Genomic DNA, 710136 nt, shown 5'->3' on the forward strand with positions numbered 1-710136 from the left:
CCACGCCCTGCACCTGGCCGACCGCGTGGTCCTGCTGGGCTCGGGCGGCGTGCGGACCGGCCCGGCCGCGGAACTCCTGACCGACGCCCAGCTGTCAGCCCTCTACGGCGTGCGCGTCAGCACCGTGGCCTACTCCGACGACGGCGACGGTGTCCCCAGCACGACGCCCCGCCGGACCATCGTGGTGCACTACGGCAACTGACGCTTCCTCACATCCCGTCGCTTAACCCCCGGCGCTCCCTCAGCGGATGAGGAAGCGTTGCGGCAAACCCGACGAAAGGTGAGGACGCGTCCGGAAAAACACGACCAAAAGTGAGGACGCGTCCGCGGACTATCCGGTGTTGCGGAGGCCTGCTGCCACGCCGTTGACGGTGATGAGCATGGCCCGCTGCAGTCGCTCGTCGATCTCGCCGCCGGAAATGCTGGCACCCTCGGCTCGCACGCGGCGGAGCAGTTCCACCTGGAGGTAGCTGATCGGATCGAGGTACTGGTCACGGATTTCCAGGGACCGCTTGAGCGTGGGCTGGGCGTCCAGGAGCACGTTCTCGCCGGTGAGGTTCTGGATTTCGGAGACGGTGAGCTCGTACTCGTCGCGTATAGCGCGGAAGAGGTGGTGCAGCTCCTCGGGGACCAGGGTGTCAACGTAGTACCCGGCAATCTCCATGTCCGTCTTGGCCAGGGTCATCTCCACGTTGGACAGCACCGAGCGGAAGAAGTGCCAGCCGTGCATCATCTCCACAAGCTGGGCGGAGTTCCCGGCTTCCCTTGCGGCCTTCAGCCCGGAGCCGACGCCGAACCAGCCCGGCACGATCTGCCGCGACTGGGTCCAGCCGAACACCCACGGGATGGCGCGCAGGCCGCCCAGCCCGGCACCGGAGTCCGGGCGCTTGGACGGGCGGGATCCGATGTTCAGTGAACCAAGCTGCTCCACCGGCGTCGAGGCAAGGAAGTACGCCGGCAGGTCCGGGTGGTCGATGAGGCTGCGGTAGCGGGCAAACGCGGCGTCGGAGATGGTCTCCATGACGTGCCCGAACCGCTCACGCTGGTCGTCCGAGGTGCGCGGCGTGCGGTGCAGGGCAGACCCCTGCAGCACGGCGGCGAGCGACAGCTCCAGGTTTTCCCGGGCAAGTTCCGGCAGGGAGTACTTGTCCGAGATGACCTCGCCCTGTTCGGTGAACTTGATTTCGCCCTCGAGGACGCCGTTCGGCTGCGCCATGATGGCGTCGTAGGTGGGCCCGCCGCCGCGGCCCACGGAACCGCCGCGGCCGTGGAACAGACGCACGCGGACGCCGTGCTTGGTGGCGATGTCGCGCAGCTTGCGCTGGGTCTTGTGAATTTCCCACTGGCTGGTCATCACGCCGGATTCCTTGTTGGAGTCCGAGTAGCCGAGCATGACTTCCTGGACGTCCCCGCGCAGCCGGACCAGCTCGCGGTAGGAAGGATCGGACAGCAGCTGGTCCACGATCTCGGCCGAGGCGCGCAGCTCCTCGACGGTTTCCAGCAGCGGCGCGAAGCCGATCTTGGCGTACGGGGCCTCGCCGAAGAGGCTGACCAGGCCGGCCTCGCGCGCCAGGACCGCGGCGGCCAGGACGTCGTCGGCACCGCGGGTCATGGAGATGATGTAGGTCTCGATGACGTCCGGGCCGTAAGTGCGCAGGGCGCGGCGGACCTCCCGGAAGACGTCGTACGTGCCGTCAGCGGCGCCGTCGAGCCTGATCGGGTGGCCGGACAGCGGCCGGCGGGAGGCAAGTTCGGCGCTCAGGACCTCGAGCCGCTCTCCCCGGGTCAGCTCGGCGTAGCGGATGCCGGGGCCGCCAAGCCGGTCCATGAGCTGCCCGACGGCGTCATGGTGGTGGTCTGCGTGCTCGCGGATGTCCAGGGTGGCCAGGTGCAGGCCGAACGAGGCGATGGCCCGGCGGACGCGTGCCAGCGCGCCGTCCGCGGCGAGCGATGCCGAGTGGTTGCGCAGGGACAGCTCCAGCAGCTCGAGTTCGCCGATCAGGTCCTCGGTGGAGGTGTAGTCGCGGCCCGGCTGGTGCTTGGAGCCGGAGGCCACCCGCTTGCCGGTGTTGATGAGCTTGGCCTTGATGCAGGTCAGCTTCAGCCGGTAGGGCTCCTGGGCATTGAGTTCCAGGATGCGGGGGTCCAGTCCGGGCAGCTTCGCGAGGTCGGCGTCGATCGAATCAAGGAGCGCCTGGTCCGCGCCGGCGAGCGCGGTGGAGTTGGACAGGATCGAGATGAGCTCGTCGATCATGGCAATGCTGATCCGCACCGCGTTCTGGTTCTGCAGCTGCAGGATCTCATGGGTCACGGCCGCGGTGACGTTGGGGTTGCCGTCGCGGTCACCGCCGATCCAGGAACCGAAGCGGATCGGCGCGTTGTGGGCCGGCAGCGCAACGCCGTGCTCGCCGAGCAGCTCTGAGAAATCCGTGAGCATCTCCGGCAGCGCGTCCGTCAGGATGCTGTTGAGGTAGTAGATGGCGTTGCGGGCCTCGTCGACGGGTGTGGGCCGGACCTGGCGCAGCTCGTCCGTCTGCCACATCTGGTCGATCATCTCGGACAGCTGGCGGTCCTGCCGGCGCCGGGCGGTGGTGCCTTCCTCGGTGGGCTGCGCCAGCACGTCCGAGAGCTTGCGGATCTTGTCCAGCACGGAACGGCGGGACGCCTCGGTGGGGTGCGCGGTGAAGATCGGGCGCACATCGAGTTCGTTGACGACTTCCTGCAGCACCGCCGGTCCGGCCTGGCCCGCGATGTCCTCCACGGCCTTGGCCAGCCAGCCGTCCTTCTCCTGCCGGGTGCGCAGCCGGCGGACCCTGTGGACCTGCTCGGCGGCGTTGGCGAGGTGGAAGTAGAAGGCAAAGGCGCGGACCAGGTCGGTCGCCTGCTCGAGCGGCAGGGAGGCGAGCAGCTCGCGGACCTGGGCGACGACGTCGTGCGCGCTCCACGGGCCGGTGGCGTCCGCACCGCCCCGGGCGGCCTCCTTGGATTCCTTAGTGAGCAGGCGCACCTGCTCCACGAGGTCAAGGAGCTCGGGGCCGTGCTGGCGGACGAGGGATTCGCCCAGCAGGGTGGAGACGCGGCGCACGTCCGCGCGGAGTTCGGCGGCGAGATCTGTTTCGGAATTCATTGCAGTGTCAGCCATGGAAACTATCTTTCGAGTGTTTGACTTTGGCTCGTACACTGCGCTGGATACTGTGAGCCGGGTTACTGTTCCTATGGGATGTTACCCGCAGCCGGCGCAGCCCGGGAATATGTCTCAGATGTTGTCGGGCCCTTGAACCGGAGCGGCCGGTCGCTGTATTTAGGCCGCTGCACCTGGAACATGGCCCCCGGATCGGCCGGCACGGGGCCCTTCACCAGGGCTACGGTGGCAGGACGGGTTTCGGAATGAAGCGGCCCGGCCCGGAGTTGACCCCATGGCCGGCCACGCACCGGCGGCAACACGCAGCACCGTTGGAGGACACATGAGCACCACAGCAGACGCCCAGCTCGAGCGCTGGCACCGCTTCCGCAAAGGCCGCAACACCGCCCTCGCGGCCGAACACGGCTGGCTCACCCTCACCTCGTTCCAGTGGCTGGACAGTGAGCCGGCCGCCGTCGACCTCGTCCCCGGGCTGTGGTCGGCGGACAGCACGACGGCGACACTCACCGCAGCGGCGTCCGACGGGCTGACGCTCGTGGAGACCGGGGAGCCGGTGGACGGGACGGTCACCGCACGGCTCGCGGACGAGGAGTCGCTGATGTGGGTGCAGTTCGGCGGCGCCGACGGCCGGCAGGTGGTGGTGGAGCTGGCGATGCGCGCCGACAGGTACGCCATCCGCACCCGGGATTCCTCATCGCCGGTGTTCACCGGGTTCGACGGCGTGCCCACCTTCGATTTCCGGCCCGACCTTGCGGTGGAGGCAAGGTTCGAGCCCTACCCTGAGCCCGTCGATGTGCCCATTTCCACCGCCAACCCGCTGGTGGACGGCGTGCACCGCAGCGTCGGCGAACTGGTGTTCCGGCTGCCCGGCAAGGACCACGAGTACCGGCTCCAGGCCGAGGAGGAGAAGCTCGGCGCGCTGACCGTCACGTTCCACGACGAGACCAACGGCGATACGACCGACGAGTGGCGCAAGGTATCCACAGCACGCCCCCGGCCGGACGGCTCACTGGTGCTGGACTTCAACCGCGCCATCAACTACCCCAGCGCCTTCACCCCGTACGGCACCTGCCCCATGCCGGTGCGGAACAACAGCCTGGACGCCCGGATCGAGGCCGGGGAAAAGCAGCCCGCCTCCTGAGCACGTGCCTTTGAGCTGTGGGCCCGAGGGACCGGTCAGGCGATCGCGGACACGCCCGTGACCGCGCGGCCCACGATCAGCGTGTTGATCTCGTACGACCCCTCGTAGGTGTAGATGGCCTCGGCGTCGGCGAAAATCTTGGCCATCCGGTAGTCCGTGACGATGCCGTTGCCGCCCAGGACGGACCGTCCCATCGCCACCGTCTCGCGCATCCTCGCCGACGTATAGGACTTGGCCAAAGCCACCTGCGGCATCCCGGCGCCGTGATCCTCCAGCTGCCCTTGCTCCTGCAGTTGCGCGATCCGGACCATCATGCCCATGCTCGCTACGGCGTTGCCCAGCATGGACACCAGCTGCTGCTGGATGAGCTGGAACCTCGCCAGCGGACGGCCGAACTGCTGGCGTTCGACGGCGTACTGGCGGGCGACGTCGAACGCGGCCAGCTGCTGCCCCACCGCCTGCCACGCCACCATGATGCGTGACCCGCGGAGCAGTTCGTTGGTGTCCTCGAAACTGCCTATGCCGGCAAAGCGGTCGGCCTCGGCAACGCGCACATTCTCGAAAACGATGTCCGCGTTCTGCACCGTGCGCAGCGCGATTTTGTTCTCGATCCGGCTCCGGCTGACCCCGGGCAGCGAAGCGTCAACGATGAAGCCGCGCACGGCACCGTTGGCCTCGTCCCGTGCCCATACCAGCATGTAGTCGCAGAACGTCCCGTTGCCGATCCACCGCTTGGCGCCGTTCAGCACCCAGCAGTCCCCGCCGCCGTCGGCCTCACCGGTAACGCCGGATATCCGCCGCGCCCGCGTCTCCATGCCGCCAGCCACGTCCGAGCCGTGGTCCGGTTCGGTCAGGGCAAACGCTCCGGTGGTCCTGAGGTTCGATGCGTCAGCGAGGTACCGCCGGCGCTGGTCCTCGGAACCGAAACGGTAGAGCGACTCGACGAAAAGATCGTGGTGGACCAGGAAAAACGTGGCGATAGAGGTGTCCACGCGCGTCATCTCCGCGATCACCAGCCCGGCGAACAGGTGGCTGTAGCCGCGCTGCGCCGGCGTGCTCAGCTCCAGCGCTGCCAGCTTGGGGAGGATGTGCGCCGGAAATTCGGCCCTGTTCCACCAGTCCCCCGCGAACGGCGCGATCTCCGCGGCGAGGAACTCCCGCAGCTCGTTCAGCTTCCGCTGCTCGGAGGCGCTGAGCAGGGACTCGTAGCCGAAAAAGTCGGCGGTGGGCAGGGTGTCGACGGCGGGCATCACCGGCGCGGTGGCGCCAAGTCCGGCGGTGCTCACTTCGGGCCCATCCGGATGGCGCCGTCGAGGCGGATGGTCTCGCCGTTGAGCATCGCGTTCTCCACGATGTGCGCGGCGAGGTTGGCGTACTCGGCGGGCCGGCCCAGGCGGGAGGGGTGGGGCACCTGCCGGCCCAGCGATTCCTGGGCCTCCTGCGGCAGCCCGGCCATCATCGGCGTCTCGAAGATGCCGGGCGCGATCGTCACCACGCGGATCAGCGACCGGGCCAGTTCGCGGGCCAGCGGCAGCGTCATGGCGGCCACTCCGCCCTTGGATGCGGCGTAGGCAGGCTGGCCGATCTGCCCGTCAAATGCGGCCACTGACGCGGTGTTGATGATGACGCCGCGCTCCTCCCCGCCAAGTTCGGTGACGGCCGGCTCGGTGCCGGCCATCGCGGCCGCTGCCAGCCGGACAACGTTGAAGGTCCCCACCAGGTTGATCTGGATGACGCGCTGGAAGGTTTCCAGCGGCAGCACGCCGTCGCGCCCCAGGACCTTGCCCGGCGTGGCGATGCCTGCGCAGTTCACCACGATCCGCAGCGGTCCCAGCCCGGCGGCGGCGTCGACTGCGGCCTGCACCTGGTCCTCGCTGGTCACGTCCGCGGGAACGAAAACCGCTTTGGGTGCTGCCGAGGAATGGCCCGCAAGTCCCCGCGGGCCGGCCGCATTCAGCTCGTCGGCATACGCGGCACCGGCCGAGGAGGCGAGATCGGCGAGCACCACGGAAGCGCCGGCGTCGAACAGCCGCCGTGCTGTGGCGGCGCCCAGGCCGGATGCACCGCCCGTGATGAGCGCGACGGAACCCTCGATTTCCATACATCCTCCTTGATGCGGAACCTGTCGATGCGGTCCGGATCCCGGCCGCGAACGTTAGTTAGTGAATGTTAACTGAAATGGGCGACGGATGCACCCGCGCCGCACGGTTGCCGCCGCACGGCGGCAGGGAGCGGTTCGATAGGCTGGACGCATGACCCAGCAAGATGCAGACGCCACCCCGGGGGCCGCCCCCGCGCCTGCCACGGCCTGGGCGGAGCGGGCGGACGAGGCCGCACGGTCGGTGACGCACCTCTTCGGCCAGCGGCTGTTCTTCCTGCCCGGGACGCACATTGCGGCCACCGCCCGCCCCTCCGGCCGGATCGAAAACCTCCGCCGCCCGTGGCACTACTGGTGGCAGGCGCATTACCTCGACTGCCTCGTGGACACAGGCCTTCGCGAGCTCGGCAAAGCGGGCAACCCGCCGGAAAAGTTCGACGGCGACACGCGGCCCAGCGCCGGCCAGCTCGCTTCGCGGCTGGTCACCGGCATCCGGCTGCGGAATTTCCTGACGTACGTGAACCATTACTACGACGACATGGCGTGGCTGGCCCTGTCCACACTCCGGCTGGAGCGACTGGCCGAAGAGAGCCGCAGGCCCAGCCCCCGCCGGCAGGAGCGAATCCGCAAGAGCCTGACACTGCAGTTCGACTCCGCGTCCACCGACGACCTGGGCGGCGGCACGTTCTGGAGCACCAAGCGGGACTTCAAGAACACGCCGGCAACAGCCCCCGTGGCGCTCTACTATGCACGCACGGGCAACACGGCGAGGGCGCAGGCCCTGCTCGACTGGCTGGATGCGCGGCTGTTCGACCCCGCCCGTGGGCTCTACCAGGACGGGATCCGGGTCCGCAGCACCGGGGAGACCGTCCTCGAGGACGCCATCTACACCTACAACCAGGGGCCGGTCCTGGGCGCCCTGCTGGAACTCGGCGGCACCGCCAACCTGGAACGCGCCTCAACCGTGGTGCGCGCGGTGGCCACACACCTCACCCTGCCGGGCGCCGCGGCCAACCGGACAGACGCCGCCAACACGGCAGACACCGCCAACGGGACAGAGGCCGCCCACAGCGCGGGACCCGCCAACGAACTGGTTCTCCGCTGCGACGGGACCGGCGACGGCGGGCTGTTTACGGGGATCCTCACCCGCTACCTGGCGCTGGCCGCCAACGACCAACGGCTGCCAGGGGACGTCCGCACCACAGCCGCCGGGCTGGTCACAGGCACGGCAGATGCCCTCTGGGCCGGCCGCCGGCCCATCGCAGCAGGCGAACCGCTGGCCCGGCACGGCCGGGCCGGGTACCTGGTTTTCTCTTCCGAGCCGAAGCGGCCGGCGGGCGAAACCTATCCGCGGGGTGCCGCCGTCGAACTTTCCACCCAGCTTCAGGCCTGGACGGCCCTGGAAGCCGCGGCATCGCTGGAACCGGGCCCAAGAAGAGCCGGCAATTAGGACACGCAACAGTTTCGTAATTGATGTGATCCTCATCACTTAATGCCCCTGTCGCTTGGTGCTTAGGTTTGGCTAACCTACAGTTTTTCGAGTGAGCTTCGCCTAACTTCCCCAGCTCACAGAGGGCCTGGCCCACGAGACTTTTGCAGAAAGAAGCACCCCGATGAAGATCCGCATCAACGCGCTGGCAGGCATCGCGATCGCCGCCACGGCAGCCCTCGGCCTCTCGGCCTGCGGCCCCAGCAACTCCCCCGCCGCCACATCCTCGGCCGACCCCGCCAAGGGCGAGATCACGGTCTACAACGCCCAGCACGAAAGCCTGACCAAGGAATGGGTGGACGCGTTCACCGCGGAAACCGGCATCAAGGTGACGCTCCGCCAGGGTGACGACACCGAGATGTCCAACCAGATCGTCCAGGAAGGCGCGGCGTCACCGGCGGACGTCTTCCTCACCGAAAACTCCCCCGCAATGGCGCAGGTGGAGAACGCCGGCCTCTTCGCCGACGTCAACAAGGACACGGTGGCCCAGGTGCCCGCGGAGTTCCGCCCCAGCACCAACAAGTGGACCGGCATCGCCGCCCGCTCCACCGTCCTGGTGTACGACAAGAACAAGATTTCCGAGGACAAGCTGCCCAAGTCCATGCTGGACCTGGCCAAGCCGGAGTGGAAGGGCAAGTGGGCAGCCTCCCCGAGCGGCGCCGACTTCCAGGCCATCGTCTCCGCCCTCATTGAGCTCAAGGGCGAAGCCGCTGCCGAAGCATGGCTGAAGGGCATGAAGGAAAACTTCACCGCGTACAAGGGCAACAGCACCGCCATGAAGGCAGTGAACGCCGGCGAGGTTGATGCCGCACTGATCTACCACTACTACTACTACGGCGACCAGGCGAAGACGGGCGAGAACTCCAAAAACGTCACGCCGTACTACTTCAAGAACCAGGACCCGGGCGCGTTCCTGTCCGTCTCCGGCGGCGGCGTGCTGAAGTCCTCGAAGAACGCTGACAAGGCCCAGGCCTTCCTGAAGTTCATCACCGGCAAGAAGGGCCAGGAAATCCTGCAGAAGGGCACGTCCTTCGAATACGCCATCGCTTCGGGCGTCGCCGCCAACGACAAGCTGGTTCCCGTCAAGGAACTTGACGCTCCCGCCGTGGACCCCGCCAAGCTGAACTCCGAGAAGGTCACGGAGCTGATGACCAAGGCAGGACTGCTCTAATTCTGTGACCACGCAAGTATCGGCGCCGGAGATATCCGAAAGCACGACGACGGCGGGCCGGGGCAAGCGCCCCCGCCCGCCTTTCGGCGTTTCCGCAGTAGGCGTCATGGCGGTGCTGATCGCCCTGTTTTCCCTCGTCCCGCTCGGCTACGTCGCGGTGATGACCGCGGCCACCGGCTGGGACACCGCCCTTGAACTGATCGTGCGCCCGCGCGTCGGCGAGCTGCTCCTCAACACCGTGCTCCTGATTGTGCTCACGGTGCCGCTGTGCCTCGTCCTGGGCGTGGGCGGCGCGTGGCTCGTGGAACGGACCACCCTCCGCGGGAAGAAGGTGTGGGCCGTGCTGCTTGCGGCGCCGCTGGCGATCCCGGCGTTCGTCAACAGCTACGCGTGGGTTTCCGCGGTGCCGTCGCTGCACGGCCTGTTTTCCGGCGTGCTGATCGCCACGCTCTCCTACTTCCCGCTGGTCTACATCCCTGCCGCCGCGACGCTGAGCCGGCTGGATCCCGCCGTCGAGCAGTCCGCGGCCTCCCTGGGCCTCGGTGCGTGGCGGGCGTTTTTCCGGGTGGTCCTGCCGCAGCTGCGGATCGCGATGACCGGCGGCGCGCTGCTGGTGGCACTGCACCTGCTGGCCGAGTACGGTGCCTTCGCGATGATCCGCTTCGACACGTTCACCACCGCCATCATGGTGCAGTACCAGTCCACCTTCAACGGCACCGCGGGCACCATGCTGGCCAGCGTGCTGGTGTTTTTCTGCCTCCTGCTGCTCCTGGTCGAGGTGCGCAGCCGCGGCACCGCCCGGTACGCCAGGGTGGGATCCGGTGTCCAGGCCAGGGCCCTGCGGCTGCCCCTGCACTTCTACCAGGTCCCGGCCCAGCTGGCCCTGCTCGCGCTGACCCTGCTGGCCTTCGGGCTGCCGCTGCTGTTCGTGCTGCGCTGGATCTTTGCCGGCGGGACTGAAATCTGGGTCGCCGACGAATTCGTTCCGGCCCTGTGGGAGACCCTGCTGTACGGGCTGGCAGGCGCCGCGGCCACCACCGTCGTCGCCTTCCCCATGGCATACCTCGCCGTCCGGCACGCCGGTTGGTTCAGCAAGGCGCTGGAGCTCTCCAACTACGTCACCAGCTCCATGCCGGGCATCGTGGTGGCCCTGGCCTTCGTCACCGTCAGCATCCGGCTGCTCCCGAACATTTACCAGACGTCGGGCGTCCTGGTGGCTGCCTACATCCTCCTCTTCCTGCCGCGCGCGCTGGTGAACATCCGTGCCGGGCTGGCCCAGGCGCCCAAGGAACTTGATGAGGCGGCCCAGGCCCTGGGGACGCCCCCGCTGCTGTCCTTCATCCGGGTGACGCTCCGGCTCACCGCCCCTGCTGCGGCCGGCGGCGCAGCGCTGGTGTTCCTCGGCATCGCCAACGAACTGACCGCCACCCTGCTGCTCTCCCCCAACGGAACCCGGACCCTGGCCACCGAGTTCTGGAGCAAGAGCAGCGAAATCGACTACGCCGGCGCGGCGCCGTACGCGCTCCTCATGATCGTGATCTCGGCGCCCATGACCTATTTGCTCTTCCAGCAGTCCAAGAAAGTAGCGGGACAGTGACCGAACAATCCCCGTCCAGGCTTCCGGAACCGCGGATCTCACCGTCCGTGGCGCCAAGCACCAACAGCCACCTGCAGATCGACGCCGTCACCAAGAACTTCGGCTCGCAGGCAGTCCTCAAGGGCGTGAACCTGGCCGTGGCGAAGGGCGGCACCACCGCGATCGTGGGCCCCTCGGGTTCCGGCAAGACCACCCTGCTCCGGCTGATTGCCGGTTTTGAACACCCGGGCACCGGCACCATCTCGCTGAACGGCTCCCCGGTGGCGGGCCACGGCGTGTGGATGCCGGCGCACAAGCGCCACGTCGGCTACGTTGCCCAGGACGGCGCCCTGTTCCCGCACCTGACCGTGGGGCAGAACATCGCGTTCGGGCTCAGTGCGTCAAAGCTCGACGGCGGCCGGCGAGCCGTTAACGCGCGGGTCAGCGAACTCCTCGAGATGGTGTCGCTGGACACTGCCATGGCCAAGCGCCGGCCCCACCAGCTCTCCGGCGGACAGCAGCAGCGCGTCGCCCTCGCCCGGGCGCTGGCCCGCGAACCCGAGCTCATGCTGCTGGACGAGCCGTTCTCCGCCCTGGACGCCGGGCTGCGGGTCGCCACCCGGCGGGCGGTGGCCAAGGTGCTCAACGAGGCCGGCGTCACCACCATTCTGGTGACCCACGACCAGGCCGAGGCGCTCTCCTTCGCGGACCAGGTGGCCGTCATGCGGGGCGGCAAGCTGGCGCAGATCGGCAACCCGTTCGTGGTGTACACCCGGCCGGCGGACCGCGCCACGGCCGAGTTCCTGGGCGACGCCGTGATCCTCGATGCGTGGATGGAAGGTTCGCTGGCGACCTGCTCGCTGGGCGGGATCCCCGTCCGGCGTCCGCCCGCGCAGGGCCGCGTCCAGCTCATGCTGCGCCCGGAGCAGATCCGGATCGCCGAGGACGGGCCCATCCGCGGCGTGGTGGTGGACACCGACTACTTCGGGCCCGAAACCACCGTGCGGCTCAAGCTCGCCGTGCCGCCCAAGCTGGCCGGCGCCATGCCGGACCACCGCTATCCCGGCGGCGGGGAAGTGATCACCATCCGGCACTGGAACGCGTCCATCGCCCAGCCCGGCACGGAACTGTGCCTGCGGGTGGTGGGGGAAGCCGTGGCGTTCGCGATCGAGTCCGCCTGACGGTCCGCTGGCTCTCCCGCCTGCGCCTTAGCGTGCCGGCAGCACGGTGGCCAGCGGAGTGTATTTGAACGACTTCAGTGTCAGCTTCCCGCCCGCGGTGGCGGCGCTGACCGACGGCTGTCCGGACTTCGGCAGCACCACGGACGTCAGGGTCTGCTCGCCGCCATTCACGAAGACCTCCACCGAGGAATAGTCCACGAAGATGGTCAGCTCCACGCTGCCCCTGCCCTGCTGGCCGCCGCCCGGCGCGCTGCCGTTGCGGGGCGGGCTCTGGGCGCTCCTCCGGTCCGTGAACACTGGTCCGAGGGCGTCCGCGCCGGGAACCACTGCCGCCCGGCTCACCCACGCCGTACCTGCTTCGAAGTTGTAACCCACCGTGGCATAGTCCGCCCCGCCGTTGCCCAGCTTCACCAGGGCCTCTGTGCCGTCGTCGTTCGCTGAACGCTCCAGGGTCACATCCAGCCGGTACGCTCCGCCTGACGGCTGGGGAAGCCCGCCGGCGCCCTCCGGGGTGAGCGCCCTGCTGTCTGCCGTCTTGGCTTCGCCGTCAAGCGCCGACAGGGCCGGCGTCGGGGAGGAGACGAGCGTCGGCCGGCCCTGCACTGTTTTCAGCCGGATGTCCCGGACGATCGAGTCGGCGCCGCCCTGCCAGTCGGTGGTGGGCAGCTGCCGGGCGTAGGTCCAGTTGTTCATCCAGCCGATCGCGTGGCGCGATGCCATCCGTTCGTTTTCCGGGAGCCGGGGGTCATCCCAGGTGACGGCGGCATAGAAGTCCGCGCCGGCGTCGAGCCACTGGTGTTTGTCATCCGCGGGCGTGAACGTGGTGCCGTCAAAGGTACCGGTCCAGTAGGCCACGCCGGTGGTCCGGCCTTCGGCGGTGCCGTTCGCGCTGGCCGCCAGGACCCACGTGCGCTTGGCCGGGTCGCCGTCGACGTCCAGCTGGAAGAGGTCGGGGCATTCGAGGATCCCCAGGCCCTTTCGCTCGAAGCCGGACGCATAGCGCCAGTCCTTGAGGTCCTTCGAGGTGTACAGGCCGATCTTCTCCCCCTCGGCCAATGCCATGACCCACTGCCCGCGGGCCTCGTCGCGGATGATCTTGGGGTCGCGCCAGTGCTGCGCGCCGGGGTTGTCCATGACCGGATTCCCGTCGGCGGCCTTGAAGGTGTAGCCCTTGTCCGTGGAGTAGAACAGCGACTGCCGCTGCACGCCCTTGTCCTGCTGGGTCAGGATGGCGACGACCGCGCCCTTGCCGAAGCCGGCCGTGTTGTCCTGGTCCACCACGGCGCTCCCGGTCTCAATGTCCCCGAGCCCGTTCTTGAACTTCTCAATGGCAACGCCTTCGTCCTTCCAGTGCACCAGGTCCGTGCTGGTGGCGTGGAACCACTCGGTGCCGTTCCCCTCGGGGTGGTCCGCGTTGTAGAGGTAGTAGTAGTGCCACACCCCGTCCAGCAGGAAGGGCCGCTGCGGATCGTTCATCCACTCCTTGGCCGGGGTGAGGTGGTAGGAGGGCCGGAACTGTGAGGCGCCCTCCGGCCTGCTGAACGATTTCGGGGCCCCACTCTGCGTGCCGCTGCCCTGGGGTGCGCTGCTTTGGGATCCGCTGATTTGGGGTGCGGCGCCGCCCTGCGTTCCGCCGTCGTTTGTACGGCCGGCCAGGCCGATGACCGTCGCCGCGGCCAGCACCAGGGCCAGGACCACCGCCACGGCGATCCACCGCCCGCGGGGGCCCAGCGTGCGTAGGGAATACCGCTGCATGTCCGCCGTTCGTGTTGGGGGTTGGCTCCAATTTTAGCGCGAACGGCTTTGTCGATGCCCCGGCAGCCGGTCTCGACGGGCTGCCGGCGGGCTGACGGTCAACCTGCGGGATTCTGCACCGGGCGCTTTTTCTGCGGATACGGCGCCTCGCCGCGCGCCAGCATCTCGACGAATCCGGCGATCTTCCGCTCCCGGGTGGACGCCTGTTTAACCGAGTTGGTGCGGTAGATCAGTGCGAAGCGGTTCACGGACGTGAGGACATCGAACATGGCCTGCGCCTCGGGCACCGCGGCGATGGCGGCAGCAAGGTCCGCCGGGACCTCCGCCGTCGCCGGTCCCGCATAGGCGGCCTCCCAGCGGCCGTCGGCCTTGGCGGCGTCGACGGCGGCCCTTCCGGAAGCGGTCATCTTCCCTTCCGCCTCGAGGCGGGCCACATGGCCCACGTTCCGTTCCGACCAGGGGCTCTTGGCACCCCGGCGGGTCATGCGCTGGAGGTAACTGTCGCCGTCGCGCTTCCTGACCTGGCCGTCGATCCAGCCGAAGCAAAGTGCCTCGTCCAGGGCGGCGTCGTAATCGAGTTCGGTGACGTTCCCGCCTTTCTTGTGCAGCACCAGCCACACGCCGGGGCTGTCGCTGTGGTGGGACTCCAGCCACGTCCGCCAGGCGGCGGCATCGGGCACCAGCAGTTCCTCGAGTTCAACAGCCATGCGCCTATTCTGCCCTCAGTGTCACTGGATTCAACCCGGTGCCGCGCGATTGAAGACGTGGCATCATGGCCATGTCGGCGCCTTTTTCGAAGATCCTGGTGTTTCGAGTTCGAGGAGAGAGCATGCTTCGTGTCCGCCCCATCCACTTCACGTCCCGGGTTGAACCCTGGGAGCGGCTCCTCACCGACCTGGGGATGATCAAGTCCACCGATGAGGGCTCCTGGCGGGAGTACGACGCCGGAGCGGGCAGGCTGGCGCTGCATCAGGCCGAACCGGGCGCGGCGGAGGACGGCGTCACTCACTTTGGCGTGGAGGTCGGCGACCTCGAGGAATTTGCCCGGCGCACCAACCAGTCCGGTGCGGAATCGGACACCTCCTCCGCCGAGCTTGTCCGGGCGGACCACGGCGACACCTGCCGGATCACCGGCGCGGACGGTTTCAGCTTCTTCGCCGACAAGGCAGCCCACGGGGCCAACTGCGCGGATGCGGATCCGGCGCTGGCCGTGGTGGAGGTCTGGTTCAGCGAGGACGTGACGGCCGCCGCCCAGGCACTGCGGGACATCGGCGCACGGTTCCGGCCCGTCCCGGACGACGACGAAACCGCCGATTTCACGGCCAAGAACGGCGGCGTCCTGATGGCGCGGCCGGGCACGGGCACTGCGCATGCGGGCCTGGGGTTCGAGTACAGCGGGGACCTTGAGGCGCTGCGGGACCGTCTCACGGCCGCGGGACACGACGTGACGCTGACCGAGGAGGCTTTCGGACGCACCCTGCACGTTGCACACCCGGACAATGACGGCGCGCCGGGCCAGCGGGCACCCCTCTGGATCTCGGCGAGGCGTCCGTCCTAACGGGCGGGCCCAAGGCAGCCCGCATGGCCCATCCCGGCGGCGCAGCGCGGCCGTCGCGGGCGGCGCATCGAGCGGCGGGATCTCACCGCTTTGGCCGCCGCCAACGCCGGGATCTCACGCCTCGGCGGCCGGACCTGCGGCAATGGGGTAAAAATGATTCATGAACGTGCGCACCCCTGACCCCAACCCCGGCTGGCTCTCGGACGAAGATCTCTTCGAAGCCAGAGGCAGGCTCCCCATGGTCTACGTCGAGGCGGTGCCGGTCCGGCTGGATCCGCTCGGGTTCGTGAATGAGGTGGGCACGCTCCTGCAGGCGGACGAGGACGGCACCATGGTCCGGTCCCTCGTTTCCGGCCGGGTGCTCTACCGCGAGACCATCCGCGCCGCGCTCCTTCGCCACATGGAGAAGGACCTCGGTCCGCTGGCCTTCCCCCAGCTCCCCATCAGCCCCGTGCCGTTCACCGTGGCCGAATACTTCCCCGCGCCGTCGCACACCGGCTTCACCGACGACCGCCAGCACGCCGTGTCACTGGCCTACATCATCCCCGTGACCGGCGAATGCGACCCCCGCCAGGACGCACTGGAGCTGACCTGGATGACGCCCCAGGAAGTGCTCAGCGACGGCGTGCAGCTCGAGTTCACCGGCGGCCGCGGCGCCCTGGTGCGGCAGGCTTTGGCCTACGCGGGCGTCGGCGCCTGACGCCCGGGAGCCCGCGCCTCCCCGACTTCGCAGCCTCTCCTTTGTAGACTGTTGGGCGGACCGCAAGAGAACTTAAGGACTCCCGATGAACCACCCTGCAGCTGCCAAGACCTTCCGTGAACAGCAGGCGGGCTCTCTGCGGGCGGGCGACCACCTTCTGCTGCCGGACGGCGAACGGTCCGCGGAAATCCACTCCGTGGAAGTCGAAACCGACGATTTCGGCAGCCCCGCCATCGTCTTGGCGACGCTCACCGGCGGCGGCACTTTGCGCATCGCTGCCGGTTCGTCCGTCCGGATCCCCGGACCCGCGGTTGACGACCTTCCCTCCCCGGCGGCTGCCAGCAACGGGGCGCTCAAGCCCGCCGCCGTCGTCGAACAGGCCGCAGCCGGCGCCGGGGCGGCCGCCACCCAAACGTCGGACGGTGCCGTCCAAGCAGCTGACGCCCAGGCGTCCGACGCCGGCACTCCCCTTTCGGTAGTGGGGAACGAAGCGGCCGGGGAGCCTGCGCGGACGGCCCCTGCCGCCGTCGTCGTACCTCCGCTGCCAGCCACCACCCCCGTGGTGATCGGTCCCAGCGCCGAAGACCTGGCCCTGATCCCGGAGCCGTCCGGAACGCCGGAATCCGTGGTGGAAGCCGTGGCGGAGGCCCATCCGGACTCCGTCGGGGTGCAACTGCTGGCGGACAAGCTGGTCAAGGGCATCAACACCAAGTCGGGCAGCTGCCTGAAAGACCTGAGCGACCTCGCGCACGAACTGTTCATCATGCTCAAGGACGCCGAGGCGTCGCTGACGGTGGCCGACCTGCTGAACGTGCTGCCCTTCGACGGCAACCCGGGGCGCTGGGCATCGGTGGAGGCGTCGCTCGCGCTGTCCAGCTACGTATGCCGGCAGACGGGGCACAAGGACCGTGCCGCCGTCTATGAGAAGCTGCTCCGGGCGCCGGACAACCAGGAGACGGATCCGTTCAAGGCGCGGATGCAGGCCCGCGTGCGGCAGCGGTCACTGAACGAGCCGAACCTGTACGACAAAGAGATTTTCCGCTCCATCGACAACTCCAACCATGAGGCTGAGAAAGAGTGGCGGCGGCTGCGCCTCGAATCGCTGCTGTTCCTGCGCGCCCACGGCGGATCGCAGACCATCAGCGGGCCGGAGCTGGAGCGGCGGATTGCGAACGAGCTGGAGTCCGTGCGCGGCTAGTCTCCCTGACCCATTTTCGCCGGAAAATCCTCTACCCCTGCCACGCCCCAAGTTGTAGATTCAGGCCATGACGAACAATCTCAGCGTTGTGATCAATTCGGACGCCCCGCAGGTTTGGACGATGCTGCGTGAACCCTCGAAAGTCGCGCAGTGGCATGGCTGGGAAGCCGACGAGTTGCCGGCGGAAATCAATGAGATCTACTTCAGCAAGAACGTGGTTGAAGGACCGGACCATACCGAGCTGACGGTCAACAACGGCGATATCTTCGAGCTCAAACCCGTGCCCACCGGAACCGAGGTCTGCGTCACCCGCGCCGGTGTGGACCACAATTCGGAATGGGCCGCATGGGACGAGGACATCACCCAGGGCTGGCTGATCTTCCTCCAGCAGCTGCGGTTCGCGCTGGAACGGCACCCCCACGGCAAACGCCGGACCTGCTACTTCTCCGTGCCCGGCTCGGGCGGCTCCGCCATCGACAAACTCGGCCTGAAGGACATCCCCAAGCCCGGCGAAGAGTATTCGCTCACCCTGGGCACGGGCGAGGAGGTTTCGGGCAGGGTCTGGCACAAGACCAACCACGTGGTGGGACTCACCGTGCACAGCTACGCCGAGCATGGTGAGGGCCTGCTGATCGTGGCCGACCAGCCCGTGATCCCCGAGAAAAGGCCCGAAGGCGGCTCCATGGTGATCCTCTCGCTGTACGATCTGGGCGCTGGCAGCATGGAAACGATCCGCACCCTGTGGGACGACTGGCGGTCTGAGAACTACCCCACATCAGAACCCATCCAGTGAAGGTTCGGCGCCGTTAGCTGGCACACTTGAACCGTGCCAGCCAATCCTGAACCGCCAGCCCGACCTGACCTGCCGTCGTCGGAGGCGGTGCCGGCCGCCCGCCAGTCGGAGTTTTCCTTCCGCGTGGGCAAGCGCCTCACGGAAACCTGCAGCCCTGCCCCGGAGCAGGAGGACGCCAACGGCGGCGGGTTCCTGGGCCGGACCGGCACTATCACCACCCCGCACGGCGAGATCCAGACGCCGGCCTTCATCGCCGTCGGGACCAAGGCCACGGTGAAGTCCGTGCTTCCCGAGTCCATGGCCGAGCTCGGCGCCCAGGCCCTGCTGGCCAACGCCTACCACCTGTACCTGCAGCCCGGCCCCGAGATCCTGGACGAAGCCGGCGGCCTCGGCGCGTTCATGAACTGGCCCGGGCCCACCTTCACCGATTCGGGCGGGTTCCAGGTGATGAGCCTCGGCTCGGGGTTCAAGAAGGTCATCGACATGAAGTCCGTCGATACGTCCGGACCCGATGACGCCGTGGCCCCGGGCAAGGAGCGGCTGGCCCACATCGACGACGATGGGGTCTGGTTCAAGAGCCACCTCAACGGGGACCGCCACCGCTTCTCGCCCGAGATCTCCATGCAGGTCCAGCACCAGATCGGCGCGGACATCATGTTCGCGTTCGACGAGCTCACCACGCTGCAGAATTCGAGGGGATACCAGGAGGACTCGCTGGAGCGCACGCGGCTGTGGGCGGTCCGCTGCCTGGAGGAGCACTTCCGGCTTACATCCGAGCGGGCGGGGAAGCCCTACCAGGCGCTCTTCGGCGTGATCCAGGGCGCGCAGTACGAGGACCTGCGCCGCAAGGCCTGCCGCGACCTCGGTGCCATGGCGTTCGACGGCTACGGGATCGGCGGCGCCCTCGAGAAGGAGAACCTGGGCACCATTGTGCGCTGGTGCAATGAGGAATTGCCCGAGAACAAGCCGCGGCACCTGCTGGGCATCTCGGAGCCGGACGACATCTTCACCGCCATCGAGAACGGCGCAGACACCTTTGACTGCGTCTCCCCCACCCGCGTGGCCCGGAACTCCGCGTTCTACACGCCCGACGGCCGGTTCAACCTCTCCGGTGCCAAGTACAAGCGCGACTTCGGCCCGCTGCAGGAGGGCTGCGACTGCTACGCGTGCCTGAACTACTCCCGCGCCTACATCCACCACCTGTTCAAGGCCAAGGAAATGCTCTCCGCCACGCTGATCTCCATCCACAACGAGCGCTTCGTGGTGAAGATGGTGGACGACGCCCGGCTGGCGATCGACTCCGGCGACTTCTTCGAATTCAAGGCCGAGACCCTGGGCCGGTACTACACCTAGGCTCCCCGGCCCGCCATTTCGACGGTTCCCTGCGCACACGACGCTGCTGAACGTCTTGCGGGCACGGAACCGTCGAAACGGGCTGTTTCCACATAGAGGTGAGAGTCTCTGGGTCTCCGCTCCCAGAGCGGCCAAGGTGGAAACATGAGCCAACCTTTAGCCGGGCTGCCCGTAAGGGAAAACCTCTGGCGCACCGACCAGCTCCTGCAGCGCGGGCTAAATTCGCGGGTAATAGCCCAGCTGGTCCGGGATGGAATCCTGGTCCGGGTGCGCCGTGGCTGCTACGCACGCGGCAGTTGGTGGACGAGCCTGAACGTCGCAAGCCGTCGGCGCCAGCTCATCCACGCACACGCGCACGGTACATGCACGACGTCGGCCGGAGGCTTCGTTTACAGCCACACCTCAGGTGCCAGCTTGCAGCGCCTCCACCTGTGGGGAGTCGACGATATGGTCCACCTGACACAGGCTCGCTGTCCGTCGGGAGTTTCGCACGGGCGCGGCGTGGTGGCCCATACCCGGCGTCTGAGCAGCCGTGAGGTGACCTTTGTGGATGACCTGCCGTGCACCTCGCTGGAGCGGACTGTAGTGGACTGCTGCCTGATTTTTAACGTGCGCCAATCCCTGATTCTGGTGGACCACGCCGCCCGTCTGGGGGCCGATCTGCACCTGCTGCGGGACTACTGCACCGCGTTGGCGGGGCGTAACGGCGTCGTGGCATTGCGCCGGGCGCTGGAGTTGGTAGACGCCCGCTCCGAATCTGCCGGTGAGAGCCTGACCCGGGAACTCATTCATCGGCTCAGGGTCCCCGCGCCGGAACTGCAGTACGTAGTGCGCACACCCTTGGGCGAACACCGGCTGGACTTTGCGTGGCCTGCGCAAAGGGTCGCTCTGGAGTTCGATGGCAAAACAAAGTACTTCGATTACCGGCCCACCAGCGAGGTCGTGTTTCAGGAGCGTCGACGGGAAAAGGCGCTCATGGAGCAGGGGTGGATTTTTGTCCGGGCCGAGTGGAAAGACCTCTTCCGGGAGCAGGAGTTCAAGTACCGGCTGCTTCGGGCTCTGCACAGCCCGCCCCGTTTCGACGGTTCCCTGCCGGCTAGACGTTGCTAGACGTCGAGTGGGCAGGGAACCGTCGAAACGGCGGCGGCGGCGGGCACCCGCCGTCGTGCTTTAGTGCCCTATTCGTTTCTTGGAGGTCAGGCGTTGACGAAGTCGTCGTCGTCACCCTTGCGGGCGGCGACCGCAGGGGCGCCCGCAGGGACACCGGACGCAGCCGTGCCGGACCAGGCGTGGCCCTGCTCGCGGTCCAGGTGCGTGGTCTTCTTGTTCTTCAGCGCGAAGATGTAGACCAGCAGGGACACGCCGATGGCGATGGTGACATAGGTGAAGAACACGTCCACCTGGTCCGATTTCTGCAGGGCGGCACCGATCAGCGGAACCGTTCCGCCGAACAATGAGTTGGCGATCGCGTAGCCCAGGCCCACGCCGAGCGCGCGGATGGAGGCCGGGAAGAGCTCGGCCTTCACGAGCGCGTTGATCGACGTGTAGCCGCCCACGATCAGCAGGCCGCCCATCATCAGCAGGAACGCGGTGAAGGGATCCTTGGTGCCGGCCAGGGTGGAGAGCAGCGGCCAGGTGAAAAGCACGCCGGTGATGCCGAACCAGAGGAGCAGCGGCTTGCGGCCCACCTTGTCCGAGATGATGCCGTAGACGGGCTGGAGCAGCATGAAGATGAACAGCGCCCAGAAGTTGATCACGGACGTGTCCGTCTTGGCGATGCCGGACGTATCGTTCATGAACTTCAGGATGAAGTTGGTGTAGGTGTAGAAGGCCACGGTGCCGCCCAGGGTCACGCCGATGCAGATCAGCAGCGGCTTCCAGTGCCGGGTGAACAGCAGCCGCAGGGTGCCGGGCTGGGCCTCGCCGGATGAGGCAGGCGCCTTGGCCGCCTGGACCTGTTCCTCGGAAACCGTCTCCTCCATTGAGCGCCGCAGCCACAGGACCACCAGCGCCGCAACGCCGCCGATGGCGAACGGGATGCGCCAGCCCCATTCCTTCAGCAGGCCGTCGCCCAGGGTGTTCTGCAGGATGACCAGCACCAGCAGCGCCAGCATCTGGCCGCCGACCAGGGTCACGTACTGGAAGCTGGAGAAGAAGCCGCGGCGCTTCGAGGTGGCGGCCTCGGACATGTACGTGGCGCTCGTGCCATATTCGCCGCCCACGGAGAAGCCCTGCAGAACACGGATGAGGATCAGCAGGACCAGGGCCCAGATGCCGATGACGTCCTGCGTCGGCAGGACGGCGATCGCGAACGAGCCGGCGGACATCAGGGTCACGCTGAGTGTCAGGGCGGCCTTGCGCCCGTTGCGGTCGGCGTAGCGCCCGAAGAACCAGCTGCCGATGGGGCGCATCAGGAACGACGTCGAGAAGACCGCCATCGCCTCGAGCCCGGCCTGCAGTTCGTCCTTGGAATTGAAGAAGTGCGCCTGGAAGTACGCCGCGAAGACTGTGTAGACGTAGAGGTCGTACCACTCGACGAGGTTGCCGGCGGAGCCCTTGAGAATATTGCTTACGGCCCTGCGAGTCTGCGCGGCCTCGCTGGGTGCCGCGCTGTGGGGCGCGGCGTGCTGGGTGCTCATCAATGAACCTTCCTGGTCGGTGCCATCGTCGGCGTCCGAAGTGCGAAATGGGTGTCCTGCCGGAATCCCCGCTCCGGGCTTCCCTGCGCCTGTCCGGGGGCGTTGAGCGGTTCTCCGCCGGCAGCCCCGGACCCGGCCTCTTGCCGGCAGATCCTGCAAGAGGATACCTGCCAACTTATGCGTGATCCTTGGCACATCCAACGTGGAGAGGCATTTCCTAACACTTCCTTAGGAATTGGAAACTGCCGACGGCGGCGGGTCGCCTTTGCACTTCACCCAACGGCAGTGAAGGCATTCCGTCGTTCCCGCACGGCCGCAACAAGGCGAAATCCGCGCACAAGGAGTAATGTCCAAACGGACTCCGATGTCCCCCAACAGCAACGAAGGCAGAGGAAACAGGCAATGCGCGTGCTCATCGTCGAGGACGACGACGCGATGGCGTCGGCACTCGAGGCGGCTGTCGTTTCCGCAGGGCACAAGGCGCATCGGGTGTCCCGGGGTTCGGATGCGTTGCTCATCCACCGGGAACACGATGTCATCCTTTTGGACCTCGGGCTTCCGGACATGGACGGCCTCGAGCTCCTGCGCAAGCTTCGCCAGGTCACGGGCTGCCCCATCCTCATCCTCACAGCACGCGACGACGAGCGCAGCGTGGTCCTTGGCCTCCGCTCCGGGGCTGACGACTATCTGGTCAAGCCGGTAAAGCTTGTGGAGCTCCTCGCCCGGATTGAAGCGGTGACACGGCGGGCGGGCCGCAGCGGCCCCGAGAAGTCCCACAGCATTGTCCTGGGGGAACTCGACGTCGACCTCGACCGGCGGGTGGCTGCCATCGGGTCCCGGGTCCTCCCACTGACCGCAACGGAATTCGATCTCCTGGCCCTGCTGGCCCGGAACGCCGGGTCCGTGGTGACCCGCGAGCAGATCCTCGATGCCCTGTGGGGTGATGCTTTCCTGGCTTCGTCCCGGTCCCTGGACGTGCACCTCACCGGGCTGAGGTCCAAGCTGCAGATGCCCGGCTTCATCATCAACGTCCGGGCCGTGGGATACCGGGTCGAAGCGGAACCGGCGTGAAGCGTCGGGTCCTGGGCATCCTAAGCCTGTTCGCCCTGGTGATGGTGGTGGCGGTCTCCAGCGCCATCCTCAGCTCGGCGGGGCGGGAGCTGACCCAGGAAGTCCAGATCAATCGCGTCTCGGCACTCAACCGGTTTGCCCAGGTTGCATACGACGCCTCGCAAAGCGGCGACCCCACGCAGCTCCGGCGCGAGATGGAGCGTTACTCCAGCCTTTACGGCGAGGGCATCCTCGTTCGGCTGGAGGAAGCCGCCACGGTGCAGTCCGGCGGGCTTAACCCGGACCGCCCCGACGTGCGGGATGCGATCTCCCGTGCCAGCCTGAACCTCAATGACACAACGCTTGAGCCGTTGCAGCCGTTTGGCTCGGACAGGGCGCTTATTTCGCGCTCGTTTGGGACCGCCAGCCAGGTGCTGGGTGAAGCCGTCCTGGAAGTGGATCTCGAGGCGGCACGGCAGAAACTTCGCGACCGCTGGCTGCTGGTGGGCCTGGGCGCCGCCGGGCTTTCGGCGGTCCTGCTCTTGGGGGCGCTCCGTGCCACAGGATGGGTGATCCGGCCGGTGCTTCGGTTGAACTCGGCGGTGGCGGAACTGGAGGCCACCGGCAGGGCAGCGCGGCTTCCCGAAGCCGGGCCGCCCGAGCTCAAGGAACTGAGCCGTTCCTTCAGCAAAATGGCCGAGACCGTAAGCAACAGCACGGAGTCCCAGCGTCGGCTCATCGCCGATACGTCCCACCAGCTCCGCAACCCCATCGGCGCGCTGCGGCTGCGGATCGACCTGCTGCAGCTCGAACTCCGGACAGACTCTGAACGGGCAAAAGCCGAGGGGGTCGTGAGGGAACTCGAGCGCGTCGAGGAGATCTTGGACGACGTCCTGAAGTTGGCAACCGCCGAGCACCGGGCTTCCGAAGGTGCGGCCAGCCAATCCATTAGGCCTGGCGCGGGCGGCGCGGTGCAGCCCATCGATCCGTACCCCGTGCTGGAGGAGGAAGTAGACCGCGCACGCCCCGCAGCCAAACACGTCGGCTCCAGACTCGTTTTGAAGGCTCCTCCGCAGCCGCCCCTGGAGCTTCGCTGCAGCGCCGCCGAGCTGGCCCAGATGGTGGGTGAACTGATCACCAATGCTATCAAGTACGCGCCCGGGGCCGCCATCACGGTGGACGCCCGCCCGCTGGGCGGCTCTGTGGTGGTTGAAGTGTCCGACGACGGCCCGGGGCTGCCGCCCGAAGAGCTCGCCGCTGCAGCCACACGGTTTTGGCGGTCCCCGCGCCACGCCGGCATTCGAGGCACGGGACTGGGAATGACCATTGTGGACCGGCTGGCGGGTGCGAACGGGGGACGCCTGACGCTTCGGGGACGTGATCCGCACGGTCTGCTTGCGCTCCTGGTGTTTCCCGCCGCTTCGGCAACAGGCGATCCGTCAACAGCCGCTCCGGCAGCAGAAAGGGACCACGGTGGCGGAGCGGCGCCTGGGGCGGGCGCTGCTACGCGGGAAAGACGGCGGCCGTGAGGCAGGGAGAACAGCATTCAGTGGGCCGGCGCGGGGTCCTGAAGTCCGGACTGGGCCTGCTCCTCGGGGCCGTTGGCCTCCCGGGCATGGCCGCATGCACTGCGTCACCGGGTCCGGCCAGGGTGACCGTGGCGGGCGGTGAAGCCGGCGGCTTCTATCTCGAGTTCGCCTCGCTTCTTGCCGGGTCGCTCCAGCGCCACGGAATCGCCCAACGCGCAGAAGCCCTGACCACCGGCGGCAGCCTTGACAACATGAAGCGACTGGCGGCCGGCGAGGCTACGTTCGCCGTCGCGCTTCTCGACGCCGCAGTGCAGCGGGTGGTGGGCCAGCCCGCCGGGGCGATGGTCGCCGTCGGGAAGGTCTATGAAAACTATGTCCACTGCCTGGTGCGGCGGGACAGCGGAATCGGGAACTACACCGACCTCAAGGGCAGGAGGATCGGGATTGGTGAGGCAGGGTCGGGAACATCGCTGACGGCCGGCAGGATCCTGGACGTGTCGGGGCTGGCAGGCGCGGCTGGGGCCGTTACGGAAGTCAATCTGGGCCTCAACGACGGGCTCGCCGCGCTCCGGAGGAAAGCCGTGGACGTGCTGTTCTGGTCGGGCGGTGTTCCGACAGCCGCCATCACGGAGGCGAACGACAAGCCGGGGCTTCGGCTGCTCGACCTGTCCAACCTGGTCCGGCCCCTCCGCGAGCGCTTCGGCGCCTTCTACGACCGCGTGCTGATTCCGGGAAGCGCCTACCCGGGAGCCGGGTCAGTCTGGACCGTGGGCGTGGCGAACCTGCTGCTGTGCCGTGATGACCTCGACGGCGACATCGTCCGGAACACTGTCAGACTGCTGGTTGATCATGCCGACGAACTCGTTCCCCGTTCCAGCCTCGGCGTTCAGTTCCTGAGCCCGGACACCCTGATCAACACGGCCGACCTGCCACTGCATCCCGCTGCAGCGGAGGCCTACCGCACCCTGCACGGTTAGGCAGCGCCCCCAACTGCGGTTGGCTTCCGGGACAAAGGCTTCCTGGGACAGCAGGATGCTAGCGGCATGGCAGGATGGAACGATGACTTCTGTTGCTTCTGACAACCTTTCCGGGGCGAACACCGCCGCCGCTCCCGCCGTCGTCCTGACCATCGCCGGCTCGGAGGCGACCGGAGGCGCCGGAGCCCAGGCCGACCTGAAGACGTTCCAGGAGCTCGGCGTTTTCGGCATCGCCAACCTCACGTGCATCGTCTCCTTCGACCCGAAGAATGACTGGAACCACCGCTTCGTGCCCGTGGACCAGGAAGTCATCGCGCACCAGCTGGAGGCGACGACGGCGGCCTACGGTGCCGCTTCCGGCGCACCGTCCGTGCTGGACACCGTGAAGATCGGCATGCTGGGCAGCCCGGCCACCATTTCGACCGTTGCCTCCGCGCTGTCCGCCGGGGCGTTCGTCAATGTGGTGCTGGATCCCGTGTTGATCTGCAAAGGCCAGGAGCCGGGCCACGCGCTGGACACGGACCAGGCACTGAAGGCACAGATCCTGCCGCTGGCCACGTTCGTCACGCCCAACCACTTCGAGGCCGAGTCCCTGTCCGGCCTGGAGATCACCGGCGTCGAATCCCTCAAGGCCGCGGCGGTCCGCATCCACGAGCTGAGCGGAGCCGCGGTCCTGGCCAAGGGCGGTGTTCGCCTGTCCGGGCCCGACGCCGTCGACGTCTTCTACGACGGCGCAACCCTCGAGGTCCTGAGCGCCCCGAAGGTGGGCGAGGTGGCCGTCTCCGGCGCCGGCTGCTCGCTCGCCGCGGCGGTGACGGCCGAACTGGCCAAGGGAGCTACGCCACTGGAGGCAGCGCGGAGGGCGAAGGACTTCGTGACCGCGGGCATCCGGAACCGGGTGGCCTCCGGTGCCCCGTTCGACGCCCTCTGGCAGGGCGGCCCGCGCTAGGCGCCGGTTAAGGCCGCGCTAACCGCGCCAACGCTCTCAGGCGCGGGGGTCGGCCACTGTTCCCATGAACAGCGGAAGCCCGGTTTCGACGTGCACTATCTGGTAGTGGAACGGCCGGTCGAAATGGATGGTGTGCTCGGGCCGAGGCGGCGCGCTGGTCACCCGGCCGTTGATCTGGGTTACCGCGGCAGCGACAGTTCCCTTCTCGGCCACCGTGATGTTGGCTGCCTGGCCGGCCTGCGTGATGGTCATTCTCGGCTGGATGGCGTTGAAGTCCTCGGTGGTTGTGAGGGTCTTCTGCAGTCCGGCGGCTTCCAGGACCCGGTGTAAGTCGAAGCTGCATTTGTGGTCCCAGCGCGGCAGCTGAATCTGCACCGTCTGCAGGGGCGCGGCATCCAGGGCATCCGCGATTTCCCCGAGCTGCGGCGACCCGAACGAGGCTTCCGTTCCGGCATCCGGCAGGACCAGCCGCATCACGAACCCGTCGGCGTAAGGCAGGTCCACGCCTCGCCAGCCGGCGCCTTCCGCATATTTGATTTCCAGCAGGTTGTGCATTGCAGGGACGTCGATCTGGTCGCCGCCGGGGAGGGTGAAGGGCAAGTCGGACGTGGAGCCTGGGTCAAACGGGGTTTCCCACGCCGCCGCGAAGTACACGGAGTTGAGCAGGCTGAAGGTGTTGCGGGGGTCGTACTTCGCGGGGGCTTCCTTGATTCGGCCAGCCGTGTTCCTGTCCACCCAGGCATCGATGGCGGGCTTGGTTGCGCCCTCGTCGCTGAAGTCGACCGGGTACACGCCAGTGCCGTAGTGCCTCGCCAGCGTGGCGAGGAATGATTCCCCGGCTGGCACGTCCTTGTCCACGAACATTCCGTTGGCGGCATGCATGACGGGTTTCCGCGGCGGGTTGTCCTCGTCCACGCTGCCGGGGTCCCCGTCGAACTTCGCCAGGGACCGGAGCAGCGCATTCATGGCTTCATCGCGCCTCTCCAACGGAAGACCCAGCACGGCATCCAGCTCGGCAGCCGTTTCCCCGGATGCGCCGGCGCGGAGCATCGCCAGGGCAATGAGCGCGCTTCCGGGCGAGGACACAACGTTGCCGCCCGAACCATCACCGCCGTCGGCCAGCAGTGCCTCGCCCAGGCCGAAGGCGGAGTCCCGGAATGCGCGGAACTCCGCCGCGTAGGCCGAGCCGTCGACCAAAACGCGCTCCACGCCGTCGGCCTTCAGCATTTCCGGCACCGGCGCCGAACACGCCGTCGCAAACGCAACCGCGGCCGAGGCCGCCACCATTTTGGCCATTCGAATCCTGTTCATTGCAGTCCTCGGCTCATCCGGAGAACACCTTACTTCCACAGTCAACCAGCGGGGTCTGACAGTAACGATGCCTGGCCGGTCACAGTTTGCCGTCGGTTTGGTCTCACCCCTCGACGTGCAGGACGTCCTCCGGGAGATCCGCCGTGGCCGTAGGGAACCGACGCCCGGCGAACCTTCCGCCCGCTACCGCCGCGGAATATTCCTGAGGTTGCTGCGCGCCATGCTGACGGCCTCGCCGGCGCCACGGTTAAGGACCACCTTCGACATGGCGGTGGCGAACCCGAGCACCTGCGAGCCGGTGATCTTCGGCGGAATCGACAGAGCCTTCGGATCCGTGATGAGCTCCACCAGCGACGGCCCGGGATGGGCGAAGGCCTCGCGGTAGGCGTCCTCGATCCGGGCGGGATCCTTGACCCGGACGGCATGGAAGCCGAGGGCCCGGGCCACGGCCGCATAGTCGGCGTCGGGCACGTCCACGCCGAAGTCCGGGAGGCCGTCCACCAACATCTCCAACTTGACCATGCCCAGGGTGGAGTTGTTGAAGACCACCACGTTGACCGGCAGCCGGTGCGCTGCAACGGTGATGAGCTCGCCGAGCAGCATGGACAGCCCGCCGTCGCCCGAGACGGAGATGACCTGACGGTCTGGATACGCCACCTGCGCGCCGATCGCGTGCGGCAGCGCGTTGGCCATGGAGCCGTGCAGGTACGAGCCGATCAGCCTGCGGGTGCCCAGCGGGTTGATGTAGCGGGCGGTCCACACATTGCACATGCCGGTGTCCGCGGTGAAAATGGCGTCCTCGGCCGCCACCTGGTCCAGCAGGGACGCAGCATATTCCGGGTGGATCGGCTGCTTCTTTTCCACCTTGCGGGTGTAGGCGCCCACTGCCTTGTTCATCAGCCTGTCGTGCTTCTTGAGCATCTGGTTGAGGAAGCGGCGGCTCTTCTTCGGAGCCAGCAGGGGCATAAGCGCCGCGAGGGTGGGCAACACGTCGCCGTGGACGGCGATGTCGACGTCGGTCCGCCGGCCCAGCCGGTGGGCGGCACGGTCCACCTGGGCGGTGCGGGTGCCGGGCAGGAACTGGTCGTACGGGAAGTCGGTGCCGAGGAGCAGCAGCAGGTCCGCGTCCTCGATCCCCTCCGCCGCCGCACCGTAGCCCAGCAGCCCGGTCATGCCGATGTCGAAGGGGTTGTCGTACTGCAGGAAGTCCTTGCCGCGCAGGGTATGGCCGATGGGTGCACCGATCAGTTCCGCCAGTGCAACAACCTCGTCATGGGCTCCCTGTGTGCCGGCCCCGGCGAAAATGGCAACCTTGTCTGCCGCGTTGATGGCATCGGCGAGTTCCCGGATACTTTCCGGTGCCGGCGTGAGCGTCGCTGGGCGGAACTTCGCGGGCAGCGGCGTTTCGCCGGTGGCCTCCAGCGCGGCGATGTCGCCGGGAAGGGTGACGACGGCGACCCCGCCCAGCGCGACGGCGTGCTGGATGGCGCTGTGCATCACCCGGGGCGCCTGTTCCGCCGTGCTGATGAGCTCCGAGTAGACGGAGCATTCGTTGAAGATTCGGTCCGGGTGGGTTTCCTGGAAGAAGCCGCTGCCGATCTGCTTGCTCGGAATGTGCGAGGCGATGGCCAGGACGGGGGCGCCCGAGCGGTTCGCGTCGTACAGGCCGTTGATCAGGTGCAGGTTGCCGGGGCCGCAGGAGCCGGCGCACACGGCCAGCTTTCCGGTCAGCTGGGCCTCGGCCGCCGCAGCGAAGGCTGCGGCCTCCTCGTGGCGGACGTGGATCCAGTCGATGCCGCCCTGCTTTGAGCCGCCCGTCTGGCGGACGGCGTCGACGATTGGGTTGAGGCTGTCCCCGACGATTCCGTAGATCCGCTGCACGCCGGCAGCCTGGAGTTGTTCGATGAGCTGGGTGGCAAGTTCCTTGGCCATGGGTGCACGCTCCCGCAATCAGTTGGGTGGGCTGACAGGGCCAATATAGTCCGCTTAGCTTGGCGGGGGTTTCAGGTTGGCTTGCTGCAGGGCGTCAGCTTCCCGAGTGGGCCTGCAGGAACGTGTACACCTCGGTCTCGTCCACGCCGGGGAAGGCACCCGGGGGCATGGCTGCGAGGAGGTGGGAGTGGGCCCGGGCAGAAGGCCACGCATTGCCCGCCCACTCGGACGTCAACGCGGCCGGTGGCCGTTTGCAGCAGTTGGGGTCGGGGCAGTTGGACGTTGCCCGGGCCGTCGTCTCCCGGCCGCGGAACCACTTCACGTGCTGGTACGGGACCCCGATGCTCAGCGAGAACTGCCCGCTGGCCGACCGGTCCGTGCGGGCCGTGCACCAGTACGTGCCCGACGGCGTGTCCGTGTACTGGCTGTAGGCGCTGAACTTGTCGGGCACATCGAACACGGCGCGGGAGGTCCATGCCTTGCACGACGGCTGGCCCTCGATGGCGCCAGTGTGGTCCTGCGGGAAGTTCACGCCGTCGTTCTCGTAAGCCTTGTAAATGATCCCGCTCTGGTGGGTCTTCTGGAAATGGGTGGTGATGCCCAGGTGCTTGGTGGCCAGGTTGGTGAAACGGTGGGCCGCGGTCTCGTAGGACACGGCGAATGCGTCCCGGATGTCCTCCACCGCGATCTCCTTCGCGGCCTTCGCTTTTTGCAAAAATTCCACGGTTGCCTGCTCAGGCAGCAGGAGCGCCGCCGCAAAATAGTTGGTCGCCACCCGCTGGGCCAGGAAATCGCCGTAATTGCGCGGCGTTTCATGGCCCAGGACGTAGTGGCCCAGGGCCTGCAGGAGCACCGAGCGGGGGTCGTGGTCCTGCCGCTCGCTCTGCGTCAGATAAATTTTGCGGTTCTTCAAATCCGTCACCGAACGGGTGGAATGCGGCAAATCGCCCACGTGGTGGAGGGTGAATCCGAGGTGCTCCGCGATGTCCGCGATGACGTGCTGGCTCAAGGGCCCGGTGGTGTAACCCACCTGCTTGAGCACCTTCTGCGCCTCGGCCTCGTACTCCGGAAAGTAGTTCCCTCGTTCGCGCATCATGGCCCGCAGTTCACCGTTCGCGCGGCGGGCTTCCTCCGGCGTCGCCACCTGCTCGTTCATCTTCCGTTCGAGCTCCTGCAGCAACCCCACCTGTGCCTCCAAAACATCCATCGGCAACCGCGAGCTGATGCGGATTTTGGGCAGGTTCAGGGATTCGTAGAGCGGTCCGCGCTGGTAGCGTTCGAGCTCGATTTCCAGGCCTGCCCGGCGGCTGGGCGGTTCGGCTCCCAGCAGCTGGTCGATGCCGACGCCGAGTGCCCCGGCCAGGTGCTGCAGCAACCCCAGTTTTGGTTCCCGCTTGCCGTTCTCGATGAGGCTCAGCTGGCTCGGTGCGGTCCCGACGGCGGCACTCAGGTCATCGAGCGTCAGGCCGGCCTGCTTGCGCAGGTGCCGAACGCGGCGGCCCAGTGCAATCACGTCCAGTTCCGCCGTCGGCGGGGACGACGGCGGCTGCGAAACTTCCCTGTTCCAGCTTGAAGGCGACATTTCTGAAGAATACGTGAAGAAACGCATTTCTTTCCAGCTTTTTCCTCTAGAAAGCGCTTTGAAAGTGCAGAAAAGTAGGTGTCACGAAGGAAAACCCCTCCGGAAACTGGCCGGACCTGCAAGGGCGCAGGGACGGTCAGCCCGGAAAAACTTCCCGGAATGGCCCGGGAGCTAACAAGGAGACAAAGATGACTGCAGCATTTGAGCCCACCCAGCAGACGCCTGAACAGCAGGCCGCCGCACTGGAGCTCGAGTGGGCTGCCAACCCGCGCTGGGAAGGCGTCACTCGGGACTACTCAGCCGCCGACGTCGTCCGCCTCCGCGGCCGGGTCTCCGAAGAGCACACCCTGGCCAAGCGCGGCTCCGAGAAGCTCTGGAAGCAGCTCACCGAGGAGCACAAGGAAGGCAAGTACACCAACGCCCTGGGCGCCCTGACCGGCAACCAGGCCGTCCAGCAGGTCAAGGCAGGCCTGCGCGGCATCTACCTCTCCGGCTGGCAGGTCGCCGCCGACGCCAACAACTCCGGCCACACCTACCCGGACCAGTCCCTCTACCCGGCCAACTCCGTCCCCACCGTGGTCCGCCGCATCAACAACGCCCTCCTGCGCGCAGACCAGATCGAGTTCTCCGAAGGCATCCAGACCGTCCAGGACTGGCTGGTCCCGATCGTCGCCGACGCCGAAGCCGGCTTCGGCGGACCGCTGAACGCCTACGAGCTGATGAAGTCCATGATCCAGGCCGGCGCCTCCGGCGTGCACTGGGAAGACCAGCTCGCCTCCGAAAAGAAGTGCGGCCACCTCGGCGGCAAGGTCCTGATCCCCACCCAGCAGCACATCCGCACCCTGAACGCCGCCCGCCTCGCCGCCGACGTCGCAGGCACCCCCACGGTCGTCATCGCCCGCACCGACGCCGAGGCAGCCACCCTGATCACTTCCGACGTCGACGAACGCGACCAGGAATTTATCCTCCGCGAAGGCGGACAGCCGGTCCGCACCCCGGAAGGCTTCTACAAGGTCCGCAACGGCATCGAACCCTGCATCGCCCGCGCCAAGGCCTACGCCCCCTACTCGGACCTCATCTGGATGGAAACCGGCACCCCGGACCTGGAGCTGGCCCGCAAGTTCGCCGAAGCCGTCAAGGCCGACTTCCCGGACCAGATGCTCTCCTACAATTGCTCCCCGTCGTTCAACTGGCGCAAGCACCTGGACGACGCCACCATCGCCAAGTTCCAGCGCGAACTCGGCGCGATGGGCTTCACGTTCCAGTTCATCACCCTGGCCGGATTCCACGCCCTGAACTACTCGATGTTCGACCTCGCCCACGGCTACGCCCGCGAAGGCATGAGCGCCTACGTCGAACTGCAGGAAAAGGAATTCGCCTCCGAATCCCGCGGCTACACCGCAACCAAGCACCAGCGCGAAGTCGGCACCGGCTACTTCGACGACATCTCCACAGCGCTCAACCCGAACGCATCCACTTTGGCTCTCGTGGGATCCACAGAAGAAGGCCAGTTCCACTAACACTTCCCGACGGCGGCCGTCACCTTCGGCCTTCGGTCCGGCATTGCTCTGCCTGCTATTCCCCATGCCCGGGTCCGACCTCGCTGAGCGAGGACGGACCCGGGCACAGAGCCCCTTTTACGCAGGCTGCCGCAATCCCGGCACCTTCGGCCTCGTGAGCAGCTCACCTTTGGTTCCTCCCGCCGTCGGACTTTCCTTCTTGCTTTAAGGAGCAAATGAAATGAACAGCTTCACCGACAACTTCACTATTAACGGGATCACCTTGACCGCTCAGCCGATTTGCCGGCAGGGCGAGGTGCTCACTCCGGATGCTCTGGCCTTCGTTGCGAAGCTGCACAAGGCCACGGCGGGGCGGCGCCAGGAACTGTTGCGTGCGCGTCGTGCGCGGCGGGAGGACATCGCCCGGGGCCAGGACCCGCGCTTCCTGCGGGAGACCGAGTCCGTCCGGAACGATCCGCACTGGCGGGTCGCTCCCCCGGCCCCGGGCCTGGAGGACCGCCGGGTGGAAATCACCGGACCGGTGGACCGCAAGATGACCATCAACGCCCTGAACTCCGGCGCCAAGGTCTGGCTGGCGGACATGGAAGACGCCTCCACGCCGTCGTGGCGCAACGTCATCCAGGGCCAGCTGAACCTCACCGACGCACTGGAGCGCCGGATCGACTTCACCTCGCCTGAAGGCAAGGAATACAAGCTCAAGGCCGCCGAGGACCTGCCCACCATCGTGGTCCGGCCCCGCGGCTGGCACCTGCCCGAGAAGCACATGCTGATCAACGGCGAACCGATCGCCGGCGGCATCGTGGACTTCGGCCTGTTCTTCTTCCACAACGCCCGCTGCCTCCTGGCCCAGGGCAAGGGCCCATACTTTTACCTGCCGAAGATCGAAAACCACCTCGAAGCCCGGCTGTGGAACGACATCTTTATCCTGGCCCAGGACCTGCTCGGCATCCCGCAAGGCACCATCCGCGCCACGGTGCTGATCGAAACCATCACCGCCGCGTTCGAGATGGAGGAGATCCTCTACGAACTCCGCGACCACGCCTCCGGCCTGAACGCCGGCCGCTGGGACTACATCTTCTCCCTGATCAAGAACTTCCGCACCCGGGGCCCCCGCTTCGTCCTGCCGGACCGCGGCCAGGTGACCATGACCGCCCCGTTCATGCGGGCCTACACCGAACAGCTGGTGCGCGCCTGCCACAAGCGCGGTGCCACGGCTATTGGGGGCATGGCCGCCGCCGTTCCCAACCGCAAGGATGAGGCCGCCAACGCCAACGCCTTCGAGAAGGTCCGCGCGGACAAGACCCGCGAGGCAGCAGACGGCTTCGACGGCTCCTGGGTTGCCCACCCGGACCTGGTGCCCGTGTGCCGCGAGGTGTTCGACGGCGTCCTGGCCGGCCGTCCCAACCAGCTGGACCGCCTCCGTGAAGACGTCACCCCGGACGACCGCGCCCTCATCAACGTCGCTGCCACCCAGGGCACCATCACCGAACAAGGCATCCGGAACAACATCGAAGTGGGCATCCGCTACATCGAGTCCTGGCTGCGCGGCAACGGCGCAGTCGCCATCCACAACCTGATGGAGGACGCCGCCACCGCGGAGATCTCCCGCTCGCAGCTGTGGCAGTGGATCTACTCCCGCGCCATCACGGAACACGGCGAGATCATCAGCCGGGAATGGGTGGAGGAGATGCTGGACGAGGAATTCGCCCGGCTGGAGCGCTTCGACGGCGACCGCTTTGCCGACGCCCGCGATATCTTCGAGGAAGTCACGCTGAGCGACAAGTTCCCCAGCTTCCTCACGGTTCCCGCCTACGCCCGGTATCTGCACGAAGCCCGCGAGGGCATCGACGCCACCGCCGAGGCCATCGAGGACGAGCTAGTCGCCGCCTAGCGCCGCCCTCTGAACGGTCACAGATTTCCGTCCGCCGGGCCGCCATGCCCTTCGCAACAGGCACCCCCGAAGGCCGGGGAGGCGGCCCGGCAGCGGAACCACCTTGCAGCGTGAACTGGCAGCTAACGACCCAGGTTTGAGGGCATCAGCTGCCAGTTCACGCTGTTGGGTTTAAGGCCGCTGGGGCTTAAGGAACGGACGACGGCGGGAGGGCGCCTAACGCTGGCGGGGCACCTTCCGCACGGACAGCGTCGTTGAAATGAAGAAGGCCAGCACGGAGCCGAGGATCACCAGGAGGGGCGCGGACCAGTTGCCCGAGGCGCTGTGGACGTAGCCCACTACGGTCGGGGCCAGCGCGGCCACGCCGTAGCCCACGCCCTGGACTGTCGCCGACATCCGGCCGGCGGACGCCTGGTCGCGGGCGAGTTTGATGATGGCGATGAAGATGAGCGTGATGCCCCCGCCCTGGGCCACTCCCCCGAGCGAGGACCACAGCCACCACAGCTGGGGAACGAACAGCAGGCCCAGTGGAACGGTCAGCCACATGGCACTCAAGGTGACCGCCACCGCCGTCGTACTCATGAAACGGGCCGCAAGCGGCACACCCAGGCTGCCGGCGATGGCCATGATCTGGAACAGCGAGGAGCCTGCCCCCGCGGCGGCCGGGGTCATGCCGAGCACATCGGACAGCAGGCTGGGCAGCCAGGCGGTCACGCCGTAATAGGAGATGGCCTGGCCGGCAAAGCCGACAGTCAATCCCACAGTGATCCAGCGCGACGCCGGGCGGCCGGCTGCCGGCGGGCCGCCCCTGCCGTCGTCGGCCACGGCGAGGAAGGCCCGGCGTCCGGACGCGAAAATCCAGAAGCCGACCGCCGCGAGGGCGAAGGCCGCAGATCCCGCGATGGCAGCCCGCCAGCCGGCCAGCTCAGCCAGTGGGGCCGTGAGCACGGACGTAGCAAACGAGCCAACGTTCAGGGCCGCGGTGTAGATCCCCATGGCGGTCCCCTGGCGCCGCGGCGAGAAATCCCGCCGGATGATCAGCGGCACCGCAATGTTGCCCACGGTGATGGCCAGGCCCAGGATGACCGTGCCCGCCATCACCATGGCGCCGCCGCCGGCCGAGCGGACCGCAACGCCGGCCAAAACGCCAGCGAGCGTCAGCGTGATGGCCAGCTCCGCGCCGAACCTGCGCCCGGCCAGCGAGGCAAGGGGCGCCGCGAGCGAGAAACACAGCACCGGAATCCCGGTCAGCAGGCCCAGCTCAACGGGCGAGAACCCCAGCTCCTGCTGCATCGGGCCCAGCACCGGCGCCACCGCCACGAAGGGGCCCCGCATGTTGAGGGCGATGAGGCCGATGCACGCGAGCAGGATCCAGTTGCGGGGAACCTTCGTTCCGATGCTGTCCCTCATAGGGCGCGGACGTCAGGGAACTGGAAGCGGGAAAGGGTTTTCATCACTCCCATTGCTATCACGCGGCGCCCCCAACGGCTGAAGCGGGGGCCTCATGTGTCCGTTCGCGCTCAGGGGGTGTTAAAGGAACCAGTCCCGCGGGGCGTTGCCGACGCCCGGCGCCTCGCGGAACCTGCCCGGCTGCGCAGCCCAGCCCACGCCGTTGGCGATTACCTGCCGGATCTGCGGCTGGTGGTACACGGGGTACTCCTGGTCGCCCGGGCTGAAGTAGAAGATCCGGCCCTTGCCCCGCGTGAACGTCACGCCGGAGCGGAACACCTCGCCGCCTTCGAAGGAGCTGATGAAGATGAGGTCGTCGGGCTCGGGGATGTCGAAGAGCTCGCCGTACATCTCCTGTTTGGGGATCACGATGGGGCTTTCCACACCGGCGGCGATCGGGTGCGAGGGCTTCACGGTCCACACGAGTTCCCGCTCGCCCTCGTTGCGCCATTTCAGCGAGCACGTGGTGCCCAGAAGCTTGGTGAAGATCTTGGCGAAGTGTCCGGAGTGAAGCACGATCAGGCCCATGCCGCCGAGGACGTGCCGCTGGACCCGCTCCACCACCTCGTCGCTGACGTCGCCGTGGGCCACGTGCCCCCACCACAGGAGCACGTCCGTGGCGGCGAGGGTCTCCTCTGACAGGCCGTGCTCCGGGTCCGCCAGCGTGGCAGTGGTGATGCTGGAATCCGGGTAGAAGCCCTTCAGCCCGTCCGCCACCGCGCCGTGAATTCCGGCGGGATACATCTCGGCCATGGTTTCCGGCTGGTTGTTCGCCTCATGGACGCCTTCGTTCCAGACCAGGATGTTGAGTTTTTCGGTCATGTCAGAGCCTCACTTCGCACTGTTCGCGGGCGGATTTGTAACAGGCATCGAGCACCAGGGCGCGGGTCAGGGCAAGCGAGCCGTCGTGGGCGCCCCACACGGTCTCGCCGCCGCGGACGGCGTCCACGAAGTCCTCCACCACGGCCTGGTGCGCCCGGCCTGGCTCCGCCACCACCACGTAGTCGGCGTTCTCGCCGTCCTTTTCCTTGAAGATCCGGACGTCCGCGACGGGGACGTTGGAGGCCCCGACGGCGCGGAGTTCCGCTCCGCCGTCCGTCCCGTAGACGGTGAAGTCCATCAGGTCCTCCTCGTCGCGGTAGGCGGCCCAGCCCGCTTCGAGGATCAGCGTGCCGCCGCCCTCCAGCCGGATGAACGCCGAGGCGAAGTCCTCCACCTCAAACTTGTGGGAGGACTTCATGGCCGTGTAGCGGGCGTTGCCGCCGAGGCCGCGGGGCCCCAGTTCCGAATGGGTCGACGCCGAGACGGAGAGGACCCGGGGTTCGCCCAGCAGGTGCAGGGCATAGTCCAGGACGTGCACGCCGATGTCCGCCAGCGGTCCCCCGCCGGCAAGGGCCGGGTTGGTGAACCAGCTGCCCAGCATCGGGATGCCCTGACGCCGCAGCCACGAAGCCTTGGCGTAGTACGGACGGCCGAGTTCGCCGTCGTCGATAATGCCTTTCAGCTTCTGGATATCGCCGCGGCGGCGGTGGTTGAAGGCCACATCCAGGACCCGCCCGGCCTTCCGCGCCGACTCCACCATCTGGAGGCCCTCCTCGCCGTTGCGTGCCAGTGGCTTTTCGCTCAGGACATGCAGGCCGCGTACCAGCGCGGCAACGGCGATCGGGGCGTGCAGGAAGGTCGGCACCGCCACACTGACGGCGTCGAGCCCGTCGAGTCCGATCAGGTCCTCCCAGCGGGCAAATGTGTGCGGGATGTCGTATTCATCTTTGAGACTGGCGAGAAGGTCTTCCTCCATCGCGGCGACGGCGACGAGCTCCACGCCGTCGATGTTCTTGTAGGCCTTGATGTGCTGCTGGCCGGCCCAGCCGATCCCTACGACGCCGACCCTCAGGGGCGCGTTTTTCTGCGTGCTCAATGTCAAAGACTCCGTTTTCGCTTGAATGTGAAAGTTGGTCTTACGTTGGCGGGGCGGTCCTACCCCGTGGCCTGCAGCGTGGCTTCGATGACTGTCGGCGAAAGCACGTGCTGGGTGACCATCTGGCTCGCGCCCAGCACGGCGGCCTGGCCGCCCGCCATGGACAGGCCGATGCGCAAGTGCGTGGTGGCCAGTGGCAGCGACCTGCGGTAAACCACTTCGCGCACGCCCGCCATAAGATGCTCACCTGCCTGGCCAAGGCTTCCGCCCACCACAATGACCGACGGATTCAGCAGGTTCACCACCGTTGCGAGCACGTCGCCCACGTCCCGGCCGGCCTGGCGCAGGGCCTGGATTGCCTGCAGGTTGCCCTCTGCCACCAGGCGCAGGACGTCCGCCCCGCCCACTGCCTCCACGCCCTGCGCCGCCAGTGCCCGTGCCACGGCGGGGCCGGACGCCAGCGCCTCAAGGCAGCCGTAGTTGCCGCACCGGCACAGGACGTCGTCGCCCCTGGGCACGCGGACGTGGCCCAGGTCGCCGGCGGTCCCGTTGGCGCCCCGCTGCAGTTCGCCGTTGCTGATGATGCCCGCGCCGATGCCCGTGGCCACCTTGATAAACAGGAAGTTGTCATGCTCCGGCCAGTGGGCTGTGCGTTCACCCAGCGCCATGATGTTCACGTCGTTGTCCACCAGCACCGGCACGGGGAACGAACGCTGGACATAGCTGACCACGTCGAACCCGTCCCACCCCGGCATGATGGGCGGCTTCACGGGCCTGCCGGTGGCGTGCTCCACGGGTCCCGGCAGGCCGATTCCGACGCCGGCGAGGTCGCCGACCGTTCGTCCCGTCTCCGCCAGCAGTGACGTCGCCTCGGTGACAAGCCGGCCCAGCACCGCCTCCGGGCCCTCGGCCACATCCTGGGCCAGGCGCCGCTCGCTGAGGATGTTTCCGCCCAGGTCAGTCACCGCGATGATCACATGGGTGGCACCGACGTCGACAGCAAGCACTGCCCGCGCGGCAGGCTTGAAGGCAAAGCGCGACGGCGGCCTGCCGCCGCTTGATGACGCCTCACCAGCGGGGCCCACCAGCCCCGATGCAATGAGTGCATCGATGCGGGAAGCCACTGTGGAGCGGGCAAGTCCGGTAGTCAGCGCCAGTTCCGCCCGTGTCCGGGCCTTGCCGTCGCGGAGCAGCTGAAACAGGTCGCCGGCGCGGGACAGACTGCCCGCACCGTCGGTGGAAACCGGCTCCGCAGTCTGGCCATTACCCGTTCGTGGACTCATGGGTTCAGTGATAGCACGAATGCTTCTGCGTGTCACAGGACACAAAGAATGTCGACAACTTTCTGACTTTTGCTTGACGCTCGTCAAAAGTGGTTCTAGGTTGAGCTGTGAGCCGCATCACCAAAGAACACCGGGTGCGGCGGGCAGAGCTTTTTCCGGCGATTACAAAGAGGTAATGACCTTGTCGAGCCACCATCAACCAGGAGCGCCACTGGGCGTCGGCATCCTGGGCGCGGGGCCTGTTACCCAGGCGATCCACCTTCCATCCCTTGCCAGACTCACCGACATTCTTCAGGTGCGCCACATCATGGACGTGGATCCGGCCGTGGCCGAATCCGTTGCCGGCCGGGTCGGCGCCCGCTTCAGCACCAGCATGGAGGAACTGCTGGCCGACCCCAACGTCGACATCGTCGCCATCTGCAGCCCCCACCAGTTCCATGCCGCGCAGGTCATCGCCAGCTGCCGGGCGGGCAAGAAGGCGGTGCTGTGCGAGAAGCCGTTCGCGATGACCGGCGAGGAGGCGGCCGGAATCTCGGCAGTCTCGGCCGAGACCGGCGTCCCCATCATCGTCGGCGCGATGCACACGTTCGACCCGGGCTGGCTTGCCGCCGAAGCGGCCTGGGGGGACCTGCCGGAGCAGGTCCACACCATCCGTTCCTCCATTGTCCTGCCGCCCAATCCGCGCTTCGAGGACTTCGCCACCGAGATCGTGGGCCGGATTCCCGTGCCAACCCAGGACCTCAGCGACCCCGAGGTCATCAAGGCCCGCCTCCGGGGCGGCGTGATGGGCCTGGCAATCCACGACCTGCCCCTGGTCCGCCGTTTCACCCCCGACTTTGCAGCCGTGGAAGTCCTGCACGCGGAAACCGCCGAGCCCTTCGGCTATGTCATCTCCATGCGCGCCGGTTCTGTGGCCATCGAGCTGCGCGCCGCCATGAATGACACGTGGGAACCGGCCTGGGTGTTCGAGGCCATCGGTGACGACGCTGCACTGAAAATCGACTTCACTCCCTCCTATGTCCACGCAGGGTCGGCCACCGCCCAGATCCGGAAGGCGGGGCAGACGCTGTTCCTGGGCCCCTACGGCCACAACGGCTACGAGGGGGAATGGCGCAAGCTGGCCGAGCTGGCCAGCGGTACCGGCCAGCCGCCGTCGGCCGAAACCCTGATCCACGATCTTGAGTTCGCCCTGTCCATTGCCGAGGCCGCCGTCGGCCTCGTCGACGGCGGCACCGCCGGCGCCACCGCAGCTGAGGAGGTCAGCGCATGAGCCCGCAGCTGTCCCTGTACGCGGACCCGCAGGCCGAGGCAGCCGGTGCTGTTGCCGCCGTCGCAGCCTCCCTCCCCCTGTCCTTCGGCCCGGCTCCTGCCCAGGGCCCGGCCCGGGACAGTTCGCCGGATGTCATCGCCGTCGCCGGCCATGCCGGCTGGACGCAGCGCGCAGCCGAAGCGATCAGCAGCGGCGCCAGGGGCGTGGTTGTCTCCTCGCCGGTGCCCGAGGATGTGGACCCGCTGGCCGAAGCTGCAGCCGATGCGGGCGCGGCAGTAGTGCTGGACCAGCGCTGGGCGGGGAACGCGGCGATCGCCGGGTTCAACGGGAACGCTCACACCGTCATTGGCGGTGCGCTTGCGAACGCCGTGCTGCTGGACTCGGTTGCCGTGGCACCGCCGGGGACCGAGCCCCTGCAGCTTCTGACGGAACACCTCTCCGTCATCGTGCAGTGCGGCATCGAGCTGCGGAACCTGCGGATGATCCAGCGCAGCCCCAACGGCTACACCGTGGCCGCCAGCCTTCCCAACGGGGCGCCCGCGGCGCTGCAGGGCATCATGAGCTCGGCGTTGCCGGCCACCGCCAATGTCTCCGTCCTGACCTCTGACGGGAGTGCTGGCGTCGTCCTTCCGGACCCCGCGGCGGCCTGGCCGGCCGAAGTCCGCGCCGTCACCGCAGAGGGCGCGACGACGCTTCCCGCGCTTTACGAATCGGCTCACCGGACCAGCTGGTCAAGGGCCCACTCGCACATCACGTCCGGAAAACCCGCCACCGATCTGGGGCAGTTCAGGGCGGCCTTGGCACTCCTTGGCCAGCTCACCGGCTAGACAGTTTCACCAGCGTTAACCTATCCACTCATCGTCGAGAAGGGACCGGGCACTCAGGAGCCCGGGCCTGAAAGGAAACACACCGTGTCTGCTAAATCCTCCGTCGCATCCTCCGCCTTTTCCCGCCGGGGATTCCTCGGCTTCGCTGCGGCTGCCGCCTCCGTTCCCCTCCTTGCCGCATGCGGCGGCGGCTCAGCGACCCAGGGCGGTGGAGGCGGAGCCGGCGGGACGGTCAAGTTCTGGGACATGCCGTGGGCCACCCCGGCCTACAACGACGCCGCCAAGAAGATCACCCAAGGCTTCTCCGGCGCCAACAGCAGCAAGGCCAGCTACCAGCTGATCCAGTGGAACAACTTCTACCAGACCTTCTCCTCCGCTGTTGCGTCCAAGACCGGCCCGGCGGTGTCCACCGGCGGCGGCTTCCAGGCCTTCCAGTTCGAGCAGCAGGGGCAGATCGCGTACGCGGACAAGGTGGTCGAGGAGCTGAAGAAGAACGGCCAGTTCGATGACTTCCTGCCGGGTGTCCTGGAGCCGTTCAAGACTGACAAGGGCTACGTGGCGGTTCCGTGGCAGCTGGACATCCGTCCGCTCTGGTACCGCAAGTCCCTGTTCGAGAAGGCCGGCGTGGACGTGCCCACGGACTGGGCTTCGCTCCTGGAAGCAGGCAAGGCGATGAAGAACATCGGTGCCGTGGGCTTCGCCACCGGATCCGGCGCCGGCAACAACATCGGCAACCACCTGATGATCATGATGATGCTCAACAACGGCGGCGGCGTCTTCACCAAGGACGGCCAGCTGGACGTCATGAACGACCGCAACGTCGAGGCCATCGAGTTCCTCCTCGAGCTGGTCTCCAACGGTGTCATCGACCCCGCTGCCGTCAGCTACACCACGGACAACCTCAACGCCCAGTGGAAGGACAAGAAGGCCGCGTTCGGCATGCTGACCCTGGGCGTTCCGGAGCGCGTCGGTGACACCTCAGGCGACATCGTGGTCGCCAGCCCCATGGCCGGGCCGCACGGCGACAAGGCCGCGCTGATCTTCCCGAATAACATCATGATGTACACCAACACCCCGTCGCAGGAGGCCTCCGAGGCGTTCCTGGTCTACTACCTCGGCCAGATCAAGGAACTGTGGCAGAAGAAGCTGATGAACGCGCTTCCGGTGTTCAAGTCCATCACCGAGCTGCCCGAGTTCAAGCAGGACCCGAACAACGTCAAGATCGTCAAGGAATACCAGCCCATCGGAAAGACCTTCGCGGCCCAGGGCAGCACACTCAGCGCCGACCTTGCGGTCCTTGACGGCGGCCAGGCACTGAACCAGCTGACCCAGACCGTCCTCACGGGCAAGACCGACGCCAAGACGGCACTGCAGGCGTTCGAGTCCGGACTTAAGTCCACTATCAAGAAGTAGGCCCGGCCGCCATGACTTCCACCACCACACAGTCCGGCCTGGCCCGGGCCCGGCGGGGCCTTGCCCCCGGCGGGCCCGGGGGCGGGTCCCGCAGCACGGGCACCAACCGCAAGAGCAAGCTTTCGGCCCAGACCACCAGGACCTTCTTCTGGCTCCTGATCCCCTCCGTGGTCCTGCTGGTCCTCATCCACGGCTATCCCCTGGTCTACGCCGGCGTCCAGGCCACCCACGACGGCAACCTCATCCAGACCGGCAACTTCGTCGGCGCCGACAACTTCGCCACCGTCCTGTCCTCCCCCGCATTCTGGAAGGCCGCCCAGTTCACCCTGTGGTTCACCATCGTCGGCGTCTTCGGCTCCTGGCTCGTCGGCCTCGGCCTTGCCCTGCTGCTGCGCACCAAGATCCCCGCCGGCGGCACCTTCAAGGTCCTCCTGCTCCTGCCCTGGGTGGTCCCGATCGTGGTCTCCTCCACGGCGTGGAACTGGCTGGTCGCCACCCCGGACAGCCTCATCCCGTCCCTGTTCCGCAACCTCGGCCTGGGCACCCCCCTCTTCCTCGCCGACCCCCACCTGGCCGCCGTCATGGTCATGATCTTCAAGGTCTGGGTTTCCTTCCCCTTCATGATGATGATGATCTCCGCCGCCCTGGCCTCTGTGGACGGCACCGTCTACGAAGCCGCCAGCATGGACGGCGCCACCCGCTTCCAGCAGTTCACCCAGATCACCCTGCCGCTGATCGCCCGCTCCACCTACATCAGCTGGATCCTGATGACGATCTTCTGCGTCAACGACTTCCCCACCATCTACCTCCTCACCGGCGGCGGCCCCGTGGACGCCACCACCTCCCTCGTCGTCCTCGCCTACCGCACCGTCTTCCAGGACTTCGCCACCGGCCCGGGCGTCGCCATCGCCTTCCTCATGACCCTCACCCTCGTGGTCGTCTCCGTTCTCCTCTACCGCCAGATCCGAAAGTCGAGCGTCGAATAATGAGCGCAGTGCTCCACGCCCACCCCGAAACCGGCCCCGCCCTCGGCGTCGACGCCGGCAAACCGCGCCGCGCGCTCTCCGAAGCCGGCATGCGCGGCCGCTGGTGGCGGTTCACCGCCATCCTGGCCATCACCGCCGTCGTCCTGGTCCCCATCATGGTCACCGTGCTCCTGGCCTTCACCCCCGGACCCAACAGCACCGCCACCGGCCTGACCTTCGAGAACATCAGCAACGTCTTCTCCAAGACCCTCGCCGCGACCTGGCTGCAGAACAGCCTCATCACCACCCTCTCCACCGTCGTCGTGTCCGTCGCAGTCGCAGCACCAGCCGGCTACGTCCTCTCCCGCGGCCGCTCCAAAGCCGTCTCCGGCTACTCCCTGCTGCTGTTCGTCATGCAGTCCCTGCCGATCATCACCTCCGTGGTCCCGCTGTTCATCCTGTTCGCCAACATGGGGCTCGTGGACAACCTCATGGGACTGACCATCATCTACGTCGGCTCCACCATGACCGTGGCCACCTGGATGATGGCCGCCTACTTCGACTCCATTCCCATCAGCCTCGAGGAAGCCTCCTGGATCGACGGCTGCTCCGTCTTCGGCTCCTTCACCAAAGTCGTCCTGCGCAACTCCCTCCCGGGCGTGCTCTCCACTGCGATCTTCGCCTTCCTGCTCGCCTGGAACGACTACCTCGTCGCGATCGTGTTCCTCCGCTCCAACGAGATCTTCACCCTCCCGATGGGCGTGCAGTCCTTCTTCCAGCAGAACAACACCGACTGGTCCGGCGTCATGGCCCTCGCCGTCATCATGATGCTCCCGCCCATCATCGTCTTCGCCACCCTGAACAAATACTTCAGCGTCGGCGGCATCGGCGGGTCCCTCGCCGGCCGTTAGGCGTCCTGAACCACAAGCCCTTTTTCGAGAACAAACCAACTCCCGCAAAGGAACGAAATGTCTTACTCACTCCAGCTGTACACCCTGCGCAACGCCATCCAGGAGGACCTGCCCGGCACCATCAAGAAGGTGGCGGAGATCGGTTTCACGCAGGTGGAGCCGTACAACTTCGTGGCCACGGCCAAGGAGCTCGGCGCCGCGCTGAAGGAGAACGGCCTCACCGCCCCGTCCGGCCACGCGCCGCTGCTCAGCCAGGACCAGGACGAGATCTTCGCCGCCGCGAAGGAACTCGGCATCAGTACCGTCATCGACCCCTACCTCCCGGCCGAGCACTGGCAGGACGCAGAGACCATCCAGGCCACCGCGGCCAAACTCAACGCCGCCGCCAGGAAGGGCGCCGAATACGGCATCCGCGTCGGCTACCACAACCACGCCTGGGAGCTGGAGTCCACCATCGAGGGCCAGACCGCGCTGGAGTACTTCGAAGGGCTGCTGGACCCCGAACTGGTCCTGGAAGTGGACACCTACTGGGTTGCCGTGGGCGGCCAGGACCCCGTGGACATTCTCACGAAGCTGGGCGACCGGGTGAAGTTCATCCACATCAAGGACGGCCCGCTGAACACCGACACCAAGGCCCAGCAGCCGGCCGGCCAGGGCAAGATCGCGGTCTGGGACGTCATCGGCGCAGCGAAGTCGCTGGAGGTGGGCGTCGTGGAATTCGATGACTACTCCGGGGACATCTTCGACGGCATCAGCCAGTCGCTGGCTTTCCTGAACTCCGCCAAGGCCACCGAAGGGGCACAGGCATGAGCGGCGCCTCATCTTCCCGCCGGGGACCGGTCGGCGTTGGCGTCATCGGCGCCGGGAACATCAGCAAGCAGTATTTGGACAATCTGACGGTCTTTCCGGATTTGAAGGTCCTGGTGATCGCCGACCTTTTCGAGGAGGCGGCCGAGGCGCGGGCGAAGGAGTACGGCATCCCGGAGTGGGGCGGCGTGGACGCGGCACTGAACCATCCCGGCGTCGAAATCATCGTTAACCTGACCATCCCGGCCGCGCATGTGGAGGTCGCGACGGCGGCGGTGAACGCGGGCAAGCACGTCTGGACGGAGAAACCGTTCTCGCTGGACCGCGAGTCCGGGCTGGGGCTGCTGAAGACGGCGGACGCCGCGGGCATCCGCCTGGGCACCGCGCCGGACACGTTCCTCGGCGCCGGCCTGCAGACCGCCCGCCGGCTGATCGAGCGCGGCGATATCGGCACCCCGCTGACCGCGATGACAACGTTCCAGACCCCCGGGCCGGAGTCCTGGCACCCGAACCCGGCCTTCCTGTTCCAGTACGGCGCCGGGCCGCTGTTCGACATGGGCCCGTACTACCTCACCGCCCTGGCCCAGACCTTCGGGTCGGTCCGGAAGGTCGCCGCCGTCGGGTCCAAGGCCAAGGAAGTCCGCGTCATCGGCTCGGGCCCGAAGGCCGGGGAGGAATTCACCGTGGACGTCCCCACCCACGTCTCCGCGATGGCCCAGTTCGAGGGCGGCGCGTCCTCGCACAGCGTCTTCTCGTTCGAGTCCCCGCGCCAGCGGATGGGCTTCGTGGAGATCACCGGCACCGAGGCCACCATCTCGCTTCCGGACCCCAACTTTTTCGACGGCGACATCAGGCTCTGGCGCGCGGGTGACGAGGACTGGACGGTCATCCCCGCCACCGGCCCGGCCAACGGGCGCGGCATGGGCGTGCTGGACATGGCCCGCTCCATCCGCGCCGGCGTCCCGCACCGTGCCACCGGCAACCTCGCCTACCACGTCCTGGACACCATGGTCTCGATCTCCGAGTCGGTGGAGTCCGGCACGTTCGTCGACGTCGAAAGCTCCGCTCCCGCGTCCGCAGCCCTCCCCGAGGACTGGGCCCCGGAAACCGCAACCCTCTAGGAACAACCAATGACTTCCTCCGCATCGCCCGGCACACCGCCGGGAGCCAACCGCCCCCTGGGTGTGGCGATGATCGGCTACGCGTTCATGGGCAAGGCCCACTCGAACGCGTGGCGGAACGTCGCGTCCTTCTTCGACGTCCCGGCCTTCGAGCAGAAAGTGCTCGTGGGCCGGGACGCCGGCCAGGTTGCCGCCGCGGCCGCAAGGTACGGCTGGGCCGGGTCCGCCACGGACTGGCGCTCCGTCCTGGAACGGGACGATATCGACATCGTCGACATCTGCGCTCCGGGCTGGATGCACGCCGAGATCGCCATCGCCGCCCTCTCAGCAGGCAAGCACGTGCTCGTGGAGAAGCCGCTGGCCAACACCCTCGCCGAGGCCGAAGCCATGACCGCCGCAGCGCAGGCGGCCCGGGCACGCGGAGTGCAGTCCATGGTCGGGTTCAACTACCGCCGTGTGCCGGCCCTGGCCCTCGCGAGGGAACTGATCGCGGAGGGTCGGCTCGGCACCGTCCGGCATGTCCGCGCCGCGTACCTGCAGGACTGGCTCGCCGACGCGGAATCACCCATGACCTGGCGGCTGAACAAGGAAACCGCCGGGTCCGGGGCGCTCGGGGACATCGCCTCCCACGCCATTGACCAGGTGCTGTTCCTCCTCGGCGACGCCGTCACCGAGGTCTCGGGCCGGCTGCACACCTTCACGCCGGTCCGGCCCGGCAAGAACGGTCCGGAAGGCGTCACGGTCGACGACGCCGCCTGGGCCACGCTGTCCCTCGCCTCCGGGGCGATTGCCTCCGTTGAAGTCTCCCGGGTGGCCACCGGCCAGAAAAACTCCCTGAAGCTGGAGATCTACGGCGAGAAGGGCACCATCCTCTTCGACCTGGAAGACCTGAACGAACTCGGCTTCCTGGACGCCACCGTTCCCGTACGGGAACAGGGCTTCCGCCGGATCCTGGTCAACGAACCAGACCACCCCTACCTGGACGCGTGGTGGCCGCAGGGCCACATCATCGGCTGGGAACACACCTTCACACACGAAATCCGCGACTTCCTCACCGCCATCAACGACGGAACCCAGCCGTCGCCCTCATTCGAGGAAGGCCTCGCCGTCCAGCGCGTCCTCGCCGCCGTCGAGGAATCCGCCGCAGCCAAAAGCGCCACCATCCAACTCATCCAGCCCACCGCCACCGAAACCGCCACCGAAGGAGCCTGACATGCCCCGCCCGTACACCCTGTTCACCGGCCAGTGGGCTGACCTGCCCTTCGAGGAAGTCGCCCGCCTAGCCTCAGGGTGGGGCTACGACGGCCTGGAAATCGCCGTCTCCGGCGACCACCTGGACGCCTGGCGCTGGGACGAACCCGGCTACGTCGACGCCAAACTCGCCATCCTCGACAAATACAACCTCAAGGTCTGGGCCATCTCCAACCACCTCAAGGGCCAGGCCGTCTGCGATGACCCGATCGACTTCCGCCACGAAGCCATCGTCGGAACCAAGGTCTGGGGCGACGGGGACCCCGAAGGCGTCCGCCAACGCGCCGCGGAAGAAATGAAACACACCGCACGGCTCGCGCGCGCGTTGGGGGTGGACACCGTCGTCGGGTTCACCGGCTCCTCCATCTGGCAATACGTCGCCATGTTCCCGCCCGTCCCCGAAAAAGTCATCGACGCCGGCTACCAGGACTTCGCCGACCGCTGGAACCCCATCCTGGACGTCTTCGACGAAAACGGCGTCCGCTTCGCCCACGAAGTCCACCCCTCCGAGATCGCCTACGACTACTGGACCACCGTCCGCACCCTCGAAGCGATCGGCCACCGCGAAGCGTTCGGCCTGAACTGGGACCCCTCCCACTTCATGTGGCAGGGCATCGACCCCGTCTCCTTCATCTGGGACTTCAAGGACCGGATCTACCACGTCGACTGCAAAGACACCAAGCTCCGCCCCACCGGCCGGAACACCGTCCTCGGCTCCCACCTGCCCTGGGGCGACCCGCGCCGCGGCTGGGACTTCGTCTCCGCAGGCCGCGGCGACGTCCCCTGGGAATCCTCCTTCCGCGCCCTCACCGCCATCGGCTACACCGGACCCATCTCAATCGAATGGGAAGACGCCGGCATGGACCGACTCCACGGCGCCCCCGAAGCCCTCGCCGCGCTCAAGAAATTCGACTTCCCCGCATCACAGACATCCTTCGACGCCGCCTTCAGCAGCAAGGACTAAGCCGCCGGCCCCACCGGCCACCAGCCCCACCCCACTTCCCCAACCCACCCCCACTTCCCTTGGAGTTTTTGTCCAGATACCGCGAGTTAAAGGGCCTTTTGCGGCCGATATCTGGACAAAAACTCCACGGACCGCCAAAGGAATGGCACCCATGCACGAGTTCGTCCCGCTGTTCGATGGCGAGAGCCTGGCTGGCACCCGGCACCCCGGATCTACGGCACCGTCTATCCGGGCGGCCCGTCAGTGCTGGAGCACTTCGACCGGCTCGGCCTCGCCCGCCCGGTGGAACCGGAAAAGCACCCGGCGCACTGGTTCGTGGAGGACGGTGTCCTGGTCGGCGAGCAGGACACCCCCGGCAGCGGCTACGGCGGCTACCTCGTCAGCGACCAGGCGTTCGGTGACTTCGAACTCGTGCTCGAAATGCGCCCGGACTGGCCGGCCGATACAGGCGTGATGATCCGGCGCCAGCGGGACAGCTGGGAAGGGTTCCAGGTCCTCGTGGACCACCGCCCGTCCGGCGGCATCGGCGGCTTCTTCGGCAACGGCCTGGCGAGCTTCTCGGCCGTTCCCTTCGCCATCGATGCGGTTTACGACGACGACGGGCGGCCGGTCGGGCTCGTCGCCGACGACCCGGCCACCTCGGTGGAACCGGTCACGGAAGAAAAGCGGTCCCGCCTGACCCACGCCGCCGCCATCGGGGATTTCCTGGACGTCTGGCGCTGGGATGACTGGAACGAGCTGCGGATCCGCTGCGTCGGGCCGATGCCGGTGATCACCACCTGGGTCAACGGCCTCAAGGTCGCAGAGCTGGACACCGCCACACTCGACTCCCCCGACTACGACCCCGAGGCGATTTTCGGAGTGCTCGGCAGCCGGGGGCACATCGCCCTCGAGGTCCACGACAACGACGCCATGTTCGGCGAAGCACGGTGGGGAAAAGGGGCGCAGTGCCGGTGGCGGAACATCCGCATCCGGGAACTGGACGCCGAATCCGAGAGGAACGCCCAATGACCAGGACACTTCAGCCCGGCCAGCGGTGCGAGGTCTGGACCGCCTCAGCCACCGGCGAGCGCGAACTCGTTTATGCCACCGAGGACGTACTCTTGGAGGCGCCCAACTGGACCCTCGACGGCGCGTCCCTGGTCCTCAACGGCGGCGGGAAGCTGTGGACGCTTGACCTTGCCGGCCGGACCATCAGCCAGGTCCCGCTCACCGGGATCCCCGACCTCAACAACGACCACGTCCTGGATCCCGACGGCGAGCACATCTTTCTTTCCGCCAATGACGGCCACATCTACCGCGCAGCCCTGGCCGGCGGAGAGGCCACACGCATCACCAGGGACGCCGACTCCTTCCACTTCCTGCACGGAGTCAGCCCGGATGGCCAGGAACTGGCCTACGTCAGCATCGAAGCCGGCGACTTCACCCAGCCGGGCCGGCTCATGACCATTCCCGCCAGCGGCGGCGCTTCTTCACCGATCAGCGTCGACGGCCACTGCGACGGCCCCGAATACTCCCCGGACAACGAGTGGCTGTACTTCAACACGGAGGCCTTCACCAGCCAGCCCGGCCGCGCCCAGCTGGCACGCGTGCGTGCCGCGGGCGGCAGCGGGGTTAATAACAACGACGCCGAGCAGCTTCTTGAGAGCGACAGCGTCGACTGGTTCCCCCACCTGTCCCCCAATGGCCGTCTGGCCAGCTACATCCGTTTCCCCAGCGGCACGCAAGGCCATCCGGCGGACCTGCCGGTCGACGTCGTACTTGTCTCGACCGATGACTGGGCCGCACCACTGCAGACCTGGCCGCTCTTCGGCGGGCAGGGAACCCTGAACGTCAACAGCTGGGCGCCCGATTCCGCCCGCCTCGCCTACGTGGCCTACCCGCACGCCAACTCCAACCCCGCAAAGGACTAGTACGTGAGCAACCACTCCCCCACCCCCGGGGATCCCATCCGCTGGGGCATCCTCGGCACCGGCTTCATCGCCGGGCTGCAAACCCAGGATCTGGTCGACAACGGCTTCGCGGTGCAGGCCGTCGGGTCCCGCACGCTGGAGTCAAGCCGGCGCTTCAGCGAGAAGTTCGGCATACCCACCGCTCACGGGAGCTACGACGCGCTCGTTGCGGACCCGGAGGTCGACGTCGTCTACGTCGCCACCCCGCACACGTTCCACTACACCCACGCGCTGCTCGCCCTGAATGCCGGCAGGCATGTGCTGGTGGAGAAGCCCTTCACCGTCAATGCCCGGGAAGCACAGGAAATTGTGGCGCTGGCAGAGGCCAAGGGCCTCGTGGTGCTGGAGGCCATGTGGAGCCGCTTCCTCCCCCACATGGCGCGCCTCCGCGAGATCATCGCCGAGGGCTCACTTGGGCAGATCCGGAAGGTCACGGCCAGCCACAACCAGAACCTTCCCAAGGATCCCGCGCACCGGCTCAACGATCCGGCCCTCGGCGGCGGCGCACTGCTGGACCTCGGCGTCTACCCCGTGTCCTTTGTCTTTTACGTGTTGGGCGCACCGGACGGCGTCGGCGCCAGCGCCACCATGACGTCCACGGGCGTGGACCGGCAAACAGCGGCGATCTTCGAGTACCCGGACGGGCAGCAGGCAATCGTGGACTGCGCCTTGGACACCGCCTCAAGCAACCGCGCCGCCATCATCGGGACGGACGGGTGGATCGACATCGAACCCACCTGGTACAACCCCACGCCCTTCACCCGGTACGACAACCAGGGCAACGTTCTGGAGCGGTTCGACCAGCCGGTGACCGGCAGGGGCATGCAGTACCAGGCGGCCGAGATGGAACGCCTCATCCGGGCCGGCCTCACCGCGGGCACGGTGCTTCCCCCGGCCGAGAGCGTGGCCGTCATGGCCGCGATGGACGAGATCCGGCACCAGATTGGACTGAAGTACGACGCCGATGCCGCACCGGAGGGGTCCTCCGATGGCTGAAACTGTCCAGTCGCGGATCACCGAACTGCAACTGCACGAGGAGGAACTCGTCTTTCCCGGATTCGACCACCGCGACGCGTGGAACCTTGGCTCACTCATCACCAGCCAGGCGATTGCCGCGGGCCATGGTGTTGCCATCGATATCCGGCGGCACAACGTGGTTCTCTTCCGCTGCGTCCTGCCGGGGGCCACCGCCGACCAGGAGGAATGGATCCGCCGCAAGTCGGCCAGCACCCTCCGCTTCGAACGCAGCACCGCCCTGCTCTCCGAGGAGTTCGCGGCCAAGGACTTCGACCCCGCGCAGGGCGGCTGGCTCGCTCCGGAGGACTACACGCTGGCAGGCGGATCGTTCCCGGTCCGGGTCCAAGGGGCCGGCGTCGTCGCTGCCGTCACAGTGTCCGGGCTTTCGTCCGATGACGACCATCGGCTGGTGGTCGACAGCATCCGGGAGTTCCTCCGGACACCCGCCGGCTAGCCCACCCTTGTTTGGAGTTTTTGTCCAGATATCGCGCGCAAAAGTGCCTTCTGCGGCCATTATCTGGACGAAAACTCCATGCAAACGCCACCTACCCGCCGAGGATCTCTTCGTACAGCGCCAGGTGGTCGGCCACCATGCGGGCCGAACTGAAGCGCTGCTCCGCCGAGGCGCGGCAGGCTTCGCGACTGAGGCCCGCCGCCTGGGCGGCGTACCCGGCGAGCTGCTCGACGCTGCCCAAGTAGCCCGTGACGCCGTGCTCCACGATTTCCGGCGCAGCACCGAAAGGGGTCCCCACGACGGGCGTTCCGGTGGCCAGCGCCTCGATCATCACCAGGCCGAACGGTTCCGGCCACTGGATCGGATTCAGGAACGCGAGCGCGCCGCCCACCAGCTCGTACTTGTCGGCGTCGGACAGCGGTCCCGTGAACTCCACCTCGGGCCCCAGCGCCGGCTTAACCACGTCGTCGAAATAGCCCTGCTCCTCGGGTCCCTGGATCCGCGCGCTGATGCGCAGCGGGATGACCGCGGCCCGGGCGATCTGGATGGCCTCGAGGATGCCCTTGTCCGGGGACAGCCGTCCGACGAAACACAGGTAGCCGCCGGTCCCCTGGCCCACCGGAACGGACGCCACATCCATGCCATGGTGGATCACCTTCGTCACCGCAACCTCCGGCGACCGGCTGACCTGGTCATGGGAGATGGCGATGATGCCGGTGCTCTTGCCGATTTCGCTGTACAGATCCACGGCCTGCTGGGCCAGACGGATGTGGATGGTGGTGACCACCGGGATTCCGGGCGGACGGTGGGCGTACAGCGGTCCGCTGAGAGTGTGGTCGTGGATGATGTCGACGCCGGCCATGCCGTCGTAGGCCCTAATGATGTGGCTCAGCTCCGACAGTGCCAACCCCAGGTCCGCCGGCTCCGAAGGTCGCATTCGCGGTGCCAGGGGAACGGGACACGTGCTGTCGGACGGGGCTGCCAGCAGGACGTCATGCCCGGCTGCCGCGAACCCGCGCGCAAGGCTGTCCACCACCCGCTCGGTGCCGCCGTAGCCGGGCGGCGGAACCGGGATCCACGGTGCCGATATCAGTCCAATGCGCATTTTGCCTCCCACGAAGGTACGGCCTGACCGCCTGGAGTTAGTCCAAACAATATGGCCGGGCCTGCCGCCAGACAAGGGCCAGGCGCCGGCACCCATACAACAGCGGGCGAGCGTGACCAAAGCAACTGTCCCGGCAGGAATGCCCGGGAAAGCCCGGGAGTTGTGGCAAACATGAAGATTGAGATCTGGTCAGACGTTGCCTGCCCCTGGTGCTACATCGGCAAGCGCCGTTTTGAGGCCGCCCTTGCCGAGTTCCCGCACCGCGACCAGGTGGAGGTGCAGTGGCGCAGCTACCAGTTGGACCCGAGCGTGCCCGAGCACTATGACGGAACCGAACTGGACTACCTCAGCAAGCGCAAGGGCATGGCTGCCGGCCAGGTCACGCAGATGTTCGACCATGTGGCAGCCCAGGCCAAAGGTGAGGGCCTCAACTACCGGTTTGACGACGTCGTGGTTGCCAACAGCTTCACGGCCCACCGGCTGATCCATCTTGCCGCCGCGCATGGCAAGCAGGATGCCGCCAAGGAGCGGCTCCTCAGCGACCACTTCGAGCACGGCAAGGACATCGGCAGCCCGGATTACCTCACGTCTGTTGGCGCGGATCTCGGGCTCGACGCCGGCGACGTTGCCGAGCTGTTCAGCACCGACAAGTACGCCGACGACGTTCGCCACGACTTCGCCGAGGCCCGTGCCCTGAGCATCAGCGGCGTCCCGTTCTTCGTGATCGACCGCAAGTACGGGCTGTCCGGGGCCCAGCCCGCGGCGAGCTTCACCATGGCCCTCGAGCAGGCGTGGCAGGAGTCGCACCCACTGGTGATGGTCGGCGTCGACAAAACGGACAAAGCCAGCGCGCAGCCGAACGCCGACGCGTGCGGCCCGGACGGCTGCGCCGTCTGAGCTGGCCTCTGACCGGCTGAAACTCGGCGCCGGTTTGGTGACAGATCGCGGTAAAGTGTCCCTATGCCACGGATTTCGGCCCCCAGCAACGCCGCGCAACGCGCCGAGACCCAGCGCCGCATCCTGAACGCCTTCGGTGAGCTTCTCTTCTCCCACGGGCTGCCCGGACTCACCATGACCGATGTCGCCCGGCACGCAGGGATCGGCCGCACGGCTGTCTACAACTACTACGCCGACATCGAAGAGCTCCTGATCGCCTACGCCCTCGTGGAGACCGAACGGTTCATGGCCGGGCTGCGCGAATCGCTGTCCCGGCTGGACAATCCGGTGGACCGGCTGGCCCTGTACGTGCGGGCCCAGGTGGAGGATCTCAGCCGCCGCCATCTGCCTCCCGGCCCGGCCATGGGCGCCGTCCTCTCGCCGGCCTCGTTCGCCAAGCTCGCAGACCACGTGGGCGGGCTCAGCGAGATGCTGCAGGACATCCTCCGCGACGGCATGGACCAGGGCTATTTCCCGGCGGCCGATCCCCTCCAGCAGGCACAGCTGATTCACGGCACGCTTTCCTCCAGCGCCGCCCGCAACGGCGACGCCTCCGAGGACCTGGAGGAAAGGATCTCCCGGACCGTCCGCTTCATCCAGTTGGGCGCCGGGGCAAGGTTCGACGACGGCGGCCGCCCCTTGCGCCTTCAGCCCCCGGCCGCTGCGGCCGGCTAAAGGTCAGCCGGGCCAAGTGGCCAGGCAACAGTTCAGGGCTTGGCGCCCTGGGTGGGCATGACCGGCCACTGCGAGTCGTCGGCGACGCGCCGGCTCTCACGCGGGCAGCTGAGTGTGCCCGGTGTCTGGTCAACAAGCTGCGGCTTGACCAGGCCGCGGTAGTCGCTGGTCAGGATCACGTCCACGCTGGCGTCCTTGCGCCCGTCCTGGAAGTAGTCGGAACCGGGCAGGTTCCGCTGGACGGTGAAGGCCGCCGACTGTCCGGCGGCACCCGAGACGATTGCAGCCACGCCGCGGTAACCGGTCTGCATGTTGGCCACATTGCCAACAACAAACTTCCTGGCCTTGAATTCATTGGCTGCCGCCTTGGCCAGGCCGTTGCGGCTCGTGGCGTTGAGGACGTTCACCTTAACCTTGGCGGGCGGCGTGTAGTCGAAAGTCGTTGAAGGGCAGACGGAGGAGTTCTCCTGGGCCTGGATGGCGGACGGAAATTTGATCTGCCCGCTCATCACACCCATCGCCCCCATAATCCCCGCGACAATCAGGCCAAGCAGCAGCACCAGCACCACACCGTGCAGGATCCGGCGGCGCAGCCGGCCGGGGTTTTCCGCGTTCTCGTCGTCTTCGACGAACGTGGCCCTGAGCTCGGGGCCGGTAATCACGCGGTGACCGTGGAGAACGGTCACGTCTTTGGGTTTTCTAGCCATCGATCACAAGCACCCTTGCATGAATCGCGGTGCGCTGGTGGAGTGCCGTCCTTACCGCCCGGTGCAGCCCGTCCTCGAGGTAGAGGGTGCCCTGGTACTGCACCACGTGGGGAAACAGGTCGCCAAAGAACGTGGAGTCCTCGGCAAGGAGCGCTTCAAGGTCCAGGGTCCGCTTGGTGGTCACAAGTTCATCCAGCCGCACGGGACGGGGCGGAAGCGCCGCCCAGTCTTTGGGGGTCATGAAACCATGGTCGGGGTAAGGGCGTCCCTCGCCCACAGCTTTGAATATCACCCTGTAAGCGTATGCAACTGGGCAGTTCAAGGGAATGTGGAATCAGCGCGCCGCGGGAGGTTGTAGCCAAACAGTAACTATGTGTCACATGCCGGCGCCCGCCCGCCGTCTGGGCAGATTGGCCGGCGCCGGCTGACAGAATGGAGCAATGACTGCACCTTCAGCGAACCCCGCCACCGGGTTCGGCGCCCACACTCCGTCGGCACCCGCACTGGCCCTGCTCCTGGACGTCGACGGGCCGGTCGCCAGCCCGGTGACCAGGGATGTGAAACCGGAAATCGTCGCCGACCTGGTGGCTCTCGCGAGCGCCGGAATACCAGTCATCTTCAACACCGGACGCTCGGATACGTTCATCCGCGAGCAGGTCATGGAGCCCATGATCGCAGCGGGAATGCCCAGCGGAACGCTGATCCACGCCATCTGCGAAAAGGGCGCCGTGTGGTTCAGCTACACGGCTGCCGGCCCCGGGCCCGTCCACGTGGACCACGAGCTTGCGGTGCCGGCGGCCTACGGTGACGATATCCGGCGCATGGTGGCTGAGGACTACGCGTCCCACATGTTCTTCGATGAAACCAAGCGCGCCATGGTGTCGGTGGAGCAGCACATCGAGGTGCCGAACAGTGAATACCTCGCCGAGCAGAAGCTGTTTGATGCCGAGGCCCTGGAGCTCATGGAGCGCCACGGATTCGGCGTCGTGCGGCTGGAACACCACGCACCGAACTCCGACGACGAAATTGACTACCGCGTGGACCCAACCATCATTTCCACCGATATTGAGTCGGTCCGGCTGGGCAAGGACCTTGGCGCGAGCCGCGCCGTCGAGCTCCTGGCAGCCCAGGGCATCACGCCGCAGGCGTGGCGGACGGTGGGCGATTCCCGCACGGACTATGCCATGGCCGACTGGCTGCACCACAACGACCACGCTGTGAAGCACGTTGACGTCCGCCCCGCGGACGGCGTCCCGGCCAAACCGTACGACGTTCTCACCGCCGTCGACCTCGGCATGCCGGAGTCGGTCATTCACGACGACGCCGGGGCGGCGTTCCTGTCCAGCTGGCGGCAGGCGCTGCTTGGCTAAGCCCGCTGCCGCGGCCCGGACGGCCAGAGCATAGACACCAAAGCACAGAGGGCGGACCGCCGCCCGGGCGCCTGCCGGGCAAGTTTTACCGGCAGGACTATCATGCAAGTAAGACTTCACCCCTAGAAGCTTGGGAGAAACGCCATCACGGACGTAACGGTTCAGGACGACATCTACTACGGCGGTCAGGCAGCCGAGGACGACGTACCCGCACTCGCGGAAGCAACGTCCCCGGCGGCGGTGGCGCGCCTCAAGCACCGCCCCGACGTCGTTCGCCGGTCCGGACGGTATGCGCTGATCAACGACACCCGGACGCCCTACCAGGCCATGGTGGAGGACCTGCTCTTCCTGCGGAACGTGCTGGACGGGGCCGGCCTGGATTACCTCCTGGTCCGGGGCAACAACGACCGTCCGGTGGTCGCCCTCGACTGGAAGGACCGCAAGAAGCTGCGCTCCGCCCTCGTTGACGCCTGCCGGAACGAGCCCTTCTACTCCATGACCGTGGACGCGAAGAAGAAGACGTCCGTCCTGGTGGCCGACGGCGAACTCTCCGTCAACCGGCAGGCACGCATCTTCCGGCTGTACCGGCCGCGGGTCGAGCCCGAGGGCGGCTTCGAATTCGGTGCATCCGCCGGCGTCCAGGTGGAGCTGTGGAGCTTCCTGGGCAACGAGGTGATCCTGCCGATCGAGAACTCGCTGACCCGCCGCACCATGATGGCGCACGAGGCCGTCCGCGGAACGGTTGAGCGCTACGGACACACCTGGCCCACCATCGAGAACATGTTCGCTGACCACGCAAGCGACATCAGCTTCGACATCGACATGGTGTTCTCCTGGGTGGACGGCACCTCCCCGGAGTACATCGCAGCCCGCCGGGCCCGGCAGGCCGGGGCGGTCCTCGGCGAGGGCGACGACCATGAGGCGCGCTACCGGCAGATCAATGAGCTCAAGTACGCGCTCCGGTCGGTGTACATGTTTGCGCCGTGGGTCCGCCGCATCTTCATCGCCACCGACTCCCCCGCGCCGGAATGGCTGGCCGAGCACCCGTCCGTCACCATCGTCCGTAGCGAGGAGTTCTTCGCCGACCCGTCGGTGCTGCCCACGCACAACTCGCAGGCCGTGGAGTGCCAGCTGCACCACATCGAGGGCCTGTCCGAGCACTTCCTCTACTCCAACGACGACATGTTCTTCGGGCGGCCGGTGGGCCCGGACATGTTCTTCACGCCGGGCGGCATCACCAAGTTCATCGAGGCGGAGACGCGCATCGGCCTGGGCGACAACGACGCCGAACGCAGCGGCTTCGAGAACGCGGCCCGGGTCAACCGGAAACTGCTCTGGAACCGCTTCGGCCGGATCACCACCCGCCACCTGGAGCACACGGCGGCGCCGCTGCGGCGGAGCCTCGTCGCCCAGATGGAGCAGGAGTTCCCGGCGGAGTTCGCGAACACTGCCGCCAGCACCTTCCGGGCCGCGGACAACATCTCCGTCACGAATTCCTTCTACCACTACTACGCGCTGCTGACCGGCCGCGCCGTGACCCAGACGGCGGCGAAGGTGCGGTACGTGGACACTACGCTCCGCTCCGGACTCAAGTACCTGCCCAAGCTGCTGAACAAGCGCAACATGGACTTCTTCTGCCTCAATGACGGCAGTTTTCCGGAGGTTCCGGCCGACGAACGTGCCGAGCAGGTCACCCAGTTCCTGGAGAAGTACTACCCCATCAAGGCGCCCTGGGAAAAGTAGGCCGTCCGCATACGGCAAGCCCCGCCGGATCTGACCAGTCAGATCCGGCGGGGCTTCCTGTATATAGACGCTACTTCCGGGTGAGGCTTTATTTCCGGGTAAGCATGGGGCGTTTGGCCCCTTCGGGGATGCGGATTCCGGCTGCCGCCAGACGGCGTTCCGTCTCCTCGGGGCTGACATACTCGCCCACCGTCGGAGTGGCGCCCATCGGCACCACCGAGTGCACCACGGTGTGCTCATAGACGTGCACCAGGTTGAAGGCCTGCCCGCCGTCGCGGCCGCGCGTGCCGCCCACCGGGACGTTCAGGTCCTGGGTGTAGCACGTGGCTGAGGCCACGGAGACGGGGATGCCGGCGAAGCTTGCCGTCGTGGAGTAGTGCAGGTGGCCGGCAAGGATGCTGCGAACATCCGAGTTCCGCACCACGGCCGCCAGGGACGCCTGGTCGCGGAGCTCCACCAGCACGGACAGGTCCAGGACCGACGGAACCGGCGGATGGTGCAGGGCCAGGATGGTGCCGTCCGGCGCGGGGGTCTCGAGCTGACCGGCGAGCCAGTCCAGCTGGTTGTCGCTCAGTTCGCCGTGGTGGTAGCCCGGCACGGACGTGTCCATGGTGATGACCCGCAGCCCGTTGACGTAGTAGCTGTGGTCCACGGGGTCATCGTTGCCGTGCTGGTCGAACAGGCCCGCCCGGAAGTTGGCGCGGTTGTCGTGATTGCCCATGGCCCAGATGACCTGGGCGCCGAGATCCCGGCACGCGGGCTCCACGACAGCGCGGAGCTTGGCGTAGGCCTCGGGGTCGCCCTTGTCCGCCAGGTCGCCAGTGAAAATCACGGCTTCCGGGCGCGCGCCCGAGGCCTGAACCTCGTCGAAGAGCTGGATCAGGCGGGCTTCGCTGTCAACTGCGCCGTATAGGGGGTCCGGACCACCCAACAGGTGGGTGTCACTCAGGTGGAGTAGAAAATGGCGTGGCCGGGGGTGCTCGGCCTCGATGAGCTCCATTGCTGCCTTCGCGGTAGTTAGGAAGCGGGGCGCCTCCTGTGTCCCTCTCAGTACCTTCCATCCAACCAGATAAAAAGCGAACTATGGGGAAACGGGAGTTGGCATGTTGAAAAATTACAACACCGCCGCCGCTTTCGGGCTACCTTCCTCGCTTTCGTTATCTTGCACGGTCATCACGTGATGACCGCTTCATTGAATTGCCGCGCATTGTTTGATTGCCCCATTCCGCCGTTGCCCGGCGGACAGTGGGCTCTGCGCCCGGCAGTTACGCCGCAGTGAAGAATGGGGAACTCCCCCGGGAAGTTCCGGGCGGAATGCTCTTCCGGAAAGTGCCCGGTTTACCCTGCCTGGGGCCGCCTGGAAGGACGACGACGGCGCGCGGTTGCGCTGGGCAGGCCGACCACCCAGCGAGTCCGGTACAGCCGGTACATCCGCCGTCGGCGGACGCATCCGCCGCCTGCATGGCATCGCCTGCAGGGCAACCGAAACCCGGGTGTGTTCCGTCGGGTGTCGGCGGAATCATTTGGAGGGAAGTCACATCGTGCTCTCTCGCCGGGTACATGGCTGTCACTAATGACAACGGGTTTGGCCTCCGTTGCATTCCCTGGACCTCCTCACCAATTGACTTTCCCGGTACGCGAACAGCCCGACGGCGGCTGCCCGCCTTACGGCACTGCCGCGGCGGCTTCCTCAGTTGGCGCGGCACTTGGCGAAGTCGCGGGTGCAGGCTCCGACGTGGGAACTGGCGCCGGTGCCGGCACTGCCGGAGCCGTGGTTACCGGGGCCGCAGACGTGGCGACCGGATCGGGTACGGGTGCCGGAGCGGGCTCGACGGGGGCAACTTCCGTTGGGGCAGGAGCGGAATTCGTGATCGGCGCGGAGGGTGCAGCCGGCTCGGTGGGTGCCGGCGGCGCGGGGTCTGCCGGGGTCGCCGGCTCGGTGGGAGTCGGATCAGCCGGGACCGGGTCAGCCGGAGCCGGGTCCGCCGGCGGCGTGGTGGGAGTCGGCGTTGGCGTTGGGGTGGGTGTGGGAGTGGGTGTGGGTGTGGGAGTGGGAGTGGGAGTCGGCGTTGGGGTGGGCGTCGGCGTCGTGGTGGGCTTGGGTTTGGTTGATGCGGGCGGCTTCGGCGCCGTCGGCTTGGGAGTTACCGTGGCTGTCGGCGTTGCCGTCGGGCGGGGGGTCGGCGAACCGGAGGTGGTGGAACCGGAGGTCGACGAGCTGGCGACGAGTGTGGTTCCTGCCGAGGCTGACGGTCCGCTGCGCGGGCTGGCGACCGCTGCTGCGGTGACCGGCGTAAGGCTGTCGTCGGTGTTGCCCGGCCCGCTGGTGCCGGGGATGTTAGGGATAGCCCACCCGTAGGTGGTGGCTGCGCCGCCTGCGAAGCTGGTGAATACGGCGGGGGTCAGCTGGTCGGTTTGCCGGATGGGCAGCAGGGTCCACTTCATCGGGTCCTCGTGCTGGCCGTTCTTGATCACTTCGAAGTGCAGATGGCAGCCGGTGGAGGAGCCGGTGGTGCCCACCTCGGCGATGATCTCGCCGACCCGCACGTGGTCGCCTTTTTCAACGGCGATGCCCTGCAGGTGGTTGTACGTGGTGATCAGGCCGTTGCCGTGGTCGATTTCCACCCTGTTGCCGCCGCCCCAGGGGTGCCATCCGGCGGCCCGGACCACGCCGGCGTCGGCAGCGTACACGCGGGTGCCGCAGGCTGCGGAGAAGTCCTGGCCCCAGTGGAATTCTCCCGCGTCACCGGTGATCGGGCTGCGACGCAGGCCGAACGGGGAACTGGGAGTGAGCACTTCCAGGGGTGCCACGAGGAAGCCGGCGGCGGGCCGCTTCAGCTCGGTGGAGGCCACACCGGGAGATTTGGGGGTGGTCCCCGTCCTGGGTGCCTTAACGGTGGAACTCGACACGGTGCGTCCGGTGGGAACCTTCGCCGGTGCGGCGATGCCGGAGCCGCTGATCGGATACCCGGGCGCGGTGGTGTCGGGATCAAGGAGTTCCGGCCCGACGACTCCCGAGGGAGGGGCAACTGGGACGGCCGCACCCACGGGCTGCTGGATCGAGGCGGCGGGTCCCTGGAACCCGAAGGCAAAGACGGAGAAGCCCACTACCACCGCCGCGGAAAGGCTCCGCAGGGCGATCCGGCCTGGGCCGATCACCCTCGGTGCGTGCTTGTGTCCCCCATGATTTGCCACAGAATTCTCCCGGATCGTTACCCGCCAAACTCCTGTCTCGACGAGCGTGTCCTCCATTGTGGCCACAGCCCAAAGAACGGCGAAACCCCTAAAACTGGGGGGCCAAGGCGTGCGGTTTCATAGGCTTAACCGCGCAGCTTGAGGAGGGAGAGAATGAGATATGCGGACTTTCCTGATGGAATGGCAGGCCGAACTGAAGCGCACACTGACCGGCAGCCCGGATGCTCTGCCGGACTGGGCCCGGAAGTTTGCCGAGGGCGACGACGCCGGGTATTTCCTCCCCGGCTCTGCGGTTTGGGCGGTCCATGGGGGCGTGGCCACCATCGTCGGCGGCATCCGGTCCCTGCTGATGCAAAGTCTCCACCCCGGCGTCCTCGCCGGGGTGTACGACCATTCAAATTTCCGCGAGGACACGCTGGGCCGGCTGGCCCGGACCACGGCCTGGATCCACGCCCTCACGTATGGGTCCACCGCGGAGGCCCACGCGGCCGCCACCAGGGTGGTGCGGCTGCACGAGTCCGTCAACGGCACATATGTCGACGGCGGCGGCACCATCCGGAAATACTCTGCAAATGATCCGGAACTGGTGCGGTGGGTGCACAACACCTTCACGGACTCCTTTCTCCGCACGCACGAGCTGTGGGACGGCCCCATTCCTGGCGGCCCGGATGCCTATGTCCGGGAATGGGCCGAGGCCGGCAGGCTGATGGGCGTGGAGTTCCCGCCGGAGAGCAAAGCCGCCCTCAGCCGGGAGCTCCGGGAAACGCTTGCCGCCGGAACTCTTCGCGGCGATGACCGGGTCGCGGAAACGGTTGCGTTCATCCGGGATCCGCCCCTGCATCCCTTCCTGAAACCGGGTTACCGGATCCTGTTCCAGGCTGCCGTCCTGAGCCTGGAGCCTGACTACCGGCGGCTGCTCGGACTGCGGACTGCCCGGCTGGGTCCCCTGCCGCTGCCGGTGAGGCTGGCCGCCCGGGTGACCCTCGCCGTCGTCCGTCTTGCACTGGGCCCGGCCAGCCCGAGCCGTCTCGCCGCCCGCGAGCGGCTCCAGAGACTGGGTGTGGCCTAAGCCCTCGTTCAGCACGGAGCGGGAAACAGAAAACCCGGTCCTGACAATGTCAGAACCGGGTTTTCCGATGGCGGAGAATGGGGGATTTGAACCCCCGAGGGCGTTAACCCAACACGCGTTCCAGGCGTGCGCCATAGGCCGCTAGGCGAATTCTCCAGCTGCTCTTGAACCAAAAGCAGATACTAGAATACCTGAACTTTCCGGCATCTCCCAATCGGCCCAAAATGGTGCCATGTCCCAGCTGCATGCACTCGTGGTTTACGTTCCCGATTCCCACGCCGGAGCGGTGCTCACCGCCATCGGAGACGCCGGCGCCGGCCGGCTGGGCGACTACTCGCACTGCTCCTTCACGTCGCCGGGCACAGGACGCTTCACCCCCTTGCCCGGGGCCCGTCCGTACATCGGCACCGCCGGTGTCCCTGAGGAAGTTTCCGAGGTCCGGATCGAGTGCATCGTGCAAGAGGACGTGCTCGACGCCGTCGTGCAGGGATTGCGCCGGGCCCACCCTTATGAGGAGCCGGCGTTCATGAGCTGGCCTGTGAACGGGCACAGCTAGGACCACGGCGGGTGCCTGCCGGAGCCTTGCTGCCGCCCTGCTGCCGCCCCTCCGGAGCCGATTCGGGCCACGCCCAAAGTTCGGGTAAAGTATCTGACGGCCCCTCATGTGGCGTCATCCTGTTGAACTCCCCCAGGACCGGAAGGTAGCAAGGGTAGATGGGCTCTGGCGGGTGCATGAGGGGTCTCCTATTTAATGTCAGTCCCTATAGGTAGGTTTTCCCTGTGACTGTTACAACTGCCCTTTACCGCAGGTACCGCCCGGACTCGTTCGCGGACGTTATCGGGCAGGAACACGTCACGGAGCCGCTGATGACGGCGCTGCGCAAGAACCGCGTGAACCACGCCTACCTTTTCTCCGGCCCGCGCGGCTGCGGCAAGACCACGTCCGCGCGCATCCTGGCCCGCTGCCTCAACTGCGCGAAGGGCCCCACGGACACCCCGTGCGGTGTCTGCCCCAGCTGCGTCGAACTTGCCCGCGGCGGAGCCGGCTCCCTCGACGTCATCGAGATCGACGCCGCCAGCCACGGCGGCGTGGACGACGCCCGCGACCTCCGCGAACGCGCCACCTATGCCCCGGTCAGGGACCGCTACAAGATCTTCATCATTGACGAGGCCCACATGGTCACCTCGGCGGGCTTCAACGCCTTGCTGAAAATCGTCGAAGAACCGCCGGAACACATCAAGTTCATCTTCGCCACCACCGAGCCGGACAAGGTCATCGGCACCATCCGCTCGCGCACGCACCACTACCCGTTCCGGCTGGTGCCGCCGGAGCCGCTCATGGCATACCTCGAGCAGCTCTGCCGCCAGGAAAACGTCCCGGTGGCCCCCGGGGTGCTGTCGCTGGTGATCCGTGCCGGCGCGGGATCCGTGCGGGACTCGCTGTCCGTGCTGGACCAGCTCATGGCAGGCGCCGGACCCAACGGCCTCGATTACGAGCTTGCCGTAGCGCTCCTGGGTTACACGCACGCCTCACTGCTGGACGACGTCGTCGAAGCGATCGCCGCGTCCGATGCCGCCACGGTCTTCCGCGCCGTGGACCGCGTCATCCAGACCGGGCACGATCCCCGCCGGTTCGTGGAGGACCTGCTCGAGCGTTTCCGCGACCTCATCATCGTGCAGGCCATGCCGGAAAGCGCCCAGGCCATCCTCCGCGGCATGCCGGCCGACCAGATCGCCCGGATGCAGAGCCAGGCCCACAACCTCGGTGCGGCCGAGCTGTCGCGCGCGGCCGACGTCACCAACACCGCACTGACGGAGATGACGGGTGCCACGTCGCCGCGGCTGCACCTGGAACTTCTCTGCGCGCGCATCCTGCTGCCCAGCTCCGAGCAGACCGAGCGCGGCATTGCTGCCCGGATCGACCGCGTGGAGCGGCGCCTGAACTACGCCGGGTCCGATGCCGGTGCTCCTGCCGCCGCCGTTGGGCCAGCCTCTGCCGCGCCGGCGGCAGCGCCTGCCCCCGCGGCAGCTCCTGCCCCTGCGGCAGCTGCCCCGGCTCCGGTTGCCGCTGCTGCCGTGAACGCACCGTCTGCCGCTCCTGTAGCTTCGGCTCCAGTTCCTGACGCGCCCGCCCCTGCACAGAGCGCTTCGCAGGCCGGCGCGCCCACCATCCACGCGGCACCCGCCACTCAGGACGCGCCCGGACGGGAAGCACCTGTGGAGCAGGCCGCACCCGGACGGGAAGCCCTGGCGGCACCGCGGATCACCACCGGTGACTGGCCCATGGATGACGCCGCCGCACGTGACCGCCGCGCCAGCCCGGATTCACAGGACGGCCAGGTCCGCGAGTCTGTGGCCCAGCGGCCTGCGGCTTCGCAGACACCGGCATCCGCCGCGCGTCCGGAACAGGCCCAGCACCAACAGGTCCGGCGGCCGGAGCCGGTGGCGGCTCAGGGGGCAGCTTCTGCGCCCGCCCCGCAATCCCCCGCCCAGCCTTCTGCCACTGCAGCTCCAGCGGGATCGCATGCCGACGTCGAGGTACTCCGCCGGGCCTGGCCCGAGGTCCTGCAGACCCTGGCCAAGATCAAGCGGAGCACCTGGGCGCTCGTGGAGCCCAATGCCCAGGTCGGCCAGTTCGACGGCCAGGTCCTGACGCTCATCTTCAGCACTTCCGGGCTGGCGGGCGCCTTCGGCAGGGCCGACCACTCTGAGAATCTGCGCCAGGCCATCCACAAAACGATCGGCATCGACTGCCAGATCACCGCCGTGGCGGGCGCCGGCAGCTCAGCGAGCTCTGAGCCAAACCCAAAAGCGCCTACTAGCCGGGACATTCCGGCTACCACCACCGACGCCGACTGGGGCCTGACCCCCACCACGGATGGCCCCGCCCAGCCGAAGCCCGCCCCGGAACGCCCGGGGCCAACAGGCCCGGCGCCGGTGTCCTCAGGTGCGGTTCCGGTGTCGACAGCTACGGCTCCGGCCTCGCCAGATTCGTCCATCGCGCCCGATGTCGGGAATGCTTCCCCGTCGTCGTCGACCGCAGCGGTTTCCGCGCCGCAGTGGTCCGGACCCAATATCACGGCGTCCCCGTCTACCACTGCCGCCCCAGCGGGCGCCGGACGCGCTGCCGGCGGATCAGGCACTTCTGCGCCATCTGCGGCCCAGCCGGTCCAGCCGGTTGCTGCCCAGCAGCCGGCCGCTCAGGCTGCAGCGCAGGCCTCGCCACGCGGATCTCAGCAAGCCGGCGACTACTCCTATCCGGATGGCGACTGGGGTCCTCCGCTGGACGAGGACGCACCTCCGCTGGACGAAGAGCCTCCCATGGACTGGGAGCCATCGGGCCAGTGGCAGGGCAGCCCCGCACCATCGGCAGCACCGGAGATAAGGGCGCCGGAGGTCAAGACGCCGGAGACAAAGCAGCCTGTCAGGCCCGCACCGTCGGCGCCGCAAATTCGCGCAGAGAGTTCTGCCCCGGCCGGGGCGGAGCGCCAGCCAGCACCAGACACCTCTGCTGATCCGTGGTCCCGTGCGGTGGAGCAAACCCCTGGCGTCTGGGCTCTCAGTTCCGAGAGCAACGTGGGCAAATACCAGGACGCGGCTGACGGCCACGGCGACGAAGAGTCAGCCGGCTCCTCTGCACCTGTCTATCCACCGGCCACCGCCCAGCCGCCCAACAGCGGCGGCCCGGCGGTGGGCGCCACAAGTGAGAGGGCCACGGTTGAGAGCACCCCTGCGGAGAGTGCGCCGGATACTGCCGGGCGCGGCGCCCCGGAGTTCGAGCCTGCCTACGCCATGGCATCGGCCCCGGCGACTGCCAGCCACGAATACGGTGCACCCGCCCCGACCCAGGGTGTCCGCGCGCCCGCTGTGACTGCTCCCACCGACGCCGCCGCGATCCGGGTGCCCGTGTTCGCAGCCGGCCCAGGACCTGCGATTCAGCAGCCACCCAAAATTCAGGCCGGACCCGCTGTCCAGGCGGAACCAGCAGTCCAGGCCGGACTCGCTGTCCAGGCAGGGCCGGCGGTTGCCGCTGCCCGCACCGCTACGCCGGAACCGGCAACGGAGGCTCCCGTCCGGGGCAAACTGAGCCTTTACCAGCGGCTCTCCAACAGCCCGGAGGCTGAGGCGGGACGGGCCAAGGCGCCGGCACGGAGCACGGAGGAACCTGCGCCATACGTGCAGGACATCCCCAGCGCTGACGACGAAACCATCGAGGAATCGGGCGTCTTTGGCCGTGCCGCCGTCGAGCGTATTCTGGGCGGAAAGCTCATCGAAGAACGGTCGCTGGACGGCAGCCCCCTGATGCCCCGGTACTAGTGCCGCCCCGGTACTAGGAGGCGGAAACCGGCCATCTTTCAACCAAGCCATCCAGTTTCAACCAAGCAATCGAGGAAAAAGTGTACGAGGGTGCAGTTCAGGAGCTGATCGACGAGCTCGGACGCCTTCCCGGCGTGGGACCGAAGTCTGCGCAGCGCCTGGCGTTCCACATCCTGGAGGCAGACCCCCAGGACATGAAGCGGCTGGTGGAGGCCATCACCACCGTCAAGGAGCGGGTCAAGTTCTGCGCCTCGTGCGGCAACGTGACCGAGCAGGAGCTCTGCAACATTTGCCGCGACCCGAGGCGCGACCCCTCCGTGATCTGCGTCGTGGAGGAGTCCAAGGACGTGCTTGCCGTGGAGCGCACGCGCTCCTTCCGGGGCCGTTACCACGTGCTCGGCGGCGCCATCAACCCGATCGCCGGCGTCGGCCCGGAGCAGTTGCGGATCCGCGAACTCCTCAACCGGCTCAGTGACGGCGCAGTCCAGGAGATCATCATCGCCACCGACCCGAACCTTGAGGGCGAGGCCACGGCCACGTACCTGGCCCGGATGCTGCAGTCCATCGGGATCGCGGTCACCCGGCTGGCTTCGGGGCTGCCCGTGGGCGGCGACCTGGAGTACGCGGACGAGGTCACCCTGGGCAGGGCCTTCGAGGGCCGGCGGAACGCCCTCAGCTGACGGCAAGGGTCACAATTCCACAGCAGGACGACCACGGCGATAAACTGGGTATGCCGCCGTGCCGCAAGGGCGCCTGGCCTCCAGAACTCCAATGATCCAGTGAGGGTGCACGCATGAGTATGCCCAGTACCGATGTGAAAACCGAACCGCGGCCGCAGGAGCTGCCCGCAGACGCTGCTGTCACCGCGCAGCTTATTGTGCAGAAGTTCGGCGGCTCCTCGGTGGCTGACGCTGACGGCATCAAGCGCGTGGCCCGTCGCGTGGTCGACGCCCAGAAGGCCGGCAACGAAGTCGTCGTCGTCGTCTCCGCAATGGGTGACACCACCGACGAGCTCCTTGACCTTGCCGCCCAGGTCACCGACGCAGCCCCGGCCCGCGAGATGGACATGCTCCTCTCCGCCGGTGAGCGCATCTCCATGGCCCTGCTGGCCATGGCCATAAACAAGTTCGGTGCGTCCGCGCAGTCCTTCACGGGCTCCCAGGCCGGCATGATCACGGACGGGATCCATGGCAAGGCCCGGATCATCGACGTGGACCCGCACCGCATCCGCACCGCCCTGGACAAGGGACACATCGCCATCGTCGCCGGCTTCCAGGGCATGACCCGCGCCACCAACGAGATCACCACGCTCGGCCGCGGCGGTTCGGACACCACCGCTGTGGCCCTCGCCGCAGCCCTCGAGGCCGACGTCTGCGAGATCTACACCGACGTTGACGGCATCTACACCGCAGACCCCCGCGTCGTTCCGTCAGCCCAAAAAATCGACCGCATCTCCAGCGAGGAGATGCTGGAACTGGCCGCCTCCGGGGCCAAGATCCTCCACCTCCGGTGCGTCGAATACGCCCGGCGGTTCGGCGTGCCGCTGCATGTCCGTTCCTCATTCAGCCAGAACGAAGGCACTTGGGTCCTGCCCGGCGCCGATGACAAGATCACGACTCAAGAGGGAGTTGCCTTGGAGCAGCCAATCATCTCCGGTGTTGCACACGACCGCTCGGAAGCAAAGGTCACCGTTGTTGGTGTTCCGGACATCCCGGGCAAGGCAGCCGCGATCTTCCAGGTCATCGCGGACGCGCACTCGAACATCGACATGATCGTCCAGAACGTCTCCACGCACGGCACCGGCAGGACGGACATCTCCTTCACGCTGCCCATCGTCGAGGGCGCCGACGCCCTTGCCGCCCTCCGTGCTGCGCAGACTGAGATCGGCTTCGAGAGCATCGAGTACAACGAGCAGATCGGCAAGCTGTCGCTGATCGGCGCCGGCATGCGCTCGCACCCCGGCGTTTCGGCCACATTCTTCAAGGCCCTGTCCGCCGCGGGCATCAACATCAACATGATCTCCACTTCGGAAATCCGCATTTCCGTGGTCACCCATGCCGACCTGCTCGATGACGCCGTCCGCGCCATCCACAAGGCGTTCGACCTGGACAGCGAAGCCGTCGCCACCGTCTACGGCGGCACCGGCCGCTAAGGCTCCCAGCAGTGCAGAGAAAGAAGCCCGGTGCGTCTAACGCACCGGGCTTCTTCAGTTCAATAGGGGCTTGTCACTTGTCCAGGTCGTTCTTGCGGACAGCATAGCGGTGCCCCTCCGAGTCGGTCTCGACTTCGAACTGGGCCAAATCATCTTCGGAAGCATGCTCATAATCGTCGTGCAGGTGAACCACCGGCGTAGCTGAATCGCCTACGGCGGCAGGGCCGAATACGAACCGGAGCCTGTCGGTCAGGTTCATGAAGCCCGTGAGCACATGTGCCACAAGTCCCACCCCCTTCCCTGATTGAAGGCGGAGAGCGTCTGCCCTTCGATTGCCAGTGCCCTTATTTTACGCCGGGGCCCCGGAAATGAACCCCGGCAGGCAATGCTTCAGCCGTCGGGATTGGAGCCCCGGAATCGGCGCTCGGCGACTGCTAGCGAAGGGACTTGTCGTCGGGGTTGCGGGGCACGACGTAGGTGCTGCCGTCCGGACGGTGAACGGTTTCCCACTGCTGCGTCTCGGCCTCGCGCTGCGCGAGCAGCCTGCGGTTCTCCTCGGTCATGTCGTGCACCAGCGAACTCCTGTTGGCGGGGCCAAACACCGCCCTGAGCTTGCCGGTCGCCCGCATGAACCGCTGTGCGCCGTTCTCTTTTGCCACGCTACCCACTCCATTCCGGGTCTAATGCCACCACAAGTATACACTAACGATTCGTGCACTAACGGTTTCCCGCCGCGATGCTTACTTCCCGGCGCCCAGCCGGTAAAAGCACGACGCCGGAACTCACCACCAGCGGTGAGTTCCGGCGTCGTACGTCCTGGGATTAAGGACACTACGGCACTGGCCGCACCGCCACCGGCGAGCGGACGGTGTTGTCGCCCGAGGTCCACATCAGCGATCCGGTGGAGTACGCGTTGAGCGCAGCACCCGCGGTAGTGAACGTGATGGTGAACGTGGCGCTTTCACCCTCAGCCAGCGTCACTTCTGCCGGACTGACCGTGGCGGTGATTCCCGGAACGCTGATCGTCGCCCGGTAGGTTCCTGCCGTCACCGCCGTGACCGACCGCGCCACAGTCTGGCTGCCGGACATGGCGCCCAACGCCACGGACGGAAGGTTGACGTCCTTGGCTGCGATGGGGGCGACGCCAAGGTCGATTCCCTGTCCCTGGAGGAAGCCCATCCAGTCGCTGATGCCGGCGTCGTAAACGAGGCCCGGGGAGTCGAACCGCGCAGGATCAACATGGCCGGCGCCCTGGGCGAAGACGTCATGCACGTCGGTGCCCTTTGCATCGACCAGGTCATAGGCCGTGGTCATGATGGCGGATTTCACGGCTGCCGGCGACCACGTCGGGTTCTTGCCCAGCAGCAGCGCTCCCGAGCCGGCGATGTGCGGCGACGCCATGGACGTGCCGGACAGGAAGCCGAAGGTCTCGCCGTTGAAGCCGACCGGCGAAACAGCGGCCAGCACTGCCACCCCCGGAGCCGTCACGTCGGGCTTGAGCAGGTCACCGTCCGATGCCAGGCTGGGCCCGCGCGAGGAGAATTCGGCGATCTGCGGCACGGGCGGAGGCTCGGCACCGGTCGTGTCGGTCGCTTTCAGGCTTGCGGTCATGCCGGGGGTCGCCTTCACCACGTCCTTGATCTTCGGGTCGCCCACATGGACCGTGGGCACACTGTGCAGATCGGCGTCGAGCGACCCGGGCGTCAGGTTGACCAGGACCATGCCCACCCCGCCTGCGCGCTTGACCTCGGCGCTCTTGTCAACGCGGGCCACAACGCCGCGGTCGCAGACCACAATCTTGTCGGCAACCTTGGCGGCGTCCAGCGAATTCGGCGCGCACAGCGCCGCATCCGTAGCCGGTGCCGCGGCCGCCTTCACATCCACGGCCAGCACGATCGGCTTGGAGTCCACCTCGCTGCCCATGACACTTGCACCGGCGAACTTGCTTCCGTCCGACAGTTCCGCGGTTCCGCGCAGGGTGTTGTCGAACGTCGAGGCTGCCACGCTGGTGATCCAGGGGCCGGCATGGTTGACGGTCGAGGCCGTCGGGCCGGAGTTGCCGGCGGAGGCGGCCACGAAGATTCCGGCGGCAGCGGCGTTGAGGAAGGCGAGGGAAACGGCATCGACGGTGGAGTTGTTGTTTCCCGAGATGGAGAAGTTCAGCACGTCCACGCCGTCGAGGACGGCATCCTGGATGGCGTTGAGAATGTCGGATTCAACGCACCCGGTGGCCTCCGGAATGGCGCCCTCCCAGCAAACCTTGTACACGGCAATCTTGGCCGCCGGCGCAACGCCTGAGCTCTTGCCGAAGTCGCGCCCGCCTGCCGTCTGGGTGACGTCACTGTTGCCCGCTGCGGTGCTTGACGTGTGGGATCCATGGCCGTTGACGTCCAGCGGCGAGAACTTCTCATTCGGGGAGCGGAATTCCGGCGGCACCGCTGCCTTGTAGGCCTTGTCGTAGAACCTGGCCCCGATGACCTTGCTGTTGCATTCCGTTCCGTCGAACGAGTCGCCGGCCACGCAGTCGCCCACGAAGGTCCCGCCGTTGGCCTTGCGCATGGCGATCACATTGCCCTGGAGGCGGTACGGCACGCCCACATCCGGGGTGCCGGACAGCGGGTCGACCGTGTCCCCGGCGAAGAACGGGTTGTCGGGCGTGTACCCGGTGTCCAGCATGCCAACGACGATGCCCTTGCCGGCCTCATCCGTGCCGCCGAACTGCTGGTCCCACACGCCGTCGCCGCCGGGCAGGCCGAGGAAGTCCGTGCTCGAGTAGTCCGGCTTGCGCATGGTGTCCGGCACCACGGCCAACACATCGGTGTCACCGGCGAGCGCCTTCGCCTGGGCGGCAGAGAGGACTGCGCTGAAGCCGTTGAGTGCCAGCGTGTAGCTCCGGCTGATGGTCACGCCCGTGGAGGCCGCAGCCTGGCGCTGCTTGGCCTTCAGGTGGGCATCGTACTTGCGCGAGTTGGGGCCGGAGGCGTTCAGCTTCTTCCCCTTCGGCACCGCCGTCCCGGGGATGCCGGGGACGCCGCCGGAGTAGGTGGCCAGCGGTTTGTCCTTGAGCATCACGATGTAATGGCCGTCGTCGAGCGGGGATGCGGCCGGCTGCAGGGCGGACGGCAGTGCCGCGGCAGGCTGCGCCGATGCCGGTGCGGGAGCAGCCGCCGTTGGCCCGGCCAGGCCCTGGCCGATGACCATGGCAAGGACGGCGGCAAAAATCGCCGGCAGCCTTCTGCTGGGTCCGGGGCGGGTAGTGGATTGCTGAGGGATCATGGGGGATGCCTTCCTTTGTTCAGGACCTGTAGACCTTCGGTCCCACGAACTGGACGCTCTGCCCCCCATGGGCGTCATCACTATCTGTTTATGCCGCGCACCCGTTGATGTCAGAAAGATACCGCGGACGCCCCCAAGAATCGATACCCTTCCGTTAGCAATTGCCGGGTACCGTTATCCGCCTGTACCGGACCTCCGGGTGCCCCGACGGTAGAATGGGAAAAACTTGAGGAGACCCGGCATGCGCAAGCAACTGATTTCTGTGCTGCTCGCCCTCGCAGCGACGGGCGGTCTCGCGGCCTGCACCCCGAACAACGGAACCGGCCAGCCTTCCGCCACGCCGGAAACCAGCACTCCCGGGCCCTCATCGCCGGGGACTTCTCCACCAGGCACCGGGACTCCCGGCACGGAAACCCCCAGCACCGGCACTCCCGGCACGCCGGCCCCCGGCTCCACGTCGCCAGACGCCGAGACGACAGTCCCGGCGCCCGCGCCCCCTTCCGCTTCTCCCCTGCCGTCCGGTCCCGGCGCCGGCGATGCCGAACTGTCCATCACGGTCAAAGCGTCGAAGGACGGCAAGGCCGTCAACTACACGCTGGTCTGCAAGGACGGTGCGCCGATGGCCGAGAGCCAGCACCCCAACGCGGCCGCAGCCTGCACGGCGCTGAAAAACAACGCCGCCATCGTGAATGCCGCCGCTCCGCGGAAGGGCATCTCCTGCACGCAGCAGTACGGCGGACCGCAGGTGGCCACCGTGACCGGCGAGGTCAACGGCACGCCGGTGGAGACCTCCTTCGCGCTGCGGGACGGCTGCCAGATCGGTGCCTGGAACGCCGCCAAGGACATCCTCGGTGCTGCAGGCGGGGCGCTTTAGCACTGTGGCAGGCACTGCATTGACGATCCCCGCTGGCCAGGTCCTCTCCGCCGCCGGCTGGCGGGAACGGGAAGCGGCCCACGTGCGCAGGGTGCGCCGCTACGCCGATCCTTACCTTGCCCGCCGCTCGGCGGGGAGGAAACATCCCGTGGAGGATTTCCTCTTCACGTACTACACGCAAAAGCCCGGCCAGCTGCTGCGCTGGCACCCCGGCGACGGCGTGGTGCTCTCCGGAGCCGAGGCCACCGCCCGCAAGGACTGGAAATACTACAAGGCGCTCGACGGCGGTGAGCTGGCGGGTGCGGGCCTGCCCGCCGGCAGCACAGCGGTGGCTTTCGACCGCGAGGCTTTCCTGGCGGAACGGCGTGACGCCCTCGTGTTTGCCCGGATCATCCTCGCCGGAACGGCCGCCCGGCCGGCGCAGTTCGGCTGCTTCGGCCTGCATGAGTGGGCCATGGTCTACCGACAGGAGAAATTCGAGTTGCGCCACGAGTACCTCAAACTGCGGCTGGGCGGTGCGGGCACGGACAAGGTAGTTGAGGATAACAGGATCCGCTGCTCGCACTTCGATGCGTTCCGGTTCTACACCCCCGACGCCGTACCCCTGAACGAGCTGTCACCCAGCCGGGAGAACCAGCGGACCATGGAGCAGCCGGGGTGCCTGCACGCCAACATGGACCTCTACAAGTGGGCTTATAAGCTCTCCCCGGCACTTCCGAGCGAACTCGTGATGGACTGCTTCGAGCTGTCGTGGCGGGTGCGGGCCATGGACATGCAGGCTTCGCCCTATGACCTTACGGACTGGGGCTACCCGGCCATTCCGATAGAGACGCCCGAAGGCAAGGCGGCCTACGTGGAGCAGCAGCGCGTTTTCTCGGCCGAAGCCCAGGGGCTGCGCGGCCGGCTGCTGACCGCCCTGACGCCGCTCTTCGAGAGCCTGGAAACGGAGGCGGAACGATGAGCGATACACCTGCATCGCCGGACCAGGGCCCGGGCAGGGGCCTGGACCAGGACACGGACCTCGAACTGACCGTGGCCCTCACCCACACGCCCGGCGGCCCGGAGCACGTCTTTGTCCTCGTCAGCCGTTCCGGCCAGCTGGTGGAATCAACGCTGCCGGACCCGGCGGCGGCGATTGCCGCCGTCGGACGTTTTGGCGAACGGATCTTTTTCCCGGAACCCGGCCCGCCCAAACTGTGCACCCAGCAGTACGGCGGCCCCCAGGTTGCCGTGGTTACCGGCACCTTCAACGGCCGTACGGTCAACTCCCGGTTCTCCCTGACGGATGGCTGCGAGATTGCCCGCTGGCGGGCCTTGTCCCCGCTCCTGGGCGGGGTGGCGGGGTCCACGGGCGCCATCTAGGCTGCCCGCCCGACGCTCCCCGGAAGAGTTTTTGTCCACGTATCGCGACTTCCGGGGCGTTTAGCGGCCATTATCTGGACAAAAACTCCCACCAAACGCACGGCCGGGCTGCCCGGACAGGCGTAGGGCACGGCGAAGCCGGCGGGACTCTGGCATTTTGTGCCACGCCCGCCGGCCTTCGCTGTGGGACCCTGTTGGGAGCCCGGTTCCGGGACCTTCCTAGATGGAGTTATCCGGCGACCGCGTCAGGTCCTCGTTCTGGACCTTCCCCTGTTCCTTCTTTTTCTTCGGATCTTCCGAAGCCGGTGCAACCGCGACGGCGCCGCCCTCTGCCACCACGACGGTCACGAACGTCGGGGAGCTGGCCCCGTCGAACGTGATCCGTCCGATGTAGGAGCCCGGAGCCAGGCTCTTCCAGGTGAGCGCGAGCGTTCCGCTGAGCCCGTTCGCAAGGCGGACCGGGTCAGGAGACACGGTGGCGTTGCCTTCATTTGCCCCCAGGACCGCGGCATCCACGGATGCCTTGGTTGCCTGTTGGTTGGGACTGTCATAGAGGTTCACGAACATCCGGTAAGTGCCTGCGGCAGGGTTCGGAATCGAGACAGACTCGCTCGCCGAAGACGTGGCCACGACAATTCCCTGACCATTGGGAGTGACCACCACCATGTCGAAGTCGGCGTTCTCATCCGCGGAAATCACGGACAGCTTGGCCAGCGGCACGCCCGCCGGCACCTCCACCGTCTTGACGAAGTTGGAGGCGTCCGCCTCGTACTGGAAGGGACCGGGCACGAGCTCAATGGCGGAGGAGTCCGCCTTCGACAGGCCGTCAAGCGTCACGTTCGTGGACGAGTTCGTACCCGAAACGATGCCGATGTTCCCGGAACCGTTTGGCCCCCGGGAGGTGAAGGCAATGTTCTTCGGAGCCACCACCGACTGCGGCCGGACCGCAATCGGTGAGGTCACCGTCTTGTTGGCGCCCCGCCACGTGAGCGACCCCGCGGCGAACTGGCCCAGCTTGGCGCTTTGGTTTTCAAACGCCACCTTGAACGTGCGCTTCTCGCCGGCCGCGTTGAAGGACAGGACCGACGGCGTCACGGTCACCTTCACTCCGGGCACGCTGGCCTTGGCGCTGTACACTCCCGGCGTCAGCGCTGTCACGGTGCGGGTGACCTCGATCCTGCCTGCCAGGTTTCCGAGCGAGAAGGACGGGACGTTCATGTCGCGGGGCCGGGTGCTGCCGAGGCCCTGGATGCCCAGGTTCACGCCGGTGCCCTGGATGAACCGCAGGTAATCGTCGGTGCTGGCGTCGTACACGAGACCCGGATCCAGGACGCGGGCGGGATCGACCTGCCCGGCACCGGTGGCGAGGACGTCCGTGTTCTTGCTGCCGTCGGCGAGCTTGACGTCGCTGGCGGTAGTCATCATGGCGGATTTGACCGCGGCCGGGGACCAGGCGGGGTTCTTGCCCAGGATGAGGGCGCCGAAGCCGGCCACGTGGGGTGATGCCATGGACGTGCCGGACATGAAGCCGAACTGGTCGCCGCCGGCGCCGATCGGCGATACGCCGGCCAGGACGGCCACGCCCGGCGCGGCAACGTCGGGCTTCAGCAGGTCGGAGTCCGTGGCGAGGAGCGGTCCGCGCGAGGAGAAACCGGCGATCTGCGGCTGCGCCTCCGCGGGGAGTCCCGTGGTGTCCTTGTTGACCAGGGAAACCGTGATGGCCGGGTTCGCCGCCACCTTGGCTTTGATGGTCTCCGTGGCAGGCGGGTTCACGTGCACGGTGGGGACGGAGTGCTTGTCGGCGTCGAGCGAGGATGCGGTCAGGTTGACGAGGATCATGCCGACGCCGCCGCCCCGCGCGACCTCGGCGCTCTTGGCCACCCGGTCGTAGACGCCGCGGTCACAGACCACCACCTTGCCGGCGATCTTTGCCGGATCGAGCGAGCCGGGCGCACACAGTGCAGGGTCGGCGGCCTGTCCGGATGCTGCGTTGGCGGCGAGGACGACTCCTGCGCCGGCCACTTCACGGTTCATGATGCTCGCGCCGCGGAACTTGCTGCCGTCAGAGAACTCCACGGTGCCCTGCAGTTCCTGGGAGAAGCTGCTGGCGGCAACCGTGGTGACCCACGGTTCGCCGTGGTTGACGGTGCTGGCTTCAGGGCCCGAGTTGCCCGCCGAGGTGGCCACGAAGATGCCCGCTGAGGCGGCGGACAGGAACGCCATGGACACCGGGTCCGTGGTGGTGGACGTGGTGCCCGAGATCGAGTAGTTCAGCACGTCAACGCCGTCGAGGACGGCCTGGTTGATGGCGTCGACCGCGGAGGAGGTGTAGCAGCCGCCGGTGCCGGGGTCGTTGTCCTCCCAGCAGATCTTGTAGATGGACAGCTTGGCTGCCGGGGCGATGCCGCCGGTCAGGCCGAAGCTGCGGCCGTCCACGAAGGTTTCGACGTCGGCGTTGCCGGCCGCGGTGCTTGCCGTGTGGGTGCCGTGGCTTCCCACGTCGACGGGCGAGATCAGTTCCTCGGGCGCCCGGTCCTGCTTGGCGACGGACTGCTCGAAGGCATCGGAGAAGTACCTGGCACTCAGGACCTTGGAGTTGCAGGCTGTTCCGTTGAACTTTTCGCCCTTCTGGCACTCGCCTTCGAAGGTGCTGCCGTCCGCCTTCAGCATCGCAATGTTGCCGCCGGCGGTGCGGTAGGGAACACCCACCTGCGGATTGCCCTTGAGCGGCGCCACATCCGTGCCGGCGAAGAACCGGCTGCCCGGCGTGTAGCCGGAGTCGATGACACCCACCACTACACCCTTGCCGGCGCCCGCTTTGCCGCCGAACTGCCTGTTCCACGTGCCGTTGGCGCCGCTGAGCTTGAGGAAGTCGGTGGTGGAGTAGTCCGGGGCCTGCTGGGTGTCCGGAGCCACCGCGAGGACCCCGGGGTCCTTGGCCAGGTTCACGGCCTGGTCGGCGGTGAGCGTGGCGCTGAAGCCGTTCAGTGCCGCCGTGTACTTGCGGCGGATCTGCGCGTTTTCCTTCTCGGCCAGCGCGGCCTGCTTCGCCTCCAGATGGGCCTGGTACTTGCGCACCTCTGCCCGGTTGGCGTCGAGTTTGCGACCGGAGCGCGGCTTCGTGGCCTGCAGGCCCGGCGTGCCGCCCTCGTAGGTGGCGGCGGGCTTCTCGGTCAGGACCACAATGTAGCGGCCGGCGGAGTAGCCGCCGGGGTCGAGGTCCTTCTGCTGCGCGGCCGGAGCCGCAACCCGCGGCGGCGCCGCGGTTGCCGGCAGCGCGCCGACTGACGAAAGGAGCAAAGGCAAGCCGACAACCAGTGCCGCTGCTTTCCGGGCCCCCCGGCTTCGGAAGAAGCTTTTTCCTGCTGATTTCACGAGTGGTTTGAACCTTTCATAAAGGAACAGCCCCGGCTACGTTGCCGGGCGCAGGCGGCAACGACACGTGAAGATGACAGGTCCTGTCGATCCCAGCAATCGTCGACCGATCCCCACAGTACCTACTGAGAGCCTCATATGACATAGGGCACAATCGACGAATTTTACTTTTTTGTCATTGCTTTCGACACGGCCATCAAAAAGCAGGAGGGCGCCCGAAAGGGCACCCGCCTGAGGAATGAAAGCTTGTTCTGCAGGGTTCCGCGGCCGGGCAGCTACTTCCGCGGGGTGCGGACCACCTCGCTGATCCACTGGCGCGTCTTCTCGTCCACCGGACCTGCCACCCGGTCCTGTCCCGCACCCTTCCGGCGGGCCGCGCGGTCGGCCTTGATCTTCTGGATCACCATTCTCCCGAGGCCGGCGAACACGGCGACCGCCATTACCGGCAACAGGACAGATTTCGGTTTCTCAGCCATTCCGCAATCCTACTGAGGCTGCCGACGGCGGGCCAGAGCCGGCGTCGTTCTTCCGTTGCTCCGGCGTCCGCCGCACCGAATACGAAAGTGGTGCGCCGCGGCCGGTAGAATAGGCATGCAAGCTCGCGGAGCGCCCGTCCACACCATGCCATTTGAATGCCCTGCCATTTGAACCGGCAGGCAACTTTCAGGAATGGCGTGAGACGGCACCACTCCGCTGCGCCCTTACCCAATGCACATGCACAGGAGTTACCGGATGCCCCGGATCGTTGTCGACGTCATGCCCAAGCCCGAGATTCTGGACCCGCAGGGGAAGGCCATCGTGGGAGCACTCCCCCGCCTGGGCTTCACCAGCTTTAGCTCTGTACGCCAGGGCAAGCGTTTCGAACTGACCGTTGACGGCGAGGTGACCGAGGACATCCTGGCCCAGGCCCGTGATGCCGCCGAAACCCTGCTGTCCAACCCCGTGATCGAGGACGTCGTGAACGTCGAGGTCGTCGAGGCCTGAGATGACTGAACTTCCCCTGATCGGCGAGGCAGTCGCCGTCGCCGCCGAGCCGCGCCTCGCAGGCGCGAAGATCGGCGTCGTCACTTTCCCCGGCACCCTGGATGACCGGGACGCTTCCCGTGCTGTCCGGCTCGCGGGCGGCACGCCCGTGGAGCTCTGGCACGGTGACTCCGAACTCGGCGACGTCGACGCCGTCATCCTGCCGGGCGGATTCTCCTACGGCGATTACCTGCGCGCCGGCGCCATCGCACGCTTCGCCCCGCTGATGTCCAAGATCATCGACGCCGCCAACTCGGACGCCAAGCTGCCGGTGCTCGGCATCTGCAACGGCTTCCAGCTGCTGACCGAGTCGCACCTGCTTCCCGGCTCCATGATCAAGAACGACCACCTGAAGTTCATCTGCCGTGACCAGGTGCTGCGGGTCGAGAACACCAACACCTACTGGACCGGGGACTACGCCGCGGGCCAGGAAATCACGGTGCCGCTGAAAAACCAGGACGGCCAGTACATCGCGGACGAGAAGACCCTCGACGCCCTGGAGGCCGAGGGCCGCGTGGTGTTCCGCTACGTGGGCTTCAACCCGAACGGCTCGCGCCGCGACATTGCCGGCATCTCGAACGCCGCCGGCAACGTGGTGGGCCTCATGCCGCACCCGGAGCACGCCGTGGAGGTGGGCTTCGGCCCCGAGTCGCTGGACGGTATCGGCGGGTCCGACACCGAAGGCCTCGGTCTCTTCACCTCGGTACTGAACAAGATTGTGGGAGCGAACTAATGACCGAGATCTCTACAAGCTCGATCACCGAGACCAAGAAGTTCAACATCGACACCGTCGAGAACGCGGCCAAGACGCCGGACACCGAACTTCCCTGGGCCGAACTCGGCCTGAAGCGCAACGAGTTCGACGAGATCGTCAAGGTCCTGGGCCGCCGCCCGACCGGTGCTGAACTCGCCATGTACTCCGTGATGTGGAGCGAGCACTGCTCCTACAAGTCCTCGAAGAACCACCTGCGCCAGTTCGGCGAGAAGGTGACCGACGAGATGAAGAAGGACATGCTGGTGGGCATCGGCGAGAACGCCGGCGTCACCAACCTGGGCGACGGCTGGGCCGTGACCTTCAAGATCGAGTCCCACAACTCGCCGTCGTTCGTTGAGCCGTACCAGGGTGCCGCCACCGGCATCGGCGGCATCGTCCGCGACATCATCTCCATGGGCGCCCGCCCGGTTGCCGTCATGGATCCGCTGCGCTTCGGCGCCATCGACCACCCGGACACCGCCCGCGTCATGCACGGCGCGGTCGCGGGCATCGGCGGCTATGGCAACTCCCTCGGCCTGCCGAACATCGGCGGCGAGATGGTCTTCGATTCCGTGTACCAGGGCAACCCGCTGGTCAACGCCCTGGCCGTGGGCGTCATGCGCCACGAGGACATCCGCCTGGCCAACGCCTCCGGCAAGGGCAACAAGGTGGTCCTGTTCGGTGCACGCACCGGCGGCGACGGCATCGGCGGCGCCTCGGTGCTCGCCTCCGAGTCCTTCGACGACACCAAGCCGTCCAAGCGGCCGGCTGTCCAGGTGGGCGACCCGTTCGCTGAAAAGGTCCTCATTGAGTGCTGCCTTGAACTGTTCAAGGGCTCGCTGGTTGAGGGCATCCAGGACCTCGGCGCCGCGGGCATCTCCTGCGCCACATCCGAGCTCGCCTCCAACGGCGACGGCGGCATGAACGTCGAGTTGACCTCCGTCCTGCTGCGCGATCCCACCCTGACCCCGGGCGAGATCCTGATGTCCGAGTCGCAGGAACGCATGATGGCCGTGGTGACGCCGGAGAACGTCGAGGCGTTCGAGGCCGTCATGGACAAGTGGGCCGTGGAGTACGCCTGGCTGGGCGAGGTGACCGACAGCGGCCGGCTGATCATCACGTGGGAAGGCGAAGTCATTGTCGACGTCGACCCGCGCACCGTGGCGCACGACGGTCCGGTCTACGACCGCCCGTTCGCTCGCCCGGAGTGGCAGGACGCCGTCCAGGCCGACCAGTTCACCGGTTCCGTGCAGGACGCCGGCCGACCCTCCGCCCCGGCGGAACTGGCCGCGGCCGTCACCGAGCTCGTTGCCTCGCCGAACATGTGCGACAAGTCCTGGATCACCAACCAGTACGACCGCTACGTCGGCGGCAACACTGCCATGGCGTTCCCGGACGACGCCGGCGTGGTCCGCGTGGACGAGGAATCCGGCCTGGGCGTGGCCCTGGCCACCGACGCCAACGGCCGCTACACCTACCTGGACCCGTACCACGGCGCCCAGCTGGCACTGGCCGAGGCCTACCGCAACGTGGCCACCGCCGGCGCCGTGCCGATGGCCGTCAGCGACTGCCTGAACTTCGGTTCCCCCGAGGATCCGGACGTCATGTGGCAGCTGGCCGAGGCCATCCGCGGCCTCTCCGACGCCTGCATGGTGCTCGGCATCCCGGTGACCGGCGGCAACGTCTCGCTGTACAACCAGACCGGCACCACGCCGATCCACCCCTCCCCTGTGGTGGCAGTGCTGGGCAAGCTCGACGACGTCGCCCGCCGCACGCCGTCGGGCTGGCGGGAAGATGGCGCAGCCATCTACCTGCTGGGCACCACGGCCAACGAGCTGGACGGCTCGGAATGGTCCAACCTGCGCGGCCACCTCGGCGGCCTGCCTCCCAAGGTTGACCTCGAGGCCGAACGCGCACTGGGCGAGATCCTGATCAACGCGTCCCGCGACGGCATGGTGGACTCGGCCCACGACCTCTCCGAGGGCGGCCTTGCCGCGGCCCTCGTGGAATCGTCGCTGCGCTACGGCGTGGGCGCCCGGATCGCGCTGCAGGATGTCCTGGACCGCGACGGCGTTGACCTCTTCACCGCACTGTTCTCCGAGACCCAGGGCCGCGCCGTCGTGAGCGTTCCGCGCTCCGAGGAAGTCCGCTTCAAGGACATGTGCACCGCCCGCGGCTTCGAGCACCTGCGCATCGGCGTGGTGGACGCAGCCAGCGGACAGCTGGAGATCAACGGCGTGGACACCCTCTCGCTGGACGCTCTCCGCGAAGCCCACGAGGCCACCCTGCCGAAGTACTTCGGCTAGATCCCGGCCCAACCAACGCGGGGTCGCTTCCCGCCCAATAATCCCTCGGGATTGGGCGGAAAGTGACCCCGCGTTGCTTTAATCCTCGCTGTGGATCTCCCGCTGCCGGGCGCTCAGCAGTTCCACCTCTGGGCGGTAGGCCACAAAGCGTTCTACGGCGGTAAGCACCTCCACAAGGTGCGCCCGGTCAGCGGCAACCAGGCCGGCGCCGATCCTGGTGCGCCGGTACTGGTCGTGGTCCCCCACCTCCGCCACCGAAACCTCGTAGCGCCGTTTGACCTCGGCCAGCAGCGGCCGCACGACGGACCGTTTCTCCTTCAGGCTGTGCACGTCGCCGAGAAGGATGTCGAACTCAATCCAGCCGATCCACATGGCATTAATGCTAGCGAGGGGCTCAGATTGTCAGTTCGCCCATCCGGTCCCAGCCTTCGCCGTCGAGCTGGCGGCTTATGATGCGCGGGGTTTCGGCGAGCGCCTGCGGCATCTCCGCCATGGCCTTCTTGAAGTGGGCGCTGTTGACGTGGTCCCCGGCGGCATCGTCCTTGAACGCTTCGACGAGGACGAACTCGTTGGGGTCGTCCACGCTGCGGGACCAGTCGAACCACAGGTTGCCCGGCTCCTGGCGGGTGGCCTCGGTGAAGTCGGCCACGAGGCCGAGCCACTTGTCGGACCAGTCCGGCTTGACCTTGAACTTGACGACGATGAATATCATGGGATTCCTTCCGTTGGTGTGATCGGGTCAGTGGGCGGCCAGCGCATGCTCGCATTCCGCGATGGCCTCGCGGGCGTACTTCTGCTGGGCCGGGGTTCCGACGCGTTCGGCCCACTGCTCCGCCAGCTGGAACTCGACGAGCGCCTCGGTGAGCCGGCCTGCGCCGTGCAGGGTCCAGCCCAGGTTGTTGTGCAGCACCACCATCCAGCGCTTGGTCCGCTCGTCGTGGACCGCGGAGGCGTACTCCAGCGCGCTCCGGGTCCAGAGCTCCGCGTGGGCGGAATCGGCGATGGCCAGCATGTGCAGCGCGTCCACCGCCAGGAACTCCTCGCCAAGATGGTCGCCGAGCTCGGCCGCCTGCTCAAACAGCGGCACTGCCATGGCCGCGTGCCCGCTCGAGTTCAGGACCCGGCCGCGTTCCAGCAGGATGCGGACGCCCACCGTCGGCTCGTCCCCGTCAATCGCGTCGAGCAGCGCGTCGGCCTCTTCGAAGCGGCCCTGGAGCCCGATGGCCCGCCCCAGCTGCGTGGTGAGCTCGGCTCGTTCGTCGGCGTCGTACCGGGGGTTGGCGAGCGCGTCCCGGAAACGTTGCTCGGACAGCTTCGGATCCTCGAAATTCCACAAAAGGTCAAGGCTCTTCTGGTCCAGCATGTACCTCTCCTGATCAGCTTTCACCTGCGGCGAGTTGGCGTGCACCTTCAATGTATCGGGAAGTCATGAGGCGCTGCGCACGGCGGGCCAGCGCGCCGCCCGCGGCGTAGAACCAGTTGGACGGCCGGCTGAACGACGTGATGCTGAGGTAGACCCGGCCCTGGGCGTCGATCTCCACCTCGAACTTCTCCTCACCGCGCACCGGATGGCCCGGCAGGGAACCGTAGCCGAAGCCCGCGGACTGCGGGCCGCCGCCCGGAACAGGACGGTGTACCCACACCACCTCACAGGGCACGTTGAGGCGGAAAGGCCCGACGCCGAATCCGCTCACCACGCGTGCGCCGGGAACAACGGCGCCGGATTCGGTCCGGACCCGCAGGCCGGACCGCCGCTGCAGTTCCCAGGCCAGAATCCCCTGGGCCACCCGCCGGTAGACGTCCGCGCCCTCGCCAAGGTGGGTGCGGGATGCCGCGTGGCGGTAGCCTGCCGGGGCCCCGCCATGTTCGGTGGCACCGATCTCCGCATAGTTAAGGGCACCGCGTGCCAGGCGCTTTTCAGTCATTGCCCGCCAGCCGCTCCCAGCCGAGCTGTTCGCGCTGTTTCCGGCTCAGCGACGCAACCACAAGGTCGTAGGAGTCTTCCACCATGTCCCGGACCATGTCGTCGGGCAGCGCCCCGTCCAGCCGGACACCGTTCCAGTGTGTCTTGTTCATGTGCCACGCCCCGGTGATTTCCGGATGCACCGCCCGGAGCTGTTCGGCCAGGGCTGGCTCACACTTGAGGCTCACCGACCAGTCGTCAGGGTCCATTGCCGACGCCGCGAACATCTTGGCCTCCTGCTTTGCCCCGCCGGACACGGCCGCCCGGACCTTGAACACCGACGTTTCGGGACCGAACGGGAAGTCCTCGAAGGTGCCGGGAAACGACAGGCAGATTTTTCTCAGTTCGGCGGGATCCATGCAGCGAGCCTACAAACCCTTTCCGGGCGGTGCTAGTCTGCGAACATGGCAGCTGCCCAGGAGACCATCCCTGTGCTCGATCTCGGCTCCGCACGCCGGGCCGACGGCTCGTTCAGTCCGGAATTCATAGAGGAACTCCGGGACGCCACACACCGCGTCGGTTTCTTCCAGGTCATCGGCTACGGCGGCGCGCCCGGCCAGGGCAAGGAGCTGCTGGCTACTATCAAGCGCTTCTTCGACCTGCCCCTCGAAGAACGGATGAAGCTGGATAACCGGCTGTCCCCGCACTTCCGCGGCTACACCCGGATGGGCACGGAGGTGACGCAGGGCAGGGCTGATGCGCGTGAGCAGATCGATTATTCACCCGACCGGGAGCCGGTGAAGGATTATCCGAAAGAGCAGCCGTACTGGCTCCTCCAAGGGCGCAACCTCTGGCCGGATGAGTCGATGCCGGAGCTGAAGCAGGCGGCCATGGCCTGGGCCGAGCTCATGTCCCGGGTGGGGGCCGAACTCCTCCGGGCCATCGCCGTATCCCTCCGGCAGCCGGAGGACTATTTCGAGGAACCGTTCAGGGACACTCCCGCCTGGATGGGCAAGCTGGTCCACTACGTCGGCGGAGTGGTGGAAGCGGCAGGCGACCAGGGCGTGGGCTCCCACGCGGACTACGGTTTTGTCACCCTCCTGCTCCAGGATGAGGTGGGCGGGCTTGAAGTGCTGCCGCCGGGCGCGAGTGCATGGGCGCCCGTGGAACCCATTCCTGAAGCGCTGGTGGTGAACCTGGGCGAAATGCTCGAAGTGGCCACCGAAGGTTATCTGGCTGCCACCATCCACCGGGTCAAGGCCCCACCGCCCGGCGTGGACCGTTACTCGGTGCCGTTCTTTTGGTCTCCGCGCCTGGACGCGGTGATCGATCCGGTACCGCTCCCGGCGGACCTGAAGGCGGAGGCGCGCGGCATCTCCGACGACCCGTCCAACCCGATGCTCGCCTCGTTCGGCCTGAACATGCTCAAGGGCCGGATGCGTGCCCACCCGGATGTCACCGAGCGTCACTACCCGGAGCTGATGAAGCCCTGAACCCGCACCGCACTGAGTTGCGGTCCTGAAGAGGCTAAATGCCCACGCGCCATCCTTCGCGGGCGGGGCACGAATTCACCACGACGTCCAGCCCGGCGGCCTTTGCCCGCTCGACCGCGGCGTCGTCGAACACACCAAGCTGCAGCCACACCGCCTTGGCACCGACCGCGATGGCCTGGTCGATGACCGGGCCCACTTTCTGCGAATTGACGAAGCAGTCCACGACGTCGATCGGATGCTTTGCCGCCGGGATCTCGGCGAGGGAGCGGTAGCCCTTCTCCCCGTGCACGTCGTCGCCGGGCAGGTTCACCGGGATGATCTCCATGCCCATGCGGTCCCGGACATACAGTGAGACGTCGTATGCCGAGCGCCATTCATTCCGGGTCAGGCCCACAATGGCCCATGTGCCCTTCGTTCGCATGAGTCGGTCGATAACCGCCGGATCGTTTTCATGAGCCATGCCTCAACTCTACTCCTGCGGTGATTTGACGGTCTTTTCCGAATATTTGGACGCCTTACCGGCATAAGGGCAGCGATGAACGAATATTACGGCCCCCTGGAGGCCGATTTTGAGAAATCCTGCATCTCGGCTCTAGTAGGTTATGACCATCCCGAGCGGCCGAGAGACCTGGATCGATGAAGCCGCAGCAACCCCGGGTGACGTGAGACGACCATTCCCACGTCACTGTTCTTCCGTCCCGGCGGAGGACTAGGGGTGCTACTGCCAGGACCGATGGAGTGCCGCAATGACCCCAGAAAATACTTTTGCCCTGTCCACCCTTGCCCGGATTCCGTCCGAGGCAACCCCACAATCCACTTCGGACGCGACGGCGGACGAAGCAGGGCTGCGTGACGCGCCCGGCTCCTCTACCGGCTCTTCGGGATGGTCCTCGACCGAGCCACCGGACGGCGCAGTGCACGGCGTCCCCACCGACGGGCCGGCGCGTCACAGCGGCACCACTTCCATTGTTGACCCCGGCAACGTGGCCTTCTGGGAAGAACAGGCCCTCCGGCTGGACTGGGCCGAGCGTCCCGGCAGCCAGAAGCCGTGGCACACCGCGCACAGCTGGGTGCCCGCCGACGTCGAAGCCGGCCGTGGACCCGAGATCAGATGGTTCGACGGCGGCAAGCTGAACGTTGCGTACAACTGCGTCGACCGGCACGTCGAAGCGGGCCGCGGGGACAAGGTGGCGCTCTTCTTCGAAAGCGAACCGGGCGACCGCCGCACCGTCACCTACGCCGAACTGCAGCGTGAAGTCTCCAAGGCCGCCAACGCCCTGCTGTCCCTGGGCATCACCAAGGGCGACCGCGTGGTCATCTACCTTCCCGTGATCCCGGAAACGGTCATCATCACCCTCGCCGTGGCGCGGATTGGTGCGGTTCACTCTTTGGTGTTCGGCGGGTTCTCCGCAGAGGCCCTCAGGTTCCGGGTCGAGGACACGGGCGCGAAGCTGCTGGTGACCACCGACGGCCAGTTCCGACGCGGCGCCGCAGTTCCGGTCAAGGACAACGCCGACGCCGCGGTCGCCGGGGACAACGCCATCGAGCGCGTCCTGGTCATCAACCGCACCACCTCCCCCGCGGACCTCGCCACGGTTCCCATGACCGCAGGCCGCGACGTCTGGTGGCAGGACGTCGTCGGGCCCGCCTCCGATGTCCACGAGCCCGAGGCGTTCGACGCCGAGACTCCCCTGTTCATCATGTACACCTCCGGGACCACTGGTAAGCCCAAGGGACTGGTGCACACCTCCGGCGGCTACCTCACCCAGGCGTCGTGGAGCTTCGAGCACCTGTTCAGCAACCCGGATCCCGCGCTCCGGGACCAGGACGTGCACTGGTGCACCGCCGACCTCGCCTGGGTCACCGCCCACACCTACGAGATCTACGGCCCGCTCGCCAACGGCGTCACCCAGGTGATCTTCGAGGGCACACCCAATACCCCGCATCCCGGCCGGCACTTCGAGATCATCGAGCGCTGCGGCGTCACGCAGTACTACACGGCGCCCACGCTGGTCCGCTCGCTCATGGGCTGGTTCCCCGACGGCGTGCCGGACAGCTACGATTTCTCCTCCATCAGGCTGCTGGGAACCGTGGGCGAGGCCGTCAATCCGGAGGCGTGGCGCTGGCTCCGCGACAACCTCGGCGGAGGCACCGCGCCCATGGTGGACACCTGGTGGCAGTCCGAAACCGGGGCCACCATCATGTCCCCCGCCCCCACGGACACTGAATTCAAGCCCGGCTGCGCTGCCCGCCCGCTCCCCGGCGTCAGCACCCGCGTGGTGGACCAAGCCGGAAACCGCACCGCTCCGGGCGTGCAGGGTCTCATCGTCGTGGACCAGCCGGGCCCGGCCATCGCCCGTACAGTCTGGGGCAACCCGCGCCGCTACTTCGACTCCTACTGGAGCCAGTACGCGGAGCAGGGCTGGTTCCTTGCCGGCGACGGCGCCAAATACGACCACGACGGCGACATCTGGATCCTGGGGCGGGTGGACGACACGCTCAACGTCTCAGGCCACCTGCTCTCCACGATCGAGATCGAGTCCGCCCTCGTCACGCACCCCGACGTGGTGGAGGCCGGCGTCTGTCCCGTGGCCGATCCCAAGACGGGGCACGCCGTCGTCGCCTTCGTTGTTCTGAAGAACAGTGCTTCAACGGGAGCAACCGCGGACGAGCTCCGGAACCACGTTGCCAAGGAGATCGGCCCGATCGCCAAGCCGCGCGACGTCGTCGTTGTCCCTGACGTGCCCAAGACCCGCAGCGGCAAGATTATGCGCCGGCTGCTGACCCAGCTCTTTGAAGGTACTGCGCTGGGCGACACCACCTCACTCCAGAACGAACCGGCAATTGCCGGCATCCAGGATGCGCTGCGCCGCCGCGCTGCCGCTGTCCCCGGAAACCCCAACTCCGAGCAGAAGTAAAGGAACGAACATGAACGACATCAGCAACGTAGCCCGTCTTTCCGAACCACTGAAGTTTGCCTACTGGGTGCCGAACGTGTCCGGCGGCCTGGTGGTCTCCACCATCGAGCAGCGCACCGGCTGGGACTTTGACTACAACAAGAAGCTGGCCCGCATCGCCGAGGAATCCGGCTTCGAGTATGCCCTGACCCAGACCCGGTACGCCGCATCCTACGGCGCCGACAAGCAGCACGAGGCGACCTCCTTCAGCCTCGCCCTGCTGGCCGCCACCGAACGCCTCAAGGTGATCGCCGCCGTCCACCCGGGCATGTGGCACCCCGGCGTGCTGGCCAAATTCATCATCACCGCAGACCACATCTCCAACGGCCGCGCCGCGGTCAACATCGTCTCCGGCTGGCTGAAGAACGAGTTCACCAACTTCGGCCTCGAATGGCTGGAGCACGACGAGCGCTACGTCCGCACCGAGGAATTCATCAAGGTGCTGCGCGGGCTGTGGACCGAGAAGGAGTTCAGCCAGGCCGGCAAGTACTACAACATCACCGACTTCACCCTGAACCCCGCCCCCGTGGACGTTCCGGGCCGCGCGCACCCCGAAATCTTCTTCGGCGGAAACTCGACGGCGGCCCAGGCCACCGCGGGCCGCGTCGCCGACTGGTACTTCTCCAACGGCAAGGACCTGGAGGGTTTCAAGGAGAACATCGCCGGCGTCGTTGCTGCTGCGGGCGAAACCAGGCGCGGCACGGAGGGCCAGCTGGCCGCCCCGCGGTTTGGACTCAACGGCTTCGTCATCGCCCGCGACTCCGAGAAGGAGGCCCGCGACACCCTGCGCGAGATCGTGGAGAAGGCACACAAGCCGGCCGTCCAGGGCTTCCGTGACGCCGTGCAGGAAGCCGGCCCGTCCACCAAGGACGGCAAGGGCATGTGGGCGGACTCCACGTTCGAGGACCTGGTCCAGTACAACGACGGCTTCAAGACCCAGCTGATCGGCACCCCGGAGCAGATCGCCGAGCGCATCGTCGAGTACAAGAAGATCGGCGTGAACCTCTTCCTGACCGGCTACCTGCACTTCCAGGAGGAAATCGCCGCATTCGGCCGCGACGTTTTGCCCATCGTCCGTGAACTCGAGGCCGACCTCGCCCGCAAGAACGGCACCGAGCTGAACCTTTCCGACGTTCCGGCAACCGCCGAGGCGGTGGCGGTCTAGTGGCTGACCGCAGGTTCGGCTTCCGCACCCGCGCCCTGCACGCCGGCGGCACACCCGACGCCGAGCACGGCGCCCGCGCTGTGCCCATCTACCAGTCGACGTCGTTCGTCTTCAAGGACACCCAGGACGCCGCCAGCCTGTTCGCGCTGCAAAAGTACGGCAACATCTACTCCAGGATTGGCAACCCGACCGTGGCCGCGTTCGAGGAGCGCATCGCCTCGCTCGAGGGCGGCATCGGGGCTGTTGCAACGTCGTCGGGCATGGCCGCGGAGTTCATCACGTTCGCCGCGCTCACCCAGACCGGAGACCACATCGTCGCGGCGTCCCAGCTCTACGGCGGCACCGTCACCCAGCTCGACGTGACCCTGCGCCGCTTCGGCGTGGACACGACGTTCGTGCCGGGCACCAACCCCGCCGACTACGCGGCCGCCGTCCGGGAGAACACCAAGGCGATCTTCGTCGAGGTGGTGGCCAACCCGTCGTCGGAAGTCCAGGACCTTGCGGCCCTGGCCAAGGTGGCGCACGACGCCGGCATCCCCCTGGTCGTCGACGCCACCTTGAGCACGCCGTACCTCGTGCGGCCGATCGAGCATGGCGCGGACATCGTGATCCATTCCGCCACGAAGTTCATCGGCGGCCACGGCACCACCCTGGGTGGAGTGATCGTGGAGAGCGGCCGGTTCAACTGGGGCAACGGCAAGTTCCCCACCATGACCGAGCCGGTGGCCTCCTACGGCAACGTCTCCTGGTGGGGCAACTTCGGCGAGTACGGCTTCCTCACCAAGCTGCGCTGCGAGCAGCTGCGTGACATCGGCCCGGCGCTGACCCCGCTGGCCGCGTTCCAGCTGCTGCAGGGCGTGGAGACCCTCCCCCAGCGCCTGGACGAGCACCTGAAGAACGCGCAGGCCGTGGCCGAATGGCTGGAGGCCGACCCGCGCGTGGCCTACGTGAACTTCTCCGGGCTGCCGTCCCACCCGCATTTCGAGCGGGCGAAGAGGTACCTGCCACTGGGGCCGGGTTCCGTGTTCTCCTTCGGCGTGAAGGGCGGCCGCGCCGCCGGCCAGAAGTTCATCGAGTCCCTGCAGCTGGCCTCGCACCTGGCGAATGTGGGCGACGCGCGCACCCTGGTGATCCACCCGGGCTCGACGACGCACCAGCAGCTCAGCGATGAGCAGCTGGAGTCCGCCGGCGTGCCGGAAGACCTGGTCCGCATCTCGGTTGGCCTGGAGGACCTCGAGGACATCCTGTGGGACCTGGACCAGGCACTAACGGAAGCGCAGAGCGCAACGGCGGATGACGCCGTCGTCCTCGAAGAACCTGCTGATTCCTGCACGATCGGGGCACGGGCATGAGCACCACTGAACGGACCTGGGCCGGCCCCTCGGCGCCCGAGCGCCTTAACCTGCTGCGTGAGGCGAAGTCGATCGCCATCGTGGGCGCCTCGGACAAGCCGTCCCGCGCGAGCTACTTCGTGGCCACCTACCTGCAGTCGTCGACGCGCTACAAGGTGTACTTCGTGAACCCGGTGGTCAAGGAGATCCTCGGCCAGCCAACCTACGCCTCACTGGCGGACCTGCCGGAGAGCCCGGACATCGTGGACGTGTTCCGCAAGCACGATGACCTGCCGGGTGTGCTGGAGGAGGCCGTGGCAGCTGGCGCCAAGACGCTGTGGCTGCAGCTCGGCTCATGGCATGAGGGCGTTGCACAGGATGCCGAAACCGCGGGGCTCAACGTGGTGATGGACCGCTGCGTCAAGATTGAGCACGCGCGCTTCCACGGCGGGCTCCACCTGGCCGGCTTCGACACGGGAGTGATCTCCTCAAAGCGGCAGGTTTTGGCCTAACAACAGTGCCGAAGGAGATGCCTGCGGAACCGCAGGCATAAAAAATGCCGGGCTGGATTTTGATGGGGGACAAGTTCCAGCCCGGCACTCTCACTTTGGTAATCGACGGAGACCCCCAAAGGGTTACGCCGAATCCAAAACTTTTTTCAAAAACTTTTGTGCGGCCCGGTCAGCCCTACTGAGCAGGGGCCTCTCCTGAGGAGTTTTTGTCCATATATCGCGAGCTAAAGGGCCGTTTGGGGCCATTATCTGGACAAAAACTCGGGCTGCCCACGGTGGGGTGCCGGTGACTTAGGGCGTGCCGGGGACGGGCTTGGCCGGAACCGTGGGCACACCGCCCGGGAGCGTGGGCACTGCCGGCAGCGGCTTGGCCGGAAGCTTGGGTGCGACGCCCGTTCCGGGGACCGTGGGCAGCTGGCTGGGCCGGCCCGGCGTCTGGGTCTTGGCGGCACCGTTGGAAGCCGCGGAACCGTGCGCGGCCGATGAGCTGGCGGACGCATTTGAGGAAGACGGACCCGTCTGGGCCGGCGCCGCGGATGACGACGGCGGTGCCGCCGTTTCCGTGACGGACGGCTTGGGTGCAGCAACAGTCGGGGCCGGAGCCGCCGGAATGTCGGCGGGCGATGTGGGCACCGGCGTCGGCGCCGTGGTCTCGCTGGTCGGCTGGAAGATCCGGACCACGGTATGGCCCACGCTGTTGCGGAAGTCCTCGCTGGAGGCAGCGACGGCGCCGGCCCCAAGTCCCATAGCACCAACAACTGCCGCGCCCACAACAAAGCCCATGCGCCGCTGGCGGTTGCGGCGATGCAGTTCCAGGCTGGCGACGTCCGGTGTCGAGGCCCGCCGCATCGGTGACGCGGGGACACCCGCAGCGGACGCCCCGTGGGCGAGCAGCGCAGCCAGGTCGGCCCGCGGCTGGGGCGCGGAATCCTGGGCAAACCCGCGCAGTTCTTCGAGGGACCTGCGGAGATCGGCGTCGTCTTCGAGTCCGGAATCCAGGAGGATCGCCTGGATCTCTCCTTCTTCGCGGCCTGCCGGCGTGACACTCATGATGCTGCGTGGTCCTTTTCCTTGACGAGTTCGCGCAGGGCGATGAGTCCGCGGCGCTGGAGCTGTTTGATGGCCCCGGGGGTTTTGTCCATGATGCCGGCCACCTGTTCAACCGAAAGGTCGGCGACGATCCGCAGGACCAGCACTTCCCGCTGGTCCTCGTTGAGCATGGCCAGTACCGAGGTCATGCCGCCCAGCGAGCCGAGGACCTCGTCCTCTGCGGAACTGGACAGCCGGTCATCCGTGAGCGGATCGAATTCGGTGAGCTGCGGCGTTCGCGCCGACCGGCGGCGGTAGTCCACGAGCCGGGCGTGCGCCACGGAGAAGATGAAGGTCCGGAGGCCGGAGTGGCCGCCCCGCACGCCGCTGAGCTTGGGCAGAACATCGACGAAGACATCCTGCGTGAGGGCTTCGGCGTCGTCCACGCCGCGGGCCCGGAAATAGCCCAGGACGGCGGGGGAAATGATGCTGTAAACGGCACTAAAGCCGGAAGGGTCGCCAGACAGGGCTGCTGACAATTCGTCGTCGGTCAGCTGAGCTGCCAAGGAACGGTCCTTCCGTTTACTGCAGGTGTGCGGCGGTTAAGCCTAACCGCCGCACACCTCACGCCCCTATTCGGGGAACGCCCTGTTTCGCGTGCTGTGGACTACTTGCCGGTGGGCAGGTCGGCAGCAGCCTCAGCCTTGACGTCAGCGTCTGCAGCGACGGACGGAGCGGCCGGCTTGGCTACGTGGTCAGCAACGTTCGGCACAGCCGGGGTGGCGGGAACGGCCGGGGTGGCCGGAACACCGGCGCCGCCGGGAACTGCGGGGGTGGCGGGGATTGCTGCGGTCACGTTGGCACCGGCGGCCTTGTCACCGGCGGCGACGTTGGCGTTGGCGGCGGCGTTGCCCTTGTCAGCTTCCAGTGCGGCGTCGGCGGCGTCTGCAGCTTCGCCGGCGGCCTTGGCCTTGGCGGACGGAGCGGCAGGAACCGTCGGGGTGGCCGGCGTGGCCGGAACGGCGGGTACTGCCGGCACCTCGGGGGTGGCGGGAACGGCCGGGGTGGCGGGCGTAGCGGGAGTCACCTCTGCGTGCTGCGAGCTGGAAACCTGGGCGGCGTTGGCCAGTCCGATGCCGGAGAAACCTCCAACAGCGACGATGGCGGCTGCGACAGCAATCTTGGTGGTCTTGCTAACACTCTTCATCAGAAAAAAGTCCTTTGGTTGATTGAAGGCCGGGACGTAGGCCGATGGGGGACAACCTCCGTCCCGGCGCTTACATATACGTAATCGCCAGGACAGCCCGGGAGGTTACGCGGTCCCGGAAACTTTTTTCAGCGGGGATGTTTAGGTGCCGGAAGCACGACGGCGGCGGGCCACCGTAAGGTGACCCGCCGCCGTCGTCGAGCTGCTTGCGTGAGTTGTTGTTGCCGGACTCTTCCGGCGTCAGTCGGTTTTAGTCAAGGATCAAATCGTTGACCACGATGGTCTGGTCGCGGTCCGGGCCGACACCGATCGCGGAGAAGCGCGTGCCGGACAGCTTCTCGAGGGCGAGCACGTAGTTGCGGGCGTTCTCGGGCAGGTCCGCCAGCGTGCGGGCGCCGGTGATGTCCTCGGTCCAGCCTTCGAAGTACTCGAAGATGGGCTTTGCGTGGTGGAATTCCGTCTGCGTCATGGGCATCTCATCGTGCCGGACGCCGTCGACGTCGTAGGCCACGCACACCGGGATCTGTTCGATGCCGGTGAGGACATCCAGCTTGGTGACGAAGTAGTCGGTGAAGCCGTTCACGCGGGAGGCGTGGCGGGCCAGGACGGCGTCGTACCAGCCGCAGCGGCGCGGGCGTCCGGTGTTGACGCCGAATTCGCCGCCGGTCTTCTGCAGGTACATGCCCATCTCGTCGAAGAGTTCCGTGGGGAACGGGCCTGCGCCGACGCGGGTGGTGTACGCCTTGATGATCCCGATGGACCGCGAGATGCGGGTGGGTCCGATGCCCGAGCCCACCGAGGCGCCGCCGGCGGTCGGGTTCGAGGAGGTGACGAACGGGTAGGTGCCGTGGTCGACGTCAAGGAACGTGGCCTGGCCGCCCTCCATGAGCACCACCTTGCCCTCGTCCAGGGCGGTGTTCAGCACGAGGGTGCTGTCAATGACCAGGGGGCGCAGGCGCTCGGCGAAGGAGAGGAAGTAGCTGACCACTTCTTCCACCTCGATGCTGCGGCGGTTGTAGATCTTGACCAGAAGCTCGTTCTTCTGGCGCAGCGAGCCTTCCACCTTTTGACGCAGGATGGACTCGTCGAAGACGTCCTGGACGCGGACGCCCAGGCGGGCAACCTTGTCCATGTAGGTGGGCCCGATGCCGCGGCCGGTGGTGCCGATGGCGCGGCTGCCGAGGAAGCGTTCGGTGACCTTGTCCAGCACCTGGTGGTACGGGGCGACGAGGTGGGCGTTGGCGGAGACACGCAGCTTCGAGGTGTCCGCGCCGCGGGCCTCGAGGCCGTCGATCTCCTGGAACAGCGCCTCGAGGTTGACGACGCAGCCGTTGCCGATAATGGGCACGGCGTTGGGGCTGAGGATGCCGGCCGGAAGGAGCTTGAGCTCATACTTCTCACCGCCTACGACGACGGTGTGCCCGGCGTTGTTGCCGCCGTTCGGCTTCACTACGTAGTCGACGCGGCCGCCAAGCAGGTCGGTGGCCTTACCTTTTCCTTCGTCGCCCCACTGGGCTCCGACGATCACGATTGCTGGCATGGGATCCTCCCCCATTCGTTCGGGCCGCCCAGGTTTCTCCACCGAAATGGAAAGCCTCTGCGGCGCCGTTCATGAGAATGCCCCGAATTCGTCGCCCAAACCCGCGGCGCTGACCGGGGAAGGGACGCAAGAGTTCCGGGGCTCTTACCACCCAAGTTTAGCGGATGGGTGACAAAAATATGGCTTTTGATCTTCGACGCTGCGACCGCCACCAGGCGACACATTCCGACTGCGATTTGCCACCCACTCTCGCCGCGGACTTAAGTGAGAGTGAACCAGCGGCCGAGAGACCTGGATCGCCGACGCCGCAGCAACCTTGGCACCTATTGGCAGCCCCCATCCGCCCTGCCGTCAGTGAAGGTGCTACCGCCAGGACCGATGGAAAGGAAACCCCGCCTTGTCGCCGAACACCGACCACATCCGCGTCACCCACGCCGGATCGCTGCCCCGCACCCCGGAGCTGATCGCCGCCAACGCAGCCAAGGAAGCCGACGGCATCACGCCGGAGTTCCTGGACCTGCTGGAGACCTCGGTGGTGGACATCGTCCGGCGCCAGAAGGACCTGGGCATCGACATCCCCAACGACGGCGAATACGGGCACACCATGTCCAACAGCGTGGACTACGGCGCCTGGTGGAACTACTCGTTCGCCCGCCTCGGCGGCCTCGAGCCCACCAACGTGGACCGCTGGGCCGACGCCGCGGTGCACCGTTCCACGCCGGGCAACATCGTCCTGATCTCGTTCCCGGACCGCCGGGACAGGCAAAAATTCAATGACGCGTACAACGATCCCTCCTCCGGGATCCTCGCCCACCGCAAGAGCGTGGCACAGCCCAAGATCGTCGGCCCGCTGACCTACACCGGGCAGGATCTCGTGGCGTCGGACGTCACCAACCTCAGGACCGGCCTGCATGCGGCCGGCCTCACCGAGGGATTCGTGGCTTCACTGTCCCCCGGTTCCTGTGCACGGGTAGCCAACGAGTACTACAAAACCGAAGAGGAACTCCTCTACGCCTGCGCCGACGCCATGCGCGAGGAATACAAGGCAATCATCGACGCCGGGCTGACCGTCCAGCTCGATGACCCGTCTCTGGCGGAGAGCTGGGACCAGATCAACCCGGAGCCCAGCCTCGAGGACTACCTCAACTTCATCCAGCTCAGGGTCGAGGCCACCAACTGGGCCCTCCGCGACCTGCCCGCCGAGCAGATCCGGCTGCACGTCTGCTGGGGATCCTGGCACGGCCCCCACACCACTGACATCCCGTTTGCCGACATCATCGGCTCCGTCCTGCAGATCAATGCCGGCGGCTACTCGTTCGAGGCAGGCAATGTCCGGCACGAGCACGAATGGCGTGTATGGGAAGACACCAAACTTCCTGAGGGCAAGGTCATCATTCCGGGCGTGGTCTCGCACGCCACCAACGTCGTGGAGCATCCGGAACTGGTGGCAGACCGGATCGAACGCTTCGCCAGGCTCGTCGGGCGCGAGAGCGTGATCGCCTCTACTGACTGCGGCCTCGGCGGGCGCGTCCACCCGCAGATCGCCGTCGCCAAACTCGAGGCTCTTGGAGAAGGCGCGCGCCTCGCCACCAAGCGGCTTTGGAAGTGATTTAGACCTCATTTGCTGCTGTGCAGGCCCATCCCGGCGCGACTCGGCCTCGGCGACGCGCGGGGGCGGGGCCTCATGGTTCGGACGCCTTGCTAAACTGGGGAGGACCGGTCAGGTACCGGTCCACCTCATTTCACACCACGCCGCGTTCGGCATGCCTGCGGCGTGCCGGCCCTGCGGCGCGGCGGAGCGACCCACCTGCAGGAGACACAGCACCATATGACCGCCCTGGCTACCGAATCCTTCCATGAACAGCTTCTGAGGCGCCGTTACGAGCCCAATGTTGCCGCTGTCAATGAGCTCTGCGATACGCTGCAGAGCGCCAAGCCGGGCACCCAGGTGCCGTACGTCGACCCCGCCCACGACGTCGAGGAATGCCGCATCATCAGCCTCTTCTCCAACATCGGCACGGCATCGCCCACCGGCTTCATCATGCCGGGTGACGACGATGCCGCCACCCGCATGCTGGGCCTCCAGTGGAAGCTGGGCCTGCGGCCGGAGTACATCATGCCGTGGAACGTGCACCCGTGGCACACGCCGGGCGAACCGAACGGCAAGTTCACCCCCGACCAGATCCAGGCCGGCCTGAAGCCGCTGCTGAAAGTCCTGGCCCTGGTGCCCCGCGCCTCGGTCATCGTGGCCCATGGCACCGAGGCCAACCGCCTCGCCGGCCTGCTGCTCAAGACCGAAGTTCCGCTGCTGTGGCGCCGCGGCCTGAAGACCTACAAGGTCCGTTCGCTGAGCGGCCGCTCCTTCGCCGGTACCCCCGAGCGGCAGCAGCAGTACCTCGACGAGATGCACGTTGCCTACGCCGACGCCATGGCCCGCACCGGCCTGCGGAAAGCCAGCTAGTCCCCAGACCGACGACGGCGGGCGGTCACCTTCCTTGGAGAAGGTGACCGCCCGCCGTCGTATTTAACTCAGTTGTGCTTGGCCTCTATGGCTGCCTTGGCTGCCGGGTCCGAGTCGTTGAGGAACTTCTCGATGCGCTCCGGCTCCTCTGCCTCGTTGATGGCGGCAGACGCGCGGCCCAGCGAGTAAAGCGCCCGCAGGAAGCCGCGGTTGGGTTCGTGCTCCCACGGGATGGGCCCCACGCCACGCCAGCCGTTGCGGCGAAGCGAGTCCAGGCCGCGGTGGTAGCCGACGCGTGCGTAGGCGTAGGAATCGATGGTGCGGCCTTCCGCCCATGCCTCCTCTGCCAGCACGGCCCACAACAGCGACGATGTGGGGTGCTTCTCCACGAGGTCCAGCGCCTCAGCGCCGAGCGCGAGGTGCTGGTACACCTCGGTCTCGGCAGGCAGGAGCGTGGGCTCGGGTCCCAGCAGGTTCTTGCGGAACTCGTCGGACATGGTTAGAAGGTCTTGCCTGCGGAACCGAGCTGCTGGGTTGCCTCGACAACGCGGGCGGCGAGGCCGGCTTCGGCGGAGGCGCCCCAGACGCGGGGGTCGTAGGTCTTCTTGTTGCCCACTTCGCCGTCGACCTTCAGCACGCCGTCGTAGTTGCGGAACATGTGGTCCGCCACCGGACGCGTGTAGGCGTACTGCGTGTCCGTGTCGATGTTCATCTTGATCACGCCATACGAGACGGCGTCCGCGATCTCCTGGTCCGAGGACCCCGAACCGCCGTGGAACACCAGGTCGAACGGGTTGTCCTTGCCGATCTTGGCACCCACCTGGGCCTGGATGTCCTTCAGGATCTCCGGACGCAGCTTCACCCCGCCCGGCTTGTACACCCCGTGCACGTTACCGAACGTCAGCGCCGTGATGTACCGGCCGTTCTCCCCGGCACCCAGGGCATCGATCGTGGCCAGCGCGTCCTCGACCGTGGTGTAGAGCTTCTCGTTGATCTCGTGCTCCACACCGTCCTCCTCGCCGCCGACCGTGCCGATCTCGACCTCAAGGATGATCTTCGCCGCAGCAGCCCGCTCCAGCAGTTCACGGGCGATCCGCAGGTTCTCCTGCAGCGTCTCGGCCGAACCGTCCCACATGTGCGAGTTGAACAGCGGGTTCCGGCCGGCCTTGACCTCGGCCTCGGACGCGGCCAGCAGCGGCAGCACGAAACTGTCCAGCTTGTCCTTGGGGCAGTGGTCCGTGTGCAGGGCGATGTTCACGTTGTAGTTCTTCGCCACCTCACGGGCGAACGCGGCGAAACCCAGCGACCCGGCAACCATGTCCTTCGTCGAGGCACCGGACCAGTACGCCGCACCGCCGGTGGAAACCTGCACGATGCCGTCAGACTCGGCCTCCGCGAAACCGCGCAAAGCCGCATTCAAGGTCTGCGAAGAGGTCACGTTGACCGCCGGGAACGCGTAGCCGCCCTTCTTGGCACGGTCGATCATGTCGGCATAAATCTCTGGGGTTGCAATGGGCATGCTGACTCCTAAATCGAATTTCGTCTGCGGGTTTCGTTGACCCTGGAGTGAACCTCGTCGGCTAGAAACCATCCTAGCCATTTCTTTGATCGGGCCGTGGTTCGCGTCACCCGAGCCGGTAACACTTGCGGCGGCTACCGAGATGGCACTTCACGGCAGTCCGCGCGGGAAACACTGGCGCGAAGTGCCATCTCGGCGCGGGAGTCAGACGCGCTGGCCGAACACGTGCCGGCGCACCCAGGCGTGCATGGCGATGGCCGCGGCCGAGCCCGCGTTGATGGAGCGGGTGGACCCGAACTGCTCGATGGACAGCGTGGCCTCCGCCGCCGCATGCACCTCCTGGGTCAGCCCCGGGCCTTCCTGCCCGAAGACCAGCACGCACTTCTGCGGGAGCTCGTACGTTTCCAGCGGCACGGAGTCGGGGAAGATGTCGATCCCGATGATGGCCAGCCCCTCCCCCTGGGCCCACGCCACGAAGTCCCCCACGGTGGGGTGGTGGCGGACGTGCTGGTAGCGGTCGGTGACCATCGCCCCGCGGCGGTTCCACCGGCGTCGTCCGATGATGTGGACCTCCTTGGCGAGGAACGCGTTGGCGGTGCGCACCACGGTGCCGATGTTGAGGTCGTGCTGCCAGTTTTCGATGGCGATGTGGAAGTCGTGCCGTTTGGAGTCCAGGTCCGCGACGATCGCCTCGTGCTTCCAGTACCGGTACTTGTCCACGACGTTGCGGCGGTCGCCGTCGGCCAGGAGGTCAGGATCCCAGTGGTCACCTTCCGGCCATTCACCCTCCCAGGGCCCGACGCCGACCTCCGGCTTCGGCTCCAGCGTCCCGTTCTGGTCTGGCTGGGATGGTTCTGGTTGGGGTTCGGGTGTCCCGGGCGTTTGCGTCACCCCTCAACACTAGACTGGGCTCCGAACGCAAACATCTTGGTGAAGGAATGACATGGCAGAAGCGGACAAGGTAAAGACATCGGCGGCCGTGTACCGCAGCGGCCAGGAGATTGAGTGCTGGCTCACCGACATGGACGGGGTCCTGGTGCATGAGAACCAGGCCGTCCCCGGGGCCCCGGAACTGATCCAGCGCTGGGTGGACACCTCAAAGCGCTTCCTGGTCCTGACCAACAACTCGATCTTCACGCCGCGGGACCTCGCCGCCCGGCTGCGGGCCTCCGGCCTGGAAATCCCGGAGGAGAACATCTGGACCTCGGCCCTGGCCACCGCCCAGTTCCTGAAGGACCAGGTTTCCGCCGGGGGGCCTGACAGTGGAAACCGCGCGTACACCATCGGTGAGGCGGGGCTGACGACGGCGCTCCACGAGGCCGGCTTCATCCTCACCGACCAGAACCCGGACTTCGTGGTGCTCGGCGAAACCCGCACGTACTCGTTCGAGGCGATCACCACGGCCATCCGCCTGATTCTCGCCGGTGCCCGCTTCATCGCCACCAACCCGGACGCCACCGGCCCCTCCAAGGAGGGTCCGTTGCCGGCCACGGGCGCCATCGCCGCACTGATCACCAAGGCCACCGGCCGGGAGCCCTATATTGTGGGCAAGCCGAACCCCATGATGTTCCGCTCGGCCATGAACCAGATCGACGCGCACTCGGAGACCACCGCGATGATCGGCGACCGCATGGACACCGACATCATCGCGGGCATGGAAGCCGGGCTGCACACCGTCCTGGTGCTCAGCGGCATCACGCAGCGCGACGAAATCGCCGCCTACCCGTTCCGCCCCAACCAGGTGCTGAACTCCGTGGCGGACCTCATGAACCAGATCTGACCGGGCCGGGCTGCCGGCCCGCGCCGTGATCAGAACGGGGTCATCTTCCCGCCGCCTCCGGGCAGCGGGAAGATCTGGTTCTCCAGGTCCTCGAGTATGGGCCGGTACACGAACGGGTTCCAGCCCGGGCTGGCGTGTGCCGGCAGCGCCCCGGTGGTCTGCCGGTCGGACGAGACCATGTTGGCGGCGAACGTGCGCGCCCACGAATCACGGGCGGTCTGGTAGTTGACGGTCTGGTCCCTCGGATTACCGACGTAGGCCATGCGGGTGTCGCCGATCCGGCCCGCGAAGCGTGTGGCGTCGAAGTGGTAGATGTAGGCGGATTCCGTCTGGATCAGCACGCTCGAGGGGGCAATCGGTGAGAGTTGCTCCAGCGTCTGGTCCAGGATCTGGCCCCAGGTGCGTTCATTCTTGTGGGCCACGCGCTCCCCGAGTTCGTAGCCCCCGCGCAGCACTGTCGGGACCCGGAAGCCGCTTTCGTAGAGGAACACCACGCCGTCAAACCAGCTTTGGTCCAGGACGTCGAACTTGCTGTAGGGGCTGCAGTCGAGCAGGATCAGCTCAACCTTGACGCCGTGCAGCTCCAGCAGCCGCGCGGCCACCTGCGTGGCCACCATGCCGCCGAAGCTGTGGCCGTAGAAGTAGAGCGTGGTGAGGTTGTGCGCCCGGACGTGCTCAATCACCGCGATGACCAGCTGGTCGATGTCCAGGCCCAGGTTCGAATACCCTGCCGCCGCGAGCTGGCCGCGCAGCCGAAGGCTTCCCCGGAGCGAGTTGAGGATCCACTGGGCCTCTTCCCAGCTGGTCTTGTACCCGGGGAACAGGATCCAGCTGGCGTGCGGGAAGTAGCTCTGCGCGAAGTCGTCCTCGACCGCGAGGATCTTATGGACCTGACGTTCCTCCTGCACCTGCTTCGTGAAGAGCATGTCCGCAGCGAGGATGGTGGAGGCGCCGGCGCCGGTGAGGAAGGTCCGGCGCGAGAAGCGCTTCAGGTCGGCGGCGCGCCGAAGAAGCCGGGCGGCGTCCGCGCCCGGCGCCTTCTGCCGGCCCGTCTGGCCGGCGGCCCCTTCATATGGCACTGGACTACCCTAGGCACAGTCCGGCCGGGCAACACAAGTCTCGGCTCGGATGCCCGGCACGGCTCACGGCCCGGCAGGCCGTTGATCGGAACGTCGGGGTCTGGCCGCCTGGTCAGCTGCTTGAGGCGTGTTTCTCGGCCGGGTCGGCCGGTTCCCTGCGAGCGATCTCCTCGCCGATTGCCTCGTACCGGGCCAGCAGTTCGTGTCCGGAATGCCCGGCCGGATCGTCCAGCAGCCCGAAGACCGCGTCGCTCGCGGCCAGCAGCTCGTCCGGTGAATAGTCGGACAGCAGGCGGAGCCCGGCTTCCTCCAGTGCCTGGGACAGCTCTGACGGGTTTGTCAGCGCCGTGAAGTCGGGCCGCGATTCCGCCACGGCGTGGTCGCGGGCGGACATGACCTCAAGGAACACCCCTGGTGCGCCTGCCGCGGTGACCTGCCCGGTGCCGGCGTCGAGGGCGTTGAGGTCGAAGCGAAGTCCGGCGAGGGCGGATGACTCGACGAAAGCAGCGTGGGAAAGATCCACAGTGATGGGCGAAGAGATGCCCATCCGGCGGACGCGCTGGATTTGGTGCATCAGATCCGGGCGGGACGCCACGGTGAGGCTCCCGCGGACGTCAATGCGGGCGGTGCCGGCGGCGTCGTCGATCTTAATGAGGGGATTAAGCTGGTTGTCCATAGGTACTCCAAACGGGGTGTCTATGGCCGACGGCTCAACCTCGGCCAGCCTATCCCGGCTAGTCCCGCCGCACAACCGGCCGGCGGCCGGGCTACCCGGCCTGGACCTTCCCGGGCTCCTCGAAGTGGGTGCTGGCCTCGGCCCCTCCCACCGAATTCACCAGCGACGCAGCGATGTCGCGAAGCTTCACGTTGCTGTGGCTCGAGGCATCGGTGAGGATGCGCACCGCCGTCGCCTGGCTGCACCGGTTCTGCGCCATAACGATGCCGACGGCGATGTCGATGACGGTCCGTGATTCCAACGTGGCGCGGAGGTTCGTGGCGCTGTCAGTGTGCAGCGAAAACCTGACCGCCAGGCGCAGCGCCTGGGAGATCTCCCGGGTGTATCCGCGGGCGCGGGCTGCGGCAACCTCGTTGAACTTGTGGGGCACGTCGGAGTAGAGGTTGAGAGCGGCCTTCGCGTCCCCCTGCAGGTTGAAGGGCAGCGACAGCACCGAACGCAGCCCGTGCGAAGCGACCGCATTAGCGTAGTCAGGGCCCCAGCGGTCTTCTTCGAAGAGGTCCGGAACGTGGACTTCCCGTTCTTCCTCCGCAGCCGTCAGGCACGGCCCCTGGGACAGCGAATACTGGATTTCATCCACCTCGCGGGCGGAGTCGCTGCTCCAGCCGATCGTCGCCGCCTTGCGGTCCCTCAGCAGCGTGATACCGCAGAGGGCGTCGTCGCCGTCGCCTGCCACCTGGTGCGCCGAGTACCGCGCCAGCTCGTTGAGGAAGTCTTCAAAATCGGCGCTCTCCAGAATGAGGTTCTGGATCTGCTCAACACTGCTCAGGGCTTGATCCGACGGGCGCATGACGGGTACTCCAAGTGAAGGGACTTTTCCGGGGTACGGAAATACTAAGCCACCCGATGTGCGCCGTCCACCAGGGCGGCCGGTCAGCTCAGCCCGAGCTCGTCCTTGCTGAAGGCGTACAGGTACGGCACACCGGCTTCGGCTTCGATCTTTTCCTTGGCGCCCGTGTCGCGGTCGACGATGACGGCAACGGCCACGACGTTGCCGCCGGCGTTGCGGACACCCTCGACGGCGGTCAGGGCCGAGCCGCCGGTCGTGGAGGTGTCCTCGAGCACCAGGACCTTCCGGCCCTCAACCGAGGGGCCTTCCACCTGCCGGCCCATGCCGTAGGACTTCTGGGCCTTGCGGACAACGAAGGCGTCGATGGCCCGGCCGGCATCCGTGGCAGCGTGCATGACGGCGGTGCCCACCGGGTCTGCCCCCATCGTGAGGCCGCCGGCGCACTCAAAGTCGATGCCGGCGTCGTCAATCAGGGACAGCATGACCTGGCCGACGAGCTTGGAGGCCTCGTGGTGCAGGGTGACGCGGCGCAGGTCGATGTAGTAGTCGGCCTCGGCACCGCTGGACAGAATGACCTTGCCGCGGACAACCGCGAGTTCCTTGATCAGTTCCAGAAGTCGGGCACGGGCAGCGGTGGTGGAAAGCGAGTCCGGGGTGGCAGTCATGGGCTCCAGTTTAGTCGGTGCCGGATGCCTTTCCGGGCCCCGCGTCCACCCGCCGGGCAAAGGCGGGCGCATGCTCGGGCAGGGGTCCGTGCGCGATCATCCGGGGCAGCAGTCCCATCAGGACGGGAACGTGCTGGGCGAGGTACATCACCGCCGCCGGGGGACCCGACCTCTTGCCGGTAAAGAGCGGGACAAAAACGCCCCGGTGCATGAGTCGCTGGACGGACTGGATAATCACGGTTGGCACTTGCCGCCGCCGCTGCACCGCGGCCAGATCCTTCTCGGTGACCTTGCCGCGCAGCAGCGCGGGGGCGAGCCGGGCGGCAGTGGCCACGGCGTCCTGGATGGCCAGGTTGATGCCCACGCCGCCGGCCGGGGACATCGCATGCGCGGCGTCGCCGATGCAGAGCAGCCCGTCGACGTACCAGCGCTGCAGGCGGTCCAGCCGGACGTCCAGCCAGTGGAGGTCGTCCAGGGACCGGATGGCATCGACTCGGTCGGCGAGGTCCGGGCGCAGCGCGGCGATCCGCTTCCGGAACCGTTCCACTCCCTCGCTTTTGATGCGGTCTCCGGAACCTTTCGGGGCGAAATAGCCCATTTGGTAGTACGTGTCCCGGAACAGGGCGATGACGGCGTCGCGGTCGCCGAAGGCCGGAACAATTCCGGCGATCTCCCCCCGTTCGGATTCCGCCCGGGGCAGCTTGAACCACCAGGTGTCGAACGGCACCGGGTATTCCTTCGATTTCAGGCCGGCAGCCTGGCGCAGCACCGAGTGCCGGCCGTCCGTGGCCACCACGAGGTCTGCGCGGAGCGCACCTTCGGTGCCGTCCTTGGTGACGTACCGGATCCCGGTGACCCGGCCGCCGTCGTACATCAGGGACGTTGCTTTGTGCTCCATCAGGAGCGTGAACGTGGGCTCCTGCTCGGCGGCGCGGGCGAGAAAGTTCAGGAAGTCCCACTGGGGCATCATGGCGATGTAGTTGTACGGCGGCCGGAGCGCGGCGAAATTCCCCAGCGTGACGAGGCCGCCGCCCGGCGTCGGGAAGGCGACGTTCTGCAGCCGGCTTTGCGGCAGCCCGCGGAATTCGGCGCCGAGCCCGAGCTCGTCGATGAGGCGGATGGTGGAGGCATGGACGGTGTCGCCGCGGAAGTCGCGGAGGAAGTCGCCGTGTTTTTCGAGGACGGTGACCTCGACGCCGGCCCGCGCCAGCAAGAGGCCCAGCATCATGCCGGCCGGCCCGCCGCCCACCACCGCGCACCCCGTACTCTCCATGAGGCATACGGTACGCCTCCCCGCCCGCGGCAGCACAGAGCGCGTACGGACACTTACGCCCCGGACCTTTGGCGACAGGGTGGCTAGCTCGCTGCGCGGCAGCCCAGGCGGTCGAGGCCGGCCATCGCCTGTTCGACGACGGCGCCCACCGGTGCGGCGATGTCCACCACCACGCAGCCAACCGCCTCGCCGTTCACTCGCGATTCACACGCGCGTCCTCACATGCTCCCGACAGCGCGAACGTACAGTTGTGGCCCCCGGGAAGCGCTTCCTGGGGGCCACAAGTGTACGTTCGCGCTAACCCGTCACCAGTCGTGGACCGTTCCGTCGACGAGGCGGTTGTAGGGCAGGTAGGCCTGCTGGTACGGGTAGGCGGCCGCGGCTTCCTCGTTGAATTCGACGCCGATGCCGGGCTTGTCGCCCGGGTGCAGGTAGCCGTCGGTAAAGGTCATGGACTGTTCGAACACCTCGTTGGTCTTGTCCGAGTGCTGCATGTATTCCTGGATGCCGTAGTTGTGGATGGCCAGGCCCACGTGCAGCTGAGCGGCGAACCCGACCGGGGAGATGTCGGTAGGGCCGTGGAAGCCGGACTTGATCTGGTACTGCGCGGCGAAGTCCATGACCTTCTTCAACGGGCTGATCCCGCCGAAGTGCGTGGACGCTGCCCGGACGTAGTCAATCAGCTGTTCCTTAATGATGGTCTGGTAGTCGTACACGGTGTTGAAAATTTCACCGATCGCCAGCGGGGTCGTGGTGTGCTGGCGGACCAGGCGCAGAGCTTCCTGGTTCTCGGCCGGGGTGCAGTCCTCGAGCCAGAACAGGTCATACGGCTCCAGGGCCTTGCCGAGCTTCGCGGCCTGGATCGGCGTCATCCGGTGGTGCCCGTCGTGCAGCAGCGGCAGTTCCGGGCCGAACTCGTTCCGGACCGCCTCGAAAACGGTGGGCAGGTGGCGCAGGTAGGCCCGGGTGTCCCAGTCCTCCTCCACCGGGAACGCACCGCGGCCGGCGGGTTCGTAGTCGTAGCGCTCCCCCGACGCCTGCGCCTGCGCGGCCACCCCGTACACGGCCTTGATGCCGGGCACCGCAGTCTGGATCCGCACCGACTTGTACCCGAGTTCCAGGTGCTCGTGGACCGAATCGAACAGGGACGGAATATCCGAACCGGACGCGTGACCGTAGGCCCGCAGCCCGTTCCTGGACGCCCCGCCCAGCAGCTGGTACACGGGCATGCCGGCCAACTTGCCCTTGATGTCCCACAGCGCCATGTCCACCGCGGCGATCGCCGCCATGGTCACCGGGCCGCGGCGCCAGTACGAGGACCGGTACAGGAACTGCCAGGTGTCCTCGATCCGGTGCGGGTCCTTCCCGATCAGCAGCTGCGCCACGTGCTCCTTCAGGTACGCGGCGACCGCGAGCTCGCGCCCGTTCAGCGTGGCGTCACCGATGCCGGTCACGCCGTCCTCGGTGGTGATCCGCAGCGTCACGAAGTTACGGGACGGGCTGGTCACGAAGACTTCCGCGGCAATGATTTTCACAACAGGTCCTTTCGGAGGGGCTGGGGGTCAGGGGTCAGTTGGGCGCTGCTCAGTTGGCGGCCGCTTAGTTGGAAGTTCCGACGGCGGCAAGGGACGTTTTGGCGGCATCGCCGCTTTCTTGCCAGGAGTTGTCAAAAAAAATATCGCGGGAGCCCGTGCGGCGCCGCAATACTGGCTGCCGTTCTCACTGGTCCACGAACGAGCCCTGGAGGCCGGCGACGAGCTCGACAATGCCGGCCTCAGCCGGGAGGTCGGGATCGAGCAGCCCAAGCAGGGTTTCAAGCCGTTCACGCCCTTCGAGCGTGTTGGACAGGCGAATGGATTCGGCGAGGGAGTCGGTGATCTCCTCGGACGTGGCAACGAAATCCGTCCAGGCCGCGATCATCCGCGCTGCGGCGGCGCCGGTGCGGCCCGCGGCCCTTTCGGCGCGCAGCACAGGCACGGCCCGCAGCCGCAGCTTGGTGCTCCCATCCACGGCGATCTGCGCAAGGTTGTGCGCTATGCGGGCATTGCCGAAGCGTGCCAGAAGTGCGGCGCGGTAGTCCACTATCCTCAGGTCAGCGCCGCTCAAATGGGCTTCTGCCTCATCCCAGAACGCCTCAACGGCCTCCCTGCACCGAGGGTCGGCCAGCGCCTGCGCAACCGTCGTGTGGCCGCGCACTTGGCCGGCGTAGGCCAGGAGCGAATGGGCTCCGTTGAGGAGCCAGAGCTTGCGGTTTTCGAACGGTTCAATGTCATCCACGAAGGTGGCTCCGGAGTCTTCCCAGCGGGGCCGACCGGCAGGGAAGGCCCCGCTGAGCACCCAGTCGCGGAAGGGCTCGGTGACCACAGGTGACTCGTCGCGGTAGCCGCAGGCGGACGCGACGGCGTCAAGGTCGGCGCCGGTGGTCCGGGGCGTGATCCGGTCCACCGACGTGCTCACGAAGCTGATGTTGGCCTGGATCCAGGCAGCCAGTCCAGCGTCGAAGGCCTCCGCCATGCCTAGGACCGCCTGCCGGGCGAGTGTTCCGTTGTGGGCAAGATTGTCGCAACAGACCACCGCGAGGGGCCCGGCGCCGGATCCGCGGCGGGCCGCGAGGGCGCGTACCAGCCGGCCGAGCGGCGTCGCCGGAGCATGTCCCGCTGCGGAACCGGCAGCGAGCAGCCGGAGGTCTTCCGCGATCGCCGGGGCGGCGGAATCCAGCCGGCCGTCCGGTCCGAGCCCGTAGCCGGCTTCAGTGACGGTCAGGGTAACGACGGCGGTTTCCCGTGCCGCGATCAGCTCGGCCAGCCGGCCGACGTCGGCCCCGTCCGCTGCCTCGACGATGCTGGTGATCACCTCGAAGTGGTCACCGCCGTCGGCACGCACGACCAGCGTGTACAGGCCCTCCTGCCGCGACAAAGCCTCGGCCGCATCCGGTCGTCTGCCGGTGAATGAGGCGATCCCCCATTCGGAGGAGTCGCCCGCGTGCTGGGTGTACCAGGCCTGGTGGGAGCGGTGGAAGGCGCCCAGTCCGAGGTGCACGATGCGGATCGGGGCCCTGGCCGCAGGCCTGATGGAACGGGAGAGCCGCGGGAGTTCCGGGTTCTGCGTGTCCTTGGACGGACCGGCGTACGCTTGGGCACTCACAGCTTGAAGACCCGCCGCGGCGACCCGTCAACGACGTCGACGATCAGTTCATGGGCGCGCGCTTCGCTGATGCGGTGCTCGGCAACGAGGCGGGCCAGGAAGGAAGCTTCTATCCGGCGGGAGGCGTCATGCCGGGCCGGGATGGAGCAGAACGCCCGCGTGTCGTCAATGAACCCGGAGGACCGGGAGAAGCCGGCGGTTTCAGTGACCGCCGAACGGAACCGGAGCATGGCGTCGGGGGCGTCCAGGAACCACCATGGTGCGCCGAGGTAGACCGCCGGGTAGAAGCCTGCCAGCGGCGCGAGCTCGCGGGAGAACACGGTCTCGTCGAGGGTAAACAGCACCAGGTGGAAGTCCTTGGCCGTGCCGAAGTCCTGCAGTAGGGGGCGGATCGCCTCCGTGTAGTTGGTGGCGACGGGAATGTCGTGGCCGGTATCGGCGCCGAAGGCGTTGAAGGTGGGCTCGTGGTGGTTGCGGAAGGATCCGGGGTGGATGGTCATGACAAGGCCGTCCGCCACCGACATCCGCGCCATCTGGTAGATCATGTGGGCTTCGAACGCGTCACGGTCCGCCGCGGCGGCCTGGCCGGAGCGGGCGAGGTCGAACAGCCGTGCCGCCTCGGGCGGATCAAGCTTGAGCGTTGCCGGGGTCCTGACGCCATGGTCCGCGGACACGGCACCGTGCTCCACGAAGTAGCGGCGCCTGTTCTCGAGGGCCGTGATGTAGCCGGCATAGCCCTCCGCGCCGTCACCGGCCTCGCCGATCAGGCGCTCGACGTTGCTGGCCCAGGCGGGGTGGGCGATGTTGAGGTACGCGTCGGGGCGAAATGTGGGGAGCACGCGGCCGTGGAAGGTGGGATCGACGGCGATGGCCCTGTGGCTTGCCAGTGAATCAAGGGGATCATCCGTGGTGGCGAGCACCTCGATGTTGAAGTCCTTGAACAGTTCCCGGGGGCGGAAACCTGGCTCGGCAAGCCGGGCGGCGATGGCGTCATAGCTGGCGTCGGCGGTGTCAGCACTCAGCTCGGCATCCACACCGAAAACGCTGACCAGCTGGGTCCGAAGCCAGTATCCGGAGGCTGTTCCCTCGAAGAGCGGCCAGGCCCGGCAGAACTCCCGCCAAACATCGCGCGGCCCCGTGGCGCCGCCCGCCAGCAACTGGTCGAACGGCACGCCGGAGGCATGGATCAGGCGGGTGACGTAATGGTCCGGGCTCACCAGGAGCGCTGCGGGATCCGGGAAGGGAGTGTTCTGCTCGATGACGGCGGCGTCAACGTGCCCGTGCGGGGAGAGGATGGGGAGGTCCTGGACGCGGCCCAGCAGCGAGCGCGCGATGTTGCGCGTTCCTGGATCGGCGGGCAGGAGCCTGTCTGGGTTGACGGCGATCGACTGTGACATGGATCAATGATCGGCATTCCGGCAACTTCTTGTCAACCGGTTGCCAAAACTTGCCGTCGTATTGCCAGAAGCAGTGCCAGGGGCTTTCGTTCCCAACTGGACAGCAGCAGGCGTCTCTCTGGAGCCCCATAACGACGCCTGCTGCTACCTGGTTGGGCAGGGTGGGGGCTCAGCCGGCGGCGGAGGCCAGGAGGCGCCCGCTTGAGCCGCGCGCCACGAGGGTAGTCCGCAGCTCCTGCAGCCGTGCCGACGGCGCGGGTTTGCCGGTTTCCGTTGCCGTGCCCGGCAGCGCGGCCAGTAGCAGTTCCAGCGCGGCGGCGCCGCATTCGCGCAGCGGCGAGGCGATGGTGGAAAGCTGTGGGGTGGTGAAGTCCGAGCCGAAGATGTTGTCGAATCCGATGACGCTGAACTCGTCCGGCACCTTGACGGACGCTGCCTGGAGTTCCTGCATGAGGCCGATGGCCAGCAGGTCGTTGTAGCACAGGGCCGAGGTTGCCCCGGAGCCCATCACGTCGCGGGCGGCGCGGCGGCCGCCGTCGAGCGTTGGCGAAGTCGCCGGCTGCAGGACGGAGTCCAGCCGGGACCATTCGCAGGCTGCCCGAAAACTCTCCCAGCGACGCGCGGCCATCCACGATTGCTTCGGCCCGCCAATGAAGGCCAGCTTGCGGTGGCCGTTCGCGGCGAGGTGCCGGACTGCCTCGCCGATGCCGGGGTCGACGTCCGGCACGACGGATCCGATGCCTTCGATGCTGCGGTTGATGACCACCACGGGCTTGCCTTCGGCGAGTTCGCGGATCCGGGAGTCGGGCATGCGCGGGCTGGCCAGGATGACGCCGTCCGTCGCGGGGAGCATCCGCTGCGCGACGGTGAGTTCGGTGTCCGCGGATTCGGCCGACTCCGCGAGGACCATGGTGAAGCCGCTCAGGGAGGCCGAGGCCTCGGCTCCGCGGATGATGTCGAAGTAGATGGGGTTGGTGATGTCCGAGACGATGAGGCCAAACGTGTTGGTCCGGCCGGTGGGAAGCGCCCGGGCGAAGGGATTCACGCTGTAGTTCAACTCCGCGGCGGCATCCTCGACAAGTTTCTGGGTCTTGGCGCTGACGCGGCCGGGCTTGGCCAGGGCCCGGGAAACCGTTGACGGATTGACGCCGGCCAGCTTGGCGATGTCATAGATGGTGGCCTTGCTGCCGGCCGTTCTGGAAATCTTCGCCATGGTGTGGGGCCCGTTCCGTGCTGCGGTGCTGTCTGACGTGCCGATCCTACGTCAAGGCAGCCGGTTGCCGGGTTCAGCCGGGCGCACACGGAATTTCCCGGGCACGCACACGCTTCCTCCGGCAACCGACTGGTGCGCTGCACAGTCTCGCTGCACAGTTCTGTTGAGCGGGCTACTTGGCGGCGGCTCCCGTGCCGACCGGAATTCCGGCCAGCTCGGCGGCCCGGCGCAGGTAGCGCAGGTTGCCGGTTGTGCGGTCGGCCAGCGGGACGTCGGTGGAGAAATCCTCGACGGTGACCCAGCCGTCGTAGCCTGCCTCTGCCAGGGCCCGGAAGTAGCCCAGGACGCTGCCCTGTCCCTCCGCCAGGGGGGCCCACTCGCTCTGCCACACGGCGCTGCCTGCCTCGTCACGCCCGGAACCGCGGACCCAGCGGGCATTTTTCACGTGGACGTGGGCAAGGTAGGGCCCCAGGAGCTGCAGGGCCGGAAGCGGGGACTCCCAGCCCTCAATGACCAGGTTGCCAAGGTCGTGGATGACGCCCGCGTGCTGCGGGTCCAGTCCCTCAAGCAACCGTCGTGCGGAGGACGCCGAGGCTGTGACGGTGCCGTGGTGGAGTTCCACGAGGGCCTTCACGCCGTGGTGTGCCGCCCGCGATGCCACCCATTCATAGTGTTCCCGCGTGGCGGCAAACAGCTCCGGGTACGCCAGTCCGCTGGCTTCCTGTCCACCCATGGTCGAATTCCCCAGCGGCAGGACATTGACCCGGACCTGCCCCGCGCCCAGGGCGGCCGTGGCGGCAAGCATGCGTTCGACGTCGTCGTGGTTGTCGCAGCGGGCGTAGCCGCCGAGCCCCGAGCATTCCAGGCCGGCTTCCGCGGTGATCCGTGCGATCTCCGGAAGGAGGTCTTCCAGCCCGGTCATCGGCCAGGTTGCGCGGTTTCCCGTCCAGAAGCCGGGCTCGGCGGCGTCCTGCTGGTCCGTGACCCGCCATTCGACGCCGTCCCAGCCCTGCGCGGACAACTGCGCGGCGGCCTCGGCGGGAGACCATTCCGGGGTGGAGGCGGTGAACACCGAGAATTTCATGCCGGGACCTCCTCGAGGTGGCCGCCGCCGGTCCGGACCGCGGTGTCGTTGTACTTTCCGTCGAGGACGTCGGCTATCCGCACGGACTGCCCGAGCGTTGACGAAAGGTACACGGCCCGCACGGTGGCCAGCGCCGTGACGGCGTCCCGGATGGTGACCCCTGCGGGACGTTCCTGCCGGATGGCCTCCACGATGTCGCGGTACTGCCTGACGTGGCCCGCCGGGTACACGGTCGGGTCCAGGGCCTCCACCGGCTCCTCCGGATACTTGGCCAGTTCGTCGGCCGCCTGGTTGCCGCCGCCGAGCAGTCCCATGCTGCTTTCCGCATTGTCCGCGGCGTCCGCGGCGTGGAAGTACTCGAGGTGGTCGTTGTCGATCACGGCGGACCCCTTGCTGCCCATCACCTGCAGCCGGACGGTCAGGCCCGGGTAGGCGGCCGTGGTGGCGTGCAGCACGGCGAGTGCCCCCGATTCAAAGGTCACTGTTGCCACGGCGGTGTCCTCGACCTCAAGGCCGTCATGCGCCAGGAGCGCGGTCTTGGCGCTGACCTCAACGGGCCGGCCGAGGAACCACAGGAGCAGGTCAACGGTGTGGACGCCCTGGTTCATGACGGCCCCGCCTCCGTCCATGGCCCAGGTGCCGCGCCAGGCGCCGGAGTCGTAATAGCCCTGGCTCCGCCACCAGCTTACGGAGGCGATGGCGGAGGTGAGCCGTCCGAACCGGCCGCCCCGCCGGGCCTCGTCGACGGCCCTGCTTGCGGGATCGAAACGGTGCTGGCTGATCACGCTCGCCACCAGCCCCTTGGCTTCCGCGTCCGCTGCCGCGGCCAGGATTTCGTTCGCACGGTCCAGGTTGACGTCCAGCGGTTTCTCTATCACTACGTGTTTGCCGGCCTCGAGGACTTCCAGCGCCTGCTCGATGTGGAGTCCGCTCGGCGTGGCGATGATGACCAGGTCCACCGCCGGACCCGCAAGCGCTTCGGCCAGCGTGCGGAACGTCGCAGGAAGCGGCGTACCGTCCTGCTCGACCCAGGCTGCCAGGGCTTCAGCTGCTTCGGCGACTTCATCGATGAGTGCTGTAACCAGCAGTTCCGGCAGCTCCCGCACGGCCGCAGCGTGCGTACGGCCGATGACGCCGCAGCCGGCGATCGCCACGCGAAGCTGCGTGGGGGGAACTTGGGTGTCCGTGTTCATGTCTTCCTTGCTCACTTGGTTCCAACTCCTGCTTCGTTCAGTACCTTGGCGAAGGCCCGGGCCGCGATGCCGAAGGCAGTCGGCCCGGAGAATCCGCCCAGGCCGTGGGCACCTGCGAGGTGCGGTTCAAGGCTGGCGAAGCCGGTGAAGCCGTCGGCCTTAAGCGCCTCGACCGTGCGCAGCAGGTCGCCGTCACCCTCCCCCGCGGGCACCACGGCGGCATCCGCGAAGCGCGCGTCCTTGACCTGAAGGTACTCAAGGTGCGGTCGCAGCTTCGCGTATGCCTCGTCGAAGGGCTTGACACCCACCTGGACGAAGTTGGCTGCGTCCCAGGCCACTTTGAGTGCCGGCGACGCGACCGTTTCTATGATGTCCAGGACCCGTTCCGGGACATCGCCGAAGATGTCCTTCTCGTTCTCGTGCAGCAGGACCACGCCCTTCTCCTCGGCGACGGCGGCCAGGGCCCGCATCCGCTCCATGACATCGTCCCGGATGCTTTCGACGGCCACGTCCCCGCCATAGTAGAAGGAGAAGATGCGGATGTAGCGGGCCCCCAGGACGCGGGCCGCGGTGGCCGCGCGCCGGAGCCGCTCCACCTCGTGTTCCACCGGCAATGACACGTCAACCTTGCCGATCGGGGACGCGATGGCCGAGACCTTCATGCCCGCCGCGTCGAGCAGCGATTTAAGGCGGTCCAGCTGGTCGCCGTCGAGATCCACGATGTTGGTGCCCCACGCGCTGCGGACTTCAATATGGTTGGCCCCCAGGGCCTGCAGCACCGCGATCTGGATCACGGGGTCCTCGTCGATCTCGTCTCCGAAGCCTGAAAGCGTCCACTCAACAGTTTTCGATCCGGTCATGCTACTTGACTCCTCCGGCGGTCAGTCCGCCTACTAGGTAGCGCTGGAAAATGAGGTAAAGGATGACCACCGGGGCCGCGCACACGAGCGAGGCCGCCATCATCTGGCCATACAAGGGGATGGCGCCGCCTTCCTGGGAGGCGCCGAAAACCTGAAGGGCGACGGCGGCCGTCTGGCTTTCGGGCCGGGTCATCACCGAGGCGAACAGGACGTCGTTCCATCCCAGGAGGAAGGCGAAGATTCCGGACACCACGATCCCGGGCCAGCTGAGCGGAAGGATGATCCGAACCAGCACGCCCACGTTGCTGGCGCCGTCGATCCGTGCTGCTTCCTCCAGCTCCCGCGGAAGGCCGCGCAGGTAGGTGACCATGACCCACGTGGAGAACGGCATGGCAAAGGTCAGGTAGGTGATGAACAGGCCCCATTGGGTCCCGATCACCTGGATGCCCAGGTAGCTGGCCGATGAGGAGAACAGGACGAACACCGGCAGCACCATGAGGGTTCCCGGTACCGACTGCAGGGCCAGCAGTCCGCGCAGCGCCGTCAGCCTACCGCGGAACTGGTAGCGGACCAGCACGTACGCCGTCGCGATGGAGAGCGCGGCCGAGACAACGGCCGTCATTCCCGCCACCGCGACGCTGTTCGCCAGGCCCGTGGCAAGCCCCACGCTGGACCAGATCTTGCCGTAGTTCTCCAGCGAGAAGGTGGAGGGCAGGAATTCGCCGTTGGCGACACCGATGTCCGAATTCACGGAGGCCAGGAAGATATAGGCCACCGGAATCAGGACCAGCGCGCACAGGAACACCAGGATGCATGCCAGCAGGGGGCCGGGCAGCAGCCGTGTCACCTCGTGCTGGCGTTTGGAACCCGGACGGAATGACCGGGCCGTGCCGGTCCTTTCGGCTGTGGCGGTGGCTGTCACTTCTTGCCTCCGGGGGTCTCGGCGTCGTCGAGTTTCACGGCGCGCAGGTAGATGAACAGCGGGATCGCGATCAGCACCAGCGACACGAACGCCATGGCAGCGCTGAGCCCGAAGCGGAAGCTTTGGAAGCTCGTGACGTATGTCAAAATCGGCAGGACCTCGACGTCGGCCGGTGCGGGAACGCCGAACAGAACGAACGGCAGCGTGAAGTTGTTGATGTGGTGCAGCATGCCGATCAGGAAGGCCAGCGCCAGCGGTCCTTTCAGGTACGGGAACACGACGTAGCGGAGCTTGTTCCACCACAGCGCACCGTCCAGGGCGGAGGCCTCGTGGACCTCATGGTCCACGGACTGCAGGCCGGAGAGGGCCAGCAGGTAGATGAACGGCCACGAGGCCCAGATCTGGACAAGGACCAGCGTCCAGAATGTCTGCGGTCCGTTGAGCCACAGCCCGGCGTCGATTCCGACGGAGCCCAGGGCAGAATCAATGACCCCGTCAGGCTGGAACATGGTACGCCAGACGGTGGCCACCACGAAGGACGGCAGCACATACGGCACCAGGAAGATGGAGCGGACCACCGCCCTGCCCCGGAAGGAGTTCTGCGTTGCGACTGCGGCGGCGATGCCCAGCGGCAGGGTGACCACCATGGCGATCAGGGAGTAGCTCACACTGAGCCAGACCGAATGAAGGAGCGGCGAGGACGTCAGCGCCTCCACGAAGTTCTCCACGCCGATGAACGGCGAGCTTACCCACTTGCGCAGCGTGTATTGGTCCAGGCTCAACGTGGACATGAAGGTGCCGAGCAGCAGCGGCACCACGATGATGACGAACATCAACAGTCCGCCTGGAACCAGCATCCACAACGGGCGGTTCCGCTCGCTGAGGCCCTTGCGCCGGGCCGGCCTGGCGTTCAGTCGGGCCGGACCGCCCGGCCCCGGATTTGCGCCCGCGCCGGGCCCGGCTGCGGGCCCGGCCGCCTGGACGCGCCCCGCCGTTGCGACGGGCCCCGCCGCTTGGGCCCCTGCAGACGGCCGCGGCGCGGTCCGGAGGTCCTTGAAGGAATCGGTGGTCATCGCAGTTCCTGCCTAGGACTTCGCGGCCCGGTCGAGGGATGCTTGCCCTTTGGTCTGGGCGTCCTTGATGCGGTTCAGGAGCCCGGACTCGTCAACGGACCCGTTCGAGAGGTCGGGAACCGACTGGACGGTGACGTTGAGCAGGGCCAGCTGAATGTCGCCCCACGCGCCCGTGAACGGGGTGGCCTTTGACTTGCCCGCGGCATCCACCACCGGCTTCAGCTTGGGATCGGTCAGGGACTTCAGCGCCTCGGCATTTGCGGGCAGGTCACCGAAGATCTTCTGGTAGTTCAGCTGCTCTTCCTTGGAGGTGATGAGCTTGATGTAGGCGAAGGCAAGGTCCTTCTGCTTCGAGTAGTCCGCCACCACCACGTTGTCGCCTGAAAGGATGCTGGCTGCCTTGTCGCCGTCGCCCTTCGGGGCAGTCTCGCCGGGCGCCGTCGTCGGCATGGTGGCGTAGGCGTATTTCCCTGCCACTGAAGACTTTTCAAGGGTCGGGACGGAGCTTGACGTCGTCATCATGAGGTAACCGGACTTGCCGGCGGCAAAGGCGGCCACCGCGTTGCTGTTGCTCCAGCCGACAGCGCTGGGATCCACGACCTTGTCCTTCGTCAGCCAGCCGAAGTACGTTTCGTACGCCTTCTTAACGGACGGATCGTCAAGCTTCAGGGTCTTGCCGTCCACCAGCGGGTTGCCGGCCTGGACAGACATTGCCCAGATGAACTTCCAGGGATCGAAGTTGTCCTTGTACCCGGTGGCCAGGCCAAACGTCCCGGTTGCCGGGTTGGTGAGCTTCTTCGCCTGCTGGGCCAGTTCATCCCACGTCGTGGCCGGTTTCTCGATTCCGGCGGCCGCAAGCAGTTCCTTATTGTAGGCCATGACGAACGGCCGGCTGACGAACGGAATGCCCGCCTGGTGCTCCGCGTCCGGGCCGGAGATGCCGAGGGCGGCCGGATTAAACCTGTCCTTGCCGCCGACCTTCTTCCAGTCGTCGTCAGTCAGGGTCACGAAGGCCTGCGTGGCATAGGCGGTAGGGGTGAACGTGGTGCCGAGGCTGTAGACGTCGGGTCCCTGCCCCGAAACGACCGAGGTCTGGATGCGGGTCAGCTCGTCGTTGGCCGAGGCAAACGTCTCGAACTCAACGTCGGCGCCGGTCTGCGCCTTGAACTTGGCCCCGATGTCCTTGAACCATTCCTTCTGCTGGGCCGAGTAGTGGGCGTTGACGCCCACCAGCACACTGAGCTTCTTGCCCTTACCGTCAACGGCCCCGCCGGAGTCATTTCCTCCGCCTCCGCAGGCAGTCAATGCCAAGGCGGCCGCAGTAATAACGGCTGCCAACCTGGCTGACGATGCAAACTTCATTGTTTCCTCCTCGGATACCCCGCAGGCCACGGTCGTGTCCTGCGTCACATGGGCTTCGGCGTCGAGTCTATGGTGAGGAAAACCGGTCGGCAAGCGATTGCCAAAAATTGCCAACGGTGCTCCAATGGTCTGGCAGAGCAGAACCATTGCGGAGCCTCAAAGGGTCTGCACCCCCAAATCAGGAAGGCTGGGCCAATGGCAGGTGTGGAACTCTCGTCCCCGGACAGGACACCAACTATTCGTGATGTGGCGGAGCTGGCAGGAGTTGCCACATCCACGGTCTCCAGGGCGCTGTCCAACCCGGACAGGGTCAACCGGGTGACGCGGGAGCGGATCCAGCAGGTTGCGGCCCAGTTGAACTATGTGCCGAGTTCGCAGGCTCGGGGACTGAGCTCCGGCCGGACGCAGGCCATCGCCGTTCTGGTCCCGGATGTCACCAACCCGTTCTATTTCGACATCATCCGGGGCACCCAGCACCAGCTGAAGGCAGCCGGGTACACGCAGCTGCTCGTGGACACGGAGGAATCGGCAGAGATGGAGGAGGAGGCCCTGCACAAAATGCGGCGCTCGGCCGACGGCTTCATCCTGGCCGCTTCCCGCCTGACGGATGCCCAGCTGGCGGAGTCTGCGGCCGCCCACCCCATGGTGACCATCAACCGGGCCTCCGCCAATGCCCCCACGGTGGTGATTGACACGCCGTCGGCCATTGTCCAGTCCCTTGAGCATCTGGCTTCGCTGGGGCATTCGAAGGTTTGCTTCGTGGGCGGACCGGCGAGCTCCTGGTCGAATGCCAAGCGCTGGAAGTCCTTCGAGGATGAAACGCGGGACCGCGGGATGACCACGTTCCGGGTGGGCCCGTTTGCCCCGAAGACCACGTCGGGGGCCGCGGCCGCCGACGCCGCTGCCCACACGGGTGCCACGGCCTGCATAGTCTTCAACGACCTCCTGGCCATCGGCATGCTTCAGCGCCTGCGGGAGCGGGGCGTCCGCGTGCCCGAGGACATGAGCATCGTGGGCTGCGATGACATCTTCGGCGCGGACTTCTGCAACCCTCCGCTCACCACCATCGCCTCCCCCATCGAGCAGGCAGGGCGTGTGGCCGTCTCCATGCTCCTGGCCCAGCTCAATCCGCTGCAGGGCGGCCCCAGCCGGCGTCTTGCCGTCATGCCCACGCACCTCACCATCCGCGGATCCACCGGGCCGGCGCGCGTTCCCTAGCCCATGCCCGACGCATTCCGCCCCGCGCGGCAACGTAGTTGAGTGTTCCCGACCACGCTGACTAGGCTGGGTTCCATGCGCGAACTCCAGGCCAAGATCATCGAAGAAATGGGCGTCCAGCCCCGGATCGATCCCGCAGAGGAGGTGCGCAAACGCGTCACTTTCCTCAAGGAGTACCTCAGGGCCACCGGCACCAAGGGCTTCGTCCTGGGGATTTCCGGAGGCCTTGATTCCTCGCTCGCCGGGCGCCTCGCGCAGCTGGCGGTCGAGGAACTGCAGGCGGAGGGCACGGACGCGCAGTTCGTGGCGGTCCGCCTCCCCTACGGCGTCCAGCACGACGAGGAAGATGCGCAGGTGGCCCTGGATTTCATCAAGGCCTCCAAGGAATGGACCTTCAACATCTCCGCCGCCGTGGACGGTTTCGAGGACGAGTTCGAGAAGACTGTCGGCAACGGGATCTCCGACTTCCACAAGGGCAACACCAAGGCCCGCACGCGCATGATCGCCCAGTACGCCCTGGCCGGGGAGCACAACTACCTCGTCATCGGCACGGACCACGGCGCTGAATCGGTCACCGGGTTCTTCACCAAGTATGGCGACGGCGGGGCCGACATCCTGCCGCTGTTCGGCCTGAACAAACGGCAGAACCGGGCCCTGCTGGAGCACCTCGGCGCGCCGGAGCGGGTGTGGAAGAAGGTGCCCACCGCCGACCTCCTGGACGACCGGCCGGGCCGCACGGACGAGGACGAACTGGGCCTGAGCTACGACCAGATCGACGACTACCTCGAGGGCCGCGAGGTCGGCGACAGCGCCGCAGAGCTGATCGAACAGAAGTACCTGCGGACCCGGCACAAGCGGACCGTTCCGGTCAGTATCTTCGACACGTGGTGGAAGCACGAGGGACCGGAAGAGGCCAGGGCAGGGCTCTAAGGCCGGGGTAGGGCTCCAGGGTTTTTCCGGACGCGGGCGGCCAGCGGGGCGGCCGGTTCTACGGAAGCAGCAGGATCTTCCCCCGGCCGTGGCCGCCGCGGCTGAATTCCAGCGCATCGGCGGCCTCGATCAGCGGCATCCGGTGCCCGATCGTGAAGGTGATTTGCCCCTCGGCGGCGAGCGTCCCCACTTCCGCCACCCGCCCTTCCAACTGCTGTACGGCCACCAGCCCCGCTGCTGTTGCCTGTTCGCCCGGAATGGTGGTCACGGCCCGGCCAGAGCCCTGCAGCAGCTCGGCTGTGGCTGCCAGCGAGTCCTCGCTCCCCACGGTATCCAGGACGGCAGTAACCGTGCCCGCGTCCCCGGCCAGCTCCCGGATCCTGTCCGCGAGCCCTGGACCGTACGTCACGGGTTCGGCACCCAGCTCGCTGAGGTACTCCTGGTTGGCCTCCGACGCCGTGCCGATCACCCGTGCGCCGAAGGCCTGCGCGATCTGGACCGCGGCCGAGCCAACTCCGCCGGCGGCCCCATGGATCAGTACCGTGTCCGCTGCGGCCACGGCGAGCTGCTTCAGGGCCGAGTACGCCGTGCCTCCTGCCACCGGGATACATGCAGCCTGCTCGAAGTCCACTCCCGCCGGCAAGGGAGTCAGCTGCTCGGCCGGCACAACGAATTCCGTCCGGTAGCCGCCCAGCAGCCCGTTCCAGATGACCTCGTCACCTACCGCAAACCCTTCGAAATCAGGCCCGACGGCGGTCACGACGCCGGCCGCTTCGCAGCCGGGCACCGCCGGAAAGTCCAGGGGGACCCACTTTTTCAGGTAGCCCGCCACGAGCTTCCAATCCACGGGGTTGACGCTGACCGCCCGGAACTCCACCTGCACCAGGCCGTCGCCCGGTTCGGCCAGCTTCTCCGTTCCCACCTTCAGGACCTGGGGATCGCCGTATTCCTCAAAGTAGACCCGTGTGCTCATGGCTCTGGCTCCTTCGGTACCGTCCAGCTCTTCTGCAGACAGCGCCGTCTGCAGGGCGGCCCTGTCCGCAGGCGCCTTTCGTCTGCGGGGTGGACCCTCTGCAAGGTTAGGCACGGGCAGCGGGCACCACAACAGTTTCAGCGGCCCCGCCCGAGGGGGCTGCGCAGAGCGGTGTGCCCCAGCTAGTTCTGCCGCCCGCGCTGGCCGCCGGCGCCGAGCCGGACGGTGAGCCGGTGGGCCTCCTCCAGCAGGAGCCGGCCCAGCAGTTCGCGCCGGTCCTCACGGAAGCGTGGCTCGATCCCGGTCAGGGACAGTGCCCAGGCCGGACGGCCGGCCTGGTCGAATACCGCCGCACCCATCCCCCAGCTGCCTTCCAGCACCAGGCCCGGGTTCACGGAGTAGCCGCGCCGCCGGGTCTGGTGCAGGTTGTTCCGGACCACGCCCTCCGGGTGCCCGTCGGCGTATTTGCCGGCGTGGGCGGCCCAGTCGCCCAGGATCTGCTCCTGCTCTGCTTCGGGCAGGAACGCCATGATCGCCGTTCCGGCCGAGGCGACGCCCAGGGGAAACCGGACACCCTCGTGCAGCACGAAGGAGCGGACGGGGAAGCTGCCCTCCTCGCGAAGCAGGCATACTGTCTCGACGCCCCGCCGGATCGAGAAGAACGCACTCTCACCGGTCTCCTCGGCGAGCCGGCGCAGGCTGGGCCTCGCCAGGTCCTCCAGCGGAAAGCGCGCGGCGGCCACCGACCCCATCAGCAGGGCCTCGGGGCCGAGCACCCAGTTCCCGCTCAGGGGGTCGTGGTCGAGAAGCCCCTCGGCGGCAAGGGACGTCAGCAGGCGGTGCACCGTTGGACGGGTCAGCCCGGAGTCGCGCACCAGCTCCACGAGCGGGCTTCCCTCCGGCTTGCGCCCAACGATCCGCAGAAGCCCTGCGATGCGGCTGACGACCTGCGCGCCCTGGACCGGTGCCTGATTCACAGCTGCTCCTTAATTATCCATAATGTGGACACATTCCAGCCTACCGTCCACAGTGTAAGAGCGCGACTGTCCAGGGAGGGCAAAACCTTGACACGGTTGCGGCAGCCCACCTACGCTCCACAGTCAGAACCAGCGTCCATAAAGTGGACTGCACCACAGCTCGATGAGGAGATGCGATGTCCAAGCTGAAATCCAGCGCCGCGGAAGCCCTGCACGATGTGCTGCGGGACGGGATCACCGTTGCCGTCGGCGGGTTCGGGCTGAGCGGCATTCCGGCTGACTTGATCGCGGCCGTCCGTGAATCCGGCGTGAGGAACCTGACCGTGGTGTCCAACAACATGGGCGTGGACGGCAAGGGCCTGGGCGTCCTGATCGAGGCCGGCCAGGTCCGCAAGGTCATCGCGTCCTACGTCGGCGAGAATAAGCTCTTCGCCGAGCAGTACCTCGCCGGGGTCCTCGAGGTGGAGTTCACCCCGCAGGGCACTCTGGCCGAGCGGCTGCGCGCCGGCGGCGCCGGCATTCCCGCGTTCTACACCAAGACCGGAGTGGGCACCCTGGTGGCCGAGGGCAAGCCGCACGAGGTGTTCGACGGCGAAACGTACGTCCGTGAGCGCGCCATCCTTGCCGACGTCGCGCTGGTCCACGCCCACACCGCTGACACCGACGGCAACCTGATCTACCGCTACACGGCCCGGAACTTCAACCCGGTGGTCGCCACCGCCGGCGCCGTCACCATCGCCGAGGCGGAGGTCATCGTCGAGCCCGGGGCCCTGGACCCGAACCACATCGTCACGCCGGGCGTCTACGTCCAGCACCTGGTCCAGGCCAGCAACAGGGTCAAGGACATCGAACAGCGCACCGTCCGCCCGCGCGCTGGCCTGGTCAGCCCCGAACTCGTCAACAATTAGAAGGAGACCCCCGTGGCCTGGACCCGGAATGAAATGGCTGCAATCGCGGCCGAGGAACTGAACGACGGCGACTACGTCAACCTGGGTATCGGCATCCCCACCCTGGTGGCCAACAACCTGCCCGACGGCGTCCGCGTGGTCCTGCAGAGCGAGAACGGGCTGCTCGGCATGGGCCCCTTCCCCTACGAAGGTGAGGAGGACGCCGACCTCATCAACGCCGGCAAGCAGACCGTCACCGTCCTGCCCGGCGGCAGCATCTTCGACTCCGCCACGTCCTTCGGCATGATCCGCGGCGGGCACGTGAAAGTCGCCATCCTCGGCGCCATGCAGGTCTCCGGCAACGGCGACCTCGCCAACTGGACCATCCCCGGCAAAATGGTCAAGGGCATGGGCGGCGCCATGGACCTCGTCGCCGGGACACCACGGGTCGTGGTCCTCACCGAACACAACGCCAAAGACGGCTCAGCCAAGATCGTTTCCGACTGCACCCTGCCCCTGACCGGCGTGAGTGTAGTGGACCGGATCATCAGCGACCTCGCCGTCTTCGACCTCCACAAGAAGGACGACGGCGGGCGGCAGCTTACGCTCACCCGGCTCGCCCCCGGCATCACCATGGAAGAAATCCGGGAGAAGACGGAAGCGGACTTCGCTGTGGCCGCAGAGCTCGCCGAACCGGCCCAGCTTTGACGCTGCAGAGGCGGTGAAACGGCCGAACCCTTGCGGCTGACGGTCCCAAAACCGGGCCGGTTCGGCGCTGTCGAATAGCCGTGCCCGGGTCAGCCCCGCCCGCGGATCAGCCGGGCGATCTCGGCAAAGCCCAGCCGCTCGGCGTTCTCCAAAGCCGTCCGGCCCTGCGGATCGCGGATGTCGGGGTCCGCCCCGGCGTCGAGCAACTGCCGGACCACATCCTGCTGCCTCGGACCCCCGTTATTGAGGAGGATGGCTTCCTGCATGGCCGTCCAGCCGAGCTTGTTCACGTGGTTGACGGGGACACCGGCGGCGATCAGGATCCGCACCGTCTCCACGTGCCCGTGCTCGCTGGCCGGGATCAGGGCGGTCCCGCCAAAACGGTTGGTGCTCCGGACGTCCGCACCGTTGGCCACCGTCAGCCGCAGGATCTCGTTGAAGCCCTCGGCACCGGCGTACAGGAACGCAGAATCCTGGATCGAGTCCTTGGCGTTCACGTTCCCGCCTTCGCGGATCAGCTGCTCCACAAGAGCCGCGTCGTTGCCCTTCGCGGCCAGGACCAGCCGCTGGTCCAGCCTCACCTGCTCGGCCGGGGAAAGGGTGGGACGTGAGGCGGGAGCGGACGACGGCGGCCGCGGTGTGCCGCCCGCTCCGGAACCGTCCGCCGCCGCCGGGCTTGCCTGCGTTGCACCGCCAGCGCTTGGGGTGGAACTCGCTGGCATTGAACTTCCCTGGCTTGAACTGGTCCGTGTTGAACTGGCTGAGGCCGGTTCAACGGCCGACGGTGAACCGGAAGCGCACCCCGCCAGCAGGGACGCCACCAGTACCGCCACACCAGCGAGCGGAAGAGCGGCAGCCGGCCTGCCGCCGTCGAACCCGTCCCCACCCACAGCCCGCAACCTACTTGACGGCGATTGCGGCGGCGCCGGCCTCGGCGCAGGCTTCGTCGAGCTTGCCGTCCGGAGCGCCGCCCACGCCGATGCCCGCCACGGAGACCCCGTTGACCTTCAACGGGACGCCGCCCGGGAGGAAGATGGTGCCGGGAAGGTCGGCGATGCTCGGCCCGTTGCCGCTGATGCGTTTGGCGAGTTCGCTCGTGGGGCTGCCGAACGCTGCTGCGGTGTACGCCTTCTGCTTGGCGGACTCGATGGTGTGCTCGGCGGCGTTGTCGCCGCGCAGGAGGGCCTGGACGGTGCCGAACCGGTCCACCAGGGCCACCGTCACGAAGGGCAGCTTGTCGGCCTGGCACTTGGCGAGCGCAGCGCCCACTGCCTTCGCCGAGGCGCCCACGGTGATCCGGTTCTGGGCGACGACGTTGTCCGCACCCGGCTGGACATCAGCAGCGGGCACGGCTGCCGGCGCCGCGGCAGGCTGTATTGCGGCCCCCGCGGGCTGGACCGAAGCAGGGGAAGACCCGGATCCGGCGTTGGCGACGGCGGTGGCACCGGCGGTCATCACGAGCGCTCCGGCTGCCGCGGCGGCAAAAATCTTCTGGGACTTCTTCACGGGGGTTCTCCTTCGGTGGGCGGCGAGCGGCCGGCTGGGTATGTCAGGACCGGAATCCGGTGGTTGCGTATCCGGTGACTGCGGGGCACAGCCCAACGGCTGCATTTCCATGGTGGACCTGCGCCAGGCGGGGGCGCATCAGGCCATCAGTTGGACCCCCGTGGTCCTTCCGGCTGGCGGTATCAGCCAAAAGGCTGAGAGACCCGCAACGGCGCGGGCAATAGCATGGTCCTAGCACGTCACCCACCGGAACCGGACCCGCCATGCCCTCCCCAGCCCCCACCGCCGCACCGGAACTTCCTCCCGCACGCACCGGCCCCGTTCCGACCAGCCGGCTTGGACGGATAGACGCCGCGGTCCATTTGGGCTTCGCCGTGCTCATCGTTGCCTCGGTGGTGCGCTACGTGATGCGGCACAGCGCCCAGGACAACCTGCTGGTCCTCGCGCTGGCAGCCGCCGCCTGCGCCCTCTACGCGGTCATCGCCGTGCTCGCCCAGCGCCGGCGTCCCTGGGCGCCGTGGATGTTCATCCTCGTGGCCGTCTGGGCGGCGCTGGTGGTCTCCGCCCCCAGCTTCGCCTGGTGCTCGTTTGCACTGTTCTTCCTGTGCCGCATCGCCTTCAGCGGGGCGGTCGCCTACGCAGCGGCGGGGGCGACGGCGGCAGCCACCGCCGCGGGGCTGTTCCGGCTCAGCGACGGCACGGACCTGGCCATGCTCCTGGGCCCGCTCGCCGTGGGCGTCCTGCTGACCCTGATCTATGACCGCATCGAGCACGACGCCGCCGAGCAGCGGCGCCTGCATTCCGAGGTATCCCTCGCCCAGGGGCAGCTGGCCGCCAGCGAGCGCCGCGCCGGCACCATCGCCGAACGCGAGCGCGTCTCCCGGGAAATCCATGACACCGTGACGCAGGGGCTCGCCAGCAGCCTGCTCCTGCTCGAGGCGGCAAACCGCGCCTGGCCGGAGCCGGCGTCCCGGCAGGATCTCCGGCAGGCCAGCGAGCTGCTCCGCCGGAACCTCTCCGATACGCGCAGCCTGGTCCACGAACTGGCATCTCCCGGCCTCGACGCCTCGCCGCTGCCCGACGCCCTGCTGCAGGCCGCTTCCCAATACGTGCCGGATGCCCGGCTCCTGGTCACCGGCGAACCGAGGGCAGTCGCCCCGGAGGTCCGTCATACGCTCCTCCGGGTGGCTCAGAGCGCGGCCGCGAACATCAAGCTACATGCCTCCGCAAGCACCACGACCATCACCCTCGGCTTCCTGCCGGAGGCGGTCACGCTGGACATCTACGACGACGGCACGGGCTTTGATCCGGCGGCGGTAGCACCGCCGTCGGACGCCGGAGGATACGGACTGCGGGCGATGCGGCAGCGGGTGGAGCAGCTTGGCGGCGCCTTCTCGGTGGAAAGCGCCCCGGGCGAGGGAACTGTTGTGGCGGCGCAGCTGCCGGTCACGCAGCCGACGGTCAGGCAACTGCCGGCAAAGGGGGAAGAATGAGCGTCATTACCGTGCTCCTCGTGGACGACCATCTCGTGGTCCGCAGCGGCCTGAAGGCCCTGCTGGGGACGCAGCCGGACATTGAGGTGGTTGCCGAGGCGTCCTCCGGCGAGGAAGCCCTGGCCGCCGTGGAAGGGCACGCCCCCGATGTCGTGGTGATGGACCTGGCCATGGGCCCGGGGATGGACGGGATCGAGGCCATCAGGAAGCTCCGCGAACGCAACCGCCGGCAGGCCGTGCTGGTCTTCACTACCTACGATTCCGACGCCGACATTGTCCGCGCCGTGGACGCCGGGGCCATGGGCTACCTCCTCAAGGACGCCGCGCCGGAGGAGATCTTCGCCGCCGTCCGGGGCGCCGTGCAAGGCAAGAGCGTCATGAGCCCGCCGGTAGCCTCCCGGCTGTTCCAGCAGCTGCGCAATCCCGATGAGGTCCTGACCCCGAGGGAGGCCGAACTGCTGAGCCTCCTCACCGAGGGGCTCAGCAACAGGGAGCTGGGGCAGCGGCTGTTCATCTCCGAGGCCACCGTCAAGACCCACCTCGCCCACATCTACGCCAAGCTGGGCGTGGAGACCCGGGCAGCGGCCATCGCCACCGCCATCCGCCGCGAGGGGATGCGCTAGCAGGAGCGGGGCGCGTTGCCTCCCGAAAGGCTGGTCCCCGGCAGCGGGGCTAGACTCGATCCCGTCCAGCCCAGCCCTTTCGAGAGGAGCAGCCATGCGCGCCACTATCATCCACGGACCCGGCGACATCAGGGTGGAGGACCGCGACTACCCGGTCATCCAGCTCCCCACGGACGCCGTGGTCCGCGTGACGGCCGCCTGCGTCTGCGGCTCGGACCTGTGGCCGTACCGCGGCGTGAGGCCCGTCCGCCATGCCTCCGCCATCGGCCACGAATTCGTCGGCGTCGTGGAAAGCACAGGCAGCGACGTGTCCGCGCTCCGGGCGGGCGACTTTGTAATCGCCCCCTTCGTGGTCAGCTGCGGACAGTGCCCGCAGTGCCTTAACGGCGTCACCGTCGCCTGCGACCACCTCGCCGGCTGGGGCGGTAAGGACGACGCCGGATTCGCTGTGGACGGCGGCCAGGGCGAGGCCGTGCGCGTCCCGCTCGCCGACTCGACGCTCGTCAAGGTGCCGGACGTCGGCGAGCCGGACGCAGCGCTGCGCAACAGCCTGCTGACCCTCTCGGACGTCATGGCCACCGGGCACCATGCCGCCGTCAGCGCCCAGGTGGGCCCCGGCCGGACCGTTGTGGTGGTGGGCGACGGCGCTGTGGGGCTCTGCGGCGTCCTGGCAGCAAAGCGGCTCGGCGCCGAGCGGATCATCGCGATGTCCCGCCACGCCGACCGGCAGGCGATCGCCCGCGAGTTCGGTGCCACGGACATTGTCGAGGAGCGCGGGGATGACGGTGTCGCCAAGGTCCGGGAACTACTCGGCGGCGTGCTGGCCGATTCCGTGCTCGAATGCGTGGGCACCAAGGAGTCCATGGAGCAGGCGCTGCATTCCGTCCGGCCGGGCGGCGCGCTGGGCTTCGTCGGAGTTCCCACCGGCGGCGCGGAGATACCGCTGCGCTACCTGTTCGACAAAAACATCACCGTGTCCGGCGGAATGGCCCCTGCCCGGACCTACATTCCCGAGCTGCTCAAGGACGTGCTGTCCGGCGCCATCAATCCCGGGCGGGTGTTCGACGTCGAGATGCCCCTGGAGGACGCGCCCGAAGCCTACAAGGCGATGGACGAGCGCCGGGCCATCAAGGTGCTCCTGACTCCGTAGAACGGTTGCGCGGGCACGGCACCGGGTCTACCGTGATCCGCATCAGTCACCACCGCCGTCGAGGGAGCCGTCATGGCCGGGTTTGTGCAGATCATCGAATTCCAGACCTCACGCATCGAGGAGGTCGAAGCGCTGGGCCGCCCGTCGAGAACCGAGGGCACCACCGCGCCGACGTTTCGCCGCATCAGCGCCACCGCGGACCGGGACCGTCCCGGGACATACTTCACCATCGTGGAGTTCGACTCCTACGAATCGGCGATGGAGAACTCCAACCGGCCTGAAACATCCGACTTCGCCGCGAAGATGGCCGCCCTGTGCGACGGTCCGCCGGTTTTCCGCAATCTCGACGTGATGTGGGAGGACACCGGACAGGAGCCGGAGACCACAACGTAGGCAGGAAACGGCGTCTCCAAATGGCCTCCGGGGACAAAATCTCCCGTTACAGGTGGGACTCCTGATGACGGCAGCTATTGCACGCCCGGCGGATGGCCCATAGGTTGGAGACAGCGGACAACAGTTTCCGTCTCTGCCTGCTGTCGGAGCAGGACCAGAAAAGGGTTACAAAGGAAGTAGCAATGGCAACAGGCACAGTTAAATGGTTCAACGCCGAAAAGGGCTTCGGCTTCATCGCTCCGGATGACGGATCGGCAGATGTATTCGCCCACTACTCGGCAATTGCCTCCAGCGGCTACCGCTCCCTGGATGAAAACCAGAAGGTCGAATTCGAAGTGACCCAGGGCCCCAAGGGTCCGCAGGCAGAGAACATCCGCCCGCTGTAACGGCTTACCAAAGACTCCCCTGTCCGTGCCCGGCACGCACAGGGGAGTTTTTGCTGCCCGCAGTCTTGGCCGGCCGGTAGAGTGCCGCCATGGATGAAAAAGCGACCCTGCACCATTACCTGCGGACACGGCGCGCCCAGCTCCTCGCCAAGCTCGACGGACTGATCGAGTACGACGTCCGCCGGCCGATGACACCCACCGGCACGAACCTCCTGGGCCTGGTCAAGCATGTGGCCAGCGTGGAACTGGGCTACTTCGGCGAGGTGTTCGGGCGGCCCAGTGGCCGGGAGCTGCCTTGGTTCGCTGACGGGGCCGAGCCGGACGCGGACATGTGGGCCACCCCTGAGGAGACACGTGCCGAGATCGTGGAGCTGCATCACTTCTCGGCGGCGCACACGGACGCGACCATCGAGGCGTTGCCGCTGGAGGCTTCCGGGGTTGTGCCCTGGTGGCGGGAAGACCGGAGGCACGTGACCCTGCACCAGATGCTGGTGCACATGTGTGCTGAGACGGCGCAGCATCTGGGACACGCTGACATCATCCGCGAGCTTATTGACGGCTCGGCCGGGCAGGGGCCCAACGACCCCAATCTTCCGCAGCGGGGATCGGCCGAGCAGGCCGCCTATCTGGAGCAGCTGGAGGCCGCCGCGCGGAAGGCTGCCGCGCTGGCTGAGTAGCGTTTGGCTGAGTGTCGGGGCGGGCTGACTGACGCCCCGACCCGCCGCGCCGCCCTACACGAAGGCCGATTTGCCCGTCACTGCGCGGGCCACGATCAGTGAGTTGATCTCGTAGCTGCCCTCGTACGTGTAGAGGATCTCGGCGTCACCGAACAGCTTTCCCATCTCGAAGTCGCTGCTGATGCCGTTGCCGCCCAGCAGGGACCGGCCCAAGGCCACGGAAGCGCGGGCCAGCCGGGTGGTGGTGGCCTTGGCCATCGCCGCCTGGGCCATTTCCAGCCTGCCCTCCTCCTGGATCCGGGCCAGCTGCGCCATCAGGGCCAGCGAGGCCGACGCATTGCCAAGGATTTCGGCGAGCTGCTGCTGGATGAGCTGGAAGCGTGCCAGCTCCTTGCCGAACTGGCGGCGCTGCAGCGAATAGGAGCGGGCAACGTCAAAGGCTGCGAGCTGGATCCCCGCAGCCTGCCAGCCCACCCAGGCGCGGGAATCCCTCAGCAGCTCGTTGGCCTTGGTGAAATCGGTGGCCCCGGGGAGCATGTTGGCTTCCGGAATGCGGACGCCGTCCAGCACGATGTCGGCGTTCTGCATGATCCGGAGCCCGATCTTGTTGCTGATCTTGGTGGCCGTGTAGCCGGGGCGCTCCGTCTCAACAATGAAGCCCTTGATCTGCTGGTCGGCCGCGTCCCGGGCCCACACGAGCGCGAAGTCGGCGATGGTTCCGGCGCCGATCCAGCGCTTGGCGCCGTCGATGACCCATTCGCCGTCCTCAAGCCGGGCCGTGGTGGCCAGTCCGCCTGCAATGTCCGAACCGTGCTCCGGCTCGGTCAGCGCGAACGCCCCCAGCTGGGTGAAGGCGGTCAGGCCCGGCAGCCACCGCTGCTTCTGTTCCTCGGACCCGAGGGCGTCGATCATGCCGACGATCAGTTCGTTGTGGATGCCCACGAGCGCCGACAGGGACACGTCGGCCCGGGCAACCTCAACGTACATGAGGCCCTTGAAGAGGGTGGATGTCCCGTCCGTCTGCAGCCCGCCAAGCCCGTGCTTTCCCAGCTCCGCGAGCAGCCCGAACGGGAACTCTTCCCGGTTCCAGTACTCGATGGACTGGGCGCGGACCCGGGACTGCAGGAAGTCCCGGATCTCGAGATAGCGCGTCCGCTCGGCCGGCGGCAGGATGTCCGCGATGTACATGAGGTCCGCATCGGCAAACGGCGGCGCCGCGCTGCCCGGTTCCCCGGGCGTGGCCTCCCCCGCTGTCACCTCAGTGCGTACTCCGCTGTCACGTCCTTGTGGCTGCACGGGCATAGATCCCTTCGCTCTTCCAAACCCTTGGATGTCCTAGTATATTGCACAGTGACGTGGATCACTAGGACGTGAATCCCCAGGCGAAAGGTGCCCCATGACAGTCACCGACGACTTCCGTGCCGCACGGGACCAGCTGCTCGCCATGCGCCAGGACTACCGGCAGGCGAGAACCAGCTTTGAATGGCCGCGGCCCGCAGAGTTCAACTTCGCGCTCGACTGGTTCGACGCCATCGCTGCCGATCCCGCCAAGGGCAACAACCCGGCCCTGGTGATCGTGGAGCAGGATGGCTCGGCCACGCGCCGCAGCTTCGCCGAACTGTCGGCCCGCTCCAACCAGGTGGCCACCTGGCTCCGCGGCCAGGGCGTCAAGCGCGGCGACCGCATGATCATCATGCTGGGCAACCAGGTGGAACTGTGGGAACTTGTACTGGCCGGCATCAAGCTGGGCATCGTATTAATCCCCACCACCACCCTCATGGGTCCCGCGGACCTGAAGGACCGGGTGGAGCGCGGCGAAGCGGGCTGGGCCGCCGTCGGCAGTTCAAACCTCGGCAAGTTTGCCGGGGTGCCCGGCAGCTACCGGCTGATCGAAATCCCCGACCCCGGCAGCAGCCCAGGCGGCGCCGCCACGGCGGAGGCCCTGCAGTATGCGGAGTCCACCGCCTCCCCGAGCGACTTCACGCCTGAAGCCCCCACCCTGGCGGACGAAACCCTGCTCCTCTACTTCACCTCGGGCACCACCTCCAAGGCCAAGCTCGTGGAACATACCCACACCTCCTATCCGGTGGGCCACCTGTCCACGATGTACTGGATCGGGCTGGAGCCGGGGGATGTGCACCTGAACGTGGCGTCCCCGGGCTGGGCCAAACACGCCTGGTCCAACCTGTTCGCCCCTTGGATCGCCGAGGCCTGCGTGTTCGTCTACAACTACGACCGCTTCGACGCCAGAGCACTGATGGAGCAGATGGACCGCGAAAAGGTCACCAGCTTCTGCGCCCCGCCCACCGTCTGGCGGATGCTCATCCAGGCCGACCTCACCCTCCTGAAGAATCCGCCCACCAAGGTGGTCTCGGCCGGCGAGCCGCTCAACGCTGAGGTCATCGGCCAGGTCCAGCGGGCCTGGGGCCAGACCATCCGCGACGGCTTCGGCCAGACCGAAACCACGGTGCAGGTGGCCAACACCCCCGGCCAGCCGGTCAAGATCGGTGCCATGGGCCAGCCCCTGCCGGGGTACGACGTGGTGCTCGTCGATCCGGTGACGGGAGAGGAAGCCGACGACGGCGAGCTGTGCCTCCGCCTGGATCCCCGCCCCGCCGGTCTGATGAAGTCGTACTACGGCGACCCGGAAAAGACGGCCGCAGCCTTCCGCGGCGGCTACTACCACACGGGTGACATGGCCAGCCGGGACGAACACGGCGTGATCACCTACGTGGGCCGGGACGACGACGTCTTCAAGTCCTCCGACTACCGGCTCTCCCCGTTCGAGCTGGAGAGCGTGCTCATCGAGCACCCGGCGGTGGCGGAGGCCGCCGTCGTCCCCTCCCCCGACCCGCTCAAGCTGTCGGTGCCCAAGGCATTTGTGGTGCTGGCAGCCGGCCACGAGCCGGGACCCGAGCTCGCCGAGGAAATCCTGCGCTACTGCCGGGACCACCTGGCGCCGTTCAAGCGCATCCGCCGGCTGGAGTTCGGCGAGCTGCCGAAGACCATCTCGGGCAAGATCCGCCGGGTTGAGCTGCGGCACGGCGAGGAGCTCCGCCACGCGGACGGCATCCAGCACAGCGCGGCCGGCGCTCCCCTTGGCCGGGGCACGGAGTACTCCGAAACGGATTTTCCGGGCCTGAAGAGCCAGGGCTGAACCGTGAGCCCTCCGCTGCCCCGCGACCCGATTGCCGATGCGCAGCGCAACTGGGAGAGCCATGGCTGGGGTGATGTCGCAGCCCCGATGGCCGCCATCACTGCGATCATGCGCACCCAGCAGATCCTGCTCGCCCGCATCGAGGGGGCGCTGAAGCCGTTCGGGCTGACCTTCGCCCGCTACGAGCTGCTGGCGCTGCTCAGCTTCGCCAGGAGCGGCGCCCTGCCCATGAACAAGGCGAGCGCCCTGCTCCAGGTCCATCCCACCTCGGTGACCAACGCCGTCGACCGCCTCCAGACCGCGGGACTCGTGGTGCGCTCACCGCACCCCACCGACGGGCGCACCACCCTTATCGAGCTCACGGCCCAGGGCCGCACGCTGGCAAAACGGGCGACGGCGGTACTCAACACCGAGGTTTTCGCCCGGTCCGGCTTTGGTGACCAGGACGTGAACCAGCTCATCCGGATCCTGGGCGATTTCCGCCGCGGCGCCGGTGACTTTACGGACTGACCGGATTTACGGGCTGACTGGCTTTGCGGGCTCCCGGTCCGCAGGGCATTCCGAGGGCCGCTGAAGCTCCTGGACGAACGTGTCCAGCAAGGCCGCCTGCTGCGGGCTGTTGGCGAGCTGCACGAGGTCGGCAGCAGTGCTGGCCACCTTGATATTGGTGTCCTGGCTGTACCTGGCCAGCAGCTCGAAGGCGGCCTCGGAACCAATCCGCAGGACGCCCATCAGAATGCCCTTCGCCTGTTCGATGGTGCTCCGCGTGCGGAGGGCCCCTTCAACCGCTTCCCGTGCGGCCCGTTCGGTTTCCCAGTGCAGGGTGCTGGTCAGGTCGACGATGAACCCCTCAACAGCAACGAGCCTGCCGTCCTGCACGAGGGCCTCGCCGGCGGTGAGGACCCGGTGTTCCCGCACCCGCGCATCGATGATGCGGTGGTAGCTGCAGAAGAATCCGCCCGCCTCGCAGGCCGCCATGAAGATGTCGTGGCAGCGGTCCCTGTCGTCCGGGTGCTTGTGGGCGTAGAGGAGCTCCACGGTGGGCACAATCTCGCCGCGGCGGTAACCGTGGAGCGCGTACAGCTCATCGGACCACTCAAGGCGCCCCGAAATGGCGTCATAGTGGAACGTGCCCGCCGCACAGTCTGCCGGCCCAAGGGCGCTTGAGTACGCCCGCACGGTTTTCGGAAGGCTCATCGCGGCTCCCTGCCGCCCTACCCGGCCAGCCCCTGGCACCGGAGGGGCATGCGCTGGGTCAGGGGACGAACAGCAGCGTGCGGGCGGGAACCGAAGTGGCGCTCCACCGGTGCCGCGGCCAGCTCCTTCACATGCCCCATTCCGGCGTATTCGCGAACGGCGGCAATGCCCTCAACCGCAGCGGCCTTACTGGGAAAAGCCCGGGACACGGCCATGACAGTGCCGTCCGGGGCGGTGAGCTGGAACCTGAATGAAGCCTCTGCGTCAATGAAGAGTTCGAACATGCCAGCCATTTAGCCCTCCTGGATCCGGGAACACGGCGTCCGGGACGCCGTCGTCGCCGGAAGCAGCTGAGGTTTCTCTCCTTGCCGCTCCCGCGGATGAGCCGGGGCGGTACTTGAGGAATTTATGAAATTGTGAACTAGTTATGGGCTCTTGGCAAGGCCTGTCCACTGCCGCTGCCCTGCCTTCTCGCCCATGCGGAGAGGGGCCCCGGCAAAAGATCAGCGTGGTCCTCGGAGACAGACCGTTCTGTCTCTATACTTAGGTCTGTACGCCTTGGGGGCAGCAGTTTGGCGGGCCGGACAGTGTCCGGTGGGAACATCTGTCAAGCAAGACCTGTCTAGGAACACTGAAAGGGATCCATAATGGGTGATATGCCCGACGGCGTGATCCACACCGAGGTCAAGGCGGACCTGTTCAAGTCCATGGGCCATCCTGCACGCATCCTGGTCCTGGAGATGCTGGTCAGCGGCCCGGTGACGGTGAGCAATCTGCGGGACTGCACCGGCCTTGAAGCCTCAAACCTTTCCCAGCACCTCGGGATCCTGAGGCGCCAGCGGCTGATCGTGCCGTCCCGGAAGGACGGCCGCCTTTTCTACGAGTTGACGTCTCCCGAGGTACGTGAAGTGCTCGAAGCGGCCCGCGGCCTGCTGGGCACGATCCTCGAGGGCGGCCTGCGGCAGAAAAACGACGAATCTGGCGGCGCCCCCGGCGCGGCGCCAGCATCCGCCCTTACGCCCGCGGCAGGGACCGCAGGATAGCGCGGAACGGCTTCTAAGCCAGCCCGGCTTTTAGGCGGGATCGGCGACGGCGGCCGGTGCGGAATGCCCGAAAAGCCAGGCCGCGACGTCGCTCCTCAGGACAACGTGCGGGCTGCCGGTTCCGCTGACGCTCCCGGCCGGAACGTAGTAGCCACGGCCGCCGCCGGGACCGCCGGCAGCCCTGTCCAGCGCCTCCACGATCCGGCGGCTCAGGTGCCCCTGGGGGCCTGTGGCGTGGATCTCTTCAAGCTCGGCCGCGGTGAGCCGTCCCAGTACAGCAGCGATGTCGGCCACGATCGTTCCCCTTTTCAAACGTTTGCCTGGATAAACACTTTTGCCTGAAGTGCAAGGTTAGGGCATCGCGATTAACTGCAGGTGAAATTCCGGCGGCCATTTGCATACGGCCCCTCCCCCGGTTGGAGTTTTTGTCCAGATATCGCGGGCAAAAGTGCCTTTAGAGGCCGATACCTGGACAAAAACTCCACGGGCCGGACGGGAAGGGCCTGGATTTAGGGAACGGGAATTAGTACAGGAAGATGTCGATCCAGGCCCTGTTGTGCGCGTGGAGCAGCACCAGGAACAGGACGAAGTCGAAGAGCAGGTGCACGCTCACGATATACGACAGGGACTTGGTGACGGTGAAGATGCGGGCCTGCAGCAGGGCGAACGGATAGATGAAGAACGGCGCCCAGGCCCTGAAGCCGAGTTCCCACAGGAAGGACGTGAACAGCACGGCCTGCAGCAGGTTGGCCTGCCAGTCGGGCAGGTGTCGGCGCAGCAGCGCGAAGCAGGTGCAGATGAAGAACAGTTCATCCCAGATGCCCAGGGCGTTGGTGCCCACGAACAGCCGCGCGATGCCGTCGGGGTCGTGCACGGCGGGCCAGTTCATGTAGACCCCCGTCCGGATCATGTAGACGGGCAGCAGGGCGTAGCCAATCACCACGACGGCGGGCAGGTACCACTTCTCCGCACGTGTCCATTTCTGCCCGGTCCGGACCGGAAACACCACCGCATGTTCTTTCGTGACGAACCGCGAGACGGCGTAGGGGATCCCCACAGCCGCGATCATGGCCGAGCCCATGACGAGCATGTGGGACGTGCTGACGTCGGTGGTGATCGGCACGGCGCTGATGATGGCCACCCCGGCCGCAATCAATGCGAGGTCGCGGAACAGCAGGCGGTCCACCAGTGCCGCCACCACGAGCGCTGCGGCGAGCAGGGCATAGCCGGGAAGGCTCTGGTCCAGCGCGAACAGGACGAAGCCTGCCAGCGAGACCATGGCTGCCGGGACGACGCGCAGGGAAGTTCCCTTGACGGTGCGTTCCCCGGTCAGCCCGGCGCTCACCGGTGCCTGAACTCCGGCTGGCGCTTCTCGGCGAAAGCGGCCATGCCTTCCTTCTGGTCCTCGGAGGCGAAGAGCGAATGGAACAGGCGCCGTTCAAACAGAACGCCCTGCGCCAGCCCCGTCTCGAAGGCCGCGTTGACGGCTTCCTTGGCCAGCATGGCGGCCGGCTTCGACTTGGACGCGATGACCTCCGCGGCCTTCAGCGCCTCCTCAACGGTGTCTGCGGCAGGCACCACGCGTGCCACCAGTCCTGAACGTTCTGCCTCGTCAGCGTCGATGAACCGGCCGGTGAGGATCATGTCCATCGCCTTGGCTTTGCCCACGGCGCGGGTGAGCCGCTGGGATCCGCCCATGCCCGGCACAACTCCGAGGTTGATCTCCGGCTGGCCGAATTTGGCGTTGTCGCCGGCGATGATGAAGTCGCACATCATGGCCAGCTCGCAGCCGCCGCCCAGCGCGAAGCCGGACACCGCCGCGATCAGCGGAATGCGCAGCCGGGTGAGGTCCTCCCACCCGCGGAACCAGTCGGCGTCGTACATCTCCAGGTAGCCCTTGTCCGCCATCTCCTTGATGTCGGCGCCCGCCGCGAAGGCCTTTCCCGAGCCGGTGATCACCACGGCGCCAATCCCGGGATCCGTGTCCATGGCCGAGACCGCGGACACGAGTTCCTCCAGTGTGGTCCTGTCCAGGGCGTTCAGTGCCTCGGGCCTGTTCAGGGTGACGAGGCCGACGCGCCCGCGGCGCTCCACCAGAATGTTCCCGTAGTCGTGCGTCATTCATGCCCCTTACGTGGTTGGTGCTTCCGGAAAAACCAGTGCGTCCTGAAACTAAGCCTACTGTCCGGATTTGTCCCGGATGTCGGTGATGATGCCGGAGAAATCCCGGCCGGCCCCGCCCTCCGCGGCAAAGGCGTCGTAGATCTCGGAGGCCAGTGGGCCCATCCGGGCGGCGACGCCGGTGGACCGAAGGGCGTTCAGCGCCAGCCGGAGGTCCTTGGCCATCAGGGCTCCGGCGAACCCGGGCTGGTAGTCACGGTTGGCCGGGCTGGTGGGCACCGGCCCGGGCACGGGGCAGTTGGTGGTGAGGGCCCAGCACTGCCCCGACGCCGCAGACGCGACGTCGAACAGTGCCTGGTGCGTCAGTCCAAGCTTTTCCCCGAGCACGAACGCCTCGCTGACGGCGATCATGGATACGCCCAGGATGAGGTTGTTGCAGACCTTGGCGGCCTGGCCGGCACCGTGTTCTCCGCACAGCACCGCACGTTTTCCCATGACGTCGAACAGCGGCCGCACCGTCTCGAAGTCCTCCGGCAGCGCGCCCACCATGAACGTCAGCGTGCCGGCCTCCGCCCCCACCACGCCGCCGGAAACCGGCGCGTCCACGGAGCGGTGCCCGGCGTCGAGTGCCAGCCGGGCGGCTTCCCGGGCCTCGTCCACGTTGATGGTGGAACAGTCCAGGAACATGGTGTCCGGCGCCGCGGCGGCCAGCAGCCCGGGCTCCCCGTCCGCGCCCCTGTAGGCGTCCAGCACATGCTGCCCGCTGGGGAACATGGTGAGCACCACGTCCGCTCCGGGGATGGTTTCCGCGGCACTCGCGGCGACGGGAATGCCGTGCTCGCGTGCCGCGTCCAGCGCGGCGGGCACCACGTCGAAGCCGATGACCTCGTAGCCTGCCTTGACCAGGTTGACCGCCATGGGACCGCCCATGTGGCCAAGTCCCAGGAAGGCTATGCGCGGTTTTGCACCTTCAGGCCGGGTTTCCTCAGGCACGCTTGCTTCATCAGGCATGGTCCGACTCCCTTTCCCACAGCACCAGTTCCCGGTCCCCCAGCGGCGCAAAGTACCGCTCGACGTCGTCCGCGTGCACTTCCTGCAGCGTGGCCGGCTGCCACCGGGGGTTGCGGTCCTTGTCCACCACCTGCGCCCGGATCCCCTCCCGGAAATCCGGTCCGGCGAGGCAATGCAGCCCCACCCGGTACTCCTCGGTCAGAACCTGGTCGAGCGTCAGCCCGCGTGACCTGCGCAGCGACGCCAGAGTCACCTTGACCGAAGTGGGGGACTTCGCCTCGATGGTGTCGGCGGCTGCGGCGGCCTCGCCGCCCGCGGCGCGCAGCCGCCGGACGATCTCCTCGGCGTCGTCCGTTGCATAGCAGGCGTCGATCCAGTCCCGCTGCGCCTCCAGCGCCGAGGCGGGCGGCTTTTCGGCAAAGCGTACGACGGCGGCTTCCGCACTTTCGTTTTCCAGCGCCGCCGCGAGATCGGCGAGGCTGCCCGACGGGACGAAGTGGTCGGCGAGTCCCAGGAACAGCGCATCCGCCCCGCTCAGGTGCGCCCCGGTGAGGGCGGCATGGGTGCCCGATTCCCCGGGTGAGCGTGACAGCAGAAGCGTCCCGCCGACGTCGGGCACGAAACCGATGGTGGTCTCCGGCATCCCCGTCCGGGTCCGTTCGGTGACGATGCGGAGGGAGCCGTGCGCGGAGATGCCCACGCCGCCGCCCAGCACCAGACCGTCCATGAAGGCCACGTAGGGCTTGGGGAACCGATCGATCAGCGAGTTCAGCCGGTATTCGTCCGCCCAGAAGCCGGCTGTTTCGTTGCCGCCGGCGAGGATGTCCCGGTAGATGGCCACGATGTCCCCGCCCGCGCACAGTCCGCGGTCGCCGGCTCCCTGGACCAGCACGGTGGCCACCGTGTCATCGACCGCCCAGGCGGTGAGCTGTTCCAGGACGGCGGCGACCATGCCTGCCGTGAGCGCGTTGACTGCCTTGGGCCGGTTGAGCGTGACCACCCCCAGTTTTCCCCGCTGTTCGAACAGCACCTCCTGTTCTGGAACCGCGTCCTGTTCCGAGGGTGCAGGCGTCGTGTTCGGGGCAGGTTCAGTCATCAGCTTCCTTCCGGCATGATGAAGCTGGCGCCCTGCCGGATGCCGGAGGGCCAGCGTGAGGTCACGGTCTTGGTCTTGGTATAGAAACGGAAAGCATCGGCGCCGTGCTGGTTGAGGTCGCCGAACCCGGACGCCTTCCAGCCGCCGAAGGTGTAGTAGGCAATGGGCACCGGAATGGGGACGTTGATGCCCACCATGCCTACCTGTACCCTGCTGGCGAAGTCCCGGGCGGCATCCCCGTCGCGGGTGAAGATAGCCACTCCGTTGCCGAACTCGTTCTCGCTGCACAGCCGCAAGGCCTCGTCGTAGTCGGATGCGCGGAGGACGCTGAGTACGGGGCCGAAGATCTCCTCGCGGTAGATCTTCATGTCCTTGGTGACGTTGTCGAACAGCGTGGGGCCAACCCAGAAGCCGCCGTCGTAGCCGTCCACGGACAGGCCGCGGCCGTCAACCAGGAGGGAGGCTCCCTCCTCCTCGCCGGACTTGATGTAGCCCTCGATCCGGTCCTTGGCGGCTGGCGTCACCACGGGACCGAAGTCGGAGTCCTTGGCCGTGCTGTGGCCAACCTTCAGGGATTTGATCCGCTCCTGCAGCCGCGCCACGAGGTTGTTCGCGGTCTCCTCCCCCACCGGGACGGCCACGGATACCGCCATGCAGCGCTCGCCGGCCGACCCGTAGCCGGCCCCGATCAGGGCATCGGCGGCCATGTCCAGGTCCGCGTCCGGCATGATCACCATGTGGTTCTTGGCGCCACCGAAGCACTGGGCACGCTTGCCGTGGGCCGCCGCGGTGGCGTAGATGTACTGGGCGATCGGGGTGGAGCCCACGAAGCCGATGGCCTGCACCCGCGGGTCCTCGAGCAGCGCGTCCACCGCTTCCTTGTCGCCGTTGACCACGTTGAACACGCCGTCCGGCACCCCCGCCTGGGAGTAGAGCTCGGCCAGCCGCAGCGGCACGGACGGATCACGTTCGGACGGCTTTAGGATGAACGCGTTGCCGGCCGCGAGCGCCGGACCTGACTTCCACAGCGGGATCATGGCGGGGAAGTTGAACGGCGTAATGCCGGCAACCACGCCCAGCGGCTGGCGCATGGAGTGCACGTCGATGCCAGAGCCGGCGTCGTCGGAGAATTCGCCCTTGAGCAGGTGCGGGGCGCCGGCCGCGAACTCCACCACCTCGATGCCGCGCTGGATGTCGCCCCTGGCGTCGGCGAGGGTCTTCCCGTGCTCCGAGGACAGGAGGGCAGCGAGCTCGTCCATGTTTTCGTTGACGAGGTCCACGAATTTGAGCAGGATGCGGCCGCGCCGCTGGGCGTTCATGGCGCCCCACTCCGGCTGGGCTTTCTCGGCGTTCGCGACGGCGTTGCGGACTTCCTCCGCAGCCGCCAGCGGCACCTTGGCCTGGACCTCTCCGGTGCAGGGATCAAAGACATCGCCGTACCGGCCGGACGTGCCGTCGACCCGCCGGCCGCCAATGTAGTGGGAAAGTTCGCGAACCATGGATGCTCCTTTGCATGACCCCGGTCATCTCTGGTGCTGAATCTACTCGGACTTCCTACTAAATTCCAGAGTTCCCGAGGGGAGCTGCGCAGCTGTGTGATGGAGTCCCATCCGCGGCCAAGTTCGGTAAGTTAGGACTGTGAAGATAGCTACCTGGAATGTGAACTCCCTGCGTGCCCGTGCCGACCGTGTGGAGGCGTGGCTGCAGCGCTCCGACTGTGACGTCCTGGCCATTCAGGAAACCAAGTGCAAGGACGACAACTTTCCGTGGGAGCTCTTCGAGCGCATGGGCTACGAGGTGGCCCATTTCGGCGTCAACCAGTGGAACGGTGTGGCCATCGCCTCGCGGGTTGGCCTGGAGGACGTCGAACGCGGTTTCACGGACCAGCCGCACTTCGGCAAGGCAGGCAAGGATCCGGTCCAGGAAGCCCGCGCCATGGCAGCGACCTGCGGCGGAGTCCGGGTGTGGAGCCTCTACGTGCCCAACGGCCGCTCCCTCGACGACGAGCACATGCCCTACAAGCTCAAGTGGCTTGATTCCCTGAAGAACCACGCCGCGGCCTGGATCTCCGAGGACCCGTCCAAGCAGGTCGCGCTGATGGGCGACTGGAACATCGCCCCCACGGACGACGACGTCTGGGACATCGACCTGTTCCTCACCCAGCGTTACACCCATGTCAGCGAACCGGAGCGCGCCGCGTTCCGCGCCTTCGAGTCGGTGGGTTACTCCGACGTCGTGCGCCCCCACACCCCGGGCCCGGGCGTCTACACCTACTGGGACTACACCCAGCTGCGCTTCCCCAAGAAGGAGGGCATGCGGATCGACTTCGTGCTCGCCTCGCCGGCGCTCGCCTCACGCGTTACCGGCGCATCGATTGACCGCGAGGAACGCAAGGGCAAGGGCGCGTCCGATCACGCACCGGTGATTGTGGAACTGACCGACTGATGGAGGCCGACGGCTGATGACAGGCAGGGATTCATGACGGGCAACCTCTACCGGGGCCAGGCCGGGCTCCCGTTTTCCTCCACGCTGCGCGTCTATGAGCCACTGGACGCTTTTCCCGAGGAACAGCGCCCCGCCATCAAGTCAGCCGGTGAGCGGGCGGTGTCCCGCGCCGCGGTCGAGAACGCGGAACTGCTGGCGTCCCTGGGCCGGATCACCCGGCCCGGCGGCGATCCGTTCCCCACCGGGCGGACCGACCTGGTGCGCGTCACCCGCGCCCCGGGCGTCCCCGTGGAGGAAAACGGCAAGGAAAGCTCGGAGGAGGAAACGGCCGACGGTGTCGCGCTGCTTTACTGCCCGAGCCAACTGGTGCTTCGGGCCGGCTTGGCGGCAAACGCCCTGATCGAGGGCATCCACGGCCCTCTCGCCGAGCTGCTGATCCCCGAGGAACAGCGCGACCGGCACCAGGAACGCATCGACCTGGTCAACGCGCGCGACGGCGTCACCCGCGTGCACACCCGCGCCTCCACCTGGGGCATCCCCTTCAGCTGGTTCTCGCTGTTCCTCGAGTCCGACCCGCAGGACGTCGTCGAGGCCGGCGGCAGGATCCTCACCGTGCGGGTATGGACACCGATCTCCGACGCCCTCGACCGGGTGCGCTACGCCGTGGCGAACCTGGCTCTGGCGGCCCCTGACCTGGACATGCTGGACGACCTCACGCAGCTCACCGAATGGCTGGAGCTCTTCCACGCGGACTCGATGGTGGAGCTGGATTACGGCGCAGTGGCGGACAAGGTCTACCCGGACGACTCCCCCATGGACGTGCGGCTGGGCATCGAATGCCTCGCTGAGGGGGACATGACCGGCGCGGCGGCCGCCTACCGCCGGCTTGCCTCGCGCTGGATCCCGATCCGCCAGCTGGCCCGGGCCTCCTAACCGGCAGGGGCACCCAAGGTGCCCGCTGAGAAAGGTGCGGTGCTAGGAAGACCTGGGCGGCGCCGTCGTGCGTCTGACGATCAGGCGGTGCGGTGCCACGGAGGACCGCACTGAACCGGTGATCCCCAGGAGTTCGTCGAGCAGCATCTTGGTGCCAAGCTCGGCCTGCTCATCCGGCCGCTGCCCCACCGTGGTGAGTCCGATGGCATCGGAGAAATCGTGGTCGTCGATGCCGATCACGGACAGGTCCTCAGGCACCCGGATGCCCACCCGGTTCGCTTCGAAGATGACCCCCATGGCCATTTCATCGGACGCGCAGAAGATGGCGGTGGGTTTGGCGCCGGACTGGGCCCACAGCCGCCGGAATGCCTCCTGGCCGCTGCGGACGGTGAAGTCGCCCCACTCGTCCCACTCGGGCCGGACTTCCAGGCCCGCAGCTGACATGACGTCCTGGAAGGCCAGGATGCGGACCCGGGGAACGTCGAAGTTGAGGTCCGTTTCGTCGTCGCCGTGCAGCAGCGCGATGTCCCGGTGGCCGAGCCCGATCAGGTGCTTGACGGCGGTGGAGGCCGCCGCGTAGTCGTCGATGCCAATGTAGGCACACTCCTCGACGTGGCCGCCCACCACCACCAGCGGGATGTCGATCTTCTGCAGGTGGTCCAGTTCGTCCCGGGTCAGCGCCATACACAGCACCAGGAGGGCGTCGATCTGCTTGTAGACCATGGTCTTGCTGAAGAGCCGCTCCCGGTGGCTGCCGTGGCCGCCGAGGTTGAACAGGGAGAGGTTGTATTGCCGTGCGTGCAGCTCGCGGTCCGCACCCTCGATGGCCTTCGAGAAAAACCAGCGGCTCACAAAGGGAGCCAGCACGCCAATGGTTTTGGTGCGCCCGGTGGCGAGTCCGGACGCCGACGACGACGCGACGTAACCGAGCGCCGTGGCCACCTCAAGGATTTTCTCCCGGGTGGCCGGGGAGACGCGGGGCAGGCCGCGGACGGCCCGTGACACGGTTGCCGTGGATACACCTGCGGCCGCGGCCACGTCCTCGATACTGACTCCTGAGTGGCCACCGCGCTGTGCCCTTTCAGTAGTGCGCGCCACGATGTCCTCTCTATCCCCTCATACAGATTTCCGCCATGCTGTTTACCCGGCGGCAAGAATCAATTTTATCCGGCCGGCCTCACTTGCGGCGCGTGGCCGTGCGGGCTGGAAGGCGCCTGCGGAGCCTGACCATGCCATACAGTGCCAGCAGCGTGGCAAGCAGTCCCAGCGCCCACCAGAGCGCGGGCTGCGCAGTCACTTCCATCCAGACGGTGACGACGAGCAGCACCACAGCCCAGAACCCGAGGAATCCGATGATGATGTCGAAGTCCTCCCCGGAGCGGACGCGCTTGGGCGCGACCGGCTCCGGCTTCCCGTTATGTGGTGCTGCTCCGTGCGTCACTTGACAGCGCCCGCCGTCAGACCGGCCACGATCTTGCGCTGGAATACCAGCACCAGGATGACCAGCGGGATGGTGACGATGGTGCCGGCGGCCATGATGGCCGTGTACGGGATCTGGTTTGGCTGGGCACCGGCGAAGTTGGCGATTGCCACGGTCACGGGCTGGGTTGCGTCGCTGGACAGCTGGCTGGCGATGAGGAATTCATTCCACGAGGAGATGAAGGCCAGGATCGCCGTAGTGAAGATGGCTGGCGCGGCGAGAGGCATGATGACCTTGCGGAAGGCCTGCCCCTGCGTGCAGCCGTCCACCCGGGCCGACTCCTCCAGCTCCCATGGCATCTCCCGGAAGAACGAGGTCATGGTGTAGACGGTCAGCGGCAGGACGAACGAAATGTTCGGGATGATCAGCGCCTGGTAGGTGCCCATCCAGCCGATGTTGGTGAACAGCTGGAACAGGGGCGTGATCAGGGCAACACCAGGGAACATGGAGGCCCCGAGGATGAAGCCGAGCACCAGGAACTTGCCCCGGAAGTTCAGCCGCGCCAGCGCGTACGCCGCGAAAACACCGATGATTAGCGACACCAGTGTGACGACGCCGCCGATGAAGACGCTGTTCAGCAGGGCCTGGCCGAACCGGTTGCCGAACGAGGTGTCGAACGCGGTTCTGAAGTTGTCCAGAGTGACATGGGTGGGCAGGATCGAGGTGTCGTAGGTGAAGCCGACCTCGCGGAATGCCGTCACCACCATCCAGTATGCCGGTGCGAGGCACCAGATCAGGATGACGGCGGCGCTGATGTAGGTCCTGCCCTGTGCCCACCGTTCCTTGTTCTGCGCCTTGCGGCGGCCTCGGTCCTGCTCCGCGCGCAGGGTTGCTGCGGAGGATGTCGCGGCGGTCATTTCTTCCCCTTACCTGTGGCGCCGCTCTGTTCAACAACATTTGCGCCGAGGAACCGGACAAAGATGAACGCGACAAGAAAGATGATGATAAACGTGATGGTCGACAACGCCGCGGCGGCATTGAACCCTTGTCTGATTTGGTTGATCACCAGGATGGACAGCGTTGTGGTGTTGTTCGCGCCGCCTGTGAGGATGTACGGGAGGTCGAACATGCGCAGTGCGTCCAGCGTGCGGAACAGGATGGCCACCATCAGGGCGGGCTTCACGAGCGGCAGCGTGATCAGCCGGAAGCGCTGCCACGCGGAAGCGCCGTCGACCTTGGCGGCCTCGTAAACCTCGGCCGGGATCATCTGGAGTCCGGCGAGGATCAGCAGAGCCATGAACGGTGTGGTCTTCCAGACGTCCGCGATGACCACTGCCCACTTCGCCGGCCATTCGCTGCCGGTCCACAGGATCGAGGTGTTGAACAGCTTGTTGGCGATGCCTTCGAACGCGAAGATGAAGAACCAGAGCTTCGCGGTGACGGCGGTGGGGATGGCCCACGGAACGAGGACAGCAGCGCGGACCATGCTCCGGCCCTTGAAGGTGCGGGCCATGATCATTGCCATCCAGAAACCGAGGACGGTCTCGAAGGCCACGGTTACCACGGTGAAGAAGAACGTGGTTGCCGTTGCCGACCAGAACTGCGCACCCAGCGTACCCGGCGGACACGCCACCGTCCCACCGGCCGGGGCTGAACACTGCTGGGCAAGCCAGTTGACGTAGTTCTGGACGCCGGCCGGGCCGCCGGCCGTGAACAGGCCGGTGGCGGGGTCAAGGCCGGCGTCCTTCTGGAAGGACATCACGATTGCACTGATGATCGGGTAAACGATCACCACGGCAAGGGCGATGATGGTCGGGGCCAGGAGCCATGTGGCCCACTTGCCCTGACTGAGAATCTTGTTGTCCTCACCCACGCCCTTGGGGCCGTGGTGGACCGGGGTGCCGCCCGACGCCGGTGCCTTGACCGGCGTCGAGCCTACTTCGGTTGCCATGGCAGAACTACGATCCTGCACCGGCGGATTCGATGGACTTCTGCATGTCAGACAGTGCAGTGTCCACGGGCTTCTCACCCTTGATGGCCGAGTACGCGTTCTCCTGGATCGCCTTGGTGACCGCCGGGTAGAACGGGCTGACCGGACGCGGCACGGCGTTCTCGATGGAGGTCTTCAGGACGGGCAGGTACGGGAGCTTCTTTACCAGGGCCTGGTCCGTGTAGAGCGATCCGAGCACCGGTGCCAGCGAGCCCTGCGTGGCGTAGAACTTCTCGGTTTCCTCGGATGTCATGAACTTCAGGAAGTCCAGGGCCGTGGCCTTGTTCTTCGAGTAGACACTGACGGCGAGGCTGTGTCCGCCGAGCGATGAAGCCCCGGGGCCGTCCTTGCCGGGGATCGGTGCGATGCCCAGCTTGTCCTTCACCTTGGATGATCCTTCGGTTGTGGCCAGGTTGTACACGTAGGGCCAGTTGCGGAGGAAGAGGAGCTTTCCGTCCTGGAAGGCCTGGCGGCTTGCCTCCTCCTGGAAGGTGATGGCTTCCTTCGGGATGTTGCCGTCGGCGTAGGCCTTGGCCAGGTTCTCCAGGCCTGCCTTGGCCTGGTCCGTAGTCAGGCTGGGCTTGCCGTCCGCATCCAGGACCGAGCCGCCGGCGGAGTTTATGGCCTCCGAGGCGTTGACGGTCAGGCCCTCGTACTTGCTGAACTGTCCGGCGTAGCAGCCGATCTTGTTCTCCTTGGCGATGGAGCACATGCCCATCATCTCGTCCCACGTCTTCGGCGGGGTGGGAACCAGGTCCTTGCGGTAATACAGCAGGGCGCCATCGGAGGTCTGCGGGGCCGCGTACAGCGTCCCCTTGTACGTAGCTGCGTCGACGGTCGGCTTGAGCATGGCGCCGGTGTCGAAGGCCATCTTGTCCTTCAGCGGCTGGAGCCAGCCCTTGGCCGCGAACTCTGCCGTCCACACGACGTCAACGTCCACGACATCGTAGCTGGCATCCTTGGCCTGGAAGTGCTGCACGATGTCGTCGTGCTGCTGGTCCGCCTGGTCCGTCTGCTCCTTGAAGGTCACCTTCTCGTTCGGGTGGGCGGCGTTCCACTTCTCGATCAGCGGGCGGACGACGTTGCTGTTGTCCTTGCCCTGAACGTAGGTAATGGGCCCGCGGCCGTCCAGGTTGTTGGCGGCGTCGCCTCCCCCGGCACCGCCGCCCGTGGTGCTGCCCCCGCCGCCGCCGCCGCCACAGGCAGACAGGGTCAGTGCGAGCACGCCGGCAGTGGCAACCGGGAGTAAGAACTTAGGGGTTTTCATTGGCTGGAGACTCCTCGCTGAGTGACATGAAAATCATCCGTGCGGTTGATGTGGTGACTGTCACACTAGTAACGTTGCCCGAAGAAATGCAAGCGTTTACACCTAATTGTTACCGGAGAGGCAACCATGACCCACCGCCCGATCAGCACGCCGGCTTCCGAGACAGCAGCATGGTGGGCCCACGCGGCCGTCTACCAGATTTATCCGCGTTCTTTTTCAGATGGAAACGGTGACGGCATGGGTGACCTGCCCGGCGTTACGGCACGCCTGCCCTACCTGCAGCAGCTCGGTGTCGACGCCGTCTGGCTCTCGCCGTTCTACCGGTCCCCGCAGGCCGACGGCGGCTACGACGTCGCCGATTACCGGCAGGTGGACCCTGCGTTCGGCACGCTGGCCGACTTCGACGCCATGCTGGACGAGGCCCACAGCCGCGGGCTCAAAGTGATTGTGGACCTGGTGCCCAACCACACATCCGATGAACATGTGTGGTTCCAGGAGGCCCTTGCGGCGGAGACCGGCTCGGCCGCCCGGGAGCGGTACATGTTCCGGCCGGGGAAGGACGAGGTTCCGGGCTCCGGCGACGGCAACATCGCCCCCAACAACTGGAAGTCCATCTTCGGCGGACCGGCCTGGACTCGGACCACAAATGCGGACGGCTCCCCCGGGGACTGGTACCTGCACCTGTTCGACACGAAGCAGCCGGACCTCAACTGGGAAAATCCCGAGGTCTGGGAGGAGATGCGGTCCGTGCTCCGCTTCTGGCTGGACCGGGGCGTGGACGGCTTCCGGGTGGATGTTGCCCACGGGATGGTGAAGGAGGCCGGCCTTCCGGACTGGGAAGGCGTGGCTGCCATGGTGGAAGGCTCCGCCGAAGCTGCCCACCTGACCGATCCCCCGGGCGCCCATGGCGAGGCAGTTGAACCGCACACCGCGCACGCTTCTCAGGCGGGTGCCGGCACAGCCGCGGAGCACGAGCCCGTATCACCGCTGTACCCGCCGTCGCCATTCTTCGACCAGGACGGCGTCCATGACATCTACCGGGACTGGAACCGCGTCCTGGCGGAGTACGACGGCGACCGGATGCTGGTGGCCGAGGCGTGGGTTGAACCCGCGGAACGGCTCGCCCGGTACATCCGCCCGGACGAGATGCAGCAGGCGTTCAACTTCGATTTCCTCCTGGCTGGCTGGGACGCCCAGCGGATGGCGGTGGCCATCGAGGACTCCCTCGAGGCGGCTGCGTCCGTGGGGGTGCCGTCCACCTGGGTGCTGAGCAACCATGACACGGTGCGCCATCCCAGCCGCTTCGGCCTGCAGGACCCCACCACCTTCCCGAAGGGCATCGCCGCCGAAGACGAGCAGCCAGACGCCGCCCTGGGCCTGGCCCGTGCACGCGCCGCCACCCTGGTGTCCCTGGCCCTCCCAGGCTCGGCGTACATTTATCAGGGCGAGGAGCTTGGCCTCCCCGAGCACACCACGCTGCCGGCCGAAGCCCGGCAGGACCCGACGTTCTTCAGGACCAACGGCATCGAGCGCGGGCGGGACGGCTGCCGGGTGCCGCTGCCGTGGAAATCCGAAGCCCCGGGGTACGGCTTCGCTGCGGCATCCTCGGCAAAGGATCCGGCCGCCCCGTGGCTGCCGCAGCCCGAATCCTTCGAGGATCTGGCCGCGGACCGGCAGGACGGCGTCAAAGGCTCGACGCTGGAGCTGTACCGCTCGGCGCTTGCGGCCCGCCGGAGTCACGGGCTGGGGTCCGGAACCTTCTGCTGGGCGGACAACCATGATCCGGAACTGGGCGTCCTCGCCTTCCTCAACCGGGACGTCCTGGTGGTCGCCAACACGGGGACGGAGCCCACGCCCGTCCCGGACGGCTACCGGGTGGCGCTGTCCAGCGCGGAAGAATCAGCCGCGGATGACGCCGTCGTTGGACCCAACAGCGCGGCCTACCTGGTGGCCAGATAAAAAGGCAAGCAGGGGCTTGACGAACGGAGTCAGCGGACCCGCTCAGCGCGGCTGAAGCGGGTCCGCGCGCCGGCCGCGATGTGCACCAGGACCGGCGTGCGCAGGCCCACCACAGCACTGAGGGCATCAACCAGGTCCGCCGCCTCTGCCGCGACGGCCTGCGGAGAAACACCGGGCCGCGGGTGCAGCCGCAGCTTCAGCGCGGGCTGGCCCTTCACGTTGTAGATCGAGACCGTGGCCCCGGCAAGGTCTGGACGGTCGGCCAGGGCGTTCTTGAGTGCCTGTTCGGCCACTCCGCCGCCGATCCGGATGTCGCCGGGAACGCCGCCCGGGTCCTCCGCTGCCAGCAGGAGGTCGGTCCGGCCCTTGCCCTGCTGGGCGATCCACGCGACCATGAGGCCGATCAGCAGCACCACCGCGAGCGCCAGGACGATCCACAGCCAGCTCCCCTGCCGGCCGGGGAACTGTGTGCCCTCGAAGATGGCGGTGGCGTTGTCCGACACGCTTTTGGACCAGGAGTGCCACCACGTCGCGACCGCGGGGACGGCCGCCAGGAGCACCAGCAGCACACCGATCACCAGCAGTTTGACGCCAAGAATGCCGAGAAGGATCCGGTTGAGAAGCCTGGGTGTGCTGTTCACGCGCCCACCACCCCGGAGGTCGACAGATTTACGGTCACCTGCGGCATGGGCGACGGTCCCATACCCCGCAGTTCGTCCTCCACCGCCTGCAGGATGGCGTTTTCACTGACCGGCACACCGGAGGTGGGGCGGACATTGACCACTACCTGGCGCTGGGAAACCACCACCATGACCTGTTCCTGCGTCACATTGGCCGCGAGGCGGGCGCTCCGGGCAAGTGCTGCGGCGATGACTTCGTCATCAACCACCACGGCAATCCGCCGGTCGGCGAGCAGATGCCTGGCCCGGCGCCCGGGCAGGACCGCATTCAGGAAAAAGAAGAGGCCTGCTGCCGCGGTCACGGCTCCGGCGGCACCCAGCAGCAGTGGCGGCACGCCCGACGGGAGTGCCACGATCCGTTCGGCTGCCGTCTGCGGGTCGATGAGCCAGGGCGGCTGGCCGATGGCGCGCACCGCCGACTCAAGGAGCGCGTAAAGACACAGCACGATCACCAGGGCCCCGGCAATGACCGATGCCACCGCCCGGGAAGAATGCGTCTCGCGGTGCAGGACGCGGCGCATGTCGAAGGCGGCGGCATGCGCCGCCCCGGAGCCGCCCTGCACCGGGTCCCCGCCGGCCTCATGCTGCTGTTCGACGACGGAACTCACCGGACCCTGCCCCCTTCCGTGACGTGGGCCCCGCTGATGCGGATATCCACCCTGCTCAGACTCGCACCGCTGAGTTCGGTGACCTTGGTGAGAATGGCAGTCCTGGCGTGCACGGTCCTGTCCCAGATGGAGCCGCCCACAGACTGGACGCGTCCCGGGTCGCGGAGTACAGCCGGCAGGCTCGGGACCCTGATGGGTGCGACGAGCGACAAAGCCAGCAGGCCGCCGTCGTCCGTCCAGTCTGCGCGCACGTCATGGGCATGGATGCCCAGGGCCTCGGCGGCGGCGGCCCTGGCAAGGCTGGTAAGCGCCTGGGTGCTGATCCTGTTGTGGCCGCTGTACTGCCGGCTGGGCGTAGCTGCCCCGGCTGCCTGGCTCATGTCGGCTGCCCCGTTCCTGTGGGCTGCACCGCTCATGAGGAGGAGCGCCGGCCGGTGATGGCATCGATGACGCTGCGCAGGTCCAGTTTCCCTTCTGCGGCGCGGCCCAGGAGCGCGCCGATACCCATGAACAGCAGGGAGATCAGGAAACCCCAGAGGCCGAACTGTAGTGACATGAACGCCACGAAGGCGCCGACGGCGATTCCAACGACAGTGGGGCTCACAGGACCGCCTCCCTCTCGGCGACGGCGGGCGCACCCGTCGGCTTCACGGGCGGTGCAATGTAGACGTCGTTGATCTCGACGTTCACCTCGATGACCTGCAGGCCCACCAGTTTCTCGACGGCCGCATAAACACTTGCCCGCACCTGGTTGGCCAGGGCATGCAACGGAGTGCCGTAGACCGCTACCAGGGTGATGTCGACTGCCACCTGGGTTTCGCCCACCTCGGCGTGCACGCCGGCGGCATGGTCGGAGCTGCCCACCGCGTCCCTGATGGCACCGAGTGCCCGCGAGGAACCGGTCCCCAGGGAGTACACGCCGGGCACGGCCCGGGCCGCGATCCCGGCAACCTTGGCCACGGCGGTCTCGGAGATTACGGTCCGTCCCCCGGCCGCGGCCGGCGTCAGGGCAGGGTCCGCTCGAACGGCGGCGGTTTGTGGATTCGGGTATTCCATCAGCACTCCCCTTCTGTTGAACACAACCCTATCCCCTGGGCCCGGCAACGTCAGGGGCCGGGACCACGTCTGGCGCCACGGCGCCCGGCTGAGCCCGGGACCCCGGCAGCTTAGTGGCAGTTGGCGGACAGCCAGCTGGTCACGGGGGCCATGGCGGCTTCGAACTTGCCGTTGGAGTACACGCTCTGGTCGGTGAGCCCGGCCACTGCCACCTCGGTCAGCCGCGCGAAGTCCGCCTTCAGCGCCTCCGGCACGCGTTGCGCCGTCTGGGCCAGTTCCGCCTTCTTCTGCTCCAGTTCCGCCGTCTTGCCCTGGGCAGCGGAGAGGGGCAGCAGGGACGCCCCGGTAGCCTGCGTGGAGATGGCATCACACGCCTCGGCCGCGGAGGCGTAGCCGCCGTACGGACCGGACGCGGCACTCGCCGACGCGGTCGGAGCGGCACTGCTGGCCGCCGTCGTCGACGTTTCCGACGCCGCCGGCGCACTGCCGGAGGCGGGCGCGGAGCAGCCGGTAAGTGCCGCTATGGCAAGAAGGGCGGTGGCGTACAGCGGGCAGGCAAGATGTTTCACGGTTTCCATTCGTGGAGTGGTTTTGCCGCCTGTGGCGGCCTGGCCGGGCAGCCGCAGAACGCCTGCCCCGTCCCCCGGCGTGCGAGTCTAGCCCGGCTGGCATGCCTCTTTCCAAGTTGACAGGCCGGGTGCACTTTGCAGTCGTGCGCGCAGATAGCCCTGTATATACAGAGTGCGGACACGGCAGAAGGCGCCCGGGCCCCGATTCAACTCAGGGTCCGGGCGCCTCCCGGTTACTGCTTCAGTGAGGGCTTACTTGTAGAGGCCCTTGCCGCCAACGTGGACGTTGGTGGGCAGGTAGCCGAACGGGCCGAGGCCGTTCTTGCCGAAGGTGCGGTCGACCTTCGACACGCCGTCCCGGAAGTTGATCTTCACGGTGGGCGACAAGGAGCCGCCGCGGACGCCGTTCACGTTGTCGATAAACGACTGGACCAGGCCGCCCGGCTGCACGTAGTGCGAGTAGGCCTGGAACTGACGGCCGTTCTGGTTCGGCGTCGGGGCTTCCGGGGACTCGGACGGCAGGTTCAGGTCCGTCGGGGAACCCAGGGCCAGGCCGCTGTTGTTCATCGGCTGGTAGTCGGAGCGGACGCCGTCGCCCACGAAGCCGTAGACGCCGTCGGGGCCGCGCATGCCTGCAGCGTAGGTGAACTGGTGGCTGATGGTGAACAGGTAGTACTTGTTCTTGCCGTTTTCGTTCTGGATGAAGATCTGCGGACGCTCGGTCTGGTCGTTGACGCAGTTGGCGGACAGGATCGGCGGCAGGAAGTGCCACTTGGTCAGGTCCTTGTTGTCAGCCACGGCCAGGCCGACGTTGGCGGTCTGGTAATAGGCACCCTTGCTGTTGACCTCGTCGAGGTTCTCGGCGTTGGGGTCACCCTTGGCGTAGCCCAGGTCCTCGTTCTTGCAGCGGTAGTCGCCGCGCTTTCCGCCGGTGTTGCCTTCGAACACCATGTAGGTCTTGCCGGGGTGTGCCGGGTCGGCGAATGTGTACGGGTCGCGGAACGCGAAGCCCGGGTTCTGTGCCTTGTTCTGGTACAGCTTTCCGTCCGGCTCGAGCAGCTTGGTGTGCTGGAAGCCGTCGAAGGTCACGCCGTTCTTGTCGGCGTGGATGTTGCCGAGCGCCTTGGCGATGACGGCGTCCGGGGCGATGCCGCCGCCGCCGGCGTTGCGCTCCTTGACGTCGTAGAACGTGGTGGCCGTGTAGAACACGTTCACCTGGTTGCCCTTCATGAGGCGGGTGGAGCCGGACCATTCGGTGTTGCCGATGGAAGTGTTGTCCAGGAACAGGTGTCCGCCGTAGTTCCACTTGTCCTTGGCCGGGTCGGCGTTGGTCTTGCGGAAGAAGTAGCCGATGCGGGCGTTCCAGTGGCGCTGGTCGAAGCCATAGCCTGCGTGCCGGTCAGCGACCAGCGAGAAGATCACGTCGTAGCCCTTGTAGCTGATCTGGTTCGCGTTCTCGTCGGTCAGCGACCAGGTGTCCCAGACCCACACGTCATCGTTCATGGCGGGGAAGTCCTCGGGGATCTCCGGCATGGTGACGTCGGGGCTCATGGAGTTCTGGCCCGGCTGAACCTTGGATTCGCTCTGCGCCATGATCTGCTTGGCATCCGCACGGGTCCACTTTGAAGTGAAGTCCGACGCCGGGTCATGTGCCGTCTGGGTGTGGGGCGTCGGCAGGGGGAAACCCGGAGTCGGCGCCGGCATCTGCGTGCTCGACGGCGGATCCGACGGCTCGTTGGCCTGCGCCGAGGGCACGGCAAGGAAGGCCGTGGCGGCGACAGTGGCCACCAGAGCTGCGGCGGCAGGGCGCCACCGCAGCATCCGGGGGGTGTTGGGGTGCTTGTGCATTTTTTGCTCTTCTCGCGGAGTTACTTTCGTGGAAGACGGGCGGCTGCCCTTGTCCCCCCGGACTCCGGAGACCCCGCTGACACGGCATGCGTCATCGAGGACGCCGTTGTGTCGAGGGAGAAAAACGGGGTTTGGGTAGGACCCCGCGTTGGGCAATCGGAAATGTCTTACATTTCGCGGCCCACATCCAACGGTAGACAACGTTGTCAGCCGAGTTCAACACGGTTTTCGGCCGCTGTCCCGGCCTGGGCCCACTGTGGTGCAAGCGCTTACATGTGGTCTGCGCGCGCGTGCCCAACTTCAGGACAGGAATCAAATGGGGCTTCACGAACGCGTCATCAATGGTGTTGCTCACACCCGGCACTGCCGCTTCAGCCGGAAATTACGACGCGGGGGGCCGCGGCCAAAACTGGGCACTCTGACACGGGACGCCCCGCCGCAGCCGGGAATTACGACGCCGGCGCCTCCAACGTGCCCCACGACGGCTTGCGCTTTGGGCCAGGAAACCCGGCGGTAGAGAACAGGCAATCCCGGGTAACGAAAAAACCCCGCTGTTCCTAAGGGAACAGCGGGGTTTTAGCTGGTGGCTCCGACCGGCGTCGATCCGGTGACCTTTCGATTTTCAGTCGAACGCTCTACCAACTGAGCTACAGAGCCTAGGTGACATGTCACCATGACGGCCGGAATTTCTTCCGGCAATCAAAGCGACCCTGACGGGACTTGAACCCGCGACCTCCGCCGTGACAGGGCGGCGCGCTAACCAACTGCGCTACAGGGCCTTGCTATTTCTTGCTTCCGCAGTATTGCTACCGCGTTTTTTCAAGGACTCCAGCCTACCAGACTTTTTAGCCTGCTTTGACCACTTCCTTGCGTACCCCCAACGGGATTCGAACCCGTGCCGCCGCCGTGAAAGGGCGGTGTCCTAGGCCGCTAGACGATGGGGGCCTGGACTCAATTTGGCTGAACAAGGGCAAAAATAAAGGGCCGAAGCCTTTCGTTCTTGTCCTTTCGCGTTCCTCCGAACTGGACCTGTAAAACTATAGAGCCTATCCCCGGAATATCCAAAATCGGCCCCGGGAAGCCCCAAAGGCGGGCAAACCGGAGCCCGCCACAATGGCAGTTTCTTGGCTAGACATGGCCGATTTCCGCCAGCCACGACGCCGGCAACGGGGCTAGATTGGCACCATGGCATCCACCGCCGGCACCAGCCCCCTGCACCCACAGTCCCCTGAAGATCCCGCTTTCCAGAGGCCCGCCCCTCCCGTAAGCGCACTGGGCGTCGCCGCCGTGGTGGTGACGGTGGTGCTCTGGGCCTCCGCCTTCGTGGGCATCCGCGCCGTCGGCCCAAGCTTCTCCCCCGGAGCCCTGACGCTGGGGCGGCTGGCGATTGCCGCCGTCGTGCTTGGCGCAGTGGTGCTGCCGAAGCTGCGGGCGCTGCCGCGGGGGCGCGAGTGGTGGCCGATCCTCGCTTACGGCGTCATGTGGTTCGGCGGGTACAACGTGGCACTCAACGCCGCGGAACATTCGCTCGACGCCGGAACCAGCGCGCTGCTCATCAACGTGAACCCGATCCTGGTGGCTGTAATGGCAGGCGTCATCCTCAAGGAGGGCTTCCCTCGCTGGCTGATCATCGGCAGCCTGGTGGCGTTCGGCGGCGTCGCAGTCATCGCGCTGGGATCGGGGACGCGTTCGACGGCGGACGTGGCAGGCGTGCTGCTTTGCCTCCTCGCTGCTGCGCTCGCCGCGGTCAGCGTCATCATCCAGAAGCCGGTGCTGCGGAAGTTCCCGGCGGGACAGGCAACCTGGTTCGGCATCATGGTGGGCCTGGTCTGCTGCCTTCCCTTCGCCGGCCAGCTGGGGCAGGAATTGCAGGCGGCGCCCCTGCCCGCCACCCTGGGCCTGGTCTATCTGGGCATCTTCCCCACCGCCATCGCCTTTACCACCTGGGCGTACGCCCTTTCCCTGATCGAGGCCGGCAAGCTGGCTGCCACCACGTATCTGGTGCCGGGCACGACGGTGCTGATCTCGTGGCTGGTGCTCAGCGAAATCCCGACAGTCTGGGGGCTCGTCGGCGGCGCCATCTGCCTGCTCGGCGTAGGGCTGACCCGGCGGAGATCCCGCTAAAGTTTGGATATGCCCGCAAACCTGCCGCCCGGCCTCCCGATCGTGCCGGACGGGGCCGGCGACTCCTCCGGCTTCGAGATGTCCGAGGCCGACTTCGAAGCCGCCGTCGGTGCCGCTCTGGACCAGCTTCCGGCGGAGGTGGCGCGGGCCATGGACAACGTGGCCGTGTTCATCGACGACGACTACGTCCCCCAACCCGGCGAGGACCCGGATACGGTGCTGCTGGGACTGTACGAGGGCGTTCCACTGACCGAGCGCGACTCCTGGTGGGACGCCGGATCCCTTCCGGACCGCATCACCATCTACCGCAAACCCATCCTGGACATCTGCTCCTCCCGCGAGGATGTGGTGGAGGAAGTCGCGGTAACAGTCATCCACGAGATTGCCCATCACTTCGGAATCGACGACCAGCGGCTTCACGAACTGGGTTGGGATTAGCCTTGTAGGCATGGGACACGACCACAACCACGCCCACGGCCTCACGGCAACGGGCAGGCACCGCGGCAGGCTGATCGCGGTTCTGGCCATCACCCTGTCCGTGATGCTCATCCAGATGGTCGGTTCCCTGCTCTCCGGGTCCCTTGCCCTGCTGGCCGACGCAGGCCACATGCTCTCCGACGCCGCCGGCGTCTTCATCGCCCTGATGGCCTCGTGGATCGCAGCGCTGCCGGCCAGCGACCTGCGGACCTACGGCTACCAGCGGGCGGAAGTCCTGGCTGCCCTGGCCAACGCCCTGATCCTGGTGGCGGTGTCAGCGGTCATCTTCACCGAGGCCATCCGCCGCATCGGCTCCGCGCCCGAGGTGCATACAGACATCATGCTGTACGCCGCAATCCTGGGCGCCGCCGCCAACCTCGTCTCGCTGCTGATCCTGCGCAGGGCCCAGCAGGAAAGCCTGAATGTCCGCGGCGCGTATTTGGAAGTGCTGGGCGACCTCCTCGGCTCTTTCGCCGTGATCGCCGCGGCGCTGGTCATCAGGTTCACCGGCTACCTGGCTGCGGACACCGTCGCCTCCGTGATCATCGCGCTGATGATCCTGCCGCGGGCCTGGCACCTGCTCCGCGACGTTGTCGACGTCCTGCTGGAGGCCACCCCCAAAGGCGTGGAAGTCAGCATGATCCGCGAGCACATCCTTTCCGTGGCCGGTGTGGTGACCGTCCACGACATCCACATCTGGACCATCACGTCCGGTGTACCGGTGTTCTCTGCCCACGTTGTGGTGGAGGATGAGATGCTCAGCGCGAAGGGTGCCGACCAGGTCCTGGACAAGCTCACCACCTGCCTCGGCTCGCACTTCGACACCGAGCACTGCACCTTCCAGCTGGAACCGGCCAGCCACTACGAGCACGAATCGCCGCAGCACGCCTGACTGGCCGCTCTCTCACAGTGCTTCCGGAGCCGTCTCTACGCCCGTCGCCTGTCCTTTGTGCGACCACGGCAGGGGCATCGTTCCGCGACACGCCCAGCCACCTCCACCCAAATGACACTGATGTTGTTTATGTTATTGATGTGACCAGTGTTGCCAAAGTGGCAAACTGGCACCTAACCTCAGAGGGCTGGGCATCTTCAGAGGGGCACTACCGTGCTGCCTCCCGACTCGTTCGCCCCGCCCTGACTTGCGAGGTTATGAATGAGTTTGACCGGCCCCGGCCGCACAGCGGCTGTCCTGTGCACCGCCGTCGTCCTCTTGGGAACCCTTGCAGCGCCTGCGCGGGCTGACCTGGCATTCGCGCATACACCGCCAGCATCAGTTGCCGGGTCAGCAGCCCTGACCGTTCCGGCGGCGCCGGAAATCCCTTCCGCCGAGGACATCGCGGCGGCCAAGTCCAGTGAAAGTAGGACGGCGGCAAAAGTCGCCGACATCGAGGGCATCCTGGCTGACGCCGCGGCTGCCCAGGAGGTCACGTTCGCACGGACACTCGAAGCCAACAACGCCTACAGCAACGCCCTGGTGGAGCTGGACACGCGGTCGGACGCGGCCGCGGTAGCCACCGCCAGGGCTGCTGCCGCGAACAAGGAACAATCCAGGAGCCGCAAGGCCGTGGGCGAGCTGGCCGGAGATCTGTACCGGAACGGCGGCCTCAATCCTGAGCTGAGTGGTCTGGTCACGGGCACGGGCGACGTCCTCGCCAAGGCCGCAACGCTGCAGGCCCTCACTGCCGGCCGGAGCAGGGCCTTTGCCGCCGCTGAATCCACCGCGGCCGCTGCCGAATCACTCACGGCTGCCGCCGCTGACGCCCGCCGTGCGGCAGACGACGCGGCGAAGACCGCTGAGACGCTCAAGGCAGCGGCAGACCAGGTCAACGCGGCCCAGGTGAAGGCGGTGGCGGACGCCAAAGCCCAGCGGACTGTCCTCGTGGGGCAGCTTGCCTCGCTGCGGAACACTACTGCAGCGCTCGAGTCCGCCCGGGTGGACGGCCTGGAACGCCGGCGCCAGCAGGCCCGGCTCGCCGCCATTACCGCAGCTGCCGAACGTGCCGCCGCTGACCAGGCGGCCGCAGACAAGGCGGCTGCTGAGGGTTCCGACGGCGGGAATGCGGCGCAGGCGGAACAGCCGGCCTCTGCGCCCTCCCGGAAACCTGCCCAGGCCGCTCCTGCACCTGCCGCTCCGGCGGCTCCTTCGGTGCCTTCGCCTGCGGCGCCGGCTGCTCCGGCTCCTGTCCGCCCGGCTCCCGCGCCGGTACGGCCGGCACCCGTCCGGCCAGCCCCGGCCCCGGCACCTGCACCTGCGCCGGTTCAGCCGGCGCCCGCGCCGGCACCCGTTCAGCCGGCGCCGTCGCCGGGCGGTTCCAACCAGGCGGCCATTTCGGTGGCGATGGGCAAGGTGGGCTCCCCGTACTTCTACCAATACGGCGGGACCGGGGCCTACGGCTTCGACTGTTCGGGCCTGGTCCAGAACGCGTTCGCGGCCATCGGAAAGCAGCTGCCGCGCACGGCTGCGGAGCAGTTCGCCCAGGCACCCGTCCACGTGCCCCTGTCCCAGGCGGAGCCCGGGGACCTCCTGGTCTGGGGTTCGGCCCCGGGTTTCTACCACGTGGCGATCTACCTGGGCGGCGGCCGGGTGGTCCAGGCGCTCAACCCCTCGGCGGGCATCACCGTGACGGACCTCAGCATGATGGCCGGCATGCAGCTCTACCCGGTCGCTGCGCGCTACTGACCGGGGACTCCATTGGCGGGGACCCTGCTGGCAGGGGCAATCCCTATGACAGCACGTCCTTGCTCACGAACCTGCCGTACGCGAGCGCGCCGAACGCAGCGATATAGCCCAACTGCAGCAGCGCGTTGTCACCGAACGAGTCCCAGCCGATGGGCTGCCGCAGCAGGTCTGCGAAGCCGAACCAGTAGTGCGTGAACAGCCATGGGTGCAGCCACTCCAGCTGGGGCAGCTGGTCGAGCACCTGGGACACGACGGACAGCACGATCGTGGCGGCCATGGCGCCCACGGGCACGTCGGTCAGGGTGGAGAGGAACAGCCCGATGGCCGACAAACCCAGCAGCGACACGGCCTGGTAGGCGGCGATCAGCAGCATCCGGACCAGCGCCTCGTCCGGTTCCACCAGGTCGCCCGAAAGCAGCGCCACCGGGCCCACCGGGAACAGCGCCCAGCCGATGCCGGCTCCGGCGAGCGCCACCGCCAGCGGGGCGGAAATACAGAACACCGCGGCCCCGGCATACTTGACCAGCAGCAGCCGCACCCTTCCGGCAGGAGCCACCAGCAGGTACCGTAGCGTGCCCAGTCCGGCTTCCCCGGCAATAGTGTCCCCGGCGACCACGCCAATGGTCAGCGGAAGGAAAAGCGGAACCGAAACCAGCATCGCCGTAACGGCAACGAACAGCCCGTTCTGGCTGATCCGATCCAGAAACGCGGGCCCCCGCCCGGGGGGAACAGCTGAGGAAACGCGGACGACGACGGCGATCACCACCGGGATGGCTGCCAGTGCCAGAAGCATCGCCTGGGTCCTGCGGCGGCGGAACAGCTGCTTCAACTCGGAGGCGAGCAGTGAACCGCTGGACGCCCGGCGCCGGGTCCCGGGCGCCGGGCTGGCGTGCACCGGCGGCCGATCACTGTGCGACATCGAAGCCCTCCCCCGTCAAGGCCACGAACCGGTCCTCCAGGCTGCCACGCTCCACCGTGAACCCGCGGACACGCACCCCGTCCGCCACGAGGGCAGCGACGATCGCTTCCGGTGCCACGCCTCCGTTTGCGGATGGTTCACCTGCCGGCGCCGGGTGATGCTCGGAACCGGAGAGTCCTGCTGCGCGGTCAACCCCTGCGTTACGGTCAAATCCGGCGCCAACGGGCAGACTGGACGTGATCACTGCGTCCGCGCCGTCGGGATGTCCCACAACCGGGGACAAGCCAAACCGCGCCAGAACGCCCGAGGCCGTACCGGCGTCAGGCGTCACGAGGCGGAGCTGCGCGGTGCCGGCCTGGCGGAGTTCGGCCAGGGGCCCCTGCGCCACCAGCCGGCCGGCGCTCATGATGGCTGCATGGGTGCAGATTTGCTCCACTTCGGCGAGCAGATGGCTGGAGACGAAAACGGTGGCACCGTCGGCGGCGAGGGACCGCACCAGGTTGCGGACCTCGCGGGTGCCCTGCGGATCCAGCCCGTTGGTCGGTTCGTCCAGGACCAGCAGCTCGCGCCGAGCCAGCAGCGCGTTGGCGATTCCCAGCCGCTGCTTCATGCCGAGTGAGTAGGCACGCACCTTCTTCCGGGCAGCGTGGGAAAGCCCCACGCGTTCCAGCGCTTCGGCCACCCGCGCACGGCGGGTGGATGGCGCGGCGTGGCGGTCCGCTGCATCCAAGCGGTGCAGATTTGCCGCGCCCGACAGGAACGGATAAAAAGCCGGGCCCTCCACGAGCGCACCGACCCGGGGCAGGACCTCGTCCAGCTGCCGCGGCATGTCCAGCCCCAGGACCCTGACCTCCCCCGCGGTCGCTGCAGCGAGGCCCAGCATCATGCGGATGGTGGTGGTCTTTCCGGAACCGTTGGGCCCCAGGAAGCCGAATACCGAACCCCGGGTCACCGTCAGGTCGATGCTGTTGACCGCCATCTGGTGGCCGAACCGCTTGCTCAGGCCCTTGGTTTCTATTGCCGGTTGTGCCCCGCCCGGGCCGCGGGCAGCGCCTGTCACTTCGCGGCTGCGGCGGCCTGGAGCCGCTCCAGGGGCACGGACCCGACGAATGTCCGGCCGTCATCCGTCAGCAGGACATTGACCAGTGATGTGGAGATGGCACGGCCGCCCTGGACCGTCACTGTCGCCTGGCGAAGCAGGGGGTCATTTAGCAGCTTGTCCACGGATTGCTTTCCGGACTCAGGGGAAGCCGACGGGGCGGAAGCGGAGGGAGCCGGGATGCCGACGATCCGTTCCCAGCCGGTTCCGGTGACCATCGGGACATGCCCGCGCAGGCCTTTGTGGTCCCAATTCTTGTCAGCCCGGTTCTTGCTGCCCAAATCCTTGTCAGTCATATCCTTCTTGTGGCCGGTTGCCGGCACCGCAAGTTCCTTCACCGAGGCACCCGGTGGCGGTGAGAAGTTGAACAGGCTCGCGTCGGGAGCGCCGAGCGTCAGGCTGGAGAACCCGGTCCGGAAGGCAGGTTCCTGTTGCCCGCGCGCCCGAATTTCCACGCTCAGCGGCATGCCGTTCTCACCATCAACGGCCACAGCCACCGAGCCCACCAGGGTCACGTCCGACCGCGGTGTGAGAACCAGGTTGTACGCCGCCCTGCCTGCCACCTCGATGTCTCCAGCCACGGCCACTTCGGTGCTGCTGTCCAGCTTGTCGAGCATCTTTGCGGCCAGCTCCTCCGGCGTGGCCACTCCTGCCGGCATGTCATGGCTGCGGGATTCCTTCGACGCCGCTGCCGGAAGCGTGACGTGCGTGGCCGTGTTGTCCTTGGAGTTGTACAGCCACACTTCGTTGCCCTGCCGGACGGCGTCGCGCTCGGCCATCCGGTCCATCACCTGGATGCGGGCTTTGGTTGCCCCGTCGACGTAGACGCGGGCGCTGTGCGGCCCGGTCAGCAGTTCGGCGAGGGAACCCCTTCCTGCGCCAGAGGTGGGCCCCACCTGGGGAACATCGGGCAGGCCGAGTTCGGAGGACTGTTCAAGCGTGCCGGAGAAGGACTTGGTCTGGTGTTGTCCGATCATGGCCAGCACCTGGGCCGGTGTCCTCTCTGGCAACGGATCCCGGGCGCTCGCGGGCAGGGACCCCGCCAGGACTCCGGCAGCTATAACAGCAGGTACGGCCACGGCGGGTGTCCACCGCAGCCAGGTGGCAGTCATGTCAACTCCGCTCCGACGTCGCAGCTCATACCCTCAGGGTACGCCTCGGCCCCTCATGTGGCAGCCCCGCCCGGGCAGTCCGCTTTCCCTGCCGCGCCTGGTGGGCCAGACTGGGTGGGACACCGTTTTCCAGCTTCCAGGAGCCTTCGCCAATGCGCATTCCCGGTGCCGCATCCAGTCCCGCCGACGAACTGACAGGCTTCGTGGGCTTCGCCGCCCAAGCGATCGATTCGCTCGGGGAATGGGGTGTGGGGCTCTTTACCTTCCTCGAGACGGTATTTCCGCCGATTCCCAGCGAAGTGATCCTTCCGCTCGCCGGGTTCCTGACCCGGCAGGGGTCCCTCAACCTGGTCCTGGTCTTCGTGACCAGCACGCTGGGGGCCTATCTGGGCGCCCTCGCGCTGTATTTCCTGGGCGCGAAGGTGGGGCTGGAGCGTTCGATCCGCTGGCTGTCGAAGCTGCCGCTGGTGGACAGGGAGGACTTTGAGCGGGCGGACGGCTGGTTCCGCCGCCACGGCAGGTCTGCCATTTTCTTCGGCCGGCTGCTGCCCGGCGTGCGAAGCCTCATATCGTTGCCGGCGGGCGCCGAGCGGATGCATCTGGGCACCTTCAGCGTTTTCACGATTGCCGGCAGCGGCATCTGGAACGGTGCGCTGATTGGCTTCGGCGTACTGCTGGGCCGCCAATACGCGATGGTGGAGCAGTACTCGCGCTACCTCAACTACGCCGTCTACGCCGCCCTGGCCATCTTGGTGATCTGGCTCGTGGCCCGGCACATCCGGCGCGGGAAGCCGGCACCGGACCGGCAGTAGCCCGGCCGCCCAGCAGCCCGGCCCCTCGGTTGCCCCGCCTTCAGCAGCCCCTCCTCTCAGTCGCCGGGCACCACGGTGCCCGCCCCGCCGTCGACCGTCACTTCCTGGCCCGTCCTGAGCAGCGAGGTGGCGTCAGCGACGCCCACCACGGCGGGGATGCCGTATTCCCGGGCCACCACGGCTCCATGGGAGTTGGGGCCGCCCATCTCCATCACCAGGCCCCCCGCCGTGAGGAACAGCGGGGTCCAGCCCGGATCGGTGGACGGTGCCACGAGGATCTCCCCCGGTTCCAGGTGGGCGCCGACTGGGTCGAGGATGACGCGGGCGGGCGCTGTCACTGTCCCCGCCGACGCAGGGCTGCCGGACAGTGCCCCGGCATCCGCGCTTCCGACGGCGGTAAGTAGAGTTTCGGGTTCCGTTCCGTCTGAGAGCAGCATCCGGGGAATGTGGCGCCGCTCCAGTTCCAGGTAATAGGCCCCCTGCCGCTGCGCCACGAGATCCTGCATGTCGGCACCGTCCAGCGCCCGGGTGGCCTCGGCAAAGTCCAGGAAGAAGATGTCGTCGGCCCGGGCGATCCGTTCCTGTTCCGCCAGCACGGTGCCGACTGCTGCGAGCTGCTTCCGGACTTCCGCGAGCGCCAGGACGATCTGGAACTTCGGAAGTTCGCGGAGCCCGGCGAAGAGCCGTGCCCGCCGCAGCGCCGCCCCGACGGCCATGCCGCGCAGGCGCCCCCGGGTACTGGCCTCGGCCACCAGCCGCTCGATCTGTGCGTCCGCTTCGGCTGCTGCCTTGCTGAACTGGCGGTCTGGAGCCCGTTCCGGATCCTCCAGCCGGAGGTAGTTGGCCAGGACGCCAAGGATATGGGTGGGGTCGTCCCGCCAGCGGGGCATGCCGACGTCGATCTCGGCGACAGCCCGGTGCCCGTACCGCGCGAGGAATTCCGTCAGGCCGGCCTGGGCCGTGGCCGGCAGGTCGGCCGCGGCGAAGCGCTGGGCCAGCACCGTGGGGTGATTCCCGGTGAGGACAGCCACTGATTCGGCGTCTGACTTGATCCTGGTGGCCACCCGCCACAGCTCCAGGTCCATCTCCGTTGTCACGTTGTTCGGCAAACCGCGGAGAACTGGCTGGAGGTCGATGTTTCGTTTCGCGCCGGCGTTGCCCTCGCCGGCCGCGTCGCCGCCGGAGCCGTCGCCACCGGTCCCAAAAAGCTTGCCGGCGCCGAGGAGTTTCCCCGCCAGGCCGAGCATGGCGAAGCCCAGGCCGGCCAGCGGGAGCACGGCCGGAAGGTTGGGGAAGAGCCGCGACAGTATCCCCTCGGCGTGGTCAAGCCGCGCGTGGGGGGAAGCACCCCGGGGCAGTTCCAGCGTCGCGTTGAACTCGGTGGTGAAGCGGTTCAGGCGTTTGAGGGCAGCCTCGGGACGGAGCAGCGCCCGGACCGCTGCTTCCGGCACGCGGGCCCGGGCAGCGATGGGGACCACGTGCCTGAGGAGGTCCCAGGGCGTGCGGCGGGTGATGGAGAGGCGCGGGTCGTCGAATACGCTGCGCAGGACTTTTGCGGAGCGTGCCTCCATGACGTCGAAGACGTTCGGGATAATCCGGCGGCCCACGGTGCTCCGCGCGGCGGCGGTCAGGTCGATGAAAATGCGCTGCCCGGCTTCCACATAGGGCGGCGGTCCGCTGCGGGGGTCCGGAACGTCAAAGCCGGCGGCGGCAGCGACCGAGGAGCCGATCTGCCGGAGGGCGGCAAGTCCCATCGGGGTCAGCGGCCGGGTGAGGCCCTGGGCGAGGCTGAAGCACAGGTACACACGCAGCTCGTCCCCCTGGCTTCGGCGTTCCGTGTTTTTCTCCCCTGGAAGGGCCCTCTCCGGCAGCGGGTAAAGCGTGGTGATCGGTCGGGACTGGGTCAGCCAGACTTTCCCGCCGCCGTCGAGCGCCCACTCAGTGTCCTGCGGGGCGCCGTAATGGGCCTCGGCCTTGCTCCCCAGCGCCGCGAGTTCCCGGATCCTCGCGTCGGTCAGGCAGGCCTGGCCGTCCGCGCTTTGCTCGACAAATTCTGTGCCTCCCCCGGGCAGCGGCCGGACAGCCGTCCGTTTGTCCCCCAGGCGGCGCTGCAGGATGGCTCCGGATCCGGTGTCCACCACGAAGTGGTCGGGATTGACGGCGCCCGACACCACGGCCTCGCCGAGTCCGGGGCTCGCGTCGATCACGGCCTCCCGCCGCCTGCCGGTGACCGGGTTCGCGGTGAACATCACCCCCGCCGCCTCGGCGTTCACCATGCGCTGTACGACGACGGCGAGTGCCACCGTTGCGGGGTCGATGTTCCGGCTGGCGCGGTACGCCACCGCCCGGTCAGTCCACAGCGAGGCCCAGCACTTCCGGACGGCGTCCAGCAGCGCCACGGCGTCGATAACGTTCAGGTAGGTGTCCTGCTGGCCGGCAAAGCTGGCGAAGGGAAGGTCCTCGGCCGTGGCCGAGGACCTCACCGCGACGGGAACGCCGCCCAGCGTACGGTAAGCCGTGAGTATCTCGCCCGCGATCGCCGTCGGGAGTTCCGCCGAGGTGATCAGGCTGCGGGCCCGGGCGGCCAGGCCCGCGAGGGCTTCCAGGTCATCGGCCGGAGTGTTCTGGAGGGCGTTGTGCACGTCTGCGAGCCCGAGCGGTTCCACGGCCTGGACGTAGGCCTCGGTGGTCAGGCAGAACCCATCGGGCACCGGGAGGCCGGCCGCCAGCAGCTCGCCAAGGTTGGCGGCCTTGCCGCCAACCTGCGGCAGCATGGAGGCGCTGAGGTCCCCGAGGCCGAGCACCAGGCCGCTCATGCGCTACGAGGCGCCGAGCATCGGTCCGAAGCTGGCGCGGTCGGCGAGCCGGGGGTCTTCCCGGTCCGGGACCACCATCACGGGGCTCTTGGCATGGTGCAGGACGCCGTCCGAGGTCGAGCCCAGGAGCATGCCGGTGAAGCCGCCGCGGCCGCGGGTTCCCACCACTATCAGCTCAACGTGCCGGCTGGCCTCCACCAGCACGTCCACGGGCGAACCGTCCAGCAGCCGGGTCTCGATGGCCAGCCGCGGGAAGTGGCTCTGCAGCCAGGCCACGCCGGCCTTCAGCTGGACCTGGATATCGGCGAACAGCGCTTCCCGGTCCAACGGGGCCGGAACCCAGGCAAGGGATCCGCTGTACTGCGGCACGGCGCAAATCACGCGGAGCGGCGCCCCCAGCCGTTCGGCCTGCTCCGCGGCTTCCAGGACGGCGACGCGGGCCTGTTCGGACCCGTCCACGCCCACGGCCACTACCCTTTCCACGGGGCCGTGGCCGGCCTTGGCCTGCTCGGCCCGGATGTGCTTGTCCTGCGTGGTCTCGCCCAGGCGGTCCGAGCAGATCAGCGGAACGGTGACCGTGGGGCACTTGGCGTGGGCCGGGAGGGCGCTGCTGACTGAGCCAAGCAGCCGGCCGACGAAGCCGCCCCGCCCCCGTGTCCCGAAGACCAGCAGCTCGGCGGTTTCGGACAGGTCGAGCAGCACGCCGGAGGCGTCCCCGTTCTCGACCGAGGCGCTGACGCTGATGTTGTAGCCGGACACCTTGTCCACGGCGTGTTGCAGGATGGCTTCGGCGCCCTCGCGGATCACCGAGTCGTCCACGGTGGCGTACCCGCCGTCGAGTCCGGAGGCGGCGAAGATGGGCACAGAGTAGGCGGTGACAATGTGGAGGGGACGACGGCGGCGTTCGGCTTCCCGGGCAGCCCACACGAGGGCGCACTGGCCGTGGTCCGAACCATCGACGCCGACCACGATTCCCTCTGGTCTCGCGCGCCGGGCACCGCCATCCCGTGCCGGGTCGGGATGCAATTCGTGTGCGTCCATTCGGTCCGCCTCCTCGCGATACTGCCTGATGATGCGGCTATTCTGCCAGAAGCAGCGCGTCTCGCCGGCACCGGCAGGCCGTCCGTTTCCCGGTTATGCACAGCCCGCCTTTAGGACCAACTATTCTCGGTCGGCGACTTGTTAGCAAGCGGGCCCCTCGGGGCTCTGCCGGTCCACCCGACAGCGTGTTTTTCGGCCCTTCCGGGTGCTCGTCGGGCACTGTCCACGGTGCTCTTCCGGCACGGCTCCGGGTGCTCCGGTGACGCTGTGCAAAGCCCCGCAAACCAATGTTTCGGGAGGGGTATCCAGCGACCAAAAAATTCTGTAATGTCGAGGCACCATCGGTCCGGATTGTGCTCCACGGCACAGCCGGAAATGGGTTGTGTCTGCTTGCTGGGGCAGTGGACGGTGCATGGGCGATGATGCCCTGCGCTTCGAAAATCTCGAGGAGGAAGTAGTGTCACGCATGCCTGGTCTCAGCGGCGCAGAACGGACCACCACTGTGGTCATCGGCACCGGACTTCCCGGTTTAGCCATAGCGACGGAACTCCGGCGCCGGGGCGTTGATTCAATCATCGTCAGCCGGCTGGAATCCCCCGGCAGCCAGTCCCAGAAATCCGCGCACCAGCGGTGCGACGACGCCGAGGCAGCCTCCATCCAGGAGCGGAACGAAATTCTGCGGCACCTGCGCAACTACGCCTCAAGCCACCGGCTGGACATCCGCAGCGACACGTCCGCCGTGCTGCTGGACAAGATGGGGCCGGGAGCGGAAGCCTCACTGCACCGCTGGGCGGTGCACACCCCCGACGGCGTGCTGCTGGCTGACCACATTGTGCTCACGCGCTGCGCCCACAGCCAGCTGCGGCGCATGCTCACGGACCTCGGCATCTCCATCGGCACCAACCTCGTCGCGGCCATGCGCGCCATCGGCATTTACCTGGTCGGCGTGGGTGAGCTCATCACTCCGACGCCGAAGGAGGTGCTGCGCCAAGCCAAGGTGGTGGGCCAGGCGATCTCGGCGAAGGTCTACCCGGACAGCGTGCCGTCGGTCCTGACCGGAAGCTTCCCGGCGCTGCCCGCTATCTGAGGCTGATCCTTCGTTGCGCACAAAGGCCGACGGCGGGAATCGCCGTCGGGCTTTCCGCGCTTCAGTGCGGTGGTTGGCCGGGACCGCGGCCGGCTACCCCTCGGTCCTGCCCCGCCCGTCCATTGGAGTCTGCGCGGCACCGTCGTTGTCGCCGTCGCCCACACCGAGCCTCCGGCGGGCCAACACACCGAGGGTGACGAGCAGGCCGAGAGCCACGGCCGCGAACACCACGATGCTCCAGGGGAAGGGCTCCGAGGAATCCGGCGCCGTTTCCGTGGCCTGCGTGGCGCCAGGCTGCGGCGTACCGAGGGTCTGGACCGGCGCCGACGTTGCCCCCGCCGCAGCGGCCGTTGCGGTAAAGGCGAACGTGCCCTCGATCGGGTGGGAGTCCGAGCTCACCACGCGCCACACCACGGTGTACTTCCCGGCCGGCGCACCTTCCCGCAGCTTCTGCGAGGCTACGTTGTCCACGATCTGCACCGGGCCGTCGGCCCAGTCGGTTCCGGCGGCGTCCGTCACCTTGACCTGCGAGCCGAGCCCCAGCGGGGTGTTGTTGAAGGTGATCGAGACCGTGGCGGGAGCTGTTGCCACCGTGGCGCCGTCGGCCGGGCTGCTGGATTCTGCGGCGTCGTGCGCGGAAGCGGGGCCGGCCGTCAGGAGCATGGCGACGAGCGCGAGCGCGCCCAGGAAGGCGGACAGCAGCTGGCGGGGAAAACGCATGGGCGGACTACTCCTTGTGTTGGCTTCCTTACAGACTAGGCGACTTTGCTGGGAGGGCACCCGGCAACCTACTAGGATTCAAGTTATCCCCACACTCTCACCGGAGGACTAATGCTCAAGCAGGGCTCTGCACTGGATCGGTACTTCAAGATTTCCGAACGGGGGTCGAACCTCTCCCGTGAGATCCGCGGCGGTTTCGCCACCTTCTTTGCCATGAGCTACATCGTGGTGCTGAACCCCCTCATCCTGTCCGGCGCGGACTCCTCCGGCGCCACGCTCGGTTTCCAGGCAGTTGCTGCCGTCACCGCCTTCGTGGCGGGCATCCTGACCATCCTCATGGGCGCCTGGGCCAAGCACCCGTTCGCCATGGCCACCGGCCTGGGCGTCAACGCCTTCGTGGCGGTGACAGTGGCCACCAACCCGGGGCTGACCTGGCCGGACATGATGGGACTGGTGGTCCTCTCCGGCGTCACCATGATGATCCTGGTCCTGACGGGATTCCGGACCGCCGTGTTCCGTGCGGTTCCGGACGGGCTGAAGACCGCGATCGTGGTGGGCATCGGCCTGTTCATCGCCCTCATCGGCCTGGTCAACGCCGGCTTCGTCCGGCGCATTCCGGATGCGGCCGGGACCACGGTCCCGGTGGGTCTCGGCGTCGACGGCAAGCTTTTGGGCTGGCCCACCCTGGTGTTCGTCTTCGGCCTGATCCTGACCATCGCCCTGCTGGTGCGCAACGTCAAGGGCGCCATCCTGATCGGCATCGTCGCCTCCACCATCCTGGCGGTCATCCTCGAGTTCACGCTCCACATCGGACCCAGCTTCGACGGCAAAAACTTCAACCCGCAGGGCTGGTCCCTTGTTGCCCCCAAGTTCAGCGAATGGTCGGCGCCTGACCTCTCCCTGATCGGCAAGGCCAATCCGTTCGGCGCCTTCGGCCATCTGGGCGTTGTGGCCGCGGCGCTGCTGGCGTTCGTGATCCTGCTCAGCATCTTCTTCGACGCGATGGGCACGATGGTGGGCCTGGCCAACGAGGCCGGAACTGTGGACAAGGACGGCAACATCCCGAACGTTGACCGCGTGCTCCAGGTGGATGCCCTGGGCGCCATCGTGGGTGGCGGAGCCTCTGTCTCCTCCAACCAGATCTTTGTCGAATCCGGCGCGGGCATCGGCGAGGGTGCACGGACCGGCCTGGCTTCAATCGTGACCGGCCTGCTGTTCCTGGTGGCCATGTTCTTCACCCCGCTGATCAACCTCGTGCCGTTCGAGGCCGTGGCCCCCGCCCTGGTGGTGGTCGGCTTCATGATGGTGGCGCAGATCGGCAAGATCCACTGGCAGGACTGGGGCATCGCGCTGCCCGCCTTCCTTACCTTCACGCTGATGCCGTTCACGTACTCGATCGCCAACGGCCTGGGCGCCGGCTTCATCTCCTACGTCCTCATCCGCACCTTCCAGGGCCGTGCCCGCGAGGTGCACCCGCTGATGTGGGCCGTCGCGGCCGCCTTCGTCGTGTTCTTCGGCATCGGCCCGATCGAACAAGCGCTGGGCATGTAGTCCCGCACCGAGATGGCATTTGGCGGCAGTGTTCCTCCGTGGCACTGCCGCCAGGTGCCGTCTCGCGGTTCCGGTATTCCAGACAGGACGACGGCGGCGTTGATGGCTTTCGCCGGGTCCGTACGGTGAGCTTGAAGCATGGACTTTCCCGCGCTTGCCGTTGACGACGAACCACGCCCCTGGACGGGCCGCTACGACGGCGACGGCGAAGCCCACCTCAGGTGGTGGCAGGCCGTAACGCCTGCCACCGAGAACACTCCCGCCCTGCACACGCCCTCGGGACACACCCCTGCGCTGCACACTCCCGCGGACACCTCGGCATCCGCACAGCGCCCCGCCGTGATCCTTGGCTTCTGCAGCGACGAGGGCGTGCGCCGGAACAAGGGCAGGACCGGAGCCGCGGCCGCCCCCGCAGCGGTCCGCAGCGCGCTGGGTCCGCTCGCCTTCCATTCGGCAAGACCCGTCGCCGACGCCGGCGACGTGGTGGTCCGCGACGGCGGACTGGAAGCCGGCCAGGCCCGCGCGGGCCTCGCCGTTGCGGCACTGCTCGACGCCGGCCGCCTCACCCTGGTGCTGGGTGGCGGCCACGAAACCGCCTACGCCAGCTACCTCGGCGTGGCAGGATCCCGGGCGGTCCGCGACGGCCGGCGGCTCGGCGTCCTCAACCTCGACGCCCACTTCGACCTCCGGGATGAGGCGGCCCCCAGCTCGGGAACCCCGTTCCTCCAGATGGCCCGCGCGGAAGCCGCCGCCGGGCGCGAACTCAGGTACGCCGTCGTCGGAATTTCCGAACCCAACAACACAGGCGCGCTGTTCAGCACCGCCGATGAGCTGGGAGTGAAGTACCTGCTGGACGAGGACTGCACCGCCGGCGCGGCCGAAGCCTTTGTGGCGGACTTCCTCAGCGGGATCGACGTCCTCTACCTGACCATCGATCTGGATGTGCTGCCGGCCGCCGCGGCCCCCGGAGTGAGCGCCCCGGCCGCGTACGGTGTTCCGCTGCCGGTGATCAGTGCCGTCTGCCGCCAGGTGGTGGCCAGCGGCAAGCTCCTCCACGCGGACGTGGCCGAGCTGAACCCCGCCTTCGACATCGACAACCGCACCGCCCGCGTGGCCGCCCGGCTGGTCAGCATCCTGCTGGGCTGAGCGTCAGGCCCGTGAGGTATCCGGGCCTGTCCGTGCCCGGCTAGTCCTTCGGCTTGGGCTTGGTCGGGGGCTTCGGGGTCGGCCGGACGGGTGCCTTGGGCTTCGCCGCGGGCTTGCTCACGATCGACGCCGGCGGCTTGGGGAAGGCGGCGGCCGGATAGAGGCGCGCCACCTGGAGCATGTAGTTCGCCCACTGCGGCCCCGCGATCATGTAGCCGTCAATGCGGTCGTAGAACTTGCCGTTAACCGTCAGGTTCCGGCCCGGTCGCTGCCGGCCCTCGAGGGCATCGCCGAAGAACGACGCCGTGGCCAGGCCGGTGGTGTAGCCCAGCACCCAGGTGGCGCCGTTGCTGTTGTTGGTGCCGGTTTTGGCTGCCACCGGCACTGTCTTCTGAACCTTGGGGTTGATGTAGATGCCGGAACCCTTGTTGAGCATGTCCTGGAGTGCCTTGTTCACGCCGCGGACCACGTTCTTATCCACGGTCTGGCTGCATTCCCGGGCCTCGGCCGGAAGCTTCTTGCCCGCCATGTCCGAGACCCCTGACAGGGCCACCGGCACGCAGTACCGGCCGTCGGCGGCGAACGTGGCGAAGGCGTTGGCCATGGTCAGCGGGGCCACCTCGGTGCCGCCGAGCAGGTTGCCCAGCTGGTGCATGTTGACTGGCGTCCCGTCCAGCCCGCTGCGGAGCCCGACGGCATTGACCATGTTCTGGATCCCGCAGAAGTCCAGCTGTGCGGCCTCGGCAAAGGTTGCCGTGTTGATCGAGTTGTAGAGCCCGTAGTCGGCCGGCATCTTGCGGTAATAGCCCTCCGAGGCGTTCTGCAGGTCGTCGGCCGCTTCGAGTCCTGCCCGCCGCTGCTTGGTGCTGTAGCCGCCGGCCACCTTGCCGCACGAGTCCCGCCAGCGGAATCCCAGCGGGTACTCACGCTTCGAGGCGTCCACCACTGTGGTCATGGTCTTGCCCTGGTGCAGCCACTCGGCGAAGGTAAAGGGCTTCATGGTGGAGCCCGGCTGGAACCCTCCGGCGCCGTTGAGGTCGTTGCCGTTGGCGTCCTTGGCATCCACGTTGAAGTTCAACTGGGTGTCGAACTTGTCCGGCTGGGGCAGGTACACCGTGTTCTGCGCCATCGCCAGGACCTTCCCGGTGCCCGGCTGGACCGTGACCAGCGAGGCGCCCCACTTGTCCGGGTTGGCACCCGCGGTGGCGTTCACCTGCGCCTGGGCCTTGGCCTGCAGCCGGCTGTCAAGCGTGGTGGTGATGGTCAGCCCGCCGCGGAAGAGCCGCTTTTCGCGGGCCTCGGTGTCGGATCCATACGCCGGGTTGTTAAGGAGCAAGTGGGTCACGTAGTCACAGAAGTACGGTGCCATGGTGGCGGCGGCGCACCCCTGCCGCGAAGGGCGCACCTTCAGGCCGACGCCGGAGGCCACAGCGGCGTCATGCTGCTTCTTGGTGATCATCTTCTGCTTGAGCATTTCGCCGAGGACCTGGTTGCGGCGCTTCAGCGAGTTCTTGGGGTTGGTGACGGGATCGTAGAAGCTGGGGCTGTTGACCAGGCCGGCGAGCAGCGCCGACTGGGGCAGGGTCAGCTTGCTGGCCGGGACACTGTAGAAATACTGCGCCGCCGCCTCGATGCCATAGGCACTGCGGTTGAAGAAGACGATGTTGAGGTAGCCCTCAAGGATCTGGTCCTTGGTGAATTTCTTCTCCAGGGCCATAGCCAGCCGCATCTCCCGAAGCTTGTCCCCCATGGTCTTCTGGCCGCTGAGCACCACCTGGTCCTCACGGCCTTCGGAAATCAGGGACTCGTTAACGATGTTGGTGACGTACTGCTGGGTTAGGGTGGACGCTCCCTGCCGGTCGCCGCGGGTCAGGTTGCTGGTCAGCGCGCGGAGAACGCCCTGGGTGTCCACGCCGCTGTGCTCATAGAAGCGGCTGTCCTCGATGGCGACGACGGCCTTTCGGATGAACGGGGACATCTGCTTCAAAGGCACACGGACGCGGTTCTCCGAGTAGAAGGTGGCGATGAGCTTGCCGTCCGCGGTCAGCATGCGGGTGGTCTGCGACGGCGCAGGCACGGCGAGTTCCGTGGGCAGGCTGTTGAAGTAGGAAATCGACTTGCTGACCGAGGTGCCGGCGAGGGCGGCCCCGGGCACCAGGAAGCTGGCCACGAGGACCCCGCAGAGGCAGCTGACAACGACGAACCCCAGCAACTTTGCCAGCGCGAGAGCCAAACGGGATATCAACCTTCTGCCTGCCATGATCCAAGCTCACCACAACATCGGCCGGAAAGAAGAATACTCGACGCTCCCGGCATGAATCATGCTTCGCAGGGTCAGACCGGAGTGTGCGGCGCCTTTCCCTCGTCACCGAATTTCTCGGCCGCCCTGCGTTCGCGGAGCCGGTCCAGGCGATTCATGACCGGCGCCGTGGTGGCCCCGTGCAGCACCACGGACATCGCCACAACCAGTCCGATGATGCTCCACAGGCGCTGCGCCTGGTCCCCGAAGCTCCCGTGGCCCAGGGCGTAGGCAAGGTAATACAGCGACCCGATGCCTCTGATGCCGAAAAACGAAATGGCGATCCGCTCGCGGGGACCGGTCCTGCCGCGGGCCAGCGCCAGCCAACCGGACAGCGGACGCACCAGGACCAGGAAGGCCAGCGCTACGCCCACCTCGGCCCAGCCGACGCCGGCCAGCAGGCCCCGCGCGACCGCTCCACCCAGGAGCACGAGGATGACCACCGTCAGGAGCCGCTCAAGCTGTTCCACGTAGGAATGGAGGATGCGGTGATAGCCGTGCGTGCGCTCCGCCGCCCGAATGGTCACGGCACAGACGAACACCGCGATGAACCCGTAGCCCTCGACCATCTCGGTCACGCCGTAAGCCAGGAAGGTGGCTGCCAGCGCAACGAAACCCTCGGAGTGGTTGGACAGCCGGATGCTGTCGTGCCGCGCGGAGAAGAAGAGCCGGGCCAGCGCCTTGCCCGTCGCGAAGCCCAGCAGCACGCCCATGCCGATGCGCCACAGGACGTCCAGGCCGAACCACTCCGGAAACCAGGCCGACGGCGCGGTCCCCACGAGGCTCATGGCAATGGCCAGGTATACAAAGGGAAAGGCCAGCCCGTCATTCAGTCCCGCCTCCGAGGTCAGGGCGAACCTGACCTCATCCTCCTGGTCGGTGCCCTCCTCTTCGTCTGCCGGCTCGCCTACCTGGACCTCGGAGGCCAGGACCGGATCGGTGGGGGCCAGGGCGGCGGCCACGAGGAGCGCGGCGGCGAGTCCCAGGCCCAGCAGCCAGAGTCCGAGGAGCGTCAGGCCCAGCATGCACAGGGGCATGGCGATGCCGAGCATCCGCCAGGTGGTGGCCCAGTTCCGCCGCCCCACCGGTCGGTCCAGCGCCAGCCCGGCGCCCATCAGCGAGATGATCACGCAGATCTCGGTCAGGTGGAGCGTCAGCTCGGGGTGCTGGACCGGGTTCGGGTCCGGGAGGTTGGGAAGCAGGCCGAAGGCGGCAGCTCCGGCACCCAGGAAGACCATCGGCATGGAGATCGGCGCGTTGCGCAACGCCTTGGGCAGGATGGCGGCAACGAAGACGGCGACGCCCGCCGCGGCGAACATGATGCTGGCACCTTCAAACATGGTCGTCTCCTGCGCCGTCGGCCTTTCAGACCTGACCAACACTAGCGCGCAAGGCAGGAGTGAGGTGGCTCCGGATCGCTTTGAGAGAGGGCGGAGGGCGCATAATGGTTGATAAGACAACTATCGTAAACATCCTTGTCAAATGACAGTCATCTTACCTTTGTGCCGGTTCCCGATAGAATGGTGTACTGCCCCCCGGCAGGAACCATAGAAAGTCAGTACATGAGCACAGCAACCATGGAGCGCCCAACCGCTCCTACGAGCGCGTCTCCCTCCGCGGATGCCCGGTCCATCGACCTGGCGTTCACCAGTGCCGATCAGGTCCATGAGGGCCTGGAAAGCGCGGTGGAGGCGCTGATCGAAACGGCTGCCCAGCAAGGCACCTGCGGCATCAAGGTCACGCGCCTCGAGCCGGGCCGTTACACGGTGGCCCTCGACGAGTCTGTTCCCTTCGGTGAAACACACGAGGACATCGCAGCCTGACACGCGAAAAAGCCCCCGATCCTGGACTCATGCTGGCCATCTGGCCGAATGATCCAAGGTCGGGGGCTTTTTTATTTCTGGTGTGCGTTCTACCGCACGGCTTGAGCCGGACTACATCCGGCGCACCTGGACGCCGTCGGACTTCATAAAGAGCTGGGACTCCTGGCCTCCGCCACAGATCAGCCAGAGCACGTTTCCGCTCCGTGAGATTTCCTCCACCTCGCCTGCCGCAATGACGTGCGCATGCTTGATGATCTCAATCCGCTCCCCCACGTGCAGCGATCCCCAGTCGGAAACCGTAGCTGCGTGTGCGATGCGTCTGGACAGAACTGCCCCGCGTGCTTTCATTTGAACTTCTACCCCTTTGTGGATGTTCTCTTTACGCCACAGCATCTTTGATGTGACTTTTACTACACCTTTAGTTCTACTACACTCGCGCGGCCTTGTGCGCAGCGTTGCAGACTATTTCGGCACCGCCGGCAAATGCTTGCCGGCGGTGCACTTTGTTCACCCTCAGGCAAGATTGCCGACGGCGGATTCGGCTGCCGTCCGGACCGCGCCGGAGCCAACCAGCCGGTCGGCGGCCTCGAGCTCCGGTGAAAGGAACCTGTCCGTGCCCGGACCGCCGACGACGGTCCGCAGGGTTTCGAGGACAGCCGCCCCGGCAGGTCCCGGCGTCAGCTGGCCGCCGGAAAGCTGGGTACGCATGTCAATCGCCCGGGCCGACGTCACGAGTTCGATCGCAAGCACCCGGCGCAGGTTCTCCACGGCCTTCCGGAGCTTGCGGGCGGCGTGCCAGCCCATGGACACATGGTCTTCCTGCATGGCAGAGCTCGGGATGGAGTCCACGGACGCGGGAACCGCGAGCCGCTTGTTGTCCGAGACCAGCCCGGCCTGGGTGTACTGGGCGATCATGAGGCCCGAGTCCACGCCCGGATCCGCGGCCAGGAATGCCGGCAGGCCGTGCGAGCGGGCCGGGTCCAGCATGCGGTCCGTGCGCCGCTCGGCGATGGAGCTGAGGTCTGCGACGGCGATGGCCAGGTAATCGAGCACGTAGGCCACCGGGGCGCCGTGGAAGTTGCCGTTGGAGCTGACCCGGCCGTCGGGCAGGACGACGGGGTTGTCGATGGTGGCGGCGAGCTCGCGGGAAGCCACCAGTTCGGCGTGGTCGACCGTGTCCCGGACGGCGCCGGCAACCTGGGGTGCGCAGCGCAGGGAGTAGGCGTCCTGGACGCGGGAATCGCCCACGCGGTGCGATGCCACAATCGCCGAGTCGGACAGGACCCGGAGCATGTTGTCGGCGCTGGCGGCCTGGCCGGGGTGCGGGCGGAGGGCGGCGTGAAGCTCGGGGAGGAACACCTGGTCCGTGCCGAGCAGCGCCTCGACGCTGAGCGCGGCGGTGATGTCCGCCGTCGTGAGCAGCTGCCGCAGGTCAGCGATGGCCATCAGGAGCATGCCCAGCATGCCCTCGGTGCCGTTGACCAGAGCCAGGCCTTCCTTCTCGGCCAGGGTCACCGGCTCGATGCCATGCGCGGCGAGCAGCTCGGCAACCGTGCGCTGGCCCGCGCCGCCGTACAGTTCGCCGTCGGGACCGGTGGCTTCGCCTTCCCCCATGAGGACCAGGGCGCAGTGGGACAGCGGGGCGAGGTCGCCGGAGCAGCCCAGCGAACCGAACTCGCGGACCACCGGGGTGATGCCCGCGTTGAGCACGTCCACCATGGTCTGCAGCACCACGGGCCGGACGCCGGTGCGGCCCGATGCCAACGTCTTGGCGCGCAGGAACATGATGCCGCGGACCACTTCGCGTTCCACGGCCGGGCCCATGCCGGCGGCGTGGCTGCGGATCAGCGATTTCTGCAGCTGGGTCCGGAGCTCGCCCGGGATGTGGCGGTTGGCCAGCGCGCCGAAGCCGGTGGAAATACCGTACGCGGGCACGTCGCTGTGGGCCAGTTCGTCGATGTGCGCGCGTACTTTGGCGACGGTGTCCAGGGCTTCTTGGGAGATGGTCACCTTGGCGTCGTGGCGTGCGACGGCGACGACGTCCTCGGGCGTGGCACCGCTGGCACCGAGGGTGACGGTGAGCGGTTCGTGGGTTGGGGCCACGCGAACAGGGTTCCCTGGCCGAGCGTGCGAGGTTAGGGAGTTCGTGGGGATGGTCATGGTTCCTACTTCTCGTTCATGGGGATGCGGACGCCGCGTTCCTTGGCGACGTCGAGGGCGCGGTCGTAGCCGGCGTCGACGTGGCGGATGACGCCCATGCCGGGGTCGTTGGTGAGGAGCCGTTCGAGCTTTTGTGCGGCGAGGTCGGTGCCGTCGGCGACGGAGACCTGCCCGGCGTGGATGGAACGGCCGATGCCGACGCCTCCGCCGTGGTGGATGGAGACCCAGGTGGCCCCGGAGGAGGTGTTGATCAGGGCATTGAGCAGCGGCCAGTCCGCGATCGCGTCCGAGCCGTCGGCCATGGCTTCGGTTTCGCGGTACGGGGAGGCGACGGAGCCGGAGTCCAGGTGGTCGCGGCCGATCACGATGGGTGCCTTGACCTTGCCCTCGGCGACGAGCTGGTTGAAGAGCAGGCCGGCCTTGGCGCGTTCGCCGTAGCCCAGCCAGCAGATGCGGGCCGGCAGGCCCTCGAACTCGACGCGTTCGCCGGCGGCGTCGATCCAGCGGTGCAGGTGCTTGTTCTCCGGGAACAGTTCCTTGATGGCCGCATCGGTCACGGCGATGTCCTCGGGGTCACCGGAGAGGGCGACCCAGCGGAACGGGCCCAGGCCCTCGCAGAACAGGGGCCGGATGTAGGCCGGGACGAAGCCGGGGAACTCGAACGCGCGGCTGTAGCCGCCCTTGCGGGCCTCGTCGCGGATCGAGTTGCCGTAGTCGAACACCTCGGCGCCGGCGTCCTGGAACTCCACCATCGCCTGGACGTGGCGGGCCATCGATGCCTGGGCCTTCTTGGTGAAGCCTTCCGGGTCGGCCGCGGCCTCGCGCTGCCACTCATCCACCGAGATGCCCTCCGGCAGGTAGGACAGCGGGTCGTGGGCGGAGGTCTGGTCGGTGACGATGTCGATGCTCAGCTCGCCGGCCTTGTGGCGGCGCAGCAGTTCCGGGAACACCTCGGCGGCGTTGCCGACGTAGCCGACGGACCAGCCGCGCCGCTCTTCCTTAGCCTTCAGGACCTTGGCGATCGCGGCGTCCAGATCGGTTTCCACCTCGTCCAGGTAGCGCTTGCCGGCGCGGCGGCGCAGGCGGGTCTCGTCGACGTCGACAATCAGGCAGGCGCCCTCGTTCAGGGTCACGGCCAGCGGCTGGGCGCCGCCCATGCCGCCGCAGCCGCCGGTCAGGGTCAGGGTCCCGGCCAGCGTGCCGTTGCTGTCCCCGGTGAGCTTGCGGGCGATCGCGGCGAACGTCTCGAACGTGCCCTGCAGGATGCCCTGGGTGCCGATGTAGATCCAGGACCCGGCCGTCATCTGCCCGTACATCATCAGGCCCTCGGCCTCGAGCCGGCGGAACTCCGGCCAGGTGGCCCAGTCACCGACGAGGTTGGAGTTGGCCAGCAGCACACGCGGCGCCCACTCATTGGTGCGGAAGACGCCCACCGGCTTGCCGGACTGGACCAGCAGGGTCTCGTCCTTCTCCATGGTCTCCAGGGTCCGGGTGATGGCATCGAACGCAGCCCACGAGCGCACCGCCCGGCCGGTCCCGCCGTAGACCACCAGGTCATCCGGGCGTTCAGCCACCTCCGGGTCAAGGTTGTTCATCAGCATGCGCAGCGGCGCCTCGGTCTGCCAGGACCTGGCCGTAAGCTCGGTGCCGCGGGCTGCTCTGACCGGACGGGCACCGGTAGTGAAATCGGCGGGTGCCATGGTGGCTCCTTCGTGTTGCGGGGAATGTGGTGTTGCGTGTTGGTGTTGCTCAAGGGTTTGAGCGGAAGTGCTTCTGTATCAACTAAAGCCCCTTCTGAGCGGGCCAGACAGGGGTTTCCGGTTGGTCCTGTCCGGTATCCCAGACCCAACTAGGTAGCAGATCCGGGGGTTCTGAGCCGCGAGAACGCCCTGTGCTGCTACTTACTGGGGCTACTGCTTCGTGGGGCGGCCGTGGATCCGCACCGAGAGCTCGTCGGCGACCTTTTGGACCCGGGCGGCGAGCACCGGCCACTGGTCCTCCGGCAGTTTGTCCTCCAGGAACGTGACGGCGATTGCCGCCGTCGGCCATCCCAGGTGATCCGTGACGGCGGCGGCGATAGAACCAAAGCCCGGCGTCACCTCGCCGTGTTCTGTGGCGTAGCCACGCTGCCGCACCTGGTCCAGGTGCGATGACAGGGCCGAGTACTTCATGATGGCGCCCTCCATCTCGTGCCGGGCACTGAAGGCGGCGGCGTTCGGATAGAGCGCGCGGACCTGCGACTTCGGCAGCGCGGCGAGAATGGCCCGGCCGCTGGCGGTGAGGTGGCTGGGCAGCCGGACACCGACGTCGGTCACCAGGGATGGCCGGTTCTTGGCGCGCTCCTCCACGATGTAGAGCACATCCCGGCCGTGCAGGACCGCCAGGTGTGCGCTTTCGCCAAGGACATCAACGAGAGAAGCGAGCATGGGCCGGCCCAGTCTGGACAGCGGTTCCTGCCGCGAGTAGGCGGAGCTGAGCTCGAAGGCGCTGATGCCCAGGCCGTAGCGCTGTTCCTCGTGCAGGTGCAGGACGAAGCCGTTCGCCTCCATGACGCCGAGGAGGTGGTACACACTTGAGCGGGGCAGCCCCAGTGCCGTGGCAATGTTCGACGCCGCCACCGGCCCCCGCTTGGAAGCCAACAGTTTGAGGATCCGCAGGGTATTCTCGGCGGCCGGAACCTTTGCTTTCACTGCCGATTCCGGCCGCTTCGCCGCGGTTGCGGCCATCGTGCCCGCCATGTGCCCTCCAGGCTTCGTCGTTTTCTATCTTTTGGGATTTCGTCTGCTCGGGGTCGTATTTTCGCCGTAAATCCGAAAGGTGTCCGGGATCCCGTACTTAAGCTTGCGGCTAGCCAAGGCCTTGCGCCCCTCCTTCTCGGTGGCCGCTGTCTGGAATACCGGACATTGCCCAGCCGGACCCATCATCCCGCCTTTCCGCCGCCGGAGGTAGCGTTTGTCCATGGAATTTCCGTTGAAGGGCAAGGTTGCTCTGGTCGCCGGAGCCACACGGGGGGCGGGCCGCGGCACGGCCGTGGCCCTGGGTGAGGCCGGGGCGGTGGTCTACTGCACAGGGCGCACCACGAAGGGCCGTCAGTCCGAGTATCGTCGCCCGGAAACCATCGAGGAAACAGCAGCCATGGTGAGCGCCGCCGGCGGTACCGGCATCGCGGCGGCAGTGGACCATTTCAGCGCTGCGGAGGTCGAAGCGCTGGTCCGCGGGATCGATCACGAGCACGGCCGGCTGGACATCCTGGTGAACGACATCTGGGGCGGTGAGAACCTCATCCAGTGGAGCACGCCCCTGTGGGAGCATGACCTTGACGGCGGTTTGCGGATGCTGCACGGCGCCGTCGACACGCACCTGATCACGAGCCACTTCGCACTGCCCCTGCTCATCCGGCAGCAGGGAGGACTGGTGGTGGAAATGACGGACGGAACACGCGAATACAACGCCGGGCATTACCGGCTCTCCGCGTTTTACGACCTCGCCAAGTCCGCGGTCCTGCGGCTCGCCTTCAGCCAGGCCGAGGAACTGAAGCCGTTCGGCTGCACGGCCGTGGCACTGACGCCGGGCTGGATGCGTTCGGAAATGATGCTCGAACACTACGGGGTGACCGAAGCCAATTGGCGCGAGGCGGCGGCCACGAATCCGCACTTCGCCGCCATCTCGGAAAGCCCGCGCTTTGTGGGCCGTGCAGTCGCCGCCCTCGCCGGCGATCCCGACGTACACCGACGGACCGGCGGTTCATTCTCCTCGGGCGGCCTGGCGCTGGAGTACGGCTTCACCGACGTCGATGGCTCCCGGCCGGACTGCTGGCGCTATCTGGAGGAAGTCCAGGAGGCAGGGCTGCCTGCCGACGCCACCGGCTACCGCTAGGGCCTCCAGGCTTCTTAGCCGCACAGTCTGAAATCAAAGACACCAAGGGCCCGTGAGCCGCATCACGGCCCCGCGGACGTGGTGTGCTGGATAGCGATCCCCCTCCCAATGACGAGAAGGTATTGGCATGCAACAAGCCCAAACAACAGCCGAAACGGCGGCGCCTGAGAGCACAACCGCCGTCGAAACGGTTCTGAACCGCGGCCTCAACGTCCGCCACATCCGCTTCATGGCGTTGGGCTCCGCCATCGGCACCGGCCTGTTCTATGGTTCGGCCTCGGCCATCCAAAAGGCCGGCCCCGCCGTGCTGTTCGCCTACATGTTAGGCGGCGCCGCCGTGTTCATGGTGATGCGGGCCCTGGGGGAAATGGCTGTGCGGCACCCGGTCTCGGGATCCTTCGGGCAATACGCCAGCCGCTACCTTGGCCCGCTGGCAGGCTTCGTTACCGGCTGGACCTACGTCTTCGAAATGGCGATCGTGGCCATCGCCGATGTCACGGCCTTCAGTATCTACATGGGCTTCTGGTTCCCGTCCGTGGAGCGGTGGGTCTGGATCCTGGCCATCATCTTCCTCCTCGCGGCGCTGAACCTGCTGAGTGTGAAGGTCTTTGGCGAACTCGAATTCTGGTTCACCCTGGTCAAGGTTTCAGCCATTATCGCGATGATCGCGGGTGGCGCGGCCATCCTTGTGTTCGGCTTCCAGAACGGCGATGCCTCGGCCGCCCCGGGCCTGGGCAACCTCGTGGAGCACGGCGGGCTGTTCCCGAACGGCTTCGAGGGGCTCCTGGCCTCGTTTGCCGTCGTCATGTTCGCGTTCGGCGGGATTGAAACCATCGGCATTACGGCCGGCGAGGCTGCCGACCCCAAGAAGGTGATCCCGAAGGCCGTCAACACCGTGCCGGTCCGCGTCCTGCTGTTCTACGTGCTGACCCTGGGCGTGCTCATGAGCCTCTTCCCGTGGAACGACATCGGCAGCAGCGGCAGCCCGTTCGTCCAGATCTTCAGCGGCCTGGGCATTCCCGCCGCACCCCACATCCTCAACGCCGTGGTGATCACCGCCGCGCTCTCCGCCATCAACAGCGACATCTTCGGCGCCGGCCGGATCCTCTTCGGCCTGGCCAGGCAGGGGCATGCGCCGCAGAGCTTCGGGCGGGTTTCGCGGCATGGCGTGCCATGGATGACCGTGGTGATGATGGCCGGGATCCTGCTCGTGGGAGTGGTCCTGAACGCGGTCATCCCGGAAGATGTCTTCCTGCTCATCGCGTCCATCGCCACCTTCGCCACGGTCTGGGTGTGGGTCATGATTCTCGCCTCCCACGTGGCGATGAAACGCGAGATCGCCCGGAAGGGCCTGCCGGCGTCGGAATTCCCCTCGCCCTGGTGGCCGGCGGCGTCCGTCCTCACGATCGGTTTCATGGGGCTGGTGATCGCGGTCCTTGGCTTCTTCGAGGACACCCGCGTGGCGCTTTATGTGGGGGCCGTGTGGCTGGGCCTGCTGGTGGTCGCCTACCGGCTCTGGGTCAAAGGCAACGGACGACGCCGGGCCCACCTTGACGATGAGACCTCGCCCCTGCCGGTGGTCGCCAAAACTGAGTAGGATTCCCGGGGAATGGGCGCGCCAGCCGAGAAAAGGCAAAAAACAGGTAGTAGAAATGGGTAAAGACAGGTAATTGGACGCTGTTACGCGAATGCCTGATGTGATAAATGAGGTAGATGTTACTCGTGTGACGTATGTGATTCCTTCCTACAGTGGACTACACGGTGCCAGCCGGCTGGGGATCTGACCCCGGATGATGACCCGGACCCGCGCCGCCAGTGATTCGACGATTGGTCACACTGTGAAGGAGTGGTCCTCATGTTGGAAATCCAAGCCGGGGCGCCGGCGTCACATATTCAATCCGGGCGGCCACCCGGTTTCCTGGCCCAGACACTGCAGCGGGCGCGGACGGCCGCCGTTCCGTACAAGATCGGCGACGTCCTGGTGGGTGACGATCCGTTCAACGGCAGGCGCGAAGGCACTGTTGTGGTCAAGAACGGCCGGTCGGTCGGGATCCGTTCCTCGGACCGGGTGTACTTCTACGACTACCGGCAATTGAGGCGGCCGGACTAGGCGGGTCACCGCCCGTCCAGCCGACCGACCACAGGAGCCGATCCCATGTCCATCGCCAACCTGCCCACCGCGTACCTCACCATTGCCGAGGTCGCCGCGGCCCTGCGCCTGTCCAAAATGACGGTCTACAGGATGGTCCGTGCCGGAACGCTCGCGGCCGACCGGTTCGGCAAGTCCTACCGCGTGCCGGAGTCGGCCGTGGAGGAGTACATCCGGGCCTCTGGCAACCCGGCGGCGGAGGAACCGCCGGGCCAGCGCGGCTAGGCTCAGTCCGCTGTGGCGCCGCCGATGGGTTGCCAGCCGCTTGGAGCATACCGGTGCTGGCTGGCTGCCCGCCGGTGGCGTTACGATCAGGCATGCTCCCGCTGCAGAATCTCCTGGCCTTCGCCCTGGTCTCGGCTTTGTTGATCGCCGTTCCGGGCCCCAGCGTCCTGTTCGTCATCGGACGGTCGCTGGCCCTGGGGCGGCGCGGCGGTCTGCTGAGCGTCCTCGGAAATGCGGCCGGGGAACTGCTCCAGATCGCAGGGGTGGCGCTGGGTCTCGGCGTGGTGCTGGCTGAGTCGGTGCTGCTGTTCACGGCGGTGAAGTTTGCCGGCGCCGCCTACCTCATCTATCTGGGAATCCAGGCGGTGCTCCACCGCCGGAGCGGCCATGCCGGCACGGACCCGTCCGAGCCGGCGACCACCCGTCGGATCCTGCGCGAAGGCTTCGTTGTCGGGGCCACCAACCCGAAGTCGGTGGTGTTCTTCGTGGCGGTCCTCCCGCAGTTCGTGGACCACGCTGCCGGCGCCATTCCCCTCCAGCTCGCCCTGCTGGGTGCCACGTTCCTGGCCATTGCGCTGGTTTCGGACAGCGTCTGGGCACTCGCCGCCGGCACCGCGAGGCAGTGGTTCGCCCGCTCTCCCCGCCGGGTGGCAGCCGTGACTACCACCGGCGGAGTGATAATGATCGGACTGGGCGGTACCCTCGCACTGACAGGTTCCAAGAGCTAGCGGGCGGACCAGCCCCCGTCCATCGTGTAGCTGGCCCCGGTGACCATGCCGGCGGCGTCGGAGGACATCCAGGCAACCAGCGAGGCCACCTCCTCGGGTTCCACCAGCCGTTTCACCGCGGACTCGGTGAGCATCACCTTCGCCAGGACCTCGGACTCCGGAATCCCGTGGACGCGCGCCTGGTCGGCGATCTGCTTCTCCACCAGCGGGGTGCGCACATAGCCGGGGTTGATGCAGTTGGACGTGACGCCGTGCTCGCCGCCTTCCAGCGCCGTCACCTTGCTCAGCCCCTCCAGGCCGTGTTTCGCCGAGACATAGGCGCTCTTGAACGGTGAGGCCCGGAGTCCGTGCACCGACGACAGGTTGATGATGCGCCCGAAGTTATTGGCGTACATGTGCGGCAGCGCGGCCCGGATCAGCAGGAAGGGCGCCTCGAGCATGAGCGCCAGGATCCGCCGGAACGCTACCGGATCGAACTCCTCGATGGGGCTGATGCGCTGGATCCCGGCGTTGTTGACCAGGATGTCGCAGTCCAGGCTCAGCGCGGCCAGCGCCTCTACGTCCAGCAGGTCGACGGCCCAGGACGTGCCGCCCACCTCATCGGCGAGGGCCGCGGCGCCGGCCCCGTCGACGTCGGCCACCACCACCTTCGCTCCCCTGGCGGCCAGTTCCCGCACGCACGCCGCGCCGATGCCGCTGGCACCGCCGGTGACCAGCGCCTTGCGGCCGTTCAGGTTCTTTTCCACGTCCGGACCTTGTGCGTCCACAGTCTGCTCCTCCAAGTGTCCACGTTGACACGTGCCGCACGCCGTTCACTTCAAACTCGTGCAGCACTTCCGATTCCCCCGAGTATTCCTGCAGAAGGAACGCGGTTCAATGACTAATCGGGCACTGGATTCGTGCAAAATTGCAGATATGGATGCCAACCCGGATGATCTGCTGGTGCTGCTCGCCGTCTCACGCTCGGCGAAGTTCACGACGGCGGCCCAGGTCCTGGGCCTGAACCACACCACTGTTTCTCGCCGGATCGCCGCCCTGGAAAAGGCACTCGGCGGCCGTGTACTCGCGCGGGCGTCCGGTGGCTGGGAGCTGACCGGGCTCGGGGCCCAGGCCGTGCTGGTGGCAGAGCAGGTGGAAACTGCGGTGCGTGCGCTGGGACCGTCAGGCCGCGCGCCTGACCCGATCACCGGCGTCGTACGCATGACCGCTACCGACGGCTTCAGCGCGTACATCGCCGCCCCGGCGGTGGCCCGGCTGAGGAGGGACCACCCGGGGCTCAGCGTCGAGATCGTCACCGTCACGCGCCGGGCGCTGCAGCAGCGCTCGGGACTGGACATCGAGGTGGTGGTGGGCGAGCCGCAGGTGCACCGGGCAGAAGCGTTCCGGCTGGGCGAGTACGAGCTCGGGATGTACGCTTCCCGGCGGTACATCGAGGCGAACGGGATGCCGGAAACGGTGGAGGCTTTGACGGCCCATCCGCTCGTCTACTTCGTGGACTCCATGCTGCAGGTGGACGACCTTGATGCACCGCGGCGGCTGGTGCCGGCCATGCGCGACGGCGTCAGCTCCACCAACGTGTTCGTGCACGTGGAAGCCACACGGGCGGGCGCCGGGGTGGGGTTCCTCCCCTGTTTCATGGCCGACCTGCATGAAGACCTGGTGCGCCTGTTGCCCGGGAACATCGCCGAACGGCTGCCCTACTGGATGGTCCTGCGGCCCGACTCGATGCGCAGGCCCGCCGTCGCCGCCGTGGTGACCGCGCTGCGCGAACAGACCACCGCCCACCGGGAGTGGCTCCTCGGGCAGGGGCGGCTCAGCCGGTGACGTGGCTCAGCCAGTGACCAAAGGCTGAGGCCCGGGTGCGTCTGCACTGGGTTCGTCCGCGCTGGGTTCGTCTGCCCGGGGTGCAGGGTCGTGGCGCACCGGGGCTCCGGCGGCGAAGGCCCGGACCTTGGCATCGTTCCAGATGTGCGCGGGCACCGCCCCGCCCAGGAGCCGCCGCGCGAGCTGCGGATCGTCGTCGAACGGCTGGTCGCTGCCGGCCATCACCATGTTGCCGTAGCGGCGCCCCTTCAGCATGGCAGGGTCCGCGATGATGAGGGTGTGCTCGAAGGCGGCCGCGATGGTGGCGGCATCCTCCCGCGCATTCTTCAGGTCCGGACCGTCGCCCGAATTCACCACGTAGATGCCGCCCGGCGCTAGGACCCGGCGGACATGCCCGTTGAACTCGGCTGTGGTGAGCGGAAGAGGGGTCAGCGCACCGGCGAAGACATCCCGGATGATGAAGTCGCGTGTGTCCGGGGTCAGGGTTTCCGTCACCGCACGGGCCTCGCCGACGCGCAGCCGCAGCAGCGGGGCCTTGGGCAGATCGAACCAGCCGCGGACGTACTCGGCGAGCTTTCCGTCGAGTTCCACCACCACCTGCCGGGCATCCGGATAGGCGGCATGGAAGTACCGGGCCAGTGAGCAGGCTCCGCCGCCGAGGTGCAGGCCCCGCAGCCGGGGCTTGGTCTCGGCCGGCCAGCGGGATTCGATCAGGGCGGACATCCAGCGCATGTACTCGAAGTCGAGAAACAGCGGATCGGCCAGGTCGATGTGCGAACTCATCACGCCGTTGATGCGCAGCAGCCAGCCGGTGGAGTTGTCCTGGTCGGCAATGAGCTCGCAGTCGCCGGTGTCGATGTAGTAGACGCCCTCAGCGGGGCCGTCTGCAGCCGCTTTCTTGGCCAGGTCCAGCAGAGCGGGGGCCGCCGCTACCGCTTTCCGTCCACCCGATTTCCCGCCTGACTTGGTGCGCCGTGCCATCAGTTCTCCGCCGCTTCCGTCATGCTTAAAGCCTAGTTGACCGCAGGCTGCCCTTGATCTCGCCAGGGTCGATCAGCGGGTCCTACGCCTCCGGCACGGGCGCGCCTTCGCCGTTGCGGATGCGCTGGACAATCGCCGTCGTGGAGCGCTCGGCCACGTAGTCGAGGATGGTCACGGTGCCGCCGTAGGCCTCCACGGCCTCCGTTTCGGCCAGCATCTCCGGGGTGTAGTCACCGCCCTTGGTGTAGATCTCCGGCCGCAGCTGTTCGATCAGCGGAATCGGCGTCGGGGTGTCAAAGACGGTGACGTAGTCCACGCAGCTCAGGGCGGCGATCACGGCGGCCCGGTCGGCCACGCTGTTGATCGGACGGCCGGGTCCCTTGAGCTTGCGGACGGACTCATCACTGTTGAGCGCCACCACCAGGATGTCGCCGAGCTGCTTGGCCTGGTTCAGGTAGCGCGTATGCCCGCGGTGCAGCACGTCAAAGCAGCCGTTGGTCAGCACCACGCGCTGGCCGTCGCTGCGGTGGGCACGGATGTGGCGCTCCAGTTCTTCGGCGGTCAGGGCGGTGTCAGCGAAGCTTTCGAGGTACCGGCCCAGCTCGTCCGTGCCGCACACCGAGGTCCCCGGATGGTGGACCACCACGTCCGCTGCCGCCTGCGCCAGGTCCAGGCTGGCTGTCAGAGGGAGGGACGCGGCACGCGCCAGGGTCAGCGCCGCCACGAACGTGTCGCCCGCGCCGGAGGCCTGTTTCTCGGTGGCGGGCCGGGCCCACGTCCGGTGCGGGTTTCCGGCGGCCGGGATAAGAACGGTGCCGTCCCGGTCCAGCGTGACTACGACGGCGCGTGCGCCCGTCGCCTTCAGCAGCTCGCCGCTGTGGGCGGTCACCACTTCTGCGCGCCCGGGCCCGGTGCCGAGCGGGAGGTCCAGCATCCGGGCGGCCTCCTGGGCGTTGGGCGTGACGAGGTCCGGCTCGAGTCCGGCCCACGGGCGGGGATCGTGCGCATCCACCACCACAAGCGTGTCCGGCCCGCGGTCCGCCAGCAATCCGATGAGCCGGCCGCGCACCGGTTCGGCGAGGACTCCCGTTCCGTAGTCGCAGATCACCACCGCATCTTGGTGCCCGACGGCGGCCGGAACCGCCGCCTCGAACGTCGCCAGCGCGTCGGCCGGGACAGCTGCCGCGGAGTCGTCGAAGCGCAGGAGAACCTGGCCGCCGCTGCTGATCCGGATCTTGGTGGTGGTGACCATCTCCGGGTGCCCGGCGAGGAGGGTGGTGTCCACCCCGGCGGCGACCAGTTGGCGCCTGAGTTCCGTGCCGGCGTCGTCCGTCCCGATAATTCCGGCCACGCTGACGCGGGCGCCGAGGGCGGCCAGGTTCATGGCGGTGTTGGCGGCGCCGCCTGGAGCGAAGTCGCGCCGCGCAATGTCCACCACGGGAGCCGGTGCCTCGCGGCACATCCGGTCGATCGAGCCGGACCACCAGCCGTCGAGCATGAAGTCGCCCACGACGGTGATGGCCGGCCGCTCTTCAGCCAGCCTCCGGGGAAGCCACGCCGCCAGGCCGCGCTGTTCGGAGAGCACGGGTTCGGAGGGCACCGCTTCGGAGGGCAGTGGTTCGGAATGTTCCGCGGCGGTCACGATGCCGCCCTGTTGGCTTCACGGGCCGCAGGGGCGGGAGGCGCGGCGATGTGGACCACCTTGACCCGGCTGAATTCGTCCAGGAGTTCGGGGCCGTAGCCAAACCCGTGCCCGCTGTCGCCGCGGGGCTGGGCCGCCCCGCCCGGCGCGCCGCCGAACACCTCGTTGACCTTGACCGTCCCGACCGGAAGCGCGGCGACGGCCTGCTGGGCGTGGGCGATGCTGCCGGTCAGCACGGTCGCAGCCAGTCCATACCGGCCGGCCGCGGCGAGGGTGAGCCCTTCCTCGAAGCTGTTCACCACGCGCACCGGAGCCACGGGGCCGAACGTTTCCTCGGACATGACGTCCATGGCTTCTATGCAGTCCACGAGGACCGTGGCCGGATAGAAGGCGCCCGGCCCGTCCGGAACGGAGCCACCCTCCACGGCCCGCGCCCCGAGTTGCTGCGCCTCGGCGACGTGCCGCTGGACAGAGTCCCGCATCCTGGTGTCCACGAGCGGTGCCAGCCGGTTATCCCGGTTCCGTTCCCTGGCCTGCTCCACCAAGGCCTGGCAGAACGGTTCTGCGATGGACGCGTGGACATAGATGCGCTCAACGGATGTGCAGATCTGCCCGCTATTGCTGAAAGCCCCGATCGCCGCCTGTTCCGCGGCCCAATCGGGATCGACGTCGGCATCCACCAGCAGCGGATCGTTCCCGCCGTTTTCCCTGATGACGTACGCACCCGTCAGCACCGCCGCCCGGGCAATCCGGTCGCCGGTGGCGCTGGATCCCACGTGGGCGAACATGTCAACGTCCGGCTGCTGGGTGAGGAGGGTCCCGACGTCGGCCCCTCCCGTGAGCGTGGCCAGCACGTTTGGCGGAAAGACAGGTGCCAGGGCCTCCCCCAGCAGCTTTCCCACGTGGGGGCAGCGCTCGCTCGGTTTGTGAATGGCCGTGTTCCCGGTGACCAGGGCAGCGCCGATGAGTCCGCAGGCGACAGCCACGGGGTCATTCCAGGGGGTGAGCAGCACGGCCACCCCGCGGGGCTCGGCGACGGTGTAGTCGGCGGCCAGCGCGTTGCCGCGAAGGCTGTGCCCGCGGTGTACGGGGCCCAGCTCCGCATACTGCTCCAGAGTGGAAACTCCGGCGGCAATGCCGGCCAGGGCTTCCTCCACCGGGCGGCCGGTTTCCTTTGCGTTCAATTCGGCCAGCCCGGCGCCAGCCGCGTCCAGCGCCCGGGCGGCCTCGCGCAACAACTTGCCCCGCTCCCCCGGCGGTGTGGCCGCCCAACCCGGCTGGGCGGCGCGGGCAGCCGCCACGGCTGCCGCCACCTCTGCTGCGTCGGCGACCGAAAGGCTGCCGACGGTTTCCCCTGTCCGCGGGTTCAGGATGGTGAGCATGTCTTCCGCATTGGCCAGCTCGCTGGTGATGGTCGATTGCATGTGGCTCCTCACTGGGATTTTAGGCATGCTGCTCAGTGTTGCCGGGCGTCCGTTCCCGCCCTCTCTGAGGTGATCCGTACCCCGGCGTCTGAGGGTTTACACGCACCCGAGGCAGGAGTTTTCAAAGCTGCCGGCCCGGGTTCCATCAGGCTGTAGGGCCGAGTTTTCCGGGCTGGCAATACGGGCCCGGTGCACCGTAGGGTGGGCCCCACTGAACGCGACTTGGACGCATCCCGACCTGAACGATCCGGAACCGAGAGGGCTGACTGCATGGAACTCTTCAACGCCGACTTTGGCGGAGCACGCATTACGGGGCACGGGATCGGCCCGGTTTTGGAACCCTTCGGCGGGATCTCCCGCATCGCCGTTCTCCGCGGCGGCGGGCTGGGCGACCTGATGTTTGCCCTTCCGGCAGTGGCAGCGCTGAAGGCCGCCTACCCGGACGCCCGCGTGACCCTGCTCTGCACACCGATCCAGGCTGAGCTGTTGTCCCAGACCGTGGGACCAGCGGATGAGACAGTGATTCTGCCGTTTGCCGAGGGCGTCCGCCCGGGACCGGAGGACCACCACGAACTGGACCGGTTCTTTGCCGCGATGCGCGCCCGGAACTTTGATCTGGCCGTCCAGCTGCACGGCGGCGGCCGGTACTCTAACCCTTTCCTGCTCCGGCTAGGAGCCCGTCACACCGTGGGCACCAGGACCCCGGACGCAGTACCGCTGGAGCGGACCGTACCGTACCTGTACTACCAACACGAGCCGCTCCGCGCCCTCGAGGTTGCGGGATTCGCCGGGGCCGCTCCCCGTGAGCTCGAGGCCAGGCTCCAGGTGCTTCCGGAGTTCCACCAGCAGCTCGAGCAGGACCTGCCGCTGGGAGACGGCGGGCCGGGCAACGGCGCGCCCGGCGACCACCGCGTACTGGTGATCCATCCGGGTGCGACTGATCCCCGCCGTCGGTGGCCGGCCGAACGCTTCGCGGCCGTGGCCCGAAGAGCCGCCGACGAGGGCTTCCGGGTCGTCGTGGTGGGCGACAGCAGCGAAAAGGAACTCGCCGAGACGGTGGTGGAACTCGCCGTCGGGGACTCCGGAAGCGCCCATCCGGCCATCGAGTCACTCGCCGGCAAACTCAGCCTCGGTGAGCTCGCTGCACTGCTCGCCAGCAGCAGTGTCGTGGTGGCGAACGACAGCGGACCGCGCCACCTGGCCCAGGCCTTGGGCACTCCCACCGTGGGCGTTTACTGGGCGGGCAACGCCATCAACGCTGCACCCCTTGGCCGTAGCCTGCACCGGGTCCGCCTCGGCTGGGCCACGCGCTGTGAGGTATGCGGCGTCGATATCACCCAGGTCGGGTGGACGGCCCCACGGTGCCCCCATGACGAGTCCACCGTGAAGGCCGTCGAACCCTCTGAGGTCTACGAGGACGTTCTCCAGCTCACGGCCACGAGCCCTCTTCTTCGTGGCAGATGAGCATTTCCCGGACCTCGCAGCCCGTGGGCTGGGAGAGAACGAACAGGATTGCCTGCGCCACGTTGCCGGGGTCGTTCAGCCGTGAGTCGTCCTGCGGCTTGTACTGCTCGGCCCGGTCATCGAAGAACCGGGTCTTCATGCCGCCGGGGATCATGGTGGTCACGCCGATCTCGCCGCCCGTCTCGGCGGCCAATGAGTGGCTGAAGCCCACGACGCCGAATTTTGAGGCGCAGTAGGCGGTGGCCTCCGGCAGTGCCCGCTTGCCCAGCGTTGACGCGATGGTGACCACCCGTCCACGGGATGCCTTCAGGTAAGGAAGGGCCGCCCGGACGACAGAGACCGTGCCCATCAGGTTGACCCCGATGACGCGCTCCCACTCGTCCGCGGCCACATCCTCCAGCTTGCCGCAGCGGTCGATGCCGGCGGCGGTGACCACGGCATCCAGCCCGTCCAGGGTTTCCGCGGCCTGCTGCACAGCCTCGGTCACGGCAACGCGGTCCGAGACGTCCACTTCGAAGGCCTTGGCCGCGGAGACGTTCCGGATGTCCCGGTCCAGCACCACCGGGGTTCCTCCGGCTTTCAGTACGGCATCGACGACGGCGGCCCCCAGTCCGGAGGCACCGCCGGTTACCAGGACCCGGCCGGGCCGGATAGTCGATTCAGTCATGGTGTTCCTTTCGCTTGGGACAAGTTCAAAAATTTGTTGGGCAATTTAGCTGACCTTCGCCAGCGCATCCGCGAGCACGGAGGTGGACCGGGCCTGGTGGAAGGGCACCGTCACGCATCGCCCGCCCCAGCTCTCGACCAGCCCGGCCTCGGGTAGCTCCGACGCACGGTAGTCACCGCCTTTCACCCAGACGTCCGGCCGCAGGGTCTCAAGGCAGTCCTCGGGTGTGTCCTCCCCAAAGACCAGGACAGCGTCGACGCATTCGAGCGCCAGCAGGAGTTCGGCCCGGTCCTGCTGACTCACGAGGGGGCGCTGCTCTCCCTTGATCCTGCGCACCGACTCATCCGAGTTCAGGCATACGATCAGGCAGTCGCCGAGGGCCCGGGCTGCCGCGAGGGTGCGGGCATGGCCGGCGTGCAGGAGGTCGAAGCAGCCGCCCGTGGCCACGACCGTTCCGCCGTTGGCGCGCACCCGCCGGGCCATTCCGATGGCGTCCTCCTCGCTGCGGTGGTCCCAGACCGGCCGCTGGCGGTCCGGCAGGGAAGCCACCCCGCCGGCGCCGAGGAAGGCCGCCGCTTCATTGATCGCCAGTTCGGCGGCGTCGCTGAGGATGCGGCCCTCGGCCAGGTGCACGGCCAGGCTGGCCGCGAGCCGGTCGCCGGCGCCGCAGGGATCGGTGACCTCGGTGGGAGGCGCCGGGATGGTCACCGGCGAAGCGCCGGGCCGGGACAGCAGGCCGCCCCGCTCCCCCATGGTCACCAGGACCGCCTGGCTTTGCCAGCGGTCCAGCAGCGCTTGGCCGACGGCGGCAACCGCCGCAGGTGCTCCGGCGCCCGGACCAGCGGTCCCGGAGTCGGCGGCCCTGGCGGCCTCGGACAGGTTGGGGGTCACCACGGCCACGCCGCGGACGGGGACGGCGCCGGAAGGATGCGGATCCCATACGATCGGGATGTCGCCGGCGCGGGCCTCGAGCAACCGCCGGATCTCCGGATTCGCGGCGACGCCCCTGCCGTAGTCGGCCACTACGATCACCTCGGCCTGTTCCAGCGCCCTGAGCATGCCCGGGGTGGCCACCGGCACTTCCGGCCGCTCGCACCCCTCATCCACCCGCACCACCGGTTGGCGGCCCGCCCTGACCCGCGTCTTTACCGGTGTCCTGGCCCCGGAGGGCCCGGAGACAACCCGCATGCCGGCGAGCGCGCCTTCCAGCGCGAGGGAGGCATCATCGTCGGAAAGCACAGTCACCAGCGTGACCCGGTGGCCGTCGTGGGCCAGCATCCTGGCGACGAGCCCGGCACCGCCGGCCCGGCGCCGGACATCGGAGACGTCCACCACCGGCACGGGTGCGTCTGGGCACAGCCGTGTTGCTTCACCGGAAAGGTCCACATCCAGCAGGACGTCGCCCACCACCGTGATTCTCATCCGCGATCAGCCTCCGGGCCGGGCACGCCCTGGCCCCTGCGGGCCACTTCGGCTTCAAAGGCGCGGCAAATGGCGTGCAGTGCGATCAGGTGCCCCTCCTGCGCGTTGGCCGAGATGGCATCGATGGCCACGGCGTCGTCGCAGCAGGACGCCAGCGGGTTCGGCGCCGTCCCTGTCAAGGCCCATGTGGTCACGTTCAGTCTGGCTGCCGCTTCGGCTGCGCGGAGCAGGTTGGGGCTTTGGCCGCTCGTGGACAGCAGCACAAGGATGTCCCCGGACCTGCCGTGGGCGCGGACCTGCCGGGCAAAGAGCTCGGCGTAGCCGTAGTCGTTTGCAATGGCTGTAACGGCCGAACTTTCGGCGTGGAGGGAGATGGCGGAAAAAGGCATCCGCTCGCCGTCAAACCTGCCCACCAGTTCGGCCGTGAGGTGTTGCGCCTCAGCGGCGGAGCCTCCGTTCCCGGCAGCGAGCAGCTTCTGCCCGCTCAGCAGGCGCTGAGCCAGCTCCACGCCCCAGCCGGCCAGTTTGTCGGCCTGGCTTTCCAGGGACCGCAGGGCGGGCAGGACGTTTTCCAGGTGCGTCCGCACAGCATCCCGCGAGCTCAGGACTGCTTCGTCTCCGGGGGCGGCCTCCGGAGAGGACAGGGCGGTCTCGTGCCCGACGGGATTCTCGGAGAAACCGGGCGGATCGCCGATCCGGGGCAAGGCAGGAAGCTCTGCCTCCCGCAGGGATTCCGGAGTCACAGTGCCGCTCCTTCCATCGGTTCAAGGCTGCCTGCCTCCGCAGAGCCGGCGATGGCAAGCTGGTAGGCCTTTTCGGTTTCCGCGGCGACCCTGTTCCACGAGTAGCGGGCCTTCGCCCGGCGCTCGCCCGCCCGCCCGAGTTTCGCTCGGAGTTCCGGGTCGGCCAAGAGGGTGCCGACGGCCTCTGCGATGGCCTCCGGGTCCTTCGGCGGCACGTGCAGGCCGGTTTCACGGTCCACTACGCTGTCCGTCAGGCCGCCCACTGCAGCGGCGACCACCGGAACGCCGCAGGCCATAGCCTCGAGGGGAACGATGCCGAAGGGCTCGTACCAAGGTGTGCACGCGACGGCATCCGCACTCCGGAAGATGCCGGGCATGGCGTCCCGGGGCACCTGGCCCCGGAGCTCCACGTGGGCTGCCACGCCGAGCTCGCGGGCAAGATCCAGCAGCCGGCGCGCCTCCGGATCGTGTCCGTCCGGGTCAGCCCCGCCGCCCACAATCAGCAGTTCGACGTCATCGAATCCAGCCTTGAGCAGATACGGCAGCGCACGGATCACCAGATCCACGCCCTTGCGCGGAACCAGCCGGCCCACGGACAGGATCCGGTTGGACCGTGAGGGTGTGTCGGCCGGGCCGTCGCTGGAGAAAAGGTCCAGGTCCACACCGCAGGGAGCAATCGAAACCCGGCGGGTGTCGATTCCCATGGCCCGCAGTTCGAATACCTCGTCGGAGCAGGTGGCCACGATACGGTCCGCCGACCGGCCCACCGACGGTTCGAGGAAGCGCCGCTCGGCCGGGCTCGTGTCGGCGGCGCCCTGGTGGCGGCGCTTGACCGTCCCCAGCGCGTGGAAGGTCTGCACCACGGGAACCCGAAAGCCGCCCGGCTCGCGGCGTGCCGCGTCCAGCGCGGCGACCCCGGACATCCAGAAATGGCCATGCACCACGTGCGGCGGTGAGCTGCCCCAGTCCTGGACCACTCCGTCCGCGAGGGCGGACATGAAGGGCAGGAGCTCGTCCTTGGGCACATGTTCGGCCGGCCCGGCGTCCACGTGCACCACCTCGAGCCGGGGGTGCACCCGTACCCGCGGAGGCAGATCGGGCGCGTCACGCCTCGTATAGACCGTCACCCTGTGGCCGCGCCGGGCCAATGCCGACGACAGGGCGGCAACATGTACATTCTGGCCACCCGCATCCACTCCGCCAAGCGCTGCCAAAGGACTGGCGTGTTCCGAAATCATTGAGATCTTCAATGCGTATTCCCTTCTCGCGCCGCGGTCAGGGCATCCGGTCCGGACCCCTTCGAAGCTGCATCCCCGGATGCCGCCACTTCCCAAAGCCCCCGCTGCGGGCCGTGCCCCTTATTGGAGCGGGCCGGTCCTCCCGCCACCAGGTCGGCCAGTACCTCGTCCCAGTCGGCGAGGAACCGCTCAAGTCCGTAGCGCTCAAGCGCTGCCTCCCGGGCTACCTTGCCCCGCCGTCGTGCTTCCTCCGGGTCGTTGAGCAGCAGGCGCGCGCAGCGGCGCAATTCCTCCACGTCGGTGGAGATGCAGCCTGCCTCGGACGGGACGGCCCGCGCCGCCTCGGTGGTGGCCAGCGCCAGGACCGGCATGCCGAGGTGCATGGCCTCCAGCAGCGCCAGCCCCAGGGAAGTCCAGCGCAGCGGGTGCAGGTACGCCCGGCAGCGCGCCATTTCCCGGTGGAGCTCTGCGGTTTTCAGGTCCCCCCGGACTGTGAGGAGTGCGGCCGGAATGCCGGTGGCTTCCGCCAGCCCGTCGCCGCCCATGCCGAAGACCTGGAGCGGGGCCGCGGTGGCGAAGCGGGGCAACAGGTCCGTCCCGGTCACACGTCCGCGGCGGACCGGTTCATTGACCACAACGCCCAGCTCCGGAACCTCACCCGTGTACAGGTAGCCGGGATCCGCGATGCCGTGCTCGATGACCTTGGTGGGTGCCCGGCCGCTGTCCCAGAACAGCTCGTTGAAGTGGGTCACATGGACGATCGGGATGTCGCGCTGCTCTCCGAGCGGATGCACGGTAAAGGGCACATCGCCTTTGGGCGTGTTGTGTTCCACGTACACGGCGGGAAGGTCGACGCCGGGTCGGCGGCCCAGGACGCGCGCCACCTCCGCCGCTTCCTCTGGACGCTGGAGCACGACGGCGTCGACGCTGCCGGCGTCCAGCTCCGCGAGCGCCACCTCCCGCACGGAAGCGGGCCAGTCCCGGTCCGCGCGCCCCAGTCCCCAGGCGCCGCGGCCGGGCAGGACCGGCAGCAGGTACTCGTGCCGGCCGCGGACAAAGGCGTCCGTCCACCCCCCGTGCACGTGCCAAAGCAAAATTCTCATTGTTTCCGGACCTTCCTCCGTGTGCTGAGTGAGGAGACCCCGCTCAGCAGGCGTTCCACCGCGTCCACCACCTGCTCGGGCGAAACCGAGCTGAGGCAGGGATGTCCCGGTACCGGGCAGTCCCGTGCGCGGCTGAGCCGGCACGGCGCGTTCTGGTCGCCCAGCAGTTCCAGCGGAACCCCGTACGGCGCCCAGCGGACGGCCGGCACAACTGGCGAAAACAGGCTGACCACAGGGGTTCCGACGGCGGCCGCCAGGTGGGCGGGTCCCGTGTTTCCGGTGACCACGACGTCCGCGTTGGCCAGGACCCCTGACAGGGTGGCCAAGTCCGTCCGGCCACCCAGGTCGATGGCGGAGGGGCCGGCCACCGTCGCGGTTAGGGCGGTTTCCCCCGGCCCTCCGGTCACCACCACCCTGTGGCCTGCGCCCTCCAGAAGTTCCACCGCCGCCGCATGGTGGAGCGGCGGCCAGGCCCGCGCGGGCACCGTTGCCCCGGGATGGACCACCACGTAGGGGCCGTCACCGACGAGGTGGCGGATGCCGGGAGGGTCCTTGACCATGAGCTTCCCGTCGTCGCCGGCCTTGAGCTGGAAGCCGGCGGCCCGGGCGATGCCCAGCGCCCGCACGGATTCCGGCTGATCCTCGGGAAAGTCCTCGCCTGGCCTCAGGCGAACGTCCAGGAGTGAGCCCGCGTAGTCGGTGGACGCGCCGGTAATGCGCTCAACGCCGGCCAGCCGCAGGAGGAGCGCCAGCGGAAGCGGCGACTGGTGGAAGGAGGTCAGGATGACGGCCTCGGTGATGCGGGAGTTCCGGACGAAGCCCACCAGCGAGTCCAGGTGCGGTCCGGTCACCGGCGGTGCCGGATTGCTGATCCACGGGGCGTCCCAGGCAAAAACGTCGGCCACTCCGGGCAGCAGCGACGCCGCCGACTGGCCCTGCGGTCCGCAAAGTACGACGACGTCGTTGGGGCTGCCGCCGTCGGCCCGCCGTCCGTTCGCCACGGCCCGGACTGCCGGGCCCGCCAGGAGCACGTCACCGACGCTGTCCAGCCGGGCCACCAGGACCCTGCTCATGCCGGTCCCTGGAGCACGGGGTCCCGAAGCAACAGGGCAAGGGCCTGCCCGAGGTCCGCGGCCACCTCGGGGGCCGCTTCGACCTCTTCGGCTCTGGTCTGCGAAGTGGGAACCAGGACGCCCCGCGCACCGGCAGCCGCTGCGGCCTCCACGTCGCTGCCGATGTCACCGATAAACGCCGCCTCGGACGGGTCGATGCCAAGGCGCCGGCAGGCGCTGTGGATCATGCCCGGCGCCGGTTTCCGGCACAGGCACCCGTCGCCGGCGCCGTGCGGGCAGACTTCCCACACATCGAAGGGCCCCAGCAGATCCTCCACCCGCGCGTTCACCCTGTCCACCTGCTCCGCCGTCAGAAGGCCGCGGGCGATGCCCGACTGGTTGCTCAGCACGCCGATGGCAAGCCCCAGGCTGCGCAGCTCGTCGAGGACCCGCCGTGCGCCGGGGTACGGCTCGACCAACTGCGGGTCACCGTTGTACGGCACGTCAACCACGAGCGTCCCGTCCCGGTCGAACAGCACAGCCTTGAGCGTCAAAGCGTTAGTTGCCATACCCCCTCCGTTCCCCGCCCGGCAGAGACCTAAACAACCGACCGCCCACTTCTTCTCGGCTAGACTCCTCGACAAGCGGCTAGCAGAGCCGGGCCGAGGAGCAGAAGGACTGCAGTGGAAGCACCAAACGGCAAGCATGAACAACCCATCCTGCTCGTGCTGCGGGCCCTGAAGCTGGGCGACCTGCTGGTTGCTGTGCCGGCGCTCCGCGCGCTGCGGCGCGCCTATCCGGAACACCGCCTGCTCTACGCGGCCCAGGACTGGCTGGCGGATGCGCTGGAGCTGGTGGGCGGTTTCGAACTGCTTCCCACCCATGGCCTGGACGTTCCGATTCCCATCGAGGCAGGCACTGTGGACATTGCCGTGAACCTGCACGGCAGCGGGCCGGAAAGCGAGGCCCGGCTCGCCGCCGTCCGGCCCCGGACCATCCTCGGCCACCGGAACCCCGAACGGCCGGGACCGGCCTGGCTGGAGGAAATCCACGAGCGCGAGCGGTGGACCAGGCTGCTGCAGTGGCACGGCATCGATGCAGAGCCGGACGATTTCCGTCTTCTCCCGCCAGCGGTTTCCAGCCCGTGTCCCGGCGCCACGGTGCTGCACGTGGGGGCCGCCTACGGCAGCCGGCTGTGGCCGGAGGAACGCTTCGCCGAAGTGGCACGCACCCTCGCGGCGGATGGCCACCAAGTGGTGTTCACCGGCAGCTCGGCTGAACGGCCGCGGGCGCTGGACGTTGCACGGCTCGCCGGACTCACGGAGTCCCAGGTTCTGGCGGGGCGCCTGCGGCTGGCCGAATTCATGGCCGCCATCGCGGAGGCCCGGCTGGTGGTGTCAGCGGACACCGGCGCGGCGCACCTCGCCTCTGCGTACTCGCGGCCCTCGGTGGTTCTATTCGGACCCGCTCCGGCCGAGGTCTGGGGACCGCCGCCGGGACCGCACATTGTGCTGACTGACCCTCAGGCGCGGCGCGGCGACACCTTCGCCGCCACCCCCGATCCCGCCCTGCTGGCGGTTTCGGTGGAGGATGTTTTGGCGGCCGTAGGGCAGCTCCGGCTGGCCTGATCCTCGTCGAGCAGCCGGCGCTGGAGCCAGACCAGGATCCGGGAGAGCCGCCGGGACACCTGCATCTGGGAGATCCCGAACCGTTTGCCCAGTTCCACCTGGGTCTCCTCGCGGTAGTATCGCCGGTACAGCATCTCCCGGTCGTCGGGGTCCAGCTCCTGGATCGCCTCATTGAGGCACACGAGTTCTTCCAGATGCTCGATCGGCTGGTCCGGCGAGACCAGCCCCTCGCCCATGGTCGGGCCACCCCACGGATCGGGGCTGTCCAGCGAGTCGGGATGCATGCTGCTGCCTGCTGCCTGCGCTTCCCGGACCTCCGCCGGGGTGACGCCCAGTTCGCTGGCCAATTCCTGTGCCGACGGGACGCGGCCCAGCGACTGCGACAGGTCCGGGGCGGTGTGCAGGAGCTGCGTGCGCACATCCTGGATGCGCCGCGGCGGCCGGACGGTCCAGCACCGGTCCCGCAGAAAACGCTTGAGTTCGCCGCTGATGGTGGGTGCAGCGTAGGCCGGGAAGCTTTCGCCCTTCTCTTCATCGAAGCCGCGGGCGGCCTTGACGAGGCCCAGGTAGGCCACCTGCACCAGGTCTGAGCGTTCCCTGCCGCGGGCTGCATACCGCGAGGCGAGCGACTCAGCCAGGTCCAGGTAGTTGAGCACCAGCTGGTTCTGGAAGGCGTCATGCAGCCGCCCAGTTTGGGCCGCACTTGGGGGCACCGGCTGGAGGGCCGAGTGGGCTGCTGTGTGGCTTGGGAAGGACGCGGACAAGGAGGGCGGGGTTTCTGGCATTGTCGTGGGTTCCTTCGATTCGGAGGTCGAGAAAGCCTGCGGCAAGACTTAGAAGTAGGAAATCATAAGCGTGCTTATTACACAATGGTCCCGAGGCGATAGGGTCGAACGAAGCACACGGTCACGCCCGCCGTCGGGCGACTTGGCCTGAATGTTCCACCCAAACTTGCACGGCACACTTTCCACGGCATCGGACGGAAGGCATTTCATGCGTATCGCGATCACGGGCGCCAGCGGCAATGCAGGGACAGCGCTCCTGCGGAGGCTCCAAAGAGCCGGCAAGGAACAGCCGGGCGGGCTAGAGCTGGTGGGCATCAGCCGCCGCGCGCCGGACACGTCACGGCCGCCGTACGCGGGCGTCGAGTGGCACGCCCTGGACGTAGGCAGCGAGGGGGCTGCAGAGGACCTGGCGAGGGCTTTCACCGGCGCCGATGCAGTGGTGCACCTGGCCTGGCAGATCCAGCCGAACCGAGACCTCCCCCAACTGCACCGCACGAATGTCACGGGTACCGCGAACGTACTGGCAGCCGCACGGGAGGCAGGAGTCCAGCACATTGTGTGCGCCTCCTCGGTGGGCGCATACAGCAGGTCGGCAAAGGACCGCCGGGTGGATGAAAGCTGGCCGGCAGGAGGCATGGACGGTTCCCATTACAGCCGGCACAAGGCAGAGCAGGAACGGCTTCTGGACAGCTTCGCGGCAGGCAATACGTCAGTTGCCGTGGCCAGGCTGCGCCCCGGGCTCATCTTCCAGAGCCAGGCCGGAAGCGAAATCGGCAGGTACTTCCTCGGGTGGGTTCACCCGAGGTTCGTCCCGCGCCGGCCGGCGTTGCCGATTTTGCCGATTCCCGAGGAACTGATCTTCCAGGCGGTGCACGCCGACGACGTCGCTGAAGCGTACTGGCGCGTACTTGAGCGCAGGGCCAGCGGGGCATTCAATGTGGCGGCCGAGCCGGTGGTCACGCCGCAGAACCTGGCCAGGCTTTTCTCCGCCAAGAGGATCCTCCCCATTCCGGTCCGCGCGCTGCACGCCTTCGTTGGCGCCACGTGGCGTCTGAGGTTGCAACAAACAGACTCGGGATGGGTGGAGATGGCGGCCGGTGCACCGATCATGGACACGCGGCGGATCCGGGAGGAGCTCGGCTGGGAGCCGCAAACGCCGTCGCTGGAAGCCATCCGCGAGGTGATTGACGGCATGGGAAGAGGCGCCGGCGTACCGGCGTCTCCCCCGCTGAAGCCGCGTCCTGACGCTCAAGCGCCGGCACTAGCTCAGCGGCCGCTCGTCACGGCGGGGGTTGCGGCTTTCAGGTGTAACGGTCGACGGCGGCTACTCGCGCGGGGTGTTCCGCCGGGTAGCGTCGGTGGCGGCGTCGGCGTTGCGCACGTCGGCGTCGTGCACATCTCCGACTTGCCTGCCAGCGCCGCGCTCACCACCCAGGTCCCGTTCATTCATCCGAGCGTCGTCGGCCCGCCTGTCATCTGCCCGGGCGTCGTCGGCCCAGGTATCAGTGTTGCGTGCGTCGGCGTTCCGTGCGTCGGCGTCCCGCATGTCACCGGTCCCGGGAGCCCGAAGATCGTCACGCCCGGCGTCCGTCCGTGCATCGGCGCGCCGGTTGCCGTCCTCGTCCACGTCCGGGTCCAGGGCATTCGCCTTGTACTGGTGCTTCTCGGCATCCGTCCGCAGCTCCTGCGCGGATGACTGCCGCTGTTCGGCCTCCTGGCGAAGCCTCGCGGCCTCGACCTGCGCCTTCTCGGCGTCAGCCTTGGCGTGCATGGCCCGGGCCTCGTTTTCGCGAGCCTCAAGGTCGGCGTTCTCCGCCTTCCTGCGGATCTCGGCAGCGTGCTGCCGGTTCTGCTCATCCCTCTTCTGCCGGAAGGCCTCCCGGCGCTTGCGGCTGGACATCAGAAGCACCGCGATGAGCGCGATGACGACGATTACAACGACGATCCAAATCCAGGCAGTTGGGTCCACCGTGGATCCACCTCTCTCTTTTCCAGTACGTCATTATCCGGCAGGTCCGGCCGCCGGGACCCGGCGCAGCGGTGCCGGAGGGTGGCCGATTGAACTAGCGGCGATCAGGGTACTTACGATCTAATAGTAACCATGCTTACTATTTTATGGCGAGTGGTTGCCGGTGTACCCGGCACCGCCACATGTTGGAGAGGGATTGACCATGACGGAGAACCAACAGCCGCAGGGCACAAGCGCCCCGGCCGACGCTACCCTGCCCGCTTCTGACAAGACCGCTGCCGAAGAAGCCGGGGCCGGCGCCCGGAGCGGCGGGCAGGACCCCAACCCGTTGGCTTCCGGCCAGCTGGCCGAGACCCCGCAGTCGAACACCCGGATGGCGGACGATCCCCTGGATGGGAGGCAGCCGGCCGACGATCCGCTGGGAAGCGACCCGCTCACCATGGACCGCCGCAACCCGCCAAGGACGCCTGGACTCCAGGTGCCCTGACTGTAAGCGACCCGAACCTGCGACCTGTTGCACGCCCCGCGAGCCCGACCCCCTGATAGCGGGCAGGAAACGATCCGCGACGCCGGAAGACGTCCTGCCCGCGAACGAAAGGATGCCTCATGGCTACGAACGAAGCCCCGGAAACCAGCACAGCAAAGGCGGACACCGCGCCCGCACCCGATGATGCGCGAAAGCCGGACAGTCCTCCGGACCTGGACAAGCCGTCGTGGAAGTACATTTTCCGCAAGACCCTGCGTGAATTCACGGCCGACCAATGCCCTGACCTCGCCGCAGGGCTTACCTACTATGCGATCTTTTCGATGTTCCCCGCGCTGCTCGCCCTTGTTTCGCTGCTCGGCATCTTCGGGCAGGCGGAAAAGACGACGTCTGCACTCCTGGAAATCGTTCAAGGTGTGGCACCGGGTCAGGCAGTGGAAATGATCCGCGACCCAATCCAGGAACTGACCACGTCACCTGCAGCCGGATTCACGCTCGTCATCGGCCTCGCGACGGCGATCTGGTCCGCCTCCGGATATGTGACTGCCTTTGGCCGCGCGATGAACCGGATTTATGAGATCGATGAGGGCCGAGGCTTCGTGAAGCTCCGCGGCACCATGCTCGGCGTCACCGTGGTCGCGCTGATCATCGTTGCGCTGCTCGCAGCGATGCTTGTCATCAGCGGCCCCGTGGCCGAAGCCATCGGCAATGTTCTGGGACTCGGCGGCGTGGCACTGACCGTGTGGAATATCGCCAAATGGCCTGTCATAGTTGCGCTGGTCATTGTGGTGATTGCCATCCTCTACTACGCCACCCCGAACGTGCGTCAGCCAAAGTTCCGCTGGATGAGCCTTGGTTCGCTCATAGCCCTGCTGGTCTTCGTGGTGGCCTCTGTGGGCTTTGGGTTCTACGTGGGGAACTTCAGCAATTACAACAAGACGTACGGCGCCATCGGCGGTGTGATCGTCATGCTGCTGTGGCTCTGGATCCTGAACATGTCGCTGCTTTTCGGCGCCGAATTCGATGCGGAGATGGAGCGTGGCCGGCAGCTGCAGGCTGGCATCGAGGCCGAGGAAACGCTCCAGCTCCCGCCCCGGGACACGAAGAAGAGTGACAAGCTCCAGGAGAAGGAAGAGGAAGATATCCGGCTGGGGCGCGAACTGCGCGAGAAATACAGCGAACAGGGCAACGGCACGGACGGCAGCGACAAGGACGGCAACGGCCAAGACCGAAGGCACGACGGCGGCCGTAAAGGCAGCAGTGAGGCATCTGGCTTCCGGGACAAGGACCGGTAGCCAGCAAGGGCGGGGCGCCGGGTACCGTGCCGCGCAGACTACCGCGAAAACAGCCGACGGGGCTGATTGTCGTACCCTCCTCCTAGTCTGGGAGTGTCCGGTGAGGGGAGATGCCGGCGGGATTTCAGAGGCCAAGGGTTTCCGGGAGGGGGTGCGGCATGGAGGTTCAGGCGTTCGTCGCTGATGGCGGGGTGTGGGTTCCGGCTGTGGACTTCACGGACCGGGAGGATTCACTGCTGGCCGGCACCCTGAGCGTCCCGCTCCCGTCGTTCCTCACGGCCGACGAGGCGCTCGGCGTGGTGGAGTCGGCCGACCAGGTCATCGCCTGGGCAACAGCGGTGAAATTGCGCGCCCTGGCACGGGTCGAGGAAGCGATGGGCGAAGAATCCCCCCGGCGGATGGAGAACCAGCCGGTCCGCTTCGGCGGGAACGAGACCCATGCCCTGGCCGTCAGCGAGGTATCCACCGCCTGCGCCCTCTCCGAAGGCACCGCCGCGCGCTGGCTGAATGACGCCGGCGACCTCGCCACGTCCCAGTGGCAGGTCCTTGAAGCGATCGAGGCGGGTGAAATCTCCGACGCTCATGCCCGGATCATCCTGGACCAGGTCCGCTCCCTCCCCGCCTCGCACGCCGAAAACTTCGCCACCACCGCCCTCCAGCGGACCCGGACCCGGCACGGCCGCCGCCGCACCCCGTCCGAGTTCCGCTCCTGCCTGCGGCGGCTGCGCGAGCGTCTCCACCCCGAAAGCCTCACCACCCGCAAAGAAGCCGCCCAGCATGAACGCGGAGTCTGGTTCACGGCCGAACCCGACGGCATGTGCACCCTCACCGCACGCCTGCCAGCCGAAACCGGGCTCGCCATCTACAACGGACTCGACCACCACGCACGGCAAGCCAACGCACGAGCCACCGCACGAGCCACCGCACGAGCCACCGAACCCGGAGACCAGCCCGGGAGCCTTCCCGATTCCGGCGCCACGCCGGATCACAACACGCTCCCGGAACTGCGCGCTGACGCATTCACCTACCGCTTCCTGGGCGGGCCCGCCAGGCTTTTCGGCGGGTCCGACGAGCTCCTCAGCGAAGACGGGCCTTTCAGTGGAGACGGGCCGTTGGGTGGAACTGACGGACCGGAACCCGGGGCGTTCCGCGCCGAGATCGTCGTGACCATCCCGGTCCGGCACGTCCTCAGCAACGCTGAATCCGGCGAGGGTGCCGAACAGGCCGAGCTCGAAGGCTACGGGCTGATCGATGCCGCGACGGCCCGGCGCCTGGCCGCCCTCGCCCCCACCTGGCAACGGCTCTTCACCGACTGCACCACCGGCCAGGCCCTCGGCGCCGGCCGCACCGCCTACCGCCCACCCAAAGCACTCCGCCGCTACCTGAACTCCCGCGACAAAACCTGCCGGTTCCCCGGCTGCCCCCGCCCCGCCGCCGCCTGCGAACCCGACCACACCATCGAATGGCAAAACGGCGGCACCACCGACCCCGCCAACCTCGCCATGCTCTGCCGAAAACACCACGCCCTCAAATCCATCGGCGCCTGGACCTACAAACAGTCCCCAACCGGGAACCTGCAATGGCGATCCCCACTGGGCCGGAACTACAGCACCGAACCAGCAGACTTCGGCACCACCTTCCACCCCGGCGAACCACCAGAACGAACACCGAAACCACCGGACCACTCCGCGGCACCCGAACCCCCGCCCTTCTAGATGCCGGTGACGCAGCCCTGCCCTTCCGGCAGCCCATTTACCGACTCAGTTTCGCTGCCGTTGCTGATTGATCAGCTGCTCTGGAGCCCAGCTGCTGCCTCAACGCTGAGCGCACGGAGGTAGGCGCCAAAACCGTGGGGTGCCCTGGCGATGGTCCGGCCGGAGGTCATCACGCGGGTGCTGTCCGTGGCGGTGACGGCGAAGCCCCGCCGCCGCAGCTGTTCCACCAGGGCGCGGTCCTCGGAGGAGCGCAGCGGGGGAAATCCGCCGGCCTGCCGGTACGCCGAGGCGCGCACGCCCAGGTTGGCGCCGTAGACATTGCCGTGCCTTTCCTCCAGCGGATGCCTGAGGCGCCAGCTGTGCAGAAGCTCGGGTTCCATTCCGGGGGAGTCGGGCTCCACGGAACCCAGCACCACGTCCCAGCCGGCGTCCGCAAATTCCACCTGGCGCACGAGCCAGTCCTCGGGAACCCGGGAATCGGCGTCCGTGTTCGCCAGCCAAGTACTTTCCAGATGCAGAGAGCCCGCGCCTTCCAGAGGAGCGGTACTTTCCGGAGGAGCCGTGCTTTCCAGACGGCCCGCGCTTTCCAGACGTTCCGCGCTCTCCCAACCGTCAGGGCCGGCATCCCCCAGGGCGGCTGCCACACCCGCCGCCCTGCTGGCCCCCGCATTGCGGAACCTCCGTTGCAGTATCCGTACGCCGGTGCTGAGTCCGGCGCTTGATCCGGCGTACGCCCCAGCGAAGCACGCCGTGATCTCCGCCGAACGGTCGGTGCAGTGGTCCAGGACAACAGTGATACCCACGGCTATCGCAGGGCCGTTCTGCTCCAGCGCTTTTGTAGCGACGCCGAGCGCCTGCAGGGCTGCTCCAAGGTGGTGCTCCTCGTCATGGACCGGCATCACCACCTCCACCCGGTTGATGACCGGCCGGGACCTATCGGCCGTCATGCGCGGCCTCCGGCCGGGAACCTGGCGCGATGAACGACTCAAGGACGAAGTCCCGCTCCCGGTAAACACCCGCCGGCGGCCACCCGAGCTGGCTCCGGGCCAGCGCGTGGACGGCGTCGCCGTCGAGCTCCCAGCCGGAAACCGGATGCCTCCAGTGGCAGAGCAGCAACGTTCCGCCCGGAAGGAGGGACGCGGAGATCCGGGTGAACAGCTCCTCCAGTTCAGCCGCCGCAAGGTAGTAGCCCATCTCGGAGACCACGACCAGGTCAAAGCTGCCTGCCGGCCACTGGTCCGGCAGGGTCAGCTGCCTGGCTTCGGCGCCCGGGTGCCGGGCGAGCCGCTCGGCTGCCCGCGCCGCAGCGGTGCCGCTGGCGTCCACGGCCAAAAACCTCCGGCACCGCATTGCCAGTTCCGCACTCAGGGTGCCGATCGAGCAGCCGACCTCCAGGCCGGCGTCGTACTTCTGTTCCGGGAGCGCGGCGAGCGTCAGGCTGCGTTTGCGTTGCTCATACCAGCTGTCCTGGTACCTCCAGGGATCCTCGGCGCTGCGGTGCAGGGCGTCAAAGACCGCCTCGGCGTCCCGGGCGCTGCGCCTTCCGGTGACCGGTGGCTGCCAGGCGAAGACCTCAAAGGGCCTGGAGAAGTGCGAAAGAAACTGCCCTGACAGCAGCACCTCGTCGCCGGGCTGGTCAGAAAGCGGCTCCAGCTGGGAGGCATGGGTGTGCAGGGCCTCACGCTTAGCCCGCTGTTCACCGGAGCCCAGGGGCAGCCGCACCCAGCTCTGCCATGCGGTGTCCCCGGGCGTGGCCCACAGCCAGTACCAGATGGGATATTCCAGCAGTCCGTGGCCGCCGGCGTCGGCAGCCTCGGCCGCCACAGCTCCCAGGGTGTCGTGGTCGATGTGTCCGTCCCCGCGGTACGGGGCAACAATGACCACGGTGCGCTGCCCGTCTTCCCGGCCCTGTCCAATGACTCCCGCCAGTCGTTCGGCAATCACGGCGCGGTGCCGGGCCAGCGCGCTGTCCGGAAGGTTCAGGAACTGCCAGTGCTCCGCGAGCCCCAACGCGGCCATGGCTGCCCCGAACTCGTCCCGGCGAACTGCGGCAAGCTGCTCCGGCGTCGTAGTGGGCGAATCCGGGTGGGACGCCTCCCCCGCCGAGCACAGGAGCACCTCAACGTGTGCACCGGCCGATGCGAGCCGGGCCAGCAGCCCGCCGGCGCCGAGGGATTCGTCGTCCGGATGCGCCACCAGGACAACAAACTCCATCCGTGCCAGCTCGGCCGAATCGAGCGGCAGTTCGCCGATCGTGTCCAGGCCGCTTGCCATCCAGGCCGCCTCGTCCGTGCCGGCCTCGGTGTGCGAGAACGTCACCACGCGTGCTCCCCCTTGAGGGTGAGCACGCCCAGCTGGGCGTCGTCACGCATGGCGTGGTGCTGCCGCACGTAAAGGGACAGGTCCGCCATGCACTTGCCGTACCGTTCATCGAAGGCCAAGGGGCCGGGTCCCAGGTTCTGGCTCACCAGGAGCTGGACGCGTTCGACGGCGGCCGCAACAGTTCCCCGGACACGGAGCGCCTCGCTCCATCCGCCGACGGTGCTCCCGCTAAGCTGGGCATCCACAGCGTCAGCTGCCCGGGCCAGGTACTGGATGGTTGATGTCAGGGTCCGGTCCACTTCGCCCAAGGCGGCGAGCGCCACCTGGTCGGGCTCCCGCTGGGACCTGGCGCCCCGCAGGAGCGCGGCCTCGAAGTGCCGGCCGAGCGCCACGGCGCCGCCCAGCCAGCACGCGGCCACGCCCATGCCGCCCCAGGCAAAACCGGGGCGCTCGAAGTACCAGCCGTCACCGCCCAGAGGCACGGCCGGCACCCGGTCGAAGTGGACTGTTCCGCTGGGGATTTCGCGCAGGCCACGGCTGGTCCATTCCGGCACGTCGCACGTGACACCGGCGGCCCGAAGGTCCACGGCAAAGGCGGCCCGGCCGCCCGTATCGGTGTGCGCTGTCACCACTGCATGGTCAACGAACTGGGCCAGCGAGCACCACGGCTTGGAGCCCGTCAGCTGCACGCCGGCGGAATTCCGGGCTTGTGCCCCGCCGGGTTCTGCTCCGCTGGGTTCTGTGCCGCCGGGTTCTGTGCCGGCAGAGGACCGTCCGTCACCAGGGGCGGTCGCCGGCCCGGCCGTCAGCCGCGTGCCGGGAGCCTCGGCCGCATACACGCCCCACGATCCGGTGAACGTCTCCGGTGTTCCCGCCTGGGACAGGATAGCGCCTGCATCCAGGTGCGGCTCGATCACCCTGGCGGCAGCCACGTCCACCGTGGCCACGGACGCCAGCAGTTCCCACAGTTGTGCTGTCCGCCCGTCACCCGGTTTCGGCGCGGCACGGCCGACCTGCTGGGCGATGGCCAGCAGGGCGGGGATATCCCCCACGCTCGAAGCAACCCTGTCCAGCAACCGTTCGAGGTCGAGCGAAGGTCCGGGTTCCCGCGCAGGTTCGGTTTCCTGCACGGGTTCGGCCCCCGGCGCAGTTTCCAGCCCTGCCCGACGCGCCGGTGCCGGGCTAAGGCGAACGGGCTGCCACTGGCGGTGCGGAGCGTTCATGCAGCTTCCCCTGCCAACCCTGACAGGTCGTCCGTTACCGGGCCGGACGCGGACAAGTGGTCCACGGGCAAACGGGATAGCCGGATCATGGCGCTGCTATTCCTGTTCCGGCGCGGTCACCGGCGCAGAAGCGGGCATCACTTCCGCGTTCACCATCCACGCCAGCTGTTCGAGCCGGGTGATGGCCTCATGCAGGAGGTCCGCGCTCGTGGGATCTTCTTTATCCACCTCATCGTGGACTCCGCGGATGGTCTTGACCGTTTGTTCCAGCCTGGCGGTAATGAGCTTGGCGGTGTCCTTGGTGACGGTCAGTCCGGCGGGATACTGCTCCAGCCTGGTGCCGGACGAGACGGTGGCGCTCCGGCCGTCCGGAAGTGCGTGGAGCGACCGCATGCGCTCCGCTGTCTGGTCGGCGAGCAGCCGGGCACTGTCCACTATCTCGTCCAGCTGCAGATGCAGGTCGCGGAAGTTGGTGCCCACCAGGTTCCAGTGCGCCTGCTTGCCCTGGACGTGCAGCTCGATCAGGTCGGTGAGAACTCTCTGCAGATTGCTGGCCAGAGTCTGGGATGCTTTCATGTTTTCCTCCGCTGCCGCCGCCGATGCTTGTCCATCCCGGCCAGCCGGAAGCCCGCCGCGATGATTCCCAGCTTACTTACCTTTTTGGGTGCGGGTGTTTCTGGCGGGGGCACGTGCATTGGCGCCGCATCAGCGGCCGAAGGGCCACAGCACCGTGGCTTGCAGCGATTCCAGCGGAACGCTCCCGTAGATGCGCGAATCTATGGAACCCGCCCGGTTGTCGCCCAGGACGAAGACATGCCCGGCCGGTACCGTGACCGGACCAAAGTAGGTGCCGTCGATGCGGCTGTGGTCGATCCCCGGTTCGGCCTGCGGGACACCGTCCACCACCAGCATCGAGTCCTCGATGGCGACGGTCTGCCCCGCGAAGGCAATGGCACGCTTCACGGCGGGGTTCCCGTCCTCGGGGCTTGTGAACACCACCAGGTCACCCGCCCGGAGGGATCCGAGCGCCGGCCCGGGCTTGAACATCAGCGCTGTGCTGCCCTTGGGCAGCGCAGGCTCCATGCTTTCGGAGCTGACTGTCACGGGCTCCACCAGCCACAGGCGGGAGGCGAGCAGACCCGCGGCGAGCAGAACCGCCGTCGTGATTGTCCTCCCGGGAAAACCCCGCCGGACGGATCCGGCAGGCTTCCCGGTGACGGCTGTACTGTCAGGGACTGCCCTGGGTCTTGGGTCGGCCCTGTGTGCCGCTAGCCGTCCCATTGGGGCAGCGCCGCCGTCATGGGGTCGTTGGGATCGTTGTCGGTTTCCTTCAGCCCCACCCGGAACTGAACCATCATGTCGTGGTCCTCGTGGGGCAGGTTGTGGCAGTGCACCATGTAGCGGCCCCGGTGCGGACCGAACTTCATGAGCAGGCGGACCGTCTCGCCCTCACCCACATAGACCACGTCCTTGGGCCCAAGTTCCTGGGGAAACGGCGCCTTGCCGTTGCGGCTCAGGATCTTGAAATCCACGAGGTGGATGTGCACGGGGTGGAACCAGCCGCCGGACCTGTTCTCGATCTCCCAGATTTCCACGGCGTTGAGGTCCACCTCCGCGGCCACCTTCTTGTAACCGCTGGCAATGACGTCCTGCCAGCTGTCGTCGTCGATGGTCCACATGTTGGTGACGTCATTCCGCTTGACCCGGAACTTCCGTACTTTGGTGGCCTGCTTCTCGGTCAGCGCCATGACCTCATTCCCCGGCGCCAGCTGGGCGGGCACAGTGTTCCAGGTGGGGTCGCTGGTGTTGACGGGCTCGTCGGTGACGTCGAAGGCCATCACCTTGTTGGTGAAGTCGTAGTCGACGTTGTTCGGGTTGGACAGGTTCCGGAGCTCGATCCGCTGGCCGGTCTTGTACTTCCGGAAATCGATGAGCACCTCGTACCGCTCCGCCCCGCCATGGCGGTAGCTGGCCACCTTTTGAGGCGTGGGGATCAGGCCGCCGTCGGTGCCCACGATGACCAGCGGGTCGCCGGTGCTCAGCGTGAGCCGCACGGACCGGGAGATGCTGCAGTTCAGGATCCGGAAGCGGTAGATGCGCTTCTGGACCTTCATGACCGGCCACGGCTTCCCGTTGACCAGGATGACGTCTCCCCACAGGCCCGAGTGGGTGTTGTCGTCATAGCCCAGGGCGCCGTTCGCGGCGAACATCGCATCGGAAATGATGAGTGGCACGTCGAAGTCGTCCTGCGGGAGCAGCTGCCGTTCCAGCGGATCGTGCATGTGGTACTGGGCTGCCAGGCCGGAGTAGGCGTTCTGTGCCGTGAAATGCACCCCGTGGTCGTGGTACCAGAGCGTGCGGGCGGGCTGGAAGTTCGGGTAGTGGTAGTCCTTGAAAAACCCGGTGTGGGTGACGTCACTGGCATACCCGTCGAACTGGGGCAGCGAGGCTGATCCGTGCAGGTGCGTGGACGTGGCGAGCACGTGGCCGTCGTTCGGGTGCGTTGCGGGAAGCTGGTTCCGGACCCGGACCACCGCCTTGGTGCCCTGGTCCAGGCTGATCGTGGGGCCGGGGAAAATCCCGTTATAGCCCAGGATCGGCGTCTGGAGCCGGGGCAGTATAGACGCCATGGCCGCCTTCTCTGTCAGGGTGTAGTAGTTGACGGGCTTGCCGTCGGCGGGGTCCACCTCCACCCTGTCCGGAGCGAGCACCGGCGGCTTCACGAAGGCCGACTGGAACGGTTTGGGCATCTCTGCGGCGCTCAGCCGGCTGACGGACTTGGCCTCCACCTCGGCCCGCGGGAACGAAAGAACGCCTGCTCCCACAACGCCGAGGCCGCCCAGTAGCAGGACATTTCGTCTGGACACGGTCATTACCGGGCCTCCTTTCGATAGGGATGGGTCGGGACCAAATGGGCATGGTTCGAGGATGTCCCGGCCTACTTGGAAAAACCCGGACCAGGCTGGGAGCTGTGGGGGTTCTGAGGGAGTACCCCCAATTGGGCCCCCTCAAATCGATGGTCTAATTCGGCCTTCCCACCCGAAGTCCGCACCGTTGCGGGCCGCTGCCGGGGGGAAGCGCACCGGACCGGGGCCTCGCAGAGACCGCTCCCCACCGGCTTAATCCGACCTTTGTCCAAGGTGCTGCGTTCAGTGTTGAAGGCAGTTGGGAACGCACCTCCCGGCTTGGCCTTGAAGGTACTGGGGGCCACAAATCGAGTGTCCAAAAAGGAGTTACCATGTCCTCGCATTCTGCGATGAGGCCTTTGGTGCCTGACGGAGCCAAGCGCTCCCGGTCAGCGCACGGCAGGCCCTCAACCGCCGCCGGACGTTTTGCCCCGGCCGTCGCCGGCGCTCTGCTCGCCGCTGCCCTGTCACCCCTCGGCGCTGTTCCCGCGAACGCGGAGACGGCCGGGATGGGTCCGGTCGACCCCTCAAACGGGTTCCCCACCTGGTATTCGGACGGCACGGTCCGGCTCCAGTTCTGTTATCAGGCCGGGCAGGGGTGCCTCTCCGAGCCGCCTGATCCTGGCGCTCCGGCGTCCTACCCGGACAACTTCCCGGAAGAGGCCTTCTGGTTTGCGGCCGAGGCATCGGCCGGCAACCTGGGCCTGTACGAGGCTGCCCTCGAAGGGGCGCACGCCAACGGACCGGTGGTTGACGGCGAGCAGATGGGCTTCGGCCGGCTCCGGTTCCGCCTCACCGGCCTGGTGGCCGGGCAGCCATACACCATCACGCATCCCTACGGCGTCCACACCTTCACCGCCACTGCTGACAAGGCGGGACTGGGTGAAATTAACCAGACCCTGGACCAGGGCGTCTGCGCCCCATCGGCCACCACTCCGTGCGACTGGGCCGGGGTGGGGGCCGCCTTCCTGGGCGACTTTGGCCGGGGGACCACGGCGACGTTCCTTCGCCAGGATGGCGCGGCACCTGGCACTCTCGGCGACATCAACACTGCACGCACCGTCACCGGCGCACCCTCGGGCAATAACTTCGTGCGCGTCGTGGGCCCGAACGCCGGCGGACCCGGAGTCAATACCCTCACCGTGAATACGTTCACGGTCCAGGGCCTGATCGCGACGGATTCCGTTGGCGGGCCGACCACGCCTGACCTGGCGGCCGCCAGCGACAGCGGCCGCTCCAGCTCCGACAACATCACGCGGGTGACCTCGCCAACCATCACGGGCACGCTGCCCGCTGGAACCGCCGGTCCCGTTCAGCTCATTGTCGACGGCGGCGCTCCCCGCTCTGCCACCCTTACGGGATCGACCTACTCCCTGACGCTGCCCGCCCTGGCCCAAGGCTCCCACTCCGTGCAGGCTGTTGCCGGCGGACAGAATTCCGGGACCCTCAGGTTCACGGTGGACACGGCTGCTCCTCCGGTTTCGATCGTGGCGCCGTTCCCGTCGTCGCCCAGCCTGGACGACACCCCGACCCTGAGCTTCACGAGCAGTGACGTCCAGGCCCGGTTCGAATGCCAGCTCCAGCCCAGCAACACGGCCTGGGATCCCACCTGCGCCTCGCCGAAGACGTGGGACCGGCAGGCCAGCGGCACCTATAACTTCCTCGTCCGCGCCACGGACGTCGCGGGCAACGTCAGCCCGCTGGTCAGCCGCACCGTGCAGATCGGCACCACCGTCACCTCCCCGTACCGCAAAGTCCAGGACTTCAACGGTGACGGCCGGGCGGACGTCGTGTCCCGCGATTCCACCGGAACGCTCTGGCTTTACCGCGGCAACGGCACCGGCGGCTTCCTCGCCAGGACCAAGGTCGGCGTCGGCTGGAACTCGATGACGTCGATCATCAGCAGCGGCGACTTCAACGGCGACCGCAAGGCGGACGTCATCGCCAGGTCCTCAACCGGCCTGCTGTACCTCTACAAGGGCAACGGCATCGGCGGATTCTCCAGCCGTGTTCAGATCGGCTCCGGCTGGAATTCCTTCACCGCCATCACCGCCGGCGGCGACTACAACGGTGACCGCAAGCCCGACCTTGTGGCCCGCGACAGCGCCGGAAGGCTCTACGCCTACCTCGGCGTCGGCAATGGCAGCCTCTCCGGGCGGCTCCTGATCGGCGCCGGTTGGAACAGCCAGAACACCATCCTGGGCACCGACTTCAACGGTGACGCCAAGCCGGACATCGTCTCGCGGGACGCTGCCGGCAGCCTGTGGCTTTACCGGGGAGACGGCGCCGGCGGGTTCCTCACCCGGACCCAGATCGGCGCCGGCTGGGGCGGCCTGAACTCCCTGGTGGCCCCCGGTGACTTCAGCGGTGACGGCAGGGCAGACGTCATCGCCCGTGACTCGAGGGGAGCCCTCCTCCTCTACCGCGGCAACGGCACCACCCTCGTCAGCAGGACTGTCGCCGGCACCGGCTGGACCTCGATGAGCTCAATCCAGTAGTCCGCCAAAGGTAAAAGCGCCAAGCAAGAAAAGCACCGCCCGCGTACAGCCAGTACGCGGGCGGTGTTGGTTAACGGACGACGGCCAGCGCGAAGCCGTCCCAGCCCTTGGACCCCACGGTCTGGATGACAGTGGCGTCCAGCCGGCTGTCCTCCCCCATCATCCGCAGCGCGCCGATGATTCCGGGGGCGTTGACTTCATCCAGGGAGGGGTCCAGCGCCACGCCCTCCCACACGACGTTGTCCATCACGATGCTCGTCCCGGCCCTGCCCAGCCGCACGGCCCACTCCAGGTACTGGGGGTTGTTTTCCTTGTCCGCATCGATGAAGACGAAGTCGAACGGGCCGGCTCCTTCGGCTTCGAGGGCCGCGAGCGTGTCCAGTGCCGCACCTGTCCGGATCTCCACCTTGTGGCTCACGCCCGCGGCGTCCACGTTTGCCCGGGCTACATCGGCGTGTTTCTGGAGGTATTCGCACGTCACCAGCCGCCCGTCGTCGGGCATTCCCTGGGCCATCCAGATAGTGCTGAACCCGGCCAGCGTGCCGATCTCCAGCACCTTGCGGGCACCGGACGCCGCCACCAGCAGTTTCAAGAGTTTTCCGGCATTCGGGGTCACCTCGATCGGCGGCATTCCGGCATCCTCGGCGGAGCGCACGGCGCGCTGGACTGCATCGTCGGGGTGGACGACGACGTCGGACAGGTACTCTTCTACGGCCGTCCACTCGGGCCGCGGCTTGTGCTCAAACATGGGCACAGTCTTCCAGCAAGCGCCCGGCCGGGCTAGGTTCGCGTCAGTTGCCTTCGGCCCGCGAACCGTCCGGGGCGCCGTCCGGGCCGCCGTCCAGGGCACCTTCCAGACGCTCTACCTTCGCGGTGAGCTCGCCGGAATACCCGGGCCGGATGTCGGCCTTGATCACCAGGGACACCCTGCTGCCGAATTTCCCCACGGCGTCGGTGGCCCGCTTGACCACGTCGAACACCTCATCCCATTCACCTTCGATGGTGGTGAACATCGAATCCGTCTTGTTCGGCAGCCCGGACTCCCGGACAATCCTGACGGCGGCAGCCACGGCGTCGTGCACTGATGCGTCCCCGGTCCCCGCCGCGGCGTAGGCAGGATCAGCGGGAATTCCGGACGGGGCGACTGAAAATGCAAGCAACATGGGTCCAGTCTGGCATGGCCGGATGGGCTACCCGGAACGTGGCCTGTGTCATATTCGGCGCTACCAACCGGTAACGGAGTCAGGCCGACACAGCGTTGCTAACCTTGATTTCATGAACCTCGCAGTAGAGCGCAAGCCCCTCCGTGCTGACGCTGCACGCAATGTGGACAAGATCATTAACGCCGCCCGCGAGTGTTTCCGGCAGTACGGCCCGGACGTTCCGCTGCAGACCATTGCCGCAACGGCGGGGGTGGGTCCAGCCACGCTGTTCCGGAATTTCTCGGACAAGGAGCAGCTGGTTTTGGCTGCCCTCAACCGCCAGCTCCGGCTCAATGTGGATCCGGTTATCGACGTCGCCCTTGCGGGCAGCGATGCGGCCGAAGGCCTGTTCCGGGTTATCGACGCTGTGATGACTGCGGCCAGTGACAATGCCAACCTGCTCGGCGCCGTGGCCGGCAGGAGGGATTTGCTCACCGGCATTACCGGAGGCCTGATCGAGTCTGTTGGCGTTCTCCTTGACCGAGGCCAGGACCAGGGGACGCTGCGGGTGGACATCTCGCTGACTGACATGGTGCGGCTGCTGGCAATGCTGATCGGTGTGGTGGACACCATGGAGCCCGGCTCCGACGCCTGGCGCCGGCCGGCTGCCCTCGTCGAAGACGCGATCCGTGCGGAACGGCCCGTCAGGACGCTGCCGCCGCAGGTGCCGCTCCCAGGGTCCCAGTTCGAGTAGCGGCTCGGAGTCCGAGTAGCCGCTCCCAGTTCGAGTAGCGGCCCGCAGTCCGAGTTGCGGGCGGGTCCGGAATGACGGACCCGCATATTCCGCACACCGGCCGTGCACAGTAAGCTAGGCACACCGGTGGGTTAGGAAGTCAGCCTCGGACAGTTCCATAAACGGAGCAACACCATGTCATTTCCTGCATGCGTTCAAATCAGACCGGCCGTGGCATCATGAACCGCTCACAGCTAGCACACTTCATGAAACATTCAACGGATCCCGAAACCACAATAACCGCGGCCTCCACCGATGAGCTCAGCATCATCGTGGACGCGCTGTACCGGAACCTCGATACACCGACCCCGGTGTTTGGTGCCCAGGACTGGTACGACCTGGCCACGGAAGAGCTCGCACGGCGGGCCGAGGCGGTTTCCCCGGACGCCTACGGCGCTGCGTAGATCCAGCCGCCTAACCCTCTCCCCTACGAAGGTCTAACCGCGCCAGTTAGCGCAGCGCCGGCAGATAGGCGCTGCGCGCCTCACCTGCGCGGCTCCGGCCTCTCGGACAGGGCGTGCAGGGCCGACGCCAGGCATTCACTCATGGCTTGGAGGGCGATCAGTTGCGCTTCCCGCACCTGGGGTTTGGGCGAGTTGATGCAGATCGCTTCGTCGGCAGCCTGGGCCAGCGGGTTGGGGGCTGCCCCGGTGACAGCCCAGACGGTGGCGCCGGCTGCCCGGGCTGCCGCCGTCGCCTCCAGCAGGGCATGCCGGTGCCCGCTGGCGGAGACCACCAGCAGTACATCTCCGGAACGGATATGGGCGTGCACCTGGCTGGCGACCTCGCCCGCGTGCCCCTGCGCAATTTCGATGGCACTGACGGGGGCAGCCCCTGCTGACACCCCCGGCCGCAGGGCGATGACGGAAAACGGCTGGCGCTCACCCGCGTGGCGTCCCAGCAGCTCCGCGGTGAATTGCTGCACCTCCGCCGCCGAACCGGCACTTCCGGCTGTAACCAGGCGGTTGCCCGACAGCAGGCGGCGGGCCAGCTCCTCACCCCAGCCAGCCAATCGCGAGGACTCATTCCGCAGCGAGGCTACCGCAGGCCCTACCTGCCGCAGGTGCTCGAGGACGATGTCCACCGGCGCTTTGATTTCGAACGGCGCGTCCGTGGCGCGTGAACGTGACAGTCTGCTGACGGCCTTCATTTTTTACCACTCCTCTTCATTCGAGGATACAACGAGTGTGACCGACATCACTCGTCAGTTCCAGCCGGCCAGCCGGAGCAGGGCAGCGGCTCCGGCCCCCGCCAGCACAACCACCAGGAAGGGCGCCCGAAGGAACAGGGCTGCAGCAGCCGCAGCCAAGGCGCCCAGCCGGGCATCAAGAACCAGGGCCTGCCCGCTGGCCAGAGTGTTGACGATCGTCAGCGACGCCAGCAACCCGATGGTCATGGTTCCGGCCATCCGGGAGATCCTGGGGTTCTGCAGCAGGCTTGCCGGGAGAAGGTAGCCCACCAGCTTCCATGCGTAGGCGAAGAGGCAGGACAGCAGCAACCACCCCCACAGACTCACTTGGCACCTCCGGGGCCCGGGTGGTGGCTGGGGTGCCACTCCGTGTAGGGGTCGATATCCGGTTCCAGCCCTTCGTCCTGGCGCCCGTGGCTGAACCAGCCAATCACCCCGGCCACCACGGCGGCGATGAGGATGGGGACGCCGGCGGGGACGAACGGCACGGCCAGCACGGTTGCCAGCGCGCAGACGACGGCGATCGCCACAGGTTCCCTGCCCTTCAGCCGCGGCCAGAGCAGGCCAAGGAAAGCCGCGACGGCTGCGCCGTCAAGCCCCCACTGTTTAGGGTCACCCAGCGCACCTCCGGCCAGGGCACCCACTGCGGTGAAGATGTTCCAGAGCACGAAGATCCCGACGCCCGCGGCCCAGAAGCCCCTTTGTTGCTCGTCAGGATCCGACTGTCCGGTGCTTGTGGCCGTAGATTCGTCGATGGTCACATGGGCGGCGGCGTACCGGCGCCACCCCGTCGGCCGGAGCAGCACGTTGAGCTGCATGCCGTAGATCCCGTTGCGCATTCCCAGCAGGGTGGCGGCCCCCATGGCTGCGAGACCCGAGCCGCCGCCGGCAACCACCCCGATGAACGCGAACTGCGAGCCGCCGCTGAAAAGCAGCAGGCTCAGTGCCATGGTCTGCCAGAAGTCCAGGCCCGAGGTCACAGACAGCGCACCGAAGGACACTCCGTAAAGGCCTGTGGCAACGCTGATGGACAGGCCAACACGGACCGCAGGGGAACGCAGGAGTTTCGGGGGCCAAATGATGGGCATGCCACCACTCAATCACAGCGGCGGCAGTGCCTGGGTGGCTGAGCTTGCGGCAAGGGCCGGCTGCTGGAGCTGGGCCAGGACCCGCGCCGGCCGGTTGGTGGTGATTTCCTGGATGCCCAGCGCCCGGCACAGGGCCACGTCGTCCTCTTCGTCCACCGTCCAGACCCGGAACCGGCGGCCGGAATCCAGCCAGCGCCGCACAGTGCCGGCGTGCCTGCGGACATAGTCGATGCCGGGCCCGGCAAGAGCCACTTCGCCGTCGTTGAGAATCCGTTCACCCTCCAGCTGCGCGGCCTTCATCACGTTGGCCACGGCACTGCCCGTGAATGGCCCCAGCCCCAGTTCCTCGCGGATGCCGGTGACGTTCACGTCGTCCACGAGCTGGCAGATGAAATCCCCCGGGACGGCTTTGCGAAGGTGCCTGACCGAGTCGGGGCTGAAGCTCATGAAGGTCACCCGGATGTTGCCCAGCCTGGATGTCGCGGCGTCCCAGCCTTCCGCGCGCAGCACCTCCAGCACCCTGTCCTCCAGCTTCAGCTGATAGGGGCTGGGATGCTTCAGCTCGATGGCCAGCCCGATCTCCCGGCCGGCAGCCCGCAGCAGGTCCAGCAGGTCCGGCAGGGTCAGGAACTGCTCGGACCTGGGCCCGAAGGCCTCGGGGATCCGGACGCCTTTCCAGGATGAGAAATCCAGCAGCCGCAGCTGGTCAATGGTCCGTTCGGCCACGGGACCTGTGCCGTCCGAGGTCCGGTCCAGGTTCGAATCGTGCAGCAGGACAACGTGCTGGTCGCGGGTCAGGTGCACATCGCATTCCACGCCATCAGCGCCGTCGGCGAGCGCCCGGAGATAGGCGGCACGGGTGTGCTCGGCGAAATCCGCGCTGGCACCACGGTGGGCGTAGACCAGGGGACGGGTTGGGGCTGACTCGTCGGCTGTCATGGTCACACGTTAGCCGACCGCGGCCGCCAAAGCGGGGCTAGGCTTGGCACATGCAGGTGAACTCTGAGCCAACCACCCAGCAAGATCCGACGGAGGAGCGAAGGCTCCGGGAAAGCCCCAAGCCGAACGGCGGACTTGGCGGCCGCGCTCCGGCGCGTCCCGCCGTCGTACGTGACTTCACGGCGGGCGACGCCGAAAAGGCGGCAGCGCTGCGGAAGATGAAACTGGTGGCCCTCTGCCTGCTGATTGCCATGGCGGTGGTGTTCGTCGTGGCCTTCGCGCTGCAGAAGCAGTATCCGTGGCTGGAGTACGTCCGGGCCGCGGCGGAAGGCGGCATGGTGGGCGCCCTGGCCGACTGGTTCGCGGTGACGGCCCTGTTCCGCTACCCCATGGGGCTGAAAATCCCGCACACGGCCATCATTCCGCGCCGCAAGGACCAGATTGGGGCGTCCCTGGGCGAGTTCGTGGAGACCAACTTCCTCTCCGAGCAGGTTGTGCAGGACAAGCTGGCCAGCATCAATATCTCCGGCAAGGTGGGCAGCTGGCTGTCGGGGCCGGGCGGCGCCGAGCGCGTGGCCAAGGAGGGTGCCGCCGTCATCCGGGGCACGTTCAAAGTGCTGAACGACGACGACGTCCAGGCAGTCATCGAGGGCATGGTCCGCAAGCACCTCCTGGCTCCGCCGTGGGGACCGCCCGTGGGACGCATGGCCGAGCGGATCTTCGCCGACGGGCACCACCACAAACTGGTCGACCTCCTCGTGGACCGCGCCGCGGACTGGGTGGCCGCCAACCATCAGACGGTCAGCCGGCTCGTCACTGAGCGGTCCCCGCAGTGGGTACCCAGCTTCGTGGACGGCCTCGTGGGAGACAAGGTCTACATCGAACTGCTGAAATTCACCCGTGCTGTCCAGGACGACCAGCAGCACCAGGTCCGGCTGTCCATCGACAAGTACCTGACGGACCTGGCCCAGGACCTGCAGCACGATCCCGCCATGATCGCCCGCGCGGAAGGCATCAAGGCGCAGGTGCTGGGCGACCCTGAGGTCCGGGAACTGGCCTCCCGCACCTGGGCCACCATCAAGGGCGCCCTGCTCACCGCCGTCGACGACCCGGACAGCGAGCTGACGGTCAAGTTCAAGGCAGCCGTCCGCGATTTCGGCAGCCGCCTGGTCAACGACGAAGAGCTCGCGGGCAAGGTCAACGCCTGGATCGGAGATGCCGCCGGCTACCTGGTCCGCACCTACCGGTCGGACATCGCCGGGGTGATCACGGATACCGTGGCCCGCTGGGATGCCGAGGAAACATCGCAGAAGATCGAGCTTCAGGTGGGCAAGGACCTGCAGTTCATCCGGATCAACGGCACAGTGGTGGGGTCCCTCGCCGGGCTCGCGATCTTCACGGTGGCCCACCTGACGTTCGGCTGAGCGGGCTGGGCCCTGCCTTGCGGGGCTCTCGAACGGGGCCGGCTCCTGCTGGCCGGCAGCGCCCTCAGGCCGGGCTTAGGCGAACGAGGCCACTTCCACTCCGGCCTCCTCCAGGCCCGCACGGACAGCGGCGGCCATGTCTACAGCGCCAGGGGTGTCGCCGTGGATGCACAGGGAATCCGGGTCCACCCGGACCACGGTCCCGTCCACTGCCACCACCTCGCCCTTGAGCGCCAGGCGCACTGCCCGCTCAACGATCGGTCCGACGTCGTGCAGCACGGCACCTTCCTGCGAGCGCGGTACCAGCGTGCCGTCCGGCAGGTAGGCGCGGTCCACGAAAGCCTCACGGAAGACGGGATGCCCGGCGTCCTCGGCCTGCTTCAGGAGCTCGGATCCGGGAAGCCCCAGGATGGGCATGCCGGGATCGTAGGCCTGGATGGCTGCCACCAGCGCGGACGCCTGCTCGGCGTCGTGGAATGTCCGGTTGTAGAGGGCGCCGTGCGGCTTGACGTAGACCACCGAGGCTCCGACGGCGTGCGCCACTCCGTCGAGGGCCCCGAGCTGGTACAGCACGTCCCCGAACAGCTCGTCGAAGGACATGTCCAGCGAGCGGCGGCCGAAGCCCGCGAGGTCACGGTAGCCAACGTGCGCGCCGACCCTGACGTCCAGTTCATAGGCGGCGCGGCAACTGTCCAGCATCGTCACGGGGTCTCCGGCATGGAAGCCGCAGGCCACGTTGGCGCTCGTAATGAGCTGAAACATGGCGGCGTCATCACCCATGGTCCAGGAGCCGAAGGACTCCCCGAGGTCAGCGTTCAGATCCACCCGTATCACCTTCCGTGAGTTCGCCCGGCACCGTGTCCGGCATCGGCCCAAAGGCCTCCCTCGCGTTTACGACGACGGCCCGGCCCATCATGAGGTTACCGGCACCGCCCACCACGGCCCCAATGCCGAACGGCAGCGCACGTCCGAACAGGGCGGTTCCCTGCCGCCTGAGCAGGTTCCGCAGGAAGGCCTTCTGGATGCGCTCCCGGATGAAACCGAACCCGGAGGACGACATCCGGCCCGTCAGCACATTTCCCCAGGCCTGGCTGGCACCCTTGCCCTTGCCCATCGCCTGGCCGCTGAGCGAACCAAGCAGTGCGGTCCCCTCCTCGCCGAGCATCACGGCCATCACGAGGGTGCTGGCCTTCTCCGGGTCCGTCATCCGGATCCCGTGGAGTTCGGCCAGCGAGGTGGCGTAGAGGGCTGTCGCCTCGAGGAAGCCAACCGTGGCGGCGGCGGAGAGGCCCAGCGACGCCACCGTGCCGACCCCGGGTACGACGGCGGTAGCCCCGACCAGCGCCCCCCCGCCTGTCACGGCCCGGAGATAGTCGCGTTCAAGGATGTCGGCGAGCTGGGCGGCGGATGCGCGGGGGTTGCGGCGCTGGAGCCGACGGATGTAGGCCAACACCAGCGGACGCTGGATCTCCACGGCCCGCAGCAGCACGTTGTGGACGCCGGGTTTGGGATTGCCGTGGGCGTCGAACACGGCGTTGTGGGCTGTTTCCTGCGCGATTCTCATCGCGGGGTTGCGTCGCTTGGCCATCATCACCTCTACCTCGGAACAACCGGCGGCCGGAGACCGCCGTCTAGCCTTAACACTAGGCCACACCCCAACATACCAAGCATGCTGATCACCGGGGGCTGTCACAGCGCCCAGGACTCACCCACCGCCATGTATGCGGACGAGGAAGGCCCGCGGGGACCCGGGTAGACGGTGGGCGCGCCGGGCCATTCGACGCCGAACTCCGAGAGTTTGCCTCCGCTGCACGGATGGTAAACGTTGGTCATCGAGGCGCTGGCGGGCCCCAGCTGGAAGTCGGGCGCGGAGAACTGCCGGCGGTCCAGCACCCCGGAGATTTCGAGCGCGGCCCGCCGCCCGGTGGCCCGGAGCCCGCGCTCAAGGTCCAGTTCGACGTCGAACTCGTCCTGGGTGTGGCTGACCGCGCCGAGCGGGAAGCGCGCAGCCTCCGGAAAGAAGCGCGTCAGTTCGGTGGCGAGGGAGGAGGCAAAGAATTCGTTGGAGCCGTAGCTGCGCCAGCCCTGGAGGGTGGCCACCATGAGGACTTTCCCGGTTCCCCACCGGGACCAGTCAGCAACCCAGAAAGAGGCGAAACAGCTGGCGGGCTCGCCGGGAATATGGACGCCGTTCCGGTCCACCGGGTGCAGGGCAAGGCCAAAGTTTGCGCCGATCAGCGCCACATTGCGCCGCCCCGGCCTGGCCGGTGTGTTCCCCATGGCTAGAGCCTATCCTCCAGGACGCGTTCCACGCGCCGGGGGCTCGGCCTAAGATTGCCGTGTGCCCCTCCCCCGCGCCCTTCGACCCTTTTCCCACCGCGAATACCGCGTGCTGATCGGTGCCCTCGCCATTTCCATCTTCGGATCGGGCATGTGGGCAGTGGCCATGGTCTACCAGGTCATCCACATCGGCGGCGGCCCGCTGGAACTGTCCCTCGTGGCCGCGGCAGGCAGCGTGGGTCTCGTGGCGTTCGTCCTGGCCGGCGGCATCGCAGCGGACCGGGTTCCGCAGCGGCTGCTGATCATCGCGGTCGAGGGGACCAACCTTGCCGTGATCGCAACGGTCAGCGGGCTGGCGATGGCGGGCTGGCTTCAGCTCTGGCACCTGGTGGCCGGCGCGTTCGTCCTTGGCGTCGGTGCGGCGTTCTTCTTCCCGGCGTATTCGGCGATTCTGCCGCGGATCCTGCCGCCGGAGGACCTGCTCGCGGCCAACGGCATGGAAGGAACCCTGCGCCCCACGCTGCAGCAGGCGGCAGGTCCGGCCGTGGCCGGCATCGTCGTGGCAGCCCTCTCGCCGTCGCACGCCGTGACCGGCGTTGCCGTGTGCCACCTGCTGGCGTTCACCGTCCTGAACTTCCTGGGCCAGCACGCCCTCGAGGCTCCTGGCTCCCGCGGGGCGAAGGACGGTACAGCCAGCACACCGGCCAAGACCTCCTTCTTCGCCGACCTCCGCGAGGGCGTCAGCTACACCGTGCGGACGCCGTGGCTCCTCTGGACACTCCTGTGGGCCTGCATTTCGGTGCTGTTCCTGATCGGCCCCATCGAGGTGCTCCTGCCCTTCGTGACCCGGGACCAGCTGGGCGGCGACAGCCGCATGTTCGGTTTCCTGCTGGCCGTCATGGGAGTCGGCAGCGCCGTGGCCTCGCTGGTCACGGCATCCGTCCGGCTCCCGCGCCGCTACCTGACCGTCATGATGGTGTGCTGGGGAGCGGGCACCCTGCCGCTCGCAGCGGTGGGGCTCATGGACAGCTTCTGGCTGCTCGCCCTGGCGCTCTTCATCTTCGGCGCCACAGGCAGTGTGGGCATGGTCATCTGGGGCACCCTGCTGCAGCGGCGTGTGCCGCCGCACCTGCTGGGGCGGGTTTCCAGCCTGGACTTCTTTGTGTCACTGGCGCTGATGCCGGTGTCGATGGCGCTGGCCGGCCCCGCCGCTGCCGTGCTCCCGATCTGGCTGATCTTCCTGATAGCGGGCGGGGTGTGTCCGGTCATGGCGGTGGTGGCCCTGCTGGTGGCCCGCATGTCAGCGGACGAAATCGCCCATCCGCTCGAACGCCAGGGCACCCTGGCCGCCGGGGCCGAGGCCACTACCTAACCGCGCCACCTGGGCCGGCGTCCCTAGTGGGCGCGCACCACCGGGATGCTCGCCGTCGGCGGTCCGCTCGGGAACACGGAGGGCTCGGGGACGTGCACCGGCTCCAGCGGAACCCGCACGGGCTGGGAAGCCACGGTGAACCGGACGCCGCGCACGTCGATGTCCAGCGCGTCGCCGTCGAGGACGGTCAGCGTGATGGCGTCCTGGTCGAGCTCTACCAGGAGCGGGCGGCCCTGCAGCTTCAGGTGGAAGCGCAGACTCTCCCATTCCTCGGGCAGCCGCGGATCAAAGAACGGCACGGGCCCCTGGTCCCGGAGTCCGGCGAAGCCGCACACCAGCGAGCTCCATACTCCGCCGGTGGAGGCAATGTGGACGCCATCGATCGTGTTGCCGTGGGAGTTATCCAGGTCGATGAAAACGGCATTCGTGAAATGCTCCAGGGCAGCCCTGCGGTAGCCCACCTCGGCAGCCATGATCCCCTGGACGCACGCCGAGAGCGTGGAGTCCCCGGTGGTGATGGGATCGTAGAAGTCGAAGGCCCGGCGCTTTTCCTCGGCTGTGAACTCCTGCCACTGCAGGAACATGGCCAGGACGGTGTCCGCCTGCTTCAGCACCTGGTGGCGGTAGATCACCAGCGGATGGAAGTTCAGCAGCAGCGGGTACTTGGAGCGCGGCGTGGTCCAGTCCCACGGCTCCAGGGTCATGAAGTCGTTGTCCTGCGAATACACCTGGAAGGTCTCATCGAAAGGCAGCTGGATCCGCTCCGCGGCCGCCTCCCACAGCTCCCGTTCGGCGTCGTCCACTGCCGGGTGGTCCAGAGCGGCGGCGGCCCGCAGGTTAAACCTGGCCATGACGTTCGTGTAGAGGTTGTCATTCACCACGGCCGTGTACTCGTCCGGCCCGGTGACACCGTGGATATGGAACAGGCCGTCCTTGCCGAAGAAGCCCAGCGAAACCCACATGCGGGCGGTTTCGATCAGCAGGTCGGCGCCCATCCCGGCGCAGAACTCGGAGTCACCGCTGGCCCAGACGTACCTGTTCGTGGCGAAGGCAACGGCGGCGGCAATGTGGAACTGCGCGGTGCCGGCAGCGTAGTAAGCGCTCGCTTCCAGGCCGTTGATGGTGCGCCAGGGGAACAGCGCGCCGTCCACGCTGAGTTCCTTGGCACGGATCTTGGCGTCCGGGAGCATCTCGTGACGGAACTCCAGAACCTGCCGTGCGCCATCGGGGTTTGAATACGTCAGGTACGGCAGGAGGTAAACCTCCTGGTCCCAGAAGTAGTGCCCGTCGTAGCCCGAACCGGTAACACCCTTGGCCGGGATGCCGGCGACGCCCGCCCGGGCCGTGGCCTGCGCGAGCTGGAAGAGGTTCCAGCGGATGGCCTGCTGCAGTTCCGGCTGGCCACCCACCTGGATGTCGGCGCACGCCCAGTAGCTCCGGTAGTGCGCCTCGCTTTCGGCGAAAACGTCGGCAACCGGCTTCAGCCCGGCTTCCGCGGCGTCGGCCGGATCCTCCCCCGCCTGGGTGTCCGCGGCGCCGGGCAGGCCCGTCCGGGCGCCCCGGGCCACGGCGTAGCTGACGCTCTTTTCAAGCCGGAAGGGCTCGTCTGCGGCAATCGCCAGCACATAGCGGACGCTGCTGTCGTCCTGGTCCACGAGAGTATCGAAGGGCTGGTGGCCGGCAGACGTCCAATGGTCGACGGCGATCCCCACCCGCTGCTTGGACTCCGCGGCCTCCCACGAGAGGCGCAGCGAACCGTCGCCGCCCTCCATCCTGAGGGGCAGCAGGACACGGCCTGCGTGCCGGCCCGCCCGGCGCGGGTCGTGCGTGGAGTGGTCCTCCACCGGCTGGTCCTGCCGGTTAATGACGGACGAGGTGACGTCCGCGGAGACTGCCCGGTCGGCCGAAACCTCCAGGGAGATACCCAGGCTGCCGCGCGCCTCGAAGCCGACCGCCCGGCGCTCCACCGTGGTCACCGTGGCGCCTGAACGGCACTGCCAGACGATGCTGCACTCGTAGATGCCGGTGGCGAAATCCACGGACCGCCGGTAGTCCAGCACTGTCGATTCGGCGAGGCTGAGCATTTCGCCGTCGATGATGACCGTGAAGTTGTTGGCATCCGGAATGTAGAGGATGCGCTGGCCCGTGCGGGCGAAACCATAGGCGTTCTCGGCGTGCTTGATGTCCCAGATCTCGTGGAAGCCGTTGATGAAGCTGCCGGGCAGCTCGGCATCGGCTGCGGCCCAGTGGGCACCCCGGACACCGAGGTGTCCGTTGCCGAGGGCAAAGAGCGTCTCAAGCGTCCCGGCGTCGCCGGGTTCGTGGCTCGTCTCCACGAGCTTCCAGGGATCATTGGGGAAGCGGACGCGGTCGGCGGTGATGAGTGCCATGAGTGGCGTTCCTTAGACGGTTGAAAGTGGTGCTGGAGATTCTGTCGGAGCTGGAGGTACCCCGGTTGGCGGCCTGCGAACCGCGGTGCTGGAACCGCGGAACTAGAGAAGTTCCTCGAGGTCGCTGACCACGAGGGTGGCGCCGGCGTCGAGCAGCGTCTGCCGCCCCGCCCCGCGGTCCACGCCGATGACGGAGTGGAAACTGCCGGCCCTGCCCGCCTGCACACCGGATACGGCGTCCTCGACGACGACGCACTGCTCGCTTGGAAGGTCCAGGAGCCGGGCGGCGTACTCGTAGGTGGCGGGGTCCGGCTTGCCGGGCAGCCCTTCCTCAGCGGCCACGACGCCGTCCACGACCACCGGGAAACGGTCCGCCAGCCCTGCCGCGCGCAGCACCGAAGGGGCGTTCCGTGAGGAGGAGACGACGGCGACCTTCAGTCCGCGGTCCAGCGCGGCTTCCAGGAAGCGCACCGAACCCGAATAGGGGTCCACCCCGGCGCTGACGATGTCGTTGAAGATCCGGTTCTTCCGGTTGCCCAGGCCCTGGACGGTGATGTTGTCCGGATCGTCGTCGGCAGGGCCCTCGGGAAGGGTGATGCCGCGGGATGTCAGGAAGTCCCGGACGCCGTCGAACCTCGGCTTGCCGTCGATGTGGTCGAAGTAGTCGCTCTCCCGGTAGCCGTCCTTTTCGGGAACGGTTTCCAGGTAGCCGTCGAACAGCTCCTGCCAGGCGCGCTCGTGGACCACGGCCGTGGGCGTGAGCACACCGTCGAGGTCAAAGAGGATGGCGGCGGCGCCGGTCCAGCTGTTGGGCCGGCTATCAGCGCTGGTATTCAGGGTTTCGGTCATGCTTTGTTCCGTGTCCTTTCGGGGTTCGGACAGCAATATGTTGGGGACTACCAGAAACGTGGTCGCCGGTGACCAAAAGGGTGCGTGCCTGCAGAAGCTGCCGCCCAGGACCTTCGGCTCAGCATCTCAGTACCTTTGGCTCAGCGCGCCGCGGGCGCGATGGTTCCTTGAGGGTGATTCTGCAGTTTGAAGGACGGGCCGGCAGTTTTGCGGACCGGGCGGCGTTGCCCTGGCGGCCTGCGACGGCGCAGCACTTCTTGCGGCCGGTTCGATACCGGCCGGGTTATGTCCGGCGCGTGAATTCGCGCGGTTCCGCCACTTGCACCGCGGCGTTCCGGGCCAGGCAGAATGCGTCGATGCGCGGGCGCACGTTTTTTTGCCTACGTCCATGATGAACGCGCGGGCGGTTCAGGGCAAACCAGCGGAACATCCCCGCGGGACGGGTGGCGCAAGGATGCATGGCGCGGTCCTGCCCTTTCGAACACTCTTGAGTGATGTACTGCAAACTGCCCACCGCCGAGCGGACGCCTGCCGGCCGGGTCCCGGCCGAAGAAGAGTGTAAGCGCTTGCAGATTTACCCTGCAACTGTTTTTATTTCCACCGCCCGATTCCGGGAGGCGCCGCCCCGGCGCAATCCGGGTCAGCCCAGGACGTAGTGCCGCAGGAACGCACTGACGTCCACCATCTCCGCCCTGGACATGGCATGGCCCATTCCGGGATACGTCCGCGCAGTGAGCCGCGTGTGCGTGTTGAGCCATTGCTTCGTATAGGCGATAGCGTCCGCGTTGATCACGAGGTCGGCCTTGTCCCGCCCCCAGAAGAACGGGGGCCGCTCATCCAGGGACTCACTGAGCGCCAGCAGGTCGTTGTCCAGGACGAAGCCGGAGAGCCCCACCACGGCCGGGAAGTCCTGCGGCCGCAGGCGCATGAGCGTGCTTGCCATGGCCATCCCCTGCGAATAGCCCAACAGGCTCACGCTGCTGTGGAGCGTCCTGGCCGAGTCGATCCAGGCGAACACGGAATTCGCGGCCGTGACGACGTCGGCAAAATCGTTGGTCAGGAAATAGTCCAGAAGAAACCAGCCATAGCCGTTCGCGATGGGCATGGGCGCCCGAAGCGCCGCGCAGGTGAATTCCTTGGGCAGATAGTCGAAGAGCTTGACCATCCGGGATTCGTCCGTGCCGTAGCCGTGCATCATCACCAGCAGCGGGGTGCCGGCACGCTCCTCCTCCGGCCTGGACCATACAACCGTCTCCATCCGATCAGCCTAGCGACTCACCAAAAAAGGCGGCCCGCCCCTGACCTGCGGATTTGATTGAAACCCGGGTTAGCGGGATGTAGCCTGACGCTTGACAGCATGCTTAGCAATTGACGAACAACCGCACGGACCACACCGCGAGAAGTACGCGAACGCAAGGAGCAAGTCATGAGAATCGGTTCCGCCATCTTCCTCATCGCCCTGGGTGCCATCCTTGCCTGGGCCGTAACGCCTGGCCTTATCCCCAACGTGGACCTGACCCTGATCGGCTACATCCTGATGGCCGTCGGCGTCATCGGCCTCGTCGCCTCACTTGTCATCGCCGCGCCAGGCAGGAGCCGCCGCGTCAGCGAGACGCGATCCGTCGTGGATCCCAACACCGGCGAGCGGATCACCCGCAACGAAAGCCGCGACAACGGCTTCTAGAGCCGCACGAGATCTGCCGAGCTGCACCAACGGGCAGCAGCAGTGGAACAGCCAGGCATTGCCGGGCCGGACCTTCGGGTCTGGTCCGGCTTTTGGTTTTCTGTGGTTTTTTCGTTGACAAACCAACAAGAACGAAGATAAAGTCAAGTACTTGCAGATTTGTGACAGTGGTCACTGATCGGTGAAGGGCTGAGAAAGGCAGTGCCGACCGCACTGCAGCAGTAACTACGCAATGGAGGGTATGTGTTTGCCGAGGAGCGTCAGCAGCAGATCGCCGGGCTCGTTGCAGCCAGCGGCCGCGCGAGCGTGACCGACCTCGCCGAGCGCTTCCGCATCACCACCGAAACCGTCCGCCGCGACCTCGCCGCCCTGGAATCGGCCGGCTCGGTGCGCCGCGTGCACGGCGGGGCGGTCTCCGCTGACCGCTTCAGCACCACGGAGGAGAGCATCCTCGAGCGGACCATCCAGCGGCAGGCGCAGAAGCTCCGCATCGCAGAGGCCGCCCTGGACTTCCTCCCGAAGGGTCCCCCCAGCAGCATCCTCCTCGACGCCGGTTCCACCACCGAGGTCCTCGCCGACCTCCTGGCCCGCCGCGGCGCCGCTGCTCCGGCCAAGACGGCCGATCCGGCCCAGGAACTCCTTGTCATCACCCACGCGGTCCCCATCGCCGCCAAGCTCGCAAGCACGCCAGGCATTGCCCTGCAGATCCTGGGCGGCCGGGTCCGCGGACTCACGCAGGCAGCGGTGGGCCAGGGCACGGTGGAAGCCGCCGGCAAGCTGCGTCCGGACATCGCCTTTGTGGGGACCAACGGCATCCACGCAAGCTTTGGCCTCAGCACACCAGACCCTGAAGAAGCCGCTGTTAAGGCTGCCTTCGTCCATTCGGCGCGCCGCATAGTGGTGCTGGCCGATTCGTCCAAGCTGGAAGCGGAAACGCTGGTCCAGTTCGCCTCGTTGAAAGATCTGGATACCGTGATCACTGACCGCAAACCCGGTTCCGAACTCGCTGCGGCCCTCGCCGAGGCCGGCGTGGAGGTGGTAGTCGCATGATTGTCACCCTCACGGCCAACCCGAGCCTGGACCGCACGGTGGCACTGCCCGGCCCGCTCGAGCGGGGCGAAGTGCAGCGCGCTGTCTCGGTCCGCCAGGAATCCGGCGGCAAAGGCGTGAACGTCTCCCGCGCCCTCGTGACTTCAGGCCTCGAGACACTTGCGGTGCTGCCCGGCGCCGAATCCGATCCCGTGCTGGCCGGCCTGCGGGAGGAAGGCGTTCCCTTCGCGTCGCTGGACATCCATGAGCCACTGCGCACCAACGTGGCCCTGACGGAGCCGGGCGGCGTGACCACCAAGATCAACGAACCCGGCCCGGCCCTCGCGGACGATGACCAGGAGGCGCTGATCAGCCTGCTCCTGGAACGGTCGCGCGGAGCCAGCTGGGTGGTCCTGGCGGGGTCGCTTCCGCCCGGCGTCCCGGCGGATTTCTACGCCACAGTCACCCGGCGGCTGCGCAACGCCGACGCCGGGGCCGGCGTACCAATGATTGCCGTCGATTCCTCCGGCGCGCCGCTGGCAGCGGCCGTCACAGGCGACGCAACAGAAGCGGTGTCCGGTAAACCGGACCTGCTCAAACCCAATGCCGAGGAGTTGGCGGAACTGGCCGCAGCAGCAGGCTTTTCCTCGGTGAGCACGGCTGAGGAACTCGAAGCGGACCCGTATGCTGCCGCGGCGGCAGCTGCCGCCGTCGTGCGTTCCGGTGTGGGGGCCGTGTTGGCAACGCTCGGTTCAAAGGGCGCTGTCCTCGTGACGGCCGACGGCGCGTGGCTGGCCACGCATCCGCCGGTCACCGCAGTCAGTACGGTCGGCGCCGGTGATTCGTCGCTGGCCGGCTACCTGCTGGCCGCCAGCCAGGGTGCCGCCCCGGCTGACTGCCTCCGCCAGGCGGTGGCGCATGGCGCCGCCGCCGCTTCCCTGCCGGGCTCCACCGTCCCGGCAGTCCACCAAACAACCCCCGACGCCGTAACCATCACGGCCCTCCGGAAGGATTGACAGTGACTCAGCTCATCACCGCGGACCTGGTCGAGCTTGACCAGAACCTGGGCAATTCGCCCGAGGACGTGATCCGGCACCTGGCCGGCCGTGTTGCCGCCAACGGACGTGCGAGCGAAGTCGAAGGCCTCTTCACCGATGCCTTCGCCCGCGAGCAGAAGACGGCCACCGGCGTTCCCGGCGGCATCGCCATCCCGCACTGCCGTTCGGCCGCCGTGACCGAACCCACCCTCGCCATGGCACGCCTCTCCCAGCCTGTGGACTTCGGCGCCAAGGACGGCCCGGCCGACCTCATCTTCTTCATCGCTGCACCGGCCGGCGCCGACCAGGAGCACCTGAAGCTGCTGTCCAAGCTCGCCCGCTCGCTCATCAAGAAGGACTTCACGGGTGCGCTCCGCGCCGCCGCCTCCCGGGAAGAAATCGTGGAGCTCGTGGACAACGCCCTCGCGGACAAGCCGGCTGCCGCGCCTGAAACTGCTGCCGCCCCGGCCACGGCTGCCGCCACTGCCGGCGTAGCCGCCGGCGTTGCTTCCGCCGGCGCCGCTTCGGCTGGACCCCGCCGCCTCGTCGCCGTTACGGCCTGCCCCACCGGCATCGCGCACACCTACATGGCGGCGGACTCGCTCGTGGCCGCAGCCAAGGAAGTGGGCGTGGACCTGCAGGTCGAAACCCAGGGCTCCTCCGGAGCCAAGCCACTGGATCCCGCCGTCATCGCCGCTGCGGACGCAGTGATTTTCGCCGTCGACGTGGACGTGCGCGGCAAGGAGCGCTTCGCCGGCAAGCCGGTCATCAACGCGCCGGTCAAGCGCGGCATCGACGAGCCCGCCAAGATGGTCCAGGAAGCCCTGGACGCGGCGGACAACCCGCACGCCCACCGCGTTCCGCACTACGGTGCCGAGGAGCAGGCCGAGCGCGAAGCCGCCGAAAAGGGCGAGCACATCGGCCAGAAGCTGAAGAGGGCCCTGCTCACCGGCGTTAGCTACATGATTCCGTTCGTGGCCGGCGGCGGCCTGTTGATCGCACTGGGCTTCCTGCTCGCCGGATTCGACATCGCCCTGGGCACCAAGGCCAACGACATCCTGGCCAACAACTCGCTGGTCAACCTTCCCGACGGAAACCTCGCCCTGTACCTCGGCACCGTCTTCTTCAAGATCGGCGCCCTGTCCATGGGCTTCCTGGTTCCTGCCCTCGCCGGCTACATTGCGTACGCAATCGCGGACCGCCCCGGCATTGCACCGGGCTTCGTTGCCGGTGCCGTCTCCGGCTTCATGGGTGCCGGCTTCCTCGGCGGCATCGTCGGCGGCCTGCTCGCCGGCTACATCGCCCACCTGATCGGAACATGGTCGGTGCCGCGCTGGCTCCGCGGCCTGATGCCCGTCGTCATCATTCCGCTGCTCGCCTCCATCGTCGCCTCCGGCGCGATGTTCCTCTTCCTTGGCGGACCGATTGCAGCTATCACCGTCGGACTGAACGCCTGGCTCTCCGGCATGTCCGGCGCTTCGGCCATCGTCCTGGGCATCATCCTCGGCCTCATGATGTGCTTCGACCTCGGCGGCCCTGTCAACAAGGTGGCCTACGCCTTCGCCGTGGCCGGCCTGGGAGCCGGCAGCGCCACCAACCAGGCACCGTGGCAGATCATGGCCACCGTGATGGCGGCCGGCATGGTGCCCCCGCTGGCGATGGCTCTGGCCACCGTCCTGGACAAGAAGCTCTTCAGCCTGGCCGAGCGCGAAAACGGCAAGGCCGCCTGGCTGCTGGGTGCCTCGTTCATCTCCGAGGGCGCCATTCCGTTTGCGGCAGCCGACCCGCTCCGCGTCATCCCCGCCAGCATGATCGGCGGTGCCGTCACCGGCGCGCTCACCATGGCCTTCGGCGTCACGTCACAGGCACCCCACGGCGGCATCTTCGTGTTCTTCGCCATCGGCAACGTGGTGATGTTCATCGTGGCCATCCTGGCCGGCATGGTGGTCGCGGCGCTCATCGTGGTGGCCCTCAAACGCTGGGCTGCCCGCAAGGCCGTTGATACGGTGGAGACCGTCCCTGTAACTGTCTGATCCCGCTGTCCTTCAGCACCCAACCCGCACTGCAATTGCAAGGAGCAGAAATGTCCGAACGTACCGCAACCGTCGCCAGCCGCGTAGGCCTGCACGCCCGTCCTGCCGCCATCTTCGCCGAAGCCGCGGGCGAGTTTGACCTCGACATCACCATCGCCCGCGAAGGGGAGCCGGCCGACGAGGCCATGGACGCAGCCAGCATCCTCTCCCTCATGAGCCTTGGCGCATCCCACGGCGACGTTGTGGTGCTGCGGGCCGAGGGTGATGGCGCGGACGCCGCCCTCGAGCGCCTGGTCCAGATCCTGGAAACGGATCACGACGCCGAATAGGCAGCGAGCGCTTAGTGTCACCTGCGCTTTCACGGCCGGTTTCCGCATCAGCTCCCCTTTGGGGACTGCCGCGGAGGCCGGCCGTCCCCGTCTGCGGGCATCTTCCCTGATCAGGGGCTGTTCCACGTAAGTAAGCAAACTTAGTAGTTTCTTGTTTTTGATTCTGCTCCCCACTAGCTTGGAACTGTGGCCAGCCATTCGAGACCGCCGGAACAGCCGGGCTGAAGGAGGATGACGGGGTGGAAACCTTGCAGGAAAGCGTGGACGTCGAGGTACCGGTCAGCACCGCCTACAACCAGTGGACCCAGTTCGAGTCGTTTCCCCGTTTCATGAAGGGCGTCGAATCCGTCGAGCAGATCGACGAAACCTCCCTCCATTTCCGTACCAGCGTGGCGGGCGTCAAGCGCGAATACGATGCGCAGATCCTGGAGCAGACGCCGGACCGGTGCATCGCCTGGGTCAGCAAGGACAAGCCCCGCCACGCAGGCAGGGTCACGTTCGAGAATCTAGGCGAGGATCTCTGCCGCGTGAACGTGGAACTGGAATGGGAGCCGGAGAGCCTGCTGGAAAGGGCCGGCGCCGCCGCCCACGTTGATGAGCAGCAAGTGTCCTCCGACCTGTTGCGGTTCAAGGAGTTCATCGAGGCCCGGGGTATCGAGACGGGCGCCTGGCGTGCCGCGGTGGACCGGGGCGAAGTGGACAGTCCGGGAGCCCACTGACCCTGATCGTTCATGGCGATCGTTTCATTGCGACCGGTCGTTCACCTAGCGACCGGCAGTTCCGCCACGGAGGTAGCAAATGCCAGAGAAGAAGAACCCCAGCCTGAAGGATCCAAAACTCTACGAAGAGCTCCGCGACGAGGGGGCCTCGAAGCAGAAGGCCGCCCGCGTCTCCAACGCGGCAGCCAGGAAGGGCCGGTCCGAGGTGGGCCACAAGGGCGGCAAGTCCGGCTCCTACGATGACTGGACAGTGGACCAGCTCAAGGCCAAAGCCAAGGAAATCGGCCTCAGAGGGTACTCAGGAAAGAAAAAGAGCGAACTCATTTCCGCGCTCAGGAACTCCTGAGACGGTGCACGCACAGCCGCGCGGCGAGGCGCCCGCCCTGTCAGGCGCCCTTCCGTGCGGTCTTCGCCGTGGACGCGGTCTTCGTGGCGGACTTGGCAGCCGTGCCGGTCTTGGCAGCGGTCCCGGTCTTGGAGGCCGTGCCGGTCTTCGCGGCAGCACCCGTCTTGGCAGCGGTACCGCTCTTGGCAGCAGTGCCCGTCTTCGAAACGGCGGCGGTCTTGCTGCGGGAGCTTGCAGTAGCCCTCTTGGCCGTGCCGCTCCCGGCGGTATCGGCGTCGGAAGCGTCGGCGGCCTTTTTGGCGGCGCTGCTCCGGCTGCTGGTCCTGCCGCCGGCGCTGCTCCTGCCGCCGCCGGTGCTTCCGCCACCGCGCTTGGCGGGCTCGTACGGCTCGTCCTCATCCGACTCGTCTTCGGACGGTTCCTGTACGGCCGCCCCTCCCCCGCGTTTCTTGTCGAGGCTGCGTTTCAGGGCCTCCATCAGGTCGATCACTTCGCCGGTGCCGCCCTCGGCCTCGGCACCGAACGTCTCTTCCGTGTCCAGCGCGTCGCCCTTTTCCAGCTTCGCCTCAATGAGCTGCCGAAGCTGCGCCTGGTAGTCGTCGGTGAACTGCTCGGGCTCGAAGTCCGAGGCCATGGACTCCACCAGCGCGGCGGACATCTCACGTTCCTGCGCGGAGATGCGGATGGACGTGTCCAAGGCCGGAAACGACGCTTCCCGCACTTCGTCCGCCCACAGCAGCGCCTGCAGCATCAGGACGTCGTCGCGGATCCGCAGGGCACCGAGCCGGGTCTTGTCCCGCAGTGCAAACTGCACCACGGCCACGCGCTCGGTGTCCTCCAGGGCCCTGCGCAGCAGCATGTAGGCCTTGGGAGACTTGGAGTCCGGCTCGAGGTAATAGCTCTTCTCGAACATGATGGGGTCGAGCTGTTCGGAGGGGACGAACTGCACCACTTCGATTTCGTGGCTGTTCTCGGCGGGAATGGACTTGAGCTCCTCCTTGGTGAGGATCACCGTCCGGCCGTCGTCCTCGTAGGCCTTCTCAATGTCCGAGTAGTCAACGATCTCGCTGCAGACCTCACAGCGCCGCTGGTAGCGGATCCGGCCGCCGTCGGCATTGTGCACCTGATGGAGGCTGATGTCGTGGTCCTCGGTGGCGCTGTAGACCTTCACCGGGACGTTGACCAGCCCGAACGCGATGGCGCCTTTCCAGATGGCTCTCATGGGACAAGTCAACAGCACACAACGCCGGAGGTGAAGCCCCATGGCCGGCGGTAAGGAACGCGTGCGGGTCGGCGGCCGCGAATTGACGCTCACCAACCTCGACAAGGTGATGTATCCCGCCACCGGCACCACCAAGGCGGATGTCATCGCCTACTACGCCGCTGTGGCCCCGGTGCTGATCCCTGCCGCGAGGAACCGCCCGGCAACCCGCAAGCGGTGGGTGCACGGGGTAGGAACCGAAGGCCATCCCGGCGAGATGTTTTTCCAGAAGAACCTGGACGATTCCGCCCCCGGCTGGGTGCCGCGCGCCGCCATCACGCACAAGACCAACACCAACTACTACCCGCTGGTCAACGATCCGGCCACCCTCACGTGGTTCGCGCAGATCGCTTCGCTGGAAATCCACGTGCCGCAGTGGACGGTGGACTCCCACGGCAGCGCCCTGCCTCCCGACCGGCTGGTCCTGGATCTCGATCCCGGGGAAGGCGCGGGGCTGCCTGAATGCGTGGAGGTGGCCAAACTGGCGCGGACCATTCTGCAGGATGTGGGGCTTGACCCCGTTCCGGTCACCAGCGGCAGCAAGGGGATCCACCTGTACGCGGTCCTGACCGGAACGCAGTCCTCGGATGAGGTGTCGGCTTTCGCGCGTGAGCTGGCCCGGGCGCTGGAGGCCGACCACCCGGACCTCGCCGTCAGTGACATGAAGAAGGCCCTCAGGACGGGAAAGGTCCTGGTGGACTGGAGCCAGAACAACGCCGCGAAGACCACCATCGTTCCCTATTCGCTCCGCGGGCGCCTGCACCCCACCGTGGCGGCTCCGCGGACCTGGCGCGAGCTTAGTTCGCCGTCCCTCAAGCACCTGGACTACGAGGAGGTCATGCGCCGGGTGGCAGCCGGCAAGGACCCCTTCGCCCCGATCAGTGCGGCCACCAACCACCCTGACCCAGCCCACGCAGCCCCCGCGACTCCGAAAGAGACCGGACCGCGGGGCGGCGGGCACGCGGACCCACGCCTGAACAAGTACCGGTCCCTGCGCGACCAGGGCAAGACGCCGGAGCCGTTCACCGCGGAAGAGCACCACGCGGCAAAAACCAACGGCGCTGCGGCGCAGGCTGGCAAGGAGATCTTCGTCATCCAGGAACACCACGCCAGCCGGCTCCACTACGACTTCCGGCTGGAGCACGAGGGCGTGCTTGTTTCCTGGGCGCTGCCCAAGGGTGTGCCGGAATCAGGGGACAAAAACCATCTGGCGGTACAGACCGAGGACCACCCCATGGACTACGCCGATTTTGAGGGCGACATCCCCAAGGGCGAATACGGGGCCGGCAGTGTGAGCATCTGGGACAAAGGCGTTTATGAGCTCGAAAAATGGGTCAACGGCAAGGAAGTCATCGCCACGCTGACGGGCCGTGAGGGCGGCGGGCTGGGCGGCACCAGGAGGTTCGCCCTGATCCACACCGGCAAGGGTCATGGCGAGGAGTCACAGTGGCTCATTCATCTGATGGACAGGGTTCCGGGGGCACGGAAAAGGCCGGCCAGCGCCAGGGAAGGGGCCAGCACCAAGGCAGCGGCTGCCGCCAAAGAACCGGCGGGCCCGGCCCGCACGGCGGCTTCCAGTCAGGCGGCAGCCCGGAAAGAAACGCTCCAGGAGGATCCGGCCCCCATGCTCGCCTCGGCGGGCACCCCGGCGGACCTGCACGGCAGCGACTGGCTCTTCGAACTGAAGTGGGACGGAATCCGCGCGCTGGTGGTGGCGGACGGCGACCGGATCAGGCTCCTGAGCCGCAACGGCAACGATATGTCGGCCAGCTATCCCGAATTCACGGACCGGAGCTGCTGGCCGCCGCAGGACTTCATCGCGGATGGCGAGATTATCGCCGTCGGACCTTCCGGCAGGCCCGACTTTGGGCTCCTGCAGGGAAGGATGAAGCTGACCAAACCGGGCGACGTGAAACGGGCCCGTGCCGCCATCCCGGTACGGATGATGCTCTTTGACCTGCTGGCCGACGGCGGCGACGACTTGCGCAGGCTTTCGCTGCGGAAGCGGCGGGAACGCCTCACAGATTTCTTCGAGCCCGGCGACTGCCCGGTGGAACTGTCGGAGACCCTGGACGACCGGGTGGAACACATCCTGGAAAGCGCCCGCGAGCTGGGCCTGGAAGGCGTGATGGCCAAGCGGGCGGACAGCCGCTACGTGAGCGGGCAGCGGACCCACACGTGGATCAAACTCAAGATCGAGCAGACGCAGGAAGTGGTGGTTGGCGGCTGGCGTCCGGGCAGGGGAGGCAGGTCCAACACCGTGGGCTCCCTGCTGGTGGGCATTCCCGAGGGCAAGACGCTGCGGTATGTAGGTCGCGTGGGAAGTGGCTTCAGCATGCGTGAACTGGAGGAGCTGCGGAAAAAGGTGGAGGGGCTGGCGCGGAAGACGTCACCGTTCGATGACGTTCCCTCGGCGGATGCGGCGGACGCGCGGTGGGTGAACCCTGACCTGGTGGGTGAGGTGACCTTCGGTGAGTGGACCGGAGGCGGCAAACTCCGCCACCCCGTGTGGCGGGGCTGGCGGCTGGACAAGGAACCGGATGAGGTGGTGCGGGAAGCATGAAACCGCCTGGCGACGCCCCCAATATCGGGCGTCGCCAGGCGGTCTCTTAAGGCGAGCTGGTCAGGACGAATGCGGCATCTGCGGGCGGCTGGTCCGGTGGATTGCCGTCACAGCAGCGCCCTGTCCAAGGCGGCCGGGGCTTGCGCCGTGTTCCCTGGGGTGGCGGTGTTTGCCGCTGCCATCAGGCCACTGCTTTGACCCGCCCAGTGCCGAGGTCACGGCCAGGGTCTCGGGAGTGGGCAGCGGCGGCGTGTCCATGGATTCCGCCAGATGTGCAGCGACATCGGGCTTGATGCTGCTTCCGTTGTAGGAGTCGGCCATTTGTTCTTCCTTTCCGCGATGAAATGAAGTGTTTAGCCATTCAGGGCCGTGATCTTCCGGATGCGTTGGCATCACGGGGCAGAACCTGAACAGGCGAAGTTACGCGAAAATCAGTGTTCCCATGGGTCCACCTTAGGCAGAATTATGCCGTCCGGGAAGAGACTTCTTAGGCGCCGGCAGCCGCGTCAGTCGTCGGTCCCGGCCCGGAAGGATCCCTCCCATACCGCCCTGGACCCCGATTCGCCGATCAGTGCCACAGCGGCGACTGCGCCGCCGCAGAGCACCAGGGCGACCGCGACGGCGACGATTGCCGCGATGCGGGATCCGGCGGTGCCCAGTCGCTGCCTCATGCCCGCTGCCTGCGCAGTGCCGTAGCGGAACCACAGCCATTGGGCGAGGGCCACGAGGAACACGCCAACCACCCAGGGCAGGAGCATCCCGGCAAGCTGCATGTGGGCGAGAATCCGCGGGGTGGCGTCAACACGGTCCAGCAGCCACTGCCCGGCCGCCGCAGTGAGCGGCACCAGGACGAGCGCCAACAGTGCAACCAGCGGCGTGACGATCCCCAACCGCCGTCGGGCAGCGGGCCAGAGAAGGCTCAGCAGCGTGCAAAGGGCCGCCAGCGGAACGAAGACCACCGTGGCGTGGACGAGCAACACGTGCATCGGCAGACCGCTGATCTCGTAGTCCATGGCGAACACCCCTGTCTGAAGTTATGAGCGGTCTGGAAGTAGTACTGAACTAACCAATGAGACGAGCCCAGCGGTTGAACGGTTCAATCGGCACCCGTGGATGGCTGCTTGAGACGTCCGGCAGGGCCGCCTTCGGCCCGCCCGGCAGGACCGAATTGGCGCAAAATCGGGCCCGGAAAGCCCTGTTCCAGAAAAAGGTTTGATAACGATCGACTCGGCGGCGGAAAATCCGCAGGATGGCGGGGCCAGATCGGGCAAAACAAATCTGATTTCAGCCCGGTTGGGCCCCGCAAATCGGGCGATCATACGGCACTGAACTCTCGAAATCCATGGAAATCCCGTAAAATTGAAGGCCTGCCCGGAGCGGGGCAGCTATAAGTCGCAAGCAAATGACCTCCACAGGAGTTGCCCAAATGCCCACAGACCGAAGCACGACCGACTCTTCAGCAGGCGCCAGGAACGCCAGCGGAAACGACCAGGCCGCACCCCAGAGTGCGAAGAAACCAAAGCTGCTCGCGCGGCGCCGGCTCAAGGTATCCGACGTTAACGTCGTCGACCAGCCCATGCTCAAGAAGGCCCTCGGCGGCACTATCGTGGGCAACACCATGGAGTGGTACGACGTCGGCGTGTTCGGCTACCTCATCACCACCATGGGGCCTGTGTTCCTGCCGGAAGCGGACAAGAGCGTGCAGACGCTCTTCCTCCTGGGTACGTTCGCTGCCACCTTCATCGCCCGCCCGCTCGGCGGCGTCGTCTTCGGCTGGCTTGGCGACAAGAGTGGCCGCCAGAAGGTCCTCGCGGCCACGCTGATGCTGATGGCGGCGAGCACTTTCGCCGTCGGCCTGCTGCCCGGCTACGCTCAGATCGGCATGTGGGCAGCGGCCCTCCTGGTGGTGCTCAAGCTCGTGCAGGGCTTCTCCACCGGCGGCGAATACGCCGGCGCCACCACCTTCGTGAGCGAGTACTCGCCGGACAAGCGCCGCGGCTTCTTCGCCAGCTTCCTGGACATGGGCAGCTACCTCGGCTTCGCCTTGGGCGCCGCGCTGGTGTCCGTGCTGCAGCTGACGCTGGGCCAGGCCGCCATGGAGGACTGGGGCTGGCGCCTGCCGTTCCTGGTCGCCGGTCCCTTGGGCCTGATCGCGGTGTACTTCAGGAGCAAGATTGAGGAGTCCCCCCAGTTCCAGGCCACCCTGGACGCCCAGGAGGAACTCGCCAAGGATGCTGCCGCCGCTGATGACGCTGCAGCCAAGGGTCCCGTAGGCATCGTCAAGGCCTACTGGCGCTCGATCATCGTGGCCATGATCCTCGTAGCCGCGGCCAACACCGCCGGTTACGCGCTGACGTCCTACATGCCGACGTACCTCACCGAGTCCAAGGGTTACGACCCCGTCCACGGCACGCTGCTCACCATCCCGGTGCTCGTGGTCATGAGCCTCTGCATTCCGCTGACCGGCAAGCTCTCCGACCGCATCGGCCGCCGCCCGGTTCTCTGGATCGGCGCCGTGAGCACAGTGGTGCTGGCCGCCCCGGCCTTTCTGCTGATCGGCATCGGCAGTATCTGGTCCACGCTGGCCGGCCTGTCGCTGATCGCCTTCCCCGTGACGTTCTACGTTGCGAACCTCGCCTCGGCGCTGCCGGCGCAGTTCCCCACGGCCAGCCGCTACGGCGCCATGGGTATTGCCTACAACTTCTCAGTGGCAATCTTCGGCGGCACCACGCCGTTCATCGTCGATGCCCTCATCAACGCCACCGGTAATGACATGATGCCTGCCTACTACCTGATGGCCACCTCGGCTGTTGGTGCCGTGGCCATCTACTTCCTCAAGGAATCCGCCCAGCGCCCGCTGCCCGGCTCCATGCCCAGCGTGGACACCGCGGCGGAGGCCCGTGAACTGGTGGCCACCCAGGACGAGAACCCGCTGATCGACCTCGACGAACTGCCGTTCGAGACCACCGATGAACTCAACAGTGCCTTGGAGAAGGACAGTGACCTGGACACGGAACCCGACGACGAACTGAATAAGGTGCCCGCCCGCACCTGATGCTGCCGCAGCCCGTTTGAGACGGCTGTTGTCTGACGCGACTGAGGGCCCGTCCGCTATTCCCTCCACCGGGGAATAACGGGCGGGCCTTCGCGCTGCCTGAGGGCCCCCGGCTGCACCCCTGCCGAGGCAAACCCGGCCCTGTTGCCTTCCTCACTTTGTGACGCAGCCCGCGGTGTGATCTTTGCGGCGGTGCTACCTTCGTAGGGTGAAAGGGGTTGTGCCGCTGCAGTCTGTAATGCACCACCTGAGGCAGCTGCACAGTCTGGGCCCTGCCAACAACGACCACCTCTCCGCGTGGCGCGTTGCCATCAGTGTGGCCGCCCCCTCCCTTGTCCTGCTTCTCCTCGGCCGGCCGGAGCTCACCATCTACGCCGTGTTCGGTGCGCTCACCGGCATGTACGGCCGCTCCGAGCCCCACCAGCTCCGGCTCAAACACCAGCTCCAGGCTGCGCTCGTCCTGCTTTCCGGCGTGACCGTGGGCGTGGTCCTGTCCGTCAACGGCATCCACTCCTGGTGGCTCGTTGGCATCGAAGCCCTGCTGGCCGGTGTGGGCTCCGTTTATTCGGACAAGGTGCATCTCCGGCCCAACGGCCCGTTCTTCGGAATCCTCGCCCTGGGAGCCTGCGCCTCCGTTCCCGCCGCCGTGCCCTGGTTTGTGGCGCTGCTCATCGCCGCCGGGTCCGCGGCGTTCTCGCTGCTCGTGGGATTCGGCGGCTGGGTCCGCGGCCGGGCCTGGCACCGCGGCGCGGCCCGGCCCTCCGCCCGGTTGCGGGGAGCCCTGCGCCGACGGACGGCCCTTCACGCTTCCCGTTACGTGCTGGCGGTCGGCGCCGCAGGAACCATCGGCGTCCTTACCGGAAGTGGCCACCCGCACTGGGCGATGGCGGCCGCGGCGGTTCCGCTCGCCGGCGCCGACCTGCCCAGCAGCGTCCACCGGGGCATCCACAGGATCATGGGAACGTTCCTCGGATTGGTGGTTGTCGCCGTCGTACTTCTGCCCGGGCCATGGGCTCCGCTGCACTTTTTCCCGGGAGCGGAAGCCGCGGTGCTGGCGCTGCTGGTGATCGTCTTCCAATTCGGCACCGAGCTGTTCATGACCCGGCATTACGGGCTGGCAATGGTCTGGTTCACTCCGGTGATCCTGCTCATGACCCAGCTGGCGTCGCCGGCCGATCCGCAGGTGCTCATCGTCGAACGCGCCGTCGAGACCGTAGTGGGGGCCGGCACCGGAATCCTCGTGGTGGTGCTTAGCCGCTCGCGCCGGAACCGACGCCCGGCTCCTGCGGCCGGCGCGGCGGGCCGGCCGTAAACCTGTCCGGCACCACGCGGACCACAGCTGCCAGCACCTTGTAGCGCTTGGTGGGAATGGAAACAGCCTTCCCGCGCTCGTTGTCCGCCAGCGCTTCCCGGACCACCCGGCCAGGCCGCAGCCACGTCCAGCCCGGGGCCACGGACTTGTCCATCCCCATCCGGTCGTGGAACTCGGTGTGGACAAACCCGGGGCAGACGGCGGTCACCTTCACGCCGCGGGGCGAGTAGGCGAGGTTGGCCCAGCGGCTGAAGCTGAGCAGCCAGGCCTTCGCCGCCGAGTAGGAGCCGCGGGGAAGGAACGCCGCCACGCTGGCCACGTTGATGATCCGGCCGGAGCCGCGCGCCAGCATCCCCTGGAGGGCGGCGTGGCAGAGCTCCATGGCCGTCTCCACGTGCAGCTTCAGGTGCTTCTTCTCGTCCTCGATCGGGTTCTCGTCGAAGTTGTGCAGCAGCCCGATGCCGGCGTTGTTCACCAGCACGTCCACCGGCCGTGAGGGGTCGGAAAGGCGGCCGACGACGGCGGCCACGCCGCCGTCGTCGGTCAGGTCCGCGGTCAGCACCTCAGCCGTGGTTCCGTACCGCCGCTGCAGCTCGTCCGCGGTGGCCTGCAGCCGTGCCGTGTCGCGCGCCACGAGCACGAGGTTGTTCCCCTTTTCGGCAAGCTGGCGGGCGAATTCGGCGCCCAGTCCCGCGGTGGCGCCGGTGACGAGGGCTGTGGGTCTGTCGGTGTTGGGCGTCATGGCAACAGCCTAAGCCCGCGGCACACTGAAAACAGCCGTACCGGCGGCCCGGAGCTCAGGCGAATCTGGCCAGCGGATTCGCAAGCCTTCCCGCCTTCTGCAGTCCGCCCGACGGGTCGGCCAGGTCCAGCATCTGCTGGTTGTTGCGCAGCTGCAGCCGGTTCAGGCAGGACAGCTCGAAGTCCGCGGCGAACAGATCGTGGCGCTGGAACTGGTCCGCCAGTTCCGGATGCTCGGCCTGGTAGCCGCGGACAGCTTCCGCCGCCGTGCGCCAGAACTCCTCGCCGCTGAGCAAACCGTCTTCCTCCAGGAGGGCGGCGAGGAAGCGGAAGATGCAGTCGAACACGTCCGTGAAGATGGACAGGACCTTGTCGCCGTCGGGAACATCCACCTTAATCCGGGCCACCGCTTCGGGCAGGTCGAGCCTGTCCCCCATCACCACGATCTCCTCGGCGATGTCCTTCATGACGGCGCGGACCGGCACACCATTCTCGAGGACCAGGATCACGTTCTCGCCGTGGGGCATGAACGCAAGCTCGTAGCAGTACAGGCAGTGCACCAGCGGGACGAGGTACGCCTCGAAGTACCGCCGCAGCCAGGCGGCCGGCTCCAGCCCGGACTGCCCGATCAGCGCGGACACCATGGTTTTTCCGTCGGCGTCGACGTGCAGGAGCGACGCCATGGTGGCCAGCTGCTGGCCGTCCTTGAGCAGCGGCAGCGGGCTCTCCCGCCACAGGGCCGAAAGCATCTTGCGGTACGGCGAGCCCTTCGCAGCTGCAGCCTCGTAATAGCTGTTGTGGTAGCCGATCGCCGCCACTTCGCGGATCATGGCAAGCCCGCGGCCCTGCAGTGCGTCGTCCCGGTCAATCAGGTCCTGGAGCCAGTCGTTGATCGCCGGCGTCGCCTTCATGTACTGCGGCGACAGCCCGCGCATGAAGCCCATGTTGAGGACAGACATGGCCGTCTTTACGTACGCTTTCTCCGGTGCGCTGGTGTTGAAGAACGTGCGGATGGACTGCTGGGCCTGGTAGCTGTCGGCCCCGATTCCGAGGTGGACGATGTGCCGCTGCGCGATGTCGGCCGCGAACGTGACCGTCAGTTTGTTCTCCCACTGCCACGGATGCACCGGCATCAGGAAGTACTGGTCAGGGTCCAGGCCAAGGGCACCGAGCTCGGCGTCGAAGAAGGCCAGGGCGCCGGCCCCGAGTTCGGCTTCCAGGTGGGCGGCGTACGCCAGCCCCTCGCTGGACGTGAAGACTGCCTTGCTGCGGTGCACCGCGATCCATTCCAGCTGCACCGGGGCACCTGCTTCCGGGGCAAAGGCGCGGTAGTCACCGATGCCGAACCCCAGGCGGCCGTTGTTGGCCACGAAGCACGGGTGCCCCTCGGTCATGCTGCGTTCAATCGCCTGGAAGTCCGTGCCTGCGTCCGCTCCCCGGGTCACGCCGGCTGCCAGTTCGGCTGCCGACGGCTGGCCCATCCACTGCTTGAATGCGTGGCTGGAGAGCGTGCTGCTGATCTCCTCGAGGTAGACCGGGAGCATTTCCTGGCGGATGCCCAGCGTGGCGGAGAATTCGGTGATGAAGGTCAGCGCATCCAGCGGGGCGTCCTGCCCGTCGCGGCTGCAGGCAATGGAGGCCGCATCGACGGACCAGTGGTCCAGCTGCAGGATCCGGGCCGAGAACCGGTATTCAGCGGTGCCGTCATCGCTCCGGACCCGGTACCCGCCGTCGCTGTTCCTGTCATTGTCGATGCCGCCCACCGGTTCCGGGACGAGGATCCGCTCGTGCGAGAACTCGGCGAGCGCCTTGCGGACCAGGTGCCGGTTGGCGGCGGCCCAGCGGTCCGGCGTGAGGTGGGGGGCCGCATTCCCAGCGGTTAGGACGGAATCAAATTCAAGGGTGGTCACAGTGATGCTTCCTCGTGGATCGGGGTTGAACGGGCGGCGCGGGCGGCGCGGAACGACTCGCGGGTGCAGAAGCTCAGGAGGGCCTGCTTGTCCGGCAGGGTCACCTCGCCGGCGGGCTCAAAGCCCAGCCGCGCATTGAGCACGTGGATCTTGGCATTGCGGGCGTCGGGTTCCACCACGACGCGCTCCACGCCGGGCTTTTGGAAGAGCCGGTCCAGGACCGACTCCATGACATCAGCGGTGAAGCCGTTGCGCGGTGTCCCCTGCGGCGGGGCCACCAGCAGGTGCATGCCGATATCGCCGGACTGGACCGCGTAGACGCTGTTGAGCGGCGATGACGCCGGGAGGTACTCCTCCATCAGGAAGGCCGGAACGCCGTCGGTGATCCCCAGCAGCGCGTGGTGGTGCCCGCTGGACTGGATCTTGGAATACTCCGCCACGACGTCCTCGACTGTCGCATTCAGCATCCCCCAGAACGAGGCGTAAGGGCGGGTGACCCAGCTGTGCAGGAGCGGCGCGTCCGCCTCGGGATCGAGGCAGCGGAACGTGAAGCTCATACGGGCACCTCCGTCATCGCAGCTACTCCAGCCGGCACTGCCGCGGGCGCCCCGAACTCCTGGAAGGCGATACTGCGCTCCACCGGATAGACCTCGCGGCCCAGGATCTCCCGGAGGATGCACGAGTTCCGGTAGGCGGCCATGCCGAGGTCCGGTGTGACGAAGCCGTGGGTGTGGAGTTCGGCGTTCTGCACAAAGATTTCTCCGGGCTCGACGCCGGTGCTGTAGTTGCGCTGTACCGCAAACCTTCCGGTGCCGTCCCTGGCAATGCGCCCCTCCACACCGGCAAGGAACGCCGGCTCGCGGTAGGCGTATCCGGTGGCCAGGACAACGGCTTCGGTCTCCAGCGAATAGTCCGTGCCCTGCTCCCCGTGGGACAGCTCCAGGGTGTGGGTCCCGGCGGCGGCATTCCATGCGGCCCCGGTCACCGTGGAATGCGTGAGCAGCCGGGTGTCCACCATGCCGGAGAGGCTCTTGGTGTACAGGAGGTCGTAGATGGCGTCGATGAGCTCGGAGTTGATGCCCTTGTAGAGGTTCTTCTGGTTTTTGATGAGCGAGTCGCGACGTTCCTGCGGTAGCCCGTGGAAATAGTCAACGTACTCCGGCGAGGTCATCTCCAGGGTGAGCTTGGTGTATTCCAGCGGGAAGAACCTGCCCGAACGCGTGACCCAGTTGAGCTGGTATCCATGCACGTCGATGTCCTGGAGCAGCTCGTAGTAGATCTCCGCCGCGCTCTGTCCGCTGCCGACGATCGTGATGCTCCGCCGCTGCTGGAGTTCGCTTTTCCGCGCCAGGTACTCGGCGTTGTGGAGGACCGTTCCTCCGGCCCGCACAATCCCCCGGCATGCCTCCGGTACATACGGCGAGGTTCCGGTGCCGAGCACCAGCCGGCGCGCACGAAGCACCTCAGGCCCCGCCGGGCCGTCCACCGAAACCGTGTACACGCCGTCGTACGTCACGTTGGTGACGGCCGTGCCGAACCGGACCGACGGCAGCTGGCCGGCCACCCACTGGCAGTACTGGTTGTACTCGGCCCGCAGCGGGTAGAAGTTCTCGCGGATGTAGAAGCGGTAGAGCCGCCCGGTCTGCTTGAGGAAGTTCAGGAACGAGTAGGGGGACGTCGGATCCGCCAAGGTCACGAGATCGGCCATGAACGGCACCTGCAGGTGGGCAGGCTCCAGCATCATGCCGGGGTGCCAGTCGAAGGATTCGCGGCGCTCGAGGAACACCCCGTCCAGGCCTTCGACCGGTTCGCTCAGCGCGGCGAGGCCAAGGTTGAAAGGCCCGACGCCGATGCCGGCGAAGTCGTAAACACGGCCATCATTTGAGGTACTCGATGCGGGGGTGCTCATGCGTGTGCCTCCGCCTTTGCCTCGGAGCCGGCACCCGGAAGATCGGCATCCAGCAGCCGTTCGCCCGAGCTCCGAAGCAGGGCGATGATTTCGCCAATGTCCTCGAGCGTCGCCTCGGCGTTGAGGAGCGTGAACTTCAGGTAGTGCCGTCCGGCCACCTTGGTGCCGGCCACCACGGCCTGGCCCGAGGCGAACACGGCCGAGCGGATGGCCGGATTCAGCTCATCGGCCGCGTCCTCGGACAGCCGGGTCCCGTCAGCCAGGAGCGGCCGGTACCGGAAGACCAGCGTGCTCAGCCGGGGCTCGGCCGCGAGTTCGAAATCGCCGTCCGCCGCGAGGAGCGAGCCCACACGGGCAGCCAGGTCGATTGCCTCGTCAAGCAGCGCGCCCACGGCATCGGCGCCCATGATCCGGAGGGTCAGCCACAGCTTGAGGGCATCGAAGCGGCGTGTGGTCTGGATGCTCTTGTCCACCTGGTTGGGGATCTCGGCACGCGCCGCGGTTTCCGGGTTCAGATAGTCGGCGTAGTAGGTGACGTGGCGGAGCATCGCGCCATTGCGCACCAGCAGCGCGCTGGAACTGACGGGCTGGAAGAAGGTCTTGTGGAAGTCGACCGTGACGGAGTCCGCCAGCCGGATGCCGTCCAGGAGGTGGCGGTGCCGGTTAGAGACCATGAGCCCGCCGCCATACGCCGCATCAACGTGGAACCATGCACCGTAGGCTCCGGCCAGGGCGGCCAGTTCGGCCAGCGGATCGACGGCGCCAAAGTCGGTGGTCCCGGCCGTACCCACCACAGCCATGGGGATCAGGCCCTCATTGTGGGCCGTGGCAAGGGCGCTGGCCAAGGCGGCCGGATCCATCCGGTGGTCGGCCGCCCAGGCTACGGATACGACGGCATCGAACCCCAGCCCCAGCATGGAGGCCGACTTCTGGATGCTGAAGTGGCTGTCTGCCGAGGTGAAGATCCGCAGCTTTTCGAGCAGCAGCGGGAGGCGCAGCCCCTCGTTCGCCGGGTCCCGCCGCAGCCGGGCCACCGCATGGTTCCGGGCGACCAGCAGTGCCTGCAGGTTGGACTGGCTGCCGCCGGAGGTGAACACCCCGTCGGCTTTGTCGCCCAGGCCGAGGCGCTCTGCCGTCCAGTCGATGAGGCGGCGCTCGATCATGGTGGCGCCTGCGCTCTGGTCCCATGTGTCCATCGACGAGTTCACGGCCGAGAGCACCGCCTCCCCCACGAGGGCGGGAATGACCACCGGGCAGTTCAGGTGGGCGGCGTACTTGGCATCGTGGAAATAAACGGCGTCGCGCAGGTAGGTGTGCTGCAGTTCCTCCAGTGCGGCCGCGGTGTCCGGCAGCGGCCGCTCCAGGTCCACTGACTCGACGCGGCGCTTCATCTCAGCCGGTCCGATCCCGGTGAAAGGCTGCGAGGTCCGCTCGAGTTTGGTGGCCACGGCGTTGACACCCTGCAGCACCTGGGCCACGTAGCGCGGCGCGTTCCGGGCGTTGAAGAGCTGGTTGCTGGCGGCGAGGGCGAGTTCCACGCCGGACCCGAAGTCCAGCCCGGAGGGGCCCAGGGCGATGGGGGCTTTCGCGGATGACTCTGGGGCACCCAGTCCAGTTCCGGCATCGAGGTCCACGAGTGGTTCGTCCACGTCGGGCAGCAGCGTCATAGGTCATCCTTCTTGTCGGCGTGATGCGCCCACCAGCAGCGGGCGCCAAGCAAGGCAAGCCTTACTTAGGTCAGCCTTTTAGTCAAACTTTTGTGATGTATTTGCCGAATCCCCGGAAATTCGGGGTGTTGGGACGTTAATCGGGAGTCATTGACTTTCGAGGGGTGACGGGATTCCACATAATGTCCGCCCGGGACAGCGCAGAACTGGCGGAGTAGAGTTCTGGCACGAGGGGTCGACCACAGCAGGAAGCAGGGGGACATGTCCGGCAGCGAGCATGATCCGATACATTTTCGGGAAGTGGATGCGCAGGGAAATCCCGCCGAATATGGGCCCGCGGCAGGGCAGCCCGGACTGGGACAGCGGCAACCAGGCACACCCGACTTCGGGCAGCGCAGACCGGCCGTGAACCCGCTCATCGTTGCGCTGTGGGTGCTTGAGGCGATTCTGCTGGTGTCCCCATTCGGCGTCTTCACGATTGCGCAGGAGTCCCTGAACTCCGGCACCGAACCGCAGGTCATGCCCGTGAGCTACATGTGGATCACGTTCGCGCCGCAGATCCTGTTCGCCGGGCTCGTCGGACTTCTCGGCCTGCTTTTCTGGCACGCAGCGCAATGGCAACGGAACCGCGCAAAGCAGCTCCCGCCGTCGTAATCCCCACCAAACGCGAACGGACAGTTAAGACCCCCGCCCAGGGCAGCCGCGGCTACCCGGCGGGAACCCCGCTTGCCACGGGATCGTCCGGGGCAATCCCGGCCGCGCTGGATGGTGCCGACGACCGGACACGGCGCAGCCGGAGTTCCTCGGTGACTTGGACATACCAGAAGCGGGCACCAAAAGCAGGACTGGGCGTGTCCAGATGCCGGTACAGGCCGTCCGCCAGCCGGGCCAGCTCCGCATCCGGCACGGCCGCGAGGGTTGCAGCCGGGTCAACGGCATCGTCCAGGCGCCCGTGCAGGAGGGCGCGCAGTTCGTCATCGCCCATCGCACCGGCCGCGACCTCGCCAGTCATGACCGCCCCAACCCCGCCGGGACCTCACAGGTGGGCTGACGGAAGTCCGGAGTGATGTGCCGGGGATACGCAACCCGCACCGGCACGCGCAGTTCTTGATTCAACGAGATCCCCAAAAAGAGAGTCCAAGGGCCAACTGCATAGCCCTGCCCGATCGTACGGAATTGTCCCCGCGGTCACAAGTACCGCGGGCTCACAAGTACCGCGGGGTTACGGCACGGAGCCCGCGTGGGCGCCTGTCAGGTGCCGAGGAGTTTGGGCGCGGCCGCCTCAGGCCAGTCGATGCACTGCGTGTACACCTCGTGTTTGCGCAGGTAGCGGGCGGTAAACGGGCAATGCGGAATGATCCGTTTGCCCGACGCCACCACATCGTCGAGGGCGAAGTGGATAAGAACCTTGGCCAGGCCGTGGCCCTGGAACTGCTCGGCCGTCTCTGTGTGGATGAAATCCACGTGCCCAGGCTTGTCTTGGAACCTGACTTCCACCGCCAGCTTCCCGCCGACGTGCAATTCGTAGCGGTGGAGCGCATCGTTCCGGAAGGTGGTGACGTCCGGGGTGAATTGGTCCTCGGTGGCTGCCGTGTTCTCCGTCATGGTTCGACATTGGCACTTAAAGGCTGTGCTGGCAATGGCCGGGTGCCGGGGGCGGGAACGCGCCCCAGCAGCAGCACGGCCATGGCAAAGCAGGCGGCGCCGCCGCCCAGCAGTCCCAGCGTCAGGCCGTTGACGGCGGCCTCCGCAACCGGGACAAAAACGACGACGACGGCGGTCACCACGGCGGCCGGCGCCCGGCCGCGTGAGTGCATGGCCGGCGTCGGCCGTTCCTCAAGCCGCCCGAACAAAAGAACGGCGGGCACCAGGAGGAGGACCACACCGAGGAAAACGAGCGGACGCGACCACCACCATTCGGCAGTGCCCGAAACCGGTTTGGGAAAGTCCGTCAGCAGGAGCAGCCCGGTCATGGCCGCCAGCAGCGGCAGGTGCCAGAGGTAGACCGTCATGGCGTGGCGCCCGGCAACGGCCACCACCGCACTTATCCAGCGCACGGCGGCGACCGCGAACAGCTGCGGCCGGGCGAGCTGGAGTACCGCCGCCTGCGAGACGCCCAGCAGGACGAGGCTGAGGTTCGGCGGATTCAGGTTCACCAGCATGTTGTCCCGGTACAGGCCCAGCATCACGAGGACAAGCATCAGCAGGTTACTGGCGGCGACCAGCCCCACCAGCCGCGACCTGCTCCACCGGTCAAGCCAGCCGTCCGCCACAAAAAACCCAAGCTGCTGGACTGTGCACCAGACGAACACCATGTTGATGTAAGCGAGCGTCGGGAAAGCACCGCGGAAGCAGTCCACCGTCACGACGAGCGCCACCAGCCCCAGGAACGTCAACCACGGGGCACGCCGGTGGAGCCCCACCAGCAACGGAATGTTCAACTGGGCCGCCAGATAGGCAGCCAGGAACCACAACGGCATCCCGGCCCCGCTGGCCAGCAGCTGCACCACCTGCGGATCCACACCGGCCAGCAGCGCACCCCACAGGCCGACGAACATTACCGCCAGCAGGGCCGCTGCCGGGCGGACGAGGCGCAGCAGCCGGAACTGGACGAACTCAAAGCCGGTGCCGCCGCGTGCCTGCATGCGTCGCCAGGACTGCGCCCCGGTGATGCCCCCTGCCACGAAGAACAGCGGCATCACCATGAAGACCCAGATGACCGGCTCGAACCAGTCCTGCTCGGCCAGGGTGTTTTCGGTGGTGACGGTGCCGTCGGGGTGCAGTACCGGGCTGGTCATCATGCAGTGGCCCACCACCACAATGGCGAGGCAAATGAAGCGCGCGAGATCGATGGCCAGGTCGCGGGCGGTGACGGCAGTGTCCGCCCCCGCCGCCGGCTCCGTGGAATTCTTCATGGCGCCCCCACCACTGGAACTCGCTTACGTCTTTGTGCTTTCCATTGTGCGCCAAGTTGCCCCGCATGGAGCGGCAACCATGTGGAGGGGTCTGGAGTTTTTGTCCACGTATTGGCCTCAAAAGGCCCGCGAAGTCGCGATACGTGGACAAAAACCCCTTCGTCAGCGGCTGAGGATCGCCAGCGTGCTCGCGCCGAAGTCCTTCGCGGCGCCGTCCCACCGGACCAGGAGCCCCTGCAGGTTCTCGCCGTCGGCCCGGTGCGCGGGAAGCTGCTCCTCGAGCGTAGCCAGGACGCCGGTGCGGAGCTCGGTGTTGAAGTTGACCTTGCCCACGTTCATGGCAGGCGCCTTGGCCAATTCATCCGCCGGAATGCCGGACGCGCCGTGGAGCACCAGCGGGATGTGGGTCCGCACGGCGATATCCTGCAGGACATCCCAGCGCAGCCGCGGCTCGCCCTTGTACTTTCCGTGGACGTTGCCTACGGCCACCGCGAGCAGCTGCGCGCCCGTCCGGGCCACAAAGTCCTCCACCTGGGCGGAGTCGGTGAGCCCGGCAACCTCGTTGCCGGCGTCGTCCCCTTCGGCGCCGAAGGCCTTGTCCTCGTCGCCTGCCAGTCCGCCGAGTTCGGCCTCCAGGACCACCCCCGCATGCCCCTGGGCCTCCAGCGCGGAGCGCACTGCACGCACCAGGGCGATGTTCTCTTCGTACGGCAGCGCCGAGCCGTCTGCCAGGACGGAGTCCGCACCGGCAGCGGCGGCGGCGGTGATGACCCCAAGATCGGAGGCGTGGTCCAGCTGCACGGCAACCGGCACGGACGCCGCGTCGGCCAGGCCCCGGAGCGCGGAGATGAGCCGCAGTCCGTTGCCCGTGGCGGCGGCCTTGGGCGCCACCAGCAGGATGACTCCGCGCTTGGCTTCCTCCGCGGCGCTCACCACCGCCAGGGCAGTAGTGAAGTCGTAGCAGGTGAACGCCGGCACGGCCGAGCCCCGCTGGAGGGCGGTCAGCACCAGGTCATCGAGTCGTGCCCGCATCAGCCTTCCCCGGCGGTGCGCTTGGTGGGGGCAACCACCTTGATGACGGCGGAGTCGTCGGCGGCGGCCAGCCCATGGGCCTGGCCCAGCAGGTACAGCTGCTCGGCGGCGGCGGCAACGGGGGTCGCCAGGCCGGCGCTGCGCGTGGCCTTGCCCACGATGCCCATGTCCTTGACGAAGATGTCCAGTCGGCTGAGCACCTCGGCGCCTTCCTCGGTGTAGGCCTCCAGGATCCGCGGTCCGCGGTTGGACAGCATGAAGGAGCCCGCGGCGCCGGCCTCGAGGGCGGCCAGGGTCTTCGCCTGGTCCAGGCCCAGGGCATCGGCCAGCGCCATTGCCTCGGCGGCTGCCGCAATGTGGATGCCGCAGAGCAGCTGGTTGACGGTCTTCAGCGCCTGCCCGTCCCCGGGCTTGTCGCCGACGACGGTCAGTGTGGAGGCGAGCAGCTCCAGGACCGGACGAGCAGATTCCAGGGCAGCGGGTTCGGCGCCGACGACGATCAGCAGATCGCCTTCGCCGGCACGCTTCGGCCCGCCGGACAGCGGTGCGTCCACGAGGCCGACGCCGAACTCGGCCAGGCGGGCGACGGTGGACGGAATGGCTTCGGTGCCCACGGTGCTGGTCAGGATGACGACCGCACCCGGCTTCAGGACCGAGGCCACGCCGTTCCCGCCGAACAGGACGTCGTCGAGCTGTTCGCTGTTGCGCACGGCGAGCAGCAGGGCGTCAGTGTCCTGGGCGGCGTCCCGGGCGGAAGCGAACGTCTTCACGCCGGCTTCTTCGGCGAGGCGGAGCCGCGGTTCGGCGATGTCGAACCCGTGAACTGTCAGCTGGCTGGCGAGGCGGGTGGCCATGGGCAGCCCCATGGCACCCAGGCCGAGGACGGTGACGGTGTAATTCGAGGTCATGGTGTTCTCCAGTGAAAGCTTGCGAAGTTAGAGCGTGCGTGGGGATTAAAATGTGTTGCTGAGCTTGCTGGTCACCTGGGCGAGCGACTCGTCGTCACCCACGTTGCCGGCGAAAACGATGTACGGGATCCCCTTGGCAGGTCCGTCGACCGGCTCCCACAGGCTCACGATGCCGGGCAGCATGGGCCCGCGGACGATTGCGTGCCGGATCTCCAGTCCGTGCGCGGCGACGTCCGAGGACGTGATGCCGCCCTTGGCGATGACGAACCGCGGCGGGAAGGTCTTCAGCGTCCGGTTCACGACGGCGACGACGGCGGCGGACACGGTGCGTGCGATCCGCAGGCTTTCGGCCGGGTCATCGGTCTTGATGAGCAGGCGGCTCGTGTGGACGATGACGTCGCCGCCGCGCAGCGCCGCCACGACGGCGTCGACGGTCTGGTCGAGGTAGGCCGGTGCCTCCTCGCCCAGCAGCTTTTCGACGTCGATCTCCACAATGCGCGCGCTGCTGTGCCGGTCTGTCAGCACCTTGAGCTGCCGGGTGGTCACGCCCACGTGGGAGCCGACGACGATCAGGCCCCCGGCTTCGGACGGGGTGTTGCCCGCGTAGGCTTCCTCGCCGCTGAGCTCGGGGCGAATGTCCTGGCCGATCCGGGCGCGCATGAACGGCGGGCCAACCCGGTACAGCAGCTTCTTGCCGCGGCGTTCGGCTTCCTCCAGGCCCAGGGCCAGGGCGCGCATGTCGTTTTCGGTGACGATGTCCACCACGATGGGCGTGGACTGCGTGGCCGGCTCGATGGCGTCAGCGATGGCCTTGGCCGAGACTCCGGCCTCCCCGGTGGCAGAGCCGGCGCGGATGATGTTCAGGTCCAGCACGATCACGGAGTCCGCGGCGAACCGCCCCTGGGACTTCTCTTCCACGTACTTGGCCATCTCGGAATTGGCGAAGCCGAAGGTGGCGTCCCTGGCGAACTCCGTCTCGGCAACGGGGGTCAGCTGCCCGGTCCCCGGTCCGCGTGTGTAGTGGATCCCGCCAATGGTGATGCGGCCGGCGTCGGGAAACGCGGGAACCATCACGACGCCGTCCGTGGCCTCTCCGCTTTCGGCTGCCACGGTGGCAGCAATGACGTCCGGCTCCAGCGGGAAGTGCCCGCGGAGGGTCGAGTCGCTGCGGCTCACAAAGCCGAGCCGGACCTCACCCTCGCCGTCGCGGGCAGCCGCCAGGGCGTTGCGCACTACCTCTTCGTTGCGGGCGGCTGCTTCTTCGGGATCCAGGCTGCGGGTGTTCGTCAACACGTAGACGGCAGGCTTACCCTGATGGAGAGCCCACTGGAAGTCCTCGACTTCCCAGCGGGTGAGCACAGGGAGATCCGCAACCGACTGCGTGCCGGTGGGGTCGTCGTCGAGCACCACGAGAACGCGCGGGGACATGGCGGCCGTGGCGGCAACGGCGTCTGCGACCTGCCGGGCAGGGATGTGGAGCTCGGCGGGAAAGGCGGCCAGGACGTCGGATTCGAGGGGCACTGTGCACTCCGTTGTGTCGAAACTGTCTTGCGGATATTTGTAAGATGTCAGACATCTGTTCTTTGGTGCTAGTGTGGCATAACGCACAGCACGTGCGCAAGTACACTTTTGGCAGACATCCCCGGCTGTAACAGGCCGCACACGCTGAACGGAAGAAATGGCACGCAAATCACTGGTGGGCGTCGTCGCCGACGAACTCCTTGACCGCATTATCTCCGGCGAGTTTCCGCCGGGCAGCAGCGTGCCGGGAGAACTGGAACTCAGCGCACGGCACGACGTCAGCCGCATGACGGTCCGTGAGGCAATGAAGACCCTTGAGGCGCAGCGCATCCTGAGCGTGGAACGTGGCCGCGGCACGTTCGTGAATCCGCTCAATCGCTGGTCATCGCTCGAGGCGGTGCTGCGGGCCGCATCCGAGGGGCAGAACGGTCCTGCCGCCGCGGTCCAGCTGATTGAGCTGCGCCGGATGCTGGAAACGGGAGCCTGCGAGCTGGCTGCCCAGCGCATCACGGACGCCGAGCTCGAGGGCCTTCGGGACTGTGTGGCGGACATGCAGAAGGCGCATCAGGGCAACGACGTGGCGAGCTTTGTTGCCGCCGACCTGGCTTTCCACGACCAGATTCTGCACGCGTCCGAGAACGTATTCGTGGCAGTCCTCTTCGAACCGCTGCACCGCGTCCTGGAAAAGGGCCGGACCGAAACCTCGAGGGTGCCTGACATCCAGGAGCATGCAATCGGCCACCACCAGAACATTTACGAGGCCCTGTTTGCCCGCGATCCGCAGCAGGCACGCAATGCAATGGATGCGCACATGCAACAGACCCTGGACGACCTCAGAAGCTACGTGCTGGAAGCCTAGTTCCCGGGCGCCCCGTCCGATACTCTGCAGGAACGGCCCGCAGCCGGGTATCGATGGCGATCATGAGGAGCGAAGATGTCTAATAACACCTACAGCATTTCTGAAATTGTCGGAACCTCGACCGAAGGCGTCGACGCGGCCGTCCGCAACGGCATTTCCGACGCCGCAAAAACCCTGCGCAACCTGGACTGGTTCGAAGTCAAGGAGATCCGCGGCCACCTCGAGGACGGCAAGGTTGCGGACTGGCAGGTCACCCTCAAGCTCGGATTCCGCCTGGAGCGGGACTAGATTTTACCGTTCGCCGCGGCGGAACTGACCGCACGGCAGCGGATTAAGTAAGGCGGCGTCGGCGGTTCTCCAGCCGGCGCCGCCTTTCGTGCTTAATCCTGGGCGGTAGCACTCGGGCGCCACACAGTGGGAATCCCGCGGAATGCGGGAAACACCTGTCCTTCAAAGAAGGCGTGCGCCTCGTCCGGCGAGTCTGCAGGGGCCCACATTCCCGACGCCGGGCAGTGGGTTCCGGTCGGAGCGGAAGGTGTGTGGCGTTCCCGAAGCAGTGCGATGCGTTTCATCGTTGAAGGTCATCCTTGGGTCGGAGGGCTGGGAGAAGTTCTCCTCCAAGGCTAGGAAACGCGCCACACCCGCCCAATGGGCGAATGGATAAAATCCTGCGCTCCTGCTGGGCAGAGGTACAGGAGACGCCTTTTCTCCCGCCACCCGGCTGCATGTACGGTCAGCCGCGGCTGGCCGACGGCGCATCCTCACTGCCGTTTCCCTCTGGCCTGCCAATGCTGGAAGCCTGCTCCCCCGTCGCGCTTTCATCCCCGTTCACGGTTCCCCGGCCCATGCTGTCCGCTCCGAGGCTTCCGAGCAGCGCCAGCGCATCCGCCGACGGCGAGCCCGGCCTGGCCGAGTAGATCCGCAGGGTCTGGTCGGCGTCGTCCGGCAGCACCAGGTTTTCGAAGTTCAGTTCAAGGTCTCCCACCTCGGGATGGTGGAGGCGCACGGTGCCTGCAGAGCGGGTGGCCACCCGGTGGCCGGCCCACCATTGGCGGAAGTGTTCACTGTGCACGGCAAGCTCCCCCACGAGATGGTTGGCCTGTGCGTCATTGGGGTGCCGTCCGACGTCGAGCCGGAGGGCGCCCGCCGCCTCCGCCGCCACTGTCTTCCAATCGCGGAAAAGCTCCCGCGCCCTCGGATCAAGGACCAGCCACCGGGTGAGGTTCCGCTCCCCGGAGGACAGGTGCGGGAAGTCCGCTATCAGCAGGAAAGCCATCCGATTACCGGCCAGGACATCCGTTCTTCGTCCAAGGACAAGGGCAGGCACATCGCCAACGGCGTCCAGGAGTTGCCGGAGACCGGGCCGGATTGCCTGGACGGGCATCGGTGACCGGGCGGACACTGCACAGTGCCGCAGAAGGTTCATCATGTGGGCTTGCTCGCCGGCGTCGAGCCTGAGCGCCCGCGCCACCGAATCCAGAACGGCCCGCGACGCGTGGATGTTGCGGCCTTGTTCGAGCCTTGTGTAGTAATCCGTGCTGATGTCCGCCAGCCGGGCGATCTCCTCCCGCCGCAACCCGGGCACGCGCCGCGCGCCGGCGCCGTCAGCGATGCCGACGTCCTCCGGTTTCAGCCGGGACCGCATTGCCTTGAGGAATTTGCCGAACTCGGCGCTCTGACCCATGACCTCCATTGTGCCTGCCCCCGGGCACCGTTTCTACAACGATGGTAGGACTGGCAATCCTAGGAAAAACAGGGAGAGCCACGGCCGCTGACTCCGGAGCCTTGGATGCATAAGCTCGGAAGGAGCCCGCGCCCTCACCCTCCCGCGCGGCGCACTCTCAACACGGACTATCGAGTTAGATCATCAAGGAGAAGACATGTCGCAGATCCCGCAGGTCGTCCTCAACAACGGCGTTTCCATCCCGCAGCTGGGATTCGGCGTTTTCCAGGTACCCCCGGACGAGACTCAGCGGACCGTTGAGGACGCCCTGGAAGCCGGTTACCGCCATATCGACACCGCGGCCGCCTACCGGAACGAGGCCGGGGTGGGGGCTGCGATCGCCGCATCCGGCATCCCGCGCGAGGAGCTGTTTATCACCACCAAGCTACGCAACGGCGACCAGGCCACTGCCCAGGAGGCGTTCGAGAACAGCCGGAAGGCACTGGGGGTCGATGTCGTTGACCTGTACCTGATCCACTGGCCGGTGCCTTCCCAGGAACTCTACACACAGGCCTGGAAGGCGCTGGAGGAAATCCACGCCACCGGCCAAGCCCGGGCGATAGGCGTCTCAAACTTTCTGGAAGAGCACCTGGATGCTGTACTGGCCGACGCGGACGTGATCCCCGCTGTGAACCAGTTCGAACTCCACCCGACCTTCCAGCAGGCCGCGCTGGCCACCAAGAGCCGCTCCCACGGGATTGCCGTTGAGGCCTACAGCCCGTTGGGCCAGGGTGCAGACCTGGACGCACCCGCAGTGGCGGGCCTGGCCAAGGATCACGGGGCGACGCCCGCCCAGATCGTGCTCGCGTGGCACCTGGCAACCGGCAACATCGTCATCCCGAAGTCCGCCGACTCCGCAAGGATGCGGGAGAACCTCGCAGCAGCGACAATCCGGCTGACTGCCGCAGACGTGGAATCGATCAACGGGCTTGAGGCCGGCTCCCGCATTGGCGCGGACCCCGCCGTCGCCGCGTTCTCCCAGCTCTAGCCGCTTTCCCAGCTCCACCGAAAGGACGAACCATTCATGGAGTACACACATCTGGGCCGTTCCGGCCTCAAGGTTTCCCGGCTTTGCCTCGGCACCATGAACTTCGGCCCGCACACGGAGGAACCCGAAGCGCACGCGATCATGGACTCCGCCCAGGAGTCCGGCATCAATTTCTTCGACACGGCCAACGTGTACGGCGGGACTGACCACCGCGGCTGGACAGAGGAGATCATTGGCCGCTGGTTCGCGAAGGGAGGCGAGCGCCGGGAACGCACCGTGCTGGCCACCAAGCTCTACGGCACCATGACGGACCGCCCGAACGAGTCGAAGCTGTCCGCACTGAACATCCGGCGCGCCCTCGACGCCAGCCTCAAACGCCTCCAAACCGATTACATCGACATCTACCAGTTCCACCACGTGGACCGGAACACGCCGTGGGACGAGATCTGGCAGGCCGTCGAAGTGGCCATCCAGCAAGGCAAGATCCTGTACTCGGGCAGCAGCAATTTCGCCGGCTGGCACCTGGCACGCGCGCAGGAAGCCGCCGCCAGCCGCAGCTACACCGGCCTCGTCAGTGAGCAATCGATCTACAATCTGCTGACGCGGAACATCGAGTTGGAAGTCATCCCCGCGGCCCGGCAATACGGGATCGGGATCATCCCGTGGTCCCCGTTGCACGGAGGGCTTCTGGGCGGCGTGCTCAAAAAAGAGCGCGAGGGCGTGCGGCGGCTGGCGGGGCGGGCGGCGGAAACGCTGGAAAAGCACCACGACCAGATCCTGGGGTACGAGGATTTCGCCGCGGAACTCGGCCATGAGCCCGGCGACGTTGCACTCGCGTGGCTGCTTCGGCAGCCTGCGGTTACCGCCCCCATCGTCGGGCCCCGCACGCAGGAACAGCTACACGCGTCCATCCGGGCTTTGGACGTGACACTCAACGATGATGCACTCAAGCGTCTCGATGACATTTTCCCGGGGCACCGGACCGCTCCGGAGGACTATGCCTGGTAACCGGGACGGCTTCCGGCGGGCCGCCGGCCGCGATCCAGCCGATCAGTGATCGAAGCGCGGATTACTGCTGCGGGCTACCCCGGCGCCGCCCGCCTACCGGGCTGGCGGCCGCTGGGGATCCTCCAGGGCGGGCTCGTCCGGCTCTCCGTCGGGGCCGGTGGGTGGTCCGGGGTTGTCCTGCGGAGGAATTGCCGGTTCTTCCTGGGGAGGGTCCTGGTTGGGGTCAAACGGGAAGCCCCCGGGTGAACCGCTTTCAGGCTGGTCCGACGAATTCGGCTCCGGATCGGCGGGCGTTTCGCTCATGGTCTGGATCCTTTGCTGTTGGGAGGGCCTGGACTTACCTTGCTCCGGCCCGCTTCAACCTTTACCAGCGGCGGCCACCGTTAGTCCAGAGCCGCCGGACCCGCGGTGAACTTCGGCGCCGCACCGTAACGCCGCCTTCCTTTACTGCTCCGTTAGTTCACCAGTTCAGTGCTGGAGTGCCGCCCGGTCCACTTTCGGTGGCTTTGCTCCAGTTCGACGACGTCCCGGCCAAACGAGGCCACCAGTGCGACGAGCGCCAGGACAACAGTCACCATCCCGATTCCACCGGGAACCCCGGGCGTGAGTGCCAGCAACAAGGCGAACGGCTGGAAGGCGCCGATAACCTTCCGCAGCCTCTTAACAGGCAGCATTCGTTTCAGCTCAGGCCGGAACCAGCCGGCAGTGACGAACGCGTACCACATGAGCCCGGTGGCCAGCACCCAGGGGCCAAGGATGGGCACAGCAGCACACGACAGCACGAGCACCAGGGCTGCATCGGTCTGGACATCCAGCCGGCCTCCAGCCGGGCTCACGCAGGCAAACCGCCGCGCAACGGCCCCGTCCACCGCGTCAAGAAGAAATGCGGCCGCACCCACCGCGACCACCGGCACGCCGGGCCCCACCCCGCCGAACAGCGCCGGGACCGTCGCCGCCGCGCAGCATGCCACCAGCACAGCGCGAAGCAGGGTAACACGGTCCGCAGCCGTGGTGAGCCGGGGCTTGCGGCTGAGGATGGAAGCGGCGGCATTTCCCACCACTGCCAGGCCGGCAGCTATGGCGGAAAGGAAGTATGTTGCTCCAGCATCTGCAGCGGTCAGGATCCAACTCCCGGACACAAGGAAGGCAGCCATGGCGACAACCACGTCCACCACAGCGCGCCTTCCGAGCAAGACCTGCATGTGCCTCCTTGCGCTCATCGTAACAACAGGCGGTCCATAAGCATTCCCGGTTTGACCTCGGAAGATAGCAAAAGGTGGTCCCGAAGGAGCAAGGAGGGTCTGGGCAAACTGCCACTGATAGGAAAGACTCTTCCGCATGGCACTCGCACCAGTCATCGAACTGAACGACGGCAACCGGATCCCTCAGATCGGCCTTGGAACCTGGCCGCTGAACGACCGGGAGGTGAGTGACGCCGTCGTACGCGCTGCGGAAGCCGGGTACCGGCACATCGATACGGCCGTGCGCTACGGGAACGAGGCGGGTGTCGGCTCCGGAATCCGGGCCAGCGGACTGGACCGGACAGAGTTCTTTGTCACCACCAAGCTGGACGGGGAATTCCAGGGAGGGAATCTGGCCACGGCCGGACTTGAAGGCTCGCTGAAACGCCTGAACCTGGACTATGTCGACCTGCTGCTGATCCACTGGCCGCTCCCCCGCCGTGGAGAATTCATCTCCACGTGGCAGACGTTTGAGCGACTCCAGGGCGAAGGGAAAGTCCGGTCGATCGGCGTCTCGAACTTCAAGCCCGCCCATTTGGAAAAGCTCATGTGGGAGACCGAGGTTGTCCCGGCCGTGAACCAGATCCAACTCAACCCCTCGGTGACCCGTTCGGCCGACCGAGCCTACAACGACGGACACCGGATTGTCACAGAGTCGTACAGTCCACTGGGTGCCGGATCCGGACTGCTGTCTGCGCCTGTGCTGAACCGAATCGCGGGCAAACACGGCCGAACAGTGAGCCAGGTGGTGCTGCGCTGGCACGTCCAGCAGGGTCTCGTGGCCATCCCCAAGTCCGCGGATCCGCAGCGGATGAAAGAGAATATCGACGTCTTCGATTTCGCCTTGGATGAGGAAGACCTGACCGCCATCAGCACCCTCGATGAGGGCCCGGAGGCGGGCGTAAACTCCGACGTTCAGGGCCACTGACGCCCGGCCCCGGGTGCGCACTGCCGTCCGCCCCTCACTGGAAGGCGACTGGCAAAAAAATAGTAAGCATGATTAGTATTGAGCAGAAGGACGAAGCGTACCCGGCAACCCGGGTAACTCCTCTAGATGAAGAAGGAACGATTAAAAGATGGGTTTTTTCGCATTTCTGATTCTTGGCCTCATTGCCGGAGCCATTGCTAAGGCCATCCTCCCCGGACGGCAGGGCGGCGGCATTTTCATCACGCTGCTGCTTGGCGTGGTTGGCGCAATTCTCGGCGGCTTTATCGGCAGCGCGCTCTTCGGAGTTGGCATCAACGAGTTCTTCTCGCTGTCCACGTGGCTGCTCGCGATTGGGGGCGCACTGATCGTCCTGCTGGTCTACGGCATGATTACCAAGCGCACGGCCCGCTAGACAAAGTCGCTGGTAGAGCAGCGCCGGAACCGGCTCCGGGGAACTTCCCGGGGCCGGTTTCCCACCCCCAGGCCGTATTGGCCGAACCAAATCGTACAGATCCCCCTCAAGAGTAGGAGATCATCATGAAATCCAAACTTCTCTTCGGCGCCGGAATCGCTGCAGGTTATGTGCTCGGATCCAGGTCCGGCCGGGCAGCGTACGACAAGCTCAAAGCACGGGCCGCCGGCATCTGGGACAGCAAGCCGGTCCAGGACAAAGTCACGGCAGCAAAGGAAGCCGTCAAAGAAAAGGCCCCTGAGGTGGGCGACCAGCTGGCCGAAGCCGCGCGACGGGCAGGAACGGTACTCGACTCCGCCATGCACCGCGATGCACCAAAGCCGGGTGACGCCGGTACAGCTTCCGCCGGCACTTCTGCATCTGGTACGTCTACAGACAGCGGCCACGTGCCCGCGCACAGCACCCATCCGGAGACGGTCAACCTCGGCACTTCCGATGTGGAGTCCGATCCGGCGCTCAACGCCAGCACGGGCCAGGACTGGACAGACGAGGGCGGTGCCACGTCCGCCGGAGCTGCCACGAACGTGCATCCGGACAAGCAGTAGTAGCTCCCAGTAGTAGTTCCAAGGTTGGCTGCTTGAGCCCGCATCCCGGGCGGGGCGGCAAGAACTAAAAATGTCAGACGCCTCTGACAATGTTTTCCTATGGAAGCCACCGGGGAAAGCGCGGGAAGTATGCCAGGCCGGGCAGCAGTGCCCGGCCTGCGTGCTGCCCGGCTGTGTAGCGTTCCCGCTTCCGGGCGTCCGGCTTCTGCCGGAACGGGCACCGTCGTTGCGGACACATCTTCGTCCGACGGCGGTGCTGCCGCCGACCTCACCGCCGGCACAAGCCAATTTCATCATTACTGTCAGACCCCGTTGAGATAGTTTTCGTATGGAAGCCTTTGGGGAGGATCGAGCGGACATTGCAGCCGGGACTGACGTCTCGGGCCTAAGTGCCGCCGCTCTGCTGCCTGCCCGCCGGCTGCGCAGCGTTCCCTCCGAAGCCCCCGCTGCCGGTTCCCGTTCTGAGGCCGCTATTCAGGACGCGTCCGACGGCGGCGCTGCCGCCGCCTCCGGTCCGGTCACTCCGCCCCGGACATGAACGGCCCGGCATCAGCTGCCAAGGCAGCTACTGAACTGGCGTCCCCAACGCTGGCGACGCCCGATCTGAAGGCGGCCTTGGCGTTGCTGGACTCGGCCACCAGTTCGGCGCCGGAGGAGCTGGCCACGGCCAACTTCCTTCAGGCGGCCGATTTCGCTGAACTGAACGAGAAGCTCTCCCGCCGCGTCGAACACCTGCAAGTAGCCGCCGCCGCGGCCGTGGACCGGACACGAACCGAGGCGATCAACGCCGCCGCGACCGCCAGCCGCGCCGCCGGCTGGACCACAGGCTGGGGCACCGAACCCGAACCCGCCCCGGCTCCTGACGCTCATCCCTCCGATGCCGCCGCCCCGCCTGCCTCGGCTCCTGCCTCTGCGGTGGGCTGGTCCCCGGCCGATGACGGGGCCCGCAACACCGCCGAGTTCCTCCGGACCCGGCTCCGGATCAGCACCCCCGAAGCACGCCGCCGACTCGCCCTCGCCAACGCCACCCTCCCCCGCACCGGACTCGCCGGCCGCCCCCTGCCACCGGAACACGAAGAAACCGCCGCCGCCCTCACCGCCGGAACCATCTCCTCCCGCGCCGGAACCACCATCACTACCGCCCTGGACAAAGTCCGCCACACCCCCGACCCCGCCCTGATCGCCGAAATGGAACACAACCTCACCCAAACCGCGATCGAAAACGACCACGACTTCCTCACCCGCATCGCCCACCGCTGGATCGACGCCCTCGACCAGGACGGCACCGAACCATCCGAAGAAAACCTCCGCCACCGCCAAGGCGTCTTCATCCACCACAAACGCGGCGGCCTCCACCACCTCGAAATCCGCGCCACCACCGACCAATACGAAGTCCTCACCACCGTCATGAACACCGCCACCAACCCCCGCACCACCACACCCAACACCACCACCTGCGGAACCGACAGCAACCCCGGCGGCGACAACGACGGCAGCGCCGGCAGCGACAGCGCCGCCGTTGACCCCGACACGGCCTTCAACACCCCCACCCCGCTCCCCGACCTGGACCGCCGCACCCCCGCCCAACAACGCCTCGACGGCCTCGTCGGCGCGTCCAAAGCCGCCCTCGCCACCGGCACCCTGCCCACCACCGGAGGACTCCGCCCCCAAGTCATGGTCACCGTCGGCTACCGGGACCTCCTCAACAGCATCCAAACCACCGCCACCCGCGGCCCCCGCTACGCCCCAAAGAGAAACCGCACCGGCACCTGGCAGACCAGCGAACCCTGGCCCGAACCGGACACCAGCACAGACGCCCCGCAGACAATCGAACCCGACGCCCAAACAGGCAACCGGCCCAGCACCAACGTCGCCAGCACCGACCCGCCCAGCATCAACCTGTCCGGCACCGACCTCTTCGCCACACCCCCGCCCGGCACCAACTGGACAGGCACCGACCTCTTCGCCACACCCGGCGAGCCCACCGGCGCGGCCACCGGCAGCGGAACATTCGCCTACACCGGCCCCGTCACCGCCTCCACCATCCGCAAAATCGCCTGCGATGCCGACATCATCCCCGTCCTCCTCGGCTCCCAAGGACGCATCCTCGACATCGGCCGCACCACCCGCATCTTCCCGCCCCACATCCGCAAAGCCCTCAACACCCGCGACCAAGGCTGCGCCTTCCCCAACTGCACCATCCCCGCACCATGGTGCGAAGCCCACCACATCACCTACTGGTCCCGCGGCGGACCCACCAACACCGACAACGGCGTCCTCCTCTGCACCCACCACCACCATCTGATCCACAAGGAACAGTGGAAAATCCACATCAAAAACGGGATCCCCTGGTTCATCCCGCCACCCCACATCGACCACGCCAACAACCCCGACAAAACCACCACCACAAAACATGACCCCGCCGCAAAGACCCGACCTGCAAGACCGTGCCCGGCTGATTGGACTCAAGCGGAGCGGCCGCGTCCACGGGAAGTGCCGCTTCGTGGCGAGCGGGGGCTGGCCCCGCATCCCCAAGCGAGTTACAACAGCTGCCCGATCACCACTGTCGCGTCCAATTCAGCCGACGTGGCAATCCGCGGACTTAGGCCCCCATCGACCATGGCCGCTGCGGTATGCGGAGCCTGCAGCCGGCTCGTTTCGATGAGCAGGTGCCCTCCCGGCCTAAGCCAGTCCGCGGCTTCGGCGGTCACCCGGCGCTGGATGTCGAGACCGTCGGGCCCTCCGTCGAGCGACACCCGCGGCTCATGAACGCGGGCTTCATGGGGCATGCTGCTGATGGACTCCGTCGGCACGTAGGGGGCATTGACCGCGAGGATGTCCACGGAGCACCGAAGGCGAGCGGGTAAGGCTGAGTAGAGGTCACCCTCATGGACAGCTCCGCCCGCTGGCACCACGTTGCGGCGGGCACACTGCACCGCGGCCGGGTCGACGTCGGAAGCATGCACCTCCATGCCGGGCACCCATATGGCCAGCGCGGTGCCCACAGCGCCGGAGCCGCAGCACAGGTCAACGACAACCGGGGGCATCGATGGCAACACGGGCGGGGTGATGCCAGCAGGCCCGGTGGGCTCAGCGGGCTCCGACCCCGCCGACCCCGCCGACTCGGCCGGCCCTGACCCCGCGGCCCCCAGGATCGCGGCAGCCTCCCGGACCAGCAGTTCCGTCCGGCGTCGCGGCACAAAGACCCCGGGCTCGACCCGGATCCGCAAGCCGCAAAACTCGGCCCAGCCCAGAATGTGCTCGAGCGGAAACCCGTCGACCCGCCGCTGCACGGCGTGCCTTAGCCCATCGAAGGCAAGGCCGGCCGAAAGGAGGAGGTCCGCTTCGTCCTCGGCAAAGACACAGCCGGCAGCGCGCAGCCTGCTGATGACGGTGGAGCGGGAAAGCGGTGATTGAACAGGCATGGATGCGTCCTTCGGCTGAATGATGGGCGCTCCGTGCATATGTCCTACTGACCTTGACGGTCCGTAAGGCGGCGGGCAGGGAGAACCCAAGCTGGCGTTGCGTGAATTGTTCTCACCTCCCGGGGTAGTACTAAACGGGCACATGTAAGCGTGCCCGGCACTCAAATCGGCTCTGCAAAAAACCATGTTATCCGACGCCGAATCCGGCAATCATTGGCAGGATGGAACGATGACCCACAGCGAAAACCACACGCTCATCTGGACTGGCTCCTACACCGCGGACAGCGGCGGGCACGGGGCCGGGATCGGGGCCGTATCGGCCAACGCTGATGGGACGCTCATCTGGCGCGGGACGGCCGCAAAGGCGGACTCGCCGTCGTTCGTCGCGGTGCACCGGAAACTGCCGATGGTTTACGCCGTTGGTGAGAACGCCAAAACCGTCCAGGCGTACCGGCGGCGTGGAGAATTCGGCCTCGAAGCCGTCGGCGAGCCCTGGGCAGCCGGCGAAGCTGCCTGCCACGTCACCGTCGATCCGCAGGGCAAGTTCCTGATCGTCGCCTGCTGGGGCGACGGCCAGGTGCTGCTCTACGAACTGACGGACGACGGCGGGATCGCCCGCCGCCTTCCGGCGGCAGCATCCAGCGACCCGCACCGGGACGACCGCCCCAGCCGCGCCCACGCCAGCCTGGTACTCGCCGACGGCCGCATCATGACCACCGACCTCGGCCACGATCTCCTCCGAGTCTGGAACCACGTTCCCAGGACGGGCCTGGTGCTGGACCATGAGGTGGTGCTGCCGAAGGACAGCGGCCCCCGCCACCTGGTGCAGCACTCCGATGGAACGGTGTTCGTCGTTTCCGAGTATTCGATCGAGGTCTTCGCAGCCCGGGCCGCCTCGGCGTCGGGGAAGTTTGAACTGGTCGGCCAGGGGCCAGCGACGTTCGAGGGCGCGAAGGATGGCGACTCCGCGGCCGAAATTGCCTTGTCGGCGGACGGGCGGTTCGCGTATGTAGGCGTGCGGGGCTCCAACCGCATCAGCGTGCTGGAGCTGACCTCATCAGCAGAGGGCGGCCCGCTTCGCCCGCTCGGCGACTTCGCCAGCAGCGGCGACTGGCCCCGTCATCACCTGGTCCGCGGCGAATGGCTTCACGTGGCCCACGAGCGCTCACACGACATCACCACCTTCCGCCTGGACGTCCGGACCGGCCTCCCGGAAGGCCCTCTTCAGCGTCTCGTTGCGGGTTCCCCCACGGCCCTGATTGTGGCAAGCTAACCGCAATCGACAAAGCCAATACAGGATCAGTCATTGCCAATACGGTCCCATCAAGGGCCTGGTATCGGTGATCGGGCCCGCCTTGGACGAGTCGGCACCCTAACGGATTCCGGGCTTCCCCACCCGGACAAGCAACGTTGCTTTGCGGAAGGTCCAACATGTTCACCGTCCCTCGCCTGAATTCCCCGCGCCCCACCGCCGGTCCGATCAAGCCCACGCGAGCAGCCCTGGCGGCAACCGGCGCTCTCGTCCTGCTGGCTGCGTCGGCCCTGCCCGCGCAGGCAGCCCCACAAACTCGGGCAGCCCCGACAGCCGCGGGCGCCGCGACAGCCCAGACACCCACCCAAGCCGCAGTTACCAACAGAACCCCTGGACCGCCGTCGGACACCAAACCGGGCGCCGGACCGGGAAAAGGTGCCCATTCGCTCCGGACTCCGGTCACCGGCGAGAACTTCTACTTCGTCATGGCGGACAGATTCAGCAACGGCGACGCCGGCAACGACCAGGGCGGGCTGGGACCGGATCCGATGGTTTCCGGCTTCGACCCCACCCGCAAGGGCTTCTACAACGGCGGCGACCTGAACGGCCTGCTGGACAAGATCGACTACATCCAGGGCCTCGGAACCACGGCGATCTGGCTGACGCCCAGCTTCAAGAACAAGGCAGTCCAGCCCGAGGACAACTCCGCCGGCTACCACGGCTACTGGGTCACGGACTTCACCCAGATCGATCCGCACCTGGGCACCAACGCCGAACTGAAAGCCCTCATCGACGAGGCGCACTCCCGCGGCATGAAGGTGTACTTCGACATCATCACCAACCACACCGCGGACGTCATCGGCTACAAGGAGGGTGCCCGCACCGGCTACGTCTCCAAGGACAAGGAGCCATACCGCACCGCCTCGGGTGAAGCCTTCGATGACCGGGACTTCGCGGGCCGGGCGGACTTCCCCAAGCTCGACGCCGAGACCTCCTTCCCGTACACACCGGTGCTTGATCCGGCGGAACAGAACCTCAAGGTTCCGGCCTGGCTCAATGACCCGACGCTCTATCACAACCGCGGCGACACCACCTTCGCCGGCGAGAACTCCTTCTACGGCGACTTCTTCGGCCTGGACGACCTGTTCACCGAGCACCCGACAGTCGTGGCCGGCATGACGGACATCTACGAGACGTGGATCAGGGACTTCGGCGTGGACGGGTTCCGCATCGACACCATGAAGCACGTCAACGACGAATTCTGGCAGCAGTTCGGGCCCGAGGTCCTCGCCTACGCCAGGGAGCACGGCAAAGAAGAGTTCTTCATGTTCGGCGAGGTCTTCGACACGTCCAAGAGCTTCACGAGCCAGTTCACCACCCGCAACAGGATGCAGGCCGTGCTCGACTTCCCGTTCCAGGACGCGGCTCGCAATTTCGCCTCGAAAAGCCAGGGCGCGAAAGAGCTGGCAACCTTCTTCGCCGCCGACGAATGGTACACCGACGCGGACTCCAACGTCTACCAACTGCCCACCTTCCTGGGGAACCACGACATGGGCCGGATCGGCAGCTTCATCAGCACCGACAACCCCGGATCAACCGACGCCGAACGCGTGGCCCGCGATGAACTGGCCCACGAGCTCATGTACTTATCCCGCGGAAATCCCGTCGTCTACTATGGCGACGAGCAGGGATTCACCGGCCCCGGCGGCGACCAGGACGCCCGCCAGACGCTGTTCGCCAGCAAGGTGCCCGACTACCTCGACGATGACCTGCTCGGCACGGATGCCACCCACTCCACGGACAACTTCGACACCGGGCATCCCCTCTACGCCAAGATCCGCGAACTTGCGCAGCTGACCAAGGAGCATCCCGCCCTGCGCGACGGTGCCCACCAACACCGGTACGCCTCGGACGGACCAGGCATCTACGCTTTCTCGCGCACCGATGCCAAGGACCAGCGCGAGTACGTGGTGGCGCTGAACAACAGCGAGAAGCCACAGACCGCCGCTGTTCCCACCTACATCGCCAAGCGCAATTACAGCCTTCTCTACGGCGACGCAGCCGCAACCTCCAGGACCTCGGTCGACGGCAAGCTGACCGTCACGGTGCCGCCGCTGTCCGCCGTCGTCTACCAGTCATCAGGCCGGATCCCCCGCGAGAAGGCTGCCCCCGCCGTCACGCTGCAGGCACCCGTTTCCGCCGCGGCCACCGCTGCGTCCGCCACCACCACCGCCGGGGACAACGGCAGGATCCAGGTGACCGCCGATGTCGACGGCACCTCGTTCTATGAGGTCACCTTCGAGGCCAGAACTCCGGGCGGCAACTGGGAGCCCGTGGGCACCGATGACACCGCGCCGTACCGGGTCTTCCACGATGTTTCGGACCTGAATCCCGGCACTGCCGTGGAGTACCGGGCGGTGGTCCTGACCAACGCCGGCCGCACGTCGGTCAGCACTTCGCGGTCCGCTGAGGTGCCGGACCCGGTGCTGACCATTCAGCAGCCGGCCGAAGGCAGCACCGTCCAGGGGAATGTGGACGTGGTTGCCACGGCCGACCCGGAGAAGGCCAGCCACGTGGTGCGCTTCGAGCGGAGCGTCGCGGGCGGGCCATGGACAGCCGTCGGCTCGGGCGATGATTCGTCCCCGGCGTACACCGTGGCGGATGACCTGGCCGCCCTCGACCTCGCCGACGGAACCGGGGTGCGGTACCGGGCAAAGCTCGACGTATCGGGCGTGGTGAGCAATGTCCGGACGGTGGTGGTGGGCGCCGCGCCGCAACCGGACTCGGTCACCGTAGCGGGAAGCCTGAACAGCGAGATGGGCTGCCCGGATGATTGGCAGCCGGCATGTGAGGCCGCGTTCATGGCCTTCGATCCGGCGGACCACCTGTGGAAACTCACCGCAGACCTTCCGGCCGGGCAGTACGAATTCAAGGCGGCCATCAACGGCTCCTGGGATGAGAACTACGGCCTGGATGGCGCCCCGAACGGTTCCAATATCGTGCTGAACCACGACGGCGGACCGGTCACCTTCCGGTACAGCCACACCACGCACGTGATCACGGCCGGCTAGGCCCGCATGGCCTCCTCGACCGCGGCGAGCAGGGAGTTGAACCTGTCGTCGTCCTCGAGGCTGTCGATCAGCACGGCGTCCCCGTCGGAGTTGGCCAGCGGCACCTGCCAGTTGGGGTACTGGGCGGAGGTGGTCCCGGGCTGGTTCTGCACCCTGCGTTCGCCGACCGCATCCACGAGCGCCACGCCGAGAAGGACCGACGGAGTCTGTGCGAGCAGCCGGTGCAGCGCCTCGATCCGTTCCTGCTCGGAACCGGCGTCGGTGGACGACAGCAGGCCGCGCTGCCGGAGCAGGTCCATCATTTTCTCCAGCTTGGCGTTGTGCTCCAGGCGCTCCTCCTCCGCAGAACGCTCCAGCAGCCCCAGCGCGTTCCGCAGCGTCACGTGGTCGCCGGCGAGGTAGCCGGCCGTGGGCGGCAGGTCGTGGGTATTCACGCTGGAGAGCGCCTGCAGCCTGTACCGTTCGGGCGGCAGCGGGGCGTCGCCGTCGTTCTCAAACCACAGGATCGAGGTGCCCAGGATGCCGCGGGCGGCGAGGTAATCCCGGACCCACGGCTCGAACGTGCCGAGGTCTTCGCCGATCACCACGGCGCCTGCACGGTGGGCCTCGAGCGCAAGGATGCCGATCATGGCGTCATGGTCGAACCGGACGTAGGCGCCGTCAACCGGCGAATTCCCTTCGGGCACCCACCACAGCCGGAAGAAGCCGAGGATGTGGTCCACCCGGATGCCGCCCGAATGCCGCAGCACGGTCGCGAGCATCTCCCGGAACGGCTTGTACCCGGCCTCGGCCAAGCGGGTGGGGTGCCACGGCGGCTGGTGCCAGTCCTGGCCCAGCTGGTTGTACATGTCCGGCGGTGCGCCCACGCTGACGCCGGGGGCAAGAACGCCGCTCAGTGTCCAGGCATCGGAGCTCTGCAGGTCCACGCCGACGGCAAGGTCATTCACCACGCCCAGGCGCATGCCGGCGTTGCGTGCGGCCTGCTGCGCCGATTCGAGCTGCTCATCGCAGAGCCACTGCAGCCAGCGGTGGAACTCGATCCGTTCCGCCAGCTCGTCCCTGAGCTTCTCCGCCAAAGGCGAGCCGAGCGCAGCCGTTGGGTCGGTCCAAAACGGGTCGTCGGCGTCGAGGTCTTCACGGATGGCACACCAGAGGGCAAAGTCATCCAGGCCTGCACCGGCCCTGCGGCAGTAGTCCTCAAACGCGTGCTGCCGCGAGGGCGAACGGCGGACGCCGGCAATCAGTTCGAGCGCTGCCAGCTTGGCGGAGTAGACCTTGTCCCGGTCAAGGCGCGTGGCGTCCTTGTTCAGCTTCCGTGCCTGCTTCGTGAGGCTGTGGACGAGGGCCTGCTTCTTGGGCTTCAGGTACGCCAGTTCCGGAATGGACTCGATCCGCAAGTACAGCGGGTTGAAGAACCGGCGGGTCGACGGCGAATACGGCGACGGCTCCAGCGGCGGCACGGGATCGGCGGCGTGCAGGGGATTCACCAGAACGTAGTCGGCCCCGCGTGCGCCGGCCACAGCCGCGAGCTCGGCGAGGTCGGAAAAATCGCCCACGCCCCAGGACCGCTTAGAACGGACGGAGTACAGCTGCGTCGCCAGCCCCCAGCCGCGGCGCTGCTCGAGGTCGGCTGCCGTGGACAGCCGCGCGGGGGTCACCACCAGCGTGGCCTCCGCAACCACCCCTGCCGCCTCGGCACGCAGGGTGTGCCACCCAAGGCCCGTATTCTGCGGCACGGCGAAGGTGGCCCGTCCGGTCAGAACGCCGTCCACGTCACGGGGTTCCACCCAGACGTCCTCCTGGACCGCCTCCAGCTGACGCCCGTCCTCGGTGACAGCCCACATCCGGACGGGCGAACCGTGCGGGACATGGACACTCACCTGCCCCGGCGTGCCGTCCTGGATTACGACGGCGGGCGGCAGCATCCTGCGCCAGGGCGCCAGTTCCGCCTCCGCCAGTTCGTGCTCGATGAGCTGGTCGGTGTGCGCGTGTACGCCAAGCGCGGCCAGGACGCGGATTAGGGTTTCGGCCGCAACCTCGTGCGGCTGCCCGTCCCAGCCCTGGTAGGACGTGCCAACGCCGTAGGCCTCCGCCAGCCAGCGCAGCAGCTCGGGATTGACTGCGGTATTGGCTACCGGCTTTCCGTTGCTCGCTGACGTTTCGGAGGAAGAGGTTTCCGGGGAAGGTGTTGCAGGGGAAGAGATCTCATGGGAAGTCGCGTGCTGCTGGCTGGGAACGTTCATATGTCCGCCTCGTCTGCTGTAATCGGCCCGAAACTAACGCTGCTGCCCGTCACGGCCGGCCGTTTTCAGAGCCCCCGCAACTGCTGGTTCCGATTATTGCAGGCTGCGCAGGCAGCATGGCCTCAAGCGGCGGCGCAGGCCTTCTGGAGCTCCCGGACAGAATTGCTGGGAACCTGATCTCCGGCCTCGGCAATCGCCTTCAGTGGTCCGGTGATTTCGGCGGGCACGCCGGCTGTCTCTGCCCCGGCGACGAGGCCCGCGAGCGCTGCCTTGTCCGAGGCGCTGACCAGGCCGTCCTCGATGATTGTGCAAATCTGGCCCTTCACCTGCTCGGCCGCTGCGTTGGCAACCTGGGACGCCGCCGAGCTCGCCGCATTCTGGGCTGCTTCCCCCGCCTGGGCGCAGCCCGACAGCAGGACGACGGCAGGGAGCAGGGACAGTGCGAGGAGGCTGCGTTTCATGAATCCACCCTAACAACGGCTCTTCCGGTGGACTTCGCTGTCGCGGCTCTGACAACGGTGTCGCGCGCGCAATTGCAGGCCGAATTACCGCCGCCTGATCCGTTGACTTGTCTTGTGGACATCCCCTAGCGTTCCAGTCACTGACAACGTTGTCTACCCGGATCAACTGGGGAAAGGCACGCGCGATGAAGGGCGACACCAGCACAATGCAGCAGAGAAAATTCGGCAGACTACAGCGATGTACCGCACTGACAGTGGCGGGTTTAGGCCTGGCCACGGTACTGGCCGGAGCAGGGACCGCAACGGCGGCGGACACTGCCGGCGACGAGCAGTTCCGGCCGGCCTACCATTTCACGCCGCAGCAGAACTGGATGAATGATCCCAACGGGATGGTCTTCTACAAGGGCGTCTACCACCTCTATTTCCAGCACAATCCGACCGGCAACCAGTGGGGCAACATGTCCTGGGGACACGCCACATCAACGGACCTGGTCCACTGGAAGGAGCAGCCCCTGGCGATCGCCACCGACGACCAGCAGGACATCTTCTCCGGCAGCGTCGTGGTGGACAAGAACAACAGCTCAGGCCTGGGCACTGCCGCGAACCCGCCTCTGGTGGCGATCTTCACCAGTGCCTACAAGGACGCCTCGCCGCACAAGGGGCTGCAGGCACAGTCCCTGGCGTACAGCGTGGATGAGGGCAAGACCTGGACCAAGTACAGCGGCAACCCGGTGCTCAACCGCAACTCGGCGAACTTCCGCGACCCGAAGGTGTTTTGGTACGACTCCCCCGGCGGAGGCGGCTACTGGGTGATGGCCGCCGTGGAGGCCACCGAGCACAAGGTGGTGCTGTACAAGTCCGGCAACCTCAAGGACTGGACGCAGCTCAGCGAGTTCGGCCCCGCGAACGCCACGGGCGGCCTCTGGGAATGCCCCGATCTGTTCCCGCTGGCCGTCGACGGCGACCCCGCGAACGTCAAGTGGGTGATGGTGGTCAACATCAACCCGGGAGGCGTGGCCGGCGGCTCCGCCGGGCAGTACTTCGTGGGCAATTTCGACGGCACCACCTTCACGTCGGAAACCACGAAGGCCAGCGACGCGCTTCCCGCGGGCACTCCCCTGGCCGGCTTCAACGACGGCACCTACAACCGCTGGACGGTCACCAACGAACCGGGCAACCCGAAGGACGGCCCGTTCGGCGCAGCACCAGCGGCCGGCACCCTCGCGGGGCAGAATGGCGTCACCGGCTTTGCCGGCGCCGGGCTGATCAATTCATTCAACGACGGCGACTGGCCGGTGGGGTCGATGACCTCGCCGCAGTTCACCGTGGAAAGTGATTACCTCAACTTCCTGGTGGGCGGCGGACAGCATCCGCGGGTCTCGGACAAACTGGACAACACCCCGCCGCCCGGGGACCTGCTGTTCAATGGCTTTGAGGTCCCGGACGGCTCCACCCTGGCCGACGCCGGGTGGACAGGAACCGGGGACCTGGCACCGGCGTTCCAACCGTCAACGTCCGGCGGGGACTTCTATATCGGAGCCAAGCGGATCAACACGTTCGAAACGGGAGGCGCACCCGGCGACGACCGGCAGGGAACCATGACGTCGCCGTCGTTCACGGTAAACCGGAACTTTATGAGCATGCTGGTGGGCGGCGGTCACCGTCCAGCGGGTTCCGGGCAGACGCTGGAAGCCCAGCTGCTGGTGAACGGCAACGTGGTGCGCAGCCTCGCCGGTGACGACGCGGGTGCCCTGAACTGGAAGGGCTGGGATGTGTCCGAGTTCGCCGGACAGCAGGCACAGCTGCGGATCGTGGACCAGGCCACCGGCGGGTGGGGGCACCTCACGCTGGACCACGTCATGCTGACCGACCAGGCCGCTGTGCCCCGTTCCGATGAGACAACCGTGAATCTCGTGGTGGACGGCAAGGTGGTCAGGACGGCCACCGGTGCCAACAGTGAGGTTCTGGACTGGGCGTCGTGGAATGTGTCCGAGTTCAGGGGGCGGCAGGCAAGCATCCGGGTGGTGGACAACAACCGCTTCGGCTGGGGCCACATCCTGGCGGACGAATTCGTCGCCTCGCCGCGGCCGGCCACTACGCGGGTCCAGACCTACGACTGGCTGGACTACGGACGGGACTACTACGCGTCTGTATCCTTCAACAACATGCCGCAAAACAAGCGCATCATGCTCGGCTGGATGAACAACTGGGACTACGCCAACAGCATTCCCACCACGCCCTGGCGCAGCGCCATGTCCCTGCCCCGTGAAGTGGCGCTGACGCAGACGGCCAGCGGTCCGCGGCTGACGCAGAAGGCGGTCCAGCAGGTGGACGGCCTCGGCACAAAGGAAAGCTACGCCGAAAAGCGGGCGCGAAACATACCCGCGGGAACGCACGCACTGCCGGCTGCGGCGTCGGGCGACGTGCAGCGTATCGATGTGACCTTCTCCCCCGGATCAGCGTCCAAGGCCGGGATCACCGTGCTGGGGAACGGCGGTAAATCGACGGTCATCGGCTACGACAAGGCAGCCGGTGAACTGTTTGTGGACCGGAGCAACTCCGGCATGACGGACTTCCACCCGCTCTTCGTTTCGGTTGACTCCGCCCCGGTGGCCGTGGACGACAGCGGCAATGTGACGCTGCGGATCTACGTGGACAGGTCATCGGTGGAGGTGTTTGCCCAGAACGGCCTGCGGTCCATTACGGACCAGGTCTTCCCTGAGCAGGTCCCGTCACAGCAGGTCCCTAACCAGGTGGCCCTCTTCGCCGAGGGGGGAACCGCACGACTCAAGTCCCTGACGGTCACGCCGCTCGGCCAGTCCATGTTCCAGCCTGCGCAAGTGCCCGCCAAGAACCGGAAGTAAGCCGAGAGCCGGGAGTAAGGGCCGGCGTCGGATAACGACGACGCACGGAAGGCCGGTGCCCGCAGAACCTGCGGACACCGGCCTTCCCCCTGCTGCGCACGCACTGGTTAGGCGGCGTGTGGGGCCTAGTGGACCGGCTGCAGCCAGGTCAGCACCGACCCGTCCTCCTCGATGTGGTCCGCAAGCTCCCCGTTGAACCGGGCTCCGTAGTCCGCCGTGATGTGCTCCTGGAAGGCTGCCGCGTCCTGGTAGACCTCGAACACGAAGTACTCGCGGGGGTTGTTTTCCCGGGTGTACGGCAGGAACAGCTGGTTGCCGGGCTCGTTGCGCACCTGCTCGGTGAGTTCGCGCATCATTTCGGCCACCCGGGTTTCGCTGCCGGGCTTGACGGTGAATTCGGCGTAGAGCGTCTTGGTCATGGTTCTCCTGTCGGGATGGGTTGCGTGGGGATCGGGCAGTTTTGTTAGGTCGGGTTTGTTACGTCGGGCGGCTTTAGTCCGCGGGCGGGTTACTCCGGCGGCCGCAGCTCGCCGGATCCGCGGGTGATGAGTTCGGAGGGGACAACGTAGGTCTGTGCAGCACCGTGGTCACCGTCGATCCGGGCCAGCAGGCGTTCGGCGGCCAGTTTTCCGATCCGGTCGGGGTGCTGCGCAATCACGGTGACGCCCGGCTCCATCATGTCCGCCAGCGTGAAGTCGTCGAAGCCGACGAGGGCAACGCGCTTGTTCAGGCCCAGCTCCTTCAGGGCCCGCATGGCGCCGAAGGTCACCAGGTTCTGGCTCGAGAAAATGGCAGTGGGCGGGTCTTCGGCGCTGAGCAGTTCCAGCGTGGCCAAGCGTGCCGACTCTTCATCGTGGAGTCCTTCGAGGACCGGAATCGTGGACGTGGGTATCCCCGCCCTGCCAAGGCCCTCGACGAACCCGCGGCGCCGCTCCCTGGCCGTCTGGATGTCGGTGCGGTCACCCATGTACGCGATCCGGGTGTGGCCGTGCGCGATCAGGTGCGCCGCAGCCTTGGCGGCGCCGGCGGCGTTGTCCGTCACCACGGCGTCGGCCTCGATCCCCACGGGTTCGCGGTCGATGAAGACGATGGGCAGGTCCCGGGAATGTTCCGGAATGACGTAGGCCTGGCTCTTGGCGATGGGTGTCAGCACCAGGCCGTCCACGCGCCTGCCGAGGAACGCAGTCACCAGGGCCTTCTCCCGCTCAGCGTCGTCGTCCAGGCTGGCCGCGAACACCGCGATTCCGCGGGCAGCCAGTGCGTCCTCCATGGCGCGGTGGATCTCGCTGCTGAACGGGTTGGCCACACTCGGCAGCAATAACCCGACGGAAAGCGTCTGGCGGCCGGCGCGCCGAAGGCTGCCCGCCGCCATGTCCAGCTGATAGTTCAGCTGCTGCGAGGCGCCAAGTACACGCTGCCGGGTGGCTTCCGAGACGCCGGGCTCATCGTTCATGACGCGGGACACCGTCTTGATCCCCACGCCGGCCAGCGCCGCGACGTGGCGCATGGTGGGGCGGCTCTTGGACCCCTCGGCCTGGTAACGATTAGACATCGTTGTCATAAATCCGTCCTTCATCTTTGCATTTGCCTTGACTCTACCCTGTGACGTTGATTACATGATGCCTGACATCGTTGTCAGGCACACCAGATGCCCTGAAACCCAGGAGATTCAATGTTGAGTTCCAAAGCCCCGCGGACAGCCACCCACCGCCTGCTCGCCATCGGCGCAGTCCTGACCCTCGGCACGCTCAGCCTCACCGCCTGCGGCGGAAGTTCCACCGCCACCTCCGCCACCGGGGGCTCCTCCGAAAAGGTCGGCGTCTCCCTGATCGTGAAGACCACGTCCAACCCGTTCTTCGTTTCCATGCAGGACGGAGCCAAGAAGGCCGCCGAGGCCGACGGCGTGGACCTCAAGCTCGCGGCCGGCAAGGCCGACGGCGATGAGGACACCCAGATCCAGGCCATCGAAAACGCCATCTCCAAGGGCGACAAGGGCATCCTGATCACGCCCAACGGCCCCTCCGTCGTCGATGCGCTGAAGAAGGCCAAGGACGCGGGCCTGTTCGTCATTGCACTCGACACTCCGCCGGACCCGGCCGACGCCGCCGACATCACGTTCGCCACGGACAACTTCGCCGCAGGTGAACTGATCGGCAAGTGGACGGCCGCGCAGCTGGGCGGCAAGAAGGCCACCATCGCCCTGCTGGACCTGTTCGACGACAAGGTGGTCTCGGTGGACTACAACCGTGACCAGGGCTTCCTCACCGGCCTCGGCATCGACACCGCGGACAAGAAGAAGAACGGCGACGAGGCCAAGACCGGCAAGTACACCGGCGGCAAGGGCGGAGACTACGAGATCGTCGGCAGCCAGGCCTCCCAGGGTGCCGAGGACGGCGGACGCACCGCCATGGAGACCCTGCTGGCCAAGAACCCGAACATCAACGTTGTCTACACCATCAACGAGCCGGCGGCCGCGGGCGCCTTCGAGGCGCTGAAGTCTGCCGGCAAGGAGAAGGACGTCCTGGTGGTTTCGGTGGACGGCGGCTGCACCGGCGTCAACAACGTCAAGTCCGGCATCATCGGCGCCACCGCCCAGCAGTACCCCGTCAAGATGGCCGAGCTCGGCGTCAAGGCGATCGTGGACCTGGCCAAGACCGGCCAGAAGCCGGCCAACTCAGAGGGCCTCGACTTCTTCAACACCGGCGTGGAACTCGTGACGGACAAGCCGGCCGACGGCGTCAAGAGCATCACGACGTCGGACGCCTCCCAGATCTGCTGGGGCAAGTAACCGGACATGACAGGAGCAAACATGGCCCAGCAACAGACAGCCGGTCCGCCCGCCACCGGGCACGCCGACCTGGCCGAGGAGTTCCTCGACCGCCAGACCCCGCTCAGCCGCATCCGCAACGTCCTGCACCGGTACCCCGCGCTCAGCCCCGCCATCGTGCTGCTCGTGGCGGTGGTGGTCTTCGGGCTCCTCAACGACAGGTTCCTGCGGTTCGAAAACCTTTCCCTGATCACCCAGCAGGTCTCGGTGGTGGGAACTCTGGCGATCGCGCAGACACTCATCATCCTCACGGCGGGAATCGACCTCTCCGTGGGCGCCGTGATGATCCTTTCGTCCATGGTGGTGGCGCAGCTGGCGGTGGGCAGCGGCATTCCCGGCCCGCTGGCCCTGCTGACCGGCCTGGTGGTCGGCCTGGGGGCGGGCGCCCTCAACGGCTTCCTCGTCACCCGGTTCAAACTTCCGCCGTTCATCGTCACCCTCGGCACCCTGAACATCTTCATCGCCATCACGCTCTTGTACTCCGGCGGCTCCACCGTCCGCGGGTCCAACATGCCGGATCTGCTCACCTGGACCGGAAGCACGTTCCCGCTCGGCCCGGTCCGCATCTCCACCGGCGTGATCATGATGCTCCTGCTGTACGGCGCTGTTGCCTTCATCCTCGGCAAGACCGCGTGGGGCCGGCACGTCTACGCCGTCGGTGACGACAAGGAAGCCGCCCGCCTGGCCGGCATTCCCGTCAACCGCGTCCTCATGAGCGTCTACCTCGCCGCCGGAGCCGTGCTCGCAATCGGCGCGTGGCTCCAGATCGGCCGCACCAACGCGGCCAGCCCCAACGCCGGCGTGGACCTCAACCTCGACTCGATCACCGCCGTCGTGATCGGCGGAACCAGCCTCTTCGGCGGCCGCGGCTCCGTCTGGGGTTCCCTCCTCGGCGCGCTGATCGTGGGCGTGTTCCGCAACGGCCTGTCCCTGGCCGGGCTCGACGTGCTGTACCAGACCCTCGCCGTGGGCGTCCTCATCATCCTCGCTGTGTCCATCGACCAGTGGATCCGAAAGGTGAAATCATGACCGCCACTGAAATCCAGCCGTCCGGCACGGCGGTGCGGCAGCCGATCCTGCAGGCCAGGAACCTCGTCAAGACCTTCGGCCGCGTCGTGGGCCTGGACGGCGTCAGCCTGGACCTCTACCCTGGCGAGGTCCTGGCGGTCATCGGCGACAACGGCGCAGGCAAATCCACCCTCATCAAGTGCCTGACCGGCGCCGAGGTTCCCGACTCCGGCGAGCTGAAGGTCTCCGGCCAGGCCGTGCACTTCAAGCGGCCGCAGGACGCGCGCGCCCACGGCATCGAAACCGTCTACCAGAACCTCGCGGTGTCACCGGCGCTGGACGTCGCCTCCAACCTGTTCCTGGGACGTGAAGAACGCCTTGCCGGCCCGCTGGGCAAGCTCTTCCGCGTCCTGGACACCAAGGGCATGCGCCGCAAGGCCAAGGAGGAACTGACCCGGCTGGGCATCTCCACCCTCCAGGACGTGACGGTCCCGGTGGAGAACCTGTCCGGCGGCCAGCGCCAGGCCGTGGCCGTGGCCCGCGCCGCGGCGTTCGGCTCCAAGGTGGTTGTCCTCGATGAGCCGACGGCGGCACTCGGCGTCCGGGAATCGAACCAGGTCCTGCAGCTTGTCCGCGACCTCCGGGACAGGGGCCTGCCCGTGATCCTGATCAGCCACAACATGCCACATGTGTTTGACGTGGCGGACCGCATCCACATTCAGCGGCTGGGAAAGTGTGCAGCCACCATCACGCCGCAGTCGCACAGCATGACCGACGCCGTGGCGATCATGACCGGCGCCGCCACCGCCTGACCGCGCGGCACCGCCCGACTGCGGCCCTGCCCCAAACCCGGCACCCCACCGGGCCCAACCCGGCTCCACCAAAGCCTCACCAAAACCCAGCACCAACCTCCGTCCGCGGGCCCAAGCCGGCCCGCGGACGGCTCCATGAAAGGCCCCACCGTGATCCCAACCTCCACCCCCGGAACGTCCGGCCCAGGAACTGCCTACTCCGGAGCCCACGCGGCAACGCCGGAAGTCATCGTCATCGGTGAAGCGCTGATGGACGTCGTTGCGTCCGCGAACGGAACCGTCGAGCACCCCGGCGGGTCGCCGTCGAACGTTGCCTACGGACTGGGCCTGCTCGGCATCCGGACGGCGCTCCTCACCTCGATCGGCGACGACGGCCGCGGCCGGGCCATTGAGGCCCACCTGCAGCGCGCCGGCGTTGCGCTACTGCCCGGCTCCAGGACGCCGGGCACGACAGCGACGGCCACCGCGACGCTGGCGGCCGACGGCTCCGCCAGCTACGACTTCGACATCCGCTGGGAACTGCCCCCGGTGGCACCTGCGTCCCTGCCCAAGGTGCTCCACACCGGCTCGATCGCCACCTTCCTGGAGCCGGGCGCAGCAGCAGTCCGGGCCCTGCTGGAGCAGTCGCACCGCGAATGCCTGGTCACCTACGACCCCAACATCCGTCCGGCCCTCCTCGGCAGCCAGGCAGAGGCGCGGACCATCTTCGAGGAGCTGGTCCCGCTCACTGACGTGGTCAAGCTCAGCGACGAGGACGCCCGCTGGCTCTACCCGGACCTGCAGCTGGAGGACACTGCGGCACGGATCCTCCAGCTGGGGGCGGGACTGGCAGTTGTCACCCGCGGTTCCGAAGGGTCGCTGCTTGCCACTCCTGAGCTGCAGCTGGTGGTGCCCGCCATCAGGTCCGCGGTGGCCGACACCATCGGCGCCGGGGATTCCTACATGTCGGCGCTGATCTACGGACTGCTGGCACGCGGATCGGACGGACTGGCACCTGCCGTGCTGGAAACACTCGGCCGCACCGCCTCGAAGGCCGCCGCGATCACAGTGCGCCGCCCCGGAGCCAACCCGCCCACGGCGGCCGAGCTCCTGGCGGACCTGCCCGAGGACAGTATGCCCGGGGACGTGACACCCGCCGTCGCCTAGGGCCCTCGGGGCAGCCGAGGAGGTCGACGGCACCGCCACACGCGGGCCCGGATATTTACCGCGTTCACACCTGGTGCCTCCGTACACTGGGTCCCATGGCATGCCGTATCAGCGAACTTGTCCTCAACTGCGCCGACCCCGAACTGCTCGCAGGGTTCTGGAGCCAGGTGCTCGGCTACGTCGAACTTGACCGGGAGGACGGTGCGATCGAGATCGGCCCGCCCGACGCCGGGTTCGGCGGCCTGCAGCCCACCATTATCCTGAGCCCGAGCACCGATCCGCGCAGGGGAAAGCTCCCCCTCCACATCGACGTCAACCCCGTCGACCGGGACCAGGACGCCGAGCTGGAGCGGTTGCTCGCGCTCGGCGCCCGTCCCGCCGACGTCGGGCAGAAAGGCGACGAGCAATGGCACGTCCTGGCCGACCCTGAGGGCAACGAGTTCTGCCTGCTGCGCAAGCGGCTGGAGCCCATCACCGCCTAGGAGAGTCGTGTCCCGGACGGCGATGGCCTGGGACAGCTACCGGCCGGTCCCCGCCCCCGAGTGCTGGACGCCTGAGTGCTGCACGGCCGAGTGCTGCACCTGCCCGTCCACGACGGTCGCCAGGACCCGGGCCGCCGCGAGGTCGTCCGGATCAGCAGCCAGCGGATCGACGTCGAACACCGTGAAGTCCGCGCGCTTGCCAACCGTGATGGAACCGGCAACCTGCCACTCCCCCGCGGCCCGGGCAGCGTGCGAGGTGTAGCCTTCGAGTGCCTGCCGGGCTGTAAGGGCCTGGCCGGGAACAATCGGCTGTTCACCCGGGCGTCGTGACCGCCGTCTTAATTGCGCGTCCGCCAGGATGGGCAGCGGTTCGAACGGGGCGATCGGCCAGTCGGAGCCGAGCCCCAGGGTGGTTCCGGCGGCACGGAGGTCCGCGCAGCGCCAGGCGTTGTTGGCCCGTTCGGTGCCGAGCCTCGTGGACCAGTTGTCCGAGTGGTCGGCGCGGGAGTAGTGCGTGCAGTGGGTGGGCTGCATGCTGGCGATGAGGCCGGACCGGGAGAACCTGCCGATCAGCTCGTCCGGAACGGTTTCGAGGTGCTCGATCCGGTGAACGGCAGGCGGGGTGCCCGGAGGGAGGGACTCGAAGGCGTCCAGGACCGCGGCCACCCCGGCGTCGCCGATGGCGTGCGTGGCCGTGGGAATGCCGCGCCCGGCGAAGTACCGCACGGCCTCGGCGTATTCCTCCGGCCGCGGCCAGAACGGAGCCACCGACTCGCCATAGGCATCGGGTTCAAAAAGCCACGCCGTGCCGTTGTCCACCGTACCGTCGACGAACAGCTTGATGCCGGCCACCTGCCATCGCCGCCCGCCGGCACCGATCTGTTTTGCCAGCCCTCGCCATTCCGGTTCACCCGTGCCGGGCATGCACCACGGCGAGATCCGCAGGCGCAGCGGCAGGCCGCCGTCGGTCTCTTCTTCGACCGCCCGGTAAAGCTCCAGCGAATCGTCGTTGCAGTCCATCACGTGCGCCCCCGTCAGCCCGGACCGGGAGAACTGCGTCAGCAGTTCCGCCAGCCGCGCCTTCCGTTCTCCGAAGGGCTCGGCGGGCATCACCCGGGCAACGAGTTCGACGGCGGCCGCCTCCAGCAGGAGCCCCGTGGGCGTGCCGTTTCCGTCGCAGACCACCTCGGCAGCCTGGTCGAAGGACCGCGGACCGGTGACCCCCGCGATTTCCAGGGCCCGGGTACTGGCGAGCGCGGAATGCCCGTCGAACAGGCGGAGAAGGCACGGCCGTCCGGAGACGGCGTCGTCTATCAGGTCGCGGTGGGCGGCAGCGGATCCGAACACATTGGGGTCCAGGCCCCAGCCGCGCACCCACTCCCCCGGCGCTGCTGCCGCCGCCTCGGCACGCAAGAGCGCGCGCACGGCAGCCAGGTCCCAGGCGCCGGACAGGTCGCAGCCGCGGGTCAGTTCCAGGCCAAACACGGGATGCGTGTGGCAGTCCACCAGGCCGGGGGTCAGCACTGCGTCGCCGAAGTCGATGACCTCCGCCGCCTGCCAGCCGGCCGCCTCCGCACGGCTTCCGACGGCCGTGATCACGCCGTTCCGGACGGCAACGGCCTGCGGCGCCGGAGCCCCGGGCGGCATGCCCTCCATGGTGTGAATGGTGCCGGCGAGGATGATCACATCATGATTCATGGGTTTCGAAGCTTCCAATCTGGGCGAAGGTTTCCGGCCGGTGGCGGCGCAGCCAGCGGGCGGCCAGGAGTCCGGCGATAAAGACGAGCGGGGTCACCAGGATGAGGACGGTGTTGGTCAGGGCGTCGGCGAAGGTGAGCAGTTCGATGTTGAACCCGATCAGCAGCACCACGCCGAAGAGCAGGATGGCGGACGCCAAACTGAGCGGGACCATGAGACGGTGCGTGACGGCGTCGGGGTTCCGGCGCAGGTAGAGGAACGCCGCCACCGACACCAGGCCCTGCAGCCCGACGATGCCGAAAATCCCCGGGGTGTTCACCCAGATCAGCAGCTGCTGGTACGGATCGGCGTTCAGGACGGCGCACACGGTGATGACCGCTGCGGCGAGGAGTGTCTGCACCTGTCCTGCCCGGTGCGGCGACTTGAACTTGGGGTGGGTCTGCCCCAGGAGGGCCGGCAGCACGCCGTCGCGCGCCAGCATGTAGACGTAGCGGTTGATCGCGTTGTGGAAGGCCAGCTGTGAGGCGTAGACGCTGGTGACGATCAGCATGTACATGGCCACCTCGGCCCACGGACCCACATAGTGGTTGATGGTTTGGAAGAACATCCCGCCGGCCAGCTCCCCGGCGGCTTCGGCGGCACGGACTTCGCCGTAGGCCTGCACCACGGCCCAGACGATGAAGGCGTAGAACACGGACATGAAGCCGACGGCGATGTACGTGGCGCGCGGCACCGACCTGTCCGGGTCGCGGGCCTCCGAGCGGTACAGCACGGTGGATTCGAAGCCCATGAAGGCGGCGAAGCAGATGCCGAGGATGGCCAGGACGCCCGGCCCGAACGCGTTCTCCGGGCTGAAGGAGCCCACGCTGATGCCGTGCGCGCCGCCGCTGCCGAGGATGCCCGCACCCATCAGGGCCAGGATGCCGGTCTCGGCAACGAGGAGCACCCCGAGCACTTTGGCTCCGACGTCGATGCCGCGGTAGCCGAGGAACCACACGGCCGCGACAGCAGCCAGGGCGATGGCCGGCCAGGGCACCTCAAGCCCGAAGACCACCTTGAGCATGTCGTGCGTCTGGACGGCGAAGAGGCCGTAGACGCCGATCTGCAGGCAGTTGTAGGAGACGATCGCCAGGATGGCTGAGGCGAGTCCCGCCGTCTTGCCCATGGCCAGGCAGATGTAGGTGTAGAAGCCGCCGGCCGCCTTCACATGGCGGGTCATGGCCATGAAGCCGACGGCGAAGAGGGTGAGCACGAATCCCGCCAGCAGGTAGCCGGCCGGGGCGCCAATGCCGCCGACGTTGATGGCCACCGGGGCAACGCCCGCCATGACGGTCAGCGGCGCTGCCGCCGAAATGACGAGGAAGGCAATGCCGCCCGTGCCCAGGGCATTGCGCTTGAGGGCGCCGTCCGCAGACGACGCCGGAGGTCTGGTTTGGATATCCGGCACTGGTCCGTCCTTTCTGGGAAGCCCGACAAAACGAAAGGCTTTCGTTTTAGTATGAGGGTGTGTGGCGCGGAGCACAATAGCTTTCGCAAAAGCGGCGCCGGCGGGAGGCGGAGACTAGGCTGGGTTCCTATGTTCCAGAGCTGCAGACAGGAGATTCCATGGGGCGCCCGCTCCTTCCGCTGATATCTGTGGAGGCCCTGACGACGGCCGCGCTGGAGCTGGTCGATGAAAGCGGCGACTTCAGCTTTCCAAAGCTGGCGAAAAAGATCGGGGTCAGCCAGTCCTCCATCTACAACCACGTCAGCGGCCGGGACGAGATCCTGGAACTGCTGCGGCACCGGATCATCACCGAGGAGCCGTACCCGCCTGTGGACCACACCGACTGGGAGGGCGCGTTGCGTGTCCTGATCCGCGCGTACCGCGACGCCTTCGCCCGCCATCCGCGGCTGGCTCCGCTGCTGGTGCTGCAGTCCATCACGGATCCGGCGGTCATCGGCATGTACGAGGACCTGGCTCTGGCCCTGGAGAGCGCGGGATTCCGGGGACGCGACGTCGTGGCGGCCATCTCCACCATCGACAGCTTCGCGCTGGGCGCGGCCCTGGACCTGGCGGCGCCGGAAGTGGTGTGGGACCCGCCGACGGAGGGTTATCCCACCCTGAAGCGCGCGCTCGGCAACGCGGGCCCTTCGGAGGAACGGGGCGGGCACGCCTTCGATTTCGGCCTGGACGTGGTGATCGGCGGCCTGCGGGCGAAGCTGGGGAACTAGGTTTGCCCGGGGCGAACGGCGGGACATGGCCCGGCGCCACGCCGGAATTTCCCTGAGCGGGAGCGGGACTAGCCGGCTTTCCGGCGTGCCCTCAGCGTCGCGCCGCCCCAGAGCAGCAGGAATGCAGCCACCAGCAGCAGCCCTGCGTCGCCCAGGTCGATGCCGGCCAGCCAGGCGGTGAGCGGGTCGGTCAGCCCGAAAGCCTCGCTGAAGAAGCCGCCGAGGGTGACCACGGCAACGAATAGCGCGGACAGCGCCGAGAGCCCGGTGATGACGGCGTTGAACCCGAGTTTGCGCACCGGGTCATGGATGGCTGACCTGTACATCCGCATCATGGCCACGCCGTTCGTCGTGTCGCACAGGGTCATGGCGGCTGTGAACGCGAGCGGCAGCGCCAGCAGCGCGACAGGCGAAACGCCACTCAGGGAAGCCGCCGTCGTCATCACCAGAAGCCCGATGGTGGTGGCGGTATCAAAACCCAGCCCGAACAGGAATCCGATGACATACACATTCCTGGGCCGCCGCACCTTGGACAGCGGCCGGGCCATAAGGCGGGCCATCAAGCCCTTCGCTTCGAGCTCGCCGGGCAGCAACGTTCCGCCGCCGCGGACCCTGCGGTAGGACCGGGCGGCACCGAGGAATGCCGAGCCGTTGAAGATGCCCATGGCCAGCAGGAACAGGCCCGAGACACCGCTGCCAATCAGCCCCAGGACCAGGTTCCCCGTGCTGCCCTCGGTCATGAACCTGCCCACCAGCGAAACGCCGGAAACCACCAGCGCCCCGGCCAGGATCACCACCGAACTGTGCCCCAGGCTGAAGGCGAATCCCACGCTCGTGGGATCCTGGCGCTGGGCCACGAACTTCCGCGTGGAGTTGTCGATCGCGGCGATATGGTCCCAGTCGTAGCTGTGCTTGATGCCGGCAAGGTAGGCCGTGAGCACCAGCCCGAACGCCAGCGGCCGCCCCGATGCACCGGTGCCGGCCATGAGAAGCACGACCGCGGCGAGATGGAGAATGGCCACCGCACCAAAGGTGGCCAGCAGGCGCGTCCGGAGCGGCAACCGCTCACGCTCGCGGTACATGGCGGCGAACTGGGTCAAGGCAGTCATCAGTACTTCCTCAGATTCAGGGGCGCCTGGCCATACCATCGTTGGCGGAGAAGGCCGCTGCAGCCACCCAATAGCGTATTGAGTTTTTCGGTGCTGTTGGACAGGGACCTGAGCACCAGTGCCGTGATGCCGTCCATTGTGGCACTGAGCGAGACGCCTGTGTAGGCGTCGAACTTTTCCGCCAGTTGGTGCAGTTCGTCGGCGAGCGCCTGGTCCACCCGGGCGTCCACCACCACCAGCGAGCCCAGGTGGCTGTGGCCCTCCATGAAGCCTGTGCCGGTGACATCGTCGAGCGGCGGGCGGATCAGCAGGTTGTCCAGGGCGAGCAGCCGGGTGCCCTCCCCGGTCTCCACGTGGATCTCGTTGCGGAGCCGCAGTTCCTCGTACCGAAACGAGGCCCCGTCCGGGGACCAGCCCGGCGTGATCACTTCCGCCATCAGCAGGCTAGACGTCGGCCGGACCGTGATGTGGGTGTTCTGCCGGTAGCTGGCCTCCCGGTAGGCGATGACCTGGTCAGGAGCCAACTCCAGCCGTGCCCCCTCGCCCAGCCGGATGGTCGTCCGCTGCTCGGCAAACGAGCCCGGGGTCCGGTAGATCTTGGTGGCCGACTGCGTGGTGAGCAGCAGGTCAGCCCCGTCCCCCACCTCCACATCGATGACGTAAAGATCGGCCCCCAAATATGCCCCGCCAGGATTGACGACGACGTAGCAAACCTGCCCGGAGTCATCCAAGTAGTGCGGCCGCAAAACCCTCAAGGCGCCCCGATGGAACTGGTGCGTGGCCACGGACCTGCCGCATCGATCCTCGATACGCAGAGCGAGTTCGCCCATGGGTTCCGGGCTGGCTCCGGCCGCTTCGCCGGATTTGGGGCCGTGCCCGCTTCGCGGTGCCCACCACGCCGCGGCCCCAAAATCCGGCCTCGCCGCCTCAGCGTCTAGGTCACCTTGTGCACTTCTCACGGTTGGAGGTCGAGCATCAGGACGTCGTGCCGAATCCATTCGATGACCTTGTCCAGGCCTTCATCGGTTTTGAGGTTGGTGAAGCAGAACGGTTTGGCGCCGCGGAATTCCTTGGAGTCGCGCTCCATGACGGCGAGGTCGGCTCCGACGTGCGGTGCAAGGTCTGTTTTGTTGATGATGAAGAGGTCGGACTTGATCATGCCCTGGCCGGCCTTGCGCGGGATCTTCTCGCCCTGGGCGACGTCGATGATGTAGATGGAGAAGTCCACCAGCTCGGGGCTGAAGGTGGCGGAGAGGTTGTCGCCGCCGGATTCCACGAAGATCACCTGGAGGTCCGGGTGCCGCTGTTTGAGCTCCTCGATGGCTGCTGTGTTCATGGACGTGTCCTCGCGGATGGCGGTATGCGGGCAGCCGCCGGTTTCGACGCCGATAATGCGGTCCTCGGGCAGGATGCCGTTGGCGGCCAGGATCTTGGCGTCCTCGATGGTGTAGATGTCGTTGGTGATGGCGGCCATCGAGATTTCTGCACTCATATGCCGCGTCAGCCGCTCCACGAGCTGGGTCTTGCCGGCGCCGACAGGTCCTCCGATGCCGATCTTGATGGGTTCAGTCATGTTGTCCTCCTGCTAGCTCATGAACATCCGGGCACGCTGGCGTTCGTGCCTCATCTGCGAAATCTCCAGTCCGGGGCTGACCGCCCCGAAGTCGTCGGGCGTCAGGCGGGCGGCGCGCTCGACGGCGACAGCAACGGCGTCGTGCGCGTTCCGCAGCAGCCGCTGTCCGGCGGCCTGCCCGAGCGGGATGGCCCGGACGGCGTTTTGCGTCAGGGAGGTGACGGCGGCGAAAAGGTACGCGGCAATCGCTTCCGCCTGTGGAACCCCGAGGGAACGGGCGACGACGGCGAACGCCAGCGGCTGATGGCCGGCAGCCCGGCGCCCGCTCACCATCGCCCGGTACGCCTCCAGCTCCTCCGACGGAAACACCTCCGCACCGATCTCCATCAGCCGCCCGCCCATCTTGACGCTCGCCTCCCGCACCTGCCGAGGCAAAAGCTGAGCAGTAAGCAACCCATCGAGTTCCAGGACGGGAACGCCCTCATACAGAAAACGAATCGCCAAGGCATCCGAATAAGTCAGCTGCTGCCCCAAGAACGCAGCCAGCCACACCCCAAAAGACTCCTCATCAAAAACGATCCCCCGCTCGATATAGGTCTCAAACCCAAGCGAGTGCGCAAAAGCCCCGGTAGGAAGCGAGGAATCAGTAAGCTGCCTCAGCGCCAGCTGGTAGTCAGTGCGTGTGTTCAGCATGGCGAAAAGGCACTGGCATGACGCGCTCCTGCCGGCCGTAGGGCACTCCGACGTGTTTGAGGTAGTCCTCGACGGTGTGGTCGTACTGGCACACCATGACTTCGGCACCGTACTCGGAGGAAGCGTCGAAGAACTGTGCCTGCAGGTGCCGGTTGCCGAGGGAATGCGCCACGACGCCCATCTCGTGGATGGTCCGTGGTGCGATGACCAGGACGTCGGTGGGCAGCACGGACACCACGATCATGTTGGTGTCGGCCACGTGCAGCACGTCGCCGTCGCGGAGGTCGGCAGAACCGGCAGGAAGCCGGATGCCGATCTCGTTGCCGTGGTCAGTGGTGACCCGCTGAATCCGCTTGACCAGCTGGGCACTGGGCAGCACCACTTTCTCCCGGTGCAGGCCGAAGTAGGACTCAGCAGGCAAATCGTGAACGTTGCCGAGGACTTTCTCGATGATCATCTGAAGCTCCTAGAAGAGGAAGTACCGCTGCGCCATGGGCAGGACGTCCGACGGTTCGCAGGTGACCTCTTGGCCGTCCACGGTCACCGAGTACGTTTCCGGGTCCACCTCGATATCGGGCGTGGCGTCGTTGTACTTCAGGTCCGCCTTGGTCAGCGTCCGGATGCCGGAGACCGGCCGGATGACCTTCTCCAGTCCGAGTTCCGCCGGCACGCCGGCGTCGATGGCTGCCTGGGAAAGGAAGGTGATGGACGACTTCTGCAGGGCCTTGCCGTGCGTGCCGAACATCGGCCGCATGGTGCGCGGCTGGGGTGTCGGGATGGACCCGTTGGCATCGCCCATCAGGGCGTAGGCAATCTGGCCGCCCTTGAGCACCAGTTCGGGCTTCACGCCGAAGAACGCCGGATCCCAGAGCACCAGGTCGGCGAACTTACCCTCCTCGACGGAGCCGATGGAGTCAGCCATGCCCTGGGCGATGGCCGGGTTGATGGTGTACTTCGCCACGTAGCGCTTGAGCCGGAAATTGTCGCTCTCCGAACCCAAACCAGCAGCGGAACCGTGCGTCCCGCCGTCGGGATCTTTCAGCACGCCGCGCTGCTTCTTCATCTTGTCCGCCACCTGCCACGTGCGGGTGATCACCTCGCCCACGCGGCCCATGGCCTGGGAGTCCGACGACGTGATGGCGAAAATCCCCATGTCCTGCAGGACGTCCTCTGCCGCGATGGTTTCGGCCCGGATGCGGGAATCGGCGAAGGCCACGTCCTCCGGGATGTCCGGGTTGAGGTGGTGGCACACCATGAGCATGTCCAGGTGCTCTTCGATGGTGTTGCGGGTGTAGGGCAGCGTGGGGTTCGTGGAGGCGGGAAGCACGTTCGGCAGGCCCGCGATCTTGATGATGTCCGGCGCGTGCCCGCCGCCGGCGCCTTCGGTGTGGAACGTGTGGATGACGCGCCCGTCGATGGCCCGGATGGTGTCCTCCACGAAGCCGCATTCGTTGAGCGTGTCCGTGTGGATGGCAACCTGGATGTCGTACTCGTCCGCCACCTTCAGCGAGGTGTCGATTGAGGACGTGGTGGAACCCCAGTCCTCGTGGACCTTCAGGCCCACCGCGCCGGCGCGGATCTGCTCCGCCAGCGGTTCGACGGCGGAAGCGTGCCCCTTGCCGAACAGGCCGATGTTGACGGGAAGCCCTTCGGCGGCCTGCAGCATGCGCTGGATGTGCCATTTGCCGGGGGTGACTGTGGTGGCCTTGGTGCCTTCGGCAGGTCCGGTGCCGCCGCCCACCATGGTGGTCACGCCGCTGCAGAGGGCAGCGGCCACCTGGTCCGCGGAAATGAAGTGGATGTGTGTGTCCACTCCTCCCGCGGTGAGGATCTTGCGCTCCCCCGCGATGATCTCTGTACTGGCCCCGATGACGATGTCCACGCCGTCGGCGATCTGCGGGTTTCCCGCCTTGCCGATCCGGAAGATGTGGCCGTCCTTGAGAGCGACGTCCGCCTTGTAGATGCCGGTGTAGTCCAGCACCACAACGTTCGTGATGACGGTGTCGGGCACACTGTCGCGGACCGCCTGGCCGTTCTGGCCCATGCCGTCGCGGATGACTTTGCCGCCTCCGAACACCACTTCCTCGCCGTAGTTTGTCAGGTCCTTCTCGATCTCGAGGAACAGCTCGGTGTCCGCCAAGCGGATGGCATCGCCCGCCGTCGGGCCGTACAGGTCCGCATACTGCCTGCGGGACAGTTCAAAACTCATCGGCGTTCCCCTGCCTGTTCAGTGCCGTCCCGGCCGCCGTCGAGACTGCCGTTCACCGCGTTGCTTAGGCCGTAGACCTCCCGGGTGCCGGCCAGCCGGATGAGGCGGACGGTCCTCCGATCGCCGGGTTCAAACCGGGCGGCGGTGCCGGCGGGGATGTCCAGTCGCCGCCCGTGGGCGGCGTCACGGTCGAACTCCAGCGCCGGGTTCGCCTCCGCGAAGTGGTAGTGCGAGCCCACCTGCACGGGCCGGTCGCCCGTGTTAAGGACGACGACGTCGGTCGCCTCCCGGCCCGCGTTGATGACCACCGGTTCAGGTCGCAGGACGTACTCTCCTGGAATCATGGCGCCCCTATCGGATGGGATTGTGGACGGTGACGAGCTTGGTGCCGTCAGGGAAGGTGGCCTCGACCTGGACGTCGTGGATCATCTCCGGCACGCCCTCCATGACGTCGTCGCGGCTGAGCAGCGTGGTGCCATAGCTCATGAGCTCGGCAACGGTGCGGCCGTCCCGGGCACCCTCGATCAGCTCGTAGCTGATGATGGCCACGGCCTCCGGGTAGTTAAGTTTTAGTCCGCGCGCCTGCCGCCGTCGGGCGAGGTCGGCGGCGACCACGATCATGAGTTTTTCCTGCTCACGAGGCAGCAAATGCATGAGAATCCCTTCAACGGCCTGCGGGTCGGCGTGGGACCCACACTAGGCCCCTTTCGTTTCACCCACGTTTCGGAAGTGTCAGGTCCTGCCCCCGACGGTGCCGTTCTGTCCGGCGCCGAGCCGGGCGAGGATCTCATCGCTCGACTCGACCGCCTGGCGGTATGTGCTGGACAGGATGCGCAGCATGTCCGCAGCGTCCTCGCTGTCCTCCGACGCCATGGCGTCCTGAGCGTACGTGACCCGGATGTTGTGGGCGAAGGCATCTGCTCCGGTCTGGGCGATGCAGTTGTGCGTGGAGACGCCGGCCAGCACCACTTCGTCTGCTCCCCAGTTCCGCAGCCGGGACAGCAGGTTGGTCCCCACGAAGGCGCTGTCCCGCGTCTTGCTCAGCTGCGGCAGGCCGTCGGTGGCGAGCCCCGGCACAGCCTCCGCCTGCTTGCTGCCGCGGAAAATGAAGCCCTGGTCGTCGTCGAGCATGTTCAGTGTCCACGTGGATTTGTCCCGCTCGTGTTCGGTGCCAACCAGCAGCGCCTTGTGGCCGCTGGAGGTGAATCCCTCCAGCAGCCTGTTGCAGGTGGTGACCAGCCGCACTTTCTCAGCTGCCAGTTCCGGCGCTTCGAAGTACGCGTTCTGCATGTCGATGATGAGCAGGGCAATCATTGATCCACCTTTCGTGCACTTCGAAGTCTAAGGGGCCGAGGCACGGAGCCTCAGTTCAAATTCTGCTTTCACATGCACGCTCCCGGCGGCCTTCTCGGTACCCTCGATCCGGTCGATCAGGAGCCGCACGGACCGTTCGGCTATCTCGTCCATGCCCGGAGCAACTGTGGTCAGCGAAGGGGACGAGAACCGCGCCTCATCGATGTCGTCAAACCCGGCGACGGCCGCGTCCCCGGGCACGCTGACCCCGCGCAGCAGCAGTTCGTGCATGGCTCCCAGAGCCAGGGCGTCGTTCAGTCCGAAGACGGCGTCGAAGGGCTGGCCGCTGTCCACGAGCCGTGCGACCGCCGACGAACCGCCGTCACGGCGCCACTCGGCGGGCACAACCAGGGCGGGGTCAAAGTCGATTCCAGCGTCTGCCAGCGCCTCCCGGTATCCGGCCAGCCGCAGTCCCGGCGAACCCTCCCGGTCCCCTGGTGAGGCACCGATCACCGCAATACGACGCCGGCCTCCCGCCAGCAGGTGGGCCGTCATGGCCCTGGCGGCTCCGACGTTCTTCATGGTGACCAGGTCGAACCGGGGGTCGTCGATGTGCTCGCCGAGCATGACGAGCGGCTTGGTTCCGCGCCTGGCGGCGGCCACAGCGTCCGCGTCGAGCACCAACGGAGTGAACAGGAGACCGTCCGTCAACTGGCTCAGGGATCCCTGCAGGGCAGTAAGCTCGTTGGCCCGGGTGGCAGCCGACTGTTCCACCAGGACACGGTAGTCCCGGGCGGCTGCCACGGTCATGAGCTTGGAAGCGAGCTCGGCGTAGTACGGCACGGAGAGGTCGGATACCACGAGGCCCAGCATCCGGGATTTTCCGGAACGCAGGCTCCGCGCTGTCAGGTTGGCCTCGTACCCAAGCTCGGCGATGGCGTCCAGCACCTTCTGCCGTGTGGCCGGCCTGATGAACTCATAGTTGTTGAGCACATTCGACACGGTTTTCAGGGACACCCCGGCCGCGCGGGCAACGTCGTTCATTGTCACGGCCATGCAGGGTCCCTTTCGCGGCAGGCGTTCCTCTTCAGTACATCTCTTCGGTACATCGTTGCAGAATGCAGGCCGCCCCGCCCGCCAAGAATTTTCCAAGGTGGGTCCCCCACCCTTTCTGCATGGTCTCTTGGCTCTGGGGCCAGGCAACGGCGCCTGGCCCCAGCGACAACCGGCGGTGTCCGAATTAGCGGCGGCCACCGGCGGGACCGCTCCGGAAGCGGTGGCCGCGCGGTGCCACTACCCGGAGCGGCCGCCAAGTGGCGCGGCAGGACAGGGTGGGGAACGTTGCGGCGGAAGGGTGCCGAATTGTTGCAGGGTGCAGGGGGATCCATCGAGGGATTAGCCCCGTCAGAACGGCAGTTTGCTCTTGTGGTCTCCCATCATGCCCGCACACCGGACCGGGGGAAAGTTCCCCGGTCCGGAGACGGGTGGCCCGAACCGGTTGGGGACGGGGAAAGCCGGGGTTCCGGCCTCGAGTTCCTGGCCCGGCTCGGTTCGGGACCCGTCCGCATCACTTCGGACGTGCTTGCGGACCTGGACGGCGTGGCGGGAGCGGTGGTGCTCTCCACGTGCAACCGGTTCGAGGCCTATTGTGACGTTGCTCCGGGCGCGGATCCGGACACCACCAGGAAGCGCGTTCTGGATGCCATCAGCACATGCTCGGCTGTGTCCGCGGACGAACTCTGCCTGGCACTTGAGTGCCTGACAGGCACCGCGATGACCGAGCATCTCTTCTCGGTGGGTGCCGGCCTCGACTCGGCAGTGGTGGGCGAACGGGAAATCGCCGGGCAGTTGCGACGCTCGCTTGCCTCGGCCCAGGAGACCGGGTCTGCCAGCGGATCACTGGTCCGGCTCTTCCAGGCAGCCTCCCGTGCCGCCCGCGAAGTTGGATCGCTGACGGCCCTGGGAGACGCCGGCCGGTCCATGGTGTCCGTTGCACTGGACCTGGCCCTGGCCAAGCTGGGACGCCGGGACCTGAAGGGCCTGTCCGTGGTGGTAATCGGCACCGGCGCCTACGCCGGATCCACCCTTGCGCTCCTGGCGGCAAGGGCGGGCACGGCGGTGTCCGTGTTTTCCTGGTCGGGGCGGGCCGAGGCCTTTGCGGCAGCCCGGGGTGCCGCCAGCCTGACTTTCGAGGAGCTGCCCGCTGCCGTCCGCGCAGCGGATGTGGTGATCGGCTGCAGCGGCCGCGGCCCCCGGCTCACCGCCGAGGACTTTCTGGCCTTCCGGCAGGGTGCTGCCGCCCCGCCCGTGGTAGTCGACCTCGCCCTCAGCCGGGACTTTGAACCGGAACTGGGCGAGCTGCCCGGGCTTGACCTCATCACGCTGGAGGATGTGCGGCTGGCCTCGCCGCGTGAGCAAACCGACGTCGTCCGGCAGGCCGGTGAACTGGTCCGGCAGGCCGCCCTGAAGTTTGAGGAGGACCGGCAGGCGCGGCTGCTGGATCCGGCGATCGTGGCGCTGCGTGAACACATGCAGTCGGTACTGGCCGGTGAAGTGGCCAAGGTGAAGAACCAGCACGGCTGCACAGCCACGGCGGAAGCGGTGGAGTTCGCCCTGCGGCGGGTGGTGCGGCAGCTCCTGCATGTGCCCACCTCGAGGGCACGCGAGCTGGCGGCAGCCGGGCGGCAGGACGAGTACACCGCCGCCCTTGAGACCCTGTTCGGCCTGGACGTGACGGCTGGCGCGGAAGCACAGGCGGCCGCTCCGGTGTCAGAAGTGCGAACCGGCCCGAAGGGCTGCCCCGCACGGGAGAGCCAAGACCGTCAGGCCCAGGAGGACACCCTGCCGGCAGCGAGTTAGACGGTTTGCCCGAGGGAGGCACGGACATAAAAAATCCCCGGATTCCTGTTGCCAGGAAGCCGGGGACTTTCCACTCTTCGCTAAAAGAGTGGGCCCTGTGGGGATCGAACCCACGACCCACGGATTAAAAGTCCGATGCTCTACCAACTGAGCTAAAGGCCCAAACTGCCTGCTGGAATGCGGGCCTCAAGAGCCTGCAAGTGCGAAACAGTTCCAGTCCATTTCTGGACGTTTAATACTGTACCCCAGACGGTGGCGACTTCAGCACGGCGCCCCGCCGCCGTCGTCGAACGTGTCTTTGCCGGGAGGCGGCAAAGGTTTGCGGTTGTGGAGGGGAGCCAGTCGGGCACCGCAGAGGACGCTCGATTCCGGTTCCATGCAGGAGTAGCGTGGGACCATGAGTCAGACAGCAGGAACCAGCGGCCCGGGCGGGGCGGAGCGGCACCACAAACCGAAACCTTTTGCGCCCATTGATTTCGAACCTTTCGCAGGCGGCGCCGATCCGGCTCGTGTCTCGGAAGCCGCGCATCTGGCCGCGCAGGCCCTGGTGCGCCACGGGCGGGACAGCGATGATCCCGTCATCACCAAACGGCTGGTCAAGCTGGCCGACGAGCAGGGCCTTGAGGCAATAGCGGAGATGTGGGCTGAGAGCCCGGCCCGGTCGCTGCCCGGCGCGCTGTGGCGGCTGTATGCCCTCCGCGCGGCAACGGTGCAGGACCCCGAGCGCATCTCCGTCTATTTCAAGGCGGGCAAGGACACCGCCCAGGTCTCCAACGTGGTGGCCGGCGCGGCCGAGCCGCCTGGCGCCGATGAAATGAAGAACATGGCGGACGCCATCCTGTCCGGAGCCTTCGACGGCGACTTCGACGTTGCGCTTGAGCGTTCCGCTGCGTTCTGCCGCGTGGTCGCTCTCGGCCAGGCCACGCTCGCGGACGGCGCGGAGCACTCCAACGAGAGCCATGCGCGGAAGCTGACGCGCAACTCCCACTTGCTCGTGAAGACCGCAGAGGACTTGGAACACGCCGCCAATGCCTGGCGCCTGGGTGAGCTCGACTGACCCATCAGGCCCAATCTGTCAATGTTGACTTGGCCCAGCCAAAGTAGAAGACTGAAATCGGTGCCGAACCGCGAAACCCCCGGGCTTCAACATTTAGCCGCCTAGAGCGGCCTACCGCCGAGAGGCGTATCCGGTTCGGCACCATTTTTATGCCCCAACGCAGGTGCCGGTAAAGTACTGACTAGCTGCGGCTCGGACGTCAAGTCAAAACTCCCGCGGCGTCCCGCCCTGACGATCCTTCCGGAGACCGGTACTCATGAAGCTGCGCCTTTTTCCCCAGGAACCCGCAGGCCTGAACCTTCTTTCCCAGCTGGCCCGGCAGATCGTCTTTGCCAGCGCCACCATGGCGGAAATCCTGGGCGCCCCGGCCACCGAACACAACCGGCTGGTGGAGGACATGCACAACCACGAGGCGAAGTCGGCCGAGCTGCACTTCGCCCTCCTGACGCACATGCGCACCAGCTTTGTGAATCCGCTCCCCCGTGAGGACATGTACGCCCTGTCGCAGAGCCTGAACGAAGCCATTGAAAAGCTGGACGCCGCGGCCGAGCTGGTGGCGCTGTACAACCTTGACCGGCTGCCGAAGCGCGCCGCCGACCAGCTGGAGATCATCAGCCGGCAGGCCGAGCTGACGGCTGATGCCATGCGCCGGCTGAACAACCTGGACGACCTTGAGGACTACTGGATCGAGGTGCTGCGGCTGGCCAAAAGGGCCGAACGCACGCACCGTGTATGGGTCGCGGACATGCTCAAGGACATGAAGTCAGCCCAGTACGCCCGCAACCGGGACATCGCCAACCAGCTGGTTGACGTCACCAAGGACATGCGCCGGATCGCCACCCTGGTGGGCAGCATTATCGTCAAGGAATCATGAGGTGACGCTGTTCATCTTCGCCCTGGTGGTGCTCCTCACCGCGGCATTTTCCTTCGTCAACGGGTTCCGGGACGTGTCCACCTCCGTAGCCCTGGCCGTGCGAACGCGCGCCCTGACCCCCACCGTGGCGGTGCTGCTGGCCGCCCTCTTCAACCTCATCGGCGCCCTGCTGAGCGCCGGACTGGCCGTGGCCGTCAGCCAGAACTGGGTGGCCCTCCCGCACGGGGACAGCGGCCTGACCATCATCGCCGCCGGCCTTGCCAGCGCGTGCGCCTGGGGCATCTTCCTGTGGTGGAAGGGCGTTCCCTCGTCCTCCACCCATGCCCTGGTGGGTGGGCTGGCGGGGGCCGGAACAGCCAGCGTGGTTGTGGGCGGCAATTCCGTGGGCGGTGTGGACCAGTCGCTGCTGTTCCAAGTGGTCCTGCCCCTGGTCCTCTCCCCTGTCATTGCCTTCATCGCCGCGTACCTGCTGGTGTTTCCCGTCACCTGGGCGGCGCGCTATACCCAGCCGAGCGTCGTCAACAAACGGTTCCGTTCCGCCCAGGCCATCGCTGCCGGCGCCGTGGCCTTTGGCCACGGCCTGCAGGACGGCCAGCGGATCAGCGCTGTGCTCATCCTGGCGCTGCTGGCTGCCGGCTATTCCGACGGCGGCTCGCTTCCCCTGTGGGTGGCGCTGCTGTCCGCGGCCACGATCACGGCGGGCACGATGTTTGGCGGCTGGCGCATCTCGCACACCATCGGCTACCGGCTCACCCGGATCGACCCGCTGCGCGGTGTGGTGGCCCAGGGCTTCAGTGCGCTCCTGCTCTTTATTGGCGCCATCGGGCTGCACTGGCCCGTGTCCACCACCCACACGGTCACGTCCTCAGTGCTCGGCGCGGGGGAAAACCAGCAGTTCGCCACCATCCACCGCAAGCTGGTGACCCGGATCCTGTCGCTGTGGGTCCTGACGCCGGCAGCCACGGCCGCTGGGGCCTTCGTCCTCGAACTGGCGCTCTCCCCGCTCATCGCCGCCTGATAAAGCAACGCGGGGTCACTTACCGCCCTTCCGGAGGTCCGGAGAGGGCGATAAGTGACCCCGCGTTGCTTTGTGGGTGGGGACTATCCGAAGCGGCCGGAGACGTAGTCCTCGGTGGCCTTCTGGCTCGGGTTGTTGAAGATGGTGCTGGTCTCGGCGAACTCGATGAGCTTGCCCGGCTTGCCGGTGCCGGCGATGTTGAAGAACGCCGTCCTGTCCGAGACGCGAGCGGCCTGCTGCATGTTGTGGGTCACGATGACCACGGTGTACTGGTCCTTGAGCTCGTTAATGAGGTCCTCAACGGCCAGGGTGGAGATCGGGTCAAGCGCGGAGCACGGCTCGTCCATGAGGATCACCTGCGGCTCCACGGCAATGGCACGGGCGATGCAGAGACGCTGCTGCTGGCCGCCGGACAGTCCCGAACCCGGCTTCTCCAGACGGTCCTTGACCTCGTTCCAGAGGTTGGCGCCGCGGAGCGAGCGCTCCACCAGGGCATCTGCTTCGCCCTTGGAGATTTTCTGGTTGTTCAGCTTCACGCCGGCCAGGACGTTGTCCCGGATGGACATGGTGGGGAACGGGTTGGGCCGCTGGAACACCATGCCGATCTGGGAGCGCACCGTCACCGGGTCCACGCCGGGACCGTACAGGTTGTCGCCGTCGAGCAGCACCTCGCCCTCGACGCGGGCACCCGGCAGCACCTCGTGCATGCGGTTCAGCGTGCGGAGGAAGGTGGACTTGCCGCAGCCCGACGGTCCAATGAACGCCGTGACGGACTTGGCCTCGATGTTGATGCTGACGTCTTCCACGGCCAGGAAATTGCCGTAGTACACGTTCAGGTCTTTGACGTCGATGCGCTTGGACATGATGTTCCTTAACTTGCTGGTATGAAATGAAGTCTAGAGCCGGCCGCGCGGACCGGTAAGGGCGGTCCGGCCTAGCGGCCCGTCTTCGGGGCGAATACCCGGGCAATCAGGCGGGCGCCGAGGTTGAGCAGCATCACCAGGATGATGAGGACCAGGGCCGCACCCCATGCCCGCTGCGACGACGGATCAGGGTTGGACGGCGAGGTGGGGTTCAGGATCTGCGTGTAGATGAACGTGGGCAGCGATGCCATCCAGCCGCCGAACACGTTGTTGTTGATGCTGGTGGCAAACCCTGCGGTCACCAGGATGGGAGCGGTCTCGCCGATGACCCGGGCGATTGCCAAGGTGACGCCGGACGCAATGCCGGAGATCGCCGTCGGAATAACCACCTTGAGGATGGTCCGCCACTTGCGGACGCCCAGCGCGTAGGAGGCCTCGCGGAGCTCGTTGGGCACGATCTTCAGCATTTCCTCGCTGGAGCGGACCACCACCGGGATCATCAGCACGGACAGCGCGACGGCGGCGACGGCGCCGGTCTTGGTGCCGGGCCCCACCACCGCGAAGAAGAACGCGGCAGCGAAAAGGCCGGCCACGATGGACGGGATGCCGGTCATGACGTCCACGAAGAACGTGATGGCACGGGCCAGCGGGCGGTCGTTGCCGTATTCAACGAGGTAGATCGCCGTCAGCAGGCCCACCGGCACAGAGATGACGGTGGCCAGCAGGGTGATCTGCACGGTCCCGAGGAGAGCGTGGTAGATGCCGCCGATCACGGGCCCGGTGCCTTCTGCGGCCCGGTTGTCGTAGACACCGGTGACGCCGTTCATCGAGGTCCCCAGGAAGCCGGGGTTGAGCACGCCCGGGATGCCGTTGACCATGACGGTCCAGATGACGGAGATCAGGGGCAGCAGGGCGACCAGGAAGGCGCCCACTACGAGGCAGGTGGCCAGCTTGTCCTTGGCCTTGCGCGCACCCTCAACGGCGGCGCTCCAGCCGACGAGTCCTGCGGCGAACAGGATGGCGGACACAACTCCCCAGCCGAAGGCATTGAATCCGATCAGGGCGAGGATGGCCGCCCCGAGGACCAACGCGACGCCCAGGACCACGTAGGGAGCGAACTTGGGCAGCTGGCCCTTGGTCAGGGCGGACCGCTTGCGGACCGGGGTCAGGGTGGAGGTCATTTAGTTGGCTCCCGAGAATTCTTTGTGCCGGCTGATGATCCACCGGGCGATCATGTTGACGGCAAGGGTGATCACGAACAGGACCAGGCCCGCGGCGATCAGCGTGCTCACCTTGAGGCCGCTGGCCTCCGGGAAGTTCAGGGCGATCTCGGCGGCGATGGTCTGGTTGCCGGACTGGATCAGGCTGGCGGTCAGCGCGCCGGAGGACAGCACCAGCGCCACAGCCATCGTTTCACCCAGGGCGCGGCCGAGGCCCAGCATGACGGCGCTGATGATGCCCGGGCGGGCGAAGGGCAGCACCGACATCTTGATCATTTCCCAGCGCGTGGCTCCCAATGCAAGGGCCGCTTCCTCGTGCAGCTTGGGGGTCTGGAGGAAGATCTCGCGGGACAGCGACGTGATGATGGGGATCACCATGACGGACAGCACGATGCCGGCGGTCAGGATGGTCTTGCCCGTGGCGGAGGCCGGACCGTGGAAGATGGGCAGCCAGCCCATGTTAGCGGCGAGCCAGCCATAGGCGGGCGAAATCTGGGGGGCCAGGAAGGCCGCGCCCCAGGCGCCGTAGATGACGGAGGGGATCGCGGCGAGCAGGTCGATCACGTAGCCGAGGCCGGACGCGAGGCCGCGCGGGGCGAAGTGCGAGATAAAGAGGGCGACGCCGATGGACACCGGCGTGGCGATGGCCAGGGCGATGATGGCCGCAATGAGCGTACCGACGACGATTGGCCAGATGTAGGCGAAGAAGCCCTCCCCGCCCTGGATGTCCGCGGCAGGGGCGGTGAAGGCGGGGATTGCCTGGATCACGAGGAACAGCGCCACGCCGAACAGTACGGCAAGGATCAGGCAGCCTGCTGCGAGGGCCGCTCCGGAGAAGACTTTGTCCCCGGCGCGGCCTGCGCCTCGGGAACTGGTCAGGGAGGTGGTGGTCATACCCGGCCCTTCGATGTTGGTGGTGCAGAGATACGGATCGTGCTGAAACCGCGCGTTACACGGCTAAGTTCCCCGCCCTGCCTGGCGGCTGGGCGGGGAACTTCGGCGTTCAGGTCAAGGGTTACGACTTGACCTTGATGGATTCGATGGCCTTGACGGCCTTCTCGGCCAGGGTGGCGGAGATCGGGGCCGACTTGGCGGACTCGGCAGCTGCCTTCTGGCCCTCTTCGGAGACTACGTAGGTCTCGAAAGCCTTGACCAGGTCGACGGTTTCCTGCTTGTCGTAGCTGGAGCAGACGATGTGGTAGGAAACCAGGACCACCGGGTAGGCGCCGGCTTCGGTGGTGGTGCGGTCGAGCTTGATGGCACCGTCGGTGTCGGCGCGTCCTTCAACAGGCTTGCCGGCGTCGACTGCCTTGGAGGCAGCTTCCGGGGAGATCTTGACGAACTCGGAACCGACCTTGATCTGGGCGATGCCGAGCTTGCCGCCAACGGCGGAGTCATCGGCGTAGGTCACGGCACCGGGGGTGTCGGTGACGGTCTTGACGACGCCGGACGTGCCCTTGGCGTTCTCGCCCTTGAGGGATGCAGGCCAGATGCCGTCGGCCTTGTCCTTCCAGACGTCGGGGGCCGCAGCGGAGAGGTACTCGGTGAAGTTCTTCGTGGTGCCGGAGTCGTCAGAGCGGCTCACCGGGGTGACGGCGAGGTCCGGAAGCTTGGCGTCCGGGTTCAGGGCTGCAATGGCGGGGTCGTTCCACTTGGCGATCTCGCCGCGGAAGATCTTGGCAGCGGTCGGGGCGTCCAGCTTCAGCTCGGTGATGTCCGGCAGGTTGAACGCGATGGCGATCGGCGAGATGTACACGGGGATCTCGATGGCACCCTCGGGACCGCACACCTTCTTGGCGGAAGCCAGTTCCTCGTCCTTCAGGTAGGCGTCGGAGCCGGCGAACTGTGCCGAACCGTCGAGGATGGCCTTGCGTCCGGCGCCGGAGCCGTCCGGGGAGTACTGCACGGTGGCGCCCTGGTTAGCGGAGGCGAAGTTGGTCTTCCAGACGTCCATGGCCGCGCCCTGCGCGGAGGAGCCGATGCCGGTCAGGGTGCCGGTGACCTTGGTGCCGGCGGCGGAGGCGCTGCCAGACGGGGCGGTGTTCGTGGCGTTGTCTGAACCACAGGCGGTGAGCGCGAGTGCGCCAGCGGCGATAACAGCGATTGCCGCGTGGCGGCCGAAGCGGAGTGCCTTCACTGGGTGTACCCCTTCCAGGGTTTCTGATGCGGTGCGGACCGGAGACGTCCGAACGTGAGCTGCGTACTTTTTGTACCTTTACTGAAGTTATGGGCCGCAGGTAACAAGTTTTGGGGTCCGAGGTGAACGGAGGGTTAACGACGGCGGGCCATTGGCTTACAGATGCTGGGTTGCCATTGCGTTAGATGCGCCACAGCCGTAGTGGTTTCGTCACACTCTTAACAGCGTTTACTGCTGCCCCACATGGCACGATGGGCTTATGGAAACGTCAGGTCCGCTGGAGGCACATCTGTTGGGCGACGGGCCGTCGGACGCCGACGTGGACGTGTATCGCAGGCTGAGTGCGGACATCGCCGCCGGCGTCGCCGCGGTTTCCACCCGGCTGCGGAACCGTGACTACGCCGCCACCGTGAGCGGCTTCCTCTCGGTTTCCTATGACCCGCCCACCATGCTGGTCAGCCTGTACGCGGAGTCCCGCATTGGCGAGGCCGTGGAGGAGTCGGGCACCTGGGCACTGAGCGTGCTGTCCGGCAGGCACCAGGGCACGGCGACGTGGCTGGCCAGTCCGGGGACACCGCTGCACGGGCTGCTGGCGCAGGTCCCGTTCCGCCGCGGGCCGGCCACCGGAGCTGCGATCATCGACGGTTGCCTCGCCTGGTTCGAGCTTCGCACCGTGTCCGTCCATTCCGCCGCCACGCACCTGCTGGTTGTGGGCGAGGTCGTGGCCATGGGCAGCGGCGCGGAAGCGTCCGAGACGCCGGACCCGCTGGTGCATTTCGGCTCGGAGTTCCGCCGGCTGGCGCCGTGAACCCCGCTGGCACGCTTTGGCACCGCAAAATGGGTGCGTTCCGCCGGGAAACCCTGCGGAACGCACCCATATGACTGGGGCGCTTGGGTTGGTTGGGCTGGACCGGCTACTCGAGGTGGACCGGCTGCGCCGGCCGGGTGTCCTGGTCGGCCTGCCGGTCCCGGAGGAACCACGCCAGCAGCACCGTCCCGAGGACGGCGATGGCGGTGGACACCATGGCCAGTCCGGGAACCGCCGGGAGGACAAGGAAGACGGCGGCGGCCACGGCCAGGGCGATGACCGTGGTCCGGGGCTGCTTCATGGAGACGATGGCCTGGACCAGCACGGCGCCGAGGACCGCGGGCAGCACGTAGAGCCGGGTCACGTTCATGACGGCCGGCGGGATAACGCTGATGAGCCAGCTCCCCAGCAGCCCCACGAAAATGGCGAGTGAGGCCAGGTGGACGGCGGCCGCCCCGCAGATGGCCACGACGGAGGCCAGCTGGCCGCGGCGGGTTCCGGGCTTGGCGCCGATATTGGTCTGCGCGATCAAGGCGGCTGGCAGGAGCTTGTTGGAGATGTTGCCGATCATGAAGGCCTGGTACATCGCGGCCGGTCCGAGGATGGGGTAATACGTCAGCGGCTCCACGATCCAGATGACCCCGAACGTGGCAGCGACCGCCGCGAACGCAATCCAGAGCTGCGCGGGCGCGATGTCCAGTCCGCCGGCAAAGACGAGATACAGGGGGCCGGCAACGGAGACCAGCAGGCCTGCCATCATGGTGGGGCGTCCCCAGCGCGAGGTGGTGCGGTCAAACTCGGCCATGGCTTGGTCCGTGGCGGCGGGTGCGGTGCTCGTGGCTGTCATGGTTCCTGTCCTTAACTAGGGGCTAACTGGGGGCTGGTCCGGGTGGGGCGGTCCGGGTTGTGCCGGACATGGTGTCCGCCGGTGTGGGGTCCGCCGGATATGGGGTCAGCCGGCGGACGTGAGAAATGCCGCGCCAAGGGCGGCGACGATCGAGATGCCCAGGCCCCACTCCCGCAGCCAGCTCTTGCCGAGCGCCTTGGCCAGCAGCAGGGACAGGGCCATAACCGCGGCGGAAACGGCAAAGGTGACCACGTGGGTGCCGGACTTTGGCAGTTCCGTGAAGCCCAGGCACGCGAAGGCACCGATGAGGGCCGCCGCGGGGACGATGGCCATGGCCGCCGGGTTGATCGCGCGTACCTTGGTGTCGCCGCGGCGAAGCAGCGGGGTCAGGATCAGCGTGGCGATCATCCACATCGCTCCGCCGATGCTCATGGCAAAGAACGCCACTGCAAACACGCTTTGGGTGTAGCTCCCGTCGCCGAGCCTGGCTTCCATGGTGCCTGCCGCGATGCCGGCCGCCGAGACGTCGTAGGCGGCGGAGCCGATCAGTCCGATCCGGGACAGCACGGCCGGTGCGCCGAAGAGCGCCAGCAGCGCGACGGCCACGAGTGCAATGGCGAGCGACGGGCCGATCGCAGAAACAGCACCGGATCGGAAGGACGTCTTGATGTCCCCCGGTGTCATCTGCACCGAGGGCGCTGCCCGCCGCACTGCCCGGAGGAAGATCAGGGACTGGACCACGATGACGCCGAAGACGCCTGCCACGCAGAGCCAGAGAACGGGGGCATTGGCGATTGCAAGGATGTCCGTTGAGCCGGTGGGGGCCAGGGGTGCGTGCATGGGAGCCTCCTGTTTAGGGCCGCAGTGGGCCGGCGATGCTGATGCCGCGGGCCGGACCGCTGCGTTGCGGAATCTGGACCTCCGACCGAATCGGCCAGCAGGTTAGGAATACTGTCCGGGTCGCCGGCCCTGGAGGGCAAGGGATGGCGGAATCGGCCAAAATTCTGGCCGGATCAGTCATGCCGCGGTTTCGAGGACGGATGCCTTCCACTCGCGCTCGCGGTCCTCCACACTTCAGGGAAGTACCACCGCGCACTCTTCAACCGCCGCCCAAAGGAGCACCATGTCTGACGCCATCAGCGAGCTTTCCGCCGTCGAGCTCACCGCCGCCATCAGGAACAGGGCAATCTCGGCGCGGGAGGCCCTCGACTGCCACCTCGAACGCATTGCCGAGGTGAACCCCCGGGTCAACGCGGTGGTGACCCTCGACGCCGAGGGCGCCGCGAAGCTGGCAGCCCGCGCCGACGAGCTCACAGCATCCGGCGCCGAGCTGCCGCCGCTGCACGGGCTGCCCCTGACCCACAAGGACACCAATAACACCGCCGGAATGCGCACCACCCAGGGCTCGGTGGTGCTGAAGGACTTCGTGCCGGCCACGGACGACCTCATCATTGCCCGGCTCAAGGCCGCCGGCGTGGTCAGCACGGGAAAGACAAACGTTCCCGAGTTCGGGGCAGGCTCCCACACCTTCAACGACCTCTTCGGCACCACCACCAACCCGTACGCGCCGGCCCTGAGCGCGGGCGGAAGCAGCGGCGGGGTGGCCGCCGTCGTGGGTGCCCGTGTGCAGCCAATGGGTGACGGCAGCGACATGGGCGGCTCGCTGCGGATCCCCGCGTCCTTCTGCAACATCGTCGGCTTCCGCCCGTCCCAGGCCGTCATTCCAATGCCGTCCGATATCAACGCCTGGTCCTGGCTGGGGCGGACCGGCCCCATGGCGCGGACCGTGGAGGACATCGCCCTGTTCATGTCGGTCACCGCCGGGCAGGATCTGCGGGTGCCCCACCCGCAGGTGGTGGATCCGGCGGATTTCAGGTCGGGGCTTGAGACCGACATGCGCGGGGTGCGGATTGGCTGGTCACGGGATTTTGGCATCGGTGTTCCGGTGGAACCCGAGATCGCGGACCACCTTGAACGCCAGCTCGCCGTGTTTGAGGAACTGGGAGCAGTGGTGGAGGAGGCGTGCCCGGACTTCAACGAGGCAGACCTTGTCTTCGGCAACACGCGGGCACTGGATTTCGCGGCCAGCCTGGGCAGGCTGGTCGCCGAATCAGGCGAACTCATCAAGCCCGAGGTGCGGTGGAACGTCGGCAAGGGCCTGGCCCTCACCGCCGAGGAGATCATTGCCACCAACGCCGCCCGCACCCGGCTTGAATACAGCGTCCAGGAATTCTTCGGGCGCTACGACATCTTTGCCAGCCCGTGTGCCCAGGTGCTGCCGTTCGATGCGTCCCTGCGCTACCCGCAGGAGGTGGCCGGCGTTCCATCCGAAACCTATCTGGACTGGATGCGGTCGGCGTGCCTGCTCTCGGCCACCGGCCTGCCGGTGCTGAGCATGCCGGCCGGGTTCAGCGGCGCCGGGCTGCCCATCGGGCTGCAGCTCGCCTCCAACCACTACACCGACGTGCAACTGCTCCGCTGGGCAAAGGCGTTCGAGCAGCAGACCCGGTACGCCGCGGTGACGCCGGACCTGGGCGGACTCAGGCCGGTGTCCGCGGCGGGCGCATGACGCGCCCGCCGCGCTTGCGGGCGTCCAGCAGTATGGATACGTCAACACCCGAGGCCTGCGCCGCCCAGTCGGAAGCTGTTATCAGGCGGTACAGGGACGGCTGGTCGGGCACGGTCACGTCGGCCACGATCTGGTAGTCACCGGCAAGCGCCGCCGCGTAGCGAACGCTGGGCAGCTCGGCCAGGCTCCGGCCCAGCTGCTCCACGTGGTGCGGCGCCGCCCTGATCCACAGCAGGGCCTCGACGGCGAGCCCCAGGGCGGCGGGTTCCACCACAACGCGGGGCTGGACCTGGTTAGTGGCGAGCAGCCATTCGCAGCGCCGGCGGGCAGTTGCCTCCGAGACCCCGACGCGCCGGGCCAGAGCTTCGAAGCTGATGCGCCCATCCGCGCAGAGTGCCTCCACGAGCTCTGTGTCCTGGCGGTTCAGGGGCTGCCGCACCGCATGCACGCCGGTATCGGCAGCGACCGGCGAGCGCAGGGCATCTGCCTGCTCCGCGGTGAGCATCTCCGGCCGCCAACCCTGGATGGTCCGGAAGTACCGCAGCACCGGATAGCTCACGGAGTGCCGCAGCCCGATGGTGGAGGGCAGTTCGTCTGAGAGGATGTCCCCCATTCGGTCCGGATCCGTGAGGATCTCGGCCACGCAGTCGCCGTTGCCGGTGACCGTGTAGACGAACGTGGTGTCGGGGCGCTGCGCCAGCGATTGCGCGGCAGCGCGGACTGTGCCCGGCGTGCAGCGCATTTCCACCAGCATCGACGCCGGATGCGGCCGCACGGCGGCGACGGCAACGGCGCCGGATTCCAGGAGCTGCGCCCCGCGGCGGGCCACAGTGCGTTCCGGCTCGCCCAGGACCGCGGCCATCTTGCGCCACGGGCAGCGGGGATCCAGCTGCAGGGCAGCCACAATCCGGCGCTCCAGTGAATCGAGCAGGATCATCCGCACTCCATCATCCGCAAACAGGCCTTCCGTTAGGGTCCATTCCAGCATGGAACCGGGCCGAACTCCGGGGGACGGAGCGAAGGCGGGCCAGCAGCGTCGCGGCGAGGAACGCCGTCGTAATTTCCAGGACGACGACGGCCAGCAGGCCCCCTGCGCCAGAACCCGAAGCACCCGATCCCACGAAATCCGACACAGCGGCGCCCACCGCCGCTCCGGCATGGGAGTGGCCGGACGCCCCGCCACCGGAGGAGGCATGACCACCCAGCAGCAGGACGGCGTGCAGGGCGGTCATGGCCAGGGCACAAGCCATCACCTGGCGCAGGGCCTTCTCCCGGCCGTCGCGCCACAGGTGCACGGCGCACGGCAGGCAGACACCGACCATCGCGAGCATCACGGCGCCCAGCCACGGTCCGTGGTGGTTCCCGGCGGCCAGCCAGAGGTGCACCCCGCAGGACGCGGCGGTCACCAGCGAGACGGCGCGGGAGTGCAGGACCCGGTGGCCGGTGGCGAAGGAGCGGTTGCTGCCGCCGCGGGCGGGGCCGGCCGTGCGGCCCCATCCCGGCAGTGCGGTCACGGCGTGAACCTAGCCGTGGCAGTGGGAATCGGGCGACTCCCCGGGGTCAGTGTGGCAGTGGCCCCCGGCCTGCACATTCGGGTTGGCGGGCACGTCCAGGACCGGGCTGCGGTCGAAGAAGCCTTCGGGGCGGAGCTTGAAGCCCACGGTGTCCACCGGCATGATGGGCCAGTCCTCCACGCGCGGGAAGTGGGTCAGGCCGAAGGTGTGCCACACGACGATGTCCTGGCCGTCGATGTCGCGGTCCTGGGCGATGTAGGCGGGCAGGGCCGCCCCGCCGGAGTGCTGGTTGACGAAGTCGCCGGTCGGGTAGCGCTCGGCCTCGGCGTAGCGCGTCACCCACAGATCCTTGGTGGCAAACGCTGCCCGCCGGGCAATGGAGGACCCGGCGTCGGCCACCAGGGTGGGCTGGTTGTGCGCGTGCAGCTTGTAGCCCACCGGCTCGCCCAGGCGGTTGCGGGATTCGGGGTTGGAGATGATCCAGGTCCGACCTGCGCGGGCATCCGCCTCCCGCACGGCTTCGGACTCGCGGGCCAGCACGGTCCGCTTGCGGGAGAACGCGTTGCCGCGCTCGTTGCCCGGGCCCATCGCCTGCCGCACCACGTCCTCCTCCTCCACCCTGTTGGTGAAGCCGTCGACCGCCATGTCCAGGCGGGCGCTGAAAATGTGCTGGTGGAACGGCGCTCCGAGCCCCGGCGCGAGCTGGGAGATGTTGTCCGAGCCGCCTTCCGGGTACGCCGAGGTGAAGACGACGCCGGTGGCTTTGGCTTCGAATTCGATGGTGCCGTCCAGGTAGAGGTACCAGTAGAAGCCGTAGTCGTAGTTGCCGATGGTGGTGAAGAAGGAGATCACCAGACGCCGGTTCCGGCGGGTGTAGTTGACGCCGGTCCAGAGGTCGCTGTGCTTGGCCAGGATGCCCCAGTCCTCCTCGTGCATGCAGATGCCGTTGCGGATCTCGCGCGGATTGCCAAAGGCGTCACTGATGACGGGGCTGAGGTAGGTGATGTCGCCGAGGCAGTCGCAGCCCAGTTCCAGGGAGTTGGCGTACTGGCCCACGAGGTACTCCCCCGTGTCGAAGTAGTTCTGCCAGGACCGGATCGGGGACGGATCGCCGTACGGGACCACCATCTCGGCGATCGACGCGCGGTTGATGATGGGCCGGAGCCGGTCCCCGTCCCGGAAACCGATGTTGTGCAGCACCACGCCCTCGCGGACATCGAAGCCAAGATCCAGGCTCCACTTCTCCCACTCGACGTGGTTGCCGCCGGTCACCGTGAAGCTGGGGCCCTCGGGCTGGGTGATGCTGATCGGCTTCTGCGTGGTCCGCAGCGGTCCGGTTAGTTCCGGATCGGTGTAGTTGCCGTGCTCGGCCGGGATGGGGAAGACGCCGGTGTCGATCACCTGGGTGACTTCCTTGCTGACCACGTCCACGTAGGCCACCAGCCCGTCCACCGGGTGGGCCCAGGCGCTGTCCTCCGGAAAGTCCTGCACGAAGGCGAGCCCGCGCAGGATCCGGCGGCCCTTCTCCTCCGCATACTCGAAGACACCAGCGGACAGCGGCGCAACGCGCACCTTGCTGACATCCAGGTTCCGGGCCGCCAGGGCCTTCAGCCACCGCTCGTCGGTGGCCAGCAACTGCTCCACCACCTCGAACTCCTCTTCCAGGACCGGCAGTTCGCCGGTGGCCGCGGTATCGAGTTCGACGGCGGAGATCACCGTGCCGCTGGTGACGGAGACAGTGACGTCCTGGGGCCGGGCGCCGGAAACGTCGTGGATGAAGATCCGGAATCGCCGGTCCACCTCAGCGCTTCCACGGGCAGGATCCAGCAGGCCCAGGTAGGCGATGCGCTTTTCCGGGCCAAGGAGGCCCGCAGAGCGGAGAATGCCCTGGACCTCGCCGATGTCCGCCGCGGATGCGAGGCGGAACGGGCTGGCTGTTTCTGTGATGGAGAGCGTCATGACGGCCTTTGTCCGGGACCCTGGCGGGTCGGATTTTTATATTCTATAGTTGTAGAGAATAAGCGAACGTAAGATGGCTCACAAGAGTCTGGGCGAAAATAGTTACTGGGGAGCGGCCGCGTGCCAAAGATTGTTGACCACGACGAGCGCCGCCTGGAGCTCGTCGATGCGACCTGGCGGATCATCGCCAGGCTGGGCATCGAAAGCGCGACGATGCGGGAGATCGCCACCGAGGCGGGCTTCGCGAACGGCGCCCTGAAGCCGTATTTCCCCACCAAGGACACGCTGCTGACCTTCGCGTTCGGCCACGTCTTCAACCGGACCAACGAGCGCATAGCCGAAGTCACCTCGGGGCTTTCGGGGCTGGCGGCCCTGCGGGCCTTCTGCGTCGAAGTGCTCCCGCTGGATGAGGAACGGATCAATGAAGCGCGGATCGTCATCCCCTTCTGGCAGAAGGCCATCAACGATCCCGGCAAGGCGCAGATCCACCGGGAATCGATGCAGCAGTGGCTGGATACGATCCGGCGCCACCTCGCGGAGGCCAGGGACAGCGGGGACGTAACTACCGCCGTCGACGACGACAGCCTCGCCGGCCAGCTGCTCAACATGCTGCTGGGCGCCCAGATCGCGGCCGCGCTGCTCCCGGAGGGCCAGACGGAGCTCGGCCTCGACGGGCAGCTTGAGGCATACCTTTCCCTGCTGACGGGCCGGCAATGAGCGACCACCAGGAGACAGCGGCAGTGACCATCCCGCAGGAAATCGATACTCCGGACATCATGATCGACGTCGACATCCTCGACCGGAATATCGAGCGCATGGCGTCCGCCGTCCGGGCACGGGGCCTGGGCCTGCGCCCGCACGCGAAAACCCACAAGATTCCCGAAATCGCCGCCCGGCAGATGGCAGCCGGAGCCTCCGGGCTGACAGTGGCAACCATCGGCGAGGCTGAAGTGTTCGCGGCTTCCGGCGTCGACAACCTCTTCATCGCCTACCCGCTCTGGATGTCGCCGCAGAAGGCCGGGCGACTCCAGCGCCTGTCGCAAACTGCGCAGATCGCCGTCGGCGTGGACTCCGAGGACGGTGCAACGGCGCTGGGATCCGCCATGGGAAGCGCCGCGCCGAGCATCAGCGTCCTCGTGGAAGTGGACAGCGGCCACCACCGCAGCGGCGTCCACCCGGAATCCGTCGCCCCGGTCGCCGAAGCAGCGGCGCGCACCGGCCTGAAAGTTTCGGGAGTCTTCACCTTCCCGGGCCACAGCTACGCACCGGGCATGCCGGTCGAGGCGGCCATGCAGGAGCAGCAGGCCCTGAACCGGGCATCCGAGGTTCTGACGGCGGCGGGGTTCCACGCCACCTGCCGCAGCGGCGGCTCCACCCCGACGGCGATGCTGACCGGGAACTCGGCTGCCACCGAGGTACGCCCGGGGGTCTACGTCTTCGGTGACGCCCAGCAGCTGGAGCTGGAGCGGTGCGCCGCCGAGGACATCGCGCTGACGGTGGCGGCCACCGTGGTCAGCCACCACGCAGCCCCAGCGGACGGACCGGCACGTTTCATCATCGACGCCGGCAGCAAGGTTCTCGGCAGCGACCGGCCCGCGTGGGCAAGCGGCTTCGGGCGGGTGATGGACCATCCCGACGCCCGGATCACCGCACTGTCGGAACACCACGCCACAGTCGAGTGGCCGGAGCCCGACACTGTACCGGCCATCGGGCAGAGGCTGCGCGTCATCCCCAACCACGTGTGCCTCGCAGTGAACCTGGTGGACGACGTCGCAGTGGTCCGCGGCGGCGAACTCGTGGACCGCTGGGTGGTAGCGGCCCGGGGCAAGAACAAGTAAGAGCCCGCCGGCTTGTGTTTGCGGGATCTTTTTTCGACGGATGTTGAAAAAAGATGACAGGGCAGGATTTCGCCGCTAACCTGAAATGACTGTGTTCTACGACACAGCGTTGGGGATCCGCAAACAGACAGCCAACCGGCGTCAGGAATGTTCATGCCAGCAACCACAGCCCGCCCCGCAAACCAGAACCTCACCTCCAGCGTGGCCGCCTCCTTTGACCACTGGAGGCACCTCGTCGCGCAGTCCTTCGTGCCGCTGGCCGCCGAAACGGACCGGCCCGAGCAGTTCCGCGGCCGCATGCGCTCGAGGGTGCTGGACCGTACCTGCATCGTGGAAGTTTCGGCTTCGGGCCACAGCGTCCACCGCACACCGGCGCTCCTGGCACAGTCCGCGCAGCGCTATTTCAAGCTAAACCTCCAGCTCGAGGGCACCGGGCTCCTGATCCAGGACAACCGCGAGGCCGTGCTCCGCCCCGGCGACCTGGCCATCTACGACACCAACCGCCCGTACACGCTGGCTTTCGAGGATGCGGCGCGCATGATGGTGGTCATGTTCCCGCACGATTCCCTGTCGCTGCCGCCGGACTATGTGGGACAGCTGTCGGCCGTCCGCATGGCCGGGGAATCCGGCCTCGCGGGCATCGTGGGACCGTTCATCACGCAGCTCGCCGGCAACCTGGACGCGCTCAGCGGGCCGAGCGGTTCCCGGCTCGCTGCCAACACCCTCGATCTCGTCGCCACCATGCTCCACTCGGAACTGGATCTGGCGGCGGACAGCATGAAGCCCCAGGCGCTGCTGGCCACGTCGGTCCGCGAATACATCGATGCGAACCTCGCTGACCCGCAACTGTCGCCGGCCACCATTGCCGCCGCCCATTTCATCTCGACCCGCCACCTGCACAACGTCTTCCACGAGTCAGGCAGCACGGTTGCCAGCTGGATCCGGAGCCGCCGGCTGGAACGGGTCCGCCGGGACCTCAGGGATCCGCTGCACTCCGGCTCCTCCGTGGGTGCCGTGGCGGCGCGGTGGGGATTCCTGGACGCGGCGCACTTCAGCCGCACGTTCCGGGACGCCTTCGGCGAATCACCCAGCGACTGGCGCCGGGGCGCCTAAGGAAGCCAGCGCCCAAGCAGCCAGATCAGCCGGCGACTAAATCAGGCCCTGCGCCAGCATCGCGTCCGCCACCTTAACGAAGCCGCCGATATTGGCGCCCAGCACGTAGTTGCCGGGGTCGCCGTACTCATCCGCGGTGGCGGCGCAGCGCTGGTGGATTCCCACCATGATGTCCGTGAGGCGCTGTTCCGTGTGCTCGAAGGACCAGGAGTCGCGGCTCGCGTTCTGCTGCATCTCGAGCGCCGAGGTGGCCACACCGCCCGCGTTGGCGGCCTTGCCTGGCCCGAACAGCACCCCCGCCTCCTGGAACACCGCCACGGCGTCCCGGGTGGAGGGCATGTTGGCGCCTTCACCGACGGCGGCCAGGCCGTTCCGCACGAGCCGCGCGGCAGCATGGCCGTCGAGCTCGTTCTGCGTGGCGCACGGCAGGGCGACAGTGGCGTCGACGTCCCAGACGGAGCCGGCCTCCACGTAGGAGACGCCGGAACGGCGGAGAACGTAGTCCTTGAGCCGGCCGCGCTCCACCTCCTTGACCTGCCGGAGCAGCCCGACGTCGATCCCAGCCTCGTCCACGATGTATCCGGAGGAGTCGGAGCACGCCACGACATTGGCGCCGAGGGCCTGGGCCTTCGCGATGGCATTGATGGCCACGTTGCCGGAGCCGGAAACCACCACGCGCTGCCCGTCGAAGGATGAGCCCCGCGTCTTGAGCATCTCTTCGGTGAAGATCACGGTGCCGAAGCCGGTGGCCTCGGGACGGACCAGCGAACCTCCCCACGAGATGCCCTTGCCGGTCAGAACGCCCGATTCGTAGCGGTTGGTGATGCGCTTGTACTGGCCGAAGAGGTACCCGATTTCGCGTCCGCCCACGCCGATGTCGCCGGCCGGCACGTCGGTGTACTCGCCGATGTGCCGGTAGAGCTCGGTCATGAACGACTGGCAGAACCGCATGACTTCGGCATCGCTGCGGCCCCGGGGATCGAAGTCGGAACCGCCCTTGCCGCCGCCGATCGGCATCCCGGTGAGCGCATTCTTGAAGATCTGCTCGAACCCGAGGAATTTCACGATCCCCAGGTAAACGGAGGGATGGAACCGGAGGCCGCCCTTGTACGGGCCGAGCGCCGAGTTGAACTCCACGCGGAAGCCGCGGTTGATCTGCACCCGACCAGAGTCGTCCGTCCACGGCACCCGGAAGATGATCTGGCGCTCGGGCTCGCAGAGCCGCTCCAGGATGGCGGCCTGAAGGAACTCCGGGTGCCGGTCATGGACAGGGCCGAGGCTTTCGAATACCTCTACCACCGCCTGGTGGAACTCGGCCTCGCCTGGATTCCGCGCCAGCACCGCGTCCCTGACAGCCTCCAGCCGTGCATCCATGAAACGTCCTATCTTCGGCGGACGGCGGCGCAGTCCGCCGTCCTTTGGTTGAGCTTTCAAGCTAACCGATTAAGACCGCAGGCCGATAGCCAGCTCAGCGCTGATGCCCTATTCTCCGTATTGTGACAACAAAATTCCGCATTATGAGAGACGAATTTCCGGTGTCTTTGATTGGGAAGGCCGGCTGATGGCACATGTCTGCCTCCTCCTCTCGGGCGCCGCGCTGCTGATCAACGGGCTAGCCACCCTGGGAGCCCTCCCCCGCCGGGATGCCGCCGTGATGAGCCTGGCCGTCGGCGGCCTGCAGCTGCTCCTCGGCATCACGTATCTGGGCATCACGTATTCGGGCGTCACAGCTCCGGGCGTCGCAGCTCCGGGTATTGCGCCTCCGGAGTCCGACGGCGGCGTGCAGCTGCTGCTTTCGGCGTCCGGCATGTTCCTGTTCGGCCTGACCTACGTTTATGTCGGGCTGGATTTCCTGCTGGGGCTGGGGTCCAGGGGCCTTGGCTGGTTCTGCGGAATGGTGGCCGGGTGCGGCCTCGTGCTGGCTGCGGCCTGGTTCCCCGGGGATCCGCTGCTGGCGGTGCTGTGGCTCTGCTGGTCCTACTTGTGGATGCTGTTCTTCTTCTCGCTGGCGCTGGGCCGTAGCCGGCTGTCGCCGTTGATCGGCTGGTCCCTGGTCCTGGCAAGCCAGGTGACGGCAACGGTGCCTGCCCTTCTCGGGATCACCGGGCAGTGGCCCGGCGACACCGCAGTGGCCGGCGGAGCCGCGGCGTGTATGGCGGCGCTGCTCCTGCTGGCAGCGGGCCTCGCCAGGCGCGACGTCCGCAGGGACGCGCGACGGGACGGCGGGCTGGAAAGCCAGCCCGCCGTCGTCGTTCCTCACGAACCGTTAGGGACGACCGGCCGTTAATTGCCGCTGACAGCAGCCTCATCGGCGAACGGGAGCCCAGCGGTGCGGCCCCGTTTCTCTACTGCGATTTCCGCCGCCACTCCGGCCACGAACATCACCGGGACGGCAACCAGCAACCCGGCGGCCGTTTCGGCACTGCCGCCGATCAGGGACGTGAAGTTTCTGACCACCAGGTACAGGACCCACGCCAGCAGCAGCGAAGCCAGTGCCGGCGCGATGAGGGTCTGCCAGAGCTGTCCTGGCACCCGTTCGCGGCGGAAGAACGCGACGACGGCCAGGGAGCAAAGCATGTAGAGCACCAGCAGCGCCGCCACCGCGAGTCCGCTGAACCACGAGAAGAGCGTCAGCACCGGGTCCATTCCCAGGACGGCGAACGGAGCCACGAGCAGCACGGCAACGGTTGTCTGGACCCAGGCCGCTGATGCAGGAGCGCGGTGCTTGTTGGTCCGCGCCAGGACAGCGGGCAGTGAACCGCGCAGGGCCAGCGAGTGGAGGTAGCGGTTGATGCCGTTGTGGAACGCGATGATGCCTGCCAGGAGGGAGGTCACCAGGAGGATTCCGGCGGTTACACCGGCCCACGGGCCGAATAGATCGACGAGCGGGCCGATCACGAAGGAAGTCGCGTCCCCCGACTCCAGGGCGGCCCCGGCGGCGTCGATGACGTGCGAGGGCCCGTAGAAGCTCACCAGCATCCAGGTGATGAAGGAGAAGAACACGGCGATGATGCCCACGGAGAGGTACGTTGCCCGCGCCACCGTCCGGTGCGGATCCTTGGCTTCGGCGGAGTAGATGGCCGTTGACTCGAAGCCGAACATGGAGGCAACGGCGAACATGATGGCAACGCCGGGAGCGCCGCTTGCGATCGCTTCAGGGGAGAAGGAGGCTGCCATATCGAGGCCCTCCGGGCCTCCGCCCTTCAGCAGGACGGTGAATCCGAACAGCAGCAGAATCGCCACTTCCAGGCCCACCAGGACTGCCAGGACGCGGGCGCCGAGCTCGATGTTTTTCGAACCAAGCACCTGCACGCCGGCCATGGTGGCAACGGACAGAAGCCACCAGGGAACGGTCACGCCGGCGGACCCCAGCAGGCCGGAGAAAGCCGCGCCGTACAGTCCGTACATGGCGGCCTGCACCGTGCTGTAGGCGAGCAGTGCCAGCCAGGCAGCGCCTGTGCCTGTCTTCCGGCCGAAGGCGGCGGTGATGTAGGCGTAGAAGGCGCCGTTGGCCTGCACCTTCCGGCTCATGGCCACGAAGCCGACGGCGAAGATGACGATGACGATGCCCACGACGAGGTAGGCGCCCGGTGCCCCGGCGCCATTGCCGAGGGCAGCCGCGAGGGGCGCTGCGCCGACGACGCCGGTCAGCGGGGCCTGGGCCGAAAGCACGAAAAAGAGAATGCCCAGGACGCCGATGCTGCCCGCGCGGAGGGCGGTGGACTGCTCCTTGCGCGGATTTGCTTCTGCAGTCCGGGACTCGGAATTTGAAATACTCATTGGATCCTTCTTAACGGTCATGAGCGTTGGAGAGGGGTGCCGGCATTGGCCTCGCACCGCTGAATCCAGCTTGGCAGTCCCGGTCGGACAGGGCTTGTCTGGCAGCGATCAGTTGTTGTTCCTCAGCGCACTGGCCGGCTGTCGAACCTTTATTCAGAGGGTCCCGCGGTGGCAGCGCGCGGTCAAGAAGGCTACGGCCGCGGGAACGGGGACCAGAGGCGCACCCGCAAACAACAGAGTCCGGATCCCTTGTCGCAAAGGATCCGGACTCTGTTGTTCCGAGGTGCAGCAGGTTCCTACACCAGGTTGGCGACCAGCCCCGAACCGGCGGACTGTAGCGTTTCGGGCTGATGCGCTTCGGCCTGCCCCGGTTCAGCCCGGCGGGCCGGGAGGATGCCCGCAAAGAACTCCCCGAGCTCCGCCGTCGCGGTCAGCGGCAGGACGTTCGCAACGTACTGGTCAGGGCGGACCACCACCACGACGCCGCCGCGGTCCAGGCCGCGCAGTTCGAAGATGTCGGCCGTCGGGTCCGTGCCGTAGACCTTCTCGAGGTTAGTGAGCTTGAACGGCCCGACCTCCGGCTTGAACACGGCCGGAACCGCGTTGATGTCGATGCCCCGGTGGTCCTGCTGGTAGATGACCTTCACGTCGAACCAGGCGTCGGCGTCGGCACCCTCCGGCGTGGCGGCGAGCGGGGACTCCGGCGAGGTCGCCAGCCACTGGGCGAACTCGGTGGTCGGCGACGCGGCGCCGGCCTCGGCGGCGTCGGCGAACACGTAGATCCGCCAGCGCCCGTCGGCCGTTGCCTGGTGGCCCAGCTGCAGCGGGTTGGTGTCGCAGACGCGCTGCAGGGGAGCGGACTTGAAGCGCTTGCCGGTCGGGAAACCAGTGGCCAGGCCGGCGTGCTTGGCCTCCGCGACGATCATCGAGGGCGCGTACTCGGTCATGAAGCCGGCCGGGAATTCGGCGGTGCGCACGTAGAAGTCCTCAAGCTCCGAGGGGTCGTCGAACTCCTCGGGCTTCTTGGCCATCAGGGTGGACCATTCCTTGTCGAAGTCGATGAGATTCTTCGCGACGACCTGGCGCTCAGCGGAGTAGGTGGCGAGCAGCGACTCCGGGCTGCGGCCCTCGAGCACGTGGCCGAGCTTCCAGCCGATGTTGAAGCCGTCCTGCATGGACACGTTCATGCCCTGGCCGGCCTTGGCGCTGTGCGTGTGGCAGGCGTCGCCGGTGATGAACACGCGCGGCGTGCGGGTGTCCCGTTCGGCGGGCAGGACATCGTCGAACCTGTCGGTGAGACGGTGGCCCACCTCGTACACGCTGTGCCAGGCGACGTTGCGGACGTCGAGGGTGTACGGCTGCAGGATCTGGTTCGCGTGGGCGATGATCTGCTCGATGGTGGTCTTGCGGATGGCGCCGTTGTCGTTCTCCGGCACGACGCCGAGGTCGACGTACATGCGGAACAGGTGGCCGCCCTCGCGCGGAATCAGCAGGATGCTGCCGCCGTCGTGGGACTGGATGGCGCACTTGGTGCGGATGTCCGGGAAGTCGGTGGATGCCAGGACATCCATGACGCCCCAGGCGTGGTTGGCCTGGTCGCCGGCGAGCGTGCAGCCGATCGACTCGCGGACCTTGCTGCGGGCGCCGTCGGCACCCACCACATACTTGGCGCGCACAAGACGCTCCTGGCCTGCCAGCTCACCGGTGGTGTGGACCAGCGTGACGGCGACGGGGTACTCCCCCGCCTCCGTGATGTCGAGGCTGCGGAACTCGTAGCCGTAGTCGGGGGTCATCCGGGTCGGGGAAAAGGCCATGACCCGGGCGAAGTAGTCCAGCACGCGGGCCTGGTTGACGATCAGGTGCGGGAATTCGCTGATGCCCATCTCGTCGTCGACCGCGCGGGCGGCACGGTAGATGTGCTTCGGGTTCTCGGGGCTCGGCTTCCAGAACGCCATTTCGGTGATCCGGTAGGCCTCGGCGGTGATCTCCTCGGCGAAGCCGAACGCCTGGAACGTCTCAACGCTGCGGGCCTGGATGCCGTCGGCCTGGCCGATGGCGAGGCGTCCGCCGCGGCGCTCCACGATGCGTGTGGTGATGTCCGGGAACTGCGAGAGCTGGGCTGCTGCGAGCATGCCCGCGGGGCCGGAGCCCACGATGAGCACGTCAACCTCGTCGGGCAGCTCTTCGGGGCGGTTGATGCCGACGCCGGCGGCTGGCTGGATGCGCGGGTCACCGGAAACGTAACCGTGGTGGTGGAACTGCACGGGCTTTCCTCACTTCACTGTGTGGCTGGCTTTCGCCAAATCATGTGTTCTATATCAGAACAGATGGTTCGATAATAGAAACTGGGGTTATGCTTCAGTACTGTACGTCACATATGACCCGGGTTACAAGAAGTCCCCACTTCCCCTAAAAGCAGGGGTTGACGAACGCTGTGGATCCGGTCCAGTATGTTTCGTATACGATTTCGTACCTGATGAGGAGAACGCTTTGGAGCAGGTCAACGACGACACCATTGCAGCAGCGCGCAAGGTGATCGCGGTGCACATCAACTACCCCAGCCGGGCGGCCCAGCGCGGCCGGACCCCGGCGCAGCCCTCCTACTTCCTCAAGCCGTCGTCGTCGCTCTCCCTGACCGGCACCGCCGTCGAACGCCCGGCCGGCTGCGAACTCCTCGGCTACGAGGGCGAGATCGCCATCATCATCGGCAAGGCCGCCCGCCGCGTCGCGCTCGAGGACGCCTGGAACCACGTCGCCGCCGTCACGGCCAGCAACGACCTCGGCGTGTACGACCTCCGCTACGCGGACAAAGGCTCCAACCTCCGGACCAAGGGCGGCGACGGCTTCACCCCCGTGGGCCCGGCACTGATTCCGGCAGACGCCGTCGACCCCGCCAAACTGCGCGTCCGCACCTGGCACAACGGCGACCTGGTCCAGGACGACACGACCGAGGACCTGCTCTTTCCGTTCGCCCGGCTCGTGGCGGACCTGTCCCAGCTGCTCACCCTCGAGGAGGGGGACATCATCCTCACCGGCACGCCGGCCGGCGCCTCCGTCGCCGTCCCCGGCGACGTGCTGGAGGTTGAAGTCAGCACTGCCGACGGCGGGCTGAGCACCGGCCGCCTCACCACCACAGTTAAGGAAGGCACGACGGCGTTCGCTGACTTTGGTGCCCGGCCCAAGGCCGATGACCTGCAGCGGGAGGAGGCGTACGGTTCGCGGGAGGCCGCCGGGCTTCCCGCCGACGCAAGTGCCGGCGTCGGGCCCGCCCTCTCCCCGGAACTGAAGGCCAAGCTGGAGAGCGTCTGCACCGCCACCCTGTCCTCCCAGCTGCGCAAGCGCGGCCTGAACAACGTCAGCATCGACGGTCTCACCGCCACCCGCCCGGACCGCAAGGTAGTGGGCCTGGCCCGGACCCTGCGCTACGTGCCCAACCGCGAGGACCTCTTCAAGACTCACGGCGGCGGCTTCAACGCCCAGAAACGCGCCATCGACTCCGTCAACGAGGGCGAAATCCTGGTCATGGAAGCCCGCGGCGAGAAGGGCACGGGGACCATCGGCGACATCCTGGCCCTGCGCGCACAGGTCCGCGGCGCCGCAGCCATCATCACCGACGGCGGAGTCCGCGACTTCTCCGCCGTGGCCGCCATGGAGCTGCCCATCTATTACTCCAACCCGCACCCCGCCGTGCTGGGCCGCCGTCACATCCCGTGGGACACGGACATCACCATCGCCTGCGGCGGCACCACGGTGCAGCCGGGCGACATCATCGTGGCCGACTCGGACGGCATCCTGGTGATCCCGCCGGCCATTGCCGAAGAGGTCGCCAACGACTCGATCGCCCAGGAACGCGAAGAAGCCTTCATCGCCGAAATGGTGGAACAGGGCCACAGCGTGGACGGGCTCTACCCGCTCAACGCTGCCTGGCGTGCCAAGTACGAGCAATGGGAAGCAGGCAAAGCCAATGACTGAAACGGCCACCGCCCCCGCGAGCATTTCTGACGGCACCGCCGGCAGCAAGTCCGAGCAGGCCTACCAGGCCATCAAGGCACGGATCGTGGAAGGCACCTACACGCCTGGCTACCGGCTGGTCCTGGCCGCCATCGCCAAGGACCTCGGCTTCAGCGTGGTCCCGGTCCGCGAAGCGATCCGCCGGCTCGAGGCCGAAGGCCTGGTGAAGTTCGAACGCAACGTCGGCGCCACCGTGGCCGGCATCGACCCCACCGAGTACCTCTACACGATGCAGACCCTGAGCATCGTGGAGGGTGCCGCCACCGCCTTGTCCGCACCGCTGGTCGGCGAGGCGGACATCGCCCGGGCCCGCGCCGTGAACGCCGAGATGCGCGACTGCCTGCAGCATTTCGACCCTGTCCGCTTCACCCGGCTCAACCAGGACTTCCACAGCGTCCTGTTCGAGCACTGCCCCAACCCGCACATCCTTGATCTTGTCCACCGCGGCTGGAACCGGCTGGCATCACTGCGGTCCTCAACGTTCCGCTTTGTTCCCGGCCGGGCCCACGAATCCGTGGACGAACACGAGGCACTCCTGCAGCTCATTGAATCCGGCGCCGACGCCGACACCATCGAAAAAGCAGCACGGCTCCACCGCAGCGCCACCCTGGACGCGTACCTCTCCCAAACCAACACGCTCCCCCAAACCAACACGGGGTCACTTAGCGCCCAATAACGGCCCCTAATTGGGCTGTAACTGACCCCGCGTTGCTCTACACAATAAGGAAAACCAACGATGACGACTCCTGTAGAAACTGCAGCAAAGCACTACGTTCCCGAGAACCTGCCCACCCACATCCAGCACTTCATCAACGGCGAGTTCGTTGATTCGGTGGGCGGGGCGACCTTCGACGTCCTGGATCCGGTCTCCAACCGGAACTACGCCACCGCAGCGGCCGGCCAGAAGGAGGACATCGACCTCGCCGTCGCCGCCGCCCGCGAGGCGTTCACCAGTGGCCCGTGGCCGAGGATGAAGCCGCGTGAACGCGCCAGGGTCCTGAACCGGATCGCCGACGCCGTCGAGGCCCAGGAGGCGCGCCTCGCCGAGCTGGAGACGTTCGACACGGGCCTGCCGATCACCCAGGCCAAGGGCCAGGCGCTGCGTGCGGCGGAGAACTTCCGCTTCTTCGCGGACCTGATCGTTGCCCAGTTCGACGACGCCATGAAGGTCCCCGGCTCGCAGATCAACTACGTGAACCGCAAGCCGATCGGCGTCGCAGGGCTGATCACGCCGTGGAATACCCCGTTCATGCTGGAGTCCTGGAAGCTGGCCCCGGCCCTGGCCACCGGCAACACCGTGGTCCTCAAGCCCGCCGAGTTCACCCCGCTGTCGGCCTCGCTCTGGGCCACCATCTTCAAGGAAGCAGGCCTGCCGGACGGCGTCTTCAACCTGGTCAACGGCCTGGGCGAGGAAGCCGGCGACGCCCTGGTCAAGCACCCGGACGTCCCGCTGATCTCCTTCACCGGCGAGACCACCACGGGCCAGACCATCTTCCGCAACGCCGCGGCCAACCTCAAGGGCCTGTCCATGGAGCTCGGCGGCAAGTCCCCCTGCGTCGTGTTCGCCGACGCCGACCTGGACGCCGCGATCGACTCCGCGCTCTTCGGTGTCTTCTCCCTCAACGGTGAACGCTGCACGGCCGGCTCCCGCATCCTGGTGGAACGCGCCATCTACGACGAGTTCTGCGAGAAGTACGCCGCCCGCGCCAGGAACATTGTGGTCGGTGATCCGCACGACCCCAAGACGCAGGTGGGTGCCCTGGTGCACCCGGAGCACTACGAGAAGGTGGCCTCCTACGTGGAGATCGGTAAGTCCGAGGGCCGGCTGCTGGCCGGCGGCGGACGCCCGGAGCACCTGCCGGAGGGCAATTACATCGCCCCCACCGTCTTCGCCGATGTCTCCCCCGACGCGCGGATCTTCCAGGAGGAGATCTTCGGTCCCGTCGTGGCGATCACCCCGTTTGAGAACGACGACGAGGCGCTGGCTTTGGCGAACAACACCAGGTACGGACTGGCGGCCTACATCTGGACCCAGAACCTGACCCGGGCCCACAACTTCTCCCAGAACGTCGAGGCCGGCATGGTGTGGCTGAACAGCCACAACGTCCGCGACCTGCGCACCCCGTTCGGCGGCGTCAAGGCCTCCGGACTGGGCCACGAGGGCGGCTACCGCTCCATCGACTTCTACACCGACCAGCAGGCCGTCCACATCACCCTGGGCTCCGTCCACACCCCGAAGTTCGGCGCCTAACCCAACTAGCTCGCATTTGTTGTCGTTATGAGCCTCCAAAACGACATCTACTGCCAGTCAGTTGGGTCCCACAAGAACCCTTTCAAAGAAGAGAGAACATCATGACCAACTTCGTCCCCACCCCCACCGTCCCGGCACCGGACATTGTCCGCTGCGCCTACATGGAGATCGTGGTCACCGACCTCGCCAAGTCCCGCGGGTTCTACGTCGACGTCCTGGGCCTGCACGTCACCGAAGAGGACGAGAACACCATCTACCTGCGCTCCCTGGAGGAGTTCATCCACCACAACCTGGTCCTCCGCCAGGGCCCCATCGCCGCGGTGGCAGCCTTCGCCTACCGGGTAAAGTCCCCCGCCGAGGTGGACGCCGCCGAGGCCTACTACAAGGAACTGGGCTGCCGCACCGAGCGCCGCAAGGAAGGCTTCACCAAGGGCATCGGCGACTCCGTCCGCGCCGAGGACCCGCTGGGCTTCCCCTACGAGTTCTTCTACGAGACCGAGCACGTCGAGCGCCTCACCCAGCGCTACGACCTCTACTCCGCCGGCGAACTGGTCCGCCTGGACCACTTCAACCAGGTCACCCCGGACGTCCCCCGCGGCCGCGCCTACCTGGAGGACCTCGGCTTCCGCGTCTCCGAGGACATCAAGGACGCCGACGGCGTCACCTACGCCGCCTGGATGCACCGCAAGCAGACCGTGCACGACACCGCCCTGACCGGCGGCAACGGACCCCGCATGCACCACGTCGCCTTCGCCACGCACGAGAAGCACAACATCATCCAGATCTGCGACAAGATGGGCGCCCTGCGCATCAGCGACCGGATCGAACGCGGCCCCGGCCGGCACGGCGTCTCCAACGCCTTCTACCTCTACATCCTGGACCCGGACGGCCACCGCATCGAGATCTACACACAGGACTACTACACCGGCGACCCGGACAACCCCACCATCACCTGGGACGTCCACGACAACCAGCGCCGCGACTGGTGGGGCAACCCCGTCGTCCCGTCCTGGTACACCGAAGCCTCCCTGGTCCTCGACCTCGACGGCAACCCACAGCCGGTCATCGAACGCACCGACGCCTCCGAAATGGCCGTCACCGTCGGCGCCGACGGCTTCTCCTACACCCGCAAGGATGAAACATCCGCCGCGGTAGAGGGCTTCAAGCTGGGAGCCCAGGTCTAAGCCATGCTGGACGCGAAGACGATCGAGGCCATCGCGGACGAGCTGGTCGAGGCCAACCGGACCCGCACCCCTGTCCCCCGGCTGACCGCCCGCTACCCGGACATGACGGTGGAGGACTCCTACGCGGTGCAGCAGCTGTGGCGGCGCCGCAACGAGGACGCAGGCCGGACCCTGGTGGGGCGCAAGATCGGCCTCACGTCCAAGGCCATGCAGGCCGCCACCGGCATCACCGAACCCGACTACGGCGCCATCTTCGATGACATGGTCCTCGAAACCGGCTGCTCCGTGGGATGGGACAGGTACACCCATCCGCGGGTGGAGGTGGAGCTGGCCTTCGTGCTGAAAGACGGATTGAAGGGCCCGGGCTGCACCATCTTCGACGTCCTGAACGCCACCGACTACGTGGTCCCGGCCCTCGAGATCCTCGATTCCCGGATCGAGATGGAGGGCCGGACCATCGTGGACACCATCTCCGACAACGCCGCCATGGGCGCCATGGTTGTCGGCGGCCGCCCGGTAAAACCGGACGCCGTCGACCTCCGCTGGGTCTCCGCGATCCTCTACAAAAACCAGACGGTGGAGGAAACCGGGGTTGCCGCGGGCGTGCTGGACCACCCGGCCAACGGCGTGCACTGGCTGGCCAACAAGATCGCCGCGCACGGGGACAGCATGAAGGCCGGCGACATCATCCTGGCCGGCTCCTTCACCCGCCCGCTCTGGGTATACAAGGGCGACACCGTCCACGCCGACTACGGCCCCCTGGGGACTGTCACATGCCGCTTCGAGTAGACGACACCTTCCGCTCCGCCCTCGCCAGTACAGGCCGGCCGCTGGCCGGGATGTGGGTGTGTTCGGGCAGCCCGCTCATCGCCGAACTCTGCGCCGGATCCGGCTTGGACTGGCTGCTCGTGGACGCCGAGCACTCCCCCAACGGGCTCGAATCCATCCTCGCCCAGCTCCAGGCCATCCACGGCTACCCGGTGCACACCCTGGTCCGGCCGCCGGTGAACGACACCGTAGTGATCAAGCAGTACCTGGACCTGGGCGTGCAGAACCTGCTGGTCCCCATGGTCAACTCCGTCGCCGAGGCGGAAGCGGCGGTGGCCGCCATCCGCTACCCGCCCCATGGCGTGCGCGGGGTCGGTTCCGCGCTGGCCCGCGCCGCCCGCTGGAACCGGGTTCCGGACTACCTCGCCCGGGCGTCGGAGACCGTGAGCGTCACGGTCCAGATCGAATCGGCGGCTGCGGTTGAGGCCGTGGAGGACATCCTGAAGGTCGACGGCGTGGACGCCATCTTCGTGGGGCCCTCCGACCTCGCCGCCTCCATGGGGCTGCTGGGACAGCAGGAACACCCCGAGGTGCGCGCCGCCGTCGAACACTGCCTCGCTGCCGCCAAGGCGGCCGGCAAACCCGCCGGCGTCAACGCCTTCGCCCCCGCCACCGCACGCGCCTATCTCGACGCCGGCGCCTCCTTCATCCTGGTCGGTGCAGACGTCGCCCTGCTCGCGCGGGGCTCCGAAGCACTCGCCGCCGAGTACGTCCGCCCAGCCGGCGGCGACGCCCCGGCCAGCTACTGACCCAACTGACTCGCAGTTGTTGTCGTTTTGACGCCTGAAAACGACAACAACTGCGAGTCAGTTGCACCCCCAGATCCTTCCCTTTCCCGAGGAGACTCCCGCATGACCGTTTCGCCCGTTATCTCCCCTGCCATCTCACCGGAACGCGAAGCGGCGCTGCTCGCGTCCGTGCCCACCGGCCTGCTCATCAACGGGCAGTGGCGGGACGCCTCCGACGGTGGGACCTTCGACGTCCACGACCCCGCCACAGGAGAGGTTCTCGCCACCCTCGCCTCAGCCACCAGCGGGGACGCCGTCGCCGCGCTCGACGCGGCCGACGCAGTCCAAACCTCCTGGGCGCGGACGGCACCGAGGGTACGGGCCGAGATCCTGCGCCGTGCCTTCGACCTGGTCACCGAGCGGGCCGAGGACTTCGCGCTGCTGATGACCCTGGAAATGGGCAAGCCGCTGGCCGAAGCCCGCGGCGAAGTCACCTACGGCGCCGAGTTCCTGCGCTGGTTCTCCGAGGAAACCGTCCGCGACTACGGCCGCTACCTCACCACACCCGAGGGCAAGAACAAGATCCTCGTCCAGCACAAACCCGTCGGCCCGTGTCTGCTCATCACGCCGTGGAACTTTCCGCTCGCGATGGCCACCCGCAAGGTGGCCCCCGCCGTCGCCGCCGGCTGCACCATGGTCCTCAAACCCGCCAAACTCACCCCCTTGACCGCCCAGTACTTCGCGCAGACCATGCTCGACGCCGGGCTGCCGGCCGGGGTGCTCAACGTCGTCGCCTCCTCATCGGCCTCCGGGATCTCCGCACCCCTGCTTCGGGACTCCCGTTTGCGGAAGGTCTCCTTCACCGGCTCCACCCCGGTCGGCAAACGGCTCATAACCGACGCCGCCCAAAACGTGCTCCGCACTTCCATGGAGCTCGGCGGCAACGCACCCTTCATCGTCTTCGAGGACGCCGACCTCGACGCCGCCGTCGAAGGAGCGATGGCCGCCAAAATGCGGAACATGGGCGAGGCCTGCACCGCCGCCAACCGGTTCCTCGTCCACGAATCCGTCGCCGCCGAGTTCACCGCCAAGTTCGCCGCCGCCATGGGGGCCCTGACCACCGGCCGCGGCACTGAACCGGCCACGAACGTCGGCCCGCTGATCGACGCCGGGGCGCGCGATGACGTGCACTCGCTGGTGAGTGCCGCCGTCGACGCCGGAGCAGTGGCCGTCACCGGCGGCGCACCCGTGGACGGGCCCGGCTACTTCTACCAGCCCACCGTCCTCGCCGATGTCCCCAACGATGCCGCGATCCTGGGCCAGGAAATCTTCGGCCCGGTCGCCCCGGTCACCACGTTCACCAGCGAGGAGGACGCGATCCGGCTGGCCAACGCCTCCGAGTACGGGCTCGCCTCCTACCTCTACAGCCGCGACTTCAACCGGCTCCTGCGCGTGGCCGAACAGATAGAATTCGGCATGGTCGGCTTCAACGCCGGCGTCATCTCCAACGCCGCAGCACCCTTCGGCGGCGTCAAGCAATCCGGGCTCGGCCGCGAAGGCGGCACCGAAGGCATCGCCGAATACACCACCACCCAGTACATCGGCATCGCCGACCCCTACGCCAACTGAAGGAAAAACATTGAGTACTGTCCAGCACGGGCAGCGCCGCTCGGCAACGGATAACCGCCGCGTAGCGTTCGCCACCATCATCGGCACCACCATCGACTGGTACGACCAGGCCGAGCAGGAGGTCGGCGCCACCGTCTTCGACCGGCGCCGGGCGGACTCGGCCGACGCTGCCAAGGCGCCCGCCGGCGTTTAACCCTCAGGCAGAGTTTTTGTCCAGATATCAGTCGCAAAAGGCCGGCAAACCCACGATATCTGGACAAAAACTCTCATCCGTTGCTCCGTAGACGCCGTTGTGGAGCATGAAAAGGGCCCCTACGGAGCAATCGACGGGAGTTGCTAGAGGAGCAGTCACCTGCACAGTTCGCCCCAAGCCAAGGGTTCTGCACCCAAAGACAAGCCAGCGGCCCCGCCCCCGGACAACACTTGGGTATGCCCGCCTCGCCGCCCGGCTGAGCGCACTTTCCTACTCGAAGTGGAGTACCTCTTGGAAACCTACGATGCCCTTCTCGCGTCCGTCACCGCCGGTCCCGGCCAGGAGAGCCGGACCATTTTCGATCCCGCCACCGGCGGCGTCGTCGGCCAGGCCCCGGTCCACACCGTCGAGGACCTCGAAACCGCGGTAGCCGCGGCCCTCGCCGCCCAGCCTGCCTGGGCCGCGCTGGGCCACGACGCCCGCTCAGCCGCGCTGCTCAAGGCCGCCGACGCCGTCGAACGCTCCGCCGAAGAACTCGCCCAGCTCCTCTCCCGCGAACAGGGCAAACCCCTCAACGGCCCCAACGCCCGCTTCGAAGTCGCCGCCTGCGCCGCCTGGCTCCGCGCCACCGCCACCACCGAACTCAAACCCGAAGTCATCGTCGACGACGGCGAAACCCACGCCGAACTCCACTACAAGCCCATCGGCGTCGTCGGCGCCATCGGCCCCTGGAACTGGCCCATGATGATCACCATCTGGCAGATCGCCCCCGCCCTCAGAATGGGCAACACCGCCGTCGTCAAACCCTCCAAGATGACCCCGCTCTCCGTCCTGGCCCTGATCAAGGTCCTCAACGAAGAACTCCCCGACGACGTCCTGACCGCCATCTCCGGCGACCGCGAAGTCGGCGCCCGCCTCGCCGAACACCCCGCCGTCGGCAAAATCATGTTCACCGGCTCCACCGCCGCCGGCCGCGCCATCATTCGCTCCTCAGCCGATACGGTCAAACGCCTCACCCTCGAACTCGGCGGCAACGACGCCGGCATCGTCCTGCCCGACGCCGACCCCACAACCATCGCCCAGGACCTGTTCTGGGGCGCGTTCCTGAACACCGGCCAGACCTGCGCCGCCCTCAAACGCCTCTACGTCCACGACACCATCTACGACGCCGTCTGCGACGAACTCACCATCATCGCCAAAACCATGCCCATGGGCAACGGCCTCGACGAAAACAACGTCCTCGGCCCCCTCCAAAACAAAGCCCAGTACGACATCGTCGCCGACCTCGTCCAAGCCGCCAAAGGCTCCGGTGCCCGGATCCTGCTCGGCGGCAACCCCGACCCCGACCAGCCCGGCTACTTCTACCCCACCACCCTCGTGGCCGACATCGACAACACCAACCCCCTCGTCACCGAAGAACAGTTCGGCCCCGCCCTGCCCATCATCCGCTACACCACCATCGACCAGGCAGTGGAAATGGCCAACGGCCTCGACGTCGGACTCGGCGCCTCCGTCTGGTCCCCCAACCTGGCAGCAGCCCGCGAAGTCGCCGCCCGCATCCAAGCCGGCACCGTCTGGATCAACAAACACGGCGCCGTCGACCCCCGCGTCCCCTTCGGCGGCGCCAAACAATCCGGCTACGGCCTCGAATTCGGCGTCGAAGGCCTCAAACACCTCGGCGTCCCCCAAATCATCAACGGCTAAACCCCCACCAACGCAACCCGCTCACCGGAACACAAGGGCCGCCGACGCAGCAACACGACGGCGGCCCTTGCCGTTTTCGGCCCCCGGGTCTGTTTGCCGGGTGCGTCACCGGGGCGTCGGTTTCCCGGTCCGCGGCGGGTCCGGCCATAGACTGAAGCCATGCCCCAGACCGGACTCGCCGCCAGCAAACGCTTCCTTCGCGGCCGGATCAGGACAGGGATGGTCCGGAGCCGGAATTCGCTGGTTCCTGCGATCCAGATGACCGTCGGCGCAGTGGCTGCATATGGGTTTGCGGAGTTCGTCCTGGGGCACACCGGGCCGCTGTTCGCGGCCACGTCCGCCCTGATTGCCCTGGGTTTCTCCCGCGACCTGCGTTTGCGGAGGGTGATGGAGGTGGGGCTGGGATGCACCCTCGGCATTGCCGTGGGTGACTTGCTGGTCCACTGGCTCGGGGCAGGGATCTGGCAGGCCGCCGTGGTGCTTTTGACGTCAATCCTGCTGGCCCGCTTCCTGGACAGCGGCAATATCTTCACCACGCAGCTGGCGCTGCAGTCCGTGCTGGTGGTGCTGCTGCCGGCGCCTGCCGGCGGTCCATTTACGCGCAGCATCGATGCCGTGGTGGGCGGCGTGGTTGCCCTGCTGATCACCATCCTGGTGCCTAAAGACCCCCGCCGGGAACCGCGCAGGGACGTGCAGAAGCTGCTCCATGAACTGGCAGAAGTACTGCGGGAATGCGCGGCGGCACTGCTGGAGAGTGACTCCACCCGGGCGTGGCACGCCTTGGTCCGAGGGAGGAACAGCCAGCCCCTGGTGGATGCCATGCGGCATTCGCTCCGCGCGTCCGGTGAGGTGGCCACGCTGGCGCCCGCCTACCGGCGGCACCGGGACGAACTGGACCGCTTGGAGCAATCGCTGGAGTTCATTGACCTTGCCCTCCGCAACAGCCGCGTCTTTGCCCGCCGGCTCACCAGTTCCATCAACCACGCCGCGCTTTCCGACGAGGCCACCGAGAATATCGCAGAGGTCCTGCAGGAGACGGCAGCGGCGGTGGACGAGCTCTCGCTCGGCCTCGCCGAAGTGCAGGAGGGGGCCCGCCATGCCCACCTGCGCAGCGCACGGCAGGACCTGGGCGAAATTGCGGGGCGGCTGCACCCGAGGATGCTGAAAGTGCAGAAACTCGAGGGCGAGACGGTGGTAATGCTGTTCCGGCCGCTCATGGTGGACCTGCTGGAAGCCGCCGGCATCGACTCCCACGAAGCCCGCGACCTCCTCCCCCCTCTGTAGGGCCCACGACCGCAGGGTTCCCTGGCCGAGCTTGCGAGGTGAGGGTGCGGTTGGGGACGGCCGCAGGGTTCCCTGGCCGAGCTTGCGAGGTGAGGGTGCGGTTGGGGACGGCCGCAGGGTTCCCTGGCCGAGCTTGCGAGGTGAGGGTGCGGCCGGGGATTGTCGGACCCGACAGATACTGTGGAGCAATGGCTACAAAGACTTCCCGGGTTTCCAAGGCACCGGGCTATAAGTGCGCGGAATGCGGCTGGACTACGGTCAAGTGGGTGGGCAGGTGCGGTGAGTGCCAGGCGTGGGGCACCGTTGAGGAAACCGGCGCCGCGGTAGCGCGTACGACGGCGGCCACCACCGTTCTGGAGCCCGCCCGCCCCATTGCCGAGGTTGACGCCACCACTGCCGCTTACCTGCCCACCGGCGTGGATGAACTCGACCGCGTGCTCGGCGGCGGCGTGGTGCCCGGCGCGGTCATCCTGCTCGCGGGCGAGCCCGGTGTGGGTAAGTCGACGCTGCTGCTGGACGTTGCCGCCAAGTTCGCCCGGACCGGGCAGAGCGTCCTGTATGTGACCGGCGAGGAATCCGCCGCCCAGGTGAAGCTGAGGGCGGAGCGGATCAGCGCCATCGCGGACACACTCTACCTGTCCGCGGAGACCGACCTCGGCCAGGCGCTCGGCCAGGTGGAGAAGGTGGAGCCGAAGCTGCTGGTGGTGGACTCCGTGCAGACGCTTAGCAGTGCGGACGTCGAGGGCAGCGCCGGCGGAGTTTCCCAGGTCCGCGAGGTGGCTGCCTCGATCATTTCCGCGGCCAAGCGCCGGAACATGACCACGCTGCTGGTTGGGCACGTGACCAAGGACGGCTCCATCGCAGGTCCCCGCCTGCTGGAGCACCTCGTGGACGTGGTGTGCCAGTTCGAGGGTGAGCGCCACTCCCGCCTCCGGCTGCTGCGGGCGGTCAAGAACCGCTACGGGCCCACCGATGACGTGGGCTGCTTCGACCTCACCGAGGACGGCATCCTGGGCCTCGCCGATCCCAGCGGGCTGTTCGTCACCCGCACCAAGGATCCGGTATCCGGCACCTGCATCACCGTCACCATGGAGGGCCGCCGGCCGCTGCTTGCCGAGGTGCAGTCCCTGCTGGCCGAGACCGGGAACTCACAGCCGCGCCGGGCAACCAGCGGCCTGGACAGTTCGCGCGTGTCCATGCTCCTGGCAGTACTGCAGCAGCGCGCCGGGTGCCAGCTGCAGAAGGACGACTCCTACGTGGCCACGGTGGGTGGTGTAAAGCTCAGCGAGCCGGCCACCGACTTGGCAGTGGCGCTGGCAGTGGCGTCCGCCAAGCACAAGAAACCCCTGCCGCAGCGCCTGATCGCCTTCGGCGAGGTGGGCCTGGCCGGCGAGGTGCGCCCGGTGCCCGGCATCAACCAGCGCATCCATGAGGCCCACCGGCTGGGATTCACGCACGCCGTGGTTCCTTCCAGTCCCACCGGTCCCGGACCGGTCCCGGCAGGCTTCAACGTGAGGGAAGTGGGCCACCTGACTGAGGTCCTGGAACTGCTCATCGGCAAACCCTGAGCAGCCATTCAAAAGGGCCCGCACCTCCCCTGGCTTTCCAGAGGAGGTGCGGGCCCCAGCCTTACGGACGCAGTGTTTGGGCTACTTCTTGACCGCCCGCGTGCGGGCCAGGGCAGTGGCGCCAGCGGCGAGGCCAAGCAGACCCGCCACCAGCCCGATCCAGCCGACGGCCTGGCCGCCGTTGGAGTCCGTGCCTTCCGATGCCGAGCCGGCCGGTGCTACATCGGGCGTCGCGCTTGCGGACCCTTCAGCGGACTCCGCCGCAGTGACCACGAACGACGGCGCCGGGTGGTGTTCCTCCACCTCGGCCGGTGCTGAGGCGGCGGCGGCGGAGGAAACCGCCGCCGAGGGGCTTGCGGAGGAGGTGGAGGACGAGTGGTCGTGCCCGCCCTCGGCCGCGTCCGCCCAGTTGACGGTGGTTCCGTCGGTGTAGCCCTGGGCCGCGGGCAGCATCAGTGTGGTGCCTGCGGCCGGAAGCCGGCCGACGGACAGCGTGAAGGTCTGGAATTCGTTCTGCCCGATCTGGTGGGCGGCATCCGCGGTCCAGATCACGCTGGTGGGCGCCTTGGTGACTGTTGCGCCCGCGATCTCCACGGGCTTGGGCAGCGTGGTGGTGACCACCTGCGCCTTCCAGCCGTCCATCGGCTTCACTGACACCGACGTCAGCGGGTTGTCGGTGGGGAGCTTGACCTCCAGCCGGTTGGTCTTGGCCGTCTCGGATTCGTTCGGAACACTGAATGTCAGCTTGGTGAAGCCGCCCTCGGCGGTTGCCGAGGGGTCAACCGTGACGTGCGCGGAGGCTGCGGCAGCACCGGCGGCGAGAAGACCGGCTGTGAGGGAGGCGGCTGCTGCGGTCTTGAGGGTACGGCGGATGGAGGTGTTCATGAGGGTGGTGCCTTTCAGGAAATCAGAGGGGCCCATGCGCCGTCACAGGGACAAAGCTTTGGCGTCACGGGCAGGTAGCTGCGCGCCGCCGTCGGACCCTGCCTGAAAAGCGGAACCATCCGGAATGGAAAGGCCCGTTCTGCAAGGAAACCCGTCTAGGCGGCGAAAGGCACCGGCGGCCCGCGCCGGGTTGGCAGGTGCACGCCGGCCCTCGTCCGCGGGAGGAGGGCCGGCACCGGCAAGGGCATGGGGACCCGCCTGGGAAGGATGACGGCCGGTTCGGGCCAGCGGAAAAGCGGCTGCAGCCACGAGGCAAGTGTTGCCAGCACGCGTTCCCCGCGGGCCAGCAAGGCTGCGGTGCACACGGTGGCCATGGCGTGCGCAACGAACATGACGCCGTCGGATGCAGCGGTGTGGACGCTTTCGGCCGCGGCGCCTGCGAATGCCGGCTCCAAGGCTGCACCCGTGTGGCCGAGATGGCCAGGTAGATGGGCAGCGGACGCCGGCGCGGCAGCATCCGCGCCACCCAAGGCATCGAAGGCCCAGTGCAGCCAGAGCTGGCCGGCGCCCAGAAGACCGACCAGCGCCGGCCAGGAAAGCCGGAACCGGGTCAGGGCGGCGACGGGAACCAGAGTCACGGCAGACAGCGCCGCCAGGATGGCCGCGGTGGGAAGCTGGCCGCCGCCCGCGAGGTGCCCACCGGCGGCAAACCCGACAACGAGCGAGCCGATCAGCCCGGTGCGGAAAAGCCGGAACGAGGCACGGGGCATCATCAGCGGTCCTTTCCACAAGATCGACGGGCAGAGCGGGCGTCACTGCAATTCTAAGAGCCGCCGCAACAACGCCCCCGTGCCCATCCTCCCAGGACCACTATTCAGGGGCGGCCCAGAGCTGCAACCAACGGGGCAATGTCCAAGGTTTTCCCACGCTGTCGTGTTTACGGTCGGCGTGTCACAGCAGTTCGGGCCTGGTGGAGGGAGGCACCGATGGATCTCCGAGGTCCCCTGCGCCTCTTCCGCGCAGCCCTGGTCACTTCGCTGGCGTTCTCCCTGGCTGTGGCCGGCCACGTCCTGGGTGGCGGACAGCTTCCGGACATCGCCGCCCTTGCCGGATCTGCCGCAGTCCTGCTGGCACCGGCCGCCTGGCTCGCCCGGCGGCAGCTGTCGCTCCCTACCCTGTTCGGTATGCTCGGCGCCGGCCAACTCATGCTGCACACCGCCTTCACGGCCCTCTCCCCCGGCGCTTCCTGCCTACCCCAACTGCCGCTTTCCCAGTTGCCGCATTTCCAGTTGCCGCTGACGCAGTTGCCATTGGCCGGCAGTTTGGCGCACAGCGGGCACGCGGGCCTGAGCTGCTCGGCCGCAATGGAAAACATGCCCATGGGTGCCGGCGGCAATTCACCCGCCATGCTGGCAGGCCACGTCCTCGCCACGCTTGCCACCGCCTGGCTGCTGCGAAGCGGCGAGACCGCACTGGGGCAGCTCCTGGCCTGGCTCCGCCCGCTGGTGCGGCTCCCCCGTCCCGCCGGGTTCACGCCCGCAATCCACCGCCCCGGGGCATGGCCCACAGTTTTCGTCGCGGCCCACCGCCGCAACCTGCGGCACGACACCCTTCGCGGTCCACCCCTCACGGCCCTCCCGCGCACCATTCAGTAGCTTTCCTGCGCATGGCTTTTCAGCCGGCGGAGGGGTGCCGGGACGCTGCCTGACCATCCATCACCCCACGCTGCCCCTCAGCGCGAGCCGCGGCGCAAGCACGCCCCACGGCGCAAGCACGTCACCCGGCACGTCACCCGGCGCGAACGCGCGGCAGCACCGCGAAAGGCTTTGTCATGACTGCTTCAACAACCCGTGCCCTGAAGTCCCGGACCACGAAAACTCCTGCACTGAAAGCTTCTGCACTGAAGACCGTCACCGTTGCAGCAGCGGCGGCCGGCCTTATGGTGCTGGGCGTTGGTTCGGCTTCCGCCCACGTCCACGTGGACCCGGCGTCCACCTCTGCCGGCGGGTTCTCGCAGCTGACCTTCCGGGTTCCCAACGAGTCCGAAACCGCGAAGACCACCAAGGTCACGGTCACACTGCCCACGGCGACGCCGTTCACGTCCGTTTCTGTCAAGCCCATGGATGGCTGGACGGCGAAGATCACCGAGGCTGCCCTGCCCGCTCCGGTCACCGTGGAAGGAGCCAAGATCACCAGGGCCGCCGCCACGGTCACGTGGACTGCCGATGCAACCCACCAGCTCGGGCAGCATGAATACCAGACGTTCTCCATCTCGGTGGGACGCCTGCCCGACGCCGGGACCACCGTGTCGCTGCCGGCCGCACAGACCTACTCCGACGGAACGGTGGTGAACTGGAACCAACCGGAAACCGCCGGCAAGCCCGAACCCGAGCACCCGGTGCCCTCATTCGTCACCACTGCCGCCGCGGACGAGCACTCCCATGCGGCACCGGCTGCCGCGGCGGCTCCCGCCGCAGACACGGCTGCGGACACGGCATCTACCGACACCGCAGACACCTCGGCGGCGTCGTCAACCACCCCGGTCACGGCTGCTCCCGACAACACATTCGGCATCGCGGGCCTCGGCGCGGGCCTGCTGGGCCTGGCCGCGGGGACCGCGGCCCTGGTGCGGACCAGGAAGCGTTAGCGTCAGGCGCGGGTGACCACAAGCGCCGCGCTGTGCCCGCCGAACCCGAACGCATTGACGAGTCCCGCCGTCGCGGTGCTGCCGCTGACGGTACCGGTGATGACATTGAGGTCCACCTCGGGGTCAAGGGAAGCCACGTTGCAGGTGCCGGGCAGGTCGCCCGTCCGGAGTGCCTGCAGCGTGGCAATGGCGGCCAGCGCACCCGCTCCGCCGAGCAGGTGGCCGGTGAGGGACTTCGTGGAAGTCACCGGCACCTGGTCGCCGGCAATGGCCTTGATGGCCTGCGCCTCAAGCCGGTCCCCCACGGGCGTCGAGGTGGCGTGCGCGTGCACGAACCCGATATCCGTGCCACGGAGGCCGGCGGAGGCAAGGGCCTTCTCCATGACCCGCACCTGCATGTCCGGATCGGCGGCCACGATGTCGTTCGCGTCCGAGGTCACGGCCGCCCCGGCGATGCCGCCCAGCACCTCCGCGCCGCGGGCACGCGCGTGGTCCTCGCTTTCCAGCACCACGATCCCCGCTCCCTCGGACAGCACGAACCCGTCGCGGTCCCGGTCGAACGGCCGCGAAGCCCGCTGCGGATCGTCATTACGCGTGGAGAGCGCCCGGATCTGGGAAAAACCGGCGATGATCAGGTCGTTGACGCAGGCGTCCACGCCGCCGGCAATTACGACGTCGGCAGCCCCGGACCTGATCATTTCGGCACCCTGGGCGATCGCTTCGGCACCGGACGCGCAGGCGCTCACCGGGGTGCGGGCCCCGCCCTTCGCGCCCAGGTCGATCGAAACCCACGCGGACGGCCCGTTCACCATGAGCCGGGTCAGGGTGTGCGGGGAAACCTTGCGCGGGCCGCCGTTGTCCAGCTCCCGGACCTGGGCCAGCACGGTGTCCATGCCGCCGTACGCCGAGCCGATCACGACGGCGAGCCGTTCCGGTTCGACGGCGGGCTTGCCCGCCTGCTCCCACGCTTCACGGGAGGCCACGAGCGCCAGCTGGCCGCAGCGGTCCATCCGCTTCAGCTCGCGGGTGCTGAGGAACGCGCCAAGGTCTGCGGTGACCCGCCCGGCGATGCGAACCGGCAGAGCCTCGGCCCAGCCGTCGTCCAACGCCGCGATGCCCGACCGGCCGGCCAGCATCGAATCCCAGGTCTCGGCCACTGTGTCCCCGAGCGGGTTCATGGATCCCATTCCGGTCACAACGACCCTGATTGATCCTGGAACCCTGGCTGGCGCTGCTGCAGACTGCTGGTTTGTGGACACGGCGATACCTTGCTTCGTTGGTTGGGAGACCGTTCGGCGGCCGGAGGCCCCGTCGATTCGGGGCCGGAGCCCTCGTTGATGCGGCTACTTCGCGGGGTTGTGCGTCCCGATAGGTACCAGCGTGAGGTCGGGGTGGTTCTTCTCGATGCGGCGCAGGGCCCAGACATCGTTGAAGAGCGCCAGGTATTCGCCGTCGGACCGCAGCAGCACCTCGGCGCCCGGCACGTTGGCCAGCGCAGGCATGGCATCCGCCGTCGAGATCCTGGCCATGGAGTAAGGCAGGCGTTCCAGGCGCATGGGCGCGCTGAAGTCGTGCGCCATGCGGTCCTCCACCACTTCGAACTGCATGGGTCCGACGGCGGCAAGCACGGGTGCCTGGTCACCGCGGACGTCGGAGCGCAGCACCTGGATGACGCCCTCGTGCTCGAGCTGTTCGATGCCGCGTCGGAACTGCTTGAAGCGGCTGGGGTCCTTGGAACGGGCAACCTGGAAGTGTTCAGGGGCGAACAGCGGAATGGCCGGGAATTCAACGGCTTCCTCAAGGAACAGGCTGTCCCCCACGCGCAGCGAGGACGCATTGACCAGGCCCACGACGTCGCCCGGGTAGGCCTCGTCGATGACCTCGCGTTCGCGGCCGAAGACCTGCTGCGCGTACTTCGTGGCGAACGACTTTCCGGTCCGGGTCTGGGTGACCACCATGCCGCGCTCGAAGACGCCGGAGCAGACGCGGATAAAGGCAACGTGGTCGCGGTGGGCCTTGTTCATGCCGGCCTGGACCTTGAAGACGAAGCCGGAGAACGGCGATTCGACGGCACGCGGGGTGCCCTCGACGTCCGGCCGGGGCGCGGCCGGCGGGGCGAAATCCACCAGCGCGTCCAGCAGTTCCTTGACGCCGAAGTTCAGCGCCGCGGAGCTGAACAGGATCGGCGTCGCCTTGCCCGCGTGGAAGCTCTCGACGTCGAAGGCGAGGTTGGACTCGATGACCAGGCCCGCCTCATCGACGGCGTCCGTCCAGTTGCCGCCCTGGCTTTCGGCGGCCTCTTCGGGCGTGAAGTATTCGGTGAGGGCGATGCTGGCGCCGGCGTTGTTCCGCTGGAAGCGCGCGAACCGGTCGTTGCGAAGGTCCCAGACACCGCGGAAATCACCGGAGATGCCCACGGCCCAGGTCAGCGGCATGGGCTGCAGGCCGGTGCGCTCGGTGATCTCGTCCATGAGGGCCAGCGCGTCCAGGCCGGGGCGGTCCCACTTGTTGATGACCGTGATGATGGGGAGGTTCCGCTGCTTGCAGACCTCGAACAGCTTCATGGTCTGGGTCTCGAGGCCCTTGGCGGCGTCCACCAGCATCACTGCGCAGTCAACGGCGGCGAGAACCCGGTAGGTGTCCTCGGAGAAGTCGGCGTGGCCGGGGGTGTCCAGCAGGTTGATGACGGTGTCCCGGTAGGAGAACTGCAGGGCGGCCGAGCTGATGGAAATGCCGCGGTCCTTCTCCATCTGCATCCAGTCCGAGACCGTTTCCTTGCGGTTGGCCTTGCCGCTGGACGCGCCCGCGGTGCCGATGACCTTGGCGTGCAGGGCTAGGGCCTCGGTGAGCGTGGACTTGCCGGCGTCCGGGTGGGAGATGACGGCGAACGTCCGGCGCCGGGAGGCCTGCTTGTGGATCTCGTGCACTCGGGCGGGGCTCTGCACTTCTTGGGACACGGTGCTACTTTCACTGCGATCCGCTGGGGATCCTGGGTTGGAAGATGTGGCGGCGGAACGTGCCAGCCAAGGTTCCAAGTTTATCGCAGGGGCGGAATCGGCACCTAAGGCGGGCCAAAAGTGCCCCTCAGCCAACCGCCGTCGGACGCACTCCGGATGCCACTTCCGCAGGCCTCCCGCGGGGCACTTTAAGGCTTGCCTGTGCGGTTGCTGGGGTAATCTACCTCTAGGATGGTGCATGCGGGAAACCGAGTACTTTTGATCCTGCCGGCGGACCAGTCCAACCCGGCAAACCTGCAGGCCCCGCCTGCACCTTTGAAGGGAATATCTATGGCTCGCAGCCCTGAAGAATCGCTCAAGGCGACTTTGGGGAGGGTGGCCCCGGGGACCGCACTGCGGGACGGCCTGGAACGCATTCTCCGCGGACGCACCGGCGCGCTGATCGTACTGGGCTCGGACCGGACCATCGACTCCATCTGTTCCGGCGGCTTCGATATCGGCATCGACTTCTCACCCACCCGGCTCCGTGAACTGGCCAAGATGGACGGCGCCATCATCTGCGACAGGGACGCCGGCAACATCCTCCGGGCGGCCGTGCAGCTCGTGCCGGACCCCAGCATCGAAACCCAGGAATCCGGCACCCGGCACCGCACCGCCGAACGCGTCGCCATCCAGACCGGCGTTCCCGTGATCTCGGTGAGCCAGTCCATGCAGATCATCGCCCTGTACGTCAACGGGCTGCGGCACGTGCTCGAGGGCTCCGAAAAGGTCCTGGCCCGCGCCAACCAGGCCCTGGCCACGCTGGAACGCTACCGCTCCCGCCTGGACCAGGTGACCAGTTCGCTCTCCGCCCTGGAGATCGAGGCGATGGTGACCGTCCGCGATGTGGCCGTGACCCTGCAGCGCCAGGAGATGGTGCGCCGGATCTCCGAGGAGATCTCGCAGTATGTGCTGGAGCTGGGCGAGGACGGCCGGCTGCTGTCCCTGCAGCTGGACGAGCTCACCGTGGGCCGCGGCCCGGGCAGCGACATCATCATCCGCGACTACGCGGGGCCGAACGCTTCCCCGGAGGACATCGACGGCGCGGTCAGCGCCCTCCTCAACCTCGGCCCCACCGAGCTGATCGACCTCAGCAAGATCGCCGGGATCATCGGCTTCGCCGGCGGCGTGGACACCCTCGACGCCGTGGTGCAGCCCAGGGGCTACCGGCTCCTTTCCGGGCTCAAGGCCGTGCCGAAGGCTGTCGCTGACAGGCTGGTGGACCACTTCGGCGGGCTGCAGCACCTCATGGCGGCCACGATCGATGACCTGATGACCGTGGACGGCATCGGCGACCAGCGCGCCCGCACGGTCCGCGAGGGCCTCAGCCGGATGGCCGAAGCCAGCCTGCTGGACAGGTTCCTCTAAATCAGCCGAGCTGGAAGACCGTGGGCGCGCTGACCTTCGCGCCAAGCTTCGCGATGAAGACGTAGTACCCGCCGCCAACCGCGCCCTCGGCCACCTTCTCGCAGCCCTGCACGGAACGGTTGCGCGGCCACGGGAAGTTAGCGGTTTCGCTCTTGCCGGGCGCGATGGTCTTGACCAGGTCGGTGCTGGCAGCCTGGCAGTCGGCGGATGAGAAGACCCGGTCCGAGCCGCTGGTGACCAGGAAGTCCATCTGCGACGTGCCGATGTTCACCTTGCAGGGAAGCTTTCCGCCGTTGGTAACCGTGAGGCTCAGCACCGGCTTCTCATCCGCGGCGTAGGACGTCTTGTTGGTGGTCGCCTTGACCGTCACCAGCTTCTGGTCGCAGGTGGGCGAGGCTGACGGCGTTGCCGAGGGGCTGGCCGACGGCGTTGCGCCAGGCTGCGCCTTGCCCTGCGTTGAATCCTGCGTTGGAGAGTCCTGCGCGGACGAGGCCTGCTGGGCGCCGCCGAGGAGGCTGGTGAGTGTTGCCACACCGCCGGCGATCAGGCACAGGACCAGCAGCAGCGCCACTCCGGCGAAGAGCCGACGCCGGCGGTACACGGCGGGGCTCGGCTTGCGCCCGGCGCGGGGTGCCGTTTTCCCGGGTGCTGTTCTCTGTGCCGCGGTTTTTGGTGACCGGTTCTTGCCCGCACCGGAATTCGGAGTGTCTTGCCTGCCCATGCTCCTAGGCTAGGGAACGCCCCGGTTTCTGCCGCACCACCACGCCGCCCCTGCCCCACCATGTCCAATTCGTAACGTAAATTCGGGTGACAACTGTCAGCACGCTTACTAAAATTGAATCCCGGTTACCACTTACCGGGCCGAGTAGGAGAGGACCAAGTGATGGTAGATCACGTATCTGGCGGTCACCTCGAACGCGTCCTGCTGCCGCTGACGTTTGGCAAACATCAGAGCCAGGGGACTGAGTTCACGGTGCTTGCGGTTGAGATCTGGGACACCGGAATCGTGGTGAACCTGCATCTCGCATCAGTCAATGAAGACGAGCCGCAAACCCCCGAAATCGTCATCCATGACCACTTCGGCACAGAGTACAAGCTGGATGAGGTGGCCACCATCGGCTCCCGCCAGCTGCAGTTCTTTGCGCCCTCTATCCCGGAAGGAACGCGCAGCCTGACCATCCGCTCGGTGGATCCGAACAGTGCCAGCTTCGTGGTGGCCCTCGCCGTTCCGGCGCCCAACGGACGCGGCGGCGAAACCCTGCATGGCCACGTTCGGCGGCTGCCGGGGCGGCGGGACGGACTGCCTCCCGTGGAGCAGGAGGCGAGCTGACGGTACCCGCCCGGGAACCGTCGTCGGGGTTTTCAACTAGAGTGTTGGCATCAAAACCACAACCGTTTATCCCGCCACGCCCAGCCCTGCCGCGCCAGCGCCCGCACCCGATCCAGCCGATCCAGCCGCCACCGGGCTGACAGGTTCCGTGCTGACGGACGTCCACGCCACGTTGGAGGGCTGGTTCGACGCCGAGGCCCGGGATTTGCCGTGGCGCGCGCCCGACCGTACGCCCTGGGGCGTGCTGGTCAGCGAGATCATGCTGCAGCAGACCCCAGTGGTGCGTGTGCTGCCGGTCTGGGAAGAGTGGATGCGCAGGTGGCCGACGCCTGCAGCGCTGGCCCGCGAACCCGCGGGTGAAGCGGTCCGCGCCTGGGGCCGGCTCGGTTACCCGCGGCGGGCCCTCAGGCTGCATGGGGCCGCCGTCGCCATCGAACGCGCCCACGGCGGCGAGGTCCCGCCGGACTACGCCGAACTGCTCGGCCTGCCGGGCGTAGGCAGCTACACGGCGGCCGCCGTCGCCGCCTTTGCGTTTGGACGCCGCGAGACGGTGGTGGACACTAACATCCGGCGCGTCCATGCGCGCCTTTTTTCCGGTACGGCCCTGCCCGCCCCCGCCCTGACGGCCGCGGAGATGCGGCTTGCCGCAGAACTTCTGCCGTCCGACGCCGGTACTTCCGTCCGCTGGAACGCTTCGGTCATGGAGCTGGGGGCGCTGGTGTGCACGGCACGTTCGCCCAAGTGCGCGGCCTGCCCGGTGCGCGACCGGTGTGCCTGGCTCGCCGCCGGCGAGCCGCCGCCGTCGTACACGCCCAAAGGCCAGGCGTGGCACGGCACCGACCGCCAGGTCCGCGGCGGCGTGATGGCCGTCCTCCGGCTGGCGGACGCGCCAGTGCCGGCGGAGATGTTCCATCAGGCCCCGGCCGACCTCGGGTTCGAAGCCGCCGGCATCGGCGTGCCGCTGGCCGCCCTGCACCGGCTGAACTGTGCGCCGGAACAGCTGGAGCGGGCACTGGCCGGACTGCTGGAGGACGGCCTGGCCGAACTGCACCACGGCGGGTACCGGCTGCCCGCCTGAGCGCCCGGGCCCCACCCGCACTTGTGTCTCAATTTAGCCCCCACGGCAGCGTTCCGGGTAACGATGAGGGCGCCAGTTTGCGCCGGCCGGCGCCACCGCCGAAGGGTGGATCTACCCTGAAGACATGGGCAAGACAGGGGTACTTCTGGCCACGATCACGACGACGGTACTGCTCTCTGGATGCCACGTGTTCGAGGTGGCGTGCCCGGCGATCGCGCAGGCCTCGGCGGTATCGGTAACGGTGGCCGCCAGCTACGCCCCGGCCGTGAAGGCCCTCCATTTCAAGGCGTGCCAGGACGGCCTGTGCAGGGAGGCTTACTTGGAGCTCGTGCCGGGCCTCATTTCCGTGGATCAGGGCTGCGCGCCTGCCGTGCCTCCTCCCTATGTTCCGGGGAAAGGTGTTCCGGAGCCTGGTGTTCCGGGGACCGCTGTTCCGGAACCCGGTGTTCCGGGACCTGGCTATCCGGGGAATGACGGCCGCGGACCGGACATGCCGTGCTCGGCCGCGGCGTCGCCGGACGGGAGCAAACGGGGAATGCTCATGCTGGATGTCCTGACGGAGTCGCCGATGGACGTCACAGCCTCCGGAACGTCCATCGACGGAACTCCCCTGCCGGTCCGCACGCTGCGCTTCATGCCGTCGGCCGATTACCCGTTCGGCGAGCCGTGCGGGCGCTTTATCTCTGCTGCGGTGGTGCTGGATGAGGCCGGCCTAAGGCAGGACAGGTAGCTCAGGGTTCTCCGAATCCCGCCTTCACCAGGTCGGCCACATACGCCACGGCGCGCTCGGCATCGGGTCCGTATGCTTCCACGTGCAGCACCGATCCCTTGCCGGCAGCCAGGGTCATCAGCCCCGTCATCGAGGCTCCGTCCACTCCGTTGACCGTCACCTCGGCATCCAGGGCCGACAGGCCGCCTGCTATTTTGGCGGCCGGCCGGGCGTGCATGCCTGCCTGGTTGACGAGCTCGAAGTCGCCGGCGGCATCGGGAGCGGCCGGTTCTGCTGCTGCCGGGCCGTGGGCGGCCCCGCCTCCGGCCTGGGTGCTTCCGGCTTGGGTGCCGGTGGCTTGGACATCGGTGGCCAAGTGGTCCTCGGCCTCGGGACGGGACGGAGGATAGCCATGCGTGGCCTCGGCGGCGCGCCGAACTGCATGAACACTGGCGCCGCCCTGGGCAGCCACCGCCGCCGCCACGAGGCCCTCCACGATCGGGGCGTCGGCGAGGAGCACAGGGGTGCTGCCCTCGGCGAACTCCAAGGCTGACTCCGCCGTCATCACGGCCGACCCAAGATCAGTCAGCACCACCACGCCGTCGGCCCCGGCAGCAGTTTCCAGCGCCGCCATCACTTTTTCCATGCTGGTGCCGATCCGGCCGTCAGACGTCCCGCCAGCCGGGACCATCATCACGTCCGGCGCCATCTGGGCCGCGAGTTCCACGGCGCCGTCGGCAATCTTGTCACTGTGCGAAACCACCACGATCCGCACCGTCATGCGGCGGCTCCGGCCGCGGCGCGGAGAATGAGGGCACTCGAGGCCGCGCCGGGGTCCCGGTGGCCGGCGCTTCGCTCCCCGAGGTAGCTGGCCCTGCCCTTGCGCGCCACCAGCGGATCCGTCGCCACGGCACCGGCCTCGGCAGCCTCCGCCGCGGCGATGAGGACCGCCAGTGTGTCACCGTCGGCCGCTGCTGCTGCGGCTGCGTCCACGGCCGGGGTCCAGGCATCCACCATCGTCTTGTCGCCCGACTCGGCCTTACCCCGGGCCACGATGCCGTCCCGCGCCGCCGTCAGGGCGGCGGCGAGCGCCGCAGCGTCCACATTCGCGGCATCCCCCAGCGTGGTCGCGGCCCGCAGGAATGCCGTGCCGTAGAGCGGCCCGGCGGCCCCGCCAACCTTCGACATCAGCGCCATGGCCGTCAGCTTCAGCGCTGCGCCGGGGGTTTCGGGAGGGCTTTCGGCCAGCTTGTCGAGGACCGCCTGGAAGCCGCGGTCCATGTTTTCGCCGTGGTCAGAGTCGCCGATGGCCCTGTCCAGCTCGATGAGTTCCACGCGGTGTTCCGCCATCGCCTGGGCGGACAGCGTCAGCCATCTGACGGCCCAGGCCACGTCCAGCCCCACTGCTACACGCCCCACCGCAGTGCCGGCGTGTGCACGGGCGCATCCCAGAGTTCGGTCATCTCGTCGTCAAGGCGCAGCACAGAGATGGAGCAGCCCTGCATTTCGAGGGACGTGATGTAGTTTCCAACCAGGGACCGCTCCACCGTGAGGCCCTGGTCAGCGAGAATCTGGGCGGCGCGGCGGTAGACAATGTAAAGCTCGCTCAGCGGCGTTCCGCCCATCCCGTTGACAAACAGGAGCACCTTCTCCCCCGGCGCCGTTCCAAGGTCGCTGAGAATCGGTTCCAGCAGGCGGCCGGTGATGCCGTCCGCGTTTTCCATCGCGATCCTGTGCCGGCCCGGCTCGCCGTGGATCCCGATGCCGATTTCGATCTCGTTGTCCTCGAGGTCAAAGCTCGGGGACCCTGCATGCGGCACCGTGCAGGCCGTGAGCGCGACGCCCATGGTCCGCACGTTCTGGTTCACGCGGTCGCCGATGGCCGCCACCGCGTCGAGGCCGTCGCCGCGTTCCGCCGCGGCCCCGGCGATCTTCTCCACCAGGACGGTGCCGCCCACTCCCCTGCGGCCTGCCGTGTACAGCGAGTCCTCCACTGCGACGTCGTCGTTGACGAGCACGGTGCGGACTTCCACGCCCTCGGCCTGTGCCATCTCGGCCGCCGTCTCGAAGTTGAGCACGTCGCCGGTGTAGTTCTTGACGATATGGACCACCCCGGCGCCCGAGTTCACGGCCAGCGTTGCCGGAATGATCTGGTCGGGGGTTGGTGAGGTGAAAACGGCGCCGGGCACGGCGGCGTCGAGCATGCCACGCCCCACAAAACCGGCGTGAAGCGGTTCATGCCCGCTGCCGCCGCCGGACACCAGGCCGACCTTGCCGGAGACGGGGGCATCCTTACGGGTGACGTACTTGGGGTCGGCGCTGACGGTCACAAGGTCTGCATGGGCAAGACCGAATCCTTCCACGGATTCATCCACAACGGCGCGGGGATCATTGATGAGCTTTTTCACGGCCGGCTCCTGGGCTCTCGGTGCTTCATTGACATCGGTCAGGATGTGCTTTGACCCTACTACCGGGACCGGCTGCGCGGTAGTTCGGAAACGGGAAAGGGACAGCCCCCAATGCCGTCCCTTCCGCCGTCCCGATAGTTTATCCAGCGAGTTTATAAAACAAAAGGAATATTACGGCGCAACTTTGAGCGGATCTTGATCAGTTCCCGCGGCAATACCGAGCCGGCGCTGCAACCATCTCATCGGTCAGGTCACCGACCACATCAATCCGTACCGCATGGAGTAAGCCATCAAACCCCACCGCAAACTGCAGAAAACCGCCGGGGTGCTGATCGCCCTGGGGGCGGCAGGCACGGCCGCTCTGCTCTGGCTCGCCGTCACCTACACCGTGCCGACGTCGGCAGCCGCCCCCAGCAGGGCCACGCTGCTGGGAATCTGGGGCGTACTTTACGTTGCCGAAGCTCCGGCGCCGTGGATGCTTTCGACGGCGATCGCCGTCGCCTTCCTGCTCATTGCCGGAATCGCCCTGGCGGACCGGCATATCTCCCTCAAGTCGCGGCGTTCAGCCAACCCGGCCCAGCCGCTGGCCCCACGCATCGTAATGGCAAGGACCAGGGGCGTTTACGCCGGACCTGTCACTCTTACGGTCCTCATCCCGGCCCACAACGAAGCCGCATCCCTTCCCCTGACACTGGCGTCGCTCCTCGCCCAGTCGCAGCCGCCGCAGCGGATCATCGTCGTTGCGGACAACTGCACCGACGCCACGGCCGACGTCGCCCGGGCGGCCGGCGTCGAGGTCCTGGAGACGGTGCGAAACTCCCAAAAGAAGGCCGGTGCACTGAACCAGGCGCTGAAGCGGCTGCTCCCCGGGCAGGGCGACAACGATCTGGTCATGGTGATGGACGCCGATACCCTGCTCGACGACGGGTTCCTGGCTTGCGCCGTCGAGTACTTCACGCGGGACAGGGCCCTTATGGCCGTCGGCGGGCTCTTCTACGGCGAACCGGGCCACGGGCTGCTTGGCCAGTTCCAGCGCAACGAATACATCCGGTACGCGCGGGACATGAGGCGCCGGCGGGGGCGGGTCTTTGTGCTCACGGGGACCGCTTCGGTGTTCCGTCCGGTGGCACTGCGCGCCGTCGCGGAGAACCGAGGCACAGCCCTGCCCGGGGTGGCAGGGGACGTTTACGACACCTGGGCCCTCACCGAAGACAACGAGCTGACTATTGCCCTGAAGTCGCTTGGCGGCCTCATGGTCTCGCCGTCGGAGTGCGCGGTGGTCACCGAACTCATGCCGACGTGGCGCACACTCTGGGCCCAGCGGCTGCGGTGGCAGCGCGGTGCCCTGGAGAACCTGGGTGCCTACGGCCTGACGCCGCCAACCGCCCGTTACTGGGCGCAGCAGTTCGGCCTTGGCTACGGTGTCATCGCCCTGAGTTCCTACCTGCTGCTGATTCTCCTGACGGTGCTCGCGCTCGACACGTGGATCTGGTTCCCCTTCTGGCTGGGGCTGGGCTTGCTTTTCTCCTTCGAGCGGATGGTCACCGTCTGGCGCGGTGGCTGGCGGGCCCGCCTCCTCGCCCTGACCGTCGTCCCGGAGCTGGTGTTCGACATGTTCCTCAACGTGGTCTATGTGAAGGGCATCATCGACATGTCGGTGGGCCGGGAGGCCAGCTGGAAGCACCTGGCTAAGGCGGGCTGAACATGATCGCAGCAGCTGTACGCACGGGGCTGGTGCTGCCCGAGGCCCTGCTCTTTACGGACTGGTTCCGCGTCATGGCGGCCTTCGTGGCGGTGAACACGGTGATGTATGCCGCGCTGGCCGTGGCCAAGGTCCTGCCGAAGGTGCAGCCGCCGGACTGGAGGCGCGGGCAGCGGTCCGAAACCCGCGGCATCTACCCCGAAGGGCACAAGGAAGAGTCCCGCGAGAAGGTCGCGGCGGGCTCTAGAGAGCCTTGATCATCCGCGTGTTGCCGAGCGTGTTGGGCTTCACGCGCGCCAGGTCCAGGAACTCGGCCACGCCTTCGTCATGCGAGCGCAGCAGTTCGGAGTACACCTGCGGGTCCACAGCCGACTGGTCGGCCATCACCTCGAAGCCGTGCCGCTTGAAGAAGTCCACCTCGAAGGTCAGGCAGAACACCCGCGAGACGCCCAGCGCCTCGGCCTGCTTCAGGAGGCTCTCGACCAGGACGTGCCCCACGCCCTTGCCGCGCCACGCATCCGAGGCGGCGAGGGTGCGCACCTCCGCAAGGTCCTCCCACATGACGTGCAGGGCGCCGCAGCCGATAACCTCGCCGGCCGCCGACTCGGCGATCAGGAACTCCTGCAGGCTCTCGTAATAGGCCACCGTTTCCTTGGCCATCAGTATTCGCTCTTCCGCCAGCGGCGCCACCAGTCTCTTGATGGCAGCCACATCGCTGGTCCGGGCAGGGCGAACAGTGAAGGAGTCAGTCACAGCCCCATCTTACGGGGACGCTCACCCCGGGCACGGAGGCTGCGGCCTTTACCGCGTGCTAGAGACCCAGGTCCGCCGGGAGCCCGATGTCCTTGCCGAGGACGTTCCTGGCCAGGAAGTGTTCAACCACGCCGTACCAGACCTTTGCGTGCTGCGGCTGCAGGATCCAGTGGTTCTCGTCGGGGTAGAAGAGGAACCGGTGGCTGGTCTGCCCGTTTTCGTCAGAGGCGAGCTGGGATTTGGAAAGCAGCTCGTACCAGAGCCGCAGGCCTTCCCCGATGGGCACCCGGTAGTCCTTGTCGCCATGGATCACCAGCATGGGCGTCCGGATCTTCTCGACGTGCAGGTGCGGGGAGTTCTCCAGCGCCATCTCCGCCGTCATTTCCTTGAGCCAGTACTGCGACGCGTCGGTGGTGGGCCCGAACTGGTCAAGCGCCCACAGGCTGGCGTGGGTCACGATCGCCTGGAAGCGGTCCGTCTGACCGGCCACCCAGTTGGCCATGTAGCCGCCGAAGGAGCCGCCCATGGCGGCGGTGCGGCTTTCGTCGATGTCCGGCCGCTGCACCACCGAGTCCGTGATGGCCATGAGATCGGTAAAGGGCGCCTTGCCCCAGCCGCCCCACCCGCGCTGGATGTAGTCCTGGCCGTAGCCCGTGGACAGGGCGGGGTCCGGCAGCAGGACGGCGTAGCCCCGGGCGGTGAGCAGCCAGGGGTTCCAGCGCCAGGTCCAGGCGTTCCAGGATCCCAGCGGTCCGCCGTGGATCCACAGCAGCAGCGGTGCGGGGTTCCCGGCGGAGGCCCCCGCTGGCAGGGCCAGGTAGGCCGGCACCCTGGATCCGTCGGCGGCGGTCGTCTCCACCCGCTCCAGCGAGCCCTCGGTTTGCGGCCGCTGCGCCGGCGACGGCAGCCGCGTCACCTCCCCGCTGGCGAGGTCGATCCGGACAGCCTCGGCGGGGAACTCGTACGAACTCCGCAGCGCGTAAGCGCTGCGTCCGTCGGGTGAGACGACGACGTCGGTATAGGCCGCCGCGTCCGGCGTCACCCTGGAGGCACTCCCCCGGGTGACGCCTGCCGCAACGCTGACGCTGAAAACCGGCGACGCGCCGTCGTCGTCCGCCGTGACCAGGAGGGCAGAGCCGTCCGGGAGCCAGGCCTCCGGGTGGGGCCAGCGGTCCCAGCCGTGGGCCAGGGGCTCCAGTTCCTCCCGGCCGGCATCCCCGGAAACGTCGAGAAGGTGCAGCTTGACCTGCGGGGCGCGCTGGGGCGTCGTGTCGGTCTCACTGACAACGGCGAGCGTGCCGCCGTCCGGGCTGACCGGCCCCGGGAAGTAGTTCACGCCCTCCTCGTCGAGGAGGATCCTCACAGTGCCGGTGGCAACGTCGACGGCGGCCAGGACCGAGCGCAGGTCTGCCCTCGGCAGCGGCTTGGCCAGGCTCGTGTAAAGGGTCTTGCCGTCCGCGCTGACCACCGTGACGGCTTCCCGGAGGCGGGATCCTGCCTGCGGGGTGAGGTTGCGCAGCGTGAGGGGCACCGCGCGGTCAACGGTGGCGGGCTTGCCGGATTCCTGCTCCGGCCCCGGCTCCACCGCGAAGAGCCGTGGCTGGGCCGGGCCGAGGTCCGCGTCCCAGTAGCGCACCGGGTATTCGCTGTGCAGGATGGCCGCCACCTTGTTGTCCTTGCGGCTTTTGCGGCGCTCGGCGTCGTCCTCCTCGCTGCTGGAGCCGGCAAGGACGGACGCGGTGACGAAGGCCGCGTTGGCGTCCCTGGCCGCCATGACCCTGTCCACGCCGCCGGCCCGCGACAGCACCACGCGGGCCTCGCCGCCGTCTGCGGGGAGGACCCAGAGCGCACTGACGGGATCGCCGTCGGTCTCCTTGTCCGGATCCGGCCGGGCGGATGTGAAGTAGATGTCACCGTTGGCAGCAAACGCGGCGCCGGCTTCGCCCTTGGCACTGCGGGTGATCCTGCGGGCCTGCTTCTGGCCGGCCGGGTCCAGCTCCCACAGAGCGGTTCCGTATTCGGTGCCTTTGCTGTTGAGCGTGGCAACCGTGGTCACCAGCCGCCGGCCGTCGGGGCTGAGGGCCAGGCCACTGACGCGCGGGATCGCCAGGTAGTGGTCGATGTCATGGAAGGGGGTCGCCGGTTGCTCAGGCAGGATCGCTGCATCTTCAGTTGACATGTGCTGATTCAACACCGCCTGTGCGCTGGATCACAGGAGGGTTCACTATCAGTGAAACAGTACTTTCAGACCTCGGCCGCCACCGAACCAACAGCAGGAGGCCCCGCCTGCTCCCTTTCGGGGGCGGGCGGGGCCTCTTGGCGCTGGAGTGCGGCTAGGAGTCAGGCAGTTACGCGCTCGGGGCGATTTCCGGGATGCGCGGCTTGGCGTTGCCGGCGAAGGTGAACTTCGCGTCGTCGCCCTCGCCGTCCACATCCACCACCACGATGTCGCCGGGGTGCAGCTCGCCGAACAGGATCTTCTCGGAGAGCTGGTCCTCGATCTCGCGCTGGATGGTGCGGCGCAGCGGCCTTGCACCCATGGCGGGATCGTAGCCGCGGGTGGCCAGGAGCACCTTGGCTGCCTTGGTCAGCTCGATGCCCATGTCCTTGTCCTTGAGCCGCTTCTCCAGGCGGGTCACGAACAGGTCCACGATCTCGATGATCTCGTCCTGCGTCAGCTGCGGGAACACCACGACGTCGTCAACACGGTTGAGGAACTCGGGGCGGAAGTGCTGCTTGAGCTCCTCCGTGACCCGGGCGCGCATCCGGTTGTAGCCGGTCTGGGTATCCGTGCCGGACTGGAAGCCGGTGGCGACGCTCTTGGAGATGTCCCGGGTGCCGAGGTTCGTGGTCATGATGATCACGGTGTTCTTGAAGTCCACCACGCGGCCCTGGGAGTCGGTCAGGCGGCCGTCTTCCAGGATCTGCAGCAGCGAGTTGAAGAGGTCCGCGTGGGCCTTTTCCACTTCGTCGAACAGGACCACGGAGAACGGACGGCGGCGGACCTTCTCGGTCAGCTGCCCGCCCTCTTCGTAGCCGACGTAGCCCGGAGGGGCGCCGAAGAGACGCGACACCGTGTGCTTCTCGGAGTACTCGGACATGTCCAGCGTGATGAGGGCATCCTCTTCACCGAACAGGAACTCCGCGAGGGCCTTGGCAAGCTCGGTCTTGCCGACGCCGGTGGGGCCGGCGAAGATGAACGAGCCGCCGGGACGCTTGGGGTCCTTCAGGCCGGCACGCGTGCGGCGGATGGCCTGGGACAGCGCCTTGATGGCTTCGTCCTGGCCGACGACGCGCTTGTGCAACTCGTCTTCCATCTTCAGCAGGCGCGAGGACTCTTCCTCGGTCAGCTTGAAGACCGGAATGCCAGTGGAGTTCGCGAGGACTTCGGCGATCAGGTCCTCGTCCACCTCGGAGATGTCGTCCATGCCGCCGGTCTTCCAGTGGCGTTCCTTCTCGGAGCGCTCGGTGATGAGTTTCTGCTCCTTGTCGCGCAGCGCGGCAGCACCCTCGAAGTCCTGTGCGTCAATCGCGGACTCCTTCTCCATCTTCAGCTCGGAGATGCGCTCGTCCATCTCCTTGAGCTCCGGCGGAGCGGTCATGCGGCGGATGCGGAGCCGGGCACCGGCTTCGTCAATGAGGTCGATCGCCTTGTCCGGCAGGAACCGGTCCGAGATGTAGCGTTCGGAGAGGTTCGCGGCCGAGGCGAGGGCGCCGTCGGTGATGGTGACGCGGTGGTGCGCCTCGTAGCGGTCCCGCAGGCCCTTGAGGATTTCGATCGCATGCGCAACCGACGGCTCCTTGACCTGGATGGGCTGGAAGCGGCGCTCGAGGGCGGCGTCCTTCTCGATGTGCTTGCGGTACTCGTCCAGCGTGGTGGCACCGATGGTCTGCAGCTCGCCGCGGGCCAGCATCGGCTTCAGGATCGAGGCTGCGTCGATGGCACCTTCGGCGGCACCGGCACCCACCAGGGTGTGGATCTCGTCGATGAAGAGGATGATGTCGCCGCGGGTGCGGATTTCCTTGAGGACCTTCTTCAGGCGCTCTTCGAAGTCACCGCGGTAGCGGGAGCCTGCCACCAGGGAGCCAAGGTCCAGCGTGTAGAGCTGCTTGTCCTTGATGGTCTCCGGCACGTCGCCGCGCACGATCGCCTGGGCAAGGCCCTCGACGACGGCCGTCTTGCCGACGCCGGGCTCGCCGATCAGCACGGGATTGTTCTTGGTGCGGCGGGAAAGGACCTGCATGACGCGTTCCATTTCCTGCTCGCGTCCGATCACAGGGTCCAGCTTGTTCTCGCGGGCAGCCTGCGTCAGGTTCCGGCCGAACTGGTCCAGCACCACAGAGCCTGCGGGGGTACCCTCAGCCTGGCTCTGGCCGACGCCGGCGCCGGTGGTTTCCTTGCCCTGGTAGCCGGAGAGCAGCTGGATGACCTGCTGGCGGACCCGGTTCAGGTCGGCACCGAGCTTCACCAGCACCTGCGCTGCCACACCCTCACCCTCGCGGATGAGTCCCAGCAGGATGTGCTCCGTGCCGATGTAGTTGTGGCCGAGCTGCAGGGCTTCGCGCAGCGAAAGCTCCAGCACCTTCTTTGCACGCGGCGTGAAGGGGATGTGGCCGGAGGGCGCCTGCTGGCCCTGGCCGATGATCTCCTGCACCTGCTCGCGGACGCCGTCGAGCGAAATGCTCAAGGACTCAAGAGCTTTGGCGGCAACGCCCTCACCCTCATGGATCAGACCCAAGAGGATGTGTTCGGTACCAATGTAATTGTGGTTCAGCATGCGTGCCTCTTCTTGGGCAAGCACAACTACGCGACGGGCACGGTCCGTAAATCGCTCAAACATTTCGCCACACTCCTAGCTACGACGTACTTTGATGCTACGTGGGGGAACCCGGACTTGGGGAGCTTGTTCGCCACAGGGGAAACCGGGGGGGCTTGCACACGTGCGTGCAGCTGCCGTACCGGCGTTGCCGGCGCAATGCCGGAACAGGCTTTGAATAGCATCCGCATGCCAATCTGGCGGCAATTACCGTTTCCCTTGACCGGGTGTCGGAAATCACGAGGTACGGATTGTTCCAAAGGCCGGGGATTAGACCCGGAGACTCGATTACCCGGCAGGGCAGCGACCCTGATTAACGGCGGTTCTGATTAATCCGGGCAGCAACCGTCGGTTAAAGCGCAGCGCCCCCGTCAGCAGGGGGCGCCGCACATATGCTCAGATCATTTAGTGCCCTAACGGATTGTCAGGGCTGCGAGCTAGGAATTGGCCTTTTGGTAGGCTTCCTGGATTTCTGCCTGAATACGGCCGCGCGCGTTTACGGTGTAACCGTGGTCCCGCGCCCACTGGCGTATCTGGGCAGAGTCCTGGCTGCGTCCACCCGGTGCCTTGGCACGGGTAGGGCGGCCGCCGGAGGTTTTACGGCCGGCCGAAACAAAGCGTTCCAGTGACGACCGCAGTTCTGAAGCATTGGCCGAGGACAGGTCAATTTCATAACCGACGCCATCCAGGCCGAAGCGAACGGTTTCGTCCGCAGATCCCCCATCCAGATCGTCCACCAGGACAATATTGACTTTCTGTGCCATCAAAAATCTCTCTTTTGGAAAGGACGTGTAATCAGAAAAGCAGGATGTTTCCACCTGAAGTATCTCCCCCAATAAGGCAACGCGTCAAAACGCGCAAGAGTTCCTTGGGGATAACCGGGGATTTTAAAAGTGGCCTGTTATTTGTCTGATTTGCTCGGCGGTTCGGGGGAATCGTCCCCGGCCGGCGCCTGCGCATCCGCTTCGGCCTGAGCGCGTGCTTCGGCCTGGCGTTCTGCTTTGTCGGCGTTAAAGATCGACTTCATGGCAAACCAAAAGAGCAGCCCAACCACCAGCGAGGGCAGCAGTACCGCGACGTAGTCCATCATCAGTGGCCTTCTGGCTTGAGCAGGGGGAAGAGAATGGTTTCCCGGATGCCTGCGCCGGTGAACAGCATGACCAGGCGGTCGATGCCCAGGCCGATGCCGCCCATGGGAGGCGCACCGTACTCCAGCGCACGCAGGAAGTCCTCGTCCAGCTGCATGGCCTCGGCGTCGCCGGCGGCGGCGTGCATGGACTGCTCGGTGAGGCGCTCACGCTGGATGACCGGGTCAATGAGCTCTGAGAAGGCGGTGCCGCGTTCCATGCCGCCGATGATCAGGTCCCAGGCCTCGATCAGCCGGCCGTCCTCACGGTGCGGACGGGCCAGCGGCTGGGCGGACGGCGGGTAGTCGTAGACAAACGTGGGGTTCAGCAGGGTGGGTTCCACGATTTCGCCGAAGAGTTCCACGGCCAGCTTCTCGGCGTCCCACTTGGGGTCGATCTTCACATCGTGCTTCTCAGCCACGGCGCGCAGTTCCTCGAGCGTGGTGTCCGGGGTGATTTCCTGGCCCACCGCCTCGGAAAGTCCGGGGTAAACAGCAACCCAGGCCCAGTCGCCGTCGAGGTTGATCTCCCCGGCTTCGGTCTGCAGTACCCGTCCGGCCCCCACGGCGTCCGCGGCATCCAGGATGATCTCCTTGATGCGCTCGGCCATGACGAACTGGTCCGCCCAGGCCTCGTAGCACTCAAGCGTGGTGAACTCCGGGCTGTGGGTGGAGTCAACGCCCTCGTTGCGGAAGACGCGGCCCATGTCGTAGACGCGGTCGATGCCGCCCACCACGGCACGCTTGAGGTACAGCTCGGTGGCGATGCGCAGGGTCATCTTCTGGTCGAACGCGTTCATGTGCGTTTCGAACGGCCGGGCCAGGGCGCCGCCGTGGACCAGCTGCAGGATGGGCGTCTCCACCTCGACGTAAGCGTGGCGGAACAGCGTCTCGCGGATGGAGCGGGTGATGGCGGCGCGGGTGTAGACCATCTCGCGGGCCTCGTCGCGGACCATCAGGTCCACATAGCGCTGGCGGACGCGGGTTTCCTCGTTGAGTTCGGCGTGCAGCACCGGCAGCGGGCGCAGCGCCTTGGACGCCATGGACCAGGACTCGGCCATGACGGAGAGTTCACCGCGGCGGGAGGAGATGACTTCGCCCTTGATGTAGACGTGGTCGCCGAGGTCAACGAGGGCCTTCCAGTCGGCGAGGGCCTCTTCGCCCACGTTCGCCAGGCTGAGCATGGCCTGCAGCCTGGTGCCCTTGCCGTCGGTGCCGCCTTCCTGCAGCGTGGCGAAGCACAGCTTGCCGGTGTTCCGGACGAACACCACGCGGCCGGTGATGCCAACGACGTCGCCGGTGGTCTCGTCGGCCTGCAGGTGGGCGTACTTTTCGCGGATCTCGCTGAGCGAGTGCGTGCGCTCAACACCCACCGGGTACGCCTCCTGCCCGCGTTCGATCAGCTTGGCGCGCTTCTCCATGCGGATGCGCATCTGTTCGCTGGCGTCGAGCGGTTCGGGGGCATTCTTGGGGGCGGGGGTGTTTTGGGAAGTCACAGTCATCAAGTTTACCGGGTTTACCGGGTTTACCGGGACTTCCCGCCTTGGAGTTCCGCACCCCCCACCTTGGAGTTTTTGTCCAGATATTCGGACTTCCGGGGCCATTTGGAGCCATTATCTGGACAAAAACTCCGGAGGGGGTGGGGCATAGACTCGGGCTGTGGAGACGTGGACAGTTGAGACGGACGACGACGGCAGCCGGCTTGAGGTGCACTCCTTCAGGCCCGCCGCACTCACCACCGCAAACGGCGGCAGCACCTCCGCGGAAGGTGACCCGGCCCCGGTGACGCCGCCCGGCGTCGTCGTAATTCACGGAACGCTGGTGACCGACGCCCTGTACCGGCCGTTCGCCCGCAACCTGAGCCTCCTGCTGAGCCGGCCGGTGCACTGCTACAACCGCCGCGGCCGAGCCGGTTCCGCGCCACAGCCGGACGACTATTCGGTGGCGACCGAGATCCGGGACCTGGCCGCCGTGATGAAGGCGACGGGCTCGGAGGACGTGGTGGCACACAGCTTCGGCGGCTTCGTGGCTCTTCAGGCGGCGCGCGACATGCCGCTGCGCCGGCTCGTCACGTACGACGCCGCGGTGTCCCTATCCGGCAACCTGAACCACCGCTGGCGGCCGGAGCTGGAGCAGGCCGTGACGGAGGGACAGCTCAACCATGCCTGGGCGCACCTGGTGCAGGGGCTGGCCACGGCCGGCCCGCTGTCCTACCTGCCGCTCGGCGCGCTGCGGATGCTGAGCATCATGTCGGCCCGGACCAACGTCGGCGCGGAGATGCGGGAGCTGCTGCCGACAGCCGTGAAGGAGATGCGGGCGGTGCTCGACGCCGACGCGGAGCTCGCCGACTTCACCGAACTCACCACCCCCACGCTGATGCTCAGCGGCGGCTGGAGCCCGAGATACTTTGGCGACACCGGCCGGCAGCTGGCGTCGGCCGTGCCGGCGATCGATTTCGCCGTGGTTCCGGGCCAGCTGCACGAGGGTCCGATCCGGCCGGGCAAGCGCCTGGCCCTCCGGATAGCGCGCTTCCTCAACGGCACCGACGGGAGCATCCGGCCACTGAGCGGGAAGCGCCGGCGCAAGTAGCTTCCGGCTGTCAGCACGGGCCGGCCTCCGATAGGCTCGGACCATGACTCGCGAGATCATCAGCACACCCGACGGCGGCAAGCTCGAGCTGTTCAGCACGGGCGAGGAACTGGCCCCGGCCGGCTCCGGCGTGGTTGTGGTCACGGCCTCCATGGTGACGGCGGCGGACTACACCCGCTTCGCGCAGAAGCTCAGCGCCTCCCTCGGCCGGCCGGTGCACACGTTCAACCGCCGCGGCCGGGGCGCGTCCTCCGAACAGGCCGGGGACTACACCCTGGACGTCGACATCCGCGACCTCGATACCGTCATGAAGCACACTGACAGCACCGACGTCTTCGGCCACAGCTTCGGCGGCGCCGTGGCCATCCACGCGGCGCGGACCCTCCCGGTGGAGCGGCTCGCCGTCTACGATCCCGCCGTCTCCGTCAACCACAGCGTCACGGCTGACTGGACCACTGAATACGAACGGGCGACGGCGGCCGGCGACGACGACCGCGCCCTCGCCGTCCTGCTCCGCGGGCTCGAGGCGGAGAGCGCCTTCTCCTCGCGCATGCCGCTGTCCATGATGACCCTCGCCAACAAGCTCACGGCGGGAACGACGGTGGGCAAGCAGATGCGGGAAATGATGCGCACCGGCGTCCGGGAGATCAAGGCCATCATCGCCGCGGACATGCCGGCCGAACCGTTCCTGGCGCTGCCGCTGGAGACGCTCATCATCGTGGGCGAGAAGAGCCCGGCGTACTTCGGCGTGGCCTGCGGCCAGATCCACGACGTCCTCTCCGGTTCCAGCTACACCATCCTGCCGGGTTTCGGGCACGACGGCGTCAACCGCGCCCCGGACCGGCTCATCACCGAACTCAGCGACTTCTTCGCCGGGTAAGCCCCGCATAGAGCAACGCGGGGTCACTTACCGCCCATTAAACCCTCCGGATTGGGCGCGAAGTGACCCCGCGTTGCTCTTAGTGTTTCCTTAGTGGGCGGCGGGTGCTCCTTCGGCGCCGGCCGTCTTCCGCATCATGGTGGAAAGAACGACGGCGGCAACGGCTATGACGGTTGCCGTCAGGAACGCTGCGTTCATGCCCGCAACGAGGCCGGAGGCTGCGGAAACGAAGGCGAAGATGGACACCAGCAGCGCAGTACCCGCCGCGCCGGCCACCTGCTGCAGCGTGCTCATGATGGCCGAGCCGTGCGAGTACAGATGCGGCGGCAGCGGGTTCAGCCCGGTGGTGAACGCCGGGGTGAAGAGTAGCGCCAGCCCGAAGCTGAGCCCGACGTGCAGGGTGACGATCCACCAGACCGGAGTGCCGGCATCGAGCATTGCGAACTGCCACAGCGTCAGGACCATGAGCGAGGATCCGGTGACCGTGAGCGGCAGCGGCCCCACCTTGTCGAACAGGCGGCCGATCACCGGTCCGAGCAGGCCCATGGCGAGGCCGCCGGGCAGCAGCGCCAGGCCGGTCTCGAGGGACTGCAGGCCGCGGATTTCCTGCAGGTACAGCGGCAGCAGGATCACGGCGCCGAACAGGGCCACCATGGACACCACCATCAGCAGCACCGAGACCGTGAACATCCGGAAGTTGAAGGCCCGCAGGTCCAGCAGCGGAGACTCGGACTTCTGCAGCCTGAGCTGCCGGAAGGTGAAGGCGGCAAGGCCAGCAACGCCAACAACCAGCGCCACCACGGCCAGTGTGCTCGGGCCGTTGCTCCCGCCGTGGCCGCCTCCGATCTGGCTAAGGCCGTAGACGAGGCCGCCGAACGCGGGAACGGTCAGCACCACGGAGAGGAAATCCAGCCGGGACTTCCCGGTCTCGCCGACGTTGGTCAGGAACCTGGCGCCAATGGCCAGCGCCGCCAGGGCGATGGGCAGGACGAAGATGAACATGAAGCGCCAGGAGAAGTGCTGCAGGATGAACCCGGAGACGGTGGGCCCCATGGCCGGCGCAACGGAGATCGCGATGCTGACGTTGCCCATCACGGCGCCGCGGCGGGCCAGCGGCACCAGTGTGAGGATGGTGGTCATCAGCAGCGGCAGCATGATGGCGGTGCCGCCGGCCTGGATGATCCGTGCCAGCAGGAGGATTTCAAAGCCGGGCGACGCCGCGGCGAGCGCCGTGCCGCCGGCGAACAGGCCCATCGCCAGGAGGAAGACGGACCGCGTCGAGAGCCGCTGCAGGATGAAGCCGGTGGTCGGAATCACCACGGCCATGGTCAGCATGAACCCGGTGGAGAGCCACTGGACGGTGGGCGCATCTACTCGCAGGTCCACCATGAGCCGCTGCAGGGCCACGTTCATGATGGTTTCGTTCAGGATCACCACGAAGGTTGCCACCAGCAGCGTGACGATCACCGTGACGGACTCGCGGGACATCCTGTCCGACGACGGTGCTGCCGCCGGGGATGGTGCTCCGTTCGGGGTTGCAACGGGAGCGGCCGGCTCCTTGACGGGTTCGCCGTGCGAATCGGACGTGACGTTGGTAGACATGGCGAGGCCCTCAGGAGAGTTGGATGTGGTGGCTGGCGGTCAGCGCCGCTGCAGACTCCAACAGTGTAGTGGCCGGACCCATTCCCCGTACACGGGATTTATCCGTCAGGAGCTGAGCGGCACGTTGTCGATCAGCCGCACGGCACCCACCTTCGCGGCAACCAGTGCCAGCCCCTCACCGCGGAAGGGTGTCTCGTGGCAGTTCTCCGCGAGCGGCTCCAGCGTGACGGGATCCACGACGTCGAGGTAGTCGAGCTGGACCAGGGGCTGGGACTCGATCAGCGCCCTGGCCGACTCGACATCAAGGGCCTCGTTCGCGTTGGCCCGCTCCTCAATGAGGCGCAGCGCGCGGGACAGGACCAGGGCGGCTTCGCGTTCCTCATCCGAGAGGAAGCGGTTCCGGCTGGACAGTGCCAGCCCGTCGGCGGCCCGGGCGGTGGGGACGGCAACGATCTCCACGGGGAAGTTCAGGTCGGCCACCATCCGGCGCACCAGGGCCAGCTGCTGGGCGTCCTTCTGCCCGAAGTAGGCGCGGTACGCCGGCAGCCCGCCGCCGGAGCCGGCCACGAAGGCGTTGCCGCCGGGAAGGCCGGTGCCGGGGATGCCCAGATGCAGGAGCTTGGCCACCACGGTAAGCGCGCCGTCGAAGTGCCCGGGCCGGGACGCACCTTCCCACTTCTCCCCCAGCGGACCGGACGTGACCCTGACCATCGGCTGCCCGCCCGGGTACATCTCCTCGACCGACGGTGCGAAGACCAGGTCAACGCCCCGCTCCTCGAGCAGCGCCATGTCTGTCTCGAGGGTCCGCGGGTAGCGGTCCAGGTCCTGCGCCTCGCCGAACTGCAGGGGGTTCACAAAGATGGAGGCCACCACCACGTCGTTCTGTTCGACGGCGGCCCGCGCCAGCCGCCCATGCCCCTCATGGAGGGCGCCCATGGTGGGCACGAGGCCCAGCGACGAGCCGTTCTTCTGTGTCAGCAGCAGCCGGCTTTGTGCACGGAGGGAGTCCGCCGTCGTTACGAGTCGGATTGCCATGTCAGTGTCCTCCCTTGGCCCTGCGGCCGTTTCCATCAGCGGCCGTCATCGATGCCACCCTCGCCCGTGCCGTCGTCGCCATTGCCCTCAAGCGCGATACGAATATTGTCCGCCTGATCAGGCTTCAGCAGGCCCCGCCTTTCAGCGCGCATGGCCGTGGCCCGGGCCATGGCAAGATATGCGGCGAGGACGTCGCCGCCGGATCCGGCGTCGTGCTCCCGCAGCGCCCGCGCATGGGCCTCCACGGTTCCGGCGTCCCCGCGCGCTACCGGGCCCGTCAGTGCCGACTCTCCGGAGGCAAGCGCGTTCTCCAAAGTTGCACGCAACAGCGGCCCGAGCATGCGGTCCGGAAACTCCACACCCACCTCGGCCAGCAGCTGGGACGCCTGCGCCACGAGCGTAACCAAATGGTTCGAACCGTGGGCAAGGGCGGCGTGGTAGATGGTGCGGTCGCCCTCGGCGATCACCACCGGTTCGGCCCCCATCTCGACGACGAGCGCCTGGGCGATGGGGAGCATGGCGGCGTCCGCCGTGACCCCGAACGTGCAGTCCAGCAGCCGGGTGAGGTCCAGGCTCATGCCGGTGAAGGTCATGGCCGGGTGCAGCGCGAGCGGCACGGCACCGGCCGGCCGGACCGGATGCAGCACGCCGACGCCGAACCGGCCCGACGTGTGCGCCACGAGCTGGCCGGGCTGCCAGGCACCGAGCTTCGCGAGCCCCTCCACGAGCCCGCCAAGGGCGTCATCCGGAACGGCCAGCAGCACCAGTTCCGAGCGCTCCACGATGTCCTGGATCTCCAGGACGGGAACGCCGGGCAGCAGCGTTTCCGCCCGTTCCCGGCTCGCGTCGGAAACGGCGGAAACCCCGACGACGGCGTGCTCGGCCGCGCGGAGCGCCGCACCGAGGACAGCGCCCACCTTGCCGGCACCGATGATTCCGACGCCGAGGCGTCCTGGCTTAGCCACGTTGCTGGCCTTCCTGTTGGGGAGTGTGGGCGGGTCGCTGACCGGTTTCGCCGGGGCCGACCGGCGAAACCGGTCCGGCCGGTGTAGCCGGGGCCAGCCCGGGGGCCACCTGGGCCAGCCCGGGGGCCACCTGGGCCAGCCACTGTTCACTTGTCTGCCGCCGCCGGGCTGCGCGGGCGCGGGCTGCCTGGGCGTCGAAGAGTGCCTGCGCCTCGCGGATGTCCGCCTGGATCACGCGCGGCGCGACCGGACCCGCAGTGGTGTGCAGCACGAGGTCGGCCAGACCGAACCGGCGGGCGAGGGGCCCCTGCTGCAGCGCAATCGACTGGGTCCGCTGATGCGGCACCACCACCAGCTGCCGCCACCAGCGGCCGGAGCGCATGAGCAAGGCGGTGTCCGTGGCCGCGAAGGCATTGCGCCGCCAGCCCAGAGGGGCGAGCAGCCGTGCCCGGCGCGGCGTGGTGACGAATCCGCCGTCGGAATCCAGTCCGTTCACGCCCTGGTGGAACACGCGCAGCGGATCGGCAGTTCCGGGGTCGGGCAGCACGAGGGCCAGCATGTTCAGGACGTCGTCCATCTTCCCCACCGGCAAAAGCGTGGTGCGGGCGCCGGCCTCGCCGTTGTTCGCCCCGGCGGCTCCGTAGCCGGCGGCGTTGACCTGCATACGGTACCAGCCGAAGAGCCGCCACAGCGGCGGCTGGGCCACCTTGAGCGCCTGGATCCGGCCGGGCGGCAGCGTCTGGGCCTGGGTGTCGAGCAGTCCGTAGCGGAGCCGGATGCCGTCCGGGGAGATGGCCGCCGTGAAGTTGTAGCCCTTGGTGAACGAATTCCAGTACGCCGCGATGAGGCCGAGCGCCGCGGGAATCAGGTACAGGAAAAAGGCCCTGTTCTCGGTAAGCGCTGAAAGCATCACCGACGCCGCGGCGCCGAGGACCACAAAGACGCTCTGCTCGCTGAGCAGGAGCGAACCGACCAGGCGCGACGGCGGGACCTGCAGCACCTGCTGCTCGGGCGCCTCGGGAGCGGCTGCTTCGGGGTGCTCGGGGTCCAGCCGGACCCCCGACGCGCGGGCCAGGATGGTGGCGCGCAGCTGGCGCGCATCATCGATGCGCAGGTAGGCCAGCCGGACGGCGGACTCGCCGGCGTCCGCGACCTCGAACTTGAGCTCCGCGAGGCCGAAGATCCTGGCGAGCAGGGGCTGGACGATATCGATGGCCTGGACGCGGTCCAGCCGCGCCTGCCGCTGCTGCTTGAACAGGAAGCCGGTGTTGACCCGGACGTAGCCCTCCGCCACCTGGTAGCGGGTGAAGTACCAGGACAGGATGAAGCCGATGACTGCCAGCAGCAGCATCAGTGCCCCACCCCCCAAAAGCCACGGGGCCCGGCCCGCTATGCGGTCATCGATGAGCGGCTGGCCCTGCAGCATCCGTTCAAAGCTGTCACGCCCGAAGAAGTAGCCGATGGCGGCAAGCGCCACCCAGCCCCGCACGAAAGGTGTGGCCGGGTGGACGCGCAGCCACTCGCCGTCGGGCTTTCCGGAAGCGGGCCCGCCGGCGCTCACAGCCCGGCCAGCCTGGCTTCGCCGCGTGCCGAGAGCTGTTCCCTGAGCCGGGCGCCTTCCTCGGCGGGAAGGCCGGGAATGCCGGCGTTGGTTCCGGCGGACGCCGTGTGCAGCTTCAGGGTGCACAGCCCCAGGCCGCGTTCCACCGGGCCGGCGCTGATGTCCACGTACTGCATGCGGCCGTACGGCACCACCATGACGCGCTGGAAGAAGATACCGCCGCGGATGAGGAGGTCGTCGCCGCGCTCGGCGTAGCCGATGGCACGGACCTGCCGCGGGATCAGGACCAGGCGCCACAGCGCCAGCAGCAGCATGAAGGCCGGAAGGCCGATGGCCAGCCACAGCGGCGGCCACCGCCACCAGCCGATCCGGACGAACACCAGCGGCAGGCTCAGCACGGCCACCATGACCAGGTTGCCCAGGGCCCACTCGACCAGCCGGACCGTGACGTACTTCGGGGACACACGCAGCCAGGTGATCCCGGGGGGATCAATCGCCGCGGTAGGCATACTCGCCTTCTCCCTTGGCCTTGCCCCGGCCGTGGCCGGGCAGGCCTTCGCCGGCGTCCGTCTCGCCATCCTCCGGCGGGATCTTGCAGAAGCGTTCGACGATGAGCCCCACCACGATCATGGCCAGCCCGCCGCCGGCCATTCCGAGGGCGAGCCAGGTGACGTCCAGTCCGCTGCGGATGCTCCAGAACCGCAGCTGGTCCAGGAAGATCCCGGCGTGCCAGCCCAGCAGCATCGCGCCGGTGTAGGCGCAGGCCTGGGCGAGGACCAGCGTCCACGCCGCCAGGATGGGGTTCAGCATTTTCTTCTTCTTGCCGTTCCGCCAGCGAAGCACCCGGATGCCCAGCACCAGGGTCAGCGCCACGATGATGCCCATGGTGACCAGTGCCGTGGCCGGCAGGACCGGCGTGGCCATGCCGTAACGGACGGTCAGGACGGCGGCGGACCAGCCGGCGATGGCCAGGGCAATGCCCACGACTGCGAGCAGCAGCGGACTCACGGGCTTCACGGCTGCTCCACCGCCCCGCCATCGGGCACACCGTCGAAGTCCCCGAAACCGTCGAACGGCTTCAGGTCCGGGAAATCGGCGGCCCTGGCAGCCAGCTCCGCTACCGGCTGCCCGTTGAGGGTGGCCGCGGGGTCCATCTGGGCCCAGGGAAACAGCACGAAGGCCCGCACCGCGGCGAACGGGTGGGGCAGGGTGAGCACCGGATCGTCGCTCTGGAGGTCGCCGTAAACGATCACATCGACGTCAAGCGTCCGCGGGCCCCAGTGGACCTCACGCACCCGGTGGTGCTTGTTCTCCACCGACTGGCAGTGCTTGAGCAACTCGAGCGGTGCCAGCGATGTTTCGACAGAAATCACCATGTTGAGGAAGTCCGGCTGCCCGGTGGGGCCGCCGACGGCCTTCGTCTGCACTATCGGTGACACGGCCAGTAGCCGAACTTCCGGGCGGTCCACAAGGTCCGCCACGGCTTCGGACAGCGTCTCGTTCCGTGCGCCGAGGTTGCTGCCCAGCGCCAGCACCGCCCGCGTGTAGCCAGTCTTGGCAGCTGCCGCCTGCTCATGCACCGGCTTCTCATCCACCGGTTTCTCGTGCAGTGCTGGGGCCGGGGTCATGACCGCCCCCGGTAGACGCTGACGGCGACGTCGCCGAAGGGAACCTCGATGGGTGCCTTCGGCTTGTGCACCGTGATCTCCACGGCCTGGATCTTGAATTCCTTGAGCAGGCCCTCTGCCATCCGTACCGCCAGTCCCTCGATCAGGTTCAGCGGCTCGCCGGTGATCCAGTCGGTGATCCGTCCGGCCACCTCACCGTAGTGGGCGGTGTCGCGGACGTCGTCCGACTCCGCCGCCTGGCTGAAATCCAGGTGCAGCACCGCGTCCACCACAAACGGCTGGCCTTCGCGGCGCTCAAAATCGAACACCCCGTGGTAGCCGGTGGCGGTGACACCGGTCAGCGAGATCCTGTCCATGGCTGTTCTGCTAGGCCTTCCTGGTCACTGGCCGTGGTCCGGGGCCGCCATGCGGGCGGCCACCTTGACGGCGTCAAGGCTGGGTCCGACGTCGTGCACGCGCACGGCCCACGCGCCGCGGGCGGCGCTGATGGCGGTGATGGCGGCGGTGGCGGCGTCGCGCTCCTCCGGGAGCGCCGCCTTGCCGGAGACCGTCAGGAGGGTGCCGAGGAAACGCTTGCGGGACGCGCCCACCAGCACCTTGTGGCCCATGGCGTCGAGCCGGTCCAGGTTCCGCAGCAGTTCCCAGTTCTGCACGTCAGTCTTCGAGAACCCGATGCCCGGGTCCACGATGATCTGCTCGGGCAGGACGCCGGCCGCGTACAGCTTGTCGCGGACGCCGTTGAGTTCGGAGACGACGTCGTTCGCCACGTCGTCGTACTCCGTCAGGGAGGTCATGGTCTTGGCGTCGCCGCGGCGGTGGGTCAGGACATACGGCACCTTCGTCTTTGCCACGAGCTCGGCCATGCCGGGTTCGATGCTGAGTCCGGAGATGTCGTTGATGATCGCCGCCCCCGCGTTCACCGCGGCCTCGGCGGTGGAGACGTGGGTGGTGTCGATGCTGACCAGCGCGCCCGCTTTCACGAGGGCTTCGATGACGGGCACCACCCGGCGCTGCTCCTCCTCCGGGCTGACCTCTTCCGCGCCGGGCCGGGTGGATTCGCCGCCGACGTCGATGATGTCGGCTCCGGCGTAGAACATCCGGAGGCCGGCGGCGATGGCGCTGTCCGCCGTCGCGTGCTTGCCTCCGTCGCTGAACGAATCGGGAGTGACGTTGAGGATGCCCATGACGAGCGTGCGGTCTGTGGGCAGGGCTTCGAACTTGGCTGCCGGCCGCGGTTTGCGCAGGATGGGCAGGGGTGAGGTTGCGGGGCCGGTTCCAGGTGCTGCAGCTAGGGAATCCATAGTCTGGTTTTTACCTTCCGAGTATGAGGCTCATGGCTTCGGCACGGGTGGCCGGGTCATGAAGTTGCCCGCGAACCGCGCTTGTGACGGTTTTGGCTCCGGGCTTGCGGATGCCGCGCATGGACATGCACATGTGTTCGCATTCCACCACCACGATGGCTCCGCGCGGCTTGAGGAATGTGACCAGGGCTTCAACGATCTGCGTGGTGAGGCGCTCCTGCACCTGCGGGCGGCGGGCGTAGATGTCCACCAGGCGCGCCAGCTTGCTCAGGCCCGTCACCCGGCCGTCGTGCGAGGGGATGTACCCCACGTGGGCGACGCCGTGGAACGGAACCAGGTGGTGCTCGCAGGTGGAGTAGAACGGGATGTCCTTCACCAGCACGAGTTCCTCGTGGTCGAGGTCGAAGGTGGTGCCGAGCACGCTGCCCGGATCCTGGTGCAGCCCGGCAAAGACCTCGGCATAGGCCTTGGCCACGCGCTTGGGCGTGTCCTGCAGCCCGCCGCGGTCCGGGTCCTCGCCTATGGCCAGCAGGATTTCCCGCACGGCTGCTTCAATCCGCGGCCTGTCCACCTTGTGGTGGCGGCCTGATCCGTCCACCGCCGAGTGGTCGGCGGTGGCGGTGAGGTCGTCGTCGTCGAAGTGAGTCACACCAAAGAGCTTAGCCGTGGTGGCCGTCTGGTCCTGCTTCCGTTACTCCGCCCTGAAAGGAGGCGTCCTCGGGAACACCCTGCGGGTGCGGCGGAATTGCGTCCAGTGGTTCCTCGAGCCGGGCTTCCTTGGCTTCTTCCTGGGCTTCGCGCTCCGCCCGCTCCTGCCGCGACTCAACCGGGCCGGCGTTGGAGACCGGGCGGGTCTCCTTGGACAGCCACACCTCGCGGAAGTCGCGCTTGCGGATGTCGCGGAACACGTCGGCGATTTCGGCCTGGTTGAGGGTTTCGCGTTCCAGGAGTTCCAGGGCCAGCCGGTCCAGGACGTCCCGGTTTTCGGTGAGGATGGCGTAGGCCTCGTCATGGGCCTGGTCGATCAGGCGGCGGACCTCTTCATCCACGATGTAGGCGATCTGGTCTGAGTAGTTCCGCTCGTGGCTGGCGTCGCGGCCCAGGAACGGCTCGCCGCCGCCCTGGCCCAGGCGCACGGCGCCGACGCGCTCGCTCATGCCGTACTGGGTGACCATCTGCCGGGCCGTGGAGGTGGCCTTCTCGATGTCGTTCGAGGCGCCGGTGGACGGATCGTGGAAGACGATTTCCTCGGCGACGCGGCCGCCCATGGCGTAGGCCATCTGGTCCAGCAGCTCGTTGCGGGTGACGGAGTACTTGTCGTTCTCCGGGACCACCATGGTGTAGCCCAGGGCTCGGCCGCGGGGCAGGATGGTGATCTTGGTGACCGGTGCGGAGTTCCGCAGCGCGGCTGCCACCAGGGCGTGGCCGCCTTCGTGGTACGCGGTGATCTTGCGCTCGTGCTCCTTCATGACGCGGCTGCGCTTCTGCGGGCCGGCCATGACGCGGTCGATGGCCTCGTCCAGTGCCCGGTCGTCGATGAGGTTGGCGTTGGAGCGGGCGGTCAGCAGCGCGGCCTCGTTGAGCACGTTGGCCAGGTCTGCACCCGTGTAGCCGGGGGTCTTCTTGGCCACGGCCTTGAGGTCCACATTGGAGGCCATGGGCTTGCCCTTGGCGTGGACCTGCAGGATCTGGTCGCGCCCGATCAGGTCCGGGGCTTCCACGGAGACCTGGCGGTCGAAGCGGCCGGGACGCAGCAGCGCGGGGTCCAGCACGTCGGGGCGGTTGGTGGCCGCGATCAGGATGACGTTGGTCTTGACGTCGAAGCCGTCCATTTCAACCAGCAGCTGGTTAAGGGTCTGCTCGCGTTCGTCGTTGCCGCCGCCCACGCCGGCACCGCGGTGGCGGCCGACGGCGTCGATTTCGTCGACGAAGATGATGGCGGGCGAGTTGGACTTGGCCTGCTCGAAGAGGTCGCGGACGCGGGACGCACCGACACCGACGAACATTTCCACGAAGTCAGAACCCGAGATGGAGAAGAACGGAACGCCGGCCTCGCCAGCGACGGCGCGGGCCAGGAGGGTCTTGCCGGTGCCCGGAGGGCCGTAGAGCAGCACGCCCTTGGGGATCTTTGCGCCGACGGCCTGGAACTTGGAGGGCTCCTGCAGGAACTCCTTGATTTCCTGCAGTTCCTCGACGGCTTCGTCTGCGCCGGCGACGTCGGCGAAGGTCACCTGCGGCATGTCCTTGCTGACCATCTTGGCCTTGGACTTGCCAAACTGCATGACCTTGGAGCCGCCGCCCTGCATGCGGGACAGCAGGAACCAGAACAGGACGCCGAGCAGCAGCACCGGCACCAGCAGCGAGAAGAGTCCCGAGAGCCAGTTGCTCTCCACCGGCTGGTCCGTGTAGCCCTTGGAGGGGTTGGCAGCAGTCACGGCCTTGACGACGTCGGGGCCGCGGTCATTGACGAAGAAGAACTGGACGTTCTTGCCCTTGTCCTGGCCGTCGATGACGAGGTTGTCTTTCAGCACCAGGTCGACGCGGTTTTCGCCGTCAAAGATCTTGGCCTGTTCCACCTTGCCGCTCTGGGCGAGGAGCTCGAGGCCAGGCTGCGTGTCGATGCGCGTCGAGCCGCCCGGAGCCAACGTTGCAAAGGCCAGCAGGAGCATGCCGACCACAACAATGATCCAGATGCCCGGGCCCTTGAAGAAACTCTTAGCTTTCATCTGTTCGGGGGCTGGCCCCGTCCCTCCTGGTAGTGCTGCACGGCGCGAGGACTGCGCGCGTGTGGTGCTGCGTCGTTTCTAGCTATACACCGTCAGGAGTAATTCACGCACGGTGTAATACAAAAGTTCCCTCTGGGCGTAGTGGCTGGTCGGGCCGGGGATGCGTTGGGAATGCGGTCCCGTCGGGCGGCGGGCGGCATTTCTGCACCGCTTTCAATGCTGCCCGGAAAACCGCCCCGGGATTCACCCGAGGGCAGATTGGCCGGGCGGTGAAATCCGGGCTGATGCAGAATCCCCGCCACGGGATCTACCGGCTGCAACAAGCGAACTGCGACTTTGTCCGCGCCTACGAAGCCAATGCCCCGGTCACCTGTGTCTCGGCCGCGGGACACTACGCCCTCTGGACCCTGCAGCCCCCCGGTCAGCCGCACCTCGCGGCCTGCCACCGCCGGCTGGCGGGCGGCCACCTCCCGCACAGGTTCAGCGGCAACATCTCCACCCTCCATCCACCTGTGCTTCCGCTGAAGGATGTCCTCGTCCACGCACTGCAGTGCCTTCCGGAACTGGAGGCCCTGGTCATGGTGGAATGCGCCCTCGGCCGCGGCGAGATTGACCTCGATTTCCTGCGCAGGCTTCTCCCCGGACCGCGGAACGGGCGGGCCCGTGCGGTACTGGACCTCGTGGAACGCGGATCGGATTCCCTGCTGGAAACGGTGGCCCGGGTACTGTTCCGGCGGCACGGCTTCGACGTGCGCACCCAGGTCTACCTGGCGGGCATCGGCTATGTGGATTTCCTGCTCAACGGGTGCCTGATCGTAGAAATCGACGGCGTAGGGTTCCACCTGAACAAGCCCCAGTTCAAGAAGGACATTCGGCGGAACAACGTTGGCGCGGCCACCGGCTATCGGGTGTTGCGCTACCTCTACGAGGATGTGCTGCACCGGCCGGAGGAAATGCTGGCGCAGATCAAGCTGACGCTCGCCACTCCCCCGCGGACGCCCTGCTAACCCGGGCCCCGCGGACACTTCTGCACCGCCTTAAGCGGCACGCGCCGCCGTCGGGCCCTATTCTCAGGGCTCGACGGCGGCGCGGTCACCGAAAGCGGTGCAAAAATGCGGAGCCGGCTTCGGAAGGCGTTTACTCGTAGACGTGCGGGGCCAGGGTGCCCACGAAGTCCAGGTTGCGGTACTTCTCGGCGTAGTCGAGGCCGTAGCCCACCACGAACTCGTTGGGGATGTCGTAGCCCACGTACTTGACGTCGATCTCCACCTTGGCTGCGGTCGGCTTGCGGAACGCGGTGCAGATTTCCACCGACGCGGTGCCGCGGGATTCGAGGTTGGTCTTCAGCCAGGACAGGGTGAGGCCGGAGTCGATGATGTCCTCGACGATCAGCACGTCCTTGCCCATCAGGTCCGTGTCGAGGTCCTTGAGGATGCGCACCACGCCGGAGGACTGCGTGCCGGAACCGTAGGAGGAGACAGCCATCCAGTCCATGGAGATGTGCGAGTGCAGGGCCCGCGCGAGGTCGGCCATGACCATGACGGCACCCTTGAGCACGCCCACGATCAGGATCTCGCGGCCCTCGTAGTCCTTGTCGATCTGCGCCGCGAGCTCGGTGATGCGCTGCTGGATCTGTTCCTTGGTGTAGAGAACGTGCTTGAGGTCTGCCTGGACGTCGGATGAATCCACCAATTGCTCCTGTGTAGATGCGGGGGCGACTATTTGCGGGACGGTTTATGAAGCCGGAATACAAGCTTCCCACAGCGGGCGGCTTCGCGGGGAACGCCTTCCGTCCCGCCCTGTCCCTGGGCACGCTCCCGCTCCTGCAGCTCGGCAAGCGAAAGACGGTACACGCTGACCCCGCCGGGCAGTTCCACCGGACCGGCCGAGCCCTTCCGCCGCAGCAGTGCTTCCGCAGCCAAGAGGCGCTGGTAGCTGGGCTGTTGACCGCCGACGCCGGCAGCCGCCTTTGCGATCACCCGGAACCTGATGGCCGGGGCCAGGTCAGCCAGGGCAGCCTCCGGGAGGCTGGCGTCCCGGCCGTCGTGCTCAACCAGGGACTCGTACGTGCTGTCCGCCACGTCCTCCAGATAGTCGGCATCCAGCTGCAGGATGGCGGCCGTGCGTGCCAGCGCTTCGGCCACCCCCGGACCGAGTTTGTCCTCCAACACCGGCATGACCTCCACCCTGGTCCGCGAACGGGCGAAGGAGGGGTCGGCGTTGCTGGGGTCGTGCCAGGGCTCCAGCTCCTCCGCCCGGCAGATCTCCAGGGTGTCTTCCCTGCGCAGGCCAAGGAACGGCCGCAGCAGCTTCCCCCGTAGAGGGCGCATCCCGGCCAGGGAGCGCGTGCCTGATCCGCGGGCGAGGCCCAGCAGCACCTGTTCCGCCTGGTCATCGAGGGTGTGCCCGAGGAGGATGGCGCCGGCTTCCCACTCCCTCGCCGCGGCTTCGAGGGCGGCATGCCGGGCATCGCGGGCTGCGGCTTCCGGCCCGAAACCGGTGGCGGCAACATCCACCGTCAGGACCTGCACCGGGTCCAGGCCGAGTTCCCGGAGGGTCTCAGCGGTTCCCGCCGCGACATCGGCGGAGCCGGGCTGCAGCTGGTGGTCAACAATCACGGCGCCCACGGAAACCGGCCGGCCGTCCACGTGGCCACGCCGGGCGAAGTAGCCGGCCACCGCCGCCAGGGCCAGGGAGTCGGGGCCGCCGCTGCAGGCCACCAGGACGCGTTCGGGGTAGCCGGCGCCGGCCAATGCATGCTGCAGCATTTTCCGTGCCGTGCCGAGGACCGGCGCCAGCCGGCCGGGCCGCCGCCGCCCGCTGGGAAGTGGTACCGGGCCATCCGAGGGCGAGCCGCCGGCGGTGTTGGGGAGGTGCTGCACGGAACCCTAGAAACCCATCCTGTCGAGCCAGATCCTGGCGTTGTGGATCTCCTCTTCGGTGGGCAGGTTCGCCGGGGCCTCCCAGACGCGGTTGAAGCCCTCCATGCCGGCCGCGTCCACCACCGCGCGGACAAATTTGGCGCCGTCGCTGTACTGCTTCATCTTGGCGTCGAGTCCCAGCAGGCTGCGGATGAACTTCTCGATGACACCCCGGTCCTTGCCGCGGGCGTTGAACCGCTGCCGGATGGTCTTCACGGACGGCACGATGCTGGCGTCCACGGCGTCCATCACCACGTTGGCGTGGCCCTCGAGCAGGCTCATGACCGCCGTGAGATGGGACAGCGAGGCCTTCTCCTCGGGGTCCTGCAGGAGGTCGAGGATGGCGCCGCGGCCGGGAGTGGAACCGGAGGCGGCCCGGTCCTTGAGCGAGCGTGCGGCGGCTGAGGCGCGTTCCATCAGGGAGTCCACGTTGCCCAGCAGGTGACCGCTGAGGTTGTCGATCTCGTTCAGCATGTGGTGCCGGAGCCACGGTGCCGCGGCGAACTGCACCCGGTGCGTCTGCTCGTGCAGGCATACCCAGAGCCGGAAGTCCGTGGGGGTCACGTTGAGCTCGCGCTCGACGGCGATGATGTTGGGCGCCACGAGCAGCAGTCGGCCGCCGGACGGCGCCTGCGATCCTTCGGCGAGGGCGGCAAAGGGATCGTACTGACCCAGGACCTTGCTGGAGAGGAATGCGAGCACGGCTCCGAGCTGGCTGCCGGTGATGGCGCCGCTGACGGAAGCGGCGCCGGGGCTGATGGTGCCGCGCCGGTTCTCCAGCATCTTTTCGATGGCGGGTTTCAGCATCACGGCGAAGCTCTGCGTGTTGGCTTTCGCCCAGGAGGCACGGTCCACGACCAGGACTGATGAGTCTCGGAGGTCGCGAGCGGCCTCCAGCCCGGTGATCTGGTGCACGTGCGGAACGGAGGCGTCTGCCAGCTCACGGAGCTGGGAGACGGCGTCGCCGATCTCGGCGGCGGTGAGGGACGGGCCTGGTGGAGCCAGCCGTGCAGCTGCGGACGCGGCGAGGTCCCAGTTGATGAGGGCCTGGGCAGGGGCGGATGACTGGCTTGCAGTGGACTCCATACGCTCCATCAGAACATACGTGCCTAGCAGCGCGCCTTAAGTTCGCTGACCGGCGAACGAGCTGACCGGCGAACTAACTGCAGCCGCAGCCGGCCAGCGCCGTGGCCGCCGTGTCCAGGGCAGGCTTGTTGCCCTGCGCTCCCGGCGTCAGGCCGTTGCCGATGAAGGAGAACACCAGGAGCCGGCCGTCGGCGTCCACCACGTACCCGCTCAGTGCGATGACCGTGTTCAGGGTTCCTGTTTTGGCCCGCACCAGGCCGGCGCCCTCGGCCGTGGACTCGTCGATGTATCTGTCGCCGAGCGTGCCCGTCAGCCCAGCCACCGGGAATCCGGCCAGCGCGGCCCTGAGCCGGGTGTCCTTGCCGTTGGTGATGGCCCGGACCACCTCCGAGAACTGGCGGGCAGACACCTGGTTGGCCAGGGCCAGGCCGGACACATCCGCGGCGAACATCCCGTCCGTGGGGATTCCGAGCCCGGCGAGCTGGCCCAGCACTGCGGCCTTGGCCGACTCGTACGTCGCCGGCTGGCCGGCCGCCACCGCGGTCATGCGGCCCAGGGTTTCGGCGAGGTAGTTGTCCGAGGTCTGGAGCATGAGATCCACCTGCTGGCTGACCGTCGCGGACTGCACCTGGCCGAGGACTTTGGCGTCCGCCGTCGGCTTTCCGTCAAGACGTACGACGGCGGGTGCCACAGTGAGGCCGGCGGCGGCACCGGCCGCCTTGAGGCCGGCAGCGAACGCCTCCCCCGCGGCGATGGCGGAGTCCTGGGGCCGGGGTGCCGTGGTGTCTGCGGGATCGAACCGCGCAGAGTTCAAAGCCAGCGGAAACAGCGGGGCGGTCTCGCCCGCCGCAACGTCATCCGGGCTCCATGCCGGATTCAACGCCGGACCGGTGAAAAGGGAATCATCCACCAGCACGTGGACCTGCCCCTTGAAGCCGCCCTTGCGCAGTGAGTCCACGGTCTGCTTTGCCAGCGTGGCGAGCCCGCCGTGGCCCAGGACCTTGGACTCGGCAGAGTCGCCGGCGCCGAGCAGGACGTCGCCGCCGCCCACCAGCACGACGGACACCGCCCCCGCCGTTGCCCCTGGGGTTGCTGTGCCCGGACCGGTGACCACCTTGGTGCTGAACCGTTCCTCGGGGCCGATCCCCCGCAGCGCGGCGACGGCGGTGAGGAGCTTCATGTTGGAGGCGGGGGTCCTGTTGGCGGCGCCTTCCCTGTCATAGAGGACCTTGCCGGTGGCGGCGTCCTGGACCACGGCCGTGAACGTTCCGCCGCCGTCGGTCTTGAGGACGGGGTCCAGCCGGGCCGCAACATTGGCGGGAACCGGCACCGGCGCCGCGGTGCTGAGCGGATCGATGCCCTGCGGGACAGACAGCCGTTCCGGGACCAGCTGCCAGGCGGGGGTCCGGGCGGGTTCGGCTGTGGACCGGGCCGGGCCGGAGAGCGCGGGCGCAATCAGCATCCCGGCGGGAAGGGCCAGCGCCAGGAGGAGCACCGTGAGGAGGAGGGTGGGCCAGCTCCGGACCATGGTGGAAAGCCTGCCGCGGCTGCTCGCCGTGCCCCTGGTGCCGCTCATACTGCTGGTCCTCAAAGTCCTGAAATTACCCCATTAGTTCCTGAAACCTGGGCCTCTCGCTATATCCTCAATAGTAGTCGGCGGCACCGACAGTCCATTTTCGGTTGATCATCGCGTGTGCCGCGAACACCCAGCAATCGTCGAGGAGCATTCCATGAAGCATGACGTGACCATCGAGATCCCCAAGGGATCGCGCGTCAAGTACGAAGTCGACCATGAGACCGGCCGGGTCCGCCTGGACCGCGTCCTCTTTACTTCCATGCAGTACCCCACCCACTACGGCTTCTTCGAGAACACCCTCGGCGAAGACGGCGACCCGCTGGACGCACTGGTGCTCCTGCAGGACTTCGATCTGCACCCGGGCGTCATCGTCGAAGCCCGGCCGATCGGCGTCTTCAACATGACCGACGACGGCGGCGGAGACGCCAAGGTCCTCTGCGTTCCGGCCGACCCGCGGTTCGACCACATCCAGGAAGTCAGCGACGTCAACGAATTCCTGATCAAGGAAATCGAGCACTTCTTCACCCGCTACAAGGACCTGGAGCCCGGCAAGTGGGTCAAGGCCGAAGGCTGGGCCGACCGCGCAGCCGCCGAAGCCGAACTCGAGGCTTCCATCAAGCGCTACGTGCCCGCGGCACACTAGCGGCTCAGCGCTAACTTCCGACGGCGGGAAGTGCGGTTCATCGTGAACCTCACCTCCCGCCGTCGTTCTTTAGAGCGCGAACTGGCAGCTGATGCCCTCAAATCCGGGTTTTTGGGGCATCAGCTGCCAGTTCGCGCTTGCGTGAGATCCGTAACGTGCCGTCGGCTCCCGGCTTGCCTCGCAGCTACCACCGGGTAGTCTGATGTCCACCATGTTCACGCTGACTATCAATCAAACAGACAGCCGGCGCGACGGCGACCGGGTCCCGCATCTCCTCAAGGACCTGCGGCATATCCCGGCGCGGCTGGATTTTGACCGCTCCGTCGAGGACGAGGTGCAGGGCATCGTGGATTGCCCGCACCAGGCGGTGGATGCCGCCCTGATCGCTCTCCGCTGCGGAAGCTGGTACGTGGGGATCGGCGTGGGCCCGGTGAATGAGCCGCTGCCGAACCAGATCAAGGATGCCAGCGGGCACGGCCTCATCTACGCCCGCCGTGCCGTGGACCGCCTCCGCAACAGCAAGGAGCGCATCCCGGTGGCCGTGGAGGGTCCCCTGCCGGACCTGGCAGCCGAGTCCGAATCGGTGCTCCGCCTGCTGGGCCACATAGTCCGGGACAGGAGCGAGGCCGAGTGGCGCGTGCTTGACCTGATGACCCCCGGGGTCCGCGGCCAGCAGAAGACCGTAGCCGCCGAACTCGGCATTACCTCCCAGGCAGTCAGCAAGGCCGTGGCGAGGTCGCAATGGAATGAGGAGCACGCAGCCCGGCCGGCGGCGGCCAGGCTGCTCGCGCTGATTCTCGACGGGCGCTAAGCCCCCGTCACAACCGGCCCGCTACAGGAGGCCGCGCAGCACGTGGGCCGCGCCGTCGTCGTATACCGACTTGGTGACCTCGTCCGCGGCGGCCACCACTTCCTCCGGAGCCTGCCCCATGGCCACCCCGCGGCCAGCCCAGCCGAGCATCTCGATGTCGTTGCGGCCGTCGCCGATGGCAACCGTGGCGGCGGGATCAACGCCGAGGCGGCTGCGGAGGCTCTCCAGCGCGCTGGCCTTGGTGACGCCGGCCGCGGCAATGTCCAGCCACGCGGTCCACCCCACCGAATAGGTCACGCCGGCAAGGCCGATGTGCTCGATGGCTTCGTTGAACTCCTCCGGCGTGTTCTCCGCGCTGAAGACGACGACGCGGACGGCCGTGGAGTCGAGCAGGGTCTGGAAGTCCACGCCGATGGCCTCGACGCCGAAGCTCGCGTCCTGGAAGCGCTCGGTGGAGAGGAAGTTGCCGTCCTCATCCTCCAGGGCATACTTGGCCAACGGCAGGCGCTTGCGGAGGGCGCGAAGCGCCGGGCCGGGGTCGAAGGTGGCCTTGTGGATGATGTCGTAGCCGTCGGGCAGTCCGGGGTCCAGGCGCAGCGTGACGCCGCCGTTGCAGCAGACGGCGTAGCCGCGGTCCAGGCCGATCTGTTCAATGATGGGGAGCGTGGCGTTGAGCGAACGCCCGGTGGCGATCATTACCTCGTGTCCCGCGGCCACCACAGCCTGTGCGGCCTCGCGGACCGGGGCGGACATGTGGCCGTCGTGGTCCACGAGCGTGCCGTCCACGTCCAGGGCGATCATGAGTTTCTGTTGTGCTTCTCGCCGGTCTTCGATGCCGGCTGCTGAGGATTCAGTCAGTGTAGTCATGCTTCCTAGTAGAGCAGACGCCCCTGACACCAGCTAGGACGCAGAGCACAGCAGCGCATGAACAGCGGGTAAATACTCACAGGTTCTCCCCGGTGTGAGTATTTACCCGCACAACAGGTTGGGGCTTAGAGAACGGGGAGAACCTCAAGGCCGCCGAGGTACTTCTGCAGGGCCGCGGGCACGTTCACCGAGCCGTCAGCGTTCTGGTGGTGTTCCAGCAGGGCCACGATCCAGCGGGTGGTTGCCAGCGTGCCGTTGAGCGTGGCCACAGCACGGGTTCCCTTGGGCGTGCCGTCCTCGGTGAACACGCGCTCACGGATGTTGAGACGGCGGGCCTGGAAGGTGGTGCAGTTGGACGTGGAGGTGAGCTCGCGGTACGCGCCCTGCGTGGGGACCCAGGCTTCGCAGTCGAACTTGCGGGCCGCGGACATGCCGAGGTCGCCCGCAGCGGTGTCGATCACGCGGTACGGCAGCTCGCACTTGGCCAGCATCTGCTCTTCCCAGGCCAGCAGGCGCTCATGCTCGGCCGCGGCCTCTTCCACCGTGGTGTAGATGAACATCTCCACCTTGTTGAACTGGTGGACGCGGATGATCCCGCGGGTGTCCTTGCCGTGCGATCCGGCCTCGCGGCGATAGCAGGAGCTCTGGCCGGCGAAACGGATGGGGCCGGCGGAGAGGTCCAGGATCTCGTCCGCGTGGTACCCGGCGAGCGGCACCTCCGAGGTGCCCACAAGGTACAGGTCGTCTTCGGCGAGACGGTAGATCTCGGCGTCGTGCTTTACATCGAACCCGGTGCCCTGCATGGTCTCGGGGCGGACCAGGGTGGGGGTGATCATGGGAATGAAGCCGGCCTCGATGGCCTGCTCCATGGCCATCTGCAGCAAGGCCATTTCCAGCCGGGCGCCCACGCCGCGGAGGAAGTAGAAGCGCGCGCCGGAAACCTTGGCGCCGCGCTCCATGTCGATCGCACCGATCAGCTCACCGATCTCGAGGTGGTCGCGGGGCTCGAAGTCAGGGAATTCGCGCGGGGTGCCGACGGTCTTGACCACGACGTAGTCGTCCTCGCCGCCTGCCGGCACGCCGTCCTCAATGAGGTTGGGAATGGTGCGCAGCAGTTCTTCCTGCTTGGCCTGGGCGGCGTCAGCCTCCGCCGAGGCGGCCTTCACCGCACCCGCCAGTTCGCGGACCTCTGCGAGCAGCGCCTGCTTTTCCTCACCCTTGGCCTGCGCCACCTTCTTGCCGAACGCGTTCTGTTCGGCGCGGAGGTTTTCGAAGCTGATCAGTGCCGTGCGGCGCGCGGCGTCAGCGTCGATGATCGCGTCCACCAGGGTTTCGTCCGCACCGCGGGCGCGCTGGCTGGCGCGGAACTTGTCCGGATTTTCGCTGAGGTCTTTTACGTCGATCACCAGACAAGGGTATCGAATCTGCGGGACACTCCGGGCGGGATAGTGTTGGAGCACCATGAGCGACCTGCTTCTTTACGTCCTGATCGCTGCAGCCTTGGCCTTCGCCGTCTCCAGCTGGTGGGGCGTGCGCAGGCTAAAGGCCCTGCACATCCGCAGCGCCGTGCGCGAAGTGGCCCATGAACACGGCCTGGAACACCAGCGCGTCGCCGTCATCCTCAACCCCATCAAGGCCAAGGCCGATGAAGCCCGTGCCACCATTCAGCGCGCCTGCCTGGCAGCCGGGTGGGAGGAGCCCCGGTTCTTCGAAACGACGTCGGAGGACCCGGGCCATTCCCAGGTCCGGGCGGCGCTGGAGTACGGAGCCGACGTCGTTCTGGTAGGCGGCGGCGACGGCACCGTGCGCGTGGCGGCCGAGGCCCTGGCGCACACCGGGGTGGCGATGGGCCTGGTCCCCTTGGGCACCGGAAACCTGCTGGCCCGCAACGTGGATCTGAACGTTTACGATCTGCACGGCAACATCCAGACTGCCCTCTTTGGCCACCAGCGGTTCATCGACACGGCTCGGATGGAGATCGAGAACTCGCTCACCGGCCATTCCTCAAGCCACTCGTTCCTCGTCATCGCCGGCATCGGCATGGACGCGGAGGTGGTGGGCGACACGAACGACGATCTCAAGCGCGCCGTCGGCTGGCTCGCCTACACGGAGGCGGGAGTCCGGCACCTTCCCGGGCGCAGGAAAAAAGTTGCCATCTCACTGGATGACCAGCCGGACCAGACCAGGAAGATCCGCAGCGTCCTGTTCGCCAACTGCGGCCTGGTTCCGGGCGGCATCGACTTCATCCCGCAGGCCATGATCGACGACGGGATGCTGGACGTGGTGGTCATGAGCCCCCGCAGCGCCGTGGGCTGGCTGGCGATGTACGCCAAGATCCTGTTCAAGCACAAGCGGCACCTGCCCGTCATGAGCGTCTACCGCTCCGGCAAGGTGGTCATCAAAAGTCCGGAACCGTTGCCCACCCAGCTCGACGGCGACACGTCCGGGGACGCCACGAAGGTGACAGTTCAGGTGGAGCCGAGATCGCTGCTGGTGCGGGTCAGGGAAGAAACGGCCCGGCTAGGCTGACTGCGGGGTAACCTGACTGTGTTCCTAGGCTGACGGCGCAGTGCCGGCGTGTTTGGCTGACTCGGCAGCAGCTTTGGCGGCTGCCCGGGCTTCGGACTGTTCGCGGATCATGGCCTGCTCCTCCTCGAAGCGCAGGCGGTCCGCACGGTCGGCCTCGTCCCCGTCCCAGTCCTGGTTCTCGGCCGTGGGCTTGGGATTGACGATCATTCCCTGGCCGTCATTGTCATTCTTGTCCGACATGACCCGCTCCTTTCGTTGGGGCCATCCCTTTGTTGATCAAGCAAGCATACGCACAGCAACAAAGGCAGGGAAGTGCCCCGAGGGGCATTTATCTACGCTGACGGCGAAGCTTCCGCCGGCGTCTCCGCGCCCAGGGCGTCGCTCGCCAGTATCCCGTTGACCCATGCATGCGCCGACTGGAATGCCTCGTCGGACGTGTGCTCCGGAACCACGGGAGCCTGCTCATCGGCACGGCCGTAGGAGCCAAGGAACCGGGTGGCGGGGCTGATGCGGTGCAGGCCGGCGAGGGCATCAGCCACGCGTGCATCTCCCACGTGGCCGTCGGCGTCGATGCTGAAGAAGTAGTGGCCCAGGTACTGGCCGGTGGGCCGGGACTCGATGCGGCTCAGGTTCACGCCGCGGGTGGCGAACTGGTCCAGGATTTCCATCAGCGCGCCCGGCCGGTCCTCGGGCAGGGGCACCACCACCGTTGTCTTGTCCGCTCCTGTACGCGCCGGCAGGACACCCGGACGGCTGACCAGGATGAACCGGGTCACGGCGCCGGGGTTGTCACCGATGTTCTCCGCCAGCACGTGCAGTCCGGGCTGCTCCGCGGCGACGATCGGCGCGCAGATGGCGGCGTCGTAGTGCGCGTCGTCCTCCAGCAGGCCCATCGCAGCGGCGGCCGTGGAGGACCCTGGAATATATTCTGCGTCGGGAATATGCGCGTCCACCCACAGGCGGCACTGCGCCCAGGCGTGCCCGTGCGTCGAGATCCGGCGGATTTGGGAAAGCTCGACGCCGGGCCTCGCCACCAGTACGAAACTGATGGGCACCAGGGCCTCGCGGATGATCCGCAGTTCCTGTCCCGTGGCAATGGCGTCCAGGGTGGCGGTGACGCCGCCCTCCACCGAGTTCTCGATGGGCACCATCGCCGCATCAACGGACCCCTCCCGCACCCGGTCCAGCGCCGTGTTGACGTTGGAGGACGGGATGCGCACGGCCTCGGCAGCATCAGGCACCTGCAGGAGCGCCGCCTCCGTAAATGTGCCCTCGGGGCCGAGGAAAGTGTAGGTGCGGCGGGCGGAGGGCATGGATATTCCTTTGCGGATGGGAAGGGAAGGACGACGGGCCGGCAGACCGGCCTGACGGCGGAAAGGCCTACAGAACCACGGGCTTGAGGCCGTTGTCCGACACCAGCGGCTTGCCGGATTCCAGCCACTGGTCCATGCCGCCGGCCACGTTCACGGCCGAGTATCCCTGGCCCACCAGCCACTGCGCTGCGCGGAAGGAGCGACCGCCGGTCCGGCAGATGACGTACAGGTCCTCGTCCGGGTCGAGGTCGTCCAGGCGTCCGGGCAGCTGGTCCATCGGAATGTGCAGGGCGCCTTCAGCGTGGCCTGCAGACCATTCGTAGTCCTCCCGCACGTCCAGGATGGTGGCGTCCGCGGGGACGTCCTTCACGGTGACGGTATCGAAGTCGCTCATGGGAGTCCTCTCCTTGGCCTCAAGCTCTCAGCTCCAGCGTATCGCCAGCACAGCACCGCGCACCCGCCGGCCGGCACAGGTTACGCTGGTCCGAAGCCCGCGAGCCGGTTAAAAAGGAGCACAGCAAAGGAGTACAGTGTCCGCCCCACACACCCCGGCTGACATCCACCGTCTGCCGGCCGTCGAGCTAAGGGCAGCGCTGCGTTCCGGAGAGCTTTCCGCACGCGAGGTCACGGCGCATTTCCTGGCGCGGATCGAGGAATCGAACCCGAGGCTGGGTGCGTTCATCACCGTCACCGGGCCGAGGGCGGTGGCCGAGGCGGCCGCCGCCGACACCCTGTTCGCCCGGCGTCGTGCGGACGAACCGCTCCCGCCGCTGCACGGGATGCCGGTCGCGTTCAAAGACCTCACCGACGTTGCCGGCGTGGTCACCACACACGGCAGCGCAGCGCTGGACCGGCGTCCGGCACCGGCCGATGGCGCCCTCGCGGCGGCCATCAGAGGCGCAGGCGCCATCTGCCTCGGCAAGACCCAGGTACCCGAATTCGGGCTGACGGCCTACAGCGAAAACCGCATCGCACCGCCGTCGCGCAATCCCTACGCCCTGAGCAGGAGCTCGGGCGGTTCCTCCGGCGGCAGCGCCGCTGCCGTGGCGGCGGGGCTGGTGCCGTTCGCCCCCGGAACCGACGGCGGCGGGTCGATCCGGATTCCGGCGGCGGCATGCGGGCTGCTGGGCCTGAAACCCGGCCGGGGCGTGGTCCCGGCGGGTGAAAGCAGCGGGGATCCCGCCGGCCTGGTGGTGGCCGGACCACTGGCGCGCTCCGCGGCCGACGCCGCGCTGCTTTTGGATGTCTTGGCCCTCAGGAGCGCGGGAAACCCGGACGGGGCGGGGTACCTCGATGCCGTGAACCGCGACCCTGCTCCGCTCCGGATCGGCGTCAGCCTGGACAGCCCCTGGGGCGGGATCTTCCCGTTCACCCCGGATCCGGAGGCATTGGACGCGCTGGACGCCGGCGTCCGGCTGCTCACCGGTGCTGGGCACGACGTGGTCGAGGCTGATGTCCGGTACGACAACCGTTACCCCGATGCGTTCACCACGGCTTGGACGGCAGGCGTGGGCGCCGCCCGGATCGCGCCGCAGCGCGAGGCACTGCTGACGCCCCTGACGCGGACCTTTCGGCGGCGCGCGCAGCAGCGAAGCGCCGCCAAACTCAACGAATGCCTGGCGTTCCTGCGGCAGTTCGAGCGCGACACCCTGGCGCAGTACTCGGCCTGGGATCTGATTTTGACGCCGGCGCTGGCTCAGACACCGCGCCCGGTGGGCTGGTTCACGGGGTCGGGCCACGGTGACGGCCGGTGGCCGTCACCTGAGTGGGCAGGCGACGCCGACGGTGACTACCGCAGGCAGTGCGAATTCGCACCGTGGTCGTCCATGGTCAACGTGTGCGGCCTGCCGGCCGTCAGCATTCCAGTGCACTGGACCGGAGGCAGCCCCGGAGCCGGGCTGCCGATGGGCATCCAGCTGATTGGCCGCCCCGGCTCGGAGGCACTGCTCCTGCAGGTGGCGGCCCAGCTGGGGTTCTAGCTGGTCAGATGGTGCCGGACGTGCCGGCGACGCTCGCCAGGATGGTGATCCCTACGATCGCGAGGACGGTCAGGACCAGGCCCAGGTATCCCATCACCAGGCCGGCAATGGCGAAGCCGCGGCCTGACGGTTCCCGGCGCAGCCCCAGGTGGCCCAGGATCACGGCGGCGAGCTGCGGCAGGATGAAGAACCCGAAGCCCAGGTAGATGGCGATGCCGCAGCACAGGCTCGCGATGCTCAGGCCCTTCGGCTGGGGTACCGCGCCGTAGTACGACGGCTGGCCGTACGGGCTGGAATACGGCTGGCCGTACTGGCTCGAATATTGCTGGCCGTACTGATAGCCGTACTGCTGGCTATAGGGGCTGGCCGGCTGGCTGTACTGCTGGCTGGGCGGGGTGTATTGCCCGCCATACTGCAGGCCCGGCGGGGTGTGCTGTGACGGGTTGTGCTGCGCTGGGTTGTATAGCGGCGGATCGTACAGTGGCGGGGCCGGGATGTCCGGACCCTGGGTTTTGTACGACGGTTGCTGGTGGGTGTCCGGTGCTGGCTCGTCGCCGGTTCCGGGACGCTGCTCTGTCATGGAATCCCCCTCATCTGGTTCTGAACAGAACATTACCGCCGCCACCGTGGCAATGGCCCGGGAGGCTTACTCACTTGGGGAGCAGCTCCCACAACAGCCACAGGGGCGGCGCCAGCAGCGCCGCGGAAACCAGGCCCGCGACCAGCGACCTTCCCACCACGCGCAACACAGTTCCCGGCCCCTGCTCCCGGCCGTACAGGTATCGCGGCTGAACGGGACGCATCTGGACGGGATACCTGCGGGCAGGGCGGGCAGTGTTTTGGCGGCCTGCGATCGGGCGAGTTGTAGCCGGGCGGCCTGCGGCCGGATGGTAGGCCGGGTTCTGGACGATGCCGGCCTCCGGCACCTGCGGACGGGTGAGGAGCTGGCCGAGCTGCGCGTAGAGCAACAGAACCGAGGGCGCATCCAGCACGTCCGGCAGGTCCGTCACAGCGGCCGCAACGCAGTCGATCCCCCGCACCTCGACGCCCGAACCTGTGGTGCCCTGCATTTCCGGCTGGGCCGTCAGGCAGATCAGGGACCGGACCAGCCTCCGCCACGGTGCCGGCAGGACCGCAGCCACTGCGGCGGCCTGCGCCAGCGCAGTCTCCACGGCCGGGAACCGGTCATGACCGTTCTGCCGGAGCGCGCCATCCACGACGTCGACGTCGCCGGACCAGTTCTTGGCATTGACCACCACCACACCGCCGGGCCCCACCAGGACATGCTCCAGCCGGGCCAGCGGGCGGCCCGGCCAGTGGACGTCATGCAGGAGGAACCAGCCGTAAGGCCCCAGCTGGGCAAGCCGTTGGGCTACGAGATGGCCGTTGAGTTCGGCGCTCGCAGGAGCAGTGAAGACACCGTGGCCCGCGCCGCCGGGGGCGCGGGGCTCAAGCGGGGCCAGATCACGCTTCAGCCGCGCGATCCGCTCAGAGGCGAGCCTCGTCCGTTCGAATGCTGCATCTCCAGCCCCCATTTGTTCACCTCTGCATTACTCGCTTGTCGACCAAATGACCGGCCCAATTCAACCGGACCAAATCGCCCTGCCGTAAATGGCCCGGCAGAAAAGCCGGATAAATTACCGGCCCCAAGGGGCCGAATTACCCGGCAGCGGATGGCACGGCTGAAATTCAGCCACAGGCTTCCGGGACGTTTCCGCTGGTCCGGACACCCGGCGTCGTACATGGCACCGGACGTTCCTGCCGTTTGAACGTAACAGCCCTGTCAGGGGCGGGTATATAAGTACTTTTCGGCACTACTCAGTTTTTAATCGCAGATAAATGCAAGTAGTCCGGAAAACTGGTGACATTCTGCGTCACAGGGGCCGGATTCTGGCATGCTGGTGCAATGGCTAGCCGAGCGGGCACAGTTGCCCAACCCCAAGACCTTGTTGACCTGACCGCACTGCTCGACGCGTACTACGACGTCAAGCCTGACCTGGGGGACCCTGGCCAGCGCGTGGCCTTCGGCACCTCCGGGCACCGCGGATCAAGCTTGAAAGCGTCCTTCAATGAAGGACATATTGTGGCGATCACGCAGGCGATCGTGGAGTACCGCGCCGGAGAGGGCATCACCGGCCCGCTGTTCCTGGCCAAGGACACCCACGGGCTGAGCGAACCGGCGCAGAACTCCGCCCTTGAGGTACTGGCCGCCAACGGCGTGAATGTCCTCATCGACGCGCGGCACGGCTACACGCCCACGCCGGCACTGAGCCACGCCATCCTCACGTACAACCGCAACGCCCCGGCGGGAGCCCCGCAGGCTGACGGCATTGTTGTCACTCCCAGCCACAACCCGCCGGCCGACGGCGGCTTCAAGTACAACCCTCCGCACGGCGGCCCTGCCGACACCGACGCGACGGGCTGGATTGCCAACCGCGCCAACGAACTGCTGGAGAACGGGCTCCGCGGCGTGAAGCGGATTCCGCTGGCCCAGGCCCTCGAGGCCGGGACCACCGGAAAGTTCGATTTCCTGAGCAGCTACGTGGACGATCTGCCCTCCGTCCTGAACCTGGACGCCATCCGCGATGCCGGGGTCCGGATCGGGGCCGACCCCATGGGTGGCGCGTCCGTGGACTACTGGGGCGAGATCGGTGAACGCCACCAGCTGAACCTCACCGTGGTCAACCCCACGGTGGACCCGCAGTGGGCCTTCATGACGCTGGACTGGGACGAGAAGATCCGGATGGACTGCTCTTCGCCGTCGGCCATGGCCTCGCTCATCAACCGGATGGCTGTCGGTGCGGACGGGTCCGCCGCCTACGACGTCGCCACCGGGAACGACGCCGATGCGGACCGGCACGGCATCGTCACCCCTGACGGCGGCCTGATGAACCCCAACCACTACCTCGCTGTGGCCATCGACTACCTCTACCGCAACCGCAGTGGCTGGAACCCGAATTCCGTTGTGGGCAAGACCCTCGTCTCCTCCTCGATCATCGACCGCGTGGCGGACGGCCTGGGCCGCAAGCTCGTGGAGGTGCCCGTGGGCTTCAAGTGGTTCGTGCCCGGCCTGCTGTCCGGCGAAGGTGCGTTCGGCGGCGAGGAATCCGCCGGCGCTTCCTTCAACAAGCGCGACGGCAGCGTCTGGACCACGGACAAGGACGGCATCCTGCTGGCGCTGCTGGCCTCGGAGATCACCGCGGTCACGGGCAAGTCGCCGTCGCAGCTGTACAAGGGCCTTACGGACCAGTTCGGTGCTCCGGTCTATGCCCGGATCGACGCCGCAGCGACGCGGGACCAGAAGGCTGCGCTTGGCAAGCTGTCCCCGGAGGACGTCACTGCCACCGACCTGGCCGGCGAGACCATCACGGCGAAGCTGACCAAGGCGCCGGGCAACGGCGCCTCCATCGGCGGTCTGAAGGTGGTCACCGAGAACGCGTGGTTCGCGGCCCGCCCCTCCGGCACCGAGGACGTCTACAAGATCTACGCGGAGTCCTTCAAGGGCGCCGACCACCTCAAGCAAGTCCAGGCCGAAGCCAAGGCGCTGGTGGACGCGGTTATTTCCTAGGACCCCGTTGGGTTAGCCGGGAACCGGAAAGCGCCGGATGGCTATCTGCCATCCGGCGCTTTTCTGCTGCTGTCCAGGCGCGTCTTGCGGCAGGACGGACCGGCTCAACAGGTCGAAACAGGACTATTATTGGAATTGGCCCGGATGCATGCCTTGCAGTTCTGAACTGCAAAAATACTGTCCCGAATGCCTCCGGAATGTCCCCCATATTGCCGGAGGCATTCCGTGTCCCGAGCCTTTTAATCTCGGGCCCTTAAAGCCGCGATCAGACCGTGCGGACCACGTCTTCGTAAGCGAACTTGGGCTTCGCTTCGCCCCAGGCCTCGGGACCGGGCTGGCCGATGTTGACCACCAGGAAGCTCTTCTGGTCGCCTGCCGGGAAGAACTCGGCGTCGATGGCGGCGAAGTCCGCACCGGTCATCGGGCCTGCGGCGAAGCCGAGCGAGCGCACGGCCAGGATGAAGTAGCCGGCCTGCAGGTGGGCGTTGTTGTTGCCCGTGGAGGTGGCCAGGTCCGGGGAAGCGTCGTACATGGCCTTGGGGGCGTTGTAGCCAGGGAGGAAGTTGTCCCACTGCTCCTGCCAGGCGGTGTCGTAGCTGAGGATCGCCACGAGGGGTGCGGAGGCCGTCTTGGCCCGGTTCCCGTTGGACAGCGTGGGCACGAGCTTGGCGCGGGCTTCCTCCGAGCGCACGTAGGTGACACGCAGCGGCTGGGAGTTGAAGGCCGTGGGTCCGAACTTGGTGAGTTCGTAGATGGCGCGGGCCTGCTGCTCGCTGACCTCACCGGTGAATGCGTTGGCGGTGCGGGCTTCGGCGAAGATGGCATCCACGGCGGCGGAATCGATCACTGCTTCTTCATGGGCGATGGTCATTCGCGCCCCTTTCACTAGGCCGACATCCCTGGGGCGGCGTCGGGCAGTCCTGTTTGCTTTCGTTGGGTTCAACCCGATTCAGTGGGACGCTCTTCCCGGAACAGGCAAATGGACGGCGTGACGTTGGACACAGCGGGGCGTCCTTCCTGCCGCGTAGTGCGGCCGACACTGCTGGCCGGAAGCCCTCTCGTGCCCGCGTCCGGCGGGGTATTCTTGCTCCTGAAGATCCAGCCCGGCGAGCGGGCACACTCCCCTCCGAAAGGCCCCGCCAATGAGCATGCTCGGAATCAAATGGAAGCTGCACGGCAACGGCAAGGCAGTCCGCCCCGGCGAGGTGGTGGCACCCGGCGAACGGCTCGCGTGGCCGCTGACCATCGGCGTGGGAATGCAGCACGTTGTGGCCATGTTCGGCGCCACCTTCCTGGTGCCGATCATCACCGGAATGCCGCCTGCCACCACCCTCTTCTTCTCCGGCGTCGGCACGCTCCTGTTCCTCGTGATCACGCAGGGCCGCGTTCCCAGCTACCTAGGCTCGAGCTTCGCGTTCATCGCGCCCATCATGGCGTCCCAGCAGCAGTTCGGGATCCCCGGGGCGCTCGGCGGCGTGGTGCTGGCCGGCGCTGCCCTTGCCGCCGTCGGGGCGATCGTGCAGAGGTTCGGTGCCGGCTGGATCAACCGGCTGATGCCCCCGATCGTCACCGGCGCCATCGTGGCCCTGATCGGGCTGAACCTGGCACCGGCGGCCAAGAACAACTTTGACGCCGCCCCCGTGACCGCGCTGATCACGCTGGTGACCATCATTGTGGTGAGCGTCCTGTTCCGCGGAATCATTGGCCGCCTGAGCATTTTGGTGGGCGTGGTGGTGGGCTACCTCGTGGCCATGCTCCGCGGCGAGGTGGACTACTCGAAGATGGACGCCGCCGCGTGGGTAGGCCTCCCCCACTTCCAGACCCCCGAGTTCCACCTTGGCGTGGTGGGCCTCTTCGTGCCGGTGGTCCTGGTTCTCGTCGCCGAGAACATCGGCCACGTGAAGTCGGTGTCCGCGATGACCGGCCAGAACCTCGACGGCGTCTCCGGCCGTGCGCTGCTGGCCGACGGTGCCGCCACGGTGCTTGCCGGCTTCGGCGGCGGCTCCGGCACCACCACCTATGCCGAAAACATCGGCGTCATGGCGGCCACCAAGGTCTACTCCACTGCCGCCTATTGGGTGGCCGGCGTCTTCGCCATCCTGCTGAGCTTCTCGCCGAAGTTCGGCGAACTGATCGCCACGGTCCCGCCGGGCGTGCTGGGCGGTGCCGCCACCATGCTGTACGGCATGATCGGCGTCCTCGGCGTGAAGATCTGGGTCCAGAACAAGGTCAACTTTTCGAACCCGGTCAATCTGACCACGGCCGCAGTCTCCCTCATCATCGGCATCGCCGACTACACCTGGACCGTCGGGGACCTGAAGTTCACGGGCATCGCGCTCGGATCCGCCGCGGCTCTGGTGATCTACCACGCCATGCGGGCCATTGCGAAGGCGCGCGGCACGGCTGCCGAGCCTGAGACCGAGCAGCAGGGCCTGCCGCCCGCCGCCAAGGCCGCCATCAACGCCGCGGCAAAGAGGCAGCCCAAGAAGCGCTAGGCACTTCCCGGGCTCGCACCCGCGGCCGCACCGGCGCATTTCTGCTCCACTTCAGGCAGGCAAAAGGCCCCGGAGCCCCGGAATTCCAGGGGTGCCAGGGCCTTGCGGGTTGCAACCGGTGCAAAAATGCGGGCACCGAGGCTAAATGGACGCAGTCTTACCCGGCGTCGAACGTTTCGTCGTCGTCATTGGGTGACTTCTCCTTCGGCAGGTCATTTCCGCTGCCGTCCGGAATGCCCGCCGCCTCCTGGCCGGGCTCCGAGGAGAACTGCCCGGCGCCGGATTCGTCAGCGTTGCCCTCGTCGATTTCGGCGTCCGCCGAGGGCACTGCCGTGTCCGCGTCCTCGGCGCCGGCCCCGGGTGAGGCGTCCGGATCCCGCGGCAGCGGGGACTCACCGGGCACCGGGTCGAAGCCCGAGCCGGTGCTGTCGCTCTCGGCGTGGAGCTGCTCGTCGGTGCCGCCGAAGCGTCCTGCCCCGGGCTCGCCGGAGCTGTCCTGGTCCTCCTCGGCGAAGTGGCTGAGGTTCGGCGTACCGGTCTGGAAGGTCTCCCCCTCCGGGTTGTTCTGGTTCAGGCCCGCGGCGTCGAAGTCCTCCTCCTCGCGGGGCTGGGCGAACTGCTGGCCGCCGGTTTCCTGTTCCACGGTGGGGGTGCCGTAGCCTCCCGCTTCCTCTTCCGGAGCTGCGTGCTGGTTGTCCTGGCTCATCTGTTCCTCCTGTTTGGTGGGGAATTGCTTGGCTGGGAAATGTCTTGCTGGGAATTGCCTGGCATTGCGGGGAAGGCTCAAAGTCCCTTGCCGCCGGTGACGGGAACCACCGCACCGGACATGTACGAACCGGCGTCGGACGCCAGCAGTACGTAGGCGGGGGCGAGCTCGGCGGGCTGCCCGGCGCGCTGCAGCGGGGTGTCCTGGCCGAACTTCGGCAGCTTGTCCGGCCATTCCGTGGCTGGAATGAGTGGCGTCCAGATGGGCCCGGGCGCCACGGCGTTGACCCTGATCCCCTTGGGTCCCAGTTCCTGGGCGAGGGCCTTGGTGAACGCCACCTGGGCCGCCTTGGTCATGGCGTAGTCAATCAGTCCCGGAGACGGATTGAAGGCCTGAATGGACGCCGTGGTGATGATCGAGGCCCCGGCCTTCAGGTGCGGCACTGCTGCCCGGGCGGTCCACAGCAGCGAGTACAGGTTGGTCTTGAAGACCCGGTCGAATTCCTCGGTAGGCAGCGTCTCAAAGCTGTCGCGGTTCTTCTGGTACGCGGCGTTCAGCACCACCACATCCAGCCGGCCAAACTCGGCAACGGCGTCCTGCACTATGGCCGTGCTGAAGTCCTCGTTCCTGCCGTCACCGGCCAGGAGCAGTGCCCGCCGGCCGGTCTTGCGGATCCACTCGGCGGTGTCCCGTGCATCGTCCTCCTCTTCGGGAAGGTAGGAAATGGCGACGTCGGCCCCCTCGCGTGCGAAGGCGATGGCCACAGCCTTGCCGATGCCCGAATCGCCGCCCGTGATGAGCGCCGCCTTGCCCTCCAGCGCCCCGCTGCCCTCGTAGCTCAGCTCGCCGTGGTCCGGCTGGGGATCCATCGTCGCGGTCAGGCCCGGCTGCCTCTGTTCCTGCCTGGGAAAGGGCCCTGAATGGTACGTTCCCCGGGGATCACCGGGCTGGTCAGACTGTTTTACTGGGTCCCTCATTGTCCACCTGCTCATTGTCGGGCTGCCGGTTGTTCGAACCTAACGCAGGTCTGAGGAGCAAGTCCACCACCTGGCGCGAAGTTAGTCAGCAAGCTTAGCATTTGTTGAGTTAGGGCAGACTTGAGCCTAGGTTTGGAGCAAGCACGCCCGCTGCGGGCCCAGACAGAGGAGGTTTCATGACCGATCCGGACGCCCCGGCCGGCAGCGGCCGGAACGAGACCCGCGAGGAGCAGCTGGACCGGAACTGGGGGGAGCTGCTCCAGGAGCTGCGGGTCCTGCAGACGGGCGTCCAGATCCTGGCCGGCTTCCTGCTGACACTGCCGTTCCAGCAGCGATTCGAGACGCTCGACGATTTCCAGATCAGGCTCTACCTGGTGAACGTGGGCCTGGCCGCACTGACCACCGCGTTCATCCTCCTGCCGGTCAGCGTCCACCGCCGGCTGTTCCGCAAGCGGCTCAAGGAAACCCTGGTCAGCAGCGCGGACAACATCACCAAGATTGCCCTCGGCGGGGTGGCCGCCCTGAGCGTGGGAACCGCGGCCCTGGTATTCGACGTCACGGCCGGGCGCACCGTGGGCCTCATTGCCGGCGGCGTGCTCTTCGCCGTGCTGGCCATTCTCCTGGCCTATGTACCCGTGCACCTGCACCGGAAGGCCAAGAAGGCGGAGCAGTAGCGTCAGGCCCCTTCCAGCACCTGGCGCGTGGCCCACGCGAGGTATTTGCCGGCGTCGGAGATCGCGTCCTGCGGGCTGGGGGCGACGTCCAGCAACTGGGCAGCAGCCACCACGCCGTGTTCGGCCAGTTCCTCCGGCGTGACCGTAATGCGTCCTGCCACTGCCACCACAGGAATGCCGCGCTCCCGGGCGGCCTCGGCGAGCGCGATCGGCGCCTTGCCGGTGAGCGACTGGGAGTCCATGGAACCCTCGCCGGTGATCACCAGGTCTGCGTCGGCAAGCTTCTCGGCCAGCCCCGTCAGCGCGGCAACCAGCGCGAAGCCGCCTTCCAGCGTGGCCTGGGTGAAGGCCAGGAACGACGCCGGGAAGCCGCCGGCGGCGCCGGCGCCCGGGACGTTGACGTCCCGGCCCGTCGCCTCCCGGAGGAGGGACGCCCAGTTGCGCAGCCCGGCGTCGAGCTTCTCAATCGCGTCGTCATCGGCGCCCTTCTGGCGGCCAAAGACATGGGCGGCGCCGGCGGCGCCGTAGAGCGGGCTCTGGACATCGACGGCGATTCGGAACCTGACGGCGGACAGCCGCGGATCCAGTCCGGTGACGTCCAGGGAAACGGCGTCGGCCAGCGAGCCGCCACCCAGCGGCACCACGTTTCCGGCCGCGTCAAGGGGCTTGAGGCCCAGGGCGCGCAGGGCGCCGCTGCCGCCGTCGGTCATGGCCGAGCCACCGACGCCCAGCACGATTTCGGTGGCGCCGGCGTCCAGGGCAGCGGCAATGAGCTGCCCGCAGCCGTAGCTGTGCGCCCGCAGGGAGTTCTCCGGCGTCGGCTCCATGTGGGCCAGACCGGAAGCCTGCGCGGTCTCAATGACCGCGGTGGTGGCGCCGGAAGCGTCCTTGTGGAGCGCCCAGGCGGCGCCGGTCGGGGCAAGGATGGGACCAACGACGGCGTTGATCCGCTCCTCGTAGCCGGCGGCAACGGCGGCCTCAAGGGTTCCCTCGCCGCCGTCGGCCACCGGAAACTGGGTGGTGATGGCGTCAGGGTAGACGCGGAGTGCACCCTCGGCGATGGCGGCAGCGGCTTCGACGGCGGTGAGTGATCCCTTGAACTTGTCAGGGGCGATGAGGATACGCATGCCCCTATCCTGCCATTCCTGCTATGGAATGCGGTTGCCGAACCCGTAATGGAAGTCACACAGTCCGGTCGGTCAGTTGCGGGACTCCTCCTGATCCGCGTAGGTGTCCAGCAGTGCCACCGCGCCCTCGCCGGGCTCGCCCTCCTCGGAGAGCGCGGACCGCATGCCGTCCAGCTTTTCCGCACCGGCCGGGAACGGCGGCAGCAGGGGCACATCCGGATCGGTGAGCACCTCGATCACCACGGGGCGCTCCGCAGCCAGCGCGCGGTCCCACGCTCCGGCCAGCTGCTCAGGTGATTCGACACGGATGCCGGTCAGCCCCAGCAGCTCCGCGTATCCGGCGTAGGGAAAGTCGGGGATCTCCTGGCTGTCCGGGAACCTCGGCTCGGACTCGGTTTCCCGCTGCTCCCACGTGACCTCTGCCAGGTCGCGGTTATTGAAGACACACACCACGAAGCGCGGGTCGGACCACTGCCGCCAGCGGTGTGCCACGGTTACCAGCTCGGCGATGCCGGCCATCTGCATGGCGCCGTCCCCGGCCAGCGCCACCACGGGCCTGTCCGGCCGGGCCAGCTTAGCCGCGATCCCGTACGGGACAGAGCAGCCCATGCTGGCGAGCGTCCCGGAAAGGTGCGCCGGAACCCCCTCCGGAAGGGTCAGCTGGCGGGCGTACCAGTAGACGCAACTCCCGACGTCGACACTCACCTGCGCGTTGCGCGGCAGCCTGCCGCTGAGCTCGCGGACCACCAGCTCCGGGTTGACGGGTTTGGCCGGAACGCGGGAGCGCTCCTCGGAGAGCGCCCGCCAGCTGCGGACCTGTTCCTCCACGTCCGCCCGCCACTGTTTCCGGGCCTCTGCTTTCTGCTGCCCGTCCGGTTGCCTGCCGGCCTGCCCTTCGGCTCCGTTCAGCAGCTCGGCGAGCCTGGCGAGGGTTTCGGCGGCATCGCCCACGAGGCCCACCTCGACGGGGTAGCGGTTGCCGACCTTCCGGCCGTCGATGTCCACCTGGACGGCGCGGGCAGCGCCGGGTTTGGGATAGAACTCGGTCCAGGGATCGTTGGAGCCGATGATCAGGAGGGTGTCGCAGTTCGCCATCAGGTGGGCGCTGGCGGTGGAACCGAGGTGCCCCATGGTGCCCGCAGCGAACGGCAGGGTCTCGTCCATGTACGGTTTGCCCAGGAGGCTGGTGGTGATGCCGGCGTCCAGCTGCTGCGCCAAGGCGATCACCTCGGCCCGGGCATGCCTGGCGCCCTGCCCCACCAGGAACGCCACCTTATTGCCGGCCCGCAGCACCCCTGCGGCCCTGGCCAGGTCGTCATCGCGGGGAAGGATCCTGGCGGGCTGCCATTCCGGGGCTGTGACGATAATGCCATGCTCCTGGTCAAGCTCAGGCGCCGGGGCCTTCTGCATGTCGTGCGGCACGATCACGACGCACGGGGTGCGGGTTTCGAGGGCGGTACGGAAGGCGCGGTCCAGCACCATGGGAAGTTGCTCCGGAGTACTGACCATTTGCGCGAACTGCGCCGCCACGTCCTTGAAGAGCGTGAGCAGGTCGATTTCCTGCATGTAGGCCGATCCCAGCACGCTGCGGCTCTGCTGGCCGATGATGGCCACCACCGGGACACCGTCCAGCTTGGCGTCGTAGAGCCCGTTGAGGAGGTGCACCGCGCCGGGTCCCTGGGTGGACGTCACCACGCCCACCTGGCCCGTGTATTTGGCGTGCCCGACTGCCATGAACGCCGCCGTTTCCTCGTGGCGGGCCTGGACGAACTCGACGCCGGCCCTTGCGTTCTCCCCAGCGCCGCCGGCGCCGCTGCTGCCCTCAGTGCTCCGCCGGAGTGCGCCCATAAAGCCGTTAATGCCGTCCCCGCTGTAGCCGAAGACCCTGTTGACGCCCCAGGCCTTGAGGCGTTCCACCATTACGTCGGCAACCAGCCGGTCAGCCATCGCACACTCCTTCTGATCGTCGTCCTGCTTATTCCGGCGTGTTCCTGGTTTATTCGTCGTGTCCCTGGTCGCCGCTCATCTGGTCTTCGGCGGGCGGTGTCTCGCCTGGCGGCACTCCCCCGCCGGGCTCAAGGCCGGTGACGTTGCCGTTCAAGGGGTCGGGGTTGGGCGTGGCGGCCGAGTCGCCGCTGGCGTTCTTGTCCGCCGCGTCCCCGCCGTTGGCGGCGTCCTGTCGGTTGGCGGCGTCCCGGTCCGGGTTGGCCGGGTCATTTTCGGGGTGGTAGCTGCTCATGGTCCTGCGGTCCTCCTTGATTCAGGCCGCCGGTGCGGCGGCGGACTTCGGTAACGGACTCATGCTGCCCTGGTCCGGTAAACCCCGGACCCGCCCCGCAACTCGGGGCCGGTCCGGCAACACTGGACTAATTGTAAGCATGCTGATAATTCTGGAACAGTCAGATGCCGCACACTCCGGCCCGGCCGGAACGTATCGAAGGAGCAAACTGATGGGAATCGGCGACAGCATTGGCAAGGCAGCGGAAAACGCAATGGAGGACCTGGCGCAGACGTCCGAACCGACCGATGACGCCCACGCCCCTGAGCCGGGCGCCTCCGACGAAGACATCCAGGTGCACTCCTCCATCAGCGAAGGCTCCAACGCCCGGGATGGCGAAGCCGGACCGCGGGCCGGTGTCCGATCGACCTCCACACCCCAGGGCCCCGGCGCCGGGACAGGCGGGGACCAGGGCGGCACCGCAGGCACGTCCGACACCACGAGCACGTACGGTTCAGACGCGGCCAACGGGTCAGCCGGAGGGACGACGTCCGGCGGCATCGGCGCGGCAGGCACCACGGACGCTCCGGAAGCAGCGCGCGGCGTCCCCGGCCCGGCCGGGCTTCCCGAACCGGACCCTGAGGAACTGCGGGCTGATCCGTCTGAAGGGGATCAGGACCCGGGAACCGGCCTGGGACGCGGCTAACCCCGCAGCCCAGCTAGCCCCACTCCCCAGCTAGCCCCACAGCCCGGCTAACCCCACTGTCCGCGCGCCTGCAGGACGTCCTTCAACAGGTCGGCGCGGTCGGAGACGATCCCGTCCACGCCGAGATCGAGCAGCCGCCTCATCTCGGCGGGGTCGTTGATGGTCCAGACGTGCACATACAGCCCGAGCCCATGCGCCCGGCGCACAAAATCCGCCGTGACGACAGGTATCGCACGGTAGCGGACCGGCACCTGCAGGGCGTCGACGTCGCGCAGGGCCCGGCGCAGCAACGCCCGCACGAGCCGTCCAAGCGCGGGAACGGACAGCAGCGGCCCCAGCACCAGGAAGAGGGCATTGGCCGTAGTTCCCGCCGAGGATGCCGTCCTGCGGCTAAGTTGCCTCAGGACCGCACGGCGCCGGCGGTCGGAGAAACTGGCGACCAGCACGCGGTCGTGGACCTGGTGGCGCTCGATCGCGGCCACGACGCTGGGCACGGAGTGCCAGTCCTTGACGTCCAGATTGAAGCGGGCGTCCGGAAACGCGGCCACAAGTTCGTCGAAGGTGGGCACGGGCTCCGTCCCGCCGATCCGCACCCGCCGTACCTCGTCCCCGGTGAGGTCGTGGATGCTGCCGTGGCCGTCGGTGACCCGGTCGAGGGTGCGGTCGTGGAGGAGGAGGAGCTCGCCGTCGGACGTGGTGTGGACGTCCGTCTCCAGGTGGGAATAGCCAAGTTCGACGGCGGCGCGGAACGCCGCCAAAGTGTTCTCCAGGCCCGCCAGCGAGAACCCGCGGTGGGCCATGGCCACCGGCCGGCCCGGCCCCGGTCCCGGTCCGGCAGACCCCGAAGCAGACCCAGGTTCGCGCCCGGCAGCGGAGAAGTAAGGCAGGGTTCCCGTCATCCCCGAAGCTTACTTAATAGAGCAGCCTCAGGCGGGCAGGATCTCCACACCGTCACTGCAGTGCAGCAGCGTCCGGCCGCGGCCACCGTCGAGGTCCACCCACACCACGGTGCAGTCCGGCGTGACGGCCGAGACCCGGCCGCCGGTTTCGAATCCCGGCGCCAGCCGGACGTTCACCCGGTCGCCCTCCCGCAGGGCCGACCAGTGCGGGGCCGGTTCCACGGGCCGCAGCGGAGCCTCCACATTTTTGATCTTTTTCCTGGCCACGATGTCCCCTATCGGTCACTCACCCAACAGGCCACACCTTATGGTGCGGACATGAACGCAAGTTGACCGCCAGCCGGGAGTTCGGTGGCAGGCGGGCGACGGCCGCCTTACGGCAGCTGGAGGCCCAGCTCCGCGAGCTTTTCCTCGAGAATCTGGGCCACGCCGTCGTCGTCAAAGTGCGGCGCCTGCTGGCCCGCGGCGCGGATCGCTTCCGGGTGCCCGCTGGCCATGGCATAGCCGTGGCCAGCCCAGCGGAGCATCTCGATGTCGTTGGGCATATCACCGAACGCCACGACGTCGGCGGCGTCAATCCCCAGCGACGCGGCGTAGTCGGCCAGCGTGACGGCCTTGTTGATCCCCGGCACGGCGAGCTCCAGCATGGCGACGGTGGGCGCCGAGTGCGTCACCGAGGCGAGGTTCCCGACGGCGGGGCCCACCTCCGCGAGGAACTCGTCGGCAGTGCCTTCGCGGACAATGGCCAGGAACTTAACGACGGCGTCTTCCGCGGTGAGCGTCGAGTCCAGCGGTGCGGGGGTGAATTCGGAGAGCAGCTCGCTCGAGCCGTTTTCGATGAAGCCGGGCTCGAGGTGGAAGCCGGTCAGGGTCTCGGCGGCGAAGAGAGCGGTGGGGCGCACCTTCTTGATGATGCGGCGGATTTCGAAGATGTCGTCGATGGCCATGGTCTGCGCGGAGACAACCTTGTCCGCCTCGAGGTCCCACACGACGGCGCCATTGGAACAGATCACCGTGCCGGTGTGGCCCAGCTGCTCCTCGAGCGGGTGCAGCCAGCGCGGCGGGCGGCCCGTGACAAAGACGAGTTCGACGCCGGCCTTCCGGCAGGCGTGGAAGGCACGGACGGTGCGGTCACTGATTTTTCCGTCGTGCCCAAGGATCGTTCCGTCTATGTCACTCGCTACCAACCGCATGCTGCCAGTTTACGTGGGCGAGCAGCATGGTCTCCGCGGCAGCCGGCCGGTGATCAGGAGACGGGAAGGCTCACCGTTACCGTGGTTCCCTTGCCCGGCGCGCTCCGCAGGCTGATGGAACCACCGTGGCCCTCCACGATGGTCTTGCTGATCGGCAGCCCCAACCCGGCGCCTGGGATGGCAGTTTCGCGGGAGCGGGCGGACCGGAAGAATTTGGTGAACGCCTGCTCCTGTTCCTGCCCGTCCATGCCAATGCCGGTGTCCGAGATGGAACAGACAACGCGGCTGTTCGCCCGGTGGGCACGGGCGATGACGCGTCCCCCGTCCGGCGAAAACTTGATCGCGTTGGACACCAGGTTGCCGAACACCTGGCGCATCCGCCCGGGGTCGACGCGGGCGGTCAGCGGTTCCTCGACGTCGAGCACGAGCTGCACGCCGCTGACCGTGGCCTTGGCGTGCGAGGAGGCCACGACGCTTGCCAGCAGTCCGGCCACGTCGGCATCCTGCAGAGTCAGTTCGATCCGCTCCGAGGCAATGGCGATCAGATCGTTCACGAGGCCCAGCAGGTGGTGGGCGTTCCGCTGCACAATCCGCAGTTCCTCCGCAATGTCCTCGTGGCCGGGCTCGTCGAGGACGAGCTCGAGGTAGCCGAGGATGGACGTCAGCGGGGTGCGGAGCTCGTGGGAGACGGTGGCTACGAAGTTGTCCTTGGCCGACAGGGCACGGATCAGTGCTGTGACTTCGGCGAAGGTGATCACGGCACCTGCATGGTTGCCGTTGACGGAGCTCATGGCGCGGGCCGTGACGGAGTACGCGCGCATCTCCTCGCCCTCGCCGGCGTCATAGTCACCTGCCCAGTACAGCTCATCGGTGAACGTCTCGCCTGCGGCCGCGCGCGCCGTCGGGAAGTTTTCCGGCGGCACCGGAGTGGTGCGGTCAGCCTGGAACAGCCGCGGCCGGCTGCCTGACGGGGCCGGCCCGGACAGTGCTGCTCCACACAGTGCTGCGTCCGTCTCCAGTGCCTTGTTGGTCAGCACGTCCCGTCCCTCGTCGTCGACGACCCACACGGCCACATTGACCGTTGAGAGGACAGCGTCCAGCAGCCTCTGCCGGCGGAGGCTTTCCGCGGCCGCTTCCGCCAGGGCTTCGTCCTTTCTGACCAGGGTCTGGCGCTGCCGGTAAAGCGTGCCCGCCACTACATGGGCCGTGACCGCGATAGCGGCCATAACAAGGGGCAGGAAAATGGTCCGGAGTACCGGCCCCTGCGCGGGCAGGGCTGCGAAGGCCGCTGCGGGCACAACAGTGCTGAGGACGGTGGACGCGACCGCGAGGATCACACCGGCCCGGTTGCGGTCCACCGACAGCCAGATGACGGGGAAGACCAGCAGAAGACTCAGGACGTTGAAGTTGGGACCGCCTGCCTCCCGCGTGAAGCCGATGGCCACGCAGTCCAGCGCCGGAATCACTGCGTAGGCTCCCCTTGGCAGCCTGCCCCAGGGCACGGCAGCACTTAGGACAAAAAGGGCTGTGTGGGCCAGCAAGGCGAGCTGGAAGCGCGCGTCGGCCAGCGTATCAGGATGAAAGACCCTGGCCGCGGCAACCACCAGCACCACAGTGATTGAGAGGGGCAGTTGCCGCACGATGACGCGGCCGCGCTCCCCGAGGCTGCCGAAGAAGGCGTCGACCTTGTCGGCCAGGTGGGACTTGCCGGCCGGTTCAGACCTGTCGGCCAGTTCTGGGCCGGCGCCATGCCGAAGCCCCGGTTCGACGCCGGGTTCCCCTGTGCGACTCATCAGTATCTTCCCCCGGAGCAGCATTAAGTAAGGCCTCCGGCTGCTTGAAGGGCACTGGTCACAGAATAACGCGCAGGACGTGGCCGGGCGGAGGCCATGCCGAGATGATCCATCTTTACGGAGCCGGATTCCTGCAGGGCTGGATTTCTGCAGGGGCCGGATTTCTCCAGAGCCGGATTCTTACGAGGCCAATCCCTTCCGGCCGCTGTCCTTCTGAATGCTGTCCTTCCGGGGCGGCGCGGTGGACTCCCTGATCACCAGCTCAGTGGCAAGCTCCACCCGTCGCGAATCCAGCAGCTCTCCGCGCATCTGGCGCAGGACGAACCGCAGGGCGGTGGCACCCATCTCCTGAAGCGGCTGGGAAACCGACGTCAGCGGCGGCACCGACTCCTCGGCCTGGTAGGTGCCGTCGAAGCCGACCAGGCTCATATCCTCGGGCACACGGATTCGCTGCCTGCGCGCTTCGGCCAGAACACCCAGGGCGATGCTGTCGCTGCCGGCAAAGATGGCGGTGGGAGGCTCGTCCAGTCCAAGCAGGTGCTTCATCCCCCTGGCTCCGTGTTCCGACCGGAACTGGCCCGACAGCACATACTCGTCCTCGACGGCAACGCCGGCCGACCTCATGGCCGCCATGAAGCCGTGCAGCCTCGCCTGGTTGCATTCGGCTGCATCAGGGCCGCCAAGGTAGGCGATCCTGCGGTGGCCAAGGTCCAGCAAGTGGGAGGTCGCGGCCTTTCCCCCCGCCCAGTTGCTTGCCCCGACACTGACCACGTCCCCCGGCGGAGGATTCAGGGGATCGATGACCACCACGGGGATTTTCCGCCGGTGAAAGGCATCCAACTGGGCATCCCCGAAGGCTGATGTCACGACGATCATGCCGCACCGGCCCTCGTCGATGATCCGCTGGGCGCGCTGCTCCGGGGTCAGGGTCGATGCGCCCTGTTTGCCTGTGACGTTCAGCAGCACTTCGACGTCCGAGACAGCTGCGGACTCCACCACACCGTTGAGCACTTCTACGGCATAGCCGGATTCGAGGTTGTCGATGACCACCTCGACCATCTGCCGCCCCGAAACGTTCCGGCGGTTCTGCAGCGGCGACTTGTAACCGGTCCGCGCCAGCGCGGTCAGCACTTTGGCGCGGGTGTCCGCGGAGACGTCGTCCCTGCCGTTGATCACCTTGGAGACGGTGGGGGTGGAGACACCCGCCTCCCTGGCCACGGCCGCCAGCGTGAGCTTGCCTTGAGATTCGATCCTGGACATCCGTTTCCTTTTCGAAAGTTTTCGAGCCCTCAGTCTGCAGGGCGTATCCGGTTTCGTCAACGCCCAACAGCAATACGAAGCGACCGGAGACTCTTGACGCATCAGGATCTCCTCGTTATGTTTTATCTCACACCGCAAGTTTTATCGAAATATTTCGAAGCTGCGGAGAACGTCTTAGCAAACAGTTCATGGGCTGTGCCGCCGGATTCCAGGCGGGCTCCCGTACACGCAAAACCGGGCTATCAGCGTCGAGCCCGATGGATGAATGGAAATGTTTAGATGACAACTCGAAAGTTGCGCTCAGTCGCGATGGCAATCTCAGCAGCCGCCCTCTCGGTGAGCCTGGCCGCCTGCGGGTCCAGCGGCCCCGCGGGATCCACCGCCGCCGGTGACGGGTCGGCCTCCATGTGGGGCCTGACGGGCGGAAACCAGCCGGTGCTGCAGAAATCCGTCGAGGCCTGGAACAGCGCACACTCCGACCAGTCCATCAAGCTGGACTTCTTCGCCAACGATGCCTACAAGACCAAGGTCCGCACCGCCGTCGGCGCCGGCGAAGGCCCCACCTTCATCTACGGCTGGGGCGGCGGCGTCCTGAAGTCCTACGTTGATGCGGGCCAGGTGGAGGACCTCTCGGCCTTCGTCAAGGACAACCCCGAGGTCAAGGAGCGCTATCTTCCCGCCGTCCTGAAGAACGGCGAAGTCGGCGGCAAGACCTACGCCCTGCCCAACAACAACGTCCAGCCCGTGGTCCTGTACTACAACAAGGAAGTCTTCGACAAGGTCGGCGCTCAGCCGCCGAAGACCTGGGACGAGCTGATGGCACTGGTGCCGAAGTTCAAGGAAGCCGGAGTCGCGCCGTTCTCCCTGGGCGGCCAGTCCAAGTGGCCGGACCTGATGTGGCTGGAGTACCTCGTGGAGCGCATCGGCGGTCCAGAGGTCTTCGCGAACATCGCCGCCAACAAACCCAATGCCTGGTCCGATCCTGCGGTGACCGAGGCGCTGACCAAAATCCAGCAGCTGGTGGACGCCGGCGGCTTCGTGAACGGATTCTCCTCCATTGCCGCGGACAGCAACGCCGACCAGGCCCTGCTCTACACGGGCAAGGCGGCCATGGTCCTGCAGGGCGGCTGGATCTACCAGGGCATGAAGAAGGACGCCGGCAGCTTCGTCACCGGCGGCAAGCTCGGCTTCACCACCTTCCCCACCGTCGAAGGCGGCAAGGGCGACCCCGCCAACGTGGTGGGCAACCCCTCCAACTTCTGGTCAATCTCTGCCAAGGCCACCGACGAGCAGAAGAAGGCGGCCCTCAACTACGTCAAGGACGGCATGTTCACCGACGCCGACACCGACGCCCTCATTGCCTCCGGCGCCGTCCCTGTAGTCAACGGCATCGACAGCAAGCTCGAGGCTTCACCCGACAAGGACTTCCTCACCTTCGTCTACGGCCTGGCCAAGAAGGCGCCGAGCTTCACGCTTTCCTGGGACCAGGCGCTGAGCCCCGCGCAGGGCGACGCGATGCTGTCCAACCTTGACCAGATCTTCCTCAAGAAGATCACCCCGGAGCAGTTCAGCTCAACGATGAACGCCACGATCGGGAAGTAGCGGCGTGACCATCACCAGTTCCAACCGCCGGCGGGTCCGCGACACGGGCCCGTCGGGGTGGCTGGCAGCGCCAGCCCTTGTCTTCTTCCTGGTGTTCGCCGTCGTCCCGCTGGCCGGCGTCGTCTTCCTCAGCTTCACCAGCTGGGACGGCCTGCGCGAGATCCGGCTTGAGGGTCTGGCCAGCTGGACCACGGTACTCACCGACCCTGTCACCGGCAACGCCCTGCTGGTGACCGCCAAGATCATGTTCTTCTCGTTCATCGTCCAGGCACCCATCAGCCTGCTGCTCGGTGTCTTCACGGCGGGAAGCCAGAAGTACCGGGCGGCTCTCGCCGTCCTGTACTTCCTGCCGCTCCTGCTCTCCTCGGCCGCCGTTGCCATTGCCTTCAAGGCGCTGCTGGACCCGAACTTCGGCCTTGGCCCCGGCCTCCAGGTGCCCATCCTGATCCAGGACTGGCTGGGCAACTCCGATCTCGTCCTGTTCGTGGTGGTCTTCGTCATCGCGTGGCAGTTCGTCCCATTCCACACCCTCATCTACCAAGGCGGCGTCCGGCAGATCCCCGCCTCGCTGTATGAGGCCGCGGAGATCGACGGCGCGGGCCGGGTCAGGCAGTTCCTGAACATCACCCTGCCCCAGCTGAAATACACCATCATCACCTCCTCCACCCTCATGGTGGTGGGCAGCCTGGCCTATTTCGACCTGATCTTCGTGCTCACCGGCGGAGGCCCGGGCTATAGCACGCGTCTCCTGCCGCTGCACATGTACCTGACCGGCTTCAAGGCCAACGACATGGGTGCTGCGAGCGCACTGGGCGTCATCCTGATCGTCATCGGGCTGGGCCTGGCCCTGCTCCTGCAGCGACTCGGCGGCAAGAACCGGAACGACAGCCAACTGGAAGGAGCCTGATGGCTTCCACGACTCAGCTCCCCGCAGCGCCGGAGGCACCGGCCCTCCCCCGGTCCGCGCCGCGGCCGAATTCCCGGCGCACCGGCCGGCGCCGGCCAAACCTGCCCGGCGGTCTGGGCGGCTGGCTCTGGCTCGCGGTAATCGTCCTGCCCATCTACTACGTGGTGATCACCAGCCTGAAGAACCAGGCAGGCTTCTTCGCCACCAACCCGATGCTCCCGCCCGCCGAGCCGACGCTGGACAACTACAAGCTGGTCCTGGAAAACGACTTTGCTCGGTACTTCCTGAACAGCGTCGTGGTCACTCTGGGCACGGTCATTCCGGCACTGTTCGTCTCGTTCATGGCCGCCTACGCCATTGTCCGGGGCAAGGGTCGGTTCGTGAACTGGACCAACAACCTGTTCCTTTTGGGCCTGGCCATTCCGCTGCATGCGACCATCATCCCGATCTACTGGATGATCACCCGGGCCCATCTCTACGACACCCTGCTGGCACTGATTCTGCCGTCCATCGCGTTCGCCATTCCGGTCTCAGTCCTGATCCTCTCGAATTTCATGCGGGACGTTCCGACCGAACTTTTCGAGTCGATGCGGCTGGACGGCTGCTCGGACTGGGCCATGCTGTGGCGGCTGGCCCTGCCGATGACCAAGCCGGCAGTGATCACGGTGGGCATCTACAACGCCCTGCACGTCTGGAACGGCTTCCTCTTCCCGCTGATCCTCACCCAGAGCCCGGGCACCCGGGTACTGCCCCTCTCGCTGTGGACGTTCCAGGGCGAATTCAGCGTCAACATCCCGGCCGTACTCGCTTCGGTGGTGCTTGCCACGCTGCCGCTGCTGGTCCTGTACATCGTCGCCCGCCGCCAGTTGATCAGCGGCCTGACCGCCGGTTTCAGCAAGTAACCAGACGGATTTTCACGAAAGGACATGTGATGACAACCGCAAAGCCGCTGCGGGTAGGCATGGTGGGCTATGCCTTCATGGGGGCCGCCCACTCCCAGGCCTGGCGGACAGCCCCCCGCTTCTTCGACCTGCCCCTGCAGCCGCAGCTCACCGCCGTCGCCGGCCGGAACGCCGGCGGCCTGAGGGCAGCGGCGGACAAGCTCGGCTGGGAGTCGACTGAAACCGACTGGCGCCGCCTGATCGAACGCGACGACATCGACCTGATCGACATCTGCACCCCCGGCAACACCCACGCCGAGATCGCCATCGCGGCGCTGGAGGCCGGCAAGCACGTGCTGTGCGAGAAGCCACTGGCCAACTCCGTGCAGGAAGCCGAACGGATGACGGCCGCTGCCGACGCCGCGGCAGCCCGCGGCGTGTACTCGATGTGCGGCTTCAGCTACCGCCGCACCCCTGCTCTCGCGCTTGCCAAGCGGATGGTCGACGCCGGACGGCTGGGTCAGATCCGCCATGTCCGGGCCCAGTACCTCCAGGACTGGCTCAGTGATGCCACCGCCCCGCTCACCTGGCGGCTGGACAAGGAAAAGTCCGGTTCCGGTTCGCTCGGGGACATCGGCGCCCACAGCATCGATGCCGCGCAGTGGATTACGGGCCGCCGGATCACCGGGGTCTCGGCCCTGCTCGAAACTTTCGTGAAGGAACGCCCCGTGGGCGGGGACTTCGTTGGCCTCGGCGGGCACGGTGCCACCGGCGAGGACGTGGAGTCCGGACCCGTCACGGTGGATGACGCAGCAATCTTCAGCGCCCGTTTCGAGGGCGGCGCAACCGAAACAGGTGCTTCCGACGGCGGCCCCATCGGCGTGTTTGAAGCCACCCGTTTCGCTTTGGGCAGGAAGAACGCCATGCGTCTTGAGCTCAACGGCACCAAGGGTTCGCTGGCGTTCGACTTCGAGGACATGAACTCCCTGTCCTTCTACGACGCCGCCGAAGAGCCCGACGCCGGATTCCGCCGGATCCAGGTCACGGAACCGGAGCACCCTTACACCGGCAACTGGTGGCCCGTCGGCCACGGCCTCGGCTACGAACATGTCTTCACGCACCAGGTGGTGGACCTCATCAACGCCATCAGCGACGGGCACCAGCCGTCGCCGTCGTTCGCCGAGGCGCTGCAGGTGCAAAAGGTACTGGCCGCCGTCGAAGCCAGCGCGTGCGACGACAGCCGCTGGCAGAAAGTTGCATCATGACCCGCCCCATTACCCTGTTCACCGGCCAGTGGGCCGACCTCCCCTTCGAAGAAGTCGCCCGGCTCGCCGGGGAGTGGGGCTTTGACGGCCTGGAAATCGCCTGCTGGGGCGACCATTTTGATCCGGAGCGCGCCGTCGAGGACGACGCCTACCTCCAGGGCAGGCTGGACATCCTGGACAAGCACAACCTCAAGGTCCACGCCATCGCCAACCACCTGACCGGCCAGGCGGTCTGCGACGACCCCATCGACGAGCGGCACCGGGCCATCCTCTCCCCCGCAGTATGGGGCGACGGCGACCCCGACGGCGTCCGTGCCCGGGCCGCTGAAGCGATGAAGACCACGGCGCGCGCCGCGGCACGGCTGGGGGTCAATACCGTCACCGGCTTCACCGGGTCATCGATCTGGAAGTGCGTAGCCATGTTCCCGCCGGCCTCCGACGCGATGATCGAACGCGGCTACCAGGACTTCGCCGACCGGTGGAACCCGATCATGGACGTCTTCGACGAAGCCGGGGTCAGGTTCGCCCTTGAGGTGCACCCCTCCGAAATCGCGTACGACTACTGGACGGCCAAGCGCACGCTGGAAGCGATCGGGCACCGCGAAAGCTTCGGCCTGAACTTCGACCCCTCGCACTTCATCTGGCAGGACCTGGACCCAGTGATGTTCCTGCAGGACTTCGCCGACAGGATCTTCCATGTGCACGTGAAGGAGTCCGTGCGGCAGCTCAACGGCCGTAACGGCCGGCTGGGCTCGCACCTGCCGTGGGCGGATCCGCGCCGCGGCTGGGACTTCGTCACCGCCGGGCACGGCGACGTCAAGTGGGAACCGATCTTCCGCACACTGAACGCCATCGGTTACGCCGGCCCCACCAGCATCGAATGGGAAGACGCCGGCATGGACAGGCTGGTCGGCGCACCCCAGGCGCTGGCCATGGTCAAAGACCTGGCCGCCATCAGCCCGCCAGCCGCTGCGTTCGACGCCGCCTTCAGCACCCGCTAAGCCGCAGCCAACAACCTGACAAAGCCAACAGACAAACAAGGGAAACCATGACAAGCGAGAACAAGACTGCCTTGGTGGTGCGCGGCGGCTGGGACGGACACCAGCCCATTGAAGCCACCGAACTGTTCATCCCGTACCTGAAAGGGCAGGGCTACGAGGTGCGGGTGGAGGAATCACCCAAAATTTACGCCGATGCCGACTATATGGCGGACGTGGACCTCATCGTGCAGTGCATGACGATGTCCACCATCGAAAAGGACGAGCTCGAGGGCCTGCGGACCGCCGTCGAGAACGGCACCGGGCTGGCAGGCTGGCACGGCGGGATTGCCGACTCCTACCGGAACACCTCGGACTACCTGCACCTGATCGGAGGGCAGTTTGCCTGCCACCCCGGCAAGCACCCGGACGAGCGCAAGGGCGAGCAGGCCGACAACTATGTTCCCTACACAGTCAATATGCTCCCCGCGGCGCAGGACCACCCCATCACGGAAGGCATCGGCGACTTTGACCTCGTCACCGAGCAGTACTGGGTCCTGGCCGACGACTACATCGACGTCCTCGCCACGACCACCCAAAAGGTCCGCGAATGGGACCCGTGGAACCGCGAAGTGACCTCGCCGGCCATCTGGACCCGCCAGTGGGGCAAGGGCCGCATCTTCGTCGCCACCCCCGGCCACCGCGTGGAGATTCTCCAGGACACCAACGTCCGCACCATCATCGAAAGGGGCATGCTGTGGGCAAGCCGCTAAATGTAGGAATCATCGGCTGCGGCAAGATCGTCGAGCAGTACCTGGCGAACTTCCGCCGGCTGGAGGAGGTCGGCCTCGTGGCCGTCGCGGACCTCGACCCCGCACGCGCGCAGGCAGTGGCGGACGACTACGAAGGTGTCCGCGCACTCACGGTTGAGGAGCTGCTGGCGGCCGACGACGTCGAACTCGTCCTGAACCTGACCATCCCCGCCGCCCATGCCGACGTCGCACTCAAAGCCATCGCCGCCGGAAAGCACGTGTACGGCGAAAAGCCGCTCGCTGCCACCACGGCCGAGGCGCAACAGGTGCTGGAGGCGGCACGCGAGGCGGGCGTCGTCGTCGGCTGCGCCCCGGATACGGTGCTCGGCACCGGCATCCAGACCGCCCGCAAGGCGATCGACGACGGCCTGATCGGCGCGCCGATCAGCGCAACAGCCACCATGGTGACGCCGGGCCATGAACGCTGGCACCCGAACCCGGACTTCTACTACCAGCCCGGCGGCGGCCCCCTGCTGGACATGGGTCCGTACTATGTCAGCGCCCTGGTCACGCTGCTGGGACCAGTCGTCTCCGTGGTCGGGGCTGCCAGCCACACCCGCAGCGAACGGACCATCGGTTCGGGGCCGCGTGCGGGCGAGACGGTGCCGGTGACCGTCGACTCACACGTCACCGGGGTGCTGGTGCACGCTTCCGGCGCACTGTCCACGCTGCTCATGAGCTTCGACGCCGTGAAGTCCAAGTCGCCCAACATCGAAATCCACGGTGAACGCGGCTCCCTGGCGGTGCCGGACCCGAACCATTTCGACGGCGATGTCCAGGTTTTCGCGCTGGGCGCGGACGACTGGCAAACGTTGCCGGCCTCGGCGGGTTACGTCGATTCCGGGCGCGGCTTCGGGGTCGCCGACCTCGCCGCCACAGTGCCGGGCTCCGAGCCGCGCGCCGGTGGGCAGCTCGCCTACCACGTCCTGGAGGTGATGGAGTCCATGCTGGCCTCGGCCACGACGGGTTCCGCAGTGCAGATCAAGAGCACGGCGGACCGTCCGGAGCCGGTGCAATTGACCACGCTTGCGGTGCAGGTCGCGGAGGTCAGCTCGTAGGAGCTCACTCCACCCTTGGACGGGTCCAGCGGCGGCGGAATTTCCGCCGCCGCTTTACCTGTTAACGGGCAGGCACTGTCCGTTAGGGCCTAAGAGTTCCCGACAGGGCGCTGCCGGCCGGTCCGATCAGCCGCTCCGGTGCCAGCCGGTCCCGTGCCGGGCTGGCTGCCGACGGGGGGCCCGGTTCCAGGCTGGCTCACTACGGGCGGCCCGGCTCCGCATTCGCTGGTTCGCGGATCTGCAATCGTCCGCAGGCTGCTGCCCGGCAGCGGTGGTGCCATGGAGCGGTAGATGTGGCCGGTGGGCGTGGTGAATTCGATGGTGTGTCTTGGTCCTGGTCTGGGTTGAGCTTTCCAGCCGGGGAGTTCTTTGGTGTGGTTGCACGCTTCGCAAAGTCCCGCTCCGTTGGCGAGGGATGTCGGACCGTCGTCGTGCCACGGAACGATGTGGTCATGGTGGCGGATGGGGGCGTCGCAATACGGTGTGCGGCAGGTGTCGTCTCTTACTTGGATGAAGCGGCGCAGTGGTGGAGGAAAGAGCCGCCGTTTCGAGTCCATCCCGACGAGGTCGCCGGTGTCCGGGGCGGTGTAGAGCCGGCGAAGCCAGACCTTCAGTTCTCGCACTGGGTCCGTCTGGCCGGTCGCAGCCCTCTTCTTGCCTGTGGGTGAGTCTGATGCGTTTGCCTCGCCAGTTGCCGGCTGAACGCGGCTCTCCTCCCCTTCTTCGTCGTTGATGAGGTCCCGCGCCCATTCTGCGGGGACGATGCCGTAGCCGGTGAGGCGGGCGGGTTCACTGTCGGCCTGGAGGAGGGTGCGGTCTGTCATGACGAGGTTTATGTCGATGCCGGTGATCCCGCCGGGCATGCCGGTGGTCCATTCGACGAGACTGTCGGCCTTAATCTGACCGAGTGAGCGGGGGTCTCCGGCTGATTTCAGGGCGTCGGCTTGCCGGGTGAGTGCCTTGTAGACGGCGACGCCTTGGTGGGCAGGCAGCAGGGCCGTCAGATAGGTCATGCAGTCGGGGGCGGGGCGCAGGCTCACCGACCGTTCGGATGCGGCGTGGCTGGCGCGTTGGGTGACCGAACGCGGATCCCGGCGGGTGGCGGCGGCTTTGACGGCCGCGATGACCCTGCGGGTCCCGACCCCGTCGAAGGTCCCGGTGTCGGCGGCGAGTTCCTCGTCGACCGCTGCCCGGTCTTCCACCGCCAGGCAGGCTGTTTCCTTAACGACATACATGGCCTTTTCTTCATTCAGCTGGCCGCTATCCAAGGCTCCCAGGGTGTGCGGCATTTCGATGACCAGGGCTTTGGCCATGCCCAGCAGCCGGCCCCCGCGGTGCGGGGATTCACCTCGGGCGAGGGCGATCTGCTCAGCCACACCCAGGGAGTGTTCCTTGGGACGCTTCCTGCCCAAGTCCTCAGCCGACAGGGTTCCGGGACTGGTCTGCGAGGGGCTGGTCCCGGTCGCGAGTTCGGCTTGTTCCTGGCGCTGTCTCGCTTCGAACTCGACGGCAAGCCGGACTTGTTGGCCGGTGGCCCAGCGTTTGAATTTCTCCAGCGCCTTGGTCTGGTCGATAAGTCCGGGACCGTCGGCGCTGAGATCGGCCCGTAAAAGTGTCTTTGCCGCGCCGGAGGCGTCCGCGAACAGGTGGTCCTTAGAACGGAGCTCGAGAAACGGGTTATCGAGGAGCCCGGGAAAGAGGTCCTCCGGAAAAACGTCGCCGGGATACTCCCCACCGGGGAAGGGGTCCTCCGGAACCACCGCGCCGAGGTAATCGTCATACAGGAACCCGCCAGCCGCGAATTCATCATCGGACAGAAACACTTCGCCCGTGAACCAGCCATCGAGAACGGCGCCAAAGGGGAAGGCTGCGTCGGGGAAAAGGGCATTCGGAACTTTGCCCTCGGGAACTGCGGCAGCATGCGGAGCGCTGCCGTGCAGCGCCCCTACCTTTACCGCTGAATTCCCGAGAACCTCCATGAACACAGTCTGCCTAGGGGGACTGACATTTAAGGGCTGTTCGGAGCCCAAACGAAGACTGATCTAAAACTTTTTTCGATCGGTCCTGGGACGAATCCAATAAGCCGGGTCAGGGCGCTTCCAGCTTTGAAAACGCCCTGATCGACGATAAGTCTGGCCCATCGGCCGGGAGAGGTTCCGCAGGTTTCGGCAAGCTCAGCCTGCGGCCTGGGCCACCTTGCGCTGCTCCGCCCGGTACTGCTCAGCAATCGCAGGGCGGAAGTCCGGCTCGGGAGTGCTGTCCAGGGCCACGTTCCACGCCGGCCGCTCCCCCATCAGCGCCCAGGCCGCCTGCACTGCCGCGCCCCTGGCCACATACTCGCCGGGGCTCGGAACCAGCACAGGCAGGTCGAACACCTGGGCTGCGATCCGCTGGACCGCGGGGTTCTGCACGGCGCCCCCAATCAGCAGAAGCCGCTCAGCCGGATGGCCCAGGCCGCGGAGGGCGTCCAGCCCGCCGGCAAGACCGCACAGCATCCCTTCGACGGCGGCCCGGGCAACGTTGCTGCGCGTCGTCGAGGCGATGGACAGCCCCGAGAAGCTGGCCGTCGCGTGCGGCAGGTTGGGCGTCCGTTCCCCCTCGAAGTACGGGACCAGGACCACGCCGCCCGCACCTGGTTCCGCCTCCAGCGCCAATCGGGACAACTCGTCGAAGTCCACACCGAGCAGCCCGGCCACTGATGTCAGCACGCGGGCGGCGTTGAGGGTCACGGCGATCGGCAGGAACAGGCCGCTGGCGTCCGCGAAGCCCGCCACCGTCCCGCTCGGGTCGCCGATCGGCTCGTCGGAGACGGCGAACACAGTCCCGCTGGTGCCCACGGACACGACGACGTCACCTCCCCGGGCGCCCAGCCCCAGTGCCGCTGCGGCGTTATCCCCCGCGCCGGCTCCGAGTCTTATGGGCTGCGCCTGCTGTCCCGCCACCGCAGCGTCCCTCACCATGGAAGGGTGAACGTCGCCGGGTGACGCGCCGGGGGCCAGGACCCGCGGCAGGAACACGGCATCGCCGGCCGGCCCGGCCGCACCAAGCGCATCCGTACCGGCCTCGACGGCGCCGCGGCCGAACGCGAGGCGGAACAGCTCCAGGTCGTAAGTGGCGGTCGCCGGGTTCCAGTAGCCCGTGCCGCTGGCGTCGGAGCGGTCGGTGGTGAGCTGCCCCAGATCGGGTCCCAGCGGGCTGGCGCCGACGGGGCCGTAACCCCGCAGGCGCCACGTCAGCCAGTCATGCGGAAGTGCGACGGCGGCCACCCGGGCGGCGACGTCCGGTTCATGGTCGCGCACCCAGCGGACCTTGGTGACCGTGAAAGAGGCCACGGGCACCAGACCCGTCCGCTTCGCATAGTCCTCCGCCCCGACCTCGTCGGTAAGGGCCGCGGCTGACTCAGCCGAACGGGTGTCGTTCCAGAGCAGAGCCGGGCGCAGCACGTTGCCGTCCCGGTCCAGCAGCACCATGCCGTGCTGCTGGCCTCCGACGGAAAGTGCGCTGACCCCGGAAAGTCCGCCGGCGTCGTCGAACGCTTCGGAAAGCGCGCGCCACCAGTGGTCCGGGTGGACCTCCGTGCCGTCCGGATGGCCGGCGCGGCCTTCGCGGACGAGGGCGCCGGTCCCGGCGTCCAGCACCACCACCTTGCAGCTTTGGGTCGAGGAATCGACACCCGCAACGAGCGACATGGGTGCAGCCGTCACAGTACTAGCGGGCGCCGAGCAGGTGCTCGATGAAGAGCTGCTGGAGCTTCACGAAGCCGAAGCCCTTGCCGCCGAAGTAGGCGTCGGCGTCGAAATCCTCATAGGACGAGCGGTCTGCGAGGAGCTGCTCGTAGCCCTCGCCGGGGTTCAGGGTGGGCACGTTAATCTCGGAGACCCGGGACGCCTCCAGGGCGGCCTGCACCTCGGGGTCGGAGCGGAAGGCCTTGGCGCGTTCCTTGAGCAGCAGGTATGTCTGCATGTTGGCCGCCGCAGAATCCCAGACGCCGTTGATGTCCTCGGTGCGGCTGGGCTTGTAATCGAAGTGGCGCGGGCCGTCGTAGGCCGGACCGCCCTGCGGACCGCCGTTTTCCAGCAGATCAACGAGTGAGAAGGCGTTCTGCAGGTCGCCGTGGCCGAACACCAGGTCCTGGTCAAACTTGATGCTGCGCTGGCCGTTGAGGTCGATGTGGAAGAGCTTGCCCTGGTACAGCGCCTGGGCGATGCCGTGGGTGAAGTTCAGCCCGGCCATCTGCTCGTGGCCGGTTTCGGGGTTGATGCCCACCAGCTCCGGACGCTCGAGGGTCTCGATGAACGCCAGTGCGTGGCCAAGCGTGGGCAGCAGGATGTCGCCGCGCGGTTCGTTGGGCTTGGGCTCGATCGCGAAGCGGATGTTGTAGCCCTTGTCCGTCACGTAGTCACCCAGCAGGTTCACGGCCTCGCGGTAGCGCTCGAGGGCACCGCGGATGTCCTTGGCGGCGTCGTACTCGCTGCCTTCCCGGCCGCCCCACATCACGAACGTCTCGGCACCCAGTTCGGCGGCGAGGTCGATGTTCTCCAGGACCTTGCGCAGGGCGAAGCGGCGCACGCCCCGGTCGTTGCTGGTGAAGCCACCGTCCTTGAAGACGGGGTGGCTGAACAGGTTGGTGGTGACCATGGGCACCACCATGCCGGTGGCCTTCAGCGCGCCGGTCAGCCGGTCGATTTCCCGCTGCCGGTCAGTGGCCGAGCAGCCGAACGGGAAAAGGTCGTTGTCGTGGAAGGTGATGCCGTAGGCGCCCAGGTCGCTGAGCCGGTTGATGGCCTCCACCGTGTCCAGCGGCGGGCGGGTGGCGGACCCGAACTGGTCCTGCGCCTCCCAGCCGATGGTCCAAAGGCCGAAGGAAAACTTGTCTTCACGCGTGGGCTGAATCGCCATTGAGTGCTCCCGTTTGGTTTGGAGGGACCTGTCCCGCGGGAAGATCCAGTAAATGTTCCACAAACAAACATATTAGGTTTTGGCGTGCTGTCAACCATTTTTGCCGAGCGAAATTCTTGTGCTAGATATCGGACAACCCCTATCCCAGCGGCACTGAGCGGTGTTATGTTCTCTAAAACACCAAAAGAAGGGCAGGCCATGGTTAGCGGAGCAGGAACTGAGCTGCACACCGAGGAGTTCAACTGGGCCGGCAACCTCCGGTACGCCGCCGCCGAGGTGCGCAAACCGGCTACGGTGCCTGCGCTTCAGGACCTGGTGGCCGGTGCTTCCCGGCTCCGCGCGCTCGGATCGCGGCACTCCTTCAACCGCATTGCCGACACCGACGGCGTCCTGGTTTCGCTCGAGCACCTTGCACCCGCCATCGACGTGGACGCCGCGAACATGACGGTCACCGTGAGCGGCGGCACCCGCTATGGAACGTTGGCTGCGGAGCTTCAGCGGCAGGGCTACGCGCTGCACAACCTGGCCTCCCTCCCCCACATCTCGGTGGCCGGCGCCGTCGCCACCGCCACCCACGGATCGGGCGACCGAAACGGCAACCTGGCCACCGCAGTCGCCGGTCTTGAACTGGTGACCGCCGACGGCGGCATCCTCGCCGCCCGTCGCGGCGAAACCCCGGATTTCGACGGGATGGTGGTGAGCCTTGGCGCCCTGGGCGTGGTCAGCAGTCTGACGCTGGACATCGAACCTGCCTTCCCGGTGGCGCAGACGGTCTTTGAGGACCTCTCGTGGGAGCAGGTGCTGGAGAATTTCGACGGCGTCACCTCCTCGGCGTACAGCGTCAGCCTCTTCACCGACTGGAGCGGCGACCGCGTCGGCCAGGCCTGGCTCAAGGCCAGGACGGATGCAGAAGCCGCGGAACGCACCAGCTTCTTCGGCGGCATCCCGGCAACGGACGCCCGGCACCCCATCCCCGGGGTCTCCGGCAGCACCTGCACGCAGCAGTTGGGCGTCCCGGGTCCGTGGTCGGACAGGCTGGCCCACTTCCGGATGGAATTCACGCCGAGCAAGGGCGACGAACTGCAGAGCGAATACCTCGTCCCCCGCGAGCACGCGGTGGACGCCATCCAGGCCATGCGCCGGCTGTCCCCTCTGGTGACCCCCCTGCTGCTGGTCTCCGAAATCCGCACCATGGCCGCGGACAGCCTCTGGCTGAGCCCGAACTACGGAACCGACAGCATCGGCCTGCACCTCACCTGGCGGCAGGACCAGCCCGCCGTCGAGGCCGCGCTCCCGGTGATCGAGGCCGAGCTGGCGCCGTTCGGCGCCCGCCCGCACTGGGGCAAACTGTTCGACGGCGGCGCCGCCCGCCTCGCGCCGCTCTACCCCCGCTTCGCCGACTTTAAGGCCCTCGCGGGCCGCCTCGATCCGGAAGGGAAGTTCCGCAACGGCTTCCTCGACACCAAGGTCTTCGGCAGCTGATATCGTTCCGATGATGTCTTCCCCTCGCCAACGGGCCGTCCCCGCCGCCCCACCCAGCGAGCTGGACCCCTCCCGGCGGAACAACCTGGCGCTGATCACATCCCTGGTCCACCACCACCGCGTCCTCAGCCGGGCGCAGCTGACGAAACGGACCGGGCTCAACAGGTCAACGGTCGGAACCCTGATCGGCCAGCTCGCGTCGCTCGGCCTGGTCTACGAGACCGCCCCCACGGGCGAGGCCCAGGTGGGCCGGCCGAGTCCCGAGGTGCGCCCGAGCCCGTCCATCGCGGCGCTCGCTGTCTATCCGGAAATCGACGCGGTCACCATCGGCCTGGTCAACCTCGGCGGCATCGTCCAGAAGAAGATCCGGTTCGCCACAGAGCGGATTCCCAGCGCCCGGGAAGCGGTCAATATCGCCGCCGCCGTGATTGAGGGGATGCGCACGGAGTTGGAGCACTCCTACCGGATCACCGGCATCGGGGTGGCGGTGCCGGGCCTCGTAAACCCCGACAACGGAACGGTCACACATGCGCCGCACCTGGGCTGGCGGGACGAACCGGTGGCCCGGATGCTGGGTGAAGCCACCGGCTACGCCTGCCAGGCCGCCAACGATGCCTCACTAGCGGCCGAGGCGGAACTCATCTTCGGGGCCGGCGCCGGGCGGGACAACCTCATCTACCTCAACGGCGGGGCCAGCGGCATCGGCGGCGGGATCATTTCCAATGGGATGCTGCTCCGCGGCGCCTCGGGCTACGCCGGGGAACTGGGCCACACCTTCGTCCGGACCGCCGGCGAACCGTGCCACTGCGGCGCCACCGGCTGCCTGGAAACGGAAGTATCCCAGGGCCGGCTTTTCGAACTGCTCGGGCTCAGCGGCGGAGACACCCCACAGCTGGAACAGGCCCTGCGCGCTTCCAGCAGCCCCGCCGTCGCGGAGGAGATCTCCCGGCAGCTGGGCTACCTGGCCATCGCGCTGCGGAATGCCGTCAACACCTTCAACCCGGAGGTGATCATCCTCGACGGCTTCCTGGGGGTCCTCTACGAGCTCGCCCCGTCCGCCCTCGACGACCTGCTGCTGTCCCAGGCGATGGACGGGCCTGCCGGCCAGGTCAAGGTGCACCCCGCGGCGCTCGGATCCAACCTGATGATGATCGGCGCCGCGGAGCTGGGATTCGCCCGGTTCCTGGCCGACCCCACCGGCTTCGGGGCAACCGCGGAATAAGGGCCGCCGGGAAGACTCAGAAAACGGACAAGGGCACCGGCTGCACCCATAAGGCGCAGCCGGTGCCCTGGCTCTCGCCGGAAGAGTGGCCACCAACGGGGACCGGCATTCGAGGTCGTCTACGAGCTGCCTTACAAAAGGCCGGGCCCCATCCGCATAAGTGAAAGGGGCCGGGCCTCTCAGCGACCCTTGCGGGTCAGTACTCCAGTAGGGAGACGTCGCGGACGGCCCCCTTGTCCGCGGACAGGGCCATAGCGGCGTAGGCGCGGAGCGCAGCGGAAACCTGGCGGTCCCGGTCCTTGGGCTTGTAACCGCCGTTGACCAGGAGCTTCTCACGGCGTTCGGCGAGGACTTCGTCAGAGACCTGCAACTCAAGGGAGCGCTCACTGATGTTGATGCTGATGATGTCGCCGTCCTCCACCAGTGCGATGGCGCCACCGGAGGCAGCCTCAGGGGAGATGTGCCCGATCGACAGGCCGGACGTGCCGCCGGAGAAGCGGCCGTCCGTGATGAGGGCGCACTTCTTGCCGAGGCCACGGCCCTTGAGGAATGACGTGGGGTAGAGCATTTCCTGCATGCCCGGGCCGCCCCTGGGGCCTTCGTATCGGATGACCACCACGTCGCCCTCCTTGACTCCCTTGTTCAGGATCTTTTCCACGGCTTCGTCCTGGGACTCGCACACCACTGCCGGGCCGGAGAAGGTCCAGATGGACTCGTCCACGCCGGCGGTCTTCACCACGGCGCCATCGACGGCCACGTTGCCCCGGAGCACGGCCAGTCCGCCGTCCTTGGAGTAGGCGTGCTCCACGGAGCGGATGCAGCCTTCCGCGGCGTCGGTGTCCAAAGAAGTCCATTCGTTCGACTGCGAGAACGCGGTCGAGGAGCGGACGCCGCCGGGGGCCGCGTGCCACAGGGCCTTCGCTTCCTCGGTGGCCTTGCCGCCGCGGATATCCCAGTCGTCCAGCCAGCCGTCCAGGTCGCCGGAGTGCACGGAGTGGACGTCCTTGTGCAAATGGCCGCCGCGGTTCAGCTCGCCCAGCAGGGCGGGGATGCCGCCGGCGCGGTGCACGTCCTCCATGTAATAGGTCTTGTCCTTGGCGACGTTCGGGGCCACCTTGGCCAGACAGGGCACCTGGCGGGACTTGGCGTCCATCTCGGCCAGCCCGTAGTCCACGCCCGCCTCCTGGGCCGCGGCCAGCAGGTGCAGGATGGTGTTGGTGGAGCCGCCCATGGAGATGTCCAGGGCCATGGCGTTGTCGAAAGCCTTCGCAGTGGCGATGGAGCGCGGCAGCACGGAGGCGTCGTCGCCGTCGTAATAGCGCTTTACGAGCTCGACGACGGTGGAACCGGCTTTCTCGTACAGCGCCTTACGCGCGGTGTGGGTGGCCAGCACGGAGCCGTTGCCCGGCAGGGAGAGGCCGATGGCCTCGGTGAGGCAGTTCATGGAGTTGGCGGTGAACATGCCGGAGCAGGAACCGCAGGTGGGGCAGGCGTTCTCTTCGATGAGGTTGATGTCCGCGTCGGAGATGGACTCGTCCACGGCGTCGGCAATCGCGTTCACCAGGTCCAGGGAGCGCACGGAGCCGTCGGTCAGGGTCACGCGGCCAGCCTCCATGGGGCCGCCGGAGACGAAGACCACGGGGATGTTCAGGCGCAGGGCGGCCATGAGCATGCCGGGGGTGATCTTGTCGCAGTTGGAGATGCAGACCAGGGCGTCGGCACAGTGGGCGTTGACCATGTACTCCACGGAGTCGGCGATCAGGTCGCGGGACGGCAGCGAGTAGAGCATGCCGGAGTGGCCCATGGCGATGCCGTCGTCCACGGCGATGGTGTTGAACTCGCGCGGCACGGCACCGGCGGCGAGGATCGCGTCGGAGACGATCCGGCCCACGGGGGCGAGGTGGGTGTGTCCGGGCACGAATTCGGTGAAGGAGTTGGCCACGGCGATGATGGGCTTGCCGATGTCTGAATTAGCGACGCCGGAGGCGCGCAGCAGTGCGCGGGCTCCGGCCATGTTGCGGCCGTGGGTGACTGTCTTAGAGCGTAGTGCAGGCATGAGTACCATCCTGCGCTGCCCTTCCGGCAAGTGGAAGACGGTTCTGGTACTAGTAGTAGGAGTACCAGAGTAATAGTATTTAGCAGTGCAGGGTTCAGAGAGACGCAAGGAGCTTGGCCTCTTCCTCCGGGCCCGGCGGGACCAGGCAGTGCGGGCCGAGTACGGCCTTCCGCCCATAGCCCGCAAGCGCGAGGGCGAGCGCGGCCTCCGCCGGGAAGAGATCGCGTTCCTCTCCGGGGTGAGCGTCACCTGGTACACGTGGCTTGAGCAGGGCAGGGACATCAGTCCGTCCCGGCAGGTCCTGGAGTCCATCTGCCGATCCCTGCATCTCTCGGACACCGGGCTCGCCTACGTCCTGTCGCTCGGGGGCTACGCAACAACGGCGCCTGCCAGCCCCGCGGCCGCCACCGCACCGGCCCACGTTCAGCGGCTGATGGATGCACTGGATCCCAACCCGGCCTTCGCACTGTTCCCCGACTGGGGAGTCGCAGGCTGGAACACGGCCTACGCGGCGCTCTACCCCAACATCGCCAAGGTTCCTGCTCCGGACCGAAATCTTTTGTGGCTGGTTTTCACGGACCCCTACGTCCGGGACCTGCTTCCCGACTGGGAGGTCACAAGCAAGCGCTTCCTTGCGGAGTTCCGGGCCGAAACCGGACAGCGCCTCGGCGATCCGGACATCAGGTACCAGGTGGAACGGCTCCAGGAGGCCAGCCCCGACTTCCGGGTGGCCTGGGACCGGTATGACATCCTCGGCTTCGAATCCCGCGAGCGGCTGTTCCACCATCCGGCGGTGGGAATCCTTCAGCTGGAACACCACCAACTCTCGCCCTCGGACCGGCCCGACCTCCACATCGTGGTCTACACGCCGGCCCCCGGAAGCGAGGCCAGCGTCCAGATGCAGCGGCTGATGGCCTGCTCCCGATAGACAGACTTCACACGGCCGGCGGTTGCGGCCCCGCCAACTTCGGAAGATAATAGTTAGCAGTGCTAATTAGCTGCGCTAATCATCACCCTTTAGGAGGCGCCAGATGCCGCCAACACGAGCGACAGACGCAGAAGTTACCGATTCCATCAGTCCCGATACCCTGGCGATCGACCTGCGCACTGCCGTGATGCGGACTTCCCGCCGGCTCCGCGTCGAGGCAACCGGCGAGACTATCACCCCGGGCCAGTACACGGTGCTGGCCCAGCTCCACGGTGACGGGCCGCGCACACCCCGGGAGCTCGCGGAACGGGAGCACGTGCAGGCGCCGTCGATGACCCGGATTGTGAACGCCCTCGCAGAGCAGGGGTTTGTGTCCCGGTCAGCGCATCCGGAGGACGGCCGCCAGATCCAGGTGGGCATCACCCCGGCCGGCGTGGACGTCCTGGAGGAGGCGCGGGAACAGCGGACCGCCTGGCTGGCACAGCGGGTGGCCGGCCTGAGCCCGGAGGACCGGCTGACCCTGAGCCGTGCCGCGCAGATCATGCAGGAGATGAGCGGCCGATGAGCGCCACCTTCCGGGCATTGCAGAACCCCAACTACCGCCTCTGGGCCGGCGGCGCACTCGTGTCCAACATCGGAACGTGGATGCAGAGGGTCGCGCAGGACTGGCTGGTGCTGACCATTCTCACGGACCATTCGGGAACCGCCGTCGGCATCACCACGGCCCTGCAGTTCCTGCCCATGCTGCTGCTTGGACCCTACGCAGGGGTTCTCGCCGACCGGCACCGGAAACGTGTGATCCTGCTGTGGACGCAGACGGCCATGGGCCTGTGCGGGCTGGCCGTCGGGCTCCTGGTGGTGACCGGCGTGGCTCAACTGTGGCAGGTGTATGCGGCCGCCCTCTGCCTGGGGCTTGCCAGCGCCATTGACGGACCGGCACGCCAGGCCTTCGTCTCCGAACTCGTGGGACAGGACGACATCGCCAATGCGGTGTCCCTCAACTCCGCATCCTTCAACACCGCGCGGCTCACGGGGCCTGCGATCGCCGGCGTGCTCATCGCCTGGGTTGGCACCGGTCCAGTCTTTCTGCTCAATGCCGCCAGTTTCGCGGCCGTCCTGATCTCGCTGGCCCGGATCCGCACGGCAGGGGTGGCCCCGGCCGTGCCTGCAGTCCGCAGCAAACACCAGGTCGCGGAGGGGCTGGGCTATGTGCGCCGGCGTCCGGATCTGGTGCTGATCCTCGCGCTGGTGGGCATTCTGGGCGCATTCGGCATGAATTTCCCCATCACCAACGCGCTGATGTCCACGGCGGAATTCGGCATGGGGCCCGGTGAATTCGGGCTCCTGGGCTCCATCATGGCTGTCGGGACCCTGGCCGGAGCGTTGCTGGCCGCACGCCGGTCCGGCCCCCGGCTGCGTTTCCTGCTCGGCGGGGCGCTGGGCCTGGGTTTCTTCACGCTGGTCGGCAGCGTCTCGCCGTCGTTCTGGCTGTACGCCGCCATCCTGGTGCCGGTGGGACTTGCCTCAATGACCTTCCTGAACAGCTGCAATACGAGCATCCAGCTTTCGGTGGAGCCGCAGTTCAGGGGCCGTGTACTGGCCCTCTATCTGGCAACCCTGCAGGGCGGGACCGCCCTGGGCGCTCCGCTCATGGGCTGGCTCGGCAGCACCTTCGGCGCCCGGTGGTCAGTGGCCGCTGGCGGCGCCGTCGTGCTGCTGGCCGGACTGCTCGGCGTTTTCGTGGTGGTCCGGAGCAGCCGGCTCACCATGCGGCAGCAACTGCTGGCTTCCTTCCCGCGGCGGGGCCGCGTGGTCAGTCCTGCGCCGGGAGCGGGTGCTCCAGAATGAAGTCACTCTCCACCGAGTCGCCGAGGGTAAAGGACTTCGTCCCGATCCTGGTGAAGCCGGATTTTTCGTAGAAGCGGATTGCCTTGGCGTTCTGGCCATTGACCCCGAGCCAGACACTCGCCGCGCCCTGGTCCGCGGCCCAGCTCAGGGAGGCCCGCATCAGCGTGGAAGCCGCCCCGCGTCCGTGGTGGTCCGGGTGCACGTAGCACTTGCTTAGCTCAACGGACCTACGGTCACCAAGGGCGCGGAGCACATCCGGGTCTGTTGGCTGCCGGTCGACGAGCAGGGTGTATCCGTCAAGCCGGCCGTCCTCGTCAAGTACCAGGATGGCGATCTTGCCGTCGGCGAGGTAGTCCGCGAACCGCTCCTCGCTGAGTGTCTGTTTGAGGTGGAGCCGGATGTCCTCGAGCGAGGATCCGGGCGGGCAAGCGAGCGGGAACGTTGCGGCCGCCAGGTCAGCAAGGGCGGCGGCGTCTTGGGCAGCAGCCTTCCGGATCATCGAAACTCCAAAGCGTTAAGCGCGGACGGAAATTACTAAAAGTGATTCTAGGCCGCCCGGGCGCCGGCAGCGCCCCTGGCCAAGAAGCGGGAAACCGGCCAGGATCTGCTAGAGGTGCGTACCGGGGTTTGGAACCGAATGGTCCATGCCTTACCCCCGGGTGCCGGGGAGTTTATCGCCGGGGTCAGCGACTGCCGGGCACCTTAGGCTCAACAGCCCAGGCGAGGCGGTGCAGTGCGCTGGCGGCCCTGCCACGGAAGGTGTTCCAGGCAGCCGACCGAGGCGCCCGTTCCACGGTGACCGTGGGGGCCCCAGGCAGGGCGCTCGTGGCCAGGCTGTCCGACCGGGATAGGAAGAGGGCCATCATGCCGGCGCTTTGCATATTTTCTCCAGGACGTACTACAGGAATATTGGGGGGATGGTGGGCGATAGCCCAGTCCCCACCCATTGTTCCTCATTGGTCAACCGGTTGATGAATTAAGTGACAGCTGCCACACGCCGCGTCGTCAACTTTCGTTGACGCCCCGCGCATCGTCAACTAACGTTGACGCCATGGAGGTGGACCGGTTGAAAACTTTGGTGGGATCCATGGACGGCGACAATCCGGTGAACGGCCTGCAGGCCGTAGCTGAGCTGCACCGGGAGATCGGACGCGCGGAGGCGGCCCTGGTGCGGCGGGCCCGACTGGCGGGTTTGTCCTGGGAGGCGATCGCCCACGCACTCGGCGTCAGCAAGCAGGCCGTCCACAAGAAGTACGGCAAGAGGTAGAAGGTAAAGAACAGGGGGCTCCGCCTACTTGGCGCCTTCCGGGGAGCGATGTCTTCCGGGTACGGATCTACGTGATTTCGACCGGCGGCGCCGAACCCCCAACGCCGTCTGGGAGCCGCCGGTCCGCACAGAGCGACACGGGCGTGAACTCCAGCCTGTACATCGCGTCCATGTCGTCGACTTCCACGCTTTCCAGCACGCCGGTCCGGATCGCCATTCCCACCCTGGACTGGGAGACCCGGGGCTACAAGGTGAACGAGGGCCCGGCGGTGATCAAGCGGAACGGCCGCATCTTTGTCACCTTCTCCGCCAGCGCTAGGGACGCCAACTACTGCATGGGTTTGCTCACGGCGATGACGTGCTGGTCGACCACGCGCGGTCCTACCGCACCATCGTCGGCGACCCGCTGTACGACCCCAACCGGCATACCCGGGTGCAGCGGCTGTACTGGAATGCCGACGGCATGCCGAATTTCGGCGTGCCGGTGGGCGACGGCGAACTTCCGGTCCGTCTGGAGCCAGCCTCCGCTTTGGGTACTTTTCTCGCGCACGACGGCGCCACGGTCACCGCCACGGAGGGGTCGTCGTCGGCCTTCCTGCAGCGGGGCGGCCTGTCGGATGCGGCCGGCGCCTCCTTCGAGTCCGTAGACTTCCCTGGCTCCTACCTTGTGCTCCGGCAGGGCGCCCTGGCGCTGGCGAAGGTGGGCAAGAACGAGCGGCCGGCGGCCACGTTCTTCCTTCGTTCCTAGTCCTTCAAGGCACTTGGGCAGGGCCGGTGGTTCCTCCGCCGGCCCTGCTGGTTTTTAGGCTTTCAACCGGCCCCACCCGAAAGGGTAGTCAGAACCGTCAGAAAACGGCGTTACCCCTGCCCGTTTGCTTCGGAATCATGGATGTCAGGCAGAAAGTACCAGCAACGGCTGGTTCAAGTTCCATTCGAAAAGGAAAGACCATGACTCGGGAAGAAGCGTACGCACGGTGCCCTCCGGATTCGTATGTCGAGTTTTACGGCGGACGTTGGCTCGTCGTTCCGTTCGCACCGGTTGAGCAGCCGGAATTCTTTGTGTGCTCGCCGGAGAGTGTGGGTGCCTTTAGCGCCGCACGAGGGCTCGAGGTTGCGGGCTTTAAGGGTCAGCGGGCAGCCTGAAGTTTCCCGGAGACGGTATTCGCGGAAACGGGGTAGAGCGGCGTCTTCAATCTACGCCGCTCTAATTACCGGAGTAGCACTGTGTCATCCTGCTGGTGCTGCGAAGTCGCGGATGGTGATTCCGGAGAAGGTTGCAGCGCCGCCGTCGCTATAGAGGAAGATCCCTGTGTCACCGGCCGCGAAGTGCACCTGCTGCGAGAGCACGGTGTGCCCCGCATTGACGAAAACCTCGACGCTCTGGGTGTCCACAAAGATCCGCAGGTGCACCGAACGTGCAGCGGCGTCGATTGGTCGTGGCGGCGCGGGTGTAGGGCACAAGCGAGAATCCACCCTGGTCCGAAGGTCCCCGGTCGACGTACAGCTCGCTTCCGTACTTGCCGATGTTCGTGTGGCGCGTACCGTCGGCCGAGCGGCCCACTGACACCCCGACGTTCGTGGCGGCATCCCACGAGATGTCGAGTTCGAGCTTGTAGGTGCTGCCGCTCCACGGCAGTACTGCAGTGCCGTTCACGGTGCGACTCCGGGCATTCGATCCCGCCAAGCGCGTGATTTGGATAGTCAAAGTTGCGCTTCAGCTGCCAGTCGCGCAAGTTTGTCGACGCATAGAAGGCTGCATATCGCGACCGGCCAATCACGCACACCCACTCGCCGCGCGAGGCATCCCAGTGGATCTTCGGATCGCGGAACCATTCTGCGTTTTCAATTTCCGCCGGCGTGGTCGCGTCGGGAGCACGACGATCGCACCTGCGCCGAAGCCCGCGGTGTCAGCCGTGTCAGCGACTTGTCGAGTGGCCCCTTGCAGGGCGTGGCGACGGGAAAATTCATGTGTCAAGGATGCTTTCTCTCGGAGGTACTTGCGTCGTTGCGGCTACCTGTAACCGGAACCAGCAAAGGAAGGCTGCCGATCGGAACCCTCCCGCGCAGCGGGCCGGCCTGAGCGGCCCGGAGCTGAGTCGGTAGGCAGAGAACCTTAAGAGTCCGGACCGGCCTTGGTCAAGCGTTTAAGCTCGCCAATCCGCGCGGACAAACTGACCTTCGACTATTTTGCTAAAACGCTTGATCAAGTGGCTAATACCAAGCTAGTCTGCGGTTGATCAAACGCTTTAGCAGAATGGACATCAGCGCCGATGAATCACCCAGTCTTCTTCCAGCCCGCCGATGGATGGGTTGGAGACCTCATCCCGTTCCAGAAGGACGGGGAGTTTTGGCTCTTTTATCTCCACGAGATCCGCTCCGACCCCAAACCGGGAACGTCGTGGAACCTCGTCACCACCAAGGACCTCATCCAGTTTCAGGACCATGGGGTGTCCCTCGCCCACGGAACCGTTGATGACCTGGACTTCAACGCCTACACAGGCAGCATTGCCGTCGACGAAACGGGCGTCCACCACCTGTTCTACACCGGACATAACCCCTGGAACCTGGGCGCAGACGGTGCCCCGCTGCAGCTCGTCATGCATGCCACCAGCACCGACGGCATGAAGACCTGGACCAAGCATCCGGAACTCACTTTCGGGGCCCCGGAAGGCTACGAGACCGGAGACTGGCGTGACCCCTTTGTCTTCAGGGACGAGGAAGCCGGGCAATGGCGGATGCTGCTGGCCGCACGGCACGCCGAGGGGCCAGAACGCCGCCGCGGGGTGATTGCCCAGTGTGTGTCTTCGGACCTAATGAAGTGGGAGCACACCGAGCCGTTCTGGGATCCGCGGCGCTACATCACCCACGAGTGCCCGGACGTTTTCGCCTGGGGCGACTGGTGGTACATGGTCTACTCCGAGTTCTCCGAGTCGTTCACCACCCGGTACCGGATGGCCAAAAGCCCCAACGGCCCCTGGACCGTGCCGGATCTGGACAGCATCGACGGGCGCGCCTTCTACGCCTCCAAATCTGCCGAGCGTGACGGCCGGCGCTTCTTCTTCGGCTGGATCGCCAGCAAAGAGGACGCCCGCGACGACGGACCGTGGCAGTGGGCGGGCACCATGTCTGTGCTCGAGGCCCGCCAGAACGCGGACGGCACCTTGGCGTTCTCCTTTCCGGACGAACTCGTGGAGAGCTTCTGGAAACAGGTCCCTGCTCAGCTGGACCGGGAACTTCCCGCCACGCTGACGGTCCCGGACGGATACGAAGCCATCCTGACCCGTAACAACGTGCCGCGCCAGTTCTACGCCAAGGCCGTCCTGCAGATCAGCGCCGGAACCACAGAATGCGGCCTGCTGCTGCGATCCAGCGCCGATGGGGACCGCTCCTACATCATCCGGCTCGAACCGAAGCGCGGCCGCATGGTGTTTGACCGCTGGCCCCGGAACATCATCGGCGATGCACAGTGGCACGTTTCAGGGGACGTTCCCTTCGACATTGAACTGGAGCGGCCGTGCGAGCTCGGCGCCGGGGAGCACACGCTCGAGGTTGTCGTGGACGGAGACCTGTGTGTCGCAGTCCTGGACCGGCAGGTGGCCCTCAGCACCAGAATCTATGACCTGACGGACGGCCTGCTCGGCGTGTTCGCCGGTGAGGGTGCCGCCACCGTTACCGAGCTTGAAATCCGCGAGCGAACTCCATAGCCATTCACCCTTATCAACAATCCAATCAAGGAAGATTGCCGCAATGAAAAAACTGTTCCGAACGGCTGCCGTGGCCGCCGTCGCCGCTCTGGCCCTCGCAGGCTGCGCCGGGGGAGGTGCCAGCAGCCCCTCCAATGTCACCCCCACCGGGGAAGTCAAACCCCGCGAAATATCGTGGCTGTTGTCCCGGCCGGCTGACGGCGCCGTCATCAACATCATGAAAAAGCTCGCCAGCGACTACGCCAAGGACCACCCGGGCTTTTCGCTGAACCTGATCACCACACCGGACAGGCCGTCCTACATCCAGAAACTGGAAACCCTGGCCGCCGCGAACAAGCTCCCGGAGCTCTTCGACACGGATGCCACCCCGTTCGCCCAGCAGCTGGCAAAGCAGGGCAAGATGCTCGACGCCGAAAAGCTGCTCAAGACGCTGAACGTCTATGACAGCTACCGTCCCGCCGCGCTGGATTACCAGCGGTTCGACGACGGATCCCTCTACATGATTCCCTTCCAGTTCGAACTCGAGTTCTTCTGGTACAACAAGGCGCTGCTGCAAAAAGCAGGGGTGTCCGTCCCGAAGTCCCTGGATGACATCCCTGCGATGTGCACCGCCCTGCGCAAGGCCGGCGTCACCCCGATCGCGATCGACGGACAGGACCAGTGGCCCCTGGAACGCTATGTGGCCTATCAGCCCTTCCGTGCAGCCGGACCGGACTTCGTCCAGAAACTAAAGAAGGGCGAGGCCAAATTCTCCGATCCCGCTGGCCAGAAGACCGTTCAGTGGATGGCTGCCCTGGGCAAGGCCAACTGCTTCCAGGATGGCTTTTCCTCACAGGGCTACTCCGACGCGCAGAACCAGTTCACCTCCGGCAAAGCTGCCATGTACAACATCGGCACCTGGGAACTGTCCAGCCTCGCCACCGACAAGCTGAACCCGGCGGTACGCCAGGACATCGACTTCACGACGCTTCCGGTGACGGAAGGATCGGTCACCGCAGCCAACGAATACGTCTCCCCGTCCGGGATCGGCATGGCGGTAAACGCCAAGACCTACGACCCGCTCGTGAGCGACTTCCTGAAATTCGCCTTGGCGAAATACCCCTCCCAATACGCCGCAACCGGGGCCCTGTCCCCGACGACGGACGTCCAGACAGCCATACCCGCCAACGCCACCCCGCTCTATAAGAAGGCCATCGAGAAAGCAGGCGACCTCGGCGGGAAGCAGGCCATGCCGTGGGACACCCAGCTCGACCCGACCACCAACGGCCGGCTCCAGCAGGAGCTCGTGCTCCTTGTCCAGGGCGACATCACGCCCGAGCAGTTCACCAGCACGATGGACAGCACCGTCGCGCAGAACGCACCCAAGTTCTTCAAGTAAACCCAAGCGGCGGGGGACCCCGGTCCCCCGCCCGAAAGGCCCCCGCCATGCTTCCCAACAGGTCACGACTTTCAGTCCTGGTGTTCCTGCTTCCGCCGCTGCTGCTCTACGGCGTAGCCGTGCTCTTCCCGATTCTCCAATCCCTCTTCCTGAGCTTCTTCTCGTGGAACGGCATCAGCGACATGGAATTCGTCGGTCTGGCCAACTATGTCCGGATGTTCACCGCCGATGACGTCTTCTGGCGTTCCTTCTTCAACGCCCTCGGATACCTCGCAATTTGCCTCGTGCTGCAGCTCGGCGGGGCCCTCCTCGTGGCCAGCCTGCTGACGTCCCTGCGCCGCGGCCGTGAGCTGATCAAGACCCTCTACCTGCTGCCGGCCGTCATCTCCACCGTGGCGATCGCCTTCCTGTTCGTCCGCATCTACTCGATCGACCCCGTGGGCCTGCTCAACCAACTCCTGGCCTGGATCGGCCTCGGAAGCCTGGAGCGCGCATGGCTCTCCGACGTCAACACCGTCCTCGCCGCTGTTTCCGCGCCTGAAGGCTGGCGCTTCACCGGCCTCTACATGCTGATCATCTACGCGGCACTGATCGCCGTTCCCAAGGAACTCGAAGAGGCGGCGGTCCTCGACGGCGCGTCCCGGTGGACGCTCTTCACGAAGATCCGCTTCCCGTATATCCGCCCGGTCTGGATCACCACCACCATCATGGCCACCACCTACGGGCTCCGCGGGTTCGACATCCCGTACCTCATGACCAACGGCGGCCCCGGCCAGTCCTCCGAACTCCTCACCACCTACATGTACAAAACAGCATTCACCAGTACCGACTTCGGGTACGCCAGCACCATCTCAGTGTTCATCGTGATCGAGTGCCTCGTCGCCGTCGGCCTCATCCTCTTCATGCTCAAGCGGAAGGCAGAGTCATGACCACCCAGACAGCCCCCGCCCCACCGACGTCGGCTGCTGCGCCTGCACCGCCCGCCGCACGCCGGCGCCGGCGCCGCCCGAGCGCCGCGCGGACCCTGACCCGCGTGCTCATCGCCCTCATCGTCGTCGTCCAGGTCTACCCCCTCGCCTGGCTGTTCCTGACCAGCCTGCGCAGCGAACACGACTTCGCCACCGGAGACCCCTTTGCGCTGCCCAAGGCACTCACCCTCGAAAACTACGCCCGGGCCTTCGAAACCGGAGACCTCGGGAAGAACATCCTGAACAGCTTCATCGTCACCATGGGCGCCAACATCCTGATCGTGCTGCTGGGCATGATGGCCGCGTACGCCATCCAGGTGCTCGGCTTCCGGCTCAGCCGCCTGGTCCGCGGGCTGTTCCTGGTGGGCATCATCGTCCCCGTCCAGATCGCACTGGTCCCCTTGTTTATTGACTACTCCACGGTGAACCTGCTCGACACCTACCAGGCGATGATCATTCCCCTTGCAGGCTTCGCCCTGCCCCTGTCCGTCTACCTGTTCTCCTCATTCTTCGAATACATCCCCCGCGAAACGTACGAGGCAGCCTCCCTGGACGGCGCCGGCCCGTACCGGATTTTCGGCCTGATCACCCTTCCGCTGTCGCTGAATACGGTGGTGACGGTGGTGCTGGTCAACAGCATCTTCATCTGGAACGACTTCATCTTTGCCAACACGTTCGTCCTGTCCGAGGAGCTGAAGACAATCCCGCTCGGCCTGCAGAACTATATCGGCGCCATGGGCAAGGTCGACTGGACCGCAACCTTCGCCGCCGTCTGCGTCACCATCACTCCCCTGCTGCTGGTGTTCCTGGTGCTCAACAAAGCCATGATCCAGGGCCTGGAAAGCGGAGCGACCAAGGGATGACGGCCGTGGCTGACGGATATACTCCAAAAGGAGGGCAGATGGGTTCAAAGGAGAAAAAGACGGGCAAGCCCGCGCCTGCGGCGCGGTCTGTCAGGGCCGCTGAGCGCGCGCACCCCGTCACCCTGCGCGAGGTCGCCGAAGCTGCCGGCGTCTCCACAGCCACAGTCTCCCTGGTCGTCAACCAGAAAAAGGACGCCCGCATCTCGGCCGAGACCCGCAAACGGGTCCGCGACGCCATCCATGCACTGGGCTACCGGCCCAACGCGATGGCCCAGACCCTGGTCAGCGGAACCTCCCGGTTCATCGGACTGGTCGCCGACGGCGTTGCCACCACGCCCTTCGCAGGCCAGATCATCCACGGGGCACAGGACGAGGCCTGGAAGCACGGTTACGCCCTCCTGATCGCCAATACCGAGGGAAACGCGGAGCTCGAGCAAGACGCGATAGCAATGATGCTGGAGTACAAGGTGCGCGGCATCCTGTACTCGACCTGGTTTCACCGCTCCGCCGACATCCCTGCCCCGCTCCGCGAGGCTGACTTCGTTCTGGTCAACTGCTTCGCCACCGAGCCAGGCGCCAGGGCCGTGGTGCCGGATGAAGAACAGGGCGGCCGCTCAGCCACCGAGATCCTGCTGCGGCACGGCCACCGGCGCATCGCCTTCATCAATGCCACCACCCCCGCGCCGGCCAAAGACGGGCGGCTCCACGGCTACCGCGAAGCACTTGGGGCGGCGGGCATACAGTTCGACCCGGACCTGATCCTTGAAGCGTACTCCGACCAGGAAGGCGGATACGGCGCGACGGAGGAGCTTCTGAAACTCGGCGTCACCGCCGTGTACTGCTACAACGACCGCATGGCCATGGGACTGTACGACGGCCTTCGGGAACACGGTTTGTCCATCCCCGACGACATGGCTGTGGTCGGATTCGACAACCAGGAAGTGATCGCCGCCCACCTCCGGCCCCCGCTTTCCACGGTGTCCCTCCCCCACTACGAACTCGGCGCAGCGGGGGTGCGGATGCTGCTCGGCGTTGACGAGGCGCCGGAGAACGGGGTGGCAAAGATCTACTGCCCCACGGTGGAACGGGCCTCGGTTCTCGCCGCGGCACACGCCTGACCGCTACCGTCGTCCTGGCCCCCCGGCTGGCGGGGAGCCAGGACGAACAGGCTCGCCAGCACCATTGCGACGCCGAGCCAGCCCAGTGCAGGCAACCGTTCACCCACGACGACGACGGCCAGCACCGCGGCGACAACGGTTTCCATGAGGGACAGGCCCGTTGCCGTGCTCGCGCGCACGCGCGCCAGTCCCCAGCCGAACAGGACATAGCCCGCGAACATCGGGACAAGCGCCATGTAGGCGCCCACCGTGAAGTTGCCCCAGGATTCGAGCAGCGGCCGGCCGGTCACGGCGAGCACCGGCATCAAGAGCGCTCCACCCAGGCCGAACACCGCACCCATGGCGGCCCGGGATGACACTCCCCCGCTGATCAGGCGGTGGGCAGCCCAGGAGTACAGCGCGTAGGTCACGCCGGCCGCGAGACCCAGGACCACCCCCGCCGGCACGGCCCAGGCTTCGGCGAGCGCGCCCGGCCGCTCTGCGCTGTCACCGGCAAAACACAGGAGTCCGGCGCCGGCCACTCCGATCAGCGCGCCGAGCATCCAGCGGCGGGTCAAATCCTTCCGCTCTGCCAGGCGCTCGATGACTGCCGACGCCAGCGGGGCCGAGCCGATCGAGACGACCGTTCCGAGCGCCACGCCGGAAAGGTGCATGGAGCTGTAGAAGGCAAGCGGGTACACCCCGACCGCCGCCGCCCCGAGGGCGACCAGCAGCCACCGACTGCGGAGGACGTCCCAGTGGTTCGCAATCGGCTGCACGGCGGACAGCGCCTGCAGCAGTCCGCCCACCCCCATGGCCACGGCGCCGATGGCCAGCGGACTCACCGACGGCGCGAACGTGGCTACGGTTCCGGTCGTGCCCCACAGCGTCGACGCGCCCACAACGAAAACCGCACCCAGAAGGGGCCCGTTCATCCGGCCAAGCACCGCTTTCACAGCCCCTCCAGCATCTGGGCAGCAATCGCCCGGGCCTCGTGCAGGCAGCGGTCTTCGCCCTCAAGCCCCGCCCTGGCCATGGCACCCTCCAGCAGGAAAGCCAGATGCCGGGCCACGCTGCCCGCGGCCATGCCCTCCCCCGGCTTCAGTTCCGCCACATGCTGGAGCAGGAGGGCCTCGACCTCTTCCTTGTGCTGCCGCACGGACCGCCTTCCGGGGGCGCCTGCCGGCAGTTCCGCCGCAGCGTTGAGCAGTCCACACCCCCTGAAACCGTGCTCATAGGCGAAGTTGGCGTGGTCGATGTAGGCGTCAAACACCGCCAGGACACGGTCCTGCGGAGTGGCTGCCGCCGCAACCCGCTCCCGGTAGAGGACAAGCCATTCCTCATGCCGGGCGGCGAGGTACGCCGCTACCAGGTCCGCTTTGGAGGCGAAGTTGTTGTACAGGCTCTTCTTGGCCACGCCCGCCGCCGCGGTGATCGAGTCGATGCCCGTGGCAGCCACGCCGTCCGAATAGAAGAGCCGCGCCGCAGCCTCCAGGAGGGACGCACGGGCCGGCCGCTTTACGGGCCGCCCTTCAGACAAAGCCACCGTTGAACCTCCTACAGAAACCGTGGGTAGGTAGACCAGTCTACCTACCCACGTAGCCGGTGTAAATAGCCGCGGAAGGTTGGCCAAAAGCACCACCGGGCACCGCCGTCGTTCTCTTCAGTTTGTGTCTTGCTTCACAGCCCCGGCGGGGATAACATAGTCCATGATTGTTAGCGCTAACAGGAATGTTGGGGCAGCCGGGGTCTCCGCTCCGGTGATGACAGCCTCCGGTGCCGGTCCTCTGGAACGGCCTCGGTACGCCGGACACAAGTGGCCGGCCCTGGCGGAAAGTACATACGCTTTCCGCTCAAGCACCGATTCGTGGCCCAACCAGGCCACGGAAGGAGAATAACGTGAGAATCAAGAAACTCCTGGGCGCCGTCGCCGTCGTCCTGGCTGTTACGGTGGGGGCCACCGGCTGCGGCAGCCGCCCCGGCGCCGCCACCAGCTCCAGCAGCGCCGACGCTGCCGGTGCCCTGGTTGGAATCTCCATGCCGACGCAGACGTCGGAACGCTGGATCGCGGACGGCAAGAACGTCTCCGAATCCCTGGCCAAGCTCGGCTACAAGACCGACCTGCAGTACGCCAACGACGACATCCCCACCCAGGTCTCGCAGATCGAGAACATGCTGACCAAGGGCGCCAAGTCCCTGATCATCGCCGCCATCGACGGCACCACACTGACGGACGTCCTGGCCAAGGCCAAGGAGCAGAACGTCAAGGTCATCGCCTACGACCGGCTGATCAACGGCACCCCGAACGTGGACTACTACACCACCTTCGACAACTATGAGGTGGGCGTCCAGCAGGCCACGTCGCTGCTGACCGGACTGGGCCTGGTGGATGCCTCCGGCAAGAAGGTCGAGGGCAAGGGCCCGTTCAACGTCGAGCTCTTCGCGGGCAGCCCGGACGACAACAACGCCAACTTCTTCTGGACCGGCGCCATGGACACCCTGAAACCGTACCTGGACGCCGGCACACTGAAGGTGCCCAGCGGCCAGACCAAGTTTGAGCAGGCCGCCATCCTGCGCTGGCAGGCGGCCACCGCCCAGAAGCGGATGGAAGACATCCTCACCGCCGCTTACGGCTCGGGCAAGAAGCTCGACGGCGTGCTGTCGCCCTATGACGGCCTCTCCATCGGCATCATCTCGGCGCTGACCAGCACCGGCGGCTACTCCAAGGGCGCCCTGCCTGTAGTCACCGGCCAGGACGCGGAAAAGGGCTCGGTGAAGTCCATCGTCGCCGGCGAGCAGTACTCCACGATCTTCAAGGACACCCGCAAGCTCGGCGAGCAGGCCGTGAAGATGGTGGACGCTGTCCTGAAGGGCCAGCAGCCCGAGACCAATGACACCGAGACCTACAACAACAAGGTCAAGGTGGTCCCGGCCTTCCTGCTGAAGTCCGTCATCGTCACCAAGGACAACTACAAGAAGGAACTGATCGACTCCGGTTACTACACCGACGCCGACATCAAGTAGCAGCGCTCCTCCCGGGAGCAGCACGGCGGGGGCGCCGGCAGCAGCCGGCGCCCCCGCACCCCACCCAGATCGACCCACCGAAACAGATCAGCTCATCGAACAGAGCAGCGGGAAATAACCAATGAACGTACCCATTCTTCAGATGCGCGGGATCACCAAGACCTTCCCCGGCGTCAAGGCCCTCCAGGATGTCACCCTGGACGTGAACCGCGGCGAGGTCCACGCGATCTGCGGCGAAAACGGGGCAGGCAAGTCCACCCTGATGAAGGTGCTCTCCGGCGTCTATGCCCACAACACCTTCGAGGGGGACATCCTCTTCGAGAACGAACCGTGCGACTTCGCGTCCATCAGCGACAGCGAGAAGCGCGGCATCGTGATCATCCACCAGGAGCTGGCCCTCAGCCCCTACTTGTCCATCGCGGAAAACATCTTCCTGGGCAACGAAATGGCCTCCCGCGGCTGGGTCGACTGGCGCAAGACCAACCTCGAGGCGGCCAAGCTGCTGGCCCGGGTGGGCCTGGACGAAAACCCGGTCACCCCCATCCAGCACATCAGCGTGGGCAAGCAGCAGCTCGTCGAAATCGCCAAGGCGCTGTCCAAGGAAGTGAAGCTGCTGATCCTGGACGAACCCACCGCGGCCCTGAACGACGAGGACTCCGACCATCTGCTGGACCTGATCCTGCACCTGAAGGGCCAGGGCGTCACCAGCATCATCATCAGCCACAAACTCAACGAGATCCGCAAGGTGGCGGACGCCGTCACCATCATCCGCGACGGCAAGTCCATCGAAACCCTGCGCGTGGACCAGGGCCAGATCACCCAGGAACGCATCATCCGCGGCATGGTGGGCCGCGACCTGGACAGCCTCTACCCGGAGCGCGAGCCGCAGATCGGTGAGGAAGTCCTGCGCATCGAGGACTGGACGGTCCAGCACCCGCAGGACCACAGCCGCACCGTGGTGCACAACGCCAGCCTCAACGTCCGCAAGGGCGAAGTGGTGGGGCTCGCCGGCCTCATGGGGGCCGGCCGCACCGAATTGGCGATGAGCGTCTTCGGCCGCACGTACGGCCGCGCCGTCTCCGGAAAGGTGTTCAAGTACGGCAAGGAAATCAACACCTCCACCGTCCCCGAGGCCATCCGGCACGGCATCGCCTACGCCACCGAGGACCGCAAGCACTACGGGCTGAACCTCATCGAGGACATCAAGCGGAACATCTCCATGGCTGCCCTGCCCAAGCTCGCCAAGCGCGGCTGGGTGGACAGGAACAAGGAAACCACGGTGGCCAACAGCTACCGGAAGAGCATGAACATCAAGGCCCCGTCCGTCGCGGCCATCACCGGGAAACTCTCCGGCGGCAACCAGCAAAAGGTGGTCCTGAGCAAATGGATGTTCTCCGACCCCGACGTGCTGATCCTGGACGAGCCCACCCGCGGCATCGACGTCGGCGCCAAGTTTGAGATCTACACGATCATTGCCGAGCTCGCGGCCCAGGGCAAAGCCGTCATTGTGATCTCCTCCGAACTCCCCGAACTCCTTGGCATCTGCGACCGGATCTACACCCTGTCCGCCGGCCACGTCACGGGTGAAGTCCCGATCGCCGAGGCCTCCCAGGAAACCCTTATGCACTACATGACCCAAGAGAAGGAATAACGAACATGTCCGCCCTACGAGAATCCCTCGGCTTCCTGGCAAGCCGCCTCCGCCAGGTCGGCATCTTCGTCGCCCTGATCCTGATCGTCCTGCTGTTCCAGGTCCTCACCGACGGGATCCTGCTGGAGCCGCAGAACGTCACCAACCTCGTCGTCCAGAACAGCTACATCCTCATCCTGGCCATCGGCATGGTCATGGTCATCATCGCCGGCCACATCGACCTCTCCGTCGGTTCCATTGCCGGGTTCATCGGCGCCGTCGCCGGCGTCATGATCGTGCACTGGGGCTGGGCCTGGTGGGCGGCCATTCCGGCCTGCCTCCTCGTCGGCGCCCTGGTCGGTGCGTGGCAAGGCTACTGGATCGCATACGTCGGCATCCCGGCCTTCATCGTCACGCTGGCCGGCATGCTCATCTTCCGCGGCCTGACCCTGATCACCCTCAAGAACCAGCAGATCACCCCGTTCCCGGACGAGCTGCGTGCCCTCGGTGGCGGCTTCCTGCCGGACATCTCCGGCGGCACCTCCGTGCTCGAATGGCTCACCGTGATCCTCGGCGTCGGCGGCACCGCTGCCCTGCTGTTCCAGTCGATCAAGGAACGCCGCGTCCGCCGCCGGTTCAACCTGGAAAACGAGCCCATGGCCTGGTTCGCCACGAAGACCGTGTTCATCGCCCTGCTGATGCTCGTCATCACGTTCCTGCTCGCCAGCTACCGCGGCACCCCGATCGTGCTGATCGTCCTCGCGGCCCTGGTCATCGCCTACTCCGCGCTGATGAACAACAGCATCTTCGGCCGGCACACCTACGCCATCGGCGGCAACCTGCACGCCGCCGAACTCTCCGGCATCAAGACCAAGGCGGTGACCTTCAGGCTCTTCGTGAACATGGGCGTCCTCGCCGCACTGGCCGGCCTCATCTTCACCGCACGCCTGAACTCGGCGCAGCCCGCCGGCGGCACCGGCTTCGAACTGGACTCCATCGCCGCCGCCTTCATCGGCGGCGCGGCGGTCCAGGGCGGCATCGGCACCGTGGCCGGTGCCATGATCGGCGGCCTCATCATGGGCGTCCTCAACAACGGCATGTCCATCCTCGGCCTCGGCACCGACTACCAGCAGCTGATCAAGGGCCTGGTACTCCTGATTGCCGTAGGGTTCGACATCTTCAACAAGAACCGCGCCGGCGGCGGATCCTCCATCGCCAAGCGCTTCAAGCTCAGGACCACCCCGCCTGCCACCGAAGAGACCAAGGCCCCGGCCGCACCGCAGGCTCCGGTAGACGCCGGCGCCCGCGAATCGAGCAACGCCTAGCTGGCAAACACGGCCAATGCACGACGGCGGCCCCGCACCTTTGCGAAAAGGTGCGGGGCCGCCGTCGTACTGTTTGCGAAGAACTTACCGGCGTGCCACCGGCGCCGCCGTCGAGCCGCGCACCACAAGCTTCGGGTTGAGGACCGAGGCCGCTCCGGAGGGGCCGTGGGCCAGGTCGGACAGGAGCATCCGGATGCAGCGCGCACCGAGTTCCTTAAAACCCTGGTTCACCGTGGTCAGCGGCGGGACAAAGTAGCCGGCCTCCGGCTGGTCGTCGAAGCCCACCACGCTGAGGTCCTCCGGGACGCGCAGGCCGGCCTCGCTGAAGGCGCGCGGTGCCCCCAGTGCCATCTGGTCGTTGGCAGCGAACAGGGCGGTGACATTACCGGCAGCGGCCAGTTCCAGTCCGGCGCGGTAGCCGCTTTCGGCGCTCCAGTCGCCCTGGATCAGCACGCCTGCCGGCAGTCCGGCCTGGCCAAGGGCACCGCGCCAGCCCTCGGTCCGGGCGGCGGCGTCGATCCAGTCCTGCGGACCGGAAACGTGGGCGATCGAAGTGTGGCCCAGGTTCACGAGGTGCTGCACGGCGAGGGCCGCGCCGACGCGCTGGTTCACGGCCGCCACGGTCAGGTGCTCATCCGCGCCGAAGCCCACGGCAACCAGCGGCACGGACAGCGCGATGGTGTGCAGCGATTCCAGCATGGTCTCGTGCGGGACGATCACCACGATCCCGTCGACGGACTGCAACAGGAAATGCTCGAGGGCTTCGTGGATGCCGGCGGCCGTCACCTCGCTGAGGCTGGCCATGCTGACCGCGCCCTGCGGGTCCGGGCGCTGACGTTTGGATGCGCGTTCAGGACGCGCGACACCGTCTGATGGGAGACGCCAGCAAGGCGCGCCACGTCCTCCATCACAGGAGGACGTGGCGCGCTGGTGGCTGTCACTGTATTCGGTCTGCGGTCATGTGGCGAAGATGCTCCAGGAAGCCTCGTGCGTGGCGCCCGGCTCCAGCCGGATCAGGTCCACGCCGCTGTTGAAGGCATCGGGCGGGCAGGTCATGGGTTCCACGGCGAGGCCCAGCCGGTTGGGGGCCGGCGGCTGCTTGTCCGCGGTGTGGATCTGTAGCCACCGGCAGGTGCGGTCCCAGGCCATTCCGACGCCGGTACCACCCGGATCCCGGACCAGCACGCGGGCCTGGCCGCCGCCGCCGTCGAACGCTATGTCCGTGAAGGCGTGGTCGATCTCGGTGGCGCCAATGGCGCGCGGCGTCCGGAAATCAAACCCGTGGCCTTCCACGGTACGCCTTTCCTTCGGCAGCAGCCGGTCCGGGGTGACCTCGAGGAACTCCCCGGCGGGGAGTTCGAGGATCCATTCATCGAGGGGCGCCGGGCCCGCCACCAGGTAGGGGTGCGGGCAGACGCCGTAGGGCGCCGCCGTGGCGCCAGCGTTCGATGCCGTGACCCGGCTGTACAGCCCGTCCCCGGACAGCCGGTATTCGACGCCGATCCGCAACGTGTGCGGGTAGCCCGCCGTCGGTTCCGGGGTGCAGGACAGCGTCACCGAGGACTCGTCCTGCGATTCCAGGTCCCAGTCCACCGGGAACACCAGCCCGTGCAGTGCACAGCCGCGGTCCGTCTCGTTGACCGGCACCTCGTATTCGGTCCCGTCGAAGGTGTACCGGCCGTCGGCGATCCGGTTGGGCCAGGGCGCCGCGACGATGCCGCGGTAATCGGGAATGGGCCCGCCCTCCGGGAACGGAACGATGAGGTCCCGGCCCCGGTGGCGCAGCTCCCGCAGCGCACCCGCCTGTGCCGTGATGGTGGCGGTGTACTCCCCCGCCTGGATTTTGTATTCGGTCACAGCCCTATTCTGGGTCACAGCCTGCCGGCCAGCCGGTAGTAGGCGGCGTTCCAGGCCAGTTCCTTCTTGAACTGCTTGAGCGTAGTGCCGTCGTCGATGGTGAGCAGCTCGGTCTGCGCGATCTCGGCGAAGTCCTCGAACACGTCCACGCCTACCTGGGTGGAGAGGACGGTGTGGTGCGCGGCCCCGGCGGTCAGCCAGGCAGCGGCGGAGGTGGCGAAGTCTGGCTTCGGCTCCCAGAGGGCGCGGGCCACCGGCAGGTTGGGCAGCGGCTCGTCGAGGTCGACGACGTCCACGGCGTTCGCCACGAGGCGGAACCTGTCGCGCATGTCGGACAGGGCGACGACGACGCCGGGGCCGGCGTCGGTGTCGAAGACCATGCGGACCGGGTCCTCCTTGCCGCCGATGCCCAGCGGGTGGATCTCGACCCGCGACTTGCCGGCGGTCAGCGACGGGCAGACCTCCAGCATGTGCGCGCCCAGGATCCTCTCCTGGCCGGGCACCAGGTGGTAGGTGTAGTCCTCCATCAGGGAGGCGCCGCCGGGCAGTCCGGCGCCCATGACCTTGGCCGCACGGATCAGGATGGCGGTCTTCCAGTCGCCCTCGGCGCCGAAGCCGTAGCCGTCGGCCATGAGCCGCTGGACGGCCATGCCCGGCAGCTGCCGCAGCTCGCCGAGGTCCTCGAAAGAGGTGGTGAACGCGGCGGAGCCGTTGGCCTCGAGGAAGCTGCGCAGCCCGAGTTCGATGCGGGCGCTGTAGCGCAGGGACTCGTGCCGGGCACCGCCCGAGCGCAGCTCCGGCGCCACCTCGTAAAGCCGTTCGTACTCCGCGACCAAAGTGTCGACGTCGGACTCCGCGGCGCCGTGGACGGCGTCGGCGAGCTCGTTGACGGACCAGGTGTTGACCGAGACGCCAAAGCGCAGTTCCGCCTCGGTCTTGTCGCCCTCGGTGACGGCGACGTTGCGCATGTTGTCCCCGAAGCGGGTCAGCTTCAGGTTCCGGACGGCAGCCCAGCCTGCGGAGGCGCGCTGCCAGACTCCCACCTGGCGGGCCACCTCCGGGTTGGACACGTGGCCCACGACGGTCTTGCGCGGAACGCCCAGCCGGGACTGGATGTAGCCGAACTCTCGGTCACCGTGCGCGGCCTGGTTCAGGTTCATGAAGTCAAAGTCGATGTCCGCCCAGGGCAGTTCCACGTTGGCCTGGGTGTGCAGGTGCAGGAGCGGCTTGCGGAGCAGATCCAGGCCCTGGATCCACATCTTGGCCGGGGAAAACGTGTGCATCCACGCCGTCACGCCGATCACCGAATCGTCCGAGTTGGCCTCCAGCGCGGTGCGGCGAATCGCGTCCGAATCCGTCAGCACGGGCTTCCAGACGAGCTTGACCGGGACATCGGAGGACTCGTTCAGCGCGGCAGCGATCTCCTGCGACTGGGCCGCCACCTGCTTCAGCACATCCTCACCGTAGAGGTGCTGGCTGCCGGTGAGGAACCAGACCTCGTAGTGCTCGAGGGAAGTGTTGTTGGCGCTGGACATTGGTGTCTCCTTTGAAAGTCGTGGGCCGCGCGTCGCGGCGGTGTTGCTGGGGGCGGGTGCCGGACCTAGCGTCCGTACACGTTCTGGTAGCGGTCGTAGAGCGACTCGATCTGGCCCTGGTCGATGGGCAGCGGTTCGCCGAGCTGGCGCGAGATGTGGACCGTGCGGGCCACCTCCTCGCACATCACGGCGGCCTTAACAGCGGAGCGGGCGTCCTTGCCGATGGTGAACGGGCCATGGTTCTGCATCAGCACGGCGGGCGAGTTGGATCCCTGCAGGGTCTCCACGATGCCGCGGCCGATCGAATCGTCGCCGATCAGCGCAAACGGGCCCACCGGGATGGGGCCGCCGAACTCGTCGCCCATCATGGTCAGCACGCAGGGGATCTGCTCGCCCCGCGCGGCCCAGGCCGTGGCGTAGGTGGAGTGGGTGTGGACCACGCCGCCGACGTCGGGCATGTTTCGGTAGACGTAGGCGTGCGCCGCGGTGTCCGACGACGGCGTGAGGTCCGGGTTCTCCCACTGGGCCGGAGCACCGTCGGCGTCGGCGCTCAGGCTGCTGACCGGGGTGCCGTAGAGGTCGGTGACCACCATGGTTTCGGGGGTCAGTGCATCGTAGGAGAGGCCGGAAGGCTTGATGACCATGAGGTCGTAGCCGGGGATCCGGCCGGACACGTTCCCCGCGGTCCACACCACGAGGTCATAGCGGGTCAGCTCCGTGTGCAGGTCACAGACCTCGTGGCGGACGCGGGCAATGGTTTCCAGCAGGGCGCTCATGCCGAAACCTCCTCGGGGGTCAGGGATTCGATGTTTGCTGTCCGAACGGCGTTCCGCTGGATGGCCTTGAGCCGGTGCATGACGTCGTTGGTTCCCCTGCCGAAGTAGTCGTGGAGGGTCCGGTATTCACGGAACAGTTCGTCGTAGGCGGCGACGTTTTCCGGGATGGGGGTGTACACGGCGCCCGGGGCGGCGCCCATCGCCTCGGAGGCGGCCCGGACGTCGGCATACTTTCCGGCGGCAACGGCGGCGTGGATGGCCGAACCGAGTGCCGGGCCCTGCATGGAGCCGATGGTGGACAGCTGGAGGCCGGTCACGTCGGAGTAGATCTGCATGAGGAGCCGGTTTTTCAGCAGGCCGCCGGCCACGATAAACTCCTTCACCGGCACGCCCGAGTCCCGGAAGGCCTCGACGATGGTGCGGGTGCCGAACGCCGTGGCCTCGAGCAGGGCCCGGTAGATGTCCTCGGGCCGGGTAGCCAACGTCTGGCCGACCACCACGCCGGACAGTTCGTGGTCCACCAGCACGGAGCGGTTGCCCGAGTGCCAGTCGAGCGCGATCAGGCCGTGCGCACCGATCGCCTGCCCGGATGCCAGCTCCGTCAGGTATTCGTGGATGCCCCGCCCGGCCTCCGCGGCGGCCTGGTGGTATTCCGGCGGAACGCCGTACTTGGTAAACCAGCCGAAGATGTCACCCACGCCTGACTGGCCGGCCTCGTAGCCCCAGAGCCCCTCCACAATGCCGCCGTCCACCACACCGCACATGCCCGGCACCTCACGGAGCTCGGCGCCGTTCATGACGTGGCAGGTGGAGGTGCCCATGATGGCCACAAGCTGGCCCGGCTCCACGGCCTTCGCGGCCGGGGCGGTGACGTGCGCGTCCACGTTGCCCACGGCCACGGCGATGCCCTCCGGCAGCCCGGTCCAGGCGGCCGCTTCGGCGGTCAGGTAGCCGCCGGCGTCGCCCAGGCGGCCGATGGTGTGGTCCAGCTTGGCGCTGACGAAGTCCTTGAACTGCGGGTTCAGGGCGGCGAGGAAGTCATCGGACGGGTAGCGGCCGTCCTGGTAGATGCCCTTGTACCCGGCGGTGCAGGCGTTGCGGACGTAGTTTCCGCAGAGCTGCCAGACGATCCAGTCGGCGGCCTCCACCCAGTGGTCCATTTCGGCGTAGGCCTCGGGGTCCTCCTCCAGCAGCTGCAGGCCCTTGGCGAACTCCCATTCGGACGAGATCAGCCCGCCGTACCGGGGCAGCCAGGATTCGCCCAGCTCAGCAGCCAGCGCGTTGATGCGGTCGGCCTGGCCCTGCGCGGCGTGGTGGCGCCACAGTTTCACGTATGCGTGCGGGCGGTTCGCGAAGCCCGGCACCTCGTTGAGCGGAGTGCCGTCGGCCTTGACGGGCACCATTGTGCAGGCCGTGAAGTCGGTGGCGATCCCGACGACGGCGGCCGGGTCGATCCCGGCGTCAGCGATTGCGGCGGGAACAGCATGCCGGAGCACGTCGCGGTAGTCGTTAGGCACCTGCAGGGCCCATTCCCCGGGCAGGCGGGCTGCCCCGTTGCCGGCCACGTCTCCGGGAAGCGCTTCGGTAACCACCGCGTGCGGGTAGTCGAACACGCCGCTGCCGAGTTCCTTGCCGTCCCGGACCCGCACAACCACGGCCCGGCCGGACAGGGTGCCATAGTCCACCCCGATGACATAGTTTTCGCTGCCGTCCGCTGTGACGTCCATGAATCCTCCAAATGATGGCCCGCTGCTTATCGGGCTGAAACTATTGTGAGCGCTAACAACTTACGGCGTCAAGTGCCGCGGATCAGTGATTTGGGGATTCGTCCCTCAGGCAGGCGCGGCGGTGCTCCGGCGGACCACGAGCTCGGGTGCCACCACCGTGGTGCTCACTGTGTCACCGTTCGCAATGGCGCTCAGCATCAGGTCCATGCAGCGCCTGCCGAGTTCCTCGAAGTCCTGGCGCACTGTGGTGAGCGGCGGGGTGAAGTAGCCCGACTCAGGCTGGTCGTCGAAGCCCACCACGGAGACGTCCTCCGGGACCCGGACGCCGGCCTCGTTGAACGCGCGGAGCAACCCCAGGGACATCTGGTCGTTGCCCACGAACAGCGCGGTGGCGGTCCGTTCGGCGGCCAGCTTCCGGCCGATCTCATAGCCGCTGCCCGCACTCCAGTCCCCCTCGACCACCAGGCTGTCGTCCAGCCCGGCCTCACGCAGCGCCGCACTCCAGCCCTCGGCACGCGCCACGGCGTCGATCCAGTCCTGCGGGCCGGCCACGTGGCCGATCCGGCGGTGGCCCTGCTCAATCAAATGCCCGACGGCGAGCTCGGCCCCGCGCTTCTGGTCCACCATGGCGCCGCTCACCGCCTCGCTGCCCAGGGACCCCACGGCCACCACGGGCACGCCGGGATTCAGCTCGGCCAGGGCCAGGAGCGTCTCGGAATGCGGCACGATCACCACGATGCCGTCCACGGACTGGTCCAGGAAGTGCCGGATGGCGTCGAAGATCGCTTCGCGGCTCACCGAGCGGAGGGCTGCGATGCTGACGAAATAGCCGGCGTCGCGCGCGGCCTGCTCCACTCCCAGCAGCGTGTTGGCGGGACCATACTGGGACAGCTCGCTGCCCAGCACGCCGATGGTCTGCGACTTGCGCGTGACCAGGCTCCGGGCTGCGGTGTTGCGCCGGTAGCCCAGCTCGGCGATGGCAGCCTCGACGCGTTCGCGTGTGGCCTTGCTGACGTTGGGATGGTTGTTGATCACCCGGGACACAGTCTGGTGCGAGACTCCCGCGCGCTCCGCCACATCCTCAAGCCGGGGCTGCCGGGCATTGCTTTTTGCCATGGGGTAATTGTGCGCGACCCGCAGCCCTGAACACGAATAGGCGCGGCACGGATGGACGCGGGCGGACGTAAACTGATGGGAGCAAAGGAGCGCTGGCGATGGGCGGCAAAGTTCATCATTCGGGGGGCCGATTATCCGCACGGCACATGCTGACGGGCTTCCTGCTCCTGCTCGCCCTTCTCCTCAGTTACCTGCCCGGCGCCACGCCCGCGCGCGCCGTATCGCTCAACGGCCACGACATCTCCTGGCCCCAATGCCCGACGGCGGTGGGCGGCTTTGGCCTGCCGCTTCCGCCGGCGTCGTCCCAGTTCGTGGTGATCGGCCTGACGAAGGGGCTGCCCTTCACCGAGAACCCGTGCCTGGCCAGCCAGGTGGCCTGGGCTTCCAGCAACCGCAAGCCGGCGCAGGCCTACACGATGGCCGCCTTCCCGACGGCCGCCCAGCTCGCCACCTACCGGTCCCAGGGACCGTGGTCCGCAGCCACCCGGGCGGGACAGCTCTCCAACGTCGGCTACGCGGAGGCCCGCTTCGCTGTTGCCAGCCTCGCACGGGTGCGGTTTGCGCCGCGCGTGGTGTGGATCGACGTCGAGCCCCGTCCGGCCCAGCCGTGGCCCACCGCGAGCGCAGCGCAGCAGCGCGAAAACCGGTACATCGTGGAGGGCCTGATGCGCGGTCTGCGCGATTCCGGTTATTCCTATGGCCTGTACTCGTTCGCCTCCGGCTGGGCCAGCATCACCGGCTCCTGGCACCTCTCCGGCGTTCCCGTGTGGGCCACCGCGGGCCGGCTCGACTTCCCCGGCGAAGCCCAGAACCTCTGCCGCACGGCCAGCTTCTCCGGCGGCCGCGTGTACATCTCGCAGTGGTACGACGACGTCCGGGACTACGACCTGACCTGCGACCCCTACGCCTTCACTCCCCTGCCCGTTCCGGCGTCCACCCTGTCCAGGTCGACCGGCGACTTCAACGGGGACTGGAATACGGACATCCTGGCCCGCGTGACGGCCACGGCCGAGTTGCGGCTGTACCCGGGGACCGGCCGCGGCGGCAGGCTGCCCGGCGTGCGGATCGGCACCGGCTGGAACGGCTTCAGCGCCCTCGAAACACCCGGCGATTTCAACGGCGACGGCGCGCAGGACGTCTTCGCCAGGGAGGCCGCCACCGGATACCTGTGGATGTACCGCGGCAACGGTACCGGCGGGTTCCTCCCACGGATTAGGCTCGGCACCGGCTGGAACAGCTTCAGCGCGATCATCGGCCCGGGTGACTTCAACGGTGACCAGCGCGTGGACATCCTCGCCCGCGAGTCTGCCACCGGCGTCCTCTGGCTGTACCGCGGCAACGGCAGCGGGGCGTTCCTGCCGCGGATCCGCGTGGGCTCCGGCTGGAATGCCTTCAATGCCCTGGTGGGCCCGGGCGACATGAACGGCGACGGCGCCACCGACGTCCTGGCACGGGAGGCTGCCACCGGCGTCCTGTGGCTGTACCGCGGCAGCGGCACGGGCGGCTGGCTCCCCCGCGTCCGGGTGGGCGCCGGCTGGAACGCCATGACCGCCGTCGTGAGTCCCGGCGACTTCAACGGCGACCGTAACCCCGACCTGCTGGCCCGGGACGCCGCCGGCGTCCTGTGGCTCTATCCCGGGCTGGGCACGGGGCAATTCGCCTCCCGCGTGCGCATCAGCGCCGGCTGGAACGGGCTCGCCCCGCTGTTCTAGCGCGGGCTCCTGGTCGATCGTTTCACCCGGCCAGTGATCGATCGTTTCACCAAAACGGCCGTTTTCCGGCCCATTCCTTTTGTTTACTGGGCCGTAGCCTTGGAACGGCCACCCCCTTATACCCATCTCATTGAGGGGGTATGCACGGCATTCGTCCAATGTTTTTCCAACCCCCTGCCCGCACTGTAGTTGCGCGGGGCAACGACAAGCGCAGCCGGCTTCCGCAAGGCCAGGATCTCCCGGTGCAGAAACCGCCGGGGAAAGACCCTGAGAAAGCTCGAATACCGGGGCCCGCAGGCCATCTTTTTTGCCCCGAAGGAGGCGCATACCCATGTCAGAAGAAACCGTAGCCACAAACGAAGTGCCGACACACACAGTGCCGGCAAACACAGTGTCCCGCCGCAACATGTTGCGGATCGGCGCGGCCGGAGGCGCCGGCGCGGCCCTCGTTGCCGCCCAGGGCTGGGCGGGCCCCCTGCTCGCGCAGAAGGGCCTCCTTTCGCCCGACGGCGCGTTCGGCGCCTCGTCCACCGCCCTCGGTGATCTGTTGTTCTACATTGAGGCGTTCCCCACCAGCCCGCTGATCCTGACGCCGTTCACGGACCAGTTGCCCATTCCCAAGGCGTTGGCTCCGACGCCGGCCGTGGGGGACGCCTTCACCAAGGGCTACACCGAGTGGAGCGATCCGCCCGGACCCGGCCAGGGCCAGCAGAGCTCGTTCAAGAACGAGCAGCACCAAATCTGGCCCTCCAAGCTGAACTATCCGGACCCGCTTGTGTACAAGATCGACATCCTGCTGCGGCAGCACGCATTCACCACCTCCCAGGTGCTGCCCATCGACGCGAACGGCCGCCCGACGATCTCCTTCGACGAGAAGCGCAAGACGTACCCGGCCGGGACCAAGCGCACGCTGCCGATGAGCACCATCTACGGCTTCAACGGGACTTTCCCCGGCCCGATGATCAACGCCGAGTACGGCAAACCGGCACTGGTGCGGTTCGAGAACCACCTGGACGAGAACCCGCTGAACCTGGACCGCCAGGACTTCGGCTCGCCGGACTGGTCCTTCCTGACCCACCTCCACAACGGCCACACGGCCCCGGAGAGCGACGGCAACCCGCACTACAGCATGGTGAGCGGACCCAAGTACGAGGGCTACCTGCCGAAGTCATTCTGCGACAACCTGTATCTGAACTGGCCCGCCGGGGGCGACGACCGGGAAAAGCAGAGCTTCTTCTGGTTCCACGACCACCGGATGGACCACACGGGCTCCAACGTCTACAAGGGCATGGTGGGCCTCTACCCGATCTATGACCCGAAGAACGGCATGGACATGGGAGACGAACGCCAGGGCCTGCGGCTTCCGGGCGTCCGCAAGGACAACCCGGACGGTTCCTTCGACGTGGACTACGACGTCCCGCTGGCCTTCTACGACTGCAGGCTCGACGACGGCGTCACCATGCACAAGGACATCCACGATGTCCAGAAGGAGTTCCCGGACGCCAAGAACCCGGCCAAGCACCCCGAGTGGTGGGGCAAGACCTTCTACAAGCACTTCCCCAACCACGGGTTCGTGGGCGACATCTTCACCGTGAACGGCACGGCCTACCCGGTCATGGAGGTGAAGCGCCGCAAGTACCGCTTCCGCTTCCTGGACGCGTCCATCGCCCGGATCTACGAATTCAAACTGATGAGTTCCACCAAGGGCCCGAAGACCTCGGTCTCGCTCGGTTACAAGGGTGATGAGCTGGAGGGCCAGTACCGCATCCCGGACGCTCAGCAGTGCATGCAGTTCACCCAGATCGCGTCCGACGGCGGTCTGTTGCCGTTCCCGATCAAGCGCGACTCCTTCGAGCTGTGGCCGGCCAAGCGGCGCGAAGTGGTCATTGACTTCACGAAGTACCAGGACGGCACCCCCACGACCAAGGGCGACGTCATCTACCTCACCGACGTGATGAAGATGCCCAACGGCCGGATGTGGACCAACTCGTCCCGGTTCTCGCCCGACCCCGCCTACAAGGTCCCGGTGCTCAAGTTCGTGATCGGCGACGACGCTCCGGATGACAGCGTCATCCCGACCGGAATGATGCGTGAGCTCCCGCCGTTGCCCAGCAACTGGCAGACCATGCTGGACAACCGGCTGATCTTCGAGGTGGAGCGCGGTTCGGGCGGCGGCGAGACGGAATGGCTCATCAACGGCAAGCCCTTCACGCCGAACACGGTGGCCACCAGCCTCAAGAACCGCGCCGGCCGCTCCCCGCTCGCCCAGCAGAAGAAGGGCAGCTACAACCTGTGGGAGATCCGCAACGGGGGCGGCGGCTGGGTCCATCCGTTCCACCTGCACATGGAGGAACACCGGGTGGTGATGCGCAACGGCAGGGACGTCACCCGCGGCGGCGACAAGGGCCATCCCGACGACGTGTCACGTGAGGATCTGGTGGCCCTGGATCCCGGCGAGTCGACCATCATCTACCGCGGCTTCCGCGACTTCGTTGGACCGTACGTGGCCCACTGCCACAACCTGGCGCACGAGGACCACGCCATGATGTTCGGCTGGGAGATCACGCCATGACAGCGGTACCCGCGGGCACCGCCAGCTGGAGCAGCAGCGGGACCGGCGCCGAGGCGCCGGCCCGCCCCGCCGTCCCCTGGCTGACGGTCATCCCGCTGGCGGCGATGATGGCCTTCGCCGACGGCTTCTGGATGGTGTCGCTCAGGGGCGCCGTGGGGGCCATCGAACGCACCCAGGAGCCGTTCCTCAGCTGGCTCCGGGAGTCCACGGTGCTGCTCCCGGTGTTCGTACTGGCTGTCATCGCGGCCGTGACGCTGTCCATGCGGTGGTTCGGGCCGGTGCTGGCGGGGAAGAAGGCCTTCTTCACCACGGCCCTGCTCATTGCCGCCGCCGGCACCCTGGCCGGGGCCCTCACGCTGGCCGCCAGCCAGGCCTGGGACTACGTCCTCCAGCATGACCTGATGAGCCACCTGCACCATTCGAACTCCGCGCAGTCGGTGGACCAGCTGGACCAGTCCTCGCTGGGACTCCAACTGGCCGCCTTCGGCTACGGCGTCGGCCTGCTGCTGGTCTCCAACCTCGTGGTGACCGGGTGGACGGTGGCGATCCGGGGCGGGCGGCTGGACGTCAGCCGCCGGCCGAAGGCTTCGTCCGGGCGTGCTCCCCGCCGTGCGCGGTCCGACAGTGACCGGACTGGCCCCACGGACCTCAGGCTGACGCTCGCTGCGGTGGCACTGTTCGGCTGCGCCGCCATCCATCTGGCCGTCATACCGGACCACCTCAACCACTGGGTGGTGGCCAGCGCGTTCTTCCTCACCCTGGCCATGGCGGAGGCGGCCGGCGCCGCCCTGCTGCTGGGCCGGCCCGGCGAGAACGTCCTCGCTGCCATCGCCGCCGCCTCCGCGGTTCCGCTGGCGCTGTGGGTCTGGTCCCGCACATCCGGGCTGCCGTTCGGTCCCAACTCCAACGTGGCCGAACCGTTGGGCCTGGCCGACATCGCAGCGTCCCTCCTTGAGCTCGGGACCCTGGCGATCGCCGTCGTCCTGTTCCGCGCCAGGCGCAAGGGTACCGGCGAGCCGGAGAGGCGGACGACGCCGTCGGCCCACCTCCGCGCGCTGGCCGTGGTGGGGGCCATCGCCATCGGATCCCTGGGCGTGGCCGGAGCCGTGCCCGGCTTGCTCGGCGACGTGGACACCTCAGGAAACACCACGCACAGCACCACTCATTAGGAAGACTTTTTCAGTTCAAAGTCCGACGACGGCGGCTCCCTGTTTTTTGGGGGGGCCGCCCTCGTCGTGTCGGGCGTGCAACGGCAGTTACAAGCAATTTACATTCCCGAAACCCAAGGCAGTTTCCGGAGTCCTATGTTGTGTGGACAAACGGCATTCGTCCGGGTCTCAGCAAGAAATGCCACCCACCGATTTTCCTGAGTGGAGTTCGAAATGAACGCTGGAGATGTTGCCTGGATCCTCGCAAGTTCCGCACTGGTGTGCATGATGATTCCCGCCCTGGCTCTCTTCTACGGAGGCATGGTGGGATCGCGCAGGATCCTGAACATGATGATGATGTGCTTCGGCGGGGCCAGCCTCGTGGCCGTGCTGTGGGCACTGTTTGGATACTCGATGGCCTTTGGCAGTTCCGTGAACGGCCTGGGCCTGATCGGGGATGTCACGCAGTACGCGGGCCTCGAGCCAATGCTGCAGGATAATCCCGATGCCGCCCTGCCGGCGGCGCTGTTCACGTCCTTCCAGCTGTTCTTCGCCTGCGTCACCACCGCCCTGGTTGCCGGTGCGGCCGCCGGGCGGATGAAGTTCGGCGCCTGGATGGTGTTCGCCGGCGTGTGGGCCACGCTGGTCTACTTCCCCATCGCGCACTGGGTCTTCGCGTTCAACTCCGCGGACGGCTCTGTGACGGGCGGCTGGATCGCCAACGGCATCAAGGCCATCGACTACGCCGGCGGGACGGCCGTGCACATGAACGCCGGCGCCGCCGCCCTGGCCCTGGCCCTGGTTCTGGGCCGCAGCTCCGGCTGGCCCAAGATGGAACACTCCAAGCCGCACAGCCGCCCCCTGGTGCTCGTGGGCGCCGGCCTGCTCTGGGTGGGCTGGTTCGGGTTCAACGCCGGGTCCGCGCTGGCCGCCGGCCATTCGGCGTCGGTGGTGTTCCTCAACACCGCCGTGGCAGCATCCGCGGGCCTGCTCGCCTGGGCCGTCGTTGAACGGATCAGGCACGGCGCCACCACCAGCATGGGCGCCGCCTCGGGGCTGGTTTCCGCCCTCGTGGCCATCACGCCCGCCTGCGGCGCGGTCAGCCCGCTGGGTGCTGTGGCCATCGGCGCCATCGCCGGTGCCGTCTGCTCGCTGGCGATCGAATGGAAGTTCCGCCTCGGCTTTGACGACTCGCTCGACGTGGTGGGCGTGCACCTCGTGGGCGGCATCATCGGTACCCTGCTGATCGGCATCTTCGCCACGAGCAGCGCACCCAACGGCGTCAGCGGCCTGCTGTACGGCGGCGGGATGCGGCAACTGGGCATCCAGTCAATCGCCACCGTTGCCGTGCTGGCCTACTCCTTCGGCCTGACCTGGGTGATCGCCAAGGTGGTGGACATGACCATGGGCCTGCGCATCCACGAGGAGGACGAACTGCGCGGGATCGACATCGCAGCCCACTCCGAGTTTGCCTACCTGACCGATGAAGATCCGGTGAACCTGGGCGCCTCGCCCCGGTCCTGAGATCCGCCTAAGCAGGGTCCCCCGCCGGGACGGCCAGGTCCTTGGTGAACGCCAGCGGCCCGATGGTCTCGGGGTCGGCGGCGAGGTCGAACCGGGCCGTGTACCCGGTGTTCAGGTACAGGTATTTGGCCTCCGGCTGGCGCGGGCCCGTGGTGAGGTAGACGCCGCGGTACCCGCGCTCCGCGGCCAGCCGCTCCAGTTCCCCGAGCACCCGGCGGGCCAGTCCCCGCCGCCGGTGCGCGGAGTGCGTCCAGATCCGCTTGAACTCGGCGGTTTCGGCGTCATAGCGGCGGTAAGCCCCTCCGGCCACTGACTCGCCGTTCTCCTGGATGATCAGCAGGGCCCCGCCCGGCGCCTCGAATTCCTCGGCCGGGTACCTGTTCAGTTCCTCCGCGGCCCCGCCACGGCCGAACAGGTCACCGTAGCGGGTGTCGTACTCGACGGCGAGCTCGTCCAGGAGCGGCCGGACCCGGGGGTCGTGCATGGGCAGTTCGAGGACGGTGAGGGTGGAGGGCGTTGCTTCCAGTTGCATCTTTCAGGCCTTTCCGGCGGCGGCAGCGGCGCGGGGCCGGCCGGCGCCGGAGACCGCTTCAAGTATTTTTCTCGCGAGGGCGTCATTCTCCCGGAACGGCGCCGCGTTGGTGCCGGGCCGGGCAAACGCGCCCGCTCCCCAGCCCGAGGTCCCGGGGCCGACGCCGAACAGGCCGCTCCGGGCCTCACCGCTGCGGCCGACGATCCGGTGGCCCGAGGTGACCAGGAGCCGGCCGGTGGAGTGGCCGCCGTCGGACGTGATCAGGTGCTGCTCCGCGCCGAGACCCGTGCCGTGCAGCGAACGGAGCAGCGGGTTGGCGGAACGGGCCACGGCGGGACCGGGCAGCCGCGCCTCGATGAAGGCCTTCGTCCGCAGGCTCACCGGTGACTGAGCGGACGTCGCCACGAACTCGCCGGTGGCGTCGTCGGCGGCAACGGCAAGCCCCGGCCCCAGGAAGTGCAGCAGCCCGGCGCGGTGGACGGCCAGCATTTCGCGCAGCCGGCGGGGCGGCGGGCCGGAATCCACGAAGCTGAAGAACCCGTGCCACCAGCCGTGCACGTCCTCCTGCGAGCGGGCGTTCAGCCGTTCGGGCGGAACGATCCTGCCCAGCTCCATGTACACCTTCAGCAAGGCCATGAACAGCGCCAGCGTTTCCGGGTGGTCGGGTCCCGTCCGCAGCTCGAGGTCATGCTCGATGTAGGCGGCCACCGCGTCCTGGACGTCGTCGTGGCCGGAGAAGAGATGCCCGCTGAACGGCCTGTCGAGCCGCTCGAGGTCCAGGTGCAGCTCCGCGTCCGGCACGGCCGCGGCGACGAGCTCGCTGCGGGCGCTGCTGTACCAGTCCACGGCGGCAAACCGCTCAGCAAACTCATCCCAGCCCAGCGCCACCCGCTCCGGGCTGCCGGTGAACAGCTCCCGGTAGTAGCCGTAGCCGGCGTCCTTTGCGATCAGGGGCCAGAGGTGGGCGCGGAAATCCAGTTCCGTGTGCTCCGCCAGGAGCGTGCCGACGGCGTCTGCCGTGAAGAACCGGGGCGCCGACGCCGGTTCGCCGCGCAGGGCCACGGAAATCTTGGAGTGGAACGGCACGCCGCGGCGTGACCCGGCCCAGAGCCTGGGCTCGGCCCCGGACGGAAGGTAGCGCAGCCCGCCGTCGGAGGTCTCTTCAAAACGGCCGCCGCGGCCCTCGGTGAGCAGCACCAGCAGGTCCACGAAGGCCAGTCCCATGCCGGAGACGATGACGTCCTGGCCAGGGGCGATCGGGGAATAGTCGACGTCGGTGGTGTAGCTGGGTGCCGCGTGGAACCCGCCGTGCCGGGCCGCGAAATCGCTCCAGGCGGCGGAGCGGGCGTCCGGCTCCGCGTCGGTGTGCCCCAGGGCGGTGATCGCGACGTCGGCGTGCAGCGTAGCGCCGCCGGCCAGCCGCACGCTGTACCCGCCGCCGTCGTCGCCCTGTGGTTCGACGCTGAGCGCGGTGTCGCGGTGGACAGTGACGCGGATGTCGCTGCCGAGGGCGCGGACGGCGCGGCGGAAGAACCACTCAAGGTACTTGCTCTGCAGCTGCCGGGTGGCAAAGGAGCTGCCCGCCAGCGAGCGCAGCTGTTCCTGCAGGTGCGGCGGCATGGCGGGCACGTCGGTGATGGAGCCGTCCCGGACGCCGGCAGCCCACGCGGCCAGGCCGGGCCCGTCGATGGGCGGCCCCTCGCACAGCACCGAGGAGTCGGTGAACATCGTGACGTCCGCCGCTGTGGAGTTCATCATCAGGCCGGGCTCCTGGTTGAAGCGCCAGATCCGGCCGGAACCGGGTTCGTACGGCTCCACGATGTGGATGTGCATCCGGTGGATCTGCCCGTGGCCGTCCGTGAAGCCGGGCCTGTTGGCCGCGAGCCGTTCGAGGATTCCGGCCGTGCGCGGGCCACCGCCGATGAAGACCACGGATGGGTGCTGCGCTGGCATCGGAAACTCCTGATCAGAAAGGGCTGGCTTGAAAGGGCCGGTTGGAAAGGGCTGGGTTTGAAGGTGCTGCGAGCCCTCAATCTAGGGTCTGGACAAACCCCCGGTCGAGGGCCCTGTCACGGCCGTTCACCTCGCGTAACGGAGCGTAAATGAGAGCAAGAAATCGTCTTGTGACGCCCCGCTAAGCCGCGTGAACGAATGCAACGGAGCGCTTTGCCGGACCTTCCGGGCGCACCTAGATTTGCAGCCAACTACCCCAGAAATACCAACCGGAAGAAGCGAGATGGCGCATGAGTTCAGCAGCTACCAGGACGTCCCAGTCCCCCACTGAGGCACCATCCCCCACTGACACAAAGGCCGCCACTGATGCACCGGCCGCCGGCGCGACGTCCGTAACCGGAGCCCCGGCGGGCCCCGCCGAACTGCGTGCCGCCGTCGACTACGCCGACTACCGCCTGGTTCCAGCCCGCCGGCCGTGGCGCTGGGTGGGCACCGTAATCGTTGCCCTCGGTGTGGCCGCCGTCGCGTGGTCGCTGGCCACCAACCCGCGCTGGGAATGGGGTGTGGTGGCCCAGTGGTTCACCGCCAAGTCCGTGGTGAACGGCCTGGTGGAGACCCTCAAGCTCACCGCCATCTCCGGGGCGCTCGGCTTCATCCTGGGCTTCGTCCTCGCGCTGATGCGGCTGTCCGCCTCGCCGCTGCTTGTGTCCGTGTCCTGGACGTTCTCCTGGATCTTCCGGTCCACGCCACTGCTGGTCCAGATGCTCCTCTGGTACAACCTGGGCTACCTCTACGAGAAGATCAGCCTGGGCATCCCGTTCACGGACATCCGCTTCTTCGAGGCGCAGACCACCACCCTGATCAGCCAGTTCGCGGCGGCCGTGCTCGGCCTGACGCTGAACCAGGCCGCCTACTCGGCCGAGATCATCCGCGGCGGCATCCTGTCCGTGGACCAGGGCCAGCTCGAGGCGGCGGCCGCCCTGGGCATCCCCGGCTGGCGCCGGTCCACCCGGATCGTGCTGCCCCAGGCCATGCGCGCCATCCTGCCCACGGCCTTCAACGAGATCATCGGCCTGGTCAAGGGCACCTCGATCGTCTACGTCCTGGCCTACTCCGAGCTCTTCTACACCGTCCAGGTCATCTACAACCGCACCCAGCAGGTCCTGCCGCTGCTGCTCGTGGCCACGCTCTGGTACGTGGTGATCACCTCAGTGCTCAGCGTGTTCCAGTACTACATTGAGCGCCACTACTCCAAGGGCGCCGTGCGAACCCTGCCCCTCACACCGCTGCAGAAGGCCCGGAAGTTCTTCGCCACCCACGCGGCGGTTAACACCAAAGACTCCGTCACAGCCAAAGACACGGCCACCACCACCGGAAGGAAATGATTCCGATGAGCACAACTCTTGAGGCCCCCGCCGCCACCCGCGGGCTGGTGGAGATCACCAAAGTCCGCAAGTCGTTCGGGCCCACCGAAGTCCTGAAGGGCATTTCACTGACGGTGGAGCCCGGCGGGGTGGCCGTCATCGTTGGTCCTTCGGGTTCCGGGAAGTCCACCCTGCTGCGCACCATCAACCACCTGGAGAAGGTGGATGCCGGGTTCATCGCCATCGACGGCCAGCTGGTGGGCTACCGGGTCAAAGGCAACAAGCTGCACGAGCTGCGCGAGAAGGACATCCTGAAGCAGCGCACCGAAATCGGGATGGTGTTCCAGAACTTCAACCTGTTTCCACACCTCACGGCGCTGGAGAACGTGACCGAGGCGCCGGTCGTCGCGCAGGGGAAGTCACAGGCCGAAGCCCGCGAGCGCGGCCTGGAACTCCTGGACCGGGTGGGCCTGCGGGACCGCGCCGGCGCCTACCCCCGCCAGCTCTCCGGCGGCCAGCAGCAGCGCGTCGCCATCGCCCGGGCGCTGGCTCTCGACCCCAAGATCCTGCTCTTCGACGAGCCCACCTCCGCCCTTGATCCCGAACTGGTCAACGAGGTGCTGGACGTGATCCGCGAGCTGGCCAAGTCCGGGACCACCCTGATCATCGTCACGCACGAGATGGGCTTCGCCCGCGACGTGGCGGACACCGTGGTGTTCATGGACCAGGGCCAGATCGTCGAACAGGGCAAACCCCAGGACATTTTCACCAACCCGCAGGAAGAACGCACCCGGAGTTTCTTCTCCAAGGTGATCGAGCCCGCCTTCAATATCTAAGGAATTCCCATGGCACTCTTCGCCCCGCCCCGCCCAAGCAGCCCGCGCTTCCGCAACCGGCGCACCCTGGCCGCGCTTCCCGCCGTCGTGCTCTCCGGCGCACTGGCCCTGTCCGCTTGCTCCGACCCCGGTGCCTCGGCTGCCGGTTCCGCCACAGCCGGGGCGGCAACGACAGCGGGCCGCAACGGCGTCGTCTACAACACCTCGCCGGACCAGCAGCGCATCCGCGCCGAAAAGGTCGCCGCGCTGGCCGCCAAGGTGCCGGCGCTGATCGGCAGCGACGGCAAGCTGACCGTGGCCACCACCGCAGGCTCCATCCCGCTGTCCTTCCACGCCACGGACGACAAGACGCCCATCGGGTCCGAGCTGGACATCGCCCAGCTGGTGGCGGACAAGCTGGGCCTGGAGCTCGACATCCAGGTCACGTCCTGGGAGAACTGGCCGCTGAAAACGCAGTCCGGCGACTTCGAGGCGGTGTTCTCCAACGTGGGCATCAACAAGGACCGGGTAAAGCTTTTCGACTTCGCCAGCTACCGGGCGGCTTACATGGGCTTTGAGGCGAAGAAGTCCTCGACCTACAACATCCGGGGCGCGGACGACATCTCCGGCCTGAAGGTTTCCGTGGGCTCGGGCACCAACCAGGAGAAGATCCTGCTGGCCTGGAACAAGGAGCTCGAGGCCAAGGGCAAGGAACCCGCCAGCCTGCAGTATTACTCCTCCGATGCCGACACCATCCTGGCGCTGTCCTCCGGCCGGACCGACCTGAACATCGCACCCTATCCCTCGACGGTCTACCGGGAAAACACCCGCGACGACCTGAAGATCGTCGGCAAGGTCAATGCCGGCTGGCCGTCGGAGACCCTCGTGGCCGCCACCACGCTCAAGGGCAACGGCCTGGCTCCGGTGATCACCGAGGCTCTGAACTCCGCCATCAAGGACGGCTCCTACGGCAAGGTGCTGGACCGCTGGGGACTGTCCGAGGAAGCCCTGCCGGAATCCAAGACGGTGACCGAGGCCAACTTCGCTTCCACCCGGACGGGGGCTGCTCAGACGGGGGCTTCAAAGTGAAGTTCCAGGTCCTGGACATCATTCCGCACCTGAAGAACCCGGTCAGCGGCGAGATCGTGTCCACCGCGGACCGGCTGAACCAGGTGGTGCAGACCGCCCGGCGGGCCGAGGAGCTCGGCTACGACAGCTTCTCGGTGGGCGAGCGGCACGCCGGGGAGTTCATCTCCTCCTCCCCCACCACGGTGCTCGCCGCCATCGCCGCCGTCACCTCCCGGATCCGGCTGCAGACCGGCGTCACAGTCCTGTCCGTGCTGGACCCGGTGCGCGTAGCCGAGGACTACGCCACGATCGACCAGCTCAGCCGCGGCCGGCTGGAACTGGTCATCGGCAAGGGCAACGAGGTGCTGCAGTACCCGCTCTTCGGCCTGGACCTGGCGGACCAGTGGGACCTGCTGGAGGAGAAATACGCCCTGCTGCGCCGGCTCTGGCGCGAGGAGGACGTCACCTGGTCCGGCCGCTTCCGCCCCGCACTCACCGATCCAACCACCTCCACGCCCCGACCCTACGCCGGTTCCCCGCGGATTTGGCACGGGTCTGCTACAACACTGACGTCCGCGGCGTTGGCAGCCCGCTGGGGCGACCCGCTGTTCACCGCCAACGCCATCCAGCCGCGGGAAAACTACAAGGTCCTCATCGACCACTACGTGGCGGAGTACGAGCGGCACGGCCATGATCCGCGGCACCGCTACCTGGGTTCGGGCAGCGGGGCAGGCGGCGTGTTCATCGCCAGCACCACGCAGGAGGCCAAGCGCCAATACGGCCCTGTGTACGAGGCACTCACGGCCGCGCGCAACGTCCCCGGCAACAACTCGCCGTTCCGGGACATCGACCACGCGGTGTCGGAGGGCCCGGCACTCGTCGGCAGCCCGGAACAGGTGATCGACAAGATCCTCAGCTACCACGAACTGTACGGGCACGATCTGCAGTCCATCTCGCTGCCCACCACGCTCCCCTTCGAGCAGCAGCTGGAGATCCTGGAGCGGTTCGCGCTCGAGGTCATCCCGGCCGTCCGAGCGTCAGCCCCCACCACGCTCTGGGAGTCCACGGATCCCTACGGCGGCCGCCCCGGCTTTGCGGGAGCCACCGAACCGGACGCCGCCTCAGCCGTCACCACCGACCACAGCAACCACAGGAGTCCGAATGCCTACGTCTACGCACACTGAACCCGGCGCCGCCTTCGCCGCCGAATGGGAGCAGTGGCACGCCTCGCATGAGCGCCGGCGCGCCGATCCGCATGGCTTCCTCGCTGTCACCCATCTGCACTGGCTGACGGCTGAACCTGCCCGCCTCGAGGGCGTTCCGGGCACCTGGAGCGTAAAGGACGACGCCGTCACGGTGATTCTGGAGGCTGGCGAAAGCCTGCTGCGGGACGGCCGGGAGCTGAACGGCAGCCCCGTTGAGAACGGAAGCACCGCCGTCGTCTTCGATCCCATCGCCGAGCGTGAGGGGATCAACCTCGCGGCGGGTCGCGCCGTCGTCGAACTCGCCAAGCGCGGCGGCGAGTACATCGTGCGCCCCAGGCACCCGGAGAACCCGCTGCTCAACGGGTACCGCGGCACGCCGGCCTACGCGCCGGACCCGCGCTTCGCCGTCGGGGGCGTGTACGTGGCCTTCGACGAACCCCGGCCCACCACGGTTGGGGCCGCTGTCGAGGGCATCGTGCACGTGTACGAAGCGCCCGGCGAGATCCGGTTCGAGCTGGACGGCCAGGACCTCACCCTCACGGCCTTCAACGGCCACACGCCGGGCACCCTGTCCGTGCTGTTCACCGACGCCACATCCGGCAAGACCACGTACGCGGCGAACCGCTCGCTCACGGTGGGTGCGCCGGACGCCGATGGCCGCGTGGTCCTGGACTTCAACCGCGCGGTGAACCTGCCGTGCGCCTACACCGACCTCGCCACCTGCCCGCTGCCGCCGGCCGAAAACCGCCTGGCAGTCGCCATCGAAGCGGGCGAACAGAACCCCCACGAAAGGCAGGCCGGACAGTGAGCACCGCAGCCAATTCCTTCCTTGCCATCGAACTCGACGGCGACGGAGCGCACCCCGCCGCCTGGCGCAAGGCCCGGCACACCCCCGCCGAACTGCTCGACGGCACCCGCGTCCGCGCCACGGTGCTGGCCGCCGAATCGGCAGGGTTCCATGTGGCCACGTTCGCGGACGGATCGCTGGCCCCTGCATCTTCCGGACCCGGCGGCCGTGACATCCCGGGCCGGCTTAACGCGCTGCAGCGCGCAGCCTTCGCCGGGCCCGTTACCTCTTCCATCGTGCTGGTCCCCGAGGTGGACACCGTGTACACGGAGCCGTTCCACATCTCCACGCAGCTGGCCAGCCTGGACTACGTATCCGGCGGCCGCGCCGGGTGGCTGGTGGCGGCGTCGGACCGGGCGGTGGATGCTGCCGCCGTCGGACGTTCTGTTGTCGCCTCTGACGCCGTGGGCCGGGAAGCCGCCGACTCCATCGAGGTCAGCCGCCGGCTCTGGGACTCCTGGGAGGACGACGCTGTGATCCGCGATGTCGCCACCGGCCGGTACATCGATGTGGACAAGCTGCACTATGTGGACTTCGAAAGCGGCAGCGGCTACTCCGTCAAGGGGCCGTCCATCATTCCCCGTCCGCTGCAGGGCCAGCTGCCAGTCCTGGCGCCGGCCGGCCTGCTGGACGCGGACCAGCTCGCTGCCGGTGCGGCGGACGCCGTCCTCGTCTCCGCGCCCACGCCCGAGCTGCTGGCAGGCGAGATCGCCGAGGCCCGTGCCGCTGCTCCCGGAGCGGCAATCATCGCCGAACTCGACGTCGTCCTCGACGCCCGCGGGCAAAGCGCCGCCGGGCGGCTCGCCGAACTCGATGCGCACACGCCGTGGCAGAGCAGCCGTGCCCGCTTCGTCGGCACCGCAGCGGAGCTCACCGACCTGCTGGCCTCCATTCTGGAGACGGCCGACGGCGTGCGCCTCCACCCCGCGGTCCTGGACGCTGATCTGGAGGAGCTGGCCCAGCTGGTGCTTCCTGCCCTCCGGCGCCGGGGCCTGCTCGCACCGCAGCAGCCGGGTTCCACCTTCCGGGGCCTGCTGGGCCTGCAGCGTCCGTCCAGCCGGTATGCAGCCGTATCCGTGCCGTCCGCGCCTTCCGCGCCTTCCGCGGCCTCCGCGGCCTCCGCGACCTCCGCGGCCTCCGCGACCGAGAACTAGGGAGAGACCCATGACAGACACACACATCGGCAACGGCTTCGTGCCCTCCGGCCAGCTTCAGCTCGGCATCTTCTTCCAGGGCGTGAACTCGGGCACGGTCTGGAAGTCGCCGGAATCCGGGTCGCAAACGGACTTCGAGTCCTTCCGCCGGATCGCCCAGACCGCGGAACGGGGCCTGTTCGCCGCGTTCTTCCTCGGTGAGGGGCTGCGTCTCCGCGAGCACCTCGGCCGCCCGCACGCGCTGGACGTCGTCGGCCGGCCGGACGCGCAGACCATGCTGGCCGCGCTGGCGTCCGTGACCAGCCGTATCGGACTGGTGGCCACGCAGAACACCACGTACAACGACCCCGCCGATTTGGCGCACCGCCTGTCCAGCCTGGACCTGCTCTCCGGCGGCCGCGCGGCCTGGAATGTGGTCACCACGGACAACGCCTGGACGGGTGCGAACTTCCGCCGCGGCGGCTATCTGGACCACGCGGACCGGTACCTCCACGCCGAAGCGTTCGTCAACACGGCCAAGCGGATCTGGGACTCCTGGGAGGACGGCGCCATCGCTTCGAGCCAGGCCGCCCCGGCCTGGGCCGCGCCCGGTTCCGCCCGGCCCGTGCACCACGAGGGCAAGCACTACACGGTGGACTACGTGCCCCGGCTGCCGCGCAGCGCCCAGTACCGGCCGGTGCTGTTCCAAGCCGGCGACTCGCCCGAGGGCCGCGACTTCGCTGCCCGGCAGGCCGACGTCATCTTCTCCGCGCACCCGAAGCTCGATGACGCCCTGGGCTTCCGCCGCGACATCGTCGAGCGTACGGTCAAGGCCGGCCGCGGCCCGAACGACGTCAAGATCATGCCCGCCAGCGAGTTCATCCTGGCCGCCACCCCGCAGGAAGCACTCGAGAAGAAGAACTGGGTGCGAAGCCTGCAGATCGGCCCCGAGCAGGCCATCGCCTACCTCGAACAGTTCTGGGGCCGCGAGCTCCAGGGCTTCGATCCGGACGGGCCGCTGCCCGACATCGACCCCGTGGTGGAGGAGACCTCCGAGACGCGCGGCAGCGGTTTCCACGGCGCCAAGGCGAAGCAGCTGGCGGACCAGTGGCGGGCCGAGGCCAGCGACAAGGGCCTCAGCATCCGGCAGTTTGTCTCCGCCCGGACCAGCCGCGGGGATTCCAGCTTCACGGGTTCCTACGCCGAGGTGGCCGACCGGCTGGCCGAATACGCCCGCACCGGTGCAGTGGACGGCTTCAACATCTCGCCGTGGCTGATCCCCACCGGCCTGGACGACATCGTCAACCACCTCGTCCCGGCACTGCAGGAGCGCGGCGTCTACCCTACGGAGTACGCCGGATCCACGCTGCGCGAGAACCTCGGCCTGGCGACGCCGGTACGGCAGGAAGCCGGCGCCGGGAACACCGCCGTCGAACTGGAAGTCTGAGCACATGGCTGACGACGGCGGCCGGGACGACCGCGAGAGGGACGCTGAGGCTGCCGCCGCTGCCGATACGATCCGGCTCCAGCTGACCGTCCGGGAGCTGCTCCTCTAGAAACCCCATCAGTGCGCGGCTCCGGCGGGTACCGCAAGAGCCAGGAAGTCCTCGATCCAGGTCTGCACCCGGGCGTCGTCCAGGTGCAGACCGTGCCGGCCGCCGTCGACCTGGATCAGCTGCGAGTCCGGAATCCGCTCCGCCATCATGACGGCGTTGGCAACGGGCGAAAGGGCATCTTCACTGCCGTGGATGATCAACGCCGGGGCCTGGATGGACGGAAGGACATCCCAGGCATCGTGCAGCCGGCTCGCCCGGAAGTGCCGGCTCTTGACCGTCGCAGACGCCTGCACCCGGAAAAACGCGGCAACGGCCGCAGGATTCTCCCGCACCCAGGCGGGGCTGAAAAACAAGGGCGCCATCCGGGCAGGGTCCCCGCTGATGAGAGCAGCGGTGGCGGAAGGATCGCGCCCTACTCCCCCGGCCTCGCCGGCACTCGTCGCAGCCAGGACCATCGACGCCACCCGGGCAGGGAAGTCCACCGCCATCCACTGGGCGACGCGGCCGCCCATCGAGTGCCCATAGATGTGCGCCTTGGCGACGCTGGCGGCATCAAGAACCGCAACCGCGTCCGCTGCGAAAGCCCGCGTCGTGTAGTTTTCCGGGCGGCCTTCCGTACTGGCGCCGATGCCGCGGTGGTCGAAGCGGATTACCCGGAACGAAGGGGCCAGGCCGGGCACCACCGGATCCCAGCCGGACATTCCCGTGGCCTGGCCCGCCACCAGCAGCAGCGGTTCGCCCTGGCCTTCCTCTGTCCAGGCGAGTTCCGCCCCGTCGGAGGCGGCGGCCTTTTTCAACGTCAAGGTCACCTGTTCAATCTACCTGCAGGGAATGAAGACGTTTCACACAGGAAGAGCGCGAACGTACAGTTGTGGCCCCAAGTCCCGGGGGAAAAGGGGCCACAACTGTACGTTCGCGCCCTGGTTACGGGATCGGGCTCAGGAGGCCTTGGCGTCCTCCCCGCCGCTCCAGTTCACTGCGGGCTGGGCGTCGAGGCTGTTGAAGGTGTAGAGGTGGATGCCCTCAAGTGCAGGTTCCAGGGCGGACAGTTCGGAAACCAGCGACCGGGATGAGTAGCTGCCCGCGTTCAGGAGCCTGCGGGCCAGCGGACCCTTGCGGTTCAGGAACTTCAACGATGGGCCTACCCCGATCTTGGTGGCCAGCGCGATCAGTTTGGCCCTCGGGACGGCCCCGGCAACGCCCGCCCAGATGGGAAGGTCGACGCCCTCGCGGCGCAGCAGTTCGGCATACCAGCCGATCTTGGGCGCCGAGAAGCACATCTGCGTCACCACGTTCGAGGCCAGATGCTGTTTCTCCAGCAATGCGTCGAGCATCTGCAGCTCGTTGCACTTCGGGTGGCCTTCCGGGTATCCGGCGACGCCGATGGCCATGGTCCCGCCGGTCAGGTCGGCGATGTCCTCCATGAGCCGGCCGCTGCTGCCGTAGGGACCTGCAGCCCCGGCAGCGTCGCCGCCGATCGCGAAAACCTCCGTGATCCCGGCACCCGCGCAGTCGCGCAGCAGGCCGGCCAGCTGCGCACGGCTCCCGAGGCTTCGTGCCGCCAGATGCGGAATCACGTTGTAGCCAAGCCCGCCAAGCTGGACCGAGGCCCGCACGGTGGCTTCAACCCCGTGATGCGGCAGGCAGGTCACCGTCAGTGTTGAGCCGGCGGGAACTTGCGCCCGGACTTTGGGAATGATGCCGTCCGTGGGGATGATTTCCAGGCGCACAGGCAATTGGTTCGTCATGAGCAACTCCAGGTCTGGTTGGGTGGCTTGTCAGCGGAGGATGACCGTGCGGTTCCCGGACAGGATGATTCTTCCTTCGGCATGCCAGCGCACAGCATTTGTCAGGGCCTTGCACTCGGCATCCTTGCCCACCGACACCAGGTCCGCGGGAGTGTAGGTGTGGTCCACCTCGATTACCTGCTGGGCGATGATCGGTCCCTCATCAAGCTCCGAATTTACGTAGTGTGCCGTGGCGCCGACCGTCTTCACTCCGCGCTCATGCGCCTGGTGGTACGGCTTGGCGCCCTTGAAGCTGGGCAGGAACGAATGGTGGATGTTGATGGCCTTGCCGGCGAGCCGGGCGGTGGCCGAGTCGCTGAGGACCTGCATGTAACGGGCCAAAACCACCAGTTCGACGGCGGACGCGTCCACCAACTCCAGGAGCTTGGCTTCCGCTTCCGGTTTGGTCTCCGGCGTCACGGGGATGTGGTGGAACGGGACCCCGTGCCAGGCCGCGAGCCCTTCCAGGTCCGGGTGGTTGGACACCACCGCCGCGATCTCCACGGGCAGTTCGCCGCTGCGGGCGCGGACCAGGAGGTCGTTGAGGCAGTGGTCGTACTTGGACACCATCACCAGGATCCGCTGCCTGCGGTCGTGGCGCTCGAGGCGCCAGTCCATGCCCCATTGCCCTGCCAGCGGCGCGAAGCTGTCCCGGAGCTGCTCGATGGCGGCTGCGTCACCCGCCGCATCACCGGTCGTATCACCCGCCGCGTCACCCGTTGAGGCGAAGTGGACCCTCATGAAGAAGTGCCCCGCGGTCCGGTCGCCGAACTGCTTGAGGTCAACGATGTAGCACTCCTGCCTGAGCAGGAAATCAGCGACCGCCTGGACGATCCCAAGGGCATCCGGGCAATGGAAGGTGAGCACAAACTCACTGTCCGTCGCGCGGACCCGGCGCTCCGCCGTCGGCCTTTCCTCTGTCCTGATCATCCCTGAACGCTTTCTTTCTCCTCAAGACGCCGGCCGGCATGCTCGCGGGCTTCGGTTTCCTCAGCCTGCAGCTCCGCCTGGAACGCGGCGTAGCGGGCAAGGTGGGCAGGCCGGCGGCGCAGGACCAGCCAGGCCGCACCGAGCAGGACGAACCATACGGGCGTGACCAGCAGTGCGGTCAGGGTGTCCGGTTGGGTGGTCAGGGTCCACAGGACGAAGGCGAAGAACGCGAAGACCACCCACACCATGGGAATGCCGCCGGGCATCTTGAACCTGGAGGCGTCGTGCAGGTGCGGCCGGCGGCGGCGGAAGGCGATGTAGCTGGCGAGGATGATCGACCAGACGAAGACGAAGCAGACGGCGGAAACCGTGGTGACCATGTCGAACGCCTTGCCGACGTCCTGGCCGGCGTACATGAGCACGACGCCGGTGAGCAGCAGCACGCAGGACAGGAACAGGGCGTTGTTGGGGACCTTGCGGCGGGACAGGCTGCCGAAGACTGCCGGCGCGTCGCCCTCCTGGGACAGCCCGTAGACCATGCGCGAGGTGGAGTAGATCCCGGAGTTGGCCGAGGACATGGCCGAGGTCAGCACCACGAGGTTGACCACGGTGGCCGCGGCCCCGAGTCCGGCCAGCGAGAACATCGCGATGAACGGACTGTGGCCGGCGGCGAACTGGGTCCAGGGCGTGACGGACATCAGGATGATGAGGGCGCCCACGTAGAAGAGCAGCACGCGCACCGGGATGGAGTTGATGGCCTTGGGGAGGTTCTTCTCGGGGTTCTTGGCCTCGGCGGCGGTGGTGCCCACCAGTTCAATCCCCACGAACGCGAACACGGCAATCTGGAAACCGGCCCCGAAGCCCATGAATTCGTTGGGGAAGAAGCCGCCGTGGCTCCACAGGTTGGTGAAGCTGGCCTGCCCGGCGTCGCTTTGGAACCCGGTGAGGATCATGAACATGCCCACCACGATCAGTGCGGCGATGGCGATGATCTTGATGAGGGCAAACCAGAATTCGGTCTCGCCGAATGCCTTGACGGTGGTGAGGTTCAGCAGCAGCAGGATGGCCACGGTGGCCAGGCCCGGGATCCAGAGCGGCAGTCCCGGCCAGAGCTCCCGGGAGTACCCTGCGATGGCGATGACGTCCGCGATTCCGGTGATCACCCAGCAGAACCAGTAGGTCCAGCCGGTGAAGAACCCTGCCCACGGGCCCAGCAGGTCGGCGGCGAAATCGCTGAAGGACTTGTAGTTCAGGTTGCTCAGCAGCAGCTCGCCCATGGCGCGCATGACGAAAAAGAGCATGAAGCCGATGATCATGTACACGAAGATCACGGACGGCCCGGCCGCGGAGATGGTCTTGCCGGAGCCCATGAACAGGCCCGTGCCAATGGCGCCGCCGATGGCGATGAGCTGGATGTGCCGGTTGCTCAGCTGCCGTTCCAGGCGGGGAGCCTCGGTGGCTGACGAACCGGTTGGGGAGGCAGGAGGATGAATCGTCATAAGGAACTCCATCGTTCAAGTGGCCTTGGTTGGCCACACTGATTCGGTTCCTCCCCGCTCTGTATGGGACCTGAGAGATTCCGCGGACATGGTCTTCCGCTTGCACCGTCGGTGAGACAGGACGTGCCTGCCTGCTTTCCAGAGTTGCCTCGCCGCGGCGGTACGTGGGCCTGAGAGTTTCCTGGGGAGGGTTTGCTCCTACGGCGCCTGCTGAACGTACCGGCAGGGCTCTCCCGCCGCAGATCGTAAGCATTTTCAGTTATGTCGAGAAAAAATCTAGGCGTCCCGGCGGCGGCCGCCGTTCCGGCCCGCGCCGGTCGGCGTAGCCCCGCTGGCCACCGGATCAGTGTGGTCTCGGTCACGAAGAAATGTCAAACGGGGTCCGGATTTGGCCCGGACGGAATTGTGCTGTAACTTGTGAGCCGAATCACCCCACATCTTCATAGCCTTTCGAACCGTGGCGGGAGAGTCCTCCCAGTCATTCACCGGGCAGGCGCCGTAGGAGCAAATCCTCCCCAGGAATCTCTCAGGCCCCCGTACCGCCGCGGCTAGGCAACTCTGGAAAGCAGCTCGGGTAACCGGGCTCACCGACGGTGCAAGGGGAGCCACGTCCGCGGAATCTCTCAGGTCCAATACAGAGCGGGGAGGAACCCAATCCATGCCGTGCCACCAGTGGCCGGCCAGACCTGGAGTTCCTCATGACGATTCAATCGCTTCCATCAACGTTTGCCGACCGGCATATCGGCGCCCGCCGCCAGGCCGATATCGACACCATGCTCAAGAACGTCGGCTACGACTCGGTCGATGGCCTCGTTGATACCGCCGTCCCGGCATCCATCCGCCAGGAGAATGCCCTCCGGCTCACCGCAGCACTGAGCGAAGTCGAGGTTCTGGCCGAGCTCCGCCGCCTGGCCGCCAAGAACAAGACCGCCGTGCAGATGATCGGCCAGGGCTACTACGACACGGTGACCCCGCCGGTGATCCGCCGCAACGTCCTGGAAGCACCGGCCTGGTACACCGCCTACACCCCGTACCAGCCGGAGATTTCCCAGGGCCGGCTCGAGGCCCTGCTGAACTTCCAGACCATGGTCCAGGACCTGACCGCGCTGCCGGTCGCCAACGCTTCCCTGCTGGACGAAGCCACCGCCGTGGCCGAGGCCGTGCTCCTGATGCGCCGGGCCAACAAGAACGCAGGGGCCAAAGACGGCAAGACGGTCCTGGACGCCGACTGCCTCCCCCAGACCATCGCCATCGTCAAAGGCCGCGCCGAGGCCCTTGGCTTTGAGGTGGAGGTCGCGGACCTGACCCAGGGACTGCCAGACGGCGACCTCAACGGCGTCGTCCTCCAGCAGCCCGGCGTTTCGGGTCGGGTCTGGGACCAGTCGGGCGTCATCGCCGCCGCGAAGGAACGCGGAGCCCTGGTGACGGTGGCAGCCGACCTGCTGGCCCTCACCCTCATCACGCCTCCCGGCGAGCAGGGAGCCGACATCGCCGTCGGAACCGCCCAGCGCTTCGGCGTGCCGCTGTTCTTCGGCGGCCCGCACGCTGCCTTCATGGCGGTGCGCACCGGCATGGAGCGCACGCTCCCGGGCCGCATCGTGGGCGTCTCGAAGGACAACGCCGGAGCCCCCGCCTACCGCCTGGCGCTGCAGACCCGCGAGCAGCACATCCGCCGCGAGAAGGCCACGTCCAACATCTGCACCGCCCAGGCGCTGCTCGCCATCGTGTCCTCCTTCTACGCCGTCTACCACGGCCCCGACGGCCTGAAGGCGATCGCCGAGACTGTCCACACCAACGCCCGCGTCCTCGCCACCGCACTCAAAACGGCCGGCCGCGAACTCGTCAGCGAGTCCTTCTTCGACACCCTGACCGTGCGCGTGCCCGGCAAGGCCACGAAGGTCATCACCGCGGCAGAGGCCCGCGGGATCAACCTGCGCCTCATCGACGCGGACACCGTGGGTGTGTCCGTTGATGAGACGACGACGGCGGACGTGCTGTCCGCGGTGGCCGTCGCCTTTGGCGCCGGTCCCGTGGGTGACGCTGCGGGCTTGGAACTTCCCGAAGCCGTATTGCGCACGTCCGACTACCTCGAGCACCCCGTGTTCAACACGCACCGGTCCGAGACCCAGCTGATGCGCTATATCCGCAAGCTTTCGGACCGCGACCTGGCCCTGGACCGCACCATGATCCCGCTGGGTTCCTGCACCATGAAGCTGAACGCGACGGCGGAGATGGAGGCCATCTCCTGGCCGGAGTTCGCCTCGATCCACCCGTTCGCCCCGGATTCCCAGACCGAGGGCTGGCGCGAACTGATCGCCGACCTCGAGGCGCAGCTGACCGAGATCACCGGCTACGACCAGGTGTCCATCCAGCCGAACGCCGGTTCCCAGGGCGAGCTGGCCGGGCTGCTGGCGATCCGCGGCTACCACCTGTCCCGCGGCGACGACCAGCGCAACGTCTGCCTGATCCCGGCCTCCGCGCACGGCACCAACGCGGCCTCGGCCGTGCTGGCCGGCATGAAGGTGGTCGTGGTGGCTACCGCTGCCGACGGCACCATCGACCACACGGACCTGTACGCCAAGATCGAGGCCAACAAGGACGTTCTCTCGGCGATCATGATCACCTACCCCTCCACGCACGGTGTCTACGACGCCGACGTCCGTGAGGTCTGCGACGCCATCCACGCAGCCGGCGGCCAGGTCTACGTGGACGGCGCGAACCTCAACGCCCTCGTGGGCTTGGCGCAGCCGGGCAAGTTCGGCGGCGACGTCTCCCACCTGAACCTGCACAAGACCTTCTGCATCCCGCACGGCGGCGGCGGACCCGGCGTCGGCCCGGTCGCAGCCAAGGCCCACCTGGCCCCGTTCATGCCGGGCGACGCCAACAAGGCAGCTCACGAATCAGGCACTGCCGGATCAACCGGCGTCGCCATTTCCGCGTCCCGCTTCGGTTCGGCGGGCGTGCTTCCCATCTCCTGGGCCTACGTGAAGCTCATGGGCGGCGATGGCCTGACCGAGGCCACCAAGTCCGCCCTGCTCGCGGCAAACTACGTCGCGTCGCGGCTGAACGAGTTCTTCCCGGTCCTCTATACCGGGGACAGCGGGCTGGTGGCACACGAGTGCATCCTGGACCTGCGCGAACTCACGGCCCGGACCGGCGTCACCGCCGAGGACGTGGCCAAGCGCCTCATCGACTACGGCTTCCACGCACCCACCCTTGCGTTCCCGGTCGCCGGCACGCTGATGGTGGAACCCACCGAGTCCGAGGACCTGGCCGAGATCGACCGGTTCATCAAGGCCATGATCGCCATCCGCGGCGAGATCGAGCAGGTCGCCAACGGCGACTTCACCGTGGAGGATTCCCCGCTGCGCAACGCACCCCACACGGCGGCCGCTGTCGTCAGTTCCGGCTGGGACCGCTCCTACCCGCGCGAGCAGGCAGCCTTCCCCGCTCCGTCGCTCCGGCAGGACAAGTACTTCCCGCCGGTGGGCCGCATCGACGGCGCCGCAGGCGACCGGAACCTGGTCTGCTCCTGCCCTCCGATCGAAGACTTCGAGAACTAAGGACCCGCGATGACCGAGAACTACACCGCCCTTTACGACCAGCACAAAACTGCTGGCGCCTCCTTCACCGATTTCGGCGGCTGGCAGATGCCGCTGAAGTACACCTCCGAGCTTGCCGAACACCACGCAGTCCGCAACGCGGCCGGGCTGTTCGATCTCTCCCACATGGGCGAAGTCTGGGTGACCGGCCCGGACGCCGGCGCCTTCCTGGACTACGCGCTGGCCGGCAAACTGTCCGCCATCGCCGTCGGCAAGGCCAAGTACTCGCTGATCTGCGACGCCGACGGCGGCATCATCGACGATCTGATCACGTACCGCCTTCCCGCGGCTGCGGACGGAACAGCAAAGTACATGGTGGTCCCCAACGCGGGCAATGCAACGACAGTGGCCGCTGCCCTCGCCGAGCGGGCAGCGAACTTCGACGTCGCCGTTGAGGATGCCTCCGCCGGGACCTCGCTGATCGCGGTGCAGGGGCCCAACGCAGAAGCGATCCTGCTCCAGCTCGTCCCGGCCGGACAGCACTCCCTGGTGATCGAGCTGAAGTACTACGCTGCCGTCGAGGTGGGGATCACCGTCAACGGCACGGTCCAGACCCTGCTGCTGGCCCGCACCGGCTACACGGGTGAGGACGGGTTCGAGATTTACGTCCCCAACGAGGATGCACCGGGGCTGTGGGAGTCCCTTCTCGACGCCGGAGCCGAACACGGTTTGGTCCCGGCAGGCCTGGCGTGCCGTGACTCGCTACGACTGGAAGCTGGCATGCCGCTCTACGGCAACGAGCTCTCGCGCCGCGTCAATGCTTATGCGGCGGGCCTCGGTCCGGTGGTTTCGCTGGCCAAGGAAAGCGACTTCGTGGGCAAGGAGGCGCTGGCTGCACTCAAGGCCGCCGGCGTTGGCTCCACCATGGGCCAGAAGCTCGTGGGCCTCAAGGGCCTGGGCCGGCGCGCCGCCCGCGGCCACTACCCGGTCCTCAAGGACGGCACGCTGATCGGCGAGGTCACCTCCGGCCAGCCCTCCCCCACCCTCGGCTACCCGGTGGCGATGGCCTACGTCGACGTCGAGCACGCCTCGGTCGGCACCGTGGTGGACGTCGACCTGCGCGGCAAGGCCGAGCGGTTCGAGGTCGTCGAGCTGCCTTTTTACAAGCGAAACAAGTAACCAGAACCTCAAAGGAAAAGCACATGAGCAAAGTTGTTGCTGAACTGAAGTACTCCGCCGAGCACGAATGGGTTGCCGCTGACGGGGCCGGGCCGGTGGGGATCGGCATTTCCGCTGTGGCCGCCGACGCCCTGGGCGACATCGTGTACGTTGATCTGCCCGACGTCGGCTCCACCGTCACGGCCGGCGAAACCTGCGGCGAGGTGGAATCCACCAAGTCCGTCTCCGACCTGTACGCACCGGTCACGGGCGAAGTAACCGAGATCAATGACGGCGTCGTCGCGGACCCGGCCCTGATCAACAGCGACCCCTACGGCGCCGGCTGGCTGTTCAAGGTGGCCGTCACCGAGGAGGGCCCGCTGATGTCGGGCGAAGAATACGCCACGGCAAACGGCGGCGAGCTCTAACCCCGTTTCCACCCGCAGCACCTCAAACCCTCCCCAGCCCGAACCGACCACAACTATCCAGTTAGGAACCGACCATGGCTGTTGGCGTCTTTGATCTCTTTTCGATTGGGATTGGCCCGTCGTCCTCGCACACCGTTGGACCCATGCGGGCTGCCGCGGTGTTTGCGGAGGAATTGAAGTCCGCCGGGGTGTTGGAGGGCGTGGCGTCGCTGCGCGTGGACCTGTACGGTTCGCTTGCGGCCACCGGGCACGGGCACGGCACCATGACGGCGGTCCTGCTGGGCCTTGAAGGGTACCACCCGGAGCTGATCCTGCCCGATGAGGTCGAGGAACGGCTGGCGGCCATCGCCGAAACGGGCATCCTGCAGTTGGCCGGGGCCGGCGATGACAAGGGCGTGCCGTTGCCGTACGGGGTGGCGGACATGGTGCTGCGGCCGCTGACGGTGCTGCCCCGGCACACCAACGGCATGACCTTTACGGTTTTTGATGCCGCCGGCTCGGAGCTCCGGAAGGCGACGTTCTTCTCTGTGGGCGGCGGGTTCATTGTCCGGGAGGGCGAGGAGGATGCGGCGCAGCAGGAGCTCGAGGAATCGAAGAAGGAGCTGCCGCTGCCGTTCCGTACGGCCGCGGAACTTTTGAAGCACTGCCAAAACACCTCGCTCAGCGTCAGCGAAGTGATGATGGTCAACGAAGAGGACAGCCGGAGCGCCGGGGAGATCAGGGAAGGCCTGCTGCACATCTACTCGGTGATGGAAGCGTGTGTGCAGACCAGCCTGAAACGTGAGGGGCTGCTGCCCGGCGGACTGAAGGTCCGCCGTCGTGCTCCTGACTGGCACGAGCGCCTGCTCAAGGAAGGCCGTGACCACGGAGGGAACTACCGGGACCCGAAGTACTGGCAGGAGTGGGTCAACCTGGTCGCGCTGGCGGTCAACGAGGAGAACGCTTCCGGCGGGCGGGTGGTCACCGCTCCGACGAACGGTGCAGCAGGGATCATCCCGGCTGTCCTCTATTACGCGCTGCACTTTGCGTCGGGCATGGATCAGGCGACCCAGGAAGACCGCGACGACGTCGTGGTCAAGTTCCTGCTGACCGCCGGTGCCGTCGGGGTGCTTTACAAGGAACAGGCGTCGATCTCGGGTGCGGAGGTGGGCTGCCAGGGGGAGGTGGGTTCGGCGTCGTCGATGGCGGCTGCCGGGCTGGCCGAGGTCATGGGCGGCACCCCTGCGCAGGTGGAGAACGCCGCCGAGATCGCGATGGAGCACAACCTGGGCCTGACCTGCGACCCGATCGGAGGCCTGGTGCAGGTGCCGTGCATCGAGCGGAACGCGATCGCGGCCGCGAAGGCGATCAACGCCGCGAAGATGGCGCTGTGGGGCGACGGCTCGCACCGGGTTTCGCTGGACGAGGTCATCGTGACCATGCGGGAGACGGGCAAGGACATGAGCTCCAAATACAAGGAAACGGCCATGGGCGGCCTCGCCGTCAACGTCGTGGCCTGCTGATTTAGCACCTAAGGGAAAGAGAACAATGACACTGGCACCAGAAGGCCGGAAAATGCTGCGGATCGAGCAGCGCAATGCGGCCACCCCGGTGGAACGCAAACCGGACTGGATCAAGGCCAAGGTCCAGATGGGCCCTGAGTTCGTCGGCCTGAAGAACCTGGTCAAGAAGGAAGGCCTGCACACCGTCTGCGAAGAGGCCGGCTGCCCCAACATCTTCGAATGCTGGGAAGACAAGGAAGCCACCTTCCTCATCGGCGGCTCCGAATGCACCCGCCGCTGCGACTTCTGCCAGATCGACACCGGCAAACCCTCCCCCGTCGACATGTTCGAACCCACCAAGGTCGCCCGCTCAGTCCAGGCCATGCAGCTGCGCTACGCCACCGTCACCGGCGTCGCCCGCGACGACCTCGCCGACGAAGGCGTCTGGCTCTACGCCGAAACGGTCCGCAAGATCCACGAGCTCAACCCCGGCACCGGCGTCGAACTCCTCATCCCGGACTTCTCCGGCAAACCCGAGCACATCGCCGCGATCTGCGACTCCAAACCCGAGGTCTTCGCGCACAACGTCGAAACCGTGCCCCGGATCTTCAAGCGCATCCGCCCCGCGTTCCGCTACGAACGCTCCCTGGACGTCATCACCCAGGGCCGGAACCTGGGCATGGTCACCAAGTCCAACCTCATCCTGGGCATGGGCGAAACCCGGCAGGAGATCTCCGAAGCCCTCCGCGACCTCCACCAGGCCGGCTGCGACCTGATCACCATCACCCAGTACCTCCGCCCGAGTGAACGGCACCTGCCCGTGGACCGCTGGGTCAAACCACAGGAATTCATCGACCTCCAGCGCGAAGCCGAAGAAATCGGGTTCCTCGGCGTCATGTCCGGCCCCCTGGTCCGCTCCTCCTACCGCGCCGGCCGGCTCTGGGCCACCGCCATGCGCAAAAAAGGCCGCGACATCCCCGCCGAACTCGCCCACATCGCCGACGGCATCCAGGACTCCGGAACCACCCGCCAGGAAGCCAGCACCCTGCTCAAAAAGCCGGCCTGAAACTGCGGGTATAGCGTTATTGCATGACCGAAACCTACAGATACGACGTTGAGGTCCTGCATCTGCTGGTTTCGCCGGCTCACGCCTACTTCGGCCGGGCGAAGGATGGCGCGGCCGAAGTGCCGACGACGGACGCCGAACGAGTCGAGGTAGTGGCCGGCAACGGCATCATCGGGGACAGGTTCTTTGGTAAGGCGGCGCACATGGACGCGGCGGTCACCCTGTTGGCCATCGAAGTCCTCGAGGCCATGGCCGAGGAACTCAACGCCGACCCGTTCGACCCGCTGCTGACCCGGCGCAATGTGATCCTCCGGGGCGCGCAGCTGGCCCCACTGCTGGATCAGGACTTCGCGTTGGAGTCGCAGGGCAGTGTGGTGCGGTTCAAAGGCGGGCGCCCCGCCCACCCCTGTGCGTGGATGGACCGCATGCTCGCACCGGGTGCCCACGCCGCGATGCGCGGGCGCGGGGGCATGCGCTGCCGGGCACTTTCCGACGGCGTGCTGCACCGCGGGCCTGCAGTGCTGGTCAGCCCGGTGCACCTCGAGCCCTGGCAGGCGGGGGTTCCGAGCGTGCTGCGTCCTGGCCGGTTGCCGTAGCAATAAAAGGCCGGGGTCGGGCTACAGCCCCGGTGCCTGCCCCAGCTCGGCGCACAGCTGGGAAAGCCGGGCGTAGGCGCTGTCCCGGTAAGCCACGAGGTCTTCCCGGCTGGCGGGGTCGATGTCCAGGAACCCGCGGCCGGTTTTCAGCCCCAGGTTGCCTTCCTCGACGGTGGAAGCCAGTGCGGCAGGCGCGGAAAACCGCTCGCCATAGGCCTTCTCCAAGGTCCGGTATGAAGACTCGTAGACGTCCAGCCCGGCCATGTCCCCGATCGCGAAGGGACCGAAGAGTGCCAGCCGGAACCCGAAAGTGCTGCTGACTACCGCATCGATCTGGGACGGGGCGGCCACCCCCTCCTCCACGATACGGGCCGCCTCCTTGTACAGCGCGAACTGCAGCCGGTTGGCAACGAAACCTGGCGTATCCGCCACCCGCGCGGGAGTCTTGCCCAGCGCCCGGATGAGCTCCTCGGCCCGGTCCATCACACCAGGTGAGGTCTGTGGTCCGGGGATGAGCTCGACGCCGGGGATGAAGGGAGCCGGATTCATCCAGTGCACACCGAGGAACCGTTCGGGATTGCCGACCGCCGCAGCCAGTTCCCCGATGGGAATGGCTGACGTGTTGGACGCGATGACCGCCCCGGCCGGCGCCGCAGCGGAGATGCGCCGCAGGATGTCCGCCTTGATGACCCGGTCCTCCGGGACCGCCTCGGCGACGTAGTCCGCAGTCGAGACAGCCTCCTCTATGCTCGCGGCAGCGGTGAGGTTGCCCGCTATGGCGTCGGCCGCACCGGCGGGCAGCAGCCCCCGGGCTTCGAAGTCCCGGGCCTGGTTCACCAGGCGGAGGCGGGAGCGTTCGGCGATTTCGCCGTCGACGTCGCCCAGCGCCACCTTGTGGCCGTGCAGGGCCAGGACCTGGGCTATGCCGCCGCCCATGTAGCCGGCACCGACCACTGCCGTGGCCGCGATGGTCTTCGTGGTGTTCATGTTGCTGCTCCTATTCAAGATGCCGGGTTTCAAGATGCCGGGGCGGGTCAGCGGATGGTGTAGCCGCCGTCGATGGCCAGCGTGTGCCCGGTGATGAGGGAAGCCGCGTCGCTCAGCAGGAAAGCCACCCCGCCGGCGATGTCTTCCGGTTCGCCGAAACGTCCGATCGGGATCCGCGACAGCAGCTCGTCCGCCCAGTCCGGCCTGCTGAGCGTGGACGCCGTCAGTTCCGTCCGCACGAACGTCGGGGCCACTGCGTTGACCCGGATTCCGGCCGCTGCCCACTCCAGGGCCAGGATCTTGGTCAGGTGGATCATCCCTGCCTTGCTGGTGCCGTAGGCCGCGCGCTCCTCGATCCCGACGATCCCCGCCTGGGAGGCGATGTTGACGACGGCCCCGTGGGTGCCGGCCTCCACCCAGCGCCGGGCCAGCGCCGTGGTCAGGAAGAAGGTGCCCTTGAGGTTGGTGTCAAAGACGGTGTCCCAGTCGTCCTCCGTCAGCTCAAGGGCAAGCTTGGGCACGTTGACTCCGGCGTTGTTGACCAGCAGGTCAATACCGCCGCTGGCCTGCTGGAGGGATTCAACGAAACCTTCTGCATTTCCGGTGTCGGTGAGGTCCACGGCCAGCGGCGGGGTTCCGTACCGTTCACTGATCCGCTCGGCCGTTTCGGCATCTCGGCTGGTTCCGTAGACGGTGGCGCCGCACTCGGCAAGGCCATCAGCGATGGCCTTGCCGAGTCCGCGGCCCGCCCCGGTGACCAGGGCCTTCTTGCCGTCCAGTCGGAAATTCGGTGCTTTCGGCACTGGCGTCCTCTTTAGCTGTCGAAGGTGTGGTCCGACCAGGGCAGGGAGGTGCCGCGGTATTTCGCTGCGCGGACGTCGCCGGACCGGGCGTGGCCTTCAAACCGCTCCACCCTGGACGCACGGCCGCAGAGTTCGCCGAAGAAGGCGCTGGATTCGGTGTTGGTCACTTCCTGGTAGGTGACGGTGCGCAGGTACTTGCCCACCCAGAGGCCGCCGGTGTAGCGGGCCGCGCCGCGCGTGGGCAGCACGTGGTTGGTGCCGATCACCTTGTCGCCGTAGGACACGCAGGTTCCCTCGCCGAGGAACAGGGCGCCGTAGTCGTGCATCTTCTCCAGGGCCTCGCGGGGGTTCTGTGTCAGGATTTGGACGTGCTCGTAGGCGTACTCGTCGGCCAGGGCGTACGCGTCGTCGAGGGTCTCCACCACGTGGACGGCGCCCCAGTCGCGCCAGGCCGCGGCGGCGTAGTCGCGGGTGGGCATGTCCACGAGGATCGTGTCGATGTGCTCCATCACCTTGCGGCCCAGCTCCTCGCTGGTGGTGATCAGCACGGCCGGGGAGTCGGGGCCGTGCTCGGCCTGGGACAGGAGGTCGACGGCGACAATGAACGGGTCCGCGTGTTCGTCCGCCACGATCAGGACCTCCGTGGGGCCTGCGAAGAGGTCAATGCCGACCTCGCCGAAGAGCTGGCGCTTGGCCTCGGCAACGAAGGCGTTGCCCGGGCCTGCCAGCATGTTCACCGGCTTGATGGTCTCTGTGCCGATGGCCAGGGCGGCCACGGCCTGGATGCCGCCCAGCAGGTAGATCTCGTCGGCGCCGGCCAGGTACATGGCGGCCACGGTGGCGTCCGGGACCTCGCCCTGGATCAGCGGGGTGCAGGCGGCGACGCGCTCCACGCCGGCCACCTTGGCGGTGACGATGGTCATGTGGGCGCTGGCAAGGAGCGGGTACTTGCCGCCCGGGATGTAGGCGCCGGCGGCCTGGATCGGAACATTCTTCTGGCCGAGGAACACACCGGGGAGGGTCTCGATCTCAAAATCCGAGAGCGACTCAAGCTGCTTCTGCGCCATCGCGCGGACCTGCTGCTGGACGAACTTGATGTCCTCGATGACCTGCTCAGGAACCCGGGCCATGATTTCGTCGAGCTGCTCCTGGCTGAGCAGGAAGGATTCGGGGGCGTGCTTGTCGAACTTCGCCGAATACTCGCGGACGGCTTCGTCCCCCCGCTCGCGGATGTCGGCAATGACGGCCTCCACGGTGGCGCGCACCTCGGGAGTGCTCCCCCGGGCCACGCTGTTGCGCTCGGGCTCCTTCAGCAGGGTGGAGTCCACGGCGGTGCTAAGTGCTGTTGTAACGGTCATCAGGGTTGCCTTTCCATCTTCGTCGATGGGCGACCTATGGAGCGCCCGGCCAGTCCCTTGGGACCGGATGATCATCGAGTGTATACGTATACATTTGTTGGCACAAGGGCTTGTATCTGGTTTTTGCATACGTATACACTGCTAGTCACGAGCCAGCCGGTGTGGCTGGGCTCACTGTCCGGACGAAGACAAAGGAGTCTCTACATGAGCGCCCCCGTGACAACGGCAGCACCGCCGGCCATCGATCCGAAGATGCGCCGCAAAGCACTGATTTCCTCAGTGCTCGGCAGCTGCATCGAGTGGTACGACTTTTACGTCTACGGCGTTGCCGCCGCCATCATCCTTAACACCCAGTTCTTCCCGCAGGTGAGCCCCTTCGCCGGCATCCTGCTGTCCTTCAGCACCTACGCGATCGGTTTTGCCGCCCGCCCTGTCGGCGGCATCATCTTTGCCCACTTCGGGGACCGGCTGGGCCGCAAGAAGATGCTCATGGCCACCCTCGGCCTGATGGGTGCCGGCACCTTCCTGATCGGCTGTCTACCCAACTTCGCCACGATCGGCATCGCGGCACCGATCCTGCTGGTCCTGCTGCGGATCATCCAGGGCATCGGCGTCGGCGGTGAATGGGGCGGGGCCGCCCTCATGGCCACCGAATACGCTCCCGCCAAGCGCCGCGGATTTTTCGGCTCGTGGCCGCAGATCGGCGTTCCGGCCGGGACCCTGCTGGCCAACGGCGCGTTCTTCATCATGGGCGGCCTCATGTCGCCGGAGCAGTTTATGGCCTGGGGCTGGCGCATCCCGTTCCTGGTTTCCATCCTGCTGGTGGTGCTGTCCTTCTACATCCGCCGCAACGTGGACGAATCCCCGGCCTTCGAGGAGATCAAGCGCAAGGGCGAGATCGAGAAGATGCCGGTGGTCAAGGTCATCAAGACCCGCCCGCTGACCATTCTGAAGGTCATCATGATGCGGTTCGCCGAGAACGCGAACTACTACATCTACACTACGTTCCTGCTGGCCTACGGCCCGGCGATCCTGCTGGAGAAGAACAGCATCCTGCTGGCAACCATGATCATGGCCGGCCTGGGCATCTTCTCCATTCCGTTCTGGGGCTGGGTTTCCGACCGCTGGGGCCGCCGCTACACGGTGCTCGCCGGTGCGGTGACCATGCTCCTGATGGCTTTCCCCTTCTTCTGGGGCGTTCAGACCGGAGACTTCTTCATTGTCCTGCTAGTCCTGGTCCTGACCTGCAACGTCGGTCGCGACCTCTGCTACTCGGTGGAACCGGCATACTTCACTGAGCTGTTTGAGCCCAAGCTGCGCTACTCGGGCGCATCTGTCGGGCCGCAGGTCGCCGCGGTCTTCGCCGGCGGCTTCGCGCCGCTCATCGCCACCGCCCTGATCGGCCCTGAGTTTGACCGGTTCTGGCTCGTCGCGCTGTACATGATCGCGACGTCGGCCATCACCATCGTGGGTGCGCTCTGGTCGCCCGAGACGGCACCGCGGGTCCGGCTCCGCCGTGGCCTGAGCGCCGAGCACGATCCCACAGCCAGCCGATAGCCGACTCGGCGGCACCGCCGGCCCCGCGCAATGTAGGGGGCGTCGGCGGTGCCGGCTTCAGGGATTGGCTACTCTGAAACGACGAACGTCACATCCGCAGGACGCCGGCGCGAACGGCGCCGGAAAAGGAGAACACCCCGATGGTCACCAGCCGTGATGTCGCAGAACTCGCGGGCGTTTCACAGGCCACAGTGTCCCGGGTGATGTCCTCCCCCGCGAAGCTGTCCCCTGCAACTCGGGCCCGTGTCCAGGCAGCCATGGAAACGCTGGGCTACGTCCCCCACGCCGGGGCCCAGGCCATGAAAACCAGGCGGACCAACACCATCGGCGTAGTGGTCGCTGACCTGACCAACCCGTTCTACCCGGAGGTCCTCGATGAACTCAGCCGCGAGCTGGACACCGCTGGTTTCCGCGTCGTCATCTGGAACGCAGGAGGCGGCAGCCACCACGACGCACTAAAGGCCATCCGGGAACACGCCGTCGACGGCGTCATCTTTACGACGGCCACAGAGGATTCCGTCGAGCTGCAGGCGGCCATTGAGAAGAAGAGCCCGATCGTCCTCATCAACCGTGTGGTGGAAGGCCTGGACTGCGACCAGGTCACCAGCAACAACACCGAAGGGGGCGCCGCCGTCGCCGACTACCTCCTGGACAACGCCAGGACCCGGGTGGCCTTCATCGGCGGTGCGGAAAACGCGAGCACCTCGCGTGAGCGCGCCCGGGGCTTCCTGGACAGGATGGCAGGCCGGGGCCACAGCGTGCCGGAACACTTCCGGTTCCACGGCGGCTTCTCCCACGATGTCAGCGCACAGGTCATGAACCGGCTGCTAGCCCGTGCCGAGCGGCCCCAGGCCGTCTTCTGCGCCAACGACCTGATGGCCTTCGGAGCCCTGGATGCGTTGCGGGCCAACCGGATTCCGGCGCAGGACTGCTGGGTCATCGGCTACGACGACGTCGACATGGCGGCGTGGGATTCCTTCAGCCTCACCACCGTCCGCCAGCCCAGCCGGGACATGGCCCGCGCGGGTGCAAAGATGCTGCTGGAGCGCATCCATGCCCCCGGCGAGCCGCCGCGCAGGGTGAACTTTCCGTGCGACCTGATCGTCCGTGGCAGTACCGGGCTCGCCGGAGCGGGGAACGCAGGGCAGGCGTAAGCCCGGCCCCCTGCCGCTACCGCCGCGCGTTCTCGAGCGCGGCCAAGTGCTCGGGGCGGACAGCGGCGGCGCGCTCCTGGTAGTCCGGGTGCTTGCGCAGCCAGAGCTTGACGTACGGGCAGACAGGCACGACGGCGATCCCGGCCTCCAGGGTATCGTCCAGCGCGTCCTGGACAAGACGCGCAGCCAGGCCCTGCCCGGCGTAGTCCTCGCTGACTGTCGTGTGGTAGAAAATCCGCTCCGGCCCCTGTTCCCCTTGATACGGCAGGTAGTGCGCCTTCCCGATGACGGCGTCGCCGTCGAGGAGCTCGTAGCGGCGGCGCTCCGGGGCGCTCCGGACGGTCAGGGTTGATTGCTGTTCCAAGGGTCCTCCTGGGTGGGTGATCTGTCAGCCGCGGGGCCGAAGCCGGGCGTTGGGCAAAGCCGGCGCAGGCAGCGGCGCCGGATAGCCTTCCGGAAAAGGCCCAAAACGGGGGAAGGGTGTGCCGTCCGGGTACGTGTTGCCGGCGGGGGCGTCGCCAGGTTCGGCACCGATCTCTGCCTGCCAGGCGGCGCGGTAATCAACCACTTCCTCGTGCGTGCGCCCGACGAAGTTCCACCACATGACGATCTGCTCACCGAGGGGCTCGCCGCCGAGGATCAGCACCCGGGCCGGCGCCTGTCCGGCCTCCAGCGCAATCCTGGTCCGGCCGGGGCGCAGGTAGTGCAGGTGGTCCACCGCCAATGCGGTCCCGTCGAGGGAAACGTCACCGGTGTCGAGCAGGATGCCATGTTCAAAGGACGGGTCCAGGTCCAGTTCGAGCCGCCCGCCGGCATGAAGCACCGCCTCGGCACCCAGCAGCGGCGGAGTGTACGTGGCCACGGGCGAGGTGGACCCAGCGAGAGAGCCGAGGAAAACGCGCAACTCGCTGCCGTCTCCCTGCACAGGTTCGGGCGCAAAGTGCTCGAACGTCGGGGCCATGTTCCTGGTTTCCTCGGGCAGGGCGTACCAAAGCTGGGCACCATGGAGGATACGGGTGTCCGGGGTAGAAAACTCCTGGTGGGAGATCCCCCGTCCGGCAATCATGAGGTTGACTTCCCCGGGGCGGACAGTCGCCGCGTACCCGGCCGAGTCGCGGTGGGCCACGTTGCCGCTGAACAGCCAGCTCACCGTCGCCAGGCCCGTGTGGGGATGGCGCGGGACTTTCATGCCGCCCGACTCCGGGACGAGGTCCGGGCCATAGTGGTCCAGGAAGCACCAGGCGCCGATGAGGCTGCGCTGCTTCTGGGGTAGCGTCCGGCGGACGGGCATGGCCCGCGGCCCGCCCAGGGGAACGTCCCGCGGGGCCAGGAACTCGATCACTTCCGCGTGGTCGCCTTCCGTGCAGACGATCTCCTCCGGGAAGGTTTCCAGGTTGCTCATGCCGATCATCCTTTCAACAATGCGGCTTTCGGAGCAACGGGTCGTGCAGGGACCGAGATTTTGATTGACGCTTCAAATTTGCGCAAGCACACTGGGTGGGAGCTGGGAACTACTGCAGCGCGTGTCTCGCCCATCAGAGGAAGAAGAACACAATGACTGACATCACCATCATCGGAACCGGCAACATGGCGCGCGGGCTCGCGACCCGGGCCATTGCAGGCGGCAAGAGTGTCCAGCTGCTCGCCCACGAGGACAAGGCCAAGGCCGACACCCTCGCGGCCGAGCTTGGCGGCCAGGTGACCACCGGCGTGGTGGGCGACGACCTCAGCGGCGCCGTCGTGATTCCCGCCGTCTACTACGATCCTGCCAGGGCCGTGGTGGCCAAATACGGCAGCGCACTGGACGGCAAGGTGTACGTGGACATCACCAACCCGGTGGACGTGTCCACCTTCGAAGGACTCAGCGTCCCCGAGGGCAGCTCCGCGGCCGAAGAGCTCCAGAAAACCACTGGGGCCAGAGTGGTGAAGGGCTTCAACACCACCTTTGCCGCGACACTGGCCTCCGGCGACGTGGCCGGCCAGCAGCTCGACGTCCTCATCGCGGGCGACGACGAGGACGCCGTGCGGGCCGTGGCGGACTTCGCCTCGGCAGGCGGCCTCCGGCCGATCGTCGTCGGGCCCCAGCGCCGGGCCCGACAGCTCGAACAGGCCGGGTTCCTGCACATACTGCTCTCGGTCAACGACCAGTTGCCCGAGTACCAGTGGAATTCCGCGCTTAAGGTGATCCCGGCGAGCTAACCGACAGGACGAGCCGGAAAACCCATCGGCTGCTCCGTAACTGCCGTTTTCAGGTCTGATAAGGGCAGGTACGGAGCAATCGATGAAGGACCTAGCTCTTGGGCAGGCCCGCCGGGTTCAGCTCCGACTTGGCAACGGCCTCGGAAGACAGGCCCCAGCGGTCCAGGATCTTGCCGTAGGTGCCGTCCTCGATCAGGTGGTTCAGGCCGGCCTGGGCAGCGGCGGCGAAGCCGTTGCCTTTCTTGGTGGTGGCTGCAATGCTCGCCTTCAGCGGCCAGCCGCCGTCCACCAGGCCCACCAGCTTGGTCTTCTCGTCGGTGGCGGCCTTGTAGGCGGCGGTGGCGTTCGGGCCGAACGTCAGGTCCGCGCGGCCGGACTGCAGCGCCAGGTTCGAGGCGGAGTCGTCGTCGTAGTACTGGAACTCGACCGGCTTCAGGCCCTTGGCCTTGTTCTCCTCGTCCCAGCGCAGCAGGATGGATTCCTGGTTGGTGCCGGAGCCGACGATGACACGCTTGCCGGCAACATCGGGAGCCGATTCGACCTTGGTGATGTCGCTGCCGCTCTTGGCGTAGAAGCCGAGCTTGTCGTCCCGGTAGCTGGCGAAGTCGAACTTGAGCTTGCGCTCCTCCGTCACCGTGACGTTGGAGAGGACGGCCTCGTACTTACCGGATTCGACGCCGAGCGGCCAGTCGGCCCAGGCGGTGGGCACGATCTCGGCTTCCAGCCCCAGCGTCTGGGCGAGCGCGACGGCGATGTCCACCTCATTGCCCACCGGCGTCTTGTTGTCGGTTGCGTACACCGCCAGCGGCGGGGCGAACGGGCTGACGGCCACGGTCAGCTTCCCGTCCTTCTTGATAGCTTCGGGAACCAGCGCCGCGGCCTTCTCGTCCACGGTGACGGGGAACCGGTCCTGCTCAGGCGTCAGGTTGAAGGTCTTGGCAGCCGACGTGGCCGTGTTTGTGGCGGCCGGCGCGTTCGCGGAAGCCGCAGCCCCGGGATCGGAGCACGCGGAGAGCGCCAGCAGAGTAGTTGCGGCGAGGGCCACGCCCACCGCCGGTTTGAAGCCCGGCTTGAGTGCGCCCGTGCGGGACTTGAGAGACTGACGGACCATGGGTGCCCCCTGATGTAGCGGATGAAAAGTAGTGAATGCGAAGGTTGTGGCAGCAACTATCCGGCAGCCCAAAAGGTCGGTCAAAGCGCGGAGAAACCGGAAGATACACTGCGTAACCGCGATTCACACTCCGTTCGAAGGCGTCATTCAGCCTGTCGGACAACCCGGGACCGCGCCTAGCATCGAGTATGAGCGATCAATTCACGACCGAACGCGACAGCTACGGCAGGCTCCTGGCAGACCGTGAAGTGTGGCGGCAGGCGGGCAGCCTGGCAGCCGCCGGGGAACTGACCGCGCGGTGGCTTGAGGGCACCAGCGAATACCAGCCGGGAACCCTCGCCGCCCGCTTCGACGACGAGACCCAGCCCATCGCGGGCCAGCTTGCTGAGCTCAACCGCAGCGGACTGTTCACCAAGGAATCCCAGCCCGGCCTCGGGCCCGACGCCGGCCATGCCCAGCGCGAGTACGTCACCGGCTTCTGCTCCGCGGAGTCGGCGGCCCTCCTGCTGCGGCTGTCGGCGGGGACGGAATTCATTGCCATCGCGCACGCACCCGGAGAGGTCAGCCAGGCATCAGTTCCGGTCACCCTGCACGACGGGGAAGTGGTCACGGTTTTGGGAAGCAGCGAAAACCCTGTCGAGTCGGAGCAGATCCAGGACTGGGCCCGCGAGAGCAACGAAACTCTCGCCCTCCTGCTGGCGGACTCCTGGTACGTCGAGCTCCTCGACCCCGTCTGGGGCCGGCAGCAGCACCTTTTTCCCGCCGTTTTGGAAACCCTGAAGTCCGCCGCGGGAGGTCTTTAACCCCGGATTTTTAACGTTCCGCGACGCCCGGTGAAGCTATGAGACCGCCCGGATGACCGATTGCGACGCCGGATGAACGCCTGAGTCGACAGCCATTGTGGCCGCCGGATTGGCCTCCGTAATCTCAATCCAACGCTCAGCGCCATCCCCTCCGCTCCATCATCCGAAAAGGAAACATCATGTCTTCTACAAACGAGAATCCGGGCTCCACCCGGATCGCCGCGGGCCAGCCCGCCGGCCGGAAACGCCCCAGCGGCCTCAAGATCGGCATCGCCGCCGGCATCCTGGCCGTCCTGGGTGCAGGCGTCGCCGTCGCCACCACGGCCGCCAACAACGCCGCCCCGGGTTCCGCCAACGCAGCCGCCGTCACCAGCCCCGCCACCGAGCTGAAGCTGGGCTACTTCGGAAACATCACCCACGCCACCGCGCTGGTCGGCGTCCAGAAGGGCTTCATCGCCAAGGAGCTCGGGGACACGAAGCTGAGCACCCAGGTGTTCAACGCCGGTCCGGCCGCCATCGAGGCACTGAATGCCGGCGCCATCGACGCCACCTACATCGGCCCGAACCCGGCCATCAACTCGTTCGTCAAGAGCAAGGGCGAATCCATCAGCATCATCGCCGGGGCAGCCTCGGGCGGTGCGCAGCTGGTGGTGAAGCCGGAGATCAAGACCGCGGCCGACCTGAAGGGCAAGACTTTGGCCTCCCCGCAGCTGGGCGGCACGCAGGACGTGGCGCTGCGCGCTTGGCTGGGCAAACAGGGCTACAAGACCACTCCCGACGGCGGCGGGGACGTTGCCATCAACCCCACCGAGAACGCCCAGACGCTGAAGCTGTTCCAGAACGGCAAGCTCGACGGCGCGTGGCTGCCTGAGCCGTGGGCCTCCCGCCTTGTGCTCCAGGCCGGCGCGAAGGTCCTGGTGGATGAGAAGGACCTGTGGGACGGATCGCTGACCGGCAAGCCGGGCGAGTTCCCCACCACCATCCTGATCGTGAACAAGAAGTTCGCCGCGGAGCACCCGCAGACGGTGGAGGCCCTGCTCAAGGGCCACGTCGAAGCAGTGAAGTGGCTCAACGACACCCCCGCCACCGAGAAGGCCACGGAAGTGAACGCCGCACTGAAGGAAGCCGCCGGCAAGGCCCTTTCGCAGGAAGTCATTGACCGCTCGCTGAAGAACATCGTTTTCACGGTGGACCCGCTGGCCGGAGCGTTCAAGAAGCTGCTGCAGGACGGCGTGGACGCCGGCACCACCAAGCAGGCCGACATCAGCGGCATCTTCGACCTGGCCAAGCTCAACGAGGTCACCGGCGAAAAGACCTCTGCCGCAGGACTGGGCAAGGAGTAGCCCGGCAAGGATTAATCCGTACGACACACAAAAGGATCCGGGGGGAACATCCCCCCGGATCCTTTTTTGGTTTTAAGTCGTAGCCCCGAGTCAGCGCGACATCAGCGTCGGTCCCCGTTACAGCGCGGTCGAATAGTCCCTGGAGTATTCCGGCGCCGCATATTCAGGCACGGCATATTCAGGCACCGCCGAGTACTCAGGCACGGCGTACGGGTCCTCGGCGGTTTTCAGGGCGTAGTGAAAGACCATCCCGCCCGGGCTTTCCTGGCTTCCGACATATTCGGCGGCAGCCCATTCCCCGCCGGCCACGGCTCCGGCCCAGGCGTGGGCCTCTTCCCAGTGGACGGCCGAGGCCCTTCGGCCCGGCTGCAGGCTCATGGACACCGCAACGCGCACCGAAGGCCGGCCCTCGGATGAACGGGGGCAGGTGAAGCCGACGATGTCCACGGAAACTCCCGGGGTGGCCAAGCACGGCCGGCGGGCCATGGTGGTGGCCGCCGCGTCAAGACCTCCGGAACCGATCTCCTGACTCGCCAGTGCGTGCACCTGGCTGCGGAACATGTTGAGTTCCGGGCCGCATTGCGTACGGATTCTGTGAACCAATGCTGTGATCATGTCCCCCTCGATCCAGGGAGGGCGTTACGCCGCCCCGTCGTTGATTATGGACTTACACAACCACCGCGTAACTTGCTTCACAACGCCCGGCGACTCCCGCCGTCGTGCAACGCAACACTGGTTCACCTACCGCAGTAGGGCGTAACAAACGCCCAAGCTCAGACATGCATCCGTGCCACGAAACGGAACCGGTCACCCCGGAACACCGATTCGGTCCACTCCACAGGCCGCCCCTCCGGGGTGAACCCGAGGCGGTGGACCAGCAGCATGGGGGCGCCCATTTCGACGTCCAGGAGCTGCACCTCGGCCGGTCCTGCCAGCTTCGTCTCCACGGTGTCCTCCACCTCGGCGATCCGGATGCCGTAGTCCTCGCGCAGGGCAGCGTACAGGGAGCCGCGCTCCGCCACGGTCCGCGCAAGGTCCGGCAGCGGCCCGGCAAGGAACGCAATCTCGTGCGCCAGCGGCTCGCCATCCACCAGCCTGATCCGCTCCACCCGGTGGATGTCCGTACCCGGGTCCACGGCCAGGCGGCGCGCCGTGGCGGGATCAGCCGGCAAAACGCTCACATCCACGATCCGGGCCGCAGCCATGAGGCCCTGACTCGCGGCGTCCTCGGAAAATGACGTGAGCTGGCGGACGTGTGTCACCTTGGGCGGCGCCACATAGGTCCCCCTGCCCTGTGTCCGGTCCAGGCGGCCCTCGGCCACCAGTTCGCCGATGGCCTGCCGGACCGTGGTGCGGGACGTCCCATACTGCTCGGCGAGCGCCCGCTCGGTGGGGATCAGCGTTCCGGGCTCCGCGTCCTCGATCAGGGTGAGGATCTGCTCCTTGAGTACGTAGTACTTGGGCAGGGCAGCGGCCGCGGAGGTTTCCATGAACCTGATGTTACCTATTGACACGAAAATTGGTCTAGGCCAAAATGGGTGAAATTGGTTTACACCAATTCCGGTTTGCACCAAAAGCCGAACCCAATTCCCCACCCCACTTCCAAGGACCCAAAGATGTCGTTCCTGCAAGACCTGCGCCAGACGCCCCGCCTCGGCCTACTGGTCGGCGGCACCGCCGCCACCATCGGCATAATCTACGGCTACGACCTGTCGAATATCGCCGGTGCCCTGCTGTTCATCACCAAGGAGTTCCAGCTCTCCACCAGCCAACAGGAGCTGGTGACCACCGCCGTCGTCGTCGGTGAAGTCCTGGGCGCCGTGCTCGGCGGCTGGCTCGCCAACAAACTGGGCCGCAAGGCCTGCATGGTGGGCGTGGCCGGAGCCTATGCGGCGTTCGCGGTGCTGAGCGCCCTCGCCGCGGACGTGCCCATGCTGCTCGTGGCCCGCCTCCTCCTCGGTCTGACCATCGGCGTCTCCGTGGTGGTGGTGCCCGTCTTCGTGGCTGAGTCGGCGCCGCCCAAGGTGCGCGGCGCCCTCCTCGTGGCGTACCAGGTGGCCACGGTCATCGGCATCATCATCGGCTACCTGGCCGCCTACGTCCTGTCCTCCACCGAGAACTGGCGGCTGATGCTGGGCCTGGCTGCTGTTCCCGCCCTCGCGGTCCTCGCCGTCACCCTCCGCCTCCCCGACACCGCCCGCTGGTACATGATGCGCGGACGCACCGAAGACGCCCGCCGTACCCTCAGCTCCATTGAGCCGGATGCCGACGTCGACGCCGAACTGGCAGACATGCGCCGCGCCATCAGCGAAGAGCGCGGCGGCGGCCTGCGCGAGATGCTCCGCTCGCCGTACCTGAAGGCGACCGTGTTCGTCGTCGGCCTCGGCTTCTTCATCCAGATCACCGGCATCAACGCCGTCGTCTACTACAGCCCCCGGATCTTCGAGGCCATGGGCTTCACCGGCAACGCCGCCCTCCTGCTGCTGCCCGCGCTGGTCCAGGCTGCCTCCCTGGTGGCCGTGTTCGTCTCGCTGTCCCTGGTGGACCGGGTGGGCCGCCGCCCCATCCTGCTCGGCGGCATCGGCATGATGATCGCGGCCAACGCCATCCTCGTGGGCGTCTTTATGGCCGGGCGCGACTTCGGCGGAATCCTGACCGTGGTCGGCTTCCTCGGGGTCCTGCTGTTCACCGTGGGCTTCACCTTCGGCTTCGGCGCGCTGGTCTGGGTCTACGCCGGAGAATCATTCCCCGCCCGGCTGCGTTCCCTGGGCGCCAGCGCCATGCTGACCTCGGACCTCGTGGCCAACGTGATCGTCGCGGCGTTCTTCCTCACCATGCTGCAGCAGCTCGGCGGTGCCGGCACGTTCGCGGTGTTCGGCGCGCTGGCCATCGCCGGCTTCATCTTCGTCCACCGCCTCGCCCCCGAAACCAAGGGCCGGAACCTCGAGGAAATCCGCCACTACTGGGAAAATGGCGCCCGCTGGCCGGAAGCCGCCGACAACTCTGACAGCAGCAGCAAGCCGGCGGCCAAGTGATGCGGCGCGTCCCTGGCCCGGACCGTGTCCTTGGTTTGGACCGTGTCCTTGGCCTGGATATTGGCGGCTCCAAGACCCACGCCATTCTGGCGGAGGGTGGAACGGACGACGGCGGGACTACACTTCCCCGGCAGCTCGCTGAGTGCACGGTGGGCAGTGCAAATATCGCCTCCGTGGGGCCGGACGAGGCCGCCGCAGCGCTGGACGACCTCGCCGGACAGCTCGGCATCGGCGATCCCGCGGGCCACGGAATAGACACCGTCTTTGCCGGCGCCGCCGGGGCGGACACGCCGGCCGCCCGGGAACAGCTGGCCGGCCTGCTCTCCCGCCGTTTCCCCGGAGCCCGGATCCACGTGGACCACGACACGCGCATCATCCTCGCGGCCGGCAGCCTCACTGCCGGCACTGTCCTCATCTCCGGCACCGGCTCCGCCGCGTGGGCGAAGGCCGGCGACGGCAGGGAGGCCCGGGCCGGCGGCTGGGGCTACCTGCTCGGCGACGAAGGCAGCGGCTACGCCGTGGCCCGCAGCGCCGTCTGCAACGCCCTGCAGGACTCCGACGACGGCCTGCCCGCCGGGCCGTTGACGACCCAGCTTTTGGATCAGACCGGAACCGCGGAACCCGGTGACCTGCTGGACCTGTTCTACCGCCGGCCCGAGCGCCGGTACTGGGCCGGACAGGCGGGCGCCGTGTTCAAACTGGCAGCCTCGGACGCTGCCAGCGCAGCGATCGCCGACGACGCCGCCCGGCATCTCGCCCGCCTGGCCCTGACGGTGAACCGGAGGCTGGGCACCATTGAGGAAAATGCCCCGGTGCTGCTGGCCGGCGGCATGCTGGCCAACCAGCCGGCATTGGCCGCCAGGGTGCGGGAGCTGCTGGCAGCCAGCGGCCTCACCGACGTCCGCGTGCTGGACTGCGCACCCGCCTGGGGCGCCGTGGAGTTGGCCGGCCAGCTTGCCGGCACACCGCACCGGCCTCCCACCACAATCCCCGCCTGATCCACTCTCACCACATGCCCCGCTGATCCCACCCAAGGAGACCCATGACCGCCCCGCACACCACCGTCGCCACCCCGTCAATCGCCACGCCACCGCTTCCCGGTTCCCTGATGGCCGCCGAAATCCTGGAACAGCCGGAGTCGCTGGCCCGGCTGCTTGAGCACGGGCGCCCCGAGATCACCCGGCTGGCCGCAACCCTCCGGGACGCGGACATCAGGTACGTTCTCCTGGCCGCCCGCGGCACCAGCGACCACGCTGCCCTGTACGCGAAGTACCTCGTCGAGACGGTGCTGGGGCTGCCGGCGGGCCTGGCATCGCCGTCGAGCCTTACGGTGTACGGCGCCGAACCGAAACTGGAAGGGGTGCTGTGGCTGGCGGTCAGCCAGTCCGGCGGCTCCCCCGACCTGGTGGACTCGACCGCCGCTGCCGCCCGGGGCGGCGCCCTCACCGTGGCTGTCACAAACGCACCGTCCTCGCCGCTGGCCGCCGCCGCCCGGCACCATCTGGACATCCTGGCCGGGCCGGAGCGCGCCGTCGCCGCAACCAAGAGCTACACGTCGCAGCTGCTGGCGCTGTGGCAGCTGATCGACGCCTGGGCCGGAGGAAACGGCGCGGAAGCGGCGGACCTGCCGCGTCTCGCCGCCGATGTCCTGGCCCGGCCGGAGATACTGGAGGTTGCAGACCGCTACCGCTTCGTGAACCACATCATCACGACCGGACGCGGCTTCTCCTACCCCACCGCACGGGAGGCGGCGCTGAAACTCATGGAAACGTCCTACCTGGCCGCGCATGCCTTCTCCGGCGCGGATCTGCTGCACGGGCCCTTTGCGATGATCGACGCCGACCGGCCCGTCATCGCCGTCGCCTCGCCCGGCGCCGGCGGCCGCGCCCTGCACCCGGTACTGGACCGCCTTGCCGAACGCGGCGCGGACGTCTGCCTGGTGGGTGACGCCGGGGCTGCCCGCCCGCTGAACCACGTGGTGCCGCTGCCGGCCGTGCACGAGCAACTCTCCCCGATCCTGGAGATCATGCCCCTGCAGCGGCTGGCGCATGCGATGGCGGCGGCCCGCCTCCGGGACCCCGACGCTCCCCGCGGCCTGCGCAAGATCACGGAAACCTGGTGAGTCCCACGCTCATTTCCGCTTCCCGGGTCATCCTGCCCAGTGACGCTAAAACCAATGACGCTGAAACCAGTGCCGTGCTGGAGCCCGGCTGGGTGGAGACCGACGGCGACCGGATCACCGCCGCGGGTCCCGGGCTGCCGCCGCGGAAGCCCGCCGCCGATTTTCCGGGTGCCACGTTGGCGCCGGGATTTGTGGACGCCCACATCCACGGCGGGGGCGGCTTCAGCTTCAACGACGCCGACCCCGCTGCCGCCGCGGTCCGGATCGCCGACGTGCACCGCGGGCACGGCACCACCACGCTGATGGCCAGCCTGGTCACCGCCCCGCTCACGCAGCTTGAGAAGGCGGTGGCCGCGCTGGCCACGCTGGTGGAGGAAGGCGTCCTGGCCGGGATCCACCTGGAGGGCCCGTGGCTCAGTCCCGACCACCGGGGCGCCCACACCGAGGACCTTCTGCTGGCACCGGAACCGGCCGCCGTCGACCGGCTGATGCTGGCGGGCCGGGGCACCGTCCGGATGGTGACGATCGCGCCGGAACTGGAAGGGGGCCTGGCCGCCATCCGGCAGATCACCGGCTACGGCGCCGTCGCGGCCATCGGCCACACCGGCGCCGGCTACGACCTGGCCCGCCAGGCGATTGCCGCGGGGGCCACCGCCGGGACGCATGTGTTCAACGCGATGCGGCCGCTGCACCACCGGGAACCCGGCCCTGCGCTGGCCCTGCTGGAGGACCGCGCGGTGTTTGCCGAGGTGATTGCCGACGGCGTCCACCTGCACCCGTCGCTGGTCCGCTTCATCGCCGCCAGCCCGGCGCGCGCCGTCTTCGTCACCGACGCCATGGCCGCGGCCTGCGCACAGGAAGGCCGGTACCGGCTGGGCGGGCTGGACGTCCGCGTGGCCGGCGGCGAGGCGCGCCTGGTCAGCGACGGCACCATCGCCGGCAGCATCCTCACGCTGGATGCGGCGGTCCGGCACGCCGTCTACGACGCCGGCATCCCGCTCGCCGACGCCGTCCGCGCCGCCAGCCAGAACCCGGCGGACATGCTGGGGCTGCCCGACGTCGGCCGCATCGAAGCCGGGCGGCGGGCGGATTTGGTGGTGCTCACCTCCGAACTGGAGGTGGCGGCTGTCATGAAGGCGGGGCAGTGGGTGGTTCCAGCCTGGAGGCCCGATCGCATGCCCCGTTGACATGACTCCCCCACACCCTTGAAATTGGCGACCAAAGTAGCTCAACATTTTGCTTCATGGTGGAACCACCGACCGATCACCAGGCAAAGCGAGGAGAACGGTGAAGCAGGGTCATATCTCGGATAACGGTGCCGCGGTGATCGTCTGCAATGAGGGCTGCATCTCCAGCCTCGCTGCACACACCCTGCAACGGCTGAGGCTGAGGCGTGCGACTGACCTTATCGGCGGTTTCCAGGCCTGGGCGGCACTGCGAAAGCCGTCTGACTTATTCATCCATGTGACCGCCGTTGCACGGGAAAATCGAAGACGAGCACGCCGTTTGGCTTCAGGTGTGGACTGACGAACTCCTTGAATTCGTGGTGCAGGCGGTCGTAGCAGCGGGGGTCTTGGATGAGCGGTTCGCCCAGGTAGTAGTTTCTGTCACCTTCGGAGCGGAAGGTGACGATGAACCCCTGCTCGAAGTCGTGGTGAAGGCCTTCCGGGCTGTTCTGGGGACCGGATTCGATGCTGAGGATGTACTCTTCCCCGCCCCTGGTGGATGTGCGCAGGTCATGGAACTTATCTTCGATTTCCTGGCGCTGGGCTGCGGTTGTTGTCTCCCGGTACTGGAAGAGAACGATGTGCTTGAGCATTCCCGATCGGTAATCCGATTCCGTGATAACGGAGTCGTTCAGGGGTTCTTGGGCCGTTACTTTGGTCAACGCTGGCTACTTTGCTGTGAGTCCGCCGTCGACGGTGAAGATGCCGCCGGTGGCGTAGGCGGAGTCGTCGCTTGCGAGGTAGACCATGATGCCTTCGACGTCGCCGGCTGTGCCGGCGCGTCCGAGCATGGAGGAGTCAACGAGGCCGGCACGTTGTTCGGGGTTTTCGGCGATGGTTTGGACGAGCGGGGTCTCGGTGTAGCCGGGTACCACGGTGTTGACCCTGATACCTTCAGTGGCGTAGTCGGCGGCGACGACGCGGGCCAGACCGTGGACGCCTGCCTTGGAGCTGGTGTAGGCGGTGAAGGTTCCGCCGCAGGCGACGACGGCTGTGGGGCTGCCGGTGCAGATGATGGAGCCGCCGGCTCCGGCGAGGGCGCGGACGGCGTGTTTGAGGGTCAGGAACGCGCCGCGCTGGTTGATGCGGACGGTCTTTTCCCAGACGTCCAGGTCCAGGTCGCCGACGCGGGCGTCCTGGCCGAACAGCTGGACTCCGGCATTGGCGACGACGACGTTGACGGGGCCGTCTTCGAGGGCTGTGGCGTAGGCGGCTTCGACGCTTGCCTCGTCTGAGACGTCCATCAGGAGGGCCTTGGCAGCTGCCGATCCGGTTTCCTTGGCCGCGGTGACGGCGGCTTCGTAGTTCAGGTCGGCGAAGTAGACGGTCGCGCCTTCGGCCACGAAGCGGGTGGCGACGGCGCGGCCGATACCGGACGCGGCACCGGTGACGATGGCGGTCTTTCCTTCAAGTCTCTGGGACATGGTGTTCCTTTCGGGTTGGGGAAGGTCAGGGCAGGAGGAGGGCGGTGGTCTGCCAAGGGGCCAGGCTGAGGTCCTGCGCTGCACCGTAGGGGCTGATGATGCGGACAGTGAGAGCGTTGGCGGTGAGGTTGGCGGCGAAGGCGCGTATTCCTCCGGGTGTCCGTACCGGATAGATCGCAACGGTTTCGGGCTCGGTGTCGGTGGCCAGAACCTCGCTTCCGCGGTGGGTCGCGAGCTTCAGGAGCAACTGCCCTGCCGCGGTTCCGAGCTCGGCGATGGTGCCGTAGGTGATGGACGCGGTGCCGGGGCCGGTGAGGGCGGCGACGCTGCCGAGGAGCCACGCTGCAGCGAAGGGCGTCTCTTGCAGCGTGTCGCCGGTCGGGAGTTCTTCGGCCAGCGGCGGCTGGGTGGCGACGGCGTTGAAACGCGGTGCCAGGGTGACTGGGCCGATATGAAGCGGCCTGCCGTTGCTGATCAGCAGCGCGTCGTCAGCGGCTAGGGTCTGCATGGGCAGGGTTTCCACGATCGCTGCGGGCTCGGTGGCGTGCATTTGGGGTGTGATGGCGTAGGTCACGGCGTCGGCGTCCTGGCGGGCGCTGTCCTGGTTCCGGTTCAGCTCGGTGAAGTGGCTCCGCGCGCCGGCAACGAGTTCGCCCCGGTAGCCCAGTTCCTTGGCCTCAGCAGCGATTGCGTCCCACAAAGTGTCCTGAGTGATGTGGCTGGTTCTGCCGTACACGCCAACACGTGCGGTCCGGTCAAGGGGAAGCGCGCGCAGTACCGCCACCGCTTCCTCGGGTGTGTCAGCGATGATGCGCGCGTCCAGCCTGATATTCAGGTTCTTGGCCAGGGCAGCCGCTTCGGCAGCGGCAACCAGGCCCAGGGCGGCGTCTGCGTCGAGGGCTACTTCGGCGAGCAGGGGCGCGAACTCCGCAGGCAGGGGATCTGCACGGCTAGGTGCCTCACTGGTGGAGGTCCCGGCTGATGTGCCCAGGGCGGGGACAGCGCCGGATGGTTCATCCCGGATGCGAATGATCTGGCGGGCGCTGAGCCGGATGGTTTGGCGGACCGTGTCGCCGGGGTGGTGGGTGACCGGGAAGGGTTTGGAGAGCGGGGTGCTGTAGGTCTTGAAGGAGGCATCGGTCCAGTTCCGCTGGTCTTCAGTTTCGAAGACGTCGCCATCGAAGGCGAGCCGGTAGGCGATATGGTCCCGTTCCCAGTCGAGGGCGGCGATGTTTTGGAAGGGCTGGTGGGCGCTGATATGCGTCGGGAAGGTTGCCTCGCTGCGGCTTCCGTCGGGTGCGGTCACCGTCACGGGGCGGCCGGCGTCATCGGGGCGGTGCAGGACGACCAGTCCGATGCGGTTGGAGGCGAACCCCTCCACGGCGGCGCCCTGAAATGAGACGGTGATGCTTTCGGCCTGGAACAGCAGTGTCACCCGTCCGGAATACCTGGCGGCGTAGCCCTCCCACGCCACGTCGAGGATCAGCCGAAGGGATTCGGCCGATTCATGGGCCTGACAGGCGATGATGCTGGGCGCGAGCGTGAGCCAGTTGTGGTTACGGACAACTGCGCGCAGCCCGCGCAGGACGGGCAATCCCCGGTGCCGGATCTGGACGAGTTCCTCGCCTCGAAGTTCGACCGACCACGGGCCGAAGTTCAGGTACTTGCTAGTGGCTTGCAGGCGTGATTCTGCTGTCTCGCTCACGGGATGGTCCTTTGGGATTATCAGGCAGCGCGTCCTTTCCGGGGGCGCGCCGGGATGGACTTGCCGGGCTAGTTGGCGGGGGCTGCGAAGTCGTTCAGGAGGCGGCCGCTCGCGGTGGTCATGTGCCGTGCCATAACCTTCCGGGCGTTAGCGGGGTCACGGGTCTTAATGGCTTCGTAAATTTCGGTGTGTTCCTTGGCGGCGAGGGCGGCGTTTTGTTCGTCGCGCAGCCCGCGGTCAACCCAGATCCTCAGCAGTGACCGAATGCTTTGAAGGATGTCTTCGAGGACGGTGTTGCCTGATGCCAGGGCAATCTCCCGGTGGAAGTGGGCGTCGGCTTCCTTGAAGGCCTCAAAATTTGTCGTGCTGGCGTTCATGGTGTCCACGTGCCGTGCGAGGCTTTCCAGGGCGTCGTCAGTGATCCGCTGGGCTGCCAGCTCGGCGGCCTGAATTTCCAGTCCGCTGCGCAGTTCGACGAGTTCGCGTGTGCGGGGCTCGCCGAGCATGAGCCCCCAGGAAAGAGTCCTGGGCAGCAGTTCTGAGGCTCCGCCGCGCAGATATGTCCCGGAGCCCGGCCGGACGATGACGATGCCGAGGATTTCCAGCGCGGCAAGGGCTTCCCGCACGGCTGAGCGTCCGACGCCCAGGCTGGCGGCCAACATCCGTTCCGAAGGGAGCCGTGCGCCGACTGCGACCTGGCCGCTGGTGAAGACGGCAAGGAGTCGTTCCGCGACTTCAGTGACTACTGAGGTGCTGTCGAGGGGCCCGAGGGCTTGGCTGAAATCGGCTGATACGGCGGCAGTCATCTTCGTCTCCACTGTCCAAGGCTAGCGCCGTGCCGTGCAGGACATCGCTCCTGCACGGCACGGCTTCTGGCCTATGAGTCGTTTTCTATTTTCACTGCCCGCAGGCGCAGGGCAACGTACTGGCGGCCCGGGAGCTCGACCCTGAAGCGGCCCGAGTAGGTGCCTTCGAGGGTTTCCACTGTCATGTTCCACGTGTCGATGACGTCGATCTCGAAGGTGATGTCTTGAGGCTTCACAAACCGGCGGTACGTGGGCTGAAAAAAGCCGAAGTAGATCAGTTCGTGCTCGTTCTCGAGGCCCGCGCTGATGATGTCCCAGTGGCCCTCGAGCGGTTCGAGCCGGCCACCCGGGGCTTCATCGATGATGCGGCGCAGGAAACCGATCCGGTCCGGGCTGGTTCCCTTGAAGGATCCGCCCTTGGCCCACCAAAGGATGTCATTGGGGTCCATGTACGTTTCGCCGTGGCCGACGTAGCCTCCGCGGAGGGCTCCTTCCCAGAAGCGGCGCGTCATCTCTTCGCCGGTGATGTTGCCCCAGCCCTGGTCGATGTTGCCTTCATAGGCGCACTCGTCGATGACGACCGGCTTGCCGTACTGCTCGCGCCATTCGGTGGTCATCTCAGCGGTCTTGTAGATGTCCCGCCGCTGGATGCTGCAGTGGGTCACCCATGGCCGTGAGTGGTCGTAAAACTCGCGACAGTTGTGAATGGACAGCAGGTGCCCGTTGGGGTCGTTCGCGGTGACGATGTCGGCGAACCGTTCCCAGTCCGCGGTGCTCTTGTCGAATAGGAGGTCGTACTCGTTGGCCAGTGACCACCAGATGTTGCGTTTGGAGGCGAGCCGGGCGACGGCGTATTTAACGAACAGGTCGTCGGCGTCCGGGCCCATGGTGGAGAAGCCCCACCGGTCATACGCGTGGAACAGGATCAGGTCCGCTTCGATGCCCAGCTCTTCGAGTTGGTCGATGCGGCGCTCCAGGTGTGCCCAGAAGGCCGGGTTGGGCCGCAGGTAGTCGAACCCGGCGTCCAATGATCCTTCGTAAGGGTAGATTTCCGGTTCGTTTTCGTTGAACAGGTAGGACTTCGGGAACACGCACATGCGCATCTTGTTGAACGGCCCGTTGGCGAGGGTCTTCAGGGTCTCTGCTTCCAGGGCCTCGCCCTGGTGGGTCCAGACGTAGGAGGTGGTGCCCACCGGGATGTGCGGGGTTCCGTCGTCGTAGGCAAAGTGGAACTGGTTTGCGACGCGGACGATGCCGCGGGAGGCAGCCGTTCCGGCCTCGAAGCTGCCGCTGATCCCGTTGAGTGACCGGGCGTTGCTCGCGGTGGTGAAATTCCACTGACCGCTTTCGGGAACCAGCAGCCGGATACGGTAAGTGCCGTCGCCGTCATAGAAGCCAGGCACCCTGAGGCCCGCGCCGTTGCTGCTGAAGTCAGCGGTGAGTTCGACGTCGGTGAACGGGTTGCCGTGATTGGGTCCCTTCAGCTCGATTTCAAAGGCCGCCCACTTGGCTGCCGTGGCCGGGAAGCTGGCGCGGGCGGAGGCTTCCGGCGTGCCGGCCGGTTCGTAGTCCTGCTGCGGCTGTGACCGGACCGCTTTTGGTTCTTCCTGGCTGCTGCGTTCGGGTTCGATAGCGGTGATGCGCGCCAGGAGTTCGGCCCGGCGGATGTCATCGGTGCGGAGCCGTTCCTCCGTGCCCAGGATCAGTCCGAGCGGGTAGTGGTACAACGTGTGCAGGATGGGGTTGTTCGCCAGTTCGGGGAGCTCTTTGGAGATGATTCCGTGGGCGGACGGGTCGCGCATGACTTCGAACAACGGCGTCGTCGGGGTGAAGGTAGACATCGTTTCCTCTGTGGTTCTTTTTGAAAGTAGTGGTCGGGCGTCTTAGCCCTTGACGGCACCGCTGAACATGCCCTCGACGAAGTAGCGCTGGAACAGCAGGTAGACGATCATCACGGGCAGGATGGACATAATGGTGAAGGCGTTCAGTGGCCCGTAAGAGCTGGTGAACTGGGACTGGAAACCCTGGATGGCCAGCGGGATGGTCTGGGCTGCCTGGTCTTGGAGGATGACCAGCGCGATGGCGTATTCGTTCCAGGTGGCGACGAAGTCCAGGATGAACAGTGCGGCCAGTGCGGGCTTGGACAGGGGCAGGATGATCTGCCAGAACAGCCGCCAGTTGCCGCCCCCGTCAACGCGGACGCTTTCGTCGATTTCCTTCGGGATGGCGCTGAAGAAGCCATGCAGGATGAAGATTTGGATGGGCAGGCCGAATCCTATGTAGGGCAGGATGACGCCTACGGGGCTGTTGAGGAGGCCGAGGTCCAGGATGATCTTAAAGAGCGGGCCGAGGGCCACCTGGATCGGGACCATGGAACCGAGCGCGAAGGCTCCGAGGACTACCTTGCTGTGCTTGAAGCGGATCCGGGACAGGCCGAAGGCGGCGGCTGCGGAGAAGAGCAGGCCCAGGGGCACCTTGATGGCCGCGATGAGCAGGCTGTTGCCGCCGGCGGCGAGGAGGTTGCCGGTTTCCAGTGCTTCGGCGTAGTTGCTCCACTCGGCCGAGGTCGGCAACGAGAAGGATGAGGTGGAGAAGATCGCGGATTCGGACTTCAGGGACGTGAAGATCACGAAGATCAGGGGCATGGCCCAGATGAGCATGGTCACCGCCAGGGCAAGCCACAGCCCCACCCTGACGTAGTCGACGTTCCGGCGTGGACGGGCGGTCCCGTCGGCGTGCTTGGCGCGCCCGATAGTGAGGGTGCTCATCAGTCTTCGTTTCCTTTGGTGGACCAGATCAGGTAGGGGATGACAAGGACAAGGGTGATGCCCAGCAGCACTGTGGCCACCGCGTTGCCCATGCCGAAGTCGTGCTGCAGGAATGACTGCGAGTAGGACCAAAGGGCCAGCACCTGCGAGGACTGGGCGGGGCCGCCGCCGGTCATGCCGACCACGAGGTCGAAGACCTTGATGGAGTGGACGATGGTCAGGACCAGAACGACGACGACGGTGGGACGGAGGGCCGGGAACGTCACGTGGCGGAAGACTTTCCAGCTGTTCGCCCCGTCCAGGCGGGCCGACTCGACCAGTTCCTTGGAGACGCTCTGCAGGCCGGCGAGGAAGAGGACCATGTTCAGGCCGGCGATCTGCCAGACGAAGGCGGCGAAGATCGCGTAGATGGCCACTTTGGGGTCGCTCAGGAAGGTGACGCCGGAACCGTCTCCGATGTGCCAGGCCTTGGCGAGTTCGGAGAAAACGCCGTAGTTCGGGTTGTACATCCAGCGCCACATGTTGGCGATGGCGATCGGCGCCAGAACGCCGGGGATGTAGAAGACGGAACGGAACAGGTTCCGGCCGAAGATCGGGCGGTTCAGCGCAAGGGCCATCACCAGGCCGAGGCTGGTGGGGATCACCAGGGAGAGCAGGACCCAGACGATGGTGTTCTGCATGGCGGTCCAGAACACCGGATCGGCCGTGAAGAGCCGGACGTAGTTCTTGAAGCCGACGAACACTTGCGGGTCAGCGTTGAAGCCTGACCACTCGAACAGGCTCAGGCGCACGGCGGTGACCATCGGGCCGATAACGAAGACAACGTAGGCCGCCAGGGCGGGAGCGAGGAAGGGCAGGGCCGCGACGAAGCCGCTGCCGGCGATGCGCTTCAGGCGCGGTTTTTTTGAAGGCTGGCGCGTAACTGGGCCCGGTGGTGTTTCCAGGCGCGTGGCTGTGAGCTTAGACAAGGGGGTCGCCTTTGATCTTTGAATCGATTGGGTGGGCTGGAGGGCGGGCCGTGCGCGCGGCAGTCCCGCCCTTCAGCGAAGGAGCTACTTGCTCGAATCGAGGAACTTCTGGAATTCAGCGCCGGCCTTGGCCGGATCCAGGCCGCCGGTGGCAACCAGGTTCTGGATCCGCCAGTACTCGGTGGTCTGCGACTGGCTGAGGTTCTGGTCATTGTTCATGTACAGGCCCTTGGCGTTCTTGAAGATGCCGTCCCAGGACTTGCTCAGTTCGTCGGTGGCCGCGGCCTTGACGTCCTTGTTCACCGACTGGGTGGAGAACGTGCCCACTGTTTCCTTCTGGACGGGCGTGGACATCATGTAGTCGAGGAACTTGGCAGCGGCGTCCTGCTTCTTGCTGTCCTTGGTGATGTACATGGCCTGCTCGAAGCCGTACATGCGGCCCGTGCCGGTGGGCAGGGCGAAGACCCCGAAATCGTCAGCCTTGGCGTTGTCCTTGATGTTGGAGTTGAACCAGTCGCCCTCCAAGGCCATGGCTGCTTTCCCGGTGAAGAAGAGGGAGGACGATTCGTCATTGTTGATGCCAATGAAGCCGGAGTTGAAGTAGTCCTTGGACCACTTCTGGAGGTTGGTGAACGACTTGGTCACGCACTCCTCCTGGCCCCAGTTGGCCTTGTTGGTGACCAGCTTGTCAAAGGTCTCGGAACCGCAGTAACCCTCGAGGAAGGTATCCAGCAGGCGCATAACGTGCCAGTTGACCGTACCGCCGAACTCGATAGGGGTGATGCCCGCGGCTTTGAGCTTGGCGGCGGCGTCATTCAGCTCGTCAATGGTCGTGGGCAGTTTGGTGATGCCCGCCTTTTCGAACAGGGCCTTGTTGTAGAACATGGCCTCGCCGTTGAGCTTCCAGGGCACACCATGGAAGCCGCCGTACTGCTTTGCCGGTCCGAGGGCCGCGTCCGTGAACCGGTTCTCCCACTTGTACTGCGTGTAGTAGCTGGTGAGGTCTGCGCTGGCGCCGTTCTTGACCAACTCGCCGCCCAGGCCCGGACCAGCCCAGTAGTCATAGATATCGGGGGCTGCGGAGGTACCGATCGAGGTGCGCAAGGCGTCTTTGTGCGCGTCCACTGCACGGTTGGTCTTCTTGATGGTGATGTCCGGATTGGCGGCTTCGAAATCCTTAATGATCTTGTCCTGGGCGGCAACCGCAGTCGGGGCACTCGGGTTGATCACCCACCAGTTCAGCTCGGTTTTGCCAGAAGCAGAGGAACCGGCTCCGGCGGAGCAGCCCGCGAGAACGGCAATGGCGGTCAGAGCAACAGCGCCTTTGGCAAGCAAACGCATCGTCGCGTCCTTTCGTAGGTGTGAGTAGAGGGTGCTTTCGTCACTGTTATCTCGGCCGGAGATGTGACGTAGCCCATATAGGAGTATGAAGTTTACGATAACTCACGTCAACCGGTTGACCAATATTTCTTGAAAAAAGACAAGTCGCCCAAGTTCAGGCATGGGTGAACGTAAACTTATATTGCGATGCGCGTAAGGTGCAGACTGCTGCGGAAGGAAGGCGGACAGTGGCGAAAGCAAGGACCGGAACGCGGCCCAGCATGGCCGACGTCGGCCGACTGGCCAACGTCTCCACCCAGACAGTGTCGCGCTACTTCACGGGCGTGGGTTACGTGCGGGCCGAGACCCGCGAGCGGATCGCCGCTGCCATCGAGGAACTAGGCTACGTGCCCAACCAGTCAGCCCGGGCTCTTCGCACCAGCAAGACGAATTCCGTCGGCGTCCTGACCATGGGCGCCTTCAACTACGGGAGCTCAAGTGTGCTCACGGGTTTGGGATTTGCGGCCCGCGAGGCCAACGTCACGCTGACTATCGCTGCACTCAACCTCGACTTTGAGGCCAAGAACTGGGAGGCAGAGGCGAGGCGGGCACTCGCCCATTTCAAGTCCATCCAGGTCGACGGGGTTGTGGTGTCCACACCGCTGCCCGGGGTCGAAAAGCTGCTTGCCCATTGGGATCAGGCAACACCCCTGATCACGGTTTCCGAACTTCCGTCATCCGACGAAGGCTCGGCTGGTACGCATTCACACGCAGCCGGCTGGCAGGCGACACGCCACCTCATCGAACTGGGACACCGCGACATCCTGCATGTAGCCGGCCCGTCGACGCGCAACGAGGCCCACGAACGCGCGCGCGGCTACCGAGATGCCATGGAGAGTGCGGGCCTCAGCCCCCAGGTTCTGAACGTCGCCAAAGACTGGTCCTCGGTGGCCGGATACCGGGCCGGCGAATCCGCGGACCCCCGCACGTTCACCGCCGCATTCGCTGCCAACGACGAACTTGCCCTCGGGTTCATGAGTGCCATGGAGAAACGCGGACTCCGGGCACCCCGGGACTTTTCCATCGTTGGGGTGGACGACATGCCTGCCGCCGCCTACTTCTCGCCTCCGCTCACCACCATGCGGCTGGACTTCCAAGCTCTGGGCATCGCAACATTCAAGATGCTCCACCATCAAATTGCGACGGGGGAAGCTGCTGAGCACTACACCGTTGAACCAGAGCTCGTGATCCGCGAATCAACGTCACGACAGACCAGACCTTGAAATCTCGTTGCCAGGAGAAAAGCAAGCCGGTGTTTTCGCATCGCTATTTGGCGCACGATACAGCACCAGGGATCGTTCTGAGGTAACTGCGATGGGCATCGCTTCGCCTCAAACCCTAGCCTTTTGAGGCACTTGGGTTTGAAACATCTGAGCTGGCACGCCAACGAGGCGTTCCCCCAAACCTGGCGCTCGAGTGGTGTTCGAAAACGGGCCGGTCCGCCCGGCAGGCAACAGGGAATGCAGGCTCTTAACTCTGGTACCACCGGATGATTCGTGTTGGACTGGGCCCGGACGATAACCGCCGTCCTTGGGCCGCCCGGCCAGTTGAGAGCGGCCCGCTTCGTACCGGGAAGGAACACTGCTATGGCAACGTACAAAATCGGATACTTCGTCGGCAGCCTCGCTAAGGCATCCATCAACCGGACACTTTCCCAAGCCCTGGTCAGGCTGGCCCCTGAGAAACTCGAGTTTACCGAGATCCCGATAGGTGACCTGCCGCTCTACAGTTACGACTATGACGCGGACTTCCCGCCACAGGCCCGAGCGCTGAAGGACGGTATCGAAGCCTCCGACGGGATCCTGTTCATTTCCCCCGAATACAACCGGTCAATCCCGGGTGCTCTGAAGAACGCGATCGACTGGGGCTCCCGGCCCTGGGGTACGAATTCTTTTGCCCGCAAGCCGACCGGCATTATCGGTGCTTCGCCGGGAAGCATCGGAACTGCGGTGATGCAGTCCTCCATGCGGTCGGTGCTGAGCTTTTTGGATGCTCCGCAGTTGAATGCACCGGAGGTCTACCTGCAGTTCGACGCCGACGCGTTCGGCCTCGACGGCGAAGTCAGGAACGAGTCCACGGAAGCGTTCCTGCGGCACTACATGGATGAATACTGCGCCTTCGTCGAGCGTGTTCTGGCCGCCAACGCGCCCGGCCACATCGGGGACCAGGACCCGGAGACGAGCAAGTAAAGGAGGCTGAATCCCCTTTGGCCGGTTGGTGTGGCAGGGGAAGCGTGGGCAGAGGTGCCGCGCTTTCCTTGCCACGGCGTTGGCCGTGTCTTAGTGCCGACCGGCGTGCTCTACGGCTGTGAGGTGTTCGGGGTGCACGGGGGCCATGCGCGGCTGGTAGTCGGGGTGCCTGCGCAGCCAGGTTTTCACGTAGGGGCAGACAGGAACGGCGGCGATGCCGGCTGCGAGGGTATCGTCCAGCGCTTCCTGTACGAGGCGGCCGGCGAGGCCCTGCCCGGCGTAGTCCTCACTGACGGTCGTGTGGTAAAAAATCCGTTCGGGTCCTTGTGTGCCGTCGTGGGGCAGGTAGTGGGCTTGCCGATGACTTTGTCACCGTCGAGGATCTCGTAGCGGCGGCGTTCGGGTGCGTTCCGGACGGTGATGGTGGTTTCGTTCTCCAACAGGACTCTCCTGGGGTTGTGCTTCAGCCGCGCGGGCGGAGCTGGACGTTGGGCAACTCCGGCGCGGGCAGCGGATCGGGGTAGCCGTCGGGGTAGGGCCCGAAGCGGGGGTAAGGTGCGCCGTCGGGGTAGGTGTTCCCGGCCGGAGGCTCGGCCGTTTCGGCGCCGATCTCGGCCTGCCAGGCGGCGCGGTAGGCAACCATCTCGTCGTGGGTGCGTCCGACGAAGTTCCACCACATCACGATCTGTTCACCCAGTGGCTGCCCGCCCAGGATCAGCACCCTGGCGGGGGTCTGCCCGGCCTGCAGGACGATGCCGCTCCGGCCGGGGGCGAGGTAGTGGAGGTGGTCCACGGCCATGGCCGTAGCATCGAGGGAGAGTTCACCGGTGTCGAGCAGGATCCCGTGTTCAAAGGACGGGTCAAGGTCCAGTTCGAGGCGGGCACCTGCCCTGAGGACGGCCTCGGCACCGAGCAGCGGCGGGGTGTGGGTGGCCACGGGCGAGGAGGAGCCGGCCAGGGAGCCGATGAAGACGCGCAGTTCGGTGCCGTCGCCGGAGACGGGTTCCGGGGGGTAATGCTCGAAGGTCGGGGCCATGTTTCTGGTGGCGTCGGGCAGGGCGTACCAGAGCTGGGCGCCGTGCAGGATGCCCGTGTCCGGGGTGGAAAACTCCTGATGGGAGATCCCCCGTCCGGCGATCATGAGGTTGACCTCCCCGGGCCTGACAATTGCTTCATAGCCGGCGGAATCGCGGTGGGCGATCTTGCCGGTGAACAGCCAGCTCACCGTGGCCAGGCCGGTGTGGGGATGCCGGGGAACCTTCATGCCCCCGGATTCCGGGACGAGGTCAGGGCCGTAGTGGTCCAGGAAGCACCACGCACCGATCAGGCTGCGCTGCTTCTGGGGAAGGGTGCGACGGACCGGCATGGCGCGCGGCCCGCCCAGGGGAACTTCCCGTGGAACCAGGACCTCCACCTCGTCCGTGCCGGCACCCTCGGTGCAGATAATTTCCTCGGGGACTGTTTCGAGGTTGCTCATGACAGGACCCCGGCGGAAGCCTGGGACGCGGGCTCCGTCTGGTCAATGGTGCCGGCCAGGGGGCGGCGGGGACGGACAGGGTGGCCGCTGAGGACGGAGACACGGTTGAAGGCATTCATTGTGATCGCGCACCACTGCAGCGCCGAGAATTGCGCGTTGGTGAGGACAGTGCGGGCTGCGGCCAGCTCGGCCGGAGTGTCGTGGTCGTGCAGGGCGGTTGCGGCCTCGCCGATTGCCAGGGCGGTTGCGGCCTCGCCGATTGCCAGGGCGGCGCGTTCGATGGCCGTGAAGATCCCGGCTTCACGCCAGGCGGGCAGCACGGCCAGCTGCTGGGCGCCGACGCCGGCCTCGCGGGCCAGCCGGTCGTGGAGGTCCAGGCAGTAGGCGCAGCCGTTCAGTTGGGAGACCCGGACATTGAGCAGCTCCACGACCGCCCGGCTCAGGCCCGCAGCTTCGGCGGAAGCGGAGACCTTCAGTGCCAGGCCGTTCAGCGCCCGCCAGCTGCCGGGATCGGATTTGTCCAGAAAAAATGAACCGGCCATAACACTCCCTCATACGGCACGGCAGCGATGGCCGGTGCAGCGTCCTTGGCCTGCCGGTCGCGGTGGGCGAACGGGCAGGGCCCTTTCATGATCCTTGCAATAGGGACGGGGCGGAGGCAAGGCCGCCCCGTTAGCGGTTGCGGGCGAGCCAGTCCTTTGCGGCGTCCAGGTCCCCGGGATGGATGCCATGCCCGCCGGGGCGCAGCACCTGCTCCACGGTTGCTCCGTGAAGGTTGAGTTCGGTGATGAGCGTGGTCACGCTGGCCAGCGGGGCCATGGCGTCAGTATCGCCGTTCAGGGTAAGGATCCGGCTGCCGGCCAGGCCGGCCGGGCTGGTGCGCTCACCGAGCGGGTACATCCCGGAGAACGCGATGACCCGGTTCAGGTCCCCGGGATGAAGGATCGCGGTGGCGAGGGCGATGTTGGCGCCGTTGGAGAAACCGACGGCGATGATCTGCCGGGCACCGAGGCCGTAGTGGTCACGGGCCGCGGCTATGAAGCCGGCCAATTCCCCGGCGCGGCCGATGACGTCGTCAATGTCGAAGACGCCTTCGCCGTGGCGGCGGAACCAGCGCAGCATGCCGTGTTCCTGCACCCGGCCCCTGGGGGCGAGGATCCCCGCGTCCGGGTCGAGGGCGCCGGCGAGGGAGGCGATGTCACGTTCGTTGCTGCCGGTCCCGTGCAGCATGAGCAGCACGGGACTGTCCCCGCGGCCGGGCGCGTAGACGTGCGGCCAGGCCGTGACCTCGGCGTTGGGTGTGGTCATGTCCTCTGGGCTCCTAGCGTCCGGCCAGTGCCGGGTTGTTTTCGCCCGGGAGCTGGATGCGGGCCACGGAGCCTTCGATTGCTTCGCGGGAGGGCTCCATCCACGGCGGAAGCTTCAGGGAGCGACCCAGTTCCAGAAGGGGTTCGTCGATGTCGAAGCCGGGGGTGTCGGTGGCGATCTCGAACAGGACCCCGCCCGGTTCGCGGAAGTAGATGGACGTGAAGTACTGCCGGTCCAGGATCTCGGTTACCGCATAGCCGCGTTCGGCCAGGTCCTGGCGCCAGAGCTCCTGGGTTGCGGTGTCCGGCACCCTGAAGGCGATGTGGTGGACGGTGCCGCCGGCGACCAGGCCTGAGGGTCCCCTCGGGTCGGCGACGACGTCGACGATGTTGCCGGCACCGCCCGTGCCCGCTTCCAGGCGGGTCCGGTGGGCGGTCTCGCCGGTGATGCGCAGGCCCAGATCCTCGGTCAGCACCCGCAGCGTGCGTTCCGGGTCCCTGACCGTGAGCACGGAGGAATGCTGGCCGCGGACGGCGTATTCGGCCGGAACCGAGGCCGAGTCCCACGGGTTGCGGGGGTCGGTGGTTGAGGAGGCGACCAGGTCAAGCTGCAGGCCGTCAGGGTCCCGGAGGGACAGGCGCTCCTCGTCCGGGGAGACCCGGGAGATGGTGGAGTTTACGCCCAGGGTGTTGAAGTGGTTCTGCCACCAGCCCAGGGTTCCGGCAGGGACGGAGAAGGCCGTGGTGGTTGACTGTCCGGAGCCGATCCGGCCCGGCGCGACCTTGCCCCAGGGAAAGAACGTCATCAGCGAACCGGGGCTGCCTGCCTCGTCACCGTAGTACAGGTGGTAGGCCGACGGGGCGTCGAAGTTCACGGTCTTCTTCACCAGGCGGAGCCCGAGGCCCCTGATGTAGAAGTCGATGTTGGCCTGCGGGTCACCGGCGATCGCGGTGACGTGGTGCAGACCGGAAGTGTGTGCGGTCATGATGTTTCCTCCGGGTTCAGTTGGTGTCCCGGTCGACCCTTCCGGCGGCCGGTATGCATGCAAAGGCATCTACTTTAGGTGATATTCCCGCCCGTTTTCCATGAAGTGCGGCGGTGGTTCCGGCCGCCCGCGCAGTCAAGGCACGGGCGGCCGGGTCTTGGGGGCCCTTAGTTGGCGGAGAGCACGAAGGCGGCGTCGACGGTGATGGCGACCTTGTCACCGACCAGGACAGCGCCGGCTTCCAGGGCAGCGTTCCAGGTGATGCCGAACTGCTTCCGGGAGATGACGGTGGTGGCGGAGAAGCCGGCGCGGGTGGCACCGAACGGATCCACGGCAGCACCGCCGAATTCAACGTCGAACTCCACCGGCAGGGTGGTGTCCTTGATGGTGAGGTCGCCGGCAAGCTTGGACTGCTCGGCCGACCCCTGGGCTCCGGAGGAGCGGAAGATCATCGCGGGGAACTGCTCGACGTTGAAGAAATCGGCACCCTTGACGTGGGCATCGCGGTTGTCATCGTTCGAGTCGAAGGACGCCGTGTTGATGGTCGCGCTGACCGAGGACGAGTCGACGCCTTCACCGATCACCAGCGTGGCGTCGGCCTCGGTGAACTGGCCACGGACCTTGCTGACGCCTGCGTGGCGGACAACGAAGCCGATCTCGGTGTGGGCCAGGTCAAGGTTCCAGGTGCCGGGGGTGAGTTCAACAGACATTTTGTTCCTCCTAAGTAATCCAGCGGGAAGGTCCCGCCGATACATGCATTTGCATCTACTTTGACGGAGTTTGGTTGAACTGTCAAGTGTGTTCTGGGGCACGTACGCTGCCCGGGCCGGCCCCGGCCGGTCCGGCCTATACTCGGCGATGTCGTCTACCTCCGAACCGGAAGTTTTAGTCATGGGCATGGATTTTGAACACAACACCCTGGGCCAGCGCGTGCTGTTCGGCACCGGCAAGGCCGCGTCGAACCTGGCCGCCGAGGTGGCCAGACGGGGGGCCAGGAGTGTCATGATGATCTCCTCCGCATCCGAGGCGGCGCGCCTGGCAGGCGTGACAGACGCAATCGAGGTGGCCCTCCACTACGAGGACGTCGCCCCGCACGTGCCGGTGGAGAAAGCCGAGAAGGCCCGGGCGGCCGCGGCAGCGCACGGAATCGACCTGCTCGTTTCCGCAGGCGGCGGATCAACCACAGGCCTGGCCAAGGCCATCGCGCTGACCATGCGCCTGCCCATCATTGCCATCCCGACAACCTACGCCGGGTCGGAAGCGACCAACGTGTGGGGAATGACGGAAGCCTCCCGAAAAACGACCGGCGTAGATGAGGCTGTTCTGCCGGCGACCGTCATTTACGACGCGGAGCTCAGCCTTGGCCTGCCGGTCGAACTGTCAATGGCCTCCGGCCTCAACGCCCTGGCGCACTGCGTCGATTCCATGTGGGGCCCGCGGGCCGACCCGATCAATGCCGCCTTCGCGGCCGAAGGGATCCGGGCGCTGAACCTCGCACTGCCGGCCATCAGGACCGATCCGCGAGACGTGGAGGGGCGCGAGCGGGCCCTTTACGGCGCGTACATGGCCGCGGTGGCATTCGCCTCCGCAGGATCCGGGATGCACCACAAAATCTGCCACGTCCTCGGCGGCGCCTACAACCTCCCCCACGCCCAGACCCACACCATCATCCTTCCGCACGTGCTCGCCTTCAACGCCCCCTTCGCCCCGGACGCCGAGGACCGGATCGCCGCCGCGTTCGGCGCAACCACGGCACTGGGAGGACTCAGCGCACTCAGGGAAACCCTCAACGCCCCCACAGCCCTAAAAGACTACGGCCTGCCCGAAGAAAGCATCCCCGAAGCGGCCCGCCTGATCCTGCCCGCCATCCCGGCATCGAACCCCCGCGAAGTCACTGCCGAAGCCCTCGAAAACCTCCTCCGCAATGCCCATGCCGGGAGCCTCCCATAGCGGACTCCGGAAACCGTCCGGGTTCCGTAACGGCCCGAATGGAAGCCCGCGCGTGACACACAACCACCAGGTCGCCGAGTGGGTTCTTGAGCAGTCCGCGGTCCGCGCCGACGCCGAGTTCGAAATCGTCGACATCGCCGACTTCAACCTCCCGGTCCTGGACGAGGCCTACCCGGCCGCCTACCAGAACTACCAGAACGACCACACCAAGGCATTCTCAGCAAAGATCGCCGAATCCGACGGCTACATCTTCATCGTCGCCGAATACAACCACTCCATCACCGGCGCCCTGAAGAACGCCCTCGACTACCTCAACGTCGAGTTCAACAACAAGGCCGCCGGCTTCGTCTCCTACGGTTCCAAGGGCGGCGCCCGCGCCGTCGAGCACCTGCGTGGCATCGCCTCCGAACTGCAGCTGGCACACGTCCGCAACCAGGTCATGTTCTCGATATTTACTGACGTTGAGGACTTCACCACCTTCAAGCCCACTGACCAGGCCGCCTCCGCTCTGACGCCAATGCTGGACCAGTTGATTCTCTGGACCCGCGCCATGGAGTATGCCCGCAGCGAAGCACTCGTCACCGCCAACTAGCACCCGCTTCCCCCGCGCCGACCAACTGAATACCCGGCGCAACACCGAAAAAGCCTCAGGACACGGCAACGGCCTCCTGGGGCTTTTTCTGCACGCACTTCGGGCCGAATTGCAGTACCCGCAGCGTCTTGAAAAACAACAGCCGTTCGAGACACTGATCGGCCTTCGAAGAGCTCTACGGTATCGGCTCGGCGACGGGTGTCTTTCTGTCTCGGAAAGCTGTCTCGGCGGGAGATGTGATCGTTTGACTCACACCCCACACTGACTCTTGCGGCAATTGTCTAACGTCGTCTGCGCGGTCACTAATGAGCCGCACGGTAGGAACGGGCCGCCTATTTCCCCGGTACGGCAGTTTGAGGAGCGGCGACTCCCGTGAGGGCGCTTTCGCCGGGAGCCTCTTCATTGACGGAAGAAGTCTGGACAGCCGAGGAACGGTCCCGCCGTCGCACGACGAGGTACAGGCCCAGCACCACCGCCCAGGAGAGGCAGCTCAGTGCCAGTGAAATTTGGGTGCTGCCGGTGATGGCCATCTGGACGAGGACAGCGGCGATCCCGGTGGTCGTGAGGATGGATAGCCCGGGGAAGAGCCACATCTTCACCTTCAGTTCGTTTTCCTTGGCGCGCCGGCGCAGGACGATCTGGGAAAGGGCTATCAGCAGGTAGACGAAGAGGATGATGGCGCCGGAGGAATTGAGCAGGAAGAGGAAGACGCCGTCAGGGGATATCGCGGCGGCGATCACGCATAGGAATCCGACCACCGAGGAAGCGAGGATTGCGGCCATTGGTACCCCGCGCCTGTTGACCCGGGTCAGGGCGCCGGGTGCTTCGCGCCTGGCAGACAGGACAAACAGCATTCTGGAAGATGTGTAGAGGCCGGAGTTCAGGCAGGAAAGTACAGCGGTCAGGACCACGGCGTTCATGAGGGTGTCGGCGAAGGGAATGCCCATCACGGTGAAGGCCGTGACGAACGGGGATGCACCGAGTTCGGTGGAGTTCCACGGCACAATGACGGCGAGGAGGAATACCGAGCCCACGTAGAAGATGGAGATCCGGGCCACGACTGACTTCATGGCTTTGGTGACGGATTGAACGGGATTCTTGGTTTCGGCCGCGGCGATGGTGGCGACTTCCGCGCCGACCATTGAGAAGATCACGACGACGATGGCCGAGAAGATAGCCCCGGGGCCGTGCGGCATGAAGCCGTCATGGCTGACAAGGTTGCTGAAGTCCATCGCCCTGCCCGGCCAGAAGCCAAGGACGAAGGCTCCTCCGAGGACGAGGAAAACGATGATTGCGGCCACTTTGATGCCGGCGAACCAGAATTCGAATTCTCCGAAGGAGGAAACGGAGAACAGGTTGGTGCAGGTCATCAGCACCATCAGTGCGAGCGAGAGGACCCACAGCGGGGCGTCGATCCAGTAGGAGAGGACCTTCGCGCCCGCCACGGCCTCGAAGCCGACGACGATAACCCAGAAGTACCAGTACAGCCAGCCCACTGAAAATCCGGCCCATCCCCCGAGGGCCCGGCGGGCGTAGTCGGCGAAGGAACCGGTGGATGGGCTGGATGTTGCCATTTCGCCGAGCATGCGCATCACCAGAATCATGAGTACGCCGGTGATTCCGTAGCTGAGGAAGGCTCCCGGGCCAGCGTCGTTGATCACGACCCCTGAGCCGACGAAGAGGCCGGCGCCGATGACCCCGCCGATCGCGATCATGGTGAGTTGGCGTGGTTTGAGGTTCCTGTGTAGCTGAGGTTCAGAATTCATTGGGCGTTCATGCCTCCGTCTGTTTCCGGCCGGACTTGTATTGTTTGTCCCCCGCGTGTTGTTGCTTCAACGACTATGGAGGAACGCCAACTGTGACGGGAAGCACTCGAGGGCGAGGGGTAGTGGCCCTGCCGCAACCGATTCTTTCGCTCGGGAAACGTCAGCGGCTAAAGCCGGTGGTAGGTCGCGGGTCTTTAGCCCGTCCTGCGCCGGGGCGGAAGGCATGTACCAACGCGTCCCGAACGGCGCGCACACTGCCACGTTCGAGCGCCGAGGAGCGCACGATGGCCACGATGCTGCGGCTCGGTTCCCCGGGCAGAACGGCTGTCGGAGCGGCCGTTGGCCGGAGCCCAATCATGAGGGGTGTGGCGAGGGTGATGCCAATCCCGGACTCAGCGAGGGCGATCGAGACAGCTGTATCTGTCACGAGGTGCTGGACGTTCGGTTCGATGCCGGACCGGGCGCAGGCAAACCTGCAGGCCCGGCCAAAGTAGGTGTCCACCGGAGGAAGGATCCAGTCACTGCTGTTGGCATGCTCTATCAGCGCCTGGGCTGTGCGCAGATGTTCCCGTTCGGTGGGCGGCACGATCATCAGGAACGGCTCCTGATGCAGCGTTTGGGACTCCACCCCGCGCAGGGGGGCCTGCGGCGCATCGCCGTAGTTCAACCCCAGGGCGATATCGATCCGGGACTCCTGGACTGCCAGGGGCATAGTTTCGACATCGACTTCGACCGCCTGGACGGCAACGTTCGGCGCGGAGTTCCGCAGGTAGCTGATGGCCGGCTGCATCGCCGAAACCGCCGCCGACCCGAAGACGCCCACGGACACTACGGCCCGCTGCTGCGTCTGGGGTCCACTGAGGGCCGCGGCGGCCCGGCGCTCGTCCTCGAGGAGCACTGCCGCATGGCGCAACAGTGTCAGGCCCGCGTCCGTCAGGGTGACTCTGCGCCCGTCCCGGGCAAATAGAGGCCTTCGAATACTGCCCTGCAGCGCCGACATCTGCTGGGACACAGCACCGGCAGTGAAACCAAGGGCCTCCGCCGCGGCCGTCATGGTCCCCAGTTCTGCCACCACTTTGAAGGTCCTCAGCTGCTCAAACGTCCACTTCATATAGAGAATCTAAACGATCTGTTGAAAATTTATCGATAGACCTAAAAGCACGTGTCCGTCCAAGCTTGTTCCAAGACAGGCTTTTGGGAGGAAAACATGCAGATCAAGCACGTGGACAATGTGGTCCCGCTGGTCAAGTCACCTGCGGCTCCGCTTCCGGCGGAGGCAGACGTGGTTATTCTTGGCGGCGGGATCATGGGCACCAGCATTGCCTTTCACCTGGCTGAGGCCGGGGTACGCAAGACCGTCCTTATCGAGCGCAATACACTCGGTTCCGGCTCCTCGGCAAAGCCATTGGGTGGAGTCCGGGCGACGTTCTCCGATCCGGGGAACATCCGGCTCGGGCAGCGCAGCCTGGAGGCCTACGAGCGTTTCGGCGAGAAGTTCAGGGCCGACATCGGACTCCGGCAGGTGGGATACCTCTTCCTCTGCCGCACCGAGGCAGAATTGTTCGAGGTCGAGGCCAGCACGCACATCCAGAACTCGCTGGGCGGCTCCAGCCGCATGGTGTCACCGGCGGAAGCCCGGCAGATCAACCCGTTCCTTGACCCGAGCGTCCTGCTCGGAGCCTCCTACTCGCCCAGGGACGGGTTCGCGGAGCCGTCCAAGGTGGTGCGCGCCTACGCGGGGGCTGCGCGGGAACTGGGCGCCACGGTATGCGAGGACACCGAGGTACTGGATATCGACGCCGGCGGCGGCGCCATACGCGCTGTCCACACCAACCGCGGCACGATCCGTACGGGCACAGTCATCTGCGCCGCCGGGGCCTGGTCGACCAGGCTGGGGGCGATGGCAGGGGTCCATCTGCCCATCGAGCCGGTCCGGCGGCAGATCGGGATGACGGCCCAGCGCGATGTCGCATTCCCCACTGTCCCCTTCACGTTGGACCTCTCCACCACGCTGTACTTCCACAACTACCTCAACGGCATGCTGCTGGGCATTTCCAACCAGGATCAGCAACCGGGGTTCTGCCGTGAATTCGACTACCAGTGGGTTCCGGCCTTCAACCGGGCGGCGGACATTGTGGCACCGGGTCTTGCTCATCAGGAACTGGAAGTCGGTTGGGCGGGCCTGTACGAAAACACCCCCGACCATAACGCCATGATCGGTTCCTCCGACACCGTGGAGGGGTTCATGTACGCCACGGGTTTCTCCGGCCACGGATTCCTGCAGGGGCCGGCCGTGGGCGAGCTCGTCAGGGACATGTACCTCGGCCGGGAGTCCTTCATGGATCCGGAACAGTTCAGTGCCGCCCGTTTCGCCGGCGAACTGTCCCGCGTGAAGGAAGTCCACATCATCTAGGCCTCACTTGGCATCCCCAAAGAAGAAACCAGGTTTGAAAGGAAAGCCCATGCCAACAACAACGAAGCTGCAGCTGTGGGAGCTGAGGGCAGAGTTCGCCCTTCGCCTTGCCACCCTGTACGGCAACGAAGTTCCCGCCTACAACACACTGGTGGATGTCTCCCGGGAGGTGAACGAGGACTTCATCCGCAGGAACGGCCAGCACGCCGAGCGACTGGGCAGCGTTGAGCGGGTCACGGCCGAACGCCACGGCGCCATCCGCGTCGGATCCCCGAAAGAACTCGCCCAGGTCGCCAGGATCTTCGCCGCCTTCGGCATGAATCCTGTGGGTTTTTACGACCTCCGGGACGCCTCGAAGAGCTCCGTCCCCGTCGTCTCCACCGCGTTCCGCCCCATCGACGAGCAGGAACTGGCCAGGAACCCCTTCCGCGTCTTCACCTCGATGCTCGCCCACGACGACCGACGGTTCTTTGACGAAGAGACACAGCACCAGCTGGAGGCCTTCATCGGTGCACGGACCCTGTTCCCGGACGAGCTGCTCGACCTGGCCGACAAGAGCGCCGCGGAAGGCGGACTGGACGAAGGTGAGGCCGAACGCCTGCTCGACCTGGCCACCGCTTCCTTCAAGCTCTCCCCCACCCCGGTTGACCACGACTGGTACTTCAAACTGGAAGCCATCTCCGCGGTGGCTGCCGACATCGGCGGCGTTCCCTCCACCCACATCAACCACCTCACGCCCCGCGTGCTGGACATCGATGACCTGTACGCCCGGATGCAGGCACGCGGCATCACCATGATCGACGAGATCCAGGGCCCGCCCAACTGGGAAAGACCGGATGTCCTGCTCCGCCAGACCTCGTTCCGGGCCCTTGCCGAGGAGCGCACCTTCCGTCATGCCGACGGCGGGATCCGCCCGGGATCGCTGCGGGTCCGATTCGGTGAAGTGGAACAGCGCGGCATTGCCCTCACCGAAAAGGGCCGGAATCTATACGACCGGATGGTCGCGGAGGTGGACACCTGGCTGGCCGCCAGCCCTGCCGGGAGAACCCGCGCCGAAATCGCGGAGCAGGTCTGGCGGAAGCACCTTCCGGACACCGAGCGGGAACTGGCTCTGCAGGACCTGGCCTACTTCACCTACCGCCCCGCAAACCCCGCGGCGGCCCCCCGCACGGGTTCCGCGACTCTGCGGGAGCTCGTCGAGACAGGCGCCCTGGTCCCGGAACCCATCGTCTACGAGGACTTCCTGCCGCGTTCAGCAGCGGGAATCTTCCAATCAAACCTGACCGACGACGGGTCCCGTGATGACGGGCAGGCAGGCACTTCCTACGACATCAACCGTCTGTCCGAAGTCCTGGGTCGGCGGATCCATGACCCCCACGAGCTGTACTCAGCACAACGGTCCACGTCCCTGGTGCAGGCCGAGCGCGCCCTCGGCGTCACCATTACCGATCTCCCGTTTCAGCACTAACTCTCCAACCCGAAGGAAGTCCCCCATGACCACCATTGCCCCCGCCCTGCCGGCCACGTCCGAAATCACCGCTGAAGTCCGCAAGAGCCTTCAGGCCATCGGCGTGGACCCGGCCCTCCTGGCAGGCCCGCGCGAAACCCGTACGCCCATCACCGGTGAAGTCATCCTTTCCACCGCAGTCCACAGCGACGACGATATCGAGGCAGCCATCTCCACCGCCGCCGAAGCGTTCAAGACCTGGCGCAACGTTCCCGCCCCCGTCCGCGGCGCCTTGGTCAAGCGCTGGGGCCAGCTGCTCACCGAACACAAGGAGGACGTGGCAGCCCTCATCACCGCCGAAGTGGGCAAGATCCGCTCCGAGGCCCTCGGCGAGGTACAGGAAATGATCGACATTGCCGACCTCGCGGTCGGCCAGTCCCGCCAGCTCTACGGCAAGACCATGCCCTCGGAACGACCCGGGCACCGGCTGGCAGAGACTTGGCACCCGCTCGGCGTCGTCGGCATCATCTCCGCCTTCAACTTTCCGGTGGCAGTGTTCGCCTGGAACGCCGCCCTCGCCCTCGTCGCCGGAGACACCCTGGTGTGGAAGCCCGCCGACGCCACTCGCCTGTCCGCCCTCGCCGTCGACACCCTCCTCGCCCGCGCCGTCAAGGACGTGGGGGCACCCGCCGGGATCCACCACCTGCTGCTGACCGACCGCACCGGCGGCCAGAAGCTTGTGGAGGATCCGCGCATCGCCCTTGTCTCCGCCACCGGCTCGGTCCGCATGGGCCAGGAGATTGCCCCGACCATCGCCAGGCGGTTCGGTCGTGCCCTGCTGGAACTCGGCGGCAATAATGGCGCCATCGTGGCCCCCTCCGCGGACCTGGACCTGGCCCTTCGCGGCATCGTCTTTGCCGCCGCCGGCACGGCCGGCCAGCGCTGCACCTCACTGCGCCGGCTCTTCGTGCACTCCTCGATCGCCGAGACCCTGATCCCGCGGATCGTCGAGGCCTACCGCACCCTGAACATCGGCAGCCCCACCCAGGAGGGAACGCTCGTGGGACCGCTCATCAATGCCGGCAGCTTCAAGGCGCAGCAGGATGCCTTGGCCCAGGCGGTCGCCGAAGGCGGCGAAATCGTCCAGGGCGGCAACCGCGTCCTGGCGGAGGAGCACCCGGAAGCCTTCTACGTGGAACCGGCCGTCGTCCGCATGCCCGGCCAGACCGCCGTCGTCCATGACGAAACGTTCGCCCCCATCCTCTACGTCATGACCTACGAAACCCTCGAAGAGGTCATCGCGATCCACAACGCCGTCCCGCAGGGCCTGTCCTCTGCCATCTTCACCCAGGACCAGACCGAAGCGGAACTGTTCCTCTCGGCCAGCGGTTCGGACTGCGGCATCGCCAACGTGAACATCGGCACGTCCGGCGCCGAGATCGGCGGCGCCTTCGGCGGTGAAAAGGAAACCGGCGGCGGACGCGAATCCGGCTCGGACTCGTGGAAGGCCTACATGCGCCAGGCCACCAACACCATCAACTTCTCAGGCCAACTCCCCCTCGCCCAGGGCGTCACCTTCATCTAGCCAGTTGTGCAGGCGGCGGCCGCACGCCGCCGCCTGCACAAACCCATTCACAAACTTCCAGGGCACCGCCCACCCAGTAAGGACACCACCCGTGACAACCGTCCAGGAACTCCGCCACCACCTCGGGCCCCAAGTACTGACCGACCTGGCCGACCTCGCCCGCTACAGCCGGGACGCTTCACGTGCCGTTCCGGCGGGCCTGCCGGCAGCGGTAGTAACGGCCCGTTCCACCGACGACGTCGTTGCCGGGGTCAACTGGGCCGCCCGGCACCAGGTCCAGGTCTCCGTCCGGGGTGCCGGGACCGGCCTGGCCGGAGGAGCCGTCGCCTATGTAGGCGGACTGGTCATCTCCCTTGCCGGGATGAATACCATCACCGGCATCGACCCGGACAACCGCCTCGCGCAGGTCCAGGCAGGGGTCGTCACCGCCGACCTTGACGCCGCTGCCGCCGAGTACGGCCTGATGTACGCCCCGGACCCGGCGAGCTACCGCCAATCCACCATCGGCGGCAACATCGCCACCAACGCCGGAGGCCTGCGCTGCGTGAAATACGGCGTCACCAGCGACAGCGTGGCCGGCCTTGAGGTGGTCCTGGCCAACGGAGACGTCATCACCACCGGAGCAAGGACACGCAAGAACGTAGCCGGCTACGACCTCACCAGCCTTTTCGTCGGCTCCGAAGGGACCTTGGGGATCGTCACCGGCGCAACCCTGCGCCTGGTTCCCCGCCCTGGGGGCAAAGCAGTCACGTTCCGCGCGACCTTTCCGACAGCTGCTTCAGCCGGCCAAGCCGTTGCCGCCATCATGGGCAGTTCCCTGGTTCCCGACGTCATGGAACTGATGGACCGGGCGAGCGTTCGGATTGTCGAACAGTTCCACCCGACAGGCCTGTCGACAGAAGGCGCCGCCATCCTGGTGGGCCAGTTCATCTCCCCCTTATCCGAAGCCGATGCCTCTGTCGCGGCCGCTTTGTGCACCAAGGCCGGCGCCACCGCCGTCGAACAGGCCGACGGGGACGTCCTGCTCGAAGCCCGCCGCGTGTCAGGTAAAGCGCTCGACGCACGCGGGTTACGCGCCTCGTGTGATGTCGCCGTCCCCATCTCCAGGCTCGCCGACATGTTCGTCGCCCTTGAACGGATCGGCGCCGCCAACAACGTCGAAATCCCATCATTCGCCCACGCCGGCGACGGAAACCTGCACCCCTCCGTCGTTATCGCGGACGAATCGCCCGAAGCCTACGCAGAAGCAGAGCGCATCCTCGACCTCATCACCGACCAGGCAATCCTCCTGGGCGGCACCATCAGCGGGGAGCACGGGATCGGCTCGCTCAAGGTGGGAGCCCTCGGCAAGCAACTCGACCCTGCGACGTTGGCTGCGCACCGCCTCATCAAATCGGCTTTCGACCCCCTGGGGATCCTGACCCCGGGCCGGGCCGTCTAGCGGCAGCACCGGCCAAGCGCGAAGTGGGAACCATGGTCAATCCCCTGCATCTGCGGACCTTCCTCGTTGTGATCAGGACCGGGTCATTCGCCGAGGCCGCACGGTCTCTCGGCTACACAGGCTCCGCTGTCTCGCAGCAAATATCCTGCCTGGAACGGTCAGTAAAGCTGACGCTCTTCGAACGGGACGCCCACGGCATCAGGCCAACACCCTCCGCCGGGTTCCTCGCCGAACGCGCCCAAAACATCCTGGCCGCCTTCGCCTCCTTCGAGGATGAAGTGAAGGCAATGTCTGAAGGAAACTACGGGCAGGTCCGGCTCGGCAGCTTTCCCACGGCCAGCCAACAGCTTCTTCCGTCCTCGCTCGCCACCTTTGCCCGGACGCACGGTGACGTGGGCATCGACCTCGACGAGGGCGAACCGGACACCCTTATTCCCCTGCTCCTGGACCGCGAACTCGACCTGGCGATCGTCTACCACTACGACCTCGCGCCCCAAACGTGGCCGAAGGCACTCAGAGCCGAGCCACTCCTCGACGAGGAACTGGTCCTGTTGCTGCCACCCGGGCACCGCTTTACCGATTCGGAGATCTCCCTCAACGATCTGGAAAAAGAAACCTGGGTGGCTACGGGTGAACGGACCTCAGGCGCCCGGTCCCTCCGCAGGGCCTGCGCAGCAGCCGGATTCCAGCCCTCGGTGCACTACCGAAGCGATGACTACGACGTCATCAAAAGATTCGTCGCCACCGGCTTGGGCGTGGCCCTGGTCCCCGCACTGGGACATACAGCAGGATCCGTCGCCACCGCCACAGTAACTGACCTTCAGGTACGTAGGCACGTTGTGGCCCTGCACCCGCCCAGCACCATCAACCCTGCGGTGAAGAGGGCAATAACAGCCCTCAAAACCGCCAGCGCCGAAGCCGCGCAACGCCTTCCCGGCGTCCACGTCGCCTGAACCAACCCTTTCCAGAACAGGAGCATCGAAAATGACCGACAGCACTTTCTCACTCGTTGACCAGTGGGGACCCGAAAAGATCGTGGTCGTCTCCGACCGCAGAACCGGCATGCGCGGCGTCCTCGTCATCGACAACACCGCGCGGGGAACAGGCAAAGGCGGCACCCGCATGAGCCTCAGCCTCACCATCCAGGAAGTCGCCCGCCTGGCCCGCACCATGACCTGGAAATGGGCCGCAGTGGACCTGTTCCACGGCGGCGCCAAAGCAGGCATCCTCGGAGACCCGGCCGACCCGAACAAGGAAGCCATCCTGCGAGCCTTCGCCAGGACGCTGGCCAACGAAGTCCCCGCCGAGTACGTCTTCGGCCTCGACATGGGCCTCACCGAAGAAGACGCGGCACTCTTCCTCGACGAACTGGGCGACCGCGGAGCCTCCACCGGACTGCCACGCGCATTGGGCGGGCTCCCCTACGACCAGCTCGGTGTGACGGGATACGGCGTTGCCGAAGCAGCTGAAGCAGCCGCCCAGAACCGCGGCATCAGCCTTCAGGACGCACGGGTCTCAATCCAGGGCTTCGGCGCCGTCGGCCAGGCGGCTGCAACCCGACTCCGGGACCTGGGAGCCGTCGTCGTAGCCGTCTCCACAGCCAACGGCGCCGTACACGACCCCAACGGCTTGGACCTCGACAAGCTTTTGGAACTCCGCGCAGCCACCGGCGACGCCTGCGTTCAGCACTACGGTTCCGTGCTCCCGGCTGATGCTGCCCTGGATGTGGACGCGGATGTCCTCATCCCCGCCGCGCGGGAAGACACCATCAACGACGTCGTCGCAGCCAGCACCAATGCCAGACTCATCGTAGAGGGGGCCAACCTGCCCACCTCCCCCACATCCAGGCGCATACTGCACGAACGGGGAATCATCGTGGTGCCCGACTTCATCGCCAACGCCGGCGGGATCGTGGCGGCCGCCCACTCCATGGCCGCACGCTACTCCCCATTCGTCGTCGAACCCGCCGACATCTTCACAATGATCTCCGACAAGCTAAGGGCCAACACAGCCGCAGTCCTGGACAAGAGCCGCGACGCGGGGGTCACTCCGCATGAGGCAGCCTACGCCCTGGCTGAAAAGCGCGTGCTCGATGCCATGAAACTTCGCCGCCAAGTGCCCCAAACCTCCACCGAGAGAATCGACGTACTCGTCTAAGCGGTCAGGACCACTGCGCTGAGGTATACGCTCACCGACGGGGCTTGGCCCAGATCCGGGCCAAGGCCCCGTTGCCCCATAACGTCCGCAACGACCGCCGGCACTATGACGGGCTGAGCCATGTTTGCTTACACCCCAGCTGACATGGGGGTGGCTGGCCAAGGAGGATGCGCCTGTCGGCGGAGCTCAGGACTTGTTCTCCGATACTTGGAGAGCCGCGAGAAGTGACTTTGCCAGCCCCTGCCCCGAGAATTTTCCATCGAGTTCCGATTCTTTGGGCCTATTCGGTGATTCTCGGTCCACCGCACCCCGGTCCTTGCCCCTCCCGACTGTCAGGATGGGTTCTGAGAGCACCATTGCGCGACTGTCAATGAACGGGATTTTCGCCCCATTCTGACGCCGACGCAAACGGGGAGGTGACCTCCGAGAAGCCTTGACGGGTGCGGCCTGAAGCGGACCTCCTAGGGCTTCTGGTTCTCTCTCGGCCAGGGCCGATGGCTGCTTGACCAATATCCGCTATCGGCGTTTGGGCCGGGACGTCATTAGAAGATAGATTCGCGCATCCAGTCACGGGAATGGCAGCCCACAACCGGCAGGCCGGGTTCGGTTGCCGAATCGCCGCTCCCGGAAAGGTGTCGAACACGACCGCTCCGCCGCATGATGCTCCCTTCACGGAAAGCGGGGGCGGCGCCCGCACCGTCGGGTCACACAAACATCACTCATGGCCTAGCGGTGTACAGAACAGTTTCGTACCCTTGGATTGAGACGCAAGGAGGGGACCATGATGGCAGCTGCTACCCCCGGAACGACGGTTCCGGCTCTTGATCCCGCGCGTGAGCGCGCCATCCTTGCGGGAACACTCGAGGTGCTGGCGGAGGCGGGGTATGACGCGATGCGCCTGGATGCCGTGGCTTCCAGAGCGAGGGCGAGCAAGGCCACGCTCTACCGGCACTGGTCTGGGAAGGCCGACCTTGTCGTGCACGCGATCAGGTCATTCGAACGCCTCGATGACCTCGTGACGGAGACCGACACCGGCAGCCTCCGCGGCGACATGCTCGCGATCCTGCGGGCCATGACTGACACCATGACCGGCCCGGCCGGGCAGATCATGACCGGTGTGATGATCGTGATGCAGCGCGATCCCGAACTCGCCGACGCCGTCCGTACGTCGATTCTGGACGACCGGCAGCACATCATCCGGCGAATGCACGACCGCGCCATCGTCCGCGGCGAGCTCGCCGCGGATGCCGACACGGGACTGTTCGACGAGATCGCGCCCGCTGTCCTATTCACGCGAATCTTCGTCCAGGGCAGGTCAATCGACGAGGGTGATCTCGTCCGTCTCACCGACGACATCCTCCTTCCCCTGATGACGCGACGCTGATTCCCAGGAGAGCAGGCCCGCATGTCACAACCGCAACAGTCGCCGTCTGAATCCCTCCAGCCGGTGCCGCCGCCGGTCGGGGATGCCGGTACGGGAGGTCCTGAGGCGGGAACTCCCATGCGCTGGGCAGTGCTCGTCGTCATCGTCACCGCGCAGCTCATGATCGTGCTCGACGGGACGATCGTGAACATCGCGCTTCCGACCATCCAACGGTCGTTGCATATGTCCGACCTCGACCGGCAGTGGGCGATCACTGCCTACGCCCTCACGTTCGGCGCGATGCTTCTGCTCGGCGGCCGGATCGCCGACTTCACCGGGCGCAAGCGCGCCTTCATTATCGGCCTGATCGGATTCGCGGTCGCGTCGATGCTCGGCGGAGCCGCGATCAATGAGCCTATGCTCGTCGGGGCGCGGGCACTGCAGGGACTGTTCGCCGCGCTGCTGGCACCGGCCGCGTTGTCGCTTCTCAGCGTCACATTCTCGCAGGGCAGCGCGCGCCCGGGCATTCGCCGTGTATGGGGCCATCGGCGGCGGGGGGAGTGCGATCGGCCTGATCGTCGGTGGCGTGCTGACCGAGTACGCCTCGTGGCGCTGGACTCTGTTCGTGAACGTGCCGATCGCCCTGGTCACAGCCGCCACCGCCGTCCGCGTGCTCCGGGAGAGCAAGGCGGCGGGCGAGACGAAGTACGACATCCCCGGCGTGCTCGCGTCCGCCGCCAGGCTCGCCGCGCTCGTCTACGGGTTCACGAAGGCGAACACCGACGGGTGGGGCGCGCCCACGACCTTGGCCCTCCTACTCGGCGGGATCGGCCTGCTCGTGCTCTTCGTCCTCATCGAGCGCAGGGCCTCGCATCCTCTTCTCCCGCTGCGCGTCGTGCTCCACCGCAACCGGGGCGGGTCGTATCTCGGCTCCCTGCTGATGGGCGTGGGGATGTTCGGGGTCTTCTTGTTCCTCACGTACTACCTGCAGCAGATCCTCGGCTACACCGCCCTCGAGTCGGGCCTTGCCTTCCTCCCGTTCACCGCCGCCGTAGTCCTCGGGGCGACGATCTCGGGGCGCCTCCTTCCCCGAGTCGGACCGCGGGTACTGATGTCCGCCGGGTTCGCGATCGCGGCGGGCGGGCTGGTGCTGTCCTCCCGATTTGAGCTCGACTCGTCCTACGTCTGGCAGGTGGTCCCGGCCGAGGTCGTTACTGCCGCTGGTCTCGGCCTGTTCTTCGGGCCACTGGCGTCGACCGCCCTTACCGGCGTCGCGAATCGTGACGCGGGAGTCGCCTCCGCGCTCGTGAACACGACGCAGCAGATCGGCGGTGCCCTCGGCACCGCGATCCTGGTCGGCTTCGCAACCTCCGTCACAACGGGCTACGTCGCCACAAATTCGGTTACGACCGACGGGTACACCTCCGCGTTCGCGCTGAGCGCAGGCATCCTCGCGGTCGCGGCCGTCATGATTGGCCTCCTCATCCAGGGCAAACGACCCGCGGCCAAAGACTCGGCCGCTGCCGGCCGACCTGCGACATGAACATGGAACGGTCATCGCAATGACGAAGATCAGGGGTGGGTCGGTGCTCGTCAGCGGTGCGAGCCGCGGGCTGGGACGGGCGCTCGTCGAAGAAGCGGTGGCGCGCGGAGCGACCCGTGTATACGCCGGATTCCGCGAGCCCGCGACGTCCACGGACCCGCGGGTGGTGCCGGTGCTTCTCAACGTCATCGACGGTGAGCAAATCCGCGCCGCGACTGAGGCGGTCTCTTCGCTCGACGTCCTCATCAACAACGCCGGCGTCGCGTTGCGACCGGACGACCTGAGCAACCGGGCGCTGCTGGAGCGTCATTTCGCTGTGAACTTCTGGGGCGTGTACGACCTGACCCGCGCCCTGATACCGGCGCTGGCCGCCTCTGGCGGCACGGTGCTCAACGTGTTGTCGACCGCCTCGTGGGTAAGCCTTCCCATGCTGCCGGGCTACTCGGCATCCAAGGCGGCCGCGTTCTCACTCACACAGGGTCTGAGAACGAGCCTCGCTGCCGACGGCATCCGGGTCAGCGCCGCCATGGTCGGCGCCGTCGACACGGACATGACGCGAGGCTTCCCGGGCGCCAGGCCGTCGCCCGCGGACGTCGCGGCGCGAATCCTCGACGGACTGGAGCGGGACGAGGACGAGATCTTCCCGGATGCGGCGTCCGCGGGCTTCGCGGACGTCTGGCGGTCGAGCGCCTTCAAGGCGATGGAGGAGACCTTCGCCGGCCGGCGAAGGGGTAGAAAGGAGAGGTGACAGTCATGCCGAAGGCAGTGAGGTACGACGAGTTCGGCGGAATCGACGTTCTGCGCGTCGAGGACGTCGAGCGACCGGTTCCCGGCAGCGGAGAGGTGCTCGTGCGGGTGAAAGCGACCGGCATCGTCATCAGCGAGTCATCCATCCGCACGGGCGCGGTAGCGAACATCTTTCCCTCGACATTCCCATCGGGCCAGGGCAGCGACCTCGCCGGGGTGGTCGAGGAGGTTGGCGAAGGCGTCGTCGGGTTCACAGCCGGCGACGAAGTAATCGGCTTCAGCGACAGACGGTCAGCACAGGCCGAGCTGGTGGTCGTCGACGCCGAGCACCTCACACCCAAGCCGAACGAAGTACCTTGGGATGTCGCAGGCGCCCTGTACGTCGTGGGCGTGACCGCCACAGGCGCCGTGCGCTCGGTGAACCTGAAGCCAGGCGACACGGCCGTCATCGCGGGCGCAGCCGGCGGAGTCGGATCCCTCGCCGTGCAGCTCGCACACCGCGCCGGGGCGACGGTCATCGCACTTGCAAGCGAAACCAACCACGACTGGTTGAAGCGCCACGGAGCGATCCCCATCGCCTACGGGGAAGGAGTCGGCGACCGGATAAGGGATGCCGCACCGCAGGGAGTCGACGCGTTCATCGACCTGCACGGCGGCGGATATGTCGACCTCGCCCTCGAACTCGAGGTCGTGCCCGAACGGATCGACACCATAGCCGACTACGCCGCAGCTGCGAAGTACGGGGTGCAGACCCACGGCGGAGCCGAAGCCGGCCCCGCCGTCCCGATCCTCGCCGAACTCGCCGGACTCATCGCCCATGGAGAGCTCGAACTACCGATCGCGAAGATCTATCCGCTCGACCAGGTCCGTGAGGCCTATAAGGAGCTCGAGCTACGGCACACCCACGGGAAGATCGTCCTCATTCCGTAAGCGCATCCGGGCCGAGTTGCCTCCGGTGGAGCGTACGTTTCCCGACGCAGAACGGGCAGAACGTTCCACGGGCATCCACGGATGCCGAGTTGCCTAGAAACGCCGTCGCGTGGCTGCTGATATCTATCGGCTCTATACCTGTTGGGGGCTGGAAGTGGATCCCGTGCAGGGGTAGCGTCGTTTCAGGCGGCTGGACTGGGACAAGACTCGGGCAGGCGCTGTGCTTGGCGTCATTTCCGTAGAGGAGTCAGGATGGCTGGGTGGAATGTTGACACGGATGCCGGGCCACTGGGTCCCGGCGCGGTCACTCTCGTGGAGGGGTCAGCGTTCTGCATTTCCTCCTCTAACGGCGACATCTATCCCGAGTCCCCGCATGGTGTGTTCGTGGAGGACACACGCATCCTGTCGCGGTGGTATCTGACTGTTAACGGGGAACCGCTGGAGCCCCTGGCGGCCCATACCAAGGAGCCGTACCGGGCGCTTTTTGCCGGCCGCGTTTCGCGGCCCGATAGTCATGCTGACAGTCCCCTTATCGTCGAGCGGCTCCGGGAGGTAGGCGCCGGAATCCTGGAACGGATCACGGTCCGGAACTTCTCTTCCTCCCCTGCCGAGTGTGTGGTCTGTTTGCAAGTTGATGCCGACTTCGCTGATCTCTTTGAAGTGAAGGAGGCCCGCGTCCAGCGGCGGTGGGAACAAGCCCGGGACGCGCAAGGGGACTGCCTGGTTATCCGGTCTATGTGGCAGAACGTCGAGAAGGGCGTCGTCGTGTCGGCCGAAGCGGCAGCCGTAACTGCCGAAGCCCTGACCTTTCGCACCATCGTCCAGCCGCACGGGCACTGGAGCACCACGGTGAGTGCCGTGCCCACGGGCGCTGGTGACGGCAAAGGTCAGTCGTTCGTGCGCCCAAACGAAGGTGAGCTCTCACCACGCGATCTCCGCCACCAGGATTGGGTGTCGAAGATCCCGGTGGTGAAGAGCGGGAACCCTTCGATCGAACGTACCCTTCGCCGCAGCTACGACGACCTCGGAGCACTCAGAATCGAAGATCCTGACCACCCAGACCGGGTCGTGGTTGCTGCCGGAGCGCCATGGTTCATGGCGCTCTTCGGGCGCGACTCACTGTGGGCCTCCCTCATGGCACTGCCCGTGGACCCCTCCCTTGCCTTCGGCACCCTCCAAACCCTCGCCGACCGACAAGGCCGCGTGATTGATGTCATGACTGAAGAAGAGCCAGGTAAAATCCTGCACGAGGTGAGGTTCGACGTCTCCAGCAGCCTGGCCCTCGGTGGCAAATCCGCCTACTACGGCAGCATCGATGCCACTCCCCTGTTCGTCGCACTGTTCGGCGAAATCTGCCGATGGGGTTTCGCGCCAGAAACCATCACCAGCCTTTTACCCCATATCGACCGGGCCCTGGAATGGATCCGCGACTACGGCGACAAGGACGGGGACGGCTTTGTCGAGTACGAGCGCCTGAACGACCGCGGCCTGATCAACCAGGGCTGGAAGGACTCCTGGGACGGCATCAACTTCGCTGACGGCACCCTGGCCGAACCGCCCATCGCCCTGTGCGAAGTCCAGGGGTATGTCTACAGCGCCTATCTTGCCCGTTCCTGGATGGCCTACGACGCCGACGACCAGGTTCTGGGGGCTCATTACCGGGACCTCGCGGCACAACTAAAAAAGAGGTTCAACGAACAGTTCTGGCTGCCGGACCGCGGCTACTACGCGATCGCCCTGGACCGCGACAAGAGGCCGGTCGATGCCTGCGCGTCGAACATGGGGCAGTGTCTGCTGGCTGGGATCGTGGACCAGGACAAGGCCGCCTTGGTGGCCCAACGCCTGATGTCCCCGGAAATGTTCAGCGGCTGGGGTGTCCGGACCCTCGCCAGCGACATGGGCGCCTACAACCCCGCCAGCTACCACAATGGATCCGTCTGGCCGCACGACAACGCGATCATCACGGCCGGACTGCTACGGTACGGCCTCATCGAGCAGGCACAGCGGATCTCCACCGCCCTGTTCGAGGCCGCAGAGTACTCAGGCGGCCGGCTGCCCGAACTGTTCTGCGGCTTCAGCCGGGAACAATTCGATGAACCTGTCCCTTATCCCACGGCATGCTCACCACAAGCCTGGGCCGCGACCACCCCCATCCAGCTGATCAAGGGCCTGATGGGCTACTACGCAGACGTAGGCCACGGCGGACTCTGGCTGAACCCGGTACTCCCCGAATCGTACGGCGACCTGCACATCACCAACGCGCCCATGGCAAACAGCCGGATTACCATCGATATCTCAGGTTCAACCGCCACAGTCAAAGGCCTACCGAATGGCATGCAATTCCACCAGGGCATCAGACCATGGGCAGCCGACCTCGTGGAACGGACCAGGACACCAAGAAAGACATAGCGCAACGGGTCCGGGATCCGGCCAGGGGCGGACCGACCCGACGGGACCAATCTCCGCCAGCGCGTCGGTGCGGACGACCACGCCACTGAAGTTGGTGCCCCCGCCCTGGCAGGACGCCACGCTCGGTGGGGTGCTGCAGGAGTCCGGGCTGCGGTTCTGGCGGATTGGTCAGGGCTTAGATGGCCGCGTTTCGGTCCAGTCGACCATGAGTTGGCGTTCGGCGAATAGCCATTGGCCCTGCTGTTTGACGAATTCGTCGAGGTAGCGGATCGACGCGAGCATCATGCTGCGCTTCCCGTGTTCATCGACCGAGAGGTGATGGGCCAGGCAGTAGCTTTCTCCGGCCGCCCGGTCCCCGTCCAGGGAGATGATGCTTTGCCCGTTGAAGTGGGTGGTGGCGGTGTAGGTGTTGAGGTTATCGAATACCGGGGCTAGTGATTCGCGTCCGTGCAGTTCCTGGGTAGGCTCGGAGGCTGTGGGGTCCATGAACACGATGAAGCGGGTGTCGGCGGTGAACAGAGCCGTCTGGCCCGGGGTGTCGCGCCGATCCGCGCACTGGGCGTAGGAGTCGATCAGCTCGCGAATGGCCAGCCGGTCGGCGGCTTCCTGGGGTGCGATCATCTCGTGGAACGCCATGACGAGCCTTTCCTTCATTTCTTAGCCGAGGGTGCGGTCGAGGTTGAACGCGGCGCTGATGAGGGCCAGGTGGGTGAAGGCCTGGGGGAAGTTGCCCTGTTGTTCGCCGGTGCGGCTGACCTGTTCTGCGTACAGGCCGAGGTGGTTGGCGTAGGTGAGCATCTTTTCGAAAGCCAGCCGGGCCTCGTCCAGCCGCCCGGCGCGGGTGAGCGCCTCGACATACCAAAACGAGCAGATCGAGAAGGTGCCCTCCTGCCCGCGCAGCCCGTCGGGGCTGGCTTCCGGGTCATAGCGGTAAACCAGCGAGTCGGAGACGAGATCGATGGTGAGCGCATCCAGGGTGGAGAGCCACTTCGGGTCGGTCGGGGAAATGAATTTGGCCAGGGGCATCATCAGAACGGCGGCGTCCAGGACGTCGCCGCCCTCGTGCTGGACGAAAGCGGCCCGGGTGGCGGACCAGCCGTGGCGCATGATCCGTTGGTAGATGTCGTCGCGGACCTGGCGCCAGTGGGCCATGTCGGCGGGCAGGCCGCGGTGGACGGCGAGCCGGATGGCCCGCTCGATGGCCACCCAGCACATCAGGCGCGAGTAGAGGAACTTTTTGCGGCCGCCGCGGGTTTCCCAGATGCCTTCGTCCGGCTGGTCCCAGTGGTCACAGACCCAGTTCACCAGGGCGCACACATCGTCCCACAGTTCCGCCGAGATGGGTTGTCCCCACTTGTCGTAGAGGTAAATCGAGTCGATGAGGGCACCGTAAATGTCGAGTTGGAGCTGGCCGGTGGCGGCGTTTCCGACCCGCACCGGTGCTGAATCAAGGTGTCCGGCCAAGTGGTTCAGTTCGTGTTCGGGCAGGCCGGTTCGCCCGTCGATGCCATACATGATCTGCAGCGGCCCGGACGGCCCGTCCGTGCGAAGGCTAATGCGCTTGGCCAGGAAACTAATGAACGACTCGGCCTCGCCGGTGAAGCCCAGCCGCAGCAGCGCATAGACGCAGAAGGCGGCGTCGCGAACCCACACATAGCGGTAGTCCCAGTTCCGCTCGCCGCCGATCTGCTCGGGCAAGCTCGTGGTCGGCGCCGCCACGATCGCCCCGGTCGGGGCGTAGGTCAGCAGCTTGAGCGTCAGCGCCGAGCGGTGCACCATCTCCCGCCACCGGCCGCGGTAGCGGGAGGAGGAGAGCCAGTGCCGCCAGAACGCGACCGTGGCGGTGAACTGCTCTTGGGCTTCGCCGCGTGGGCATCCGCGCGGTGCCACGTCCTCGCCGACGCGATCGAGGGCGAAGACTTCCGATTCGCCTTCTGCGAGGGTGAAGTACGCCTGAGCATCCTTGTCGTCGCTCTTCACCGGGACCGTGGTACTCAGGGCCAGGGTCAGATCCGCTGATTCAAACAGCACCACACCCCCGCGCTGCTGCACCGTGTGCTGCTGCGCGGCGTAGCCGAACCGCGGGGCGAGCCGCATCCGGAAGGGGACCGACCCCCGGACGCACACGACCCGCCGTATCAGCCGGTGCCGGGTGGCCTCTTCTGATCCGGAATCGGTGGTGACGGGCATGAAGTCCTGGATCTCGCCCACTCCGCGTTCGGTGAAAAACCGGGTGATCAGGACGTTCGTGTCCGGGAAGTAAAACTGTTTGGTCGTCGCCGGTGCATCGGCTGCAAGCTCGAACGAGCCGCCTTGGTCCGTGTCAAGGAGCGAGGCGAAGACGCTGGGTGAATCAAACGACGGGCAGCAGTACCAGTCGATGGTGCCGTTGATCCCGACCAGGGCGACGGTCCGCAGGTCACCGATCAGGCCATGCTCAGCGATCGGCACATACGATGAAGGTCTGCTCTGGCTCTGGCGGCCGGGTAGGTCGACCAACTTTTGCACCTTCCCTCGTTTACTGAGGCGTTTCCCTTAGACGTTCAGTGTTCAAGGGGATTCGTGGATGGGGTGTCCGAGGCTTGTGATGAGCCGTGCGATGGAGTGTTCGGCTGTGGGGACCGAGAAGACTTCACCCTGGCGGGTCGTGTTAGCCACGTAGCGGCCCGTCTCGAACCATTCGAGCATGGCGGCCATGTCCGGGGGGATCTGGAAGGCGCCGTCAGCGGCCTCGGCCGTTCCGGAGTTGCCGACCGGTCCTGGCCCCGCCGTGATCCGCCGGCCGAGGAGGTCGCTGGAAATGTCGGCGATGTCCTGGATGCTGAGGGGACGGTCCCAGCCAATATCGATCCGCTCCCCGGCGGCGACGTCGGCGTCGACGGCCGCGGCGAGGTACGCGGCGACCTCGGAGCTGAGGACGAACGTCAACGGGACGGTGGAAGAGCCCAACCATGAGATGCTGCCCCGGGCGAAGGGGTCTCCTCCGAAACTGGTGATCTGGTCCAGCAGGGCCCCGGGGCGCAGTGCCACAAAGTCGACGCCTTTCTCCGCCAGCCGGTCTTCGGCGAGTTTCTTGTGCCAGAAGTGCGGGACCTGGGGTGTCTGGTCGCAGGTTAGGATGCTGGTGAGGACAAACCTGCGGACACCGGCCTGCGCGGCGGAGTCGATGAGGTTGCGGTTTCCGACGACGTCGATGTCGGAGGTGTCGCCCTTGCTGTGGCCGGTGTAGCCTGCGGCGGACGTCACCACTGCGTCGACTCCGCGCACGGCGGGGGCTAGCGATCCGGGATCCATCATGTCGCCGCGGACAATCTCCACCCCGGCTGCCTCAAGCCGGGCAGCGTCTGATTCCGGACGTACCAGGGCCCGCACCTGCTTGCCGCGCTCCAGCAGCGCTGTGATGACTTGGCCGCCGAGGTACCCGGTGCCGCCGACAACCAGAACCGGTGAACTGCCCACAATTCGACTCCTTGTCTCATGGTAAGTGTGGGATGCTCCTGCCAGGGGCGTCAACACGCAAAAGCCCGGTCCGAAGCCGCGGCCGCCGCGGCAGGGCGCCGGCACGCTCGCCTGACCGTTTTAGGGTTTGAGGACCATCTTGCCGCGCCCGTCACGGCGCTAGGGTCACGACCAAACGGCGGTTTGCCTCAGGCAGCCTTCAGGGTCTCCCGCAGCGGTGCCAGAGCCGAGCTCCAGGCGATGACCTGGTCGAGCATCGTGGTCAGTGCCGGCAGGTTGTAGTCCCCGGGCCGGAAAACACGGAAGTTTTCAAACTCCGTGATCAGCGACAGCACCACCTGCTGGCGGACGTCGGCCATCTGGAGTTCGGCCGCGACCTGGCGCAGGTGCTCGACCGCACGCGTTCCCCCTGCCGCGCCGTAGGACACGAAACCAATGGCCTTGTTGTTCCATTCGGCGTACAGGTAGTCAAGGGCGTTTTTGAGCACGCCGGGTATGCCGTGGTTGTACTCAGGAGTGACGATGACGAACCCGTCGAAAGCGGCAATCGTGGCCGACCACCGTCTGGTGTGCTCATGCTGATACTGGCCGAATGATGGCGGCATCGGTTCGTTCAGATGCGGCAGCGGGTGGTCGCGCAGGTCGATCAGTTCGAATCCGGCGTCGGCGCGGCGCGAGGCGATATCCAGTACCCAGCGGGCCACCTGTTCGCCGTTACGGTTGGGACGGGTACTCCCGAGGATAATGCCGATCCTGGTCATGTCATTCCTCCTGCCTGAAGCCAGGATATTTATTTGCTGCGTCAAGCAAACTCTTGTTCCGTTGCTTTGTCAAGCAAGTATTATGGGCAATGTGAGAGACCAGCCGCAGGAGCCTCCCGTTCCGCTGACCGCGGCCGAAGAGGCATTCATGCGCGCTTTGGGGCGGGCGATCATCACCGTCCCGCGGGCCTTCGACGCCGACCTGCTGCGCGAGCAGGACATGTCCATGAGCGAGTACTCCGCGCTGATGCACCTGTCCGAGGCCCCCGACCGGCGGCTGCGGATGAGTGATCTGGCCACCACCTCTTCCCTGTCCCTCAGCGGCATGACCCGGATCGTCAACCGGCTGGAGGGCCAGGGCCTGGTGCGGCGGGAGCGGTGCGCGACAGACGCCCGGGGCTTCAATGCTGTGCTCACCGACGCCGGCCTCCAGCGCCTGCGCGCGGCCTGGCCGACACATCTGGCGAGCGTCCGCCGCCACGTGTTCAACCACCTGGACTCCGTTGATCTCCCCGCCATCACTGCCGCCTTCGAACAGTTCGCCGCTGATCACCAGGCTGCTGAGCCGCGGGACTGAACCGGGACACCCGTCGCCGTTGTCCGCGGTAACAGTACGGGAACGCCTCGACGCCGGCCCCCAGCGATCCCGAGAACGGGCGAACACCGGAAACGCGGGATAATCAAGGAACCAGATACGGCGCCGCATTATGACCGCCGTAGTGGCCGTTCCAGGGAGATAACGGATGGCTGACGCAGAGTTAGTGCTGTGGCCGGAACTCACGCTGTCGGAATGGCAGGAGACCCGGGACACCCTGCACTTATGGACGCAGGTCGTCGGCAAGATCCGCCTGGCGCTGGAACCGATGATGAACCATTGGTGGCAGGTGACACTATACGTCTCCGCCCGCGGTCTGACCACGTCACTGATGCACACGCAAGGGCACAGCCTGGAAATCGAATTTGATTTCGCTGCCCACGTGCTGGAATTGCGGCAAACCAACGGCGACATGAGACGGGTTTACCTCAAGCCCCGTTCGGTTGCCGACTTCTATGCCGCGACGATGGCTGCCCTCGATGAACTCGGTGTTGAGGTGAAAATATGGCCACGGCCGGTGGAGGTGCCCGAAGCCATCCCGTTTCCCCTCGACGAGCGGCACTGCGCATATGATCCGGCCGCTGCACACCGGTTCTGGCAGGTGCTGGTGCAGGCACAAAGGGTCATGCAGGTGTTTCGGTCCCGCTTCTCCGGCAAATCCAGCCCGGTGCATTTCTTCTGGGGCGGATCGGACTTGGCCGTCACCCGCTTTTCCGGCCGGCCCGCGCCCAGGCATCCCGGCGGGGTGCCCAACTGTCCCGCATGGGTGCAGGAGGCCGCCTACAGCCATGAAGTGTACAGCTGCGGGTTCTGGCCCGGCGGCAGCGACGAGGGCTCCTTTTACGCCTACGCCTACCCGGAACCGGCTGGCTTCACCGGTTGGCCAGTGAAACCGGAAGCCGCGTTCTACGATGGCGCCATGAGGGAATACCTCCTCCCGTACACGGCCGTGCGGACAGCAGGGAACCCCGACGCAACGCTGCTGGAATTCTTTCAGAGCATCTACGAGGCAGCGGCAGAACTGGCAGGCTGGGACCGGACAGCACTGGAATCCCCGCATCTTTCCGGAACATCCCGCAAGGGCCGACAATGATGTGGCACTCGCCGGAAAGAGGAGCGTCCCGTGGCAGCTGAGCAGATCCCAGACATCAACCCTACGGCGCCACCCAGCGGGGAAGGCTGCCTGGAATGCCTCTCGGGCAACGGCCCGGGATGGTGGTTTCACTTGCGCCGCTGCGCCGCCTGCGGACAGATCGGATGCTGCGACTCCTCACCCTCCCAGCACGCAAGCAAACACGCCCGCCAGTCCGGACACACCTTCATAGTCAGCTACGAACCTGGCGAGGACTGGTACTGGGACATCAAAACCGGCCAATACTACGACGGGCCCCCGCTGGCCCCGCCCACCTCGCACCCCGACTCCCAGCCGGTCCCCGGCCCTGAAGGCAAAGTCCCCGCCGACTGGCAGCAACACCTGCATTAGTGACCGCGGAGTTGACCACGCCGCCGCGCGGACGCCCACGGACCCCGGACCGTCCGTTGAGCCAGGCTCCGGGAACAGGCGGGTCGAGCCGACGCACCGTGACTCTAGGGACCACCCGCGGCAGCCAACACTGTTTGTGTCCACTCACCCATCCGGCGACGGGATCAACGAACCACCCAACGGGCAAAATTGGGTCTGGCGGCAGGCGCCGCCCGGCGCTAGCATCCGGTTGTCATTCCTTTCGAGAGCAGGGAAAGCCCGATGTCTGAAAATTCAGTAAAGAATGTTGTGCTGGTGCACGGCGGATTCGTCGACGGGTCAGGCTGGCAGGGGGTGTACGACGTGCTGACCGACGAAGGCTACACCGTAAGGATCGTCCAACACCCCACCGTGTCCCTGGAAGACGACGTCGCCGTGACAAGGCGGGCAATCGCCGGCTGCGACGGCTCCGTCGTCCTTGTCGGGCACTCCTATGGGGGCGTTGTCATCACTGAAGCCGGCACCACGAAAACGTCGCCGCCCTGGTCTACATCGCCGCGTTCGTACCGGACGCCGGCGAATCCGTAAACGCACTCATCGCCGACCCGCCGCCCGGCGCACCGGTCCCGCCCATTCTCCCGCCCCAGGACGGATACCTCTTCCTCGACCGCAAAAAGTTCGCCGAATCCTTCGCAGCCGATGTCCCTCCCCGGCAGGCGGCGTTCATGGCAGACTCCCAAGTACCCTGGGGCATCGGAGCCCTCCAAGGCGCGGTCACCAAGCCCGCATGGCGGGATTTACCCAGCTGGTACCTGCTCACCACCGAGGACCGGATGATCCCGCCGGAAGCCCAACGCGCGATGGCCGGACGGGCCGCTTCGTCGGTTACCGAGGTGGCAGCAAGCCACTCGGTATACGTCTCACAACCGGACGCCGTCGCTGCACTGATCAAAGAAGCCGCCACACGGCACATCTAATACCGCAGTCGCCTCTCCGGACCTGCAAGGTGACCAACGCGGGCTGCTTCAGCATTTTGCCGGCAACCCGTTAGACCCCGGGGCCGCGCCGGTGGAACACCTGCATCCCAATAGCGGATTTGCGTCCTGTCAGCGCGGCCCTGACGCGTCCTTGGGACTTCATGCAGCCCCCGATCCGTACGGCCGTGTGATCACCTCAAGGAAATGCCCGTCCGGGTCCGCGAAATAGACGCCGCGACCGCCGCCGTTGTCGTTGATCTGCTGCGGACGGGACCGTCCCGGATCCGCCCAGTAGGGGATACCCCCGGCCTGGATCCTTGCGAAGATCCCGTCGAAATCCTCCTCGCTGACAAGGAAGGCATAGTGCTGCGGGGCGATGGGGCGGTCCGCAGTGGCGAAATCCAGGGCCACTCCGTGGTCAAGCGGCACCGTCACGAAGGACCACATAGCCTGAGGTTCTGGCAGTCCGAGCACGTTGGCTAAGAACTTTGCCGAACGATGCTTATCCGTTGCGTAGACGATGGTGTGATTGAAAGCGACCGTCAAGGCGACCTCCTCCGGCGTGGTTTGTCTGAGACCATCTGATCTCCAGCACCCTTCAGATTTCAAGAGCGTGGATTTGGCACCCTCGTCCCGTTCCTTTTCATACCGGCGAACGTTAGAGACTCTGCCCGGGTTCGGCTTCGGCACACTGGCGTCCTCGCCATCTACACAACACTCGTCATGGGCGTCCCGGTCCTGAGACTGCACCAGTCCGGGCATCCAAGAACGCCGCTGCCATCCTCGTATCCGTTCCGGCGCAGGAAAGCGGCATCGGCTCGGCCGTTCAACAATGCGGCGGGTTGCCCTGACCGTTGCAGCCATGCTCTTTGCTGGCGGTGCCGTCTCCGCGCCGGGAATCAGGAACCCGGCATCGACGCCGCCGTGGCAGGAAGCGTCACAGCCCCTTGGCAGGATAGAGAGTTCCTGGATACCCAGCGGCGCTTCAGCGTTCGAGGTAATCGTCGACAACCTGAACCACACCCCAAACTGACGTCAGCGCCGCCTGGCAAGGGACGATTTGGGTTGTGGGCGGAGCTCCGGCTTGCTCTCAGACCCCCAAATTTCAACATGGGACGTAGGCAACCCATCCACTTCAGGCTGAATCCACCAATTCCGGATTCTTGGGGTTATTGCACCTGTTCTCGAACTGCCCCACGCCCCGGTTTCCTTCCCCAAACTGTCAGGGTGGGATCTGAGAGCATCATGAGCCACTGTCTAGAAAAAGGGAATGCGGCTCTATTCCGACGCGAGCGTGGCTTAGTCGTGGCACCCGGAAAATCCTGAACGTCGCTGGAATTGAACTTTTCGCCGATTCCCTTGGCCACGCTGGAGTCCCTCGCCCGCCGGTCTGACGGACACCTCCAAGGGGAAGTTCGCCGCTGCAGGACGTTGCGCCTGCCTCTATTGTTTCTGTGCCTCGAGGTCAATACTGGACATGGGAGACCAAATCCCAGATGAAACTGCGCGTGCAATTCTTCGGGTGGATGAGAGCCGTGCCAAGACGTCGGCACGCGGCGAGAAGGCTCGGGCCGTCGCCCCCACCGCCACGCTGACAGGCGCGGCCAGTTCACATAAAAGTTTCAGTAGCTCCGTGAGGTGAAATCATGTCTGATTTTGCGGCACAGAGATCGTTCGAGGGAGCGGGGACTGCGCTGTTCGTCCGCGGCGCCCTCGCCATCCTTTTCGCGATCGCTGTGATGCTCTGGCCTGGCGTTACCGTCCTGGCCCTGATTTATTTGTTCGGCTTCTATGCCGGAGTGGATGGAATCGCGAACATCGTCCATTACTTCTCCGACCGCCCCCGCCGGTCCGCGTGGGCACTCGTTGGAGGGATCGTGTCCGTGCTCGCGGGCATCGTCGCCTTCATTTGGCCGGGCGCCACAGCCGTGTCGCTGGCAGTGGTGATCGGCGCGTGGGCCCTCGTTCTGGGCGTAACCCAGATCGCCCTCTCCCTGGAGGCGAAGAAGATGTTGAGATCCTGGTGGACCTGGCTGGCCAGCGGCATTGTGACCGCATTGTTCGGCCTCTATGTCCTCATCCTCCCGGGCGCCGGCATCCTCAGCCTCCTTGGACTGCTGGCAGCATTCGCCTTCCTGTTCGGCGTTCTGCTCCTGGCAGCAGGCTTCCAACTCAGGGGCTTCGCGGCCGGGGCGGCGTCGGAGCATCGCGGGCCAACACCTTCGACGCCCTAGCGCCGCGGCACCAAGGGGTCGAAAGGCTGGGCCGGCCGGGACCGTTTAACAGAGGAAGCCCCGGACACGCTCCGCCGTTGCTGTACGTCGTGCTCCGAAGCCCTTCGGAACAGCACGGCCACGATTTAGAGGCTGATGGGCAGAACCCGCTCTCCGGGTTCTGCCCATCCCCCACCCTGGCCAGGCTGCTCCCGCAACATGGAGGCCGACCAGCGCCCTGAGATCTGGGCTTAGTGGCGATCGCAGCCTGGGCTCACGCAACCCGCCTGAAGTGCCCCCTTCAGATCATGGTGGCCCCTACGGTTCAGGCCCCACGATGTAACCGACAAAGCACATCAGCGACAAAGCGACATTAGGACCACTGCGGCGATGGCGGCCATCCAGAGAATCTGGGTGCCCTGCTTTGTGCCGTTCTCATCGTGACCAACCGGCCCGGTTGTCGCGGCTTCGGCCGGAGGGGTCTCGCCTGGCGGCACTCCGCTTCCCGGTTCCAAGCCAGTGATCTTGTCCTCATATGGGTCGGGATTGCTTCCTGATAAGGTTAATACCTTGGTCGTGGTGCCGATGTCTTGATCAGGGTGACCGGCGTGGCCGGTCCCAGGCTGCGCGGCCCTGCCCGTCTGGAATCCGCTCCCCTTGGCCGGCAGTAATCTTCTTCGCCCCGGCGCACACGCCTCCGCGTTCTCGCCGTGAATACCTGGTGGGGGCTTTTAGGCCAAGCCGAACATCAGCCAGGCTTGGTGGGCGGCCCAGTACGGGTACAACCGGCCCATGGTATTGAACAGCTCCTGGTAGGTGGAGATTTCCTCCTTCAGTCCGCTGAAGTCTGGCAGCTGGCCGGGAAGGAGCCTGTGGTAGAACTCCACCGGCTGTTGGCGCGCCAGTTCCATCGTCTTCGGCGTGGCGATGGTGCGTGCGCCGGGGAAGCGGCGGAGCAGCACACTCAAGCCCCCGAAGTGGTCGAGGTGACCGTGGGTGATGTAAAGGGTGGTGAGGTTGCGGTGGTGAAGGTTGACCCACGCCGCAAGCGCCTCAGCCTCGGCGACGGTAGTGAGCGGGTCCACCAGGACCGCGTCGTTCTCGCTGTAGATCAGCGTCGAAGTCATCGGGTCCCAGGCCATCGGCGGCCCGAACGGCCGGGGTTTGTCCTCCGCCAGAGGCTCTCCGGTGCGTCGAAAACGTTGAAGCTCAGCGCGGACGTCATGTCAATCGGTTCCTCGGTGAACATGCCCCCGATTCCGAGGATCCGGCCAGGGCCCGCCGGAAAGTTCAGCCCTTGGCCGCGGTTCGGGACCTGGCTGGCCCCCGGTGACTAATGCATCTGTTCCTGCCCCGATTGCGGGAAGTCACAAGGGGACGGTGCTGGCTGGATGGCTGCAGCGGCGTTGCCCGTCACGAGGGTCAGGCCAGGCGCTCCCCCCTGCGTCCGACCGTTAGGTTGCCCCCTTGACTTCCGCCCGGGATGAGGCCACTGTGGGGTCCCGAGGGCAGCGTCCCTGGCCGAAGAACGGCTGGGGGGCGACAAGGAAGAGCGCATGGCGACCCCCGCAACGCAAGCCCTGCTGCATTGGGCTGGTGCCCGCCGCAGGTATGCCTTCCCGGGTCGCCGGTGAGTCCGGTGCCGCCCTTTCATGGCGCGCCCGACTGAGGAGGCCGCGATGAGTACTGTCGAGGAAAGCAAACAAAGTGTGGCGGGCAGCCCCCCGGTGAGGCCCGGGGAGTTCAGGCTCGAGGTCGTTGTCGTGCCGGTCTCCGACCTTGAGCGGGCCAAGCACTTCTACGCGGGGCTGGGGTGGCGGTCCGACGCCGAAGCGGCCGTCGAGGACGGCTACCGGCTGATGCAGTTCACGCCCCCGGGTTCGGGCTGCTCGATCATCTTTGGTGAGGGAGTCACCTCAGCGGCGCCGGGCTCGCTGCAGGGGCTGCACCTGGCGGTGTATGACATCAACGAGGCCCGGGCCGACCTCATCGCGCGCGGGGTCGAGGTCAGCGAGGCGTTCCACGACCGCACCGGTGTCTTTCACCATGCCGGAAACGAAGGACGCCTGGAAGGCCCGGCCGAGGGACACCGGGATTACGGCTCGTTCGCATCGTTCAGCGATCCGGACGGCAACGGCTGGATCCTCCAAGAGATCAAAACACGGCTCCCGGGCCGCTGAACGCTGAGCACTGAAAGGAGAGACTGATGGCCACGACCTACGAATCCGCGGCCGAGCTTGCCGAAGCCCTGAGGCGGGCCGCGGAAGCCCACGGCAAGCACGAAGAACGCACAGGCCAAGAAGATCCGAACTGGCCCGACTGGTACGCGCTCTACATGGTGCGCGAGCATGCCGGTGAGGAATTGCCGACATGAACAGCGACTACGACGTGATCGTCATCGGCGGCGGTTCGCCGGGCGAGCACTGCGTGGGCGCCCTCGCCGAGGGCGGGCTGCACGTGGCAGTGGTGGAACGGGAACTGGTGGGCGGGGAGTGTTCGTACTGGGCGTGCATCCCGTCCAAGACGCTGCTGCGACCCGGGGAGGCGGTCCATGCGGCCCGCGAGGCAGCCGCCACCGCCGAGGTCGACGCCAAGGCCGCACTTGCCTGGCGCGACTTCATGGTCTCGGATTACTCCGATGCCGGACAGGAACGCTGGCTGGCCGATAACGGCATCGACCTGCTGCGCGGCACCGGCAGCCTCGCCGGTCCCGGCGTCGTCGAGGTCGACGGCGTCCGGCACAGCGCCCGCCACGTGGTCCTCGCCAACGGCGCCGATCCCGTCATCCCCCCGGTCCCTGGCCTGCGCGAACTCGAGGGGGTGTGGACCAGCCGCGAGGCGACCTCCATGAAAGCCGTCCCCCGCCGCCTGCTCATCCTCGGTAGCGGCCCGGTCGGCGTCGAAATAGCCCAGGCCGTGCACCGGCTCGGTGGCGAGGTGGCCCTCATCGACCGGTCCGATCACGTCCTCGGACGGGAACCGGCGCCCCTGGGCAAGGCACTCGGCGACGTTTTCCACAACGAAGGCATCGAACTCGTCCTGTCCGCCAGCACCTCCGCTGCCCGGCGCGACGGCGAAGACTTCGTCCTGGCCCTCGACGACGGGCGCGAACTGCGCGGTGACCGGTTGCTCGTGGCCACGGGCAGGCGACCCCGGGTCCGCGGCATCGGCCTGGAAACCATCGGCATCGAGCCCGACACCCACGGAATACCTGTCGATGCGCACCTGCGCGTCACCGACGGGGTGTGGGCGATCGGCGACGTCACCGGAATCTGGCCACTGACCCACGTCGGCAAGTACCAGGGAGATGTCGTCGCGGCGAACATTCTCGGGGAACCGCGGGAAGCAAACTACGACGCCGTTCCGCGGGTCACCTACACCGACCCCCAGGCAGCGGCCGTGGGCGCGGCCGAGGGCCGCTTCAGCGCGAGCGTGCCTGTCTCCCAGGTGTCCAAGACGGCGACCTATACGCGTGCCTACGCCGAAAGCAACGGCTTCCTCACGCTCATCAGCGATGGCGAACGACTGACCGGCGCATATGCGCTCGGCCCCGAGGCCGGCGAGTGGCTGCAGCAGGCCACCCTGGCCATCCGGGCCCGTGTCCCGCTCGATATCCTGAACGACACGATCCAGCCGTTCCCGACATTCTCGGAAATTTACGTCCCCGCGCTGAAGGCACTCCGCGGGCAGATCGCGGCCGCATCCACGCCGGTCGGCGCGGGACCGTCCGCGGCGGACTGACGGGAGGTGATCCGATGAGCAGCGAAGCCGCCGGCCCGCCGTCCCCGCGCGAGCCGGGATTGCCGGGGCAAACCGTGGTGGTGATCGGCGGAAGCGCCGGCATCGGTTTGGAAACCGCACGGCGTGCCAAGGCCGCAGGCGCGGAGGTCATACTCGCCGGCCGTGACGCCGCGAGACTCCAGGACGCGGCACACGAGCTCGGAGCCCTGGACACAGCGGCATTCGACGCCAACGACCAGGGCGCCCTCGCCGGGTTATTTGAACATCTCCCGGGACTGGTGGACCACGTCATGGTCACCGCCGGGCGCCCTTACTACGCACCCCTTGCCGACATGGACTTCGACCAGGCGCGCCACGCCCTGGCGGCATCCGCGATGCTAATGCTCGGCGTCGCCCGCTACTCCGCGGGCAGAGTCCGGCCAGGAGGGACCTTGCTGTTCATGAGCGGGACCGGGGGCCGCCGTCCGGGGCCAGGGTTTGCGATCATCTCGGCCGTCACCGCCGCGCTTCCCGCTCTGGCAGCCAACCTGGCCCTGGAGATCGCGCCCGTCCGGGTGAACGTGATCGCCGCAGGCTTCGTCGACACACCCCTGTCCGCCTCGCTCCTCGGCGCTGGCCTCGACGAGCGCCGCAGCCAGCTCCGCACCACCTTGCCGATCGGCCGCGTCGTTGGACCGGCCGATGTTGCAGCGCTGGCCGTGCACCTCATGACCAACACAGCCCTGACCGGGGCGACGTACGACATCGACGGCGGCCAGCAACTCCTCGAACAACACTGACGCGGGACGATCCTCTGCAAGCGCGGGCGCTGAGATCGGCAGCCACGCAAATGCCGCCGGCAGACCCCGGAGCCGCATTGAGAAAGAATAAGGAAAAAAATGACCACCATCAAGCTGCAAGCGACCACGAGCGCAACTCCCGAACAGTTCATCGCCGCCCTGACCGACTTCGGCCCCGGGCGTGCAGAGCTCTTCGGGAACAGCGCCGACAAGTACCTGCAGGTTCACGACCGCGGGAAAACCCAGGCCGACGTGACCGAGGGCTCCAGCGGAGTCTGGGAACGGCTGCACTACGACTGGTCGAACCCGGCCCACGTCGTACTTACCACCACCGATTCGAACGCATGGGGCCGAAACTCCGGCCACACCTACGACCTCAGCGTGAACCAGGACGGCACGACCAGCGTGGACTACACCGCAGTCCGGGAAGGTAAGAACCTGCGCGGACGGCTACTGGAAGCTGTTGTCGCAAGCATCGGCAAGAGCGTCCTCGTGAAGGCCTTCCACAACACCGTGAAGGTGATCGAGGCCCGCGCCCAGTCCCGCAAGGCGGCCGGGTAACAGGGCTGCCCCCGGGGCCCTACTCCCCGCGGTCGATCTGCAGATAGCTGAGGCCGCTCAGGTCCAACCAATAGTGGGTTGGTGTCTCCACCAATCTCAGCAGCACACCCTGGCAGTCACGGCACCGCACCACGATACCGGGCGCATCGGTGAAGACCATGGCTTCGCCGAAGGCCCTGACTGAGCCGCAATGCAGGCAGCGTCCGAGCGCTGCGATGATGTCGATGCGGAACACTTCGGACAGGGCGCCGGCTGCGGCATTGCCGTCCACGTGGGGGACCGGGTCGTGGGCTGATGCTGCAATATCCTGATCTTCGGAGGCAGCGAAGTCGTCGGCGCCGTTCACCGGATACCTCCCGTCCCGCCAAACCGTTCAGTCTTTATCGACCCCGGCGAATAGCCGGCCGTCACAAGCCAGTCCGCAACAGTCTCCACGAAAACCGTTTGGCCGCAGACAAACACATCCGGATTCTCCTCGGCTGGGAAGATCTTGCCCAAAAGGGTATCCGACGTAACCCGCGCCGGCGCGACCGGCCAGCCTTCCGGCGTCGAACGCGTATAGACGTAGTCGACCATCAACTTGGCCGATTCCCGATCCAATCGGCGCAGCTCTTCCCGGTACAGCGACGTCTCGGGCGACTTCAAGGAATAAAGCAACCGGAACGGGGCCGCATTAGTGGAAGCCTGATGGGCCCGGATCATCGACATCAGTGGCACCACACCTGACCCTCCCCCGATCAGCTGCACCCGGTTCTCATTGCTCGGCCGCCACACAAACCAGCCGCCCACCGGTCCCCTGATTTCCAACCGATCCCCGACCGCCAGGTCACGGACAAGGTAAGGCGACACTTCGCCGTCGGGCAGCTCGTCAACAGTGATTTCCAGATGCTCATCCGATCCCGCGGACGCCACCGAGTAGGAACGGATCGCGGCGTACCCGTCATCGGCGGTAAGACGAATGTCAATGTGCTGACCGGCCAGATGTCCCATCAAGCCATCCACGCGCAGCCGAATCGTGCGGGCCGTGGGGCTTTCCTCGACCCCGCCAACCACCTCGGCGACATGCCATGCGGTGCTCACGGCATCTGCCTCACGAGTACCGCTCCTCGCGCCACGGATTGCCGTGAAGGTGGTAGCCATTCGACTCCCAGAATCCCGGTATGTCTTCCCGTGTCAGTTCCACGCCGTGAATCCACTTGGCGCTCTTCCAGAAATACAAATGCGGCACCAGAAGCCGTGCCGGTCCGCCGTGGGCCCGTGCAAGCGGTTGTCCATCGTATTCCCACACCACCCAGGCCTTGCCGTCCAAGAGATCCCACAGCGGAACATTCGTTGTGTACCCGCCAAAGGAATGCGCCGTGGCGAAGTCGCTGGTCGTTTCGACGTTTTCAAAGAGCGTGTCCAATGAAACCCCACGCCACACCGTTCCCAGTTTTGACCAACTGGTCACGCAGTGAATGTCTTGAGTGATTTTCTCCTGCGGCAAGGCCATGAATTCGTTCCAGGACCAGGAGAGCCGCTGGCCGCTCTCCACGCTGATGAAAAACTCCCATTCGTCAACGGAGATAAGCGGAGCAGGCCCGGCGGTGAGGACGGGAAAGTCCTGCGTCTCATGCTGCCCAGGAGGCAGTGCAGGATTCTCGGACCGCCGTCCACGGAAACCGGATGAAACGATACCCATGATGCACCTCCCGGGTGGAGCTCCACCCGGCCATCGACCGTTGATGCCCCAACCATAGGACAACGTCTGTTCGTGGTCCAGGCATCAACAGGACTCAGCCACGACCAACCAAGGCGAGGTCGAAGGGAATCAACTGCCGGCTGCACCTGATGCGCGGTACAGGCCCCAACCTGGCGAAAAGACCTGTAGCTCTTGACGTTTGTCTGGGAAGGCCTTAGAACTCAATCCCACGTCTAAGAGGGCTGGAGGCCGACGAACGAAAAGCCCGGGCCCAGCTCCTGCAGCGTTTCTGTGATCCGGCTGGTCAGCGAAGTTACGCCTGGAGTGTGGAAATGGTGCCGGACTGAAACGTCCGGCACCATGTTCTGGTTGTGGTGGATGGCACACGGGGAGCCTTCCCCGGTGGCAAGGCGGTGTTGCTAGTGTGAGTACCCGGCGGCCGCTTCGGTGAGCGTTTTGCCTTTCGTTTCCGGGGCGAGCCACTGGGACAGTGCGGCGCCGGCCAGGGCGACAAAGGCCGCGATCAGCATGGTCGGGCCGGGCCCGAAGTTCTCCATCGACAGTGGCATCAGGAACGTGCCGATACCTGCTCCGACGCGGCTGACGGCAGCCGCGAAACCGGTTCCGATCCCCCGGATCTCGGTGGGGAGGACCTCTCCGGGGTAGACGTTCGTCAAGGTGTTGTACCCGGCGTTGAAGAACGAGAAGATCAGGAACAGGACGAGCACTACGGGTGCCGGGGCACCCGTCCACAGGCCGATGACGGCGAGGACGACGGCGCACAGCCACTGGGTTGGTACGGTCAGTACCCGGCGGCCGACTTTATCAATGAGCAGGAACGTGATGACCACGCCGGCCAGGGCGATGGCGGAGAGGCCGACGCCGCCGGCGAGGCCGCCGGCGAGACCGTACTGGTCCAGAACGCTGTCAGCGAAGGTGGCGATGGCAAAGTACGGGGTCACGGCGCAGAACCAGAACCCGGAGATGAAAAGCGTCGAGCGCCAGTACTGTCTGGAGAACAGCATGCCGAAGCTGCCCTTGCGGACGTCCTCATGCTGGACGTCGTCAAGCGCGTCCTCCGGCATGTACTTGTAGGCGAGGGCGCGCGCTTCGTCCTTGCGGCCTACGCTCCAGAGCCAGCGCGGCGATTCGGGCATGCCGAGCCGGCCCAGGAACAGGGCCACGGCGATGAACGTGCTGGTCCCGAGGATAAAGTGCCAGCTCAGATCGGTGTATTCATTCAGCAGGTGGCCGATCAGGAATGCGATCATGAACCCGGCGTACCAGGCGATTCCCATGGCACCCATGAGCCGTCCGCGCAGGTGCGCGGGTGAGAACTCTGCCATCAGGGGCCAGCCGACGGCGTACTCAGTGCCGATCGCGATACCCATCAGCAGCCGGACCACGAGCAGCCAGACGGGTGAGTCGATGAAAAATTGCATGCCTGAGGCGATCGCGAACAGGGCGATGTCGAACATAAAGATCGGCTTGCGGCCCCATTTATCGGAGACCCAGCCGCCCAGAGGTGAACCGATCAAAATGCCGATGAGGGCTGCTGCAGCGATGAGTCCTTGCCAGACCACGGTGAGCTGCAGGTCTTTGGCCATCGTCCCGGATACTGGTCCGATGATGCCCAGGACGTAGCCGTCCAGGAACATCCCGCCGATAAGGACTGCGACCATTCTGATCAGGAAGCGTCGTTTGCTCGGCGTTGAGGCGAGGCTCCGGTGGGAGGTTGTGTTCTTCATGGATGACATGGCGTCACTCCTGGCGGGCTGGGATGGACGGGATGGTTTTCGCCTGATTCGCGACATTGAGAAGCTGGCCGACGGGCATTTTGACCTCCCGGTCAATGGGAAACTGAGCGGTGCTGATGGGCGGGGCGTGAGAAGAAGCTCCGGATCCCCCTGAGTTTGGGGGGTGGTACCTGGGCGCCGGCGCTGCTTGGGGCTGAGCCGGTGCCCAGGTACTGACGGATGGCCGGGACGGGAAATCAGCCGCGGTTGTACATGACGTGCTTGGTGCGGGAGAAGTCGTCCAGGGCGTAGCTGGAGAGGTCCCGGCCGTAGCCGGAACCCTTGAAGCCGCCCCAAGGCATTTCGGTCGCGATGACCAGGTGGGAGTTGACCCAGACGGTGCCGAAGTCCAGCTTCCGCGGAACGGTCAGCGACCGGGCGGAATCCCTGGTCCATACGGAGGCGGCCAGGCCGTAGATCGTCTCGTTGGCGCGGGTGACGGCTTCCTCGTCGGTGCTGAACGTTTCCACTGACACGACGGGCCCGAAGATCTCGTTGCTGGTGATCGCGGCACCGGCCGGGACGTTGGTGACCACGGTGGGCTCGATGAAGTAGCCCGGGCCCTCGATGGCGCGTCCGCCGACGGCGATGGTCAGGCCGTCCTTGCGGATGTCGTCGAGTGCTGCGAGGACCCGCTCGTAGTGGGCCTTGGAGATCATGGAGCCGATTTCGGCGTCGCCGGCGCCGGGGGTGCCGACGGTGATTTCGCTGATTTCCCGGACGAGCAGTTCGGTGAACTTTTCGGCCACCGATTCGTGGACCAGGACGCGGCATGCCGCGCCGCATTCCTGCCCGCCGTTCCAGAACCCGGCGCTGCGGACGCCCTTCGCGGCGGCCTCGAGGTCGGCGTCGGCGAAGACGACGACGGGTGCCTTGCCGCCCAGCTCGAGGTGGACCCGCTTGACGGAACCGGCTGCTGCGGCGGCGACCTTCTGGCCGCTGCCCACGCTGCCGGTGATGGCGACGAGGTCCACGTCGGGGTGCTCGGAGAGGCGGTTGCCCACCACGCGGCCGGGGCCGGTGACGATGTTCACCACGCCGGCGGGAACCTCGCCGGCGATGAGCTCGGCCAGTTTGAGGGTGGTCAGCGGCGTCTGCTCAGAGGGCTTGAGGACCAAGGTGTTGCCTGCGCCGAGGACCGGGGCGACCTTCCACGCGGCCATCAGCAGCGGATAGTTCCACGGTGTGATGACGCCGACGACGCCGACCGGTTCGCGGTGGATCACCGAGGTGTGGTTTTCGGCGTAGTCGTCGGCGCCGAGGGTGCTGTAGGCCCGGGCCGCGCCGGCGGAGAACCGGAAGGTGTCGATGGCGCTGGAGATGTCGTCTTCCGCCACGGCCGGGGGTTTGCCGGTGTTGGCGGCTTCGAGGGTTTCGAACAGCTCCCGGTTGGCCTCGATGATGTCCGCGATCTTCAGCAGGACAGCGGCGCGGTCCCGGGGCGTCGTTGCCGCCCAGGCGTCCTTGGCCGCGGCGGCGGCTGCCACGGCGGCGTCCACGTCCTCGGCGGTGCCGGCGGGTACCTGCGCCAGGACTTCCTCCGTGGCCGGGTTGACGATGTCCACCGTGGAGGTGGACGTGGAGGGGATGAACTTCCCGCCGATGAACTGACCGAACGGAGGAAGTGAAGGCGCCGGTGTCGAGTCCGCCCGGATGACGGTGAACAGTGCAGTTTCTGTCGTCATGGTCTTAGCCCACGTTCTGGTAGAGGGCGGACACGGCCTGCTGGACACGGGCCAGGTCGTCGGCGTTCAGGTCGGCGGTGGGGCGGCGCGGGGAGCCGGCCGCGATGCCCTGCCGGGTCAGGCCTGCCTTGACGGCCGGGATGAATGGCACGGAGAGGAGGGCGTCGATGACCGGGTACACCTTCTTCCACAGCTCCAGCGCACCGGCGAGGTCGCCTTCGGCGATTTTCCGGCTGACGGCGACGATTTCGTCGGGGACAACATTGGCGGTGCCTGCCATGACGCCGGCCGCGCCTTCGACCAGGGCGCTGTAGAGGTAGACGTCCCAGCCGATGAAGGTACCGATGACATCGCTGTGGTGGTGGATCAGCTGCAGCGCCTGTTCCCAGTTGGCGCTGGAGTCCTTGATGTAACGGATGTTCTCCACTTCTTCGGCCAGTGCACGCACGGTGGCGGGGTCCAGGTTGATGCCGGTGACCGGCGGGATGTTGTAGAGCATCACCGGTATCTTGACGGAGGCGGCGACGTCCTTGATGTAGGTGACCGTCTCTTCCAGTGAGAGCGGTTCGTAGTAGGGCGTGATGAGCATCAGCACGTCGGCGCCCAGCTTCTCGGCTGCCTGGGACAGCCGGATGGCCTCGGCGGTGGTGGTGGCGCCGGTGTTGGCGATGACCGGGACGCGTCCGTTGGCCTGGTTGATGACGGTTTCGATCAGGAGCAGCCGCTCTTCTGAGGACAGCGCGCCGACTTCACCGGTAGATCCGGCGGCGACAACGCCGTCGACGCCGGCCTCGATGGAGCGGTCAACGATCTTCCGGAGGGTTTCGACGTCGATGGTTTCGTCCTGGTTGAAGGGCGTGGAGAGTGCGGTGAGGACACCACGGAGGTTGCTGGTCATGGAGGATTCCTTACTTAAGTTCGTGGGATGTAGTCAGGGGATGGATGGTCAGGCGACGACGGACAGGCCGGAATGAGGCTGGCCCTGGCGGTGGGTGGCCAGTACGCTGGCTGCTTCCTGGGCTGCGGAGAAGCCGGTGGTGATGGAGCTTTCGGTGTACAGGGTTCCCAGGTAGTCGCCTGCCAGGAAGACGCGGTCCGCGCCCCTCATCAGGGTGGACTGAATCTTGGCCCGGCCCGGGAAGCAGTATGGGGAAGCGTTCTTCCACCGGTCGACCTTGGCTTCCACTACGCTGTCGGCGAAGCCGTGGCCAAGGACCTGGTCGAGGTCTGTGAGGTGGGTCTTGATGACTTCTTCCTCGGGCTTTTCCAGCAGGGCCTTGCCCAGACTTGCCGGGGAGAAGGTCATGAAGCTGCCGCCGGGCTTGCGGACGGACTCGGTCCCGCGGACGATGCTCGCCTGGTTCAGGGCGATCGCGAACGAGCGCTTCGGTGCTGCGATGGCGTAGATGTCATCCCACGGCTTGGCGGTTGTCTCGTTGGTCAGGAACGCGGTGCTGACGTGGGGGCCGTACTTGATCTGGCTGAGTGCCCCGCGCAGGTCCTCGGGAAGGTCCACGCCAATCTTGTGCGACACATCGGCGGTGGTGGCGAGAACCACCGTGCGGGCTTCAACCTCGCGGTCGGCGCCGTCCTGGCGGTACCGGACCACGACGGAATCCTTCTTGTGGACTACTTCCTGGACGGCTGCCCCGAGCTGGATGCGGTCCCCCATGGCAGCTGCGATCGATTCGGTCAGCGTGGACGGGCCGCCCACGATGCCCTGACTAAGGCCCTGGCCAAATCCGAGGACCAGGCTGAAGTAGCCGATGCCGGCGCCGGCGGAGATCTCGTCCATGTCGCCGGCTGAGCGGGTGACGGTGGTCTTGAATAGGGCGGCGGCGTCCTCGGACAGGTTGCCGATGAAGTCCTGGAAAGAGGTGCTGTTCTCAAAGTCGTAAATGCGCTGCTGCCGCATGGCACCGGATTCGCCCGCACGCTTGCGCACCACGCCGGTGTACTTGGCCACTCCACTGACCACCTTTAGACCGGCACGCATGGTGTCCACCCGGGAGGAAAACGACATGGGGATGCGGAACGGGTAGGTGGCAATGTGCCCCTTCTTGATGAACTTCCCGTTCATCGACAGGCCCTGCAGCGACCCCGGGATCTGGACCGCCATCACGCCGACCTCATTGAGCAGCGCGTCCGTGGAGGATCCGGCGCCGGCGAAAACGTGCCCGCCCCAGTTCAGCCAGTAGTCACCCCGGCGTTCGGAGCGGAGCCGTCCACCCACGCGGTCTCCGGATTCCAGGACAACCGTGTCCCAGTGCCGGAGCCGCCAAGCTGCCGAGAGGCCGGCGAGTCCGGCACCGACGATGACTACGTCTTTCATGATTCCCGTTCCTTGCTGTTGGTTGGTTTTGTGACCGCCCTGGGAGCGGCTATTGGCGCCACCCCATGGAAGGGCTTGCCTGCGCAAAGCCGTGTGACTCAAACCACTATAAAATGTGATCACAGATCACACAAGGCCTGCGGTGAGATTTTCCGAACGGGACTGTCCAGCTGATGAGTCGTCACCGCGTCGATTGCCGTGAGGGCCGTATATTTGATCTGTGGTCATATCCCAGCGCGCCGAGCCCACCCTTCTGACCGACCAGGTCTACGGGATGATTCATGCGGCGATCCTCAGTGGGGACCTGCCGGCCGGGTCGCGGCTAAAGGTGCGAGACCTCGCTGAGCAGGTGGGAACCAGCGTGATGCCCGTGCGCGAGGCTATCCGGCGCCTGGAGGAGACCGGGTTGGCCGAACGCCAGCCGCACAAGGGGGCGGTGGTCAAGAGCCTGACCTTCGAAGAACTGATCCATGTCTACGACGTCCGACGGCTCCTGGAAACTGAGGCAGCACGCCTCGGCACTGAGAAGGTCACCGCCCAGGACTGCGACAGGATGCAGTCCGAATACGACTTGATGCGGAAGGCGATTGACGAACGCCGGGTGATTGATCTGCTTGATCACGACGAGGCCATGCTCGCGGTCCTCTATGAAGCCGCGGGAAACCCCGTGCTTCTCCAGATGATTCGGGCGCTGTGGCAGCAATGCCGCGCGTACAAGATCGTTGGCGCCCAAGGGTCCCTGGACGCCGGAAAAGACGACTTCCTGTGGCGCTACCAGCAGGACTTGGTGGCCGCCGCCCGGAGCGCCGACCCTGCGGCTGCCGCAGCAGTCAACGAGGCTTCCCTCCTGGACGCCAGCGAGCGGATCAAGGCACGCCTGGCAGAACAAGCCGCAGCACTATAGCTGGCCCCGGGCTCGAATAGATCGGTGAGCAGACAGCGCACGCATCACTCGTGTGCCCGAAAGCGAAGCATGTCCTTTTCGCTCCGAAGTAGACACTCCAAAACTTAGCGCCCCGTTTCGGCACTATAGCGAGGAGGGGGCCAAGCCATCACGGGCGGCAAGGTGGAAACCACTGCCGCAACTTCGGGTGGGTCCGTTTTTCGTGATTTGTGATCACAGATCTGGACACCGCCCTAATCGCTGGCTACAGTGACGTAAAGCACATGCGGTGAAGCAAGCCACAGCATGTGCGGCACTGAGAGCGTCACGCGGCCTCTGCGGAACACCGCACCGTCGACGAGTTGACTCATGACTAATGCGCCCACTACCCAAAGGAACTGAAAATGGGCTTAAGCTTTGGCACCAAAGCTCCCCGCACCACACACTCTGGTGAAGTTGCGGTTTCCGGACTCGGCAAGAGTTATGGAGCGAGCCGTGTTTTATCAGATGTGAATCTGGTGATGAACGAGGGTGAAGTAGTCTCGATCATTGGCCCGTCCGGGGCAGGCAAGAGCACCTTTCTGCGCTGCCTGAACTACCTGGAAACCCCAACTGAGGGCACGATCGAAATCGGCGGCGCCCAGGTTGTTGCCGGCGGGAAACTGCCGGACAAAGCGAGCCTGGACCACCTCCGGCGGGTCACCGGAATGGTCTTCCAAAGCTTCAACCTGTTTCCGCACCTGACCGTGATGGAGAACATCACACTGCCCCAGCGCAAGGTTTTGGGCGCCAGCAAGGAGCAGGCGCAGGAAACCGCGGAGAAGCTGCTCAAGCGCGTTGGCCTTCCCGACAAGGCCAAGGCATACCCCGCCCGCCTCTCCGGAGGGCAGCAGCAGCGCATCGCCATCGCCCGCGCTCTGGCCCTGTCACCGAAGGTCATGCTCTTCGACGAACCGACCTCTGCCCTCGATCCCGAGATCGGCCTCGAGGTGCTCGCTGTCATGCGTGACCTCGCGGACGAGGGCATGACCATGCTCGTGGTGACGCACGAGATGCACTTCGCCCGTGACGTCTCGGACCGCATCATGGTGATGGGCAACGGCGGCGTGCTGGAGATCGGCCCGAGCGAGCAGGTGATGTCGGAGCCGCAGAACGACCGCACCCGGCAGTTCCTCAAAGCCGTGCTGGACAGGTGAGCCCCCGATGATCATGGAACTCCTGCCCTCGATCGCCCGGGGCGTCGGACTCACGCTGTACGTCACGGGCGCCTCACTCCTGTTCGGCGGCATCATCGGCCTGGTGCTTGTCGGGGCCGTCCGCTCCCCCATCGCCATCGTCCGGGCCATCGCAACCCTTTACATCAACATCGTCCGGGTCATCCCGCCCATCACCTGGCTGTTCCTGATCTACTTCGGCCTGCCCCAATACGCGCTGCGGCTCTCCACCATCCAGGCCGCGATCATCGGCTTCTCCATCATCGCCTCCGCCTTCATGGCCGAGATCTACCGCTCCGGCCTGCTCAGCATCCCCGACGGCCAGCGCGAAGCCGCCCACGCGCTGGGCTTGAGCGCCGTCACCACGGTGGGACACATCATCACCCCGCAGGCGTTCCGGGTGGCCCTGCCCGCCATCGCCACCTACGGCATCGGACTCCTCAAGGACTCTGCCCTGGCCTCCACCATCGGCGTCCGTGAGATCACCTACTACGCCCAGCAAAGCGCCAAGCAAACGCACGAGGGTCTTCTTTCATTCATCGTTGCCGGCGCGCTCTACATCGTGATCAGCCTCGTGGTGGCCCTCGTCTCACGGCGGGTCGACCTCAGGCTCCGCAGGAAGATCGGAGTGGCGTGATGGACATGCTCACCCAGTGGATCGGATGGTTGCCCAACCTCGCTCCAGGACTCCTTGTCAGCCTCCAACTGACCGGACTCTCACTGCTCTTCGGTTTCCCGCTCGGCTTGCTGTTCGCCGTGATGGCCACGGCAAAATTCCCGCCCCTGCAGTGGATCTCCTTCTTCTCCGTCGAGATTGGGCGGGGACTTCCGGCCCTGGTGCTGCTGTACCTGATGTACTTCAGCCTCCCTGATGCCGGCATCACCCTGACGTCGCTGACCACCGCCATCATCGCGCTGACATGGAACACCGGCGCCTACGCCTCCGAATACTTCCGCGCAGGGCTCGCAGCGGTACCACTGGGCCAAAAGGAAGCCGCCCTCACCTCCGGCCTTCGCGGCTGGACAGGGTTCCGCCTCATCATCCTGCCCCAGGCACTGCGGATATCCACCCCGCCCCTGGCCGGGCTCGCCGTCCTCGTCTTCCAAGGCAGCGCACTCGCCTTCGTAATCGCCGTCCCGGAACTGATGTCCAAGGGCTTCGAGATCGCCTCCATCACCTTCGAATACCTCAGCGTCTACCTGCTTACCGCAGTCATCTACGGATCGCTCACCCTCGTCTTCCTCGGCCTCGTCCGACTGCTGGAACTCCGCCTCGGCCGGCACCTGCAACGCAACTGACCTCTACTCGCTTATCCCGGGCAATCCGCCCACAACCTCAGCAAAGAGAGAAAAACCATGTCACCAACTCCCCGTACACTCGTGCGCACGCTTTCCGCCGGCACCGCCGCCGGCCTGCTAGCCGTCTCCCTGGCCGCCTGCGGCGGCAGTAGCAACGCCGGCAGCGCCTCGGACTGCAAGCCGGCCCATGAGGGCATCAAAACGATCACCGAAGGCGAACTCACTGTCGCCAGCTACGATTATGCACCCGCCACCATCCTGGACGGCGATAACGTCACCGGCATGGAAGGCGACCTGATCAACGAGATCGCCAAACTCGAATGCCTCAAGGTCACGGTGAGCACGTCGGGCGGAGCCGGCGCGGTCATCCCGTCCGTGCAGTCAAAGCGCGTTGACATCGGCTCGGGAAACTGGCTCCGCACCAAGGAACGGACCAAGATCGTCCACCTGAGCACCCCGCTCTGGAGCGATCCCCAGGCCATCGTCTCCACCAAGGGGCTCACCAGCGACGACCTCGAGGGTAAAAAGGTTGGCTCAGTTGCGGGCAACCTCTGGAACGACAGCATGCAGAAGTGGCTCGGAGACAACTTCAAGATCTACCAGGACGACGAATCCATCTACGCAGACCTCAAAGCCGGCCGCATCGACGCCCTCGTGGCGTCCGCGGCGTCCGCCAACTACCGGTTCAAAACCGCCCCCATCGAGGGCGTCAAAGTGATCGCCGTCAAGCCGAACCCACACGTCCCCCAGTTCGCCGCAGTTGGCCAGGTCATGCTGCCGTCCAGCCTCGAGAACGACACGCTCGGCAAGGCGCTGGACGAGGACATTCAGACCCTGCGCGAAAACGGCACCATCAAGAAGATCCTGGAGAAGTACGGGATCGACCCCAAGGTTGGCGAGCCGGGCGCACCCACCGAACTCTGACCGCAGCTTTGTGGTGAACCAAGAGGCGCCGGATGTCCATCCGGCGCCTCCTGGTGCCGCTGCACACGCGTCCACCGGACGCCCTAAATTTTCGGATTGCAAGCAAGCAAGGGAGCATGCATATGAGTGGAATCGTTGTTGTTGGGGTCGATGGCAGTGACACGGCGAGAAAGGCTGCGGAGGCCGCAAGAGATCTCGCCGCAGCACTGGGGGCGACCCTGCATGTGGTCTCAGCCTTTGACACTGACCGCTCTGACGTCTTTGGCACAGGCAGCAGCAAATGGCTTGTCTCGGATGCCGATAAGGCCGAACAGGTCGCCAGAACTGTGGCCGACACTCTGGGCGGTGACATCAAGATCACCCATGCTGCAGCCTCCGGAAGGCCGGCCGACGCGCTTATCAGGGAAGCGCTGAGCATGGAGGCCCGCCTCATTGTGGTGGGCAACCGCAGGATGCGAGGTATTGGCCGGGTCCTGGGCAGTGTCGCCAACAGTGTGGCGCACAGCGCCACTTGCGACGTCTACATCGCCAACACGTACGAAGACTGAACAAATACCCGACGCTGAAGCCTGGGTTTACGCAGCAGCTGGGACTTGCACGCTAAAGAGACCAGCTCGACTCTGACATATCTGTTGACTGCTTTTTCTCGACGGAACGAAATTCTCATGAGGAGCCTCACGTGCATGACGTGATTATTGTTGGTGCCGGTGCCGCCGGCCTTGGAACGGCTTTCTACCTGCGGGATTCAGGGCTTGAGGTCCTCATCCTGGAATCCGGCCAGGATATCGGCGGACGGTCACACACCGTCAAGCTCGCGGGAACGTCGGCCAATTCTGGCGCGATGTTTGTGTACAAGGGAACGAAGTCCGAGGAGTTGGTGAATGAGCTCGGGATTGGGACCGTCCCTTTCCTCCCTGAAACGTACGGTATCCACGTCAACGGCAAAACGGTGGTGGCCGAAGCCAACGAGGACGTCGTGGCCGGACTCAACCTCACGGAGTCCGAAAAGTCCGAGCTGATCAAGTTCATCGACACATCCCTCACCGAGTACCGGGACTACGTCAATGACAGGACTTCCGCCGGAGACCTCAACAAGCTTTCAGGTGAAACTGTGGCCGAACGCATCTCCGACCTGCAGCCGGCCGTCCAGAAAATCATCGCCACCGCCATCCGCGGCGGCGCAGTAGGCGACCCCGCCAATCTCTCTGCAAAGTACGCGCTCCGCTACTTCGCCAGCTATTTGGCACGGGAGAAGAACAACCGCCTGTTCGCGCTCGAAGGAATGCAGGCGATTCCGCGGGCCATCCTCAAGCGCCTGCCGGAAGGCGCGGTTCGCTACAACACCCAGGTGACAGACGTGGCCCTGATCGAAGAGCAGGGCGTCTACGAGGTTTCCGTCACGGGCGACGGCGGTGAGCAGAAGCTCACCGCCAGGCATGTAGTGCTGGCCGTGCCTGCCCCCGTCGTTCCCGACGTCGTGAAGAACCTGCCGGAGTGGAAGACGTCAGCGCTCAACAGGGTAGCCTCCCCCGGCAGCACTACGCTGAACGTCGTCGCCGACATTGAGGGGCTTCCGGAGTTCAAGGACTGGGCCTTCATCGTGACCGTCGGGATGCCCTTTGACGCAATCATCAACCCTGCCCCCGGCGGCACCGAAGAGACCTCAAAGTCAAACATCCTTCAGCTGACGTGCTACGGAAATTCCTCGGGCTATTTGCCGGGGTTCGCCGACGACGAGGAAAGGGTGGCGCAGTGGATGGAGGACGTGTACACGGTGGCACCCCAGCTTCGCGGCCGCGTCCTCGGCGTCCACGCCCAGACCTGGCAGCACTGCTTCGCGCTGCTCAGCCGGGAAAGGGCGGCCGCGCTTCCTGAGCTGCAGCGGTCCGTGGGGTCACTGCACTTCGCCGGCGACTACACCTCGGAGACCGCCGGCACCCACGGCGCCTACACGGAGGCTGAACGCGTTGCATCCCTGATCCGGGCCGCTCTGACACCCACGGCCGAGTGACCTACGTGCTGCAACACCCGGCGCTTGAGGAGTCGACAGCCCCGCAGACTTCATGAGGCGCCGGCGACAACTCGGCATGTCCCGCCCGCAGGGATGCATAAGTTCGGGACCGTCACTTTTCCCTGATGCCCGGTTAGATATGAGTACACCCCAGCCTGACACGGCCGTTTGCTTTACGGAATCATTATTATCGGCGTTCGAATGGGGCGAGTAGATGTAGATGAGGGAACCAGTCTCACTTTGCCTTCGGACGGTACGGAGGGCACGTAGACACACCTTCGTCGCCGGTGACCGTACGCTGCTGCATCGCTTGACGGGACCATTGAAGGGCTGTGATTGTGATGCTTGGCCTCGCCGAAGGTGTACTAGTTTGGCAAGTGTCATGGAAAGAAAAGGTGAACATGCCTGATCACGGCTCCACTACCGTTTTTCTGAATGTCGCCACCGGTGTGGGTATTCTCAGCCTTCGACGCGCCACTAGAGCTGATCTGCCCGAGATCCGCGGGCTCTTAGTAGATGACGACTTAGGTGTAACCAGGGAGAGCTTGGACGACCTAAAACCGTATGAGGTCGCTTTCGATGCAATCGACAGCGACCCGTCCCACCTTCTTGTCGTGGGCCAAGTCGGCGATGACGTTGTGGCCACACTTCAGCTCACTTTCCTTCCTTCGTTGTCCCGCAGGGGGGCGTGGCGTGCACAAATCGAGGCTGTGCGTGTGTCGGATTCGCTGCGCGGTAACGGCATCGGAACGCTCATGCTCCAGTGGGCCCTTGACCAGGCTCGCCGGCGTGGCTGCTCATTGGTGCAACTCACTACAGATAAAAGCCGCGATGGCGCCCTACGCTTCTACGAGCGGCTTGGTTTCGTTGCCAGCCACGAAGGCTTGAAACTGGTTTGGGGGTCTTTGTGAGTGTTGCCGTTTCCGGGTTTCGTCCCGCGGATCCTCGTGGTTGGGCCGTTCAGGTCTTGGTGAGCGGTCTCATTGTCATGCTGACGGCTGGCCGCAGATGTTGGCGTGTGAGCACACGACGCAGACCATCCACGACACGGTAGAGGCGCGCGGTGCTGGAAGACTACACAACGCCTGAATCGGTGAACTGCGAATTCGCATCATCCGCGTTCTGACGCTGAGTGACTGGTAGTCAGGAGAAGCTCCTTTGGTTGCCTACTGGTGCTCGTAAATGGTGTAGCCGCATGGAACATCGGCAGTGGTTTCGGTAGTGTAATTTCCAGTCCCAATTCGAGTCACTCTGATGCCGTGGTTCAGTGTGATTGCGCGAGGAATGAGTCCTTCGACTGCGGAATTCAGTAAATCGTCGAGCTTGCTGGCGTCTGCGGTGGTAACGCGGCGGATGGTGTCAGTTGTTTGAATCATGGCCGTCCTAAATCTTGTTGCATAACGACTGTTGGGTTTCGCTGCATGGTTCAGGCCGCCGGGCAGCGGGCAGGTTATGCTCGCGCTGTGCACCCGTGCATGCCAGTTCTCCCGGTTGGCGTTTGACGGGAAATCACGCATCAAATCGCGCGTTGAGCGTTGAAACGTTGGGTCTTCAGTGGTGGAGTTGCATGCGTTGGAGGACGGTGGCGGAGATTTCTTCGACTGACATGGTTGCGGAGTTTACGTAGGGGATGTTGTTGTCCCGGTACATGTCCTCGGCGTTGCGTAGTTCATAGGTGCATTGGGGCAGTGATGCGTAGCTGCTGTTGGGGCGGCGTTCCTGGCGGATCTGGCTGAGCCTAACGGGCTGGGACGTGAGGCCGAAGCATTTTCTCGAAAACGGCCGCAGTGGTTTGGGCAGGGCCATGGTGTCGAAGTCTTCCTCCACGAGCGGGAAGTTGGCAGCCAGGATGCCGTGCTGAAGTGCCAAATACATGGTGGTCGGTGTTTTGCCGCAGCGGGACGGCGCGATCAGGATCAGTTCGGCCCGTTCCAGCGCGCGGAGGGATTGCCCGTCGTCGTGCTCGATCGCGTATTCAACCGCCGCCATGCGCGACTGGTAGCGCACGGCGTCACCCACGCCGTGTGCCTGGCCGGGCAGACCATTGGCCGAGGAATCGAGCGCTTCCTCAAGCTGGGCGACGTGGGCGCCGAACAGGTCGAAGAAGTGGCCGGCGCTTTGGGCCAGGACAGTACGGACATCGGGGCTGACGGTGGTTGAAAAAACGAGCGGACGGGGCCCGGAGGCAGCCACCTGGTCGATGGTGGCCACTACGTCGCGTGCCTGTTCGACGGTGGTGATGAACGGGATGGTCCGCCGCTCCAGCCGCTGGGCGGGGAATTGGGTCAGCAGGGTGTTGCCGAGGGTTTCAGCGGTGATGCCGGTGCTGTCGGAGAGGAAAACACTGTGGGGGCGGGAGTGTCGCCCGCCCCCACAGTGGGCTGGTGGGCCATTTAGACAGCCGTGCGTGCGAGCTGCAGCCACGTCTCGGTCACGGCATCTGGGTTCAGCGAGATGGAGCTGATGCCCTGCGCCAGGAGCCATTCGGCGAAGTCCGGGTGGTCGCTGGGGCCTTGGCCGCAGATGCCGACGTACCGGCCCTTGGCCCGGCACGCCGCAATGGCCAGTTCCAGGAGCCTGGTCACGGCGGGATTGCGTTCATCGAACCCCTCGGCGACCAGCGCGGAGTCGCGGTCCAGTCCCAGGGTGAGCTGGGTCAGGTCGTTGGAACCGATGGAGAACCCGTCGAAGTATTCCAGGAACTCATCGGCCAGGAGGGCGTTGGCGGGCAGTTCGCACATCATCACGATCTCCAGCCCGTTCTCGCCGCGGCGCAGCCCGTTCGCGGCGAGCAGGTCGGTGACACCCTTGGCCTCATCGAGGGTGCGCACGAACGGGACCATGAGCTTGATGTTGGTCAAGCCCATCTCGTTGCGCACGTACTTCAGTGCTTCACATTCGAGTTCAAAGGCCTGCCGGAACGATTCCGAGAGGTACCGGGAGGCGCCCCGGTACCCGATCATCGGGTTCTCTTCGTCCGGTTCGAAGGCCGGACCGCCCAGGAGATTCGCGTACTCGTTGGACTTGAAGTCCGAGAGCCGGATGATCACCGGTTCGGGCGCGAAGGCCGCGGCGATGGTCGAGATGCCCTCGGCCAGGCGACGGATGTAGTAATCCCGGGGACCGTCGTAGGCTGCGGTTTTTTCCCTGATCTGCCGCACGGTGTAGTCATCGAGGGTTGCGGGGCGCTCGATCTCACCGGCCACTGCCAGCAGGGCGTTGGGGTGGATGCCGATCTGTCGGTTGATGATGAATTCCAAGCGGGCCAGGCCGACGCCATGGTTCGGGAGCCGGGCGAAGCTGAAGGCCTGTTCCGGGGTGCCCACGTTCATCATGATCTTCACCGGCGCTTCGGGCATGGTCTCCAGGCTGGTTTCCTGCAGCGTGTACTCCAGCAACCCTTCGTAGACGAGTCCGGCCTCGCCTTCGGCGCAGGACACGGTGACCGGGGTGCCGTCCTTGAGGATTTGGGAGGCGTAACCGGTGCCGACGACGGCGGGGATGCCGAGTTCCCGGGCGATGATGGCCGCGTGGCAGGTACGTCCGCCACGGTCGGTCACGATCGCTGCGGCCTTCTTCATGATCGGTTCCCAGTCGGGGTCCGTCATGTTCGCCACCAACACGTCGCCTTCCTGGAACGAGGCCATCTGGTCAATCGAGGACAGCACCCGTACCTGCCCGGCGCCGATGCGCTGGCCGATGGCCCGGCCCTCCACCAGCACCGTGGAACGCTGGGTGAGGGCGTAACGGGACACGCTGCCGGCGGCCTTGCGGGACTCGACCGTTTCGGGGCGTGCCTGCAGGATGTACAGTTCCCCGTCCACGCCGTCCTTGCCCCACTCAATATCCATGGGACGGCCGTAGTGCGCTTCGATGGCCAGCGCGTGCCGGGCGAGCTGCTCCACCTCGACATCGGGCAGGCTGAAACGGCTCCGAAGGTCCTGCGGGACAGGGACGAAGTCCACGGTCCTGCCGACCTCGAGGGAGTCGGTGTAGACCATTTGCACGGCCTTCTCCCCCAGCCCCCGTTTCAGGACTGCAGGCCTGCCGGCGGCCAGGGAGGGCTTGTGGACGTAGAACTCGTCCGGATTCACAGCACCCTGCACGACTGCTTCACCGAGCCCGTAGGAGGAGGTGATGAAGACGGCGTCGTTGAACCCGGTCTCGGTATCCATGGTGAACATGACACCGGACGCGCCGACGTCGGAGCGGACCATGCGCTGGACACCAGCCGAAAGCGCAACCTCGGAATGCGTAAACCCATGGTGTACGCGGTAGGCGATGGCCCGGTCGTTGTAGAGCGAGGCAAAGACATCCTTGATCGCCAGGAGAATGTTGTCGATACCCCTGATATTCAGGAAGGTCTCCTGCTGCCCTGCAAAGGATGCATCCGGCAGGTCCTCTGCCGTGGCGCTCGACCGCACGGCCCACGACACATCCCCGCCGTGTTCTTCCGTCAGCCGGGAGTACGCGGCACGGATTTCCTCCTCGAACCCGCCCGGAAACGCTGTTTCGCGGATCAAATCCCGGATCTGCCGGCCGACGTTGGCCAAGGCGGCCACATCGCCGCTATCCAGGCCATCCAGAATATTTTCGATCCGGGCATCCAGGCCCGATTCGCTTAGGAACCGGCGGTAGGCATTGGCCGTGGTCGCGAAACCGTCCGGAACCTTCACCCCTGCGAAGGCGAGGCTACGAACCATTTCGCCAAGGGATGCATTCTTCCCGCCAACCTGGTCAAGGTCGGTCAGGCCAAGGTCCGAAAACCAGAGAACGTCAGTCATAAATGGTGTCCTTCGTTGGGCACGCTCTGACAAGCGCTGAAAAATTAGGTGATGAAAGAGTGCGGGGCGTGACTCTTCGAAAGCAAATACATGTGATGGGTGCAACACCCATAAGCCGTAACGAAACGCGACGACCAGCCCGACACGGCCGACCGCCTGACGGGATATCCGTTATTAGCGTTCGAGTGGGACGAGTAGATGTAGATGATTATGCGAGTAAGCGCCTAAATCAGTCCCTGGGCCAGCATTGCGTCGGCTACCTTCACAAATCCGCCGATGTTGGCGCCAAGCACGTAGTTGCCCGGATCGCCGTACTCGTCGGCTGTGGCCGCGCAGTTGTCGTGGATGCCCACCATGATCTGCGTCAGACGTTCTTCCGTGTGCTCAAAGGACCACGAGTCACGAGTGGCGTTCTGCTGCATCTCCAAGGCCGAGGTCGCCACGCCGCCCGCGTTGGCGGCCTTGCCCGGCCCGAACAGCACTCCTGCTTCCTGGAACACTGCCACAGCGTCCGGTGTTGAGGGCATATTGGCTCCTTCTCCCACCGCCAGCAGGCCGTTGCGAATCAGGCGGGCGGCAACATCACCGTTAAGCTCATTTTGCGTGGCGCACGGCAAAGCCACGCTGGCGTCCACGTCCCAGACAGAGCCGCCATCCACATATGTGACACCGGCACGCCGTTCTGCGTAGTCCTTGAGCCGGCCGCGGTCCACTTCCTTGACCTCGCGCAGGAGCCCGACGTCGATCCCCGCCTCGTCGACGATGTAGCCAGATGAGTCGGAGCAGGCAACCACCGTGGCGCCGAGCACTTGCGCCTTGGCGATTGCGTTGATCGCCACATTGCCGGAGCCGGAAACCACCACGCGCTGTCCATCGAAGGAAGTTCCTCGGGTCTTTAGCATTTCCTCCGTGAAGATCACGGTGCCGAAACCGGTGGCTTCCGGCCGGACCAGCGAACCGCCCCAGGAGGTGCCCTTACCGGTCAACACGCCCGATTCATACCGGTTTGTAATGCGCTTGTACTGGCCGAACAGGTAGCCTATTTCGCGTCCGCCTACGCCGATGTCACCGGCGGGGACGTCGGTGTATTCGCCGATGTGCCGGTATAGCTCGGTCATGAAGGACTGGCAGAAGCGCATCACTTCGGCATCGCTGCGGCCCCGCGGATCAAAGTCGGAGCCGCCCTTGCCCCCGCCGATGGGCATACCAGTGAGCGCGTTCTTAAATATCTGCTCAAAGCCCAGGAATTTGACGATGCCCAGGTAGACAGACGGGTGGAACCTCAGTCCCCCCTTGTATGGACCCAAGGCCGAGTTGAATTCCACCCGGAAGCCGCGGTTGATCTGCACCCGGCCGGCATCATCCGTCCAGGGCACACGGAAGATGATCTGGCGCTCCGGCTCGCACAGCCGTTCCAGTATGGCGGCTTCAAGTAGCTCGGGATGCCTTTCATGCACGGGACCCAGGCTTTCGAAGACCTCCACCACCGCTTGGTGGAACTCTGGTTCGCCAGGGTTCCGGGCCAGAACGGTGTCTTGAATTGTTTGCAGCCGTGCATTCATGAAGTGCTTCCTAACTGTGTGGCGTTCTAATTGCTTTGAGCAGGGCGAAGCCCCCTGCTCCTTTGTTTGGTGTATGTCGACCGCGAGTTCGTTTGAGCTTGCCCCTTGTGCCTGGCGGTGCTTCTTGGTGCCTAGGTTCAACGCTCACCGCTAGGGCAACGAGACCAAAAGGCACTTTTGCTTCTTGAGGGTGTCCGTCATCGGCTTCATAGCCTTGCGCTTTCATTGGCCTGGTCTCAAGGCAATAAAACTCCTTCAACTTTGGGTCGCTAAGCCCTGATGGCACGGATCCCCGCCCGCTAAATAAGCGTTTCCGCGAGTCACACTAGGCACGAACAATGAACATCACTGGGGACCAGGTGCACCAGATACCGCCTTGGTAGACCTCCAGCGCCCAACCATTTTCCGTCTGGTTGCCAGACAATTTGCAGCTTACGGCGGTATTTCGGTGCCATCAAGTTAAGGTGGCCCACGTCATATGAGGACTAAGGGATGTTTCTCGGCAACCCGGTGGTGGTCTTGGCCGAGCTGAGTGCTAGCCCTAGATGGCCAGGCCTGGGGCTGCTCCGGTGGTGATAACGACGGCTGCTGAAACTGCGAGACATTGCCCAGCGAGCATCCAAGATTCGTTAGGAACCTGAACCGGACGCGTCCCAGAACGCCAAGTAGAGCCGGCGTAGGCAGATCGGGTTGGAGTGCACCGCAATCGGACACAGGGCGCGAGATGAGAAGGTGAGGAAAGTATCTGTGCCTTCAACAGGCTCCTGCTGACAGCAGGGACGCAGGCCAGCGCGGCGGTAAGGCCCTTACATCAAGCCCTCGCAGGGCTCGGGCGGCGACATCGCCGGCGATGACAAAGCCACGTAACCCCACGATATGGAGCTAATCTCTTCTGTGCTGTCTTTTCTGCTTAGAGGTCAGTAGCCGTTGTATGTGTCGACCAGCCCTTCGAGGACCATCCCGGCGCTGAAGCGTCGGACGTTGGTTTCCACCCGTTGTGCCAGGAGCGGACGGATCATGTCGAGCGTGTCTGCTGTGTGTGGAGTGATCAGCGCGCACGGCTGATCCCACAAGGGGTGGTCATCGGGAAGCGGCTCGGGATCGGTGACGTCTAAGCCAGCCCCCCTGATGCCGCGCGCGGCCAATGAGGCGACAAGAGCGTTGGTGTCCACGAGTCCACCACGGGCGATGTTGATAAGAACGGCGCTCGATTTCATGGCCTTCAGTTCGGCCTCCCCAATGAGCTGGGACGTGCCCGGCGTGAGCGCGGCGGCGACGACCACCACGTCGGCTTCGGCAAGCAATTCGATGAGACGGTGGGCGGTCGTCGTCTGCCGTGCCCCGGGAACGGGCGTACTGCTGCGCCGCACAACGTCGATGTTCATATTGAAGGCGGTGAAAAGCCGGAGGATTTCCAGCCCGATGCCTCCCGCGCCGATAATGACGGCCGTCAACCCGTGCAGAGATGTCCCGGCCGGCTCGCCCCAGGACCTTGCTTGGAACCGCTCGGGAAGACCCCGCAGCAATGCCAGTGTCAATGCAAGGGCGTGCTCGCCCACTGGCTTTGCATATGCACCTTTAGCGCTCGTCCAGATTAAGTCCGGATACGCGGCGAGAGGCTGGGAGAAGGATTCAATTCCTGCGGATGGAAGCTGAACCCAGCGAATGGACGGAGTGGCATCCAAAATGCCCATCAGTTCCTGTTTATCGCTCCGGTGATCGAGGACGAGCCCGTGGGGCTCTTCACTAAGGTCAACGAACCTACCTCCCCCTGCGGCGATGGCATCCGTAAGGAACGGCAGGGTCTCGCCATGAATTGCTATGCGCGCATTGTCAGGACTCGCTGCCCCATCCGTTCGCATGGGTGACGTTTCTGCATCTCGTGAGACTGTCTCCAAGGTCATCCGTTCCTTAATTTACATGGCGGGCGGCGCCCCCTGGCTTGCAAAATCACTCCAAGACAATCGGCCCAAGATTTCCACCCTCTCAGCCCGGGACCGGCCCCGCAGCCCGGCTTAGCGCCCCACCCAACACGAGATCTCAAGTATTTGTGTTCCGCCCAACTGTGGGCATCCAGGCCCAGAGCGCTGAGTCAGAGCAACGCGGGCAACGCATTCACGCTCTGCGCGTCATTCGTTGGCCACGGAATGACGCGCAGGGCACAGGACCATGGCAAGCATGGAATGATCGCAGGCTCACCCCAGGGCCAGGGTACAGAGGCGCAAGGTTCTGGTGTTTGTCGGCCACCCTTGCTTCGTTCCGAAGAGTACGCCCGACGTGCGGTCCTAAGCTCCCAAGCTAACGACTGGTCGGCGATGGCCGGCGCCCTGGCTGCTTTTTTGGGCAATACGTCGCATACCTCGGCATGATCGGGGGTTAGACGGCTTACTGGTGTTCAAGTCGCCCAACGACACGGCTAGGCGCTGGCGCCTACTTCTTTTTGGTCGGCACGGTCACCACTGCTCCCCTCTTCCGGAGGGCTTGGGTTGCGATTGACGTACCACCTATTTACAAAGTACAAGGCAATGACCAGTGCAGTTGCGCCAAGGCTGAGCAGTAACTGCGGACGGGTTTTTTCGGCCACATACATCTGCACTAACACAGCGGCGATCACGAGACCTGTGACGATGGAGAGGTATGGAAAGAACCACATCTTGACGCGTAGTTCCGAGCCTCGTGTGCGCCATCGCAACACGATCTGGGAAATCACAATTACCAGGTAAACGATGAGGTAAATCGCTCCAATGGAGTTCAGCAGGAAGACGAATATGGTGTCGGGAGCGACCGCGGCAGCGATAACACAGAGAAAACCAATTATTGATGATGCCATAATGCCTGCAGCCGGAACGCCGCGGCGGGTCAACCGGGTCAACAATCGCGGCGCTTCCCTGCGTTCGGCCAGAACAAAGAGCATGCGGGATGAGGTGTACAAGCCGGAATTGAGACAGCTGAGGACGGCCGTAAGAGCGACGGCATTCATGATGTCGCTGGCAAATGGGATGCCCATGGCGGTGAAGGCGGCCACGAAAGGGCTGGTCTTGGTCTCGGGCGCATTCCAGGGAAGTATGGTGGCCAGCAGAAAAATTGAGCCAACAAAGAAGATTAAAATTCGAACGATGACAGATCGTGCTGCCCTGGTCACGGATCTCTCAGGATCGGTGGACTCAGCGGCTGCGATGGTAGCGATTTCGGCGCCCACCATGGAGAAGATGGCAGTGACCATAGCGACCGTCAGCACCGAAGTGCCGTTAGGCAGAAAACCGCCATGAGACCACAGATTGGACAGATCCATCTTCTTGTCGGGCCACATGCCGAAGACGAAGAGTGTTCCAAGGAAGAGGAATACAACAATGGCGGCGACCTTGATTCCCGCGAACCAGTATTCAAACTCACCGAAGGAGGCCACTGATACCAGGTTGGTCGCCATGAGCAGAATCATCAAAATGAGCGATGCCAGCCAAAGAGGGACATCAATCCAGTAACGGATTATGGTCGCGCCTGCGATGGCTTCCGCGCCAACAGTGACCACCCAGTTGTACCAATAAAGCCAACCGACCGAGAAGCCAGCCCAGCCACCCAGAGCGCGCCGCGAGTAATCGGCAAAGGAGCCGGTGGAATTGGTGGCCACCGCCATCTCAGCCAGCATGCGCATCACCATAATGATGACCGCCCCGGTTATTGCATAGCTGATGAAAGCAGCCGGCCCGGTTTCGCTGATCACGACGCCTGAACCAACAAAAAGGCCTGCCCCAATCACACCTCCCATAGCGATCATGGTTAGCTGGCGCTGGGTTAGTGCCTTCTTCAGCGTCGAACCAGAACTCAAGTTAATCTCCTCCGATGTCGCCCGCTGATGGTATTCAAGTGCTGGACGAAATTCCAATATCGATGAAGGATGCGCTGGTGTAAGTTCGCTCGCGTCGGCCTCTTGGATGAATTGATGACCAACTCAAATCCCGGAGCATCTTCATCTGGCCTCTCGAACATATTCGTTCGACTTTTAGCAATATGAGAATTGCTTGGTTGTCTTACAAAAGTATAGTGTGATCTACCTCAAGTCAAGCGCGGTCTGCATTATTTCATGCCGGGTGTGCACTGCTCCAATGCGTTGCTTCAGGCAGACCCGGGGGCCGCAGATTCTCTGCTTTTCATACGAAAACGCACAGCCCCGCACTGGCTTTGCTAGGGACCGGTGCGGGGGCGTGCGTTTCTGACGATTAAAGGGTGACTGTGCCCAGTGCCTGGTCGTAAACGGCCAGCGCCTGAGCCACCTCTGCTGCTGTCACCACGGCGGGCGGGACGACGTGGACGCGGTTGTCCGCGATGAAGGGCAGCAGGCCTAGGCGCAGGAGTTCCGCCTTCAGCCGGCTCATGTAGTCGGCTGTGACGGGTGCCTTGGTCGAGCGATCCTGGACCAGTTCGAGGGCCCAGAAGACGCCGCGTCCTCGGACCTCGCCGATCACATTGTGCTTCTCTGCAAGTGCGCTGAGCCCGGGTTCGAGGTGCTCGCGTCCAATCCGCGCGGCGTTACCCACGATGTCTTCCTCCTCGAAGGCCTCGATGGACGCGACGACGGAGGCTGCGGCGAGGGGGTGGCCGGAGTAGGTGAGGCCGCCGGGGAAGACGCGCTCGTCGAAGGTGGCGGCGATCTCGCCGGAAATAATCACGCCGCCGACGGGGACGTAGCCGGAGTTCACGCCCTTGGCGAAGGTGATGAGGTCCGGGGTGACGTTGAACGCGTCGAATGCGAACCAGTCGCCCGTGCGCCCGAAACCGGCCATGACCTCATCCAAGATCATCACGATGCCGTACTCGTCACAGAGTGCCCGGACGCCTTCGAGGTAGCCGGGAGTGGGAACGAGAATGCCGGCGGTGCCGGGAACGGTTTCGAGCAGGACCGCGGCGATGGATTGCGGGCCTTCGGCCTGGATGACGCGGCGCAGGTGCTGCAGCGCGCGCTCGGTTTCCTGTTCCGGCGTTTCGGCCCAGAACTCGGAGCGGTAGAGGTAGGGGCCGAAGACGTGGACGTGGCCCCGGGCGTATTCGTTGGGAATGCGGCGCCAGTCACCGGTGGCCACGATCGCTGAGCCGGTGTTGCCGTGGTAGGAGCGGTACCGGGAGATGACCTTGTCACGCCCGGTGTGCAGCCGGGCCATCCGGATGGCGTTCTCGTTCGCATCCGCGCCGCCGTTGGTGAAGAAGACCTTCTCCATCTTGGCCGGGGCGTGGGACAGGATCTTGGCGGCTGCCGTGGCGCGGACGTGGTTGGCGTGGGCCGGTGCCACGGTAGCCAGGCTGGTCGCCTGCTGCGCTATGGCCGCGATGACCTTGGGGTGCTGGTGGCCGATGTTGGTGTTCACCAGCTGGCTTGAGAAGTCCAGGTAGGTGTTGCCCTCGTGATCCCATACGGTACTGCCTGACCCGCCGGCGATCGCCATCGGGTTCAGCGCCTTCTGTGCGGACCAGGAGTGGAAGACGTTCGCCCGGTCCAGGGCGACGACATCCGCATTGGTGAGCGTTGCGTTTCCGGCGGCGAAGTTTGTGTGTGCCGCAGGCAGGGTTACCGAGCTGGCGACCATGACGGTTCCTTTCGGGTGGTGTGATTGGAGTTCCTTTTCATCATGCGTTCCAGATCACCCCCGTAGCCGTATACATTTGTACAATCGACGCCATTCGGCCCGACATTGTTACATCAGGAGCAAGACATGCCGCCGAACCTCAACGTTCTTCTCCGGAGCCGTGTTCTCAGGCTCCGCTTGGTCGTTCCGGACCTCGGCTCTCCCCAGCTGGATGAACCGATCAGCTGGGTCCACAGCTCGGACCTCGACGACCCCACCCCGTTCCTGGACCCCGGCCAGCTGCTGCTGACGGACGGCACACAGTTTCCGGTGGACGCGCCTTTCCGCGAGGGGTACGAGAGGTATGTGCGCCGCCTGAAGGACCACGGGATCATGGGGCTGGGCTTCGCGACGCAGGTGATCCACGGGGTCCTGCCGCCCCAGCTCGAGGAGGCGTGCCGCAGGCAGGGCCTGCCCCTGCTGGAGGTGCCGGACCGGACGCCCTTTATAGCCATCATCCGGATGGTGGCCGACCATCTCGCCAGGGAGGAGCACGCGCGTGCCGAGTGGTCCCTGCAGGCGCAGCGGGCAATCTCGCGTGCGGCGTTGCGGCCGGACGGACTGACCTCGATTCTGGGTGAGCTGGAGCGGCAGCTGCACAGCTGGGTGGCGCTGTACGACGCCGCGGGAAATTACGTGCGAATGCCCCGGAACCGCCCCGTCCCCTCGGACATCGTCGCCGGGGTCACCGAAAAAGTACGCAGCGCGCTGGATCTGGGGACGAGGTCAGCCTCACACCTGGACATCGGTGGCGAGTCGGTGACCCTGCAGACGCTGGGCCGGAAGGGCAGCCTCCGTGGCGCGCTGGTGCTGGGGGCAATCGAGCCGCTGGATCCAGCCAGAGCGGACATCGTGAACAGCGTCATCGGCCTGGCCAGCCTCGCCCTGGAACAGGCCCGCACCCTCGATACCGCCCGTAGGCATCTGCGCGCCGGTGTGTTCGAGCAGCTGTTGGCGGGCAGCAGCGACGTCGCCGTCCGCACCGCCCGGCAGGTGTGGGGCCGACTTCCACGGGATCCGCTGCTGGTCACCGTATCCCGGCAGGTAAGCCCCGCGCCTAACCTGCTTGAGGCCCTGGAACTGCTGGCAGACGATCACCGGGGAGCCGTGTTCTATGCCATGCGCGGTGAGCTGCTCGTGGTCCTTGCCGGACACGTCCACCAGGAGAAGGTCCTGGAAGTGCTGGGTCGCCACGGCGCCGCCTGCGGCGTATCAAACCAAACGTCCATGGAAGAGCTGGCCGGTGCCGTGGATGAAGCCACGCGCGCGCTGCGCCGGGCCGCGGAGTTGGGGAAGCCCGTCGTCCTGTTTTCCGAATTGTCCGATGGCGGGATGCTCGGTTTACTGCGGGAAGAACAGGCCGAACCGGTGGCACGCGGGCTGCTGCAACCGCTGATCGCACACGATTCCGCCGAGCACACGGAGCTACTGGCCACGGTGCGGGAGTGGTTCGCCAGCAACTGTGTCTGGGATAAGACCGCGCGGCGCCTGGGCGTGCACCGGCACACCCTGCGGAACCGGATCGACGCCGCCGGCCGCATCCTGGGCCTGAACCTGGACAGTATGCGGGACCGGCTGGAACTCTTCGCCGCGGTGCAGTTCTTGGAGGAAACCCAGCCGCGGGAGGGTTAGAAAAAAGGAGGCAGGGCCGCCGGTGCGGGATGTGCGCCGGAAGCCCTGCCCTTGTTTTCAGTTCCCCTGGTGACGGGTTAATTCTGCGGGAAGCCCAGGTTGATGCCGCCGTGGCTCGGGTCGAGCCAGCGGGAGGTGATGGCCTTCTCGCGGGTAAAGAACTGGAAGCCCTGCAGGCCGTAGGCCTTGGAGCTGCCGAAAATGGAGTCCTTGAAACCGCCGAACGAGTAGTACGCCACAGGCACGGGGATGGGCACGTTGATGCCCACCATGCCCACCTCGACCTCGTTCTGGAAGCGGCGGGCCGCGCCGCCGTCGTTGGTGAAGATGGCCGTGCCGTTGCCGAACGCACCGGAGTTGATCAGGTCCAGGCCCTCCTCGTAGCTGCGGACACGGACCACGGACAGGACCGGACCGAAAATTTCCTCGGTATAGACGCGGGAGGTGACGGGAACCTCGTCGATCAGGGTGGGGCCGAGCCAGAAGCCGTTCCCGTCGCCGTCCACGTTTATGCCGCGGCCGTCCACCACCACCTTGGCCCCGTCCTCGACAGCGACGTCGATGTAGGAGGCCACCTTGTCACGGTGCTGCCTGGTCACGAGCGGACCCATATCGCAGTTGCGGCGGCCGTCGCCGATTTTGAGCGTGGCCATGCGGGAGGTGATCTTGTCGATCAGTTCGTCGGCGACAGGCTCCACGGCAACGACAACACTGATAGCCATGCACCGTTCACCGGCCGAGCCAAAGCCGGCGTTAATGGCGGCATCGGCGGTCAGGTCGAGGTCGGCGTCGGGCAGGACCAGCATGTGGTTCTTTGCACCGCCAAGGGCTTGGACGCGCTTGCCGTTCCGGGCGGCGGTCTCGTAGATGTACTGCGCGATCGGGGTGGAACCGACGAAGGAGATCGCCTTGACGTCGGGGTGCTCCAGGAGACCGTCGACCGCTTCCTTGTCCCCGTGCAGGACGTTGAAAACACCGGCCGGCAGCCCTGCTTCGGTGAACAGCTCGGCGAGCCAGTTGGCCGCGGACGGATCCTTCTCGCTGGGCTTCAGGACCACGGCGTTGCCCGCGGCGATGGCTATCGGCAGGAACCACAGCGGCACCATGGCCGGGAAGTTGAACGGGCTGATGATGCCCACAACTCCCAGCGGTGACTTGGTCGAGTAAACGTCCACGCCGCTGGAAACATTCTCCGAGTGCTCGCCCTTGATCAGGTGCGGAAAGCCGGTAGCCAGCTCCACAACCTCGAGGCCGCGGGTGATTTCACCCAGCGCATCGGAGACCACCTTGCCGTGCTCGGCGGTGATGATCTGGGCGAGTTCACCCTTGCGCTCGTTCAGCAGTTCACGGAAGCGGAAGATGATCTGCTGGCGCTTGGTAATCGACAGGTCGCGCCAGGAAGGGAAGGCCTTGGAAGCCGACGAAATGGCGGATTCGATGTCAGTGGCATTGGCCAGTGCCACGCGCTTGGTTTCGATCCCCCGGGCCGGGTCGAAGACCGGAGAGGTACGGTTCCCGGAGGAGAGGGATTCGGCGCCGTCGATCCAGTGGGACAGCACGGGAAGTTCTTCGTTCACTGACACGCGTCTTCTCGCTTTCAGGTTGAGGGTGTGCCGGGAGCGGCTTGCTCATTATCGTAACCGGCCCTCACCCACCATTTCGTATCGACATCTGTCTAGCGATAAGCAAGCAAAACGACATATGTAGGTATTCAGCGGTGGCCGTCCCGAACGTAGCGTTTGGGTACCAAAACATCGCCGCCCTGGAGTTCCCATGAAAAATCGCAGCCTTTTTCTGGCCGAGCCCGTCGAGACCACCCGAGCCGTACGCACCGGCGAACACTGCCCCCAGAGTGGCTGGTGGGTTCCACTCGGTTCCGGCAGTGATGGGGCTGATGCGCGTTTCATCGGCGAAGGCAGTGTGATGCCGGCGGTGGGCGCCGGACCGGCGCTCTGGGTGCCCCGCAGCAACCGCTGATATCCAATTCCTTCCCCTTCCCAAAGGATGAGCGGAGCAGCGCAAACGTCCGCCGCTTCACAGCGGCCCGGATTCAAAGAAGGTCACTGGGCTGGACCCATACAGGGACAGCTCAGAAGAAAGGAAAGTAGTGCATACGGTTGTTATCGGAGGCGGCGTTATCGGCCTCACCCAGGCCTACCACCTCGCCAGAGAGGGCGAAAGTGTCACCGTCATCGATGCCCGGGCGACCGGACTCGGGGCCTCCGAAGTCAATGCCGGGTGGATCGTCCCGGCCGAGGCGGCCCCTGTGCCGGGGCCCGGAGTCGTGCTCCAATCCCTGAAGTGGATGCTCAGGCCCGACAGCCCGCTCTACATCCGGCCGTCGATGAAGCCGGACTTTTTGAAGTTCATGCTCGGGATGTGGCGCCGGTCCAACTTCCAGGACCAGCGCGCCGGGTTCGAAGGGCACCTGCGACTGGCGCATAACACCATCGAGAGCTTCGATGAGTACCGGGCCGACGGCATGGACTTCGAGATGCACAACGAAGGTCTCCTGATGGCCTTCACGAAGAAGGAGAACCTCGAACACCACCTGGACAATCTGGACCTTCCCAAGTCTTTCGATCTGGACCCCCAGGTCCTCATTGGCGACGACGTCCGGAACCATGAGCCATTGCTTACCGACGCTGTCTACGGCGGAATCTACTTTCCGCAGGAACGCCATGTCGATCCAGGTGCCATGGTCACGGCATTGCACAAGCGACTTGTGGAGCTTGGCGTGGAGATCATCGAGCATTCTCCTATTGACCGGGTAACCTTCCGGGGCAACAGCGTTGCCGCGGTACACAGCGGCGAACAGAAGTTCGCCGGCGATCGGTTCGTTCTCGCCGCGGGAGCCTGGACGGGACCCCTGTCCAAGCTGTTCAAGCAGTACATCCCGGTTCGGCCGGGCAAGGGCTACAGCGTGGAGGTGCCCGCGTACGGTCTTAAGGGAGCCATCAACCTTTCAGATGCCAAGGTGGCGGTTACCCCGTTCAACGCACGCTTGCGTTTGGCCGGCACCATGGAGTTTGGCGGCCTGGACGAAAAGATCAACCAGGTGCGTATCGACGCTATCCTCCGGGCACCCCGGGCGTACTTCCGGAACTGGGCACCGCCCGCCGAGCCGGTCACCCCGCGTGCAGGTATCCGTCCCATGACGCCTGACGGGATGCCCGTCATCGGCGCCTTGGGCAGCCTGGATAACACCTACGTCTCCACCGGGCACGGCATGCTCGGTGTCACCCTGGCCCCCGGCAGTGCGGCAGCGGTGACCGACCTCATCCTGAAGGGCAAGACGAACCCTTCCCTGCTTCCCTTCACCGCAGCACGCTTCCTTCCGCGCAACCACGCCGGTTAGTGCCTGCAACCCGAGTCACTGAAAGAATCAAGCATGTCACTCATTAACAAGGAACTGGGGCGTCCTCTCGACGCCAACACCATGCCACTGCCGGGCCGGAAGCTGACTCTTGATGCCATCGAGGTGCACGCCGAGGGCGAGCCGGGACGGATCCTCACCTCCGCCTCGGGACTCGTCAAAGGCGACACGATGGCGGAACGGCTGCAGTACTGCAAGGACAACCTGGACTGGCTCCGCCGGCTGATGCTCCATGAGCCGCGCGGCTACCCCGGCCTCTGCTCCGTGATCCTCCTCCCCGCCGTGAACGAGGGCTCGGACTTCGGGATTGTCGTGCTGGAGCAGGGCGGGTTCACCCCCATGTCCGGATCCAATACCATCTGCGCCGTTACAGCCGTGATTGAAGCAGGCATCGTTCCTGTCCGCGGAGCGGAAACTGTTGTCACCATTGACACGGCCGTTGGCGTCGTGCAGGCGGTTGCGCGCGTACTCGATGGAAAAGTCCTTTCGGTGACGGTCGTGAACGTCCCGGCGTTCGTAGTCGAACTTGACCACCCGCTGCAGGTTCCGGACTACGGCACGGTGCCCGTGGACATCGTTTTCGGCGGGCAGTTCTTCGCCCAGGCGAAGGCGTCCGACCTGGGGCTGGACCTGCACCCGGACAACGGCAAGGAACTCGCCCGCGCCGGTGCGCTCATCAAGATGGCCGCCCAGGACCAGATCCAGGTGACCCACCCGGACAATCCCGCCATCTCCGGGATCAACCTCATCATGCTGCACACCGGCGACCGTGTGCCCGGCCGGCAGGACCGCAACACCGTGGTCCTGTCCAACGGCCAACTCGTCCCGTCCGACCCCGCCACCTGGACCGGCGCACTGGACCGTTCCCCCTGCGGGACCGGCACTTCCGCCCGGATGGCGGCCCTGCACGCGCGCGGCCAGCTGGGCATCGGCGAGGATTTCGCGCACCACAGCATCATCGGCAGCGAATTCATCGGCCGGCTGACAGGCACGACGACGGTGGCAGGCCGCGAGGCGGTCCTCCCCACCATTAGGGGACGCGCTTGGGTCACCGGAACCAGCCAATGGGCCCTGGATCCAACCGATCCGTTCCCCTCCGGATATACCGTAGGTGACATCTGGGCGCCGGGTGCTTAAGGTGGGGATGCTTGAGGGAAAGACCGTCATCGTAACCGGCGCGTCCCGCGGCATCGGCAGGGCAAGCGCCGTTGCCCTGCATCGGGAAGGCGCCCACGTCGTACTCCACTACGGAAACGACAAGGACTCGGCGCAAGCCACGGCTGCACGGCTTGGCACACGCACCGCGCTGGTCCAAGGCGACCTCCGAAAACCCGAAGAACGCCAGCGGGTCTGGTCGGAGGCGACCGCCTGGCGCGGCGGCATTGACGTCCTCGTCAACAATGCCGGCGCCTGGTTACCATCCGAACTTAACGATGACTTCGGCTGGCTGCAGGGCTGGGAAGCAAACTATGAACTCAATCTCCTGGCTCCTGCGGACCTCTGCCGGCAAGCCATACTCGGGTTCCGGAAGCGCGGCGGCGGCGTCATCGTGAATGTCACCAGCCGCTCAGCACACCGGGGAGACGACGCCGAACACCTTGCCTATGGTGCTGCCAAGGGCGGACTTCTGGCCCTGACCAAAGGCATCGCGCGAGGCTACGGCCGGGAAAACATTCTGGCGTATGCGGTAGCCCCGGGTTGGGTGGCGACTGATTTGGCCGGAGAGCTTGATCCTTCGGTCCTGGCGGGGCTTCCCCTCGGTGAGGTGACACCCCCGGAGGACGTCGCAGAGGTCATCGCCTTCCTCGCCTCCGGACGCTCCCGGCACAGCACCGGGGCAACAATCGACATCACCGGCGCGGACTACGTCCGCTAAGCAGCTCACCTGCAGGGGTGAGCTGCCTGTGCGGGGCGGACCGCCGTCGCTTGCTTTCTAGAGGGGGACCAGTGAGGTTCAGACGAATGCTCAACGTCGTGGATGCCCACGCGGAGGGTGAATCCGGCAAAGTTGTAGTGGGCGGTGTAGGTCCGGTACCGGGGGCCACAATGTTCGACAAAATGCTGTACTTTTCAGAACACCTCGACCATCTCCGTAAACTGCTGCTGTCTGAACCGCGGGGGGCCGTATGGCACAACGCCAACGTCCTGCTGCCGTCCAACCATCCAGAGGCCGACTTCGGCTTCATCATCCTCGAGTCAACGGAATATCCGGCAATGTCCGGCTCGAACACCATGTGTGTGGCCACGGTGCTGTTGGAAACAGGCATTTTGCCCATGAGCGAGCCCATCACCCGGCTGGTCCTGGAGGCACCGGCAGGGCTGATCGGGATTGAAGCAGCGTGCAGCGATGGCAAGGTGGACAACATAACCCTCGTCAACCAGCCCGCTTTTGTTTACCACCAGGACGCCAGGGTCAATGTGCCGGGGCTCGGGTGGATCACGGTGGATGTGGCCTACGGCGGAATGACCTATGTATTCGTTGAAGCCGAGTCAATTGGAATTGCTTTGGACGTCACCCAGGAAGAAGTTCTCTATGACTTCGGACAACGCATCAAAAAGGCTGCCGCTGAGCAACTCGACATCGTTCATCCTCTCGATCCGCGAATACCGGGCATCACCAACACTGCATTCACCGGGCCGCTGCTGAGGGAACAAAGCCCAGACGGCGCAGAGCTTATCCGTTCCGTAAACGCTGTGATCGTTTCACCCGGCAGGCTGGACCGCTCCCCCTGCGGCACCGGAACCTCAGCACGCCTGGCCCTCCTGCACGCCCGGGGTGACCTGCAACCCGGACAGCTACTCCGCCACGAATCAATCATTGGCAGCCACTTCGATGCCCGCATCGACCAAACCACCACGGTTGGTCCTTACAGCGCCGTGGTTCCCAGCATCTCCGGCCGCGCCTGGATCACGTCGCTGAACCAACTTGTCTTGGATCCCAGCGACCCGTTTCAGGAGGGTTTTGTTCTGGGCAAGCCGTGGGAAGCAGAGTACTGACGTGGCAAACGGACGAATGGACGACTGGGCCTGCCTTCCTGGAGCACATGTGGAGATCCGCCAGCGAGGCGAATCCGTCTGCACCGGCATCGTCGAAACCGTGACGGACGATGGTGGAATCCTCTGGGTCCACAGCGTCCTCGACGGCAGGCGGCTCTTCGAAAAGGCCGAGCACTATGAAGCCTGGGTCACCGAGGAGCGAATCGGGTTCCATTACCGGATGGCAGCGCTCCGCTAGCTACTCGGGTGCCGCCACCTCAGCATCGGCGAGCTCCCGGAAGTGCTGCATCATGCGGTCTCTGTCCGGTTCAGCATTGGTGATAAGACGAAACGCATCGGCTGCCTGGCAGACGGCCATAAGCCCACCGGAAAGGGCTTGACAGCCGACGGCCCGGGCGGCTTTGAGCAATTCGGTTTCAAGGGGTCGGTAGACAATGTCGGCCACCCAGAGATCCGGCCGCAGGAGCGCGGTGTCAAACGGAGTTCCCGGATGGTCATGCATTCCTTGCGGCGTGCAGTGGACAACCCCGTCGGCAGCAGCGAGCAGTTGGGTCAGCTCTGACAACGGCGCAGACCGCACATCGGCATTGCGCCTCTCACCTAGGCTCTTCGCCAGCGACGCCGCACGGTTTTCATCAATATCCACGAGTGTGAGCTGCCCAGCGCCAAGCCGTACGAGCGCATCGGCCACGGCGGTCCCGCCACCTCCGGCTCCCAGTTGCACAACCTTCCCGAGAGGAACGTCCGGCATGCCACCGCGGAAAGCCGCTTCAAAACCGGAGGTATCGGTGTTGTAGCCGACCCTTCCCCCAGGGGTGAGGAGTACCGTGTTCACGGCACCGAGGTCTGCCGCGACCGGATCCACGGTGTCGAGCAGGCCAACAACCTGCTGCTTGCAAGGATGCGTCACAGTGACCGCGTCATATCCGAGCCTTTCCGCCCAGTCCAGGATTTCGGGGAGCCGGTCGGCCTCCAGGCGCAGCATGGTCAGGTCGATGGGCCGAAATACCAAAGGAAACCCTTGGGCGGAGGCTTCAGCCATATGCAGGGCGGGCGAAAGCGATTCCGTTACTCCGGTGCCGACCAGACCCACCATGAATCCACGCGATGTAGCCATTGAAATTTCCTGCCCTTTCGTCTGCTTTCCTCGATATCAACTGCTAGATTGTAAGACATTCATGCAGTGATGAGTGTAGAGTCGTTGTCGTGGAGCGTCTACATCTTTACTCTCGGTCGCTCTTGATCTACGCCTTCTGCCCGTTCAATCAGACGTTCCCTTGAAGGAGGTTCCATGAGCCACTCCACTCCTGTTGCAGAGAGCCAGGAAGACCGGGAGCCGGCTCCCGCGTACATTTCTTTCGCGGACCTGGTGTCGGCCATCGAAACTGCACTCCTGAAAGCGGGAGCCGCAGCCGAGGCGGCTGCCATCGTGGCCCGAAATCATGCAATGTGTGAGCGTGACGGCTCCCTTAGCCACGGGGTGTTCCGGGTACCCCAATACGTGGAGACTCTGGCGACGGGCTACCTTGATGGCGCGGCGGTGCCTCGTGTAGAACAGGTGACCGCGTCGTACATCCGGGTTGATGCCGCAAACGGGTTCGCTCAGGTGGGGCTGGAGCGGGCTCGTGAATCGATCATGAACACTGTAGCGGAGCAGGGTGTTGCGGTCGTGGCCATGAGGAATTCAGTTCACCACAGCGCTCTCTGGCCTGACGTGGAGCCTTTTGCGCACGCTGGGTATGTTGCTTTCACGGCTGTCACGGGCGGTGTCCCGACTGTGGCACCGGCAGGAGTCCGTGAAGCGGTCCTGAGTACCAACCCGTTCGCTTTTGCAACTCCGGTTCAGGGCGCCCATCCCATGGTTGTCGATTCGGCAACGTCATCAATGTCTTTCGGTGACCTAAGCCTTGCTGCGCGGGATGGCCGGCCGGTCCCCATCGGGACCGGCGTTGACGCTAGGGGTGTGGAGACAACTGATGCAGGTGCTATCGCCGACGGGGGCACTCTGCTGCCTTTTGGAGGCCACAAGGGTGCGGCGCTGTCGATGATGGTGGAAATCCTGGCTTCGGCGTTGACGGGCGGCGCGTTCTCGGTGGAAGCAGTCGTTGATAAACCTGCCGGTGCCTACCCGTCGCGGACGGGTCAGTTTTTCCTGGTGGTTGACCCCGACCGCGGCTGGGGAGGCGATTTCGCGTCACGCGTTGCTGGCTTCCTGCAGATGCTGCGGAGTGCAGGAATGGATCGTCTGCCTGCTGACCACCGTTACGCCTCGCGCGCGCGAGCAGAATCTCGTGGTGTGCCCGTCACACAGGCTATTGGCCAGTTGCTGGCAGGGCAGGGCTGAGGCCGGCAACAGCAATCAGCGCTTAGTTGCTTGCCGCGCCCCGGTTTTGGTTTTCAATGATGGTTACGAGTTCCTGGGCGTTGCCAATCGTGTGTCTCCAGAATGCTTTGTGGATAGCGGACCGATCGCCGCTGCGTATCGCCGCCACCAACTCCCGGTGCTGCTGGATCTCGCGACCCAGGCTTGTGCGGATGGCTTGGTCCTGGGCGAGAGCGACGGTGATGTGGGCCTCGATGACCGGCCACAGGCGCAACAGGACGCGATTCTCGGATGCCTCCCATATCCCGCGGTGGAAAGCGACATGGGCTTCATGCCGGACCAGGGGATCAGGATCCAGTTCGATCGCCCTAAACCTGTCCCAGTGAGCGTCAAGTTGGGCCATTCGGGGACTGCGGTTGGCATCGACAAAAGCCTCGACAGCCAGAAGATCCAGTGAGTGACGTATCCGGGCGATGTCGAGGTATTCCCCGTCAGTGAGTTCAGCAACGTGCATGCCGCGGAAGGGCTCTTGGACGAGGAGGCCTTCGCGAGAAAGCTGGTTGAGCGCCTCACGCAGCGTGGGACGGCTGACGCCGAGCCGCGTGGCGAGACCGACCTCCGTGATCTTTTCGCCGGGCAGGAGACCGCCGCGCACGATTGCCCGACGGATCTCCTGAATAGCGCCGTCGCGGCGCGTCAGTCCGGCAACCTGTCCCACATGTTCCGACCGCAGGTCCGTCATCTTTGTCGCCCCCCAATATTCCTACCAGTTGGTTCTGCGCTGCGGGCCGATCGCCGGCAAGGGTGAATGCCCGGGGCGACCATTCAGGGTGTAATCGCCCCGGGCCAGGATAAGCGCACCTGTGAAGGGTTGCGCGCGTAGGGCCAGTTTTAGTTGACGGCGCCCCAGATATCTCCGACCCTGAACCCTGTGGGGTAGGGGTCATCGTCTTCCAGCACGAAGTCGTGGAAGCCGGTAATCCAAGCCCTTCCCGCCACGGTTGGCAGTACCGCAGGCCGGCCTGCGACCTCTGCGGTGCCTCGGATATGGCCGCGGAAGAATGAGCCGATCATGCTCTCGTGAACGAACTCTTGCCCGACCGTCAGTTCGCCGCGGGCGAACTTGGCTGCCATGCGTCCTGATGTCCCGGTACCGCACGGTGAGCGGTCCAGGGTGCTTGTCCACGTCCCGGGATCACCGGGGTCTACGGGACCGTTCGGGCAGACGACGGCGTTTCTGGCGTCCGCGCCCGGGGTATCCGTTGCGCCGTGGATCATGGCAAGGGAAATGCCGCTGATTTCCGGATGTTCCGGGTGGACCACCGGGAAGGTGCGGCGGGCAACTTCACGCAGAAGGCTCCCGGCCCGCAATATTTCCCGGGTTTGTCCGGGTTCCAGCTTCAGACCGAGGTCTTCCGCTCTGGCCTGGACATAGAACTGACCTCCAAAGACGATGTCTGCAGGGATCGTGCCGTACTCCGGGAGTTCGAATTTATGGTCAAGTTCGACGACGAAAGATGGGACATTCTCGATCGAGACCTCGATGACCCGTCCGTTCTCCACGGTCACCACGACTTCGACCACGCCTGCGGCGGTGTCGATGCGCAGGCGGGAGATCGGTTCTTCCACCTTGACGGCACCGGTTTCCACCATGGCGGTAACAGCGCACATGCAGTTGCTGCCCGACATAGGGCGGAAGCCTCCGTGTTCGAAGACGATGATGCCGAAGGCACTCCCCGGATTCACGGGAGAGGTGATGATGACACCGCACAAGCTGGGGTACCCACGTGGTTCCTGCAGCAAAAGACGGCGGAACTCGTCCAGATGCTCTTGGCAGTAGACGAGGCGCTCACTCATCGTTGCGCCTCTAACGAGCAGATCGCCGCCTGGGACCACGCGGCCGGGTTCGCCGGCAGCGTGGACGTCGATGGCGCGGATCACCTTGCGCGGTGCCATCGTTCCTCTTCCTTACTTGGACTTGACTTCGACTCCGGCTGCACGGAGCAGCGCGGCGAACTCATCGCGGTGCTCCTGTGCGAGGGGCTGGATGGGGCGGCGGGTGCTGCCTGCGTCGTTGCCAACCAGGGATACGCCTGCCTTGATAGCCGCTGCGTAGTTGTGCTCTTCGAGGAAGACGCAGATGGGGTTGATCAGCTTCCACAACTCCCGGCCCCGGGCCAGATCCAGGTCCACGGCCAGGGCCTGGTAGAGGTCGCCGGCCAGCTGCGGCATGAAGCTCGCTCCACCCCAGACGCCGGCCTTGGCACCCAGCGCGAGACCTTCGAAGGTCAGGGTGTCCCAGCCGTTCAGGGGTGTGATGTCTTCGGAGTGTTCGAACAGGACGGTGGCCAGCTTGGTGACGTCTCCACCGGTGTCCTTGTAGGAGGTCACGTTGGTTTCGCGGCCGAGCTGGGCGAACTGGGCCGGGGTAAGGTCAACCCCGGTCACGCTCGGGAGGTTGTAGTACATGATCGGGAGGTCGACAGCCTCGGAAATCGCCTTGTAGTGGGCAAGCAGCTCGTCAAAGTTCAGCGTGTCATAGAACGGGGGCACGATCATGACTGCGTCGGCGCCTGCCTCAGCTGCTGCCTCTGTCAGCTCGATGGCGGCTTCCGTGGTTACGGCGCCGGCCCCGGCAATTGCGAAACCGCGGCCCTTGGCTGCCTTGGCGTACGCAGCGTTGACAGTCTTCTGCTCCTCGAGGGAGAGAGAGTTGAACTCGCCGGTGCTGCCTGTGGACACGACGCCGTGGGCGCCGCCGCCAAGAATGAAGTCAACCTGGCGTTCAATTCCGCCGATGTCGACGTTTCCGTCGCTGTCAAAGGGGGTGACTACCGCAGCCAGAATTCCCTTAAGTTCGAGATTCGTCATGAGTGATCCTTTCGGTGAAATTTGAGAGACCTAGGCCACGCCTATTAGTCTGCCAAACAGATTGTCAGACAAGGTCTGCTTATGAGACTAGTCACCTTCCCGGGCTTCGTCAATGGCGCAGTCGCCGTGATTCGTGCGACCGCTTCCGAGGTCCTCTGATCCTCGGGCGGCACCAGGGCCGCACTAGGGAGCGGGGCCGTTGTCCGAGGCCTTCCCAGAGCACAGGAGGCGTGATAGTCTGCCACGTATCGTATGATTGTCAGGCAAAAGGAGCGCGAGTTGCGCGTACTCATTATTGGCGGGTCGGGTGTCATCGGCAGGGCTGTCGTCGCTGCCTTCAAGGACATTGACGATGAAGTGATCGCTTTGTCCCGTTCCACCTGCCCTGCAGTGGATATAACCGACGCAGCTTCGGTGAAGGCTGCCTTGGCAGAAGTCGGAACCGTTGACGCTGTCGTCTCGGTGACGGGGAAGGTGCCGTACGTCCACACGACCGAGGCGACTCTCGAGGACTTTCAGGCGGGCTTCGCGAACAAACTTGGAGGGCAGATCAGTCTGGTACTGGCCGGTGTCCGCCATATCGCTCCACAGGGCTCGTTCACCCTGACAACGGGCATTCTGGCCCAGCATTCAGTGCCGGGCAGCGTGATCGCAGGAACGGTCAATGGCGGGATCGAGGCGTTCATCAGGACCGCCGCACTGGACCTCCCCGCCGGGGTCCGCATCAATGCTGTCAGTCCAACGATCATTGACCGCCCGAACGGGCACTCGGCGATTTTTCCGGGCTTCCCGGGCGTTTCCCCCGAAGAAGCGGCCCAGGCTTATGTGCGCTCTGCCCATGGCATCGAAACGGGCCAGGTCTTTCGCGTCTGGGGCTAGCGATCCAGGGTGGCCAATAGCCCGGGCAACTTCACAGACAAAAACCCACATTCAGGTCCTCCTGCTAGAAAAGCAGGAGCCTGCGGCAAAACCCCAGCAAAGGAGAAACATGGCACGGTACCGGGTTGAAAACCCCGCAACAGGAGAAATCCTCGAAACCTTCGAAGCTGCCACTGACGAGCAGGTCGAGCAGGCACTGAAGAATGCCGACGCAACCTATCAGGAGTGGCGGGGCCGGAGCATTCAGGACCGGGCAGCGATCGTCCGGCGTGTGGCAGAGCTGTTTGAAGAACGCAAAGATGAACTTGCCCGGATCATCGCCCAGGAAATGGGCAAGCCGCTTTCAGAAGGCATCGAGGAAGTCGAGTTCGCCGCCTCCATCATCGCTTACTACGGCGTCCACGGCCCCAGCCTGGCAGTGGACCAGGAAATCCCCAGCACCATCAAGGGCAAAGCAATTGTTGAGAACCGGCCCGTGGGCGTGCTCTTGGGTGTTATGCCCTGGAACTTCCCCTACTACCAGGTGGCCCGGTTTGCCGCCCCGAACCTCGTGCTCGGCAACACGATACTGGTCAAGCACGCTGACATCTGCCCCCGGTCTTCTCTCGCTATTCAGGAGATCATGGCAGACGCCGGCGTTCCCGCCGGCGCCTATACCAACGTGTATGCCACCCACGACCAGATCGCCTCGATCATCGCTGACCCGCGCGTGCAGGGCGTATCACTGACCGGCTCCGAGAAGGCAGGGTCCATCATCGGTGAACAGGCCGGACGCCACCTCAAGAAGGCCGTGCTGGAACTTGGCGGCAATGATCCAATGATCGTTTTGGACACTGATGACGTTGCCGCCCTCGCCGCGGACGCGTGGAACTTCCGGGTATACAACGGTGGCCAGGTCTGCAACGGCAACAAGCGCATCATCGTTATGGACGACATCCACGATGAGTTCGTGTCTGAGCTCAAGAAGCTCGCAGACGGCCTGGAGCCCGGTGACCCGCTCAACATGCATGACCGGTCCTTTGGCCCACTCTCCAGCCGAGCAGCTGCAGAAGAAGTCCACGCCCAGGTAAAGCGGGCTGTGGCGGATGGCGCGAAGCTGGAGGTTGGCGGTGTGCTCACTGAGGGGAAGACCGCCTACTTCTCCCCCGCCGTGCTTACCGGTGTCCGCCGTGAGTCCGCCAGCTTCCGGGAGGAAATCTTCGGCCCGGTAGCAACGGTGTTCAAGGTTTCCAGCGACGAAGAAGCACTCGAACTCGCCAACGATTCGGACTTTGGACTGGGCGGCTCGGTCTTCTCGAGAGATACAGCCCGCGCGGCGAAAATCGCATCGCAGCTCGAAACCGGCATGACACACGTCAACATCATTGCGGCGGAAGCAGCTGAACTCCCCTTCGGCGGCGTCAAGCGCTCTGGCTTCGGACGCGAAATGGGGCCACTGGGCATGGGCGAATTCGTCAACAAACGCTTCTACTTTGTAGCCGAGTAAGTTTCCAGCGAACGTCAGCGGAGCGACCAATGAGCGGCCGTTGCGACCCCATGCTATGGGTTCGCAACGGCCGCTTTGGTCTAAGATCTCTGGGCGAGAATCCAAGAGCCTTCGCCGCGCCACAGCCTCCCGGACACCGTCCGATTCGGGCATCATTCCCCGGCCATCCAAGGACAAATCATGGTTGAGTTCTTCCCCATTCTGTCGAAGGTCAGCAACTTGGGCCTGGTCCGCCCCGGCGACCTCATTGAGGCGAGGGAGGGTGACACCTTCTACTGCCAGGAGAGGATTGACGTAGTGGACGTAGATCGCGGGATTATTTGGATACGGCGCCATTCCGGGCATCTCGAACCACTCAGCACAGAGCACTTCACCTTCTGGCGCTACGTGATCTGAAATGATGCCAACAAGCCGAAGGGTTAAGGGCGAAGCGACCCGCACGTTCCTAGTAGGCGATCATGTATGTCCCCACTGCGGGCACGCCGCCCGCCCCCTCGCCGAATGGGTGTGGCTGGCATCAATGGTCGGCGCAAGTCCCGGGTCATGGTGCTGTGGGGAGTCGCCCGCAGATGCCGGTCCCTGCATGTGCATAGAAGCGTTCCACTTGGGCTGACATCCCATACCCCCTGTGAAAATCGCCTTGCTGCGTTTGTCCGGCAGGGCGGAACTGCTTTAAGCAAAAGGGAGGCTGGAGTACGGATGGATCCGCACTCCAGCCTCCTTTACCTTAGAGGGCTTACTACCGGACGTAATCAGCGCCCGTGATGTCGAGAGTCGCTCCCGTCATGTGCCGGGCTTTGCCCGAAGCCAGGAAAGCGACGGTTTCGGCGACGTCCTCCGGAGGGACGACCTCGCCCATCGGCAGCGCCGCCAGCTTCTCTTCGCTGATATGGCCGACGATCATCTGCGTACCAACCATTGCCGGCGCAATGGAGTAGGCCACGACTCCCTGCGATGCATAGGCACGAGCGACACCTTTCATGAGGTTCTGCAGACCAGCCTTTGCCACACCGTAGGCAAGGTGTTCTGCATCATCTCCCCGCAATGCCGACCGGCTCGAGATTGAAATGATGGCACCGCCGCCATTGTCCTTGAAATCGAGCACTGCCCGGCGGGTCAGCCAGGCAGAGGCACGGAGATTCAGGGCGATGTTGGCATCCCACCCGCTGGCCCATTCATCCTCGGGCTCAAGCGGGGACGGCAGCCAGAGTCCTGCGTTATTGACGAGGACGTCGACGCCGCCGAGGGTATCCACGGCGGCGTTCCAGAGACCGTCGGGGCCGTCGTTCGAGGTAAGGTCGGCCTGCAAAGCTACCGACCCATGGGCGCCTTCCTTCGCCAGGGACTCCGCCTGGTCGCGGCTTGCACCATAATGGATCGCCAGCTGCGCGCCGTCGCGGTGCAGCGCCCGGCAAATGGCCGTTCCGATACCGCCTGAAGCGCCCGTGACCAGGATCCTGCGCCCGCTCAGGGGCCACTCATCGGAGCCGCGGTTGCCTGCGTTCTCCAAGCTGGTCATGACCAGAGCCCACCGGTGATTTCTACGGCACCGCCGGTCATGTAACCCGACTCAGGGCCGACAAGGTAGGACATCAGGCCGGCAACATCCACCGGCCGGCCCACCCGACCGATCGGGATCGGCTTTGCCAGGTCCTCTTCCGTCAATCCGTTGTCCCGGAGTTTTTGCTCGACCATGGGGGTGAGGATTTCACCAGGGCAGACAGCGTTCACCCGGATCCCAAGGTGGCCGTAGTCCAAGGCCAGGCTCTTGCTCAAAGACACGACGGCAGCCTTCGAGGCGTTGTACGCGATGTGTCCCTTCGCGGGTGTGAGACCCCAGTTGGAAGCAATGTTCGCAATCGCGCTGGTCCCCGCCTTTTCCAGCAGGGGAAGCGCCTCACGGCAGGTGAAGAAAACACCGTCCACGTTGACACGGAACGTGTCGAACCAATCCTGTTCGCTGATGGTCAACGCATCGCCACGGCGCATGATGCCCACGCAGTTCACCAGCGCATCGAGGCTCGTCAGGCGGGCTCGGAGCTGTTCAAATGCCGCCTTGATGGCCGACGGGTCGCCCAAGTCGACGGCGATGGGTTCGATGCGTTCCCGGTTCGGGTCCTCGCTCCAGGCATCTTCGGCGAAGCGAAGATCAAGAGCGAACACCTGAAAACCGTCGGCGGCAAGCCTTGAGGCAACTGCGCTGCCAATGCCTCCACCGGCTCCGGTGACAACAGCGGTTTTAGCGTCCTGCATATCTGGTTCCTTTCGAACTTCAGGATCCCGTTAAGGACGGGATCTTGGTGCCGGGCACTCCTGTGGGAGGTCGGCAAAAAACGTTGTTGTGGGGCCGCGGGCTGCTCGGGCGCGTGCGTACATGGCCCTTGGACCCGCGGGAAAAATCAGCTCACTCGTACGGTGCCCATGATCTTTTCATAGGATGCCACCGTCAGTTGAAGAATCTCATCCAGGGGAAGTTTCCAGATGTCGTCATTGAAGACCTCCACTTCGACGGTTCCGGAATAACCGGTGTCCGCCACCCACCGCGTCATCGATTCAAGATCGATGCACCCGTCACCAGGCATGAGGCGCCCGTTCATGTTGTTCGGAAGGGGAAGCGGGAGCGTGAAATCGTTGATCTGGTAGCCGGTCAGACGATCCTCCCTGCCTGCACGCTTGAGTGATTCTTCAAGGTCTGGATCCCAGAACGTAGCCCATGAATCCACCAGCACACCAAAGTTCTCTGACGGAAGGCCGTCCAATACCCGCAGGGCCTGGCCAACGCTGGTGACCACCGAGCGGTCATTGACGAACAACGGATGGATAGGTTCAAGCATGACCTTCACGCCACTCTGAACGATCTCGGGCATCAGCGTTTCAAAGGCATCCCGAACGCGTCCTTCAGCCTTCCGTATCGAACGGTCATCTTCAGGGAGTCCACCTGCCACAAACGCCAGGGTCGGCACCCCGAGCTGGGCGCACGTATCAAGAGCCCGGCGCACGGAATCATAGGCAGCGGTCAGTTCGCTGCCCCGCTTGTTTGCCAGAAAGCCGACCCTGCTCATTGATGTCGCGTTCAGTCCCGACTCATTGAGCCAGCGCCGAACCGAGCTGATTCCGGCTTCCTCGACGGGTTCGACCCAAAGCCCGATGTTTTCGATGCCGGCTTTCGCGGTGGCTTTCACAGTCTCTTCGAGACCGTAAGGCATTGTTGTCGCCTGATTCAGGCAAAGCTTCATTTTTCCTCATTCCCAGTGGGGATACTTGGGTCTCAGCAGGACTCCGGCAGCAATTTCATCGCCTCCGGAGCCCTGCTGATGCAGTACGATACGGCCCGTATCGCCCTAGTGAGGCGAATGGCGGCCGTGGCAATAACTCAGAAGCGGACTGCGTCCACGAACTTCTTCAGGTCCGGGTTGTCGCATCGATTGAACGCTTCATCAGGTGTGGCGTTGACCGCGATTTCGCCCTCATGGAAGAAAACGACCCTGTCAGCAGCCTTCGAGGCGAAGGCCATGTCATGGGTAACCAACGCGACGGCGATACCTTCATCCTGCTTCAGACGACGCAGCACGCCAAGGACTTCAGCAGCAACGGGCGGGTCGAGCGCTGAGGTGATCTCGTCACACAGCAGCAGCTTCGGCTGCATCATCAGTGCGCGGGCGATAGCGGCCCGCTGCCTTTCACCGCCCGAAAGCTGGCTCGGCTTGCTGTGCAGGTGATGGGACATACCCACCTCCGCCAGCGACCGCTTTGCCCGCTCGATGGCTTCTTCCTCACTTATGCCCAGTTTTTTACGGGGAGCCAGGGTGAGGTTTTTGGCGACGTCCATGTGGGGCCAGAGAGTGTAGCTTTGGAAGATCATCCCGATGTGGGAGTCGACTTCCTCCCACGCCGGGGTCCGCTCCTGATCTTCGAACACGACCTCGTTGTCGAATACGATCCGCCCCTCATCAGGGTCGGTCAGGCCCGCAAGGGCCCGCAGAAGGGTGCTCTTTCCCGAACCGGACTTTCCGATGATCACAGTGATGTCCCCGGCCCGCATGTCGAAATCGACGTTCTTCAGGATTTGCCGGTCACCGAAGCTCTTCTGAAGCCCTCGAGCCGAGACAAGCACGTCACCGGTGTTGGCGGAGATTGTCCGGATGGAGCCCGTGCGCGGCGACTGAGTGTCACTCATCGAGTCACCTCCACTTTTCGAATTCACTAGAACCATGTCTATTTCGCCGCAACCACGGTCGCCTCTTTGAGGGCCCGAAGCGGCTTCCTCCTGCCTGGTGTCTTCTGGCCAGACTGCATCCGGCGCTCGAGGTAACTGGTGATGAGCGAGACCGGGAAGGCGATGGCGAAGTAGATGATGGCTGCGGCCGTAAACACTTCGAGTGCCCGGTAAGACTGTGCCGAGATCGTGTTGGTGATGAACATGAGGTCGGCTACGGCGATGGTCGAGACCAGTGCGGTGTCTTTGAACAGGGATATGTTCAAAGACAGGATCACCGGCACCTGCTGCCGCAGCGCCTGGGGCAGGATGATGTAGCGCAGGCGCTGGAGACTTGTGAGCCGCAGCATCTTGCCGGCTTCGATCTGTTCGATGGGTACCGACTGGAACCCCGAACGGTAGGCCTCGGCCATGAATGCCGTGAGGTTCAACGTCAGGGCGATAATCGCCGAGGCGAAACCAGGCAGGGTCACACCCGTCAATGCCGGGAGCGCGTAGAAGATCCAGAACAGCTGAACCAGCAACGGCGTGCAGCGAAAGATCTCAATGTAGAACTGGGCGATCCAACGGATCACGTCAATCTCGGACATACGTGCTGATGCCACGGGGATGGCTAGGATCATGCTCAGCACGATGGTGATGAGCGCGATCTCTAATGTGGTTCCGAGACCGGCCATGAGACGGTCAAGGTTGGTCGTGACTACCGACCAGTTGAAGTCGTAATTGATCATGGGGGTTGCCCTTCAGGCTACTTCTTGATCAGGCCGGCGCCAGCCAACTGAGACTCGTCCAGGTAGCCAACCTTCGCGTATGCGGCGTCAAGAACGCCTTCATTGAGTGAGCGTTCAATGGCGATGTTGACGGTCTGAATTGAGCGGGCATCTGCGTTCGCCGGTACCCCGTACGCCACAAGGCCCCGATAGATGTCCGGCTTGGGCAAGATGATCTTAAAGCTGTGGTCTTCCTGTGCCTGGGACACCGCTGTGGGCAAGTCGGCGAGGGAAGCGACGATGCGGTCCGCCTTGAGGGCCTGGACCAGGTTCGTGAATGAATCTGTCGGCAACGTGGATGCGTTCGGATACTTCCGGACGAAGGCTGCTTCATGGGCCGTTCCCTGCGCGGTTCCGATTTGCTTGCCCGACTTGAGCAGATCATCGACCGTTGTGTAGGGGGAATTAGCCTTCACCACGAACACTGCGGGGTAGGTCCAGACCTTCTCCGTGAACTGGATTGCCGTTGACCGCTCGAGGGTCCGGTCCAAATTGGCGGCGAAGTCGTAGCGGCCCGCCTGCAATCCGGCCACGATGTTCTTCCACTCGGCCGGCACCGTCTCGAGTTTGACGTTAAGGGCTTTGGCCACGTTCTCGAGCGGAAGAATGTTCGGACCGCCGTACGTGCCGTCGGGGAGCTGCACGGTGTGCGGCGGCGACAGAGCTACACCGACACGCAGAACACCGCGCTTCTTGATGTCTTCAAGGAAGCTGCCCTGCGATGTGGCTGATGCAGCTTGGGCTCCATTGCCACCGCCGCGCAGAGCCGAGAACAGCGCTCCAGCGCCAACTGCTAACAGGGCGACCAGGATAGCCGCAAAGACGATCCTGTTCACCTTTTGGTTTGTTGTTTTTCTGGCCACAATCTTCTCCTCTGAGTGTTTGATTGTAAGACATACTGTCTATCCGAAAGCTTAGAAGGTAATGACCATCACGTCTAGAGCCAATGTGAATGAGGCGTTAAAAGTTGGTTATGTGGCGTCGGCGGTGCCGCTGGTCGGAGGAACGGCGGCGGACTGGCAGGGCGCAGGATGCCTGCGGCGAAGGTGAGGCCGGCAGAGAAGTCGCGGCCTGGGCTACTGCTTTAAATGCACGAAGCTGCCCCGCGGAAGTGAGTCTGAGTCTTCAGTCCATCTTCTGCGGGGCAGCTTATCGCCCTGTAGGGCGCCGATGTGCGTTGCGAACGGCCGTCTCTTCGGATAGCGGCGGATGTGAGAGCTTCTGATACCGCTACTGGTCGGTTTTTACGATGTACACGTCACACGGTGCGCTGTGGGCCACCGTGTTGGCGACGCTTCCCAGCACCCGTCCAAGTCCCCGCATGCGTTTGTTGCCTACAACGATCATGTGGGCATTGTGGGCCTCGGCCTGCTTGATGAGAGCCTGGGCGGGGCTGCCGTGTATGGCGAAATAATCAGCTTCCAAGGTCTCGGAGCGAAGCTCCACGGCCACGTCCCGGGCGACATTCTCAGCCCTGCGGGCATCGGAAACGACCAGTTTGTCGCTGCCGCTGCCAACAACCTCGGTCCGTTCGTCACTGAACGCCGTGACGACGTGGAGTCTGGCGCTCAATGCGGTGGCTATATCGGCCGCAGCCCGGGCAGCCTTACGGGCCGTCTCGCTCCCGTCAACACCGACGACGACTATTCCACCCATTCATGTCCTCCTTTGGACGTCCTGCGTTCTGGCGCTGCAATCACGGGCGGTCATGCAGCGTGGCGCGCTTCAATTTTTCGTGTAACGCATGGTTGCTTTGTGGCTTCAGGAACGTTCCTGACTTCGGGCCTCGAGGATCGCCGCGATGTCTTCCGCGCTCCCCACGGTGTGCTCCCAAAACGCCTTCTGGATGAGAGTTCGGTCGCGGCTGTGCATTGCCTCGATCAAAGCATGATGCTGCTGGATGTCTCTTCCGGGGTCGTGCCGGAGCGCCTGGTCCTGGGCGAGAGCGACGGTGATGTGGGCCTCAATGACCGGCCAGATGCGCAGGAGTACCTGGTTCTCAGACGCCTCCCAGATGCCGCGATGAAAAGCAACATGGGCCTCGTGCCGGATCAAGGGGTCCGGATCTTTTTCCACCGCCTCGAACCTCGCCCAATGGGCATCCAGCTGAACCATCCGGCTGTCGTCAGGCGCCGCCAGTATATCGTCAACGGCCAAAAGATCCAGCGAGTGCCGGATGCGCGCGATATCCAGGTATTCGGCGGTGCTGAGCTCCGCAACATGCATCCCACGGAAGGGTTCCTGTACAAGGAGGCCTTCGCGTGAAAGCTGATTTAGCGCCTCCCGCAGAGTGGGGCGGCTGACCCCAAGCTGCGCAGAAAGCCCGACCTCGGTAATCTTTTCGCCGGGTAACAAACCACCGCGCACGATTGCACGGCGGATCTCCTGGATAGCGCCGTCGCGTCGGGTCAGGCCAGCCACCTGCCCCACACTGTCTGATCTTGGGATTGTCATCTTGCCACCTTCGTACGGACCGGGTCGGGCTTACTGTTTTATTGTCTGGCTTTCAGAGAGTCCGATGGGTTGTATATTAGCCGACCCGTGATGGCTTGGGCAGGGCAGCGGCGTGTCTGAGGGTTTACGACAATGGCGGCGTCGAATTCGGAACCACCCGCACTGGCCTACTAATTGATGCCTGGGGTGGACGCGCTCAGGCCCTAGAGCGCAGGGTCGGAAACGGTCCAGCTCCATTCGGCTCTGAGGCCTTGGTGTGTGGGCATGAGGGTTCCTTGATAGGCGAAGATGGTGGACTCCTCGTCACCCCGCACCCACCACAGCCCTGTCCGGGGGCAGTGGTCCCCCGTGGAGGCGGTGAGCCGGATGGCCCGGCTCTGTCCATTCATGCGGCTTTTCACTGGTTCCCTCCTCGTACTAGAAACGGACGATGGCCGGGACGTCGGCCAGACGGCTGTCGGGGATGCTGTCTGCTGCGCGCATGAGGAAGTTCAGCTTTTCGATGCGTTCGCCCGAGCGCGGTGCCCCATTTTTCTGGAAGGGAACCTGTAGACCGACGGAGAGGTCCATGACGACATCGTCAATAACTCCCCCGGACCGCCCCGAGGGTACGGCGAGCAGGCCATTTTCCACGGCAGTATCGAAGGTCTGGAGGGCTTCGGTGATGGTGCCTACCTGGTTGGGTTTGAGGATGAATCCGTCCACGGCGTGCTGCTGTATAGCCCGCTCCAGGAAGGCCGGGTTGGTGACGATCAGGTCATCGCCGAGGATGATGCTGCGTTTGATCTCACGCACGGCCTCGGTGAAGCCTTCCCAGTCATTTTCATCGAGCAGGTCTTCAATGAAAACGAAATCGAACTGTTCTGTGAGCTGGCGGGTGTAGCTGATGAGTTCGGAAGAGCTCACCCGGGAACCATTGAGCTCGTACGTCCTGGTGGCCGGGTCGTAGGTTTCGCTCGACGCGCAGTCAAGCGCGAAGGCAACTTTCTTGCCATGGCCTGTTCCGTCGATCGCCTCCTGTACGAGCTCCAGGACGACCCGCGGGTCCGATGACGGCGCGGCATATCCGTAGGACTTTGCAACGACGGGCGGACTCCCGACGTACTTCTCGAGCACCTTGCCGAGACGCTCAAAGATCTCCACACCAATCTCGACAGCTTCATCGATGGTTTGGGCCTTGTACGGCATGATGAGGAACTCATTGAAGGCCTGGTACACCTTTCCGTAACGTCCGCCGTTGACGACGTTGAAGCTTGGTACAGGAACGGTGGCGAGGGGCCCGCGTGCGATGTGTTCGAAGACGGGACGCCCGGCGGTGGCGGCCCCTGCGCGGAGGGCAGCAATGGAGGTGGAGTAGATGGCATTGCCCCCGAGAACGGATTTTTGGGCGGTGCCGTCCAGGGCCAGCATAGCCTTGTCGATGGCCGACTGGTCCTCAATATCCATGCCGAGCAGGGCCGGGCTGATCACGTTATTGACGTTGTCGACGGCCTTTCGTACGCCTTGGCCGTGGTATTCGTTGGGATTGCCGTCGCGTAGGACGAAGGATTCGTGCATGCCGACCGACTGGCCGGTGGGGGCAGCGCCCCGGGTGGTGATCCCCTCAGAGGTCTTTACCGTTACTTCCACCATGGGGCGGGCTTTGCAATCCAGGATTTGGCGGGCGTGAACAGCTTCGATGGTCGCCATGTGTGTCTCCAAAGGTCGGTGTTTCGGTGATGTGCTGTTGCCGGACTGCCGTCTTAGGGCGCGGGAACGTAGAGGATGTTGAAATCGCAGAGGTTGGTACCGGTGTTGCCGGTCAGTACCGCGTCTCCTACCGCAGTGAGCGCTTCGAAGGCCGCATGGCCCCGGAGGGAGGCATGAAGGTTCAGGTCTTTGGCTGCCGCGCGGGCTGCTGTGGTGGAGTCGGTGAGACCCCCTGCCGCGGGGGACGTTCCGTCTGTGCCTTCTGAGTCGATGGAGAACATGCAGGCGCCCGGGACGGCTGCGGCCGCGAGGGCGAAGCCGGTGACGAGTTCCTGGCCAGGGCCTCCATGCCCCGTGATGTCAGCATTGGGAGGGATAAAGGTAGTGGTCTCCCCTGAGCTGAGCACGACGCATGGCGCCGGGAAGGGGTTTCCGGTTGCCTGGATCTCCCGGGCCAGCGAGGCCATGAAGGTGCCGGCGTCCTTACTTTCACCTTCCAAATAGGAGGTGAGAATGTAGGCAGGGACACCGCGTGCTTCTGCCTCTTCCTTCGCGGTCAGGCACAGGTCCGGGACGGTGTTCAGGACGAAGTACGTGTTGTCGGGGAACTCTTTGGGTGTTTCCTTCTCCGGACCCGCAGAAGCCAGGTAGGACGTAATTGATGCAGGGAGGGAGTCCTGCAGGTTGTAGTCGATGATGACCTGGCGGGCATCGTCGAGTGTAGTGCGGTCCGGACCGATCGGGGTGCTGGCGTAGCGTTCGAAGGGGACCCCGATATCCGAGGTGGGTGCATTTCCCACGGCGTCGGAGATGCCGATGCCGATGAGTTCGGCGCCCTGCTTGTGTATGCGCTGGGCAAGCATGCCGCCGTTGGTCTGGGAAATGTGACGGCGAACCGCATTCACCTCATAGATCCCCGCCCCTGATTTGAGCAGGAGGTCAGTGGCGAGTGCCTCGTCTTCTACCGAGATGCCGTCCACGGGGCAGTTCATGAGGGCGGAACTGCCGCCGCTGATGACGGCGATGAAGAGGTCATCCGGTCCGGACAAGTCCACGAGCTCAAGAACTTCCCGGGTTGCTTCGTAGCCGGCCTGGTTAGGCAGTGGGTGTCCCCCGACGTGCACTTTTGTCCGGTTGAAGGAGTCGGTTTCCTCGATGAGTTTGACGATGGCGATACCGTGGGTGAGCTTGTCACCAAGGACGTGGTCAACTGCCATTGCCATGTGGTTGCATGCCTTGCCGGCCCCTACGAGATACACGTTGCGCTTAAGGGACAGGTCCCAGGTCCGGGTTCCGATGCGAAGCGTGTCTCCTTCCAGGGACATGATGGACCGGATGCGCGTGTAGGCGTCGAGCCTTGCGAGGGTAGCGTCTGCGATGTTGAGCACGAGCTCGCGGGATGCCAGATCCCCTTGGGCCAGCAGGGCCTCGCGGTTCCTAATTTTGGACATGAGTCTGTCGCTTCCTGTTCAGGGCCGATGGGAGTGTGCTGCGTCAGCTGGAGAAGGGTTCTTCCCAGAGAGTCAGACGCTGGCCGATGCCTTTGTCCAGTGCCTGGCTGTAGAGCTCATAACCCCAGGCGACGTCGAAGACAGCCATGCCGCAGGCGATGAAGATGGTTCGTCCAGCAGCAACGTGCCCCGTGTCAGAGCTAAGGACCTGGCCGAGGTCGATGGAGTCCTGAAGGGCAGGAATGCGGCCCTCATCGATCAGGCGGTAAATGGGTCCTCCAATGACGCCCCTGTAGTACGCGTCTTTGTCACCGGAGAAAACGGCTTCCTCCACGTAGGACTCGTGCAGCCCGATGTGGTCGTAAACCAAGGTGCTGTCGGTCCAAAAGCCGTCATTGGCTGTTACGGGTCCGCTAAGGAGGATGGTGGCCTGGGGCTTAAACCAGTTGTCCTCAATGACAAGAGGGCTCGTCCGGGAAGCGGCGACGGTGATCAGGTCAGCTTCCCGAACGCAGCTCTCCGGAGTTGGTGCTGCCACCGCGTCCACACCGTACGTCTGCCGCGCCTCGTCCGCTATGCGCTGGGCCTTGGCCAGGGTGCGGTCGTGGAAAATGATCTTCCCGATCTGTGGGTGCTGGCTCATGATCGCCCTGACCACCGCGGCATTAATAACGCCACACCCAATGACAGCCAGGACACCTGGCTTACCGGCCGTCAAATAGCGGCTGGCAACTGCCGGCACCGCCGCAGTCCGGGCAGCGCTGAGAAGGTTCGCTGACATCAGGCAGAGTGGTTCACCGGTCTCCTTGTCATTGAGCATCAGGGTCAAGACCGACCGCGGCAGCCCCTTCTCAGGGTTGGCAGCGTTGGAGCCGTACCACTTGTTGCCACAGACATTGAACCGTCCCCCCAAGTAGGCCGGCATGGCGACGAAACGGCGGTCAGGGCCGGCAACCGGCATATTCGGAAACGGCGAAGAAGCAGGAAACACCAGCCCCAGACCATGCGAATTATGGTTGTGTCCGCCCATCAGGTAGTCCCCGCTCGCCAAGAGACGGAAAACCTCTTCACTGACGTCAACACAACGGCCCGCGTCGAGAACACCGGCTTCGATGGTGTCCGCTTCGGAAAGATAGACAAATTCTGTACGTGGCCCCATGTGCCGCTCCTGTCGGGTCTTCAAGCGTCTCCTCGGCCGCGAGCTCTCCTCAGAGCTCCAGCAGACGGCCCGTCGGCCTAACGAGGACACCCCATCCATGCTGTGGTGAGGGCGGGACCCTCCGGTCCGTCCTCCCTGCGTTACAACAGCCACGGTAGGCCCGCCCTGTACGATTGTCAAACATTCTGATTATCGTCTGATCGGATCGTCATGCAAGACTGCTAGAATTTAGAGTGGCCGCCGTTCGGGCGCACAGGTGAGGAGGCGCAATGAGCACGCTGGGGATGTCTTCCATGAGTAAGGTGACCACCCGCTCCCGCGTTGATCTTGTCGCTGACGAGCTTCGTAACGCGGTGGCGGCGGGATCCCTTGCCGAGGGACAGCGGCTTAACGAGATCGACCTGGCCGGGCGCCTGGGCGTGAGCCGCGGAAGTGTCCGTGAGGCCATGCAGCGGCTGGTTCAGGAGGGGCTCGTGGTCGTACTCCCCAACCGCGGCATGTTTGTTCTCGAAATTGGCCCTGACGACATCGTCGACATCTACGACGCCAGGCGGGCCATCGAGAGTTCGGCCGCACTGGGCTTGATGGGATCCTGCCGGCACGACGTTTTATCAGCCCTGCAGGAACAGTGCGTTCTGATGTCCAGGGCTGCTGGGTCGGGGGATCACGCTGAGCTGACCGCCGCGGATCAGCGCTTTCATGAGATTCTCGTCGAGAGCCTGCAGAACCGCCGTCTGCAGAAGGCGACGCAGACTTTCGCTGTAGAGACCAGGCTCTGCCTCACTCGCCTGGAAGGCAAGTATGGCGCCCCGCAGGAAGCTGTGAACGAGCACCTCGATATCGTTCGCGCCATCAAGAGCGGCAACGCGAAAGAGGTGCTGCAGGCAGTTAATGTTCACATGGACAACGCCATAGATCTACTGACTGGACGGTCGGCTGCGGCTTCCACGGCTTCCGCCTAGTACCTACGCTTCGCCGACGAGGTAGATGTCACGCTTTGGGCCGGGGCCCGGGTGCAGCTTCATTGCGCTGCTTGTACCTCAGTCGCCCCCGATGCCGATCGTGTGGAAGCTTTGCCCCCTGTGGAACTTCAAAAGAAATGTCTTGCGTCACTCTTCGCGGAACCCTATTGTGTGATTGTAAGACATTATGGGCGGATTGCCCTTACTTCCCTGGGAAAGGACCACTGATGCACACTGTGGTAATCGGCGGCGGCGTCATCGGACTGACCACGGCTTATCACCTCGCACGTGAGGGAACGACCGTGACTCTCGTTGATGCACGAAGCACAGGGCTGGGTGCCAGTGACGTCAATGCCGGTTGGGTTGTTCCCGGCGATTCAGCGCCCGTCCCCGGGCCCGGCGTGGTGCTCTCGGCCCTGAAATGGATGACCCGGCCCGACAGCCCGCTGTACATCAAGCCCTCACTCAAGCCGGACTTCATCTCCTTCATGCTCGGCATGTTCCGCGCCTCGAACGCAAAGGCACAGCGCGCCGGTTTCGAGGCGGACCTCCAGCTGGCAGCCGACACGGTGCAGCTCTTTGACGAATACATTGCCGAAGGCATCGACTACGAATTGCACCATGAGGGTATGCTCATGGCCTTCAAGGACCAGGAGTTGATGGAGCACCACCTCGGCTACGTGGACCTGACCAAGCGTTTCGGCCTCGATCCAACTGTCCTTCTCGGCGACGAAGTCCGTGTTCACGAGCCCAGGCTGAATGACACCGTCCGTGGCGGTCTCTTCTACCCCAAGGAACTGCACCTTGACCCGGGTGGATTCACCACGGCCCTGCACTCCAAGCTCGTCCAGATGGGAGTGGAAATCGTCGAAAACGCTCCAATTGATGGCGTGCAGAGCGCAGGCGGCAAGGTTGTCAGCGTTTCCTCAGGAGAGCGCACTTTCCAGGGCGACAAGTTCCTCCTGGCGGCCGGAGCCTGGACAGCCCCCCTCTCCAAGCTATTCGGGGCCAACATCCCCATCCGCCCCGGCAAGGGATACTGCATTGAAGTCGAACCCTACGGCCTGCGGGGAGCCACCAACTTCTACGATGCCAAGGTCGCCGTCACACCCTTCAAGGAACGGTTCCGACTCGCAGGCACCATGGAATTCGGCGGCCTGGATGAAAAGGTCAACCAGGTACGCGTAGACGCCATTCTTCGCGCTCCCGGACAATACCTTCGTGACTGGGAACCGCCCACGGCAGCCCAAATCAAGCCACGCGCCGGCATGCGGCCCATGTCGCCCGACGGACTCGCCGTCATCGGGCGCCTGCCCAGGCTAAGCAACGCCTACGTCGCAACGGGCCACGGCATGATGGGCGTGACCCTCGCCCCGGGCACGGCGAGAGTTCTTACCAAACTTATTCGCGAAGACCACCTCAGCCCCATCCTGGAACCCTTCTCCCCCGCCAGGTTCCGCGGCGGCCGCTGAGTCGCAACCGGTAACGCGTCGGCGCCGGCTTCATCCAGGAAGGAAAGCGCCGGCGCGTTGCCTGCCCCTCAGGCAACACCTGAACAAACCTAATGTCCTTTGAACAAACCATCGATGAAGATAGGAGTTTCCCGTGGAATGTTGTGACAGCCCACATGGGGAATCATTCCACCAGGCAGCGGAACTTCCCTTTCAATGGAACTGGGAACTCCACCCACCGGAATGGACCGGGCTCAGGCCCCTGGACCGCGTTCGTATCCGACTGGAACGACAGTCAACCGAAACCGGAACGATCGACATGATCGCCGAAGACGCATCAATTTTCTGGGTATGGCTCGATCATGGCCGCGGACGCATCGCGGTCCACCAGGACGACGACGTCAAAGTCTGGTTTGAGGAAAGAAAGTTAGCCCTCCAAGCCGGCGCTTGAGCGAATGTTTCCGAAGTATTCGGCCTTCAAACGGATCCCGACAAGCGCTCAATGCCAGGGTGTGTGCACTGTGCAGCACCTCCTTCTGGCCACCTGACCGGCTTCTCAACGGTAATAGCGGCCAAAACAGCGACGAGGGTATGGGCAGCGACCGCATAAGGCAGCTCAGGGTCTGAGTGAAGCCGGCAGTAATAGCGCACCAACCGGGACGGTCAGCAAAATCGGCTATCTGCTGGGAACAGCATCGTGGCAAACGCCCGAGTACTCAGAACAGGACGAGGGACGCCCCTTCGCACCAAACACCATCAATTCCTCGCGCTTCCGAAGGGAAATTCATGAATCAGCTCCAGGAAAGCACCCTAGGCCCCATCAACGAGTGGCATACCGCGCTGGGGACTGCGGTGGAAATTCGCCACGCAGGCGTTACCCAGCACCGGGGCTTTGTAGACGACGTCATGGTTGACGGCTCCGGCCTCTGGCTGGCCGCATACGGAGTCAGTCTTCGCGTGTTCGTAGCACGTGAAGAAGGTACGGAACTGTGGCCCGCACATCAACATCGGGATGAATGACCCGCCGGCCGGATCACCTTCTCCACCGAAGATGGCCGTGCGCCTGGCCAACTACACTGAGATATTCCTGGTGGCAATGTCCTTACCTTGGGACCTCAGCAGTGAATCCGAGGGCGAACGCTTCGAGACTGGCATGCTCGGCCCGAACGCCGGTGTCAGCTCGAACGCCCCGCGCTGTTCGGGGGTGTGAAACAGTCCGAACTCGGCCGCGAAGGCAGCCTTGAGTTCGTCGAGGAATGTTTGTACACCCAATACATCGGCAATGCCGACGACCCTACGCCGGGTAAGTTTTCCTGCGCCATAACACTAAGAGACCACCAGGGCCTCCCACCCTCGCAACCGGGGAGGCCCTGGTTCTTCACCTCGAATGCCGACGGCATCCTCCCCAAGCATGAGGCAGGAGCGCGCGGTTTACACACCTGGAAAATTTGACAGGACACAGGAGACGACACGTGCATATCTCTTGCAGAGAGGGCAAACAGGCCATCGCGGGCGAGCGAAACCTCACTTCGAGCTCTCTTACTAGCGAATTTCCACAGCAAGCTAAGCTAGCTGTCATATTGGTTCCGGTCGGCTTGCTCCCTCGTTCCTCAGAGGTGGCCGAAGGAGATTGGAGCCCGGAAGTGCTCTTTTACGATCCCTTCGCTGAAAAACCCCAACGTGTCCCTGAACTACCCCGGCGAAAGCCGGACAGGGTTGCCAGCAAATTCAATCCCGGCGAAAAGCCTGACCGGCTTCATCCGAAACACCTTGAAGCCTTGGAAGCGGTATCCCATGATCTCGCAGATCTCGCATTGGGAAGCTCTGCCCGCCTGCGCTAAATCGGAGATTCCCGGCACTCACTCCGAGCGTCTCGAACCGAAAGACTCAGGCCCCGATTCCGGGTCCGTCCTCGAACCGATGTCGCGTGCCGGTCCTGACCACCGCCCTCGTTGTGCTCGACACAGGGAGTTTCCTTCTAACTTCGGGCGTTTTTCGCCAGGAGCGACGTAATGCGATACGCATTGGCGATGAGTGTCAGCGTGGGGTTCACGGAGCCGTTTGTGGGATGAAGCGATCCGTCGCTCACATATACGTTCTGGGTTCCCCAGACTCGTCCTTGAGGGTCTGCTGCGGAGTGATCGGGATCGTTCCCCATCCGCACTGTGCCGGCGGAGTGCTCACCGGCAGGTGAGCGGGGCGAGGCGGACTGTCCTGCAAGGGAGCCGAAAATGTCCGTGATTTGTGAGCAGCCGGCCGCCCTGAGCCAATCTTTACTGCGGGCGTTGAGATAGTCGCGGTTGACGAGGGTGGCAGGGTGAGTGGCACGGTAAATGCGGGGGGCTGGGACGCCGTGGCGATCGCGCAGGACCGGGTCCAGTTCGATCCGGGACCCGGGGTGCGGGACTTCCTGGCCCATGGACATAGTGCCCAGAATGTGACCGGCAGAGCGACGCAGCCATTCCTTGTGTCCTGGACCCATTACGGGGGCGTTGAAATGGTCTGCCCATTGAGCTAGCTGGAGAGGGTAGGGAGCGAAGGCGTCGAAGATTACCCCGCCTCCGATGGTCTTTCGGTCGTGGACAAACTGGAAGGTTGCTATTGAGTGCCCAGGGCCCCTGAATGTGGGGAGGTGCTCGGTCGTCATGCCCGCCTGAAGTGTTACCACGTGGCCCTGCAAATGCCGCCCGACATGATCGTTTCCGAGCTGTGAGGCCAGGAGGAGGCGAGGCGTTTCCACTGCTCCGGCTGCCAGGACAACGCGGTCGCATTCGACGAGGAATCGTTTGTCGTCCTTGCCTGTCTCATCGACGACTTCCACGGCGGTGGCCCTGCCGTTTGAATGCACAATCCGTACAGCTTGGGCTGAGGCCAGCAGATCGCACCGGCCTGTTTTCAGAGCAGACGGTAGGAACGTGTTGTGGCTGCCGTTCTTGGCGCCGGACGGGCATGTGTGTCCCATGCATTGCTGGCACCGGGAACAGGCGGGCCGCCCGGCGCGTGCAACGCTGTTGATTGCGAAGGGGATCGGCCCATGGTTCCAGCCCAACTTGTTGGCCGCAGAGCCTAGAACGGTTCGGGCGGGCTCATCGGGCAGAGGGGGCATTGGATAACCTGGATGATTTGGCATTCGGGCAGTCAGTGGGCCTACTGCTCCGGAGACGCCGAGTTCACGTTCTGCCCAGTCGTAGGCCGGGGAGATTTCGGAGTAGTCGAAGGGCCAGTCCACCATGCTGCTGCCGGCGGGCACTCCGTAATTACTGGCCATGGAAAAGTCCTCGGGTAGGAACCGCCAGGCCATCCCTTGCCAGAGTCGGGTCCCACCACCGACCACCATTGCATTCAGGCCCCAAGCGTCCCCGCCTGCCGTTGCGTCAACACTCCATTGTTGCCCGTCAGGCTCGACAACAGACCGGGGGTTACCCCCTCCGGGTCCGGCAACCGGGGAATAGACCGCCATGCGCTTCCCGTGGATATGGTCGCCGCGGAGGTCAGAATCAGCGTGCTCACGTGATCGTTCGAGCAGGAGAACGCTGGCACCGGCCTCGGCCAGGACCCGGGCAGCAACGGCCCCGCCAGGGCCCGATCCGACAACAACTACGTCGTATGCCGGCCGAAGAGCTTCAATGTCAGTGGACATCGCTTCTGAAGCAGGTTCCGGACTGAATGGCGTCGGCCATGGCTGAAAGTCCAGCATCTTCCATCCTGCGGGAGGCCGGCTGGATGAGCCGCCGTAGTATCCCTCGCGGCAGATTCTTATGAGAGCTCCTAACCCGTGGGCTGATTTCTCATGTTGGCCAAGGGCCGCAATAATCGTGGCCTTCTCCGCGGAGGACGCGCGGGTAAAACTTCGATCATCGAGGGCCTGAGCGAGTTCTGTCAATATCGGGCGGGACCAAGCCAGGTCCCGGTCCCATTGGGCAGTCAAATAGTCGCCAACGCCGCCCTCCCATCCCCCCGGTGACAGGCTGTCAGACGGAATGATCACGTCCACAGCCGCAGCGAGCACATGACGGTAAAAGCCAAAATCCTTCAACGGAAGCCTGTTTCTACTAGAGCGGTCGCCGAGACAGCCACTCGGCTATTCACTTGCCCAAATGACGCCAGCCGATTTTTTGGGCCCAGCACGATGTTCTGTCCTGGCACCTCTGCCTTCTCTTTCGTTTTGGTCCGCAGGCCGCGTGTGCGGGCGAGTAGTTCTAGGTGTTTCTTGCAGCCCGTCGGAGCACCGCTACCAGCCATTGGAGGGCAGGATCCACTGAGTTGGAGGGGTGCCAGTGCGCAGACTCGACCAATGTCCCCGGGGTCATGGGGGTTTCGACGATCACGAGCTCCAGGCTGTCCATGTATCTTTCGGCCATCCGCCGGGGGATGATTCCCATCATTGCCGTGCCGCTCACCATGAACGGAACAGGGAGCAGCCCTCGAACCACGATGCTTGTTCGCGGTGAAATTCCGGCGTCTGAGAGCATCATGGTGGCCGGCGTCGCGATGTTCTCACCGAACGCTCCGATGACATGGTGCATTGTTGCGACGTCATCCAATGAAAGGGCCCCGTCTTGGATGCGTGGGTTATCAGCGGAGACGACGCAAACGAAGGTATCCCGGAACAGTTCCTGACGCCGTCCGGGCACTGTACTTCCGGCCCGTGCTATGAAGACGTCGCGTTTGAGGAGCTCTGAGGGGGCAACGGTGGAGCCGGCCGGTAGTGCGTCGAACTCCACTCCCACGTGAGGAGCTTCGCTGGACAGCAGGCGAAACAGAGGGCTGGTGAGTTCTTCGAGCACGTAGTCCGACGCCGAGATCAGGAATGTCCTGGTGCTGGTCAGGGGATCGAAGGACGGCAACACCTCCAGCGTGCGGGTCACTTCGATGACCGCCTGCCGGACGATGGGTTGCAGGGCAGCCCCTTTTTCAGTTAACGCGAATCCGCGGCCCACCCGGGTCAGCAAGTCATCGTCGAACTGCCGTCGCAGCCTGGTCAGTGCTCTGCTGACGGCCGGCTGGGTCATGTCAATCTTCGCCCCGGCGCGGGTAAGATTCTGCTCCGTAAGGATCGCATCCAGAACGACGAGGATGTTGGCGTCGATACGCCGCAGTTCGTTGATTACCGGATCCTTTCACCTGCTGAGCCAACCGCGTTTCAGCCTATCCGAACCCATCCACGGGCGGGAATAGACCTTCCCTAGTCGATGCTGAGCGAGGCCGTCCAGACAGAACGGATGTTGGTGAACTCGCGCATGCCCTCCACGGACAGTTCGCGTCCGTACCCGCTGAGTTTGGTACCGCCGAACGGGAGCCTCGGGTCAGAGGCAACTACGCCGTTGACGAAAAGGGCACCCGATTCAATATCCCCGCCAAGACGCAGACCCTCGGCCACGTCACCCGTCCATATGCTGGCTCCCAGCCCGTACCGGGTACTGTCGGCGTACTCGATTGCCCGTTCCGGTGATTCTGCTCGGATGATTGCCATGACTGGACCGAAGGTTTCCTCCGTGAAGACGGGCATGTCGGGTGTGACGTCAGCAAGGACGGTCGGTTCATAGTAGTTGCCCGGACCCGGGATCTTTCTACCGCCTGCGAGGAGGCGTGCTCCCAGGGCGATGGAGTCTTGAACCTGCCGGTCGATGTCGTCAACGAAGGAGGGCTTCGCCAGAGGGCCAATCTGGGTTGCCGGATCCAGCGGCGCCCCAACCACGAGGGCTTCGACGGCGGGGACGACGAGTCGCTCGAATTCGTCCGCCGCGGATGCTTCCACGATGATCCGTTTTGCACACAGGCAGCTCTGTCCGGCATTTCCGAAGCGTGCCTTTACCGCGTTTGGTATGACGGCCGTCAGCGGGGCGTCCGCAAGGACAACGAAGGGGTCCGACCCGCCCAGTTCGAGCACGGTCTTTTTCAGGGCCCGGCCCGCTGCTTCGGCGACAGTGGCTCCAGCTGCTTCGCTGCCGGTCAACGTCACGGCCGCCACACGGCTGTCGGCGATGATCTCGTTGACCAGGGCGTGGTTATTGAGGACGAGGGACGTGAACAGCCCCGGCGGAAAACCCGCGCGTTCAATGATGTCCTGCAGGGCAAGGGAGCAGCCAGTGACGTTGGAGGCGTGTTTCAGCAGCCCACCGTTTCCTGCCGCAAGAGTTGGTGCGGCAAACCGTATGACCTGCCAGTAAGGGAAATTCCACGGCATGACAGCGAGGACAACACCTATGGGCTCGTATGAGATGAATGACCTCTCGGCGTTGGTTTCTACGGGGGTAGGTGCAAGAAATTCCTCGGCATTGTCGGCGTAGTAGTCGCAGGCAGTGGCGCATTTGAGTACTTCGGCCACGGCCTCCGTTACGGGCTTGCCCATTTCCTGGCTGATCAGTTGTGCGTGCTGGCTGGCTTCCTCCCGGAGCAACTCCGCCAAGCGGCGCAGGGGTGTGATCCGGTCTGCAACCTTGGTCTTGCGCCAGATGCGTTGAGCAGCGGCAGCCCGGGTCAGGAAATTGTCCAGTTCGTTCCTGGACAGTGATGGGTAGCTGCTCAGGGATGCACCGGTGCTCGGATCCGTCATCGTCACTGTGGCTGCACGCGTTGCGCTCTCCAGCATCATGGTGTTGCGTCCTCACATAAGTGGTGTTCGTTGGGTTGGTTGGTGCTGCCGTTTCTACGGGCGGCGGGTACCCGGTGTCCGGGGCTTCGTTGCCCGCTTATTCGGTTCTTGATGGTGCCCAGACCCTCGACGGTCATGCTCACGACGTCGCCAACGGCCAGCGGGGGCGGGTCCTGGACGCCACGGCGTCCCCAAAATTCGGCCAAGGCTCCGCCGGAGCATGTTCCAGTGGCCAGGACATCCCCTGCTCCGACCCACGCGTCTCGGGAAGCGTGAACGAGCAGCTCTTCGAAAGTCCATGCCATGTTGGCGAGGTTGTCCTGACCTACCAGGTTGCCGTTGACACTGACTGTCATCGTCAGGTTCAGCCGGTCGCCCGACCGGTAGCTTTCGAGCTCATCGGGTGTAGTAATCCAGGGCCCCAGGGTATTGGCAAAGTCTTTGCCCTTGGACGGGCCCAGCGATACCTGCATTTCCCGCTTCTGGATGTCCCGTGCCGACCAATCATTGAATACGGCGTAGCCGACGATCTTGCTGGCAGCGTCTTCCGGGGATACGTCACGGACGCGTTCGCCAATAATGGCAGCGACTTCCAATTCGAAGTCCAGGGCTTTAGTCAAGGGCGGCATGGGGATGTCATCGTTGGGGCCAGTGAGGGAATGAGGGTTCATAAACAGGAAGGCAGGGGCTTCGTACCAAGCCTGAGCCACTCCCCCGGCTCCGGCCACTGATTTTGAGACGCCGACGACATGCTCTTCGAAGACGACGAAGTCCCGCATTGCTCCCGGGTGGTATGGGGCCAGCAACGTGACTTCGTTCAGAGGCCGCCCACCGCGGGAGATAGCTTCTTCTTCCATTTGGTCCCGCCGGCCTTTGGGCAGGCAAAGGACCTCCACGAGTTCAGCACTGGGTTCCAGTGGGTAGATATCGCCGCCGACGACGGCCCCGATTTGGGCGGGACCGCCGTCGCTGTAGCGGGCAATGCGCATCAGTAGTCGAGGGTTTCGTACAGCTCGCGTACGCGGGACTCGAGTTCGGGGATGGCCTTGCCCAGGGCGTGCTCCTTGAAATGGTCATACTGGCCGTGGGCCGCGAAAGCGTCCGCGTCCTTATAGACCTCGAAAATGCGGAAGATGTTAGGTACTTCGGGATCGACGTAGGACTGGTAGTAGATGTTTCCGGGCTCGGTACGAGTCGCGGGCGACAGGTGCTCCAGTGCCTCGCGGACGATCTCTTCGCTTCCGGGCTTGACGGTCCAGATTGCGTTGCAGACAAATGCCATGGTCTTATTTCCTTTTTGTTGGTTGTGGCGGATAGGAACCAGGTCAGGCCGGGGTGGACTCCGCGGAGGCGTCGATCATCCAGCCTTCGATGGTTCCGGAGTTCTCGAATTCGGCGGTGTGGAGGATTCGTCGGACGTCCGCCTCTCCGAACTCGAATTTTTCTGCGAGGAACACTTCGGTCAGCGACAGCGCGTCGGTGACGGTTTTCGTCCGTGCACCCAGGGTCAGGACGTTCGCGTCGTTATGGTTTCTGGCCTCTTTGAGAGAGGCGGCGTCCCACCCGACGACGGCCCGGATTCCTTTGACCTTGTTCGCAGTAATTTGTTCCCCGACACCGGTTGCTCCGACGATGATTCCAAGAGAGGTCCTGCCCAGGTCTTCGTCCGCGATGACGGCTTGTCCGGCGGCCACCGTGAACTTCGGGTAGTCATCACCGTCATCGAACTCGGGCGCGCCGTAGTAGTTCACGTCGTGACCTAGGCGCCGGAGTTCGACGAGCAGGTTCTGGGCCAGCTGGAAGCCGGCATGGTCGGCCGAGAGGTGGATGCGCACGTGGTGCTCCTGGGGTTTGTTCTGGTGAAGTTTCCGGCGGCGCCGGATCGATGAGTGGAGTGGGCGGGTCGGTGATTACACCGGCGGGGCCACATGCAGCCCAAGGTCTACATCGTTGAAGGATTCACGGGCGACAAGTTCATTCATCGGGTTGGCCGTTCCCCACTGGTCCTGGGTATCGATGTCCTTGATGTCCATGATGCTGGGGTGCCAGCTGTCCTCGTCGATGCTTCGCAAAGCGGTCGTGTATTCGACGGTGTTGCCCATGGGGTCAAGAAAGTAGGAAAACGTGTTGTCACCGGCGTTGTGGCGTCCCGGTCCCCAGACAAGCCGTGCACCCGAGCGAAGAACGCGACCGGTTCCGCGCATCCATTCTTCCAAGCCGCGCATTTCGAAGGAGGCATGGTGCAGGGACGCGTGCGGGCCACGGGCGATTGCGAAGGAGTGGTGCAGCTCGTTGCAGCGCATGAAGTACATCATGTCCCCCATTTCCTCGCTGTGGAGGATGTCACTGACCGCGAACTGGAGGTGCTCCTCGTACCACTTACGCGTCGCTTCGGGGTTGGGTGAGTTCACGACGACGTGGGAGATCCGGATGGGGATCGCTTCGCGTTCCTGGATCTTCCGGTGGTACCGGAGAGCAACGTCTGCGGAGACTTCCAGTGTCCGGCCGTCGCCATCGAAGAACCGGAAGCCATAACCGCCGCCCGGAGTTTTTAGTGTCCCCGGCTCGGTGATGAGCTGGACACCCGCGTTACTAAGTTGGTGGGCGAGCGTATCAACATCGTCGGGAGTAGCGGCGCCGAAGGCCACGAGGTCGATCCGCTTAGCTGCCTTGCGGAGCCTAAGAATGTAGTATTCCGGTGAACCCGTGGCAGAAAGATAAACGACGTCCTCATCCCTGGTTACTTCGTTGAGGCCCCAGACATTGGTGTAGAACTTGACGGCGGTGTCCAGGTCCGGAACGGCGAGGTCCAGGTGCCTCAGGTGTGTGATAAGCCGTTTCGTCATTGGTGGATCTCCATATCTTTTCTCGAGCGCGTCGTCGCGTCGGATCAACTCTTTTTCGATCGTATGGGGGCCTCCGAGAGCGGGGAAATACTCGATTGCGATACCTAGCATTGACACAATGATGGCAACGACCGTCTCACCGATGAGGGAAAACATTTAATGACGATTGCTGCACGGGATTTGAACCTACTCGTCTCCCTGCTGGCGTTGCTGGAGGAGGCGAACGTTTCCCGCGCCGCCGAGCGCTTGGGCATTGGCCAGCCGGCGATGAGTTCGGCATTGGCCCGGCTGCGCAGGCATTACAAGGATGAATTGCTCCTGCGGGTTGGCCGGGACTATGAACTGACACCCCAGGCGCGCCTGCTGCTGCCCCAGCTTCGGCAGACGGTGGCCATGATGGAGCTGGCATTGGGCATTGATGAGATTTTCGACCCGGCGACAAGTACCAGAACGTTCACAATTCTGGCCTCGGACTACCCTGCGGTTGAACTCAGGGACAGGCTGGCGGCAGCGGCCGTAGCTGCTCCCCGCGTTCGCCTTGAAGTTCTTCCCCTCCCTGAGGTCCCGTCCTACACTGACCGGGAGCTTCTCGCGCATGACTTTGCCGTCTTGGTCCCCGGCGGCGGGTTTGAAGGCCGGAGCCATCTTCTCTTCACGGACGAATACGTCTGCCTTGTTGATCAAAAGAACGAGCGGACCAGGGATGGCTTTCTCAGCTGGGAAGACTTTACGAAGTTGCCCCATGCAGTTGCCGGCTTCGGTCAGGGGCACAGAACCCCTGCCGACCGGGTATTGCTGCAGCTTGGCTTTGCACGGCAGGCCAGGGTGAAAACGAACGGCTGGCTCCCGTTGCCCGCCATTGTTGCAGGCACCGATCTTGTTGCCCTGGTCCCTGCGAGGCTGGCTGACCGCTTGGGGCCACTGACCGGAACCATCGGGCTGCCTACCCCCTTTGATCCGGTACCCATTGTTGAGACCCTGTGGTGGCATGCATCCAAGGACTCCGATCCGGGGCATCGTTGGTTGCGGACCTTTCTCACTGCCGAGGCCGGGTAGCCGCCTCCGTTGCATGCCTTTGGGCAATAGGTGACATCCTCACGGACCATTTCCCGAGTACTGGCCACTTCACTAGCGTGATCCGAAACAGATGTGGCTGTGCAATGGAAGGATCAAAATGACCGTGGCAAAGGTGCTGGTCGTCGGTGGAGGCATCACCGGAACGGTGGCAGCAATCGCGCTGGCCCAGCGGGGGATCAAGGTGACCCTCGCAGAAAAGTCATCGAAGTACTTCGGTGTTGGACATGGGATCACCATCCAGGGAAATGCTCTGAAAGCGTTGGCTCAGATTGGTGTGGCTGAGCAGGTTCTGGCGAAGGGAGTCCCGTTCGATTCGGTCTCAGTCCGACATGCCGATGGACATGAACTGGTCAGGGTCCAGACGGCAAAAACCGGCGGTGAAGAGCTTCCTTCGACTATGGGCACGCTTCGCTCCGACTTGCAGACCATCCTGGTCGGCAAGCTTCACGAGTCCGGTGTCGATTTGCGGCTGGGCCTGAGCCTGACAGGTTTCACGGAGGGACCGGACAACATTGATGCCCACCTTTCTGATGGCTCGACGGAGACGTTTGATCTCATCATTGGGGCAGACGGAATCCGGTCGCACACCCGGACCCTCATCGGTATCACGGAAAATCCGGCCCCTTCCGGCATGGGCATCTGGAGGGTCGTCACTGGACGGACCCCGGCCATGGACACAGCGGCTGTCTACTATCACGGGCCTGCCTACAAGGCCGGGTACGCCCCGATCTCGGAGACCCAGTGCTACGCCTACATCCTCACCGACCCCGCGGGCGGCAAGGAGGACGGGTGGACTGACGCTGAAACTGTCAGGAAACTAGCCGAAAATTACCGCGGCACATGGGATTACCTCCGCGACAGCATCACCGAAGCCACCTTCGTTAACTTCTCACCGATCGAATGGCTCCTGGTTGAAGGACCGTGGCACAAAGGCCGCATCATCATGATTGGTGACGCCGTCCACGCCTGCCCGCCGCTGGTCGCCCAGGGTGCTGCCATGTGCACCGAAGACGCGGTGTTGCTGGCGGACTATGCCACCCGCGACGGCGATCTTGAAGCCAACCTGACTGCTTTCGAAGCACGCCGCAAACCACGGGTGAAGCTGGTTCTGGACGCATCCCTGCAAATGGCCGAGTGGGAAATCCACCCGGACGCCGAGGGAGACCCGGCAGGGCTGATGGCCGACACACTGACGAAGCTCGCAGCCCCCGCCTAGGGCAGACACCCACCCATCTCTTAGAAGGACCACCATGAATACCATTCCGCGGCGGGTTGTTACCGGCCACGATTCCAAGGGCGTTTCCCGTGTCATTTCCGATGGCCCCGTACCAGTCCACCGGGACCTGCCCGAGGACGGTGTCGCATTTTTTGAAGTCTGGCAGACCGACCAGACTCCGGCGCTGCTGTACCCCGAGGAGCCCAGCGAGCCGACAAACCGGGATTTGCGTGTCCCGCCGGGACCGAACGGGACAAAGATCCGCATCAACGAGTTCAGGCCCGGGCACATCAATGCCCATGGACTTCAGTCGCCCGTACACAGGACGGAATCCGTCGACTACGGGGTAGTCCTGGAAGGCGAAATTGTTTTGGTGCTCGATGACAGCGAAGTCACCCTTAAAGCCGGCGACATCGTTGTGCAGCGAGGCACGGACCACGCATGGGTTAACCGGGCAGATACGTCGGCACGCGTCGCGTTCATACTTGTAGACGGCAAGTTCACCCCGGAACTGACGTCAATCCTGCCCGAGGACGTCCGTTCCCGCCTGATGCTGGCTGGCCCGAAAGACTAGAGCCCAGCCACATGAACATTGATCACATCGGTCTCAGCGTTGAGAACATTGATGCGCAGATCAGGTGGTACGGGCAGGCCTTGGGTATGAAGGTGGTCAAGGAGTTCACTGTGCAGGAACCGCCCATCAAGGGCGTGTTTCTGACAGGCAATGGACTCGTCCTGGAACTCCTGGAGAGGGCCGGGTCCCTTCCCAGACCCGCCACAACTACTCCCATGGACGCCCTGCTGACCCGCGGTTATGGGCACATTTGCCTCCGTGTCACTGACCTCGGAGCAATCCACCACAGCCTACTCAAAGCCGGGGCATGCGAAATCATGGCCCCGCAGGGCGCTCCCGAAGCCGGGATCCGCATGTCATTCATCGCGGATCCCGAAGGAAACCTGATCGAGCTCATCGATGACGAAAGCCTGGTAGACACATGACGAAACCACAACCCATGCACCTGCCTGATCTGGCCGGTAAGACCATCATCATCACCGGAGCCAACGGCGGTCAGGGCCGGGCCGAAGTGGAACTGCTCCTAGCCAACGGCGCTACGGTCATCGCCACTGACCTAGCACCCGAACCGGGGAAAGAGCTGGCTGCCACAGCCGACGGTTTGGCGGGCGTGCTGCATTACCGGTGCCTTGATGTTGCTTCCGCTGCGGGCTGGAATGAACTCGCTCATTGGCTGACGGCACAAGACAACGGGGTGCACGGGCTCGTAAACAACGCCGGCATCCCGCACCGGGCCCGCATTTCCGACATAGAAGAATCCGACTGGAACCGGGTCATGGCGATTAACCTGACCGGACCCATGCTCGGCATCCAGGCACTGTCACCACTGATGAAAGCCGGTGCTTCAATCGTTAACATCGGCTCGTCTGCTGCCCTCAACGCTCATCACACGGTGGCCTACACTGCAAGCAAATGGGGCCTTCGTGGACTCACCCACTGCGTGGCCACACAGCTCGGTCCGCTAGGAATCCGCACCAATATCGTGCACCCGGGTTACATCGAAACACCGATGATGGCAGCAGCGCCGCAGGTGATGACCGGTGCGCAGTTAGCCCTCACCCCATTGGAACGCACCGGCCAGCCCGAGGAGATCGCCGCTGTCGTCGCTTTCCTTCTCTCCGAGGCTGCAGCATATGTCTGCGGCGCCGAAATCCCTGTGGACGGCGGATTCACCTCCTCCGCAGGGGTCAAGTACATGTCCGATATCATCGCCGCTGCCGCGGCCAACAACCACCCTACGGAGCCAGCAAGTGTTTGAATACTTTCCCACCAATTACGTCTGGAGTCTCAGCGTTGTCGCCACGCTGAACAACGGAGGTCTCATCGACGAAGTGGACAGGGCGTGCAAGCCGGTACTCGAGGCGGCCAAGAACGGGGATGACGCCGGCACGGAAGAGCTCTACGCCGCCTGGGTGGCAGTGGCCGACCAGCTGATCACCTCCGCTGAGGCAGACGAGGCAGCCGGCCGCACCATCGCGGCCGGCGATAAGTTCTATCGGGCCAGCCTCTACGTATCCCAGGCCGAACGGCTGCAGTCCCCCACCTGGTCAGGACGAACCAAGGCGTACCAAAAGTCCATCGACCTGCTCCTGCGCAGCGTCCGGTACCGGGACCCGGCCTTCAGCCGGGTGGAAGTCCCCTACGAGGACACGTCACTGCCGGCCTACTTTCTCAAAGCCGAACGAGCCGACGGCCGCCCCGCTCCGGTGATGATCCAGTGGAATGGCCTGGATAGCACCAAGGAGATGATGTATTATTCCGGATTCGCGCACGAGCTGGCCCGCCGAGGCATCTCAACCCTTATGGTCGACACCCCTGGAAGCGGCGAAGCGCTGCGTCTGCGCGGATTGACCGCGCGCTACGACACCGAACACTGGGCGGCCGCTTGCGTGGACTACCTTGAATCCCGGGCCGATGTCGACCCGGACCGGATCGGCATCGTGGGCTGGTCCTTGGGAGGCTACTTCGCCCCGCGCGCTGCTGCCTTCGAGAAGCGCCTTCAGCTCGTCGTCGCTTGGGGCGCTAACCACAACTGGGGTGAGGTACAGCACGGCCGCCGGCATAGGGAAGGGGAGAACCCCGTCCCCCACTACTGGGACCACGTGAAGTGGGTCTGGGGCCAGACCGACATCGAAGAATTCATGGCCGTGGCGGACAAAGTGACGCTGAACGGAGTCGTTGACAAGATCACCGTTCCGTTCCTGATCACTCACGGTATCCGGGACCGGCAGATCTCCGTCAAGTACGCCCACCAGAGCTATGAACAAGCAGTCAGTAGCCCGAATCGGGAGCTGCGGATCTTTACCGACGAAGAGGGCGGCACCGAGCACATCAGCATCGACCACATGCCCATGGCAGCGGTCTATATCGCTGACTGGATCGCAGAGGTGTTCGTCAAGACCAACGCCCCCGAAGTGACCGCGGCGAGCGTCTAAAACACGAACGTCTGAAAGCAGCCCGCTATTCTCTGAGGATGGCGGGCTGCTGCCTGTTTCCACCCGGGTTCCCTCACCGGTGGTGCGCAGTGTCCATTTGAATCCCACGAGTAAGGGGAGCCGACGGTGAGCCGGCTCCCCTTACCCGTTGTTCGGGTTTCTTCAGGGCAGTATTCAGCTATCGGGCATTGAGTGGCCCTGGCCGGGCGGCCAATGCTGGAATTCCGGCACGGGCTAGCGTCGCCGGGACTGTGACCGAAGACCGGTGGATGTGGGATTCGACGGCGGCTTCCAACACGTGCAGGCAATGGATAACGTCCTCTGGAAGAACCGGAAGGGGTGAGCCGTCAAAGAGCGTTTTGGCTAGGCGGCTGTAGAAGATCTTCCAGTTACCGCGCTCTGTGGGAATGCGCATTTCGTTGCCGTCTACAGTGAGGATGCCCTGACGTGCCGTTGGCTCCTTGCCCCAGGAGTCACTGTGTAGCGACACTTGGGACATCAGTGCTTCCTGTTGGACATCAAATCCGTCTTTAAGGAATGAACCTGCCGTGCCCTGGACTCTGAACCGGGGCACGGCAGTCGACGTATGAGCACTCATCCAAAGGTGTGTCCTGACACCACTGCCGTGCGTCAAGGCTACGAAAGCATCATCGTTCGCCCTCGCACCAGGCCGGCGCGTGTCGACTTCGGCGTAGACTGATTCGACGCAACCGAACAAGGACACCGCTTGATCCACCAGGTGGCTCCCCAGCCCGGCAAGTCCCCCGTCAAGCGCCGAGTCAGCGGCTTGGTCCCGCCACGTCGATCCGACAGCAGGAATCCATTTGGAGATGGCGCTTTCAAACCTCGTGACCTGCCCCAGGCGCCCCTCGCGCACGAGCCTGGCGACGGTAAGGAAATCACTGTCCCACCGTCTGTTCTGGAAACAGGTATAGAGCAAGCCCTTCTCCAAGGCGTTCTGATGGAGTTGCTCGGCCTCGGCAGCAGCGGTGGCCAAGGGCTTGTCCACGACGACGCCTATTCCCAAGCGGAGAAGGTCAGCGCTGAGGGCGGCATGAGAGCTGTCGGGTGTGGCGACAACCGCTATGTCAGGCCGGACCCCAGCGCGGAGCATTGCCGTGACGTCTGGAAAGACGGCCACGCCGGGGTGTTCGTTCGCTGCCATGTGTTGGCTTGCTTCCGAGCGGACAATGATCGCGGCAAGTTCCATTTCCGGGACGCTCTGCAGCAACGGAATGTGGATGCGGCGGCCGCTCATGCCGTAGCCGATGACTGCGGCCCTTAATCGTTGTGCCGGGGGCGTCAAGGGACTCCTTTGAAAAGTTGTGCCAGGGCTTGATTCACTACCGGCCAGGGGCGGAGTTTGTGCCCGTCCATGGCCGGTAATGAATCACCTTCAGCCCTCAGGCCTGTTGGTTGAAGGCCGCGTCAAATGATGCCGAAGGCCTTTCCCACAGCAGTGACCGGGTAAAGCCCAGGGCTTCCGGTGCGCCATGGAGGCGGTCCATGCCGGCGTCTTCCCACTCAACAGAGATGGGGCCGGTGTAGCCGATCGCGGTGAGGGCGCGGAAGGAAGACTCCCAAGGGACGTCGCCGCGGCCCATCGAGACGAAGTCCCAGCCGCGGCGCGGGTCGCCCCAGGGCAGGTGGGAGCCCATGACGGTGTTCCGGCCGGTGAACCGGAGCTTGGTGTCCTTGCAGTCCACGTGGTAGATCCGGTCCTTGAAGTCCCAAATAAAGGAGACGGGGTCGATACCCTGCCACATGAAGTGGGAGGGGTCCCAGTTCAGGCCGAAGGCTTCGCGGTGGCCGATGGCTTCGAGGGTGCGGACGGTGGTCCAGTAGTCGTAGGCGATCTCACTGGGGTGGACTTCGTGGGCGAAGCGGACCCCTTGTTCGTCGAAGACGTCCAGGATGGGGTTCCAGCGGTCGGCGAAGTCCTGGTAGCCGGCGTCGATGACCTTTTCCGGGACGGGCGGGAACATGGCGACGTATTGCCAGATGGAGGAGCCGGTGAACCCGACGACGGTGTCCACGCCCAGGGCACGGGCGAGCCGTGCGGTGTGTTTCATTTCCTCGGCGGCGCGGGTGCGGACGCCTTCGGGGTCGCCGTCGCCCCAGACCTTGGACCCGACGATGGCTTCGTGGCGGAAGTCGATCGGGTCATCGCAGACGGCCTGGCCTTTGAGGTGGTTGGAGATGGCCCAGACCTTCAGGTTGTACTTTTCGAGGACGGCGAGTTTGGAGTCGACGTAGCCGGGTTCGTCCCAGCGCCAGGCGTCCAGGTGGTCGCCGGAGACCGCGATTTCCAGGCCGTCATAGCCCCAGCCGGAGGCGAGCCTGGCGACTTCCTCGAAGGGGAGGTCGGCCCATTGCCCTGTAAACAGGGTCACTGGGTGGGTCATACGCTAACCCCGCTCAGCTTTCGCGCTTCTTCCGTATCGGTGATCAACCGTGACCCGGCGGCCTCGGCGGCCTTGCGGAGCGCGGCTTGTTGGCCCGCGATCTGGTCAAAGGGGTCATCCCAAGTGTTCCAGTGGAAACCTTCATATTCGCTGGAGATGACGTTTGAGTACCCGGCGTCTACGTATTCTTTGATGATTTCCGGCAGCGGAACGGAAGTTTCCGTGCCTGTGGAGTCGATCTCGTAGAACTTTCCGTGCGTGTGCACTGCCCACGGCAAAATCTCAGCCCACGCCTGGGGTGACTGGTGCCCGAACATGCCCACCGCCTGGATGGCGATGGAGAAAGCAGTCTCATGACCGCACAGAGGCGCAGCCTTGTCGGTGAACTGAACCATTTCCTCGTGGATGGCGTGATCGTCAATCAGCTGACCGCGCTTGTGAGCCTCATTCCAGTGCGATTCCGCCATTGCGATGACCTCTTCTGGAATTCCCTTCCTCCGGTAGGACTCGAGAAGAGTCCGGGGGAACTGATACATGGAAACGCCCCAGTCGGGAATGAACCCGAGATAAGGCGAGCCGAGCTTTTCGAAACGTTCGAGGTGAGCCTGGAAGATCGGGTGTTTCACCGAGTGGTGTGCGTGGATTTCGATGCCAAGCCGTACCCCTTCGCGCTCGGCGATCGGCAGGAGACGTTCCATGTCGTCGGGTGAGAGGGCGTACTGCAGACGAACGACGGGGAAACCGAGCTTCTTTGCAACGACGATCTGCTTGGTCATGTACTCGACGAGTTCGTCATTGGTAAGTGGGCGGTCGCGGCGAAGGTTAGCGTCGGCGTTGGCTCCGAAGGCGCTGGGCACCAACCCGGTTTCATCAATGATGGACCGGAACCTGCGGATGAAGTCATCGCCGACGTTGGGAAATTCCCTAATGCTCTGGAACCCGACGATTTCCAGGCCCGGTCCAAGGCCCCGCTTGGCAACGTTGCGGACGAGGTCCTCGAAGCTGACCTGACGCGAGTGGAAGAGGCGGGTGAAGCTGTAGAGTGTGACGCCCTGTACAGGGGTGCCGGGGGTCATTGCGTCGCTCATGCTATTTCCTTCATTTCCAGAGTTTTCGTGTCCCGTTCGCGGATCATCATTACGTCGTCAGCAACTGTGAGGTACGGGATGTAAAGGTTCAGCAGCACGGAAACTTCGTGCGTGGGTCCCTCGCCCAGGTCCGCCAGGTCCGGCAGTTGTCCTTCGACGATGGCGGAGTCCAGCACGTACCAGGACTTGTCGTAGCGCTCCGCGAGTTCGGCCAGGGTGTATGTCTCCCCTTCCACCGTGAACGTGATGGATTTCGTGGGCACGATCGCCTTGTCGATGCTGAACTCGATGCCACCGACTGATGACAAGGGAAGCCCCCGGTACCAGGGCATGCGAACGGAGACCGAGATGCGGTCTCCGTTCACCAGCAAAGTGTCGGGCTCAATAAGTTCTTCAGTCAGCATTGATCGTCCTTACTAGTGATCTGGTGTCGGCCCTCTGACAAATGCTTCGGGCTGTACGGACTGCCAGTGCAGCAGCCGTAAGTGTGGGGTTGCACGCGGTCGGGGTGGGGATGACGCCGTTTCCTGCAACGTAGACGTTCCTAGTACCCCAGACCCTCGCGTCGGTGTCACAGACCGAAGTCCCGTCGTTGGCCACGCCCATGCGAACGGTTCCTTGGTAGTGCAGTGAGCTTCCGTTAGGAAGAACGATGGGTTCCTCGTCGATCATTTCCCCGAGCAGCGCGGCCAGTCGGCGCACTTCGTCCGACATGGCGGCAATGGTGGCACGGTCCTTGGCAGTGAGGTTGTAATGGATGCGGATTGCCGGCATCCCCAAGTGATCGAGTTCGTCATCGCTGAACTCCACTCGGTCTTCGAACTGAAGGTCCTTGCATGCGAACCAGCCCAGGCCCACGATGGAGTCGGACCATAAGTCCTCGGAGGGAACCAGCTGGACGGGGGATGCATCCATTTGCATCACTTGGCCGTGGTACGGGTAGCTGTCACGGAGGTAGGGCACCCAGTTGACTCCGCCGACAGGTTCGATGGATGTGCGTCCTGCTTCCTTTGGGCGGTTCTTGACCTCGTCCGGGACCATGGAACTCCTGAGCCGCACGCCGGCCACAACTTCGGGCTGGTCATTAAGGTAGTGGCCCAGGGCTTTAGGTCGGATACCTGAAGCGTGCAGCAGCTGCGGTGATCTCAGCGCGTCCGCGGCGACGACCACGGCCTCTGTTCCAACGGTGTAGCGCCTCCCTGTCTCGACATCCACGACTTCCACCGCGGTGGCCGATCCGTTCTCATGAATGATTCGCCGGGCCGCCGTGGAAGCGCGTAACTCGAACCGCTCCGTGGGGCCGTTGGCGAGCTGTCCGAGGATGACATCCGGGCCGGTCCAGTACCGGCTGCCGTCGGCGTTGACGCGGACGGCCAGAGGCATGGGCTGAACCTGTCGTTTCAAGGGGCGGCCAGGATTCAGATCCCGGGCCAGAGCATTAGCGATGGCGGTGCTCAGCGGCGCGCCTGCAAAGGCGTCCTGGGTCACGCACATCAGCTCCCTTGCTTTCCCTAGAGCCTCATCGAAGTCGACGGCGGGAATGAAGTCGATGCGTTCCCCTTCGCCTGGCGGCGGGCAGGCGCACGTCCAATGGGCGCCCATCCCGCCGACGTTGCTGGACATAGCCGCAGCAACCATGCCGTCTTCACCGGGTTGGACGGATGCCTTGCCCAGCAGGAACGTCCCGGGCCGGCCTACCAGGCTCATGGGTTCGTCGACCTGTGATGCTGCCGGGTTCGAGGCGGGGGCTGCGGACCTGTGACAATCCGGTCCCTGGGAGGCGAGCTGGGCTGCTTGCCGTTGTGCCGGGTCGGCTACCGTTTTGATGTGACGCCCTGAAGGTTCGGTAATTTTCGGCCCTGCCTCAACGACGAGCACCCGCAGCCCGGGGTGTTCGTCGATGATCGTCCGTGCAGTTGCGGACCCTGCCGGGCCGCTCCCCACTACCACGACGTCGAAGTGTTCTGTTGGAATTGGGTTCTCCATCCTAGAAAGTCACTTCCTGCAACACCCCGGCTGCCTGTCCCACGATGGGTACATCAACCCAGGAACCCTTCGCCGCGGAATCCGTGACAGCCTGCGTCAGGACGGCGGCCCGATGCCCATCGAGGAATGTCGGCAGCCCGTCGGGTGCCCCTCCCCGAATGGCGTCATAGGTGTCTGCGACAAAGTCGTTGAAGCAGTGCTGGTACCCCTGGGGGTGCCCCGGTGGCAGCGCCCCCCTCCGCGGGTTGCCGTTCACCAGATGGCGTTCAGGGTTTCGTCCGACAAGTATTTGCTCGTCGCCGGAACCGACCCACAGGTGCTCGGGCGCTTCCTGATTGAAGGAATACGAGGTCCGCGGACCGTCGAAGGAGAACCACAACCTGTTTTTCCGTCCGGCGCTTGCCTGGCTGAGGACAAGGGAGCCAGCCGCCCCTCGGTCCGTTTCAAACGTGAGGACACCGCCGTCTTCGGTTTGATTCGCCGATGGGCCCCCTTCCCGCTCGAATGCGCGTGTCAGGTTTGCATTTATCCTGACGATGCGGTGCCCGGTGACGAATTCCAGGAGGTCGCACCAGTGCACACCTATGTCACCGAAGGCGCGACTTGTGCCGCCCAAGCCAGGATCCACCCGCCAGTTGGTGGCTGAAGGGTCCGCAAGCCAGTCCTGGAGGTAGCTGCCGTGAAGCAGCCACAGGTCATTACCTGACTCAGCCAGGATACGTCGCCGTGCTTCGCGCACCGCCGGGTAATACCGGTAGATGAAGGGAACAGCAGCAATCGTGTCCCGCTCCGCTGCCGCTTTTGCGAGTTCGGCCGCTTGAGCGGGGGTGGTGGCCAGCGGCTTCTCGCAAACCACATTGATGCCCGCCCTGATGGCGGCCAGAGCCTGCTCGAAGTGCAGGGTGTTGGGTGTGCAAATGTGGATGACGTCCAGATTGCGTTCAAGCATCTCATCCAAGCCGCCCACTGGGGTTGCGCCTGGCAGGAGTTCGGCCAATCGGCTCGCCGAGGCCAGAGATGATCCCGCGACGCTGTCGACGATCCCCCCGGCAGCTGTGACGGCCTGGGCATGGACGGAGCCCATGAATCCTGTTCCGACGATTCCGGATCTGAGTGGCTGCATCGTTGGTCCTTCTGAATGAGTATGGTCGGTGTTGGCGAGGGGCAGAGTTCAGCTCTTGAGGCCGCCGGAGAATCCCTGAATAAACTTCTTTTGGGCCACGAGGTAGTAGACCAGGATCGGGATCATGGAAATGATCACGGCCGCGAAGATCACGTTCCAGCGTGAGGCCAGCTCGCCGACTGAGCTGTAGACAACCACCGGGAGTGTAGGGATGTCCGAGCCGCTCAGGAAAATCAGGGGACTGAAAAAGTCATTCCAGATGATCAGCCCGCACATGATGGCAACCGTTCCGGTGGCAGGTCCAAGCAAAGGAAAGACGACTCGGACGAAGGACTGGAACCTACTGGCTCCGTCAATGTTCGCGGCTTCCTCATAATCCCGTGGAATGCTCTCGGCGAAGCCGCTGTAGAGGAAGACGGCCAACGGCATGAACAGGCCGGTGTAGAGGATGATCATCCCCGGGTATGTGCCAAGCAGGTGCAGGTTGCGCATGGCGACGTAGACAGGGACCATGCCAAGTTGGAACGGCAGGATCATGGCAATCAGCACCATTATGCGAAGCAGTCTGCCAGGACGGCCGGGCATCCGGGATATGGCGTAAGCGGTAATGGAGCCAATGGCGACCAGGAGGACAACGCTGCCTCCCGTGATGATGATGCTGTTAAGCATCCCCATGGCGAGGCTCTTGTTTCCTTCGGCGCCCCATGCTTCGCCGAAGGCGTTAGCGGTGGGTGCCTGCGCCGGAGCGTACGGCGAGGTGGTGATGACTTCGGAGTCAGGTTTGAAGGCCATGACGATTAGAAAGTAGAAGGGGATCATCATTGCCAGCGCAATGGCAATGACAATGATTTCCCGCACGAGGGTTTTCCTGGTGTAACGGAGCATCTTATTTCCCGTGATCTTCCCGGCCGCGCATCAAACCCATCTGGGCAAGAGCAAGCACCGCAATAACGATGGTGAGAACGAGGGCAATGGCCGAGCCGTAGCCGAAGTTGCTGTTGACGAAGGTTTGGCGCCAGACCTGAGTGGCCAGCGTTTCAGTTGCGTTGAACGGCCCGCCGGCAGTGAGCGCCAGAACCTGGTCAAAAACACTCAATCCACGAATCAGACTGAGGATCGAAGCGATGATCACTGCGCCGCGCATCAGCGGTAAGACCACGTGCTGGAACCGTTTCAACAGGGGCGCGCCGTCCATGGACGCTGCCTCCTCCAACTCTTGTGGAACATTAGCCAGGCCGGCCAGGTATATGACCATGGTGATGCCGATGTGTTGCCACACCATCACCAACAGGACGGTCCAGATGGCAGTAGCTGGGTCCCCCAGCCACGCCTTCTGCCACTCGCCGAGCCCCGCGGCTGCCAGGAAGCCATTGAGGGGACCGTTGTACTGGAAGATGAACTTCCACACAAAGGAGACCGCCAGTGGGCTGAGCACTACGGGCATGAAGAGCAGCCCGCGGAGGAAGTGCCTGCTCCGCAGCTGACGGTTCAACGCCAGGGCAAAACCAAAACCGAATAGATTGACGAGGATAACGAATCCCAGGGCCAGAAGGAGGGTATTCCCCACAGCACCGCGGGCTACAGGATCGGTGAAGACCTTGATGAAGTTGTCCAGTCCCACAAGCTTGAAGGAGCCGAATCCCTTGTAGTTGGTGAACGAGAAGAATCCGCCGACACCGACCGAAACGTAGTGCATGGTGACGATAATGAGGACGGCGGGCAGTGTCCACCACCAGCTGGCATACCGAATGGACCGCGGCCGGCGGGCCCGGACGGGATGGATCGGGGTGTTTCCCTGATCCATCCCGTGCGCTTCTGCCGCCCCTGGAATGGTTGCCGTTGTTGGGCTCTCAGACATGGGGACTTACTTTCTTAGTTGGACCAGGCAGCGTCAGCAGCCGCAAGAACCTGGTCGACGGTGGTCTGGCCGGTAAGCAGACCCTGCACACCGGATCCGAGCGCGGTGTAAACCTCAGGGTTCGGCCAGGACAGGTTTGCCAAGGGTAAATACTTGCTCTGGTCCTTCAGCAGGGGCGCAATGGGGGCAAGCTTCGCGGGGACGTCTCCGGTGGTAACGATGGAGATGGGTGCGTCACCTCGCTCATCGGCGAAGTCCGTCGCTACCTGGGTATCCGTCCAGTACTTGAGGAACTCAAGGGCCGCGTCCCTGTTTTTCGTGGCCGCATTGACGGCCAAGGCATCGGACGGAGAAGCGAACAGTCGTGTCTGGGCCGCAGACGTTCCGGGGAGGGTTGCGACGCTGATCGTCTGTCCTGTTGCCGCCTTCTGCAGGTTGCTCAGCTGGTTGGCCGGAGCGGAAGTCATCAGAGCGGTGCCGGAGCTGATCAGCGGTGCCAGCTGTTCGAACGTTCCGCCTTCAGCGCCCGGCTGGAAGCACTTGGCCTTGTTCATGTCGACGATCCGCTGCAGGGCATCCTTCCAACCCTGGGTGCCGGCGAAGGTGGTTTTGTTGTCCGCCCGTTTCTGGTTCCAGTCGGGATCCTGGCTGTACACGGTGGACGCTGCAACTTCCATCAGGAACAAGCCCGCCCCGCCCGGAACGGAGCCCGGGAGCGCGATAGTGCTCTTTCCTGCCGCAGCACGGCCCTCGCAGAGCTTCATGAGGTCAGCACTGGTCTTGGGGAACGCCACCCCGGCAGCCTTGGCTGCAGATTCGTTCGTGATCATTACGATCGGAGCGATGCTGACCGGCAATGCGTACTGCTTGTCGTCTTTATAGAAAAGCCCCTTGGCGTTATCCGGCACCTGCTTGTTGGCCCAGCCTTGGTCCGTCAGGTCCATAAGGAAGCCCGCGTCGGCATAACCCAGGAGGGCGTTGGACCCGCCGCTGCCGGATGCTCCGAAGAAGACATCCGGTGCGTTCCCACCGGTGAGCTGGGTCTTCAGAACGTTCGCGTACTGGTCGATGGGCGTGGTGACCATCTTGATCTTGATGTTCGGGTGGCTTGCCTCAAACTTCTTCGCCACAGCCTCGTAAGGGTTTTCCTTCTCGTAGGTCTGCGTAGCAAAAGTCAGCGTCGTGACTCCGTCGGTGGATCCGGAACTGCCCGACCCGGAACTGCCGCTGCAACCCGACAGGGCCAGGACGCCAACGAGAGGGAAGGCGACCGCAACGGTCGCGGTACGCCAGCTGACGAGCCGATTGGTGTTTTTCATGGAATAAGGTCTGCCTTTCGAGACTTCATTGTCATCGGCGCATCCTCTGTGAAGATGGGCCGCAGTCGGGGCCATTACGCCGCCGGACATCGCCAGTATTGCACGCAAAACAGGCCAAAAACGGGCGTGATCTACTACACAAAAGCAATACCAACTATCGCCAAACGCGAGTTTTCACCGAACCGCCATTGCCGCGGCGACAGCTATGACTCCGCCTGATGCCAACCATTCGAAATCGGTGAGATCCATCCGGACAACATTCGAGGTAACGTCGTTGGCCATGACCTCAGCACCCGCCTTCACGGCCGAACAGCACGCCTGTCAGGCGGCAAAGCAATGACCTTTATGGGGCACCTACTCCAAAACACAAGCGCTTACCGCACAGTATCCGGATACCAGCTGTCACTCGGCTTGCCTTGGTACCGCAGCCTGCCCTGGTCCTGCGTCGAGGATATTGAGGTCCGGATCAACGATGAGGTCTGGCCGTTCAAGGACCTCACAATAATCATCGACGGTGCGCCGGTGACCGCTTCCGAACTGGCTGAGCGGTGGGACAGCTACTGGTACCTGCAGGACCGCATTCTGGTGCGCATCAATTCTGATGTGTCCCCGCCCCAGCAGGCCGACGTCTGCGTCAAGATGGCGCTGCTACTGCCCAACGTCCTCATTGAGAACAAGGCCGCCCTCGTCACGACTGAAAGCCGGAAGCGGCTGCAGATTCAGGAGCTGGCGGAATGAGCCGTAACTTTCCCACCGGGGCATCCACGCCGCACGCGGGGCCGTTCTGGGCCATAACAATGTTTTCTCTCACCAATGAGCTGTTAGCCGGCCAACCAAACGCCACTCAGCTGATCGACGACGTCCTGGACCTCGGGATCAGCTCACATATCGAGGTTGATGGGTTCCAAGGCTTTTCATCATTTCCCAGAGTAAGCCGGGAAGAAATCCACCGTTTCAGATCACTCATGGAACAACGTTCGGCGCAGCCCACCATCCTGGGTGTGTATACCGATCCCGGAACGCGGCGGAGTGGGGTCTTCGCAGACGACGAGATGGCTGAATTCCTTGCCGGCCAGATTTGCTCTGCAGCCGACCTAGGGTTCGCCATGGCCCGCGTCGCGTTCGGTGTAAGTGCCAAAGTTTTGGAACTCATATTGCCTGTGTTGGAATCAACGCGGATCCAGCTTGTACAGGAAGTGCAGGCCGCCATCAGGCCCGACTCCCCTGAGTTGGTGGTTCAGCTTGAGACTCTCGACCGCATTGAAAGCCCCTATTTGGGGCTCCTCTTGGATACAAGCACCTCCATGCCGCGACTTCCAATCAGTTATCTGCGGCAGCTACGACAAGTGGGCGTCGCAAAGGGGTTAGTTGAGGCCCTCGACCTTCAGTGGGAGGACCACGGTGCCGAGGCTCTGCGCTCAGATATTTTCGGACAGATTCCGAAACTGTCGCCGCAAGCCGGGAGCCTTCTGATGATGCCGCTGCTGCGTTTCGGGAACACACCCATTCATCATTGGGATACCCTGCTTCCTCGATTCACAGCCGTTCACTTGAAGTACTGGGATCTAGAGGATGATGACCAGCGCGTCAGCGCACCAATAGCGCACCTTCTCGGCGAGCTGCGTTCATTTGGTTACTCAGGTCCCCTTGTTAGCGAATGGGGTGGACATGAATGGTGCGAGTCTGAGGACTCGAGCGGCGCCAAAGTGGCCCTTCAGCACTACGACCTTTGTCGCAAGTTGCTCTAGCGTGCCTCATTCGTCCTTTCCATCTAACCCCCGCTGTCGGTCGGATGACGTCATGGCCGACGGTTCCATCCCTGGCTGTCCAACGATGGAAGGTCAGGGCGGCGCAGCGTCGAGACGAGCCCGGACCTCCGTCCATCTCAACTGAAGTTAAAAACTGCACACCCTTCACTGGGTGAATCAACGATAAGGAAAATCCCATGAGCGACTGTCGTTCAACTGCCCTGGTAAGGACGGATACACCTGAACGCTATGCAAAGCAGCTGGCTTCGCACCTAGGCCGCCGCGCCCAAGTCATCGATGAACCTGCCGGGCTGCGGATCGTGTTCGAAGCCGGCGAGTGTCTGCTACAGACGCGAACGGGCGTTCTTGTGTTGAAGGCGCAGGCTGATTCTGAGCCGAATCTGGAAACCGTTATGCGGGTTATCGCAGTCCATCTCGAGAGGTTTGGGCAGAGCAACGAGCTTCGCGTCGGGTGGGACGCGAGCTAATTCATCTCTTTCCCGCATGAAACAGGGCACGTCAAGCCAAGGGTTGAAGCATCGTACAGTTGGGGCACACCCCAACCTGGCGCAAGAGAGCCTGAAGTCTTGACGTTCTTCTGAAAGGCCCCTGAACTCAAACTGACGATGGTCGACGGGTTTGGAGGCCAATGGTGGCTGGTCAGGGGATCGGGTATGTGCGCGTGAACACGTTGGACCAGAACGAGAAACGCCAGCTCGACGGCCAGGTTCTGGACCGGGTCTTCAGGAACAAGTCGTCCGGCAGGGATACGTCCAGACCACAACTGGGGGAATTGCTAAGCTTCGCCCGTGAAGGGAACACCGTCCTGGTGCACAGCATGGACCGGCTCACACGGAACCTCGATGACCTGCGCGCCCTGGTCCACCGCTGACCCGAAAGGGGTCCGGGTGGAGTTCGTCAAAGAACAGCTGGTCTTCACCAGGGAGGACTCCCCCATGGCCAACCTCATGCTCTCGGTCATGGGTGCCTTCGCCGAGTTCGAACGCTCCCTGATCCGGGAGCGGCAGCGCGAGGGTACCGCCCTGGCCAACCAGCGCGGCGCCTACAAAGGGCGGAAGAAGACCCTCACGCCGGAACGGGCGGCCGAGCTGGTCCAGCGGGCGGCCGACGGAATTCCCAAGTCTGTCCTCGCGGCCGACTACACGATCAGCCGGGAAACGGTGTACCAGTACCTGCGCCAGGTCAAGCGCTCCTGAACACTTCCCTTCAGTCGAGTGCGTAGTGTCTGGCTCGGCCCACTCGAGCGCGGCAACGAGGTGCCACCGTCGGGAAGTAGCTGTTCGCTCCGGACGATGCCGGTCGGGGTGCCTGGACAACTGTTTCGCCACCCTCGACCAGTCATGAATTCATAAGCCGGTCCGGATCCCGCCCGTACGTCTGAAGCATTAATGACGTCCTTGAACTTGGCGCAAGCTTCTTTCGCGGACAACGCGTGAGTCTTGACACACACGCGTGGCAGGTGCCATGGTTGTAACATCAGATGGTCAGACCAGCTAACCAAGGGTCGAGACGCCCGCTACGAGGAAGTAGTCCATGAACCTCCATTCGCTCCTCCAAAAAAGAACTGCCACCCAGGGCCCCATCCGGGTGGGCGTCATCGGCGCCGGCAAGTTCGCCTCCATGTTCCTCACCCAGGCGCTCAATTCAGAAGGCATTCACGTGGTGGGTGTCGCCGATATCGATGTGCCCAAGGCCAAGGGGGCCCTGCAGCGGACGGGCTGGCCGGCGGAGCGCTACGCGGCCGGCAGCTTTGCCGAGGCACTGCGCAACGGCACCACATTTGTTACCGACAGCTCCGCCGACCTGATCCAGCAGCCACAGGTCGAGGTAATCCTCGAGGTGACCGGCAACCCGATCGTTGGCACCGCCCACGCCGTGCAAAGCATCGACAACGGCAAGCACATCATCATGGTCAACGTCGAGGCCGACTGCATGGTGGGCCCGCTCCTCCAGCGGCGCGCCGAGGCCGCCGGCGTCGTCTACTCCATGGCCTACGGCGACCAGCCTGCCCTGATCTGCGAGATGGTCGACTGGTGCCGCACGGTCGGGTTCGACGTCGTGGCCGCCGGAAAGGGCACCAAGTACCTGCCCGAATACAACTACTCCACTCCGGACACGGTCTGGAACTACTACGGTTTCACCGACGAACAGCTCGCCAGCGGCGACTTCAATCCGAAAATGTTCAACTCGTTCCTGGACGGCACCAAGTCCGCCATCGAGATGGCCGCCGTCGCCAACGGCACCGGACTCACCCCCCAGGACGAGGGGCTCTTCTTCCCGCCAGCAGGTGTCGACGACCTTCCGCACGTTTACCGCGAACAGTCCGTCGGCGGCATGCTGACGCGCCGCGGAACCGTGGAGATCGCCTCCAGCCTGAACCGTGACGGCACCGAGGTGGACCGCGACCTCCGCTGGGGCGTCTACGTCACCTTCGAGGCCAAGACCGACTACGCCGCACAATGCTTCGCGGAATACGGCGTGAGGACCGACTCCACCGGCCGTTACGGCTCGCTCTACCGGCCGTACCACATGATCGGCCTGGAGCTGGGGGTCAGCATCGCCTCCGCCGTGCTCCGCGGGGAAGCCACCGGCGCCCCCACCGGTTTCCGCGGCGATGTGGTCACCACCGCGAAGAAGGACCTCAAGGCCGGCGAAATCCTCGACGGCGAGGGCGGCTACACCGCGTTCGGCAAGCTCGCACCGGCGCACATCTCGCTGGAGCGCAACGCGCTGCCCCTGGGCCTGGCCCACGGCATGAAGCTCAAGCGCGACGTCCCCAAGGACCGCACCGTCTCCTGGGACGACGTCGACGCCGACGAGAGCCTGCTCGCTGTCCAGATCCGGCGCCAGTTGGAGAACGAAGCCCGCGCTGAACTGCTCCAGACGCAGCGGTAAGACGGTCAGGCCGAGCAACTACGATGAAATAGCCGCGGCCCTCTGCCGCCGGCAGAAAAATCAAAGAGGTGATCGGCATGAGCGCAGAAGCATGGGAACCGGTACAGCGGGTCCGTACCTACGAACAGGTCATGACCCAGATCGAGGAACGCATCCTCGACGGCAGGCTCAAAGCCGGGGACAAGCTCCCCAGCGAACGTGACCTGTCCGCCCTCCTGAACGTTTCCCGCCCCTCCCTGCGGGAATCCCTCAGGGTCCTTGAGGCGCTGGGCATCGTCGACATCCGCCCCGGCGGCGGAGCCGACGGCGGCGCAGTCCTGGTTGATGAACCCGGCTCAGGGTTCATCAACCTCCTCAAACTCCAGCTCGCGCTCGGCCAGTTCGACCACACCGAGGTGCTGGAGACCAGGATTGCCCTCGAAACCTGGTGCTGTGAGGAGGCCGCCCAGCGGGCCACCGAGGAGGACCTGGCGGAACTGGAGCAGATCCTGGACCAGATGGACGACCCGGAGATCTCCACCCCCGAGTTCAACCGGCTGGATGCGGCCTTCCATGTGCGGATCGCCGAATCCACCGGCAACTCCCTCACGGCCCATCTGATGGGCTCCCTCCGCACCGCCATCAACCGCCAGATGATCGAGGCGTACGCCCGGCTGGAGAACTGGCGGGAAACGGCCAAGGTGGTCCGCAGCGAACACCGCGAGATCCTTGCGGCAATCCGCCGGAAGGATGCCGATGAGGCCCGGCGGGCCGTCGGTAACCACATCCGCAGCTTTTACAACATTGACAACGCCGAGGCTTCAAAACAGCCCAGGTGACGCCGAGGCCGGTGTCCTTTGGGACGGCGCCTGCGGCAACCGCAGGGGCAGGAAACCTCCTGTCCCATATCGAAGGAGATATGAACGCGATGAGCACCCTCACGCAAACGCACGCCCAGCAGGCAGAGCACGGATCACCGGACAAACTGAAGGTCGCCATCGGCAGCGCCGTCGGCACGACCATTGAAAACTACGACTTCCTCGCCTACGGAACTGCCGCCGCCCTGTACTTCGGCAGCGCCTTCTTCCCCGGCCAGGATCCCCTCGCCGCCACCCTGCTCGCCTTCGCCACCCTGGCCGTGGGCTTCGCGATGCGTCCCCTCGGCGGGCTGATCGGCGGCTACCTCGGCGACAAGTACGGCCGGAAGCCGGTCCTGGTGGGCGCGCTGCTGGTCATGGGCGCCGCCACTTTCCTTATTGGCGTCCTCCCCACCTACCAGCAGGTGGGCGTCCTGGCGCCGATCCTGCTCGTGGCCATCCGCATCATCCAGGGCCTGGCCTTCGGCGCCGAATGGGGCGGAGCCATCATGATGACCTTCGAACACGCCCCGTGGCGCAAGCGCGGACAGTACACCGGCATACCCCAGGCCGGCGTCCCGCTCGGCCTGCTGCTCGCTAACCTCGTCTTCCTCGGCACCACGGGCTGGAACAACGAATGGTCCTGGCGCGTGCCGTTCCTCGCCAGCTCCATTCTGATCATCGCCGGCATCATCATCCGCATGAAGGTCAGCGAATCCCCCGAGTTCGAAGAGACCAAGGCCCGCGGCGAACTCGTGAAGAACCCGCTGCTGACCGTCGTCAGGGAGGACTGGCGCAACATCCTCCGTGTCATCGGGCTGCGCCTGGCCGAGTCCGGCGGCTTCTACGTCATCGTCACCTACCTGCTCTCGTACATCAGCACGAACAAGATCGTTGACCGGCAGGTGGGGCTGACCGGCCTGGTGCTCGCGGCCGCAATCGGCGTCGCCGCCACCATCCTGTGGGGCCGGCTGACAGACCGCATCGGACGCCGCAAGCTCTACCTCGCCGGCTGCGCCGGCATCATCCTGTTCGGATTCCCCATGTTCCTGATGGTCAACACCGCCGTCCCGTTCCTGATTGTTCTCGTCTACATCGTCGGCCTGCCGGTGCTCCACGACATGCTGGCCGGGGCCCAGGGCGCCTGGTTCTCCGAACTGTTCAACGCCAACACCCGCACCTCCGGGGCATCCATCGGCTACCAGTTCTCGGCGGCCATCTCCGGATTCATCCCGCTGATCGCCGCGGCAACGGCGGCGGCCTGGGGCTGGAGCGGAGTGTCCATCGTCTACATCGCCTGCGGAGTGATCGGCCTCATCGCAGCACTGGCAACCAGGGAAACCTGGAGCAGCCGCGAAAAGAACGAGGTCGAGACTCTGATCGCTTCCAGCAAGTAAGACCACCCGATAAAACCGGGCAAGTAGGACGCAACAGGCACACGCAGATGGTCCCGGGCAGGAATCTCCTGCCCGGGACCACCGTGCTTTAAGGACCAGCGTGTTTGTGCCTCAGGACCTGTCAGGATGGGGCCAGCTCCTCGGCCCGCGGCAGCGGATCCAGGTGGCTGATGCCCGTGGGCGTGATCTGCAGGACCCGGGCCGTGGCAATGTCATAGAACAGGCCTGCCACATGTACCTCACTGCTCCGGACGCCGTCCCGCAGGTTACCGAGTAGATCACTACGCACGACCATCTGATTGAAGCACACCCCAACCTGACACCAGTGTCGGCTCCGGCCCCTCGCTGTTCAGATCCGAGTTAGTCTTGGCTACGTTTGTCTCATGTCCACACATGAGTCGTCGGTTCCAAGCTCTAAGCCGTTTGTGCTGTTGGGCTCCGGCTTTTCAAAAGCGGTGTTTTCGGGAATGCCCACATTGGCCGAACTCTCAAGCATGGTTCTTCAGCGACTACAGCTGGATCCCAACGTCCTCCAGCCCTTCGCCGGCGATCTCGAACAGTGGCTCTCCTTTCTGTCCACTGACCAGCCATGGCTTGATGATTTTGAGAACCTCAACAACAGATCCCTTTTCCTGCGCGCGAGTTCAGCCGTCAAAGAGGCTATCGATCAGTCGGAGAAGGGAGCACTGGCCGGACCGTATCCGGCCTGGCTAAAGCGCCTCGTCATCTCTTGGTGCGCAGAGGGAGCCACCGTTGTCACCTTCAACTATGACCTTCTCATCGAACGGATCACCACAGAACTCGGGATGACCCGCTCATGGGCTGACCTCTACCGGATGCCATTGGCAGACAGATCTACCAGCTTCCGCTCAGGCGGAATGCTTGCACGCGCCACTCCCCCCGGGTCTGTCCTGAGCTTGCTCAAACTGCATGGATCAACGAACTGGGGTTATGCCGGGATGAACACAACGACCGGAGACGCCATTTACCTCATGGATAGCGACATGCGCTGGTCCGAGCCGAACCAGATCAGGCCTCCGCTGCCCCGGCACGAGGGTTTGTATGATGACTTGAAACCGATGATCGTGCCCCCGACCGGGACGAAAAATCTCTACTACTCCAGTTCGGGCCTGCGGGCACAATGGCGGAAAGCCAGGGAAGCCTTGCAAAATGCTTCGACCGTGACCCTCATCGGATACTCATTCCCCGCCACCGATCTCGCAGCTCGACACTTCTTTGCTGGCGATGTCCCTAAAGTGCCCGTAACCGTAGTGGACCGGAACCCCGGTGTTGAAGCATCCGTCGTTGCCCTGGTTGGCAGCAACCCTCGTGTTTCCAGCTTTAGCGGGGACGACGCCATTCAACGCTACGTCAGCAGTACCTGCGGGGACGTTCTTCAGTGGGATGCAGACCATGGCAATGCCGGCTTCGTCCCGTGGGTGGAACTTAATGGGGTGAAAAGGACAGCCCCGGGAGGCAAGATCGACAGCCGGGATGATGCCAAAGTAAAGGCTGGATCGTTAGCGCTGGAAGAGTTGGCCTCACTGAACCTAAATTCACATGAATTCCACATTGATGAAGACAAGGCTCATTGGCCGGCCTTGAACACTGCATATCGAAGGCGCTCAGCAGCCGTCACTGACGGTTCCGAATAAGCAAGCCCGCTTCACCGAATCTGCATTATCGGCGTTTCGATCTAATCTAGATACGGGAAGAACGCCTACTAGTATCGGCACGGCATCGGCTCGGCGGACAACTGGGGCTCCAGCGGCTGTGGGCCGTTGGTAGGTTCCACTACCTCCGAGGGGATGGACAGGTAGCCTTGTGCCATTGCCGCCAAGGCGAGAACGCGGACTAGAGTTCTGGATGCTTCCATGAAGCACTCCTCCTTGAGTAAATCGAAGAAAGAAGAACGTTTCCGTAAACATTTGTGGAGTAAACGTGCTCTGCCGGGATCCGTCAATATTCAGTAGCTCTTGATCTGTTGATTATCGGATGGCGTTCGAAACGATCACGTAAACGATTCCCCCTATGGGCGGACGAAACTCCGGCCAACCGCCAGTTGGCCGGAGTTCCGCCCGTAGCATTGACGGGAGCGTAGCCTTCGATGAGGCAGTGTCGTCCCTTGCCCGTAAATCTAGGACAACGGGTGACAGCTGCAGCTACGAGCGTGCGCCCCTGCGCATTTATATCTAGATAGCTAGGGCAGTGGAGGCCCGCGTGACCAGGCGGCAGGGGACTTGGTGCGTTCCCGGTTGCCGATTTCCATCGATTGCCGCGAAAAGCAGCTGGGCGGCCAGGCGGCCGACGGCTTCCAGGTTCATATCCACGGTGGACAGGGGTGGCCTGGATTGCGTGGCGATCTGTTCCCAGTTGTCGTGCCCCATCACCGCGATTTCTCCGGGGACATCGCGCCCAGCTTCCCGGAGGGCATCGAGGACACCTCGGGCAATCTGGTCGCTTCCGCAAAGGACGGCGTCGATTTCCGGGTGGCGGGAGAGCAACGATCTGGTGGCCCCCCGGCCCCAGGCTTCGGTCCATGCCCCGTAAAGCGCCTCTCCTCCGAGGAGAGCCAGCCCGGCGTCGTTCAGGGCCGCCGTTGCGCCCTCAACCCGGTCCCCTGCGGCGGAGTAGCTTATGTCGCCGGAGATATAGGCGATGGAGCGGCGGCCGCAGTCGAGGAGGTGCTGGGCTGCCAGCCGCCCGGCGTGGACATTGTCGCTGACCACAGATATGTCATTGGCGTCCTCGGAGGGCGCGTAGGCGTAAACCACTGGGACCGGAAGGTCGTGCCCAAGCGATGCGCGTGGATTAGTTTTGTCACCCACAACGATCAGCCCGTCTACCCGACGGGACAGAAGGGCACGGACGTGATGCTGTTCGCGGATGGCGTCGCCGCGCGCGTCGCATAGGAAGGCGGAAGTGCTGCCCACCCCGAAGGCATCCTCCGCGCCCATCATGACCGGTATCGAGAACCGGCCTTCCATGTCGCTGGTGAGAAGGCCTACGGTGCCCGTGCGTCCGGCAAGGAGACCCTGGGCCACGGCGTTGGGTGAAAAATGCAGTTTCTCCGCCGCCCGCAGAACCCGCTCCCTCGTTTCCGCCCGAACATGGTCCCTGCCGTTCAAAGCCTTCGAAACAGTTGCAATGGACACTCCGGCGAAATTGGCGACGTCTTTGAGCGTGGTGGGCCTCGCCCGGTCATCTGCGTTGTTCGCGGTGCTCAGCGTCATCCGGGCTCCCCCTGTCCTGTTGCCCTCAGCCATCATTGAGTCTTCACTTTACTGTCCCACCGGCGACAGGGAGGCCCAATGGGTCCGCAGATCGGCGGTTCCGAAGCGCCTGATGAGTTCATCGTAGGCATCGATCCCCACGGCGGAGATCCACGGCAGGCATGTTTTGTTGCCCTCGCCCTTGCCTCGCCCTCCGAAGCCTGTACCGGCAAACATCGGGTCGTCGATAAGCCACCAGCTCACCAGCAGGCCTTCTTCCTGAAGGCCCGGACGGGCATAGCCCCAATCCTGCTCGCGGGTCGCTACCGTTTCGCTGGAGCCGAGCAGGACCAGTTCAGCGATGAGGGCGAGCGTGCCGTCGTTGGCCGCGATGGCGAGCTCGAAGAGGTCAGGCACGGCGTGGATTTCGTAGGGGTGAATGTAACCGGCGCCGCACGTGTCGCAGGCACTCCATCCGGTGCTCCGGAAGCCATTCCGGCCCAGGGTGCTCGAGGGCGGCAGCGGGACGTCCCAGAGGTAGATCCAGGTTGAGAGGACCTTGGCCGCGTCGATGGCGCTGGCCAGGGCGGCAGGGTCTGCTGTCTGCTGCCACACCGTAAGGGAGGCGCGCATTGCGAACAGGATGCTTTCGCTGTCCACGAGTTGCGCGCGCGAGTAGATGCTGTCGTGAATACCGCCATTGAATTTCAGCTCAGCCACATAATTTTCGGCTGTAAAGCGTTCTGCTGCCCGGGCAGCAGCAATCCAGCGTTCCTCCCCGGTCAGGCGGGCGAGGGTTGCCAATACCGGCACTGCTGTGGCCGTTGACGACTTCTGGTTGAGTTCGCTCTCGCCGAACCAGGTCCTCGGCTCGGTAATGCCTTGGGCGTTGAAGTCGTAGGCACGGCGCCAGCTGCCGTCCTCTTCCTGGGCAGTCAGCAGGAACTCACCGAACTTTGTGGCCGCCTGCAGCCAGGACGGGTGGTCGAATCCGCGTGCTTTCTCGGCTTCGTAGGCGCGCAGCAGGGCCCCATGTTCCTCGGCCATGCATCGAAGGTATGTGCCGTCCAATGTGCGGAGGGGTTCGATCGCGTATTTCATGTGGTCGTAGACGGGGCCCATTAGTTGTTCCAGGTCCTGTCCTTCTTCGGCGTAGGCGAGGGGCAGCAGCAATCCGCTCCACCAGTTGCCGGCGCGTCCGGTGTCGAGGTCGAACAGGGTGTTGGTCAGTCCGTGTTCCGATTCCCCGGCGCGGGAGGCGAAAAAGTCAATAACCTTCAGCGCCTTGGCGCGGGCTTCGGGATCGGCCAGCGTGTCCGCATGGGCCAGGATATGGTGCGCGTTGAGGACGTTCTGGCCTGTAAAGCCGTACTGAATGATGTTCTCCAGCTGCACCCCGTTCTGGGGGTGGCAGTTGGTGACGAAGCCCGCCGGTGTCGGGGTCTGGCCGGGCAGCTCGGCGTAAAAGGGCATGAGCGCCTCGACGCGGAGCTTGGTGATTTCCGCCAGCGGGGCTGTGAGTTCGACCGGCCGGGGGGACAGATGCTCTATGCGTTGGTTCCACAGGGACCAGAGGCAGTCGATGGGCGTGGGGTCAGAGAAAAGTTGCAGCGCGTAGCTGACTTCAATCGCAGTGCTTGTCGTTGCGTCCACCGGCCAGAACGCGCCCCATGGTTCCCGGCCTTCGGAAGTCAAGGCATGGGAACGTGAACGCTCGACGAACGGGTAGGCGGCAACAAGTCGTGTCTCGTTGCGTTCCCCGGGGAACAGTCCGAGTGCTCCGATGTCGGTCTTCTGCACCATGTTCTGCTGCCCCGGTTCCCTTACGGGAATGTCGTCATACTCGGGCCGGTCCTCGCGCGTCAGGGCGTACCCGGTTCCCGTCCCGGGGTCGTAGGCCAGCACGGCGAGCCCTGTCAGTCGGTCGTCACGGTAGACCAGTTCGCGGGTGTCCAGGTAGTCCTCGACGCCGTCGCCGTCGACATCGTTCAGGTCATACAACGCCGGGGGCGCGAAGAGGCGCATGTCATCGAAGCCGGCGCCGCCGGCAGCAACTTCAGCCTCAAGGACCATCCGGACGCCAGGCGTGCCGACCTCGGACGTGGCGGCGAGGAAACGGTCAATCCGGACTGAGTCGCCTTGTACGGTCCAGGTATCGTGCAGGACATACTGTGTGCCGGCGTGGTTGATCGTCGCCGAGCCGCTCAACGGTCCGTTTCCGGACCCGTTTTCGGGATCGACGGCGTCGTACCCGGCAGCGATCCGGGTGACGCCGCCGTCGGGCTGCTGCGAATCTTCCAGAATCTCCAGAACGGCGGGGGTTTCAATCAACATGGCTCGGGCGTTGCCGCCTGAGATGCGGATACCCTGACCGGAGGCGGTTGGGAATGACTCTATGTGCATGGCTTTTCTGCTTTCGAAAAAGGGGGATTGGTGACGGGAAGGGCTCAGCCCTTGGACGCACCGCTCATCAGCCCGGAGATGATGCCGCGCTGGGCGATGATGGTGATGACGAGAACGGGAACCAGATAGATGACCGAGGCGGCCGTCATCTGGCCCCACACGGTCTGGAACTGGGTGATGTAGGACGCGATCCCCACGGGCATGGTTTGTGCCTCCGGCGTGCGCGTGAGGGAGAGCGCGATGACGAATTCGTTCCATGCTGCGAGAAAGCCGAAGAGGGCTGCAACACCCACTGCGGGCCGCGACAAGGGCAGCACTACCTGGACCAGGGAGCGCAGGGTGCCCAGACCGTCGAGACGGGCGGCTTCAAGGACTTCTTCGGGGAATTCCCGGAAGAAGCCCTCCAGCATCCAAATGATCAGGGGAAGAACGATCGGAATGTAGGCCAGTATGAGGCCGGCGGTGTTGTTGATCAGGCCCAGTTCCCGGAACTCCAGAAAGAACGGCAGAGCAAGTGCCACTGGGGGAAACATGCGGGTCACTAGGGCGGCGCCGAGCAAAGGGCCGCTCATGCGGTACCGGAAGCGGGCGAACCCGAACGCCGCCGGAACACCCAGCAGCAGGCTCAGGAAGGTTGCCCCCGCTCCGACCAGGAGGCTATTGCTGAACATCTTCAGGATGCTTCCATCGGTGAAGACGGCCGCAAAATGCTCACCCGTGGGAGCCTGCGGAAGCAGCTGGGGCGGGATCGCAAAAATTTCGTTGGTCGGTTTAAGCGCGGTAGTGAAGATCCAGATAATCGGCAGGAGAAAAAGGAAGACCGCAGCTGCAGAAAGAAGGACGAACGCGGTACCGCGGCTGAGCCGCCGGCCCTGGGTGTTCCGGCCCCGTCGAAGCGGAAGTTGCTGGGTGGTCATTATTTGGCTCCTTTGCCGCGCAGGATCGCGAAGACGGCTCCGGCGCAGACCCCGACGATCAGGACGAACAGGACGGTCGCAGCAGCACCGCCAGAAAAGTCAGTATTGGTGAACAGGAGCCGGTACAGATAAGAACTCATAACGTCCGTGGAGTTGCCCGGCCCGCTCCCGGTGAGCACATAAACAGAGTCAAAAATCCGGAAAGCATCGGCCAGGCGGATAACAAGGATGATCAGGATGGACGGCTTGAGCAACGGCAGGGTGATCCGGAAGAAAGTCTGCCAACGGTTGGCCCCATCGGTCTTTGCTGCTTCGTTAAGTTCTTCTGGGATGTTCGACAGGCCAGCCAGAAGCACCAGGACCACGAACGGCAGAGCCAGCCAGAGGTTGGTCACCAGAATAGTGCCCCGGGCCAGCCAGACCTCTGCGAACCAGGACGGCGGGTGAATTCCGATGGCTTGCAGGCCGGCATTGACAAGTCCGTATCCGTCGGAGAACAGGAACTTGAACGCCAGCGAAGCGACGATGGGTGCGATCATCAGGGGAATCGCGACGATGAACCGCAGCTTCTTACGGCCGCTGGTTTCGCGTTGGAGCAGCAAGGCTATCGGCAGGGCAAGGATCAGCTCAATGACCAGGGTCGCGATGACATATCCGAGCGTCTGGAACAGGGCGTTCTGAAACTCGGGCGAACCGAGGATCTTCGTGTAGTTATCAACGCCCGCGAAGGTTGGCGCCGGCCCGCGGGCAGCGATGCTGAACCGCTGGAAGCTGAGCGAGACGGTCCACAGCAGCGGAAACAGAACCGTCACTGCGAGGGCGACAAGGGCCGGGGCGGTCAGCAGGACGCCCGTTGTTGCGCGCCGGCGCGCAACGCTCGACCTCCGGCCTCCGGGCCGGCCGCCGCCGGGGCCGCCATTCGGTGGGAGCGATCGGGTCGACTTCCCGGCCCGACCGGCCTGGGCGGGGCCCGTCGCTGTTTTCAGCGGCGGCGCCCCTTCACCAGCCAAGCTATTTGCCGACTGACGCATGAGCGTTCTCCATTGACTTTTGGGCAGTGGCCAGAGCCGAATCGATGTCCTTTGTCCCGGACATGACACTCGAGACGGCCACCGCGATGGCATCCTGATACTGGCTATACGCCGGCGTCATCGGCATGGTCTTGCTTGATGCGACCGACTTGTTGAACACGCCCAGCGTCTGACGCTGGGCCTCGCTCAGGTCCGATGCCTTCGCAATGGCGTCACCTGCGGATTGCCGCGGGACGGGAACCGCCTGGGCACGGCTGAGCTGCTCCAGGACTTTCGAGCTTGTGGACCAGGCAACCCACTTCTTGGCTGCATCGATGTTTTTGCTCGAGGAGCTCACACCATACCCCCAGGAAAAGGTGGTTGAAACCTGGTCCGGATTGCCCGGACTCGGGGCGACGCTGAACTTACCCGCGATTTTTGATTTCGGGTCGGAGGCCAGGCCGTTGAGGTACGGCCAAACGGGCACCATCGCCACCTTGCCTTCCAAGAACTGCCCCTGCATGTCGGTGAGGTCGTGCAGGCCCGGGGGGCTGGACTTGTCCTCGTTCTGGATGGCGGTCATCAGACGGAGTGCTTCCCTGGCTTCGGGTGTGTCAATGGTGGGGGCCCCGTTGCTGTCAGCAATGTCGCCGCCGGCCTGCTGGACGAAGCTTTCGAACCGGGTGGCGACTTCCCCGTCCTGTTTGCCGGGGATCATCGTTCCCCACACACCGGATGCGCTGTCGGTCAGCTTCTTTGCGTCTTCCCTATACTCATCCCACGTGGTCGGCGGATGCTCGATCCCGGCGGCCCGGAACAGGTCTGTCCGGTAGTACATCACGGTGTTATGGACCATGAACGGGATGCTGTAGAGCTTGTCCTTATACGTTGCGGTGTCGAGCGTGTGGGGCAGGAAGTCCGCGCGGTCAGTGCCCCGAAGCTGATCGCCAACCTCGGCGAGGTAGCCCTTGGACGCGAACTCAGGCATCCAGGTCTGATCGACGGTGTAGACGTCGTAGGCGCCAGTACCAGACAGAGCGTCAGACAGAAACTGCTGGTGCATATTGGCATGCGGAACCGGCAGGAACTTCACCTTAACGCCGGTTTCCTTGGTGAACTCCGGCGCCAGTTTCCCGTAGAAGGTCTCCCAGGGCGACCCGGCTTCCACACCCACAGTAATGGATCCCCCGCCGCCGCCCTGCTCCGGTCCGGCACTCGCCCCACCCCCGCCGCCGCCCGGCGCGCACCCCGCGAGCCCCAGGATAATGGCCGACCCCCCGGCCAAAAATCCCAGACCGGCCCTCAAACCCTTGCGTCGCTTCATCCTTGCTCCTTTGCCGATGCTGATGCTCAACCCCGGAGCCGCTGCATGCGGTCCGGAAACGGATAGAAATCCTTTTCGGAAGACGCTATTGGGCTCGACGGCGATGTGTCAAGGGGCACAAGGCTTGCGACGGAGAAATGGCTAAAGATCGGGTGTCGCGGCGATTGACGCGCGAGCTGGCGGGCCGCTACATTTTAGGAAAACCTTTTCGGTACTTTTCGAGACAATCACTTCATGTGAGGCCTGAGGTGCGGGGTCCGCTCTCGGGTCCCGCCCCAAAAAAGAGCCGTTCACACCTGACTGAAGGAGACACCATGGCAACTGCCGAGGCGATAAAAGCACAGGCCGTCTCACCATCCCGGGGGCGACTGACCCCCGTGAGCGCCTATGACGTCCGGATCACGGGAGGATTCTGGGCCCACCGCCAGCAGATGAACGCCGAGGCGACGCTTCGGCATTGCCTGGAATGGATGGAACGCCTGGGCTGGATCGCCAACTTCGATCGCGCAGCAGCAGGCGCCGCCGGCACGTCCGCGGGCCGGGAATTTGCTGATTCCGAAACCTACAAATTGTTGGAGGCATTGGCGTGGGAATCGGGGCGCACCGCCGATCCCTGGGTGGAGGACGCCTACCGGTCCCTGGCGACCCGCGTGGTCTCCGCCCAACAGCTCGACGGGTACCTGAACACCCGTTTCGGCGGGCCGGGCCAGCCTCCCCGCTACTCGGATTTGGAATGGGGCCACGAACTCTACTGCGCGGGACACTTGATCCAGGCCGCAGTGGCCAGGGCCCGAACCTATGGACGGGACAATCTGGTCGAGACCGCCGAACGGCTTGCCGACCATATCTGCGAAGCTTTCGGGCCGGACGGGATCCAGAGTGTCTGTGGCCATCCCGAGATCGAACCAGCCCTCGTTGAGCTCTACCGCGTCACGGGCCAGAAGCGGTATCTGGATCAGGCACGGCTCTTCATTGACCGCCGCGGGACGGCAACCTTGGGTGAAATTGAATTCGGCGCCGCATATTTTCAGGACGACATCCCCGTCCGCGACGCGGAGGTCCTCAGGGGTCATGCCGTCCGCGCCCTCTATCTGGCTGCAGGTGCCGTTGACCTGGCCGTCGAGACCACCGATGACGCGCTGCTGTCGGCTGTCCAGCGCCAATGGGAGAACACCATCGCCCGCAGGACGTATATTACCGGTGGCATGGGGTCACGCCACGAAGGCGAGTCTTTCGGTGATGACTTCGAACTCCCCTCTGACCGGGCATACTCGGAGACCTGCGCCGGCGTAGCATCTCTGATGCTCAGCTGGCGCCTCCTTCTGGCCGATGGCAACCCGAAGTACGCGGACCTGATGGAGCGCACGTTGTACAACGTCATCGCCACGAGCCCTGACGACGACGGCACGGCATTCTTCTACGTCAACCCACTGCAGCGGAATACGCCGGGTGTTGAGGCTGACACCGGCGGCCCCTGTGTAAGGGCCGCATCCTCCCAACGCGCGCCATGGTTCGAGGTATCTTGCTGCCCCACCAATGTAGCGCGCACGCTGGCCAGCCTAGGCGGATACCTCGCCACCGTCTCCGACGAGGGGCTCCAGCTGCACCAGTACGCGGACTCCGAAATTCACACGACACTTCCGGACGGCCATCCAGTGAATATCAGCGTCAAAACCGGATACCCGAACGACGGCGCCATCGCCGTGACCATCGGCAACGACTCCGCCAGGGCATGGGCTCTATCCCTACGGGTCCCGGAATGGGCCATTGGCAAAGCAGTCCTGGTCGACGGCGACCGGCTGTCCGTGGTACGCGAAAGCACCGTCACAGTGAAGCGAGTATTCTCCGCCGGAGAATCCGTCCGCCTCGAACTGCCCACCCAGCCGCGCGTGAGCTTCCCCGACGGCAGGATCGACGCCCTGCGCGGAACGATTGCGATTGAAGCGGGGCCCCTCGTCATGTGTGCCGAATCGATCGACCTGCCCGCCGGCACGGACCTCGCGGACGTCCGGGTGTCACCCCAGGCATCTCCGTCGCCCCTGGGAACGGACACCGCCTCCATCAACGCGGTAATCGAAACAGCAGTCACAGCACCGTGGCCCTACGCCCCCGCCAAGGACGAAACCGTCACCAGCACCGCCACCTTGGATCTCATCCCCTACTACCGCTGGGCTGAACGCGGCCCCTCCACCATGCGGGTTTGGCTGCCCCTAGCCAAGAACGCCCGGGCGGATGAACAGCCGAGGGTTGCTACGTTCTGACAAGAACAAACCACGCCTCGCACAATGGCTCCGCGGGCGGCATGCCAGCGGTGGTGTCGGACGAACAATCGAACCACCGCTGCCACGCGCCCTGCGGATGGCAAGCCAAGAACGAGTCAGCCAGATGGGCAGGATGCAAAGCCCACAGCGCCGGAAGCGCTGAGAGCATATGACGGGACCCACATGTTCAAATCCAACGGCCAACCTGCGGTTGCAGAAACACCCAAGACGCCCTGTAGGTCTTGCCCGTGAGCCATGTGACCCGCTCTCATGCAAGACAGAAACAGAACGACGCGGCCGTTAGCGCTGCAGAGAAGACCGGCCGCGTGTCGATAGTGAACGTGGCCAACCTCGCTGGTGTTTCGACCCAGACAGTGTCCCGTGTAGCCAACGGAAGCTCGGACGTCCGCGAATCCACCCGGCAGCACGTAATGAAGGTGATGAATGAGCTGGGATACCGGCCCAACGGTGCTGGACGCGCGCTAAAGCGGGGCGGCTTTCGAACAATCGGGGTGATCATGTTTTCGTTCTCATCTGTTGGGAACATGCGCACGCTGGAGGCCATCGCGCTGCACGCCGCACGGGAAGACTTCGCCATCACCCTGATCCCGGTGGCCGCCCCGACGCAGGCCGGGATCCAGGGGGCTTTCTCCCGGATGGGCGAACTCGCAGTCGACGCGGTCATCGCAATTATGGAGGTCCACCTCCTCGACACTGCGACAGTAACGCTGCCTCCGGGGGTGAAGGTCGTCGTCGTCGATTCCAATGCCGGGGACCGCTACACGGTGGTGGACACCGACCAGGCCGGCGGCGCCCAACAGGCGGTCAGGCACCTCCTGGGTCTCGGACACGAGACCGTCTGGCACGTCGCCGGACCGGAGGGATCCTTCGCCAGCGAACGCCGGGCCGGTGCCTGGCGCAGCACCCTCACCGAGGGCGGCCGGCCCGTGCCCCCAGTGATACGGGGCGACTGGTCGGCCGATTCCGGCTACGAGGCCGGGCTCCAGCTCGCCGACGAACCGCGCTGCACTGCCGTGTTCGCCGCGAACGACCATATGGCCCTCGGCCTGCTCCGCGCCTTCCGGGAAAAAGGAAGATCCGTCCCCGAAGACATCAGCGTCGTGGGCTTCGACGACGTCCCCGACGCCTCCTCCTACGCTCCCCCGCTCACCACCGTCCACCAGAACTTTGCGGAACTCGGCAAGCAGTGCGTCGACAACGTCCTCCAGCAGCTCAGTACCAACACCACCGAACCCGGCATTACGCTGGTGGCCACGCAACTCGTCGCCCGCCAGAGCACCGGGCCCCCAAACCATTGATTACTCAGGACGCCTGTTCTTGCACCTTTTCGGCCACAGTTAGAAGACAGCGGCGGTCCGGTTGAAGCACACCTCAACCTGACGTCAGGCTTGTCGCGGAAGGCCTGTCAGAACAAGGTCCGGACTCTGCTTTTCTGACACAGGTTCAAGGCGCTCTTAGACTCCAAACTGACACTATCGGCCCCTCGCCCGCTCTGCCTTCGATCATGTGACAACAGCCGTCTCATAAGGCTGCACGAGCACGTCGGGACGGTGCGCCGGTTGCGAAATATTGAACCGAGACACATCACCCCGTGGCCGAGACGCCGCTATCTCGAGTTCGATGCTCCAGCGGCCGTGCCACGATGGAACTTCCGACGGCGACGGCCGGCCCGCTAGCGCTAGGCCCTTGCCCTGCTCCACATGGAGTTCGACAAACTGCCCGCTCCAGGCCAGCGCCTCGGGATCCGGACCAATATGCCGGGGATCGACGGTGTTCAACCGTGCGACGTCGGCAAACGTGTGGCCGTCGCCGTCGCGCAGGTTCCGTGCCTTGTCGACGTCGATCTCTCGGGCGAGAAGGCGGGAGTAGCCTTAGGGGCAGGAGGGCATCATGGCGGTCAGGAGTGCAGGCCTTCTGCTGTATCGGCAGAGCAGCGGGGCGGAAGTGGAAGTGTGGATCGCCCACATGGGCGGACCCTTCTGGGAGCGCAAGGACCAGCGCGCCTGGTCGATTCCCAAGGGCGAGTACCTTGAAGACGAGGATCCGCTGGTGGCGGCAAAGCGTGAGTTCGCCGAGGAAATGGGCGTCCCGGCCCCATCCGCGGACTACGTGCTGCTCGGCACCTTCCGGCAGCCCTCGGGCAAGCTCATCACCGCATTCACGGCAGAGTCCGCCTTCAAGCCAGAGAAAATCCTGAGCAACACGTTTCCGCTGGAGTGGCCCAAGGGGTCCGGAACATTCCAGGACTTCCCCGAGATCGACCGCGCCGAATGGATCGGTGAAACCGAGGCCCGCAACAAGCTGGTCAAGGGCCAGCTGCCAATCCTCGACGCGCTGCTCGAGCACCTTGGAGTACGACGCCCATGAAATCCGGGTACGTCCACCTGGCAACAGTCATCATGGAACCCAATGGCGGAGGCATGCCGGCCCCGGATATTGCCGCCCTGGGCGCGGCGGTAACGCGTGAGCTGTGCGGAAGCTGGGACCACGAGCCGCCCTGCCCGCTGGCGCCGCACCACACCCGGCCGGAAAGGGACGGGGACACGGTCACGCTGCGGATCATCTTCGCCACAGAACCGTGGAATGAGGCACTGGTCCGCAGCCGCATCGACAGCGCACTGCGCCAGGGAAGCCTCACGGGCCCGGACGGCGGCACCAGCCGGTGGGTGTTCCTCGGCGGCGGCCCCGGCGTACTCGACCCGTCCGAGGCCGAGCACGCCGGCCGCCTCGCGGGCGGTTAGCGTGCGTTACGCTGACTGCCCCAGAACCGTCCGGTAGATCCCGGTGTGGTCCAGGTCGCCGTCGCCTGCGTCCACCATGAGCTCGAAGGCGCTGCGGACGCTGGCGGACAGCGGCAGCTCCAGCCCCGCATCCTTGGCGATCTCAGCGATGAAGTTCAGGTCCTTCAACTGGTTTTTCGCGGAACCGCCGCCTTCGAAGTCACCGTCGATCCAGCGCTGCCCCTTCTGCCGGAGCACCTCCGAATTCGCCAGACCGCCGGCCAGGATGGACTGCACCTTCTGCGGATCCAGCCCGGTTGCGGTCGCCACAGCCATCGCCTCTGCCAGCGCCGTGACAGTGGCGGACACGACGATCTGGTTGCAGGCCTTGACCGTGGATCCGGCACCGGCTTCGCCGAACCAGACGACGGTGGAACTGTAGAGCCCGAAGAGCGGCAGGAGTCGCTGCACGGTTTCGCGCGGGCCGCCGGCCATGGTGCTGAGCCGGCCTTCCTCGGCCCCGATGGTTCCGCCGCTGAGCGGCGCGTCCACCACGGTCACCCCGTGCCGGCTCCTGCAGTCCTCGGCGAACCGTGCCACGGCCACCGGGGACACAGTTCCGTGAATGACCAGGACCGGTTCCGCGATGCCGGCAGCTTTCCACCCGGCCAGCAGGCCCTCCTCGCCGGGCAGCAGGTTGGCGACCTGCGGCAGGTCCGGCAGGACGGTCAGGACGACGCCGGCCGCAGCCTCCGCCGGCGTGCAGGCCACCCGTCCCCCGCCGATGGCCCTGGCTTTGTCCGCGGTGCGGTTCCAGAGTGTGAGGGGAACGCCGGCGGCCAGGATGTTGCGGGCGATCGGGGCACCCATCGGGCCGGTGCCCAGCAGGGCGACCGATGTTGGGATGCCGCTCACCGGCTCAGCTGCTGTCTTTGTCACTGTGCTCACGTGGTTAGAAGGGGATCAGGCCGGCCATGGCGGGCAGGAAGGTGCTGAACCACGGGACGGCGGCAAGCACCAGGAGCCCGATGAACACGGCGATGAGGTAGGGCCAGAAATGCTTGAGGCTCCTTTCCACGGTTTCATGGCCCGTAGCGCAGGCGACGTAGAAGCCGACCCCGGCCGGCGGCGCGAACGAACCGATGCCCATGGCGATGATCAGGACCATGGCGTACTGCACGGGGTTCACGCCGAAGTCTGTGGCGATGGGCAGCAGCAGGGGCGCGAAGATCAGCACGGCGGGCAGGCCCTCCAGCAGCTGGCCCATGATGATCAGCAGCACGATGGTGAACAGCATGAAGAGCACGGGCGAGTCGCCGAGGCCGGACATGAGGTCGTGGATCTGCTGGGACACCCCGGCGAGCGCGAGCGTCTGGGCGAGCGGCGAGGCGGCCGCGATGATGAACAGGACCATGCCCGCCGTCGTCGTTGTTTCCCGCAGGGTATCGCCCAGCAGCCGCTTGCTGCCGCGCCGGTAGGCGGCGGCGAGCACGAAGGCGTAGGCGACGGCCACCGAGGACACCTCGGTGGGGGTGGCGAAGCCGCTCAGGATGCCCACCACCATGCCTACCGGAAGCAGCAGCGTGGGGATGGCGAAGAAGGTGGCGGAGCCGCGGGCACGCCAGGTGGCCTTCGGGCTGGCCACGCCGCCCTGCTTGCGGGCCCGGAAGAAGACGAGCCCCATGACCACGAGCGCCAGGAACGCGGCGGGAACGAAGCCCGCGAGGAACAGCGTCGTGGTGGAGATGGTGGTGATGGAGCCGAGGATGAGCAGGACGATGCTCGGCGGGATGGTTTCACCCATGATGGCGGAGGCGGAGAGCACCGCGACCACCTCGCCGCGGGGGTACTTCCGTTCCTCGAGCATGCCGCGCATCGTGGTGCCCACGGCGGCGACGTCAGCAACCTTGGAACCGGAGATGCCGGAGAAGATGTACATCGTCACGACGACCACCTGGAGCAGGCCGCCCCGCAGGTGCCCAATGAGCGCGTCCACCAGCTTGGCAAGCGGCAGCGTGAGGCCGGCGGAGTTCATGACCGTTCCGGCGAGGATGAAGAACGGGATGGCCAGCAGCACGAAGCCCTTCGCGCCGGATGCCATGCCGATCGGGATGGCGCTGACCTCGGAGATGCCGCCCAGGTAGAGGTAGATGCCCGAGGCCAGGGCAAGCACGAATGCGATGGGCAGGCCAAGGAACAGCAGGGCGAACAGCGCCACGAGCACGACGCCGAGCAGCAGGTTGGGTGAGGCGTAGTAGAAGAGCGGCTGGGCGAGGAGGACCGCCGCGGCCAGGACCGCGGTGATGCCCACGGCCAGCAGGACCGCGCGGCGCGGCTGCCGCGAGAGCTTCAGGACCGCGAACCAGGCGATGAGCACCATGCCCACCGAGAAGGGCAGCGAAACCCAGAACACCGGCAGCTGCAGGATCGGGGTCTTCTCCTCGAGCTGCTGGACCAGGGTGGGGATGAAGAGCGCGAAGGCACCCGCACTCATGACGAAGACGAGGCAGTCAACGAGCGCCGCCAGGTACGGCTTCCAGCTCGCCGGCAGTCGCATCACCAGGGCCTGGACGGACATGTGGGCGCCCTTGGGGTAGGCGATGGCACCGCCTACGAAGGCGATGGTCAGCAACGCGATCTCGGAAACTTCCTGCGTCCACAGCACGGAATCCCCGGTGACAACCCGGACCATGATGTTCAGCAGGATAACCACGAGCTCGGCGAGGATCGCCGCGCCCACGATCCATTCCAAGGCCTTGTCCAGCCAGATGGCTCCGCTCCAGCGCGGTGCGACGTGCCCGTGGTGAAGGATCTCTTCCGCATCGGACGGAAGGACCTCTTCGAGATCCTTGGGGGCGAGTGTATGTTCCATGTTTTTCCAGACTGTCATCGTTGAGAGCGGGATGCTGAGTGCGGGATGTGGGGATACTGTTCGAGGGCCGGGGCCGCCGGACTGCGCTCCGGCCCTCGAAAGGGGATTACTTGGCTGCGGCGATCGCCTGGTCGAAGAATTCCTTGCCGATCAGCTTCGAGAAGTCCGGGTAGAGGCTCTTGGACACGGCCTTGAACTGCTCGAGTCCGGCGGCGGTGGGCTCGTTGGCCTTCATGCCCTTGGCGGTGAGCTCGGCCAGCTGCTTCTCCGACTGCTCTGCGTCATAACCCTCCTTGAAGGTGGCGGTCTCAGCCGACGCGTCCGTCAGGATCTTCTTCTGGTCCTCGTTCAGCGAGTCCCACTTCTTGGAGGAGAGGGCCAGGACCCAGGCATCGTTAATATGGTGGGTCAGCGAGACGTACTTCTGGACTTCGGAGAACTTGTTGGTCCACGGCACCTCGATCGGGTTTTCCTGGCCATCGATCGTTCCGGTCTGCAGGCCGGTAAAGACCTCGGAGAACGCCATGGTGGTGGGGCTCGCGCCCAGCTTGCCGAAGAAGTCCGTCCACAGCGGGTTGCCCGGCACGCGGATCTTCAGGCCCTTCAGGTCGGACGGCTGCTCGATGGGGCGTTCGGAGTTGGTGATCTGGCGGCCGGTCCGGGTAAGGAAGGACAGTGCGACGGTGTTCTTCTCCTTGAGCTTCTCCTTCAGCACGTCTCCGGGCTTGCCCGCCAGGAACGCGGCCTCTTCCTTCGTGTCATCGAAGAGGTAGGGGATGCTGATGGCGTTCATTTCGGGCACCACGGACGCGTAGACCGACGTCGAGAGGATCAGCGCGTCCAGCGAGCCGCCCTGCAGCCTGGTGACGGCGGCGTTCTGGTCCCCGCTGAAGCTCGTTCCGTTCGGGACCACCGTGACCACCACGGAGCCATTGGAGGTCTTCTTCACCTGGTCGGCGAAGTGCTGGGCCGAGACGCCCACCGAGGAGGTCAGCGGGTCCGGGATGGACAGCTGGATCTTGGCCACCGGCGAGCCGCCGCCGGGCGCCCCGGAGGCGCAGCCGGCGAGGACGGAGGCGGCGAGGGTGCATGCCAGCACTCCGGTGAGGGCGCGGGTCTTCGATTTCATGTGATGCCTTTCTTCATTGGAAGGTTTCTTGTGGATTGCTTGGTGAATCAGGAGGTCAGCGCGGCTTCGGTGACCAGTGCCTCGGTTTCGCGGCGCAGCTCGAGGGCCTGGGAGAGCGAGTCGTCCATGATGACGTCTTCCCAGCGGACGGTGGCGCCCTTGGCGACATCGGCACGCAGCTCGACGTGGTGCGCGAGGGCCACCGGCAGGGCGCCGATTTCCACGGAGTGCTTGGCTGAGACGAGCTTGCCCCAGACGGTGAAGCCGCCCTCGCCGTCGAGGAATTCGCCTGCCTTCAGGTCCTTCTTGGCGGTGGCAACCACGTCGCCGAAGAAGCCGACGGGCGAGCCGGTGGCGATTCCGCGGAGGGCCGCGTTGGCGATCGACATGTTCAGCTCGAGGCCCACGTAGTGGTACGGGCGGTACAGGGCCGCGTACTGGCCGGTGGGGTCCGGGTGCCACGGGTATTCGTTGAAGCAGCCGGAAACGTAGCCGTTCGTGGCCTTGACGACGACGAAGACGCCTTCCTGGGTGTTGTGGCTGATCCAGCTGCCGTCGCGGTTGACGCTGGACATGACGTCCACGCTGCCCTCGTGCGCCAGGGCACCGCCAACTTCGGCCGGGCGGCAGATGGTGGCGATCTCCTCCACGTCACCCGGGGTGAAGGTCAGTCCGGAGTCCGACGGCGTGAGGCCGGCGCCGTTGGCGACGGCGGCCATCTCGATGGATGCCTTGGTGCCGTCACGGAAGGAGGTGTGCATGTACGGGTTCAGCTGGCCGGAGTCGGTGAGCTCCTTGGAGAACTCCCAGTTCTCCCAGACGTTGTCCGGGTTCATCTCATGGTAGTGCTCCAGGTATTTGGCGCCCTTGCCGGCACAAACGACGTCGAAGCCGCTGGTCCGGGCCCAGTCGACCAGTTCCATGATGAGGGCGGGCTGGTCGCCGTAGGCCATGGAATAGACGACGCCGGCCTCCTCGGCGCGCTTGGCGAGGGCCGGACCGGCGAGCGCGTCGGCCTCGACCGTGACCATGATGATGTGCTTCCTGGTTTCGATGGCCCGGAGGGCGTGCTTCACGCCGACGATCGGGTTTCCGGTGGCTTCAACGATGACGTCGATGTCGACGTCGAACAGCTCGTCGGCGTTTGCCACGATGGTGGTGGAGCGGTTCTCCAGTGCGGTGGCGATGTCCGGGGCGATCTGGTTCTGGGGCCATCCGACCAGCTCGAAGGCGCCTTCAGCCCGCTTCACATTGATGTCAGCGATCGCCACAACGTGGATGCCCGGGATGTTGTTTGCCTGGGCGAGGTACATGGTCCCGTACCGGCCGGCCCCGATGAGGCCCACGCGGATGGGACGGCCCTGGTTCTCGCGGTCGCTAAGAAGCTTGTGAAGGTTCATGGGGATCTCTCTGATTGATGTCTGACCGAAGAGAGACGACCTCTCGCCGTGGGGCGGCGGAGCACCTCTTCGTCGTAGCTGCTGTGATCTGGGTTACCGACTGGAACCGGTTCCACTTTTGTACCAGTCAGTGTTAAGCTGTGTCAACAGATGTCGGCGAAGCCCGCCGGCCGCAAGGAGGAGCATTGAAGAAGGCGCCCACTATCCGCGATGTGGCGGCAGCGGCGGGAGTCTCGGTGTCCGTGGTCTCGCGGGTGCTGAACCCCGACTCCGGCCCCGTTGCGCCCGCCAAGCGCGAACAGGTCCTGAATGTCATCAGCGAACTCGGCTACCGCCCCCGGGCGGCCGCGCGCGAACTCAGCGCCGGCCACGCCCTCACCGTCGGCCTGGTGGTCACGGACCTTGCCAACCCGTTCTTCGCCCAGCTGGCGGACCGCGTGGTGTGGGAGGCGCGCAGCCACGGCGTGCAGGTGGTGGTCATGACCACCCAGGAGGACCCGCACCTTGAGGCCGAATCGCTCGATACACTGCTGGACCGTTCCGTGGGCGGCGTCATTGCCACGCCAACGGGCGGAAACGTCGAGAAATGGGACCGCCTGCGCGACCTCGGGGTCAACGTGGTCTTCGTTGACCGGGCCATTGCGGAGCTTGGCGACGTGGACGTCGTCAGCATCGAAAACTCGGACTCGGCCCGGCGCGCCACCGACCATCTCATCGCCCTCGGCCACGAACGGATCGGCCTGATCACCGGACCGGCCAGCAGCTCGACGGGCCGTTCGAGGATCGGCGGCTACCGGGCCGCCCTCGAAAACGCGTCGATCAGCCTCGATCCCATGCTGGTCCGCGACGTTCCCTTCCGCGGAGACGGCGGGGGCGACGCCGTCGGCTCCCTCCTTGCGTCCCCGGACGCCCCCACCGGGCTGATCGTCGCCAACACCGCCCAGGTGCAAAGCTCAGTCCGGCGCCTCGTCCAGATGGGCGTCCGGATCCCCGACGACCTGTCGGTGATCGTCTTTGACGACAACCCATGGACGGAACTGACGAGTCCTCCGCTCAGCGTCATCCGGCAGCCCATCGGGATGCTCGCGGTGCACTCCCTCGAACTCGTCCTCGGACGGATGCAGGGCCGGCTCCCCGCCGGCGCCAGAACCATCGAAGTCAAGGCGGATTTCGTGCCGCGCAGCAGCTGCGCCGCACCGGCCCGCCTCGTCACCAGCAAGTCCGCAACCCGCTAAGAAAAAGGAAAAACCCATGACCGTAGTTGTCACCGCCATGTTCACGCCCAAGGAAGGCGCCTTCGACGACGTCGTGGCCGCCCTCTCCCCCGCCATCGCGGAGGTGCACGACGAGCCCGGCTGCATGCTGTACGCCATCCACGAAGCCCCGAACGGCCAGATCGTCATGATCGAGAAGTGGGAAAGCGCCGAACTCCTCGATGCCCACGGCGCCGGCGAGCCGGTCAAGCGCCTGAACGCCTCCCTTGAAGGACTCCTGGCGGAACCGGTGGAGGTGACGCGGCTGGCCGCGATCCCTGCCGGCACCAGCGCGCAGGGCGCGCTCTAGTCTCCAGAACACACCTGAAGAACGACGGCGCCCCTCGCCCGTGTGGGGAGGGGCGCCGTTCGTGTGCTGTCAGGCGGGGGCCGCCGTCGAATTCCTGACCACCAGCTCCGGGTCCACGAGCTTGGTCTGCACCGGCAGTTCCGGATCCTTCATGCGGTCCAGCAGGGCCTTTGCAGCCCCGGCACCCACCTCGCCGTTCCGGCCGTCGATGGTGGTCAGGCGCAGCAGGTTCGCCGAGGCCAGCGGCGAGTTGTCGTACCCGATCAGGGAAAGATCCTCCGGGATGCGCCGCCCCCTGTCCCGCGCCGCGGCCGCCACGCCCATCGCCATCACGTCGTTGGCCGCAAAAATCGCCGTGAGCGCGGGATTCTGGTCAAGCAGCTTCAGCGCCCCCTCGTAGCCGTCCGGCTCCATCGTCAGCCCGTGGCCCTGCACTGTATGCGGCTGCAGCCCGTGTTCGCGCATCGCCGCCTCAAACCCCTGTGCCCTCAGGCGCTCGGCGCCGCCCCCGCCGGTCACATGCCCGATTTCCCTGTGCCCCAGCCCTATCAGGTGCTCCGTGGCCAGGCGTCCGCCGGCCTCGTCGTCATTGGCGACGATGTCCGCCCCCGGAACAATGACGTCGCGGTTGCCCGCCACCACCGCAGGAACGTCGACGGCGGCGAACATCTCCTCCGTGGGCTCGGTCGCAATCACGATCCCATCCACCCGCAGCGACATGAGGCCGTCCACCGGCGTCCGGTCCAGGTGGGCGTTGAACGACGGGTCGGCGACGGCCACCCGGAACCCGAGCGGCGCGAGTTCATCGTGCAGCCCGCCCAGCAGGCTGACGAACCAGAGATTCCGGTAGTCGTCCAGGACGACGCCGATGGTCCGGGACCGGTTTCCGGCCAGGGTCGCTGCCGCACGGCTAGGGCGGTAGTTCAGCCGTTCGATGGCTTCCTCGACGGCGGCACGGCGGGCGGCGGAGACGCCGGGCGCACCGCGCAGGACCAGCGAGACCAGGGATTTTGAGACCCCGGCCGCGGAGGCAACGTCGTAAATGTTCGGGCGCTTGCCCGTCTCCTGGGTCACCCTGCCATTGTCTACCATCGGCCGACTCTTTTTGGATACCAGAGCATATTGACAGGACAAACTTCCGCCCCTATCGTGTTTCTGGAGCGCTCCATTTCGCGTCACACGTCACAGCGGCTGAGTCCCGCAAAGCCCGTTTCAAAGGAGAAAACTAATGCCCCAAGATCTTGGCGTAGCCGTCATCGGGGCGGGCATGGCCGGCAAGGCTCACGCCGCCGCCTTCCGCACCGCGTCCGCCCTGTACAACCCCGTCCTGCCGCCGATCCGGCTGGTCTCCATCGGCGACGTGAACCCCGAGTTCGGCTCCCTCGCCGCGCGGCGCTTCGGCTACGAACGCAACGACACCTCGTGGCAGGCCATCGCCGAGGCCGATGACATCGACGTTGTCAGCGTTGTCATCGCCAACTCGCTGCACCGCGAAGTGGTGGAGGGCCTCCTCGCCGCCGGCAAGCACGTCCTGTGCGAAAAGCCGCTGAGCGACACCCTGGAGGACGCGCGGGCCATGGCCGACGCCGCCCGCAACGCTTCCTCGATCGCCCGGATTGGCTTCACGTTCCGCCGCACCCCGGGCATCGCCTACATCCGTGACCTCATCCGCAACGGAACGCTGGGCAGGGTGCTGCACTTCAGCGGCCGCTACTGGACCGACTACGGCTTCAGCCCCGACGCCCCCATGAGCTGGCGCTACAAGGGCGGCCCCGGCTCCGGCGCCCTGGCCGACGTCGGATCCCACCTCGCGTACGTGTCCGAGTTCCTCTGCGGCGACATCAAGTCCATCAGCGGCGGCCGCCTCACCACCGCGATCGACAAACGGCCCCTGCCTCTGGGCGCCGTCATCGGCCACGACCACGCCGCCGTCAGCGACACCTTCGAGGCCGTGGAAAACGAAGACTACGCAGCCTTCTCCGCCGAGTTCGAAAACGGCGCCGGCAGCTTCGAAGTCTCCCGCGTCGCCGCCGGCCACGCCAACAGCCTCAACTTCGAAGTCTTCTGCGAGAACGGCTCCGCGAAGTTCGACCAGCGCCGCCCCGGCGAAGTCCAGCTGTTCCTCAACGACGGCTCCGGCCACGAAAGCGGCTACCGCCAGGTCATCCTCGGCCCCGGCCACCCCTACATCGCCGGCGGCCTGGCCATGGATGCCCCCGAGGTCGGCTTCGGCCAGAACGACGCCTTCGCCTACCAGTCACGCGCGTTCCTCGAAGAGGTCGCCGGCCTCAGCGAAGCCGAATCCCTGCCGCGCTGCGCCACCTTCGACGAAGGCGTCCGCAACATGGAACTGCTCGCCGCGGTCACCGAATCAGCCCTGAACAACGGAAAGAAGATCACGCTATGAAGCTCGGCGTCTACAACGCGATCCTGCACGACCGCCCGCTGCCCGAAGCCCTGAAGGTCGTCGCCGGCCTCGGCCTGACCGGAATCGAAATCAACTCCGGCGGGTTCCTGCCCGCGGCGCACGTCCCCACCTTCGATGAGATCCTCGAAAGCGACGCCGCCCGCGATGACTACCTCGCGATCTTCGAAGGCACCGGCGTCGCCATCGCCGGGCTGAACTGCAACGGCAACCCGCTGCACCCCCACCGGGCCATCGGCGACAAGCACGCCGAAGACATCCGCCGCTCCATCCGCCTGGCACACCGCCTCGGACAGAACCGCGTGGTCACCATGTCCGGCCTGCCCGGCGGGGAACCCGGCGCCACCGTGCCCAACTGGATCGTCAACGCCTGGAACTCCGCCGCCCTGGACGTCCTGGACTACCAGTGGGGCGTGGCCGCCGAGTTCTGGAAGGAAACCGACCGGCTTGCCGCCGACCACGGTGTCAAGGTCGCCCTGGAACTGCACCCGCAGAACCTCGTCTTCAACCCCGCCGACGTCTACAAGCTCGTCGAACTGACCGGCGCCACCCACGTGGGCGTGGAACTGGACGCCTCGCACCTGTTCTGGCAGCAGATGGACCCCGTCGCCGTCGTCCGCGAACTCGGCCCGCTGGTGTTCCACGCCGCCGCCAAGGACGTCCGCGTCAACCAGGACACCGCCGCCATCTACGGCGTGCTGGACAACCGCTTCCGCCGGCTCTCCCCAGAGGAAAACCGGACCAACCTCGGCGGCGACGAATGGGCGAACGAATGGCCCAAGCCTGCCGCCTGGGACTTCGTCGCCCTCGGCAAGGGCCACGACACCGCCTACTGGACCGAATTCCTGCGCGCACTCCACGAAGTCGACCCGGACATGCTCGTCAACATCGAGCACGAAGACGTCGAACTCGGCCGCATCGAAGGCCTCGAAGTCGCCGCCAAGGTCTTGAAGGAAGCCGACGCAGCCCTGGCCGCCTCGCTCGTCAGCCCCTGACCGCCGGACCCGTAATACACGCACAGACAGGAAGCCTGCCGGCATTCAAGCCGGCAGGCTTCCGCCGTTCAGGATCGGTCCCCTGCCTGGGCGGGACGCCTCTGTGTTGGCCGGGCAGGGGGACCCGGCCGCCGCTGAGAACACCGCAATCGCCCACTTCGAACGGGGAGGCGCCCTCATCATCAACCAGCGCCTGGAGCGGGTTTTCGCCGACCTGTCAGTAACGCGTGTTCATCCCGCACAACCTGAATCCCGCGTCGATCAACTACTACGACTACACGGAAATGACCTGGTACGAGCGGCCGCTCGCGTCCGGCCAGCCCGAACTCATTGGCCCTTACATCGATTTCGGCGGTGCCGACATGAAGATCGTCACCGCGTCGCTGCCGTACACCAGACAGGCTAGCGGATTCCCTGGTCGGAGAACTTTACGACGTCTGCCGCGTTGGCCTTGTCCACGATGGTGGGCCCGGTAAGCACGGGCTGCCCGCCGCCGAGCTTGAAGCCGCCCCGCTTGACCTGCCACAGGGCGTCCACGGACTCGTAACCCTGGAGCCAGGGCTGCTGGTCCACAGTAAACAGCACGGTGCCGTCGGCGATCTTCTGGGCAAGTTCCTTGTTCAGGTCAAAGGAGGCCACCTTGGCCGGGCTGCCCGCGGTGGCCACGGACTTCAGGAGGGTCAGCGTGATGGGGGCGCCCAGGCCGATGATGACGTCGGCGTCCTTGGCTGCCTGCAGCTTGGCCGTTGCCGTCGATTCGACGGACGTCATGTCGGCGCCGTTCACGTACAGGATTTCGGTTCCGGGAACCTTGGACTTCACGCCGGCGCAACGCGCTTCCAGCCCCACATGCCCCTGGGCCTGGATCACGCAGATGGGGTGCTTGAAGTTCTCCGCCGCCAGTTTCTCGCCGACCGCCTGGCCGGCGAGCTGCTCGTTGGAGCCGAAGTGCGTGAACGCCCCGAGCTGCTTGGAGACGTCCTCACCGGCGTTCAGGCTCACGATGGGGATCCCGGCGTCGGAGGCCTTCTTGAGGGAATCCTTCAGCGCGCCGGGCGTGGCCAGGGTGACCGCGATGCCGTCCACCTTCTGGTCCACGGCCTGCTGGATCAGCTGCGCCTGCCGCCCGGCCTCTGGATCGTTCGTGTAGAGGAGCTCCACGTTGTCCTTGGCAGCAGCCTCCTCGGCGCCCTTCCGGACGGTGTCCCAGAAGGTGTCGCCCGCAGGCGCGTGCGTGACCAGGGCGATCTTCAGGCGCGGAGTCGAAACGGCCTGGCCTCCGCCGCTTCCGCTGCTTGCTTCCGGCGCCCTTCCGCCCTGGCTGGAGCATGCCGTCAAAGCCAGCATGGGGATTGCAACCGCTGCCACTGCTGCGCGGCGCCAAATAAACTTCGTCACTGGTGATCTCCTTCGATCGCGTCCAGATGATTAGGGGAACCACACCACAGGATCTTCCCGGCCGGAGAAGGGGGATGTGATCGAGCGCACTTGGAGCGCTCCACAAATTGAGAATAGGACCAGGGGTTTGTCCTGTCAATAGTCCTATTCGGCCCCTAGCGCTGGTAGACGCCCGTGAGCGTCGCCGTCCCCAACAGGTGACGGGCCATTTCGGATCCCAGCCCTGCCGGCTTCGCCCCGGCCCCTCCGGGCAGCTCCTCAACGTCCAGCGCGTATACCGTCACGATGTAGCGGTGCCGTCCGTGCCCCGGCGGTGGGGCCGCCCCCAGGTAGCCGCGGAAGCCGGCGTCGTTCTTCAGCTGCACAGCAGCGGGGGGCAGCTGCGGTCCGTCCTCGGCCCCGGCACCCTCCGCGAGGGAGGTGGTGTCCGCGGGGATGTTGAGGACGGCCCAGTGCCAGAATCCGCCGGCGCCCGGCGCGTCCGGATCGAATACGGTCACGGCGTAGCTCCGGGTCCCGTCCGGCGCCCCGCTCCAGCTCAGCTGCGGGGACTCGTCGGCGCCGCCGGCGTGCATCCTGCCGCTGCGTTGCGGCGGCGCCAGAGTTCCGCCATCCTCAAAGGACCGGCTGGTGAGACCGAACGCGGGGACGTCCGGCAGGTTTGAAAACGGGCCCGGCGATGTCATGGCTGCTCCTCAGGTGGTGGGAACTTCGGCTTCCTCTGCTGCTGATTCAACGTGGTTGAGCTCGGCCCGGGTAGGCGGATTGGCGCCGGCGCGGGACACGGTCACTGCTGCCGCGCGGGAAGCGTGCGCCAGAAGGGCGGTGAGCCCCTCGGCCGGGAGTGCCCGCAGGTCCGCGCGGTTCTGGGCGCCGTCCAGGCCTCGGTCCACCACGCCGGACAGCAGCGCGGCCATGAAGGAATCCCCTGCGCCCACCGTGTCCGCCACTTCCACGCGGGGCGCGGCAAACTCGGTCTCCCCTGCGGCGGTGATCCCCCACGGCCCGGCTGCGCCGCGCGTCACCACCACGACGGCCGGCCCCTCCGCACCGCCGAGCTTCAGCCAGCGGCGCGCGGACTCCAGCGGGTCCACGCCGGGGTAGAGCCAGGCGAGGTCCTCGTCGGAGGCCTTGACGATGTCCGAGAGGGTCACGAACTTTTCTGCCTGCCGGCGGGCGTAGTCGGCGTCAGTGATGATGCTGGGGCGGCAGTTGGGGTCGAAGCTGATGGTCGACGCCGGGTGGGCGTGTTCGACGGCGGCCAGCACCTCCGCGGCGCCGGGCGCCAGCATGGTGGCGATGGAGCCGGTGTGCAGCAGCGTGGTTCCCTGCAGCATGAACGGCAGCCGTTCCCCCAGCCCGGGGAGCTCCCAGTCGAGGTCGAACGTGTAGGTGGCGGCGCCGTCGTCGTCCACCAGGGCGGTGGCCACGCTGGTGGGCAGCCCGTCCGGGGCCTGCGGGAGCATCACGGAGCTCGCCCTCAGGTGGGCGGCCACCGACTCACCGTAGGCGTCCCGGCCGTACCGGCCGACGAACTGCACCGGGTGCCCCAGCCGGGCGAGCCCGACGGCGACGTTGAGCGGGCTGCCGCCCACATGGGCTTCGATTCCAGAGCTGCGCTGGACCACGTCAACGAGGCCTTCGCCGATAACAGTGAGCATGGTCATACTCTGCCAGAGAACGCCGCCCGGCGCTCGGGTTCCCGGCAGCGGGTCAGGCCTTCTTCCCCGGCAGCGCGAGCTTGAAGACCTTCGCCCACGAGGATCCCACCTGCTTCAGCAGGGGCCCGGTGGTGTACGGCAGGCCGTAACGCTTGCAGATTTCCTGGACCTTCGGCGCCACTTCCCCGTATCGGTTGGACGGCAGGTCCGGGAACAGGTGGTGCTCGATCTGGTGGGAGAGGTTGCCGGTCATGATGTGCATGAACTTGGAGCCGGAGATGTTGGCCGAGCCGATCATCTGGCGGACGTACCAGTCGCCGCGGGTCTCGCCCTCCACCATTTCCTCCGTGAACGTGTCCGTCCCCTCGGGGAAGTGTCCGCAGAAGATCACGGCGTGGGCCCACACGTTGCGCACCGCGTTGGCGGTGAGCGTGCCAAGGAGGGCCTGCTTGCCCGAGCCGGTGAGCATGGCCACGGCCGGGGTGGCGGCGTAGTCCTTGGTGAACTGCTTGAGGGCCTTGATGCCGAGCGCCTTGAGGTCGCGGGTCATGGCCTCCTTGCTCTTCTTGCCCTCCTTGTATTCGACCAGCTCAAGGTCGTACACGGCGATGCCCCATTCGAAAATCGGGGCGAGGATGGCGTTGTACAGCGGGTTGCCTAGGGCACGGGGGGTCCAGGGCTGGTCCTCGTCCATGCGCAGCAGGTTGTATCCGACGTCGTTGTCCTTGCCCACCACGTTGGTCCAGCGGTGGTGGAGGTCGTTGTGCGTGTGCTGCCAGGAACGGGCCGGAGTCACGAAGTCCCATTCCCACGTTGTGGAGTGGATGTCCGGATCGCGCATCCAGTCCCACTGGCCGTGCAGGATGTTGTGGCCGATCTCCATGTTTTCCAGGATCTTGGCGAGGCTGAGCAGGCTGGTGCCGGCGACCCAGGCGGCCTTGTTGCGGCTTCCCAGCAGCGCTGCCCGGCCGGTGATCTCCAACCCGCGCTGGATCTTGATCATCCGGCGGATGTAGGCGGCGTCGGAGGCCCCGCGCTTGGCGAGGACCTCGTCCTTGATGGCGTCCAGTTCGCGGCCGAGCTCTGCCACCTGCTCGTCAGTCAGGTGCGCCGCCGCGGGCGGGCGCACGGCGGGCCGGCCGGTGGCGGCCAGGGCGCCGGGGCGCGGTTTCGTGGCGGGCTTGTCGGTGGCGGCCCCGTCGGTGGATCTGGCAGTCGCGGCTGTGCGATCGGATATTGCAGTCATGCTGGTGATGCTCCTCAGATGTCGAGGTTAACGGGTCCGGCAGCTGCCGAAACGCACGTCTGGATTAGTTGGCCGGGTTCACCGTGGACTTCACCGGTGCGCAGGTCCCGGACCTGCCCTGCACGCAGGGGCAGCAGGCAGCTGTGGCAGATGCCCATGCGGCAGCCGCTGGGCATGAGGACGCCGGCGTCTTCACCGACGTCGAGAAGGGGGGTGTCGCCGTCGGCCTCCACCTCGCGGTCGGAGGCCTCAAAGGTGACCAAACCGCCGTCGTGCCCTCCGCCGCCCAGCAGGCTGGTGTTGAAGCGTTCGATGATGAGGTTGACGGGGTCCGCCGCGAAGGGGCCGGTGGCCCCGTCCGCCCGGGCCGACCTGGGGTCCTTGGGGTGGGCGGCCGCTTCGGCGGCCCACAGGGCTTCGGCGTCGTCGAGGAACCCTTCCGGGCCGCAGGCATAGGCAGCGCGGCGGCGCCAGTCGGGGCAGAGAGTGTCCAGCCCGGCGGCCGAGCCGAAGTCCACGCGACCTTGCTCCCCCGTGTACCAGTGCGTGACGCGGAAGTTGGGGAACTGGTCGGCGAGCTCGGAAAGTTCCTCGCGGAAGATGCTGTCCTCCGGCCTGCGGGCGGAGTGGATCAGGACCACGTCGGCGTCGGGGCGGTGCGGCACGAGCGTGCGGACCATGGACATCACGGGGGTGATGCCGCTGCCGGCGGTGAGCATCAGGAGCGGCCGTGGATGCTCGGGGAGCACGAAGTCGCCCTGCGGCGGGGCCAGGAACAGGACGTCCCCTGGTCGGGTGTTGCGGACCAGGACGCCGGACACGGCGCCCATGTCGCTGACGGTGATGGCAGGGTCCTCGCCGGCCGGGGCGCTGAGCGAATAGGAGCGCCAGTGCCGGACGCCGTCGAGCTCCACGCCGATACGCGCCCACTGGCCCGCTTTGTGGGCCTTCCAGCCGCGGCCGGGCCGGAAATGGATGGTGGCTGAATCCGCTGTTTCGGGGACGACTTTCGTGACCACGCCGCGCAGTTGCCGGGCCGAGAACACCGGGTCAAACAGCGCGAGGATGTCCTCCGGGGCCAGGGGAGTTGTCAGGACAGACGCTGCGCGCGCCAGCTTTCGAAGCCGGATCAAGCTGTCCACCGCATGATGGGTTCACCCATGTGTATCTCCTAGTGAAACCCGGGATCGTAATATACAAAAATACCTCAGCCCCCACCTACAAGAGTCCACCTTGCCGGCGGCGGGAGCAACCGGCGTCCACTTCACTGTGAGGTCAGACAAGGCAATATCCCTCCGTTCTGGCGTCTGCGGCATTCGCGGTTGATGATAAGCATACTTACCGCCGAGTGGATACCGCGGTAGACAAGGCACGGGTGCGCCGCGGCCCCGATCACCGGCAGCCCATCTACGATCTACCCCATGACATTGCAACGAACGGAACTCAGTGGAGTTCCCGTGTTCTGGGTCGAGGGCGCCCAGCCACTCACAGCGCAGCTGGTTTTCCGGGCCGGAGTCAGAGATGAAACCTTTATGACTACCGGCCTCACGCATCTGGCAGAGCATTTGGCAATGTCGGGCGTCCCCGACTTGCGGCGCCACAGCCACAACGCCACGGTCGGGCCGACGTTCACCTCGTTTACCTGCAGTGGCAAGGCTGAGACCGTCGCGTCATTTCTCACGGCCGTCTGTTCCTTCCTTTCAGCACCCGACCTCGGCCGGATCGACATAGAAAAGAAAATTCTGGCGGCTGAAGCTTCCTCGACAGTTCCACCAGCCACCGCAGAGCACCTGCGGCACCGCTTCGGGATGTCCTCCCTGGGGCTGACGGACGTGGCGCCGCCGTCGCTCGAGACGCTGGGGCCGGACGAGGTCCTGCAACTGCTGCAGAGCCACTTCACGGCGGGCAACGCGGCGCTGGCCCTGAGCGGGGCCCCGCCGGAGGGACTCCGGCTCGACCTTCCGGCAGGATCTCCACGGCTGCCGGACACCCCGTCCGCTTTGGCCATACCAATGCCGATGTGGTTCGAGCAGGGGTGGCCGCGCCTGGGCCTCTCGTTCGAAGTCCCCGCCGGGACGGAGGCTGCGCGGGAGGCTGCCCGCACGGTGTCACGCATCGCCTGCCGCCGCGCCCACCGCACTCTGCGGCAGGAGCACGGCTGGGTCTACGACGTCGATGTCATGCATTTCCTCGACAGCGGGGACACGGGCGTCCTGTGCTTCGAGACCGATCCGACACCGCAACACGCCGACAACGCACGGCTCGGGCTCATGGCCGTCCTGCGGGACCTTCAGCTCAACGGCCCCACCGCCGAGGAACTCGAGGCGGATGCGGAGGAATTGCAGGAGTATTTGGAGGATCCGGTATCAGCCATCGAGATGGCTGTCGCCGCCGCGGAATTACACCTGCTCGGACGGGAACCGGTCTCTCCGGCGGACAAGCTGGCCCTGGCCCACAACGTCACCGCCGAAGCCTGCCGTGCAGCCTTGGCCGGCCTCGAAGCCACTGCCATTTTCGGGATGCCGGAGGGAACCCGGCCGGACGATGATTCCATTAGGTCCGATACTGACCGCGCCGTCGAATGGCTGGGCGGCAGGGAATTCCGGCGCGGTGTACGCGGCGCCCTCTACGGGGTGCCCGGCGGCAGCAAGCTGTTCGTCGGAGACAAGGGCGTGACACTCTCCGCGGACTACACCGCCAGCATCACCTGGGATGACCTTGTGGGTGTGGCAGTGGCACCGGACGGACTGGTGACCCTGATCGGCATGGATTCCCAGCAGATCCAGGTCCGGGAGAGGTGGTTCGGCAAGGGGCAGCAGGCCGTCGATGCCATCCTGGACAAGGCCGGGCAGGGGCGGTGCTTCATTCCGTCTGAGCCCTAAAGCTCCCCGGCTGGCGCCTCTACTGGCGCCTCTAAGGGCCGGCGCCGAAGGGCCTAAAGCTGCAGCAGCTCCTGCACCAGTTCGCGGCATTTCCGGTAGGACGGGGCCTTGGGGTCGATCAACGAGAAGTGGTCGCCCGGCACCTTGACCACCTGGACCGGCGCCCCGGCTGCGCGAGCGGCCGTGGCGTAGGCCTCGGACTGGCTTACCGGCACGGTGTCGTCGTCGAGCCCGTGGACTGCGTAGACCGGAATGGTGAGCGGCACGGCGCTCATCGGGTCCGCGTACCTGTGCCGCTTGGGGTACCGTTCGGCGGAACCGCCCAGGAAGTTGCTGACGGCGCCGTTGCTGAGGTCCAGCCACTCCGCCTGCGCCAGGTTGAGCAGCCCGGACTGGCTGACCACGCCAGTCAGGTGGACGGCCTCACCATTGAGGTTCCGGTCGACCTGCCGGTCGGCGTCGGCCGCGCCGAGTCCCGCAAGCCGGTCCCGGCCGGCCGCCCAGACAGCCAGGTGTCCGCCGGCCGAATGCCCCAGCGCCACCACGCGGTTCAGGTCGAGGTCGTGCTCGCCGGCCACCTCACGCAGTTTGTCGATCCCGGCGAGGACATCCTCAAAGGTCCGCGGCCAGCCGCCGCCGTTGCCGGCCCGGCGGTACTCCAGGTTCCAGGCCACGATGCCGTGCGCCGCGAGGTCCTTCGCCAGCGGTTCACCCAGCTCGGCGCCGTACTGCGAGCGCCAGTAGCCGCCGTGGATCACCACAACGACGCCGCGCGGGGATGGCGGCCTGCCGTTGCGTGCGGCAGGTATCTCCGGCAGGAAGAGCTCGCCCCACTGGCTGGGGTGGTCACCGTAGTGGTACTTCTGCCGCTTCACTGCATCCTCCTAGGATCCACAAAACCCATGTCCCGAGCCTACATGGGCGCCGCTTCCGTGGGGCAGAAGGGGCTGCAGTGGCAGGGGTGTCACCGGCGCGCTGTCGCACCGCCTTGATAGTTTGGAACCATGGCAAGCAACTGGGATCGCCTGGACGTCACTCAGCGCGACTCCGTGCAGGAAAGCGTGGAACTCTATGAACGAGTCCGGCCTGCCCTGAAGCTAGTCACCCGGGAAGTCCTGCAGGTCCTGCGGACTATGCTCAAGGACACCGAGGTCACCCCCCTGTTCGTCACCGGCCGCACCAAATCGGTCGATTCCTTCCGGGAGAAGATCTCCCGGACCGAGGAGCCGCTGGAGCCGGGCGGACCAAGGCTCCTGAAGTTCCCGGACCCCTTCCGGACCCTCAACGACATGGTGGGCGTGCGCGTCATCACCAAGCTGCCGGCGGAGAACGCCCTCGTGGCCAACCTGATCAAGCGCCAGCGGAACCTCTTCGACTGCCGCGGGGACCGCGAAAAGGACATCGGCTCCATCGAGTCCGGAACCTACGGCTACTCCAGCCGGCACCTGATCCTGCGCACCATCCAGAACGACGTCGTGAAGAACTACCAGCAGGTGTTCAACCCCGAGGTCGCGCCCAACGGCAGCTACTTCTTCGAATGCCAGATCCGCACCGTCTTCGCGCATGCCTGGAGCGAGATCGAGCACGACATCCGGTTCAAGGCCGAGGACCCGCGCGCCTGGACACCGCACTTCGACCGCCAGTTCACCGCCACCGCCGCCATGCTGGAGACCGTGGAGAGCGCCTTCGCCGACCTCCATGAACGCTACGAGGAGGTCCGCAGCTACTGGGACGTGGACGGCGAGGGTGCGGCCCAGCTCACCCCCAACCGCATCCGCGACGTCTGGCGCACCCTGCTTCCGCACGTAGACCGTAAAGTAGATGATGACTGGGGATGGGCGGCCGAACTCCTGGCGGCCCACGGACTCAAGCAGACAGTGCAGCTTGCCGGGCTGCTCAGCGCCAACCGGATCACCGAGGTCCGCAGGGCCCTGGACCACCGCTATTCCCCCGGCCCGGACCGCCTCCTGGATGACCTCCTGCTCTGGCAGTACGGCACCAAACACATCGACCTCACCGCCGAGGCGCCCGATGCCGTTCCCCACCCGCGGCGCGACAGCCTCCTGCGGCGGCTGAAGCAGATCGAGCGCTACCGCCAGACCAAGAAATAGAGTTCCATGAAGCCCGAACAGCTCCAGTCCGTCCGGGCCACGCTCCGTTCCCCGCGGCGCCTCAAGACCGAGGCCCTCGCCGGACTGGTGGTGGCCCTTGCCCTCATTCCGGAAGCCATCGCCTTCTCCGTGATCGCCGGAGTGGATCCCCGGATCGGGCTGTTCGCCTCCTTCACCATGGCCGTCACCATCTCCTTCGTGGGCGGCCGGCCCGCCATGATCTCGGCCGCAACGGGCGCCGTCGCCCTGGTGATCGCGCCGCTGATGCGCAGCCACGGCCTGGACCACCTGATTGCCGCGGTGATCCTCGCCGGGGTGTTCCAGATCCTGCTCGCCGTCCTGGGCGTCACCCGGCTCATGCGCTTCATCCCGCGCTCAGTGATGGTGGGCTTCGTGAACGCGCTGGCCATCCTCGTGTTCATGGCACAGCTGCCGGAACTGATCGGGGTTTCCTGGCCCGTATATCCGCTGGTCGCAGCCGGCCTGCTCATCGTCGTCGGCTTCCGCCGGATTACGACGGCGGTGCCGTCACCTTTGGTGGCCATCATCCTGCTGACCGTGCTCGCCGTCGTGTCCGGGATCGATGTCCCCACCGTCCAGGACAAGGGTCAGCTGCCGGCAAGCCTCCCCACGCTGTTCATCCCGAATGTGCCCCTGACGTGGGAAACCTTCCAGACCATCGCCCCGTTCTCGCTGTCCATGGCGCTCGTGGGGCTGCTGGAATCACTGATGACGGCCAAGCTCGTGGACGACATCACCGATACCCGCTCCAACAAGACCCGCGAATCCTGGGGCCAGGGCGTGGCCAACATAGTCACCGGGTTCCTGGGCGGCATGGGCGGCTGCGCCGTGATCGGGCAGACCATGATCAACGTCAAGGGCTCCGGCGCCCGGAGCCGGGTATCCACGTTCCTCGCGGGCGCCTTCCTGCTGGTGCTGGTGGTCACCCTGGGCGACATCGTGGGCCTCATCCCCATGGCGGCGCTGGTGGCGGTGATGATCTTCGTCTCGGCCATCACCTTCGACTGGCATTCCGTTGCACCGGCAACGTTGAAGCGGATGCCCAAGTCGGAGACCGCCGTCATGCTGATCACGGTGGGCACCGTGGTGCTCACGCACAACCTGGCGATCGGCGTCGGCGTCGGGGTGCTGGCAGCGATGGCGATGTTCGCCCGCCGAGTGGCCCATTTCGCCACCGTGGAGCGGACGGAAGTGGAGCTCAACGGCCGGACGGTGGCCACCTACACGGTGGACGGCGAGCTGTTCTTCGCCTCCTCAAACGACCTGTACACGCAGTTCGACTACGCCCGCGACTCCGAGCCGGACATCGACAGCGTGGTAATCGACCTGCACGCCTCCCACCTGTGGGATGCCTCCACCATCGCCGCGCTGGACTCTGTCACGGAGAAATACCGCAGGCACGGCCGCGAGGTGGAACTGGTCGGCCTTAACTCCGCCAGCATCCAGATGCGGGAACGGCTCGCCGGCAAACTCAACGCCGCAGAGTGAGGTTCACCACACAAATCAAACCCCGAACCCATACATGACGCGGGCGAACATGTCGTGAACGACACGGTCCCGTTACCTGAATGTGACATTGGACGAAGCCTCCCGTACGGTGGAAAACGTGCCTTTTTCACCGATGAGGCACTCCCGCGCTGATTGCCTAACTCTGCCGCAGCCCGAGGAACCAACCGTAGACCCATGTCCGGCAGAGACGGGGAAACCACTTTTCGGCCTGCTTGAAGCAGGCCTTGGGGTGAAGCCGCACAGCTCCTGACCACGCTCAGGACCGCGGCCGGGTGCCTCCCATCCGAATCCGACAGCTCACCTCGCAGGCATCGGGAGAGGCTTCTTCATGTCGTTCCGCTTTATTTCTGGCCGCCGTGCTGCGGCCATCCTTGCAGCATCCGGCCTGGCTTTCACCGGCACCGTCGCGGCCAACGCCGCCAACACTCCGGCCCAGCAGGCCCAAGCTCCCTCCGGCGTCTTCGCGACGGCCGGCCAGGTCCAGGCTCCCCTGAACGCCGCCTCCAGCGTCAAGATCAACTTTGAGCGCCCCGCGGTTCAGTCCGCACCCGCTCCAGCGGTGGCAGTACCCGCCGCTGCAACGCCGGCAGCAAAGCCGGCAGTCGAGAAGGCCGCGGCCCCCGTCGCTGCCGCTCCCGCACCGAAGGTCGCCGTTAAGGCTGTGGCTCCCGCGCCGGCCGCGCCCGCACCGAAGATCACCGTCAAGGCCGCGGCCCCCGCCCCGAAGGCACCCGTCAAGGCTGCCGTCAAGGCTGCCGCAGGCGTCAACGCGGCCATGCTGGCCTCGGCCTACTCCCAGATCGGCATCACGCAGGACTGCACCGCCATGGTGGAGAAGGCCCTCGGCGCCGCCGGCATCCGTGTGGGTGACCTCGCGCCGATGCAGTTCCTGGCCCACGGCAAGGTGGTCTCCACCCCGCAGCCCGGCGACATGGTGGTCCAGTCCGGCCACGTAGCCATCTACGCCGGCGGCGGCAAGGTCATCAGCGGCGGCATGAACGGCATCAACGCCACCATGGCCCACCCGCTGTCCTGGCTCACCGCCACGGGCCCCGTCACGTTCGTGCGCGCGGCCTAGCAGACGCGCGGCTGGAAGAACTGAAAAACCGCCGTGTTCCGCTGCCTTGGGGGCGGCGGAACACGGCCACCCCCCAAGGTGCTCCCACCTTTCTACAAGGATGGCGGAACACACTGGCTATGCCTGATGAAAGACCGTAGTCTCCGGCTGCGAGTCAGGATCACCGGGTCCGGATTGTCCCCCATGCATTCCGGATCCGGTGCCTGCGTTTAAGGACAGGGCGCCTGCTCTAAGCGGGCGCCGGCTCCATTTCAGCCCCTCACTGTGCGGTTCCGCCCCTGCGATTTGGCTTCATACAAGGCAACGTCAGCGGCCGCGATCACCTCGTCGAGGTCGGCCGTCCCCGCATTGTAGGTGGAAATGCCGTAGCTGACGGTCGGCATCCGCAACAGCTCCGGAATGTGCTGCTCCGCCAGCCTCCTGCTGATTTCACCCGCGATAATTTCGGCGCTCTTGGGGCCGGCCCCGGGAAGCAGGAGGATGAACTCCTCGCCTCCGTAGCGCCCCGCGACATCCGTGGACCGGACCGATGCGCTGCACGCCTCGGCAAACGCCTGCAGCGCCAGGTCTCCGGCCGCGTGGCCGAAAGTGTCATTGACCGACTTGAAGTGGTCCAGGTCGGCGAGGATCAGCGAGCCGCCGCTGTTGGCGGTCCTGCTGCGTTCCAGCTCTCCGGCCGCCGCCTCCAGGAAGGCGCCGCGGTTAAGCAGGCCCGTGAGCCCGTCCTGGGTGGCGACCGTCCGCAGCGCCCGGGTCTGCTGCTCGGTGCTCAGCCCCGCCATGCTGAAGGAAACCACCACCAGCAGCACCATGGTGACCATGGTGGTCACCGCGGACCCGAAGTAGGTTGTGAAAACGGCACCGTTTGGCCCCTGGATCAGGAACACCACCAGGCGGCACGAGTAGAAGAAGGCCACCCCCCCGGCCGCGATGGCCATGGGGATCCGCACCCGGGAGTAGCCGGGTTCAAGCCGCCACAATTCGTGCGAAGCCAGCCCGATAAGCACGGCCATGGACGCCAGGAAAACTGCACCGCCGGCCCACGTGTTGGATCCCGGGCTGTCGACACCGGCTGCGGCGCCGGCGGTGACGGGCAGCGCCACGGACAGCCACAGGTTGTACTTCAGGTTCCGGAGGGAACGAGCCCCCGCCCAGACACTTGCCGCGCCGGACACGAGCAGGAAGTTGCCCAGCGGGTTGGCCCAGACCTGTTGCGGCGTGCCGTTGAGCAGGAAGGATGCCGAGCCGGAGAGGAACAGCAGCAGGGCGGCGCACCACCAGGCGCTGTAGGGCGAGCGGGTGCTGCGGAACGTTGAAAAGTAGAACAGCAGCGCCAGGACCAGGGCCATCGCCGCGAAGGCAACCCGCAGTGTTGCCGTGTCTAGGATCATTCCGTCCCCTTGAATGCCGATCCAGTGCAATCCAGTATCGCACCGAGGACGATCAGGGTCCCGCCGTACCACGGAGAAATTTCCGGAACGACACATTTGTCTGACATCAGTCATGGATTGGGCGCCGCGGCACTCAGGTGCCAGCATTATTGAATGCTTGAGGCAACAAAAGACCCCGTACCCGCTCCTCCGGCCACGGAGGCCGGCGCCGCACCCCTGAACCCGGCCCTCGCCGCGGAAGCCAGGATTGCGCGCGTCGCGGTGACCGTCTTCCCCCTCCTGGTGCTCGCAGCCGGCATTGCCGGGTTCCTGCTTCCCGGCGCCTTCAAACCCCTCGGCCCGGCGGTCCCGTACCTCCTGGGAATCATCATGTTCTGCATGGGCCTGACGCTGACCCCGCCGGACTTCACGGCCGTTGCCCGCAGGCCCTGGGCCGTGGTGCTGGGCATCGTGGCCCACTACGTGATCATGCCCGGCGCCGGCTGGGCGATCGCCACCCTCCTCCACCTGGAGCCCGCACTCGCCGTCGGCCTGATCCTCGTCGGCTGCGCGCCTTCCGGCACGGCCTCCAACGTGATGGCGTTCCTGGCCAAGGGCGATGTGGCCCTGTCCGTGGCGGTTGCCAGCGTATCCACCCTGATCGCCCCGGTGGTCACGCCCGTCCTGGTGCTGTTCCTGGCGGGTTCCTTCCTGACCATCGACGCGGGCGGCATGGTGCTGGACATCGTCAAGACCGTGCTGCTGCCGGTGGTCGCCGGCCTCCTGGCCCGGCTGTTCCTCAAGAACCTCGTCGCCAAGGCGCTGCCGGCGCTCCCCTGGGCGTCCGCCGTCGTTATTTCCCTGATCGTGGCGGTGGTGGTGGCGGGAAGCGCCAGCAAGATCCTGGCCGCCGGCGGCATTGTGTTCCTGGCCGTGGTGCTGCACAACGGCTTCGGCCTGGGGCTCGGCTACCTGGCAGGCAAGCTGGGCCGTCTGGACGCCAAGGCGCGCAGGGCACTCGCGTTCGAGGTCGGCATGCAGAACTCCGGCCTGGCGGCGACACTGGCCACCGCCCACTTCACGCCCCTGGCAGCCCTGCCCTCCGCCGTCTTCTCGCTCTGGCACAACATCTCGGGCGCCATTGTCGCTGCCTGGCTGGCCCGCAAGCCCCTGCACGAGCAGCAGGAACTGGCCGTCAAGCAGGAACAGCCCGCGCAGCAGGAAGCCTAGGCAGGGACGGCCTCCTCGGCGCCTGCCGGGGCGAAGACGCTAACGGGCCGCGGCAGTCCGTAGTGCTCACGCAGTGTGTTCCCCGTGTACTGCCGGCGGAACAGCCCGCGGGACCGCAGGATCGGAATGACGTGGTCCACGAAGGCGTCCAGGCCCGAGGGCAGCACGGGCGGCATGATGTTGAAGCCGTCGGCCGCGCCCTTCTCAAACCACTCCTGGATGGCATCCGCCACCTGTTCGGGTGTGCCGGAGAAAGTGCGGTGCCCGCGGCCGCCGCCCAGCCTGCCGATGAGCTGGCGGACGGTGAGCCGTTCGCGCCGGGCGAGTTCCACAATCAGCGTGTAGCGGCTCTTGGCCCCCTCGATCGCGTCCTCCGACGGGAGGTCCTCGGGCAGCTGCGCATCCAGCGGCAGCGATTCCGGCGAGACCCGCAGGACGCCGGCCAGCTGCTTCCGCGCGTGCTCAGGATGGATGAGCTCATCGAGCTGCTTTTCCAGCCGCCGCGCCTCGTGCTCGGTGGAGCCGATCACCGGGACAATGCCGGGCAGGATCTTGATGTGGTCCGGGTTCCGGCCCACGGCGGCCGTCTTCCGCTTCAGGTCGGCGTAGAAGCGCTGCGCCTCGGCCAGGGTCTGCTGCGCGGTGAACACCGCTTCGGCGTAGCGCGCGGCGAAGTCCTTGCCGTCCTCCGACGAGCCGGCCTGCACGATGACGGGGTGGCCCTGGGGTGAACGCGGCACGTCCAGGGGACCCTGGATCCGGAAGTAGCGGCCGGTGTGGTTGATGGCGTGGACCCGGGAACTGTCCGCCCAGACCCCGTCGGCCTTGTCCCCCACGGCGGCGTCATCCTCCCAGCTGTCCCAGAGCTTCCTGGCGGCGTCGAGGAATTCAGCGGCGCGCTCGTAGCGGCGCCAGTGCGCGGGCTGGTCCTCCAGGGAGAAGTTCCGCGCGGCAGCCTCGCCCGCAGTCGTCACCACGTTCCAGCCGGCCCGGCCGCCGCTGATGTGGTCCAGCGAGGCGAACCTGCGGGCCAGGTTGTAGGGGTCGTTGTAGGTGGTGGAGGCGGTGGCGATCAGGCCGATCCGCTTGGTCACGGCGGCGATGGCGCTGAGCAGGACCGTTGGTTCGAGCGTCCCGTAGGGGCGCTGGCGCACGTCGCCGTGCAGCACGGGCGAGTCTGCGAAGAAGATCGAGTCGAAGGTGCCGCGCTCGGCGGTGCGGGCCAGCTGCTGAAAGTGGGCCACCTGCGTCCCGGCGAAGCTGTCGCTCTCAGGGAGACGCCAGGACGCCTCATGGTGTCCGGTGCTCATCAGGAAGGCATTCAGGTGGAGTTGGCGTTCAGTCATGGTCTGGTTCCTTGGGTAGGGAGGGCGGGTCAGGCGGTCCGGGATCCAACGGCGGTCCGCCAGCGGGAGAAATGACGTTCGACGGCGACCAGCAGGTAGTTGACGACCAGGCCGAGCAGGGACACGGTCAGGATGCCCGCGTACATGTCCGGGATCAGGAAGCTCATCTGGGAATTGACGATCAGGTAGCCGAGCCCGGCCTTGGCGCCAACCATCTCTGCGGCGATCAGGACGAGGATGGAGGACGTGCCGGCCATCCGTATGCCCGTGAAGATGGTGGGTACGGCGGACGGCAGGATCACCTTCTGGAACAGCTGGAAGTTGGACAGCCCGAGTGAGCGGGCGGCTCGGATCAGCAGCGGGTCGACGGTCCGGACGCCGGCGATGGTGTTCAGCAGGACCGGGAAGAACGCCGCGTAGGCCACGATGCTGATCTTGGAGGTCTCCCCGATGCCCAGCAGCAGAGTGAACACCGGGAGCAGGGCCAGTGCGGCCGTGTTCCGGAAGACCTCCAGCAGCGGGTTGAGGAAGCGGTCGAGGGCGCCGTACCAGGCCACGAGCAGCCCGAGGGCCACGGCGGTGACGACGGCGATGCCAAAACCGCTCGCGGAGCGGCTCAGGCTGGCGGCGAGGTGATTCTGCAGCTGGCCGTTTGCGATGAGTGTGCCCAGCGCCTCGAGCACCACGTGCAGGGGCGGAAGGAAAACCCTCGTCGATGCCGGCGCGAGGTAGGTGGGTCCCAGTTCCCAGAGCAGGAGGAACAGGATGATGGCCCCGGCGCCCCAGACGGCTTTGCCGCCCTGCAGGGCGTACAGGCGAAGCCTGGCTGCAGGTGTCTTGCCGGATCCTGGGCGCAGCGCCGGATTGCGCTGGGCCGTTGTTTCCCCGGCGGCCGCGGGACCGGTGCGTGTTTCCGTTTCCTTGGTCAGTGTTGGCACGCTCATCAGGCTGCCTTTCCGGTGGTGATGGTCCTGGTTTCGTCCGGCGCCGTTCCGTCGGGCTGGATCTTTGCGTGCCCGGCTTCCTGGGCACGGCGCACCTCGTCATGCAGCAGCGACCAGACCTTGTGCCGGTGTTCCACGAAGGCCGGGTTGGAGCGGACGTCCTCGTCACCGGAGCGGTCCCCGAGGTCGATGTCCACGATTTCCTTCAGCCGTCCCGGCCGGGAGCTGAGCACGGCCACGCGCTGGCCGAGGTACACGGCCTCATCGATGCCGTGGGTGATGAAGATGATGGTCTTGCCCGTGGTGGCCCAGATCCGGAGCAGCTCGGTCTGGAGCTGCTCGCGCGTCTGGGCGTCCAGTGCGGCGAAGGGTTCGTCCATCAGCAGGATGTCCGGCTCGTAAGCCAGGCTGCGGGCGATGGCCACCCGCTGCTTCATGCCGCCGGACAGCTCGTGCGGGTAACGGTCTTCAAACCCGCCGAGGCCCACAAGCTCAAGGTATTCGCGTGCCTTCCCGGCCCGTTCCTTGCGGGTGTAGCGCTTCCCGTCGCTGCCCACCCCCTCCAAGCCGAAGGACACGTTCGCGGCGGCCGTGCGCCAGGGGAACAGCGCATACTGCTGGAAGACGACGGCGCGGTCCCGGCCCGGGCCCGACACTTCCCGGCCGTCCACCAGCACCTGGCCGGTGTCCGGCTTGGTGAGGCCGGCCAGGAGGTCCAGGAGGGTGGTCTTGCCGGACCCGCTGGGGCCCACCAGGGTGATGAATTCGCCCGCGGAGACATCAAGGGAGATCCCGTCCAGGGCGGTCAGGACCGCCCCTTCCGGATTGTCCTTGCTGGGCCGCACCGTGAACTTCTTGGTGATGTTTTGAAGGCTGATTTTCGGTATCGGCCCGGTTCCGGAGGTCATGGCGTGCTTCCCTTCAGCAGGTCGTTCAAGGCGTTTGGTGTCCACCATGAGAGCAGAGATGGACCACCGCCTGAAGGACACGGTCACGAGGGGAAACGAGGCGTAACCTGCCGGCCGGGGCCGCGGATAGCGGCTCGGGGACGTGCGGGGACTTCAGAGTAAACAGTGCGTAATGGGGGACGTCTTCCGGGGACACCGGATGACGCATGGCGACAGAAAAGGGCCTCGAAATCGGCTGATGTTGCGGCGGGCTACGGACCATGACGGGCTCGAACCGCCGGCACCCTGCACCGAACGCGGGCAGGGCGAAGGTCCGATTGTTACGCGGCTGCCGACACCCGGCTCCTGGAAGGCTGGTTCCTAGAAGACGGGGATCTGTTCGGCAAAGGCGCCGGCTGCGGACAGCACCTCGTTCAGCAGCTGCAGCGCGCCGCCGCCGAAGAGTGCATGTCCGCTGAGGCGCTTCCAGGAAGGGTTTTCTGCGGCCTTGGCCGCGTACTCCGCCATCCGGTCCACCAGCAGCGCGACCGCCTGTTCGGCGTGCACCGATTCAGAGATGACCACCTGTGCGATGCCGCGCCTGGTCAGTTCGGCGATGGCGTGGTCCTCCTCCTCAGAGGTGGGCAGGACACCCACGATCACGCCGTCGGCGCCGCCGGCCAGCATGAACTTCCGCCACGACTGGCCGAGCAGGATGACCGGCTGGTAGCCGTGCCGCGGAAGTATCGCGGCGGCGGCCGTGGCCAGCGCCCGGTCCGCCGGCCATTCCAGGTCCTCAACGGCGATGGCCACCAGGTCGGTCCTGCCGCGGCGCATTCCCCGCGCCGCCTGGTTGGGCACGTAGCCAAGATCGTCGACGGCGGCCAGGACGCGTTCATGCGTCGACGGGCTGATCCGGGTGGTTCCTCCGCTCCTGCCGGACAGCACGTACGACACCGTCGTCAGTGAGACCCCGGCCCGTTCGGCAACGTCCCGGATGGTGGGGCTGGACATGCTCCTCACTGTTTTCTCCTAATCACTCCGTGTGCGGATGTATTGCCTGGCCTGCGAGCTGCTCCGCGTCCCACGGCGGTTCGGCGGCCATGTCCACGCCGGTTCCGGACGCCGACCTTGGGGCGACGGTCACCTCGGCGGCAGGAACGTTCGCCTGCCTGCTGATGCCCGAGCGGACGCTCTCCACGGTTTCGTCTCCCAGCAGCGGGCCCGTGTAGCTGATGCTGAGCTGCCCGCCCTGGGCCACGGTGCTGTAGTTTCCGAGCGCGTCGGAGACGATGCCCTCCCTGTCCACCGCAGCCGACACTGCGGCGGGGTCCGCTGCAGCGACACTGAAGCGCAGGTCATGCACCAGGACCGGAAGGACGTAGAAGTTCTTCACGCCCAGTTTCCCGGTGTCCTCCTCGGTGACTGCCCGCACAATGGTGCGTCCGTCGTCCGGCGTGGCTTTTGAGGGAAGTGCCACGATGACCTCGGGAACCATCTGCTGCAGCACAGCGGGTTCCAGAACATCAGGCGAAATGTCGGACAGGACGGTGCCCCGTGCGGCAGCGGCAGCGTCCAGCCGCTTGCGGATGCCGGCGACGTCGGCGTCCAGCCCGGTGTGGACGGCAATCGCCACCCTGCGCCGGACCATCAGGCCGTCATAGCTGACGGTGGGCCGCCCGTTGCCCAGGTCCTGGCCCTCCTCGGCCTGCGCGAGGACCCGGTCCGCGGCGGCGGCGGTGCTTTCGGGCGGGGTGGGAGCCGGGTTTGCCGTGGGGCTCGCCTGGACACCGCCGGTGCAGCCGGCCAGGGAGAAGGCCAGCAGCACCGCCGGTGCGATCAGGAGCGTCCGCTTCATGTTCAGGTCCCCGCCGGGTAGGCCAGCTTGTACTTCGACGCGTAGTACCCCTCGGGCCGCGTCTCCAGCACGGGTTTGTCGGCGTTGACGGGATCGTTGTTCCGCAGGTCGCCTACGGAGAACTGGACCATCATGTCGTGGTCCTCGTGCACGAGGTTGTGGCAGTGCACCATGTACCGGCCGCCGACGTGCTTGCCGGTGTCGAACTGCATGAGGACCGTGACGGACTCGTTCTCGCCCGCATAGAAGACGTCCTTTGGTCCGCCTTCCCACGCGAAGGGCTTGCCGCCGTTGGTGTTGCGGCCGATGATCTTGCCGTCGATCAGGTGGATGTGGACCGGGTGGAACCAACCGCCGGACTCATTGACGATGGTCCACTGCTCCACCTGGTTGCGCTGCGGGTTGGCGAAGCACCGGGTGAAGTTGGATTTCTCCACGTCATCCCAGGTCTCACCGTTGATGGTCCATAGACCGCTCTGCCGCTGGACCCGGAGGATCCGCTTGGCCACGGCCATGTCAGGGGTCAGCTTCATGGTGTCCAACCCGCCCGTGGCGCGGCTCGGGGGCGGGCCCGGGTCCAGCGTCGTGGGGATGGAGCTGATGGTGCGTGAGCCTGGCTGGGCGGGAGAATCGGCCACCACCTGGAACTTCATCACCTTGCCGGTGTTGGCGAAATTCACGTTGTTCTTGTTGCTCAGGTTCAGCAGTTCCACGGACTGGCCCGGCTTGAACTTCCGGAAGTCGATTAGCACCTCGTAGCGCTCGGCTGTGCCCTGCCGCCACGACGACACCGCCTGCACCTTCGGGGTCATCCCGGCGTCGGTGCCCACCACATGGAAGGGGTCGCCGTTGGACAGGGCGAAGCGGTAGGAGCGGGTGATCGAGCCGACCAGGAACCGGAACCGGTAGATGCGCGGCTTGACCTTCATGGTGGGCCACGGCACCCCGTTGACCATGATGATGTCGCCCCACAGGCCGGCGTGGCCGTTGTCGTTGTAGCCCAGGGACCCGTCGGCGTTCAGCATCACGTCCGAGACCAGGATGGGCACGTCGAACTCGCCCTGGGGCAGCTGCGCCCGCTCAGCGGCGTTGGTGATCGAGTAGATGGAGGCAAGTCCCGAGTACACGCCCTGCGCCGTCAGCATGTGGTTGTGGTCGTGGTACCAGAGCGTCCGCGCCGCCTGCCAGTTCGGATAGTGGTAGTTCTTCACCTTGCCGGGTGCAGTCCGGTCGTTGGCGTACCCGTCGTACTGGGGCAGCGACGCCGAACCGTGCAGGTGTGTGACGGTGTTGAACGTGTTCGGGTACAGCAGGCCGGTCGCAGGCAGGCGGTTGCTGATCCTCAGTTCGCTCCGCGTGCCCTGCTGCACGCGGACGGTGGGGCCCGGGAAGATGCCGTTGTACCCCGCCAGGGTGGTGCTGAGGCCGCGCGCGATCTGGGCCCTGCCCAGTTTTTGGTTCAGCGCATACTTCGCAAACGGCGTGCCGTCGCGGTCCCGGCCAGTGGCGTAGGGAAGCAGTTCCGGCGGGCGCCGGAAGACGGTGGTAAACGGAACCGGCATGTTTGCCGGGGCGAGCGTGCTTGGCGTGGTGATCGCCGTCTCAGCATCGTCCGCCCCCCGGCGTCCGGCGACACTGCCCGGAACACCGGCGAGCGCCGGCCCCGCGTTTGATGCTGTGACGGCGACTGCGCCGCCTAACAGGCTTAGTTTCAACACGTCCCTCCGTGTTGTTGCCATGACGTCCTCCCAGCTGGTTGTGATGGCGCCGGCGTTGGCGCCGGCCAAAAGTGGAAACAGAGCCATGGTGCGCCGCGCGACTCCAGAAAACCTTGGGAAGCGCCGACGGCGACCGCCCGTCCCACCTGAATAGGTGGTCCCCCCACAGGGGTTGGCGGGGGGCCGTTTGAGGGCGGACCTGCCGGGCATTTATCCAAGGTCTGTATTTGAAGCTTGCGGTGGCTGGGGCAATCGCCCGGCCTGGCCTAAGAGGTTCTGGGGGCCATCTTGACCATCGAAGGAGTCACCATGTTTCCGAAATTCCACCGCACACGCACCAGGGGCGGACTGGCAGCCGTTGCCACCGGCGCCCTGCTGACCGCCGCTTTGTCGCCGCTGGCCGCGGGTGGGACCCGTGGATCCGTCCAACGGCTTTCCCACCTGGTTTTCCGACGGCACGGTGAAGCTGCAGCTCTGCTACATGGCAGGTGCCGGGTGCCTCTCCGAGCCGCCCGACCCCGCTGCGCCGGCGTCGTATCCGGACAACTTTCCGGAGGAGGCGTTCTGGTTCAACGCCGAGGCGACCGGCGGGAACCTGCGGCTTTATGAGGCAGCGCTGGAGGGCGCCCACACAAACGGCGTGGTGGAACCCGGCGAACAGATGGGCTTTGCCAGGCTCCGGTTCATCGTCGAAAACATCCTGCCAAACACCTCTTACACCATCACCCACCCGTACGGCGTGAACGTGTTCACCTCCGAAGCCGATCCCAAGAATGCCGCGGTCGGGCGCATCAGGGTCACCCTCGACTCGGGCGTGTGTGCGCCCAGCCCCACGGCACCCTGCAACTGGGCGGGCGTCGGCGCCGCCTTCCTGGGCGACTACAAGGCCGGCAGCACCGCCACCTTCCTCCGCCAGGTGGGTGCCGCGCCCGGAACCCTGGGCGACATCAACACCCCACGGGCGGTCACCGGCGCGCCCTCCGGCACCAACGCCGTCGTCATCACCGGTCCCAACGCCGGCGGTCCGGGGATCAACACCCTGACCGTCAGCACGTTTACTGTGCAGGGACTGGTAGCAGAAGGGTCCGACGGCGCCCCCGCCACGCCCGATCTGGCGGCAGCCAGTGACAGCGGACGTTCCGCCACGGACAACATCACCAACGTCACGGCACCCACCTTCACCGGCGCCCTGCCGGCGGGAAGCACCGCACCAGTGCAGCTGATCGTGGACGGCGCGGCAACCCCCGTAGCCACCACCCTGGCCGGCGGAAGCTACTCCGCCCGGCTGGCGCCACTTGGCCAGGGCGCCCACAAGATACAGTCCAGGACCGCAAACCCGGCCTACGTCCCGGATCCGCTGACGGGGGTTGTTCCGGCAGGCGTTCCGCAGTTCCTGACCTCCCCGACGCTGACGTTCACCGTGGACAGCGCCGCGCCGGTGGCCTCGGTCACCGCACCGTTCCCGTCAACGCCCACCCTCGACAACACGCCCACGCTGAACTTCAGCAGCGAGGCCGGAGCCAGGTTTGAATGCCAGCTGCTGCCGAGCAACGCCGATTGGGACCCCACCTGCGCGGCACCCAAAACCTGGGATGCACAGGCCAACGGGACGTACGTGTTCAACGTCCGAGCAACGGATGCAGCCGGCAACGTCAGCGCCGTAGCCGCACGAACCGTGCAGATCGGACCGGCGGACACGGTGGCTCCAACCGTCACGGGCCGGGCACCCGCCTCGGCCGCCACCGGCGTTGGTACCGGCACGAACGTCACCGCAACTTTCAGTGAGTTCGTCCAGGGCGTCTCCGGCAGCACGTTCACGCTCAAGAACGCCGCCGGGGCCACCATCCCGGCGACGGTCACCTACGACCAGGCAACCCGGCGGGCAACTCTCGACCCCGTCGCCCTGCTCACCCCGAGCACTTCCTACACCGCCACTCTGACCGGCGGCACGGCCACAATCCGCGACCTGGCTAACCGGCCGCTGGCCTCGACCAGCTGGCGGTTCACCACCAGCTCCGCTCCCGCGGTGTCCTCCCGGGCTCCTGGAGTGAACTCCACCGGGGCGCCGCGGACGGCCAACATCACGGCAACGTTCAGCAAGCCCGTCAACGGCGTGGGCACCGCCACCTTCACGCTGAAGAACGCCGCCACCGGCGCGGCGGTGGCAGCCACCGTTACCCGCAACGGGACCACCAACCAGTGGATCCTCAACCCGGCAGCCACGCTTGCTGCGAGCACCAGGTACACCGCCACCGTCACGGGCGGGCCTGCAGCAGTACGGGATGTGGCAGGCACTCCCCTGGCCAGCACGGCCTGGAGCTTCACCACCGGCACCCGCTGAGCAACTGAACTGAAGCGCCACAACTGAAACACCGGCAAAACGGCAGCGCCGTCGGCACATGTTGCGGACGGCGCTACCGCTTGCCCTTTTTCCGCGAGCCGCGGCCCCGGCCCTTGTCCGGGTTGGGGGCGTAGCGCTGGGCGACCTTCGGCTTCTTGCCGGCCGCCCCTGCACCGCTGCCGCGCCGGTCAGGCTTGGGAGCCTTCTTTTCTTTCTCCTGCCGGGCGGACGGCTGCCGTGAGCTTTGCGCCGTACGGCCGCGGACAATGCCGATGAACTCCTCGATGACCTCGTCCGTGGCATCGCTGGGCCAGGCGAGCGCGATCTGCGTTCCCGGCGCCCCCGTGAGCCGGCGGGCCACGGTGTCCTTGACGTTGAAGTGCCGCGCCACGGCCATGGGAAGTATCAGCAGGCCCGCGCCGGACGCCACCACCTGCAGGGCCATTTCCGGCCCGCCCAGCTCATCGGCGTCGAGGAAGGTTTCCTCGGCCAGGTCCTCGAGCGCAACGTCCTCGAACACGGTGATTTCGTGGCCCTTGGGCGCCACCACCACAGGCTGTTCCTCATAGAGGGGGATGACGTTCAGGCCTTCGCGCTCCACAGGGAGGCGGACAAAGCTCAGGTCCGCCGAACCGTCGCTCAGCACCGAAAGCTGCGTGCCGCCGTCGGACATGAACGACCGCAGGGGGACGTGCGGCATCCGTTCCTCCCAGCGCCGGATCCATTTCCCCGGCGTCACGCCGGCAACGTAGGCAAAGCGGAGCTCGCGCGGCGGGGACTCCGGCACGGCCGGGTCCAGGGCGGGGTCATCTTCAGCGGGCACACCTTCACAGTACTGCCACCGGCATGCACAGGGTGGCGCGCGTAGGCTCCAGGCTTGGTCGGGGGAACCGGTCCAGCCGGATACCCTTAATGCATGACCTCTGCTAACTCCCAGTCCATGAAGCCGGCCACCGTTGCCAAGAAGCTTGGCATCTACCTGCCTGCGACGCCCCAGGAGTTTCAGGATTCAACCATCACCCGCGCGGATTTCGCCGAGCTGCAGTCCAACCCGCCGGAGTGGCTGGCCGAACTCCGCCGCAACGGCCCGCACCCCCGCCCGGTCGTGGCGCAGAAGCTCAACATCTCCATCAGCGGCCTGGCCCGCGGCGGCGTTGAAGAGGCACTGACGACGGCGGAAATCACCGCGCTGCTGCAGGCTCCCCCCGCATGGCTGGTCGCCGAGCGGGCCACGCACGCCGCCGTCCGCGCCGAAGCCCAGCGGGTCAAGGACGAGGCTGCCAAAAAGGCAGCGAAGAAGGCCCGCCAGAGCTAGGGCCGGCCTGATTTCCGGCCATTCCCTTGGGGAAACCCGGAATTCTGATCCCCCCGCACTGGGGGAAGTGGGGGTTCCCACCCCTCTGCGGGGTGCACGTCCGCCGGCCGGTTAAACGCCCGGAATGCCAGCGCTGACGTGGGCAAACCACCCGCGTCCCCTCATGGGCCCCTCCACGTGGGGGGCCCAAAAAGTACGGTCAATCCGGTGCTGCCGCATGTTTCTCCGAGCCAAATCGCACAGCGTTTCCCCAAGGGGCCTTCTTGATTCTGTGATTGTGCGTGAAGGTCGCGCACCTCGGATCGATGAGGTCATCATGAAATCAGCACAAAGCGAGCCGGGAGCGCACACTTCTCACGGCGCCCGCAGGGCCGGTGTCTTTGTCACCGTCTCCGCGGTCATCTGCTCAACATCCATGTTCGCCATTCCGGCCGCCAGCGCCGCCGTCCCTACCTTCCCGGACAACATCGTCGTCTTCCCCAACCGTGACTTCGTCACGCTTGAGGGCTACCAGGACCACCTCGGGCAGACCGGCACCGTCGAGGTCAAGCGGGCCGGCAAGATCATCGGCTCCGCGGAAGGCGTGGTCGCGGCCGGCGATGTGGCCTTCGAAGTCAACCACCCCGGCGGGTACTGCTGGGGTGCAGGAACCGGCCTGAACGTTACCCCGGACATCCTCCCCGGCGACGTCGTCTCCCTCAGGTTCGGCGCCACCGCCGCCGGCGAGACCACTGTCCAGGACACCTACGTGACCGGCGATGCCACGCTCAGCGGCAGCACCCTCACCGTCAAGGGCCACATCGGCGCCGGGGTCAACCCTGCCCAGCTGGAACAGCGCATCATTGAGCCGGCACTCAAGGACACCACGGTGGCCCGGCGAGACATCCGCGCCATCCCGGGCCCGCTTACCCCGGCCCCCAAGGGCGGCTACACCTCCGGACTGGAAATCGCGGGCGACAGCTTCACCGCCACCTACAACTTCGACGACGCCGCCACCGCTGAAATCGCCGCCAATGCAGGGCTGGGCGAGCGCGCCATGGCCTGGGAGTTCGAGGACGCAGACGCCAACCGGCAGGGCCTGACCATCGCCGAGTACGGCGAGCCCGGCGGCCCCGGCATGGGCGGCTGCCCCAACGGCCCGCTGCAGTCCGGTCCCCCCGCACCTTCAGGCATCACGGCCGCCAAGGTTTCCGGTGGCATCAAGCTCAACTGGACGCCGGCCGAAGCCATCCCCGGAACCCCGGCCATCACCGGCTACCGTGCCGTTGCAGTCGCCAAGACCGTAACCGCAAACGAGCGGGTGGAAATCGGCAAGCGCATCTCCGGCCAGGCCGCCACCGGTACCACCATCACCGGCCTCGCCGCCAGCGAGGACTACGACGTGTACGTGGTGGGCGTCAGCAGCGTCGGCGAGACCTACCCCGCCGCCCAGGCCATCCCGGTGACGGACACCACGGCGCCGAGTGTATCCGCCACCCCCAACGGCGGCACCTCCCCGGTCGCCCAGCGCGTCACGCTGACCGCCAGCGAGACGGGCAGCGACATCTACTACACCACCGACGGTTCCGATCCGGTCCTCTCCGGAGGCGTCCTCGGCGCGACGGCCATCCGCTACACCGGCCCGATGGACATCCCGGCCACCACCACCCTGCGGTTTGCCGCGTTCGACCCCTCGGGCAACGTCTCCGCCATCAACCAGGCCGTCTTCACCGTCACTAACGATCCGGTTCCCGCCACACCGGCCTTCTCCGGTGCACCCGTGGTGGGCCAGGGCACGGCGACACTGACGTGGACCGCCCCGGATCCTGGCGCCCCGGGCCTGACGATCACCGGCTACACCCTCCAGGCGTACACCGCTGACGGCAAGGCATTCGGTATCCCCAAGACGGCAGCCGGCACCGCAACGTCACTCGTCTACGACGGGCTCGCGGGCGACACCGCCTACCAGTTCACCATCAAGGCCAGCAACGCCAACGGCAGCAGCCCCGAATCGGCCAAGACCACCTCCGTCACCGCACAGGGAGCCGTCGTCGCAGTCGCCGGGCCGGACCAGAACGTGGTCCGGCGCACCACGGCCACCACGGTCACCCTTGACGGCACCGGTTCGAGCACCACCGGGGCAACCTACAAGTGGGAGCAGGTCCCGGCCGGCGCCACCGACCCGGACCAGGTCACGCTCAGCGGGGCCACCACCCTCAAGCCGACGTTCAGCCTCCCGGTCTTCAGGACCCCGATGACCAACAACGCGCTCACGTTCCGGCTCACCGTAACTGTTGGCACAACGGTCCGGACCGATGAAGTCAAGGTAGTACCGGTTCCGGACCGGGTGACCATCGGCGTCTCCCAGTGGAAGACGGGCGACCTCCGGATTGACGGGACCAGCTCTGTGGTCGGCGGCACCGTTACCGTCCGCGTCGGCGGACCCACCGGCCGGGTCCTGGGCCAGGCACCCGTCACCGCGGCCGTGGCACCGGCAACGGGCGGCGTCTGGACCCTGCGGTTCCGCAACGCGGCAGCCGGCACCACCAACCCGGGCACCGTGTGGGTTGAATCCACGCTCGGCGGCACCGCCGGCCCCAAGGCGGTAACCAACAAGTAGAGCCAGCATTAACCACCGCGTCCGGTGGCCGGCGGCATCAGCCGTCAGCCACCGGACTCGTTTGTGTTCCGGGTTCTATTTGTTTCTGGTTTTATGAGGAGCTGCTGGTGGCGTCCTGCACCTCGCCCACCAGCTCCTCGATGATGTCCTCGAGGAACAGCACGCCGGTGGTGTTTCCCCGCGCGTCGAAGACCCTCGCCACATGGGCGCCGGTGCGGCGCATGGTGGCGAGCGCATCCTCGAGCTCACTGCCGCGGAAGGTCGAGGCCAGCCGGCGGATGCGTTTCTCCGGAACGGGCCGGCTGAATTTCTCCTCCGAGGTGAGATCCATGACGTCCTTCAGGTGGAGGTAACCCGAGGGGTCGCCGTCGTCGTCGGTCAGGATGTAGCGGGAGTAACCGTGCTCGGCCACCGCACGCTGGATGTCCGCCGGCGTCGACGACGCCGGCAGGAGCACCATCTCCGCGATGGGAACCTCGACGTCGGCCACGGTCTTCGCGGTGAACTCGAAGGCCGCGGTGAGGGCGCCGGTGTTGTCCGTCAGGACACCTTCCCGCGTGGACTGCTCCACGATGTTGGCCACCTCGTCCAGGGTGTAGGCGCTGGTGGCCTCATCCTTGGGCTCCACCCGGAACAGGCGGAGGATGGAGTTGGCGATGCCGTTCAGGGTCCAGATCACCGGTTTGAAGACGCGCGCCACCACGACGAGCGGCGGTGCAAGTATGAGCGCTGCGCGGGTGGGGACCGAGAAGGAGATGTTCTTGGGGACCATCTCGCCGAGGACCACGTGCAGGAAGGTCACCAGCAGCAGCGCCGCCACGAAGGCGATGATGCCGATCGCCTCACCGGACAGGGACGTCAGTCCCAGCGGGATCTCCAGCAGGTGGTGGATCGCCGGTTCGGAAACGTTCAGGATCACCAGCGAGCAGACAGTGATGCCCAGCTGGCTGGTGGCCAGCATGAGAGTGGCGTGCTCCATGGCCCACAGGGTGGTTTTCGCGGCCTTGCTGCCTGCCTCCGCCTTGGGCTCGATCTGCGACCGGCGGGCGGAGATGACGGCGAACTCGGCTCCAACGAAGAAGCCGTTGACCACAAGCAGGACGGCGAGCCAGATGATGCCCGGAAGGTACTCACTCATGGGTCAGCTCCTGTGTAAGGCTGTCGATGATCCTGTCGTGCGCGCTCTGGGGCGGGTCTTCCGTTTCCTCCGGCGTGAATTTCAGGCGCCCCACGTGGGTGCCGGCCACCCGCTCCACGCGGAGCGTGCCACCGTCGACGGCCACCTCGTCGCCGAGTTCGGGGATGCGGTCCAGCCGGTCCGCGACGAAACCCGCCACGGTGTCGTAGTCCTCGCCGTCGGGAACGGCAATGCCGGTCCGGTCCAGGAGCTCATCCGGGCGCAGCGACGCGTCGAAGGTGATGGAGCGGCCGGTCCGGACCACGCCCACGCGGGCGCGGTCGTGCTCGTCTTCCAGTTCACCCACGATTTCCTCGACCAGGTCTTCCAGGGTGACGATGCCGGCCGTTCCGCCGTGCTCGTCGGAGACGATGGCCACCTGGAGGCCCTGCTTGCGGAGCAGCACCAGGAGGGAGTCGACGCCCATGGATTCGGGGACCATGAGCGGTTCGATCATCAGGTCGGCGGCGAGAACGTTCGCGCGCTCCCCCAGGGCCACGGCGAAGGCCTGCTTGACGTGCAGCACGCCGAGCACGTCGTCCCGGTCCCGGCCGATGACGGGAAACCGCGAATAGCCGGTGGAACTGGCCAGCGCGATGATCTGCTCGGCAGTGTCATCGGTGTTTACGGCGGTCATCCGCACGCGCGGGGTCAGGACGTCGGCGGCGCTGTGCTCGGAGAAGCGCAGCGTCCGGTGCAGCAGGGCCGCGTGGTCCAGGTCGAGGACGCCTTCCAGCGCGGAGCGGCGGACCAACGAGCTCAGCTCCTCGGCGCTGCGGGCACCTGACAGCTCCTCCTTCGGCTCGATGCCGAAGGACCTGATGATGGCGTTCGCGGTGTTGTTGAACAGGAGGATGACGGGCTTGAACACCGCAGTGAAAAGGGCCTGGAACGGGACCACCACCTTGGCGGTGGCCAGCGGCAGCGCCAGCGCGAAGTTCTTGGGCACCAGCTCGCCGATCACCATCGAAAAGATGGTGGCGATGAAAATCGCGACGACGGCACCGACACTGGGCACGAGGCCCGCCGGGAACCCTGCCGCCGTCAGCGGCCCGCTCAGCAACTTGCTGATGGCCGGCTCAAAGGTGTAACCGGTCAGGAGGGTGGTGAGGGTGATGCCCAACTGCGCGCCGGAAAGGTGTGTCGAGGTGATTTTCAGGGCTTTGATGGTGGGGGCAAGGCGCTTCTCGCCCCGGGCCTGGCGTGCTTCCAGGTCATTGCGGTCAAGATTGACCAGGGCAAACTCGGATGCGACGAAGAACCCGGTGCCGACTGTCAGGATCAGGCCGATCCCGATCATGATCCATTCATTCATTGGGGGCGCCCCTCTCCCGTGCTAACCGGCTTGCCGGTCAAGTGGGTGAGGGGCCAGGGCATATGTGAAGGAGGGTCGTCCATAATGCCCTCCACTATATCGGGTGTTTATTTAGTATGTGGAGCCGATTGGGTTTCGGCCTGGATGCCCCCGGATGGGCCATCCACCGTTCACGGCAGCGGCAGCTTTGCCGTCCTGCCGCCGTCGAGCACCACGGTCTCTCCGGTCAGGAAGGCAGACCGGTCGCTGGCCAGGAAGACGGCCAGGTCGCCGACGTCGGCGGGGCGGCCCACGCGCCCCACGGGGTGCAGGCGGTCCAGCGCCTCGCGGGCACTGGCGGCGTCCGGCCGGGACTCGAGGTGCCAATCAACATCCTTGAGACCGCCGACCGCATCCTTGACGCCAAGGCGACCCGGACGCCCGTCGACACCCTGATCCGGGCCGAAGACGGGCCAACCGTCGCTGACGCCTTCCGGGTCCAGGAGGAAGTGATCCGGCGCCAGGTGGCCGCCGGTGACAGCATCGCAGGCTTCAAGCTGGGGACCATCGCCAAGGCAATGCAGGCAAAGTTCGGCGTGGATGAGCCCGACTACGGGTACTTGCTCGCCAGCCAGTTCTACCCGGAGAAACCTGCCCCGCTCCGAGGCAGAGTTCATTGAGCCGTACATCGAACTGGAGCCGGCCTTCGTCTTCAAGCGCGACGTGGGCGGTGCCAACGTGACCGTGGCCGACATCATTGCCGCCACCGAATTCGTGGTGCCCGCCCTGGAGATCATCGATTCCCGGGTCCGCGGCTGGAACATCGGCATCTTCGACACGCTGGCTGACAGCGGCTCAAGTGCCGGCGTCATCCTCGGCGGCCAGCCGCGGAGCCTCAGCGAAGTGAACCTCTCCGACACTCCAGGCGTGATCACCTTCGACGGTGAGGTCGTGGCCAAGGGCAACACCGCGGACATTTACGGCAGCCCGGTGTCCGCCCTGGTGTGGCTGTGCCGCCGGGTCGCGGAGTACGACATCACCCTGAAAGCCGGCCAGCTGATCCTTCCCGGCAGCTGCCTTGCCGCAGCCAGGATGGTCCCCGGCACCCGCATCACCGGCCGCTTTGAAGGGTGGGGAGAGGTCAGCTTCGACTACACCGCCGCCGGTTAGGGCTGCACAGACCACTAGATCGCTGGAGCGCTGCTCCAGCTCAATAGCGACGGCGGCGGGGCGCCCCCGCAAGGGCGACCCGCCGTCGTCGTAGTCCCTTAGGAGACAGCCTTGGTGAAGGGGATCCGTTCAAAGGACAGGACGCCGGATGCGCCCGGCTTGGTGGAGGTGACCTTGAGCCAGTCCTTGGCGTTGTCCGATCCGTCAACGGTGACCCTGGTCAGGTTGTTCGCGGCAGTGTCCTGGCCGTAGAAGTCCAGCCACGGGGAACCGGCCGCCAGCGGGTAGTCCCGGTTGAAAACGTGGCTGTCGCCGTTGATCAGGTAGACCGGGCCGCCGAAGGCGTTCGATTCCCGGATCAGGGTCTGGACCAGCGGTGTGAACGCGCTGTAGTTTGCCTGCGTGGGGGCGGTGACGGTTGGGTCGAACATGTCGGCCTGGGTCATGACGACGACGGCCCGGTCGTCGTTCTCGCGGGCCTTCCGGAACGTGTCGGTCAGTTCCCTGATGTCCGCCGCGGTGCGGTCCCGGACCTCTTCCGCCTGCTCGGCAGTGGGTGCGGTGTTGCCGAGCCCTGACCAGGGCAGGAGGCCGTTGTTGCTGCCGGTGATGTTCACGGCGGTAATGGCGATGCCGTGCCTGCTGAAGTTCACGTTCTCGGGGAAGCCGAGCCGGTCCTGGGAGCGGACCTTCATCGGGGTTCCCAGCGTGGTGCCCGGCTTCGGGAAGAAGGTTTCGCGGACCTGGTCCAGCCTCTCGAGGGGGTTGTAGGCGCCGTTGTTCGTCCGGTGGCAGTCGGTCCATTCGTTGTCCCCGGGCGTGTACACCAGGGGCAGCGTGAACGTGTCGAAGTTCTTCCGGATTGCGGCGAAGTACTCGTCGGTGCACTTGGAGGAGCCACTCTTGATGTCCCCGAGGTGGGCCACGAAGGAGAGTTCCTTGTGGGCGTTGATGTCCTGGATGTAGGACGGGAAAGCCTGGAACTCCGCATCGCCGTAGGGTACGTCGCCGATCACGGCAAAGCTGAAGGTGCCCTTCGGTGCGGCATCGTCGTTTGCGGCGAGTGCCGGCTGTGCCAGCACCGACCCCGCCATCAGGGCTGCGCCTACACCTGCCATGGCACGGCGTTTGATTGATCGGCGCTTGATTGATCGCACGGCTTCTCCTTGGGTCTGTCCATCTCGGGTCTGTCCATCGGTTTCCCGGGACAGGCTAGGGTCCGGAAGCGAACCGCAGCCGTCGGGCAAGTGAACAGGGCGCTGCGGGCAGTGCACCGAACGGCGCAGTCGGCGACCGTAGAATACGACCGAAGGGGCCGGCGAGCAGGAGCAGTAGTGATGGCGGAGACAACAATTGACGCAGTGATGGCCGAACTGGCCGCGCTCGAGGATCTGAGGATGCGCGAGGCGAACCAGAAGCGCGGCGACGACCACGGCGTGAACCTCTCGGCCTTGCGCGCGGTCGCGAAGCGGCTGAAGACGCAGCACGAGCTGGCCCGTGAGTTGTGGGCCACCAATGACACCGCCGCCCGCTTGCTGTCACTGCTGGTCTGCCGGCCAAAGTCCTTCGAGCTGCAGGAACTGGACACCATGCTGCGCCAGGCCCGGGCACCCAAGGTGCATGACTGGCTGGTGAACTACGTGGTGAAGAAGAGCCCGCACGCCGAAGAGTTGCGCGTCGCCTGGACTGACGATCCGGACCCGGCGGTCGCGAGCGCCGGGTGGGCCCTGACCACGGAGCGGGTCGCGAAGAAGCCCGAGGGTCTCGACATGCCGGGGCTCCTGGACACGATCGAGGCGGAAATGAAGGGCGCCCCGGACCGCCTGCAGTGGGCCATGAACCACACCCTGGCGCAGATCGGCATCGAGCACGCCGACCACCGGGCCCGGGCCATCAACATCGGTGAACGGCTGGAAGTCCTGAAGGACTACCCGACCCCGCCCAACTGCACGTCGCCCTTTGCTCCGATCTGGATCAACGAGATGGTGAGCCGGCGGGAGGGCTGAGGCGCCCATACAGGTACTGGCAGGGACTGCCACCGGCACGGCGCGCGGCCAGGCGGCAACCGGCCACTGCGGTGCAGCCCAGCGTCCAGACCATCCTCGATTCGATGAGCGGAATTCCGGCGTTTGTTCGCAACGGCCGCCTGGACATCCTTGCGATCAACGATCTGGGCCGCGCACTCTACTGCGAAGCGTTCCTCTCACCCGTCCGGCCGGTGAACCTCGCCCGGTTCCAGTTCCTGGACCCCCGCTCACGCAACCTCTACCCCGACTGGGACAAGGCCGCGGACACCGGCGGTGCCCTGCTGCACACCGAGGCCGGCCGCGACCCATACAACAAGGACCTCAGCGACATGGTGGGCGAGCTGAGCACACGCTCGGAAGAATTCCGCATCCGCTGGGCGCGGCACGACGTTCGCCTGCACAGCACCGGTTTCAAGGAGTTCCGGCATCCCGCTGTCGGGAACCTGCGCGCCCGGCCTGACCCTCACCGCTTATAGCGCGAAACCCGGAACCCCGGACGAGGACGGCCTCCGGCTGCTCGCCAGCGGGGCCGCCACCGAAGCGCACGACATCAAACCTGCAGACCGCAAGGCAATTAAGGAAAAGCATGAAACCCCCGGGAGTTTTTGTGCATATACCGGGACTTCCGCACCCCTCAACTCGCGATATCTGGACAAAAACTCTCATCCGTTGCAGCGCAGGCGCATCAAAATCACCGTTGACGGTCGATATGTACCGATATATCGTTGAGTATCGCTTCAGATGGACGTGATACTCAACGGAAGGACGATGCCACCATGAAAGGCATTCACGAACACCATAGATTTGCGGATTTCGGCCCCGGGGCGGGGCGCTTCGAGCGGGGAAGGAGCCGCCGCGGGCCGCACGGACACGGCAGGTTTGGCCCCGGCCGCGGATTCGGCCCCGGATTTGGCCCCGGCGGTTCACGCCGGGCGAACAGGGGCGATGTCCGCTCCGCGATCCTCTCGCTCCTGGCGGAAGCCCCGTCCAACGGCTACGGGATCATCAAGACCATTGCCGAGAAGTCGTCAGGTGCCTGGCGGCCCAGCCCGGGCTCCGTTTACCCGACGCTGCAGCAGCTCGTCGACGAGGAGCTCATTGCCCCGGTGGGCGACGGCCGCCGCACCGAGTTCGCGCTCACCGACCAGGGACGGGAGTACGTAACCGAGCACGCCGAGGAGCTGGACCGGGCCTGGACCACCAACGCCGAGGATTCCGGGCCCGCGTTCCACCAGAGCGTGGAGAAGCTCATGGGCGTCATCCACCAGTTCCGGTTTGCGGCAACGGAGGAACAGCGTGCCGCCGCGATGGAAAAGATCGATGAGACCCGCCGCGCCCTCTACCAGATCCTCGCCGACTAAAACCTACTTTGCGGCGATGGCCAGGAACCGGATGGGCAGGTCCAGCAGCTCCAGCGGGCCGTGCGGGCCTTCGCCGTCGAGGAGCAGGGAATCGCCGGGCTCCATCGTGTATTCGTAAGCACCATGGCCGTACACCATCCTGCCGGCCAGCATGTAGATGAACTCGGTGCCGGGGTGCTGGAACAACGGGAAGACGTCGGACGCGTCGGTAAGCGTCACCAGCGTCGGCTCCAGGGCGTCGGTCCGTCCCTTGAGGGTCCCGAGAACCCGGTACTCGTGCCCGTGCTGGGTACCGCTGCGAACCGTCAGGCTGCCCTGGCCATTCTTGGTGAAGGTGGCGTCCCGGTCCGTGTCCGCACCGCGGAACAGCGCCGTGACCGGAATTTTCAGCCCGTCCGCTAGCCGCTGCAGCGTGGTGAGCGAACAGGACGTGCTGGCGGTTTCAATCTTGGAGATCATCGCCTTGGACATGCCGGTGCGTGAGGCCAGTTCCGAGGCGGAGAGGCCGTTCGCCGTCCGGTAGTGCCGGACCTGGCCGGCAATGATCCGTTCCAGCTTGCCGGCCACGCCGTCATCGGTGTTCTCCGCGGACATGTCCCTCGCTTCGCCAGCCTGATCCGTCATCCAGCCATCATAGGTGGAGCCTGCAGCCCGGATCCGAGTGCCCTGGCCGTTCCCAGCAGTCCCGCTAAGGCATCTGCGAGCGCCGCCGCACCTGCCTCGGCGTCGGCATCCTCCACCAGTTCCTCCGGTGAGTGCGAGATCCCGGTCGGGTTCCGCACGAACAGCATGGCCGTGGGAAGGTGCCCTGAGAGCACCCCTGCGTCGTGGCCCGCGCCGGTGTCCAGCACTGGCGCCTCGGGGAGCATGGCCTGGAGCCGGTCCCGCAGGCCGGTGTCGAAATGCACGGTGCGGCTCAGGGATTCGACGCCGAACGTCACCGTGCAGTTTTCCTCCGCAGCCATCAGCTGGGCGTTCAGGTGGATGGATTCCACCAGGGCGGCGGTGACCTCGTCGCGCGGGTGCCGGACGTCGATCCACATGTCGGCGCGGGACGCGATCACGTTGGTTCCGCCGGGCACAGGCTGAAGCCTGCCCACCGTCGCCCGCGCATCCCGGTACTTCGCGGCGGTGTCCCGGATGCCCAGCATGATCTTGGCCGCGGCGATCATGGGATCCCTCCGGTCCTTCATGAGCGTCGTTCCAGCGTGGTTGCCCTGGCCGTGCACCGACAGTTTCCACCGGCCGTGGCCCAGGATCGAGGAGCCGATGGCCACTGGCTGGCCGAGGTCGGCCAGCCCCCTCCCCTGCTCGACGTGCAGTTCCACGAACAGGCCCAGCTGGCCGAGGGTCTTGTGGTCGGCGCCGATGAACCGGGGGTCCTGCCCGTTCGCCGCGGCCACGTCAGCGTATGTGTTGCCGTCCGCGTCCTTGAGATTGCGGGCCGTGTTCGGGTCCAAAGCGCCGGTGAGCAGCCGCGAGCCCAGGCAGGCGACGCCGAAGCGGGAGCCCTCCTCCTCCGGGAAGACGGCGATGGCCAGCGGCCGGCGCGGACGGAACCCGCGGTCTTTCAGGATGTCGACGGCGACGAGCGCGGACGCGACGCCCAGCGGCCCGTCGTATTCGCCGCCGCCGGGCACCGAGTCCAGGTGGCTGCCCGTGACCACAGCGTCCCGGCGGGTTCCGGTTGCGGTGTCCCACCAGGCCCAGATGATGCCGTTCGCGTCGGTGTGGACATCCAGCCCGCGCCGTTCCGCCTGCTCGGTGAACCAGCTCCGGAGCTCTGTCTCCGCGGTGGAGAAGACCGGCCGGGAGTAGCCGCCGCGGCGGGCGTCAGCACCGACGTCGGAAATGTCCCGCAGAAGTCCGGAAACGGTCCCCGGCATCACTTCGCCCCGGGGATCCAGCTGGTGCCGGCAAGCGGGACGCGGGCCATGGCCGACGCCTCGATGGTGAGGGCCACCAGGTCCTCCGGCTCGAGGTTGCGCAGGTGCGACTTTCCGCAGGCCCGGGCGATGGTCTGGGCCTCCATGGTCAGGACGCGCAAGTAGTTGGCCAGGCGGCGGCCGCCGGCGATGGGGTCGAGCCGAGACGCGAGTTCCGGGTCCTGGGTGGTGATGCCGGCGGGATCCCTGCCGTCCTGGAAATCATCATAGAAGCCCGCCGCCGATCCCATGGCCTCGTATTCGGCGGCGTACCGGGGATCGTTGTCGCCCAGCGCAATCAGCGCCGCCGTGCCGATGGCGACGGCGTCGGCACCCAGGGCCATGGCCTTGGCGACGTCGGCGCCGGTGCGGATGCCGCCGGAGACGATGAGCTGGACCTTGCGGTGCAGGCCAAGCTCCTGCAGCGCCTGGACCGCCTGCGGGATAGCCGCCAGCGTGGGGATCCCGACGTTCTCGATGAACACCTGCTGGGTCGCGGCGGTGCCGCCCTGCATGCCATCGACGACGACGACGTCGGCTCCGGCCTTCACGGCCAGGGCGGTGTCGTAGTAGGGCCGGGACGCGCCGATCTTGACGTAGATGGGCGTCTTCCAGTCGGTGATCTCGCGGAGCTCACCGATCTTGATTTCCAGGTCGTCCGGTCCGGTCCAGTCCGGGTGTCGGCTGGCGGAGCGCTGGTCGATGCCCACCGGCAGGGTGCGCATGCCGGCCACGCGCTCGGTGATCTTCTGGCCGAGCAGCATGCCGCCGCCGCCGGGTTTGGCGCCCTGGCCGAGGACCACTTCGATGGCGTCGGCCTTGCGGAGGTCGTCCGGGTTCATGCCGTAGCGCGACGGCAGGTACTGGTACACGAGGTGCTTGGACTGGCCGCGCTCCTCGGGGGTCATGCCGCCGTCGCCGGTGGTGGTGGAGGTGCCCACCTCGCTGGCGCCGCGGCCCAGGGCCTCCTTGGCGTTGGCGGACAGGGCGCCGAAGCTCATGCCGGCGATGGTCACCGGGGTTTCCAGGTGCAGCGGCCTGGAGGCGTAGCGGTCGCCAAGGACGACGTCGGTATCGCACTTTTCGCGGTAGCCCTCCAGCGGGTAGCGGGACATGGAGGCGCCCAGGAACAGCAGGTCATCGAAGTGCGGGACCTTGCGCTTGGCTCCCCAGCCGCGGATGTCGTAGACGCCGGTGGCGGCGGCGCGCTGGATGTCGGCGATGGTGGCGCGGTCGAACGTGGCGGATTCGCGAAGGCCCAGTTCTTCGACCTGCCGTGCGGGAAAGGCTGCCGGGGCGTCCTGGGTCAGGGAGGTGATGGTCATGGCGTTGTCCTTTAGTAAGACGTCGAGTTGTGCACGCTGAAGTGGTAGAGGTTCCGCGCCGAGCCGTAGCGCTTGAAGTCCGCGGGGTTGTCGGTGCGCCCGGCGGCGGCGAGCAGGCCGGCGAGCTCCTCCAGATGCTCGGCCTTCATCGGCTTTTCGATGCAGTCCGCGCCGAGGGAGGCCACGGTTCCCTTCACGTAGATGCGGGCCTCGTAGATGGAGTCGCCGAGGGCGTCCCCGGCGTCACCGCAGACCACGAGCCGGCCGGCCTGGGCCATGAAGGCGGACATGTGGCCGATGTTGCCGCCCACCACAATGTCGACGCCCTTCATGGAGATCCCGCAGCGGGCTCCGGCGTTGCCGTCGATCACCACGAGTCCGCCGTGGCCGGTGGCCGCCGCCGACTGGGAGGCATCCCCCTTTACATGGACCCTTCCGGACATGATGTTCTCGGCGAGTCCGACGCCGGCATTGCCATTGACGGTCACCTCGCCTTTTTGGTGCATCCCGGCAGCGTAATAGCCGGCATGGCCGTTGATGGTGACAGAGATCCCGGCATTGATGCCGACGGCGAGGCTGTGCTTCCCGCCAGGGTTCTCAACGGTCCAGGACTGCCCGTCGGCTGCATCGTGCAGGGCCTGGTTGAGCCCGCGGACCGGGCTGTCGGCGAGGTCCGCGAGGGTGGAAAACTCATCGGTGACCGTGGCGTAATCCTGCGTCTGGGTTTCGATCAGAGTGACCATGTGTAGACCTTTCCGGGTTCCGGTTCAAAGATGCGGGCGGTGTCGATGCCGGGCAGGGATGCCAGGGCACGGTATTCGGAGGCCATGGCCACGTAATCGGCAGTCTCGGCGATGATGGCCGGCTTGCAGGCGATGGGGTCGCGGACCACTGCCATGCTGTCGGCGGTGGTAACCACCAGCGTGTAGAAGCCATCGAAGACCTCGCCGAGATTGGTCAGGGCCTCCTCCAGGGTGTCGCCCTGCTTCAGCCGGGAGGCGATGTAGCGGGCACCGACCTCGGTGTCGTTGTCGGAGTCGAACACCACGCCGTCGCGCAGCAGGTCCCGGCGGATGGTGGCGTGGTTGGAGAACGAGCCGTTGTGCACCAGGCACAGGTCGTCGGCCACGGAGAACGGGTGGGATCCGCCGGCGGTGACGGCCGATTCCGTGGCCATCCGGGTGTGGGACAGGCCCTGGCTGCCGGACATGGCCTCCAGCCCGTGCTCGGCGGCGATCTCCATCGGATGGCCCACGCTCTTCATCACAGCCACGTGCTCGCCGCGGCCGATGATGGTGGACTCAGGAAGGGTTTCGCGCACTGCCTTGGCGAGCAGCTCGGTGTCGACGGCGGAGCTGACGAAGGTGGTGTCGCCCACCACCTTCACTGCCGTCCCGGCGGAGGCGGGCAGCAGGCTTTCCAGCGCGGCGGCGATCCCGGCCGCCGGCAGGGCCTGCTCCCTGCCCAGGAGGCTGAGCGTGGAGGTGCTGCCGGAAACGAGGCCCGGGGTGTCATAGACGGCGAGGCCGGCAGAGTCCGGTCCGCGATCCACGATCTGGCACAGCATCGAGGACAGGAGGCTGCCCATCTGGGAGTGCAGCAGGGGGTTGCGCAGCTGCAGCGCGGCGATTCCGCACATGTGTGTGTCCTTTTCTAGGTGGGGGCCGGTTTCAGATCGAGGTCAGGTAGGTCCGGATTTCCCAGTCGCTTACCTGGTTGTGCCAGGTCAGGAACTCCTCTTCCTTGGCATCTGCGTAGTACTGGCCGATCGCCTGGTCGCCGCTGAGGCTGGAGAGGACGACCGGGTCCCGGCGCAGGGCCTCGACGGCGTGGAGAAGTGTTGCCGGCAGCAGGTGGGCATCCGGGCGCGCCTCACCGGGACCGGACGGGGCTCCCGGGTCTGCCGCCCTGGTGATGCCGTCGAGCCCGGCCTCGATGGCGGTGGCGATGGCGAGGTAGGGGTTGGCCGAGCCGTCCCCGGACCGCAGCTCGATCCGCTTTTCGTCGGGAACGCGGACCATATGGGTTCGGTCGTTGCCGCCAAACGAGGCCTTGCGCGGTGACCACGTTGCCCCGGAGGAACTGGTGGTGGCGCCGGTGCGCTTGTAGGAGTTGACCGTCGGCGCGAGGAAGGCCTGCAGTGCCGGGGCATGGTCGAGGAGGCCGCCGATGAACGAATAGGCGAGCGCTGACAGCCCAAGGCCGCGGTCGCCGTCGTCCCCGGGGAAGAGGGCGTCCGCGCCTGACCACAGGGACAGGTGGAAGTGGAGCCCCGTGCCGGTGCGGTCGGTGAAGGGCTTGGGCATGAAGGTTGCGGTCATGCCGCGCTGCTCGGCGAGGATGTTCAGGATGTAGCGCAGGGAGACCACGCGGTCTGCAGTGGTCAGGGCGTCGGCGTAGTTGAAGTTCTGTTCGAACTGTCCCGCGGCGTCCTCGTGGTCGCTGGCGTAGTTGCCCCAGCCCAGGCTGTTCATGGCGGTGGAGATCGAGGTGAGGTGCTCGTACATGCGGGTGACGCCGCGGGCGTCGTAGCAGGGACGGGGTGAATCGTCGCGGGTGTCCGCGGTGCTGATGGTGCCGTCGGCGTTCTTGTTGACGAGGAAGTATTCCACCTCGGCGCCAATCTTTGCCTGCATCCCCTCCCCGGCAAGGCGGGCGAGGGTGTTCTTGAGGATGACACGCGGCGCGTAGGGCCAGGGCTTGCCGTCGACGTAGGGGTCGCAGTGGATCAGCGCGAGGCCCTCTTTGATGAACGGCACTGGGGTGAAGGATGCGAGGTCGGGAACGGCAATGAGGTCTGAGTCCTGCGGCTTCTGGCCGATCAGTCCGGCTGCATAGCCGGCGAATCCCATGGCCCCGGCCTCGAGCTCGTCGGCGGCTTCGACCGGCACCAGCTTGGCGCACGGCTTGCCGGTCATGTCCACGAAGGTGGCCAGCAGGAAGCGGACATCATGGGCCTTGGCGATGTCGGCAAGCGAGATCCGGCCGGCTTCAAGCGGAGCGGCCGGCTCCGCTGCTAGTTCAGGTGTTGCGAGGCTTGTCATCGGAACTGTCCTGTTCGGTTCGGTGTTACCTGCGGTGAAACGCTGTTGAACCACAGTAGCCAAAGTGATGTTACAAAAGTGCGCCCGGTTTGTTAAATCTGGGAGTCGCGCCAAGTCAGCGATCGCAACGCGAAGTTAACTCCGGCGAAACCCAGGAGCATTTACTGCGGTGAATCATGGTTTCACCACACTACTCAGCCCCCATTCCCTGATTGGAGTCCCATGAATTCTGGAGATGTTGCCTGGATTCTCGCCGCGAGCGGCCTGGTCTGCATGATGATCCCCGCCCTTGCCCTGTTCTACGGGGGCATGGTGGGTTCCCGCCGGATCCTGAACATGATGATGATGTGCTTCGGCGGCGTCAGCGTCGTCGCCGTCCTTTGGGCGGTGTTCGGCTACTCGATGGTCTTCGGCAATTCCCTCGGCGGGGCCGGGCTCATCGGTGACGCCACAGAATACCTCGGCCTCGGCCAGTTGCTGGCCGAGGATCCCGACGCCGCCATCCCGCCGGCCCTGTTCGCCGCCTTCCAGCTGTTCTTCGCCGGGATCACCACCGCCATCATCGCCGGAGCCGCAGCTGGCCGGATGAAGTTCGGCGCCTGGATGACCTTCGCCGCCCTGTGGGCAACGGTGGTGTACTTCCCGGTGGCCCACTGGGTTTTCGCCTTCAGCTCCGCGGACGGTTCCGTCACCGGCGGCTGGATCATCAACAACCTCAAGGCGGTCGACTTCGCCGGCGGAACGGCCGTGCATATGAACGCGGGAATCGCAGCCCTCGCCCTCGCGCTCGTCCTGGGACGCAGCGCGGGCTGGCCCAAGAGCGAACATGTCAGGCCGCACAGCCGTCCTCTGGTGCTGGTCGGAGCGGGACTGCTGTGGGCCGGCTGGTTCGGCTTCAACGCCGGCTCGGCCCTCACCGCCGGGCACTCGGCGTCGGTGGTTTTCCTGAACACCGCGGTGGCCGGCGCCGCCGGTCTGCTCGCCTGGACCCTGGTGGAACGCATCCGGCTTGGCAGCGCCAGCAGCATGGGCGCCGCGTCCGGATTGATCTCGGCCCTCGTCGCGATCACCCCCGCCTGCGGCGCCGTGAGCCCGCTCGGCGCACTGGCCATCGGACTGATCGCCGGGGTCGTCTGCTCCCTGGCCATCGAACTGAAGTTCCGTCTCGGGTTCGACGACTCGCTCGACGTCGTCGGCGTGCACCTCATCGGCGGCATCATCGGAACCCTGCTGATCGGCTTCTTCGCCACGGACGCCGCCCCCAACAAGGTCAACGGACTGTTCTACGGCGGAGGGTTCGACCTCCTCGGCATCCAGACGGTGGCAACCGTGGCCACGCTTGCCTACTCCTTTGCGGCCACCTGGGTCATCGCCAAGGTCCTCAACATCACCATGGGCCTCCGCATCGACGAGGCTGCCGAACTCCACGGAATCGACATCGCCGCCCACTCCGAGTCCGCGTACCTTATGGACGAGGAGCCGGTGGAACTGGGGTCCCCGCACAGGGTCTAAGAAACAGGCACACACATCGGGTCTGGCACTAAAAGTGCCAGGCCCTTTGTGCTTGCCGGTTATCCGGCCTGCTCCGCGTACTCAACAGCCTTCCCGCCCACCTGCACGAGGTAGGCTTCGGACTGGTTGTAGGACCAGATGGCGTCGCTCCACCCCTGGGCCGCGGTGAGGTCCCGGCCGCCGGCGCACAGATAGCCGGCGGCGCTGAGTGCGGCGTCGTCGATGTTGTGCGGATCGGCCACGCCGTCCCCGTTGGCATCCTTTCCGGCCAGTTCCCACGTGGAGGGGATGAACTGCATAGGTCCGACGGCGCGGTCCCAGCGGGCGTCACCGTCCAGCGCGCCGCCGTCGGTATCGGGAATGGCGGCGAAGCCGTCGCCATTGAGGCCGGGACCGACGATCGGGCCGCTCACCTCCCCCGAAGCCGTGAGCCTGCCGCCGCCGAGGGCGCCGTGCACGGATTCAACAAACCCGACGGCGGCCACCGTGTTCCAGCCGATCCCGCACCCCGGCGCGTCGGCATTCGCCAGGCCTGCCGCGGCAACGTATGCCCGGAGCGCCCGCGCAGGGATTCCTGTTTTCGCAGCGGTCCGGGCCAGCCAGCCCGGGTCTACGGTCCTGGTGATGTTCACGGCATGAGCGCTCCCGCTGGCCAGCGGGACGAACTTCCCCGCAATCTGGGGCGGGGCCGGTTGGGCTGCATGTGTCCCCGCGCCGGACAGGCCCGCATTGGTCGCGCCGAGTAGCCAGAACGCGCACGCCGTGATGGCGCAGAACGCGAAAAGGCTAAGAACCGCGAGGCGTTTCAGACGAAGCACGGAACAGCCTAACCCGGCGGCACATCGCCATTGCCCACCCGGCACACAGAGTCGTCACAACCCTGTTGCGCAGGTCACACGGCCCTGCTGGATAGCCACGGCGGATCGAGGAAGCGGTGCGGGAAGGGGCCTAGGGTTTCCTGGTGTTTTTGGGGCTCCGTCCCGCTTGTGCTCCCACCGGCGTATCTTGACAAAAGTTTTGAGCTCACGTTCTAATTTTTCGCAGAGCACCGACATGATCACGCGAACCGTACGCGTGAGCCGGCTTCCATCAGAGCCCGTGGGGGCGGTGCACCAGCAGCCTACAGGCCGCACATATCGGCATCCGGCCGTTGCTGCTTACGCAGACAGCCCGGAGTGCCCTGCCGCCGGTTCGCGAGCGGCCCAGAAACTCTGCACAGCTCAAAAACTTACTAACAGCCCAAGGACACCCATGCCCAGCACCACCAATACCATCGACATCCAGGTCGACGACCGCAAGATCCTCGACGAGAGGCTCGATGCCGCCGTCAAGTGCCTTCAGGAAGCGGCCATTCTCACCGGAACACACGGGATCATGGTCACCCGCAACAAGCCAGGAAGCTACACCGCCACGCTTTCCGAGAGGTCCCCTTCGGCATGACCCGCGAAATCATCCTCTAAACTTTGGGGACCTTAACCCGTCCCCGGTTACCGGGAATACCTGGCGGCGCCCACTCGTTGAGTCCTGCGAAATGTGCGTCGTCCGGCGTACAGCCGAAGGAGTAAGAACCATGGCAACTGACTACGACGCCCCTCGCGTGGCCCAAGAGGACCAGCCGGCCAACGAGTCCCTGGAGGCTATCCAGTCCCGGCAGGGCGGATCCCAGACTGCCCTGCTTGACGTGGAGGAAGCGGACACCGCCGAGGGCATTGACCTTCCCGGTGCCGACCTGTCGCACGAAGAGCTGCTGATCCAGGTTGTTCCGGTGCAGGAAGACGAGTTCACCTGCATGTCCTGCTTCCTGGTCCACCACCGCAGCCAGCTCGCGCGGGAAAAGGACGGCAAGAAGTACTGCTCGGAGTGTGAGGGCTAGCCCTGAAGGGCCGGCACTGAGAAGATAGCGCTGTGCTGGCCCGGCTCCGATCGTCCTGGACCGCCGTCGTTTCCGTCGTCGGCCTGATCCTGCTGGCTGTGACCTGGGGAGTCTCCCCCGGCCCGGCCCTGGCAACCGTCATCGCGGTGGTCCTGGTGGGCGCCGTCCTGGCGGCGGTGCATCACGCCGAAGTGGTGGCGCAGCGCGTCGGTGAGCCCTTCGGATCGCTTGTGCTGGCCGTCGCCGTGACCGTCATCGAGGTGGCCCTCATCGTCACGCTGATCGCGTCCGGCGGCGAGGGAAGCCATTCGCTGGCGCGGGACACTGTCTTCGCCGCTGTCATGATCACTGCCAACGGCATCGTGGGGATTGCCCTGCTCGTTGGCGCCCGAAGGTACGGCATTCCGCGGTTCAACCCCGAGGGAGCCGGTGCCGCCCTGGCCGTGGTCACCACGCTGGCCACCCTGACGCTGGTCCTGCCAACCTTCACGACGTCGCGGCCCGGGCCAGAGTTTTCACCCTTGCAGCTGGGCTTCGCGGCCGTTGCCTCGCTTGCCCTGTACGGCGTGTTCGTGCTGACCCAGACCGTCCGCCACCGCCACTTTTTCCTTCCCGTCGTTTCCGACGACGGCGAGGACGGCGGCCATGGACCCACCCCGACCAACCGGGCCACCTACACAAGCCTGGCGCTGCTGTGCGCGGCGCTGGTCGCCGTCGTCGGACTGGCCAAAACTGTATCCCCGGTCATCGAGGCGGGCGTCAGCCGAGCCGGGATTCCGGAGTCCTTTGTGGGCGTTGTCATCGCACTCCTGGTGCTGCTGCCGGAGGGTCTTGCCGCCACCCGGGCCGCCTCACGGAACAGGATCCAGATCAGCCTCAACCTGGCCTATGGCTCGGCAATTGCCAGCATCGGCCTCACGATTCCTGCCATCGCCGTGGCCAGCATCTGGCTGCAGGGACCGCTGACGCTGGGGCTCGGCGGCACGCAGATAGTCCTGTTCCTGCTGACCGTCATCGTGGGAACACTCACCGTTGTGCCCGGCCGAGCCACCCGGCTGCAGGGGGCCATCCACTTGGTGCTGTTCGCCGCGTTCCTGTTCCTCGCCATGTTCCCGTAGGCGGTTTCGGCACTTCGATATCATGGCTTCATGACTTCCCCCTCAGGGAGCGACGAAGACCTCCTGCTCGAGCGGCAGCTCTGCTTCGCTCTGGCTGTCGCCTCGCGCACCGTCATCGGCGCCTACCGGCCCGTGCTGCAGGAGCTGAACCTGACCCACCCGCAGTACCTGGTGATGCTGGCGCTGTGGGAGAAGAGTCCGCGTTCGGTCAAGGAAATCAGCGACGCCCTCCTCCTGGTTCCGGCCACACTATCCCCGCTGCTTAAGCGCCTCGAGGCCTTGGGATACGTGACCCGCCGCCGCGTTCCCGGCGATGAACGGTCCCTTGCAGTCGGCCTGACCCCCGAAGGTGCGGCACTGCGCGACAAGGCCATGGGCGTCCCCGGCACCATGCTGGCCAAGCTCGGCCTCACCCACGCGCAGGCGGAGGAAATCCACGTTGCCATGACGCAGCTCATCGAATCAGCCCAGGTCGACCACACGCTCACGGCTGACCCCAACGAGGACGACGAAGCCACGGCCTAGGCGGTCCCACCTCGGCGCGGCCCCCCTCAGCGCGAACGGACACTTGTTCCCCTCCCCCGGGCTCAGCATTAAAAATGTCAGACCCTCCTCCTAGTCTGGGAGTGTCCGGTGAGGGGAGATGCCGGCGGGATTTCAGAGGCCAAGGGTTTCCGGGAGGGGGTGCGGCATGGAAGTTACGGCGGTCAGCGGTGGCGGGGTGTGGGTTCCGGCGGTGGACTTCACGGACCGGGAGGATTCACTGCTGGCCGGCACCCTGAGCGTCCCGCTCCCGTCGTTCCTCACGGCCGACGAAGCGCTCGGTGTGGTGGAGTCGGCCGACCGGGTCATCGCCTGGGCAACAGCGGTGAAATTGCGCGCCCTGGCACGGGTCGAGGAAGCGATGGGCGAAGAATCACCAGCGCGGATGGAGAACCAGCCGGTCCGCTTCGGCGGGGACGAGGCCCATGCCCTGGCCGTCAGCGAGGTGTCCACCACCTGCGCCCTCTCCGAAGGCACCGCCGCGCGCTGGCTGAATGACGCCGGCGACCTCGCCACGTCCCAGTGGCAAGTCCTTGAAGCGGTCGAGGCGGGTGAGATCTCCGACGCGCACGCCCGGATCATCCTGGACCAGGCCCGCTCCCTCCCCGCCTCGCACGCCGAAAACTTCGCCGCCATCGCCCTCCAGCGGACCCGGACCCGGCACGGCCGCCGCCGCACCCCGTCCGAGTTCCGCTCCTGCCTGCGGCGGCTGCGCGAGCGTCTCCACCCCGAAAGCCTCACCACCCGCAAAGAAGCCGCCCAGCGTGAACGCGGGGTCTGGTTCACGGCCGAACCCGACGGCATGTGCACCCTCACCGCACGCCTGCCAGCAGAAACCGGGCTCGCCATCTACAACGGACTCGACCACCACGCACGCCAAGCCCACGCCACCGAACCCGGAGCCCAGCCCGAACAACACGCCACGCCGGATCACAACACGCTCCCGGAGCTGCGCGCTGACGCATTCACCTACCGATTCCTGGGCGGGCCCGCCAGGCTTTTCGGCGGGTCCGACGAGCTCCTCAGCGAAGACGGGCCTTTCAGTGGAGACGGGCCGTTCGGTGGAACTGACGGACCGGAAACCGGGACGTTCCGCGCCGAGATCGTCGTGACCATCCCGCTCCGGCACGTCCTCAGCAACGCCGAATCCGGCGAGGGTGCCGAACAGGCCGAGCTCGAAGGCTACCGGCTGATCGATGCCGCGATGGCCCGGCGCCTGGCCGCCCTCGCCCCCACCTGGCAACGGCTCTTCACCGACTGCACCACCGGCCAGGCCCTCGGCGCCGGCCGCACCGCCTACCGCCCACCCAAAGCACTCCGCCGCTACCTGAACTCCCGCGACAAAACCTGCCGGTTCCCCGGCTGCCCCCGCCCCGCCGCCGGATGCGAACCCGACTACACCTTCCACCCCGGCGAACCACCAGAACGAACACCGAAACCACCGGACCACTCCGCGGCACCCGAACCCCCGCCCTTCTAGGGAACCGGCGCCGTTGGGCTGTGTCGTCAGCGCTGAATCGCCGGGGCTGCATCCATGGCGCGGCCGTGCTATTGCGGCGGCCCGGAGTAGCTGCTTCCCTGAGTTCATGACGAACAAGGAAGAAAGCTCAGACCTGCCCCGCGATCCGCACCTGAGGGAAGATGTGGTGCCCGGCGCCGACCAGGAGACCGCCGGCAGCGAGGGGAAACGGCTGCCTCCGGGCCAGACCAACGCGGACCAGCAGGTGGCCGGGCTCGCTGCCGCCACGCATTACGGGAACGACGTGGACCCGGAGGCAGAAACCGAGGGCAACAAGCCGCTGTGAATGACGGGGCAGAAGAGTCTCCCCCACGGGCCGAGAGCCGGTCACCTTCGGCGGCTGCGATGATCGAGCCCTTCATCAGGATGCGCCGCGCCCGGCGGATGGCCAGCGGGCTGATCGCCACCCACCGCCCCGCCGGCTCCCCGGCTTTGTTCGGCTCATAATTGATCACGACGCCGGCCGGTCACCGCACATGGTGACCGGCTGGCGTCGTACTTCCCTTACTCCCCCGAGTTTTTGTCCAGATAATGGGCTCTAAACCCCCTTGAAGTCGCGAGATCTGGACAAAAACTCCTCCCGGGTTAGAGTTCGACGGCGGTCAGGGCCTGATAGTAGATAAAGCTCGCCAACCAGCCTGCGTCCGTCTATCACCAGGACGCGAAGATCGCTAAGCGGGTTGAGGGATTCCCACGCTGCGGTCCATGCGTACCAGCGCGTCCCTTCGGCTAATCTCGCATGCCAGCGGGGTGAGGCAGGTTTCATAGTCCGCGATCTGCGCAATGCGGCGCTTGTGCCGGGAGTCCTGGGTGAAAGGCTCCTGCAGGAAAAGGACCGCGAGCTGGCGGCATTCCTCCGGCGTGTGCTCGCGGGCGCCGATGGCGATGACGTTCGCGTCGTTGTGCTGCCGGGCCAGGCGTGCTGTTGACTCGTTCCAAACCAAAGCGGCGCGGATGCCCCTGACTTTGTTCGCCGCGATCTGCTCGCCGTTGCCGGAGCCGCCGATGACAATTCCGAGGCTTGGCCGGTTGTCGTTGAGGTCTCGGGCGACGCCCTCGGCGGCACTGATGCAGAAACGCGGGTAGTCGTCCTGGGCGTCGTACTCTGTGGGGCCGTGGTCCACCACGTCAAACCCGAGGCTCGCCAGTTCGTGCTGCAGCGTGCGGCTCAATTCCAGGCCTGCGTGATCGGTACCTATGTGGACGCGGTAGACAGTCCCGGCTTCCGGCCCGTTGGTTGATGTGTTGCTCATATCATCGCTTTCAAGGTTCTGGTGGTTAAAAGGAGCTCGTCCGACAGTTAGAAGGTCTTGCCTGCGGAACATAGCCGCTGGGTTGCCTCGACAACGCGGGCGGCGAGGCCGGCTTCGGCGGAGGCGCCCCAGACGCGGGGGTCGTAGGTCTTCTTGTTGCCCACTTCGCCGTCGACCTTCAGCACGCCGTCGTAGTTGCGGAACATGTGGTCCGCCACCGGACGCGTGTACGCGTACTGCGTGTCCGTGTCGATGTTCATCTTGATCACACCATACGAGACGGCGTCCGCGATCTCCTGGTCCGAGGACCCCGAACCGCCATGGAACACCAGGTCGAACGGGTTGTCCTTGCCGATCTTGGCACCCACCTGGGCCTGGATGTCCTTCAGGATCTCCGGACGCAGCTTCACCCCGCCCGGCTTGTACACCCCGTGCACGTTACCGAACGTCAGCGCCGTGATGTACCGGCCGTTCTCCCCGGCACCCAGGGCATCGATCGTGGCCAGCGCGTCCTCGACCGTGGTGTAGAGCTTCTCGTTAATCTCGTGCTCCACACCGTCCTCCTCGCCGCCGACCGTGCCGATCTCGACCTCGAGGATGATCTTCGCCGCAGCAGCCCGCTCCAGCAGCTCACGGGCGATCCGCAGGTTCTCCTGCAGCGTCTCGGCCGAACCGTCCCACATGTGCGAGTTGAACAGCGGGTTCCGGCCGGCCTTGACCTCGGCCTCGGACGCGGCCAGCAGCGGCAGCACGAAACTGTCCAGCTTGTCCTTGGGGCAGTGGTCCGTGTGCAGGGCGATGTTCACGTTGTAGTTCTTCGCCACCTCACGGGCGAACGCGGCGAAGCCCAGCGACCCGGCGACCATGTCCTTCGTCGACGCGCCGGACCAGTACGCCGCACCGCCGGTGGAAACCTGCACGATGCCATCAGACTCGGCCTCTGCGAAACCGCGCAAAGCCGCATTCAAGGTCTGCGAAGAGGTCACATTGACCGCCGGGAACGCGTAGCCGCCCTTCTTGGCACGGTCGATCATGTCGGCATAAATCTCTGGGGTTGCAATGGGCATGCTATTCGACAACCTCGCCGGTGGACTCAAAGGTGGCAATCTTGCCGATGCGGCGTTCGTGGCGCTCGGCGTTGGTGAAAGGTTCGGCCAGGAAGGCCTTGATCAGTTCGGTGGCCTCTTCAACAGTGTGCTGGCGCCCGCCGACTGCGACAACGTTGGCGTTGTTGTGCTGACGGGCCAGTTTGGCCGTGTCCAGGTTCCAGGCCAGCGCTGCCCGCACGCCCTTGACCTTGTTGGCAGAGATCTGCTCCCCGTTGCCCGAGCCGCCCAGCACGATGCCCAGGGCGTCCACGCCTGCGGCCTGGTCCGCGACGACGGCAGCCGCGGCGTTGATGCAGAACGCGGGGTAGTCATCCTCGGCGTCGTAGGCGGCAGGCCCATGGTCCACCATCTCGTAGCCGCTGGCTGACAGCGCCGTGATGAGGTGGGAGCTCAGTTCCATGCCGGCGTGGTCGGTTGCGATATGAACGCGCATGAGTGGTCCTTTAGGCTTGCTGGAATATGACGTTGTTGGGGCTCGATGCCGGGCCAAAGGCGAGCTGGCCCTTTGCCCGCAGCGACTCGATGGCGTCCTCGGGTGACGGCTTGCCGTACACGGCCGATCCGGCCACGAAGACGTTGGCGCCGGCCTCGGCAGCGCGGACGATGGTTTCTTCAGTAATGCCGCCGTCCACCTGGATGGCCACATTCACCCCGGCCCCCTCGACCGCGGCACGGGCGCGTCGGATCTTGGGCAGCACGACGTCCAGGAATGCCTGGCCGCCGAAGCCCGGCTCGACCGTCATGAGCAACAGCATGTCCAGTTCGGTGAGCATGTCCAGGTACGGTTCCACCGGCGTGGCCGGGCGCAGTGCCATGCCTGCCTTGGATCCGCGGGCGCGGAGTTCGCGGGCGAGTTTGATGGGCGCGTCGGACGCCTCGACGTGGAATGTCACCGAGCTCAGGCCGGCGTCAGCGAACTGGGGTGCCCAGCGGTCGGCGTTGGAAATCATGAGGTGGGCGTCGAGCGGGACGGGGCTGACTTTTTGGATCCGTTCCACAACGGGCAGGCCGATGGTCAGGTTCGGCACGAAGTGGTTGTCCATGACATCCACGTGCACGGCGTCGGCGTTGCTGATCCGCGCCAGCTCGGCTTCGAGGTTGACGAAGTCTGCCGAGAGGATGCTGGGGTTGATGCAGCAATTCAGGGGTGAAACGGACATGGTGTCTGCCTTTCAGTGATCTGGGTAAGCGCTGCGTGGGGACCCCCAAAGGGGTCCCCACGCAGTCAGGACGGATGGCGGAAGCCGGGGCTGCAATGCGGCGGCTAGGACGCCTTCCGCGCAGTAGTGAGGGCGCTGTTGACGTCGGCCAGGAGTTCGTTCCAGCTGGCCACGAACTTGTCCAGGCCTTCGGATTCCAGCAGGGCGACGACGTTGTTGTAGGAGACGCCGAGGTGTTCGAGGGCGGTGAGGACCCTGTTGGCTTCCCCGTAGGTGCCGGTGATGGTGTCACCGGTGACTACGCCGTGGTCAAACGTGGCGTCCAGGGTCTTCTCCGGCATGGTGTTGACGATGCCGGCAGCGACGAGCTCGGTGACATAGAGGGTGTCCGGGTAGGCCGGGTCCTTCACGCCGGTGGAGGCCCACAGGGGACGCTGCGGACGCGCGCCGGCTTCAGCCAGAACTGCCCAGCGTTCCGTGGAGAAGAGCTCCTCGTAGACCTGGTAGGCGAGGCGGGCGTTGGCAACGCCCGCTTTGCCCTTGAGAGCCTTGGCTGCGTCGGTGCCGATCGCATCCAGGCGCTTGTCGATCTCGCTGTCCACGCGGGACACGAAGAACGAGGCCACGGAGTGGATCTTGGACAGGTCATGGCCGTTGTCCTTGGCCAGCTTGAGCCCGGCCTGGAAGGCGTTGATGACTGCCCGGTAGCGCTCCAGCGAGAAGATCAGGGTCACGTTGACGCTGATGCCTTCGGCCAGGACCGCGGTGATGGCTGCGAGGCCTTCGATCGTGGCGGGGATCTTGATCAGGACGTTGTCCTTGTCGACCTTCTTGAACAGGTTCTTCGCTTCGGCGATCGTGCCCTCGGTGTCCCAGGCCAGGCGGGGGTCCACCTCGATGGAGACACGGCCGTCGATGCCGTTGGTGGCGGCGGCGATCGGGGCGAAGAGGTCGCAGGCATCGGCGACGTCCGTCGTCGTGATCTCGAAGATCGTCTCCTCGACGCCGGCGCCCTGCGCGGCAAGTTCGGCGATCTTGGCGTCGTAGTCCGTGCCGGAGGTGATCGCGGCCTGGAAGATGGACGGGTTGGTGGTCACGCCGACGACGTTCTTCTGGTCGATGAGCTTCTGCAGGCTGCCGCTGTCGAGCCGCTCCCGGGAGAGGTCGTCCAGCCAGATGGACAGACCTGCTTCAGAAAGCTGTGCGGTGGGTGTTGCGTTGGTCATGGCTTGTTTCTTCCTTCAAAAGTTAGTTGGCTGCGGCGGCGAGGGAGTCCTTGGCAGCGGCCGCGACTGCTTCTGCGGTGATGCCGAATTCCCGGAACAGGCGCTTGTAGTCGGCGGAGGCTCCGTAGTGCTCGAGGCTGATGGAGCGGCCGGCGTCGCCGACGAATTCCTTCCAGCCCAGGGCAAGTCCGGCTTCGACGGAAACGCGGGCCTTGACCGATGCGGGCAGGACTGCCTCGCGGTAGGCGGCGTCCTGCTTGTTGAACCACTCGACGCACGGCATGGAGACCACGCGGGCGGCGATGCCCTCGGCCTGGAGTGCCTCGCGGGCCTGGACGGCCAGCTGGACCTCGGAGCCGGTGCCGATCAGGATGACCTGCGCGTTCACGGTCTTGCCGTCCCTGGACGCCTCGGCCAGGACGTAACCGCCCTTGGCCACACCGGCCGGGGAGGCGAAGGTGTCACCCTGGGCAGTACCCTCGCCGCGGGCGAAGGTCGGCACGTTCTGGCGGGTCAGAACGATGCCGGCCGGGTTCCCGTGGTTCTCCAGGATGGTCTTCCACGCGATGCCAACCTCGTTGGCGTCGGCCGGGCGGACGACGTCCAGGCCGACGATCGCACGCAGGGTGGCGAGCTGTTCCACCGGCTGGTGGGTGGGGCCGTCTTCGCCGAGTCCGATGGAGTCGTGCGACCACACATAGATGGACGGGACCCCCATCAGCGCGCCAAGGCGGATGGCCGGCTTCTGGTAGTCGCTGAAGATCAGGAAGGTGCCGGAGAATGCGCGGGTCTTGCCGTGGAGGCTGATGCCGTTCACGATCGAGGCTGCAGCGTGCTCGCGGATGCCGAAGTGCAGGACGCGGCCGTACGGGTTGCCCTTCCACGCTTCAGTGGAGCGCGAGGCCGGGATGAACGACGGCGATCCCTCGATGGTGGTGTTGTTCGACTCGGCGAGGTCGGCCGAGCCGCCCCAGAGTTCCGGCATGACCGGGCCGATGGCGTTCAGGACCTTGCCGGACGCGGCACGGGTGGAGACGTCCTTGCCGGCTTCGAAGACCGGCAGCGCGGCGTCGAGCCCGGCGGGAAGCTGGCGGGCCTCGACGCGCTCCAGCAGGGCAGCGGCTTCCGGGTTGGCGGACTGCCAGACGGAGAAGGACTCCTCCCATTCCTTGCGGGCAGCCGCGCCGCGGTCCACCACACGCCGAGCGTGGGCCAGCACGTCGGCGTCCACCTCGAAGGACTTGGCGGGATCGAAGCCCAGCACTTCCTTCAGGGCTGCAACTTCGTCAGCGCCGAGGGCCGAACCGTGGATCTTGCCGGTGTTCTGCTTCTTGGGGGCCGGGTAGCCGATGATGGTGCGCAGCGAGATGATGGACGGCTTGGAGGTCTCGGCCTTCGCAGCCAGGAGCGCGGAGTAGAGCTCCTGAACGTCTTCGACGTACTCGCCAGACTCGGTCCAGTCAACGCGCTGGGTGTGCCAGCCGTAGGCTTCGTAGCGCTTCAGGACGTCCTCGGTGAAGGCGATGTCGGTGTCGTCCTCGATGGAGATGTGGTTCTCGTCGTAGATGACCACAAGGTTGCCGAGTTCCTGGTGGCCGGCCAGGGAGGAGGCCTCAGAGGTCACGCCTTCCTGGATGTCGCCGTCGGACGCGATGACCCAGATGGTGTGGTCGAACGGGCTCTCGCCGGCGGGAGCATCGGCGTCGAACAGGCCCCGCTGGCGGCGCTGGGAGTATGCGAAGCCAACGGAGGAGGCGAGGCCCTGGCCCAGCGGGCCGGTGGTGATTTCCACGCCCGGGGTGTGCTTGTACTCCGGGTGGCCGGGGGTCAGTGCGTCCCACGTGCGCAGGGCTTCCAGGTCCTTCAGTTCCAGGCCGTAGCCGGAGAAGAACAGCTGGCTGTACAGCGTCAGCGAGGAGTGCCCCGGTGACAGGATGAAGCGGTCACGGCCGATCCACTCCGGGTCGCGCGGGTCGTGGCGCATCAGCTTCTGGAACAGAAGGTAGGCGGCCGGGGCCAGGCTCATTGCCGTGCCGGGGTGGCCGTTGCCCACCTTCTCGACGGCGTCGGCGGCCAAAACCCGGAGAGTGTCGACCGCACGCTGGTCCTCGGACGTCCAGTCAAGTGTGGTGGCGTTGTCTGCGATACGCGTCGCGGTTGCTGTCGGATTCACAATTAATCCCCTTTGATTCGGTCGTCGGCCTGCAGCGGCCGTACGGATGCTTTCCGGTTGACACCCATACTTCCGAAACTAATGGGTAGGAGTAACACTGTTTTCTGACGGTTTTTACTACACTTTCGGACTGGGTAGCCGGTAAACTACCCGAATGAGCGCAGTCACCGACCAGCCGACGAAGGCGTCGAATAAGCCCCTTTCAGACCTGCCGTGGCCTCTGCTGCATTCCGTGGCAGCCGTAGCCGATGCCCCGTTGCTTCAAATAGCGGAGCGGCTGCGTGATGCCTTGCTCCCCTACCTGGGAAGCAGCGCGCTGGTCATCTTCACAGAGGACTGCACGGGGCGGCCGCAGAAGAAGGCGGGTGCGGAGGAGATCATTTCCCGCGTTTCCATCGCCGAACTGGACACCCTCCGTGCCACGCTTTCGGATGAGACCCCCTGGTTCGGCGAAGCCGAGCTGGCCGGCAAGTCCCGGCCCGCTCTCGCCCTCAAACACGCCGCCAGCCAGGCCCTCCTCGTCCTCACGGATCCCCAGCCAGCCGATGCAGGGGACAACGCCGGCCTGGACCTGGTGCGGTATCTGTGGGGCCTTGCTGCCCGGCGGATCCAGGAGAAGGTGGCCGATGCTCCGCCGTCGTACCTATTGGAATCCCGGGCGGCCTCAGCCGAACGCATCCGTGTGACGGCGGAACTGACCGACCTGCACTCCACCACCCTGGAGACCCTCCTGGCGGCCCTGCGTTCTTCCTCGATGGACAATGCAGCGGCCCGCACCACCGTCACGGACCTCACCGCCAAGGCCTTGGTCCGGCTGCGCACCCTCAGCGACCGCACGACCGACCTGGTGGAAGAGCCCGTTGCCAAGGCCTTCGAACGCCTGCGCGAGGACCTGCGGCCGCTCACCGGCTACAGCGGCATCGAGGCCGAGTTCATCGAACCGCCGCTGAATGGACGGGCCCTTCCCGGCGAAGTCGCCCACGCGGCAAGGGCTGTGGTCCGCGGACTCGTGCTGGCCATGATGGAGCAACCCGAGGTCAGCAGAATCCGCACCCAGTGGGACTGCGACGGCGAAAACCTGCTGATCAACGTGCGCGACGACGGCCGCGGTGCACTCGCCGCCGACTCGCCGAGCATCACCCGCCTCGACCGCCGGGTCCAGGCGCTTACCGGACAGCTGCGTATGGACGTCATGCCAGGCTGGGGTGCAGACGTCTTCGTATCCCTACCCCTCGACCTACCCACGCGCCCGGCCGGGGATGTCGCCGGATGGAACCTTGCCGCCCGGGAACTCGAGGTGCTCCAGCACCTCGCCGCCGGAAACCGCAACCGCACCATCGCCGCGGCGATGGGCATCAGCGAGAACACGGTCAAGTTCCATGTGCGGAACCTCTTCAAGAAGCTCGACGTCGGCTCACGCACCGAGGCGATCGCGCTGGCACACAACCACGGGCTCCGGTGACGGCCTAGGAACCCGGCAGCACGCAAAACGGCGGCACCCGAAAGGGTGCCGCCGTTTTGTCGTTGGGAAAAAATTTTTGGGTGGGGAAAGGGGTAGGTCCCCGATGCTGCCCGTGGGCAGCATCGGGGACCGGTTGTTGGTGCTGGTGGTTCTGGTGGTTCTGGGTGAGGGGTTTCTGCGGGGTTAGTGTCCGTTGCCGATGGAGCAGTGTCCGTTGGTGGTGCTGCGGGTTTCGGTGGGGAGGTTGAGGGTGGGGTTTTGGTTGAAGAAGCCGTGGGGTTCGAGCATGAAGCCGATGTTCTGGCGGGGCATGACGGGCCAGTCTTCGAGGCGGACGACGTGGTGCATGCCGAAGGTGTACCAGACTACGAGGTCCTGATCGACGATGTTCCGGTCTTTTTGGGTCCAGATGTGCAGGCCGTCGTCGGCGCCGGTGGCCTGGTTGGGGTACTCGCCAGCGGCGAAGCGTTCGGTCCGGTCGTAGGCGGTGACCCAGAGGTTGTTCCTTGCGAACTGGGCTCGTTTGGAGACGTAGGACTCGTCCCCGGCGGCGAGTTGGATCCCGTTGGTGGGGATCAGCCGGTAGGCGACGGGTTCGTTGACGATGTTTTTGGAGTCGTGGTTGACGATTTTCCAGAAGCGGTGCTTGGCCTCGTCGGTTTTGCGGATCGCGGCCTGTTCCGTTTCCAGGAGCCGGTCCACGGCCATGAACGCGGTGTGGGTCGGGTTGTGCTCGGGGTATTCCATGTCGACTTCGTAGACCGCGTTGTTGGGTCCGTCGAGTTCGAAGTCCATGCGGACGTTGAACATGTGCTGGTGGATGGGGGCGTAGAGCCCGTCGTTGTTCAGTGACTGCCCGTACGGGCTCTTCTCGCCCGGGGTCTGGCCGGCGGTGGAGAGGATGCCGGTGGCCTTGACGAGGAACTCGATGGATCCGTCCAGGAACAGGTGCCAGTAGAAGGCGTATTCGTAGTTCGC

At 66.3% G+C, this 710136-nt stretch carries 651 protein-coding genes, 5 tRNA genes, 1 other RNA gene, 11 pseudogenes and 3 riboswitches (1 of these 671 only partly in view); of the genes and pseudogenes, 309 read left to right on the forward strand and 359 right to left on the reverse strand.

All coding sequences use genetic code 11. The features are described 5' to 3' along the window. Positions 1 to 202, forward strand: the 3' end of a protein-coding gene (locus ACFVTE_RS00545) for an ABC transporter ATP-binding protein (RefSeq protein WP_387095385.1). It extends 557 nt beyond the left edge of the window; only the last 202 of its 759 coding nucleotides appear in the window; its start codon lies beyond the left edge, outside the window; its stop codon occupies positions 200 to 202. A gap of 129 nt (positions 203 to 331) precedes the next feature. Here ACFVTE_RS00545 and ppc read toward each other — a convergent pair whose 3' ends face one another. Further along, positions 332 to 3142 carry a phosphoenolpyruvate carboxylase gene (gene ppc, locus ACFVTE_RS00550; RefSeq protein WP_387095388.1) on the reverse strand — a complete coding sequence of 937 codons (2811 nt, stop codon included), beginning with the start codon at positions 3140 to 3142 and terminating at the stop codon, positions 332 to 334. A 322-nt stretch (positions 3143 to 3464) separates the two neighbouring features. On the opposite strand from ppc, the gene ACFVTE_RS00555 reads away from it, so the two are divergent. Then, positions 3465 to 4283, forward strand: coding sequence for a DUF1684 domain-containing protein (locus ACFVTE_RS00555; RefSeq protein WP_387095391.1), 819 nt, complete (start codon positions 3465 to 3467; stop codon positions 4281 to 4283). A gap of 35 nt (positions 4284 to 4318) precedes the next feature. Here ACFVTE_RS00555 and ACFVTE_RS00560 read toward each other — a convergent pair whose 3' ends face one another. Both ACFVTE_RS00560 and ACFVTE_RS00565 read right to left on the reverse strand, forming a co-directional pair. Next, positions 4319 to 5533, reverse strand: a complete 1215-nt coding sequence (locus tag ACFVTE_RS00560; protein WP_387097088.1) for an acyl-CoA dehydrogenase family protein — start codon at positions 5531 to 5533, stop codon at positions 4319 to 4321. Positions 5534 to 5565: 32 nt separating this feature from the next. After that, on the reverse strand, positions 5566 to 6384 hold the full coding sequence (locus ACFVTE_RS00565; protein ID WP_387095394.1) for an SDR family NAD(P)-dependent oxidoreductase: 819 nt from the start codon (positions 6382 to 6384) through the stop codon (positions 5566 to 5568). 151 nt (positions 6385 to 6535) lie between these two features. On the opposite strand from ACFVTE_RS00565, the gene ACFVTE_RS00570 reads away from it, so the two are divergent. The 4 genes from ACFVTE_RS00570 (at position 6536) to ACFVTE_RS00585 (ending at position 11798) form a co-directional block, all read left to right on the forward strand. Further along, on the forward strand, positions 6536 to 7831 hold the full coding sequence (locus tag ACFVTE_RS00570) for a glycoside hydrolase family 76 protein (protein WP_387095397.1): 1296 nt from the start codon (positions 6536 to 6538) through the stop codon (positions 7829 to 7831). 163 nt (positions 7832 to 7994) lie between these two features. Then, complete coding sequence (locus ACFVTE_RS00575; protein ID WP_387095400.1) at positions 7995 to 9041, forward strand: iron ABC transporter substrate-binding protein; 1047 nt, start codon at positions 7995 to 7997, stop codon at positions 9039 to 9041. Positions 9042 to 9045: 4 nt separating this feature from the next. After that, a complete protein-coding gene (locus tag ACFVTE_RS00580; protein WP_387095403.1) occupies positions 9046 to 10638 on the forward strand; it encodes an ABC transporter permease in 1593 nt (530 codons plus the stop codon). Next, positions 10635 to 11798, forward strand: a complete 1164-nt coding sequence (locus ACFVTE_RS00585) for an ABC transporter ATP-binding protein (RefSeq protein ID WP_387095406.1) — start codon at positions 10635 to 10637, stop codon at positions 11796 to 11798. The genes ACFVTE_RS00580 and ACFVTE_RS00585 overlap by 4 nt, the downstream gene beginning before the upstream one ends. 27 nt (positions 11799 to 11825) lie before the next feature. Here ACFVTE_RS00585 and ACFVTE_RS00590 read toward each other — a convergent pair whose 3' ends face one another. Together ACFVTE_RS00590 and ACFVTE_RS00595 are read right to left on the reverse strand one after the other, a co-directional pair. Further along, positions 11826 to 13553 (reverse strand): glycoside hydrolase family 32 protein, encoded by a 1728-nt coding sequence (locus tag ACFVTE_RS00590; RefSeq protein WP_387095409.1) that lies wholly within the window; start codon positions 13551 to 13553, stop codon positions 11826 to 11828. 98 nt (positions 13554 to 13651) lie between these two features. Continuing rightward, positions 13652 to 14260 (reverse strand): YdeI family protein, encoded by a 609-nt coding sequence (locus ACFVTE_RS00595; RefSeq protein WP_387095412.1) that lies wholly within the window; start codon positions 14258 to 14260, stop codon positions 13652 to 13654. A 122-nt stretch (positions 14261 to 14382) separates the two neighbouring features. Between ACFVTE_RS00595 and ACFVTE_RS00600 the strand changes: the two genes are divergently transcribed. From ACFVTE_RS00600 to ACFVTE_RS00625, 6 genes are all read left to right on the forward strand, one after another. After that, positions 14383 to 15111, forward strand: a complete 729-nt coding sequence (locus tag ACFVTE_RS00600) for a VOC family protein (protein ID WP_387095415.1) — start codon at positions 14383 to 14385, stop codon at positions 15109 to 15111. Positions 15112 to 15271: 160 nt separating this feature from the next. Further along, positions 15272 to 15811: an NUDIX hydrolase family protein gene (locus ACFVTE_RS00605; RefSeq protein ID WP_331571980.1), complete on the forward strand. Its 540-nt coding sequence runs from the start codon at positions 15272 to 15274 to the stop codon at positions 15809 to 15811. Positions 15812 to 15896: 85 nt separating this feature from the next. Then, complete coding sequence (locus ACFVTE_RS00610; RefSeq protein WP_387095417.1) at positions 15897 to 17009, forward strand: DUF6707 family protein; 1113 nt, start codon at positions 15897 to 15899, stop codon at positions 17007 to 17009. Positions 17010 to 17076: 67 nt separating this feature from the next. Continuing rightward, a complete protein-coding gene (locus ACFVTE_RS00615) occupies positions 17077 to 17802 on the forward strand; it encodes an SRPBCC domain-containing protein (protein WP_387095420.1) in 726 nt (241 codons plus the stop codon). A 33-nt stretch (positions 17803 to 17835) separates the two neighbouring features. Continuing rightward, the gene (gene tgt / locus ACFVTE_RS00620) at positions 17836 to 19155 is read left to right on the forward strand and encodes a tRNA guanosine(34) transglycosylase Tgt (protein WP_387095423.1); all 1320 of its coding nucleotides are present in this window, start codon (positions 17836 to 17838) and stop codon (positions 19153 to 19155) included. Between the two features lie 144 nt (positions 19156 to 19299). Beyond that, the gene (locus ACFVTE_RS00625; protein ID WP_387095426.1) at positions 19300 to 20265 is read left to right on the forward strand and encodes a hypothetical protein; all 966 of its coding nucleotides are present in this window, start codon (positions 19300 to 19302) and stop codon (positions 20263 to 20265) included. Positions 20266 to 20351: 86 nt separating this feature from the next. Here ACFVTE_RS00625 and ACFVTE_RS00630 read toward each other — a convergent pair whose 3' ends face one another. Beyond that, positions 20352 to 21794 carry an MFS transporter gene (locus ACFVTE_RS00630; protein ID WP_387095428.1) on the reverse strand — a complete coding sequence of 481 codons (1443 nt, stop codon included), beginning with the start codon at positions 21792 to 21794 and terminating at the stop codon, positions 20352 to 20354. Between the two features lie 402 nt (positions 21795 to 22196). Between ACFVTE_RS00630 and ACFVTE_RS00635 the strand changes: the two genes are divergently transcribed. From ACFVTE_RS00635 to ACFVTE_RS00650, 4 genes are all read left to right on the forward strand, one after another. Further along, positions 22197 to 22865, forward strand: coding sequence for a response regulator transcription factor (locus ACFVTE_RS00635; RefSeq protein WP_387095430.1), 669 nt, complete (start codon positions 22197 to 22199; stop codon positions 22863 to 22865). After that, positions 22862 to 24373, forward strand: a complete 1512-nt coding sequence (locus ACFVTE_RS00640) for an ATP-binding protein (RefSeq protein WP_387095433.1) — start codon at positions 22862 to 22864, stop codon at positions 24371 to 24373. The genes ACFVTE_RS00635 and ACFVTE_RS00640 overlap by 4 nt, the downstream gene beginning before the upstream one ends. Beyond that, on the forward strand, positions 24370 to 25350 hold the full coding sequence (locus ACFVTE_RS00645; protein WP_387095436.1) for a TAXI family TRAP transporter solute-binding subunit: 981 nt from the start codon (positions 24370 to 24372) through the stop codon (positions 25348 to 25350). Before ACFVTE_RS00640 ends, ACFVTE_RS00645 begins: the two co-directional genes overlap by 4 nt. A gap of 82 nt (positions 25351 to 25432) precedes the next feature. Then, entirely contained in the window at positions 25433 to 26299 is an 867-nt protein-coding gene (locus ACFVTE_RS00650) for a hydroxymethylpyrimidine/phosphomethylpyrimidine kinase (RefSeq protein ID WP_387095439.1), read from the forward strand. Between the two features lie 36 nt (positions 26300 to 26335). On the opposite strand, the gene ACFVTE_RS00655 is transcribed toward ACFVTE_RS00650, so the two are convergent. The 3 genes from ACFVTE_RS00655 to ACFVTE_RS00665 form a co-directional block, all read right to left on the reverse strand. Next, the gene (locus ACFVTE_RS00655; protein ID WP_387095442.1) at positions 26336 to 27610 is read right to left on the reverse strand and encodes a serpin family protein; all 1275 of its coding nucleotides are present in this window, start codon (positions 27608 to 27610) and stop codon (positions 26336 to 26338) included. A gap of 183 nt (positions 27611 to 27793) precedes the next feature. Continuing rightward, a complete protein-coding gene (locus tag ACFVTE_RS00660; RefSeq protein WP_387095445.1) occupies positions 27794 to 29542 on the reverse strand; it encodes a pyruvate dehydrogenase in 1749 nt (582 codons plus the stop codon). Between the two features lie 94 nt (positions 29543 to 29636). Beyond that, positions 29637 to 31151: a helix-turn-helix domain-containing protein gene (locus ACFVTE_RS00665; protein WP_387095448.1), complete on the reverse strand. Its 1515-nt coding sequence runs from the start codon at positions 31149 to 31151 to the stop codon at positions 29637 to 29639. A 161-nt stretch (positions 31152 to 31312) separates the two neighbouring features. Between ACFVTE_RS00665 and aceA the strand changes: the two genes are divergently transcribed. Both aceA and aceB read left to right on the forward strand, forming a co-directional pair. Further along, positions 31313 to 32644: an isocitrate lyase gene (aceA, locus tag ACFVTE_RS00670; RefSeq protein ID WP_387095451.1), complete on the forward strand. Its 1332-nt coding sequence runs from the start codon at positions 31313 to 31315 to the stop codon at positions 32642 to 32644. A gap of 220 nt (positions 32645 to 32864) precedes the next feature. Then, entirely contained in the window at positions 32865 to 34535 is a 1671-nt protein-coding gene (aceB, locus tag ACFVTE_RS00675; RefSeq protein ID WP_387095455.1) for a malate synthase A, read from the forward strand. 216 nt (positions 34536 to 34751) lie between these two features. Here the strand turns inward: aceB and ACFVTE_RS00680 are convergent, their stop codons facing one another. The 4 genes from ACFVTE_RS00680 to ACFVTE_RS00695 form a co-directional block, all read right to left on the reverse strand. Continuing rightward, complete coding sequence (locus ACFVTE_RS00680; RefSeq protein WP_387095458.1) at positions 34752 to 35945, reverse strand: CynX/NimT family MFS transporter; 1194 nt, start codon at positions 35943 to 35945, stop codon at positions 34752 to 34754. Between the two features lie 120 nt (positions 35946 to 36065). Next, a complete protein-coding gene (locus ACFVTE_RS00685) occupies positions 36066 to 36806 on the reverse strand; it encodes a ThuA domain-containing protein (protein ID WP_387095460.1) in 741 nt (246 codons plus the stop codon). A 1-nt stretch (position 36807) separates the two neighbouring features. Beyond that, the gene (locus ACFVTE_RS00690; protein WP_387095463.1) at positions 36808 to 37902 is read right to left on the reverse strand and encodes a Gfo/Idh/MocA family protein; all 1095 of its coding nucleotides are present in this window, start codon (positions 37900 to 37902) and stop codon (positions 36808 to 36810) included. 59 nt (positions 37903 to 37961) lie between these two features. Continuing rightward, complete coding sequence (locus ACFVTE_RS00695) at positions 37962 to 39185, reverse strand: ROK family transcriptional regulator (protein WP_387095466.1); 1224 nt, start codon at positions 39183 to 39185, stop codon at positions 37962 to 37964. Between the two features lie 175 nt (positions 39186 to 39360). On the opposite strand from ACFVTE_RS00695, the gene ACFVTE_RS00700 reads away from it, so the two are divergent. The 13 genes from ACFVTE_RS00700 (at position 39361) to ACFVTE_RS00760 (ending at position 52137) form a co-directional block, all read left to right on the forward strand. Further along, positions 39361 to 40455, forward strand: coding sequence for a Gfo/Idh/MocA family protein (locus tag ACFVTE_RS00700; protein WP_387095469.1), 1095 nt, complete (start codon positions 39361 to 39363; stop codon positions 40453 to 40455). Next, the gene (locus ACFVTE_RS00705; protein WP_387095472.1) at positions 40452 to 41282 is read left to right on the forward strand and encodes a hypothetical protein; all 831 of its coding nucleotides are present in this window, start codon (positions 40452 to 40454) and stop codon (positions 41280 to 41282) included. The genes ACFVTE_RS00700 and ACFVTE_RS00705 overlap by 4 nt, the downstream gene beginning before the upstream one ends. An 84-nt stretch (positions 41283 to 41366) precedes the next feature. Continuing rightward, positions 41367 to 42695, forward strand: a complete 1329-nt coding sequence (locus ACFVTE_RS00710; protein WP_387095474.1) for an ABC transporter substrate-binding protein — start codon at positions 41367 to 41369, stop codon at positions 42693 to 42695. An 11-nt stretch (positions 42696 to 42706) separates the two neighbouring features. Further along, positions 42707 to 43681: a carbohydrate ABC transporter permease gene (locus tag ACFVTE_RS00715; RefSeq protein ID WP_387095477.1), complete on the forward strand. Its 975-nt coding sequence runs from the start codon at positions 42707 to 42709 to the stop codon at positions 43679 to 43681. Further along, a complete protein-coding gene (locus tag ACFVTE_RS00720) occupies positions 43681 to 44571 on the forward strand; it encodes a carbohydrate ABC transporter permease (protein ID WP_387095480.1) in 891 nt (296 codons plus the stop codon). The genes ACFVTE_RS00715 and ACFVTE_RS00720 overlap by 1 nt, the downstream gene beginning before the upstream one ends. Before the next feature lie 57 nt (positions 44572 to 44628). Next, a complete protein-coding gene (locus ACFVTE_RS00725) occupies positions 44629 to 45381 on the forward strand; it encodes a sugar phosphate isomerase/epimerase family protein (RefSeq protein ID WP_387095483.1) in 753 nt (250 codons plus the stop codon). Next, complete coding sequence (locus tag ACFVTE_RS00730) at positions 45378 to 46499, forward strand: Gfo/Idh/MocA family protein (protein WP_387095486.1); 1122 nt, start codon at positions 45378 to 45380, stop codon at positions 46497 to 46499. The genes ACFVTE_RS00725 and ACFVTE_RS00730 overlap by 4 nt, the downstream gene beginning before the upstream one ends. 9 nt (positions 46500 to 46508) lie before the next feature. Continuing rightward, positions 46509 to 47711, forward strand: a complete 1203-nt coding sequence (locus ACFVTE_RS00735) for a Gfo/Idh/MocA family protein (RefSeq protein WP_387095489.1) — start codon at positions 46509 to 46511, stop codon at positions 47709 to 47711. Position 47712: 1 nt separating this feature from the next. Beyond that, positions 47713 to 48714, forward strand: coding sequence for a sugar phosphate isomerase/epimerase family protein (locus tag ACFVTE_RS00740; protein ID WP_387095491.1), 1002 nt, complete (start codon positions 47713 to 47715; stop codon positions 48712 to 48714). A gap of 243 nt (positions 48715 to 48957) precedes the next feature. Then, positions 48958 to 49725: a DUF1080 domain-containing protein gene (locus ACFVTE_RS00745; protein WP_387095494.1), complete on the forward strand. Its 768-nt coding sequence runs from the start codon at positions 48958 to 48960 to the stop codon at positions 49723 to 49725. Beyond that, on the forward strand, positions 49722 to 50627 hold the full coding sequence (locus ACFVTE_RS00750) for a TolB family protein (protein WP_387095497.1): 906 nt from the start codon (positions 49722 to 49724) through the stop codon (positions 50625 to 50627). The genes ACFVTE_RS00745 and ACFVTE_RS00750 overlap by 4 nt, the downstream gene beginning before the upstream one ends. A 3-nt stretch (positions 50628 to 50630) precedes the next feature. Then, entirely contained in the window at positions 50631 to 51662 is a 1032-nt protein-coding gene (locus tag ACFVTE_RS00755) for a Gfo/Idh/MocA family protein (protein ID WP_387095500.1), read from the forward strand. Further along, the gene (locus ACFVTE_RS00760; RefSeq protein WP_387095503.1) at positions 51655 to 52137 is read left to right on the forward strand and encodes a heme-degrading domain-containing protein; all 483 of its coding nucleotides are present in this window, start codon (positions 51655 to 51657) and stop codon (positions 52135 to 52137) included. The genes ACFVTE_RS00755 and ACFVTE_RS00760 overlap by 8 nt, the downstream gene beginning before the upstream one ends. A gap of 91 nt (positions 52138 to 52228) precedes the next feature. On the opposite strand, the gene ACFVTE_RS00765 is transcribed toward ACFVTE_RS00760, so the two are convergent. Beyond that, entirely contained in the window at positions 52229 to 53242 is a 1014-nt protein-coding gene (locus tag ACFVTE_RS00765) for a glycosyltransferase family 4 protein (RefSeq protein ID WP_387095506.1), read from the reverse strand. A 171-nt stretch (positions 53243 to 53413) separates the two neighbouring features. On the opposite strand from ACFVTE_RS00765, the gene ACFVTE_RS00770 reads away from it, so the two are divergent. After that, the gene (locus ACFVTE_RS00770; RefSeq protein ID WP_387095509.1) at positions 53414 to 54139 is read left to right on the forward strand and encodes a DsbA family protein; all 726 of its coding nucleotides are present in this window, start codon (positions 53414 to 53416) and stop codon (positions 54137 to 54139) included. A 63-nt stretch (positions 54140 to 54202) separates the two neighbouring features. Continuing rightward, complete coding sequence (locus ACFVTE_RS00775) at positions 54203 to 54853, forward strand: TetR/AcrR family transcriptional regulator (protein WP_387095511.1); 651 nt, start codon at positions 54203 to 54205, stop codon at positions 54851 to 54853. A 32-nt stretch (positions 54854 to 54885) separates the two neighbouring features. Here the strand turns inward: ACFVTE_RS00775 and ACFVTE_RS00780 are convergent, their stop codons facing one another. Further along, on the reverse strand, positions 54886 to 55560 hold the full coding sequence (locus ACFVTE_RS00780) for a LytR C-terminal domain-containing protein (protein ID WP_387095514.1): 675 nt from the start codon (positions 55558 to 55560) through the stop codon (positions 54886 to 54888). Beyond that, positions 55553 to 55852, reverse strand: a complete 300-nt coding sequence (locus ACFVTE_RS00785; protein ID WP_387095517.1) for a type II toxin-antitoxin system VapB family antitoxin — start codon at positions 55850 to 55852, stop codon at positions 55553 to 55555. The genes ACFVTE_RS00780 and ACFVTE_RS00785 overlap by 8 nt, the downstream gene beginning before the upstream one ends. Positions 55853 to 56000: 148 nt before the next feature. Between ACFVTE_RS00785 and ACFVTE_RS00790 the strand changes: the two genes are divergently transcribed. After that, positions 56001 to 56930, forward strand: coding sequence for a hypothetical protein (locus ACFVTE_RS00790; protein ID WP_387095520.1), 930 nt, complete (start codon positions 56001 to 56003; stop codon positions 56928 to 56930). 171 nt (positions 56931 to 57101) lie between these two features. Beyond that, positions 57102 to 58673, forward strand: coding sequence for a stealth conserved region 3 domain-containing protein (locus tag ACFVTE_RS00795; RefSeq protein ID WP_387097091.1), 1572 nt, complete (start codon positions 57102 to 57104; stop codon positions 58671 to 58673). Between the two features lie 88 nt (positions 58674 to 58761). Here ACFVTE_RS00795 and ACFVTE_RS00800 read toward each other — a convergent pair whose 3' ends face one another. Continuing rightward, positions 58762 to 59673 carry a phosphodiesterase gene (locus ACFVTE_RS00800; RefSeq protein WP_387095523.1) on the reverse strand — a complete coding sequence of 304 codons (912 nt, stop codon included), beginning with the start codon at positions 59671 to 59673 and terminating at the stop codon, positions 58762 to 58764. Positions 59674 to 60338: 665 nt separating this feature from the next. After that, entirely contained in the window at positions 60339 to 61868 is a 1530-nt protein-coding gene (locus ACFVTE_RS00805; RefSeq protein ID WP_387095526.1) for a M23 family metallopeptidase, read from the reverse strand. A gap of 160 nt (positions 61869 to 62028) precedes the next feature. On the opposite strand from ACFVTE_RS00805, the gene ACFVTE_RS00810 reads away from it, so the two are divergent. Next, positions 62029 to 62937: an oxygenase MpaB family protein gene (locus ACFVTE_RS00810; protein WP_387095529.1), complete on the forward strand. Its 909-nt coding sequence runs from the start codon at positions 62029 to 62031 to the stop codon at positions 62935 to 62937. A 68-nt stretch (positions 62938 to 63005) separates the two neighbouring features. Here the strand turns inward: ACFVTE_RS00810 and ACFVTE_RS00815 are convergent. Continuing rightward, positions 63006 to 63093, reverse strand: a tRNA-Ser gene (locus ACFVTE_RS00815). Between the two features lie 76 nt (positions 63094 to 63169). Between ACFVTE_RS00815 and ACFVTE_RS00820 the strand changes: the two genes are divergently transcribed. The 5 genes from ACFVTE_RS00820 (at position 63170) to ACFVTE_RS00840 (ending at position 69406) form a co-directional block, all read left to right on the forward strand. Further along, positions 63170 to 63493: a hypothetical protein gene (locus ACFVTE_RS00820; RefSeq protein ID WP_387095532.1), complete on the forward strand. Its 324-nt coding sequence runs from the start codon at positions 63170 to 63172 to the stop codon at positions 63491 to 63493. Between the two features lie 95 nt (positions 63494 to 63588). Continuing rightward, an RNA gene (ffs, locus tag ACFVTE_RS00825) (signal recognition particle sRNA small type) lies at positions 63589 to 63685 on the forward strand. A 32-nt stretch (positions 63686 to 63717) separates the two neighbouring features. After that, a complete protein-coding gene (locus tag ACFVTE_RS00830) occupies positions 63718 to 67254 on the forward strand; it encodes a DNA polymerase III subunit gamma and tau (RefSeq protein ID WP_387095535.1) in 3537 nt (1178 codons plus the stop codon). Positions 67255 to 67334: 80 nt separating this feature from the next. After that, positions 67335 to 67934: a recombination mediator RecR gene (gene recR, locus ACFVTE_RS00835; protein WP_387095538.1), complete on the forward strand. Its 600-nt coding sequence runs from the start codon at positions 67335 to 67337 to the stop codon at positions 67932 to 67934. A 113-nt stretch (positions 67935 to 68047) separates the two neighbouring features. Next, on the forward strand, positions 68048 to 69406 hold the full coding sequence (locus ACFVTE_RS00840) for an aspartate kinase (RefSeq protein WP_387095540.1): 1359 nt from the start codon (positions 68048 to 68050) through the stop codon (positions 69404 to 69406). Between the two features lie 73 nt (positions 69407 to 69479). Here the strand turns inward: ACFVTE_RS00840 and ACFVTE_RS00845 are convergent, their stop codons facing one another. The 3 genes from ACFVTE_RS00845 to ACFVTE_RS00855 all read right to left on the reverse strand — a co-directional run bounded on the left by ACFVTE_RS00845 (position 69480) and on the right by ACFVTE_RS00855 (position 72682). Beyond that, entirely contained in the window at positions 69480 to 69689 is a 210-nt protein-coding gene (locus ACFVTE_RS00845; protein ID WP_387097093.1) for a hypothetical protein, read from the reverse strand. A 151-nt stretch (positions 69690 to 69840) separates the two neighbouring features. After that, the gene (locus ACFVTE_RS00850; protein ID WP_387097095.1) at positions 69841 to 70035 is read right to left on the reverse strand and encodes a hypothetical protein; all 195 of its coding nucleotides are present in this window, start codon (positions 70033 to 70035) and stop codon (positions 69841 to 69843) included. Positions 70036 to 70237: 202 nt separating this feature from the next. Then, positions 70238 to 72682 carry a S8 family peptidase gene (locus tag ACFVTE_RS00855; RefSeq protein WP_387095543.1) on the reverse strand — a complete coding sequence of 815 codons (2445 nt, stop codon included), beginning with the start codon at positions 72680 to 72682 and terminating at the stop codon, positions 70238 to 70240. Between the two features lie 241 nt (positions 72683 to 72923). Here ACFVTE_RS00855 and ACFVTE_RS00860 point away from each other — a divergent pair, with 241 nt between their 5' ends. Genes ACFVTE_RS00860 through ACFVTE_RS00870 form a run of 3 tightly spaced genes read left to right on the forward strand, consistent with a single transcriptional unit; the run spans position 72924 to position 74918 of the window. After that, positions 72924 to 73556 (forward strand): SSI family serine proteinase inhibitor, encoded by a 633-nt coding sequence (locus ACFVTE_RS00860; RefSeq protein ID WP_387095546.1) that lies wholly within the window; start codon positions 72924 to 72926, stop codon positions 73554 to 73556. 19 nt (positions 73557 to 73575) lie between these two features. Then, on the forward strand, positions 73576 to 74517 hold the full coding sequence (locus ACFVTE_RS00865) for a 3-methyladenine DNA glycosylase (protein WP_387095548.1): 942 nt from the start codon (positions 73576 to 73578) through the stop codon (positions 74515 to 74517). Next, positions 74514 to 74918 carry a serine protease inhibitor gene (locus tag ACFVTE_RS00870; RefSeq protein ID WP_387095551.1) on the forward strand — a complete coding sequence of 135 codons (405 nt, stop codon included), beginning with the start codon at positions 74514 to 74516 and terminating at the stop codon, positions 74916 to 74918. Before ACFVTE_RS00865 ends, ACFVTE_RS00870 begins: the two co-directional genes overlap by 4 nt. Positions 74919 to 75137: 219 nt before the next feature. Here the strand turns inward: ACFVTE_RS00870 and ACFVTE_RS00875 are convergent, their stop codons facing one another. Both ACFVTE_RS00875 and ACFVTE_RS00880 read right to left on the reverse strand, forming a co-directional pair. After that, a complete protein-coding gene (locus ACFVTE_RS00875) occupies positions 75138 to 78218 on the reverse strand; it encodes a S8 family serine peptidase (RefSeq protein ID WP_387097097.1) in 3081 nt (1026 codons plus the stop codon). 350 nt (positions 78219 to 78568) lie between these two features. Further along, the gene (locus ACFVTE_RS00880; RefSeq protein ID WP_387095554.1) at positions 78569 to 78769 is read right to left on the reverse strand and encodes a hypothetical protein; all 201 of its coding nucleotides are present in this window, start codon (positions 78767 to 78769) and stop codon (positions 78569 to 78571) included. A 256-nt stretch (positions 78770 to 79025) separates the two neighbouring features. Here ACFVTE_RS00880 and purS point away from each other — a divergent pair, with 256 nt between their 5' ends. Genes purS through purL form a run of 3 tightly spaced genes read left to right on the forward strand, consistent with a single transcriptional unit; the run spans position 79026 to position 82376 of the window. Then, the gene (gene purS, locus ACFVTE_RS00885; protein WP_003798434.1) at positions 79026 to 79277 is read left to right on the forward strand and encodes a phosphoribosylformylglycinamidine synthase subunit PurS; all 252 of its coding nucleotides are present in this window, start codon (positions 79026 to 79028) and stop codon (positions 79275 to 79277) included. Position 79278: 1 nt separating this feature from the next. Continuing rightward, positions 79279 to 80049 carry a phosphoribosylformylglycinamidine synthase subunit PurQ gene (gene purQ, locus ACFVTE_RS00890; RefSeq protein WP_387095559.1) on the forward strand — a complete coding sequence of 257 codons (771 nt, stop codon included), beginning with the start codon at positions 79279 to 79281 and terminating at the stop codon, positions 80047 to 80049. Next, a complete protein-coding gene (gene purL / locus ACFVTE_RS00895; protein ID WP_387095562.1) occupies positions 80049 to 82376 on the forward strand; it encodes a phosphoribosylformylglycinamidine synthase subunit PurL in 2328 nt (775 codons plus the stop codon). Before purQ ends, purL begins: the two co-directional genes overlap by 1 nt. Before the next feature lie 78 nt (positions 82377 to 82454). On the opposite strand, the gene ACFVTE_RS00900 is transcribed toward purL, so the two are convergent. From ACFVTE_RS00900 to ACFVTE_RS00920, 5 genes are read right to left on the reverse strand one after another with little or no spacing between them, the layout of a single operon-like run. Further along, complete coding sequence (locus ACFVTE_RS00900) at positions 82455 to 82748, reverse strand: DUF503 domain-containing protein (protein WP_377965315.1); 294 nt, start codon at positions 82746 to 82748, stop codon at positions 82455 to 82457. A 22-nt stretch (positions 82749 to 82770) separates the two neighbouring features. After that, positions 82771 to 83088 carry a putative quinol monooxygenase gene (locus tag ACFVTE_RS00905; RefSeq protein WP_387095565.1) on the reverse strand — a complete coding sequence of 106 codons (318 nt, stop codon included), beginning with the start codon at positions 83086 to 83088 and terminating at the stop codon, positions 82771 to 82773. Positions 83089 to 83115: 27 nt separating this feature from the next. Next, positions 83116 to 83739: a hypothetical protein gene (locus ACFVTE_RS00910; RefSeq protein ID WP_387095568.1), complete on the reverse strand. Its 624-nt coding sequence runs from the start codon at positions 83737 to 83739 to the stop codon at positions 83116 to 83118. Positions 83740 to 83752: 13 nt separating this feature from the next. After that, positions 83753 to 84301 carry a DUF1990 family protein gene (locus ACFVTE_RS00915; RefSeq protein ID WP_387095570.1) on the reverse strand — a complete coding sequence of 183 codons (549 nt, stop codon included), beginning with the start codon at positions 84299 to 84301 and terminating at the stop codon, positions 83753 to 83755. Further along, the gene (locus ACFVTE_RS00920; RefSeq protein ID WP_387095573.1) at positions 84294 to 84698 is read right to left on the reverse strand and encodes an MmcQ/YjbR family DNA-binding protein; all 405 of its coding nucleotides are present in this window, start codon (positions 84696 to 84698) and stop codon (positions 84294 to 84296) included. Before ACFVTE_RS00920 ends, ACFVTE_RS00915 begins: the two co-directional genes overlap by 8 nt. 45 nt (positions 84699 to 84743) lie before the next feature. On the opposite strand from ACFVTE_RS00920, the gene ACFVTE_RS00925 reads away from it, so the two are divergent. Continuing rightward, on the forward strand, positions 84744 to 85772 hold the full coding sequence (locus ACFVTE_RS00925) for an isopenicillin N synthase family dioxygenase (protein WP_387095576.1): 1029 nt from the start codon (positions 84744 to 84746) through the stop codon (positions 85770 to 85772). A 34-nt stretch (positions 85773 to 85806) separates the two neighbouring features. Here ACFVTE_RS00925 and ACFVTE_RS00930 read toward each other — a convergent pair whose 3' ends face one another. Beyond that, positions 85807 to 86232 (reverse strand): CoA-binding protein, encoded by a 426-nt coding sequence (locus ACFVTE_RS00930; RefSeq protein ID WP_387095579.1) that lies wholly within the window; start codon positions 86230 to 86232, stop codon positions 85807 to 85809. A 286-nt stretch (positions 86233 to 86518) separates the two neighbouring features. On the opposite strand from ACFVTE_RS00930, the gene acs reads away from it, so the two are divergent. Genes acs through ACFVTE_RS00950 form a run of 4 tightly spaced genes read left to right on the forward strand, consistent with a single transcriptional unit; the run spans position 86519 to position 91737 of the window. Then, positions 86519 to 88690, forward strand: a complete 2172-nt coding sequence (gene acs / locus ACFVTE_RS00935) for an acetate--CoA ligase (RefSeq protein WP_387095582.1) — start codon at positions 86519 to 86521, stop codon at positions 88688 to 88690. Between the two features lie 10 nt (positions 88691 to 88700). Further along, entirely contained in the window at positions 88701 to 89894 is a 1194-nt protein-coding gene (sfnG, locus tag ACFVTE_RS00940) for a dimethylsulfone monooxygenase SfnG (protein WP_387095585.1), read from the forward strand. Then, on the forward strand, positions 89894 to 91246 hold the full coding sequence (locus tag ACFVTE_RS00945) for an O-acetylhomoserine aminocarboxypropyltransferase/cysteine synthase family protein (protein ID WP_387095588.1): 1353 nt from the start codon (positions 89894 to 89896) through the stop codon (positions 91244 to 91246). The genes sfnG and ACFVTE_RS00945 overlap by 1 nt, the downstream gene beginning before the upstream one ends. Further along, entirely contained in the window at positions 91243 to 91737 is a 495-nt protein-coding gene (locus ACFVTE_RS00950) for a CoA-binding protein (RefSeq protein ID WP_387095591.1), read from the forward strand. The genes ACFVTE_RS00945 and ACFVTE_RS00950 overlap by 4 nt, the downstream gene beginning before the upstream one ends. 291 nt (positions 91738 to 92028) lie before the next feature. Here ACFVTE_RS00950 and ACFVTE_RS00955 read toward each other — a convergent pair whose 3' ends face one another. The 4 genes from ACFVTE_RS00955 to ACFVTE_RS00970 all read right to left on the reverse strand — a co-directional run bounded on the left by ACFVTE_RS00955 (position 92029) and on the right by ACFVTE_RS00970 (position 95513). Further along, positions 92029 to 92787 (reverse strand): hypothetical protein, encoded by a 759-nt coding sequence (locus tag ACFVTE_RS00955; protein WP_387095594.1) that lies wholly within the window; start codon positions 92785 to 92787, stop codon positions 92029 to 92031. Further along, entirely contained in the window at positions 92784 to 93332 is a 549-nt protein-coding gene (locus ACFVTE_RS00960; RefSeq protein WP_387095597.1) for an RNA polymerase sigma factor, read from the reverse strand. The genes ACFVTE_RS00955 and ACFVTE_RS00960 overlap by 4 nt, the downstream gene beginning before the upstream one ends. A gap of 101 nt (positions 93333 to 93433) precedes the next feature. Beyond that, complete coding sequence (locus ACFVTE_RS00965; protein WP_387095600.1) at positions 93434 to 93973, reverse strand: hypothetical protein; 540 nt, start codon at positions 93971 to 93973, stop codon at positions 93434 to 93436. Between the two features lie 250 nt (positions 93974 to 94223). Beyond that, positions 94224 to 95513 (reverse strand): adenylosuccinate synthase, encoded by a 1290-nt coding sequence (locus ACFVTE_RS00970; RefSeq protein ID WP_387095603.1) that lies wholly within the window; start codon positions 95511 to 95513, stop codon positions 94224 to 94226. Positions 95514 to 95910: 397 nt separating this feature from the next. Here ACFVTE_RS00970 and ACFVTE_RS00975 point away from each other — a divergent pair, with 397 nt between their 5' ends. Together ACFVTE_RS00975 and ACFVTE_RS00980 are read left to right on the forward strand one after the other, a co-directional pair. After that, the gene (locus tag ACFVTE_RS00975; RefSeq protein WP_387095606.1) at positions 95911 to 97122 is read left to right on the forward strand and encodes a cobalamin-independent methionine synthase II family protein; all 1212 of its coding nucleotides are present in this window, start codon (positions 95911 to 95913) and stop codon (positions 97120 to 97122) included. 219 nt (positions 97123 to 97341) lie between these two features. After that, a complete protein-coding gene (locus tag ACFVTE_RS00980) occupies positions 97342 to 97974 on the forward strand; it encodes a uracil-DNA glycosylase (RefSeq protein ID WP_387095609.1) in 633 nt (210 codons plus the stop codon). A 68-nt stretch (positions 97975 to 98042) separates the two neighbouring features. Here the strand turns inward: ACFVTE_RS00980 and ACFVTE_RS00985 are convergent, their stop codons facing one another. From ACFVTE_RS00985 to ACFVTE_RS00995, 3 genes are all read right to left on the reverse strand, one after another. Beyond that, positions 98043 to 98471 (reverse strand): DUF3151 domain-containing protein, encoded by a 429-nt coding sequence (locus tag ACFVTE_RS00985; protein WP_387095612.1) that lies wholly within the window; start codon positions 98469 to 98471, stop codon positions 98043 to 98045. A gap of 2 nt (positions 98472 to 98473) precedes the next feature. Continuing rightward, entirely contained in the window at positions 98474 to 99493 is a 1020-nt protein-coding gene (gene fbaA, locus ACFVTE_RS00990; protein ID WP_387095615.1) for a class II fructose-bisphosphate aldolase, read from the reverse strand. A gap of 204 nt (positions 99494 to 99697) precedes the next feature. Then, positions 99698 to 100384, reverse strand: a complete 687-nt coding sequence (locus tag ACFVTE_RS00995; RefSeq protein ID WP_387095618.1) for a TrmH family RNA methyltransferase — start codon at positions 100382 to 100384, stop codon at positions 99698 to 99700. A 52-nt stretch (positions 100385 to 100436) separates the two neighbouring features. Between ACFVTE_RS00995 and ACFVTE_RS01000 the strand changes: the two genes are divergently transcribed. Next, positions 100437 to 101273 carry an HAD-IIA family hydrolase gene (locus tag ACFVTE_RS01000; RefSeq protein WP_387095621.1) on the forward strand — a complete coding sequence of 279 codons (837 nt, stop codon included), beginning with the start codon at positions 100437 to 100439 and terminating at the stop codon, positions 101271 to 101273. A gap of 29 nt (positions 101274 to 101302) precedes the next feature. On the opposite strand, the gene ACFVTE_RS01005 is transcribed toward ACFVTE_RS01000, so the two are convergent. The 15 genes from ACFVTE_RS01005 to ACFVTE_RS01075 all read right to left on the reverse strand — a co-directional run bounded on the left by ACFVTE_RS01005 (position 101303) and on the right by ACFVTE_RS01075 (position 118064). Then, positions 101303 to 102352, reverse strand: coding sequence for a thioesterase domain-containing protein (locus ACFVTE_RS01005; RefSeq protein ID WP_387095623.1), 1050 nt, complete (start codon positions 102350 to 102352; stop codon positions 101303 to 101305). A gap of 112 nt (positions 102353 to 102464) precedes the next feature. Continuing rightward, positions 102465 to 103028, reverse strand: coding sequence for a hypothetical protein (locus ACFVTE_RS01010; protein WP_387095626.1), 564 nt, complete (start codon positions 103026 to 103028; stop codon positions 102465 to 102467). Positions 103029 to 103119: 91 nt separating this feature from the next. Then, on the reverse strand, positions 103120 to 103878 hold the full coding sequence (locus tag ACFVTE_RS01015) for a GAF and ANTAR domain-containing protein (protein WP_387095629.1): 759 nt from the start codon (positions 103876 to 103878) through the stop codon (positions 103120 to 103122). 83 nt (positions 103879 to 103961) lie between these two features. After that, positions 103962 to 104543 (reverse strand): orotate phosphoribosyltransferase, encoded by a 582-nt coding sequence (gene pyrE, locus ACFVTE_RS01020; protein WP_387095632.1) that lies wholly within the window; start codon positions 104541 to 104543, stop codon positions 103962 to 103964. A gap of 10 nt (positions 104544 to 104553) precedes the next feature. Next, on the reverse strand, positions 104554 to 105816 hold the full coding sequence (locus ACFVTE_RS01025) for an FAD-dependent oxidoreductase (RefSeq protein WP_387095635.1): 1263 nt from the start codon (positions 105814 to 105816) through the stop codon (positions 104554 to 104556). Between the two features lie 305 nt (positions 105817 to 106121). After that, positions 106122 to 107351: a D-mannonate dehydratase ManD gene (gene manD / locus ACFVTE_RS01030; protein WP_387095637.1), complete on the reverse strand. Its 1230-nt coding sequence runs from the start codon at positions 107349 to 107351 to the stop codon at positions 106122 to 106124. A gap of 184 nt (positions 107352 to 107535) precedes the next feature. After that, positions 107536 to 108960 carry a mannitol dehydrogenase family protein gene (locus tag ACFVTE_RS01035; protein ID WP_387095640.1) on the reverse strand — a complete coding sequence of 475 codons (1425 nt, stop codon included), beginning with the start codon at positions 108958 to 108960 and terminating at the stop codon, positions 107536 to 107538. Continuing rightward, the gene (gene uxaC / locus ACFVTE_RS01040; protein ID WP_387095642.1) at positions 108957 to 110357 is read right to left on the reverse strand and encodes a glucuronate isomerase; all 1401 of its coding nucleotides are present in this window, start codon (positions 110355 to 110357) and stop codon (positions 108957 to 108959) included. The genes ACFVTE_RS01035 and uxaC overlap by 4 nt, the downstream gene beginning before the upstream one ends. Before the next feature lie 169 nt (positions 110358 to 110526). Further along, the gene (locus ACFVTE_RS01045) at positions 110527 to 111570 is read right to left on the reverse strand and encodes a LacI family DNA-binding transcriptional regulator (RefSeq protein ID WP_387095645.1); all 1044 of its coding nucleotides are present in this window, start codon (positions 111568 to 111570) and stop codon (positions 110527 to 110529) included. Between the two features lie 172 nt (positions 111571 to 111742). Beyond that, entirely contained in the window at positions 111743 to 112654 is a 912-nt protein-coding gene (locus ACFVTE_RS01050; protein ID WP_387095648.1) for a sugar phosphate isomerase/epimerase family protein, read from the reverse strand. Continuing rightward, the gene (locus ACFVTE_RS01055; protein ID WP_387097100.1) at positions 112651 to 113847 is read right to left on the reverse strand and encodes a Gfo/Idh/MocA family protein; all 1197 of its coding nucleotides are present in this window, start codon (positions 113845 to 113847) and stop codon (positions 112651 to 112653) included. The genes ACFVTE_RS01050 and ACFVTE_RS01055 overlap by 4 nt, the downstream gene beginning before the upstream one ends. A gap of 11 nt (positions 113848 to 113858) precedes the next feature. Beyond that, the gene (locus tag ACFVTE_RS01060) at positions 113859 to 114707 is read right to left on the reverse strand and encodes a sugar phosphate isomerase/epimerase family protein (protein ID WP_387095651.1); all 849 of its coding nucleotides are present in this window, start codon (positions 114705 to 114707) and stop codon (positions 113859 to 113861) included. A gap of 1 nt (position 114708) precedes the next feature. Beyond that, on the reverse strand, positions 114709 to 115629 hold the full coding sequence (locus ACFVTE_RS01065; protein ID WP_387095654.1) for a carbohydrate ABC transporter permease: 921 nt from the start codon (positions 115627 to 115629) through the stop codon (positions 114709 to 114711). Beyond that, complete coding sequence (locus ACFVTE_RS01070) at positions 115626 to 116702, reverse strand: carbohydrate ABC transporter permease (RefSeq protein WP_387095656.1); 1077 nt, start codon at positions 116700 to 116702, stop codon at positions 115626 to 115628. Before ACFVTE_RS01070 ends, ACFVTE_RS01065 begins: the two co-directional genes overlap by 4 nt. 12 nt (positions 116703 to 116714) lie before the next feature. Then, positions 116715 to 118064, reverse strand: coding sequence for an ABC transporter substrate-binding protein (locus ACFVTE_RS01075; RefSeq protein WP_387095659.1), 1350 nt, complete (start codon positions 118062 to 118064; stop codon positions 116715 to 116717). Positions 118065 to 118259: 195 nt separating this feature from the next. Here ACFVTE_RS01075 and ACFVTE_RS01080 point away from each other — a divergent pair, with 195 nt between their 5' ends. Next, complete coding sequence (locus ACFVTE_RS01080; protein WP_387095661.1) at positions 118260 to 119282, forward strand: LacI family DNA-binding transcriptional regulator; 1023 nt, start codon at positions 118260 to 118262, stop codon at positions 119280 to 119282. A 75-nt stretch (positions 119283 to 119357) separates the two neighbouring features. Next, positions 119358 to 120212, forward strand: a complete 855-nt coding sequence (gene nadE, locus ACFVTE_RS01085) for an ammonia-dependent NAD(+) synthetase (protein WP_387095664.1) — start codon at positions 119358 to 119360, stop codon at positions 120210 to 120212. A gap of 58 nt (positions 120213 to 120270) precedes the next feature. On the opposite strand, the gene ACFVTE_RS01090 is transcribed toward nadE, so the two are convergent. Together ACFVTE_RS01090 and ACFVTE_RS01095 are read right to left on the reverse strand one after the other, a co-directional pair. Continuing rightward, positions 120271 to 121185, reverse strand: a complete 915-nt coding sequence (locus tag ACFVTE_RS01090; RefSeq protein ID WP_387095666.1) for an NADP-dependent oxidoreductase — start codon at positions 121183 to 121185, stop codon at positions 120271 to 120273. 182 nt (positions 121186 to 121367) lie between these two features. Further along, on the reverse strand, positions 121368 to 122162 hold the full coding sequence (locus ACFVTE_RS01095) for an IclR family transcriptional regulator (RefSeq protein WP_387095669.1): 795 nt from the start codon (positions 122160 to 122162) through the stop codon (positions 121368 to 121370). Positions 122163 to 122338: 176 nt separating this feature from the next. Between ACFVTE_RS01095 and ACFVTE_RS01100 the strand changes: the two genes are divergently transcribed. Beyond that, positions 122339 to 123070, forward strand: coding sequence for a CoA transferase subunit A (locus tag ACFVTE_RS01100; protein WP_387095672.1), 732 nt, complete (start codon positions 122339 to 122341; stop codon positions 123068 to 123070). 12 nt (positions 123071 to 123082) lie between these two features. Next, positions 123083 to 123757 (forward strand): CoA transferase subunit B, encoded by a 675-nt coding sequence (locus ACFVTE_RS01105; RefSeq protein WP_387095675.1) that lies wholly within the window; start codon positions 123083 to 123085, stop codon positions 123755 to 123757. 89 nt (positions 123758 to 123846) lie between these two features. Here ACFVTE_RS01105 and ACFVTE_RS01110 read toward each other — a convergent pair whose 3' ends face one another. Continuing rightward, the gene (locus tag ACFVTE_RS01110) at positions 123847 to 124479 is read right to left on the reverse strand and encodes an ankyrin repeat domain-containing protein (protein WP_387095678.1); all 633 of its coding nucleotides are present in this window, start codon (positions 124477 to 124479) and stop codon (positions 123847 to 123849) included. A gap of 178 nt (positions 124480 to 124657) precedes the next feature. Further along, positions 124658 to 125263, reverse strand: coding sequence for a heme-binding protein (locus tag ACFVTE_RS01115; RefSeq protein WP_387095681.1), 606 nt, complete (start codon positions 125261 to 125263; stop codon positions 124658 to 124660). A 263-nt stretch (positions 125264 to 125526) separates the two neighbouring features. Here ACFVTE_RS01115 and ACFVTE_RS01120 point away from each other — a divergent pair, with 263 nt between their 5' ends. The 6 genes from ACFVTE_RS01120 to ACFVTE_RS01145 all read left to right on the forward strand — a co-directional run bounded on the left by ACFVTE_RS01120 (position 125527) and on the right by ACFVTE_RS01145 (position 129985). Then, on the forward strand, positions 125527 to 126756 hold the full coding sequence (locus ACFVTE_RS01120) for a sensor histidine kinase (RefSeq protein ID WP_387095684.1): 1230 nt from the start codon (positions 125527 to 125529) through the stop codon (positions 126754 to 126756). Further along, entirely contained in the window at positions 126753 to 127379 is a 627-nt protein-coding gene (locus ACFVTE_RS01125; RefSeq protein WP_102972968.1) for a response regulator transcription factor, read from the forward strand. Before ACFVTE_RS01120 ends, ACFVTE_RS01125 begins: the two co-directional genes overlap by 4 nt. Positions 127380 to 127473: 94 nt before the next feature. Further along, entirely contained in the window at positions 127474 to 128529 is a 1056-nt protein-coding gene (locus tag ACFVTE_RS01130) for a zinc-dependent alcohol dehydrogenase family protein (protein ID WP_387095687.1), read from the forward strand. Positions 128530 to 128601: 72 nt separating this feature from the next. Next, positions 128602 to 128922 (forward strand): hypothetical protein, encoded by a 321-nt coding sequence (locus tag ACFVTE_RS01135; protein ID WP_331570763.1) that lies wholly within the window; start codon positions 128602 to 128604, stop codon positions 128920 to 128922. Between the two features lie 182 nt (positions 128923 to 129104). Next, positions 129105 to 129308: a cold-shock protein gene (locus tag ACFVTE_RS01140; RefSeq protein WP_003799085.1), complete on the forward strand. Its 204-nt coding sequence runs from the start codon at positions 129105 to 129107 to the stop codon at positions 129306 to 129308. An 89-nt stretch (positions 129309 to 129397) separates the two neighbouring features. After that, positions 129398 to 129985, forward strand: coding sequence for a DinB family protein (locus tag ACFVTE_RS01145; protein WP_387095692.1), 588 nt, complete (start codon positions 129398 to 129400; stop codon positions 129983 to 129985). Positions 129986 to 130039: 54 nt separating this feature from the next. On the opposite strand, the gene ACFVTE_RS01150 is transcribed toward ACFVTE_RS01145, so the two are convergent. Further along, positions 130040 to 131287, reverse strand: a complete 1248-nt coding sequence (locus ACFVTE_RS01150) for an acyl-CoA dehydrogenase family protein (RefSeq protein WP_387095695.1) — start codon at positions 131285 to 131287, stop codon at positions 130040 to 130042. Between the two features lie 94 nt (positions 131288 to 131381). Between ACFVTE_RS01150 and ACFVTE_RS01155 the strand changes: the two genes are divergently transcribed. Beyond that, positions 131382 to 133142: an AMP-binding protein gene (locus tag ACFVTE_RS01155; protein ID WP_387095698.1), complete on the forward strand. Its 1761-nt coding sequence runs from the start codon at positions 131382 to 131384 to the stop codon at positions 133140 to 133142. A 3-nt stretch (positions 133143 to 133145) separates the two neighbouring features. Beyond that, positions 133146 to 133652 (forward strand): MarR family winged helix-turn-helix transcriptional regulator, encoded by a 507-nt coding sequence (locus ACFVTE_RS01160; RefSeq protein ID WP_387095701.1) that lies wholly within the window; start codon positions 133146 to 133148, stop codon positions 133650 to 133652. Positions 133653 to 133658: 6 nt separating this feature from the next. Here the strand turns inward: ACFVTE_RS01160 and ACFVTE_RS01165 are convergent, their stop codons facing one another. Beyond that, entirely contained in the window at positions 133659 to 134339 is a 681-nt protein-coding gene (locus ACFVTE_RS01165; RefSeq protein ID WP_387095704.1) for a PAS and ANTAR domain-containing protein, read from the reverse strand. 17 nt (positions 134340 to 134356) lie between these two features. Further along, entirely contained in the window at positions 134357 to 134632 is a 276-nt protein-coding gene (locus ACFVTE_RS01170; RefSeq protein WP_387095706.1) for a YegP family protein, read from the reverse strand. 354 nt (positions 134633 to 134986) lie between these two features. On the opposite strand from ACFVTE_RS01170, the gene ACFVTE_RS01175 reads away from it, so the two are divergent. Next, positions 134987 to 135382 (forward strand): ArsR/SmtB family transcription factor, encoded by a 396-nt coding sequence (locus tag ACFVTE_RS01175; RefSeq protein ID WP_387095709.1) that lies wholly within the window; start codon positions 134987 to 134989, stop codon positions 135380 to 135382. 30 nt (positions 135383 to 135412) lie between these two features. Here the strand turns inward: ACFVTE_RS01175 and ACFVTE_RS01180 are convergent, their stop codons facing one another. The 6 genes from ACFVTE_RS01180 to ACFVTE_RS01205 form a co-directional block, all read right to left on the reverse strand. Beyond that, positions 135413 to 135676, reverse strand: coding sequence for a hypothetical protein (locus ACFVTE_RS01180; protein ID WP_003799094.1), 264 nt, complete (start codon positions 135674 to 135676; stop codon positions 135413 to 135415). A 229-nt stretch (positions 135677 to 135905) separates the two neighbouring features. Beyond that, positions 135906 to 136727 carry a type II CAAX prenyl endopeptidase Rce1 family protein gene (locus ACFVTE_RS01185; RefSeq protein ID WP_387095713.1) on the reverse strand — a complete coding sequence of 274 codons (822 nt, stop codon included), beginning with the start codon at positions 136725 to 136727 and terminating at the stop codon, positions 135906 to 135908. After that, positions 136724 to 137503: an enoyl-CoA hydratase gene (locus tag ACFVTE_RS01190; protein ID WP_387095716.1), complete on the reverse strand. Its 780-nt coding sequence runs from the start codon at positions 137501 to 137503 to the stop codon at positions 136724 to 136726. The genes ACFVTE_RS01185 and ACFVTE_RS01190 overlap by 4 nt, the downstream gene beginning before the upstream one ends. A gap of 57 nt (positions 137504 to 137560) precedes the next feature. Beyond that, on the reverse strand, positions 137561 to 138514 hold the full coding sequence (gene mmsB / locus ACFVTE_RS01195) for a 3-hydroxyisobutyrate dehydrogenase (RefSeq protein ID WP_387095719.1): 954 nt from the start codon (positions 138512 to 138514) through the stop codon (positions 137561 to 137563). Continuing rightward, the gene (locus ACFVTE_RS01200) at positions 138507 to 139610 is read right to left on the reverse strand and encodes an enoyl-CoA hydratase/isomerase family protein (RefSeq protein ID WP_387095722.1); all 1104 of its coding nucleotides are present in this window, start codon (positions 139608 to 139610) and stop codon (positions 138507 to 138509) included. The genes mmsB (ACFVTE_RS01195) and ACFVTE_RS01200 overlap by 8 nt, the downstream gene beginning before the upstream one ends. Beyond that, positions 139610 to 141109 (reverse strand): CoA-acylating methylmalonate-semialdehyde dehydrogenase, encoded by a 1500-nt coding sequence (locus tag ACFVTE_RS01205; protein WP_387095725.1) that lies wholly within the window; start codon positions 141107 to 141109, stop codon positions 139610 to 139612. Before ACFVTE_RS01205 ends, ACFVTE_RS01200 begins: the two co-directional genes overlap by 1 nt. Positions 141110 to 141248: 139 nt before the next feature. On the opposite strand from ACFVTE_RS01205, the gene ACFVTE_RS01210 reads away from it, so the two are divergent. Together ACFVTE_RS01210 and ACFVTE_RS01215 are read left to right on the forward strand one after the other, a co-directional pair. After that, on the forward strand, positions 141249 to 142055 hold the full coding sequence (locus ACFVTE_RS01210; RefSeq protein WP_387095728.1) for an exodeoxyribonuclease III: 807 nt from the start codon (positions 141249 to 141251) through the stop codon (positions 142053 to 142055). Between the two features lie 33 nt (positions 142056 to 142088). Beyond that, positions 142089 to 142988, forward strand: a complete 900-nt coding sequence (locus tag ACFVTE_RS01215) for a hypothetical protein (RefSeq protein WP_387095731.1) — start codon at positions 142089 to 142091, stop codon at positions 142986 to 142988. Between the two features lie 42 nt (positions 142989 to 143030). On the opposite strand, the gene ACFVTE_RS01220 is transcribed toward ACFVTE_RS01215, so the two are convergent. The 5 genes from ACFVTE_RS01220 to ACFVTE_RS01240 all read right to left on the reverse strand — a co-directional run bounded on the left by ACFVTE_RS01220 (position 143031) and on the right by ACFVTE_RS01240 (position 147665). Further along, on the reverse strand, positions 143031 to 144086 hold the full coding sequence (locus tag ACFVTE_RS01220; RefSeq protein ID WP_387095734.1) for a LacI family DNA-binding transcriptional regulator: 1056 nt from the start codon (positions 144084 to 144086) through the stop codon (positions 143031 to 143033). A gap of 79 nt (positions 144087 to 144165) precedes the next feature. Then, the gene (locus tag ACFVTE_RS01225; protein WP_387095737.1) at positions 144166 to 144429 is read right to left on the reverse strand and encodes a hypothetical protein; all 264 of its coding nucleotides are present in this window, start codon (positions 144427 to 144429) and stop codon (positions 144166 to 144168) included. Continuing rightward, on the reverse strand, positions 144426 to 145325 hold the full coding sequence (locus ACFVTE_RS01230; protein WP_377963608.1) for a carbohydrate ABC transporter permease: 900 nt from the start codon (positions 145323 to 145325) through the stop codon (positions 144426 to 144428). Before ACFVTE_RS01230 ends, ACFVTE_RS01225 begins: the two co-directional genes overlap by 4 nt. After that, a complete protein-coding gene (locus ACFVTE_RS01235; protein ID WP_387095740.1) occupies positions 145322 to 146359 on the reverse strand; it encodes a carbohydrate ABC transporter permease in 1038 nt (345 codons plus the stop codon). Before ACFVTE_RS01235 ends, ACFVTE_RS01230 begins: the two co-directional genes overlap by 4 nt. 7 nt (positions 146360 to 146366) lie before the next feature. Next, positions 146367 to 147665 carry an ABC transporter substrate-binding protein gene (locus ACFVTE_RS01240; protein WP_387095742.1) on the reverse strand — a complete coding sequence of 433 codons (1299 nt, stop codon included), beginning with the start codon at positions 147663 to 147665 and terminating at the stop codon, positions 146367 to 146369. A 126-nt stretch (positions 147666 to 147791) separates the two neighbouring features. On the opposite strand from ACFVTE_RS01240, the gene ACFVTE_RS01245 reads away from it, so the two are divergent. Continuing rightward, positions 147792 to 149624, forward strand: coding sequence for a glycoside hydrolase family 13 protein (locus tag ACFVTE_RS01245; protein WP_387095745.1), 1833 nt, complete (start codon positions 147792 to 147794; stop codon positions 149622 to 149624). Positions 149625 to 149653: 29 nt separating this feature from the next. On the opposite strand, the gene ACFVTE_RS01250 is transcribed toward ACFVTE_RS01245, so the two are convergent. From ACFVTE_RS01250 to ACFVTE_RS01295, 10 genes are all read right to left on the reverse strand, one after another. Then, positions 149654 to 150265: a hypothetical protein gene (locus tag ACFVTE_RS01250; RefSeq protein ID WP_387095748.1), complete on the reverse strand. Its 612-nt coding sequence runs from the start codon at positions 150263 to 150265 to the stop codon at positions 149654 to 149656. Further along, positions 150262 to 150912 carry a hypothetical protein gene (locus tag ACFVTE_RS01255; RefSeq protein WP_387095751.1) on the reverse strand — a complete coding sequence of 217 codons (651 nt, stop codon included), beginning with the start codon at positions 150910 to 150912 and terminating at the stop codon, positions 150262 to 150264. The genes ACFVTE_RS01250 and ACFVTE_RS01255 overlap by 4 nt, the downstream gene beginning before the upstream one ends. Continuing rightward, positions 150909 to 151292 carry a hypothetical protein gene (locus tag ACFVTE_RS01260; RefSeq protein WP_387095754.1) on the reverse strand — a complete coding sequence of 128 codons (384 nt, stop codon included), beginning with the start codon at positions 151290 to 151292 and terminating at the stop codon, positions 150909 to 150911. The genes ACFVTE_RS01255 and ACFVTE_RS01260 overlap by 4 nt, the downstream gene beginning before the upstream one ends. A gap of 32 nt (positions 151293 to 151324) precedes the next feature. After that, the gene (locus tag ACFVTE_RS01265) at positions 151325 to 151516 is read right to left on the reverse strand and encodes a DUF2273 domain-containing protein (RefSeq protein ID WP_306920600.1); all 192 of its coding nucleotides are present in this window, start codon (positions 151514 to 151516) and stop codon (positions 151325 to 151327) included. Further along, positions 151513 to 151968 carry an Asp23/Gls24 family envelope stress response protein gene (locus ACFVTE_RS01270; protein ID WP_387095757.1) on the reverse strand — a complete coding sequence of 152 codons (456 nt, stop codon included), beginning with the start codon at positions 151966 to 151968 and terminating at the stop codon, positions 151513 to 151515. The genes ACFVTE_RS01265 and ACFVTE_RS01270 overlap by 4 nt, the downstream gene beginning before the upstream one ends. Positions 151969 to 152078: 110 nt before the next feature. Beyond that, entirely contained in the window at positions 152079 to 152546 is a 468-nt protein-coding gene (locus ACFVTE_RS01275; RefSeq protein ID WP_387095760.1) for a hypothetical protein, read from the reverse strand. A 243-nt stretch (positions 152547 to 152789) separates the two neighbouring features. Then, on the reverse strand, positions 152790 to 154385 hold the full coding sequence (locus ACFVTE_RS01280; protein WP_387095762.1) for a glycoside hydrolase family 68 protein: 1596 nt from the start codon (positions 154383 to 154385) through the stop codon (positions 152790 to 152792). 581 nt (positions 154386 to 154966) lie between these two features. After that, positions 154967 to 155042, reverse strand: a tRNA-Phe gene (locus ACFVTE_RS01285). Between the two features lie 48 nt (positions 155043 to 155090). Next, positions 155091 to 155164: transfer RNA gene (locus ACFVTE_RS01290), tRNA-Asp, on the reverse strand. Between the two features lie 93 nt (positions 155165 to 155257). Next, a tRNA-Glu gene (locus ACFVTE_RS01295) sits at positions 155258 to 155330 on the reverse strand. Between the two features lie 240 nt (positions 155331 to 155570). Between ACFVTE_RS01295 and ACFVTE_RS01300 the strand changes: the two genes are divergently transcribed. From ACFVTE_RS01300 to ACFVTE_RS01315, 4 genes are all read left to right on the forward strand, one after another. Next, entirely contained in the window at positions 155571 to 156509 is a 939-nt protein-coding gene (locus tag ACFVTE_RS01300; protein WP_387095765.1) for a DMT family transporter, read from the forward strand. Between the two features lie 9 nt (positions 156510 to 156518). Then, positions 156519 to 156947, forward strand: coding sequence for a metallopeptidase family protein (locus ACFVTE_RS01305; RefSeq protein WP_387095768.1), 429 nt, complete (start codon positions 156519 to 156521; stop codon positions 156945 to 156947). Positions 156948 to 156957: 10 nt separating this feature from the next. After that, on the forward strand, positions 156958 to 157878 hold the full coding sequence (locus ACFVTE_RS01310; RefSeq protein ID WP_387095771.1) for a cation diffusion facilitator family transporter: 921 nt from the start codon (positions 156958 to 156960) through the stop codon (positions 157876 to 157878). 261 nt (positions 157879 to 158139) lie between these two features. Next, entirely contained in the window at positions 158140 to 159666 is a 1527-nt protein-coding gene (locus tag ACFVTE_RS01315) for a C40 family peptidase (protein ID WP_387095774.1), read from the forward strand. 43 nt (positions 159667 to 159709) lie between these two features. On the opposite strand, the gene ACFVTE_RS01320 is transcribed toward ACFVTE_RS01315, so the two are convergent. The 3 genes from ACFVTE_RS01320 to ACFVTE_RS01330 form a co-directional block, all read right to left on the reverse strand. Beyond that, entirely contained in the window at positions 159710 to 160585 is an 876-nt protein-coding gene (locus ACFVTE_RS01320) for an ABC transporter permease (protein WP_387095777.1), read from the reverse strand. Then, positions 160572 to 161564 (reverse strand): ABC transporter ATP-binding protein, encoded by a 993-nt coding sequence (locus ACFVTE_RS01325; protein ID WP_387097103.1) that lies wholly within the window; start codon positions 161562 to 161564, stop codon positions 160572 to 160574. The genes ACFVTE_RS01320 and ACFVTE_RS01325 overlap by 14 nt, the downstream gene beginning before the upstream one ends. Positions 161565 to 161641: 77 nt before the next feature. Next, on the reverse strand, positions 161642 to 162796 hold the full coding sequence (locus ACFVTE_RS01330) for an outer membrane lipoprotein carrier protein LolA (protein WP_387095780.1): 1155 nt from the start codon (positions 162794 to 162796) through the stop codon (positions 161642 to 161644). Between the two features lie 152 nt (positions 162797 to 162948). Here ACFVTE_RS01330 and ACFVTE_RS01335 point away from each other — a divergent pair, with 152 nt between their 5' ends. After that, the gene (locus tag ACFVTE_RS01335; RefSeq protein WP_387095783.1) at positions 162949 to 163608 is read left to right on the forward strand and encodes a DedA family protein; all 660 of its coding nucleotides are present in this window, start codon (positions 162949 to 162951) and stop codon (positions 163606 to 163608) included. A gap of 56 nt (positions 163609 to 163664) precedes the next feature. Here ACFVTE_RS01335 and ACFVTE_RS01340 read toward each other — a convergent pair whose 3' ends face one another. Both ACFVTE_RS01340 and ACFVTE_RS01345 read right to left on the reverse strand, forming a co-directional pair. After that, a complete protein-coding gene (locus ACFVTE_RS01340) occupies positions 163665 to 166424 on the reverse strand; it encodes a PEP/pyruvate-binding domain-containing protein (protein WP_387095786.1) in 2760 nt (919 codons plus the stop codon). A gap of 3 nt (positions 166425 to 166427) precedes the next feature. Further along, complete coding sequence (locus tag ACFVTE_RS01345; RefSeq protein ID WP_387095789.1) at positions 166428 to 167465, reverse strand: universal stress protein; 1038 nt, start codon at positions 167463 to 167465, stop codon at positions 166428 to 166430. A 466-nt stretch (positions 167466 to 167931) separates the two neighbouring features. Between ACFVTE_RS01345 and ACFVTE_RS01350 the strand changes: the two genes are divergently transcribed. Then, complete coding sequence (locus tag ACFVTE_RS01350) at positions 167932 to 168552, forward strand: FAD-dependent monooxygenase (RefSeq protein WP_387097106.1); 621 nt, start codon at positions 167932 to 167934, stop codon at positions 168550 to 168552. A gap of 93 nt (positions 168553 to 168645) precedes the next feature. Here the strand turns inward: ACFVTE_RS01350 and ACFVTE_RS01355 are convergent, their stop codons facing one another. Continuing rightward, the gene (locus tag ACFVTE_RS01355; RefSeq protein ID WP_387095792.1) at positions 168646 to 169272 is read right to left on the reverse strand and encodes a copper resistance protein CopC; all 627 of its coding nucleotides are present in this window, start codon (positions 169270 to 169272) and stop codon (positions 168646 to 168648) included. A gap of 111 nt (positions 169273 to 169383) precedes the next feature. Between ACFVTE_RS01355 and ACFVTE_RS01360 the strand changes: the two genes are divergently transcribed. Together ACFVTE_RS01360 and hutG are read left to right on the forward strand one after the other, a co-directional pair. Beyond that, positions 169384 to 170823, forward strand: coding sequence for an NCS2 family permease (locus ACFVTE_RS01360; RefSeq protein WP_387095795.1), 1440 nt, complete (start codon positions 169384 to 169386; stop codon positions 170821 to 170823). A gap of 138 nt (positions 170824 to 170961) precedes the next feature. After that, positions 170962 to 171969, forward strand: coding sequence for a formimidoylglutamase (hutG, locus tag ACFVTE_RS01365; RefSeq protein WP_387095798.1), 1008 nt, complete (start codon positions 170962 to 170964; stop codon positions 171967 to 171969). 40 nt (positions 171970 to 172009) lie between these two features. Here the strand turns inward: hutG and ACFVTE_RS01370 are convergent, their stop codons facing one another. Together ACFVTE_RS01370 and ACFVTE_RS01375 are read right to left on the reverse strand one after the other, a co-directional pair. Then, positions 172010 to 174229 (reverse strand): transglycosylase domain-containing protein, encoded by a 2220-nt coding sequence (locus tag ACFVTE_RS01370; RefSeq protein WP_387095801.1) that lies wholly within the window; start codon positions 174227 to 174229, stop codon positions 172010 to 172012. Positions 174230 to 174303: 74 nt separating this feature from the next. After that, positions 174304 to 175608 carry a cation:proton antiporter gene (locus tag ACFVTE_RS01375; protein ID WP_387095804.1) on the reverse strand — a complete coding sequence of 435 codons (1305 nt, stop codon included), beginning with the start codon at positions 175606 to 175608 and terminating at the stop codon, positions 174304 to 174306. A gap of 222 nt (positions 175609 to 175830) precedes the next feature. Between ACFVTE_RS01375 and ACFVTE_RS01380 the strand changes: the two genes are divergently transcribed. Then, positions 175831 to 176091 (forward strand): hypothetical protein, encoded by a 261-nt coding sequence (locus tag ACFVTE_RS01380; protein WP_387095807.1) that lies wholly within the window; start codon positions 175831 to 175833, stop codon positions 176089 to 176091. A gap of 111 nt (positions 176092 to 176202) precedes the next feature. Here the strand turns inward: ACFVTE_RS01380 and ACFVTE_RS01385 are convergent, their stop codons facing one another. From ACFVTE_RS01385 to ACFVTE_RS01400, 4 genes are all read right to left on the reverse strand, one after another. After that, positions 176203 to 176439, reverse strand: coding sequence for a hypothetical protein (locus ACFVTE_RS01385; protein ID WP_387095810.1), 237 nt, complete (start codon positions 176437 to 176439; stop codon positions 176203 to 176205). Positions 176440 to 176604: 165 nt separating this feature from the next. Then, a complete protein-coding gene (gene hutH / locus ACFVTE_RS01390) occupies positions 176605 to 178251 on the reverse strand; it encodes a histidine ammonia-lyase (RefSeq protein WP_387095812.1) in 1647 nt (548 codons plus the stop codon). A gap of 5 nt (positions 178252 to 178256) precedes the next feature. After that, positions 178257 to 179951 (reverse strand): urocanate hydratase, encoded by a 1695-nt coding sequence (locus ACFVTE_RS01395; RefSeq protein ID WP_387095815.1) that lies wholly within the window; start codon positions 179949 to 179951, stop codon positions 178257 to 178259. 210 nt (positions 179952 to 180161) lie between these two features. Continuing rightward, positions 180162 to 180989 (reverse strand): IclR family transcriptional regulator, encoded by an 828-nt coding sequence (locus ACFVTE_RS01400; protein ID WP_387095818.1) that lies wholly within the window; start codon positions 180987 to 180989, stop codon positions 180162 to 180164. A gap of 220 nt (positions 180990 to 181209) precedes the next feature. On the opposite strand from ACFVTE_RS01400, the gene ACFVTE_RS01405 reads away from it, so the two are divergent. From ACFVTE_RS01405 to ACFVTE_RS01425, 5 genes are all read left to right on the forward strand, one after another. Further along, on the forward strand, positions 181210 to 182127 hold the full coding sequence (locus ACFVTE_RS01405) for an SDR family oxidoreductase (protein ID WP_387095821.1): 918 nt from the start codon (positions 181210 to 181212) through the stop codon (positions 182125 to 182127). A 127-nt stretch (positions 182128 to 182254) separates the two neighbouring features. Then, positions 182255 to 183724, forward strand: coding sequence for an amino acid permease (locus tag ACFVTE_RS01410; RefSeq protein ID WP_387095824.1), 1470 nt, complete (start codon positions 182255 to 182257; stop codon positions 183722 to 183724). A 258-nt stretch (positions 183725 to 183982) separates the two neighbouring features. Next, entirely contained in the window at positions 183983 to 184237 is a 255-nt protein-coding gene (locus ACFVTE_RS01415) for a hypothetical protein (protein WP_387095827.1), read from the forward strand. A gap of 45 nt (positions 184238 to 184282) precedes the next feature. Continuing rightward, the gene (locus tag ACFVTE_RS01420; RefSeq protein WP_387095830.1) at positions 184283 to 184501 is read left to right on the forward strand and encodes a helix-turn-helix domain-containing protein; all 219 of its coding nucleotides are present in this window, start codon (positions 184283 to 184285) and stop codon (positions 184499 to 184501) included. A gap of 92 nt (positions 184502 to 184593) precedes the next feature. After that, positions 184594 to 185229, forward strand: a complete 636-nt coding sequence (locus ACFVTE_RS01425) for a LysE family translocator (RefSeq protein ID WP_387095833.1) — start codon at positions 184594 to 184596, stop codon at positions 185227 to 185229. On the opposite strand, the gene ACFVTE_RS01430 is transcribed toward ACFVTE_RS01425, so the two are convergent. After that, positions 185226 to 185975, reverse strand: a complete 750-nt coding sequence (locus ACFVTE_RS01430; protein WP_387097109.1) for a 3-hydroxybutyrate dehydrogenase — start codon at positions 185973 to 185975, stop codon at positions 185226 to 185228. The two genes, ACFVTE_RS01425 and ACFVTE_RS01430, sit on opposite strands and share 4 nt — an antisense overlap. Before the next feature lie 169 nt (positions 185976 to 186144). Here ACFVTE_RS01430 and ACFVTE_RS01435 point away from each other — a divergent pair, with 169 nt between their 5' ends. Next, on the forward strand, positions 186145 to 187053 hold the full coding sequence (locus ACFVTE_RS01435) for a LysR family transcriptional regulator (RefSeq protein ID WP_387095835.1): 909 nt from the start codon (positions 186145 to 186147) through the stop codon (positions 187051 to 187053). A 6-nt stretch (positions 187054 to 187059) separates the two neighbouring features. Here ACFVTE_RS01435 and ACFVTE_RS01440 read toward each other — a convergent pair whose 3' ends face one another. The 3 genes from ACFVTE_RS01440 to ACFVTE_RS01450 all read right to left on the reverse strand — a co-directional run bounded on the left by ACFVTE_RS01440 (position 187060) and on the right by ACFVTE_RS01450 (position 191100). After that, positions 187060 to 188034 (reverse strand): spermidine synthase, encoded by a 975-nt coding sequence (locus tag ACFVTE_RS01440; protein ID WP_387095837.1) that lies wholly within the window; start codon positions 188032 to 188034, stop codon positions 187060 to 187062. 82 nt (positions 188035 to 188116) lie between these two features. Beyond that, entirely contained in the window at positions 188117 to 189676 is a 1560-nt protein-coding gene (gene rfaE2, locus ACFVTE_RS01445; protein WP_387095840.1) for a D-glycero-beta-D-manno-heptose 1-phosphate adenylyltransferase, read from the reverse strand. After that, complete coding sequence (locus ACFVTE_RS01450; protein WP_387095843.1) at positions 189673 to 191100, reverse strand: aldehyde dehydrogenase family protein; 1428 nt, start codon at positions 191098 to 191100, stop codon at positions 189673 to 189675. Before ACFVTE_RS01450 ends, rfaE2 (ACFVTE_RS01445) begins: the two co-directional genes overlap by 4 nt. Before the next feature lie 270 nt (positions 191101 to 191370). On the opposite strand from ACFVTE_RS01450, the gene ACFVTE_RS01455 reads away from it, so the two are divergent. Further along, the gene (locus ACFVTE_RS01455; RefSeq protein ID WP_387095845.1) at positions 191371 to 192564 is read left to right on the forward strand and encodes a glycosyltransferase family 9 protein; all 1194 of its coding nucleotides are present in this window, start codon (positions 191371 to 191373) and stop codon (positions 192562 to 192564) included. Here the strand turns inward: ACFVTE_RS01455 and ACFVTE_RS01460 are convergent. The 7 genes from ACFVTE_RS01460 to ACFVTE_RS01490 form a co-directional block, all read right to left on the reverse strand. Continuing rightward, positions 192530 to 193231 (reverse strand): SDR family oxidoreductase, encoded by a 702-nt coding sequence (locus tag ACFVTE_RS01460; RefSeq protein WP_387095848.1) that lies wholly within the window; start codon positions 193229 to 193231, stop codon positions 192530 to 192532. The genes ACFVTE_RS01455 and ACFVTE_RS01460 overlap by 35 nt on opposite strands. A 45-nt stretch (positions 193232 to 193276) precedes the next feature. Then, positions 193277 to 194653 carry a D-glycero-beta-D-manno-heptose 1-phosphate adenylyltransferase gene (rfaE2, locus tag ACFVTE_RS01465; protein ID WP_387095851.1) on the reverse strand — a complete coding sequence of 459 codons (1377 nt, stop codon included), beginning with the start codon at positions 194651 to 194653 and terminating at the stop codon, positions 193277 to 193279. After that, the gene (locus tag ACFVTE_RS01470; RefSeq protein WP_387097111.1) at positions 194650 to 195297 is read right to left on the reverse strand and encodes an SIS domain-containing protein; all 648 of its coding nucleotides are present in this window, start codon (positions 195295 to 195297) and stop codon (positions 194650 to 194652) included. The genes rfaE2 (ACFVTE_RS01465) and ACFVTE_RS01470 overlap by 4 nt, the downstream gene beginning before the upstream one ends. Positions 195298 to 195392: 95 nt before the next feature. Next, positions 195393 to 196646 carry a glycosyltransferase gene (locus ACFVTE_RS01475; RefSeq protein WP_387095854.1) on the reverse strand — a complete coding sequence of 418 codons (1254 nt, stop codon included), beginning with the start codon at positions 196644 to 196646 and terminating at the stop codon, positions 195393 to 195395. Beyond that, positions 196643 to 197737, reverse strand: coding sequence for a glycosyltransferase (locus ACFVTE_RS01480; protein WP_387095857.1), 1095 nt, complete (start codon positions 197735 to 197737; stop codon positions 196643 to 196645). The genes ACFVTE_RS01475 and ACFVTE_RS01480 overlap by 4 nt, the downstream gene beginning before the upstream one ends. Beyond that, on the reverse strand, positions 197734 to 198810 hold the full coding sequence (locus ACFVTE_RS01485) for a glycosyltransferase family 9 protein (protein WP_387095860.1): 1077 nt from the start codon (positions 198808 to 198810) through the stop codon (positions 197734 to 197736). Before ACFVTE_RS01485 ends, ACFVTE_RS01480 begins: the two co-directional genes overlap by 4 nt. Beyond that, entirely contained in the window at positions 198807 to 199358 is a 552-nt protein-coding gene (locus ACFVTE_RS01490) for a D-glycero-alpha-D-manno-heptose-1,7-bisphosphate 7-phosphatase (RefSeq protein ID WP_387095863.1), read from the reverse strand. Before ACFVTE_RS01490 ends, ACFVTE_RS01485 begins: the two co-directional genes overlap by 4 nt. 114 nt (positions 199359 to 199472) lie before the next feature. Here ACFVTE_RS01490 and ACFVTE_RS01495 point away from each other — a divergent pair, with 114 nt between their 5' ends. Further along, positions 199473 to 200417: a glycosyltransferase family 9 protein gene (locus tag ACFVTE_RS01495; RefSeq protein ID WP_387095866.1), complete on the forward strand. Its 945-nt coding sequence runs from the start codon at positions 199473 to 199475 to the stop codon at positions 200415 to 200417. Here the strand turns inward: ACFVTE_RS01495 and ACFVTE_RS01500 are convergent. Then, the gene (locus ACFVTE_RS01500; RefSeq protein WP_387095868.1) at positions 200312 to 201202 is read right to left on the reverse strand and encodes a sigma-70 family RNA polymerase sigma factor; all 891 of its coding nucleotides are present in this window, start codon (positions 201200 to 201202) and stop codon (positions 200312 to 200314) included. The genes ACFVTE_RS01495 and ACFVTE_RS01500 overlap by 106 nt on opposite strands. A 208-nt stretch (positions 201203 to 201410) precedes the next feature. Between ACFVTE_RS01500 and ACFVTE_RS01505 the strand changes: the two are divergent. Further along, a pseudogene (locus tag ACFVTE_RS01505) lies at positions 201411 to 202442 on the forward strand (NAD-dependent epimerase/dehydratase family protein); the annotation flags it as partial. Positions 202443 to 202526: 84 nt separating this feature from the next. Here the strand turns inward: ACFVTE_RS01505 and ACFVTE_RS01510 are convergent. After that, positions 202527 to 203171 carry a hypothetical protein gene (locus tag ACFVTE_RS01510; RefSeq protein WP_387097163.1) on the reverse strand — a complete coding sequence of 215 codons (645 nt, stop codon included), beginning with the start codon at positions 203169 to 203171 and terminating at the stop codon, positions 202527 to 202529. A 202-nt stretch (positions 203172 to 203373) separates the two neighbouring features. Here ACFVTE_RS01510 and ACFVTE_RS01515 point away from each other — a divergent pair, with 202 nt between their 5' ends. The 3 genes from ACFVTE_RS01515 (at position 203374) to ACFVTE_RS01525 (ending at position 206665) form a co-directional block, all read left to right on the forward strand. Continuing rightward, entirely contained in the window at positions 203374 to 203658 is a 285-nt protein-coding gene (locus ACFVTE_RS01515) for a hypothetical protein (protein WP_387095871.1), read from the forward strand. Between the two features lie 119 nt (positions 203659 to 203777). Further along, the gene (locus tag ACFVTE_RS01520; RefSeq protein ID WP_387095874.1) at positions 203778 to 204950 is read left to right on the forward strand and encodes a YihY/virulence factor BrkB family protein; all 1173 of its coding nucleotides are present in this window, start codon (positions 203778 to 203780) and stop codon (positions 204948 to 204950) included. A gap of 158 nt (positions 204951 to 205108) precedes the next feature. Next, the gene (locus ACFVTE_RS01525; RefSeq protein ID WP_387095877.1) at positions 205109 to 206665 is read left to right on the forward strand and encodes a DUF222 domain-containing protein; all 1557 of its coding nucleotides are present in this window, start codon (positions 205109 to 205111) and stop codon (positions 206663 to 206665) included. A gap of 71 nt (positions 206666 to 206736) precedes the next feature. Here the strand turns inward: ACFVTE_RS01525 and ACFVTE_RS01530 are convergent, their stop codons facing one another. The 6 genes from ACFVTE_RS01530 to ACFVTE_RS01555 form a co-directional block, all read right to left on the reverse strand. Continuing rightward, complete coding sequence (locus ACFVTE_RS01530) at positions 206737 to 207612, reverse strand: glycosyltransferase (protein WP_387095880.1); 876 nt, start codon at positions 207610 to 207612, stop codon at positions 206737 to 206739. Further along, positions 207599 to 208987, reverse strand: coding sequence for a PIG-L family deacetylase (locus ACFVTE_RS01535; RefSeq protein WP_387095883.1), 1389 nt, complete (start codon positions 208985 to 208987; stop codon positions 207599 to 207601). The genes ACFVTE_RS01530 and ACFVTE_RS01535 overlap by 14 nt, the downstream gene beginning before the upstream one ends. After that, on the reverse strand, positions 208981 to 210210 hold the full coding sequence (locus ACFVTE_RS01540) for a hypothetical protein (protein ID WP_387095886.1): 1230 nt from the start codon (positions 210208 to 210210) through the stop codon (positions 208981 to 208983). Before ACFVTE_RS01540 ends, ACFVTE_RS01535 begins: the two co-directional genes overlap by 7 nt. Before the next feature lie 96 nt (positions 210211 to 210306). Then, positions 210307 to 210786 carry a Dps family protein gene (locus ACFVTE_RS01545; RefSeq protein ID WP_387095888.1) on the reverse strand — a complete coding sequence of 160 codons (480 nt, stop codon included), beginning with the start codon at positions 210784 to 210786 and terminating at the stop codon, positions 210307 to 210309. Positions 210787 to 210915: 129 nt separating this feature from the next. Then, entirely contained in the window at positions 210916 to 211377 is a 462-nt protein-coding gene (gene lepB, locus ACFVTE_RS01550; RefSeq protein ID WP_387097113.1) for a signal peptidase I, read from the reverse strand. A 101-nt stretch (positions 211378 to 211478) separates the two neighbouring features. Continuing rightward, the gene (locus ACFVTE_RS01555; RefSeq protein WP_387095891.1) at positions 211479 to 213083 is read right to left on the reverse strand and encodes a multicopper oxidase family protein; all 1605 of its coding nucleotides are present in this window, start codon (positions 213081 to 213083) and stop codon (positions 211479 to 211481) included. A gap of 365 nt (positions 213084 to 213448) precedes the next feature. Here ACFVTE_RS01555 and ACFVTE_RS01560 point away from each other — a divergent pair, with 365 nt between their 5' ends. Further along, positions 213449 to 215614, forward strand: coding sequence for an FG-GAP-like repeat-containing protein (locus tag ACFVTE_RS01560; RefSeq protein WP_387095894.1), 2166 nt, complete (start codon positions 213449 to 213451; stop codon positions 215612 to 215614). A 70-nt stretch (positions 215615 to 215684) separates the two neighbouring features. Here the strand turns inward: ACFVTE_RS01560 and ACFVTE_RS01565 are convergent, their stop codons facing one another. Further along, positions 215685 to 216362 (reverse strand): O-methyltransferase, encoded by a 678-nt coding sequence (locus ACFVTE_RS01565; protein WP_387095897.1) that lies wholly within the window; start codon positions 216360 to 216362, stop codon positions 215685 to 215687. A 43-nt stretch (positions 216363 to 216405) separates the two neighbouring features. After that, positions 216406 to 216777 carry an MTH1187 family thiamine-binding protein gene (locus tag ACFVTE_RS01570; RefSeq protein ID WP_387095899.1) on the reverse strand — a complete coding sequence of 124 codons (372 nt, stop codon included), beginning with the start codon at positions 216775 to 216777 and terminating at the stop codon, positions 216406 to 216408. 112 nt (positions 216778 to 216889) lie between these two features. On the opposite strand from ACFVTE_RS01570, the gene ACFVTE_RS01575 reads away from it, so the two are divergent. Both ACFVTE_RS01575 and ACFVTE_RS01580 read left to right on the forward strand, forming a co-directional pair. Beyond that, positions 216890 to 217510: a TetR/AcrR family transcriptional regulator gene (locus tag ACFVTE_RS01575; protein WP_387095901.1), complete on the forward strand. Its 621-nt coding sequence runs from the start codon at positions 216890 to 216892 to the stop codon at positions 217508 to 217510. Between the two features lie 245 nt (positions 217511 to 217755). Next, positions 217756 to 217953, forward strand: coding sequence for a hypothetical protein (locus ACFVTE_RS01580; RefSeq protein WP_387095904.1), 198 nt, complete (start codon positions 217756 to 217758; stop codon positions 217951 to 217953). 80 nt (positions 217954 to 218033) lie between these two features. Here ACFVTE_RS01580 and ACFVTE_RS01585 read toward each other — a convergent pair whose 3' ends face one another. From ACFVTE_RS01585 to ACFVTE_RS01600, 4 genes are read right to left on the reverse strand one after another with little or no spacing between them, the layout of a single operon-like run. Next, the gene (locus ACFVTE_RS01585; RefSeq protein WP_387095906.1) at positions 218034 to 218699 is read right to left on the reverse strand and encodes an SIS domain-containing protein; all 666 of its coding nucleotides are present in this window, start codon (positions 218697 to 218699) and stop codon (positions 218034 to 218036) included. Positions 218700 to 218753: 54 nt separating this feature from the next. After that, positions 218754 to 219065: an AzlD domain-containing protein gene (locus tag ACFVTE_RS01590; RefSeq protein ID WP_387095909.1), complete on the reverse strand. Its 312-nt coding sequence runs from the start codon at positions 219063 to 219065 to the stop codon at positions 218754 to 218756. Next, positions 219062 to 219826, reverse strand: coding sequence for an AzlC family ABC transporter permease (locus ACFVTE_RS01595; protein WP_387095912.1), 765 nt, complete (start codon positions 219824 to 219826; stop codon positions 219062 to 219064). The genes ACFVTE_RS01590 and ACFVTE_RS01595 overlap by 4 nt, the downstream gene beginning before the upstream one ends. 12 nt (positions 219827 to 219838) lie before the next feature. After that, entirely contained in the window at positions 219839 to 220765 is a 927-nt protein-coding gene (locus ACFVTE_RS01600) for a glycerophosphodiester phosphodiesterase (RefSeq protein ID WP_387095915.1), read from the reverse strand. A gap of 50 nt (positions 220766 to 220815) precedes the next feature. Here ACFVTE_RS01600 and ACFVTE_RS01605 point away from each other — a divergent pair, with 50 nt between their 5' ends. Further along, positions 220816 to 222189, forward strand: a complete 1374-nt coding sequence (locus ACFVTE_RS01605) for a DUF445 domain-containing protein (RefSeq protein WP_387095917.1) — start codon at positions 220816 to 220818, stop codon at positions 222187 to 222189. A 75-nt stretch (positions 222190 to 222264) separates the two neighbouring features. Here ACFVTE_RS01605 and ACFVTE_RS01610 read toward each other — a convergent pair whose 3' ends face one another. The 3 genes from ACFVTE_RS01610 to ACFVTE_RS01620 form a co-directional block, all read right to left on the reverse strand. Beyond that, a complete protein-coding gene (locus ACFVTE_RS01610) occupies positions 222265 to 223014 on the reverse strand; it encodes a LamB/YcsF family protein (RefSeq protein ID WP_387095920.1) in 750 nt (249 codons plus the stop codon). After that, positions 222998 to 223777, reverse strand: coding sequence for a hypothetical protein (locus ACFVTE_RS01615; RefSeq protein ID WP_387097115.1), 780 nt, complete (start codon positions 223775 to 223777; stop codon positions 222998 to 223000). The genes ACFVTE_RS01610 and ACFVTE_RS01615 overlap by 17 nt, the downstream gene beginning before the upstream one ends. 101 nt (positions 223778 to 223878) lie before the next feature. Then, a complete protein-coding gene (locus tag ACFVTE_RS01620) occupies positions 223879 to 224469 on the reverse strand; it encodes a hypothetical protein (protein WP_387095922.1) in 591 nt (196 codons plus the stop codon). Between the two features lie 61 nt (positions 224470 to 224530). Between ACFVTE_RS01620 and ACFVTE_RS01625 the strand changes: the two genes are divergently transcribed. Continuing rightward, complete coding sequence (locus tag ACFVTE_RS01625) at positions 224531 to 225841, forward strand: MFS transporter (protein ID WP_387095925.1); 1311 nt, start codon at positions 224531 to 224533, stop codon at positions 225839 to 225841. Positions 225842 to 225864: 23 nt separating this feature from the next. Here ACFVTE_RS01625 and ACFVTE_RS01630 read toward each other — a convergent pair whose 3' ends face one another. The 3 genes from ACFVTE_RS01630 to ACFVTE_RS01640 all read right to left on the reverse strand — a co-directional run bounded on the left by ACFVTE_RS01630 (position 225865) and on the right by ACFVTE_RS01640 (position 230338). Then, the gene (locus ACFVTE_RS01630; protein ID WP_387095928.1) at positions 225865 to 228231 is read right to left on the reverse strand and encodes a glycoside hydrolase family 65 protein; all 2367 of its coding nucleotides are present in this window, start codon (positions 228229 to 228231) and stop codon (positions 225865 to 225867) included. 102 nt (positions 228232 to 228333) lie between these two features. Continuing rightward, positions 228334 to 229080 (reverse strand): HAD family hydrolase, encoded by a 747-nt coding sequence (locus ACFVTE_RS01635; protein WP_387095931.1) that lies wholly within the window; start codon positions 229078 to 229080, stop codon positions 228334 to 228336. A 640-nt stretch (positions 229081 to 229720) separates the two neighbouring features. Next, positions 229721 to 230338, reverse strand: a complete 618-nt coding sequence (locus tag ACFVTE_RS01640) for an alpha/beta hydrolase (RefSeq protein ID WP_387095934.1) — start codon at positions 230336 to 230338, stop codon at positions 229721 to 229723. Positions 230339 to 230506: 168 nt separating this feature from the next. On the opposite strand from ACFVTE_RS01640, the gene ACFVTE_RS01645 reads away from it, so the two are divergent. The 7 genes from ACFVTE_RS01645 (at position 230507) to ACFVTE_RS01675 (ending at position 236257) form a co-directional block, all read left to right on the forward strand. Then, positions 230507 to 230764, forward strand: a complete 258-nt coding sequence (locus ACFVTE_RS01645; RefSeq protein ID WP_387095937.1) for a DUF6458 family protein — start codon at positions 230507 to 230509, stop codon at positions 230762 to 230764. A 243-nt stretch (positions 230765 to 231007) separates the two neighbouring features. Then, positions 231008 to 231814 carry a DeoR/GlpR family DNA-binding transcription regulator gene (locus ACFVTE_RS01650; RefSeq protein ID WP_387095940.1) on the forward strand — a complete coding sequence of 269 codons (807 nt, stop codon included), beginning with the start codon at positions 231008 to 231010 and terminating at the stop codon, positions 231812 to 231814. Next, entirely contained in the window at positions 231811 to 232809 is a 999-nt protein-coding gene (locus ACFVTE_RS01655) for a 1-phosphofructokinase family hexose kinase (RefSeq protein WP_387095943.1), read from the forward strand. The genes ACFVTE_RS01650 and ACFVTE_RS01655 overlap by 4 nt, the downstream gene beginning before the upstream one ends. A 2-nt stretch (positions 232810 to 232811) precedes the next feature. Next, positions 232812 to 234863, forward strand: coding sequence for a fructose-specific PTS transporter subunit EIIC (locus ACFVTE_RS01660; RefSeq protein WP_387095946.1), 2052 nt, complete (start codon positions 232812 to 232814; stop codon positions 234861 to 234863). 50 nt (positions 234864 to 234913) lie between these two features. After that, complete coding sequence (locus tag ACFVTE_RS01665) at positions 234914 to 235192, forward strand: HPr family phosphocarrier protein (RefSeq protein ID WP_314193380.1); 279 nt, start codon at positions 234914 to 234916, stop codon at positions 235190 to 235192. A 239-nt stretch (positions 235193 to 235431) separates the two neighbouring features. Continuing rightward, the gene (locus ACFVTE_RS01670) at positions 235432 to 235911 is read left to right on the forward strand and encodes an SRPBCC family protein (protein WP_387095949.1); all 480 of its coding nucleotides are present in this window, start codon (positions 235432 to 235434) and stop codon (positions 235909 to 235911) included. A gap of 79 nt (positions 235912 to 235990) precedes the next feature. Then, positions 235991 to 236257 carry a Rho termination factor N-terminal domain-containing protein gene (locus tag ACFVTE_RS01675; protein WP_387095952.1) on the forward strand — a complete coding sequence of 89 codons (267 nt, stop codon included), beginning with the start codon at positions 235991 to 235993 and terminating at the stop codon, positions 236255 to 236257. A 40-nt stretch (positions 236258 to 236297) separates the two neighbouring features. On the opposite strand, the gene ACFVTE_RS01680 is transcribed toward ACFVTE_RS01675, so the two are convergent. Then, positions 236298 to 237479 carry a Ku protein gene (locus ACFVTE_RS01680; RefSeq protein ID WP_387095955.1) on the reverse strand — a complete coding sequence of 394 codons (1182 nt, stop codon included), beginning with the start codon at positions 237477 to 237479 and terminating at the stop codon, positions 236298 to 236300. A 40-nt stretch (positions 237480 to 237519) separates the two neighbouring features. Between ACFVTE_RS01680 and ACFVTE_RS01685 the strand changes: the two genes are divergently transcribed. Then, on the forward strand, positions 237520 to 240081 hold the full coding sequence (locus ACFVTE_RS01685) for an ATP-dependent DNA ligase (RefSeq protein ID WP_387095958.1): 2562 nt from the start codon (positions 237520 to 237522) through the stop codon (positions 240079 to 240081). A 60-nt stretch (positions 240082 to 240141) separates the two neighbouring features. Here the strand turns inward: ACFVTE_RS01685 and ACFVTE_RS01690 are convergent, their stop codons facing one another. Next, positions 240142 to 240402, reverse strand: a complete 261-nt coding sequence (locus ACFVTE_RS01690) for a hypothetical protein (RefSeq protein WP_387095961.1) — start codon at positions 240400 to 240402, stop codon at positions 240142 to 240144. A gap of 185 nt (positions 240403 to 240587) precedes the next feature. Beyond that, the gene (locus ACFVTE_RS01695) at positions 240588 to 241094 is read right to left on the reverse strand and encodes a DUF2231 domain-containing protein (RefSeq protein ID WP_387095964.1); all 507 of its coding nucleotides are present in this window, start codon (positions 241092 to 241094) and stop codon (positions 240588 to 240590) included. 413 nt (positions 241095 to 241507) lie between these two features. Between ACFVTE_RS01695 and ACFVTE_RS01700 the strand changes: the two genes are divergently transcribed. Beyond that, on the forward strand, positions 241508 to 243136 hold the full coding sequence (locus ACFVTE_RS01700) for an MFS transporter (protein WP_387095967.1): 1629 nt from the start codon (positions 241508 to 241510) through the stop codon (positions 243134 to 243136). 226 nt (positions 243137 to 243362) lie between these two features. Beyond that, a complete protein-coding gene (locus ACFVTE_RS01705; RefSeq protein ID WP_387097117.1) occupies positions 243363 to 244448 on the forward strand; it encodes an FUSC family protein in 1086 nt (361 codons plus the stop codon). On the opposite strand, the gene ACFVTE_RS01710 is transcribed toward ACFVTE_RS01705, so the two are convergent. Genes ACFVTE_RS01710 through ACFVTE_RS01730 form a run of 5 tightly spaced genes read right to left on the reverse strand, consistent with a single transcriptional unit; the run spans position 244387 to position 250675 of the window. Further along, positions 244387 to 245190, reverse strand: coding sequence for an SDR family NAD(P)-dependent oxidoreductase (locus ACFVTE_RS01710; protein ID WP_387095970.1), 804 nt, complete (start codon positions 245188 to 245190; stop codon positions 244387 to 244389). The two genes, ACFVTE_RS01705 and ACFVTE_RS01710, sit on opposite strands and share 62 nt — an antisense overlap. A gap of 55 nt (positions 245191 to 245245) precedes the next feature. Further along, positions 245246 to 247099, reverse strand: coding sequence for an IucA/IucC family protein (locus ACFVTE_RS01715; RefSeq protein ID WP_387095972.1), 1854 nt, complete (start codon positions 247097 to 247099; stop codon positions 245246 to 245248). Beyond that, a complete protein-coding gene (locus ACFVTE_RS01720) occupies positions 247096 to 247656 on the reverse strand; it encodes a GNAT family N-acetyltransferase (protein WP_387095975.1) in 561 nt (186 codons plus the stop codon). Before ACFVTE_RS01720 ends, ACFVTE_RS01715 begins: the two co-directional genes overlap by 4 nt. Beyond that, the gene (locus ACFVTE_RS01725; RefSeq protein ID WP_387095977.1) at positions 247653 to 249008 is read right to left on the reverse strand and encodes a lysine N(6)-hydroxylase/L-ornithine N(5)-oxygenase family protein; all 1356 of its coding nucleotides are present in this window, start codon (positions 249006 to 249008) and stop codon (positions 247653 to 247655) included. The genes ACFVTE_RS01720 and ACFVTE_RS01725 overlap by 4 nt, the downstream gene beginning before the upstream one ends. Beyond that, a complete protein-coding gene (locus ACFVTE_RS01730) occupies positions 249005 to 250675 on the reverse strand; it encodes a pyridoxal phosphate-dependent decarboxylase family protein (protein WP_387095980.1) in 1671 nt (556 codons plus the stop codon). Before ACFVTE_RS01730 ends, ACFVTE_RS01725 begins: the two co-directional genes overlap by 4 nt. A gap of 300 nt (positions 250676 to 250975) precedes the next feature. On the opposite strand from ACFVTE_RS01730, the gene ACFVTE_RS01735 reads away from it, so the two are divergent. Next, positions 250976 to 251329 carry a hypothetical protein gene (locus ACFVTE_RS01735; protein ID WP_387095983.1) on the forward strand — a complete coding sequence of 118 codons (354 nt, stop codon included), beginning with the start codon at positions 250976 to 250978 and terminating at the stop codon, positions 251327 to 251329. Between the two features lie 52 nt (positions 251330 to 251381). Here ACFVTE_RS01735 and ACFVTE_RS01740 read toward each other — a convergent pair whose 3' ends face one another. From ACFVTE_RS01740 to ACFVTE_RS01765, 6 genes are all read right to left on the reverse strand, one after another. Further along, complete coding sequence (locus ACFVTE_RS01740) at positions 251382 to 251687, reverse strand: hypothetical protein (protein WP_387095986.1); 306 nt, start codon at positions 251685 to 251687, stop codon at positions 251382 to 251384. Between the two features lie 239 nt (positions 251688 to 251926). Then, positions 251927 to 252280 (reverse strand): GNAT family N-acetyltransferase, encoded by a 354-nt coding sequence (locus ACFVTE_RS01745; protein WP_387095988.1) that lies wholly within the window; start codon positions 252278 to 252280, stop codon positions 251927 to 251929. Then, a complete protein-coding gene (locus ACFVTE_RS01750; protein WP_387095991.1) occupies positions 252277 to 253590 on the reverse strand; it encodes an acyltransferase in 1314 nt (437 codons plus the stop codon). Before ACFVTE_RS01750 ends, ACFVTE_RS01745 begins: the two co-directional genes overlap by 4 nt. Before the next feature lie 162 nt (positions 253591 to 253752). After that, positions 253753 to 254622 (reverse strand): class II fructose-bisphosphate aldolase, encoded by an 870-nt coding sequence (locus ACFVTE_RS01755; RefSeq protein ID WP_387095994.1) that lies wholly within the window; start codon positions 254620 to 254622, stop codon positions 253753 to 253755. Next, positions 254622 to 255530: an NAD(P)-dependent oxidoreductase gene (locus ACFVTE_RS01760; protein WP_387095997.1), complete on the reverse strand. Its 909-nt coding sequence runs from the start codon at positions 255528 to 255530 to the stop codon at positions 254622 to 254624. Before ACFVTE_RS01760 ends, ACFVTE_RS01755 begins: the two co-directional genes overlap by 1 nt. A gap of 45 nt (positions 255531 to 255575) precedes the next feature. Then, positions 255576 to 257051: a four-carbon acid sugar kinase family protein gene (locus tag ACFVTE_RS01765; RefSeq protein WP_387096000.1), complete on the reverse strand. Its 1476-nt coding sequence runs from the start codon at positions 257049 to 257051 to the stop codon at positions 255576 to 255578. A 157-nt stretch (positions 257052 to 257208) separates the two neighbouring features. Between ACFVTE_RS01765 and ACFVTE_RS01770 the strand changes: the two genes are divergently transcribed. Further along, entirely contained in the window at positions 257209 to 257910 is a 702-nt protein-coding gene (locus ACFVTE_RS01770; protein ID WP_387096003.1) for a FadR/GntR family transcriptional regulator, read from the forward strand. 75 nt (positions 257911 to 257985) lie between these two features. Continuing rightward, positions 257986 to 258198 (forward strand): dodecin, encoded by a 213-nt coding sequence (locus ACFVTE_RS01775; protein ID WP_387096006.1) that lies wholly within the window; start codon positions 257986 to 257988, stop codon positions 258196 to 258198. A 445-nt stretch (positions 258199 to 258643) separates the two neighbouring features. Here ACFVTE_RS01775 and ACFVTE_RS01780 read toward each other — a convergent pair whose 3' ends face one another. Continuing rightward, positions 258644 to 259594 (reverse strand): helix-turn-helix transcriptional regulator, encoded by a 951-nt coding sequence (locus tag ACFVTE_RS01780; protein ID WP_387096008.1) that lies wholly within the window; start codon positions 259592 to 259594, stop codon positions 258644 to 258646. Positions 259595 to 259790: 196 nt separating this feature from the next. Here ACFVTE_RS01780 and ACFVTE_RS01785 point away from each other — a divergent pair, with 196 nt between their 5' ends. Together ACFVTE_RS01785 and ACFVTE_RS01790 are read left to right on the forward strand one after the other, a co-directional pair. After that, positions 259791 to 260621 carry an aldo/keto reductase gene (locus ACFVTE_RS01785; RefSeq protein WP_387096010.1) on the forward strand — a complete coding sequence of 277 codons (831 nt, stop codon included), beginning with the start codon at positions 259791 to 259793 and terminating at the stop codon, positions 260619 to 260621. A 36-nt stretch (positions 260622 to 260657) separates the two neighbouring features. After that, positions 260658 to 261629 carry an aldo/keto reductase gene (locus ACFVTE_RS01790; protein WP_387096012.1) on the forward strand — a complete coding sequence of 324 codons (972 nt, stop codon included), beginning with the start codon at positions 260658 to 260660 and terminating at the stop codon, positions 261627 to 261629. Between the two features lie 93 nt (positions 261630 to 261722). Here ACFVTE_RS01790 and ACFVTE_RS01795 read toward each other — a convergent pair whose 3' ends face one another. Both ACFVTE_RS01795 and ACFVTE_RS01800 read right to left on the reverse strand, forming a co-directional pair. Then, complete coding sequence (locus ACFVTE_RS01795) at positions 261723 to 261932, reverse strand: hypothetical protein (protein ID WP_387096014.1); 210 nt, start codon at positions 261930 to 261932, stop codon at positions 261723 to 261725. 152 nt (positions 261933 to 262084) lie between these two features. Beyond that, positions 262085 to 262831: a CDP-alcohol phosphatidyltransferase family protein gene (locus tag ACFVTE_RS01800; protein WP_387096017.1), complete on the reverse strand. Its 747-nt coding sequence runs from the start codon at positions 262829 to 262831 to the stop codon at positions 262085 to 262087. A gap of 136 nt (positions 262832 to 262967) precedes the next feature. Here ACFVTE_RS01800 and ACFVTE_RS01805 point away from each other — a divergent pair, with 136 nt between their 5' ends. The 5 genes and pseudogenes from ACFVTE_RS01805 (at position 262968) to ACFVTE_RS01825 (ending at position 267232) form a co-directional block, all read left to right on the forward strand. Then, positions 262968 to 263798, forward strand: a complete 831-nt coding sequence (locus ACFVTE_RS01805) for an aldo/keto reductase (RefSeq protein WP_387096020.1) — start codon at positions 262968 to 262970, stop codon at positions 263796 to 263798. Between the two features lie 148 nt (positions 263799 to 263946). Further along, on the forward strand, positions 263947 to 264210 hold the full coding sequence (locus tag ACFVTE_RS01810) for a GlsB/YeaQ/YmgE family stress response membrane protein (RefSeq protein WP_354262656.1): 264 nt from the start codon (positions 263947 to 263949) through the stop codon (positions 264208 to 264210). Positions 264211 to 264335: 125 nt separating this feature from the next. After that, complete coding sequence (locus tag ACFVTE_RS01815; protein WP_387096023.1) at positions 264336 to 264815, forward strand: hypothetical protein; 480 nt, start codon at positions 264336 to 264338, stop codon at positions 264813 to 264815. A gap of 328 nt (positions 264816 to 265143) precedes the next feature. After that, on the forward strand, positions 265144 to 265353 hold the full coding sequence (locus tag ACFVTE_RS01820; protein WP_387096026.1) for a hypothetical protein: 210 nt from the start codon (positions 265144 to 265146) through the stop codon (positions 265351 to 265353). After that, positions 265350 to 267232 (forward strand): annotated as a pseudogene (locus tag ACFVTE_RS01825) (DUF222 domain-containing protein). The gene ACFVTE_RS01820 and the pseudogene ACFVTE_RS01825 overlap by 4 nt, the downstream one beginning before the upstream one ends. A 123-nt stretch (positions 267233 to 267355) precedes the next feature. Here the strand turns inward: ACFVTE_RS01825 and ACFVTE_RS01830 are convergent. After that, positions 267356 to 268426, reverse strand: a complete 1071-nt coding sequence (locus ACFVTE_RS01830) for a putative protein N(5)-glutamine methyltransferase (protein ID WP_387096028.1) — start codon at positions 268424 to 268426, stop codon at positions 267356 to 267358. Between the two features lie 43 nt (positions 268427 to 268469). On the opposite strand from ACFVTE_RS01830, the gene ACFVTE_RS01835 reads away from it, so the two are divergent. Then, entirely contained in the window at positions 268470 to 269513 is a 1044-nt protein-coding gene (locus tag ACFVTE_RS01835; protein ID WP_387096031.1) for a lactonase family protein, read from the forward strand. A gap of 158 nt (positions 269514 to 269671) precedes the next feature. Beyond that, entirely contained in the window at positions 269672 to 272563 is a 2892-nt protein-coding gene (locus ACFVTE_RS01840) for an alpha-amylase family glycosyl hydrolase (protein WP_387096033.1), read from the forward strand. On the opposite strand, the gene malQ is transcribed toward ACFVTE_RS01840, so the two are convergent. After that, positions 272560 to 274806: a 4-alpha-glucanotransferase gene (gene malQ, locus ACFVTE_RS01845; RefSeq protein ID WP_387096036.1), complete on the reverse strand. Its 2247-nt coding sequence runs from the start codon at positions 274804 to 274806 to the stop codon at positions 272560 to 272562. The two genes, ACFVTE_RS01840 and malQ, sit on opposite strands and share 4 nt — an antisense overlap. A 122-nt stretch (positions 274807 to 274928) precedes the next feature. After that, a complete protein-coding gene (locus ACFVTE_RS01850; RefSeq protein WP_387096039.1) occupies positions 274929 to 275267 on the reverse strand; it encodes a hypothetical protein in 339 nt (112 codons plus the stop codon). Between the two features lie 206 nt (positions 275268 to 275473). Between ACFVTE_RS01850 and ACFVTE_RS01855 the strand changes: the two genes are divergently transcribed. Next, positions 275474 to 278131, forward strand: coding sequence for a GH32 C-terminal domain-containing protein (locus ACFVTE_RS01855; RefSeq protein WP_387097118.1), 2658 nt, complete (start codon positions 275474 to 275476; stop codon positions 278129 to 278131). A 125-nt stretch (positions 278132 to 278256) separates the two neighbouring features. On the opposite strand, the gene ACFVTE_RS01860 is transcribed toward ACFVTE_RS01855, so the two are convergent. After that, a complete protein-coding gene (locus ACFVTE_RS01860; RefSeq protein WP_387096042.1) occupies positions 278257 to 278550 on the reverse strand; it encodes a putative quinol monooxygenase in 294 nt (97 codons plus the stop codon). Between the two features lie 89 nt (positions 278551 to 278639). After that, positions 278640 to 279638 carry a LacI family DNA-binding transcriptional regulator gene (locus ACFVTE_RS01865; protein WP_387097121.1) on the reverse strand — a complete coding sequence of 333 codons (999 nt, stop codon included), beginning with the start codon at positions 279636 to 279638 and terminating at the stop codon, positions 278640 to 278642. Positions 279639 to 279803: 165 nt separating this feature from the next. On the opposite strand from ACFVTE_RS01865, the gene ACFVTE_RS01870 reads away from it, so the two are divergent. The 5 genes from ACFVTE_RS01870 to ACFVTE_RS01890 all read left to right on the forward strand — a co-directional run bounded on the left by ACFVTE_RS01870 (position 279804) and on the right by ACFVTE_RS01890 (position 284406). Then, on the forward strand, positions 279804 to 280919 hold the full coding sequence (locus ACFVTE_RS01870) for a substrate-binding domain-containing protein (RefSeq protein ID WP_387096045.1): 1116 nt from the start codon (positions 279804 to 279806) through the stop codon (positions 280917 to 280919). Positions 280920 to 280940: 21 nt separating this feature from the next. Continuing rightward, complete coding sequence (locus ACFVTE_RS01875; RefSeq protein WP_387096048.1) at positions 280941 to 281987, forward strand: ABC transporter permease; 1047 nt, start codon at positions 280941 to 280943, stop codon at positions 281985 to 281987. Then, positions 281984 to 282778, forward strand: coding sequence for an ATP-binding cassette domain-containing protein (locus tag ACFVTE_RS01880; RefSeq protein WP_387096051.1), 795 nt, complete (start codon positions 281984 to 281986; stop codon positions 282776 to 282778). The genes ACFVTE_RS01875 and ACFVTE_RS01880 overlap by 4 nt, the downstream gene beginning before the upstream one ends. Positions 282779 to 282928: 150 nt before the next feature. Then, complete coding sequence (locus ACFVTE_RS01885; protein ID WP_387096054.1) at positions 282929 to 283924, forward strand: carbohydrate kinase; 996 nt, start codon at positions 282929 to 282931, stop codon at positions 283922 to 283924. Positions 283925 to 284019: 95 nt separating this feature from the next. Further along, positions 284020 to 284406, forward strand: coding sequence for a VOC family protein (locus ACFVTE_RS01890; RefSeq protein WP_387096056.1), 387 nt, complete (start codon positions 284020 to 284022; stop codon positions 284404 to 284406). 36 nt (positions 284407 to 284442) lie between these two features. Here ACFVTE_RS01890 and ACFVTE_RS01895 read toward each other — a convergent pair whose 3' ends face one another. After that, positions 284443 to 286104 carry an amidohydrolase gene (locus ACFVTE_RS01895; protein ID WP_387096059.1) on the reverse strand — a complete coding sequence of 554 codons (1662 nt, stop codon included), beginning with the start codon at positions 286102 to 286104 and terminating at the stop codon, positions 284443 to 284445. Beyond that, positions 286094 to 287551 carry an APC family permease gene (locus ACFVTE_RS01900; RefSeq protein ID WP_387096061.1) on the reverse strand — a complete coding sequence of 486 codons (1458 nt, stop codon included), beginning with the start codon at positions 287549 to 287551 and terminating at the stop codon, positions 286094 to 286096. Before ACFVTE_RS01900 ends, ACFVTE_RS01895 begins: the two co-directional genes overlap by 11 nt. Before the next feature lie 158 nt (positions 287552 to 287709). On the opposite strand from ACFVTE_RS01900, the gene ACFVTE_RS01905 reads away from it, so the two are divergent. Next, positions 287710 to 288318 carry a TetR/AcrR family transcriptional regulator gene (locus tag ACFVTE_RS01905; RefSeq protein ID WP_387096064.1) on the forward strand — a complete coding sequence of 203 codons (609 nt, stop codon included), beginning with the start codon at positions 287710 to 287712 and terminating at the stop codon, positions 288316 to 288318. A 68-nt stretch (positions 288319 to 288386) separates the two neighbouring features. On the opposite strand, the gene ACFVTE_RS01910 is transcribed toward ACFVTE_RS01905, so the two are convergent. From ACFVTE_RS01910 to ACFVTE_RS01955, 10 genes are all read right to left on the reverse strand, one after another. After that, positions 288387 to 289427: a HoxN/HupN/NixA family nickel/cobalt transporter gene (locus ACFVTE_RS01910; RefSeq protein WP_387096066.1), complete on the reverse strand. Its 1041-nt coding sequence runs from the start codon at positions 289425 to 289427 to the stop codon at positions 288387 to 288389. Further along, positions 289427 to 290257 (reverse strand): urease accessory protein UreD, encoded by an 831-nt coding sequence (locus ACFVTE_RS01915; RefSeq protein WP_387096069.1) that lies wholly within the window; start codon positions 290255 to 290257, stop codon positions 289427 to 289429. Before ACFVTE_RS01915 ends, ACFVTE_RS01910 begins: the two co-directional genes overlap by 1 nt. A gap of 125 nt (positions 290258 to 290382) precedes the next feature. Further along, positions 290383 to 291000 (reverse strand): urease accessory protein UreG, encoded by a 618-nt coding sequence (ureG, locus tag ACFVTE_RS01920; protein WP_387096072.1) that lies wholly within the window; start codon positions 290998 to 291000, stop codon positions 290383 to 290385. A 12-nt stretch (positions 291001 to 291012) separates the two neighbouring features. Beyond that, positions 291013 to 291693 (reverse strand): urease accessory protein UreF, encoded by a 681-nt coding sequence (locus ACFVTE_RS01925; RefSeq protein WP_387096075.1) that lies wholly within the window; start codon positions 291691 to 291693, stop codon positions 291013 to 291015. Then, on the reverse strand, positions 291674 to 292150 hold the full coding sequence (gene ureE, locus ACFVTE_RS01930) for an urease accessory protein UreE (RefSeq protein WP_387096078.1): 477 nt from the start codon (positions 292148 to 292150) through the stop codon (positions 291674 to 291676). Before ureE ends, ACFVTE_RS01925 begins: the two co-directional genes overlap by 20 nt. Before the next feature lie 9 nt (positions 292151 to 292159). After that, positions 292160 to 293902: an urease subunit alpha gene (ureC, locus tag ACFVTE_RS01935; protein WP_387096081.1), complete on the reverse strand. Its 1743-nt coding sequence runs from the start codon at positions 293900 to 293902 to the stop codon at positions 292160 to 292162. Beyond that, complete coding sequence (locus ACFVTE_RS01940; RefSeq protein ID WP_387096083.1) at positions 293899 to 294246, reverse strand: urease subunit beta; 348 nt, start codon at positions 294244 to 294246, stop codon at positions 293899 to 293901. The genes ureC and ACFVTE_RS01940 overlap by 4 nt, the downstream gene beginning before the upstream one ends. Positions 294247 to 294253: 7 nt before the next feature. Beyond that, complete coding sequence (locus ACFVTE_RS01945) at positions 294254 to 294556, reverse strand: urease subunit gamma (RefSeq protein WP_387096085.1); 303 nt, start codon at positions 294554 to 294556, stop codon at positions 294254 to 294256. A 78-nt stretch (positions 294557 to 294634) separates the two neighbouring features. Next, entirely contained in the window at positions 294635 to 295216 is a 582-nt protein-coding gene (locus ACFVTE_RS01950; protein WP_387096088.1) for a cysteine hydrolase family protein, read from the reverse strand. Positions 295217 to 295243: 27 nt separating this feature from the next. After that, positions 295244 to 296251 carry a LacI family DNA-binding transcriptional regulator gene (locus ACFVTE_RS01955; protein WP_387096091.1) on the reverse strand — a complete coding sequence of 336 codons (1008 nt, stop codon included), beginning with the start codon at positions 296249 to 296251 and terminating at the stop codon, positions 295244 to 295246. 480 nt (positions 296252 to 296731) lie between these two features. Here ACFVTE_RS01955 and ACFVTE_RS01960 point away from each other — a divergent pair, with 480 nt between their 5' ends. Next, positions 296732 to 298054 carry a glutamyl-tRNA reductase gene (locus ACFVTE_RS01960; protein ID WP_387097123.1) on the forward strand — a complete coding sequence of 441 codons (1323 nt, stop codon included), beginning with the start codon at positions 296732 to 296734 and terminating at the stop codon, positions 298052 to 298054. Positions 298055 to 298143: 89 nt separating this feature from the next. On the opposite strand, the gene ACFVTE_RS01965 is transcribed toward ACFVTE_RS01960, so the two are convergent. Next, positions 298144 to 298216: transfer RNA gene (locus ACFVTE_RS01965), tRNA-Lys, on the reverse strand. Positions 298217 to 298451: 235 nt separating this feature from the next. On the opposite strand from ACFVTE_RS01965, the gene ACFVTE_RS01970 reads away from it, so the two are divergent. The 3 genes from ACFVTE_RS01970 to ACFVTE_RS01980 all read left to right on the forward strand — a co-directional run bounded on the left by ACFVTE_RS01970 (position 298452) and on the right by ACFVTE_RS01980 (position 301003). Next, positions 298452 to 299111, forward strand: a complete 660-nt coding sequence (locus tag ACFVTE_RS01970; protein ID WP_387096094.1) for a hypothetical protein — start codon at positions 298452 to 298454, stop codon at positions 299109 to 299111. A 256-nt stretch (positions 299112 to 299367) separates the two neighbouring features. Next, complete coding sequence (locus ACFVTE_RS01975) at positions 299368 to 299985, forward strand: DUF47 domain-containing protein (RefSeq protein WP_377953153.1); 618 nt, start codon at positions 299368 to 299370, stop codon at positions 299983 to 299985. A 1-nt stretch (position 299986) separates the two neighbouring features. Further along, entirely contained in the window at positions 299987 to 301003 is a 1017-nt protein-coding gene (locus ACFVTE_RS01980; RefSeq protein WP_387096097.1) for an anion permease, read from the forward strand. A gap of 83 nt (positions 301004 to 301086) precedes the next feature. Here ACFVTE_RS01980 and pstB read toward each other — a convergent pair whose 3' ends face one another. From pstB to pstS, 4 genes are all read right to left on the reverse strand, one after another. Next, the gene (gene pstB / locus ACFVTE_RS01985; RefSeq protein WP_111903254.1) at positions 301087 to 301866 is read right to left on the reverse strand and encodes a phosphate ABC transporter ATP-binding protein PstB; all 780 of its coding nucleotides are present in this window, start codon (positions 301864 to 301866) and stop codon (positions 301087 to 301089) included. 71 nt (positions 301867 to 301937) lie between these two features. Next, the gene (gene pstA, locus ACFVTE_RS01990) at positions 301938 to 303047 is read right to left on the reverse strand and encodes a phosphate ABC transporter permease PstA (RefSeq protein WP_387096100.1); all 1110 of its coding nucleotides are present in this window, start codon (positions 303045 to 303047) and stop codon (positions 301938 to 301940) included. Then, entirely contained in the window at positions 303048 to 303980 is a 933-nt protein-coding gene (pstC, locus tag ACFVTE_RS01995; RefSeq protein WP_306920474.1) for a phosphate ABC transporter permease subunit PstC, read from the reverse strand. A 121-nt stretch (positions 303981 to 304101) separates the two neighbouring features. Continuing rightward, positions 304102 to 305223: a phosphate ABC transporter substrate-binding protein PstS gene (pstS, locus tag ACFVTE_RS02000; protein ID WP_387096104.1), complete on the reverse strand. Its 1122-nt coding sequence runs from the start codon at positions 305221 to 305223 to the stop codon at positions 304102 to 304104. A 259-nt stretch (positions 305224 to 305482) separates the two neighbouring features. Between pstS and ACFVTE_RS02005 the strand changes: the two genes are divergently transcribed. Beyond that, the gene (locus tag ACFVTE_RS02005; RefSeq protein WP_387096107.1) at positions 305483 to 306031 is read left to right on the forward strand and encodes a flavin reductase family protein; all 549 of its coding nucleotides are present in this window, start codon (positions 305483 to 305485) and stop codon (positions 306029 to 306031) included. A gap of 106 nt (positions 306032 to 306137) precedes the next feature. On the opposite strand, the gene ACFVTE_RS02010 is transcribed toward ACFVTE_RS02005, so the two are convergent. Next, positions 306138 to 306878: a hypothetical protein gene (locus ACFVTE_RS02010; RefSeq protein ID WP_387096110.1), complete on the reverse strand. Its 741-nt coding sequence runs from the start codon at positions 306876 to 306878 to the stop codon at positions 306138 to 306140. Between the two features lie 105 nt (positions 306879 to 306983). After that, entirely contained in the window at positions 306984 to 307718 is a 735-nt protein-coding gene (locus ACFVTE_RS02015; protein WP_387096113.1) for a DUF5058 family protein, read from the reverse strand. A 283-nt stretch (positions 307719 to 308001) separates the two neighbouring features. On the opposite strand from ACFVTE_RS02015, the gene ACFVTE_RS02020 reads away from it, so the two are divergent. Continuing rightward, entirely contained in the window at positions 308002 to 309447 is a 1446-nt protein-coding gene (locus tag ACFVTE_RS02020; protein ID WP_387096116.1) for an amidase, read from the forward strand. Here ACFVTE_RS02020 and ACFVTE_RS02025 read toward each other — a convergent pair. The 3 genes from ACFVTE_RS02025 to ACFVTE_RS02035 are packed head-to-tail and all read right to left on the reverse strand — an operon-like array spanning position 309419 to position 312920. Beyond that, positions 309419 to 310384, reverse strand: coding sequence for an Lrp/AsnC family transcriptional regulator (locus ACFVTE_RS02025; protein ID WP_387096118.1), 966 nt, complete (start codon positions 310382 to 310384; stop codon positions 309419 to 309421). The two genes, ACFVTE_RS02020 and ACFVTE_RS02025, sit on opposite strands and share 29 nt — an antisense overlap. A 10-nt stretch (positions 310385 to 310394) precedes the next feature. After that, positions 310395 to 310961: a hypothetical protein gene (locus ACFVTE_RS02030; protein ID WP_387096121.1), complete on the reverse strand. Its 567-nt coding sequence runs from the start codon at positions 310959 to 310961 to the stop codon at positions 310395 to 310397. A gap of 9 nt (positions 310962 to 310970) precedes the next feature. Then, a complete protein-coding gene (locus ACFVTE_RS02035) occupies positions 310971 to 312920 on the reverse strand; it encodes a primary-amine oxidase (RefSeq protein ID WP_387096124.1) in 1950 nt (649 codons plus the stop codon). A 120-nt stretch (positions 312921 to 313040) separates the two neighbouring features. Here ACFVTE_RS02035 and ACFVTE_RS02040 point away from each other — a divergent pair, with 120 nt between their 5' ends. The 3 genes from ACFVTE_RS02040 (at position 313041) to ACFVTE_RS02050 (ending at position 315871) form a co-directional block, all read left to right on the forward strand. Then, the gene (locus tag ACFVTE_RS02040; protein WP_387096127.1) at positions 313041 to 313637 is read left to right on the forward strand and encodes a TetR/AcrR family transcriptional regulator; all 597 of its coding nucleotides are present in this window, start codon (positions 313041 to 313043) and stop codon (positions 313635 to 313637) included. After that, positions 313634 to 314758 carry a D-TA family PLP-dependent enzyme gene (locus ACFVTE_RS02045; protein ID WP_387096130.1) on the forward strand — a complete coding sequence of 375 codons (1125 nt, stop codon included), beginning with the start codon at positions 313634 to 313636 and terminating at the stop codon, positions 314756 to 314758. The genes ACFVTE_RS02040 and ACFVTE_RS02045 overlap by 4 nt, the downstream gene beginning before the upstream one ends. Positions 314759 to 314911: 153 nt before the next feature. Then, positions 314912 to 315871, forward strand: a complete 960-nt coding sequence (locus ACFVTE_RS02050; protein ID WP_387096132.1) for a helix-turn-helix domain-containing protein — start codon at positions 314912 to 314914, stop codon at positions 315869 to 315871. A gap of 36 nt (positions 315872 to 315907) precedes the next feature. Here ACFVTE_RS02050 and gdhA (ACFVTE_RS02055) read toward each other — a convergent pair whose 3' ends face one another. Next, entirely contained in the window at positions 315908 to 317245 is a 1338-nt protein-coding gene (gene gdhA, locus ACFVTE_RS02055) for an NADP-specific glutamate dehydrogenase (protein ID WP_387096135.1), read from the reverse strand. A gap of 187 nt (positions 317246 to 317432) precedes the next feature. Between gdhA (ACFVTE_RS02055) and ACFVTE_RS02060 the strand changes: the two genes are divergently transcribed. Continuing rightward, complete coding sequence (locus tag ACFVTE_RS02060) at positions 317433 to 318158, forward strand: AmiS/UreI family transporter (RefSeq protein ID WP_387096138.1); 726 nt, start codon at positions 317433 to 317435, stop codon at positions 318156 to 318158. On the opposite strand, the gene ACFVTE_RS02065 is transcribed toward ACFVTE_RS02060, so the two are convergent. Further along, entirely contained in the window at positions 318155 to 319651 is a 1497-nt protein-coding gene (locus ACFVTE_RS02065) for an APC family permease (protein ID WP_387096141.1), read from the reverse strand. The two genes, ACFVTE_RS02060 and ACFVTE_RS02065, sit on opposite strands and share 4 nt — an antisense overlap. Positions 319652 to 319947: 296 nt before the next feature. After that, positions 319948 to 321915 carry an FAD-binding monooxygenase gene (locus ACFVTE_RS02070; protein ID WP_387096144.1) on the reverse strand — a complete coding sequence of 656 codons (1968 nt, stop codon included), beginning with the start codon at positions 321913 to 321915 and terminating at the stop codon, positions 319948 to 319950. Positions 321916 to 322141: 226 nt separating this feature from the next. Between ACFVTE_RS02070 and ACFVTE_RS02075 the strand changes: the two genes are divergently transcribed. The 11 genes from ACFVTE_RS02075 (at position 322142) to radA (ending at position 335031) form a co-directional block, all read left to right on the forward strand. Further along, positions 322142 to 323623, forward strand: coding sequence for a fumarylacetoacetate hydrolase family protein (locus tag ACFVTE_RS02075; RefSeq protein WP_387096147.1), 1482 nt, complete (start codon positions 322142 to 322144; stop codon positions 323621 to 323623). Then, positions 323616 to 324338, forward strand: coding sequence for a GntR family transcriptional regulator (locus ACFVTE_RS02080; RefSeq protein ID WP_387096150.1), 723 nt, complete (start codon positions 323616 to 323618; stop codon positions 324336 to 324338). Before ACFVTE_RS02075 ends, ACFVTE_RS02080 begins: the two co-directional genes overlap by 8 nt. A gap of 60 nt (positions 324339 to 324398) precedes the next feature. After that, complete coding sequence (gene hpaE / locus ACFVTE_RS02085; RefSeq protein ID WP_387096152.1) at positions 324399 to 325913, forward strand: 5-carboxymethyl-2-hydroxymuconate semialdehyde dehydrogenase; 1515 nt, start codon at positions 324399 to 324401, stop codon at positions 325911 to 325913. A 101-nt stretch (positions 325914 to 326014) separates the two neighbouring features. Beyond that, positions 326015 to 327097 (forward strand): 3,4-dihydroxyphenylacetate 2,3-dioxygenase, encoded by a 1083-nt coding sequence (hpaD, locus tag ACFVTE_RS02090; RefSeq protein ID WP_387096155.1) that lies wholly within the window; start codon positions 326015 to 326017, stop codon positions 327095 to 327097. A 3-nt stretch (positions 327098 to 327100) separates the two neighbouring features. After that, positions 327101 to 327886 (forward strand): 2-oxo-hept-4-ene-1,7-dioate hydratase, encoded by a 786-nt coding sequence (gene hpaH / locus ACFVTE_RS02095; protein ID WP_387096157.1) that lies wholly within the window; start codon positions 327101 to 327103, stop codon positions 327884 to 327886. After that, complete coding sequence (locus ACFVTE_RS02100; RefSeq protein ID WP_387096160.1) at positions 327871 to 328674, forward strand: HpcH/HpaI aldolase/citrate lyase family protein; 804 nt, start codon at positions 327871 to 327873, stop codon at positions 328672 to 328674. The genes hpaH and ACFVTE_RS02100 overlap by 16 nt, the downstream gene beginning before the upstream one ends. A gap of 102 nt (positions 328675 to 328776) precedes the next feature. Beyond that, positions 328777 to 330282 carry an NAD-dependent succinate-semialdehyde dehydrogenase gene (locus tag ACFVTE_RS02105; RefSeq protein ID WP_387096163.1) on the forward strand — a complete coding sequence of 502 codons (1506 nt, stop codon included), beginning with the start codon at positions 328777 to 328779 and terminating at the stop codon, positions 330280 to 330282. A 10-nt stretch (positions 330283 to 330292) separates the two neighbouring features. Then, positions 330293 to 330475 (forward strand): hypothetical protein, encoded by a 183-nt coding sequence (locus ACFVTE_RS02110; RefSeq protein WP_387096166.1) that lies wholly within the window; start codon positions 330293 to 330295, stop codon positions 330473 to 330475. A gap of 291 nt (positions 330476 to 330766) precedes the next feature. Beyond that, entirely contained in the window at positions 330767 to 332179 is a 1413-nt protein-coding gene (locus tag ACFVTE_RS02115; RefSeq protein WP_387096169.1) for an aldehyde dehydrogenase family protein, read from the forward strand. Positions 332180 to 332338: 159 nt separating this feature from the next. Continuing rightward, on the forward strand, positions 332339 to 333463 hold the full coding sequence (locus tag ACFVTE_RS02120) for an aromatic acid exporter family protein (RefSeq protein WP_387096172.1): 1125 nt from the start codon (positions 332339 to 332341) through the stop codon (positions 333461 to 333463). 188 nt (positions 333464 to 333651) lie between these two features. Beyond that, positions 333652 to 335031, forward strand: a complete 1380-nt coding sequence (gene radA, locus ACFVTE_RS02125; protein ID WP_387096175.1) for a DNA repair protein RadA — start codon at positions 333652 to 333654, stop codon at positions 335029 to 335031. 81 nt (positions 335032 to 335112) lie between these two features. Here radA and ACFVTE_RS02130 read toward each other — a convergent pair whose 3' ends face one another. Together ACFVTE_RS02130 and ACFVTE_RS02135 are read right to left on the reverse strand one after the other, a co-directional pair. Then, the gene (locus ACFVTE_RS02130; RefSeq protein WP_387096177.1) at positions 335113 to 335916 is read right to left on the reverse strand and encodes a YcnI family protein; all 804 of its coding nucleotides are present in this window, start codon (positions 335914 to 335916) and stop codon (positions 335113 to 335115) included. A gap of 155 nt (positions 335917 to 336071) precedes the next feature. Next, positions 336072 to 336689 carry a hypothetical protein gene (locus ACFVTE_RS02135; protein WP_387096180.1) on the reverse strand — a complete coding sequence of 206 codons (618 nt, stop codon included), beginning with the start codon at positions 336687 to 336689 and terminating at the stop codon, positions 336072 to 336074. Between the two features lie 213 nt (positions 336690 to 336902). Between ACFVTE_RS02135 and ACFVTE_RS02140 the strand changes: the two genes are divergently transcribed. Next, positions 336903 to 337571 carry a hypothetical protein gene (locus ACFVTE_RS02140; protein ID WP_387096183.1) on the forward strand — a complete coding sequence of 223 codons (669 nt, stop codon included), beginning with the start codon at positions 336903 to 336905 and terminating at the stop codon, positions 337569 to 337571. A 176-nt stretch (positions 337572 to 337747) separates the two neighbouring features. Then, positions 337748 to 338563 carry a YcnI family protein gene (locus ACFVTE_RS02145; RefSeq protein ID WP_387096186.1) on the forward strand — a complete coding sequence of 272 codons (816 nt, stop codon included), beginning with the start codon at positions 337748 to 337750 and terminating at the stop codon, positions 338561 to 338563. Positions 338564 to 338565: 2 nt separating this feature from the next. Here the strand turns inward: ACFVTE_RS02145 and ACFVTE_RS02150 are convergent, their stop codons facing one another. Beyond that, positions 338566 to 339759, reverse strand: a complete 1194-nt coding sequence (locus ACFVTE_RS02150; protein ID WP_387096189.1) for a beta-ketoacyl-[acyl-carrier-protein] synthase family protein — start codon at positions 339757 to 339759, stop codon at positions 338566 to 338568. Positions 339760 to 339906: 147 nt separating this feature from the next. Then, complete coding sequence (locus ACFVTE_RS02155) at positions 339907 to 341520, reverse strand: peptide chain release factor 3 (RefSeq protein WP_387096192.1); 1614 nt, start codon at positions 341518 to 341520, stop codon at positions 339907 to 339909. A gap of 330 nt (positions 341521 to 341850) precedes the next feature. Between ACFVTE_RS02155 and disA the strand changes: the two genes are divergently transcribed. Then, positions 341851 to 342927, forward strand: a complete 1077-nt coding sequence (gene disA / locus ACFVTE_RS02160) for a DNA integrity scanning diadenylate cyclase DisA (RefSeq protein WP_306920444.1) — start codon at positions 341851 to 341853, stop codon at positions 342925 to 342927. A gap of 1 nt (position 342928) precedes the next feature. Here disA and ACFVTE_RS02165 read toward each other — a convergent pair whose 3' ends face one another. Continuing rightward, positions 342929 to 343648 (reverse strand): hypothetical protein, encoded by a 720-nt coding sequence (locus ACFVTE_RS02165; protein WP_387096194.1) that lies wholly within the window; start codon positions 343646 to 343648, stop codon positions 342929 to 342931. A 162-nt stretch (positions 343649 to 343810) separates the two neighbouring features. Between ACFVTE_RS02165 and ACFVTE_RS02170 the strand changes: the two genes are divergently transcribed. The 3 genes from ACFVTE_RS02170 to ACFVTE_RS02180 all read left to right on the forward strand — a co-directional run bounded on the left by ACFVTE_RS02170 (position 343811) and on the right by ACFVTE_RS02180 (position 346065). After that, entirely contained in the window at positions 343811 to 344257 is a 447-nt protein-coding gene (locus ACFVTE_RS02170; protein WP_387096197.1) for a hypothetical protein, read from the forward strand. A gap of 241 nt (positions 344258 to 344498) precedes the next feature. Next, positions 344499 to 345335: an A/G-specific adenine glycosylase gene (locus tag ACFVTE_RS02175; RefSeq protein ID WP_387097126.1), complete on the forward strand. Its 837-nt coding sequence runs from the start codon at positions 344499 to 344501 to the stop codon at positions 345333 to 345335. Between the two features lie 124 nt (positions 345336 to 345459). Then, a complete protein-coding gene (locus ACFVTE_RS02180) occupies positions 345460 to 346065 on the forward strand; it encodes a hypothetical protein (RefSeq protein WP_387096200.1) in 606 nt (201 codons plus the stop codon). A 1-nt stretch (position 346066) separates the two neighbouring features. Here the strand turns inward: ACFVTE_RS02180 and dhaM are convergent, their stop codons facing one another. The 3 genes from dhaM to dhaK are packed head-to-tail and all read right to left on the reverse strand — an operon-like array spanning position 346067 to position 348452. After that, complete coding sequence (dhaM, locus tag ACFVTE_RS02185; RefSeq protein ID WP_387096203.1) at positions 346067 to 346825, reverse strand: dihydroxyacetone kinase phosphoryl donor subunit DhaM; 759 nt, start codon at positions 346823 to 346825, stop codon at positions 346067 to 346069. Further along, on the reverse strand, positions 346822 to 347448 hold the full coding sequence (dhaL, locus tag ACFVTE_RS02190) for a dihydroxyacetone kinase subunit DhaL (protein WP_387097129.1): 627 nt from the start codon (positions 347446 to 347448) through the stop codon (positions 346822 to 346824). Before dhaL ends, dhaM begins: the two co-directional genes overlap by 4 nt. Before the next feature lie 2 nt (positions 347449 to 347450). Next, complete coding sequence (gene dhaK, locus ACFVTE_RS02195) at positions 347451 to 348452, reverse strand: dihydroxyacetone kinase subunit DhaK (protein WP_387096206.1); 1002 nt, start codon at positions 348450 to 348452, stop codon at positions 347451 to 347453. Between the two features lie 325 nt (positions 348453 to 348777). On the opposite strand from dhaK, the gene ACFVTE_RS02200 reads away from it, so the two are divergent. Then, positions 348778 to 350154 (forward strand): glycosyltransferase, encoded by a 1377-nt coding sequence (locus ACFVTE_RS02200; protein ID WP_387096209.1) that lies wholly within the window; start codon positions 348778 to 348780, stop codon positions 350152 to 350154. 2 nt (positions 350155 to 350156) lie between these two features. After that, positions 350157 to 350411 carry a hypothetical protein gene (locus ACFVTE_RS02205; protein WP_387096212.1) on the forward strand — a complete coding sequence of 85 codons (255 nt, stop codon included), beginning with the start codon at positions 350157 to 350159 and terminating at the stop codon, positions 350409 to 350411. Here ACFVTE_RS02205 and ACFVTE_RS02210 read toward each other — a convergent pair. From ACFVTE_RS02210 to lysS, 6 genes are all read right to left on the reverse strand, one after another. Further along, positions 350398 to 350907 carry an amino-acid N-acetyltransferase gene (locus ACFVTE_RS02210; protein ID WP_387096216.1) on the reverse strand — a complete coding sequence of 170 codons (510 nt, stop codon included), beginning with the start codon at positions 350905 to 350907 and terminating at the stop codon, positions 350398 to 350400. The genes ACFVTE_RS02205 and ACFVTE_RS02210 overlap by 14 nt on opposite strands. A 58-nt stretch (positions 350908 to 350965) precedes the next feature. Continuing rightward, the gene (locus ACFVTE_RS02215) at positions 350966 to 353086 is read right to left on the reverse strand and encodes a S9 family peptidase (protein WP_387096219.1); all 2121 of its coding nucleotides are present in this window, start codon (positions 353084 to 353086) and stop codon (positions 350966 to 350968) included. Positions 353087 to 353255: 169 nt separating this feature from the next. Further along, positions 353256 to 355748 carry an ATP-dependent Clp protease ATP-binding subunit gene (locus ACFVTE_RS02220; protein WP_331570872.1) on the reverse strand — a complete coding sequence of 831 codons (2493 nt, stop codon included), beginning with the start codon at positions 355746 to 355748 and terminating at the stop codon, positions 353256 to 353258. Between the two features lie 413 nt (positions 355749 to 356161). Then, a complete protein-coding gene (locus ACFVTE_RS02225) occupies positions 356162 to 356488 on the reverse strand; it encodes an Lsr2 family protein (RefSeq protein WP_307099115.1) in 327 nt (108 codons plus the stop codon). Between the two features lie 137 nt (positions 356489 to 356625). Next, positions 356626 to 356811: a hypothetical protein gene (locus ACFVTE_RS02230; RefSeq protein ID WP_387097132.1), complete on the reverse strand. Its 186-nt coding sequence runs from the start codon at positions 356809 to 356811 to the stop codon at positions 356626 to 356628. Between the two features lie 2 nt (positions 356812 to 356813). After that, positions 356814 to 358352, reverse strand: coding sequence for a lysine--tRNA ligase (gene lysS / locus ACFVTE_RS02235; protein ID WP_387096222.1), 1539 nt, complete (start codon positions 358350 to 358352; stop codon positions 356814 to 356816). Positions 358353 to 358509: 157 nt separating this feature from the next. Between lysS and ACFVTE_RS02240 the strand changes: the two genes are divergently transcribed. Both ACFVTE_RS02240 and ACFVTE_RS02245 read left to right on the forward strand, forming a co-directional pair. Next, positions 358510 to 359439, forward strand: a complete 930-nt coding sequence (locus ACFVTE_RS02240) for an alpha/beta fold hydrolase (protein WP_387096225.1) — start codon at positions 358510 to 358512, stop codon at positions 359437 to 359439. A gap of 43 nt (positions 359440 to 359482) precedes the next feature. After that, entirely contained in the window at positions 359483 to 360319 is an 837-nt protein-coding gene (locus tag ACFVTE_RS02245) for an alpha/beta fold hydrolase (RefSeq protein WP_387096228.1), read from the forward strand. A 90-nt stretch (positions 360320 to 360409) separates the two neighbouring features. On the opposite strand, the gene ACFVTE_RS02250 is transcribed toward ACFVTE_RS02245, so the two are convergent. The 11 genes from ACFVTE_RS02250 to ftsH all read right to left on the reverse strand — a co-directional run bounded on the left by ACFVTE_RS02250 (position 360410) and on the right by ftsH (position 371137). Then, positions 360410 to 361921: an MDR family MFS transporter gene (locus ACFVTE_RS02250; protein WP_387096231.1), complete on the reverse strand. Its 1512-nt coding sequence runs from the start codon at positions 361919 to 361921 to the stop codon at positions 360410 to 360412. Between the two features lie 105 nt (positions 361922 to 362026). Next, positions 362027 to 362956 (reverse strand): 4-phosphopantoate--beta-alanine ligase, encoded by a 930-nt coding sequence (locus ACFVTE_RS02255; protein WP_387096234.1) that lies wholly within the window; start codon positions 362954 to 362956, stop codon positions 362027 to 362029. A 35-nt stretch (positions 362957 to 362991) separates the two neighbouring features. Further along, positions 362992 to 363921 carry a Rossmann-like and DUF2520 domain-containing protein gene (locus ACFVTE_RS02260; RefSeq protein WP_387096236.1) on the reverse strand — a complete coding sequence of 310 codons (930 nt, stop codon included), beginning with the start codon at positions 363919 to 363921 and terminating at the stop codon, positions 362992 to 362994. Further along, the gene (locus ACFVTE_RS02265) at positions 363914 to 365482 is read right to left on the reverse strand and encodes a PH domain-containing protein (protein WP_387096239.1); all 1569 of its coding nucleotides are present in this window, start codon (positions 365480 to 365482) and stop codon (positions 363914 to 363916) included. Before ACFVTE_RS02265 ends, ACFVTE_RS02260 begins: the two co-directional genes overlap by 8 nt. Continuing rightward, the gene (locus tag ACFVTE_RS02270; protein WP_387096242.1) at positions 365479 to 365991 is read right to left on the reverse strand and encodes a PH domain-containing protein; all 513 of its coding nucleotides are present in this window, start codon (positions 365989 to 365991) and stop codon (positions 365479 to 365481) included. Before ACFVTE_RS02270 ends, ACFVTE_RS02265 begins: the two co-directional genes overlap by 4 nt. Continuing rightward, the gene (locus ACFVTE_RS02275; protein WP_387096244.1) at positions 365972 to 366499 is read right to left on the reverse strand and encodes a DUF3180 domain-containing protein; all 528 of its coding nucleotides are present in this window, start codon (positions 366497 to 366499) and stop codon (positions 365972 to 365974) included. The genes ACFVTE_RS02270 and ACFVTE_RS02275 overlap by 20 nt, the downstream gene beginning before the upstream one ends. Continuing rightward, positions 366496 to 367110, reverse strand: a complete 615-nt coding sequence (folK, locus tag ACFVTE_RS02280; protein ID WP_387096247.1) for a 2-amino-4-hydroxy-6-hydroxymethyldihydropteridine diphosphokinase — start codon at positions 367108 to 367110, stop codon at positions 366496 to 366498. The genes ACFVTE_RS02275 and folK overlap by 4 nt, the downstream gene beginning before the upstream one ends. Then, the gene (gene folB, locus ACFVTE_RS02285; protein ID WP_387096250.1) at positions 367107 to 367466 is read right to left on the reverse strand and encodes a dihydroneopterin aldolase; all 360 of its coding nucleotides are present in this window, start codon (positions 367464 to 367466) and stop codon (positions 367107 to 367109) included. Before folB ends, folK begins: the two co-directional genes overlap by 4 nt. 24 nt (positions 367467 to 367490) lie before the next feature. Then, positions 367491 to 368411 carry a dihydropteroate synthase gene (gene folP / locus ACFVTE_RS02290; RefSeq protein WP_387096253.1) on the reverse strand — a complete coding sequence of 307 codons (921 nt, stop codon included), beginning with the start codon at positions 368409 to 368411 and terminating at the stop codon, positions 367491 to 367493. A gap of 10 nt (positions 368412 to 368421) precedes the next feature. Beyond that, on the reverse strand, positions 368422 to 369060 hold the full coding sequence (gene folE / locus ACFVTE_RS02295; protein WP_387096256.1) for a GTP cyclohydrolase I FolE: 639 nt from the start codon (positions 369058 to 369060) through the stop codon (positions 368422 to 368424). A gap of 10 nt (positions 369061 to 369070) precedes the next feature. Beyond that, positions 369071 to 371137 (reverse strand): ATP-dependent zinc metalloprotease FtsH, encoded by a 2067-nt coding sequence (gene ftsH / locus ACFVTE_RS02300; protein ID WP_387096259.1) that lies wholly within the window; start codon positions 371135 to 371137, stop codon positions 369071 to 369073. A 284-nt stretch (positions 371138 to 371421) separates the two neighbouring features. Between ftsH and ACFVTE_RS02305 the strand changes: the two genes are divergently transcribed. Next, positions 371422 to 372144, forward strand: a complete 723-nt coding sequence (locus tag ACFVTE_RS02305) for an endonuclease domain-containing protein (protein ID WP_387096262.1) — start codon at positions 371422 to 371424, stop codon at positions 372142 to 372144. Between the two features lie 130 nt (positions 372145 to 372274). Here ACFVTE_RS02305 and hpt read toward each other — a convergent pair whose 3' ends face one another. The 4 genes from hpt to dacB all read right to left on the reverse strand — a co-directional run bounded on the left by hpt (position 372275) and on the right by dacB (position 376720). Then, a complete protein-coding gene (hpt, locus tag ACFVTE_RS02310; RefSeq protein WP_003799723.1) occupies positions 372275 to 372826 on the reverse strand; it encodes a hypoxanthine phosphoribosyltransferase in 552 nt (183 codons plus the stop codon). Positions 372827 to 372855: 29 nt separating this feature from the next. Further along, positions 372856 to 373905, reverse strand: a complete 1050-nt coding sequence (tilS, locus tag ACFVTE_RS02315; RefSeq protein WP_387097135.1) for a tRNA lysidine(34) synthetase TilS — start codon at positions 373903 to 373905, stop codon at positions 372856 to 372858. 120 nt (positions 373906 to 374025) lie between these two features. Further along, positions 374026 to 375144, reverse strand: coding sequence for a zinc-dependent metalloprotease (locus ACFVTE_RS02320; protein ID WP_387096266.1), 1119 nt, complete (start codon positions 375142 to 375144; stop codon positions 374026 to 374028). A gap of 73 nt (positions 375145 to 375217) precedes the next feature. Then, a complete protein-coding gene (gene dacB / locus ACFVTE_RS02325; RefSeq protein WP_387096269.1) occupies positions 375218 to 376720 on the reverse strand; it encodes a D-alanyl-D-alanine carboxypeptidase/D-alanyl-D-alanine-endopeptidase in 1503 nt (500 codons plus the stop codon). Between the two features lie 154 nt (positions 376721 to 376874). Between dacB and ACFVTE_RS02330 the strand changes: the two genes are divergently transcribed. Together ACFVTE_RS02330 and ACFVTE_RS02335 are read left to right on the forward strand one after the other, a co-directional pair. Beyond that, a complete protein-coding gene (locus ACFVTE_RS02330; protein WP_003799714.1) occupies positions 376875 to 377363 on the forward strand; it encodes an inorganic diphosphatase in 489 nt (162 codons plus the stop codon). Between the two features lie 211 nt (positions 377364 to 377574). Next, the gene (locus ACFVTE_RS02335) at positions 377575 to 378174 is read left to right on the forward strand and encodes a hypothetical protein (protein WP_387096271.1); all 600 of its coding nucleotides are present in this window, start codon (positions 377575 to 377577) and stop codon (positions 378172 to 378174) included. Positions 378175 to 378195: 21 nt separating this feature from the next. On the opposite strand, the gene ACFVTE_RS02340 is transcribed toward ACFVTE_RS02335, so the two are convergent. Continuing rightward, positions 378196 to 379041, reverse strand: a complete 846-nt coding sequence (locus ACFVTE_RS02340; RefSeq protein WP_387096274.1) for an HAD family hydrolase — start codon at positions 379039 to 379041, stop codon at positions 378196 to 378198. A 125-nt stretch (positions 379042 to 379166) separates the two neighbouring features. Further along, positions 379167 to 380447: a serine--tRNA ligase gene (gene serS / locus ACFVTE_RS02345; RefSeq protein WP_387096277.1), complete on the reverse strand. Its 1281-nt coding sequence runs from the start codon at positions 380445 to 380447 to the stop codon at positions 379167 to 379169. Positions 380448 to 380502: 55 nt separating this feature from the next. Here serS and ACFVTE_RS02350 point away from each other — a divergent pair. Then, a pseudogene (locus ACFVTE_RS02350) lies at positions 380503 to 381525 on the forward strand (diacylglycerol/lipid kinase family protein); the annotation flags it as partial. Positions 381526 to 381594: 69 nt separating this feature from the next. On the opposite strand, the gene ACFVTE_RS02355 reads toward ACFVTE_RS02350, so the two are convergent. The 3 genes from ACFVTE_RS02355 to ACFVTE_RS02365 form a co-directional block, all read right to left on the reverse strand. After that, positions 381595 to 381810: a hypothetical protein gene (locus ACFVTE_RS02355; RefSeq protein ID WP_387096280.1), complete on the reverse strand. Its 216-nt coding sequence runs from the start codon at positions 381808 to 381810 to the stop codon at positions 381595 to 381597. Positions 381811 to 381902: 92 nt separating this feature from the next. Further along, positions 381903 to 382883, reverse strand: coding sequence for a prephenate dehydratase (pheA, locus tag ACFVTE_RS02360; RefSeq protein WP_387096283.1), 981 nt, complete (start codon positions 382881 to 382883; stop codon positions 381903 to 381905). Positions 382884 to 382950: 67 nt separating this feature from the next. Next, complete coding sequence (locus ACFVTE_RS02365) at positions 382951 to 383277, reverse strand: rhodanese-like domain-containing protein (protein ID WP_377952916.1); 327 nt, start codon at positions 383275 to 383277, stop codon at positions 382951 to 382953. 136 nt (positions 383278 to 383413) lie between these two features. Between ACFVTE_RS02365 and ACFVTE_RS02370 the strand changes: the two genes are divergently transcribed. After that, on the forward strand, positions 383414 to 384862 hold the full coding sequence (locus tag ACFVTE_RS02370) for an amidase (RefSeq protein WP_387096286.1): 1449 nt from the start codon (positions 383414 to 383416) through the stop codon (positions 384860 to 384862). 4 nt (positions 384863 to 384866) lie between these two features. Here the strand turns inward: ACFVTE_RS02370 and ACFVTE_RS02375 are convergent, their stop codons facing one another. Together ACFVTE_RS02375 and ACFVTE_RS02380 are read right to left on the reverse strand one after the other, a co-directional pair. Then, positions 384867 to 385442, reverse strand: a complete 576-nt coding sequence (locus tag ACFVTE_RS02375) for a DUF4190 domain-containing protein (RefSeq protein ID WP_387096288.1) — start codon at positions 385440 to 385442, stop codon at positions 384867 to 384869. Positions 385443 to 385512: 70 nt separating this feature from the next. Next, a complete protein-coding gene (locus tag ACFVTE_RS02380) occupies positions 385513 to 386397 on the reverse strand; it encodes an NERD domain-containing protein (RefSeq protein WP_387096291.1) in 885 nt (294 codons plus the stop codon). Between the two features lie 371 nt (positions 386398 to 386768). On the opposite strand from ACFVTE_RS02380, the gene pgm reads away from it, so the two are divergent. Then, entirely contained in the window at positions 386769 to 388430 is a 1662-nt protein-coding gene (gene pgm, locus ACFVTE_RS02385) for a phosphoglucomutase (alpha-D-glucose-1,6-bisphosphate-dependent) (protein WP_387096294.1), read from the forward strand. A 265-nt stretch (positions 388431 to 388695) separates the two neighbouring features. On the opposite strand, the gene ACFVTE_RS02390 is transcribed toward pgm, so the two are convergent. Beyond that, positions 388696 to 389301 carry a malonic semialdehyde reductase gene (locus tag ACFVTE_RS02390; RefSeq protein ID WP_387096297.1) on the reverse strand — a complete coding sequence of 202 codons (606 nt, stop codon included), beginning with the start codon at positions 389299 to 389301 and terminating at the stop codon, positions 388696 to 388698. A 271-nt stretch (positions 389302 to 389572) separates the two neighbouring features. Here ACFVTE_RS02390 and ACFVTE_RS02395 point away from each other — a divergent pair, with 271 nt between their 5' ends. Continuing rightward, positions 389573 to 390925: a uracil-xanthine permease family protein gene (locus ACFVTE_RS02395; RefSeq protein ID WP_387096300.1), complete on the forward strand. Its 1353-nt coding sequence runs from the start codon at positions 389573 to 389575 to the stop codon at positions 390923 to 390925. Between the two features lie 157 nt (positions 390926 to 391082). Here the strand turns inward: ACFVTE_RS02395 and ACFVTE_RS02400 are convergent, their stop codons facing one another. Continuing rightward, a complete protein-coding gene (locus ACFVTE_RS02400; RefSeq protein WP_387096302.1) occupies positions 391083 to 391631 on the reverse strand; it encodes a hypothetical protein in 549 nt (182 codons plus the stop codon). Between the two features lie 77 nt (positions 391632 to 391708). Beyond that, positions 391709 to 392608, reverse strand: coding sequence for an SDR family oxidoreductase (locus ACFVTE_RS02405; protein ID WP_387096305.1), 900 nt, complete (start codon positions 392606 to 392608; stop codon positions 391709 to 391711). A 176-nt stretch (positions 392609 to 392784) separates the two neighbouring features. Here ACFVTE_RS02405 and ACFVTE_RS02410 point away from each other — a divergent pair, with 176 nt between their 5' ends. Continuing rightward, on the forward strand, positions 392785 to 393282 hold the full coding sequence (locus tag ACFVTE_RS02410; protein ID WP_387096308.1) for a DUF6328 family protein: 498 nt from the start codon (positions 392785 to 392787) through the stop codon (positions 393280 to 393282). A gap of 2 nt (positions 393283 to 393284) precedes the next feature. On the opposite strand, the gene ACFVTE_RS02415 is transcribed toward ACFVTE_RS02410, so the two are convergent. From ACFVTE_RS02415 to ACFVTE_RS02425, 3 genes are all read right to left on the reverse strand, one after another. Further along, positions 393285 to 394409, reverse strand: a complete 1125-nt coding sequence (locus tag ACFVTE_RS02415; RefSeq protein WP_387096311.1) for a glycerate kinase — start codon at positions 394407 to 394409, stop codon at positions 393285 to 393287. A gap of 72 nt (positions 394410 to 394481) precedes the next feature. Continuing rightward, the gene (locus ACFVTE_RS02420; RefSeq protein WP_387096314.1) at positions 394482 to 396356 is read right to left on the reverse strand and encodes a thiamine pyrophosphate-requiring protein; all 1875 of its coding nucleotides are present in this window, start codon (positions 396354 to 396356) and stop codon (positions 394482 to 394484) included. Positions 396357 to 396405: 49 nt separating this feature from the next. After that, positions 396406 to 396648 (reverse strand): DUF6480 family protein, encoded by a 243-nt coding sequence (locus tag ACFVTE_RS02425; protein WP_387096318.1) that lies wholly within the window; start codon positions 396646 to 396648, stop codon positions 396406 to 396408. Between the two features lie 211 nt (positions 396649 to 396859). Between ACFVTE_RS02425 and ACFVTE_RS02430 the strand changes: the two genes are divergently transcribed. Further along, positions 396860 to 397333 (forward strand): hypothetical protein, encoded by a 474-nt coding sequence (locus ACFVTE_RS02430; RefSeq protein ID WP_387096321.1) that lies wholly within the window; start codon positions 396860 to 396862, stop codon positions 397331 to 397333. A 47-nt stretch (positions 397334 to 397380) separates the two neighbouring features. On the opposite strand, the gene ACFVTE_RS02435 is transcribed toward ACFVTE_RS02430, so the two are convergent. The 5 genes from ACFVTE_RS02435 to ACFVTE_RS02455 form a co-directional block, all read right to left on the reverse strand. Next, positions 397381 to 398232 carry a glycerophosphodiester phosphodiesterase gene (locus tag ACFVTE_RS02435; RefSeq protein WP_387096324.1) on the reverse strand — a complete coding sequence of 284 codons (852 nt, stop codon included), beginning with the start codon at positions 398230 to 398232 and terminating at the stop codon, positions 397381 to 397383. A 27-nt stretch (positions 398233 to 398259) separates the two neighbouring features. After that, positions 398260 to 398499 carry a hypothetical protein gene (locus tag ACFVTE_RS02440; RefSeq protein ID WP_387096327.1) on the reverse strand — a complete coding sequence of 80 codons (240 nt, stop codon included), beginning with the start codon at positions 398497 to 398499 and terminating at the stop codon, positions 398260 to 398262. 107 nt (positions 398500 to 398606) lie between these two features. Beyond that, positions 398607 to 399425 (reverse strand): HAD family hydrolase, encoded by an 819-nt coding sequence (locus ACFVTE_RS02445; RefSeq protein ID WP_387096330.1) that lies wholly within the window; start codon positions 399423 to 399425, stop codon positions 398607 to 398609. 53 nt (positions 399426 to 399478) lie between these two features. After that, complete coding sequence (locus ACFVTE_RS02450; RefSeq protein ID WP_387096333.1) at positions 399479 to 401218, reverse strand: sensor histidine kinase; 1740 nt, start codon at positions 401216 to 401218, stop codon at positions 399479 to 399481. Positions 401219 to 401398: 180 nt separating this feature from the next. Beyond that, entirely contained in the window at positions 401399 to 402478 is a 1080-nt protein-coding gene (locus ACFVTE_RS02455; RefSeq protein ID WP_387096336.1) for a LacI family DNA-binding transcriptional regulator, read from the reverse strand. Positions 402479 to 402787: 309 nt separating this feature from the next. Here ACFVTE_RS02455 and ACFVTE_RS02460 point away from each other — a divergent pair, with 309 nt between their 5' ends. From ACFVTE_RS02460 to ACFVTE_RS02490, 7 genes are read left to right on the forward strand one after another with little or no spacing between them, the layout of a single operon-like run. Next, positions 402788 to 404080, forward strand: a complete 1293-nt coding sequence (locus tag ACFVTE_RS02460) for an extracellular solute-binding protein (RefSeq protein ID WP_387096339.1) — start codon at positions 402788 to 402790, stop codon at positions 404078 to 404080. A gap of 4 nt (positions 404081 to 404084) precedes the next feature. Further along, the gene (locus ACFVTE_RS02465; RefSeq protein WP_387096342.1) at positions 404085 to 404987 is read left to right on the forward strand and encodes a carbohydrate ABC transporter permease; all 903 of its coding nucleotides are present in this window, start codon (positions 404085 to 404087) and stop codon (positions 404985 to 404987) included. After that, the gene (locus ACFVTE_RS02470; protein WP_387096345.1) at positions 404987 to 405889 is read left to right on the forward strand and encodes a carbohydrate ABC transporter permease; all 903 of its coding nucleotides are present in this window, start codon (positions 404987 to 404989) and stop codon (positions 405887 to 405889) included. The genes ACFVTE_RS02465 and ACFVTE_RS02470 overlap by 1 nt, the downstream gene beginning before the upstream one ends. Positions 405890 to 405918: 29 nt before the next feature. Beyond that, positions 405919 to 407133 carry a Gfo/Idh/MocA family protein gene (locus ACFVTE_RS02475; RefSeq protein WP_387096348.1) on the forward strand — a complete coding sequence of 405 codons (1215 nt, stop codon included), beginning with the start codon at positions 405919 to 405921 and terminating at the stop codon, positions 407131 to 407133. Then, positions 407130 to 408134 (forward strand): sugar phosphate isomerase/epimerase family protein, encoded by a 1005-nt coding sequence (locus ACFVTE_RS02480; protein WP_387096351.1) that lies wholly within the window; start codon positions 407130 to 407132, stop codon positions 408132 to 408134. Before ACFVTE_RS02475 ends, ACFVTE_RS02480 begins: the two co-directional genes overlap by 4 nt. 47 nt (positions 408135 to 408181) lie before the next feature. Then, on the forward strand, positions 408182 to 408883 hold the full coding sequence (locus ACFVTE_RS02485; protein ID WP_387096354.1) for a ThuA domain-containing protein: 702 nt from the start codon (positions 408182 to 408184) through the stop codon (positions 408881 to 408883). Then, on the forward strand, positions 408868 to 409980 hold the full coding sequence (locus tag ACFVTE_RS02490; protein WP_387096358.1) for a Gfo/Idh/MocA family protein: 1113 nt from the start codon (positions 408868 to 408870) through the stop codon (positions 409978 to 409980). The genes ACFVTE_RS02485 and ACFVTE_RS02490 overlap by 16 nt, the downstream gene beginning before the upstream one ends. A gap of 89 nt (positions 409981 to 410069) precedes the next feature. Here ACFVTE_RS02490 and ACFVTE_RS02495 read toward each other — a convergent pair whose 3' ends face one another. The 3 genes from ACFVTE_RS02495 to xylA all read right to left on the reverse strand — a co-directional run bounded on the left by ACFVTE_RS02495 (position 410070) and on the right by xylA (position 414879). Beyond that, a complete protein-coding gene (locus tag ACFVTE_RS02495; RefSeq protein ID WP_387096361.1) occupies positions 410070 to 411959 on the reverse strand; it encodes an HNH endonuclease in 1890 nt (629 codons plus the stop codon). 195 nt (positions 411960 to 412154) lie between these two features. After that, on the reverse strand, positions 412155 to 413669 hold the full coding sequence (locus ACFVTE_RS02500; RefSeq protein ID WP_387096364.1) for a xylulokinase: 1515 nt from the start codon (positions 413667 to 413669) through the stop codon (positions 412155 to 412157). Between the two features lie 19 nt (positions 413670 to 413688). Further along, on the reverse strand, positions 413689 to 414879 hold the full coding sequence (gene xylA, locus ACFVTE_RS02505) for a xylose isomerase (protein WP_387096367.1): 1191 nt from the start codon (positions 414877 to 414879) through the stop codon (positions 413689 to 413691). A 198-nt stretch (positions 414880 to 415077) separates the two neighbouring features. Here xylA and ACFVTE_RS02510 point away from each other — a divergent pair, with 198 nt between their 5' ends. Together ACFVTE_RS02510 and ACFVTE_RS02515 are read left to right on the forward strand one after the other, a co-directional pair. Continuing rightward, positions 415078 to 416361, forward strand: a complete 1284-nt coding sequence (locus ACFVTE_RS02510) for an FAD-binding protein (RefSeq protein ID WP_387096370.1) — start codon at positions 415078 to 415080, stop codon at positions 416359 to 416361. A gap of 10 nt (positions 416362 to 416371) precedes the next feature. Then, entirely contained in the window at positions 416372 to 417583 is a 1212-nt protein-coding gene (locus tag ACFVTE_RS02515; RefSeq protein WP_387096373.1) for an ROK family protein, read from the forward strand. A gap of 196 nt (positions 417584 to 417779) precedes the next feature. On the opposite strand, the gene ilvD is transcribed toward ACFVTE_RS02515, so the two are convergent. Further along, the gene (gene ilvD, locus ACFVTE_RS02520) at positions 417780 to 419639 is read right to left on the reverse strand and encodes a dihydroxy-acid dehydratase (protein WP_387096375.1); all 1860 of its coding nucleotides are present in this window, start codon (positions 419637 to 419639) and stop codon (positions 417780 to 417782) included. 85 nt (positions 419640 to 419724) lie between these two features. Between ilvD and ACFVTE_RS02525 the strand changes: the two genes are divergently transcribed. From ACFVTE_RS02525 to ACFVTE_RS02535, 3 genes are all read left to right on the forward strand, one after another. Beyond that, positions 419725 to 420567: a helix-turn-helix transcriptional regulator gene (locus ACFVTE_RS02525; RefSeq protein WP_387096378.1), complete on the forward strand. Its 843-nt coding sequence runs from the start codon at positions 419725 to 419727 to the stop codon at positions 420565 to 420567. 103 nt (positions 420568 to 420670) lie between these two features. Next, positions 420671 to 421132: a MarR family winged helix-turn-helix transcriptional regulator gene (locus ACFVTE_RS02530; protein WP_387096381.1), complete on the forward strand. Its 462-nt coding sequence runs from the start codon at positions 420671 to 420673 to the stop codon at positions 421130 to 421132. Beyond that, the gene (locus ACFVTE_RS02535; protein WP_387096384.1) at positions 421129 to 422415 is read left to right on the forward strand and encodes an MFS transporter; all 1287 of its coding nucleotides are present in this window, start codon (positions 421129 to 421131) and stop codon (positions 422413 to 422415) included. Before ACFVTE_RS02530 ends, ACFVTE_RS02535 begins: the two co-directional genes overlap by 4 nt. On the opposite strand, the gene ACFVTE_RS02540 is transcribed toward ACFVTE_RS02535, so the two are convergent. After that, on the reverse strand, positions 422381 to 422914 hold the full coding sequence (locus ACFVTE_RS02540) for a GNAT family N-acetyltransferase (RefSeq protein WP_387096386.1): 534 nt from the start codon (positions 422912 to 422914) through the stop codon (positions 422381 to 422383). The genes ACFVTE_RS02535 and ACFVTE_RS02540 overlap by 35 nt on opposite strands. 552 nt (positions 422915 to 423466) lie before the next feature. Between ACFVTE_RS02540 and ACFVTE_RS02545 the strand changes: the two genes are divergently transcribed. Then, positions 423467 to 423682, forward strand: a complete 216-nt coding sequence (locus ACFVTE_RS02545; RefSeq protein ID WP_190605760.1) for an AsnC family protein — start codon at positions 423467 to 423469, stop codon at positions 423680 to 423682. A gap of 67 nt (positions 423683 to 423749) precedes the next feature. Here the strand turns inward: ACFVTE_RS02545 and ACFVTE_RS02550 are convergent, their stop codons facing one another. Continuing rightward, positions 423750 to 423899, reverse strand: coding sequence for a hypothetical protein (locus ACFVTE_RS02550; RefSeq protein WP_387096390.1), 150 nt, complete (start codon positions 423897 to 423899; stop codon positions 423750 to 423752). On the opposite strand from ACFVTE_RS02550, the pseudogene ACFVTE_RS02555 reads away from it, so the two are divergent. Together ACFVTE_RS02555 and ACFVTE_RS02560 are read left to right on the forward strand one after the other, a co-directional pair. Further along, positions 423853 to 423981: pseudogene (locus ACFVTE_RS02555) on the forward strand (alpha-N-arabinofuranosidase); the annotation flags it as partial. The gene ACFVTE_RS02550 and the pseudogene ACFVTE_RS02555 overlap by 47 nt on opposite strands. Positions 423982 to 424040: 59 nt before the next feature. Continuing rightward, positions 424041 to 424430: an AbfB domain-containing protein gene (locus ACFVTE_RS02560; protein ID WP_387096393.1), complete on the forward strand. Its 390-nt coding sequence runs from the start codon at positions 424041 to 424043 to the stop codon at positions 424428 to 424430. Positions 424431 to 424909: 479 nt separating this feature from the next. Here the strand turns inward: ACFVTE_RS02560 and ACFVTE_RS02565 are convergent. Continuing rightward, positions 424910 to 425547 (reverse strand): annotated as a pseudogene (locus tag ACFVTE_RS02565) (GH32 C-terminal domain-containing protein); the annotation flags it as partial. A gap of 405 nt (positions 425548 to 425952) precedes the next feature. Here ACFVTE_RS02565 and ACFVTE_RS02570 point away from each other — a divergent pair. Genes ACFVTE_RS02570 through ACFVTE_RS02590 form a run of 5 tightly spaced genes read left to right on the forward strand, consistent with a single transcriptional unit; the run spans position 425953 to position 431713 of the window. Then, the gene (locus ACFVTE_RS02570) at positions 425953 to 427386 is read left to right on the forward strand and encodes a glycoside hydrolase (RefSeq protein WP_387096396.1); all 1434 of its coding nucleotides are present in this window, start codon (positions 425953 to 425955) and stop codon (positions 427384 to 427386) included. Positions 427387 to 427429: 43 nt separating this feature from the next. Then, positions 427430 to 428764, forward strand: a complete 1335-nt coding sequence (locus ACFVTE_RS02575; RefSeq protein WP_387096399.1) for an ABC transporter substrate-binding protein — start codon at positions 427430 to 427432, stop codon at positions 428762 to 428764. 47 nt (positions 428765 to 428811) lie between these two features. Then, positions 428812 to 429693: a carbohydrate ABC transporter permease gene (locus ACFVTE_RS02580; RefSeq protein ID WP_387096403.1), complete on the forward strand. Its 882-nt coding sequence runs from the start codon at positions 428812 to 428814 to the stop codon at positions 429691 to 429693. Further along, the gene (locus ACFVTE_RS02585; protein ID WP_387096406.1) at positions 429690 to 430595 is read left to right on the forward strand and encodes a carbohydrate ABC transporter permease; all 906 of its coding nucleotides are present in this window, start codon (positions 429690 to 429692) and stop codon (positions 430593 to 430595) included. Before ACFVTE_RS02580 ends, ACFVTE_RS02585 begins: the two co-directional genes overlap by 4 nt. Before the next feature lie 38 nt (positions 430596 to 430633). Beyond that, positions 430634 to 431713: a LacI family DNA-binding transcriptional regulator gene (locus ACFVTE_RS02590; protein ID WP_387096409.1), complete on the forward strand. Its 1080-nt coding sequence runs from the start codon at positions 430634 to 430636 to the stop codon at positions 431711 to 431713. Here the strand turns inward: ACFVTE_RS02590 and ACFVTE_RS02595 are convergent. Continuing rightward, positions 431662 to 432627 (reverse strand): DMT family transporter, encoded by a 966-nt coding sequence (locus tag ACFVTE_RS02595; protein WP_387096412.1) that lies wholly within the window; start codon positions 432625 to 432627, stop codon positions 431662 to 431664. The two genes, ACFVTE_RS02590 and ACFVTE_RS02595, sit on opposite strands and share 52 nt — an antisense overlap. A gap of 17 nt (positions 432628 to 432644) precedes the next feature. Continuing rightward, positions 432645 to 433238 (reverse strand): TetR/AcrR family transcriptional regulator, encoded by a 594-nt coding sequence (locus ACFVTE_RS02600; protein ID WP_387096415.1) that lies wholly within the window; start codon positions 433236 to 433238, stop codon positions 432645 to 432647. A gap of 353 nt (positions 433239 to 433591) precedes the next feature. Between ACFVTE_RS02600 and chvE the strand changes: the two genes are divergently transcribed. The 3 genes from chvE (at position 433592) to mmsB (ACFVTE_RS02615) (ending at position 437671) form a co-directional block, all read left to right on the forward strand. After that, positions 433592 to 434716: a multiple monosaccharide ABC transporter substrate-binding protein gene (chvE, locus tag ACFVTE_RS02605; protein WP_354262792.1), complete on the forward strand. Its 1125-nt coding sequence runs from the start codon at positions 433592 to 433594 to the stop codon at positions 434714 to 434716. A 121-nt stretch (positions 434717 to 434837) separates the two neighbouring features. Next, positions 434838 to 436367, forward strand: coding sequence for a multiple monosaccharide ABC transporter ATP-binding protein (mmsA, locus tag ACFVTE_RS02610; RefSeq protein WP_387096420.1), 1530 nt, complete (start codon positions 434838 to 434840; stop codon positions 436365 to 436367). A gap of 5 nt (positions 436368 to 436372) precedes the next feature. Further along, on the forward strand, positions 436373 to 437671 hold the full coding sequence (gene mmsB, locus ACFVTE_RS02615; protein WP_387096423.1) for a multiple monosaccharide ABC transporter permease: 1299 nt from the start codon (positions 436373 to 436375) through the stop codon (positions 437669 to 437671). 84 nt (positions 437672 to 437755) lie between these two features. Here mmsB (ACFVTE_RS02615) and ACFVTE_RS02620 read toward each other — a convergent pair. The 6 genes and pseudogenes from ACFVTE_RS02620 to ACFVTE_RS02645 all read right to left on the reverse strand — a co-directional run bounded on the left by ACFVTE_RS02620 (position 437756) and on the right by ACFVTE_RS02645 (position 444682). Continuing rightward, positions 437756 to 438579, reverse strand: a pseudogene (locus ACFVTE_RS02620) (substrate-binding domain-containing protein). 49 nt (positions 438580 to 438628) lie between these two features. Next, positions 438629 to 439528, reverse strand: coding sequence for an aldose 1-epimerase family protein (locus ACFVTE_RS02625; RefSeq protein ID WP_387096426.1), 900 nt, complete (start codon positions 439526 to 439528; stop codon positions 438629 to 438631). 14 nt (positions 439529 to 439542) lie between these two features. Then, positions 439543 to 441063: an L-arabinose isomerase gene (gene araA, locus ACFVTE_RS02630; protein ID WP_387096429.1), complete on the reverse strand. Its 1521-nt coding sequence runs from the start codon at positions 441061 to 441063 to the stop codon at positions 439543 to 439545. Positions 441064 to 441128: 65 nt separating this feature from the next. After that, positions 441129 to 441839 (reverse strand): L-ribulose-5-phosphate 4-epimerase, encoded by a 711-nt coding sequence (locus ACFVTE_RS02635; protein ID WP_387096432.1) that lies wholly within the window; start codon positions 441837 to 441839, stop codon positions 441129 to 441131. Further along, positions 441836 to 443566, reverse strand: coding sequence for a ribulokinase (gene araB, locus ACFVTE_RS02640; RefSeq protein WP_387096435.1), 1731 nt, complete (start codon positions 443564 to 443566; stop codon positions 441836 to 441838). Before araB ends, ACFVTE_RS02635 begins: the two co-directional genes overlap by 4 nt. A 105-nt stretch (positions 443567 to 443671) precedes the next feature. Further along, a complete protein-coding gene (locus tag ACFVTE_RS02645; protein WP_387096438.1) occupies positions 443672 to 444682 on the reverse strand; it encodes a LacI family DNA-binding transcriptional regulator in 1011 nt (336 codons plus the stop codon). 146 nt (positions 444683 to 444828) lie between these two features. Between ACFVTE_RS02645 and ACFVTE_RS02650 the strand changes: the two genes are divergently transcribed. The 4 genes from ACFVTE_RS02650 (at position 444829) to ACFVTE_RS02665 (ending at position 451638) form a co-directional block, all read left to right on the forward strand. After that, entirely contained in the window at positions 444829 to 446394 is a 1566-nt protein-coding gene (locus tag ACFVTE_RS02650) for an FG-GAP-like repeat-containing protein (RefSeq protein ID WP_387096441.1), read from the forward strand. A gap of 331 nt (positions 446395 to 446725) precedes the next feature. Further along, positions 446726 to 448966 (forward strand): multicopper oxidase family protein, encoded by a 2241-nt coding sequence (locus tag ACFVTE_RS02655; protein ID WP_387096444.1) that lies wholly within the window; start codon positions 446726 to 446728, stop codon positions 448964 to 448966. Further along, complete coding sequence (locus tag ACFVTE_RS02660; RefSeq protein ID WP_387096447.1) at positions 448963 to 450135, forward strand: hypothetical protein; 1173 nt, start codon at positions 448963 to 448965, stop codon at positions 450133 to 450135. The genes ACFVTE_RS02655 and ACFVTE_RS02660 overlap by 4 nt, the downstream gene beginning before the upstream one ends. A 213-nt stretch (positions 450136 to 450348) precedes the next feature. Beyond that, positions 450349 to 451638: an ammonium transporter gene (locus ACFVTE_RS02665; RefSeq protein WP_387096450.1), complete on the forward strand. Its 1290-nt coding sequence runs from the start codon at positions 450349 to 450351 to the stop codon at positions 451636 to 451638. Between the two features lie 7 nt (positions 451639 to 451645). Here ACFVTE_RS02665 and ACFVTE_RS02670 read toward each other — a convergent pair whose 3' ends face one another. After that, the gene (locus tag ACFVTE_RS02670) at positions 451646 to 452170 is read right to left on the reverse strand and encodes a GNAT family N-acetyltransferase (RefSeq protein WP_387096453.1); all 525 of its coding nucleotides are present in this window, start codon (positions 452168 to 452170) and stop codon (positions 451646 to 451648) included. Between the two features lie 3 nt (positions 452171 to 452173). Continuing rightward, positions 452174 to 454123 carry an FAD/NAD(P)-binding protein gene (locus ACFVTE_RS02675; protein ID WP_387096456.1) on the reverse strand — a complete coding sequence of 650 codons (1950 nt, stop codon included), beginning with the start codon at positions 454121 to 454123 and terminating at the stop codon, positions 452174 to 452176. 290 nt (positions 454124 to 454413) lie between these two features. Between ACFVTE_RS02675 and ACFVTE_RS02680 the strand changes: the two genes are divergently transcribed. From ACFVTE_RS02680 to ACFVTE_RS02710, 7 genes are read left to right on the forward strand one after another with little or no spacing between them, the layout of a single operon-like run. Continuing rightward, complete coding sequence (locus ACFVTE_RS02680; RefSeq protein ID WP_387096459.1) at positions 454414 to 455508, forward strand: amino acid ABC transporter permease; 1095 nt, start codon at positions 454414 to 454416, stop codon at positions 455506 to 455508. Between the two features lie 5 nt (positions 455509 to 455513). Then, the gene (locus ACFVTE_RS02685; RefSeq protein ID WP_387096462.1) at positions 455514 to 456323 is read left to right on the forward strand and encodes an amino acid ABC transporter ATP-binding protein; all 810 of its coding nucleotides are present in this window, start codon (positions 455514 to 455516) and stop codon (positions 456321 to 456323) included. Between the two features lie 9 nt (positions 456324 to 456332). Continuing rightward, a complete protein-coding gene (locus tag ACFVTE_RS02690; protein WP_387096465.1) occupies positions 456333 to 457391 on the forward strand; it encodes an ABC transporter substrate-binding protein in 1059 nt (352 codons plus the stop codon). Beyond that, positions 457388 to 458554: an LLM class flavin-dependent oxidoreductase gene (locus ACFVTE_RS02695; RefSeq protein WP_387096467.1), complete on the forward strand. Its 1167-nt coding sequence runs from the start codon at positions 457388 to 457390 to the stop codon at positions 458552 to 458554. The genes ACFVTE_RS02690 and ACFVTE_RS02695 overlap by 4 nt, the downstream gene beginning before the upstream one ends. Further along, positions 458532 to 459383, forward strand: a complete 852-nt coding sequence (locus ACFVTE_RS02700) for a DUF1684 domain-containing protein (protein ID WP_387096470.1) — start codon at positions 458532 to 458534, stop codon at positions 459381 to 459383. The genes ACFVTE_RS02695 and ACFVTE_RS02700 overlap by 23 nt, the downstream gene beginning before the upstream one ends. After that, positions 459380 to 460576 (forward strand): LLM class flavin-dependent oxidoreductase, encoded by a 1197-nt coding sequence (locus ACFVTE_RS02705; protein WP_387096473.1) that lies wholly within the window; start codon positions 459380 to 459382, stop codon positions 460574 to 460576. Before ACFVTE_RS02700 ends, ACFVTE_RS02705 begins: the two co-directional genes overlap by 4 nt. Positions 460577 to 460586: 10 nt before the next feature. Continuing rightward, positions 460587 to 462002 carry an NtaA/DmoA family FMN-dependent monooxygenase gene (locus tag ACFVTE_RS02710; protein WP_387096476.1) on the forward strand — a complete coding sequence of 472 codons (1416 nt, stop codon included), beginning with the start codon at positions 460587 to 460589 and terminating at the stop codon, positions 462000 to 462002. Positions 462003 to 462119: 117 nt separating this feature from the next. Here the strand turns inward: ACFVTE_RS02710 and ACFVTE_RS02715 are convergent, their stop codons facing one another. The 4 genes from ACFVTE_RS02715 to cycA form a co-directional block, all read right to left on the reverse strand. Continuing rightward, on the reverse strand, positions 462120 to 462920 hold the full coding sequence (locus ACFVTE_RS02715) for an alpha/beta fold hydrolase (protein WP_387096479.1): 801 nt from the start codon (positions 462918 to 462920) through the stop codon (positions 462120 to 462122). A gap of 129 nt (positions 462921 to 463049) precedes the next feature. Continuing rightward, entirely contained in the window at positions 463050 to 463859 is an 810-nt protein-coding gene (locus ACFVTE_RS02720) for a methylenetetrahydrofolate reductase (protein WP_387096481.1), read from the reverse strand. A 30-nt stretch (positions 463860 to 463889) separates the two neighbouring features. Beyond that, positions 463890 to 464828 carry a formyltetrahydrofolate deformylase gene (purU, locus tag ACFVTE_RS02725; RefSeq protein ID WP_387096484.1) on the reverse strand — a complete coding sequence of 313 codons (939 nt, stop codon included), beginning with the start codon at positions 464826 to 464828 and terminating at the stop codon, positions 463890 to 463892. Next, positions 464825 to 466327 (reverse strand): D-serine/D-alanine/glycine transporter, encoded by a 1503-nt coding sequence (cycA, locus tag ACFVTE_RS02730; RefSeq protein WP_387096487.1) that lies wholly within the window; start codon positions 466325 to 466327, stop codon positions 464825 to 464827. The genes purU and cycA overlap by 4 nt, the downstream gene beginning before the upstream one ends. Positions 466328 to 466475: 148 nt before the next feature. Continuing rightward, positions 466476 to 466573: riboswitch (glycine riboswitch) on the reverse strand. 205 nt (positions 466574 to 466778) lie between these two features. Further along, positions 466779 to 466879: riboswitch (glycine riboswitch) on the forward strand. Between the two features lie 146 nt (positions 466880 to 467025). On the opposite strand from cycA, the gene gcvP reads away from it, so the two are divergent. The 6 genes from gcvP to ACFVTE_RS02760 all read left to right on the forward strand — a co-directional run bounded on the left by gcvP (position 467026) and on the right by ACFVTE_RS02760 (position 474598). Beyond that, positions 467026 to 469890 carry an aminomethyl-transferring glycine dehydrogenase gene (gcvP, locus tag ACFVTE_RS02735; protein WP_387096489.1) on the forward strand — a complete coding sequence of 955 codons (2865 nt, stop codon included), beginning with the start codon at positions 467026 to 467028 and terminating at the stop codon, positions 469888 to 469890. Between the two features lie 9 nt (positions 469891 to 469899). Next, the gene (gene gcvT, locus ACFVTE_RS02740) at positions 469900 to 471048 is read left to right on the forward strand and encodes a glycine cleavage system aminomethyltransferase GcvT (protein ID WP_387096492.1); all 1149 of its coding nucleotides are present in this window, start codon (positions 469900 to 469902) and stop codon (positions 471046 to 471048) included. A gap of 23 nt (positions 471049 to 471071) precedes the next feature. Continuing rightward, the gene (gcvH, locus tag ACFVTE_RS02745) at positions 471072 to 471455 is read left to right on the forward strand and encodes a glycine cleavage system protein GcvH (RefSeq protein WP_387096495.1); all 384 of its coding nucleotides are present in this window, start codon (positions 471072 to 471074) and stop codon (positions 471453 to 471455) included. A gap of 74 nt (positions 471456 to 471529) precedes the next feature. Beyond that, the gene (locus ACFVTE_RS02750) at positions 471530 to 472957 is read left to right on the forward strand and encodes an L-serine ammonia-lyase (RefSeq protein ID WP_387096498.1); all 1428 of its coding nucleotides are present in this window, start codon (positions 471530 to 471532) and stop codon (positions 472955 to 472957) included. A gap of 25 nt (positions 472958 to 472982) precedes the next feature. Next, positions 472983 to 474002 carry a lipoyl synthase gene (gene lipA / locus ACFVTE_RS02755; protein ID WP_387096501.1) on the forward strand — a complete coding sequence of 340 codons (1020 nt, stop codon included), beginning with the start codon at positions 472983 to 472985 and terminating at the stop codon, positions 474000 to 474002. 23 nt (positions 474003 to 474025) lie between these two features. Beyond that, complete coding sequence (locus ACFVTE_RS02760) at positions 474026 to 474598, forward strand: MOSC domain-containing protein (RefSeq protein ID WP_387096504.1); 573 nt, start codon at positions 474026 to 474028, stop codon at positions 474596 to 474598. 21 nt (positions 474599 to 474619) lie between these two features. Here the strand turns inward: ACFVTE_RS02760 and ACFVTE_RS02765 are convergent, their stop codons facing one another. The 3 genes from ACFVTE_RS02765 to hisD are packed head-to-tail and all read right to left on the reverse strand — an operon-like array spanning position 474620 to position 477746. Continuing rightward, on the reverse strand, positions 474620 to 475585 hold the full coding sequence (locus tag ACFVTE_RS02765) for a 3-hydroxyacyl-CoA dehydrogenase family protein (protein WP_387096507.1): 966 nt from the start codon (positions 475583 to 475585) through the stop codon (positions 474620 to 474622). 47 nt (positions 475586 to 475632) lie between these two features. Continuing rightward, complete coding sequence (locus ACFVTE_RS02770) at positions 475633 to 476388, reverse strand: SDR family NAD(P)-dependent oxidoreductase (protein ID WP_387096510.1); 756 nt, start codon at positions 476386 to 476388, stop codon at positions 475633 to 475635. A gap of 11 nt (positions 476389 to 476399) precedes the next feature. Then, complete coding sequence (gene hisD, locus ACFVTE_RS02775) at positions 476400 to 477746, reverse strand: histidinol dehydrogenase (RefSeq protein ID WP_387096512.1); 1347 nt, start codon at positions 477744 to 477746, stop codon at positions 476400 to 476402. Positions 477747 to 477950: 204 nt separating this feature from the next. On the opposite strand from hisD, the gene ACFVTE_RS02780 reads away from it, so the two are divergent. Together ACFVTE_RS02780 and ACFVTE_RS02785 are read left to right on the forward strand one after the other, a co-directional pair. Further along, positions 477951 to 479303, forward strand: a complete 1353-nt coding sequence (locus ACFVTE_RS02780) for an MFS transporter (protein WP_387096515.1) — start codon at positions 477951 to 477953, stop codon at positions 479301 to 479303. Positions 479304 to 479443: 140 nt separating this feature from the next. Continuing rightward, on the forward strand, positions 479444 to 480457 hold the full coding sequence (locus ACFVTE_RS02785) for a LacI family DNA-binding transcriptional regulator (RefSeq protein WP_387096517.1): 1014 nt from the start codon (positions 479444 to 479446) through the stop codon (positions 480455 to 480457). Between the two features lie 16 nt (positions 480458 to 480473). Here ACFVTE_RS02785 and ACFVTE_RS02790 read toward each other — a convergent pair whose 3' ends face one another. Then, positions 480474 to 480821: a GNAT family N-acetyltransferase gene (locus ACFVTE_RS02790; protein WP_387096520.1), complete on the reverse strand. Its 348-nt coding sequence runs from the start codon at positions 480819 to 480821 to the stop codon at positions 480474 to 480476. A 24-nt stretch (positions 480822 to 480845) separates the two neighbouring features. Next, the gene (locus ACFVTE_RS02795; protein ID WP_387096523.1) at positions 480846 to 481859 is read right to left on the reverse strand and encodes a pirin family protein; all 1014 of its coding nucleotides are present in this window, start codon (positions 481857 to 481859) and stop codon (positions 480846 to 480848) included. Positions 481860 to 482011: 152 nt separating this feature from the next. On the opposite strand from ACFVTE_RS02795, the gene ACFVTE_RS02800 reads away from it, so the two are divergent. Continuing rightward, positions 482012 to 482656 (forward strand): NADPH-dependent F420 reductase, encoded by a 645-nt coding sequence (locus ACFVTE_RS02800; RefSeq protein WP_387096526.1) that lies wholly within the window; start codon positions 482012 to 482014, stop codon positions 482654 to 482656. Between the two features lie 91 nt (positions 482657 to 482747). Here the strand turns inward: ACFVTE_RS02800 and ACFVTE_RS02805 are convergent, their stop codons facing one another. Beyond that, complete coding sequence (locus ACFVTE_RS02805) at positions 482748 to 483767, reverse strand: ABC transporter substrate-binding protein (RefSeq protein ID WP_387096529.1); 1020 nt, start codon at positions 483765 to 483767, stop codon at positions 482748 to 482750. A 188-nt stretch (positions 483768 to 483955) separates the two neighbouring features. On the opposite strand from ACFVTE_RS02805, the gene ACFVTE_RS02810 reads away from it, so the two are divergent. Beyond that, the gene (locus ACFVTE_RS02810; protein ID WP_387096532.1) at positions 483956 to 484570 is read left to right on the forward strand and encodes a DUF6919 domain-containing protein; all 615 of its coding nucleotides are present in this window, start codon (positions 483956 to 483958) and stop codon (positions 484568 to 484570) included. 179 nt (positions 484571 to 484749) lie between these two features. Beyond that, positions 484750 to 485913, forward strand: a complete 1164-nt coding sequence (locus ACFVTE_RS02815) for an ABC transporter substrate-binding protein (RefSeq protein WP_387096535.1) — start codon at positions 484750 to 484752, stop codon at positions 485911 to 485913. A 117-nt stretch (positions 485914 to 486030) separates the two neighbouring features. Here the strand turns inward: ACFVTE_RS02815 and ACFVTE_RS02820 are convergent, their stop codons facing one another. Further along, positions 486031 to 486474 carry a hypothetical protein gene (locus ACFVTE_RS02820; protein ID WP_387096536.1) on the reverse strand — a complete coding sequence of 148 codons (444 nt, stop codon included), beginning with the start codon at positions 486472 to 486474 and terminating at the stop codon, positions 486031 to 486033. A 212-nt stretch (positions 486475 to 486686) separates the two neighbouring features. Further along, a complete protein-coding gene (locus ACFVTE_RS02825) occupies positions 486687 to 487403 on the reverse strand; it encodes a GntR family transcriptional regulator (RefSeq protein ID WP_387096538.1) in 717 nt (238 codons plus the stop codon). 126 nt (positions 487404 to 487529) lie between these two features. Here ACFVTE_RS02825 and ACFVTE_RS02830 point away from each other — a divergent pair, with 126 nt between their 5' ends. The 4 genes from ACFVTE_RS02830 to nagA are packed head-to-tail and all read left to right on the forward strand — an operon-like array spanning position 487530 to position 492257. After that, the gene (locus tag ACFVTE_RS02830) at positions 487530 to 488948 is read left to right on the forward strand and encodes a sugar porter family MFS transporter (protein WP_387096541.1); all 1419 of its coding nucleotides are present in this window, start codon (positions 487530 to 487532) and stop codon (positions 488946 to 488948) included. A gap of 35 nt (positions 488949 to 488983) precedes the next feature. Further along, positions 488984 to 489946: an N-acetylglucosamine kinase gene (locus ACFVTE_RS02835; RefSeq protein WP_387096544.1), complete on the forward strand. Its 963-nt coding sequence runs from the start codon at positions 488984 to 488986 to the stop codon at positions 489944 to 489946. Between the two features lie 44 nt (positions 489947 to 489990). Beyond that, positions 489991 to 491070, forward strand: coding sequence for an SIS domain-containing protein (locus tag ACFVTE_RS02840; protein WP_387096547.1), 1080 nt, complete (start codon positions 489991 to 489993; stop codon positions 491068 to 491070). Then, on the forward strand, positions 491067 to 492257 hold the full coding sequence (gene nagA, locus ACFVTE_RS02845; protein ID WP_387096550.1) for an N-acetylglucosamine-6-phosphate deacetylase: 1191 nt from the start codon (positions 491067 to 491069) through the stop codon (positions 492255 to 492257). The genes ACFVTE_RS02840 and nagA overlap by 4 nt, the downstream gene beginning before the upstream one ends. Positions 492258 to 492526: 269 nt before the next feature. Here the strand turns inward: nagA and ACFVTE_RS02850 are convergent, their stop codons facing one another. From ACFVTE_RS02850 to ACFVTE_RS02885, 8 genes are all read right to left on the reverse strand, one after another. Next, entirely contained in the window at positions 492527 to 492889 is a 363-nt protein-coding gene (locus ACFVTE_RS02850; protein ID WP_387096553.1) for a Dabb family protein, read from the reverse strand. 75 nt (positions 492890 to 492964) lie between these two features. Next, positions 492965 to 493720, reverse strand: coding sequence for an SDR family NAD(P)-dependent oxidoreductase (locus ACFVTE_RS02855; RefSeq protein ID WP_387096556.1), 756 nt, complete (start codon positions 493718 to 493720; stop codon positions 492965 to 492967). Positions 493721 to 493745: 25 nt separating this feature from the next. Next, positions 493746 to 495425, reverse strand: coding sequence for a hypothetical protein (locus ACFVTE_RS02860; protein WP_387096559.1), 1680 nt, complete (start codon positions 495423 to 495425; stop codon positions 493746 to 493748). Positions 495426 to 495493: 68 nt separating this feature from the next. Then, positions 495494 to 496231: a FadR/GntR family transcriptional regulator gene (locus tag ACFVTE_RS02865; RefSeq protein WP_387096562.1), complete on the reverse strand. Its 738-nt coding sequence runs from the start codon at positions 496229 to 496231 to the stop codon at positions 495494 to 495496. A 71-nt stretch (positions 496232 to 496302) separates the two neighbouring features. Continuing rightward, on the reverse strand, positions 496303 to 498072 hold the full coding sequence (locus ACFVTE_RS02870) for a DUF5605 domain-containing protein (protein WP_387096565.1): 1770 nt from the start codon (positions 498070 to 498072) through the stop codon (positions 496303 to 496305). A 42-nt stretch (positions 498073 to 498114) separates the two neighbouring features. Beyond that, positions 498115 to 498999, reverse strand: a complete 885-nt coding sequence (locus ACFVTE_RS02875) for a carbohydrate ABC transporter permease (RefSeq protein ID WP_387096568.1) — start codon at positions 498997 to 498999, stop codon at positions 498115 to 498117. Continuing rightward, on the reverse strand, positions 498999 to 499967 hold the full coding sequence (locus ACFVTE_RS02880; protein ID WP_387096571.1) for a carbohydrate ABC transporter permease: 969 nt from the start codon (positions 499965 to 499967) through the stop codon (positions 498999 to 499001). The genes ACFVTE_RS02875 and ACFVTE_RS02880 overlap by 1 nt, the downstream gene beginning before the upstream one ends. Before the next feature lie 84 nt (positions 499968 to 500051). Then, the gene (locus ACFVTE_RS02885) at positions 500052 to 501308 is read right to left on the reverse strand and encodes an ABC transporter substrate-binding protein (RefSeq protein WP_387096574.1); all 1257 of its coding nucleotides are present in this window, start codon (positions 501306 to 501308) and stop codon (positions 500052 to 500054) included. Between the two features lie 227 nt (positions 501309 to 501535). Between ACFVTE_RS02885 and ACFVTE_RS02890 the strand changes: the two genes are divergently transcribed. After that, entirely contained in the window at positions 501536 to 502570 is a 1035-nt protein-coding gene (locus ACFVTE_RS02890) for a LacI family DNA-binding transcriptional regulator (RefSeq protein ID WP_387096577.1), read from the forward strand. Between the two features lie 363 nt (positions 502571 to 502933). Beyond that, positions 502934 to 503536, forward strand: a complete 603-nt coding sequence (locus ACFVTE_RS02895) for an NADPH-dependent FMN reductase (protein WP_387096580.1) — start codon at positions 502934 to 502936, stop codon at positions 503534 to 503536. A 90-nt stretch (positions 503537 to 503626) separates the two neighbouring features. On the opposite strand, the gene ACFVTE_RS02900 is transcribed toward ACFVTE_RS02895, so the two are convergent. The 6 genes from ACFVTE_RS02900 to ACFVTE_RS02925 all read right to left on the reverse strand — a co-directional run bounded on the left by ACFVTE_RS02900 (position 503627) and on the right by ACFVTE_RS02925 (position 508016). Then, the gene (locus ACFVTE_RS02900) at positions 503627 to 503881 is read right to left on the reverse strand and encodes a GNAT family N-acetyltransferase (protein WP_387097138.1); all 255 of its coding nucleotides are present in this window, start codon (positions 503879 to 503881) and stop codon (positions 503627 to 503629) included. Positions 503882 to 503999: 118 nt separating this feature from the next. After that, positions 504000 to 505013 carry a pirin family protein gene (locus ACFVTE_RS02905; protein WP_387096583.1) on the reverse strand — a complete coding sequence of 338 codons (1014 nt, stop codon included), beginning with the start codon at positions 505011 to 505013 and terminating at the stop codon, positions 504000 to 504002. Then, positions 505010 to 505555 (reverse strand): carboxymuconolactone decarboxylase family protein, encoded by a 546-nt coding sequence (locus ACFVTE_RS02910; protein ID WP_387096585.1) that lies wholly within the window; start codon positions 505553 to 505555, stop codon positions 505010 to 505012. Before ACFVTE_RS02910 ends, ACFVTE_RS02905 begins: the two co-directional genes overlap by 4 nt. Positions 505556 to 505685: 130 nt before the next feature. Further along, positions 505686 to 506321 carry an alpha/beta hydrolase gene (locus ACFVTE_RS02915; protein ID WP_387096588.1) on the reverse strand — a complete coding sequence of 212 codons (636 nt, stop codon included), beginning with the start codon at positions 506319 to 506321 and terminating at the stop codon, positions 505686 to 505688. Positions 506322 to 506334: 13 nt separating this feature from the next. After that, a complete protein-coding gene (locus ACFVTE_RS02920; RefSeq protein ID WP_387096591.1) occupies positions 506335 to 507306 on the reverse strand; it encodes a ring-cleaving dioxygenase in 972 nt (323 codons plus the stop codon). Between the two features lie 167 nt (positions 507307 to 507473). Beyond that, the gene (locus tag ACFVTE_RS02925) at positions 507474 to 508016 is read right to left on the reverse strand and encodes a YceI family protein (protein WP_387096594.1); all 543 of its coding nucleotides are present in this window, start codon (positions 508014 to 508016) and stop codon (positions 507474 to 507476) included. 181 nt (positions 508017 to 508197) lie between these two features. On the opposite strand from ACFVTE_RS02925, the gene ACFVTE_RS02930 reads away from it, so the two are divergent. Together ACFVTE_RS02930 and ACFVTE_RS02935 are read left to right on the forward strand one after the other, a co-directional pair. Next, positions 508198 to 509256 (forward strand): maleylacetate reductase, encoded by a 1059-nt coding sequence (locus ACFVTE_RS02930; protein ID WP_387096597.1) that lies wholly within the window; start codon positions 508198 to 508200, stop codon positions 509254 to 509256. Beyond that, a complete protein-coding gene (locus ACFVTE_RS02935) occupies positions 509237 to 509848 on the forward strand; it encodes an NADPH-dependent FMN reductase (protein WP_387096600.1) in 612 nt (203 codons plus the stop codon). Before ACFVTE_RS02930 ends, ACFVTE_RS02935 begins: the two co-directional genes overlap by 20 nt. A 332-nt stretch (positions 509849 to 510180) precedes the next feature. Here ACFVTE_RS02935 and ACFVTE_RS02940 read toward each other — a convergent pair whose 3' ends face one another. Both ACFVTE_RS02940 and ACFVTE_RS02945 read right to left on the reverse strand, forming a co-directional pair. Further along, positions 510181 to 511614 (reverse strand): amino acid permease, encoded by a 1434-nt coding sequence (locus ACFVTE_RS02940; protein ID WP_387096602.1) that lies wholly within the window; start codon positions 511612 to 511614, stop codon positions 510181 to 510183. A 160-nt stretch (positions 511615 to 511774) separates the two neighbouring features. After that, on the reverse strand, positions 511775 to 512725 hold the full coding sequence (locus ACFVTE_RS02945; RefSeq protein ID WP_387096605.1) for a LysR family transcriptional regulator: 951 nt from the start codon (positions 512723 to 512725) through the stop codon (positions 511775 to 511777). A gap of 96 nt (positions 512726 to 512821) precedes the next feature. On the opposite strand from ACFVTE_RS02945, the gene ACFVTE_RS02950 reads away from it, so the two are divergent. The 12 genes and pseudogenes from ACFVTE_RS02950 to ACFVTE_RS03005 all read left to right on the forward strand — a co-directional run bounded on the left by ACFVTE_RS02950 (position 512822) and on the right by ACFVTE_RS03005 (position 527649). Then, on the forward strand, positions 512822 to 514027 hold the full coding sequence (locus tag ACFVTE_RS02950; RefSeq protein WP_387096607.1) for an NAD(P)/FAD-dependent oxidoreductase: 1206 nt from the start codon (positions 512822 to 512824) through the stop codon (positions 514025 to 514027). Positions 514028 to 514076: 49 nt separating this feature from the next. Next, complete coding sequence (locus tag ACFVTE_RS02955; RefSeq protein ID WP_387096610.1) at positions 514077 to 515495, forward strand: 2-oxoadipate dioxygenase/decarboxylase family protein; 1419 nt, start codon at positions 514077 to 514079, stop codon at positions 515493 to 515495. Positions 515496 to 515520: 25 nt separating this feature from the next. After that, positions 515521 to 517059, forward strand: a complete 1539-nt coding sequence (locus tag ACFVTE_RS02960) for an aldehyde dehydrogenase family protein (protein WP_387096613.1) — start codon at positions 515521 to 515523, stop codon at positions 517057 to 517059. Between the two features lie 91 nt (positions 517060 to 517150). Further along, complete coding sequence (locus ACFVTE_RS02965; RefSeq protein ID WP_387096616.1) at positions 517151 to 518500, forward strand: FAD-binding oxidoreductase; 1350 nt, start codon at positions 517151 to 517153, stop codon at positions 518498 to 518500. Positions 518501 to 518532: 32 nt separating this feature from the next. Continuing rightward, positions 518533 to 519453 carry a LysR family transcriptional regulator gene (locus ACFVTE_RS02970; protein WP_387096619.1) on the forward strand — a complete coding sequence of 307 codons (921 nt, stop codon included), beginning with the start codon at positions 518533 to 518535 and terminating at the stop codon, positions 519451 to 519453. Between the two features lie 31 nt (positions 519454 to 519484). Then, positions 519485 to 520657 carry a Glu/Leu/Phe/Val dehydrogenase gene (locus ACFVTE_RS02975; RefSeq protein WP_387096622.1) on the forward strand — a complete coding sequence of 391 codons (1173 nt, stop codon included), beginning with the start codon at positions 519485 to 519487 and terminating at the stop codon, positions 520655 to 520657. A gap of 781 nt (positions 520658 to 521438) precedes the next feature. Beyond that, positions 521439 to 522041 carry a TetR/AcrR family transcriptional regulator gene (locus tag ACFVTE_RS02980; protein WP_387096625.1) on the forward strand — a complete coding sequence of 201 codons (603 nt, stop codon included), beginning with the start codon at positions 521439 to 521441 and terminating at the stop codon, positions 522039 to 522041. 159 nt (positions 522042 to 522200) lie between these two features. Continuing rightward, a pseudogene (locus tag ACFVTE_RS02985) lies at positions 522201 to 522449 on the forward strand (MFS transporter); the annotation flags it as partial. 103 nt (positions 522450 to 522552) lie between these two features. Then, positions 522553 to 523563, forward strand: coding sequence for an MFS transporter (locus ACFVTE_RS02990; protein WP_387096628.1), 1011 nt, complete (start codon positions 522553 to 522555; stop codon positions 523561 to 523563). A gap of 19 nt (positions 523564 to 523582) precedes the next feature. Next, positions 523583 to 524311, forward strand: coding sequence for an SDR family NAD(P)-dependent oxidoreductase (locus ACFVTE_RS02995; protein WP_387096630.1), 729 nt, complete (start codon positions 523583 to 523585; stop codon positions 524309 to 524311). 5 nt (positions 524312 to 524316) lie between these two features. Further along, entirely contained in the window at positions 524317 to 525240 is a 924-nt protein-coding gene (locus ACFVTE_RS03000) for an NADP-dependent oxidoreductase (RefSeq protein WP_387096633.1), read from the forward strand. Positions 525241 to 525492: 252 nt separating this feature from the next. Beyond that, a complete protein-coding gene (locus ACFVTE_RS03005; RefSeq protein WP_387096636.1) occupies positions 525493 to 527649 on the forward strand; it encodes a glycogen debranching N-terminal domain-containing protein in 2157 nt (718 codons plus the stop codon). A gap of 168 nt (positions 527650 to 527817) precedes the next feature. Here the strand turns inward: ACFVTE_RS03005 and ACFVTE_RS03010 are convergent, their stop codons facing one another. The 4 genes from ACFVTE_RS03010 to ACFVTE_RS03025 all read right to left on the reverse strand — a co-directional run bounded on the left by ACFVTE_RS03010 (position 527818) and on the right by ACFVTE_RS03025 (position 531869). Then, on the reverse strand, positions 527818 to 528285 hold the full coding sequence (locus tag ACFVTE_RS03010; RefSeq protein ID WP_387096639.1) for a nuclear transport factor 2 family protein: 468 nt from the start codon (positions 528283 to 528285) through the stop codon (positions 527818 to 527820). A gap of 21 nt (positions 528286 to 528306) precedes the next feature. Next, on the reverse strand, positions 528307 to 530148 hold the full coding sequence (locus ACFVTE_RS03015) for a glycoside hydrolase family 15 protein (RefSeq protein ID WP_387096641.1): 1842 nt from the start codon (positions 530146 to 530148) through the stop codon (positions 528307 to 528309). Positions 530149 to 530199: 51 nt separating this feature from the next. Next, positions 530200 to 531108 (reverse strand): SDR family oxidoreductase, encoded by a 909-nt coding sequence (locus ACFVTE_RS03020; protein ID WP_387096644.1) that lies wholly within the window; start codon positions 531106 to 531108, stop codon positions 530200 to 530202. 188 nt (positions 531109 to 531296) lie between these two features. Beyond that, the gene (locus ACFVTE_RS03025; protein ID WP_387096647.1) at positions 531297 to 531869 is read right to left on the reverse strand and encodes an NADPH-dependent FMN reductase; all 573 of its coding nucleotides are present in this window, start codon (positions 531867 to 531869) and stop codon (positions 531297 to 531299) included. 82 nt (positions 531870 to 531951) lie between these two features. On the opposite strand from ACFVTE_RS03025, the gene ACFVTE_RS03030 reads away from it, so the two are divergent. The 5 genes from ACFVTE_RS03030 to ACFVTE_RS03050 all read left to right on the forward strand — a co-directional run bounded on the left by ACFVTE_RS03030 (position 531952) and on the right by ACFVTE_RS03050 (position 534903). Further along, on the forward strand, positions 531952 to 532446 hold the full coding sequence (locus tag ACFVTE_RS03030; RefSeq protein ID WP_387096650.1) for a MarR family winged helix-turn-helix transcriptional regulator: 495 nt from the start codon (positions 531952 to 531954) through the stop codon (positions 532444 to 532446). Positions 532447 to 532612: 166 nt separating this feature from the next. Further along, complete coding sequence (locus ACFVTE_RS03035; protein WP_387096652.1) at positions 532613 to 533557, forward strand: DUF5996 family protein; 945 nt, start codon at positions 532613 to 532615, stop codon at positions 533555 to 533557. Between the two features lie 30 nt (positions 533558 to 533587). Further along, positions 533588 to 533947 (forward strand): UBP-type zinc finger domain-containing protein, encoded by a 360-nt coding sequence (locus tag ACFVTE_RS03040; RefSeq protein WP_387096655.1) that lies wholly within the window; start codon positions 533588 to 533590, stop codon positions 533945 to 533947. Positions 533948 to 534208: 261 nt separating this feature from the next. Further along, the gene (locus ACFVTE_RS03045; protein WP_387096658.1) at positions 534209 to 534514 is read left to right on the forward strand and encodes an esterase/lipase family protein; all 306 of its coding nucleotides are present in this window, start codon (positions 534209 to 534211) and stop codon (positions 534512 to 534514) included. Next, entirely contained in the window at positions 534478 to 534903 is a 426-nt protein-coding gene (locus ACFVTE_RS03050; protein ID WP_387097141.1) for an alpha/beta fold hydrolase, read from the forward strand. The genes ACFVTE_RS03045 and ACFVTE_RS03050 overlap by 37 nt, the downstream gene beginning before the upstream one ends. A gap of 159 nt (positions 534904 to 535062) precedes the next feature. On the opposite strand, the gene ACFVTE_RS03055 is transcribed toward ACFVTE_RS03050, so the two are convergent. Next, positions 535063 to 535914: a VOC family protein gene (locus ACFVTE_RS03055; RefSeq protein ID WP_387096661.1), complete on the reverse strand. Its 852-nt coding sequence runs from the start codon at positions 535912 to 535914 to the stop codon at positions 535063 to 535065. Between the two features lie 635 nt (positions 535915 to 536549). On the opposite strand from ACFVTE_RS03055, the gene ACFVTE_RS03060 reads away from it, so the two are divergent. Beyond that, positions 536550 to 537137: an HdeD family acid-resistance protein gene (locus tag ACFVTE_RS03060; RefSeq protein WP_387096664.1), complete on the forward strand. Its 588-nt coding sequence runs from the start codon at positions 536550 to 536552 to the stop codon at positions 537135 to 537137. 335 nt (positions 537138 to 537472) lie between these two features. On the opposite strand, the gene ACFVTE_RS03065 is transcribed toward ACFVTE_RS03060, so the two are convergent. Both ACFVTE_RS03065 and ACFVTE_RS03070 read right to left on the reverse strand, forming a co-directional pair. Next, complete coding sequence (locus ACFVTE_RS03065; protein WP_387097143.1) at positions 537473 to 537613, reverse strand: DUF6480 family protein; 141 nt, start codon at positions 537611 to 537613, stop codon at positions 537473 to 537475. A gap of 234 nt (positions 537614 to 537847) precedes the next feature. Continuing rightward, the gene (locus ACFVTE_RS03070; protein ID WP_387096667.1) at positions 537848 to 538243 is read right to left on the reverse strand and encodes an MBL fold metallo-hydrolase; all 396 of its coding nucleotides are present in this window, start codon (positions 538241 to 538243) and stop codon (positions 537848 to 537850) included. A gap of 552 nt (positions 538244 to 538795) precedes the next feature. On the opposite strand from ACFVTE_RS03070, the gene ACFVTE_RS03075 reads away from it, so the two are divergent. The 5 genes from ACFVTE_RS03075 (at position 538796) to ACFVTE_RS03095 (ending at position 542197) form a co-directional block, all read left to right on the forward strand. After that, positions 538796 to 539296, forward strand: a complete 501-nt coding sequence (locus tag ACFVTE_RS03075) for a VOC family protein (RefSeq protein ID WP_387096669.1) — start codon at positions 538796 to 538798, stop codon at positions 539294 to 539296. Positions 539297 to 539322: 26 nt separating this feature from the next. Further along, complete coding sequence (locus tag ACFVTE_RS03080) at positions 539323 to 539490, forward strand: hypothetical protein (protein WP_377950776.1); 168 nt, start codon at positions 539323 to 539325, stop codon at positions 539488 to 539490. Continuing rightward, on the forward strand, positions 539487 to 540857 hold the full coding sequence (locus tag ACFVTE_RS03085) for a dihydrolipoyl dehydrogenase family protein (protein WP_387096672.1): 1371 nt from the start codon (positions 539487 to 539489) through the stop codon (positions 540855 to 540857). Before ACFVTE_RS03080 ends, ACFVTE_RS03085 begins: the two co-directional genes overlap by 4 nt. Positions 540858 to 540871: 14 nt before the next feature. Continuing rightward, positions 540872 to 541636 carry an SDR family oxidoreductase gene (locus tag ACFVTE_RS03090; RefSeq protein WP_387096675.1) on the forward strand — a complete coding sequence of 255 codons (765 nt, stop codon included), beginning with the start codon at positions 540872 to 540874 and terminating at the stop codon, positions 541634 to 541636. 99 nt (positions 541637 to 541735) lie between these two features. Next, entirely contained in the window at positions 541736 to 542197 is a 462-nt protein-coding gene (locus ACFVTE_RS03095) for a hypothetical protein (RefSeq protein WP_387096678.1), read from the forward strand. A gap of 19 nt (positions 542198 to 542216) precedes the next feature. On the opposite strand, the gene ACFVTE_RS03100 is transcribed toward ACFVTE_RS03095, so the two are convergent. The 7 genes from ACFVTE_RS03100 to ACFVTE_RS03130 all read right to left on the reverse strand — a co-directional run bounded on the left by ACFVTE_RS03100 (position 542217) and on the right by ACFVTE_RS03130 (position 549691). Then, a complete protein-coding gene (locus tag ACFVTE_RS03100; protein ID WP_387096680.1) occupies positions 542217 to 542543 on the reverse strand; it encodes a DUF6510 family protein in 327 nt (108 codons plus the stop codon). Continuing rightward, positions 542540 to 543277 carry a ferredoxin reductase gene (locus tag ACFVTE_RS03105; protein ID WP_387096682.1) on the reverse strand — a complete coding sequence of 246 codons (738 nt, stop codon included), beginning with the start codon at positions 543275 to 543277 and terminating at the stop codon, positions 542540 to 542542. The genes ACFVTE_RS03100 and ACFVTE_RS03105 overlap by 4 nt, the downstream gene beginning before the upstream one ends. 10 nt (positions 543278 to 543287) lie before the next feature. Beyond that, complete coding sequence (locus tag ACFVTE_RS03110; RefSeq protein ID WP_387096685.1) at positions 543288 to 543878, reverse strand: sulfite oxidase-like oxidoreductase; 591 nt, start codon at positions 543876 to 543878, stop codon at positions 543288 to 543290. 419 nt (positions 543879 to 544297) lie between these two features. Beyond that, a complete protein-coding gene (locus ACFVTE_RS03115; RefSeq protein ID WP_387096688.1) occupies positions 544298 to 545635 on the reverse strand; it encodes an MFS transporter in 1338 nt (445 codons plus the stop codon). Positions 545636 to 545871: 236 nt separating this feature from the next. Then, on the reverse strand, positions 545872 to 547359 hold the full coding sequence (locus tag ACFVTE_RS03120) for an aldehyde dehydrogenase family protein (protein ID WP_387096690.1): 1488 nt from the start codon (positions 547357 to 547359) through the stop codon (positions 545872 to 545874). A 4-nt stretch (positions 547360 to 547363) separates the two neighbouring features. Next, positions 547364 to 548257 (reverse strand): 4-hydroxy-tetrahydrodipicolinate synthase, encoded by an 894-nt coding sequence (gene dapA / locus ACFVTE_RS03125; RefSeq protein WP_387096692.1) that lies wholly within the window; start codon positions 548255 to 548257, stop codon positions 547364 to 547366. Positions 548258 to 548305: 48 nt separating this feature from the next. Then, positions 548306 to 549691, reverse strand: a complete 1386-nt coding sequence (locus tag ACFVTE_RS03130) for a protoporphyrinogen/coproporphyrinogen oxidase (RefSeq protein WP_387096695.1) — start codon at positions 549689 to 549691, stop codon at positions 548306 to 548308. A 220-nt stretch (positions 549692 to 549911) separates the two neighbouring features. On the opposite strand from ACFVTE_RS03130, the gene ACFVTE_RS03135 reads away from it, so the two are divergent. From ACFVTE_RS03135 to ACFVTE_RS03170, 8 genes are all read left to right on the forward strand, one after another. After that, complete coding sequence (locus ACFVTE_RS03135; protein ID WP_387096698.1) at positions 549912 to 550595, forward strand: GntR family transcriptional regulator; 684 nt, start codon at positions 549912 to 549914, stop codon at positions 550593 to 550595. A 383-nt stretch (positions 550596 to 550978) separates the two neighbouring features. Then, complete coding sequence (locus ACFVTE_RS03140) at positions 550979 to 551770, forward strand: amino acid ABC transporter ATP-binding protein (RefSeq protein WP_387096700.1); 792 nt, start codon at positions 550979 to 550981, stop codon at positions 551768 to 551770. Between the two features lie 7 nt (positions 551771 to 551777). Beyond that, positions 551778 to 552425, forward strand: a complete 648-nt coding sequence (locus ACFVTE_RS03145; RefSeq protein WP_387096703.1) for an amino acid ABC transporter permease — start codon at positions 551778 to 551780, stop codon at positions 552423 to 552425. Further along, positions 552425 to 553087, forward strand: coding sequence for an amino acid ABC transporter permease (locus tag ACFVTE_RS03150; protein WP_387096706.1), 663 nt, complete (start codon positions 552425 to 552427; stop codon positions 553085 to 553087). The genes ACFVTE_RS03145 and ACFVTE_RS03150 overlap by 1 nt, the downstream gene beginning before the upstream one ends. Positions 553088 to 553144: 57 nt before the next feature. Continuing rightward, complete coding sequence (locus tag ACFVTE_RS03155) at positions 553145 to 554011, forward strand: substrate-binding periplasmic protein (RefSeq protein WP_387096709.1); 867 nt, start codon at positions 553145 to 553147, stop codon at positions 554009 to 554011. 122 nt (positions 554012 to 554133) lie between these two features. Continuing rightward, on the forward strand, positions 554134 to 554559 hold the full coding sequence (locus ACFVTE_RS03160; protein WP_387096712.1) for a universal stress protein: 426 nt from the start codon (positions 554134 to 554136) through the stop codon (positions 554557 to 554559). A gap of 131 nt (positions 554560 to 554690) precedes the next feature. Then, complete coding sequence (locus tag ACFVTE_RS03165; RefSeq protein ID WP_387096714.1) at positions 554691 to 556022, forward strand: flavin monoamine oxidase family protein; 1332 nt, start codon at positions 554691 to 554693, stop codon at positions 556020 to 556022. Positions 556023 to 556423: 401 nt separating this feature from the next. Then, positions 556424 to 556933, forward strand: a complete 510-nt coding sequence (locus ACFVTE_RS03170; protein ID WP_387097146.1) for a GNAT family N-acetyltransferase — start codon at positions 556424 to 556426, stop codon at positions 556931 to 556933. Positions 556934 to 557188: 255 nt separating this feature from the next. Here the strand turns inward: ACFVTE_RS03170 and ACFVTE_RS03175 are convergent, their stop codons facing one another. From ACFVTE_RS03175 to ACFVTE_RS03205, 7 genes and pseudogenes are all read right to left on the reverse strand, one after another. After that, entirely contained in the window at positions 557189 to 557398 is a 210-nt protein-coding gene (locus ACFVTE_RS03175; RefSeq protein WP_387096717.1) for a hypothetical protein, read from the reverse strand. Between the two features lie 175 nt (positions 557399 to 557573). Beyond that, positions 557574 to 558415, reverse strand: a pseudogene (locus ACFVTE_RS03180) (pyruvate, water dikinase regulatory protein). Beyond that, on the reverse strand, positions 558416 to 560806 hold the full coding sequence (gene ppsA, locus ACFVTE_RS03185) for a phosphoenolpyruvate synthase (RefSeq protein WP_387096720.1): 2391 nt from the start codon (positions 560804 to 560806) through the stop codon (positions 558416 to 558418). 224 nt (positions 560807 to 561030) lie between these two features. Next, positions 561031 to 562368, reverse strand: coding sequence for an NADP-specific glutamate dehydrogenase (gdhA, locus tag ACFVTE_RS03190; protein WP_387097149.1), 1338 nt, complete (start codon positions 562366 to 562368; stop codon positions 561031 to 561033). Positions 562369 to 563285: 917 nt separating this feature from the next. Next, on the reverse strand, positions 563286 to 564062 hold the full coding sequence (locus ACFVTE_RS03195) for an NAD(P)-dependent oxidoreductase (protein ID WP_387096723.1): 777 nt from the start codon (positions 564060 to 564062) through the stop codon (positions 563286 to 563288). A gap of 722 nt (positions 564063 to 564784) precedes the next feature. Further along, positions 564785 to 566194, reverse strand: a complete 1410-nt coding sequence (locus tag ACFVTE_RS03200) for an amino acid permease (RefSeq protein WP_387096726.1) — start codon at positions 566192 to 566194, stop codon at positions 564785 to 564787. A 391-nt stretch (positions 566195 to 566585) separates the two neighbouring features. Beyond that, a complete protein-coding gene (locus ACFVTE_RS03205) occupies positions 566586 to 567947 on the reverse strand; it encodes an aspartate aminotransferase family protein (protein ID WP_387096729.1) in 1362 nt (453 codons plus the stop codon). A 126-nt stretch (positions 567948 to 568073) separates the two neighbouring features. Here ACFVTE_RS03205 and ACFVTE_RS03210 point away from each other — a divergent pair, with 126 nt between their 5' ends. After that, on the forward strand, positions 568074 to 569618 hold the full coding sequence (locus ACFVTE_RS03210) for a PucR family transcriptional regulator (protein ID WP_387096731.1): 1545 nt from the start codon (positions 568074 to 568076) through the stop codon (positions 569616 to 569618). A gap of 77 nt (positions 569619 to 569695) precedes the next feature. Here ACFVTE_RS03210 and ACFVTE_RS03215 read toward each other — a convergent pair whose 3' ends face one another. Further along, positions 569696 to 571195 carry a CoA-acylating methylmalonate-semialdehyde dehydrogenase gene (locus ACFVTE_RS03215; protein ID WP_387096734.1) on the reverse strand — a complete coding sequence of 500 codons (1500 nt, stop codon included), beginning with the start codon at positions 571193 to 571195 and terminating at the stop codon, positions 569696 to 569698. A 196-nt stretch (positions 571196 to 571391) separates the two neighbouring features. Between ACFVTE_RS03215 and ACFVTE_RS03220 the strand changes: the two genes are divergently transcribed. The 6 genes from ACFVTE_RS03220 (at position 571392) to ACFVTE_RS03245 (ending at position 576229) form a co-directional block, all read left to right on the forward strand. Continuing rightward, a complete protein-coding gene (locus ACFVTE_RS03220; protein WP_387096737.1) occupies positions 571392 to 571595 on the forward strand; it encodes a hypothetical protein in 204 nt (67 codons plus the stop codon). A 130-nt stretch (positions 571596 to 571725) separates the two neighbouring features. Then, a complete protein-coding gene (locus tag ACFVTE_RS03225; RefSeq protein ID WP_387096740.1) occupies positions 571726 to 572976 on the forward strand; it encodes an NAD(P)/FAD-dependent oxidoreductase in 1251 nt (416 codons plus the stop codon). Between the two features lie 33 nt (positions 572977 to 573009). Continuing rightward, a complete protein-coding gene (locus ACFVTE_RS03230; RefSeq protein ID WP_387096743.1) occupies positions 573010 to 574131 on the forward strand; it encodes a proline racemase family protein in 1122 nt (373 codons plus the stop codon). Positions 574132 to 574138: 7 nt separating this feature from the next. After that, positions 574139 to 574870: an SDR family NAD(P)-dependent oxidoreductase gene (locus tag ACFVTE_RS03235; protein WP_387096746.1), complete on the forward strand. Its 732-nt coding sequence runs from the start codon at positions 574139 to 574141 to the stop codon at positions 574868 to 574870. Between the two features lie 86 nt (positions 574871 to 574956). Further along, entirely contained in the window at positions 574957 to 575991 is a 1035-nt protein-coding gene (locus ACFVTE_RS03240) for a proline racemase family protein (RefSeq protein ID WP_387096749.1), read from the forward strand. A gap of 1 nt (position 575992) precedes the next feature. Further along, entirely contained in the window at positions 575993 to 576229 is a 237-nt protein-coding gene (locus tag ACFVTE_RS03245) for a hypothetical protein (RefSeq protein WP_387096752.1), read from the forward strand. Here the strand turns inward: ACFVTE_RS03245 and ACFVTE_RS03250 are convergent, their stop codons facing one another. After that, a complete protein-coding gene (locus tag ACFVTE_RS03250; protein ID WP_387096755.1) occupies positions 576230 to 577108 on the reverse strand; it encodes a shikimate dehydrogenase in 879 nt (292 codons plus the stop codon). It abuts the gene before it with no gap. A gap of 174 nt (positions 577109 to 577282) precedes the next feature. Here ACFVTE_RS03250 and ACFVTE_RS03255 point away from each other — a divergent pair, with 174 nt between their 5' ends. Further along, entirely contained in the window at positions 577283 to 578335 is a 1053-nt protein-coding gene (locus ACFVTE_RS03255) for an Ldh family oxidoreductase (RefSeq protein WP_387096757.1), read from the forward strand. A 22-nt stretch (positions 578336 to 578357) separates the two neighbouring features. On the opposite strand, the gene ACFVTE_RS03260 is transcribed toward ACFVTE_RS03255, so the two are convergent. The 3 genes from ACFVTE_RS03260 to ACFVTE_RS03270 all read right to left on the reverse strand — a co-directional run bounded on the left by ACFVTE_RS03260 (position 578358) and on the right by ACFVTE_RS03270 (position 581185). Further along, the gene (locus ACFVTE_RS03260; RefSeq protein ID WP_387096760.1) at positions 578358 to 579056 is read right to left on the reverse strand and encodes a GntR family transcriptional regulator; all 699 of its coding nucleotides are present in this window, start codon (positions 579054 to 579056) and stop codon (positions 578358 to 578360) included. Between the two features lie 149 nt (positions 579057 to 579205). Next, the gene (locus ACFVTE_RS03265; RefSeq protein WP_387096763.1) at positions 579206 to 580270 is read right to left on the reverse strand and encodes a proline racemase family protein; all 1065 of its coding nucleotides are present in this window, start codon (positions 580268 to 580270) and stop codon (positions 579206 to 579208) included. Between the two features lie 12 nt (positions 580271 to 580282). After that, positions 580283 to 581185, reverse strand: coding sequence for a dihydrodipicolinate synthase family protein (locus tag ACFVTE_RS03270; protein ID WP_387096766.1), 903 nt, complete (start codon positions 581183 to 581185; stop codon positions 580283 to 580285). A gap of 279 nt (positions 581186 to 581464) precedes the next feature. Here ACFVTE_RS03270 and ACFVTE_RS03275 point away from each other — a divergent pair, with 279 nt between their 5' ends. The 3 genes from ACFVTE_RS03275 (at position 581465) to ACFVTE_RS03285 (ending at position 583946) form a co-directional block, all read left to right on the forward strand. Then, the gene (locus tag ACFVTE_RS03275; RefSeq protein WP_387096769.1) at positions 581465 to 582064 is read left to right on the forward strand and encodes a short chain dehydrogenase; all 600 of its coding nucleotides are present in this window, start codon (positions 581465 to 581467) and stop codon (positions 582062 to 582064) included. Positions 582065 to 582173: 109 nt separating this feature from the next. Further along, positions 582174 to 583550, forward strand: a complete 1377-nt coding sequence (locus tag ACFVTE_RS03280; protein ID WP_387096772.1) for an NAD-dependent succinate-semialdehyde dehydrogenase — start codon at positions 582174 to 582176, stop codon at positions 583548 to 583550. A 180-nt stretch (positions 583551 to 583730) separates the two neighbouring features. Then, positions 583731 to 583946, forward strand: coding sequence for a hypothetical protein (locus ACFVTE_RS03285; protein ID WP_387096775.1), 216 nt, complete (start codon positions 583731 to 583733; stop codon positions 583944 to 583946). A gap of 343 nt (positions 583947 to 584289) precedes the next feature. On the opposite strand, the gene ACFVTE_RS03290 is transcribed toward ACFVTE_RS03285, so the two are convergent. The 12 genes from ACFVTE_RS03290 to ACFVTE_RS03345 form a co-directional block, all read right to left on the reverse strand. Continuing rightward, complete coding sequence (locus ACFVTE_RS03290) at positions 584290 to 585069, reverse strand: SDR family NAD(P)-dependent oxidoreductase (protein ID WP_387096777.1); 780 nt, start codon at positions 585067 to 585069, stop codon at positions 584290 to 584292. Beyond that, the gene (locus ACFVTE_RS03295) at positions 585066 to 585803 is read right to left on the reverse strand and encodes an SDR family NAD(P)-dependent oxidoreductase (protein WP_387096780.1); all 738 of its coding nucleotides are present in this window, start codon (positions 585801 to 585803) and stop codon (positions 585066 to 585068) included. The genes ACFVTE_RS03290 and ACFVTE_RS03295 overlap by 4 nt, the downstream gene beginning before the upstream one ends. Before the next feature lie 146 nt (positions 585804 to 585949). Further along, positions 585950 to 586786 carry a sugar phosphate isomerase/epimerase family protein gene (locus ACFVTE_RS03300; protein WP_387096783.1) on the reverse strand — a complete coding sequence of 279 codons (837 nt, stop codon included), beginning with the start codon at positions 586784 to 586786 and terminating at the stop codon, positions 585950 to 585952. 137 nt (positions 586787 to 586923) lie between these two features. Further along, positions 586924 to 587664: an amino acid ABC transporter ATP-binding protein gene (locus tag ACFVTE_RS03305; protein ID WP_387096785.1), complete on the reverse strand. Its 741-nt coding sequence runs from the start codon at positions 587662 to 587664 to the stop codon at positions 586924 to 586926. A 101-nt stretch (positions 587665 to 587765) separates the two neighbouring features. Further along, positions 587766 to 588497: an amino acid ABC transporter permease gene (locus ACFVTE_RS03310; RefSeq protein ID WP_387096788.1), complete on the reverse strand. Its 732-nt coding sequence runs from the start codon at positions 588495 to 588497 to the stop codon at positions 587766 to 587768. Positions 588498 to 588514: 17 nt separating this feature from the next. Next, on the reverse strand, positions 588515 to 589399 hold the full coding sequence (locus ACFVTE_RS03315; RefSeq protein ID WP_387096791.1) for a substrate-binding periplasmic protein: 885 nt from the start codon (positions 589397 to 589399) through the stop codon (positions 588515 to 588517). Between the two features lie 367 nt (positions 589400 to 589766). Continuing rightward, positions 589767 to 590192, reverse strand: coding sequence for a universal stress protein (locus tag ACFVTE_RS03320; RefSeq protein ID WP_387096794.1), 426 nt, complete (start codon positions 590190 to 590192; stop codon positions 589767 to 589769). A 105-nt stretch (positions 590193 to 590297) separates the two neighbouring features. Next, positions 590298 to 590990: a GntR family transcriptional regulator gene (locus ACFVTE_RS03325; RefSeq protein ID WP_387096797.1), complete on the reverse strand. Its 693-nt coding sequence runs from the start codon at positions 590988 to 590990 to the stop codon at positions 590298 to 590300. Positions 590991 to 591193: 203 nt separating this feature from the next. Then, positions 591194 to 591379: a hypothetical protein gene (locus ACFVTE_RS03330; protein ID WP_387096800.1), complete on the reverse strand. Its 186-nt coding sequence runs from the start codon at positions 591377 to 591379 to the stop codon at positions 591194 to 591196. Between the two features lie 28 nt (positions 591380 to 591407). Continuing rightward, positions 591408 to 592679 (reverse strand): phosphopyruvate hydratase, encoded by a 1272-nt coding sequence (locus tag ACFVTE_RS03335; protein WP_387096803.1) that lies wholly within the window; start codon positions 592677 to 592679, stop codon positions 591408 to 591410. Between the two features lie 53 nt (positions 592680 to 592732). Beyond that, on the reverse strand, positions 592733 to 594130 hold the full coding sequence (locus tag ACFVTE_RS03340) for a glycerate kinase (RefSeq protein WP_387096806.1): 1398 nt from the start codon (positions 594128 to 594130) through the stop codon (positions 592733 to 592735). A gap of 43 nt (positions 594131 to 594173) precedes the next feature. Next, positions 594174 to 595313, reverse strand: coding sequence for a tyramine oxidase subunit B (locus ACFVTE_RS03345; RefSeq protein ID WP_387096809.1), 1140 nt, complete (start codon positions 595311 to 595313; stop codon positions 594174 to 594176). Between the two features lie 245 nt (positions 595314 to 595558). Between ACFVTE_RS03345 and ACFVTE_RS03350 the strand changes: the two genes are divergently transcribed. The 5 genes and pseudogenes from ACFVTE_RS03350 to ACFVTE_RS03370 form a co-directional block, all read left to right on the forward strand. Beyond that, entirely contained in the window at positions 595559 to 596251 is a 693-nt protein-coding gene (locus tag ACFVTE_RS03350; protein WP_387096812.1) for a GntR family transcriptional regulator, read from the forward strand. A gap of 227 nt (positions 596252 to 596478) precedes the next feature. After that, entirely contained in the window at positions 596479 to 597723 is a 1245-nt protein-coding gene (locus ACFVTE_RS03355; RefSeq protein ID WP_387096815.1) for an NAD(P)/FAD-dependent oxidoreductase, read from the forward strand. Between the two features lie 298 nt (positions 597724 to 598021). After that, entirely contained in the window at positions 598022 to 598153 is a 132-nt protein-coding gene (locus ACFVTE_RS03360) for a hypothetical protein (RefSeq protein ID WP_387096817.1), read from the forward strand. A gap of 335 nt (positions 598154 to 598488) precedes the next feature. Continuing rightward, the gene (locus tag ACFVTE_RS03365; RefSeq protein ID WP_387096820.1) at positions 598489 to 598722 is read left to right on the forward strand and encodes a hypothetical protein; all 234 of its coding nucleotides are present in this window, start codon (positions 598489 to 598491) and stop codon (positions 598720 to 598722) included. Positions 598723 to 598734: 12 nt separating this feature from the next. Beyond that, positions 598735 to 599009, forward strand: a pseudogene (locus tag ACFVTE_RS03370) (aldehyde dehydrogenase family protein); the annotation flags it as partial. Between the two features lie 671 nt (positions 599010 to 599680). Here the strand turns inward: ACFVTE_RS03370 and ACFVTE_RS03375 are convergent. From ACFVTE_RS03375 to ACFVTE_RS03405, 7 genes are all read right to left on the reverse strand, one after another. Continuing rightward, positions 599681 to 601399 (reverse strand): GMC family oxidoreductase N-terminal domain-containing protein, encoded by a 1719-nt coding sequence (locus ACFVTE_RS03375; protein ID WP_387096823.1) that lies wholly within the window; start codon positions 601397 to 601399, stop codon positions 599681 to 599683. 502 nt (positions 601400 to 601901) lie between these two features. After that, positions 601902 to 602810 (reverse strand): LysR substrate-binding domain-containing protein, encoded by a 909-nt coding sequence (locus ACFVTE_RS03380; RefSeq protein ID WP_387097151.1) that lies wholly within the window; start codon positions 602808 to 602810, stop codon positions 601902 to 601904. 77 nt (positions 602811 to 602887) lie between these two features. Beyond that, positions 602888 to 604297: an NAD-dependent succinate-semialdehyde dehydrogenase gene (locus ACFVTE_RS03385; protein ID WP_387096826.1), complete on the reverse strand. Its 1410-nt coding sequence runs from the start codon at positions 604295 to 604297 to the stop codon at positions 602888 to 602890. Continuing rightward, a complete protein-coding gene (locus ACFVTE_RS03390; RefSeq protein ID WP_387096829.1) occupies positions 604294 to 605286 on the reverse strand; it encodes a fumarylacetoacetate hydrolase family protein in 993 nt (330 codons plus the stop codon). The genes ACFVTE_RS03385 and ACFVTE_RS03390 overlap by 4 nt, the downstream gene beginning before the upstream one ends. Next, a complete protein-coding gene (locus ACFVTE_RS03395; protein ID WP_387096832.1) occupies positions 605286 to 605579 on the reverse strand; it encodes a putative quinol monooxygenase in 294 nt (97 codons plus the stop codon). Before ACFVTE_RS03395 ends, ACFVTE_RS03390 begins: the two co-directional genes overlap by 1 nt. Before the next feature lie 43 nt (positions 605580 to 605622). Beyond that, positions 605623 to 606132, reverse strand: coding sequence for an RpiB/LacA/LacB family sugar-phosphate isomerase (locus tag ACFVTE_RS03400; protein WP_387096835.1), 510 nt, complete (start codon positions 606130 to 606132; stop codon positions 605623 to 605625). 75 nt (positions 606133 to 606207) lie between these two features. Beyond that, the gene (locus ACFVTE_RS03405; RefSeq protein ID WP_387096838.1) at positions 606208 to 607143 is read right to left on the reverse strand and encodes a VOC family protein; all 936 of its coding nucleotides are present in this window, start codon (positions 607141 to 607143) and stop codon (positions 606208 to 606210) included. 159 nt (positions 607144 to 607302) lie between these two features. Here ACFVTE_RS03405 and ACFVTE_RS03410 point away from each other — a divergent pair, with 159 nt between their 5' ends. From ACFVTE_RS03410 to ACFVTE_RS03435, 6 genes are all read left to right on the forward strand, one after another. Further along, on the forward strand, positions 607303 to 608199 hold the full coding sequence (locus ACFVTE_RS03410; protein ID WP_387096841.1) for a LysR family transcriptional regulator: 897 nt from the start codon (positions 607303 to 607305) through the stop codon (positions 608197 to 608199). 118 nt (positions 608200 to 608317) lie between these two features. Further along, positions 608318 to 609436, forward strand: a complete 1119-nt coding sequence (locus tag ACFVTE_RS03415; RefSeq protein WP_387096843.1) for an FAD-dependent monooxygenase — start codon at positions 608318 to 608320, stop codon at positions 609434 to 609436. A 34-nt stretch (positions 609437 to 609470) separates the two neighbouring features. Continuing rightward, on the forward strand, positions 609471 to 610010 hold the full coding sequence (locus ACFVTE_RS03420; protein ID WP_387096846.1) for a cupin domain-containing protein: 540 nt from the start codon (positions 609471 to 609473) through the stop codon (positions 610008 to 610010). Positions 610011 to 610021: 11 nt separating this feature from the next. Beyond that, positions 610022 to 610435, forward strand: a complete 414-nt coding sequence (locus ACFVTE_RS03425; RefSeq protein ID WP_387096849.1) for a VOC family protein — start codon at positions 610022 to 610024, stop codon at positions 610433 to 610435. Further along, entirely contained in the window at positions 610432 to 611268 is an 837-nt protein-coding gene (locus ACFVTE_RS03430; RefSeq protein ID WP_387096852.1) for an SDR family NAD(P)-dependent oxidoreductase, read from the forward strand. Before ACFVTE_RS03425 ends, ACFVTE_RS03430 begins: the two co-directional genes overlap by 4 nt. Next, positions 611261 to 612445 carry an alpha/beta hydrolase family protein gene (locus ACFVTE_RS03435; RefSeq protein WP_387096855.1) on the forward strand — a complete coding sequence of 395 codons (1185 nt, stop codon included), beginning with the start codon at positions 611261 to 611263 and terminating at the stop codon, positions 612443 to 612445. The genes ACFVTE_RS03430 and ACFVTE_RS03435 overlap by 8 nt, the downstream gene beginning before the upstream one ends. A gap of 178 nt (positions 612446 to 612623) precedes the next feature. Here the strand turns inward: ACFVTE_RS03435 and ACFVTE_RS03440 are convergent, their stop codons facing one another. From ACFVTE_RS03440 to ACFVTE_RS03480, 9 genes are all read right to left on the reverse strand, one after another. Then, positions 612624 to 613751, reverse strand: a complete 1128-nt coding sequence (locus tag ACFVTE_RS03440; RefSeq protein ID WP_387096858.1) for a Gfo/Idh/MocA family oxidoreductase — start codon at positions 613749 to 613751, stop codon at positions 612624 to 612626. A 97-nt stretch (positions 613752 to 613848) separates the two neighbouring features. Then, the gene (locus ACFVTE_RS03445; RefSeq protein WP_387096861.1) at positions 613849 to 614850 is read right to left on the reverse strand and encodes a sugar phosphate isomerase/epimerase family protein; all 1002 of its coding nucleotides are present in this window, start codon (positions 614848 to 614850) and stop codon (positions 613849 to 613851) included. Continuing rightward, positions 614847 to 615938, reverse strand: a complete 1092-nt coding sequence (locus tag ACFVTE_RS03450; RefSeq protein ID WP_387096864.1) for a sugar phosphate isomerase/epimerase family protein — start codon at positions 615936 to 615938, stop codon at positions 614847 to 614849. Before ACFVTE_RS03450 ends, ACFVTE_RS03445 begins: the two co-directional genes overlap by 4 nt. Further along, complete coding sequence (locus ACFVTE_RS03455) at positions 615935 to 616342, reverse strand: DUF6379 domain-containing protein (RefSeq protein WP_387096867.1); 408 nt, start codon at positions 616340 to 616342, stop codon at positions 615935 to 615937. The genes ACFVTE_RS03450 and ACFVTE_RS03455 overlap by 4 nt, the downstream gene beginning before the upstream one ends. Beyond that, positions 616332 to 617924 (reverse strand): GMC oxidoreductase, encoded by a 1593-nt coding sequence (locus ACFVTE_RS03460; protein WP_387096870.1) that lies wholly within the window; start codon positions 617922 to 617924, stop codon positions 616332 to 616334. Before ACFVTE_RS03460 ends, ACFVTE_RS03455 begins: the two co-directional genes overlap by 11 nt. A 1-nt stretch (position 617925) precedes the next feature. Continuing rightward, a complete protein-coding gene (locus tag ACFVTE_RS03465; RefSeq protein WP_387096873.1) occupies positions 617926 to 619047 on the reverse strand; it encodes a Gfo/Idh/MocA family protein in 1122 nt (373 codons plus the stop codon). 48 nt (positions 619048 to 619095) lie between these two features. After that, entirely contained in the window at positions 619096 to 619905 is an 810-nt protein-coding gene (locus tag ACFVTE_RS03470; protein ID WP_387096876.1) for a carbohydrate ABC transporter permease, read from the reverse strand. 28 nt (positions 619906 to 619933) lie between these two features. Next, positions 619934 to 620905, reverse strand: coding sequence for a carbohydrate ABC transporter permease (locus tag ACFVTE_RS03475; RefSeq protein ID WP_387096879.1), 972 nt, complete (start codon positions 620903 to 620905; stop codon positions 619934 to 619936). 14 nt (positions 620906 to 620919) lie between these two features. Continuing rightward, a complete protein-coding gene (locus ACFVTE_RS03480; protein WP_387096882.1) occupies positions 620920 to 622224 on the reverse strand; it encodes an ABC transporter substrate-binding protein in 1305 nt (434 codons plus the stop codon). Positions 622225 to 622569: 345 nt separating this feature from the next. Between ACFVTE_RS03480 and ACFVTE_RS03485 the strand changes: the two genes are divergently transcribed. From ACFVTE_RS03485 to ACFVTE_RS03515, 7 genes and pseudogenes are all read left to right on the forward strand, one after another. Beyond that, entirely contained in the window at positions 622570 to 622962 is a 393-nt protein-coding gene (locus ACFVTE_RS03485; RefSeq protein ID WP_387097154.1) for a DUF6379 domain-containing protein, read from the forward strand. After that, the gene (locus ACFVTE_RS03490) at positions 622959 to 623972 is read left to right on the forward strand and encodes a hypothetical protein (protein ID WP_387096884.1); all 1014 of its coding nucleotides are present in this window, start codon (positions 622959 to 622961) and stop codon (positions 623970 to 623972) included. Before ACFVTE_RS03485 ends, ACFVTE_RS03490 begins: the two co-directional genes overlap by 4 nt. Positions 623973 to 624169: 197 nt before the next feature. Beyond that, positions 624170 to 624460, forward strand: coding sequence for a DUF2218 domain-containing protein (locus ACFVTE_RS03495; RefSeq protein ID WP_387096887.1), 291 nt, complete (start codon positions 624170 to 624172; stop codon positions 624458 to 624460). Between the two features lie 164 nt (positions 624461 to 624624). Continuing rightward, a pseudogene (locus tag ACFVTE_RS03500) lies at positions 624625 to 625189 on the forward strand (recombinase family protein). A 337-nt stretch (positions 625190 to 625526) separates the two neighbouring features. After that, positions 625527 to 626888 carry an NAD(P)H-dependent oxidoreductase gene (locus ACFVTE_RS03505; protein ID WP_387096889.1) on the forward strand — a complete coding sequence of 454 codons (1362 nt, stop codon included), beginning with the start codon at positions 625527 to 625529 and terminating at the stop codon, positions 626886 to 626888. A gap of 77 nt (positions 626889 to 626965) precedes the next feature. Next, on the forward strand, positions 626966 to 627706 hold the full coding sequence (locus tag ACFVTE_RS03510) for a FadR/GntR family transcriptional regulator (RefSeq protein ID WP_387096892.1): 741 nt from the start codon (positions 626966 to 626968) through the stop codon (positions 627704 to 627706). Between the two features lie 80 nt (positions 627707 to 627786). Beyond that, entirely contained in the window at positions 627787 to 629121 is a 1335-nt protein-coding gene (locus tag ACFVTE_RS03515) for an MFS transporter (protein ID WP_387096894.1), read from the forward strand. A gap of 121 nt (positions 629122 to 629242) precedes the next feature. Here the strand turns inward: ACFVTE_RS03515 and ACFVTE_RS03520 are convergent, their stop codons facing one another. After that, on the reverse strand, positions 629243 to 629410 hold the full coding sequence (locus ACFVTE_RS03520) for a hypothetical protein (protein WP_387096896.1): 168 nt from the start codon (positions 629408 to 629410) through the stop codon (positions 629243 to 629245). Between the two features lie 94 nt (positions 629411 to 629504). Between ACFVTE_RS03520 and ACFVTE_RS03525 the strand changes: the two genes are divergently transcribed. After that, positions 629505 to 630776: a hypothetical protein gene (locus ACFVTE_RS03525; RefSeq protein ID WP_387096899.1), complete on the forward strand. Its 1272-nt coding sequence runs from the start codon at positions 629505 to 629507 to the stop codon at positions 630774 to 630776. Positions 630777 to 631313: 537 nt separating this feature from the next. Here the strand turns inward: ACFVTE_RS03525 and ACFVTE_RS03530 are convergent. From ACFVTE_RS03530 to ACFVTE_RS03550, 5 genes are all read right to left on the reverse strand, one after another. Next, the gene (locus tag ACFVTE_RS03530; RefSeq protein WP_387096901.1) at positions 631314 to 632354 is read right to left on the reverse strand and encodes a LacI family DNA-binding transcriptional regulator; all 1041 of its coding nucleotides are present in this window, start codon (positions 632352 to 632354) and stop codon (positions 631314 to 631316) included. Between the two features lie 48 nt (positions 632355 to 632402). Beyond that, positions 632403 to 634667 (reverse strand): hypothetical protein, encoded by a 2265-nt coding sequence (locus ACFVTE_RS03535; RefSeq protein WP_387096904.1) that lies wholly within the window; start codon positions 634665 to 634667, stop codon positions 632403 to 632405. A gap of 113 nt (positions 634668 to 634780) precedes the next feature. Beyond that, on the reverse strand, positions 634781 to 635653 hold the full coding sequence (locus ACFVTE_RS03540; protein WP_387096907.1) for a carbohydrate ABC transporter permease: 873 nt from the start codon (positions 635651 to 635653) through the stop codon (positions 634781 to 634783). Next, on the reverse strand, positions 635653 to 636684 hold the full coding sequence (locus tag ACFVTE_RS03545) for a carbohydrate ABC transporter permease (protein ID WP_387096910.1): 1032 nt from the start codon (positions 636682 to 636684) through the stop codon (positions 635653 to 635655). Before ACFVTE_RS03545 ends, ACFVTE_RS03540 begins: the two co-directional genes overlap by 1 nt. Further along, positions 636665 to 637987: an ABC transporter substrate-binding protein gene (locus ACFVTE_RS03550; protein WP_387096912.1), complete on the reverse strand. Its 1323-nt coding sequence runs from the start codon at positions 637985 to 637987 to the stop codon at positions 636665 to 636667. Before ACFVTE_RS03550 ends, ACFVTE_RS03545 begins: the two co-directional genes overlap by 20 nt. 314 nt (positions 637988 to 638301) lie before the next feature. Between ACFVTE_RS03550 and ACFVTE_RS03555 the strand changes: the two genes are divergently transcribed. The 4 genes from ACFVTE_RS03555 (at position 638302) to ACFVTE_RS03570 (ending at position 643010) form a co-directional block, all read left to right on the forward strand. Beyond that, positions 638302 to 640248, forward strand: coding sequence for a glycoside hydrolase family 127 protein (locus ACFVTE_RS03555; RefSeq protein ID WP_387096914.1), 1947 nt, complete (start codon positions 638302 to 638304; stop codon positions 640246 to 640248). Between the two features lie 326 nt (positions 640249 to 640574). Next, positions 640575 to 641567: a LacI family DNA-binding transcriptional regulator gene (locus ACFVTE_RS03560; RefSeq protein WP_387096917.1), complete on the forward strand. Its 993-nt coding sequence runs from the start codon at positions 640575 to 640577 to the stop codon at positions 641565 to 641567. A gap of 592 nt (positions 641568 to 642159) precedes the next feature. After that, positions 642160 to 642636, forward strand: coding sequence for an NUDIX domain-containing protein (locus ACFVTE_RS03565; RefSeq protein ID WP_387096920.1), 477 nt, complete (start codon positions 642160 to 642162; stop codon positions 642634 to 642636). Continuing rightward, the gene (locus ACFVTE_RS03570) at positions 642633 to 643010 is read left to right on the forward strand and encodes a hypothetical protein (protein ID WP_387096923.1); all 378 of its coding nucleotides are present in this window, start codon (positions 642633 to 642635) and stop codon (positions 643008 to 643010) included. Before ACFVTE_RS03565 ends, ACFVTE_RS03570 begins: the two co-directional genes overlap by 4 nt. A gap of 6 nt (positions 643011 to 643016) precedes the next feature. Here ACFVTE_RS03570 and ACFVTE_RS03575 read toward each other — a convergent pair whose 3' ends face one another. From ACFVTE_RS03575 to ACFVTE_RS03590, 4 genes are all read right to left on the reverse strand, one after another. Beyond that, entirely contained in the window at positions 643017 to 643937 is a 921-nt protein-coding gene (locus ACFVTE_RS03575; RefSeq protein ID WP_387096926.1) for an NAD(P)-dependent oxidoreductase, read from the reverse strand. A gap of 4 nt (positions 643938 to 643941) precedes the next feature. Next, positions 643942 to 645861, reverse strand: a complete 1920-nt coding sequence (locus ACFVTE_RS03580; protein ID WP_387096927.1) for a TRAP transporter large permease subunit — start codon at positions 645859 to 645861, stop codon at positions 643942 to 643944. 106 nt (positions 645862 to 645967) lie between these two features. Continuing rightward, entirely contained in the window at positions 645968 to 646990 is a 1023-nt protein-coding gene (locus tag ACFVTE_RS03585; protein WP_387096930.1) for a DctP family TRAP transporter solute-binding subunit, read from the reverse strand. Positions 646991 to 647037: 47 nt separating this feature from the next. Further along, positions 647038 to 648390: an NAD(P)H-dependent oxidoreductase gene (locus ACFVTE_RS03590; RefSeq protein WP_387096933.1), complete on the reverse strand. Its 1353-nt coding sequence runs from the start codon at positions 648388 to 648390 to the stop codon at positions 647038 to 647040. 185 nt (positions 648391 to 648575) lie between these two features. On the opposite strand from ACFVTE_RS03590, the gene ACFVTE_RS03595 reads away from it, so the two are divergent. After that, a complete protein-coding gene (locus tag ACFVTE_RS03595) occupies positions 648576 to 649625 on the forward strand; it encodes a LacI family DNA-binding transcriptional regulator (protein ID WP_387096934.1) in 1050 nt (349 codons plus the stop codon). 16 nt (positions 649626 to 649641) lie between these two features. Further along, positions 649642 to 649953, forward strand: coding sequence for a putative quinol monooxygenase (locus ACFVTE_RS03600; RefSeq protein ID WP_387096937.1), 312 nt, complete (start codon positions 649642 to 649644; stop codon positions 649951 to 649953). Between the two features lie 69 nt (positions 649954 to 650022). Here the strand turns inward: ACFVTE_RS03600 and ACFVTE_RS03605 are convergent, their stop codons facing one another. Further along, on the reverse strand, positions 650023 to 651045 hold the full coding sequence (locus tag ACFVTE_RS03605; RefSeq protein WP_387096940.1) for a LacI family DNA-binding transcriptional regulator: 1023 nt from the start codon (positions 651043 to 651045) through the stop codon (positions 650023 to 650025). A 136-nt stretch (positions 651046 to 651181) separates the two neighbouring features. Between ACFVTE_RS03605 and ACFVTE_RS03610 the strand changes: the two genes are divergently transcribed. The 3 genes from ACFVTE_RS03610 (at position 651182) to ACFVTE_RS03620 (ending at position 653849) form a co-directional block, all read left to right on the forward strand. After that, positions 651182 to 652360 (forward strand): Gfo/Idh/MocA family protein, encoded by a 1179-nt coding sequence (locus ACFVTE_RS03610; protein ID WP_387096942.1) that lies wholly within the window; start codon positions 651182 to 651184, stop codon positions 652358 to 652360. After that, positions 652357 to 653373 carry a sugar phosphate isomerase/epimerase family protein gene (locus ACFVTE_RS03615; protein WP_387096944.1) on the forward strand — a complete coding sequence of 339 codons (1017 nt, stop codon included), beginning with the start codon at positions 652357 to 652359 and terminating at the stop codon, positions 653371 to 653373. The genes ACFVTE_RS03610 and ACFVTE_RS03615 overlap by 4 nt, the downstream gene beginning before the upstream one ends. Positions 653374 to 653657: 284 nt before the next feature. Then, positions 653658 to 653849 (forward strand): hypothetical protein, encoded by a 192-nt coding sequence (locus tag ACFVTE_RS03620; RefSeq protein WP_387097157.1) that lies wholly within the window; start codon positions 653658 to 653660, stop codon positions 653847 to 653849. On the opposite strand, the gene ACFVTE_RS03625 is transcribed toward ACFVTE_RS03620, so the two are convergent. From ACFVTE_RS03625 to ACFVTE_RS03645, 5 genes are all read right to left on the reverse strand, one after another. Continuing rightward, complete coding sequence (locus tag ACFVTE_RS03625; RefSeq protein ID WP_387096946.1) at positions 653776 to 654771, reverse strand: substrate-binding domain-containing protein; 996 nt, start codon at positions 654769 to 654771, stop codon at positions 653776 to 653778. The two genes, ACFVTE_RS03620 and ACFVTE_RS03625, sit on opposite strands and share 74 nt — an antisense overlap. A gap of 155 nt (positions 654772 to 654926) precedes the next feature. Beyond that, entirely contained in the window at positions 654927 to 655457 is a 531-nt protein-coding gene (locus ACFVTE_RS03630) for a YbhB/YbcL family Raf kinase inhibitor-like protein (protein ID WP_387096949.1), read from the reverse strand. A 9-nt stretch (positions 655458 to 655466) separates the two neighbouring features. Continuing rightward, positions 655467 to 656432, reverse strand: coding sequence for a carbohydrate kinase (locus ACFVTE_RS03635; protein WP_387096951.1), 966 nt, complete (start codon positions 656430 to 656432; stop codon positions 655467 to 655469). Positions 656433 to 656484: 52 nt separating this feature from the next. After that, positions 656485 to 657678, reverse strand: coding sequence for a fatty acid desaturase family protein (locus ACFVTE_RS03640; RefSeq protein ID WP_387096954.1), 1194 nt, complete (start codon positions 657676 to 657678; stop codon positions 656485 to 656487). Between the two features lie 14 nt (positions 657679 to 657692). Further along, a complete protein-coding gene (locus tag ACFVTE_RS03645) occupies positions 657693 to 658811 on the reverse strand; it encodes a ferredoxin reductase (RefSeq protein ID WP_387097160.1) in 1119 nt (372 codons plus the stop codon). Positions 658812 to 659249: 438 nt separating this feature from the next. On the opposite strand from ACFVTE_RS03645, the gene ACFVTE_RS03650 reads away from it, so the two are divergent. After that, positions 659250 to 660560, forward strand: coding sequence for an insulinase family protein (locus ACFVTE_RS03650; protein WP_387096957.1), 1311 nt, complete (start codon positions 659250 to 659252; stop codon positions 660558 to 660560). A gap of 53 nt (positions 660561 to 660613) precedes the next feature. Here the strand turns inward: ACFVTE_RS03650 and ACFVTE_RS03655 are convergent, their stop codons facing one another. Next, complete coding sequence (locus ACFVTE_RS03655) at positions 660614 to 661435, reverse strand: alpha/beta hydrolase (protein WP_387096959.1); 822 nt, start codon at positions 661433 to 661435, stop codon at positions 660614 to 660616. A 129-nt stretch (positions 661436 to 661564) separates the two neighbouring features. On the opposite strand from ACFVTE_RS03655, the gene ACFVTE_RS03660 reads away from it, so the two are divergent. From ACFVTE_RS03660 to ACFVTE_RS03670, 3 genes are all read left to right on the forward strand, one after another. Further along, positions 661565 to 662671, forward strand: coding sequence for a GTP pyrophosphokinase family protein (locus tag ACFVTE_RS03660; RefSeq protein ID WP_387096962.1), 1107 nt, complete (start codon positions 661565 to 661567; stop codon positions 662669 to 662671). Positions 662672 to 662677: 6 nt separating this feature from the next. Beyond that, positions 662678 to 664180 carry a SulP family inorganic anion transporter gene (locus tag ACFVTE_RS03665; RefSeq protein ID WP_387096964.1) on the forward strand — a complete coding sequence of 501 codons (1503 nt, stop codon included), beginning with the start codon at positions 662678 to 662680 and terminating at the stop codon, positions 664178 to 664180. A gap of 144 nt (positions 664181 to 664324) precedes the next feature. After that, positions 664325 to 664526, forward strand: a riboswitch (cyclic di-AMP (ydaO/yuaA leader). 3 nt (positions 664527 to 664529) lie between these two features. Continuing rightward, entirely contained in the window at positions 664530 to 665279 is a 750-nt protein-coding gene (locus ACFVTE_RS03670) for an NlpC/P60 family protein (protein ID WP_387096967.1), read from the forward strand. A 251-nt stretch (positions 665280 to 665530) separates the two neighbouring features. On the opposite strand, the gene ACFVTE_RS03675 is transcribed toward ACFVTE_RS03670, so the two are convergent. Then, entirely contained in the window at positions 665531 to 666670 is a 1140-nt protein-coding gene (locus ACFVTE_RS03675) for a GGDEF domain-containing protein (RefSeq protein WP_387096970.1), read from the reverse strand. Positions 666671 to 666823: 153 nt separating this feature from the next. Between ACFVTE_RS03675 and ACFVTE_RS03680 the strand changes: the two genes are divergently transcribed. Further along, entirely contained in the window at positions 666824 to 667879 is a 1056-nt protein-coding gene (locus ACFVTE_RS03680) for a bile acid:sodium symporter family protein (protein WP_387096973.1), read from the forward strand. Here ACFVTE_RS03680 and ACFVTE_RS03685 read toward each other — a convergent pair. The 6 genes from ACFVTE_RS03685 to ACFVTE_RS03710 all read right to left on the reverse strand — a co-directional run bounded on the left by ACFVTE_RS03685 (position 667876) and on the right by ACFVTE_RS03710 (position 674719). After that, positions 667876 to 669225, reverse strand: a complete 1350-nt coding sequence (locus ACFVTE_RS03685; RefSeq protein ID WP_387096976.1) for an LLM class flavin-dependent oxidoreductase — start codon at positions 669223 to 669225, stop codon at positions 667876 to 667878. The genes ACFVTE_RS03680 and ACFVTE_RS03685 overlap by 4 nt on opposite strands. Positions 669226 to 669254: 29 nt before the next feature. Then, a complete protein-coding gene (locus ACFVTE_RS03690; protein ID WP_387096979.1) occupies positions 669255 to 670169 on the reverse strand; it encodes an ABC transporter permease in 915 nt (304 codons plus the stop codon). Further along, a complete protein-coding gene (locus ACFVTE_RS03695) occupies positions 670169 to 671077 on the reverse strand; it encodes an ABC transporter ATP-binding protein (protein ID WP_387096982.1) in 909 nt (302 codons plus the stop codon). Before ACFVTE_RS03695 ends, ACFVTE_RS03690 begins: the two co-directional genes overlap by 1 nt. 360 nt (positions 671078 to 671437) lie before the next feature. Continuing rightward, positions 671438 to 672070 carry a LacI family DNA-binding transcriptional regulator gene (locus tag ACFVTE_RS03700; RefSeq protein ID WP_387096985.1) on the reverse strand — a complete coding sequence of 211 codons (633 nt, stop codon included), beginning with the start codon at positions 672068 to 672070 and terminating at the stop codon, positions 671438 to 671440. 22 nt (positions 672071 to 672092) lie between these two features. Further along, positions 672093 to 672914 (reverse strand): hypothetical protein, encoded by an 822-nt coding sequence (locus ACFVTE_RS03705; RefSeq protein ID WP_387096987.1) that lies wholly within the window; start codon positions 672912 to 672914, stop codon positions 672093 to 672095. 2 nt (positions 672915 to 672916) lie between these two features. Next, positions 672917 to 674719, reverse strand: coding sequence for a multicopper oxidase family protein (locus tag ACFVTE_RS03710; protein WP_387096990.1), 1803 nt, complete (start codon positions 674717 to 674719; stop codon positions 672917 to 672919). A 328-nt stretch (positions 674720 to 675047) separates the two neighbouring features. On the opposite strand from ACFVTE_RS03710, the gene ACFVTE_RS03715 reads away from it, so the two are divergent. Continuing rightward, entirely contained in the window at positions 675048 to 676973 is a 1926-nt protein-coding gene (locus ACFVTE_RS03715; protein ID WP_387096993.1) for an Ig-like domain-containing protein, read from the forward strand. A 73-nt stretch (positions 676974 to 677046) separates the two neighbouring features. Here ACFVTE_RS03715 and ACFVTE_RS03720 read toward each other — a convergent pair whose 3' ends face one another. After that, entirely contained in the window at positions 677047 to 677796 is a 750-nt protein-coding gene (locus ACFVTE_RS03720) for a substrate-binding domain-containing protein (protein ID WP_387096995.1), read from the reverse strand. Positions 677797 to 677889: 93 nt separating this feature from the next. Between ACFVTE_RS03720 and ACFVTE_RS03725 the strand changes: the two genes are divergently transcribed. Next, complete coding sequence (locus tag ACFVTE_RS03725) at positions 677890 to 678288, forward strand: DUF5997 family protein (protein ID WP_387096998.1); 399 nt, start codon at positions 677890 to 677892, stop codon at positions 678286 to 678288. Positions 678289 to 678604: 316 nt separating this feature from the next. Then, positions 678605 to 680887 (forward strand): fibronectin type III domain-containing protein, encoded by a 2283-nt coding sequence (locus ACFVTE_RS03730; protein ID WP_387097001.1) that lies wholly within the window; start codon positions 678605 to 678607, stop codon positions 680885 to 680887. Between the two features lie 91 nt (positions 680888 to 680978). Here ACFVTE_RS03730 and ACFVTE_RS03735 read toward each other — a convergent pair whose 3' ends face one another. From ACFVTE_RS03735 to ACFVTE_RS03745, 3 genes are all read right to left on the reverse strand, one after another. Continuing rightward, positions 680979 to 682025: a hemolysin family protein gene (locus ACFVTE_RS03735; RefSeq protein WP_387097004.1), complete on the reverse strand. Its 1047-nt coding sequence runs from the start codon at positions 682023 to 682025 to the stop codon at positions 680979 to 680981. Beyond that, positions 682018 to 683379: a hemolysin family protein gene (locus ACFVTE_RS03740; RefSeq protein WP_387097007.1), complete on the reverse strand. Its 1362-nt coding sequence runs from the start codon at positions 683377 to 683379 to the stop codon at positions 682018 to 682020. Before ACFVTE_RS03740 ends, ACFVTE_RS03735 begins: the two co-directional genes overlap by 8 nt. A 170-nt stretch (positions 683380 to 683549) precedes the next feature. Then, complete coding sequence (locus ACFVTE_RS03745) at positions 683550 to 684047, reverse strand: SDR family oxidoreductase (protein ID WP_387097010.1); 498 nt, start codon at positions 684045 to 684047, stop codon at positions 683550 to 683552. Here ACFVTE_RS03745 and ACFVTE_RS03750 point away from each other — a divergent pair. Continuing rightward, a complete protein-coding gene (locus ACFVTE_RS03750) occupies positions 683959 to 684528 on the forward strand; it encodes a 2-keto-4-pentenoate hydratase (protein ID WP_387097166.1) in 570 nt (189 codons plus the stop codon). The two genes, ACFVTE_RS03745 and ACFVTE_RS03750, sit on opposite strands and share 89 nt — an antisense overlap. A gap of 98 nt (positions 684529 to 684626) precedes the next feature. Here the strand turns inward: ACFVTE_RS03750 and ACFVTE_RS03755 are convergent, their stop codons facing one another. Then, the gene (locus ACFVTE_RS03755; protein WP_387097013.1) at positions 684627 to 685685 is read right to left on the reverse strand and encodes a hypothetical protein; all 1059 of its coding nucleotides are present in this window, start codon (positions 685683 to 685685) and stop codon (positions 684627 to 684629) included. A 180-nt stretch (positions 685686 to 685865) separates the two neighbouring features. Between ACFVTE_RS03755 and ACFVTE_RS03760 the strand changes: the two genes are divergently transcribed. The 3 genes from ACFVTE_RS03760 to ACFVTE_RS03770 all read left to right on the forward strand — a co-directional run bounded on the left by ACFVTE_RS03760 (position 685866) and on the right by ACFVTE_RS03770 (position 687916). After that, entirely contained in the window at positions 685866 to 686534 is a 669-nt protein-coding gene (locus ACFVTE_RS03760; protein ID WP_387097016.1) for a DNA alkylation repair protein, read from the forward strand. A gap of 104 nt (positions 686535 to 686638) precedes the next feature. Next, positions 686639 to 687031 (forward strand): hypothetical protein, encoded by a 393-nt coding sequence (locus tag ACFVTE_RS03765; protein WP_387097019.1) that lies wholly within the window; start codon positions 686639 to 686641, stop codon positions 687029 to 687031. A 300-nt stretch (positions 687032 to 687331) separates the two neighbouring features. Continuing rightward, positions 687332 to 687916 carry a PadR family transcriptional regulator gene (locus tag ACFVTE_RS03770; RefSeq protein WP_387097021.1) on the forward strand — a complete coding sequence of 195 codons (585 nt, stop codon included), beginning with the start codon at positions 687332 to 687334 and terminating at the stop codon, positions 687914 to 687916. Between the two features lie 3 nt (positions 687917 to 687919). Here the strand turns inward: ACFVTE_RS03770 and ACFVTE_RS03775 are convergent, their stop codons facing one another. From ACFVTE_RS03775 to glnT, 6 genes are read right to left on the reverse strand one after another with little or no spacing between them, the layout of a single operon-like run. Next, positions 687920 to 688540: a helix-turn-helix domain-containing protein gene (locus ACFVTE_RS03775; RefSeq protein ID WP_387097024.1), complete on the reverse strand. Its 621-nt coding sequence runs from the start codon at positions 688538 to 688540 to the stop codon at positions 687920 to 687922. After that, a complete protein-coding gene (locus tag ACFVTE_RS03780) occupies positions 688537 to 689802 on the reverse strand; it encodes an allantoate amidohydrolase (protein WP_387097027.1) in 1266 nt (421 codons plus the stop codon). The genes ACFVTE_RS03775 and ACFVTE_RS03780 overlap by 4 nt, the downstream gene beginning before the upstream one ends. Continuing rightward, the gene (locus ACFVTE_RS03785; protein WP_387097029.1) at positions 689802 to 691166 is read right to left on the reverse strand and encodes an FMN-binding glutamate synthase family protein; all 1365 of its coding nucleotides are present in this window, start codon (positions 691164 to 691166) and stop codon (positions 689802 to 689804) included. The genes ACFVTE_RS03780 and ACFVTE_RS03785 overlap by 1 nt, the downstream gene beginning before the upstream one ends. A gap of 11 nt (positions 691167 to 691177) precedes the next feature. Next, positions 691178 to 691909: a protein glxC gene (locus tag ACFVTE_RS03790; RefSeq protein ID WP_387097032.1), complete on the reverse strand. Its 732-nt coding sequence runs from the start codon at positions 691907 to 691909 to the stop codon at positions 691178 to 691180. Further along, positions 691897 to 692805 carry a glutamine amidotransferase gene (locus tag ACFVTE_RS03795; protein WP_387097035.1) on the reverse strand — a complete coding sequence of 303 codons (909 nt, stop codon included), beginning with the start codon at positions 692803 to 692805 and terminating at the stop codon, positions 691897 to 691899. Before ACFVTE_RS03795 ends, ACFVTE_RS03790 begins: the two co-directional genes overlap by 13 nt. Positions 692806 to 692836: 31 nt before the next feature. After that, entirely contained in the window at positions 692837 to 694210 is a 1374-nt protein-coding gene (gene glnT / locus ACFVTE_RS03800; RefSeq protein WP_387097038.1) for a type III glutamate--ammonia ligase, read from the reverse strand. 222 nt (positions 694211 to 694432) lie between these two features. Here glnT and ACFVTE_RS03805 point away from each other — a divergent pair, with 222 nt between their 5' ends. After that, positions 694433 to 695722 (forward strand): ammonium transporter, encoded by a 1290-nt coding sequence (locus ACFVTE_RS03805; RefSeq protein ID WP_387097040.1) that lies wholly within the window; start codon positions 694433 to 694435, stop codon positions 695720 to 695722. Between the two features lie 59 nt (positions 695723 to 695781). Here the strand turns inward: ACFVTE_RS03805 and ACFVTE_RS03810 are convergent, their stop codons facing one another. Continuing rightward, entirely contained in the window at positions 695782 to 696540 is a 759-nt protein-coding gene (locus tag ACFVTE_RS03810) for a lytic transglycosylase domain-containing protein (protein ID WP_387097043.1), read from the reverse strand. Positions 696541 to 696973: 433 nt separating this feature from the next. Here ACFVTE_RS03810 and ACFVTE_RS03815 point away from each other — a divergent pair, with 433 nt between their 5' ends. The 6 genes from ACFVTE_RS03815 to ACFVTE_RS03840 all read left to right on the forward strand — a co-directional run bounded on the left by ACFVTE_RS03815 (position 696974) and on the right by ACFVTE_RS03840 (position 701061). Then, positions 696974 to 697162 carry a hypothetical protein gene (locus ACFVTE_RS03815; RefSeq protein WP_387097045.1) on the forward strand — a complete coding sequence of 63 codons (189 nt, stop codon included), beginning with the start codon at positions 696974 to 696976 and terminating at the stop codon, positions 697160 to 697162. A gap of 130 nt (positions 697163 to 697292) precedes the next feature. Continuing rightward, positions 697293 to 697595: a DUF4193 domain-containing protein gene (locus tag ACFVTE_RS03820; RefSeq protein ID WP_003802821.1), complete on the forward strand. Its 303-nt coding sequence runs from the start codon at positions 697293 to 697295 to the stop codon at positions 697593 to 697595. A gap of 32 nt (positions 697596 to 697627) precedes the next feature. Beyond that, the gene (locus tag ACFVTE_RS03825) at positions 697628 to 698713 is read left to right on the forward strand and encodes a calcium:proton antiporter (RefSeq protein WP_387097048.1); all 1086 of its coding nucleotides are present in this window, start codon (positions 697628 to 697630) and stop codon (positions 698711 to 698713) included. A gap of 30 nt (positions 698714 to 698743) precedes the next feature. Next, positions 698744 to 699238 (forward strand): MarR family winged helix-turn-helix transcriptional regulator, encoded by a 495-nt coding sequence (locus tag ACFVTE_RS03830; protein WP_387097051.1) that lies wholly within the window; start codon positions 698744 to 698746, stop codon positions 699236 to 699238. Between the two features lie 166 nt (positions 699239 to 699404). Next, a complete protein-coding gene (locus tag ACFVTE_RS03835) occupies positions 699405 to 700736 on the forward strand; it encodes a DUF222 domain-containing protein (protein WP_387097054.1) in 1332 nt (443 codons plus the stop codon). A 106-nt stretch (positions 700737 to 700842) separates the two neighbouring features. Further along, positions 700843 to 701061 (forward strand): hypothetical protein, encoded by a 219-nt coding sequence (locus ACFVTE_RS03840; protein WP_387097056.1) that lies wholly within the window; start codon positions 700843 to 700845, stop codon positions 701059 to 701061. Positions 701062 to 701446: 385 nt separating this feature from the next. Here ACFVTE_RS03840 and ACFVTE_RS03845 read toward each other — a convergent pair whose 3' ends face one another. From ACFVTE_RS03845 to tkt, 6 genes are all read right to left on the reverse strand, one after another. Then, complete coding sequence (locus ACFVTE_RS03845) at positions 701447 to 702028, reverse strand: ribose-5-phosphate isomerase (RefSeq protein WP_387097059.1); 582 nt, start codon at positions 702026 to 702028, stop codon at positions 701447 to 701449. Between the two features lie 47 nt (positions 702029 to 702075). Continuing rightward, the gene (gene fbaA, locus ACFVTE_RS03850; RefSeq protein WP_387097062.1) at positions 702076 to 703095 is read right to left on the reverse strand and encodes a class II fructose-bisphosphate aldolase; all 1020 of its coding nucleotides are present in this window, start codon (positions 703093 to 703095) and stop codon (positions 702076 to 702078) included. A 1-nt stretch (position 703096) separates the two neighbouring features. Further along, positions 703097 to 703570 (reverse strand): ribose-5-phosphate isomerase, encoded by a 474-nt coding sequence (locus tag ACFVTE_RS03855; RefSeq protein WP_377954647.1) that lies wholly within the window; start codon positions 703568 to 703570, stop codon positions 703097 to 703099. Between the two features lie 10 nt (positions 703571 to 703580). Then, complete coding sequence (rpe, locus tag ACFVTE_RS03860) at positions 703581 to 704297, reverse strand: ribulose-phosphate 3-epimerase (protein WP_387097065.1); 717 nt, start codon at positions 704295 to 704297, stop codon at positions 703581 to 703583. A gap of 104 nt (positions 704298 to 704401) precedes the next feature. After that, on the reverse strand, positions 704402 to 705523 hold the full coding sequence (gene tal / locus ACFVTE_RS03865) for a transaldolase (protein ID WP_387097067.1): 1122 nt from the start codon (positions 705521 to 705523) through the stop codon (positions 704402 to 704404). Positions 705524 to 705545: 22 nt separating this feature from the next. Then, positions 705546 to 707696 carry a transketolase gene (gene tkt / locus ACFVTE_RS03870; RefSeq protein WP_387097070.1) on the reverse strand — a complete coding sequence of 717 codons (2151 nt, stop codon included), beginning with the start codon at positions 707694 to 707696 and terminating at the stop codon, positions 705546 to 705548. A 154-nt stretch (positions 707697 to 707850) separates the two neighbouring features. On the opposite strand from tkt, the gene ACFVTE_RS03875 reads away from it, so the two are divergent. Beyond that, on the forward strand, positions 707851 to 709158 hold the full coding sequence (locus ACFVTE_RS03875) for a LuxR C-terminal-related transcriptional regulator (RefSeq protein ID WP_387097073.1): 1308 nt from the start codon (positions 707851 to 707853) through the stop codon (positions 709156 to 709158). A gap of 183 nt (positions 709159 to 709341) precedes the next feature. Here the strand turns inward: ACFVTE_RS03875 and ACFVTE_RS03880 are convergent. After that, positions 709342 to 710136, reverse strand: a pseudogene (locus ACFVTE_RS03880) (tyramine oxidase); the annotation flags it as partial.

It is taken from the genome of Arthrobacter sp. NPDC058097, assembly GCF_042884885.1.
GTDB lineage: Bacteria > Actinomycetota > Actinomycetes > Actinomycetales > Micrococcaceae > Arthrobacter.

What these genes read in the sequence shown, in the direction of transcription:
- ppc (WP_387095388.1), bottom strand. Translation starts at nt 3,142, where the DNA reads ATGGCTGACACTGCAATGAATTCCGAAACAGATCTCGCCGCCGAACTC.
- ACFVTE_RS00555 (WP_387095391.1), top strand. Translation starts at nt 3,465, where the DNA reads ATGAGCACCACAGCAGACGCCCAGCTCGAGCGCTGGCACCGCTTCCGC.
- ACFVTE_RS00560 (WP_387097088.1), bottom strand. Translation starts at nt 5,533, where the DNA reads ATGCCCGCCGTCGACACCCTGCCCACCGCCGACTTTTTCGGCTACGAG.
- ACFVTE_RS00565 (WP_387095394.1), bottom strand. Translation starts at nt 6,384, where the DNA reads ATGGAAATCGAGGGTTCCGTCGCGCTCATCACGGGCGGTGCATCCGGC.
- ACFVTE_RS00570 (WP_387095397.1), top strand. Translation starts at nt 6,536, where the DNA reads ATGACCCAGCAAGATGCAGACGCCACCCCGGGGGCCGCCCCCGCGCCT.
- ACFVTE_RS00575 (WP_387095400.1), top strand. Translation starts at nt 7,995, where the DNA reads ATGAAGATCCGCATCAACGCGCTGGCAGGCATCGCGATCGCCGCCACG.
- ACFVTE_RS00590 (WP_387095409.1), bottom strand. Translation starts at nt 13,553, where the DNA reads ATGCAGCGGTATTCCCTACGCACGCTGGGCCCCCGCGGGCGGTGGATC.
- ACFVTE_RS00595 (WP_387095412.1), bottom strand. Translation starts at nt 14,260, where the DNA reads ATGGCTGTTGAACTCGAGGAACTGCTGGTGCCCGATGCCGCCGCCTGG.
- ACFVTE_RS00600 (WP_387095415.1), top strand. Translation starts at nt 14,383, where the DNA reads ATGCTTCGTGTCCGCCCCATCCACTTCACGTCCCGGGTTGAACCCTGG.
- ACFVTE_RS00605 (WP_331571980.1), top strand. Translation starts at nt 15,272, where the DNA reads ATGAACGTGCGCACCCCTGACCCCAACCCCGGCTGGCTCTCGGACGAA.
- ACFVTE_RS00610 (WP_387095417.1), top strand. Translation starts at nt 15,897, where the DNA reads ATGAACCACCCTGCAGCTGCCAAGACCTTCCGTGAACAGCAGGCGGGC.
- ACFVTE_RS00615 (WP_387095420.1), top strand. Translation starts at nt 17,077, where the DNA reads ATGACGAACAATCTCAGCGTTGTGATCAATTCGGACGCCCCGCAGGTT.
- ACFVTE_RS00625 (WP_387095426.1), top strand. Translation starts at nt 19,300, where the DNA reads ATGAGCCAACCTTTAGCCGGGCTGCCCGTAAGGGAAAACCTCTGGCGC.
- ACFVTE_RS00630 (WP_387095428.1), bottom strand. Translation starts at nt 21,794, where the DNA reads ATGAGCACCCAGCACGCCGCGCCCCACAGCGCGGCACCCAGCGAGGCC.
- ACFVTE_RS00635 (WP_387095430.1), top strand. Translation starts at nt 22,197, where the DNA reads ATGCGCGTGCTCATCGTCGAGGACGACGACGCGATGGCGTCGGCACTC.
- ACFVTE_RS00650 (WP_387095439.1), top strand. Translation starts at nt 25,433, where the DNA reads ATGACTTCTGTTGCTTCTGACAACCTTTCCGGGGCGAACACCGCCGCC.
- ACFVTE_RS00655 (WP_387095442.1), bottom strand. Translation starts at nt 27,610, where the DNA reads ATGAACAGGATTCGAATGGCCAAAATGGTGGCGGCCTCGGCCGCGGTT.
- ACFVTE_RS00660 (WP_387095445.1), bottom strand. Translation starts at nt 29,542, where the DNA reads ATGGCCAAGGAACTTGCCACCCAGCTCATCGAACAACTCCAGGCTGCC.
- ACFVTE_RS00665 (WP_387095448.1), bottom strand. Translation starts at nt 31,151, where the DNA reads ATGCGTTTCTTCACGTATTCTTCAGAAATGTCGCCTTCAAGCTGGAAC.
- aceA (WP_387095451.1), top strand. Translation starts at nt 31,313, where the DNA reads ATGACTGCAGCATTTGAGCCCACCCAGCAGACGCCTGAACAGCAGGCC.
- aceB (WP_387095455.1), top strand. Translation starts at nt 32,865, where the DNA reads ATGAACAGCTTCACCGACAACTTCACTATTAACGGGATCACCTTGACC.
- ACFVTE_RS00680 (WP_387095458.1), bottom strand. Translation starts at nt 35,945, where the DNA reads ATGAGGGACAGCATCGGAACGAAGGTTCCCCGCAACTGGATCCTGCTC.
- ACFVTE_RS00685 (WP_387095460.1), bottom strand. Translation starts at nt 36,806, where the DNA reads ATGACCGAAAAACTCAACATCCTGGTCTGGAACGAAGGCGTCCATGAG.
- ACFVTE_RS00695 (WP_387095466.1), bottom strand. Translation starts at nt 39,185, where the DNA reads ATGAGTCCACGAACGGGTAATGGCCAGACTGCGGAGCCGGTTTCCACC.
- ACFVTE_RS00700 (WP_387095469.1), top strand. Translation starts at nt 39,361, where the DNA reads ATGACCTTGTCGAGCCACCATCAACCAGGAGCGCCACTGGGCGTCGGC.
- ACFVTE_RS00705 (WP_387095472.1), top strand. Translation starts at nt 40,452, where the DNA reads ATGAGCCCGCAGCTGTCCCTGTACGCGGACCCGCAGGCCGAGGCAGCC.
- ACFVTE_RS00715 (WP_387095477.1), top strand. Translation starts at nt 42,707, where the DNA reads ATGACTTCCACCACCACACAGTCCGGCCTGGCCCGGGCCCGGCGGGGC.
- ACFVTE_RS00720 (WP_387095480.1), top strand. Translation starts at nt 43,681, where the DNA reads ATGAGCGCAGTGCTCCACGCCCACCCCGAAACCGGCCCCGCCCTCGGC.
- ACFVTE_RS00725 (WP_387095483.1), top strand. Translation starts at nt 44,629, where the DNA reads ATGTCTTACTCACTCCAGCTGTACACCCTGCGCAACGCCATCCAGGAG.
- ACFVTE_RS00730 (WP_387095486.1), top strand. Translation starts at nt 45,378, where the DNA reads ATGAGCGGCGCCTCATCTTCCCGCCGGGGACCGGTCGGCGTTGGCGTC.
- ACFVTE_RS00735 (WP_387095489.1), top strand. Translation starts at nt 46,509, where the DNA reads ATGACTTCCTCCGCATCGCCCGGCACACCGCCGGGAGCCAACCGCCCC.
- ACFVTE_RS00740 (WP_387095491.1), top strand. Translation starts at nt 47,713, where the DNA reads ATGCCCCGCCCGTACACCCTGTTCACCGGCCAGTGGGCTGACCTGCCC.
- ACFVTE_RS00750 (WP_387095497.1), top strand. Translation starts at nt 49,722, where the DNA reads ATGACCAGGACACTTCAGCCCGGCCAGCGGTGCGAGGTCTGGACCGCC.
- ACFVTE_RS00760 (WP_387095503.1), top strand. Translation starts at nt 51,655, where the DNA reads ATGGCTGAAACTGTCCAGTCGCGGATCACCGAACTGCAACTGCACGAG.
- ACFVTE_RS00765 (WP_387095506.1), bottom strand. Translation starts at nt 53,242, where the DNA reads ATGCGCATTGGACTGATATCGGCACCGTGGATCCCGGTTCCGCCGCCC.
- ACFVTE_RS00770 (WP_387095509.1), top strand. Translation starts at nt 53,414, where the DNA reads ATGAAGATTGAGATCTGGTCAGACGTTGCCTGCCCCTGGTGCTACATC.
- ACFVTE_RS00775 (WP_387095511.1), top strand. Translation starts at nt 54,203, where the DNA reads ATGCCACGGATTTCGGCCCCCAGCAACGCCGCGCAACGCGCCGAGACC.
- ACFVTE_RS00780 (WP_387095514.1), bottom strand. Translation starts at nt 55,560, where the DNA reads ATGGCTAGAAAACCCAAAGACGTGACCGTTCTCCACGGTCACCGCGTG.
- ACFVTE_RS00790 (WP_387095520.1), top strand. Translation starts at nt 56,001, where the DNA reads ATGACTGCACCTTCAGCGAACCCCGCCACCGGGTTCGGCGCCCACACT.
- ACFVTE_RS00800 (WP_387095523.1), bottom strand. Translation starts at nt 59,673, where the DNA reads ATGGAGCTCATCGAGGCCGAGCACCCCCGGCCACGCCATTTTCTACTC.
- ACFVTE_RS00810 (WP_387095529.1), top strand. Translation starts at nt 62,029, where the DNA reads ATGCGGACTTTCCTGATGGAATGGCAGGCCGAACTGAAGCGCACACTG.
- ACFVTE_RS00820 (WP_387095532.1), top strand. Translation starts at nt 63,170, where the DNA reads ATGTCCCAGCTGCATGCACTCGTGGTTTACGTTCCCGATTCCCACGCC.
- ACFVTE_RS00840 (WP_387095540.1), top strand. Translation starts at nt 68,048, where the DNA reads ATGAGTATGCCCAGTACCGATGTGAAAACCGAACCGCGGCCGCAGGAG.
- ACFVTE_RS00850 (WP_387097095.1), bottom strand. Translation starts at nt 70,035, where the DNA reads ATGCGGGCGACCGGCAAGCTCAGGGCGGTGTTTGGCCCCGCCAACAGG.
- ACFVTE_RS00855 (WP_387095543.1), bottom strand. Translation starts at nt 72,682, where the DNA reads ATGATCCCTCAGCAATCCACTACCCGCCCCGGACCCAGCAGAAGGCTG.
- ACFVTE_RS00860 (WP_387095546.1), top strand. Translation starts at nt 72,924, where the DNA reads ATGCGCAAGCAACTGATTTCTGTGCTGCTCGCCCTCGCAGCGACGGGC.
- ACFVTE_RS00870 (WP_387095551.1), top strand. Translation starts at nt 74,514, where the DNA reads ATGAGCGATACACCTGCATCGCCGGACCAGGGCCCGGGCAGGGGCCTG.
- ACFVTE_RS00880 (WP_387095554.1), bottom strand. Translation starts at nt 78,769, where the DNA reads ATGGCTGAGAAACCGAAATCTGTCCTGTTGCCGGTAATGGCGGTCGCC.
- purS (WP_003798434.1), top strand. Translation starts at nt 79,026, where the DNA reads ATGCCCCGGATCGTTGTCGACGTCATGCCCAAGCCCGAGATTCTGGAC.
- purQ (WP_387095559.1), top strand. Translation starts at nt 79,279, where the DNA reads ATGACTGAACTTCCCCTGATCGGCGAGGCAGTCGCCGTCGCCGCCGAG.
- purL (WP_387095562.1), top strand. Translation starts at nt 80,049, where the DNA reads ATGACCGAGATCTCTACAAGCTCGATCACCGAGACCAAGAAGTTCAAC.
- ACFVTE_RS00900 (WP_377965315.1), bottom strand. Translation starts at nt 82,748, where the DNA reads ATGTGGATCGGCTGGATTGAGTTCGACATCCTTCTCGGCGACGTGCAC.
- ACFVTE_RS00905 (WP_387095565.1), bottom strand. Translation starts at nt 83,088, where the DNA reads ATGATATTCATCGTCGTCAAGTTCAAGGTCAAGCCGGACTGGTCCGAC.
- ACFVTE_RS00910 (WP_387095568.1), bottom strand. Translation starts at nt 83,739, where the DNA reads ATGCTGGACCAGAAGAGCCTTGACCTTTTGTGGAATTTCGAGGATCCG.
- ACFVTE_RS00915 (WP_387095570.1), bottom strand. Translation starts at nt 84,301, where the DNA reads ATGACTGAAAAGCGCCTGGCACGCGGTGCCCTTAACTATGCGGAGATC.
- ACFVTE_RS00920 (WP_387095573.1), bottom strand. Translation starts at nt 84,698, where the DNA reads ATGGATCCCGCCGAACTGAGAAAAATCTGCCTGTCGTTTCCCGGCACC.
- ACFVTE_RS00925 (WP_387095576.1), top strand. Translation starts at nt 84,744, where the DNA reads ATGGCAGCTGCCCAGGAGACCATCCCTGTGCTCGATCTCGGCTCCGCA.
- ACFVTE_RS00930 (WP_387095579.1), bottom strand. Translation starts at nt 86,232, where the DNA reads ATGGCTCATGAAAACGATCCGGCGGTTATCGACCGACTCATGCGAACG.
- acs (WP_387095582.1), top strand. Translation starts at nt 86,519, where the DNA reads ATGACCCCAGAAAATACTTTTGCCCTGTCCACCCTTGCCCGGATTCCG.
- sfnG (WP_387095585.1), top strand. Translation starts at nt 88,701, where the DNA reads ATGAACGACATCAGCAACGTAGCCCGTCTTTCCGAACCACTGAAGTTT.
- ACFVTE_RS00950 (WP_387095591.1), top strand. Translation starts at nt 91,243, where the DNA reads ATGAGCACCACTGAACGGACCTGGGCCGGCCCCTCGGCGCCCGAGCGC.
- ACFVTE_RS00955 (WP_387095594.1), bottom strand. Translation starts at nt 92,787, where the DNA reads ATGAGTGTCACGCCGGCAGGCCGCGAAGAAGGAGAGATCCAGGCGATC.
- ACFVTE_RS00965 (WP_387095600.1), bottom strand. Translation starts at nt 93,973, where the DNA reads ATGAAGAGTGTTAGCAAGACCACCAAGATTGCTGTCGCAGCCGCCATC.
- ACFVTE_RS00970 (WP_387095603.1), bottom strand. Translation starts at nt 95,513, where the DNA reads ATGCCAGCAATCGTGATCGTCGGAGCCCAGTGGGGCGACGAAGGAAAA.
- ACFVTE_RS00980 (WP_387095609.1), top strand. Translation starts at nt 97,342, where the DNA reads ATGACCGCCCTGGCTACCGAATCCTTCCATGAACAGCTTCTGAGGCGC.
- ACFVTE_RS00985 (WP_387095612.1), bottom strand. Translation starts at nt 98,471, where the DNA reads ATGTCCGACGAGTTCCGCAAGAACCTGCTGGGACCCGAGCCCACGCTC.
- fbaA (WP_387095615.1), bottom strand. Translation starts at nt 99,493, where the DNA reads ATGCCCATTGCAACCCCAGAGATTTATGCCGACATGATCGACCGTGCC.
- ACFVTE_RS01000 (WP_387095621.1), top strand. Translation starts at nt 100,437, where the DNA reads ATGGCAGAAGCGGACAAGGTAAAGACATCGGCGGCCGTGTACCGCAGC.
- ACFVTE_RS01010 (WP_387095626.1), bottom strand. Translation starts at nt 103,028, where the DNA reads ATGGACAACCAGCTTAATCCCCTCATTAAGATCGACGACGCCGCCGGC.
- ACFVTE_RS01015 (WP_387095629.1), bottom strand. Translation starts at nt 103,878, where the DNA reads ATGCGCCCGTCGGATCAAGCCCTGAGCAGTGTTGAGCAGATCCAGAAC.
- pyrE (WP_387095632.1), bottom strand. Translation starts at nt 104,543, where the DNA reads ATGACTGCCACCCCGGACTCGCTTTCCACCACCGCTGCCCGTGCCCGA.
- ACFVTE_RS01025 (WP_387095635.1), bottom strand. Translation starts at nt 105,816, where the DNA reads ATGGAGAGTACGGGGTGCGCGGTGGTGGGCGGCGGGCCGGCCGGCATG.
- uxaC (WP_387095642.1), bottom strand. Translation starts at nt 110,357, where the DNA reads ATGTCACAGTCGATCGCCGTCAACCCAGACAGGCTCCTGCCCGCCGAT.
- ACFVTE_RS01045 (WP_387095645.1), bottom strand. Translation starts at nt 111,570, where the DNA reads ATGGCGAAGATTTCCAGAACGGCCGGCAGCAAGGCCACCATCTATGAC.
- ACFVTE_RS01050 (WP_387095648.1), bottom strand. Translation starts at nt 112,654, where the DNA reads ATGAAATTCTCGGTGTTCACCGCCTCCACCCCGGAATGGTCTCCCGCC.
- ACFVTE_RS01055 (WP_387097100.1), bottom strand. Translation starts at nt 113,847, where the DNA reads ATGAACACGGACACCCAAGTTCCCCCCACGCAGCTTCGCGTGGCGATC.
- ACFVTE_RS01060 (WP_387095651.1), bottom strand. Translation starts at nt 114,707, where the DNA reads ATGACCGGATCGAAAACTGTTGAGTGGACGCTTTCAGGCTTCGGAGAC.
- ACFVTE_RS01070 (WP_387095656.1), bottom strand. Translation starts at nt 116,702, where the DNA reads ATGACCACCGATTCCTTCAAGGACCTCCGGACCGCGCCGCGGCCGTCT.
- ACFVTE_RS01075 (WP_387095659.1), bottom strand. Translation starts at nt 118,064, where the DNA reads ATGAAGTTTGCATCGTCAGCCAGGTTGGCAGCCGTTATTACTGCGGCC.
- ACFVTE_RS01080 (WP_387095661.1), top strand. Translation starts at nt 118,260, where the DNA reads ATGGCAGGTGTGGAACTCTCGTCCCCGGACAGGACACCAACTATTCGT.
- nadE (WP_387095664.1), top strand. Translation starts at nt 119,358, where the DNA reads ATGCGCGAACTCCAGGCCAAGATCATCGAAGAAATGGGCGTCCAGCCC.
- ACFVTE_RS01090 (WP_387095666.1), bottom strand. Translation starts at nt 121,185, where the DNA reads ATGAGCACACGGGTCTACTTTGAGGAATACGGCGATCCCCAGGTCCTG.
- ACFVTE_RS01100 (WP_387095672.1), top strand. Translation starts at nt 122,339, where the DNA reads ATGTCCAAGCTGAAATCCAGCGCCGCGGAAGCCCTGCACGATGTGCTG.
- ACFVTE_RS01110 (WP_387095678.1), bottom strand. Translation starts at nt 124,479, where the DNA reads ATGCCAGCGAGTTCCACCCCAAGCGCTGGCGGTGCAACGCAGGCAAGC.
- ACFVTE_RS01120 (WP_387095684.1), top strand. Translation starts at nt 125,527, where the DNA reads ATGCCCTCCCCAGCCCCCACCGCCGCACCGGAACTTCCTCCCGCACGC.
- ACFVTE_RS01125 (WP_102972968.1), top strand. Translation starts at nt 126,753, where the DNA reads ATGAGCGTCATTACCGTGCTCCTCGTGGACGACCATCTCGTGGTCCGC.
- ACFVTE_RS01130 (WP_387095687.1), top strand. Translation starts at nt 127,474, where the DNA reads ATGCGCGCCACTATCATCCACGGACCCGGCGACATCAGGGTGGAGGAC.
- ACFVTE_RS01135 (WP_331570763.1), top strand. Translation starts at nt 128,602, where the DNA reads ATGGCCGGGTTTGTGCAGATCATCGAATTCCAGACCTCACGCATCGAG.
- ACFVTE_RS01140 (WP_003799085.1), top strand. Translation starts at nt 129,105, where the DNA reads ATGGCAACAGGCACAGTTAAATGGTTCAACGCCGAAAAGGGCTTCGGC.
- ACFVTE_RS01145 (WP_387095692.1), top strand. Translation starts at nt 129,398, where the DNA reads ATGGATGAAAAAGCGACCCTGCACCATTACCTGCGGACACGGCGCGCC.
- ACFVTE_RS01150 (WP_387095695.1), bottom strand. Translation starts at nt 131,287, where the DNA reads ATGCCCGTGCAGCCACAAGGACGTGACAGCGGAGTACGCACTGAGGTG.
- ACFVTE_RS01155 (WP_387095698.1), top strand. Translation starts at nt 131,382, where the DNA reads ATGACAGTCACCGACGACTTCCGTGCCGCACGGGACCAGCTGCTCGCC.
- ACFVTE_RS01165 (WP_387095704.1), bottom strand. Translation starts at nt 134,339, where the DNA reads ATGAGCCTTCCGAAAACCGTGCGGGCGTACTCAAGCGCCCTTGGGCCG.
- ACFVTE_RS01170 (WP_387095706.1), bottom strand. Translation starts at nt 134,632, where the DNA reads ATGGCTGGCATGTTCGAACTCTTCATTGACGCAGAGGCTTCATTCAGG.
- ACFVTE_RS01175 (WP_387095709.1), top strand. Translation starts at nt 134,987, where the DNA reads ATGGGTGATATGCCCGACGGCGTGATCCACACCGAGGTCAAGGCGGAC.
- ACFVTE_RS01190 (WP_387095716.1), bottom strand. Translation starts at nt 137,503, where the DNA reads ATGACGCACGACTACGGGAACATTCTGGTGGAGCGCCGCGGGCGCGTC.
- mmsB (WP_387095719.1), bottom strand. Translation starts at nt 138,514, where the DNA reads ATGCCTGATGAAGCAAGCGTGCCTGAGGAAACCCGGCCTGAAGGTGCA.
- ACFVTE_RS01200 (WP_387095722.1), bottom strand. Translation starts at nt 139,610, where the DNA reads ATGACTGAACCTGCCCCGAACACGACGCCTGCACCCTCGGAACAGGAC.
- ACFVTE_RS01205 (WP_387095725.1), bottom strand. Translation starts at nt 141,109, where the DNA reads ATGGTTCGCGAACTTTCCCACTACATTGGCGGCCGGCGGGTCGACGGC.
- ACFVTE_RS01215 (WP_387095731.1), top strand. Translation starts at nt 142,089, where the DNA reads ATGACGGGCAACCTCTACCGGGGCCAGGCCGGGCTCCCGTTTTCCTCC.
- ACFVTE_RS01230 (WP_377963608.1), bottom strand. Translation starts at nt 145,325, where the DNA reads ATGACCGCCGCGACATCCTCCGCAGCAACCCTGCGCGCGGAGCAGGAC.
- ACFVTE_RS01235 (WP_387095740.1), bottom strand. Translation starts at nt 146,359, where the DNA reads ATGGCAACCGAAGTAGGCTCGACGCCGGTCAAGGCACCGGCGTCGGGC.
- ACFVTE_RS01240 (WP_387095742.1), bottom strand. Translation starts at nt 147,665, where the DNA reads ATGAAAACCCCTAAGTTCTTACTCCCGGTTGCCACTGCCGGCGTGCTC.
- ACFVTE_RS01245 (WP_387095745.1), top strand. Translation starts at nt 147,792, where the DNA reads ATGACCCACCGCCCGATCAGCACGCCGGCTTCCGAGACAGCAGCATGG.
- ACFVTE_RS01260 (WP_387095754.1), bottom strand. Translation starts at nt 151,292, where the DNA reads ATGAGCCAGGCAGCCGGGGCAGCTACGCCCAGCCGGCAGTACAGCGGC.
- ACFVTE_RS01270 (WP_387095757.1), bottom strand. Translation starts at nt 151,968, where the DNA reads ATGGAATACCCGAATCCACAAACCGCCGCCGTTCGAGCGGACCCTGCC.
- ACFVTE_RS01275 (WP_387095760.1), bottom strand. Translation starts at nt 152,546, where the DNA reads ATGGAAACCGTGAAACATCTTGCCTGCCCGCTGTACGCCACCGCCCTT.
- ACFVTE_RS01280 (WP_387095762.1), bottom strand. Translation starts at nt 154,385, where the DNA reads ATGCACAAGCACCCCAACACCCCCCGGATGCTGCGGTGGCGCCCTGCC.
- ACFVTE_RS01300 (WP_387095765.1), top strand. Translation starts at nt 155,571, where the DNA reads ATGGCATCCACCGCCGGCACCAGCCCCCTGCACCCACAGTCCCCTGAA.
- ACFVTE_RS01305 (WP_387095768.1), top strand. Translation starts at nt 156,519, where the DNA reads ATGCCCGCAAACCTGCCGCCCGGCCTCCCGATCGTGCCGGACGGGGCC.
- ACFVTE_RS01310 (WP_387095771.1), top strand. Translation starts at nt 156,958, where the DNA reads ATGGGACACGACCACAACCACGCCCACGGCCTCACGGCAACGGGCAGG.
- ACFVTE_RS01315 (WP_387095774.1), top strand. Translation starts at nt 158,140, where the DNA reads ATGAGTTTGACCGGCCCCGGCCGCACAGCGGCTGTCCTGTGCACCGCC.
- ACFVTE_RS01320 (WP_387095777.1), bottom strand. Translation starts at nt 160,585, where the DNA reads ATGTCGCACAGTGATCGGCCGCCGGTGCACGCCAGCCCGGCGCCCGGG.
- ACFVTE_RS01325 (WP_387097103.1), bottom strand. Translation starts at nt 161,564, where the DNA reads ATGGCGGTCAACAGCATCGACCTGACGGTGACCCGGGGTTCGGTATTC.
- ACFVTE_RS01330 (WP_387095780.1), bottom strand. Translation starts at nt 162,796, where the DNA reads ATGACTGCCACCTGGCTGCGGTGGACACCCGCCGTGGCCGTACCTGCT.
- ACFVTE_RS01335 (WP_387095783.1), top strand. Translation starts at nt 162,949, where the DNA reads ATGCGCATTCCCGGTGCCGCATCCAGTCCCGCCGACGAACTGACAGGC.
- ACFVTE_RS01340 (WP_387095786.1), bottom strand. Translation starts at nt 166,424, where the DNA reads ATGAGCGGCCTGGTGCTCGGCCTCGGGGACCTCAGCGCCTCCATGCTG.
- ACFVTE_RS01345 (WP_387095789.1), bottom strand. Translation starts at nt 167,465, where the DNA reads ATGGACGCACACGAATTGCATCCCGACCCGGCACGGGATGGCGGTGCC.
- ACFVTE_RS01350 (WP_387097106.1), top strand. Translation starts at nt 167,932, where the DNA reads ATGCCTGGTCTCAGCGGCGCAGAACGGACCACCACTGTGGTCATCGGC.
- ACFVTE_RS01355 (WP_387095792.1), bottom strand. Translation starts at nt 169,272, where the DNA reads ATGCGTTTTCCCCGCCAGCTGCTGTCCGCCTTCCTGGGCGCGCTCGCG.
- ACFVTE_RS01360 (WP_387095795.1), top strand. Translation starts at nt 169,384, where the DNA reads ATGCTCAAGCAGGGCTCTGCACTGGATCGGTACTTCAAGATTTCCGAA.
- hutG (WP_387095798.1), top strand. Translation starts at nt 170,962, where the DNA reads ATGGACTTTCCCGCGCTTGCCGTTGACGACGAACCACGCCCCTGGACG.
- ACFVTE_RS01370 (WP_387095801.1), bottom strand. Translation starts at nt 174,229, where the DNA reads ATGGCAGGCAGAAGGTTGATATCCCGTTTGGCTCTCGCGCTGGCAAAG.
- ACFVTE_RS01375 (WP_387095804.1), bottom strand. Translation starts at nt 175,608, where the DNA reads ATGTTTGAAGGTGCCAGCATCATGTTCGCCGCGGCGGGCGTCGCCGTC.
- ACFVTE_RS01380 (WP_387095807.1), top strand. Translation starts at nt 175,831, where the DNA reads ATGAGCACAGCAACCATGGAGCGCCCAACCGCTCCTACGAGCGCGTCT.
- ACFVTE_RS01385 (WP_387095810.1), bottom strand. Translation starts at nt 176,439, where the DNA reads ATGAAAGCACGCGGGGCAGTTCTGTCCAGACGCATCGCACACGCAGCT.
- hutH (WP_387095812.1), bottom strand. Translation starts at nt 178,251, where the DNA reads ATGACCATCCCCACGAACTCCCTAACCTCGCACGCTCGGCCAGGGAAC.
- ACFVTE_RS01395 (WP_387095815.1), bottom strand. Translation starts at nt 179,951, where the DNA reads ATGGCACCCGCCGATTTCACTACCGGTGCCCGTCCGGTCAGAGCAGCC.
- ACFVTE_RS01400 (WP_387095818.1), bottom strand. Translation starts at nt 180,989, where the DNA reads ATGGCGGGCACGATGGCCGCAACCGCGGCGAAGCGGCCGGAATCGGCA.
- ACFVTE_RS01405 (WP_387095821.1), top strand. Translation starts at nt 181,210, where the DNA reads ATGGAATTTCCGTTGAAGGGCAAGGTTGCTCTGGTCGCCGGAGCCACA.
- ACFVTE_RS01410 (WP_387095824.1), top strand. Translation starts at nt 182,255, where the DNA reads ATGCAACAAGCCCAAACAACAGCCGAAACGGCGGCGCCTGAGAGCACA.
- ACFVTE_RS01415 (WP_387095827.1), top strand. Translation starts at nt 183,983, where the DNA reads ATGTTGGAAATCCAAGCCGGGGCGCCGGCGTCACATATTCAATCCGGG.
- ACFVTE_RS01420 (WP_387095830.1), top strand. Translation starts at nt 184,283, where the DNA reads ATGTCCATCGCCAACCTGCCCACCGCGTACCTCACCATTGCCGAGGTC.
- ACFVTE_RS01425 (WP_387095833.1), top strand. Translation starts at nt 184,594, where the DNA reads ATGCTCCCGCTGCAGAATCTCCTGGCCTTCGCCCTGGTCTCGGCTTTG.
- ACFVTE_RS01435 (WP_387095835.1), top strand. Translation starts at nt 186,145, where the DNA reads ATGGATGCCAACCCGGATGATCTGCTGGTGCTGCTCGCCGTCTCACGC.
- ACFVTE_RS01440 (WP_387095837.1), bottom strand. Translation starts at nt 188,034, where the DNA reads ATGGCACGGCGCACCAAGTCAGGCGGGAAATCGGGTGGACGGAAAGCG.
- ACFVTE_RS01450 (WP_387095843.1), bottom strand. Translation starts at nt 191,100, where the DNA reads ATGCAATCGACCATCACCAGCGAGCTGGCCAATGCGGAAGACATGCTC.
- ACFVTE_RS01455 (WP_387095845.1), top strand. Translation starts at nt 191,371, where the DNA reads ATGGAACTCTTCAACGCCGACTTTGGCGGAGCACGCATTACGGGGCAC.
- ACFVTE_RS01460 (WP_387095848.1), bottom strand. Translation starts at nt 193,231, where the DNA reads ATGACTGAATCGACTATCCGGCCCGGCCGGGTCCTGGTAACCGGCGGT.
- rfaE2 (WP_387095851.1), bottom strand. Translation starts at nt 194,653, where the DNA reads ATGAGAATCACGGTGGTGGGCGACGTCCTGCTGGATGTGGACCTTTCC.
- ACFVTE_RS01480 (WP_387095857.1), bottom strand. Translation starts at nt 197,737, where the DNA reads ATGAGAATTTTGCTTTGGCACGTGCACGGGGGGTGGACGGACGCCTTT.
- ACFVTE_RS01485 (WP_387095860.1), bottom strand. Translation starts at nt 198,810, where the DNA reads ATGAGCAGGGTCCTGGTGGCCCGGCTGGACAGCGTCGGTGACGTGCTC.
- ACFVTE_RS01490 (WP_387095863.1), bottom strand. Translation starts at nt 199,358, where the DNA reads ATGGCAACTAACGCTTTGACGCTCAAGGCTGTGCTGTTCGACCGGGAC.
- ACFVTE_RS01500 (WP_387095868.1), bottom strand. Translation starts at nt 201,202, where the DNA reads ATGCCAGAAACCCCGCCCTCCTTGTCCGCGTCCTTCCCAAGCCACACA.
- ACFVTE_RS01515 (WP_387095871.1), top strand. Translation starts at nt 203,374, where the DNA reads ATGACGGAGAACCAACAGCCGCAGGGCACAAGCGCCCCGGCCGACGCT.
- ACFVTE_RS01520 (WP_387095874.1), top strand. Translation starts at nt 203,778, where the DNA reads ATGGCTACGAACGAAGCCCCGGAAACCAGCACAGCAAAGGCGGACACC.
- ACFVTE_RS01525 (WP_387095877.1), top strand. Translation starts at nt 205,109, where the DNA reads ATGGAGGTTCAGGCGTTCGTCGCTGATGGCGGGGTGTGGGTTCCGGCT.
- ACFVTE_RS01530 (WP_387095880.1), bottom strand. Translation starts at nt 207,612, where the DNA reads ATGACGGCCGATAGGTCCCGGCCGGTCATCAACCGGGTGGAGGTGGTG.
- ACFVTE_RS01540 (WP_387095886.1), bottom strand. Translation starts at nt 210,210, where the DNA reads ATGAACGCTCCGCACCGCCAGTGGCAGCCCGTTCGCCTTAGCCCGGCA.
- ACFVTE_RS01545 (WP_387095888.1), bottom strand. Translation starts at nt 210,786, where the DNA reads ATGAAAGCATCCCAGACTCTGGCCAGCAATCTGCAGAGAGTTCTCACC.
- ACFVTE_RS01555 (WP_387095891.1), bottom strand. Translation starts at nt 213,083, where the DNA reads ATGACCGTGTCCAGACGAAATGTCCTGCTACTGGGCGGCCTCGGCGTT.
- ACFVTE_RS01560 (WP_387095894.1), top strand. Translation starts at nt 213,449, where the DNA reads ATGTCCTCGCATTCTGCGATGAGGCCTTTGGTGCCTGACGGAGCCAAG.
- ACFVTE_RS01565 (WP_387095897.1), bottom strand. Translation starts at nt 216,362, where the DNA reads ATGTTTGAGCACAAGCCGCGGCCCGAGTGGACGGCCGTAGAAGAGTAC.
- ACFVTE_RS01570 (WP_387095899.1), bottom strand. Translation starts at nt 216,777, where the DNA reads ATGTTGCTTGCATTTTCAGTCGCCCCGTCCGGAATTCCCGCTGATCCT.
- ACFVTE_RS01575 (WP_387095901.1), top strand. Translation starts at nt 216,890, where the DNA reads ATGAACCTCGCAGTAGAGCGCAAGCCCCTCCGTGCTGACGCTGCACGC.
- ACFVTE_RS01580 (WP_387095904.1), top strand. Translation starts at nt 217,756, where the DNA reads ATGAAACATTCAACGGATCCCGAAACCACAATAACCGCGGCCTCCACC.
- ACFVTE_RS01585 (WP_387095906.1), bottom strand. Translation starts at nt 218,699, where the DNA reads ATGAAGGCCGTCAGCAGACTGTCACGTTCACGCGCCACGGACGCGCCG.
- ACFVTE_RS01595 (WP_387095912.1), bottom strand. Translation starts at nt 219,826, where the DNA reads ATGCCCATCATTTGGCCCCCGAAACTCCTGCGTTCCCCTGCGGTCCGT.
- ACFVTE_RS01600 (WP_387095915.1), bottom strand. Translation starts at nt 220,765, where the DNA reads ATGACAGCCGACGAGTCAGCCCCAACCCGTCCCCTGGTCTACGCCCAC.
- ACFVTE_RS01605 (WP_387095917.1), top strand. Translation starts at nt 220,816, where the DNA reads ATGCAGGTGAACTCTGAGCCAACCACCCAGCAAGATCCGACGGAGGAG.
- ACFVTE_RS01615 (WP_387097115.1), bottom strand. Translation starts at nt 223,777, where the DNA reads ATGGCCAAGCGACGCAACCCCGCGATGAGAATCGCGCAGGAAACAGCC.
- ACFVTE_RS01620 (WP_387095922.1), bottom strand. Translation starts at nt 224,469, where the DNA reads ATGGGGAACACACCGGCCAGGCCGGGGCGGCGCAATGTGGCGCTGATC.
- ACFVTE_RS01630 (WP_387095928.1), bottom strand. Translation starts at nt 228,231, where the DNA reads ATGGCACTCATCACCGCCGACCGCGTCCGCTTCCCCAATGATCCCTGG.
- ACFVTE_RS01635 (WP_387095931.1), bottom strand. Translation starts at nt 229,080, where the DNA reads ATGACCGAAACCCTGAATACCAGCGCTGATAGCCGGCCCAACAGCTGG.
- ACFVTE_RS01640 (WP_387095934.1), bottom strand. Translation starts at nt 230,338, where the DNA reads ATGGAGACGGTTGTATGGTCCAGGCCGGAGGAGGAGCGTGCCGGCACC.
- ACFVTE_RS01645 (WP_387095937.1), top strand. Translation starts at nt 230,507, where the DNA reads ATGAGAATCGGTTCCGCCATCTTCCTCATCGCCCTGGGTGCCATCCTT.
- ACFVTE_RS01655 (WP_387095943.1), top strand. Translation starts at nt 231,811, where the DNA reads ATGATTGTCACCCTCACGGCCAACCCGAGCCTGGACCGCACGGTGGCA.
- ACFVTE_RS01665 (WP_314193380.1), top strand. Translation starts at nt 234,914, where the DNA reads ATGTCCGAACGTACCGCAACCGTCGCCAGCCGCGTAGGCCTGCACGCC.
- ACFVTE_RS01675 (WP_387095952.1), top strand. Translation starts at nt 235,991, where the DNA reads ATGCCAGAGAAGAAGAACCCCAGCCTGAAGGATCCAAAACTCTACGAA.
- ACFVTE_RS01680 (WP_387095955.1), bottom strand. Translation starts at nt 237,479, where the DNA reads ATGAGAGCCATCTGGAAAGGCGCCATCGCGTTCGGGCTGGTCAACGTC.
- ACFVTE_RS01685 (WP_387095958.1), top strand. Translation starts at nt 237,520, where the DNA reads ATGGCCGGCGGTAAGGAACGCGTGCGGGTCGGCGGCCGCGAATTGACG.
- ACFVTE_RS01690 (WP_387095961.1), bottom strand. Translation starts at nt 240,402, where the DNA reads ATGGCCGACTCCTACAACGGAAGCAGCATCAAGCCCGATGTCGCTGCA.
- ACFVTE_RS01695 (WP_387095964.1), bottom strand. Translation starts at nt 241,094, where the DNA reads ATGGACTACGAGATCAGCGGTCTGCCGATGCACGTGTTGCTCGTCCAC.
- ACFVTE_RS01700 (WP_387095967.1), top strand. Translation starts at nt 241,508, where the DNA reads ATGCCCACAGACCGAAGCACGACCGACTCTTCAGCAGGCGCCAGGAAC.
- ACFVTE_RS01710 (WP_387095970.1), bottom strand. Translation starts at nt 245,190, where the DNA reads ATGACGCCCAACACCGACAGACCCACAGCCCTCGTCACCGGCGCCACC.
- ACFVTE_RS01720 (WP_387095975.1), bottom strand. Translation starts at nt 247,656, where the DNA reads ATGAGCTTCACGTTCCGCTGCCTCGATCCCGAGGCGGACGCGCCGCTC.
- ACFVTE_RS01725 (WP_387095977.1), bottom strand. Translation starts at nt 249,008, where the DNA reads ATGAGCACCCCCGCATCGAGTACCTCAAATGATGGCCGTGTTTACGAC.
- ACFVTE_RS01730 (WP_387095980.1), bottom strand. Translation starts at nt 250,675, where the DNA reads ATGACGCTGCTGCCCGACGTGGACGAACCACTCGTGGACCTCGATGCC.
- ACFVTE_RS01740 (WP_387095986.1), bottom strand. Translation starts at nt 251,687, where the DNA reads ATGACTGGCGAGGTCGCGGCCGGTGCGATGGGCGATGACGAACTGCGC.
- ACFVTE_RS01745 (WP_387095988.1), bottom strand. Translation starts at nt 252,280, where the DNA reads ATGACGGAGAACACGGCAGCCACCGAGGACCAATTCACCCCGGACGTC.
- ACFVTE_RS01750 (WP_387095991.1), bottom strand. Translation starts at nt 253,590, where the DNA reads ATGAAGAATTCCACGGAGCCGGCGGCGGGGGCGGACACTGCCGTCACC.
- ACFVTE_RS01755 (WP_387095994.1), bottom strand. Translation starts at nt 254,622, where the DNA reads ATGCGGGCACGACTCGATGACCTGGTGCTGACCGCCCTCCAGCGGGGC.
- ACFVTE_RS01760 (WP_387095997.1), bottom strand. Translation starts at nt 255,530, where the DNA reads ATGACCTCGAATTACACCGTCACCGTCCTCGGCCTGGGTGCCATGGGG.
- ACFVTE_RS01770 (WP_387096003.1), top strand. Translation starts at nt 257,209, where the DNA reads ATGGCACGCAAATCACTGGTGGGCGTCGTCGCCGACGAACTCCTTGAC.
- ACFVTE_RS01775 (WP_387096006.1), top strand. Translation starts at nt 257,986, where the DNA reads ATGTCTAATAACACCTACAGCATTTCTGAAATTGTCGGAACCTCGACC.
- ACFVTE_RS01780 (WP_387096008.1), bottom strand. Translation starts at nt 259,594, where the DNA reads ATGGGTCAGAGCGCCGAGTTCGGCAAATTCCTCAAGGCAATGCGGTCC.
- ACFVTE_RS01785 (WP_387096010.1), top strand. Translation starts at nt 259,791, where the DNA reads ATGTCGCAGATCCCGCAGGTCGTCCTCAACAACGGCGTTTCCATCCCG.
- ACFVTE_RS01790 (WP_387096012.1), top strand. Translation starts at nt 260,658, where the DNA reads ATGGAGTACACACATCTGGGCCGTTCCGGCCTCAAGGTTTCCCGGCTT.
- ACFVTE_RS01795 (WP_387096014.1), bottom strand. Translation starts at nt 261,932, where the DNA reads ATGAGCGAAACGCCCGCCGATCCGGAGCCGAATTCGTCGGACCAGCCT.
- ACFVTE_RS01800 (WP_387096017.1), bottom strand. Translation starts at nt 262,831, where the DNA reads ATGCAGGTCTTGCTCGGAAGGCGCGCTGTGGTGGACGTGGTTGTCGCC.
- ACFVTE_RS01805 (WP_387096020.1), top strand. Translation starts at nt 262,968, where the DNA reads ATGGCACTCGCACCAGTCATCGAACTGAACGACGGCAACCGGATCCCT.
- ACFVTE_RS01810 (WP_354262656.1), top strand. Translation starts at nt 263,947, where the DNA reads ATGGGTTTTTTCGCATTTCTGATTCTTGGCCTCATTGCCGGAGCCATT.
- ACFVTE_RS01815 (WP_387096023.1), top strand. Translation starts at nt 264,336, where the DNA reads ATGAAATCCAAACTTCTCTTCGGCGCCGGAATCGCTGCAGGTTATGTG.
- ACFVTE_RS01820 (WP_387096026.1), top strand. Translation starts at nt 265,144, where the DNA reads ATGGAAGCCTTTGGGGAGGATCGAGCGGACATTGCAGCCGGGACTGAC.
- ACFVTE_RS01830 (WP_387096028.1), bottom strand. Translation starts at nt 268,426, where the DNA reads ATGGTTTTTTGCAGAGCCGATTTGAGTGCCGGGCACGCTTACATGTGC.
- ACFVTE_RS01835 (WP_387096031.1), top strand. Translation starts at nt 268,470, where the DNA reads ATGACCCACAGCGAAAACCACACGCTCATCTGGACTGGCTCCTACACC.
- ACFVTE_RS01840 (WP_387096033.1), top strand. Translation starts at nt 269,672, where the DNA reads ATGTTCACCGTCCCTCGCCTGAATTCCCCGCGCCCCACCGCCGGTCCG.
- malQ (WP_387096036.1), bottom strand. Translation starts at nt 274,806, where the DNA reads ATGAACGTTCCCAGCCAGCAGCACGCGACTTCCCATGAGATCTCTTCC.
- ACFVTE_RS01850 (WP_387096039.1), bottom strand. Translation starts at nt 275,267, where the DNA reads ATGAAACGCAGCCTCCTCGCACTGTCCCTGCTCCCTGCCGTCGTCCTG.
- ACFVTE_RS01855 (WP_387097118.1), top strand. Translation starts at nt 275,474, where the DNA reads ATGCAGCAGAGAAAATTCGGCAGACTACAGCGATGTACCGCACTGACA.
- ACFVTE_RS01860 (WP_387096042.1), bottom strand. Translation starts at nt 278,550, where the DNA reads ATGACCAAGACGCTCTACGCCGAATTCACCGTCAAGCCCGGCAGCGAA.
- ACFVTE_RS01865 (WP_387097121.1), bottom strand. Translation starts at nt 279,638, where the DNA reads ATGCGCCACGTCGCGGCGCTGGCCGGCGTGGGGATCAAGACGGTGTCC.
- ACFVTE_RS01870 (WP_387096045.1), top strand. Translation starts at nt 279,804, where the DNA reads ATGTTGAGTTCCAAAGCCCCGCGGACAGCCACCCACCGCCTGCTCGCC.
- ACFVTE_RS01875 (WP_387096048.1), top strand. Translation starts at nt 280,941, where the DNA reads ATGGCCCAGCAACAGACAGCCGGTCCGCCCGCCACCGGGCACGCCGAC.
- ACFVTE_RS01880 (WP_387096051.1), top strand. Translation starts at nt 281,984, where the DNA reads ATGACCGCCACTGAAATCCAGCCGTCCGGCACGGCGGTGCGGCAGCCG.
- ACFVTE_RS01890 (WP_387096056.1), top strand. Translation starts at nt 284,020, where the DNA reads ATGGCATGCCGTATCAGCGAACTTGTCCTCAACTGCGCCGACCCCGAA.
- ACFVTE_RS01895 (WP_387096059.1), bottom strand. Translation starts at nt 286,104, where the DNA reads ATGAATCATGATGTGATCATCCTCGCCGGCACCATTCACACCATGGAG.
- ACFVTE_RS01905 (WP_387096064.1), top strand. Translation starts at nt 287,710, where the DNA reads ATGGGGCGCCCGCTCCTTCCGCTGATATCTGTGGAGGCCCTGACGACG.
- ACFVTE_RS01910 (WP_387096066.1), bottom strand. Translation starts at nt 289,427, where the DNA reads ATGACTGCCTTGACCCAGTTCGCCGCCATGTACCGCGAGCGTGAGCGG.
- ACFVTE_RS01915 (WP_387096069.1), bottom strand. Translation starts at nt 290,257, where the DNA reads ATGGGCGAACTCGCTCTGCGTATCGAGGATCGATGCGGCAGGTCCGTG.
- ureG (WP_387096072.1), bottom strand. Translation starts at nt 291,000, where the DNA reads ATGACTGAACCCATCAAGATCGGCATCGGAGGACCTGTCGGCGCCGGC.
- ACFVTE_RS01925 (WP_387096075.1), bottom strand. Translation starts at nt 291,693, where the DNA reads ATGCTGAACACACGCACTGACTACCAGCTGGCGCTGAGGCAGCTTACT.
- ureE (WP_387096078.1), bottom strand. Translation starts at nt 292,150, where the DNA reads ATGATCATCGAGAAAGTCCTCGGCAACGTTCACGATTTGCCTGCTGAG.
- ureC (WP_387096081.1), bottom strand. Translation starts at nt 293,902, where the DNA reads ATGAGTTTTGAACTGTCCCGCAGGCAGTATGCGGACCTGTACGGCCCG.
- ACFVTE_RS01940 (WP_387096083.1), bottom strand. Translation starts at nt 294,246, where the DNA reads ATGATTCCAGGAGAGTACGTCCTGCGACCTGAACCGGTGGTCATCAAC.
- ACFVTE_RS01945 (WP_387096085.1), bottom strand. Translation starts at nt 294,556, where the DNA reads ATGCATTTGCTGCCTCGTGAGCAGGAAAAACTCATGATCGTGGTCGCC.
- ACFVTE_RS01950 (WP_387096088.1), bottom strand. Translation starts at nt 295,216, where the DNA reads ATGATTGCCCTGCTCATCATCGACATGCAGAACGCGTACTTCGAAGCG.
- ACFVTE_RS01955 (WP_387096091.1), bottom strand. Translation starts at nt 296,251, where the DNA reads ATGGCCGTGACAATGAACGACGTTGCCCGCGCGGCCGGGGTGTCCCTG.
- ACFVTE_RS01970 (WP_387096094.1), top strand. Translation starts at nt 298,452, where the DNA reads ATGAGTCAGACAGCAGGAACCAGCGGCCCGGGCGGGGCGGAGCGGCAC.
- ACFVTE_RS01975 (WP_377953153.1), top strand. Translation starts at nt 299,368, where the DNA reads ATGAAGCTGCGCCTTTTTCCCCAGGAACCCGCAGGCCTGAACCTTCTT.
- pstB (WP_111903254.1), bottom strand. Translation starts at nt 301,866, where the DNA reads ATGTCCAAGCGCATCGACGTCAAAGACCTGAACGTGTACTACGGCAAT.
- pstA (WP_387096100.1), bottom strand. Translation starts at nt 303,047, where the DNA reads ATGACCTCCACCCTGACCCCGGTCCGCAAGCGGTCCGCCCTGACCAAG.
- pstC (WP_306920474.1), bottom strand. Translation starts at nt 303,980, where the DNA reads ATGACCACCACCTCCCTGACCAGTTCCCGAGGCGCAGGCCGCGCCGGG.
- ACFVTE_RS02005 (WP_387096107.1), top strand. Translation starts at nt 305,483, where the DNA reads ATGGAAACGTCAGGTCCGCTGGAGGCACATCTGTTGGGCGACGGGCCG.
- ACFVTE_RS02010 (WP_387096110.1), bottom strand. Translation starts at nt 306,878, where the DNA reads ATGACAGCCACGAGCACCGCACCCGCCGCCACGGACCAAGCCATGGCC.
- ACFVTE_RS02015 (WP_387096113.1), bottom strand. Translation starts at nt 307,718, where the DNA reads ATGCACGCACCCCTGGCCCCCACCGGCTCAACGGACATCCTTGCAATC.
- ACFVTE_RS02020 (WP_387096116.1), top strand. Translation starts at nt 308,002, where the DNA reads ATGTCTGACGCCATCAGCGAGCTTTCCGCCGTCGAGCTCACCGCCGCC.
- ACFVTE_RS02025 (WP_387096118.1), bottom strand. Translation starts at nt 310,384, where the DNA reads ATGATCCTGCTCGATTCACTGGAGCGCCGGATTGTGGCTGCCCTGCAG.
- ACFVTE_RS02035 (WP_387096124.1), bottom strand. Translation starts at nt 312,920, where the DNA reads ATGACGCTCTCCATCACAGAAACAGCCAGCCCGTTCCGCCTCGCATCC.
- ACFVTE_RS02045 (WP_387096130.1), top strand. Translation starts at nt 313,634, where the DNA reads ATGAGCGACCACCAGGAGACAGCGGCAGTGACCATCCCGCAGGAAATC.
- ACFVTE_RS02050 (WP_387096132.1), top strand. Translation starts at nt 314,912, where the DNA reads ATGCCAGCAACCACAGCCCGCCCCGCAAACCAGAACCTCACCTCCAGC.
- gdhA (WP_387096135.1), bottom strand. Translation starts at nt 317,245, where the DNA reads ATGGATGCACGGCTGGAGGCTGTCAGGGACGCGGTGCTGGCGCGGAAT.
- ACFVTE_RS02060 (WP_387096138.1), top strand. Translation starts at nt 317,433, where the DNA reads ATGGCACATGTCTGCCTCCTCCTCTCGGGCGCCGCGCTGCTGATCAAC.
- ACFVTE_RS02065 (WP_387096141.1), bottom strand. Translation starts at nt 319,651, where the DNA reads ATGAGTATTTCAAATTCCGAGTCCCGGACTGCAGAAGCAAATCCGCGC.
- ACFVTE_RS02080 (WP_387096150.1), top strand. Translation starts at nt 323,616, where the DNA reads ATGACTGAAACGGCCACCGCCCCCGCGAGCATTTCTGACGGCACCGCC.
- hpaE (WP_387096152.1), top strand. Translation starts at nt 324,399, where the DNA reads ATGACGACTCCTGTAGAAACTGCAGCAAAGCACTACGTTCCCGAGAAC.
- hpaD (WP_387096155.1), top strand. Translation starts at nt 326,015, where the DNA reads ATGACCAACTTCGTCCCCACCCCCACCGTCCCGGCACCGGACATTGTC.
- hpaH (WP_387096157.1), top strand. Translation starts at nt 327,101, where the DNA reads ATGCTGGACGCGAAGACGATCGAGGCCATCGCGGACGAGCTGGTCGAG.
- ACFVTE_RS02100 (WP_387096160.1), top strand. Translation starts at nt 327,871, where the DNA reads ATGCCGCTTCGAGTAGACGACACCTTCCGCTCCGCCCTCGCCAGTACA.
- ACFVTE_RS02105 (WP_387096163.1), top strand. Translation starts at nt 328,777, where the DNA reads ATGACCGTTTCGCCCGTTATCTCCCCTGCCATCTCACCGGAACGCGAA.
- ACFVTE_RS02120 (WP_387096172.1), top strand. Translation starts at nt 332,339, where the DNA reads ATGCCCCAGACCGGACTCGCCGCCAGCAAACGCTTCCTTCGCGGCCGG.
- radA (WP_387096175.1), top strand. Translation starts at nt 333,652, where the DNA reads ATGGCTACAAAGACTTCCCGGGTTTCCAAGGCACCGGGCTATAAGTGC.
- ACFVTE_RS02130 (WP_387096177.1), bottom strand. Translation starts at nt 335,916, where the DNA reads ATGAACACCTCCATCCGCCGTACCCTCAAGACCGCAGCAGCCGCCTCC.
- ACFVTE_RS02135 (WP_387096180.1), bottom strand. Translation starts at nt 336,689, where the DNA reads ATGATGCCCCGTGCCTCGTTCCGGCTTTTCCGCACCGGGCTGATCGGC.
- ACFVTE_RS02140 (WP_387096183.1), top strand. Translation starts at nt 336,903, where the DNA reads ATGGATCTCCGAGGTCCCCTGCGCCTCTTCCGCGCAGCCCTGGTCACT.
- ACFVTE_RS02145 (WP_387096186.1), top strand. Translation starts at nt 337,748, where the DNA reads ATGACTGCTTCAACAACCCGTGCCCTGAAGTCCCGGACCACGAAAACT.
- disA (WP_306920444.1), top strand. Translation starts at nt 341,851, where the DNA reads ATGGCTCGCAGCCCTGAAGAATCGCTCAAGGCGACTTTGGGGAGGGTG.
- ACFVTE_RS02165 (WP_387096194.1), bottom strand. Translation starts at nt 343,648, where the DNA reads ATGGGCAGGCAAGACACTCCGAATTCCGGTGCGGGCAAGAACCGGTCA.
- ACFVTE_RS02170 (WP_387096197.1), top strand. Translation starts at nt 343,811, where the DNA reads ATGGTAGATCACGTATCTGGCGGTCACCTCGAACGCGTCCTGCTGCCG.
- ACFVTE_RS02180 (WP_387096200.1), top strand. Translation starts at nt 345,460, where the DNA reads ATGGGCAAGACAGGGGTACTTCTGGCCACGATCACGACGACGGTACTG.
- dhaM (WP_387096203.1), bottom strand. Translation starts at nt 346,825, where the DNA reads ATGACGGTGCGGATCGTGGTGGTTTCGCACAGTGACAAGATTGCCGAC.
- ACFVTE_RS02205 (WP_387096212.1), top strand. Translation starts at nt 350,157, where the DNA reads ATGATCGCAGCAGCTGTACGCACGGGGCTGGTGCTGCCCGAGGCCCTG.
- ACFVTE_RS02215 (WP_387096219.1), bottom strand. Translation starts at nt 353,086, where the DNA reads ATGTCAACTGAAGATGCAGCGATCCTGCCTGAGCAACCGGCGACCCCC.
- ACFVTE_RS02220 (WP_331570872.1), bottom strand. Translation starts at nt 355,748, where the DNA reads ATGTTTGAGCGATTTACGGACCGTGCCCGTCGCGTAGTTGTGCTTGCC.
- ACFVTE_RS02225 (WP_307099115.1), bottom strand. Translation starts at nt 356,488, where the DNA reads ATGGCACAGAAAGTCAATATTGTCCTGGTGGACGATCTGGATGGGGGA.
- ACFVTE_RS02230 (WP_387097132.1), bottom strand. Translation starts at nt 356,811, where the DNA reads ATGGACTACGTCGCGGTACTGCTGCCCTCGCTGGTGGTTGGGCTGCTC.
- lysS (WP_387096222.1), bottom strand. Translation starts at nt 358,352, where the DNA reads ATGACTGTGACTTCCCAAAACACCCCCGCCCCCAAGAATGCCCCCGAA.
- ACFVTE_RS02245 (WP_387096228.1), top strand. Translation starts at nt 359,483, where the DNA reads ATGACTCGCGAGATCATCAGCACACCCGACGGCGGCAAGCTCGAGCTG.
- ACFVTE_RS02250 (WP_387096231.1), bottom strand. Translation starts at nt 361,921, where the DNA reads ATGTCTACCAACGTCACGTCCGATTCGCACGGCGAACCCGTCAAGGAG.
- ACFVTE_RS02255 (WP_387096234.1), bottom strand. Translation starts at nt 362,956, where the DNA reads ATGGCAATCCGACTCGTAACGACGGCGGACTCCCTCCGTGCACAAAGC.
- ACFVTE_RS02270 (WP_387096242.1), bottom strand. Translation starts at nt 365,991, where the DNA reads ATGCCTACCGCGGCGATTGATCCCCCCGGGATCACCTGGCTGCGTGTG.
- folK (WP_387096247.1), bottom strand. Translation starts at nt 367,110, where the DNA reads ATGACCCCGGCCCCAGCACTGCACGAGAAACCGGTGGATGAGAAGCCG.
- folB (WP_387096250.1), bottom strand. Translation starts at nt 367,466, where the DNA reads ATGGACAGGATCTCGCTGACCGGTGTCACCGCCACCGGCTACCACGGG.
- folP (WP_387096253.1), bottom strand. Translation starts at nt 368,411, where the DNA reads ATGGATTCCCTAGCTGCAGCACCTGGAACCGGCCCCGCAACCTCACCC.
- ftsH (WP_387096259.1), bottom strand. Translation starts at nt 371,137, where the DNA reads ATGAAAGCTAAGAGTTTCTTCAAGGGCCCGGGCATCTGGATCATTGTT.
- ACFVTE_RS02305 (WP_387096262.1), top strand. Translation starts at nt 371,422, where the DNA reads ATGCAGAATCCCCGCCACGGGATCTACCGGCTGCAACAAGCGAACTGC.
- tilS (WP_387097135.1), bottom strand. Translation starts at nt 373,905, where the DNA reads ATGCTGCAGCATGCATTGGCCGGCGCCGGCTACCCCGAACGCGTCCTG.
- ACFVTE_RS02320 (WP_387096266.1), bottom strand. Translation starts at nt 375,144, where the DNA reads ATGGAGTCCACTGCAAGCCAGTCATCCGCCCCTGCCCAGGCCCTCATC.
- dacB (WP_387096269.1), bottom strand. Translation starts at nt 376,720, where the DNA reads ATGAGCGGCACCAGGGGCACGGCGAGCAGCCGCGGCAGGCTTTCCACC.
- ACFVTE_RS02330 (WP_003799714.1), top strand. Translation starts at nt 376,875, where the DNA reads ATGAAGCATGACGTGACCATCGAGATCCCCAAGGGATCGCGCGTCAAG.
- ACFVTE_RS02335 (WP_387096271.1), top strand. Translation starts at nt 377,575, where the DNA reads ATGTTCACGCTGACTATCAATCAAACAGACAGCCGGCGCGACGGCGAC.
- ACFVTE_RS02340 (WP_387096274.1), bottom strand. Translation starts at nt 379,041, where the DNA reads ATGACTACACTGACTGAATCCTCAGCAGCCGGCATCGAAGACCGGCGA.
- ACFVTE_RS02355 (WP_387096280.1), bottom strand. Translation starts at nt 381,810, where the DNA reads ATGTCGGACAAGAATGACAATGACGGCCAGGGAATGATCGTCAATCCC.
- pheA (WP_387096283.1), bottom strand. Translation starts at nt 382,883, where the DNA reads ATGCCCTCCGCCCGCCGCACCTACACTTTCCTCGGCCCCGAGGGCACA.
- ACFVTE_RS02365 (WP_377952916.1), bottom strand. Translation starts at nt 383,277, where the DNA reads ATGAGCGACTTCGATACCGTCACCGTGAAGGACGTCCCCGCGGACGCC.
- ACFVTE_RS02375 (WP_387096288.1), bottom strand. Translation starts at nt 385,442, where the DNA reads ATGACAGAGCAGCGTCCCGGAACCGGCGACGAGCCAGCACCGGACACC.
- ACFVTE_RS02380 (WP_387096291.1), bottom strand. Translation starts at nt 386,397, where the DNA reads ATGGGGGCTGGAGATGCAGCATTCGAACGGACGAGGCTCGCCTCTGAG.
- pgm (WP_387096294.1), top strand. Translation starts at nt 386,769, where the DNA reads ATGGCTAGCCGAGCGGGCACAGTTGCCCAACCCCAAGACCTTGTTGAC.
- ACFVTE_RS02390 (WP_387096297.1), bottom strand. Translation starts at nt 389,301, where the DNA reads ATGACCATCGCCCATGAAGAAGCAGTGATCGATTCCGCCGCCGTGGAT.
- ACFVTE_RS02395 (WP_387096300.1), top strand. Translation starts at nt 389,573, where the DNA reads ATGAGCATGCTCGGAATCAAATGGAAGCTGCACGGCAACGGCAAGGCA.
- ACFVTE_RS02400 (WP_387096302.1), bottom strand. Translation starts at nt 391,631, where the DNA reads ATGAGCCAGGACAACCAGCACGCAGCTCCGGAAGAGGAAGCGGGAGGC.
- ACFVTE_RS02405 (WP_387096305.1), bottom strand. Translation starts at nt 392,608, where the DNA reads ATGAGGGACCCAGTAAAACAGTCTGACCAGCCCGGTGATCCCCGGGGA.
- ACFVTE_RS02410 (WP_387096308.1), top strand. Translation starts at nt 392,785, where the DNA reads ATGACCGATCCGGACGCCCCGGCCGGCAGCGGCCGGAACGAGACCCGC.
- ACFVTE_RS02415 (WP_387096311.1), bottom strand. Translation starts at nt 394,409, where the DNA reads ATGCGTATCCTCATCGCCCCTGACAAGTTCAAGGGATCACTCACCGCC.
- ACFVTE_RS02420 (WP_387096314.1), bottom strand. Translation starts at nt 396,356, where the DNA reads ATGGCTGACCGGCTGGTTGCCGACGTAATGGTGGAACGCCTCAAGGCC.
- ACFVTE_RS02425 (WP_387096318.1), bottom strand. Translation starts at nt 396,648, where the DNA reads ATGAGCAGCTACCACCCCGAAAATGACCCGGCCAACCCGGACCGGGAC.
- ACFVTE_RS02430 (WP_387096321.1), top strand. Translation starts at nt 396,860, where the DNA reads ATGGGAATCGGCGACAGCATTGGCAAGGCAGCGGAAAACGCAATGGAG.
- ACFVTE_RS02435 (WP_387096324.1), bottom strand. Translation starts at nt 398,232, where the DNA reads ATGACGGGAACCCTGCCTTACTTCTCCGCTGCCGGGCGCGAACCTGGG.
- ACFVTE_RS02445 (WP_387096330.1), bottom strand. Translation starts at nt 399,425, where the DNA reads ATGCGGTTGGTAGCGAGTGACATAGACGGAACGATCCTTGGGCACGAC.
- ACFVTE_RS02450 (WP_387096333.1), bottom strand. Translation starts at nt 401,218, where the DNA reads ATGAGTCGCACAGGGGAACCCGGCGTCGAACCGGGGCTTCGGCATGGC.
- ACFVTE_RS02455 (WP_387096336.1), bottom strand. Translation starts at nt 402,478, where the DNA reads ATGTCCAGGATCGAATCTCAAGGCAAGCTCACGCTGGCGGCCGTGGCC.
- ACFVTE_RS02460 (WP_387096339.1), top strand. Translation starts at nt 402,788, where the DNA reads ATGGCAATCTCAGCAGCCGCCCTCTCGGTGAGCCTGGCCGCCTGCGGG.
- ACFVTE_RS02470 (WP_387096345.1), top strand. Translation starts at nt 404,987, where the DNA reads ATGGCTTCCACGACTCAGCTCCCCGCAGCGCCGGAGGCACCGGCCCTC.
- ACFVTE_RS02475 (WP_387096348.1), top strand. Translation starts at nt 405,919, where the DNA reads ATGACAACCGCAAAGCCGCTGCGGGTAGGCATGGTGGGCTATGCCTTC.
- ACFVTE_RS02480 (WP_387096351.1), top strand. Translation starts at nt 407,130, where the DNA reads ATGACCCGCCCCATTACCCTGTTCACCGGCCAGTGGGCCGACCTCCCC.
- ACFVTE_RS02485 (WP_387096354.1), top strand. Translation starts at nt 408,182, where the DNA reads ATGACAAGCGAGAACAAGACTGCCTTGGTGGTGCGCGGCGGCTGGGAC.
- ACFVTE_RS02495 (WP_387096361.1), bottom strand. Translation starts at nt 411,959, where the DNA reads ATGGAGGTTCTCGGGAATTCAGCGGTAAAGGTAGGGGCGCTGCACGGC.
- ACFVTE_RS02500 (WP_387096364.1), bottom strand. Translation starts at nt 413,669, where the DNA reads ATGTCGCTCGTTGCGGGTGTCGATTCCTCGACCCAAAGCTGCAAGGTG.
- xylA (WP_387096367.1), bottom strand. Translation starts at nt 414,879, where the DNA reads ATGGCGATTCAGCCCACGCGTGAAGACAAGTTTTCCTTCGGCCTTTGG.
- ACFVTE_RS02510 (WP_387096370.1), top strand. Translation starts at nt 415,078, where the DNA reads ATGGTTAGCGGAGCAGGAACTGAGCTGCACACCGAGGAGTTCAACTGG.
- ACFVTE_RS02515 (WP_387096373.1), top strand. Translation starts at nt 416,372, where the DNA reads ATGATGTCTTCCCCTCGCCAACGGGCCGTCCCCGCCGCCCCACCCAGC.
- ilvD (WP_387096375.1), bottom strand. Translation starts at nt 419,639, where the DNA reads ATGCCTGCACTACGCTCTAAGACAGTCACCCACGGCCGCAACATGGCC.
- ACFVTE_RS02530 (WP_387096381.1), top strand. Translation starts at nt 420,671, where the DNA reads ATGCCGCCAACACGAGCGACAGACGCAGAAGTTACCGATTCCATCAGT.
- ACFVTE_RS02535 (WP_387096384.1), top strand. Translation starts at nt 421,129, where the DNA reads ATGAGCGCCACCTTCCGGGCATTGCAGAACCCCAACTACCGCCTCTGG.
- ACFVTE_RS02540 (WP_387096386.1), bottom strand. Translation starts at nt 422,914, where the DNA reads ATGATCCGGAAGGCTGCTGCCCAAGACGCCGCCGCCCTTGCTGACCTG.
- ACFVTE_RS02545 (WP_190605760.1), top strand. Translation starts at nt 423,467, where the DNA reads ATGGAGGTGGACCGGTTGAAAACTTTGGTGGGATCCATGGACGGCGAC.
- ACFVTE_RS02550 (WP_387096390.1), bottom strand. Translation starts at nt 423,899, where the DNA reads ATGGCGATCCGGACCGGCGTGCTGGAAAGCGTGGAAGTCGACGACATG.
- ACFVTE_RS02570 (WP_387096396.1), top strand. Translation starts at nt 425,953, where the DNA reads ATGAATCACCCAGTCTTCTTCCAGCCCGCCGATGGATGGGTTGGAGAC.
- ACFVTE_RS02575 (WP_387096399.1), top strand. Translation starts at nt 427,430, where the DNA reads ATGAAAAAACTGTTCCGAACGGCTGCCGTGGCCGCCGTCGCCGCTCTG.
- ACFVTE_RS02580 (WP_387096403.1), top strand. Translation starts at nt 428,812, where the DNA reads ATGCTTCCCAACAGGTCACGACTTTCAGTCCTGGTGTTCCTGCTTCCG.
- ACFVTE_RS02585 (WP_387096406.1), top strand. Translation starts at nt 429,690, where the DNA reads ATGACCACCCAGACAGCCCCCGCCCCACCGACGTCGGCTGCTGCGCCT.
- ACFVTE_RS02590 (WP_387096409.1), top strand. Translation starts at nt 430,634, where the DNA reads ATGGGTTCAAAGGAGAAAAAGACGGGCAAGCCCGCGCCTGCGGCGCGG.
- ACFVTE_RS02595 (WP_387096412.1), bottom strand. Translation starts at nt 432,627, where the DNA reads ATGAACGGGCCCCTTCTGGGTGCGGTTTTCGTTGTGGGCGCGTCGACG.
- mmsA (WP_387096420.1), top strand. Translation starts at nt 434,838, where the DNA reads ATGAACGTACCCATTCTTCAGATGCGCGGGATCACCAAGACCTTCCCC.
- mmsB (WP_387096423.1), top strand. Translation starts at nt 436,373, where the DNA reads ATGTCCGCCCTACGAGAATCCCTCGGCTTCCTGGCAAGCCGCCTCCGC.
- araA (WP_387096429.1), bottom strand. Translation starts at nt 441,063, where the DNA reads ATGTCCAGCGCCAACAACACTTCCCTCGAGCACTACGAGGTCTGGTTC.
- ACFVTE_RS02635 (WP_387096432.1), bottom strand. Translation starts at nt 441,839, where the DNA reads ATGAGCGCCCTGCTGGAAACCATTGCCCGCGTCCGCCACGAGGTCTGT.
- araB (WP_387096435.1), bottom strand. Translation starts at nt 443,566, where the DNA reads ATGGACGTCACAGCGGACGGCAGCGAAAACTATGTCATCGGGGTGGAC.
- ACFVTE_RS02645 (WP_387096438.1), bottom strand. Translation starts at nt 444,682, where the DNA reads ATGGCAAAAAGCAATGCCCGGCAGCCCCGGCTTGAGGATGTGGCGGAG.
- ACFVTE_RS02650 (WP_387096441.1), top strand. Translation starts at nt 444,829, where the DNA reads ATGCTGACGGGCTTCCTGCTCCTGCTCGCCCTTCTCCTCAGTTACCTG.
- ACFVTE_RS02655 (WP_387096444.1), top strand. Translation starts at nt 446,726, where the DNA reads ATGTCAGAAGAAACCGTAGCCACAAACGAAGTGCCGACACACACAGTG.
- ACFVTE_RS02660 (WP_387096447.1), top strand. Translation starts at nt 448,963, where the DNA reads ATGACAGCGGTACCCGCGGGCACCGCCAGCTGGAGCAGCAGCGGGACC.
- ACFVTE_RS02665 (WP_387096450.1), top strand. Translation starts at nt 450,349, where the DNA reads ATGAACGCTGGAGATGTTGCCTGGATCCTCGCAAGTTCCGCACTGGTG.
- ACFVTE_RS02670 (WP_387096453.1), bottom strand. Translation starts at nt 452,170, where the DNA reads ATGCAACTGGAAGCAACGCCCTCCACCCTCACCGTCCTCGAACTGCCC.
- ACFVTE_RS02675 (WP_387096456.1), bottom strand. Translation starts at nt 454,123, where the DNA reads ATGCCAGCGCAGCACCCATCCGTGGTCTTCATCGGCGGTGGCCCGCGC.
- ACFVTE_RS02680 (WP_387096459.1), top strand. Translation starts at nt 454,414, where the DNA reads ATGAGTTCAGCAGCTACCAGGACGTCCCAGTCCCCCACTGAGGCACCA.
- ACFVTE_RS02685 (WP_387096462.1), top strand. Translation starts at nt 455,514, where the DNA reads ATGAGCACAACTCTTGAGGCCCCCGCCGCCACCCGCGGGCTGGTGGAG.
- ACFVTE_RS02690 (WP_387096465.1), top strand. Translation starts at nt 456,333, where the DNA reads ATGGCACTCTTCGCCCCGCCCCGCCCAAGCAGCCCGCGCTTCCGCAAC.
- ACFVTE_RS02700 (WP_387096470.1), top strand. Translation starts at nt 458,532, where the DNA reads ATGCCTACGTCTACGCACACTGAACCCGGCGCCGCCTTCGCCGCCGAA.
- ACFVTE_RS02710 (WP_387096476.1), top strand. Translation starts at nt 460,587, where the DNA reads ATGACAGACACACACATCGGCAACGGCTTCGTGCCCTCCGGCCAGCTT.
- ACFVTE_RS02720 (WP_387096481.1), bottom strand. Translation starts at nt 463,859, where the DNA reads ATGACGAACCAATTGCCTGTGCGCCTGGAAATCATCCCCACGGACGGC.
- purU (WP_387096484.1), bottom strand. Translation starts at nt 464,828, where the DNA reads ATGATCAGGACAGAGGAAAGGCCGACGGCGGAGCGCCGGGTCCGCGCG.
- cycA (WP_387096487.1), bottom strand. Translation starts at nt 466,327, where the DNA reads ATGACGATTCATCCTCCTGCCTCCCCAACCGGTTCGTCAGCCACCGAG.
- gcvP (WP_387096489.1), top strand. Translation starts at nt 467,026, where the DNA reads ATGACGATTCAATCGCTTCCATCAACGTTTGCCGACCGGCATATCGGC.
- gcvT (WP_387096492.1), top strand. Translation starts at nt 469,900, where the DNA reads ATGACCGAGAACTACACCGCCCTTTACGACCAGCACAAAACTGCTGGC.
- gcvH (WP_387096495.1), top strand. Translation starts at nt 471,072, where the DNA reads ATGAGCAAAGTTGTTGCTGAACTGAAGTACTCCGCCGAGCACGAATGG.
- ACFVTE_RS02750 (WP_387096498.1), top strand. Translation starts at nt 471,530, where the DNA reads ATGGCTGTTGGCGTCTTTGATCTCTTTTCGATTGGGATTGGCCCGTCG.
- lipA (WP_387096501.1), top strand. Translation starts at nt 472,983, where the DNA reads ATGACACTGGCACCAGAAGGCCGGAAAATGCTGCGGATCGAGCAGCGC.
- ACFVTE_RS02760 (WP_387096504.1), top strand. Translation starts at nt 474,026, where the DNA reads ATGACCGAAACCTACAGATACGACGTTGAGGTCCTGCATCTGCTGGTT.
- ACFVTE_RS02765 (WP_387096507.1), bottom strand. Translation starts at nt 475,585, where the DNA reads ATGAACACCACGAAGACCATCGCGGCCACGGCAGTGGTCGGTGCCGGC.
- hisD (WP_387096512.1), bottom strand. Translation starts at nt 477,746, where the DNA reads ATGACCGTTACAACAGCACTTAGCACCGCCGTGGACTCCACCCTGCTG.
- ACFVTE_RS02780 (WP_387096515.1), top strand. Translation starts at nt 477,951, where the DNA reads ATGAGCGCCCCCGTGACAACGGCAGCACCGCCGGCCATCGATCCGAAG.
- ACFVTE_RS02785 (WP_387096517.1), top strand. Translation starts at nt 479,444, where the DNA reads ATGGTCACCAGCCGTGATGTCGCAGAACTCGCGGGCGTTTCACAGGCC.
- ACFVTE_RS02795 (WP_387096523.1), bottom strand. Translation starts at nt 481,859, where the DNA reads ATGAGCAACCTGGAAACCTTCCCGGAGGAGATCGTCTGCACGGAAGGC.
- ACFVTE_RS02800 (WP_387096526.1), top strand. Translation starts at nt 482,012, where the DNA reads ATGACTGACATCACCATCATCGGAACCGGCAACATGGCGCGCGGGCTC.
- ACFVTE_RS02805 (WP_387096529.1), bottom strand. Translation starts at nt 483,767, where the DNA reads ATGGTCCGTCAGTCTCTCAAGTCCCGCACGGGCGCACTCAAGCCGGGC.
- ACFVTE_RS02810 (WP_387096532.1), top strand. Translation starts at nt 483,956, where the DNA reads ATGAGCGATCAATTCACGACCGAACGCGACAGCTACGGCAGGCTCCTG.
- ACFVTE_RS02815 (WP_387096535.1), top strand. Translation starts at nt 484,750, where the DNA reads ATGTCTTCTACAAACGAGAATCCGGGCTCCACCCGGATCGCCGCGGGC.
- ACFVTE_RS02820 (WP_387096536.1), bottom strand. Translation starts at nt 486,474, where the DNA reads ATGTTCCGCAGCCAGGTGCACGCACTGGCGAGTCAGGAGATCGGTTCC.
- ACFVTE_RS02825 (WP_387096538.1), bottom strand. Translation starts at nt 487,403, where the DNA reads ATGGAAACCTCCGCGGCCGCTGCCCTGCCCAAGTACTACGTACTCAAG.
- ACFVTE_RS02830 (WP_387096541.1), top strand. Translation starts at nt 487,530, where the DNA reads ATGTCGTTCCTGCAAGACCTGCGCCAGACGCCCCGCCTCGGCCTACTG.
- ACFVTE_RS02840 (WP_387096547.1), top strand. Translation starts at nt 489,991, where the DNA reads ATGACCGCCCCGCACACCACCGTCGCCACCCCGTCAATCGCCACGCCA.
- ACFVTE_RS02850 (WP_387096553.1), bottom strand. Translation starts at nt 492,889, where the DNA reads ATGCTCAAGCACATCGTTCTCTTCCAGTACCGGGAGACAACAACCGCA.
- ACFVTE_RS02855 (WP_387096556.1), bottom strand. Translation starts at nt 493,720, where the DNA reads ATGTCCCAGAGACTTGAAGGAAAGACCGCCATCGTCACCGGTGCCGCG.
- ACFVTE_RS02865 (WP_387096562.1), bottom strand. Translation starts at nt 496,231, where the DNA reads ATGACTGCCGCCGTATCAGCCGATTTCAGCCAAGCCCTCGGGCCCCTC.
- ACFVTE_RS02870 (WP_387096565.1), bottom strand. Translation starts at nt 498,072, where the DNA reads ATGTCTACCTTCACCCCGACGACGCCGTTGTTCGAAGTCATGCGCGAC.
- ACFVTE_RS02875 (WP_387096568.1), bottom strand. Translation starts at nt 498,999, where the DNA reads ATGAGCACCCTCACTATCGGGCGCGCCAAGCACGCCGACGGGACCGCC.
- ACFVTE_RS02885 (WP_387096574.1), bottom strand. Translation starts at nt 501,308, where the DNA reads ATGCGTTTGCTTGCCAAAGGCGCTGTTGCTCTGACCGCCATTGCCGTT.
- ACFVTE_RS02895 (WP_387096580.1), top strand. Translation starts at nt 502,934, where the DNA reads ATGGCAACGTACAAAATCGGATACTTCGTCGGCAGCCTCGCTAAGGCA.
- ACFVTE_RS02905 (WP_387096583.1), bottom strand. Translation starts at nt 505,013, where the DNA reads ATGAGCAACCTCGAAACAGTCCCCGAGGAAATTATCTGCACCGAGGGT.
- ACFVTE_RS02910 (WP_387096585.1), bottom strand. Translation starts at nt 505,555, where the DNA reads ATGGCCGGTTCATTTTTTCTGGACAAATCCGATCCCGGCAGCTGGCGG.
- ACFVTE_RS02915 (WP_387096588.1), bottom strand. Translation starts at nt 506,321, where the DNA reads ATGACCACACCCAACGCCGAGGTCACGGCCTGGCCGCACGTCTACGCG.
- ACFVTE_RS02920 (WP_387096591.1), bottom strand. Translation starts at nt 507,306, where the DNA reads ATGACCGCACACACTTCCGGTCTGCACCACGTCACCGCGATCGCCGGT.
- ACFVTE_RS02925 (WP_387096594.1), bottom strand. Translation starts at nt 508,016, where the DNA reads ATGTCTGTTGAACTCACCCCCGGCACCTGGAACCTTGACCTGGCCCAC.
- ACFVTE_RS02930 (WP_387096597.1), top strand. Translation starts at nt 508,198, where the DNA reads ATGGGCATGGATTTTGAACACAACACCCTGGGCCAGCGCGTGCTGTTC.
- ACFVTE_RS02935 (WP_387096600.1), top strand. Translation starts at nt 509,237, where the DNA reads ATGCCGGGAGCCTCCCATAGCGGACTCCGGAAACCGTCCGGGTTCCGT.
- ACFVTE_RS02940 (WP_387096602.1), bottom strand. Translation starts at nt 511,614, where the DNA reads ATGAATTCTGAACCTCAGCTACACAGGAACCTCAAACCACGCCAACTC.
- ACFVTE_RS02945 (WP_387096605.1), bottom strand. Translation starts at nt 512,725, where the DNA reads ATGAAGTGGACGTTTGAGCAGCTGAGGACCTTCAAAGTGGTGGCAGAA.
- ACFVTE_RS02950 (WP_387096607.1), top strand. Translation starts at nt 512,822, where the DNA reads ATGCAGATCAAGCACGTGGACAATGTGGTCCCGCTGGTCAAGTCACCT.
- ACFVTE_RS02955 (WP_387096610.1), top strand. Translation starts at nt 514,077, where the DNA reads ATGCCAACAACAACGAAGCTGCAGCTGTGGGAGCTGAGGGCAGAGTTC.
- ACFVTE_RS02960 (WP_387096613.1), top strand. Translation starts at nt 515,521, where the DNA reads ATGACCACCATTGCCCCCGCCCTGCCGGCCACGTCCGAAATCACCGCT.
- ACFVTE_RS02970 (WP_387096619.1), top strand. Translation starts at nt 518,533, where the DNA reads ATGGTCAATCCCCTGCATCTGCGGACCTTCCTCGTTGTGATCAGGACC.
- ACFVTE_RS02975 (WP_387096622.1), top strand. Translation starts at nt 519,485, where the DNA reads ATGACCGACAGCACTTTCTCACTCGTTGACCAGTGGGGACCCGAAAAG.
- ACFVTE_RS02980 (WP_387096625.1), top strand. Translation starts at nt 521,439, where the DNA reads ATGATGGCAGCTGCTACCCCCGGAACGACGGTTCCGGCTCTTGATCCC.
- ACFVTE_RS02995 (WP_387096630.1), top strand. Translation starts at nt 523,583, where the DNA reads ATGACGAAGATCAGGGGTGGGTCGGTGCTCGTCAGCGGTGCGAGCCGC.
- ACFVTE_RS03000 (WP_387096633.1), top strand. Translation starts at nt 524,317, where the DNA reads ATGCCGAAGGCAGTGAGGTACGACGAGTTCGGCGGAATCGACGTTCTG.
- ACFVTE_RS03005 (WP_387096636.1), top strand. Translation starts at nt 525,493, where the DNA reads ATGGCTGGGTGGAATGTTGACACGGATGCCGGGCCACTGGGTCCCGGC.
- ACFVTE_RS03010 (WP_387096639.1), bottom strand. Translation starts at nt 528,285, where the DNA reads ATGGCGTTCCACGAGATGATCGCACCCCAGGAAGCCGCCGACCGGCTG.
- ACFVTE_RS03025 (WP_387096647.1), bottom strand. Translation starts at nt 531,869, where the DNA reads ATGACCAGGATCGGCATTATCCTCGGGAGTACCCGTCCCAACCGTAAC.
- ACFVTE_RS03030 (WP_387096650.1), top strand. Translation starts at nt 531,952, where the DNA reads ATGGGCAATGTGAGAGACCAGCCGCAGGAGCCTCCCGTTCCGCTGACC.
- ACFVTE_RS03035 (WP_387096652.1), top strand. Translation starts at nt 532,613, where the DNA reads ATGGCTGACGCAGAGTTAGTGCTGTGGCCGGAACTCACGCTGTCGGAA.
- ACFVTE_RS03045 (WP_387096658.1), top strand. Translation starts at nt 534,209, where the DNA reads ATGTCTGAAAATTCAGTAAAGAATGTTGTGCTGGTGCACGGCGGATTC.
- ACFVTE_RS03060 (WP_387096664.1), top strand. Translation starts at nt 536,550, where the DNA reads ATGTCTGATTTTGCGGCACAGAGATCGTTCGAGGGAGCGGGGACTGCG.
- ACFVTE_RS03070 (WP_387096667.1), bottom strand. Translation starts at nt 538,243, where the DNA reads ATGACTTCGACGCTGATCTACAGCGAGAACGACGCGGTCCTGGTGGAC.
- ACFVTE_RS03075 (WP_387096669.1), top strand. Translation starts at nt 538,796, where the DNA reads ATGAGTACTGTCGAGGAAAGCAAACAAAGTGTGGCGGGCAGCCCCCCG.
- ACFVTE_RS03080 (WP_377950776.1), top strand. Translation starts at nt 539,323, where the DNA reads ATGGCCACGACCTACGAATCCGCGGCCGAGCTTGCCGAAGCCCTGAGG.
- ACFVTE_RS03085 (WP_387096672.1), top strand. Translation starts at nt 539,487, where the DNA reads ATGAACAGCGACTACGACGTGATCGTCATCGGCGGCGGTTCGCCGGGC.
- ACFVTE_RS03090 (WP_387096675.1), top strand. Translation starts at nt 540,872, where the DNA reads ATGAGCAGCGAAGCCGCCGGCCCGCCGTCCCCGCGCGAGCCGGGATTG.
- ACFVTE_RS03095 (WP_387096678.1), top strand. Translation starts at nt 541,736, where the DNA reads ATGACCACCATCAAGCTGCAAGCGACCACGAGCGCAACTCCCGAACAG.
- ACFVTE_RS03110 (WP_387096685.1), bottom strand. Translation starts at nt 543,878, where the DNA reads ATGGGTATCGTTTCATCCGGTTTCCGTGGACGGCGGTCCGAGAATCCT.
- ACFVTE_RS03115 (WP_387096688.1), bottom strand. Translation starts at nt 545,635, where the DNA reads ATGTCATCCATGAAGAACACAACCTCCCACCGGAGCCTCGCCTCAACG.
- ACFVTE_RS03120 (WP_387096690.1), bottom strand. Translation starts at nt 547,359, where the DNA reads ATGACGACAGAAACTGCACTGTTCACCGTCATCCGGGCGGACTCGACA.
- dapA (WP_387096692.1), bottom strand. Translation starts at nt 548,257, where the DNA reads ATGACCAGCAACCTCCGTGGTGTCCTCACCGCACTCTCCACGCCCTTC.
- ACFVTE_RS03130 (WP_387096695.1), bottom strand. Translation starts at nt 549,691, where the DNA reads ATGAAAGACGTAGTCATCGTCGGTGCCGGACTCGCCGGCCTCTCGGCA.
- ACFVTE_RS03140 (WP_387096700.1), top strand. Translation starts at nt 550,979, where the DNA reads ATGGGCTTAAGCTTTGGCACCAAAGCTCCCCGCACCACACACTCTGGT.
- ACFVTE_RS03145 (WP_387096703.1), top strand. Translation starts at nt 551,778, where the DNA reads ATGATCATGGAACTCCTGCCCTCGATCGCCCGGGGCGTCGGACTCACG.
- ACFVTE_RS03150 (WP_387096706.1), top strand. Translation starts at nt 552,425, where the DNA reads ATGGACATGCTCACCCAGTGGATCGGATGGTTGCCCAACCTCGCTCCA.
- ACFVTE_RS03155 (WP_387096709.1), top strand. Translation starts at nt 553,145, where the DNA reads ATGTCACCAACTCCCCGTACACTCGTGCGCACGCTTTCCGCCGGCACC.
- ACFVTE_RS03160 (WP_387096712.1), top strand. Translation starts at nt 554,134, where the DNA reads ATGAGTGGAATCGTTGTTGTTGGGGTCGATGGCAGTGACACGGCGAGA.
- ACFVTE_RS03170 (WP_387097146.1), top strand. Translation starts at nt 556,424, where the DNA reads ATGCCTGATCACGGCTCCACTACCGTTTTTCTGAATGTCGCCACCGGT.
- ACFVTE_RS03175 (WP_387096717.1), bottom strand. Translation starts at nt 557,398, where the DNA reads ATGATTCAAACAACTGACACCATCCGCCGCGTTACCACCGCAGACGCC.
- ppsA (WP_387096720.1), bottom strand. Translation starts at nt 560,806, where the DNA reads ATGACTGACGTTCTCTGGTTTTCGGACCTTGGCCTGACCGACCTTGAC.
- gdhA (WP_387097149.1), bottom strand. Translation starts at nt 562,368, where the DNA reads ATGAATGCACGGCTGCAAACAATTCAAGACACCGTTCTGGCCCGGAAC.
- ACFVTE_RS03195 (WP_387096723.1), bottom strand. Translation starts at nt 564,062, where the DNA reads ATGGGCATTTTGGATGCCACTCCGTCCATTCGCTGGGTTCAGCTTCCA.
- ACFVTE_RS03205 (WP_387096729.1), bottom strand. Translation starts at nt 567,947, where the DNA reads ATGGTCGCCAGCTCGGTAACCCTGCCTGCGGCACACACAAACTTCGCC.
- ACFVTE_RS03210 (WP_387096731.1), top strand. Translation starts at nt 568,074, where the DNA reads ATGCCGCCGAACCTCAACGTTCTTCTCCGGAGCCGTGTTCTCAGGCTC.
- ACFVTE_RS03220 (WP_387096737.1), top strand. Translation starts at nt 571,392, where the DNA reads ATGAAAAATCGCAGCCTTTTTCTGGCCGAGCCCGTCGAGACCACCCGA.
- ACFVTE_RS03230 (WP_387096743.1), top strand. Translation starts at nt 573,010, where the DNA reads ATGTCACTCATTAACAAGGAACTGGGGCGTCCTCTCGACGCCAACACC.
- ACFVTE_RS03235 (WP_387096746.1), top strand. Translation starts at nt 574,139, where the DNA reads ATGCTTGAGGGAAAGACCGTCATCGTAACCGGCGCGTCCCGCGGCATC.
- ACFVTE_RS03240 (WP_387096749.1), top strand. Translation starts at nt 574,957, where the DNA reads ATGCTCAACGTCGTGGATGCCCACGCGGAGGGTGAATCCGGCAAAGTT.
- ACFVTE_RS03250 (WP_387096755.1), bottom strand. Translation starts at nt 577,108, where the DNA reads ATGGCTACATCGCGTGGATTCATGGTGGGTCTGGTCGGCACCGGAGTA.
- ACFVTE_RS03255 (WP_387096757.1), top strand. Translation starts at nt 577,283, where the DNA reads ATGAGCCACTCCACTCCTGTTGCAGAGAGCCAGGAAGACCGGGAGCCG.
- ACFVTE_RS03260 (WP_387096760.1), bottom strand. Translation starts at nt 579,056, where the DNA reads ATGACGGACCTGCGGTCGGAACATGTGGGACAGGTTGCCGGACTGACG.
- ACFVTE_RS03265 (WP_387096763.1), bottom strand. Translation starts at nt 580,270, where the DNA reads ATGGCACCGCGCAAGGTGATCCGCGCCATCGACGTCCACGCTGCCGGC.
- ACFVTE_RS03270 (WP_387096766.1), bottom strand. Translation starts at nt 581,185, where the DNA reads ATGACGAATCTCGAACTTAAGGGAATTCTGGCTGCGGTAGTCACCCCC.
- ACFVTE_RS03280 (WP_387096772.1), top strand. Translation starts at nt 582,174, where the DNA reads ATGGCACGGTACCGGGTTGAAAACCCCGCAACAGGAGAAATCCTCGAA.
- ACFVTE_RS03285 (WP_387096775.1), top strand. Translation starts at nt 583,731, where the DNA reads ATGGTTGAGTTCTTCCCCATTCTGTCGAAGGTCAGCAACTTGGGCCTG.
- ACFVTE_RS03290 (WP_387096777.1), bottom strand. Translation starts at nt 585,069, where the DNA reads ATGACCAGCTTGGAGAACGCAGGCAACCGCGGCTCCGATGAGTGGCCC.
- ACFVTE_RS03295 (WP_387096780.1), bottom strand. Translation starts at nt 585,803, where the DNA reads ATGCAGGACGCTAAAACCGCTGTTGTCACCGGAGCCGGTGGAGGCATT.
- ACFVTE_RS03300 (WP_387096783.1), bottom strand. Translation starts at nt 586,786, where the DNA reads ATGAAGCTTTGCCTGAATCAGGCGACAACAATGCCTTACGGTCTCGAA.
- ACFVTE_RS03310 (WP_387096788.1), bottom strand. Translation starts at nt 588,497, where the DNA reads ATGATCAATTACGACTTCAACTGGTCGGTAGTCACGACCAACCTTGAC.
- ACFVTE_RS03320 (WP_387096794.1), bottom strand. Translation starts at nt 590,192, where the DNA reads ATGGGTGGAATAGTCGTCGTCGGTGTTGACGGGAGCGAGACGGCCCGT.
- ACFVTE_RS03325 (WP_387096797.1), bottom strand. Translation starts at nt 590,990, where the DNA reads ATGACAATCCCAAGATCAGACAGTGTGGGGCAGGTGGCTGGCCTGACC.
- ACFVTE_RS03330 (WP_387096800.1), bottom strand. Translation starts at nt 591,379, where the DNA reads ATGAATGGACAGAGCCGGGCCATCCGGCTCACCGCCTCCACGGGGGAC.
- ACFVTE_RS03335 (WP_387096803.1), bottom strand. Translation starts at nt 592,679, where the DNA reads ATGGCGACCATCGAAGCTGTTCACGCCCGCCAAATCCTGGATTGCAAA.
- ACFVTE_RS03340 (WP_387096806.1), bottom strand. Translation starts at nt 594,130, where the DNA reads ATGTCCAAAATTAGGAACCGCGAGGCCCTGCTGGCCCAAGGGGATCTG.
- ACFVTE_RS03350 (WP_387096812.1), top strand. Translation starts at nt 595,559, where the DNA reads ATGAGCACGCTGGGGATGTCTTCCATGAGTAAGGTGACCACCCGCTCC.
- ACFVTE_RS03355 (WP_387096815.1), top strand. Translation starts at nt 596,479, where the DNA reads ATGCACACTGTGGTAATCGGCGGCGGCGTCATCGGACTGACCACGGCT.
- ACFVTE_RS03360 (WP_387096817.1), top strand. Translation starts at nt 598,022, where the DNA reads ATGATCGCCGAAGACGCATCAATTTTCTGGGTATGGCTCGATCATGGC.
- ACFVTE_RS03365 (WP_387096820.1), top strand. Translation starts at nt 598,489, where the DNA reads ATGAATCAGCTCCAGGAAAGCACCCTAGGCCCCATCAACGAGTGGCAT.
- ACFVTE_RS03375 (WP_387096823.1), bottom strand. Translation starts at nt 601,399, where the DNA reads ATGCTGGACTTTCAGCCATGGCCGACGCCATTCAGTCCGGAACCTGCT.
- ACFVTE_RS03385 (WP_387096826.1), bottom strand. Translation starts at nt 604,297, where the DNA reads ATGATGCTGGAGAGCGCAACGCGTGCAGCCACAGTGACGATGACGGAT.
- ACFVTE_RS03390 (WP_387096829.1), bottom strand. Translation starts at nt 605,286, where the DNA reads ATGCGCATTGCCCGCTACAGCGACGGCGGTCCCGCCCAAATCGGGGCC.
- ACFVTE_RS03395 (WP_387096832.1), bottom strand. Translation starts at nt 605,579, where the DNA reads ATGGCATTTGTCTGCAACGCAATCTGGACCGTCAAGCCCGGAAGCGAA.
- ACFVTE_RS03405 (WP_387096838.1), bottom strand. Translation starts at nt 607,143, where the DNA reads ATGACGAAACGGCTTATCACACACCTGAGGCACCTGGACCTCGCCGTT.
- ACFVTE_RS03410 (WP_387096841.1), top strand. Translation starts at nt 607,303, where the DNA reads ATGACGATTGCTGCACGGGATTTGAACCTACTCGTCTCCCTGCTGGCG.
- ACFVTE_RS03415 (WP_387096843.1), top strand. Translation starts at nt 608,318, where the DNA reads ATGACCGTGGCAAAGGTGCTGGTCGTCGGTGGAGGCATCACCGGAACG.
- ACFVTE_RS03420 (WP_387096846.1), top strand. Translation starts at nt 609,471, where the DNA reads ATGAATACCATTCCGCGGCGGGTTGTTACCGGCCACGATTCCAAGGGC.
- ACFVTE_RS03425 (WP_387096849.1), top strand. Translation starts at nt 610,022, where the DNA reads ATGAACATTGATCACATCGGTCTCAGCGTTGAGAACATTGATGCGCAG.
- ACFVTE_RS03430 (WP_387096852.1), top strand. Translation starts at nt 610,432, where the DNA reads ATGACGAAACCACAACCCATGCACCTGCCTGATCTGGCCGGTAAGACC.
- ACFVTE_RS03445 (WP_387096861.1), bottom strand. Translation starts at nt 614,850, where the DNA reads ATGACCCACCCAGTGACCCTGTTTACAGGGCAATGGGCCGACCTCCCC.
- ACFVTE_RS03450 (WP_387096864.1), bottom strand. Translation starts at nt 615,938, where the DNA reads ATGAGCGACGCAATGACCCCCGGCACCCCTGTACAGGGCGTCACACTC.
- ACFVTE_RS03455 (WP_387096867.1), bottom strand. Translation starts at nt 616,342, where the DNA reads ATGCTGACTGAAGAACTTATTGAGCCCGACACTTTGCTGGTGAACGGA.
- ACFVTE_RS03460 (WP_387096870.1), bottom strand. Translation starts at nt 617,924, where the DNA reads ATGGAGAACCCAATTCCAACAGAACACTTCGACGTCGTGGTAGTGGGG.
- ACFVTE_RS03465 (WP_387096873.1), bottom strand. Translation starts at nt 619,047, where the DNA reads ATGCAGCCACTCAGATCCGGAATCGTCGGAACAGGATTCATGGGCTCC.
- ACFVTE_RS03475 (WP_387096879.1), bottom strand. Translation starts at nt 620,905, where the DNA reads ATGTCTGAGAGCCCAACAACGGCAACCATTCCAGGGGCGGCAGAAGCG.
- ACFVTE_RS03480 (WP_387096882.1), bottom strand. Translation starts at nt 622,224, where the DNA reads ATGAAAAACACCAATCGGCTCGTCAGCTGGCGTACCGCGACCGTTGCG.
- ACFVTE_RS03485 (WP_387097154.1), top strand. Translation starts at nt 622,570, where the DNA reads ATGGGGCACCTACTCCAAAACACAAGCGCTTACCGCACAGTATCCGGA.
- ACFVTE_RS03490 (WP_387096884.1), top strand. Translation starts at nt 622,959, where the DNA reads ATGAGCCGTAACTTTCCCACCGGGGCATCCACGCCGCACGCGGGGCCG.
- ACFVTE_RS03495 (WP_387096887.1), top strand. Translation starts at nt 624,170, where the DNA reads ATGAGCGACTGTCGTTCAACTGCCCTGGTAAGGACGGATACACCTGAA.
- ACFVTE_RS03505 (WP_387096889.1), top strand. Translation starts at nt 625,527, where the DNA reads ATGAACCTCCATTCGCTCCTCCAAAAAAGAACTGCCACCCAGGGCCCC.
- ACFVTE_RS03510 (WP_387096892.1), top strand. Translation starts at nt 626,966, where the DNA reads ATGAGCGCAGAAGCATGGGAACCGGTACAGCGGGTCCGTACCTACGAA.
- ACFVTE_RS03515 (WP_387096894.1), top strand. Translation starts at nt 627,787, where the DNA reads ATGAACGCGATGAGCACCCTCACGCAAACGCACGCCCAGCAGGCAGAG.
- ACFVTE_RS03525 (WP_387096899.1), top strand. Translation starts at nt 629,505, where the DNA reads ATGTCCACACATGAGTCGTCGGTTCCAAGCTCTAAGCCGTTTGTGCTG.
- ACFVTE_RS03530 (WP_387096901.1), bottom strand. Translation starts at nt 632,354, where the DNA reads ATGACGCTGAGCACCGCGAACAACGCAGATGACCGGGCGAGGCCCACC.
- ACFVTE_RS03535 (WP_387096904.1), bottom strand. Translation starts at nt 634,667, where the DNA reads ATGTTGATTGAAACCCCCGCCGTTCTGGAGATTCTGGAAGATTCGCAG.
- ACFVTE_RS03540 (WP_387096907.1), bottom strand. Translation starts at nt 635,653, where the DNA reads ATGACCACCCAGCAACTTCCGCTTCGACGGGGCCGGAACACCCAGGGC.
- ACFVTE_RS03545 (WP_387096910.1), bottom strand. Translation starts at nt 636,684, where the DNA reads ATGCGTCAGTCGGCAAATAGCTTGGCTGGTGAAGGGGCGCCGCCGCTG.
- ACFVTE_RS03550 (WP_387096912.1), bottom strand. Translation starts at nt 637,987, where the DNA reads ATGAAGCGACGCAAGGGTTTGAGGGCCGGTCTGGGATTTTTGGCCGGG.
- ACFVTE_RS03555 (WP_387096914.1), top strand. Translation starts at nt 638,302, where the DNA reads ATGGCAACTGCCGAGGCGATAAAAGCACAGGCCGTCTCACCATCCCGG.
- ACFVTE_RS03565 (WP_387096920.1), top strand. Translation starts at nt 642,160, where the DNA reads ATGGCGGTCAGGAGTGCAGGCCTTCTGCTGTATCGGCAGAGCAGCGGG.
- ACFVTE_RS03570 (WP_387096923.1), top strand. Translation starts at nt 642,633, where the DNA reads ATGAAATCCGGGTACGTCCACCTGGCAACAGTCATCATGGAACCCAAT.
- ACFVTE_RS03580 (WP_387096927.1), bottom strand. Translation starts at nt 645,861, where the DNA reads ATGGAACATACACTCGCCCCCAAGGATCTCGAAGAGGTCCTTCCGTCC.
- ACFVTE_RS03585 (WP_387096930.1), bottom strand. Translation starts at nt 646,990, where the DNA reads ATGAAATCGAAGACCCGCGCCCTCACCGGAGTGCTGGCATGCACCCTC.
- ACFVTE_RS03590 (WP_387096933.1), bottom strand. Translation starts at nt 648,390, where the DNA reads ATGAACCTTCACAAGCTTCTTAGCGACCGCGAGAACCAGGGCCGTCCC.
- ACFVTE_RS03600 (WP_387096937.1), top strand. Translation starts at nt 649,642, where the DNA reads ATGACCGTAGTTGTCACCGCCATGTTCACGCCCAAGGAAGGCGCCTTC.
- ACFVTE_RS03605 (WP_387096940.1), bottom strand. Translation starts at nt 651,045, where the DNA reads ATGGTAGACAATGGCAGGGTGACCCAGGAGACGGGCAAGCGCCCGAAC.
- ACFVTE_RS03610 (WP_387096942.1), top strand. Translation starts at nt 651,182, where the DNA reads ATGCCCCAAGATCTTGGCGTAGCCGTCATCGGGGCGGGCATGGCCGGC.
- ACFVTE_RS03615 (WP_387096944.1), top strand. Translation starts at nt 652,357, where the DNA reads ATGAAGCTCGGCGTCTACAACGCGATCCTGCACGACCGCCCGCTGCCC.
- ACFVTE_RS03620 (WP_387097157.1), top strand. Translation starts at nt 653,658, where the DNA reads ATGACCTGGTACGAGCGGCCGCTCGCGTCCGGCCAGCCCGAACTCATT.
- ACFVTE_RS03630 (WP_387096949.1), bottom strand. Translation starts at nt 655,457, where the DNA reads ATGACATCGCCGGGCCCGTTTTCAAACCTGCCGGACGTCCCCGCGTTC.
- ACFVTE_RS03635 (WP_387096951.1), bottom strand. Translation starts at nt 656,432, where the DNA reads ATGCTCACTGTTATCGGCGAAGGCCTCGTTGACGTGGTCCAGCGCAGC.
- ACFVTE_RS03640 (WP_387096954.1), bottom strand. Translation starts at nt 657,678, where the DNA reads ATGACTGCAATATCCGATCGCACAGCCGCGACTGCCAGATCCACCGAC.
- ACFVTE_RS03650 (WP_387096957.1), top strand. Translation starts at nt 659,250, where the DNA reads ATGTCGGGCGTCCCCGACTTGCGGCGCCACAGCCACAACGCCACGGTC.
- ACFVTE_RS03660 (WP_387096962.1), top strand. Translation starts at nt 661,565, where the DNA reads ATGGCAAGCAACTGGGATCGCCTGGACGTCACTCAGCGCGACTCCGTG.
- ACFVTE_RS03665 (WP_387096964.1), top strand. Translation starts at nt 662,678, where the DNA reads ATGAAGCCCGAACAGCTCCAGTCCGTCCGGGCCACGCTCCGTTCCCCG.
- ACFVTE_RS03670 (WP_387096967.1), top strand. Translation starts at nt 664,530, where the DNA reads ATGTCGTTCCGCTTTATTTCTGGCCGCCGTGCTGCGGCCATCCTTGCA.
- ACFVTE_RS03675 (WP_387096970.1), bottom strand. Translation starts at nt 666,670, where the DNA reads ATGATCCTAGACACGGCAACACTGCGGGTTGCCTTCGCGGCGATGGCC.
- ACFVTE_RS03680 (WP_387096973.1), top strand. Translation starts at nt 666,824, where the DNA reads ATGCTTGAGGCAACAAAAGACCCCGTACCCGCTCCTCCGGCCACGGAG.
- ACFVTE_RS03685 (WP_387096976.1), bottom strand. Translation starts at nt 669,225, where the DNA reads ATGACTGAACGCCAACTCCACCTGAATGCCTTCCTGATGAGCACCGGA.
- ACFVTE_RS03690 (WP_387096979.1), bottom strand. Translation starts at nt 670,169, where the DNA reads ATGAGCGTGCCAACACTGACCAAGGAAACGGAAACACGCACCGGTCCC.
- ACFVTE_RS03695 (WP_387096982.1), bottom strand. Translation starts at nt 671,077, where the DNA reads ATGACCTCCGGAACCGGGCCGATACCGAAAATCAGCCTTCAAAACATC.
- ACFVTE_RS03700 (WP_387096985.1), bottom strand. Translation starts at nt 672,070, where the DNA reads ATGTCCAGCCCCACCATCCGGGACGTTGCCGAACGGGCCGGGGTCTCA.
- ACFVTE_RS03705 (WP_387096987.1), bottom strand. Translation starts at nt 672,914, where the DNA reads ATGAAGCGGACGCTCCTGATCGCACCGGCGGTGCTGCTGGCCTTCTCC.
- ACFVTE_RS03710 (WP_387096990.1), bottom strand. Translation starts at nt 674,719, where the DNA reads ATGGCTCTGTTTCCACTTTTGGCCGGCGCCAACGCCGGCGCCATCACA.
- ACFVTE_RS03725 (WP_387096998.1), top strand. Translation starts at nt 677,890, where the DNA reads ATGACCTCTGCTAACTCCCAGTCCATGAAGCCGGCCACCGTTGCCAAG.
- ACFVTE_RS03730 (WP_387097001.1), top strand. Translation starts at nt 678,605, where the DNA reads ATGAAATCAGCACAAAGCGAGCCGGGAGCGCACACTTCTCACGGCGCC.
- ACFVTE_RS03735 (WP_387097004.1), bottom strand. Translation starts at nt 682,025, where the DNA reads ATGAGTGAGTACCTTCCGGGCATCATCTGGCTCGCCGTCCTGCTTGTG.
- ACFVTE_RS03740 (WP_387097007.1), bottom strand. Translation starts at nt 683,379, where the DNA reads ATGAATGAATGGATCATGATCGGGATCGGCCTGATCCTGACAGTCGGC.
- ACFVTE_RS03750 (WP_387097166.1), top strand. Translation starts at nt 683,959, where the DNA reads ATGAGCCCGACTACGGGTACTTGCTCGCCAGCCAGTTCTACCCGGAGA.
- ACFVTE_RS03745 (WP_387097010.1), bottom strand. Translation starts at nt 684,047, where the DNA reads ATGTACGGCTCAATGAACTCTGCCTCGGAGCGGGGCAGGTTTCTCCGG.
- ACFVTE_RS03760 (WP_387097016.1), top strand. Translation starts at nt 685,866, where the DNA reads ATGGCGGAGACAACAATTGACGCAGTGATGGCCGAACTGGCCGCGCTC.
- ACFVTE_RS03765 (WP_387097019.1), top strand. Translation starts at nt 686,639, where the DNA reads ATGAGCGGAATTCCGGCGTTTGTTCGCAACGGCCGCCTGGACATCCTT.
- ACFVTE_RS03770 (WP_387097021.1), top strand. Translation starts at nt 687,332, where the DNA reads ATGAAAGGCATTCACGAACACCATAGATTTGCGGATTTCGGCCCCGGG.
- ACFVTE_RS03775 (WP_387097024.1), bottom strand. Translation starts at nt 688,540, where the DNA reads ATGACGGATCAGGCTGGCGAAGCGAGGGACATGTCCGCGGAGAACACC.
- ACFVTE_RS03780 (WP_387097027.1), bottom strand. Translation starts at nt 689,802, where the DNA reads ATGCCGGGGACCGTTTCCGGACTTCTGCGGGACATTTCCGACGTCGGT.
- ACFVTE_RS03785 (WP_387097029.1), bottom strand. Translation starts at nt 691,166, where the DNA reads ATGACCATCACCTCCCTGACCCAGGACGCCCCGGCAGCCTTTCCCGCA.
- ACFVTE_RS03790 (WP_387097032.1), bottom strand. Translation starts at nt 691,909, where the DNA reads ATGGTCACTCTGATCGAAACCCAGACGCAGGATTACGCCACGGTCACC.
- ACFVTE_RS03795 (WP_387097035.1), bottom strand. Translation starts at nt 692,805, where the DNA reads ATGTGCGGAATCGCCGCGCTGCAGCTGCGCAACCCCCTGCTGCACTCC.
- glnT (WP_387097038.1), bottom strand. Translation starts at nt 694,210, where the DNA reads ATGACAAGCCTCGCAACACCTGAACTAGCAGCGGAGCCGGCCGCTCCG.
- ACFVTE_RS03805 (WP_387097040.1), top strand. Translation starts at nt 694,433, where the DNA reads ATGAATTCTGGAGATGTTGCCTGGATTCTCGCCGCGAGCGGCCTGGTC.
- ACFVTE_RS03815 (WP_387097045.1), top strand. Translation starts at nt 696,974, where the DNA reads ATGCCCAGCACCACCAATACCATCGACATCCAGGTCGACGACCGCAAG.
- ACFVTE_RS03820 (WP_003802821.1), top strand. Translation starts at nt 697,293, where the DNA reads ATGGCAACTGACTACGACGCCCCTCGCGTGGCCCAAGAGGACCAGCCG.
- ACFVTE_RS03830 (WP_387097051.1), top strand. Translation starts at nt 698,744, where the DNA reads ATGACTTCCCCCTCAGGGAGCGACGAAGACCTCCTGCTCGAGCGGCAG.
- ACFVTE_RS03835 (WP_387097054.1), top strand. Translation starts at nt 699,405, where the DNA reads ATGGAAGTTACGGCGGTCAGCGGTGGCGGGGTGTGGGTTCCGGCGGTG.
- ACFVTE_RS03840 (WP_387097056.1), top strand. Translation starts at nt 700,843, where the DNA reads ATGACGAACAAGGAAGAAAGCTCAGACCTGCCCCGCGATCCGCACCTG.
- ACFVTE_RS03845 (WP_387097059.1), bottom strand. Translation starts at nt 702,028, where the DNA reads ATGAGCAACACATCAACCAACGGGCCGGAAGCCGGGACTGTCTACCGC.
- fbaA (WP_387097062.1), bottom strand. Translation starts at nt 703,095, where the DNA reads ATGCCCATTGCAACCCCAGAGATTTATGCCGACATGATCGACCGTGCC.
- ACFVTE_RS03855 (WP_377954647.1), bottom strand. Translation starts at nt 703,570, where the DNA reads ATGCGCGTTCATATCGCAACCGACCACGCCGGCATGGAACTGAGCTCC.
- rpe (WP_387097065.1), bottom strand. Translation starts at nt 704,297, where the DNA reads ATGTCCGTTTCACCCCTGAATTGCTGCATCAACCCCAGCATCCTCTCG.
- tal (WP_387097067.1), bottom strand. Translation starts at nt 705,523, where the DNA reads ATGACCAACGCAACACCCACCGCACAGCTTTCTGAAGCAGGTCTGTCC.
- ACFVTE_RS03875 (WP_387097073.1), top strand. Translation starts at nt 707,851, where the DNA reads ATGAGCGCAGTCACCGACCAGCCGACGAAGGCGTCGAATAAGCCCCTT.